The organism is Streptomyces decoyicus (genome assembly GCF_019880305.1).
Taxonomy (GTDB): domain Bacteria; phylum Actinomycetota; class Actinomycetes; order Streptomycetales; family Streptomycetaceae; genus Streptomyces; species Streptomyces decoyicus.
This window is the reverse complement of sequence record NZ_CP082301.1, coordinates 5092000-6006583: the sequence shown is the minus strand read 5'-3', so window position 1 is coordinate 6006583 and position 914584 is coordinate 5092000. Positions and strand designations below refer to the sequence as shown.

At 71.3% G+C, this 914584-nt stretch carries 800 protein-coding genes, 9 tRNA genes, 13 pseudogenes and 5 riboswitches (2 of these 827 running past the window's edge); of the genes and pseudogenes, 342 read left to right on the top strand and 480 right to left on the bottom strand.

Annotation, left to right across the window (positions count from 1 at the left end; all coding sequences use genetic code 11):
* From lepB (K7C20_RS26600) to K7C20_RS26560, 9 genes are all read right to left on the bottom strand, one after another.
* Positions 1–715, bottom strand: partial view of a signal peptidase I gene (gene lepB, locus K7C20_RS26600; protein ID WP_078953229.1) — the 5' portion only. 263 nt of this gene lie to the left of the window's left edge; 715 of the gene's 978 nt are visible here — the first part of the coding sequence; its start codon is at positions 713–715; its stop codon lies off the left edge, out of view.
* On the bottom strand, positions 657–1814 hold the full coding sequence (gene lepB, locus K7C20_RS26595; protein ID WP_053209342.1) for a signal peptidase I: 1158 nt from the start codon (positions 1812–1814) through the stop codon (positions 657–659). Before lepB (K7C20_RS26595) ends, lepB (K7C20_RS26600) begins: the two co-directional genes overlap by 59 nt.
* Positions 1807–2571, bottom strand: coding sequence for a signal peptidase I (gene lepB, locus K7C20_RS26590; RefSeq protein WP_030080376.1), 765 nt, complete (start codon positions 2569–2571; stop codon positions 1807–1809). Before lepB (K7C20_RS26590) ends, lepB (K7C20_RS26595) begins: the two co-directional genes overlap by 8 nt.
* A 96-nt stretch (positions 2572–2667) precedes the next feature.
* Positions 2668–3015: a 50S ribosomal protein L19 gene (gene rplS, locus K7C20_RS26585; RefSeq protein ID WP_018087148.1), complete on the bottom strand. Its 348-nt coding sequence runs from the start codon at positions 3013–3015 to the stop codon at positions 2668–2670.
* A 132-nt stretch (positions 3016–3147) separates the two neighbouring features.
* Positions 3148–3957, bottom strand: coding sequence for a tRNA (guanosine(37)-N1)-methyltransferase TrmD (gene trmD / locus K7C20_RS26580; protein WP_030080379.1), 810 nt, complete (start codon positions 3955–3957; stop codon positions 3148–3150).
* A complete protein-coding gene (rimM, locus tag K7C20_RS26575; RefSeq protein ID WP_030080381.1) occupies positions 3957–4502 on the bottom strand; it encodes a ribosome maturation factor RimM in 546 nt (181 codons plus the stop codon). The genes trmD and rimM overlap by 1 nt, the downstream gene beginning before the upstream one ends.
* A 168-nt stretch (positions 4503–4670) precedes the next feature.
* On the bottom strand, positions 4671–4910 hold the full coding sequence (locus K7C20_RS26570; protein WP_030080383.1) for an RNA-binding protein: 240 nt from the start codon (positions 4908–4910) through the stop codon (positions 4671–4673).
* A 2-nt stretch (positions 4911–4912) separates the two neighbouring features.
* Complete coding sequence (rpsP, locus tag K7C20_RS26565; protein WP_030080385.1) at positions 4913–5353, bottom strand: 30S ribosomal protein S16; 441 nt, start codon at positions 5351–5353, stop codon at positions 4913–4915.
* 156 nt (positions 5354–5509) lie between these two features.
* Positions 5510–6100 (bottom strand): hypothetical protein, encoded by a 591-nt coding sequence (locus K7C20_RS26560; RefSeq protein ID WP_030080391.1) that lies wholly within the window; start codon positions 6098–6100, stop codon positions 5510–5512.
* Between the two features lie 544 nt (positions 6101–6644).
* On the opposite strand from K7C20_RS26560, the gene K7C20_RS26555 reads away from it, so the two are divergent.
* The 7 genes from K7C20_RS26555 (at position 6645) to K7C20_RS26525 (ending at position 13447) form a co-directional block, all read left to right on the top strand.
* Positions 6645–7478: a methyltransferase domain-containing protein gene (locus tag K7C20_RS26555; protein ID WP_030080392.1), complete on the top strand. Its 834-nt coding sequence runs from the start codon at positions 6645–6647 to the stop codon at positions 7476–7478.
* A gap of 506 nt (positions 7479–7984) precedes the next feature.
* Positions 7985–8389, top strand: a complete 405-nt coding sequence (locus tag K7C20_RS26550; RefSeq protein WP_030080394.1) for a hypothetical protein — start codon at positions 7985–7987, stop codon at positions 8387–8389.
* Positions 8386–8745: a DUF2620 family protein gene (locus K7C20_RS26545; RefSeq protein WP_030080396.1), complete on the top strand. Its 360-nt coding sequence runs from the start codon at positions 8386–8388 to the stop codon at positions 8743–8745. The genes K7C20_RS26550 and K7C20_RS26545 overlap by 4 nt, the downstream gene beginning before the upstream one ends.
* A gap of 3 nt (positions 8746–8748) precedes the next feature.
* Positions 8749–10113, top strand: coding sequence for a YhfT family protein (locus tag K7C20_RS26540; protein ID WP_030080398.1), 1365 nt, complete (start codon positions 8749–8751; stop codon positions 10111–10113).
* 54 nt (positions 10114–10167) lie between these two features.
* Positions 10168–11154 carry a phosphotriesterase family protein gene (locus K7C20_RS26535; RefSeq protein ID WP_053209341.1) on the top strand — a complete coding sequence of 329 codons (987 nt, stop codon included), beginning with the start codon at positions 10168–10170 and terminating at the stop codon, positions 11152–11154.
* Positions 11151–12272: an aminotransferase class V-fold PLP-dependent enzyme gene (locus tag K7C20_RS26530; protein WP_053209340.1), complete on the top strand. Its 1122-nt coding sequence runs from the start codon at positions 11151–11153 to the stop codon at positions 12270–12272. The genes K7C20_RS26535 and K7C20_RS26530 overlap by 4 nt, the downstream gene beginning before the upstream one ends.
* A 2-nt stretch (positions 12273–12274) precedes the next feature.
* Positions 12275–13447: an alanine racemase gene (locus tag K7C20_RS26525; protein WP_030080405.1), complete on the top strand. Its 1173-nt coding sequence runs from the start codon at positions 12275–12277 to the stop codon at positions 13445–13447.
* Between the two features lie 316 nt (positions 13448–13763).
* Here the strand turns inward: K7C20_RS26525 and ffh are convergent, their stop codons facing one another.
* From ffh to nsdA, 5 genes are all read right to left on the bottom strand, one after another.
* On the bottom strand, positions 13764–15323 hold the full coding sequence (gene ffh, locus K7C20_RS26520; protein WP_030084640.1) for a signal recognition particle protein: 1560 nt from the start codon (positions 15321–15323) through the stop codon (positions 13764–13766).
* Positions 15324–15442: 119 nt separating this feature from the next.
* The gene (locus K7C20_RS26515; protein WP_078953226.1) at positions 15443–17947 is read right to left on the bottom strand and encodes a [protein-PII] uridylyltransferase; all 2505 of its coding nucleotides are present in this window, start codon (positions 17945–17947) and stop codon (positions 15443–15445) included.
* Between the two features lie 193 nt (positions 17948–18140).
* Positions 18141–18479 (bottom strand): P-II family nitrogen regulator, encoded by a 339-nt coding sequence (locus K7C20_RS26510; protein WP_030084644.1) that lies wholly within the window; start codon positions 18477–18479, stop codon positions 18141–18143.
* Positions 18476–19816 carry an ammonium transporter gene (locus K7C20_RS26505; protein WP_030084646.1) on the bottom strand — a complete coding sequence of 447 codons (1341 nt, stop codon included), beginning with the start codon at positions 19814–19816 and terminating at the stop codon, positions 18476–18478. The genes K7C20_RS26510 and K7C20_RS26505 overlap by 4 nt, the downstream gene beginning before the upstream one ends.
* Positions 19817–20172: 356 nt before the next feature.
* The gene (gene nsdA, locus K7C20_RS26500) at positions 20173–21651 is read right to left on the bottom strand and encodes a transcriptional repressor NsdA (protein ID WP_053209339.1); all 1479 of its coding nucleotides are present in this window, start codon (positions 21649–21651) and stop codon (positions 20173–20175) included.
* Between the two features lie 500 nt (positions 21652–22151).
* Here nsdA and K7C20_RS26495 point away from each other — a divergent pair, with 500 nt between their 5' ends.
* Entirely contained in the window at positions 22152–22820 is a 669-nt protein-coding gene (locus tag K7C20_RS26495; RefSeq protein ID WP_053209338.1) for a bifunctional DNA primase/polymerase, read from the top strand.
* Between the two features lie 167 nt (positions 22821–22987).
* Here the strand turns inward: K7C20_RS26495 and ftsY are convergent, their stop codons facing one another.
* A complete protein-coding gene (gene ftsY / locus K7C20_RS26490; protein WP_030084657.1) occupies positions 22988–24217 on the bottom strand; it encodes a signal recognition particle-docking protein FtsY in 1230 nt (409 codons plus the stop codon).
* A 146-nt stretch (positions 24218–24363) separates the two neighbouring features.
* Between ftsY and K7C20_RS26485 the strand changes: the two genes are divergently transcribed.
* The 3 genes from K7C20_RS26485 to K7C20_RS26475 all read left to right on the top strand — a co-directional run bounded on the left by K7C20_RS26485 (position 24364) and on the right by K7C20_RS26475 (position 28421).
* Positions 24364–25596, top strand: a complete 1233-nt coding sequence (locus K7C20_RS26485; RefSeq protein ID WP_030084659.1) for an NAD(P)/FAD-dependent oxidoreductase — start codon at positions 24364–24366, stop codon at positions 25594–25596.
* Positions 25597–25822: 226 nt separating this feature from the next.
* Positions 25823–27307 (top strand): purine-cytosine permease family protein, encoded by a 1485-nt coding sequence (locus K7C20_RS26480; RefSeq protein ID WP_053209337.1) that lies wholly within the window; start codon positions 25823–25825, stop codon positions 27305–27307.
* A gap of 100 nt (positions 27308–27407) precedes the next feature.
* The gene (locus tag K7C20_RS26475) at positions 27408–28421 is read left to right on the top strand and encodes an LLM class flavin-dependent oxidoreductase (RefSeq protein WP_030084661.1); all 1014 of its coding nucleotides are present in this window, start codon (positions 27408–27410) and stop codon (positions 28419–28421) included.
* A gap of 14 nt (positions 28422–28435) precedes the next feature.
* On the opposite strand, the gene K7C20_RS26470 is transcribed toward K7C20_RS26475, so the two are convergent.
* From K7C20_RS26470 to K7C20_RS26450, 5 genes are all read right to left on the bottom strand, one after another.
* Entirely contained in the window at positions 28436–28759 is a 324-nt protein-coding gene (locus K7C20_RS26470; RefSeq protein ID WP_030084663.1) for a cupin domain-containing protein, read from the bottom strand.
* Positions 28760–29062: 303 nt separating this feature from the next.
* On the bottom strand, positions 29063–30481 hold the full coding sequence (locus tag K7C20_RS26465) for a sugar porter family MFS transporter (protein ID WP_030084665.1): 1419 nt from the start codon (positions 30479–30481) through the stop codon (positions 29063–29065).
* A gap of 313 nt (positions 30482–30794) precedes the next feature.
* Positions 30795–34694, bottom strand: coding sequence for an AAA family ATPase (locus tag K7C20_RS26460; protein ID WP_053209345.1), 3900 nt, complete (start codon positions 34692–34694; stop codon positions 30795–30797).
* Between the two features lie 303 nt (positions 34695–34997).
* A complete protein-coding gene (locus tag K7C20_RS26455) occupies positions 34998–35201 on the bottom strand; it encodes a hypothetical protein (RefSeq protein ID WP_030084672.1) in 204 nt (67 codons plus the stop codon).
* Between the two features lie 382 nt (positions 35202–35583).
* Complete coding sequence (locus tag K7C20_RS26450) at positions 35584–35865, bottom strand: acylphosphatase (RefSeq protein ID WP_030084673.1); 282 nt, start codon at positions 35863–35865, stop codon at positions 35584–35586.
* 133 nt (positions 35866–35998) lie between these two features.
* Here K7C20_RS26450 and K7C20_RS26445 point away from each other — a divergent pair, with 133 nt between their 5' ends.
* Positions 35999–36931, top strand: coding sequence for a CAP domain-containing protein (locus K7C20_RS26445; protein WP_222892664.1), 933 nt, complete (start codon positions 35999–36001; stop codon positions 36929–36931).
* A 116-nt stretch (positions 36932–37047) separates the two neighbouring features.
* Here the strand turns inward: K7C20_RS26445 and K7C20_RS26440 are convergent, their stop codons facing one another.
* Complete coding sequence (locus K7C20_RS26440) at positions 37048–37638, bottom strand: flavodoxin family protein (protein WP_209443937.1); 591 nt, start codon at positions 37636–37638, stop codon at positions 37048–37050.
* A 152-nt stretch (positions 37639–37790) separates the two neighbouring features.
* Here K7C20_RS26440 and K7C20_RS26435 point away from each other — a divergent pair, with 152 nt between their 5' ends.
* Positions 37791–38216 (top strand): winged helix-turn-helix transcriptional regulator, encoded by a 426-nt coding sequence (locus K7C20_RS26435; RefSeq protein ID WP_048830230.1) that lies wholly within the window; start codon positions 37791–37793, stop codon positions 38214–38216.
* 27 nt (positions 38217–38243) lie between these two features.
* On the opposite strand, the gene mutM is transcribed toward K7C20_RS26435, so the two are convergent.
* The 9 genes from mutM to K7C20_RS26390 all read right to left on the bottom strand — a co-directional run bounded on the left by mutM (position 38244) and on the right by K7C20_RS26390 (position 48612).
* Positions 38244–39170: a bifunctional DNA-formamidopyrimidine glycosylase/DNA-(apurinic or apyrimidinic site) lyase gene (gene mutM, locus K7C20_RS26430; protein WP_030087887.1), complete on the bottom strand. Its 927-nt coding sequence runs from the start codon at positions 39168–39170 to the stop codon at positions 38244–38246.
* Between the two features lie 264 nt (positions 39171–39434).
* Entirely contained in the window at positions 39435–40253 is an 819-nt protein-coding gene (gene rnc, locus K7C20_RS26425) for a ribonuclease III (protein ID WP_030087886.1), read from the bottom strand.
* A 19-nt stretch (positions 40254–40272) separates the two neighbouring features.
* On the bottom strand, positions 40273–40446 hold the full coding sequence (gene rpmF, locus K7C20_RS26420; RefSeq protein ID WP_030087884.1) for a 50S ribosomal protein L32: 174 nt from the start codon (positions 40444–40446) through the stop codon (positions 40273–40275).
* A gap of 2 nt (positions 40447–40448) precedes the next feature.
* A complete protein-coding gene (locus K7C20_RS26415) occupies positions 40449–41048 on the bottom strand; it encodes a YceD family protein (RefSeq protein ID WP_245171225.1) in 600 nt (199 codons plus the stop codon).
* A gap of 201 nt (positions 41049–41249) precedes the next feature.
* Positions 41250–42398 (bottom strand): ATP synthase F0 subunit B, encoded by a 1149-nt coding sequence (locus K7C20_RS26410; RefSeq protein WP_030087880.1) that lies wholly within the window; start codon positions 42396–42398, stop codon positions 41250–41252.
* A gap of 127 nt (positions 42399–42525) precedes the next feature.
* Positions 42526–43008, bottom strand: a complete 483-nt coding sequence (coaD, locus tag K7C20_RS26405; RefSeq protein ID WP_209443936.1) for a pantetheine-phosphate adenylyltransferase — start codon at positions 43006–43008, stop codon at positions 42526–42528.
* A 26-nt stretch (positions 43009–43034) separates the two neighbouring features.
* Positions 43035–43634, bottom strand: coding sequence for a 16S rRNA (guanine(966)-N(2))-methyltransferase RsmD (gene rsmD / locus K7C20_RS26400; protein WP_053209335.1), 600 nt, complete (start codon positions 43632–43634; stop codon positions 43035–43037).
* A gap of 222 nt (positions 43635–43856) precedes the next feature.
* Entirely contained in the window at positions 43857–46892 is a 3036-nt protein-coding gene (locus tag K7C20_RS26395; RefSeq protein ID WP_053209334.1) for a helicase-related protein, read from the bottom strand.
* Between the two features lie 76 nt (positions 46893–46968).
* Positions 46969–48612 carry a DAK2 domain-containing protein gene (locus K7C20_RS26390; RefSeq protein WP_107083408.1) on the bottom strand — a complete coding sequence of 548 codons (1644 nt, stop codon included), beginning with the start codon at positions 48610–48612 and terminating at the stop codon, positions 46969–46971.
* 232 nt (positions 48613–48844) lie between these two features.
* Here K7C20_RS26390 and rpmB point away from each other — a divergent pair, with 232 nt between their 5' ends.
* On the top strand, positions 48845–49030 hold the full coding sequence (gene rpmB, locus K7C20_RS26385) for a 50S ribosomal protein L28 (protein WP_018087178.1): 186 nt from the start codon (positions 48845–48847) through the stop codon (positions 49028–49030).
* Positions 49031–49158: 128 nt separating this feature from the next.
* Here the strand turns inward: rpmB and thiD are convergent, their stop codons facing one another.
* Together thiD and K7C20_RS26375 are read right to left on the bottom strand one after the other, a co-directional pair.
* Entirely contained in the window at positions 49159–49974 is an 816-nt protein-coding gene (gene thiD, locus K7C20_RS26380) for a bifunctional hydroxymethylpyrimidine kinase/phosphomethylpyrimidine kinase (RefSeq protein WP_030087863.1), read from the bottom strand.
* 91 nt (positions 49975–50065) lie between these two features.
* The gene (locus tag K7C20_RS26375; RefSeq protein ID WP_053209332.1) at positions 50066–51034 is read right to left on the bottom strand and encodes a thiamine-phosphate kinase; all 969 of its coding nucleotides are present in this window, start codon (positions 51032–51034) and stop codon (positions 50066–50068) included.
* Positions 51035–51192: 158 nt separating this feature from the next.
* Here K7C20_RS26375 and K7C20_RS26370 point away from each other — a divergent pair, with 158 nt between their 5' ends.
* Both K7C20_RS26370 and K7C20_RS26365 read left to right on the top strand, forming a co-directional pair.
* On the top strand, positions 51193–51426 hold the full coding sequence (locus K7C20_RS26370; RefSeq protein WP_030087857.1) for an Lrp/AsnC ligand binding domain-containing protein: 234 nt from the start codon (positions 51193–51195) through the stop codon (positions 51424–51426).
* 21 nt (positions 51427–51447) lie between these two features.
* Positions 51448–51927: a DUF3515 domain-containing protein gene (locus tag K7C20_RS26365; RefSeq protein WP_078953223.1), complete on the top strand. Its 480-nt coding sequence runs from the start codon at positions 51448–51450 to the stop codon at positions 51925–51927.
* Between the two features lie 68 nt (positions 51928–51995).
* Here K7C20_RS26365 and K7C20_RS26360 read toward each other — a convergent pair whose 3' ends face one another.
* From K7C20_RS26360 to K7C20_RS26350, 3 genes are all read right to left on the bottom strand, one after another.
* On the bottom strand, positions 51996–53132 hold the full coding sequence (locus tag K7C20_RS26360) for a D-alanine--D-alanine ligase family protein (protein ID WP_030087854.1): 1137 nt from the start codon (positions 53130–53132) through the stop codon (positions 51996–51998).
* 139 nt (positions 53133–53271) lie between these two features.
* Positions 53272–54273: an NAD(P)H-dependent glycerol-3-phosphate dehydrogenase gene (locus K7C20_RS26355; protein ID WP_030087852.1), complete on the bottom strand. Its 1002-nt coding sequence runs from the start codon at positions 54271–54273 to the stop codon at positions 53272–53274.
* Complete coding sequence (locus K7C20_RS26350) at positions 54270–55124, bottom strand: lysophospholipid acyltransferase family protein (protein ID WP_030087850.1); 855 nt, start codon at positions 55122–55124, stop codon at positions 54270–54272. The genes K7C20_RS26355 and K7C20_RS26350 overlap by 4 nt, the downstream gene beginning before the upstream one ends.
* Positions 55125–55264: 140 nt before the next feature.
* Between K7C20_RS26350 and cofC the strand changes: the two genes are divergently transcribed.
* Complete coding sequence (gene cofC, locus K7C20_RS26345; RefSeq protein ID WP_053209344.1) at positions 55265–56002, top strand: 2-phospho-L-lactate guanylyltransferase; 738 nt, start codon at positions 55265–55267, stop codon at positions 56000–56002.
* Here cofC and K7C20_RS26340 read toward each other — a convergent pair.
* The 5 genes from K7C20_RS26340 to leuC all read right to left on the bottom strand — a co-directional run bounded on the left by K7C20_RS26340 (position 55983) and on the right by leuC (position 59463).
* Complete coding sequence (locus K7C20_RS26340) at positions 55983–56186, bottom strand: hypothetical protein (RefSeq protein ID WP_030087845.1); 204 nt, start codon at positions 56184–56186, stop codon at positions 55983–55985. The genes cofC and K7C20_RS26340 overlap by 20 nt on opposite strands.
* An 89-nt stretch (positions 56187–56275) precedes the next feature.
* Positions 56276–56926, bottom strand: coding sequence for an HU family DNA-binding protein (locus K7C20_RS26335; RefSeq protein WP_030087843.1), 651 nt, complete (start codon positions 56924–56926; stop codon positions 56276–56278).
* A gap of 125 nt (positions 56927–57051) precedes the next feature.
* The gene (locus tag K7C20_RS26330) at positions 57052–57297 is read right to left on the bottom strand and encodes an SCO5555 family protein (RefSeq protein WP_030087841.1); all 246 of its coding nucleotides are present in this window, start codon (positions 57295–57297) and stop codon (positions 57052–57054) included.
* 136 nt (positions 57298–57433) lie between these two features.
* Positions 57434–58027 carry a 3-isopropylmalate dehydratase small subunit gene (leuD, locus tag K7C20_RS26325; protein WP_053209343.1) on the bottom strand — a complete coding sequence of 198 codons (594 nt, stop codon included), beginning with the start codon at positions 58025–58027 and terminating at the stop codon, positions 57434–57436.
* A gap of 5 nt (positions 58028–58032) precedes the next feature.
* Positions 58033–59463, bottom strand: coding sequence for a 3-isopropylmalate dehydratase large subunit (leuC, locus tag K7C20_RS26320; RefSeq protein WP_030087839.1), 1431 nt, complete (start codon positions 59461–59463; stop codon positions 58033–58035).
* A gap of 174 nt (positions 59464–59637) precedes the next feature.
* On the opposite strand from leuC, the gene ndgR reads away from it, so the two are divergent.
* Positions 59638–60354: an IclR family transcriptional regulator NdgR gene (gene ndgR, locus K7C20_RS26315; protein ID WP_026169203.1), complete on the top strand. Its 717-nt coding sequence runs from the start codon at positions 59638–59640 to the stop codon at positions 60352–60354.
* Between the two features lie 108 nt (positions 60355–60462).
* Here ndgR and K7C20_RS26310 read toward each other — a convergent pair whose 3' ends face one another.
* Positions 60463–60945, bottom strand: coding sequence for a DUF4188 domain-containing protein (locus K7C20_RS26310; protein WP_030087835.1), 483 nt, complete (start codon positions 60943–60945; stop codon positions 60463–60465).
* Between the two features lie 79 nt (positions 60946–61024).
* Here K7C20_RS26310 and K7C20_RS26305 point away from each other — a divergent pair, with 79 nt between their 5' ends.
* Complete coding sequence (locus K7C20_RS26305; RefSeq protein WP_053209331.1) at positions 61025–61672, top strand: MerR family transcriptional regulator; 648 nt, start codon at positions 61025–61027, stop codon at positions 61670–61672.
* 44 nt (positions 61673–61716) lie between these two features.
* Here the strand turns inward: K7C20_RS26305 and K7C20_RS26300 are convergent.
* From K7C20_RS26300 to K7C20_RS26260, 9 genes are all read right to left on the bottom strand, one after another.
* Positions 61717–61789 (bottom strand) — tRNA-Glu (locus K7C20_RS26300).
* A gap of 40 nt (positions 61790–61829) precedes the next feature.
* Positions 61830–61901: transfer RNA gene (locus K7C20_RS26295), tRNA-Gln, on the bottom strand.
* A 16-nt stretch (positions 61902–61917) separates the two neighbouring features.
* Positions 61918–61990: transfer RNA gene (locus tag K7C20_RS26290), tRNA-Glu, on the bottom strand.
* A gap of 89 nt (positions 61991–62079) precedes the next feature.
* Positions 62080–62152, bottom strand: a tRNA-Glu gene (locus K7C20_RS26285).
* Between the two features lie 57 nt (positions 62153–62209).
* Positions 62210–62281: transfer RNA gene (locus K7C20_RS26280), tRNA-Gln, on the bottom strand.
* 87 nt (positions 62282–62368) lie between these two features.
* Complete coding sequence (locus K7C20_RS26275; protein WP_030087832.1) at positions 62369–63109, bottom strand: HAD family hydrolase; 741 nt, start codon at positions 63107–63109, stop codon at positions 62369–62371.
* 83 nt (positions 63110–63192) lie between these two features.
* Positions 63193–64674 carry a glutamate--tRNA ligase gene (gene gltX, locus K7C20_RS26270; RefSeq protein WP_030087831.1) on the bottom strand — a complete coding sequence of 494 codons (1482 nt, stop codon included), beginning with the start codon at positions 64672–64674 and terminating at the stop codon, positions 63193–63195.
* Positions 64667–65440 carry a fumarylacetoacetate hydrolase family protein gene (locus K7C20_RS26265; RefSeq protein WP_030087830.1) on the bottom strand — a complete coding sequence of 258 codons (774 nt, stop codon included), beginning with the start codon at positions 65438–65440 and terminating at the stop codon, positions 64667–64669. Before K7C20_RS26265 ends, gltX begins: the two co-directional genes overlap by 8 nt.
* Before the next feature lie 82 nt (positions 65441–65522).
* Positions 65523–65714: a hypothetical protein gene (locus tag K7C20_RS26260; protein WP_030087829.1), complete on the bottom strand. Its 192-nt coding sequence runs from the start codon at positions 65712–65714 to the stop codon at positions 65523–65525.
* Positions 65715–66305: 591 nt separating this feature from the next.
* On the opposite strand from K7C20_RS26260, the gene K7C20_RS26255 reads away from it, so the two are divergent.
* The 8 genes from K7C20_RS26255 (at position 66306) to K7C20_RS26220 (ending at position 76685) form a co-directional block, all read left to right on the top strand.
* Positions 66306–70031, top strand: a complete 3726-nt coding sequence (locus tag K7C20_RS26255) for a sensor histidine kinase (protein WP_053209329.1) — start codon at positions 66306–66308, stop codon at positions 70029–70031.
* Positions 70032–70040: 9 nt separating this feature from the next.
* On the top strand, positions 70041–70454 hold the full coding sequence (locus K7C20_RS26250; protein ID WP_018087200.1) for a roadblock/LC7 domain-containing protein: 414 nt from the start codon (positions 70041–70043) through the stop codon (positions 70452–70454).
* Between the two features lie 104 nt (positions 70455–70558).
* Complete coding sequence (locus tag K7C20_RS26245; RefSeq protein WP_030087818.1) at positions 70559–70969, top strand: DUF742 domain-containing protein; 411 nt, start codon at positions 70559–70561, stop codon at positions 70967–70969.
* Complete coding sequence (locus K7C20_RS26240; protein ID WP_222892663.1) at positions 70950–71543, top strand: GTP-binding protein; 594 nt, start codon at positions 70950–70952, stop codon at positions 71541–71543. Before K7C20_RS26245 ends, K7C20_RS26240 begins: the two co-directional genes overlap by 20 nt.
* Before the next feature lie 397 nt (positions 71544–71940).
* Positions 71941–75027, top strand: a complete 3087-nt coding sequence (locus K7C20_RS26235; protein ID WP_053209327.1) for a sensor histidine kinase — start codon at positions 71941–71943, stop codon at positions 75025–75027.
* Positions 75028–75037: 10 nt separating this feature from the next.
* Entirely contained in the window at positions 75038–75451 is a 414-nt protein-coding gene (locus tag K7C20_RS26230; protein WP_018087204.1) for a roadblock/LC7 domain-containing protein, read from the top strand.
* Between the two features lie 84 nt (positions 75452–75535).
* Positions 75536–76126, top strand: a complete 591-nt coding sequence (locus K7C20_RS26225) for a DUF742 domain-containing protein (protein WP_030089453.1) — start codon at positions 75536–75538, stop codon at positions 76124–76126.
* Entirely contained in the window at positions 76107–76685 is a 579-nt protein-coding gene (locus tag K7C20_RS26220) for a GTP-binding protein (protein WP_159469791.1), read from the top strand. Before K7C20_RS26225 ends, K7C20_RS26220 begins: the two co-directional genes overlap by 20 nt.
* A 109-nt stretch (positions 76686–76794) precedes the next feature.
* Here K7C20_RS26220 and K7C20_RS39045 read toward each other — a convergent pair whose 3' ends face one another.
* Together K7C20_RS39045 and K7C20_RS39040 are read right to left on the bottom strand one after the other, a co-directional pair.
* On the bottom strand, positions 76795–77046 hold the full coding sequence (locus K7C20_RS39045) for a DAK2 domain-containing protein (protein ID WP_280922002.1): 252 nt from the start codon (positions 77044–77046) through the stop codon (positions 76795–76797).
* A 206-nt stretch (positions 77047–77252) separates the two neighbouring features.
* Positions 77253–77402, bottom strand: a pseudogene (locus tag K7C20_RS39040) (hypothetical protein); the annotation flags it as partial.
* A gap of 255 nt (positions 77403–77657) precedes the next feature.
* On the opposite strand from K7C20_RS39040, the pseudogene K7C20_RS26210 reads away from it, so the two are divergent.
* Positions 77658–78307: pseudogene (locus tag K7C20_RS26210) on the top strand (MFS transporter); the annotation flags it as partial.
* Positions 78308–78356: 49 nt separating this feature from the next.
* Here K7C20_RS26210 and K7C20_RS26205 read toward each other — a convergent pair.
* From K7C20_RS26205 to K7C20_RS26190, 4 genes are all read right to left on the bottom strand, one after another.
* Positions 78357–79013 carry a DUF4360 domain-containing protein gene (locus K7C20_RS26205; RefSeq protein ID WP_030084166.1) on the bottom strand — a complete coding sequence of 219 codons (657 nt, stop codon included), beginning with the start codon at positions 79011–79013 and terminating at the stop codon, positions 78357–78359.
* 352 nt (positions 79014–79365) lie between these two features.
* The gene (locus K7C20_RS26200; RefSeq protein ID WP_053209325.1) at positions 79366–79572 is read right to left on the bottom strand and encodes an acyl-CoA carboxylase epsilon subunit; all 207 of its coding nucleotides are present in this window, start codon (positions 79570–79572) and stop codon (positions 79366–79368) included.
* A 55-nt stretch (positions 79573–79627) separates the two neighbouring features.
* Complete coding sequence (locus K7C20_RS26195; RefSeq protein WP_030084168.1) at positions 79628–81211, bottom strand: acyl-CoA carboxylase subunit beta; 1584 nt, start codon at positions 81209–81211, stop codon at positions 79628–79630.
* A 214-nt stretch (positions 81212–81425) separates the two neighbouring features.
* Positions 81426–83867, bottom strand: a complete 2442-nt coding sequence (locus K7C20_RS26190) for a polysaccharide lyase 8 family protein (RefSeq protein ID WP_222892662.1) — start codon at positions 83865–83867, stop codon at positions 81426–81428.
* A gap of 242 nt (positions 83868–84109) precedes the next feature.
* Here K7C20_RS26190 and K7C20_RS26185 point away from each other — a divergent pair, with 242 nt between their 5' ends.
* Positions 84110–84745 carry a YceI family protein gene (locus tag K7C20_RS26185; RefSeq protein WP_030084170.1) on the top strand — a complete coding sequence of 212 codons (636 nt, stop codon included), beginning with the start codon at positions 84110–84112 and terminating at the stop codon, positions 84743–84745.
* Positions 84746–84759: 14 nt separating this feature from the next.
* On the opposite strand, the gene cimA is transcribed toward K7C20_RS26185, so the two are convergent.
* From cimA to K7C20_RS26170, 3 genes are all read right to left on the bottom strand, one after another.
* Positions 84760–86391: a citramalate synthase gene (gene cimA, locus K7C20_RS26180; RefSeq protein ID WP_222892660.1), complete on the bottom strand. Its 1632-nt coding sequence runs from the start codon at positions 86389–86391 to the stop codon at positions 84760–84762.
* Between the two features lie 282 nt (positions 86392–86673).
* On the bottom strand, positions 86674–88071 hold the full coding sequence (locus K7C20_RS26175) for a S28 family serine protease (protein ID WP_053209802.1): 1398 nt from the start codon (positions 88069–88071) through the stop codon (positions 86674–86676).
* 99 nt (positions 88072–88170) lie between these two features.
* Positions 88171–89502 carry an MFS transporter gene (locus K7C20_RS26170; protein WP_030084175.1) on the bottom strand — a complete coding sequence of 444 codons (1332 nt, stop codon included), beginning with the start codon at positions 89500–89502 and terminating at the stop codon, positions 88171–88173.
* Positions 89503–89692: 190 nt separating this feature from the next.
* On the opposite strand from K7C20_RS26170, the gene K7C20_RS26165 reads away from it, so the two are divergent.
* Positions 89693–90034 (top strand): hypothetical protein, encoded by a 342-nt coding sequence (locus K7C20_RS26165; protein WP_245171559.1) that lies wholly within the window; start codon positions 89693–89695, stop codon positions 90032–90034.
* A 60-nt stretch (positions 90035–90094) separates the two neighbouring features.
* Here the strand turns inward: K7C20_RS26165 and K7C20_RS26160 are convergent, their stop codons facing one another.
* The 4 genes from K7C20_RS26160 to ureA form a co-directional block, all read right to left on the bottom strand.
* On the bottom strand, positions 90095–90712 hold the full coding sequence (locus tag K7C20_RS26160; protein ID WP_030084179.1) for a TetR/AcrR family transcriptional regulator: 618 nt from the start codon (positions 90710–90712) through the stop codon (positions 90095–90097).
* Between the two features lie 35 nt (positions 90713–90747).
* On the bottom strand, positions 90748–91788 hold the full coding sequence (locus tag K7C20_RS26155; protein ID WP_030084181.1) for an agmatine deiminase family protein: 1041 nt from the start codon (positions 91786–91788) through the stop codon (positions 90748–90750).
* Between the two features lie 73 nt (positions 91789–91861).
* Entirely contained in the window at positions 91862–93556 is a 1695-nt protein-coding gene (locus tag K7C20_RS26150) for an urease subunit alpha (RefSeq protein WP_030084183.1), read from the bottom strand.
* A complete protein-coding gene (gene ureA, locus K7C20_RS26145; RefSeq protein ID WP_030084186.1) occupies positions 93553–94257 on the bottom strand; it encodes an urease subunit gamma in 705 nt (234 codons plus the stop codon). Before ureA ends, K7C20_RS26150 begins: the two co-directional genes overlap by 4 nt.
* Positions 94258–94511: 254 nt before the next feature.
* Here ureA and K7C20_RS26140 point away from each other — a divergent pair, with 254 nt between their 5' ends.
* Positions 94512–95966 (top strand): cytosine permease, encoded by a 1455-nt coding sequence (locus K7C20_RS26140; RefSeq protein ID WP_053209801.1) that lies wholly within the window; start codon positions 94512–94514, stop codon positions 95964–95966.
* 74 nt (positions 95967–96040) lie between these two features.
* Here K7C20_RS26140 and K7C20_RS26135 read toward each other — a convergent pair whose 3' ends face one another.
* Both K7C20_RS26135 and K7C20_RS26130 read right to left on the bottom strand, forming a co-directional pair.
* The gene (locus K7C20_RS26135) at positions 96041–97129 is read right to left on the bottom strand and encodes a branched-chain amino acid aminotransferase (RefSeq protein ID WP_030084192.1); all 1089 of its coding nucleotides are present in this window, start codon (positions 97127–97129) and stop codon (positions 96041–96043) included.
* Positions 97130–97505: 376 nt separating this feature from the next.
* A complete protein-coding gene (locus K7C20_RS26130) occupies positions 97506–98546 on the bottom strand; it encodes a 3-isopropylmalate dehydrogenase (RefSeq protein WP_030084193.1) in 1041 nt (346 codons plus the stop codon).
* Between the two features lie 129 nt (positions 98547–98675).
* On the opposite strand from K7C20_RS26130, the gene K7C20_RS26125 reads away from it, so the two are divergent.
* Entirely contained in the window at positions 98676–100283 is a 1608-nt protein-coding gene (locus K7C20_RS26125; protein ID WP_209443986.1) for a purple acid phosphatase family protein, read from the top strand.
* A gap of 160 nt (positions 100284–100443) precedes the next feature.
* On the opposite strand, the gene K7C20_RS39035 is transcribed toward K7C20_RS26125, so the two are convergent.
* The gene (locus K7C20_RS39035; protein ID WP_280922019.1) at positions 100444–100575 is read right to left on the bottom strand and encodes a hypothetical protein; all 132 of its coding nucleotides are present in this window, start codon (positions 100573–100575) and stop codon (positions 100444–100446) included.
* 322 nt (positions 100576–100897) lie between these two features.
* On the opposite strand from K7C20_RS39035, the gene K7C20_RS26120 reads away from it, so the two are divergent.
* Positions 100898–101056 (top strand): hypothetical protein, encoded by a 159-nt coding sequence (locus tag K7C20_RS26120; protein ID WP_160328759.1) that lies wholly within the window; start codon positions 100898–100900, stop codon positions 101054–101056.
* 65 nt (positions 101057–101121) lie between these two features.
* On the opposite strand, the gene pruA is transcribed toward K7C20_RS26120, so the two are convergent.
* Both pruA and K7C20_RS26110 read right to left on the bottom strand, forming a co-directional pair.
* Positions 101122–102753, bottom strand: a complete 1632-nt coding sequence (gene pruA, locus K7C20_RS26115) for an L-glutamate gamma-semialdehyde dehydrogenase (RefSeq protein WP_053209800.1) — start codon at positions 102751–102753, stop codon at positions 101122–101124.
* Between the two features lie 249 nt (positions 102754–103002).
* Positions 103003–103929, bottom strand: coding sequence for a proline dehydrogenase family protein (locus K7C20_RS26110; protein ID WP_030084199.1), 927 nt, complete (start codon positions 103927–103929; stop codon positions 103003–103005).
* 262 nt (positions 103930–104191) lie between these two features.
* On the opposite strand from K7C20_RS26110, the gene K7C20_RS26105 reads away from it, so the two are divergent.
* Positions 104192–105553, top strand: a complete 1362-nt coding sequence (locus tag K7C20_RS26105; protein ID WP_053209799.1) for a PucR family transcriptional regulator — start codon at positions 104192–104194, stop codon at positions 105551–105553.
* Between the two features lie 63 nt (positions 105554–105616).
* On the opposite strand, the gene K7C20_RS26100 is transcribed toward K7C20_RS26105, so the two are convergent.
* The 8 genes from K7C20_RS26100 to K7C20_RS26065 all read right to left on the bottom strand — a co-directional run bounded on the left by K7C20_RS26100 (position 105617) and on the right by K7C20_RS26065 (position 116839).
* Positions 105617–106216: a TetR/AcrR family transcriptional regulator gene (locus K7C20_RS26100; RefSeq protein WP_053209798.1), complete on the bottom strand. Its 600-nt coding sequence runs from the start codon at positions 106214–106216 to the stop codon at positions 105617–105619.
* Positions 106217–106304: 88 nt separating this feature from the next.
* A complete protein-coding gene (locus tag K7C20_RS26095) occupies positions 106305–106757 on the bottom strand; it encodes a PRC-barrel domain-containing protein (RefSeq protein WP_030087747.1) in 453 nt (150 codons plus the stop codon).
* A gap of 289 nt (positions 106758–107046) precedes the next feature.
* Positions 107047–108639: a phosphoglycerate dehydrogenase gene (serA, locus tag K7C20_RS26090; RefSeq protein WP_030087745.1), complete on the bottom strand. Its 1593-nt coding sequence runs from the start codon at positions 108637–108639 to the stop codon at positions 107047–107049.
* A 270-nt stretch (positions 108640–108909) separates the two neighbouring features.
* Positions 108910–109908, bottom strand: coding sequence for a ketol-acid reductoisomerase (ilvC, locus tag K7C20_RS26085; RefSeq protein ID WP_030087743.1), 999 nt, complete (start codon positions 109906–109908; stop codon positions 108910–108912).
* Positions 109909–110009: 101 nt separating this feature from the next.
* On the bottom strand, positions 110010–110534 hold the full coding sequence (gene ilvN / locus K7C20_RS26080) for an acetolactate synthase small subunit (RefSeq protein ID WP_030087741.1): 525 nt from the start codon (positions 110532–110534) through the stop codon (positions 110010–110012).
* A 40-nt stretch (positions 110535–110574) separates the two neighbouring features.
* The gene (locus tag K7C20_RS26075) at positions 110575–112446 is read right to left on the bottom strand and encodes an acetolactate synthase large subunit (protein WP_053209797.1); all 1872 of its coding nucleotides are present in this window, start codon (positions 112444–112446) and stop codon (positions 110575–110577) included.
* 206 nt (positions 112447–112652) lie between these two features.
* On the bottom strand, positions 112653–115571 hold the full coding sequence (locus K7C20_RS26070) for a putative bifunctional diguanylate cyclase/phosphodiesterase (protein ID WP_053209796.1): 2919 nt from the start codon (positions 115569–115571) through the stop codon (positions 112653–112655).
* Between the two features lie 305 nt (positions 115572–115876).
* A complete protein-coding gene (locus tag K7C20_RS26065) occupies positions 115877–116839 on the bottom strand; it encodes a 2-hydroxyacid dehydrogenase (protein ID WP_030087735.1) in 963 nt (320 codons plus the stop codon).
* Positions 116840–116927: 88 nt separating this feature from the next.
* On the opposite strand from K7C20_RS26065, the gene K7C20_RS26060 reads away from it, so the two are divergent.
* The 3 genes from K7C20_RS26060 to K7C20_RS38425 all read left to right on the top strand — a co-directional run bounded on the left by K7C20_RS26060 (position 116928) and on the right by K7C20_RS38425 (position 119856).
* On the top strand, positions 116928–117968 hold the full coding sequence (locus K7C20_RS26060) for an aldo/keto reductase (RefSeq protein WP_167352529.1): 1041 nt from the start codon (positions 116928–116930) through the stop codon (positions 117966–117968).
* 320 nt (positions 117969–118288) lie between these two features.
* On the top strand, positions 118289–119464 hold the full coding sequence (locus tag K7C20_RS26055) for a PQQ-dependent sugar dehydrogenase (RefSeq protein WP_107083471.1): 1176 nt from the start codon (positions 118289–118291) through the stop codon (positions 119462–119464).
* Positions 119465–119550: 86 nt separating this feature from the next.
* The gene (locus K7C20_RS38425) at positions 119551–119856 is read left to right on the top strand and encodes a DUF6191 domain-containing protein (RefSeq protein ID WP_048830210.1); all 306 of its coding nucleotides are present in this window, start codon (positions 119551–119553) and stop codon (positions 119854–119856) included.
* Positions 119857–119860: 4 nt separating this feature from the next.
* On the opposite strand, the gene K7C20_RS26045 is transcribed toward K7C20_RS38425, so the two are convergent.
* From K7C20_RS26045 to K7C20_RS26025, 5 genes are all read right to left on the bottom strand, one after another.
* A complete protein-coding gene (locus tag K7C20_RS26045; RefSeq protein ID WP_030087728.1) occupies positions 119861–122959 on the bottom strand; it encodes a helix-turn-helix transcriptional regulator in 3099 nt (1032 codons plus the stop codon).
* 139 nt (positions 122960–123098) lie between these two features.
* Positions 123099–123296 carry a hypothetical protein gene (locus K7C20_RS26040; protein ID WP_030087727.1) on the bottom strand — a complete coding sequence of 66 codons (198 nt, stop codon included), beginning with the start codon at positions 123294–123296 and terminating at the stop codon, positions 123099–123101.
* A 207-nt stretch (positions 123297–123503) separates the two neighbouring features.
* Positions 123504–124160: a hypothetical protein gene (locus tag K7C20_RS26035; RefSeq protein WP_030087724.1), complete on the bottom strand. Its 657-nt coding sequence runs from the start codon at positions 124158–124160 to the stop codon at positions 123504–123506.
* A 137-nt stretch (positions 124161–124297) separates the two neighbouring features.
* On the bottom strand, positions 124298–126556 hold the full coding sequence (locus K7C20_RS26030) for an MMPL family transporter (protein ID WP_053209793.1): 2259 nt from the start codon (positions 126554–126556) through the stop codon (positions 124298–124300).
* A 235-nt stretch (positions 126557–126791) separates the two neighbouring features.
* On the bottom strand, positions 126792–128903 hold the full coding sequence (locus K7C20_RS26025) for a phosphocholine-specific phospholipase C (RefSeq protein WP_053209792.1): 2112 nt from the start codon (positions 128901–128903) through the stop codon (positions 126792–126794).
* A 270-nt stretch (positions 128904–129173) separates the two neighbouring features.
* Between K7C20_RS26025 and K7C20_RS26020 the strand changes: the two genes are divergently transcribed.
* Positions 129174–130178 carry an aldo/keto reductase gene (locus tag K7C20_RS26020; RefSeq protein ID WP_053209791.1) on the top strand — a complete coding sequence of 335 codons (1005 nt, stop codon included), beginning with the start codon at positions 129174–129176 and terminating at the stop codon, positions 130176–130178.
* A 59-nt stretch (positions 130179–130237) separates the two neighbouring features.
* Here the strand turns inward: K7C20_RS26020 and K7C20_RS26015 are convergent, their stop codons facing one another.
* Complete coding sequence (locus K7C20_RS26015) at positions 130238–131140, bottom strand: LLM class F420-dependent oxidoreductase (protein WP_053209790.1); 903 nt, start codon at positions 131138–131140, stop codon at positions 130238–130240.
* A gap of 260 nt (positions 131141–131400) precedes the next feature.
* Between K7C20_RS26015 and K7C20_RS26010 the strand changes: the two genes are divergently transcribed.
* Complete coding sequence (locus K7C20_RS26010; protein ID WP_030087704.1) at positions 131401–131658, top strand: hypothetical protein; 258 nt, start codon at positions 131401–131403, stop codon at positions 131656–131658.
* A gap of 109 nt (positions 131659–131767) precedes the next feature.
* On the opposite strand, the gene gatB is transcribed toward K7C20_RS26010, so the two are convergent.
* The 15 genes and pseudogenes from gatB to K7C20_RS25935 all read right to left on the bottom strand — a co-directional run bounded on the left by gatB (position 131768) and on the right by K7C20_RS25935 (position 149528).
* Positions 131768–133276: an Asp-tRNA(Asn)/Glu-tRNA(Gln) amidotransferase subunit GatB gene (gatB, locus tag K7C20_RS26005; RefSeq protein WP_030087702.1), complete on the bottom strand. Its 1509-nt coding sequence runs from the start codon at positions 133274–133276 to the stop codon at positions 131768–131770.
* Between the two features lie 16 nt (positions 133277–133292).
* The gene (locus tag K7C20_RS26000; RefSeq protein ID WP_030087700.1) at positions 133293–133526 is read right to left on the bottom strand and encodes a hypothetical protein; all 234 of its coding nucleotides are present in this window, start codon (positions 133524–133526) and stop codon (positions 133293–133295) included.
* A 5-nt stretch (positions 133527–133531) separates the two neighbouring features.
* Positions 133532–135025 carry an Asp-tRNA(Asn)/Glu-tRNA(Gln) amidotransferase subunit GatA gene (gene gatA, locus K7C20_RS25995; protein ID WP_053209789.1) on the bottom strand — a complete coding sequence of 498 codons (1494 nt, stop codon included), beginning with the start codon at positions 135023–135025 and terminating at the stop codon, positions 133532–133534.
* Between the two features lie 98 nt (positions 135026–135123).
* The gene (gene gatC / locus K7C20_RS25990) at positions 135124–135420 is read right to left on the bottom strand and encodes an Asp-tRNA(Asn)/Glu-tRNA(Gln) amidotransferase subunit GatC (protein WP_006602950.1); all 297 of its coding nucleotides are present in this window, start codon (positions 135418–135420) and stop codon (positions 135124–135126) included.
* A gap of 290 nt (positions 135421–135710) precedes the next feature.
* Positions 135711–135872, bottom strand: coding sequence for a hypothetical protein (locus tag K7C20_RS25985; protein ID WP_160328758.1), 162 nt, complete (start codon positions 135870–135872; stop codon positions 135711–135713).
* 128 nt (positions 135873–136000) lie between these two features.
* On the bottom strand, positions 136001–138109 hold the full coding sequence (locus tag K7C20_RS25980; RefSeq protein WP_053209788.1) for a putative bifunctional diguanylate cyclase/phosphodiesterase: 2109 nt from the start codon (positions 138107–138109) through the stop codon (positions 136001–136003).
* Between the two features lie 156 nt (positions 138110–138265).
* Positions 138266–140482, bottom strand: coding sequence for an NAD-dependent DNA ligase LigA (gene ligA, locus K7C20_RS25975; RefSeq protein WP_030087692.1), 2217 nt, complete (start codon positions 140480–140482; stop codon positions 138266–138268).
* A 31-nt stretch (positions 140483–140513) separates the two neighbouring features.
* Positions 140514–141469, bottom strand: a pseudogene (locus K7C20_RS25970) (methionine synthase).
* 337 nt (positions 141470–141806) lie between these two features.
* Positions 141807–143228, bottom strand: coding sequence for an MFS transporter (locus K7C20_RS25965; RefSeq protein WP_078953421.1), 1422 nt, complete (start codon positions 143226–143228; stop codon positions 141807–141809).
* Between the two features lie 121 nt (positions 143229–143349).
* Positions 143350–143727, bottom strand: a complete 378-nt coding sequence (locus K7C20_RS25960) for a MarR family winged helix-turn-helix transcriptional regulator (protein ID WP_048830209.1) — start codon at positions 143725–143727, stop codon at positions 143350–143352.
* A 118-nt stretch (positions 143728–143845) separates the two neighbouring features.
* Positions 143846–144535: an SDR family oxidoreductase gene (locus K7C20_RS25955; RefSeq protein ID WP_053209787.1), complete on the bottom strand. Its 690-nt coding sequence runs from the start codon at positions 144533–144535 to the stop codon at positions 143846–143848.
* 47 nt (positions 144536–144582) lie between these two features.
* Positions 144583–145125 carry an LOG family protein gene (locus tag K7C20_RS25950; RefSeq protein ID WP_030087677.1) on the bottom strand — a complete coding sequence of 181 codons (543 nt, stop codon included), beginning with the start codon at positions 145123–145125 and terminating at the stop codon, positions 144583–144585.
* Positions 145126–145774: 649 nt separating this feature from the next.
* Positions 145775–147151, bottom strand: a complete 1377-nt coding sequence (gene gdhA, locus K7C20_RS25945) for an NADP-specific glutamate dehydrogenase (RefSeq protein WP_030082344.1) — start codon at positions 147149–147151, stop codon at positions 145775–145777.
* Positions 147152–147760: 609 nt separating this feature from the next.
* Positions 147761–148468, bottom strand: a complete 708-nt coding sequence (locus tag K7C20_RS25940; protein ID WP_048829546.1) for a VC0807 family protein — start codon at positions 148466–148468, stop codon at positions 147761–147763.
* A 556-nt stretch (positions 148469–149024) separates the two neighbouring features.
* Positions 149025–149528: a hypothetical protein gene (locus tag K7C20_RS25935; RefSeq protein WP_053210469.1), complete on the bottom strand. Its 504-nt coding sequence runs from the start codon at positions 149526–149528 to the stop codon at positions 149025–149027.
* A gap of 292 nt (positions 149529–149820) precedes the next feature.
* Between K7C20_RS25935 and K7C20_RS25930 the strand changes: the two genes are divergently transcribed.
* The 3 genes from K7C20_RS25930 (at position 149821) to K7C20_RS25920 (ending at position 151648) form a co-directional block, all read left to right on the top strand.
* The gene (locus tag K7C20_RS25930) at positions 149821–150213 is read left to right on the top strand and encodes a hypothetical protein (protein ID WP_150127350.1); all 393 of its coding nucleotides are present in this window, start codon (positions 149821–149823) and stop codon (positions 150211–150213) included.
* A 120-nt stretch (positions 150214–150333) separates the two neighbouring features.
* Complete coding sequence (locus K7C20_RS25925; protein WP_245171886.1) at positions 150334–150939, top strand: TlpA family protein disulfide reductase; 606 nt, start codon at positions 150334–150336, stop codon at positions 150937–150939.
* A gap of 187 nt (positions 150940–151126) precedes the next feature.
* Positions 151127–151648 (top strand): DUF3515 family protein, encoded by a 522-nt coding sequence (locus K7C20_RS25920; RefSeq protein WP_030082334.1) that lies wholly within the window; start codon positions 151127–151129, stop codon positions 151646–151648.
* On the opposite strand, the gene mnmA is transcribed toward K7C20_RS25920, so the two are convergent.
* Positions 151617–152744, bottom strand: a complete 1128-nt coding sequence (gene mnmA, locus K7C20_RS25915; RefSeq protein ID WP_030082332.1) for a tRNA 2-thiouridine(34) synthase MnmA — start codon at positions 152742–152744, stop codon at positions 151617–151619. The genes K7C20_RS25920 and mnmA overlap by 32 nt on opposite strands.
* Before the next feature lie 54 nt (positions 152745–152798).
* Between mnmA and K7C20_RS25910 the strand changes: the two genes are divergently transcribed.
* Positions 152799–153518 carry an N-acetylmuramoyl-L-alanine amidase gene (locus tag K7C20_RS25910; RefSeq protein ID WP_030082331.1) on the top strand — a complete coding sequence of 240 codons (720 nt, stop codon included), beginning with the start codon at positions 152799–152801 and terminating at the stop codon, positions 153516–153518.
* Positions 153519–153549: 31 nt separating this feature from the next.
* On the opposite strand, the gene K7C20_RS25905 is transcribed toward K7C20_RS25910, so the two are convergent.
* The gene (locus tag K7C20_RS25905; RefSeq protein ID WP_053210470.1) at positions 153550–154719 is read right to left on the bottom strand and encodes a cysteine desulfurase family protein; all 1170 of its coding nucleotides are present in this window, start codon (positions 154717–154719) and stop codon (positions 153550–153552) included.
* Between the two features lie 192 nt (positions 154720–154911).
* On the opposite strand from K7C20_RS25905, the gene K7C20_RS25900 reads away from it, so the two are divergent.
* Entirely contained in the window at positions 154912–155766 is an 855-nt protein-coding gene (locus K7C20_RS25900) for an alpha/beta fold hydrolase (RefSeq protein WP_053210471.1), read from the top strand.
* Positions 155767–155814: 48 nt separating this feature from the next.
* On the opposite strand, the gene K7C20_RS25895 is transcribed toward K7C20_RS25900, so the two are convergent.
* Positions 155815–156663 carry a thioesterase family protein gene (locus tag K7C20_RS25895; RefSeq protein ID WP_053210472.1) on the bottom strand — a complete coding sequence of 283 codons (849 nt, stop codon included), beginning with the start codon at positions 156661–156663 and terminating at the stop codon, positions 155815–155817.
* Positions 156664–156759: 96 nt separating this feature from the next.
* On the opposite strand from K7C20_RS25895, the gene K7C20_RS25890 reads away from it, so the two are divergent.
* Positions 156760–157395 carry a trimeric intracellular cation channel family protein gene (locus K7C20_RS25890; protein WP_030082321.1) on the top strand — a complete coding sequence of 212 codons (636 nt, stop codon included), beginning with the start codon at positions 156760–156762 and terminating at the stop codon, positions 157393–157395.
* Positions 157396–157418: 23 nt separating this feature from the next.
* Here K7C20_RS25890 and K7C20_RS25885 read toward each other — a convergent pair whose 3' ends face one another.
* The 9 genes from K7C20_RS25885 to K7C20_RS25845 all read right to left on the bottom strand — a co-directional run bounded on the left by K7C20_RS25885 (position 157419) and on the right by K7C20_RS25845 (position 167997).
* A complete protein-coding gene (locus tag K7C20_RS25885) occupies positions 157419–158828 on the bottom strand; it encodes a M1 family metallopeptidase (RefSeq protein ID WP_053210473.1) in 1410 nt (469 codons plus the stop codon).
* A 107-nt stretch (positions 158829–158935) separates the two neighbouring features.
* Positions 158936–160045, bottom strand: coding sequence for an ABC transporter ATP-binding protein (locus tag K7C20_RS25880; RefSeq protein ID WP_030082319.1), 1110 nt, complete (start codon positions 160043–160045; stop codon positions 158936–158938).
* Positions 160042–161148 carry an ABC transporter ATP-binding protein gene (locus tag K7C20_RS25875; RefSeq protein WP_030082317.1) on the bottom strand — a complete coding sequence of 369 codons (1107 nt, stop codon included), beginning with the start codon at positions 161146–161148 and terminating at the stop codon, positions 160042–160044. Before K7C20_RS25875 ends, K7C20_RS25880 begins: the two co-directional genes overlap by 4 nt.
* A complete protein-coding gene (locus tag K7C20_RS25870) occupies positions 161145–162155 on the bottom strand; it encodes an ABC transporter permease (protein ID WP_030082315.1) in 1011 nt (336 codons plus the stop codon). Before K7C20_RS25870 ends, K7C20_RS25875 begins: the two co-directional genes overlap by 4 nt.
* A gap of 76 nt (positions 162156–162231) precedes the next feature.
* Positions 162232–163983: an ABC transporter substrate-binding protein gene (locus tag K7C20_RS25865; RefSeq protein WP_030082313.1), complete on the bottom strand. Its 1752-nt coding sequence runs from the start codon at positions 163981–163983 to the stop codon at positions 162232–162234.
* A 126-nt stretch (positions 163984–164109) separates the two neighbouring features.
* A complete protein-coding gene (locus K7C20_RS25860; protein WP_030082311.1) occupies positions 164110–165108 on the bottom strand; it encodes an ABC transporter permease in 999 nt (332 codons plus the stop codon).
* Positions 165109–165522: 414 nt separating this feature from the next.
* Positions 165523–166323: an enhanced serine sensitivity protein SseB C-terminal domain-containing protein gene (locus tag K7C20_RS25855; RefSeq protein WP_053210474.1), complete on the bottom strand. Its 801-nt coding sequence runs from the start codon at positions 166321–166323 to the stop codon at positions 165523–165525.
* 61 nt (positions 166324–166384) lie between these two features.
* On the bottom strand, positions 166385–167182 hold the full coding sequence (locus K7C20_RS25850; RefSeq protein ID WP_030082307.1) for an enhanced serine sensitivity protein SseB: 798 nt from the start codon (positions 167180–167182) through the stop codon (positions 166385–166387).
* Positions 167183–167274: 92 nt separating this feature from the next.
* Positions 167275–167997, bottom strand: a complete 723-nt coding sequence (locus K7C20_RS25845) for an AAA family ATPase (RefSeq protein WP_409351322.1) — start codon at positions 167995–167997, stop codon at positions 167275–167277.
* Between the two features lie 221 nt (positions 167998–168218).
* Positions 168219–168314, top strand: a riboswitch (glycine riboswitch).
* Positions 168315–168432, top strand: a riboswitch (glycine riboswitch).
* Positions 168433–168465: 33 nt separating this feature from the next.
* Between K7C20_RS25845 and gcvT the strand changes: the two genes are divergently transcribed.
* From gcvT to K7C20_RS25825, 4 genes are all read left to right on the top strand, one after another.
* Complete coding sequence (gcvT, locus tag K7C20_RS25840; protein ID WP_030082303.1) at positions 168466–169593, top strand: glycine cleavage system aminomethyltransferase GcvT; 1128 nt, start codon at positions 168466–168468, stop codon at positions 169591–169593.
* Between the two features lie 126 nt (positions 169594–169719).
* The gene (gene gcvH / locus K7C20_RS25835) at positions 169720–170097 is read left to right on the top strand and encodes a glycine cleavage system protein GcvH (protein ID WP_030082301.1); all 378 of its coding nucleotides are present in this window, start codon (positions 169720–169722) and stop codon (positions 170095–170097) included.
* Positions 170098–170195: 98 nt separating this feature from the next.
* On the top strand, positions 170196–171455 hold the full coding sequence (gene glyA / locus K7C20_RS25830; RefSeq protein ID WP_030982104.1) for a serine hydroxymethyltransferase: 1260 nt from the start codon (positions 170196–170198) through the stop codon (positions 171453–171455).
* 464 nt (positions 171456–171919) lie between these two features.
* Positions 171920–173305: an L-serine ammonia-lyase gene (locus K7C20_RS25825; RefSeq protein WP_030082298.1), complete on the top strand. Its 1386-nt coding sequence runs from the start codon at positions 171920–171922 to the stop codon at positions 173303–173305.
* 97 nt (positions 173306–173402) lie between these two features.
* Here the strand turns inward: K7C20_RS25825 and K7C20_RS25820 are convergent, their stop codons facing one another.
* The 4 genes from K7C20_RS25820 to K7C20_RS25805 form a co-directional block, all read right to left on the bottom strand.
* Positions 173403–173705: a hypothetical protein gene (locus K7C20_RS25820; RefSeq protein ID WP_030082297.1), complete on the bottom strand. Its 303-nt coding sequence runs from the start codon at positions 173703–173705 to the stop codon at positions 173403–173405.
* A gap of 182 nt (positions 173706–173887) precedes the next feature.
* Positions 173888–174643 carry a phosphatase PAP2 family protein gene (locus K7C20_RS25815; RefSeq protein ID WP_030082296.1) on the bottom strand — a complete coding sequence of 252 codons (756 nt, stop codon included), beginning with the start codon at positions 174641–174643 and terminating at the stop codon, positions 173888–173890.
* Positions 174640–175245, bottom strand: coding sequence for a phosphatase PAP2 family protein (locus K7C20_RS25810; RefSeq protein WP_030082295.1), 606 nt, complete (start codon positions 175243–175245; stop codon positions 174640–174642). Before K7C20_RS25810 ends, K7C20_RS25815 begins: the two co-directional genes overlap by 4 nt.
* Positions 175246–175334: 89 nt before the next feature.
* Positions 175335–176030, bottom strand: coding sequence for a DedA family protein (locus K7C20_RS25805; RefSeq protein ID WP_222892659.1), 696 nt, complete (start codon positions 176028–176030; stop codon positions 175335–175337).
* 114 nt (positions 176031–176144) lie between these two features.
* Here K7C20_RS25805 and K7C20_RS25800 point away from each other — a divergent pair, with 114 nt between their 5' ends.
* The gene (locus K7C20_RS25800) at positions 176145–176579 is read left to right on the top strand and encodes a BlaI/MecI/CopY family transcriptional regulator (RefSeq protein ID WP_048829542.1); all 435 of its coding nucleotides are present in this window, start codon (positions 176145–176147) and stop codon (positions 176577–176579) included.
* Between the two features lie 162 nt (positions 176580–176741).
* Here K7C20_RS25800 and K7C20_RS25795 read toward each other — a convergent pair whose 3' ends face one another.
* Positions 176742–178289: a sensor histidine kinase gene (locus tag K7C20_RS25795; RefSeq protein ID WP_053208872.1), complete on the bottom strand. Its 1548-nt coding sequence runs from the start codon at positions 178287–178289 to the stop codon at positions 176742–176744.
* A 1-nt stretch (position 178290) separates the two neighbouring features.
* The gene (locus K7C20_RS25790) at positions 178291–179055 is read right to left on the bottom strand and encodes a response regulator transcription factor (RefSeq protein WP_209443866.1); all 765 of its coding nucleotides are present in this window, start codon (positions 179053–179055) and stop codon (positions 178291–178293) included.
* Between the two features lie 236 nt (positions 179056–179291).
* Here K7C20_RS25790 and K7C20_RS25785 point away from each other — a divergent pair, with 236 nt between their 5' ends.
* The 5 genes from K7C20_RS25785 to dgt all read left to right on the top strand — a co-directional run bounded on the left by K7C20_RS25785 (position 179292) and on the right by dgt (position 184767).
* A complete protein-coding gene (locus tag K7C20_RS25785; RefSeq protein WP_030082283.1) occupies positions 179292–180512 on the top strand; it encodes a glycosyltransferase family 4 protein in 1221 nt (406 codons plus the stop codon).
* 353 nt (positions 180513–180865) lie between these two features.
* Positions 180866–181420, top strand: coding sequence for a GH25 family lysozyme (locus K7C20_RS25780; protein WP_030082281.1), 555 nt, complete (start codon positions 180866–180868; stop codon positions 181418–181420).
* A 131-nt stretch (positions 181421–181551) separates the two neighbouring features.
* The gene (gene nadE, locus K7C20_RS25775; RefSeq protein ID WP_053208874.1) at positions 181552–182382 is read left to right on the top strand and encodes an ammonia-dependent NAD(+) synthetase; all 831 of its coding nucleotides are present in this window, start codon (positions 181552–181554) and stop codon (positions 182380–182382) included.
* Between the two features lie 626 nt (positions 182383–183008).
* Complete coding sequence (locus tag K7C20_RS25770; protein ID WP_030089125.1) at positions 183009–183362, top strand: hypothetical protein; 354 nt, start codon at positions 183009–183011, stop codon at positions 183360–183362.
* Between the two features lie 79 nt (positions 183363–183441).
* Positions 183442–184767: a dGTP triphosphohydrolase gene (gene dgt, locus K7C20_RS25765; RefSeq protein ID WP_245171705.1), complete on the top strand. Its 1326-nt coding sequence runs from the start codon at positions 183442–183444 to the stop codon at positions 184765–184767.
* 376 nt (positions 184768–185143) lie between these two features.
* Here the strand turns inward: dgt and K7C20_RS25760 are convergent.
* From K7C20_RS25760 to K7C20_RS25730, 7 genes and pseudogenes are all read right to left on the bottom strand, one after another.
* Positions 185144–185980: pseudogene (locus tag K7C20_RS25760) on the bottom strand (cytochrome c biogenesis CcdA family protein); the annotation flags it as partial.
* Positions 185977–186780 carry a DsbA family protein gene (locus K7C20_RS25755; protein ID WP_030089123.1) on the bottom strand — a complete coding sequence of 268 codons (804 nt, stop codon included), beginning with the start codon at positions 186778–186780 and terminating at the stop codon, positions 185977–185979. The pseudogene K7C20_RS25760 and the gene K7C20_RS25755, both read right to left, overlap by 4 nt.
* Positions 186781–186837: 57 nt before the next feature.
* Positions 186838–187356, bottom strand: coding sequence for a hypothetical protein (locus K7C20_RS25750; RefSeq protein ID WP_053210130.1), 519 nt, complete (start codon positions 187354–187356; stop codon positions 186838–186840).
* Positions 187357–187488: 132 nt separating this feature from the next.
* Positions 187489–188028, bottom strand: coding sequence for an ATP-binding protein (locus K7C20_RS25745; protein WP_053210129.1), 540 nt, complete (start codon positions 188026–188028; stop codon positions 187489–187491).
* Between the two features lie 264 nt (positions 188029–188292).
* On the bottom strand, positions 188293–189060 hold the full coding sequence (locus K7C20_RS25740; protein ID WP_030089118.1) for an enoyl-CoA hydratase/isomerase family protein: 768 nt from the start codon (positions 189058–189060) through the stop codon (positions 188293–188295).
* Positions 189061–189142: 82 nt separating this feature from the next.
* Entirely contained in the window at positions 189143–190378 is a 1236-nt protein-coding gene (locus tag K7C20_RS25735; RefSeq protein ID WP_030089116.1) for a L,D-transpeptidase, read from the bottom strand.
* Positions 190379–190564: 186 nt separating this feature from the next.
* Positions 190565–191881 (bottom strand): L,D-transpeptidase, encoded by a 1317-nt coding sequence (locus tag K7C20_RS25730; RefSeq protein ID WP_078953506.1) that lies wholly within the window; start codon positions 191879–191881, stop codon positions 190565–190567.
* Between the two features lie 246 nt (positions 191882–192127).
* Between K7C20_RS25730 and glgX the strand changes: the two genes are divergently transcribed.
* From glgX to glgB, 11 genes and pseudogenes are all read left to right on the top strand, one after another.
* Positions 192128–194383: a glycogen debranching protein GlgX gene (gene glgX / locus K7C20_RS25725; protein WP_053210128.1), complete on the top strand. Its 2256-nt coding sequence runs from the start codon at positions 192128–192130 to the stop codon at positions 194381–194383.
* Positions 194384–194547: 164 nt separating this feature from the next.
* Positions 194548–196434 carry an ABC transporter ATP-binding protein gene (locus K7C20_RS25720; RefSeq protein WP_053210127.1) on the top strand — a complete coding sequence of 629 codons (1887 nt, stop codon included), beginning with the start codon at positions 194548–194550 and terminating at the stop codon, positions 196432–196434.
* The gene (locus K7C20_RS25715; protein ID WP_053210126.1) at positions 196431–198338 is read left to right on the top strand and encodes an ABC transporter ATP-binding protein; all 1908 of its coding nucleotides are present in this window, start codon (positions 196431–196433) and stop codon (positions 198336–198338) included. The genes K7C20_RS25720 and K7C20_RS25715 overlap by 4 nt, the downstream gene beginning before the upstream one ends.
* Positions 198339–199295 (top strand): annotated as a pseudogene (locus K7C20_RS25710) (ATP-binding cassette domain-containing protein); the annotation flags it as partial.
* A 127-nt stretch (positions 199296–199422) separates the two neighbouring features.
* Complete coding sequence (locus K7C20_RS25705; RefSeq protein ID WP_409351321.1) at positions 199423–199689, top strand: hypothetical protein; 267 nt, start codon at positions 199423–199425, stop codon at positions 199687–199689.
* Between the two features lie 490 nt (positions 199690–200179).
* Positions 200180–202459, top strand: a complete 2280-nt coding sequence (locus K7C20_RS25700) for a M4 family metallopeptidase (RefSeq protein WP_053210125.1) — start codon at positions 200180–200182, stop codon at positions 202457–202459.
* 289 nt (positions 202460–202748) lie between these two features.
* Positions 202749–204380 carry a M4 family metallopeptidase gene (locus K7C20_RS25695; RefSeq protein WP_030089099.1) on the top strand — a complete coding sequence of 544 codons (1632 nt, stop codon included), beginning with the start codon at positions 202749–202751 and terminating at the stop codon, positions 204378–204380.
* Between the two features lie 1056 nt (positions 204381–205436).
* The gene (locus K7C20_RS25690; protein WP_053210124.1) at positions 205437–207440 is read left to right on the top strand and encodes an alpha-1,4-glucan--maltose-1-phosphate maltosyltransferase; all 2004 of its coding nucleotides are present in this window, start codon (positions 205437–205439) and stop codon (positions 207438–207440) included.
* Positions 207437–209170 (top strand): maltose alpha-D-glucosyltransferase, encoded by a 1734-nt coding sequence (treS, locus tag K7C20_RS25685; RefSeq protein ID WP_053210123.1) that lies wholly within the window; start codon positions 207437–207439, stop codon positions 209168–209170. The genes K7C20_RS25690 and treS overlap by 4 nt, the downstream gene beginning before the upstream one ends.
* Positions 209171–209514: 344 nt before the next feature.
* On the top strand, positions 209515–211017 hold the full coding sequence (locus K7C20_RS25680) for a maltokinase N-terminal cap-like domain-containing protein (RefSeq protein WP_053210122.1): 1503 nt from the start codon (positions 209515–209517) through the stop codon (positions 211015–211017).
* A 393-nt stretch (positions 211018–211410) separates the two neighbouring features.
* Positions 211411–213585, top strand: coding sequence for a 1,4-alpha-glucan branching enzyme (glgB, locus tag K7C20_RS25675; RefSeq protein ID WP_030080210.1), 2175 nt, complete (start codon positions 211411–211413; stop codon positions 213583–213585).
* A gap of 145 nt (positions 213586–213730) precedes the next feature.
* Here the strand turns inward: glgB and K7C20_RS25670 are convergent, their stop codons facing one another.
* Complete coding sequence (locus tag K7C20_RS25670; protein WP_053210121.1) at positions 213731–215131, bottom strand: cation:dicarboxylate symporter family transporter; 1401 nt, start codon at positions 215129–215131, stop codon at positions 213731–213733.
* Positions 215132–215297: 166 nt separating this feature from the next.
* On the opposite strand from K7C20_RS25670, the gene K7C20_RS25665 reads away from it, so the two are divergent.
* The 8 genes from K7C20_RS25665 (at position 215298) to K7C20_RS25630 (ending at position 225366) form a co-directional block, all read left to right on the top strand.
* A complete protein-coding gene (locus K7C20_RS25665) occupies positions 215298–216959 on the top strand; it encodes a sensor histidine kinase (RefSeq protein ID WP_053210120.1) in 1662 nt (553 codons plus the stop codon).
* A gap of 37 nt (positions 216960–216996) precedes the next feature.
* Positions 216997–217686, top strand: coding sequence for a response regulator (locus K7C20_RS25660; RefSeq protein WP_030080207.1), 690 nt, complete (start codon positions 216997–216999; stop codon positions 217684–217686).
* A 61-nt stretch (positions 217687–217747) separates the two neighbouring features.
* Positions 217748–219112, top strand: a complete 1365-nt coding sequence (locus tag K7C20_RS25655; RefSeq protein WP_053210137.1) for an extracellular solute-binding protein — start codon at positions 217748–217750, stop codon at positions 219110–219112.
* Positions 219109–220035 (top strand): carbohydrate ABC transporter permease, encoded by a 927-nt coding sequence (locus K7C20_RS25650; protein ID WP_030080203.1) that lies wholly within the window; start codon positions 219109–219111, stop codon positions 220033–220035. Before K7C20_RS25655 ends, K7C20_RS25650 begins: the two co-directional genes overlap by 4 nt.
* 3 nt (positions 220036–220038) lie before the next feature.
* Positions 220039–220908, top strand: a complete 870-nt coding sequence (locus K7C20_RS25645) for a carbohydrate ABC transporter permease (protein WP_030080201.1) — start codon at positions 220039–220041, stop codon at positions 220906–220908.
* Between the two features lie 122 nt (positions 220909–221030).
* The gene (locus K7C20_RS25640; protein ID WP_053210119.1) at positions 221031–221741 is read left to right on the top strand and encodes a helix-turn-helix domain-containing protein; all 711 of its coding nucleotides are present in this window, start codon (positions 221031–221033) and stop codon (positions 221739–221741) included.
* Positions 221742–221930: 189 nt separating this feature from the next.
* Positions 221931–222725 carry an ABC transporter ATP-binding protein gene (locus K7C20_RS25635; protein WP_030080195.1) on the top strand — a complete coding sequence of 265 codons (795 nt, stop codon included), beginning with the start codon at positions 221931–221933 and terminating at the stop codon, positions 222723–222725.
* Positions 222726–222813: 88 nt separating this feature from the next.
* Positions 222814–225366, top strand: coding sequence for an ABC transporter permease (locus K7C20_RS25630; protein WP_030080193.1), 2553 nt, complete (start codon positions 222814–222816; stop codon positions 225364–225366).
* 90 nt (positions 225367–225456) lie between these two features.
* Here K7C20_RS25630 and K7C20_RS25625 read toward each other — a convergent pair whose 3' ends face one another.
* Positions 225457–226482 carry an ATP-dependent 6-phosphofructokinase gene (locus K7C20_RS25625; RefSeq protein ID WP_030080191.1) on the bottom strand — a complete coding sequence of 342 codons (1026 nt, stop codon included), beginning with the start codon at positions 226480–226482 and terminating at the stop codon, positions 225457–225459.
* A 231-nt stretch (positions 226483–226713) separates the two neighbouring features.
* Here K7C20_RS25625 and pta point away from each other — a divergent pair, with 231 nt between their 5' ends.
* The 3 genes from pta (at position 226714) to pyk (ending at position 231560) form a co-directional block, all read left to right on the top strand.
* Positions 226714–228810: a phosphate acetyltransferase gene (gene pta, locus K7C20_RS25620; RefSeq protein ID WP_053210118.1), complete on the top strand. Its 2097-nt coding sequence runs from the start codon at positions 226714–226716 to the stop codon at positions 228808–228810.
* Positions 228811–228859: 49 nt separating this feature from the next.
* Positions 228860–230071 carry an acetate kinase gene (locus K7C20_RS25615; RefSeq protein ID WP_053210117.1) on the top strand — a complete coding sequence of 404 codons (1212 nt, stop codon included), beginning with the start codon at positions 228860–228862 and terminating at the stop codon, positions 230069–230071.
* A gap of 61 nt (positions 230072–230132) precedes the next feature.
* The gene (pyk, locus tag K7C20_RS25610) at positions 230133–231560 is read left to right on the top strand and encodes a pyruvate kinase (protein WP_030080181.1); all 1428 of its coding nucleotides are present in this window, start codon (positions 230133–230135) and stop codon (positions 231558–231560) included.
* Between the two features lie 111 nt (positions 231561–231671).
* On the opposite strand, the gene K7C20_RS25605 is transcribed toward pyk, so the two are convergent.
* The 4 genes from K7C20_RS25605 to K7C20_RS25590 form a co-directional block, all read right to left on the bottom strand.
* Complete coding sequence (locus K7C20_RS25605; RefSeq protein ID WP_030080179.1) at positions 231672–232952, bottom strand: hypothetical protein; 1281 nt, start codon at positions 232950–232952, stop codon at positions 231672–231674.
* Positions 232942–233508, bottom strand: coding sequence for a DUF6114 domain-containing protein (locus tag K7C20_RS25600; RefSeq protein WP_030080177.1), 567 nt, complete (start codon positions 233506–233508; stop codon positions 232942–232944). The genes K7C20_RS25605 and K7C20_RS25600 overlap by 11 nt, the downstream gene beginning before the upstream one ends.
* A 130-nt stretch (positions 233509–233638) precedes the next feature.
* Positions 233639–234256: a DUF6230 family protein gene (locus K7C20_RS25595; RefSeq protein ID WP_030080176.1), complete on the bottom strand. Its 618-nt coding sequence runs from the start codon at positions 234254–234256 to the stop codon at positions 233639–233641.
* A 612-nt stretch (positions 234257–234868) separates the two neighbouring features.
* Positions 234869–235843, bottom strand: a complete 975-nt coding sequence (locus K7C20_RS25590; RefSeq protein WP_030080174.1) for a tetratricopeptide repeat protein — start codon at positions 235841–235843, stop codon at positions 234869–234871.
* A gap of 403 nt (positions 235844–236246) precedes the next feature.
* On the opposite strand from K7C20_RS25590, the gene K7C20_RS25585 reads away from it, so the two are divergent.
* Positions 236247–236891, top strand: a complete 645-nt coding sequence (locus K7C20_RS25585) for a TetR/AcrR family transcriptional regulator (protein ID WP_167352538.1) — start codon at positions 236247–236249, stop codon at positions 236889–236891.
* A gap of 58 nt (positions 236892–236949) precedes the next feature.
* On the opposite strand, the gene K7C20_RS25580 is transcribed toward K7C20_RS25585, so the two are convergent.
* Together K7C20_RS25580 and K7C20_RS25575 are read right to left on the bottom strand one after the other, a co-directional pair.
* Complete coding sequence (locus tag K7C20_RS25580) at positions 236950–237954, bottom strand: SDR family NAD(P)-dependent oxidoreductase (RefSeq protein ID WP_030080172.1); 1005 nt, start codon at positions 237952–237954, stop codon at positions 236950–236952.
* Positions 237951–239114, bottom strand: coding sequence for a UDP-N-acetylglucosamine--N-acetylmuramyl-(pentapeptide) pyrophosphoryl-undecaprenol N-acetylglucosamine transferase (locus tag K7C20_RS25575; protein ID WP_053210115.1), 1164 nt, complete (start codon positions 239112–239114; stop codon positions 237951–237953). The genes K7C20_RS25580 and K7C20_RS25575 overlap by 4 nt, the downstream gene beginning before the upstream one ends.
* A 57-nt stretch (positions 239115–239171) precedes the next feature.
* Between K7C20_RS25575 and K7C20_RS25570 the strand changes: the two genes are divergently transcribed.
* Complete coding sequence (locus K7C20_RS25570; RefSeq protein ID WP_030080168.1) at positions 239172–239894, top strand: response regulator transcription factor; 723 nt, start codon at positions 239172–239174, stop codon at positions 239892–239894.
* Positions 239891–241294, top strand: a complete 1404-nt coding sequence (locus K7C20_RS25565) for a HAMP domain-containing sensor histidine kinase (protein WP_053210114.1) — start codon at positions 239891–239893, stop codon at positions 241292–241294. Before K7C20_RS25570 ends, K7C20_RS25565 begins: the two co-directional genes overlap by 4 nt.
* A gap of 118 nt (positions 241295–241412) precedes the next feature.
* Here the strand turns inward: K7C20_RS25565 and K7C20_RS25560 are convergent, their stop codons facing one another.
* The 3 genes from K7C20_RS25560 to K7C20_RS25550 all read right to left on the bottom strand — a co-directional run bounded on the left by K7C20_RS25560 (position 241413) and on the right by K7C20_RS25550 (position 243395).
* Positions 241413–241769, bottom strand: coding sequence for a hypothetical protein (locus K7C20_RS25560; RefSeq protein ID WP_030080162.1), 357 nt, complete (start codon positions 241767–241769; stop codon positions 241413–241415).
* A 31-nt stretch (positions 241770–241800) separates the two neighbouring features.
* On the bottom strand, positions 241801–242976 hold the full coding sequence (locus K7C20_RS25555) for a WXG100-like domain-containing protein (RefSeq protein ID WP_053210113.1): 1176 nt from the start codon (positions 242974–242976) through the stop codon (positions 241801–241803).
* Positions 242977–243056: 80 nt separating this feature from the next.
* Entirely contained in the window at positions 243057–243395 is a 339-nt protein-coding gene (locus K7C20_RS25550; RefSeq protein WP_030080155.1) for a hypothetical protein, read from the bottom strand.
* 545 nt (positions 243396–243940) lie between these two features.
* On the opposite strand from K7C20_RS25550, the gene K7C20_RS25545 reads away from it, so the two are divergent.
* Positions 243941–244600: a hypothetical protein gene (locus K7C20_RS25545; RefSeq protein ID WP_030080153.1), complete on the top strand. Its 660-nt coding sequence runs from the start codon at positions 243941–243943 to the stop codon at positions 244598–244600.
* A 61-nt stretch (positions 244601–244661) separates the two neighbouring features.
* On the opposite strand, the gene K7C20_RS25540 is transcribed toward K7C20_RS25545, so the two are convergent.
* The 4 genes from K7C20_RS25540 to K7C20_RS25525 all read right to left on the bottom strand — a co-directional run bounded on the left by K7C20_RS25540 (position 244662) and on the right by K7C20_RS25525 (position 248958).
* Positions 244662–246362, bottom strand: a complete 1701-nt coding sequence (locus K7C20_RS25540) for an acyl-CoA mutase large subunit family protein (protein WP_030080145.1) — start codon at positions 246360–246362, stop codon at positions 244662–244664.
* A gap of 195 nt (positions 246363–246557) precedes the next feature.
* On the bottom strand, positions 246558–246890 hold the full coding sequence (locus tag K7C20_RS25535; protein WP_030080144.1) for a DUF3817 domain-containing protein: 333 nt from the start codon (positions 246888–246890) through the stop codon (positions 246558–246560).
* Between the two features lie 63 nt (positions 246891–246953).
* Positions 246954–247463, bottom strand: coding sequence for a MarR family winged helix-turn-helix transcriptional regulator (locus tag K7C20_RS25530; RefSeq protein ID WP_030080143.1), 510 nt, complete (start codon positions 247461–247463; stop codon positions 246954–246956).
* 43 nt (positions 247464–247506) lie between these two features.
* Positions 247507–248958 (bottom strand): MFS transporter, encoded by a 1452-nt coding sequence (locus tag K7C20_RS25525; RefSeq protein ID WP_030080142.1) that lies wholly within the window; start codon positions 248956–248958, stop codon positions 247507–247509.
* An 84-nt stretch (positions 248959–249042) separates the two neighbouring features.
* Here K7C20_RS25525 and K7C20_RS25520 point away from each other — a divergent pair, with 84 nt between their 5' ends.
* Positions 249043–250023 (top strand): ArsR/SmtB family transcription factor, encoded by a 981-nt coding sequence (locus K7C20_RS25520; protein WP_053210111.1) that lies wholly within the window; start codon positions 249043–249045, stop codon positions 250021–250023.
* A gap of 101 nt (positions 250024–250124) precedes the next feature.
* Here K7C20_RS25520 and K7C20_RS25515 read toward each other — a convergent pair whose 3' ends face one another.
* Both K7C20_RS25515 and K7C20_RS25510 read right to left on the bottom strand, forming a co-directional pair.
* Entirely contained in the window at positions 250125–250436 is a 312-nt protein-coding gene (locus K7C20_RS25515; protein WP_030080140.1) for an MTH1187 family thiamine-binding protein, read from the bottom strand.
* On the bottom strand, positions 250433–250783 hold the full coding sequence (locus K7C20_RS25510) for a DUF3817 domain-containing protein (protein WP_030080138.1): 351 nt from the start codon (positions 250781–250783) through the stop codon (positions 250433–250435). The genes K7C20_RS25515 and K7C20_RS25510 overlap by 4 nt, the downstream gene beginning before the upstream one ends.
* A 213-nt stretch (positions 250784–250996) precedes the next feature.
* Here K7C20_RS25510 and K7C20_RS25505 point away from each other — a divergent pair, with 213 nt between their 5' ends.
* The 4 genes from K7C20_RS25505 (at position 250997) to K7C20_RS25490 (ending at position 253646) form a co-directional block, all read left to right on the top strand.
* Positions 250997–251635 (top strand): AIM24 family protein, encoded by a 639-nt coding sequence (locus tag K7C20_RS25505; RefSeq protein ID WP_037838644.1) that lies wholly within the window; start codon positions 250997–250999, stop codon positions 251633–251635.
* Positions 251635–252285, top strand: a complete 651-nt coding sequence (locus tag K7C20_RS25500; RefSeq protein ID WP_030080136.1) for an AIM24 family protein — start codon at positions 251635–251637, stop codon at positions 252283–252285. The genes K7C20_RS25505 and K7C20_RS25500 overlap by 1 nt, the downstream gene beginning before the upstream one ends.
* Positions 252282–253055 (top strand): AIM24 family protein, encoded by a 774-nt coding sequence (locus K7C20_RS25495; protein WP_030080135.1) that lies wholly within the window; start codon positions 252282–252284, stop codon positions 253053–253055. The genes K7C20_RS25500 and K7C20_RS25495 overlap by 4 nt, the downstream gene beginning before the upstream one ends.
* 114 nt (positions 253056–253169) lie before the next feature.
* On the top strand, positions 253170–253646 hold the full coding sequence (locus tag K7C20_RS25490) for a MarR family winged helix-turn-helix transcriptional regulator (RefSeq protein WP_030080133.1): 477 nt from the start codon (positions 253170–253172) through the stop codon (positions 253644–253646).
* A gap of 58 nt (positions 253647–253704) precedes the next feature.
* Here K7C20_RS25490 and K7C20_RS25485 read toward each other — a convergent pair whose 3' ends face one another.
* Together K7C20_RS25485 and K7C20_RS25480 are read right to left on the bottom strand one after the other, a co-directional pair.
* Entirely contained in the window at positions 253705–255129 is a 1425-nt protein-coding gene (locus tag K7C20_RS25485; protein ID WP_209444012.1) for a sensor histidine kinase, read from the bottom strand.
* Entirely contained in the window at positions 255122–255838 is a 717-nt protein-coding gene (locus K7C20_RS25480; protein ID WP_048829281.1) for a response regulator transcription factor, read from the bottom strand. Before K7C20_RS25480 ends, K7C20_RS25485 begins: the two co-directional genes overlap by 8 nt.
* A 110-nt stretch (positions 255839–255948) precedes the next feature.
* Between K7C20_RS25480 and K7C20_RS25475 the strand changes: the two genes are divergently transcribed.
* Entirely contained in the window at positions 255949–256653 is a 705-nt protein-coding gene (locus K7C20_RS25475) for a PepSY domain-containing protein (protein WP_030080128.1), read from the top strand.
* Positions 256654–257549: 896 nt separating this feature from the next.
* On the opposite strand, the gene meaB is transcribed toward K7C20_RS25475, so the two are convergent.
* Together meaB and K7C20_RS25465 are read right to left on the bottom strand one after the other, a co-directional pair.
* The gene (gene meaB / locus K7C20_RS25470) at positions 257550–258509 is read right to left on the bottom strand and encodes a methylmalonyl Co-A mutase-associated GTPase MeaB (protein WP_030981966.1); all 960 of its coding nucleotides are present in this window, start codon (positions 258507–258509) and stop codon (positions 257550–257552) included.
* Between the two features lie 72 nt (positions 258510–258581).
* Positions 258582–259757 (bottom strand): acetyl-CoA C-acetyltransferase, encoded by a 1176-nt coding sequence (locus K7C20_RS25465; RefSeq protein WP_030080126.1) that lies wholly within the window; start codon positions 259755–259757, stop codon positions 258582–258584.
* A gap of 173 nt (positions 259758–259930) precedes the next feature.
* Here K7C20_RS25465 and mce point away from each other — a divergent pair, with 173 nt between their 5' ends.
* From mce to K7C20_RS25430, 7 genes are all read left to right on the top strand, one after another.
* A complete protein-coding gene (gene mce / locus K7C20_RS25460; RefSeq protein WP_030080125.1) occupies positions 259931–260371 on the top strand; it encodes a methylmalonyl-CoA epimerase in 441 nt (146 codons plus the stop codon).
* Positions 260372–260636: 265 nt separating this feature from the next.
* Positions 260637–264830 carry a polarized growth protein Scy gene (gene scy / locus K7C20_RS25455; protein WP_409351352.1) on the top strand — a complete coding sequence of 1398 codons (4194 nt, stop codon included), beginning with the start codon at positions 260637–260639 and terminating at the stop codon, positions 264828–264830.
* A 113-nt stretch (positions 264831–264943) separates the two neighbouring features.
* Complete coding sequence (locus K7C20_RS25450) at positions 264944–265882, top strand: coiled-coil domain-containing protein (protein WP_030080118.1); 939 nt, start codon at positions 264944–264946, stop codon at positions 265880–265882.
* Between the two features lie 202 nt (positions 265883–266084).
* Entirely contained in the window at positions 266085–267122 is a 1038-nt protein-coding gene (locus K7C20_RS25445; RefSeq protein WP_030080116.1) for an ABC transporter ATP-binding protein, read from the top strand.
* A 3-nt stretch (positions 267123–267125) separates the two neighbouring features.
* A complete protein-coding gene (locus K7C20_RS25440; protein WP_030080114.1) occupies positions 267126–267899 on the top strand; it encodes an ABC transporter permease in 774 nt (257 codons plus the stop codon).
* A 186-nt stretch (positions 267900–268085) separates the two neighbouring features.
* On the top strand, positions 268086–269384 hold the full coding sequence (locus tag K7C20_RS25435; protein WP_030080112.1) for an ABC transporter ATP-binding protein: 1299 nt from the start codon (positions 268086–268088) through the stop codon (positions 269382–269384).
* A gap of 425 nt (positions 269385–269809) precedes the next feature.
* Positions 269810–270691: an ABC-2 transporter permease gene (locus K7C20_RS25430; RefSeq protein ID WP_078953508.1), complete on the top strand. Its 882-nt coding sequence runs from the start codon at positions 269810–269812 to the stop codon at positions 270689–270691.
* A 68-nt stretch (positions 270692–270759) separates the two neighbouring features.
* On the opposite strand, the gene K7C20_RS25425 is transcribed toward K7C20_RS25430, so the two are convergent.
* The gene (locus tag K7C20_RS25425) at positions 270760–271104 is read right to left on the bottom strand and encodes a hypothetical protein (RefSeq protein WP_030080108.1); all 345 of its coding nucleotides are present in this window, start codon (positions 271102–271104) and stop codon (positions 270760–270762) included.
* Positions 271105–271291: 187 nt separating this feature from the next.
* Here K7C20_RS25425 and K7C20_RS25420 point away from each other — a divergent pair, with 187 nt between their 5' ends.
* On the top strand, positions 271292–272341 hold the full coding sequence (locus K7C20_RS25420) for an LLM class flavin-dependent oxidoreductase (protein ID WP_030080106.1): 1050 nt from the start codon (positions 271292–271294) through the stop codon (positions 272339–272341).
* Positions 272342–272516: 175 nt separating this feature from the next.
* Here the strand turns inward: K7C20_RS25420 and K7C20_RS25415 are convergent, their stop codons facing one another.
* Positions 272517–272909, bottom strand: coding sequence for an SCO5389 family protein (locus tag K7C20_RS25415; protein ID WP_030080104.1), 393 nt, complete (start codon positions 272907–272909; stop codon positions 272517–272519).
* A gap of 249 nt (positions 272910–273158) precedes the next feature.
* Between K7C20_RS25415 and nucS the strand changes: the two genes are divergently transcribed.
* Positions 273159–273821, top strand: coding sequence for an endonuclease NucS (nucS, locus tag K7C20_RS25410; RefSeq protein WP_042148800.1), 663 nt, complete (start codon positions 273159–273161; stop codon positions 273819–273821).
* Positions 273822–273904: 83 nt separating this feature from the next.
* Here nucS and K7C20_RS25405 read toward each other — a convergent pair whose 3' ends face one another.
* The 4 genes from K7C20_RS25405 to K7C20_RS25390 form a co-directional block, all read right to left on the bottom strand.
* Positions 273905–276553 carry an AAA family ATPase gene (locus tag K7C20_RS25405; RefSeq protein ID WP_053210109.1) on the bottom strand — a complete coding sequence of 883 codons (2649 nt, stop codon included), beginning with the start codon at positions 276551–276553 and terminating at the stop codon, positions 273905–273907.
* A gap of 336 nt (positions 276554–276889) precedes the next feature.
* Positions 276890–277213 (bottom strand): STAS domain-containing protein, encoded by a 324-nt coding sequence (locus K7C20_RS25400; RefSeq protein ID WP_006603077.1) that lies wholly within the window; start codon positions 277211–277213, stop codon positions 276890–276892.
* A gap of 147 nt (positions 277214–277360) precedes the next feature.
* Entirely contained in the window at positions 277361–278209 is an 849-nt protein-coding gene (locus K7C20_RS25395; RefSeq protein WP_030081289.1) for a 3-hydroxyacyl-CoA dehydrogenase family protein, read from the bottom strand.
* 156 nt (positions 278210–278365) lie between these two features.
* Entirely contained in the window at positions 278366–279007 is a 642-nt protein-coding gene (locus K7C20_RS25390) for a TetR/AcrR family transcriptional regulator (RefSeq protein ID WP_030081287.1), read from the bottom strand.
* A gap of 80 nt (positions 279008–279087) precedes the next feature.
* On the opposite strand from K7C20_RS25390, the gene K7C20_RS25385 reads away from it, so the two are divergent.
* Genes K7C20_RS25385 through K7C20_RS25375 form a run of 3 tightly spaced genes read left to right on the top strand, consistent with a single transcriptional unit; the run spans position 279088 to position 281218 of the window.
* Complete coding sequence (locus K7C20_RS25385) at positions 279088–279870, top strand: ABC transporter ATP-binding protein (RefSeq protein WP_030081285.1); 783 nt, start codon at positions 279088–279090, stop codon at positions 279868–279870.
* Between the two features lie 9 nt (positions 279871–279879).
* Positions 279880–280635, top strand: a complete 756-nt coding sequence (locus K7C20_RS25380) for an ABC transporter permease (protein ID WP_030081284.1) — start codon at positions 279880–279882, stop codon at positions 280633–280635.
* Positions 280636–280645: 10 nt separating this feature from the next.
* Positions 280646–281218, top strand: coding sequence for a cob(I)yrinic acid a,c-diamide adenosyltransferase (locus K7C20_RS25375; protein ID WP_030081283.1), 573 nt, complete (start codon positions 280646–280648; stop codon positions 281216–281218).
* 82 nt (positions 281219–281300) lie between these two features.
* On the opposite strand, the gene K7C20_RS25370 is transcribed toward K7C20_RS25375, so the two are convergent.
* Positions 281301–281888: a hypothetical protein gene (locus K7C20_RS25370; protein WP_030081282.1), complete on the bottom strand. Its 588-nt coding sequence runs from the start codon at positions 281886–281888 to the stop codon at positions 281301–281303.
* 172 nt (positions 281889–282060) lie between these two features.
* On the opposite strand from K7C20_RS25370, the gene K7C20_RS25365 reads away from it, so the two are divergent.
* A complete protein-coding gene (locus K7C20_RS25365) occupies positions 282061–283296 on the top strand; it encodes a sensor histidine kinase (RefSeq protein WP_053210108.1) in 1236 nt (411 codons plus the stop codon).
* A complete protein-coding gene (locus tag K7C20_RS25360; protein WP_053210107.1) occupies positions 283293–283985 on the top strand; it encodes a response regulator in 693 nt (230 codons plus the stop codon). Before K7C20_RS25365 ends, K7C20_RS25360 begins: the two co-directional genes overlap by 4 nt.
* Before the next feature lie 252 nt (positions 283986–284237).
* On the opposite strand, the gene K7C20_RS25355 is transcribed toward K7C20_RS25360, so the two are convergent.
* From K7C20_RS25355 to K7C20_RS25235, 25 genes are all read right to left on the bottom strand, one after another.
* Entirely contained in the window at positions 284238–284681 is a 444-nt protein-coding gene (locus K7C20_RS25355; RefSeq protein WP_030081275.1) for a DUF2550 domain-containing protein, read from the bottom strand.
* 148 nt (positions 284682–284829) lie between these two features.
* Positions 284830–285213, bottom strand: coding sequence for a F0F1 ATP synthase subunit epsilon (locus K7C20_RS25350; RefSeq protein ID WP_030081273.1), 384 nt, complete (start codon positions 285211–285213; stop codon positions 284830–284832).
* Between the two features lie 108 nt (positions 285214–285321).
* Positions 285322–286764 carry a F0F1 ATP synthase subunit beta gene (gene atpD, locus K7C20_RS25345; RefSeq protein WP_030081269.1) on the bottom strand — a complete coding sequence of 481 codons (1443 nt, stop codon included), beginning with the start codon at positions 286762–286764 and terminating at the stop codon, positions 285322–285324.
* 5 nt (positions 286765–286769) lie between these two features.
* Positions 286770–287687 carry a F0F1 ATP synthase subunit gamma gene (locus K7C20_RS25340; protein WP_030081267.1) on the bottom strand — a complete coding sequence of 306 codons (918 nt, stop codon included), beginning with the start codon at positions 287685–287687 and terminating at the stop codon, positions 286770–286772.
* 20 nt (positions 287688–287707) lie between these two features.
* Complete coding sequence (gene atpA, locus K7C20_RS25335; RefSeq protein ID WP_030081265.1) at positions 287708–289300, bottom strand: F0F1 ATP synthase subunit alpha; 1593 nt, start codon at positions 289298–289300, stop codon at positions 287708–287710.
* Positions 289301–289514: 214 nt separating this feature from the next.
* The gene (locus K7C20_RS25330) at positions 289515–290330 is read right to left on the bottom strand and encodes a F0F1 ATP synthase subunit delta (RefSeq protein ID WP_030081263.1); all 816 of its coding nucleotides are present in this window, start codon (positions 290328–290330) and stop codon (positions 289515–289517) included.
* Positions 290327–290896: a F0F1 ATP synthase subunit B gene (locus K7C20_RS25325; protein WP_030081257.1), complete on the bottom strand. Its 570-nt coding sequence runs from the start codon at positions 290894–290896 to the stop codon at positions 290327–290329. The genes K7C20_RS25330 and K7C20_RS25325 overlap by 4 nt, the downstream gene beginning before the upstream one ends.
* A 38-nt stretch (positions 290897–290934) precedes the next feature.
* A complete protein-coding gene (gene atpE / locus K7C20_RS25320; protein WP_018087389.1) occupies positions 290935–291183 on the bottom strand; it encodes an ATP synthase F0 subunit C in 249 nt (82 codons plus the stop codon).
* Positions 291184–291259: 76 nt separating this feature from the next.
* Positions 291260–292054, bottom strand: a complete 795-nt coding sequence (gene atpB / locus K7C20_RS25315; RefSeq protein ID WP_030081255.1) for a F0F1 ATP synthase subunit A — start codon at positions 292052–292054, stop codon at positions 291260–291262.
* A gap of 279 nt (positions 292055–292333) precedes the next feature.
* Positions 292334–292771, bottom strand: a complete 438-nt coding sequence (locus K7C20_RS25310) for a hypothetical protein (protein ID WP_030081253.1) — start codon at positions 292769–292771, stop codon at positions 292334–292336.
* 289 nt (positions 292772–293060) lie between these two features.
* Positions 293061–294395: an MraY family glycosyltransferase gene (locus K7C20_RS25305; protein ID WP_209444011.1), complete on the bottom strand. Its 1335-nt coding sequence runs from the start codon at positions 294393–294395 to the stop codon at positions 293061–293063.
* A 99-nt stretch (positions 294396–294494) separates the two neighbouring features.
* Positions 294495–295895 (bottom strand): serine hydroxymethyltransferase, encoded by a 1401-nt coding sequence (locus K7C20_RS25300; RefSeq protein ID WP_107083501.1) that lies wholly within the window; start codon positions 295893–295895, stop codon positions 294495–294497.
* Positions 295896–296039: 144 nt separating this feature from the next.
* The gene (locus K7C20_RS25295) at positions 296040–296717 is read right to left on the bottom strand and encodes an arsenate reductase/protein-tyrosine-phosphatase family protein (protein WP_400842597.1); all 678 of its coding nucleotides are present in this window, start codon (positions 296715–296717) and stop codon (positions 296040–296042) included.
* On the bottom strand, positions 296714–297361 hold the full coding sequence (locus tag K7C20_RS25290; RefSeq protein ID WP_030081247.1) for an L-threonylcarbamoyladenylate synthase: 648 nt from the start codon (positions 297359–297361) through the stop codon (positions 296714–296716). Before K7C20_RS25290 ends, K7C20_RS25295 begins: the two co-directional genes overlap by 4 nt.
* Positions 297362–297431: 70 nt before the next feature.
* Positions 297432–298277 (bottom strand): peptide chain release factor N(5)-glutamine methyltransferase, encoded by an 846-nt coding sequence (gene prmC / locus K7C20_RS25285; protein WP_030081245.1) that lies wholly within the window; start codon positions 298275–298277, stop codon positions 297432–297434.
* Positions 298278–298391: 114 nt separating this feature from the next.
* Complete coding sequence (gene prfA, locus K7C20_RS25280) at positions 298392–299471, bottom strand: peptide chain release factor 1 (protein ID WP_030081243.1); 1080 nt, start codon at positions 299469–299471, stop codon at positions 298392–298394.
* Positions 299472–299642: 171 nt separating this feature from the next.
* Positions 299643–299867: a 50S ribosomal protein L31 gene (gene rpmE / locus K7C20_RS25275; protein ID WP_030081241.1), complete on the bottom strand. Its 225-nt coding sequence runs from the start codon at positions 299865–299867 to the stop codon at positions 299643–299645.
* A 172-nt stretch (positions 299868–300039) separates the two neighbouring features.
* Entirely contained in the window at positions 300040–301167 is a 1128-nt protein-coding gene (locus K7C20_RS25270; RefSeq protein ID WP_030081239.1) for an LCP family protein, read from the bottom strand.
* Between the two features lie 407 nt (positions 301168–301574).
* The gene (gene rho / locus K7C20_RS25265; RefSeq protein ID WP_030081237.1) at positions 301575–303644 is read right to left on the bottom strand and encodes a transcription termination factor Rho; all 2070 of its coding nucleotides are present in this window, start codon (positions 303642–303644) and stop codon (positions 301575–301577) included.
* Positions 303645–304017: 373 nt separating this feature from the next.
* Entirely contained in the window at positions 304018–304935 is a 918-nt protein-coding gene (thrB, locus tag K7C20_RS25260) for a homoserine kinase (RefSeq protein ID WP_030081235.1), read from the bottom strand.
* 361 nt (positions 304936–305296) lie between these two features.
* Positions 305297–306382, bottom strand: a complete 1086-nt coding sequence (thrC, locus tag K7C20_RS25255) for a threonine synthase (protein ID WP_030081233.1) — start codon at positions 306380–306382, stop codon at positions 305297–305299.
* Positions 306383–306390: 8 nt separating this feature from the next.
* Complete coding sequence (locus K7C20_RS25250) at positions 306391–307683, bottom strand: homoserine dehydrogenase (RefSeq protein WP_030081230.1); 1293 nt, start codon at positions 307681–307683, stop codon at positions 306391–306393.
* A 137-nt stretch (positions 307684–307820) separates the two neighbouring features.
* Entirely contained in the window at positions 307821–309212 is a 1392-nt protein-coding gene (lysA, locus tag K7C20_RS25245; protein ID WP_053210106.1) for a diaminopimelate decarboxylase, read from the bottom strand.
* Positions 309213–309238: 26 nt separating this feature from the next.
* Positions 309239–310513 (bottom strand): ArgS-related anticodon-binding protein NrtL, encoded by a 1275-nt coding sequence (nrtL, locus tag K7C20_RS25240; RefSeq protein WP_030081226.1) that lies wholly within the window; start codon positions 310511–310513, stop codon positions 309239–309241.
* Positions 310514–310664: 151 nt separating this feature from the next.
* Positions 310665–311177 (bottom strand): response regulator, encoded by a 513-nt coding sequence (locus K7C20_RS25235; RefSeq protein ID WP_048829412.1) that lies wholly within the window; start codon positions 311175–311177, stop codon positions 310665–310667.
* A 231-nt stretch (positions 311178–311408) separates the two neighbouring features.
* Between K7C20_RS25235 and K7C20_RS25230 the strand changes: the two genes are divergently transcribed.
* A tRNA-Arg gene (locus K7C20_RS25230) sits at positions 311409–311480 on the top strand.
* Between the two features lie 171 nt (positions 311481–311651).
* Here K7C20_RS25230 and K7C20_RS38415 read toward each other — a convergent pair.
* The 3 genes from K7C20_RS38415 to K7C20_RS25220 form a co-directional block, all read right to left on the bottom strand.
* Positions 311652–312575 carry a phospholipase D-like domain-containing protein gene (locus tag K7C20_RS38415; protein WP_053210105.1) on the bottom strand — a complete coding sequence of 308 codons (924 nt, stop codon included), beginning with the start codon at positions 312573–312575 and terminating at the stop codon, positions 311652–311654.
* 278 nt (positions 312576–312853) lie between these two features.
* Entirely contained in the window at positions 312854–313330 is a 477-nt protein-coding gene (locus K7C20_RS38410; protein WP_030081215.1) for a DEAD/DEAH box helicase family protein, read from the bottom strand.
* Between the two features lie 157 nt (positions 313331–313487).
* Positions 313488–314774 (bottom strand): cytochrome P450, encoded by a 1287-nt coding sequence (locus tag K7C20_RS25220; RefSeq protein ID WP_030081213.1) that lies wholly within the window; start codon positions 314772–314774, stop codon positions 313488–313490.
* An 801-nt stretch (positions 314775–315575) separates the two neighbouring features.
* Between K7C20_RS25220 and K7C20_RS25215 the strand changes: the two genes are divergently transcribed.
* A complete protein-coding gene (locus K7C20_RS25215) occupies positions 315576–315938 on the top strand; it encodes a hypothetical protein (protein ID WP_030081211.1) in 363 nt (120 codons plus the stop codon).
* 205 nt (positions 315939–316143) lie between these two features.
* Here the strand turns inward: K7C20_RS25215 and K7C20_RS25210 are convergent, their stop codons facing one another.
* On the bottom strand, positions 316144–316656 hold the full coding sequence (locus K7C20_RS25210) for a DUF6624 domain-containing protein (RefSeq protein ID WP_030081209.1): 513 nt from the start codon (positions 316654–316656) through the stop codon (positions 316144–316146).
* A 293-nt stretch (positions 316657–316949) separates the two neighbouring features.
* On the opposite strand from K7C20_RS25210, the pseudogene K7C20_RS25205 reads away from it, so the two are divergent.
* The 4 genes and pseudogenes from K7C20_RS25205 to K7C20_RS25190 form a co-directional block, all read left to right on the top strand.
* Positions 316950–318296 (top strand): annotated as a pseudogene (locus K7C20_RS25205) (FtsW/RodA/SpoVE family cell cycle protein); the annotation flags it as partial.
* Between the two features lie 344 nt (positions 318297–318640).
* On the top strand, positions 318641–320095 hold the full coding sequence (locus K7C20_RS25200; protein WP_053210103.1) for a penicillin-binding transpeptidase domain-containing protein: 1455 nt from the start codon (positions 318641–318643) through the stop codon (positions 320093–320095).
* Positions 320096–320136: 41 nt separating this feature from the next.
* Positions 320137–320622: an HD domain-containing protein gene (locus tag K7C20_RS25195; protein WP_245171703.1), complete on the top strand. Its 486-nt coding sequence runs from the start codon at positions 320137–320139 to the stop codon at positions 320620–320622.
* A 213-nt stretch (positions 320623–320835) separates the two neighbouring features.
* Positions 320836–321618: an ABC transporter ATP-binding protein gene (locus K7C20_RS25190; RefSeq protein WP_053210102.1), complete on the top strand. Its 783-nt coding sequence runs from the start codon at positions 320836–320838 to the stop codon at positions 321616–321618.
* 115 nt (positions 321619–321733) lie between these two features.
* Here K7C20_RS25190 and K7C20_RS25185 read toward each other — a convergent pair whose 3' ends face one another.
* Positions 321734–322195, bottom strand: coding sequence for a MarR family winged helix-turn-helix transcriptional regulator (locus K7C20_RS25185; protein ID WP_030081189.1), 462 nt, complete (start codon positions 322193–322195; stop codon positions 321734–321736).
* Positions 322196–322335: 140 nt separating this feature from the next.
* Between K7C20_RS25185 and K7C20_RS25180 the strand changes: the two genes are divergently transcribed.
* Positions 322336–323244 carry an alpha/beta fold hydrolase gene (locus K7C20_RS25180; RefSeq protein ID WP_030081187.1) on the top strand — a complete coding sequence of 303 codons (909 nt, stop codon included), beginning with the start codon at positions 322336–322338 and terminating at the stop codon, positions 323242–323244.
* Positions 323245–323315: 71 nt separating this feature from the next.
* Here the strand turns inward: K7C20_RS25180 and K7C20_RS25175 are convergent, their stop codons facing one another.
* On the bottom strand, positions 323316–324425 hold the full coding sequence (locus K7C20_RS25175; protein WP_030081185.1) for a ferritin-like domain-containing protein: 1110 nt from the start codon (positions 324423–324425) through the stop codon (positions 323316–323318).
* Positions 324426–324600: 175 nt separating this feature from the next.
* Here K7C20_RS25175 and K7C20_RS25170 point away from each other — a divergent pair, with 175 nt between their 5' ends.
* The 3 genes from K7C20_RS25170 (at position 324601) to K7C20_RS25160 (ending at position 326665) form a co-directional block, all read left to right on the top strand.
* Entirely contained in the window at positions 324601–325548 is a 948-nt protein-coding gene (locus K7C20_RS25170; RefSeq protein ID WP_030081183.1) for an AurF N-oxygenase family protein, read from the top strand.
* A 73-nt stretch (positions 325549–325621) separates the two neighbouring features.
* Positions 325622–326362, top strand: coding sequence for a TetR/AcrR family transcriptional regulator (locus K7C20_RS25165; protein WP_048829418.1), 741 nt, complete (start codon positions 325622–325624; stop codon positions 326360–326362).
* A gap of 36 nt (positions 326363–326398) precedes the next feature.
* Positions 326399–326665 carry a hypothetical protein gene (locus K7C20_RS25160; protein ID WP_030081180.1) on the top strand — a complete coding sequence of 89 codons (267 nt, stop codon included), beginning with the start codon at positions 326399–326401 and terminating at the stop codon, positions 326663–326665.
* Positions 326666–326825: 160 nt separating this feature from the next.
* Here the strand turns inward: K7C20_RS25160 and K7C20_RS25155 are convergent, their stop codons facing one another.
* The 5 genes from K7C20_RS25155 to K7C20_RS25135 form a co-directional block, all read right to left on the bottom strand.
* Positions 326826–328079 carry a styrene monooxygenase/indole monooxygenase family protein gene (locus K7C20_RS25155; RefSeq protein WP_030081178.1) on the bottom strand — a complete coding sequence of 418 codons (1254 nt, stop codon included), beginning with the start codon at positions 328077–328079 and terminating at the stop codon, positions 326826–326828.
* A 117-nt stretch (positions 328080–328196) separates the two neighbouring features.
* On the bottom strand, positions 328197–328814 hold the full coding sequence (locus K7C20_RS25150) for a GTP-binding protein (RefSeq protein ID WP_030081176.1): 618 nt from the start codon (positions 328812–328814) through the stop codon (positions 328197–328199).
* A 37-nt stretch (positions 328815–328851) separates the two neighbouring features.
* Complete coding sequence (locus K7C20_RS25145) at positions 328852–329253, bottom strand: DUF742 domain-containing protein (RefSeq protein WP_030081174.1); 402 nt, start codon at positions 329251–329253, stop codon at positions 328852–328854.
* Between the two features lie 73 nt (positions 329254–329326).
* Complete coding sequence (locus K7C20_RS25140) at positions 329327–329821, bottom strand: roadblock/LC7 domain-containing protein (RefSeq protein ID WP_030081172.1); 495 nt, start codon at positions 329819–329821, stop codon at positions 329327–329329.
* Complete coding sequence (locus tag K7C20_RS25135; protein WP_053210101.1) at positions 329818–332796, bottom strand: sensor histidine kinase; 2979 nt, start codon at positions 332794–332796, stop codon at positions 329818–329820. The genes K7C20_RS25140 and K7C20_RS25135 overlap by 4 nt, the downstream gene beginning before the upstream one ends.
* Before the next feature lie 619 nt (positions 332797–333415).
* Between K7C20_RS25135 and K7C20_RS25130 the strand changes: the two genes are divergently transcribed.
* The gene (locus tag K7C20_RS25130) at positions 333416–334261 is read left to right on the top strand and encodes a hypothetical protein (RefSeq protein WP_030081169.1); all 846 of its coding nucleotides are present in this window, start codon (positions 333416–333418) and stop codon (positions 334259–334261) included.
* A gap of 106 nt (positions 334262–334367) precedes the next feature.
* On the opposite strand, the gene K7C20_RS25125 is transcribed toward K7C20_RS25130, so the two are convergent.
* Entirely contained in the window at positions 334368–334871 is a 504-nt protein-coding gene (locus K7C20_RS25125) for a MarR family winged helix-turn-helix transcriptional regulator (protein WP_030081167.1), read from the bottom strand.
* A 278-nt stretch (positions 334872–335149) separates the two neighbouring features.
* On the opposite strand from K7C20_RS25125, the gene K7C20_RS25120 reads away from it, so the two are divergent.
* Positions 335150–336010 carry a lysozyme gene (locus tag K7C20_RS25120; protein WP_030081165.1) on the top strand — a complete coding sequence of 287 codons (861 nt, stop codon included), beginning with the start codon at positions 335150–335152 and terminating at the stop codon, positions 336008–336010.
* 78 nt (positions 336011–336088) lie between these two features.
* Here K7C20_RS25120 and lon read toward each other — a convergent pair whose 3' ends face one another.
* Positions 336089–338497: an endopeptidase La gene (lon, locus tag K7C20_RS25115; protein ID WP_053210100.1), complete on the bottom strand. Its 2409-nt coding sequence runs from the start codon at positions 338495–338497 to the stop codon at positions 336089–336091.
* A gap of 117 nt (positions 338498–338614) precedes the next feature.
* The gene (locus K7C20_RS25110; protein ID WP_030081161.1) at positions 338615–339448 is read right to left on the bottom strand and encodes a pentapeptide repeat-containing protein; all 834 of its coding nucleotides are present in this window, start codon (positions 339446–339448) and stop codon (positions 338615–338617) included.
* Positions 339449–339691: 243 nt separating this feature from the next.
* On the opposite strand from K7C20_RS25110, the gene K7C20_RS25105 reads away from it, so the two are divergent.
* Both K7C20_RS25105 and K7C20_RS25100 read left to right on the top strand, forming a co-directional pair.
* Positions 339692–340189 (top strand): YfbM family protein, encoded by a 498-nt coding sequence (locus K7C20_RS25105; RefSeq protein ID WP_078953507.1) that lies wholly within the window; start codon positions 339692–339694, stop codon positions 340187–340189.
* An 84-nt stretch (positions 340190–340273) separates the two neighbouring features.
* Positions 340274–340828, top strand: a complete 555-nt coding sequence (locus tag K7C20_RS25100; protein WP_030081157.1) for a hypothetical protein — start codon at positions 340274–340276, stop codon at positions 340826–340828.
* Positions 340829–340847: 19 nt separating this feature from the next.
* On the opposite strand, the gene K7C20_RS25095 is transcribed toward K7C20_RS25100, so the two are convergent.
* A complete protein-coding gene (locus tag K7C20_RS25095; protein ID WP_053210099.1) occupies positions 340848–341708 on the bottom strand; it encodes a rhomboid-like protein in 861 nt (286 codons plus the stop codon).
* Positions 341709–341950: 242 nt separating this feature from the next.
* On the opposite strand from K7C20_RS25095, the gene K7C20_RS25090 reads away from it, so the two are divergent.
* The 4 genes from K7C20_RS25090 to K7C20_RS25075 all read left to right on the top strand — a co-directional run bounded on the left by K7C20_RS25090 (position 341951) and on the right by K7C20_RS25075 (position 348675).
* Positions 341951–342715, top strand: coding sequence for a spermidine synthase family protein (locus K7C20_RS25090; protein WP_053210098.1), 765 nt, complete (start codon positions 341951–341953; stop codon positions 342713–342715).
* 74 nt (positions 342716–342789) lie between these two features.
* Entirely contained in the window at positions 342790–343527 is a 738-nt protein-coding gene (locus K7C20_RS25085) for a response regulator transcription factor (protein WP_030081149.1), read from the top strand.
* Positions 343524–344651 carry a sensor histidine kinase gene (locus tag K7C20_RS25080; RefSeq protein ID WP_030081148.1) on the top strand — a complete coding sequence of 376 codons (1128 nt, stop codon included), beginning with the start codon at positions 343524–343526 and terminating at the stop codon, positions 344649–344651. Before K7C20_RS25085 ends, K7C20_RS25080 begins: the two co-directional genes overlap by 4 nt.
* Before the next feature lie 238 nt (positions 344652–344889).
* Entirely contained in the window at positions 344890–348675 is a 3786-nt protein-coding gene (locus K7C20_RS25075; protein WP_030081146.1) for a multifunctional oxoglutarate decarboxylase/oxoglutarate dehydrogenase thiamine pyrophosphate-binding subunit/dihydrolipoyllysine-residue succinyltransferase subunit, read from the top strand.
* Between the two features lie 91 nt (positions 348676–348766).
* On the opposite strand, the gene fxsT is transcribed toward K7C20_RS25075, so the two are convergent.
* The 7 genes from fxsT to K7C20_RS25035 form a co-directional block, all read right to left on the bottom strand.
* Positions 348767–351802, bottom strand: coding sequence for an FxSxx-COOH system tetratricopeptide repeat protein (gene fxsT / locus K7C20_RS25070; RefSeq protein ID WP_030081144.1), 3036 nt, complete (start codon positions 351800–351802; stop codon positions 348767–348769).
* Positions 351803–351903: 101 nt separating this feature from the next.
* Entirely contained in the window at positions 351904–353073 is a 1170-nt protein-coding gene (locus K7C20_RS25065) for an FxsB family cyclophane-forming radical SAM/SPASM peptide maturase (protein WP_167352537.1), read from the bottom strand.
* A gap of 140 nt (positions 353074–353213) precedes the next feature.
* A complete protein-coding gene (locus tag K7C20_RS25060; RefSeq protein ID WP_053210097.1) occupies positions 353214–353444 on the bottom strand; it encodes a YxD-tail cyclophane-containing RiPP peptide in 231 nt (76 codons plus the stop codon).
* A 104-nt stretch (positions 353445–353548) separates the two neighbouring features.
* On the bottom strand, positions 353549–356914 hold the full coding sequence (locus K7C20_RS25055) for an SAV_2336 N-terminal domain-related protein (protein ID WP_063781306.1): 3366 nt from the start codon (positions 356912–356914) through the stop codon (positions 353549–353551).
* 5 nt (positions 356915–356919) lie between these two features.
* Entirely contained in the window at positions 356920–357975 is a 1056-nt protein-coding gene (locus K7C20_RS25050) for an AAA family ATPase (RefSeq protein WP_030081136.1), read from the bottom strand.
* A 352-nt stretch (positions 357976–358327) separates the two neighbouring features.
* Positions 358328–360760, bottom strand: coding sequence for a VMAP-C domain-containing protein (locus K7C20_RS25045; protein ID WP_053210095.1), 2433 nt, complete (start codon positions 360758–360760; stop codon positions 358328–358330).
* Positions 360760–361188: a CU044_2847 family protein gene (locus tag K7C20_RS25035; RefSeq protein WP_053210094.1), complete on the bottom strand. Its 429-nt coding sequence runs from the start codon at positions 361186–361188 to the stop codon at positions 360760–360762. Before K7C20_RS25035 ends, K7C20_RS25045 begins: the two co-directional genes overlap by 1 nt.
* Before the next feature lie 153 nt (positions 361189–361341).
* Between K7C20_RS25035 and K7C20_RS25030 the strand changes: the two genes are divergently transcribed.
* Entirely contained in the window at positions 361342–361524 is a 183-nt protein-coding gene (locus tag K7C20_RS25030) for a DUF6104 family protein (RefSeq protein WP_030081126.1), read from the top strand.
* A 136-nt stretch (positions 361525–361660) separates the two neighbouring features.
* Here K7C20_RS25030 and K7C20_RS25025 read toward each other — a convergent pair whose 3' ends face one another.
* Positions 361661–362086 carry a hypothetical protein gene (locus K7C20_RS25025; RefSeq protein ID WP_150127324.1) on the bottom strand — a complete coding sequence of 142 codons (426 nt, stop codon included), beginning with the start codon at positions 362084–362086 and terminating at the stop codon, positions 361661–361663.
* A 232-nt stretch (positions 362087–362318) separates the two neighbouring features.
* On the opposite strand from K7C20_RS25025, the gene K7C20_RS25020 reads away from it, so the two are divergent.
* The 3 genes from K7C20_RS25020 (at position 362319) to K7C20_RS25010 (ending at position 365756) form a co-directional block, all read left to right on the top strand.
* Positions 362319–363251, top strand: coding sequence for a DUF4097 family beta strand repeat-containing protein (locus tag K7C20_RS25020; RefSeq protein WP_030081120.1), 933 nt, complete (start codon positions 362319–362321; stop codon positions 363249–363251).
* A gap of 2 nt (positions 363252–363253) precedes the next feature.
* Positions 363254–364423 carry a PadR family transcriptional regulator gene (locus K7C20_RS25015; RefSeq protein WP_030081119.1) on the top strand — a complete coding sequence of 390 codons (1170 nt, stop codon included), beginning with the start codon at positions 363254–363256 and terminating at the stop codon, positions 364421–364423.
* Positions 364424–364874: 451 nt separating this feature from the next.
* On the top strand, positions 364875–365756 hold the full coding sequence (locus K7C20_RS25010) for an SCO6745 family protein (RefSeq protein ID WP_030081117.1): 882 nt from the start codon (positions 364875–364877) through the stop codon (positions 365754–365756).
* Positions 365757–365897: 141 nt separating this feature from the next.
* Here the strand turns inward: K7C20_RS25010 and K7C20_RS25005 are convergent, their stop codons facing one another.
* The gene (locus K7C20_RS25005; RefSeq protein ID WP_030081116.1) at positions 365898–366461 is read right to left on the bottom strand and encodes a Clp protease N-terminal domain-containing protein; all 564 of its coding nucleotides are present in this window, start codon (positions 366459–366461) and stop codon (positions 365898–365900) included.
* Entirely contained in the window at positions 366461–366670 is a 210-nt protein-coding gene (locus tag K7C20_RS25000; RefSeq protein ID WP_030081114.1) for a helix-turn-helix domain-containing protein, read from the bottom strand. Before K7C20_RS25000 ends, K7C20_RS25005 begins: the two co-directional genes overlap by 1 nt.
* A 145-nt stretch (positions 366671–366815) precedes the next feature.
* On the opposite strand from K7C20_RS25000, the gene K7C20_RS24995 reads away from it, so the two are divergent.
* Positions 366816–367637, top strand: coding sequence for an antibiotic biosynthesis monooxygenase (locus K7C20_RS24995; RefSeq protein WP_053210093.1), 822 nt, complete (start codon positions 366816–366818; stop codon positions 367635–367637).
* A gap of 19 nt (positions 367638–367656) precedes the next feature.
* On the opposite strand, the gene K7C20_RS24990 is transcribed toward K7C20_RS24995, so the two are convergent.
* Positions 367657–368541 (bottom strand): IS982 family transposase, encoded by an 885-nt coding sequence (locus K7C20_RS24990; RefSeq protein ID WP_030988783.1) that lies wholly within the window; start codon positions 368539–368541, stop codon positions 367657–367659.
* Between the two features lie 165 nt (positions 368542–368706).
* Positions 368707–369450: an SDR family oxidoreductase gene (locus K7C20_RS24985; RefSeq protein WP_030086002.1), complete on the bottom strand. Its 744-nt coding sequence runs from the start codon at positions 369448–369450 to the stop codon at positions 368707–368709.
* 98 nt (positions 369451–369548) lie between these two features.
* On the opposite strand from K7C20_RS24985, the gene K7C20_RS24980 reads away from it, so the two are divergent.
* Both K7C20_RS24980 and K7C20_RS24975 read left to right on the top strand, forming a co-directional pair.
* A complete protein-coding gene (locus K7C20_RS24980) occupies positions 369549–370421 on the top strand; it encodes a LysR family transcriptional regulator (RefSeq protein ID WP_030086001.1) in 873 nt (290 codons plus the stop codon).
* A gap of 83 nt (positions 370422–370504) precedes the next feature.
* Positions 370505–371333 (top strand): annotated as a pseudogene (locus tag K7C20_RS24975) (IS5 family transposase).
* A gap of 17 nt (positions 371334–371350) precedes the next feature.
* On the opposite strand, the gene K7C20_RS24970 reads toward K7C20_RS24975, so the two are convergent.
* The 3 genes from K7C20_RS24970 to K7C20_RS24960 form a co-directional block, all read right to left on the bottom strand.
* Positions 371351–371971 (bottom strand): HutD/Ves family protein, encoded by a 621-nt coding sequence (locus K7C20_RS24970; protein WP_053209426.1) that lies wholly within the window; start codon positions 371969–371971, stop codon positions 371351–371353.
* 39 nt (positions 371972–372010) lie between these two features.
* Complete coding sequence (locus K7C20_RS24965) at positions 372011–372973, bottom strand: zinc-binding dehydrogenase (protein WP_030981782.1); 963 nt, start codon at positions 372971–372973, stop codon at positions 372011–372013.
* Between the two features lie 157 nt (positions 372974–373130).
* Entirely contained in the window at positions 373131–374351 is a 1221-nt protein-coding gene (locus K7C20_RS24960; protein ID WP_030981781.1) for an NAD(P)-dependent malic enzyme, read from the bottom strand.
* A 529-nt stretch (positions 374352–374880) separates the two neighbouring features.
* On the opposite strand from K7C20_RS24960, the gene K7C20_RS24955 reads away from it, so the two are divergent.
* From K7C20_RS24955 to K7C20_RS24945, 3 genes are all read left to right on the top strand, one after another.
* Positions 374881–375855 (top strand): ABC transporter substrate-binding protein, encoded by a 975-nt coding sequence (locus K7C20_RS24955; protein ID WP_030085996.1) that lies wholly within the window; start codon positions 374881–374883, stop codon positions 375853–375855.
* A gap of 62 nt (positions 375856–375917) precedes the next feature.
* The gene (locus K7C20_RS24950; protein ID WP_030085994.1) at positions 375918–376859 is read left to right on the top strand and encodes an amino acid ABC transporter permease; all 942 of its coding nucleotides are present in this window, start codon (positions 375918–375920) and stop codon (positions 376857–376859) included.
* A gap of 47 nt (positions 376860–376906) precedes the next feature.
* A complete protein-coding gene (locus tag K7C20_RS24945) occupies positions 376907–377659 on the top strand; it encodes an amino acid ABC transporter ATP-binding protein (RefSeq protein ID WP_030085993.1) in 753 nt (250 codons plus the stop codon).
* A 262-nt stretch (positions 377660–377921) separates the two neighbouring features.
* Here K7C20_RS24945 and K7C20_RS24940 read toward each other — a convergent pair whose 3' ends face one another.
* A complete protein-coding gene (locus tag K7C20_RS24940) occupies positions 377922–378683 on the bottom strand; it encodes a class I SAM-dependent methyltransferase (protein ID WP_053209425.1) in 762 nt (253 codons plus the stop codon).
* A 94-nt stretch (positions 378684–378777) separates the two neighbouring features.
* Between K7C20_RS24940 and K7C20_RS24935 the strand changes: the two genes are divergently transcribed.
* Entirely contained in the window at positions 378778–379407 is a 630-nt protein-coding gene (locus K7C20_RS24935) for a CGNR zinc finger domain-containing protein (RefSeq protein WP_030085990.1), read from the top strand.
* Here K7C20_RS24935 and sodX read toward each other — a convergent pair.
* Positions 379311–379781 carry a nickel-type superoxide dismutase maturation protease gene (sodX, locus tag K7C20_RS24930; protein WP_048829996.1) on the bottom strand — a complete coding sequence of 157 codons (471 nt, stop codon included), beginning with the start codon at positions 379779–379781 and terminating at the stop codon, positions 379311–379313. The genes K7C20_RS24935 and sodX overlap by 97 nt on opposite strands.
* Positions 379782–379949: 168 nt before the next feature.
* Here sodX and sodN point away from each other — a divergent pair, with 168 nt between their 5' ends.
* Positions 379950–380345, top strand: coding sequence for a superoxide dismutase, Ni (gene sodN, locus K7C20_RS24925; protein WP_030085982.1), 396 nt, complete (start codon positions 379950–379952; stop codon positions 380343–380345).
* A gap of 348 nt (positions 380346–380693) precedes the next feature.
* Here sodN and K7C20_RS24920 read toward each other — a convergent pair whose 3' ends face one another.
* Both K7C20_RS24920 and K7C20_RS24915 read right to left on the bottom strand, forming a co-directional pair.
* Positions 380694–381989 (bottom strand): cation:proton antiporter, encoded by a 1296-nt coding sequence (locus K7C20_RS24920; RefSeq protein WP_048829995.1) that lies wholly within the window; start codon positions 381987–381989, stop codon positions 380694–380696.
* 192 nt (positions 381990–382181) lie between these two features.
* Complete coding sequence (locus K7C20_RS24915; RefSeq protein ID WP_030085978.1) at positions 382182–383141, bottom strand: LysR family transcriptional regulator; 960 nt, start codon at positions 383139–383141, stop codon at positions 382182–382184.
* 218 nt (positions 383142–383359) lie between these two features.
* On the opposite strand from K7C20_RS24915, the gene snpA reads away from it, so the two are divergent.
* Positions 383360–384028 carry a snapalysin gene (gene snpA / locus K7C20_RS24910; RefSeq protein ID WP_030085977.1) on the top strand — a complete coding sequence of 223 codons (669 nt, stop codon included), beginning with the start codon at positions 383360–383362 and terminating at the stop codon, positions 384026–384028.
* A gap of 243 nt (positions 384029–384271) precedes the next feature.
* Here snpA and crcB (K7C20_RS24905) read toward each other — a convergent pair whose 3' ends face one another.
* From crcB (K7C20_RS24905) to crcB (K7C20_RS24895), 3 genes are read right to left on the bottom strand one after another with little or no spacing between them, the layout of a single operon-like run.
* A complete protein-coding gene (gene crcB, locus K7C20_RS24905; RefSeq protein ID WP_030085976.1) occupies positions 384272–384646 on the bottom strand; it encodes a fluoride efflux transporter CrcB in 375 nt (124 codons plus the stop codon).
* Positions 384643–385029 (bottom strand): DUF190 domain-containing protein, encoded by a 387-nt coding sequence (locus tag K7C20_RS24900; RefSeq protein WP_030085974.1) that lies wholly within the window; start codon positions 385027–385029, stop codon positions 384643–384645. The genes crcB (K7C20_RS24905) and K7C20_RS24900 overlap by 4 nt, the downstream gene beginning before the upstream one ends.
* Positions 385026–385463, bottom strand: coding sequence for a fluoride efflux transporter CrcB (crcB, locus tag K7C20_RS24895; protein ID WP_030085973.1), 438 nt, complete (start codon positions 385461–385463; stop codon positions 385026–385028). The genes K7C20_RS24900 and crcB (K7C20_RS24895) overlap by 4 nt, the downstream gene beginning before the upstream one ends.
* 160 nt (positions 385464–385623) lie before the next feature.
* Here crcB (K7C20_RS24895) and K7C20_RS24890 point away from each other — a divergent pair, with 160 nt between their 5' ends.
* Entirely contained in the window at positions 385624–386370 is a 747-nt protein-coding gene (locus tag K7C20_RS24890; RefSeq protein WP_048829994.1) for a FadR/GntR family transcriptional regulator, read from the top strand.
* Between the two features lie 19 nt (positions 386371–386389).
* The gene (locus tag K7C20_RS24885; RefSeq protein ID WP_245171306.1) at positions 386390–387688 is read left to right on the top strand and encodes a CynX/NimT family MFS transporter; all 1299 of its coding nucleotides are present in this window, start codon (positions 386390–386392) and stop codon (positions 387686–387688) included.
* 119 nt (positions 387689–387807) lie between these two features.
* Here K7C20_RS24885 and K7C20_RS24880 read toward each other — a convergent pair whose 3' ends face one another.
* The 4 genes and pseudogenes from K7C20_RS24880 to K7C20_RS38400 form a co-directional block, all read right to left on the bottom strand.
* Complete coding sequence (locus K7C20_RS24880; RefSeq protein ID WP_030085965.1) at positions 387808–388674, bottom strand: isocitrate lyase/PEP mutase family protein; 867 nt, start codon at positions 388672–388674, stop codon at positions 387808–387810.
* A 196-nt stretch (positions 388675–388870) separates the two neighbouring features.
* Entirely contained in the window at positions 388871–389956 is a 1086-nt protein-coding gene (locus K7C20_RS24875; RefSeq protein WP_030085963.1) for a magnesium and cobalt transport protein CorA, read from the bottom strand.
* Between the two features lie 200 nt (positions 389957–390156).
* Positions 390157–390504 (bottom strand): hypothetical protein, encoded by a 348-nt coding sequence (locus tag K7C20_RS38405; protein ID WP_053209424.1) that lies wholly within the window; start codon positions 390502–390504, stop codon positions 390157–390159.
* Positions 390468–391046 (bottom strand): annotated as a pseudogene (locus tag K7C20_RS38400) (MFS transporter); the annotation flags it as partial. The pseudogene K7C20_RS38400 and the gene K7C20_RS38405, both read right to left, overlap by 37 nt.
* Positions 391047–391222: 176 nt before the next feature.
* On the opposite strand from K7C20_RS38400, the gene K7C20_RS24865 reads away from it, so the two are divergent.
* The 4 genes from K7C20_RS24865 (at position 391223) to K7C20_RS24850 (ending at position 396486) form a co-directional block, all read left to right on the top strand.
* The gene (locus tag K7C20_RS24865) at positions 391223–392230 is read left to right on the top strand and encodes a helix-turn-helix transcriptional regulator (protein ID WP_053209423.1); all 1008 of its coding nucleotides are present in this window, start codon (positions 391223–391225) and stop codon (positions 392228–392230) included.
* Positions 392231–392305: 75 nt separating this feature from the next.
* On the top strand, positions 392306–394615 hold the full coding sequence (locus K7C20_RS24860) for a heavy metal translocating P-type ATPase (RefSeq protein WP_053209422.1): 2310 nt from the start codon (positions 392306–392308) through the stop codon (positions 394613–394615).
* A gap of 418 nt (positions 394616–395033) precedes the next feature.
* Positions 395034–395972 (top strand): beta-ketoacyl-ACP synthase III, encoded by a 939-nt coding sequence (locus K7C20_RS24855; RefSeq protein ID WP_053209421.1) that lies wholly within the window; start codon positions 395034–395036, stop codon positions 395970–395972.
* A 64-nt stretch (positions 395973–396036) separates the two neighbouring features.
* Positions 396037–396486, top strand: a complete 450-nt coding sequence (locus tag K7C20_RS24850; RefSeq protein WP_030081705.1) for a VOC family protein — start codon at positions 396037–396039, stop codon at positions 396484–396486.
* Positions 396487–396516: 30 nt separating this feature from the next.
* Here the strand turns inward: K7C20_RS24850 and K7C20_RS24845 are convergent, their stop codons facing one another.
* From K7C20_RS24845 to K7C20_RS24835, 3 genes are all read right to left on the bottom strand, one after another.
* Positions 396517–396750, bottom strand: coding sequence for a hypothetical protein (locus K7C20_RS24845; protein ID WP_030081707.1), 234 nt, complete (start codon positions 396748–396750; stop codon positions 396517–396519).
* 96 nt (positions 396751–396846) lie between these two features.
* Positions 396847–397767 carry a glutaminase gene (locus K7C20_RS24840; protein ID WP_030081709.1) on the bottom strand — a complete coding sequence of 307 codons (921 nt, stop codon included), beginning with the start codon at positions 397765–397767 and terminating at the stop codon, positions 396847–396849.
* Between the two features lie 10 nt (positions 397768–397777).
* Positions 397778–398560 (bottom strand): helix-turn-helix transcriptional regulator, encoded by a 783-nt coding sequence (locus K7C20_RS24835; RefSeq protein WP_048829468.1) that lies wholly within the window; start codon positions 398558–398560, stop codon positions 397778–397780.
* A gap of 80 nt (positions 398561–398640) precedes the next feature.
* Here K7C20_RS24835 and K7C20_RS24830 point away from each other — a divergent pair, with 80 nt between their 5' ends.
* From K7C20_RS24830 to K7C20_RS24820, 3 genes are all read left to right on the top strand, one after another.
* A complete protein-coding gene (locus K7C20_RS24830; protein WP_030081713.1) occupies positions 398641–398880 on the top strand; it encodes a hypothetical protein in 240 nt (79 codons plus the stop codon).
* A gap of 249 nt (positions 398881–399129) precedes the next feature.
* Positions 399130–399720 carry an N-acetylmuramoyl-L-alanine amidase gene (locus tag K7C20_RS24825; protein ID WP_030081714.1) on the top strand — a complete coding sequence of 197 codons (591 nt, stop codon included), beginning with the start codon at positions 399130–399132 and terminating at the stop codon, positions 399718–399720.
* A 46-nt stretch (positions 399721–399766) separates the two neighbouring features.
* Complete coding sequence (locus tag K7C20_RS24820) at positions 399767–400699, top strand: 1-aminocyclopropane-1-carboxylate deaminase/D-cysteine desulfhydrase (protein WP_053209419.1); 933 nt, start codon at positions 399767–399769, stop codon at positions 400697–400699.
* Between the two features lie 120 nt (positions 400700–400819).
* On the opposite strand, the gene K7C20_RS24815 is transcribed toward K7C20_RS24820, so the two are convergent.
* Positions 400820–402421: a Na+/H+ antiporter gene (locus K7C20_RS24815; RefSeq protein WP_030081723.1), complete on the bottom strand. Its 1602-nt coding sequence runs from the start codon at positions 402419–402421 to the stop codon at positions 400820–400822.
* Positions 402422–402480: 59 nt separating this feature from the next.
* On the opposite strand from K7C20_RS24815, the gene K7C20_RS24810 reads away from it, so the two are divergent.
* The 4 genes from K7C20_RS24810 to K7C20_RS24795 all read left to right on the top strand — a co-directional run bounded on the left by K7C20_RS24810 (position 402481) and on the right by K7C20_RS24795 (position 404972).
* Positions 402481–402741, top strand: coding sequence for a UBP-type zinc finger domain-containing protein (locus K7C20_RS24810; RefSeq protein WP_030081725.1), 261 nt, complete (start codon positions 402481–402483; stop codon positions 402739–402741).
* A 32-nt stretch (positions 402742–402773) separates the two neighbouring features.
* Complete coding sequence (locus K7C20_RS24805; RefSeq protein WP_030081727.1) at positions 402774–403262, top strand: GNAT family N-acetyltransferase; 489 nt, start codon at positions 402774–402776, stop codon at positions 403260–403262.
* A 290-nt stretch (positions 403263–403552) separates the two neighbouring features.
* Positions 403553–403966, top strand: a complete 414-nt coding sequence (locus K7C20_RS24800) for an ATP-binding protein (RefSeq protein ID WP_003985353.1) — start codon at positions 403553–403555, stop codon at positions 403964–403966.
* A gap of 43 nt (positions 403967–404009) precedes the next feature.
* Positions 404010–404972 (top strand): RNA polymerase sigma factor SigF, encoded by a 963-nt coding sequence (locus tag K7C20_RS24795; protein ID WP_030081729.1) that lies wholly within the window; start codon positions 404010–404012, stop codon positions 404970–404972.
* Between the two features lie 113 nt (positions 404973–405085).
* Here the strand turns inward: K7C20_RS24795 and K7C20_RS24790 are convergent, their stop codons facing one another.
* Positions 405086–405547, bottom strand: a complete 462-nt coding sequence (locus K7C20_RS24790) for a hypothetical protein (protein ID WP_053209418.1) — start codon at positions 405545–405547, stop codon at positions 405086–405088.
* A 95-nt stretch (positions 405548–405642) separates the two neighbouring features.
* Here K7C20_RS24790 and K7C20_RS24785 point away from each other — a divergent pair, with 95 nt between their 5' ends.
* Positions 405643–406626, top strand: coding sequence for a diacylglycerol/lipid kinase family protein (locus K7C20_RS24785; RefSeq protein WP_030081735.1), 984 nt, complete (start codon positions 405643–405645; stop codon positions 406624–406626).
* A gap of 320 nt (positions 406627–406946) precedes the next feature.
* Entirely contained in the window at positions 406947–407204 is a 258-nt protein-coding gene (locus K7C20_RS24780; RefSeq protein WP_003983230.1) for a WhiB family transcriptional regulator, read from the top strand.
* Between the two features lie 176 nt (positions 407205–407380).
* On the opposite strand, the gene K7C20_RS24775 is transcribed toward K7C20_RS24780, so the two are convergent.
* Both K7C20_RS24775 and K7C20_RS24770 read right to left on the bottom strand, forming a co-directional pair.
* Positions 407381–408853 (bottom strand): sensor histidine kinase, encoded by a 1473-nt coding sequence (locus K7C20_RS24775; RefSeq protein ID WP_053209417.1) that lies wholly within the window; start codon positions 408851–408853, stop codon positions 407381–407383.
* A 367-nt stretch (positions 408854–409220) separates the two neighbouring features.
* On the bottom strand, positions 409221–409850 hold the full coding sequence (locus K7C20_RS24770; RefSeq protein WP_048829469.1) for a TetR/AcrR family transcriptional regulator: 630 nt from the start codon (positions 409848–409850) through the stop codon (positions 409221–409223).
* A gap of 138 nt (positions 409851–409988) precedes the next feature.
* On the opposite strand from K7C20_RS24770, the gene K7C20_RS24765 reads away from it, so the two are divergent.
* Positions 409989–410762: an SDR family oxidoreductase gene (locus K7C20_RS24765; RefSeq protein WP_030081742.1), complete on the top strand. Its 774-nt coding sequence runs from the start codon at positions 409989–409991 to the stop codon at positions 410760–410762.
* Positions 410763–410919: 157 nt separating this feature from the next.
* A complete protein-coding gene (gene nagB, locus K7C20_RS24760; protein WP_030081744.1) occupies positions 410920–411702 on the top strand; it encodes a glucosamine-6-phosphate deaminase in 783 nt (260 codons plus the stop codon).
* Positions 411703–412066: 364 nt separating this feature from the next.
* On the opposite strand, the gene K7C20_RS24755 is transcribed toward nagB, so the two are convergent.
* The 4 genes from K7C20_RS24755 to K7C20_RS24740 all read right to left on the bottom strand — a co-directional run bounded on the left by K7C20_RS24755 (position 412067) and on the right by K7C20_RS24740 (position 416863).
* Positions 412067–413635: a glycoside hydrolase family 3 protein gene (locus K7C20_RS24755; RefSeq protein WP_053209416.1), complete on the bottom strand. Its 1569-nt coding sequence runs from the start codon at positions 413633–413635 to the stop codon at positions 412067–412069.
* Positions 413636–413643: 8 nt separating this feature from the next.
* Complete coding sequence (locus K7C20_RS24750; RefSeq protein ID WP_030081746.1) at positions 413644–414474, bottom strand: carbohydrate ABC transporter permease; 831 nt, start codon at positions 414472–414474, stop codon at positions 413644–413646.
* A complete protein-coding gene (locus K7C20_RS24745) occupies positions 414471–415493 on the bottom strand; it encodes a carbohydrate ABC transporter permease (RefSeq protein ID WP_053209415.1) in 1023 nt (340 codons plus the stop codon). The genes K7C20_RS24750 and K7C20_RS24745 overlap by 4 nt, the downstream gene beginning before the upstream one ends.
* 101 nt (positions 415494–415594) lie before the next feature.
* Positions 415595–416863 carry an extracellular solute-binding protein gene (locus K7C20_RS24740; protein ID WP_053209414.1) on the bottom strand — a complete coding sequence of 423 codons (1269 nt, stop codon included), beginning with the start codon at positions 416861–416863 and terminating at the stop codon, positions 415595–415597.
* 241 nt (positions 416864–417104) lie between these two features.
* Here K7C20_RS24740 and K7C20_RS24735 point away from each other — a divergent pair, with 241 nt between their 5' ends.
* From K7C20_RS24735 to mctP, 3 genes are all read left to right on the top strand, one after another.
* Positions 417105–417866: a GntR family transcriptional regulator gene (locus K7C20_RS24735; protein WP_053209413.1), complete on the top strand. Its 762-nt coding sequence runs from the start codon at positions 417105–417107 to the stop codon at positions 417864–417866.
* Positions 417867–418109: 243 nt separating this feature from the next.
* A complete protein-coding gene (locus tag K7C20_RS24730; RefSeq protein ID WP_030081756.1) occupies positions 418110–418370 on the top strand; it encodes a DUF3311 domain-containing protein in 261 nt (86 codons plus the stop codon).
* Positions 418367–420055: a monocarboxylate uptake permease MctP gene (gene mctP, locus K7C20_RS24725; RefSeq protein WP_048829470.1), complete on the top strand. Its 1689-nt coding sequence runs from the start codon at positions 418367–418369 to the stop codon at positions 420053–420055. The genes K7C20_RS24730 and mctP overlap by 4 nt, the downstream gene beginning before the upstream one ends.
* Before the next feature lie 89 nt (positions 420056–420144).
* Here the strand turns inward: mctP and K7C20_RS24720 are convergent, their stop codons facing one another.
* Positions 420145–420282, bottom strand: a complete 138-nt coding sequence (locus K7C20_RS24720) for a hypothetical protein (RefSeq protein WP_209443955.1) — start codon at positions 420280–420282, stop codon at positions 420145–420147.
* Between the two features lie 156 nt (positions 420283–420438).
* Positions 420439–420591, top strand: a riboswitch (cobalamin riboswitch).
* 162 nt (positions 420592–420753) lie between these two features.
* On the opposite strand from K7C20_RS24720, the gene K7C20_RS24715 reads away from it, so the two are divergent.
* The 3 genes from K7C20_RS24715 to K7C20_RS24705 all read left to right on the top strand — a co-directional run bounded on the left by K7C20_RS24715 (position 420754) and on the right by K7C20_RS24705 (position 426286).
* Positions 420754–423189 (top strand): ribonucleoside-diphosphate reductase subunit alpha, encoded by a 2436-nt coding sequence (locus tag K7C20_RS24715; RefSeq protein WP_030081760.1) that lies wholly within the window; start codon positions 420754–420756, stop codon positions 423187–423189.
* Positions 423189–424241, top strand: a complete 1053-nt coding sequence (locus K7C20_RS24710; RefSeq protein WP_030081762.1) for a ribonucleotide-diphosphate reductase subunit beta — start codon at positions 423189–423191, stop codon at positions 424239–424241. The genes K7C20_RS24715 and K7C20_RS24710 overlap by 1 nt, the downstream gene beginning before the upstream one ends.
* Positions 424242–424339: 98 nt before the next feature.
* On the top strand, positions 424340–426286 hold the full coding sequence (locus K7C20_RS24705; protein WP_030081764.1) for a transglycosylase domain-containing protein: 1947 nt from the start codon (positions 424340–424342) through the stop codon (positions 426284–426286).
* A gap of 49 nt (positions 426287–426335) precedes the next feature.
* Here K7C20_RS24705 and def read toward each other — a convergent pair whose 3' ends face one another.
* The 8 genes from def to K7C20_RS24665 all read right to left on the bottom strand — a co-directional run bounded on the left by def (position 426336) and on the right by K7C20_RS24665 (position 434502).
* The gene (gene def, locus K7C20_RS24700) at positions 426336–426980 is read right to left on the bottom strand and encodes a peptide deformylase (RefSeq protein WP_030081766.1); all 645 of its coding nucleotides are present in this window, start codon (positions 426978–426980) and stop codon (positions 426336–426338) included.
* Between the two features lie 68 nt (positions 426981–427048).
* Entirely contained in the window at positions 427049–428050 is a 1002-nt protein-coding gene (locus K7C20_RS24695) for a tetratricopeptide repeat protein (RefSeq protein WP_053209430.1), read from the bottom strand.
* Between the two features lie 440 nt (positions 428051–428490).
* A complete protein-coding gene (locus K7C20_RS24690; protein WP_107083425.1) occupies positions 428491–429762 on the bottom strand; it encodes an HD-GYP domain-containing protein in 1272 nt (423 codons plus the stop codon).
* Between the two features lie 86 nt (positions 429763–429848).
* Positions 429849–431315, bottom strand: coding sequence for an HD-GYP domain-containing protein (locus tag K7C20_RS24685; protein WP_053209412.1), 1467 nt, complete (start codon positions 431313–431315; stop codon positions 429849–429851).
* Positions 431316–431503: 188 nt separating this feature from the next.
* Positions 431504–431905, bottom strand: coding sequence for a mycothiol system anti-sigma-R factor (gene rsrA / locus K7C20_RS24680; RefSeq protein WP_030081771.1), 402 nt, complete (start codon positions 431903–431905; stop codon positions 431504–431506).
* The gene (locus K7C20_RS24675) at positions 431902–432597 is read right to left on the bottom strand and encodes a sigma-70 family RNA polymerase sigma factor (protein ID WP_030081772.1); all 696 of its coding nucleotides are present in this window, start codon (positions 432595–432597) and stop codon (positions 431902–431904) included. The genes rsrA and K7C20_RS24675 overlap by 4 nt, the downstream gene beginning before the upstream one ends.
* A 326-nt stretch (positions 432598–432923) precedes the next feature.
* Positions 432924–433556 (bottom strand): alpha/beta hydrolase family protein, encoded by a 633-nt coding sequence (locus tag K7C20_RS24670; RefSeq protein ID WP_053209411.1) that lies wholly within the window; start codon positions 433554–433556, stop codon positions 432924–432926.
* Between the two features lie 112 nt (positions 433557–433668).
* A complete protein-coding gene (locus K7C20_RS24665) occupies positions 433669–434502 on the bottom strand; it encodes an SOS response-associated peptidase (protein ID WP_030081778.1) in 834 nt (277 codons plus the stop codon).
* Between the two features lie 35 nt (positions 434503–434537).
* Here K7C20_RS24665 and K7C20_RS24660 point away from each other — a divergent pair, with 35 nt between their 5' ends.
* From K7C20_RS24660 to K7C20_RS24645, 4 genes are all read left to right on the top strand, one after another.
* Positions 434538–435251, top strand: a complete 714-nt coding sequence (locus K7C20_RS24660; RefSeq protein WP_030081780.1) for a M50 family metallopeptidase — start codon at positions 434538–434540, stop codon at positions 435249–435251.
* Between the two features lie 166 nt (positions 435252–435417).
* Complete coding sequence (gene aroA / locus K7C20_RS24655) at positions 435418–436791, top strand: 3-phosphoshikimate 1-carboxyvinyltransferase (protein WP_053209410.1); 1374 nt, start codon at positions 435418–435420, stop codon at positions 436789–436791.
* A 14-nt stretch (positions 436792–436805) separates the two neighbouring features.
* The gene (gene rsgA / locus K7C20_RS24650; RefSeq protein ID WP_030081783.1) at positions 436806–437813 is read left to right on the top strand and encodes a ribosome small subunit-dependent GTPase A; all 1008 of its coding nucleotides are present in this window, start codon (positions 436806–436808) and stop codon (positions 437811–437813) included.
* 166 nt (positions 437814–437979) lie between these two features.
* Positions 437980–438303: a DMT family transporter gene (locus tag K7C20_RS24645; protein ID WP_030081785.1), complete on the top strand. Its 324-nt coding sequence runs from the start codon at positions 437980–437982 to the stop codon at positions 438301–438303.
* 111 nt (positions 438304–438414) lie between these two features.
* Here K7C20_RS24645 and K7C20_RS24640 read toward each other — a convergent pair whose 3' ends face one another.
* On the bottom strand, positions 438415–439149 hold the full coding sequence (locus tag K7C20_RS24640) for a TetR/AcrR family transcriptional regulator (protein ID WP_053209409.1): 735 nt from the start codon (positions 439147–439149) through the stop codon (positions 438415–438417).
* 176 nt (positions 439150–439325) lie between these two features.
* On the opposite strand from K7C20_RS24640, the gene hisN reads away from it, so the two are divergent.
* Both hisN and K7C20_RS24630 read left to right on the top strand, forming a co-directional pair.
* Entirely contained in the window at positions 439326–440129 is an 804-nt protein-coding gene (hisN, locus tag K7C20_RS24635; protein ID WP_030081787.1) for a histidinol-phosphatase, read from the top strand.
* Positions 440130–440280: 151 nt separating this feature from the next.
* Positions 440281–440682: a CBS domain-containing protein gene (locus tag K7C20_RS24630; protein ID WP_053209428.1), complete on the top strand. Its 402-nt coding sequence runs from the start codon at positions 440281–440283 to the stop codon at positions 440680–440682.
* A gap of 150 nt (positions 440683–440832) precedes the next feature.
* On the opposite strand, the gene K7C20_RS24625 is transcribed toward K7C20_RS24630, so the two are convergent.
* Positions 440833–442296 carry a catalase gene (locus K7C20_RS24625; RefSeq protein WP_053209408.1) on the bottom strand — a complete coding sequence of 488 codons (1464 nt, stop codon included), beginning with the start codon at positions 442294–442296 and terminating at the stop codon, positions 440833–440835.
* 160 nt (positions 442297–442456) lie between these two features.
* Between K7C20_RS24625 and K7C20_RS24620 the strand changes: the two genes are divergently transcribed.
* From K7C20_RS24620 to K7C20_RS24605, 4 genes are all read left to right on the top strand, one after another.
* The gene (locus tag K7C20_RS24620) at positions 442457–442876 is read left to right on the top strand and encodes a Fur family transcriptional regulator (protein WP_030081797.1); all 420 of its coding nucleotides are present in this window, start codon (positions 442457–442459) and stop codon (positions 442874–442876) included.
* A 351-nt stretch (positions 442877–443227) separates the two neighbouring features.
* Positions 443228–444085, top strand: coding sequence for an ABC transporter ATP-binding protein (locus K7C20_RS24615; RefSeq protein ID WP_078952834.1), 858 nt, complete (start codon positions 443228–443230; stop codon positions 444083–444085).
* Positions 444082–444978 (top strand): ABC transporter permease, encoded by an 897-nt coding sequence (locus K7C20_RS24610; RefSeq protein ID WP_030081800.1) that lies wholly within the window; start codon positions 444082–444084, stop codon positions 444976–444978. The genes K7C20_RS24615 and K7C20_RS24610 overlap by 4 nt, the downstream gene beginning before the upstream one ends.
* A 49-nt stretch (positions 444979–445027) precedes the next feature.
* Positions 445028–446164: an ABC transporter substrate-binding protein gene (locus K7C20_RS24605; protein ID WP_030081802.1), complete on the top strand. Its 1137-nt coding sequence runs from the start codon at positions 445028–445030 to the stop codon at positions 446162–446164.
* Positions 446165–446222: 58 nt separating this feature from the next.
* Here the strand turns inward: K7C20_RS24605 and K7C20_RS24600 are convergent.
* The 4 genes from K7C20_RS24600 to K7C20_RS24585 all read right to left on the bottom strand — a co-directional run bounded on the left by K7C20_RS24600 (position 446223) and on the right by K7C20_RS24585 (position 451457).
* Positions 446223–446296: transfer RNA gene (locus K7C20_RS24600), tRNA-Met, on the bottom strand.
* Positions 446297–446410: 114 nt separating this feature from the next.
* Entirely contained in the window at positions 446411–448261 is a 1851-nt protein-coding gene (locus K7C20_RS24595) for a tetratricopeptide repeat protein (protein WP_209443845.1), read from the bottom strand.
* 207 nt (positions 448262–448468) lie between these two features.
* Positions 448469–448542, bottom strand: a tRNA-Met gene (locus K7C20_RS24590).
* Positions 448543–448649: 107 nt separating this feature from the next.
* On the bottom strand, positions 448650–451457 hold the full coding sequence (locus K7C20_RS24585) for a UPF0182 family membrane protein (protein ID WP_053208524.1): 2808 nt from the start codon (positions 451455–451457) through the stop codon (positions 448650–448652).
* A gap of 214 nt (positions 451458–451671) precedes the next feature.
* Between K7C20_RS24585 and K7C20_RS24580 the strand changes: the two genes are divergently transcribed.
* On the top strand, positions 451672–452226 hold the full coding sequence (locus K7C20_RS24580; RefSeq protein WP_030081812.1) for a PPA1309 family protein: 555 nt from the start codon (positions 451672–451674) through the stop codon (positions 452224–452226).
* A gap of 74 nt (positions 452227–452300) precedes the next feature.
* Here the strand turns inward: K7C20_RS24580 and K7C20_RS24575 are convergent, their stop codons facing one another.
* The 4 genes from K7C20_RS24575 to K7C20_RS24565 all read right to left on the bottom strand — a co-directional run bounded on the left by K7C20_RS24575 (position 452301) and on the right by K7C20_RS24565 (position 455853).
* Positions 452301–453398 (bottom strand): YlbL family protein, encoded by a 1098-nt coding sequence (locus tag K7C20_RS24575; RefSeq protein ID WP_030081814.1) that lies wholly within the window; start codon positions 453396–453398, stop codon positions 452301–452303.
* Positions 453399–453525: 127 nt separating this feature from the next.
* On the bottom strand, positions 453526–453708 hold the full coding sequence (locus K7C20_RS38395; RefSeq protein ID WP_078952836.1) for a hypothetical protein: 183 nt from the start codon (positions 453706–453708) through the stop codon (positions 453526–453528).
* 390 nt (positions 453709–454098) lie between these two features.
* Positions 454099–454578, bottom strand: coding sequence for a molybdenum cofactor biosynthesis protein MoaE (locus K7C20_RS24570; protein ID WP_030081816.1), 480 nt, complete (start codon positions 454576–454578; stop codon positions 454099–454101).
* A gap of 123 nt (positions 454579–454701) precedes the next feature.
* Entirely contained in the window at positions 454702–455853 is a 1152-nt protein-coding gene (locus K7C20_RS24565) for an SDR family oxidoreductase (protein WP_053208525.1), read from the bottom strand.
* A 192-nt stretch (positions 455854–456045) separates the two neighbouring features.
* Here K7C20_RS24565 and K7C20_RS24560 point away from each other — a divergent pair, with 192 nt between their 5' ends.
* Both K7C20_RS24560 and K7C20_RS24555 read left to right on the top strand, forming a co-directional pair.
* The gene (locus K7C20_RS24560; RefSeq protein ID WP_053208526.1) at positions 456046–457509 is read left to right on the top strand and encodes a zinc-dependent metalloprotease; all 1464 of its coding nucleotides are present in this window, start codon (positions 456046–456048) and stop codon (positions 457507–457509) included.
* Positions 457506–458036: an NUDIX hydrolase gene (locus K7C20_RS24555; RefSeq protein ID WP_030081826.1), complete on the top strand. Its 531-nt coding sequence runs from the start codon at positions 457506–457508 to the stop codon at positions 458034–458036. The genes K7C20_RS24560 and K7C20_RS24555 overlap by 4 nt, the downstream gene beginning before the upstream one ends.
* Positions 458037–458124: 88 nt before the next feature.
* Here K7C20_RS24555 and K7C20_RS24550 read toward each other — a convergent pair whose 3' ends face one another.
* From K7C20_RS24550 to K7C20_RS24535, 4 genes are all read right to left on the bottom strand, one after another.
* Positions 458125–458883, bottom strand: coding sequence for an AIM24 family protein (locus K7C20_RS24550; RefSeq protein ID WP_030081828.1), 759 nt, complete (start codon positions 458881–458883; stop codon positions 458125–458127).
* Between the two features lie 19 nt (positions 458884–458902).
* Positions 458903–459586, bottom strand: a complete 684-nt coding sequence (locus tag K7C20_RS24545) for an AIM24 family protein (RefSeq protein WP_030081830.1) — start codon at positions 459584–459586, stop codon at positions 458903–458905.
* Between the two features lie 15 nt (positions 459587–459601).
* Positions 459602–461296, bottom strand: coding sequence for a TerD family protein (locus tag K7C20_RS24540; RefSeq protein WP_030081832.1), 1695 nt, complete (start codon positions 461294–461296; stop codon positions 459602–459604).
* A gap of 114 nt (positions 461297–461410) precedes the next feature.
* On the bottom strand, positions 461411–462034 hold the full coding sequence (locus K7C20_RS24535) for a M48 metallopeptidase family protein (protein ID WP_400842738.1): 624 nt from the start codon (positions 462032–462034) through the stop codon (positions 461411–461413).
* A gap of 178 nt (positions 462035–462212) precedes the next feature.
* Between K7C20_RS24535 and K7C20_RS24530 the strand changes: the two genes are divergently transcribed.
* Both K7C20_RS24530 and K7C20_RS24525 read left to right on the top strand, forming a co-directional pair.
* Positions 462213–463340, top strand: coding sequence for a ThiF family adenylyltransferase (locus tag K7C20_RS24530; protein ID WP_048829472.1), 1128 nt, complete (start codon positions 462213–462215; stop codon positions 463338–463340).
* 56 nt (positions 463341–463396) lie between these two features.
* Positions 463397–464833, top strand: coding sequence for an ABC1 kinase family protein (locus tag K7C20_RS24525; protein WP_053208527.1), 1437 nt, complete (start codon positions 463397–463399; stop codon positions 464831–464833).
* 96 nt (positions 464834–464929) lie between these two features.
* Here K7C20_RS24525 and K7C20_RS24520 read toward each other — a convergent pair whose 3' ends face one another.
* From K7C20_RS24520 to K7C20_RS24500, 5 genes are all read right to left on the bottom strand, one after another.
* Positions 464930–465127, bottom strand: coding sequence for a hypothetical protein (locus tag K7C20_RS24520; RefSeq protein WP_048829473.1), 198 nt, complete (start codon positions 465125–465127; stop codon positions 464930–464932).
* Between the two features lie 103 nt (positions 465128–465230).
* Positions 465231–465554 carry a hypothetical protein gene (locus K7C20_RS24515; RefSeq protein WP_030081835.1) on the bottom strand — a complete coding sequence of 108 codons (324 nt, stop codon included), beginning with the start codon at positions 465552–465554 and terminating at the stop codon, positions 465231–465233.
* Positions 465551–465904: a WhiB family transcriptional regulator gene (locus tag K7C20_RS24510; protein WP_030081837.1), complete on the bottom strand. Its 354-nt coding sequence runs from the start codon at positions 465902–465904 to the stop codon at positions 465551–465553. Before K7C20_RS24510 ends, K7C20_RS24515 begins: the two co-directional genes overlap by 4 nt.
* Positions 465905–466022: 118 nt before the next feature.
* Positions 466023–466349 carry a hypothetical protein gene (locus K7C20_RS24505; RefSeq protein ID WP_030081839.1) on the bottom strand — a complete coding sequence of 109 codons (327 nt, stop codon included), beginning with the start codon at positions 466347–466349 and terminating at the stop codon, positions 466023–466025.
* Positions 466350–466492: 143 nt separating this feature from the next.
* Positions 466493–468721 (bottom strand): ATP-dependent DNA helicase UvrD2, encoded by a 2229-nt coding sequence (locus tag K7C20_RS24500; protein WP_053208528.1) that lies wholly within the window; start codon positions 468719–468721, stop codon positions 466493–466495.
* A 678-nt stretch (positions 468722–469399) separates the two neighbouring features.
* Here K7C20_RS24500 and K7C20_RS24495 point away from each other — a divergent pair.
* The gene (locus K7C20_RS24495; protein ID WP_030089449.1) at positions 469400–469642 is read left to right on the top strand and encodes a mycoredoxin; all 243 of its coding nucleotides are present in this window, start codon (positions 469400–469402) and stop codon (positions 469640–469642) included.
* A 387-nt stretch (positions 469643–470029) separates the two neighbouring features.
* On the opposite strand, the gene nudC is transcribed toward K7C20_RS24495, so the two are convergent.
* From nudC to K7C20_RS24470, 5 genes are all read right to left on the bottom strand, one after another.
* The gene (nudC, locus tag K7C20_RS24490) at positions 470030–470965 is read right to left on the bottom strand and encodes an NAD(+) diphosphatase (protein WP_053208966.1); all 936 of its coding nucleotides are present in this window, start codon (positions 470963–470965) and stop codon (positions 470030–470032) included.
* Positions 470966–471036: 71 nt separating this feature from the next.
* Entirely contained in the window at positions 471037–472437 is a 1401-nt protein-coding gene (locus tag K7C20_RS24485) for a dipeptidase (RefSeq protein WP_030089447.1), read from the bottom strand.
* Between the two features lie 10 nt (positions 472438–472447).
* Positions 472448–476275: a UvrD-helicase domain-containing protein gene (locus K7C20_RS24480; RefSeq protein WP_222892657.1), complete on the bottom strand. Its 3828-nt coding sequence runs from the start codon at positions 476273–476275 to the stop codon at positions 472448–472450.
* 162 nt (positions 476276–476437) lie between these two features.
* Positions 476438–480253 (bottom strand): ATP-dependent helicase, encoded by a 3816-nt coding sequence (locus K7C20_RS24475; RefSeq protein ID WP_409351320.1) that lies wholly within the window; start codon positions 480251–480253, stop codon positions 476438–476440.
* Positions 480254–480475: 222 nt separating this feature from the next.
* Positions 480476–480895: an MGMT family protein gene (locus tag K7C20_RS24470; protein WP_030089440.1), complete on the bottom strand. Its 420-nt coding sequence runs from the start codon at positions 480893–480895 to the stop codon at positions 480476–480478.
* 188 nt (positions 480896–481083) lie between these two features.
* On the opposite strand from K7C20_RS24470, the gene K7C20_RS24465 reads away from it, so the two are divergent.
* Complete coding sequence (locus K7C20_RS24465) at positions 481084–484113, top strand: lysylphosphatidylglycerol synthase transmembrane domain-containing protein (protein ID WP_053208693.1); 3030 nt, start codon at positions 481084–481086, stop codon at positions 484111–484113.
* Positions 484114–484210: 97 nt separating this feature from the next.
* Here the strand turns inward: K7C20_RS24465 and moeZ are convergent, their stop codons facing one another.
* From moeZ to K7C20_RS24430, 7 genes are all read right to left on the bottom strand, one after another.
* The gene (moeZ, locus tag K7C20_RS24460) at positions 484211–485389 is read right to left on the bottom strand and encodes an adenylyltransferase/sulfurtransferase MoeZ (protein WP_030089434.1); all 1179 of its coding nucleotides are present in this window, start codon (positions 485387–485389) and stop codon (positions 484211–484213) included.
* A gap of 462 nt (positions 485390–485851) precedes the next feature.
* Positions 485852–486808 carry an NAD-dependent epimerase/dehydratase family protein gene (locus K7C20_RS24455; RefSeq protein WP_053208692.1) on the bottom strand — a complete coding sequence of 319 codons (957 nt, stop codon included), beginning with the start codon at positions 486806–486808 and terminating at the stop codon, positions 485852–485854.
* A 256-nt stretch (positions 486809–487064) separates the two neighbouring features.
* Positions 487065–488297, bottom strand: a complete 1233-nt coding sequence (locus K7C20_RS24450) for a hypothetical protein (protein ID WP_222892656.1) — start codon at positions 488295–488297, stop codon at positions 487065–487067.
* Positions 488294–488533 carry a hypothetical protein gene (locus K7C20_RS24445; RefSeq protein ID WP_246655315.1) on the bottom strand — a complete coding sequence of 80 codons (240 nt, stop codon included), beginning with the start codon at positions 488531–488533 and terminating at the stop codon, positions 488294–488296. The genes K7C20_RS24450 and K7C20_RS24445 overlap by 4 nt, the downstream gene beginning before the upstream one ends.
* Entirely contained in the window at positions 488530–490470 is a 1941-nt protein-coding gene (locus K7C20_RS24440) for a DUF3492 domain-containing protein (RefSeq protein ID WP_053209141.1), read from the bottom strand. The genes K7C20_RS24445 and K7C20_RS24440 overlap by 4 nt, the downstream gene beginning before the upstream one ends.
* Positions 490471–490848: 378 nt before the next feature.
* A complete protein-coding gene (locus K7C20_RS24435; protein WP_030088981.1) occupies positions 490849–492162 on the bottom strand; it encodes a DUF3152 domain-containing protein in 1314 nt (437 codons plus the stop codon).
* A gap of 161 nt (positions 492163–492323) precedes the next feature.
* Positions 492324–493358 (bottom strand): alpha/beta hydrolase, encoded by a 1035-nt coding sequence (locus K7C20_RS24430; RefSeq protein ID WP_053209140.1) that lies wholly within the window; start codon positions 493356–493358, stop codon positions 492324–492326.
* 171 nt (positions 493359–493529) lie between these two features.
* Here K7C20_RS24430 and K7C20_RS24425 point away from each other — a divergent pair, with 171 nt between their 5' ends.
* The 4 genes from K7C20_RS24425 to K7C20_RS24410 all read left to right on the top strand — a co-directional run bounded on the left by K7C20_RS24425 (position 493530) and on the right by K7C20_RS24410 (position 495489).
* A complete protein-coding gene (locus tag K7C20_RS24425; RefSeq protein WP_030088977.1) occupies positions 493530–493748 on the top strand; it encodes a hypothetical protein in 219 nt (72 codons plus the stop codon).
* A gap of 148 nt (positions 493749–493896) precedes the next feature.
* Positions 493897–494538 (top strand): TetR/AcrR family transcriptional regulator, encoded by a 642-nt coding sequence (locus K7C20_RS24420; protein ID WP_030088975.1) that lies wholly within the window; start codon positions 493897–493899, stop codon positions 494536–494538.
* A gap of 140 nt (positions 494539–494678) precedes the next feature.
* Positions 494679–494906, top strand: a complete 228-nt coding sequence (locus K7C20_RS24415) for a DUF3107 domain-containing protein (protein ID WP_030088973.1) — start codon at positions 494679–494681, stop codon at positions 494904–494906.
* Between the two features lie 292 nt (positions 494907–495198).
* Positions 495199–495489 (top strand): hypothetical protein, encoded by a 291-nt coding sequence (locus K7C20_RS24410; RefSeq protein ID WP_053209139.1) that lies wholly within the window; start codon positions 495199–495201, stop codon positions 495487–495489.
* Positions 495490–495515: 26 nt separating this feature from the next.
* Here K7C20_RS24410 and K7C20_RS24405 read toward each other — a convergent pair whose 3' ends face one another.
* Entirely contained in the window at positions 495516–496253 is a 738-nt protein-coding gene (locus K7C20_RS24405; RefSeq protein WP_030088969.1) for a ferritin-like fold-containing protein, read from the bottom strand.
* A 314-nt stretch (positions 496254–496567) separates the two neighbouring features.
* Here K7C20_RS24405 and K7C20_RS24400 point away from each other — a divergent pair, with 314 nt between their 5' ends.
* The 3 genes from K7C20_RS24400 (at position 496568) to K7C20_RS24390 (ending at position 500542) form a co-directional block, all read left to right on the top strand.
* Positions 496568–498928, top strand: a complete 2361-nt coding sequence (locus tag K7C20_RS24400) for a DEAD/DEAH box helicase (RefSeq protein WP_107083384.1) — start codon at positions 496568–496570, stop codon at positions 498926–498928.
* A gap of 118 nt (positions 498929–499046) precedes the next feature.
* The gene (locus K7C20_RS24395; protein WP_030085725.1) at positions 499047–499913 is read left to right on the top strand and encodes an alpha/beta fold hydrolase; all 867 of its coding nucleotides are present in this window, start codon (positions 499047–499049) and stop codon (positions 499911–499913) included.
* A gap of 146 nt (positions 499914–500059) precedes the next feature.
* Positions 500060–500542 carry an SRPBCC family protein gene (locus tag K7C20_RS24390; RefSeq protein WP_048829964.1) on the top strand — a complete coding sequence of 161 codons (483 nt, stop codon included), beginning with the start codon at positions 500060–500062 and terminating at the stop codon, positions 500540–500542.
* Positions 500543–500748: 206 nt separating this feature from the next.
* Here the strand turns inward: K7C20_RS24390 and K7C20_RS24385 are convergent, their stop codons facing one another.
* On the bottom strand, positions 500749–501675 hold the full coding sequence (locus tag K7C20_RS24385) for an NYN domain-containing protein (protein WP_053209137.1): 927 nt from the start codon (positions 501673–501675) through the stop codon (positions 500749–500751).
* 203 nt (positions 501676–501878) lie between these two features.
* Here K7C20_RS24385 and K7C20_RS24380 point away from each other — a divergent pair, with 203 nt between their 5' ends.
* On the top strand, positions 501879–502031 hold the full coding sequence (locus tag K7C20_RS24380) for a hypothetical protein (protein WP_167352506.1): 153 nt from the start codon (positions 501879–501881) through the stop codon (positions 502029–502031).
* A gap of 142 nt (positions 502032–502173) precedes the next feature.
* Here the strand turns inward: K7C20_RS24380 and K7C20_RS24375 are convergent, their stop codons facing one another.
* The 3 genes from K7C20_RS24375 to K7C20_RS24365 all read right to left on the bottom strand — a co-directional run bounded on the left by K7C20_RS24375 (position 502174) and on the right by K7C20_RS24365 (position 504660).
* The gene (locus K7C20_RS24375; protein WP_030085719.1) at positions 502174–502779 is read right to left on the bottom strand and encodes a MarC family protein; all 606 of its coding nucleotides are present in this window, start codon (positions 502777–502779) and stop codon (positions 502174–502176) included.
* A gap of 200 nt (positions 502780–502979) precedes the next feature.
* The gene (locus tag K7C20_RS24370; RefSeq protein WP_030085717.1) at positions 502980–503834 is read right to left on the bottom strand and encodes a PHP domain-containing protein; all 855 of its coding nucleotides are present in this window, start codon (positions 503832–503834) and stop codon (positions 502980–502982) included.
* Between the two features lie 187 nt (positions 503835–504021).
* Positions 504022–504660 (bottom strand): DUF6758 family protein, encoded by a 639-nt coding sequence (locus tag K7C20_RS24365; RefSeq protein ID WP_030085716.1) that lies wholly within the window; start codon positions 504658–504660, stop codon positions 504022–504024.
* Positions 504661–504908: 248 nt separating this feature from the next.
* On the opposite strand from K7C20_RS24365, the gene K7C20_RS24360 reads away from it, so the two are divergent.
* Positions 504909–506168 carry an MFS transporter gene (locus K7C20_RS24360; protein WP_053209136.1) on the top strand — a complete coding sequence of 420 codons (1260 nt, stop codon included), beginning with the start codon at positions 504909–504911 and terminating at the stop codon, positions 506166–506168.
* A gap of 103 nt (positions 506169–506271) precedes the next feature.
* Here K7C20_RS24360 and K7C20_RS24355 read toward each other — a convergent pair whose 3' ends face one another.
* A complete protein-coding gene (locus tag K7C20_RS24355) occupies positions 506272–506856 on the bottom strand; it encodes a suppressor of fused domain protein (protein WP_030085710.1) in 585 nt (194 codons plus the stop codon).
* A gap of 523 nt (positions 506857–507379) precedes the next feature.
* Here K7C20_RS24355 and K7C20_RS24350 point away from each other — a divergent pair.
* Positions 507380–508504: a magnesium and cobalt transport protein CorA gene (locus tag K7C20_RS24350; protein ID WP_030085708.1), complete on the top strand. Its 1125-nt coding sequence runs from the start codon at positions 507380–507382 to the stop codon at positions 508502–508504.
* Positions 508505–508591: 87 nt separating this feature from the next.
* Entirely contained in the window at positions 508592–509131 is a 540-nt protein-coding gene (locus K7C20_RS24345) for a ferredoxin reductase domain-containing protein (protein ID WP_030085706.1), read from the top strand.
* Positions 509132–509236: 105 nt separating this feature from the next.
* Here the strand turns inward: K7C20_RS24345 and K7C20_RS24340 are convergent, their stop codons facing one another.
* A complete protein-coding gene (locus tag K7C20_RS24340; protein WP_030085704.1) occupies positions 509237–510019 on the bottom strand; it encodes a hypothetical protein in 783 nt (260 codons plus the stop codon).
* A 197-nt stretch (positions 510020–510216) separates the two neighbouring features.
* Here K7C20_RS24340 and K7C20_RS24335 point away from each other — a divergent pair, with 197 nt between their 5' ends.
* The 3 genes from K7C20_RS24335 to K7C20_RS24325 are packed head-to-tail and all read left to right on the top strand — an operon-like array spanning position 510217 to position 513298.
* On the top strand, positions 510217–511524 hold the full coding sequence (locus K7C20_RS24335; RefSeq protein ID WP_030085702.1) for a magnesium transporter MgtE N-terminal domain-containing protein: 1308 nt from the start codon (positions 510217–510219) through the stop codon (positions 511522–511524).
* Positions 511514–512095, top strand: a complete 582-nt coding sequence (locus K7C20_RS24330; RefSeq protein ID WP_030085700.1) for a DUF1003 domain-containing protein — start codon at positions 511514–511516, stop codon at positions 512093–512095. The genes K7C20_RS24335 and K7C20_RS24330 overlap by 11 nt, the downstream gene beginning before the upstream one ends.
* Positions 512096–512137: 42 nt before the next feature.
* Positions 512138–513298 (top strand): Mrp/NBP35 family ATP-binding protein, encoded by a 1161-nt coding sequence (locus K7C20_RS24325; RefSeq protein WP_030085698.1) that lies wholly within the window; start codon positions 512138–512140, stop codon positions 513296–513298.
* A gap of 115 nt (positions 513299–513413) precedes the next feature.
* Here the strand turns inward: K7C20_RS24325 and K7C20_RS24320 are convergent, their stop codons facing one another.
* The 5 genes from K7C20_RS24320 to sigE form a co-directional block, all read right to left on the bottom strand.
* A complete protein-coding gene (locus K7C20_RS24320; RefSeq protein ID WP_053209135.1) occupies positions 513414–514058 on the bottom strand; it encodes a hypothetical protein in 645 nt (214 codons plus the stop codon).
* 119 nt (positions 514059–514177) lie between these two features.
* The gene (locus tag K7C20_RS24315; RefSeq protein ID WP_030085692.1) at positions 514178–514663 is read right to left on the bottom strand and encodes a sec-independent translocase; all 486 of its coding nucleotides are present in this window, start codon (positions 514661–514663) and stop codon (positions 514178–514180) included.
* A 116-nt stretch (positions 514664–514779) separates the two neighbouring features.
* Complete coding sequence (locus K7C20_RS24310) at positions 514780–517206, bottom strand: S1C family serine protease (RefSeq protein WP_053209134.1); 2427 nt, start codon at positions 517204–517206, stop codon at positions 514780–514782.
* Between the two features lie 124 nt (positions 517207–517330).
* Entirely contained in the window at positions 517331–518287 is a 957-nt protein-coding gene (locus K7C20_RS24305) for a zf-HC2 domain-containing protein (protein ID WP_030085685.1), read from the bottom strand.
* Complete coding sequence (gene sigE / locus K7C20_RS24300; protein ID WP_030085683.1) at positions 518284–518976, bottom strand: RNA polymerase sigma factor SigE; 693 nt, start codon at positions 518974–518976, stop codon at positions 518284–518286. The genes K7C20_RS24305 and sigE overlap by 4 nt, the downstream gene beginning before the upstream one ends.
* Before the next feature lie 373 nt (positions 518977–519349).
* Here sigE and K7C20_RS24295 point away from each other — a divergent pair, with 373 nt between their 5' ends.
* Positions 519350–519946 carry an O-methyltransferase gene (locus K7C20_RS24295; protein WP_400843183.1) on the top strand — a complete coding sequence of 199 codons (597 nt, stop codon included), beginning with the start codon at positions 519350–519352 and terminating at the stop codon, positions 519944–519946.
* A 154-nt stretch (positions 519947–520100) separates the two neighbouring features.
* Here the strand turns inward: K7C20_RS24295 and K7C20_RS24290 are convergent, their stop codons facing one another.
* Entirely contained in the window at positions 520101–520268 is a 168-nt protein-coding gene (locus K7C20_RS24290) for a DUF3117 domain-containing protein (RefSeq protein WP_006603288.1), read from the bottom strand.
* A 334-nt stretch (positions 520269–520602) separates the two neighbouring features.
* Here K7C20_RS24290 and chcB point away from each other — a divergent pair, with 334 nt between their 5' ends.
* Positions 520603–521403 (top strand): 2-cyclohexenylcarbonyl CoA isomerase, encoded by an 801-nt coding sequence (chcB, locus tag K7C20_RS24285; RefSeq protein WP_030085679.1) that lies wholly within the window; start codon positions 520603–520605, stop codon positions 521401–521403.
* 78 nt (positions 521404–521481) lie between these two features.
* Here chcB and K7C20_RS24280 read toward each other — a convergent pair whose 3' ends face one another.
* Entirely contained in the window at positions 521482–522087 is a 606-nt protein-coding gene (locus K7C20_RS24280; RefSeq protein ID WP_030085677.1) for a DNA-3-methyladenine glycosylase I, read from the bottom strand.
* The gene (locus K7C20_RS24275) at positions 522084–522533 is read right to left on the bottom strand and encodes a DivIVA domain-containing protein (RefSeq protein ID WP_053209133.1); all 450 of its coding nucleotides are present in this window, start codon (positions 522531–522533) and stop codon (positions 522084–522086) included. Before K7C20_RS24275 ends, K7C20_RS24280 begins: the two co-directional genes overlap by 4 nt.
* Positions 522534–522625: 92 nt before the next feature.
* Here K7C20_RS24275 and folP point away from each other — a divergent pair, with 92 nt between their 5' ends.
* Positions 522626–523525: a dihydropteroate synthase gene (gene folP / locus K7C20_RS24270; protein WP_030085673.1), complete on the top strand. Its 900-nt coding sequence runs from the start codon at positions 522626–522628 to the stop codon at positions 523523–523525.
* Between the two features lie 12 nt (positions 523526–523537).
* On the opposite strand, the gene K7C20_RS24265 is transcribed toward folP, so the two are convergent.
* Together K7C20_RS24265 and dapE are read right to left on the bottom strand one after the other, a co-directional pair.
* On the bottom strand, positions 523538–524287 hold the full coding sequence (locus K7C20_RS24265) for an LOG family protein (protein WP_030085671.1): 750 nt from the start codon (positions 524285–524287) through the stop codon (positions 523538–523540).
* A 124-nt stretch (positions 524288–524411) separates the two neighbouring features.
* Positions 524412–525503: a succinyl-diaminopimelate desuccinylase gene (gene dapE, locus K7C20_RS24260; RefSeq protein ID WP_053209132.1), complete on the bottom strand. Its 1092-nt coding sequence runs from the start codon at positions 525501–525503 to the stop codon at positions 524412–524414.
* Between the two features lie 40 nt (positions 525504–525543).
* Between dapE and K7C20_RS24255 the strand changes: the two genes are divergently transcribed.
* Positions 525544–526476, top strand: coding sequence for a hypothetical protein (locus tag K7C20_RS24255; protein WP_030085665.1), 933 nt, complete (start codon positions 525544–525546; stop codon positions 526474–526476).
* A 302-nt stretch (positions 526477–526778) separates the two neighbouring features.
* Positions 526779–527231, top strand: coding sequence for an ATP-binding protein (locus K7C20_RS24250; protein WP_107083383.1), 453 nt, complete (start codon positions 526779–526781; stop codon positions 527229–527231).
* Between the two features lie 107 nt (positions 527232–527338).
* Here K7C20_RS24250 and dapC read toward each other — a convergent pair whose 3' ends face one another.
* Entirely contained in the window at positions 527339–528472 is a 1134-nt protein-coding gene (dapC, locus tag K7C20_RS24245; protein WP_030085661.1) for a succinyldiaminopimelate transaminase, read from the bottom strand.
* 179 nt (positions 528473–528651) lie between these two features.
* Complete coding sequence (gene fdxA / locus K7C20_RS24240; protein ID WP_030981535.1) at positions 528652–528972, bottom strand: ferredoxin; 321 nt, start codon at positions 528970–528972, stop codon at positions 528652–528654.
* Positions 528973–529112: 140 nt separating this feature from the next.
* Between fdxA and K7C20_RS24235 the strand changes: the two genes are divergently transcribed.
* Together K7C20_RS24235 and K7C20_RS24230 are read left to right on the top strand one after the other, a co-directional pair.
* Entirely contained in the window at positions 529113–530192 is a 1080-nt protein-coding gene (locus tag K7C20_RS24235) for a GNAT family N-acetyltransferase (RefSeq protein WP_053209130.1), read from the top strand.
* 15 nt (positions 530193–530207) lie between these two features.
* The gene (locus tag K7C20_RS24230; RefSeq protein WP_053209129.1) at positions 530208–531068 is read left to right on the top strand and encodes a transglutaminase family protein; all 861 of its coding nucleotides are present in this window, start codon (positions 530208–530210) and stop codon (positions 531066–531068) included.
* Here K7C20_RS24230 and K7C20_RS24225 read toward each other — a convergent pair.
* The 9 genes from K7C20_RS24225 to K7C20_RS24185 form a co-directional block, all read right to left on the bottom strand.
* Positions 531035–532153 carry a PP2C family protein-serine/threonine phosphatase gene (locus K7C20_RS24225; RefSeq protein WP_030085805.1) on the bottom strand — a complete coding sequence of 373 codons (1119 nt, stop codon included), beginning with the start codon at positions 532151–532153 and terminating at the stop codon, positions 531035–531037. The genes K7C20_RS24230 and K7C20_RS24225 overlap by 34 nt on opposite strands.
* Positions 532154–532285: 132 nt before the next feature.
* Positions 532286–532891 carry a response regulator transcription factor gene (locus K7C20_RS24220; RefSeq protein WP_053209128.1) on the bottom strand — a complete coding sequence of 202 codons (606 nt, stop codon included), beginning with the start codon at positions 532889–532891 and terminating at the stop codon, positions 532286–532288.
* A 69-nt stretch (positions 532892–532960) separates the two neighbouring features.
* Positions 532961–534202 carry a sensor histidine kinase gene (locus K7C20_RS24215; RefSeq protein WP_030085801.1) on the bottom strand — a complete coding sequence of 414 codons (1242 nt, stop codon included), beginning with the start codon at positions 534200–534202 and terminating at the stop codon, positions 532961–532963.
* Positions 534203–534212: 10 nt separating this feature from the next.
* Positions 534213–534950 (bottom strand): ABC transporter permease, encoded by a 738-nt coding sequence (locus tag K7C20_RS24210; protein ID WP_053209127.1) that lies wholly within the window; start codon positions 534948–534950, stop codon positions 534213–534215.
* On the bottom strand, positions 534947–535915 hold the full coding sequence (locus K7C20_RS24205; protein WP_030085795.1) for an ABC transporter ATP-binding protein: 969 nt from the start codon (positions 535913–535915) through the stop codon (positions 534947–534949). The genes K7C20_RS24210 and K7C20_RS24205 overlap by 4 nt, the downstream gene beginning before the upstream one ends.
* Before the next feature lie 160 nt (positions 535916–536075).
* A complete protein-coding gene (locus tag K7C20_RS24200) occupies positions 536076–538256 on the bottom strand; it encodes a peptidoglycan binding domain-containing protein (RefSeq protein WP_053209126.1) in 2181 nt (726 codons plus the stop codon).
* Between the two features lie 215 nt (positions 538257–538471).
* Entirely contained in the window at positions 538472–539044 is a 573-nt protein-coding gene (locus tag K7C20_RS24195) for a DUF6113 family protein (protein WP_030085793.1), read from the bottom strand.
* Positions 539041–540027 (bottom strand): N-acetyl-1-D-myo-inositol-2-amino-2-deoxy-alpha-D-glucopyranoside deacetylase, encoded by a 987-nt coding sequence (gene mshB / locus K7C20_RS24190; protein WP_030085791.1) that lies wholly within the window; start codon positions 540025–540027, stop codon positions 539041–539043. Before mshB ends, K7C20_RS24195 begins: the two co-directional genes overlap by 4 nt.
* A 110-nt stretch (positions 540028–540137) precedes the next feature.
* On the bottom strand, positions 540138–540332 hold the full coding sequence (locus tag K7C20_RS24185) for a hypothetical protein (protein WP_030085789.1): 195 nt from the start codon (positions 540330–540332) through the stop codon (positions 540138–540140).
* 233 nt (positions 540333–540565) lie between these two features.
* Here K7C20_RS24185 and K7C20_RS24180 point away from each other — a divergent pair, with 233 nt between their 5' ends.
* Positions 540566–542755, top strand: coding sequence for a prolyl oligopeptidase family serine peptidase (locus tag K7C20_RS24180; RefSeq protein WP_053209125.1), 2190 nt, complete (start codon positions 540566–540568; stop codon positions 542753–542755).
* A gap of 30 nt (positions 542756–542785) precedes the next feature.
* On the opposite strand, the gene K7C20_RS24175 is transcribed toward K7C20_RS24180, so the two are convergent.
* Complete coding sequence (locus K7C20_RS24175) at positions 542786–543910, bottom strand: hypothetical protein (protein ID WP_245171095.1); 1125 nt, start codon at positions 543908–543910, stop codon at positions 542786–542788.
* Between the two features lie 485 nt (positions 543911–544395).
* On the opposite strand from K7C20_RS24175, the gene K7C20_RS24170 reads away from it, so the two are divergent.
* The 5 genes from K7C20_RS24170 (at position 544396) to K7C20_RS24150 (ending at position 550640) form a co-directional block, all read left to right on the top strand.
* Positions 544396–545436, top strand: coding sequence for an ABC transporter permease (locus K7C20_RS24170; protein ID WP_030085783.1), 1041 nt, complete (start codon positions 544396–544398; stop codon positions 545434–545436).
* Between the two features lie 92 nt (positions 545437–545528).
* Entirely contained in the window at positions 545529–547325 is a 1797-nt protein-coding gene (locus K7C20_RS24165) for an ABC transporter substrate-binding protein (protein WP_030085781.1), read from the top strand.
* Positions 547326–547436: 111 nt separating this feature from the next.
* On the top strand, positions 547437–548414 hold the full coding sequence (locus tag K7C20_RS24160) for an ABC transporter permease (RefSeq protein WP_030085779.1): 978 nt from the start codon (positions 547437–547439) through the stop codon (positions 548412–548414).
* 11 nt (positions 548415–548425) lie between these two features.
* Positions 548426–549487 (top strand): ABC transporter ATP-binding protein, encoded by a 1062-nt coding sequence (locus K7C20_RS24155; RefSeq protein ID WP_030085777.1) that lies wholly within the window; start codon positions 548426–548428, stop codon positions 549485–549487.
* Positions 549488–549500: 13 nt separating this feature from the next.
* Positions 549501–550640 (top strand): ABC transporter ATP-binding protein, encoded by a 1140-nt coding sequence (locus K7C20_RS24150; protein ID WP_030085775.1) that lies wholly within the window; start codon positions 549501–549503, stop codon positions 550638–550640.
* Between the two features lie 99 nt (positions 550641–550739).
* Here K7C20_RS24150 and K7C20_RS24145 read toward each other — a convergent pair whose 3' ends face one another.
* The 8 genes from K7C20_RS24145 to K7C20_RS24110 all read right to left on the bottom strand — a co-directional run bounded on the left by K7C20_RS24145 (position 550740) and on the right by K7C20_RS24110 (position 561611).
* Complete coding sequence (locus K7C20_RS24145) at positions 550740–551819, bottom strand: ABC transporter ATP-binding protein (protein WP_053209123.1); 1080 nt, start codon at positions 551817–551819, stop codon at positions 550740–550742.
* A complete protein-coding gene (locus tag K7C20_RS24140; RefSeq protein ID WP_209443896.1) occupies positions 551806–552846 on the bottom strand; it encodes an ABC transporter ATP-binding protein in 1041 nt (346 codons plus the stop codon). The genes K7C20_RS24145 and K7C20_RS24140 overlap by 14 nt, the downstream gene beginning before the upstream one ends.
* An 11-nt stretch (positions 552847–552857) precedes the next feature.
* A complete protein-coding gene (locus K7C20_RS24135) occupies positions 552858–553850 on the bottom strand; it encodes an ABC transporter permease (protein ID WP_030085770.1) in 993 nt (330 codons plus the stop codon).
* Complete coding sequence (locus tag K7C20_RS24130) at positions 553843–554766, bottom strand: ABC transporter permease (protein WP_030085768.1); 924 nt, start codon at positions 554764–554766, stop codon at positions 553843–553845. The genes K7C20_RS24135 and K7C20_RS24130 overlap by 8 nt, the downstream gene beginning before the upstream one ends.
* A 27-nt stretch (positions 554767–554793) precedes the next feature.
* Positions 554794–556413, bottom strand: a complete 1620-nt coding sequence (locus K7C20_RS24125) for a peptide ABC transporter substrate-binding protein (RefSeq protein ID WP_030085766.1) — start codon at positions 556411–556413, stop codon at positions 554794–554796.
* 246 nt (positions 556414–556659) lie between these two features.
* Complete coding sequence (locus K7C20_RS24120) at positions 556660–556992, bottom strand: antibiotic biosynthesis monooxygenase family protein (protein WP_030085764.1); 333 nt, start codon at positions 556990–556992, stop codon at positions 556660–556662.
* A 157-nt stretch (positions 556993–557149) separates the two neighbouring features.
* Positions 557150–559021 (bottom strand): translational GTPase TypA, encoded by a 1872-nt coding sequence (gene typA, locus K7C20_RS24115; RefSeq protein ID WP_030085762.1) that lies wholly within the window; start codon positions 559019–559021, stop codon positions 557150–557152.
* Between the two features lie 184 nt (positions 559022–559205).
* The gene (locus tag K7C20_RS24110) at positions 559206–561611 is read right to left on the bottom strand and encodes an ABC transporter family substrate-binding protein (RefSeq protein WP_053209122.1); all 2406 of its coding nucleotides are present in this window, start codon (positions 561609–561611) and stop codon (positions 559206–559208) included.
* A 406-nt stretch (positions 561612–562017) separates the two neighbouring features.
* On the opposite strand from K7C20_RS24110, the gene K7C20_RS24105 reads away from it, so the two are divergent.
* The 4 genes from K7C20_RS24105 to K7C20_RS24090 all read left to right on the top strand — a co-directional run bounded on the left by K7C20_RS24105 (position 562018) and on the right by K7C20_RS24090 (position 566051).
* Positions 562018–562317 (top strand): hypothetical protein, encoded by a 300-nt coding sequence (locus tag K7C20_RS24105; RefSeq protein WP_030085757.1) that lies wholly within the window; start codon positions 562018–562020, stop codon positions 562315–562317.
* Between the two features lie 137 nt (positions 562318–562454).
* On the top strand, positions 562455–563282 hold the full coding sequence (locus tag K7C20_RS24100; RefSeq protein ID WP_053209121.1) for a hypothetical protein: 828 nt from the start codon (positions 562455–562457) through the stop codon (positions 563280–563282).
* Between the two features lie 34 nt (positions 563283–563316).
* Positions 563317–565257: a fumarate reductase/succinate dehydrogenase flavoprotein subunit gene (locus K7C20_RS24095; RefSeq protein ID WP_053209120.1), complete on the top strand. Its 1941-nt coding sequence runs from the start codon at positions 563317–563319 to the stop codon at positions 565255–565257.
* Entirely contained in the window at positions 565254–566051 is a 798-nt protein-coding gene (locus K7C20_RS24090) for a succinate dehydrogenase/fumarate reductase iron-sulfur subunit (protein WP_030085749.1), read from the top strand. Before K7C20_RS24095 ends, K7C20_RS24090 begins: the two co-directional genes overlap by 4 nt.
* Positions 566052–566148: 97 nt before the next feature.
* On the opposite strand, the gene K7C20_RS24085 is transcribed toward K7C20_RS24090, so the two are convergent.
* The 6 genes from K7C20_RS24085 to K7C20_RS24060 all read right to left on the bottom strand — a co-directional run bounded on the left by K7C20_RS24085 (position 566149) and on the right by K7C20_RS24060 (position 573381).
* On the bottom strand, positions 566149–568815 hold the full coding sequence (locus K7C20_RS24085) for a SpoIIE family protein phosphatase (RefSeq protein ID WP_245171098.1): 2667 nt from the start codon (positions 568813–568815) through the stop codon (positions 566149–566151).
* Positions 568816–568986: 171 nt separating this feature from the next.
* Positions 568987–569448: an ATP-binding protein gene (locus K7C20_RS24080; protein ID WP_030085743.1), complete on the bottom strand. Its 462-nt coding sequence runs from the start codon at positions 569446–569448 to the stop codon at positions 568987–568989.
* A 359-nt stretch (positions 569449–569807) separates the two neighbouring features.
* Positions 569808–570230 (bottom strand): (deoxy)nucleoside triphosphate pyrophosphohydrolase, encoded by a 423-nt coding sequence (locus K7C20_RS24075; protein WP_030085736.1) that lies wholly within the window; start codon positions 570228–570230, stop codon positions 569808–569810.
* A gap of 51 nt (positions 570231–570281) precedes the next feature.
* Entirely contained in the window at positions 570282–570461 is a 180-nt protein-coding gene (locus K7C20_RS24070) for an SPOR domain-containing protein (RefSeq protein WP_030085734.1), read from the bottom strand.
* A gap of 230 nt (positions 570462–570691) precedes the next feature.
* Positions 570692–572431, bottom strand: a complete 1740-nt coding sequence (locus K7C20_RS24065; RefSeq protein ID WP_245171093.1) for an APC family permease — start codon at positions 572429–572431, stop codon at positions 570692–570694.
* Between the two features lie 197 nt (positions 572432–572628).
* On the bottom strand, positions 572629–573381 hold the full coding sequence (locus K7C20_RS24060; protein WP_030085732.1) for a GntR family transcriptional regulator: 753 nt from the start codon (positions 573379–573381) through the stop codon (positions 572629–572631).
* Positions 573382–573749: 368 nt separating this feature from the next.
* Between K7C20_RS24060 and K7C20_RS24055 the strand changes: the two genes are divergently transcribed.
* A complete protein-coding gene (locus K7C20_RS24055) occupies positions 573750–574499 on the top strand; it encodes a PIG-L deacetylase family protein (RefSeq protein ID WP_030085730.1) in 750 nt (249 codons plus the stop codon).
* A 19-nt stretch (positions 574500–574518) separates the two neighbouring features.
* On the opposite strand, the gene K7C20_RS24050 is transcribed toward K7C20_RS24055, so the two are convergent.
* Complete coding sequence (locus tag K7C20_RS24050) at positions 574519–575403, bottom strand: IS982 family transposase (protein WP_030988783.1); 885 nt, start codon at positions 575401–575403, stop codon at positions 574519–574521.
* A 295-nt stretch (positions 575404–575698) separates the two neighbouring features.
* Here K7C20_RS24050 and K7C20_RS24045 point away from each other — a divergent pair, with 295 nt between their 5' ends.
* Both K7C20_RS24045 and K7C20_RS24040 read left to right on the top strand, forming a co-directional pair.
* Positions 575699–576112 (top strand): hypothetical protein, encoded by a 414-nt coding sequence (locus tag K7C20_RS24045; RefSeq protein WP_030082435.1) that lies wholly within the window; start codon positions 575699–575701, stop codon positions 576110–576112.
* Positions 576113–576366: 254 nt separating this feature from the next.
* A complete protein-coding gene (locus K7C20_RS24040; protein ID WP_245171636.1) occupies positions 576367–577122 on the top strand; it encodes a carbonic anhydrase in 756 nt (251 codons plus the stop codon).
* A gap of 193 nt (positions 577123–577315) precedes the next feature.
* Here the strand turns inward: K7C20_RS24040 and ychF are convergent, their stop codons facing one another.
* Positions 577316–578404, bottom strand: coding sequence for a redox-regulated ATPase YchF (gene ychF / locus K7C20_RS24035; protein WP_030082430.1), 1089 nt, complete (start codon positions 578402–578404; stop codon positions 577316–577318).
* A gap of 348 nt (positions 578405–578752) precedes the next feature.
* On the opposite strand from ychF, the pseudogene K7C20_RS39275 reads away from it, so the two are divergent.
* Positions 578753–579322, top strand: a pseudogene (locus tag K7C20_RS39275) (DUF6542 domain-containing protein); the annotation flags it as partial.
* A gap of 13 nt (positions 579323–579335) precedes the next feature.
* On the opposite strand, the gene ppgK reads toward K7C20_RS39275, so the two are convergent.
* Positions 579336–580229, bottom strand: coding sequence for a polyphosphate--glucose phosphotransferase (gene ppgK, locus K7C20_RS24030; protein ID WP_053210013.1), 894 nt, complete (start codon positions 580227–580229; stop codon positions 579336–579338).
* Between the two features lie 85 nt (positions 580230–580314).
* A complete protein-coding gene (locus K7C20_RS24025; protein ID WP_030082426.1) occupies positions 580315–581340 on the bottom strand; it encodes a 4-hydroxy-3-methylbut-2-enyl diphosphate reductase in 1026 nt (341 codons plus the stop codon).
* Positions 581341–581423: 83 nt separating this feature from the next.
* Here K7C20_RS24025 and K7C20_RS24020 point away from each other — a divergent pair, with 83 nt between their 5' ends.
* The 4 genes from K7C20_RS24020 to K7C20_RS24005 all read left to right on the top strand — a co-directional run bounded on the left by K7C20_RS24020 (position 581424) and on the right by K7C20_RS24005 (position 585548).
* Positions 581424–582887, top strand: coding sequence for an APC family permease (locus K7C20_RS24020; RefSeq protein ID WP_030082424.1), 1464 nt, complete (start codon positions 581424–581426; stop codon positions 582885–582887).
* A 227-nt stretch (positions 582888–583114) separates the two neighbouring features.
* Positions 583115–584350 (top strand): exodeoxyribonuclease VII large subunit, encoded by a 1236-nt coding sequence (gene xseA, locus K7C20_RS24015; protein WP_048829550.1) that lies wholly within the window; start codon positions 583115–583117, stop codon positions 584348–584350.
* Positions 584351–584379: 29 nt separating this feature from the next.
* A complete protein-coding gene (locus K7C20_RS24010) occupies positions 584380–584676 on the top strand; it encodes an exodeoxyribonuclease VII small subunit (RefSeq protein WP_030082420.1) in 297 nt (98 codons plus the stop codon).
* 278 nt (positions 584677–584954) lie between these two features.
* Positions 584955–585548 carry a malonic semialdehyde reductase gene (locus K7C20_RS24005; RefSeq protein WP_030082418.1) on the top strand — a complete coding sequence of 198 codons (594 nt, stop codon included), beginning with the start codon at positions 584955–584957 and terminating at the stop codon, positions 585546–585548.
* 141 nt (positions 585549–585689) lie between these two features.
* Here K7C20_RS24005 and K7C20_RS24000 read toward each other — a convergent pair whose 3' ends face one another.
* Positions 585690–586226 (bottom strand): DUF4245 domain-containing protein, encoded by a 537-nt coding sequence (locus tag K7C20_RS24000; protein WP_030082416.1) that lies wholly within the window; start codon positions 586224–586226, stop codon positions 585690–585692.
* Between the two features lie 236 nt (positions 586227–586462).
* Between K7C20_RS24000 and glpX the strand changes: the two genes are divergently transcribed.
* Positions 586463–587494, top strand: a complete 1032-nt coding sequence (gene glpX / locus K7C20_RS23995) for a class II fructose-bisphosphatase (RefSeq protein ID WP_030082414.1) — start codon at positions 586463–586465, stop codon at positions 587492–587494.
* A gap of 128 nt (positions 587495–587622) precedes the next feature.
* Here the strand turns inward: glpX and K7C20_RS23990 are convergent, their stop codons facing one another.
* Both K7C20_RS23990 and K7C20_RS23985 read right to left on the bottom strand, forming a co-directional pair.
* Positions 587623–587928: a WhiB family transcriptional regulator gene (locus tag K7C20_RS23990; RefSeq protein ID WP_199812666.1), complete on the bottom strand. Its 306-nt coding sequence runs from the start codon at positions 587926–587928 to the stop codon at positions 587623–587625.
* 283 nt (positions 587929–588211) lie between these two features.
* Positions 588212–589093: a DUF1707 SHOCT-like domain-containing protein gene (locus K7C20_RS23985; RefSeq protein ID WP_342452591.1), complete on the bottom strand. Its 882-nt coding sequence runs from the start codon at positions 589091–589093 to the stop codon at positions 588212–588214.
* A gap of 166 nt (positions 589094–589259) precedes the next feature.
* Here K7C20_RS23985 and K7C20_RS23980 point away from each other — a divergent pair, with 166 nt between their 5' ends.
* Complete coding sequence (locus K7C20_RS23980) at positions 589260–590933, top strand: fumarate hydratase (RefSeq protein ID WP_030082408.1); 1674 nt, start codon at positions 589260–589262, stop codon at positions 590931–590933.
* A 127-nt stretch (positions 590934–591060) separates the two neighbouring features.
* On the opposite strand, the gene K7C20_RS23975 is transcribed toward K7C20_RS23980, so the two are convergent.
* On the bottom strand, positions 591061–591561 hold the full coding sequence (locus tag K7C20_RS23975) for a GNAT family N-acetyltransferase (protein ID WP_030082406.1): 501 nt from the start codon (positions 591559–591561) through the stop codon (positions 591061–591063).
* 217 nt (positions 591562–591778) lie between these two features.
* Here K7C20_RS23975 and K7C20_RS23970 point away from each other — a divergent pair, with 217 nt between their 5' ends.
* On the top strand, positions 591779–592339 hold the full coding sequence (locus K7C20_RS23970) for a DinB family protein (protein WP_078953471.1): 561 nt from the start codon (positions 591779–591781) through the stop codon (positions 592337–592339).
* A 118-nt stretch (positions 592340–592457) separates the two neighbouring features.
* Here the strand turns inward: K7C20_RS23970 and K7C20_RS23965 are convergent, their stop codons facing one another.
* Both K7C20_RS23965 and K7C20_RS23960 read right to left on the bottom strand, forming a co-directional pair.
* Positions 592458–592655, bottom strand: coding sequence for a hypothetical protein (locus tag K7C20_RS23965; RefSeq protein ID WP_030082403.1), 198 nt, complete (start codon positions 592653–592655; stop codon positions 592458–592460).
* A complete protein-coding gene (locus tag K7C20_RS23960; protein ID WP_160328761.1) occupies positions 592652–592825 on the bottom strand; it encodes a hypothetical protein in 174 nt (57 codons plus the stop codon). The genes K7C20_RS23965 and K7C20_RS23960 overlap by 4 nt, the downstream gene beginning before the upstream one ends.
* 266 nt (positions 592826–593091) lie before the next feature.
* On the opposite strand from K7C20_RS23960, the gene K7C20_RS23955 reads away from it, so the two are divergent.
* The 8 genes from K7C20_RS23955 to K7C20_RS23920 all read left to right on the top strand — a co-directional run bounded on the left by K7C20_RS23955 (position 593092) and on the right by K7C20_RS23920 (position 601926).
* Positions 593092–593943, top strand: a complete 852-nt coding sequence (locus K7C20_RS23955) for a helix-turn-helix domain-containing protein (RefSeq protein WP_030082402.1) — start codon at positions 593092–593094, stop codon at positions 593941–593943.
* The gene (locus K7C20_RS23950) at positions 593922–594134 is read left to right on the top strand and encodes a DUF397 domain-containing protein (RefSeq protein WP_030082399.1); all 213 of its coding nucleotides are present in this window, start codon (positions 593922–593924) and stop codon (positions 594132–594134) included. The genes K7C20_RS23955 and K7C20_RS23950 overlap by 22 nt, the downstream gene beginning before the upstream one ends.
* Complete coding sequence (locus tag K7C20_RS23945) at positions 594128–594349, top strand: DUF397 domain-containing protein (RefSeq protein ID WP_030082394.1); 222 nt, start codon at positions 594128–594130, stop codon at positions 594347–594349. Before K7C20_RS23950 ends, K7C20_RS23945 begins: the two co-directional genes overlap by 7 nt.
* Before the next feature lie 51 nt (positions 594350–594400).
* On the top strand, positions 594401–595813 hold the full coding sequence (locus tag K7C20_RS23940) for a class II fumarate hydratase (RefSeq protein WP_053210014.1): 1413 nt from the start codon (positions 594401–594403) through the stop codon (positions 595811–595813).
* A gap of 147 nt (positions 595814–595960) precedes the next feature.
* On the top strand, positions 595961–596704 hold the full coding sequence (gene fomD / locus K7C20_RS23935) for a cytidylyl-2-hydroxypropylphosphonate hydrolase (RefSeq protein WP_245171638.1): 744 nt from the start codon (positions 595961–595963) through the stop codon (positions 596702–596704).
* A 211-nt stretch (positions 596705–596915) separates the two neighbouring features.
* Positions 596916–597599 (top strand): class I SAM-dependent DNA methyltransferase, encoded by a 684-nt coding sequence (locus tag K7C20_RS23930; protein WP_030082386.1) that lies wholly within the window; start codon positions 596916–596918, stop codon positions 597597–597599.
* 522 nt (positions 597600–598121) lie between these two features.
* Positions 598122–600278, top strand: a complete 2157-nt coding sequence (locus K7C20_RS23925; RefSeq protein ID WP_342452592.1) for a SpoIIE family protein phosphatase — start codon at positions 598122–598124, stop codon at positions 600276–600278.
* Positions 600279–600462: 184 nt separating this feature from the next.
* On the top strand, positions 600463–601926 hold the full coding sequence (locus tag K7C20_RS23920) for a catalase (RefSeq protein WP_030082377.1): 1464 nt from the start codon (positions 600463–600465) through the stop codon (positions 601924–601926).
* Between the two features lie 77 nt (positions 601927–602003).
* Here the strand turns inward: K7C20_RS23920 and K7C20_RS23915 are convergent, their stop codons facing one another.
* Entirely contained in the window at positions 602004–604280 is a 2277-nt protein-coding gene (locus tag K7C20_RS23915; RefSeq protein WP_030082375.1) for a transglycosylase domain-containing protein, read from the bottom strand.
* A 307-nt stretch (positions 604281–604587) separates the two neighbouring features.
* Between K7C20_RS23915 and K7C20_RS23910 the strand changes: the two genes are divergently transcribed.
* The 8 genes from K7C20_RS23910 (at position 604588) to K7C20_RS23875 (ending at position 613627) form a co-directional block, all read left to right on the top strand.
* The gene (locus K7C20_RS23910; RefSeq protein WP_053210016.1) at positions 604588–605559 is read left to right on the top strand and encodes an SPFH domain-containing protein; all 972 of its coding nucleotides are present in this window, start codon (positions 604588–604590) and stop codon (positions 605557–605559) included.
* On the top strand, positions 605556–605819 hold the full coding sequence (locus tag K7C20_RS23905) for a type II toxin-antitoxin system antitoxin (RefSeq protein WP_053210017.1): 264 nt from the start codon (positions 605556–605558) through the stop codon (positions 605817–605819). Before K7C20_RS23910 ends, K7C20_RS23905 begins: the two co-directional genes overlap by 4 nt.
* Before the next feature lie 286 nt (positions 605820–606105).
* On the top strand, positions 606106–606630 hold the full coding sequence (locus K7C20_RS23900) for a PadR family transcriptional regulator (protein WP_030082367.1): 525 nt from the start codon (positions 606106–606108) through the stop codon (positions 606628–606630).
* Positions 606627–607316 (top strand): ABC transporter ATP-binding protein, encoded by a 690-nt coding sequence (locus tag K7C20_RS23895; protein ID WP_030082365.1) that lies wholly within the window; start codon positions 606627–606629, stop codon positions 607314–607316. Before K7C20_RS23900 ends, K7C20_RS23895 begins: the two co-directional genes overlap by 4 nt.
* The gene (locus K7C20_RS23890) at positions 607313–609739 is read left to right on the top strand and encodes an FtsX-like permease family protein (protein WP_053210018.1); all 2427 of its coding nucleotides are present in this window, start codon (positions 607313–607315) and stop codon (positions 609737–609739) included. The genes K7C20_RS23895 and K7C20_RS23890 overlap by 4 nt, the downstream gene beginning before the upstream one ends.
* An 8-nt stretch (positions 609740–609747) precedes the next feature.
* On the top strand, positions 609748–612147 hold the full coding sequence (locus K7C20_RS23885; protein WP_053210019.1) for an FtsX-like permease family protein: 2400 nt from the start codon (positions 609748–609750) through the stop codon (positions 612145–612147).
* A 57-nt stretch (positions 612148–612204) separates the two neighbouring features.
* On the top strand, positions 612205–612804 hold the full coding sequence (locus K7C20_RS23880; protein ID WP_030084281.1) for a dihydrofolate reductase family protein: 600 nt from the start codon (positions 612205–612207) through the stop codon (positions 612802–612804).
* Between the two features lie 223 nt (positions 612805–613027).
* The gene (locus tag K7C20_RS23875; RefSeq protein ID WP_030084282.1) at positions 613028–613627 is read left to right on the top strand and encodes a Uma2 family endonuclease; all 600 of its coding nucleotides are present in this window, start codon (positions 613028–613030) and stop codon (positions 613625–613627) included.
* 3 nt (positions 613628–613630) lie between these two features.
* On the opposite strand, the gene K7C20_RS23870 is transcribed toward K7C20_RS23875, so the two are convergent.
* Complete coding sequence (locus tag K7C20_RS23870) at positions 613631–614590, bottom strand: LysR substrate-binding domain-containing protein (RefSeq protein WP_048829774.1); 960 nt, start codon at positions 614588–614590, stop codon at positions 613631–613633.
* A gap of 132 nt (positions 614591–614722) precedes the next feature.
* Here K7C20_RS23870 and K7C20_RS23865 point away from each other — a divergent pair, with 132 nt between their 5' ends.
* Both K7C20_RS23865 and K7C20_RS23860 read left to right on the top strand, forming a co-directional pair.
* Positions 614723–615277, top strand: a complete 555-nt coding sequence (locus K7C20_RS23865) for a peroxiredoxin (RefSeq protein WP_030084285.1) — start codon at positions 614723–614725, stop codon at positions 615275–615277.
* A 32-nt stretch (positions 615278–615309) separates the two neighbouring features.
* Positions 615310–615843, top strand: coding sequence for an alkyl hydroperoxide reductase (locus K7C20_RS23860; protein WP_030084287.1), 534 nt, complete (start codon positions 615310–615312; stop codon positions 615841–615843).
* 84 nt (positions 615844–615927) lie between these two features.
* Here K7C20_RS23860 and K7C20_RS23855 read toward each other — a convergent pair whose 3' ends face one another.
* From K7C20_RS23855 to K7C20_RS23840, 4 genes are all read right to left on the bottom strand, one after another.
* A complete protein-coding gene (locus K7C20_RS23855; protein ID WP_030084288.1) occupies positions 615928–617466 on the bottom strand; it encodes an AI-2E family transporter in 1539 nt (512 codons plus the stop codon).
* A gap of 127 nt (positions 617467–617593) precedes the next feature.
* On the bottom strand, positions 617594–618295 hold the full coding sequence (locus K7C20_RS23850) for an aggregation-promoting factor C-terminal-like domain-containing protein (protein WP_030084290.1): 702 nt from the start codon (positions 618293–618295) through the stop codon (positions 617594–617596).
* 406 nt (positions 618296–618701) lie between these two features.
* Complete coding sequence (locus tag K7C20_RS23845; protein ID WP_030084292.1) at positions 618702–620024, bottom strand: PhoH family protein; 1323 nt, start codon at positions 620022–620024, stop codon at positions 618702–618704.
* Between the two features lie 552 nt (positions 620025–620576).
* The gene (locus tag K7C20_RS23840; RefSeq protein WP_030981419.1) at positions 620577–621356 is read right to left on the bottom strand and encodes an isoprenyl transferase; all 780 of its coding nucleotides are present in this window, start codon (positions 621354–621356) and stop codon (positions 620577–620579) included.
* 140 nt (positions 621357–621496) lie between these two features.
* Between K7C20_RS23840 and mgrA the strand changes: the two genes are divergently transcribed.
* Positions 621497–622528, top strand: coding sequence for an L-glyceraldehyde 3-phosphate reductase (gene mgrA / locus K7C20_RS23835; protein ID WP_030084303.1), 1032 nt, complete (start codon positions 621497–621499; stop codon positions 622526–622528).
* A gap of 344 nt (positions 622529–622872) precedes the next feature.
* On the opposite strand, the gene K7C20_RS23830 is transcribed toward mgrA, so the two are convergent.
* Positions 622873–623598, bottom strand: coding sequence for a prepilin peptidase (locus K7C20_RS23830; RefSeq protein WP_078953470.1), 726 nt, complete (start codon positions 623596–623598; stop codon positions 622873–622875).
* 81 nt (positions 623599–623679) lie between these two features.
* Between K7C20_RS23830 and K7C20_RS23825 the strand changes: the two genes are divergently transcribed.
* Entirely contained in the window at positions 623680–624033 is a 354-nt protein-coding gene (locus K7C20_RS23825) for a DUF192 domain-containing protein (RefSeq protein ID WP_030084308.1), read from the top strand.
* 19 nt (positions 624034–624052) lie between these two features.
* Here K7C20_RS23825 and K7C20_RS23820 read toward each other — a convergent pair whose 3' ends face one another.
* The 15 genes from K7C20_RS23820 to K7C20_RS23750 all read right to left on the bottom strand — a co-directional run bounded on the left by K7C20_RS23820 (position 624053) and on the right by K7C20_RS23750 (position 637046).
* Positions 624053–625252, bottom strand: a complete 1200-nt coding sequence (locus K7C20_RS23820) for a Cmx/CmrA family chloramphenicol efflux MFS transporter (protein ID WP_030084310.1) — start codon at positions 625250–625252, stop codon at positions 624053–624055.
* 170 nt (positions 625253–625422) lie between these two features.
* The gene (locus K7C20_RS23815; RefSeq protein WP_030084312.1) at positions 625423–626004 is read right to left on the bottom strand and encodes a TetR/AcrR family transcriptional regulator; all 582 of its coding nucleotides are present in this window, start codon (positions 626002–626004) and stop codon (positions 625423–625425) included.
* Positions 626005–626056: 52 nt separating this feature from the next.
* Positions 626057–626689, bottom strand: a complete 633-nt coding sequence (locus tag K7C20_RS23810; RefSeq protein ID WP_030084313.1) for an OmpA family protein — start codon at positions 626687–626689, stop codon at positions 626057–626059.
* 10 nt (positions 626690–626699) lie between these two features.
* Positions 626700–627284 carry a hypothetical protein gene (locus tag K7C20_RS23805; protein ID WP_030084318.1) on the bottom strand — a complete coding sequence of 195 codons (585 nt, stop codon included), beginning with the start codon at positions 627282–627284 and terminating at the stop codon, positions 626700–626702.
* A 79-nt stretch (positions 627285–627363) separates the two neighbouring features.
* Positions 627364–628077 carry a pilus assembly protein TadG-related protein gene (locus K7C20_RS23800; protein WP_030084319.1) on the bottom strand — a complete coding sequence of 238 codons (714 nt, stop codon included), beginning with the start codon at positions 628075–628077 and terminating at the stop codon, positions 627364–627366.
* 23 nt (positions 628078–628100) lie between these two features.
* Positions 628101–628265 carry a membrane protein gene (locus K7C20_RS23795; RefSeq protein ID WP_018089307.1) on the bottom strand — a complete coding sequence of 55 codons (165 nt, stop codon included), beginning with the start codon at positions 628263–628265 and terminating at the stop codon, positions 628101–628103.
* 362 nt (positions 628266–628627) lie between these two features.
* A complete protein-coding gene (locus tag K7C20_RS23790; RefSeq protein WP_030084320.1) occupies positions 628628–629065 on the bottom strand; it encodes a hypothetical protein in 438 nt (145 codons plus the stop codon).
* A 3-nt stretch (positions 629066–629068) separates the two neighbouring features.
* Positions 629069–629962 carry a DUF5936 domain-containing protein gene (locus K7C20_RS23785; protein WP_030981410.1) on the bottom strand — a complete coding sequence of 298 codons (894 nt, stop codon included), beginning with the start codon at positions 629960–629962 and terminating at the stop codon, positions 629069–629071.
* A gap of 38 nt (positions 629963–630000) precedes the next feature.
* Entirely contained in the window at positions 630001–630948 is a 948-nt protein-coding gene (locus tag K7C20_RS23780; RefSeq protein ID WP_053209766.1) for a type II secretion system F family protein, read from the bottom strand.
* On the bottom strand, positions 630945–632285 hold the full coding sequence (locus K7C20_RS23775) for a CpaF family protein (protein WP_053209767.1): 1341 nt from the start codon (positions 632283–632285) through the stop codon (positions 630945–630947). Before K7C20_RS23775 ends, K7C20_RS23780 begins: the two co-directional genes overlap by 4 nt.
* Complete coding sequence (locus K7C20_RS23770) at positions 632282–632734, bottom strand: TadE/TadG family type IV pilus assembly protein (protein ID WP_030084324.1); 453 nt, start codon at positions 632732–632734, stop codon at positions 632282–632284. Before K7C20_RS23770 ends, K7C20_RS23775 begins: the two co-directional genes overlap by 4 nt.
* Positions 632731–633114 (bottom strand): TadE family protein, encoded by a 384-nt coding sequence (locus K7C20_RS23765; RefSeq protein WP_030084325.1) that lies wholly within the window; start codon positions 633112–633114, stop codon positions 632731–632733. The genes K7C20_RS23770 and K7C20_RS23765 overlap by 4 nt, the downstream gene beginning before the upstream one ends.
* 3 nt (positions 633115–633117) lie before the next feature.
* Positions 633118–634572, bottom strand: coding sequence for an AAA family ATPase (locus K7C20_RS23760; RefSeq protein WP_053209768.1), 1455 nt, complete (start codon positions 634570–634572; stop codon positions 633118–633120).
* Between the two features lie 13 nt (positions 634573–634585).
* Positions 634586–635308, bottom strand: coding sequence for a Flp pilus assembly protein CpaB (gene cpaB / locus K7C20_RS23755; RefSeq protein ID WP_209443985.1), 723 nt, complete (start codon positions 635306–635308; stop codon positions 634586–634588).
* A gap of 136 nt (positions 635309–635444) precedes the next feature.
* Positions 635445–637046, bottom strand: a complete 1602-nt coding sequence (locus K7C20_RS23750; protein WP_053209770.1) for a hypothetical protein — start codon at positions 637044–637046, stop codon at positions 635445–635447.
* A gap of 351 nt (positions 637047–637397) precedes the next feature.
* On the opposite strand from K7C20_RS23750, the gene K7C20_RS23745 reads away from it, so the two are divergent.
* Positions 637398–638399 (top strand): chitinase, encoded by a 1002-nt coding sequence (locus K7C20_RS23745; protein WP_030084332.1) that lies wholly within the window; start codon positions 637398–637400, stop codon positions 638397–638399.
* A gap of 132 nt (positions 638400–638531) precedes the next feature.
* Here K7C20_RS23745 and K7C20_RS23740 read toward each other — a convergent pair whose 3' ends face one another.
* Positions 638532–639422, bottom strand: coding sequence for a trypsin-like peptidase domain-containing protein (locus K7C20_RS23740; protein WP_030084334.1), 891 nt, complete (start codon positions 639420–639422; stop codon positions 638532–638534).
* Positions 639423–639667: 245 nt separating this feature from the next.
* Here K7C20_RS23740 and K7C20_RS23735 point away from each other — a divergent pair, with 245 nt between their 5' ends.
* Positions 639668–641017, top strand: coding sequence for a M14 family metallopeptidase (locus K7C20_RS23735; protein WP_053209771.1), 1350 nt, complete (start codon positions 639668–639670; stop codon positions 641015–641017).
* 73 nt (positions 641018–641090) lie between these two features.
* On the opposite strand, the gene K7C20_RS23730 is transcribed toward K7C20_RS23735, so the two are convergent.
* Positions 641091–641282, bottom strand: a complete 192-nt coding sequence (locus K7C20_RS23730; RefSeq protein ID WP_030084338.1) for a hypothetical protein — start codon at positions 641280–641282, stop codon at positions 641091–641093.
* A 10-nt stretch (positions 641283–641292) separates the two neighbouring features.
* Entirely contained in the window at positions 641293–642144 is an 852-nt protein-coding gene (locus K7C20_RS23725; protein WP_222892655.1) for a helix-turn-helix domain-containing protein, read from the bottom strand.
* A 272-nt stretch (positions 642145–642416) separates the two neighbouring features.
* Between K7C20_RS23725 and K7C20_RS23720 the strand changes: the two genes are divergently transcribed.
* On the top strand, positions 642417–642905 hold the full coding sequence (locus K7C20_RS23720; protein ID WP_053209772.1) for a hypothetical protein: 489 nt from the start codon (positions 642417–642419) through the stop codon (positions 642903–642905).
* Positions 642906–642982: 77 nt separating this feature from the next.
* Here K7C20_RS23720 and K7C20_RS23715 read toward each other — a convergent pair whose 3' ends face one another.
* The 4 genes from K7C20_RS23715 to K7C20_RS23700 form a co-directional block, all read right to left on the bottom strand.
* Positions 642983–644458 carry a GntP family permease gene (locus K7C20_RS23715; RefSeq protein ID WP_053209773.1) on the bottom strand — a complete coding sequence of 492 codons (1476 nt, stop codon included), beginning with the start codon at positions 644456–644458 and terminating at the stop codon, positions 642983–642985.
* Between the two features lie 181 nt (positions 644459–644639).
* On the bottom strand, positions 644640–645050 hold the full coding sequence (locus K7C20_RS23710; RefSeq protein WP_030084346.1) for a RidA family protein: 411 nt from the start codon (positions 645048–645050) through the stop codon (positions 644640–644642).
* A gap of 31 nt (positions 645051–645081) precedes the next feature.
* Complete coding sequence (locus K7C20_RS23705; RefSeq protein ID WP_030084348.1) at positions 645082–645834, bottom strand: IclR family transcriptional regulator; 753 nt, start codon at positions 645832–645834, stop codon at positions 645082–645084.
* A 177-nt stretch (positions 645835–646011) separates the two neighbouring features.
* A complete protein-coding gene (locus tag K7C20_RS23700; protein ID WP_048829781.1) occupies positions 646012–647040 on the bottom strand; it encodes a sugar kinase in 1029 nt (342 codons plus the stop codon).
* Positions 647041–647353: 313 nt separating this feature from the next.
* Between K7C20_RS23700 and K7C20_RS23695 the strand changes: the two genes are divergently transcribed.
* The gene (locus K7C20_RS23695; protein ID WP_030084352.1) at positions 647354–648643 is read left to right on the top strand and encodes an amino acid deaminase; all 1290 of its coding nucleotides are present in this window, start codon (positions 647354–647356) and stop codon (positions 648641–648643) included.
* 208 nt (positions 648644–648851) lie between these two features.
* Positions 648852–650486: an N-acyl-D-amino-acid deacylase family protein gene (locus tag K7C20_RS23690; RefSeq protein ID WP_053209774.1), complete on the top strand. Its 1635-nt coding sequence runs from the start codon at positions 648852–648854 to the stop codon at positions 650484–650486.
* Positions 650487–650510: 24 nt separating this feature from the next.
* Here the strand turns inward: K7C20_RS23690 and K7C20_RS23685 are convergent, their stop codons facing one another.
* Entirely contained in the window at positions 650511–652445 is a 1935-nt protein-coding gene (locus tag K7C20_RS23685; RefSeq protein WP_053209775.1) for a P-loop NTPase fold protein, read from the bottom strand.
* A 207-nt stretch (positions 652446–652652) separates the two neighbouring features.
* Between K7C20_RS23685 and K7C20_RS23680 the strand changes: the two genes are divergently transcribed.
* On the top strand, positions 652653–653864 hold the full coding sequence (locus K7C20_RS23680; protein WP_030087785.1) for a pyridoxal phosphate-dependent aminotransferase: 1212 nt from the start codon (positions 652653–652655) through the stop codon (positions 653862–653864).
* An 84-nt stretch (positions 653865–653948) separates the two neighbouring features.
* A complete protein-coding gene (locus K7C20_RS23675; protein WP_030087783.1) occupies positions 653949–654404 on the top strand; it encodes an SCO4983 family protein in 456 nt (151 codons plus the stop codon).
* A gap of 123 nt (positions 654405–654527) precedes the next feature.
* Here K7C20_RS23675 and K7C20_RS23670 read toward each other — a convergent pair whose 3' ends face one another.
* The gene (locus K7C20_RS23670) at positions 654528–655661 is read right to left on the bottom strand and encodes an L-talarate/galactarate dehydratase (protein ID WP_053209776.1); all 1134 of its coding nucleotides are present in this window, start codon (positions 655659–655661) and stop codon (positions 654528–654530) included.
* Between the two features lie 166 nt (positions 655662–655827).
* Complete coding sequence (locus tag K7C20_RS23665; protein WP_030087778.1) at positions 655828–657657, bottom strand: phosphoenolpyruvate carboxykinase (GTP); 1830 nt, start codon at positions 657655–657657, stop codon at positions 655828–655830.
* A gap of 237 nt (positions 657658–657894) precedes the next feature.
* Here K7C20_RS23665 and trhA point away from each other — a divergent pair, with 237 nt between their 5' ends.
* Complete coding sequence (trhA, locus tag K7C20_RS23660; protein ID WP_030087776.1) at positions 657895–658611, top strand: PAQR family membrane homeostasis protein TrhA; 717 nt, start codon at positions 657895–657897, stop codon at positions 658609–658611.
* A gap of 125 nt (positions 658612–658736) precedes the next feature.
* Here trhA and K7C20_RS23655 read toward each other — a convergent pair whose 3' ends face one another.
* Positions 658737–659225 (bottom strand): MarR family winged helix-turn-helix transcriptional regulator, encoded by a 489-nt coding sequence (locus K7C20_RS23655; RefSeq protein WP_030087774.1) that lies wholly within the window; start codon positions 659223–659225, stop codon positions 658737–658739.
* A gap of 346 nt (positions 659226–659571) precedes the next feature.
* On the opposite strand from K7C20_RS23655, the gene K7C20_RS23650 reads away from it, so the two are divergent.
* Positions 659572–660738 (top strand): cytochrome P450 family protein, encoded by a 1167-nt coding sequence (locus K7C20_RS23650; RefSeq protein WP_030087766.1) that lies wholly within the window; start codon positions 659572–659574, stop codon positions 660736–660738.
* A 199-nt stretch (positions 660739–660937) separates the two neighbouring features.
* Positions 660938–661570, top strand: a complete 633-nt coding sequence (locus K7C20_RS23645) for a TetR/AcrR family transcriptional regulator (RefSeq protein ID WP_030087764.1) — start codon at positions 660938–660940, stop codon at positions 661568–661570.
* 56 nt (positions 661571–661626) lie between these two features.
* Here K7C20_RS23645 and K7C20_RS23640 read toward each other — a convergent pair whose 3' ends face one another.
* The 4 genes from K7C20_RS23640 to K7C20_RS23625 form a co-directional block, all read right to left on the bottom strand.
* Positions 661627–662130: a MerR family transcriptional regulator gene (locus K7C20_RS23640; RefSeq protein ID WP_053209777.1), complete on the bottom strand. Its 504-nt coding sequence runs from the start codon at positions 662128–662130 to the stop codon at positions 661627–661629.
* 43 nt (positions 662131–662173) lie between these two features.
* The gene (locus tag K7C20_RS23635; protein WP_053209778.1) at positions 662174–663535 is read right to left on the bottom strand and encodes an amidase; all 1362 of its coding nucleotides are present in this window, start codon (positions 663533–663535) and stop codon (positions 662174–662176) included.
* 74 nt (positions 663536–663609) lie between these two features.
* Positions 663610–664614 (bottom strand): MDR family NADP-dependent oxidoreductase, encoded by a 1005-nt coding sequence (locus K7C20_RS23630; protein WP_030087756.1) that lies wholly within the window; start codon positions 664612–664614, stop codon positions 663610–663612.
* A gap of 400 nt (positions 664615–665014) precedes the next feature.
* The gene (locus tag K7C20_RS23625; protein ID WP_053209779.1) at positions 665015–667057 is read right to left on the bottom strand and encodes a thioredoxin domain-containing protein; all 2043 of its coding nucleotides are present in this window, start codon (positions 667055–667057) and stop codon (positions 665015–665017) included.
* A gap of 147 nt (positions 667058–667204) precedes the next feature.
* Here K7C20_RS23625 and K7C20_RS23620 point away from each other — a divergent pair, with 147 nt between their 5' ends.
* On the top strand, positions 667205–670486 hold the full coding sequence (locus K7C20_RS23620; protein ID WP_053209786.1) for a tetratricopeptide repeat protein: 3282 nt from the start codon (positions 667205–667207) through the stop codon (positions 670484–670486).
* Between the two features lie 238 nt (positions 670487–670724).
* Here K7C20_RS23620 and K7C20_RS23615 read toward each other — a convergent pair whose 3' ends face one another.
* Both K7C20_RS23615 and mca read right to left on the bottom strand, forming a co-directional pair.
* Complete coding sequence (locus K7C20_RS23615; RefSeq protein WP_030088190.1) at positions 670725–670976, bottom strand: RAMP4 family protein; 252 nt, start codon at positions 670974–670976, stop codon at positions 670725–670727.
* A gap of 4 nt (positions 670977–670980) precedes the next feature.
* A complete protein-coding gene (gene mca / locus K7C20_RS23610; protein ID WP_030088188.1) occupies positions 670981–671853 on the bottom strand; it encodes a mycothiol conjugate amidase Mca in 873 nt (290 codons plus the stop codon).
* Between the two features lie 130 nt (positions 671854–671983).
* On the opposite strand from mca, the gene K7C20_RS23605 reads away from it, so the two are divergent.
* Together K7C20_RS23605 and greA are read left to right on the top strand one after the other, a co-directional pair.
* Positions 671984–672394, top strand: a complete 411-nt coding sequence (locus K7C20_RS23605; protein WP_030088186.1) for a DUF4307 domain-containing protein — start codon at positions 671984–671986, stop codon at positions 672392–672394.
* 266 nt (positions 672395–672660) lie between these two features.
* Positions 672661–673158, top strand: a complete 498-nt coding sequence (greA, locus tag K7C20_RS23600; protein WP_030088184.1) for a transcription elongation factor GreA — start codon at positions 672661–672663, stop codon at positions 673156–673158.
* 113 nt (positions 673159–673271) lie between these two features.
* Here the strand turns inward: greA and K7C20_RS23595 are convergent, their stop codons facing one another.
* From K7C20_RS23595 to ilvA, 3 genes are all read right to left on the bottom strand, one after another.
* Positions 673272–674150, bottom strand: coding sequence for an ABC transporter permease (locus K7C20_RS23595; protein WP_400842930.1), 879 nt, complete (start codon positions 674148–674150; stop codon positions 673272–673274).
* A complete protein-coding gene (locus K7C20_RS23590; protein WP_030088180.1) occupies positions 674147–675241 on the bottom strand; it encodes a daunorubicin resistance protein DrrA family ABC transporter ATP-binding protein in 1095 nt (364 codons plus the stop codon). The genes K7C20_RS23595 and K7C20_RS23590 overlap by 4 nt, the downstream gene beginning before the upstream one ends.
* 342 nt (positions 675242–675583) lie before the next feature.
* The gene (gene ilvA / locus K7C20_RS23585; RefSeq protein WP_053209780.1) at positions 675584–676855 is read right to left on the bottom strand and encodes a threonine ammonia-lyase; all 1272 of its coding nucleotides are present in this window, start codon (positions 676853–676855) and stop codon (positions 675584–675586) included.
* Positions 676856–677077: 222 nt separating this feature from the next.
* Here ilvA and K7C20_RS23580 point away from each other — a divergent pair, with 222 nt between their 5' ends.
* From K7C20_RS23580 to K7C20_RS23570, 3 genes are all read left to right on the top strand, one after another.
* Positions 677078–677578 carry a MarR family winged helix-turn-helix transcriptional regulator gene (locus tag K7C20_RS23580; protein WP_030088166.1) on the top strand — a complete coding sequence of 167 codons (501 nt, stop codon included), beginning with the start codon at positions 677078–677080 and terminating at the stop codon, positions 677576–677578.
* A 347-nt stretch (positions 677579–677925) separates the two neighbouring features.
* Positions 677926–678456, top strand: coding sequence for a sigma factor-like helix-turn-helix DNA-binding protein (locus tag K7C20_RS23575; RefSeq protein WP_030088164.1), 531 nt, complete (start codon positions 677926–677928; stop codon positions 678454–678456).
* Positions 678453–678701, top strand: coding sequence for a hypothetical protein (locus K7C20_RS23570; RefSeq protein WP_053209781.1), 249 nt, complete (start codon positions 678453–678455; stop codon positions 678699–678701). Before K7C20_RS23575 ends, K7C20_RS23570 begins: the two co-directional genes overlap by 4 nt.
* 24 nt (positions 678702–678725) lie before the next feature.
* Here K7C20_RS23570 and K7C20_RS23565 read toward each other — a convergent pair whose 3' ends face one another.
* Positions 678726–679886, bottom strand: a complete 1161-nt coding sequence (locus K7C20_RS23565) for a cystathionine gamma-synthase (RefSeq protein WP_053209782.1) — start codon at positions 679884–679886, stop codon at positions 678726–678728.
* 213 nt (positions 679887–680099) lie between these two features.
* Here K7C20_RS23565 and K7C20_RS23560 point away from each other — a divergent pair, with 213 nt between their 5' ends.
* From K7C20_RS23560 to K7C20_RS23510, 11 genes are all read left to right on the top strand, one after another.
* Positions 680100–681263: a hypothetical protein gene (locus K7C20_RS23560; RefSeq protein WP_053209783.1), complete on the top strand. Its 1164-nt coding sequence runs from the start codon at positions 680100–680102 to the stop codon at positions 681261–681263.
* Between the two features lie 142 nt (positions 681264–681405).
* Positions 681406–682074 (top strand): peptide-methionine (S)-S-oxide reductase MsrA, encoded by a 669-nt coding sequence (msrA, locus tag K7C20_RS23555; RefSeq protein WP_030088156.1) that lies wholly within the window; start codon positions 681406–681408, stop codon positions 682072–682074.
* Positions 682075–682229: 155 nt separating this feature from the next.
* Entirely contained in the window at positions 682230–682583 is a 354-nt protein-coding gene (locus K7C20_RS23550) for a DUF6247 family protein (protein WP_030088154.1), read from the top strand.
* A complete protein-coding gene (locus K7C20_RS23545) occupies positions 682580–682849 on the top strand; it encodes a hypothetical protein (RefSeq protein WP_030088152.1) in 270 nt (89 codons plus the stop codon). Before K7C20_RS23550 ends, K7C20_RS23545 begins: the two co-directional genes overlap by 4 nt.
* 231 nt (positions 682850–683080) lie before the next feature.
* Positions 683081–683530 (top strand): hypothetical protein, encoded by a 450-nt coding sequence (locus K7C20_RS23540; RefSeq protein WP_150127312.1) that lies wholly within the window; start codon positions 683081–683083, stop codon positions 683528–683530.
* A gap of 170 nt (positions 683531–683700) precedes the next feature.
* Positions 683701–684117: a hypothetical protein gene (locus tag K7C20_RS23535; protein ID WP_030088148.1), complete on the top strand. Its 417-nt coding sequence runs from the start codon at positions 683701–683703 to the stop codon at positions 684115–684117.
* 170 nt (positions 684118–684287) lie between these two features.
* Positions 684288–684782 (top strand): hypothetical protein, encoded by a 495-nt coding sequence (locus K7C20_RS23530; protein WP_030088146.1) that lies wholly within the window; start codon positions 684288–684290, stop codon positions 684780–684782.
* Positions 684783–684933: 151 nt separating this feature from the next.
* Positions 684934–685416, top strand: a complete 483-nt coding sequence (locus tag K7C20_RS23525) for a DUF1877 family protein (RefSeq protein ID WP_030088143.1) — start codon at positions 684934–684936, stop codon at positions 685414–685416.
* A 192-nt stretch (positions 685417–685608) separates the two neighbouring features.
* A complete protein-coding gene (locus K7C20_RS23520; protein ID WP_053209785.1) occupies positions 685609–687027 on the top strand; it encodes an amino acid permease in 1419 nt (472 codons plus the stop codon).
* 453 nt (positions 687028–687480) lie between these two features.
* Positions 687481–688272, top strand: a complete 792-nt coding sequence (locus K7C20_RS23515; RefSeq protein WP_030088139.1) for a bestrophin-like domain — start codon at positions 687481–687483, stop codon at positions 688270–688272.
* 93 nt (positions 688273–688365) lie between these two features.
* Positions 688366–689283, top strand: a complete 918-nt coding sequence (locus K7C20_RS23510; protein WP_030088137.1) for a phosphorothioated DNA-binding restriction endonuclease — start codon at positions 688366–688368, stop codon at positions 689281–689283.
* 79 nt (positions 689284–689362) lie between these two features.
* On the opposite strand, the gene K7C20_RS23505 is transcribed toward K7C20_RS23510, so the two are convergent.
* Together K7C20_RS23505 and K7C20_RS23500 are read right to left on the bottom strand one after the other, a co-directional pair.
* Positions 689363–691315: a sulfatase gene (locus K7C20_RS23505; RefSeq protein ID WP_030088134.1), complete on the bottom strand. Its 1953-nt coding sequence runs from the start codon at positions 691313–691315 to the stop codon at positions 689363–689365.
* Between the two features lie 447 nt (positions 691316–691762).
* Positions 691763–692314: a hypothetical protein gene (locus tag K7C20_RS23500; RefSeq protein WP_030088987.1), complete on the bottom strand. Its 552-nt coding sequence runs from the start codon at positions 692312–692314 to the stop codon at positions 691763–691765.
* A 284-nt stretch (positions 692315–692598) separates the two neighbouring features.
* Between K7C20_RS23500 and K7C20_RS23495 the strand changes: the two genes are divergently transcribed.
* Positions 692599–693873, top strand: coding sequence for a sensor histidine kinase (locus tag K7C20_RS23495; RefSeq protein WP_063781315.1), 1275 nt, complete (start codon positions 692599–692601; stop codon positions 693871–693873).
* Positions 693860–694501 carry a response regulator gene (locus K7C20_RS23490; RefSeq protein ID WP_030088993.1) on the top strand — a complete coding sequence of 214 codons (642 nt, stop codon included), beginning with the start codon at positions 693860–693862 and terminating at the stop codon, positions 694499–694501. The genes K7C20_RS23495 and K7C20_RS23490 overlap by 14 nt, the downstream gene beginning before the upstream one ends.
* Before the next feature lie 107 nt (positions 694502–694608).
* Here K7C20_RS23490 and K7C20_RS23485 read toward each other — a convergent pair whose 3' ends face one another.
* From K7C20_RS23485 to K7C20_RS23475, 3 genes are all read right to left on the bottom strand, one after another.
* Positions 694609–695859 carry a DUF2786 domain-containing protein gene (locus K7C20_RS23485; protein WP_053210291.1) on the bottom strand — a complete coding sequence of 417 codons (1251 nt, stop codon included), beginning with the start codon at positions 695857–695859 and terminating at the stop codon, positions 694609–694611.
* 325 nt (positions 695860–696184) lie between these two features.
* Positions 696185–697456, bottom strand: a complete 1272-nt coding sequence (locus K7C20_RS23480) for a L,D-transpeptidase (protein ID WP_078953578.1) — start codon at positions 697454–697456, stop codon at positions 696185–696187.
* A 276-nt stretch (positions 697457–697732) separates the two neighbouring features.
* On the bottom strand, positions 697733–698071 hold the full coding sequence (locus K7C20_RS23475) for a hypothetical protein (RefSeq protein WP_048830375.1): 339 nt from the start codon (positions 698069–698071) through the stop codon (positions 697733–697735).
* Positions 698072–698179: 108 nt separating this feature from the next.
* Here K7C20_RS23475 and K7C20_RS23470 point away from each other — a divergent pair, with 108 nt between their 5' ends.
* Positions 698180–698578: a hypothetical protein gene (locus K7C20_RS23470; protein WP_030088999.1), complete on the top strand. Its 399-nt coding sequence runs from the start codon at positions 698180–698182 to the stop codon at positions 698576–698578.
* 36 nt (positions 698579–698614) lie between these two features.
* Here the strand turns inward: K7C20_RS23470 and hutH are convergent, their stop codons facing one another.
* The 5 genes from hutH to K7C20_RS23445 all read right to left on the bottom strand — a co-directional run bounded on the left by hutH (position 698615) and on the right by K7C20_RS23445 (position 705273).
* Complete coding sequence (gene hutH, locus K7C20_RS23465; RefSeq protein ID WP_030089001.1) at positions 698615–700159, bottom strand: histidine ammonia-lyase; 1545 nt, start codon at positions 700157–700159, stop codon at positions 698615–698617.
* Between the two features lie 107 nt (positions 700160–700266).
* Positions 700267–701382: a GGDEF domain-containing protein gene (locus K7C20_RS23460; protein WP_053210304.1), complete on the bottom strand. Its 1116-nt coding sequence runs from the start codon at positions 701380–701382 to the stop codon at positions 700267–700269.
* A gap of 339 nt (positions 701383–701721) precedes the next feature.
* Positions 701722–702534 carry an enoyl-CoA hydratase/isomerase family protein gene (locus K7C20_RS23455; RefSeq protein ID WP_030089003.1) on the bottom strand — a complete coding sequence of 271 codons (813 nt, stop codon included), beginning with the start codon at positions 702532–702534 and terminating at the stop codon, positions 701722–701724.
* Positions 702535–702720: 186 nt separating this feature from the next.
* Entirely contained in the window at positions 702721–704004 is a 1284-nt protein-coding gene (locus K7C20_RS23450; protein ID WP_053210292.1) for an adenylate/guanylate cyclase domain-containing protein, read from the bottom strand.
* A 366-nt stretch (positions 704005–704370) separates the two neighbouring features.
* A complete protein-coding gene (locus tag K7C20_RS23445) occupies positions 704371–705273 on the bottom strand; it encodes a biotin--[acetyl-CoA-carboxylase] ligase (RefSeq protein WP_053210293.1) in 903 nt (300 codons plus the stop codon).
* A gap of 131 nt (positions 705274–705404) precedes the next feature.
* On the opposite strand from K7C20_RS23445, the gene K7C20_RS23440 reads away from it, so the two are divergent.
* The 7 genes from K7C20_RS23440 to K7C20_RS23415 all read left to right on the top strand — a co-directional run bounded on the left by K7C20_RS23440 (position 705405) and on the right by K7C20_RS23415 (position 711417).
* Entirely contained in the window at positions 705405–706994 is a 1590-nt protein-coding gene (locus K7C20_RS23440) for an acyl-CoA carboxylase subunit beta (RefSeq protein WP_053210294.1), read from the top strand.
* A 40-nt stretch (positions 706995–707034) separates the two neighbouring features.
* On the top strand, positions 707035–707247 hold the full coding sequence (locus K7C20_RS23435) for an acyl-CoA carboxylase epsilon subunit (protein ID WP_053210295.1): 213 nt from the start codon (positions 707035–707037) through the stop codon (positions 707245–707247).
* Between the two features lie 127 nt (positions 707248–707374).
* Positions 707375–707503 (top strand): morphogenic membrane protein MmpB, encoded by a 129-nt coding sequence (gene mmpB / locus K7C20_RS39030; RefSeq protein ID WP_280922033.1) that lies wholly within the window; start codon positions 707375–707377, stop codon positions 707501–707503.
* Positions 707504–707710: 207 nt separating this feature from the next.
* Entirely contained in the window at positions 707711–709195 is a 1485-nt protein-coding gene (locus tag K7C20_RS23430) for a peptidoglycan D,D-transpeptidase FtsI family protein (protein ID WP_053210296.1), read from the top strand.
* A 44-nt stretch (positions 709196–709239) separates the two neighbouring features.
* Complete coding sequence (locus K7C20_RS23425; RefSeq protein ID WP_053210297.1) at positions 709240–709854, top strand: nucleoside triphosphate pyrophosphatase; 615 nt, start codon at positions 709240–709242, stop codon at positions 709852–709854.
* 105 nt (positions 709855–709959) lie between these two features.
* Positions 709960–710790 (top strand): MOSC domain-containing protein, encoded by an 831-nt coding sequence (locus K7C20_RS23420; protein WP_030087113.1) that lies wholly within the window; start codon positions 709960–709962, stop codon positions 710788–710790.
* Positions 710791–710850: 60 nt separating this feature from the next.
* Positions 710851–711417, top strand: coding sequence for a DJ-1/PfpI family protein (locus K7C20_RS23415; RefSeq protein WP_030087111.1), 567 nt, complete (start codon positions 710851–710853; stop codon positions 711415–711417).
* A 122-nt stretch (positions 711418–711539) separates the two neighbouring features.
* Here the strand turns inward: K7C20_RS23415 and K7C20_RS23410 are convergent, their stop codons facing one another.
* The 4 genes from K7C20_RS23410 to K7C20_RS23395 form a co-directional block, all read right to left on the bottom strand.
* Positions 711540–713639 (bottom strand): protein kinase domain-containing protein, encoded by a 2100-nt coding sequence (locus K7C20_RS23410; protein ID WP_053210298.1) that lies wholly within the window; start codon positions 713637–713639, stop codon positions 711540–711542.
* Between the two features lie 92 nt (positions 713640–713731).
* Positions 713732–715975: a protein kinase domain-containing protein gene (locus tag K7C20_RS23405; RefSeq protein WP_078953575.1), complete on the bottom strand. Its 2244-nt coding sequence runs from the start codon at positions 715973–715975 to the stop codon at positions 713732–713734.
* A gap of 7 nt (positions 715976–715982) precedes the next feature.
* Positions 715983–716957 (bottom strand): protein kinase family protein, encoded by a 975-nt coding sequence (locus K7C20_RS23400; protein ID WP_053210299.1) that lies wholly within the window; start codon positions 716955–716957, stop codon positions 715983–715985.
* A gap of 124 nt (positions 716958–717081) precedes the next feature.
* Positions 717082–717546 carry a hypothetical protein gene (locus K7C20_RS23395; RefSeq protein ID WP_245171801.1) on the bottom strand — a complete coding sequence of 155 codons (465 nt, stop codon included), beginning with the start codon at positions 717544–717546 and terminating at the stop codon, positions 717082–717084.
* A gap of 513 nt (positions 717547–718059) precedes the next feature.
* On the opposite strand from K7C20_RS23395, the gene K7C20_RS23390 reads away from it, so the two are divergent.
* Entirely contained in the window at positions 718060–719829 is a 1770-nt protein-coding gene (locus K7C20_RS23390; protein WP_030087101.1) for an acetyl/propionyl/methylcrotonyl-CoA carboxylase subunit alpha, read from the top strand.
* Positions 719830–719903: 74 nt separating this feature from the next.
* On the opposite strand, the gene K7C20_RS23385 is transcribed toward K7C20_RS23390, so the two are convergent.
* Entirely contained in the window at positions 719904–721088 is a 1185-nt protein-coding gene (locus K7C20_RS23385) for an alpha/beta hydrolase (RefSeq protein ID WP_053210300.1), read from the bottom strand.
* 349 nt (positions 721089–721437) lie between these two features.
* On the opposite strand from K7C20_RS23385, the gene K7C20_RS23380 reads away from it, so the two are divergent.
* Positions 721438–722079 carry a TetR/AcrR family transcriptional regulator gene (locus tag K7C20_RS23380; RefSeq protein ID WP_409351319.1) on the top strand — a complete coding sequence of 214 codons (642 nt, stop codon included), beginning with the start codon at positions 721438–721440 and terminating at the stop codon, positions 722077–722079.
* A 108-nt stretch (positions 722080–722187) separates the two neighbouring features.
* On the opposite strand, the gene K7C20_RS23375 is transcribed toward K7C20_RS23380, so the two are convergent.
* Positions 722188–723171, bottom strand: a complete 984-nt coding sequence (locus K7C20_RS23375) for a DeoR/GlpR family DNA-binding transcription regulator (protein WP_078953576.1) — start codon at positions 723169–723171, stop codon at positions 722188–722190.
* 302 nt (positions 723172–723473) lie between these two features.
* Positions 723474–724919 (bottom strand): NAD(P)H-quinone dehydrogenase, encoded by a 1446-nt coding sequence (locus K7C20_RS23370; RefSeq protein WP_030087093.1) that lies wholly within the window; start codon positions 724917–724919, stop codon positions 723474–723476.
* A 139-nt stretch (positions 724920–725058) separates the two neighbouring features.
* Here K7C20_RS23370 and K7C20_RS23365 point away from each other — a divergent pair, with 139 nt between their 5' ends.
* The 3 genes from K7C20_RS23365 (at position 725059) to K7C20_RS23355 (ending at position 728562) form a co-directional block, all read left to right on the top strand.
* The gene (locus K7C20_RS23365; RefSeq protein ID WP_030087091.1) at positions 725059–725496 is read left to right on the top strand and encodes a gamma-glutamylcyclotransferase; all 438 of its coding nucleotides are present in this window, start codon (positions 725059–725061) and stop codon (positions 725494–725496) included.
* A gap of 169 nt (positions 725497–725665) precedes the next feature.
* Positions 725666–726487, top strand: a complete 822-nt coding sequence (locus K7C20_RS23360) for a purine-nucleoside phosphorylase (protein ID WP_053210301.1) — start codon at positions 725666–725668, stop codon at positions 726485–726487.
* Between the two features lie 380 nt (positions 726488–726867).
* Positions 726868–728562 (top strand): phospho-sugar mutase, encoded by a 1695-nt coding sequence (locus K7C20_RS23355; RefSeq protein ID WP_053210302.1) that lies wholly within the window; start codon positions 726868–726870, stop codon positions 728560–728562.
* A gap of 293 nt (positions 728563–728855) precedes the next feature.
* Here the strand turns inward: K7C20_RS23355 and K7C20_RS23350 are convergent, their stop codons facing one another.
* A complete protein-coding gene (locus tag K7C20_RS23350; protein ID WP_030087078.1) occupies positions 728856–729479 on the bottom strand; it encodes a PH domain-containing protein in 624 nt (207 codons plus the stop codon).
* Positions 729480–729712: 233 nt separating this feature from the next.
* Here K7C20_RS23350 and deoC point away from each other — a divergent pair, with 233 nt between their 5' ends.
* From deoC to K7C20_RS23320, 6 genes are all read left to right on the top strand, one after another.
* Positions 729713–730717: a deoxyribose-phosphate aldolase gene (deoC, locus tag K7C20_RS23345; RefSeq protein WP_030087077.1), complete on the top strand. Its 1005-nt coding sequence runs from the start codon at positions 729713–729715 to the stop codon at positions 730715–730717.
* A 7-nt stretch (positions 730718–730724) separates the two neighbouring features.
* Positions 730725–732176, top strand: coding sequence for an aldehyde dehydrogenase family protein (locus K7C20_RS23340; protein ID WP_030087076.1), 1452 nt, complete (start codon positions 730725–730727; stop codon positions 732174–732176).
* The gene (locus K7C20_RS23335; RefSeq protein WP_053209432.1) at positions 732176–733042 is read left to right on the top strand and encodes an aldehyde dehydrogenase family protein; all 867 of its coding nucleotides are present in this window, start codon (positions 732176–732178) and stop codon (positions 733040–733042) included. Before K7C20_RS23340 ends, K7C20_RS23335 begins: the two co-directional genes overlap by 1 nt.
* A 161-nt stretch (positions 733043–733203) precedes the next feature.
* Positions 733204–733533: a hypothetical protein gene (locus tag K7C20_RS23330; protein WP_030087073.1), complete on the top strand. Its 330-nt coding sequence runs from the start codon at positions 733204–733206 to the stop codon at positions 733531–733533.
* Positions 733530–734711, top strand: coding sequence for a WXG100 family type VII secretion target (locus K7C20_RS23325; protein ID WP_030087071.1), 1182 nt, complete (start codon positions 733530–733532; stop codon positions 734709–734711). The genes K7C20_RS23330 and K7C20_RS23325 overlap by 4 nt, the downstream gene beginning before the upstream one ends.
* 31 nt (positions 734712–734742) lie before the next feature.
* Entirely contained in the window at positions 734743–735513 is a 771-nt protein-coding gene (locus K7C20_RS23320) for a hypothetical protein (protein WP_030087069.1), read from the top strand.
* Between the two features lie 598 nt (positions 735514–736111).
* Here the strand turns inward: K7C20_RS23320 and K7C20_RS23315 are convergent.
* A complete protein-coding gene (locus tag K7C20_RS23315; RefSeq protein ID WP_053209434.1) occupies positions 736112–736516 on the bottom strand; it encodes a hypothetical protein in 405 nt (134 codons plus the stop codon).
* Between the two features lie 157 nt (positions 736517–736673).
* Between K7C20_RS23315 and K7C20_RS23310 the strand changes: the two genes are divergently transcribed.
* Positions 736674–737393 (top strand): ATP-binding protein, encoded by a 720-nt coding sequence (locus tag K7C20_RS23310; RefSeq protein WP_409351318.1) that lies wholly within the window; start codon positions 736674–736676, stop codon positions 737391–737393.
* Between the two features lie 252 nt (positions 737394–737645).
* Here K7C20_RS23310 and K7C20_RS23305 read toward each other — a convergent pair whose 3' ends face one another.
* A complete protein-coding gene (locus K7C20_RS23305; RefSeq protein WP_030087065.1) occupies positions 737646–738473 on the bottom strand; it encodes a SigE family RNA polymerase sigma factor in 828 nt (275 codons plus the stop codon).
* Positions 738474–738699: 226 nt separating this feature from the next.
* Between K7C20_RS23305 and afsQ1 the strand changes: the two genes are divergently transcribed.
* The 5 genes from afsQ1 (at position 738700) to K7C20_RS23280 (ending at position 742704) form a co-directional block, all read left to right on the top strand.
* Positions 738700–739377: a two-component system response regulator AfsQ1 gene (gene afsQ1, locus K7C20_RS23300; protein WP_048830120.1), complete on the top strand. Its 678-nt coding sequence runs from the start codon at positions 738700–738702 to the stop codon at positions 739375–739377.
* Positions 739374–741173 carry a sensor histidine kinase gene (locus K7C20_RS23295; RefSeq protein WP_053209435.1) on the top strand — a complete coding sequence of 600 codons (1800 nt, stop codon included), beginning with the start codon at positions 739374–739376 and terminating at the stop codon, positions 741171–741173. The genes afsQ1 and K7C20_RS23295 overlap by 4 nt, the downstream gene beginning before the upstream one ends.
* On the top strand, positions 741170–741802 hold the full coding sequence (locus K7C20_RS23290; protein WP_053209436.1) for a hypothetical protein: 633 nt from the start codon (positions 741170–741172) through the stop codon (positions 741800–741802). Before K7C20_RS23295 ends, K7C20_RS23290 begins: the two co-directional genes overlap by 4 nt.
* A gap of 131 nt (positions 741803–741933) precedes the next feature.
* The gene (locus K7C20_RS23285) at positions 741934–742449 is read left to right on the top strand and encodes a VanZ family protein (RefSeq protein ID WP_209443957.1); all 516 of its coding nucleotides are present in this window, start codon (positions 741934–741936) and stop codon (positions 742447–742449) included.
* Positions 742450–742494: 45 nt separating this feature from the next.
* Positions 742495–742704 (top strand): PspC domain-containing protein, encoded by a 210-nt coding sequence (locus K7C20_RS23280; protein WP_030087060.1) that lies wholly within the window; start codon positions 742495–742497, stop codon positions 742702–742704.
* Positions 742705–742889: 185 nt separating this feature from the next.
* Here the strand turns inward: K7C20_RS23280 and K7C20_RS23275 are convergent, their stop codons facing one another.
* A complete protein-coding gene (locus K7C20_RS23275) occupies positions 742890–743159 on the bottom strand; it encodes a hypothetical protein (RefSeq protein WP_053209437.1) in 270 nt (89 codons plus the stop codon).
* Positions 743160–743300: 141 nt separating this feature from the next.
* Positions 743301–744461, bottom strand: coding sequence for an adenosine deaminase (locus K7C20_RS23270; protein ID WP_030087056.1), 1161 nt, complete (start codon positions 744459–744461; stop codon positions 743301–743303).
* Positions 744462–744564: 103 nt separating this feature from the next.
* On the opposite strand from K7C20_RS23270, the gene K7C20_RS23265 reads away from it, so the two are divergent.
* Positions 744565–745383: an alpha/beta hydrolase gene (locus K7C20_RS23265; RefSeq protein WP_030087054.1), complete on the top strand. Its 819-nt coding sequence runs from the start codon at positions 744565–744567 to the stop codon at positions 745381–745383.
* A 27-nt stretch (positions 745384–745410) separates the two neighbouring features.
* Here the strand turns inward: K7C20_RS23265 and K7C20_RS23260 are convergent, their stop codons facing one another.
* Positions 745411–746427: a LysR family transcriptional regulator gene (locus K7C20_RS23260; protein WP_409351317.1), complete on the bottom strand. Its 1017-nt coding sequence runs from the start codon at positions 746425–746427 to the stop codon at positions 745411–745413.
* Positions 746428–746489: 62 nt separating this feature from the next.
* On the opposite strand from K7C20_RS23260, the gene K7C20_RS23255 reads away from it, so the two are divergent.
* Entirely contained in the window at positions 746490–747815 is a 1326-nt protein-coding gene (locus K7C20_RS23255) for an MFS transporter (RefSeq protein WP_030087052.1), read from the top strand.
* A 142-nt stretch (positions 747816–747957) separates the two neighbouring features.
* Here K7C20_RS23255 and K7C20_RS23250 read toward each other — a convergent pair whose 3' ends face one another.
* From K7C20_RS23250 to K7C20_RS23200, 11 genes are all read right to left on the bottom strand, one after another.
* Complete coding sequence (locus tag K7C20_RS23250; protein WP_053209439.1) at positions 747958–749235, bottom strand: thymidine phosphorylase; 1278 nt, start codon at positions 749233–749235, stop codon at positions 747958–747960.
* 90 nt (positions 749236–749325) lie between these two features.
* Entirely contained in the window at positions 749326–749742 is a 417-nt protein-coding gene (locus tag K7C20_RS23245) for a cytidine deaminase (protein WP_030087048.1), read from the bottom strand.
* A complete protein-coding gene (locus K7C20_RS23240) occupies positions 749739–751019 on the bottom strand; it encodes an ABC transporter permease (RefSeq protein ID WP_053209440.1) in 1281 nt (426 codons plus the stop codon). Before K7C20_RS23240 ends, K7C20_RS23245 begins: the two co-directional genes overlap by 4 nt.
* On the bottom strand, positions 751016–752158 hold the full coding sequence (locus K7C20_RS23235; RefSeq protein WP_053209454.1) for an ABC transporter permease: 1143 nt from the start codon (positions 752156–752158) through the stop codon (positions 751016–751018). The genes K7C20_RS23240 and K7C20_RS23235 overlap by 4 nt, the downstream gene beginning before the upstream one ends.
* A 35-nt stretch (positions 752159–752193) precedes the next feature.
* Positions 752194–753777 (bottom strand): ABC transporter ATP-binding protein, encoded by a 1584-nt coding sequence (locus tag K7C20_RS23230; RefSeq protein WP_053209441.1) that lies wholly within the window; start codon positions 753775–753777, stop codon positions 752194–752196.
* 232 nt (positions 753778–754009) lie between these two features.
* Complete coding sequence (locus K7C20_RS23225; protein ID WP_030087040.1) at positions 754010–755041, bottom strand: BMP family lipoprotein; 1032 nt, start codon at positions 755039–755041, stop codon at positions 754010–754012.
* A gap of 400 nt (positions 755042–755441) precedes the next feature.
* On the bottom strand, positions 755442–756713 hold the full coding sequence (locus K7C20_RS23220) for an amidohydrolase (RefSeq protein ID WP_048830119.1): 1272 nt from the start codon (positions 756711–756713) through the stop codon (positions 755442–755444).
* Positions 756714–756852: 139 nt separating this feature from the next.
* Positions 756853–758067, bottom strand: a complete 1215-nt coding sequence (locus K7C20_RS23215; protein WP_245171314.1) for a hypothetical protein — start codon at positions 758065–758067, stop codon at positions 756853–756855.
* 28 nt (positions 758068–758095) lie between these two features.
* Complete coding sequence (locus K7C20_RS23210; protein WP_030087032.1) at positions 758096–759025, bottom strand: N-acetylneuraminate synthase family protein; 930 nt, start codon at positions 759023–759025, stop codon at positions 758096–758098.
* Positions 759026–759105: 80 nt separating this feature from the next.
* Complete coding sequence (locus K7C20_RS23205; RefSeq protein ID WP_053209443.1) at positions 759106–760398, bottom strand: acylneuraminate cytidylyltransferase; 1293 nt, start codon at positions 760396–760398, stop codon at positions 759106–759108.
* Between the two features lie 56 nt (positions 760399–760454).
* Entirely contained in the window at positions 760455–761753 is a 1299-nt protein-coding gene (locus K7C20_RS23200) for a DUF6716 putative glycosyltransferase (RefSeq protein ID WP_053209444.1), read from the bottom strand.
* Between the two features lie 223 nt (positions 761754–761976).
* Here K7C20_RS23200 and K7C20_RS23195 point away from each other — a divergent pair, with 223 nt between their 5' ends.
* Genes K7C20_RS23195 through K7C20_RS23185 form a run of 3 tightly spaced genes read left to right on the top strand, consistent with a single transcriptional unit; the run spans position 761977 to position 765460 of the window.
* Positions 761977–762954, top strand: coding sequence for a glycosyltransferase family 2 protein (locus K7C20_RS23195; protein WP_030087023.1), 978 nt, complete (start codon positions 761977–761979; stop codon positions 762952–762954).
* Complete coding sequence (locus K7C20_RS23190) at positions 762954–764309, top strand: polysialyltransferase family glycosyltransferase (RefSeq protein WP_030087022.1); 1356 nt, start codon at positions 762954–762956, stop codon at positions 764307–764309. Before K7C20_RS23195 ends, K7C20_RS23190 begins: the two co-directional genes overlap by 1 nt.
* On the top strand, positions 764306–765460 hold the full coding sequence (locus K7C20_RS23185) for an acyltransferase family protein (protein ID WP_030087021.1): 1155 nt from the start codon (positions 764306–764308) through the stop codon (positions 765458–765460). Before K7C20_RS23190 ends, K7C20_RS23185 begins: the two co-directional genes overlap by 4 nt.
* A 12-nt stretch (positions 765461–765472) precedes the next feature.
* Here K7C20_RS23185 and K7C20_RS23180 read toward each other — a convergent pair whose 3' ends face one another.
* Positions 765473–766162 (bottom strand): TetR/AcrR family transcriptional regulator C-terminal domain-containing protein, encoded by a 690-nt coding sequence (locus K7C20_RS23180; RefSeq protein WP_030087019.1) that lies wholly within the window; start codon positions 766160–766162, stop codon positions 765473–765475.
* Between the two features lie 38 nt (positions 766163–766200).
* On the opposite strand from K7C20_RS23180, the gene K7C20_RS23175 reads away from it, so the two are divergent.
* Positions 766201–767772 (top strand): FAD-dependent monooxygenase, encoded by a 1572-nt coding sequence (locus K7C20_RS23175; RefSeq protein WP_052414369.1) that lies wholly within the window; start codon positions 766201–766203, stop codon positions 767770–767772.
* A 34-nt stretch (positions 767773–767806) separates the two neighbouring features.
* Here K7C20_RS23175 and K7C20_RS23170 read toward each other — a convergent pair whose 3' ends face one another.
* Positions 767807–768406 carry a TetR/AcrR family transcriptional regulator gene (locus tag K7C20_RS23170; RefSeq protein WP_053209445.1) on the bottom strand — a complete coding sequence of 200 codons (600 nt, stop codon included), beginning with the start codon at positions 768404–768406 and terminating at the stop codon, positions 767807–767809.
* 70 nt (positions 768407–768476) lie between these two features.
* Between K7C20_RS23170 and K7C20_RS23165 the strand changes: the two genes are divergently transcribed.
* Positions 768477–769469: a DMT family transporter gene (locus tag K7C20_RS23165; RefSeq protein WP_053209446.1), complete on the top strand. Its 993-nt coding sequence runs from the start codon at positions 768477–768479 to the stop codon at positions 769467–769469.
* Between the two features lie 64 nt (positions 769470–769533).
* On the opposite strand, the gene K7C20_RS23160 is transcribed toward K7C20_RS23165, so the two are convergent.
* The gene (locus tag K7C20_RS23160) at positions 769534–770931 is read right to left on the bottom strand and encodes a GntT/GntP/DsdX family permease (RefSeq protein WP_030087010.1); all 1398 of its coding nucleotides are present in this window, start codon (positions 770929–770931) and stop codon (positions 769534–769536) included.
* A gap of 72 nt (positions 770932–771003) precedes the next feature.
* Entirely contained in the window at positions 771004–771525 is a 522-nt protein-coding gene (locus K7C20_RS23155) for a gluconokinase (protein ID WP_030087007.1), read from the bottom strand.
* Positions 771526–771657: 132 nt separating this feature from the next.
* Between K7C20_RS23155 and K7C20_RS23150 the strand changes: the two genes are divergently transcribed.
* Entirely contained in the window at positions 771658–772359 is a 702-nt protein-coding gene (locus tag K7C20_RS23150) for a FadR/GntR family transcriptional regulator (protein WP_030087006.1), read from the top strand.
* A 51-nt stretch (positions 772360–772410) separates the two neighbouring features.
* Here K7C20_RS23150 and K7C20_RS23145 read toward each other — a convergent pair whose 3' ends face one another.
* Both K7C20_RS23145 and K7C20_RS23140 read right to left on the bottom strand, forming a co-directional pair.
* Positions 772411–772623: a hypothetical protein gene (locus K7C20_RS23145; RefSeq protein WP_030981280.1), complete on the bottom strand. Its 213-nt coding sequence runs from the start codon at positions 772621–772623 to the stop codon at positions 772411–772413.
* Between the two features lie 46 nt (positions 772624–772669).
* Complete coding sequence (locus tag K7C20_RS23140; RefSeq protein WP_053209447.1) at positions 772670–774268, bottom strand: acyl-CoA mutase large subunit family protein; 1599 nt, start codon at positions 774266–774268, stop codon at positions 772670–772672.
* Between the two features lie 173 nt (positions 774269–774441).
* Between K7C20_RS23140 and K7C20_RS23135 the strand changes: the two genes are divergently transcribed.
* Positions 774442–775281 (top strand): L,D-transpeptidase family protein, encoded by an 840-nt coding sequence (locus K7C20_RS23135; protein WP_209443958.1) that lies wholly within the window; start codon positions 774442–774444, stop codon positions 775279–775281.
* A gap of 296 nt (positions 775282–775577) precedes the next feature.
* Here K7C20_RS23135 and K7C20_RS23130 read toward each other — a convergent pair whose 3' ends face one another.
* The 3 genes from K7C20_RS23130 to K7C20_RS23120 all read right to left on the bottom strand — a co-directional run bounded on the left by K7C20_RS23130 (position 775578) and on the right by K7C20_RS23120 (position 779755).
* Entirely contained in the window at positions 775578–776630 is a 1053-nt protein-coding gene (locus K7C20_RS23130; protein ID WP_053209449.1) for a hypothetical protein, read from the bottom strand.
* Positions 776630–777421, bottom strand: a complete 792-nt coding sequence (locus tag K7C20_RS23125) for an RNA polymerase sigma factor (RefSeq protein WP_053209450.1) — start codon at positions 777419–777421, stop codon at positions 776630–776632. Before K7C20_RS23125 ends, K7C20_RS23130 begins: the two co-directional genes overlap by 1 nt.
* 621 nt (positions 777422–778042) lie before the next feature.
* Entirely contained in the window at positions 778043–779755 is a 1713-nt protein-coding gene (locus K7C20_RS23120) for a beta-N-acetylhexosaminidase (RefSeq protein WP_078953281.1), read from the bottom strand.
* 195 nt (positions 779756–779950) lie between these two features.
* On the opposite strand from K7C20_RS23120, the gene K7C20_RS23115 reads away from it, so the two are divergent.
* The 5 genes from K7C20_RS23115 (at position 779951) to K7C20_RS23095 (ending at position 784316) form a co-directional block, all read left to right on the top strand.
* The gene (locus K7C20_RS23115) at positions 779951–780682 is read left to right on the top strand and encodes a 2-oxo-4-hydroxy-4-carboxy-5-ureidoimidazoline decarboxylase (protein ID WP_400843108.1); all 732 of its coding nucleotides are present in this window, start codon (positions 779951–779953) and stop codon (positions 780680–780682) included.
* A gap of 210 nt (positions 780683–780892) precedes the next feature.
* The gene (sdhC, locus tag K7C20_RS23110) at positions 780893–781273 is read left to right on the top strand and encodes a succinate dehydrogenase, cytochrome b556 subunit (RefSeq protein ID WP_030086989.1); all 381 of its coding nucleotides are present in this window, start codon (positions 780893–780895) and stop codon (positions 781271–781273) included.
* A 6-nt stretch (positions 781274–781279) separates the two neighbouring features.
* Positions 781280–781768, top strand: coding sequence for a succinate dehydrogenase hydrophobic membrane anchor subunit (locus K7C20_RS23105; protein WP_030086987.1), 489 nt, complete (start codon positions 781280–781282; stop codon positions 781766–781768).
* A gap of 20 nt (positions 781769–781788) precedes the next feature.
* The gene (gene sdhA / locus K7C20_RS23100; protein WP_030086985.1) at positions 781789–783543 is read left to right on the top strand and encodes a succinate dehydrogenase flavoprotein subunit; all 1755 of its coding nucleotides are present in this window, start codon (positions 781789–781791) and stop codon (positions 783541–783543) included.
* Positions 783543–784316: a succinate dehydrogenase iron-sulfur subunit gene (locus tag K7C20_RS23095; protein ID WP_053209451.1), complete on the top strand. Its 774-nt coding sequence runs from the start codon at positions 783543–783545 to the stop codon at positions 784314–784316. Before sdhA ends, K7C20_RS23095 begins: the two co-directional genes overlap by 1 nt.
* A 50-nt stretch (positions 784317–784366) precedes the next feature.
* On the opposite strand, the gene K7C20_RS23090 is transcribed toward K7C20_RS23095, so the two are convergent.
* The 7 genes from K7C20_RS23090 to K7C20_RS23060 form a co-directional block, all read right to left on the bottom strand.
* Complete coding sequence (locus K7C20_RS23090; RefSeq protein ID WP_245171317.1) at positions 784367–785182, bottom strand: hypothetical protein; 816 nt, start codon at positions 785180–785182, stop codon at positions 784367–784369.
* 307 nt (positions 785183–785489) lie between these two features.
* On the bottom strand, positions 785490–785996 hold the full coding sequence (locus tag K7C20_RS23085; RefSeq protein ID WP_030086979.1) for an FBP domain-containing protein: 507 nt from the start codon (positions 785994–785996) through the stop codon (positions 785490–785492).
* 80 nt (positions 785997–786076) lie between these two features.
* Entirely contained in the window at positions 786077–787270 is a 1194-nt protein-coding gene (locus tag K7C20_RS23080) for a S8 family serine peptidase (RefSeq protein ID WP_053209453.1), read from the bottom strand.
* Positions 787271–787385: 115 nt separating this feature from the next.
* Positions 787386–788810, bottom strand: a complete 1425-nt coding sequence (locus K7C20_RS23075) for a hypothetical protein (RefSeq protein ID WP_030086973.1) — start codon at positions 788808–788810, stop codon at positions 787386–787388.
* A 56-nt stretch (positions 788811–788866) separates the two neighbouring features.
* Positions 788867–789178 carry a hypothetical protein gene (locus K7C20_RS23070; protein WP_030086972.1) on the bottom strand — a complete coding sequence of 104 codons (312 nt, stop codon included), beginning with the start codon at positions 789176–789178 and terminating at the stop codon, positions 788867–788869.
* Positions 789179–789394: 216 nt separating this feature from the next.
* Complete coding sequence (locus K7C20_RS23065) at positions 789395–790681, bottom strand: metallophosphoesterase (protein WP_222892653.1); 1287 nt, start codon at positions 790679–790681, stop codon at positions 789395–789397.
* Positions 790682–790703: 22 nt separating this feature from the next.
* Positions 790704–790994, bottom strand: coding sequence for an SCO4848 family membrane protein (locus K7C20_RS23060; protein WP_030088482.1), 291 nt, complete (start codon positions 790992–790994; stop codon positions 790704–790706).
* A gap of 10 nt (positions 790995–791004) precedes the next feature.
* On the opposite strand from K7C20_RS23060, the gene K7C20_RS23055 reads away from it, so the two are divergent.
* Complete coding sequence (locus K7C20_RS23055; RefSeq protein ID WP_030088480.1) at positions 791005–792429, top strand: D-alanyl-D-alanine carboxypeptidase family protein; 1425 nt, start codon at positions 791005–791007, stop codon at positions 792427–792429.
* Positions 792430–792623: 194 nt separating this feature from the next.
* Here the strand turns inward: K7C20_RS23055 and K7C20_RS23050 are convergent, their stop codons facing one another.
* The 3 genes from K7C20_RS23050 to trpS form a co-directional block, all read right to left on the bottom strand.
* Positions 792624–793607, bottom strand: coding sequence for a YihY/virulence factor BrkB family protein (locus K7C20_RS23050; RefSeq protein WP_048830309.1), 984 nt, complete (start codon positions 793605–793607; stop codon positions 792624–792626).
* A gap of 318 nt (positions 793608–793925) precedes the next feature.
* Positions 793926–794510, bottom strand: a complete 585-nt coding sequence (locus K7C20_RS23045) for a 2'-5' RNA ligase family protein (RefSeq protein WP_030088478.1) — start codon at positions 794508–794510, stop codon at positions 793926–793928.
* 203 nt (positions 794511–794713) lie between these two features.
* Positions 794714–795727: a tryptophan--tRNA ligase gene (gene trpS / locus K7C20_RS23040; RefSeq protein ID WP_030088477.1), complete on the bottom strand. Its 1014-nt coding sequence runs from the start codon at positions 795725–795727 to the stop codon at positions 794714–794716.
* Positions 795728–796067: 340 nt separating this feature from the next.
* Here trpS and K7C20_RS23035 point away from each other — a divergent pair, with 340 nt between their 5' ends.
* Positions 796068–797345, top strand: a complete 1278-nt coding sequence (locus tag K7C20_RS23035; RefSeq protein WP_053208622.1) for a cytochrome P450 family protein — start codon at positions 796068–796070, stop codon at positions 797343–797345.
* A 91-nt stretch (positions 797346–797436) separates the two neighbouring features.
* On the opposite strand, the gene K7C20_RS23030 is transcribed toward K7C20_RS23035, so the two are convergent.
* Positions 797437–798708, bottom strand: coding sequence for a serine hydroxymethyltransferase (locus K7C20_RS23030; protein WP_030088475.1), 1272 nt, complete (start codon positions 798706–798708; stop codon positions 797437–797439).
* Between the two features lie 41 nt (positions 798709–798749).
* A riboswitch (ZMP/ZTP riboswitch) is annotated at positions 798750–798841 on the bottom strand.
* A 127-nt stretch (positions 798842–798968) separates the two neighbouring features.
* Between K7C20_RS23030 and rocD the strand changes: the two genes are divergently transcribed.
* Positions 798969–800174, top strand: a complete 1206-nt coding sequence (gene rocD, locus K7C20_RS23025) for an ornithine--oxo-acid transaminase (RefSeq protein WP_053208621.1) — start codon at positions 798969–798971, stop codon at positions 800172–800174.
* Positions 800175–800328: 154 nt separating this feature from the next.
* On the opposite strand, the gene K7C20_RS23020 is transcribed toward rocD, so the two are convergent.
* Positions 800329–800946 carry a PadR family transcriptional regulator gene (locus tag K7C20_RS23020; protein WP_030088472.1) on the bottom strand — a complete coding sequence of 206 codons (618 nt, stop codon included), beginning with the start codon at positions 800944–800946 and terminating at the stop codon, positions 800329–800331.
* 109 nt (positions 800947–801055) lie between these two features.
* Between K7C20_RS23020 and K7C20_RS23015 the strand changes: the two genes are divergently transcribed.
* A complete protein-coding gene (locus tag K7C20_RS23015; RefSeq protein ID WP_048830308.1) occupies positions 801056–802444 on the top strand; it encodes an FAD-dependent oxidoreductase in 1389 nt (462 codons plus the stop codon).
* A gap of 15 nt (positions 802445–802459) precedes the next feature.
* On the opposite strand, the gene K7C20_RS23010 is transcribed toward K7C20_RS23015, so the two are convergent.
* From K7C20_RS23010 to K7C20_RS38380, 3 genes are all read right to left on the bottom strand, one after another.
* The gene (locus K7C20_RS23010) at positions 802460–803650 is read right to left on the bottom strand and encodes a glutathionylspermidine synthase family protein (RefSeq protein WP_053208620.1); all 1191 of its coding nucleotides are present in this window, start codon (positions 803648–803650) and stop codon (positions 802460–802462) included.
* A gap of 17 nt (positions 803651–803667) precedes the next feature.
* Positions 803668–804078 (bottom strand): hypothetical protein, encoded by a 411-nt coding sequence (locus K7C20_RS23005; protein WP_053208619.1) that lies wholly within the window; start codon positions 804076–804078, stop codon positions 803668–803670.
* A 204-nt stretch (positions 804079–804282) separates the two neighbouring features.
* Positions 804283–811065, bottom strand: a complete 6783-nt coding sequence (locus tag K7C20_RS38380; protein WP_246655314.1) for an Ig-like domain-containing protein — start codon at positions 811063–811065, stop codon at positions 804283–804285.
* Between the two features lie 709 nt (positions 811066–811774).
* Here K7C20_RS38380 and K7C20_RS22975 point away from each other — a divergent pair.
* The gene (locus tag K7C20_RS22975; protein ID WP_030086639.1) at positions 811775–812314 is read left to right on the top strand and encodes a GNAT family N-acetyltransferase; all 540 of its coding nucleotides are present in this window, start codon (positions 811775–811777) and stop codon (positions 812312–812314) included.
* A gap of 25 nt (positions 812315–812339) precedes the next feature.
* On the opposite strand, the gene K7C20_RS22970 is transcribed toward K7C20_RS22975, so the two are convergent.
* Positions 812340–812651: a hypothetical protein gene (locus K7C20_RS22970; protein ID WP_150127269.1), complete on the bottom strand. Its 312-nt coding sequence runs from the start codon at positions 812649–812651 to the stop codon at positions 812340–812342.
* Here K7C20_RS22970 and K7C20_RS22965 point away from each other — a divergent pair.
* Positions 812631–812785 (top strand) — tRNA-Gly (locus tag K7C20_RS22965). The two genes, K7C20_RS22970 and K7C20_RS22965, sit on opposite strands and share 21 nt — an antisense overlap.
* A 772-nt stretch (positions 812786–813557) precedes the next feature.
* On the opposite strand, the pseudogene K7C20_RS39500 reads toward K7C20_RS22965, so the two are convergent.
* Positions 813558–813752 (bottom strand): annotated as a pseudogene (locus K7C20_RS39500) (GntR family transcriptional regulator); the annotation flags it as partial.
* 47 nt (positions 813753–813799) lie between these two features.
* Between K7C20_RS39500 and K7C20_RS22955 the strand changes: the two are divergent.
* A complete protein-coding gene (locus tag K7C20_RS22955; RefSeq protein WP_078953293.1) occupies positions 813800–814345 on the top strand; it encodes a carboxymuconolactone decarboxylase family protein in 546 nt (181 codons plus the stop codon).
* A 109-nt stretch (positions 814346–814454) separates the two neighbouring features.
* Positions 814455–815216: an isocitrate lyase/PEP mutase family protein gene (locus K7C20_RS22950; protein WP_053209491.1), complete on the top strand. Its 762-nt coding sequence runs from the start codon at positions 814455–814457 to the stop codon at positions 815214–815216.
* A 176-nt stretch (positions 815217–815392) separates the two neighbouring features.
* Here K7C20_RS22950 and K7C20_RS22945 read toward each other — a convergent pair whose 3' ends face one another.
* Positions 815393–815995 (bottom strand): carboxymuconolactone decarboxylase family protein, encoded by a 603-nt coding sequence (locus K7C20_RS22945; protein WP_078953294.1) that lies wholly within the window; start codon positions 815993–815995, stop codon positions 815393–815395.
* 46 nt (positions 815996–816041) lie between these two features.
* Between K7C20_RS22945 and pdxR the strand changes: the two genes are divergently transcribed.
* Positions 816042–817472, top strand: coding sequence for a MocR-like pyridoxine biosynthesis transcription factor PdxR (gene pdxR / locus K7C20_RS22940; RefSeq protein WP_030086650.1), 1431 nt, complete (start codon positions 816042–816044; stop codon positions 817470–817472).
* 22 nt (positions 817473–817494) lie between these two features.
* On the opposite strand, the gene K7C20_RS22935 is transcribed toward pdxR, so the two are convergent.
* Both K7C20_RS22935 and K7C20_RS22930 read right to left on the bottom strand, forming a co-directional pair.
* On the bottom strand, positions 817495–818040 hold the full coding sequence (locus tag K7C20_RS22935) for a GNAT family N-acetyltransferase (RefSeq protein WP_030086652.1): 546 nt from the start codon (positions 818038–818040) through the stop codon (positions 817495–817497).
* Between the two features lie 78 nt (positions 818041–818118).
* On the bottom strand, positions 818119–818985 hold the full coding sequence (locus K7C20_RS22930; protein ID WP_030086654.1) for an AraC family transcriptional regulator: 867 nt from the start codon (positions 818983–818985) through the stop codon (positions 818119–818121).
* A 215-nt stretch (positions 818986–819200) separates the two neighbouring features.
* On the opposite strand from K7C20_RS22930, the gene K7C20_RS22925 reads away from it, so the two are divergent.
* On the top strand, positions 819201–819599 hold the full coding sequence (locus tag K7C20_RS22925) for a nuclear transport factor 2 family protein (RefSeq protein ID WP_030086656.1): 399 nt from the start codon (positions 819201–819203) through the stop codon (positions 819597–819599).
* Positions 819600–819733: 134 nt separating this feature from the next.
* Here the strand turns inward: K7C20_RS22925 and K7C20_RS22920 are convergent, their stop codons facing one another.
* Positions 819734–820894 (bottom strand): trypsin-like serine peptidase, encoded by a 1161-nt coding sequence (locus tag K7C20_RS22920; RefSeq protein ID WP_053209492.1) that lies wholly within the window; start codon positions 820892–820894, stop codon positions 819734–819736.
* Between the two features lie 156 nt (positions 820895–821050).
* On the opposite strand from K7C20_RS22920, the gene K7C20_RS22915 reads away from it, so the two are divergent.
* Positions 821051–821641, top strand: coding sequence for a GNAT family N-acetyltransferase (locus K7C20_RS22915; RefSeq protein ID WP_030086658.1), 591 nt, complete (start codon positions 821051–821053; stop codon positions 821639–821641).
* 111 nt (positions 821642–821752) lie between these two features.
* On the opposite strand, the gene K7C20_RS22910 is transcribed toward K7C20_RS22915, so the two are convergent.
* Positions 821753–822454, bottom strand: coding sequence for a DUF6333 family protein (locus tag K7C20_RS22910; protein ID WP_030086659.1), 702 nt, complete (start codon positions 822452–822454; stop codon positions 821753–821755).
* A 141-nt stretch (positions 822455–822595) separates the two neighbouring features.
* Positions 822596–822925 (bottom strand): ArsR/SmtB family transcription factor, encoded by a 330-nt coding sequence (locus K7C20_RS22905; RefSeq protein ID WP_030086661.1) that lies wholly within the window; start codon positions 822923–822925, stop codon positions 822596–822598.
* 89 nt (positions 822926–823014) lie between these two features.
* Between K7C20_RS22905 and K7C20_RS22900 the strand changes: the two genes are divergently transcribed.
* Positions 823015–823989, top strand: a complete 975-nt coding sequence (locus K7C20_RS22900) for a quinone oxidoreductase family protein (RefSeq protein ID WP_053209493.1) — start codon at positions 823015–823017, stop codon at positions 823987–823989.
* Positions 823990–824065: 76 nt separating this feature from the next.
* On the opposite strand, the gene K7C20_RS22895 is transcribed toward K7C20_RS22900, so the two are convergent.
* From K7C20_RS22895 to K7C20_RS22870, 6 genes are all read right to left on the bottom strand, one after another.
* Complete coding sequence (locus K7C20_RS22895; protein ID WP_053209494.1) at positions 824066–824284, bottom strand: hypothetical protein; 219 nt, start codon at positions 824282–824284, stop codon at positions 824066–824068.
* A gap of 276 nt (positions 824285–824560) precedes the next feature.
* Positions 824561–825079 (bottom strand): phospholipase A2, encoded by a 519-nt coding sequence (locus K7C20_RS22890; RefSeq protein WP_053209495.1) that lies wholly within the window; start codon positions 825077–825079, stop codon positions 824561–824563.
* Positions 825080–825214: 135 nt separating this feature from the next.
* Positions 825215–825439, bottom strand: a complete 225-nt coding sequence (locus K7C20_RS22885; RefSeq protein ID WP_052414362.1) for a LuxR C-terminal-related transcriptional regulator — start codon at positions 825437–825439, stop codon at positions 825215–825217.
* A 158-nt stretch (positions 825440–825597) separates the two neighbouring features.
* Positions 825598–826257, bottom strand: a complete 660-nt coding sequence (locus K7C20_RS22880) for a hypothetical protein (protein WP_150127270.1) — start codon at positions 826255–826257, stop codon at positions 825598–825600.
* A 465-nt stretch (positions 826258–826722) separates the two neighbouring features.
* Positions 826723–827451 carry a hypothetical protein gene (locus K7C20_RS22875; protein WP_150127271.1) on the bottom strand — a complete coding sequence of 243 codons (729 nt, stop codon included), beginning with the start codon at positions 827449–827451 and terminating at the stop codon, positions 826723–826725.
* A gap of 377 nt (positions 827452–827828) precedes the next feature.
* The gene (locus K7C20_RS22870) at positions 827829–828200 is read right to left on the bottom strand and encodes a hypothetical protein (RefSeq protein WP_150127272.1); all 372 of its coding nucleotides are present in this window, start codon (positions 828198–828200) and stop codon (positions 827829–827831) included.
* 577 nt (positions 828201–828777) lie between these two features.
* On the opposite strand from K7C20_RS22870, the gene K7C20_RS22865 reads away from it, so the two are divergent.
* The gene (locus tag K7C20_RS22865; RefSeq protein WP_030086675.1) at positions 828778–829242 is read left to right on the top strand and encodes a hypothetical protein; all 465 of its coding nucleotides are present in this window, start codon (positions 828778–828780) and stop codon (positions 829240–829242) included.
* A gap of 111 nt (positions 829243–829353) precedes the next feature.
* Here the strand turns inward: K7C20_RS22865 and K7C20_RS22860 are convergent, their stop codons facing one another.
* From K7C20_RS22860 to K7C20_RS22835, 6 genes are read right to left on the bottom strand one after another with little or no spacing between them, the layout of a single operon-like run.
* Complete coding sequence (locus K7C20_RS22860; protein WP_053209496.1) at positions 829354–830319, bottom strand: ABC transporter substrate-binding protein; 966 nt, start codon at positions 830317–830319, stop codon at positions 829354–829356.
* A gap of 1 nt (position 830320) precedes the next feature.
* Positions 830321–832327: an ABC transporter permease subunit gene (locus tag K7C20_RS22855; protein WP_048830076.1), complete on the bottom strand. Its 2007-nt coding sequence runs from the start codon at positions 832325–832327 to the stop codon at positions 830321–830323.
* Positions 832324–832494, bottom strand: coding sequence for a hypothetical protein (locus K7C20_RS22850; protein ID WP_167352519.1), 171 nt, complete (start codon positions 832492–832494; stop codon positions 832324–832326). The genes K7C20_RS22855 and K7C20_RS22850 overlap by 4 nt, the downstream gene beginning before the upstream one ends.
* Entirely contained in the window at positions 832494–833627 is a 1134-nt protein-coding gene (locus K7C20_RS22845; protein ID WP_030086682.1) for a quaternary amine ABC transporter ATP-binding protein, read from the bottom strand. The genes K7C20_RS22850 and K7C20_RS22845 overlap by 1 nt, the downstream gene beginning before the upstream one ends.
* Positions 833627–835177, bottom strand: a complete 1551-nt coding sequence (locus K7C20_RS22840; protein ID WP_030086684.1) for a GMC family oxidoreductase — start codon at positions 835175–835177, stop codon at positions 833627–833629. Before K7C20_RS22840 ends, K7C20_RS22845 begins: the two co-directional genes overlap by 1 nt.
* Before the next feature lie 60 nt (positions 835178–835237).
* Entirely contained in the window at positions 835238–836746 is a 1509-nt protein-coding gene (locus tag K7C20_RS22835; protein ID WP_053209497.1) for an aldehyde dehydrogenase family protein, read from the bottom strand.
* Positions 836747–836959: 213 nt separating this feature from the next.
* On the opposite strand from K7C20_RS22835, the gene K7C20_RS22830 reads away from it, so the two are divergent.
* Together K7C20_RS22830 and K7C20_RS22825 are read left to right on the top strand one after the other, a co-directional pair.
* On the top strand, positions 836960–837790 hold the full coding sequence (locus K7C20_RS22830; protein WP_053209508.1) for a hypothetical protein: 831 nt from the start codon (positions 836960–836962) through the stop codon (positions 837788–837790).
* A 91-nt stretch (positions 837791–837881) separates the two neighbouring features.
* The gene (locus tag K7C20_RS22825; protein ID WP_030086688.1) at positions 837882–838466 is read left to right on the top strand and encodes a Uma2 family endonuclease; all 585 of its coding nucleotides are present in this window, start codon (positions 837882–837884) and stop codon (positions 838464–838466) included.
* 6 nt (positions 838467–838472) lie between these two features.
* Here the strand turns inward: K7C20_RS22825 and K7C20_RS22820 are convergent, their stop codons facing one another.
* Positions 838473–839051: a carboxymuconolactone decarboxylase family protein gene (locus tag K7C20_RS22820; protein ID WP_030086690.1), complete on the bottom strand. Its 579-nt coding sequence runs from the start codon at positions 839049–839051 to the stop codon at positions 838473–838475.
* Between the two features lie 170 nt (positions 839052–839221).
* On the opposite strand from K7C20_RS22820, the gene K7C20_RS22815 reads away from it, so the two are divergent.
* Complete coding sequence (locus K7C20_RS22815; protein ID WP_030086692.1) at positions 839222–839431, top strand: DUF5988 family protein; 210 nt, start codon at positions 839222–839224, stop codon at positions 839429–839431.
* Between the two features lie 48 nt (positions 839432–839479).
* On the opposite strand, the gene K7C20_RS22810 is transcribed toward K7C20_RS22815, so the two are convergent.
* The 5 genes and pseudogenes from K7C20_RS22810 to K7C20_RS22795 form a co-directional block, all read right to left on the bottom strand.
* Positions 839480–840505, bottom strand: coding sequence for a hypothetical protein (locus K7C20_RS22810; protein WP_053209498.1), 1026 nt, complete (start codon positions 840503–840505; stop codon positions 839480–839482).
* A 2-nt stretch (positions 840506–840507) separates the two neighbouring features.
* The gene (locus K7C20_RS22805; protein ID WP_030086698.1) at positions 840508–840882 is read right to left on the bottom strand and encodes a hypothetical protein; all 375 of its coding nucleotides are present in this window, start codon (positions 840880–840882) and stop codon (positions 840508–840510) included.
* Positions 840869–842698 carry a hypothetical protein gene (locus K7C20_RS22800; RefSeq protein ID WP_030086700.1) on the bottom strand — a complete coding sequence of 610 codons (1830 nt, stop codon included), beginning with the start codon at positions 842696–842698 and terminating at the stop codon, positions 840869–840871. Before K7C20_RS22800 ends, K7C20_RS22805 begins: the two co-directional genes overlap by 14 nt.
* Positions 842699–842854: 156 nt before the next feature.
* Complete coding sequence (locus tag K7C20_RS38370) at positions 842855–843130, bottom strand: DUF397 domain-containing protein (RefSeq protein ID WP_245171359.1); 276 nt, start codon at positions 843128–843130, stop codon at positions 842855–842857.
* A 40-nt stretch (positions 843131–843170) separates the two neighbouring features.
* Positions 843171–843914, bottom strand: a pseudogene (locus K7C20_RS22795) (helix-turn-helix domain-containing protein); the annotation flags it as partial.
* A 204-nt stretch (positions 843915–844118) separates the two neighbouring features.
* On the opposite strand from K7C20_RS22795, the gene K7C20_RS22790 reads away from it, so the two are divergent.
* Entirely contained in the window at positions 844119–844481 is a 363-nt protein-coding gene (locus K7C20_RS22790; RefSeq protein WP_030086704.1) for a hypothetical protein, read from the top strand.
* 82 nt (positions 844482–844563) lie between these two features.
* Here the strand turns inward: K7C20_RS22790 and K7C20_RS22785 are convergent, their stop codons facing one another.
* Together K7C20_RS22785 and K7C20_RS22780 are read right to left on the bottom strand one after the other, a co-directional pair.
* The gene (locus tag K7C20_RS22785) at positions 844564–845556 is read right to left on the bottom strand and encodes a malate dehydrogenase (protein ID WP_030086706.1); all 993 of its coding nucleotides are present in this window, start codon (positions 845554–845556) and stop codon (positions 844564–844566) included.
* Positions 845557–846178: 622 nt separating this feature from the next.
* Positions 846179–848314, bottom strand: coding sequence for a tetratricopeptide repeat protein (locus K7C20_RS22780; RefSeq protein ID WP_078953295.1), 2136 nt, complete (start codon positions 848312–848314; stop codon positions 846179–846181).
* A 688-nt stretch (positions 848315–849002) separates the two neighbouring features.
* Between K7C20_RS22780 and K7C20_RS22775 the strand changes: the two genes are divergently transcribed.
* Together K7C20_RS22775 and K7C20_RS22770 are read left to right on the top strand one after the other, a co-directional pair.
* Positions 849003–849272 carry a hypothetical protein gene (locus K7C20_RS22775; protein ID WP_078953297.1) on the top strand — a complete coding sequence of 90 codons (270 nt, stop codon included), beginning with the start codon at positions 849003–849005 and terminating at the stop codon, positions 849270–849272.
* Positions 849265–849876 carry a DUF6879 family protein gene (locus K7C20_RS22770; RefSeq protein ID WP_078953298.1) on the top strand — a complete coding sequence of 204 codons (612 nt, stop codon included), beginning with the start codon at positions 849265–849267 and terminating at the stop codon, positions 849874–849876. The genes K7C20_RS22775 and K7C20_RS22770 overlap by 8 nt, the downstream gene beginning before the upstream one ends.
* A gap of 262 nt (positions 849877–850138) precedes the next feature.
* On the opposite strand, the gene K7C20_RS22765 is transcribed toward K7C20_RS22770, so the two are convergent.
* The 5 genes from K7C20_RS22765 to K7C20_RS22740 form a co-directional block, all read right to left on the bottom strand.
* A complete protein-coding gene (locus K7C20_RS22765) occupies positions 850139–851317 on the bottom strand; it encodes a helix-turn-helix domain-containing protein (protein WP_053209499.1) in 1179 nt (392 codons plus the stop codon).
* A gap of 247 nt (positions 851318–851564) precedes the next feature.
* Positions 851565–852638 (bottom strand): helix-turn-helix domain-containing protein, encoded by a 1074-nt coding sequence (locus K7C20_RS22760; protein ID WP_053209500.1) that lies wholly within the window; start codon positions 852636–852638, stop codon positions 851565–851567.
* Positions 852635–853603, bottom strand: a complete 969-nt coding sequence (locus K7C20_RS38360; protein ID WP_063781285.1) for a peptidoglycan-binding protein — start codon at positions 853601–853603, stop codon at positions 852635–852637. Before K7C20_RS38360 ends, K7C20_RS22760 begins: the two co-directional genes overlap by 4 nt.
* Before the next feature lie 330 nt (positions 853604–853933).
* Positions 853934–854362, bottom strand: coding sequence for a DUF3017 domain-containing protein (locus K7C20_RS22745; RefSeq protein ID WP_030082874.1), 429 nt, complete (start codon positions 854360–854362; stop codon positions 853934–853936).
* 65 nt (positions 854363–854427) lie between these two features.
* Positions 854428–855282 (bottom strand): bifunctional methylenetetrahydrofolate dehydrogenase/methenyltetrahydrofolate cyclohydrolase, encoded by an 855-nt coding sequence (locus tag K7C20_RS22740; RefSeq protein ID WP_030082875.1) that lies wholly within the window; start codon positions 855280–855282, stop codon positions 854428–854430.
* A 242-nt stretch (positions 855283–855524) separates the two neighbouring features.
* On the opposite strand from K7C20_RS22740, the gene K7C20_RS22735 reads away from it, so the two are divergent.
* Together K7C20_RS22735 and K7C20_RS22730 are read left to right on the top strand one after the other, a co-directional pair.
* Positions 855525–856307: an RDD family protein gene (locus K7C20_RS22735; protein ID WP_053209502.1), complete on the top strand. Its 783-nt coding sequence runs from the start codon at positions 855525–855527 to the stop codon at positions 856305–856307.
* Between the two features lie 207 nt (positions 856308–856514).
* Positions 856515–857081: a hypothetical protein gene (locus K7C20_RS22730; protein WP_030082879.1), complete on the top strand. Its 567-nt coding sequence runs from the start codon at positions 856515–856517 to the stop codon at positions 857079–857081.
* Positions 857082–857148: 67 nt separating this feature from the next.
* On the opposite strand, the gene purH is transcribed toward K7C20_RS22730, so the two are convergent.
* The gene (purH, locus tag K7C20_RS22725) at positions 857149–858714 is read right to left on the bottom strand and encodes a bifunctional phosphoribosylaminoimidazolecarboxamide formyltransferase/IMP cyclohydrolase (protein ID WP_053209503.1); all 1566 of its coding nucleotides are present in this window, start codon (positions 858712–858714) and stop codon (positions 857149–857151) included.
* The gene (purN, locus tag K7C20_RS22720) at positions 858711–859406 is read right to left on the bottom strand and encodes a phosphoribosylglycinamide formyltransferase (protein ID WP_030082885.1); all 696 of its coding nucleotides are present in this window, start codon (positions 859404–859406) and stop codon (positions 858711–858713) included. The genes purH and purN overlap by 4 nt, the downstream gene beginning before the upstream one ends.
* A gap of 244 nt (positions 859407–859650) precedes the next feature.
* On the opposite strand from purN, the gene K7C20_RS22715 reads away from it, so the two are divergent.
* Entirely contained in the window at positions 859651–860562 is a 912-nt protein-coding gene (locus K7C20_RS22715) for a hypothetical protein (RefSeq protein ID WP_030082887.1), read from the top strand.
* 38 nt (positions 860563–860600) lie between these two features.
* On the opposite strand, the gene K7C20_RS22710 is transcribed toward K7C20_RS22715, so the two are convergent.
* Entirely contained in the window at positions 860601–862487 is a 1887-nt protein-coding gene (locus K7C20_RS22710) for a cell division protein PerM (RefSeq protein WP_245171361.1), read from the bottom strand.
* A gap of 99 nt (positions 862488–862586) precedes the next feature.
* On the opposite strand from K7C20_RS22710, the gene K7C20_RS22705 reads away from it, so the two are divergent.
* Positions 862587–863426, top strand: coding sequence for a sigma factor-like helix-turn-helix DNA-binding protein (locus tag K7C20_RS22705; RefSeq protein ID WP_245171363.1), 840 nt, complete (start codon positions 862587–862589; stop codon positions 863424–863426).
* Between the two features lie 215 nt (positions 863427–863641).
* Positions 863642–864376 (top strand): DUF4232 domain-containing protein, encoded by a 735-nt coding sequence (locus K7C20_RS22700; RefSeq protein WP_053209504.1) that lies wholly within the window; start codon positions 863642–863644, stop codon positions 864374–864376.
* Positions 864377–864643: 267 nt separating this feature from the next.
* On the opposite strand, the gene sucD is transcribed toward K7C20_RS22700, so the two are convergent.
* Entirely contained in the window at positions 864644–865528 is an 885-nt protein-coding gene (gene sucD / locus K7C20_RS22695) for a succinate--CoA ligase subunit alpha (protein WP_030082896.1), read from the bottom strand.
* 20 nt (positions 865529–865548) lie between these two features.
* Positions 865549–866724 carry an ADP-forming succinate--CoA ligase subunit beta gene (gene sucC / locus K7C20_RS22690; protein WP_030082899.1) on the bottom strand — a complete coding sequence of 392 codons (1176 nt, stop codon included), beginning with the start codon at positions 866722–866724 and terminating at the stop codon, positions 865549–865551.
* Between the two features lie 905 nt (positions 866725–867629).
* Between sucC and K7C20_RS22685 the strand changes: the two genes are divergently transcribed.
* Positions 867630–868505, top strand: coding sequence for a peptidoglycan-binding protein (locus K7C20_RS22685; protein ID WP_053209505.1), 876 nt, complete (start codon positions 867630–867632; stop codon positions 868503–868505).
* Positions 868506–868699: 194 nt separating this feature from the next.
* On the opposite strand, the gene K7C20_RS22680 is transcribed toward K7C20_RS22685, so the two are convergent.
* The 5 genes from K7C20_RS22680 to K7C20_RS22660 all read right to left on the bottom strand — a co-directional run bounded on the left by K7C20_RS22680 (position 868700) and on the right by K7C20_RS22660 (position 876640).
* Positions 868700–870262 (bottom strand): hypothetical protein, encoded by a 1563-nt coding sequence (locus K7C20_RS22680; protein ID WP_053209506.1) that lies wholly within the window; start codon positions 870260–870262, stop codon positions 868700–868702.
* A gap of 93 nt (positions 870263–870355) precedes the next feature.
* Positions 870356–871234 (bottom strand): hypothetical protein, encoded by an 879-nt coding sequence (locus K7C20_RS22675; protein ID WP_150127273.1) that lies wholly within the window; start codon positions 871232–871234, stop codon positions 870356–870358.
* A gap of 134 nt (positions 871235–871368) precedes the next feature.
* Complete coding sequence (locus K7C20_RS22670) at positions 871369–872763, bottom strand: VWA domain-containing protein (protein ID WP_245171365.1); 1395 nt, start codon at positions 872761–872763, stop codon at positions 871369–871371.
* Positions 872760–875489 (bottom strand): DUF5682 family protein, encoded by a 2730-nt coding sequence (locus K7C20_RS22665; RefSeq protein WP_222892651.1) that lies wholly within the window; start codon positions 875487–875489, stop codon positions 872760–872762. Before K7C20_RS22665 ends, K7C20_RS22670 begins: the two co-directional genes overlap by 4 nt.
* Complete coding sequence (locus K7C20_RS22660; RefSeq protein WP_030082918.1) at positions 875486–876640, bottom strand: ATP-binding protein; 1155 nt, start codon at positions 876638–876640, stop codon at positions 875486–875488. The genes K7C20_RS22665 and K7C20_RS22660 overlap by 4 nt, the downstream gene beginning before the upstream one ends.
* A gap of 167 nt (positions 876641–876807) precedes the next feature.
* Between K7C20_RS22660 and K7C20_RS22655 the strand changes: the two genes are divergently transcribed.
* Positions 876808–878169 carry an SWIM zinc finger family protein gene (locus tag K7C20_RS22655; RefSeq protein ID WP_053209507.1) on the top strand — a complete coding sequence of 454 codons (1362 nt, stop codon included), beginning with the start codon at positions 876808–876810 and terminating at the stop codon, positions 878167–878169.
* Positions 878170–878249: 80 nt separating this feature from the next.
* Complete coding sequence (locus K7C20_RS22650; protein WP_246655313.1) at positions 878250–880193, top strand: DUF5691 domain-containing protein; 1944 nt, start codon at positions 878250–878252, stop codon at positions 880191–880193.
* A gap of 59 nt (positions 880194–880252) precedes the next feature.
* Here the strand turns inward: K7C20_RS22650 and K7C20_RS22645 are convergent, their stop codons facing one another.
* Positions 880253–880711 carry a cobalamin B12-binding domain-containing protein gene (locus K7C20_RS22645; protein WP_048829612.1) on the bottom strand — a complete coding sequence of 153 codons (459 nt, stop codon included), beginning with the start codon at positions 880709–880711 and terminating at the stop codon, positions 880253–880255.
* Positions 880712–881083: 372 nt separating this feature from the next.
* On the opposite strand from K7C20_RS22645, the gene K7C20_RS22640 reads away from it, so the two are divergent.
* Complete coding sequence (locus K7C20_RS22640) at positions 881084–882028, top strand: esterase/lipase family protein (protein ID WP_030082922.1); 945 nt, start codon at positions 881084–881086, stop codon at positions 882026–882028.
* 249 nt (positions 882029–882277) lie between these two features.
* Entirely contained in the window at positions 882278–884164 is a 1887-nt protein-coding gene (locus K7C20_RS22635) for a M23 family metallopeptidase (RefSeq protein WP_053208480.1), read from the top strand.
* Positions 884165–884216: 52 nt separating this feature from the next.
* On the opposite strand, the gene pcrA is transcribed toward K7C20_RS22635, so the two are convergent.
* Positions 884217–886673: a DNA helicase PcrA gene (gene pcrA, locus K7C20_RS22630; RefSeq protein WP_053208479.1), complete on the bottom strand. Its 2457-nt coding sequence runs from the start codon at positions 886671–886673 to the stop codon at positions 884217–884219.
* A 290-nt stretch (positions 886674–886963) separates the two neighbouring features.
* Positions 886964–887147: riboswitch (cyclic di-AMP (ydaO/yuaA leader) on the top strand.
* A gap of 8 nt (positions 887148–887155) precedes the next feature.
* Here pcrA and K7C20_RS22625 point away from each other — a divergent pair.
* Positions 887156–888304, top strand: a complete 1149-nt coding sequence (locus tag K7C20_RS22625) for a C40 family peptidase (protein WP_030082925.1) — start codon at positions 887156–887158, stop codon at positions 888302–888304.
* Positions 888305–888461: 157 nt separating this feature from the next.
* Here the strand turns inward: K7C20_RS22625 and K7C20_RS22620 are convergent, their stop codons facing one another.
* Positions 888462–888815: a hypothetical protein gene (locus K7C20_RS22620; RefSeq protein WP_030082926.1), complete on the bottom strand. Its 354-nt coding sequence runs from the start codon at positions 888813–888815 to the stop codon at positions 888462–888464.
* A 324-nt stretch (positions 888816–889139) separates the two neighbouring features.
* Between K7C20_RS22620 and K7C20_RS22615 the strand changes: the two genes are divergently transcribed.
* Positions 889140–890273, top strand: coding sequence for a C40 family peptidase (locus K7C20_RS22615; protein WP_053208478.1), 1134 nt, complete (start codon positions 889140–889142; stop codon positions 890271–890273).
* A 13-nt stretch (positions 890274–890286) separates the two neighbouring features.
* Here the strand turns inward: K7C20_RS22615 and K7C20_RS22610 are convergent, their stop codons facing one another.
* From K7C20_RS22610 to K7C20_RS22595, 4 genes are all read right to left on the bottom strand, one after another.
* The gene (locus tag K7C20_RS22610) at positions 890287–891411 is read right to left on the bottom strand and encodes an alpha/beta hydrolase (RefSeq protein WP_053208477.1); all 1125 of its coding nucleotides are present in this window, start codon (positions 891409–891411) and stop codon (positions 890287–890289) included.
* A 182-nt stretch (positions 891412–891593) separates the two neighbouring features.
* The gene (locus K7C20_RS22605; RefSeq protein ID WP_030082931.1) at positions 891594–892304 is read right to left on the bottom strand and encodes a LuxR C-terminal-related transcriptional regulator; all 711 of its coding nucleotides are present in this window, start codon (positions 892302–892304) and stop codon (positions 891594–891596) included.
* Between the two features lie 88 nt (positions 892305–892392).
* A complete protein-coding gene (locus K7C20_RS22600; RefSeq protein WP_053208481.1) occupies positions 892393–893691 on the bottom strand; it encodes an ATP-binding protein in 1299 nt (432 codons plus the stop codon).
* A 163-nt stretch (positions 893692–893854) separates the two neighbouring features.
* Positions 893855–895588, bottom strand: a complete 1734-nt coding sequence (locus tag K7C20_RS22595; protein WP_245170935.1) for a serine/threonine-protein kinase — start codon at positions 895586–895588, stop codon at positions 893855–893857.
* Positions 895589–895920: 332 nt separating this feature from the next.
* Between K7C20_RS22595 and K7C20_RS22590 the strand changes: the two genes are divergently transcribed.
* The 4 genes and pseudogenes from K7C20_RS22590 (at position 895921) to K7C20_RS39495 (ending at position 898734) form a co-directional block, all read left to right on the top strand.
* The gene (locus tag K7C20_RS22590) at positions 895921–897393 is read left to right on the top strand and encodes a PspC domain-containing protein (RefSeq protein ID WP_053208476.1); all 1473 of its coding nucleotides are present in this window, start codon (positions 895921–895923) and stop codon (positions 897391–897393) included.
* Entirely contained in the window at positions 897390–897620 is a 231-nt protein-coding gene (locus tag K7C20_RS22585) for a hypothetical protein (RefSeq protein WP_030082941.1), read from the top strand. The genes K7C20_RS22590 and K7C20_RS22585 overlap by 4 nt, the downstream gene beginning before the upstream one ends.
* Before the next feature lie 453 nt (positions 897621–898073).
* Positions 898074–898280 (top strand): annotated as a pseudogene (locus K7C20_RS38355) (chaplin); the annotation flags it as partial.
* A gap of 139 nt (positions 898281–898419) precedes the next feature.
* Positions 898420–898734, top strand: a complete 315-nt coding sequence (locus K7C20_RS39495) for a transposase (protein ID WP_078952812.1) — start codon at positions 898420–898422, stop codon at positions 898732–898734.
* Positions 898735–898965: 231 nt separating this feature from the next.
* On the opposite strand, the gene K7C20_RS22570 is transcribed toward K7C20_RS39495, so the two are convergent.
* Together K7C20_RS22570 and K7C20_RS22565 are read right to left on the bottom strand one after the other, a co-directional pair.
* Positions 898966–899511, bottom strand: a complete 546-nt coding sequence (locus K7C20_RS22570; RefSeq protein WP_030082945.1) for a TQO small subunit DoxD — start codon at positions 899509–899511, stop codon at positions 898966–898968.
* A 223-nt stretch (positions 899512–899734) separates the two neighbouring features.
* The gene (locus K7C20_RS22565; protein ID WP_030082947.1) at positions 899735–901012 is read right to left on the bottom strand and encodes a hypothetical protein; all 1278 of its coding nucleotides are present in this window, start codon (positions 901010–901012) and stop codon (positions 899735–899737) included.
* A gap of 568 nt (positions 901013–901580) precedes the next feature.
* On the opposite strand from K7C20_RS22565, the gene K7C20_RS22560 reads away from it, so the two are divergent.
* Together K7C20_RS22560 and K7C20_RS22555 are read left to right on the top strand one after the other, a co-directional pair.
* Entirely contained in the window at positions 901581–902168 is a 588-nt protein-coding gene (locus K7C20_RS22560; protein WP_222892649.1) for a hypothetical protein, read from the top strand.
* A 9-nt stretch (positions 902169–902177) separates the two neighbouring features.
* Positions 902178–902936: a bestrophin-like domain gene (locus tag K7C20_RS22555; RefSeq protein WP_030088291.1), complete on the top strand. Its 759-nt coding sequence runs from the start codon at positions 902178–902180 to the stop codon at positions 902934–902936.
* Between the two features lie 50 nt (positions 902937–902986).
* Here K7C20_RS22555 and K7C20_RS22550 read toward each other — a convergent pair.
* Positions 902987–903778, bottom strand: a pseudogene (locus K7C20_RS22550) (class II aldolase/adducin family protein); the annotation flags it as partial.
* Positions 903779–903916: 138 nt separating this feature from the next.
* On the opposite strand from K7C20_RS22550, the gene K7C20_RS22545 reads away from it, so the two are divergent.
* On the top strand, positions 903917–904426 hold the full coding sequence (locus K7C20_RS22545) for an SRPBCC family protein (protein ID WP_030088287.1): 510 nt from the start codon (positions 903917–903919) through the stop codon (positions 904424–904426).
* 88 nt (positions 904427–904514) lie between these two features.
* Here K7C20_RS22545 and K7C20_RS22540 read toward each other — a convergent pair whose 3' ends face one another.
* The 4 genes from K7C20_RS22540 to guaA all read right to left on the bottom strand — a co-directional run bounded on the left by K7C20_RS22540 (position 904515) and on the right by guaA (position 908964).
* Positions 904515–905456: an ornithine cyclodeaminase family protein gene (locus tag K7C20_RS22540; RefSeq protein ID WP_030088285.1), complete on the bottom strand. Its 942-nt coding sequence runs from the start codon at positions 905454–905456 to the stop codon at positions 904515–904517.
* Positions 905453–906586 (bottom strand): aminotransferase class I/II-fold pyridoxal phosphate-dependent enzyme, encoded by a 1134-nt coding sequence (locus tag K7C20_RS22535; RefSeq protein ID WP_030088283.1) that lies wholly within the window; start codon positions 906584–906586, stop codon positions 905453–905455. Before K7C20_RS22535 ends, K7C20_RS22540 begins: the two co-directional genes overlap by 4 nt.
* A 5-nt stretch (positions 906587–906591) precedes the next feature.
* Complete coding sequence (locus K7C20_RS22530; RefSeq protein ID WP_030088281.1) at positions 906592–907236, bottom strand: helix-turn-helix transcriptional regulator; 645 nt, start codon at positions 907234–907236, stop codon at positions 906592–906594.
* Positions 907237–907377: 141 nt separating this feature from the next.
* Positions 907378–908964 (bottom strand): glutamine-hydrolyzing GMP synthase, encoded by a 1587-nt coding sequence (gene guaA / locus K7C20_RS22525; protein WP_030088279.1) that lies wholly within the window; start codon positions 908962–908964, stop codon positions 907378–907380.
* Between the two features lie 250 nt (positions 908965–909214).
* Here guaA and K7C20_RS22520 point away from each other — a divergent pair, with 250 nt between their 5' ends.
* Together K7C20_RS22520 and K7C20_RS22515 are read left to right on the top strand one after the other, a co-directional pair.
* Positions 909215–909520, top strand: a complete 306-nt coding sequence (locus tag K7C20_RS22520; protein WP_030088277.1) for a chorismate mutase — start codon at positions 909215–909217, stop codon at positions 909518–909520.
* Positions 909521–910589: 1069 nt separating this feature from the next.
* Complete coding sequence (locus K7C20_RS22515; protein WP_053209230.1) at positions 910590–911687, top strand: LPXTG cell wall anchor domain-containing protein; 1098 nt, start codon at positions 910590–910592, stop codon at positions 911685–911687.
* Positions 911688–911756: 69 nt separating this feature from the next.
* On the opposite strand, the gene K7C20_RS22510 is transcribed toward K7C20_RS22515, so the two are convergent.
* Entirely contained in the window at positions 911757–913661 is a 1905-nt protein-coding gene (locus K7C20_RS22510) for a GMC oxidoreductase (protein ID WP_078953182.1), read from the bottom strand.
* 20 nt (positions 913662–913681) lie between these two features.
* A protein-coding gene (locus K7C20_RS22505; RefSeq protein ID WP_053209231.1) for a succinic semialdehyde dehydrogenase crosses the window boundary here: on the bottom strand, positions 913682–914584 show its 3' portion. It continues 795 nt past the right edge of the window; the window shows 903 of its 1698 coding nt (coding positions 796–1698); its start codon lies off the right edge, out of view; its stop codon occupies positions 913682–913684.

Genomic DNA, 914584 nt, shown 5'->3' with positions numbered 1-914584 from the left:
GGTCGCCCATGACCCAGATCCGGCCCTTGGGGACGTGGATCGGACCGAAGGCCCGGTCGCCGCAGGGGGTCGCACCGGGGAAGACGTACGAGTCCTCCTTGAGGGCCTTGCCGTTGACCTTGACCGGACCGGTGCCGTGGCACTCGACCGTGTCTCCGCCGACCGCGATGACCCGCTTGATCAGGTCCTTCTCCTCGGCCGAGGGCATCAGGCCGATGAAGCTGAGGACCTTCTGGACGGGGTTGGGCTCGGGGGTCGGCGCCTCGTTCAGCCAGCCGCCCGGGTCGTGGAACACGACGACCTCGCCGCGCTGCGGCTTGGAGCCGAACCACGGCGTCAGCTTGTCGACCAGGACCCGGTCCCCGCGCTGCAGGGTGTCCTGCATCGAGTCGGACGGGATCGAGAACGCCTGCACCAGGAATGTCTTGATCAGCAGCGCGAGGACCAGCGCGATACCGATGAGAATCGGCAGCTCTTTCCAGAAAGCACGCGGCTTCTTGGCCTTTTTCATGCCGCCGCTCACTTCGTCGCCCGCTGACGTGTCCAACGCATCCGACGTGTCCGAAGGACCCGCCGGGGCAGAACGTTGCGCCTGCGGCCCTGAGTGCGACTGAGCCGGTGACTGATGCACGGAACTCGTCGCCGGCCGCGAGGTCTCACCACGCCCTGCCGGCTCTTCGGGCTCTCCGGTTCCGGACCGCGCGCCGACCGCCAAGTCCCCCACATCTGCTCCTCACTCCACGCACTCGCCCACCCGTCAACCGGTGCAGGCCCACCACTCCCATAACGAGCGGGAGTTCCGCAGGGGTCGGGAGTACGGTCAAACTCTCGGTGGACAGCCTATGCGGCGCGCCTGCCGACGACGCCTTGGCGCCCGGCGCGTCGTGCACGGTCGTAAAGGTGTCCGGCTCTTCCAGGCGTCGCCAGTGGCTGAACGGCCAGCCGATCACCACGGCCCGGCCCACGACACCGTCCTCCGAGACCGTGCCACGGTACGGCTCGTCCAGGTGGAAGCGCGAATCCGCGGAGTCGGAACGGTGGTCGCCCATCACGAAGATCCGTCCGGTCGGGACGTTCACCGTGAACTTCAGCGTGGACGGCGGGTTGCCCGGATGGACGTACGGTTCGGTCAGCGGGGTTCCGTTGACGGTGACCTTGCCCTGCTTGTCACAGCACTTGACGGTGTCACCGCCGACCGCGACGACCCGCTTGATCAGGTCTTGTTCATCGGCCGACGGCAGCAGTCCGATGAAGGTCATGGCGTCCTTGACCGGCTGGAAGGCGCCGCCGGTTTCGGCGGGCTTGTTCTGCTCGCCCTTGAGCCAGCCTCCGGGGTCCTTGAAGACGACGACATCGCCGCGCGTCGGCTTGGAGCCGAACCACGGCGTCAGCTTGTCGACGAGCACCCGGTCGCCGATCTTGATCGTCTGCTCCATGGAGCCGGACGGGATGACGAAGGCCTGGACGAGGAACGTCTTCAGGACGAGGGCGATGGCCAGCGCCACGCCGACGAGGATGGGGATTTCCTTGAGGTAGGAGCGTTGCCTGCGGCGTTTGATGCGCCGCGCCATGCGCCGCCGCTCGGCCCGGCCGCCGGTCCCGGACCGTCCCGACCGTCTGCCGGTCGCGGCCCCGCCCGCCCGGGAGCCGTCGCTCCCACCGGTTTCCTGAGGGTCGCCGTACGCGTCGCTGCCGCTGTACGGGGTGCCGGTTCCCCGCCCCGTGCCGCCGCGGCCCCGCTGGGACCTGTCGGCGCCCCTTCCGGACCGACCGGTGCCCTGGCCTCCGTGACGGGGGCGTCCGCGGTTACCCATGGGGGCCTGCCGCGGCGGGTATCCGGTCGAAGGAACGGGGGCGCTCGAAGGTGCGCCAGCGGCTCACCGGCCAGGTGATCAGGTCCGCGCGGCCGACGACCCGGTCCACCGGGACCGTGCCGCCCCCGGGGTCACCGAGGTGGTCGCGGGAGTCACTGGATCTGGCGCGGTGATCCCCCATGACCCACAACTTGCCCTCCGGCACCACGATGTCGAAATCCACCGAGGACGGTGTGTCCCCGGGGTGGAGATACGCCTCACTCACGGGCTCACCGTTCACTTCGATCCGCCCCCGTTTGTCGCAGCAGGTCACCCGGTCACCGCCGATGCCGATCACGCGCTTGACGTAGTCGGTCTCGGCAGGCCGGGCCAGGCCCAGCGCCGCGCCGGCTCCGCGCAGCAGTCCCGTAACGGGATTCTCCCCCTGCTCCCTGTGAACGAAGGACCCCATACCGTCGAACACCACCACATCGCCCCGTGCCGGCTCGCTGCCGAAACGGTACGCCAGCTTGTTGACCAGCACCCGGTCCCCGATCTGCAGGGTGTTCTCCATGGAGGAACTGGGGATCAGAAAGGGCTGCGCCACGAACGCGCTGAGCAGCAGTACGAAGGCCAGACAGAGTGCGAGCAGGGTGGCGGGACGATGGCGCAGCCCGACCGTACGGGCGGGAAAACGCGCGGAGCGCGACCCCTGCTCCGGCCCCTGGTCGGGGGTGGGAGAGGGGTCGCGCTCCGTGAGCTGTGCGTCGGTGTCCATCGGGCCCTGAGCCTATCCGGCCGGATCCGGACGCCGTACGTGAGCGTCGGTTTGCGTTGCCCCGGCGCAAAAAATCGTGCGCCGGGACGGCCCGGCTCAGTTGTCGCGCTTCTCCTTGATCTTCGCGGCCTTGCCGCGGAGCTCGCGCAGGAAGTACAGCTTGGCGCGACGGACGTCACCGCGGGTCACGACCTCGATCTTCTCGACGATCGGGGTGTGCACCGGGAAGGTGCGCTCGACGCCGACGGAGAAGCTGACCTTGCGGACCGTGAAGGTCTCGCGCACGCCGGCGCCCTGACGGCGGATGACAACGCCCTTGAACTGCTGCACACGGGAGCGGTTGCCCTCGATGACGCGGACGTGGACGTTGACGGTGTCACCCGGGCGGAAGGCCGGGATGTCGCTGCGCTTCGACGCGGCGTCGACGGAGTCGAGAAGGTGCATGACCTACTGCTTTCTTCGCTGATGCCACAGGTCATCAACGGGATATCGGAAGGATGTTTCGGATGCCGTTCCGTCGGGCGGGCGTCGTTCCCCCTGTGGCAGGGGCGCGCGCCGGACGCACACAGCAGCGGCCTATTCTTCCACGGCCCCGGTCGTCCGCCCAAATCGGCCGTCCTCGCCCTCCGACCAGCCAAGAGCGGCCAGGATCGCGCGGTCGTGTTTGTCGAACGCGGCGGGGTCGGCGCGCTCGATCAGATCGGGGCGGTTGAGGTCGGTGCGGCGGAAGGCCTGGTCACGGCGCCAGCGGACGATCTTGCCGTGGTGGCCGCTGAGCAGTACGTCGGGGATGCCGCGGCCGCGCCACTCAGGGGGCTTGGTGTAGACGGGCCCTTCCAGGAGGTCGGCCATCGCGCCGGGGGCGAAGGAGTCGTCCTGGTGGGAGGCGGCGTTGCCGAGGACGCCGGGCAGCAGCCGGGCCACCGCCTCGACCATGACCAGCACCGGCGCCTCACCGCCGGCCAGGACGTAGTCGCCGATGGAGACCTCGCGGACATCGACGCGGTCGCCGTACTCCTCGATGACGCGGCGGTCGATGCCTTCGTACCGGGCCGGGGTGAACACCAGCCAGGGCTTGGCCGACAGTTCGACGGCCAGCTGCTGGGTGAAGGGAGCGCCGCTCGGGGTGGGGACGACGATCACCGGTTGGCCCTCGCCGGACGCGAGGATCTCGTCGAGCGCCTCGCCCCATGGTTCGGGCTTCATGACCATGCCCGGACCGCCGCCGTAGGGGGTGTCGTCGACGGTGTTGTGCTTGTCGTGGGCCCACTCCCGCAGGTCGTGGATGCGCACATCGAGCTGTCCGCGGGCGCGGGCCTTGCCGACGAGGGAGACGTTCAGCGGTTCGAGGTACTCGGGGAAGATCGTGACGACGTCGAGCCGCATCAGCTGTCCTCGCGGCTGCTGGCGATCTCGGCCTGGCTGGCGTCGAGGAGGCCGGGCGGCGGGTCGACGACCGCGCGCTGCTCCTCCAGGTCGATCTCCGGGACGATCTCGGAGACGAACGGGATCAGCACCTCGCTGCCGTCGGGCCGCTGGACGACCAGCAGGTCCTGGTAGGGCAGGTGGGAGATCTCGGAGATCCGGCCGACCTCGGTGCCGTCGCGGGTGACGACGTCGAGGTCGATCAGCTGGTGGTCGTAGAACTCCTCGGGGTCCTCGGGGACTTCCTCGGGGTCGACCTCCGCGATCAGCAGGGTGTTGCGCAGCGCCTCGGCGGCCGTACGGTCCGCGACACCTTCGAAGCGCAGCAGCAGCCGGCCGCTGTGCACCCGGCCGGTCGCGATGGTCAGCGGTCCGACCGAGGACGGTTCGGTGGCGAGGACGGCGCCCGGGGCGAGCCGCAATTCGGGCTCGTCGGTGCGCACTTCTACGGTGACCTCACCCTTGATGCCGTGGGCGCGGCCGATCCGTGCCACTACCAACTGCACGCTGTTCTCTCCCCTTTTCGCGGTCGGCCCGCCGCCGCTCTCGCGGAGGGGCCGAGGACCGTCGTGGTTTCTCAACGGGTGGTGACGAGGGTGGATCCACGGTCACCAACGAACTCGGGCCGGGGACGGCCCGAGGGCCCTCCCCGGCCCGAGCCGGTGTTCAACTTGTCAGCTGACCTGGTCCACGTCGACGAGGTCGACGCGGATGCCACGGCCGCCGATGGCGCCCACGACGGTCCGCAGAGCGCGGGCGGTACGGCCGTTGCGGCCGATCACCTTGCCGAGGTCGTCGGGGTGGACCCGGACCTCGAGCACGCGCCCGCGGCGCAGGGTGCGCGAAGCCACCTGCACGTCATCGGGGTTGTCGACGATGCCCTTGACGAGGTGCTCGAGGGCTTCCTCGAGCATGCTCAGGCCTCGGTCGACTCGGAGGTGGACTCGGCCGCAGCCTCGTCCGCCTTCTTGTCAGCCTTCTTCGCCTTCGGGGTGATGGCCTCACCCTTCGGCTCGTTGCCGGAGTCCTTGGCCGCGGCCTCGAAGAGGGCGCGCTTGTCGGCCTTCGGCTCGGCGACCTTCATCGGCGCCGGGGCGGGCAGACCCTTGAACTTCTGCCAGTCGCCGGTGACCTTGAGGATGGCCATGACGGGCTCGGTCGGCTGCGCGCCGACACCCAGCCAGTACTGGACACGCTCGGAGTCGACCTCGATGCGCGAGGGGTTCTGCACCGGGTGGTACAGGCCGATCTCCTCGATGGCCCGGCCGTCACGGCGGGTACGGGAGTCGGCGATGACGATGCGGTAGTGAGGCGCGCGGATCTTGCCCAGACGCTTCAGCTTGATCTTGACTGCCACGGAAGTGGTGTCTCCTGGTCTTGACGTGGTGGGGCACAACGGGATGCCACGTGGGGTTGCGGTACTCGGGGTGCCCGATGGACGCGTCAGCCGGAGGAGAGAGGGGTCCTATGCGACTGTCGAGTACAGCTAGCCATTGTGCCACACGCCCATGGGTCAGCCGACCGCGGCCACCTCGGGGATCCGGAAGGGCTTTCCGCAGCCGCCGCAGACGATCGGTGCCTGGGCGAGCACGGACGGTACGACGCGGACATTGCGGCCGCAGTCGCAGACGGCCTTGACGCGGACGCCTCCTCCGGAGGAGCCGTGCCGGGCGGCCGGGCCACGGAAGCTGCGGGTGGTGTCCGTGGCGGTTGCGGCGGTGTGCGCCTTCAGCGCCCGGGCCAGCCGTTCGATGGTGGAGCGGTAGCGTCTCCTGGCTTCGGGGTTGAGGGTGACCAGCGAGAAGCCGCTGCTGGGGTGCGGCTCGTCGACATGGTCCAGGCCCAGCTCCTCGGCGATCGCCAGGAAACGGCGGTTGTGGTAGCGGCCTGCGCGGGAGGTGTCGCGGACGCCGCGGGCGGCGGCGATGCCGTGGACGGCCTCGTGGAGCAGCCGTTCGAAGGAGAGTTCGGCGCCACAGGCGGACGAGGACTCTCCGATCAGGGACTCGGGCGCGGCCAGGTCCGGCAGCTCGGGGTGGTGCCGTTGAATATCGGCCCAGGCGAGCGCCAGTTCGGCGGCGAGGACAGGCGGTGTCGTGCTCACGTCGTGACAACGAGCCGGGGTCGCCCAGTGTTCCGATTCCGGGGCATCCCAAATAATTTGCACGTACCAGTCAGTTTCCGGTCATGAGTCGTGCCGAGGGCGGGGTGCGCAGATCTGCGCAGAAGGCGCCCAGCAGCCCTCAAGCCGGTACGTATCCCCGCGTACGCCGCATGGCGTAGCCGGTCGTATACCGGGGCAACGATCACCGCGGCGATCGTACGGGGCCTTCCTGTGCCCGCCCGGCACCGGCTCGCGTCCCACCGTAGGGGGCGTGGAGGCGGATGTCCGCACGGCACCTGGGGCGCGTGATGCGCCCGGGTGGCGGGCGCTGCCGTGGCGGGACGGCGCCGGCCGGGGCACCCTGGAACGGCGCTCCGGGGAGCGGGCCCGGCGCACACGGGGGCGCGCGGGAGACAACCCCGGCGCACCCCCTGGACGCCCGGACGGATGCGCAGTTGTCTGGATTGCGGGGGCGCACAACGCGCGAACACGGGGGCGATCGGTACGGACAGCTTCGGGTTCTCGGCGAATAGGGGCGCTATCGATGTCACCCACGCTCGTGCGGCACCAGCTTCCGCACTCCGGATCCATGCGCTGCGACGACCCGGCCGTCCCGGCCCGGTCACGGGCGCGCACCCGTGACTGGGCCGAGATCCAGGAGCGGATGCTGGTACCGCTGTACGAAGCCGCGTACGACCGCCTCGGGATCGGTCCCGGTACCCGTCTGCTGGGGCTGGGCTGCGGCTCCGGTCTGGCGCTGCTGCTCGCGGCGGCGCGCGGCGCGCAGGTCAGCGGGGTGGACGCGGACGAGTCGCGGCTGGAATTGGCGCGTGAACGGCTCACGCCGGACGGTATGCCGGAGCACACCCGGCTGGTCAGCGGCGGTCTGGAGGACGCGGCGCCCGCGGATGCCCCCTTCAACGTGGTCACGGCGTTCCACCCGGTGGGCTGTGTGAGCACGGTCGAGGGACTGACGGCATCGCTCACCGCGGCGGCCGGGCTGTCGGAGCGCGGCAGCGCGGTGGTGCTGGGCGGCTGGGGCCCCGTGGAGCGGTGTGCCACGGTCGGGGTGCTGCGGGTGGCGCAGGGTCCGGCCGGGTGGCGGCCCAGCCGCCGGGACGACCTGGAGGAGCTGGCGGAGCTGGCCGGACTGCGGCCCGACGGTTCGGGCCGGGTGGCCTGCCCGTTCGGGTATGCGGATCTGGCGAGCGCGGTGCGGGGGCTGCTGTCGACGGGGCTGTTCGACGCGGCGCTGGAGGCGGCCGAGCAGCGTCAGGTGGAGAAGGAGCTCGCGGAGGCGTTGCATCCGCATCAGCGGGCGGACGGGACGGTGTGGATGCCGAATGTCTTCCGCTATCTGATCGCACGGACGAGGTAGCGCCGGGCGGGTGGCAGGTGCGGGACGGGCGTCCGGCGGCCGTTCGGCAGTATCCAGGATCCTTTTTTGCTGCCATGTGCGTGAACGGGGTCCTCGGCCCGGATGGCGCAGCGGCTGCTGGACGAGGCGGGGGCGATCAAGACCGTCGTCCGCGGCCACCTCGGCGCCTTCCTCGTCCCGGCCGACCGGGCCGCCCTGTGGCGCCTGTCCGGCCTCGGCACGTGCGGGCCGCGATGCCGCTGCCGCATTTCCGCGTTCCGAGGGACTCGCGACGGGGCTGCGGGCGGCCTTCGAGGAGGCCGGCGCACCCTTCGCGACCACCTTCCTGCAGGGCGCGGCCGCCCACGGCCCTGGCCGAGGGCAGGGCCGTGACGGCGGTGCTGTCCCGTTCGCCGCCGACCGGCCGGGCGGCGGCGGGGCGTGGACCGCATGACAAAAAGTGACGGAACGTCAGAGAAAGTCCAGACTCCTGGTTACTGTTGCCTTCGAGGGAAGGACGGCCGCCCATGGACTCCCGGCTCGCCCGGCGCATCCGGCTCTTCCGTGACAGCGGGCAGGTGCGGCCGGAGGTCGCCGCGTTCGTGACGGCCGAGCTGGAGACGCTGGCCGCCGAGGGACGGCCGGTCACCGAGGACTGCGCCGGGATGCTGACCAGTCATCTGCTGATGGCGCTGACCCGGCTGCTGGACGGCGGGACCGTCGAGGCGACCGGTACGGAGGCGGCGGTGGCCGAGGAGCTCGCGGCCCATCCCGAGGCTCTGGCCCGTGCCCGCGCCGTCGCCGTACGGGCCGAGAGCGAGCTGGGCGCATCACTCCCCGGCCCGGAAGTCCACTTCCTGGCACTGCATCTGGCCGTATGGCGCGGGGGCCCGGCGGTGCCCGCGGCCCGACCGCGAAGGGACACCCCATGACCAAGATCCTCACCGGCGGCGTCGGCAAGTCCGAGGTCGCCGGCCAGGTGACCGGGCTCGGACTGCCGGGCGTCGAGATCGTCGTCAGCAACGACATGGACGCGGCGGTTGCGCTACGGGCCGGGCGGGCCGACTACTTCCTCGGCACCTGCCACACCGGGGCGGGGGCCTCGCTCGGCGTGCTGGTCGGGCTGCTGGGGGCGGCCGTCTGCCACACCTTCGGGCGGTCGGTGCCCAGCACGGAGCAGATCGAGGCGCTGCTCGACGAGGGCAAACGGGTCTTCGGCTACGCCCTCGACCAGATGGACGCGGTCACCCCCGTACTCGCCCACGCCCTCGCCGCCCGTACGGCCTGACCCGTGGGCAGCCTCCCCGCCGCCGCGCATCAGGGCCCGGCGGCCGCGGCCGGCGCTCTCGACTTCCCGGTGGCCGGGCAGCTGACCGTCATCGGGCTGTGCGCGCTGACCGCGTACCTGGCGCATCTGGCGCTGGCGGTGTTCAACGACGGCGTACGGCCGTTCATGCTGGACTTCCTGCACGGGCGGACCACCCGCACGGCGACCGGCGCGGTCTCCTTCGGCCTGTCGGCCGGCTTCATCTTCGGTCTGGGCGCGCCGATGGCACTGTCGTCGGGTGTGCTCAACCCCTGGCTGGTGTTCCTGCCGACCGATCTGCTGGGCATTCTCGCGCCGCGGAAGTGGCTCGCGCCGGTGCTGGGCGCGGCCTGGGGCGCGGTGGTGGTCTTCGGGCTCAAGGGTGCCAACGAGATGGCGCACGAGCTGCCGGTCGACTTCCTGACGGCCATGCAGCAGATGGCGACGCCGATCCTGTTTCTGTTCACGCTGTTCCCGGCGCTGGCGATCAGCAAGCAGTTCGGCAGGCTGCCGGGTGCAGTGGCGGGCGTGGTGGAACTCGCCCTCGTCATCCTCACGATGAAGCTGTGGCCGAAGGTGTTCGCCGGGGCGCCGGCGATGGCCGCCGGGGTGCTGCTGCTGATCGGCTTCGCGGTCGCCAAGGACCTGCGGCAGCGGCGTACCCAACGGGCCGGGACGGCGGAGGAGCGGCCTGCGGTGCCCGACGACGACCCCATGGTGTCGCTGTTCAGCGCGAGCGCGGCCCGGCTGCGCCGCCATCTGCCGCTGTTCATGGCGCTGGGCGCCGGGGTGTGTCTGCTGGCGCAGCTGCACATATTCGGCGGTGGTGAGGCGACGAGCTTCCTGATCGCCAAGGGGCGGTCGGCGGAGGCGGCGCAGGTCGACTTCTACCGCGCCTTCGGGTTTCTGCCGCTCATCGCCACCACCGCGCTGGCCTCCGGCGCGTACGGCATCGCGGGCTTCACGTTCGTCTACCCGATCGGCTATCTGCTGCCGAGCCCCTGGTGGGCGCTGGTGTGCGGGGCGCTGGTCTTCGCCGTCGAGGTGCTGGCGCTCAGCGGGATCGGCCGGGTGCTGGGCGGGCTGCCGTCCGTACGCGACTCCTCCGAGCAGCTGCGCGGCGCGATCGGCGCGACGTTGCAACTGGCCCTGCTCTTCGGCTCTTTGCTGGCGGCCCAGGCGATGGGCGGCGGGCTGGGCATTCTGCTCGTCGGCGGGCTGTACCTGCTGAACGAGGCGATGGGGCGGGTCGTGGTCCGGACGGCCGCGGGGCCCGCCGCGGTCGTCGTCGGCGGTGTCCTGCTCAACGTCCTGTACTGGCTGGACCTGTTCACTCCTCTCACCTCCTGACGGGGCCCGCTCCCGGACGGGGTTCGGCCGCGCCGGGCGGCCGGGAAGGCATTGATGAACGAGCTGCTGCAAACCGTCACGGGCCCCCTGCCCGCCTCCGCCGTGCGCGGACCGGTGCTCGCCCATGAGCATCTGGCGCTGGATCTGACCCGGGGCGCCGACAGGGCGGCGACCCTGACACCGGGGCACCGGGCCGCGATCACCGAGGAACTGACGTCGCTGCGCGGCGAGTTCGGGCTCTCCCTGCTCATCGAACTCACCTGCCGGGGCATGGGGCGCAATGTGGCCGGGATGGCCCGGATCGCCGCGGACTCGGGGGTCGCGGTCATCGCGGCGACCGGCTGGTACTACGAGCCGTTCCACCCCGCCGAGCTGAGCCGCACCAGCGCCGAACGGCTGGCCAGGACGCTGGTCGGGGAGATCGAGCGCGGCTGCGGTGGCTCCGGGATCCGTCCCGGGGTGATCGGCGAGGTCGGCAGCCACGGCGACCGGCCGAGCGAGCCGGAGGCGCGGACGCTGACCGCGGCGGCACTCGCCGCCACGCACACCGGCCTGTCGGTGGCCACCCATGCCCAGTTCGGCCGCGGCGGCCTCGCCCAGCTGGAGCTGCTGACGGCGGCCGGCCTGCCGCCGCACCGCGTCAGCATCGGTCATCAGGACCTGCTCGACGATCCGGCGGTGCACCGGGAGCTGGCGGCGGCCGGTGCGTACATCGCGTTCGACACGGTCGGCAAGGAGAGCTACCAAAGCGACCGGGTGCGGCTGCGGCTGCTGCTGGCGCTCGTGGAGTCCGGGTACGCCGACCGGGTGCTGCTCAGCTGCGATGTCTCCCGGCACGGCTACCTGGTCAGCGAGGGCGGTATGGGCTACGGGCATCTGTTCCGGTCCTTTCTGCCGCGGCTGCGGGCTGCCGGGATGGACGAGGAGCTGATCGACGGGCTGACGCGGCGCAATCCGCTGCGGTTTCTCACGGGGCGGGACACGGCGGACGGCGAGCCGTCGGCGGACGGCGGGCGGCCGCCGGAAGGCGCCCCGGCATGAGCGTGCGGCTGCCCCGGACCGTCCCCCTCCCGGCTGTCACCCTGTCCGATGCCCTGGCCCGGCAGTTCCGGCTGCTGGAATGCACCGCCCGGCACTTCGAAGGGCCCCAGCTCTTCGCGGCGGACGCCGGAGTGGTGCCGGGGCTCGGCCGCCCGCGTACCACCGCCCGGGTCGAGGCGGTGCTCGCCGACTTCTTCGGGGCCGAGGCCGCGGCACTGGTGCAGGGCGCGGGCACCGGCGCGATCCGGGCCGCGCTCACGGCCGTCCTGGAGGCGGGCGACCGGCTGCTGATCCACCGCGCGCCGGTCTACCGCACCACCGCCCACACCCTGCGCGGCCTGGGCATACGGGCCGTCGAAGCGGACTTCAACGATCCGCGGGAGCCGGCCCTGGCACTCGCCTCGGGAGACTTCCGCTGGGCGTACGTCCAGCACACCCGGCAGCGCCTCGCGGACTCCTACGACCTGGGCGCGGTGCTGACGGCCTGCCGGGCCGCGGGCGTACGCACCGTGGTGGACGACAACTACGCGGCGCTGCGGGTGCCGGACTGCGGGGTCGAACTGGGCGCCGACGCCTCCTGCTTCTCGCTGTTCAAGCTGCACGGCCCGGAGGGCGTCGGCGCCGTCGTGGGCACGGCGGACCTGGTGGCGCGGGTACACCGGGACAACTACTCGGGCGGCGGACAGGTCCAGGGGCATCAGGCGCTGGACGCCTTGCGGGCGCTGACGCATGTGCCGGTGATGTGGGCGGTGCAGTCGCAGGTGGCGGCCGAGGTCGCCGGGCGGCTGACGGCCGGTGAAGTGCCGGGCGTCGCCGAGGCCGCGCTCGCCAACGCGCAGGACCGGTGTGTGCTGGTACGCCTGGCCCGCCCGCTCGCCCGCGCGCTGCCGGCCGCCGCGGCACGGCACGGCGCCGCCCCGTACCCGGTCGGCGCCAACTCCCGTTACGAGATCGCCCCGCTCTTCTACCGCCTGTCCGGCTCCGCGCTGGCCGACGCCCCCCGACTCGCCGACTGGGCCGTACGGATCAACCCCATGCGGGCCGGTGCGGACCTCGTGCTGGACATCCTCCGGCGGGCGCTCGCTGACCTGGGGCGCGGCGCGGACGGGGAGGACTGACCGTGTTTCTCGACACCGTCCTCGCCCGCAATCCCCGGCTGGTCGCCTGTGCGACCGAGCTGCACCGAAGCGGCGCCATCCCGCCCGACACCTATGTGATGGACCTGGACGCGGTGACCGCGAACGCCGCGCTGCTGGCCGCGGAGGCCGGCCGGCGGGGGCTCGCCCTCTGGTTCGTGGTCAAGCAGCTCGGCCGCAATCCCGAGCTGGTCCGGGCCGTCGCCCGCCATATCCCGCGCTTCGCCGCCATCGACCCGCCCGAGGCGCGGGTGCTGCATGCGGCGGGCGCGCGGGCCGGGAACCTCGGTCATCTGGTGCAGATCCCGCACCGGGCACTGCCCGAGATGCTGTCGTGGCGCCCGGAGGCGGTCACCGTCTACGACCTCGCCAACGCGCGTGCCGTGTCGGAGGCGGCCGTCCGGCTCGGCCGCGTCCAGGACATCCTCGTACGCGTCGAGGGGGCGCCGGGTGCGGGGTATCCGGGGCAGGAGGGCGGGGTGCCACCGGACGGTATCGAGGCGTTCGCCGCCGCGGCGGAGCGGCTGCCGGGCGTACGTGTCGCGGGGGTGACGGCCTTCCCCTGTCTGCGCTGCGACCCCGGTGCGGGCCGGCCGCGCGCCACCGCGAACCTCGCCCTGGCCCGTACGGCACGGGAGGTGCTCGCCGCGCGGAGGGGGGTCGATCCGGCGGGGCTGCTGCTGAGCGCGCCCGGCGTCACGTCGATGGCGAGTCTCCCGCTGCTGGCGCGGCTCGGCGCCACGCACGGGGAGCCGGGGCATGCGCTCACCGGCACCACTCCCCTGCACGCCGCGGGCCCGCGGCAGCCGGAGAAGCCCGGCTATGTGTACGTGAGCGAGGTCGCCCATGTCCTCGCCGACGGCCGGCCGGCGTTGTTCGGCGGCGGCTTCTACCCACGTGCCACCGTGCGCTCCGCGCTGATCCCGCGCACCGGCGCGCGCCTCGCGGTGCAGGACGCTCCGCCCGAGCACATCGACTACTACCGGCTGCTGGCGCCCGGCGAGGCGCGGCCCGGGGACACCGCCGTCCTGGCCTTCCGCACCCAGGTGTTCGTCACCCGCAGCACGGTCGCGGTCGTCTCCGGTCTGGCCGACGGCACACCGGAACTGACGGGGTGTTACGACCCGTGGGGGCGGCCCGTAGGGCAACCGCCGTGAGCCTTCCCCCTACCCGCCGCCCACCCACACCTTTTGTTTTTCCCCGCCGCCCACCCCCCTTCGGGGGGTGGGCGGGTGTAGATGCTCGGCCTTCGAGGGCAAGGGGGCAGGTACAGACACTCGACCTCCGAGGGCCAGGGGGCAGGTACAGACACTCGACCTCCGAGGGCCAGAGGGAGCCACGGACACCCAGTCCGCCCCGGACACCCAGGCCGCCCCGGACACCCAGGCCGCCCCGAACTCCCCGTCCGCCCCGGACACGACCGAGCCCCCGACCACCCGCGGCGGTCAGGGGCTCGATCCAGAACTGCGGGCCTCAGCCCATGAACTTCTTGAACTCCTCGGGGAGTTCGAAGTTCTGCGGCTCCTGGTCACCCTGCGGCAGGCCCAGCGGGTTGCCGGCCTGGGCGGCCTCGCGGCGCGCGGCCGCGGCCTCCTCCTCGGCCTTGCGCTTCATCGGGTTGCCGCTCTTGCGCTTGCCCTTGGCCTGCTTGACCTGCTTCTTCTTGCGGGCGCCACCGCCGCCCATGCCAGGCATCCCCGGCATGCCGGGCATACCAGGCATGCCGCCGCCCTGCGCCATCTTCGACATCATCTTGCGGGCGTCGAAGAACCGCTCGACCAGGCCCTTGACCGCGCTGACGTCGACACCGGAACCCTTGGCGATACGGGCCCGGCGTGAGCCGTTGATGATCGTCGGCTCCTGGCGCTCGGCCGGGGTCATCGACTTGATGATGGCGGCCGTGCGGTCGACCTCGCGCTCGTCGAGGTTGTTGATCTGGTCCTTCATCTGCCCCATACCGGGCAGCATGCCGAGCAGCTTGGAGATGGAGCCCATCTTGCGGACCTGCTCCATCTGGGCCAGGAAGTCGTCGAGGGTGAACTCCTTGGGGCCCTTCGCCAGCTTGGCCGCCATCTTCTCGGCCTCGGCCTGGCTGAAGGTCTGCTCGGCCTTCTCGATCAGGCTGAGCATGTCGCCCATGCCGAGGATGCGGGACGCCATGCGGTCCGGGTGGAACGCGTCGAAGTCGTCCAGCTTCTCGCCGTTGGAGGCGAACATGATCTGCTTGCCGGTGACGTGCGCGACGGACAGCGCGGCACCACCGCGGGCGTCACCGTCGAGCTTGGAGAGCACCACGCCGTCGAAGCCGACGCCGTCGCGGAACGCCTCGGCGGTGTTGACCGCGTCCTGGCCGATCATCGCGTCGACGACGAAGAGGACCTCGTCGGGGCTGACCGCGTCGCGGATGTCCGCGGCCTGCTGCATCAGCTCCTGGTCGATGCCCAGACGGCCGGCGGTGTCGACGATGACGACGTCGTGCTGCTTGGTGCGGGCGTACTCGATCGAGTCCTTGGCGACCTGGACCGGGTCACCGACGCCGTTGCCCGGCTGGGGGCCGTAGAAGGCGACAGCGGCGCGCTCCGAGACGACCTGGAGCTGGTTGACGGCATTGGGGCGCTGGAGGTCACAGGCGACCAGCAGCGGGGCGTGGCCCTGTGCCTTGAGCCAGCGGCCGAGCTTTCCGGCGAGGGTGGTCTTACCGGCACCCTGAAGACCGGCCAGCATGATCACGGTGGGGGCGGTCTTGGCGAACCGCAGCCGGCGGGTCTCGCCGCCGAGGATGCCGACGAGCTCCTCGTTGACGATCTTGATGACCTGCTGGGCGGGGTTCAGCGCCTGGGAGACCTCGGAGCCGGTGGCGCGCTCCTTGACCTGCTTGATGAAGGCGCGGACGACGGGGAGGGCGACATCGGCCTCGAGCAGCGCGATACGGATCTCGCGGGCCGTGGCATCGATGTCCGCCTCGCTCAGGCGGCCCTTGCCCCGGAGGTTTTTGAAAGTACTCGCCAAGCGGTCGGAAAGCGTATCGAACACGGCGGTCGTCGATCCTCGGGGTCGGGGGCGGGGTTCGGTCGGCTTCTAGGGTATCGGGCTGCGCAAGCGAACCGGTCCGGCCCTGTTCCGAGGCCGGTAGCGCAGGGCGCGCTCCCCGGCTACCCCAGGGCGCGCTCCACAGCCGCCGCCACCTCGTGGGCCGCGCCGTCGGCCAACGGCTCCCCGTCCGGCCCCGTGACATAGAACGCATCCACCGCGTTCGCGCCCAGGGTGCTGATGTGGGCGCTGCGGACCGCGACGCCGGCCTGCTCCAGGGCGCGGCCGATGCGGTGCAGCAGGCCGTGCGCGTCCTGGGCGCGGACCTCGATCACGGTCGCGGTGCGGGAGCTGCCGGGGGCGACGCTGACCCGGGGTGGCGGGGCCAGCACGGCACGCGCACGGCGGGCGTAGGCGCGTTCGCGCTCGGCGAGGCGGGCGGGGATGTCGAGAGAGCCGTCCAGCGCGCGGACCAGGTCGGCACGCAGCCGGTCGGCGCGCGGCAGCGAACCGTATTCGGCGGCCACCCGCCAGCTCAGCAGCAGGACCGGGCCCTCCTCGACGGGGTCGAGCAGGAGCAGGTCCGCGGCGCGGACGGTGAGCCGGTGCAGGGCCAGCACGCCGGCCGCGGCGGCAAGGACGCCCGGCTGGTCGGGTACGGCGATGAGCAGCTCCACACCGACCGCTTCCCGGTCCGGCGCCTCGGAGTCGTCCCCGGCCCCGGTGGGCGGTTCGGAGCGCGCGTGCAGCGCCAGGACCGGGCCGCCGGTGCGCCGGGCCTCGATCGCCAGCCGCTCCTGCTCCGCGGTGGGCTCGGCGGCGCCGCGTTCCTCCGGTCCGGGCTCCCCCGCGAGCCGCGCGGCGACCCGTTTGACCAGGTCGGCGACGAGTCCGCCGCGCCAGGCGCTCCAGGCGGCGGGCCCGGTGGCCAGGGCGTCGGCCTCGGTCAGGGCGTGCAGGAGCTCCAGGGTGCCGGTGCTGCCGACGGCCTCGGCGACCGCGCCGACGGTCGCCGGGTCGTCCAGATCGCGCCGGGTGGCGGTGTCGATGAGCAGCAGATGGTGCCGTACGAGGGTGGCGATCACCGCGGTGTCGCGGGCACCGAAGCCGAGCCGGCCCGCCACGTCGCGGGCGATGGTCTCGCCGGCCACCGAGTGGTCGCCGGGCCAGCCCTTGCCGATGTCGTGCAGCAGGGCGGCGATCAGCAGCAGGTCGGGGCGGTGCACCCGCCGGGTCAGGTCACAGGCCCGTACGGCGGTCTCGACGAGGTGCCGGTCCACGGTCCAGGTGTGGACGGGGTTGCGCTGGGGGCGGCAGCGGACGCGCTCCCAGTCGGGCAGCAGCCGCGTGATGATGCCCTCGGCCTCCAGGGCCTCCCATACGGGCACGGTGTGGGTGCCCGCGCCCAGCAGCGTCACCAGCTGCTCACGGGCCTCGGCGGGCCACGGCACGGGCAGCGGCCGGGTGGCGGTGGCCGTGGCGCAGCGGCGGATGGCGTGGGTGGCCAGCGGCAGTCCGGCCTGGGCGGCGGCGGCCGCGGCGCGCAGCACCAGCACCGGGTCCCGCTCGGGCCGTGCGGTGCGGGCGAGCACCGCCTCGCCGTCGAGTTCCACGACGCCCTCGGCGAGCGGTGAGCGCTCGCCCTTGCCCGCGGTACGGCCGTGCAGCAGCCCGCGCAGCATGGGCTTGAGGGAGCGGGCGCGCAGCACCCGGCCGACCTCGCGCCAGGTGACATCGGCCGCGTAGGAGATGGTGCGGGCGGATTCGTAGGTCTGCCGCAGCAGGGCGTCCGCGTCGAGCATGCCGAGGGCGTCGGCGACCTGGTCCTGTTCCTGGAGGGAGAGCCGGTCGGTGGCGCGGCCGGTCGTCAGATGCAGCGCGTCGCGGGTGTCGAGCAGCCGGGTGCGGGCGGCTTCCAGGCCGCCGCGCGGGGCGTCGGCGAGCCAGGAGGCGGCGACGGCCCGGAGTGCGGTGGCGTCCCGCAGCCCGCCCCTGGCCTCCTTGAGCTCGGGTTCGAGCAGGTACTGGAGCTCGCCCTGCCGCTCGGCGCGCTCCTGGCACAGGTCGTGGAGTTCCGGGAGCCGTTTGGGGGCGCTCTCGCGCCAGTCGGCGTAGGCGGCGGTGCGCAGCGCCGCGGTCAGCTCCGGGTCGCCTGCCAGGTGACGGGCGTCGAGCAGGCCGAGCTGCACCTTCAGGTCCTCGCGGGCGGCTTTACGGGCCTGGGCGGGGGTGCGTACGGAGTGGTCGAGGTCGAGGCCGAGGTCCCAGATGGGGTACCAGAGCTGATCGGCGAGCGCGGCCAGGGCATCGGCGTCGGCCCGGCCGTCGTGCAGCAGCAACAGGTCGAGGTCGCTGCGCGGGGAGAGTTCGCCGCGGCCGTAGCCGCCGACGGCGACCAGGGCGGTGCCGGCCAGTCCGGCGGCGGTGGCGTGCCGGGCCAGCAGGCCGGCCAGCCAGTCGTCGGTCAGCCGGGCGAGGCCGGCGCGGCGGCCGGGCCCGATGGCCGCCTCGTCCTGGAGGAGCCGCAGCCGGGCCGCGGGGTAGCCGCCTTCCGGGGCGGGCGCGGGCTCGGTCCCCGGGCCCGGCGCTCCGCCCGGGCCTGCCGTTTCCTCGACGTTGTCGGTCAACTCGCGCGCTCCTCGGTCGTGTTGTCCCCCGCCGTCACCGCCTGCCCGTACCGCCGTCCCGTAGCCCCGCCGTCCCCCGTCCCTTCAGTGTGGGTCGCTGCGGGGCGGGCGGCCATCCGCCGCTCGGTCGCCGGCTCCGGCCCCGGCCACCGCGCCGCTCCAGGGCAGGAGCCGCGCGGTGGCCGGGGTGCCGTCACAGTGCGTCCGGTCCCCGCTCCCCGGTCCGCACCCGTACGGCGTCGTCGACGGGGATGCTCCACACCTTCCCGTCGCCGATCTTGCCGGTGCGGGCCGCCTTGACGACCACATCCATCAGCTGCTCGGCGTCGGCGTCCTCGACCAGCACCTCGATACGGATCTTCGGCACGAGGTCGACGGTGTACTCGGCACCGCGGTACACCTCCGTGTGCCCGCGCTGCCTGCCGTATCCGCTGGCCTCGGTGAGCGTCAGACCGTGCACACCGAATGCCTGGAGGGCGTCCTTCACCTCGTCCAGCCGGTGCGGCTTGATTACTGCCGTGATGAGCTTCACGCGTCCACCTTCTTTGTCAGGGCCTCGCCGAGTGCCGGTCCCTTGCGGCCGACCGTGCCACCGCCCGCGCCGGTGAAGTCGTACGCGGTCTCCGCGTGCGCGGCCTGGTCGATGCCGGCGACCTCCTCGTCCTCGCCGACCCGGAAGCCCATCACCAGGTCGATGACCTTGGCAAGGACATACGAGACGACCAGGGAGTACAGCAGTACGCAGACCACACCGACGGCCTGCCTGCCGAGCTGGTCGAAGCCGCCGCCGTAGAACAGGCCCTTGGCCTTGCTCTGTACCCCGCCGGTGGCGAACAGGCCGACCAGCAGCGATCCGACGACACCGCCGACGAGGTGGACGCCGATGACGTCGAGGGAGTCGTCGTAGCCGAACTTGTACTTGAGATTGACCGCCATGGCGCACAGCACACCGGCGATCACACCGACCGCGATGGCGCCCAGCGGGCTGACCGCGCCGCAGGCCGGGGTGATGGCGACGAGTCCGGCGACCGCGCCGGAGGCCGCGCCGAGCGTGGTGAACGAGCCGTGCCGGAGCTTTTCGTACGCCAGCCAGCCGAGCATCGCGGCGGCGGTGGCGACCTGCGTGTTGACGAAGGCGACCGCGCCGATGCCGTCGTCGTTGCCGAGCCAGGAGCCGGCGTTGAAGCCGAACCAGCCGAACCACAGCAGCCCGGCGCCGAGCATCACCAGGGGCAGGCTGTGCGGCCGCATCGGGTCCTTCTTGAAGCCGATGCGCTTGCCGACGACGAGGAGCACGCCGAGCGCCGCGGCGCCTGCGTTGATGTGCACGGCGGTGCCGCCGGCGAAGTCGATGACCTTCAGCTCGAAGAGCCAGCCGCCGTCGCCCCAGACCCAGTGGGCGACGGGGAAGTACACGACGGTGACCCACAGCGCGATGAACAGCGCCCAGGCGGTGAATTTCACCCGGTCGGCGAGCGCACCGCTGATCAGCGCGGGCGTGATGACCGCGAACATCAGCTGGAAGATCGCGAAGACATAGACCGGGATGGTGCTGGTGCCCCACAGCTCGGTCAGGCCGATACCGCTGAGGCCGGCGAAGTTGCCGTTCCAGCCGATGAAGCCGCCGCTGTCGGTGCCGAATGCGAGACCGAAGCCGTACAGGACCCACAGGATCGTGACGATGCCCAGGCTGATGAAACTCATCATCAGCATGTTGAGCACGCTCTTGACCCGGACCATGCCTCCGTAGAAGAAGGCGAGCCCGGGGGTCATGATCATCACCAGGGCGGAGCAGATCAGCATGAACCCGGTGTTCGCCGGGCTGAGCGTCACCTTGTCTGCTGCAAGCGTCAGGATGCCTGGGGGCATCGGCGTCTCCTCGTCGTCGATGCGGCCCGTGCGGGCGTGTTTCTGGTGGGCCGACTTCGCGTTGAGGTTGTCGCAGCACGGTTTCGGCCAAACCTTGCGGGTGTTTCACCACAGTGACGAAGACGCCCCCCGTGTTACGCCCCGGTGAACTCCCAGATCAGCCCGGCATCACCCGTTCAACCCACCGAAACCCCCATCGAGCAGCCCCCACGGCGCCCAGCCACCTCCACGAAAGCGGCGCCGGTTCAGGCGCAAAAAACAGCCCGGCCGCGGCTGCCGCCCGCGTGACCTGGCATGGGGGAGCCGAGTCGGGCTGTACGGGGCGGCGGCCGCGGCCGGAGTTCGAAGGGCGGCCGTCAGACGGCCGCCGCTGATTCGGGCAGCTGGCGGGTGAGCTCGTCGCTGAGCCGGATCACCTCGGCAACATTGCCGAATTCCCGCGCCGCGGTGTCCACGGTCTTGCGCAGCCGGGTGTTGACCCGCTCCGAGCGGACCTGCCGGGCGAACGGGATCGCCTGCTGCGCCATCGCCGCGCAGGCCTCCGGCTCCTTCTGGAGCAGATGCACGGTGGCCATCCCGATGAGGTTGAGCGCATACGAACGCTGGTGCTCGGGGTCCTGGCCGAACAGCTCCACCGCGCGCTCCATGACGGGCTCGGCGAGCGAGGCGTACGTGGGACTGCGACCGGCGACATAGGCCAGGTCCCGGTAGGAGTGGGCGTTCTCGGCGTTCAGCTCGGCCTCGGAGAAGAAGCGGATCCAGTCCGGTTCCGGCTCGCCGGGCAGCGCATCGGAGAAGGTGTCCTCGGCCATCCGGACGGCCCTCTTGACCTTGCTGGGCTGGCCCATGCCGGCATAGGCGCGGGCCTCCATCGCATACAACATGGCCTGGGTGCGCGGTGTGGCCGTCTCGCGGCTGCCGTACTGCGCCAGATGGATCAGCTCCAGCGCATCGTCGGGCCGCCCGAGGTGGATCATCTGGCGGCTCATGCTGGAGAGGATGTACGAGCCCAGGGGCCGGTCACCGGCCTCCTTGGAGGCATGCAGCGCCAGCACGAAGTACTTCTGCGCGGTGGGCTGGAGCCCGATGTCGTAACTCATCCAGCCGGCCAGTTCGGCGAGCTCGGCGGCGACCTTGAACAGCCGCTTGGCCACCGCTGCCGGCTGCGGCTCCTGGAGGAGGTCGGTGACCTCGTGAAGCTGGCCGACCACCGCCTTGCGCCGCAGCCCGCCGCCGCACTGCGCGTCCCACTGGCGGAACATCGCGGTCGTCGACTCCAGCAGATCCAGCTCCGGCTTGGACAGCCGCGCGGGCCGGCGGGCGCGGTCCGGCTCCTCGGCGCCGCCCTCGCCCTGGCCCGCGGGCACCGGGACCAGCCAGCGCTGCATCGGCTCGATGAGGCTGGGTCCGGCGGCGAGCGCGAGGGAGGTGCCGAGGAAGCCGCGGCGCGCCAGCATCAGGTCACTGCGCGAGAACTCGCTGATGAGGGTGACCGTTTGGGAGCCGGCCCAGGGCAGGTCCACGCCGGAGACGGACGGGGACTGGTGGGCGGAGCGCAGGCCCAGCTCCTCGATGCCGACCACGCAGCCGAAGCGCTCGGAGAACAGCTCGGACAGGATCCGCGGAATGGGCTCGCGCGGCTGCTCGCCGTCGAGCCAGCGGCGCACCCGGGAGGTGTCCGTACTGATGTGGTGGGCGCCCATCTGACGGGCCCGGCGGTTGACCTGGCGCGCCAGCTCCCCCTTGGACCAGCCGCTGCGCATGAACCACGAACCCAGCTGTGCGTTGGGTTGTTTGGCGGCGTCGGTGCCGCCACTGCCGCCGTTGCCGCCCACTGGAAGCCCCCATCCCGATAGCTGCGTTGCTGTCTGCCTGGCTGTCTGGTGCCTGGTGCGTGCCGCGAACCGTCCACAGCCTGCCGCACGTTGCGACGCCTGTCCGGGGTACATCTACCCGACCACGGATTCCGGCCACACCTTTTGGCCTGTGCTCGACCGGTGCGTTGCCACCGGCATACCCGTGCGAATGATGCCTCTTCGGGGTTCGTGCACCGAAAGTAATCCTACGATCACGCCTCACGCGAGGCCGATTGCGGAAACGCCACCATTCGCCACCCCTTCGTATGAACTCCCCGCCAGGCTCCCGCGATTGACTTGACACAGGTCGAGCGAGGCCGGGCGGAGCGAAGCGCGCACGGGCTCGCACGGCACAGCGCACCACCCGGCACACCACGTCACACCACCGGCTACGCGGGCCGGCGACGGAGCGTGAAGGGCGCCACGTCGTCAACCCACCGACTCGTAACCACTGGCACGCACCACCCGTTGGAGGGGGCATGGGCTTCACGATCGGCGACATTCGCGAGATGCGTTCCGGCTCCCGGCGCCGCGCCCGCTCGACCGAGATCACGGCGGTGGCGGAGTACACCGGGCTGTGGGGCTGGGCGGTCGTCCCCGGCGCACGCGCGGTGCGCGCGGGCAGCGGGCGCACGGACTGCTCGTGCGGCGCCGCCGACTGCCCCGCCCCCGGCGCCCATCCACTGGCCTTCGCCGGGGAGCTGGCGGCCGGGGCCACCTGGGAGACGGCCGCCGCGGCCTGGGCCGAGACGCCGGGCGCCGCGCTGCTCCTCCCGGTGGGCCGGTCGTTCGACATCCTCGACGTGCCGGAGACCGCGGGCCGCAACGCGCTGGCGCGGCTGGAGCGGATGGGCCTGCCGCTCGGCCCGGCCGCGGTGACCCCGACGGGCCGCGCCCTGTTCTTCGTCGCCCCCGGTGCGGCCAAGGAGCTCCCCGATCTGCTCTACCGGATGGGCTGGGACGACGCCACGCTCGACCTGCGCTCCCTGGGCCCCGGTGACCACATCACCGCGCCCCCCTCCGACCTCGGCGGCCACGGCCCGGTGCGCTGGCTCCGCCCGCCGACGCTGGACACCGCGGCCCATCCGCCGCAGGCGCGGCTGGTGGTGGGCACCCTGGCGTATGTGTGCAACCGCTCGGCGGTCTGAGTCCGGGCACCCGGTTTCCCGCTCCTGGCCGTACGGCGCACGGGCGGCGAGCTCGTGCAGGGCCCTCGGTGGCCTCGCTCCCAGGGACAAGACGTCGGCCCCCGCCACCCGCCGTGTGCGGGTCCGGGGGCCGATGACAGTCCGGGCGTGGTGCCCTGGCCGCGGCGTCAGTCGATCAGGGCGTCGACGAAGGCCTCCGGCTCGAACGGCGCCAGGTCGTCCGCCCCCTCGCCCAGGCCGACGAGCTTGACGGGGACGCCGAGTTCACGCTGGACGGCGACGATGATGCCGCCCTTGGCGGTGCCGTCGAGCTTGGTGAGCACGACTCCGGTGATGTCCACGACCTCGGCGAACACCCGGGCCTGGACCAGGCCGTTCTGACCGGTGGTGGCGTCCAGGACGAGCAGCACCTCGCCGACCGGGCCGTGCTTCTCGACGACCCGCTTGACCTTGCCGAGCTCGTCCATCAGGCCGGTCTTGGTGTGCAGCCGGCCCGCGGTGTCGATGAGCACGACATCGGCGGTCTCGGCGATGCCTTCCTTGACCGCGTCGAAGGCGATCGAGGCGGGGTCGCCGCCCTCGGGTCCGCGGACCGTACGGGCACCGACCCGCTCGCCCCATGTCTGGAGCTGGTCGGCGGCCGCGGCACGGAAGGTGTCGGCGGCGCCGAGGACCACGGACTTGCCGTCGGCGACCAGGACACGGGCGAGCTTGCCGGTGGTGGTGGTCTTGCCGGTGCCGTTGACGCCGACGACCAAGACGACGCCGGGGATCTCGTCGCCGCCGTTGCCGATGCCGTTGGCGGTGTGCACCGTGCGGTCGGCGTCCGTGCCGATGAGGGCGAGGAGCTCCTCGCGCAACAGGCCGCGCAGGCCCTCGGGGGTGCGGGTGCCGAGGACCTTGACCCGCTCACGCAGCCGCTCGACCAGCTCCTGGGTGGGGGCGACGCCGACATCGGCGGTCAGCAGGGTGTCCTCGATCTCCTCCCAGGTCTCCTCGTCGAGGTGTTCGCGGGACAGCAGGGTCAGCAGGCCCTTGCCCAGGGTGTTCTGGGAGCGGGAGAGCCGGGCCCGCAGCCGGACCAGCCGTCCCGCGGTGGGTTCGGGGACCTCGATCTCGGGCGCGACGGGCGTCTCGGGCTCGGCGGCCGGTGCCTCGGCCACGGGGGCCTCGGCGGTGGGCAGCGTGACTTCTTCGATGGTGCGACGCTCTTCGTCGCGGGGGGTCTCGGCCTCCTCGCCGACCTGCGGTTCGGCGGGGGGCGCGGTAACGGAGGGCTTCGGGGCAGCCGGCGGGGACGGCGGCAGCTGCTTCTTCTTGCGGCCGCTGACGACGAGCCCGCTGATCGCGCCGAGCACGACCACGGCGATGATTACGGCAAGGATGACGGTTTCCATAACCCCTCCAGTATCAGCCACGTCCCGTCCGTGGGGACTGCACGCGCCGAACCTGGATGAGTGGTGTCCTGAATCAATTCTGGATGAGTAGTATCCAGATTCCATCGCCCGGGAACGACCGGCGGAGCACTGGGAGGAGAATCCGGATGTTTGATGTCCTGGTTTTGGGCGGCGGCTTCGCCGGCCTGTGGAGCGCCGCGGCGGCCACACGGCTGCTGCACGCAAAGGAGGCCGGGCCCGTCGGCCACTCCGTCGCGCTGCTCACCCCGCACCCCGATCTGGTCCTCCGTCCGCGCCTCTACGAGCCCGATCCGGCCCGGCTGCGGGTGCCGCTCGACCGGGTGCTGGGCCCCGTCGGGGTGCGGCGGATCGCCGCCACCGCGACCGCCGTGGACACCGTCCGGCGCGAGGTCACCGCCACCGCGCCCGACGGCACCCGTGGCGTGGTGGCCTACCGGCGCCTCGTGCTGGCGACCGGGAGCGCGGTGGTGCGGCCGGAACTGCCCGGCGCCGCGCTGCTGCACGACATCGACACCCTGCCGGCCGCGGTACGGCTGGCGGACCATCTGCGGGCGCTGCCCGAGGCGCCGGACGGGCCGGGCCGCTGGACCGCGGTGGTCGTGGGTGCCGGTTTCACCGGGCTGGAGATCGCCACCGAGCTGGTCGGCCGGCTGCGCGCACTGGCCGCTCCGTGCGGCGCGGCGGACGAGGTGCGCGTGGTGCTGGTCGAGCGCGCGGAGGTGGTCGGCGCGGGGCTGGGGACGGCGGCCCGCCCTGTGATCACCCGAGCGCTGGACGAGCTGGGCGTGGAGCGACGCCTGGGCACCACGGTCACCCGCCTGGACGAGCGCGCCGTGCACCTCGCGGACGGCAGCACCCTCGCGGCCCGTACGGCCGTATGGACCGCCGGGATGCGGGCGAGCGCCCTGACCGCGCAGATCCCCGCCCCCCGGGACGGGCTGGGGCGGCTCGCGGTGGACGGCACCCTGCGGGTGCGCGGCGTCGAGGGCGTCTACGCGGCCGGGGACACCGCAGCAGCAGCCGCCGAGGGCGGCCACACCGTTCTCCAGAGCTGCCAGCACGCCACACCGCTCGGCAAGGTGGCAGGCCACAACGCCGCGGCCGGTCTGCTCGGCCTGCCGCCGGCGGAGTTCGCCCCCGATCCGTACCGCACCTGTCTCGATCTCGGCGCGGCCGGTGCGGTGTCGACGATTGGCTGGAACCGGACCCTGCGGGAGGGGCCCGAGGGGTTCGCCAAGGAGCTCAAGCGGGCCATCAACGAGACATGGATCTCCCCGCCGGTCGACGACCCGCAGGAGCTGTTGCGGCGGGCCGACCACCGGGTCGGCATGCGGCAGCCCGTACCGCCTCCGGCCTGATCAGGACCCTCCGACTGGACCCTTCGACGAGGTTGGGCGACACTCGGTCTCGTCGTGGGGTCCAACAGCGCGTACCGGCACAAGTTGGATCAAAGTACGATGGTCGACGGCCGCGCAACGCGCGTAGAGTCCTGGCAATCAATTCTGGCCGGGCATCACAGCCGCTGCCTGCACCTCCTCCCCCGTGGGGGTGCGTCCAGATCCCCGCACGGAGATACCTGCACCAATGGGCACCACGTCCTCCACTCCCGCACCCGCACCCGAGGGCGCCGTCGAGACCCGCGGCATCGAGCCCGTTCCCGACAACGAACGCCAGGGCCGCGTCCGCGAACTCTTCCCGACCTGGGTCGCCGCCAACATCAGCGTGTTGCTGCTCACCATGGGCGCCTCGCTCGTGGTGAGCAACGGGCTGAACTTCTGGCAGGTCCTGCTGGTGGCCGCGATCGCCGCGTCCGTCGCCTTCGGCATGGTGGGCGTGCTGTCGGTCTCGGGCAAGTGGGGCGGCGCGCCCGGCGCGATGCTCTCCCGGGCCACCTTCGGCGTCCGCGGCAACTACTTCCCCGGCGCGATCTTGTGGGTCGCCCGCTTCGGCTGGGAAACGATCAATGCGGTCACCGGCGCCTACGCGGTACTGACCGTGCTGCATCTGCTGCTGGGCATCGAGAGCAACAACGTCCTCGTCGTCGTCACCCTGCTCGCCTTCGTGGCCGTGACGTACCTGGTGAGCGGTCTGGGCCGCAAGGCGCTGAACGTCTGCAACAAGTACTCGACGTATCTGTTCGGCCTGTTCAGCATCATGGTGCTGGTCTACCTCGTCGCCACGATGGACTGGGACGCCATCTTCGCCAAGAAGGCCGGCACCACCGCCATGGTGATCGCGGGCATCGGCACCATCGCGGCCGGCGGTATCAGCTGGGTGCCCACCGGGCCCGACTTCGCGCGCTACCTCCCGCACTCCGCGTCCGGGAAGAAGATCGTCGGCACCACCGTCTCCGGCGCGGCCCTGGTGTTGCTGCCGATGGTGCTGATGGGCGGCGTGATGGCCGTCTCGAACCCGAAGCTGGCCGGCCAGAACACCGACCCGATGTCGTTCCTCGGCACCATCCTGCCGTCCTGGCTCGCGGTGCCGTACCTGGTCACCGCGCTGGTCGGCATGGTGCTGATCAACAGCCTGTCGATGTACTCCGCCGGTTTCACCGCGCAGACCATGGGCGTCAAGCTCCCGCGTGCCCTCGCGGTCAGCATCAACGCCGTCATCAGCCTGGTCGGCGGCCTGTTCATGATGCTGGTGGCCAAGGACTTCATCGGCCAGTTCATCGCCTTCCTGACGCTGCTCGCGGTCTCCTTCTCCGCCTGGATCGGCGTCTACGGCGTCGACATGGCCCGGCGGCGCAAGCTGGCGGTGCGCTATGACGCCGACAGCCTGATGAACACCGGCCGCACCAGCCGCTACTGGTACACCGGCGGTTTCTGCTGGCAGGCCATGACGGCCTGGGCGGTGGCGCTCACCGCGGGCCTGTGCTTCACCAAGGTCCAGTGGTTCACCGGCCCGCTGGCCACCACCTGGATCGGTGAGAACGGTCTGGGCTGGGCGGCCACGATCGCGATCGCCGCGATCACCTTCGCCGTGCTGCCGGCGCCCCGGGAGACCGTCCCGGCGGCCGGGGCCGACGGCGCGGCCGAGGCCCGGGAGCCGGCCGAGGTGGGCTGACCCGGCGCCGCCCCGCGGACCGGATCCCCCCTCTAGTGATCTGACGCAACGTCAGCTAGCGTCCCCTTCGCCAACCGCCTTGGCGAAGGGGACGTTTGCCATGTCTGCCCAGCCTTCCCTGCCCTCCCTGCCGGTCACGGTCCTGCGCATCAACCTCGTCGACCCCGCCCCCACCCCCGCCACGCTGTCCGCGCGCTACCGGGCCGCCGTCGAGATGGCCGAGTTCGCCGACGACCGCGGGTTCACGATGGTCCAGACCGAGGAGCACCACGCCACCACCAACGGCTGGATGCCCTCCCCGCTCACCTTCGCCGGCGCCGTCTTCGGCGCCACCCGCCGCATCGGCGTCACCCTCTCCGCGCTGATCACCCCGCTGCACGACCCGCTGCGGCTGGCCGAGGACCTCGCCTCGCTCGACCTCCTGAGCGGCGGCCGGCTGGTCACCGTCGCCGGCCTCGGCTACCGGCCCGAGGAGTACGCGGCGCACGGCAAGGACTGGACGGGCCGTGGCGCGCTCCAGGACGAGGTACTGGAGACCCTGCTGTCCGCCTGGACCGGCGAACCGTTCACCTACCAGGGGCGTGCGGTCCAGGTCACCCCCCGCCCGTACACCCGGCCGCACCCGCTGCTGCTGATCGGCGGCAGCTCACGGGCCGCGGCCCGGCGCGCGGCCCGGCTGGGGCTCCCCCTCTTCCCCAGCGCGCACCTCCCCGGACTGGAGGCCTACTACCACGAACAGCGCGCCGAATTCGGCACCGAGGGCTGGGTGCTCCAGCCGCCCGAGCGGACCTCGCTCCTCCATGTCGCCGAGGATCCGGACCGCGCCTGGGCCGCGTACGGCAGCCATCTGCTGCACGAGGCCCGGATGTACGCCTCCTGGCAGTCCGCCGGCATCCGCTCGGCGGTGCGCTCGTCCGCCCAGGACGCCGCGGCCCTGCGGGAGGAGGGTGTCTACCGCATCGTCACCCCGGACGAGTGCCTCGCGCTCGCCCGGCAGGCGGGCGGCCGGGGCTCGTTGATCCTGCATCCGCTGTGCGGCGGTATGCCCGTCGACGAGGGCTGGCGCTCGCTGCACCTGTTCGCCGAGCGGGTGCTGCCGGGCCTCGACGGCTGAGGGCAGGACGGGTCTCAGCCTTCCGGGTAGAAGACGAACAGGACACAGCCCACCGCCGACTGCGGTACGTGCCAGGACCCGGCCGGCGCATGGAGGAAGGATCCGGCCGGGTGGTCCCGGTCGCCGTCGTGGAAGGTGCCCGAGACCACGAAGACCTCCTCGGGCCCCGGTGTATGCACATCGATGCCTTCCCAGCAGCTGCCCGGGTCCATCTCCAGCACCTGGGCCTTCGCCCCGTCGGCGCCGGTCCACAGCGGCCTCGTCCGGATGCCGGGGAACAGCTCCTTGACCGGTGCGTCGTCCACCGTGGTCCACACATAGCCCGCGGTCCCGCCCACACCTCCGGCGCCCCGCCCGTGCTTCGTCCAAGGCCCGTCCCGGGTCGGGTCCGTGGCCGCCTCCGCGGTCGTCTCCGTCTCGCTCATGGCTCCACCCTCGTCGAACGGGACGCCCTCCCCCAGTGTCAGAAATGACGCGCTGAAGTACTTTCCTGCCATGGCCGGATCGCCGCGGCACCACGATCCGGGAAGAGCTACGAGGCCCGGGGCGCGCAGAGACCCGGGCACAAAAAACGGGTACTGCCCGGGGTCCCTGATGACCCGGGGCAGTACCCAGTACTGAGGAGAAGGACTGGCGGGGGGTTAGCCCATCTCCTCCAACGCCTTGCCCTTGGTCTCCTTCACGAACTTGAGCACGAAGGGGATCGAGAGCAGGGCGAAGACTGCGTAGATGACGTACGTACCCGAGAGGTTCCAGTCGGACAGGCTCGGGAAGCTGGCCGTGATGGCCCAGTTGGCGATCCACTGCGCACAGGCGGCGACGCCCAGCGCGGCGGCACGGATCTTGTTCGGGAACATCTCGCCGAGGAAGACCCAGACCACGACGCCCCAGGAGAGGGCGAAGAAGAGCACGAAGACGTGGGCGGCGATCAGCGCCACGGTGCCTTCGGTGGGCGGCAGGGTGCCGGCCGCGGTCTTGGCGGAGAAGGCCCACGCCTCCAGGGCGAGCGAGATGGCCATACCGGCCGAACCGATCAGCGCCAGCGGACGGCGACCGATCTTGTCGACGAAGACCATCGCGATCACGGTGCCGATGATGTTGATGATCGACGTCGTGAAGCTGTAGAAGAACGAGGCGCTCGGGTCGATGCCGACGGACTGCCACAGCGCCGAGGAGTAGTAGAACGCCACGTTGATGCCGACCAGCTGCTGGAAGACCGACAGGCCGATACCGACCCAGACGATCGGCAGGAAGCCCATCTTGCTGCCGAGCAGGTCCTTGAACGACGACTTGTGCTCGCGGCGCATCGCCTCCTGGATCTCGGTGACCCGGGTGTCGAGGTTCACGGTGTGGCCCTCGACCTCGGCGAGCACCTCCTTGGCGCGGGAGACCTTGCCGACGGAGATCAGGTAGCGCGGCGACTCGGGGATCGCGAAGGAGAGCAGACCGTAGAGGACGGCCGGGACGACCATCACCCCGAGCATCCACTGCCAGGCCTCCAGGCCGGCGATCTTGCCGCGCTGGTCGCCGTCGGCGAGGTTGAGGATGCCCCAGTTGACGAGCTGGGAGACGGCGATGCCGACGACGATGGCAGCCTGCTGGAACGAGCCGAGACGGCCCCGGTAGGCGGACGGCGAGACCTCGGCGATATAGGCCGGGCCGATGACCGAGGCCATACCGATCGCGAAGCCGCCGATGATCCGCCAGAAGGCGAGGTCCCAGAGGGCGAACGGCAGAGCGGAGCCGACGGCACTGACGGTGAACAGCACCGAGGCGATCTGCATCACGCGGATGCGGCCTATGCGGTCCGCGATCCGGCCCGCGGTGGCGGCGCCGATGGCACAGCCGATCAGCGCGATGGCGATCACCTGGGCGAGAAGTGCGGATCCGACGTCGTAGCGGCTGCGGATCGCCTCGACGGCACCGTTGATGACGGAGCTGTCATAGCCGAAGAGGAAGCCGCCCATCGCGGCAGCCGCGGTGATGAAGATGACATGGCCGAGATGCTCGGGATGGGCCTTGCGGCCTTCCGAACCCGTCGGCTGCGCGGTGCTGGTCAACGTGAACTCCAGTGGCCCGGCTGCGCTGCCGGGTTAGGGGGCTGGCCCTTCTAGTGGTGCATAGCTTGGGGGCACCCACCACTTGAAGGTAAAAGCAACGTTGCAGAGACTATGCCTTCAAGTTTCGAAGTCAATAGGGCGTAATAAATTTGTTTCTCGGCCACCCGAGAGACAGTTCGTTCAAGTTCTGAACTGATGGGTCGTCGGACACTCCGGGCGATCAATAGCGGCGCCGCGGAGGGGCGCAGAGCCGCCGATTCCGGTCGGTACCGGCCCGCGAAGCCCGTCGTGGACGCGGGCTCCGCGCCCCCGCTCAGTGCAGTCGCTGGCTGATGACCTTCGATACGCCGTCACCCTGCATCGACACGCCGTAGAGCGCGTCCGCGACCTCCATCGTCCGCTTCTGATGCGTGATCACGATCAGCTGGGAGCTCTCCTGCAACTCCTCCATGATCCGGATCAGCCGCTGGAGATTGGTGTCGTCCAGCGCGGCCTCCACCTCGTCCATCACATAGAACGGGCTGGGCCGCGCCTTGAAGATCGACACCAGCAGCGCCACCGCGGTCAGCGACCGCTCACCGCCCGACAACAGCGACAGCCGCTTGACCTTCTTCCCCGGGGGACGCGCCTCCACATCCACCCCGGTCGCCAGCATGTCGTCCGGATCGGTCAGCACCAGCCGGCCCTCGCCGCCCGGGAAGAGCCGCGCGAAGACGCCCTCGAACTCGCGCGCGGTGTCGTGGTAAGCCTGGGTGAAGACCTGCTCCACCCGCTCGTCGACCTCCTTGACCACCTGCATCAGATCGGCCCGGGTCTTCTTCAAGTCTTCAAGCTGTTCGCTCAGGAACTGGTGCCGCTCCTCCAGCGCCGCGAACTCCTCCAGCGCCAGCGGATTCACCTTCCCGAGCTGCTGATACGCCCGCTCGGCGGCCTTGAGCCGCTTCTCCTGCTCGGCTCGTACATACGGCACCGGCTGGTTGCGCGGATGCTCCGGATCATCCGGGAGCACCTCACCCTCGGCGGCCGGCGAGGGCGGGACGAGCTGTTCGGGGCCGTACTCGGACATCAGCCCGGCCGGCTCCACCCCCAGCTCCTCCAGCGCCTTGGTCTCCAGCTGCTCGATCCGCAGCCGCTTCTCCGCGCCCAGCACCTCGCCGCGGTGCATCGAGTCCGTCAGCTTGTCCAGCTCGGACTTCACCTCCCGGCCCCGGTTGCGCTCGGCCACCAGCGCCTGCTCCCGCTCGGTCTTGGCCCGCTCCGCCGCGCCCCGTTCCTCCTCGGCCCGTACGGCCGACACCTCGACATGCGCCAGCAGCTGCCGGGCGCCGGCGGCGACCGCACCGGCCACCTCCGCCTCGTGCCGCAGCCGGGCACGCCGCCGCTCGGCCCGCATCCGCGCCTCGCGCTCGGCCCGCGCCCCCCGGTCCAGCGAATCCGCCCGCCCGGCGAGCGCCTTCACCCGTTCCTCGTGCGTACGCGCCTGGAGACGGGCCTCCATCTCGGTCTGCCGCGCATTGGCTCCGTCGGCGGCCAGCCGGTCCCGTACGGACGTATCGGGCTCCTCGTCGCCGACGCCCGGCTCCTCCTCGGCCACCGCAAGGCGCTCGGCCAGCTCCTCGGCCTCCTCGGTGGCCCGCAGCAGCGCCTCCTCGGCCTTGGCCGCCGCCGCGTCGGACCGCTCGGCCTCGCCCGCGGCCGCCCGCGCCTGCCCGCCGAGCCGGCCCAGGTCCCCGGCGACCTTCGACTTCTCCCGGTCCGCCGCCCGCCGCCGCTCGGCCAGCTCCTCGACCAGCGCGGCACACTCCGTACGACGCTCCGCCGACGACCGCTGCGCCTCCGTCAGCCGCTCGCAGCGCGCCGCCAGCTCCTCCAGCTCGGCCGCCGCCTCGTCGACGGACGCCTGTACCTCCAGCAGGCTCGGCGCACCGGCGGAGCCGCCGTGCGCGAAATGCGCCCCGAGCAGATCGCCCTCACCGGTCACGGCCATCAGCTCCGGCCGGGCGGCCACCAGCTCCTCGGCCTCCTCCAGCGTCCCGACCACCACGACATCCCGCAGCAGCCGGGCCACGGCGGCCGTCAACTCCGCGGGCCCCCGCACCAGTTCATCCGCCGGTACGGGCTCGGAACGAGGTCCGGGCACACGATGCCCGGCCGGCCAGGGAACCGCCGAACCCCCGGCCGCACCCTCACGTGAGGCAACTAGCGCCCCTTCGCCCCCCTCGATCGCACCAGTGCCACCACTAGCCCCATTGATTCCATTTGCCCTGCCAGCCCCACCAGCCCCACCAGCCCCAAGAGCCACATCGCTCGCACGAGCCCCGCGGATGCTGTCGGCCCCACTCCGCACCGCCACCTGAACAGCCTCGGCACCCTCGGTGTCCTCCGCGACTCCCCGGACCTCAGCAGCCCCCATTTCCTCTGCCGACTCTGCCGATGCCACCGACTCCACGGCCCGCGCGGGCGCAGGAACCAGCCCCGCGCCGTTCCGGCTCCCGCTTCCCCCCAGCACCATCGCCGCCCGCCCCGCGTCCTGTTTGCGCAGCAGCCGGATGGCCTCGGCGGCCGTGCCGGGGCCGGTGACGGCGAGAGCGTCCGCGGCCACCCCGAGGGCGGCCGCCACCGGGACCTCGAAACCGGGGGTGACGGTCAGCAGTTCAGCGGCCGGGCCGAGCAGACCGGTGAGCTGGTCGGCGGCGGCCAGCAGCGCGCCGGTACCGTCCTTGCGGCGCAGCCCGAGGGCCAGCGCATCATGCCGTGCGGCGGTCGCCGCCCGCTCACGCTCGGCCGCGGTCAGCGCCTCGCGCGCGGCGGACAGGTCCGACTCCGCCTCCGCCAGCTCCTTGCGGGCCGCCTCGTGCCGCTCGGCGATCTCCTCGTCGTCCGCGTCCAGCCCGTCGACCTCGGCCTTGAGCTGTTCGTACTCCTCCTGGGCGGCGGCCGCCCGGCGCCGGGCGTCATCCCTGGCCTCGGCCAGCCGGCCGATCTCCGCCTGCGCCGAGGCGGCCCGGCCACGGGCCGCGGTGACCTGTCCGCTCAGCCGCGCCAGGCCCTCGCGACGGTCGGCGATGGCCCGGGCCACGTCCCGCAGCCGCCGTTCCTCGTCCGCCAATTGCCGCTCCAGCTCGGCACGGTGTTCGACGGTGTCCTCCAGCGCCCGGCTCGCCGCCTCCAGCGCGGCCGTCAACTCCGCCTCCTGCTCGCGGATCCGGGCGGCCTCGCGCTCCATGTCCTCGGGGTCGCGCCCGTGCCGCTCCTCCGGCGGGGCCGCCGTGGCGCTCTTCACCCGCGCCTCGGCCAGCGAGATCGTGCCGCGCACCCGCTCCGCGAGCTGGGAGAGCTCGTACCAGGTCTGCTGCGCGCGCTGCACCCGCGGCGTGAGCGTACGCACCTCCTCCTCCAGCGCCGCCTCCTGCTGCTGGGCACTGCGCAGCCGGTCCTCGGCGGCCTGCTTGCGTTCCTTGAGCGCCGCCTCGTCCGCGATCTCGGCGCGCAGCGCCCGGCGCAGGGTGACGAGGTCGTCGGCGAGCAGCCGCAGCCGGGCGTCGCGCAGGTCCGCCTGGATGACGGCGGCGCGCCGGGCGACCGCGGCCTGCCGTCCCAGGGGCTTGAGCTGGCGCCGCAGCTCATCGGTCAGATCCTGGACGCGGGCGAGGTTGGCCTTCATCGCGTCCAGCTTCCGCAGCGCCTTTTCCTTGCGCTTGCGGTGCTTGAGGACGCCGGCCGCCTCCTCGATAAAGGCCCGGCGTCCCATCGGATCGGCGTGCAGAACGGAGTCGAGCTGGCCCTGCCCGACGATGACATGCATCTCCCGGCCGATTCCGGAATCGGAGAGCAATTCCTGGATGTCCAGCAGCCGGCAGGTGTCACCGTTGATCTGGTACTCACTGCCGCCATTGCGGAACATGATCCGGGTGATGGTGACTTCGGCGTACTCGATCGGCAGTGCACCGTCGGAGTTGTCGATGGTGAGCGAGACCTCGGCACGGCCGAGCGGCGGCCGCCCGGTCGTCCCGGCGAAGATGACGTCCTCCATCTTCCCGCCGCGCAGCGACTTGGCGCCCTGCTCGCCCATGACCCAGGACAGCGCGTCCACGACATTGGACTTGCCGGAGCCGTTGGGACCCACGACGCAGGTGATGCCCGGCTCGAACCGCAGCGTCGTGGCGGAGGCGAAGGACTTGAAACCTCGCAGGGTCAAACTCTTGAGATGCACGCCGTTGGACTCTACCGGCCGCTCCTCGGCGGGCGACCCCAACATTCCGGCGCCGATCACCGCCCCGTACGGCCCCCGGGTATACCGAGCCGTTCATTTTCGGTTTCATTGACGAAAGCGCAGGGCACATCATGCGGTAAGGGAGGGGCGGCACGGCGGAAAATGGTCGTACGGTCCGCGGGAAACGCGGGAGTAACTCAGTACCGGGAAACGACGAAGGGACGCCGAAGCGTCCCTTGCAGATCTTGAAGAGAGCGGTCCTCAAGCGGCTGGCGAGCAGCCCTACCCGCCCTTGGGTTGAGGTCAGGTGAGCGCGGGCTCCGCCTGGGGTACGTCGAGGTCGAGCATCGAGTCGTCGTGACGTGCGGCAGCGGACAGCATGTCGTTTTCGGCCTGCATCCGAATAAGCTCGGATTCAAGGTCTTGAACGCGCTGCTGAAGCCGTCGCATCTCGGAGAGGACTCGGGGGTCGGAGCCGCCGACGTAACCGAGAAGCGCCTTTGCCATGATGGATGGTCCTCCACAATGAGTGACCGACCGAAGCGGTGTGGGTCGTGAGGGATTCGCACCCGCGGTGCTTGTCATTCTCTGGTGTACTCAATGCCAAACAGCTAAGGTGCGCGGGGATTCCAGAGTCTCACCAAACGGTTTGACGGTCAACACGATCACACCCCGTATCCTCGGGCACCTGAGAGTGCGCGGCCGCGAGGGCGCTGCGCCGACTCCCCAGAAAGGTCCCGCGGGGGCGTAGAGATCATCCGTACAGCGGCAGCCTTGCACGGGTCGGCCGAGTTGGCAACCACCAGGCCTTATCTCCTGTAAGCAGCTGACAAAGACGCATCCGCGAGATCGCCCGAGACGGCCGTACGGACGGTTCCGGCGGGCTCGCTCAGCGGATCTCGAAGCCGTCGTAACCGCCGCGGGGCGTGTCCCATATCTCAGTGACTCCGGTGACCCGCCCGGGCGTGTCTCCGGTACGGAGCCAGTCCAGCAGCGCATCGCAGTGATCCTTCGGCCCCTCGGCGACCACCTGGACGCGGCCGTCTCCGAGATTGACTGCAAATCCGGCGAGTTCGCCGATGCGAAGGGCGTTGGCCCGGGTGAACCAGCGGAACCCGACGCCTTGGACCTGACCACGCACCCAGGCGGTCACACGGACATCTTCGTTCATGTGTGCACGTTAACCGGCCAATTGCTCAGCGGTCACTTCTGCCCCTTGCGCCATGGCGTACAGTCCCCCGACAAGCGAGGCTCACTCTTATGGGTGAGCCGTCTTGACGCTGAGGACGGAAGGAAGACAGCGGATGGGCCGCCATCGACGCTCTGCTCCCCCAGCCCCCGAAGCCCCCGGCGCGGGGGCTGTTGACGCACCGACGGCCCAACGGCCCGGCGCGTCATCCGCGGCCCGGCGCCGCGGACACCGTTCGGCTCCGCGCCGCGGAATGGCGCCCGTACGCACCGGACTGCTCGGCGCGTCCGCCGCGATGGCGATGGGGGCCGTGGCGGTCGCCTCCGGACTGATCCCCGGCCACGGCCAGTTCGACGGGGGGACGAGCGGCGACCCCGGTGACCGTGTCCGGGCCGGCGCACTGCCGGAGGCCACCGCGCCCCTGGGCGGCGGGTCGGCGACCCCGGCCGACCGTGCCACGGAGCAGGCGAGCCGCGGCGGCGCCCGTTCCGCGGCCCCCGGCACCGGCCGCCCCTCCTCCCCCACCACCCCCTCGACGTCCCCCTCCCCGCACCGGCCGGCCAAATCACCAACGGCGACGACCGGTTCGCGCAGGTCCGCCGAGCCCGCCGAGCGGCCGTCCTCGGCGGCGCCCGTACGCAGCGCGGCACCGACGAAGGCGCCCGACACCGGGGCGTCCGCCGAGGAGCAGGTCCTGTCCCTGGTCAACCAGGAGCGCGCGCAGGCCGGCTGCTCCCCCGTGACGGCGGACAAGGAATTGGCCGGACTCGCACAGCAGTTCAGTGACGACATGGCCCGGCGCGGTTTCTTCGACCACACCGACCCGGACGGCGACACGCCCTGGGACCGTGCCGACGCCGCGGGCATCAAGGACCTGGGCGGCGAGAACATAGCCCGCGGCCAGGCCACCGCGCAGGCCGTCATGGAGTCCTGGATGAACAGCCCCGGACACCGCGCCAACATCCTCAACTGCGACTACAAGACCCTCGGCGTCGGCGTGCACTTCGGGCAGGGCGGCCCCTGGTGGACGCAGGACTTCGGCTTCTGAGGCAGCCGCCCGGCCCGGGGTGCCAGCCCCCGACACGTGAGACGCCCGCGCCGCCCGTGATCCGTCACGGGCGGCGCGGGCGTACGGCGTACGGGCCCCGGGGCCCGGTGCGCGGGTCAGGCGGCGAGCGCGGCCCGGCCCGCGGCGAAGATACGGGCCTGCTCGGCGACGCGGCGGCCGAGGTGCTCGGCCGTGGCGACATCGGCCTTGTGGACCCCTTCGGCACCCTGGTCGTTGGGGGACTGGGCACCGGCCCCCAGGAAGAAGCCCAGCCGGTTGAGGTCGTTCTCCGAGGCGGTGGAGGAGTTCCAGCCGGGGAGCAGGTTGAGGCTGACCCAGCTCATGCCGTGCTGGGCGGCGAGCACCGTGAAGAACTGGAGGGTGTGCAGCTTGTCCCCGCTCTTGGAGGCGGAGTTGGTGAAGCCGGCCGCGAGCTTGTCCTGCCAGGCGCGGGTCGCCCAGCGCTTGGCGGTCGCCTCGGCGAAGGTGTGGAACGCGCCGGAGGCCGTCCCCATGTAGGTCGGCGAACCGAAGACGATCGCGTCCGAGGCGTCGAGCAGTTCCCACTGGGCTTCGGTGATCTCGTCCACCTTGATCAGGTGGACGGTGGCCCCCGCCTCGGCAGCCGCGGCGCGGACGGCCTCGGCCAGTACGGCGGTGTGGCCGAAGCCGGAGTGGTACGCAATGGAGACGACGGGGGCGGGCAGGGCAGGGCTGGTCACGGCGGTTTCTCCTCAAGGTCACGGCATCCCGGGGCGGTCGGTGCCCCGGGCGTCGGGCTGCGATGAGAGAAGAAAAGCACTAACTTTTAGAAAGCGCAACCCATTGGTTAGCGCTGCGCAGAGGTATGGTGTCCGGTATGGCGACCGAGAGCACTGCCGAGACGGCCGACGAGCCCACCACCGGCTGTACGGACGACCTGGCCTACGACGTTTTCGCGCGCGACTGCCCGTCCCGTGAGGCGCTCAAGCACGTCACCGACCGATGGGGCAGCCTGACACTGGGCGCGCTGCTCGACGGCACCTTCCGCTTCAACGAACTGCGGCGCCGGGTGTCAGGAGTGAGCGAAAAGATGCTGGCCCAGACCCTGCACGCACTGGAGCGCGACGGCCTCGTACACCGCGAGGCACAGCAGACCAACCCGCCCCGGGTGGATTACGCGCTGACGCCGCTGGGCCACCAGGTCGCCGGTCAGCTCCAGGTACTGATCGCCCTGGTGGAGGACCGGATGCCGGAGGTGCTCCGGGCACGGGAACGCTATGACGCACGGCACGCCGGGAGCTGAGCCCGCGGACGCGCCCGCGCGCGGTGCTCAGCCGCGCGGCGGCCGCTGGCAGCGGGGGCAGAAGTAACTGGAGCGGTTCATCCAGGGACGGCGGCGGATCGGGGTGCCACAGCGGCGGCAGGGTTCGTCCTCGCGGCCGTAGGCGTCCAGGGAGCGCTCGAAGTAGCCGGACTCACCGTTGACGTTGACGTAGAGGCTGTCGAAGCTGGTGCCGCCGACGGCGAGCGCGGCGTTCATCACGTCCCGTACGTGACCGAGCAGCTCGGCGGTGCGCGGACGGGTGAAGGTCGCGGTCGGCCGCTCGTAGTGGAGCCGGCTGCGCCACAACGCCTCGTCCGCATAGATGTTGCCGACGCCGCTGATCAGCGTCTGGTCGAGCAGCGCCCGCTTGACGGTGGTCCGGCGGCGGCGCAGCGCGTCGTGGAAGGCGGCGTCGTCGAAGGCGGGGTCCAGCGGGTCGCGGGCGATATGGGCGATCACGTCCGGAAGGTGGTCCGCGTCGCCGGGGACGGTGTCGTGCAGCGAGAGGCCGCCGAAGGTCCGCTGGTCGACGAAGCGGAGTTCGGTGTCGAGAGGGTCGGCGAAGCGGACACGGATCCGCAGATGCTTCTCGTCCGGCGCCTCCTGCGGCTGGACCAGCAGCTGACCGCTCATCCCGAGGTGGGCGAGGATCGCCAGGCCGTGGGTGACGGACGGCGTGACCATCGGGGTGATGCCCTCGGCGGCGGTCTGTGCGGCCGGGCCACCGCCGGTCACCGGCAGCCAGAGGTACTTGCCGCGCCGGCGCGCCGCGTCGATGCGCAGCCCCTTGAGCCGGGCCGCGAAGTCGGCCGCACCGGCCGTGTGCCGACGGATCGCACGCGGATGCCGCACCTCGACCTCGTCGATCGTGCGGCCGCTGACCCAGCGCTCCAGTCCGCGGCGTACGACCTCGACCTCGGGCAGCTCGGGCACGGGACTCCTCGGGACAACGGGGGGACGACAGCGGCAGCGTACCTCTCCCCTCCGGGGTGCCACTGGCCCACCCGGTGCCTCACGGGGTTCCCCGATCCGCCCCGTGGCCGCAGCCCCTGGACCGGCCATATCGCCTCGCCCGCACAGCAGTTGGGCCGCCCGGCTCGTCGGGATGCTCCCCGGGCCCGGTCAAAGAAGGACCCCCGGTACGCCGAAGCGCACCGGGGGTGGAGGCACCGCGCCACAGGGGCGTGAGCTGTGCGGTCAGCCGATGGTGTCTTCGCCGGCGGTGTCGACGGTTTCGGCCGCCTTCTCCGCCTCGGCCACCTTGGCCGCCTCGTCCGCCGCGGCGCGGATCTCGCGCCACGCGGATTCGGCCGCCTGCTGCTCGGCTTCCTTCTTGCTGCGGCCGGTGCCGGTGCCGTACGAGACACCACCGACGCGGGCGGCAGCAGTAAAGGTCTTCTCGTGGTCCGGACCGGTCTCCGTGACCAGGTACTCCGGAACGCCGAGACCCTCGGTCGCGGTGAGTTCCTGGAGGCTGGTCTTCCAGTCCAGGCCCGCGCCCAGGCTGGAGGACTTCTCGATGAGCGGGTCGAAGAGCCGGTGCACCAGCTCGCCGGCCGCGTCGAGGCCCTGGTCGAGATAGACCGCGCCGATCACCGCTTCAAGGGTGTCGGCGAGGATGGATGCCTTGTCCCGGCCGCCCGTGCCCTCTTCGCCCCGTCCGAGGCGGATGAAGGCGCCGAGGTCGAGGCCGCGGCCCACCCCGGCGAGTGCACGCGAGTTGACCACCGCGGCCCGCAGTTTGGCCAGCTGGCCTTCCGGCAGATCGGGGTGGATGCGGTACAGCGTGTCCGTGACCACCAGGCCGAGCACCGAATCCCCGAGGAATTCGAGCCGCTCGTTGGTGGGCAGACCGCCGTTCTCGTATGCGTACGAGCGGTGTGTCAGCGCACGCACCAGAAGGGCGGACTCGAGCTTGTACCCGAGCCGCCCTTCCAGAAGCGTGTGGGACGAGGCCGTGTCCGCCGGAGTCGGTTCATCCCCGCGTTTGCGGGAAGTCGAATTGGCGTCTGACATGAAGCCTGTCACCAGCCGCTCAGACCTCGAGGACCTGGCGCTTGTTGTAGGTGCCGCAGCTCGGGCACGCGATGTGCTGCAGCTTCGGCTCGTGGCAGCTAGCGCATGCCACCAGGGTGGGGACCGCAGCCTTCCACTGCGACCGGCGGTGGCGCGTGTTGCTGCGCGACATCTTCCGCTTCGGAACAGCCACGGCTACTTCTCCTGCTTCTCGTCGACGCCCGCTTCGGCGCCGCCCATGTTGTCCTTCTCGCCGTCCTTGACGGTCCCGGCGAGTCCCTGCAGTGCCGCCCAACGGATGTCGACGGCGTCGTGGTGGTGGTCCGGGTCGTCCGCGAGCCGCACTCCGCATTCGGAGCACAGACCCGGACAGTCGTCCTGGCACACCGGCTGCATCGGCAGTGCAAGCACCACCGCGTCTCGCAGCACGGGCTCGAGGTCGAACAAGTCGTCCTCGAGGAAGAGGGTGTCCTCCTCGTCCTCGGCGTCGTCGCCGGCGTCCGACTCGCGGACCCGGGCATCGGCGTCGGGGTAGGAGAACATCTCCTGGAAATCCGCGTCGAGCTCTCGCTCCAGCGGCTCCAGACACCTTACGCACTCCCCCTTGACGGTTGCACGGGCGGTGCCTGTGACAAGCACCCCGTCCATGACCGATTCCAGGCGGAGGTCGAGCTCGACCGGTGCGCCCTCGGGCACACCGATGACCTCATTGCCGAGGTCCCGGGGGGCCTCGACAGAGCGGGATGCCCTCTTCAGCGCACCGGGACGCCGGCCCAGCTCGCGCGTGTCGAACACGAGAGGGGAACGGTGGTCGAGGCGGGCGTTGATGGCTTCCTGCTTTCTACGGGGTTTTCCGTGCCGTCCGTCTTCCTGCTGTAGGGGATTCGGGCAGCAGAGATCGCGGAGATACGCGCGACCGAAGAGCCAGGATACTGGACGGGCCCCGATAGGCCCAATCCGCTCCCTGCCGCTCCCCCGGACCGCGGGCGGGGCCGCCTACTGGCGCCCCTCCTCGTAGGCCCGGAGCTGGTCCAGGTCGATCATGCTGGTGTCGAAGAGGCTGGTCTCGTCCAGTGCGCCGGGCTGCGCGGGATGGCCGTGCTGGGGCTGCTGGGGCACCTGCTGGTGGGGCACCTGCTGCTGGAGATAGGCATTCGGGTCGTAGCCCTGCTGCTGGGCCTGCTGCTGCCAGTCGTAACCGTACGGGTCTTGGTGCTGGGCGTACGGGACCTCCTGCGGCTGCTGATAGCCGTAGACGTCCTGCTGCTGGTAGGCCGCCGGGTCGGCGTAGTAGCCCTGGTCCTGGAATTGGGGCTGGAGGTGCTCCTGGGGCTGGGGTTGCACCTGCGGCATGGGGGGCGGCGGCGCCTGAGGCATCGCGGGTGCCTGGGGCGGCTGCGGCGGCTGGTCGGCACCGATGCCCGCCAGACCGGCCAGATACTCGGCGTCGGCCTGGTGCCCGGACTGCGGATCGCCCTGTGCCGCCAGGTGGGCACCCAGCTCGTCGATCGTCTGGGCGCCCTGGAGCTTGTCACGACCCCGGCCGACCGCTTCGAGCGTCTTGGTCAGCACGGCCTGGAAGGCCCCGAACTTGGCGTCCACATACGCGTCGGCACGCCGCCGGAGGGTCTCCGGGTCGGCACTGCGCTCCGGGGCCTCGGTGCCGTCCTCGTCCGGGTATCCCTGGTCGTCGAGCCCGGGGCCCCGGCCGAGCAGCTTCTCGCGGCCACGGTCGACGGACCCGATGGTCTTGGTGAGCACGACCTCGAAGTTGGCGAGCTTGCTGTCGACATAGTCGTCGGCCTCGGCCCGGATCTCCTCGGCCTCCCGGCGGGCCTCCGCGAGGATCCGGTCCGCCTCGTCCTGGGACTGCCGGGCGACCTCGGTGTCGGAGATCAGCGACCCGCGCTGGGCGTGCGCGGTCTCGATGATCCGTTCCGCCTCGGCCCGCGCCTCCTCGACCATCTGCTCCCGCCCGCCGAGCAGCTCCTGCGCCTGCGCGAGGGAGCCCGGGAGCGCCGCGCGCACCTCCTCCAGCATGGCGAGCAGCTCGGCGCGGTTGACCACGCACGATGCCGACATGGGCATGGACCGGGCACCGCCGACGGTCGCGACGATGTCGTCGAGCTTCTTCTGCACGTCCACCTTGGACTCGCCACTCTCTGAGGGGTTGGAACGACGGAACGGGACGACTGTACGTCCACGAGCCCTCCGCCCGACACCAACTGACGCCCCATCAGTCAGGCATCGGACCGGTGCGCCCGTTGCGGTGTCAGCCCTTCTGCCGCAGGCGCTCGGTGAGGGCCTCCAGGACGAACGGCGGCACCAGATGGGAGACATCGCCGCCCCAGGCGGCGACCTCCTTCACGAGGCTGGAGGAGAGGAAGCTGTAGGTGGGGTTGGTGGGGACGAAGAGGGTCTCCACTCCGGACAGGCCGTTGTTCATCTGGGCCATCTGGAGCTCGTAGTCGAAGTCGCTGACAGCCCGCAGCCCCTTGACGATCGCGGGGATGTCGCGCTGCTTGCAGAAGTCGACGAGCAGGCCGTGGAAGGACTCGACCTCCACATTGCCGTACTCGGCGGTGGCCCGGCGGATCAGCTCGATCCGCTCGTCGACCGTGAACAGCCCCTGCTTGGACTGGTTGATCATCACGGCGACGTGGACGACGTCATACAGCTTGGAGGCACGGGCGATGATGTCCAGGTGCCCGTTGGTGATGGGGTCGAACGACCCCGGACAGACGGCGCGGCGCAACTCGGGTTCCTCGCTCTCCGATCCGGTCATGACACGCTTACTGACGTCGATTCGGCGGACGTCGAAGCGGCGCGACCGTACCAAAGCGTCCCCTCGCCGTAGCGACGGGCCTTGATCGCTTCAAAACCGTCCGGCCATGGGAACGTGCCGCCTCGGGTGCTGCGCTCCACGGTGACGAGTGCCTGCTCCGCAAGCCACCCCTGACCACGGAGTGTGAGCAGGATCTCGCAGAGATCCTCGTCGGTCACCGCGTAGGGCGGGTCCAGGAAGACGAGGTCGTACGGCTCGCCCGGGGCCGGTACGGCGGCGGTCTGTTCGGCCTTGCCGGCCCGGACCTCGACGCCCGGGAGGCCGACCGCACGGACGTTGTCCCGGATGGTGCGCACGGCGCGGGCGTCGGACTCGACCAGCAGGACGTGGGCGGCGCCGCGGGAGAGCGCCTCCAGGCCGACCGCGCCGGATCCGCCGTACAGATCGAGCACCCGGGCACCGGCCAGCGGCCCGTCGAGCGACTCCCAGGTGGAGAACATGCCTTCGCGCGCTCGGTCGGAGGTCGGGCGGGTGCCGTTTCCCGGTGGCACGGCCAGGCGGCGGCCGCCGGCCGTACCGGCGATCACGCGGGTCATGGGCCCGTCCTTACGTTGCGCGTGGTCGATGTGGTGGGCAGGAGCCGGGCAGGCTCCGCCGCTCCTCCACGATATTCCGTCGGCCGACGCCCCGGGTCCGGCCGGGGCTCCCCGGAAGCGCATGGAGCGGTGATCGATCTCACGTGGCGACGGGCGGCCCGGCGCCGTGGCGCGCGGCCGGAAGCCCGCCGGCCGCGGCCCGGCCAGGGCCTCGGCCCACGCTCACCCCTTGTCCAGATACTGCTCCCGTTCCTCGTCCAGCAGGGCGGACAGGGCGATCCGCAGCTCGGGGAAGCCGGTCAGCTCGGGGTCGGCGGCGACCAGCGCGGTGGCCTCCTCGCGGGCGGCAGCGATCACCTCCTCGTCGTCGATGACCGCGAGCATCCGCAGCGAGGAGCGGACGCCGGACTGCGCCTGGCCGAGGACATCGCCCTCGCGCCGCTGTTCCAGGTCGATACGGGAGAGTTCGAAGCCGTCGAGGGTGCCCGCCACGGCGGCGAGCCGGGCGCGCGCCGGGCTGGCCTCGGGCATCTCGCTGACCAGCAGGCACAGACCGGGCGCCGTGCCACGGCCGACCCGGCCGCGCAGCTGGTGGAGCTGGGAGACACCGAAGCGGTCGGCATCCATGATCACCATGGCGGTGGCGTTCGGGACGTTCACCCCGACCTCGATAACCGTCGTCGCGACCAGCACATCCAGCTCGCCCGCGGCGAACCGGCGCATCACGTCGTCCTTGTCGTCCGGCGCCATCCGGCCGTGGAGGACCGCCACCCGCAGCCCGTCGAGCGGTCCCTGGGCGAGCTGCTCGGCGATGTCGAGGACCGCGAGCGGCGGCCGCTTCTCCTCCGCGTCCTCCGGTGAACTCTCCTTGGCCGCCGCACCCTTGGAGCCCGCCGCTTTCTTCGCCCCCTTGGGCGCCTCCTCCTCGTCGCCGATCCGCGGGCACACCACATAGCCCTGATGGCCGGCCGCCACCTCTTCGCGGACCCGCTCCCAGGCGCGCGCGAGGAAGTGCGGCTTGTCCTTGGCGGGCACCACATGGGTGGCGATCGGCGAACGTCCGGCGGGGAGTTGGTCCAGGACGGAGGTCTCCAGATCACCGAAGACGGTCATGGCGACCGTACGCGGAATGGGGGTGGCCGTCATGACCAGGAGATGCGACGGCTGCTTGCCCTTGCCGCGCAGCGCGTCCCGCTGCTCGACGCCGAAGCGGTGCTGTTCGTCGACGACGACCAGGCCCAGGTCGTGGAACTGCACCTTGTCCTCGATCAGGGCGTGGGTCCCGACGACGATCCCGGCCTCGCCGGTGACCAGGTCGAGCAGCGCCTGCCGACGGGCGGCGGCGCCCATGGAGCCGGTCAGCAGCACCACCTTGGTGCCCTTCTCCGCGCCGCCGAGCATCCCGCCCTCGGCCAGCTCGCCCATCATCTCGGTGATCGAGCGGTGGTGCTGCTGGGCGAGGACCTCGGTCGGCGCCAGCATCGCCGCCTGGCCGCCGCTGTCGACCACGCCGAGCATGGCGCGCAGCGCCACCATGGTGTTGTGGGTGACGGTGAAGTGGTCGGTCACATAGGCGTGGCCGGGGTGCCGGACGCTGATGCACTGGACGGGCTTGCGGCCGACGTGCTCGATGGCCCGGACGGTGCGCCGGAAGCCGCCGCCCTCCGGGTGGGCGCCGTCCCCGCGCGTCACCGCAGGAACGGGGACCTGGTCGCGGAAGGGCGGATACGCGGCCGGCAAGGCCACGGAGACGTCGTACGCGCCGTGGTGTACGGGATGGAGCTGGGCGCGGCCCCCCAGGGAGCGCACCAGCCAGGCGAGGTCACCGGCCAGCGGACCGGCCGCCGAGCGGTACACCGCGGCACCCCCCGCGGGCTGCCCGCCGGCATCCATCAGCCCCTGCACCACGGCCAGCCGGTCCTTCAGGGGGGCGTTGCGGTACGCGGACGGCACCCGGTCCGCCGGGCGGTCGCCGCTGCCGCCGGCCAGCGCCCTCCCCACCCCGTAGGGATCGAGCGGCCGGTCCTCACCGCCCTCCAGATCCACCGGCGTGGCCGCCGCGATGGACCACTTGGGCCGGCCGTCGGCCTCCAGCAGATCGCCCCGCAGCTCACGCGTCGTCCGTACCTGCTCACCCGTACCGCGGGCCCCGACGATCCACAGATGCTCTTCATCGCACTCGACGGCGCTCCCGTCCGAGAGCACCAGCCGCCACACCTCCCGCTCGCCCTGCGGAAAGACCCCGTCCACCACGGCGAGCTCACCGCTGGGCACCACCACTTCGGTGCCGACGGTCATCTCCCCCATGGGACGGAAGCCGCGCGGCGTCAGCACCAGCGCATCGAGCGGCTGGGCCTTGCCGGAGCCCACCTCGCCCTGGAGGAGGCGGTGCATGGGGTGCTCGGTCGCCAGATCGTCGAAGATCTCCCGGCTGACCTTCTGCTGGCCGTCGGTGAGCGTGAAGGGCAGCTTGGCGTCGAAGGCATCGAGGATGCCGCCCGCCACCAAGGTCCTGGCGACCGCGGGGAGTTGGGTCTCGGCCATGCGGCGCCGGGCGAGTGCGACCTGGAGGACGAACGCCTCGTCCCACTTCAGCCGGTCCCGCGCGGCGGCGATGTCGGCCTTGGTGGCCGGACGGTGGATCTTGAGCAGCGCCTCGGTGAGCGGGACCAGTTCCCGGCCCTCGCGGAGCGCTTCGGGCAGCGGATCGACGGCGTCCTGCGCGCTGGGCAGCACCGCGTCGACCGCCTTGGCGATCTTCCAGGACGCCATCTGCTGGCAAGCCGGATAGATCGGCAGCAGCTGGCCGGCGAAGGCGTTGACCGCGTCGGCTCCGCTCTCGTCACCGTCGAGGAGTTCGTATTCGGGGTGGGCGAGCTGGAGCTTGCGGTTGAAGACCGACACCTTGCCGGCGAACATCGCGCGGCGCCCCGGGAGCAGGTCTTTGTGGGGCTTGTGAATGCCCTTGCCGAAGAAGACCAGCCGGAGCCGGCCGCTGCCGTCGGTGAGCGTCACTTCGAGGCGCTGTCCCCGGCCGCCGTTGAACTTCATCACCCGGGCATCCGCCACCTGCGCGACGACCGTGACATGTTCGTCCAGCGGGAGGTCGGCGAGCCGGGTCAGTTCGCCGCGCTCGGCATAGCGGCGCGGGTAGTGATGCAAGAGATCGCCGACCGTTTGCAGGTCGAGATGCTCGGCCAGCACCTTCGCGGTGGTGCCACCGAGGATTTTCTTCAGAGGTTCGTCGAGCGCTGCCACGCATCTATTGCACACCACGCCTGTGACAATCGTGGCCCGCTCACCGGCCCGGCGCGCTCACCCGGGCCCTGCGCTCTCACTCCACGCCGATGAGCAGCGGCGCAGCGTGCTGGCCGCCGTCGTAGACGACCGTGTCCACGGCGAGATGGTGCTCGCGGACATAGCCCTCCAGCCGCTCGGCGAGCCCGTCGGGCACCTCCGCGCCGAGGACCAGGGTCACCATCTCCCCGCCCGCGGACAGCATCCGGTCGAGCACGGTCATCGCCGTACCGGTGAGCTCGGAGCCGATCACCACGACGTCCCCGTCGATCAGCCCGAGAACGTCCCCGGCCTGGCAGACGCCTGCCATCGTCCACGACTGCCGCTCGGCGAGGGCCAGCTCGGCGTAGCGGGTGGCCCCCGCGGCCGCAGTCATCGCGACCACGTCCTCGTCGAAGCTGCGGCCCGGTTCGTGCACGGCCAGCGCCGCGATGCCCTGGACGGCGGAGCGGGTGGGGATGAGGGCGACCCGTACGCCTTCGGTACGGGCCTGTTCGGCGGCGGCCGCAGCGGTGTGCCGCAGGTCGTGGTCGTTCGGCAGCAGCATCACCTCACGGGCGTGCGCCTGCCGGATCGCCTGCACCAGTTCGCCGCTGGCGGGCGGCTCTCCGGGGCGTACGGAGACAGGGGTCGCGCCGGCCTCCGCGCACAGTGCGGCGAGCCCGGCGCCGGGCACCACCGCGACCACGGCACGCGCCGTCATCTCCGGCTCCTTGATGCGGGCGCCCCCGAAGTGCTGGATACGGATCCGGTAGGGGCGGCCCGCCTCGATACCGGCCTCCACGGCGGCGCCCGCGTCGTCGACATGGACATGGACGTTCCACAGACCGTCCCCGCCGACCACCACCAGCGAGTCGCCGAGCCCGTCGAGCCGGGTCCGCAGCCGCGCCACAGCGGCGTCGTCGGCCTCCAGGAGATAGATCACCTCGAAGGCGGGCCCGTCCGGGTCCGCGCAGCCGGCCGCCGCCACCCGGCCCGCGGCCTCGCAGCCGGCCGCCTCGGGGAGCGGGGCGTCGGCCCGTACGGCGACCGGCGCCGCCGTGACCTCACCGGACAGCACATCGGCGAGCGCGCCCAGCAGCGCGACGAGCCCGCAGCCGCCGGCGTCCACGACACCGGCCCGGCCCAGGACCGCGAGCTGCCCGGGGGTCGCCCGGAGCGCCGTCCGTGCCCCCTCATGGGCGGCGCGGGCGACCTCGGCGGCCCCGGCGGTTTCGCCCACGGCCCGCTCCGCCGCGTCGGCCGCGGCGGTCGCCACCGTCAGGACGGTGCCTTCCACGGGGTGGGCGACGGCCTCGTACGTCGATGCGGCGGCCCGGCGCAGCGCCCGGCACAGTGCGTCCGCGGAGCCGTCGGTGGCGGCCAGCACCTCGGTCATCCCGCGCAGCAGCTGCGCCACGATCGTGCCGGAGTTGCCGCGCGCCCCGATGAGGGCGCCGTGCGCCATGGCCCCGATGGCGTCCGCGAGGCGGGGTGCGGTGCCGGCCGAGGCGTGCCCGTCGAAGGCGGCCTCGACCGCGCGGGCGGCCGATTCGAGCGTCAGATAGAGGTTGGTGCCGGTGTCGCCGTCGGCCACCGGGTAGACGTTGATCGCGTCGATCCGCTCGCGTTCCCGGCCGAGCGCCTCCAGTGCCAGCCCGCACCAGGAGCGGACCGCGGCGGCGTCGAGCGGGTACGGCACGTCGTCCTCCTGGGTCGCGGGATGCACCGCACAGTAGCCGCGCTCCGGCGGGAGGGCCGGGGCGGGGGCCCGGGGGTGCGTGGTAGTTTCGTTCTACGGGAGCGGTCGTTGTATGCTGCTCCGGTTGCCCGATGAGAATCGGGCCATTCCTCTCCTGACGGTGCCGTTCGGGCAATGCACTCGGCTCGTCGGGATTTCACCGTAAGTGCATCTGAAGTCTTTGGAGTGACCCGTGGCTGCCAACTGCGACGTCTGCGGCAAGGGGCCGGGCTTCGGCAAGAGTGTCTCGCACTCGCATCGCCGTACCAACCGTCGTTGGAACCCCAACATCCAGACGGTGCGTGCAGTGATCGGGCGCACGCCGAAGCGGCTGAACGCCTGCACCTCGTGCATCAAGGCCGGCAAGGTCTCGCGCTGACGCCTAAGCCGTAGCGCAGCCCAACCGGTTGCTTGCGAAGCCGGTCCACCTTCGTGGTGGACCGGCTTCTGCCTTTCCCGGGGCCCGGCGCCGCGGACGCTTCGCCCGTGGAGCGCCGGTGCCTGTGGTCAGTGCGCGTCGCGCCGGCGCCAGCCGTGGTCCACGGGGCCGATGCCCGCGCCCAGCCGGAAGCCGGCCGCGAGGGCGCCGGTGACATAGTCCTTCGCCGCCGCGGCGGCCTGCGGGACGGTGTCCCCCTTGGCGAGCTGCGCGGCGAGCGCGCTGGCGAGGGTGCAGCCGGTGCCGTGGGTGTGCCGGTTGTCGTGGCGGGGGGCGCGCAGCCAGTGCTCCTCGGTGCCGTCGGTGAGCAGATCGACGGCGCTGCCGCCGTCCCCGTGCCCGGCCGTCAGATGGCCGCCCTTGATGAGCGCCCAGCGCGGCCCGAAGTCCAGGACCGCGGCGGCCGCCCGGCGCATATCGGCCTCCTCCTCGACGCGGATCCCGGTCAGCTGGGCGACCTCGTCCAGGTTGGGTGTGGCGACGGTGGCGGTCGGCAGCAGCGCGGTGCGGACCGCGTCCAGGGCGGTGGCGGCGAGCAGCGCGTCGCCGTGCTTGGAGACGCCTACGGGGTCGACGACCACTGGTACCCGCAGTTCGGCGAGCAGTTCGGCGACGGTCTCGACGAGTTCGGCCGAGGAGAGCATCCCGGTCTTCACCGCCTGCACGCCGATGTCGTCGACGACGCTGCGGAACTGGGCCCGTACGGCCTCGGCCGGCAGCTCCCACGCGCCCTGTACTCCCAGGGAGTTCTGGGCGGTGACGGCGGTGACCACGCTCATGCCGTGGGTGCCGAGCGCCAGCATCGTCTTCAGGTCGGCCTGGATGCCCGCGCCGCCGCCGGAGTCGGACCCGGCGACGGTCAGGACGCGTGGAGGTATGTGCATACCGCCGAATCTACTCGGCGGCGCCCCTCGGACCTGCGGGCGCCCGTACCGGCTTCGCCCGTACCCGCGTCGTCCGTGGCCCGTACGGGCCCTAGTCGGCGTCCCCGTTGTCCCCGAAGTGGTCCCAGCCGGCCTTGGCCCACGGGGCGCCGTCCACCGTCACCTGGGGCAGCGCGGAGGGGTTGAGCACCTCGCCGATGACCTTCCACCGGGCGGGCAGCTTCACATCGGGCGGGAAAGTGGCCACGATCGCATGGTCCTCGCCGCCGTTGAGCACCCACTGCATCGGGTCCACGCCCACGGCCGTGCCGATGTCGGACATCTGCGAGGGGATGTCGATACCGGCGGAGCGCAGATCGATCCGGACCTTGCTGGCCTCGGCGATGTGCCCGAGGTCGGCGACCAGGCCGTCGCTGACGTCCGTCATGGCGGTGGCGCCGAGTCCGGCGGCCGCCGGGCCCGCGTGGTACGGCGGCTCGGGGCGGCGGTGGGCCTCCACGAAGGCGCGCGGCGAGCGGAAGCCGCGGGAGAGGACGGCGTGCCCGGCGGCGGACCAGCCGAGCCAGCCGGTCACCGCGACCACATCGCCGGGCTGGGCACCGGCGCGGGTGACCGGCTCCTGGTTGCGCAGATCGCCGAGCGCGGTGATCGCGACGGTGATGGTGTCACCGCGTACGACGTCCCCGCCGACGACCGCGGCGCCGGCCACCTGGCATTCGTCGCGCAGCCCGTCCATCAGCTCGGTCGGCCAGGTCGCGGGGAGCTCCGCGGGCACGACCAGGCCGAGCAGGATCGCGGTGGGCACCGCGCCCATCGCCGCGATGTCGGCGAGGTTCTGGGCGGCGGCCTTGCGGCCGACGTCGTAGGCGGTGGACCAGTCGCGCCTGAAGTGCCGGCCCTCCAGGAGGATGTCGGTGCTGGCGACCACCCTCCGGTCCGGCGCGGTGACCACCGCGGCATCGTCACCCGGCCCGATCCGTACGGCCGGAGTGGTGGTGAGCCGGGAGGTGAGCTCCCTGATCAGCCCGAACTCCCCCAGCTCGCCCACGGTGCCCTTCATGCTGTTGCCCTTCCCATGTGTACGGACGGTCCGTACGTGGCTGACGACTGTGCCGCACTTGCGGTGTTCACCGCGCGGGTCTCCCCGCTCCGCTCGGTGACGCGGTACCGTGGCGTCCCTTCTTCCCACATGATCCTCGTAGCCGCCCTGGAGGTTCCGTGGTACAGGCCTACATCCTGATCCAGACCGAGGTCGGCAAGGCCTCGGCGGTAGCTGAGGTGATCTCCACGATCCACGGTGTGCTGCAGGCCGAGGACGTGACCGGGCCCTATGACGTCATCGTGCGCGCACAGGCCGAAACCGTCGATGAGCTGGGCCGCATGGTGGTCGCGAAGGTCCAGCAAGTGGAAGGCATCACGCGCACCCTTACCTGCCCGGTCGTCCATCTCTAGCTCCCCCGTATCCTCGGCCGGGTGATCTCCACGCGCCGCCGGTACCTGGCCCTCCCCCTGCTCACGGTGCTGTTCGCCGCGGTGAGCTGCTCCGCTTCCGAAGACGTGGCCGTACCCTCCCCCAAGGGTGAGGCGGCGCGGCACTGCAAGGCGCTCCACAAGGAGTTGCCGCAGACCGTGGACGGGCTGAAGCGGGGTACTCCCGAGCCCGTCTCCGACTTCACTGCCATATGGGGCGATCCTGCCGTGAAACTGCGCTGCGGGGTGCCGAAGCCCGACGTCCTGACGTACGGGAGTGAACATTACAACCCCAAGGCCGACGCGGCGGAAGTCAATGGGGTCGAATGGCTCTTCGAGAAGCAGGAGGACGGCTATCGCTTCACGACGGTGCTGCGGAAGGCCTTCGTCGAGGTGACCGTTCCCGGGAAGTACGCGCCCGAGGTCGATGTGCTCACCGATCTCGGGCGCGCCGTGAAGAAGACCGTTCCCGTGGGGATCTAGGGCTTCTTTCCCTGATCAGCCCGGTCCCGCACGCCGTACGGGCCGGCCGCCGGGGGCCGGCACCGGGCTCAGCGCAGGCCCGTGGAGCGCTCCAGCGCGGCCTGGAGGAGCCGGTCGATCAGCTCCGGGTAGCTCACGCCGCTCTCCTGCCACATCCGCGGGTACATCGAGATGGGCGTGAATCCGGGGAGCGTGTTGATCTCGTTGATCACGAACTCGCCGTTGTCCTGAAGGAAGAAGTCCGCGCGCACCAGGCCCTCGCAGGACGCCGCCTCGAAGGCCGCGACGGCCAGCTCCTGGACCTCGGCGGTCTGCTCGGCGGTCAGCGGCGCCGGCACGATCCCGTCGGCCGAGTCGATGTACTTGGCCTCGAAGTCGTAGAAGTCGTGCGCGGTGACCGGCGGGATCTCGGCCGGCACGCTGGCCCGCGGGCCGTCCTCGAACTCCAGCACCCCGCACTCGATCTCGCGGCCGCTCAGCAGCGACTCCACGAGGATCTTGGGATCGTGCCGGCGGGCCTCCTCGACCGCCTCGTCCAGGCCCGCGAGGTCGTCGACCTTGGTGATGCCCATGGACGAGCCGGCCCGGGCGGGCTTCACGAAGAGCGGCCAGCCGTGCTCGCCGGCGAAGTCCACGATCTTCCTGCGGGCGGCTGCCGGATCCTTTTCCCACTCGCGCGGGCGGATGACCTCGTACGGGCCGACCGGCAGCCCGAAGGAAGCGAACACCCGCTTCATGTAGTCCTTGTCCTGGCCGACGGCGGAGGAGAGGACGCCCGAGCCGACGTAGGGCACACCGGAGAGCTCCAGCAGGCCTTGCAGGGTGCCGTCCTCGCCGTAGGGGCCGTGCAGCACCGGGAAGACCACGTCGACCTCGCCCAGCGCCTTGGGCACCGAGCCCGGTTCGCTGTAGACGACCTCGCGGTTGGTGGGGTCGACGGGGAGCACCACGCCGCCCTCGGTGGACTCGGCGAGCTCGGCCACGCTGGGCAGCCGCCGGTCCGCGATGGCCATCCGCTCGGGGTCGTCGGCGGTGAGCGCCCAGCGGCCGTCGGTGGTGATGCCGATGGGCAGCACGTCGTACTTGTCACGGTCGATGGCGCGCAGCACGGCGCCGGCCGTGAGCACGGAGATCGCGTGCTCGGAGCTGCGGCCGCCGAACACGACGGCGACGCGGGGCTTGTGTGGGGAGGTCTCGCTGCTCATATCGGGTTGAGGGTACCTGCTGACCGGCGCGGAGTCAGTGCTGCGGCGGCCGTTGGTGGCGTCGCGCCCACGGCGGCGGGGGTGCCGCGGGCCACGGACCCCGCCCAGCGGCGCCCGGCCGGATGCTTCGGCTCCGGGTTCAGTGCCGTTCGGACTTGGCGCTGCGCGACATCAGCTCCTTGAGGGCGACCATCGGCGGCTTGCCCTCGTGGACGATCTCCACGACCGTCTCGGTGAGCGGCATGTCGACGCCGTGCCTGCGGGCCAGATCCAGTACGGATTCGCAGGACTTGACGCCCTCGGCGGTCTGCTTGGTGACCGCGATGGTCTCCTGGAGCGTCATTCCGCGGCCGAGGTTGGTGCCGAAGGTGTTGTTGCGCGACAGCGGCGAGGAGCAGGTGGCGACGAGGTCGCCCATGCCGGCCAGACCCGCGAAGGTGTGCGCGTCGGCGCCCATGGCGAGGCCGAGCCGGGTGGTCTCGGCCAGACCGCGGGTGATCAGGGACGCCTTGGCGTTGTCGCCCAGGCCCATGCCGGTGGCGATGCCGACGGCGAGCGCGATGACGTTCTTGACCGCGCCGCCCAGTTCACAGCCCACCACGTCGGTGTTGGTGTACGGGCGGAAGTAGGAGGTGTGGCAGGCGGTCTGGAACCGCTGGGCAACCGCCTCGTCGGCGCACGCGACGACCGCGGCGGCCGGCTGCCGGGCGGCGATCTCCTTGGCGAGGTTGGGGCCGGTCAGCACGGCGACCTGCTCCGCCGGCACCTTGGCGACCTCCTCGATGACCTCGCTCATGCGCTTGGCGGTGCCCAGTTCGACGCCCTTCATCAGGGAGACCAGGACCGTGCCGTCGGGCAGCAGGGGCGCCCATTCGGCGAGATTGCCGCGCAGCGTCTGGGCGGGCACGGCCAGCACGGCGAACTCCGCGCCGCGTGCTGCCTGTGCCGGGTCGGTGGTGGCCCGTACGGACGCGGGGAGCTCGATCCCCGGCAGATAGTCAGGGTTCGTACGGCCGTTGTTGATGGCGTCGACCAGGGCCGCCCGGCGCCCCCACAGGGTCACCTCGCATCCCGCGTCGGCGAGCACCATCGCGAAGGCGGTACCCCAGGACCCCGTGCCGTAGACGGCGCAGCGCGTCACTTGCTTTCATCCTCCTGTGCCTGCTGGGTGCTTCGGGCCTGCTTGCCGACGGCCGGTTCGGTGGCGGCGGCCGGCTCGGCGGCGGCAGCGGCCGCTGTGGCGGCCTTGGCGGCCTCGCGGGCGGCGCGGCGCTCCCGGGCGATCGCCTTGCGCCAGTCGTACGGTTCGGCCGGGGCGGGCTCGCCGCGGAGGCCGGCCAGCTGCTCGGAGATCGCGGCCATGATGACGTCCGTGGCGGCGCGCAGCACCTCGGCGGTCGGCTCGCGGTCGTAGTACGCGCTCAGGTCGACCGGCGGCCCCGCCTTCACCCGCAGCGTCTTGCGCGGCAGCAGGCGGAGCTTCTTCTCCTTGGCGTACGGCGGCATCGCGTCATTGGCGCCCCACTGCGCGACGGGGATGACCGGCGCCTTGGTCAGCAACGCCACCCGGGCGGCACCGGTCTTGCCCTGCATGGGCCACAGGTCGGGGTCGCGGGTGAGGGTGCCCTCGGGGTAGAAGGCGACGCATTCGCCCTTGTCGATGGCGTCGACGGCGGCGCGGAACGCGGTCGCGGCGTCGGTGGTTTCCCGGTACACGGGGATCTGTCCGGTGCCGCGCATCATCAGGCCCACAAAGCCGCTCTTGAAGAGTCCGGCCTTGGCGAGGAATCGGGGGACCCGCCCGGTGTTGTACTGATAGTGCGCATACGAGAGCGGATCAAGATACGAGTTGTGGTTGACCGCGGTGATAAATCCGCCGTCGGCCGGAATGTGCTCCATTCCCTGCCAGTCCCGCTTGAACAGAACCAAGAGCGGCGGTTTGCAGATGACCGCGGCCAAGCGGTACCAGAAGCCGATTCTGCGGCGGGACACTGGGACACCCTCCTTGTGGGACCTGCAAAGCTGCTGCGGGCCGGCAGCCGCACAAGTGTCGCCCCAGGTACCCGCTATGTCGAGGACACCGTAACCCCGACGCTCCCGCAGAGCGGCGGCAGCAGGTGAGAATGGCGCCGATGCGAAGAGACGGAGCAGAGGGCGAAGCAGAGGCGGCCTGGAGCCTGGTCGTGCCGCTGAAACCGCTGGTGCGGGCCAAGAGCAGGCTCTCCGGGGCCGCCGGAGAGGAGTTCCGGCCCCGACTGGCCCTCGCGTTCGCCCTGGATACCGTGGCAGCGGCCCTGGCCTGCAAGGACGTCCGGGATGTGGCGGTTGTCACGGACGACCGGACGGCCGGCGAGCGGCTGGCGGCGCTGGGAGCGCGCATCGTGCCCGACACACCGGCCCGCGGGCTCAACGCCGCGCTCGCCCATGGAGCGAACGCCGTCCGGGCGCGTCGCCCGGGCGCGGCGGTCGCCGCGCTGAACGCCGACCTTCCCGCGCTGCGGCCCGCCGAGCTGGAACTGGTGCTCCATTCCGCTTCGCTATTTCCCCGCGCATTTCTCGCGGATGCGGCGGATATCGGGACAACACTTCTGACCGCGACTTCCGGAGTGGAATTGGAACCGGCATTCGGAAGTGCGTCACGGGCCCGCCACCTGGCATCCGGCGCGCACGAGATCACCGCGCCCGGGGTGCCCTCGGTACGGCGGGACGTGGACACCGGCGAGGACCTGCTGGCCGCGCTGGCGCTGGGCGTGGGCCCGCACACGGCACTCCAGGCGCCGCATCTGGCGGGCGACGCGGCAACCGGGGCGGCCACGCCGGACGGACCGCAACGGCTGCTGCCGCCGCAGGTCAGAGCGTCTGGAGCGTGATCAGGGCGATGTGCCGGTCGTCCCCTTCGCCGGTGACGTCGATACGGACCCGCTGACCGGGCCGCAGCAGCAACAGGCCGCCGGCGTCGAAGGCCGCCGCGTCGAAGGGCAGCGGGGTGCCGTCGTCCAGCAGCACGCTGCCGGAGCGGGTCTCGGAGTCGTACGTATACGCGGTGGCCTGCATGGAAGAGAGCCTAGACGGCCCCCGGACGCACCGCGGGCCGGGCTCCCCGAAGGGAGACCGGCCCGACGCGTGGCGTCGCCGCTGCTGAATTAACGCTTGCGCGCGGTGGTCTTCTTGGCGGTGGTCTTGCGTGCGGTGGCCTTCTTCGCGGGGGCCTTCTTCGCCGTTGCCTTCTTGGCAGGGGCGGTCTTCTTCGCCGTCGCCTTCTTGGCGGTGGTCTTCTTGGCCGGGGCCGCCTTCTTGGCGGTGGCCTTCGTGGCGGTCTTCTTCGCCGTGGTCTTCTTGGCGGTGGTCTTCTTCGCCGGCGTCGCCTTCTTCGCCGCGGCCTTCTTCGCCGTCGTCTTCTTCGCCGTCGCCTTCTTGGCGGTGGCCTTCTTGGCGGCGGCCTTCTTGATGGCGGTGCCACCGGAGAGGCTTCCCTTGGGTGCCTTCTTGACCGCGACCTCTCCGCCCTTGGGGAGCTTCTTCGAGCCGCTCACCAGGTCCTTGAACCCCTGACCGGCGCGGAAACGCGGCACCGAGGTCTTCTTGACCCGTACGCGCTCACCCGTCTGCGGGTTGCGGGCGTAGCGGGCCGGACGGTCGACCTTCTCGAACGAGCCGAATCCGGTGACCGAAACGCGGTCGCCGGAGACAACTGAACGGACGATTGCGTCCAGTACGGCGTCCACCGCGTCCGCGGCGTTCTGGCGGCCGCCGAGCTTGTCGGCAATGGCTTCTACGAGCTGCGCCTTGTTCACGTCTTCCCCTTCGGAGACATTGCTGGAACGAAAGATTCCAAGCTTTTTCGCACGTTAGGCAGATATATACCGCAAATCAAACACGAAACGGGCTAATCACCCTTGTGCCGCAACGAAGTCGACCTTCACGGACTTCCGTCGGCGCGCACATCTTCGGGATAGCGACCTTCGTCGAGGTCTTCGATGAACCACTCCAGACGCCTTGCCGCGTCCGCAAGATCGTGTTTAGCCGCGGCCGTGATGACGAGCAGCTTCCGGGTCAGCGCCATCCGTACGCCCTCCGGGACTTGCAGTGTGCGCACTCTTGTATGTGCGTCCTTGAGCCGGTCGGCGACGAGACCGTAGAGCTCGAGTTGGTCGTCGCGTTCCATGCGCTAATTGTGCCATCTGCGGCGAGTTGTCGCTTCACGGGGCCTCAACAGCCGCCTGAACAAGCAGAAGCGCCCCCTGCCAACTGCACAGGGGGCGCATCGTACGCAATATAGCTTTGAGCCATAAAACCCGAGGTCAGACCTCGATAGTACGCGGCTTGAACGACGGCCTGTTCGCCTCGTAATCCACGATGGACGACTCCTCCCGAAGGGTGAGGCTGATGTCGTCCAGCCCCTCCAGCAGCCGCCAACGGGCGTTCTCGTCCAGCTCGAAGTCGGCGGTGACGCCCTCGGCTCGTACCTGCCTGCCGACCAGGTCAACCGTCACCTCGGCGGCCGGGTCGGCCTCCAGCAGCTGCTGGAGCCGGTCGACGGTCTCCTGCGGCAGGACCACCGTCAGCAGCCCGTTCTTGAGGGAGTTGCCACGGAAGATGTCGGCGAACCGCGAGGAGATGACGGCCTTGAAGCCGTAGTTCTGAAGCGCCCAGACGGCGTGTTCCCGCGAGGAGCCGGTACCGAAGTCGGGGCCCGCGACCAGCACCGTGGCGCCCTTGTACCGCTCCTGGTTGAGGACGAACTGCGGGTCCTTGCGCCAGGCCTCGAACAGCCCGTCCTCGAAACCGTCGCGGGTGACCTTCTTGAGCCAGTGAGCAGGGATGATCTGGTCGGTGTCGACATTGCTGCGGCGCAGCGGGACGGCCCGTCCCGTGTGGGTGGTGAAAGCTTCCATCATTCTCAGACTCCCGCGGGCGTGGCGACGGCTGCGTCGGACAGATCGGCCGGAGAGGCCAGATGGCCGAGAACCGCTGTTGCGGCGGCGACCTGCGGCGAGACCAGGTGCGTACGACCGCCCTTGCCCTGCCGGCCCTCGAAGTTGCGGTTGGAGGTGGACGCGGAGCGCTCACCGGGTGCCAGCTGGTCGGGATTCATGCCCAGGCACATCGAGCAGCCCGCATGCCGCCATTCGGCGCCCGCCGCGGTGAAGACCTTGTCCAGACCCTCGGCGACGGCCTCCAGGGAGACCCGGACCGAGCCGGGGACGATCAGCATCCGTACGCCGTCGGCGACCTTGCGGCCTTCCAGGATCTCGGCCGCGGAGCGCAGGTCCTCGATGCGGCCGTTGGTGCACGAACCTACGAAGACCGTGTCCACGTTGATCTCGCGCAGCGGCTGACCCGCCGTCAACCCCATGTACTCCAGGGCCTTTTCGGCGGCGTAGCGCTCCGAGGCGTCCTCGTACGAAGCCGGGTCGGGGACGTTCGCCGAAAGCGGTGCACCCTGGCCGGGGTTGGTGCCCCAGGTGACGAACGGGGCCAGCGCGGAGGCGTCGATGTGCACCTCGGCGTCGAAGACCGCGTCGTCGTCGGTGCGCAGCGTCTTCCAGTACGCGACCGCGGCGTCCCAGTCCTCGCCCCGAGGCGCGTGGTCACGGCCCTCCAGGTAGTCGAAGGTGGTCGCGTCGGGGGCGATCATGCCGGCCCGCGCGCCCGCCTCGATCGACATGTTGCAGATGGTCATCCGGGCTTCCATCGACAGTTTCTCGATGGCCGAGCCGCGGTATTCCAGGACGTAGCCCTGGCCGCCGCCGGTGCCGATCCTGGCGATGATCGCCAGGATGAGGTCCTTGGCCGTCACACCGTCCGGCAGCTCGCCGTCCACGGTGATCGCCATGGTCTTGAAGGGCGCCAGGGGCAGCGTCTGGGTGGCCAGGACGTGCTCGACCTGGCTGGTGCCGATGCCGAACGCCAGCGCCCCGAAGGCTCCGTGGGTGGAGGTGTGGCTGTCACCGCAGACCACGGTGGTGCCGGGCTGGGTCAGTCCCAACTGCGGTCCCACGACGTGGACAACGCCCTGCTCGACATCGCCCAGCGGGTGCAGCCGGACGCCGAACTCGGCACAGTTCTTGCGCAGCGTCTCCAGCTGGGTGCGCGAGACCGGGTCGGCGATCGGCTTGTCGATGTCGAGGGTCGGGGTGTTGTGGTCCTCGGTGGCGATGGTCAGATCCGTACGACGGACCTGGCGGCCGGCCTTGCGGAGGCCGTCGAAGGCCTGCGGGCTGGTGACCTCGTGCAGCAGGTGGAGATCGATGAAGAGAAGGTCGGGCTCGCCTTCCGCGCGCCGGACGACATGGTCGTCCCAGACCTTCTCCGCGAGTGTCCGTCCCATCGCTTTCCCTCCGGCCGGCCGCAGTGCCGGCCTTTCTCGTCTGTGCGTGATGCCCGCAGAAATCCCCTTGCCGGGCCTTACGCCGGGCCCTGGTCCAGGGCCACACCTACAGATTGACGACTTTCCTGGAAAACTGAACTTGCGTTTCACAGTGTGAGACGCGAGTATCGTTGCATGGACAACTCTAGCGGCGTCGGCGTTCTCGACAAGGCAGCTCTGGTTTTGAGTGCCCTGGAGTCCGGTCCGGCCACCCTCGCCGGGCTGGTCGCGGCGACAGGGCTTGCACGACCCACGGCCCACCGGCTGGCCGTGGCTCTGGAACACCACCGGATGGTGGCGAGGGACATGCAGGGCCGGTTCATCCTGGGCCCCCGGCTGTCCGAGCTGGCCGCGGCGGCCGGCGAGGACCGCCTGCTGGCCACGGCAGGACCGGTGCTCACGCATCTGCGCGATGTGACGGGCGAGAGCGCCCAGCTCTATCGCCGGCAGGGCGATATGCGGATCTGTGTGGCGGCGGCGGAACGGCTGTCCGGACTGCGGGACACCGTCCCGGTCGGCTCCACGCTCCCGATGAAGGCGGGCTCGGCCGCCCAGATCCTGATGGCCTGGGAGGAGCCCGAGCGGCTGCACCGCGGCCTTCAGGGCGCGCGCTTCACGGCCACCGCCCTGTCCGGCGTACGGCGCCGCGGCTGGGCCCAGTCGATCGGCGAGCGCGAGCCGGGCGTGGCCTCGGTCTCCGCGCCCGTGCGGGGCCCCTCCAACCGCGTGGTGGCCGCCGTCTCGGTCTCCGGACCGATCGAGCGGCTGACCCGCCACCCCGGCCGGATGCACGCCCAGGCGGTCATCGACGCGGCGGCCCGCCTCTCCGAGGGCCTGCGCCGCACCGGCTGAGCACCCCGCGGCGGGGCGGGGCGAGGCAGGAGCCGCGGTCGGTTGCGGTCACGACACCGAAAAGGGGCGGCCCCGTGCGGACTGTCCGCACGGGGCCGCCCCGGGCACTCAGGCGGCCATCCGGTCCGCGGCCCGCTCCCCGCGCCGCCCGACCGGCACCGTCCCCAGGGCCTCCCCCAGCCCGAACGACGGCATATTGACGTAGATGCTCTCGTACGAGCCCGCCGGCACGACGTAGGTCTCGTGCCAGAAGCCGACCTTGTTCCGCCCCTCCCGCACCCGCCGGTTGAACGCCGCCCAGGCCGGCCGGTGCTCGCCGCTTTGATCCGTGGCGTAGGCGAACAGCTTCTCCTTCGAGTCCCAGTACTGCAGGACGGCGAAGTTCCTCGGCAGCCCGGGGAGCAGCCGGTAGCCGATCATCCCGCTGTCCGGATCCCGGGCCAGCTCCTTGATCATGCGCGGCATGGCCAGGAACACCGGAAGCCAACTACGCACCGCCCGCCAGCTGTTGAAGCGCATCCCGATGAGGAAGACCACCACCTCCCGGTCACCGTCCGTCGTCATCCGCCCTTGCTCCGGCTTACCGCTCATGACGCCCCCTTCGACGCATTGGATAGCGTCGCTATCCATGATTGGATAGTGACACTCTCCAAGGAAAGGTGCAAGGGGTATGCGACTGGCGGAGCTGAGTGAGCGCAGTGGGGTGTCCACCGCCACGATCAAGTACTACCTGCGCGAGCGGCTGCTGCCTCCGGGCCGCCGGATCACCGCGACCCAGTCCGAGTACGACGAGGAGCATCTGCGGCGGCTGCGGCTGGTCCGGGCGCTGATCCAGGTCGGCCGGATGCCCGTGGGCACCGCCCGGGAGGTCCTGGCCGCCGTCGAGGACGACTCCCGGGACCAGCTCTCCCGCCTGGGGACGGCCGTCGAGGCCCTCCCCCACGGCCCGGAGCCCGACGAGAGCGACCCCTCCACGGCCGTCGGCCGGCGCACCGCCACCGAGCTGATACGGCAGGTCGGCTGGCAGTTCAACCTCGGCATCGCGGACGAATTCCCCGCCTTCCGCATGCTCGTGGGCGCCATCGCCGCACTGCACCGCCTCGGGTACGCCTGCGACATCCCGCATCTGCTGCCCTACGCACACCAGGCGGCGCAGCTCGCCGTTGCCGACCTGGATCTGGTCGAGGAGTTCACGACTCCGGCGGAGCAGGTGGAGGCGGCGGTGGCCCTGACCGTGCTCTACGAGCCGGTGCTGCTGAGCCTGCGCCGGCTGGCGGAGGCAGAGGAGTCCAACAAGCGCTTCGGCAGCGGCAGTTGACACGAAAAGGCCCCCCGCATGATGCGGGGGGCCTTTCCTTCTTGTACCCCCGACCGGATTCGAACCGGCGCTACCGCCTTGAGAGGGCGGCGTGCTAGGCCGCTACACAACGGGGGCAAGTTTTCCTGCAGTTGACGTGTCCCGAGGACACACCGCGCTGGGCTACCAGGACTCGAACCTAGACTAAATGAACCAGAATCACTCGTGCTGCCAATTACACCATAGCCCATGGTGGTTTAGACCAGTACCCCCGACCGGATTCGAACCGGCGCTACCGCCTTGAGAGGGCGGCGTGCTAGGCCGCTACACAACGGGGGCCCTAGCGATCCTCCACGCGACCGGAGTCGCGTGGGCTCTGCATCGTCGCATCCGGGAGCGACCCGAAGGAGACGGAGAGGAAGGATCTGTACCCCCGACCGGATTCGAACCGGCGCTACCGCCTTGAGAGGGCGGCGTGCTAGGCCGCTACACAACGGGGGCCTGGTACTGCGATCAAGAAACCTTCAGCACGATCACGGTGGACCGAAAGATCTCTTGCTGGGCTACCAGGACTCGAACCTAGACTAACGGAACCAGAAACCGTCGTGCTGCCAATTACACCATAGCCCACCAAAACTCAACCCCCCGTGGGGGGTTTGTTTGGTTTGCGCTTTCCGGCCGGGCCTTTCGGCCCTCTCGGGCGGCGCAGGAAGAACATTACCTGATCGTGGACGGCGCACCAAAACCGGTAACTCCGCGCAAGAGCTCGGGGAGCTCCGCCAGGCCCGCGATCCGCCGCACCCCCTGCGGCAGCTCCTCTCCGGCCCGCTCCCCAGGGCCCGCACGGTCCAGCCATACGGCCCACAGCCCTGCGTCCCGGGCGCCGAGCGCGTCGATGTCGAGCTTGTCGCCGACGTAGACCACCTCGCCGGGCGTTAGGCCAAGCGCCTTACAGGCGCCGTGGAATGCCTCCGCGGCGGGCTTGGCGTAGCCCAGTCCATCGGCGCAGAGCACCGCCTCGAAGGACCCGCGGATCCCGAGAACGGCCAGTTTGCGCTCCTGGTTGGCGGTGGTGGCATTGGACAGCACGGCCTGCCGTACGAGCGGTGCCAGCGCCGCCAGTGCGGGCGCGGAATCCGGGAAGAGCGTCCAGGACGCCTCGTAATGGGCGATGTACCGGGCGAACCAGGCATCCGCCTCGGCGTCGGGGAGGAGCGGGGTCCCCAGAAACGTCCTGGCCCGGGCCCTGCGGTGGTCGAGGAAGCCGACCTCGCCGGCGAGGAAGCGGGCGAACTCGGTCTCCATGACCGACCGCCAGCGCTCCAGTGCGGCCTCCTCGCCGCCGTGTGCGGCAAGGAGCCCCTCGGCCCGGAGGTGGCGCAGCGCGCCGGCCCGGTCCGAGCCCGTGTAGTCGAAGAGGGTGTCGTCGAGGTCCCACAGGACGGCGCGCGGCGGCATGACAGCAATGTAGCGGAGTGCTCCGGACAGGCCACGGGCCCGGAAACCGTGCGGCTTCCGGGCCCGGGGGCGGTGCTGCGAGGTCAGCCGGCCAGTTTGGCCAGGGCCGCGTCGATGCGCTGGAGGGTGCGCTCCTTGCCGAGGATCTCCAGGGACTCGAAGAGCGGCAGACCGACCGTGCGGCCGGTGACCGCCACCCGGACGGGGGCCTGTGCCTTGCCGAGCTTGAGGCCGTGCTCCTCGCCGGCGGCCAGGACGGCCTCCTTGAGGGGCTCGGGACCGGACGTCCAGTCGGCGGCTTCGAGCTCGGCGCGGGCGGTGGTGAGCAGGGCGACCGGGTCGCCCTTCATCGCCTTCGTCCAGGACGCCTCGTCCTCGACCGGCTCCTTGCGGAACAGGAAATCGACATTGGCGGTGATGTCGGAGAGGACGGTGAGGCGGGTCTGGGCGTGCGGGGCGATGGCCTGCCAGGCGGCCTCGTCGAAGTCCTCGGGCTCCCAGTTGGCGTGCGGGGCCTTCAGCCAGGGCTCACAGGCCGTGATGAAGTCCTTCACGTCCAGCTGCCTGATGTGGTCGGCGTTGATCGCCTCGGCCTTCTTCAGGTCGAAGCGGGCCGGGTTGGCGTTGACGTCCGCGATGTCGAACTTCTCGATCAGCTCGCGGACGGAGAAGATGTCCTGGTCCGCCGAGAAGGACCAGCCGAGCAGCGCAAGGTAGTTGAGCAGGCCCTCGGGGAGGAAGCCGCGCTCGCGGTAGAGGTTGAGGTTCGCCTGCGGGTCACGCTTGGAGAGCTTCTTGTTGCCCTCGCCCATGACGTAGGGCAGATGGCCGAAGGCCGGGACGGTCTTGGCGACGCCCAGCTCGATCAGCGCCTTGTACAGGGCGATCTGGCGGGGGGTGGAGGAGAGCAGGTCCTCGCCGCGCAGGACGTGGGTGATCTCCATCAGCGCGTCGTCGACGGGGTTGACGAGGGTGTAGAGGGGCGCACCGTTGGCGCGGACGATGCCGTAGTCCGGAACGTTCTCCGGGGTGAAGGTCAGCTCGCCGCGCACCAGGTCGGTGAAGGTGATCGGCTCGTCGGGCATCCGGAAGCGGACGATGGAGGTGCGGCCCTCGGCCTCGTACGCCGCCTTCTGCTCGTCGGTCAGCGTGCGGCAGGTGCCGTCGTAACCGGAGGGCCGGCCGGCCTTGCGGGCCGCGTCGCGGCGGGTGTCCAGCTCTTCGGTGGTGCAGTAGCAGTGGTACGCGTGGCCGGCGGCGAGGAGCTTGTCGGCGACGTCCTTGTAGATGTCCATGCGCTGCGACTGGCGGTACGGCGTGTGCGGGCCGCCGACCTCGGGACCCTCGTCCCAGTCGAAACCGAGCCAGTGGAAGGAGTCCAGCAGCTGGTTGTAGGACTCTTCGGAGTCGCGGGCCGCGTCGGTGTCCTCGATCCGGAAGACCAGGGAGCCCTTGTTGTGCCGCGCGTAGGCCCAGTTGAACAGGGCGGTACGGATCAGGCCGACGTGGGGGTTACCGGTCGGGGAGGGACAGAAACGGACGCGGACGGGGGTCGCGTTAGCCACGCTTGATCACCTTGTTGGTGAGAGTGCCGATGCCTTCGATGGTGACGGCGACCTCGTCGCCGACGTTGAGGGGGCCCACCCCGGCCGGGGTGCCCGTGAGGATGACGTCGCCGGGGAGCAGGGTCATGGCCTCGGTGATGTGGACGATCAGGTCCTCGACCGGGCGGACCATGTCGCTGGTGCGGCCGAGCTGCCGCTGTTCACCGTTGACCGTGCACTGGACGGCGAGGCCGGCGGCGATGTCCTCGGGGGACAGGCCGGTCTCGACCCAGGGGCCGAGCGGGCACGAGCTGTCGAAGCCCTTGGCCCTGGCCCACTGCTTCTCGCGCTGCTGCACATCGCGTGCGGTGATGTCGTTGGCGCAGGTGTAGCCGAGGATGACGTCCTTGGCGCGCTCGCGGGGCACCTCGCGGCACATGCGGCCGATGACGACGGCGAGCTCCGCCTCGTGGTGCACCTCCTGGGAGAAGGAGGGGTACGCGATGGGGTCGCCGGGGCCGATCACCGAGGTGGACGGCTTGAAGAAGGTGACCGGTACGTCCGGGACGGCGTTGCCCAGCTCTGCGGCGTGCTCGGCGTAGTTGCGGCCGATCGCGACGACCTTGTTGGGCAGGACGGGCGGCAGCAGCCGGACCTTGTCGAGGGGGACCTTTTGCCCCGAGCGCTCGAATTCTGCGAAGGGATGCCCCTTGATGACGTCGAGTTCGTCGCCTTCGAGGACGCCGAAGCCGACGTTGCCGTCGATGGAGAATCTGGCGATGCGCACGGGTTGCCGCTGCCCCTCATTGATCACTGGCCGGAGTTGACACTCCAGGCTATCGCGGGGCTGCTGCCGATCCGGCGACGTCTTACGCCGGGACGTCCTGCGCGGGGGCGTCCATCAGGACGGTGCGGCGGGGGTTGGCGGTCTGGGCCGGCAGGTCGATGGTGTGCTCCGGCGCCTGGATGACCTCGGTGCCGAGCTCGTCGGCGTCGTTGAGGTGGGCCAGGGTGGTGCGCCGCGGGTTGGCTATGTTGCGGAACATCATCGTCGTCTTCACTGCTGCGTGCCTCGCGTCATCGAAAGATCGGGAAAGGGCCGGGCGAAAGCTGCCTTGTCACATAGGGCAACCGTGTAAAGCGTCAGGCTATGCAGCCTATTCCCTGCGAAGTACGGGGAATCCCAACGATCTTCTTGTGAGTTTGCTCACGAAGTGTGCGACAAATGCCGCATTTCCCATGATCAACATCCCTGGGCGAATCGGACAATGGCGGACTGAAGTGCACGTTCCACTCCCGATCACCGCACCTGGGGCAGCCGGCGCGGGCGAACGACTCGCGGACAAAAGTCCGTTATGGACGGGGGAACGTTCTACAAGTCGTGACGCGCTCCGTACATTGCGTCACCCAAGTCACAGTGCGCGGCTCCGCTCTTGTTGGAGATCCTGCACTGTGCTGGAATTCCACGGACCGCCGCACGTTTCAGCCGGCGCGCAGGGCGCAACGTAGCGCCGCGCGGTGGTGCCGTTCTCTCGGCCAGAGAGAGCAGCCCGCCGGTCATTCACGACCGCCATGGGGGACTCAGCGGTCCCCCATAAGACTCGACACCGTCCCGCCGAGGTGGGACGCCTGGTCCAGAGGTTGCGACGCTAGTGCAGGGACGTTTCAAGAGGGATGGCAGCGCTGCGGCGGACCCGGAGCTGCGCGGCGGGACAGACCGCGCCTCCTCGCCCCAGCGCGCCCAGAGCAACGGTTCCGCCGGGGGCACTCTGCCCGTCGACGGAGGCGGTCAGGCGCCGGGCAATGACGCCGCGGACAGTAAGGCCAAGGCGCCGAAGGGCGCGAGTGGCCCCGGTTCGCGAATAGCGCTGCGCAACTGGCGCATCAGTACCCGCCTGGTCTCCCTGCTCGCGCTCCCCGTGGTCGCCGCGACCACGCTGGGCGGCATGCGCATCGGCACATCGCTGGACAACATCGACCAGCTCGACAAGATGCAGCTGCTCACCGAGATGACGCGGCAGGCGACCGAGCTCGCCGACGCGTTGCAGGTGGAGCGGGACAAGTCGGCCGGTCCGCTGGCCGGCAGCGGCAACTCCAAGGACGATGCGAACGTCGTCGCGCCCCGTGAGGCGACCGACCGCGCCAAGCTGTCGTTCAACCAGGCCACCGGCGACATCCAGGGCCAGGACGCCACGATGGCCGGTGTCCGGGCGACCGTCCTGGAGATCGGCCGCCAGCTCAACACCCTCAACGAGATCCGCGGCAACGCCTACAAGGACGGCGACAACTCCGCGCGGACCGTCACCAGCTACAACCAGCTGATCAAGTCGCTGCTGGACCTGTCCCAGGACATGGCGCAGGCGACCAGCAACCCGGAGATGATCCGCAGTACCCGTGCGCTGGCGGCGTTCTCGTCGGCCAAGGAGTACGCGTCGATCCAGCGGGCCCTGGTCAGTGCCGGCCTCGCCCACAAGGGCGGCCCGCAGCTTTCCTCCAACGACCGGCTGGCCGGCCGTAACGCCGAGGACAGCGAGAAGGCGGCCCGCGACCGCTTCTCGCAGATCTACACCAACAACGCCGGCGCGCTCACCCGCGGCCTGGACGGCAACAACGACGAGATCAAGGCCGCGGTCGCCTTCGCGCACCGGGCCTTCGCCAGCGGCGCCGGCATCCGCAGCCAGGACTACCGGTACCTCGACTGGTACGACTCCGACACCGTCAAGATCGACGAGATGTCGCGGATCGAGACCACGCTGCTCTCGGAGATGGAGCAGAAGTCCCGCGAGCTGCGCAACGAGGCCACCCAGTCCGCGATCATCAGCGGTGCGCTGATCCTGCTCGTCCTCGGTGTCTCGCTGGTCGGCGCGTTCGTCGTGGCGCGGTCCATGGTCCGCTCGCTGCGCCGGCTCCAGGACACCGCGCAGAAGGTCGCCCAGGACCGCCTGCCCGAGCTGGTCAAGCAGCTGTCCGAGTCGGACCCGCAGGACGTGGACACCTCCGTCGAGTCGGTCGGTGTGCACAGCCGGGACGAGATCGGCCGGGTGGCCGCGGCCTTCGACGACGTGCACCGCGAGGCGGTCCGCCTCGCCTCCGAGCAGGCGCTGCTGCGGGGCAACGTCAACGCGATGTTCACCAACCTCTCGCGCCGTTCGCAGGGCCTGATCCAGCGTCAGCTCTCGCTGATCTCCGAACTGGAGTCCCGCGAGGCCGACCCGGACCAGCTGTCCTCCCTCTTCAAGCTCGACCACCTCGCCACCCGCATGCGCCGTAACGGTGAGAACCTCCTGGTCCTCGCCGGTGAGGAGCCGGGTCGCCGGTGGACGCGGCCCGTCCCGCTGGTCGACGTCCTTCGTGCCGCCGCCTCCGAGGTGGAGCAGTACGAGCGGATCGAGCTCAACGCCGTTCCGCAGACCGAGGTCGCCGGCCGGGTCGTCAACGACCTCGTGCACCTCCTCGCCGAGCTGCTGGAGAACGCCACCTCGTTCTCCTCGCCGCAGACCAAGGTCAAGGTCACCGGTCACGCGCTGCCCGACGGCCGGGTGCTGGTCGAGATCCACGACACCGGTATCGGCCTGTCGCCCGAGGATCTGTCGTCCATCAACGAGCGGCTCGCCAGCCCGCCGACCGTGGACGTCTCGGTGTCCCGGCGCATGGGTCTGTTCGTGGTCGGCCGCCTGTCGCTGCGGCACGGCATCCGTATCCAGCTGCGGCCCTCCGACTCCGGCGGCACCACCGCGCTGGTCATGCTGCCGGTGGACCTCGCCCAGGGCGGCAAGAAGCCGGTACCGAGCACCGCGAAGAGCGGTGGCGGTGACGTCGGCGGCGCGCCCGCCAGCCGGCTCGCGGGGCTCCAGCCGCGCGGCCAGGTCGGTTCCGGCCCCGCGTCCGGCGGGCGCCCCGCGCTGCCCGGCCGCGGCGGTCCCGGCGGCGGTGCCCCGAACGCCTTCGGTGCCTCGGCACCGTCCGGCCGTACGGCGCCTCCCGGCGCAGGCTCCCCCGGCGCCCCGGCGCGGGGCGGCGATGCCCGCCCGCCCGCGGGACGCCCCACCGGTTCGCGTCCCTCGCTGCCCACCCGCGGCGCGGACAACGGCCCGGCGCCCACCGTGGCTCCGCCCACCGGCGCGCCGCGCCGCGAGGAGCGTCCCCAGCTGCCGGCGCGGGGTCCCGCGGCCGAGCTGCCCGGCGGTCCGCCCGCCGGCGGCCAGGGCGGCCAGGGTGCTCAGCAGCCCGGCGGTACCAGCTGGGGCGCGCGCCGTGAGCGCGGCGGCTCCGACGACTGGCCGCTGGCGCCCCGCGACGCGCAGGACCAGCCGCGTGGCCACGAGGAGCCGGAGAGCACCGGCAGCTTCGAGCGGCCCGCGCCGAGCGGCGGCCCCGGTGACACCGCGGCGTTCGCCCGTCCCGACTTCAACGGTCCGCCGCCCGCCGCGGACGGCTCCCAGGGCGGACGCGGCCCGCAGGGCGCGCGTCCGGCCGGCCGGGGTGCGGGCAACGAGCCCGGTGACACCGGGCAGTTCGCCCTGCCGGACAGCGACACGGGCCAGTACGACACGGGTCGGTACGAGACCGGGCAGTACGACCGGTACGACACCGGCCAGTACGAGACGCCCCGGTCGCCGCAGACCGACAGCGACACCGGCCAGTACGAGCGGCCGAGCAGCGAGACCGGCCAGTACCAGCGGCCCAGTAGCGACACCGGGCAGTACCAGCGGCCCGGTGGCGACGCCGGGCAGTACCAGCGGCCCGGCAGCGACCGCGGCGCGTACGCCGACGAGTCGCAGGGCACCGGGCAGTTCCCGGTGCAGCAGCCGCAGGAGGGCGGTGCGCCGTCCGCCGATGTGCTCGGCGGCGCGGACGCCGGTCCCGGGGACGGCCGTACGCCGATCTTCGACACCATCGAGTCCAACTGGTTCAACACCCCCGCGGCCGCCGCGGCCGGCGTGCCGCCCCAGGGTGACGCCGAGCCCGAGGCTCCCCGGCTGCCCCGCCGCGGGTCCGCACAGGACGGCGACGCACGCGGCGGCGCCCGCAACGACGCACCGGTCAACGGTGCGCGCAACGCGGCGCCGGCCGAGTCGCCCCAGTGGCGCAGTTCGCCGAACGACGAGACCTGGCGGCAGGCGGAGCAGATCCGCCAGCCCGCCGCTGGTGGCATCACCACCTCCGGGCTGCCCCGCCGGGTCCCGCGCGCGAACCTCGTCGCGGGCACCGCGCAACAGCAGTCCAACCAGAGCGGTCCGCAGGTCTCGCGCGCGCCCAATGAGGTGCGGGGGCGGCTGACCAATCTCCGTCGGGGTATCCAGCAAGGCCGGCAGGCCGGGTCGTCGTCCACCGGCACCCACGGCGTTGTCGATCCCACTCACCAGCAGGAGCGTTAGTTGAGTCCGATGAGCCAGGCGGCGCAGAATCTGAACTGGTTGATCACCAACTTCGTGGACAACACCCCCGGGGTGTCGCACACGGTGGTGGTCTCCGCGGACGGGCTGCTCCTCGCGATGTCCGAGGGCTTCCCTCGCGACCGTGCCGATCAGTTGGCGGCGGTGGCCTCCGGCCTGACCTCGCTGACCTCCGGCGCCTCCCGCATCTTCGAAGGGGGAACGGTCAACCAGACCGTCGTGGAGATGGAGCGGGGGTTCCTCTTCATCATGTCGGTCTCGGACGGATCGTCACTGGCCGTGCTCGCACACCCCGAGTGCGACATCGGCCTGGTCGGCTACGAAATGGCGCTGCTGGTCGACCGCGCAGGCACGGTCCTGACGCCCGACCTCCGCGCCGAACTGCAGGGCAGCCTGCTGCACTGACGCGGCGCCCGCAGCGCCGCACCGTTCAGCACCCCACCCACCCATGTGCCGCACCCCCCACCGGCCCAACCCGACGACAGTCAGTTGTCCCGCCCGGAGGACCCATGACCCCGCCACCTGCCACTTCCGGCCCGTACGGCGCGTACAGCCAAGCGCCGTACGGGAGCGAAGGTGACCAGCCGCTGGTGCGCCCGTACGCCATGACCGGAGGCCGGACCAGGCCGCGCTACCAGCTCGCCATCGAGGCGCTGGTCAGCACGACCGCCGACCCCTCTCAGCTGCCCGGGCTGCTGCCCGAGCACCAGCGGATCTGCCACCTGTGCCGTGAGGTGAAGTCGGTTGCCGAGGTCTCCGCGCTGTTGCACATCCCGCTGGGTGTGGCGCGGATTCTGGTCGCGGACCTGGCAGAGGCCGGGATGGTGGCGATCCACCAGCCCGGTGGCAGTGGTGAGGCCGGCGGCACGCCGGATGTGACCTTGCTCGAGAGGGTGCTCAGTGGACTTCGCAAGCTCTGACAGCGGTTCCGACGGGAACAGAGCCCCCGCCACGACCTCTGCCAAGATCGTGGTGGCGGGCGGCTTCGGCGTGGGCAAGACCACGTTCGTCGGGGCCGTCTCAGAGATCGATCCGCTGCGCACGGAGGCCGTGATGACTTCCGCTTCGGCGGGGATCGACGACCTCACGCACGCGCCGGACAAGACGACCACGACCGTGGCGATGGACTTCGGCCGGATCACGCTGGACCAGGACCTGATCCTGTACCTCTTCGGTACGCCGGGCCAGGACCGTTTCTGGTTCATGTGGGACGACCTGGTCCGTGGCGCCATCGGCGCGGTGGTGCTGGTCGACACCCGCCGTCTCGCCGACTGTTTTGCGGCGGTCGACTACTTCGAGAACAGCGGTCTGCCGTTCGTCATCGCCCTCAACGGTTTCGAGGGCTACCAGCCCCACACGCCGGACGAGGTGCGCGAGGCGCTTCAGATCGGCCCGGGGGCCCCGATCATCATGACCGACGCCCGGCACCGGGGCGAGGCCAAGAGCGCGCTCATCACGCTCGTGGAGCACGCGCTGATGGCGCGGCTCCAGTAGCCCACCGACGGCCCGCCCCGCATCGGGGGCGGGCCGTACGGCAGTTATCACCGGGGGGCACACCCCCTGCCCTGGACGGGTTCCCGGCATCCGTGAGTGGATCTGTGTCCTTCGACACGCCCACAAATTTGCTTCATAACGTTTCGACAGTGAATCAGCGGGCTTTCGACACCCCGTGCGCATGCCTGGCTTCGCTGCGCTCACAATTCTCTTGCACTTTGGCGCGGCTCGCCCTTAACGCCCCTTTTATCTAAGGGCCTTTCGCCCCTGCTCCAGCTTTACCCAGTGTTTGGAACGCACCGCCCTGACGTGCTGAAATTCGCTGAACTCCGGAGTAGGAACGCCCAGAAGAAACGGCACAGCAAATGAGTGCCGGCGCCGAGAGGTTGTTGGTCGAGTGAGGCGAAGCAAGGCGAGCCCCGAGCCGCAGGAAACGCGGCGGGGCAACTTCACCCCGCCACCCAGAGGTGGCCTACCGGCTTCCGACGCGCCCGAAAATACGGTCGCGAAGCCTCCGGTAAGTGGCGGCAAGTACTCCCCGCGCAACTGGCGCGTGGCGACCCGCCTGAACGCCATTCTGCTGATCCCCGTGCTGGTCGCCCTGGTCTTCGGCGGTCTGCGGGTGGACAGCTCGTTCGGCACCTGGCAGGAAGCGCAGGACGCGGAGAACACCGCAAAGCTGGTGCGCGCCGCGGCTTCCTACAGCACCGCCCTGATCGATGAGCGGGACCGCACCGCGGCACCGCTGCTGAAGGGCAAGAAGGACGACCCGGTCGTCCAGCAGGCTCGGGACGCCACCGACAGCGCCGCCGACACCTTCCACGAGGCCGCCAAGGCCATACCGGACAAGCCGGGCCTCAAGCGCCGTCTCGCCGTGTTCGAGAAGGTCGAGCCCAAGCTCCAGAAGCTGCGCCAGGCCGCCTACACCTCCAAGCTGCGCGGAGTGCAGACCGAAGAGGGCTATGTCGAGGTCCAGCACCCGCTGATGGAGTTCGCCAACGAGCTCGGCCTGGGCACCGGCAACATCACCTCGTACGGCCGTACCGTCTACGCCATCGCGCTGGCCAAGGCCGCCGAGTCGCTCCAGCGCTCCATCGGCACCCACCTCCTGGTCGACCCGGCGACCCCGCAGGGCGGCAAGGAGCACAAGCTCCAGCTGACCGCCTTCGCGTCGTACCGCTACCTGGAGGGCATCGCCATCGGCGAGTACACCTCCGGCGGTACGCCCGAGGACGTCGAGCGGCTGAAGAAGGACGCCGGCGAGCTCAAGCAGGCCGCGCAGCAGAAGATCGCACGGGCGAAGTCGCAGGCGCAGGCCGCAGGACGGCCGTTCCGCACCCCGCCGTCGATCGACCAGATGGGCACCCTGATCGCCACCGGCGCGGCGCCGGAGACGCTGAGCGTGCGGGGCCTCACCTCCGACACCTACTTCGCGGCCGCGACCGGCAAGTTCGACATGTACCGGTCCATCGAGAAGGACCTGGCGGACAAGGCCGTGAACGAGGCGGCCCAGATCTCCGAGGACGCCAGGCAGTCCACCTTCGTCGACTCCGGCATCGTGCTGGCCGCGCTGATCATCGCGTTCGTCGTGGCCGGTCTGATGGCCCGCCGGATGAGCCGCAACATGCGCCAGCTGCGTACCGCCGCCTTCGGCATCGCCGAGCAGCGGCTGCCGATGCTGGTCGACCAGCTCTCGCGGACCGACCCGGGCCGGGTCGACACCCGTGTGCAGCCCATCCCGATCTCCACCACCGACGAGATCGGCGAGGTCGCCCGCGCCTTCGACCAGGTGCACCGCGAGGCCGTCCGGCTCGCCGCCGAGCAGGCGCTGCTGCGGGGCAACGTCAACGCGATCTTCACCAACCTCTCGAGCCGTAACCAGGGCCTGATCGAGCGCCAGCTGGAGCTGATCACCGACCTGGAGAACAACGAGGCGGACCCGGACCAGCTGGAGAGCCTCTTCCGGCTCGACCACCTCGCCACGCGTATGCGGCGTAACGGCGAGAACCTCCTCATCCTCGCGGGCGAGGAACCCGGCCGCCGCTGGAACCAGCCGGTGCCGCTGGTCGACGTCCTGCGGGCGGCGACCTCCGAGGTCGAGTCGTACGAGCGGATCGAGCTCACCGGCGTCCCCGAGAGCGAGATCCACGGCACCGCCGTGACCGACCTCGTGCACCTGCTGTCCGAGCTGCTGGAGAACGCCACCACGTTCTCCTCCCCGCAGACCAAGGTGCGGGTCGCCGCGACCCGGCTGCCCGACGGCCGGGTCATGATCGAGATCCATGACAAGGGCATCGGGCTCACCCCCGAGGACTTCGCGGACATCAACCACAAGCTGGCCAACCCGCCGAGCGTGGATGCCGCGATCTCCCAGCGCATGGGCCTGTTCGTGGTCGGCCGGCTGGCCGACCGGCACGGGATCCGGGTGCAGCTGCGCCCCTCCGGCGAGCAGGCGGGCACCACGTCCCTGGTCATGCTGCCCGAGGCGATCACCCACGGTGGTGGCGGCGAGGAGCAGTACGAGGACGACTTCACGGTCTCCCGTATCGTTCCCGAGCACCAGCAGGCGTCGTACGAGAACCATCAGCGCACCGCCGCCGAGCTGGGCTTCGACGACACCCGCTACGGCCGCGCGGACACCGGCGACATGGACATGGTGGGCCGCTCGCTGCTCCGCGAGGAGCGCCGGGCCGCCCTGGAGGCCCAGACGGCCGGTGAGCAGGAAGCCGAGTACCAGGGGGGCGAGCGTCCGCTCTTCCGGGACGAGGCGCCGTCCGGCGGTGCCTACCAGGACTACCCGTCCCAGGCATATGCGGAAGCCGATCAACCGCTCTACGACGACCGGTCGCACGGCAACCAGGCATTCGGCCAGCCGAGCTTCGCGGAGACCACCGGCCAGCAGCCTTTCGTCTCCCACGAAGCGGCACAGCCGGACGAATGGGCCGAACGCCCCGCATTCGAGGGCTACTTCGGGACCGAAGCGGAATCTGACCGGAATACAACTGCCGCTCCCGCTGACGCGCCCGAGCGCGTACCATTCGAGCGTCCGGGCCCCACACCGAGCGACGCCCCGTCGCTGACGGACGCCGGCCTTCCGCGCCGCGGAGGCCGCGACCAGCAGGCACCGCAGGTGCAGCAGCAACGGAGCACGCCGGAGACCGGCCAGGACGGCTCCGACTGGCGCAGCTCCAACGATGATCGCTGGGAGCGGGCGGAGCAGCTGCGCGAGCCGAAGGCGGGCGGAGTCACCTCTTCCGGCCTCCCCCGGCGGGTGCCCAAGGCCAACCTGGTCGAAGGTGCCGCGGAGCAGACGCCGCAGGGCGGCCCCCAGGTCTCCCGCGCCCCGGAGGACGTCCGCGGCAGGCTGAGTAACCTGCGCCGCGGAGTCCAGCAGGGACGCAACGTCGGAACGGACCCCAACGGGGTCCCCCAGAATGACCAACAGGGCTACGGCCCCGGCAGCACCTACGATCAGGAGCGTTAGTGTGAGCCCGATGAGCCAGGCGGCGCAGAATCTGAACTGGTTGATCACCAACTTCGTGGACAACACCCCTGGGGTGTCCCACACGGTCGTGGTCTCCGCGGACGGGCTGCTCCTCGCCATGTCCGAGGGTTTCCCTCGTGACAGAGCCGATCAGTTGGCGGCGGTGGCCTCCGGCCTCACCTCGCTGACCTCCGGCGCTTCCCGCATCTTCGAGGGCGGGAGCGTCAACCAGACCGTGGTGGAGATGGAGCGCGGTTTCCTCTTCATCATGTCCGTTTCGGACGGATCGTCGCTGGCCGTGCTCGCACACCCCGAGTGCGACATCGGCCTGGTCGGTTACGAGATGGCCCTGCTGGTCGACCGCGCGGGCACGGTGCTGACGCCGGATCTGCGCGCCGAACTGCAGGGCAGCCTTCTCAACTAACAAACAGGCAGTGCGTTTCCCGCCACCGCGCCTTATGGTTCGGTGGCGCGACCGGCGTCAGACAGGCAAGTTGGAGGAGGAGACGTGGCAACGCCCCCGAGCGGATACCCGTATGGTTCCGGACAGGAGTCCGGGCCTGTGGGCGAGACCCATAGCAACCGCTTCAACTTCCCGTCTGCGCCGAGCCGCCGGCCGCAGCGGCCCCCGCAGCAGCAGCCCCGGCCGTACGACTCCCAGCCGTACGAGCCGTCGGTGTACGACCAGCCGCAGGCACCGCGCATCCAGCCGGTACAGCCGCAGCGGCGCGCGCCCGAGCCCGCTCCCGCGGGTGCGAACAACCCGCTCGTGCGCCCGTACGCCATGACCGGAGGCCGGACCAGGCCGCGCTACCAGCTCGCCATCGAGGCGCTGGTCAGCACGACCGCCGACCCCGCGAAGATGCAGGGCCAGCTGCCGGAGCACCAGCGCATCTGCCACCTCTGCCGCGAGATCAAGTCAGTTGCCGAGATCTCCGCGCTTCTCTCCATCCCCCTCGGCGTCGCCCGGATCCTCGTCGCCGACCTGGCGGAGGCCGGACTCGTCGCCATCCATCAGCCCGGCGGGGACGAGACCGCCGGCGGACAGCCAGATGTGACACTGCTCGAAAGGGTGCTCAGTGGACTTCGCAAGCTCTAGCGGTGCAGCCCGCTCCACCACCTCCGCGAAAATCGTGGTGGCGGGCGGCTTCGGCGTGGGCAAGACCACGTTCGTCGGGGCCGTCTCAGAGATCAATCCGCTGCGTACCGAAGCCGTGATGACTTCCGCCTCGGCGGGGATCGACGACCTCACGCACGCGCCGGACAAGACGACCACGACCGTGGCGATGGACTTCGGCCGGATCACGCTGGACCAGGACCTGATCCTGTACCTCTTCGGTACGCCGGGCCAGGACCGTTTCTGGTTCATGTGGGACGACCTGGTCCGTGGCGCCATCGGCGCGGTGGTGCTGGTCGACACCCGCCGTCTCGCCGACTGCTTCCCCGCGGTCGACTACTTCGAGAACAGCGGCCTGCCGTTCGTCATCGCCCTCAACGGCTTCGACGGACACCAGCCCTACACGCCGGACGAGGTGCGTGAGGCGCTTCAGATCGGCCCGGACGCGCCGATCATCGTGACGGACGCCCGTCACCGCAGCGAGGCCAAGAGCGCGCTCATCACGCTCGTGGAGCACGCGCTGATGGCGCGGCTGCGCTGACGGTGCCGGACCGCGGCCGGGCTCCCCGTGCCCGCGCGCCGCGTATGACGAAAGGCCCCCACACCGGTCAGGTGCGGGGGCCTTCGTCGTGTCCGGCCGCCGGTGGGGCTCAGCGGAGGGTGATGCCGACGGCCGTGAGGATCAGCGCGAGGGAGACCGCCCCGGCGTCCGGGGGGCCGTGGCCGAGCGTGCCCATCCGGGCGGCGCGGCCGCGGGCCGGGACGAGCTGTGCGGTGTCGGCGGCGGCCCGGGTGGCGGCCTCGGCGGCCGCCTGCCACGCCGGGGGCAGCGCCTCCCCCGCGCGGGCGCGCAGTGCGCGGCGGAAGGGGTCCAGGGCGTCCAGCATCGCCTTCTCCCCCACCGCGGCGCCGCCGAGTTCGCCGACGGCCCCCTGGGCGGCGTCCGCGGCATCGGCGAACAGCGCGCTCGGGGAACCGCCGCGGCCCGCCGGGGCCCTTGGCCGCGGCCCGCCGGGGCCCTTGGCCGCGGCCCGCCGGGGCCCTTGGTCAGTACGGCGCCCGTTTCGGCCAGCAGAGCGCCGTACAGGGCCCCGGACGCGCCGCCCGAGGCGTCGGCCAGGGCGAGGCCGGCGGTGAGCAGTGCGGTGCCGGCCGAGTGCGGGTCGCCCGCCGGCCCCGGCTCGGCGGCGCGGGCGGCGGCGACGGCGGCACGCAGCCCTCGGACGATGCCGGTGCCGTGGTCGCCGTCACCGGCCACCGCGTCAGCCGGCCCAGTTCCTCGTCGCCGGCGGCGACCAACTCCAGGGCCGCTTGCAGCGCCTTCGTCGCGGGCAGGTCTTCACCGGGGGCGCGGACACCCCTTACGGGACCGGACGCCTCGTCCCGTACGGGGCCGGGCACCTCGGCCCGTGTGTCCTCGGGGGCGTGGGTGCCCGGCAGGCTGCGGAAGGCCGGGGTGTCGCAGGGGGCGTCGTAGAGCTCTCCGAGCTCCTCGGGAGACCCCGGCCATGTCGGCTATCCGCTCTTCGCGTTCGGCTTCCTCGTCTGGATCACCGCGACCGCGCCCACGGCCCGGATGGGCACCGCCGTCGGCTGGTTCTACGTCGCCTTCACCGGCGGGCTGCCGCCCCTCGGCTCACTGGTCGCCGGGGTCACCAACCCCTGGTGACCCTGCTCGCCGTCGTCTACGGCACCAATGTCCTGTGCAATCTGCTGTTCGGCGTCATCGGCGACACGATCGGCTGGCGCCGCACGATCGCCACCTTCGGCGGCCTGGGCTGCGCGGTGACGACCCTGGCCCTGTACTTCGTGCCCAGGGCCGTCGGCGGCCACTACTGGGTCGCGATCGTGGTCGGCATGCTCTACGGCATCGCACTGGCCGGGTTCGTCCCGATCTCCGCCCTGGTGCCCGCCCTGGCCCCCGAGAACGAGGGCGGCGCAATGGCGCTCCTCAACCTCGGTGCGGGCGGTGCCGCCTTCGTCGGCCCGGCCCTCGTCAGCCTCTTCCTCGGCCCGCTGGGACCGGCCGGCGTGGTGCTGATCTTCGCCGGGCCGTATGTCGTGTCCGCGCTGCTGACCCTCTGCCTCACGCTGTCGGACGAGCCGGCGACGCCCGCTCCCCCGGCCGCGCCGCCGGTCGGGCGGACGGCCCTGCGCGCCTGACCGGGGGCCCGTACGCCGGTGCGTACGGGCCCCCTTCATCAGCCGGGCCTCACTTGCGCGCGGGGCACTGCTTCCATGCGAAGTGGTACAGGGTGTTGATGCTGCCGTCGGTGGAGTCCATGGCCATGTAGCTGGTGGCCTTGGGATCCGCCGACTTGGCGTCCACCCTCATCTCGGTGTTGATGTTGAAGTAGCGCTCCTCGCCGCAGGGTGCGTACACGAGCGCGTCGACGTCGGTCTCGTCCGAGGTCTGCCAGTTGGAGTCGTAGGGGCCGGTGAAGGTGTGGCTCTTACGGGCCGTCTGCTGCTGGCCCTGGAAGTAGTAGCCCGCCTGCTCCAGCCCCCGGGCGCCCGGGGCCAGGGACGCGTAGCCCCGGTAGTCGGCCCGGGCGACCGCGTAGGTGAAGCCCTGCGGGACATGTACGTTCAGCGCGATCTGGCAGTTCTTGCGGGAGTCGGTCGGCTTGCTGCCGGCGCCCGCCTGGGCGAGGTACTCGCTGTACGTGACGGTGAAGGCGGTGTTGTCGGGGGCGATGGCCACGGCGGCGCTGCCGGGTCTGCAGCCCGATCCGTTGACCGTGGCGACGGTTATGGTGATCTTTCCGGTCGGCGGGTCGTCGCCGAACCGTGCGGTGGTGGTGGGGGATGCCGATCCGGCGAGGAGCAACGATGCCACTGCGGCACCAGCACTGAGTGTGCTGAGCATGGGCTTTCCTTCCGGTCGTCCTAGGGCCCGCGATGCGGGAACACCAGGAGTGGGATGACGAGCGCATGCCAGCACGGCGGTGGCGGCTTGAACAGCTCTGCTCCCCAGGGTTGGGGCGAACCTACGCCTTGATCCGGACGCCACATGCCAAACCGGAACACCGCGTCCGAAAAGCGATGAGGCCTCATATCCCGTTGATTGTGCGGCTGTTGGGCGGTATATCCCTTACGCGGCTGCCGTCCGACGGCCGGGGCCGGGCACCCGGGCCGCGGTCGCTGTGCTCGAACCGGCCCGCCACCACAAAACGGCGAGGGGCCCGCATCTGCGGGCCCCTCGCCGTGCGGTAAAGCGTTCAGCGCTGCCAGCTGGTCGCTCCGTGGAAGCCGTTCTGACGCTCGAGGCGGCGCCAGCGGGCGGCCGTGGCGTGCGGGCGGGCCGGGGCGGCGGCCGACTGGTGGGCGGCGCGGGCCAGCAGCACGGCGGTCAGGGCGGCGAGCTCTTCCTCGCTGGCCTGGCCCTTCTCCACGCGGATCGGGTCGGTTCGGTGGGCAGGATTCACGGTGTGTTCTCCGTCGTCGCGGTGGCGTCGTGCCGGGTGCGGGTGCGGGGCGTGGCTACTGGGGCGGGTTGCCGTGCTTACGGGCGGGCAGGTCCGCGTGCTTGGTGCGCAGCATCTCCAGGGCACGGATGAGCGTGTGGCGGGTTTCGGCCGGGTCGATGACGTCGTCGACCAGGCCGCGCTCGGCCGCGTAATAGGGGTGCATCAGCTCGGACTTGTACTCCTTGACCATGCGCACCCGCATGGCCTCGGAGTCGTCCGCCTCGGCGATCTGCTTGCGGAAGATGACGTTGGCGGCGCCCTCGGCGCCCATCACCGCGATCTCGTTGGTGGGCCAGGCGTAGGTCAGGTCGGCACCGATGGACTGCGAGTCCATGACGATGTAGGCGCCGCCGTACGCCTTGCGCAGCACGAGCGAGATCCGCGGGACGGTGGCGTTGCAGTAGGCGTAGAGCAGCTTGGCGCCGTGCCGGATGATGCCGCCGTGCTCCTGGGAGACGCCCGGCAGGAAGCCGGGGACGTCGAGCAGGGTGACGATCGGGATGTTGAAGGCGTCGCACATCTGGACGAAGCGGGCGGACTTCTCGGACGCCTCGATGTCCAGCACACCGGCCAGCGACTGCGGCTGGTTGGCGATGATGCCCACGACCCGCCCGTCGAGCCGGGACAGCGCGCAGATGATGTTGGTCGCCCAGCGCTCGTGGACCTCCAGGAACTCGCCGTCGTCGACGATCTCCTCGATGACCTTGCGCATGTCGTAGGGGCGGTTGCCGTCGGCCGGGACCAGGTCCAGCAGGGCGTCACCGGAGCGGTCGGCGGGGTCCTCGCAGGGCACCGACGGCGGGTTCTCCCGGTTGTTCGCCGGCAGCAGGGAGAGGAGGTAGCGGACCTCTTCGAGGCAGGTGACCTCGTCGTCGTACGCGAAGTGGGCCACGCCCGAGGTCTCGGCGTGCACATCGGCGCCGCCCAGGCCGTTCTGGGTGATCTCCTCGCCGGTCACCGCACGCACCACGTCGGGGCCGGTGATGAACATCTGCGAGGTCTCGCGGACCATGAAGACGAAGTCCGTCAGGGCCGGGGAGTAGGCGGCGCCGCCGGCGCAGGGGCCGAGCATGACGGAGATCTGCGGGATGACACCCGAGGCCTTGGTGTTGCGCTGGAAGATGCCGCCGTAGCCGGCGAGCGCGGAGACGCCCTCCTGGATACGGGCACCGGCACCGTCGTTCAGCGACACCAGCGGGGCACCGGCCTGGATGGCCATGTCCATGATCTTGTGGATCTTGGTGGCGTGGGCCTCGCCCAGCGCGCCGCCGAAGATCCGGAAGTCGTGCGCGTAGGTGAACACGGTCCGGCCGTGCACGGTGCCCCAGCCGGTGATCACACCGTCCGTGTAGGGCTTCTTCGCCTCCAGGCCGAAGCCCGTCGCCCGGTGCCGCCGCAGCGGCTCGACCTCGTTGAACGAACCCTCGTCCAGCAGCAGCTCGATCCGCTCGCGGGCCGTCAGCTTGCCCTTGGCACGCTGCGCTTCGGTGGCACGCTCGCTGGGGCCTCGCCGGACCTGCTCACGGATGGCGTGCAGTTCGGCGACGCGCCCGCGGGCGTCGTTGGCGCCGGCGGGCACATCTTCGACAGTGGTCATGTATCGACGGTACGTGGGGGAGGCGCCGCACACCGATGTCGGTTTCGTACAACGTCGCATGCGATTTGGTGGGCAGGCAGTACAGAACCGTGCTGTACGGGCCCCGCGTCCCGGCGCCCGTTCGGGTGGCGGTGCCGCCCCACGTCTGTATGAGGTCGACAAACAACGGCGGAGTGATGTTGTCGCGACCGGCTGATCGGACGGCGGGCCCCGGTCAGCCCAGCCGCACCGTGCAGGTATGGGTGGCGCAGCCGGTGCCGGGGGTGACGCGCAGCCGCAGGGCGCGCCCGGTGGCCAGCACCTCGATCGCCGGGTCCTGGGCGAGCACCGCGCGTACCGGCCGTGACCAGGAGATCTCCAGCGTATCGCCGGTGCGTTCCGGGGCGGCGACGCACAGCCGCGCCGTCCGGCCGCGCCCGTCCGGCCGCCGCCCGCGCCGCTCACGGACCAGCACGCTCGCCGGGCCGCTGCTGGTGAGCGGGCCCGCGCTGCCGGCCCGCCAGAAGTTGGCGGCCGTTACGCCGAGCGGGTCGACGGCGATCGCCTGCCGCCCTGCGTCGTTGGCGAGCACGGTCAGCCAGCGCCGGTCGGCGGCGCGGGTGGCGAGGGTACGGGCGGTGGCGCCCGGCATGAGGAGGTAGGCGTAGCCGGCGTCGGCCGGGTCGGTGCCGTGGTCGTGCCAGAGCGTGAGGTAGCGGCGGGTGAAGGGCTGGGGGGAGGAGGTGGTGTTGATGTCGCGCCAGGAGCCGGTGCGGTCCTCGCGCAGCGCCTTCAGGGGGGCGCCGCCGGGGAAGACGTAGCCGCCGTGTCCGGCGAGGTGGGCCCAGTGGGCGCGGGGGAAGGAGGTGGTCGTGCCGGGTGTGCCGGGCTGCCGTACGCCGTCGACGGTGAACTCCGCGGTACCGGACCCGCCCAGGCGGCGGTTGTCGACGACCGTCTCGGCGGGCACCCCGTCGCGGGAGGTGATACCGGCGCCCAGGCAGACGAGGCAGTCCGCGAGGGCGAACCAGGATTTCTTGGCGGTGAGGGTCGAGGCGAGGCCGCGGAGGTCCTGGCCGATCGCGGCGAATTCGCCGTCGGTGGTGCCGCCGACCCAGCGCGCGGCGGGCTTCGGCTCGCCCCAGCCGCCGCCTTCGTTGTCGGCCAGCCGCTTGGTGGACACGGTCGTGCCGGGGAGCCGGTAGGGGTCGACGGTGGGCCAGAAGGCGTCGGTGTACTGGTCGCCCCCGAAGTCGGCGCCCCACCAATAGAGCATCCCGGCGCCGGTGTGCCAGCCGTGCGGGTTCTCGCCGTTGCCGTTCTCGTAGTACGTGATGCGGTCGGAGGCCATGGCCAGGCCGGCGGCCCAGCCGGGGCGGCGGTGCACGGCGCGGTCCATGGCCGGGAACAGCCGGTGGCGGACGGGCTCGGGGGCGGCGGGCGTGGGGCCGTCGGCGATCCCCTGGAGGCGGGCGAGGTCGGCGACCGTGTACTGCCGGTCGGTGAGGACCGGCAGTACACGGTCGCGGGCGATCCAGCCCTTGACCATGGCGTGCCAGCGGTCCCGCTCGGCGTCGCTCGCGCCCTGGGCGAGGAGCGCGATGGCGGCGATCAGCGCATGGCCGTGGTAGTGGTCGCTGCGCAGGACGTGCCGCTCGTCGCTGCGCAGATAGCCGCGGCTGATGGCGCGGCCGTTGACGAGGTCCATCATCAGGCCGTTGTGGAGCAGCGGGGCGTAGGCCCGTTCGACGCTGTCGAGGACGATCTGCCGTGCCGGATCGGTGACCTGCCAGGACGAGCCGCCGAGCAGCGTGAACAGCCGGCCCAGGCCGTCCAGCAGGACATAGCCGTAGGTGCCGGAGTAGGCGACCCAGGTGTGCTGGACGAAGGAGCCGTCGGCGTAGAGGCCGTCGCCCTTGGTGACGTAGGGGAAGACCGGTGAGAGGGCGTCACGGGCCAGCGCGATCTTGGCGGGGGCGCGGCCGAGGATGCCGCGCAGTGCCACCACCCGGCACAGGTCGACGCGGTTGGCTCCGGTGCTGGTCCCGGTGTAGTCGCCGAGCATGGTGTCGGGGACGAAGTGGTCGACGGCGGCCAGGCAGCGGGCGCGCAGCTCGTCACCGGTGCCGCCGTCGGGCAGGTGCTCGTCGAGGAGGGCGAGGGTGTCGAGGAGGAGTCTGGGGCTGCCGATCTGCCACTCCCACCAGTTGCCGTAGCGGGTGGTGGCGGTGTTGTAGACGGTGTCGTCGAGGTGGCCGAGCCCCGTGACGAGGTCGGCGGCGAGGCCGGGGTCGCCGGTGCGGCCGGTGCCGGGCTGGACGTAGGCCTGGGCCATGGTGGCGAGCCGGCTGTAGCTCTGGGTGATGCCCGACGGCGGGTCGTAGCGGCAGTCCGGCCAGAGGGAGCCGGCGGCCGGGCGCATGCCCGCCTGGAAGGTGCTCGCGAGGGCGCCGGTCTCCTGGAGGGCGGCGGCGTACGGCGGGGCGGCGGGGTCGAAGCCGCTGCCGAGGGTGAGCTCGCACCAGCGGCCGCGGAGGGTGGTGAACTCGTCCGCCGAAGCGGCGGCCGGCTGGGGGGTGGCGCGGGCGGGGCGGGCGGCGAGGCCGAGCGCACTTGCGGTGGCGGTGGCGAGGAATCCTCGGCGTGACCAGACGGACGTGGCGGAGACAGGCGGCACGGTCGGTCCTCTCCATGGCGTCAACTGGGCTGTGGCGCTGCGCACTTGGGAGTTCCCGATGGTCTAGCACGAGCCGTCGTCCAGCGGCAATGACCGCGCCGGAACGCCGCTCGCCACCCGTCCGGCGGAGCTCACCCATCCAGAGAGGTTGAATATTGAACCAGATGCCGTTACGGTGAATCTCGTTGAAGCTTAAACAAATCCTGCGCACCCACCCGATGCGCCGTCTTCGAGGAGGAGCCATGGCTCTGTTCCACCGCAAGCGCACCGCCGACACCGGCGCCACCACCGCCCCCGCCAGTGCTGCCGTCCTCGACGCGGACCCCGCGCTCGCGGCGCTGACCGGCGACTACACCATCGACCCGGCCCACAGCAGCATCGGCTTCACCGTCCGGCACGCCATGGTCACCAACGTCCGCGGCGCGTTCGCCGAATACGAGGGCGCGCTCCACCTCGACGGCGCCGACCCGTCCCGCTCCACCGCGTCCCTCGACGTCAAGATCGCCAGCATCGACACCGGGATCGCGGACCGCGACGGCCATCTGCGCAGCGCCGACTTCTTCGACGCCGAGTCCTTCCCGCTGATGACCTTCCGCAGCACCGCCGCCGAGCAGGTGTCCGGCGACCGCTACCGGATCACCGGCGACCTGACCCTGCGCGACGTCACCAAGCCGCTCACCATCGACCTGGAGTTCCACGGCTCGGCCACCGACGTCTACGGCGCCGAGCGGGTCGGCTTCGAGGGCAGCGCCGAGATCCTGCGCTCCGACTGGGGCCTGACCTGGAACGCCGCGCTGGAGACCGGCGGCGTGATGGTCAGCGACAAGGTCAAGCTGACCTTCGACATCTCCGCCGTCAAGGCCGCCCCGCAGGCCTGACCCCGCACGGCCCGTCACATGACCGCGGCCCGCAGCAGCCCGTACGCATAGGCGTCGTCCAGCGCCTGCCAGGACGCGGCGATGACGTTCTCCGCGACACCGACCGTGGACCACTCGCCCCGCCCGTCGCTGGTGGAGACCAGGACCCGGGTGATGGAGCCGGTGCCCAGGGCGCCCTCCAGGATGCGGACCTTGTAGTCCACCAGTTCCATATGGGCCAGCTGCGGATAGATCCGCTCCAGTCCCACCCGCAGCGCCCGGTCCAGCGCGTTGACCGGGCCGTTGCCCTCGGCGGTGGCGACGATCCGCTCGCCCTTGGCCCACAGCTTCACGGTCGCTTCGTTGGCGTGCGTACCGTCCGGGCGGTCCTCGACGATCGCCCGCCAGGACTCGACCCGGAAGTAGCTGCGCGGCCGGCCCCCCTCCGCCCGCTGGAGCTCCTCCCGCAGCAGCAGCTCGAAGGAGGCGTCGGCGGCCTCGTAGGTATAGCCCGCCAGCTCCCGCTCCTTGACCCGCTCGACGACCCGGCCGACCAGCTCACGGTCGTCACTGAGGTCGATGCCCAGCTCCTTGCCCTTGAGCTCGATGGACGCCCGCCCGGCCATGTCGGAGACCAGCATCCGCATGGTGTTGCCGACCAGCGCCGGGTCGATGTGCTGGTAGAGGTCGGGGTCGACCTTGATCGCGGAGGCGTGCAGTCCGGCCTTGTGGGCGAAGGCGGAGACACCGACGTAGGGCTGGTGGGTGGAGGGGGTGAGGTTGACGACCTCGGCGATGGCGTGCGAGATCCGGGTGGTCTCGGCGAGCTTGCCCTCGGGCAGCACCGGGCGCCCGTATTTGAGCTCCAGGGCGGCGACGACCGGGAAGAGGTTGGAGTTGCCGACCCGCTCGCCGTAGCCGTTGGCGGTGCACTGGACGTGCGTCGCGCCCGCGTCCACCGCGGCCAGGGTGTTGGCGACGGCGCAGCCCGTGTCGTCCTGGGCGTGGATGCCCAGCCGTGCGCCGGTGTCCGCGACGACGGTCCGTACGACGGCGGTGACCTGCGCCGGAAGCATGCCGCCGTTGGTGTCGCAGAGCACCACGACATCGGCGCCGGCCTCGCTCGCGGTGCGCACCACCTGCTTGGCGTAGACCGGGTCCAGCGCATAGCCGTCGAAGAAGTGCTCACAGTCGAGGAAGACCCGGCGGCCCTGGGCGCGCAGGTAGGCGACGGTGTCCCGCACCATCGCGAGGTTCTCCTCCGGCGTGGTCCGCAGCGCCAGCTCCACATGCCCGACATGCGACTTGGCGACCAGCGTGATGACCGGGGCCCGGGACTCCAGGAGCGCGGCGACCTGCTGATCGTCCTCGACCCGGACGCCGGCCTTGCGGGTGGCGCCGAACGCGACCAGCTGGGCGTGCCGGAAGTCGATCTCCTCGCGGGCCCGCTGGAAGAACTCGGTGTCCCGCGGGTTGGCGCCGGGCCAGCCGCCCTCGATGAAGCCCACCCCGAACTCGTCGAGGTGCCGCGCGATGGTCAGCTTGTCGGCGACGGTGAGGTTGATGCCCTCGCGCTGTGCGCCGTCGCGGAGCGTGGTGTCGAAGACGTGGAAGTCGTCGGACACCGCGCCGACGGGCCGGGGGGCGGGTTCTTGTGCGTCCGTCATGCTGGTCTGGCTCCTGTCGGGATCTCGGTCTACCGGAATGACCGGTTCCACCGTCCCTCCATGATCCCTCGCGCTCCGCCTCCGGTGAGGTGTGGACCGGAAACGAAAAAACCTCTCGCGGGTGCGAGAGGTCTGCGCGCGGGTCTGGGACGACGGCGGCCACGCCGTACTCGGTTCGTACGGGGTGGTCACTGCGGACCGGCGCGCCTGCTGCCAATAATCATGGCGAACGAGAGCACGGTCCGGAGTGTGCCACACCCCCGGGCCGGGCACACGGACGTCTCACGATGCGGTCGGCCTGTCCACCGCCGCCCAGCGGCGGAGCGCGGCGGTGGCCCGTGCGCGGTCCCGGGGCGCCAGCTTGCCGATGCTCGCGAGGTGGTTGGTGTGCGGGGCCAGGTAGACGTGCGCGTCCCGGCTGCCCCGGCCCGTACGGAAGGGTTCGGCCCGGGCGGGGTCGTTCTCGCCGTACACGAAGAGCAGCCCGCTGCCGTGCTGCCGTACCCAGCGGTCGATGTCGGGCATGGCGTCCGGCTGGAAACGCAGCGGAATGCTGCGCGGCACGCAGGTGCGCACCTCCTGGATTCCGGGGTAGCGCAGCATTCCGGCCAGGTGCGGGGCGGCGAGCGACACGAAGCCGAGCTGGGTGCCCAACTGGTAGTAGGACGCGGTGACGGGGGCCAGATGACGGTCGGCATAGGCCGGGAGACGGGTCACGCCTGCGAACCAGGCGTACAGCGCGGCGCCGTCGGCGGACGGCCGGGGGATACCGCCGCAGCCGTCCGTTTCTTCCTTCTGCATCCAGAAGGCCATGGGCAACTGGAGCGCGGTGAGTTCCAGTACCCGGTCGGCGCTGCCGATGGTGCGGAACGTGTAGCCCTGGCCCGCGGCCCAGCGGGCGAGCCGGACCGCCATCTCCGCGCGCCGGGGCCCCAGCATCGCGCGCTGCACCGCCGTGAGCGCGCTCCGGCAGGCGGGAGAGCCCACCCGCCGCAGGAAGCGGTCCTCGGCGGTGTCGTCCCGGTCGTCGGTGTTGTCGGGCGCCGAGTACGCGACGGAGCCGGCCACATCGTGCGGGTAGAAGCGCCGGTGGTAGACGGTGGCCATACCGCCCTTGCTGCCGCCGGTGGAGATCCAGGCGGCGCGGTAGACCGTCTTGAGGGCCCGGATCAGCCGGTGGTGATCGCTCGCCGCCTGCCGGATGTCGAGTTTCGACCAGTCGGTGGGGCGGGGGCGGGACGTGCCGAAGTACCGCTGCTCGACGCTGAGCTGGTTGCCCTCCAGGATCCGGGTCGGCTCGGCGCGGAAGGCGGGCTCCTGGTAGGTGAGGTCGTAGCCGTTGGTGTAGAGCACCATCGGCCGGACGGTGGACCGGTGGAGCAGCGACAGCCGCTGCTCGAAGCTGCCCTTGCCGGGGTGCCGGTGGTCGACGGGCTGGCGGTAGGCCAGCGCGAAGGAGCGGTAACCGGCCGGGGCGGGGTTCTCCTTGACGACCCGCATCCCCGGTACGGCCGCGATCCTGCTGCGGATGTCGTCGGCGGCCGGGCGGGACACGGCCGCCGGCGCCATGGCCGGGGGCGCCCCGCCGGTCCGGGCGGTCGCCACGGACGGCGCCGCGACGCCCGGGGCCAGCAGGCCCGTCAGCAACAGCGGCAGGAGTAAGTGCCTGGTGTTCTTCATACCGTCCAGCCAAGCCGCCCGGCGCCGGACGCGGATCCCCCGGGAACGGCAAACGGCCTCCCCCGTGCGGGGGAGGCCGCTCCCGGCCGGGGCGAACGCTCAGTCGGCGACGGGTTCGCCCACCCGCGCCGGGCCGGCTCCCGTCTGCTCGTCCTGCTTGCCGACCCGGTGCAGATCGATGGTGCGGGTCTCGCGCATCGTGATGTAGACGATCAGCGAGACGGCGGCGCAGCCGGCGACGTACCAGTAGTAGCCGGACTCGATACCGCCCTTCTTGAACCACAGCGCGACATATTCCGCGGTGCCGCCGAACAGTGCGTTGGCGATGGCGTACGGCAGGGCCACGCCCAGCGCTCGGATACCGGTCGGGAACAGCTCGGCCTTCACACAGGCGTTGATCGAGGTGTAGCCGGTGACCACGACCAGCGCCAGCAGGGCGAGTCCGAGGGCCGGCCAGAAGCTGCCGGCGTGCTTGAGCATCGTCATGATCGGCACGGTCAGGAACGTCGAGCCGACCGCGAACGTGATCAGCAGCGGACGCCGCCCGATCCGGTCGGACAGCTTTCCGGCGAGCGGCTGGATGCACATGAAGATGAAGAGGGCGCAGAAGCTGACCAGGGAAGCGGTCGGCTTGGACAGCCCGGCGCTGCCCGAGAGGTACTTGGTGAGGTAGGTCGTGTACGTGTAGTACGCGACCGTGCCGCCCATGGTGAGCGCGATGACCAGGAACGCCTCGCGCTTGTGGGCCAACAGCGCCTTGATCGTGCCGCGCGCGGGATCGGCCTTGGCGCCCTCGTCCTCGGCGTAGACCTCGGTCTCCAGCATGTTGCGGCGCAGATAGAAGACGATGCCCGCGCCCAGCGCACCGACGATGAACGGGATCCGCCAGGCCCAGCTGTGCAGCGCGTCCTCGGACATGGTGCGCTGGAGCAGGATCTGCAGGCCGAGGCCGAGCAGCTGGCCCGCGGTCATCGACACGTACTGGAAGCTGGAGGCGAAGCCACGCTGCCCCGGCGCCGACGCCTCGGTGAGATAGGTGGCGCTGGCCGCGTACTCCCCGCCGACCGACAGCCCCTGGAGCATCCGGGCGAGGAGCAGCACGGCGACGCCGCCGTAGCCCGCGACCGCGTAGGTGGGCGCGATGGCGATCAGGATCGCCGAGGCGGACATCAGCGTGACGGTCAGCGTGAGCGCGGCCTTCCGGCCCTTGCGGTCCCCGACCCTGCCGAGCACCCAGCCACCCACCGGGCGCATGAAGAAGCCGACGGCGAAGATCCCCATGGTGTTCATGAGGTTCGCGGTGTCATTCCCCTTCGGAAAGAACGAATCCGCAAAATAGACCGCAAAACTGGCATAAACGAACCAGTCGAACCACTCGACCATGTTGCCGGCCGACCCGACCCAGATCTTCTTCCATTGCTCTCGTCCCATAGCCGGTTACGGTCTCGGACCCGGGAGCCCTGGGCAAGAGCACGGGCGGCAACGATCGTAGGTACTTACGTACGTTGTGGTCATGCGGGCGGGGCCCGGAACCCGGCCCCGCCACCACGACCACCGGAGGCGCGCCACCGTCCGAGTCCGTTTCCTGCCCGGGTGAGGCGAGAAGAGAGCACGAAGCGACATGCCCGAACCACAACCCCAACCACAACCACAACCACATCCGCAAGAACGGCTACGGCCCGTTCCCGCCACCGCCGAGGAGGCGCTGGCGATCGGGCGGGGTCATTTCCCGGGCGCCTGGCCGGGCGGGGAGGAACCGACGCTGTATGTCCATGAATTCGACATCGGATATCTCATCTGCCCCGTATTTCCTCCCCGGGAGGATCCCACCGCCTGTCCGCGGGACCCGGGAGGCTCCCACATCGTGATCTCCAAGAAGGACGGCGAGATCAGCGCGCTGCCCAACTACCCGCCGGAGCAGGCGGTCGAGCTGTACCGCCGCCACTTCCGCCGGGAGGCGTGACACCCCTCGCGGGCAGCGGTGGTCCGGGCCGGGGGGCCACCCGCGAGGGCGGTGCCGGCGTCAGCTCTCCTGGGGGGCCAGCGACTCGTCCAGGAACTCCCGTATATGGCCGTGCACTTGTTCCCGGTCCGTGCCCGGGAGGCCGACGACGAGCTGGGAGCCGAAGCCGTCGAGGAGGGCGCGGGTGCGGGTGGCGAAGCGTTCGGCGTCGACGGGGCGGAACTCGCCCTTCGAGATGCCTTCGACGAGGAGGGCCACCAGGTCGCGGTGCCAGGCGAGTTCGAGGTCGAGCTGGCGTTCGCGGGTCTCGTCGTCGGCGTTCTGGGAGCGGTTCCACACCTCCAGCCACAGCGTCCAGCGCGGGTCGCGGTGGCCTTCGGGGAGGTACAGGTCGACCAGCGCGTCCAGCCGTTCGCGGGCGGTGACGCGGCGGGAGAGGGCAGCCCGGCGTTCGACGCCGAGCTGCTCCTCGCTCCACTGGAGGGTCTGCAGCAGCAGCTCGTCCTTCGTACCGAAGTAGTAGAGGATGTGGCCGCTGCTCATGCCGACCTCGCGGCCCAGACCGGCCATGGTCAGCCGGTCCAGGCCCTCCGCGGCGATGGTCGTCATCGCCGCGGCGAGGACCTGCTCGCGGGGCTGGCTGAGCCGGCGCCGGGGGCGGCGCACGGGACCGGGCACGGGTACCTCCGGGTCGGCCGGCCGGGGTCTGCGGATCAGACCTCGGGCTGCTGCTGGGTGATGCAGTGGATACCGCCACCCGCTGCGAAGATCGTACGGGCGTCCACCAGGGTCACCGTCCGCTCGGGGAAGAGCCGGCGGAAGATCGCGGCCGCCTCCTCGTCGCGCGGGTCGTCGAAGCCGCACAGCACCACACCATCGTTGCAGAGGTAGTGGTTGATGTAGGAGTAGTCGACCAGCTCGCCGTCCTCCTCGATGACGGTCGGCGCGGGCACCTCGACGACCTCCAGCTGCCGCCCCTCGGCATCCGTCGAGGAGCGCAGCAGCTTGCCGATCTCGTTGCAGATCGCGTGGTCGGGGTGGTCGGGGTCGGGCTGGGTGTGGAGGAGGACAACGCCGGGGCGGGCGAAGGCGGCGACGATGTCGACATGGCCGCGGGTGCCGAACCGGCCGTAGTCGGCGGCGAGGCCGCGCGGCAGCCAGATCGCCTTGGTGGTGCCGAGGTGGGCGTGGATCTCAGCCTCGACCTCCTCCTGCGTCCGGCCGCGGTTGCGGCCCGGGTCGAGCTGCACGGTCTCGGTGAGCAGGACGGTGCCCTCGCCGTCGACGTGGATGCCGCCGCCCTCGTTGACCAGGGGGGTGGCGTAGCGGCGGGCGCCGGCCAGCGTCGAGACCTGTTCGGCGATCTTCTCGTCGAGGTCCCAGCGGGCCCAGTCCTGGGCGCCCCAGCCGTTGAACACCCAGTCGGCGGCGCCGAGCCGGCCCTTGCCGTCGGTGAGGAAGGTGGGGCCGATGTCGCGCATCCAGGCGTCGTTCAGGGGCCGTTCGACTAGGTCGATGTCGTCGCCGAGGAGGGCGCGGGCCCCCTCCGACTGTCCCGGTCCCGCGACGACGGTGACCGGCTCGAAGCGGCGGACCGCGCGGGCGACGGCGGCCCAGGCGCGGCGGGCCCCGGCCAGCGTCTCGCCGCCCTCCGGGCCGAAGGTGAAGTTGGGGCCGGGCCAGGCCATCCAGGTGCGCTCGTGACGGGCCCACTCCGGGGGCATGCGGAAGCCGTCGGCGACTGGGGTGTTCATGCGGGGGTCCTCGGGGTTCGCGGTGACGGTGGTGGGCCGTCACGGGGTGGCGGTGCGCGGTGCGCGGTGCGGGCTACAGGAAGTAGAGGCGGGACAGCGAGACGGTGTCGGCCGGTTCCGAGCGCATCGGGTCGCCGTCGAGGGTGACCAGGCCGCTGCTCCCGTCGACCTGCACCTGTCCGACCCGGGAGTTGTGGACGAGGTTGCCGGGACCGATGCCGCGGGTGCCGCGGACGGCGACCCGGCGGCGGCGGGTGGGCATCCCGTCACCGCCCGCTTCGGCCGCGGCGCGCGCGACGAAGGCGACGGAGATCTCGGCGGGGGTCGCCCCGTAGGCCCCGAACTGCGGTCCGAGCACCAGGGGTTCACAGGTGTCGGTGGCGGCGTTCGGGTCGCCGGTGACGCCGTAGGCGGGGAAGCCGGACTTCAGCACCAGCTGCGGCTTGGCGCCGAAGTACTGCGGCTTCCACAGCACGATGTCGGCCATCTTGCCGGCCTCGATCGACCCGATCTCGTGCGAGAGGCCGTGGGCGATGGCGGGGTTGATGGTGAGCTTGGCGACGTAGCGCAGCACCCGGGCGTTGTCGTCGTGGGCGCCGTCGCCGTCCATCGGCCCGAGCTCGGCCTTCATCTTGCCCGCCATCGCGAAGGTACGGCGTACGGTCTCGCCCGCGCGGCCCATGCCCTGGGCGTCGGACGAGGTGATGCCGATCGCCCCGAGGTCGTGCAGCACGTCCTCGGCGCCCATCGTGCCGGCCCGGATACGGTCGCGGGCCATGGCGGCGTCGCCCGGCAGGTCGGTCTTCAGGTCGTGGACCGAGACGATCATGCCGTAGTGCTCGGCGACCGCGTCCCGCCCGAAGGGGAGGGTGGGATTGGTGGAGGAGCCGATGACGTTGGGGACACCGGCCATCTTGAGGACGTTGGGGACATGGCCGCCGCCGCAGCCCTCGATGTGGAAGGCGTGGATGGTCCGGCCGTCCAGGACGCGCAGGGTGTCCTCGACGCTGAGGCATTCGTTGAGGCCGTCGCTGTGCAGCGCGACCTGGACGTCGTGGTCCTCGGCGACGCGCAGCGCGGTGTCCAGGGCGCGGGCGTGCGCGCCCATGTCCTCGTGCACCTTGAAGCCGCAGGCGCCGCCCTCGGCGAGCGCCTCCACCAGCGGGGCGTCGCCCGACGAGGACCCGCGGCCGAGGAAGCCGATGTTGACCGGCCAGGCGTCGAAGGCGCTGAAGGCATGCCTCAGCGCCCAGGGGGAGTTGACGCCGACGCCCCAGACCGGGCCGAATTCCTGGCCGATGATCGTGGTGACGCCGGAGGCCAGCGAGGCCTCCATGACGCGCGGTGAGAGCAGATGGACATGGGTGTCGACGGCGCCCGCGGTGGCGATCATGCCCTCACCGGAGACGATCGACGTCCCCGTGCCCACGACGACGTCGACGCCGTCGAGGGTGTCGGGGTTGCCGGCCCGCCCTATGGCGTGGATACGGCCCTCGCGGATGCCGATGGACACCTTGCGGATGCCCTGGACGGCGTCGATGACCAGGACGTTGCTGATCACCACGTCGCAGGTCTCCCGGACCGCGGCGGCCTTGAGGTGCAGCCCGTCCCGCGCGGTCTTGCCGAAGCCGGCCAGGAACTCGTCACCGGGCTTCTGGGCGTCGGACTCGACCCGGACGACCAGGCCCGAGTCGCCGAGGACGACCCGGTCGCCGGCCCGCGGGCCGTGCACCGACGCGTACTCGTGGGGGTCGATGTTCCCGGTCATGCCCGTTCCTCCGCTCCCAGGTAGCCGCAGGCGGCGGCCCGCCGCAGCGCTTCGGTCTTCGCGCCCGGTGCGTCCAGCGGGCCGTCCACCAGACCGGCGAAGCCGATCGCGATCCGGTCGCCGCCGATCGGGACCAGACCGACCTCCGAGGCGCCGCCGGGGTCGAACCGCACCGACGAGCCGGCCGGGACGCACAGCCGCATGCCGTACGCGGCGGCGCGGTCGAAGTCCAGCCGGGGGTTGGCCTCGAAGAAGTGGAAGTGCGAGGTGACGCTGACCGGCACCGTCGCGGTGTTGCGCACGGTCAGGCGGACCGCGGGCGCGGGCTCCGGGTCGGCCGGTCCCGGCAGCACCGCGCCGGGCGCGGGTGTCCCGTCGTCCCCGGCGGCCGAGCGACCGGCGCCGATCGGGTCGGGGACCACCGCGAGCCGGGAGCCGTCGTCGAAGACGGCTTCCACGTGCACCTCGGTCACGACCTCGGCCACGCCCGGCAGCACATCGTCCGGGCCGAGCACGCCGCGTGCCGCCTCGATGGCCTGAGCGAGGCGGCGCCCGTCCCGCGCCGCCTCGCAGACTGTGTCCGCGATCAACGCGGTCGCCTCGGGCACATTCAGCTGCAGTCCGCGGGCCCGGCGCGTCCGCGCCAGCTCGGCCGCGCCGAACAGCAGCAGCCGGTCGCGTTCCGTCGGGGTCAACCGCATCCCGCCACTCCTCCAGGTCGATTAGAGCGACACTCTAACCATGAAATTGGTCGAGAGGAAAGCATTGACCAGGGCCAGGGGGATGAGCGACATTGAGCGCTGCTCTAAATATGCGGCGGATAGAGCGCCGCTCTAAATGATCTCGCCGCGCGAGCACCTCGCGAGCACCGCGCGAAGCGCACCCACCACAGCACGGAGCACTGCACACGGAGCGCTGCTCACACACTGTTGTCCGGCCTCTCAGGGGAGCCCTCATGCCGATCGAACAACGCGGAGTCGACACCATCCCGGACGAGGAACGCACCAGCGGCCCTCGCGACCTGATATCGATCCTGCTCGGGTCGAACCTCGCCCTCGGCGTGGTGATCTTCGGCTGGCTCCCGGTCTCCTTCGGGCTCGGCTTCTGGCCCTCGGTGACCTCCCTGGTGGCGGGCACCGCCGTCGGCACGCTGCTGACCGCGCCGCTCGCGCTGGTCTCGCTGCGCAGCGCCACCAACCTCTCCACCAGCAGCGGTGCCCACTTCGGCGTGCGCGGCCGGCTGATCGGCTCGGTCATCGGCCTGCTGCTGTCGCTGGGCTATACGGCGCTGACCCTGTGGGTCGGCGGCGACGCGGTCGTCGGCGCTCTGCACCGCCTGACCGGACTGCCGTCGGGCGGTGCGACGTATGCGCTGGTCTACGCCCTGCTGGCGGGCACCACCGCCCTCGGCGCGGTCTACGGCTACCGGGTGCTGCTGCGGCTGAGCAAGGTGCTCGCCGTCGGCCTGACCCTCCTGCTGGCCGTCGGCATCGTCGCGTACGCGGGTACCTTCACCACGGCCCCGCCGCACGGCAGCAGCTATCTGCTCGGCGGCTTCTGGCAGACCTGGCTGCTGGCCGCCGTCTCCGCGGGCCTCAGCGGCCCCATCGCGTTCATCACCCTGCTCGGTGACTACAGCCGCTACATCTCCCCGCACCGGCACAGCTCCAGGAAGGTCTTCGGCGCGACCTGTCTGGGCCTGGTGGCCGGCCTCCTGGTGCCGCAGCTCTTCGGCACGTTCACCGCGCTCGCCGTCGGGGCGGGCGCGGACTACGCGGGCCCGCTGGTGGCCGGCGCCCCGTTCTGGTACCTGGCACTGCTGCTGCTCAACGCCTCGGCCGGCTCGGTCGGCAACGCCGGCCTGATGCTCTACAGCATGGGCCTCGACCTGGACGCGATCCTGCCGCGCGCCACCCGCACCCAGGCCACCTACGTCGTCGCCGGGCTCGCGACCACGCTGGTCTACGCCGGCCACTTCCTGTGGGCCGCGCAGGACGCGATGACCTCGTTCGTCCTGCTGATGACGGCCGTCGGCACACCCTGGGCAGTGATCACCGTGATCGGCTTCACCCGCTGCCGCGGCGCGTACGACCCGGAGTCCCTTCAGGTCTACAACCGCGGCACCCGTGGCGGCGTGTACTGGTACCGGGCGGGCTGGAACGTCCAGGCCGCCGTCGCCTGGGCGCTGGGTTCGGTGGTCGGCCTGCTGGGCGTGGACACGCCCTTCTACCAGGGGCCGCTGCTCCCGGTGACCGGCGGCATCGACCTCAGCTTCCTGCTCGCGGCGGCCGTGGGCGGCGTCGCCTACCTGGCGCTCACGGCCCGGGACCCGCGCCCGGTCGCCGCCCTGCGCGCCGTACCGCCCGCTCCCCCGGCGGCCGCGGCGGAGGCTCCCGCGGAGGCCGGCTGAGCCGCCCCGGACACGGCCGAGGCCGCCCCGACAGCGCGTCGGCGGCGGCCTCGGTCATACTCCGGAAGCCCGGGTCAGCCCAGCGGGTGCATCCAGCCGTGCCGGTCCTCGGCGATACCGCGCTGGATGTCGAGCAGCGCCTCCCGCAGCTTCAGCGTGACCTTGCCGGGCTCACCGCCGGACTGGACCCACTCGCCGCACGCGCTCTTGACCGTGCCGACCGGGGTGATCACGGCGGCCGTGCCGCAGGCGAAGACCTCGGCGAGCGTCCCGTCCTCCGTGTCGGTCTTCCACTGGTCGATGGAGACCCGGGCCTCCTCCGACTCGTAGCCCAGGTCGCGGGCGACCGACAGCAGCGAGTCACGCGTGACGCCGGCCAGCAGCGAGCCGGTCAGCGTGGGGGTGACGATCTTGTCCCCGTACACGAAGTACAGGTTCATGCCGCCGAGCTCCTCGACCCACTTGTGCTCCACGGCGTCGAGGTAGGCGACCTGGTCGCAGCCGTGCGCGGCGGCCTCGGCCTGCGCGAGCAGCGACGCGGCGTAGTTGCCGCCGGTCTTGGCGTCGCCCATACCGCCGGGGACGGCGCGCACCCGGTCCTCGGACAGCCAGATGGAGACGGGCTTGACGCCACCGGCGAAGTACGCGCCGGCGGGCGAGGCGATGACCACGAAGAGGTACTCGTTGGCGGGCTTCACGCCCAGCCCGACCTCGGTCGCGATCATGAACGGGCGCAGGTAGAGCGACTCCTCGCCGCCGTGCGCGGGCACCCAGCCCTTGTCCTGCTGGACCAGCAGATCGCACGCCTCGATGAACGTCTCGACGGGCAGCTCCGGCATGGCCAGCCGGCGGGCGGAGGCCTGGAAGCGCCGGGCGTTGGCGTCGGGGCGGAACGTGGCGACGGAGCCGTCGGGCTGCCGGTAGGCCTTGAGGCCCTCGAAGATCTCCTGCGCGTAGTGCAGGACGTTGGTCGCCGGGTCGAGGGAGAGCGGCCCGTACGGCACGAGCTGGCCGTCGTGCCAGCCGCGGCCCTCCGTCCACTTGATCGTCACCATGTGGTCGGTGAAGTGGCGGCCGAAGCCGGGGGCGGCCAGGATCTGCTCCCGCTCCGCGTCGGAGAGCGGATGCGAGGAGGGCTTGAGCTCGATCGTTGGCGTCGTCATGAATGCGTGTCCTTCACTGCGTGTTCCGAGACCTGGGGCACCCTCCCAGCGCCTGCTGGGAGAGCATTCACCGGCCCAGCCCTCCGGCCGGGGGTATGGGGTCGGCCCCCACCATGCGGCACCGGTGCGGTTTGTGGCGACCGCGCACGATCTCTTGAACGTACCGGTCGTTACTGGGACGTCCGAGTTTCCTCGCGGGCGGCGATGCCACGTCCGATTATCGCCCGTGGCCCTCCACTGCCGGAAACCGCGTACGCGGTCCGTGCCCGATGGTCGCACCTCACCCGGTGCCGAGCCCAGAGCGGACCGACAAAGACAACGCCGGGCCCTTGGAGTGGCCCGGCGCTGTCCGTGGTGTGGGTGCGACTGCTGGGCCTCAGCCCGCTACGCGTGCGGCGAGCGCGTCGCCGATCTCGTCCGTGCTGCGGGCCGAGCCGTCCCTGGCCTCCAGGTCGGCGGCCGCGGCCTCCTCGATACGGGCGGCCTGCTGCTCGAAGCCGAGGTGGCGCAGCAGCAGGGCCACGGAGAGGATCGTCGCCGTCGGGTCGGCCTTGCCGGTGCCCGCGATGTCCGGCGCGGAGCCGTGCACCGGCTCGAACATCGAGGGGAACTCGCCGGTCGGGTTGATGTTCCCGGAGGCGGCCAGGCCGATACCGCCGGTGACGGCCGCGGCGAGGTCGGTGAGGATGTCGCCGAAGAGGTTGTCGGTGACGATCACGTCGAACCGCTCGGGCTGGGTGACGAAGAAGATCGTCGCGGCGTCGACGTGCAGGTAGTCGGTGGTGACCTCGGGGTACTCCTGGCCCACCTTGTCGAAGATGTTCTTCCACATGTGGCCCGCGTACACCAGGACGTTGTTCTTGTGCACCAGCGTCAGCTTCTTGCGCGGGCGGGCGTTGGCCCGCTCGTACGCGTCCCGGACCACGCGCTCGACACCGTAGGCGGTGTTGAGGCTGACCTCGGTGGCGACCTCGGCGGGGGTGCCGGTGCGCAGGGAGCCGCCGTTGCCGGTGTACGGGCCCTCGGTGCCCTCGCGGACGACGAGGAAGTCGATGTCCGGGCGGCCGGCGAGCGGCGTGGCGGTGTTCGGGAAGAGCTTCGACGGGCGAAGGTTCACGAAGTGGTCGAAGGCGAAGCGGAGCTTGAGCAGCAGACCGCGCTCCAGCACGCCGGAGGGTACGGACGGGTCGCCGATCGCGCCGAGCAGGATCGCGTCGTGCTGCTTGAGCGACTCCAGCTCCTCGTCGGGCAGGGTCTCACCGGTCGCATGCCATCGCCGGGCACCGAGGTCGTACTCCTGGGTTTCCAGCTTGACGTCCTGCGGGAGGACCGCGGTCAGGACCTTGAGGCCCTGGGCCACGACTTCCTGGCCGATACCGTCACCGGGGATCACTGCGAGGCGAATGCTGCGAGACATGATTGGACCCTACTCTCCGTCCCATTGATTGACACGTAACGTCCGCCATACGGACACATGGGGAGCCGGTCAGCTGCCGTTCACCCCGTGTCCCCGTCGCGGTCGGGTGGTGCTGCGACATTCGGCGGCATGACTGGAAACACCCGGGGGGACGTCCCCCAGTCCTCCCACACCCCGCGCGTCGGCATACCGGAGCAGCTCGCGGCCCAGATGAGCATGCCCGAGCAGCATGACTACCTCCGTACGAAGCTGAGCCGCCGCGGTCTGCTGCGCACCTCGGCCGCGACCGCGGGCGTCGTCGCGGGCTCCGGACTGCTGGCCGGTTCGGGCCAGGCCGCCTCCCCCACCCTGCTGGCCTCGCCCGCCGCTGCCACCGTCGACGGTGCGCTGGTCGCTCCGTTCGGCCGCCATCTGGCCTTCGGCGCCGACCCCAGGAGCCAGATGCGGGTGAGCTGGCAGGTGCCGTTCGCGGTCAGGCGGCCGTATCTGCGGGTGGGTCTCAAGCCGTGGGACCTGGGGCGCAAGGTCGAGGCCGAGGTCCGTGATCTGCACACGCCGTCGCTGTCCGCGAAGCTGCCGGCCGTGCAGCAGTACTACCTGCACGCCGCGCTGGACGGGCTGCGGCCGGGGACGACGTACTACTACGGCGTCGGCCACGACGGCTTCGACCCGGCCGACCCGCGCCACTTCTCCACCCTCGGCACCTTCCGTACCGCCCCGGCCCGCGCCGAGAAGTTCGTCTTCACCGCCTTCGGCGACCAGGGCGTGAGCTACCACGCCCTGGCCAACGACCAGTTGATCCTGGGCCAGAACCCGTCGTTCCACCTGCACGCGGGCGACATCTGCTACGCGGACACCGACGGCGACGGCTCCGAGCACGACGCCTACGACGCCCGCGTCTGGGACCAGTTCCTCGCGCAGACCGAGTCGGTGGCCAAGTCCGTGCCGTGGATGGTGACCACCGGCAACCACGACATGGAGGCCTGGTACTCCCCCAACGGCTACGGCGGCCAGAACGCCCGCTGGACGCTGCCCGGAAACGGCCCGGACGCCCAAAACGCCCCCGGCGTCTACTCGTTCACCTACGGCAGTGTCGGGGTCGTCGCGCTGGACGCCAACGACGTCTCGTACGAGATCCCCGCCAACCAGGGCTACACGGGCGGCAAGCAGACCCGTTGGCTGGACCGCAGGCTGGCGGAGCTGCGCGCCGCCGAGGGCATCGACTTCCTCGTCGTCTTCTTCCACCACTGCGCCTTCTCCACCACCAACTCGCACGCTTCCGACGGCGGGGTGCGCGACGCCTGGCTGCCGCTGTTCGAGAAGCACCAGGTGGACCTGGTCATCAACGGCCACAACCACGTCTACGAACGGACCGACGCCCTCAAGAGCGGGCGGGTCAGCAAGAAGATGCCGATCGGCGCGAGCGTCGACACCACGCGCGAGGGCATCGTGTACGTGACCGCCGGCGGCGCGGGCCGGGCCCTCTACGACTTCCCCGTGCCCGACAGCTACGAGGGCCACGTCAAGGACCTCGACCACGTCGAGACCTACCACTGGACCAAGGGCAAGGCGAAGGCCAAGGACACCGTGGAGTGGTCCCGGGTCCGCTACACCGGCTACTCGTTCATCGCCGTCGAGGTCTCGCCGGGCCACCGCCCGCGGATGAAGGTCACCGCCCTCGCCGAGTCCGGTGAGCGCATCGACCACTTCGAGGTGACCCGCTCGCCCGTGCAGTGAGCCGGCGGACGGACCGACAGGGGCGCCCGGCATGCGGGCGCCCCTGGACGCTTACGGGAGATAGATCCACCGGGCCACGGACAGCCGGATCCGCCAGCAGCAGCGGCAGGACATGGACATTGGCCTCGACAGCAACGACCCGGGTCGCGCGCGCATCATCTCAGTGCCCGGTGGAGCCGCCGTTGTCACGGCGGTCGAGGGCGCGCTGGAGTGCGGCGGCGGCGTTCCTGCGGTCGGCGTCGCTGGTCGAACGGGCGGAGTGACGGGTCCTGCGGACGGCAGTCTCAGCCATGATTCACGTCTCCTATGCCAGAGCCCCGAGAAGAAATGGGATGCGTCGATCCAGAAGCGGCCGGAAAGGGCGGGGGCCTCGGCACGGCAGGGGTCACCTGCGCTTGCGCACCGGGCCGCGTCCGCAATCGCTCGATGGAGCGTTACGTTCGGCTCCTACAACGCTAGGACAGCTCGGCCGTGATGTCTGCACAATTACTTGGGCTTCCTACTATCTGAGACGGCGGGCGCCCGGCGGACGTGCGTAAGGTCTGGTTTCCGGACGTCATCGTCGCCGTCGAAGACGCCATCACCGCCCCCCTTCGCGGACGACACCTGAATATGTGGCCGAAGACGGGATCGGCCTCGACGTCGGCTGCGTAGCACTCGTCGCCGAGGTGGTCTCGCCCGGTCCTGACTGCAAGCAGCGCGACCGCGTCCGCAAGCGCCCTGCGGGCTTCACCATCGGCGAGGCCATCACCGGCCCCCCGCGCAACGCCTGAAGCAACGCCGACGGCCCGGCGCCCCTGGGGAGAGGGGAGCCGGGCCGCCGTCGTACCCGCGGGCGTCAGCCCATGTGCGGGTAGCGGTAGTCCGTCGGCGGGACCAGGGTCTCCTTGATGGAGCGGGTGGAGGTCCAGCGCATCAGGTTCTGCTTGGCGCCGGCCTTGTCATTGGTGCCGGACGCACGGCCGCCGCCGAAGGGCTGCTGGCCGACGACGGCGCCGGTCGGCTTGTCGTTGATGTAGAAGTTGCCGGCCGCGAAGCGCAGCAGCTCGCAGGTGCGGGCCGCCTCGGCACGGTCCTGGGCGATGACGCAGCCGGTCAGGCCGTACGCCGAGGCGGACTCCATCTGGGTGAGCATCGCGTCGTAGTCGGCGTCGTCGTAGACGTAGACGCCGAGGATCGGGCCGAAGTACTCGTCCTTGAAGATCTCGTTCTCCGGGTCGGTGGAGACCAGGACCGTCGGGCGGACGAAGTAGCCCTCGCTGTCGTCGTACGTGCCGCCGGCCACGACCTCGACGGTCGGGTCGGCCTTGGCGCGGTCGATCGCCGCCTTGTTCTTGGCGAACGACCGCTCGTCGATGACGGCGGACATGAAGTTCGACAGGTCCGAGACATCGCCCACGGACAGGGAGTCGACCTCGGCGGCGAACTCCTCCTTGAGGCCGCTGTTCCACAGCGAGGCCGGGACGTACGCGCGGGAGGCCGCGGAGCACTTCTGGCCCTGGAACTCGAAGGCGCCACGGGTCATGGCGGTCTTCAGCACGGCGCGGTCGGCCGAGGGGTGGGCGACGATGAAGTCCTTGCCACCGGTCTCGCCGACGAGCCGGGGGTAGGTCTTGTAGTTCTCGATGTTGATGCCGACCGTCTTCCACAGGTGCTGGAAGGTCTTGGTCGAACCGGTGAAGTGGATGCCCGCCAGGTCGGGGTGGGTCAGCGCCACCTCGGAGACGTCCTTGCCGTCACCGGTGACCAGGTTGATGACGCCCTTGGGCAGCCCGGCCTCCTCCAGCAGCTCCATCAGCAGCACGGCGGCGAGGGTCTGCGTCGGGGACGGCTTCCAGACGACCACGTTGCCCATGAGGGCGGGGGCGGTCGGAAGGTTGCCGGCGATCGCGGTGAAGTTGAAGGGCGTGATCGCGTAGACGAAGCCTTCGAGGGGGCGGTGGTCCGAGCGGTTCCACACGCCCGGGGAGTTCGCCGGGGGCTGCTCGGCGAGGATCTGGCGCGCGAAGTGCACGTTGAAGCGCCAGAAGTCGATGAGCTCACAGGGAGTGTCGATCTCGGCCTGCTGGGCGGTCTTGGACTGGCCGAGCATGGTGGCGGCGGCCAGCGTCTCGCGCCAGGGGCCGGAGAGCAGGTCGGCGGCCTTCAGGATGATCGCGGCGCGGTCGTCGAAGGACATCGCGCGCCAGGCCGGGGCGGCGGCCAGCGCGGCGTCGACCGCGTCCTGGCCGTCCTTGACGGTGGCGTTGGCGTACGTACCGAGCCGGGAGGCGTGGTTGTGCGGCTGCACGACGTCGAAACGCTCGCCGCCGCCCATCCGGCGCTCGCCGCCGATGGTCATCGGCAGCTCGATCGGGTTGCCGGCCAGCTCCTTGAGCTTGGCCTCCAGGCGGGAACGCTCCGGGCTGCCGGGGGCGTAGGTGTGGACCGGCTCGTTCACCGGCACGGGGACCTGGGTCACAGCGTCCATAGCGGCCGTGTCTCCTTCGATCTCGATCGTCGTTTTCGTACGTCGGTGGTGCGGCCGCGGCCGCGTCGGGTGGGCGGCTGCGGGCGGCGCCGTCCGGGAGGTACCCCGGGCTTCCAGCATCCACCCGTGTCCGCCCCCACGGGGCGATCGGCCCGCGGCGGTCGGCCGCGGGTCGCCGGCGACCTCAAGCTGCGGTGTTCCGGGGAAGAACCCCCGGGCCCCGGCCGGAGAGCCGCGCGCCCTCCTGCGTCAGCCGCGGGTCGCCAGCGACCTCAGGAAGAACCCGAGGTTCGCGGGGCGCTCGGCGAGCCGGCGCATGAAGTATCCGTACCAGTCGGTGCCATAGGGGATGTACACCCGCATACGGTGCCCATCCGCCACCAGGCGCTCCTGCTCGGCCTCGCGGATGCCGTACAGCATCTGGAATTCGTAGTCGGCCGGCTTGCGCCCGTTGCGGTGCGCCAGCTCCTGGGCGATGGCCACCATCCGCGGGTCGTGCGACCCGATCATGGGGTAGCCCTCGCCGCCCATCAGGATCTTCAGGCAGCGCACATAGGCCTTGTCGACCTCCTGCTTGTCCTGGAAGGCGACGGTCGCGGGCTCCTTGTACGCACCCTTGACCAGCCGCACCCGGGAGCCTTCCCCGGCGAGCGCACGGCAGTCGTCCTCGGTACGGAAGAGATAGGACTGGAGCACCGCACCGGTCTGGGGGAAACGCTCCCGCAGGTCGGCGAGGATCGCGAGGGTGGAGTCGACCGTGGTGTGGTCCTCCATGTCGAGGGTCACGGTCGTACCGGCCTCGGCAGCGGCTTCGACCACCGGAGTGACGTTCTTCAGCGCCAGCTCGTGGCCGCCGGCCAGCGCCTGCCCGAAAGCGGACAGCTTGACCGACATCTCGGCCTTGACGCCGAGCCCGTGCTCCTTGAGTGCCGCGGCCAGCTGGAGATAGGCGTCGCGGTTGCGCAGTGCTTCGGCCGGGTCGGTGATGTCCTCGCCGAGGTGGTCGAGGGTGACCTCCAGGCCGCGCGCGGCCAGGGACCGCACGGCCGCCATGGACTCGTCCAGGCGCTCGCCGGCGACGAACCGGTCCACCACGGGGCGGGTGACCGGTGCGGCCGCGACGAGGCGGCGGATGCTGTCGCTGCGCGCTGCGGCGAGAAGCACGGGACCCAGCATGGGCACCTCCACGATTCAGGGTGACAAGTACCGGGCGGACGCCGGACGGGGCGAACGCGTCGGCAATATTGAGCCACCTGAAACTTAAGGATCGCGCTACTTCCCGGCCATCGACAGCTGTCACGCCTTCGTGGTCGGGATCTCAGACAGATGTATGAGAATGAGGGAGGGACGACCGTGCCAGTGGTGCCAGTGGTGTGAGAGGTGCCCGGGGTGCTGACGGTGCCGGTGGTGTGATGACAGGAGAGGAGCCGGGCGGCGGATGCGGGGCGATTACCAACAGCTCGTGGACGAGATCTCGGCGGCGCTCGGCGCACCGGCGACGCTGGAGGACCGGGATTTCGGACTGATTGCCTTCGGCGCGCACGAGGGCGACGACGACGAGGTCATGGACCCCGTACGGACCCGCTCGATCCTCCAGCGCCGCTCATCGGCGGCGGTACGGGCCTGGTTCGAGGCGTTCGGGATCGCCCGCGCCAGGACGGCGCTGCGCATTCCCCCGGACCCGGCGGCAGGGGTCTTCAAGGGCCGCATCTGCCTCCCCGTACGCCACCGGGGCATCGTGCACGGCTATGTCTGGCTGCTGGACGACGGGCATCTGACCGACCTCGAACTGGGCGGCCGCGGCGCGCCGGCCGACCCGCGGATCGCACAGGCGATGGAGACCGCCGCCCGGATCGGCGCGCTGCTGGCCGACGAGGCCCGTGCCGGGTCCGAACTCGGCGATCTGCTGCGGGAGTTGCTGGTCTCGCAGCCCGCCGGGCGGGCGGCCACGGCGGCCGCGCTGCACGAGGCGCTGCGGGATACCCTGCGCTTCACCCCGGGCGTCCCGCTCACCGTGGTCGCGGTACTGCCCTGGGACACCTCGGACACCGACGCGGCGCCGCTGCCCAGCCTGCCGGGCCTGCTGGCGGCGTGTGCCCTGCCGGCGGGCTCTCCGGCGCCCCCGGCGGAGGGGGCGGACGAGGCGGATTCCGCCGCGCAGCACGGCAACGGACACCAGGGCCGCTCCGCAGCCGGCGGCCGTCCGTCGTCCGCCGCCGTGCCCGCCCTGGCCGCGCTGGTGCGGCTGCGCTCGGCCGGTGCGCTCACCCCGGCCCATGCGGTGGCCGAGCATCTGCTGCGCTCCCCGCGTGCGGGCGCCGCACCGGCCGAGGGCCGCTCGCCGCGCGGCGCCTCGCGCGGCGGCCCTGCCGGACACCCCCTGCCGCCCCGGCCGGGCGCCGCCGGAATCGGCGTCGGCACCACGGAGTTGACCGACCTCCCGGCCACCTGGCGAGAAGCGCTGGACGCGGCCCGCGCGGCCCGCGCCGAGCCCCGGCTGGGCCCGATCACCCAGTGGGACGCCCTCGGCCCGTACCGCATGCTGACCGCTCTGCCGGGCACGGCCCCCGACCCGGCCGTCGGCCCGCTGCTCTCCCCCGCACACGCCGAACTCGCGCGTACCGCCGAGGTGTTCCTCGACTGCGCGGGCCAGGCGAGCCGCACCGCGCAGGCCCTGGGCATCCACCGCCAGACGCTCTACTACCGCCTGGGCCGGGTGGAGAAGCTGACCGGCCTCGACCTCGCCGACGGCGAGCACCGGCTGCTGCTGCACATGGCGCTCAAGGCGGCGCGGCTGTGAGGGAGTTGTTCGTATGGTTCCCGGCGGCGGAGTGTCCGGCTCCGCGCGAGCGGACGCTGCCGGCTACTTCGCGCCCAGCACCTCGCCCGCCGTGACCCGGCGCAGTGCGGTCGCCAGGTCCCGGCCGGAGGGCATCGCGTCCGGCGTGAGCAGTGACTGGACCATCAGGCCGGTGAGCAGGGCCTGGTAGAAGGAGCCGACGATGCGCGCCGCCTCCGGATCGACCTCGGTGTCCGGCACCCCTTCGAAGACCGCGACGAGCCCCTCGCCCCCCTCCGGGAGCACCTCGCCGATCGCCTCGCGCAGCGCCGTGTCGCGCGGCAGCAGCCCCAGCACCTCGACCTGCGCGGCGATGAACTCCCGTTCCGTGGCGATCCGCTGGAGGACGGCGTCCCAGACCGCGGCGAACCGCTCCAGCGGCTCCGCGGCGCGCGCCTCCGCCCCGCCGCCGACGGCCGGCACCTGGGCCACACTCGCGCCCCACTCCTCACTGGACGCGATGATCGCCTGGCGCATCAGGGCGTCCTTGGAGCCGTAGTGGTATCCGATGGAGGCGAGGTTGGCGCCGGATGCGGCCACGATGTCGCGAGCGGTGGTGCGCGCATACCCCTTCTCCAGGAGGCAGCGCTTGGCGCCCTCCAGAAGGTCTTCACGGTGTCCCATGAGGGCAGCCTATCTCCGCACATACGCTCGTACCAGACATCCGTATTAAACGGGTGTACACCTTCCGTCGGCTCGGGCGCCCCCGGCCCTACCCGAGCGGCCTCCCGCCGGTGCCGGACGTGCCGCCGGGGTCCGGGGTGCCTCCGGAGCCCGGGTCCGGCGTACCGCCGGTGCCGGACTCCCCGCCGGGGTCCGGCGCGTCCCCGGGGCGGGACGCACCCGGCCGGGCCATCCCGTAGTGGCGGTAGAGCTCGGCTTCTTCGGAGGGGTCGAGATGGCCGTCGGCGTCGATCCGCGGCGCCGCTTTGATGGTTTCCTTGTCATGCGGAACGTGCAGTTCGTCGCCGGTCCGACGGGCCCCGGCGAGCGGAATGAACGTCTCCTTCATCCCGAACAGCCCGGTGCGCACCGTGATCCACTCGGGGTCGTTGGTGGCATCGTCCCGGTAGACCTGCTGGACCGTGCCCACCTTCGCGCCGTCCGCATCGACCACATGCAGGCCTGTCAGGCTCCGCGGGGGGTCACCCAGGGGTGCATTCATGGCCTCTTTCTCCTTCCGCACGCACCGGCGGGGCACGCACAGTTCCCATTGCGCGACGCGAACATCTCCCCAGCGACTCGGGAGGGCCGGCCGCGGGCGGCCCCACAGCGGTGCCGAAGGCCCCCGCGGCCTCGCCACCCGATACGCCATTCGGGTGAATGGTGGACGCGTGAGACCTCCCGGACGTGGAGTCGCGGACCGCGACGGCGTGCGTACGATGCGGGCACGCGAACGGGCCCGGACTCCGCCGAAGCGGCGTCCGGGCCCGTTGACCTGCGGATCCTGCGACTCAGTCGCCGAGGTTCACCGCGCGCACCGAGGTCGCGCCGATCTCCTCGGCGATCTCGGCAAGCACGTTCGGCGGAATCGTGTCGTCGACGGTCAGCGCGACCAGCGCCTCGCCACCGACATCCGCCCGGGAGACCTGCATCCCGCCGATGTTGATGCCGGCCTCGCCCAGGATCCGGCCGACGGTGCCGACGACACCGGGGCGGTCGCTGTAGCGCATGAAGGCCATGTGGTCCGCGAGCGACAGGTCGATGGAGTGGTCACCGACCGCGACGATCTTCTGGGTGTTCTTGTGGCCCGACAGCGTGCCGGAGATCGACACCTCGTCACCGCCCGCGAGGGTGCCGCGCACGGTCACCACATTGCGGTGCTCGGGCGACTCGCTGCTGGTCGTCAGCCGCACCTCCACGCCGCGCTCCTGCGCGAACAGCGGGGCGTTGACGTAGGACACCGTCTCGTCCACGACGTCCTCGAACACACCCTTGAGCGCGGAGAGTTCGAGCACCTTGACGTCGTGCTGGGTGATCTCGCCGTACACCTCGACGTCGAGGCGCAGGGCGACCTCGCCGGCCAGCGCGGTGAAGATCCGGCCGAGGCGCTCGGCCAGCGGCAGCCCCGGCTTGACGTCCTCGGCGATCACACCGCCCTGGACGTTGACCGCGTCCGGCACCAGCTCGCCGGCCAGCGCCAGCCGCACCGACTTGGCGACCGAGATGCCGGCCTTCTCCTGCGCCTCACCCGTCGACGCACCGAGGTGCGGGGTGGCGACGACCTGGTCGAACTCGAAGAGCGGCGAGTCGGTGCAGGGCTCGGTCGCGTAGACGTCGAGGCCCGCGCCGGCCACCCGGCCCTCCTTCAGCGCGGTGGCCAGCGCCGCCTCGTCGACGATCCCGCCACGCGCGGCGTTGACGATCCGGACCGACGGCTTGACCTTGTGCAGCGCCTCGTCGCCGATGAGACCGACGGTCTCGGGCGTCTTGGGGAGGTGCACGGTGATGAAGTCCGAGACCTCCAGCAGCTCGTCGAGGGTCAGCAGCTTCACGCCCATCTGCGCGGCACGGGCCGGCTGGACGTAGGGGTCGTAGGCGACGACCTTCATGCCGAAGGCCGACATCCGCTGGGCGACCAGGACGCCGATCCGGCCGAGGCCGACCACACCGAGGGTCTTCTCGCTGAGCTCGACGCCGGTGTACTTGCTGCGCTTCCACTCGCCGTTCTTCAGGGCGGTGTTTGCCTGCGGGATGTTGCGGGCCGTGGCGACCAGCAGACCGCAGGCGAGCTCGGCGGCGGTGACGATGTTGGAGGTCGGGGCGTTGACGACCATCACGCCGGCCTTGGTGGCGGCGGAGACATCGACATTGTCCAGGCCCACGCCCGCACGGGCGACGACCCTCAGCTTCTTGGCGGCGGCAATGGCCTCGGCGTCGATCTTCGTCGCGCTGCGCACGAGGACGGCGTCGACATCGGCGATCGCGGGAAGCAGCTCGGCGCGGTCCGCGCCGTTGCAGTGCCGGATCTCGAAGTCCGGACCGAGGGCGTCGACGGTGGCGGGCGACAGCTCTTCGGCGATCAGTACGACAGGTTTCGGGCTCACGTGGTCTTCAGTCCTCACTAGTCCTTCGCGGACGGCCGTCCCGACGGCCGAAGGCGGTGAAGGGGGAAAGCCGCGTGGAAGACGCACGACGCTGTGAGCCTGACGCGCTTGTGATTGGCAGTGTAGTGGCGGTGGGGGGCGCGTCCTGTGCCAGTGCGGAAGGATCACCCGTGCGTGGTTCTACGCGGTGGACAAGGCGCCCCGGCAGCCGTGGCCGGGGGCATGGACGAGGGGGCCGCGAGTGGCTTCGCGACCCCCTGTCCGTTCGGCTTACGCCTCGTCGTCCACCCAGCTCATCAGCTTGCGCAGCTGCTTGCCGGTGGTCTCCAGCAGGTGGTCCTCGTCGGCCTTCTTGTACTCGTTGTACTTCGGCAGGCCGGCGTTGTACTCCGCCATCCAGTTGTTGGCGAAGGTGCCGTCCTGGATCTCGGCGAGCACCTTCTTCATCTCGGCCTTGGTGTTCTCGTTGATGATCCGCGGGCCGGTGATGTAGTCGCCCCACTCGGCGGTCTCGGAGACCGACCAGCGCATCTTCTCCAGGCCGCCCTCGTACATCAGGTCCACGATCAGCTTGAGCTCGTGGAGGCACTCGAAGTACGCGATCTCGGGCTGGTAGCCCGCCTCGACCAGGGTCTCGAAGCCGGCCTTGACCAGCGCCGAGGCGCCACCGCACAGGACGGCCTGCTCACCGAACAGGTCGGTCTCGGTCTCCTCGGTGAAGGTGGTCTTGATGACGCCGGCGCGGGTGCCGCCGATGCCCTTGGCGTAGGAGAGCGCGAGCGCGAAGGCGTTGCCGGTCGCGTCCTGCTCGACGCCCGCGATGCACGGGACGCCGCGGCCTTCCTCGTACTGGCGGCGGACCAGGTGGCCCGGGCCCTTGGGGGCGACGAGGGCGACGTCCACGCCGGCCGGGGGCTTGATGAAGCCGTAGCGGATGTTCAGGCCGTGGCCGAAGAACAGCGCGTCGCCGTCCTTCAGGTGGTCCTTGATGGACTCCTCGTAGACCTTGGCCTGGATCGGGTCCGGCACCAGGATCATGATGACGTCGGCCTCGGCGGCCGCCTCCGCGGGGGTCACCACGCGCAGGCCCTGCTCCTCGGCCTTGGCCTTGGACTTGGAGCCCTCGTGCAGACCGACGCGCACGTCGACACCCGAGTCGCGCAGGGACAGCGCGTGGGCGTGGCCCTGGCTCCCGTAGCCGATGACCGCGACCTTGCGGTTCTGGATGATGGACAGGTCGGCATCGTCGTCGTAGAACAGCTCGGCCACTTCGGGTATCTCCTTGGATCTAGCGGGGTGCCCACACAGTACGTCGGGCGGGGCGGGAAAAGTCGGGGGGTCTCGCCATGCGGTCCGGGTGGAACGCGAGGTCAGGCCGAACGGTCCAGGGCCCGCAGCGAGCGGTCCGTGATGGAGCGGGCGCCGCGGCCTATGGCGATGGTGCCGGACTGGACCAGTTCCTTGATGCCGAACGGCTCCAGCATCTTGAGCATCGCTTCCAGCTTTTCACTGGATCCGGTGGCCTCGATCGTGACGGCCTCAGGCGAGACGTCCACGGTCTTGGCGCGGAAGAGCTGGACGATCTCAACGATCTGCGAGCGCGTCTCGTTGTCGGCGCGGACCTTGGCCAGGACCAGTTCGCGCTGGATCGCGGCGCCCGGTTCCAGCTCGACGATCTTCAGGACGTTGACGAGCTTGTTGAGCTGCTTGGTGACCTGCTCCAGCGGCAGCGACTCCACGCTGACCACGATGGTGATGCGGGAGATGTCGGGGTGCTCGGTGACCCCGACCGCGAGCGAGTCGATGTTGAAGCCGCGGCGGGAGAACAGCGCGGCGATCCGGGCGAGGATGCCGGGGGTGTTCTCCACCAGGACGGAGAGCGTGTGCTTGGACATGGTCTTCTCTCTTCTTCCGTGCGTCCGTGACGTCCTGGGCTCAGTCGTCTTCGTTGTCGCCGAAGTCGGGACGCACGCCCCGGGCGGCCATGACCTCGTCGTTGGAGGTGCCGGCGGCGACCATGGGCCACACCTGGGCGTCCTCGTGGACGATGAAGTCGATCACGACCGGGCGGTCATTGATGGCATTGGCCTTGGCGATGACCGCGTCCAGCTCGGCCGGGTCCTCGCAGCGCATCGCGACGCAGCCCATGGCCTCGGACAGCTTCACGAAGTCCGGGACGCGGGTGCCGCCGCTGGCCTGGCCCGCCGTCACCAGGCCGTCGGACTCGGGGCCGCTGTGCAGCACGGTGTTGGAGTAGCGCTGGTTGTAGAAGAGGGTCTGCCACTGGCGGACCATGCCCAGCGCGCCGTTGTTGATGATCGCGACCTTGATCGGGATGTTGTTCAGCGCACAGGTGACCAGCTCCTGATTGGTCATCTGGAAGCAGCCGTCGCCGTCGATCGCCCAGACCGTACGGTCCGGCTGACCGGCCTTGGCGCCCATCGCGGCGGGGACGGCGTACCCCATCGTCCCGGCACCGCCGGAGTTCAGCCAGGTCGAGGGCTGTTCGTAGCCGATGAAGTGGGCGGCCCACATCTGGTGCTGGCCGACGCCCGCGGCGTAGATGGTGTCGGCGGGGGCGAGCTTGCCGATCCGCTCGATGACCTGCTGCGGGGAGAGGCTGCCGTCGTCCGGCAGGTCGTAGCCGAGCGGGTAGGTGTCGCGCCAGCGGTTGAGGTCCTTCCACCAGGCGCTGTAGTCGCCCCGGTGGCCGGCGTCGTACTCGGCCTGGACGGCGACGATCAGGTCGGCGATGACCTCGCGGGCGTCACCGACGATCGGGACGTCCGCGGCGCGGTTCTTGCCGATCTCCGCCGGGTCGATGTCCGCGTGCACGACCTTGGCGTACGGCGCGAAGGAGTCCAGCTTGCCGGTGACGCGGTCGTCGAAGCGGGCGCCGAGGGTGATCAGCAGGTCCGACTTCTGGAGCGCGGTGACGGCGGTGACCGCACCGTGCATCCCGGGCATCCCGACGTGCTGCGGGTGGCTGTCGGGGAAGGAGCCCAGCGCCATCAGGGTGGTGGTGACGGGGGCGCCGGTCAGCTCGGCGAGCACCTTCAGCTCTGCGGTGGCACCGGCCTTCATCACCCCGCCGCCGACGTAGAGCACCGGGCGCCTGGACTCGACGATCAGCCGGGCGGCCTCGCGGATCTGCTTGGCGTGCGGCTTGGTCACCGGGCGGTAGCCGGGGAGCTCGGTGTGCGGGGGCCAGACGAAGGTGGTCTGCGCCTGGAGGGCGTCCTTGGCGATGTCGACCAGGACCGGGCCCGGCCGGCCGGTGGCCGCGATGTGGAACGCCTCGGCGATCGTCCGGGGGATCTCGGCCGGGTCGGTGACCAGGAAGTTGTGCTTGGTGATCGGCATCGTGATGCCGCAGATGTCCGCCTCCTGGAAGGCGTCCGTGCCGATCGCCTTGGACGCGACCTGGCCGGTGATCGCCACCAGCGGGACGGAGTCCATATGGGCGTCGGCGATCGGGGTGACGAGGTTGGTGGCACCCGGGCCCGAGGTCGCCATGCACACCCCGACCCTGCCGGTGGCCTGGGCGTAGCCGGTGGCGGCGTGGCCCGCACCCTGCTCGTGGCGCACCAGGACGTGCCGGACCTTCGAGGAGTCCATCATCGGGTCGTACGCAGGCAGGATCGCACCGCCGGGAATGCCGAACACGGTGTCGGCCCCGACCTCCTCGAGCGAACGGATCAGGGACTGCGCGCCCGTGACGTGCTCCACGGCGGCGGGCTGCTGCGGTCCGCCTGAGTGACGGGCCCGCGGCTGCGGATGGTGGGCCCCGGAGGCCTGCTCGGTCATCTGCGTCTCTTCTCGAAGCTGAGGGTTTTGACGGATTTGTGAGGTTGCTGTGCAACAAAAAACCCCCCGTGCCAGGTGGCAAGCGAGGGGAGCGCGTCGGTGCGATGAGCTGGTTTCGTCAGGGACCAGCTTCAGCCGACGCGCTTTCCAAGTACGAGAATTCGGGTGCGCATGGCACTGACCCTCCCCCCGCCGTGCACCGAGTGTCAAGTGGGTGGGACGGAGGTCTCACTATTTGAGCGCAATGGCGGATGCACGAGCGAATCCGGACCCGCCGGTCCGCCGTGCCGGACGGGCAGTCCGCTGCCGGAGAGCACCACCGCGCGACTCTGGCCCGGGAGGTCCGGCACCGGGTAGTGGGCGTGCGTCAGGGACCGCCGCAGCCGGTGTTCGTCGAGCGGCCCGGAGAAGGCCATACCCATGCCGTGCGTGCAGCCCATGGAGCGCAGCGCGAGGACCTGCTCGGGCAGATCCACGCCGTCCGCGACGGACTGCATGCCGAGGTCTCCGGCGATCCGCAGCAGCCCTGCGGTGATCTTGTGCAGCCGGGCGGACTCCACCACTCCGTCGACCAGCCCACGGTCCAGCCGCAGGACGTCGACCGGGAGCCGGCGCAGCGCGCTGATGGCGGCATAGCCGCTGCCGAAGCCGTCGAGGGCGATCCGCACGCCGAGGCGGCGCAGCGCCACCAGCCGGCGCTCCAGGTCGTCGAGCGGGATGCGGGAATCACTTTCGGACAATTCCAGTACGAGCGCGCGCGAGGGCAGGCCGTGCCGGGTGAGCAGTGCCTCGACACCCTTGGGGGAGAGCGCATGGTCCAGCAGCCGGCGGGCGGAGAGCCGGACCGCGACCGGGACCGCGTAGCCGGCGCGGTGGCGCGCCGCGGCCTGCTCGACGGCCTCCTCCAGCTGCCAGCGGTCCAGCTCCGCGGCGCGGTCGCCGTCGTCGGAGAACCGGCCGCGGTCGCCGACCCGCAGGAATTCGGCCGGGGTGAAGAGGATGCCCTCGGCGGAGCGCCAGCGGGCGTGGGCCGCGACCGCGGTGACCCGGCCGCCGGCCAGCTCCACCACCGGCTGGTGCAGCAGCGTGAACGCACCCTCGTGCAGGGCCGTACGGAGCTTGGTGGCGAGTTCGGCGCGGTGTGCCACCTCGCTCTGCATCTGGGGGGCGTACAGCTCCACCCGGCCCTTGCCGGCCTGCTTGGCGCGGTACATCGCGAGGTCGGCGTTGCGCAGCAGGCCCGCGGGGCTCACACCGGGGTCGGCGAAGGCTACGCCGATGCTGGCCGCCACCCGTACGTCCCGTCCGTCGATGCGGTAGGGCTCGGAGAGCTTGATGCGCAGCCGGTCGGCGATCTCGTGGATGCGGAACTCACGGGCGGCCCGGTCGCGGGTGCCGTCGCCGGTGATCAGCGCGGCGAACTCGTCGCCGCCCAGCCGCGCCGCTATGTCCCCGGAGCGCACCGAGTCACCGAGCCTGCGGGCGGCCTGCACCAGCAGTTCGTCGCCCGCCTGATGGCCGATGGTGTCATTGACCTGCTTGAAGCCGTCGAGGTCGATGTAGAGCACGGCGGTGTCGTGGTCGCTGGCCCGGCGGCCGGTGACGGCCTGGGTGACGCGCTCGGTGAACAGCGCGCGGTTGGGCAGGTCGGTGAGCGCGTCGTGCGAGGCGTTGTGCTGGAGCTGGGCCTGTAGCCGGACGCGTTCGGTGACATCGCGGGAGTTGAAGATCAGGCCGCCGTGGTGGCGGTTGACCGTGGATTCGACGTTCAGCCAGCCGTCGCCGCCGGAGCGCTGTTCGCCGGCGCGGAAGCGGCATTCGATACGGGTGGTCGGTTCGTCCTCGGGGGCGGCGGCGAGGAATCTGCGGACCTCGTGCACCACCCGGCCCAGGTCCTCGGGGTGGATCAGCGAGGCCAGCTCGGAGCCGACCAGTTCCTCGGCGTCGCGGCCGTAGACACCGGCGGCGGCCGGGCTGACGTATCGGAGCACACCGGTCGGGGCGGCGATCATGATGACGTCGCTGGAGCCCTGCACCAGGGAGCGGAAGTGGTTCTCCTTCTGCGCCAGTTCCTGGGTGAGGGTGATGTTGTCGAGCAGCATGATGCCCTGGCGGACGACCAGCGCCAGGACGACCGTGCAGCCGGTGAAGAGCACCACGCGGTCGATGCGCCGTCCGTCCAGGACGTTGGTGAGGATGCCCAGGGTGCAGACGGCGGCGGCGAGGTACGGGGTCAGTGCGGCGAGCGAGCCCGCGATGGGGCGGCTGCCGTGCGGCTGGACCCGGCGGGCGGCGGGCTTGGCCTCCTCCTCGGGGGCCTCGTCACCCCCACGGCGGGCGACCCAGGGCGCGTACGCGAGCAGCATCGAGCCGGCGAACCATCCGGCGTCCAGGATCTGCCCGGAGCGGTAGTGCTCGCGCAGCAGTGGCGAGCTGAACAGGGCGTCGCACAGGACGGTCAGCGCCAGTGCGGCGACGGCGGTGTTGATGGCCGAGCGGTGCACCGAGGAGCGCCGGAAGTGCAGCGCGAGCACCATGCTCACCAGCACGATGTCGAGCAGGGGGTAGGCCAGTGACAGCGCGCTCTGGGCCACGCTGCGGCCCTGGAAGTGGGCGGTGTGGGCGAGCGCGAGGCTCCATGACAGGGTGACCAGCGACCCCGCGATGAGCCAGGAGTCGAGGCCGAGGCAGACCCAACCGGCCCTGGTCACCGGCCTCTTGGCGAGGACCAGCAGACCGACGATGGCCGGCGGCGCGAACAGCAGGAAGCAGAAGTCGGCCAGGCACGGGCTGGGCACCGTGGTCCCCTGGATGACCTCGTACCAGCCCCATACGGCGTTGCCGAGCCCGGCCATCCCGGACGAGGCGGCGAACAGCATCCATGCCGGGCGGAACCGGCTGCGGCGCTTGCGGGCGTACAGGCCGCAGGAGAAGGCCGCCAGGAACGCCGCGAAGCTGAGACCGAAGTCCCCCATGAACGCTGCGACTTCGGGCGACCCCCAGCCGAAGGCGGCACCGACGGCATAGCCGCCGCAGACCACGGCGAGGACGATCTGCGGTACCGCGCCCGGCGGATTGCCGGCCGGCGCCGGCGGCCGGGAGAGCATCGCCCCGGGGGCGCTCACCGGACTCTTCCCCTCACCTGTACCGGGCGTCGTCGGGAGCGGTGCGCCTGGGGGCCTCGCAGTATTCCCGTGGGCGCTCGTGGATCGCGCTTCTCGCGAATCATCCATCGGCTGTACATCGCCCGTCGCCCCCCTCGAGTTCCGGATCGTTCGCATCGCGCCGCGTCCTTCCCGGCGCCGTCCCCGCTCGGGACGATACACCAGTTCCGTCACTCAGGGACATAGTGTCTCTACGGAGCGTGACTGGCAGCGCGTTGTGTGCACTCTTTGCAGTCGTACGGCCTCGTAGTGCTACACGCAAGCGGTCAGCCGGCGGTGGCAACCACGTTCCGCATGGGCTCGCCGGCCGCGAAAAGCGTCAACTGGTCGCGCAGCAGCCGCTTCGCACGGGGCAGGAAGGCAGAGCTGGGGCCACCGACGTGTGGAGTGATGAGTACGCCGGGAGCGTGCCACAGCGGATGCCCGGGGGGCAGGGGTTCCGGATCGGTGACATCGAGTGCGGCGCGCAGCCGCCCGGATTCCAGTTCGGCAAGCAGCGCCTTGGTGTCGACGATCGCGCCGCGCGCGATGTTCACGAGCAGTGCGCCGGCCTTCATCCGCGCCAGGAAATCGGGTCCGACCAGGCCACGCGTCGTGTCGGTGAGCGGAGTTGCCAACACGACCACGTCCGCGCCGGGCAGGAGGGCGGACAGGTCGGAGAGTGGATGCACAGGACCGCGCACAGTGTCACGCGCGGTGCGCGCGACGCGCGCCACCCGCGCACATTCAAAAGGTGTGAGCCGGTCCTCGATGGCACTGCCGATCGAACCATAGCCCACAATGAGGACCGACTTGTCGGCCAGCGCAGGCTGGAAGCCCTGCCGCCACTCCCCCGCGTCCTGGCCCCGTACAAATCCGGGGATATCGCGCAGCGCCGCCAGGATCAGAGTGAGCGCCAGCTCGGCGGTGCTGGCGTCGTGCAGCCCACGGGCGTTGCACAGTTGGGCACCGGCCGGCATCCGCTTCAGTCCGGGGAGCATGTGCTCGACACCGGCCGTGAGGGTCTGCACCACCCGTACCCGGCTCATCAGGGACAGCGGGCGCAGGCTGACCTCCGCGCCCTTCATGTAGGGGACGGCGTAGAAGGCGCACCGGGCGGGGTCGGCCGGGTAGTCGGGGCCGGCGTCCCAGTGGACGTACCGGAGGCCGTCGGGCAGGCCGTCGATCTCGTCGGGCGGGATCGGGAGCCATACGCCGTTCGCTTTGGTGCGCTGGTCTGCGGTTGCCATGGCCGCAGGCTATGCGAAAAGACGTTCCGCTCAGACGTTAGTTTGGTCAGGCCCTTGACCGGGGGCGAGGGGACGGAGGCACAACCAGGTGGAGCGCAGGACAATCGGTGCGGCGGCTCTCGAAGTGGGCGCCATAGGGCTCGGCTGTATGCCGATGAGCTGGGGGTACACCGAGTCGCAGCGCAGCTTGGACAGCTCGCTGCGGGCCGCGCACACCGCACTGGACCGGGGGTGCAGCCTGCTGGACACCGCCGATATGTACGGCCCTTTCACCAACGAGCTGCTGGTGGGCCGGGTGCTCAAGGAGCGGCGGGCGGACGCGTTCGTGTCGACCAAGTGCGGGCTGCTGGTGGGTGAGCAGCACATCGTCGCCAACGGGCGGCCCGGCTACGTCAAGCGCGCCTGCGACGCCTCGCTGCGCCGGCTGCAGACCGACCGTATCGATCTCTACCAGCTGCACCGGGCCGATCCCGAGGTGCCCGTCGAGGAGACCTGGGGGGCCATGGCGGAGCTGGTGGCGGCGGGAAAGGTGCGGTCGCTGGGGCTGTGTGCGGTGGGTGCGCGGGCGGTGCGGCCGGCCCGCGCGGCCCGTGCGGAGCGGCGGCCGGCAGGCGGCAGGGGGCGCCCCCGCTCCCGGATGCACGACGGCACACTGGCCCAACTGGAGCGCATCCAGCAGGTGTTCCCGGTCAGCAGCGTGCAGGCGGAGCTGTCGGTGTGGTCGCCGGAGGCGCTGGAGGCGCTGCTGCCGTGGTGCGAGGCGCGGGGCGTCGGCTTCCTGGCGGCGATGCCGCTGGGAAACGGCTATCTGACCGGCACCCTCACTCCGGGGCAGGGCTTCGAACCGGAGGACACACGGGCCCGCCATCCCCGCTTCACCGCCGAGATGATGGCGGCGAACCAGCCGGTGGTGGCCGGGCTGCGGCGGGTCGGCGCCCGGTACGGTGCGACGCCGGGGCAGGTGGCGCTGGCGTGGGCGCTCGCGCAGGGCCGGCATGTGGTGCCGGTGCCGGGCACGAAGAAGGAACGCTGGGCCGCACAGAACGCCAAGGCCGCTGAGCTGACGCTCACCCGCGAGGACCTGGCCGAGATCGCCGCGCTGCCGCCGGCGCGCGGGTCCTGGTACTGAGGCCGGCCTGCTGAGACCGGCCTGCTGAGGTGGACGCACCGAGGCCGACGTCGACGTACTGCGGCCGGCCCGGCGGAGTCCCGGGGCGGGGCAGCACACCGTGGGTCCGGGCGTACCGGGATAGCCGGCGCGCCACGGACGCCCGGCGGATTCCCGTGGCGTCGCGGCGGCGGGCCGGCAGCCCGTGGTCCCGCTCGCGACACGGCTGCACCGGCCGGATCATGGCAGGTGGGAGTGGTTCCGGAACCGATAAGGCGCGGCGCGGCGGGGCCGCGATGTGGTGTTCTTGTCCACGCCCTGCCGACGAGAGGACCCCTGCCGTGCAACGCCGTTCCCAGACCGCCGTGTTGGCCGCCGCTTCGCTGCTCCTGGCAGCGGGCTGTTCGTCCGGCGGCGCGCAGCCCCAGGGCGGGGCGAGTTCCGCACCGGCGAAGAGCCCCGGCGCCGGTGCCTCGCCGAGCGCCACGCCGTCGTCCACCGCGCCGCCCGCCAAGGGCTCGGTGAAGGTGACCGGCACCCTGGCCACCGGCCTGAAGTCGCCCTGGGGCGTGGCGGTGCTGCCGGGCGGGGACCTGCTGGTCGCCTCCCGGGACACCGGGAAGATCGTCCGGGTCGCGGCACACGGCGGGAAGATCACCGAGCTGGGGTCGGTGCCGGGCGTGGACCCGGGGGGCGAGGGCGGGCTGCTGGGGATCGCGGTGTCCTCGACGTTCGGTGCGGACCACCAGGTCTATGCGTACTTCACCACCGCGTCCGACAACCGCATCGCCCGCATGAACTACGACGAGAAGCGTCCGCCGGGCAATCAGCTGGGCGCGCCCGACACGGTCTTCAAGGGCATCCCCAAGGGCCAGATCCACAACGGCGGGCGGATCGCCTTCGGCCCGGACAAGATGCTCTACGCCGGCACGGGGGAGACCGGAGACACCGGGCTGGCCCAGGACAAGCAGTCCCTGGGCGGCAAGATCCTCCGGATGACGCCGGACGGCGAACCGGCGCACGGCAACCCCGAGGCGGATTCGGTGGTGTACGACTACGGCCACCGCAATGTGCAGGGGCTGGCCTGGGACGATGACAAGCGCCTGTGGGCCTCGGAGTTCGGGCAGGACACCTGGGACGAGCTCAACGTCATCGAGCCGGGCAGGAACTACGGCTGGCCGAAGGCCGAGGGCAAGGCCAAGGGTGGCGCGGCGGGCTCCGGGTTCATGGAGCCGGTCGAGGTGTGGAAGACCGCGGACGCCTCGCCCAGCGGCATCGCCTACGCCAAGGGCTCGATCTGGATGGCTTCGCTGCGCGGCGAACGGCTGTGGCGGATCCCGCTGAACGGAACGAAGCCGGTAGCCGCTCCGCAGGCCTTTTTGAAGGGCACCTACGGACGGCTGCGGACGGTCGTGGCGGCCGACGACGGTGCGTTGTGGCTGGTCACCAGCGACACGGACGGACGGGCCACCCCGCACAAGGGCGATGACCGGATTCTCCGTCTCCAGGTGAGCTGATCCGGCTGCTCCCCTTTTCGGGTGCCCTGCCTACACTCGGAGGCAGGGGACGGGTGCGCCTCGACCGAAGAGGGGGGCACGGCACCATGTTCAACATCGCGGAGGAACTGTTCGCGCCGGGGCGCAAGCACACCGACGAGGAGCGGCAGAAGATGTCGCTCGTCGTCGATGACGTGGGTGACGGCGACCCCGGGAAGGGCCCGATCGACCTCTCCTCGGGGACCGTCGTCGTCAGGGCACCCGGGCAGCGGCAGGGCCGGGGTCGGGAGCAGGGCCGGGGCCGGGAGCAGGACCGGGGTCGGGAGCAGGACCGGGGTCGGGAGCAGGACCGGGGTCGGGAGCAGGGCCGGGGTCGGGAGCAGGGGCCGCCCGAGCCGGAGGGCACGCCCTAGCCGGCTAGCCGGGCGTCCGCTCGCCGAACAGGCGCAGGCGGTGCGCCACGGCGCCCGCCTCGCCGCGCCCGGAGACGCCCAGCTTGGCGAGGATGTTGGAGACATGGACGCTGGCGGTCTTCGGGGAGATGAACAGGGCGTCGGCTATCTGGCGGTTGCTGCGCCCGTCGGCGACCAGGCGCAGTACATCGCGTTCGCGCGGGGTCAGGCCGAGGGATTCGGCGCCGGCGGATGCGGGCTGTCCGGCGGCGCCCCGGCCGGCCGCGGCGGCTGCCTCCGTCGCGGCGGCAGGTATCAGGCCGGGCAGGGGGATGCGGGCGCGCTGGGCGAGGAGTTCGAGTTCATCGGCGAGCGGACGGGCGCCCATCGCCGTGGCGGCGGTGTGTGCCTGGGTGAGCAGGAGGACGGCGGTCTCGCGCGGGGTGCGGCCGTGCAGTCCGAGCGTGGCCCGTTCGCTGCCGTGGAGGAGTGATTCGGCCCAGCGGTAGCAGGCCCTGGCGAGCTCGTGCGGACGCTCCAGGGGCTCGAAGGCGGCGACCACCCCGGCCCAGGAGTCGGGGGTCTCGCGGCCCTCGGCACGGCGGAGTTCGGCGTCGACCGCGAGGCCGTGGGCCGTCCAGACCGGGCAGAGCCGGGGAAGTTTCTTGGCGGCGTCCCGGATGCGGGCGAGGACCGGGCCCCGGCCCGGCTCGGCGGCCGGCAGTCCGCGGGCGTCCGCTTCGGCGGTGGCGGCCGACCAGAGCAGCGGCCAGGCGTAACGCTGGGTGCCGGGCGGGAAGCCGGCGTCCAGGGCCTGCTGGAGGACGCTGCGGGCGTCGAGGATGCGGCCCTGATGGGCGGCGATCCGCAGGGCGTGCCGCGCCATGACGATGGCGTTCTGCGGCTGCGGGTCGTGGGTGCCGTAGTACTCCTGGGCGACGGCGAGTTCGCGTTCGGCGCCGGCGAAATCTCCCTCGTTCAGCGCGAGATCGGCACGGCGGCTGGCGGTCAGCGCGATGGCACGGGGGTTCTGGACGAGGCGGCGGGCGTCCGCGACGGCCCGGCCCGCTTCCTCCCAGCGGCCCAGTGACTGGAGGGATTCGGCGCGGTTGCCCAGCACCCAGCTGGTGCTGTCCTTGAGGCCGTAGCGGGTGGTGAGTTCGACGCCCCGCTCGGTGACCTCGACGGCTTCGCGGGAGCGGCCGACGCCTTCCAGGGTGGACGGGAGGTTGATGTGGCCGCGGGCGATGACGGCGAAGTAGCCGCGGTCGACGGCGCGGTCGAGGCACGTACGGAAGTCGGCGAGGCCCTCGTCGACCTCGCCGGAGTCGACCCGCAGCCAGGCCAGGGTCAGCCGGGAGTTGAGCTCGGCCTCCTCGTCGCCCACCAACCGGGCGAGTTCCACGGCGCGTTCGGCCGTGGCGAAGGTTTCCGGTCCCGGCTCGTGCAGCACCGCCCAGCTGGCGACGGCGGCCAGCACCTCCGCGTGCACGGAGGAGGGGGGCAGGCCGCGCATCAGCTCCTGTGCGGTGCCCAGGTCCTCCCAGCCGTTGCCGCGGCCGGTGCCCTGGCAGAGCCGGGAGCGCTGCACCAGGAACCATGCCGTGCGCAGGGGGTCGCTCTCGCCGCGCAGCGAGCGCAGGGCGCGCTTGACGATCGTGAAGGCGCGTTCGTTGTCGCCGGAGAGCCGGGCGGCCACCGCGATCTCGGCGAGCAGGTCGAGGAAGCGCAGGGCGTCGCCGTCATGGCAGCCACAGGCCGGGTACGCCTCGGCGTAGTCGACCGGGCGCACCCCTTGGCGGACCTCCGTCGGCGCGTCGTCCCACAGCTCCAGGGCGCGGTCCAGCAGCCGCAGCTGCTCGGCGTAGGCATGGCGGCGGCGGGCCTGGACGGAGGCGGCGAGAACGGCGGGCAGCGCCTTGGCGGCGTCATGGGACTTGTACCAGTAGCTGGCCAGCCGGGCGGCGCAGACATCGGCGCGGACCAGTGCGGGGTTGGCCTCCAGGGCCTCGGCGTAGCGGCGGTTGACGCGGGTGCGCTCACCGGGGAGCAGGTCGTCGACGACGGCCTCGCGGACGAGGGCGTGCCGGAAGCGGTAGCCCGTGCCGTCCTGGGTGGGCACGAGGGTGTTGCTGCCGACGGCGGCCCGCAGCGCCTCGATGAGGTCGTCCTCGGGCATCCGGCAGACGGCGGAGAGGAGTTCGTGCTCGACCGTGGAGCCGCCCTCGGCGGCCGTGCGCACCACGCGCTGGGTGTCCTCGGGGAGCGCCTCGACGCGCACCAGCAGCAGATCGCGCAGCGGGTCGCTGAGGCCGTGCAGAGCGCCGTCGGCGAGGCCGCGGGCCAGTTCCTCGACGAAGAAGGCGTTGCCCTCGGAGCGCTTGAAGACCCGGTCGACGGTGTCCTCTTCGGGATCGCTGCCGTTGATCCCGGCGATCTGGGAGCGCACCTCCTCGCGGGTGAAGCGGGCGAGTTCGACGCGGCGGACCGTGCGCATCCGGTCGATCTCGGCGAGGAAGGGGCGCAGGGGGTGGCGGCGGTGGATGTCGTCCGAGCGGTACGTCGCCACCAGGAGGACGCCTGCGTCGTGCAGGGATTTCAGGAGGTAGGCGAGCAGCTCGCGGGTGGAGCGGTCGGCCCAGTGGAGGTCCTCGACGACGATGACGAGGGTGCGGTGGGCGGCGAGGCGCTCCAGGAGGCGGGCGGTCAGCTCGAAGAGGCGGGCGCGGCCGATCTCCTCGTCATGCGCCTCGCCGGGGGCCTCTCCCAATTCGGGCAGGATGCGGGAGAGTTCGCCCTCCTGGCCGGCGACGGCGACGGCCAGCTCGTCGCGCAGATGCCAGTTGAGGGTGTGCAGGATCGCGGAGAAGGGCGCGAAGGGCAGGCCCTCGGAGCCGATCTCGATGCAGCCGCCGAGCGCGACGAGCGCGCCCCGGGCGCGGGCGGCCTCGGTGAACTCCTCGATGAGGCGGGTCTTGCCGACCCCGGCCTCACCGCCGATCAGCAGGGCCTGGGGCTCGCCGGACGCCTCGATGCGGGCGAGCGCGTCCCCCAGCGCGGTGAGTTCGGCCGCGCGGCCGACGAACACGGGACTGACGGACCTGGTCTCCACGTCGGTGAGCATCGCACAGAGGTCTGACAATCCGGCAGTGGTTTCCGGTATGCGAAGCGCCCGGCCCGGTGCGGAGGGCACCTGGAGCCGGGCGGACGGCTGCGGGGCGGGCTGCGGGGCCGCCACCTGGGACGTCATCGGAGTCTCCCGGTCAGGCGGCGGCGCGGCGTATCCGCAACCACCGGCTCCGCCCACGCACCCGCCCTTCGGGTTCGTTCTCCCCGGAGCGGGCGGTGCCACGGTGCCCGGCGCGCCGTGCCTCGGTGGCCTCCCGCACCAGGCGCTGCCGGTCGGCCTCGCGGCGCAGCTCTTCGTAGCGGATCCGGATCTCCAGCTCGGAGCGGTACATGTCGGCTCTCCCCTGACGGCGGTGAGGTGGTGTCTCGACGGCTTGTCGATGTGCTCAAGCCTCGTCGCCAAGGGGGGTCCGCCACATGGGGAGAGTTCCCGATCTTTGGCCCCGGGCGGTGCTCAGAAACCCCGCGATGCCGCTCAGGGGCTCCTTAGGCACCGCCCGCGGCACCCGTACGGTGCTTAGAAAACGGCCCGGGTGGCCTTACGGAGCCGCGGGGCCGCCGGCTCCCGCGGGGGCCTTGGGCACGGTGGGCATGCTCGCGAACAGGTCGAGGTACATGCCCGCGGAGATCAGGATCCCCAGCGCGCCGAGCGCCAGCCCGCCCCATGCGACGGCCCGCACCCAGGTGGCGCGCGAGCGGGTCAGCACCACCGCGGCGGCGATCACGGCGAGCAGTGCGAAGAAGCCGTTGACCAGGGCATTGGTGTGCCAGGAGGCGCCGTAGACGGCGGAGATCTGCTCCGCGGCCTGGGCCTTGCCCGACTGGACCTTGATCTGGCCCATCAGGTTCGCCCGCTCGGCCAGCGTCGTGCCGAGCCAGGTGCCGGTGACGGACGCGAGGCCGAGCCCCGCGGCGACGACGGCACCAGCGCCGGCGGCGATGCCGGTGGCGGGCTGTGCGGTGGCGTATGTGCCGCGGTCGGGAGCGTCGGAGCCGTCGTCCGCTTCGCGGTCACTGGCCTCGTCCTGCGCGGCGAGGGCGGCGTTGTCGTCGGCCTCCTCGTCGACCTTGGCGCCGGCCTTGCCGGCCGCCTCCGCCTCGGTGGTCTCCGGGATCGCAGCAGTCTCCTTGGCCCCCTGCGCCGGCACGGTCGTCTCGTCGTCGGTTCGGTTCTCTGTCGTCCTGGTCGTTCCCATGGGCGCGACCGTAGGTGCCGCGTCTGAGATTCGGATGAGAACCGCGGCAGCAGGCGGGCGAGAGCGGGCGACACGCCGGGCGCCGGCCTCCGGACCGGGCCGGGCCGGGCCGTTCCCAGGCCCCGGGGAGCCACCCGCTAGACCCCCACCAGCGGTTTCTCACCGTCCTGCGGTCCGGGCAGCCACGCCGCCGTGCCCGGCTCCGGCGGCGGCTCGATGCTGATCCGGGGCAGCCACCGGTCGAGCCAGGACGGCAGCCACCAGTTGGCGCCGCCCAGCAGGTGCATCAGGGCGGGCACCAGGAGCGTACGGAGCACGAAGGCGTCCAGGGCGACGGCGGAGGCCAGGCCGATGCCGAACATCGCGATGATCCGGTCGCCGCTGAGAACGAAGGCCCCGAACACCGCGATCATGATGACCGCCGCCGAGTTGATCACCCGGCTGGTCTCGGCGAGCCCGACCCGTACCGCACGGCAGTTGTTGTGCGTCAGCTGCCACTCCTCGTACATCCGGGAGACCAGGAACACCTGGTAGTCCATGGACAGGCCGAAGAGCACCGACACCATGATGACCGGCAGGAACGGTTCGACCGGTCCGGCGCTGCCCAGCCCCAGCAGCTCACTCCCCCAGCCCCACTGGAAGATCGCGACGACGATCCCGAAGGACGAGGCGACCGCGGCGACGTTCATCAGTGCGGCCTTCAGCGGGATGCCGATGCTGCGGAAGGCGAGCAGCAGCAGGACCGAGCCGAGCGCGATGACGACGCCGATGAAGAGCGGCAGCTTGCCGACGATGACGGACGCGAAGTCGTCGTAACTGGCGGTGATGCCGCCGACCTGCACCCGCAGCGTGCTCGCGCCCCCGGCCGCGGGCAGCACGTCCGTACGCAGGTGTCGCACCAGGTCGGAGGTCTGCCGGGACTGCGGCGAGCCGGCGGGCACGACGGTGATCACGCCGACGCTGTGGCTGCCGTTGAAGTCGGGGGCGCTGACCTGGGCGACGCCGGGCGTGCCCCGCAGACGGTGCGGCAGCTTGTCGAAGGCGATCCGGTCCTTGGCGCCGTCCAGGGTGCCGACGAGCGTCAGCGGCCCGTTGGAGCCGGGCCCGAAGCCGCTCCCGCGTCCGGCGCCGGGACCGCCGCCCGCCAGCAGGTCGTACGCCTTGCGGGTGGTCGAACCGGCCGGGTTGTTGCCCTGGTCGGAGGTGCCCAGGTGCAGCCCGAAGGCGGGCAGTGCCAGGGCCAGCATCAGGGCCGCGGCGACCGTTCCCAGCAGCTTGGGGTGCCGCTCGACGAACCCTGACCAGCGGGCGGCGATACCGGTGGGCCGGTCGGGACGCGGTCCGTGCTCGGCCAGCTGCCGGCGCTCGCGCCGGCTCAGCGCCCGCATCCCGATCAGTCCGAGCAGCGCCGGCAGCAGGGTGACGGCGGCGGCCACGGTCAGCACGACGGTCAGCGACGCGGCGAGGGCGACGCCGTTGAGGAAGCTCAGCCGCAGGATCAGCATGCCCAGCAGCGCGATACAGACGGTGGCCCCGGCGAAGACGACCGCCCGCCCGGACACCGCGGCCGCGCGGACGGCGGCCTCCTCGACCGGCAGCCCCGCCCGCAGGCCCTTGCGGTGCCGGGTGACGATGAACAGCGCATAGTCGATGCCGACGCCGAGCCCGATCAGCATGCCGAGCATCGGGGCGAAGTCGGCGACGGTCATGGCGTGGCTGAGCAGGGTGATGCCGGCCGAGGCGGTCCCGACGGCGGCCAGCGCGGTGACGATCGGCAGGAAGGTCGCGGCGAGCGACCCGAAGGCGAGGAAGAGCACCACGGCCGCGGCACCGAGCCCGATGATTTCCGGGAGCTGGGCGCGCGGCGCCTCGGTGAGCGCGATCCCGGCGCCGCCCAGCTCGACCTGAAGGCCGCGGCCGGACGCGCGCCGCGCGGTGTCGACGACCTTCTGGACCTGGGCGGGGTCCAGCTCGTCGGTGGAGCGGCCGAAGAGCACGGAGGCGTAGGCGGTGTGCCCGTCCTTGCTGATCTGCCGCCCGTTCCGCCCGCCGGACGGGTGGGCGCCGGGCCCGCCGTAGGGGCTCCGCACCGCGGCGACGCCGGGCAGCTCGGCGACCTTCTCCAGGGTGTCCGTCATCGTCCTGCGGACTGCGGCGGAGCGCACCGTTGCGGAGTCCGTGTGCCACACGATGCTGTCGCTGTCCCCGGACTGCCCGGGGAAGGCCCGGTCCAGCAGGGCCGCCGCCCGCCCGGATTCGGTCCCGGGGACCTCGTAGTCGTTCGAGTACGCGGACCCCGTCACTCCCGCGGCGACGGCGACCCCCGTGAAGGCGGCGAGCCAGAGAACGATCACGACGATGCGGCGCCTGAGACACCACCGAGCCAGAGCGGTCACGGACCTCGTCTGCTTCCCGGGTTGTGCGTCGATAGCTCCCGGGAGCGGGCGGTGCCGAGCGCGGATGTACGGGGGACGGGGCGGGCCCGCCGGATGCCTGGTGGGAGCGGCGGGCTCCCCTCTTGTGCAGGGTGTCAGCCCGGAGAGATCCTTTGAGGTGTTTGTGGACTTCCCCACAAAGAGCCGGGAATGGGGAGCTCGTCCCCTGCGCCTCCCCCGCCCCGTCCGCCGCGTCTCAGCCGGTGACCGACTCCTTGCCGTTCTCCACGTGTCCCATCAGCCGGCGGCGGAAGGACGTGTCCTCGGCGGCCGTGAGGCCGAGGTCGTACCAGCCGTGCGCGTCCGCGGCGGAATGGGCGACGGTGCGGATGCTGCCGGCCTTCACCTTCACCGTGCGCGGCGCGCTGTCCGCATAGGCCAGCGGCCTGAGGGTGAAGGTGAGGTCGGTGCGGCTGTGGTTGGTGACGGTCAGATGGAGCTCCTGCCGCCCGGCGTCGATCCGTGTGCTGATCCTGACGGCCGCGGCGGCGCCCTGCCCCGTCCCGGCGAACTCCCGCCGGAAGCCGTTCGGCCCGGTCACCGTGAAGCGGTACGTGCTGTCCTTGACCGGTACCTCCCACTCCCCCTTGCCCCGCACATCCCGGTGCTGCGGGGCGTCGAATTCCTTCGCGTACGGGTAGAGCGCCAGATGCGCGGTGGCCTTCCCGTCGTTGCGTACGGCCAGCCGGAAGACCGAGGCGCCCGGGTCGAAGCCGCCGTCGGCGTCCGGCTGGTACGGCAGCGCCCTGGCCGGGCGGCTGCCGCCCTCCTGGCGGGGCAGCGCCTGCTCGGCCGGCGGCCGCGGCGACCAGCGCCCGCTGAACGCCGGGATCTCGCCGGGCCGCCGTACGGACGGCTGCTTGCGCCCGCGGGAGAAGTCGAAGGCGGCCGTGAGATCGCCGCACACGGCGCGCCGCCAGGCGCTGATGTTCGGCTCCTCGATCCCCGTCCAGCGCTCCAGGAAGCGGGTGATCGAGGTGTGGTCGAAGACCTGGGAGCAGGCGTAGCCGCCGACCGTCCAGGGCGAGATGACCAGCATCGGCACCCGTATGCCCAGACCGGTCGGCAGGCCGTCGCAGAACTCCCCGGCCGTCCCGGGCGGCGGGACCGGCGGCGGCACATGGTCGAAGAACCCGTCGTTCTCGTCGTACGTCAGGAAGAGCGCGGTGTGCCGCCAGACCTCCGGGTGCCTGCCGAGCGCGTCCAGCACCTTGTAGACGATGGTGGCGCTCTCGGCCGGCGAGGACGAGCCGGGGTGCTCGGAGTCCGCGGCGGACGGCACGATGTACGACACCTCGGGCAGCTTGCCGCTCGCGACATCGGCGGCGAACGCGGTCGCCGTGGAGTCCGGCTCACCGCGGCGCAGCGCCCGCTCGAACAGGCTGCGTTCGGCGCGGCCGAGGCCCGTGACCCCCTTCTCCAGCAGCCCCTTCAGCCGCTTGCGCCCGGCCTCGTCGGCGGCCGCCAGCTTCCCGTAGAAGCCGGTCATGTTCTGCACGCCGTCCACCTCGGCCAGGGCCTTCTTCGCGACCGCCTTGAAGCTCGCGTAGAACTCCAGGTTGTTGTCGGTGAAGTTGTCCCACTCCTGGTAGACCCGCCAGCTGCGGCCGGCCCTCTCCAGGCGCTCGGCGTAGGTGGTCCAGGTGTAGCCGGTGTGGGTGTCCTCCTCGTAGGCGTCGTTGCCCACCGCCCGCCTTCCGTTGGGCTCGTAGCCCGTCCACCCGCTCACCAGGTGGTTGCGGTTGGGGCTGGTGGAGGAGTGGATCGAGGAGTGGTAGGCGTCGCAGACGGTGAAGGTGTCCGCGAGCTCGTAGTGCAGCGGGACGTCCTGCCGGTCGTAGTGCGCCATGGCGGCGGCGGTCTTGGCGGTGACCCAGTTGTTCGTCCAGCCGCCGTTCCACGCCACGGCCCCGCCGAACCAGCTGTGGTCCAGCGCGCCGATGTACTGGAGGTCCTTCTTCTGCGCCGCGGCCGCCTCGCGCACCGGGAAGGGCAGCACGGTCCCGAGGCCCGGCGGCCCCGGCTGCTCGTAGACGCTGCGGCCGCCGGGCAGCTCGATCGCATTGCGGTCGGCATAGCCGCGTACGCCGCGCAGCATCCCGAAGTAGTGGTCGAAGGAACGGTTCTCCTGCATCAGGACGACGACGTGCCTGATGTCCTCGATCCCGCCGCAGCCCCGCGCCGGCCGTGCCGCGTCGTCCGCCAGCGCCTGCTGCAACGACGGCGGCAGCATCGACCCCGTCATCGCCGCGCCCGCCGCTGCCGCGCCAACTCCCAGTACACGTCTACGAGATACCTCAGGTGTCACGCCCGACCTCCCAGTCGACGGTCCCTCAGCCAGTCAATGGTCCGTGCCCACTCCACTGCGAGGGTGCGACGGGGACGCTAACGGACTGCCGTGACGGACGACAGATAGCCGGGTGACAACTTCGGGAACGGCCGGCGCAGCCGCTTCTCAGGCCTTCGGATGATGCTGACGACCCACACCGGATCAGTGTGCATCAGCAGGCATATGGGATGCTGCGATCGCAGGCGCATTCCTCGCGGACGTCATCAACTGCCGGAGGCCTAAGTCATCATGAAGCAGCGTCAGCTCGGCACACACGGGCCGAACGTCTCCGCGCTCGGCCTCGGCTGCATGGGGATGTCGGCCTCGTACGGCGTCCCGGACGACGCCGAGTCGCTCCGTACCCTCGACCGTGCCGCCGAGCTCGGCGTCACGCTGCTGGACACCGCGGACGCCTACGGGCGGGGCGCCAACGAGGAGTTCCTCGGCCGCTGGCTGCGCCGCCGTACCGCCTCGCAGCGGGACGAGCTGGTGCTCTCCACCAAGTTCGGGCTGCGGCACGACGCCGCCACCGGGCGGGTGAACGAGGTGGACACCTCCGCCTCCTGGGTGCGCGAGGCGTGCCACGCCTCGCTGCGCCGCCTCGGCACGGACCGCATCGACCTCTCCTACATGCACCGCCGCGACCCGGCCGTTCCCATCGAGGAGACGGTCGGTGCGATGGCCGATCTCGTCGCCGCCGGTGCCGTACGCCACCTCGGCCTCAGCGAGGTGAGCCCGCAGACGCTGCGCCGGGCGCATGCCACGCACCCCATCAGCGCCGTACAGCTGGAGTACTCCCTCTTCACCCGCGACGTCGTGGAGGGCGAGATGCTGGCGACCTGCCGGGAGCTCGGCATCGGCGTCGTGGCGTACGCGCCGCTCGGGCGCGGGATGCTGACGGGCGCGCTCGGCTCCCGCGACGACCTCACCGCCGAGGACGCCCGGCGCCGGTGGCCGCGGTTCGCCGAGGAGAACATCGACCGCAATCTGCGGCTCGTCCAGGCCGTGCGGACCACCACGGACTCCCTCGGCTGCACCCCGGCGCAGGCCGTCCTCGCCTGGCTGCTCGCCCAGGGCGAGGACATCGTGCCGATCCCCGGTACGAAGCGCCGTGGCTACCTGGAGGAGAACGCGGCGGCGGCCGGCATCGAACTCGATGCTGAGCAGGTGGCCCGGCTCCGGGCAGCCGTACCCGACGGCGCCGTGTCCGGGGAGCGCTATCCGCTCGCCGCCCTGGAGCGGCTGGGCCACTGAGGCGGGCAGGGGACGGCTTCAGGCCGCGCCCGCAACCCCCACCGCGCCGCCGCCCGGCCTCAGGCGTTGATCAACACCGGTGCCAGTTCCCGCAGTTGGTCGATACCCAGCCCGCGGTCCGTCGCGAGCGGCTGGATGGCCACATGGTCGGCACCCGCGTCATGGTGTTCCTGTACGCGCCGCCGGACGGCGTCCACGTCGCCCCAGGCCACGATCGCGTCCACCAGCCGGTCGCTGCCGCCGCCCGCGAAGTCCTCGTCCCCGAAGCCGAGGCGGCGCAGATTGCCGGTGTAGTTCGGCAGCTCCAGGTAGAAACGCGTGTGGTGCTCGCGGGCCAGCGAGCGGGCCGTCGCGGGATCGGACTCCAGCAGCACGGCCTGCTCGGGGGCGAGCAGCGGACCGGTGCCGAGGATCTCGCGGGCGCGGGCGGTGTGCTCGGGAGTGACGAAGTACGGGTGGGCGCCGGCCGTACGGTCCCTGGCCAGCTCCAGCATCTTCGGGCCGAGTGCCGCCAGCACCCGGGCCGGTGCCGGGTCGGCCACCGGGCCTTCGTACGGGGCGGCGTCCATCGCATCGAGATATTCGCGCATCGCGGCGAACGGCTTGGCGTACGCATGGCCGCGCAGGTTGACGATCGGGGCGTGGCTGGCGCCCAGGCCGAGCAGGAAACGGCCGTCGTACGCCTCGGCGAGGGTGTGCGCGGCGCCGTTCGCGGCGGCGGCGTCGCGGGCCCAGATGTTGGCGATGCCGGTGGCGAGGGTGATCCGCTCCGTGGCGGCGAGCAGCAGACCGGCGTGGCTGAACGCCTCTTTGGCGGCGGGCCCTTCGCCCAACCACAGAGCGCCGTAGCCGAGTCGCTCGATCTCGGCAGCCGCCCGGCGCTCGATGGCGGCCGGGACGCTCCCGAGACCGCCGTGCCAGACCCCGACCCGGCCGATCCTTGCGGCGAGAGTGTCCTGCATCGTCAGCTCCTCACTGCCGGCGTACCGCTCTCGTCAAGGAGCGACCCGCTGAGGCGATCATGTCGCCCCCTCCCTCAGCACCGGTAACCCCCTCGGCATTCCGCCACGCGGACACGTCCACGAATTCAGCCGCATACCCTGATCAGCAAGCCGCACAGTGGATCGCATCCCCGGCCGGCGCCGGCACGAGTGCCCCGCCGCCCTTCCCCTTTCCCTCTCCTCTCCTCCTCCCACCTCCCTCCCGGCGAAGGATTCACACCATGCCGACCGGCAACCACTACCCGCGCCACATCGCCCTGGGAATCAGCGCTCTCGCGCTGTTCCTCACCGTGGCGGCCCTCATCAGCGCAGGCAGAGGCGACCTCCGGCCCGGGCCCGTCGTGGTGGACCTGGTCCTGTTGTGCAGTGCGGTGTTCGCCGTGCTCGGGTGGCGCAGGGAGAAGGCCTGGATGACGTTCGCCGCGTGCTGCGGGCTGCTGCTCACGGCCTTCGGCGGAAGCCTGCTCTTCGCGGAATGAGGAGCAGGGCGCACCCCGGGCGGGCGCGCGGGGCGCCTCCGGCATGCAGAGAGCGGCCGCCCTTCCGAAGAAGGACGGCCGCTCACCGTCATGCGCAGGGGAGCGCGCGTCAGCCCTCGACGCCCAGCTTCTCCAGGATGAGTTCCCGGACCCGGGCCGCGTCGGCCTGGCCGCGGGTGGCCTTCATGACCGCGCCGACCAGGGCGCCGGCGGCGGCCACCTTGCCACCGCGGATCTTGTCGGCGACGGCGGCGTTGGCCGCGATCGCCTCGTCGACGGCGGTGCCCAGGGCCCCCTCGTCGGAGACGACCTTCAGGCCGCGCTTCTCGACGACGGTGTCCGGGTCGCCCTCGCCGGCCAGCACGCCCTCGATGGTCTGGCGGGCCAGCTTGTCGTTGAGCGAGCCCTCGGCGACCAGTGCGGCGACCCGGGCGACCTGCTCGGGGGTGATCGGCAGGGCGGCCAGGTCCACACCGTCCTCGTTGGCACGGCGGGCCAGTTCGCCCATCCACCACTTACGGGCCGAGGCGGAGTCCGCGCCGGCGTCGACGGTGGCGGTGATCAGGTCGACCGCGCCCGCGTTGAGGATCGACTGCATGTCGTGCTCGGAGATACCCCACTCCTCGCGCAGCCGGTTGCGGCGGACCCGCGGCAGCTCGGGGAGCGCGGCGCGCAGTTCCTCGACCCACTCGCGGGAGGGGGCCACCGGCACCAGGTCCGGCTCGGGGAAGTAGCGGTAGTCCTCGGCGTTGTCCTTGATGCGGCCGGCCGTCGTGGAGCCGTCCTCCTCGTGGAAGTGCCGGGTCTCCTGGACGATCGTGCCGCCGGAGGAGAGCACCGCGGCGTGCCGCTGGATCTCGAACCGGGCCGCACGCTCCACGGAGCGCAGGGAGTTGACGTTCTTGGTCTCCGAACGGGTGCCGAACTTCTCGGTGCCCTGGGGACGCAGCGACAGGTTCACGTCGCAGCGCATCTGGCCCTGCTCCATGCGGGCCTCGGAGACGCCCAGCGCCTTGATGAGCTCGCGCAGCTCGGCGACGTACGCCTTGGCGACCTCGGGGGCCCGCTCGCCCGCGCCCTCGATGGGCTTGGTGACGATCTCGATGAGCGGGATACCGGCGCGGTTGTAGTCCAGGAGGGAGTGCCGGGCGCCGTGGATACGGCCGGTGGCGCCACCGATGTGGGTGGACTTGCCGGTGTCCTCCTCCATGTGGGCGCGCTCGATGTGGACCCGGAAGATCTCCCCGTCCTCCAGCTGTACGTCGAGGTAGCCGTCGAAGGCGATCGGCTCGTCGTACTGGGAGGTCTGGAAGTTCTTGGGCATGTCCGGATAGAAGTAGTTCTTCCGGGCGAAACGGCACCACTCGGCGATGGAGCAGTTCAGCGCCAGGCCGATCTTGATCGCGGACTCGACGCCGATCGCGTTGACGACGGGCAGCGAGCCGGGCAGGCCCAGGCAGGTGGGGCAGGTCTGCGCATTGGCATCCGCGCCCAGGGTGGTGGAACACCCGCAGAACATCTTGGTCTTGGTGCCGAGCTCGACATGGACCTCCAGGCCCATGACGGGGTCGTACGTCGCGAGGGCGTCCTCGTACGACACCAGGTCAGTGACAGTCACGGTGAAACTTTCCCTCTCAGCCCAGCAGGACGTCGTCGTCGCCCAGGCGCTTCAGTTCGCGGTAGAGGATCGCCAGGCCGGTGACGATCGCCGCGGCCGAAACGGCGGCGTCGATCAGGCGGAGCGTGTCGTTCTCCTGACGGGCCAGCTTGGCCTGCTTCGCGACGCTGAGGGCGCCGAACGCGGTGCTGCCGATCGACAGATACAGGCCGCCCTTGGACTTCTTGAAGTTCTTGGCCTTCTTGGTCATGGCGCTCACAGTGCAGGTGCCTCCTCGAGCAGCGGGTGACCCCACTTGGCGGTGAACGCGGCCTCGACCGCGGCACCGACCTTGTAGAGCCGGTCGTCGGCCATGGCAGGAGCAATGATCTGCAGGCCCACCGGCATCCCGTCCTCGGGGGCCAGGCCGCAGGGCAGCGACATCGCCGCGTTGCCTGCCAGGTTGGTGGGGATCGTGCACAGGTCGGCGAGGTACATCGCCATCGGGTCGTCGGCGCGCTCGCCGATCGGGAAGGCGGTGGTCGGCGTGGTCGGCGAGACGATCACATCGACCTTTTCGAAGGCCTTCTCGAAGTCACGGGTGATCAGCGTCCGCACCTTCTGGGCGGAGCCGTAGTACGCGTCGTAGTAGCCGGAGCTGAGCGCGTACGTGCCGAGGATGATGCGGCGCTTGACCTCGTCGCCGAAGCCGGCCTCACGGGTCAGCGCGGTGACGTCCTCGGCGGACTTGGTGCCGTCGTCGCCGACCCGCAGGCCGTAGCGCATGGCGTCGAAGCGGGCCAGGTTGGAGGAGCACTCCGAGGGCGCGATCAGGTAGTACGCGGACAGCGCCAGGTCGAAGGACGGGCAGTCCAGCTCGACGATCTCGGCGCCCAGCTCCTTCATCAGCGCGACGGACTCGTCGAAGCGCTGGATGACACCGGCCTGGTAGCCCTCGCCGCGGAACTGCTTGACGACGCCGACGCGCATGCCCTCGACGCTGCCGTTGCGGGCCGCCTCGACGACCGGCGGTACGGGGGCGTCGATGGAGGTGGAGTCCAGCGGGTCATGGCCGGCGATGGCCTCGTGCAGCAGCGCCGCGTCCAGGACCGTACGGGCACAGGGCCCGCCCTGGTCGAGGGAGGACGAGAAGGCCACCATGCCGTAGCGGGAGACGCCGCCGTAGGTGGGCTTGACGCCGACCGTGCCGGTGACGGAGGCGGGCTGGCGGATGGAACCGCCGGTGTCCGTGCCGATGGCGAGCGGGGCCTCGTAGGAGGCCAGCGCGGCGCTGGAGCCGCCGCCGGAGCCGCCGGGGATCTTGGTCAGGTCCCAGGGGTTGCCGGTCGGGCCGTAGGCGCTGTTCTCGGTGGAGGACCCCATGGCGAACTCGTCCATGTTGGTCTTGCCGAGGATGACGACGTCGGCGGCCTTGAGCTTCTTGGTCAGCGTCGCGTCGTACGGCGGGATCCAGCCTTCGAGGATCTTCGAGCCGACGGTGGTGGGAATCCCCTCCGTCGTGAAGATGTCCTTGAGCGCGAGCGGGACGCCGGCCAGCGGGCCGAGCTTCTCGCCGCGGGCGCGCTTCTCGTCCACGGCGCGGGCCTGGGCGAGTGCGCCCTCGCGGTCGACGTGCAGGAAGGCGTGCACCTTCTCGTCGACGGCCTCGATGCGCGCCAGGTGGGCCTCGGTCACCTCGACGGCGGTGACCTCGCCGGAGGCGATCTTCGCCGCGATCTCGGCGGCGGTGAGCTTGATCAGGTCTGCCATGGCCCTAGCTTCTTCGTTCGCTTCTCCGCCCGCGCGGCGCAGAGGTGCGGCTTTCGCGGTCGGGTACGGCCCGGCGGCCGCGCGTGCGTCGCTCACGGTCACTCCTCCCCCAGGATCTGCGGCACCTTGAAACGCTGCTGCTCCTGGGCCGGGGCGCCGGAGAGCGCCTGCTCGGGGGTCAGCGAGGGACGGACCTCGTCCGGCCGCATGACGTTGGTCAGGGGCAGCGGGTGGGAGGTCGGCGGTACGTCTTGGTCGGCGACCTCGGAGACGCGGGCGACCGCGCCGATGATGTCGTCGAGCTGTCCGGCGAAGTGGTCGAGCTCTTCTGCCTTCAGCTCCAGACGTGCCAGCCGGGCGAGGTGGGCGACCTCCTCGCGCGTGATGCCAGGCATGCAGCGATCCTCTGGTGTTCTGGGCGGAGTGTTCCGGGCGGAGAGTCCAGGCGGAGTCTTCTCTCGAATGCTCCTGTGAACTTTTCCGGCCCAATCCTATGGCGTACGGAAGAGCTGCCGCGAAACCGTTTCGCCGGGGGCGGCCGTGAACGTCGGGCGCGGCGCGTTTCCGCGATCCGCGCCGAGCGGTTCCAAGGACCGCGCCGAGCGGTTCCGAGATCTGCGCGGGACGGTTCCCAGATCCGCCCGGCGGGTGCCGGGGCCTGTCGGCCGGAGGGTGTCGGGGCCCGTCAGGGAGCCTCCGGCCCGGCGGGCTCCTCTGCCTCAGCTGCCTCTTCCCTCTCCTCCGCTTCCTCGGTCTCCTCCGCCTCCTCCGATAAGACGAGGTCGCCGGACACGTCGGAGGCGGCGTTCTCTCCGGACGCGTCGGAGCCGGCGTTCTCTCCGGACACGTCGGAGCCGGCGTTCTCTCCGGACGCGTCGCTCTCGTCGGCCGGCCGGTGCTCGGCGGGATGGTCCGCTGTTGGGGGCGTCTGGGCGGGTTCTTCGGAGCGGGGACACGGGACGGCCGGTGGCCGGGTCAGTTCAAGACCTGTCCCGAAGGGCGCTCGGCGGCCTTCTCCGCCGCCAGGGCGGCCGTCTCCGATTCACGCTGCCAGCCGCGCTCGCCGCGGGCTCTGAGCCAGGCCGTGGTCTCGTCCGGTGGCATCGCGGCGGCCACCAGCCAGCCCTGTACGGCGTCGCAGCCGAGGTCGCGCAGCCGCTCCCAGGTCTCGTCGTCCTCGACGCCCTCGGCGACGACCAGCAGGCCGAGGGAGTGCGCGAGGTCGAGGGTGCAGCGGACGATCTCGGCGTCCTCGTTGTCGACGGCCAGCCGGGCCACGAAGGAGCGGTCGATCTTCAGCTCGCTCACCGGGAGCCGCCGCAGATGGACCAGGGAGGAGTAGCCGGTGCCGAAGTCGTCGAGGGACATCTTCACGCCGTGCGCGGTGAGCCCGGCGAGGGTGTCGGCGGCCCGCTGCGGGTCCTCCAGGAGGACGTGCTCGGTTATCTCCAGTTGGAGGGAGCCCGGTGGGACGCGGTGCCGGGCGAGCCGGGCCGCGACCGCTCCGGCGAAGCCCGGGGAGTGCACATCGCGCGGGGAGACATTGACGGCGACCGGCACCTCCAGGCCCATCGCACGCCAGCGCGCCACCTGGGCGAGCGCGGTCTCGAGGACGTACTCCGTCAGCCGCGGCATCAGCCCGGAGGACTCGGCGATGGCGATGAATTCGTCCGGTGGCACCCGGCCGCGGTCCGGATGCACCCACCGGACCAGCGCCTCCAGCCCGGCGACATGCCCGTCGAAGCCGACCTTGGGCTGGTAGTGCAGCTCGACGTCGCCGGCGTCCAGGGCGCGGCGCAGATCGCCCAACAGGCCCAGCCGGTCGGGGGTGTTGCCGTCCCGCTTGGCTTCGTAGAGCTCGACGCCGCTGCGGTCCCGCTTGGCCTGGTACATGGCCACATCGGCGCGGCGCAGCAGCCCTTCGGCGTCGAGGGCGTGGTCGGGGAAGACGGCGACCCCGGCGCTGGCTTCGAGCACGAGGGTCAGTCCGTCGAGGTCCAGCGGGGAGCCGAGGGCGGCGACGAGATTGCGGGCCACCCGCTGGGAGCTGGTGAGGGAGTCGGTGGTGGGCAGCAGGACGGCGAACTCGTCACCGCCGAGCCGGGCCGCCTCGGCGCCGCGCGGGAGGGCGTGCCGCAGGCGGTCGGCGATCTGCAGCAGCAGGCGGTCGCCGGCGAGGTGGCCGAGGGTGTCGTTGACGGAGCGGAAGCGGTCCAGGTCGATGAGGACCAGCGCCGAGCGGGAGCCGACGCGCTCGGCGTCGTCCAGCGCGGTCCAGGTGCGCTCCAGCAGCCATTGGCGGTTGGGCAGGCCGGTGAGCGGGTCGCGGAGCTGTTCCTCGGCGCGGGCGCGGGCGATCCAGAGGGTGGAGTCCAGCGCGATGAGCGGGACCGCGAACAGCGGCAGCAGCAGGGGTGCGTGGAGGGCGCAGACGGCGATCAGCGGGGAGATGCCCAGCAGCGCGATGCCGACGAGTGCCTGGCGGAGTACGGCCGTTCGGGGGATGGCGGGCAGCTGGCCGGTGCGCGGGGTGAGGCTGACCCACAGGAGGCCGCGGCTGACGAAGAGGTAGCCGGCGGCGGTGACGACGACTTCGGGGAGGACGGACAGATTCCAGGCCGGCGGGGCCCAGGGGTGGCGGACGCTGGAGACCACGCCGAACGCGGCGAGGCCGAGCGCCGCGGCGCCGATGCCGAGGATGTCCACGGCACCGTGCACCACGGCCTGTCGCCAGCGGTGCCGGCGGGCGGCGCCGACCAGGACGACGACGGAGAGGCTGACGAGGGTGGCGGGCACCCAGCCGTAGAGCAGCAGGACGGCGAGGGCCAGGGCGGCGCCGGAGCCCGTGCCGCCCCACCAGCGGTCCCGGCCGAGGGCGACCAGATGGCCGACGATGATGCCGGTGAGGATCGCCAGCGACCAGCCTATGGAACCGCCGGGGAACAGCGCGTCACCTTCGCCGAGAGTGACGATGACGCCCGTGGCGAGCGCGAGGCCCGCCACGGAGACGATGGTCGCGGGCAGCGCGGGCACGACGAGCCGCCGGAGCCGCGACGCCGGAGCGGCGCTGTCGGTCGGTTTCATTCCGATCCCTCTCACAGCCGGCTGTGCCCGCGCCACGGCAGGCGCACTCCTCAACAGTAGGCCGCGGAAGGCCGCCACGGGCAGCGATCGACGACGGTTGCCCGAATGCGACCCGGCGTCGCGGATCAATCTGGTATGCGCCGATGGGGTGACACCTCACTCCTCCTCAGGCGGAGTGACAGCTACCGCTCGCGCTGCGTCAGGACCCTGCTCCAGCAGCACCGCGAAGCCATCATCGTCCAGCACGGGGACCTTCAACTGCATGGCCTTGTCGTACTTCGAACCGGGGTTGTCGCCCACCACTACGAATCCGGTCTTCTTCGAAACAGAACCGGTCACCTTCGCTCCGAGGTTCTGGAGGGCCTCTTTCGCGCCATCTCTGGTGTGTGACTGAAGTGTGCCCGTTACGACGACGGTGACGCCTTCGAGGGGACGCGGGCCCTCATCACCCGTTTGCTCCTCCTCCATCCGGACGCCTGCGGCCCGCCAGCTCTCGATGATCTGCTGGTGCCAGTCCACGGCGAACCACTGCTTCAACGAGGCGGCGATCGTGGCCCCGACGCCGTCGACGGCGGCCAGCTCCGTCTCGTCCGCGTCCCGGATGCGGTCGATCGAGCGGAACTCCCGCGCCAGCGCCTCGGCCGCCACCGGGCCCACATGCCGGATCGACAGGCCCGTGATGATCCGGGCCAGCGGGCGCTCCTTGGCGGCCTGGATGTTCTCCAGCATGGCCAGGGCGTTCTTCTTCGGCTCGCCCTTCTGGTTGGCGAAGAAGGTGACGACCTTCTCCTCGCCGGTCTTCGGGTCGCGCTTGGGCAGACCGGAATCGGGGTCGAGGACATACGACTTGATGGGCAGCAGCTGCTCGATGGAGAGACCGAAAAGATCGCCCTCGTCCTTCAACGGCGGCTCCGCGGGCTCCAGCGGCTGGCTGAGCGCCGTCGCCGCGACATAGCCGAAGTTCTCGATGTCCAGGCATTTGCGGCCGGCCAGATAGAACAGCCGCTCACGGATCTGGGCGGGGCAGGCGCGGGCGTTGGGGCACCGCAGGTCGATGTCGCCTTCCTTGGCGGGCTGCAGGGCCGTCCCGCACTCGGGGCACTCGGCCGGCATCACGAACTCCCGCTCGCTGCCGTCCCGCAGATCGACGACCGGGCCCAGGATCTCCGGAATGACGTCGCCGGCCTTGCGGATCACGACGGTGTCCCCGATGAACACGCCCTTGGCCTTGACCACATCCTGGTTGTGCAGGGTGGCGAACTCCACCTCGGACCCGGCCACCGTCACCGGTTCGACCACGGCATACGGGGTGACCCGTCCCGTGCGGCCGACGCCGACGCGGATGTCGACGAGCTTGGTGTTGACCTCCTCCGGCGGGTACTTCCAGGCGATCGCCCAGCGCGGCGCCCGCGAGGTCGAGCCCAGCCGGCCCTGGAGGCGGATCTCGTCCAGCTTCACGACCACGCCGTCGATCTCGTGCTCGACGGCCGTACGGCGGGTCTCGGCGTCGCCGTAATGGGCGATGAACTCGCGCACCGCCGCCAGGGAATCGAGGACCTTGTTGTGGGTGGCCGTCGGCAGGCCCCACTCCTTGAGCAGGTCGTAGGCCTCCGACTGCCGGTCGATCTCCAGGCCTTCGCGGGCACCGACACCATGGACGACCATGTGCAGCGGTCGCCCGGCCGTGACCTTGGGGTCCTTCTGGCGCAGCGAACCGGCCGCGGCGTTACGGGGGTTGGCGAACGGAGGCTTGCCCTCCGCCACCAGCCGCTCGTTGAGCTCCAGGAACTTCTCCATCGGGAAGTAGACCTCCCCGCGCACCTCGACCAGATCCGGGACCCGGTCGCCCTTGAGACGGTGCGGGATCTCGGCGATCGTCCGGACGTTGGGCGTGATGTCCTCGCCCGTACGGCCGTCGCCGCGGGTGGCGGCGCGGGTCAGCCGGCCCTGCTCGTAGGTGAGGTTGACGGCGAGGCCGTCGACCTTCAGCTCGCACAGGAAGTGGTAGCCGGCGCTCTTGGGGTCGCCGCCCAGCTCACCGGCGATCCGCTCGGCCCAGGCCGCCAACTCCTCGTTGTCGAAGGCGTTGTCGAGCGAGAGCATCCGTTCGCGGTGCTCGACCTCGGTGAACTCCGTGGCGTACGCCCCGGCGACCTTCTGGGTCGGGGAGTCCGGGGTGCGCAGCTCGGGGTGCTCGTCCTCCAGAGCCTCCAGGGAGCGCAGCAGCTTGTCGAACTCCGCGTCGCTGACGACCGGGGCATCCTTCACGTAATACCGGAAGCGATGCTCGTCGATCTGCTCAGCGAGCTGCGCGTGCTTCTCCCGCGCCGCTGCGGGCACCTTGGATTCCGCTGCGTGCTGTTCGCCAGCCACCGTTTTGTCCTCCCGTGGTCCTTGAGTGCGGTCACTCAGGGTTGTCTGCGAGTGATCTCGCCGCCCGGACGCAGTGGGCGAGCGCCGAGCGGGCATAAGCGGGCGAAGCGCCCGCAAGTCCGCACGTGGGGTGAGGACCACGGACTCGCCGAGAGTCCCTGGCGTCAGCCCCAGCCTGCGCCACAGCGTCCTGACACCCATGACGCTACCGGCAGGGTCTGACAATCGGCTGTCCACGCCCGGCACCACGCCTGCGAACAGCGTCGTACCGCCCTCGACGGCCTCCCCGATCACTTCCTCCTCACGCTCGGTGAGCAGTGAGAAATCGAACGAGATACCCGTGACACCGGCTCGCCGCAGCAGCCCGAACGGCACCTCGGGCGCGCACGAGTGGACGACCACGGGGCCGCCCTCCGCCACCGCGACAAGATCGCGAAGCGCGCCCTCGACGACCACCCGGTCCACGGCCCGGTGGGTGCGGTAGCCGCTCGCGGTCTTCACCCGCCCCTGGAGCACCGCCGTCAGCGACGGTTCGTCGAGTTGCAGCACGACCTGGGCGCCCGGCACCCGCCGCTGTACGTCGGCGAGATGGCCGCGCAGCCCCTCCGCCAGGGACGCCGCAAGATCCCGGCAGGCGCCGGGGTCGCCGAGGGCCGCCTCACCGTTGCGCGTTTCCAGCGCGGTGGCCAGGGTCCACGGGCCGGCCACGGAGACCTTCAGCGGCCCCTCGTAGCCCTGGGTGAACTCCTCCAGGGCGTCGAGATCCTCACCGAGCCAGGAGTGGGCGCGGCGGGTGTCGCGGCCCGGCCGGTCGCTGATCCGCCAGCCGCTGGGCTCCACATGGCCGTAGACCTCGACGAGCATCCCCAGGGTCCGCCCGATCATGTCGGCGCCGGGCCCCCGGGCCGGGAGCTCCGGCAGATACGGGAAAGCCTCCACCGATCCCGTGACGGTCTTCGCCGCCTCCCGCGCGTCACCGCCCGGCATGGATCCGATCCCGGTCGCCGCGCCCGCGGCCCACTTCTGCGTGCTGTTCTCGCTCACCCAGGAAGGGTATGCGGCAGCACGGCCGGCGGGGTGCGCCAGGTGTGCGGACAAGCCGGTCGAATCGAGGGGTGGCGGGGTACGTGGTGCGTGGACGAGCCGGCCGTACCGGTGGGGGGCGAGGTGCGTCAGGAGGGGAGCGCAGGGCGGCCCGTAACGCTGCCGCCGCCCCGCCCGAAGACGTACGGCGGTCACGCTCGGGTACGTACGGCGGTCAGGCTTCGGTGCGTACGCCCGGCACCCGGACGGGTACCTCCCCCAGGCCGGGCCGGGTACCCCCTCATACCCGGGTGCGTATGCCCAGCCGGGCGGCCAGCGCCGCGACGGCCAGCGCGCCCGCCGTCAGCACGAAGGCATAGGCGGCGCCCTGGTAGCCGTCGCCCGCGCCCGTCAGTACGGCGCCCATGCCGGCGATGCCGACGAGGGAGCCGGTCTGGCGGTTGGCGTTGAGGGTCGCGCTGCCGATGTCGGTGTGCTCGCGGCCCGCGGCCGCCATCAGGACGCCGGTCATCGCCGGGGAGCTGACCCCGCTGCCGATATTGGTGAGCGCGAGCACCACCGCGATCACCCAGTACGGCAGACCGGGCGCGAGGAGCAGGAACAGCAGGACGTAGCCCGCGGCGGAGAGCGCCAGCGCCCCGGTGAGCGCGGCCCGGTTGCCGATCCGCGGCGCGATCCGGGCGTAGAGCATGTTGCCCACCGGGATGACGAGGACGGCCGGCAGCATCTGGAGCCCCGCCGCCACCGGGCTCGCGCCGCGCGCGGTCTGGAGGAAGAGGCCGAGGACGAACAGCGCCCCGTAGAAGGCGAAGTTGAAGAGGAAGCCGACCATATTGGCCGCGGTGAAGCTGCTGTCCGCGAAGAGCGCGACCGGCAGGACGGGGGTGCGGGCGGCCCGCTCACGGAGCAGGAATCCGGTGAGCGCGAGCGCGGCGACCACGAAGGCCCCCAGGACGAACGGTGCGGACCAGCCCTTGTCGGGCCCTTCGATGAGCGCGTAGCTCAGCGACCCGAGGGCGAGCAGGCCCAGGACGTGGCCGCTGCCGCCGAGCGCCGTGCCCCGGGCCGGGACGGCCGCCACGAACCGCCGGGTGAGCAGCAGTCCCGCGACGCCGATGGGCAGGTTGACGAGGAAGATGCTGCGCCAGCCGAGGGTGCCGACCAGGAGGCCGCCGATGGTCGGCGCCAGGCCGACGGAGGTGGAGATGATCGCGGACCAGATGCCGAGGATCTTCGCCCGGCGGGCCGGTTCGGGGAAGGCGTGCATCAGCAGCGACAGCGAGCTGGGCATGAAGAGCGCCGCACCCACGCCCTGGACGAAGCGGGCGGCCACCAGGACGACGCCGTTCGGCGCGACGGCGCCCAGCAGGGACGCGCCGGTGAACACGGCGAGCCCGACGAGATAGATCCGGCGGGCGCCGAACCGTTTCGCCAGCGACCCGGCGAGCAGCAGCAGCGCGGCGAAGGCGAGGACATAGCCGTCGACGACCCAGGTGAGGCCGGACATGCTCAGTCCGAGCCGGGCCCGCAGGTCGGTGGCGGCGACATTCATGATGCCGGTGTCGAGGCTCGCCATCACGAACCCGAGCGCCAGGACGAGGAGTTGGACGCCGCTGCGGGAGTGCGGCCGGGGGCCGCGGCCGCCGTCAACGGCCTGGTCCGGGCTCGCCGTCACGCCCGGCGCCGCTTTCTCAGTGATCATGAATTTAGTTAAAGCTGTAGCCATTCACGCGCACAATGATTACAGCTATAACTTTACTGAACGCATACGAAAGAGGCCCCGGGCATCCCGGGGCCTCGGTGCGGCAGGTACGCCGACGGGGTCAGTCGCCCCGCCCCAGCGCCTTCAGCAAGTCATCGCGCAACGCGGCCCGCTCCTCGTGCGACAGATGGTCGAGCGGCGAGGCGGTCCCCATCCGCCGCAGCAGATCGAGCCGCAACTCCCGTCCCGCATCGGTGAGGACGAGCTGCTTGGCCCGCCCGTCCAAGGGGTGCGGGCGGCGCACGACCATGCCCTGCTTCTCCAACTTGGAGATGACATAGGTGACATTCGGCGGCTCGCAGCACAGCACCGCGGCCAGCTCCCGCGCGGTCTTCGGCTCGCCGAGCTCCTCCAGCGCCTTGGCCTGCGTCGGCGTCAGACCGAGCTCGGCGATCCGGCTGCGCTGATGGGCGTCCAGCCGTCGGCCCAGCTCCGTCACGAGCCCCCGGATCTCCCGGAACCCGCACCCCGCCGCCGCGGTCGACTTCGCTTCAGTGGTCACTCATGCAGCGTACGTCGCCACGGCGGAAAGCTTCCGGGGGCGGCGGCCCCGGTTCCTAGCGGCCGGGCCGCACCGACACGTCGTTCATCTCGGCATCCCGCGGCAGGTCGATGGCCGTGAGGATGGCCGTCGCGACCGACTCCGGGTCGATCCAGCGGGCCGGGTCGTACTCCTTGCCCTCCTGCCGGTGGGTACTCTCCTGCATCGGCGTGGCCGTACGTCCCGGGTAGACCGAGGTCACCCGGACGCCGTTGTCGTGCTCCTCCGCCCGCAGCGAGTCGGCCAGCGCCTTCAGGCCGTGCTTGCTCGCGGCGTACGCGCCCCACTGGGCGTTCGCGCGGAGCCCCGCGCCGGAATTGACGAAGACGACATGCCCCTGGGCGACCCGTACCAGCGGCAGCAGCAGCCGGGTGATCTCGGCGGGCGCGACCAGGTTGGCGGTCAGCTGCCGCTGCCAGGCCTTGGCCGGCAGATCGCCGACCGCGCCCAGCTCGATGACGCCCGCGATGTGGTGGAGGGAGTCGATCCGGTCCGGCAGCGGCTGCTGTCCGAACGCCCAGGACAGCTTCTCCGGGGTGGCGAGGTCACCCACGAGCGTGCGGGCACCCGGGAACTGCGCGGCCAGCTCCTTGGCCCGGACGGCGTTGCGTGCCAGCAGCCACAGGTCCTCCCCGCGCTCCGCGAGCCGCCGTGCGACCGCCGCTCCGATGCCCGATCCTGCGCCCGTGATCAAGTGCGTACCCATGGGGCCGATCCTAACGAGCGGGCGACGGGGCCGCGGGGTGCGGCCGCTCAGGCCTGGATGCCCGCCTTCTCCTCCAGATAGGCCAGCGCGCCGACACCGTCCGCCGCGAAGAAGACCAGGTCGGTGAGCGGAATCGGCAGGAACCCCTCCGACTCCATCCGCTGGAACTGCTCCTTCAACCCGTCGTAGAAACCGGCGGTGTTCAGCAGTACCACCGGCTTGGTGTGCATCCCGTGCTTGCGCAGCTCCAGGATCTCGGTGGCCTCGTCCAGCGTGCCCGTACCGCCGACCATGATGACGATGGCGTCGGCGCGCGCCAGCATCTGCGCCTTCCGTTCGGCGAGGTCCTTGGTGACGACCATCTCATCGGCGCCTTCGCGCGCCTTGTGCCGCAGGAAGTCCACGGACACGCCGATCAGCTTCCCGCCGGCCTCCTGCACCCCGTCGGCCATGACCTTCATCAGGCCGGTGTCCGAACCGCCCCAGACCAGCGCATGCCCACCCTTGCCGATCAGCTCGGCGAACCGGCGGGCAGGGACGACATACCGCTCGTCGAGGTCGGCGGCGGAGCAGAAGACACAGATATTCATGCGGTCACCTTACGAGCCGGGGGCCGCGAAGCCGCCCCCAAGGAGCTCGTCGACACCGGGCCCACAGGTGTCGTCGACGCCGGGCCCACGAGTCTCGCCGACACCGGCCCACGGGTCTCGTGACGCTGCCGTGAGGCTCTGGCCCCACGGGTCTCGCCGACGCTGCCGCGAGGCTCTGGCCCCACGGGTCTCGCCGACGCTGCCGTGAGGTGGCCCCAGGGGCTCTCGAAGCTGCCGCGAAGCCCCCAGAGGCTCGTCGACGCTGCCGCGAAGCTCTCCCCAAGGCTCCTCCGAAAGCTCTCCCCCGCCCCCTCCCCCCTCTCCCCCTTCGGGGGAGGGGGCGGGGGTGGGTTCGGGGGTGGGGGGAGCTGAGCCTTCGGCTGCTGAAGCCAGCAGACGCGACGCCGTCGCGCCTCAGGAGACGCGGGGGGGGGGGAAGCCGCCCCGGCAGACGCGACGCCGCCCCGCCGGCAGGAGGCGCGGGAGAAGCCACCCCACCCGCAGGAAACGCGGGGGGGGGAAGCCGCCTCGGCAAACGCGAAGTCGCCCCCGCCGGCAGGAAGCGCGGGAGAAGCCACCCCGCCCGCAAGAGACACGGGGGGAGAGAAGCCGCCCCGGCAAACGCGAAGTCGCTCCGCCCCGCCCCGCCTCAGATCAGTCCCTGGTCCAACATCGCATCCGCCACTCGCTCGAAGCCGGCGATGTTGGCGCCCGCGACATAGTCACCGGGCAGCCCGAAGCGTTCCGCGGTCTCGTAGCAGCGGTGGTGGATCGAGCGCATGATCGTTGCGAGCTCGCCCTCCGTGCGCTCGAAGGACCACGCCTCGCGGGAGGAGTTCTGCCGCATCTCCAGCGCGCTGGTCGCCACACCACCCGCGTTGGCGGCCTTGCCGGGGCCGAAGGCCACACCCGCCCCCTTGAGGAGCGTCACCGCGGCCGGGGTGGTCGGCATGTTGGCGCCCTCGGAGACCGCCTTGACGCCGTTACGGATCAGGACCTGGGCGGCGTCCGCGTCCAGCTCGTTCTGGGTCGCCGACGGCAGTGCCACCTCGCATGCGACATCCCACACCCGCCCACCGGGGACATACCGGGCCGACAACCCGCGCCGCTCGGCATACTCACTGATCCGGCCGCGCTCGACCTCCTTGATCTGCCGCAGCAGTGCCAGATCGATGCCCTTCTCGTCGACGACAAAGCCGCCGGAGTCCGAGCAGGTCAGCACGTTGGCGCCGAGCGCCTGCGCCTTCTCGATGGTGTAGATCGCGACATTGCCGGACCCGGAGACCACCACCTGCTGGCCGTCCAGCTCCTCGCCGCGCTGCTTGAGCATCTCCTCGGTGAACAGCACATTGCCGTAACCGGTGGCCTCCGTACGGGCCTTGGAGCCGCCCCAGGCCAGCCCCTTGCCGGTGAGCACACCGGGCTCCCAGCGGTTGGTGATCCGCCGGTACTGGCCGAAGAGATAGCCGATCTCCCGGCCGCCGACGCCGATGTCACCCGCCGGTACGTCCGTGTGCTCGCCGAGATGACGATGCAGCTCCGTCATGAACGACTGGCAGAAGCGCATCACTTCGGCGTCCGACTTACCGTGCGGATCGAAGTCGCTGCCGCCCTTGCCCCCGCCGATGTTCAGCCCGGTCAGGGAATTCTTGAAGATCTGCTCGAAGCCGAGGAACTTCACGATCCCCAGATTCACCGACGCATGGAAACGCAGACCGCCCTTGTACGGGCCGAGCGCGCTGTTGAATTCCACCCGGAAGCCCCGGTTGACGTGAATCGCTCCGGAGTCGTCCTGCCAGGGGACCCGGAACATGATTTGCCGCTCCGGCTCGCAGATCCGCTCCAGGATCTTCGCGTCGGCGAACTCCGGGCGGGCCTTCAGCACGGGCGCCAGCGTCTCCAGCACCTCAAGAGCCGCCTGGTGGAACTCGGGCTCCCCGGGATTCCGCCGGACCAGCTCGGCGTACAGGGATGCCGGCCCGGCCGGATGAACGCCGGGCTTGACCTCAGATTGAACAGTCGACATGACTTCCGTTCCCTTCGTGGCCGCGGAAAAGGCCGTCTGTGGTCCGGACCCTGACGAGCCCTCACAAGTGCAACAACTCCTTGTGAGTCCTTATCGTCACCATTCTTCGACCCGGCAACCTTTGACGTCCCGTCGCGTTGCCGACCTTATGGGCGGCACCCCGCCGATCGACTGTGGGATGCGCGACACGGCGTTCCCGTACGCAATTCCGCCAAGCCGCCGACGTCCCCGGCGCGCCCCTCCCCCACCTCATGTCCGCAGGTCAGCGCCTCGACACCGCCCCTCTGGCACCACTCACCGCACCGCACGCTCCCCTTCCCGGCGGGCGCTGTGCGACACCTCACAGTTGACCGGCGGACACCTTCCCGCACCTCATGGCCCCCGGGCGCCCCGCTCATCACCCCCTCCACAAACGCCGACCGGTGGACGATGCCGTCATTTCCATCACGAGCTGTTTCCGAGGCCGATGCCGATGCCGTGGATGACAGCTGGTGCCACAGGACCGGCCGGGACCAGCCCACCCCCGTGATGCGGCTGGTCCCGGCCCGCCCGGCCCCTCGGTTTTGCCGGACAGGACTTGGCCCCAGGACGCCTCGGCCCCTGGGCCCCTCAGCTTCCCGTCACCGCCGGCACGGGGGCGGCCCCAACCGCTCCCGCTGCACCCGCCCGGACGCCGGCGTCGCGCTCCGCCTCGGCCTCCGCCTCGGCCCGGACCATCTTCGCCATGGGTTCGGCGCAGCTGCCGCCCGCGACGACCATTGCCAGCAGGATGGCGACCACCATCAGCACGGATCCCAGCCAGACCATCGTGTGCACCGGAACGGTGTAGGCGCCGATCACCCGCGCCACACACTCGACGAGCAGCACGGTCCCCCATATCAGCGAGAACCTCCGCTCGGCCCTTCGGAACGGTGCGAACCCGGCCGCCAGCCGGTCCCAGGCGGCGCTCCTCGCCGCAAGCCCCTTCGTCACGAACGGCTTGAGGCCGGCGGTCATCAGGGGCTTCCCCATGAACACGGAAACGATCACCGCGATACCGACGATGCTGCTCACCCCGCTGTCCTTGGCGAGCATCAGCCGCGGATCGCCGGTCATCGTGCTCAGGGCCAGGCCCACGACATTGACCACGAGGATCAGCAGCGCAAGGCCGTTGACCTCCGCGCGCCGCACCAGGGCCCAGACCGTACGCAACGCCGGCACCACACTGCTCCAGCCCAGCGCCGCGACCTCGCTCAGCCCGAACCCGTCGCTGAGGATGTAGTACGACGCCAGGGGAATCCCCACGTCCAGGACCAGCGGCAGCAGGCTCTGCGCCAGCGGAGGGGAGCCCGTGCCATCCGCGACACCCTGGCTCTGCTTCCGGCTCCGGTGTTTGCTCCGTCTCCGACTGTCGCTCTCACTCCGGCTCTCAATCCGGCTTTCGCTCCGGCTTTCGCTCCGGCTCCGGTTCACGGCGGCTCCCCCAAGGTGCTCTCCGAACAGCGTCTTCCTCGACGCCTTCAGCTTCGGGCACGGCCACGCGCGGCAACAGTCTCGACTGTCCTCACTTCCCCATGACATTTGTCAGTTGCGGGCGCCGCGCAGCACCTCGGGCCGGCGCTTCGGCCGGCCGCCGCGAGCGGAAGCGGAACGCGCGTCCACGGGAGCAGGCCCACCCGCGTCACGAAAGGCCCGGAACGCTCGGATGTGGCGGTTCATTCATCATGCGGAGGGGCCTCCCGGCCGCGCCCGCAGCGAGAGATCCGCCCGCCCCCAACCGTCCGCCTCCGCTACCCGAAGGCCACATCTTCCGCCCCGCCGAGGAAAAGGAACCCTCCTCTTGACACGGAAGTGGCCCCGCCCGGAACACCGGGCGGGGCCGTTTCGCATTTCCCTACTTCCAGCACCACTTCTCGATGGAACGCCACGACGAGAGGCTGGACTTGCGAGAGCCGCTACCCACCGAGACAATCCGCTTGTTGTGCGAGCTAAGCCCGTACCAGGTCTTTCCCGTCCGGTTGCGCACGGACTGGGGAAGCGACTTCGTTCCCTCATAGGGGTAATACGCGCCCTTGCCGCACTTGAGATCCGAAAACGCCTTCGCCTCCCAGGCGGACTTCCGGTACTTGTAGTGGGGGCGGTCCCACAGGCACAGCCACCCCTTCCGGTGGCAGTCCCATGCACGCTGCGCCGTCACCTGCTTCCCGGCGGACACCTCCGCGTGCGGGGTGGCAGAAGCCGGCGAGGCCACCGGCGCCAGTACAGCGACCGCCACACCCAGGGACATGCCCACGGACTTCAACTCACGCTTCAACGCATCTTCCTCTCCTAGAACGATGACCAGCGAGATAACGGCGTCGAGTGCGCCGCGCTCGTACGCACGGAATACTTTCCGCACCGAAAGACCCTGGCGACGCTCCCGCAGGCACCAGTCAGCTCTTTTTCACAGCACGCCACGGCAGCGATAATGACAAAGAGAACCGCACAAAGGGAGAAACTCCGCGCGCAAGGTAAACCCCCCACAGGTGCCCCTGCGGCGAACCCGTACCGATCGGCCGCGATCACATCTTCCGCATGCGAACTTCCCGGTGTCAAACACCTATTCACCACCGTCAGATCCTTGATTGTCCTTTCGGGCACTGCCCCATCGGACATTCCGCGGCGACGTTTCGCCGCACTACAGTTCGATCATGATCAAACGCCGCATGGCCCAGACTGCCGCAGCGACCGCCATGGCCGGCACCGTCGCCCTCGCCGGTGCCTCGGACGCCTTTGCCTGGCACGGCACCTGGAAGACCGACGGCTCGCGCGCCCAAGTCATCACCAAGGCCCACCACGTCAAGGCGGGCCAGAAGTTTCTGCACTTCGGCATCAAGGGCAAGGGCGACCACACGTTCACCGCCCGCGCCTACAAGGTCGTCCCCGGCAAGGGCGGCAGCAACGACAGGCTCGTCCAGCAGTTCAAGTGGAAGGACACCGGGTCCGAGTACACGGCGCCCTTCCAGAAGTACACGGCGGGCGACTACTACCTCGTCCTCAACTACGGCCTGAAGGGGAAGAAGGCCTACGGGGGCATCGACTGAAGGCCCCACGACCGCGCGCGGGCCCCGGCCGCCCATGCCTCCGAGGCCCGCGCGCCCCCCTTCCCCGGGCAGTTGAGACCCTGAAGCGACCCAACCGGCAGACTGCACCGAGGACTTCCCGTGAAAACCCCGCCCCGGATCATCGTCCTGTCCCTGGCCGCGCTCACGGTCGTCGCCCTCGGCGTCGGAATGATCGCCGCCCACGACGACCCCGGCACCCGCAAGGGCTACCACCAGGGCAAGGGCGGCGTCCTGACCATCGAGGCCCGCCACCGGCCGCAGGCCCCCGGCTTCACCGGCAGCGGCCTGGACGGCAAACCCCTGAGCCTGTCCGCCTACAAGGGCAAGGCTGTCCTGGTCAACGGCTGGGCATCGTGGTGCGGGCCCTGCCGCGCGGAGACCCCCCTCCTGGTCAGGACCCACAAGAAGCTGCGGTCGCGCGGGGTCGTCGTGCTCGGCCTGGACCAGGACAACTCGGCCGCCAACGGCCGCGCTTTCGCCAGTGAATTCCACATGAGCTACCCCAGCCTCGTGGACTCCGACGGCAAGCAGGCCCTCAAGCTCCCCCAAGGCATCCTGAACGCCCAGGGCCTCCCGTTCACCTTCGCCATCGACCCTCGCGGGAAGGTCGCTGCCGCCTCCTCCGGCCCACTCGACGAAGCCAAGATCGACGCATTGGTGAAGGCAGCTCAGGCCGGTACGGCCCCTGCGGGCCACGGCTCCTGACGCTCACTCAGGTGTGTGCACGGGACGAAGGGCAGACGGCCGAAGAGACACTGTCGAGCCGACGCGGAACGATGAGGCGTGCGTCAGCGCGAACGCGCCTCCTTCGCGACGTCACTGAGGGCGATGCCCCTTCGGGCGCTGCCCACTTGGACATCACCCCGCCCACAAGGAACCAAGGCCTCTCACCATGCCCCGCCCCACCCGGCGCACCGCCCTCGTCGTCGGCGCCGCCGCCGTCACCGTCGCCGCAGCCTCTCTCCTAGCCCACGAAGGCTTCGCCTCCCCCGCCTTCGGCCTCGAAGCCGCACCTCGCGCCGAGTCCGGCGCATGTACCCGCCTCACCACCGCCTACCCCGACGAGGTCGCCGGCGCGGACCGGACTCCCACCGACGTGAAAGGCGCCGCCGTATGGGGAGACGGCGCGGTCATCGTCCGCTGCGGCCTGGCCGCGCCCCTGCCCACCAACGACCCCTGCGCCCAGGTCGACGGCGTGGACCGGGTCTGGCGCGCCTCCCAGGACGACGACAGCAAGCTCCTGATCACCTACGGCCGGGCCCCTGCCGTCGAAGTACGCATCGACACCCGCCACGCAGCCCCTGACGCGGCCCTGGTCGACCTGAGCCGCCTCGTCAAGCCCCTCCACCAGGGCCACAAGTGCATCGGCCGGAGCGACGTTCCTACGCCCCCGCCCGCACCCGCCGCTCCGTAGAGGCGATGGTCGCCGAGCCGACCACCCGGCTGCCGTCGTACAGCACGATCGCCTGGCCGGGGGCGACGCCACGGACCGGCTCCGTGAACGTCACCTGGAGCTCGGCGCCGTCCAGCAGCTCCGCCGTGACCTCGGTCTCGCCGCCGTGGGCGCGGAGCTGGGCCGTGTAGGTCGCGGGGCCCGCCGCCGGGGGGCGGCCGCACCAGCGGGGGCGGATGGCGGTCAGGGCCGTGACGTCGAGGGCATCGGCGGGGCCGACCGTGACGGTGTTGTCGACCGGGGAGATGTCGAGGACGTAGCGCGGCTTGCCGTCGGAGGCAGGGTGGCCGATGCGCAGGCCCTTGCGCTGGCCGATCGTGAAGCCGTACGCGCCCTCGTGGGTGCCCAGGACCGCGCCGGACTCGTCGACGATGTCGCCGGGGGCCGCGCCGAGCCGCTTGGCGAGGAAGCCCTGGGTGTCGCCGTCGGCGATGAAGCAGATGTCGTGGCTGTCCGGCTTCTTGGCGACGAACAGGCCGCGGCGGGCGGCCTCTTCGCGGATCTCCGCCTTGGTGGTGAGGGTGTCGCCGAGCGGGAACATGGCGTGCGCCAGCTGGCGGTCGTCGAGGACGCCGAGGACGTACGACTGGTCCTTGGCCATGTCGGAGGCGCGGTGCAGCTCGCGGGTGTCGTCCTCGCGCAGGACGACCGTGGCGTAGTGGCCCGTGCAGACCGCGTCGAAGCCCAGCGCCAGGGCCTTGTCCAGCAGCGCGGCGAACTTGATCTTCTCGTTGCAGCGCAGGCAGGGGTTCGGGGTGCGCCCGGCCTCGTACTCGGCGATGAAGTCGTCGACGACATCCTCGCGGAAGCGTTCGGCGAGATCCCAGACGTAGAAGGGGATGCCGATGACGTCGGCGGCGCGCCGGGCGTCGTGCGAATCCTCGATCGTGCAGCAGCCGCGGGCACCGGTACGGAACGACTTGGGATTCTCGGAGAGCGCGAGATGCACGCCCGTCACGTCATGGCCGGCCTCGGCGGCGCGGGCGGCGGCAACGGCGGAGTCGACACCACCGGACATGGCGGCGAGTACGCGGAGGCGGGGAGCGTCATCAGTCATAGCCAGTCCAGAGTAGACGGAACCGCCGACAGGTCCGAAAGCGTTATGCAGCGCATGGGGAAGAGGGACGGGGAACGGGGCGCAGGCCAGGGTGCCGCGCCCGGCATCACGCGGCGGCGGGCGTTGTGGATCGGGGGCGGCGGGGCGGTGACCGCCGGGGTCGGGGCGCTCGCCGCGCAGGGTGAGCTGGCGCACTGGTGGTGGCGGATGCCGGGGAACGAGAAGCCTCGTACGGCGGGGGCGGTGGATTTCCGGGGCGCGCAGTGGGTCTCGGCGTCCCCGGAGAACTACCGGCGGGCGGACCGGCCGGCGGATTACGCGGTCGACCGGGTGGTCATCCATGTCGTCCAGGGCAGCTATGCGACCGCGCTGGATGTGTTCCGGGACCCGGACCACGAGGCCGCCGCTCATTACGTGGTCCGCAAGGACGGGCATATCGCCCAGATGATCCGCGAGCTGGACGTGGCGTTCCACGCGGGGAACCGCGGCTACAACGAGCGGAGCGTCGGGATCGAGCACGAGGGGTACGTGGACCGCCCGGAGTCGTTCACGGATGCCATGTACGCGTCGTCGGCACGGCTGACGGCCGCGATATGCCGGCGGTACGGCCTCCGGGCCGACCGGGAGCACATCGTGGGGCACGTGGAGGTGCCGGGGACGGATCACACGGATCCGGGGCGGCACTGGGACTGGGACCGGTATCTGGGGCTCGTACGGGCCGAGCTGCGCGAGCCCGTACGAGCCCGCCAGACCTCACTTCGCGACAGGCCCTGAGGGGAGACGCCCCTAGCTCAGGCCCGCGCTCCTAGCTCAGGCCCGCGCTCCGCGCCCGTTCCACGACCGGGCCGATGGCCTGGGCCAGTGCCGCCACGTCCTCCGTGGTGGAGGTGTGGCCCAGCGAGAACCGCAGGGTGCCGCGGGCGAGCTCCGGGGACATTCCGGTGGCCAGCAGGACATGGCTGGGCTGGGCGACGCCGGCGGTGCAGGCGGAGCCCGTGGAGCAGGCGATGCCCTGGGCGTCCAGGAGAAGCAGCAGGGAGTCGCCCTCGCAGCCGGGGAAGGAGAAGTGGGCGTTGGCGGGGAGACGGCCCGCGGGGTCCGGGTCGCCGCCGAGGACGGCGTCGGGGGCCGCGGAGCGTACCGCCTTGATCAGGTCGTCACGCAGGGCGCCGATGTCGCGGGCGAAGTCCTCGCGGTGGGCGGCGGCATGCCGGCCGGCGGCGGCGAAGGCGGCGATGGCGGGGGTGTCGAGGGTGCCGGAGCGTACGTGCCGTTCCTGGCCGCCGCCGTGCAGCACCGGCACCGGGGCGTACTCACGGCCGAGCAGCAGCGCGCCGATGCCGTACGGGCCGCCGATCTTGTGGCCGGAGACCGTCATCGCGGCGAGCCCGGAGGCGGCGAAGTCGACCTCCAGCTGGCCGAACGCCTGCACCGCGTCCGCGTGCAGCGGTATGCCGAACTCCCTGGCCACCTCGGCAAGTTCACGGACCGGCTGGATGGTGCCGATCTCGTTGTTGGCCCACATGACCGTGGCGAGCGCGACATCGGCGGGGTTGCGGGCGATGGCCGCGCGCAGTCCCTCGGCGGGCACCCGGCCGTAGGTGTCGACCGGCAGCCACTCGACCCGGGCGCCTTCGTGCTGGGCGAGCCACTCCACGGCGTCGAGGACCGCATGATGCTCGACGGGGCTGGCCAGGACGCGGGTGCGGGCCGGGTCGGCGGCCCGGCGCGACCAGTACAGGCCCTTGACGGCGAGGTTGTCGGCCTCGGTGCCGCCCGCGGTGAAGACGATCTCGCTCGGGCGTGCGCCGAGCGAGACGGCGAGGGATTCGCGCGCCTCCTCGACGGTACGCCGGGCCCGCCGGCCGTCGGCGTGCAGCGAGGACGCATTGCCGGTGACGGTCAGCTGGGCGGTCATCGCCTGCACCGCCTCCGGGAGCATCGGGGTGGTGGCGGCGTGGTCGAGGTAAACCATGGTGCACACGATTCTACGAGCTGGCGCCGCGGGCTCCGGGGGCGCATGCGCAGCGCGCGGGAGCGCCGTGCGCCGGGGAGCCGTCGGCCGCTCGGCCCCGGGCTCCTGCGGGTGACGCGCGGGAGGGGACGCGCCCGATTCCCGCGGCCCGCCCCCTCGACACCCCTGTAAGGAGTCACTAGCCTGACACTCATGACACAGTGGCTCTTGGACCGTACGTTCCGCAGCGCGTCCGGCGACGAGGTGCGGTGGGCGGTACACGGCAAGGGACCGGCGGACGCCCCCGCCGTGGTCCTGCTCCACGGGACGCCGTTCTCGTCGTACGTGTGGCGGGGTGTCGCACCTGCCCTTGCCGCGCGGCACCGGGTGTTCGTCTGGGACATGCCGGGGTACGGCGCCTCGGAGATGCGGGAAGGGCAGGACGTCTCACTCGCCGCGCAGGCACGGGTGTTCGGAGAGCTGCTGGCGCACTGGGAGTTGGACGGGGAGGCGGCCCGTCCGGCCGTGGTCGCGCATGACTTCGGCGGCTGCGTCGCGTTGCGGGCGCATCTGCTGCACGGTGCGCGCTACGAGCGGCTGGCGCTCGTCGACCCGGTGGCGCTGGCGCCCTGGGGCTCGCCGACGTACCGGCTGCTGGGCGCGCATCCGGAGGTGTTCGGGCAGCTGCCGCCGGAGCTGCACCGGGCGCTGGTGCGCGAGTACGTGTCCTCCGCGAGCCATCCGGGCCTGCACCCGGCCGTCCTCGACCGCCTGGTCGAGCCCTGGTGCACGCCGGAGGGCCAGCCGGCGTTCTACCGGCAGATCGCCCGGAACGACCAGCGGTTCACGGACGAGATCCAGGCGCGCTACGGCGAGATCGAGCTGCCGACGCTGATCTGCTGGGGCGCGCAGGACAGCTGGATCCCGGTCGCGAAGGGGCACGAGCTGGCCTCCCGCATCCCGGGCTCCCGCCTCCACGTGATCGAGGGCGCGGGGCACCTGGCGCAGGAGGACGCACCGGCGGAGCTGACGGCGGCGTTGGCGGAGTTCCTGCGGACGGGACGGTAGGCCCCTCGGGCCTGTCGTCCGGGTCAGAGGACCGAGGGGAAGACGCCCCTAGTCCTGCAACAGCGCCCGCGCCAACTGCCGTGACTGGGCGACCAGTCGGTCCTCGGAGTCCCAGACCTCCGCGTCCTCCTCCAGGAAGCCGCCCGCCAGGTTGCGGGTGGTGATGGCGACCCGGAGCGGGCCGGGTGCCGGGCGGCGGCGGATGTGGGCGGTCAGCTCGACGGTGGGCACCCAGCCGGACAGGCCCATCTCGAAGGCGGTGGGCGGCAGCGCGTCGACGGTCAGCAGGAGGGAGAGCGGGTCGGGCTCGCGGCCGTCGGCAAGGCCGAACCAGGCGCGCATCTCGCCCTTGCCGGAGGGGGCGCCGACGGCCCAGCCCGCGGTCGCCGGGTCCAGGCGGAGGGCGAGCCGCTCGGCGATGGCGGTGCTGCCGGGGATCGCGGGGCGGCCGTCGGGGGCGCTGTCCGTGCCCAGGCAGTGCTCGTACGGCGGGATGGCCGGCGGTTTGGCGGTGGTGCGGATGTCGTCGGGCAGCGCTCCGAGGTCGCCGTACGCCGCGAGCACCCGCAGCCGCTCGATCTCGCTGCCGTCCTCCGCGAACTGGATGAGGGAGGCGGTGCCGGTCGACATCGTGCGACCGGTGCGGACCACGTCGGTGCGGATGACGGCGGGGCCGGGGACCGAAGCCGTCAGGTAGTGCGCGGTGACGGAGAGCGGGTCGGGGTGCGGGAGGGCGTCACCCAGGGCGCGGCCCATGAGAGCGAGGAGATAGCCGCCGTTGACCGCCTGGATGATGGTCCAGCCGGCGGAGAGGTGTGCGTCGTAGACGCCGGGGGCGCGGCGGGTGACCGCCGTATCGCGGTCGAACTCGCTGTTGCCTTGGGTCACCAGAGCCATGGGTTGCACGCTACACCGGATAGTTACCGACCGGTAGTGTCAGATTTAACGGCCTCAGGCGGAAGCCCTCCTTCCGCGCCTGCGATGATGTGCGCCATGCTTCACGTGCTCTACCTGGTCGGCGTGGCCGCCTTCGCCGCGAGCGGGGTGCTGGCCGCCTATCGCGCCAACATGGACCCGTTCGGCGGCCTGGTGCTCGCCTTCGCCGCATCCATCTCCGGCGGCACGCTGCGCGATCTCATCCTCAACCGGCAGCCGCTGTACTGGACGCACGACTGGGTGCTGCTGACCGTGATCATCTGTGTCGGCGTCGGCACCATGGCCTATCTGCGGTTCTGGCAGCTGCCGCACAAATCGCTGCTGGTGGTCGACGCGATCGGGCTGTCCGTCGTCACGGTGATCGGCGCCCGCGCCGCCATCGACGCCGGCGCCACCCCGCTCGCCGTGATCATCCTGGCGGTGCTGACCGGAGTCGCCGGCGAGGTCATCCGCGATGTGCTGTGCGGGGAGTTCCCCCCGCTGCTGCTGCGCGAGGACGTCTATGCGATCGCCGCGCTGGCCGGCGGCTGCTGCTATCTGCTGCTGCATCACCTCGGCACCGGCGCCACCCCCGCCGCGGCGATCTCGGCGGGGGTGGTGTTCGGCCTGCGGATGGGGGCCGTCTACCTCGGGCTGCATCTGCCGCGGCCGCAGCAGCTGCGCGACTGCCGAGCGCAGCAGGACACCGACTGACGGTCGCGCAGCCGCCCGAGGCCCTAGTTGCCCGGCAGCGGCGGCTTGCTGTCCGTGTTCAGCCAGGCGGCGAAGAGATCGTCGAGCTGCTGCCCGGAGATCTTCTCGGCGAGCGCGATGAACTGGGCGGTGTCCGCGTTGCCGTAGCGGTGTGCGGAGGTCCAGGCCGGCAGCAGTTTGAAGAACGCCTTGTCGCCGATCCGCTCGCGCAGCGTCTGGAGCGTCATCGCGCCCCGGGTGTAGACCGCCTGGGCGAACATGGTGTCCCGCTGCGGATCGGCGACCTTCACCTTCCAGAAGGCATCGCCCGCCGGCCTGGCGTCGTACGCCTTGCGGAAGGCGTCATGGGCGCTCAGGGTGCCCTTGTGCTCGGCCCACAGCCACTGCGCATAGCTGGCGAAGCCCTCGTTGAGCCAGATGTTCTTCCACTGCCTGACCGAGACCGAGTCGCCGAACCACTGGTGGGCCAGCTCGTGGACGATGGTCGTCTCGTTGCGCACGGCCGAGTAGGCGGGCTTGGACTGCACCTCCAGCGAGAAGCCGGCCTGCGGCATGTCGTCGACGATCGCCCCGGTCTCCTCGAAGGGGTACGGGCCGAAGACCTTCGACCAGTAGTCGGTGGCCTCGGCGGTGACGCCGTAGACGTCGACGTTGCCGGTCGGCAGGGTCGGGTCCGTGGCGACATAGATGGGTGTGCCGCCGGGTGTGGTACCCGTACGGACATCGAACTTGCCGATGGTGGCGGTGGCCAGATACGTCGCCATCGGGCGGCGCTCGCGCCAGTGGGCGTACGAGCGGCCGTGCGCCTCCCCGGAGTTGACCAGCCGGCCGTTGGAGACACCGGTCAGGCCCTTGGGGGCGTCGATGCGGATGTCGTAGGTGGCCTTGTCACCGGGGTGGTCGCTGGAGGGGAACCACGTCGAGGCGGCGTTCGGCTCGCAGGCGACGAAGACACCGTCCTTGGTCTTCATCCAGCCGTAGTCGGAGCCGAAGACTATCGGGCCGCTCAGCGGCTTGGGGACGCCGTGGTAGGTGACGGTGACGGTGAACTTTCTGCCGCGTCGCAACGGGAAGTCGGGCCGTACGGAGATCTCGTCGCCGGATCTGGCGAAGTGCGCCCGCCGGCCGTTCACCCGGACCGAGTCGACCGTCAGCTTCTGGAGGTCGAGGTCGAAGGCGGAGAGATTCTGGGTGGCCCTGGCCGCGAGCGTGGTGCGGCCGTCGAGGCGGCCGCTGCCGGGGTGATAGCTGACGCCGAGGTCGTAGTGCAGGGCGTCGAAGCCGCCGTTGCCCAGCTCGGGGAAGTACGGGTCACCGATGCCCGGGGCGCCGGGGGAGGCACCGGGCGCGGCGGCGATCGTGGCGGCCGAGGCCACCGCGGTGGCCAGCGCGAGCCAGCGGGAGGTGCGACGTGCGGAACGGGAGAGTGCCATGAGCCATCCCTTCGGACACGGATGAAGTTCGTCTCAAGATCGAACAACCGTGCTGACTCTGCACTCTCCCGCCGCTTTTCACCCAGGACTTTGCCAAGTCCCAAGTGTTACTTGCCGGTTGCCGCCGCACCGGCCGCCGGATCCGCGCCTTCCGCGTTCTCCGGGTGGTGGCAGGCCACCTGGTGTCCGGTCCGCAGCGCGACCAGCGGCGGCTCGGTGGTGGCGCACACCTCGGTCGCCTTCCAGCAGCGGGTACGGAACCGGCAGCCGGAGGGCGGGTTGATCGGCGAGGGCACATCGCCCTTGAGCAGGATCCGGTCGCGCTGGGTGCGCCGCTTGGGGTCGGGCACCGGCACGGCGGACAGCAGCGCCTTGGTGTACGGGTGCATCGGCGACTCGTAGAGCGCCTTGCGGTCGCTCAACTCCACGATCTTGCCGAGGTACATCACCGCGATCCGGTCCGACACGTGCCGGATGACGGACAGGTCGTGGGCGATGATGACGTACGTCAGGCCCAGCTCCTCCTGGAGGTCGTCCATGAGGTTGACGACCTGGGCCTGGATCGACACGTCCAGCGCGGAGACCGGCTCGTCGGCGACCACCAGCTTGGGCTTGAGCGCCAGCGCACGGGCGATGCCGATGCGCTGCCGCTGGCCGCCGGAGAACTCGTGCGGATAGCGGTTGTAGTGCTCCGGGCTCAGGCCCACCAGCTCCAGCAGCCGCTGCACCTCCTTCTTCACCCCGCCCTCGGGCTCGACGCCCTGGAGGCGGAAGGGGGTGGAGACGATGCCGCCGATGGTGTGCCGCGGGTTCAGCGAACCGTACGGGTCCTGGAAGATCATCTGGACGTCCCGGCGCATCGGCCGCAGCCTGCCCGAGGACAGATGGGTGATGTCCTGGCCCTGGAACTCGATGGAGCCGCCGGTCGGCTCGTCGAGGCGGGTGATCAGCCGGCCCATCGTCGACTTGCCGCAGCCGGACTCGCCGACGACGCCGAGCGTCTCCCCGGGCCGTACGTCGAAGTCGATGCCGTCGACCGCCTGCACCGCCCCGACCTGCCGCTTGAGCAGGCCCTTGGTGATCGGGAAGTGCCGGACCAGACCGCGGACCTTCAGCAGCGGCTCGGCGTCGGAGGAGGACTCCGCGGAACGGTCCGCCGGGGCGGCCGTCTTCTGGAGCGGAATCTTCTTGTTCTGGTCGTCAGTCGTCTCGGTCACAGCTTCGGCGCAATCTCTTCGGTCCAGATACGCTCCCGCTCCTCCTGCGACATATGGCAGGCGGAGAAGTGCCCGCCGCCGGCCTGGCGCAGTTCGGGACGGACCGTACGGGTGAGGTTGTCCTTGGGCACATCCGCGTACGGGCAACGGGGGTTGAAGGCGCAGCCGGACGGGACGTTGATCAGGCTGGGCGGGGATCCCTTGACGGGGATCAGCCGGTCCGTCTGGTCACGGTCGATACGCGGCATGGAGCCGAGCAGACCCCAGGTGTAGGGGTGCTGGGGCTCGTAGAAGACCTTGTCGGCCGGGCCGCGCTCGATGCACCGCCCGCCGTACATCACCAGCAGGTCGTCGGCGAGCTCGGCGACCACACCGAGGTCGTGGGTGATGATGATGACCGCCGAGCCGAACTCCTTCTGGAGATCGCGGATCAGGTCCAGGATCTGCGCCTGGACGGTGACGTCCAGTGCGGTGGTCGGCTCGTCCGCGATCAGCAGCTCCGGGTTGTTGACCAGCGCCATCGCGATCATGGCGCGCTGGCGCATACCGCCGGAGAACTGGTGCGGATGGTCGTCCACCCGCTTGTCGGGCTGCGGGATGCCGACCCGGTCGAGCATCTCGACCGCCCGCTTGCGCGCGGTCTTCTTGTCCACGTCGTTGTGGACGCGGTAGGCCTCCACGATCTGGGCGCCGACCGAGTAGAAGGGGTGCAGGGCGGACAGCGGATCCTGGAAGATCATCGCCATCTCGCGGCCGCGCAGCCGGCGCACCTCGTCCGGTTCGGCGGAGACCAGCTCCTTGCCGTCCAGCCAGATCTCGCCGGACATGTTCACCTTGCTGCGCTGCTGGCGCGAGGCACGGTGCAGGCCCATCACGGCGAGCGAGGTCACGGACTTGCCGGAGCCGGACTCGCCGACGATGCCGAGCGTCTTGCCCTTCTCCAGGGTGAAGTTCAGCCCGTCGACGGACTTCACGAGCCCGTCGTCGGTGTTGAAGTGCACCTTCAGGTCCCGCACTTCGAGGAAGGCGGAAGAGGGCCGGGAGCCGGCCGCGGTGGGCGCGCCCACGACGGCCTCGGTCTTGTCCTCGGAGGAGTCGGTCACGAGAGCCTCACCCGCGGGTCGACGGCGGCGTACAGCACATCCACCACCAGATTGCATATGACGATGAAGAACGCGGCGAGCAGGGTGACGCCGAGGATGTTCGGGAGGTCGTTGGCGTTGATCGCCTCGACGGCGAAGGCACCGACTCCCTTGAGTGAGAAGACCTGTTCGGTGATCAGCGCGCCGCCGAGCAGCAGGCCCAGGTCCATGCCGAAGACGGTGATGATCGGGGTGAGCGCGGCCCGCAGACCGTGCCGTACGACCACCTTGCGCTCGCGCAGGCCCTTGGCGCGGGCCGTACGGATGTAGTCCTCGCTCAGCGTCTCCAGCATGCCCGCTCTGGTGAGCCGGGCGTAGAGCGCGGAGTAGAGGAAGGCCAGGGTGACCCAGGGCAGGACCAGGGTCCGCGCCCAGCCGAACGGGTCGTCGGTCAGATAGATGTAGTCGCTGCGCTCGAAGATCGGCCACTGGTAGGTGAACAGCGCCAGTGCCAGGGCCCCCGTGAAGAACATCGGGAGGGAGACGCCGGCCAGGGCGACGCCCATGGCCATCCGGTCGAAGAGCGAGCCGGGGCGCAGCGCGGAGAGCACGCCGGTGGCGACACCGGAGACGACCCACAGCACGGCCGCGCCGGCGGCCAGGGAGAGGGTCACCGGAAGCCGGGACTGGATCTCCGGCCAGACCTCGATATGGGTTTTGAAGGAGTAACCGAAGCACGGCACATGGCACTTGGCGACTTCGGGACCGAATTTGTAGTCGACGCCGACGAAAATGCCCTTGAGGAAGTCCCAGTACTGCTCGTACACGGGCTTGTCCAGGCCGAGATTCTTCTTGACCGCGGCGATGTCCGCGGCCGTGGGGGCCTTTCCGATGTACTGCTGGGCAAGCTGGTCGGTGCTCTGCCCGGCCAGCTTCGGCAGCAGGAAGAAGATGCCGAAAGTGACCGCGCTGACGATCAGCAGCAGGATCACTGCGCTGATCAACCTGCGGATGATGTACGAGAACACGGGGATGCGGCGTCGGCGCCGCGAGCCGGTTCACCGGCCCGCGGACACCAATGCCTTCACCTGCCTTCCAGGGCTGCTACTTCTTGACGCCGATGTTGAGGTAGTCGTACTGACCGCTGAAGGCCGAGGTGGACACCAGGTTGGTGGCCTTGGGCGAGCGGTACATCAGGACCTTGAAGTAGGTGAGCGGGACCAGCGCCGCCTGCTCCATCGTCTTCTTGTCGATCTCGGCGTATGCCTTCTCGCGGGCCGCCTTGTCGGTGTTGGCGATGGCGCTTTCGAGCAGCTTGTTGATCTCCGGGTCGTCCAGCTCCGACAGGTTGGTGTTACCGGACTGGCTGATCGCCTTGCCGTTCAGGATCTGCTGGAGGTAGCCGTAGCCGGTCGGGAAGTCCGAGCCCCACTGCATCATGATCATGCCGACGTTGTTCTTCTTGTTGAACTTCGGCACACCGGCGTAGTCCGAGAAGTACTTGCTGGTCGGGTAGGACTGGATCTTGGCGGTGACGCCGATCTTCTTCAGCGAGTCGATGACCGTGGTGGCCGCGTCGACCTCGTCCTGGCGGTCGTTGCGGGCCAGGATCGTGGTCGTGGTCTTGCCCGCGCCGCACTTGGCCCAGTGCTTCTTGGCCTCGGTCAGGTCCAGCTTGTCGCCGTCGTACTTCTGCGGGTACAGGTCGTACTTCTGGTAGCCGTCGATGTCGGTCGGCAGGACCGTGGAGGCCAGCTCACCGCGTATCGGGCCGCCGAGCGAGGTCTGTACGGCCTTCTTGTCGATGGCGTACTCGACGGCCTTACGGCACTCGATGTTGTCGAACGGCTTCACCTTGGTGTTCAGCGCCGTGTAGACGAGGCGCTGGCCGAGAGTGTTGTCGGTGTTGCCCTTCGCCTTGGAGTCCGTCAGGAGCTGGGCCTGCGTCTGCCCGTCGACACCGCGGCCGGCCAGGTCCACCAGGGTGTTGCCGGACTGGAGGTCCTTGTCGATGGTCGACTGGGCGACCTTCAGGTTCAGGACGATCTTGTCCGGCAGCTGCTTGCGCAGCGGGTCGGTCTTCGCGGACCACTGCGGGTTGCGGACCAGGGTGAGCTTCTTGCCCTCCTGGTAGCTCTCGAACTTGTAGGAACCGGTGGACAGCACGGACTTGGTGTAGTCCGCGCCCTTGTCCTTGGCCTGCGGGACCGGGGCGGTCTGCGGGGCACTCACCAGGTAGTCGAACTCGGCGAACGGCTTCTTGAGGTGGAAGACGATCGTCTGCTCGTCCGGGGTCTCGATGGACTTCAGACCGGCCTTGCTCTTGTCCTTGTAGGGACCCTTGTAGCCGCCGTCGTTGTCCTTGAGGAACTGCTGGAAGTAGTTCGGGCCCAGCGAGAGGGTGTCACGCGCGAAGTTGCTGCGCTCGACGGCGTACTTGACGTCCTGCGAGGTGACCGTGGAACCGTCGTCGTACTTGACGCCCTTGCGGAGCTTGTACGTCCAGGTCTTGCCACCGTCGCTGGGCTTGCCCATCGACTCGGCGAGGTCCGGTACCAGCTCGTTGCCCTTGGTGCCGGGGCCCGGCTTGAAGGTGGTGAGCGGGCGGGCGTAGAGCCGGCTGAAGTTGTAGATGAAGGCGTAGTACGTGTTGCCCGGGTCGAACGACTCGGGGGCGTCGCTGATCGCGTAGGTGAGCGTGCCGCCCTTCTCGTCCGAGGCGTTGACGATGCCCTTGGTGGCGGCGTTCGCCTCGCCCGAGCCCTCCGAGGAGCCCTTGCCCCCGCTACAGCCGGCCAGCAAAAGGCCCGCACTGGTGATGGCCGCGACAGCCGCGACCGGAACTGACCTTCGCATGATGGTCGGTGTCCCCTTCGTTCGTCGAGAAACGCAGAAACCAGAAACACAAGCAACGCAAGTAACGCAGTAACTCTGTAACGCGGTAACGCAGTTGGGACGTCTGGGAGAGCGCCGGGAGCGCCGTCAGCGGCTGCGCGGGTCCAGCGCGTCCCTCAGTCCGTCACCGAGCAGGTTGAACGCGAGCACGGTGACGAAGATCGCGAGGCCAGGAACGATCATGTACTGGGGGTCGACCTCGTAGTACTTGACCGCCTGGTTGAGCATGCCGCCCCAGGACGCCTGGGGCGGCTGGATGCCGACGCCCAGGAAGCTCAGCGCGGCCTCGAAGAGGATGTTGGAGGGGATCAGCAGCGTCGAGTAGACGATGATCGGCCCCACCAGGTTGGGCAGCAGCTCCCGGAAGAGGATGAAGGGCCCGCGCGCACCCATGCCGCGGGCGGCGTCCACGAATTCCCGCTCGCGCAGCGACAGCGTCTGCGCACGCACGATCCGGCCCATGTAGGGCCAGTTGAAGAAGCCGATCACGAAGATCAGCACCGAGATGTGCAGCGGCAGGCCCTCCAGGCCGAAGGCGCCGCCCTGGAGCGATGCGGAGATCGCGATGGCGAAGAGCAGCAGCGGGAAGGCCAGGAAGACATCCATCATCCGGCTGATGAGGGAGTCCACCCGCCCGCGGTAGAAGCCGGCGACCACACCGAGGACGGTGCCGATGGCGACCGACAGCAGGGTCGCGCCGAACGCGACGATCAGCGACACCCAGGAGCCCTCCAGGATCCGGGCGAGCAGATCACGGCCGAACTTCGGGTCCACACCCAGGGGATGGTCGCCGCTCATGCCGCCCATGTCGCCCTTGGGGAGCGTGGTGTTGGGATCGATCAGCGACTGGTTGGGACTGTTCGGGTCCAGCCCCAGCAGGGACTGGATCGGACGGGAGAGCGCGGCGACGACGATGAGCAGGATGACAACGATGGCACCGGCCACCGCAACCTTGTCCCGCCGGAAGCGCAACCATGCGATCTGACCGAGCGAACGCCCCTCGATCTGCTTTCCTTCGACGCCCTTCAGCACCGCTTCCGGCTGCGCCTCAGCAGCCGCCCCGGTGGTCTCGATCGGTGCGGTCACAGTGCCTTTGACCCCTCTCGGCCGACGGTGGCCGGCCCCTGCCCGCCGCGGATAGCGGCCTGGTTCACATCACTGGTGCAAGTCGGTGCAAGTGGTGCAAGTGCTGCGGACATCGCGGAAGTTCGCACTATGGAGATCAGAGGCTCGCGCGACGCCGTACGGGATGACGCTCGTACAAAGGGCCGAGGCCCTGTTGTTTCCGGAGTCTTCATCCCTTTCGCGATCAGTCACCAGTCCTGACGGGGAAAGGATGCGCAACTGTGATGTGCTCCACGGCATTCCGTTATACGGACAACAGTTCGGGCTGAGCGGGGCGATCACCAGCGGGAGGGGGCCTCAACCGCCGGGCATACAGGGTGAATTCACCACAGGCCCGACGCCCGGCCGGCACGGTCGGACGTCGGAGACAGGCTGTCAGTAAGCGCGCGGGTAGCCGTAGCCGTACGACGGCGCGGGGGCCGGCTGGCCCGGCGCCTGGACGTAGCCGTCACGGTCAAAGAAGGGGCGCGCGGAGGCCCGCATCCACATGCCGACCGGGTCGTACTCGTCGTTCATCGCGACGGTGGAGACGGGCAGACCGTCCGGAACCGCGCCGATCGACTGCTGGATCATCAACCGTACCGAATCCACCGCTTGTTGGCCGGTGTCGTACAGATCCAGACCGATCGCCAGATACGGGGCACCGAGCGCGGGCTGCACCCAGGCCCGGCGCAGCGACCGCACGGCGGGCGTCCGATGGGCGTTCTGGGCCAGCAGCGCATAGAACTGCGGGATGTCGATGACCGGTTCGGAGATCCGCAGCGGACCGGCGGGCAGCCGGTCCAGACCACCGGCGATACGGCGCAGATCCAGCCAGGGGATGCCGACACCGCCGCCGGGGGCATGCGGATTCAGCCACAGGCCCCAGCGGTCGGGGAAGAGCGAGGCGGCGATCTCCGGGCCGGTGACGACTTCGTGGTCACGGTTCCAGCCGGAGGCGGCGAGCTCGGGCGCCGAGGTCACACACGGCGCATAGCCGAGGCCCTCGACCTCCATGTTTCCGTACTGCGCATCGGGCATTCCGGCCCGGCCGTGCCAGAGCAGCATCCAGACCTGGCTCGCGGCGAGCGCGTGCAGCAGTGCCTCGTAGGCGTCGTAACGGCCGGGCGCGACCTGCTGGAGCAGCTGCTCCAGCTGTCCGGCCGCCGCCGGCCCTTGATGCGCACCCGCGCTCACGTGGTCCGTCCCTTCTGTCAGCAGGGCACGTGTGGGTGCGCCCGCCCGTCATCCAACCAGCTTACGAGTGGTCCCGAGAGTAGAAGGGCCGCACACGCTCCAGCATCCAGTCGGCGACCGGGTCACCCTGGGCGAGGTCGAGCATGACGAGCTGTACGGGCCAGGGCAGCGGTACTGCGCCGAGCGCACGTCCGAGGGCTGACAGTACCGCCTCGCGGGCAGTGCCGTCGTGCAGTGCGGTGACCTCCGCCCCGATCTGCACTCCGACGAACAGTGCGGGCGTGTCGCCCTCGACGCTTGCCAGGGCACGCCGGGCAGTCAGGACAATTCCGGCGCCGGAGAACTCCAGTCCGGCGGCGGCCAGGAAATCCACCGGTTCGTCCTGCCAGTCCGGCTCGAAGAGCCGCACCCGGCCGCCGCTCGGCAGGCCGGCCGGCTCATGGCGCCCCTCCCGGCACAGTTCGGCCACCGCGGGCGGCGGCAGCGGAACGCCTATCGCGCCGTCGGGGTTGACCGCGATGCCGATGTGCGGCGGCAGCCCGCGGGCGAACTCCCGGGCCGGGGCGACGGTGAAGGACAGGTGCGAGCCGACCACCCGCAGGAACTCCTGCTCGGAGCTGTAGACCGGGACATAGGCCGCACCGCCGAGTTCGACCGTGGGCAGATCGAGGCCGCGGGCGCCGGGGCCCGCGCTCTCCGGCCCGCCGCCGTTGGGCAGCGGCACCCACACCCGGCTGCGGCCCAGTACCTCGACGATCCGGCCACCGGCCTCCGGGTGCCCGACCGACGCGGCCAGCACCTCTTCGAGCTCGTTCGCCGGCCACGCCAGCTGCGGTATCCCCTGCTCCGGAAATGTCATGCGTATCCACCCGTTCCAAACCGCGCCATCTGGCCAAAGACCCTAGACGAGAAGGCGGGAGGGGGAACCCGGGGGGCGGGGTGCGGGTCCGCTCAGTCGAAGCTGACCGTGTCCAGGGCGCTCGCCGCCCGCCGGTCGAGCAGTACCGCCGAGCTGAACCCCTTCGGCAGCCGGCCCGACTCCGCCGCGCCGACCAGCCGGCCCACCGCCCCGCGGTGCCGCGCGAAGGCGTACCCCGACACCCCGCGGCCCCGGGACTCCTGGCCGGACAGCGCCACCTCGGGCGCCACATCGAGCAGCACCAGACGCAGCCCGCGGCCGCCGCGCGCCGCGGACCGCGCGATCCAGCGGCGCACCCACGCCAGGGTGCCGCAGTCGTGCACCACCACGCTCTCGCCGGAGCGCAGCGCACGGTGCAGCGTCAGATAGTGGGCGGCCCGGACCAGCGGGCGGTAGAGGGCGTACGGCAGCCGGCGCAGTCTGCCCCGTGCCCAGCGCTCCCGGACGTCCTGCGAATCGATGCGGTGCACCGCGGCGCCGTGCGCGTCCAGCGGCGGCACGACACGGTGCATGAGGGTGCTCTTGCCGCTGCCCGGCAGCCCGGAGACCACCACCAGGTCACCGGCCGGAAACCGCAGCTCGGCGGCGCCCCGCGCCCGTCCCCCGCCCCGGAGGTCCACGATCTCGGCACCGCGCCCCGGCCGGACCACGGGCCGCGGCGGCCGCCCGGTCCGGGCCGCGACGGGCGGCGCCGCCGGCACGACGTCCGGGGGCGCGACCCCGGAAGTGGCCCCCCATGCCGCTTCGCTGTGCACCGTGATCGTCCTCCCCGTCCGGTTCTGCTCCGGTTCGAGTCCGTCCCCTACCCGCAGAGTGTCAAGAAAAGGTAATGCCCATCAAGGAGATTGTCCGATCTGCCCATGTCACGGGCCGGGCGGCGGCCGGGACTCCTGTATCCGGCGATCCCGTGCAATGATGTGGCCGCCACGTGCACCAGCGCAGCTACTCGTGCACGGCCAACTCCATACCGGCCGCTTGAACCCGCGCGGGAGAGTCCCCGGCCGCCATGGCGGGGCGCCGAAGGAGCAAGTCCTCCCTTGAATCTCTCAGGCCCCTATACCGCGCGGGCGAGGCAGATCTGAAAAGCGAGCCACTGCCCGGCCTACGGGGCGGCTCCACCCAAGGTGCAAACCGGGTCCGTTCGCGCGATCCCGGTGAACCTCTCAGGTTCCGATGACAGATGGGGAGAACGTCTTGTCACCCATGCCTGGGAGCCCAGAACCATGACAGATGCCCCCCGCCGTACCGCCCTGGACGCCACCCATCGCGCGCTCGGTGCCACCATGACCGACTTCGCCGGCTGGGACATGCCGCTCCGCTACAGCAGCGAGCGTGACGAACATGTCGCCGTCCGCACCCGCGCCGGCCTCTTCGACCTCTCCCACATGGGCGAGATCACCGTCACCGGCCCGCAGGCGGCCGACCTCCTCGACTACGCCCTGGTCGGCAACATCGGCGGCGTCAAGACCGGCCGCGCCCGCTACACCATGATCTGCGAGGCCGAGGGCGGCATCCTCGACGACCTGATCGTCTACCGCCTGGCCGACCAGGAGTACATGGTCGTCGCCAACGCCTCCAACGCCCAGGTGGTGCTGGACGCGCTCACCGCGCGCGCGGGCGGCTTCGACGCCGCGATCCGCGACGACCGCGACGCCTACGCACTGCTCGCGGTGCAGGGCCCGGAGTCCCCCGCGATCCTCAAGGCGCTCACCGACGCCGATCTGGACGGGCTCAAGTACTACGCGGGACTGCCCGGCACGGTCGCCGGTGTCGAGGCACTGATCGCCCGTACCGGATACACCGGTGAGGACGGCTTCGAGCTGTTCGTCCGGCCGGCCGACGCGGTCGCCCTCTGGGAGGCGCTCACCGAGGCGGGCAAGGACGCCGGTCTGGTGCCCTGCGGTCTGTCCTGCCGCGACACGCTGCGTCTGGAGGCCGGTATGCCGCTGTACGGGCATGAGCTGACCACCGCGACGACACCGTTCGACGCGGGCCTGGGCCGGGTCGTGAAGTTCGAGAAGACCTCCAACGGCGGTGACTTCGTGGGCCGCGACGCGCTGGCGGCGGCCGCCGGGCGCGCCGAGACCCAGCCGCCTCGCAAGCTGGTCGGCCTGGTCGCCGGGGGCCGCCGGGTCCCGCGTGCCGGGTACCCCGTCGTCACGGCCGACGGCACGGTCATCGGTGAGGTCACGTCCGGGGCGCCGTCCCCGACGCTCGGCAAGCCGATCGCCATCGCCTATGTCGACGCCGCCTACGCCACACCGGGTACCGAGGGTGTCTGTGTGGACATCCGTGGAAGCCATGAGCCGTACGAGGTCACCGCTCTGCCGTTCTACAAGCGGCAGAAGTAACGGTCCATCCGCGGCGGACCCGGGCAGCGGTGCGCCCGCGCGTCTCACTGTGCAAGACCCTCCCCCTGGCCGTGCCAGGGGCGACCCCCTTCACGATCACACCCTCGCGTACAGGAGAATCGAGCCATGAGCAACCCCCAGCAGCTGCGCTACAGCAAGGAGCACGAGTGGCTGTCGGGCGCCGAGGAAGGCGTCTCGACGGTCGGCATCACCGAGCACGCGGCCAACGCGCTCGGCGACGTCGTCTACGTGCAGCTCCCCGAGGTCGGTGCCACGGTCGCGGCGGGCGAGACCTGCGGCGAGCTGGAGTCGACCAAGTCGGTCAGCGATCTCTACTCGCCCGTCGACGGTGAGATCACCGAGATCAACGAGGATGTCGTCAACGACCCCTCGCTGGTGAACTCCGCCCCGTTCGAGGGCGGTTGGCTGTTCAAGGTGAAGATCAGCGGCGAGCCGGGCGAACTGCTCTCGGCCGACGAGTACGCCGCCTTCATCACCGGCTGAGCCACCCGGCTCCCCCCGACCGCCACCGCCCGCGTGACAGCTCCCCCGGACTCCGCCCAGGGGACCCCCTCGCGCCCCTGACTCCCCAGGAAAGACTCATGTCGCTTCTGAACAGCTCCCTCCATGAGCTCGACCCCGACGTCGCCGCCGCCGTCGACGCCGAACTCCACCGCCAGCAGTCCACCCTCGAAATGATCGCGTCGGAGAACTTCGCCCCCGTCGCCGTCATGGAGGCCCAGGGCTCCGTCCTCACCAACAAGTACGCCGAGGGCTACCCCGGCCGCCGCTACTACGGCGGCTGCGAGCACGTCGACGTCGTCGAACAGATCGCCATCGACCGCATCAAGGCGCTCTTCGGCGCCGAGGCCGCCAACGTCCAGCCGCACTCCGGCGCACAGGCCAACGCCGCCGCCATGTTCGCCCTCATCAAGCCGGGCGACACCATCCTGGGCCTCAACCTCGCCCACGGCGGCCACCTCACCCACGGCATGAAGATCAACTTCTCCGGCAAGCTCTACAACGTGGTGCCCTACCACGTCGACGAGAAGTCGAACCTGGTCGACATGGAAGAGGTCGAGCGCCTCGCCAAGGAGCACCGCCCGAAGCTGATCGTCGCCGGCTGGTCCGCCTACCCGCGCCAGCTCGACTTCGCCGAGTTCCGCCGGATCGCGGACGAGGTCGGCGCCTACCTGATGGTCGACATGGCGCACTTCGCCGGCCTGGTCGCCGCGGGTCTGCACCCCTCCCCCGTGCCGCACGCCCACGTCGTCACCACCACCACGCACAAGACCCTCGGCGGTCCGCGCGGCGGCGTGATCCTCTCCACCCAGGAACTCGCCAAGAAGATCAACTCGGCGGTCTTCCCGGGTCAGCAGGGCGGCCCCCTGGAGCACGTCATCGCGGCGAAGGCGGTGTCCTTCAAGGTCGCGGCGTCCGACGACTTCAAGGAGCGCCAGCAGCGCACCCTGGACGGCGCCCGCATCCTCGCCGAGCGCCTCATCCAGCCCGACGTGACCGAGGTCGGCGTGTCCGTGCTGTCCGGCGGCACCGACGTGCACCTGGTCCTGGTCGACCTGCGCAACAGCGAGCTCGACGGGCAGCAGGCCGAGGACCGCCTCCACGAGGTCGGCATCACCGTCAACCGCAACGCCATCCCGAACGACCCCCGGCCCCCGATGGTCACCTCCGGCCTGCGCATCGGCACCCCCGCGCTGGCCACCCGCGGCTTCCAGGCCGAGGACTTCCGCGAGGTCGCCGACATCATCGCCCAGGCCCTCAAGCCCGCCTATGACGCCGAAGCCCTCAAGGCCCGCGTCACGGCGCTCGCGGACAAGTTCCCGCTGTACCCGTCCCTGTGACACGTCTCATGCAGTGACCTTCCTGGCCGTCGGCGACCGGCGGCCAGGAAGGGAACGAGCCGGTGAGCCCGGGGCGCCCGGTCCCGGGCTCGCTGTCCGCGTGCCCGTTCTTCTCCCCGCTTCCGCGCCGTCACGGCGCACTCCGGTGTGGTCGCCCGTGCATGGCCGACGCGGCGGAGGGCAGCAGACCTTCCACGGGGAGGCGGCCTTGCGGCCGGGCCCCGCTCCGGCGGATCAGAGCCGGACCGGCCTCCTCGACAGGCCGGGACCCGTGCGCCGCCCGGCACCGCCCCGGCGCCGTATCCACACCGGCACCGAGCGTTACCCGCGGCGCCGGGAACCCGACGGTTTCCGTCCGGCGGCAGCCGACCGGGTCCGCGTTACGCTCGAACAACGGCGCAGAAACGTACCTCCTGCCCCATTGCTCCACCGTCCACCACGAGCAGACAAGGGAGTCAGCCTCCGTGGCCATCTCCGTCTTCGACCTCTTCTCCATCGGCATCGGCCCCTCCAGCTCCCACACCGTCGGCCCGATGCGCGCCGCCCGGATGTTCGTCGGACGCCTCAAGAAGGACGGCCTGCTCGCCCAGACGGTCAGCGTCCGCGCCGAACTCTTCGGCTCCCTGGGCGCCACCGGCCACGGCCACGGCACCCCCAAGGCCGTCCTCCTCGGCCTCGAAGGCCACTCCCCCCGCACCGTGGACGTCGAATCCGCCGACGACGAGGTCGAGCGCATCCGCACCACCAAGCGCCTGCGCCTGCTCGGGGCGGAAATAGGCACCACCCATGAGATCGACTTCGACGAAGCCACCGAACTCATCCTCCACCGCCGCCGCGCCCTGCCCTACCACGCCAACGGCATGACGCTCTTCGCCTATGACGCCGCCGGCGCGCCCCTGCTGGAGAAGACCTACTACTCGGTCGGCGGCGGCTTCGTCATCGACGAGGACGCGGTGGCCGGCGAGAACCCGATCGTCCCCGACGACACCGCCCTGACCCACCCCTTCCGCACCGGCGACGAACTCCTGCGCCTCTCCCACGACACCGGCCTGTCCATCTCCGCCCTCATGCTGGAGAACGAGAAGGCCTGGCGCACCGAGGACGAGATCCGCGCCGGACTGCTGGAGATCTGGCAGGTCATGCAGGCCTGCGTCACCCGCGGCATGTCCCGCGAGGGCATCCTGCCGGGCGGCCTCAAGGTCCGCCGCCGCGCCGCCCACTCCGCCCGCCAGCTGCGCTCGGAGGGCGACGCCACCGCCCACGCCATGGAGTGGACCACCCTCTACGCGATGGCCGTGAACGAGGAGAACGCCGCGGGCGGGCGCGTGGTGACCGCACCCACCAACGGCGCGGCCGGCATCATCCCCGCCGTCCTGCACTACTACATCAACTTCGTGCCCGGCGCCGACGAGGACGGCATCGTCCGCTTCCTGCTCGCGGCCGGTGCGATCGGCATGCTCTTCAAGGAGAACGCCTCCATCTCCGGCGCCGAGGTCGGCTGCCAGGGCGAGGTGGGCTCCGCCTGCTCGATGGCCGCCGGCGGCCTCGCCGAGGTCCTGGGCGGCTCGCCCGAGCAGGTCGAGAACGCCGCCGAGATCGGCATGGAACACAACCTCGGCCTGACCTGCGACCCCGTCGGCGGCCTCGTGCAGATCCCCTGCATCGAGCGCAACGGCATGGCCGCCGTCAAGGCCGTCACCGCCGCCCGCATGGCCCTGCGCGGCGACGGCCGCCACCATGTCTCCCTCGACAAGGTCATCAAGACCATGAAGGACACCGGCGCCGACATGAGCGTCAAGTACAAGGAGACGGCGCGGGGCGGTCTGGCCGTCAACATCATCGAGTGCTGAGGAAGGGGCGGAGGGCGATGTCCGGAAGGGCGCCCTCCGCCCGCCGGGAGTGAGCCGTCGGGCCGGGTGCACGGGCAGGCGGGACCGCCGGTCCGGGCTATCTGCCGATCTCCCAGGCGAAGGGCGGGAGTTCGCGGGCCCGCGAGTAGATCTCCAGGGCCTGGCTCGTGGGGACGAAGGGGTGGACGCGGGCGCCTTCGAGGCCGGCCAGCAGACGGGCGCAGTGGTGGACGCAGCCGGCGACCTCCCTGCCCTGGCGGTCGACGAGAGTGGCGGCCTCCCGCGGCCCCTCGCAGGGGGTCGGGTCCTTGGCGGCGGCGGCCGCGCAGCGGCGGGGGGCGGGCGCGGCGGTCCCGTCGGCTGACGGGCGCGGCGGTGAAGCGTCGAGCGGCTGGTTCATCGGTGGTCCCCCTGGTGGTGCGGCGGTACGTGCCGTGAGCGGCGCCGGTGGCCGAATCGCTCCCGTCGTCACGGCACCTCAGGACAGTGCTGCTCGGCGCGGGACGCGTCCATGCCCGCCTTGGGGAAGACCTGATCCGATCGTCAGCTGTTCATGGGAATGCGCATATGCGGGGATGGGCACTATGGGGCTCTCGCCGGCCCGCATCGGGAGCGGCCCCGGCGGGGGAAGGCGAACGGCTCCAGGAGCAGTGCGAGGGCCAGCAGGGTCGCCGCCAGGAGCCAGCCCCCGAGGACATCGCCGGGCCAGTGGAGGCGCAGGGCGACACGGGTGAGGCCGACTCCGACGGCCCAGAGGGCGAGCACCACGTACCAGGTGCGGGCGACGGAAGGCCGGGCCCGTTGGGCGATGCCCCAGGCCAGGATTCCGGCCGCCAGCGCCGAGGTGGTGGCATGGCCGGAGGGGAACGCGTAGCCGGAGGCGCGCCCGGCCCAGTCGACGGCGGGCGGGCGGGGGCGGGCTAGCAGCTCCATCAGGCCGTAACGGATCGCCTGGCCGACGGCGAGCACGACGAGGGTGCAGATCACCGCGCGGAGCCGGCCCGCCGCGTCCCGGCCGGCCAGCAGGCCGGCGAGTACTGCCAGCAGATAGGGGACCGGCCCGGTTCCGGTGGCGGTCAGCGCACCGGCCATGGAGCGCAGCGGCTCCCCGTGGTGGGCGGCGGCCCAGCGGAGGGCCGCCCGTTCGGGAGCGACCGGGGCTCCGTGCCGTACGGACACGGTGACCGCCAGGGCGGCGAAGAGCGCGGCGCAGACCGCGGCGAGGACGAGAAGCGGGGCCGTACGGGGGCGCCGCCGCGGCCCGGCGCGCGAAACCGGCTCCGAGCCCGGCCGTGACGGCCGCGGCCGCGGGCCCGGTCCCGGCTCGGACGCCGTCACCGTGCGGCCACCAGCGGGCGCAGCCGGGTGGCGCGGATCCGGTCGACGGCGGGGGCCGCGCGGCGGGCGAGCGGGGTGAGTCCCCGGGCGACGAGGGCGCCGACGATCAGGCCGGCGGCGACGTCGTGCGGGTAGTGGGCGCCGACCCAGACGCGTGAGGCCGCCATCAGGAGCGCGGCCGGTACGGCGATCCGGCCCAGCTGCCGGTCGCACAGCAGCAGGGCGACCGCGGCCGCCGCCACGAGGGCGGAGTGGTTGCTGGGGAAGGACCAGTCGCCGGGCCCGGGACAGACCTCGATGGTGACGGCGTGGAGCGTCCGGCAGGGACGTGGTTCGCCGAAGAGGCTCTTGGCGAGGTCGTTGACGAGAAAGGCGGTGACCACGACGACGGGGGTGGCCAGCGCGGTCGCCATGGTGCCGGAGTCGCGGGTCCGCGCCCGCCACCAGCCGGTCAGCATCAGGAAGGCGAAGAGGGCGAGGCCGTAGTCGGTGGCGTACGTGATGAGGGTGTTGAGCTCGTGCGGGGTGTGCCGGGCGAGCCAGGTGATCCGGGTATACAGGCCGCCGTCGATCGAGGCTCCCCCGAAGGCGAGGTGGGTCACGGGGTTCTCCTTGGCGGCTCGGATGCTCGGCGGCTCGGCGGCCGGGGCGGTGCTGCGGAGGGGGCGGTGGTGCGGAGGGGGCCGGTGGTTCAGGCGCCGGGCGGCGGGGTGGGGTCGGGCGCCTGGTGCGGGCGCCTGCGGGAGCGGAGCAGTTCGACGGCGAGCGGGGCCAGCGAGACCAGCACCACCAGGGCGACCAGCGGCAGCAGATAGCGGTCGACGTTCGGTACGGACGAGCCCAGGGCGTAGCCGGCGAGGGTGAGGCCGAGGGTCCAGAGCAGGCCGCCGGCGATCTGCCAGAGGGCGAAGGTGCGGGCGGGCACGCCCAGGGCGCCGGCCAGCGGGTTCAGCACGGTGCGCACGACGGGGACGAAGCGGGCCAGGACGAGGGCCTTGGCGTGGCCGTAGCGGGCGAGGAGCGCCTCGGCGCGGGCGGCGCCCTCGTGCAGCCGGCGGGCGCGGCTGCGGGCCAGCAGGGCGCGGCCGCCGCGCCGGCCGATCCAGAATCCGACCTGGGAGCCGGCGAGCGCCCCGACGGCAGCGGCCGTGAGCACCTGCGGCAGCGCGAGGTGGGCCCCGCCGCCGGTGCCCGGGGCGCACAGCAGACCGGCGGTGAACAGCAGCGAGTCGCCGGGCAGGAAGAAACCCACCAGCAGCCCCGTCTCGGCGAAGAGCACGACGGCGACGCCCAGCGCGCCGAACGCGGCCAGCAGCGACCCGGCGTCGAGCACGTTCACGGCCTGGTTGACCGCTGTCACCTGCGGAAATGCGGCGGCGGCAGACATGTCGGCGGCCCCTTACATAATGGGTTGCGGGCCGGCTTCCGGCCGCCCCGACCGACTACAGTTACGTAGACGGTCTACTGAACTGTAGACGACGAAGAGGTCAAGGGGCGTTCCATGTCGGAGACATCACCCGTGCAGCGGCGCCCCTCAGGCGAGCTGGAGGCGAGCGTGCTCGCGGCGCTCTGGGCGGCCGGGGGGCCGCTGAGCCCCGCCGAGGTCCAGAGCGCGCTGGGCGGCCGGCTCGCGCGCACCACCGTCACCACGATCCTGACCCGGCTGCACGACAAGGGAGCGGTCTCCCGCTCCCGGGCCGGCCGCGGGTTCGCGTACTCGCCGATACAGGACTCCGCGGGGCTGACCGCCCGGCGGATGCGCAGCGAGCTCGACAAGCAGGACGACCGCGGCACCGCGCTCGCCCGCTTCGTCTCGCAGCTGACCAGTGAGGACGAGCAGGTACTGCGGTCCCTTCTGGCGGGCGCGGAGGGCGGCGCCCCCGAGGGAACGGGAACCGGCCAGCGGCCCGGCCCCGGGGCCGGGGCCGGGGCGTGATCTTCGCCGTTCGGATTCCCTGCTGATGCCGCTGCTCGCGGTACCGGCCGCCCGCCGGCCGGCGCAGTCGCTGCCACCGCGCGCCGCGGCCTGGCTGCTGACCGCGTCGCGGTCGTTCGTCGGGAGGGGCAGGCGCCCGTCGGGAAGGGCAGGCGCCCCGTGCTACGCGCCCGGCCCGGCCCCCGTGGCGGGCCGGGCTCCCGGACCGTCGTCCTTTCCCGTTCCGACCGTGAAGCCCAGGGTGGCGCCGCCGCCCGGACGGCGGGTGGCGAAGGCATGGCCGCCATGGGCGGTGGCGATCTCGCGGACGATGGCGAGGCCGAGGCCGGAGCCGGGCAGACCGCGGGCCGTCGCGGCCCGGTAGAAGCGGTCGAAGACCCGGGCGAGGTCGGCGTCCGTGATACCGGGGCCGCGGTCGAGGACCTCGATGCGGGCGCCGGTGACGAGGACCTCGATCGGCTCCGTGCCGCCCGCGTCGAACTTGGCGGCGTTCTCCAGCAGATTGGTGAGCGCACGGTGCAGCGCGGCGGACCGGCCCTCCACCACCGCAGGGCGGATGGTCCGGACGGTGATCTCGCGGCCGGTGCGGCGGCGGGCCGAAGCCGCCGCCTTCTCCGCGACATCGGCCAGGCTCACGTCGGAGAGCGGGTCGTCGTCGCGCTGTCCGGCCGCCAGATCCACCAGCTCGTTGACGAGATCGCTCAGTTCACGGGCCTCCCCCGCCAGATCGGCCAGCAGCTCGTCGCGGGCGTCCGGGGGCAGCTCGTCGAAGCGCTTGAGCAGCGAGATGTTCGTCCGGAGCGAGGTCAGCGGGGTGCGCAGCTCGTGGCCGGCGTCCTGGACGAGGCGCTGCTGGTCCTGGACGGCGCTGGCCAGCCGGCCGAGCATGTCGTCGAAGGCCCGCCCGAGCCGGGCGACCTCGTCCCGCCCCGCCACCGGTACCGGCACGTCCAGCCGCCCGTGCTCCGCCACCTTCTCGGCGACCGAGGTCAGCCGCACCAGCCGGCCGGTGATCCGGCGCGCCAGCCACCAGCCGCCCGCACCGGACAGCGCGATGACCCCGCCGGCCAGCAGGGCGGTGCGCTGCTGGAGCGCGGAGAGCAGATCCTCGGTCTCGCTGAACTTCTGCGCGACCTGCACCGCACCGTGGCCGCCGCCGAGCGCCACCGTCGCGACGTGGTACTCCTCGTCGCCGATGTCCGCCTCCCGCTCCGTATCGCGGCCGGCCTGCGCGTCGGTGGCAATACGGCGTTCCGCGGCACCGACCGGGAGGGCCGGGCGCCCCGGCTCCACGATCCGGCCGCCGGTGCCCAGGATCTGCACCTCGGTACGGGTGGGCCGGGTGAGGTCGTCGCGCGGCCCGTCGTGGTCGGGGTCGGCGCTCGTGTAGTCGGCCGGCACGAACTGCTTCTCCTGGACCTGGCTGCGCAGATCCCGTACGACCTGCGAGAACACCGACTTCTCGTCGACCCGTACCAGCCGGGCCGCCGCGTCGTAGCTGAGGAATCCGACGAGCAGGGTCACCGCAGCGGCCCCCGCCGCGAACGCCACCGCGAACGCGGTGCGCAGGCTGGCGGGCTTACGGGTGCGCAGCCAGGCGGCCGACCCGCCGCTCCGCCAGGAGCGCAGCCGGCTCCGCAGCCGGGCGCGCAGCCGACGGCCGGGACGGGTGCCGGGACCGGTCCCGGTGCGGTCGCGGGGGCCTGACATCTCAGTCCTCCCGCAGCACGTAACCGACGCCGCGCACCGTGTGGATCAGCGGGCGGCTGCCCGGGACGTCGACCTTGCGCCGCAGATAGCCCACATACACCGCGAGGTTCTTCGAGCCGGGCCCGAAGTCGTAGCCCCAGATGCGGTCGTAGATCGTCGAATGGTCCAGGACGATCCCGGCGTTGCGGGCCAGCAGCTCCAGCAGCTCGAATTCGGTCCGGGTCAGCTCCAGCTCCCGCTCTCCGCGCCAGGCGCGGCGCGAGGGACCGTCGATCCGCAGATCCGCCGCCTCGACGACACCGCTGTCCGCCACCCTGGGGTCGTACGGCCCCTCGGCCGCCTCGTTCCCGTCGCCGCCGGAACCGGCAGCCGCGCCGCCGTCCTCCGGCACCGATCCCGCCGTCGTCCGCCGCAGCAGCGCCCGCAGCCGGGCGAAGACCTCCTCGACCTCGAACGGTTTGACCACGTAGTCGTCCGCCCCGGCATCCAGACCGGCGATCCGGTCGGCCGTCTCGACCCGGGCGGTGAGCATCAGGATCGGGGTGCGGTCCTGCTCGGCCCGCAGCACCTGGCACACCTGGAGCCCGTCGATCCCCGGCATCATCACGTCCAGCAGGATCACATCGGGCCGCTCACGGTGCGCGGCGGCCAGTGCCTGAATGCCGTCGGCAACAGCGGTGACCTGGTACCCCTCCAGCGTCAGGGCACGCTCCAGCGCGGTGCGGATGGGGCGGTCGTCCTCGGCGAGCAGCACGGAATGGGTCACCCGGCAAGTCTGCCAAGGGCCCGGAGGTGCGGCGGCGGGCAGCCGGTCCGGCGGGGGCTTTCTTACCCGGATCTCACCCGCGGTTCTTACCGGGCTCTCACCCTCGCCACGCCATCGGCTTACCCCTTACCGCCACGGTTGCCCCGTGCCGGACGGGCCGGTCGGGGCGACCGGACCGCGAGCGTACCGGCCGGTCGGAACGATTCGGCACATCTCGGGGAAGAGCACGACACCGTATGAAGATCACCCTCCTGCTGCACAACGCCTATGCCATCGGCGGCACCATCCGCACCACCTTCAACCTCGCCGCCGCGCTCGCCGACCGGCATGACGTCGAGATCGTCTCGATGCTGCGGCACCGCGAGGTCCCGCGGTTCGCCCTGGATCCGCGGGTGCGGCTGATACCGCTGGTGGACACCCGGGTGGGCAGCGAGGACATGGCCGATCCGCTCTTCGGCGAGCCCGCCCGGGACTTCCCGCTCGCCGAGAAGCGGCACCACCAGTACAGCCGGCTGGTCGACGTCCGTGCCGCGGAGTTCCTGCGCACCACCGACGCGGAGGTGCTGATCGGCACCCGGCCCGGCATCAATGTCTACCTGGCGCGATTCGGCCCCCGCCGGGCGCTGCGGATCGCCCAGGAGCACCTCCGGTACGACGCCCACAGCAAGCGGCTCCGGTCCGAACTCGCCCCGCATTACCGGACGCTGGACGCCGTGGTCACCACCACCGAGGCGGATGCCTCCGTCTACCGCGCACGGATGCCGCTGCCCGGGGTACGGGTCCTGGCCGTGCCCAACATCGTGCCCGCGCCGGCCGGGCCACCGTCCGAGGGCACCGCGAAGGTGATCGCGGCAGCCGGCCGGCTGGTCCGCGGCAAGCGCTTCGACCTGCTGATCGAGGCGTTCTCCGCGGTCGCCGCCAAGCACCCCGACTGGCGGCTGCGGATACACGGCGGCGGCGCCGAGCGCGCACAGCTCCAAGGGCTGATCGACGGTCTCGGGCTGAGCCGGCAGGCGGAGCTGACCGGGCCGCGCTCCCCGATAGAGGCGGAGTTCGCCAAGGCGTCGATCGTCGCCTCGGCCTCGGACGCGGAGTCCTTCGGCATGACCATCGTCGAGGCGATGCGCTGCGGAGTGCCCGTCGTCAGCACCGACTGCCCGCTGGGCCCGGCAGAGATCATCCACGACGGTACGGACGGGCTGCTGGTGCCGCGCGGCGACGGCCGGGCGCTGGCCGCCGCTCTCCTCCAGCTCGTCGAGGACCCGCAGCGCCGCCGCGAGATGGCCCGTACCGCGCTGGAGAGCTCACGCCGCTACGACCCGGAGCCGATCGCCGAGCGCTACCAACTCCTCTTCCAGGAGCTGCGGTCGACGCGCGCGAGCCGCGCCTGGCAGCGGGCCCTCGGCCGCGCCCGCGCCCGCGCACGACGGCTGGTACGGCGCATCAGGCGGCGCTGAAACGGCCGTCTTTCGGCCTGCGGGCCGGTCCGGCGGCGAAACCGGCGCCGCCGCAACTTGACCGCAGCACAAGGAACTTCCTGACCGCAGCCTGGCGTCCCCGGTAGCGAACATGCTGAACTGCTGGAAAGCGAACAGGCACCACCGCCGGAACAAGCAGGAACAAGCAGGAACAAGGCGGAACAAGGCTGCCTCGCAGGAAGAAACGCCGGCTCACAGGAAAAACTGATCACCGAAACGCAAGGGCCCGGGAACCCAGGAACCCGGGTACGTCCGGAACACACTGCAACGCAGGGGTCGCTTCGAGCAGTTGACGCTTCGAATCCGCAGGTCCGATCGGCAGGAGGCCGTTCATGCTGCATGGTGTCGATGTCAGCTCCTACAACACTTCGTACTCCGCCGAGGGGCTGGACTTCGTTATCGTCAAGGCCACCGAAGGCCGCTCCTACATCAATCCGCACCAGTCCGCGCAGGCGTCAAAGGCCCGTAAAGCGGGCTGCGTGGTCGGTTTCTACCACTTTCTGTGGCCGGGGAATATCGCGGCCCAGGCGAAATACTTCGTCGAGAAATGCGCATCGGTCCAGGGCGACCTCCTCGCCTGCGACTGGGAGCGCACCGGCGAGGGGACGTATGCGAGCAACGCGCAGAAGGACCAGTTCCTGGCCGAGGTGAAGAAGCTGCGGCCCACCCACCGGGTGCTGCTCTACTGCAACCGCGATTTCTGGCTCAACCACGACACCACGTCCTACGCGGCCGACGGCCTGTGGATCGCCGACTACGTCTCCGCCGGCCATCCGCGGATCAAGGCGAAGTGGCGTATCCACCAGTACACCGACCGGCCGCTGGACAAGGACGTCGCGGACTTCTCGACCAAGGCCGCCCTCAAGAAATGGGCGCACCCGGCATAAGGTTTCCTACCGGCGCGCCTTTCGGCGTCCCCAGGAACCGCGCCCACGCAGCGGGGGAACACTGCGTGGGCGGCACAGAACAGCGCGTCACCCCCACCGCACGACGCAGCACGAGAACAAGAGGAGCAGCCGTGACCGACCCGGCGTCCAAGGCCCTGCAACAGGAGATCGCCCGGGATCTCCAGGTGACCGCGTCCTTCGACGCCGAGCAGGAGATCGAGCGCCGGGTGGCCTTCCTCACGGAGCGGCTGACCTCCACGGGCCTGCGCTCCCTGGTCCTGGGGATCAGCGGCGGCGTCGACTCCACCACCACCGGCCGGCTCTGCCAGCTCGCCGTGGAGCGGGCCCGCGCCGCCGGGCACGACGCGACGTTCTACGCGATGCGGCTGCCGTACGGCGTCCAGGCGGACGAGAAGGACGCACAGCGGGCGCTGGAGTTCATCCGCCCCGACCGGGAGCTGACCGTCGACATCCGCCCGGCGAGCGATGCGTCGCTCCAGGCCGCGGTGGACGGCGGGCTCACCTTCCGCGACGCCCACCACCAGGACTTCGTCCAGGGCAACATCAAGGCGCGCCAGCGCATGATCGCGCAGTACGCGGTCGCGGGTGCGCACGACGGCCTGGTCGTGGGCACCGACCACGCGGCCGAGGCGGTCTCCGGCTTCTTCACGAAGTTCGGGGACGGTGCGGCCGATGTGGTGCCGCTGACCGGGCTGACCAAGCGCCGGGTGCGCGCGGTGTCGGCGGCGCTGGGCGCCCCTCAGGAGCTGGTGCACAAGGTGCCGACGGCCGACCTGGAGACGCTCGACCCGGGCAAGCCGGACGAGGACGCGCTCGGTGTGAGCTACGACCAGATCGACGACTTCCTGGAGGGCAAGCCGGTCGACGCCGCTGCCGCCGAGGCCATCGTCCGCCGCTACCGCCTCACGGACCACAAGCGGGCGCTGCCGCTCGCTCCCTGAGGGGCGGGCGCTGCCGCTCGCTCCCGGGGGGAGCGGTCGGGTCCGGGGCGGCTGCGGGGCTGTGGAGTGGCTTTTGCACGGCCTCTGGGGGCTCGGCGGGCACGGAACGGCTCGGGGTGACCTGCGGCGGGGCTTCGGCTGTGCGGCTGCGAGGCGGCTGCGGCGAGGCTTCGGATGTGCGGCTGCGAGGCGGCTGCGGCGAGGCTGCGTGCGCTGAGGCTGCGGCTGCGGCTGCGGCTGCGGCTGCGCGCAACGGCCTCGGAGCTCTCCCCCGCCCCCTCCCCCCTCTCCCCCTTCGGGGGAGGGGGCGGGGGTGGGTTCGGGGGTGGGGGGATGGGGCCCCGCCGCCCTGACATGAGCAGCACGCCACCGCCGTAGCGTCCCCGCCGGCACCCCGCCGCCGTAGCGTCCCCGCCGCCACCCCGCCGCCGTAGCGTCCCCGTCAGCACCCCGCCGCCGTGACGTCCCCGGCCCCCGCCCCGCCCCCGCCCGTCATGGACCGGCAAGGCGACCGTCACCATCCCGGTGCTAAATCGTGGGCGTGAGCGGGCATGCATGCGGCCATGGGAAGCCGCGAAGTGCGATCGGAAGATCAACTGTCAGTGGGGCCGCCTACGCTCCAAGGCATGGGTTACGCAAACCTGCGCGAACTCCAGACCGCGCTGACCACCGCCTCCGACCTTGCCTCGTCCCTGCAATCCGCGCCGACCCGGCGCGATGCGGACCAGCTCGTCGACGTCCTCCGGCAAGCGCTGACCGCTGCCAGCTCGCTGGGCGCCGAGACCGGCCCGACCGGCTGCGCCATACATCCGAACGGCGCGGTCGACCCGTTGTACGGCGACCCGGAGGACCCTCTCCCGCCGGGCTACGGAAAGTGCCTGCTCTGCAACGACCGCCGGCGCAGGGCGGACGCCCACCATCCGCACCCCCGGCCACATGCCCGCCCGCATCCGCGCTGGCGGCGTCGGCTGAGCGCCTAGGGGGAGACACCCCTGGGCAAGGAGGGCCCGAGACCCACCGGCCGGACCCGGGCGGGCAGGTCGGGACTACCATCCGCGCATGCGACCTGCCACGTACAGCGATGAGGACCTGGAACAGCACTCCCTGCGGCGACGGGTGCCCGACGACGGGCAGCGGTCCGGCTTCGAGCACGACGTCGACCGGATCCTGTATTCGACGCAGTGGCGGGCGCTGGCCGGCAAGAGCCAGGTGGTGGCCAGCGCCGAGCTGGGCGCGTACCACACCCGGCTGACGCACTCGATGAAGGTGGCTCAGCTCGGCCGGCGGATGGCCGAGCGCCTGGAGCGCCAATACGGCGGGCCGAATCCGGCGCTCGTCGAGGCGGCGTGCATGGCCCACGACATCGGCCATCCGCCCTTCGGGCACGCGGGTGAGCTGGCGTTGCGCGCCACGATGGACGAGCTGCACTTCGCGGACGGTGTGCTGGACAGCTTCGAGGGCAATGCGCAGACCCTGCGGGTACTGACCTTCCTCGCCGCCCACAAATATCCGGGCCATCGCGGGCTGCATCTGACCCGCGCCTGTCTGGACGCCGCCACCAAATACCCGTGGGAGCGGGCGCCCGTCGACCAGGATCCGGCGCGGCATGTGAAGTGGGGGGTGTATGTCGCCGACCGGGAGGCGTTCTCGTGGGTGCGGGCCGGTCGTACGGACACCGCCGTGCCGGTCGAGGAGCAGGTCATGGACTGGGCGGACGATGTCACCTACGCCTGCCATGACGTCGAGGACTTCTACCGTACGGGCCTGATCCCGCTGGCCGCGCTGTTCCCGCCGGACGGTGCCGCGGGCGCCGACACCGAGCGAGAGATCCGCCGCTTCCTGGATTACGTCCAGGCCAAACGGGCGCGGGAGGGCGAGGCCTTCGACCGTGCCGCGGCGCTGGTGATGATGACGGACATCGGCAAGCGGCTGGCGGTGCCCGCCCCGTACAGCGGCAGTCATGAGGACGCGGTCGCGGTCAATCGCCGCACGGCCGATCTGATCTCGTACTTCACCCGTGGGATCGAGCTGGAGGTGGGCGGCGCGGCGGCGATCCGCTACGGGGCGCAACTGGTGATACCGCCGGAGCGGCGGGCCGCCTGCGATCTGCTCAAGGAGCTGGTGTGGTGCTATGTCATCGACCGCCCGGCGCTGGCGACCCAGCAGCACGGCAAGCGGCGGGTGGTGAGCGAACTGCTGCGCTGGTCCCATGACGCACCGGAGCTGCTGCCGCCGGACCGCGCCGAGGAGCTGTCGCTGCACGGCGACCGGCTGCGTGCCGCCGCGGACCACGTCGCCTCGCTGACCGAGGACCAGGCGCTGGCCCTGCACCGGCGGCTGTCCGGCACGGGCCTGGGGTCGGTCAACGACAACGTCTGGCTGTGAGCCCGGGGGCGGGAGGCCGGCGCCGTTTCCCAACGGCCCGGCCCCGCCCCACGGTCACTCGGTCCGGCCCCGCAGCCACTCGGCCCCCGCCCCACGGCCGCTCGGTCCTGCCCGGTGGCTATGTGGTCCCGCACGCCGGTGGCTATGCGGTCCCACCGCGCGGCTGGTCGGCCTCGTCCCGGGGCCGTTCCTTCCCGCCCGGGGCCCGTTCCTTCCCGCCCGGGGCCCGTTCCGACCCGCCCGGGGCCCGTTCCGACCCGCCCGGGGCCCGTTCCGACCCGCTCCCCGGCTGACCGTCCCCGTTCCGGGCCTGTTCCGTCCCGCCCCGCGGCTGACCGGCCCCGCCCCCCGGCTGGCCGGCCCCGCCTCGCGGCGGTTCCGTCCCGCCCCGCGGCTTCTTCTCCGGCCGGAGCGCGATACGGCCGAGCACCCCGGCGACGGCCAGCGCGGCCACCGCGATCAGCACCTGGTCCGGTACGCCGTTCCCGATCCGCGTCGCCCATTCCTCGGCCCGGACTTCGGCGTCCGCGTCGAGAATCCCGGGCAGCGCACTGGTCCCGTTGAACCGCAGGAAGAGCACGCCGATGCCGATGAAGAACACCCCGGACAGCACCGAGGTGGTGTGCAACCGCAGCTTGCCGAGGGTGAATTCACGGCCCCGGAGCCAGCCCCGGGTGCCGAGCTTGCAGCGGTCCCACAGCAGCGCCAGCACGAACAGCGGCAGCGCCATGCCCAGCGCGTAGACGGCGAGCATCGAGGCGCCGTACACCGGTGAGCCGCTGACCGCCGTCACCGTCAGCACCGCGCCGAGGATCGGGCCCGCGCAGAAGCCGGCGAGGCCGTAGACACAGCCGAGCAGAAAGGTGGAGACGGCCGACCGCGGGGTGATCCTCGCGGCGGCGGCCTGGGCGCGCCGGGAGGCGAAGCCCAGGCCGAGGATCTGGGCGAGACCCAGCGCGATGACGACCCAGCCGCCGACGGCGATCAGGAGGTCGCGGTGGCCGTTGAACAGCCGGCTGGCGGCCGTACTGGCCGCGCCGAGCGGCACCAGCGTCGTGGCCAGCCCCAGGTAGAACACGCCGGTACGGGCCATGAGCCGGCCGGGCGTGGAGAGGGAGTAGGCGAAGAAGGCCGGCAGCAGCAGCGCGCTGCACGGGCTGAGCAGGGCCAGTGCCCCGCCCAGGAACGCCGCGAGGTAGCCGATGTCGGTCACTGCCCGGCCCCCTTGGCCGTCGGCCCGTTCTTGGCCTCCGGCCCCTTCTTGGCCGCGCGCGCCGCGGCGTCCTTGATGCCCTGCGCGAAGACCTCGGCGGGCTGGGCCCCGGCGACCGGCCGGCCGTTGATGAGGAAGGACGGCGTGGACTGCACCCCGAGCTGGTAGCCCTCGTCCTGGTCCTTCTTCAGCGCCCGCTCGGCGTCCGCGCTCTTCATGTCCGCACGGAACTTCTCGATGTCGGCCACACCGCTCGTGCGGGCCAGCTCGACGAGCTTGTCCTCGGCGAGCGCCGCGCCCTTGCGGGTCTTGGCGTACAGCGCGTCGTGCAGCTGCCAGAACTTGCCCTGCTGCCCCGCGGCCCAGGAGGCGCGGGCGGCGCGCTCGGAGTCGGCGCCGAAGACGGTGAAGTTGCGGAATTCGATGCGCAGGGTGCCCGCGTCGACGAACTTCTTGATCAGTCCGGGCTGGGTCTCGCGGGTGAAGCGGCCGCAGAACGAGCACTGGTAGTCGGCGTATTCGACCAGGACCACCGGGGCGTCCTTCTTGCCGGCGGCCAGTGGGTCGCCGTCCTGGCGCCGGCTGGTCCGCTCGGCGAGGTCGTCGAACATCTTCTGCTGTGCGGGATCTTCCTCCGGCTCGGCGGAGGCGGCTGCCTCGGGGGCGCCACTGCGGTCGGTGCCGCGGTCGCCCTCGACGGACTTGCCGATGGCGACCCCGATGGCGATGACGGCCACGACGAGGGCGATGACCGCGCCGATGGCGGCCAGTTTGCGGGTGGGAGAGGCGGAAACGGGCATGCGGAAGCTCCAGACGTACGGAAGGGGAATTCAGGCCGTGTGCGTCGGGGCGGCGGCCTATATCCGCAGTACGGGCAGGAGCGTGGTGTGGTCGGTGGCGGACGCGCCGTCGGTCGGTGGCCGGGCGAGCGCGTACTGCGCGGGCAGATCCGCGGCGAGCGGCCCCGGGCCGGTGGTGGCGGGGGCGAGGGGCTCACCGCGGTGCGGGGTGGGCAGCGGGGCGGACTCGTCGGGCCCCGGCGCATGCCGGTCCGAGCACTTCTTGGGCGCGTGGACAACGGCGACCGGGGCGTCGGGATCGAGCTGCGGGCCGCTGTCGGCGGCAGCCGGCCAGTCCGGCGTGGCACCGCCCGCCGGGTTCGCGGCATCCGGTGCAACCGCCGTCGCGTCCGGTGCGGCCGCCGCCGCGTTGGGTGCGGCCGCCGTCGCGCCGCCGGTGCGCCATGCCGCCGCGGCCGTCGCCGCCCGGCCCGACAGCCAGGCCTGGTCGCCGCCGACGCGGCACAGCAGCGGACCGAAGGTGACGGCGAGGAGGAGCAGCAGCGTCAGCGTGGCCGACCGGCGCACGTGGTGCATGTCCCTCCTCTCCGTACCTGGCGCGAGCATGAACAACCCATCCTACGGATCGTCACCGCGCGAGCGGAGCACCGACCGGCCTCGGGGCCGTCGGGGTGCCCGGGGCCTGCGGCCGAGCGGGGAAACCGGTTCTCAGCGGTCGGCGATCCGCATCTCGAACCAGGTCGTCTTGCCGCGGGGCAGCAGGTCCACGCCCCAGCGGTCGGAGAGCTTGTCGACGAGGAAGAGGCCGCGACCGCTGATGTCCATTTCCTGGACCGGCATGAGACAGGGCAGACCGCGGGACGGGTCGCGTACCTCGATACGGATCCAGCCACGGCGGCGGAGCATCCGCAGCCCGAACGTGCGGGCGCCGGTGTGCCGCACGGCGTTGCCGACCAGCTCGGAGACCAGAAGCACGGCGTGCTCGGTGAGCTGGGGGGTCAGGGACCACTGCTTGAGGAGTACGGCGGCGGTCAGCCGGCGGGCGATGCCGGCGGACTGGGGGCGCGAGGGGAGCCGGACCTCACCGAGGGTCGGTTCGCCGACCAGATCGAGCGCCGCCGACACCGGTTTGCGAGGAGCCGGCGCGATGTCTTCGTCCCCCTCGGGGATGCCCCATCGCGCGGCGGCCGTATCCCTCCGCGGCCGCGGCTGCTCCATTCCTTCGAGGCCCGCCATGCCTCCCATCATGGCTGCTGCGTGGCATCCACGGGGGCGGAACCGACGGAATCGATTGTCCGGAATCGTCGGTTCCAGCCCCCCGGCGAGACATATGCCAACGGCAGTTAAGGTTCCGGTGCGCCGTGGCTGACCTGCGACGACACCGAGCCCGCGAAGGAACGTCCGAGCAGATCAACAAGGTTGCCTTAAGGCACAATTAAGCCTTTTCCTTGTCGCCCACACGAGGCATTGCCTCCCGGTCAAACCTCAGACACCTCACCAACACCAGCAATTTCAGAGGAACTTGGCCTTGCCGGGCCCCTCCTCGACGAAGCTGCGCATACCGGTCTCCCGGTCCTCGGTCGCGAACAGCCCCGCAAACCAGTTGCGTTCGATGGTCAGGCCGGTGTCGATGTCCGTCTCCAGGCCCGCGTCGACGGATTCCTTGGCGGCCCGCAGCGCCAGCGCGGGGCCGGCCGCCAGCCGTGCCGCCCAGGCGTGCGCCTGCTCGTAGACCTCGGCGGCCGGCACCACCCGGTCGACCAGGCCGAGGGTGAGCGCCTCGTCGGCCTTCACATGCCGGCCGGTGAAGATCAGGTCCTTGGCCTTGGACGGGCCCACCAGCCGCGCCAGCCGCTGGGTGCCGCCGGCACCCGGGATCAGGCCCAGCAGGATCTCCGGCTGGCCGAGCTTGGCGTTGTCGGCCGCGATCCGGAAGTCGGCACAGAGCGCCAACTCGCAGCCGCCACCGAGCGCATAGCCGGTGATCGCGGCGACGACCGGCTTGGGGATCCGGGCCACGGCGGTGAACGAGTCCTGGAGGGCCTTGGAGCGCACGATCATGGCCGGGTGGTCCATGGCCTGCATTTCCTTGATGTCCGCGCCGGCCGCGAACACCTTCTCGCCGCCCCACACGACGACGGCACGCACGTCGTCGCGACGGGTGACCTCCTCGGCCAGCTCGCGCAGCCGGTCCTGGGTGGCGATGTCCAGTGCGTTCATCGGCGGACGGTCCAGGCGGATGGTGCCGACGCCGTCGGCGACCTCGAGATTCACAGTCATGCGGGAAGGTTAGTACGCGTTAACGCCGTCGGGCCCGGTGCACTCCGTCACAGTGCACCGGGCCCGGTCGTCTTCCGCCGTCCTACTGGCGGGCCTTCCACTTCTCCCAGGAGAGGTTCCAGTCGCTGAAGCCGTTGTCAGGCCGGATCGTTTCGTCATGCGAGTTCTTGACGATGACCACATCGCCGACGACGGAGTTGCGGAAGAACCACGCCGCCGGGGTGGAGCTGTCGCCGCCACCGCGCTGGTCGAAGAGGCCCACACAGCCGTGGCTGGCGTTGCGGTTGCCGAAGGTCGCGCTGCCCGACCAGTAGTTGCCGTGGAGGAACGTGCCGGAGGTGCTCAGCCGCAGCGCATGCGGGACGTCCTTGATGTCGTACTCGCCGCCGAAGCCGACGGTGTCACCGTTCATCCGCGTCACGAGATGCTTCTCGCTGATCACCATCTTGCCGTTGTACGTCTCGGTGCCGGGCGCGCCCGAGGTGATCGGGATGGTCTTGATCCGCTTGCCGTCGCGGACCACGGTCATCTTCTTCGACTCGGCGTCGACCGTGCTGATCTGGCTGCGGCCGATGGTGAACGAGACCTCCTTGGCCTGGGTGCCGTAGACACCGGGCCGGCCCTCGACGCCGTTGAGGTCGAGCTTGAGGGTGACCTTGGTGCCGGGCGCCCAGTACTTCTCGGGGCGGAAGTCGAGGCGGTCGTTGCCGAACCAGTGGCCCTCGACCGGGACCGACGGCTTCGCGGTGACCTTGATGGCGTCCTCGACGGCCTTCGGGTCGGTGATGCCGCGGGTGAAGTGGATCGAGACCGGCATCCCGACACCGACCTGCTGGCCGTTCTCGGGGGTGTACTGGCCGATGAAGGTGTTCTTGGGGACGAGGGTGGTGAAGCTGGAGTGCTCGGCGGCCTCCCGGCCCTCGCCGTCCACCGCTATGGCGTCGACGGTGTACTCCGTCGAGGCGCCCAGATGGCCGCTCGGCTGCCACAGGGCGCCGCTGCCCGCTATCTTCCCGTCGACCTCGTTGCCCTTGCCGTCCTTGACCTTGACGGACTTGAGCTTGCCCTTCTGGGCGGTCACCTTCAGCGCGCCACTGGTGGCGACGTCATGCGCGCCGTCCTTGGGCGCTATCGTCACGGCCGCCTGCGAGGCGGCCTTGTCCCCGCCCGCCTTGCCGGCCGGACTGTCCTCGTCGCCGTCGCCGCCACATGCGGTCACCAGCAACACCGCCCCGAGCACCAGGGCCAGCGGGCCCCCGCCCTTGTACGGCCACCGACGCCGGCGAGCCGGCTCCCCCGAATTCGGCTGGACGTTCACAACTGGCCCCTTTTCCCCTCGCACGGCCCGCAGTCCCCCGCGCGCGGGTGCGGACAGCCGCGCGCTTGCCGTTAGATAACCACACCGCGGTGACAGTGAACTCCCCGTGAATGTCACCGTTTAGTCCCAAGTGCGGGGGTGGTGCGGGGGCAGGGGGCGGGCGGGGGTCGGCGGGCCGGTGCCCGGTCAGTCCAGCGCGGACCCGGCCCGCCACAGCTCCCAGGGCATGTTCCAGCCGCCGAGGCCGTTGTCCGGCGCGACCGTACGCTCCGGGGAGTGCTGCACCACCACGGTGTCGCCGACGATCGAGCGGCCGAAGAACCAGCCCGCCGGGGTGTGCGGGCCGCCGCCCTTGATGTCCTTGAGCCCGACGCAGCCATGGCTGGTGTTGAGGCCGCCGAAGATCTCGGGCGGCGCCCAGTAGTTGCCGTGGAGGAAGGTCCCTGACCTGGTGAGGCGCATGGCGTGCGGCACGTCCGGGATGTCGTACTCGCCGCCGAAGCCGACGGTGTCCCCGTCCATCCGCGTCATCGAGTGCCGCTCCAGGATCACCATCTTCCCGTTGTAGGTGGGGTTCTCGTCGTCGCCCGCGGTGACCGGCAGCACCGCCACCACCCGGCCGCCCTGGCGCACCGTCATGGTGTGCCGGGCAGCATCGATGACGCTGACCTGGTCCCGGCCCACCCGGTAGCGGACGGTCCTGCGCTGCGTCCCGTAGGCGCCCGGTCCGGCCTTCACCCCGCGCAGCCGCAGCTCCACCGTGATCTCGGTGCCCGGACGCCAGCGCTCACGGGGCCGGAAGTCCAGCCTGCGGTGGCCGAACCAGTGGGCGGCGATCTCGACGGCGGGCCGGGCGCCGACCTTGACGGCGCGTTCGACGGCCGCGCGGTCGGCGAGCGGCCGGTTGAAGACCAGCGAGAAGATCAGGCCGGTGCCGACCGTGGCGTCGCTCTGCGGTGAGAAGTGGCCGGTGAAGCGGCGGGCGGGTACGGAGGTGGTGAAGGTGGTGTGGCGGGCCGAGCGGTGGCCGGCGCCGTCCAGCGCCACCGCGTCGACGGTGTACTTCGCACCGAGTTGGAGACGTCCGGGAACCGGCCGCCAGGCCATGCCGTCCGGGGAGATCCGCCCGGCGACCGGCTGCCGGCCGGCGTCACCGGTCCGGCTGACCTCGACCCGCTCCAGCCGCCCCTGCGGCACCCGGACCTCGAACCGCCCGTCGGCCCGCACGCCGTGTGCGCCGTTGTGCGGGATGACCCTGATCGTCTCCTCCGGGGAGCGCGGCTTGCCGCCGACGAACACCTCCGCGTCCGTGCAGCCGGCCAGCGCCACCGCCCCGGCGAGCCCGGCCACGGCGGCGAGGACGACGCGGGTACGGCGGGCCGCCCGCGCCGCCGCCCGACGGCCCGTCCGAACGTGCGCCCGGTCCGGCACCCGGCCCCGCACACGGATTCCCTGGCGGTGCTTCGCTCGGTCCCCTGCTCGGTTCTGCTGATGGGCGGTCATATACCGGATTGTGACGGATGATGCTCAAGTTAGGAGGTATGCCGCGTAACGGAATGTCACGGACACGCAGGGCAGCGGAACAATCAGCCCTCGCCGCGAGAAGCGTGAGGCAACGCCTGGTTGCGGGAAGAACAACGGGGAGGGCGGGGACACCTGCACGGCCGGGACTCCTCCAGCTGACGCTGGGCGGTACCCCCATGCCGGGGACACCGCCCGACCGAGCCATGAGCCGCAGGAGGCCGGCACGTGTCGAGCGCACCCGAGCAGGAGGCGGTGGCGGATGAACCACTCGCCCCACCCGCTGACATCCGCCCCGGCAACCCCACGCCCCTAGGGGCCCGATACCGCACCGCCCCCGATGGCATCGCCGGCACCAACTTCGCCCTGTGGGCGGGCGGCGCCGAGGCCGTGGAACTGTGTCTCTTCGACGACGCGGAGCGCGAGACGCGCCATGCGCTGACCGAGCTCACCCACGAGATCTGGCACGGCTTCCTGCCCGGCGTCCGCCCCGGCCAGCGCTACGGCTACCGGGTGCACGGCCGCTGGGACCCCTGGAGCGGCGCCCGCTGGAACCCGGCGAAGCTGCTGCTGGACCCGTATGCCAGGGCCGTGGACGGCGATTTCGGCACCCGTACGGAGCCGTCCGGGGCGGGGTCCGCGCTGCCCGCCCAGCTCTACGGGCATGTCCGCGACTGGCCGCAGCAGCAGGTCGCCGACACCGTGCGCGACGACCGGGACTCGGCGCCGTACGTCCCCAAGGGCGTCGTGGTCGGCGAGGGCACCGGGGACGAGGGCGGCGCCGACGAATGGGAGGACGACCGCAGGCCCAAGACGCCGTGGCCGGATTCCGTCCTCTACGAACTGCATGTGCGCGGCTTCACGATGCGTCACCCCGGTATTCCGGAGCGGCTGCGCGGCACGTACGCGGGGCTCGCGCACCCCGCCGCGCTGGAGCACCTCGTCCGGCTCGGCGTCACCGCCGTCGAGCTGCTGCCCGTCCACCAGTTCGCGCACGAGGACCATCTGGTGCGCCGGGGGCTGCGCAACTACTGGGGCTACAACTCCATCGGCTACTTCGCGCCCCATGCCGGATACGCCGCCACCGGGACCCGGGGGCAGCAGGTCGGCGAGTTCAAGCGGATGGTGCGGGCGCTGCACGACGCGGGCATCGAGGTGATCCTCGACGTCGTCTACAACCACACCGCGGAGGCCGGCGAGCTGGGACCGACGCTCTCCCTGCGGGGCATCGACAACCGCGGCTACTACCGCCTGGCGGGCGAGGCCCGCCGCTACACGGACTACACCGGCTGCGGCAACACCCTGCATGTCGTCCAGCCCCATGTCCTGCGTCTGATCACCGATTCGCTGCGCTACTGGGTCACCGAGATGGGCGTGGACGGCTTCCGCTTCGATCTGGCGGCCGCACTGGCCCGCTCCATGCACGACGTCGACATGCTCTCCCCGTTCCTGGCGGTGATCGCCCAGGACCCGGTGCTGCGCCGGGTCAAGCTGATTGCCGAGCCCTGGGACGTGGGATCGGGCGGCTACCAGGTCGGCGCCTTCCCTCCGTTGTGGACGGAGTGGAACGACCGCTACCGCGACACCGTCCGCGACTTCTGGCGCGGCGCCCAGCACGATGTCCGCGACCTGGGCTACCGCCTCTCCGGATCGAGCGACCTGTACGCCTGGGGCGGCCGCCGCCCGTACGCCTCGGTCAACTTCATCACCGCGCACGACGGCTTCACCCTCCGCGACCTGGTCACCTACGAGCACAAGCGCAACGCGGACAACGGGGAGGGCAACCGCGACGGCACCCACGACAACCGGTCGTGGAACTGCGGTGCCGAGGGCGAGACCGACGACCCGGACGTCACCGCACTGCGCCACCGCCAGCTGCGCAATCTCCTGACCACCCTCCTGCTGTCGACGGGCGTGCCGATGCTGGTCGCGGGCGACGAGATGGGCCGCACCCAGCACGGCAACAACAACGCCTACTGCCAGGACAACGCGACCAGTTGGCTCGACTGGTCGCTGCTGGAGGATCCCCGGTGGCGGCCGCTGGCCGACCTCGCCGCCCGGCTCATCGCCCTGCGCCGCGCCCACCCCGTGCTCCGCCGCCGGGCGTTCTTCTCCGGGCGGCCGCATCAGCAGGGCGGTCTGCGCGATCTCGCCTGGTTCACCGCGGACGGCACCGAGATGGCCGAACAGGACTGGTACACCCCGGGAGCCACGCTGGGCATGTACCTCTCCGGGAACGACATCTCCCAGCGCGACGCCCGGGGCATCCGCATCGTCGACGACAGCTTCCTCGCCGTGCTCCACGCCGCCGCCCACCCGCGCCCGTTCACCCTCCCCGGACCGCCCTGGGCCCGCGCCTACGAGCTCCTCGTCGACACGGCCAGGGAGGAGCAGCCGGGGGCGGCGGAACCGCCGTACGCGGCGGGCGGCACAGTCACCCTGGCCGGGCGGTCGGTGGTGCTGTTCCGGGCGGTGCCGGGCTGAGGCGGATGGCGGCGGCGGCACGGGGCCGTCGACGGTAGGGCGGCCGGACCTCGGCGCGGGGCGGCTCCGGCCGACCCGCGGCGCGGCTCGAAACAACGGGCGGGGGCGCCGGTCGGGGAAAACCGCATGAGCGTTGTCAGTGACGCGCCTTACGCTCGCGAGTGATGGCCGATACCGCGCACACCTCGCCCCCGCCCGACCGGACCGCCTTACCTCAACGCTCCGCAGCGCGCTCGCTGTTGCGCCTGTGGCCGTTCGCCCGGCCCGTGCGGGTGCGCCTGTTCACGGCTGCGTGCGTGGGCGTGCTGGCCTCGTGCATCGGCCTGGTCATCCCGCTGGTGCTCAAGTGGATGGTGGACGGGCCCGTGGCGGAGCGCGATCCGGGCGGGGTGTGGCTCGGTGGCGCGTACCTGTTGCTGCTCGGGATCGCGGAGGCGCTGCTGTTCGGGCTGCGGCGACGGCTGGTGGCGCGTCCGCTGGCCGGGGTGGAGGCCGCGATGCGTGACGCGCTGTACCGCCACCTCCAGCGGCTGCCGGTCGCCTTCCACGACCGCTGGTCCTCGGGCCAGTTGTTGTCGCGTGGCACGACCGACCTTCAGCTGGTGCGCCTGTTTCTCGCCTTCCCTCTGACGTTTCTGCTGGTCAATGCCACCACCATCCTGGTGGGCGCGGTGCTCCTGCTGGCCCAGCGGTGGTCGCTGGGGCTGGTGCTGCTGGCGCCGGTGGTGCCGCTGATGGTGCTGTGCTCGGTCTTCGAGGCGAAGTACGGTCGCGCCGCGCGCCGGACCCAGGACCAGCTGGGCGATCTGACGACGGTGGTCGAGGAGTCGGTGCTCGGCATCCGCATCATCAAGGGCTTCGGACGCCATCGCAGCCAGGCGCGGGCCTTCAGGGAGCTGACGCACGCGCTGCGTACGTCCGAACTCCGCAAGGCGCGGCTGCTGGCCTGGATCCTGGGGTTCAACACCACCCTCCCGGAGATCGCGATCGGCGGCGCCCTGGTGCTCGGCACCCTCCAGGTGGCCGACGGCGTGCTGTCCGCGGGCACCCTCGTCGCCTTCCTGTCGACCGCGCTGGCACTGCGCTGGCCGGTGGAGTCGATCGGCTTCCTGCTGGCCATGGGCAACGAGGCGGCGACGGCCAGCGACCGGTACTTCGAGGTCATGGACGTGCCGGCCGTGGACGCACCGGTTACGGGAGCACGGGCCGCGGGCGCACCGGCTGCGGACGCTCCGGCCACGGGCGCACCGGACCGGCACGAACCGGCCGCGCAGGAACCGGCATCCGCCGACGCGCGCCCCGGCACCGGCGGGCTGGTCTTCTCCGGTGTCGAGTTCCGCTACCCCGACGCGCCGCCGGACTCCCCGCCCCTCCTCGAGGACATCACCCTGCACATCCGGCCCGGCGAGACGATGGCGCTGGTCGGGGCGACGGGCAGCGGGAAGACCACCCTCACGGCGCTGGTGCCGCGGCTGTACGACCCCACGGCGGGCCGGATCAGCCTCGACGGGCGCGATCTGGCGACGCTCGGCCGGGACGAGGTCCGTGCGCTGGTCGCGGTGGCCTTCGAGGAGCCGACGCTCTTCTCGGCGACCGTCGCGGAGAACGTGCTGATGGGCGGGGAGAACGCCCAGGAGAGCGATCTCCGGCGGGCGTTGGCGGTGGCGCAGGCCGAGGGATTCGTCGGCGCTCTCCCCGAAGGCAGTGCGACCCAGGTCGGCGAGCAGGGGCTGAGCCTGTCCGGCGGGCAGCGGCAACGGCTCGCCCTGGCCCGTGCCGTGGTCGGCCGCCCGCGCTTCCTGATCCTCGACGATCCGCTCTCCGCCCTCGATGTGCACACCGAAGCTCTGGTCGAGGCGGCGCTGCGCCGGGTCCTGGCGACCACCACCGCCCTGGTCGTCGCCCACCGGCCGTCCACGGTCCTGCTCGCCGACCGGGTGGCGCTGCTCTCCGGCGGCCGGATCGCCGCCGTCGGCACCCACCACCAACTGCTGCGGGACAACCCCGAGTACAGCACCCTGATGTCCGGCGAGGGAGAGGGCGCCCGATGACCACCACCGCCACCGGCCTCCCGTCCGACGACCCCGAGGGTCCCGAGGGCCGCCCCGGCCCGCAGCAACCCCCTTCCCCGCCGCGGCCGCCGGAGGCCGGGGACTCCCCCGCAGCCGACTCCTTCGCCCTCGATGTGCTCCCCACCCCCAAGGGCGCCTCGCGCACCCTCCTCGGCTCGCTGCTGGCGCCGCAGCGGCGCCGGGTCTGGGCGGCGGCCGTCCTGCTGCTGCTCCAGCAGGCCGCCGTGCAGGCCGGTCCGCTGCTGGTCGCCTACGCGCTCGACCGCGCGGTCCCGGCGCTGCGGGCGGGCGATCACGGACCGCTGATCGCCGTGGCGGTGGCGGCGGTGCTGTGCGCGGGGGCGTCCGGCGGGCTCCAGTTCGGCTTCATCCAGCTCTCCGCACGGGTCAGCCAGGAGGTCCTGCTCGACCTCCGCGGGCGGATCTTCCGGCATGCGCAGGCGCTCAGCCTGGACTTCCACGAGCGCTATACCTCCGGCCGGCTGATCTCCCGGGCCACGACGGACGTGGAATCGCTGCGCGAACTCCTCGAAGAGGGGCTCCAGGAGCTGGTCACGATCATCCTGTCGACGGTCTACATCACCGCCACCCTGGTCTACCTGGACTCGGGCTTCGGCGCGGCCGCCCTCGCCTCCGCCGGGCCGCTCGCCCTCCTCGTACGCTCCTTCCGGCGCCGTTCGCACCGGGTCTACAGCGCGAAGTCGACGGCGATGGCGGGCGTCATCGTGAAGTTCACCGAGACCCTCAACGGCATCCGCCCGGTGCAGGCGTTCCGCCGCGAGCGGCCGAACGACGCCGCATTCGCCCGGCTGAACCACGCACACGCACGGATCAACGGCGACACCTTCCTGGAGATGGCGCGCTATGTCGTCCTCTCCCGGCTGGCGGCCAATACCGCGGTCGCCGCGATCGTCCTGTGGGGCGCCTATCGCGTGGCCACGGGCGGCCTGGCGCTCGGCGTCCTGGCCGCCGGGGTGCTCTATCTGCGGCGGCTGTACGACCCCATCGACCGCCTCGGGATGTTCCTCAACTCCTATGAATCCGCGGCCGCTTCCCTCCAGAAGGTCGCCGGACTGCTCTCCCGGCGCCCCGGCGTCCCCGAGCCCGGGGCACCCGCCACGCTGCCGGCCGTAGCGGCCGGCCGGCCGGGCCGCGAGGTCGTCTTCCGCGACGTCCGCTTCGCCTACCGCACCGGCGGTGAGGTGCTGCCGCGCTTCGAGTTGACCCTTGCGGCGGGCACCACCGTCGCCGTGGTGGGCGCCACCGGCGCCGGCAAGTCCACCCTCGCCAAGCTGCTGGCCCGCTTCTACGACCCCACCGAGGGCCAGGTGCTGCTCGACGGCGTCGATCTGCGCGCGCTGTCCACCACCACGCTGCGCCGCGGCGTCGTCATGGTCACCCAGGAGGCGTTCCTGTTCTCCGGCACGGTCGCCGACAACATCGCCCTCGGCCGCCCGGACGCCACCCGCGAGGAGATCGAACACGCCGCGAAGGCCATCGGCGCCCATGACTTCATCGCCGCCCTGCCGGACGGCTACGACACCGACGTCCGCAAGCGCGGCGGCCGGATCTCCGCCGGCCAGCGCCAACTGGTGGGCTTCGCCCGCGCCCTGCTCGCCGACCCCGCCGTGCTCATCCTCGACGAGGCCACCAGCTCCCTGGACATCCCCGGTGAACGTGCGGTGCAGCGCGCCATGACCACGGTGCTGCACGGCCGTACGGCCCTGGTGATCGCGCACCGCCTCTCGACCGTCGACATCGCCGACCGGGTCCTGGTGATGGCCGACGGCCGGATCGTCGAGGACGGCCCGCCGGCCCACCTCATCGCCGACCGGGGCCGGTTCGCCGAGCTGCACCAGGCGTGGCGGGACAGCGTGGGGTAGGGGGCGGAGACGCGGTACCGCGAGCGGCAGAGCGGGCCGGCGGCACGGCTGACGGACCTGGTCGGCGGACTGCGGGTGCTCAACGGCCTGGGCGGGGAAGAGGTGTTCGCCGACCGCTACCGGCGCGCGTCACAGGCGCTGCGCGGCGAGGGGTACCGCGTCGGATCGGTGAAGAGCTGGGTGCATGCCCTCGGGGTCGGCCTGCCGACGCTGTTCCTGGCCGCGGTGACCTGGCCGGCGGCCCGGATGGCGGCCCAAGGACCATCACGGTGGGCGAGTTGGTGGCGGTCGACGGCCATGCGGCGGCCCTGGTGGTACCGGTGTCGTTCTTCATCGAGGGCGGCTACGACCTCACCCGGGGGCTGGTGGCCGCCCGGCGGGTCGTACGGTTCCTGGCGCTGGAGCCGGAGCGCCCATGGGGTGCCCGTGCGGCACGGGACGCTCCCGGCGCCGGCTCCGTGCTGCATGATCCGGCGTCGGGTGTCGAGGTGTTCCCGGGCTGCTGACCGCACTGGCCACCGCCCGGCCGGCCGAGTGGGCGGCGGTGGTCGACCGCCTCGGCCGGTTCGCGGATTCGGCCGCGACCTGGGGCGCGGCACGTCTCGACGAGATCGCGCCACGGCAGCTCCGTGAGCGGATCCTGGTCGCGGACAACGAAGCGGATCTGTTCGCCGGGATGCTGCGCGAGGTGGTCGCCGGACACCGGGACCCGTCCGAGGAGGCGATCGGCCGCGCCGTCCGGACGGCCGTGGCCGGTACATCGTCCGCGGTCTGCCGGACGGGCTCGACGCACCGGTCGAGGCGCAGGGCCGCAAGCTCTCCGGCGGTCAGCGACAGCGGCTGCGCCTGGTGCGGGCGCTGCTGGCCGACCCCGAGGTGCTGCTCGCCGTCGAACCGACCTCGGCCGTCGACGCGCACACCGAGGCGGCCCTCGCGACCCGGCTGCACACCGCACGACGCTGCGCGGAGCACTTTCCGCCGTGGGGCCGACCGGGCCGCCGAGCTGCCGGCCGGCCTGGACACCGAACTGGGCGCCGGCGGCCTCCACGACGGTGCCCAGTCCCAGCAACTGGCCCTGGCCCGGGTGGTGCCGGCGGATCCGCACACCCTGATCCTGGACGAGGCGACCGCGCTGCTCGATCCCCGTACGGCACGGCACACGGAGCGCGCTCTGGCCGCCGCTCTGAAGGGCCGTACGGTCATCGCCATCGCGCACCGTCTGCACACCGCACACGACGCGGACCGGGTGGCCGTCATGGAGGCCGGCCGGCTGGCCGAACTCGGCACCCACGACGAGCTGGTGGCGGCGGACGGCGCGTACGCCGCCCTGTGGCGCTCCTGGCACGGCTAGGGCCTGTCGTTTGCATCAGGCCCTAGGGCGGGCCCGCAAAGTCCCGCCCCTGGGGCCCGAGGTGCCCGGCGGGGCGGATCTTCAGGGGACGGGATCCGGACGGCTATGAGCTGCGGTGGGAGCGGTTTACGAAGGTTTGAAAGGGCGTGGACGGGTCGCGCGGCCGATCACGGGCCGTCCGGCTACCGGACACCGATTTCGCGCAACGGACGGTTTTTGGCCAATCGTTGAACGGACCCTGACAACAAGCCACTTGTGGTGGGACTCTTCCCGGCAACCGCCGCACGGATCCCCACAGCACCACATCCCGCGGCCCCAGGTACCGCCTGCTCCACCCGTACGTCCAGCACCTCCCGTACGTCCAGCACCTCCCGTACGTCTCCCCCCACACGCTCCAAGAGTTCTGCCTCGCTCTGCCCGGACGGCCGCTTCGCCGCCCGGTCCCCCTCGGCCGCCTCGCCACGCAGCGGCCACCGCAGAAGGAGTCAGTGTGAGACGCACCCCCCATGGACGCGCCGTTGCAACCGGCGCACTCGTCGCCGTCACGGCGATGCTGGCAGTCGGCGTCCAGGCCGGCACCGGCACGGCGGCCGCCCCGCGGCCGGGCACCACGCATGCCACCCCCGATCCCGGCGCCCTGCCGGCCAAGCTGTCCCCGTCCCAGCGTGCGGAGCTGATACGGGCAGCCGGCGCCACCACCGCCGAGACCGCGCGGCAGCTGAAGCTCGGCGCGAAGGAGAAGCTGGTCGTCAAGGACGTCTCGAAGGACGTCGACGGCACCGTCCACACCCGCTACGAGCGCACCTACGACGGGCTGCCCGTCCTCGGCGGCGACCTCGTGGTGCACGAGAGCAAGGGCGGCACGCTCAAGGGCGTCACCAAGGCCGTCCGTTCCCAGATCAAGGTCGCCGGCACCACCGCGAAGGTGAAGCCGGCCGCGGCCGAGGCGAAGGCCGTCAAGTCGGCGCAGGCGCTCGGGTCGAAGAAGACCGAGGCCGCGAAGGCACCGCGCAAGGTGGTCTGGGTCGCCGACGGCAAGCCGCTGCTCGCGTACGAAACCGTGGTCGGCGGGCTCCAGGACGACGGCACCCCCAACGAGCTGCACGTCATCACGGATGCCACGACCGGCGCCAAGCTCTTCCAGTACCAGGGGATCGAGAACGGCGTCGGCAACACCCAGTACAGCGGCAAGGTCACCGTCGGCACGTCGGGCTCGGCGCCGAACTTCTCGATGACCGACCCCACCCGCGGCAACCACAAGACCTACGACCTCAAGCACGGCTCCTCCGGGACCGGCACGCTGTTCACCGACGCGGACGACACCTGGGGCGACGGCACCCCGCAGAACGCCCAGACGGCGGGTGCCGACGCGGCCTTCGGTGCCCAGGTGACCTGGGACTACTACAAGAACGTGCACGGCCGCAGCGGCATCAAGGGCGACGGCGTCGGCGCCTACTCCCGGGTCCACTACGGCAACAGCTACGTCAACGCCTTCTGGGACGACGGCTGCTTCTGCATGACGTACGGCGACGGCAGCGGCAACTCCGCCCCGCTGACCTCCATCGACGTGGCCGGCCACGAGATGTCGCACGGTGTCACCGCGGCCACCGCCGACCTCACCTACAGCGGGGAGTCCGGCGGCCTGAACGAGGCGACCTCCGACATCTTCGGTACGGCGGTGGAGTTCTACGCCAACAACTCCTCCGACCCCGGTGACTACCTCATCGGCGAGAAGATCGACATCAATGGCGACGGCACCCCGCTGCGCTACATGGACAAGCCGTCCAAGGACGGTGCGTCGGCCGACTACTGGTCGAGCAACGTCGGCAACAAGGACGTGCACTACTCGTCCGGTGTCGCCAACCACTTCTTCTACCTGCTGTCCGAGGGCAGCGGCCCGAAGGACATCGGCGGCGTCCACTACGACAGCCCGACCTTCGACAACCTGCCGGTCCCGGGCATCGGCCGGGCCAACGCCGAGAAGGTCTGGTTCAAGGCACTCAGCCAGTACATGAGCGCCAACACCAACTACGCGGCCGCCCGCACCGCCACCCTCAAGGCCGCCGCCGACCTGTTCGGTGAGGGCAGCGCCTCGTACAACACGGTCGCCAACACCTGGGCGGCGGTCAACGTCGGCTCCCGCGTCCCGGACAGCGGCGCGGTCTCCGTCACCAACCCGGGCAGCCAGACCAGCACCGTGGGCCAGGCTGCGAGCCTCCAGATCAAGGCGAGCAGCGGTACCGCGGGCGCACTGTCGTACGCGGCGACCGGGCTGCCCGCCGGGCTGTCGATCAACGCGACCACCGGTCTGATCTCCGGTACGCCGACCACGGCCGGCACCGGGAATGTGACGGTCACGGTCACCGACGCCGCGAAGAAGACCGGTACCACCGCCTTCACCTGGACCATCAACCCGGCCGGCGGCAGCAACGTCTTCGAGAACACCGACGACGTGGCGATCCCGGACGCGGGCGCGGCGGTCACCTCACCGCTCAATGTCGGCCGCACCGGCAACGCGCCGAGCACGCTGAAGGTCGCGGTGGACATCGTGCACACCTACCGCGGTGACCTGGTCGTGGACCTGATCGCCCCGGACGGCACGGCCTACCGGCTGAAGAACTCCAGCGCCTTCGACTCGGCGGCCGACGTGAAGACCACCTACACCGTCAACGCCTCCGCGGAGAAGGCGAGCGGGACCTGGAAGCTTCGGGTCCAGGACGTCTACTCTCAGGACTCCGGCTACATCAACGGCTGGAAGCTGACGTTCTGACCGGACGGCGGCACTCGGCCTTCACCCTCGTGTGACATAGGCGGGCCGGTGGATCAAGAACCTCGCAACTGACCTGTCAGGGCAAGCCTGTTGGGCGTCACTCCCGGATCTTCGGGGGTGGCGCCCAGCTCCGTTATACGAACAGCGATCACCTCTCTACGGACATTTTTCGGCCAATCTCCGAACACCCTCCTGACATGCACGCGTTCGAAATGGCAGTCTTCCCGAACGCACGTCACACCCGCATCGCTTTGCACCCCCACCACTTGGCAAAGTTGAAGGAGCACGCGTGACCCCCCACATGTCCCGTAAGACCCGTGTCGCCGGTACCGCCATAGCCGCAGCGGCCCTCCTGGCCGCCGGCATCACCGCAGGTACCGCCGGCGCCTCGTCCGTCCAGGCCCCCACCGCGGACGGTTCACCCCTCAAGCTGAGTGCCTCGCACCGCGCGGAACTGCTGCGCGACGCGGGCGCCACCAAGGCGCAGACCGCCAAGGAACTCGGTCTGGGCGCACAGGAGAAGCTGGTCGTCAAGGACGTCATCAAGGACGCCGACGGCACCACGCACACCCGCTACGACCGCACCTACGCCGGACTGCCGGTGCTGGGCGGCGACCTGATCGTGCACACCGCCAAGGGCGGCGCGATCAAGAGCACCACCAAGTCGACCGACAAGTCGGTCAAGGTGGCCTCCACCACGGCGAAGATCGCCCCGACGGCCGCCGCACAGTCGGCGCAGGGCACCGCGGCGAAGTCGCTCAGCGCGAAGAAGGCCGACGCGCAGGCCCCCAAGAAGGTCGTCTGGGCCGCCTCCGGCAAGCCCGTCCTCGCCTACGACACCATCGTCAAGGGCGTCAAGAAGGACGGCACCCCCAGCCGGATGCACGTCATCACCGACGCCAACAGCGGCAAGAAGCTGTTCCAGTACGACGACATTCACACCGGCAAGGGCGAGAGCGAGTTCAGCGGCAGCGTCGAGCTGGGCACCACCAAGGAGGGCAGCGGCTTCACGCTGACCGACAAGGAGCGCGGCGGTCACAAGACCACCAACCTGGAGAACTCCGAGTCCGGTGAAGGCAAGGCCTTCACGGACGAGGACGACAAGTGGGGCACCGGCAAGCCCGACGACCCGCAGACCGCGGCCGTCGACGCGCACTACGGTGCCGCCGAGACCTGGGACTACTACAAGACGGTGCACGGCCGCGCCGGCATCAAGGGTGACGGCAAGGGTGCCTCCTCGCGCGTCCACTACGGCAACAACTACGTCAACGCCTTCTGGGACGACGACTGCTTCTGCATGACGTACGGCGACGGCGAGGGCAACAAGGCCCCGCTCACCGCCATCGACGTCGCGGCGCACGAGATGTCGCACGGTGTCACCTCCGCCACCGCCAACCTCACCTACAGCGGTGAGTCCGGCGGCCTGAACGAGGGCACCTCGGACATCTTCGGTACCTCGGTCGAGTTCTACGCCAAGAACGACAAGGACCCGGGCGACTACCTCATCGGCGAGAAGATCGACATCAACGGTGACGGCACGCCGCTGCGCTACATGGACAAGCCGTCCAAGGACGGTCAGTCGAAGGACTTCTGGGACTCCAGCACCGGTGGCCTCGACCCGCACTACTCCTCGGGCGTCGCCAACCACTTCTTCTACCTGCTGTCCGAGGGCAGCGGCCCGAAGGAGATCGGTGGCGTGAAGTACGACAGCCCGACGAAGGACAACACCAAGGTCGAGGGCATCGGCCGGGACAAGGCCGAGAAGATCTGGTTCAAGGCCCTGACCGAGTACATGACCTCGAACACCGACTACAAGGCCGCCCGTGAGGCGACCGTCAAGGCGGCCACCGACCTGTACAAGGCCGGCAGCCCCGAGGTCAAGGGCGTCGAGGCCGCGTGGGACGGCGTCGCCGTCAAGTGACGCACCGCGCGGGAACGCGCTGATCGTCCCGGGGTGAACCACCCCGGAGCGGGCGGTGTCCGGAGAGCACTTCTCCGGGCACCGCCTTCGCGCGTCACGGGGCGGCCGCGCCCACCGGGTGCGCGGCCGCGGGCCGTGGCGCGCCGGCCGGAGGAGGGCGCGGGAGCCGGATCAGGTCTCCGGCGCCCGGCCTCGTGGTCGCGGTGTGCGGTAGCGGGGCTGCGGCCGTAGCCCCGGCGGCCCGTCAGGAGCAGGCGGCGCCGGCCGGCGAGGGGGCGCTGCGCGGCGAAGCCATAGCGGGGGCCGTCTCCCCAGGTCAGGGCCCCCGGGGCGAACGCGACCGGTGGCCCGCGCCCTCCGCCCCGTCCCGCTCGGTCACCTGTACGCCCTCGGCCCTCCCCCTCCGCTCCGCACGGCCCGGCGCCGCCCTCCCGCAGCGGAAGTACGCGTGGACCCGGGGCTCCGGGCGCCGGCCTTCGCGTCAACTCACCTGCTCAAAAGCGTAGTTCGGCGACTTTCCGCAACCGGCACCCCTCCCCGATCCCGGCATCCGCCGATATGGCTGATTCCACCCCCTCATGCGCTCTTGTACGGACTCCCTCCTAGAGGGAGGCTGCGTGTGGCGCCGAGGAAACCCGGCCCGGCACCGGACATCCGCACACCGCAACTCCGCTGTGATCACAACGAGTTGAGGAGGCGAACGCCGACCGTGTCTGCGCAGCGCCGCAGTCTCCCGCGAGGGGACGGGGAGGTGTCCGCCGGGTCACGGCGGGCCGGTGGATACGTACCCGTAGTTCACCGTCCGCCGGATCGCCCGGCCGCCGTCCGCGGGAAGGCTCGCCGGGTACGTCCTCGCTCGCCCGCGTCGCACACCTGCACAGGATCCACCGGGGGAACCACCGACCGGAGGCCGGCGGAGCACCGACCCGCCCCGCCGTGCCATCCGCCAGCCGAGTGAAAGCGGACAGGAGCGCCCATGCCCGCACCCGGTCCCCTGCCCGTGGAGCGGATACAAAGGACAAAACCCCGCAAAGCGTCACAAGCCCAGGTGAGCCCATGATCGGTCGCATTCCTGTTCTGGACATCCGCCCGCAGATCGATTGCGGCCGCCGCCCGGCGAAGGCGGTGGTGGGTGAGACCTTCGAAGTCTCGGCCACCGTTTTCCGCGAAGGGCATGACGCCGTCGCGGCGAATGTGGTGCTGCGCAATCCGGCCGGCCGCTGCGGCCCGTGGACCCCGATGCGGGAGCGGTCACCCGGCTCCGACCGGTGGAGCGCCGAGGTCACCCCCGGCATCGAGGGCCGCTGGTCGTTCACCGTCGAGGCCTGGTCCGACCCGGTCGCCACCTGGCGGCGCCACGCCACCGTCAAGATCCCGGCGGGCATCGACACCGAGCTGGTGCTCGCCGAGGGCGCCGAGCTCCATGAGCGGGCGGCCTCCGAGGTCCCCAAGAGCGATGGCAGGGAGTCCGTGCTCGCCGCCGTGGATACCCTGCGCAACCCCGAGCTGCCCGCCGCCACCCGACTGGCCGCGGCGCTCTCCCCGCAGGTCACCGCGGCGCTGGACCGCCATCCGCTGCGCGAACTGCTCACCGTCTCGCGTCCGATGCCGCTGGTCGTCGAGCGGCGGCGGGCCCTGTACGGCTCGTGGTACGAGCTCTTCCCGCGCTCCGAGGGCGCCACCGTCACCCCGGGCGGGACGGCCGTCAGCGGGACCCTGCGCACCGCCGCCGAACGACTCCCGGCCGTCGCCGCCATGGGCTTCGACGTCGTCTATCTGCCACCGGTCCACCCCATCGGCACCTCCTTTCGCAAGGGCCCCAACAACGCGCTCTCGGCCGGCCCGCACGATGTCGGCTCCCCCTGGGCCATCGGCTCGCCGGCCGGCGGCCATGACGCGCTCCACCCGGACCTGGGCACCTTCGAGGACTTCGACCACTTCGTGCGCACCGCCCAGGAGCTGCGGATGGAGGTGGCCCTGGACTTCGCCCTCCAGTGCTCCCCCGACCATCCCTGGGTCACCCTGCACCCCCAGTGGTTCCACCACCGCGCGGACGGCTCGATCGCCTACGCCGAGAACCCGCCGAAGAAGTACCAGGACATCTACCCCCTCGCCTTCGACGCCGACTTCCGCGGGCTGGTCCGCGAGACCGAACGCCTGCTGCGCTTCTGGATGGCCAAGGGCGTACGGATCTTCCGGGTGGACAACCCCCACACCAAACCGGTGGCCTTCTGGGAGAAAGTGATCGGCGAGATCAACCGCACCGACCCGGACGTGCTCTTCCTCGCCGAGGCCTTCACCCGCCCCGCCATGGTGCACACCCTCGCCCGGATCGGCTTCCACCAGTCGTACACCTACTTCACCTGGCGCAACACCAAGCAGGAGATCACCGACTACCTCACCGAGCTGTCCGGGGAGAGCGCCGCCTACCTGCGGCCCAACTTCTTCGTGAACACCCCGGACATCCTGCACGCCTACCTCCAGGAGGGCGGCCGCCCCGCCTTCGAGGTACGCGCCGTCCTGGCCGCCACCCTCTCCCCCACCTGGGGTGTCTACGCCGGATACGAGCTCTGCGAGTCGACGCCGCTGCGCCGCGGCAGCGAGGAGTACCTCGACTCGGAGAAGTACCAACTGAGGCCGCGCGACTGGGATGCGGCGGCCAGAGAGGGGCGCACCCTCGCCCCGCTGATCTCCACGCTCAACCGCATCCGGCGCCGGCACCCTGCCCTGCAGCAGCTGCGCAATCTGCATTTCCACCAGGTCGACAACGACGCCGTGCTCGCCTTCTCCAAGCACGAGGGGCACGGCGACCGGGCCGACACGGTGCTCACGGTGGTCAACCTCGACCCGCACCACACCCACGAGGCGACGGTGTCGTTGGACATGCCGGTACTCGGCCTCGGCCGGCACGAGTCCTTTCCGGTGCGCGACGAGCTCACCGGCGATACCTACCACTGGGGCAGGGACAACTATGTGCGCCTGGAGCCGGGCCGCTCGCTCGCGCCCGCCCATGTGCTGTCGCTGCGACCGTCCTCACCGATCGGAGGGTCACCCAATTGATCGTCAATGAGCCTGTCCCCGACACGTTCGAGGACACCCCGGCAAAGGACCGCGATCCCGACTGGTTCAAACGGGCCGTCTTCTACGAAGTCCTGGTGCGCTCCTTCCAGGACAGCAATGGCGATGGCATCGGCGACCTCAAGGGCATCACGGCGAAGCTCGACTATCTGCAATGGCTGGGGGTGGACTGCCTCTGGCTGCCGCCGTTCTTCAAATCCCCCTTGCGGGACGGCGGTTATGATGTCGCCGATTACACCGCCGTGCTTCCCGAATTCGGCGATCTGGCCGACTTCGTGGAATTCGTGGATGCCGCACACCATCGCGGCATGCGGGTGATCATCGACATGGTGATGAACCACACCAGCGACCAGCACCCGTGGTTCCAGGAGTCGCGCAGTGACCCCGAGGGCCCGTACGGCGACTATTACGTCTGGGCCGACGACGACAAGCAGTACGCCGACGCCCGCATCATCTTCGTCGACACCGAGGCCTCGAACTGGACCTTCGACCCGGTCCGCAAGCAGTACTTCTGGCACCGCTTCTTCTCCCACCAGCCAGACCTCAACTACGAGAACCCGACGGTCCAGGAGGAGATGATCTCCGCCCTGCGCTTCTGGCTCGACCTGGGGATCGACGGCTTCCGACTGGACGCGGTGCCGTACCTCTACGCCGAGGAGGGCACCAACTGCGAGAACCTGCCCGCCTCGCACGCCTTCCTCAAGCGGGTCCGCGCGGAGATCGACGCGCACTACCCGGACACCGTGCTGCTGGCCGAGGCCAATCAATGGCCGGAGGACGTCGTCGACTACTTCGGCGATTACGGCGTCGGCGGCGACGAATGCCATATGGCTTTCCATTTCCCGGTCATGCCGCGCATCTTCATGGCCGTACGGCGCGAATCGCGCTATCCGGTCTCGGAAATCCTCGCCAAGACCCCGGCGATCCCGTCCGGCTGTCAGTGGGGCATCTTCCTGCGCAACCACGACGAGCTGACCCTCGAAATGGTCACGGACGAAGAGCGCGACTACATGTACGCGGAGTACGCCAAGGACCCGCGGATGCGCGCCAATATCGGCATCCGCCGGCGGCTGGCCCCGCTGCTCGACAACGACCGCAATCAGATCGAGCTCTTCACGGCCCTGCTGCTGTCGCTGCCGGGTTCGCCGATTCTCTATTACGGCGACGAGATCGGCATGGGCGACAACATCTGGCTCGGCGACCGGGACGCGGTACGGACCCCGATGCAGTGGACACCGGACCGCAACGCCGGATTCTCCTCCTGCGACCCGGGCCGGCTCTCCCTGCCGACGATCATGGATCCGGTCTACGGCTACCAGGTCACCAACGTCGAGGCCGCGATGAGTTCGCCCTCCTCGCTGCTGCACTGGACCCGCCGGATGATCGAGATCCGCAAACAGAACCCGGCCTTCGGGCTCGGCAGCTACACCGAGCTGTCCTCCAGCAATCCGGCGGTGCTGGCCTTCCTGCGGGAGGCGCCGGGCGCCGGCGGCGCGGACGACGACCTGGTGCTGTGCGTGCACAACTTCTCGCGCTTCGCCCAGCCGACGGAGCTGGACCTGCGGTCGTTCAGCGGCCGCCATCCGGTGGAACTCATCGGCGGCGTCCGCTTCCCGGCCATCGGGGAGCTGCCGTATCTGCTGACCCTCGCCGGCCACGGGTTCTACTGGTTCCGGCTGCGCAGAAATACCGGCCGGCCGCCGGCGCCCTGACCGGGGACGGGCGCCGCAGACTCGCCCGTACGCGGCCGCACGGCGCGTACGGGCGTTTTTCGACCTTTCGTTCGGGCAGTCTCCCTACTACCGCACGGGCCGGGTGAGCCATCGTCGGTCCCCCCGGCTCGGGAGGGAGACCGCCGCGCAGCGGAGCAGGGCACGCCGGTATCGCCGCTGCCGCACCAGACGCACTCGCCCGGTGCCCGCCCCCGGACCCCGTCCAGGGGCACCGCCGGCACCCTCCGTCTGGGGGTACCCCCACCGCGCCACCGCACAGTCAAGGCCGTATTCCGGGACACTTTGCCCTATATGTCGTGTGCCCGGGGAAAGGACGCGACGCCATGTCGGACACCGCCTCGACCCGTGCCACCCGAAACACCCCTGATCGCCGCCCGCTCGTCGCCGCACCCGATCTGCTGTCCTCGCTGGCGCCCCTGCTCGCCGAATGGGTACCACGCCAGCGCTGGTTCGCCGGCAAGGGACGGCTGGTCACCGGCTTCACCCTGCTCTCGGCGACCGAGCTGCTGCCGTGCACCGACGCGAGCGCGCCCGGCCTGCTGCTGCTGCTCGTCCGCGCCCAGCAGAGCGCGCCACCGAGCCGTACGCCGGCCGGCGGCGACTGCTACCAACTCCTGCTGGGCGTGCATCCGGCGCTGTCGCCCCAGCTGGCGCACGCGGCGATCGGCCGTCCGGGCGGCGGCCCGCTGCGCGGTCGCACCGTCTATGACGCGCTGCTCGACAACCGGCTGTGCGGGCTGCTGCTGGAGCGGCTGCGGGTGCCGGGCCGGCTCGGCACGCTGCGCTTCTGCCGGGAGCCCGATGCCGACATCCCCTCCGGGCTGCCGGGCCGGCCGATCGCCGTCGAACAGTCCAACTCCTCGATCGTCTACGGTGATTCCTTCATCCTGAAGGTCTTCCGGCGGATCGAACCGGGCATCAACCCGGATCTGGAGCTGCCGCGGGCCCTGGCGGACGCCAAGTGCGCGCGGGTGCCGGCGCCCGCCGCCTGGTACGAGTCGGCGGCCGCCGAGGAGGGCGGCGAGGCGACGACGCTGGGCGTGCTCCAGCCCTTCCTGCCGGGCTCGGCGGACGGCTGGCAGCTGGCGCTGAACGCGCTGGCCGTCCGCGCGGACTTCACCGGCTCGGCGCGGGCGCTCGGCCATGCCACCGCCGAGGTGCACACCGCGCTCGCCCAGACGCTGCCGACCACCGAGCTGCGCCGCCCGCAGCTCGATGTGATCGCCGCCCAGATGAACGAGCGGCTGGAGGCCACCGCCCGCGCCGTGCCCGTCCTCCAGCCCTACCGCGCCCGGCTGCGCACCGCCTTCGACGCGCTCGCCACCATCGGCCACGACGGCCGCAGCTGGGCCGCCCAGCGCATCCACGGCGATCTGCATCTGGGCCAGACGCTGCGCTCCGCCGACGAGGGCCGCTGGTCGCTGATCGACTTCGAGGGCGAACCGGCCCGCCCGCTGGCCGAGCGGCGCCGCCCGCAGCCGGCCGTACGCGATATCGCGGCGATGCTGCGCTCCTTCGACTACGCCGCGCGCAGCGGCCCGGCCGGCGGTGACCCCTGGGCGCTGGAGTGGGCCCGGCGCACCCGCGACGCCTACTGCCGGGGCTATGCGGAGGCCGGCGGGCTCGATCCGCGCTCGGCGCCCGAACTGATGCGCGCCTACGAGACCGACAAGGCCGTCTACGAGGTGCTCTACGAGGCCCGGCACCGGCCCGACTGGCTGTCCGTCCCGATGGCCGCCATCCGGCGGCTGGCCGCCGGATGGGAGCCGGGCGTGGACGGGACCGGCCGGGCGCGGTCCGCCGGGTCCGACAACGGCCGGGGGTGAGGGGCCGCAGACGAACCGCCGATCCGCCGCCCGTACGCCCCTGAACCCGCCCGACGCCCCGCCCCGCCCCGAGGAGGCCCTCTCGTGACCGCCCGCCCGCCGTCCCGCCCCACCACTCCCGACACCGCACCCGCTCCGGGCGCGACCGACGACAGCGCGGCGGGGCGGTCCGGCCACGCGGCGACGCCCCGGCCGCCGGCCACCGCCCAGCAGGGCACCTTCGCCGGCAGCGCGGCCGGTACCGCCGCCTTCACCCGGCCGGCCGCACCCCACGAGACGGCCGCCCCACCCCGCGAGACAGCCGCCGCACCCGGCCGGACTGCCGGGCCCGCGGGCCCGGCACGTGCGGCGCAGCCGGGGGCCGGCAGCCACGGTGTCCGGGCCGCCGCCCCGCTGTCCGACGGGGACCGCGGCCGGCTCCTGGGCGGTGCCCATCACGACCCGCACGGGCTGCTCGGCGCCCATCCCGTGCGCGGCGGGCTGCTCATCCGGGTCCTGCGGCCGTACGCCGAGCGCGTCACCGTCCTGGCGAAGGGACTGCGCGCCGACCTGCCCGCCGAGGGCGACGGGCTGTTCGCCGGGGTGCTGCCGCTGCGCACCGTCCCGGAGTACGAGCTGCTCGTCGACTACGGCGACAACACCCTGACGGTGCAGGACCCCTACCGCTTCCTGCCCGCGCTCGGCGAGCTGGACCTGCATCTGTTCGGCGAGGGCCGGCACGAGCAGCTGTGGCAGGCGCTCGGTGCGCGGATCACGGACCATCAGGGCGTGACCGGCACCCGCTTCACGGTCTGGGCGCCCAATGCCCAGGGCGTCCGGGTCGTCGGCAACTTCAACTACTGGGACGGGACCGGCCACCCGATGCGCTCGCTGGGCTCCTCGGGCGTCTGGGAGCTCTTCGTGCCGGGCATCGGCGAGGGCGAGCTGTACAAGTTCGAGATCACCCGGCCGGACGGCTCCCGGACCGTGCGGGCCGACCCGATGGCCCGGCGGACCGAGTGCCCGCCGGCCAACGCCTCGGTCGTCGACGCCTCGCACTACCGCTGGACGGACGGCGACTGGATGGCCCGGCGCGGCGAGCGGCCGGTGCACGAGGCGCCGTTCTCCGTCTACGAGGTGCATCTCGCCTCCTGGCGCCCCGGCCTCACCTACCGCCAGCTGGCCGTCCAACTCCCCGCGTACGTCAAGGACCTGGGCTTCACCCACGTCGAGTTCATGCCGGTATCCGAGCACCCCTTCGGCGGCTCCTGGGGCTATCAGGTGACCGGGTTCTACGCACCCACCGCCAGGATGGGCACCCCGGATGACTTCAGGTTCCTGATCGACGCGCTGCACCGGGCCGGCCTCGGCGTGCTGATGGACTGGGTGCCGGCGCACTTCCCGCGCGACGACTGGGCGCTGGCGGAGTTCGACGGCCGCCCGCTCTACGAACCGCAGGACCCGGCACGGGCCGCGCACCCGGACTGGGGCACCCTGGAGTTCGACTACGGCCGCACCGAGGTCCGTAACTTCCTGGTCGCCAACGCCGTGTACTGGTGCGAGGAGTTCCATATCGACGGCCTGCGGGTGGACGCCGTCGCCTCGATGCTCTACCTCGACTACTCCCGCGAGGACGGCGGCTGGACCCCGAACGTCCACGGCGGCCGGGAGAACCTCGACGCGGTCGCCTTCCTCCAGGAGATGAATGCGACGGTCTACCGCCGCTGCCCCGGTGTCGTCACCATCGCCGAGGAGTCCACGGCCTGGGACGGCGTCACCCGCGCCACGCATCATGTGGGGCCCGGCGGCTTCGGCGGTCTGGGCTTCGGCCTGAAGTGGAACATGGGCTGGATGCACGACTCCCTCGGCTATGTCTCCAAGGAGCCGGTGCACCGCAAGTACCACCACGGCGAGATGACCTTCTCGATGATCTACGCCTACTCCGAGAACTATGTGCTGCCGATCTCGCACGACGAGGTGGTGCACGGCAAGCGCGCACTGGTGTCGAAGATGCCCGGTGACTGGTGGCAGCAGCGCGCCAACCACCGGGCCTACCTCGGGTTCATGTGGGCCCACCCCGGCAAGCAACTCCTCTTCATGGGGCAGGAGTTCGCCCAGGGCGCGGAGTGGGCGGAGAGTCACGGCCCGGACTGGTGGCTGCTCGACCCGTCGTACGAGGCGGAGCCGGACCACCGGGGCGTACGCGATCTCGTCCGCGAGCTGAACCGCCGGTACGCCGCCACACCCGCGCTGTGGGAGCGCGACACCGACCCGGCCGGTTTCTCCTGGATCGACGGTGACGCACGCGAGGACAATGTCTTCTCCTTCCTGCGCTTCGCCGCGGACGGCACCCCGCTGATCTCGGTCACCAACTTCTCGCCCGTCGTCCGCCGCGCCTACCGGATCGGCGTGCCCGACACCGTTCCCGCCTGGCGGGAGGTCCTCAACACCGACGACCCGCGCTACGGCGGCAGCGGCGTCACCAACGCCGACGTCCTCAAGGCCGAACCGACCCCCTGGAACGGCCGCGCCTCGTCCGTCTCCCCCGTCCTCCCCCCGCTGGCCACCCTCTGGCTACGACCCTCCTGACCACCTCATGGCGGATGGCTGTCGGGCCCTTCTCCCGCAGCTGCGGCACCCCCGCCGAACAGATCCGTCCCCCACGTCGCTGTCGCGCCGAAGGGGCGGGAGCCGTATCCGGCACCCGCCCCTTCTCCCCTCCTGCGTCGGGGGTTCAGACCTTGACGGACGTCTTCTCCAGCCCGCCCCGCGGCTCGATGACCTCTGCGGCAGCCGGCGTGGCGGCCGCGTCGTCGACCAGCGTCTCGTCGAACGGCACCCGGCCGGCCAGCACCTCCGAGGCGCGGGCCTTGTCGATCTCCTTGGTCCAGGTGCCGATCAGAATGGTGGCCACCGCGTTGCCGGCGAAGTTCGTCAGGGCGCGGGCCTCGCTCATGAAGCGGTCGATGCCGACGATCAGGCCGACGCCGTCGACCAGTTCGGGACGGTGCGACTGGAGGCCGCCGGCCAGCGTCGCCAGGCCCGCGCCGGTGACGCCCGCCGCGCCCTTCGACGCGATGACCATGAACACCAGCAGCGAGATCTGCTGGCCGAGCGGGAGCGGCTTGCCCATCGCCTCGGCCACGAACAGCGAGGACATCGTCAGGTAGATGGCGGTGCCGTCGAGGTTGAAGCTGTAGCCGGTGGGGACGGTGATGCCGACCACCGGCCTGCTGACGCCCAGGTGCTCCATCTTCGCGATCAGCCGGGGCAGCGCCGACTCCGAGGAGGAGGTGGACAGGATCAGCAGGAATTCCCGGGCGAGGTACTTCAGCAGCAGGAAGATGTTGACGCCGGCGACCAGCCGCAGCAGCGCGCCGAGCACCACGATCACGAACAGCAGACAGGTCGTGTAGAAGCCGACCATGATGACGGCCAGGGACTTCAGTGCGTCCAGGCCGGTCTCGCCGACCACGGCCGCGATGGCGCCGAAGGCTCCCACCGGCGCCGCCCACATGATCATGGACAGCACCCGGAAGACCAGCTTCTGGAGGTGTCCGACACCGCGCAGCACCGGCTCGCCCGCCGAGCCCAGCGCCTGGAGCCCGAAGCCGACCAGCAGCGCCACCAGCAGCGTCTGGAGCACCTCACCGTGGGTGAAGGCGGAGACCAGCGTCGTGGGGATCATGCCGAGCAGGAACTCGGACAGGGACTCGCCGCCGCCCTCGGTCTGGGCGTGGCCCGCGTGCCGGACGGTCTCGGTGAGATGGAGACCCGATCCGGGGTCCAGCAGGTTGCCGACGACCAGGCCGATGGCCAGCGCGACGGTGGACATCACCATGAAGTAGCCGAGGGCCAGCCCGCCCACCGCGCCGACCTTGGCGGCCTTCCGCACCGAGCCGATGCCCAGCACGATGGTGCAGAAGATGACCGGCGAGATCATCATCTTGATCAGGTTCACGAACCCGGTGCCCAGCGGCTTGAGCTGGACGGCGACACCGGGGGCCGCGAAGCCCACGATGATGCCGAGCAGCACCGCCCCGATCACGGCGATGTAGAGGAAATGGGTCCGGTCCCGCTTCGCCGGCGCGGTCTCCTCGGTGGTGCCCCCGGTGGACGGGGTCTGTGCAGCCACGGCTGCCTCCTCGGTCTACGGCTGTGCGCTGATCTGCGGCTCTGTCACACAACAAGTTCCGGCGACTATGCACGCCGCTGTGGCGCCCGTCACCCTTACGTACATTTCGTTCACGTAAAACTGACCGTGCAGACGGTTCCGAAAGTGACCGTGCAGACTGTTGCGTATGCGACTCCCCCGACCCCGCCCGTCCCGGCGGCTGCGCGGTCCCCGCAGCCTCGCCGGACAGCTCTTCGCCATGCAGGTGGTGCTGGTGGCGGTGGTCGTCATGGGCTGCGCGCTCTTTGCGTACGTCAGCGCGGGACGGCAGGCGGAGGAGACCGCGCGGCGCCAGGCGACCGCGGCGGCCACCGCCGTCGCCGACTCCCCGGCAGTGGTGGCGGCGGCACGCACCAAGGACCCGACGGCCGCGCTCCAGCCGTACGCCGAGCGGCTGCGGCGCGATGCCGGCGTCGACTTCGTGGTGGTGATGGCGCGGGACGGGACCCGCTGGACGCACCCCGAGCCGTCCGCGATCGGCAGGAAGTACCTGGGGCACATCGGTCCTGCGCTACGCGGCAAGGTCTTCCCCGAGACGCACATGGGGGTGCTCGGACCGTCCGTACGGGTCGTCGCGCCGGTCCGTGATCCGCAGCGCGGCGGCCGGATCACGGCCCTGGTCAGCTCCGGGATCACCATCGAGACGATCAGTGCGCAGCTGCGCGACCAGGTCCTCGCGCTGGTCGGTGTGGCCGCTGCGGCGCTCGCGCTGGGCGGCCTGGGGACGTATGTGATCAATGCCCGGCTGCGGCGGCACACCCACGGGATGAACGCGGCGGAGCTCAGCCGGATGCACGAGTACCACCAGGCCGCGCTGCACGCCGTACGCGAGGGGCTCCTGATGCTCGACGGGCAGCGCAGGGTCGCCCTGATCAACGACGGCGGGCGGGAGCTGCTGGGGCTGTCGGACGACGCGGTGGGCCGTCTCGTCACCGAGCTGGGGCTGCCGGAGCCGCTGACCGAAGCGCTGCTGGCGCCCGGACCGCGCGTCGACGAGCTCCAGCTGACCCGCGAGCGGGTGCTGGTCGTCAACTCCGCACCGGTCTCCGGCGGGGAGCGCCGCGGCAGCGTCGTCACCCTGCGCGATCACACCGAACTCCAGGCGCTGTCCGGGGAGTTGGACTCGGTACGCGGCTTCACCGAGGCGCTGCGCTCACAGGCGCACGAGGCCGCCAACCGGCTGCACACCGTGGTCTCGCTGATCGAGCTGGGGCGGGCCGAGGAGGCCGTGGAGTTCGCGACCGCGGAACTGGAACTGGCGCAGGCGCTGACCGATCAGGTGGTCGGCGCGGTCGCCGAGCCGGTGCTCGCCGCGCTGCTGCTCGGCAAGGCCGCGCAGGCCAACGAGCGCGGCGTCGAACTGACCCTGACCCCCGACAGCCGGATCGACGACGGGCTGCTGCCACCCGGTCTGCCGGCCCGCGATCTGGTGACGGTGCTGGGCAATCTCCTCGACAACGCCCTCGACGCCGCCGCACCCACCCCGGAGCACACCCCCACCGAGCCGCCGCGGGTCCGTGTCACCGCGCGGGCGGACGGCGACGAGCTGCTGCTGCGGGTGGCGGACAACGGTCCGGGGGTGGCCGCGGACGCCGTCGAGGAGATCTTCCGGCGGGGCTGGAGCACCAAGGAGAGCACGGCCGCGCCCGCCCGGGGCCGCGGCCTGGGCCTGGCCCTGGTCCAGCAGGCGGTACGCCGCAACGGCGGCACCGTCACCCTGGACCGGGCGCCGGAGGGCGGCGCACGGTTCACCGTACGGCTGCCCCTGCGGGCGGGGGCGACGACATGAGCGCGGCGGCGGGCGCGGCCCGCCCGGCGGCGAGAGGATGTGCCCGGTGACCCCCTCCGACATCCGGGTCCTCGTCGTCGAGGACGATCCGGTCGCCGCCGACGCACACGCCCTGTACGTGGGGCGGGTGCCCGGCTTCACCGTCTCCGGCACCGTGCACTCCGGCGCCGGCGCCCGCCGCCACCTCGAACAGCACGCCGTCGACCTGCTCCTGCTCGACCTCTATCTGCCCGACGGTCACGGGCTCCAGCTGGTGCGGACGCTGCGCGCGGCCGGACACACCGCGGACGTCATCGCGGTCACCTCCGCCCGCGATCTGGCGATGGTGCGCGAGGGCGTGTCGCTCGGCGTGGTGCAGTACGTGCTGAAGCCGTTCACCTTCGCCACCCTGCGCGACCGGCTCACCCGCTATGCCGAGTTCCGCGCCACCACGGGCGAGGCCAGCGGACAGGACGAAGTGGACCGGGCGATCGCCGCACTGCGCGCACCGCGTCCCGCCTCGCTGCCCAAGGGGCTGACCGCGGCCACCCTGCGGGCGGTGACCGATGTGCTGCGGACCGCGGGGAGCGGGCTGACGGCGACCGAGGCGGCCGCCGACGTGGGCATCTCCCGCATCACCGCCCGCCGCTATCTCGAACATCTCGTGGAGAGCGGCCGGGCCGCCCGAGCGCCCCAGTACGGCCAGGTCGGCCGCCCGGAATTGCGCTATCGGTGGTCGGGCCATTGACCGGCTGTGATAGCTGACCTACTTTCAGCGGGCAGCCCGCCGTGGTTAGTTGGAGGTCGCCGTGCGCCCCACCGCCCCGCTGATTCTTCTGGCCGCCGCCGTCGTGGCCGCCGGCACGCTCACCGCCTGCGGCAGCGGGTCCGGGAGCGACAAGAACACCGTCAAGGTCGCCTTCATCAAGGACACCAACGGCAAGGTCACCGTCCGGGACGACTATGTCCGCCTCGTGGCACGGCAGTTCGAGAAGAGCCACCCCGGCAAGAAGGTCCGGCTGATCCCGATCCAGGCGTCGGAGAACGACTACTACACCAAGATCCAGCAGATGATGCGCTCCCCGCGGACCGCACCGGACGTGGTCTACGAGGACACCTTCCTGGTCAACTCCGATATCAAGGCGGGGCTGTTGCGTCCGCTGGACGACCACCTCGGCACCTGGGACGACTGGCGGCAGTTCGAGCCGGCCGCGAAGGCCGCGGCCAAGGGGCAGGACGGCAGGACCTACGGCGTCCCGGACGGCACGGACACCCGCGGGCTGTGGTTCAACAAGAAGATCTTCAAGAAGGCGGGACTGCCGGCGGACTGGCGGCCCGAGGACTGGGCCGGGGTGCTGGACGCGGCCCGGACCATCAAGCGCAGGGTCCCCGGTGTCATCCCGCTGAACGTCTTCACCGGCAAGGGCGCGGGCGAGGCCGCCGTGATGCAGGGCTTCGAGATGCTGCTGTACGGCACCGGCGAGCACCAGCTCTACGACCCGGGGGCCAAGAAGTGGGTCACCGGCACCAGGGGCTTCAAGGACAGCCTGCGCTTCCTCGACACGGTCTACAAGGAGAAGCTCGGCCCCGACGTCTCCGACGCGCTCAGCCCCAACATCCAGACTCAGGTGGCCGCCGAGCTGCTGCCCGAGGAGAAGCTCGCCATCGACCTCGACGGCTCGTGGCTGGGCCAGCAGTGGCAGAAGACCGGTGGCGGCAACCCCTGGCCGGCCTGGTCGGCCACGCTCGGCCAGGCGCCGTTCCCCACCCAGCACGGCACCCCGCCCGGCAAGGTCAGCCTGGCCGGCGGCTGGACCTGGTCGGTGCCGCAGAAGTCCCGGCAGCCCGAGCTGGCCTGGAAGCTGATCAAGACCTTCCAGTCGCAGCGGAACGCCCTGGAATGGTGCGTACGGGGCGCCCAGATCGCGGTGCGCAAGGACGTCGCGGCCGACCCGCGCTACCGGACCTCGGTGCCCGGCATCGGCTTCTTCACCGGTCTGGTCAAGATCAGCCAGTACCGGCCCGCCCTCCCCGAGTACCCCCGGGTCGCCTCGGCGATCGGCGAGGCGATGGAGGCGGTCACCTCAGGTGACGCCTCGCCGGACAAGGCCGCCGCGGACTACGACGCGGCGCTGACGTCCCTGGTCGGCGGCCGGACCGTCGCCAGGCCATGACCGGCGCCGTCGCCGGGAAAGCCGCGGCCCGCGCCCGGACGCCGGGCGCACCGTCGCCCGGCAGGGTGCTCACCCGTCTGCTGCGCTGGTCCCCGCTCGCCCCGGCCACCGTCCTGCTGCTGCTCTTCCTCGTCGGCCCGATCGGCTACTGCGTCTTCATCGCCTTCACCGACACCCAGCTGACCGGCCAGGAGTCGGCGTCTTTCGTCGGCCTGGCCAACTTCCGGCACGCCTTCGGCGATCCGGCCTTCCGCAACGCCGTGGTGCTGACTCTGGTCTTCACCGTGCTCTCCTCGGTCCTCGGGCAGAACACCCTGGGCCTGGCGCTGGCCGGTCTGATGCGCCGCGCCTCGCGGCCCGTACGGTCGCTGACCGGCGCGCTGGTGATCTGCGCCTGGGTGCTCCCGGAGATCGTCGCGGGCTTCCTGCTCTACACCTTCTTCGAGCGGCGCGGGACCCTCAACGCCCTCTTGGAGTGGCTCCATCTGCCCGCCCAGAACTGGCTGTTCACGCTGCCCGTCCTGGCCGTGTCGTTCGCCAACGTCTGGCGCGGTACGGCCTTCTCGATGCTGATCTATTCCGCGGCGCTCGCCGAGATCCCCCAGGAGGTCACCGAGTCGGCCGAGGTCGACGGGGCGGGCGGGGTGCGGCGGCTGTGGCACATCACGCTGCCGATGATCCGCCGCTCCATCGGCACCAACCTGATGCTCAACACCCTCCAGACGCTCTCCGTCTTCGGGCTGATCTGGGCGATGACACGGGGCGGTCCGGGCAACCGCAGCCAGACGCTGCCGGTGTTCATGTACGACCAGGCGTTCCTGAAGTCCCTGATCGGCTACGGGACCGCGGTGGCGCTGCTGTTGCTGCTGGTGGGCGCGCTGTTCTCGGCCGTCTATCTGCGCCTGATGCGCGAGGAGGTCTGAGCCGTGCCGCCTTCCCGCCGCCTCCTCCCCCGGACTCTTTGGCGCGCTCCCCGCAGGGGGAACCGCCATCGGCCGGCCGCCGACGCCGGACTGCTGGCCGTCGCGGTGGCGTTCGCGATTCCGCTGGTGTGGCTGGTGCTGTCGTCGCTGGACACGGAGGCGACGCTGCGGGTGCGGCTGCCCACGTCCCCCTCGCCGGACAACTTCTCGGCGGTGCTGACCGACGAGATCACCTTCACCCCGATGCTCAACAGCCTGCTGATCTGCGGGGGCGCGACCCTGCTCACGGTGCTCTGCGCGGCGCTCGCCGCCTATCCGCTGTCCCGTTTCCGCTCGCGCTTCTCCCGCCCGTACCTGCTGACGATCCTGTTCTCCACCTGTCTGCCGATCACCGCGGTCATGGTCCCGGTCTACGCGCTGTTCGTGCAGGTGAACCTGATCGACACCCGGTACGGCACCGCACTGTTCCTGGCCGCCGCCCAACTCCCGTTCGCCATCTGGCTGATGAAGAACTTCATGGACGGGGTACCGAAGGTGCTGGAGGAGGCGGCCTGGACGGACGGCGCCTCCTGGCCGCAGACCCTGCTGCGGGTGATCCTGCCGCTGATGGGCCCCGGGGTCGCCGTCGTCGCGATCTACACCTTCATCATGATGTGGGGCAACTTCTTCGTGCCCTTCATGCTGCTGCTCTCCCCGGAGCAACTGCCCGCCTCGGTGAGCATTTTCAATTTCTTCGGCAATTACGGGGCCATTGCCTTCGGTGAACTGTCGGCATTCTCGATCCTGTACTCGACACCGGTGCTCGTGCTGTACATCCTTATCTCCCGGCGGCTCGGCGGCGGCTTTGCGCTCGGTGGTGCGGTGAAGGGCTGAGCGCAGCGCGTGCAGGGAAACCCACGAGGCCGGGACGGAAAACCGGCCGGCTAGTAGCTTCCTACGACTTTCCGGCTTGGCTCTCCACACGATAGGAGCGGAGCCGCCCCGTCACTTACCGTGTGCCGGTGAATACGCAAGCCGGGGAGCCCCGCAGGCCCCCTTTCGACGCCGAAGCCGCCCGACGGCTCCGCGAGGCCCTCGGCATGACCCCTGCCCATGTCGCCTATGGAATAGGGGCCGCGTTCGGAATACCGATATCGCCCGCGACGGTGGCGTCCTGGGAAGGCGGCCGGAGCACCCCCTCGGAGGCCGAACTGACCGCGCTGGCCGGCGCCCTGTGGTGCGCGCCGGGCGAACTCCTCGGCGCACCGGACACGCTGCGCGAATACCGGATGACACGGGGCCTCGCCCCGGCGGACCTCGCGCTGCGGATCGGCATGGACCAAGCGGCGTACGAGTGTCTGGAGGCGGGCGGGAGGTGGAGCGGCAACGACCGGCAGGCCGCGGCGCTCGCCGAGGTACTGGACCTGCCGCTGCCGGCGCTGATCCGCTTCACCGGCCAGGACGGGAAGCTGACCGAGCTGCTGACCAGCGCCGCCACCACCCGCTGGCAGGCGTATGTCCGGCCGGTCGGCAAGGTCGTACCGCTGCCCAAGAACCGGCTCCAGGACGTTCTCCAGGAGTTGCACGCCGAGTACCAGGCGACCATGACCGCTACGCTCAACTGGGGCGGCGGAGGCAGCGCCGACGAATCCGGCAGGGCGGGACGCGCCTTTCTCGACGGCATCCTGGCGGAATTCTGGGCGCGGGCCGGCACACAGCACCCCTGAGGTACTCGCGCAACCCTGAGGCCCCCCGTCAGTCAGAGGTCGGACGGCCGTCCGTCCAGAGAATGACGCCGGGCACGCTGATGGCACTTCCGGCCGGTGCGGCTTTCGGTCCTTGCGGCCGAGGCATGGGCTGACCTGTGCATTCGAGAATGAGGACGTCGAATCTTCCGTCCCCCTCCAGGAGTTCCCGTGTCCCACGCGGCTGCCCTTCCGGGTTTCCCCGGTTCCCCCGCCCCCACCCGTGCCGCCGTCGCCGCCCGCGCCACGGACCTGAGCAAGGTCTACGGCCAGGGGGAGACGCGTGTGGTCGCGCTGGACTCCGTCTCGGTCGAGTTCGGCAAGGCCCGGTTCACCGCGATCATGGGCCCGTCCGGCTCCGGCAAGTCGACGCTGATGCACTGCATGGCCGGCCTGGACGCGATCTCCTCCGGCTCGGCCCGGATCGGCGACGTGGAGCTGGCGTCGCTGAACGACAAGCAGCTGACGCGGCTGCGCCGGGACAAGATCGGCTTCATCTTCCAGGCGTTCAACCTGCTGCCCACGCTGACGGCGCAGGAGAACATCACGCTGCCGATGGACATCGCGGGCCGCAAGCCCGACCGGGAGTGGCTCCACGCCGTCATCGAGACCGTCGGCCTGTCCGGGCGGCTCGCGCACCGGCCGGCCCAGCTCTCCGGCGGCCAGCAGCAGCGGGTCGCGGTGGCACGGGCGCTGGCCGCCCAGCCGGAGATCATCTTCGCGGACGAGCCGACCGGCAACCTCGACTCCCGCTCGGGTGCCGAAGTGCTGGGCTTCCTGCGGGAGTCGGTGCGGGCGATGGAGCAGACGGTCGTGATGGTCACCCATGACCCGGTCGCCGCGGGCTACGCGGACCGGGTGGTCTTCCTCGCGGACGGCCGGATCGTCGAGGAGCTCCACGACCCGACCCCGGACGCCGTCCTGGACCGGATGCGGCTGTTCGACGCCAAGGGCCGTACGCGCTGACCCCGGCACACCGCGCCCCGCCGTTCTCCGCCCCCCGGGGCGCTGCCCTTCATCCCGAGCCACCGGACCCAGGACTGACACCACCACCATGCTGCGTACTGCCCTGCGCAATGTCCTTGCGCACAAAGCCCGATTGATGATGACCGCGCTCGCGGTACTGCTCGGCGTCGCCTTCGTCGCCGGCACCCTCATCTTCAGTGACACCATCGGCGAGGCCATCAAGAAGGCCTCCACGAAGAACCTCAAGGACGTGGCCGTCTCCGTCCAGGCCGTCTCCGACGACAACGCCCCGCCGACCGGCAAGGACGGCAAGCGCACCACCCTCCTCGACGACAAGCTCGTGAACACCGTCCGCGCGCTGCCCGGCGTGCAGTCCGTACGGCGCAATGTCGCCGGCACGGCGACCCTCGCCGGCCCGGACGGCATCCCGATCGGTAACGGCTGGCAGAACATCGCCACCAACTTCCAGCCGGACAAGGACGGCTACGACGAGCGCTATCCGCTGATGGCGGGCCGCGGACCGGCCGCCGCGAACGAGATCGCGCTGGACGAGGCCACCGCGAAGGCGGCCGGACACAAGGTCGGCGACTCGGTGCGGTTCGCCACCGACGGCCCGGTGCTGACGAAGAAGCTGGTCGGCATCGTCACGACCGAGGACCCGCAGGTCACCGCCGGCGGCAGCCTCGCGCTCTTCGACACCGCCACCGCACAGAAGCTGTATCTGCACCCCGGCCAGTTCGACGAGCTGGTGGTGGGCGCCGCGCCCGGCACCGATCAGCAGGCGCTGACCGGCAAGGTCCGCGAGGTGCTGCCCAAGGACCGCGCCGAGGCGACCAGCGGCACCGAACTCGCCGCCGAGCAGTCCCGGATGATCACCGAACAGAACAAGTCCCTGAGCCAGACGCTGCTGGTCTTCGCCGGGATCGCGCTGTTCGTCGGCATCTTCATCATCGCCAACACCTTCACCATGCTGATCTCCCAGCGCAGCCGGGAGATCGCCCTGCTCCGCGCGGTCGGCGCCTCCCGCCGGCAGGTGGTGCGCTCGGTACTCGCCGAGGCGGGTCTGCTGGGCCTGGTCTCGTCCGTCATCGGGCTCGGGCTGGGCGCCGCGATCGCGGTGGGCCTGCGGGCGGTGCTCGACGCCAACGGCGCGGGCTTCCCCGACGGGCCGGTCATCATCAGCCCGACTGCGGTGCTCTCCTCGCTCGGCGTGGGTGTCGTCGTGACCGTACTGGCCGCCTGGCTGCCGTCCCGCAAGGCAGCGAAGATCGCCCCGGTGGAGGCGCTCAACACCGTCGAGGCGCCGCCCGCGCTGCGCAGTCTGGTGATCCGCAACTCCCTCGGCGCGGTCGTCACCGGCCTCGGCATCGCGGTCATGCTCTACGTCACCACCCTCAAGTCCTCCGACGACCTGCCGGTCGCGATGGCCGGCTCGCTCCTGACGCTGACCGGCGTCATCATCCTGGCGCCGCTGCTGTCCCGGCCCCTGGTCTCGCTGGCGGGCGTGGTCACCACCCGGCTCTTCGGCATCGGCGGCAAGCTGGCCAAGGAGAACGCGCTGCGCAACCCGCGCCGTACGGCGGCCACCGCTTCGGCCCTGATGATCGGCCTCACCCTGATCACCGGCATGACGGTCGTCGGGAACTCGGCACAGCAGGCCATGGACAAGATGACGGCCAACGGCCTGAAGGCCGACTACAAGATCGCGACCTCGACGTACGTCGGTCTGGACACCAAGCTGTCGCAGAAGGTGGCGGACATCCCGGGCGTCGAGGCAATGGCCCCGCTGCGCAACTCCGGTGTCGAGACCGGTGATTCCTCCCTGAACCTGGTCGGCACCGACCTCGCGGCGATCGGCAAGGTCGCCCAACTGGACTTCACGAGCGGCTCGTTGACGGCGTCCGGCGGCGACGGCATCGCGGTCTCCCGGACCGCGGCCAAGGAGCACGGCTGGCAGACCGGCGACACCTTCGATGCGACCTTCTTCGACAAGAAGAAGGCAAAGCTGAAGATCGCCGGGATCTACGCGGACAACCCCGTGGTCGGCGAGGCGATCGGTGCCACGTCGCTGGTGGACCCGCACATGACCGAGCTGAAGAACGACGAGCTGCTGGTCAAGGCCGCTGACGGCCCGGCGGAAGAGCTGGAGAGGCAGATCCGGCACGCCCTCGGCGACAGCCCGCTGCTGAAGGTCCAGGACCACGCCGACCTGCGCAAGGAGAACGCCGGGCAGATCGAGACCGTGCTCTACATCGTCTACGGACTGCTGGGCATGGCCGTGATCATCGCGGTGGTGGGCGTCGTCAACACCCTCGCCATGTCGGTCTTCGAGCGGACCCGCGAGATCGGGATGCTGCGGGCGATCGGACTGGCCCGCAGCGGCATCAAGCAGATGGTCCGGCTGGAGTCGGTGGTCATCTCGCTGTTCGGCGCGGTCCTGGGCATCGGCGTGGGCGTCTTCCTCTCCTGGGCCGGCGGCAACCTGGTCAGCCAGGGGCTCCCGACCTACGAACTGCTGCTGCCCTGGGGCCGGCTCGGGCTGTTCCTGCTGATCGCGCTGGTCGTCGGGGTGCTGGCCGCGCTCTGGCCGGCCCGCCGGGCGGCCCGGCTGAACGTGCTGGAAGCCATCGGCGCACAGTGACCGGCTGACCGTCACCCCCCACAACGGCGGCGCGCCTGTCCTCGGCCGAGGACAGGCGCGCCGCCGTTGGTGGTTCCGGGGGGCCGGGGCTCAGAAGACCGACTCGGCCTCGTCCATCCGCCAGCCGGGCACCGTCTTGAGCTCGGTGACCGCCTCGTGCAGCGGCACCATCGTGATGTCGGTACCGCGCAGCGCGGTCATCCTGCCGAAGTCGCCGCGGTGCGCGGCCTCGACGGCGTGCCAGCCGAAGCGGGTGGCGAGCACCCGGTCGTACGCGGTGGGGGTGCCGCCGCGCTGGACGTGGCCGAGGATGACCGGGCGGGCCTCCTTGCCGAGGCGCTTCTCCAGCTCGACGGCGAGGTGGTTGCCGATGCCGGTGAACCGCTCGTGGCCGAACTGGTCGATTGCGCCCTTCTTGTAGTCCATGGTCTCCTCGGCCGGGTGGGCACCCTCGGCGACACAGACGACCGCGAACTTCTTGCCCCGGGCGAACCGCTCCTCGACCATCTTGACCAGGTCGTTCACATCGAAGGGACGCTCGGGCAGACAGATGCCGTGGGCGCCGCCGGCCATCCCGGACTCCAGCGCGATCCAGCCCGCGTGCCGTCCCATCACCTCGACGACCATGACCCGCTGGTGCGACTCGGCGGTGGTCTTGAGGCGGTCGATCGCCTCCGTCGCGACACCGACGGCGGTGTCGAAGCCGAAGGTGCGGTCGGTCGAGGAGATGTCGTTGTCGATGGTCTTGGGGACACCGACGACCGGCATTCCGGCGTCCGCCAGCATCCGGGCGGCGGTGAGCGTGCCCTCGCCGCCGATCGGGATCAGGACGTCGATGCCGTAGTCCTTGGAGAGGTCCTTGGACTTCTCGCAGGCCTCCCGGAGCCGGTTGCGCTCCAGCCGGGACGAGCCGAGGATGGTGCCGCCGCGGGCGAGGATGCCGCTGACCGCGTCGAGATCGAGCTTGCGGAAGCGTCCTTCGAGGAGGCCCTTGAAACCGTCCTCGAAGCCGATGACCTCGTCGTCGTGTCCGGTGAGGGCGCGGTGGACAACAGACCGGATCACAGCATTCAGGCCAGGACAGTCGCCGCCTGCGGTGAGGACTCCGATACGCATCGTGCTGTGTCTCCTGTGCTCGCTGTTGGTTCGTGTGAGCCGGTCCGATTGTTTCACGGACGACCGGCCCTCCCCGCATACACAGACCCCACCCCTACTGTCCTCGCACGGACTCCGCAAGGGAAACTGGGAGAGCGACTTAGCTAGATCCGCAGGTATTGTCAAGAGGGGCACGCCCACAATAACGGCTAATTTTGACCTTGTGGCCATCGATTGGATCGGAGAGCACGCGTGACGCGCAGCGTGTACGTGACCGGTATCGACCGCGGCGACGGCCGCCAGGTCGTCGAGCTGGGGGTCATGGAGCTGCTGACCCGCCATGTCGACCGAGTGGGGGTCTTCCGCCCGCTGACCCACAGTGACGGGCCCGACCGGCTGTTCGACCTGCTGCGGTCCCGCTACCGGCTCACCCAGTCCCCCGACAGCGTCTACGGCCTCAGCTACGAGGAGGCCGCCGCCCTCCAGGCCGAACGCGGCACCGACGAGCTGGTCTCCCGGCTCGTCGAGCGCTTTCATGCCGTGGCCAGGGAGTACGAATACGTCCTGGTCCTCGGCTCGGACTTCGCGGGCACCAACCTCCCGGCCGAGCTGAACCTCAACGCGCGGCTCGCCAATGAATTCGGCGCCGCCGTGCTGGCCGTCGTCGGCGGCCAGGGCCAGGAGGCCGAGTCCGTACGCGCCGAGGCCCGCAACGCCTACGGCGCCTACCACTCGATGGGCTGCGACGTCGTGGCCATGATCGTCAACCGGATCGCCCCCGAGCACCGCGAGGCCGTCGTCGACCGGCTCGCCGCCCGGCTCCCGGTGCCCTGCTACGCGCTCCCCGAGGACGGCTCGCTCTCCGCGCCGACCGTCGGCCAGATCGTGCACACCCTGGGTGCCGAGGTGCTGCTCGGCGACGACTCGGGTCTCGCCAGGGACGCCCGGGACTTCGTGTTCGGCGGCGCCATGCTGCCGACCTTCCTCAAGGCGCTCACCCCCGGCGCCCTCGTGGTGACCCCCGGGGACCGGGCGGACCTGGTCATCGGCTCGCTCGCCGCGCACAGCGCCGGGGCCCCGCCGATCGCCGGTGTGCTGCTCACCCTCGACGAGCGGCCGGGACCCGACATCATGGCGCTGGCCGCCCGCCTCGCGCCCGGCACCCCGGTGGTCTCCGTACCCGGCGGCTCCTTCCCGACCGCGGGCGAGCTGTTCGCGATCGAGGGCAAGCTGAACGCCGCCTCGCCGCGCAAGGCGGAGACCGCGCTCGGCCTGTTCGAGCGGCATGTGGACACCGTGGAGCTGACGAACCGCATCTCCGTCGCCCGCTCCGGCCGGGTCACGCCGATGATGTTCGAACACGAGCTGATCGAGCGCTCCCGCTCCGGCCGCCGGCGGGTCGTCCTCCCGGAGGGCGGCGAGGAGCGGGTGCTGCGGGCCGCCGACGTGCTGCTGCGCCGCGACGTCTGCGATCTGACGCTGCTGGGCGAGGAGGAGGCGATCCGCAAGCGCGCCGCCGACCTGGCCATCGACCTGGCGGGCGCCCAGATCATCGACCCGCAGACCTCCGAGCTGCGCGAGCGGTTCGCCGAGCGCTACGCCGCGCTGCGCGCCCACAAGGGCGTCAGTGTCGAGCTGGCCTTCGACGTGGTCGCGGATGTCTCCTACTTCGGCACCCTGATGGTCCAGGAGGGCCTGGCCGACGGCATGGTCTCCGGCGCGGTGCACTCCACCGCCGCCACCATCCGGCCCGCCTTCGAGATCATCAAGACCAAGCCGGGCGCCCAGATCGTGTCCTCGGTGTTCTTCATGTGCCTGGCCGACCGCGTCCTGGTCTACGGGGACTGCGCGGTCAACCCGGACCCGAACGCCGAACAGCTGGCGGACATCGCCATCCAGTCGGCCACCACCGCCGCCCAGTTCGGCGTCGAGCCGCGGATCGCGATGCTCTCGTACTCCACCGGTACCTCCGGCTCCGGCGCGGACGTCGACAAGGTCCGCAAGGCCACCGAGATCGTCCGCGCGCTGCGCCCCGACCTGCTGGTCGAGGGCCCGATCCAGTACGACGCGGCGGTGGACGCGGCGGTCGCGCAGACCAAGCTCCCCGAGTCCGACGTGGCCGGCAAGGCGACCGTGCTGATCTTCCCGGACCTCAACACCGGCAACAACACCTACAAGGCCGTGCAGCGCTCGGCCGGTGCGGTCGCCGTCGGCCCGGTCCTCCAGGGTCTGCGCAAGCCGGTCAACGACCTCTCGCGCGGCGCCCTGGTCCAGGACATCGTCAACACCGTGGCCATCACCGCCATCCAGGCCCAGGGCGCCCAGCCCGGCGCCGGCCACACCGCCTGACCGGCCGCTCCCCCCACACCCGTCCCCGCACCCCATCGGAAAGCGCTACATGACTGCCACCGCCACCCGCGTCCTCGTCCTCAATTCCGGCTCCTCGTCGGTGAAGTACCAGCTGATCGACATGAACGACGGCACCCGGCTCGCCGTCGGCCTGGTCGAGCGGATCGGCGAGCAGACCTCGCGCCTGGCCCACACCCCGCTGGCCGCCGGAGGCGACAAGCGGGAGACCGAGGGCGCGATCGCCGACCACGACGCCGCGCTGAAGGCCGTCGCCGCGGAGCTGGCCGCCGACGGGCTCGGCCTCGACTCGCCTCAGCTGGCCGCGATCGGGCACCGGGTGGTGCACGGCGGGCTGAAGTTCACCGAGCCGACCGTGATCGACGACGCGGTGCTCAAGGAGATCGAGCGGCTGGTGCCGGTCGCGCCCCTGCACAACCCGGCCAACCTCACCGGCATCCGCACCGCCCAGGCGATGCGCCCCGACCTGCCGCAGGTCGCGGTCTTCGACACCGCCTTCCACGCCACGATGCCGGAGTACGCGGCCCGCTACGCCATCGACGTGGAGACCGCCGACGCCCACCGCATCCGGCGCTACGGCTTCCACGGCACCTCGCACGCCTATGTCTCCCGCAAGACCGCGGCGCTGCTGGGCAAGGACCCCTCCGAGGTCAATGTCATCGTGCTCCACCTGGGCAACGGCGCCTCCGCCTCGGCGGTGGCCGGCGGCCGCTGTGTGGACACCTCGATGGGGCTGACCCCGCTGGAGGGCCTGGTCATGGGCACCCGCTCCGGTGACATCGACCCGGCGGTCACCTTCCACCTCAAGCGGGTGGCGGGGATGTCGACGGACGAGATCGACGTCCTGCTCAACAAGAAGAGCGGTCTGATCGGGCTCTGCGGCGACAACGACATGCGGGAGATCCGGCGCCGGATCGACGAGGGGGACGAGCGCGCCGAGCTCGCCTTCGACATCTACATCCACCGGCTGAAGAAGTACATCGGTGCCTACAGCGCGGTGCTCGGCCGGGTCGACGCCGTGGCGTTCACCGCGGGCGTCGGGGAGAACGCCGCCCCGGTGCGGGAGGCCGCCGTCGCGGGCCTGGAGGAGATGGGCATGGCCGTGGACGCCTCGCTCAACGCCATACGGTCCGACGAGCCCCGGCTGATCTCGCCGGAGTACGCCCGGGTCGCGGTCGCCGTCGTGCCGACGGACGAGGAGCTGGAGATCGCCCAGCAGACATACGCCCTGGTCAACGCCTAGGACTCGGTGTTTCCGCCTACCGAAATATTCCGCTCCGAAACAAACCGATAGGATTCCGCCCATGCGCCGTTCCAAAATCGTCTGCACCCTGGGCCCCGCCGTCGACTCCTACGACCAGCTGAAGACGCTGATCGAGGCCGGCATGAACGTGGCCCGATTCAATATGAGCCACGGGACCCAGCCGGAGCACGAGGAGCGGTATCACCGCCTCCGAAAGGCCTCCGAGGAGACCGGCCGCGCCGTAGGCGTGCTGGCCGACCTCCAGGGCCCCAAGATCCGCCTGGAAACCTTCGCCAACGGCCCCGTGGAGCTGGTGCGTGGCGACGAGTTCGTCATCACCACCGAGGACGTCCCCGGTGACAAGACCATCTGCGGGACGACCTACAAGGGCCTGCCCGGGGACGTGTCCAAGGGCGACCCGATCCTGATCAACGACGGCAACGTCGCGCTCCAGGTCGTCGAGATCGACGGCCCGCGGGTGCACACCATCGTCATCGAGGGCGGGGTCATCTCCGACCACAAGGGCATCAACCTGCCGGGCGCCGCGGTGAACGTCCCCGCGCTGTCCGAGAAGGACATCGAGGACCTCAAGTTCGCCCTGAAGCTGGGCTGCGACATGGTCGCGCTGTCCTTCGTGCGGGACGCCAAGGACGTCCAGGACGTGCACCGCGTCATGGACCAGGTCGGCCGCCGGGTCCCGGTCATCGCCAAGGTCGAGAAGCCGCAGGCGGTCGCCAACATGCAGGAGGTCGTGATGGCCTTCGACGCCGTCATGGTCGCCCGTGGTGACCTGGCGGTGGAGTACCCGCTGGAGAAGGTCCCGATGGTGCAGAAGCGCCTGGTGGAGCTGTGCCGCAGGAACGCCAAGCCGGTGATCGTCGCGACCCAGATGATGGAGTCGATGATCACCAACTCCCGGCCGACCCGCGCCGAGGCGTCCGATGTCGCGAACGCCATCCTCGACGGCGCCGACGCGGTCATGCTCTCCGCCGAGTCGTCCGTCGGCGCCTACCCGATCGAGACCGTCAAGACGATGTCGAAGATCGTCGAGGCCGCCGAGGAGGAGCTGCTCTCCAAGGGCCTCCAGCCGCTGGTGCCCGGCAAGAAGCCGCGCACGCAGGGCGGCTCGGTGGCCCGCGCGGCGTGCGAGATGGCGGACTTCCTGGACGGCAAGGCGCTGATCGCCTTCACCAAGTCCGGTGACACCGCCCGCCGCCTCTCCCGCTACCGCGCGGCCCAGCCCATCCTGGCCTTCACCACCGAGGCGTCCACCCGCAACCAGCTCACGCTGAGCTGGGGCGTCGATGCCTTCGTCGTGCCGCACGTCGACAACACCGACGCGATGGTCGACCTGGTCGACGCCGAGCTGCTCAAGCTCAAGCGCTACAGCAAGGGCGACACCATGCTCATCACCGCCGGTTCGCCCCCCGGCGTCCCCGGCACCACCAACATGGTGCGCGTGCACCACCTCGGCGGCGAGCAGGCCTGACGCCCCGGGCACACGAAACGGCGGTGGGCCGCCCCCGGCAAGGGGGCGGCCCACCGCCGTTTTCTGCGGCTCCCGGACGGGTTCGTGGTCCTCGGCCCGCGGCCGTGGTCCTCAGTCCGTGATCGACTGGTGCAGACCCGGGATGTGGAGATTGCCGCCGAACTGGCCCGCCTGGTCGATCTTCACCTTGGTGAAGTACGCGAACGGGACGTTGATCGGCGGCGGGTGCTCGGGGTCGAAGACGATCGGGATCAGGCCGAAGAGGTTGCCCTGAAGCCGCTCGGTGTACATCGTCACCTTGCCGCCGCGGATCGTGGACGTCGACCCCGGTGCGCCCTGGACGTGGTAACGCTTCTTGGATGCCGGGTCGTCGACGATCTGGTGCAGATCGCCGATGTCGACGCTGTCCGCCGTGAACTTCAGGGCCTGCTTGGTGTGGCCGTTCTGCGTCTGGACATTGACGACGCCCTCGTAGTTCAGGCCGCGCAGGGTGAGCGCGCTGGACTCCAGGTGCCAGGGGTCGTCGGGCAGGGTGGCGGGGGTCTGCTCGCCCTTGCCCTTCTGCTTGTTCTCGACGACGCAGGGGAACGCCTTCTTGCCGTCGGCGTCCTTGCCGTCGACGCCGCCGCCGGGCAGGGCGTTGTCCGCCGCACCCACCGCGCCGTGGACGGTGTCGTTGACCGTCTTCGACCCGTTCTTGGCGGCGTCACCCGCCTTGCCGGCGCCGTCCTTGAGGCCGTCGACCGTGTCCTGGACCGGCTTGGTGACCTTGTCGGTGACGGAGCCGGAGTCCTTGGACGCGGACGGCGAGGGGCTCGGCGAAGCCGGTTCGGACGCCGAGGGGCTCGGCGAATCCGCCGGCTCCTCGGACTTGTCGCCGCCGAGGAGGCCGCCGAGCGCGTCACCGATGCCGCCCAGCAGACCGCCGTCGTCCTTCTTCTCCTCGGAGGCCGACGGCGACGGGGTCGTGGAGCCCGAAGGCTCATCGGTCTTCGCGGAGTCGGACGGCGAGGGCTCGGGCGCCTTGTCGGCGTCCTTGCCGGCCGAGGGCGAGGCGGAAGGCCCGTCGGACGGCTCGGCGCCGTCCTTGCCCTGCGCGTCGTCCTTCTGGTCCTTCGCACCGTCCTTGGACTTGGCGTCCTTGTCGTCCACCTTGTCCGGAGCGGTGACGCACGGGCCGTCCTTGAAGGGGCTCTTGGGCGCCGGCTTGGCTATCGCCATCTGGGGCGTCAGCCCCATGCCCATGAGCACGGCGGACGGCATGGCGGCGATGGCTATCGCCTTGCCCGCGGGCACGTGGAGCCGAGTCAGCAGCGGCTTCCTCGGTGCCGCGTGCCTCGGCCCGGTTCTCGCCCCGGCAGCTGCGCTCTCGTGCAGCTCGTCACCCGGCACGGTGCCTCCCGTTCGTTCCGTTGGTCGGGCTCGTTCCTGACAGGTCGTCCAGTCCATTGCCCAACCCGGGACCGGCAGCCGGCGCGGGGTGCGTGGCGACCACCGGTCCGGCGACCGTGGTGCGGCCCGCCTCGTCGGCGTCGTCCCCGCTCCGGCCGGCCTTGCCCGGCGCCCAGGAGACTCCCAGCGCACCGCCGATCAGCCCCAGGAGGAAGCCGATCAGGAAGGCGCCGAAGTTCGAGACGACCAGGGAGACCAGAGAGAGCAGAATCGCCGCCACACCCGCGAAGACGCGCGAGGCGGGCTGGAACCACATGGTCAGACCGAGCACGACCAGCAGTACGCCGATAATCAGCGAGCCGGCGCCGGCGGTGGTCGCCATGCGGACGGTCAGGGAACCGATCGTGAGATTCGCGTAAGGGATGTACATGATCGGGATGCCGGCCAGCAGAGTCAGCATGCCGCCCCAGAACGGGCGGTATCCGCGCCACTCCCGGAACGAAAGCCGCTTGCGGCCGATGGTCTCGATCAGCCGTGGTCGCGTGTCGGCGCTCATGTCGTACAGCTCCTCGGGACTGGCAAATCGGTGGTTCTGTGCTGGGTGTCCTACTGGGCGCTACCCGGCGTACGGGCACGGGGAACGGCGATGGCCGCACAGCTCGCCCCGCGCCCGCACGCTCAGTGCGTCAGTAGCACTCGCTCTTGCCCTTGGCGACGCTCATCTTCAGGCCGCTGAGCTTGAACGTTCCGGCCGTAGTGGCCCATGCCTGCTGCCTGACGTGGGTCAGCGTGGCCGAGTCGGCCTGCTGGGCGAACGAGCCCGGATCGGCCTTGTCGCCCTTGTGCATGCCCGGACCCTTGGTCGTCGAGCCCGCAGCAACACCGATGTCGATGTTGTTGAAGGTCGCGTCCGCGTCCAGCTGGTCGAGGTCGATGTAGAGGTTCTTCGCCTCGACAGGCGTGTCACCGCCACCGGCCGACAGCTTCATCGACACATCGCCGAAGACCGGGACCGGCACAACTACGGACTGGCACAGGTTCTTGATCTTGGCGTTCGAGAACCCCGAGACCGCCACCGGGACCTGCTTGCCGCCCTTCTGGGCGTCAATGGCTCCGTACTGAACGAAGCCGGTGCCGTCCAGGCGGTCCGTAGTGACCTTGAACTGCTGGCCGGACACGCTGAACGACGCTGCGAGCGCACCCTGCGAGAGGGCAACTCCGATCGCGGCCGTAGCCGCGACGCTCGGCACCATGACGACGGCGAACCGCTTCCATCTGGTCCCGCCACGAGCCAGGGACTCCATGACTTTCCTCCTTCTCGGACGTACATCTCCGGTACGGGCCGCCTCAGTTGGGGCAGCTGCACCTGGGATGGGAGAAGTGCTACGTCCTCGGGAAGGAGAGCGCCTGTCTCGGAGGCACATCGTGTTCCGAATACCGGCGATCACCCCCGAGCGACAACCACTGGCCACGCTCTCGCGCAACCTCACTGGACAGGCCCTGCCGGGTGGGGCAGAGACCCCCCTGTCCACGACCGGTGACACTGCCGCCGGCCACTCGGTGGGGACCCAAATACCCCGCGGTGCCGACCGGATGCCGGACTGCGGGAATGGACCGAGCGTGGCCGATCGTGGTCCATTCGCGGCCGCCGCACAAGGGGCTCGTTACTTGCGGGTAACGGCCCGATAACCACGCCACGACCCACCGAAATCAACCGGATACACACGGTCGCAACTAACGGTGAGGGGACATTGGGCAATTGTGGACACAGTGCCGCAAGGAGGTCGCCCAGGCTTACTTGAAGTAACAGCGGCCACGATTACCAAGTTTTGGTAAAACGTGGCCGCTGTGTCGTTTGTTCGGTCAACTCGCGGAGGGCGTACTGGTCAGAAGCGGGCGACTGCGAAGACAGCGGGTCAGAACAGCACCCGGGCAAGGGCGGTACGTGCCGCCGTCACCCGCGGATCCTCCGCACCGATGACCTCGAACAGCTCCAGCAGCCGCCGCCGCGCGGACTCCCGGTCGTCGCCCGCCGACCGCTTCACCGCGTCGACCAGCCGGCCGAACGCGTCCTCGACGTGCCCGCCGACCAGGTCGAGGTCCGCGGCCCGGATCTGCGCCTGCACATCGGCCGGGTTCTCCGCGGCCTCCTTGCGCACCGCCTGCGGATCCAGGTCCTGCACGCGGTGCAGGAGTTCGGCCTGCGCCAGACCGAGCTTGGCCTCCGGGTTGGCCGGATCGTCGTTCAGCACGTTCTTGTAGGCCTGGACGGCGCCGCCCAGGTCGCCGGAGTCCAGCGCCTGGTTCGCGGCCTCCAGCAGGGCGTCGTAGGGACCGGCCGGCTCCGGGGCCTCGTCCTCCTGGACCGGCTCGCCCGCGGCCTGCGGGTCGACGGGCGCTCCCACGATGCCGAACTGCTGCTCGGCGGCCTGCACCAGCTGGTCGAGCACCTGGCGGATCTGCGACTCGGGGGCCGCGCCCTGGAACAGCGGGATCGGCTGGCCCGCGACGACCGCGAAGACCGCCGGGATGCCCTGCACCCCGAACTGCTGGAACAGCATCTGGTTGGCATCGACGTCGATCTTGGCCAGCACGAACTTGCCGGCGTACTCCCCCGCGAGGCGCTCCAGCAGCGGACCCAGCTGCTTGCACGGCTCGCACCACTCGGCCCAGAAGTCGATGACGACCGGGACCTCGGTCGAGCGCTGCAGGACGTCCTGCTGGAACCCCGCCTCATCGACGTCGAACACCAGGCGGGCACCGCTCGCGGGTGCCTGGCCCGTACGGGCGGCCTCGGCACGTGCCTGCTCCGCCTTCTGCTTCGCTTCCCCCGCCGCCTTCACCGCTGCGAGGTCGACGACTCCACTCATGGACATATTGCGTGGCTGCATGGGTCCATCCTCCCCCCTGGGCGGGCCGTTCCGGAAAGCGATCCGGAAAGCGCTGCGGTCTGCGATGCGATCGGTGCTGCGGGCTGCGGTGCAAAGTGCCGGTCCGGTGCCGCCACCGGGCCTTTCGCCGGGCACCGCATCCCGTCCGCACGCCCCGCCGGAATGCCGGCGTACGTCCGGGACCGCTGCCCGATTCCGGCCCCGAGGAGGGCCGGAGTGCGGTCCCGAGGAGGACCGTCGTGCGCGGCCATGGGTCCCCACCCACGGCCAGTGGCTGTCGCTCTTACGCTACGACCCGTAGCGTAACTCGCCGTCGCCCCCGGGCAACAACCGGTTCCGGCCCCGTGGGGAGTGATCTGCCTCACGGGCGGCATCGCTCGTACTCGCCGGTATGGTCGCCCGCATGCACCACTCCGCCAGCCCCCGGAAAGGCCGCACGGGACGACCGCGCAGCGCCGAGACCGATCTTGCGATCCTCCACGCGACCCGTGCGGCGCTGGTCGATCTCGGCTGGGGACGGCTCACCATGAGCGATGTGGCGGCCCGGGCCGGGGTCGCCAAGACCACGCTCTACCGCCGCTGGGCCAACAAGAACGAGCTCGTCGTGGACGCCGTGGCGGTCCTCTTCGACGAGCTCGAACTCCCCGACCTGGGCTGTCTGAAATCCGACATCGAGGGAGTGGTGCTTCAGTTCGGCGCGCTGCTCGCGCGGCCGGAGACCAAGACGGCGCTGATGGCCGTGGTGGCCGAGTCCACCACCGACGAGGCGCTGCGCCAACGGATCCGCTCGGCGATCGTCGACCGCCAGAAGCGGCTGGTCCTGCTCGGCCGCTCGCGCGCCCAGGCCCGCGGCGAGCTCCCCCCTGACACCCCCGGTGAGGAGGGCGAACAGGTGGCCGCCCGCAACATGGACCTGATCTTCGATGTGATCGCCGGCGCGATCGTGCACCGCACCCTGGTCAGCGGTGAACCCGTGGACGCCGCGTGGGGGCGCGACTTCACGGCGCTCTTCCTCACCGGGCTGTCCGGTCTGGGCGACCAGCGCTGAGGCCGGGGGCCGGGGGTCCGGCCGCGGCACGGCACCGAGGTGCCGCGCCACACTCCGGTCAGACCTGGTAGCGGTCCGCCGCGAACAGCCGCAGGTTCTCGGCCACCCACTCCGACGTCCGCTTCAGCCCCTGCTCCAGGGAGACCTCCGGCCGCCAGGAAGCCCACTCCCGGGCCCGGGAGTTGTCCGACAGCAGCCGCTCGACCTCGCTGCCGGCGGGCCGCAGCCGTTCGGCGTCCACCACCACCTCGGCCTCCCGGCCGGAGGCCGCTATCAGCGCCTCGGCGAGCGCCCCGATGGAGATCTCCCGCCCGCTGCCGAGGTTGACGACCTCGCCCAGCGCCCGGTCGCAGTCGGCCAGCGCCAGGAACCCGGCCGCGGTGTCGGTGACATAGGTGAAGTCGCGGGTCGGGGTGAGCGAGCCGAGCTTGATCTGCCGGGCGCCCGAGTGGAGTTGGGCGAGGATCGTGGGGATCACAGCGCGCGCGGACTGCCGGGGCCCGTAGGTGTTGAACGGCCGCACCACGGTCACCGGCAGCCCGAAGGCGTGCCGGTGCGACAGCGCCATCATGTCCGCGCCGATCTTCGAGGCGGAGTAGGGCGACTGCGGCTGGAGCGGGTGGTCCTCACCGATCGGCGCGGTCAGCGCGGTCCCGTAGACCTCACTCGTGGACGTGTGCACCAGCCGCCGCACCGCATGCCGCCGGCAGGCCTCCGCGACGTTCTCCGTCCCGACGACGTTCGTCTGCACATAGGCACCCGGTGAGTCGTAGCTGTACGGAATCCCGATCAGCGCGGCCAGATGGAAGACGGTGTCGCAGCCCGCGACCGCGTCCATCACCCGGCCCGCGTCCCGCACATCGCCCGCGACCATCTCGACCGGGCTGCCCGGCACCAGATAGCGCGCCAGATTTCCCTTTTCGGCGTACGGCTTGTAGTGGACGAACGCGCGCACCTCGGCGCCGGCCTCCACCAGCATGTCGACCAGGGCCGAGCCGATGAACCCCTCGGCTCCGGTGACCAGGACCTTACGGCCCGTCCACTGCTGGGGATTGCTGCTCATGCTGACTCCTTCATCGTGAGGTGGTGGGGGGCAAGGGGGTGACCGGCCAGCGCCAGCGTCTTGGCGGCCAGCAGGTCGGCGGCCCGCGCATGGGTGCCGGGGTCGGCGGCCGCGCCCATCGCGGCGAGCCGGGCAGGGTCGTCGAGAAGCGGGGTGACCAGCTCGTCCAGCCGATCCGCCGAGGTCTGCGGATCGGGCAGCAGCAGCGCCGCCCCGGCGTCGGACAGCACCCGCGCGTTGTGGGTCTGGTGGTCGCCCGGCGCATGCGGATACGGCACGAGAACGGCCGGCATCCCGATCGTGGCCAGCTCCGCGACGGTCGCCGAACCGGCCCGGCACACCACGAGATCGGCGGCGGCATACGCCAGATCCATCCGGTCCACGTACGGCACGGCCTCGGCGACCGCGTCCCCGCCGTTCGCCGCCAGGAGGGCCCGGGTCTCCTCCAGGGCCGCGGGCCCGGTCTTGATCAGCAGCCGGAGGTCCTTACGCCCCCGGTAGCGGCCGGCCAGGCCCACCGCCGCCTCGGTCAGCCGGGCCGCCCCGAGGCTCCCGCCGTTGACGAGTAGCAGCCGCGCTCCGTCCGGCACGCCCAGGGCCCAGCGGGCGTCGGGCCGCAGCCGCTCGCGGTCCAGCTCGGCCAGCGGCCCGACCAGCGGCATGCCCACCGTCTCGGCCCGCTCGCCGCCGGCCAGATGCTCCCGGCTGCGGTCGAAGGCGAGGGCGATGTGCGGGGTGAGCCGGGCCGCGAACTGGTTGGCCCGGCCGGGCACCGCGTTGGACTCATGGATCAGGCTCGGCAGCCCGGCCAGCCGGGCCCCGAGGATCACCGGGGCGCTCGGATAGCCGCCCATACCGACCGCGACCTGGGCTTTCTGTTCCTTGAGGATCGCCCGGCACTGGGCACCCGAGCGAAGCAGGGCGGCCGGCAGCAGATAACGTCGGGCGCCGAGCGAGGGGTCGAAGGGGATCATGTCGACGGTGTGCAGGCGGTATCCGGCCTTCGGGATCAGCCGCGTCTCCAGGCCGCGTTCGGTCCCGACGAAGGAGATCACCGCATCGGGCACGGCCCGGCGGAGCGCGTCGGCGAGGGCGAGTCCCGGATAGATGTGGCCGCCGGTGCCGCCTGCACCGATCACGACGGAGAGTGGTGTGCGCATGGCCGCCACGCTCGCGATACGCCCTAAGAAGCTTCTAAGAGAGGTGTTTGGCAGCCTATGTCCATGCCGCCCACGCCCGGGAACACCCCAGCCCCCAAGATCCTCGTCGTCGACGACGAACCGGAGGTGCGCGCCGCCCTGGAGGACGGCCTCGCCGTGGAGGGCTATGCGGTACGCGGCGCCGCCGACGGCCTGGCCGCCCTCTCGGAGGTCGCCGACTGGCAGCCGGACGCCCTCGTCCTGGACGTGATGATGCCGGTCCTGGACGGTCTGGCCGTCTGCCGCCGGCTGCGCGCGCTGGACGACCGCACCCCGATCCTCGTCCTGACCGCGCTGGACTCGGTCAGCGAACGGGTCGACGGGCTCGACGCCGGCGCCGATGACTACCTCGTCAAACCGTTCGCCCTGGACGAGCTGGTGGCCCGCGTCCGGGCCCTGCTGCGCCGGGCCTCGACCGGCGCCGTCGACGACAGCCGGCTCTCCTTCGGTGATCTGGTGGTCGACCCCTTGACCCGCACCGGCCACCGGGCGGGCCGGCCCCTGGAGTTCAGCCGCACCGAATGGGCGCTGCTGGAACTGCTGCTCCAGCACCCCGGACAGGTGCTGCCGCGCGAAGTCATCCTGGAGCGCGTCTGGGGCCGCGACTTCGGCCCCGACTCCAACTCCCTGGCCGTGTACATCGGTTATCTGCGCCGCAAACTGGAGGCGGGCGGCGAGCCCCGCCTCGTCCACACCGTGCACGGCGTGGGCTACCGCCTGGACCACGCGGACGGCGCATGACCGGCACCCGCGGCCTCGGGGCCCGCTGGCGACGCCGCCGCCCGCTCCGCACCCGGCTGGCGCTGGCCGCCTCCTCCGCAGTGGCACTGGTGGCGGTCGGCGTCTGCGCGGCCGCGTTCACCATCATCGACTACCAGATGACCCGGCAGCTGAAGCTGACCCTGACCCAGACGGCTGCCCAGGCCATCCGGGACCGGCACGACTGGGGCCCGACGCCGAGTGACACCCTGTGCCAGTACCCGGCCTCGGCCTGTATCCAGATCGTGCCGTCCGACGCCGCCAAGGACCCGCACAAGCGGTATGTGCTGCCCGTCTCCAACGCCACCCGGCAGGTCGCCGACGGCCGGCGCGCGGCGTTCTACAGCAAGCTGACGGTGGCCGGCCATCCGGTCCGGATGCTCACCACGCGCCTGGCGGACAAGGACGAGGCGGTGCAGGTCGCCCAGCGCTCCGACACCGTCGACCGGGGCGTACAGCAGGCCGCCTGGGCGCTGTCCGCGGTCGGCGCCGCCGGCGTCCTGCTGGCCGCCGCCCTCGGCTACTGGGTGTCCCGTACGGGCCTCGCCCCCGTCGCCCGGCTCACCGCCACCGCGGAACGCATCGCCGCCACCCGCGACGCCGGCCACCGCATCGAACTCCCCGCCGGCCCACCCGCCCGGGAGGACGAGGTCACCCGCCTCGCCACCAGCTTCAACACCATGCTCGGCGAACTGGAACAGTCCGTCACCGCGCAGCGCCGCCTGGTCGCCGACGCCTCCCACGAACTGCGCACCCCGCTGACGGCGCTGCGCACCAACGCCGAACTCCTGGCCCGCGCCGACCGCCTGACCGACGCCCAGCGCGACCGCGCCTCGGCCGCGCTGGGCCGTCAGCTGCGCGCGGTCACCACCCTCGTCAACGACCTGATCGAACTGGCCCGCGACGAGGAGCCGCAGCCCCTGGTGGAGCAGGTACGCCCGGCCGCCCTCCTGGAGCACGCGGTGGGCACGGCCCGCGAACACTGGCCGGAGATCACCTTCACCACCGCCATCGCCCCGTCCGCGGCCGGCCTCACGATCCCCGGAGTGCCGCCCCGCCTGTCCCGGCTGCTGTCCAACCTCCTCGACAACGCCGCGAAGTTCTCCCCGCCAGGGGGCCCGGTCGAGGCCGAACTCACCTTCACCTCGGACGAGTTGTACCTGTCGATCCGCGACCACGGCCCCGGCATCGCGGCGGACGACCTCCCCCACGTCTTCGACCGCTTCTACCGCGCCAAGACGGCCCGCGCCCTGCCCGGCTCCGGCCTGGGCCTGGCCATGGCCCGCCAGATCGCCCGCGCCCACGGCGCCGAACTCACCGCCGAACGGGCACCGGGGGGCGGGGCGATGTTCCGGTTGCGGGTGCCGGTCGCGGCGCCGTGACGCCGTGGTGCGGGGACGTCGTCACCTCATGGCGCCGTCCGGTCGTGGCGCCGTCCGGTCGTGGCGCGGTCCGGTCGTGGCGCGGTCACGGCGCAGCACGGTCACGGCGCAGCACGGGTCAACGCATCCGGCCGCCGGCCGGACCGCCCGCCTCCGCCTCGTCCGCGTTCTCCTCCACCGTCGCACGGACCGCCTGCCGGTCCTGCGGCGTCATCGACCGCCATCCTTCCCGCATGCCGGCAATGCCGTCGGTGAGCGCGCGGTACCCGGACGGATCGTCGAGGACGTCCTTGACTTCGAGACGGCCGCCGAGCACCTTGCGGGCCAGGTCCTGAAGGGCGGGCGGGGTGGCCGGGTTGCTCCGTACGGCACGGAGGGACCTGGTGAGGTGCTCGTTCTGCTCCTCCGACAAGTCCTTGTCCTCGACGGGGTACTCCCGCTCGCCGGGGCTGGTGACGTCGTTCCTGCTGTTCATGGGGGTTCCTCTCAGCCGTCGCCGGCCGGTGTCAGCCGAAGGCGTTGCGGACGCGACGGGCCTCGTCCCGACCGTCGTCCGAGCCGGGTGCCTCGTTGTCGGGGATGCCGTCCGAGAGCCGGGGCCGCGCCCCGCTCGCCGGCGCGGCCGCGGCGCCGTCGGAGCCGCCGGAGGACGCGGGGCCGCCGCTTCCCCCGTCGGACGCACCGCCGGAACCGCCGTCGGACGCCGAGGTCGTACCGGTTCCGGAGGAGGCGCCCGAACCGTCGCCGGACGAGCCGCCGTCACCCGTCCCGTCTCCGGACGTGCCACCGTCACCCGCCCCGTCGCCCTCGGGCGCCGCTTCCTTGTCCTTGTGGCGGATGTCGTAGACGCTCTTGATGCCCCCGGCGGTCTCCTGCTCCCCCTCCCAGATCTGCTTGCCGCCCTCGGCGAAGTCGCCCTGCGCGACCTTGCCGACGCCCTGGGCCATATGGAGGCCGCCCGTGCCGACCTTGCCGACATCCTTGGCCTTCTCGGCGAGGGGGTCGAGCAGGGCCTTGCCCGCGTCCTTCGGTTCGAACCCGTCCTGCGCCCCGAAGTAGTTCTGGATCCCCTGTGAGACGAGGTTCTGTCCGACGCCCTTGGCCATGTCCTTGCCGAGGTCCTTGGCCAGGTCCACGGCAATCTCCCGGGCGCCCTTCACCACCTTCTTCTCCAGGGCCTCCTTGACGGCCTGGACGATCTTCGTCTTCGCCTCGTTGAGGATCTTGCGAATCATCACCCTGGTCGTCGCCGTGGCCGCGGCCGCCCCGGCCTCGGAGGCACCGAGGGTGACCGGCGCGGCGGCCTGAGCCATGGCGAACTCGATTGCCAGCGCGATGAGCTGCACGATCACCGCAATCTTCATCACCATGACGAGCGCGGCCACGACCTGTAGCACCACCGCGAGCACCTCGGCGGCGTCGGCCACATCATCGAGATAGCCGTCGCCGCCCGCGAACTTCTTCCAGTGGTTGCCGAAGGCCTCGACCGCCTCACCGGAGTTGGCGCCGTGCACCGTGTTCGAGGCGGTGACGCCCTGCTGTTGGTACTGGCGGACGGCTGCGGCGAAGTCGCTCCAGGCCTCGGCCGCATCCCGGATCTTGTCCTCGTCGACATTGGGCCATTGGAAGCCCAGCAGATCGAGAACCCAGTCGACCTCCACAGGAAGCATGATGGTGGCCACGGTGTGTTACTCCCCGGTGCAGCATTTGTTCATTGACGGGCGGGACATATGCGGGACGGGCGCGCCGGCCTGATTCGGCGTCAATTCGCGATATTCGGGCGGTGCGCCGCGTACTTGGCGAGGTGATCGTGCTGCTCCCGCTCGGTGGAGTCGTAATGCGCACCCATCGCCTGGAGTTTGCTGCCGATCTTGGAGATCTCTTCACCGAGGTGCGGCATCGATTCGGCGATCCCCTCGCTCACCGGCTTGTAGAAGTCATTGAAGATCTTCACGAATTCATCGCTGCCCCACTCCTCGGCTTCTTTGAGGGTGGCCTTCAGCTTCTTGGCGGACTCGCCGAAATCGGAGCCGATATCCTCGAAGACACCGCCCTGCGTCTTGAGGACGGCCGGATCCACGTCGTACCCGGAGCCTGCCATGGGTCCCCCTCGATCTGCGCGGCTTAAGGATCGGATAAGTCTCGCGACGTACGGTATCCAACCCCCGAGGCGACCCTGGGGCGGAACCGTGAAGATCCCTTTCACGTACGCTGCACCGCCGCTTTCGCGGCAGGTTGCCGGACAGCAAGCCCAAGGCCCCCGTCACCGACCGGGAAGCCGGGTGTTCCGCCTGCCCCGCTCCCCTCGCGCCCGCTATACAGCGATTTCCGGGCCGATATGGCCGCCTGTCTTTCATCACCCATGTCCTGGCACTCAAGTGCGATTTCACCGGTAGCAGGCCGGACGAGGCGGACACCGTGGGCACGCACGGAACATTCACGTCCGAGAAGTTCCACAAGGTCAGTCCGGGGTGACGCGCCATCGGCCCGGCCTCGATTCCGCACGGCAAGGAATCGAATAAAGCGCATGGCGTACGGTATTCGGCATCCGCGCCCACCAGGGCGGGAGGACCCTGAGGATCCGTTTCGCATCCGGTGCAACGCCTCTTGCACGCCGGACTGCCGGGCAGCAGACTCCATGGCTCCATGAACGACCAGGAAAGGCAACAGTTCGTCATGCCCCCGCTCCCCCATGCCTCCGGCAAGAAGTCATTCGGAGGGCTGTGCGCCCACCTGGCGCTCCTTGTCATTGTGCTGCTGGCCAGTTCCCTCTTCGCCATGAAAGGGCTGACCGCAGCAGGCCGGACGGGTATACACGGAACGTTCACGGTCACGGACTGCTTCGTCCATCACAGTTCCAGCTCACGGCACTCCAAATCGCCGTCCAACGAGTTCGACTGCGAAGGAAGCTTCCGTTCGGACGACGGGAAGGTCAGGGACGACAAGGCTTCCCTGGACGGCATCGATACCGACTACGACGCGCGTGCCCGGGTACCGACCCAGGCCCAGCGCGACAACTCCGTGATCGGGTTCCTGAATTCGGACTACACCATCGCCAGTCGCGGGGAAGTCACGAAGAACTTCATGGCCGCCTTCGCCTTCCTTCTCCTGCTCCCCGTCCTGCTCTTCGACTGGCTCACCGGCTTCGGTGAAACCGGCGGCACGTTCCGCCACATGAAGGAGAAGTGGCGCGCGACCGCGGGTACGCGAACCCGCAAGATCGTGCTCACCGCCGCGGCGGTGGCCCTGGGCGGCGTGGTCGTCGTCAGCCCGGTCCTCGGGCTCGTCCTGCCCGTATCCGGCTGAGCCGGCCGGCGGCGCAGTCGCCGCCGGCCCCGCAACCGGGGCAGCCCCGGCTCGCCTCGCCTCAGAACCCCGCCGGCTCCGTATAAACCCCCCACTCGTCCCGCAGCACTCCGCAGATCTCGCCGAGCGTCGCCTCGGCCCGTACGGCCTCCAGCATCGGCTCGATCATGTTGCCGCCGTCCCGGGCGGCTTCCAGCATCGCCTTCAGCGAGGCCTGGACCCGGGCGTCGTCACGGGCCTCCTTGCGCTGCGCGAGCGCCCGCACCTGCTCGCGCTCGACCTCGTGGCTGACCCGCAGGATCTCCAGGTCGCCGGTGACCGAGCCGTGGTGGCAGTTGACGCCGACGACCTTCTTGTCGCCCTTCTCCAGCGCCTGCTGGTACTGGAAGGCGGATTCGGCGATCTCGCCGGTGAACCAGCCGTCCTCGATGCCGCGCAGGATGCCGGAGGTCATCGGGCCGATGGGGTGCTCGCCGTTCGGGACCGCCCGCCTGCCGCGCTCCTTGATCTGGTCGAAGATCTTCTCGGCGTCCGCCTCGATCCGGTCGGTCAGCGACTCGATGAACCACGAACCGCCCAGCGGGTCGGCGACGTTGGCGACCCCGGTCTCCTCCATCAGCACCTGCTGGGTGCGCAGCGCGATCTCCGCGGCCTGCTCACTGGGCAGGGCGAGGGTCTCGTCCAGCGCGTTGGTGTGCAGCGAGTTCGTGCCGCCGAGCACGGCCGCCAGGGCCTCGACGGCGGTCCGTACGACGTTGTTGTACGGCTGCTGGGCGGTCAGCGAGACACCCGCGGTCTGGGTGTGGAAGCGCAGCCACTGCGCCTTGTCGCTCGTCGCGCCGTAGACGTCCCGCATCCAGCGGGCCCAGATCCGGCGCGCGGCCCGGAATTTGGCGATCTCCTCGAAGAAGTCCAGATGCGCGTCGAAGAAGAAGGACAGGCCGGGGGCGAAGGTGTCGACGTCCAGCCCACGGGAGAGGCCCAGCTCCACATAGCCGAAGCCGTCGGCGAGCGTGTACGCCAGCTCCTGGGCGGCCGTCGCGCCCGCCTCGCGGATGTGGTAGCCGGAGACCGAGAGCGGCTTGTACGCGGGGATGCCGCGCGCGCAGTGCTCCATCAGGTCGCCGATCAGACGCAGATGCGGCTCGGGCTGGAAGAGCCACTCCTTCTGCGCGATGTACTCCTTGAAGATGTCCGTCTGGAGCGTGCCGTTCAGGACCCCCGGATCGATGCCCTGCCGTTCGGCGGCCACCAGATACATGCAGAAGACCGGGACGGCGGGCCCGCTGATCGTCATGGACGTCGTGACGTCGCCCAGCGGAATGTCCTGGAACAGGACCTCCATGTCGGCCGCCGAGTCGATGGCGACACCGCAGTGCCCGACCTCGCCCAGCGAGCGCGGGTCGTCGGAGTCCCGGCCCATCAGGGTGGGCATGTCGAAGGCGACGGAGAGGCCGCCGCCGCCCGCCTTCAGGATCATCTTGTAGCGCTCGTTGGTCTGCTCGGCATTGCCGAAACCGGCGAACTGGCGGATCGTCCACGTCCGCCCGCGGTAGCCGGTCGGATACAGGCCCCGCGTGAAGGGGAACTCACCCGGCCACCCGATCCGCTCGAAGCCCTCGACCGAGTCCCCGGGCCGGGGCCCGTACGCCGGCTCGACGGGATCTCCCGAGAGCGTGGTGAAGTCCGCGTCCCGCTTCCGGGCGGAGTCGTACCGAGCCTGCCAGCGGCGGCGGCCCTCATCGATCGCGTCAGCGTTCATACCTTCGAATTTACTTGGACGTCCTAGTACTTGTCGACGGGAGAGGGGTGTGAGTCGCGATACGCATCACCTCGGTCACCATCCGTAATGGCTGCCGGCCGGCGAAAACGCGCCCGTCCCGTGCAGGGACAGGCGCGTCGGAGGAGGCCGGCAGGGGTGCCGTCGGACCGCGCCGAGGGGGCGGTCCGGTTGGCGTCAGGCCTTCACCGGCTCCGGAGCGTCATCGGTGATCAGCGGCTCGACCTCGCGCACCACCTGGCGCTCCACGAAGAACGCAGCGGTGGGGATCGTGCCCGAGACCAGCACCCAGAGCAGCTTGCCGAACTTCCACTTGGCCTTGGAGCCCAGGTCGAAGGCGAAGACCAGGTAGATGATGTAGAGCACGCCGTGGATCTGCGAGACGACGAGGGTGAGGTCCTTGCCCATCCCGAAGCCGTACTTGAAAACCATGCACGTGCAGAGCACCAGCAGCATCACGGCGGTGATGTAGGCCATCGCCCGGTAGCGGGTCAGGACGCTTCGCTTCATGCCCCGAGCGTAACCACCCGTTCCGGGGCGATCTTCGCCGCCCCCCCGCCAACGCCGGGCTCGCTACTCGTCCTGGAAATCCTCCGCCGCCACCCGCAGCGGCCGCAGCATCGCGAAGATCTCCCCGCACTCCTCGGCGTCGTACGCCCCGAGCCCGAAGTCCATCGCCATCAGATCGCGGGTCGCACTGTCACACACCTCGCGGCCCTTCTCCGTGATGGTGGCGAGCGTGCCCCGCCCGTCGTTCGGGTTCGGCCGCTTGGCGACGAGACCCGACTTCACCAGCCGGTCGACGGTGTTGGTCACCGAGGTCGGGTGCACCATCAGCCGCTCGCCGATCTTCGACATCGGCAGTTCACCGGCCTTGGAGAAGGTCAGCAGCACCAGCGCCTCGTAGCGGGCGAAGGTCAGTCCGTACGGCTTGACCACCGCGTCCACCTCGGCCAGCAGGATCTGATGGGCGCGCATGATCGAGGTGATGGCGGCCATCGAGGGCACGGCGCCCCAGCGCTGCTGCCACAGTTCGTCGGCACGCGCGATGGGATCGAAAGCAAGGCTGAGCGGCTTCGGCACGCGTCCGACCCTACCCGGCGGTCATATGGTGGTCAGCCGTGTCTCAGTTTTCGGTACCGGGGACCGGGCCGGCCGGGTCCCGCACCGGACCGGCCGGGTCCCGCACCGCTCCGGCGGCCGCCCCGGCCGCTCCCGCCGGCCACCCCGGCGCCGTACGCCGCACCTCCCGGATCACCGCGAGTACGCAGACCGCCCCCACCACCCCGGCGGCCGGCATCACGACCCGCAGCGGTGCGTACTCCGCGGCGGCGCCGGCCAGCCCCATCGCCGATCCCATGACCGTCATCCGGCCCGCCTGCATCACCGTCATCGCCTGCCCCAGCAGCGCGCCGGGGACCGCGGCGACGAACCAGCGGTCGACACCGAAGTTGTACGAGATCCCGGTACCGGTCAGCACGAGCAGCAGCACCGCCCAGCCGAGCGAGGGCTGCGCGGCGAAGCCGAGCGAGGGCAGTACGGCGAAGACGCCCATGGGGAACGTCAGCCGGGTACGGGCCCGCGGGCCGAGGAACGAGCCCGCCAGGCTCTCGGCGGCCACCGCCCCGACGGGCATGCTGCACATCAGCAGCCCCATACCGGCGGGCCCGACGCCCAGCCCGTCGGCATAGGGGATCAGCAGCGCCTCGGGGACGACGACGAACGCCGGCGGCAGCCAGGTCAGCAACAGCAGCGCCCGTACCCGGCGGTCGGCCAGCAGCCGCCGCACCCCGCCCAGCGAGGCCCCCAGCAGCGCACCGCGCCCCTCGCCCCGTGCCCCGTCACGCGCCGGCCGCGCCAGGGTCCCCAGCCGCAGCAGCAGCGCCGAGCCGAGGAACGTACCGGCGGTGAGCGCGAGCACCGCCGCCGGGGACACCACGGCGAGCAGCAGGCCCCCCGCCGCGAAGCCGGCGAGCTGTGCGCTCTGGTTCACGATGCGGATCACCGAGCGCCCCAGCACGAACAGCTCTCCCCCGCCGAGGATCTCTCCCAGCGTCGCGGCCCGGGTCCCGGCGAAGACCGGCGCGATGGCCGCGATCACACAGCGCAGCACCAGCAGGACCGCGACCGGCGTGCCCGGCAGCACCATTCCCGCCGCCGCCAGCGCACACAGCACATCGCAGAGGACCAGCACCCGCCGGGCCGGACAGCGGTCGGCGACGGCGGACAGCAGCGTCCCGCCGAGCACGTACGGCAGCAGTCCCAGCGCAAAGGTCAGGGCGCTCATCAGCGGCGACGCGGTGAGCCTGAAGACGAGGACGGTCAATGCGATCTCGCAGACCACCACGCCGAGCGAGGACAGCAGATGCGCGGCGAAGACGAACCGGAACTCCGGGACCGCGAACACGGCGCGATAGCCGTCGGCGCGGACCTCGCCGGCGGACGGTCCGGCGTCGGCGGACGGTCCGGCACCGGCGGACGGCTCGGCGCAGGCGGACGGCTCGGCGCAGGCGGCGGCGCCCTCTTCGGGGCAGGCGGGAGGACGGCCCGACGGCGCGGGCCCGGAGGGGGAGGGCATGCTCGCAGCCTGCCGGACCCCGCTCCCGCCCCGTATTCTTTCGGCTCCAGCCGAATCCCGGGCCGGGGGGGAGCGTGCACGGCCATGCCGGTGAACCTGCACTTCGGCGCCGACGACCTGCTCCGCATCCGGTTCGCCGTCTCGGCACTGTGCGAGACCCATGAGGCCGTACGCACCCTGCGCCGCGCGGACCGGCACGGCTATCACACGCCGTGGCTGCGCCGGATGCGCGAGACGCTGGCCGGCCTGGACCTGACGCCGCTGTGGCTGTTCATGCCGTCGTCGGGCTACACCCCCGACTTCCTGGGCCGCCCGCCGGACACCCCGCTGGCCGGCTTCGACGACGAGCTGGCGCGGCTGCGCGCCACCGACCCGGCCCTGGCCCGCGCCGAGATGGCCAAGTCGCTGGCCGGTACGCCGGGTGCCGCACAGTCGGCGCGCGGCCGGGCGGCGCTGGCGGACCCGGCGCGGGCCGTACGCGAGCTGGCCGAGGTCACCGAACGGGCCTGGCGGGTGCTGATCGCCCCGGACTGGCCGCGGCTGCGGGCACTGCTGGAGGCCGAGATCGCCTACCGGTCGCGCCAGTTGGCGGACGGCGGGCTCCAGCGGCTGTTCGCCGATCTGCATCCGCGGGTGTCGTGGTCGGGCGACACGCTCACCGTCCGCACCCGTACCGACGTCGCCCGGATGCAGGATCTGGACGGCCGCGGGGTGCTGCTGCTGCCCAGCGTCTTCGTGTGGCCGGACGTGGTCAGCGGTTTCGAACCGCCCTGGCAGCCGACCGTCATCTATCCGGCGCGCGGCATCGGCGGGCTGTGGACCGAGCCGCAGACGGGCCCGGCGCTGGCGCGGCTGCTGGGGGCGAACCGCGCCGCCGTACTGGCCGCCCTCGACGCGCCGTCGACCACGACGGCCCTGGCCCACCGGCTCGGCCTGGCGCCGTCCTCCGTCTCGGTGCATCTGTCCGTGCTGCGCGACGCCGGTCTGCTGGCCTCGCGCCGGCACGGACATCAGGTGCTGTACGAGCGCACTCCGCTGGGGATCACCCTGGCGGCGGGCGGGTGAGGCCCGGACGGGCGCTCAGGGACGTCCCGGGGCTTGCTCGGGGACGTCCCGGGGCTCGCTCAGGGATACGCCGGGGCTCGCTCGCGGTATCCGGCGCTCGCTCAGGACCGGCCGGTGCCGCCCTCGGCGAGATACCGCTCCACGGTCTCCACCTTCGAGGTCAGGCCGTCCGTGACGCCGGGCCGGATGTCGGCCTTGAGCACCAGGGAGACCCGCCCGGCGCGCGCCTCGACGGCCGCCACCGCGCGCTTGACGACGTCCATGACCTCGTCCCATTCACCTTCGATGGAGGTGAACATCGCGTCCGTGCGGTGCGGCAGCCCCGACTCGCGGACGACCCGGACCGCGTCGGCGACGTACGCGCCGACGTCCTCGCCGACGCCCAGGGGGCTCACGGAGAAGGCGACGATCATGTGTTCAGGACACCTTCCTTGCGGGCGCGGGCCGCGATCACGCCCGCCTCCTCCTCACGCTTGAGGATCTTGTCCCCGAAGAGGCCGCCGAACGGCAGGACCGCCAGCACGAAGAAGAAGGCGACGCGCTTGACGGGCCACTTCGTGCGGTTCCACACGTCCAGCAGCAGCACCACGTAGGTGATGAAGAGCAGGCCGTGGATCAGGCCGAGCGGCATCACCAGGGAGTCGTAGTCGAAGGCCAGGCGGAAGCCGGTGCCGAAGATCAGCAGCGCCGGGAAGGAAATCGCCTCCGGGATGGAGGCCAGGCGCAGTCGGTGCAGGGCGGCGGCGGTCTTGATGTCCACGGGAACCTCGTTCGGGTGGCGGGCGAGGAGCACGGCTTGTGCAAGAGTTCACAAGCTCGGCCCCATTGTTACAGCCGCCTCGGCGATCTCGGCGCCGGGGGGAGGCAAGGGGCCGGGACGGGCAGGTGCCCGCGAGAGATCAGGGCGGGATCAGGGCGATATCAGGGCCAAAGGGCCTGCCCTGCGCGGCCGCGGCCGACTACCGTCTGACCCGTGGCTCAGTTTCGGCTCCAGGGGAGCAAGGTGCTCGCCGTCGACATGACCGGCGACGCCGTCAAGGCGAAAAACGGTGCGATGGTCGCGTACGACGGCCAGATGGCATTCAAGAAGATGTCCGGCGGCGGTGAGGGCCTGCGCGGCATGGTGACCCGGCGGCTCACGGGTGAGCAGATGGCCGTGATGGAGGTGAAGGGCCACGGCACCTGCTACTTCGCCGATCGCGCCAGCGAGATCAACTTGGTGCAGTTGCAGGGCGAGAAGCTGTACGTCGAGGCCAGCAATCTGCTGTGCACGGACGCCGCGCTGCGTACGGGCACGACCTTCACCGGCCTGCGCGGCGCCTCCCAGGGCAACGGCCTGTTCACCACCACCGTCGAGGGCAGCGGCCAGGCGGCGATCACGTCCCACGGCCCCGCGGTGGTGCTGCGGGTCACCAAGCAGTACCCCCTCCAGGTCGACCCGGGCGCCTATGTCGCCCATACCGGCGACCTCAAGCAGCACTTCCAGTCCGGGGTGAACTTCCGCACCTTCATCGGTGAGGGCTCCGGCGAGGCCTTCCAGATCCGCTTCGAGGGCGAGGGCCTGGTCTACGTACAGCCCAGCGAGCGCAACACCGTGGGAGGTGAGGTCTGATGCCGTTCACCGTCCTCAACTCCCGCATGGTGGAGGCCAGGATCGGGCCGGGCCAGCGGCTGTTCAGCCAGCGCGGCGCGATGCTCGCCTACCGCGGCGAGGTCAGCTTCACCCCCAACATCCAGGGCGGCCAGGGCGGTGTCGGCTCGATGATCGGCCGCCGGATCGCCGGCGAGGCCACGCCCCTGATGACCGTCGAGGGCACAGGGACCGTCATGTTCGGCCACGGCGGCCATCACGTCCAGGTCGTCGACCTCACGGGCGAGACGCTCCATGTCGAGGCCGACCGCCTGCTGGCCTTCGACGGCGCACTCCAGCAGGGCACGATGTTCATGGGCTCGCAGGGCGGGGTGATGGGCATGGTGCGCGGCCAGGTCACCGGCCAGGGCCTGTTCACCACGACCCTCAAGGGCGTCGGCTCGGCCGCGGTGATGGCGCACGGCGGCGTCATCGAGCTGCCGATCACACCCCAGCGCCCGGTCCATGTCGACCCGCAGGCCTATGTCGCCCACCGCGGCGACGTCCGCAACAAACTGTCCACGGCACTGGGCTGGCGCGACATGGTCGGCCGGGGCTCGGGCGAGGCCTTCCAGCTGGAGCTGTCGGGCCAAGGCACCGTCTACGTACAGGCGTCGGAGGAAAAGCTGTGACCGGTCCCGTCGTCCACGACGTCTCTTCGCTCCCCGCCGACGACAACGTCAACGCGTACGCCTTCAGCGTCGAACTGAACGGCCAGTGGTTCCTCCAGAAGGGGAAGATGATCGCCTACTACGGGCAGATCGACTTCCACGGCATCGGGCACGGCCGCCTGGACCGCCTGGTCGCCGGAAGTTTCCATTCGCCATTGCACGCCGCGGACTGGGTCGTCGCCGAGGGCCGGGGAAAGATGCTGCTCGCGGACCGTGCCTTCGACGTGAACTTCTTCGACCTGGACGAGGGCAACCTCACGATTCGCGCGGGCAACCTGCTCGCATTTCAGCCATCTCTCGCGCTGAAACAGTCGATCGTCCCGGGCTTTCTCACCCTCATCGGGACGGGCAAGTTCGTGGCCGCGTCCAACGGCCCGGTGGTCTTCATGGAGCCGCCGCTCCGGGTGGACCCGCAGGCGCTCGTCGGCTGGGCCGACTGCCCCTCCCCGTGCCATCACTACGACCATCAGTACCTGCGGGGATTCCTCGGCGGACTGCGGGCGCACACCGGAATCGGCGGCGCCTCCGGCGAGGAGCACCAGTTCGAGTTCGTCGGCGCCGGCACGGTCCTGCTCCAGTCGACGGAGCAGCTGATGCCGGAGCTGGAAACCGGGGCGGTACCCACCGAGGCGGGCGTTCCGGGCGGGGGCGGACACGTCCCGCAAAGTGGCTCACAACTGCCCCAGCTACCCGGCAACCTCGGGAGCCTCCAGCGCCGCTTCGGGCTGTGAGCGGTAGTCTGCGGACGGTGACCTCGAACGTCTGACCAACGTCCGGCCCCCGCCGGTACCGTCACCGCCCCCACGATTAATTCATTATTCAACTTTCACGGGTAGAATCATTCCATGACGACCGACAGCGACACCCCCTGGCTGACCGACCAGGAGCAGTGTGCCTGGCGCACCCACCTGGACGTCAGCAGACTGCTGATGCACCAACTCGAGCGCGATCTCCAGCCGTTCGGCCTGACGAACAACGACTACGAGATCCTGGTCAACCTCTCCGAGGCCGAGGACCGAAGGCTGCGGATGAGCGACCTGGCGGCCAGCACCCTCCAGTCCAAGAGCCGCCTCTCCCACCAGATCACCCGGATGGAGAACGCCGGTCTGGTGCGCCGTGAGAGCTGCGAGTCGGACCGCCGGGGCCTCTACGCGGTGCTCACGGACGAGGGGTGGGACACCATGCGCCGGGTAGCCCCGCACCATGTCGCCTCGGTCCGCAAGCACTTCATCGACCTGTTCACCACCGAGGACCTCCAGGCGCTGCGCACCTCGCTCACCCCGGTCGCCGAGCACCTCCGCAAGGAGCGTGGCGGCCTCTGACCGCCCGGCCTCGGCCCCCTGACCGGGCCGAGGCCCCGCGGCCCGGGGCCGCGGGGGATCAACCGGCCACCGGCAGCCGCAGCTCGAACACCGACCCCGCACGCACGGCCAGCGAGCCGCCGTGCCGCTCCGCGACGTCCCGTGCGATGGCCAGCCCCAGCCCGGCCCCGCCGTCGTCCCGCGTCCGCGCGTCATCGAGCCGTACGAACCGCTCGAAGATCCGCTCCCGCTCGCTCTCCGGCACCCCGGGCCCGTCGTCCTCGACCCGCAGCACCACCCACTCCCCGTCCCGCGCCACGGCCACCCGCACGGACGAGACAGCATGCCGCTGCGCGTTGTCGAGCAGATTCCCCAGCACCCGCCCCAACTGACTGCGGGACCCGGCGACTTCCCCGCCCGCCAGCTCACCGATCTGCACCGGGACCCGGTCCGCGACCCGCTGCGAGCTCTCCTCGCGCACCATCGCCGCCAGACCGACCCGGGCCTCCGCCGGCCGCTCCCCCGCATCCAGCCGGGCCAGCAACAGCAGGTCCGCCGCCAGCCGCTGCAACCGCACGGTGTCCTCCACCGCGCCCGGCACATCCAGCAGCTCCGGGTGTGCCACCCCCACCTCGAGCTGGGTGCGCAGACTCGCGATCGGGCTGCGCAGCTCGTGCGAGGCGTCCGCGACGAACCGCCGCTGCCGCTCCACGGACGACTCCAGCGCCGCAAGCGTCTCGTTGGTCGTCCGCGCCAGCCGGCCGACCTCGTCCTGCGACGACGGCACCGGCACCCGCCGGCTCAGATCCGTACTCGCGGTGATCGCGGCCATCTCCCCGCGGATCCCCTCCACCGGCCGCAGCGCCCGCCGGGTCACCAGCCAGGTCACCCCCGCCACCACCACGAGCAGCAGCGGCAGCCCGATCAGCATGGCCGTCCGCACCGACCCCACGGCGTCCTGCTCCGGCGTCAGCGCCGACCCCGCCCGCACCGTCACCTGCGCGCCGTGGGTGTCCTTGGCCTCCAGCACCGCGAACCGGTAGTCGGACACCGTCCCGTCGACATTCGCCGTCCCGTCCCGGTAGTCGACGTCGTCCTCGACCTCACCGGGCTTCAGCTGCACCGTGTCGTCATCGTCGTCATCGTCGTCGTCCCCCGGCCCACGCGGCCCGGCGCTCCCCGCCCCCTGCTTCGCGCGGTCGACGGGCTTGCCTTCGACGGCCCGCACCTCGTCGCCGGCCGCCAGCACCCGCCCCCGGTCATCGGCGACCACCACCGGATGGTCGTCACCGTCCGGCAGATCCAGCTTGTCGTACGCCTTGCCCGTCGCGATCTGCGAGGCCACCTCCCGCGCCGCGACCTGGGCCTGAAGCCCGGCCTGGTCCTGAAGATGGCTGCTCAGCACCAGCAGCACCGCCGTCCCCGCCGCGATCAGCGCCAGCGCCACCACGACGGTCGCCCCGGCCGCCGCCCTGGCCCGTACGGAGCCCAGCACCCTACTCACCGGACACCAGCCGGTATCCCGCACCGCGCACCGTCACGATGTGCCCCGCGCCCAGTTTGCGCCGCAGTGCGCTCACATACACCTCGATGATGTTGACATCGCCCTCGTAGGCGAAGTCCCAGACGTGCTCCAGGATCTCCGCCTTCGAGACCACCTCGCCCGCCCGCAGCGCCAGCTGTTCCAGCACGGCGAACTCCTTCGCCGTCAGCGTCACTTCGCGGCCGCCCCGCTCGACCCGCTGCGCACCCTGGTCGACGACCAGCGCCCCCACCCGCAGCACCGGCTGCGCACTCCGGCCGTGCCGCCGCAGCAGCGCCTTCACCCGCGCCACCAGCACCACATACGAGAACGGCTTGGTCAGATAGTCGTCGGCGCCGGTGTCCAGCCCCTCGGCCTCGTCGTACTCGCCGTCCTTGGCGGTCAGCATCAGCACCGGCACGTCATGGCCGGCGGCCCGCAGCGCCCCGCACACGCGGTAGCCGTTCATCCCCGGCAGCATGATGTCGAGCACGATCAGGTCATAGCCCTCCTCGGTCGCCAGGCGCAGGCCCTCCAGACCGTCGTGCACCACGTCGACCGCGTACCCCTCGGCCATCAGGCCCTTGGCCAGCGACAGGGCCAGCCGCTTCTCGTCCTCCACGATCAGGAGACGGAAGGGACGGCGCGCGACGCCCCGCCCAGGACGGTGGTGAGTGACGTGCGGGTGCATGCGCCCACCATGCCATTCCGCAGCTGAAGCCCCCTTCAGGTGCCTTCAGGGTCCCTTCAGCTTCGTTCGGCCAGTGTGTGGGCACAGCCGATCGCAAGGGAGAAACACCCATGAAGCGCCATCTCGTCATCGCCACCGCCGCCGCGGCCGCCCTCATCGCAGGCGGCACGGTCACCGCCGCCGCGGTCAGCAGCGACGCCGGCTCCGCCGATGCCGCCTCCGGCAAGCAGCTCTCGGCGCAGCCGGCCGCCCACGACGCGAGCTCCGGCACCGCCCAGGTGCAGGACGGCCGCTCCAGCATCCCCATGCAGGACGACGACGCGAACGGCGGGCAGGACCTGCGCGAGGCCAACGCCGCCAAGGTGACCGCGCCGGACGCCGCGGCCGCCGCCCGCAAGGCCGTCCCCGGCACCGTGACCTCTCTCGACCTGGACGCGGACCGCCCCGGCCTGGTCTGGGACGCGGACGTGCTGGGCGAGGACGGCACGTGGCACGAGATCACCCTCGACGCGGGCAACGGGCGGGTACTCAACCAGCACGTCGACCGCGGGGATGACGACGACGCCCAGGAGCGGGCCGCCGCCAGGAACGCCAAGACCGACGCCGCGGCCGCCGCGCGCACCGCCGCCTCGCACGGCAAGGTGACCTCCGTCGAACTGGACGACGAGCACGGGACGCAGGCCGCCTGGGAGGTCGAGACGATCACGAAGGACGGCAAGGAGCACACGTTCCTGGTCGACACCCAGTCCGGCAAGCTGAGCGCCGCCCCGGCGCACGACGCGGACGACGACGACAACGACGGGTCGGACGACTGACACCCGACTCCGCTCGCCCGACGGCCCCCGCCCACGCCGCTGTGGGCGGGGGCCGTTGCCGTGGCGTTGCGGTCGTCGGGGGCTCAGGGAGGGCACATGGTCGCCTCGCGGCCGGGACGGGTGCGCGTTGGCCTGTGGCTGAGGCCGGACCCGGGGTCGGCTCGCGGCGTGGATCGGTGCGCGTTGCCTGTGGCTGAGGCTGTCTCGCCCACGCCCTGCGGGTGGCGGGCCGGAGGGGACGCCCGGTACCCCGCCTCGGCGCCGGCGCCTCTGGTACGTACAGAAGGCACCCCGGCGTTCGCTCCGGTCCTGCGGGCGGTGCACCGGACATCCCCTCCGACCGCCGCATGTTGGCGGCCGCCCCGCCGTACCGATGACCGTTACGGCCCCGAGCACTTACCCCTTGGCAGGACACTGCGCAACAGCCAGCAGGTACGAACCACAGCAGCACTTGGCAGGGCACAGCCGGGCATGCCGCAGGTTATTGGCCACCCGGCCAAGTCGTCATGCGGGCCGCCCCGCCCCGGGGGAGGCTTGGCCGACGCCGACGCGTGCGATCGGTGACGGACCGTGCCACCGGCCCGCAGCCGGGAACGGGCGTAGGCCGGAGGGGATGTACCGGGGACCGCCCGCAGGACCGGAGCACACGCCGGGGCGATCAACTCCGCGTACCAGATGCGCCCGCGCCGAGGACGGGCCCCGGTGCGTCCCCTCCGGCCCCCGCGGCAACCACGAACCCCGAAAGCCGCCGGCCCCCACCGGCACAAGGGGAATCCGGAGACGGTTCGGCCACGCCACCCAGGGGCGCGGGGAACTGCGCGACCAGCCACGACACAGCCGCAGCCGCAGCCAAACGGACGGCACCTCGCGGAAGAACCGGCCGCCCCGCGGCCCCCTCAGTCCCCGTTCGTCAACCCGTCGACCAACTCATCGGCCGCCCGGTACGGATCCGTCTCGCCCGAGACGATGCGCTCGGCCAGCGCGTCCAGGCGCCGGTCCCCCCGCAGGTCCCCGATCCGTTCCCGCAGCGCCGTGACCGCGATCGTCTCGACCTCGTGGGCCGCGCGGGAGCGGCGCCGCTCGGCAAGGACGCCGCGCTCCTCCATCCAGGCCCGGTGCTTCTCCAGCGCCTCGACGACCTCGTCGACGCCCTCGCCGCGTGCCGCCACCGTCTTGACGATCGGCGGCCGCCAGTCACCGGGCGTCCGGGACTCGCCCAGCCCCAGCATGTGGTTGAGCTCGCGGGCGGTGGCGTCGGCCCCGTCGCGGTCCGCCTTGTTGACGACGTAGACGTCGCCGATCTCCAGGATTCCGGCCTTGGCCGCCTGGATCCCGTCACCCATACCGGGCGCGAGCAGCACCACGCTCGTATCGGCCTGGGACGCGATCTCCACCTCGGACTGGCCGACACCGACCGTCTCGACGAGGACCACGTCGCAGCCCGCCGCGTCCAGCACCCGGATCGCCTGTGGCGCGGCCCATGCCAGGCCGCCCAGATGGCCCCGGGTGGCCATCGAGCGGATGTAGACGCCGGGATCAGAGGCGTGCTCGCTCATCCGTACGCGGTCGCCGAGGAGCGCGCCCCCGGAGAACGGCGACGACGGGTCGACGGCGAGCACGCCGACCCGTTTGCCCGTCTTGCGGTACGCCGTCACCAGCGCGGAGGTGGTGGTGGACTTCCCGACGCCGGGCGAGCCGGTGAGCCCGACCACATAGGCGTTGCCGGTGAGCGGCGCCAGGGCCGCCATCACCTCGCGCAGCTCCGGTGACGCCCCCTCCACGAGAGAGATCAGCCGCGCCACGGCCCTCGGCCGGCCCTGCCGTGCCTGCTCCACCAGCTGTGGGACGTCCACCATCGCTGCTCGGCTCCTTCGGTTCGCTCGTACGCGAATCGGCCCGCCCGTACGCGTCCGCGTACGGGCTCCCGCTTACTTACCCGGTACGCGAATGATCAGCGCGTCGCCCTGACCACCGCCACCACAGAGCGCGGCGGCGCCCACGCCACCACCCCGCCGGCGCAGCTCCAGCGCGAGGTGCAGCACGATACGGGCGCCGGACATCCCGATCGGGTGACCCAGCGCAATGGCGCCGCCATTGACATTCACCTTTTCCGGGGACACCCCGAGATCCTTCATTGACTGCACCGCGACGGCCGCGAACGCCTCGTTGATCTCGATCAGGTCAAGATCGCCGACGGTCAGCCCGTCCTTGCCCAGCGCGTGGTTGATCGCATTGGACGGCTGGGACTGGAGCGAGTTGTCGGGGCCGGCGACATTGCCGTGCGCACCGATCTCCGCGATCCACTCGAGACCGAGTTCCTCGGCCTTGGCCTTGCTCATGACGACCACGGCGGCGGCACCGTCGGAGATCTGCGAGGAGGTGCCGGCGGTGATCGTGCCGTCCTTGGCGAAGGCCGGACGGAGCTTGCCCAGCGACTCGGCGGTGGTCTCGCCGCGGATGCCCTCGTCCTTGCTGAAGACGACCGGCTCGCCCTTGCGCTGCGGGATCTCCACGGGGGTGATCTCGGCCTCGAAGAGCCCGTTCTTCTGGGCGGCGGCGGCCCGCTGGTGGGAGCGCGCGGCGACCTCGTCCTGCTCCGGCCGGGCGATGCCCAAACGGGTGTTGTGCTTCTCGGTCGACTCGCCCATGGCCACGCCTTCGTAGGCGTCCGTGAGGCCGTCGTGCGCCATCGCGTCGAGCATCTCGACGGCGCCGTACTTGAAGCCCTCACGGGACTTCGGGAGCAGGTGCGGGGCGTTGGTCATGGACTCCTGGCCGCCGGCCACGATGACGTCGAACTCACCCGCGCGGATGAGCTGGTCGGCCAGCGCGATGGCGTCGAGACCGGAGAGACAGACCTTGTTGACGGTCAGCGCGGGGACGTTCATGGGGATGCCGGCCTTGACGGCGGCCTGGCGTGCCGGGATCTGCCCTGCCCCGGCCTGGAGCACCTGGCCCATGATCACGTACTGCACCTGGTCGCCGCCGATGCCCGCCCGGTCCAGTGCCGCCTTGATCGCGACGGCGCCCAGGTCGGCGCCGGAGAAGGTCCGCAGGGATCCCAGGAGCCGCCCCATCGGGGTGCGCGCTCCCGCCACGATCACTGAGGTGCTGCCGTTCGTGCCGTTCGTTGCAGACATGCGGTGCGGCCTTCCTTTGCAGGGAAGTTAACGAGGGTTCCCGTCAATGTACTGAGCGGTACGCGCCGGGTCACCGGCAAGCAGGTGTGATCGCGCGCACGTTGCGTAACCAGCCATGTGAGCGGTGCACTGGAGCCATGCTGACGCGAATCGACCACATCGGGATCGCCTGTTTCGACCTCGACAAGACTGTCGAGTTCTACCGTGCCACGTACGGCTTCGAGGTGTTCCACTCCGAGGTCAACGAGGAGCAGGGAGTCCGGGAAGCCATGCTCAAGATCAATGAGACGTCCGACGGCGGCGCCTCGTATTTGCAGCTTTTGGAGCCCACCCGCGAGGACTCCGCGGTGGGCAAGTGGCTTGCCAAGAACGGCGAGGGCGTCCACCACATCGCCTTCGGCACCGCGGACGTGGACGGCGACTCCGAGGCCATCCGCGGCAAGGGCGTCCGGGTCCTCTACGACGAGCCCAGGACGGGTTCGATGGGGTCCCGGATCACCTTCCTGCACCCCAAGGATTGTCACGGAGTGCTCACCGAACTCGTCACCGCGGCGCCCGCCACCTCCGAAGACCACTGACCTTCACCTTCCCCGGCCGGTAGAGTGCAGCCTCGGCCGGGGTACGGGAGTGGGGCTCGGTCCATACTCTGCCGATGATCTGACACCATTTCTTCGGAAGGGTCAGCTCCGATGGGCGCGAGTCCGGTACGACGTGACGTGTACGGGACGAGCGCCGCAGGACCGGAGACGGCCGCCACCATGACCAGGGGACGGATGGGACCGCGCAGTGCGGGGCAACGACCGCTACGAGGCTGACGACCACCTCTCGCAGTTCGAGGCCGAGATGGAGCGGCTGAAGAGCGAGCGGGACAAGGCCGTTCAGCACGCCGACGACCTCGGCTACCAGGTCGAGGTGCTGCGCGCCAAGCTCCATGAGGCGCGCCGCAACCTCGCGACCCGCCCTGCCTACGACAACGTCAGTCATCAGGCCGAGCAGCTGCTGCGCAATGCGCAGATCCAGGCGGACCAACTGCGTACGGACGCCGAGCGCGAGCTGCGCGAGGCACGCGCGCAGACCCAGCGGCTGCTCCAGGAGCAGGCCGAGCGGCAGTCCCGGCTGGAGGCCGAGCTGCACGCCGAGGCGGTCACCCGGCGCCAGCGGCTCGACGAGGAGCTCAACGAGCGCCGGCAGACCGTCGAATCGCATGTCAACGAGAACGTCGCCTGGGCCGAACAGCTGCGCGCCCGTACGGAGTCGCAGGCCCGCCGGCTGATGGAGGAGTCCCGCAGGGAGGCCGAGCAGGCGCTGGCCGCCGCGCGGGCCGAGGCCCAGCGGCTGGCCGAACGCGCCCGGGAGCGGCTCGGCACGGAGGCCGAAGAGGCCCGTGCCGAAGCGGAAAGCATCCTGCGCCGGGCCCGGACCGACGCCGAGCGGCTGCTGAACGCCGCCTCCAACCAGGCCCAGGAGGCCACCGATCAGGCCGAGCAGCTGCGTACCAGCGTCGGCACCGAGTCGGAGGAGGCGCGCCGCCAGGCCGCGGAGCTGACCCGCACCGCCGAGGCCCGCATCCAGGAGGCCGACAAGGCGCTGCGCGAGGCGCGCGCCGAGGCGGAGAAGCTGGTCGAGGAGGCGCAGCAGAGCGCCACCAAGCGGCTGACGGCCGCCGAGTCGGACAACGAGCAGCGCACCCGTACGGCCAAGGCGGAGATCGCCCGGCTGGTCGGTGAGGCCACCAAGGACGCCGAGGCGCTCAAGGCCGAGGCCGAGCAACTGCGCGAGGACGCCCGCACCGAGGCCGACCGGCTGATCGCCGAGGCGGAGGAGACCGCCCGGTCCAAGGCGTCGGAGGACGCCGCGGCACAGCTGGCGAAGGCCGCACGCACCGCCGAGGAGGTGCTGACCAAGGCGTCGGAGGACGCCAAGGCCACCACCAAGGCGGCCGCGGAGGAGGCCGAACGGCTGCGCAGCGAGGCCGAGTCCGAGGCGGACCGGCTGCGCGAAGAGGCACATGACACCGCGGCCCAGCTCAAGGGCGCGGCGAAGGACGACACCAAGGAGTACCGCGCCAAGACCGCCGAACTCCAGGAGGAGGCGCGGCGGCTGCGCGGTGAGGCGGAGCAGCTGCGCGCGGACGCGGTCGCCGAGGGCGAGCGGATCCGCAGCGAGGCCCGCCGGGAGGCGGTCCAGCAGATCGAGGAGGCGGCCGGGTCCGCCGAGGAGCTGCTGGGCAAGGCCAAGGCCGATGCCGAGGAGACCCGTTCGGGTGCCGTCGCGGAGAGCGAGCGGGTGCGGACGGAGGCCATCGAGCGGGCCACGGCGCTGCGCCGGCAGGCCGAGGAGGCCCTGGAGCGGGCCCGTTCGGAGGCCGAGGAGCTGCTGACCGAGGGCGCCCAGGCCGCGGAGATGGTGACCACCGAGGCCGAGGAGTCCGCCGCGCGGCTGCGCGTGGAGGCCGAGCAGGCCGCGGAGGAGCTGCGGGCCGGCGCCCAGGCCGAGCTGGACCGGCTGCACAGCGAGGCGGAGGAGAAGGTCACCGCCGCCGAGGAGTCGCTGCGCGGTGCCCGCGCGGAGGCGGAGCGGCTGCGCCGGGAGACGCAGGAGGAGGCGGCCCGCCTCAAGGCGGAGTCGGCCGAGAGGCGCCGGCTGCTGACGCAGCAGGCCGAGGAGGAGGCCGAAAGGCTGCGGGCGGAGGCGGCTTCGGACGCCTCGTCGGCACGGTCCGAGGCCGAGTCGGTGGCGGCGCGGCTGCGCACCGAGGCGTCGGCCGAGGCGGAGCGGCTGAAGGCGGAGGCGCAGGAGACCGCGGACCGGGTGCGCGCCGAGGCCGCGACGGCCGCGGAGCGCACGGGCGCGGAAGCGGCGCAGGCACTGGCCGCGGCCCAGGAGGAGGCCGCGCGGCGGCGCCGGGAGGCCGAGCAGCTGCTGGGCGACGCCCGCGAGGAGGCACACCAGGAGCGGACCGCGGCGCGCGAGCAGAGCGACGAGCTGCTGGCGGCGGCCCGTACGCGGGTGGGCGAGGCTCAGGAGGAAGCCGAGCGGCTGGTCGAGGAAGCGGACCGGCGGGCCGGCGAACTGGTGGCGGCGGCCGAGCAGACCGCACAGCAGGTGCGGGACGCGGTCGCGGGGCTGCACGAGCAGGCCGGTGAGGAGATCGCCGGGCTGCGTTCGGCGGCCGAGCATGCCGCGGAGCGCACGAAGGCCGAGGCACAGGACGAGGCCGACCGGGTCCGCAGGGACGCCTACGAGGAGCGGGAGCGCGCCGCGCAGGACGTGGCGCGGGCGCGGCAGGAGGCCCAGGAGGCGACGGAGGCCGCGAAGTCCCTGGCGGAGCGGGCGGTTTCCGAGGCCATCGAGGAGGCCGAGGCGCTCCGCACCGAAGCGGCCGGGGTGCTGGACGAGGCACGCCGGGACGCCAATACGGCGCGCTCCGAGGCCGCCGACCAGGCCGACCGGCTGCTGTCGGAGGCGACCGCGCAGGCCGAGAAGCTGGTCGCGGACGCCGCGGCGAAGGCGCAGCAGCTGCGTACGGACGCCTCGGATGCGCTGGCGGCCGGCGAGCAGGACGCCGCTCGGGCCCGTGCCGAGGCGCGCAACGACGCGAACCGGATGCGCTCGGACGCCGCGGAGCAGGCCGACCGGCTGGTCACCGAGGCGCGCGCGGAGGCCGAACGGATCGTCACCGAGGCGACCGAGCTGACGTCTTCGGCGCAGGACGACGCGGACCGTACGGTCCAGGAGGCCCAGCAGCACGCCGAGCGGCTGCGGGCCGAGGGCGAGCGGCAGGCGCAGTCCCTGGTGGCGGAGGCGACCGAGGCGGCGGAGCGGCTGCGGGCCGAGGCGGCCGAGGTGGTCGAGAAGGCCCGTCTGGACGCCGAGCAGACCGGCGACCAGGCGCGCGAGGCGGCCAACAAGACGCGTTCGGACGCCGCCGAGCAGGCCGACCAGCTGATGTCGGAGGCCGCGACCGAGGCGGAGCGGCTGCGCACGGAGGCGGCGGAGACCGCCTCGGACGCCGAGCGGGACGCGGACCGTACCCGTGCCGATGCCCGCGAGCAGGCGGACCGGATGGTCGCGACGGCCACGGCGGAGGCGGACCGGCTGCGGGCGGATGCGGCCGAAACGGTCACCGCCGCGCAGGAGCACGCCAACCGCACCCGTAACGAGTCCGCGAAGCTCAAGGAAGACGCCGAGGCGGCGGCCGAGCAGACCCGGACCGAGGCCCAGCAGGAGGCGGACCGGCTGCTCGACGAGGCACGCAAGGACGCCGCCAAGCGCCGCGGGGACGCGGCCGAGCAGGCGGACCAGCTCGTCGCCAAGGCCCAGGAGGAGGCGCTGAAGGCCGCCACCGCCGCCGAGGAGCAGGCCGACACGATGGTCGGGGCGGCCCGCAAGGAGGCCGAACGGCTCCTCGCGGAGGCGACGTCCGACGGCAACGAACGGGTGGAAAAGGCGCGTACGGACGCGAACACCCTGCTGGAGGAGGCCCGCCGGGACGCCACCGGTATCCGCGAGCGCGCCGAGGAGCTGCGCCAGCGGATCGAGTCCGAGGTCGAGGAGCTGCACGAGCGGGCCCGCCGGGAGTCGGCGGAGACGATGAAGAACGCCGGCGAACGGGTCGACAAGCTCATCGCGCAGGCCACCGCCCAGCAGGTGGAGGCCGAGGAGAAGGCCGACCGGATGGTGGCGGACGCGAACAGCGAGGCGAGCAAGGTCCGGATCTCGGCGGTGAAGAAGGCCGAGGGCCTGATCAAGGAGGCCGAGAACAAGAAGGCCGAGGCGGTGCGCGACGCGGAGCGGATGCGCACCGAGGCCGAGGCGGAGGCCGCCCGGATCGTGGACGAGGGCCAGCGGGAGCTGGAGGTTCTGGTGCGCCGGCGCGAGGACATCAACGCCGAAATCTCCCGCGTCCAGGACGTTCTGGAAGCCCTGGAGTCGTTCGAGGCGCCCGGCGGAAACGGGGAGGCCAAGGGCGCCGGAGTGAAGGCGGCCGCGGGCGCGGGGGCAACTCGTTCGAGTGGCAAGCAGTCTGAGGGGTAGCCACTCAAATGAGGGGTCATTCTCCAGATCAAACGGGCAATGACTCGATGACACGCCGTTGTGACCCCTAGGATTCTCCTTATCACCTCACCGGTCTCTTCGACAGGAACCCCATGAGCGACACTTCCTCCCCTTTCGGCTTCGAGCTCGTGCGGCGTGGGTACGACCGCGGTCAGGTGGATGACCGCATTACGAAGCTTGTCGCCGATCGCGACAGCGCGCTGGCCCGCATCACGTCGCTGGAAAAGCGGATCGAGGAACTGCACCTCGAAACGCAGAACGCCCAGGCGCAGGTCAATGACGCCGAACCTTCCTACGCGGGCCTCGGTGCGCGCGTGGAGAAGATCCTCCGCCTCGCCGAAGAGGAAGCGAAGGATCTGCGCGAAGAGGCCCGCCGGGCCGCCGAGCAGCACCGTGAGCTGGCCGAGTCGGCCGCCCAGCAGGTCCGCAACGACGCCGAGCAGTTCGCCACGGACCGCAAGGCGAAGGCGGAGGACGAGGGCGCCCGGATCGTCGAGAAGGCCAAGGGCGAGGCGTCCACGCTGCGCGCCGAGGCGCAGAAGGACGCGCAGTCCAAGCGCGAGGAGGCGGACTCCCTCTTCGAGGAGACCCGCGCCAAGGCCGCGCAGGCCGCAGCCGACTTCGAGACCAACCTCGCCAAGCGCCGTGAGCAGTCCGAACGCGACCTGGCCTCGCGCCAGGCCAAGGCCGAGAAGCGGCTCGCGGAGATCGAGCACCGCGCCGAGCAGCTCCGCCTGGAGGCCGAGAAGCTGCGGACGGACGCGGAGCGCCGGGCCCGCCAGACGGTGGAGACCGCGCAGCGCCAGGCCGAGGACATCGTGGCGGACGCCAACGCCAAGGCGGATCGTATCCGCAGCGAATCCGAGCGCGAGCTGGCGGCGCTGACCAACCGCCGCGACTCGATCAACGCCCAGCTGACCAACGTCCGCGAGATGCTGGCGACGCTGACCGGCGCGGCGGTGGCCGCGGCCGGCGCCCCCGGCGAGGAGGAGAGCACCTCCCGCGGCGTCCCCGCCCAGCAGACCCGCTGACCTCCCCCAGCTATCGCTGGGAGGTGCCCCCACCCCCAGCTCACGCCGGGTGGCGCCCCCAGGCAGGTGCCGCCCCGGTCCGGACCGCGCGCCCCCGTACCGCCTTCTGTGGCGGTGCGGGGGCGTTGTGCATATGGGGGGGGTCAGCCGGGCGGCCCCGCCCCGGTGGCAGGGGCCGTGGAGCGCGCCTAGCGTGCGGTACATGATCGAGCTTGAGGGGCTGACCAAGCATTACGGCGACAAGGTCGCCGTGGACCACCTCACGTTCACGGTGCGGCCCGGTATCGTCACGGGCTTCCTCGGGCCCAACGGTGCGGGCAAGTCGACGACCATGCGGATGATGCTCGACCTGGACAACCCGACGTCGGGAACGGTCCGGATCGACGGCAGGCACTACCGGCAGCTGCGGGATCCGCTGACGTACATCGGCGCGCTGCTGGAGGCGAAGGCGGTGCACGGCGGCCGCAGCGCCGCCAACCACCTGCTGTGTCTGGCGCAGAGCAACGGCATTCCGCGTCGCCGGGTCGGCGAGGTGCTGGACACCGTCGGGCTGTCCGCCGTCGCCAAGAAGCGCTCCAAAGGGTTCTCGCTCGGGATGAGCCAGCGGCTCGGTATTGCCGCGGCGCTGCTCGGCGATCCGCAGGTGCTGCTCTTCGACGAGCCGGTCAACGGCCTCGACCCCGAAGGCATCCACTGGATCCGCAATCTGATGAAGAACCTGGCGGGCCAGGGCCGGACGGTCTTCGTCTCCTCCCACCTGATGAGCGAGATGGCACTGACCGCCGAGCACCTGATCGTGATCGGGCAGGGCCGGCTGATGGCGGACACCTCGATGAAGGACTTCATCCACCAGAACTCCCGGTCGTACGTCCGGATGCGGTCCCCGGAGCAGGAGAAGCTGCTGGACCTGCTGCACGCCGAGGGCATCGAGGCGGTGCAGGTCGGCAACGGCTCGCTGGAGATCGACGGGGTGCCCGCCGACCGGCTGGGCGAACTCGCCGCCGGGCATCAGCTGGTACTGCACGAGCTGAGCTCCCAGCAGGCGTCCCTGGAAGAGGCGTTCATGCAGCTGACGGCCGAATCGGTGGAGTATCACGCACACGAGGGCGAACCGGTGCCGGCCCAGACCGGAGGGTCGCCGACCGCGCAGCCCCCGGGAGCACCGCAGCCGGCCGGCACACGGCCGGGCGCACCGCAGCCGACCGGCTGGGGTGCGGACTGGCAGAAGAAGAGGAGCTGACCCATGGCGGTGGCCGGGCAGGTCATTCGGTCGGAGTGGACCAAGATCAGGTCGGTGCGGTCCACGGTGTGGACGCTGGGCATCGCCGTCGTGGTCACCATTGGGCTGGGCGTGCTGATCTGCACCCTGGCGAGCGACGACTTCGGCTCGATGCCGGCCAGGAACCGGCTGGCGTTCGACGCCACCAACATCAGCTTCGCCGGAATGGGGCTGGGCCAGCTCGCGATGATCGTCTTCGGGGTGCTGGTGGTCTCGAACGAGTACAGCACCGGCATGATCCGTGCCTCGCTGGCGGCCGTGCCCCAGCGCGGCACCTTTCTGTTCTGCAAGCTTCTCGTGGCCACCGCGCTGGTCTTCGTCGTCGGCCTGGTGACCAGCTTCGTGACGTTCTTCGCCGGACAGTCGGTACTGGGCGAACTCCGGGCGGATATCGGCGATCCGGGCGTATTGCGCGCGGTGATCGGCGGCGGGCTCTATATGACGCTGATCGCGCTGTTCTCGATGGCGGTCGCCACGATGCTGCGCAGCCCGATGCTCTCGCTGGGCATTCTGATGCCGTTCTTTTTCCTGATTTCCAACATTCTCGGAAATGTCTCGGCGACGAAGAAAATCGGCCGCTATCTGCCGGATCAGGCGGGCTCGAAAATCATGCAGGTGGTGACGCCGGCCGGCGAGGATGTGCCGTACGGTCCGTGGGGCGGACTGGCCATCATGATCGCCTGGACGGCCGCGGCACTTGTCGGCGGATACGTACTCCTCAAAAAGCGGGACGCCTGACCGACCACGCCGGCCCCCGCACCCCCTCTCCAACCGCCGCGGGCGCAACGGCGAAAAGCGGCGCGGCACGGCGGGACGGCCGAGGACGAGGGGAATTGACGGGAACCGTCAACCGCCGGATAGCCTCCTAACCCTCACGGGGGCACGAGGCCGCCTCTGCCCCGGACATCTCGCGAGGGGCGGAGAATGATCGAGGCAGTCGGCCTGACAAAGCGCTACGGCGCCAAGACGGCCGTGTACAACCTGTCGTTCCAGGTACGGCCGGGCACGGTGACCGGCTTCCTGGGGCCCAACGGCTCCGGTAAGTCGACCACGATGCGCATGATTCTGGGCCTGGACGCACCGACCTCGGGGCGTGCCACCATCGCCGGCCGTCCCTTCCGCAGCCTCCCCAACGCCCCGCGTCAGGTGGGCGCGCTGCTGGATGCCAAGGCCGTGCACGGCGGGCGCAGCGCGCGCCAGCATCTGCTCTCGCTCGCCCAGCTGTCCGGCATCCCGGCCCGCCGGGTCGACGAGGTGCTCGGGGTGGTCGGCCTCCAGGACGTCGCGGGACGGCGCTCCAAGGGCTTCTCGCTCGGCATGGGCCAGCGGCTGGGCATCGCCGCGGCGCTGCTCGGCGATCCGCAGGTGCTGCTCTTCGACGAGCCGGTCAACGGCCTCGACCCCGAAGGCATCCTGTGGGTGCGCAATCTGATGAAGCAGCTGGCGTCCGAGGGCCGTACGGTCTTTGTGTCCTCGCACCTGATGAGCGAAATGGCGCTGACCGCCGAGCACTTGATCGTGATCGGCCGTGGACAGCTGATGGCGGACATGCCGGTCAAGGACTTCATCTCGGCCAACTCCGCCGATTTCGCCCGGGTGCGTACGCCGGACACCGAGCCGGAGCAGCGCGAGAAGCTGACCGCCGCGATCGGTGAGGCGGGCGGGCAGACCGCGCCCGAGCCGGACGGCGCGCTGCGGGTGACCGGGCTGCCGCTCCCCCGTATCAGCGAGCTCGCGCATCAGGCCGATGTCCGGCTGTGGGAGCTGTCGCCGCACCAGGCGTCGCTGGAAGAGGCGTACATGCGCCTGACGCAGAGCGCCGTGGACTACCGCTCGACGGCCGACCCGCGGGGCGGCCTCCAGGGCGCCCCCGCCGGGTACGCCCCGCAGGGTGCCGCCCCGCAGGGCTTCGCCGGCGATCCGGGGTACGGGGCCGGTCAGCCCGGCGTCCCCGGCCAGGTTCCGGCCGGCGCCCCCGGCCAGGGGCAGCCCAACCCCTATGCCCAGCAGGACCCGTACGCCCAGCAGGCGCCGGGAGCCGCGGGGCCGGGCTATCCGCCGCCCGCGCAGGCTCAAGGTCACCCGTACGGGTCGCCCGAGTCCTACGGTGCACCCCACCCGTACGGGCAGCAGCCCGCCGCGCCGATGCCGCCGGCGACGCCCGCCGGATCGCCCGCCGCCCCCGCCGCCCAGCCCACGCCGCACCACGAGGACGCCCGATGACCAGCCCTCAGCAGCCGCAGCCCCAGCCGCAGCCTGAGCGCGGACCCCACGACACCGGCGCGCACGAGCAGCCGGTGCCGGCCGCGCCGCCGATGCCGCCCGCCGCACCGCCGGCCGCACCGCCCCAGCAGCAGGGCATGCCGCCCCAGGCGCCGCCCGTCGGGCCGGAGCAGCCCGGTCAGCAGCCGGCACCACAGCAGCCCGCCCCCGCCAAGGAGGCCGGCACGATGATGCTCCAGGCCCAGCAGGCCCCCGGGCAGCCCGCACCCGCCAAGGAACCGGGCACCATGACGCTCCAGGCCCAGCGGGCCCCCGGGCAGCCCGCACCGGCCAAGGAAGCCGGCACGATGATGCTCCAGGCCCAGCCGCACCCCGAGCCCCAGCCGCTCGCGGCGCACGGCCCGGGCAAGGACGCGGGCACGATGATGCTCCAGACCCAGGCACCGCCCCAGGCGCAGGCCCAGGCCCAGCCCCCGCAGCACCCGGCCCAGCCGCACCCCCAGCAGGCCTTCGCCGGCGCGGCGGGCGGCTATGTCTCGCCCATCCCGGTGCGCCCCACCCACCTCGGCCACGCGCTGGCCTCCGAGTGGACGAAGATCCGCTCGGTGCGCTCGACGATCTGGACGCTGGGTGTGATGCTGCTGCTGATCATCGGCATCGGGCTGCTGGCCTCGCTCGCGGCGGGCTCGGAGCGCGAGCTGGATCCGCTGCTCGGCGTCGGCTTCGTCGGCGTCCTGCTCGGCAGCCTGTGCGTGATCACCCTGGGCGTGCTGTCGATCTCGTCCGAGTACGGCACGGGCATGATCCGTACGACGCTGACCGCCTCCCCGAGCCGGGTGCGGATGCTGACCGCGAAGGCGATCGTCTTCTTCGCCCTCGCACTGGCGCTGACGACGGTCGCGACCACCCTGGTCGCCCTGCTCGACAGCGCGATGCTCAACGGCCCCGCGCCGACCGCCGACCAGTGGCTGCGCGCCACCCTCGGTGCCGGTCTGTATGTCGCGCTGCTCGGTCTGCTGGCACTGTCCGTCGGCACCCTGCTGCGGCACTCGGCGGGCGCCATCAGCACGATGATGGGTGTGGTGCTGCTGCCGATGCTGCTGGCGCTGTTCCTCCAGGGCGAGAGCCTCAAGGACATCCAGCGGGCGCTGATCGAGTACTCGGTCCCCAGCGCCCTCGCGACGCTGTACGACATTCCCTTCCTCAGCACCGGCCCGACCGGCTGGACCCCGTTGTGGATCCTCGCCGGGGTGACCGCGGTGGTGCTGGGCGGCGCCTATGCCGCCGTCATGCAGCGCGACGTCTGACGCCGCGCCCGCCGCTGCCCGCAGAGCCTGTCTTCGTGCCCCGCCCGGGGCGCGAAGGCGGGCTCTGCTCAGTACCGGGGGGCGTTCCTGGACCGCTGGAGCCGCGCGCTCCGGCGGTCCCGTGCGTTCCAGCACGCCTTGTGCCAGTGCCTGCGGTCCTCGACATCACCGTGCTGCGGCCAGGCGACGACATGCGGCACCCCGGGCGGAATCTCCTGGTCGCAGCCGGGGCAGCGGTAGTGCTTGGCCGCGCCGCCGCCCCCGACGGGCCGGACGACCCAGTCCTCGCCGCGCCACTCCTCGGTGGTGTCCCAGCCACCACTGGGAGGCGCCCCCATCCGGCCGTAGTGGTCACCGCCCGGGCGGTCGATGGGCTTCGCACCGCCGTGCTGGCGATTTCGGCGCGGGGACACAGAACACCTCGGCTATGTACGGAGTCACTGGCTGTCACCAGCGTACGCGGCCCGGTCAGGGGTGGACGCCGCTCGGCAGGATTCTGCGATCATCGGGAAATTTCCCGTCAGGCCGTGCCCTGGGCACGTGTCACACGTTGTTGCCTGTAAGGGGGGAGTCGCGTCGGCTGCGAGGAGGCAGAGAGCGATGCGCGTTGGGGCTTTCATCCTGGCCGCTCAATTTCCCGGTCAGGGACAGGGGGAAGCACTGCACCGCGCGGTGCGCTCCGCGGAGGTCGCGGAGGAGGCCGGACTCGACGATGTCTGGCTGGCGGAACACCATTTCGTACCATACGGCGTCTGCCCGAATGCAGTGACGCTGGCCGGGCTGCTGCTGGGGCGGACCCGCCGGATCGGCGTCGGCACGGCGGTGAGTGTGCTGCCGACCCAGCATCCGGTAGCGCTCGGTGAGCAGGCGGCACTGCTGCACCTCACCACCGACGGGCGGTTCACGCTCGGCGTCGGCAGGGGCGGTCCGTGGGTCGATCTGGAGGTGTTCGGTTCCGGACTCGCCGCGTACGACCACGGCTTCCCGGAATCGCTCGATCTGCTGATGCGCTGGCTGCGGGAGCCCCGGGTCGGCGCGCAGGGCGAGCGCTATACGTTCCGCGAAGTAGCGGTGGTACCACGACCGGCCGAGGCGCTGACCGATCCGTACGATCCGGGAGCCGGTGCCCTGGGCCCGCCGGTGGTGGTGGCGTGCACCTCCCCGTCGTCGGTGCGGACGGCCGCCGAGCGCGGGCTGCCGATGCTGTTGGGCATGCACTGCGGCGACGAGGAGAAGGCGGAGATGGTCGCGCTGTGGCGGTCGGCCGCCCGGGAAGCGGGCCGGGACGGCGACGAAGTGGCCGCGGCCGAGCATGTCTCGGCGGGCGTGGTGCAGATCGGCGACACTCGCGAGGCAGCGGCGGAGACCCTGACGAAGGCGATGCCCGGCTGGCTTCAGCAGGGTCTGGGCGCGCATGTGACGGTCGACGGCCGCTACCGCGCGATGCGTGATCCGCTGGCCTATACGGAGTTGCTGTGCGAGCTGCACCCCGTCGGCCCGCCGGGGCTGTGCGCGGACCGGCTGGCGGCGACCTCGGAGCGTACGGGCATCACACGGTTCGCGCTGCTCGTCGAGGGCTCCGGCGACCTCGCGGCGACGGAGGAGAACGTCCGCCGGCTGGGCACGGAAGTCCTGCCGCAGCTGGGGTGACCGGAGCCCGCCGGGCGGACGGCATGCGGGTGCCGTATGCGGGTAAATGTGCCTGTGATGCGGTGGTGCGAGGGCGCCGTACCGGAGAGAGGTCAGCTTCTGGTGAGTGGTGCTGCCGCTGGCGCACCGGCGCGGTGTGTGTCACCACCGTGTGCAGCAGCGGCAGCAACTTCGTTCAGCAGTCGCGGAGTTCGGGCGACTGGTTCAGCAGCTGACCCCGGATGGAGGTGAAGCGGGCCAGTCGGTCGTCCACCACCGGGTCGAGCGGGAAAACCGCAACGCGGTGGCAGTTCTGAAAAGCGAGCCGCACACCGAAGTGGCGCTCCAGCGAACCACGGATGGCGTCACTCGCCAGCGCGCGCAGCAGCTGGCCGCGCGCCTGCTCGTCCGGCGGCGGCGTCTGATTGTCGGCGAACTCTCCGCCGTCCACCTTCAGCTGGGCCACCAGAGAGCTGATCATCCCCCATGCATAGGGCAGGGAGGTCCGGACGCAGTCGACAAATGCGGCTTCGTCGACCTCGCCTCGCTCGGCCTGTTCGAGGAGGGCCGGTGAGACGTCGAGCGACATGAGGTTCTCCTCTCGCGGCCCCGCCGGGACGGACAGGGCCTAGGGACGGGACTAGGGGTTCCGCGACGGAGCGTATTCGCCTCACAACCCCCCGCTTCAACGGTATGCCGCGCAAGAGGCCCGCACCAGGAGATTGCACATACAACCGGCCATTGGCGAACGCCGGGGGTGCGGGGATTTCCCCCGGAAAGGCACCGTGGTCCAGGGCGAATCGCGTGGGGGCCCTCCGGTCGAGTAGCGTTTCGCCCCATGCGTCTCGTCATCGCCCGCTGCTCCGTGGACTACGCGGGCCGGCTCACCGCCCATCTCCCCTCGGCCCCTCGCCTCATCCTGGTGAAGGCGGACGGCTCCGTCTCCATTCACGCGGACGACCGGGCCTACAAACCCCTCAACTGGATGTCGCCGCCCTGCACTCTCAAGGAGGGCGACGGTGAGGTGTGGACGGTGGAGAACAAGGGCGGCGAGAAGCTCATCATCACCCTCGAGGAGGTCATGCACGACTCCTCGCACGAGCTCGGCGTCGACCCGGGGCTCATCAAGGACGGGGTGGAGGCGCACCTCCAGGAGCTGCTCGCGGACCGGATCGAAACCTTGGGCGAGGGATACTCCCTGATTCGGCGTGAATACCCCACTGCCATCGGCCCGGTGGATATCTTGTGCCGGGACGCCGATAACCAGACCGTCGCCGTCGAGATCAAGCGGCGTGGTGAGATCGACGGTGTCGAGCAGCTCACCCGCTACCTCGAACTCCTCAATCGTGACCCGCACTTGGCGCCGGTGAAGGGGATCTTCGCGGCCCAGGAGATCAAGCCGCAGGCGCGGGTGCTGGCCACCGACCGCGGTATCGGCTGCGTCGTCCTGGACTACGACGCACTGCGCGGCATCGAGGACGACAAGCTCCGCCTGTTCTGACCCCGTGCGGCCCCCTGGCGGCCGCCGAACGCAACGGCCCCGGTACCTGTACCGGGGCCGTTGCGCTGCTCTCTGCGGGGCCGTCAGCCGGCCGGGGCGCTCTGTGTACCGGAGGAGGGCGCCGTACCGTCCGACGGCGTGCCGTCCGACGGCGTGCCGCCGGTGGCCGTGCCTCCGTCGGACGGAGTGGTGCCGGAGCCGCTGGAGGAGCCGCCGGAGGGGTTGGCGGCCGACTGCGACGGGCTCTGGGTCGTCGGCTTGTCCGTAGGGCCCTCGGTGGGCGTCGGGTCCGTCGGCTCGTCGGTGGGGTCCGTCGGCGTCGGGTCCGTCGGCTCGTCGGTGGGCGGGCGCGTATGGGTCGGGCGGCCGGTGGGCGTGGTGGGCCGCCCGGTCGGATCGGTGGGGGCGGTCGTCGGGTCGGTGGGCGCGGCGCTCGACTCGGTGGGCGAGCCGCTGGTGGCGGGGTCGCTGACCGAGGGGGACGGGGTCTGCGCGTGGCCGGGGGTGCCGGGCCGGGTGGTGCCGGCGGCGGTGGGCGGCAGGCCGGAGCCCGTACCGGGCTGTTCGGCCGGCAGGTCGGTGCTGTCGCTGTCGTCGGTGGTCTGTTCCGTGCTGACCTTGTCGTCATGGGGCTGGTCGCCGCCCGTCGCCCCGAGCGTGACGATGGTGCCGAGGACGGCCGCCAGCAGCGCGCCGGCGCCCGCGGCCACGGCATTGCGGCGCGCCCCGCCGAACACCCGCAGGGCGCCCTTGCCGGTCTTGGTGCCGTCGGCGGCCGCGGCCGGGACGGATGTGGTGGCGGCAGTGGCCGAGGCGCCCCGGGCGACGATCGTCGCCGCGGTCTCCTCGGCGCGCGGCACCCGCAGCTTGGCGGTCGAGACGCCGTCACGCGGCGTCCCGGCCCGGCCCTTCGACGCCCCTCGCTGCGCAGCCGCCTGCGGCAGGGCCGTGGTGGCGGCCGCGGCCGCGTCGGCCCGCGAACGGTCGGTGACCAGTGCCAGGGCGCGCCGTCCGGCCACCGCACCGTTGCGGTCGGAGAGCACCCCGCGCAGCCCGATGGACGCCTCCAGCTCGGCGCGCGCCCGGTCGAGGCTGCCGGTGCACAGTGCCAGCACGCCCAACTCGTGGTGGAAGTAGGCCTCTTCGGCGACCTCGCCGGCCAGCCGCGCGGCCTCCTGGCCGTGCCGCAGGCTGCGCTCCCAGGCGCTCCACTGCAACGCGGCGGCGAATGCCGGGGCGGCCGTACGGGCGAGCAGCACGGCCGCGCTGGCGTGCCCGCTCTCCCGGCTGCCGGTCAGTACGCCCATCGCGGCCAGCGCCACATCGGACTCGGCGGCCGCCCGCTCGGGGGTGACCGAGGGGTGACCGGCCCACCAGGCGTAGTGCTGGGCTGCGGTGTGCGCCCGTGCGGCGGCGCCCTCCGCGTAGCCGGCCGCCTCCAGCTGGTCCTGGACGGTGGCGGCGAGACGGTAGTGGCTGCCGACCGGGGTGATCAGACCGCAGGCCAGCAGCTCGCCGAGGGCGGCGTCGGCGTGGGTGTCCTGGGTGAGGGCCGGCAGGTGCGCCTGGTGCGGCAGCTCGCCGCCGAGCGCGACGGCGATGCGCAGCGTCTCCTGGGCGGCGGCGCCGAGCCGGGCGGCGAGCAGCGGGGCGGGGGCGGCGGCCTCTCCGAGGGAGGGCAGCAGCACCTCGGGGTCCTCACCGGGCTCGACGTCGGTGTCGGCGGGGTCGGGGGCCGTCCCCTCCTCGGGGAAGGCGGCCGTCCCGGGGAAGGCGGTTGTCCCCGCCTCGGGGAACAGGCCGTAGCCGTCGTCGAGGGCTCCCGGCCCGGCCCGCATCCGGTCGTACCGCCGCAGCAGGGCGGCGGCCTGGACGAACCGCAGCGGCAGCCCCTCGGACTCGAACCAGAGGTCGGCGGCCCAGGCCTCCTCGTCGTCGGTCAGCGGCCGGTCCACGGCACGCGCCAGCAGCCGGGCGCAGGCGTCGCGGCCGAGTCCGCCGAGGAAGACCTCTTCGAGGTGGGAGTCGGCACTGGGGGCCGCGACATCGGGAGTGGCGGCGATCAGGAAGGCGCATTCGGGGGTGGCGTCGAGCAGTTCGTCGAGCGCGGCGCCGCCGAATTCCAGGTCGTCCAGGACGACGATGGCGCCGATCTCAGCGATCATGCGCAGCAGTTCGGGCCGGTCGGGGCGGTGCTGCGGGGCCCGGTAGACGGCGGCGAACAGCTCGTACAGCAGGTCGGTGGCGGTGCGGTGGTAGCCGGAGAGCCGGATGACGCCGTCGGGGGCGAGGTCGGCGCAGCCGGCGGCGACGGCGTCCAGCAGCCGGGTGCGGCCCGAGCCGGAGGGGCCGGTGACGCGCACGGAGCGGCCGCGGGAGAGCAGCCGGACGAGGCGTTCGGTGTCCTCGGTGCGCTCTTCGAGCGGGGCCTGGTGGCCGGCGAATCCGGGCGGGCCCGGGGGCAGCGGGGGCGCGGCGGCGCGGGCGGCCGCGGCGCGTTCCTGCGGGTCGAGCCTGCCGGGGGCCTCCGGGCGCTCGCCGGGCGGGCAGGGTTCTATTTCGCTGCCGTCGACGGGGTTGACGGTGACGAGGTAGGCGCCCGAGACGAGCCGGACGACGCGGGCGAGCCCGCCGGAGCCGCCGCGCGCGCCGCCGAACGCGGGGGCCGGCGGCTCGGCAGGTCTGCCCTGCTCGCCGTACTCCTCAGGTCCCCGGTGAGGGTTCGGGTCCATGCTGCAAGCTCCCAGATCTGGCGTGCCGACTGCGCTTCCGGCCGTCCGCACTCCCCCGGCTCCGGCAGGTCGTCCTCAGCCGTCGCGTCTGGTCCGGTGCCCGCCGCGGATGATGACATACGGGCGGGAACCGAACCTTAGACCTGGAGAGCGGGCCGGTGCACCGGCGGGGGCCGGTCCTGACCGGAACTTCCTGGATTGGTCGGTATCACGCGGTTTACGACATTTCTGCCGCTCAGCTCTTCAGTTTTCGTCACGCTTTGAGGTGCGATCCTGATCGCCCGGGGGGCGCCCCGGCCCCGTATGCGGGACCCCGGGCGGCGGACCGCACCTGCCTCAGACCCGGGGAAGCGTTTCCGCTTCGATGCCGCCCTCGATGGCGAGGATGCGGTGCAGCCGGGTGGCGACCAGCAGGCGCTGCATCTGGGGCGGCACTCCGCGCAGCACCAGCCTGCGGTTGACCCGGCCGGCGCGGCGGTGCGCGCCCATGATCACGCCGAGGCCGGTGGCGTCCCAGGAATCCAGCTCGGTCAGGTCCAGCACGAGGTCGCCCCGACCGGAGTCGACGGCGGCGTGCAGGGCCGTACGGGCGTCCGCCGCGCTGCGGACGTCGAGGCGGCCCCCGACGACCAGCTCGGCGTGGTCGCCCCTGATGTGCATATGCGCTCCCCGATGTCATGGGTGGTGACGCCTGGACGTCTACAGATCTGACTGCCTCTCATGCGGCGAAGTTGCCGCCTGTAAGCGAACCGATACCGAATTCACCCCGTGGGGTGACCCCATCGGACCAATGGGGCTGACGCGGCATCAGTGCTTGTAGAAGCCCTGCCCACTCTTGCGACCGATATCGCCCGCATCGACCATTCGCCGCATGATCTCCGGCGGTGCGAACTTCTCGTCCTGGGACTCGGTGTAGATGTTGTCGGTGGCGTGCATGAGGATGTCGACGCCCGTCAGATCGGCGGTGGCCAGCGGTCCCATCGCGTGACCGAAGCCCAACTTGCAGGCGATGTCGATGTCCTCGGCGCTGGCGACGCCGGATTCGTAGAGCTTGGCGGCCTCGACGACCAGCGCCGAGATCAGGCGGGTGGTGACGAAGCCGGCCACATCGCGGTTGACGACGACGCAGGTCTTGCCGACCGACTCGGCGAACTGCCGGGCCGTGGCGAGGGCTTCGTCGCTGGTCTTGTAGCCGCGCACCAGCTCGCACAGCTGCATCATCGGCACCGGCGAGAAGAAGTGCGTACCGACGACCCGCTCGGGACGGGAGGTGGCCGCGGCGATCTTGGTGATCGGAATGGCCGAGGTGTTGGAGGCCAGCACCGCCTCGTCCTTGACCAGCTTGTCCAGCGACTGGAAGATCTCGCGCTTGACGTCGATCCGCTCGAAGACGGCCTCGACGACGATATCGGCGTCGGCGGCGGCCTCCAGGTCGGTCGTGGTGGTGATCCGGGCCAGCGACTGCTCGGCGTCGGCCGCCGACAGCTTGCCCTTGGCGACGAACTTCTCGAACGACGCCTCGATGCCACCCTTGCCCCGGGCCAGCGCCCCCTCCGTCACATCGCGAAGAACCACGTCCCAGCCCGCCTGGGCCGAGACCTGCGCGATACCGGACCCCATGAGTCCGGCCCCGATGACGGCGAGCTTCTTTGCCACTGCTGTCCCCTCACACCCTGTGCATTTGACGGTCCTGGGTGACGTTAGCGGTCGTAAGCGATCGTTTGGAGGGTAAGAGATGCGCGTCACGTCTCAGATGACGGACGTCACACCGACGGGGCGCCCGGGGCGGGCCGCGATCCGGACAGCCCGCCGTCAGTCGGTCGTCCGTACGGCGTAGTTGAGGACCTTTTCGCCGAGCAGCTCTTCCATCTCGTCGAGGAGGACGAGGGCATCCCGCGAAGCCTCGGCGGGCTTGCGGCCGGCGAGCATCTCGTGCGCGATCCAGCCCATCAGGCTCTGGTGCACCCAGCCGATCTGGCCCGCCATCAGGCCCGGCATCGGGTCGTCGGCCGCGGCGCCGGTCTCCTCCCGGAGCGTTTCCTCCAGGTTGAGGTGGATCTCCTGCTGCATGTACCAGAGGCGGGCCTTGAGGGTGGGCGCCCCATGGACCACGCGCATGAACTGGTCGTACCCCTCCATCAGTCCGACCCGCGGGGAGACCGCCTCGACCTCCTCGCGCAGCTCCCGCAGCACGGCGGCGGCCGCGGACTCCCCGGCCGGCCGGCCGCGCACGAAGCGCGAGAGCCGGTCCATGACGCCCTTGCTCCGGTCGAAGAAGAGGTCCTCCTTGGCCGGGAAGTAGTTGTAGACGGTGTTGACGGAGACATCCGCGGCCTCGGCAACCTCCGCGATGGTCACCGCGTCGAAGCCGCGCGCCATGAACAGGCCGGTGGCCACGTCCGAGATGTACTGCCGGGTCTGCCGCTTCTTCCGCTCCCTGAGCCCCTCTGCCATGCCCTCACCCTACCTTTCGTTGGGCTCAATGAAATTTTGGGGGCGTTGCAATTTTTCATTCGCTCTGTTTTTCTGTGGGCATGCCAGTCCTCAACGCGTCCGGACTCGCCCGGACCTTCACCACCGAACGCGGCACCGTCGAGGCCGTGCGGGGCATCGATCTCACCGCCGAGCGCGGCGAGATCCTCGGCTTCCTCGGGCCCAACGGCGCCGGGAAGACCACCACCCTGCGGATGCTCACGACCCTGCTGAGCCCCACCGGAGGCACCGCGACCGTCGCCGGCTGCGACCTCGTCCGCGACCCGGCAGGCGTACGGCGCGCCTCCGGCTACGTCGCCCAGTCCGGCGGCGTCGACCCCCATGTCCCGGTACGCGAGGAGCTGGTCACCCAGGCCCGCCTCTACCGCCTCGGCAAGGCCGAAGCCCTCGCCCGTGCCGAGGAGTTGGCCGCCGAGCTGGACCTGGACGGACTGCTCGACCGCAAGACCGCCACGCTCTCCGGCGGCCAGCGGCGCCGGCTGGATATCGCGATGGGCCTCACCCACCGTCCCGACGTGCTGTTCCTCGACGAGCCGACCACCGGGCTCGACCCCGGCAGCCGCGCCGCTCTGTGGGAGCTGATCCGCCGCATCCGCGCCGAGCACGGCACCACCGTCTTCCTGACCACGCACTACCTCGACGAGGCCGATGCGCTGGCCGACCGGCTGGTGATCATCGACAAGGGCGCGGTCGTCGCGGAGGGCACACCGGAGGCCCTCAAGCGCGCCCATGCCGGCTCCCCCGGCGCGTCCCTCCAGGACGCCTTCCTCGCCCTCACCGGGAGCGGCCCCGCGCCGCGGGACCCGTCCCCCCTCGCCGTCTAGGAGCCCTCCATGTCCCCGTTCCTCTCCGACACCGCGCTGGTCTTCGGGCGGTACGCCCGTCAGACACTGCGCTCCAAGCTCCAGATGCTCTTCGGCGTGCTGATGCCGCTGCTGTACCTGCTCTTCTTCGGCCCGCTGCTGACCGATCTGCCGCTGTCCTCGTCCGGCAGCTCCTGGCAGGTGCTGGTGCCCGGCCTGCTGCTCCAACTCGGCCTGTTCGGGGCCTCGTTCTGCGGTTTCGGGATCATCGTCGAGAAGCAATACGGGGTCGTGGAGCGGATGCGGGTGACGCCGGTGAGCCGGCTGGCGCTGCTGCTGGGGCGGGTGCTGCGGGACGCCGTGCTGTTCGTGTTCCAGGCGGTGCTGCTGGTGCTGGCCGCGCTGGTGATGGGGCTGCGCGCACCGCTGCCCGGCATCCTCATCGGCTTGGCGTTCGTCGCCGTGCTGACCGTGGCGCTGGCCTCGCTGTCGTACGCGCTGGCGCTGCGGGTCAGCACCCCGCAGGAGTTCGGCCCGGTCATCAACGCCGTCACCATGCCCTCGATGCTGCTGTCCGGGCTGATGCTCCCGATGGCGCTGGGGCCCAAGTGGCTCGATGTGCTCTCGCACTTCATGCCGTTCCGCTATCTCGTGGACGCGGTGCGCGCGGCGTTCGTCGGCTCCTACGCCTCTACGGCCATGCTCTACGGCGTGCTGGTGGCGGTCGCGTTCGCCGCGCTGTCCGTGACCTATTGCACCCGGGCCTTCCGCAGGTCCGCGGCGTAGGCTCGCCCATATGGTGAATCTGACGCGCATCTACACCCGCACCGGCGACAAGGGCACCACCGCCCTCGGCGACATGAGCCGCACCGCCAAGACCGACTCGCGGATCTCGGCGTACGCGGACGCCAACGAGGCCAATGCGGCGATCGGCGTGGCCCTGGCGCTCGGCTCGCTCCCCGAGGACGTCGCCGCCGTGCTGCTGCGGGTGCAGAACGACCTGTTCGATGTCGGCGCGGACCTGTCGACGCCGGTGGCGGAGAACCCGGAGTTCCCGCCGCTGCGCGTCGAGCAGAGCTATATCGACAAGCTGGAGGCGGACTGCGACCGCTTCCTGGCGGAGCTGGAGAAGCTGCGCAGCTTCATCCTTCCCGGCGGTACGGCCGGCGCCGCGCTGCTGCACCAGGCGTGCACGGTCGTCCGCCGGGCGGAGCGCTCGACCTGGGCCGCCTTCGAGGAACACGGCGAGACCATGAACCCGCTGACCGCCACCTACCTCAACCGCCTCTCCGACCTCCTGTTCATCCTGGCTCGTACGGCCAACAAGGAGGTCGGGGACGTGCTGTGGGTGCCGGGCGGGGAGCGCTGACCGGCCGCCGGGCCCGGGGTGCTCCGCAAAACGTGTCTTTGGGATCAGCCCGGCCCCGCCCGCCCCGTCCTGAGGGCTGCCCTCAGCTCAGCGTCTTCTGCTGCTGCGGCGGGGCCGCTTCCTCGGGGGCGGCGGTCCGGCCCGGGTCCTTCTTCTGCCAGATGAGGTAGCTCAGCGCGATCAGGCCGTGGATGCTGACGATCTTCAGCGAGGTGCCCTGCCACTCGTGCAGCGAGGTGGTGTCGCCGCCGTCACCGACGTACCAGATCGCGGCCTGGAGCAGCCCGCACGCGACCACTGCCATCAGCACCGTGCGCAGCCACAGCTTCCCCTCGTGCTTGGCGCGGGCCAGGCCGTAGCCCACCTTGGCCGGCGGCGGGCCGCCCGCGAAGCGGTGCGAGAAGTGCCCGTCTACCCACTTGATCGTGTGGTGGCCGTAGGCCACCGTGAAGCCGATGTAGACGGCGGCCAGGCCGTGTTTCCAGTCCGCCGCGGCCCCGTTCTTCAGGTCGATCGCCGTGACGATCAGCAAAATCAGCTCCAGCAGCGGCTCCATCAGGAGCACCGCCGCCCCGGTACGCGGCATCCGGGCCAGATAGCGCAGCGCCAGACCGGCGACCAGCAGCACCCAGAAGCCGACCTCGCAGGCGATGATCAGCGCGACGATCACGGCTGTCTCCTTTCAGGTCTCTCCACCGAACACCTCAAGCCTTCCAGCGGCCGCCGCCCGGCACGTCGTCGCACGCGATGATCCGGCACTGCATCTTTCGATGTAGCACGCGCCGTACGGGGATGACCCGGACGTGGAGGCAGCGGGGCCCGGCGCCGTGTTTGATGGAGGGGTGACCGCCAGACCCCTCGCCGCCCCCGGCCGGCCGCACCGCCTCGATGTGCTCATCGCGGGCGGCGGGCTGCTCGGCGGGCTGCTGCTCTGGGCGCTGAATCTGCACGGCGGTCCCTCGCTCCTGGGGCTGCCCCCCTCCCTCACCCTGGTCGCGCTCGCCGCCATGTCGGTGGCCGAACTGATGCGCCGTACGGCCCCGATGGCGGCGCTGGGCCTCGCGGTGCCGGCCCTGGCACTGGACATCTCCGCCGGCACCCTGGTCGCCACCGTCCTGATGTTCACGGACGTGGTCTACGCGGCGGTGCTCTACGGCCCGGCGGGCGCGGCCCGCCGGATCCCGCTGCACTCCGTCCTGGTGACAGTCCTGGCGGCCATCGCACTGACCGCGGCCTGGCAGAACCCGCAGGTCGTCATGGCCGTCATCGGCATCGCGCTGGTCACCATCACCCCCGCCTGGACCGGCATCATCCTCCGCAATCACCGCGACGCCGCGCAGGCCGCTCAGCTGCGGGCCGAGCAGATCGCGCTGCTGGCCGAGATCGACCGGACGCAGGCGGTGGCCGGCGAGCGGGCACGGATGGCACGCGAGCTGCACGACATGGTCGCCAACCACCTGTCCGCCATCGCGATCCACTCGACCGCGGCACAGTCCATCGACGACCCGTCGGCGACCCGCGAGGCGCTCGGGGTGATCCGTGAGAACAGCGTGCAGGGTCTGGCCGAAATGCGCCGTCTCATCGGGCTGTTGCGGGGCCCGAAGGCGGACGACGAGGACGAGGAGCCCGCCGCGACCCCCACGCTCGACGGACTGGACGCGCTGATCGACCAGGCCCGTACGAGCGGCCGGAGCAGCGGGCTGACCTTCGTGCTGGACGACGCCCGGAACCCGGACGGCCCGGGGGCGGGTCCGGAACCGGCGGCCCCGGTCGAGCTGGCCGCCTACCGCATCGTCCAGGAGTCGCTGACCAACGCCCTCAAGCACGCCGCGCCCGGCGAGGTGCTGGTACGTCTGGCCCATGACCGCGGCGGGGCGCTCACCGTCGCCGTCCGCAGCCCGTTCGCCGCCCGCCCCGGCCCCCGCGCGCCCGGCTCCGGCACCGGTCTGGTCGGGATGCGTGAGCGGATCGCCCTGCTGGGCGGAGCATTCGAGGCCGGCCCGGAGAGCGGGCCGGCCGGCACAGTCTGGCTGGTGCGGGCAGCGTTGCCCGCCGCCGAGGAGGAAGAGCAACGATGACAGGCGCCGACGCGCAGCCGATCCGGGTTCTCGTCGCCGAGGACCAGTCCGCCGTACGGGCCGGGCTGGTCCTCATCCTGCGCTCCGCCCCCGACATCGAGGTCGTCGGGGAGGCGGACGACGGCGAGGAGGCGGTACGGCTCGCCCGCGAGCTGCGCCCCACCCTCGTCCTCATGGACATCCAGATGCCCCGCCTCGACGGGGTCTCCGCCACCCGGCAGGTGGTCTCCGAGAAGCTGGCGGATGTGCTGGTGCTGACCACCTTCGACCTGGACGAATATGTCTTCGGGGCGCTACGGGCGGGGGCGGCCGGCTTTCTCCTGAAGGACAGCGACGCGGCCGCGCTGCTGACCGCGGTGCGCACCGTGGCGTCCGGCGAGGGGCTGATCGCTCCGGCGGTGACCCGGCGGCTGATCGCGGAGTTCGCGAGCCCGCGCACGCCGGTGCGGCGGCCTGCCCGGGAGGGCGAGGCGCCGGATCCGGCGGTCCTGGACGCGCTGACGCCACGCGAGCGGGAAGTGCTGGGGTGTCTGGGGCGGGGCCTGTCGAACGCCGATATCGCGCTCCGCCTGGCCATGGCGGAGGCCACCGTGAAAACCCACGTCAGCAGGCTGCTGGCGAAACTGGACCTGCGCAGCCGGGTACAAGCGGCCGTGCTGGCACAGGAGTTGGGGGTGGACGGGCCTTAGGGGGCCGGGGGCTGGGCCGTCTGGGCCGCAGGCCGTGGGCTGGGCCGTACGGCGGGACCGCCCGTAGGACCGGGGGGCGGCAGCCGGGCCGTGGACCGGGCCGTAGTCCTCATACCGCCCGTAGGACGTGGGCCGGCGGCCGGGCCGCGGCGGCCCGTAGGGCTTCGTCGAACACGTCCCGTAAGGGGTGGATGGCCCCCCTGCGGGGCCATAACGTAACGGGCTCGGGGGTTGTTCCCCCGGGCCGCGCGATCAGGCCACGTTCACCCTCTGTCCGGGCGGAGCCGCCTCCAGCCAGGCGAGGAAACCGGTGAGCGCGTCCTCGCTCATCGCCAGTTCGAGACGGGTGCCGCGATGCCGGCAGGCCAGCACGATGGAGTCGGAGAGCAGCGCCAGCTCCTCCTCACCCTGAGGGGTGCGGCGCTCCAGGACCTCGATGGCGGAGCGCTCCAGGAGGCGGCGTGGCCGGGGCGCGTACGAGAACACCCGGAACCATTCGATCCGGTCGCCGTTGTAGCGCGCCACACCGTAGATCCAGCCCTTGCCGCCGGCCTCGTTCTCCGGCACGTTCCAGCGCAGGCTGCAGTCGAAGGTGCCACCGGACCGCTGGATGAGCCGCCGCCTCAGTCCGAAGACGAACAGCCCCAGCAGCACCAGTACCACGACCGCGCCGCTCACAAGCAGAGCGAGGACCATCTCGACCGACCTCCTCGCCTCGGTGGGGGTGCCCCCGCGTCGTTCCGGCGTGGGGGAGGGAAACGCACCTGCATTGCCTCAGCCGCGGGCCGCTCCGGACAACTCCGGGCAGCCCGCGGCTGAGGATCGATCTCGTCGGTGACGGGGCTCAGTGAACGCCCGTCACCGCACGCAGCCGGACATCGGCGCGACGCTCGGCGGCCGCGTCGGCCTCCGACTTCGCTCGCTCCAGGGCCCGCTCCGCGCGCTGGACATCGATCTCGTCCGACAGTTCCGCCACCTCTGCGAGCAGAGACAGCTTGTTGTCGGCGAAGGAGATGAAGCCGCCGTGCACAGCGGCGACGACGGTGCCGTCCCCGCTCTCGCCGGTCGTACGAATCGTCACCGGGCCCGACTGCAGCACGCCGAGCAGCGGCTGGTGTCCGGGCATGACTCCGATGTCGCCCGACGAGGTGCGCGCGACGACCAGGCTGGCCTCGCCGGACCAGACCTGACGGTCCGCGGCGACCAACTCGACGTGCAGCTCAGCCACGATGGCTCCTCGGGTCTCCACCTGCCTGGCTCGGCAGATGTTGGGTCAAATACTAGTGGTCGTACGGACCGGGGGCGGCCAGGGCCGCCCCCGGGACCGGTACCGGGGTCAGGAGACGCCCAGCTCCTTGGCATTGGCCTTCAGGTCCTCGATGCCACCGCACATGAAGAACGCCTGCTCGGGGAAGTGGTCGTAGTCGCCGTCCGCGATCGCGTTGAACGCGGTGATCGACTCGTCGAGCGACACGTCCGAGCCGTCGACACCGGTGAACTGCTTCGCCACGTGGGTGTTCTGCGACAGGAACCGCTCGATACGACGGGCGCGGTGGACGGTGAGCTTGTCCTCCTCGCCGAGCTCGTCGATACCCAGAATCGCGATGATGTCCTGGAGGTCCTTGTACTTCTGCAGGATCGTCTTGACGCGCGAGGCGCAGTCGTAGTGCTCCTGCGTGATGTAGCGGGGGTCCAGGATCCGGGACGTCGAGTCCAGCGGGTCGACCGCCGGGTAGATGCCCTTCTCCGAGATCGGACGCGACAGAACGGTGGTCGCGTCCAGGTGGGCGAAGGTGGTGGCCGGCGCCGGGTCGGTCAGGTCGTCCGCGGGGACGTAGATCGCCTGCATCGAGGTGATCGAGTGACCACGGGTCGAGGTGATGCGCTCCTGGAGGAGACCCATCTCGTCGGCCAGGTTCGGCTGGTAACCCACCGCGGAGGGCATACGGCCGAGCAGGGTCGACACCTCGGAACCCGCCTGGGTGTACCGGAAGATGTTGTCGATGAAGAAGAGGACGTCCTGCTTCTGCACATCGCGGAAGTACTCCGCCATGGTCAGACCGGCCAGGGCGACGCGCAGACGGGTGCCCGGGGGCTCGTCCATCTGACCGAAGACCAGTGCGGTCTTGTCGATGACGCCGGACTCCGTCATTTCCTCGATGAGGTCGTTGCCCTCACGGGTGCGCTCGCCGACACCGGCGAACACCGACACACCGTCGTGGTTGTTGGCCACGCGGTAGATCATTTCCTGGATCAGAACGGTCTTGCCGACACCGGCACCACCGAACAGACCGATCTTGCCGCCCTTGACGTACGGGGTCAGCAGGTCGATGACCTTGACGCCGGTCTCGAACATCTCGGTCTTGGACTCGAGCTGGTCGAAGGTCGGGGCCTTGCGGTGGATGGGCCAGCGCTCGGTGACCTCGACCGTGGACGGGTCCACGTTCAGGATCTCGCCGAGGGTGTTGAACACCTTGCCCTTGGTGACGTCGCCGACGGGGACGGTGATCCCGGCGCCGGTGTCGGTCACCGCGGCCTGGCGGACCAGACCGTCGGTGGGCTGCATGGAGATCGCGCGGACCAGGCCGTCGCCCAGGTGCTGGGCGACCTCGAGGGTCAGCTTCTTGAGCTTGCCCTGCTCGGCCGGGTCGGCGACCTCGACGGTCAGCGCGTTGTAGATCTCCGGCATGGCGTCGACGGGGAACTCCACGTCGACGACCGGGCCGATGACCCGGGCGACGCGGCCCGTTGCCGTGGCCGTTTCAACAGTGGTGGTCATAGTGGTCAGTCACTCCCCGCGGTCGCGTCGGCCAGAGCACTGGCGCCACCGACGATCTCGCTGATTTCCTGGGTGATTTCGGCCTGTCGGGCCGCGTTGGCAAGCCGCGAGAGCGACTTGATGAGGTCTTCCGCATTGTCGGTCGCCGACTTCATCGCACGACGCGTGGCGGCGTGCTTGGAGGCGGCGGCCTGCAGAAGCGCGTTGTAGATCCGCGACTCGACATACCGCGGAAGCAGGGCGTCGAGGACGTCCTCGGCCGACGGCTCGAAGTCGAAGAGCGGAAGGATCTCGTCCTTGGACGGCTCCTCCGACTCCTCCGCCTTGTCGAGGCTGAGCGGCAGCAGGCGGTCGTCGATCGCCGTCTGCGTCATCATCGAGATGAACTCGGTGGTGACGATGTGGAGTTCGTCCACCCCGCCCTCGGCCGTGTCCCGCTGGACGGCCTCGATCAGCGGTGCAGCGATCGCCTTGGCGTCCGCGTACGTCGGGCTGTCGGTGAAACCGGTCCACGACTCCACGACCTTGCGCTCGCGGAAGCTGTAGTACGACACGCCCTTGCGCCCGACGATGTAGGCGTCGACCTCCTTGCCCTCGGCCTTGAGCCGCTCGGTGAGCTGCTCCGCGGCCTTGATGACATTGGAGGAGTAGCCGCCGGCCAGACCGCGGTCGCTCGTGATGAGCAGCAGCGCGGCCCGGGTGGGCTGCTCGACCTCGGTCGTCAGCGGGTGCTGGGTGTTCGAGCCCGTGGCAACCGCTGTCACCGCGCGGGTCAGTTCACTCGCGTACGGCGTCGACGCCGCCACCTGGCGCTGCGCCTTGACGACGCGCGAGGCGGCGATCATCTCCATCGCCTTGGTGATCTTCTTGGTCGCGGTGACGGAGCGGATGCGACGCTTGTAGACCCGGAGCTTGGCTCCCATGGATCAGGTCCCTTCCGTCGTCACTTGCTGGTGCCGGCCGGGGCGTCCTCGCCGAGCAGCTTGCCGTCCGAGGTCTCGAACTGCCGCTTGAAGCCTTCGACGGCCTCGGCGATCGCACCGATGGTGTCGTCGGACATCTTGCCGCCCTCGACGATGCTGGTCAGCAGGTCCTTCTTCTCCCGGTGGAGGTGGTCCAGGAGCTCCCGCTCGAAGCGGCGGATGTCCTCGACCGGCACGTCGTCCATCTTGCCGTTGGTGCCGGCCCAGATGGAGATGACCTGGTCCTCGGTGGAGTACGGGGCGTACTGACCCTGCTTGAGCAGCTCGGTCATCCGCTTACCGCGCTCCAGCTGCGCCTTGGAGGCCGCGTCCAGGTCGGAACCGAAGGCGGCGAACGCCTCCAGCTCGCGGTACTGGGCGAGGTCCACGCGAAGCCGGCCGGAGACCTGCTTCATGGCCTTGTGCTGGGCGGAGCCACCGACACGGGAGACGGAGATACCGACGTTCAGCGCCGGGCGCTGGCCCGCGTTGAACAGGTCGGACTCCAGGAAGCACTGGCCGTCGGTGATGGAGATGACGTTGGTCGGAATGAAGGCCGACACGTCGTTCGCCTTGGTCTCGACGATCGGGAGACCGGTCATCGAGCCGGCGCCCATGTCGTCGGAGAGCTTGGCGCAGCGCTCCAGCAGACGCGAGTGCAGGTAGAAGACGTCGCCCGGGTAGGCCTCACGGCCCGGCGGACGGCGCAGCAGCAGCGACACGGCGCGGTAGGCGTCGGCCTGCTTCGAGAGGTCATCGAAGATGATCAGGACGTGCTTGCCCTGGTACATCCAGTGCTGGCCGATGGCCGAGCCGGTGTAGGGCGCCAGGTACTTGAAGCCCGCCGGGTCGGACGCCGGGGCGGCGACGATGGTGGTGTACTCCAGGGCGCCGGCCTCCTCCAGCGCACCGCGCACGGACGCGATGGTGGAGCCCTTCTGGCCGATGGCGACGTAGATGCAGCGGACCTGCTTCTTCGGGTCGCCGGTGCGCCAGTTGTCGCGCTGGTTGATGATCGTGTCGACGGCCAGGGCGGTCTTGCCGGTCTGGCGGTCACCAATGATCAGCTGACGCTGGCCACGGCCGATCGGCACCATGGAGTCGACGGCCTTGTAGCCGGTCTCCATGGGCTCGTGGACCGACTTACGGACCATGACGCCCGGAGCCTGCAGCTCCAGGGCGCGGCGGCCCTCGGACTCGATCTCGCCGAGGCCGTCGATCGGGTTGCCCAGCGGGTCGACGACGCGGCCGAGGTAGCCCTCGCCCACGGCGACCGAGAGCACCTCACCGGTGCGCTGCACCGGCTGGCCCTCCTCGATGCCGCTGAATTCGCCGAGGACGACCGCACCGATCTCGCGCTCTTCCAGGTTCAGCGCAAGACCGAGGGTGCCGTCCTCGAACTTCAGCAGTTCGTTCGCCATCGCCGAGGGAAGGCCCTCGACATGCGCGATGCCGTCTCCGGCATCGCTGACCGTGCCGACCTCCTCGCGCGAGGCCGCGTCCGGCTTGTACGCCTGGACGAAGTTCTCCAGCGCGTCCCGGATCTCCTCCGGCCGGATCGTGAGCTCCGCCATCTGGGTTCCCTGCTCTCCTTGTTGGGCCCGAAGTTACTTGCGGGTGTCCGGGGGTCTGTCCCCCGGGGGGTTTCCGCTTACGGCCCAACTCGGGCCGCCGTCATGCTTGTGCTGGTCCCCGGGGCTTCTTCCGGACCGCAGCCGGACCTCTCGGTCCGGCCGGCTGGTCCGGCGCCTGGCCGCCGGTTGTGCAGCTCTTGAGTTGGTGGCTGGGTCAGCCGGCCATCCGCCGGGCCGCCTCGTCGAGGCGCTCCGAGATGGTCCCGTTGATGACCTCGTCGCCGATCCGGACCTGCACTCCGCCGAGGACCTCGGGGTCCACGTCGAGGTTCAGGTGGATCTGCCGTCCGTACAGCTGCGCCAGGGAAGCGCCCAGGCGCTGCCGCTGCCCTTCGCTGAGGGGCACCGCGGAGGTGACCACCGCGACCATCCGGTCCCGGCGGCTCGCCGCCAGCTTGGAGAGGGCATCGAGCCCCGCCTCCAGGCTACGACCCCGCGGCTGTACGACAAGGCGGATCACGACGCGCTCGGTGACCGGGTTCGCCCGGCCGCCCAGCAGCGTGTGCAACAGCTCCGTCTTCGCCGCGACCGAAGCGTTCCGGTCGGTCAGCGCACGCCGCAGCTCGCCGTTGGAGCTGACGATCCGGCCGAACCGGAACAGCTCGTCCTCGACGTCGTCGAGCTGGCCGACCCGCTGCGCGGCGACGAGGTCGGCGCTGTGGGCCAGCTCCTCGAGCGCGTCCGTGAGGTCGCGCGAGCGCGACCAGCGGGACCGGACCATGCCGCGCACCAGGTCGACGGCCGGGCCGCCGACCTGGCTGCCCAGCAGCCGTCCGGCCAGTTCGGCCCGCGCCTCGCCGGGCTGCGCCGGGTCGGTCAGAACCCGACGCAGCGACACCTCGCGGTCGAGCAGAGCGGTGACGGCAGCCAGCTCCTCGGCGAGCTTCGCCGCGTCGACGGAGGTGTCGTCCGTCAGCGCGTCGAAACGCTCGCGTGTGGAGGCGAGTGCCTCGCGGCTCGCTCCGTTCATCGGCCGGCCTCAGCCTTCGTCGAGCCCGCCGCCGCCTTGCCCTCGACCTCGTCGAGGAAGCGGTCGATGGTCCGGCTCTGCCGGGCGTGCTCCTCGAGGGACTCGCCGACGATCTTGCCGGCCAGGTCGACGGCGAGCGTGCCCACGTCCCGGCGCAGCGCCTGCGCGGCCTGCTTACGGTCCGCCTCGATCTGGGCGTGACCGGCAGCGATGATCTCCTCGCGCTGCCGCTGGCCCTCGGCGCGCATCTCAGCAATGAGAGTCGCGCCCTGCTCCTGCGCCTCCTGGCGCAGTCGCGCGGCCTCGTGGCGGGCGTCGGCCAGCTGCGCGCGGTAGTCCGCGAGCACCTGCTGGGCCTCGGCCTGAGTCGCCTCGGCGTCCTCCATCCGGCCTTCGATCAGCTTCCGACGCTCGTCCAGAACCTTGTTGATGTTCGGGAGGAGCTTCTTGGCCAGGAAGCCGAAAACGATGAAGAAAGCGATCAGGCCGATGACCAGCTCTGGAATCGGCGGGATCAGGGGGTTCTCAGGAACCTCCGCCGCCATGTTGAAGCCCAGGGCGTTCACATCAATGCCTTCCGTCTGTCGGTGATTGCAGCAGTCCGTCAGGCCTTGAAGAGGAAGCCCATGACGATGCCGATCAGGGCGAGCGCCTCACAGAAGGCGAAACCCATGATCTGGTTGGTGCGGATCAGGCCGGCAGCCTCGGGCTGGCGGGCGAGGGCCTGGGTGCCGTTACCGAAGATGATGCCGACGCCGACGCCGGGGCCGATCGCGGCGAGGCCGTAACCGATCGAGCCGAGGTTGCCGGTGACGCCGGCGGCGAGGTTGACAGTCTCGAGAGCAGCGGACATGCCGTTACTTCCTTCTCTTTCACGGACCGGTGGGGGTTGGCCACCGGGCGTCTATAGGGGCTGGGGAAACAGGGGCTCAGTGGTGCTCGGCGAGCGCGCCCTGGAGGTAGTTCGCGGTCAGGAGCACGAAGACGTACGCCTGCACGGCCTGGATGAACAGCTCGAACGCGGTCAGCAGGATGGTCATGATGAACGAGGCGCCGGCGTAGACCACGCCGAACCCGTTCAGCAGGTACCAGGTGGCGATCGTGAACATCAGCAGCAGGAGGTGACCGGCGAACATGTTCGCGAAGAGCCGGACCGCGTGGGTGAAGGGCCGGATGATCAGGTTCGAGAGGAGCTCGATGACGACCAGCATCGGCAGGACCGCGCCGAGCGACTTGTCGTAGCCGCTGAAGTTCTTCAGCGCGCCGACGAAGCCGTGCCTCTTGAAGGTCAGGGTGACCCACGTGATGTAGACGATCGCGGCGAGACCGGCGGGGAACGCGATGATCGAGGTCACCGGGAACTGGGCGATCGGCACGATCGACCACAGGTTCATGATCCAGACGAAGAAGAACAGCGAGACCATGAAGGGGACGTACTTCTCGCCCTCCTTCTTGCCGAGCGCGTCGTAGACAATCCCGCGGCGCACGAAGTCATAACCCGCTTCGCCGATCATCTGCAGCTTGCCCGGGACCACCTTGGCCTTGCCGAACGCCGCCCAGAAGAACCACACGACCACGACGGTGCTGAGCAGCGCCAGCAGCATGACCTTGTTGAACTCGAAGCCGTTGATGGTGAACAGCGGCTGGAAGACGAACGAATGAAGCCCGGGAGCAGGGAAGCCGCACCCGGAAAAGATGTGGCAGTCGGTCTCGAAGGCGAGCATCGTTTCAGCACTCACCGCGAGCTCCTTCAGCGTGGCGCATGGGTACGGCAACCTCGTTGTGTCGGCGCGGCGTTGAGCCACGGAGCGGCACTGGACTGGTCTTACGGATTAGGGGGCGGCTGGCGGGCACTGGGCCCGGCCACATCACAGGCATCGGCCGCGAGAACCGCCCGTTCCATCGAGTGGAACCGGGGAGCTCAGCCGCCTGCGCCAACTGTGCCGCAGTTGGCACCGGACGATAGCAGGCCCGCAAGAGGGCTTTTATCTCGGCCCTACGTGTCACGTCGGCGACCCCGCCGTCTCCGCCTTCTTCGTCTCGGCGGAGTCGGGGTCCACGTACAGAATCTTCGCCTTCATATGACCGCGGGTCTGTGCCGCGATCCATACGAGGGTGGCGCCGAGCAAGGTGAACGCAAATGCCTTGGTGTCGAAAAACGTTGTGTCCTTGAACGCGATCAGGAAGACCGCAACGAAGAGGATCTGCACCGTGTACAGCAGAAGTCCCATCATCTGGAACAGCTGCGGGTGATTCTTCGCGGTCTTCTGCAGGACAACCAGACCGGCACCCATGACGAGCAGCACCAGCACGGTGCCGACGACAGCGCCGATCGCTCCTGTCGCGCCGACGACCACAGCGCTCACGGCAACGGCGATGGCGCCGATGGCGAGCGTGGGCACAACGGCGTGCAGAAGTAGTCGGGCGTCATTCGACTGCATGGCGGCGCTCCGGCAAAAGGTGGGGGTTGTGTCGTCAGGGACGAGCGTAGACCCGGCCTGCGGCGGAACCTGAGGCAGAAGAAGCGTCGCACTACGCTCCCTCGGCTCTATCGCCGGGTTTCGTGAACGGTATCACAAACTATTTGATGAGGTCTTTACCTGGTTCGTGTGGACCCTGTCACACCTGAGCGTGAACGTGCGCGTTGGTGCACTGACGGCCAGCCATTTGTCTGGTATGGGGTCAATCGGCCCGATTTTCGATGCCCATTCGAGCGATCACGCCCCGGGATCAGTGGTGACTTTCCGCTTTCGAGCGGTCCGCGAAGCGTGAGCGGTCGCCGATGGCGGTGGCCCCGTTGATGCCCGCCGGGACCGGTTCACGCTCCTCCTCCGGCTCGACGGCGCTCCCGCCGTCGGTCTCCGCGCCCGCCGCCGTCGCGTGGGCGGCCCGGCGGTAGCGCGGCGGCACCATCCACTCCGCCCAGCGCGGCGTACGCGGCGTGAAGCGCGGCAGCAGGAGCAGCACCAGACCCACCGCGCTCAGCAGCACGATGCCCAGCACGATCCACATGCTGGCGTTGTTCACGGAGTACGCGACCGCGCCGAACGCGATCAGGGCCGACCAGAAGTACATGATCAGCACGGCCCGGCTGTGCGAGTGCCCGATCTCCAGCAGCCGGTGGTGCAGATGCCCGCGGTCGGCCGCGAACGGCGACTGGCCCTGCCACGTACGCCGCACGATCGCCAGGACCAGGTCGGCGACCGGCACCGCGATGACCGTCAGCGGCAGCAGCAGCGGGATGTAGACGGGCACCATCGCGTGGGTCGCCTCACGCAGACCGCCCGCCTTCACGTTCAGCAGGTCTGGGTCCACCTGGCCGGTCACCGAGACCGCGCCCGCGGCCATCACCAGACCGATCAGCATCGAGCCCGAGTCGCCCATGAAGATCCGCGCCGGGTGCATGTTGTGCGGCAGGAAGCCCAGGCACATGCCCATCAGAACGACCGAGAACAGCGTGGCCGGCGCGGCCGCTTCGATGCCGTAGCCGAACCACATCCGGTACGCGTACATGAAGAACGCCGCGGCGGCGATGCACACCATGCCGGAGGCGAGGCCGTCCAGGCCGTCGACGAAGTTCACCGCGTTGATGGTGATCACGACGAGTGCGACGGTCAGCAGGGTGCCCTGCATCGGGGTCAGCGAGACCGTGCCGACGCCGGGGATCGGGATCCAGAGGATCGTCAGGCCCTGAAGGACCATCACACCCGCGGCGATCATCTGGCCGCCGAGCTTGACCAGTGCGTCCACGCCCCACTTGTCGTCCAGGACGCCGAGGATCCAGATCAGGGCGGCGCCGGACAGCAGCGCCCTGGGCTCGTTGGAGTTCTCGAAGACGCTCTTGAGGTTGGTCAGGTGCGAGGCGACCAGCAGACCGGCGCAGAGCCCGCCGAACATCGCGATACCGCCGAGCCGTGGCGTCGGCTCGCGGTGCACATCACGCGCGCGGATCTCCGGCATCGCACCGGCCGCGATGGCGAACTTCCGCACCGGGCCGGTCAGCAGGTAGGTCACCGCGGCCGTGACGCACAGCGTCAGCAGGTATTCACGCACGGGCTGCCCCATTGGTATAGCTGGCCATCACAGCCCCACACCCTATGCGTGTCTGCCCCCTGGCCGTGAATACAGGAGAAGACGCCTCGTGTCAGCGGGTGGTTCCCGCCGTCATCCGTGATCGGGATAAGGCGGAAAGCCGCGGACCAAAGCGACGGTCCTGGAGCGGGTCGTGCTGTCCTCCTCCAGCGCCGCCACGATCAGCTCGGCGACCGCCTTCATCTCGGCCTCGCCCATCCCCTGCGTCGTCACCGCGGCGGTGCCCAGCCGGACGCCTGTCCGGCGGGCCGCGACGTCGTCGGGGGCCTCGATGCACGGCAGTGCGCAGGTGTCCAGCACGATCCCCGCGGCGGCCAGCCGGCCCCGCGCGGTGCGGGCGTCCAGGCCGAGCGGGGCGGTATCGGCGGTGATCAGATGGGTGTCGGTGCCGCCGGTGGTGATCGTCAGTCCGTGTCCGGCCAGCGCCCCGGCGAGCGCACGGGCATTGGCGACGACCTGGTGCGCGTACGCGCCGAAGGCGGGCGTGGCGGCCTCCCCGAAGGCGACGGCCTTGGCCGCGACGGCGTTCATCTGGGCACCGCCCTGGGTGAAGGGGAACACCGCCCGGTCGATGCGCTCGGCCAGCTTCGCGCCGCACAGGATCAGCCCGCCGCGCGGCCCGCGCAGCACCTTGTGTGTGGTTCCGCACACCACATGGGCGTACGGGACGGGGCTGGGCGCCGCTCCCCCGGCGATCAGGCCGAGCGGATGCGCGACATCCGCGATCAGATAGGCGCCGGTCTCGTCGGCGATATCGCGGAAGGCGGCGTAGTCGATGTGCCGGGGGTAGGAGATCGAGCCACAGACGATGGCCTTGGGCCGGCGGGCGCGGGCCAGCTCGCGGATCGCCTCGTAGTCCAGCAGCCCGCTCTCCTCGTCGACCCCGTAGCCGACGAAGTCGAACCAGCGGCCGGAGAAGTTGGCGGGCGATCCGTGGGTGAGGTGCCCGCCGTGCGGGAGCGACATGGCCAGGACGGTGTCTCCCGGGCGCAGCAGGGCGGCGTAGGCGGCGAGAACGGCCGAAGACCCGGAGTGCGCCTGGACGTTGGCGTGTTCGGCGCCGAACAGGGCCTTGGCGCGCTCCACCGCGATCCGCTCGGCGAGGTCGACGATCTCGCAGCCGCCGTGGTGCCGGGCACCCGGATAGCCCTCGGCGTACTTGTTGCCCAACAGGGAGCCGAGGGTGGCCAGGACGGCCGGCGAGGTGAAGTTCTCCGCGGCGATCAGCTGGAGCCCGTCGCTCTGCCGGGTGCTCTCGCCGAGCAGTACGCCGGCGATCTCGGGGTCCTGGCGCAGCAGGGTGTCGAAGTCCGGGGCACCGGCCGGCCGGGTGACGGCGTCACGGGCGGCGGCCCGTGCGCGGTCCGCCGCGCTCTCAGCGGGCCCGGCCGGCCCGGCGTCCGGCGCGGGCTCTGCGGCCCGGGAAGGGGCGGCCGGGGTCTCGTTACGGGGTGACGCGGTGGTGGCAGGCATCGCTTGCTCCGGGCCTCGTACGGGGACGTAGTCCCAATGTAGGCGCGGCGGGGCGATCGGGCGCGGTGTGCGGGCCGACAGGGTCCACGCCCGCGCACAGCGGCCCTCAGGGGGCCTGTCTCCCCGGTCTCCGGGAGACAGGCCTCAGGCTCGCGCCGGGACCCCTGTGAGGGCGGTGACGACCGGGTCGAGCGCCTGGTTGATCTCGTCGCCGATGGAGCGGAAGAAGGTGATGGGGGCCCCGTAGGGGTCGTAGACCTCGTCGGACTCCGGGTTGGGCGCCAGCAGCCAGCCGCGCAGCGCCGCGGCGGCGCCGACCAGCGCGCGGGCGCGCTCGACCAGCCCGCCGTCCGGCCGGTCGGGGTCGGGCTCGGGCAGCGTGGCGGGGTCTATGGCCCGCACCAGCCGGTTGAACTCCTTGAGCGTGAACGTGCGCAGCCCCGCGGAGTGGCCCATCGAGATGACCTGGGCGCGGTGGTCGCGGGTGGCGGTGAGCACCAGGTCGGCGCGGATGACGTGCTCGTCGAGCAGCTCACGGCCGAGGAAGCCGGCCGGGTCGGCACCGTAGTCGGTGAGCACCGTCGCGGCGTGGGTCTCCATCGGGGCGCCCTCGTGGCCCCAGGTGCCGGCGCTCTCCACGAGCAGCCCGCCGCTGCGGGCATCGCCCAGCCGCAGTTCCAGGGCATGGCGGTGCAGCCGCTCGGTGATCGGCGAGCGGCAGACGTTGCCGGTGCTGACGTGGAGAATCCGAAAAGGGGGTGAGGGGGGTACAGGGGGGTGGGTGCCTGGTCCCGCTATGCCACGCCCCAGGGGCGCCATCAATTGGCCACCTCGAGCTCGGGTACCACCTTGCGCAGCTCCTCCGCGGTGATCGCGCCTTCGCGCAGCAGCACCGGGGTCTTGCCGGTGACGTCGACGATCGAGGAGGGCACGGCGGCGGGCGTGGGGCCGCCGTCGAGGTAGACGGAGACCGAGTCGCCCAGCATTTCCTGTGCGGCGTCGCAGTCCTGCGGGGACGGGTGGCCGGTGAGGTTGGCGCTGGAGACCGCCATGGGGCCGAAGTCGGTGAGCAGCTCGATCGCGACGGGGTGCAGCGGCATCCGCACCGCGACCGTGCCACGGGTCTCGCCCAGGTCCCAGGTCAGCGACGGCTGGTGCTTGGCGACGAGGGTGAGCGCACCGGGCCAGAAGGCGTCGACCAGCTCCCAGGCCTGCTCGGAGAAGTCGGTGACCAGGCCGTGCAGGGTGTTGGGGGACCCGACGAGGACCGGGGAGGGCATACCGCGGCCGCGGCCCTTGGCCTCCAGCAGGTCGCCGACGGCCTCGGCGCTGAAGGCGTCCGCGCCGATGCCGTAGACGGTGTCGGTCGGCAGCACGACCAGCTCACCGCGGCGGACGGCCGAGGCGGCCTCGCGCAGACCGGTGGTGCGGTCGGTCGCGTCGCTGCAGTCGTATCGCCGTGCCATTACGGGACCTCCTCGTGCGAAACGAATACTTCGGATGCATCGGCTGCATCAGGCGCCGAAGCGGGACGCGTCATGGCGTCGCCCGGCGCGCGGTGGCGAAACGGGGCCTGTTGTTGAGGTCCGGGTGGTCGGCCGCATCGGCCCAGCCCCGCTCCTCGGTGAAGATCCACGGCACCTGCCCGCCCTGGGTGTCGGCATGCTCGATGACGACCACGCCGCCGGGGCGCAGCAGGCGGTGTGCGGTCCGCTCGATGCCCCGGATGGTGTCCAGGCCGTCCTGACCCGAGAACAGCGCGAGCTCGGGGTCGTGGTCGCGTGCCTCGGGTGCGACGTACTCCCACTCGGTCAGCGGGATGTACGGCGGGTTGGAGACGACCAGGTCGACCTGCCCGTCCAGTTCGGGAAGCGCGGTCAGCGCGTCGCCGTGATGGAGAACGACGCGGGACCCCTCGACGTTCTTGCGGGCGTAGTCAAGGGCTTCTTCGGACAGCTCCACGGCGTGCACCCGCGAGCGGGGCACCTCCTGCGCCAGGGCGAGGGCGATGGCCCCCGAGCCGGTGCACAGGTCGACGATCAGCGGCTCGACGACGTCCATGGCCCGTACGGCGTCTATCGCCCAGCCGACCACCGACTCGGTCTCCGGGCGGGGCACGAACACCCCTGGCCCGACGGCGAGTTCGAGGTAGCGGAAGAACGCCCGGCCGGTGATGTGCTGGAGCGGCTCACGCGCCTCGCGGCGGGCGACGGCCTCCCAGTAGCGGGCATCGAAGTCCGCGTCCTTGACGTGGTGCAGCTCACCCCGTTTGACGCCGTGCACGAACGAGGCGAGTTCCTCGGCGTCGAAGCGCGGCGAGGGCACACCGGCGTCGGCCAGCCGCTGGGTGGCCTGGGCCACCTCGGCGAGCAGAAGGTTCACGGGGCCTTCCTCCTAGTGCGCTGCGTCTTCATTGGTGCGGGTCCGCCGTCGATCGGCCGGGGTCCGGGGCTGTCCCCGGGAAATGCGGTCCGGTACGTACCGGGTCGTGCGGGCTTACTGGGCGGCGGCGAGCTTGGCGGCCGAGTCGGCATCGACACACGCCTGGATGACCGGGTCGAGTTCGCCGTCGAGCACCTGGTCCAAGTTGTACGCCTTGAAGCCGACCCGGTGGTCCGAGATGCGGTTTTCCGGGAAGTTGTACGTACGGATGCGCTCGGAGCGGTCAACCGTGCGGACCTGGCTGCGCCGGGCGTCCGACGCCTCCCGCTCGGCCTCTTCCTGGGCGGCGGCCAGCAGCCGGGAGCGCAGGATGCGCATCGCCTGCTCCTTGTTCTGGAGCTGGCTCTTCTCGTTCTGGCAGGAGACGACGATGCCGGTGGGCAGGTGCGTGATGCGCACCGCGGAGTCGGTCGTGTTGACGGACTGGCCGCCGGGCCCGGAGGAGCGGTAGACGTCGATCCGCAGGTCGTTGGGGCCGATCTCGACCTCGACCTCCTCGGCCTCGGGCGTGACCAGCACGCCGGCCGCGGAGGTGTGGATCCGGCCCTGCGACTCGGTGGCGGGCACGCGCTGGACGCGGTGCACTCCGCCTTCGTACTTCAGCCGCGCCCAGACGCCCTGTCCCGGCTCGGTGGCACCGTTGCCGCCCTTGGTCTTCACGGCGACCTGGACGTCCTTGTAGCCACCGAGGTCGGACTCGTTGGCCTCCAGGATCTCGGTCTTCCAGCCGGCCCGCTCGGCGTAGCGCAGATACATCCGCAGCAGGTCGCCGGCGAACAGCGCGGACTCCTCGCCGCCCTCGCCGGCCTTGACCTCGAGGATGACGTCCTTGTCGTCGCTGGGGTCCCGCGGGACGAGCAGCAGCCGCAGCTTTTCGGTCAGCTCCTCGCGCCGGGCGTCGAGCTCCTTGACCTCGTCGGCGAAGTCCGGGTCGTCCGCGGCGAGTTCGCGCGCGGTCTCCATGTCCTCGCCGGTCTGCTTCCAGTCGCGGTACGTCGCGATGATCGGGGTCAGCTCGGCGTAGCGCTTGTTGAGCCGCATGGCCTCGCGCTGGTCGGCGTGGACCGCGGGGTCGGCCAGCCGCTTCTCAAGATCGGCGTGCTCGCCGATCAGTTCCTCGACCGCCTCGAACATCGTGGGTTCCTCTACTGGCTGCTGTGGTGACCCGGGTACCGGGGCGCTGGCACATCTGCGGCTGCGCCGCGGGGCCCCGGCCCCCGAACGGGAGCCAAGGGCCAGGACGGCAAAACGCCGGTCCGGTCACCCCTGGGCAGGGGCGACCGGAGACCGGCGCCTTGCGGGTCGCTACTTCTTGGCGGCGGCAGCGCCCTTGCCGAAGCGGGCCTCGAAGCGGGCCACGCGGCCGCCCGTGTCCATGATCTTCTGCTTGCCGGTGTAGAACGGGTGGCACTCGGAGCAGACGTCGGCGCGGATGTTTCCGCCGGCGACCGTGCTACGGGTGGTGAAGGACGCGCCACAGGTGCAGCTGACCTGGGTCTCGACGTACTCCGGGTGGATGTCGCGCTTCAAGGGGTTCTCCTAGGTTCGGGAGTGCACCGGGTCGTGTCGCGGGTTGCGTCACGTGAACCGGGGCCGACGGTCCAGTCTGCCAGGACTAGCCGTATCTCCCAAAACCGGGGTGAGGCCCCAACTATTCCCGGCCGGTTCCGGGGCCGACGGGCCCCGGAACCCTGCCGTCCGGCTACTTCACGTATTTGTCCGTGCCGCCCTGGTCACCGGCCGAGCCCTTGATCGCGGACTTGGGGATCTCCTTGTCCACCCGCAGCGCGTCCCAGACCTGCTCGCTCTTCTTCGTCAGCGGCACCACACGGTCCGGATTGGCCGGGTCGTACGTCACCGGCAGCGTCATCATGTCGATGTTCTCCGACCCGATGTTGCCCAGAGTCTTGGCCAGGCCGGTCAGTTCGCTGACCGAGTTGAGTTCGGTGTCGGTGGTGATGGCCTTGGTGGCCGTATCGGCGATGTCGTAGAGCTTGGTGGGGTTGGTGAGCACCCCGACGTCCTTGACCTGGTTCATCAGGGCCTTGATGAACGCCTGCTGCAGCTGGATGCGGCCCAGGTCGCTGCCGTCGCCGCCGGGCACGCCGTGCCGGGTCCGTACGAGGCCGAGCGACTGCTCGCCGCTGAGGGTGTGCTTGCCGGGCTGCAGATGCAGATGGCTGTGGTCGTCGTCGATCGGCTTGCTGGTGGTGAGGCCCACCCCGCCCAGCGCGTCGATGAGCTTCTTGAAACCGGTGAAGTCGACCTCGACGAAGTGGTCCATATGGACATCGCTGATCGACTCGACGGTCTTGACCGCGCAGACCGGCCCGCCGACCTCGAACGCCGTGTTGAACATCGCCCGCTGCGCGCCGGGGGCGTTCTTGCCGTCCTTGGTGGTGCAGTCGGGGCGCTTGATCATGGTGTCCCGGGGGACGCTGACCACGCTGGCCTTCTTGTGGCCCTTGTACACGTGGACGATCATCGCCGTGTCGGAGCGCGCGCCGCCCTCGTCCTTGCCGTACTCGCCGTTCTTGCCGGCGCGGGAGTCGGACCCCATCACAAGGATGTTCATCGAGCCGTCGTCGACGTTCTTCGGCCGGTCCGGTCCCAGGGCGGCGTTGATGTCGACGCCCTTCAGATTGCCGTTGAGCTTGAAGTAGACGTAGCCGAGTCCGGCCCCACCCAGCAGTACGACGCTGGTCAGCGTGCACAGGGTGATGGTCAGCGCTCGGCGGCGTCGGGTCGGGCCCTTGCGCCGGCGGCCCGTGGCACGTATGCCGCGGGCACGGCTTTCGGCCGTCTTCGCGGTCCCGTTGCTGTCCGCCATCTGCTCCTCAGTCCTCGTTCGCTCGGCTGCCCCTCGCCGCCGCCGTGCTGTGCGCTGCCACGGCCCATTGCTCCTTGTCAGACGGGAGGTCGACGGGAAGGGTTGCACAGCGAGTCATGAGCGATTTCTTAGAAATCTGCGGCGGCCCGGCCCACCGGCTCGGGACCTTCGTCCTCTCCACCTGGGCTTTCAGCCCTTTTCCCGGCATGGCTGGAACCATGTGGGTTGCACGGATCTGTGCGGAACGTCTCAAGCGCGCCGTGTGTACGGCCCGCGGAGCGCGGTCCGGCTCACACGGCGCCGCCCGGGGGGCCCCGCCCGCACCCGGCAACGCAGCGCAAAGCCCCCCTCACCTACAGCGGCGAGGGGGGCTTTGCGGTACGGCGCCAGGACGCGCCCGACGGGCGTCAGTCGTTGCCGTTGCCCGCGGTCGGCGTCGTCTTCTGGATCTGGAGCAGGAACTCCGCGTTGGACTTCGTCTGCTTCATCTTGTCCAGCAGCAGCTCGATGGCCTGCTGCTGGTCCAGGGCGTGCAGCACCCGGCGCAGCTTCCAGACGACCGCGAGCTCGTCGCTGCCCATCAGGATCTCTTCCTTACGGGTGCTGGACGCGTCGACGTCCACCGCCGGGAAGATGCGCTTGTCCGAGAGCTTGCGGTCGAGCTTGAGCTCCAGGTTGCCGGTGCCCTTGAACTCCTCGAAGATCACCTCGTCCATCCGCGAGCCGGTCTCGACCAGCGCGGTGGCCAGGATGGTCAGCGAACCGCCGTCCTCGATGTTGCGCGCCGCACCGAAGAAGCGCTTCGGCGGGTAGAGCGCGGTCGAGTCGACACCACCGGACAGGATGCGGCCGGAGGCCGGGGCGGCGAGGTTGTACGCACGTCCCAGACGGGTGATCGAGTCCAGCAGGACGACCACGTCGTGACCCAGCTCGACGAGGCGCTTGGCGCGCTCGATGGCCAGCTCGGCGACGGTGGTGTGGTCCTCGGCCGGGCGGTCGAAGGTCGAGGAGATGACCTCGCCCTTGACCGACCGCTGCATGTCGGTGACCTCTTCCGGACGCTCGTCGACCAGGACGACCATCAGGTGGCACTCGGGGTTGTTGCGGGTGATCGAGTTGGCGACCGCCTGCATGATCATGGTCTTGCCGGTCTTCGGCGGGGCCACGATCAGACCACGCTGGCCCTTGCCGATCGGCGTGACCAGGTCGATGATCCGGGTCGTCAGGCCGCCCGACTCACCCTCCAGGCGCAGTCGCTCCTGCGGGTAAAGGGGCGTCAGCTTCCCGAACTCGGGCCGTCCGCGGCCCTGTTCGGGCGCCACGCTGTTGACGGTGTCGAGCCGGACCAGCGCGTTGAACTTCTCGCGGCGCTCGCCGTCCTTGGGCTGGCGGACCGCGCCGGTGACGTGGTCACCCTTGCGCAGACCGTTCTTGCGGACCTGGGCGAGCGAGACGTACACGTCGTTCGGGCCGGGCAGGTAGCCGGAGGTCCGGATGAACGCGTAGTTGTCGAGGATGTCGAGGATGCCCGCGACCGGGATCAGGACGTCGTCCTCGGACACCTGCGGCTCGTTGCCGAAGTCCTCGCGCCCCCCGCGACGGCCACGGCGGTCGCGGTAGCGGCCGCGACGGCCCCGGCGGCCGCCCTCGAAGTCGTCCTCGTCATCGGTACGGCGGTCGCGCTGACGCTGGCCGCCCTGACCGCCCTGGCCGCCGCCGTCACCGGCGTCACCCTTGCGGCGGTCGCCACGGTCGCCACGGTCACCGCGGTCGCCACGGTCACCGCGGTCGCGCTGGCGCTGGCCGCGGTCGCCCTTCTGCCCGCGGTCCTGGCGGTCGCCACGGTCCTGGCGCTCGCCGCCCTTGCTGGGCCGGCCCTCGCCGGTCTCCTGCGGGGAGGTCGCGGTGTCGGTCTTGGCGTCCGCCTTGACCTCGGTCTTCGCCTCGACCCGGGTCTCGGTCTTGACGTCGCCCGAGGCGCCCTCGGGGCTGCCCGCGGCGGCGGTGGCGCGGCGCCGGCGGCGCTCACCGGCCGGCTGCTCGTCGCTGACCGGCTGGCCGGGGATGTCGATCTGCTGCTGGGCCCCGGACTTGTCCGCGGCCTTGTCGCCCTTGTCGGACTTGGCGGCCTTGCCGGCGGCCTGCTCCGCGCTGTCGTCGCCGGTACGCGCCTTGGAGGTCGCACGGCGCTTGGGCTTGGTCTCGGTGTCGGCGGACGCGTCGGCCTTGGCGGCGGCGCCCGAGCTGCCGGCCTGCTTCTCCTTGATGACCTCGATCAGCTGGCTCTTGCGCATCCGCGCGGTGCCCTTGATACCGAGGCCGGAGGCGACCTGCTGCAGCTCTGCCAGGACCATGCCGTCAAGGCCGGTGCCGGAACGGCGGCGCCGCGTGCTAGCAGGCGCGGCGGGAGCGTCCGTGGCGGGCGCGGTGGCACTGCCATCGGTGCGCGCGCCCATCAGATCGGTGGTGTCGCTCACGAAGGGTCCTTCCCTGGAGCGGGCGTCGGCCTGTCTGGCTCGGCGACCGGTTGTGCTGTCCGGCTTGGGTCCTTGGTCTCGTGGACCGGGCCGGGGCGGTGGTCCCGCCGGAAGTGGCGGAGAGAATCAGTTCATGGCTCCGGCGTGAAGAGATGCAGACTGGCCATGCCGTCACGCCGATTCCGGAGCGTGCTCACTTCTGCTCAGGCCATTGCTCCAAGCAGTTTGGGAGGCTCCCGGAAGAAAGTGGTCCCTATGGGGGACACGAAGCACCGCGCCACTCAGGCGTCGAGTACTGACTTGAGGTTAACACTACCGGGTCCAACAAACATTCCCCCTCTCAAAGACCGGCAATCGTCGATCACCCGCGTGATCACCCGGCGAGCGGCAGTACGCAGGTGCCTGCCGCGTCGAGGGCCAGCCGGTTGGCCGCCCACCCCTCTCCCGCCAGTGCCGCGACCTTCTCGGCCGCCGCGTCCTCGACCAGCGCGAGCACCGTCGGGCCCGCACCGGACACAACTGCGGGGACGCCGTCCGCGCGCAGTCGGTTCACCAGGGCCACGCTCTCCGGCATCGCGGGAGCGCGGTATTCCTGGTGGAGTCGGTCCTCGGTCGCGGCGAGCAGCAGCTCGGGGCGCCTGGTCAGGGCCTCGACGAGCAGTGCGGCGCGGCCGGCGTTGGCCGCGGCGTCCACATGCGGGACGGTACGCGGCAGCAGTCCACGGGCGGTCTCGGTCAGCACCGGCTTTCCGGGCACGAAGACCACCGGAACGATGGAATCCGCGGGATCCATCCGGATCGCGCGGGCGGTTCCGGTGTCCATCCAGGCGAGGGTGAATCCGCCCAGCAGACAGGCGGCGACGTTGTCGGGGTGGCCCTCGATCTCGGTGGCCAGCTCCAGCAGCGCGGTGTCGTCGAGCTTTTGCTCACCGCCTATCGTCACCGCGCGGGCGGCGACGATGCCGGCGCAGATGGCGGCGGAGGAAGACCCCAGGCCGCGGCCGTGCGGGATGCGGTTGGCGCAGACGATTTCCAGGCCGCGCGGCTGTCCGCCGAGCAGCTCGAAGGCGGTGCGCATCGACCGTACGAGCAGATGACTCTCGTCGCGCGGCAGGGAGTCGGCCCCCTCACCTGCGATGTCGATGTGCAGTCCGGAGTCGGCGACACGCACCACGACGTCGTCGTACAGGCCCAGGGAGAGACCCAGGGCATCGAAGCCGGGACCGAGATTGGCGCTGGTAGCGGGGGTGCGCACCCGGACGGCGGCGGCGCGGAACGCGGGACCGGCCATCGGTCGATGACTCTCCTTGATTGATGCTGCGGTACTGCCCCGGAGCGCCGCGGCACCGAGGTGCCCGGCCGGCTCATGGGGTCTGTTCTGACCTGCCCTGAACGCCACTGCGTTATGCCGTGGGGAGGGGAGTTGGTGCCAGCCTATCGAAGGAAGGTTCTGTCGCGACATAGGGCGCACAGGAGGCGCACGATGCGTGTCGCGCGCCTTCCTGTGCCCCGACGCTGCCTTCCCCCCGGCTTTGCACCCTTTGCACACTTTGCTCTGCAAGGGGTGACGGGACGTGCACCGTCCCGTCACCGGGTGCCGTACGCGCTGGTCGGCCCGTACGGCTGCGCCCCGCGCGGGAGCGCCGGCGGTCCTAGACGAGGCCCAGGCGCTCGGCCGCGGCGTCCGCGTCGATCGGGACCGTGACCGGCTGCGGCGCGCCGGCCACCGCCCAGTCCGGGTCCTTGAGACCGTTGCCGGTCACCGTGCAGACGATGCGCTGGCCCGGGTCGACCTTGCCCTCCTCGGCGGCCTTGAGCAGACCGGCCACGGACGCGGCCGAGGCGGGCTCCACGAAGACGCCCTCCTGCGCGGCCAACATGCGGTAGGCAGCGAGGATTTGACGGTCGGTCACGGAGTCGATGGCGCCGCCGGACTCGTCCCGCGCCTGCTCCGCGTACGACCACGAGGCGGGGTTGCCGATGCGGATGGCGGTGGCGATGGTGTGCGGGTCCTTGACGACCTCGCCGCGCACGATCGGCGCACTGCCGGAGGCCTGGAAGCCCCACATGCGCGGAGTGTGCGAGGCGATGCCGTCGGCCGCGTACTCCTTGTAGCCCCTCCAGTACGCCGTGATGTTGCCGGCGTTGCCGACGGGCAGCACATGGATGTCGGGCGCATCGCGGAGCATGTCGACGATTTCGAAGGCGGCGGTCTTCTGGCCCTCGATGCGCACCGGGTTGACGGAGTTCACAAGTGCGACCGGGTAGTTGTCGGACAGGCTCCGGGCCAGCGTCAGACAGTCGTCGAAATTTCCCTCGACCTGGAGGATCTTCGCGCCGTGGACCAGCGCCTGGCCCATCTTGCCCAGCGCGATCTTGCCCTGCGGGACGAGCACGGCGCAGACCATGCCGGCGCGGACCGCGTAGGCGGCGGCCGAGGCGGAGGTGTTGCCGGTGGAGGCGCAGATGACCGCCTTGGCGCCCTCCTCCTTGGCGCGGGTGATCGCCATCGTCATGCCACGGTCCTTGAAGGAGCCGGTGGGGTTGGCACCCTCGACCTTGAGGTGCACCTCGCAGCCGGTGCGCTCGGAGAGCACCTGGGCCGGTACGAGAGGCGTGCCGCCCTCGCGGAGGGTGACGACCTCGGTCGTGTCGCTGACCGGGAGCCGGTCGCGGTATTCCTCGATGATTCCGCGCCACTGGCTGCTCGCCGTGGTCACAGTGGAATTGGCAGACATGGGTTCCTTTACTCCCCTTCGACCCGCATGATGCTGGCGACACCACGGACGGTGTCGAGCTCGCGCAGTGCCCCGACGGTCGACGACAGGGCCGCGTCCGCCGCTCGGTGGGTGACGATGACGAGGGATGCCTCGCCGTCCTTGCCCGACTGACGGACCGTATCGATCGATACGCCGTGCTCCGCGAAGATCGTGGCGACCTGGGCGAGAACACCGGGCTTGTCGGCCACGTCGAGGCTGATGTGGTACCGCGTGACGACCGCGCCCATGGGGCTGACGGGCAGCCGCGTGTAGGCGGACTCACCCGGTCCGGTGGCCCCGGCGAGCTTGTTGCGGCAGACCGCGACGAGGTCGCCGAGCACCGCGGAGGCGGTCGGCGCGCCACCCGCGCCCGGCCCGTAGAACATCAGCTGGCCGGCCGCCTCGGCCTCGACGAAGACCGCGTTGTACGCCTCGCGGACGGAGGCGAGCGGATGCGTCAGCGGAATCATCGCGGGGTGCACCCGCGCGGTCACGGACGCACCGTCCGCGGCCCGCTCGCAGATGGCCAGCAGTTTGACCGTGCACCCCATCCGCTTGGCGGAGGCGATATCGGCCGCGGTGACCTCCGTGAGGCCCTCGCGGTGCACATCGTCGATGGTCACGCGGGTGTGGAAGGCGATACCGGCCAGGATCGCGGCCTTGGCGGCGGCGTCGAAGCCCTCGACGTCGGCGGTCGGGTCGGCCTCGGCGTATCCGAGCGCGGTCGCCTCGTCCAGCGCCTCGCTGTAGCCGGCCCCGGTCGAGTCCATCTTGTCGAGGATGAAGTTGGTGGTGCCGTTGACGATGCCGAGCACCCGGTTGACCTTGTCGCCGGCCAGGGACTCGCGCAGCGGCCGTACCAGCGGGATCGCGCCCGCGACGGCGGCCTCGTAATACAGGTCCGCACCGTTGGCCTCGGCCGCCGCGTGCAGCGCCGCGCCGTCCGCCGCGACCAGCGCCTTGTTGGCGGACACCACGCTCGCGCCGTGCTCGAAAGCGGTGGTGATGAGCGTACGGGCCGGCTCGATACCGCCGATGACCTCGATCACGACATCAATATCGCCGCGTTTGACGAGCGCGGTCGCATCGGTGGTGACCAGATGGGCCGGGACGCCCTCGCGCACCTTGTCGGGGCGGCGGACGGCGATCCCGGCGAGTTCCACGGGCGCGCCGATGCGGGCGGCGAGGTCGTCGGCGTGCGTCGTCATGATGCGCGTCACCTCTGAGCCGACAACACCACAGCCCAGGAGCGCCACCTTCAGCGGACGCGTACGCATCATTCGACCTCTGCTTCTCATCGACCAGCGAATTCCAGCTTGCTCATGCACAAGTCTCACGCACCGGACGGCGGTTTCCGTCCATCGTCCAGATGCCGAGACATTTATTTCATCCGGGATCGGGGCCCGGCGATCCGGCCCTACCCGACATCCAACCGCAGGAGATCTTCCTCCGTCTCCCGCCGGACGATCACCCTGGCCGCACCGTCCTTCACCGCCACGACCGGCGGCCGCAGCGAGTGGTTGTAGTTGCTCGCCATGGAACGGCAGTACGCACCGGTGGCCGGCACCGCGAGCAGGTCCCCGGGCGCCACATCGGCCGGCAGAAAGGCATCGCGGACGACGATGTCCCCGCTCTCGCAGTGCTTGCCGACCACGCGCGAGAGCATCGGCGCGGCCTGGGAGGTGCGCGACACCAGCGCCACGCTGTACTCCGCGTCGTAGAGCGCCGTGCGGATGTTGTCCGACATCCCGCCGTCCACGGACACATACGTCCGCAGGCCTTCCAGCTCCTTGACCGTGCCGACCTCGTACAGCGTGAAGGCCGTGGGACCCACGATCGCCCGTCCCGGCTCGACCGACAGCCGCGGCACACCCAGCCCCGCCGCCGCACACTCCTTGCTCACGATGTCGCCCAGCGCCGACGCGATCTCGTGCGGCTCCCGCGGATCGTCATCGGAGGTGTACGCGATACCGAGCCCGCCGCCCAGATCGATCTCGGGCAGCTCGATGCCGTGCTCGTCACGCACTTCGGTCAGCAGCTGCACCACGCGGCGCGCGGACACCTCGAATCCCGCCATATCGAAAATCTGCGAGCCGATATGGCTGTGAATCCCGATGAGTTCCAGCCCGTCCAGCTTCAGCGCACGGCGCACGGCCTCCGCCGCCTGGCCGTCCGCCAGCGCAATTCCGAACTTCTGGTCCTCGTGTGCGGTCGCAATGAACTCATGCGTATGCGCCTCGACACCGACCGTGACCCGGATCTGCACGCGCTGCCGCTTGCCCAGCCGCTCCGCGATATGCGCGACCCGCACGATTTCCTGGAACGAGTCGAGCACGATCCGACCGACCCCTGCCTCGACGGCGCGGGTGATTTCCTCGGTGCTCTTGTTGTTGCCGTGCAGGGCGATCCGCTCGGCCGGCATTCCCGCCGCCAGCGCCGTCGCCAGCTCGCCCCCGGAGCAGACGTCGAGATTCAGCCCCTCTTCGTTCAGCCACCGCACGATGGCCCGGGACAAGAACGCCTTCCCGGCGTAGAACACATCGGCCCCCGGACCGAAGGCGTCCTTCCAGGCCCGGCAGCGGGCCCGGAAGTCGTCCTCGTCCAGGAAGTACGCCGGTGTGCCGAACTCCTCGGCGAGCGCGGCGACGTCCAGCCCGCCGACGGTGACCACACCGTCGGCATTGCGCGAGACCGTACGGGACCAGACCCGCGGGTCGAGGGTGTTGAGATCGGCGGGCGGCCCGGCGTAGTGCCCCTCGGGCAGTACGTCAGCGTGCCGGGGCCCGGCGGGATGCGCGGAGCGACTCATGACTGTGGAGTTCCCCTCAAAATCGTTCAGAGGTGTTCGGGAGCGGAGATGCCGAGCAGACGCAGGCCGTTGGCGAGCACCGTCCCGCCGGCCTCGGCGAGGGCCAGCCGGGCGCGGTGCACGGCCAAGGGTTTCTGCTCCCCGACGGGCAACGGCGGAAAGAGGTCATGCCACCGGAAGAACGCGTCCGCCGTCGCCTCCAGATGCCGCACCACCCGGTCCGGCGCCCGCAGCCGCGCGGCGACTTCGACGACGGAGGGGAAGGTGGCGAGAAGGGTCTGCAGAGCCTGGAGGGTCTGGAGGGAGTGGGCGGGGGGTGTGGGTTGCTGCGGCGTGGGCTGAACGGCCGGGGCGGACCGGTCCTCGGGCGAAGACGAGGAGCCGCCACCCGTGAGCGGACGCCCCACCTCCCCCGGCTCGCTCGCAAACCCCAGCTCACCCGCGTTCCGCACCAGCGCCCGCGCCCTCGCGTACGCATACTGCACCCGGAACCGCGGATTGCTCTCCCGCTGCACGGGCCGCTCGGGCACCCGCACCGGATCATGCGCGGCCGGCCGCAACAGCACCCAGCGTGCCTCGTCGGCTCCGAGGCGGGCGATGAGTGCGTCCAGGTCGGGCGGGGTGGAGGCGGGGCCTGCGCCGGGCCGGATGCCGTGATGAGCCGCGACTCCCGCCGCCGCCTCGATGCGCGCGAGCGCCTCGGCCACCACCACGTCACGGGCACCGGGCGCGGTGACGGAAACACGGGAACCGGGAGGGGTGGCAGAAGCATGGGAACCGCTGCCGGAGCCGACAGCGGCCCCTCCTACGGAGCCGGCCGCGGCGCCGGGCCCAGTACCGGTCACGGAGCCGGGCCCGGCATCGGCATCGGCATCGGCATCGGCATCGGCATCGGTCACGGTGCCTCCGGCGACACCGCCACCGCCCACGCCCCGACCACTCCGCGCACTCCGCGCACTGCGGTCCCCGTAGCTCTCCCCCTGCGCCAGCACATCCCGGACCAGCGCGATCTGCGCCCCGTCCCCCAACGTGAAATTCAAGAACCCGGGCCCGGCGATCTCGACGCGGGCGATCCCGGCGCTCCCGACCAGCCGCTTCCGCAGAATCTCGGCGACCTCACGGGCCGGCCGCCCCGCCGGCCCCGCGAGTTGCAGCGCGACATTGGAGGCGTAGTCCCCACACCCGGGCCGCGGCGGCGGCTGCACCACGATCCGCGCCGGCACGGGCACGGAGAGCTCCTGCTCCTCCACTGCACCACGCACGGAGCGCAGGACGGTGCGGGAGAGCTCAGCGGGGGTCACAGGACAAGCGTATGGGAGACCAGGGGCATCCACGCGACCCGGTTTCGCCCTGTGGACACTCCGCCCGGGGATCCGGGGCGGGCCCGGGACTCACCTGAGCGCGGCATCGGGGCGACGGGCTTCCGGCGTGCCCGCACACAGCGGGGCTCGCCTACTCCCCGCCCGCATCCACCATGCCGACCCCACCGGATGTCGCGACCCCACCGGGCGGAGCGCCACGCTCCGCCGCGCCCCCGCCCCCGTCGCTCTCCCCGTCCTCTTCCTCGGCCCCGCTCTCGGGCCCACGCTGCCGCTGGCGCCCCTCGCGCACCAGCATCCCCACGGTCCGCACCAGCTCCGTCGGCTCGAACGGCTTCGCAAGAAAGGCGTCCACACCCACCGACTCGCCGTTGTCCACCTCGCCCTGCGTGCACGCGCTGACGATGGCGATCGGGATGTCCCACGTCCGCGGATCGGACCGCAACCGCGCCGCGGTGTGCAGACCGTTGAGCCGCGGCATCACCACATCGAGGGTCACCACATCAGGTCTCACCTGGTGCACCACGTCCAGACATTCGGCACCATCAGCCGCGGTCACGACCTCGAAGCCCTCCAGCTCGAGATTGACCCTGATCAACTGCCGGATCACCTTGTTGTCGTCGACAACGAGGATCCGACCGGACAAGCCAGGCACATCTTGAGACTAGGGCCCCGCCTGTGACTGCGTCCCGGTTTTCCCCACTTCCGCCCCCGTGTGAGGGACCTTTCCCCGACCCTCACCGCCACGCCCCTCGCATGCGCTAGAGACCCGGCCGCGCCCGCCGCGCCCCCTCCCCCACCTCCCACGAAACCTGTTCATGAACACCCCATCAGAGCTGGTAGGGTTCTACCCGTCGCCGCACAACACAGCGACAACGCCCCCGTAGCTCAGGGGATAGAGCAACGGCCTCCGGAGCCGTGTGCGCAGGTTCGAATCCTGCCGGGGGCACTCCAGCCAGACAGCGTGATCAATCCGCTGGACTGCTGAAGTGCCAGACTTCGAGAGCCGGACCCAGTTCCACTGGGTCCGGCTCTTTGTTGTGCTCCCTCGCTGCTCACGCAGGAGTGCGTGGGGGCCTCGGCCGGCCCCCACGGCCCCCACGGCCCCCATGGCCCGCCGTCAGCGGCGGCCCGCCGGCCTGAACCGGACCGCGGTCTGCCACGCCTTGTCGCCCCTTCGGCCGGGCCAGGCGCGGTTGTAGCAGCGCCAGTACCAGGCCCCGTTGCCGCGGCGGCGCAGGTCCACCTCGTCGCCGTGGCAGGCCCCGCAGCTGGGCGGCCGTGCGAAGTCCTCCGCGTGCTCATGCGTGAGGATCTTGCGCGCGAAGTGGCCGCCCTTGATGGTGAGCATGACCTCGCGCGAGCGGCTCTGGGAAAGGGAGTTGAGGCTGCCGAGCAGTACCGTGCGCGCGTCGATGACGACGATCTTCTGGTGCATGACGTTGACGGAGACGACGGTCGACACCACGGCGCGCAGCCGTTTGACCAGATCGGCCTGCTTCTTCTGGCCCGTGTCGTAGGGGTCTCGGACGAAGACCGTCACCCGGACTCCGCGTCGGACGGCCTCGCCGAGTACCGGGAGCAGACCGGTCAGCCGGTTCGCCGTCCAAGGGGACCAGATCCACAGGGAGGTCGTGGCCTCCGCGAGACGGGCGGCGAAGGTCTCGTAGAAGGAGATCTCGTCGTCGCTGTCGGAGACCTGGACGTGCCGGGAGAGGACGTCGGCCAGGCGGGCGCCGAACTGGCCGAGTCCGGGGTCGATGTGACCGCCCGGCGCGATGAGCTGGGTGGCGGGGACCGAGCGGGCGCGCTGGGCGCGGACGAGCGTGGCCAGTGTGCCCAGGGCGGTGTCCTCACCTGCCGCGAGGCTGCGGCTGCGGCTGCGGCTGCCGAGTACGTACAGCCTGGTCTGGACGCGGGTGACGGCGACGTTGAGGAGGCGTACGCCGTTGCGGGCCCACGAGGTCGCTTCGGGGCCGCGGGAGGCCTGGGCCATCCAGAGGCCGTCGCCGTAGTCGTCCTCCACGGTGCCGAAGACGACCACCGGGAACTCGCGGCCCTGGAAGCGGTGGGTGGTGCCGACCTCGGCGACTGACCGCCGCTGCCCTCGGTGTCGCGGAGCGCCTCCAGGGTGGCTTCCGCCTGCACGGGGTACGGCGTGACGACGCCGGCCGGCTCGCCCTCCTCGCGGTGCAGGTCGATCAGGGCCCGGGCGAGCAGCGGTCCGGCCGGCCACCAGCCCTTGCGGCGGCCGGTGAGGTGGGCCGGGCCAGGCTCTGGAGCCCGTTGGTGTCGATGATCACCACTTCGGGGTCGCCCGGCTCACGCAGCGCGGCCCGACGCCGCACCCCCGGGCCCGGCTTCGGCACCCCGTCGTACGCGAGAGTGTTCGCCAGGCCCCATGACGTCCGGGCCGGAGCGGTGCTGGACGTCCAGCACGACACAGCCCGGGTGGTTCACGGCCGCCGCGGGCGACTCGATGCCGAAGTGCTCGAAGACCTCGCGCAGCACCCATCGGGCGACATCGGGCCGCTTCTTGCCGTCCAGGTCAGGGAGTACGGGGCCGAGCTGCATGAAGGCGCCGAGCAGTACGGCCGTGGTCCTCGCCTTGCCCACGGCGAGGAGGACCTGGGGCAAGGTGGCCGCGCCGGCCTGGTCGACGAGGACGACGTCGTACCCCCCCTCGAAGACCGCCTTGTGGGTGCGGAACCGCGCCGGCGTGGTGGCCACCACGCCGGCACCCCGGATGATCTCGCCCTGGGCATCGCGTGCGAGCTTGTCGTACTGCGCTCTCGCCAAGGTCGGCGCAGTCCGCCCGCATCACCGGCCGGGCTCCCCGCAGGCATCGCCCGCCGGCTCTCGGCACGGTCCGGGAGAGCGGCCCGACACCAAAGACCGGACATCCGGCCCATCGGCCAAATGCCCGGTCAGAGGGGGCGTGGAGCAGGGGTTGTGGTCAGTCGTCCAGCCGGACCGGCAGGGATTCGATTCCGTAGACGATCGAGAGTTTGCGGAATTCCAGGTCCTCCGGTTTGGCGGCGAGGCGCATGTTCGGGAAGCGGCGTGCCAAGGCGGGGTAGGCGGCGCGGAGTTCCATGCGGGCGAGTTCCGCGCCTACGCAGCGGTGGATTCCGTAGCCGAAAGCGAGGTGGGAGGGGACGTTGCGGGTGGGGTCGAACTGTTCCATTTCCGGGCCCAGTTTGCCGTCCCGGTCCGCACCGTTCAGTGAGCACAGCACCACATCTCCGGAGGCGATCTGGACGCCGCCGATTTCCAGGTCCTCGCGGGCGAACCGCGGGAAGGCGACCTGCACGACGGTCAAGTAACGGAGGAGTTCCTCGACATAGCCGTCGACGGCGTCGTCACCGTCCTGGAGGGCCGCGAAGTGCTTGGGGTCCTGGAGGAGGACCAGGGCGCCGAGGGCCAGCATGCTCGCGGTGGTTTCGAAACCGCCGGTGAGGACGCCGTCGGCGAGGCCCGCCAGTTCTTCGTCGCTGACCGAGTCGCCGTGTTCCTTCACGATCATGCCGAGCAAGCCGTCGCCCGGGTTTTCGCGCTGCTTCTTGACGATGTCCCGGAAATAGGAAAGCGATTCGGATATGGCGCCGAAGGAGGCGTTTGCACCACTGAAAAGGTCGAAGCGGGCGGCGCTGAGTCGTTCGAAGTCGGCGCGGTCCTCGTAGGGGACGCCGAGGAGTTCGCAAATGACGAGGGAGGGGATGGGGAGGGCGAAGGAGTGGACGATGTCGACCGGGTCGCCGTCTTTGCCCGCCTTTTCCATGGCGTCGAGGCGTTCCTCGACGATCTCGTGGATGCGGGGGGTGAGCCGCCCGAGACGCCGCATGGTGAATTCGGGGGTCAGCAGCCGACGGAGGCGGGTGTGAACGGGCGGGTCGGCGAAACCGAGTCCACCGGGGTTCTGTTCGGCACCGGCACCGGCCTTGCCGACGAGGTTGGTGAAGTCCGAACTGAAGGCATTGGCCTTCCCCAGCACCGCCTTGACCTCGTCGTAGCCGGTGACCAGCCAGACGTTGGCGGCTATCGGCACGGGGAGCTTGCTGACGGGCTCCCGCTCCCTGACGGCGGCCAGATCACCCACAGGGTTGAGCCCCTCGCGCCGCAACGGCATCAGGACAGACTCGGGCAAGAAAGACATTCGAGACAGGTCGAAGCCTTTCTTCTGTGTTCTCGCCAGATACATGCGGCCGGCCCAGGCGATGATCCGGGAACGGAGAGTCGTCATGACACTAATACTGCCTTTCGTCGAGGGGGTCGGTCATCCGCGCTCCACGGCCCAAGTCGGCCGGGACGGCACGGAACCTCCACTCGGCGTGCACGGGTGTGACGTACGCCATAGCCCCTCGCTTACGGTGGTCATGGCACAGGTCCATGCCATCGACCGATGTCTTCGGTCGTCCGCATCAGCGTGACGAGCTCGGCCTCGGCCTTCTTCTTCTATTCGGTCTGGACGAGTTTACAAAGTGCCATTGGACGCGTTCACAGAACAACCCGCAACGACCCTGAGTGGCCCCTGGGGCGCCCCTGATTCCCCCCTTGGACATGGCCGTCGCTGCGGGCGCCCGTCACCCCGCATCGCCCCGAATCACCCCGCACTTCCCTGTGCACCACCCTGACGTCACGGAAGATGCGGATGAGCAGTCCGACGTTCCCAACAGGGAGACGAACGGACGAGCCGCGCGCCAATGCCGCTTTACGGGGGGTGAGTTGGGGTGGGGTGGTTCCGGCGCCCCGTAGCGACCTCCCTCTGACCTGGGTCACCGGGCCCCCCGTCCGCCACCGTCACGCATTGTGATGAGTTGCGGACTCTCCGGGGCCTCTCTAGCGTGAGAAGGGAGCGAGACAAGCGGCACGGTGCGGCGCCAGAGAGCGGCGCGCGGTTGCGGAAGCCGCACTCGCGGGCCGGGGAAGGGTGCGACAGGCACCGCACCGGCGGGGCGCAGGCCCCGACCCGTCCTCAGGTGACGCCCGGCACCTCACCCCGCAGGGATTCCCCTGAGACTCACCCCTTCGCAGGAGGAAGCACATGTTTCCGCAGTCGAAGTCCGGCAAATTCGGTTTGTTCGCCCTTTGTGTTCTGTCCGGTGTGCTGGCCGCCACCGTCACGGCCGGCCCCGCTCTGGCCTCCGACGACGGCGAGGGAGAAACCTTCGCCGCGCACGAGGGCCGCGTCGTCGCCGAGGAGGGGCTGGTGCTGCGAGCGGGGCCCAGCACCCACTACCGCGCGATCGGTTCGGAGGAGTACGGGACGGTGGTGGGGATCGTCTGCCGGGTCAAGGGGGAGAGCATCGAGGGCAACCCGGTCTGGTACAAGCTCGGCGATGCCTCGTATGTCTGGTCCTCGACGCGCGACATCGTGAACGACGGGGAGGAGCCCCGCTGGTGCTGAGGCGGGCCGTACGAGCCCCCGCGGAGGCTCGCCACGGGGGCTCGTACGTCGCGCCTCGGGCCAGCGGCCCTCGGGTCAGGGGTCATCGGGTCAGGGGTCATCGGGTCATCGGCCCTCAGGTCAGCGGCCCTCGGGCCATCGGCCATCGCGTCATGGGTCGTCGGGTCATCGGCCCTCAGGCCCCCGCGCCAAGACCCCTCGCACCTCAGCTCGTCACGAACTTGGCCACGTACGCGTCGAAGGGCTCGATGCCCACCTCCACCCGCATGTCGTCCATGCGCGCGGGGTCTTCACAGGGCCAGGGGACGGGAGAACCCTCCTTGATGCCGGCGATCTGCGTGCCATAGATCTGCTTGCGGCCCTCGTTGACCAGCGTCCGGTCGCGCAGGAAGGCCAGCTCGCGCGGAGCGGCCGAGCCTGCCGCCACCGCCTGCTCCATGAGCTGGAGGGCACGCCGCTGCACATCGAGCTGCCGGTCGGCGTGCTGCGCGATCAGCCATGCGCCGCGTGCGGCGTCCTCGCCGACGAGTTCCGCCGTCGGCCAGCCGTACTCGTCCATGATCTGGTGAAGCCGGTCGCCGTGCTGTGCGGTGAGGCGGCGCCAGGCCAATTGTTCCGCGGGATTCTCGCTGTTCGCACCGGGGGAGGCCTTCTGGTCCGCCTGAGCCATGCGGATGAGTTCCGCGGCCAATGCCGTCGTGCCGCTGTCGTTCGTCACTCTCGCTCCATGGTCCGCGCCGGTTCGGGCCCCTCACGCTAGGGGCTCTTGACGCCATGAAGATCGTTCCGAAGAACGGTGACAGGCGGGGCCGTGAGCGGCGATACCGGATCCACGCCGAAACGCATGCCGACAGCATGCAGCCCGGCCGGCGCGGTGACTCGGCCCGCAGCCGCCGGCGGCGTACTCACAGGTTTTGCACGTACGGGATACGCGCCCCGACGCCCCGAACGTCGTATCCGACATAACGGAAATACCGGCTGCCGCTTGCTACGTTGCCAGGCATGACGGCAATGGCAAGGGCGACGGCCGCCGCGCGCCCGGCGGACACTCCCCCACCCTTGCCGCCACTGCCCAAGCGACGGGGCGTCGAACTGGCCCTCCTCGTAGGCGCCGTCTTCATCAGCGTCTGCGGGTATGTCGTCGTGGGGCTGGCCCGATGGCATGCCCTGCCGGGTGGCGCGTTCCGCTACGGCGCCGGGCTCGGCGGCCTGGCGCTGCTCGCGCACCTCGCCGTGCGCTTCCGCGCCCCGTACGCCGATCCGCTGCTGCTGCCCACGGCGGTGCTGCTCAACGGGATCGGGCTGGTGCTGATCTTCCGGCTCGACCAGGACACCCCCGCCGACCACGCCGCGCCCACCCAGCTGATGTGGTCGACCGTCGGCGTCGCGCTGTTCACCGCGGTGGTGGTGCTGCTGCGCGACCACCGCATGCTCCAGCGGTACGCCTACGTCTGTGCGGCCCTCGCGCTGGTGCTGATGGCGGCGCCGATTCTCTTCCCCGCCATCAACGGGGCGAAGATCTGGATCCGTTTCGCCGGCTTCTCCCTGCAGCCGGGCGAGTTCGCCAAGGTTCTGATCACCGTCTTCTTCGCGGGCTACCTTGCCGCGAACCGCGCCGCGCTGGCGCACACCGGACGCCGGATGTGGCGGCTACGGCTGCCGACCGGCCGGGTGCTCGGGCCGATCGTCGCGATCTGGCTGATCAGCGTCGCCGTGCTGGTGCTCGAACGCGATCTGGGCACCTCGCTGCTCTTCTTCGGGATCTTCGTCGTCCTGCTGTACGTGGCCACCGGGCGGACCGGCTGGCTCGCGATCGGGCTGGTCCTGGCGGGCATCGGGGCGGTTGCCGTGGGCACGCTGGAGCCGCATGTGCACAGCCGGGTCGAGGACTGGCAGCATCCGTTCGCCGGCATCGCGGCGGGCAAGGGGCCCGGTCAGCTCGCCCAGTCGCTCTTCGCGTTCGCGGCCGGCGGGATGTTCGGCACCGGCCTCGGGCAGGGCCACTCGTATCTGATCGGCTTCGCCATGAAGTCCGACTTCATCCTGGCGACCTACGGCGAGGAGCTGGGGCTGGCCGGGCTGACCGCGCTCTTCCTGCTGTACGCACTGCTGGTGGCCTGTGGCTATCGTGCCGCGGTCGCGTTGCAGGACCCGTTCGGCAGCCTGCTGGCCGTGGGCCTCGCGGCGCTGCCCGCGCTCCAGGTCTTTGTGATCGCGGGCGGGGTGATGGGGCTGATTCCGCTGACGGGGATGGCGATGCCGTTTCTCGCGCAGGGCGGTTCCTCCGTCGTCACGAACTGGATCATCGTCGCGCTGCTGCTGCGGATCAGCAACCGGGCGCGGATGCCACGGCCGGAGGGCGGCGGTACGGAGGGGAGCGGGAGGGCGGGGAGTGCCGGTCCTGGCCACCCGGTGCACGGCACCGGGGGCAGCCCTGCGCACGCTGCCGGGGGCGGTGCCGCCGGCGACGGCAGGAGCAGTGCGGCGGATCTTCCCGCACGTGGCACCGGGCTCGGGGCAGGGAGCTGGGTGGTCGGCTTCATGAAGCCGGCCCCGCCCCAAGCGCCCGATACGCAGGGCCGGCCACGGGCACAGAACCCGCCGCCCCGGACACCGAACCCGCCGCCCCGGGCGCAGACCAGCCCCCCGGGGGCTCCGCCGACGGCCTCCGTCGACGAGGCCCCCTCCCCGGAGGCCGGCCGTTGATCCGCTGCATTCGGCTGACCGCCGCCTTCTCCTTCCTTCTCCTTCTGGCGCTGCTGGTCAACGCCGCCCGGGTGCAGGTCTTCGAGGCGGAGGACTACGGCGCCAGCCCGGCCAACCGCCGGGGGCCGATCGTCCGTTACGCGCAGCCGCGCGGCGCCGTGCTCGTGGCAGGCCGGCCGGTCACCGGCTCGCGGGACAGCGGGGGACGGCTGCGCTACGAGCGCACGTACACCGAGGGTCCGCTGTATGCGCCGGTCACCGGCTACTCCTCGCAGACCTACGGGACCTCCCTGCTGGAGAGCGCCGAGGACGGCATCCTCTCCGGCGCCGACGACCGGCTCGCCACCTTCCCCTGGTGGGACCGGCTGACCCGCGCCCACCGGCGGGGCGGCAGCGTCCACACCACCATCAACCCCCGGATGCAGCGCGCCGCGTTCGACGGGCTGGGGGACAAGAAGGGCGCGGTGGCCGCGATCGAGCCGCGTACGGGGCGGGTCCTGGCACTGGTCAGTACGCCCTCGTACGACCCGGGTGAGCTGTCCGGCAACGGCGCCGCGGTCAGCGAGGCCTGGCACCGGCTGAACGGCGCCGAGCGGCAGCCGATGCTCAACCGGGCCCTGCGGCAGACCTATCCACCGGGCTCCACCTTCAAGGTCGTCACCGCGGCGGCCGCGCTGGAGAGCGGCGAGGTCACGGATATCGAGGCCCCCACGGACTCTCCCGACCCCTACCTCCTGCCCGGCACCGACACCCGGCTCGGCAATGCCGCGAAGGGCTGCGAGGACGCGCCGCTCAAGGACGCCTTCCGGGCCTCGTGCAACACCGTCTTCGCGCGGCTGGGCGCCGAGATCGGGCTGCGCGGCATGGCCGATACGGCCCGGAGGTTCGGCTTCAACGACCGTCGGCTGGGCATCCCCTCGCCCGTCGCGCCGAGCAACTTCGATACCCGGATGGACGTCTCACAGGTCGCGCTGTCCGCCATCGGGCAGTACGACACCGCCGCCACGCCGCTCCAGATGGCGATGGTCGCGGCGGTGGTCGCCAACGAGGGCCGGCTGACCGCGCCGTCACTCGTGGACAAGGAGACCGATGCCCGGGGTGTCATGCTCGCGGGCGGCCCGCACCGCCCCACGCGCGAGGTGACCGGCCCGGGTACGGCCCAGCGGCTCCAGGAGATGATGGTCGACGTCGTCGAGCACGGCAGCGGGCGGCGCGCCGCGATCAAGGGCGTCACGGTCGGCGGCAAGACGGGCACCGCGCAGCACGGGGTGCACAACGAGGGCACGCCGTATGCCTGGTTCATCTCCTGGGCGAGGGAGAAGGACAGCTATGAGCCGGCTGTGGCGGTGGCCGTGGTGGTCGAGGACGCGGCGGCCGACCGTGCGGACATCAGCGGTGGCGGGAGTGCGGCGCCGATCGCGCGGGCGGTGATGGCGGCGGCGCTGGGCTGACCCCTTCGCCGGGTGCCCGGCCCCGGGGTCACAATGGCCGTATGGCTGATGCGATCCCGTCCATGGAACCTGCTCCGCCCCCGTTGTTGTCCCTGGCCGAGGTGGAGGCGCTGGCCCGGCGTGCGCACTCGGGGCAGACCGACAAGGCGGGCCGCCCGTATGCCGAGCATCTGGCCGCGGTCGCGGCGGGGGTACGCGAGCGAGGCGGCAGCGACGAGCAGATCGCCGCGGCCTGGCTGCACGACGCGGTCGAGGACGGGGCGCTGAGCCAGGAGTGGCTGGCGGGTGCGGCGCTGAGCGAGGCGGCCAAGGCGATGATCCTGGCGGTCACCAAGCGGGCGGACGAACCGGTCGAGGAGTACACGGCGCGCATTCTGGCCACGCCCGGGGCGCTGCTGGTCAAGGAGTCCGATCTCGCGCACAACGCCGATCCGGAGCGGCTGGCCGTACTGGATGCGCCGACGCGGGAGCGGCTGACCGCGAAGTACGCGCGGGTGCGGGCACTGTTGGGACTGTCCGCGCCCTAACGGCCGCCGGGCCCCGGGCCGTCGGCGCCCCTGCACCGCCCCCGCCCCGCCCCGCCCCCGGGGTCCGCACATCGGACACCTCCGCAGAAAGGTGTCGTACACAGCTACTCTGCGGCGATGAGCCCTACGCAGCCTTCGCAGCCCTGGGAGCCCTCGCCGTCCGCGCCCTCGCGCGCGCGGACCGCACCGCAGCCGGCCCCCGGCGCAACCGGCGTGATCGCCGCCCTGGAGGGCGTCGGCATCCGCCGGTACACCACCGGCCAGGTCATCCTCGACGCCGTCGACTGGAGCGTACGGTCCGGTGAGCACTGGGCGCTGCTCGGTGCGAACGGCGCGGGCAAGACCACCATCCTGCGCCTCATCGGGGCGCTGATGTTCCCCACCGTCGGCACCGTCGAGGTGCTCGGCCACCGGCTGGGATCGGTGGACGTCCGCGAACTGCGTGCCGTCATCGGTCTGGTCTCCGGCGCGCAGAAGGTGCCGCAGGACGCGACGGGCCACACGGTCGTCCTGACCGGCGCGACCGGCACCGTGCAGCCGCTGTGGCGCAAGTACGACGAGGCGACCCGTGAGCGGGCCCATGAGCTGCTCGCCGAGCTGGACTGCAAGGAGCTGGCGGAGCGGCCGTTCGGGGTGTGTTCCGGCGGCCAGCGGGCCAGGATCCTGATCGCCCGCGCGCTGATGGCCGACCCCCGGCTGCTGCTGCTCGACGAGCCGTTCAACGCGCTCGATCTGCCCTCCCGCGAGGATCTGATCGATGCGCTGCACCGGCTGGCCCTGGACCGCCCCGAGTTGGCGACCGTGACGGTCACCCACCATCTGGAGGAGCTGTCCCCGTCCATCGGCCACGCCCTGCTGCTGCGCGACGGCCGGGTGCAGGCGCGCGGCCCGGTGGACGAGGTGCTCACCGGAGAGCGGATGACCGCCTGCTTCGGCCGTCCGATCGAGGTGTCCCGGCACGAGGGACGGTGGCTGGCCCGGTCCGGTAGGCGGTAGCTCACAGGGGCCGGTCCGGTAGGCGGTAGCCCCCAGGGACCGGTCCGGCAGGCGGTAGCCCCCAGGGGCCGGTCCGCTTCCCGGGCTTGCGCCGCGGAGGTTGCGGCGGGCGCCCCTACGCCTCCCCGACCGTGTCCCGCACTCCGCTCAGGAACCGCCGGATCGCCGCCTGTTCCCCGGCCTCGAAAGTGGCGAGCAGGGCGATCGTGCGGTCGATCAGCGGGCCGAAGAACGACTGGCCCAGGGCGACCGCACGCGCGTCGACCTCCAGCAGGACACGGCGCCGGTCACGGGTGTCGCGGACCCGCCGGATCAGGCCGAGCCGCTCCAGGCGGTCGATGAGTGCCGTGGTGCCGGCGGAGTTCAGGCCCAGCCGCTCACCGAGCCGGCCGGGGGTCGACTCGTCGCCGGCGCGGGCCGCGTCCAGCAGGCTGATCAGGGCCCGGAGGTCGGTGGGGTGCAGACCGTTGCGGCCCGCGAACTGCGCTCCCGCGAGGTCGAGTCGCAAGGTCACCTCACGCAGCAGATGGACCAGGTCCATCCCCTCCGGTGCGCCCGGTTCCTGCCGATCCGCCATGCGCCGTCGCCTCTCTCCATCCGGGCTCGTGGAGTTCTTTCCCGGACTCCCGCATTATTACCTCGCTGAGCGAGATACTTGACGAACGAGGCGAGTGGCCGCGCCTCGTTCGCCGCTCGTTCTCGTTCCGGAGGTGCACCATGACAGCAGACATCTCTCCGCACGCTCCCGGGTCCGGCCCCACCGCCGCCTTCCGTGACGCCTATGAGCAGGCCATGGCGCTGTGGCCGGTTCCGGTGGAACGGCTCGATCTGGCATCGGAGTTCGGCAGCACCCGGGTCACCGTCTGCGGTCCTGCCGACGCCCCGCCGCTGGTACTGCTGCACGGCGGAGGCACGACCTCGGCCATCTGGTACGCCCATGCCGCCGCGCTCGCCCGTACGCACCGGGTCCATGCCGTGGACCAGATCGGCGCGCCGGGGCTCAGCGTGCACGCCGGGCGTCCGCTGCGGCGGCCGGAGGATCTGTTCGCCTGGCTCGACGGCGTGCTCGACGGGCTCGGCCTGGAGTCGGCCACCCTGCTCGGGCACTCGTACGGCGGCTGGCTCGCGCTGAGTTACGCGGTGCATGCCGCCGGCGGGAGCGCCCGCTGCTCCGGACGGCGCCGGGTGAGGGTGGAGCGGCTGGTGCTGCTCGATCCGACCCAGTGTTTCGCCGGGTACCGGCCGTCGTACCTGCTGCGTGCGCTGCCGCTGTTCGTACGGCCCGGCGAGCGGAGCACCCGGCGGTTCCTGGCGTGGGAGACGCGGGGCACGCCGCCCGCACCGGAACTGGTGCGACTGATGGGCCTGGGCGCCGCCGAGTTCCGCGCCGCGAAAGTGATCACGGGGCCGCGCCCGGACGTCACGGGGACGGCGGGAGCGCCGGTACCGACGTTGGTGCTGCTGGCGGAGCACAGCCGGGCGCACGACCTGCGGCGGGTCGCCGCACGGGCCGCAGGGACGCCGGGCGTACGGACCGGGACCGTGCCGGGCGTCGGCCACCACTCCCTGCCGTACAGCCACCCCGACGAGCTCGGCCGCCAGGTGCTCGGCTTCCTGTGTCCCTGACCGGGGGCCTCCATGCGGCGGCGTCCGGCGGCCCGGTGGTCCGCTCCGCGCTCAGTCCGCTCCGGCTGCGCTCAGTCCCCGCCGGAGCCCTCCGCGATGGCGGCCGCGACCTCCGCCGTACGGGCCTCCTCCTCGGCCGCGAAGCGCTCCGCGTCGAGCTGTTCGGCGAGCTCCTCGTCCTGGGCCATCAGCAGATCGAGGTTCGAGTCGCCCATCTCGAAGACGCCCATGTCCACATAGGCGCGCTGGAGGCGCTCGCCCCACAGGCCGATGTCCTTCACACAGGGCACGATCCGGCTGAAGAGCAGCTTGCGGAAGAGGTGCAGGAATTCGGAGTTCTCGGTGAATTCGGCGGCTTCGTCGTGCGGTATGCCGAAGTTCTCCAGGACTTCCAGGCCGCGCAGGCGGTCGCGCATCAAATAGCAGCCCTCGATGACGAACTCCTCGCGTTCGCGCAGTTCGGCGTCGGTGAGCTGCTTGTAGTAGTCGCGCAGGGCCATGCGGCCGAAGGCGACATGGCGCGCCTCGTCCTGCATGACGTACGCGAGGATCTGCTTCGGCAGCGGCTTGGTGGTGGTGTCGCGGATCATGCCGAAGGCGGCCAGCGCCAGGCCCTCGATCAGCACCTGCATGCCGAGGTACGGCATGTCCCAGCGGGAATCCTTGAGAGTGTCGGAGAGCAGTGCCTGGAGATTGTCGTTGACCGGGTAGAGCATCCCGATCTTCTCCTGGAGGAAGCGGCTGTATATCTCGGCGTGCCGCGCCTCGTCCATGGTCTGGGTGGCGGAGTAGAACTTCGCGTCGAGGTCGGGGACGGCTTCGACGATCCGTGCCGCACAGACCATGGCGCCCTGTTCGCCGTGCAGAAACTGGCTGAACTGCCAGGAGGTGTAGTGCTGACGCAGTTCGCCGCGGTCCTTCTCGGTCATTTTGTCCCAGTACTTGGTGCCGTACAGGGACATGGACTCGTCGGGGGTGCCGAGCGGATCGTGAGGGTCGACCTCCTGGCCCCAGTCGATCCGCAGGGTGGCGTCCCACTGCTTGTCCTTGCCCTTCTGGTAGAGGGCCAGCAGCCGGTCGCGTCCGTCGTCGTAGTCCCAGCTGAAGCGTGCCGCACCGGACGCGGGCACCTTCCACACGCGGTCGCCTGGGTCCTGCACATAGAGATCTCGGATCGACACGGACGCCTCCTCGGCTCACCAAACGCCTTGTCATGGGCGGTCGTTGGCAGGCTCACACGCTTCTTACCGACGGGTCAATAAGTCGTGCACAGGGGATTGACGTCCTTGCTGACACGCAGTCTCATAAGAGATGACCGCGGGCAGGCCCTGACCCACTAGCGAGGTAGCCACAGCCATGACGAGCGCGCCCACCGCAATGACCGTGACGGACACCGAAGTCCTGCGGGACGCCCTCGGTCTGCTCAAGGACCGGGAACAGGTCGCCGAGCGGTTGCTCGACTCCTCCGCCAAGCACTCCTTCGACCCCGACACCGAACTCGACTGGGACGCGCCCCTCGAAGAGGGCAAGTGGTTCTGGCCGCCGGAGCTGGTCTCGCTCTACGACACCCCGCTGTGGAAGAAGATGTCGACGGAGCATCAGCAGGACCTCGCCCGCCACGAGGCCGCCTCGCTCGCCTCGCTGGGCATCTGGTTCGAGATCATCCTGATGCAGCTGCTCGTGCGGCACATCTACGACAAGCCGGTGACCAGCGCGCACGTCCGCTACGCCCTCACCGAGATAGCCGACGAGTGCCGGCACTCCAAGATGTTCGCGCGCATGATCCAGAAGGGCGGCGCACCGGCGTACCCGGTCTCCCGGCTCAACCACAACCTCGCCCGCGTCCTCAAGACCATCTCCACCACTCCGGGCTCGTTCGCCTGCACCCTGCTCGGCGAGGAGATCCTCGACTGGATGCAACGGCTGACGTTCCCCGACGAGCGGGTGCAGACCCTCGTGCGCGGGGTGACCCGTATCCACGTCGTCGAGGAGGCCCGGCATGTGCGCTACGCCCGCGAGGAGCTGCGGCGCCAGATGGTCACCGCGCCGCGCTGGGAGCAGGAGCTGACCCGTATCAGCTCCGGCGAAGCGGCCCGGGTCTTCTCCGTCGCCTTCGTCAATCCGGACGTCTACAGCAATGTGGGCCTGGCCAAGCGCGAGGCCGTCGCCCAGGTCAAGGCCAGCGGCCACCGCCGCGAGGTGATGCAGTCCGGCGCCCGGAAGCTGACCGATTTCCTGGACGAGATCGGCGTACTGCGCGGGATGGGCCGCAGGTTGTGGCGCAGCTCGGGACTGCTGGCCTGAAGCGGGCGGCATGAGCCCCGCAGGCCCCGAGCACCTGTACGAGGCGGAACCCGGGGCGGTTACGCTGCTGTTCATGAACGGCAGCGGCACCGCCCCAGCAGTACCCCGACCCGCCTACCGCAGGCTGAGCGTCGAGCAGCGCCGCAGCCAACTCCTCACCGCCGCGCTGAACCTGTTCGCCCAGCGCGCGCCCGAGGATGTCTCCCTGGACGATGTCGCCCTCGCCGCCGGGGTCTCGCGGCCGCTGGTCTACCGCTACTTCCCCGGCGGCAAGCAGCAGTTGTACGAGGCCGCGCTGCGCAGCGCGGCCGACATCCTGGAGCGCTGCTTCGCCGAGCCGGAGAGCGGTCCGCTCACCCGGCGGCTGTCGCGCGCACTGGACCGCTATCTGGCCTTCGTCGACGAGCACGACGCGGGGTTCAGCGCACTGCTCCAGGGCGGCAGCGTCGTGGAGACCACCCGTACGACCGCGATCGTGGACGAGGTGCGGCGCGCCGCGGCCGACCAGATCCTGCGGCATCTGGGCGAGCCCGAGCCGGGCCTGCGGCTGCGGATGACCGTCCGCATGTGGATCACCGCCGTCGAGGCCGCCTCGCTGATCTGGCTCGACGAGGACAAGCAGCCCGCCCTCGACGAACTGCGGGACTGGCTGGTCGACCACTTCGTCGCACTGCTGACCGCGACCGCGGCCACGGACCCGCAGACCGCGCGGGTGACCCGGGCGGCGCTGAAGCTGGAGACCGCCGACGGCCCGGCCGGCGAGCTGGCCCGCCGCATCCTGCCCGTCGTGAGCGACGCCGCGCATCTGCTGTGACCGGCCGCCCGGCCGTGGTGGTGTGACACTGAGGGCGTGAGAAGCGAGAACACCCTCTTCGTCGGCGGCCCGCTGGACGGCCGGGTACTGCCCGTACTGGTCGGCATGACCGGCCAGCCGCCGAAGACGTACGAGGTCCCGGTACCGCACGACGACGACCGGCCGCCGACGGTGCATGTCTACCGGCGCGTCCCCGGGCGGGTGGGACGCCTGGGCCTGCCGAGCGGCTGGAAGTACGAGTACGACCCCGCGGGCAAGACACCGGGCACCGGCCTCAAGTGGCCCTGGCGCAAGCCTAGTTGAGCCCACACTCGTCGAGCCCGGCACTCGTCGAGCCCGAGCCTCGTGGAACCGTCCGCGGCGGCAGCCCGAAAAGCCCACCCTCCCCGCCGAAGGCGGGGAGGACCGGACACGGCGGCGCACCCGACCACGTGGGGAGACAAGCCCCCGCCGCAGGCGGTTTTCAGCCCGTCAGAGAAGCCAGGTACGCGTTCGTCTTCTCCGGGTCGTAGAAGAAGTTCTCGAAGTCGGACGGGTCGTTGAAGCCGTTGGCGAAGCGGTCGGCGACGGGCTGCAGCTGGCCGGCCGCGCCGATGAGGTTCAGGATGTGCTCCGGCGGCGGCGCCAGCATCGCGTTCGTCCACTTGGTGACGTGCTGGGCGGTGTTCCAGTAGCGGTCGAAGGCGGTCTGCATCCAGTCCGCGTCGAAGGGCTGGTCACCGCGCTCGACGATGGAGGCCAGGTAGGAGGCGGCACACTTGGAGGCCGAGTTGGAGCCCTGGCCGGTGATCGGGTCGTTGGCGACCACGACATCGGCGACGCCGAGGACCAGACCGCCGGAGGGCAGCCGGCCGATGGGGTTGCGCACGGTGGGGGCGTAGCGGCCGGCCAGCGTGCCGTTGGCGTCGGTCAGTTCGACCTTGGTGGAGCGGGCGTACTCCCAGGGCAGGAACTTCTCCATCAGCTCCAGCGTCAGGGCGAGGTGCTCGTTGGGGTCCTTGACGCCCTGGAAGACGTCCAGCGGGCCGCCGGGGATGCCCTCCCAGAAGAGGATGTCGGCGCGGCCGGAGTTGGTGAGGGTCGGCATGACGAACAGCTCGCCGACACCGGGCACCAGGTTGCAGCGGACCGCATCGAACTCGGGGTGCTCGGGGCGCGGGCCCATGCCGTGGACGTAGGAGACGGCGAGCGCGCGCTGCGGAGCGTCGTACGGGGAACGGGAGGCGTCCCGGCCGAACATCGACACCAGCTCGCCCTTGCCGGCCGAGACCAGTGTCAGGTCGTAGCGGCTCGCGAAGAAGTCCAGGTCGGAGACGGCAACGCCGTGGATGACGAGCTGGCCGCCGCGCTGGGCGAAGGTCTCCATCCAGCCGGCCATCTTCACCCGCTGGTCGACGGACTGGGCGTAGCCGTCCAGCTTGCCGACCCAGTCGATGGCGCGCTGCGAGCCCTCGGGCGACTCGTGGCTGCCGGGGGCGGCGACCGAGACGCCGAGGCCCTCGATGCGCGGGGCCTGGTTCTCCCAGAAATTGATCTGGAGGTCGCGCTCGTGCTGGAGCGCGGTGTCGAACATGCACTGCGTCGACATGACCCGGCCGGCGCGGATCTCGTCCGCGGTGCGGTTGGACATGAGGGTGACGTCATAGCCCTGGGTCTGGAGGCCGAGGGCGAGCTGGAGACCGGACTGGCCGGCTCCCACGATGAGTATTTTCCGCATGGCGGCACTCTTCTCTGCTACTGCTGGTGTTCGGGGTGAAGTGGGGGGTGCGGGGCGGCCCCTGCGAGGGGGTGAGGGGGCGGCCCCTAGGGGCCGGGACCCCCGTACAGGGGCCGGTTACTCGGGCGTGGTCTCCAGGGCGTGGCCGACCAGCGCGAGCAGCGACTCGATCACCGTGGCCCGCTTCCGCGCGTCCATGATCACAACGGGCACGCGCGGCGGCACGGTCAGCGCGTCGCGCACATGCTCGACGGCGAAGGCCTCGGTGCCCTCGAAGTGGTTGACCGCGACGACGTACGGCAGCCCGCAGCTCTCGAAGTAGTCCAGTGCCGGGAAACAGTCCTCCAGGCGCCGGGTGTCGGCCATCACGATCGCGCCGATCGCACCGCGCACCAGGTCGTCCCACATGAACCAGAAGCGCTGCTGTCCGGGCGTGCCGAACAGGTACAGCACCAGCTCCTGGTCGAGGGTGATCCGCCCGAAGTCCATCGCGACCGTGGTCGTGGTCTTCTCCGGGGTGGCGGTCAGATCGTCCGTGTCCGCGCTGGCCTGTGTCATCACCGCCTCGGTCTGGAGCGGGGTGATCTCCGAGACCGATCCGACGAACGTGGTCTTGCCGACGCCGAAGCCGCCCGCCACCACGATCTTCGTGGCGATCGGCGCCCGCGAACGGTCGGTCTGCCAGCTCTGCAGCCCCGCGTCGGTGGCCGTGGCCACCGGGTCGGACGGGCTCACGGAACCGGGGGTCGCCGTCGGCCCGGCCGATATCGTGTCAGAGCCTGTGAAGTCCACTCAGCACCCTTTCGAGCAGCGCGCGGTCGGGCCGGCCGGAGCCGTGCCCGGTGCCGTAGACGCGAATCTTTCCCTGGTCGGCGAGGTCGCTGAGCAGTACGCGGACCACGCCCAGCGGCATCTTGAGGAGCGCGGAGATCTCCGCGACCGAGCGCATCCGGCGGCACAGCTCGACGATCGCGCGCATCTCCGGCATCACGCGGTCGCCCCAGCCGCCGGACGTCAGCTCACGCCGCTCCTCGGGCGCCTCCAGCGCGGCCACGAACGTCTCGACGAGCAGGACATGGCCGAAGCGGGTCCGGCCGCCGGTGAGCGAGTACGGCCGCACGCGCGAGGGTTTCCGGTCCCCGCCGCGTACCGGGAGTTTGCGGGTGCTGCTCATGCCGAAACCTCGCTTCGCCCGCCCTCGCACGCGCGCGACGCGCACCTCTCAAGGGCTCGCTCACTACGTTCGTTCACTGGGCGCTCTCCATCGACTTGCGCAATTCACTGCGGAGTTCGGGGGTGAGGACGTGGCCGGCCCGGCCGACGAACAGCGCCATGTGGTAGGCGATGACGCTCATATCGCAATCCGGAGTGGCATGCACCCCGAGCAGCGAACCGTCGCTGATCGACATGACGAACAGACTTCCCTCGTCCATCGTGATCATCGTCTGCTTGACCGCCCCGCCGTCCATCAGCTTCGCGGCACCGTTGGTGAGGCTGCCGAGCCCGGAGACGATGGTGGCCAGGTCGGCGCTGGAGCCGCGCGGACCGTCACTCCCGCCCGGCCGTGCCGCTTCTTCCGCCCGGTCCGGGTCGGAGGACAGCAGCAACAGGCCGTCGGAGGAGACCACCGCGACCGAGCGGATGCCGGGCACCTCTTCGACCAGGTTGGTCAGCAGCCAATGCAGATTTTGAGCCTGACTGCTCAGTCCTTGACCGTAAGCAGTGGGCGCTTGCGCCTTCAATCGCGTGCCTCCTCGACAACGTGGCTCTCTCCCGGGGCCCCCGCTCCGTCGGTGTCCGTCTGTGGGATGGTCAGCTCCGCTGTACGTTCCGCGATCTCGGCTTCGACCTCGCGCCGGCCGTCTCGCGCTCCCGACTGAAATCCGCCGAGCCTGCGCCGCAGCGCCTCGGCGTTGGCCGCACCCCTCTTGCGCGGAGCGGCCGGCGCCTCTTGCTGCGCCACGACCTTGGGGGTGCGCTTGGGCAGCCCCATGGAGGTCGTCCGCCGCTCCCCCGCGGACGGGGCGGCGGCGGTCTGTGGGTCGGCCGGTGCCTCGGCCGGGGACGCGGCAGCGGGTGCCGCGTCGGTGGGTGCCGCGCCCGTCCCGGCGCGCATGTGCTCGTCCGGGCCGATGGCGTACGGGTCGGACGAGGGCGCGCCGGCGGGCTCGGGGTCCGAAGCGGCATGCCGGCCGCTGCCGGCGGCCGCCGGGTCCGCGGCCGGGCGGATGTCGTCCTCGGTCCTGAGGTGCTCGCCGGTGCCACTGGTGGTGGCGGCGTAGGGGCCGGGCGACTGCGGGCCGTACGGGCTCGGTTCGGACCCGGAGTGCGTGGTGGGGCCGGCCGGCTGCGCGTCGCCCGGTGCCGGGACGCCGAGGCCGGCCGCGTCGATCGCGCGCTCCGCGGCGGCGACGAGCGGGTCGGCGGCGGCCGGGTCCGCGTCCGGGGTGCCGTCGGGTGCGGAACCCGGTGCGGCTCCGTGGCCGGCGGGCGGCGCGGCGGGCGCGGCGGCGTCCTGGGACGGGCCCTGGCCGGTCTCCTGGGCCGGGATCGCGGCGGGGGCGGGAGTGCCGCCCACCGCTGCCGGGTTGCTGCGGGCCGCCCGTGTCGGCAGTGCGTTGGAGTTCGCCTCGGCGACCGAGCCGGGCAGCACGGGGGTGTGCGCCACGTCCCGGGGCGCACCGGCCGGGGAGCCCGTCGGGGCGGGGCGGGTGGGCAGGATCGAGCCGGGCAGCACGATGACGGCAGTGACGCCGCCCTGCTTGGCGTCCCGCAGCTGGACCCGGACACCGTGCCGGGCGGCCAGCCGCACCACCACGTACAGACCCAGGCCCAGGGCCTCGTCGACGGTCTCGGAGGAGGAGGCGGCTTCGACGTCCGTCAGCCGCTCGTTGAGCTCGGCCATCCGCTCCGAGGTCATTCCTATGCCCTCGTCCTGGACCGAGAGCATGACCTCGCCGCTCTCCAGCAGCCAGCCGGACAGCTCGACATGGGCGTCCGGCGGCGAGAACGCGGTGGCGTTCTCCAGCAGTTCGGCGACCAGGTGGCTGATGTCGTCGGCGGCGAAACCGGCGACCTGGGAGTGCGGCGGCAGCGACTGGATGCGCACCCGCTCGTAGCGCTCGATCTCGCTGATCGCGGCGCGCATCACGTCCAGCAGCGGTACCGGGCCCTGGTGGTTGGTGCCGTACTGCTCCGCGCCCGCCAGGACGAGGAGGTTCTCGCTGTTGCGGCGCATCCGCGCGGCGAAGTGGTCCAGCTTGAAGAGGGTTTCCAGCCGCTCCGGGTCGTGCTCGCTCTCCTCCAGCGACTCGATGACCCCGAGCTGGCGCTCCACGAGGCCGAGGGTGCGCAGCGAGAGGTTGACGAACCGGCCGTGCACACCGGCGTGCAGGGCCGCCAGCCGCTCGGTGAGATCGGCGATCTCCTCCTGGAGCGCCTCGCCCTGCTCCTGGAGCACCTCGCGCTCGGCGACCAGCCGCTGCCGGCCGCCGACCAGCCGCTTGCGCTCGCCCTCCAGTTCGGCGGTGCGCCGCGCCAGCTCGCCGACCTGGGCGTGCAGCGCGTTGACGGACTGCACGGCGGTGGCGAATTCGTCGTTGCGGCCCTTGTAGGTGATGGGCTCCTCGTGCGCGGGGTCGGCGGCCAGCCGCCTGGCGCCGATCCGCAGCGCGGCGAGCGGCTGGGTCAGGGAGCGGGCGGCCCAGATGCCGGCGCCGACGGCCAGCAGCAGGCACAGCCCCTCCAGGCCGATGCGGATCTCCAGCTCGGTGACCTCGTCGTCGCGCAGCACGCCGAGGCGCTGGATGTCGGCGGTGGCCATGGCGGATTCGACGCCGCGGATCAGCGAGATGCGGCTGGTGAGGGTCTCCTCGACCCGCCGGCGGTTGAGCCGCAGATCGGTGGCGTCCAGACGGGGCTGGTCGGTCAGCCGGGTCAGATAGCGCTCGGCGGTGTTGACGTCCGCGCCGTTGACGGTACGGACATAACGGTCCCGGGCGCCCTGGCTCGCGGCCTGCTGGAAGTCCCCCAGCGCGCCCTGTTCGCGCAGATGGGAGACCTGGGCGAGGGCCGTCAGCCGGGGCTGACTGCCGCCCGCCTTGAGCCCGGCGAGCAGCAGGGCACGGGTGTCGGCGGCCTGTTCGACGGCGCGGCCGAGGGCGGGCAGCGCGCGGGTGTCGGCTCCGGAGGAGTCCGCGCGGGCGGGCAGTCCACGGGCGATGTCGTCGCCGATCGCACCGAGTGCCTGGAGGGCCTGGGTATAGGCGCTATGGATCTGCTCGGCCGATCCGGCCCCGGACAGCGCCTTTTGACGGGTTTGCGGGAGCGTGTCCAGCAGCTTGGCCGCGGCCTTGTACGCGGCGGTGCCGCCCGAGCCGTCCCGGGCCTCGGTGCGCAGCTCGTCGATCTGCCGGTCCACGCGGGCGCGCTGGGCCGTGGAGACCTTGGCGTCGTCGGCCCGCGCGGCGTTGGTGGCGGCGTTGCCCAGCCCCGCGGCCGTATGGCTGCCGCGTCCCGTGGCGACGTATGCGGTCATACCGTCGCGTTCGTCGGCGAGGGAGTGCGCCAGTGCGATGGCGCGGGCGTTCAGCTCGGCGAGGCCGACCAGTTGCTGGCTGTTGGTGGCGTTGTCGGCCGTGGCCATCAGCCCGGGGGCACCGGCGCCCAGCACGGCGGCGGCAACAACGGCCACCGCTCCGACGAGTCGGTTGCGCACCCGCGCGGGACGCCCTCCCGGGCGGTCCTCGCCGCCCTCCGTCCTGCCCGGTCCCTTACCAGGACCCGAGCCCGTGGTCGGTCCCGAGACCGAACCGGCCGGTGATCCCGGCTTCCTTGCGCCGCCTCGAAGCCGCATCTTCCGCACCGCTGCTCGCATTCCTGTCTCGCCTGTCCACGCCATCCGGCGTCGCGGACCCGGCTCGCTCTCCGCTCACGGGGCGGACCTGCGCGAAGACCGCAGCAGCACACACTTCCGCGAGGGGAAACAGCCCGGCTCTGCGCGTCACAACGAACGTCCTGGCCTCACCCCATGATCCGGGCAACGACCATTCCACCGGCGCCGCGCAGTGGCTCGGCAACACATGCCCGGCCACCTGAAGGAGTGAACATCAATCGGAGTTTGGCCATCAACTTCCGTGCGCCGATGTTTTCGGCCGCACCCTTGCGCAACCCCGAACGGGTTTGGAGATGCGGACCGCTCCTGGAAAGATGCGCGCCCGCATGCCGCCGGCCCCGCGGTCCTTACCTCCGGTACGCCGCCGCCCGGCCGCCCTCCGGCGCCGCCGCGACCGCCCGTCACCGGGGGCGGGAGCGGGGCCTCCGGCAGACTTACGGCCATGCGCATCGAACTCGCCACCGAGCCGGGCGACCCCCAACGCCCAAACGAGGACTACGCATCGGTCGCCCTGCCGGCCTCCGGCCAGGGCGGCGCTCTCGTCCTGCTGGACGGCGTGACCCCTCCCGAGGGGGACTACGGCTGCGTCCACCCGGTGCCGTGGTTCACCGCGCGGCTCGGGGGCGCAATGCTGGAACTGTCGGTTTCACACCGGGATATGACACTCCCTGAGGTTCTCGCCGCGGCCATCTCCCGGACGGCTGATATCCATCGGGCGACCTGTGACCTTTCTCACCCTCGCACTCCGCAGGCAACCGTGGTCGCCGCACGGTGGTCCGGGGACACGGTCGAACACCTCGTCCTGTCCGATTCGGTGCTCCTCCTGGAACGGCCGGACGGCTCGGTGCACCCGGTGCTCGACCCGCGGCTGGACGATATGCCCCCTGCGGTCCGGGAACGGCGCGCCGCCGTACGGGCGCTGCCGCGCGGCTCGGCGGAACGGGCCGCCGCGGTCCGGAAGTACGTCCGCGCGGTCGAGGCGCTGCGCAATGCGGAGGGCGGGTTCTTCACCGCGGCCGCCGACCCGGCGGTGGCCGCCCGTGCGGTGTCCGGCAGCACCCCGCGCTCCGGCCTGCGCTCCCTGACGGCGCTCAGTGACGGGGCGAGCCGCTGGGCGGAGGTCTTCCACGAGGGCTCCTGGGCCGACTGCGTGGCCCTGGTGGCCGCACAGGGCCCCCAGGCGCTGATCGACCGGGTGCGGGCGTCGGAGGCGGCGGACCCGGCGGGGACGGCGTATCCGCGCGGCAAGGCGCGGGATGACGCGGCGGTGATTTTTGTGGCTCCGTGACAATCACCGGCGGGCGGAGAAATTCTCCCGCCGCGACGGAACGGCACCACGGCGGCGCGGGTCCGGGGCCGGTACGGCGCCGGCCGCTGCGCCCTGCCGGGTGCCCCTACACCTCGTCCCCCTCCTGCTCCGCGTTCAGCCGGTGCAGCAGACGGGCCAGTTCGGCGACCTCGGCGCGGTCCCAGGAGGCGAGACGGCGGGCGTACTGGGCGCGGCGGCCGGTGCGAACGCGGGTGAAGCGCTCGCGGCCCTCGTCGGTGATGCGCACCAGGACCGCGCGGCCGTCCGCCGGGTCCGGCTCACGGGCGACGAGTCCGAGCTTCTCCAGGGCGTGCAGCTGACGGCTCATCGTGGCCTTGCCTACGCCGAAGAAGCCGGCGAGGTCGGTGGCCCGCTGGGTGCCGGCGTCGGCCAGCCGGACGAGGAGGCCGTATGCGGCGGGTTCCAGATCGGGATGCACCTCTCGTGCCAATTCGCCGGAAGAGGCACGGGCCCGGCGGAGAAATACCGCCAATTCGCGTTCCAGGGCGAGAAATACGTGGTCCACACCAATCGGTTCGCCGTCCGCCGTCGAACCGTCGGCTCCGGTGTCGTGCACGTCAGCGCCCATTCCCGCTTTCCCTCACCTGAAAGTTTCCGCCATCGGCGGCAGAAGCCGCAGCTCGGCCAGTATTTCGCAGGATTAGACCAACGGCAGCCCCGTGACCCTCTTTTGTCACGTCGTTCTACGCGCGTATCGTCATTTCTGGCATGGCCATACCAAGCGGCCCCCGGCTGTCAGCGGTTCCGCCGCGCGTCATGCACGTCGCACTTCCGTGTCCCCACGCCTGCGCCATGCCGTCAGCTCCTCCCCCCTCAGGTCATCCACCGAGATCTTCGGAGGCACGTATGTCCGTGCTCAGATCCGGCTCCCCCCACCGCCCCGCACGCTCCCTCGCGAGCGTGGCCGGGGTCCTTCTCGCGGTCCTCTCCCTCCTCCTCGGGCTGCCGGGCACCGCCGGCGCCGCGGCCAACCGGCACGCACCGGAGCCCACCCACCCCGGCCAGGACTGGGCCGGTTCCCAGATCGCCCGGCACGAAGGCACCGCGGCCGGCACCGCACCGCCGGCCTCCTCGCTCGCCGCGTCCGTCGAGGGCGTGGACGTCAGCAGCCACAACGGCAATGTGGCCTGGCCGACGCTCTGGAACAGCGGCGTCCGCTTCGCCTATGTGAAGGCGACGGAGTCCACCAGCTACACCAACCCCTACTTCGCGCAGCAGTACAACGGCTCGTACAACGCCGGGATGATCCGCGGCGCGTACCACTTCGCCACGCCCAACACCTCCAGCGGTGCCGCCCAGGCCACCTACTTCGTCAACCACGGCGGCGGCTGGTCGAAGGACGGCAGGACGCTGCCCGGCGCGCTCGACATGGAGTACAACCCCTACGGGGCGACCTGTTACGGGCTGAGCGCGGCCGGACTGGTCAACTGGATGAAGGACTGGTTCGCCACCTACAAGGCCCGTACCGGCCGCGATGCCGTCATCTACACCTCCACGAGCTGGTGGAAGCAGTGCACCGGCAACTCCGCCGCCTTCGGCTCCGTCAACCCGCTGTGGGTACCGCGCTACGGCTCCTCGGTCGGCGAGCTCCCGGCCGGCTGGGGCTTCCACACCATCTGGCAGTACACCTCGGCCGGCCCGACGGTCGGTGACCACAACCGCTTCAACGGCGCGCTGGACCGCCTCCGGGCACTCGCCAACGGCTAGCGCCCGCCTTCGAAGTCCCGTCTGCCACGCGGCGGCCGGCCCGGCCCTCTGCGGGAGCCGGACCGGCCGCCGTTGCCGTCACGCCGCGACCGGCACCTCGGGCGCGGCCCCGTTCGACGCCGGGGTCAGCGCCAGCTCCAGCACCTGGCGGACGTCCGCGACCGGGTGGACCTCCAGGGCTTCGAGGATCTCGGCCGGCACATCGTCCAGGTCCGGTTCATTGCGCTGGGGGATGACCACGGTGGTGATCCCCGCCCGGTGTGCCGCCAGCAGCTTCTGCTTCACGCCGCCGATCGGCAGCACCCGCCCGGTCAGCGAGACCTCGCCGGTCATCGCCACGTCCGGCCGGACCTGCCGGCCCGACAGCAGCGAGGCCAGTGCCGTCGTCATCGTCACGCCCGCGCTCGGCCCGTCCTTGGGGACCGCGCCCGCCGGTACGTGCAGATGCACACCGCGCTCCTTCAGGTCGGCGACCGGAAGCTCCAGTTCCGCGCCGTGGGAGCGCAGGAAGGACAGCGCGATGTGTGCGGACTCCTTCATGACGTCGCCGAGCTGGCCGGTCAGCTGGAGTCCGGACGCCCCGGTCTCCGGATCGGCGAGCGAGGCCTCCACGTAGAGCACATCGCCGCCGGCGCCGGTGACCGCGAGGCCGGTGACCACACCGGGCACGGCGGTGCGCCGCACGGCCGGGTCCTGCGCCGACTCGGGGGTGTGGTGCGGCCGCCCGATCAGCGGGCGCAGCTGCTCCGCACCGACCGTGAACGGCAGCTCCTGCTGCCCCAGTTCGTGCTGTGCGGCCACCTTGCGCAGCAGCCTGACGACCGCGCGCTCCAGATTCCGTACGCCCGCCTCGCGGGTGTACTCGCCCGCCAGCTTGCGCAGTGCGTCGTCCTCCAGAGTGACCTCGCCGGGCTCCAGACCGGCCCGCTCCAGCTGGCGCGGCAGCAGGTGGTCCCGGGCGATGACGACCTTCTCGTCCTCGGTGTAGCCGTCCAGCCGGACCAGCTCCATCCGGTCGAGCAGCGGCTCGGGGATGGCTTCGAGGACGTTGGCGGTGGCCAGGAAGACCACATCGCTGAGGTCGAGTTCGACCTCCAGGTAGTGGTCGCGGAAGGTGTGGTTCTGCGCCGGGTCCAGGACCTCCAGGAGGGCGGCTGCCGGGTCGCCCCGGAAGTCGGAGCCCACCTTGTCGATCTCGTCGAGCAGCACCACCGGGTTCATCGACCCGGCTTCCTTGATGGCACGTACGATCCGGCCCGGCAGCGCGCCGACATACGTCCGGCGGTGGCCGCGGATCTCCGCCTCGTCCCGGACGCCGCCGAGCGCGACCCGGACGAACTTGCGTCCCATGGCCCGTGCGACGGACTCACCGAGCGAGGTCTTGCCGACACCGGGCGGCCCGACGAGCGCCAGTACGGCGCCTCCGCGGCGGCCGCCGACCAGGCCGAGCCCGCGCTCGGCCCGCCGCTTGCGGACGGCCAGGTATTCGGTGATCCGCTCCTTGACGTCCTCCAGGCCGGAGTGGTCGGCGTCCAGGATCTCCTTGGCGCCGGCGATGTCGTAGGCGTCCTCGGTCCGTTCGTTCCACGGCAGTTCCAGGACGGTGTCCAGCCAGGTGCGGATCCAGGACCCCTCGGGGTTCTGGTCACTGGACCGCTCCAGCTTGTCGACCTCCTTGAGGGCGGCCTTGCGGACGTCCTCGGGCAGATCGGCGGCCTCGACCCGGGCGCGGTAGTCGTCGCCCTCGTCCTCCGGGTCGCCGTTGAGCCCGGCGAGTTCCTTGCGGACCGCCTCCAGCTGCCGCCGCAGCAGGAACTCCCGCTGCTGCTTGTCGACGCCTTCCTGGACGTCCTTGGCGATGGATTCGGCGACATCCTGCTCGGCGAGGTGCTCGCGCAGCGCCTCGGTGGCGGCCTTCAGCCGGGCGACCGGATCGACGGTCTCCAGCAGCTGGACCTTCTGTTCGGTGGTCAGGAACGGCGAGTAGCCGGAGTTGTCGGCCAGCGTCGGCACGTCCTCGATCTGCTGGACGCGGTCGACGACCTGCCAGGCACCCCGCTTGCGCAGCCAGCTGGTGGCCAGCGCCTTGTACTCCGTGACGAGTTCGGCCACCGCGCCGGGCAGCGGGTCGGGGACGGTCTCCTCGACGGTCGTGCCCTCCACCCAGAGGGCGGCTCCGGGCCCGGTCGTGCCGGAACCGATCCGTACCCGGCCCAGGCCCCGGATCAGCGCCCCGGGGTCGCCGTCGGACAGCCGCCCGACCTGCTCGATCCGCCCGAGCGTGCCGATGCCGGCGTACGTCCCGTCGACGCGGGGAACGAGCAGCACCCGCGGCTTGTTACCCGAGGTGGCGGCGGCCTGCGCGGCCTCCACCGCTGCCCGCACGTCCGTGTCGGACAGGTCCAGGGGCACCACCATGCCGGGGAGCACGACCTCGTCATCGAGGGGCAGCACGGGCAGAGTGAGCGATGTGGACGTCGAAGCCATGATCTCCCCTTCGGCAAACAAGTTGAGCTTTACCCACTCAATGCAGCCGGGCCGGAAGATGTTCCCCCGCGTGCGTTCGCTGTCAGCGATCGGCTGTCAGCGATCGAAGGCGGCGCGCTACCAGTGGGCGGGCCGGGACAGGGCCGCCGGCAGCCTGGTGCCGGCGTCGCCCTTGGCCGCGTTGAGCTGTGACTGGGTGAGGAAGAGGGCGCCGGTGAGGTCGGCGCCGCCCAGGTCCGCGTCCCGCAGATCGGCACCGATCAGGTCCGCCGTGCGCAGGTCGGCACCCGTGAGGCCGGCGGCGATGAGGTAGGCCCCGCGGAGGTTGGCGCCCCGGAGGTCGGCGCCCTTGAGGCGGGCCCCCATGAGATCGGCGCCCCGCCGCTCCTTCTTGCGGCCCGGCACCTTGGCCCGTACGAGTTCGCTGGTGCGCAGCAGCAGGGCGTTGACCTCGCCCCGGTGGGCCGGGACGTCGAGCTCCGTGAGCTCCTGGGCGCTGCCGCGGGTGAATTGCTCGGTCTTCTCCAGCGCGGTGCGCAGGTCGGCGTGTACCGGGCGGGCCGCCGGCAGGGTCAGCGCCTCGGCCAGGTACCAGAGGAGTTCGTGCAGCTGCCGCATGACGGGGAAGACGTCGAACATCTGCCGGGCGGTACCCGGGGCCTGCCGCCAGTCCTGTCCGCCGAAGGTGACCTGGGAGACCTTCTGGCCGGCGCCGAAGCAGTCGAAGACGGTGCAGCCGGAGAAGCCCCGCGTGCGGAGGCCGCTGTGGATGCCGCAGCGGAAGTCCGTTTGAAGGTTCGGGCAGGGGCGCCCCGCGTCCTTGTCGATCGCGAAGTCCGCCGAGGCGGCGAACGGCAGCGCGACACAGCAGAGCCCGAAACAGCTCCCGCAGTCGGACTGGAGCCCGAGATCGACGGTGTCCGGAATCGATTGCTTGCGGTCTGGGGACAAGATGCGTGCACTCCTGCGGCCGGCGAGCACCGCGCCAGGGCGTGACGTGTGGATCGGCCCGGATCAGCCGCGGGCCCGGGGTGATCCGAAAGACGCGCCCTGGACCGCGCTCGGAACGAGCCCCCATTCTCCCAGGCCGCGGAGGCCCACCCTCCCTGGCCGGATTCGCTCGCTGCGGGAGGGCATCGGGCCGTCGGACGCCGGGAGTTGTCAGTGCCCGCCCCTAGCCTCGGGACCATGAGCATGATCGGAGAGTACGCACGTGTCACTCCTGCCGAACTCGACCGTGCCCTCGGGGACCCCGAGTGGGCGCTGGCGCTGGTCGGCGGGCGGATGGAGACGGAAGCCGCCGAGTGCCCGCAGCCCGCGCTGGCGCGCTGCCTGGACATCGACAAGGCCTGGGACGCCCTCGGATTCCTGCTGCGCAGGGCGTCCTTCCCGGTGGACATCGTCCATGGCGAGGAGGCCGTCCCGGATGCCGACGACTGGGGCTACGGTCCGCCCCGCTACCTCACCCCGGAGCAGGTGCGGGCCGCCGCCGGGGCGCTGGCGGAGATATCCGGTGACCGCCTGACGGCGGGCGTCGGCCCGGAGGACCTCGCCAAGGCGGAGGTGTACCCGACGATCGTCTGGGAGCGGGGCGAGCCCCTGGACTATGTGAGCGAGCATTACGAGCTGCTGCGGCCGTTCTTCCGCGCGGCGGCGGACCAGGGGGACGGCATGCTGATGTGGCTCGGATAGCGGCGCGACGCGGTCCGGCCGGGCCGCACGGAAAGCCCCGCCGCATCCCCCCTCACACCTCGTCATGACTGCTACCTTCACGGCATGTTGCAGCGGATGTCCGGAGTTTTCATCGGCGCTCTCTTCGGGACGATCTTCGTGGTCGCCAACGCGCACGACCCGCTGGATCCCGCTGTCGGCATCGCCCTGCGGGTGCTCGCGGTGCTCACCTTCGCCGGGTTGCTGGCGCTCGCACTACGGGCCGGGCGCCACGGCCGGCCCGCCGAGGCGGACGCCGAGGCTCCGCAAGCCGACTGGTTCCGGGGGAAGTTCGCCTTCGTCGTGGGGGCCGAGGTGGTGCTGCTGATCGGCGGCAATCTCGCGCTGCGGGCGGCGGGCGCCCCCCAGGAGACCGCCGTGGCCTGGATCGCGCTGATCGTCGGCCTGCACTTCGTCGCGCTGATGGCGGTCTGGAAGCGGCGCAGCATCGCCGTCCCCGGCGTCGCACTGACCGCGCTCGGCGTGATCGGGCTGGGCATGGCGGCGACCTCCGCCGTGGCCTGGGTGCCGTTCGTCAGCGGCGTGCTGTCCGGTGTGGCGCTGCTGGGCGGCTGCGCCTACGCCATCGCCCATACGTACCGGGCGAGCGTCCGGTCGTAGGCGCGCGGCCCCGGAGCGCTCAGTAGGTCCGCACGCCCCGCAGCGCCGGCCGGCCCAGGTCGCCCAGGAGCGGTGCGGGCCGGGCACGGCGGGCGCGCCGGCGGCGCAGCAGCGGCCAGCTCAGCGCGCCCAGGGCGAGCGAGAGCAGATGGCCCCAGTCGGACACCGGGTCGACGTAGGCGAGCAGACCGGTCACGGCCAGGTAGCCGGCGCCGGCCAGCAGCGGCCAGCGCAACCAGGCCGGCAGCAGGCCCGCAAGAGCTCCGATACAGGTCATCACGCCGAAGCTGATGCCGTAGTCGAGGCGGTGCAGCGAGCTCTCCGGCAGCCGTCCTGCGGCGACCGAGAAGGCGACGGGCAGTTCGGTGGCGAGGGTGGCCAGCGCATGGCCGCCGAAGAAGACGGCGGCGGCCCACAGCCCGCCGATCCGCCGTTCCAGCGCCGTCAGGACGAAGAGAAAGCCGATGGCGTACGCGGAGGTCATGCCGCCCGCGATCCACAGGGCGCTGGCGACGAGCACCAGCAGCGGGGCCTGCGCGAGGTGGACGACGTCCGTACTGGAGCCCTGGAGCAGTTCGGAGACCAGTGCCGGGTCGGCGTACTCGGTGAAGAGCGAGGTGGCCACGAGAAGGAGGGCGTAGCCGAAGGTGAAGGGCGTGCCGGCCGGAGTGGGCAGCAGCCGCCACGGCCGCGCCCGGGGGGATGTCCGAGGGGCTCTGGGCACCGCCTCCGCCGCGACGCCGCCGGCCTGCCGGGGCTCGCGCTGCCGCGGAATCCCCGGCAGCAGGTCCGGCACCGCGCCCGTCCCGTTACCCGGCCCCGGTATGACGGACGGCGCACGGCCGGCCCGTTCCTTCTCGGCGGTTCCCAGCCAGCTCACTTGTCCGAGACCCCTTCCGTCCATGGCACATCCGGTCAGCCACGCCCGTCCCCCCGGCCGTGATTCCTCTGCCTCGCCCTACGTTCCGGACCACCCTGCATGCTCAACCCATGAAGAACCTGTGTGAGTGATATCCCTCACACAAGGCAACCGTCATCACAGGGGTCACGTCCGTGCCACCGGCGGCGGAACCCTGCCCAAAGCGTTGGACCGGCACGGCCCGTATTGGCCACCATGGCGCCATGGCTCCCGTTACTCCGACGCAGGCAACGACCGGCCTCCCCGAGGCCCCGCGCACGCTCGACCGCCGCGAGGGCCCGTACGGCGAGGTGGTGCTGCGACAACGGGGCGGACCCCTCGAAGGCCCGGGAACGGACGGCTCCGGGACCCCCGGCGCGCCTGTGGTCTACGAGATCATCGCCAACGGCTGCTTCCTGATGGACACTTCCGACGGCCGCTCCGAACGGCTGCTGATCGACGCCGCGCTGGCCGCGCTGCCGCCCGGCCGCGCACGGCCGTCCGTGCTGATCGGGGGTCTCGGCGTCGGTTTCTCCCTGGCCCGCGCGGCCGGGCAGCCGCGCTGGGGCCGGATCGTCGTCGTCGAGCGCGAGGAAGCCGTCATCGACTGGCACCGCACGGGCCCGCTGTCGGCGGTCTCGGCGGCCGCACTGGCCGATCCGCGCAGCGAGATCCTGCACACCGACCTGGTCGCGCATTTGTGGACGGATGCGGGCCAAGTCGCCTACGACGCCCTGTGCCTGGACATCGACAACGGCCCCGACTGGACCGTCACCGAGGACAACAACAGCCTCTACTCCCCCACCGGACTCGCCGCCTGCCGTGACCGTCTGACACCCGGCGGAGTGCTCGCCGTCTGGTCCGCACAACCCTCGCCGGCATTCGAGGAAGCACTACGAAATGCCGGTTTCAGCGGGGTACATACGGAAGAGATCCCCGTTGTCCGAGGCGTCCCTGACGTGGTCCATCTTGCGCGGAAGGGCGCGTAGCCGACAGTCACACCATGCCCGTACGCTGCTGCCCAGCAATACGCGACCACGCAGGGGACATGCAGGGGCGGGCGATGGACCAGACTCAGACAACGCAGGGCGGCGCCGCTGCCACGCCGGGCGCCCAGCGCCGGGTGCTGGTGGTGGAGGACGACCCGACGATCGTCGAGGCCATCGCGGCCCGGCTACGCGCCGAGGGCTTCCAGGTGCAGACGGCCACCGACGGCCCGGCCGCGGTGGAGACCGCCGAGGCCTGGCAGCCGGATCTGCTGGTCCTCGATGTGATGCTGCCGGGCTTCGACGGCCTGGAGGTGTGCCGCCGGGTCCAGGCCCAGCGGCCGGTGCCGGTGATGATGCTCACGGCCCGGGACGACGAGACCGACATGCTGGTCGGCCTCGGCGTCGGCGCCGACGACTACATGACCAAGCCGTTCTCGATGCGCGAGCTGGCCGCCCGGGTGCATGTGCTGCTGCGCCGGGTCGAGCGCGCCGCGCTGGCCGCGCACACCCCGCGCACCGGCATTCTGCGGCTGGGCGAGCTGGAGATCGACCACGCCCAGCGCCGGGTGCGGGTGCGCGGCTCGGACGTCCATCTGACGCCCACCGAGTTCGATCTGCTGGTCTGCCTGGCGAACACCCCGCGCGCGGTGCTCTCCCGTGAGCAGCTGCTGGCCGAGGTGTGGGACTGGGCGGACGCCTCCGGGACCCGTACGGTCGACAGCCACATCAAGGCGCTGCGCCGCAAGATCGGCGCCGAGCGCATCCGTACGGTCCATGGCGTCGGCTACGCCCTGGAGACCCCGGCCGCATGACGCGGCGGTGGTGGCGGACGCCCGCGAAGGCACTGTGGCAGCGGATCTGGGAGGGCCTGCGCCCGCTGGACCCGTACCGCTCGGTGAAGGCCGCACTCGGGGCGCTGGTCAGCGTCTCGGTGATCATCACCACGCTGCTGGTCTTCGTCGCGATGCACTCGGCGACCGAGCTGCGGGTGATCACGATCTTCTCGATCATCGCCTCGCTGCTGATCACCCAGTTCGTGGCCAACAGCCTGACCGCTCCGCTCGACGAGATGACGGATGTCACCCGGTCGATGGCGCACGGCAACTACAGCCGCCGGGTCCGCTCGGAGCGCCGTGACGAGTTCGGTGACCTGGCGAACGCCTTCAACCGGATGGCGGCCGACCTGGAGGCGGTGGACACCCACCGCAAGGAGCTGGTCGCCAATGTCTCGCACGAGCTGCGCACCCCGATCGCGGCGCTCCGGGCCGTCCTGGAGAACGTCGTCGACGGGGTCAGCGAGCCGGACCCGGAGACGATGCGGACGGCGCTGAAGCAGACGGAGCGGCTGGGCCGCCTCGTCGAGCACCTCCTGGACCTGTCCCGGCTGGACAACGGGGTGGTGCCGCTGCACGCGCGGCGCTTCGAGGTCTGGCCGTATCTGTCCGGGGTGCTCAAGGAGGCCAATATGAGCCGAGGCGCCTCCACGCTGGCCGGAGTGGCCGGCTCCGGCACCCACACCCGTACGGACGTCCACCTCCACCTCGACGTCTCGCCGCCGGAGCTGACCGCGCACGCGGACGCCGAGCGGCTGCACCAGGTCGTGGCCAACCTCATCGACAACGCGATCAAGCACAGCCCCCGGCACGGCCGGGTCACGGTGCACGCGCGGCGCGGCGAGGGTCCCGAGAGCCTGGAGCTGGACGTACAGGACGAGGGGCCCGGCATCCCCGAGTCGGAGCGCTACCGGGTCTTCGAACGGTTCAACCGCGGCGGCCCGGCCCCCTCGGGCCCCGGCTCCGACGGCGGGACGGGCCTGGGCCTGGCGATCGCGCGCTGGGCGGTGGATCTGCACGGCGGACGCATCGGCGTGGCCGAATCTGCACGCGGTTGCCGGATCCGGGTCACTCTTCCGGGGTTGGAGTCAGCTCGAAGCTGACGGCCGCTGACGTAGGGTCGGTAGTGGAAGCACTCACTCCGCGGGTGCCACGTCGATGCCCCCTACCCGCGTGCAGGCAAACATCGTGTGTTTCCCGCCAAGTCATGCCCCGAAACCCCTCCGGGAATGTGACGTACACGACGAGTGCCCCTCCCGGCCTGCATCCGGGGTCACAACAGGCGTAGCCTTTATTCCCGCTGTCCACCACCTTAGGAAGCGGAAGAGGGCGGTTGCCGCCGTGTCGCTACAGTCCCCCAACAGCTCGAGCATCTCGACCGACCAAGAGGGGCAGGGAAAGAACCCTGCTGCCGCGTTCGGTCCCAATGAGTGGCTCGTCGACGAGATCTACCAGCAGTACCTCCAGGACCCGAACTCGGTAGACCGAGCCTGGTGGGACTTCTTCGCCGACTACAAGCCGGGCGGCGCCACCGCGCCGAGCCAGCCGGCGGAGGGCTCCACCTCCGCTCCGGCCGCTCCGGCGCAGTCGTCCCCGGCGGCGCCTGCCGCAGCCGAGCCGAAGCCGTCTGCCGCCGAGCCGGTCACCCCGGCGAAGCCGGCCGCGAGCGCCCCGGCCCCGGCCAAGGCCGCGCCGGCGAAGTCCGCGCCGGCCAAGCCGGCCGCCAAGGCCCCGCAGAAGGCCGACGGCGAGATCACTGCCGGTCCTGAGTTCGTCACCCTGCGCGGCCCATCGGCCGCCGTTGCGAAGAACATGAACGCCTCCCTGGAGCTGCCGACGGCCACGTCCGTCCGCGCGGTCCCGGTGAAGCTGCTCTTCGACAACCGCATCGTGATCAACAACCACCTCAAGCGGGCCCGTGGCGGGAAGGTCTCCTTCACCCACCTCATCGGGTACGCGATGGTGCAGGCCCTCAAGGCCATGCCGTCGATGAACTACTCCTTCGCGGAGAAGGACGGCAAGCCGACGCTGGTCAAGCCCGAGCACATCAACCTCGGTCTGGCCATCGACCTGGTGAAGCCGAACGGCGACCGCCAGCTCGTCGTCGCCGCCATCAAGAAGGCCGAGACGCTGACCTTCTTCGAGTTCTGGCAGGCCTACGAGGACATCGTCCGCCGGGCCCGCGACAACAAGCTGACGATGGACGACTTCACCGGAGTCACCGCGTCGCTGACGAACCCGGGCGGCATCGGCACCGTGCACTCCGTGCCGCGTCTGATGCCGGGCCAGTCCATGATCATGGGCGTCGGCGCGATGGACTACCCCGCGGAGTTCCAGGGCACCTCGCAGGACGCCCTGAACAAGCTGGGTGTCTCCAAGGTCATGACGCTGACCAGCACCTATGACCACCGGGTGATCCAGGGCGCCGCCTCCGGCGAGTTCCTGCGCATCATGAGCCAGCTGCTGCTCGGCGACAACGAATTCTTCGACGACATCTTCAAGTCGCTGCGGATTCCGTACGAGCCGGTCCGCTGGCTGCGCGACATCGACGCCTCGCACGACGACGACGTCACCAAGGCCGCGCGGGTCTTCGAGCTGATCCACTCCTACCGGGTCCGCGGCCACGTCATGGCCGACACCGACCCGCTGGAGTACCACCAGCGCAAGCACCCCGACCTCGACATCACCGAGCACGGGCTCACCCTGTGGGACCTGGAGCGCGAGTTCGCGGTCGGCGGCTTCTCCGGCAAGTCCATGATGAAGCTGCGCGACATCCTGGGCGTGCTGCGCGACTCGTACTGCCGCACCACCGGCATCGAGTTCATGCACATCCAGGACCCCAAGCAGCGCCAGTGGATCCAGGACCGCGTCGAACGCTCGCACAAGTCGCCCGAGCGCGAGGAGCAGCTGCGCATCCTGCGCCGGCTGAACTCCGCCGAGGCGTTCGAGACGTTCCTCCAGACGAAGTACGTCGGGCAGAAGCGCTTCTCGCTGGAGGGCGGCGAGTCCGTCATCCCGCTGCTGGACGCGGTCATCGACTCCGCGGCCGAATCGCGCCTGGACGAGGTCGTCATCGGCATGGCCCACCGCGGCCGCCTCAACGTCCTCGCCAACATCGTCGGCAAGTCGTACGCGCAGATCTTCCGCGAGTTCGAGGGCAACCTCGACCCGAAGTCGATGCACGGCTCCGGCGACGTGAAGTACCACCTGGGCGCCGAGGGCACCTTCACCGGTCTCGACGGCGAGCAGATCAAGGTCTCGCTGGCCGCGAACCCCTCCCACCTGGAGGCCGTCGACCCGATCGTCGAGGGCATCTCGCGCGCCAAGCAGGACATCATCAACAAGGGCGGCACGGACTTCACGGTCCTGCCGATCCAGCTGCACGGTGACGCGGCGTTCGCCGGCCAGGGCGTGGTCGCGGAGACGCTGAACATGTCCCAGCTGCGCGGCTACCGCACCGGCGGCACGGTGCACATCGTCATCAACAACCAGGTCGGCTTCACCGCCGCACCGGAGTCGGCCCGCTCCTCCATGTACGCCACCGACGTGGCCCGCATGATCGAGGCGCCGATCTTCCATGTGAACGGTGACGACCCGGAGGCCGTCGTCCGCGTGGCGCGCCTGGCCTTCGAGTTCCGCCAGGCGTTCAACAAGGACGTCGTCATCGACCTGATCTGCTACCGCCGCCGCGGTCACAACGAGTCCGACAACCCGGCCTTCACCCAGCCGCTGATGTACGACCTGATCGACAAGAAGCGCTCGGTGCGCAAGCTCTACACCGAGTCCCTCATCGGTCGCGGCGACATCACGCTGGAAGAGGCCGAGCAGGCGCTCCAGGACTTCCAGGGCCAGCTGGAGAAGGTCTTCACCGAGGTCCGCGACGCCACGACGGCCCCGGTGGCCCCCGAGGTGCCGCAGCCCAAGGCCGAGTTCCCGGTCTACGTGGACACCGCGATCTCCCAGGAGGTCGTCAAGCGGATCGCCGAGTCGCAGGTCAACATCCCCGAGCGGGTCACCGTCCACCCGCGTCTGCTGCCCCAGCTCCAGCGCCGCGCGGCCCAGGTCGAGGACAACACCATCGACTGGGGCATGGGCGAGACCCTCGCCGTCGGCTCGCTGCTGATGGAGGGCACCCCGGTCCGGCTGGCCGGCCAGGACTCCCGCCGTGGCACGTTCGGCCAGCGGCACGCGGTCCTCATCGACCGCGAGACGGGCGAGGACTACACCCCGCTGCTCTACCTCTCCGAGGACCAGGCCCGCTTCAACGTCTACGACTCGCTGCTCAGCGAGTACGCGGCGATGGGCTTCGAGTACGGCTACTCGCTGGCCCGCCCGGAGGCGCTGGTCATGTGGGAGGCGCAGTTCGGTGACTTCGTCAACGGCGCCCAGACGGTCGTCGACGAGTTCATCTCCTCGGCGGAGCAGAAGTGGGGCCAGACGTCCGGCGTCACCCTGCTGCTCCCGCACGGCTACGAGGGCCAGGGCCCGGACCACTCCTCGGCCCGGATCGAGCGCTTCCTCCAGCTGTGCGCGCAGAACAACATGACGGTCGCCGCGCCGACCCTGCCGTCGAACTACTTCCACCTGCTGCGCTGGCAGGTCCACAACCCGCACCACAAGCCGCTGGTCGTCTTCACCCCGAAGTCGATGCTGCGTCTGAAGGCCGCGGCGTCGAAGACGGAAGAGTTCACGACGGGCGGCTTCCGCCCCGTCATCGGCGACTCCACGGTCAAGGCCGAGGATGTCCGCAAGGTCATCTTCTGCTCCGGCAAGGTCTACTACGACCTGGAGGCCGAGCGCGAGAAGCGCGGCGCGAACGACACCGCGATCGTCCGCATCGAGCGCCTCTACCCGCTTCCCGGCAAGGAGCTCCAGGCGGAGATCGCCAAGTTCCCGAACGCCGAGAAGTACCTGTGGACCCAGGAAGAGCCGGCGAACCAGGGTGCGTGGCCGTTCCTCGGCCTCAACCTGATCGACCACCTCGACCTGGCCGTCGGTGCCGATGTCCCGCACGGCGAGCGCCTGCGCCGCATCTCGCGGCCGCACTCCTCGTCGCCGGCCGTCGGCTCCGCCAAGCGCCACCAGGCAGAGCAGGCACAGCTGGTCGCGGAGGCCTTCGACGCGTAGGCGTCCGGGCCGCCGGAGCACCGGTGGGTAGTGAGTGAAGGGCCTGTTCCCGCAGCTGCGGGGACAGGCCCTTCGCCGTGCCGGTGGAGGCTCACACGGGCTGCGGCTCGAAGTCCCAGTAGGGGCGGCGCCGGCGGCGGGCCGAGACCGTGTGCGGATGCTCGGCCCCGAGGGTGTCGGTGAGCTGCTGTACGGCCTCCTGCTCCAGCTTCGAGGCGTCCCTGGCCCGGCGCAGCGCCCGCAGGTCGTCGGCGAGTGCGGTCTTCGCCGAGAGGGTCAGCGGATGTGTGTCGCCCAGCGCCTCGGCGGCGCGCTGCATGGTGTCCCGGCCCAGCTCGACGGCGCCTTCCTCGTCGTCGGCGCGGTTGCGGGCCGCGGCGGCGTTCAGCGCACAGCCCAGTGTCCAGGGGTGATCGGCGCCCACGGCCGCGGTCATCCCTTCGAGCGCCTGCGTCGCCAGGGCCAGCGCCTGTGCGTGCTCGCCGAATTCGGACCGCACCAGACCCGCGTTGGCGAGCGTCCCCAGGGCGTACGGATGCTTCTCCCCGACCAGCGTGCGGTAGCGCTCGGCGACCTCTTCGGCCAGTTCACGGGCCCGGCCGAGGTCGCCGTGTTCGCGCAGGAACGTGGCGTGGTCCGCCTGCATCATGAAGGTGTCCGGGTGCCGCACTCCCAGCACCCGCTTGCTGCGCTCGACGACATCCGCCATCAGCGCGCCCGCCTGTGCGGTGTCGCCCATGCGCCGCATGCACAGCGCGAGATTGTGCTCGGCGCGCAGGGTCTGCGGGGTGTGCAGGCCCATCACCTGGCGGTGCAGCCGCGCGTTCAGCTCCTGGCGCGAGAGGGCGTCGCGGTACTCGCCGGTCAGCCGCAGCATCCGGGCGTAGCCCGTTCCGGTGCCGAGGGTCAGGTGGTGGCGGGCGCGCAGCTCCCGCTCCCGGATCGTGACCACCTCGCGCAGCAGGGCCAGCGCTTCCGGGTACCGTCCGAGCAGACCCAGCGCGATGGCGAGGTTGTTGCGTGACGCCACGGTGCGCGGGGCTTCGGGGCCGAGCAGTTCGGTGTAGTGCGCGGCGACCTCTTCGAACAGGTCGCACGCCCGTTGGTAGGCCCCCAGCGTCATCAAGGTCCCGGCCAGTCCGTCCTTGGCCCGCAGCAGATCCGCGTCGGCCTCGACGCGGCCGGTCCCGCCGTCCCCCGCGCGCTCGGCGCGCTCGGACTCCAGCTCGTCCACGATGGCGCTGCCGACCGCCTCCGCCTCGCGGTAACGGCCCAGCCGCCGCAGCATGTTGGCGTGCTGGTGGGTGAGCACCAGCATCGTGCGCTGCGTCGGTGCCAGCCTGGTCTTCCACCGGAACATGAACTGTTCGCACAGCCGCAGCCCCATGCGGTACTCGCCGCGCACCCGGAGGTACTCGACGCAGTTGACGACCAGCCCCTGCACCGACGGGTCCGCGCTGTCCAGCGCACCGGCCGGCTCCAGATGCGGGATGAGCTCGGCGTAGCGGTCCCACTCCCGGGTGTCGAAGGGGTTCTGCGGATCGGCGGAGACCAGCACCCGGCAGGCCGCCGCGGACAGCGCGTCCCGCTCCTCCTCGGTCATGTCGCTGCGCAGGAAGCGGTGGTAGAGCCGGTGCATCTGGGCGGTTTCGACGGCCGGGTCCTGCCCCGAGGAGACCTGGTAGTCCAGGCGTACGGCGGTGGATTCGGTCAGCCGCCGCAGGGCCGTGTTCCAGCTGATCGGCTCGGCCGCGAGATCGGCGAGGTGCTCGGGCAGGTCCCCGCGGCGGGCCTTGGCCAGTTTGGGGACGGGGATCGCGTCGGGGGCGAAGAAGGCGAACAGCTTGAGCAGTTCGACGGCGGCGGGGCTGCGCTCGCGCAGGGTGTTGAGGGTTATGGCCCAACTGGTCTGGAAGGCCATCGGGTAGTCGGTGGAGATGCGGATCCCGACGAGGCTCGGCTCGCCCCGCCGGATCAGCTCGATGTACTCCCGCGGCGGCATCGGGTTGGCGTCCAGCCAGGCCGCGGTCTGGGCCAGCAGCAGCGGCAGGTCCTGTACGGCGTCGGAGAGGTCGTCCGCGTCCCTCGACGTCAGCCGCGGGGCCCGCCGCCGCGCGTAGGCGACGCTCTCGATGCGGGTGAAGGGGAGGACCTCGATCTCCTGGGCGCTGCCGGAGCCCGACCAGTCGCGGGTGAGGGTGGTGATGAGGACATGGCCGCGGCCGTCGGGGACCAGGTCCTCGATCTGCTCCATGTCGTCGGCGCTGTCGAAGATCAGCAGCCAGCGGCGGTAGGGGCGGCCGGTACGCAACGCCTCGTGGACCGCCCGGATCCGGTCGCCGATCTCCTGCCCCACGGGCAGCCCGAGCCGGGAGGCCAGCTCCGCCAGCTGCTCGCGCGCCGCACCGCGGTTCGTGGCGCTGATCCACCACACCACGTCGTAGTCGTTGCCGAAGCGGTGGGCGTACTCGGCGGCGATCTGGCTCTTGCCCACGCCGGAGATGCCGTACAGCGCGAGACGGGTCTCCAGGGGCGGGCCGGAGTTCCCCCCGGAGCCCGCCAGCTTGCCGTACAGCTCTTCCAGTGCGTCGTCGCGGCCGGTGAAGCGGTTGTTGCGGCGGGGGATGTTCCAGATCTCGGGGGGATCGTTCGGAAAGCGCGGTGCGCCGGGCGCGTCCTCGTTCGCGACCGGGCCGGTCACCGCGATGCCCAGCCGGTTCAGCACCCGGCGGTTGGCTTCGGTCGCGTCCAGGTCGCGCAGGTCGGCGGGGCGCAGCAGGGAGGCCGTGGCGGGCAGGCTCTGGGTGGCCACGCTCACCGCCGCGAACCGGTCGGCGTGCGGGGAGACCACTTCGCGCAGTGCGGCCGTCCACTCCTCCTGCGTCTTGGGGCCCAGCCGGAAATACCAGTCGTCGAGCACCATCAGCAGCCGGCCCTCGGCCGTGAGCAGTCCCGACAGCTCCTCCGCCAGGGCGGTGTCCGCCTGCGGATCCCAGCGGAGCATCGTCGTGTGGTGCCCCAGCTGCTCCAGCTGATGCGAGAGCCAGGCCGCCCACGGCCTGGCGAAGCCCGCATAGCTGATCGTGATGTGGTCGGCGGCGCCGGCGGAACTGGACTGATCGGCCATGCGACCGTCCCCCTGCGATGCGGTGGGTCAAGCGTGCTCAGCTGCCTGGCTGGCTGGCACGATAACCCAAGTGTGCCCCGATATGACGACAGTGCGTCAGGTCATCTCGGGAGCCGTCCGGTTGGTTCCAGGGACGCCTTCAGGCGCCGTGCGATGTGCCGGATCAGTCTCTCCAGATCCCCGCAGTACACGGACGGGTTACGGAAGCCGCTGCCGGCGTCGCGGTAGCGGTGGGCGTAGTTCCCGCCGCCGCAGACCTCCACCAGCGCACAGGCGCGGCACTGGTCGCCGAGCCCGTCCCGGCCCTGTCTGCGGGCGGCCATGCCCGGGTGCGCGAGGGCTTCGTCGAAGCTGTGCCGGAAGACGTCCAGGCCGGTCGCGGCCGCTCCCTCGTAGGCGGACTTGAGCGAGTCCACCTGCTCGATGGCACCGTCGGTGTCCACCACCAGGGCCACGACGGGTGAGAGCCCGACCGCTTCCGTGGAGCTGGGCCGCCCCAGGAGCAAGCCGATGATCTCGGCGAACAGCCGGACCCGCAGTCCCTGGCCCGGACCGTCCCACCAGAGGTCGAACGCGGTGCACAGCCAGTCTCCGTACGGGGTGGGGCTCGCCGCGCCCACGAGGGCCGGGGGCGGGCTGGCCCAGTTGGCGTGCGGGAGGAGGAAGTCGAGCATGGGAGGGCCCATCGCCCGCAGGCTGCGGTAGACCTGTGCCGGATCGGCGGTGAGATCGATGGTGCACAGGATGCCCGCGAACGTTCCGGGACGCCCGGACAGCAGCCGTGCGGCGTGGGAGGCCGCGGGCCAGGAGGACCGGCCCGCGTGATCGATCCGGCGGCGGTTGAGCCCGGCGGTGCCGCCGTCCAGGCTCAGCCCGATCCGGAACCCCGCGTCGGCCAGCGCCCCGAGCGACGCGGCGGTGAGGAGGGTGCCGTTGGTCTGCACCCCGAAGTGCACCGCGCACTGCGCGGGGACCGCCGCCCGGATGGCCTGCGCCTGGTCGAGGAGCGGGCCGGGACCGGTGAGCAGGGGTTCTCCGCCGTGCAGGTCGATGCGGATCTCACGCAGCCGGTGGGCGGCGACGTGCTCGGCGATGCGCAGGGCGGTCTGGCGTACGGTGCCCGGCGGGGCGGCCCGCGGGCGGTGGCGCCAACTGCGGTCAGGGCTGGTGTAGATGTAGCAGTAGGTGCAGGCGAGGTTGCAGCGGCTGTGCAGCTTCAGGACGAGCTGCCGGAAGGGGACCGCGGCGGCCCGGTCGGTCTCGCACACCACGACGTCGCCCCCCGCCTCCGTCGACGTCCGGACACCCGGTCGACGCCCGCTGCTCCATACATGGCTCGCCCCTCGACAAGGCAACCAAAGTCGTTCGACAGCTGGCCGAATTCATTAACCTATTGCCCAAATTCAGTCGTTCAGGACGGGTCGGCGGAAACCCACATGCCAGGTCCGTCGTCGTAGTAGGCCACCGCTTCGCCCGCCGGCACCCAATTGCGCACCAGCTGCGCCGCGACTTCCCGGAGCATCGGATGCCCCGTCATCTCGGCCAGCGCAGCCACATCGACCCCGTCGAAGACCGGCAGCCGCTCGGCCGACGGCACCGGCGGGACGGCGACCACCGGTTCGGTGCGGGGGGTAGTCGCCACGCTGCTCTCCTCTGGCCGGCTGGACGTGTGTGTTCCCGAACTCCCGTCCACAGAAACACGTTCCGGTGTGGACTGCCAGGCAGCCGGGCGGGGGCGCGGGGCGGTCAGGCGGTGGTTTCGAGGGCGCGCATCCGGGCGCGGGTACGCTGGGCCTCGTCGCCGGTGTCCTCGGCGGCGCGCTGCCACTGTTCCCAGCTCTCGCGGTAGGCGTGCAGCGCGGAACGGGGACCTGCGGTGACCTCCAGGACCTCGCCGCGGCGGTGGTGGGCACGGGCTGCCAGCAGGGGGCTGTCGGCCCGCCGGGCGGCCGCGGCGGCGCGGCGGAAGCAGGCGGCGGCCCGGTCGTGGCGCTCGCGGGAGTCGAAGCGGCGGTCCAACAGCAGCTGGACATCGCCCACTTCGAGCCAGGCCTCGGCCGAGACCGAGTCCGGTACGTCCACACCGCGGGCGGCCAGCTCCAGGATCCAGTCGGCCTCGTGCAGATCGGCCAGCGAGGGCTGGCGTTCGTAGCGCAGCCGCAGGGCACGGCCGAACAGCAGGCGGTGGTTGCCGAGGTCGGGGTCCTGCGGCCCGACCCGGCCCAGCGCCTCGCGCAGGACGTGCACCGCCTCGTTGGCCAGGCGTTTGCCCGGTCCGTCGGCCGGCTCCAGCCGGGCGCGCAGCAGCAGCGCCGCGCCGCGTTCGGCGAGCAGCGAGCTGTGCTCGGGCGAATCGGGGGTGGTCAGACGCAGCGCGGCGGCCAGCGCGGCAATGGCGGCGTCGAGGGCGGTCAGCGCACCGGTACGGGTGTGCACGGCGCGCTGCACGGCGGCCGTACGGCGCAGACTGGCCGCTTCCAGCGCCCGGTCGTCGAGTTCACGGGCCATCGCACGGGCGCGTTCGAGGGTGGGCAGCACGGACGGCAGCCCCGCGCCGCCGTTCAGCTGCCGGGCCGCCGCGAGGTCGAGCAGCGTCTCGCAGACCAGCCGGTCGGCGGTGCTGCCGCGGCGGCGCAGCAGGACGGTGGCGGTGTCGAGGTCGTCGGCGGCGCGGACGGCGAGCGCCTCGACGGGGCGCGGTCCTTCCCCGTGGTCTCGGGCGGCCCGGCGGGCCTGGTCGAGCAGGACGCCGCCCCGGGCGGCATAGACCTCGCCGGGCACCTGCTCACCGCTGGGCCACTGGTCGAGGAGGGTGGTGAGGGAGCGTTCCGCCTCGTCCAGGGGGTCGTCGGCCGCCATGTCGCCGTCCTGCGGAGGGTCGGCGGCGGGCAGGGCGGCCAGTCGGCGCAGGACCTCGGTGCGGAGCACGATGCTCTCCAGGACGCGGGGGTCGAGCAGGCTCATCAGCCCGCAGGCGGCGTGCAGATGGCGGGCGGCGTCGGCGAGCGCGGTGCGCTCCTCGGCGGGGGTGCCGGCGCTCCGGCGTTCCTGGGCGCGGGCGTGGCCGACCCGGCCGAGCACGATCAGCGCCCGGGTGCGCTCGGCCTCCCGGCCGGTGGCGGCCTCCTGGTCGTCGGCGGCGCCACGGGCCGTGGCCCGTTCCGCCGCGCGTCCCGCGCGCTCCGCCTCCTCCAGGGCGTCCGGCTGGCGCCACTTCGCCCAGGCGTGCAGCAGGGCGCGCGCGAGGTCCGTACCGGCCACGGGCAGCCGTTCGGTGGCCGCGCGCAGCAGCCGGACGGCCTCGATCAGGTCCCGGACGGCGCGGTCCTGTTCGTAGCGCTCCAGGAGGGCGGCGCCTTCCGCGGCGGGGCCGTCGGACACATACGGCTGCCGGGCGGGCGGGCGCAGGGCCGGTTCGAAGCGGCGCAGCACACGTTCCGAGACCCGGGCGAAGGGTTCGGGGACGGCCCGCTGGCCGGTCTCGGGCTCACGGCCGCTGCCGGAGAGCATGGCGACCGCGACGGCCGGGAAGTTGCGGGCGCTGCGGCCGAAGGTGCGCTCGACGTAGAGCGAGCAGTGCTTGAGGACCAGGGCGGCCTCGCCCGCACTGAGCCGGCCGAGGAGTTCGTCGCGCACGCCGGGCACGAAGTCGTACCAGGGGCCGCTCACCCCGGCCTGCTCGCCCGACGGCCGTTCGTCCGCCGGAAGTTGCGTGACCAGGCCGCTGAGCAGCACCTCGGCCAGCTCCGCCGGGCCGGTCTGCGGCAGCATCGCGCGCTGGACGAGCTGGATGACGGGGAGGGCGAGCGGGACGGCCGAGAGATGGACGGCGAGCAGGCGGGCGGCGGGTGAGGCCTGCTGGTCGAACTCGCGGACCATACGGGCCGGTGCGGCGGGCCCGGACACCGGCGGCGGCCCGGCCGGATGCCCTTCGCCGTGGTCGGCCCGGACGACGGAGGCCGCGCCGCGCAGCGAGAGACCGGCGTCGGCGGCGGCCAGCCGGGCCCAGGAGCCGAGGGCGGAGGGAGTGGCGGAGAGGACCGGGATGGCGCGTTCGCGGGGCGCTTGGGACGGCGCGCCCGGTGCCCCGGCGGGACGCCGGCGACGGCGGGCCGGCCGGAAGTCGAGGGCTTGGTAGGGGCCCTGGCGGCGGACGAGGGTGCCGGCGACGGCGGGCAGCAGGGTGCGCGCCCACATCCGCTGCGGCAGCGGCTGGACCACGGCGAGCGGGGCGTCGGCCGCCCAGCGGTAGAGCAGCCGCTGCATCCGCCCGTCCCGCCACAGGGGGCCGGCGCAGTCGCTGACGACGAGGGTGAGGTGGTGGCCCGTCGGGTCGTGCAGCTGGTCGGCGGGGCGCAGCGGGCGGCCGGGGCCGGGGGCCGCCGCGACGCCGATGTCCGCGCCGTGCGGGTGGAGGTAATGCACCGTCACATCACGGAAGGCGCCGACCCGTTCGCAGACCTGGCGCAGGTCGTGCAGCATCTGCTCCCAGACGGCCATCGAGGACGAGCCGTCCATCAGCAGCCGCAGCGCGGCCGCGCGGCGGTGCACCCCGCGCAGCACCGGGATGATCATTTCGGCGTGGGCGGAGAGCTCGGCGGTGGCGGGCTCGTCCAGCTTGCGGCGGACCGGGGCGACCGGGGGGCGGTAGCGCTGGATGGGCCGCAGCGCGCGCTGGAGCGGCAGCAGCCCGGGGAACGCGGAGGCGATCGGGACGGCGACCTCGCCCAGGCGCTGCCGGTCCGGGTCGGGGAGCCGCTCGTCCCGGGTGGGCAGCAGCTCCGCGACGCGGCGCCGGGCGCTGTCCCGGAGGGCGGACGAGGACGGGTCGGCGTCCGAGGGACCGGCGCCGCTGCCCGCCGGCAGTGCACCACCGGGAGCCACGGATACGGCCGATCCCACCCGGAAAGTGGCCGGATCTGTACTGTCGTGACCCTTCGCACGGAGGGGCCCTGCGTCCGCGGGGCCCTCCGCCCGTGACCCGCCCGGGGTGATCCACTGGGCGAGCCAGAGGGCATCGGCCATCCCGCGGGCATCGGCCGGCAGCCCCGCCGCCGTCAGCCGGGCGACGAGTTCGTCGAGGGGGCCTGGGCCGGGCTCCCCGAGGGGCACCGCACTCACCTCGTCCGATCAAGAGGCCGCATCAGCTCCGCCGTCAGACGCCGTCGGGTCTCCTCCTCGTCCTCGTCCGTCCAGCCCGCCTTCTGTGTGAGGTGGATGGCGTTGAACAGCTGGTCGACGGCGCGCACATCGCCGGGCTCACGGTCCAGGAAACGGTCGATCACCGCTTCGTAGCGCTCGGCGGCCCCCTCGCCGAAGTGGGCCCGCACCATGGCCGCGAGCCGCTCCTTGTCGGGGGCCGGGATGTGGAGGTGGATACAGCGGCGCAACAGGGGTGCCGGGAAGTCGCGCTCGCCGTTGCTGGTGAGGACGATGAAGGGGAAGGCATGGCAGCGCACCCGGCCGTCGCGCACCGTCACCCGCGCGCCGTCGTCGCTGAGCACCTCCACCTCGGGGGCGGATCCGGCCAGCCGCTCCAGCTCCGGAATCCGGAACTCCCCTTCCTCCAGCACGTTCAGGAGGTCGTTGGGCAGATCGATGTCGCTCTTGTCGAGCTCGTCGACGAGCAGCACGCGGGGCCGGGCGGCGGGCAGCAGGGCCGTACCGAGCGGGCCGAGGCGGATATAGCGGCCGATGCCGCCGCCGGGTTCGTCGGTGGGGTCCGCGTCCGCCGTCGCCGCGCCGTCCCCGGCGGCCGGGTCGGCGCGGGCGATCTGGAGGTCCTGGAGGCGGCCGATGGCGTCGTAGTCGTACAGGCCGTCGCGGAGCGTGCTGCGGCTGACGACCGGCCAGCCGAGCACCCGGCCGAGGCCGAGTTCATAGGCGACCGAATGGGCCAGGGTGCTCTTGCCGCTGCCCGGAGCGCCGGTCACCAGCAGCGGCCGGCGCAGATAGAGGGCGGCATTGACCAGCTCGCGCTCGGTCTCGCCGGGGCGGTGGTGGCTGGCTTCCCGGTGCTGCACACCGAGCCTGCGCTCGGAGGAGGGGTCGAGGGCGGCCGGCGGCGCCACGAGGGGGCCGCCGTCGAAATCACGCCATGGTGGTGGCGGCGGAAGGTGCTCAATTCCGTCGTGCGGTGCCCCCGCGCCACGGTAGATGAGCCAGTCGCTCACGTCGGAACTCCTCGTCGCCGGCCAGGCCTCGGTCAGGAGCGATGGTCATGGCGGATCGCCGGAGACGTCGGCATCGTCCACCCCGGCCTCCCCCACGTCCGCCACCCACGATCACGCACGTGCGCAATCACGAACACGTCTTCCACGACGCTATGACAGTACCCAGCCGGACGGAAGCGCACGGGGCGGTTTCCGGTCTCCCCTGTGGGCATCGCAGGCGGCCAAGTGCCCAGTCCGGGGCGCGACTTGCCGCACGAGGGGCGGAAACGACCGGGTCGGGCACCGGGCGCGTGCGAGGTGTAGGGGGCGTGCGCGGCGCCCGAACCGCTCCGGGGGCGGCTCCCCGGTCCGCTCATCGTGGAGAGAGCTGCGGGCGGTCCGTGAAGAGGGGCGGAATCGGGTCCTCCGGGTCGTCGTAGAGGAGCACCAGATCGCGGGCCCAGTGCGCGCCCTCCTCCGCGGCCTCGGCGGCCTTGGCCCGCAACTGCCGGACCAGCTCGGGGAGCCGGGCCACCCCGCCCGAGCCCTGGAGCAGCTCCCGCACCCCGCGGTGGAACTCCTCGCAGCCGGCATCGCAGTCCCGTTCCTCGCCGTGGCCGGCGGCCGGCCACAGCCCGGCCGGGAAGCCGGTGTCCAGGGCGACGCCGACCGCGTCCCGGCCGAACCCGTCGGCGACCGTATGGCACAGCGCGGGCAGCGCGCCCTCGCCGGCCGTCTCCAGCAGCCGCCAGATCGCCTCCACGGAACCGGGCCGCGCGCCGTCGCCCGTGCGCGGCGCGAGGCGCAGCGCCTGGAGTTCCCGGGCCGCGGCCAGGCCCTGCCAGCGGCGCAGCCAGGCCGGGTCGATCTGCTCGCGCCGTCCCTGGTCGCGCAGGATCACGGCGCGCCCGGGGCCCACCGGCCGCAGCCGGGCGGTGCGCCGGGTCGAGGCCGGGACCTCCCACTGGCCGGCGGCGGTGTGCCAGTGGCCTTCGGGGACGGCGACCTCCAGCCGTACCCGGGCGCCCGGCCCGGCGTCGCTGTCGGCCCGCAGCAGCCGCCCGCCGAGCCGTCGCAGCACCTGCTCCCGCGCCTGCTCGAAGGGCACCCCGCCGGCCGACTCCTGGACGTCCACCCGCAGCCACTGCCCTTGGCCGTAGCCCTCGCTGACCGACCAGTTGAACAGCTCCGGTCCGCCTTCGTCGTAGAACAGCGGCTCGAACTCGACGAGCACGGAGCGCGGGCGGCGCCGTACCGGACCTATCCTGCGGCGGTCCTGCGGCAGCAGCACCACCGCCTTGGCCTGCACGAACTCCGCGAGGCGGGTGGCCTGCTCGCGTACCGCAGCGGCCTGTTCACCCGGTACGTCGCGCACCTCGTCGGCGGTCAGCTGCGCCACGATCCGCAGGTAGTGCACAAAGGCGCGCAGCTCCGTGTACGGGTCGCTGCCCTGGTAGAGCGCGCCATGGCCGTCCCGCCAGGTGCGCAGCGACCAGGCCCCGGGCCGGTCCCCGCGGTCCAGCACCTCGCCGACCGCGGCCTCCACGACCAGCGGATCGCGCGGTGCGGGCAGGTGGGCGAGCAGGTCCAGCGCCTGGAGCCGCTCCTGTACGCCCCACAGGCGGCCACGGCCCGCCATGATCGCGTGCTGGGCGTCGAACCAGGTGGACCCGACGGCACGGCCGAGGTCCTGACCGGCCCAGTGCCAGCGGTCGTGCAGGCTCATCAGCGCGTGATACGGGTCGGGGCCGAGGCCCTCGGCGCCCGGGACCAGGTGTTCAGGGCCCAGCCCGCGCAGCGCGGTGACCGGCACCGCGAGCCCGACATGGTCCTGTTGATGGCGGCCCTTGACGATGCCGACCACCTCGCCGCGGTCACAGTCGATCAGCGGCCCGCCCGAGGCGCCGGGCATGACCCGGACATCGCTGCCGAACTGAAGTCCCCGGGCGTCGCGGGCACCGAAGCGGACCGCGATGAAGGTGTCGACGGGTGTGACAGGGGTGACGGGAGCGCGCGGGAAGGCGGGCGCGCCGTGCACACCGTGCCCGTCGCCCGGCCCGTGCACACCACGGCCGCCGTCCGGCCCGTGCACACCACGGCCGCCGTCCGGCCCGTGCAGGCCGGGCCCGTCGTCCGAGCCGCTCCGGCCGGACCCGCCGTCCGCCTCAGGGGCGCCGCGGCCCTCACCCGGCCCGTGGCCGCGGTGTCCGTCGCGTGGCGTTCCTGCGCTGCCTGCGCCGCCTGTGTCGCCTGTGTCGCACGAGTCACGTATGACGCGTTCCCGGGACCGGCCCGCGGCCGCGCCCCCGTCCGCACCACCGCTCCCGCCGCCCCGCCCGGCCGCTTCCACGTCCTCGCCCCCGCCCGCATGATCGTGCCCGCGGAAGATGTACGCGTCCTCCAGGAGCGTCGCCGGCTGATCGCTGAGCCAGGCACAGGGGTGCTCGGTCTCCGGGTCGAGCAGCCGGACCAGGGCGAGGTCGGCGCGGGCGGCGGCGGGGCCGGCTTCCGGGGCGGGGCGGCTCAGGTCGTAAGCCAGCCGCGCGGGCACCACCCGGCCGCCGCACACGACCCCGAAGACACCGTCCGGGCCGGTGTCACGGCGCCGCCCATCGCTCGCCGCGAGCACATGAGCGCAGGTCAGCACCCATCCCGGGGCGATCAGTACCCCGCTGCCCCATGACCGGGTGGCGGTCGCGCCCGGTGCGGCGCGCAGTCCGACGGTGGTGCGTCCGGCGTGGTCGAGGAGCTGTGCGTAGTGGGCGCGGTCACCGCGGACGGCGGACTGGCCCTCGGATGTCGTCATCAGCGGCTCGCATCATCCGGCTCCCGACGGCCGGCCGCAGGTCCCCCGTGCGCCTCCGCCGGTAAGGGCGTCCCGTCCTCGCGCCGCCAGGTGAGCGTGACGGAGAGATTGGCCTTGGCCTCGCCGTCCGCGAGCAGGGCGACGGCCTTGCCCGGCTTGGCCGAGAGCTCCACGCCGAAGGTCACACTGGTCTCGTGCGGGGCGACCCGCTCGGTCGCCCTGCGGACGCTGGCGGCGACCCCGCCGATCACCTCGCGGAGCCCCTCGACCCGGGCGCCGAGCGCGTCCCAGGCGCCGACGTCCTCGAATTCGCCGTCGGTCCCGTCCATGTCGTCCGGGCCGTCGAGCCCGGGGGCGTCGAGCCGGGAGACCCGGGCCCAGACTTCCGTACCGTCGGGCAGCTCGATCCGCTGCGCGCGATCTTGCATCACGGCCTCCTGCTCCCCGTGGGCGGCAATTCCCCCATTGCCGCAGGACCGTTGACAGGTGATCAGGCTAGCCCTCGGGCGCCTGTGGCGCGAGAGGTCCGTGAGCCTGCCTATCCTGGCCGGGAATAGCCCATGACCCCTGGTGGAGAGCGCGTGTATTTCACTGACCGTGGCATCGAGGAGCTGGAGAACCGACGCGGCGAGGAGGAGGTCACCCTCGGGTGGGTGGCCGATCAGCTGCGTACGTTCGTCGATCTGAACCCGGACTTCGAGGTACCGGTGGAGCGGCTGGCCACCTGGCTGGCCCGGCTGGACGACGAGGACGAGGACGAGTAGCCGGCCGGGCCTGCCCCGGCGTACGGCGGGGCGGGTGCCGGCACCGGCCCCGGGCGGCAGGTGCGGTCCGTGCGGCGTTCCCGGAGCGGGAACGGCCCGCCGCGCGGGCAGCGGGCCGTTCACGAAGGGACCTGGCTCAGGAGTAATGGAGCGCGATGCGCAGCCGCGCCTTCGCGTTGCGTTCGGCGTGGGCCGCCGCGCGCCCGGCCCGCGAGTCGTGCTCGGCGTAGGCCCTCTTGTTGTGGTGCTCGGCCGTCTCCACTCCGCCCCGTGCACCGTCGAGCGCGCGCCGGATCTCCGCCGCGTGGCGCGCGTGCCGGCAGGCCCTCGTCGCCTGGACGAGGTACTTCTGGGTCGCCTTGTTGTGGCCGATGGCCTTCTTGTAGCTGTGGGAGTTGTCGGCCGACAGCGCCTTGTTGTTCGACGCGTTCGCCTTGACGACCAGGCGGTGACAGGCGGAGGCCGCGGAAGCGGTGGCGGGCGCGGCGTGCGCCGACGCGACCGGCCCGGCCACTGCGGCACCCAGCACCAGAACCGAGAGCAACCCCGTTGTTCTACGCATGTGTTCGACTCCTTCATGGCATGCGCCACGACGTCAACGGACACCACTGAAGACTGCGCCACCGCACCGGACGGTTCCCCGTTCCGCGCCTGAGACGAGCAAGGACGCGAGGGATGGACGCACTCCGGCCACACCCCCCCCCGGACGAGGCACTTGACTTCACCCATCCGCGATATATCGTGTCTGAAATAGACGCGATATGTTGCGTTGCAGCGTTTCAGGGGAGGCAGGCATGTCAGCCGGGACCGAGTGGTCGCACCAACCGACACAGGTGACCTCACCACGCACTCTGGAGGTCAGCGAAGCCGTCGACACCTTGAACGTGCGCGTGGTCAACGGCACCGTCAACGTCGTCGGCACCACGGACGGCGGCCCGGCCCGCCTGGAGATCAGCGAGCTGCACGGTCCGCCGCTGACCGTCTCGTGCGCCGGCGGCACGCTGTCGATCGCCTACGAGGACCTCCCCTGGAAGGGCTTCTTGAAGTTCCTCGACCGCAAGGGGTGGAACCGCAGCGCGGTGGTGTCGGTGACGGTACCGGCCGGCACCCGGGTCGAAGTCGGCGTGGTCGGCGCCGGCGCGGTGGTCTCCGGCATCTCGGGGCGTACGGACGTCCGCGGCGTCTCCGGCGACAGCACGCTCGTCGGGCTGACCGGAGGGGTGCGGGCCGACACCGTCTCCGGCAACGTCGAGGTGCAGTCGGTCAGCGGCGATCTGCGCTTCAACTCCGTCTCGGGGGATCTGACGGTCATCGACGGTGCGGGCGGCGCGGTGCGGGCCGACTCCGTCAGCGGCGACATGGTCCTCGACCTGGACCCCGCGAAGGGCGCCGACATCACCTTGACGACGGTCTCCGGGGAGGTCGCCATCCGGCTGCCCGATCCGGCGGACGCCACGGTCGAGGCCAACACCGCGAGCGGCACGGTCTCCAACGCCTTCGACGATCTGCGGGTCAGCGGCCAGTGGGGCGCGAAGAAGATCACCGGCTCGCTGGGCGCGGGCACCGGCAGGCTCAAGGTCACCACCGTCTCCGGCGCCCTGGCCCTGCTGCGCCGCCCCTCCTTCGGGGACGAGGACGGCCGGCACGGCGCCCCCGGCGGCGGCCCGGCCCCCGGTCCGCCCGAGGACTCCCCCACCGACCCGCCCGCCGAGAAGAAGGTGCTCTGAGCATGCCCCCCGTCTTCGCCCATGGCCGCCTGCGTCTCTACCTCCTCAAGCTGCTGGACGAGACCCCGCGGCACGGCTACGAGATCATCCGCCTCCTGGAGGAACGCTTCCAGGGCCTCTACGCCCCCTCCGCCGGCACGGTCTACCCCCGGCTGGCCAAGCTGGAGGCCGAGGGCCTGGTGACCCATGCGACCGAGGGCGGCCGCAAGGTCTACTCGATCACCGATGCCGGACGGGCCGAACTCGCCGACCGTGGCGGCGAGTTGGCGGACCTCGAACTGGAGATCCGGGAGTCGGTCGCCGCGCTCGCCTCCGACATCCGGGAGGACGTGAGCGGTTCGGCGCGGGACCTGCGCCGCGAGATCCGGGAGGCCGCCCAGCAGGCCCGCAAGGACGCGCGAGGAAGCGGGACGGCCGGGCGGAACGGCGACGGGACGACGGACGCCCAGGACGACGCGGCCGGGCGGCCCTTCCCCGAGGCCTCCGACTACTTCGACGCGGCGTTCGGCGACAAGGAGTCCTGGCGGCAGGCGAAGGAGGAGTTCCGGCGCGCCAAGGAGGAGTGGAAGGAGCAGGCCCGGCGGGCCAAGGAGGAGAGCCGGCGCGCCCGCCAGGACGCCCAGCGGGCCCGTAAGCAGGCCAGGGACGCCCAGGTGTTCGCGCGCGAGGAGGTCCAGCGGGTCATCAAGCGCGTACAGGAGCAGACCCAGGGGGCGGTGCGGTCGGGCGACTGGTCGGGCGCGGTGCGCGAGGCGCTGTCCGAGGTGTCCCGCGAGGTCGGCCGCTTCACCGGCGGCCAGTCCGGCGCCGGGCGCGGCGGCGAACCGGACGGGGCCGGGCGCGGCGGCGCGGAGAACGGGACCCGGGTGACGGTCGAGCGCGTCGACGTGGCCGAGGAGGGCACCACTGAGGGCACCGCGGAGGGCCCGGCGGCCGGGGCTCCGCCGGCCCCGGAGTGGGCCCGGGAACCGGCCGGCGACAACCCGGCCCGCGACTTCGACCGGCTGCTGGACCGTTTCCGCGACGACCTGCGGGACGCGGCACGCGACCACGGCGTCACCGCCGAGCAGCTGAAGGAGTCCCGCCGCAGGCTGTCGACGGCCGCCGCCCACATCGGTGCACTGCTGCGTCATCCGGAGCAGTACGCGTCCTTGGCGGACCGGGACGACTGAGCGGTCCGGGGTCGTGCCGGGGCGGGCGCACATGCGGTGCGCCCGCCCCGGCACGACCGTCCCCGTCCAGCCCCCGGGGCCTCCGGGGCCCCGACGCACTTCCGCAACGCCCCGACGAGCCGCACGGCCCCCCGGCCACCACTGGCACTCATCGGGTTGGCGGCATGGGCGAAGCCGACGCCGAACTCACCGTCTCCGAAGGCGAATTGCCCGCCCACCCGCTGCGGCCGAAACCGGTGTGACGCCAACCGGGCCCCGGCTACGCACAGTTGCCATCTGCGGCCTGGATTCACGCGGCGTAATCGGGGAAGTCACTACTTCGCACGGCTTTTCGCCCGGCACCGGGTTCCAGGGAGCCCAGACCGCCCGATTCCGCGGACCGACAGCCGTGTTCCCGACCACGGTCTCTCCTCTGTCTGCGCACGCATCGTGAAGGCCATGAGGTAAAGCGATGTCGGAATACCTTTCGGTCGCCCGCCGGATGTGGCACCTGCTGGAGCCACTGCACGCCACGCTGTACTTCGCCCCGGAGGCCCGCCAGGTCGCCGCCGACCTCGGCCATGACGTGTCCTCCCGCTGGCCCAGCTATTTCGCCTGGCGTACGGCTCCGCTGGGCGCTGCCGGGCCCGGGCTGGTGGCCGCGACGTACTACACCTTCAGCCCACGGATGATCGCCCGCTACCTCCCCCGGATCTGGACCGTCGCGGACCCGGCCAAGGTGCTGGACGCGCGGCTGCTGGCCATGGACCGCGCGCTGACCGCCCTGACCGACGGCCGGCTGAGCGCCGCGCAGCTCGCCGAAGCGGCCCGGCTCGCCCGCCAGGCCGCCGAGAACGCCGGGACGGCCGCCCGCCCGCTGGCCGCCGCCAATCGCGATCTGCCCTGGCCGGACGCGCCGCATCTGGTGCTCTGGCAGGCCGCGACCGTCCTCCGCGAACACCGCGGCGACGGCCATCTGGCCGCCCTGCTGACCTGCGAACTCGACCCCTGTGAGGCCCTGGTGTCGTTCGCCGCGATCGGTGCGGCGCCGGCCTCCGACTTCGTGGGGCGCGGCTGGAGCGCTCAGGAGTGGAGCGACGCCCGGCACCGCCTCGCCGCCCGCGGCTGGATCGCCCCGGACGGCGCCGCCACAGAACGCGCCCGCAAGGAACGCGAGGCGATCGAGCGGACGACGGACCGGCTGGCTGCCGGCCCCTGGCGGGCACTGGGCCACTCCCGCGCCGAACGGCTGGCGCAGCTGCTCCACCCCGTCCTCGGCGCGGTCTTCGAGGCCGGCTATCTGCCCCGGCACGGCACGCTGGGAATAGGGAGGGTGAAGGTCGGCTACCCGTAGGGGCGCGCCCGCCGGGGCTGCCGTAGGGGCAGACCCTGCCAGGGGCTGCCGTAGGGGCCCACCCTGCCAGGGCTGCCGTAGGGGGCACCTGCCCAACAGGCCGGGGGCGCGCCCTTGCCTACGGGCCCGCCCCCGGCCGCCTCAACTCGCGCGCCTGCCGCGGGCCTCGTCGAGCACCCGCACCACATCGCCGTACGTCACCCCGTGATCGGCGAGCACCACGGCGGCCGGTCCCGGCCTGGCGGTCAGCGCCATCAGCAGATGCTCATCGCCGATGTAGCGCTCGCCGCGGCCGACCGCGATCCGCAGGGCGCGCTCCAGCACCGACTTCGCCTCCGCGGTGAACGGCCGGCGCGTCCGCTTCCGGCGCCCGGCCCGCCCGTCGTCGGCCAGCGCGCCCTCCCCGTGCGCCTCCTCCACCCGCGCCACGACCGCGTCGATGTCGATCCCGAGCCCGGCCAGCGCCTCCGCGTCGGCCGTCGACACCCCGCCGCGCCGGCGCACCGCCGCAAGGGCCTCCACCACCGACTCCCGCTGCTCGTGCACACCGAGTGCGGCGAGCACACCGGCGGCCGGTGAATCCGTCCGGTCCAGCAGCGCGACCAGCAGCTCCGGTTCGCCGACCGTGCCGCTGCCCGTACGGTCCGCCTGCTGCACGGCGCCGCGCACCACCGCGCGCGCCCCGGCCGTGAACTTCTCGAACATCAGCGCCTCCCGTGCTTCTTGTGCACTGCCTGCCTGCTGACACCCAGCTCCGCCGCGATCTCCTGCCACGACCAGCCCTTCGCACGGGCGCTGCGCACCTGTACGGCTTCCAGCTGCTCCAGCAGCCGACGGAGCGCGGCCACGGCGCGGAGCCCGATCCTGGGGTCCCGGTCGCCGGCCCGCTCGGCGAGATCCGTTGCTTCGGTCATGGATGTCAATTTACGTTGACACTCCGGCAGTGTCAACCATTATTGACACCCGCCCCCCCGGCTCACCCACTCCCCTTGACCTCAACCGCACTTGACGAGGCAGGCTCCCGCACACACCGCCCTCCCCACACGGAACGGAGCCCCGATGCCCCGCACCACCGACTTCCCCGACGCCCGCCGGGGCGACGCGGCGACCGTCCTCGTCAGCCCCTGGCTCGTGCCAGCCGCCGCACTCCAGCGCACCGCGGCCGACTCCGTGCTCGCCGAGTGGGAGCACCGGAAGCGTCCGGACGCCATGCTCGCGCTCACCACCTTCCTGAGCACCGACGGCAGCCACGTCCTCAACTACGCGCAATGGACGGATGACGGCGCCCACCGGGAATGGGCGCGCACCGTGCGGCCCGCGGCCGTCGGCCGGATCGACGCGGCGATCACCGGCATCCGGCGGCCCGGCCTGATCCGCTACCGCCGCCACCGCAGCCATGTCCCGGAAGGGCCCGGCCCGCGCCCCGCCTTCCTGGTCACCCCCGCCTTCGCCACGACCGGCCCGGATGCCCAACACGCCCTCGCCGACACCGTCGTCGGGACGCTGGACCGCGAACCGGTGCCGGGGCTGCTCGGTGTCCATGTGCACCTGAGCCAGGACGGTGCACGGGTACTCCTCTACCAGGAGTGGGCCGGCGCTTCGGCGTGGCGGGAATCCACCGGCCACGGAGCGGCCGCGCGCCTGAGCGCGACGATCCAGGCCCTGGAGGGCGTATTGCCCACTCCGGCGGTATGCGCGGCGCCCGCGCCAGCAGATCCGCCAACGGGCGAACACCCCGAGGCGCGCGACGTGCCCGCCGTGCCAGACGTGCCAGACGTGCCAGACGTGCCAGACGTGCCGCAGTATCGCCTGCACGCATCCCTGCTCAACATCCCCGCAGCGACCGCCGGGACCGCAGCCACAGACGGGCGGCAGCCCTAGATGAATGAGTCCGATGTTCTCAGTGGTCGAAGGCGATCAGGGATCGTTTGATCTTGGCGCCGGTGGTCCAGTTGTGCCAGACACCTGCTGCGAGGGCGAGGAGTCGTTGGCCGGTGCGGGCGAACACTCCGGGCAGGGTTCTGCCGCCGTGATGTTCCAGGCTGAGCTGGCCTTTGAGCGTGTCGAACACGGCCTCGATCCACTGACGGACACGGGCGAGACGGCCGTGCCGGACGGGCTCGCCCTTCCGGTCCGGCCGCACCAGATGGACGCCCAGTCGCTCGGTCAGGAACGCCTCGAACTCCCGCCCGGCGAAGCCCTTGTCCGCGAGGATCACCTGACCGGAGCGGACAAGGCGGTGGTCGCGTGCCAGCAGTGCGGTCATCACCTCCCGTTCGCCGAGCTTGGGGTTCGCCAGGCACCACGACACCGGCATGCCTTCGGCGGTGGTCAGCAGGTAGAGCCGGAATCCCCAGAAGAAGCGGGAGTGGCTGCGGCAGTAGCCGTAGCCGGCGTGCCCGGCCAGTTCGGAGCGTTTGACGGTCTCGCGGGAGGCCGCGCAGGGCAGCGGTGTGGAGTCGATCAGCCGCAGGTCGTCGGTCCAGGTCGGGACCTGCCGGGCCAGGGCCTCGATCACGTCGCTGATCAGCGGTCCGGCGGCGTTGAGCCGCTTGTTGTAGGCGGACTGCTGAGGCAGGTAGCGAAAGAGGTGCCCCAGCCGGGCGTGGGCGAAGCGGATCCAGTGCCGGGCCGAGGGAAAGCCCAGCAGGACCTGGGCGACCGCGAGGCACAGCAGTTCGGCGTCTGTCAGTTTCGGGGGTCGCCCGATCCGGCGACGTGGCGCCACATGGTCGTCGATGAACACGTACAGTGCCGCCAGAAGGGCGTCCAGGTTTGTCGTCACACACGAGCCAACGGGCGCCCTTCGCCATGGTCGCGGCCAGCACAAACATCGGACTCAATCATCTAGGGGCGCCCCTCCCCCGAGGGCTGGAGGCACCTCCCCCTAGGGCCTGTCTTCAAAGTCCCGCCTGCCCTTCGGGCGACGACGCGACTTTGCGCAAACGGCCTAGAGCTGCGACGCCCCTCCGTCGACAGGGAACTCCGTTCCCGTCGAGAAGGTCGCACCGAACGCCAAGTACGCCACCGCGGCGGCCACTTCCTCGGACGTCCCCAGCCGCTGCATCGGGTTGGTGCTCCGGTAGGTGTCCTTTATCGTCTCGGCGACGTCGGCGGGGACGGAGCGGTCCAGGATGCCCGTGTCGGTCGGGCCCGGGCTCACGGCATTGACCCGCACCTTGTGCGGCAGCAGCTCGCGGGCCAGGGTGCGCGTCATCGACCGCAGGGCTGCCTTGCTCGCCGAGTAGACACTGAGCGTGTCGAGGCCCAGGACGTTCACCACCGACGTGGTGAGGACCACGCCGCTTCCCTCGCGCAACAGCGGCGCCAACGCCTGCACCGTGAAGTACGGGCCCTTGGTGTTGATGTCGAACAGCGTGTCGTACATCTCCTCCGTCGTCGAGTTGAACGGCGCGGACTCGGTGACGCCGGCGTTGACGAACAGCGCGTCCACCGCACCGAACCGCTCCTGGACCGTGCCGGCCAGCGCCTTGATGTCCTTCAGGGACGCGGCGTCGCTGCGGACGCCGACCGCCTTGTCCCCCAGCTGCTCAAGCGCGGCGTCCAGAGTGGATCGGGTGCGGCCGGTGATCAGTACGTGCGCCCCACCGTCCGCGAACAACCGGGCCGTAGCGAGGCCAATACCGCTGCTTCCGCCCGTGATCACGATCTTCTTGCCGTCATAAGTGGTCATGCCCTCAAGCCAATATCTACCCGCACACCCTGTCCAAGGCCTGTTCCGTATGCCGTCATGCCCCAGGCGTATGACGACGCGCGACGTACCCTGAGCGAATGGACGTCGATCTCCGGCTCGTGCGCTATTTCACAGTCGTGGCGGAGTACGGCAACTTCGGCCGGGCCGCCACCAAGCTGCACCTGGCACAGCCGTCGCTGAGCCGCCAGATCCAGCGACTTGAGGCTCAGCTCGGTGTCCGGCTTTTCGACCGCTCGCCGCAGGGCAGCAGCCTCACCGACGCCGGTCAGGCATTCCTTCCCAGGGCCCGGATACTGCTCCAAGAGGCCGAGCAAGCCGCTCGCACGGCCAGAGCCGCCGTCCAGCCCCGTACCGTCACCGTCGGCTGCGCCGAAGGACTGGTCATCACCGCCTGTGTGCAGGAACTGCGCCGCCGGCACCCCGACGGCCAGGTCCGCACCCGGCACCTCGACTGGCGGGACACGCGCGCCCTCGCCGAGGGGCGGGTCGACGCCCTCGTTGTGTACAGGCCCCTGCCCTTCCCCGCGGACGGCTTCCGGGTGACCAAGCTCCATCAGGAATCGCGGGTACTCGTCACATCGGCGAGTCATCATCTGGCGAACGAGAAAGCCGTCAGCCTGCGGGCTCTGTCGGACGAGGAACTGGTGGCCTGCGTCAGCACTCCGGTTGTCTGGAGCACGCCCAAGCCGGTCGACGACCGCCCGGCACCACCCCCGCCCGCGATCGACGACAGCTACGAGGACAAGCTGGAACTCATCGCCACCGGCCACTGTGTCGCGATCTTCCCTGCCGCCGATCGACGCGCTGCTGTGCGCGAGGACATCGCCCTGGTGCCCGTCATCGACATCGATCCCTGCGAGCTCGTGCTCGTCACGCGCGCTGGCGACCTGAACCCGCTGCTCGGATCCCTGGAAGACGTCGCACGTACATTGCTCGGCACAGCCTCCTGACAGGAGAACAGCACGCTGCCGATCAGCTGACCCCTCGCGGAGGCGTCTCCAAATGATCTTGTGTGGTGGATCATGGTCGGGTGATACGTCGCCATGAACTGTCCGATGCCGAGTGGGAGTTCGTCCGTCCTCTGCTGCCTCGGTCGGAGCGAGGGCGGAAGCGGTCGGATGACCGGACGGTCCTCAATGGGATCGTCTGGAAGTTCCGTACAGGCACGGCCTGGCAGGACATACCGGAACGGTATGGATCCTGGGCCACGCTGCACACTCGCTTCCGCCGATGGGCCAAGGACGGCACCTTCGAGCGGATGCTCCGGGAAGCCCAGGCACGGGCGGATGCGTCCGGTGAGGTCGACTGGCTGGTATCGGTCGACTCCACCATCGTGCGAGCCCACCAGCAGGCGGCCGGAGCCCGAAAGGGGGCTCCGGAACCCGGCGCTCGGCCGCTCCAGAGGCGGACTGACCAGCAAGATTCACCTGGTCTGCGACGCTGTCGGCCGACCACTCGCCTTCGTTCTCACCGGCGGGAACACCAACGACTGCACCCAGTTCACCGCCGTGATGGAGGCGATACGGGTGCCCCGCATCGGTCCTGGCCGACCCCGCGTACGGCCCGATCATGTCCTGGGAGACAAGGGCTACAGCTCGAAGGCGATCCGGGCCTGGCTGCGGCGCCGGGGCATCACGCACACCATCCCGGAACGGGCCGACCAGATCCGCAACCGGGCCCGGCGCGGCAGCCTCGGCGGACGTCCGCCAATGGTCGATCGCGAAATCTACAAGCAGCGCAACGTTGTGGAACGGTGCTTCAACCGCTTGAAGCAATGGCGCGGCATCGCGACCCGCTACGACAAAACCGCCGAGTCCTACCAGGCCGCCGTAACCCTCGCCTCGCTGCTGATGTGGGCGTGACACTTTGACGACAACTCCTAGAGAGGGTCGGGACCGGCGGCCGACAAGGCGATCACCGCCGCGGTGCCGTCCGTCCACAGGTCGGCGGCGGCCGCGTCCGGCCCCGTCAGCAGCGCCGCGTCGAACCGCTCCAACTGCGCCCGGTGTGCACCGTCCTCCGCGAGCCGGGTCCGCCCCTCGACCGCCACCACCAGGACCTCCTGCGGACCGCCGGCGCCCTCGGCACCGCCGTCGGCCGGCCGCCGCGGCCACACCACCCGGCTTCCCCGCGCCATCTCCACGGCCGCCGCCGCCCGCCCCTCCCGGAGCATCACATTGAGGTTGACCACGGGACCGTCCAACAGGCGGGAGTCGGTGGCGGCGGCGCCGGGGAAGGCGAACGGGCGGCAGCGGTCCGGGAGGAGGTGCGGGGCGCCGTCCACCGTCAGCTCCAGCCCGGCGCCGTCGACGACGGTGAGGATCCGGCGGACGCCGGGCAGCGGCGAGTACGGCCCGTCCCGGGTGACGTCCGCCAGACTGACCCGCCAGGCGAAGGCGTCCCAGCCGGCGCCCGGCGGATGGACGGCGATCTCCCGGGTCACCCCGCCGCCGTTGCTCCATGGCATGGCGGGGCGCCCCTCCGCCCGCAGGATCCGCATCGTTCCGCCCCTCCTCAAGACCTGACGAATCGTCAGCCGTCAGACGGTCAGTACGACCTTGCCGAACAGCTCGCCCGCCGCCATCTTCGTGAACCCCTCACGCGCCCGGTCCAGCGGCAGCGTCGAGTCGATGACGGGCCGGATGCCCTTGGCCGCGCAGAAGCTGAGCAACGACGCCAGCTCCTCCTTGCTGCCCATCGTGGAGCCGACGATCTTCAGCTCCAGGAAGAAGATCCGGTTGAGCTCCCCGCTCTTCGGGGTGAAGCCGCTGGTGGCGCCCGAGATGACCAGAGTGCCGCCGGGGCGCAGCGACTTGATGGAGTGCGACCAGGTGGCCGCGCCGACCGTCTCGATCACCGCGTCCACCCGCTGTGGCAGCCGCTCGCCGGTCGCGAACACCGCCTCGGCGCCCAGCTCCAGCGCCCGCTTGCGCTTGGCCTCGTCCCGGCTGGTGGCGAAGATCCGCAGCCCCGCGGCCGCGCCCAGCACGATGGCGGCGGTCGCCACGCCGCCGCCGGCGCCCTGCACCAGCACGCTGTCCCCGGGCCGTACGCCCGCGTTGGTGAACAGCATCCGGTACGCGGTCAGCCAGGCGGTCGGCAGACAGGCGGCCTCCTCGAAGGACAGCTCCTTCGGCTTGGGCAGCACATTCCAGGCCGGGACGGTGACCTGCTCCGCGAAGGTGCCCTGGTAGCGCTCGGTGAGGATGGAGGGCTTCTCCTTGGGGCCGACGCCATGGCCGGTCTGCCCGATGACGGAGTGCAGGACGACCTCGTTGCCGTCCGCGTCCACTCCGGCGGCATCGCAGCCGAGGATCATCGGCAGGCTGTCCTCGGTGATCCCCACTCCGCGCAGCGACCACAGGTCGTGGTGGTTGAGGGAGGCGGCCTTGACGTTGACGGTCGTCCAGCCGGGGCGTACGTCGGGGGCGGGGCGCTCCCCCAATTCGAGGCCGTTCAGCGGCTGGTCGGGGTCGATGCGGGCGGCATAGGCAGCAAACATGATCCCAACGTAGGCCGCGGACGGGCGCTGCGGTACCGCGTACGGGTGTGACACGCACCGCGCCCCCGGTCAGCGGCCACCGGCACCACAACGGGCCGGGCCCGCACCGGTGAGGGTGCGGGCCCGGCCCGTTGGCGTACGACACCTGGCGCCGCGGTCAGCGGCGCGCCACGCCCTCCGCACGGGCGGCGGCCGCGACGGCGGCGGTGACGGCGGGGGCGACCCGCTCGTCGAACGGCGAGGGGATGACCCGGTCGGCGCTGAGTTCATCGGCGACGACGGCGGCCAGCGCCTCGGCGGCGGCGAGCTTCATGCCCTCCGTGATCCGCGTGGCCCGCACCTGCATGGCGCCGGCGAAGATGCCCGGGAAGGCCAGCACGTTGTTGATCTGGTTCGGGTAGTCGCTGCGCCCGGTGGCGACCACGGCCGCGTACTTGTGCGCGACATCCGGGTGGATCTCCGGGGTCGGGTTGGCCATCGCGAAGATCAGCGAGTCCTTCGCCATCTTCGCCACCGCCTCCTCCGGCACCGTGCCGCCGGAGACACCGATGAAGACATCGGCGCCCTCCAGCGCCTCCTCCAGCGAGCCGGTCAGCCGGCCCTTGTTGGTGAAGCCGGCCACCTCGCGCTTGACGTCCGTGAGGTCGCTGCGGTCGGCGGAGACGACGCCCTTGCGGTCACAGACCGCGACATCTCCGATGCCCGCCTCGATGAGGATCTTGGCGATGGCGACCCCGGCCGCGCCGGCACCCGAGATGACCGCCCGCAGCTGGCCGAGCGACCGGTCGGTGAGCTTGGCGGCGTTGCGCAGCGCGGCCAGCGTGACCACGGCGGTGCCGTGCTGGTCGTCATGGAAGACCGGGATGTCCAGTTGCTCCTGGAGCCGGCGCTCGATCTCGAAGCACCGGGGCGCCGAGATGTCCTCCAGATTGACTCCGCCGAAGGACGGGGCCATCCGGACCACGGTCTCGATGATCTCGTCGGTGTCGGTGGTGCCGAGCGCGATCGGCACCGCGTCCACACCACCGAACTGCTTGAAGAGGATGGCCTTGCCCTCCATCACGGGGAGGGAGGCCTCCGGGCCGATGTCGCCCAGGCCCAGCACCGCGGTGCCGTCCGTGACCACGGCGACGACCTGGGACTTCCAGGTGTAGTCGTAGACCAGCTCGGGCTGTTCGGCGATGGCGCTGCACACCTTGGCGACGCCCGGTGTGTACGCGAGGGACAGGTCGTCCTTGTCGCGGACCGGCACGGTCGCCTGGATGGCCATCTTGCCGCCGCGATGCAGCGCGAAAGCCGGATCGAAGGCGTCGGGCGCACTGCCCGCACCCGCACCGGTATTGCTGTCGCTGCGAGGATTGACGATCTCCGCTGCCACTTGTCTTACCCCTTTAATCGTAAATCTGCTGAGGGTGGCCACTCCCTGGTTGAGGGGTGGGCGGGCACCGCGTCCGCGCCCTGCACAGCAGATGACCGCCGCGCGCGGGGAGGTACGGACGCCGGGCGCGCCGCACACGCGCCCTGAGCCCCGGATGAGGGGTGTAACGAACCTTTCTACCGGACGGGCGCGGGACCCGACGAGTCAGATTCCCCACCCTCGGCTTCAGAGTTCCGACAATAACCGCAAAATGCGCAAAAAACTCAGAAGAGCTATGCCTTGCCAGTCCGGACTTCGAGACACCCGCAGCCGCCGGGCGGCCCGGGACATCCCGTGGCACGGGGGCTCCCCTTGCGGCACAAGGCCGCCGCCCCCGCCTCTCCGTCCGTTATCCGATTTTGACCATTACGACAGTCCGCATTCCGGAGTACGGATGGCAGGATTCCGTCACCAACCGAGGTCACGACGCTCGAAGGTGTGCCTCCGGCCCTTTTGTCACGTCGGCTTCTCCATCCGCAGGAGGATCAGCATGACCGCAAGCACCACCCGTCGCTCGGCCGTCGGCAGGTCTCGCACAGCCGTGGCCGCGGCGACCGCGGTCGCCGCCTCGCTGCTGTTGCTCAGCGCCTGCGGCGACCAGACGGACGCGGCCATCGCCAAACGTGAAGCGAAGAAGAACCGCAACGTCAATGCGCCGCTGTTCAAGAAGCTGCCCAAGGACGTCCAGGAAAAGGCCATGCTCCAGGTCGGTTCGGACATCACGTATAAGCCGGTGGAATTCCGCTCCAACGGCAAGGTCGAGGGCATCGATCCGGATCTCGCCGAGGCGATGAGCAAGGAGCTGGGCATCAAGCTCAACTTCAACAACGCCACCTTCGACACCCTCATGGGCGGCCTGAAGTCCAAGCGCTACGACATTGCGATGTCGGCGATGACGGACACCAAGGAGCGCCAGGAGGGCATCGACAGCAACACCGGCAAGAAGATCGGCCAGGGCGTCGACTTCATCGACTACCTCGACGTCGGTGTCTCGCTCTATGTCCAGAAGGGCAAGGCCAACGGCGTCGACGGCTGGGAAACCCTGTGCGGCAAGAAGATCGCGGTACAGCGCGGCACCGTCTCGCACGACCTGGCCAAGGACAAGTCGAAGGCCTGTGAGAAGAACGGCGAGCAGCCGATCACGATCGAGGCGTTCGACAACGACTCCGAGGCCCAGACCCGGCTGCGCACCGCCGGTGTGGACGCCGTCTCCAGCGACTACCCGGTCGCGGCGTACGCGGTGAAGGTCTCCGGTGGCGGCAAGGATTTCGAGATGGTCGGCGGCGCGCCGCTCAAGGCGGCCCCGTACGGCATCGCGGTTCCCAAGGGCAAGCAGCAGCTGCGTGATGCGCTCCAGGCCGCGCTGGAACTCGCGATCAAGAACGGCTCGTACGCCAAGGTCCTGGACAAGTGGGACGTCAAGGATGCCGCGGTCAAGAAGGTGGAGCTCAATGGCGGCTCCTGAGCCGCCGGAAGCCGTCCCGTCCCCTCCGCGCCCCTCCCGCCGAATGCTGAAAGGCAACACCCGTGTCAGTTGACGTCGACAAGTCGGCCCAGCCGCCGGCGGACGCTCCGCCGCCCCAGCCCGAGCCGATCAAAGCCATCCCGGTCCGCCATTACGGCCGCTGGGTGGCGGCGATCGTCGTCCTCGGTCTGATCGCCCTGCTCGGCCGGGCCTTCGCCTCCGGGAACGTCAACTGGGACGCCATCCCCGAGTACATGTTCAACGCGGACATCCTCAAGGGCCTCCGCAACACCCTGCTGATCACCGTGCTGTCGATGATCATCGGTGTCGTCCTCGGTGTGATCCTGGCCGTGATGCGCCAGTCCAAGAACCCGGTGACCTCGACCGTCGCCTGGTTCTACGTCTGGTTCTTCCGCGGTACGCCGGTCTATGTCCAGCTGTTCCTGTGGTTCAACCTGGGCCTCGTCTTCCAGTACATCGACATCATGCCGATCTACAAGGACGAGTGGTCGGACTTCATGACCCCGTTCCTGTGCGCGCTGCTGGGCCTCGGCCTCAACGAGGCGGCGTACATGGCGGAGATCTGCCGGGCCGGTCTCAACGCCGTCGACGAGGGCCAGACCGAGGCGGCGCACGCGCTGGGTATGAGCCACGCCAAGACGCTGCGCCGGATCGTGGTGCCGCAGGCGATGCGCGTGATCGTGCCGCCGACCGGCAACGAGGTCATCAACATGCTCAAGACGTCCTCGCTGGTCATCGCCGTCCAGTACTACGATTTGCTACAGGCCGCGCAGAACGTCGGACGGGACTCCGGTGTCGTCGTGGAGATGCTGATCCTCGCCGCCGTCTGGTACCTGATCGCCACCACGGTGCTGAGCATCGGCCAGTACTACCTCGAGCGCTACTACGCTCGCGGCTCCAGCCGCCAGCTCCCGCTCACCCCGCTGCAGCGCGCCAAGTCGAAGCTGTCCGGCGGCTTCAACCGCCCCGGAGGTATGGGATGACCAGCAAGATCACGACGAGCAAGGCCGCCGGCACGAGCGGCGGTCCGATGGTCAAGGCCGAGGGCGTCCACAAGTCCTTCGGCGCGGCCCACATCCTCAAGGGCATCGACCTGGAGGTCGCGCCGCGGGAGGTCTTCTGCCTGATCGGCCCGTCCGGCTCCGGCAAGTCGACGTTCCTGCGCTGCATCAACCACCTGGAGAAGGTCAACGCCGGCCGGCTGTCCGTCGACGGCGAACTGGTCGGCTACCGCGAGCACCACGGCAAGCTCTACGAGCTGCGCGACAGGGAGGTCGCCGCCCGCCGCCGCGATATCGGCATGGTCTTCCAGCGCTTCAACCTCTTCCCGCACATGACCGCGGTGGAGAACATCATGGAGGCGCCGATCCAGGTCAAGGGCGAGTCGAAGTCCGCCGCCCGGGAGCGGGCGCTCAAGCTCCTGGACCGCGTCGGCCTGTCCGACAAGGCCGCGAACTACCCCTCGCAGCTCTCCGGCGGCCAGCAGCAGCGCGTCGCCATCGCCCGTGCGCTGGCGATGGAGCCCAAGCTGATGCTCTTCGACGAGCCGACCTCGGCCCTCGACCCGGAGCTGGTCGGTGACGTCCTGGACGTCATGAAGGACCTGGCCGCGGACGGTATGACGATGATCGTCGTGACCCATGAGATGGGCTTCGCCCGCGAGGTCGGCGACTCGCTGGTCTTCATGGACGACGGTGTGGTCGTCGAATCCGGCCACCCGCGCGAGGTCCTCGGCAATCCGCAGCACGACCGGACGAAGTCGTTCCTGTCGAAGGTGCTGTAGCAACGGCGCGGCGGCGCGGCGCGGGCCGCGGCGGCTCCGGCCGGTGCGGCCGGTGCGGCCGGCGCGGCACCTCCGGCCACGGCCGTGCGGATCACTCGCCGCCGTGGGACCCTCGCCGCCGTGGGGGCCCTCGACCTCGCGGGGGCCCCTCGCCCTCGCGGCGGATTCTTCCTCCCGCGGCGGGACCTTCTCCTTCCGGAGAGCGTCCCGCCGCGGTTCGTCGTTCCGTTCCGCCCCCACGCCACCGCGGCGCGTCATGGCCCTACTTCAGGCCCAGCACCAGCGCATCCGTGGGCGAGGCCCATACCGGCCGGGCCTCCGCGAAGCCGGATTCGCGCAGGACGGCCGCGTGCCATGCCGCCGAGGGGGTGTCGCCGTCCGCGTGCTCGCCGTAGATCTCGAAGCGCTCGGCGGTCGGCGCGGCCAGCCGCGGGTCGGCAGCGGCCAGCTGCCACCACTCGGCCCAGCCGACGGCGCCGGACGCCTTCGCCTCTTCCATGCGCGCATGCCGGAAGGCCCGCTCGGCGGCGTTGATCCGCGGGGTGCCCTCCTCTGGCATGTGGTCGGCGTTCATGAAGACCCCGCCGTCCCGCACCAGGGTGCCGAGCTGCCCGTACAGCCCCCGGAGGTCCTCGGTGTACAGCCAGTGCAGCGCGGTGGCGGTGAGCACCGCGTCGTACGAGTCGTGCGGCAGCTTCTCCGTCCACCGGGGGTCCTTGAGATCGGCCCGTACGAAGCGGACCCGGGACTCGCCTTCGAAGTACCCTTCCGCGATGGCCAGCAGCGCGGGATCCAGATCGACGCCCACACTCTCGGCCTTGGGGAACCGCTTCAGCAGGCGGTCGGAGATACTTCCCGTACCGCACGCGAGGTCCAGAACCCGGGGCTCGGGGCCCACCAGCGCCTCGACCATGTCCAGCATCACCCGGAACCGCTCCTCGCGGTCGGGGAGGTACCACTCCTGCTGGCGGTCCCAACTGTTCTGCCACGCCTGCCAATCGGCGCCGACGACGGTCTCGGTCATCGCTTCCCCTTCAGGCCGTAATACCCTCGTACTAAGGACACCCCTTACTACGAGCAAGTACCCGCACCCTAGCCCCCGCCCGTAAGGACTACAAGTGGAACTGGCCTATTACTCGGACTATGCCGTGCGACTGGTCAACACCGAGCAGCCCGAGCGCGGCACCGACAGCCTCACCTCGGTCGAGGTCGTCCGTGAACTCTTCGGCCCCGCCCAGCAGGCCGCCCGGCGCGCGACCGACAGCGACGTGACCCGGCTGCGCACGGTCCGCGCCCGGCTGCGCGCCGTCTTCGAGGCCGCCGACGCCGGCGACGAGGTGCTGGCCGTGGACCTGCTCAACGCCCTGATGATGGAGTTCCCCGTCAGCCCGCAGATCTCCGGCCACGAATACCGGGACGACAACGGCCGCCCCGACTGGCACATGCACATCGCCGACCACGCCGCCAACGCGACCGCCGGCTTCACCGCGACCGCCTGCATGGGCCTGGCCTTCCACCTCACCGAGCTGGGCGTGGACCGGCTGGGCATCTGCGAGGCACGGCCCTGCCGCAACGTCTACCTGGACACCTCGACCAACCGCTCCCGGCGCTACTGCTCCGACCGCTGCGCGACCCGCGCCAATGTCGCCGCCTACCGCGCCCGCAAGCGCCTGGAGAGCGAGCGCTCGGCCCTCACCGGCCGGACCGCCGACACCACCCAGGACAGCACCCCGGCGACCGACCGCTGAATCCCCCGCGGCGGCCGCACCCGCACCCAGGCGCGGGCGAGGACCAGTTCGTCCGGAACCACCCCGAATTCCCGGCTGTCGTTCTCGACGAACGGATTGTCCCCCTGCACCCACCAGCCGCCGTCGCGCCGCTGCACGGCCCGCTTGACGATCAGCAGATCCTGCCGGAACGGATGCCGCAGCACGATCACGTCACCGGGCCGCACCGCCGCCCCGTACTGCACCACCAGCTGATCGCCGGGCCGCAGTGTCGGCACCATCGACGGGTTGTAGACCTCGGCCAGCCCGAACGCGCGAAGGAGCCCGCCCCGCTCGTGCCCCGTCTCCGGGTCCTCGCCCCGCTCCGGCCCACGCTCATGCACCCGCTCCGGCATCCCGTACCTCCCGGCCCAGCCCCGGTCCGATCCGCTCACCGGTCCATCCTCCATCAGTCCCGCCTCGGCACCGGACTTTTGCCCTAAGACCCCCGGGCCGACCGAGAAAAGCCTTCCCGCACCGAGTAATCTCGCACCTGAGAAGACGATCACGAGGAAGGACTGAACATGCTTTCCCGCCTGTTCGCCCCCAAGGTGAAGGTCAGCGCCCACTGCGACCTGCCCTGCGGCGTGTACGACCCTGCCCAGGCCCGCATCGAGGCCGAGTCCGTCAAGGCCGTCCAGGAGAAGTACCAGGCCAACGAGGACGCGGACTTCCGCACCCGCGCCGTCCTGATCAAGGAGCAGCGCGCCGAGCTGGCCAAGCACCACGTCTCGGTGCTCTGGAGCGACTACTTCAAGCCCCCGCACTTCGAGAAGTACCCGGAGCTGCACCAGCTGGTCAACGACACCCTCAAGGCCCTCAGCGCCGCCAAGGGTTCCAACGACCCGGCGACCGGCCAGAAGGCCCTGGACTACATCGCCCAGATCGACAAGATCTTCTGGGAGACCAAGAAGGCCTGACCTCGGCCCAGGCGGCCTGACCCGCACTGCCGCGGGCCTCTCCGCCACCTGTCCGCGCCCGGTCCGCACACCGCCCCACAGGGCGTCCGTGACGGAGCGGGTGCGGTCTTCTTTTTTGGGGGCCGGGTGCGCCCCGCCCCCCGGTCGAGGAAGGCGAGGCCTGGAGCGGTGACGGTGACGGTGAACCAGTGCAGGTCGCCGCGAGCGCCCTCCAGGTCGGCGCGGCCCTGTTCATGCGAGCCCCGGTAGAAGCGAGGCACTCGGGCATGGCGGCGCCTTGGGCGGTGGCTCGGGGACCTCCGCTGCCCGCAAACGGGCGGAACACAAGGAGCCTCGGGTGGGCAACGCTCACGACGGCGCCGGCCCGCCGCCCCGTAGCCGCCCCCGGTGCAGACCCCCCGCCGCCATCCCCCTCACGGGCAGCTCGTCCGCCGTGGTGGGGGCCGGGCCGATGTCCTTGGCCGCTGCCGCTTTCCCGTAGCGGTTCGCCAGTGGGGCGGAGGTGAGGCCGTGGGCGAGGACGCTGAGCAGGACGGTGCAGGCGACTACCGGGACCACCGCCTGGGTGTCGGGGGACTTGAGTTCCTCGACCGCCAGCAGGCCGAAGATGATCGAGGCCAGGCCGCGGGGGCCGAACCAGCCCACGAACAGCACCGTTTTGGCGTCCAGACCGCTTCCCGTCAGACACAGCGCGACGGGCAGCATGCGGATCACCGTGAGGCTCAGTACGGCGTAGACCACGGCCTGCCAGGTGAAGTGGCCGAACGCCTCCGGCAGCAGGAGGGCGCCGAAGACCAGCCAGACCAGGACGGAGAGCAGCGAGGCGGTCTGCTCGACGTAGAGCAGCACCCGATGGGGGGCACCGTGCGTCGAGCCGAAGGCCAGGCCGGCGACGAAGGCGGCGACAAAGCCGTTGCCGCCGATCGCGAGGGCGGAGGTGTAGCCGAGGAGGGCCAGGGCCAGTACGCCCGCGCCGGCGAAGTCCTCGGCCGCCCAGCCGTTGCGGAGCGTGGTCCGCAGCAGCCATCCGGCGGCCAGTCCGACCACCGCCCCGTACGCGGCACCGGCGGCGAGCTGCACCAGGGCATGGCCGGTGGCGTCCGGTCCGGCGCTGCCCTCGGCCGCGGACACTCCGGCCAGGGCGAGCACCACCAGGGGTGTGGCGATGCCGTCGTTGAGGCCGCTCTCCACGTTGATGAGCCGCCGGATCCTCGCGGGCACCACGGGGTTGACCATCATCGTGGCGCCGAGCGCGGCGTCCGTCGGGGCGAGCGCGGCCCCGACGTACAGCGCGGCCCATCCCGAGACGCCGGGAAGCAGGACGGCCGCCAGCACCGTGCCCAGGCACACGCACAGGGGCAGCCCGATCCCCAGCAGCCGCAGAGAGAGGCCGAGTTCCGGGCGCAGGGCCCGGAAGGAGAGCCGCGCGGCGTCGGTGAAGAGCACCCAGACCAGGGTGATCTCCGCGAGTACCTTCACGGTCTCGTGCGGGAGGGGGAGGTCGAGGACGCCGGTGCCCTCGCCCAGCAGCAGCCCCAGCAGGACGAACGCGGCCGGAGCGGTCAGCTCGAAGCGCTCCATCCGCCGTGAACACAGGCACCACAGGAACAGCAGGAGCAGGACCAGGGAAAAGGTGCCATCCACAGAGGTCTCCAGGGCTCGGCCGCACCGGCTTTCGGGCACCCCCACTCTCGGCCATCGCCCCACGGCCCAGCGGGTCCCCGGAGGCCAGGACCGCGGCTTTCACACCGTTGGTGGACAGACCCGGCCGACGGGCCCCGCACGCGCCGCCGCACCGCCCCGTCGTTCCCGTGAGCGGACGGGCTCAGAAGCCCGCTAGCTCCCCACCGGCAGCCGCCCGTTGTGCCGCACGAGCCACGTCCGGTAGGCCTCGCTCGCCCAGGCGGTCTCCATGTACGAGGCGGTCAGATCGGCGAACAGGTCGTCGGACGAGGCGGCCAGGGTGTCGTCCTGGCGGCAGGCCATGAAGAGGCGGACGGCCAGCGGGTCGCCGTACAGGGGGCGGATCGCCATGCCGTGCCGGGGGCGGGCGGTCGGCTGGCAGGGGGTGACCACCTCACCGGCCGTGACGAGGTCCACGGTGGTGAGGTAGTCGCCGTGCACGACACGGGGGTTGATACCGGCCGCGGTCCAGATGCGGCGCAGTCCCGCCCATTCACCGTCCACGGTCGGGTCGACCATCCACTGGTCGTCGGCGAGGTCCGCCACCCTGATGACCGTCCTGGCGGCCGCGGGATGGGTGTCCGCCACCGCGATGAACTGCGGCTCCCTGGCGATGAGTTCGTGCTCCACCAGGCCCTCGGGGACCCGTAGGGGCGCGCCCTCGACCTCGTGGACGAAGGCGGCGTCGAGCTGTCCCGTCGCGACCATGTGGAGCAGCGCATTGGCGGACACATCGGTTCTTATCGTGGTGTCGGTCTCCGGCAGCCGGCGACGGAGCCGGCGCAGCCATCCGGCGACGGCAGGGCTGTTGGTGCTGCCGATGTGCAGCCGTGCACCCTGGTCGCGGTGCGAGGCCGACGCAACCTCGTCAATGAGTGCCCGCATTTCGGCCACTATCGGCCGGGCCCGGCACAGGACAGAATGTCCCAGTGGCGTGGGCCGGCTGCCGGTCGGTTCACGGAAGAACAGCTGGCCACCGAGGGCCTTCTCGATGCGGTGCAGCTGGGTCGTCAGGGAAGGCTGGGTCATGCCGAGCTGCCGGGCCGCCTTGCGTACGCTGCCGGAGTCCGCGATGGCGCACAATGCGCGAAGATGCCTTACCTCGAGCTCCACGTCCGGAGCATAACGACGTAGGCATACGTCACACCAGACTCTCAAACCTGTCGGAACGCGCTCTTTTTTCCGGGGTATTGGCTGGTGCTATCGCCACCTGGCATCTCTGTCTTCCGGGTGAACTCCGTCCAGACTCAACGGCACCAAGAAATCCGCAGGGCCCCGGTCGCCGCCCCACACGGCGACCGTACGGCCCTCGGAAATAAAGGAGCCCCCACATGAGATCTCCCAAGACGGCGCTGTCGGCGGCGCTCGGTCTGGGCCTCGTCGCCGCGCTCGCAGCCGCGGCGCCGGTTTCGGCAGCCTCCCCCTCCTCTCCCGCCAACTCCCCCCGCAGTACCACCGCTTCGATCGCGGCCTATAACGGCTCGGCGGCCGAGAAGGCCGACACCAAGGCGTTCTTCGAGGCCGTACTGAAGTCGGCCAAGGCCAAGATGAAGGCCCACCCGGACGCCGCCTCGGTGACCGTCACCTATGACGCCAGCGCGGCCCCGACCTTCGCGAACCAGATAGCCCAGAGCGCGTCGATCTGGAACAGCGCCGTCTCGAACGTGAAGCTCCAGGAAGGCAGCGGCGGCGACTTCCAGTACCGCGAGGGCAATGACGCCCGTGGCTCGTACGCCAGCACCGACGGTCACGGAAAGGGCTTTGTCTTCCTGGACTACGCGCAGAACCAGGAGTACAACTCCACCCGCGTGACCGCGCACGAGACCGGCCATGTGCTGGGCCTGCCGGACCACTACGAGGGCCCGTGCAGCGAGCTGATGTCCGGCGGCGGCCCCGGCACGTCCTGCCAGAACGCCCAGCCGGACGCGAACGAGCGCGCCCAGGTGAACCAGCTCTGGGCCAACGGCCTGGCGGGCGTCCACTTCGGCAAGGCCTCCTGACGTACCCCACAGGCCTGGTCACCTCACAGGCCGTGTGACGTGACGAAGTTCGGCGGTGGCCGGCGGATCCGACCGTGCTCACGGTGGTCGGAACCGCGCAACGGCCGGGGGCTGTCGAGAGCCGGGACCTGGCGGCCGGCGCTCGTACCCCACCAGCCCCCGCACCTCCTGCACCGCCCGTGCGGTGGGGCTCCCCCGGGAGCCCCACCGCTTTCGTCTGTCCACGGGCCCGCGCGGCGGACGTCAGCCCCAGAGCGCCTGCCCGGCGGCCACCCCGGCGAACGCCGCCGCCAGGCCGGCCAGCACGGTCCCCACGACATTGGCCGCCGCGCTCCCCCGTGCCCGGTCGGCGGCCAGCCGGAGCGTCTCGTAGGAGAAGGTCGAATACGTCGTCAGGGCACCGCACAGCCCCGTGCCGATCAGCAGCTGGAGGTGCGAGGAGGCCGCACCGGCGGAGGCCGCACCGGTCAGCAGGCCGAGGACCAGGGAGCCGACGACATTGACGGTGAAGGTCCCCCAGGGGAAGAGCACGTCGTGCCGGGACTGCACATAGCGGTCGGTGAGGAAGCGCAGCGGTGCTCCGACCATGGCACCGGCCACCACCAGCAGCCAGTTCACCCGCGCCCGCCCTCACCTGTGCCCGTGCCGTCCGTGCGCCGGTAGGAGAGCGTCTCGCACGGGTCGAGCGTCACCAGCCCGCCGACCGCGAGGAGTTCCTCCAGCCGCGGCAGGAAGCCCCGCACCCGCTCCTCCGTGTCGACGACGACGATCGCCACCGGCAGCTCCTCGCTCAGGGACAGCAGGCGCTGGGTGTGGACGATGCCCGAGGAGCCGAAGCCCTCGATGCCCCGGAAGACGCTGGCCCCGGCCAGACCGGCGTCGTATGCGCGGTGCACGATCTCCGCGTAGAGCGGCTTGTGGTGCCATACGTCCTCTTCGCCGACGAGGACCGTGAGCCGTAGCGCCGGGGTGCCGCCCGGGTGTGCCGTGCCGTGTGTCATGCCGTCCGCCGCCTCAGTTGGAGAAGTGCACGGGTGCCGGTCACCGCGGCCCCTACGGCCGCGAGCGCGGCGAGCACGGTGCCCGCCAGATAGGCCAGGGCCTCGGCCGGCCGCCCGGCGCCGACCAGCCGCTGGATGTCGACGGCGTAGGTGGAGAAGGTGGTGAAGCCGCCGAGGATGCCGGTGCCGAGGAAGGGGCGCACCAGCCGGTGGGCCGGCCGGACCTCGGTGATCACGACCATCAGGATGCCCATCAGCGCACAGCCGACGGCGTTGACGGTCAGGGTCGTCCAGGGGAAGGCGCCGTTCCCGGTGGGCCACAGGAGTGCGGCGCCGTAACGGGCCAGGGCACCGATCGCACCGCCCACGGCCACCACGCCGATCACCGGCCACTGCCCCTGCCAGGGCGCCGCCCGGCGGCCTCGCTCGTCCATGTGTCTCCCGAGATCATCGCCGTCTTCAGGCTAACCCTGCGCGTTTGACACCGCTAAACATGGGATGTTCCCATCACCGGTGGAATGGACGGACGGAAATCCCGGACGAAGGCTTCCGAAAAGCGTCCGAAGGCTTCCGCGAAGAGGGAGGACGGCGTCGATGCCGCTGCGCAGCACCGCCCGCACCAGCCTGGTCGATCTGGTCATCGAGCAGCTGGAGCGGCTGATCGCCGAGGGCGAGTGGGAGGTCGGGGCGAAGATCCCCGCCGAGCCCGTGCTGGTGGAGCAGCTCGACGTCGGGCGCAACACCGTCCGCGAGGCGGTCCGCGCACTGGTGCACACCGGGATGCTGGAACCGCGGCAGGGCGACGGGACCTATGTCCGCGCCCACAGCGATTTCGGCGCGGCCGTACAGCGGCGGCTGCGGCGGGCCGAGAACCTGGAGGCGTACGAGGTGCGCGCCTGCCTGGAGCGGGATGCGGCGCGCTATGCCGCCGAGCGCCGCACCGACGAGGACCTCGCCGCGCTGCACGGCGCGCTGGCCGAGCGCGAGCGGGCCTGGGAGAGCGGCGAGGTGGCCGCCTTCATCGACGCGGACGTGCACTTCCACCGCACGGTGGCGGCCGCCGCGCACAACAGCGTGCTGGCCGAGCTGTACGAGCACCTCAGCGACGCGCTGCGCGGCACGTTGCAGGCCGTGCTCGGCACCCCGCTGCCCGAGGCGGTACGCCATCAGCTCGATGAGCACACCGCCATCGTCGACGCCATCGAGGCACGGGACGCCGACGGCGCCGAGCGGGCCGCGCTGGCGCACCTCACGGAGGCGATGAACGCCCTGCGCGAGCCGCCCGCAGAGGACCGGGGCCGCACCCGCACCACCCACCACGGAGACGACGCGCATGCGTGACGCAGGAGGACCTGCAGCCGTGGCGGCAGAGCCCGCCGCCGGCATACCCGAAGGGCCCGGGACGGCGGCGCCCGGTACCGGCACACCCGAGGGGCCGGTTACCGCGGCGGCCGCACCCGCCGGTGCCTCCCGCGGCGTCACCGGGCGCCGCGCCCTGTACCTCGGCCTCGGTGTCGTCCTGCTGGCCCTGAACCTGCGCCCGGCCCTGGTCGCCGTCTCGCCGCTCGTCGGCACGATCCGCGACGACAGCGGGATGTCGGCCGCCGCCACCAGCCTGCTCACCGCGCTGCCGCTGCTCTGCTTCGGTCTGCTGGCGCCGGTCGCGCCACGGCTGGGGCGGCGGTTCGGCATGGAGCGGTCGCTGCTCGGCACGATGGCGCTGATCTGCGGGGGCACCGCGCTGCGGCTGCTGGACTCGGTCGTGGCGCTGTTCGCCGGCACGGTCGTGATCGGCGCGGGGATCGCCGTCGCCAATGTGCTGCTGCCCGGCCTGATCAAGCGGGACTTCCCGGCCAGGGCCGGGCTGATGACCGGCCTGTACTCGATGTCGCTGTTCGGCGGCGCCGCGCTCGCGGCCGGGGTCACGGTTCCCTTCCAGCAGGCCGTCGGCCTGAACTGGCGTGCCACGCTGAGCTGCTGGGGCGCCCTCGCGGTGGTTGCGCTGGTCTGCTGGCTGCCGCAGATCCGTACCCGTACCCGGGTGCCGGCGGCTGCCGCCCGCGCGGCGGCACACCCCGTACGCGGACTGTGGCGCGATCCGCTGGCCTGGCAGGTCACCGGCTATATGGGCTTGCAGTCGCTGAGTTACTACGCGGCCGCCGCCTGGCTGCCGACGATGCTCACGGACGACGGCATGAGCGCGGGCGACGCCGGCTGGATGCTCTCCTTCTCCTCGCTGCTGGGCATCACGGGCTCGTTCCTCGCGCCGGTGCTCGTCGGCCGCCGGCTGCGGGCCGGCGTTCTGGCCGCGGTCGGCGCACTGCTGTGCGCGGCCGGTTTCACGGGGGTGCTTCTCGCACCGGCCGCCGGCGCCTCCTTGTGGATGGTGCTGCTGGGCCTGGGCCAGGGCGCGGCGATCAGCCTCGCGCTGCTGTTCCTCGTGCAGCGTGCCCCGGACGCCCGGCACGCCGCCCAACTCTCCAGCATGGCCCAGTGCTTCGGCTACGTCCTGGCCGCCACCGGCCCGGCCGTCCTGGGCGCCGTGCACGATCTCTCCGGCAGCTGGACGGTTCCGCTGGCGGTCCTGCTGGCGCTGCTGCTGCCGCAGACCGCGGCGGGGTGGTGCGCGGCCCGGCCGCGGCAGGTGGCGGGGCGGTAGCGGGGGCCGGCGGATCTCCGTGAAGCGGGACACGGGGAGCGGGGAGCGGGGGGGGCGCCGGACCTACGCCGGGGATCTTCCGGCGGGGCGGGGCGTCGGGCGGGCGCCCCTCCCGAGGGTCATGCCAGGGCGGGCTCCGGTACGGGGCGGGGCCGGCTGATGTTCCGGGTCAGCAGCTCGGTGGCCTCCTTGACCCCGACCTCGCCGCCGCCGTCCCCGGCGGCCGGCAGCCGTCCGTCCGCGTACTTCAGCTCGGCCATCGCGGTCTCCATCGCGCGGTGCGCGGCGAACAGACAGGGGGTGCTGTAGATGGCCACATCGATGCCCAGCGCGGTCAGTTCGCTCAGCGAGAGCCGCGGGGACTTCCCGCCCGCGATCTGGTTGAACAGCAGCGGCTTGGCGCCGGTGACCTGACGGATCCGGCGGATCCCATCGACGCTGCGCACCCCGTCGACCAGCACGACGTCCGCGTCGGTCTCGGCCAGCGCCGCCGCCCGCCGCAGGATGTCGTCCTCCTCCGTGGCGTCCGTACGGGCCACGACGAGCAGCTCGCCACGGGCGGCCAGCACCAGATTCAGCTTCTCCAGGTACTCCTCCAGCGGCAGCAGCAGCTTGCCGTCCGCGTGACCGCAGCGGCGCGGCCGCTTCTGGTCCTCCAGGATCACCCCGCTCGCGCCGCTGCGCTCCAGGCGCCGCACCACATGACAGGCCACCTCGGGGTCGACATAGCCGTCGTCGATGTCCACCAGCAGATGGTGGCGCGGGAACGCGCCGCGCAGCCGCTCCACGAAGGCGGCCATGTCGGGCCAGGCGATGAACCCGATGTCCGGGAGTCCGTAGTACGACGCGGCGAAGCCGAAGCCGGACACGAAGAAGCCGTTGTAGTGCGCGGCGGCGATCGAGGCCGAGTACATGTCGTGGACGCCGATCAGCGGCGTCGTCCCCTCGGCCGCGATCTCGTCACGCAGTGCTTGTCCGTAGCGCAATGTGCTCTCCTCACAGAACCGGCGGGGACCGCGGTCCGGCGTCCGGGGCGCGCTCGGGAGCATGCTGAAGATCCCGGCGCCGCGGCCCTCCGGCCGCTGGGGAACTGGTCACGGCATATTTATCCGGCATATCGGCAAAATGCCTCTAACACGCCATGACCTTCCATGCCTTTCTCTTTGGACAGTCCGCCAGCCCCTAGAGCCAGCCGTTCCGCTTGAAGCCGCGGTGGATCACCCAGCAGAGGGCCACGACCAGCGTCATCACCAGCGGATAGCCGAACGTCCAGTGCTTTTCCGGCATGTAGTCGAAATTCATGCCGTACACGCCGCAGGCCATGGTCGGCACGGCCAGGATCGCGACCCAGGCACTGATCCGGCGCATGTCCTCGTTCTGGGCGACGGTGACCTGGGCGAGATGGGCCTGGAGTATGGAGTTGAGCAGTTCGTCGAAGGCGGTGATCTGCTCGGTGACCCGGTCGAGGTGGTCGGCGACGTCCCGGAAGTACGTCTTGATCCGGGGGTCGACCTGCGCCATCGGCTGGTTGGCCAGCCCCTGCATCGGCCGGTCCAAAGGGGCCACCGCGCGCTTGAGTTCCAGCAGCTCACGCTTGAGCTGGTAGATCCGGCCCGCCCCGCCGCTGCCGCGCACGGAGAAGACCTCGCTCTCGACGTCGTCGATATCGACCTGGACCGCGGCCGTGACATCGAGGTAGTCGTCCACGACGAGGTCGGCGACGGCATGCAGCACGGCGGACGGGCCGAGGGCCAACTGCTCGGGCACGCACTCCAGTTGCTCACGGAGCGGGCCCAGCGAGCCATGCCCGCCGTGCCGTACCGTGATCACGAAGTCGGTGCCGGTGAAGACCATGATCTCGCCGGTCTCCACAACCTCGCTGGTGTCGGTGAGCCGGTCGTGCTCGACATAGCGGACCGTCTTGAAGACGGTGAACAGCGAGTCGTCGTAGCGCTCCAGCTTGGGCCGCTGGTGGGCGTGGACCGCGTCCTCGACGGCGAGCGGATGCAGCCCGAACAACTCGACAATTCCGGCGAATTCCTTCTCGGACGGCTCATGCAGCCCGATCCAGACAAATCCACTGCCGGTTTCGCGGACCCGGCGGATCGCCACATCGGCCGGGTGATTGCCGTCCTGCCGCACGCCGTCCACGTACACCGCGCAGTTCACCACGGCGGTGCCGAGCGGCGAGCGCGCCGGGTGGCTGAGGTCGACCCCCCGGGTGCGCGGCTGCGGCAGCCGGACGGCCTTACGGAGGTTGCTGATCATCGACACCCGGCCAGTATGGCCCGCGGGGGGCCGTGAACGGTACGGCAAAGGGGCTGTTTTTACGCAGCGGGGCGGAGCGGGGACGCTCGGTTGCCGAGCGCTTTGCGGCACCGGGCGGAGCGTCGGCACCGGGTCGTCCGCCCCGGTGCCGGCCGCCGCTCCGCCCCGCTCCGTACAACCCGGCCTGGGGGTACGGGCCTTCAGGAGACCAGGGCAGGCTGCCGCTGTTCCGGACCCGCGCCGCCCTCCGGCGCCGCAGGCTCCACCGCCTCCGCCGCCTCCCGCGCGCGGATCCGCCGCGGCAGCAGGAACAGCAGGCCGAAGACGAGGACCAGGCCGCCGCAGACCCACCACAGGGCGTGGGTGGTGGCGCCGACGAAGGAGGCCCGCAGGGCGTCCGCGGCCCCGTCGCCCGCACCTGCGCCGCCCGGCTGCCCCGTATCGCCGACGACTCCGAAGAAGGCCACCGACGACAGTCCGAGGCCCAGCGCCGAGAACGGCACCCCGGTCAGCCCGGCGTGCAGCGGACCAGGAAGATCGGGCGCCATTCCAGACCGAATAGGTTGCCCTCGGTGAGCAGGGCGCCGATCAGCGGGCCGCAGACCGCGCCGAGGCCGATCACCGCGCCGAACATCCCGAAGACCTTGCCGCGCTCCTGCGCCGCAAAGATGACGTGGATGATCGCCAGCACCTGCGGCACCATCAGCGCGGCCATCGCGCCCTGGAGCACCCGCGCGCCGACCAGCATCCCCGGGCCCACCGCGAAACCGCACAGGGCGGAGGCGAGGGTGAAGCCGCCCATGCCGAGCAGGAACAGCTTCTTGCGGCCGTGGATGTCGCCGAGCCGGCCGCCGGTGATCAGGCCGAGGGCGAACGCGAGGGCGTAGCCGGCGGTGACCCACTGCACGGCGCTGAAGCTCGCGCCGGTGTCCCGCTGGATGCTCGGGATCGCGATATTGACGATGGTCGCGCCGACCAGGTCCATGAAGGCGGCCGTCAGGACGACGGCGAGCGCGATCCGGCGTCTGCGGCCGGCCGCTCGCGCGGCCGCGGCGGCCGTCTCGGGGGCGGCGGGGACGGACGTGGTCATGACGTTCTCCAGGGGAACCGTGCGGAAGGGAGCGGAAGCCGGTGCCGAAGCCGTATGTGCTGCGGATACCGGAGCCGATGGGCGCCGGGTGGTGGCCGGGCCGGCCGTCGGCGTCCTCGACACCAGGCGGGATATAGGACAGCTCCGGTCCTAGAGGGACCGGCATCATCGGTCCCATGAGTGAGACGTCGGCGCGACTGCTGAATCTGCTGTCCCTGCTCCAGACCCCGCGTGAATGGCCCGGCAGCGAGCTGGCCGGGCGGCTCGGGGTCACCTCCCGGACCATCCGCCGCGATATCGAGCGGCTGCGCGAGCTGGGCTATCCCGTGCACGCCACGATGGGCGCGGAGGGCGGCTACCGGCTGGCCGCGGGCACCGCCATGCCGCCGCTGGTGCTGGACGACGAGGAGGCGGTGGCCATCGCGGTCGGCCTGCGCTCGGCCGCGGGCCACACCATCGAGGGCATCGAGGAGGCGTCCGTACGGGCGCTGGCCAAGCTCGAACAGGTCCTGCCGGCCCGGCTGCGGCGACGGGTGGGCACACTCGGCACGGCCACCGTCCCCATGCCGGCCGGCGGCGGCCCGACCGTCGACCCGGAGCATCTGACGGTGCTCGCCGCGGCCATCACCAACCACGAGCGGCTGCGCTTCCGCTACCGGGCGGGCGCAGGACGGCACAGCAGGCGCCTGGTGGAGCCGCACCGCCTGGTCGCCTCGGGGCGCCGCTGGTATCTCGTGGCGTACGACAACGACCGCGAGGACTGGCGGATCTTCCGGGTGGACCGGCTGAGCGAGCCGTTCCCCACCGGCGTACGGACCCCGCCGCGCGAGCTGCCCGCCGCCGACGCGGGCGCCTATGTCCGGGAGCGGATGCAGGGGATGAGCGCGTCCCACCGGGCGGTGGCGACCGTGTGGGCACCGGCCGCGGAGGTGACCGCCCGGCTGGGCGGCCCGGCGGCGGGCGAGGTCGTCGCGGTCGGCGAGGCGTCCTGCCGCTGGCACAGCACCGCCGACTCGCTGGAGTGGCTGGCGCTCCGGCTGGCCATGCTGGGGTACGAGTTCACCGTCCACGAACCGCCGGAGCTGGCCGCGTATCTGCGGGCGATGGGCGGACGGGTGAGCCGTGCGGCGGGGGCCACGGCGGACGGCGACGAGGAGGGCGGGCAAACGGAAGGGACACGGTGACGCACGGAGGAATACCCTAGGGGGGTATATGGTTGACTCGGGTAACGCGCACCCGCAGCACACCGAGGAGCTGGCATGACCACCGCGGTCGAAGAGCACGGCGTCGAATTGGAGATCGGCGGGATGACGTGCGCCTCGTGCGCCGCCCGTATCGAGAAGAAGCTCAATCGCATGGAGGGGGTGACCGCCACCGTCAACTACGCCACCGAGAAGGCCAAGGTGACCGTGGCGGCGGGCAGCGGTGTGGCGGCCGCCGACCTGATCGCCACCGTGGAGCGGACCGGCTACACCGCGGTCCTCCCGGAGCCGCCCGCCGCGGCGCCGGAGGCCGCCGGACCCACCGGCGGCGAAGGCCGGGGCGGGACGGACGGCCAAGCCGACGGCGACGGGCCCGCCCCGCTCCGCCGGCGTCTGCTGATCTCCCTCGCCCTGTCCGTCCCGGTGGTGCTGATGGCGATGGTGCCGCCCCTCCAGTTCACCAACTGGCAGTGGCTTTCGCTGACCCTGGCCGCGCCGGTGGTGGCGTACGGCGCCTGGCCGTTCCACCAGGCCGCCTGGACGAATCTGCGGCACGGCAGCGCCACGATGGACACCCTCGTCTCGATGGGCACCCTCGCCGCACTGGGCTGGTCGGTGTGGGCGCTGTTCTTCGGCACCGCGGGCATGCCGGGGATGACGCACCCGTTCGAGCTGACCATCGCCCGCACCGACGGCAGCGGCAGCATCTATCTGGAGGCCGCGGCCGGGGTCACCACCTTCATCCTGGCCGGCCGCTACTTCGAGGCGCGCGCGAAGCGCAAGGCGGGTGCGGCGCTGCGGGCGCTCCTGGAGCTGGGCGCCAAGGATGTCGCCGTGCTGCGCGACGGCCGTGAAGTGCGCATCCCCACGGCCGACTTGAGGGTCGGCGACCGTTTCACCGTACGGCCCGGGGAGAAGATCGCCACCGACGGGACGGTGGTGGAGGGCTCCTCCGCCGTGGATGCCTCGATGCTCACCGGCGAGTCCGTCCCGGTCGAGGTCTCCCCCGGCGACACCGTCACCGGCGCCACCGTCAACGCGGGCGGCCGGCTGGTCGTCGAGGCCACCCGGATCGGCGCGGACACCCAGCTCGCCCGGATGGCGCGGCTGGTCGAGGACGCCCAGAACGGCAAGGCCGCGGCCCAGCGGCTGGCCGACCGGATCTCCGCGGTCTTCGTCCCGGTCGTGATCGCGCTCGCCCTCGGCACGCTCGGCTACTGGCTCGCCACCGGCGCGGGCGCGGTGACCGCCTTCACCGCGGCCGTCGCCGTCCTGATCATCGCTTGCCCGTGCGCGCTGGGACTGGCCACGCCGACCGCGCTGATGGTCGGTACCGGCCGCGGCGCCCAGCTCGGCATCCTGCTCAAGGGACCCGAGGTGCTGGAGTCGACCCGGCGGGTGGACACCGTCGTCCTGGACAAGACCGGCACGGTCACCACCGGTGTGATGACACTGACCGGGGTCCACCTCGCCGAGGGCGCCACCGAGCCGGAGGTGCTGCGGCTGGCCGGCGCGCTGGAGCACGCCTCCGAGCACCCCATCGCCCGCGCCATCGTCACCGGCGCCGAGCAGCGGACCGCGGAGGGCGACGCGGCGGCGGGCGCCCTGCCCGCCCCCGAGGACTTCACGAACGTCCCGGGCCTGGGCGTCCGGGGAGTGGTCGAGGGGCACGCCGTCCTCGTGGGCCGTGAGCAGCTGCTGCACCAGTGGTCCCAGTTCCTGACGCCCGAGCTGGCCGCCGCCAAGGCCGCGGCCGAGGCCGAGGGCCGTACGGCGGTCACCGTCGGCTGGGACGGTGCGGCGCGCGCGGTGCTGGTCGTGTCCGACGCGGTGAAGCCCACCAGCGCCGAGGCGGTGCGCCGGCTGCGGGACCTGGGGCTGACGCCGGTGCTGCTGACCGGCGACAACGAGGCCGTCGCGGCGGCGGTCGCCGCCGAGGTCGGGATCGACGAGGTGATCGCCGAGGTGCTCCCCGAGGACAAGGTGGCGGTCGTCGAGCGGTTGCAGTCCGAGGGCCGCTCGGTGGCCATGGTCGGCGACGGCGTCAACGACGCGGCCGCGCTGGCCCGCGCCGACCTGGGGCTGGCGATGGGCACCGGCACCGACGCCGCCATCGAGGCCGGTGACCTCACCCTCGTACGGGGCGATCTGCGCGCCGCGGCGGACGCCATCCGGCTGGCCCGTGCGACCCTCGGCACCATCCGGACCAATCTGTTCTGGGCGTTCGGCTACAACGTGGCGGCGCTGCCGCTGGCCGCGGCCGGGCTCCTCAATCCGATGATCGCCGGGGCCGCGATGGCGTTCTCCTCGGTCTTCGTCGTCGGCAACAGCCTGCGGCTGCGACGCTTCCGGGCGCTGTCCGGGTAGCGGAGAGTTCCGGGCGCTGTCCCGGGAGCAGGACGTTTCCGGGCGCTGTCCCGAACGCGGAGAGCCTCCGGGCGCGTCCCGGTGGTGGGAGAAGAGCCCCCGGGACGCGCCCGCGAGCGGAGCAATACCCCGGGGAGGCCGTGGCTCTCCCGTTGGATCGGGCAGGCTGCTGCCCCTGCGTGATCCCGCCCCGCCGTCCGCGGGCGCCCCGCACCGTATGGGGGCGCCCGCGGACCCGGCGGCCCGGACCCGGCGGCACGGACCCGGCGCCGCGGACCCGACACCGCGGCCGGATCTCCCCGGTTCTGACAACTGTCTCCAGTTCTGGCGACCGAAGATTGGCAGTTCACGCAGCCGCCGGCCGGGACCGAGGGGTGAGACTGGGTGACATACCGCCCACCCACGTACAGGGGAATTCATGACCGGGTCACGCGTCCTGGCTCTCGGCCATTACCAGCCCTCCGGCGTGCTCACCAACGACGACCTCGCCAAAATGGTCGACACCGACGACGCCTGGATCCGCAGCCGGGTCGGCATCCGCACCCGCCATGTCGCCGCCCCGGACGAGACGGTGGACTCGATGGCGGCCGCCGCCGCGGCCAAGGCCCTGGCCGCCAGCGGCCTGGCCCCGCAGGACATCGACTTGGTGCTGGTCGCCACCTGCACGGCCACCGACCGCAGCCCGAACACCGCGGCCCGGGTCGCCGCCCGACTCGGGCTGGACGCCCCCGCGACGATGGACCTCAACGTCGTCTGCGCCGGCTTCACCCATGCACTGGCCACCGCCGACCACGCCATCCGGGCCGGCTCCGCGACCCATGCGCTGGTCATCGGGGCGGAGAAGTTCACCGGGGTCGTCGACTGGACGGACCGCTCGACCTGTGTGCTGGTCGGCGATGGGGCGGGCGCCGCGGTGGTCAGCGCCTCCCCGGAGCAGGAGATCGGTCCGGTGCTGTGGGGCTCGGTGCCGCAGATGGGCGGTGCGATCCGTATCGAGGGCGAGCCGGCCCGGTTCGCCCAGGAGGGCCAGACCGTCTACCGCTGGGCGACCACCCAGCTGCCGGCCATCGCCCGCAAGGTGTGCGAGCGCTCCGGGATCGCACCCGCCGATCTCGCCGGCGTGGTGCTGCACCAGGCCAACCTGCGGATCATCGAGCCGGTCGCGGAGCGGCTCGGCGCGGTCAACGCGGTGGTCGCCAAGGACGTCGTCGACTCCGGGAACACCTCCGCGGCATCCGTGCCGCTCGCCCTGTCCAAGCTGGTCGAGCGGCGCGAGATCAGCTCCGGTGCCCCGGTGCTGCTGTTCGCCTTCGGCGGCAACCTCTCGTACGCGGGGCAGGTCATCAGCTGCCCGTGAGGCGGCCGGTGCCGCGTCCGATTCGTTCAAGACCGTGGCCCGGCGGGCCGCCTACGCTCGCCGCATGACCACCACTTCTTCCTCCACCACCACACCGTCCACACCACGGTTCGCAGCCGTCGGCATGGTCGTGGCCGACATGGCCGCGGCCCTCGCCTTCTACCGCCGCCTCGGCCTGGACGTCCCCGCCGAAGCGGACGGCGCCCCGCACGCCGAGGCGCAGCTCCCCGGCGGCCTGCGGCTGATGTGGGACACCCAGGACACCGCGCGTGCCATCGACCCGGACTGGACGCCGCCGCAGGACGGCACCCCTACGGCGCTCGCGTTCGAGTGCGCGGGACCCGCCGGGGTCGACGCGGTCTACGCGGAGCTCACCGCCGCCGGCTATACGGGCGAGAAGGCGCCGTGGGATGCCTTCTGGGGGCAGCGCTACGCCGTCGTACAGGACCCGGACGGCCATGGGGTCGATCTGTTCGCGCCGCTGCCCCAGGGGACGGCCGGGGGACAGCCGTAAGACAGTTCCAAGGGACTGTCTTCAAAGTCCCTAGCCGGTGTCCCCGGGGTGCTCGCGCAGGTACAGCGCGCCGCAGCTGTGGCAGAAGGGCTCGCCCTTGGGCGTGCCCCAGACCTCGGCCGTTTGGGTGGCCGCTGCCGGTGCCAGCTCCCGCCCGCACATCGCGGTGGTGCCTTCCAGCCGCACCATGTGCCAGATCTTCACCGGCGTGTCCGCATGCGGCAGAACGCCTTCCTCGTACTCGGCGCGCATCTCGTGCTCCATGGCGGTGCACCTCCTACGCCCACGATGCGCCAGCCGGTCGGCGCCCACAACGGCAGCCGGGGCCCGGCCCCGGGCCGGTGATCCCGCGCAATCGCGTCAGAACACCGACCATCCGGTCAGCGTCGTGAAGTGGTCCAGGGCCGCGGCGCCCGCGACGGAGTTGCCGCGGGCGTCGAGTCCCGGGCTCCAGACGCACAGCGTGCAGCGGCCGGGGATCACGGCGATGATGCCGCCGCCGACCCCGCTCTTCGCGGGCAGCCCGACCCGGTAGGCGAACTCCCCGGCCGCGTCGTACGTCCCGCAGGTCAGCATCACCGCGTTGATCCGCTTGGCCTCGCGGGCCTCCAGCAGGCGGCTGCCGTCGGCGCGCAGCCCGTGGCGGGCCAGGAATCCGCCGGCGACGGCCAGATCCCGGCAGCTCATCTCGATCGAGCACTGCCAGAAGTAGTGCTCGATGACGCTGGGGACGGGGTTCTCCAGATTGCCGAAGGACGCCATGAAATGCGCCAGGGCGGCATTGCGGTCGCCGTGTTCGGCCTCGGAGTCGGCCACCGCCTGGTCGAAGGCGAGGTCCTGGTTGCCGCTCTCCTCACGCAGGAAGTGCAGCATCGAGGTGCTGGCGTCGCCGGTGAGGGTCTGCAGCCGGTCGGTGACCACCAGCGCGCCCGCGTTGATGAACGGGTTACGGGGGATGCCGTTCTCCGCCTCCAGCTGGACCAGCGAGTTGAACGGCGTACCGGACGGCTCGCGGCCCACTCGCTGCCAGATGCTGTCGTGGCCGCCGTGGCTCTGGGCCATCACCAGCGCCAGCGAGAACGTCTTGGAAATGGACTGCACGGAGAACGGGGTCTCCCAGTCGCCGACCCCGTACACGTCACCGTTGATATCGGCCACCGCGATCCCGAAACGGTCCGCGGACACCCGCTCGAGCGCCGGTATGTAGTCGGCGACCCGGCCCTGGCGCACGTACGGCCTGGCGTGGGCCGCTACCTCCTCGAGAACGGCCTGGTAGTCCATGACGGACACGCTAACCCGGGGCGAGCAGCACCCCCATCGGGGCCCCCGCCAGCGACTTCACCTCGCGGGCGAGGTGCGCCTGATCCGCGTATCCGGCACGCACCGCGACCTGTGCGTACGGCATCCCGGAGCGCGCCAGGTCGAGCGCGCGGACGAGCCGGAGCACCCGGGTCAGGGTCTTGGGGCCGTAGCCGAAGGCGTCCAGGCTCAGCCGGTGCAGCTGGCGTTCGCTGAGGGCCACGGCGCGGGCCACCTCGGCGACGGGGCGGCCGCGGGCGAGCGCCGCGGCGACGGCGGCGGTGCGGCCCCCTGTCGTGGTGGCATCCCGGAGGCGGGCCACGGCGGTCTCCTCCAGAAGGCGGCCCACACCGCCCCCGCTGGCCGTCGCCCCCGCCTCCGCCAGCCGCCCGGCCAGCTCCCGTACCCGGCCGGCGGGCCACAGGTCCGCCAACGGCACCCGTTGATCGCGTAGTTCGTGGGCCGGTACGCCGAAGACGGCCGGGCCCTGGCCCGGTGCGAAGCGCAGCCCCACGATGGGGGTGCCTCGCCCGCCCTCAGGGCCACGGGGAAGGGCGCCGGGCACGGCCTCCCCCGGGAGATGCGGCCCGGTGTCGGGCCCCGCCACCAGCAGTCGGCCCCCGCTCCAGATCAGATCCGTACAGCCGTCGGGCAGCACCGGGCGGGCCGGCAGGGTGGTGCGGGTCCACAGCACCGCGCCGGCCGGCCGGGACACCCGCTCCCGGTATCCGCCCGATACGCCGAATGGCTCGTCCGGGTCGCGCTCTTCGCCCACGTCCCCCAGCCTGGCACGGGAACCTCACGGCCGTCCGCGCCGTTGATCCCTTACGACACGGACCGCACCGGAGGTGGCACATGGCAGGGTTTCTCGACCGCGCCAAGGAGCAGGCACGGCACGGACTGGAGCAGGGCAAGCAGAAGGTCGACGAGGTGCAACAGAACCGCGCCGGCAACGAGCTGCTGAGAAAGCTGGGCTCCGCGTACTTCGCCGAGCGGCGGGGCAGCGGCTCGCCCGAGGCGACCCGGGACGCGCTCAACACCCTCGAGGCGCATGTCAACGCGCACGGGGACGCGTTCCTGCACTCGAACGGGTAGCGGACGGCCCGGTATAGCGGCAGGGCACGGGCGCGCACGGTCCTGACGGACCGCCGGCGCGGCCTGGGCCCGGCGGGCGGCCGATACCGCTCGTGCATTGGCCCGGCGGGCGGCCGAAACCGCTCGTACATTCCCGAACGAACCGCCCGCGTTGTGCCGTTCCCCTCCCCCGGCACGGCCCCGTCCCGTACAAGCGAGACATGAGGCGGTGCGCGGTCGGCGGCCGCCGTGTCCGCATCGGAGTGGGCCATGTCCGCACCCCTGTCCGCCGCCCGGTTCCTCGACGTGCTCACCTCCGAAGGGCTGCGGGTCGACGAGATCGCCGGCTGGGAGACGCACAACCGCAACACGAAGGGCCCGTGGGGCCCGGTGCACGGCGTGATGGTGCACCACACCGGCACCTCCGGCGCCGCGAGCACCGTCCGGCTCTGCCACGACGGCCGCCCTGACCTGCCGGGACCGCTGTGCCACGGCGTGATCACCAAGGACGGCACGGTGCATCTGGTCGGCTACGGCCGCGCCAACCACGCGGGCCTCGGCGACGGGGACGTCCTGCGCGCGGTGATCGCCGAGAAACGGCTGCCGCCGGACGACGAGGCCGACACCGACGGGAACTCCGCCTTCTACGGCTTCGAGTGCGAGAACCTCGGCGACGGCAAGGATCCCTGGCCCGCGGCCCAGCTGGCCGCGCTGGAGAAGGCCGTGGCGGCGGTGTGCCGGGCACACGGCTGGACCGAGCGCTCGGTGATCGGGCATCTGGAGTGGCAGCCGGGCAAGGTCGATCCGCGCGGCTTCACGATGGCCTGGCTGCGCGAGCGGATCGGCGCCCGGCTGAAGTGAGCGGCCGGCGGTACGGGCCGCGCCCGCCCGGCCGCCGCCCGCGACAATGGGCAGCGTGACCAGCACCGCCCCCGGCCCGCTGCCGGATCCGCACGCCCTGCGCCCGCGTCTGCCCTCGCCCGTCCAGGAGGTCGAGGACGAGCCGTTCGCGCGCCGCGGCGTACGGCTGCTGCTGAAGCGGGACGATCTGATCCACCCGGATCTGCCGGGCAACAAGTGGCGCAAGCTGGCACCGAACCTGCGGGCCGCTGCCGCGGCGGGCGACCGCGCGCTGCTGACCTTCGGCGGCGCGTACTCCAACCATCTTCGGGCCACCGCGGCGGCCGGCCGGCTGCTCGGCTTCGCCACCATCGGTGTGGTCCGCGGCGACGAGCTCGCCGGCGCACCGCTCAATCCTTCGCTGGCCCGCTGCGCCGCCGACGGTATGCGGCTGTACTTCCTCGACCGCGCCCGCTACCGCCGCACCGGCGGCCCGGACGTCCTCGCCACCCTGCACGACCGCTTCGGCGACTTCCGGGTCATACCGGAGGGCGGCAGCAACTCCCTTGCCGCCCAAGGCTGTACGGCGCTGGGCCGGGAGCTGCGCGGGGTCGCGGACACGGTGGCGGTGGCCTGCGGAACGGGCGGCACACTCGCCGGGCTCGCCGCGGGGCTGGGCCCGGGGCAGCGCGCGCTGGGGTTTCCCGTACTCAAGGGCGGCCGCCCGCACTTCCTCCAGGAGACGGTCGAGGAGCTGCAGCGCGGGGCGTTCGGCGGGCCGCGCGGCGACTGGCGGCTGGACGACCGCTTCCACTGCGGCGGCTACGCCCGCCGCACCCCGGACCTGGACGCGTTCGCGGACGCCTTCGAGGACCGGCACGGGCTGCCCCTGGAGCGGGTCTATGTCGCCAAACTGCTGTACGGGCTGACGGCGCTGGTCGAGGAGGGCGCCTTCGCACCCGGCAGCACGGTGGCCGCCGTGATCACCGGCACGCCCTGAACCCACGCTCCCGCCCGGGGCCGCGCCCGGTCCGGGGACGGTCGGCGGCCTGTCCGCGGCGCCCCGTGCAGCCGCCCGGCCGCCCGTCCAGCCGTCCGGCCGTCCGGCCGTCCGCCACGGCTATGAGGCGCCCTCCCGGTAGGCCGTCGCCTCCTCCAGATCCAGCCGGCGCAGCAGCGTCCGCAGCATCTCGTCGTCGATCCGGCGGGTGTCCCGCAGCTGGACGAACACCCGCCGCTCGGTGTCGATGATCTCCCGGGCCAGCCGTCGGTAGGTCTCGTCGGCGGACTCCCCGGTCACCTCGTTGACCGCGCCCAGCCGCTCCCACACGGAGTTGCGGCGCCGCTCCATGATCGTGCGCAGCCGGTCGGCGAGCGGTCCCGGCAGGGCGTTGCGCTCGTCCCGGAGGAGCTCCTCCAGGCGCTCCTCGGCGGCGCGCGAGGCCTCGTTCTGCGCCTGCGCCTCGGCGAGCGTCTCGGCCTGGGGGTCGGGGCCGGGCACCTTCAGCACGCGGATCAGCGGCGGCAGCGTCAGCCCCTGGATGACGAGGGTGGCGATGACGGTGGTGAAGGCCAGGAAGAGCACGAGGTTGCGGGCCGGGAAGGAACCGTCGCCGGGCACGGTCGGCGGGATGGAGAACGCGATGGCCAGCGACACCACACCGCGCATCCCCGCCCAGGCGACGATGACCGGCCCCTTCCAGGTCGTGTCCGGCTCCCGGGCACGGATCCGGGCCGACAGGGCCCGGGGCAGATACGTCGAGGGAAAGACCCACACGAAGCGCGACACGACCACGACGACGAACACCACGACCGCGTACCAGACGGCCTGCGCAGCGCCGAACTCCCCCAGTCCGCGCAGCACCACCCGCAGCTGGAGCCCGATCAGCGCGAAGACCGCGGACTCCAGGACGAAGGAGACCACCTTCCAGACGGCGTCCTCCTGGAGCCGGGTCTCGAAGTCGACCTGCCAGGAGCGGTGCCCCAGGTAGAGGCCGACCACGACGACGGCGAGCACCCCGGAGGCGTGGAGCTGCTCGGCCGCCGCATAGGCGAAGAACGGGATGAGCAGCGAGAGGGTGTTCTCCAGCAGCGCCGACTCGCGCAGCCGGACGCGCAGCCAGTGCAGCGGCACCATCAGGACGACACCGATGCCGATACCGCCCAGCGAGGCGACGGCGAACTCCTTGATCCCCTCGCCCCAGCCGGCGCCGGCCCCGAGGGCCGCCGCGAGCAGGACCTTGTACACGGTGATCGCGGTGGCGTCGTTGAACAGCGATTCGCCCTGGAGGATCGTGGTGACCCGGTGCGGCAGCCCGAGCCTGCGGGCGATGGCGGTGGCCGCGACGGCGTCCGGCGGGGCGACGACGGCCCCCAGGACCAGTGCGACGGCCAGCGGCAAACCGGGGATGACGAGGTAGGCGACATAGCCGACCAGGAACGTCGCGACCAGGACATAGCCGACCGACAGCAGCGCCACCGGCCGCAGATTGGCCCGCAGATCCAGATACGAGGCGTCCAGCGCCGCACTGTGCAGCAGCGGGGGCAGCACCAGCGGCAGCACGATGTGCGGATCGAGGGTGTAGTCCGGGATCCCCGGGATGTAGGACGCCACGAGCCCCGCGGCGACCAGGAGCAGCGGCGCCGGGACGGGGGTGCGGCGCGCCAGCCCGGCGATCGCCGTGCTCCCCGCGACCAGAAAAAACAGCGGCATCACAGCCATCGGTCCCGTCCCGTCCCCATACCCTTCGCCGCCCGTCCCGGCGATCTAACCTGGCCATCATGAGCGAGTGCACCCACGTTGCCGAGCTGCCGCGCCCCGAGCCGGCCCCCCTGAGCGCCACCTGCCTGGAGTGCCTGGCTGCCGGCAGCCACCCCGTACAGCTGCGGAAGTGCCTGGTCTGCGGCCATGTCGGCTGCTGCGATTCGTCGCCGTACCGGCATGCGACCCGGCACTTCGAGGAGACCGGCCATCCCGTGATGAGGACGCTCGAACCGGGCGAGTCCTGGCGCTGGTGCTTCACCGACCAGAAACTGGTGTGAAGCATCTCCGGGCCCCCGTTTAGCCTGCACCTATGATCCGCGAAGCGACTCCCGACGACGTCCCCGTCATCCTGGCCATGATCGGCGAGCTGGCGGCGTACGAGCACGCCTCCGAGGCCGCGCGGGCCACCGAGCCGCAGCTCGCCGAAGCCCTCTTCGGGCCGCAGCCGGCCGCCTTCGCACTGATCGCGGAGGCCGGCGGCGCCCCGGTGGGCTTTGCCCTGTGGTTCCGGAACTTCTCGACCTGGACCGGCACGCACGGTGTCTATCTGGAGGATCTGTACGTCCGTCCCGAGGCGCGCGGCGGCGGCCACGGCAAGGCGCTGCTCGCGGCCCTCGCGGAGCTCTGCGTGGCCCGCGGATACGAGCGTTTCGAGTGGCCAGTCCTGGATTGGAATGAACCGTCCATCGGTTTTTACCGGTCCGTCGGTGCTCAGCCCATGGACGAATGGACGGTCTTCCGGCTCACTGGAGAGGCACTGCACAACCTTGCGGGCGGCTCGCGTGCCAACGGAGCGTAATCGGCATCGATTTGACAGTGCACACCCCTAGCCACTGTCCGTACCCGTGGCTTTACAATCAGTGACAGCGACGGCTGGGGCGACCGGGGCCGGATCGCCGCCGGACGGCAGCGGTGCTCCTTCCGGGCGACACCGGCCCGCAGATCGCGATAGCGTCACAGCCGAACCATGTGCCGCGCCGGATCGTTCTCCTTTCGTCCGAGGGGAGAGAGGACCGGCGCGAAATATCCCGAACAACGCGAAAATCGCGCATTCCAGCTCAACCAGCTTGTGCCACCTTGGAGGTGAGGGTGTCCCAGATCGCAGGCGAGCCCGGGACTCAGGACTTCGTGGAAGTCCGTCTGCCCGCTGCGGGTGCCTACCTGTCCGTGCTGCGAACGGCCACGGCCGGCCTCGCAGCCCGCTTGGACTTCACCCTCGACGAGATCGAGGATCTGCGCATCGCGGTCGACGAGGCCTGCGCGATCCTGCTGCAACAGGCCGTCCCCGGCAGTGTGCTGAGCTGCGTCTTCCGCCTCATCGACGACGCACTGCAGGTGACCGTGTCCGCCCCGACGACCGACGGCCGTGCCCCGGAGCGCGACACCTTCGCCTGGACGGTGCTCTCCGCACTGGCCGGCAAGGTCGATTCCACCGTCGCCGAGGACCGTACGGTCACCATCAGTCTGTACAAGGAGCGCGGCGCCGGTCCCGGACCGTCATGACCGAACAGGGGGCCCCGTGAAAGATCTCGAACGCGGCGGGCGGATGGCGTCCAGTGCGACCATCCCCGAGCAGCAGGCCCGGCCGCATCCGGTGGGAGTGGACGACCACGGCGGCCGGTTGGACGCGGCGGAGCAGGCAGAGCGGGCGGACCACATGGAGCAGAGCGAGCAGCCGGGACAGCCGGCGCATCAGCACGATGCGCCGGCCCCCGAACACCAGCTGCAGGAACCACAGCATTCCCAGGCGCAGCCGCACGACCGCAGCGGCGCCCGGGCGATGTTCTACGAGCTGCGCAAGCTCCCCGACGGCTCCCCGGAGCGCGCGGAGCTGCGCAACACCCTCGTCCGTATGCACCTCCCGCTCGTCGAGCATCTGGCCCGGCGGTTCCGCAACCGTGGTGAGCCGCTGGACGATCTGACCCAGGTCGCCACCATCGGCCTGATCAAGTCCGTGGACCGCTTCGACCCGGACCGCGGCGTGGAGTTCTCCACGTACGCCACCCCCACCGTCGTCGGCGAGATCAAGCGGCACTTCCGCGACAAGGGCTGGGCGGTCCGCGTCCCGCGCCGCCTCCAGGAGCTGCGGCTGTCGCTCACCACCGCGACCGCCGAGCTGTCCCAGCGGCACGGGCGCGCGCCCACGGTCCATGAGCTGGCCGAGCATCTGGCGATCTCCGAGGAGGAGGTCCTGGAGGGGCTGGAGTCCGCCAACGCCTACAGCACCCTCTCCCTGGACGTCCCGGACACGGACGACGAGTCCCCGGCCGTCGCCGACACCCTCGGCGCCGAGGACGAGGCCCTGGAGGGCGTGGAGTACCGCGAGTCCCTCAAACCGTTGCTGGAGGACCTCCCGCCGCGCGAGAAGAAGATCCTGCTGCTGCGCTTCTTCGGCAACATGACCCAGTCGCAGATCGCCCAGGAGGTCGGCATCTCCCAGATGCACGTCTCCCGCCTGCTGGCCCGCACCCTCGCCCAGCTGCGCGACAAGCTGCTCGTCGAGGAGTGAGCGACGAATGAACGGGGCGGGCGGGGTCTTACGGGCTCCGCCCCTCGTGCGTTGCGGCCCCGGCCCCTCCCGTCAGGCCCGGCCGTTCGGACGGGCAGCACACGGGACGTTCCTCAGGGCGTCTCCCGCGGCCCGATGCCCAGCGCCTCGGTGGCCGTCGGATTGACCAGCAGGACGAGCACGACCAGCGCGGCCACGGCCAGCCCGACGCCGGCCGCGATCAGCGCGCCGCCGCCGTTGACGAGCGTCCAGGCCACCGGCAGCGCCACGATCTGAGTGATCAGCGAGGGGCCCCGGCTCCAGCGGCGGCGCAGCCACAGCCCCCGCGCGGCCACCAGCGGCAGCACCGCGAGCGCCAGGACGGTCAGCCCGCCCATCTCCGCCTGCTGCGGGCTGTCCGGCGAACCGGCCAGACCCATGATCAGCATGTACGCGCCGAGGGCGGCCAGCGCGAGCCCTTCGACCGCGGTGAGCGCCGCAGCGGCGCTCAGCCGGGCGGGCCGCGGACCGGTCGGCTCGGGCGCGGTGGGGGCGCCGGCGGCTCGGGAAGCGGACTGTTTCTGCTGACTGCTCACCCCAGCAGGGTAGCGCCGGCGCTCCGGCCTGCGGGGCCGCCCCGGACCCGGACGGGACGTCGGGCCGGTACCAGCAGGTAGGTACGCTGCTCCATATGCGCGCACTTCTCGTGGTCAATCCCGCAGCAACCACCACCAGTGCCCGCACCCGTGACGTACTCACCCACGCGCTCGCCAGTGACCTCAAGCTGGAGGTCGCACAGACGCAGTACCGCGGGCATGCCCGTGATCTTGCCCGGCAGGCCACGGAGGGCGGGGAGACCGACCTGGTGGTGGCGCTCGGCGGCGACGGCACGGTCAACGAGGTCGTCAACGGTCTGCTGGCGAACGGCCCCGATCCGGACTCGCATCCCCGCCTCGCCGTCGTCCCCGGCGGCTCCACCAATGTCTTCGCCCGCGCGCTCGGGCTCCCCAACGACGTCGTGGAGGCGACCGGCGCCCTGCTGGACGCGCTGCGCGACGGCAGCGAGCGCACGATCGGCCTGGGGCTCGCCGCGGGCACACCGGGCAGCGAGGACGAGGGCGTACCCGAGCGCTGGTTCACCTTCTGCGCGGGCTTCGGTTTCGACGCCGGTGTGGTCGGCCGGGTCGAGCAGCAGCGCGAACGCGGCAAGCGTTCGACCCACGCCCTGTACGTGCGACAGGTCGTACGGCAGTTCCTGGCCGAGGCGAACCGCCGGCGGGGCGTCATCACCCTCGAACGCCCTGGCGGGGCCGAGGGTGCGGCGGAGCGTGTCGAGGACCTCGCGCTGGCCATAATCTGCAACACCGCCCCGTGGTCCTACCTGGGCAATCGGCCGATCTACCCGTCCCCGGACGCCTCGTTCGACACGGCCCTGGATCTGTTCGCACTGAGCAAGTTCTCACCGCCCGCGGTGACCCGGTACGCCACCCAGCTGCTGACGTCAACACCACAGCGCGGGCCCCACGGCAAGCACGCACTCTCACTTCACGACCTCACGAACTTCACCTTGCATTCGCAGGTCCCACTCCCCTTCCAGATGGACGGTGACCACCTGGGACTGCGTACGAGTGTGACGTTCACAGGCGTTCGCCGTGCACTGCGTGTGATTGTGTGAGCAGTAGGGCCTAAAGTCCTTTCACTCGAACGTTTAGACTGGTTTCCACCCCCTGGAATGACGGCTGTGAGCTAGGCGACACCAAGGAATCAAAAAAAAGTTTCCGGAAGGGGTTGTATCCGCCGCCGAGGTTTGCGAGTCTCTTCATGGCGATCGGGACGGCCGCTTTACCGGCCCCCTTGAGAGCCCGAATCCTCCTCCTCATTCCACAGGACCGCGCCAGTTCTCAACTGGAGTTCGGCCCTTCCCTTGTGGAGGGATTCGTGAAAGCGTTCACATTCACAAGCAACGATCCCGTCACACGAGGAGATGGAGCAGCCATGGACTGGCGTCACCGCGCCGTTTGCCGCGAGGAAGACCCCGAGCTCTTCTTCCCTATCGGCAACACCGGTCCTGCGCTGCTGCAGATCGAGGAAGCCAAGGCCGTCTGCCGCCGCTGCCCCGTCATGGAGCAGTGCCTGCAGTGGGCGCTCGAGTCCGGCCAGGACTCCGGCGTCTGGGGTGGTCTGAGCGAGGACGAGCGCCGCGCAATGAAGCGCCGTGCAGCTCGCAACCGGGCGCGCAACGCCAGCGCCTGAGCCAGTAGCCCCGTGGCCCCCGAGCCGCAGCGCGCAGTACCCCCGATGCACCCCCGGAGCTGACAGGCCCGGTCGTTATCGCATCGCAACAGCTTTGAGCCCCGGACCAGATGGGTCCGGGGCTTCCTGCTGTTCAGGGCCGGTCCGCGGGCGGTGCCCATGGGCCGGCCCGGTCCTCAGTGCGGCTTCTCGGCGCGCACGGGCACGTCGAAGATGACCTGCGTACCGCGCTCGGGCGCGGGCACCATGTCGAACTTCCCGCCCAACTCCCCCTCCACCAGGGTCCGTACGATCTGGAGCCCCAGGTTGCCGGCGCGGTGCGGATCGAATCCCTCGGGCAGGCCGCGCCCGTTGTCCTGGACGGTGACCAGCAGCCTCGGCTCGGTACGGCTGCCGCCGCGCACCGCGGCGACCTCGACCGTGCCGTGCTCCGCCTGGTCGAAGGCGTGCTCCAGGGCGTTCTGGAGCACCTCGGTGAGCACCATCGACAGCGGGGTGGCCACCTCGGCGTCCAGGATGCCGAAGCGGCCGGTGCGGCGGGCGGTCACCTTGCCCGGGGAGATCTCCGCGACCATGGCCAGCACCCGGTCCGCGATCTCGTCGAACTCGACCCGTTCATCGAGGGTCTGGGACAGCGTTTCGTGCACGATCGCGATCGAACCGACCCTGCGTACGGCCTCGTTGAGCGCGTCGCGGCCCTGTTCGGAATCCATTCGGCGGGACTGCAACCGCAGGAGCGCGGCAACCGTCTGCAAATTGTTCTTCACCCGGTGGTGGATTTCCCGGATGGTGGCGTCCTTGGTCATCAGCTCCCGCTCGCGACGTCTCAGTTCGGTCACATCGCGCAGCAGAACCAGTGAACCGCTGTGCGTCCCCTTGGGTTTGAGCGGAATGGCGCGCAATTGGATGACGCCTTCTTCACCCTCGACCTCGAATTCCCGGGGAGCCCAGCCGCTGGCGAGCTTGACCAGTGCCTCGTCCACCGGACCGCGGGCGGGCGCCAGTTCGGCGGTGGTCTGGCCGAGGTGATGGCCCACGAGGTCGGCGGCGAGGCCGAGCCGGTGGTAGGCGGAGAGCGCATTGGGGCTGGCGTACTGGACGACACCGTCCGCGTCGAGCCGGATCAGTCCGTCGCCGGCCCGCGGCGAGGCATCCATGTCGACCTGCTGGCCGGGGAAGGGAAACGTTCCGGCAGCGATCATCTGGGCGAGGTCGGACGCACTCTGGAGGTAGGTGAGCTCCAGCCGGCTGGGGGTGCGCACGGTCAGCAGATTGGTGTTGCGGGCGATCACACCGAGCACCCGGCCCTCGCGGCGTACCGGGATGGACTCGACCCGTACCGGCACCTCCTCCCGCCACTCCGGGTCGCCCTCCCGCACGATGCGGCCCTCGTCCAGGGCGGAGTCCAGCATCGGGCGGCGGCCACGGGGAACGAGATGGCCGACCATGTCGTCCTGATAGGAGGTGGGGCCCGTATTGGGCCGCATCTGGGCGACCGATACATAGCGGGTGCCGTCAAGGGTGGGGACCCACAGCACGAGGTCGGCGAAGGAGAGGTCGGAGAGCAGCTGCCACTCCGAGACCAGCAGATGGAGCCACTCGAGGTCGGTGTCGCTCAGAGCGGTGTGCTGGCGTACGAGATCGTTCATGGAGGGCACGTCTTGGAGCCTACCGGCGTACGGTGTATCTGTTGTGTCTGCACGGGCATGGACAAGTAAGAATGGTCTAGTCCAGAATTCAGCACAGACCTCCGCTCTCCCCGCACAGGAGAGCGGAACGAGGCCGAAAGCGCTCTCTGCCCTGACTGCGCCGAGGCCTCCGATCGACCGGTCCCTGGACGGGGCCGCACCCCTACCGCACACAGGGGTGCCTTCCGCCCGCAAGGCGGGGCCGGCCGATGTCAGCTCCGGGCTGCGGTGCCGGACAGGTTGAGGGTCCTGTCCCGGCGCCGCGGCCCGCGGGTGCTTCCGGGGGCCTTCAGCGGGCCTTCCCGCCCGCCCCTCGCACGCCGGGCCTTCAGCGGGCCTGCTCGCTCGCACTCTCCGGCCAGGCCTTCAGCGCCAGCTCGGCGATCGCCTCCAGTTCCGTGCGCTCCGCGCCGTCCCGTGCCCCCTGGGACATGCCCTGGATGACGGCACCGACGAAGGCGGCCAGCGCCCCCGGGTCCGTGTCGGGCGGAAGCTCGCCGGAGGCGATATCCGCCCGGATGGCGTCGGCGATCTCCCGGACGTTCGACAGCCTCTTCTCCCGCAGGGACGCGGCGACTTCGGATGACGCGGGCGCGATGTTCAGAGCGGCGCTGATGACCAGGCAGCCGCGGGGGCGGCCGGGGAGGGTGTATTCGACCGCGGCCTCGCGCAGCCCCCGTTCGACACCCCGGCGGGCGGTCGGTTCCTCGGCCACGGCGCGGGAGAGAAAGCCTCCGTAGTGCCGCCCGTACTCGGCCACGACCTCGTCGAACAGTGCCCGCTTGTCGCCGAAGGCGGCGTAGAGGCTGGGGGCGCCGATGCCCATGGCGCGGGTGAGGTCGGAGATCGAGGTGGCCTCGTAGCCCCGCTCCCAGAAGGACCGGACCGCCTGCTCCAGCGCCGTCTCCCGGTCGAAGGACCGGGGCCGGCCGCGCTGCTTGCTCTCCTTGGTCGCCATGACGGGAATTCTATAGCGGTCGGTATGGAAGGCGTGCTACGGTCTTTTTGTAGTGAGCGATATATAAAGCGCTCGGCGCAAGGAACTGCGTGTTCCCGTGGGGGGCGCGTGCACATTCGGACCAGGGAGGGGCACGCCATGGGTGCGCTCAGCGGCAAGACGGCATTGGTGACCGGCGGCGGCAGGGGGATCGGCCGGGCGATCTCGGAGCGGCTCGGGAGGGACGGCGCGCGGGTGGCCGTGCATTACGGGCACGACGAGGCGGCGGCCAAGGACACGGCCTCGGCGATCGAGGCCGCGGGGGGCCAGGCCTTCGCGGTCCAGGCCGCACTGGGGGCGGCAGGAGATGCCGAGGCGCTGTGGACCGCGTTCGACGCACAGGCCGAGGGCGTGGACATCCTGGTCAACAACGCCGGGATCAACAAGGCGGTCGACGGAACGCTCAAGGGCATCGGCGAGGTGACGGCCGAGGATTTCGACCACCTCTTCGCGGTCAACACCAAGGCGCCGTTCTTCATCGTCCAGGAGGGGCTGACCCGTCTGCGGGACGGCGGGCGGATCATCAACACCTCGACGGGGCAGACGCATGGCGCGGCCAAGCCCGAGCTGATCGCCTACGCCATGTCCAAGGGGGCGGTCAATGTGTTCACCGCGACCCTCGCCAAGGTCCTGGGCCCGCGCGGGATCACGGTCAACGCGGTGGCGCCGGGGGCGGTGAACACCGATATGAACGCCGCCTGGCTGCGCGGCGAGGCCAATACCGAGGCACAGGAGCGGGTCAAGGGGATATCCCCGCTGGGCCGGATCGCCGGCCCCACCGAGATCGGTGATGTCGTGGCCTTTCTGGCCTCGGACGACAGCCGCTGGGTGACGGGCCAGTGGATCGACGCGACGGGCGGCGCGCTGCTCTGACGGTCGCCGTCCGGCCGCACGGCGAGGTGGCCGGACGGTCACCGGACCGACGGGAAAACGTGCCCGGCCGTTCGGATGCGCCAACGGGATCCGGGGCCTGCCCTCTGCTAGATTGGTCTATACCACATGGACCATTCTCCAGAACGGCAGGCCAAGCGTGGAAGTTGTCATCGTTCCGGACGCCACGGCAGGCGGCGAGCTGATCGCGGGGGCCATCGCCGCCCTGCTGCGCCGTAAGCCCGACGCGCTGCTCGGTGTGGCCACCGGCTCTACCCCGTTGCCCATCTACGAGGCACTGGCGGCGAAGGTGCGGGCCGGCGCGGTGGACGCCTCCCGGGCACGCATCTGCCAGCTCGACGAATACGTCGGCCTGCCCGCCGGGCACCCCGAGTCCTACCGTTCGGTGGTGCTGCGCGAGGTGGTCGAGCCGCTCGGCCTCGGCGAGGACGCGTTCATGGGGCCCGACGGTTCGGCCGAGGACGTCCAGGCCGCCTGCGAGGCGTACGACCATGCGCTGAGCGAGGCAGGCGGGGTGGACCTCCAGCTGCTCGGCATCGGCACGGACGGCCACATCGGATTCAACGAACCCTGCTCGTCGCTCGCTTCGCGTACCCGTATCAAGACGCTGACCCGGCAGACCCGGGAGGACAACGCCCGGTTCTTCGACAGCCTCGACGAGGTGCCGCACCACGTCATCACCCAGGGCATCGGCACCATCCTGGAGGCCCGCCACCTGGTGCTGCTCGCCACCGGCGAGGGCAAGGCCGATGCCGTGGCCCACGCCGTCGAGGGCCCGGTCGCCGCGCTGGTCCCGGCGTCGGCACTGCAACTCCATCCGCATGCCACGGTCGTCGTGGACGAGGCCGCGGCTGCCAAGCTCAAGCTCGCCGACTACTTCCGCGCCACCTACGCCGCGAAGCCGGACTGGCAGGGCATCTAGGTCTACGGCGTGCCCTTCGGCCCGTCCTGAGGCGAGCCCTCCCGCCGGGACGCGGCCGGCACACGTCCGGGGTGCAGCAGGGACACAGCCGGGGTGCAGCCCGGACGCGGCCGGGGTGGTCCGGCGGGCCACGGCCGGGGTGGTCCGGTGGGACGCCCCGGCCGCGTGGTCTGCGGAAACCGGTCGTGAGCGCTGAGCGAGCGGCAGGTTCCACAAGGACGAGCGGAAGCGCCGCAGGGACGAGCGGCAGGTTCCACAAGGACGAGCAGAAGCGCCGCAGGGGCGAGCGGCGGGTTCCGTAGGGGGCGTGGCAGGTGCGCGCGCCAGGTGTCCCTGCCGGGGCGGGGGCCTTCCGCGTCGGCGTCTACGGAGCGCGGAGGTGTTCGGCTCCGTTCGCGGGGTTGAGGCCCATGAGGGCTTCGGCGGCGGCCCGGCCGCAGACGCGGGCGGCGCCATGGGTGGCGATATGGGGTGCGCCCCGGGGCGGGGACTGGGGGACGCCCATCTCGACGACCGCGGTGCCGGGGCGGGCGGCGAGGAGTGTGCCCAGCGCGTCGGCCATCCAGGGGTGGCGGTGGACATCGCGGACCACGGCGACGACGCGGCGGCCACCGGCCGCCGTGAGCAGGTCGTCGATCAGCGCGGCGGGGCCGGCCGCAGCGGCGGACTCGGCGGTGCAGGTGGCGGTCTCGGTGCCCGGGAGAAGGCGGGCCAGTTCGGCGGCGACGCCCCAGGGGGTGTCGTCCCCGACGGCGATGTTGGCAAGGGGGGTGAAGGCGGCGACGTATGCGGGCGCGGTCAGTGGCTCGTACGGGCCGTCGGCGGTGAGGCGCAGGGCACGCCGGGCCGCGGTGAGGCCGATACCGGGCGCGGGCGCGGCCCCCTCCCCCGCGCTCGCGCTCCGGGTCCAGCGCGCCAGGGCGTGCACCCGTGCCGCGGCGTCGGCGAGCCGGCCCTCCGGCAGCTCGCCGTCGTGCACCGCCCGCACCAACGCGTCACGCAACCGCAGCACGGTGTCCTCGTCCGCCAGTCCGCCCCCCACGCAAATGGCGTCGGCACCGGCCGCGAGGGCCAGCACGCTGCCGCGTTCGATGCCGTAGGTGGCGGAGATGGCCTGCATCTCCATCCCGTCGGTGACGATCAGCCCGTCGAAGCCGAGGCCGCCCTCGGCGGCGGGGGCGCGCAGCAGCCCGTGCAGCGCGGCCGGGCTGAGCGTGGCGGGGCGGTCGCCGTCCAGGGCGGGCAGCAGGATGTGTGCGCTCATCACGGCCCGGGTGCCGGCGGCGACGGCGGCGCGGAACGGCACCAGTTCCCGTTCCTGGAGGGTGGCCAGATCGGCGGCGATGTGCGGCAGATCATGGTGGGAGTCGACGGCGGTGTCACCGTGGCCGGGGAAGTGCTTGGTACAGGCGGCGACGCCGGCGGCCTGGAGGCCGTCGACGTAGGCGGCGGTGTGCCGGGCGACCAGCTGCGGATCGGCGCCGAAGGAGCGGACGCCGATGACCGGATTGGCGGGGTTGGAGTTGACGTCGGCGGAGGGCGCCCAGTTGAGGTTGATGCCGCAGTCGGCCAGCCGGCGGCCGAGTTCCCGGGCGACCTCGCGGGTCAGCGCGGTGTCGTCGACGGCGCCGAGCGCATGGTTGCCGGGGAAGGAGGAGCCGCCCCGGACTTCGAGCCGGGTGACGTCGCCGCCTTCCTCGTCGACGGCGACGAGGATGTCCTCCCGTTCGGCACGCAGCTGCGCGGTCAGCGAGGAGAGTTGGGCGGGGTCGGCGACATTGCGTCCGAAGAGGCCGACCGAGGCCAGCCCCTCGCCGAGCCGGCGCAGCAGCCAGTCGGGGGCGGTGGTGCCGGTGAAGCCGGGCTGGAGGACGGCCAGCGCGTCGTGGGTGAGGGTGTCGGCGGAGCGTACGGAGCGTACGAGAGGCGTCATGGGCTGCGTTATCCCTTCACTGCGCCGGAGGTGAGACCGCCGACCGCCTTGCGTTGCAGGAACAGGAAGAGGACCAGGATCGGGACGGCGAAGATCGAAGCGGCAGCCATGGTGGCACCCCAGTCGTCCCCGAACTGGCTCTGGAACTGGGAGAGCCACAACGGCAGGGTGCCCATGGCCGGTTCCTTGTTGAGGACCAGTACGAGCGGGAATTCGTTCCAGGCGGTGATGAAACCGAAGAGCGACGTGGCCATCAGTCCGGGGGCCAGCAGTGGGAAGACCACTTTGAGGAACGCCTGCCGGCGCGAGCAGCCGTCGACCATCGCGGACTCCTCCAGCTCCTTGGGCACCGCGGCGACATAGCCACGAAGCGTCAGAAGGGTGAAGGGCAGCACCATCAGCATGTAGAAGCAGGTGAGCGGCAGCAGACTGTTGAGCAGGTCCGCGTCCCGGACGATCAGGTAGATCGAGATCACCATGACCTCCCAGGGGGCCATCTGGGCGATCATGAAGGTCAGCAGGATGCCCTTGCGGCCCTTGAAGCGCATCCGGGTCAGGGCGAATGCCCCGCAGAGCGCGATGACCAGCGACAGGCCGACGGCGAGCACGGTCACCAGGACCGAGTTCCCGGCCAGGGTCCAGAAGTGCGGTGCGTTCACGGCCGTCGCGAAGTGCTCGACGGTGCCGTGGAAGGGGAACCACACGGGGTCTTCGGTGATGATGTCCCGGGTCGGCTTGAAGGCCGTGCTGAACATCCAGTAGACGGGGAAGGCGAAGCCGAGGGCGAGCACGATCGCCGTGGCGTTGGGCCAGATGCGGCCGGCGAGCGAGCGCTTCACAGCTCCTCCTCCTGCTTGAGGGTCAGACGCAGGTAGTACGCGGTGATCGCCAGCAGCACCACGATCGTCAGCAGCGAGATCGCGGCCCCCATGCCGAAGTGGAGGTTGCCGACGCCCTCGGTGAAGGCATAGATCGGCAGCGTCTCGGTGAGCCGGTCGGGGCCGCCCTCGTTGATCGCAAAGATCTGCGGGAACGCCTTGAAGACCCAGATGATCTCCAGGAACGTCGTGGCCAGGAAGAAGGGCTTGAGGAACGGGAAGGTGACAGAGGTGAAGACCTTCCAGGTGCCGGCGCCGTCCATCCGGGCCGCTTCGTAGAGCTCCCTGGGGATGGTCGTGGTGGCGGCGTAGAGGTTCAGGGCCACGAAGGGCAGCGACTGCCACACGATCAGGACGGTGATGACGAAGAAGGTGGACAGCTGGGTGCCGACCCAGTCGTAGTGGGCCATGGCGTGCCAGCCGGCCTTGTCCAGCAGCCAGTTGACGACGCCGTAGCGGGAGTCGAAGAGCCACTGGAAGACGGTGGTGGCGGCGATCACCGGCATGGCCCAGGCCAGCACCAGCGCCAGGGAGAGCGTGAGGCGCATCTTCTTGCCGAGCCGGGCCAGCAGCAGTCCGATCAGCACGCCGAGGACCATGATCAGGACGACATTGACCGCGGTGAAGACGAGGGTGCGGAGGGTGACCCGCCAGAACTGCTCGCTGCCCAGGATCTCCTGGTAGTTGCCTACCCCGCGCCAGTCGGTGAGGTGCTGGATCAGCTCCTTCATATCGAGGTTCTGGAAGGAGAGCAGGAGGTTGCGGACCATGGGCCAGCCCAGGAAGACCGCGGTCGCGAGCAGGGCCGGCAGCAGCAGGAGGTACGGGGCACGGCGGGCGGACGGATGAGGACTGTGGCGGGCGGGAGGACGCGGACCCCGCCCGGCCCGCCGGCCGCCTCCGCGCCGGGTGGGCGGTGCGCCTCCCTTACCGGTCTGCGGCGCGGTCTTGTCCACCGCGTCGTCGAGCTGCACTGCCATGGGCCCTGCTCCCCCTTGCTGCCGTGAATCCTCGGTGCTCCTGCGGGAACGCCACACGCCTGCGGGGCCGGGAAACGGCCGGCCCCGCAGGCAGCTGCCGGTTACTGCTTGGCGAGCCGTGCGTTGATCTCGGATTCGACGTCCTTGGCGGCATCGGCCGGGGACTTACCGCCGAGGACGGCCGTCATATAGCTCTTGATGGGGTTCGGCAGGTTCTCCACCGCGGCCCACTGGGGAATCAGCGGAGTGGTGCCGCCGGACTTCTCCGCGGCGGGCGCGGCGGCCGCGGCGGCCGGATTCTGCTGGGCGGCACCGGCCAGACCGGCGGACTTCGGGGTCCAGCCGGACTCCTTGACCATCTGTCCGTCGTTCTGCTTCGACAGGGCGACCTTCAGGAATTCCTTGGCGAGTTCCTGGTTCTTGCCCATACCGGCGACGGCGAAGTTCGAGCCGCCGAGGAAAACGCCCTCGGGCTTGGCCGCGGTCTCGCCGGGGATGGTGAAGAAGCCGATGTCCTTCTTGATTTCCGGGTTGGCCTTGACGGCGGTGGCGGCCTCGTAGCCCATGGCGATGAGGGCGCCGGTCCGGCCCTTGGCGAAGACCTCACCCTGCTGCGGGGTGGCCTCGTCCTTGTTCTTGGGAGCGGTGCTGAAGGCCTGGTACTGCTTGTAGATGTCCATGGCCTTGGAGACCTTGGGGTCGCCGAGGTTGGAGACCCACTTGCCGCCCTGCTTCTTCACCAGGTCGGCGCCGGTGCCGATGGTCAGGCCGTCGAGGAAGTACCAGTTCTGGCCGGGGAGATACAGCGGCTCGGCGTCGGTCTTCTTCTTGATGGTGTCAAAGGCCTTGAAGAGCTCATTGCGCGTCTTGGGGGTGCCCTTGAGGCCGGCCTCGGCCCAGATCTTCTTGTTGTACATCACCACGCGGTTTCCGGCGAACCACGGCAGTGCGTACTGCTTTCCGTCCACGAGCGAGGCCTTGTTGAAGGCGTCGTTCCAGTCGGAGCCGATCTCCTTCTTCAGATCACCGAGTTCGGCAAGTGCTCCCGCCGTGGCGTAGGCGGCGGTCTGGGTGTTGCCGATTTCGACGACGTCCGGCGGGGCGTCCTCGGAAAGGGCGGTGCTCAGCTTCTGCTGAATGCCGTTCCACTGCTGGACCTTGAACTCGACGGTGGCGCCGGTCTTCTTCTTGAACTGCTCGGAGACCTGTTTGGTCCACTGCGCCGGATTCGAACCACTCATCACCCAAACGGTCAGCTTCTGGCCCTTGAAGCCATTCGCGCCCGCCTTGTTGCCGTCGCTGGACCCACAGGCAGCGACACTCACCAGCATTCCCGCGACCGCCGTCGCTGCTATGAGCCCACGCTTCATTGCGCTCTCCCCCAAAGGCCGGGTGTGGTCTTTAATGGTTTAGACCAGTGCCCGCAGCTTGGCCTAGACCTTTTGGGGTGTCAAGGGTGTATAAGAGTCGCTGTCAGGTCCGTTACCGGACCGACACCTGGCAAGCCGGGACCTGCAAGGAAGCGCGGGAAACCCACCCGTGCCACGATGTGAGCCGCTACATACGGAGGAGCCGGTGACGGCAGCGCGACAGGAGTCGGAGAGGCGGGTCATGGAGACGGACGGGGGCAACGGTGCCGAGAGCGGCGGTGGCACGCGGACCGCGCGGGTGCCCAAGTACTACCGCCTCAAGCGGCACTTGCTGGAGATCACCGAAACCTTGCCGCCCGGCACCCCGGTCCCGCCCGAGCGCACCCTCGCCGCGGAGTTCGACACCTCGCGCACGACGGTGCGTCAGGCCCTCCAGGAGCTGGTCGTCGAGGGCCGGCTGGAGCGCATCCAGGGCAAGGGCACCTTCGTCGCCAAGCCCAAGGTGTCCCAGGCGCTGCAACTGACGTCCTATACGGAGGACATGCGGGCCCAGGGCCTGGAGCCGGCCTCCCAACTGCTGGACATCGGCTATGTCACCGCCGACGACCGGCTCGCCGGCCTGCTGGACATCTCCACCGGCGGCCGGGTGCTGCGCATCGAGCGGCTGCGGCTGGCCAGCGGCGAGCCGATGGCCATCGAGATCACCCATCTGTCGGCCAAACGCTTCCCCGCGCTCCGCCGGAACCTCGTCAAGTACACCTCGCTCTACACCGCCCTGGCCGAGGTGTACGACGTCCGGCTGGCGGAGGCCGAGGAGACCATCGAGACCTCGCTGGCCACCCCGCGCGAGGCCGGTCTGCTGGGCACGGACGTCGGCCTGCCGATGCTGATGCTCTCCCGGCACTCGCTCGATGCCCAGGGGCAGCCGGTGGAGTGGGTGCGCTCGGTCTACCGGGGCGACCGCTACAAGTTCGTCGCCAGACTGCGCCGCCCCACGAACTGACCCGCCGCCCCGGGGCCCGCCCCAGGGCCCGCCCCGGGGCCCGGCACATCCGTCCGCGCCCCCTGCACATTTCCACCACTTTCACCCCAAACGGGATGAATCAGGCAGTCGGCGGTACCGCGGAGGTGTCCCTCGTGTGGATTCTCCATACCGATATGCGGACAGCTAGTGACGCGCGCCACGCCCCTGCCATAGATTTCCAGCCGATTACACAGGAGACAGCCAGGGGACGGAGCCGCGGTCATGACACAGTCAGCCGAATCACCGGGTCGCAGACAGGTGGTCACACCCACGCGTGTGGTGACCGGGATCTGCCTGATCGTCCCCTTCGTGGCGATGCTGTGGGTGAGTTCGTACGCCCGGGTCGAGCCGAGGTTCATCGGGATCCCGTTCTTCTACTGGTACCAGATGGCGTGGGTGCCGATCTCGACCGTGCTCACGATGATCGCGTACAAGCTGGTGCAGCGTGAGCTGCGCGCCCGCAAGGGAGGTGCGGCCCAGTGACTCTCACCACGACCGCGGCGAGCACCTCCGAGGCGCTCGCCGCCGCCTCGACCAAGGGCGTCAACGGCGTGGCCCTCGCCGTCTTCGTCTTCTTCTTCCTGGCCGTGACGGTCATGGGCTTCCTGGCCGCCCGCTGGCGCAAGGCCGAGCAGTCCGCCAACCTCGACGAATGGGGGCTGGGCGGCCGCAGCTTCGGCACCTGGGTGACGTGGTTCCTGCTGGGCGGTGACCTCTACACCGCGTACACCTTCGTGGCCGTGCCGGCGGCGATCTACGCGGCGGGCGCGTCCGGCTTCTTCGCCGTGCCGTACACGATCCTGGTCTACCCGCTCATCTTCACCTTCCTCCCCCGCCTCTGGTCGGTCTCGCACAAGCACGGCTACGTCACCACCTCCGACTTCGTCCGCGGCCGCTTCGGCTCCAAGGGACTGTCGCTGGCCGTGGCGCTCACCGGCATCCTCGCCACCATGCCGTACATCGCCCTCCAACTGGTCGGCATCCAGGCCGTCCTGGACGTGATGGGCATCGGCGGCGGCGAGCACACCAACTGGTTCGTCAAGGACCTGCCGCTGCTGATCGCGTTCGCCGTGCTGGCCGCGTACACCTACTCCTCGGGGCTGCGCGCCCCGGCGCTGATCGCGTTCGTCAAGGACGGGCTGATCTATCTCGTCATCGCCGTGGCGATCATCTACATCCCGATCAAGCTGGGCGGCTTCGGCGAGATCTTCGACACGGCCGGCAAGGCGCTCGCCCAGCCCGGCGCCGTCCCCGGCAAGCCGCGCGGCGAGCTGGTCAGCGGCCCGAACGCCCAGTGGGCGTACGCGACCTTGGCGCTCGGCTCGGCGCTGGCGCTCTTCATGTACCCGCACTCGATCACCGCGACGCTGTCCTCGCGCAGCCGCAACGTGATCCGCCGCAACACCACCATCCTGCCGCTGTACTCCCTCATGCTGGGCCTGCTGGCGCTGCTGGGCTTCATGGCGATCAAGGCAGGTACGGACATCCAGGGCAACCCGCAGCTGGCCATCCCGCAGCTGTTCGAGGACATGTTCCCGAGCTGGTTCTCCGGTGTGGCGTTCGCCGCGATCGGCATCGGCGCGCTGGTGCCCGCGGCCATCATGTCGATCGCCGCGGCCAACCTCTTCACCCGCAACGTCTACAAGGACTTCCTCAAGCCGGGCGCCACGCCCGAGCAGGAACACAAGGTCGCCAAGCTCGTCTCGCTGCTGGTGAAGGTCGGCGCGCTGGCCTTCGTCCTCACCATGGACAAGACGATCGCGATCAACTTCCAGCTGCTGGGCGGCATCTGGATCCTTCAGACCATGCCGTCCCTGGTCGGCGGCCTGTTCACCCGCTGGTTCCACCGCTGGGCGCTGCTGGGCGGCTGGGCGGTCGGCATGCTCTACGGCACGCTCGCGGCGTACGGCGTCGCCAGCCCGACCCAGGCCCACTTCGGCGGCTCCAGCAAGGAGATCCCCGGTATCGGCGAAATCGGCTACATCGGCCTGACCGCCTTCGTCCTGAACGTCGTGGTGACGGTGGTCCTGACCGTCGTCCTGAAGGCCGTAGGGGCCCCCGAAGGAACCGACGAGACCAGCCCCGCCGACTACACGGCGGACGCCGGCGACAAGGGCGTCTCCGTCGAACTGCCGCCGGCGGCGGCGGAGGCGCCGGCGGGGCACTGAGCCACCCGCTGACGCACCTTCACGGGCTGCCGCGTTCCTCCGGGGACACGGCAGCCCGTTGGCGTGGGCCGTTCAGTTCACCCAGTCCTTCAGCTGCTCGGTTTCGAGGGGGATGCCGACGGGGTCGGGGAGGTGAATCTCATCTTCCCGTCGATGAACTCCGGCCGCGCGCCCTTCTCCAGGCGGGCGAGCACCCGGGCGACCTCTTCGAAATGCTTGGTCTCCATGAGGTGCGGCCGGTCGGCGAGCGGGGATGGAGGTTGCTCCTTCTTCTCCCGGCAGGGCGGAGAACGTAAAACCGACCATAGCCGAGGCCACTGACAGGCACTGCGTGATCACTCACGACACACTAGATATGGGGGTGCACGCGAAGGGCCACCCCCACATGTATGCTCGTCCTCGCTGTCGCCGCAGGGGAATCCGGTGGGAATCCGGAACTGTCCCGCAACGGTGTTGGAGCGGGCTCGGCCGGCCGGACCACGGCCCCGGCACGCCGCCCGTGAAGTCCGAAGACCTGCCGACGGTACGCCCGCACCGCCATGGGTGCGGACGTCGATACGTCCGGGCCCCGAGGGTTGGGCCGGTGGACGCCGCGCGGTGTGCCCGCGCACCCCTGACCGTCATGGGGTGCCGCATGCCCGCGTGCGCCCGTCGCGTCCCTCCCCTCCCGGCCCCCGCCGAGTGAGGGAGAGCAGCACGTGACCATCGCGCCAACGGAGCCCGCGTCAGACGCCGAGGTCGTGCCCCCCGCGGTAGCCACGCCTGCCGGCACCGCCGACGGCGGGCCCGGCCAGGACGGTCCGGGTGTCGCCCTGCTGCGCACCCTGACCGAGCTGACCGAGGATCTGACCGCGACCGACCCCGGCAAGGTGGCCGCCGCCGCCCTGCGCGGCCGGCACGCGGGCTCCGACGAGGCCGAACTGCGGTCGCTGGCCACGGATGCCGCGGCCGGCCTGATCGGTGACGAGCCGCAGTACTCCAAGCTCGCCGCGCGTCTGCTCACGCTCGCCATCGCGGAGGAGGCGGCCGGACAGGGGGCGGTCGCCTTCTCCGCCTCCGTCGAGGTCGGTCACCGCGAGGGGCTGATCGCCGACGAGACCGCGGAGTTCGTGCGCACCCATGCCGCCCGTCTGGACGCGCTGGTCGACAAGGCGCTGGCCGACGGCGCCGACGACCGGTTCGGCTATTTCGGGCTGCGCACCCTGCACTCGCGCTACCTCCTGCGGCACCCCACCACCCGTCAGGTCGTCGAGACCCCCCAGCACTTCCTGCTGCGGGTGGCCTGCGGCCTCGCCGAGGACCACAGCGAGCGCGCCCTGGACGACGTCGCCGAGCTCTACCGCCTCACCAGCTCGCTGTCCTACCTGCCCTCCTCCCCCACCCTGTTCAACTCCGGTACCCGCCACCCGCAGATGTCGTCCTGCTACCTGCTGGACTCGCCGCTGGACGAGCTGGACTCGATCTACGACCGGTATCACCAGGTCGCGCGGCTCTCCAAGCACGCGGGCGGCATCGGCCTCTCGTACTCCCGTATCCGCGCCCGCGGTTCGCTGATCCGCGGCACCAACGGGCACTCCAACGGCATCGTGCCGTTCCTGCGCACCCTGGACGCCTCGGTCGCGGCCGTGAACCAGGGCGGCCGGCGCAAGGGCGCCGCGTGTGTCTACCTGGAGACCTGGCACGCGGACATCGAGGAGTTCCTGGAGCTGCGCGACAACACCGGTGAGGAGGCCCGCCGCACCCACAACCTGAACATCGCGCACTGGATCCCGGACGAGTTCATGCGCCGCGTGGAGGCGGACGCCGACTGGTCGCTGTTCTCGCCCTCGGACGCCCCGGAGCTGGTGGACCTGTGGGGCGACGAGTTCGACGCCGCCTACCGCAAGCTGGAGGCCGACGGCCGGGCGCTCAAGCAGATCCCGGCGCGGGTGCTGTACTCCCGCATGATGCGCACCCTGGCGCAGACCGGCAACGGCTGGATGACGTTCAAGGACGCCGCCAACCGCACCGCCAACCAGACCGCCGAGCCCGGCCAGGTCGTGCACTCGTCCAACCTGTGCACCGAGATCCTGGAGGTGACGAACGACGGGGAGACCGCGGTCTGCAACCTCGGGTCGGTCAACCTCGCGGCGCACCTCGGCGAGAACGGTGAGATGGACTGGGAGCGGCTGGACGCCACGGTCCGCACCGCCGTCACCTTCCTCGACCGCGTGGTGGACATCAACTTCTACCCGACCGAGCAGGCCGGGGCCTCCAACTCCCGCTGGCGCCCGGTGGGTCTGGGCCTGATGGGCCTTCAGGACGTCTTCTTCCGGCTGCGGCTGCCCTTCGACTCGCCCGAGGCGACGGAGCTGTCGACCCGGATCTCCGAGCGCATCATGCTCGCCGCGTACGAGGCGTCCGCCGACCTCGCCGAGCGGCACGGCCCGCACGAGGCGTGGTCCGCGACCCGCACCGCCCGCGGTGTGCTGCACCCGGACCACTACCCGAACGCGGAGCCGCGCTGGGCCGACCGCTGGGCGGCGCTGCGCACCCGTATCGCCGCGACCGGTATGCGCAACTCCCTGCTGCTGGCGATCGCGCCGACCGCGACCATCGCCTCGATCGCGGGCGTGTACGAGTGCATCGAGCCGCAGGTCTCCAACCTCTTCAAGCGCGAGACGCTGTCCGGCGAGTTCCTCCAGGTCAACGCCTATCTGATCGAGGAGCTCAAGGCCCTGGGGATGTGGGACGGGCGGACCCGTGACGCGCTGCGCGAGGCCAACGGCTCGGTGCAGGACGTCGAGTGGATCCCCGAGGAGATCCGGGCGCTGTACCGCACCGCCTGGGAGATCCCGCAGCGCGCCCTGATCGACATGGCCGCGGCCCGTACGCCCTACCTCGACCAGAGCCAGTCGCTGAACCTCTTCATGGCGTCGCCGACCATCGGCAAGCTCAGCTCGATGTACGCCTACGCCTGGAAGCGCGGCATCAAGACGACGTACTACCTGCGTTCCCGTCCGGCGACCCGGATCGCGCAGTCGGCGCGCGGCGGGGCCGCCGCCACCCCCGTGCCCGTACCGCAGCAGGCCACCGACCCCGAGGCGGTCGCCTGCTCCCTGGAAAACCCCGAGTCCTGCGAGGCCTGCCAGTAATGACCACCGCACCCGAGACGAACGCCGCCGCCCACACCGCCACCACCGGCACGAAGAACCTCCTGGACCCGGGCTTCGAACTCACCCTGCGCCCCATGCGGTACCCGGAGTTCTACGACCGCTACCGCGACGCGATCAAGAACACCTGGACCGTGGAGGAGGTCGACCTCCACTCCGACGTCGCCGACCTCGCCAAGCTCTCGCCGGGCGAGCAGCACATGATCGGCCGGCTGGTCGCGTTCTTCGCGACCGGTGACTCGATCGTCTCCAACAACCTCGTGCTGACGCTGTACAAGCACATCAACTCCCCCGAGGCGCGGCTGTACCTGAGCCGTCAGCTCTTCGAGGAGGCCGTGCACGTCCAGTTCTACTTGACGCTGCTGGACACCTACCTCCCCGACCCGGACGACCGCGCCGCCGCCTTCGCGGCCGTGGAGAACATCCCGTCCATCCGGGAGAAGGCCCAGTTCTGCTTCAAGTGGATGGACTCGGTCGAGAAGATCGACCGGCTGGAGTCCAAGGCCGACCGGCGCCGTTTCCTGCTGAACCTGATCTGCTTCGCGGCCTGCATCGAGGGGCTGTTCTTCTACGGCGCCTTCGCCTACGTGTACTGGTTCCGCTCGCGGGGCCTGCTGCACGGCCTGGCCACCGGCACCAACTGGGTCTTCCGCGACGAGTCCATGCACATGGAGTTCGCGTTCTCCGTGGTGGACACCGTCCGCGAGGAGGAGCCCGAGCTCTTCGACGACAAGCTGGAGCAGCAGGTCACCGACATGCTCAAGGAGGCCGTCGAGGCAGAGCTCCAGTTCGGCCGCGACCTGTGCGGTGACGGCCTGCCGGGCATGAACACCGACTCGATGCGCGAATACCTCCAGTGCGTCGCCGACCAGCGGCTCCAGCGGCTCGGCTTCGCGCCGGTCTACGGCTCGGAGAACCCGTTCTCCTTCATGGAGCTCCAGAACGTCCAGGAGCTGACCAACTTCTTCGAGCGCCGGGCATCCGCCTACCAGGTCGCCGTCGAGGGTTCGGTCTCCTTCGACGACGACTTCTAGAAGACGTACCGCGACGCCCCTTCGCCCCCGCCGTCCGCCGTTTGTGAGCGTTCTGTTACCTCGGCAACCGGAACCAGGGCCGTCACCTCTACCTGTGCATGAAGGGCACGAAGGAGCGTCGCCGGTTCATCGACTACCCACGCCGGGGACGGGAGGGTCCGCGCCGCTGGCTGCCGTCATGGCGCCAGTGGCTCGGCACCCTCTCGCTCGGCATCATCGGCCTGGCCGGGCTGTTCGCCGTGGTCTACGCGAACGTCGACATCCCGAACGAGAATGAGCTGGCGGGCAAGGAGGCCACCGTCTATTACTGGGCGGACGGCAGCCAGATGGTGAGCGTGGGCGCCGTCAACCGGCAGAACGTCACCCTCGACAAGGTTCCCGACTCCGTCGAGAATTCCGTGATCGCGGCGGAGAACGCCACCTTCTACACCGACGCCGGTGTCTCCCTCCAGGGCATCGGCCGTGCCCTGGTCAACATGGTCTCCGGCGAGGAGACCCAGGGCGGCTCCACCATCACCCAGCAGTATGTGAAGAACACCTATCTCTCGCAGGACCAGACGGTCACCCGCAAGATGCGGGAATTCATCATCTCGCTGAAGGTGAGCAACCAGAAGCCCAAGCAGGAGATTCTGCGCGGCTACCTCAACACCAGCTGGTTCGGCCGTGGTTCGTACGGCATCCAGGCCGCCGCCCACGCGTATTACGGCATTGACGCCAAGGAACTGAATCCCAGCCAGGGCGCCATGCTGGCGGCCTTGTTGAAGGGCTCGGAGCAGTACGACCCCGGACTGAGCGAGGCCAATCACGCGCGGGCCGTGGCACGGTGGAAGTGGATACTCGACCGGCAGGTCTCCACCGGGAAGATGAGCGAGAAGGAGCGGGCGAAGTACGACACCTTCCCCGAGCCCCGGGGGCTGACGAAGCCCACCAGCCAGGCCGGCCAGACCGGCTATCTCGTCGATGTCGCCAACAAGTTCATCAAGGCCGACACCGGACTGACCGACAAGGACCTCGCGCGCGGCGGCTACCGCATTCACACCACCTTCGACAAACAGCGCACCCACCGGCTGGAAAAGGCCGTGAAGGACGTCCGCCGGGAGAACATCGATCCGCAGCAGCGGGCGGCCGACAATTATGTGGAGGTCGGCGCGGCCTCCGTGCGCCCCAAGGACGGGGCGATCGTCGCGCTCTACGGCGGCGCGGACGCCACCCGGCACTTCAGCAACAACGCGGACACCACCGCGGTCCCGGCCGGCTCCGCCTTCAAACCGTTCGTGCTGGCGGCCGCACTCCAGCGGCCGGACGGCGCACCGGCGGACGCCACGGCGCAGCCGGTGGTGGATCAGAAGACCGCCGTGCCGGATCTGAGCAGCGCGCTGATGAAGGCCGAGAGCCCGCCGTTCGTGCAGGCCGGGCAGCGCATCGGGCTGGAGCGGATCCGGGACCTCGCGGTGGCCGCGGGGCTGCGCAAGGAGAGCATGGCCCGCCTGGAGCAGACCTTCCCGCTGGGCACCTCCGCCCCCAGCGCGATACGGATGGCGAGCGCCTACACCACCTTCGCCAACGGCGGGCTGCACACCGACCCGTACGCGGTGTCCGAGATGACCCACGACGGCCAGAAGGTACCCGGCATCCACCGTCGCGAGCCCGAGCAGGTCCTCGATGCCGGGGTCGCCCAGCAGGTGTCCAGCGCCCTGGAAGGGGTGGGCTGGCGGAGCCTGGTGCAGGACGGCGGGACGGCCCAGCAGCCGGTCGCGGCCGGCCGCACGGAGCGGGGTGACCGGATGAAGTCGGCCTGGTTCATCGGCAGCCCGGCGGGCGTCGGCCCGGACTTCGGTCCCGGACCGGAGAAGTGGGGCGGTGTCCGCCCCGGCCGTGTGCCCGGTGCCGTCGACGACAACGAGCCGACCACCGCCGTCACCATGTTCCGCAACAAGCCGGGAGCGCCCGAGCTGCTGCCGATGCAGGGCGTCGGCGGTGAGGACACCGGGCTGGGGACGAGCATCCCGCCGAAGATCTGGCGCGCCTACCAGCAGGCGCCATGAGCGAGCGGGGCCGTCCGGCCGCCGGGCCGGGCGCCCCGCTCCGCCCGCGTCAGTCGTTGGCGACGACGGGGTAGCGCGGCTCCAGCTCGGCCATCTGCTTCAGCGCGTCCTTGCGGTCCCGCTTGCTGAGCCGGTCGATGTAGAGGTAGCCGTAGAGGTGATCGGTCTCGTGCTGGAGGCAGCGCGCGAAGTAGCCCGTGCCCTCGATCGCGACCGGCTCGCCCTTGGCGTCCTGGCCGCGGACCACGGCGTAGTCGGGGCGGGCCAGCGAGGCGTAGGCGCCGGGCACCGACAGACAGCCCTCGTTGGAGTCGTCCAGGATCCGGCGCTCGGCCGGCAGCTCGTCCAGCACCGGGTTGCAGATCGCGCCGACGTGCCGGACGCCCTGGTCGTCCAGGCAGTCGTAGACGAAGACCTTCAGGTCCACACCGATCTGGTTCGCGGCCAGGCCCACGCCCTCGGCGGTCCGCTGGCTGGCGAACATGTCGTCGATGAGCCGGTCGAGCTGGTCGTCGAACTCCGTGACGTCCTTGCACTCCTTGTGGAGCACGGGGTTGCCGACGACCGTGATCGGCCGCGAGGTGCCGCGCTCACGGTGGGCGGTCTCCCGCTCCTCGGCGTCCGTGACGTCGTCGATGAATGCTTCGTCCACGCGCTGGTCACCGTCTTGATCAAACACAGGCTGCTGGGCCATCTCCGCCGTACGCCTTCCTGAAAACCCTGAGTAGTCGCCCTACAGCCTACGGGGGCGCGGTCGGACTCTCAGCAGACCTCTTCCAGATCCCGCCATTCCCGGGTGTCCGGGCTGTCCGCGACCCAGCCGTCCAGCAGGCCGCGCACCAGGGCGGCGGGCGCCGCGATGCCGCACTCGCGCTCCGGCACCCACAGCGAGCCCGAACCGGCGGTGCGGTGTCCCAGCGGCCCGGGGTGACCGGGCTCACTGTGATCGTGCGGGTCCAGATGCTCGCCGTCGCCCTCGTCACTGGGCATCCGGCTCTCCGAGCACGTACGGCACAGCAGCCGGACCGAGGACGACCAGTCCTCGGCGGCGAAGCCCGCATCGGCCGCCAGCCGCTCCAGGGCGTCCCGGTCGGCTTCCGTGGCGGCCTCCAGGAGCACCACCCAGGTGGGGACCGGGGAGGGCGCCCACAGCTCGATCTCGTCGAAGACGGGATAGGCCCTCGTGGCACCGTCGGCGCCCGCGGCGGTGGTCCGCTCGCCGTGCGGGACGCCGTCGTGCAGCACCACCTCGCCCCAGCGCCGCCCGGAGGACGGCAGCGGGATCGACAGCACCTCGATACGGGCCGGGTCCAGCCGGCGCCCCCAGACCACCTCGGCCTCGCCCTCCGGGGAGAGCCGGACGGCGGCGCTGCCCAGGGCCATACCGAGCGGTTCGCCGGACGGCGAGCCCGTGCCGGGGACCTTGAGGCCGTAGGCCTGCCAGGAACGGCGGGCCAGCGGCCAGTCCTGCAGGGCGGTGGCGGCGATACCGACGTTCCACCAGTCGGGCGCCCCGGTCTCGCGGTCCAGCAGCGCGACCGCGCGCAGCCCGGCGGCCCTGGCCTGCTCCCAGTCGTGCCGGAACTTGTGCAGCAGGGCGAGGTTGAACCAGGACTCCGACAGCCACGGCTCCATGTCCGCGGCACGGGTCAGCAGCGCCCCCGCGTCCTCGTAACGGCCGTCGCCGATCAGCGTGAAAGCGCGGTCGGTCGCCTGCCGCCACGAGGCGGAGGGCCGGTGCCGTACCTTGCCGAAGATCCTCACGATTCCCGCCTGCTGGTTGCTCTTGATGCCGCTGAGGAGGGGTCCCGAGCGGCGTCCGGGGCCTTCTGAGGGGCCCACTCGACAACCTGCCACAGATTGCCGTCGGGCTCAGCCTGGTTTGCTGGTCCCCCTGCGGCTCCTTGCCCTTCGCCGACCCCCTGAACCCCCTGAAAGGGGCTTCCTTCGCATCCAACCATGCCCATCTCGGAGGCCGCTCATTACCCATGGGTTCCACGACCTCGGGCAGTCTGTGAAGGCTCCACGACGGGGAGGCCGCCCGCGCGCGGGCGGAAGACGGCCCCGGCAGGCCGCCGATGACCGCCGATGACCGACCACGGCCCGTTTCCGGCCACACCGCATGCGGGAGGGCGTCGCACAGGCCGGAAGACCGGACGCAGCCCCTCCGGCGGCGCCGGACACCGGCGCGACAGTCGGGCGTCTCACACCGCCCGGCCACCGCACGCCAGGACCCTGGCCAGCGCCTCGACGACCCGGGGCTCGTGGTCCTGGGCAGTGGCCAGCCGCAGCCGCTCCAGGGCGCGCAGCGAGCCGCCGGGTCCCGCGGACTCCCCGGACAGATCGTCGTAGGCGTTGACCGTGCGGACGATACGCGCCGTGACCGGTTGGTCCCGGTACGGGTCGGCCTGCCGCTCGACGATCGCCGCGACCTCCGCGGGGACCCCGGTCTGCCGGACCACGGCGCCGCCCAGCAGGGCGATCCGGCGCTGTTCGGCGGGCGGCAGCGGCGAGGTGGCGCCGTCCGGCACCGGGTCCAGGAGCGAGAGCTGGCCGATGTCGTGCATCAGGGCGGCGTATTCGAGAACGTCCAGATCCGGTTCGTTCAGCCCGAGTTCGCGCCCCACGGCGCGGCTGAGCGCGGCCACCCGGCGGGCGTGGCCGTGCGGGGTGTAGCCGGCGATCTCGGTGGAGCGGGCCAGCGAGGCCATGGTCTGGCGGTAGGTGGTGCGGACGGCCGCGAAGCGGCGGTAGGCGAACTGGGTCAGCAGCAGGGGCAGACAGAAGACCGGCAGCGCCCACAGCCCGGCGACCGCTGTGGCCAGCGAGATCACCACCCCGGTGGCACAGATCGCCGAGCCGATCCCGGGCAGCGCCCGCAACTCGTCGCGCAGCAGCGGCCCGTACGGCCAGCCGGTACGGGCGCGGGCGAGCACCGCCGCCAGCACCGCGTCGCACAGCGCGGTCAGCGCCATCAGGCCGGTCATGAAGAGCGGATAGACCGGCCCGGAGGCCACCCAGGTGCCCAACGTTCCGGTGTTGTAGAGCGGCTGGAAGCAGGTGGCGGCGAAGCCGATGGTCAGCATCCGGCGGGCGAGATGGTCCAGCGCCGGTCCCCGGCCGCGGGCGATCTGCGGGACGAGTCCGACCAGACCGGCCGCCAGGACCACGGCGACGGTCTGCGGTACGCCATGGGTCGTCGGCCGCCCGCCGGCCTCACCGAGCAGGGCGTACGCGAGCGCGCCGGCCGCACCGAGCGGTGCGCCCTCCCGTTCGCCCGGCGCGCGCCCGCCCCCGGCCGCCGGTGCGGGGCCCCAGCCCACCAGCTCGCCCACCGCGATCAGCACCCCGAAGGCCAGCGCGATCCCGGGCTCGGCCAGGCCCTCCCAGAGCGTTTGCCCGAGCGACCAGCACGCCAGCGCACCGGCCGGGGCGTAGACCGCGGCGATCACGGCGCCGCCCCGGGTGGCCGGCACCCCGGCGCGCGGAGGACGGGTGGCGCGGCCGTCCGCCGTCCGGCTCCCGGGCGGCCGGGCCGGCCGGGGCTCCTCCGGGACGCCGCTCACCGCGCACCGTCCCGCCCGGCTCCTTCGGGCCGCAACCCGGGCCGCGGCGCCGGGTGCTGCCCGCCGGCGGCCGGCTCCCCGGCCCCCTGCACCGTGACGGCGCCCTGCCGTGCGACGCCGCCCTGCCCCTCGCGCACCGCGCCGGCCTCCGCGTCCGCCGCCGTCACCAGGTCCGGGTGCCACCCGTACCGGTCGAGCGACGCCGCCAGCGCCCGGACCATCCGCGCGTCGAACTGCTCCCCGGCACATTTGCGCAGCTCCTCCACGGCCGCCGGCACCGGCCTGGCCCGGCGGTAGGAGCGGGTCGAGGTCATCGCGTCGAAGGCATCGGCGACGGCCACCACCCGTGCGCATTCCGGGATGTGACGGCCCCTCAGCCCGTACGGGTAGCCGCGTCCGTCCAGCCGCTCGTGGTGGTGCAGGATCGCCGCCCGCGCCTCCTCCAGGAAGCCGATACCGCGCACGATCTCGTGTCCGTACTCGGGATGCAGCTCGATGACCCGGCGCTCCTCGGGCGTCAGCGGCCCGTCCTTGCGCAACAGCCGGGTGGGGACGCCGAGTTTGCCGACGTCGTGCAGGATGCCGGCGAACCGCAGCACCTCCACCCGGTCCTCCGCCATGCCCAGCTCCCGGGCGATCATCACCGACGCACGCCCGACCCGCTCGCTGTGCCCGCGGGTGTAGCGGTCCTTGATGTCCACGGCCTGCACGAGGGCACGGATGGTGGCCTGATGGGCGGTGCGTTCACGGTGGTACTGGGCGAAGACCCAGCACGAGAGGCACATCGGCAGCAGCACCAGCAGCGCCGCCACGGGCCCGTACGAGCTGCTCCACAGGACCGCCATCATCAGCCCGGCCAGGCCGTGCACCAGATGCGGCCCCAGCGAACGGGTCAGCGCCCCGCGCCAGGCGGTGCGCAGCGGGTGCCGCTCGGCGGCGACCAGCACACCGCCGTCGAGCACCGCGAGCACCGCGCAGAAGGTCGCGGCGGCGGCCGCGGCCGGCAGCAGCAGAACGGGGAACTGCGGTGCGGACAGCGGATGGTGGCCGATGGCCCGGAAGACCTGGGCGGCCGCGCAGCAGGCCAGCGCCAGCTCGGCGGCGTGCCAGAGCCGGCGGGCGGCGGCCGAGCGCGCCTCGGCCGGCCCGGTCAGCGCGCCGGGGACGGCGGCCAGCGCGGCCAGCGGCGGCGGCAGCAGAAAGACCCCGGCGAGCAGGACGGGGCTGGCCCAGCCGGTGACGGAGCCGCCGGACGCTCCGGCGGAACCCGGGCCGTAGGGCACCCGGCCGCCCAGCAGCGGGCAGCGGTGCAGCTGTTCGCACAGTGCGTACAGGGTGGCCAGGGCCAGGGTGCTGCTCCAGGGGGCGCCGGCTCCGAGCCGTGACGCCGGGGCGGCACACAGCGCCGCGGCCAGTGTGGCGCAGCCGATATACCCTCGCGCGGCCGCCGGAAGTCCCCGCATCGCGCCCTCCTCACCATGCCCACCGCTCTCCCCCACGCCCTTGAGGAGCAGAGAGACCCCGTCGCCCTGCCTCCGCAGTGCGCTGGGGTCCGGTGAGAATAGAGGGGCTGGGGCACCGGGGAAGGTGCATCAGCGGATCGGGCGGGACGAATCGCCCCGCCCCTCACCCCTTAGGGTGATGTGCCGCCTTATTCGGCCCGCGCGGTTTCGGTCCGTGCATCGGTGGAACCGGTCGCCTCGGCCGGACCGGTCCCCTCCTCGGATGCGGCCGCCTGCTCGCGCTGGGCCTGTTCCTTCTTGGCCTGTTCGAGCACGCTCACCTCGGGCACGGTCTCCCCGGCCCGGATGAGGTCGATCCGGCCCATGACCTTGGAGCGCAGATCGCTGGGCACGTCGTCATGGCCGCAGCAGCGCTTGACGAGCTTCTTGACCGCCTGCTCCAGGCCGTACTTCTCCAGGCACGGCGAGCACTCGTCGAGATGCACCTGGAAATCTGCGCACTCCCCCGCGGGCATCTCCCGGTCGAGATACTCATAGAGATGATCAAGGACCTCTGAGCAGTCCTTCTCATGCGGCTCTCCGCAGCTCATGATCCCGAGCCTTTCCGGTCGTGCGACTCCGACGTACGCGCGGACTGCGGGTCCGCGGCCGCCGCCCCCGCCGGAACCAGCCCGCGCTCGCGGGCGTAATCCTCCAGCATGCCGCGCAGTTGGCGCCGGCCGCGATGCAGACGGGACATCACCGTGCCGATGGGTGTCCCCATGATGTCTGCGATCTCCTTGTACGCAAAGCCCTCCACATCCGCGAGGTAGACCGCGATACGGAACTCCTCGGGGATTTCCTGGAGCGCGGCCTTCACGTCCGAGTCGGGGAGATGGTCGAGCGCCTGGGACTCGGCCGAGCGCAGCCCGGTCGACATGTGCGACTCGGCGCGCGCCAGCTGCCAGTCCTCGATCTCCTCGGCGGCACTGCGCTGGGGCTCGCGCTGCTTCTTGCGGTAGGAGTTGATGAAGGTGTTCGTGAGGATGCGGTACAGCCACGCCTTGAGGTTGGTGCCCTCCCGGAACTGGTGGAAGGACGCATACGCCTTGGCGTACGTCTCCTGCACCAGGTCCTCCGCGTCGGCCGGGTTGCGCGTCATGCGCAGCGCGGCGGAGTACATCTGGTCCAGGAACGTCAGCGCGTCCCGCTCGAAGCGCGCATTGCGCTCGGCGGCGCTCTCCTGAGCCTTCTCCTCAGCCGTGCCGTCGGTCCCTGCGTCGGTACCGGTGACCGGACCCACCTCCTCCAACCCCGTCATGGATCCGGATGCGGACCCACTCGATTCGGAGAATAGACGACGATCCGGTGCCGCCGCCGCTCCAGCCAGGGCGGGCTGCGTCACCTGCATCTGCGACCACGGCAGGTCGGCGGCCGGGCGGGCCGGGCAAGCGATTCCCATGCGGCGGACTCCCATTCCTCGTGCTTCACCGGACGTACTCGAGTACTACGCCTGGCACAACAGCCACGTCCGCCGGGGCATTCCCGAGTCCGCCGCCAAGATCCGAGTGCCGGACCCGCACCCGGACCGGCAAACCCGCTTGCCGCTGCGGCAAGGGGACGGGAGGGTCAGCCGAACATCCCGTCCAGCCAGGCCGCCACCGCGTCCGTGATCACGGCCATCGACTCCGTCTCGCCCACGCCCGCCTTCTTCGGCACCGCGAAGCCGTGGTCACCGTGCGCCACCTCGGTGATCTCCGTCCCCGGCGGGAACTCCCCCGGCCGGCCGAACGGATCCCGGCCGCCCTGGACGACCAGCGTCGGCACCCCGGCGCCGGTCAGCTCGTCGGCCCGGGACTTCTCCGGCCGGCCCGGCGGATGCAGCGGAAAGCTGAGCGCGAGTACCGCATGGGCGCCCAGGTCCCGCGCCGTACGGCAGGCCACCCGGGCACCGGCACTGCGGCCGCCGGCGACCACCGGCAGCCCCGGCTTCTCCAGCGCCGGCCACAGCGCGGTCCAGCCGGTGTCCAGGGTCTTCGGCGCGGGCGCCAGCTTCTTGCCCGCCACCCGCCACGGCTGCTCGACCAGCGCCACGGTGTACCCACGGGCCGGCAGCGCGGCCGCCAGGGCCCGCAGATCGCGTGCCTCGATGCCCCCGCCGGCGCCATGGCTCACGGCCACCACGGCCCGCGCCGGGGTGGCGTCGCGGTGCCAGGTGATCCGGGCGTCGCCCGCCGGTGTCGCGACCGTCTCGGTCTCCATCGCCCCTGTGCTCATACGCCCATCCTGCCCCTGCCGCGGCCGGAAGGTCACCGCAGCACGCCAGACGGCGCCCGGGGCCCGGCCGGCGGCGGCACCGCGCGCCCGCCGCGGGTCAGAACAGCGTGCCCACCTCGGGGCCGTCGAGCTCGGCGACCAGCTCGGGCCCGTTGTTGCGGACGTTGCTGACACCGGTCGGGACGGGATGGGCGCGCATCAGGCCGGCCGGCGGCGGCGTCAGCAGCTCACGCACCTCGTCGGGGTCGGTGCGGTCCGGGTCGAGCCAGGCGTCCCAGCGGTCCGGTGTCAGTACCAGCGGCATCCGGGGGTGGATGTCGGCCAGGGACTGCGGCCCCGGGCCGCCGCTCGCCCCGGCCAGCGGGGTGGTCTCGGCCTCCGTGGTGACGACCGTGCAGGTCACCCACCAGGCCAGCGGATGGTCGCCCGGCAGCGTCCGGTCCCGCCAGAATTCGTACAGCCCGGCCATCGCCATGACCGTGCCGTCGGCGGGCGTGACGAAGTACGGCTGCTTACGGGGCCGCTTCTTCTTGCCCTGCTCCTCCAGCTGCCGCTCCGCTGCGTCGGTGACCCACTCGAAATACCCGTCACCGGGGAGCAGGCAGCGGCGGGTCGCGAAGGCCTGCCGGAAGGACGGCTTCTCGTGCACCGTCTCGGCCCGCGCATTGATCATCTTTGCCGCGGCCTCGGGTGATTTCGACCACGACGGGACCAGGCCCCACTTCAGCGTCCGCAGCTGGCGCGCCGGCCTGCCCGGCGGGAAGCCGTCCGCCGCCGCGCCCTTGAGGGGACGTTCGAGCACCGCGTGCACCGGGGCCGTCGGAGCAACGTTCCAACTGGGCGCCAGGGTCTCCGTCGGCTCCCACTGCTGAACGCCGAAGATCCCCACCAGTTCCTCGGGCCGTCGACTCGCCGCATACCTACCGCACATGCATGCCACACTGCCATGCCACACGAAGGGGAGACATGGACACCGACCACCTCACCGACATATGGAGCCGGGTCTTCGGGACCCAGCCCGCCCCGTCGCTCTGGCTGGTGATCGTCACGGCGGTGCTCGCGCTGGGCGCCGTCGTCCCGCACACCGCCTGGCGGCTGGCGCGCAACGCCATCACCATCGCCCACGAGGGCGGGCACGGACTGATCGCCCTGCTCACCGGCCGCCGCCTGGACGGCATCCGGCTGCACTCGGACACCTCGGGGCTGACCGTTTCGCGTGGCAAGCCGACCGGTCTGGGCATGGTCCTGACCGCCGCGGCCGGCTACATCGCACCGTCCCTGCTCGGCCTGGCGGGCGCCGCCCTGCTCGCCGCGGGGCACATCACGGCGCTGCTGTGGGGCGCGACCGCGCTGCTGCTGGCGCTGCTGGTCATGATCCGTAACGCCTACGGCGTACTCACCGTCGTCCTGACCGGCGCCGCGTTCGTGCTGGTCTCCTGGCTGACGACGGCGGATGTCCAGGCGGCGTTCGCCTATGCCGTGGTGTGGTTCCTGCTGCTGGGCGGGGTCCGGCCGCCGTTCGAGCTGATGGGCAAGCGGCGTCGCGGGGGAGCCGTGGACTCCGATCCGGACCAGCTGGCGCGCCTGACCCATGTTCCGCCGGCCCTCTGGCTCGGCCTGTTCCATGTGGTGACGCTGTGCTCCCTGATCGGCGGCGGGCGCTGGCTGCTCGGCCTGTGACGCCAACCGCCCCGGGCCGGCGGCCGGTTCCCGTACCGCCACGCCCAGGGGCGCCCACCGCATCCCCGCCCCCGGCACGGGAGCGCACTGCCCGTGCCATGTTCCGGAGGGGTTGCGCCACTTTTGATCAAGATCGGCACCCTGGGCCAGCCATTAAAGTAAGGGCATGACCGAGAGCCCCGCACACCCCGCCCCATGGCCCGCCCCCCTCGCCGCCGGGGCCGTCGATGCCACCGTCACCGTGCCCGGCTCCAAATCGGTCACCAACCGCGGCCTGGTCCTGGCCGCCCTCTCCTCCGAGCCCGGCTGGCTGCGCCGGCCGCTGCGCTCCCGTGACACCCTCCTGATGGCCGAGGCGCTGCGCACCCTGGGCGTCGGCATCGAGGAGACGGCCTCCTCCAGTTCCGCCGGCTCCGCGGACTCCGCCGGGCAGCCCGGCGGCGGCGAGGCCTGGCGGATCATCCCGGCAGGCCTGCACGGCCCGGCCACCATCGACGTCGGCAACGCCGGCACGGTCATGCGCTTCCTCCCCCCGGTCGCCGCGCTCGCCGACGGCCCGATCCGCTTCGACGGCGACCCGCGCTCCTACGAGCGTCCGCTCGGCGGCGTGATCGACGCGCTGCGCGCCCTGGGGGCCCGGATCGACGACGACAACCGCGGCGCGCTGCCGATGACGGTCTTCGGCAGCGGCGCGCTGGACGGCGGCCCGGTCGAGATCGACGCGTCCTCGTCCTCCCAGTTCGTCAGCGCCCTTCTGCTGTCCGCGCCGCGCTTCAACCAGGGCGTCGAGGTCCGGCACGTAGGCGCGGCGCTGCCCTCCATGCCGCACATCCGGATGACCGTCGACATGCTGCGCAGCGTCGGCGCGCAGGTGGACACCCCGGAGGCGGGCGGCGAGCCGAACGTCTGGCGGGTCACCCCGGGCGCCCTGCTCGGCCGCGATCTGGTCGTCGAGCCCGATCTGTCCAACGCCCAGCCGTTCCTGGCCGCGGCGCTGGTCACCGGCGGCCGGGTCACCATCCCGGACTGGCCCGAGCACACCACCCAGCCCGGCGACGCGCTGCGCGAGATCTTCACCACCATGGGCGGTTCCTGCGAGCTGACCGAACGCGGGCTGACCTTCACCGGCAGCGGCCGTATCCACGGCATCGACGTCGACCTGAGCGAGGTCGGCGAGCTGACACCGGGCATCGCCGCGGTCGCCGCCCTGGCCGACTCCCCCTCCACACTGCGCGGCGTGGCCCACCTGCGGCTGCACGAGACCGACCGGCTGGCCGCGCTCACCAAGGAGCTCAACGAACTCGGCGGCGATGTCACCGAGACCGCGGACGGGCTGCACATCCGGCCCCGCCCGCTGCACGGCGGGATCTTCCACACCTACGAGGACCACCGGCTGGCCACCGCCGCTGCGGTCATCGGCCTGGCGGTCGACGGTGTGGAGGTGGAGAACGTCGCCACCACCGCCAAGACCCTGCCCGACTTCCCCGCGATGTGGACGGACATGCTCGACCCGGCGGCCGTCCCCGCCCGGAGAGTCTGAGGGGTACCGCCGCCATGCGCCGCTACGGCAAGAACCCCGACGAGGACGACATCCGCGTCCGTCCCAACCCCAAGGGCAACCGCCCCCGGACGAACATCCGGCCCAAGCACGAGGACGCCGGTGAGGGCCTGGTTCTGACCGTCGACCGCGGCCGTCTGACCTGCCTCATCGAGGGCCGTACGGTCACCGCGATGAAGGCGCGCGAACTGGGCCGCAAGAGCGCGGTGGTCGGCGACCGGGTCGCCGTCGTCGGCGATCTGACCGGCTCCAAGGACACCCTCGCCCGGATCGTCCGGGTCGAGCCGCGTTCCTCGACACTGCGCCGTACGGCCGACGATGACGACCCGTTCGAGCGGGTCGTGGTCGCCAACGCCGATCAGCTCGCGATCGTCACCGCGCTCGCCGACCCGGAGCCGCGCCCCCGGCTCATCGACCGCTGTCTGGTGGCCGCCTACGACGCGGGCCTCGACCCGCTGCTGGTGCTCACCAAGTCCGACCTGGCCTCCGCGGACACTTTGTTGGAGTCCTACGGTGCGCTCGGTGTCCCCTACCTCGTCACCAACCGCGACGAACTCTCCGACGGCAGCGCCGCCGACCGGGTCAGGGCCGCGCTGACGGGCCGTATGACGGCGTTCGTCGGACACTCCGGGGTGGGCAAGACCACCCTGGTCAACTCCCTGGTCCCGGAGCGCCGTCGGGCCATCGGCCATGTCAACGCGGTCACCGGCCGCGGGCGGCACACCACCACCTCCGCGCTGGCGCTCCCGCTGCCCGACGACTCGGGCTGGGTCATCGACACCCCGGGCGTACGGTCCTTCGGGCTGCACCATGTCGACCCGTCCCGGGTCATCAACGCCTTCCCGGATCTGCAGCCCGGCACCGCCGGCTGCCCGCGTGCCTGTAGCCACGACGAACCGGACTGTGCGCTGGACGCATGGGTCGCCGACGGGCACGCCGATCCGGCCCGTCTCTACTCCCTGCGCCGTCTCCTGGCCACCCGCGAGCGACGCGAGGGCGACTGACCTCCGAAGTTTGCTGACGCCCGTCCGAGGTGAAGGCATAATCACACCAAGCCCGGCGTAGTGGTCAACCAGGCCCCGATCGCCCAGGACGGGGCCGGAACGAGTGATTTTGACGTCCCGTCGATGCTCACGTAAGACCGGCCCCAGCTGACGGAGGCAATGGGACATGGCGTGGCTGCTCGTCGTGGTGGCGGGGATCCTGGAGACCGGCTTCGCGGTCTGCCTCAAGCTTTCGCACGGCTTCACCCGCCTCTTTCCCACCATCGCCTTCGCGGCCTTCGCCCTCGGCAGCTTCGGTCTGCTGACGCTGGCACTGCGCAAGCTCGACGTCGGCCCGGCGTACGCGGTGTGGACCGGCATCGGCGCGGCCGGTACGGCGATCTACGGCATGGTCTTCCTCGGCGATGTGGTCTCCACCCTGAAGATCGTCTCCATCACCATGGTCATCGTCGGAGTGGTCGGGCTACAGCTGTCGGGCTCGGCGCACTGATCCCGAGGCCGCTTGTCCGCACAGCGCCCGGTGCAGGCCCCGGTGCCCGTGCGGCCCGTCAACTTCTGCGGACAGCGCGCCACCCCCAGGGCCCACGGCCGTGACACCCCGTCATCCACGGTCGGCCGGCGGCACACCGACCGGCATCCGGGCGAAGGCCCCCCGTACGAGCCGGGACACCGCCTCCGTCTCCAGCTCCCGCCGCGCACGCTGTGCCGGTATGCGGCCCGGCGCCGGCGCCGTACCGGGAGTCGGCGGGGCCACCACGCAGGCCAGGGTCAGCCGCGCCGCGGTCTCGCAGGCGCTCCCCAGGGCCGGCAGCTCCTCAGCGGGCCAGTCGGGCTCCAGCGCCGCGACCGCGTGGTCGCAGAACCTGCCGACGAGCTCCGCGGGGCCCGGCAGCGGCCCCTCCACGGACGCCGCGGCACGCTGCGCGGGGGCGCCGGGCCGGGCGGCCGGTAGCGGCACGGCGTCGTCGGGCGCCGGCGCAGGGGTCGGCAGCCGGTCGCCCCAGCAGCCGGTCAAAGCGGCTCTGACCAGGGGATTGGCGCGGGCGGTGCGCAGCGTCCAGGCGGCCGCGGCCACCACCCGGCCCGCGGCGTCGCCCCGCGTTCCGGCGGCCGAGGCTCCCCGGGCCAGCGCCCGTGCGACTCCGGCGAGGTAGTTCTCGGTCTCCCGGCGGACCAGGGCGCGGGCCAGCCCTTCCTTGCTGCCGAACTCGTTGTAGAGGGTCTGCCGGGAGACCCCGGCGGCGGCCGCGACATCGACCATCCGTACGGCCGCCCAGGGCCGGTTCATCAGCGCCGTGTAGGCGGCATCGAGCAGGGATTCACGCGCTGCGGGCATCCGTCGCCTCCCCGGCCGCCGGCCCAGGTGGCCGGTGTGCGCACAGAATTGACGCGGCGCCAGATGCTGTCAAGGGTCGTCGCAGCACCCGCTCACCGGCAGGGCCCGGGGCCGTCACACGCCCGGCGGCGCATGGTCGTGTGGCTCCTGCGTATACCAATCGATACTGTTCGCACATGCCCGACTATCACGATGATCTTCGCCTCGGCCATGTCCTCGCGGACGCCGCGGACGCCGCCACCATGGAGCGCTTCAAGGCCCTCGACCTCAAGGTCGAGACCAAACCGGACATGACACCGGTGAGCGAGGCGGACAAGGCCGCCGAGGAGCTCATCCGCGGCCAGCTCCAGCGGGCCCGGCCACGCGATGCGGTGCTCGGCGAGGAGTTCGGCAGCGAGGGCGCGGGCCCGCGTCGCTGGATCATCGACCCGATCGACGGCACGAAGAACTACGTCCGCGGGGTGCCGGTCTGGGCGACGCTGATCGCGCTGATGGAGCGCGGCGAGGGCGGTGACCGCCCGGTGGTCGGCATCGTCTCCGCACCGGCGCTCCACCGCCGCTGGTGGGCCGCCGACGGCCTGGGGGCCTTCACCGGCCGCAGTCTGACCTCCGCGACCCGGCTGCAGGTCTCGAAGGTCGGCCGCATCCAGGACGCCTCGTTCGCCTACTCCTCGCTGACCGGCTGGGAGGAGCGCGACAAGCTGCCCAGCTTCCTCGACCTGAGCCGGGACTGCTGGCGCACCCGGGCCTATGGCGACTTCTGGCCGTACATGATGATCGCCGAGGGTTCGGTGGACATCTGCGCGGAGCCGGAGCTCTCGCTGTGGGACATGGCGGCCTGTGCGGTGGTCGTGAAGGAGGCCGGCGGACAGTTCACCGGCCTGGACGGAAAGCCGGGCCCGCACAGCGGCAACGCCGCGGCCTCCAACGGTCTGCTGCACGAGGATCTGCTGAGTTACCTCGGCGACTCCGCCCGCTGACCTGCGGCAGGGCGGGACATTCGGACACCCGTCCCGCACTTGCCCCTTGTTGCATCGGCACAGGCATGTGAACATGAGAATCCCCCACTTTGTGAACTTGTGAATCCCTTCGCAAGCACATTCACCAAGGAGGTGGCTCCACTCCATGCCCATGCACGTCAAAGACGCCATGAGCACGGTGGTCCTCACCATCGGGCCCGCTCACACCCTCCGTCAGGCGGCGCAGCTGATGGCGGCCCGCCGCATCGGCGCGGCCGTGGTCCTCGACAACGACAACAGCGGCATCGGCATCCTCACCGAGCGCGACATCCTCAATTCCCTCGGCGCGGGCGAGAACCCCGACCGGGAGACCGCCCAGACCCACACCACCTCGGACGTGGTCTTCGCCGCTCCGGACTGGACCCTGGACGATGCCGCGGACGCCATGGTGCGCGGCGGCTTCCGCCATCTGATCGTGCTCGACGGCCATGAACCGGTCGGGGTGGTATCCGTACGCGACATCATCCGCTGCCGGTCGGCCGCCACGGAGCGGGCCCGCGCCGTACCCGCCTGAGCCGCGAACGGCCCTGCGGCCGGACGCACGAAGAGGCCGGAGCCCACTGGCGTCCGGCCTCTTCGTTTATTACGGCAAGCGGCAATCGAGCAACCCCCACGGCGCGCAACCACCTCCGCGAGAGCGGCGGCGGCTCAGCCGCAAAAAGGGTCAGCCGCGCAGGGCCTGGACCGCGGCTTCCAGCCGCTTGCCGTAGTCAGCGTCCGCCTTGCGGAAGTTCTCGATCGCCCGCTGGGCGATGTCGTCGCGGGAGACCTGGGAGATGAAGCCCGCCAGGTTGTCGATCAGGCGCTCCTTCTCGTCGTCCGACATCAGGCGGTAGAGGGTGCCGGCCTGGACGAAGTCGTCGTCCTCGGCATGCGAGGGCGCCTCCTGCTCACCGGTGGGACCGCTCACGGCAACCGGCTGCCACAGGGCACGGCCGGTCTCGGCCGGGCCGCCGAAGCTGTTGGGCTCGTAGTTCTTCCGGCCCGCGTGCCGGCCGTCGTACAGCGCGCCGTCCCGGCCGTGGCTGCGCGCCTCCGTGGCGTGCGGGCGGTTCACCGGGAGGTGGTCGGCGTTGATGCCGACGCGGTAGCGGTGCGCGTCGCCGTACGCGAAGAGACGGCCCTGGAGCATCTTGTCGGGGGACGGACCGATGCCCGGCACGAAGTGGTGCGGGGAGAAGATCGACTGCTCGACCTCGGCGAAGATGTTCTCGGGGTTGCGGTTGAGCTCCAGCTTGCCGATCTCGATCGGCGGGTAGTCCTCGTGCGGCCAGACCTTGGTCAGGTCGAACGGGTTGAAGCGGTAGCCGGCCGCGTCGGCCGCGGGCATGATCTGCACCTGGACGGTCCAGCTCGGGAAGTCGCCCCGCTCGATGGACTCGCGCAGATCGCGCTGGTGGCTGTCCGGGTCGAGGCCGGAGGTCTCGGCGGCCTCGGAGGTCGTGAGGTTCTTGATGCCCTGGTCGGTCTTGAAGTGGTACTTGACCCAGAAGACCTCACCGGCGGCGTTGTTCCACTGGAAGGTGTGCGAGCCGTAGCCGTTCATGTGGCGGTAGGAGGCGGGGATGCCGCGGTCGCCGAACAGCCAGGTGACCTGGTGCGTGGACTCGGGTGAGAGGCCCCAGAAGTCCCAGACGTTGTCCGCCTCCTGCGAGCCGGTGTACGGGTCGCGCTTCTGGGTGTGGATGAAGTCGGGGAATTTGATGGCGTCCTTGATGAAGAACACCGGGGTGTTGTTGCCGACGAGGTCGTAATTGCCCTCTTCGGTGTAGAACTTCAGCGCGAAGCCGCGCGGGTCACGCACCGCGTCGGCGGAGCCGAGGTTGCCCGCGACGGTCGAGAAGCGCAGGAAGGTCTCGGTCTGCTTGCCGACCTCGGAGAGGAACGCGGCGCGGGTGTACTTGGTCACATCCGCGGTCACCGTGAAGGTGCCGTACGCACCGGCGCCACGGGCGTGCACGATCCGCTCCGGGATGCGCTCACGGTTGAAGTGCGCGAGCTTCTCGATCAGGAGCTGGTCCTGGATGAGGCCGGGCCCGCCGATGCCGGCCGTCTCGCTGTTCTGGTTGTCCCCGACCGGAGCCCCGGACTCCGTGGTCAGCGGTCCGGTGGTGCTCTCTACCGACACGTGCGCCTCCTGAAAAGTCTTCTCCACCTGCCCTTGGCTTGCGCCGAACCCGATCTTACATTGGACAATGTCTAAGTCAAGAAGAAGCCGAAACTCGTACTCGATCCGGTGATGGACCTGCACTGCTACCCTGGCTGTATCTGACTGATAGGTGATTGGCATGAGTGACCTGCTGGAACGGCTCCGGGGACGCGGCTGGCGGCTGACCGCGCAGCGACGCGTCGTCGCCGAGGTCCTCGACGGGGACCACGTCCACTACACCGCCGACGAGGTGCACGCGCTGGCATCCGACCGGCTTCCCGAGATCTCGCGCGCCACGGTCTACAACACGCTCGGCGAACTGGTCTCGCTCGGTGAGGTGATCGAGGTGAGCACGGACGGCCGGGCCAAGCGCTACGACCCCAACGCCCACCACGACCACCAGCACCTCATCTGCTCGCAGTGCGGCACGATCCGCGACGTCCACGTCCAGGGCGACCCGCTCTCCGCGCTTCCCGAGCCGGAGCGCTACGGCTTCCAGGTCTCCGAGGTCACCGTGACCTACCGGGGCCTCTGCCCCAACTGCCACGCCACGCCCTGACACCAAGGGGAGCCGGGCCCCCGTCCGGGCCCTCCCCGCCCCGCGTCACGCCGTACGCCTCCCCGCCCCGCGTCACGCCGTACGCCTCCCCGCCCCGCGTCACGCCGTACGCCTCCCCGAGCCCGCGTCCCTCCGGCCGCGGGCTGCTTCGCGTGCCCGGCCCGCCCACCGATCCCCCTGCCACCTGGCGCCTCATCTCCCCCACCGCACACCCGTGCCCGCACGCCCCTTGCCCGAATCTGACGCACCGTCATATCGTCGGCGGGCCGCGCTTTCCGGCCACCGGGCCCGACCGGGCCCCGCGCCCCGCACCACGGCGGCACCCTGTCCGCACTCCGCAAGGAGCACCCCGTGGGAGAGCCGCACCCTTCCCCCGCAGCGCACCGCCCACCCGCCGAGCCGTCCTCCCCCCGCCCACCGGCCCTGCGCGCCCGCGCCCTGACCCGCTCGTTCGGCCGCGGCAGAACGGCGCTGGCCGCCCTCGGCCCCGTCGACGCCGAGATCGCACCGGGCGAATTCGTCTGTCTCGTCGGCCCGTCCGGCTGCGGCAAGTCGACCCTGCTGCGGATCGCCGCCGGGCTGCTGCGCCCCAGCGAGGGCGAGCTGGAGATCCGGGCGAGCGCCGAACGGCCGGCCGCAATGATCTTCCAGGACTACGGCATCCATGACTGGAAAACCGTGCTGGCCAATGTCCGCTTCGGCCTCGACATCCAGCGCGTGCCCCGTAAGGAGGCCGACGCACGGGCCCGCTCCTGGCTCGCCCGGATGGAGCTCACCGAGTTCGCCGGCGCCTATCCGGCCGCGCTCTCCGGCGGGATGCGCCAGCGCGTCGCCATTGCCCGCGCGCTCGCCGTGGAGCCGGAGATGCTGCTGATGGACGAGCCGTTCGCGGCCCTCGACGCCCAGCTGCGCACCCTCCTCCAGGACGAGCTGCTCGACCTCACCCAGACCACCCGCACCACCACCCTCTTCATCACCCACAGCCTCGAAGAGGCCCTGGTGCTCGGTGACCGGGTCCTGGTGATGTCCGCCCGGCCCGGCCGGATCATCGCCGAACGCCGCCCGCCGTTCGGCCGTCCACGCACCGGCGCGGTCCGGGACACCCCCGAATTCACCGCCCTGAAGGCCGAGTTGTGGCAGCTGCTGCGCAACGAGGTCGACGGGGCCGCCACGGCACACCCGACCGCCGAGGGGGCCGTCCCCGCATGAGCACCGCCCTCCACCCGCCCGGCCCCGGCCACGAGGACGGCCGGCCCGCCCCGGCCGGCCGTCTTCTCGTCCGCCGCCCCGGCCCCCAGGAGCTGCATCCCCGGCGCGCCCACCGCCGCCGGCGCACCCTGGAGGTCTCCCTCGCCGTCGCCGTCCCGCTGCTGCTCGTCCTGCTGTGGCAGCTGGCCGCCGACCGGGCCTGGATCGACGACCGCATCTACCCCGCGCCGTCCACGATCCTGGCCGACGGCTGGCAGCGCGCCCTGGCCGGCGACCTGTGGCCGGACGTGTGGGCCACTCTCCGGCGCGTGCTGGCCGGGTACGCCGTCGGCACCGTCTCCGGCTACCTCCTGGGCCTGCTGATGGGATCGCTGCCGCTCGTACGGGCCGCCCTGGAACCCCTCCTGGACGCCCTGTACGTCGTGCCCAAGCTCGCGCTGCTGCCGGTCTTCCTGAACATGTTCGGGCTCGGCGAGAGACCGCAGGTCGCCCTCGTCGCCGCCACCGTCTTCTTCTTCGTCTGGATCTCCACCATGGCGGCGGTGCTGGCCATCCCGTCCGGGCACCGCGATGCCGGCCGGGTGTTCGGCGCGAGCGCCTGGCAGATGTTCCGGCACGTCCTGCTGCCGGCCTCGCTGCCCGCCATCCTGGTGGGCGCCCGGATCGCCGCGGGCGTGGCCGTCCTGGTCATCGTCGCCTCGGAACAGATCGCGGCCACCGACGGCCTCGGCCATCTGATCTTCGACTCGCGTGCCCTGTTCCAGAACGACGTGATGTGCGTCGGCATCGTCTGTGTGGCCGTCCTCGGTGTGCTCTTCTCCGAACTGGTGCGGCTGGCCGGGCGCTTCCTCACCCCCTGGGCACCCCGCGACCGCGGCCGGTCCCAGAGCTGACCCACGGCACCGCCCCGTCCGCCCCGACGCCGCCCCGCACGGAGGTCCCATGCGCACCCGCACCACCGCCGTCGCCGTGCTCCTCACCGCCCTCGCCCTCGGCGCGGGCTGCGCCGCCCACAAGGACGACGGTGCCCCCGTTGCCGGGCCCCGCCCCATCAAGCCCGTACAGGGCTGCGGCAAGCCCTCCTGGACCGACCCCGCCGGCCTCGCCCCTGGCCGCACCCCGGCACGCTGCGACAAGGGCGCCCCGGCCCCGCGCCCCCTCGCCGGACGCCGCACGCTCACGGTCGCCACCGGCACCCTCAACGCCGAGTACGTGGCCCCCCTGCGACTGGCCCTCGCCAGGGGTGAGTTCCGGAAGGAGGGCCTCGACGTCCGGCTGAAGGTCCTGCCCACCCCGGAGGCACTGCCGCTGCTGGCCAAGGGCGATCTGGACGCCCTGTGGGCGGCCCCCGAAGCCGCCGTCGTCAACGGCATCAACGGCGGTTTCGACATCCGCTGGGTGGCCGGCAACTTCTCCCCCGCCCCGCGGTCCAAGAGCGGCCTGTGGGTGCGCCTGAAGAGCGGGGAGAGCGCCTCGTCGGTCTCCCTCAAGGGATCGAGGATGGGCACCATGATCGGGAAGGGCTCCGTGATCATGTACCCGATGGCCGCGTCCTTCGCCCGGCACGGCGCCGACCTGCACTCCGTCGCCTTCCAGCAGCTCGGCTCCGCCGACGTACTGACCGCCCTGACCGGCGGCGGCGTGGACTCCGCCTGGCTGCTCGACCCGGTCTGGCGCCGGGTCGACGGCGACCGGAATTACGCCTTCCTAGGCGGCCAGCCCCAGGGCGAACCGCTCGGCGGCGCCCTGTACGGGCCGAACCTGCTCCAGCGGGACGCGGACGCCGGGGTCGCCTTCCTGCGGGCCTACATCCGCACGGTCAACACGTACTTCGCCGGCGACTACAAGGCCGACCGGTCATTCGTCACCGGGCTCGCGCACCTCCTGGACATCGACCGGACGATCCTCACCTCGGTGCCGTCGCTCCGGATGGACTGGGAGATCAGAAAGGGCACCACGGACCGGCTCCAGAAGGCCTACCGGGACGCCGGCGTCACCCGGGGCGCACCGCTGCCGGAGCACAGGCTGGTCGACCGCAGCCTGTACGCGGAGGCGGTCGGCCACCGGCTGCGGCGGTAGAACGGCGGACATGACGAAGGCCCGGATTCTCAAGGAATCCGGGCCTTCGTCTTTTCAGTAGCGGGGACAGGATTTGAACCTGCGACCTCTGGGTTATGAGCCCAGCGAGCTACCGAGCTGCTCCACCCCGCGTCGTTGTTGCCGTAACTCTAACCCCAGGCCGACGACCAGCGCAAATCCCTTCCGCACGGCCCAGGACCCGGCCCCGTGGACCGGGCCCTCGGCTGCGTGCGCCCGTAGCACCCGCTAGGCGCTGAGCTCCTCCTGGAGCGCCGTCCGCAACCGCGCCGCACGCTCCGCCACCTCCGGCGGCCCCAGCTCGACGGCGCGCGCACACCAGCTCTGCGCCTCCGCGAGCGCACCGCGCCGGGCGGCGAGCAGCGCCAGCCGCAGCGCGGCCCGGCCATGGCCGCTCTCGGCGGCACGCTGCCACCACAGGGCGGCCTCGGGAAGGCTGCCCTCGCGGGCCAGCAGCAGCCCGAGGTTGAAGGCGCCGTTACGGCTGCCGGCCTCGGCCGCCGCGCGGTACCAGTCGGCGGCCTCGACGGCATCCCCGCGAGCCGCCGCGAACATGCCAACCCGGACCTGGGCGCGACGGTGGCCCTGCCGCGCGGCTCGCTCGTACCACTGCACGCTCTCGTCGTCCGCCGTGCGCTCGCTGTCGGCCAGCCCCTCGCCCGCGGCCGCCGCCCTGCGGTCGAGCAGATCCGCGAGCCGGAAGGCCGCCTCGGCGCTGCCGCCGCCGGCCGCACAGCGCAGATTCCGCTCCGCGTCCTGCAGCTCACCGTCCCGCAGCTGCACGATGGCGACCTGGAGGGCCGCCTCCGTGTGCCCGGCCGCGGCCGCCCGCTCGTACCAGGTGTGCGCCGTACGCTCCGCACCGCGCCCGGCGAAGAGGATGCCGAGGTTGAACGCGGCATCCACGCTGCCCGCTTCGGCCGCCTTGGAGAACCACGGCTCGGCCCCCGAGGCGTCACCGCGCTGGAGCAGCAGGATGGCCAGCGCGTTGGCGGCCTCACGGTGCCCGGCGTAGGCGGCCCGGCGGTACCACTGCTCACCGCGCCCCTCCCGGCCCTGCTCGGCGCAGAGCAACCCGATGTTGTAGGCGCCGTTCACATCCCCGGCGTCCAGCGCGACGCGGTACCAGCGCTCGGCGGTCTGGAGTTCACCGCGGTCGGCGTGCAGCGCACCGAGCGCATTGGCAGCGTTGCCATCGCCGTCCTGGGCCGCCCGCCGCCACCACTCCGCGGCGCTCTCCTCGTCCCCCGCGTCACGCAGCAGGAAGCCCAGCGCACAGGCCGCGCGCGCCTCGCCGTCCTTGGCGGCGGACAGGTACCAGCGGCCCGCCTCCTGGACGTCACCGCGCTCCTCCAGCAGCGCGCCCAGTTGCAGCGCCGCCCGGCGGTGGCCCCGCGCCGCGGCCTGGCGGTACCACTGCTCGGCCTCCTCCTGCTGGGTCAGCTCGCCGTACGCGGGGACCGCACGCCGTTCCGCGTCGCGGCCGTCCTCGATGAGCCGCGCGAGGCGGTAGGCGGCCTCGCGGTGGCCACGCTCGGCGGCCGTACGGAACCAGCGCTCGGCGCCGATGTCGCCGCGGTGCTCCAGGAGGTCGGCGAGGGCGTACGCGCCCAGGCAGTGGCCGGACTCCGCGGACTGGCGCAGCCAGTACTCGGCCGCCGGCTCGTCACCGCGTTCGCGGTAGTGGCGCCCGAGGGCGTGCGCGGCGGCGGCGGAGCCGGCGACGGCCGCGATGCGCCACCAGCCGGCCGCCTCGTCCCCGTAGCCCCGCTGGTGCAGCAGGACGCCGAGGTTGTTGGCCGCGGCGCGGTCACCGGCGGCGGCCGCGGAGCGCAGATGCGGCTCGGCGCCGTCGAGGTCACCACGGCGCAGCAGCATCGCGCCGAGCGCGCTCATGGCGGCGGTGTCGCCCGCCTCGGCGGCCCGGCGGTGGCCGGACTCGGTCACGGCATCGGACGCTTCGGCAGCCTCCGCGGCCTCCATCGCGTCCATGTGCAGCTCGGATTCGCGCCCGTCGTCGGGCGCATGCACAAACCGGTCCGTCTCCAACAACCTTGCCTTGTCCCCCATAAGACCCATCGTCGCATCACCTGCAACCCGCGTACACCTGGTATACCGCAGCCAGTGAGGTCACTTCGGCGGTTTGTCGACTTCCCGACACGACGACTTGTCAAACTCAAGCACACACCTTCCCCACATCGGCCGCGCGACCCGCTGTGACCGGTAACGACCTGAACACATGCCGAAGGCCCGGATCCTTGAGGATCCGGGCCTTCGTCTTTTCAGTAGCGGGGACAGGATTTGAACCTGCGACCTCTGGGTTATGAGCCCAGCGAGCTACCGAGCTGCTCCACCCCGCGTCGTTGTGTCTTCAAGGTATCACGGTAACGGGATGCCCCAGCACCACCGCGGCCCTGTGGCCGCCGGTACGAAACCGGCGGCCACAAGGTCCGGGCATACGGCCGGCTCAGCTGCCCGGCTTGCCGCCCTTCTCGGACGCCTTCGCCGCGCGGTCCAGCGCCGCCTTGAGCTTCTTCTGGGCCTCGCCGTAACCGGCCCAGTCGCCCGAGGCACGCGCCTTCTCGCCCTCTTCGTAGGCCTTCTGGGCGTCGCCCAGGGCCTGCTGCACCGTCTGGCCGGACGGGGGCTGCTTACCGGTGTCGCCGCCCGGCGGCTCCTCGGTGCCCGTACTGGGCGCCTTCTTGCCGAAGACCACATCCAGCGCGTCCTTGAGGGAGTCCTCCAGGACGGGCTTGTTGTCGCCGTAGCTGACCAGCACCTTCTTCAGGAGCGGGTAGTTGGTGTTGGCGCCCCGCAGATACACCGGTTCGACGTAGAGCAGTCCGCCGTCCAGGGGCACGGTCAGCAGATTGCCGTACTCGATCTCCGAGTCGCCGAACTTCTTGAGGATGTTGAGTTCATTGGCGATGACCGGATCGGAGTTGAACTTCGACTGCACCAGCTGCGGGCCGGGCACCGGTGTCTCCGACGGCAGCTTCAGCAGTCTGATCTTGCCGTAGTCGCCGCTGGTCGCATTGGCGTCGACGGCCATGAACGCACCGAGGTTGTCGCGCTTGTTGGGCGTGAAGGTCGTCGTCAGCGAGAACTGGCGGTTCTTCTGGTCCGGCATCTTCATGCTCAGGTAGTACGGCGGTACGGCGTTGCCCGACTTGGTCGTCGGGTCGTTCGGGATCTGCCAGCGCTCGGAGCCGGTGTAGAAGGTCCCCGGATCGGTGACGTGGTACGTGGTCAGCAGCTGACGCTGCACCTTGAAGAGGTCCTGCGGGTAGCGCAGGTGCTCCTTGAGCGCCGGGCTGATGGCGCTCTTCTTCTCGACCGTGCCGGGGAAGGACTTCATCCAGGTCTTGAGGACCGGGTCCTTGTCGTCCCACTGGTAGAGCTTGACCGAACCGTCGTAGGCGTCCACCGTCGCCTTGACGGAGTTACGGATGTAGTTGACCTGGTTCTGCTGGGCCACCACCGCCCGCTGTCCGTCGGTGAGCGAATCGGCCGTGCTGTCCCCGAGCGTGGTGCGCGAGGCGTACGGATAGCCGTTGCTGGTGGTGTAGGCGTCCACGATCCACTTGATCCGGCCGTCCATGACCGCCGGGTAGGCGTCGCCGTCGATGGTCAGCCAGGGGGCGACGGATTCGACGCGCTCCTTGGGCGTGCGGTTGTACAGGATCCGCGAGCCCTCGCCGATCGCGCCGGAGTAGAGGATCTGCGGCTCCCCGAACGCCACCGCGTAAGCGGCACGGTTGACCGGGTTGGAGAGGTTGACGCCGCTGTTGCCCTTGTAGCTGTAGCTCTTCTCGCCGCTGTCGTCGGAGTAGTCCAGTTCCTTCTGCGGACCGCCGACGATGGAGTACTGCGAGGTCTTCTCGCCGTAGTACACCCGCTGCTGGTACGGGGGGAGCTGCCCCTTGGACGGCAGATCCGACTCGGTGTACTTCGGACCACCGCCTTCGGAGGCCTCGGTCCCCTTGGCGGCGACCGCGCCGTAGCCGTGGGTGTACTTGAAGTGGTCGTTGATCCAGTTGCGCTCGGGGATACCGGCGATGTTCAGCTCACGCAGACCGATGACGGTGTCCTGCTCGGCGCCGCCCTTGTCCTTGTAGCGGTCGACGTCGAGGGTGGAGGGGAACTGGTAGTACCCGCGCACCTGCTGCTGTTGCTGGAAGGCCGGCGAGACCACGTTCGGGTCGAGCAGCCGCATGCTGGCCGTGGTGTCGGCGTCATCGCGCAGCCGCTCGCTGTCCGCCTTGCCGGTGGGCTGGTAGTCGCCCTTGTACGGCGTGACCTCGGAGTCCTGGATGTCGTACGCATCCCGGGTCGCCTTGATGTTCTGCTTGATGTACGGCGCTTCCTTGGCCTGCTCGTTCGGCTGGACCTGGAACTTCTGCACGATCGCCGGATAGAGCCCGCCGATGAGGACCGCCGAGAGCACCATCAGGCCGAAGCCGATCACCGGCAGCTGCCACGTCCGCCGCCAGAGGGTGGCGAAGAACAGCACCGCGCAGATCGCCGCGATGAAGAACAGGATCGTCTTCGCCGGGAGATAGGCGTTGGCGTCGACATACCGCAGGCCCGTCCAGTTGTCGGCCGACTTCAGGCCGCTGGACTTGACCGCCAGGCCGTACCGGTCGAGCCAGTACGCGATCGCCTTGAGCGAGACGAAAATGCCCAGCAGCACCGACAGATGGCCGGTGGCGGCCGCGGTCGCCCGCGAGCCGGGGCTGGTCAGCCGCAGCCCGCCGTAGAGGTAGTGCGTCAGAGCCGCGGCGACCAGGCACAGCACCGCGCAGGCGAAGCCGAAGCTCAACAGGAAGCGGTACCAGGGCAGGTCGAAGGTGTAGAAGGCGATGTCCTTGCCGAACTGCGGGTCCGTCTTGCCGAACGGCACGCCGTTGACCCACTGGAGCCAGGTACGCCACTCACCGGAGGCGGAGGCCCCGGCGATCAGGCCGATCACCGCGGTGACCGCGATCAGCGCCCACTTCTTGAACGGGGCGATCCCCATCCGGTAGCGGTCCAGGCTCTGCTGCTCCACGGACATCGCGCTCAGCGGCGGCCGCAGCCGGTGCGCCAGCCAGACATTGACGCCGACGGCCACGGCCATCAGGACGCCGAAGGAGAAGAACAGGCCGATCTTGGTCCACAGGGTGGTGGTGAAGACCGAGGAGTACTTGACCGAGCGGTACCAGAGCCAATCGGTCCAGAACCCCGCAAACATCACGAAGAGCATGGCCAAGACGGCCAGCACACCCAACGTCATGAGCAGGGTCCGGATCCGCCGCGATGGTCGGCCGACTCTGATCCGTGGCCCTGTCGGGCCTCCGCCGCGGTCCGGCATCTGGAAAGCCAAGGTGCGCACCTCGAAGTTCGCTGTCGTGTTGAGCAGGCCCGGCGATAGTAGGACCCACCGATGCAACTTACGAAGGCTTTACTCAGTTCCCGCTTTCCGGGGTACACAAGGCACGATGTTGAGCATGACCAACCTCCCCGTTGACGGCACCCCCCTCGCCGCCGACCCCCTGACCCGCGCGGTGCTCGAAATCGACGAGTACAGCGCCGGGCTCGGCTGGGATCAGCCCGCCCGACTGTTCGCCCTCGTCGACACCGCCAAGCTGCGCGCGCAGGAGCCCTCGCTCGCCGCCCAGCTCGGCATCGACGACTCCACCACCGCGTCCCTGACCCCCGTGGAACAGGACGAGATCCCGGCGGGCGTCCCGCTGGACGAGTTCCTCGCCACCATCGCCTGGCCGGATGCCGTGGCCGGCTGCGCACTGACCGTGGAGCGGCTGATGCTGCCGCCGTCCGCGGAGGACTCCGAGCCCGAGGGCATGGACGAGGCGCAGCTCGCCAAGTGGGTCGCCCGGCACCCGGACCGCCAGGAGGTCCGGATGACGGTGGCAGTACTGCGCGACGGACGGCGTGAGTCGGCGCTGCGGCTGCGCGAGAAGGACTCCACGTCCGAGGTGCTCACCGGCTCGGCGCTGGTGCCGGGCCTCGCGGAAGCGCTGGCGGCGACGTTCGAGGGCTGACCGCGGCCCAGCAGGGCTGACGGCCGGGCCGGACGTGCGCGTCCGGCCCGGAGGGCTCCCGGTCCTCGGAGCTCCTAGGACCGGGCTGCGGGGCTACAGCTCGGCAGCCCGGCGGTGTCGCCCTTGCGGATCTTCTCCAGCGCCTTGACGGCGTCGCCTATGGTGCCGACCTTGACCAGGGTGAGCCCCTGCGGGGTGTCCTTGGCCGCGGCGGCGCAGTTCTCCTTGGGCGTCAGGAAGAACTCCGCGCCCTTGTCCCGCGCACCGACCGTCTTCATCGAGATGCCACCGATCGGGCCGACCTTGCCCTGGTCGTCGATGGTGCCCGTACCGGCCACGAACTTGCCGCCCGTCATGTCCCCGGGCGTGAGCTTGTCGACGATGCCGAGCGCGAACATCAGCCCGGCGCTCGGGCCGCCGACATCGGCCAGCTTGACGTCGATGGGGAACGGGAAGAGGTGATCCACCCCGGCCTGGATGCCCACGATGGCACGGCCGTCGTCCGCCTTCTGCGTGGTGATCGCGATCTGCTTCGCGCCGGCCTGGGGCTTCTTGCCCTGCTTCTCCGCCGCGGCGGCGTCCTTGACGGGGATGATCGTGAAGACGACCTTCCCACCCGGCTTGTGGCGGGTGACGAGCTTGGCGACATCGCCCACCTGCTTGACCTCCGTGCCGTCCACTGCCTTGATCACATCGCCCGCGTGCAGCCGCCCGTCGGCCGGCTTGTCCTTGACGACGGACCCGACGACGGTCTGGCTGGCGAACGGGACGCGCAGCTGGCTGAGAGCGGAGGCCTTGGCGCTCTCCTGGGACTGGCTGAACTCCTCGGCGTTCTCCTGATCGGCCTGCTCGGCCGTCTGCCCCTCGGGGTAGAGCGTCTTGTGCGGCACCACGGCGTTGTCGTGGTCGAGCCAGCCGTACACCGCCTCGAAGAGGTTCATGTGGTAGTCGGGGCCCGTGACGCGGACGGTGGTCATGTTGAGATGACCGGTCGTCGGGTACGTCTTGCGCTGCGAGATCTGCAGCACCGGCTCGCCGTCGTGATCACCGAGGGTGTTGACCGTCGGTCCCGGTGACATCTCGGCATACGGCACGGGGATCAGCACCCCGGCGCAGAGCAGCGCGATCAGCATCAGGGTCGAGGCGAGCAGCGTCGCGGTGCGGCGTGGCATGGAACGACAGTACGGGACGGGTATGACAACCGGCCCGCGGGGCCGTCCGTACGAGGTCGAACACCCGCCCCCTACGCGGCCGTCATCCCGAAGGGTGGCGGTTGTTTACGCGGACCACCGGAGAACGTCAGACGGGGTCCGACGCGGGGTCGGGAACGGAGTGCTCTCTTTCCATGGCGTCACGGAAGCGTGCATAGCCCGCGAGCTCTGCCACATCCCCGGTCCTGCGGTTCCGTAGGGCCCAGCTGCTCCACACCGCGGCAACCAGCCCGGCACCAACCGGAATCAGCAACCAGAGGAGCGCACCCATCAGCGACCTCCCAACCCCTTGTACGACCGCGATCGACGAATAAGCAGATTAACCATCTGCTGGGTCAACGCTTACGTCAGGGGGCGGGTTACGCAACCGGAGCACAAGGCACCGGTTCGGCCTCGTGTTCGGAGGCCACCACCCCATGACCACTGGGTCATTGCCCGCTGCGTCTGCCGTACCGCCTGCCCCGGGAACGCCTCGTTACGCACCGAGCCGATCTCCGCCTCGGAGGACACCTATGCGACCTACCGCCGCCCGACCTCCACCCCCAGAAGAAGGCGCTACGCGCCTACCCGCCCTCCCGTCACCCGACCTCCACCCCCAGAAGAAGGCGCTACGCGCCTACCCGCCCTCCCGTCACCCGACCTCCACCCCCAGAAGAAGGCGCTACGCGCCTACCCATTCTTCGGTGCCGTCGGAAAACGTCTGATGCTTCCAGATCGGTACCTCGTGCTTGAGGTCGTCGATCAGCTTGCGGCAGGCCTCGAAGGCCTCGCCCCGGTGCGGGCAGGACACCGCGACGACCACGGCAAGATCACCGATGCGCAGATCGCCCACGCGGTGGACGGCGGCCAGCGCCCGCACCGGGAAGTCGGCGATCACCTTCTCGGCGATCCGGCGCATCTCCGCCTCGGCCGTCGGGTGCGCGGAGTAGCCCAGGCCGTCGACGTCGGCGCCGTTGTCGTGCGAGCGGACCGTGCCGACGAACAGGGCCGTGCCGCCCGCTGCCGTGTCTCCCACGGCCGCGAACACCTCGTCCACGGACAGTGCGGTGTCGCGGATCTCCAGGAGGCGGATCGGATCCGCCGCGGCCTGCTCACCGGGGTGGTCGCGGCCGGGGGACGAAGGGGAGGGCGTGCCAGACATACCCCCATCGTGCCGTACGCGGGCACGGCGGGGAATGGCCCTTTCCGCCGGTCGTCCCGGCCGCCGTATGGAGAGTCCTCCAGCCCGACGGGGACTCCCCCGGCCCGCCGGGCCCGGTACCGCTCAGAGGCGGCGGCGGGCCTTACGGGCGCGCCGCACCAGAGCGGCGGTGCCCAGCAGTGCGACGGTGGCACCGGCGGCACCCGCGGCGGTGGCGTCCTTGCGGCCCAGCCGGCGGCCGGCGACGGTGTGCCGTCCGGCGACCTCCTCCAGGAGCTCGGCGAGCACCTCCTCGTTCGTCCACCGGGGCCGCCAGCCGGCATCGTGCAGCCGGCTGCCGCTGACCACCCACGGGTGCATCGTGTACGCGAGGTCCCCTGCGGGCGACGGCGTCAGGCCGATGCGGTGCAGCCGGGCGGCGGCGCCCAGGGCCACCGAGGACGGCAGCTCCATGCGACGGATGCCGGAGAGCTCCTCGACCTCCTCCTGCTCCAGCCAGCCGTCGCAGCCCACCGCCAGCTCGCCGTCGACCTTCTCCAGCGCGGCGAACTCCAGCGCGCTGACCAGGTCCTCGACATGGCAGAACTGCCAGGCGGGGCGGGATCCGGCGACGACCAGGAGGCGGGGCGATTCGAAGTAGCGGGTCAGCGCGGTGTCCGTGCCGCCCACCAGGACGGTGGGGCGCAGCACGGTGACGTTCAGGCCGGGGTGTGCACGCGGGGCGCGGTGTGCGAGGTGTTCGATCTCCAGGAGGTCGCCGACACCGGTGGCGTCCGCGGTGGCCCGCAGCTCGGCGTCCTCGGCCAGCGGAACGTCGTTGTCGGGCAGCGCCCCGTAGACCATGGCGGAGGTGCACAGCACCACCCGGTGGACGCCGGCGGCCGCGGCGGCGGTGAGCACGGTCTGGGTGCCGCGCACGTTGTACGCGGTGCGCGCGGCGGCGTCGGTCTCCAGGTCGAGGTCGAGCGCCAGGTGCACGACGACATCCGCGCCGCGCAGCTTTTCGGCGATGGCCGGGTCCCGGACGTCCAGGACGTGCCAGTGCGCCTCGGCGACGTCGCCGCGCCGCTCGTCGATGGCCACCACCTCCTTGACCTCGTCCGAGGCGACCAGGGCGCGCGTCAGCAGCGCACCGACTCCGGAGGCGGCTCCGGTGACGGCCACCACGGGCCTGCGCAGCGGCCGGTCCGTGGTCCCGCCTGCGCTGGTGCCTGTCTTCTCGGTCTGGGCCGCAGCGTTTCGCGCTGCGCGAACGGTCGGATCTGGGGAACTCACCGGGCGTCTCCAGCGGTTGTCTTCAGTGCGGACGTGTGGTCATGCGTGCGCACCAGGTGGCGTCCATCCTGCCCCAGCCACCGGGACAGCGAAGCACCGAGCCCCGAAGCGGTCCGGGTGTCTACGCTGGAGGTGATGTCGGGCAGCCGCCGTCGGCCACCTGGTCGGCGGCCCTACGAGCCGAGGAAACCCGTGAGTGACACCCCATTTGGATTCGGCCTTCCGCCGGAGGAGCCGGAGGACGGCGACAACGGCAAGAAGAAGGGCGGCCAGGGAGGTAGCCAGGGCCCCGCGGACCCCTTCGGGTTCGGCGGCGGGAGCGGCGGCGCGGACAACCCGTTCGCGGCGCTCTTCGGCGGCATGGGCGGCCCCGGCGGCGAAATGAACCCTGGTGACCTGGGCGCCGCCTTCCAGAAGCTCGGGCAGATGCTCTCCTACGAGGGCGGCCCGGTGAACTGGGACATGGCCAAGGACATTGCGCGGCAGACCGTCGCACAGGGCGCCGAGAACGGCAGCAAGGACGCGAGCCTGTCGCCGGGCGAGCGGACCGCGGTCGAGGAGGCCGTGCGCCTCGCCGACCTGTGGCTGGACGGTGTGACGTCCCTGCCGTCGGGCTCCGGCTCGGTGGTGGCCTGGAGCCGCGCCGAGTGGGTCGAGGAGACCCTCCCGGTGTGGAAGGACCTGGTCAATCCGCTCGCCGAGCGTGTCGGGGCGGCCATGGGCGATGTGCTTCCCGAGGAGATGCAGGCCATGGCGGGCCCGCTGCTCGGGATGATGCGCTCCATGGGCGGCGCGATGTTCGGCACCCAGATCGGCCAGGCACTGGGCGTGCTCGCCGGTGAGGTCGTCGGTTCGACGGACATCGGACTTCCGCTGGGTCCGGCCGGCAAGGCCGCGCTGCTGCCCGGGAACATCGCGACGTTCGGCGAGGGCCTGGGCGTGCCGGAAGAGGAAGTGCGGCTGTATCTGGCCCTGCGTGAGGCCGCCCACCAGCGGCTCTTCGCCCATGTGCCGTGGCTGCGCTCGCATCTGTTCGGTGCCGTCGAGGGCTATGCGCGCGGCATCAAGGTCGACACCACCAAGCTGGAGGATGTGGTCGGCCAGATCGATCCGCAGCATCCCGAAGAGCTTCAGAACGCCCTCCAGCAGGGCATGTTCCAGCCCGAGGACACCCCGGAGCAGAAGGCGGCTCTGGCGAGGCTGGAGACCGCGCTGGCGCTGGTCGAGGGCTGGGTGGACGCGGTGGTGCACTCCGCCGCCAAGCCGCATCTGCCGTCCGCGGACAAGCTCCGTGAGACGCTGCGGCGGCGCCGGGCGAGCGGTGGCCCCGCCGAGCAGACGTTCTCGACGCTGATCGGTCTGCAGCTGCGTCCGCGGCGGCTGCGGGACGCCTCGCGACTGTGGGCCTCGCTGACGGACGCGCGGGGCCTGGAGGGCCGCGACGGCCTCTGGGAGCACCCGGACATGCTGCCGACGGCGGCCGATCTGGACGACCCGGACGGCTTTGTGCACCACGAGCAGCCGGACTTCTCCGAGCTCGACAAGATGCTCGGCGAGGCCGCGAGCGGCGGCAAGCCGGAACCGGGCAAGCCCGCCCCGGGGAACGACGGCCCGGACGAGGCCCCCGGTGAGAGCAAGGGTGACGACGCCACGTGAGTCTGCATGCGGAGGCGGCGCGGATGCTCAAGGAGTGGTCCGCGCCGTCCGACGGTCAGGAGCAGCTGCGGCTGGCGTACCTGGACCACCTCGCCGCCCATCAGGACGGTATGTGGAAGCCCTGCAAGGACGGGCACCTCACGGCAAGCGCGCTGGTGATCGATCCGGCCGGCGGCCGGGTACTGCTCACCCTGCACCGCAAGCTGGAGATGTGGTTGCAGATGGGCGGCCACTGCGAGCCGGAGGACGCCACGCCGGCCGATGCCGCGCTGCGTGAGGCGCGGGAGGAGTCCGGCATCGCGCAGGGGCTGACGCTGCTGCCCGGTGGCCCGGTGCAGCTGGACCGTCATCACACGCCGTGCGCGGTGCATCTGGACGTCCAGTACGCAGCACTGGCGCCCGCGGACGCGGTGGCGGCGATCAGCGACGAGTCGCTGGATCTGCGGTGGTTCGCCTACGACGAGGTGCCCGGCGTCGCCGATGGGTCGGTGGTGCGCCTGATGGAGCGCACCCGGGCACTCCTCTAGCGGCAGCGGGCCCCACAGCGCACGTGTTCCGGCGCCCGCCCCTTCCGGGGGCGGGCGCCGGAGTGCGTCAACGGCGCATCGACCGGGGTCAGTTGGTGAAGATGTTGCCCTGGTTCTGTCCCCGGGCGCCGTGCTGGCCCATGCCGAACTGGGCGGCCGCACCGGAGCCGATGACGGCGTTCTGCGGCGGCAGCAGCTCGCTGGGCTGGACCAGTACGTAGCCCTGGCCGAGGAAGCTGAGCTCCCAGCCCTCGCCCGTGTTGCCGCGGCGCCGCCACACCCCGGAGGAGTGCGTCTGCGCCTGCATCTGCACGCGCAGCGAGGCGGACCAGGCGACCACCGCGTCGGCGTCGGCGTTGACGTACTTCTCCGGCGTGACCTGCATCATCAGCGGCTGGCCGGAGGTCATCAGGGCGACCTTGCCCCGTCCGGAGATGTTGAGCTGGTACTTGCCGGTGCCGGAGATGCCGTACTGGCTGTCGACGGAGACGACGTCCCAGTGGAGGCCGGAGTCCAGTGCCAGGACATAGCTGCTGTCGATGGTCAGGCCGTCGTGGTCGATGTCGACGACATGGACGTACTGGGCGAGGTTGGCCAGGTAGACCGTGCCCTGCCCGGAGACGCGCATCAGGTCGAGGCCCTCACCGGAGTGCGCGCGGGCCCGGTGCTGGCCCTGGGTCTGGTAGTTGCCTTCGAATTCGAGCAGCCCCTGGTAGGCGACCATCGTGCCCTTGCGGGCGAGGACGTCCTCGTGGCCCTGGAGGGCGACGCGCAGCAACTGGCTGTTCTGTAGCGCGTAGCGGTCCTGGGTCTGCGCCTCGGTGAAGGCGAAAAGCGGACTCTGCATTGGGTGTTCGTCCTCCCCCTCAGCCCCGGGCCCGGAGCCGGTCGGTGCTGTCCTCGCTGGGCTGGACGACGACGAACCCCTCGCCGGAGAAGCCCAGTTGGTATGCCTCGCCGCTGCCGCGCCCGATCATCGAGGACGCCTTGAAGCTGCGCTTGCCCTTCATCTTCAGATGCGTCGACCAGGCGACCAGGGCGTCCGGGTCCACATAGGTCTCGTCCTCGCCGCGGCCGCAGTCGACGACGATGGGCGTGCCGCGGGAGGTCAGGGCGACCCAGCCGGTGCCGGAGATGCCGACGTTGAAGAGTCCCTGGCCGGCGAACTTCGCCATGCCCTTGACGCGCTGCACGCCCCACTGGAGCTGGGTGTCGAAGGCGAGGAGGTTGGTGCCGTTGACGGAGAGCGAGTCACCGTTGAGGTTGATGCAGACCACGTCGGCGCCGTAGTCGGCGAGGTAGAGCACGCCGTCGCCGGAGCACTTCATCAGGGGTGCGCCTTCGCCGGTGAGCCACTGGGAGGCCATCTGGCGGACGGCGGGCGGGTTCGGCTCGTACTGGACGAAACCTTCGTAGGCGACCATCGAGCCGGTGCGTGCGAAGACGTCCTGGCCGCTCTGCATGGCGATCTTCACCATGGCGCTGCCGTGGTTCTCCATACGGGCGGCGGGCGGGGTCGGGGCGTAGCCCGACAGCTGCTGCTGGTTCATGACGTGCGGGCTCCCTCAGACCTCGTAGGGCTGGACGACGATGAAGTTTCCGGGCGCACCGCGGAACTGGAGGTTCACGGTCTCGCCGGAGTGACCGGGGAAGGCGTGCCGGCGCAGGCTCACCTGGCTGGAAATGATCACCTGCGAGGCCGCGGACCAGGCCACGATGGCGTTGGCGTCGGCGAAGGTGGTCGGGGTGACCGGCAGTACGACCGGGGTGCCCTGGGTCTTGACGACGAGGGTGCCGGTCCCCTGGAACTGCATGGTGAACAGGGCACCACCGGGGATGCCGTGGCCCTCGATCCGGCGGACCTCGTGCTGGAGCGACTCGTCGAAGGCGAGGACGCTCTCGGCGGACACACAGATGGCGTCGCCCTGGAGCTCGATGGGGTGGACATGGGCGCTGTTCTCCGCGAAGAAGACCTGGCCCTGGCCGGTGCAGCGCATCAGCTGCATCTCCTGGCCGGTGGCGTTGCCGACGACCCGGCCGCGGAAGCCGGCGCCCTTGTAGCCGAAGTCGACCTTGCCCTGGTAGAGCACCATGCTGCCCTGGCGGGCGAGCACCGGCTGGCCGTCGACGCCGAGGTCGACGCGGATCAGCCTGCTGTTCTGCGGGGCCCAGCGCTGGCCGGTGGGAGCTTCCTTGTACTTGTCCAGTACGACGCCGAGGCCGGGGCCGCCGCCCTGGGGCACGGCCGGTGCCTGGCCGCCCGGATACGGGGCACCCGGGGGCGGCCCCGGCTGTCCGTACGGGGCGGGCTGGGCCTGCGGGGCGCCGTAGCCGCCGGGCGGCGGGGCGGGCTGGCCGTAGGGAGGTGCCTGCGGGGCCTGCTGGCCGGGGAAACCGCCGGGTGCGGTCTGCGGCTGCCCGTACGGGTCCTGGCCGGGTGCCGGCTGGCCGTAGGGGGCCGGTGGCTGCTGTCCGGGCGGTCCGGGCACAGCGGGCGGGGCCATCGGCGCGGCGATGGTGGGCGCGTTGTGCACCTGCGGGGCGGCGGGCTGCGGCGCGGCCGGGGGCGCTTGGGGCGCGCCCGGCGGCGGGCCGAATTCGGGCGCGGGCCGGGGCGGTACGGGCGCGGCGGCGGGCGCCCCGAAGGACGGCGCCGGGGCCGCTCCGGGTGGTGGCGCGAAGCCGGGCACGCCCTGTGCTGCCGCGGGCTGTTCCGGCGCCGCCTCGGCCTCTTCGGCGACCTCGCCGCCGAAGTTCTTCAGCAGCGCGTCGAGTCCGCCGTCGAAGCCCTGGCCGACCGCGGCGAACCGCCAGACGTCCTTGAGGTAGAAGTCGCCGAGCATGACGGCGCGTTCGGTGCTGAACTCGCTGCCCGTGAAGGAGTAGCGGGCGACCTCTTCCCCGCCGGCCACGATCCGGAGGTAGCCGGGGCCGATCTGGGAGACCTGGCCCGCCCCGTCGAGTGCGGCGGTGAAGGAGAGCTTCTGGATGTGCGACGGGATCTTGTCGAGAGTGACCCGGAACGACTCGCTGTCGCCGGCCTGCGCCCCGAGCAGCTGGATCGACTCCTCGGGCGACTTGGGCTGGTTGAAGAAGATGAAGTACCGGTCGTCGGACAGCCGCTCGTCGGCGTCCAGACCGAAGCAGCTGATGTCGAAGGTCAGGCCGGGCCCGGCGATCTGCACGCCGACGTACAGATCCGTTCCTGCCGTCAGATCACCGATTTTGGCCTTGTGGCCCCGCTGGAATTCCCTGGCCATACGTAACGCCCGTCCCCCGCTCCCGCTGTGAGTTCTTCTGCGCGGCCAGGCTAACCGCTGGCGCCGACAGCGGGCGATGCCGGGGCACGGCGGATCTCGTCCGGTTCCGCGCGGTCAATCACCACGGGCGGCGGGCAGATGGGGCAGCCGGTCGGCCGCGACCACTCCTTCGAGGTAGCCGCGGGCCCGCTCCGTACGGGGATAGGCCTCCAGCAGGCGCCAGAACCGGGGGCCGTGGCCGGGGACGAGCAGATGGGCGAGTTCGTGCAGCAGGACGTAGTCGATGACGTACTCCGGCATGCCCTGGAGGCGGTGCGACAGGCGGATGCTGCCCTCGGCCGGGGTGCACGAGCCCCAGCGGGTGTTCTGGTTGGTCACCCAGCGCACCGACGCGGGGCGGGCCCGGCCCTCCAGATACTGGCCGGACAACCGCCCGGCGCGCTCGGCCAGCTCGCCGTCGCCCAGTACCCGCTTGCTCTCCTGGGCGGCGAGCTTGTCCAGCATGACGGTGACCCAGCGCCGCTCCTCGGCCTCGGACATACGGGCCGGAATCAGGACAACCGTGCGGTCACCCTCGCGGTACGCCGAGACCGTTCTGCGCCGCCGTGAGCTGCGGCGCACCTCGACGGCGCTGGTGCCGGACCCCCGGGACGGGGGGCTCGGGGCAGCCCTGCGCGATGTGTCGGCGGCGCGGCGCAAGGGTGTCTCCCCTGGGCCGTGGGAAGGGTCGGCGGGCACGCGCCCGACGTTACCCGCTGGGGCTGCGGGAAGTCCCGCCCCGCGGACGGTTCGCCACCGAACCACTCCATGGCGTGCACCGCTTGTATGACCAATGCCCACCGCCTGTGGATAACTTCCGCGGGGATCGGCCGTTCGGCGCATGCTGTGAGCCGGACGACGAAGGACGGGGGCGGAGATGGGACATCCGATGCTCAAGCCCGCGCTGCGGCGCGGCTGGCGGGACAGGGAAACGGTGCGCTTCGGCGTCGCGCCGGCACATGCGAGGGTGGTCGGCCCGGTCGACACGGCGACCGGCAGCTTCCTCTCGCTGATCGACGGCACACGCACGATGCAGCAATTGATCGAGGAGGCCGCACTGCTGGACCTCCCGCCCGAGCACGCACGGGGCGTGGTGGACCGGCTCGGCGCGGCCGGACTGCTGGAGGCCCCCACCGCAGGCGGGGCGGCGGCCGAGGCCGTACGGGCGGACCACGCCGCCTTCGAGCAGCTGCGGCCCGACCTGGCTTCCCTCTCGGTGCGGCATCCGGAACCCGCGGGCGCCCTGGGCCGGATGGGGGCGCGGCGCGCGGTCCGGGCCAAGGTCAAGGGGACCGGGCGGGTCGGCGCCGCGATCGCGGCACTGCTCTCGGCCTCGGGGATCGGCCGGGTGGAGGTGGTCGACGGCGGCATGGTCCAGCCGTGGGACGTGATGCCCGGCGGACTGCCGGCCGAGCGGATCGGCGAGCGCCGCGACGCCGCCGCGCGACGGCTGGTGCACCAGGCCTCCCCCTGGAGCCGTACGCCGCGGCCGAGGGTCCCGGTCAGCGAGTCCGGCGAGCCCGGTTTGTCCCTCGTGGTGCTCGCCCCGCGCGACGGGCTCGGCGCCTACGCCCCCGACCCCGTGATCTCCGAGCCGCTGCTCACTGCCGGAATCCCGCATCTTTACGCCGGGGTGATCGAGGGCACGGGTGTGGTGGGTCCGTTGGTGCTGCCCGGAGGTTCGGCCTGTGCCCGCTGCGATGAATTACGCCGTACGGACGCGGAGCCTGCCTGGCCGCGGCTGCTGGCGCAGTGGCGGTCGGGCCGTGGTTCCCCCGCGGTGCCGGCCTGCGATGCCGCGCTGGCTACGGCGGTCGCGGGGGTCGCCGCCGTCCAGGCGCTGACGTTCCTCGACGGTGAACTGCCGCCGTGCACAGGGGCGCGGATGGAGGTCGTCTCGCCGTGTGCGAGCGTGCGGACGGTGCGCATCGAGCCGCATCCGGAGTGCGGCTGCGGCGCTGCTGTCCCGCTGAGTACGGCAGGCGCCTCGGATCCTCGGCCGTGACACGCCACAATGACGGAGTAACCCCGGTTGGGGGACAGTGTGAGTTGGAGGGGCGCATGTCTGATCTTCCCCGCAAGGCGGTCACCCGCACCGCCAAGCTGGCCGCGCTGCCACTGGGGTTCGCCGGCCGTGCCACCTGGGGCCTCGGCAAGCGGATCGGCGGCAGATCCGCCGAAATCGTCGGCCGGGAGCTTCAACAGCGCACCGCCGAACAGCTCTTCAAGGTGCTCGGTGAGCTGAAGGGCGGGGCGATGAAGTTCGGGCAGGCGCTGTCCGTCTTCGAGTCGGCGCTGCCCGAGGAGATCGCCGGCCCCTACCGTGCCGCCCTGACGAAGCTTCAGGAAGCGGCCCCGCCGATGCCGACCAGCACGGTGCACTCGGTGCTGGCCGAGCAGCTCGGCCAGGACTGGCGGGAGCTGTTCGAGGAATTCGAGGACAAGCCGGCTGCGGCGGCCTCGATCGGGCAGGTCCACCGCGCGGTGTGGCACGACGGCCGTGAGGTGGCCGTCAAGGTGCAGTATCCGGGTGCCGGGCAGGCGCTGCTGTCCGACCTGGCGCAGCTGAGCCGGTTCGCCCGGCTGCTGGGCCCACTGATCCCGGGCATGGACATCAAGCCGCTGATCACCGAACTGCGCGACCGGGTCTCGGAGGAGCTGGACTACTCCCTGGAGGCGGAGGCCCAGCGGGCGCATGCCGAGGAGTTCGCCGACGACCCGGATGTCGTGGTGCCCGCCGTGGTCCACCAGTGCGATGAGGTGCTGGTGACGGAGTGGATGGAAGGCATGCCGCTGTCGGAGGTGATCGCCGACGGCACCGACGAGCAGCGCAACCGGGCCGGTCAGCTTCTGGCGCGCTTCCTCTTCTCCGGCCCCGCCCGTACGGGCCTGCTGCACGCCGACCCGCACCCGGGGAACTTCCGGCTGCTGGCCGGGGACTCCCCCGACGGCCCCGTCGAGGAGTGGCGGCTGGGGGTGCTGGACTTTGGCACCGTCGACCGGCTGCCCGACGGACTGCCGCCGACGATCGGCACGTCGCTGCGGATGACGCTGGACGGCGACGCGGACTCCGTCTACCAGCTGCTGTGCGAGGAGGGCTTCGTCAAGGAGTCCATCGAGCTGGATCCGGACGCGGTACTGGAATATCTGCTGCCGATCATCGAACCCGCCCAGGTGGAGGAGTTCACCTTCACCCGGGGCTGGATGCGCCATCAGGCGACCCGGATCGGCGATCCGCGCTCCCCCGCCTACCAGTTGGCCAAACAGCTCAATCTGCCGCCCGCCTACCTCCTGATCCACCGTGTGACGTTGAGCACGATCGGCGTGCTGTGCCAGCTGGGGGCGGCGGTACGGCTGCGCGACGAACTCGAGGCATGGCTGCCCGGCTTTGTACCCGAGGAGGAGCCGGCCGGCCCGGACGTGACCGGCATCACCGTCGCGGACGAGGAAATCCGTGTGGACCTCGGCAAGGAGGCCGTCGAGGAGACCCCGGCCTGAGCAGGCCGCCGGGCGGCACGGACCCGGCCGTCCGCTCCGGCCACCGGAGCGGACGGGACGGCCCGAGCGCCTACCGGGCCCCGGTGCCGCCCGGTCTCACCACCAGCTCGAATCCAGGCGTCCCTCGATGGCCCGGATGTTCTCCCGCGCGCAGCGGTCACAGAAGTAGCGGCGCTCACCGTTCTCGACGGAGCAGGTCCAGGTCGGCGGAGAGCCCTCGGCGACCGCGCCGCAACCGGCGCACGCTGTGTCCCCGTCAGTCAACTCCGCCTGTTCATGCGTCTTCTGGTCCACCAGCCGACGATATCCCTGCCAACCCCGCGAAAGCGGGAGACAACGCACGACGGGGCCCGCCCTGTCGGACGGACCCCATGGGTGGCGGTACCAGCGCGCCGCCTTACTGCATCACGGCCATCGCCAGTGCACGGCGGGCACGGAGCGACGCGCGCTCGGCGCGCCGCTGCATACGCCGCGCGGCGGCGAGCCGATGAGCCCTGCGTTCCGATTCAGCCTCTTGGAGGCGTTCGTGCATATGTGCACGCGCCAGGGCTTCTGGGATGAGTTGCATGGCGAGGTTCCTGTTCTGACGCGACTCGATCGCGTCGGCGTTCACATTCACGGGGACGGGTGTGTCGGTGAGGGAGGGATTCATCGTGAGGTCCTGCTTCTGGGGATCCCGTGTGACGGGATGGTCGATCGTTCCTGTGCCGATGGAGTTCATGCCGCAACCGGGTTCTTGCGCGGACGGCCACGCGGACGCTTCCGGGGCACGACGACGCCCTGGACGAAGAGCTCGCCGCCCCAGACACCCCACGGCTCACGGCGGTCTTTGGCGCCGGCGAGACAGGCCTCACGGACGGGACAGGTCTGGCACAGCGTCTTGGCGTACTCGACGTCGGCCGGGGACTCCGCGAAGAAGACCTCGGGGTCATACGTGCGGCACGGAACAGCGGCGCCGAGGCGGTCGATCTCGTCGTCGAGCTCGGTGAGGGGCAGCAAGGGGTTCTCCTGAGGGTCGGGCGGAGGGATCAGGTCGGTCGCTACGGACGGGGTGTGCGTCTGCAGTTGCACGGTGGTGTGTTCCTCGTCTGTTCGGCCCGGCTGGTGGCGGGCGCGTGGGCAAACAAAAGGGCCGCGGATCCCGGTGTGGGTTCCGCGGCCCTGGAAGGTGCCGACCTGATCGTGCCGATCAGGCTGGATCTCTCCAGGGTTCGAGGCCGCGGTAGGCCCACATGTCATGCTGCGTCTGGTACTGCTTCCGGGATCCGGCACCATTGGCCGCCGCGAAGACAAGGGCATTCGCCGATGCCGTCGTTGCTGCTACCGCAGGTGCCTCGGTCGGTCGCGCGGTGCGCTCACTGCGCGTCAGCACAGCGAGGGACTCGGGGCGCGCGACCTCGATACCGGACAGGCGGCCGAAGCCGGACAGACCGGTACCCGGGAGCGAGGAGCCGAGCGGGCAGGTGGCGACGACCGAGGGATCGGTCATTTTGTCGGTCTTGATGATGCTGATCACTGGGCTCGCCTCCTCTCGGCGTCTCGGTGGAACGGGAATCCCGTTCCAGGGTGTTCAAGTACAGCACGGATCCATCGGATCTCGGAAGATTCCGTTGTCTCCGTGCTTCCGAAGGCTATGGGGATGCGCTCCGCGCGCGCAAACTATTTTTCCGACGAGTTTTTCGCGGTGTCCTCGGAGCCGTCTTCCGAGGCCCCCACGAGCTCCTCGCCGGCACAGATTGCCAGCACGTCACTGCCGTAGCGGTCGAACTTCCGCCGCCCCACTCCTGAGATGACCGCAAGCTCCGATTCGGTTCCCGGAACGGCCTCCGCGATCGCCATCAGCGTCTTGTCGGTGAAGACGCAGTAGGCGGGCTGCCTCGAGCGCGCCGCCTGCTCGGCCCGCCACGCGCACAGCCTCTCGTAGAGCGCCTCGTCGAGCTCCGAGGGGCAGTCCTCACACCGCATCAGCTTCATCTCGCCCGCGTCCGTGAGGGTCCTGTTGCAGACCCGGCAGCGGGCCGGGCTGCGGTGCTTGGGACGCCGGGCCACCACCGCCGCCCCGTCGCCCCGCTCGACGCCCCCCGAGACCGCGCCCGGCGTGCGACGGCCGGCCACCGCCCCGGAACCGGGCCGCAGGCCGCTGAGGAAGCGGCTGGCGCGGCGGGAGGCCCGCCCACCGGGAGAGCGCGCCAGCGACCAGGACAGAGCCAGATGCTGCCGGGCGCGGGTGACGCCGACATACAGCAGCCGGCGCTCTTCCTCTATCTGCTCATCGGTCTTGGCGTAGGTGATCGGCATCATGCCCTCGGTGAGACCGACCAGGAAAACGGCGTCCCACTCCAGGCCCTTGGCGGCATGCAGGGACGCGAGCGTCACCCCTTCGACCGTCGGGGCGTGCTGGGCGTTGGCCCGCTCGTCCAACTCGGCGACGAGGTCGGCGAGGGTGGCCGCGGGCCGGGCCTCGGCGAAGTCCTCGGCGAGCCGCACCAGAGCCGCCAGCGACTCCCAGCGGTCGCGTACCGCCCCCGATCCGGCCGGCGGCCGGCTCGTCCAGCCCATGTCGCTGAGCACCGCCCGCACCTCGGACGGCAGGTCCACGGCGTCGTCGAGCAGCGCGTCGTTGGCGCCGAAGCGGGCCGCGCCACGCAGCTTGACGCCGGCCTCGCGCACCTCGGGCCGCTCGAAGAACCGCTCGGCGCCCCGCAGCTGATACGGCACGCCGACGTCGGCCAGCGCCTGCTCGTAGACCTCGGACTGGGCGTTGATACGGAAGAGCACGGCGATCTCGCCGGCGGGCACACCGGAGGCGATCAGGTCACGGATCCGGCGGGCGGTGCCCTCGGCCTCGGCGGGCTCGTCGGCGTACTCCGTGTACACGGGCTCGGGCCCGGCCTCGCGCTGCGAGATCAGCTCCAGCCGCTGCTCGGCCGCGCGCCCCTTGGCCTGGGTGAGCAGGCCGTTGGCGAGGCGCACGACCTGGGGGCTGGAGCGGTAGTCGCGGACGAGCTTGACGACGGTCGCGTTCGGATGGCGGGTGCGGAAGTTGAGGAGGTGGTCGGGGGTGGCGCCGGTGAAGCTGTAGATCGTCTGGCTGGCGTCGCCGACCACACAGAGGGTGTCGCGGTCCCCCAGCCAGAGCTCCAGCAGCCGCTGCTGGAGCGGGCTGACGTCCTGGTACTCGTCGACGACGAAGTGCTGATACTGGGCACGGACCTGCTCGGCGATGTCGTGCCGGTCCTGGAGCACACCCACCGTGAGCAGCAGCACATCCTCGAAGTCGATGCTGCCCCGCTCCCGCTTGAGCTGTTCGTACGTGCGGTAGATCTCCCCGATCTCGGCGGGGTCGCGAGGCGCCTCGCGCCCGGCCTTGACGACCGCGGCCGGATAGTCGGCCGGCACGGTCTGGGTGACCTTGGACCACTCGATCTCGGCCGTGACATCGCGCAGCTCGTTGCGGTCGAACCGGATGCCGCAGCGGGCGGCGGCCTCAGCGACGAGCTGGATCTTGCGCTCCAGCAGCCGCGGGACCTCGCCGCCGACGGCCTTCGGCCAGAAGAACTGGAGCTGCCGCAGCGCCGCGGAGTGGAATGTCCTGGCCTGGACCCCGCCCGCGCCGAGCTGCCGCAGCCGACCGCGCATCTCGCCGGCCGCGCGGGCCGTGAACGTGACCGCGAGCACACTCGCGGGCTGGAGGATCCCCGCCCGTACCCCGTAGGCGATCCGGTGGGTGATCGCACGGGTCTTGCCCGTGCCGGCACCGGCCAGCACGCAGACGGGGCCGTGCAGAGCGGTGGCGACCTCGCGCTGCTCGGGGTCGAGCCCGTCGAGCACCCCGTCGGCCGAGTCCGGCACCGGCGGGAAAAGAGAGGAGTGCGTTGCTGCTGTCACCCCGCCATGCTGCCAGGTCCACAGAGACGCCCGGGACCCCTGTCCACAGCCGCCGCACCCCGGTCGTACGCATCGCGGCCGCTGTGGACAACCGACGATGCGCCGACGCGGCGGATGCTTTGCTGTGTTCCGGCGGTCGAGCGGCGGGAGCCGAGCGGTCGTACGGCGGGCGGGAGAGATGTCGAGGGGGCGGGTGAGACGTCGGGCGGGGCCGTGTGGGGCGGGGCGTGTGGGGCGGGCCGCCTGAGGTGGCGAGCGGCCGGTACGGGGCGGGTCGATCGAGGCGGGGAGCGGGCCGTGTGGGGCGGGATACGGGCCGTGTGAGGGCTGGGAGCGGGCGGGCTCGGTGGAGGCGGCTGTGGGGGGCGGCTTCGGTTGGGGGCTTGGGCCCGGGGGGTTGGGGGGTCGGCTTTGGTCGGAGGGGGTGGGGTGAGGGGGTGGGGCGGGGGTGGGCCCCCGAGGTGGCCGGCGCGCGGGTTGGATGCGGGTCCCGGCGCGGGTCCGGGTTCGAGTCCGGGGCTCGGTTCGCGGCGCCGGGAACGGCTCGCCCGGGGTCCCGGCATGGCTCGCCCGGGGTCCCGGGAATGGCTGGGGCTCGATGTTCGTTGTGGTGCTTGGCCGCGCCGAGTAGGGCGTCGGGTGGTATCGATCAAGACTTAACGAAGGAGCGCGGGACGCATGGCGGGCACTGTGACGATGTACAGCACGACCTGGTGCGGCTACTGCCGTCGGCTGAAGGGTCAGATGGACCGCGAGGGCATCACGTACACCGAGATCAACATCGAGCACGACCCGGAGTCGGCGGCGTTCGTGGAGAAGGCGAACGGCGGCAACCAGACGGTGCCGACCGTGCTGTTCCCCGACGGTTCGACGCTGACCAACCCGTCCCTGGCGCAGGTCAAGCAGAAGGTCGGGGCCTGACGGCTGCTCCGAGGGGCGCTTCGCCTGTGAGGTTCTCCGGAAGGCCTTCGCCTCGGCGGCGACGCGGCTTCCCCGAGGCCTGCGTGGCTCCCCCGACAGCGTCTCCCCCGGCAGCGGTGCCGTTCCGGCAGGAGCGGTGCCGTTCCGCTGAGGGGTTCCGTTCCGCTGAGGGGTTCCGTTCCGCCTGAGGGTTCCTTCCCGCGGGGGCCGTTCCGTCTGAGGGGTTCCGTTCCGCCTGAGGGGCGGTCCCGCGCCGCCTGAGTGCGTACAGGGCGGGCAGAGGGCCGTCGGCCGGATTCATCATGTGGTGGATCCGGCCGGCGGCCCTCTTTGCGTGCGTGAGGGCGTCCGGGCCGCCGTACCGCCGCCCGCCCATCCGCCCGGCACTCACGGCCTGGGCAGCGGCTTGCCGTACCAGAGCTCGATGAGGCGGGCGGCGATGGAGATGCCGTACGGCGGGAGGACCTCGCCGGCTTCGAAGGCGGCGCGCAGGTCCTCGCGGGAGAACCAGCGGGCCTCTTCGATCTCCTCGCCGTCGACCTGGATTTCGGAGGAGGTGGCGCGCGCCATGAAGCCCAGCATCAGACTGGAGGGGAACGGCCAGGGCTGGCTGGCGACGTATTCCACCTCGCCGACGACGACACCGGCCTCCTCGAAGACCTCGCGGACCACCGAATGCTCGATGGACTCGCCCGGCTCGACGAACCCGGCGAGGGTGGAGAAGCGGCCTTCGGGCCAGTGGACCTGGCGGCCCAGAAGCGCGCGGTCCTCCTCGTCGGTGACGAGCATGATCACGGCCGGGTCGGTGCGCGGGTAGTGCTCGGCGCCGCAGGCCGGGCAGCGGCGGATGTGGCCCGCCGCGGCGATGACGGTGCGCTCGCCGCAGCGTGAGCAGAAGCGGTGCAGCCGCTGCCAGTTCTCCAGGGCGACGGCGTGGACGAGCAGTCCCGCGTCGCGCGGGGACAGCAGCAGACCGGCCTCGCGCAGGCCTGCCGGGCGCGCGGACTGGTCCATGCGGCCGGGCAGCGAGTCCTTCTGGAGGGCGAAGTAGCTGACGCCCTCGTCGTCGGTGCCGAGGTAGTAGCGGTGCGCCTCGGTCATGGGCGCCTCGAAGGACGGCGTCATGATCAGCTCGGTGCGGCCGTCAGGGGTGTCGTCGATCAGCGCCTGTCCGCCGGACACCACGAAGACGCGCGTCGTCGGGTGGCTCCAGGCCGCCGCCAGCCAGGCTTCGTCGAGGCGATGATGGGCGGAGCGGTCAATTCCGCTCGGCGCGCTGAAGGTGAGCGGCCGGCCGGCGGTATGGTCGGTCCAGGTGGTCACTGCTGTTTCCAACTCCCCCTATGGCGTGGGTGATTGCTGCGTACGGGCGCGGAGCGGTACGGCGGTGCGGGTCAAGTCGTGCGCCAGGTCTCCGCCAGGTCGCCCCACAGGTGGGCGGCGGTCTCGACGCCCTTCATCAGCAGGTCGAGCTCGACCTTTTCGTTCGGTGCGTGCCAGCCGTCCGACGGGACGGAGATGCCGAGGAAGAGGACCGGGACGCCGAGGACGTCCTGGAGGTCGGCCGCGGGCCCGGAACCGCCCTCGCGGGTGAAGCGGATCTTCTGTTCGAAGGCCCGGCCCATGGCGCGGACGACCGACTGGAGCGCGGGGTGGTCGAGCGGGGTGAGGCAGGGGCGGGTGGCGCCCCAGAAGGTGATCTCGTGGCGGATGCCCGCCGGGAGGCTCGCCGCCACCCAGTCGCGTACGGACTGCTGCACGGCGGCCGCGCTCTGGCCCGCGACCAGCCGGAAGGACAGCTTGAGCTGTGCGGTGGACGGCACGATGGTCTTGCCGCCGGGGCCCTGATAGCCGCCGCCGATGCCGTTGACCTCGGCGGTGGGGCGGGCCCAGATGCGCTCCAGGGTCGTGCTGCCGGCCTCGCCGAGAGGGGCGTGGGAGTGCGCGGTGCGCAGCCACTCCTCCTCGTCGAAGGGCAGCTCGGCGAAGAGTTCCCGCTCTCGGTCGGTGAGCTCGATGACGCCGTCGTAGAACCCGGGGACGGCGACCCGGCGGTCGGCATCGTGCAGCGCGGCGGCCAGCCGGGCGGCCTCGGTGGCGGGGTTGGGGACCGCGCCGCCGAACGAGCCGGAGTGAAGGTCCTGGTCAGGGCCGTAGAGGTCGATCTGGCAGTCCGTCAGGCCGCGCATGCCGGTGCACACCGTGGGGGTGTCCCTGGACCACATGCCGGTGTCGGAGACGATCACCGCGTCACAGGCGAGGCGGTCGGCGTGCTTCTCGATCAGGGCCGGGAAGTTCGGTGAGCCGGACTCCTCCTCGCCCTCGATCAGCAGCTTGAGGTTGACGGCGGGGGCCGTGCGGCCGGTCGCGGCGAGGTGCGCGCGCACGCCCAGGGTGTGGAAGAACACCTGGCCCTTGTCGTCGGCGGCGCCGCGGGCGTAGAGCTTGCCGTCGACGGTCTGCGGCGTGAAGGGGTCGGTGTGCCAGCCGTCCTCACGGGCGGCGGGCTGCACGTCGTGGTGGCCGTAGACGAGCACGGTCGGTGCGGACGGGTCACCGGAGGGCCACTCGGCGAAGACCGCGGGCAGGCCGCCGGTCTCCCAGATCTCGGTGGCCGCAAAGCCGGTGTCGGTGAGCTTCGCGGCGAGCCATTCGGCGCTGCGGCGCACATCGCCGGCGCGCTCCGGGTCGGCGGACACGGAGGGGATGCGCAGCCAGTCGGCGAGGTCCTCGAGGAAGGCTTCGCGATGCAGGGTGATGTACGCGCGGACGGCGCTGTCCGGGGTGTTGCTCATACGGCCGAGCCTATCGGCCTTCCGGTGGGGGCCGGTCGGCGGTCTCGCCGAGGAGGATGCGTTCCAGTCCGGCCCGGCCGGGCAGCCGTGCGGGTCTGACCACCTCGCCGCTACGGACGTAGAGGAAGGCGGCGCCGACGGCGGACGGCGGCAGGCCGTACCGCTCGGCCCAGGCGAGGCGGTAGACGGCCAGCTGGAGGGGATCGGCGCTGTGGGCACGGCCGGTCTTCCAGTCGACGATCTCGAAGCGGTCGCCGTCGGGGCCGGGCTCTTTGTAGACGGCGTCGATCCGGCCGCGGATCATCCGTCCCGCGAGGGTCAGCTGGAAGGGGGCTTCGACCCGGAAGGGTGTGCGGTGGGCGTAGGGGGTACGGGCGAAGGCCTCCTTGAGGGTTTCGAGGTCGTGCTCGTCGACGATCCCGGCTGCGTCGTCCTGTTCGGCGCCGGGCAGCTCGTCGGGGCCGAGCAGCGGCAGTGTGAGCTCTTCGAAGCGGGATTCGACCCAGGCGTGGAAGCGGGTGCCGCGGCGGGCGCCGGGCTGTGGCGGGCGCGGCATGGGGCGGGCGAGTTCGCGGGCGAAGCCGTGGGGATCGGCGGCGAGGCGGAGCAGCTGGGTGGCGCTGAGCGCGGAGGGCAGCGGGACGTCACGGACGGTGGCGCGGGAGCGGCGGAGCTCGGCGGCGAGCGCGTCCAGATCGCGGTCCCAGGAGCCGACGGTGCGGCGCTCCTCGGGGAGGAGGGTGTGGGGGGCGGCATCGCCGGGGTGGGCCGTGTCGCCGCGGTGGCGGGTGCCGGGGCCGGTGGGGGCGGTGAGATCGGGCTCGGTGGAGCGCTGGGCGACGATATGGGCCCGGAGGGGGGCGGGCTCGTCTTCGGAGATGTCGTGCGGTGGGCTGTCGTTCGGCGGGGTTCCGTGGGACGGGGTGTCGTCGTCGGAGGGGCCGGGGCCCGGTACCTCGTGCGGCACGGCGTCGTCGTCGAACGGGTCGGTCACGGGCACGCCATACGGGGCAGCGTCGTCGAACGGGTCGGTCACGGGCACGCCATACGGGGCAGCGTCGTCGAACGGGTCGGTCACGGGCACGCCATACGGGGCAGCGTCGTCGAACGGGTCGGTCACGGGTGCGCCGTACGGGGCGGCGTCCTCGAACGGCGGGGCGTCCTCGAACGGGTCGGCTTCGGCGGCGTCGTAGGGGTCGTACGGGTCGTACGGGTCGGTGGCCCAGGGCTCGTCCGCCGGGGGCGGCGGCCAGTCGGGGTCGTGGACGGACAGGGAGGGCGGGGCGGCGGCGGAGACGGCCGTCCCCTGTCCCGTCCTGCGCTCCAGGTGGGCGCGGACCGTAGCCGCGGCGGTGCGGCGGCGGGCCGTGGCCGTGGGGTCGAGGGGCAGCGGCCAGGCCTGTTCCGTGGCGGACTCGGAGAGGGCCGGGTTCTCCGCACCGTCCTCGGGGGCCTCGGCCCAGTGCTCGATCTCGCCGTGTCCTGCTTCGCAGTGCGCGCGCAGTGCCTCCAGGAAGGCGGACGGGCCGCGCGGTCGTTTCTGCTGGGGGCCCCACCAGTGGCCGGAGCCGAGCAGCAGGGAGCGGGGGCGGGTGAAGGTGACGTAGCCGAGGCGGAGTTCCTCCGTTTCCTGGTGCTGCTTCATCGCCTCCTTGAAGGACTTCAGGCCGCGGGCGGCCCATTCCCCGACGTCGGGGAGGGTGGCGGCGTCGCCGCGCAGGGCGTGCGGGAGGACCTTGGGCCGGCTGGTCCAGGACTCGCGGGCCTGTTCGCTGGGGAACTGCTTGGTGACCAGGCCGGGTACGGCGACGACGTCCCATTCCAGGCCTTTGGACTTGTGGGCGGTCAGCACCTTGACGGTGTTGTCGCCGCCGGGCAGGGAGCTGTCCAGGCCCTTCTCGTACTGGACGGCGGTGCGCAGGAAACCGAGGAAGGCCAGCAGGGTGGCGTCGCCGTCGAGGGATTCGCCGCCCTGTTTGGCGGCGAATCCGGCGGCGATGTCGAGGAAGGTGCCGAGTGTTTCGCGGCGGCGTGCGGCGAGGGCGTGCGGTGAGGCGGACAGTTCGACTTCCAGGCCGGTGGCGGCCAGCACCCGGTGGAGCACGTCCATGAGGGGGTCGCCGAGGGAGCGGCGCAGGTCACGGAGTTCGGTGGCGAGGTAGGCGAAGCGCACCCGCGCCTCGGCGGAGAACGGGAGCCCGTCGTCGGGTCCGTCGGGCTCCAGGAAGGTGTCGAGTGCGTCGGCGAGCGAGATGGTCTCGGCCGGGTCGACGCCTTCGACGGCCTCGGCGAGGCGCTGCCCGGGGTCGTCGGACGGCGCGGCGCGGTGGACGAGGGTGCGGGCGCGGCGGCCGAGGAGCGCGAGGTCGCGGGGGCCGATCCGCCAGCGCGGGCCGATCAGCAGGCGGACCAGGGCGGCGTTGGCCGTGGGGTCCTGGAGCACCTCGCAGACGGCGACGAGGTCGGCGATCTCGGGCAGGTGCAGCAGCCCGGAGAGGCCGACGACCTCCACGGGGATGTCCCGGTCGACCAGTTCGCCCTGGATGCGGGCGAAATCGGCGGCGGTGCGGCACAGTACGGCGATCTCGCCGGGCGGGGTGCCGGTGCGGACGAGGTGGGCGAGGGAGTCGGCGAGCCAGCTGAGCTCTTCGGCGTGGGTGGGCAGCAGGGCGCAGCGGACGATGCCGTCGCGCTCGGCTCCGGGGGCGGGGCGCAGCGCTTCGACGCCCTCGTGCATCCGGCGCAGTGGTGCGGCGAGGCCGTTGGCGAGGTCGAGGAGGCGGCCGCCGCTGCGGCGGTTCTCGCTGAGGGCGTACCGGCGGGCGGGGGTGCCGTCCTGGAAGGGGAAGTGGGCGGGGAAGTCGTCGAGGTTGGCCACGGAGGCGCCGCGCCAGCCGTAGATGGCCTGGCAGGGGTCGCCGACGGCGGTGACGGCATGCCCGGTGCCGGAGCCGAAGAGGCCGGACAGCAGCAGTCGTTGGGCGACGGAGGTGTCCTGGTATTCGTCGAGGAGGACGACGCGGAATTCGTCGCGCAGGATCCGGCCGACTTCGGGGCGGGTGGTGGCGAGGGTCGCGCAGTGGGCGATCTGGTCGCCGAAGTCGAGGAGGTCGCGGCGGCGTTTTTCGGCGCGGTAGGCGGTGACGAGGTCGAGCAGTTCCAGGCGGCCGCGGGCGGTTTCGGGGACCTTGCGCAGGTCGGCGTTGGTGAGTTTCACCCCGTCGAGGGCGGCGAGCAGCTCGGTGTCGTAGGTGCGGAGCGCGGCGGGGTCCACGAGATGCTCGGCGAGCTCGGCGTCGAGGGCGAGGAGGTCCTCCACGAGGGAGGGCAGGGAGGTGGTGAGCGCGGGGTAGGGGCCGGGGGCGGCACGGAGGGTGCGGGCGGCGAGCTGGAAGCGGGTGGCGTCGGCGAGGAGCCGGGCGCTGGGCTCCAGGCCGATGCGCAGGCCGTGGTCCTTGAGGAGCTGGCCGGCGAAGGCGTGGTAGGTGGAGATCCGCGGCTCGCCGGGGGGCTGGTCGGTGGCGGAGCCGGCGGCGTCGAGCGGGAGCGCGTCGGGGTCGGTGACTCCGGCGGCGAGGAGCGCGGACCTGACGCGTTCGGCGAGCTCGCCGGCGGCTTTGTTCGTGAACGTCAGCCCGAGGACCTGTTCGGGGGCGACCTGGCCCGTGCCGACCAGCCACACCACGCGTGCGGCCATCACGGTGGTCTTGCCCGAACCGGCTCCGGCCACGATGACCTGCGGGGCGGGCGGAGCGGTGATGCACTCCGTCTGCTCCGGCGTGAACGGGATGCCGAGGAGCTCCTTGAGCTGCTCGGGGTCGGTGAGGCGAGCTGACACAGCGAAAACCGTAACGGGCGGCACTGACAATCGCGGCCTCCCGCGGCGTCAGCGCAGGTCACGGGGGGGGGGAGGGATCCTGGCGAGATCCACGGCGCGCGGCCCGCGTCCCCTCCTCCCTCCCTCTGCTCCCTCGTGAGGTGCCGCTCGTCCCGCTCCCGCTCACTCCACCACGTGCCGCCCCTCCGGCTGTGCGCTGCACGACGCCCGGAAGGTGCAGTGGGTGCAGTGGGTGCCGGTGGTGGGCGTGAACCGCTCCTCCAGTACGCGGCCCGCGGCGGTGGCGAGCAGTTCACCGACCCACTCTCCCGCTGGCTCGGCCGGAGGGTCCCCCGCCTCCAGCGGCTGCTGCGCCTGTACGGCGGGCAGCGCGTCGCCGCCTTCCTTCTGGGCCGCGCCCAGCCGCAGATGCACCAGTTCCGCGCCGCCGGGTTGCGGTGTGCGGCCGTCGAAGGCCTCGTCCACGGCGCCCTCGCGCACCGCGAGCTGGTAGACGGCGAGCTGGGGGTGGCGGGCGACCTCGGGGCCGGTCGGTTTCTGTTTGCCGGTCTTGAAGTCGACGACGTACGCCCGTCCCTGCGCGTCCCGGGAGACGTGGTCCATGCTGCCCCGGATGCGCACCTCGTAGGCACCGGCCCGGAGGGTGAGGTCGAAGCCGTGCTCGGTGGCGACGGTCTCCCGGCCGCGGGTCTCGCGCTCCATGACGTGCCAGCGCAGGAAGCGCTCCAGGGCGGCGCGCGCGGTCTCCTTTTCCTGGCGTGACTTCCAGGGGGCGTCGAAGGCGAGGGCGTCCCATACGGAGTCCAGCCGCTCCATCAGGACGGACAGATCGGCGGGTGTGCGGCCGGAGGCGACCTCGTCGGCGAGCACATGCACCACGTTGCCGAAGCCCTGGGCGGCGGTGGCGGGGGCGTCCGCCTTGACCTCGCGGCCCAGGAACCACTGGAGCGAGCAGGTGTTGGCGAGCTGGTCGAGGGCGCTGCCGGAGAGGACGACGGGGCGGTCGCGGTCGCGGAGCGGGACGTTGCTGTGGGTGGGTTCGTGCAGGCCCCACCAGTTGTCCGGGTGGGCGGCCGGTACCAGGGGGTGGTGGTCGTCGTCGTGCAGGGCCGCCAGCTTCGCCAGCCGCTGGGCGGCGGCCTCGCGCAGCGCCGGGGTGGCGGCCGGGTCGACGGTGGTGGCGCGCAGTTCGGCGACGAGCGCGGCCACCGAAAGGGGGCGGCGCGGGCGGCCGGTGACGTCCTGGGGGGCGACGCCCAGCTCGGCCAGGAAACGGGACGGCTGGTCCCCGTCGTCGGCCGCGGCCTTCACGGCGGTGACGACCAGGCGTTCGCGGGCGCGGGTGGCGGCCACGTAGAACAACCGGCGTTCCTCGGCGAGCAGTGCGCCCGGGGTGAGCGGCTCGGCCAGGCCGTCGCGGCCGATCCGGTCGGCTTCCAGGAGCGAGCCGCGCCGGCGCAGGTCGGGCCAGAGGCCCTCCTGCACACCGGCGACGACGACGAGCCGCCACTCCAGGCCCTTGGCGCGGTGCGCGGTCATCAGCCGTACGGCGTCGGGGCGCACGGTGCGGCGGGTGAGGGTGTCGGCGGCGATGTCCTGGGCGTCGAGTTCCTCCAGGAAGTTGAGGGCGCCGCGGCCGCCGGTGCGTTCCTCGGCGCGGGCCGCGGTCTCGAACAGGGCGACGACGGCGTCCAGGTCCCGGTCGGCGTTGCGTCCGGCGGCGCCGCCGCGGTGAGCGGCCCGCTCCAGGCGCTGCGGCCAGGGGGTGCCGTCCCACAGCTCCCACAGGGCCTGCTCGGCGGTGCCGCCGCCGGCCAGCAGTTCGCGGGCCTTGCGCAGCAGCAGGCCGAGCCGCTGGGCGCCGCGGGCGTAGGCGGGGTCGTGGGCCACCAGGCGCTGTGGTTCGGCGAGGGCCTGGGCGATCAGCTCGTCGGAGGGCCGTGGCAGTGGCTGCCCGGCGGCCCGTTCCTCCTCGCGCAGGGCGCGCCCCAGCCGGCGCAGGTCGGCGGAGTCCATTCCGCCCAGGGGGGAGGTCAGCAGGTCCAGGGCGGTTTCGGCATCGAGCCAGCGGCGGGCGGTGTCGGCGGGGCCGGCAGCCTCGGATGGGGCGTCGCCGGGATCGGCGTCGGGGGTCCCGTCGGGGTCGGCGTCAACGGCCCGGGGGCCACCGGGGCCGGCCTCACCAGGTTCAGCGGATGCGCCCTCCCCGGATTCGGCACCGACGGTTTCGGCCTCCCCAGAGTCACCACCGGCGGTTTCGCCCTCCCCGGAGTCGCCGCCACCGGATGCGCCCACACCGGCGCCGGCATCACCGGCCTGGGCGTCACCGGCCTGGGCATCGCCCACACCGGCACCGACGGCACCCGCCTCGACGTCACCAAGGTCCGCCTCCCCGGCTTCCTCCCCGGCTTCTTCCCCGGCCCCCTCGCCCTCCCCGCCGAATTCGCCCTCTTCAAACGCGCGCCCACCGGAGTCCACAGCCGCAGCCCCCTGCCCCAGCGCGGCCCGTGCCACCGCCCGGAGCGCCGTCAGCAGGGGCGCGACCGCGGGTTCATGGCGCAGCGGGAGATCGTCGCCGTCGATGTCCAGCGGGACCCCGGCAGAGGTGAGCGCACGGCGTACGCCGGGGAGCGAGCGCCCACCGGCGCGGACGAGGACGGCCATCTCGCGCCAGGGCACGCCGTCTTCCAGGTGCGCGCGGCGCAGGATGTCGGCGATGTTGTCGAGTTCGGCACCGGGTGTCGGGTACGTGTACACCTCGACGCGGCCGCCGTCCCGTACGGGCGCGGGCTCGCGGTGGGCGCGTACCTTCTGGGCCGGGAGGCGGGTGAGCGGCATCCGGCGGGCCAGCAGCCGGGTGGCGGCGAGCAGCTCGGCGCCGGAGCGCCGGGAGGTGCCGAGGACGGCCACCGGGGCGGGGGTGCCGTCGCCGCGCCGGAAGGTCTCGGGGAAGTCGAGGATGCCGTTGACGTCGGCGCCCCGGAAGGCGTAGATCGACTGGTCGGGGTCGCCGAAGGCGACGAGCGTGCGTCCCGGGGAGCCCGGCGCCGCCGTCGCTCCGTGGTTGCCGGCGAGCGCGCGCAGCAGCCGTACCTGGGCGACGTCGGTGTCCTGGTACTCGTCGACGTAGACCGCGTCATAGGCGGCGGCCAGCTGCGCCGCGACGTCCGTGCGCTCGGCGAGCAGCACCGCGCGGTGCACCAGCTCGGCGTAGTCCAGGACGCCCTGGCCGTCCAGGACGTCGAGGTATTCGGCGAGGAAACCGGCCGCGGCGCTCCAGTCGGGGCGTCCGGTGCGCCGGGCGAAGGCGCCGAGGGCGTCCGGGCCCAGGCCCAGTTCGCGGCTGCGGGCGAGCACCGCGCGGACCTCGTCGGCGAAGCCGCGGGTGGTCAGGCAGGCCCGCAGCTCGTCCGGCCAGCTGACCCGGGCCCGCCCGGCGCCGGCCAGCTCCGCCTGTCCTTCGAGGAGCTCACGGACGACGAGGTCCTGCTCGGGTCCGGACAGCAGCCGCACCGGGTCGGCGAAGAGGTCGGCGTCCTGGTGGGCGCGGACCAGGGCGTAGCAGAACGAGTGGAAGGTCGTGGCCTGTGGGATGCCCGCCCGTGGCCCGCCGCTCCCCGTACCGGCAGGCCCGTCGGGCTGGCCCTCCGGATCCGTCAGCCGGGCCGCGAGCCGGTCGCGGAGTTCGACGGCGGCCTTGCGGCTGAAGGTGAGCACCAGGATCCGCTCGGGGTCGGCGCCGGCCCGCACCCGGCGGGCCACCGACTCCACGAGCGTGGTGGTTTTCCCGGTGCCCGGCCCGGCCAGCACCAGCAGCGGCCCGTGCCGGTGGTCAACCACGGCGCGCTGGGCTGCGTCCAAGGCAGGAGGAGCCACCCGCCCCGGCGGGGTACGCACCAGCCGGTACGTGCCGGCGGCACCCCGCGGCGCCGCCCGGTGGGGCTGCGTCTGCGGGCTGGCCGAGAAGGAGGAACTCACGTGGATCGCCGGTCCTGAGGAGGGTGCTCGTCATGGTGCGTAGGTGGTGCCCGACGCTGCGGGCCGGTGCTCCGGCTGCGCGGCGCGCGGCGTGGCCGTCGTCGTGACGGCAGTGCCCGACGCTACGCCAGGTGGCATCCGAGCCGCAGCGCGTCCCACGCCCGTCGCGCGATGACGTCGGCGCTACGTCGCGCGATGCCGTCGGCGCCAGGGGGACACCCCCTACGGAGCCGCGCCGTCGTCCGGGCGCCCGTCCCAGCGGGCCCGCCGCATGTCGAGCCGCGGTATGTGGTCCTCGGCCGCTCGCGAGGCGGTGCGCAGGGGTGTGCCCTCGTCCCGGTAGTGGGCCAGCGCGCGCAGTTCCTGGCCGGGCAGCAGCTGGCCGTCCGCGCGGACCACCCGCCACCAGGGCACGGCGCCGCCGTAGAGCGCCATCACCCGCCCGACCTGGCGCGGTCCGCCGACCCCTCGCCCGCCACCGTCCTGTGCGGGAAGCCCTTCGGGCTGCCCCTCGTCCTCGAGCCACTCCGCGACATCGCCGTACGTCATCACCCGGCCCGCCGGGATCAGCTCCGCCACGGCCAGGACCCGTTCTGCGTATGCGGGGAGTTCGCCCTCCGCCATATCTCCGGTCCCACTCATTCGGTCCATCCTGCCGCACGGCACCGACAATGGGATCGGACACACGGTCCCGCGCCCCCCAGGAGGTCGGCGGCAAGGCGTCGTCAGGCCCGGCGCGGGGAGGATGATCCACTTCCCGCGCCCCCGAAATGCACCCTGATGCCCCCCTCCACCGGTCGGCCGTGCCACCATCTTCCGGACGGTGACTGGTGAGACGAGATCAAGAAGAGACGGCCGAGCAGCAGGGTGCGGCGCCTCCACGGGAGGCGGGCGCCCCTGAGGCGCTGGCCGTCGGCACCACCGGCACCGCGCCCGAACCGACCGCGCCGACCGGGCGGCCGATACGGCAGCAGGCGGCGCACCAGGGGAAGCACCAACGGAGGCCGGATACGGCTTCCGCTACCGAAAAGGCGAGCACGATCGAGAAGGCCGAACGACCCGGGGCGTCCGAGAGGCCGGAAGAGCCCAAGGAGCCCGAGCCACCCGAGCGGCACGAGGAGGAGAGGAACAGCAAGCAGCCCGAGCAGGCGCAGGACGGACCGGCCGCGCGAGACCAGGGCGAGGAGCCGGTGTCCGGCGCGGCCCCGGCCAGGCCCCACACGGGCTCGCACCGTTCCGACCTGGGCTCCGGCGAGTACGGCGAGTTCCACGTCGACCGGGTCTCCGGCGACGAGCCGCTGCTGCCCGCCCGGGTGCACCGGCCCGCCGACCTGCTGCGGCTGCTGCTCGGCATCGCCGGGATCGCCCTCGTCCTCGGGCTCGCCACCTTCGCCCACGGCACCACCCAGGGCCTGGCGCGGGACATCGGCACCGGCGCGAAGGCCGCGCCGCCGCTGCTGATCAACCTGGCGGGGCTGACCTCCAGCGTCGCGGTGCTGATCGTGCCGGTGGCGTTCGCCGTCGAGCGGCTGATCAAGCGGGACGGACTGCGGATCGCGGACGGTGTGCTGGCCGCGGTCCTCGCCCACGGGGTGTCGCTGGCCGCCGACTTGTGGGTGGCCGACGCCGCGCCCGCGTCCATCCGGGCCGCGCTGACCCAGCCCCTCGACAACGGTTCCCTCTCCGCTCCGGTGCACAGTTATCTGGCGCCCGTGATCGCCTATATGACGGCGGTGGGGATGTCCCGGCGGCCCCGCTGGCGGGTCGCGATGTGGTGCGTGCTGCTGCTGGACGCGTTCGCGGTGCTGGTCGGGCGGTACACCACTCCGTTCGCGATCGTCACGACCGTGCTGATCGGCTGGACCGTCGCCTACGGCACCCTCTACGCGGTCGGCTCCCCCAATGTCCGCCCCACCGGCCAGAACCTCCTAGCGGGGCTGCGCCGGGTCGGCTTCCACCCGGTCTCCGCGCTGCGTGCGGAGGACGCGGCCACCACGGACCCGTCCGAGCATCCCGACCGCGGCCGCCGCTACCTCGTCACCCTGGAGGACGGCCCGCCGATCGATGTCACCGTCGTCGACCGCGAGCAGCAGGCGCACGGCTTCTTCTACCGCGTGTGGCGCCGGCTCTCGCTGCGCGGCATCAACCAGCGCCGCAGTCTCCAGTCGCTGCGCCAGGCGCTGGAGCAGGAGGCGCTGCTGGCGTATGCGGCGATCGCGGCCGGTGCCCATGCCCCGAAGCTGATCGCCACCTCCGAGCTCGGCCCGGACGCGGTGATGCTGGTCTACGAGCACATCGGCGGCCGGACCTTCGACTCGCTGGCCGACGAGGAGATCACCGACGCGCTGATGCACAGCGCCTGGCGGCAGGTCGAGGCGCTCCAGTCCCGGCGGATCGCGCACCGGCGGCTGGTCGGGGACGCGCTGCTGATGGATCGTTCCGGCACTATCGTGCTGACCGAGCTGCGCGGCGGCGAGATCGCGGCCGGCGATCTCGTGCTGCGGATGGACATCGCCCAGCTGCTGACCACCTGCGGTCTGCGGGTCGGCGCCGAGCGCGCGGTGGCCGCGGCCGTCGAGGTGCTCGGCCCGGACGCGGTCGCCGACAGCCTGCCGCTGCTCCAGCCGATCGCGCTGAGCCGCACCACCCGCGCGACGCTGCGCCAGCTGGCCCGTGAGCGCTCCAAGCGGGAGCGCGAGGCCGTGCTGGAGGCGTCCCAGGCCGCCAAGGAGGCGCGGGAGGCACGCGAGGCGGGGAGCCCCAAGGACCGCAAGACGCTGCGGGCCGAGCGGCAGGCGGCGAAGAACGCCGAGAAACGCGCCCTGGACGAGGCCTCGGACGAGGCCCGTGAGGAGGACCTGCTCGCGCAGATCCGCAGACAGGTGCTGCTGATCCGTCCGACGGCGGTGATCCAGCCCGCCAAGCTGGAGCGGCTCAGCCCGCGCATCCTGATCAGCTGGATCGCCGGTGCCTTCGCCGTGTATTACCTGCTGTCCACGCTCACCCACTTCAACCTGGGCGATGTGGTCAGCAAGGCCGGCTGGCAATGGGTGCTGGTCGCGATGTTCTTCTCGGCGCTGACGTACATCGCGGCGACGATGAGCCTGCTGGGGTTCGTCACGGAGCGGGTGTCGTTCGTCCGGACGGTCATTGCGCAGATCGCCGGCAACTTCGTGAAGCTGGTGGCGCCCGCCGCGATCGGCGGGGTGGCGCTCAACACCCGTTTCCTCCAGCGCGCCGGGGTCCGCCCCGGCCTGGCGGTGGCGAGTGTCGGCGCGTCCCAGCTGTTCGGTCTGGGCAGTCACATCCTGCTGTTGCTGGTCTTCGGATATCTGACCGGCACCCAGGAGCAGACCCCGACGCTCTCGCCGTCCCGTACGGTCATCGCCGGGCTGCTGACCGTGGCCGTCCTGGTTCTGATCGTCACGGCGGTGCCGGCCCTGCGCAAGTTCGTCTCCCGGCGGGTGCGCTCGCTGTTCGCGGGGGTGGTCCCGCGGATGCTGGACATCCTCCAGCGGCCCGGGAAGCTGGTCACCGGCATCGGCGGGATGCTGCTGCTGACGGCGGCTAACGTGATGTGTCTGGACGCCTCGATCCGGGCGTTCGGCGGCGGCGACACGATCAGCTACGCGAGCATCGCGGTCGCCTTCCTCGCCGGTAACGCGCTGGGCTCGGCCGCGCCGACGCCGGGTGGTGTGGGTGCCGTGGAGAGCGCGCTGATCGGTGCCCTCACCTTCGCCGGACTCGCCGGTGACGTGGCGTTCCCGGCAGTGCTGCTGTTCCGGCTGCTGGTCTTCTGGCTGCCGGTGCTGCCGGGCTGGTTGGCGTTCAACTACCTGACGCGCAAGGGCGGGATCTGAGCGGGACCGGCCGCCGCGCCGGCCGGGTCACACCGCGGCGCACGAAGGCGCCGGTCCGCAGTGCACGGACCGGCGCCTTGGCGTGTGGTGGGGAAGGTCAGTAGACCGGCTTCTCCGGCTCGACGGTGTTGACCCAGCCGATGACGCCGCCGCCGACATGCACCGCGTCGGCGAAGCCCGCGGACTTGAGGACGGCCAGGACCTCGGCGGAGCGGACGCCCGTCTTGCAGTGCAGGACGATCTTCCGGTCCTGCGGGAGGTCCTGGAGGGCGGTGCCCATCAGGAACTCGTTCTTCGGGATCAGCTTGGCGCCGGGGATCGAGACGATCTCGAACTCGTTCGGCTCGCGGACGTCGATGATCTCGATCTTCTCGTCGCCGTCGATCCACTCCTTGAGCTGCTTGGGAGTGATCGTCGAGCCGGCCGCCGCCTCCTGGGCCTCCTCGGACACGACGCCGCAGAAGGCCTCGTAGTCGATGAGCTCGGTGACGGTCGGGTTCTCACCGCAGACGGCGCAGTCCGGGTCCTTGCGGACCTTGACCTGGCGGTACGTCATCTCCAGGGCGTCATAGATCATCAGCCGGCCGACCAGCGGGTCGCCGATGCCGGCGAGCAGCTTGATGGCCTCGTTGACCTGGATGGAGCCGATGGAGGCGCACAGCACACCGAGGACGCCGCCCTCGGCGCAGGAGGGCACCATGCCCGGCGGCGGGGGCTCGGGGTACAGGCAGCGGTAGCAGGGACCGTGCTCGCTCCAGAACACCGACGCCTGGCCGTCGAAGCGGTAGATCGAACCCCAGACGTACGGCTTGTTCAGCAGCACGCAGGCGTCGTTGACCAGGTAACGGGTGGCGAAGTTGTCCGTGCCGTCGACGATCAGGTCGTACTGCGCGAAGAGCTCCATGACGTTCGTGGAGTCCAGGCGCTCTTCGTGGAGGTTCACGGTGACGTACGGGTTGATGCCCAGCACCGTGTCCTTGGCGGACGCGGCCTTGGAGCGGCCGATGTCCGCCTGGCTGTGGATGATCTGGCGCTGCAGGTTCGACTCGTCGACCTCGTCGAACTCCACGATGCCGAGCGTGCCGACGCCGGCCGCGGCCAGATACATCAGCGCGGGCGAGCCCAGGCCACCGGCGCCGACACACAGCACCTTGGCGTTCTTCAGCCGCTTCTGCCCGTCCATCCCGACATCGGGGATGATCAGGTGGCGGGAGTACCTGCGGACCTCATCGACGGTGAGCTCGGAAGCGGGCTCGACCAGGGGTGGCAGCGACACGGGGACTCCGTTGGTCGGTCTTGATGGGGTTCCCCCCGCCCGAGCGGGGCCGAGAGTGGGGGAGCTTGCTCTGCCCGTAACACTGCCACGCCCTTCTTCATTCCGAGACACCTGTTCCGATGCGCGAGACGATTTCGTCCCAGTAGCCGGGCAGCGGCTCCCGGACGCCGCCGACAGCGCCTGGCGCCGCGGCGGGACGGCGGTCGGTCACGTACCCGGCGTCCGCTCCCGGCCGGCGGGTGATCCGCAGCACCCCGTCGGGATCCGTCCCCGCGGCACGCTGTGGACGAGGGGACAGAACCGCTCCGGAGGGTGCTCGGAGGCCCTCCCCTCCACGCTCTCAAGGCGCCGGGAGATACCCCCGTGGCCGCCTGTGACCGGCCGAAGGGGCACACCCCGCGCGTCCCAGCATACGGACACCCGTCTCACGCGGCTGGGCGTGGGCGGTGCCGGTGAGGCTGGTCAGATACGGCATGCGGCCTCCATCCAGATGTCGGCCAGGGACTCCTCCAGCCCGATCCGGGGGCGCCAGCCGAGCCGGTCCCGGGCGGTACGGACATCCGCCTGCTGCCAGGTGCCGCAGCCGTCCGGATACGGGTAGGTGGCGGGCGGGGAGCCGACCGGGTGCTCGGGGGACGGGCCGGGGATGACCAGCCGGGCCGGCGGGGAGTCGAGTTCGTGGAGCGCGCCGCCGAAGCCGGCGACCCGGGCCAGCACGGACGCGGCCTCCCGCAGCCGTACGGCGCGGCCGGTCCCGATGTTGACGACGCCCTGGGCGGCGGACAGCGAAGCGGCGTGCACCGCGCGTGCGACATCGCGGACATCGACGAAGTCCCGTTGCACGCCGAGCCCGCCGAGCTTGAGCTCGTTGTCGCCGGACTGCATGGCGCGGCGCATCGCCTCGGCGAGCCGGCCGAGCGGTGATCCCGCCGGGGTGCCGGGGCCGACCGGCGAGAAGATCCGCAGCACGACGGCGTCGAGCCCGGAGCCCAGCACCAGTTCGGTGGCGGCGAGTTTGCTGACGCCGTACGGGCCGCCGGGGCGCGGGATCGCGTCCTCGGCGGTGGACGAGCCGGGCTGGGAGGGCCCGTACTCGGAGGCGCAGCCCAGGTGGACGAGCCGGGCACCGCAGCTGCTGCGCCGCAGCGATTCGCAGATGGTGGCGACCGCGACGGTGTTGTGCCGGGTCAGCTCGCGGGCACCGCCACGGGTGGCGCCCGCGCAGTTGACGACGACACCGGGGTGGACCGCGTCGAAGAAGCGGGTGAGCGCCCCGGGACTGCCGGTGGCCAGGTCGAAGCGGACGTCGGCGTCGTCCCCCCGCCCGAGGGCGGTGAGCTGGACGGCGGGGTCGGCGAGCAGGCGGTCGGCGACATAACGGCCCAGGTAGCCGTTGGCGCCGATGAGCAGCACCCTCATCGTGCGACCCCCCGGTCCGCGTGGCGTGTGGTCGGCTGGACGTTCATGTGTCGTGCTCCTAAGGCGGATCGAGGGAAGCAGGTCGGCTTCGGCCGCGGCGTCGGCGTCCGCCCAGGGGGCGGGGGCCACGTGGGGGGTGAGGTCCGCGGCGAAGAGGCCGAAGCGGCTGTTTCGGGGTGCCGCTTCGGGGGTGGTGCGTGGTGGGGGTGCCCGTGTGGGGGGACGGGGAGTCGGGGGCCGGGGGGCGTCCGGAGGGTCACGGCCGGTGCGCCTCCGCCGGGCCGGGGGGAGCCGGCCAGTGGGCGCAGGCGCCGGTGAGCGCCCGCAGACCGTGGACGAGGAGGCCGAGTGCGGCGGCCGTGCAGGCCACGGCGGGTACGGCGGCCGGCCCGGCGGCGGTGGCCAGCGCCTCGACCGGGAGGCCGAGCGGCGGCAGACCGGGGAGCCGGGAGATCAGCACCAGGGACAGGGCGAGGGCCTCCAGAGCGGCGGCCGACGCCAGGCCCGTCGCGGCCGCCTCGGGGAAACCGTGCACGGCCAGCAGCCTGGCGAGGAAGAGCAGCACGCCCAGTGCGGCGGCCGCGACCACCGCCATCGTGCCGTCGTCACCGAAGACGGCGTCCGCGCCGAGGAGCAGTGCCACCAGCGCGCACAGGAAGAGCAGGGTGGTGCCGAGCAGCAACGGCCGGACCCGGGCGGCGAGTTCTCCCAGGCCCCGGCTGGCGGCCAGACCGCGCCGCCCGCGCACCGCGAACCAGTGGGCGCAGCCGGCCGCGGGGGCGAGGGCGAAGGCCAGTGCCACGGCGGTCGCGACGGCGGCCCGGGGAGCGGCGTGGGGGAGATCGGGGCCGCCGGCCAGCAGTTGCCGGAGCAGCCAGTCGCCGTACACCGCGTACCCGGCCGTCCAGCAGACCCACAGGCCGGCGGTCCGCGGTCCGGCGCCCTGGTGGCGTCGTCGCAGCGGCCCGGACCGGACGCCCAGCCGGACGGCGAGGACGACCAGCACCCCGCCCGCGGCGCCGACGGCGGTACGTACGTCGGGCGGGGCCGCACCGACCGAGGCGAGGGCGACCACCGCCGCGACGCAGACGGCGCCGGGCAGCAGGTGCAGCACCCCGCGCACGCTCCGGGAGCCCCGGACGGCGGCGGGCGCGGCCGCCGGCTCGGGCGTGGGCGGCGGGGTGGTGGCCGGGTCGGCGCGCGGCACCCGGGCGTAGAGCTCCTCGGCGAGCGAGAAGACGTCGCGGTGCCGGAAGCGGGCGGCCGTACGGTCGGTGACGCCGTGCGCCTCCAGGCCGGCGGCGATCTCCAGCGCGTCGACGGCTCGGGCGCACAGCTCCTGGTGGTGGTGCATCAGGGACCGTACGGGGTCGGCGGGGCCGCGGCGGGCGGGGCGGGCGGCCTCCTTGCGCGGCGGCGCGGTCCGGGCGGCGCTCCCTTCCTCCATGGCCGGTGCGGCGTGAGTGGCTCCGCCGTCGGGTGTGGTCACAGCACGTCCCCTCTCCCCCGGGCCGCGGCACAGCCGCCCCGGCCGGGGCGGGGGTGCGGCAGGCGCCACCGGGCCGGGCGCCCGCGGTCCCCGGGGAGGGCGTACGCCGGGCTGCCCGGACGGCTGCCGCGCCGACGACCGTCCCGGCGGCCGTGGTGCGCCACATCCGCCATGCCCGTCACCAGTGCCACGCCCACCAGACCCATCGCACACATCACATCCAGCACAGCCGTCACCACTGCTCTCTCTCCCTTGCTCCGGTCACGCCGGTCTGATCGCCGGGCCCGCCCTGTCTCCTCAGCTGTCCCGCCCCTCGGATGCCGGGCACTCCCCCGGACTCCGCGCACCCGCCGGCCTGCACCGGCAGGGCGGCGGCCCGCTCCCCCTCGGGGACCGCCCAGCTCGGCGTCCGAGCGGCGGGTACGGCGGTCCGGGTGGCGGCGCCGGTCACGGCCCAGCGGCCGGGGACATGGGATTCGGCGGGACGGGCGAAGGGCTGCGGTACGCCCTGCGCGTCCCGCCCGCGGAAGGCGACCGGGCGGGACGGGGTGTGGGAGATCAGCTCCAGGTAGATGCCACGAAATGCCGCGACGTTCTGCTCGACGGTGAACAGCTCCAGCGCCCGCGCCCGGGCCGCCGCGCCCAGCCGGGCCCTGCGGTCCGGGTCGCCGAGCAGTGCGGTGCAGGCCTCGGCGAGGGCCCGGGGGTTGCGCGGCGGGACGACCAGGCCGGTGCCGCCGATGACTTCACAGACCGCGCCGGCATCGGTCGAGACCGTGGCGCGGCCGCAGAACATCGCCTCCACCAGGGAGCGCGGAAAGCCCTCGATGACGCTGGAGAGCACCACCACCGCACCGGAGGCATAGGCGTCCTCCAGGGCCGGCACCTCGGGGCTGCCGATCTCCTCGAAGCTGACCGGGCTCTCGCCGACGGTACGGGCGTCGGCCGCCTCGTCGGGGAAGAGCTGGGCGGCCAGCGCCCGGCAGTGCGCGAGATATCCGGGCGCCTGGGGGTCGCGGCCGACGCCGCCGATGATCCGCAGGGTGGCCTCCGGCTCGGCCTTGCGGATCTCGGCGAAGGCGTGCAGCAGCGCGAAGAGGTCCTTCGAGGGCTCGACGTTGCCGACCCACACCAGCGTCTTGGAGTCGTCCGCCGCGGCGTCCGCGACGGCGGCGAAGGAGTCGGCGTCCATGCCCGGGTAGACCGTGCGCAGCCGGGCCCGGTCGGCGCCGCAGCGCTCCTGCCAGCGGCGGGCGTGGGTGTTGCCGGGGGTCATCAGCGCGGCCTGCGCATAGGTCTCGGCGACCAGCGCGCCCTGAAAGGCCGCGAGCAGCGCGCGCACCGGCGCACTCAACGGCGAGGCGGCGCGCGCGAGATAGTGCTCGCGCAGCCGTACGCCGTACTCGGTGACCAGGAGCGGGGTGCCGAAGAAGCGTTTGGCCAGCAGCCCCGGGAGGGCGGCCGCGCCACCTGAGGTGGCATGGCACAGATCCACACCGCCGAGCCCGGGACCGTGCCGGTCGCCGTACCAGTCCAGGGACAGCGGCCGCAGCGCGAGGGCGAGCCCGGCGGTGACCGCCAGCAGATCGTTGACCTGTGCGCCCTGGGCGGCGGGCAGGGCGTGGGGGCCGTGGCAGGCGGCTTCCAGGATGCGTACGGCGTCCTCGGAGTGCAGCAGCGCGGGCAGCCGGCCACGTTCCCTGGCGAGTTCGGCGAGCCCGTAGAGACCACTGGCGAAACGGTCCGCCTTGCCGGCCGCGGCGGAGCCGCCGGCACCGTCCTGTACGGTCGGCGGGTCCCCGGTCTGTTCGCCCCCGTGGGGCGCGCCCCTGGTCGGCCCGTCTCCTGGAGACACGGTGGCGAAGGCGGTCACCAGGGCGCCGAAGCACTCGGCGAAACGGCGCCGTTCGCGCCGTCCGGGGCCGCGGCCCCGGCGCTCCTCGGCCCGTCGGCCGCGTCCGCCGGAGAACTCCCCCCACAGGGGCGCGCTGCGCACCAGCCGTACGTGCTGCGGCAGTTCGGTGCGGCCGCACGCTTCCAGGCGGGGGCCGGTGCTCAGGGCGTAGACCTCGAAGTCATGGCCGGTGAGTCCGCGCACGAGCCGGTCGCACCACGCGTGCGACTCACCGGACGCATACGGATAGCCGTCTTCGGTGAGCAGTCCAATGCGCATGAGTGCACCCCCGTCCTCCCTGTCGGTGTCCCCGGCGTACCGGCGGCACGGCCGCCACCTGCGGGAAGAAGGTATGCAAAGGGCCGGTGGCGCGATGGACGGTTGTCCATCGCGCCACCGGAAGGGGTGAAAGCACGTAACTTTCCACCCCTGAGGGCGTTTCGACGCGCTATGTGATTGCCGGGCCACGGCGCGTAGCGGGCGGCGCCGCACCGCGACCTGCGGGGCGGGCACCGGGACGGCGGCGGCAGCCCCTGGACGCAGGACTGCCTCGGAGGGTCTGCGGTTCGCCACCGACCAGCGGCCGGAGCGAGGGCCAAGAGCAGGCCGGGCGCTCGCCGCGCCGGGCGAGCGGTCCGGCCAGTGCGAGCGGTCCGGTCAGCGCTGGGTGGGGAACGGCCAGGAGTTGGGCCGGCAGGTCACCCCGTCGGTCGTCAGGAACTTCGTCTGCTGCATCATCACCGGGGCGAGCGCACCCTTCCGGGAGCAGCTCTCGTGGTTGTGGCCGAGGCGGTGGCCGACCTCATGGTTGATCAGCATCTGGCGGTAGGCGAGCATCTTGTCGTGACCGTAGGTCTGAGCGCCCTGCGCCCAGCGGTATGCGTTGATCATGACCCGGTCGGTCGCCGCCGAGTCACAGGAGACGTTGTCCTCGCTGGTGTCGAGGCCGGACTTGGCGCACCACGTGTCGGTGGTCCCCGGGCTGGCCAGCGTGATCACGAAATCGGCGTCGCCGGACGCCACCCGCTGGAAGGACATCTGCCCGTCGTGTGCCCAACTCCGCTCATCGTTGAGGGTCTTGTGCACCGCGTCGGCGAACAGCTTGCCGTCCAGCGGCAGCCCTTCCTCGATGTCGACGCGGTAGCGCAGCACCTTTCCGCGTCCGGGCGCCCTGGCCTCGCTGCCGACCGGCTTGAACCGGCCGCTGGCGGTCAGATGGGCATCGAGCGGGAAGACCTGCGTCATCTGCTCGTCGTAACCGGCGGGCTTGGCGTCCTGGGTGGGCCTGGCGTGTGACCTGGAGGAGTCGTCGCCGACCCCGTCGGTACGGTCGTTGCCGCTGCGCGTCTGCGGTTCGCCGCCGTCCGTGCGCTGTTCGGCGACCTGGCCCGCGATGACCACGGCGAGGACGGTGGTCACCGCCGCGGCCGCGGCGCCGGTGAACGTCCGGCCCTTGCCGCCCTTCCTGTTGCCGTGCCGCGACTCCTCCGCTGCGTCTTCCCCGTCGCCCCCGTCGCCGTCCGGGTCCGCCGGATCGCCCGGACCGGCCCCGTCCGCACCGAATGCGGCCCGCGGGTACGGACCGTCGTCCTCGTTCCGGTCGAAGACCACCGACCGGCCGGTGAACCGGCCGCCGGGGGGCAGCCCGTCCTTGCCGGGCCCGTACGGACCGGCCGCGGGGCCCGCCGTCCGGGGCGCGCCGGCCCGGAACACGTCGTCGTCCGGGTCGTCCGCGCCGCCCGGCCCGCCCGTGCGGCCGGGGAACGGCCCGGCGTCGAAGGCGTCCACATAGTCGCGTCGCGGCCCGGGGCCGCTGCCCGGCGCGGCGAGCGGCGGTGCGCCGTACATCTCCGCGCGCGGCCGGGGGATCTTCGGCGCGCTCTGGCCGGGCTGCACCGAGGACGCCGGCGCCCCGGGGAACGCGCCCCAGCCGCCGCCCGGCTCATGCTGTTCGGGATGCCCGCCGCGCACCGCATCGCCGTCGAACGGCTCGCGTCTGCGGCGTCCCCGGCCCGGCCCCTGCCCCGGCGCACCGCCCCCCGAGGGGCTGTTGCCGGGCGGACCGGCCGTCTCCGGGGTTTCCGCAGCGGTCTCGGGCCGGCCTCGGCGGCTATGGCGTCCCACGGGGCGTGTCAGCTCCTGCCCGCATCGGCGGTCACATCGGTCACTTCACTGTCGAGCAGCTCGCGGACGGCCCGCTCCACTGTCTCCGGGTACTCCATCATCGCCACATGACCCGCCTCCGGCAGCGTCAGCAGTCGCGAACCGCGGAACGCCGCGGCCGCCCGCCGCGCCATCCGGAAGGAGACCAGGCGGTCGCGCCCACCGTAGACGAGAAGGGTGGGGGCGAGCACTCTCTCTGCCTGACGCCACAAATTGTGCTGTCCGCCGAGCGTGTAGGCGTTCACCAGCCCGCGCGCCGAGCGCTCCATCACTTCCCAGAAATAAGGGAGTTCGAGCCGTCGTGCATATTCGTCGGCCGCGGCGTTGAACCCTTCGGGGCTGACCCGGCCGGGGTCGCCGTAACAGAGCGCCAGCACCTCACGCGTGCGGCGCTCGGGCGTCCAGTCATGGGTGAGCCGGCCGAAGAGCCCGGCGATACCGGGGACGGCGAGCAGCGCCGTGGGCACCGCCGTCCGCTGCGGCCGCAGTTCGGGCAGGGCCGGGGAGATCAGCGTCAGGGTGCGGACGAGATCGGGGCGCACCGCCGCCACCCGGGTCGACGCGGCACCGCCCATGGAGTTGCCGATGAGGTGGACGGGGCCGCGGCCGGACGCGTCGAGGTAGCGGATGACCGCGCGGGCCTGCGCGGAGACGGAGTAGTTGCCGTCGTCGGGCGGCGGGGACTGCCCGAAGCCGGGCAGGTCGATCGCCTCGCCGTCCACCCGGTCGGCGAGCAGCGGCATCAGGTCCGACCAGTTCTGCGAGGAGCCGCCGAGACCGTGCACATAGAGCGCGGGCTCGCGGTCACGTCCGGCGCCGTCGCCCACGGCGCCGTCCGGTGCGTCGTCCCCTCGCGCGGGGCGCCCGTCCGGCGCCCGTACGGTCAGCGTCAGGCCCGGCAGGCTCACGGTGCGTACCGTCTCCGCCCCGCCGGCCCGGCCGGGACCGGCCGGCGGTACCGGGAGGGCGGCGGTCGCGGTGTCCGGCGACTCGGTCGAAGACATGGGCACGATGTTACGAGACGATCACACCCCCGTTCGTGTGTCCGCCGTCACACACCGCATCGCGCTGCCGGGGCCACTCTCCTACGCTCGTAGGCGAGGGCAGCCGCCCCCGGCCCCTGCTTTCATGCCAGGCACCAGCCGACGAACGAGCACGCAGGAAAGGGAGCCACCATGCGCGTCGACCCGACAGACCCGGAGACCTTCGAGGAGCAGAGCGACGCCGCCGAGTTCGACATCGAAGCACCCGAGGCGGACACCGCCGAGCAGTACGCCGATCTCGCACCCCGGAGCGACGAGCCGCTGACCGGCACCGACCCGGACGAGGCGAACGAGGCGGATCGCGCCGAACAGGCCCGCGTCGTGGAGCTCAACGAAGACGAATACCGATGACCTGGGACGTTATGTCAGCTTCTGATGAAGGGGCCCGGCAGAAATTCTCGGCCCGGACCGCGCACAGCCGGGTTACCCAAAAGTACGATGGCGACCGCGGTGCACCACCTTGTACGGGCCGCGTACGGAACCACTTCTGGGAGGCAGCGTGAGCGCCATCGAGCAGACCGAGGCGGCGCGCCCGCGGGGCACGCGCCTGCCACGCCGAGCCCGGCGCAACCAGCTTCTGGGCGCTGCCCAGGAAGTTTTTGTCGCACAGGGCTACCACGCGGCTGCGATGGACGACATCGCCGAGCGGGCGGGCGTCAGCAAGCCCGTGCTCTACCAGCACTTCCCGGGCAAGCTGGACCTCTATCTCGCCCTGCTCGACCAGCACTGCGAGGCCCTGCTGCACTCGGTGCGTGCGGCGCTCGCGTCGACGACCGACAACAAGCAGCGGGTCGCCGCGACGATGGACGCCTACTTCGCGTACGTGGAGGACCCGGGCGGCGCCTTCCGACTGGTGTTCGAGTCGGACCTCACCAATGAGCCGGCGGTCCGCGAGCGGGTCGACAAGGTGTCGCTGGAGTGCGCCGAGGCCATAAGCGCGGTGATCGCCGAGGACACCGGCCTGTCGCGGGACGAGTCGATGCTGCTCGCCGTGGGCCTGGGCGGTGTCTCCCAGGTGGTGGCGCGCTACTGGCTGTCCTCGGAGAGCAAGGTCCCGCGGGACACCGCGGTGCAGCTGCTGACCTCCCTCACCTGGAAGGGCATCGCCGGCTTCCCGCTGCACGGCAGCGACCCGCACTGACCGTGTTCGCTGCGGGCGTTGCCCATGGCGTCCTGCGCGTCCCCGTACCGGGCTAATGTGTGCTGCGTACAGCGCGGATGGCCGCGCACCCTCCCCCAGCTGACGCCGGGGGACCCCAGACCGTCGGAGGGACAAAAGCCGTGGAGGTCAAGATCGGCGTGCAGCACGCGCCCCGCGAGATCGTTCTGGAGAGCGGGCAGTCTGCCGAAGAGGTGGAGAGCGCGGTGTCCGACGCGCTGGCCGGCAAGTCACAGCTGCTGAGCCTGGTGGACGACCACGGTCGCAAGGTCCTGGTCCCGGCGGACCGGCTGGCCTATGTGGAGCTCGGCGAGCCGACCGCCCGCAAGGTCGGGTTCGGCGCGCTCTGAGCAGGGGGCGCCGGATGCGGCGCCCGCGGGTGACAAAGGGCGGCGGCCCGGAGGATTTCGCTCCGGGCCGCCGCCCTTTTCCGCTCGTTCCGCGCGCCGGCGGCCCTTTTCCCGCCCCCTGATCCGGGCCCTGGGCCGCCGCATTTCCGCAGATCAGGCCGTTCGAGTCGGTCCGGCTGGGCTGATCAGGCAGGCCACCGGCGCGGGGAGGGTTGCTGCCGGTGCCCCTTGGGTACGACCGCCTACGACCGATTTGTTCAGCTGATCGGCATCGCACGCGGGAGGGAACAGCATGATCTTGGAAGCGCTCGGCGCCGTGCTCATCGGCTTCGCCATCGCCCTGTCCGCGACCCGATGGCTGCCCGACCGTTTCCCGGCCCGCACTCTCACGCTGGCGACCGGCCCGGTCGCGGCGCTGCTCGGCGCACTGCTCACCCGCTCGATCCTCGGCCCCGGCCATCCCGTCCAGGTGACGGTGGCCGCGATCGCCGTGGGGGCGGCTCTGCTGTCGGTCCTGGCGCGCCCGCCGCGCCGGCGTCTTCGACGGCCGGCCACGCCATTGAAGGGGCACCGGACGGCCTGAACCGCCCGGTACCGCCCACAGGGACGTCAGGCCGCGAGCCCCAGCGCCGCCATCCGCTTGGTGTGCGCCTCGGTGATCCGCGAGAACATCCGGCCCACCTCGGCCAGGTCGAAGCCGTCGGCCACGCCGCCCACCAGCATCGTGGAGAGCGCGTCGCGGTCCGCGACGACCCGCTGCGCCTGCGAGAGCGCCTCGCCCATCAGGCGGCGTGCCCACAGCGCCAGCCGCCCGCCGACGCGGGGCTCGGCCTCGATGGCCGCGCGCACCTTCTCCACGGCGAACGAGGCATGCCCGGTGTCGTCGAGCACGGCCAGCACCAGACCACGGCTGTCGGAGTCCAGCCGGGCCGCGACCTCGCGGTAGAAGTCACTGGCGATCGAGTCGCCGACATAGGCCTTGACCAAGCCCTCCAGCCAGTCCGACGGTGCGGTCTGGCGGTGGAACTCGTCGAGGGCGGCCGCGAACGGCTCCATCGCCTCGTTCGGCTCCGCCTCGATCTGCGCGAGCCGCTCCCGCAGCCGCTCGAAGTGGTGGAACTCGGCCGAGGCCATCTTGGCCAGCTCGGCCTTGTCGTCCATCGTCGGCGCCAGCTTGGCGTCCTCCGCCAGGCGCTCGAAGGCGGACAGCTCGCCGTATGCGAGCGCGCCGAGCAGATCGATCACGGCGGCCCGGTACTGCGGGTCGGCGGATGCCTGCGCCCAGTTCTGGGCGGCGATCCCGGTGTGTTTTTGCGCGTCAGCCGCGGCGTTGTCAGGCGTTCCCATGACGGGCACAATAGCCCGCTCGGCCGCTCGGGGAAGGCCCTGGTCAGCCACTCCCGTTCACCCGTACGAACGGCGGCGGGACCCGGCCCCCGGCGTTGCGGCGGGCCGTGATGTATTCCTCACTCATACAAGCCTTCGGATGAGTGCGCCGTATCCGGGGTACAGTGGTATTTGGACCTGCCGAGTATCGGTGGGTCGTTCCACGAAGCGGATGCCCGGTCGGTGGCCCGATCGGCTCCAAACCGACCGCCCTCTTTTGCGGCGCGTAGCAGACATACGCACAGCAAGAGGGACACCGCTCGCGGCAGGAGTGCCTGAGCGTTGGCAGTGGTCCCGCCCCACCGGCCGCACACAGGCCGGCCCGTACGAACCCGTACGACGGTGCGGTACGACCCCCTTCGCCGCCTCATGCCGCGTCTCACAGAAGAGGCAAGATTCTGTCTACATTTCGAGACCTCGGGATTTTTCCCGAGACGGCCGAGGCGCTGGAAGCCGTCGGCATCATCTCCCCCTTTCCCATCCAGGAGCTGACGCTCCCCGTCGCCCTCTCCGGCAACGACGTCATCGGCCAGGCCAAGACCGGCACGGGTAAGACCCTGGGCTTCGGCCTGCCGCTCCTCGAGCGCACCACGGTCCCCGCCGATGTCGAGGCGGGCCGCGCGCGGCCCGAGCAGCTGACCGACGCGCCGCAGGCCCTGGTGGTCGTCCCGACCCGCGAGCTGTGCCAGCAGGTCACCAACGATCTGCTCACCGCCGGCAAGGTGCGCAATGTCCGGGTGCTGGCGATCTACGGCGGCCGTGCCTACGAGCCGCAGGTCGAGGCGCTGAAGAAGGGCATCGACGTCGTCGTCGGTACGCCCGGCCGGCTGCTCGACCTCGCGGGCCAGAAGAAGCTCAACCTCTCCCAGGTCAAGAGCCTGGTGCTGGACGAGGCCGACGAGATGCTCGACCTGGGCTTCCTGCCCGACGTCGAGAAGATCATCCAGCTGCTGCCGGCCAAGCGCCAGACGATGCTGTTCTCCGCGACCATGCCCGGCCAGGTCATCTCGCTGGCCCGCCGCTACATGTCGCAGCCCACGCACATCCGCGCCACCGCGCCGGACGACGAGGGCCAGACCGTCGCCAACACCACCCAGCACATCTTCCGCGCCCACTCCATGGACAAGCCGGAGATGGTCTCCCGCATCCTCCAGGCCGAGGGCCGGGGCCTGGCGATGGTTTTCTGCCGTACGAAGCGGACCGCCGCCGATATCGCCGACCAGCTCGCGCGCCGCGGCTTCGCCTCCGGCGCCGTGCACGGCGACCTCGGCCAGGGCGCCCGTGAGCAGGCGCTGCGCGCCTTCCGCAACGGCAAGGTCGACGTCCTGGTCTGCACCGACGTCGCCGCCCGCGGCATCGACGTCGAGGGTGTGACGCACGTCATCAACTACCAGTCCCCCGAGGACGAGAAGACCTACCTGCACCGCATCGGCCGTACGGGCCGCGCGGGCGCCAAGGGCACCGCGGTCACCCTCGTCGACTGGGACGACATCCCGCGCTGGAAGCTGATCAACAAGGCGCTGGACCTGGCGTTCGACGAGCCGGAGGAGACCTACTCCACCTCGCCGCATCTGTACGAGCAGCTGAACATCCCCGCGGGCACCAAGGGTGTGCTGCCGCGCACCGAGCGCACCCGGGCCGGGCTGGCCGCCGAAGAGGTCGAGGACCTCGGCGAGACCGGCGGACGCGGCCGTGGCCCCCGTAAGGCCGCCGCCGTCGTCGAGGAGGAGCGCCCCCCGCGCACCCGCACGCCGCGCCAGCGCCGCCGGACCCGTGGCGGCACGCCGACGGACGACCCCGCCGCCGAGGCCCCGAAGACCGGATCGCCGGCCGCCGCCGAAAGCACCGCGGATGCGGAGGCCACCGGACCGCGTCAGCCGCGCCGGCGTCGCCGTACCCGCGGCAGCCAGACCGCGGGCGCAGCGGTCGTGGCGGCCCCCGCCGCCGAGGCCGCCGAGGCGCCCGCCGCTGCCGTCGTGGCGACCGAGGCGCCGGCCGAGCCCGCCAAGCCGCGCCGTCGCCGTCCCCGGATCACCCGTCCCGAGGACACCGGGACCTTCCAGACCGTCGAGGTCGCCGCGAGCGCGCTCGCGGCGCAGGGCGCGGCGGTCGGCGCCGAGGCCCCGGCCGTGACCGAGCCCGCCGAGGCGCCGGCCACCCCGCGTCGCCGCACCCGCAGCACCGCCAAGGCCGCCGCGGCAACGGCACCGGCCTCCGTGACGGAGACCGTGACGGACGCCGCGGTGGAGGCTCCCGCCAAACCGAAGCGGACCCGCAAGAGCGCTGCCGCCAAGGCCGCCGAGGCCGTGGTGGACACGGCCGAGGCCGCCGTGGAGGCGCCGGCCAAGCCGAAGCGGACCCGTAAGGCCGCCGCAGCCAAGCCGGCCGCCGAGAGCGCCGTCGACACCGCCGAAGCCGCACCGGCCAAGCCCAAGCGGACGCGGAAGACCACGGCTGCCGCGAAGTCCACGGCGGACGCACCCGCCGCGGAGGACGCCCCGGCCAAGTTGAAGCGGACTCGCAAGAGCGCCGCCGCGAAGCCGGCCGCAGAGGCGACGGACACCGCCGAGGCCAAGCCGGTGCGCCGCCGCACCCGCGCCAAGGCTCCCGCCGCCGAGGCGACGCCCGAGAGCTGAGCCTCTCCCCCGGCTGACGCCGGGATCCCCGGCCCGACGACCCGGCCCCGCACTTCGCGGGCGCCGGGTCTCGGCGTCCCGCCCCGGTTTTGCCGACCGGCCCGGATAACCTCACCTCATGAGCAGGCCGCCCTCCCTCACACTGCCGCCGTGCGCGCGTGCGTACCGACTCGACACCGAGCGCGGCACCTTCGCCGTGCAGGACGCCCGGCCCGATGCCGCGCCGATCGGGACCGCCCTGCTGGTGCCCGGATTCACCGGCAGCAAGGAGGACTTCGTCGCCCTGCTCGCACCGCTCGCCGCTGCCGGGTTCCGGGCGGTCGCGGTGGACGGGCGCGGGCAGCACGAGTCTCCCGGCCCTCGCGATGAACGGGCGTATGCACAAAGGGAGTTGGCGCTTGATGTGCTGGCCCAGACGCAGGCCCTGCGGGAGCCGGACGGCGGGCCGGTGCATCTGCTGGGGCACTCGCTGGGCGGGCTGGTCACCCGGGCCGCGGTGCTGCTCGACTCGTCCCCGTTCCGTTCCCTCACCGTGCTCAGCTCCGGGCCCGCCGCCATCGATCCGTCCCAGCAGGCCCGGGTGCGGATGCTGATCGAGGCGCTCGGCAGGCTCGACATGGAGGGCGTCTGGCAGGCGATGCGCGAACTGGATCCTCCGGAGGCGGCGGAGGCGACGACGCCGCCGGAGATCGGCGCGTTCTTGCACCGTCGTTGGCTGAACACCGTCCCCGAGCAGCTGATCGCGACCGGCCGTCAGATGCTGGAGGAGCCCGACCGGGTGGCCGAGCTGGCCCGTACCGGGCTTGCCACGCATGTCGTCTCCGGAGCCGTCGACTATGCCTGGCCGGTGCCGTCGATGGATGCGATGGCCGAGCGGCTGTCCGCCCGGCGCACCGTCATCGAGGGCGCCGAGCACTCCCCCAACGCCGAACGGCCGGAGAAGACCGCCGAGGCGCTCGCCGGGTTCTGGAGCGGGGTGGGCTGAGCGTCCGGTCGTGGGGCCCGGCCGTCCGCCGTGTGGGCCGAGCGGGCGGTGTCGCCAGGACAGCGCCGGGCCGTTCGGCGAGCATCGAAGAAGGCGGGCCGTCACCGGCGCCCGGCCGACACCGGCTACGCACGAAGGGCTCGACCATGACCGAGAATCCGGCGACTCCCCCGGCCGGCGCCGAGGACGGCCCGCACGGCATCGCGCTCACCCGGACCTTCGACGCCCGCCGCGAGCTGGTCTTCGAGGCCTGGACGACGCCCGAGCACTTCGCGTACTGGTTCGGCGGGGAACTGGAAGTGCCGGTCGACCGGATGGCGATGGACGCCCGGCCGGGCGGGGTGTGGAGTCTGGTCATGCGCACCCCGGACGGCGGTGAGCTGCCGTTCTCCGGTGTCTACCGCGAGGTCGCCGTGCCGGAGCGGCTGGAGTTCACTCTCAAGGACGCGTCCGCGCCGAGCGGCACCGAGGGCGAGATCGTCCGGGTCACCCTGACCGATCTCGGTGACCGTACGGAGATGGCCTTCCGCCAGCTCGGCGGCAACCTCACCTCCGAGCAGTACCGCCAGGCGGAGGCGGGCTGGGCGGGCTTCTTCGACCGTCTCGGCGAGCTGCTGGCGAGGGCCTGAGCCCGGCTCTGGGCGAGGCTCCGGCGTCGCGGGACGGGGCCGGGGCGTCGCGGGGCGGGGCCGGGGCGTCGCGGGCCGGGGGCGGGGCGCGGCCGGGGCGGGGCCGCCGTCAGCCCGTCGTGATCCTGGAGAAGGCACCCTGGTCGCGACTTCGAGCGGCGCCCCGGTCGCGGTCCGTGCGATGCCCGGTCCCAGGGGGGAGCCCTCTAGTACTGCCCCTGGACGTGGTCCCAGAAGCCGTCGCGCAGGACCCGCCGCAGATCGGCATGGCTGCGCAGGGAGTGCCGCAGCAGCGCCTCCGCGGCGGTGAGAAGTTCCTGGTCGACGGCGCCGGGCAGATACGGGTGGCCGGGCAGCAGCCCGGCCACCCACTCGCGGCCCCGTTCCGACAGCCACTGCGCGGCGACCTGTGCGCCGACGAAGCGGACCTCTTCGCGGCTGGGCGCAGGCCCCTCGCCCGCCGTCTGCTCGCTGTATTCGACGCCGACCCGCCGGGTGACGTACGGCTTGCAGAACTCCAGGTCGAAGGTGCGCGCACTGTCGACCTCCCACAGCAGCGGCTCGGCCTGATTGCGCCCGCCCGAGGCCTCGATGCCCCACAGGTGCACCCGGGCGCCGTAGCCCTGCGCCGCCTCCACGGCGGAGACCAGGTCCTCGTCCCCGCCGATGAGCACCGCATCGCTGATCGCGCGGTGCCGGGCCAGCGACTCCAGATCCGAGCGGATCAGGGAGTCGACGCCCTTTTGCTGGTTGTTGGCGTTGAGGTTGCCGAGCCTGACCTTCACATCGGGCAGCTCGGCGATCCGCTGCTGCTCCTGGGTGTGGATCCGGCGGCGGGCGCCGTCGTACCAGTAGACGCGCAGCAGCCGGCTGTCCGGGAAGATCATCCGGGCCTTGTCGATGAAGGCCTCGATGATCCCTTCGGCGTCGAGGTCGAAGGCCTTGCGGTCCTCCGTGCCGGCGACCAGCCGACCCGCCGCGGCGTAGACATAGCCCGCGTCCACGAAGGCCGCATGGGTGGACGGGGTGGTGGCGACCTCGGCGAGCACCCGGGTGAGCAGCTCGTTGGTGCGCTCGATCCCGGCGGCGAGCGCGGTGAGGTCGGTGGGGCCCGTGGGCCGGACGTCGTTCATACGGGTCCCATTGTCCGGGCGGTCACTCCGCGGGCACAACTGCGCACGCTCGTCGTATTTAGACCGTCGAAATTTTTCTTTAGCGTAGGGAATGATTGCACTGGGCAGGTCGTTGTACCTGTACAGAGCGCCAGGCAGCGACGCCTGGCAGCTCGTCTACCCAAGAGTTCTCCGCAGGAGGATCAGACGAAGGGAGAAGCCGTATGCGCTTCGAGATCATGCGCCTGGACGATGTCGACGGCACCGCCGTGGACAGCACCGTCGTGGACGCCGCCTCCGTCAACCGGATCGTGCAGCAGGCCGCCGCCATAGGCCAGCGCATCTACATCCGCCCGGCCGAAGCCGCCGCTCGCTGACACCTACCCCGCCGCCCGACGACGCGCGCGACAGCACCGCCGCCGCGCACGGCTCGGACGCACCGCACGAGCGCCCCCGTACGAACACGTCGTACGGGGGCGCTGCCTTGTCCGCGGCCGCCTCTCGGGGCCCGTGCAGGGGTCAGGCTCCCTGGATCACCTGGAGCACGCCGTTGATGATCTGCTGCACGGCGAGCGCGGAGAGCATCATGCCCGCCAGCCGCGTCACCAGGACCACGCCGCCGTCCTTGATCACGCGGATGATCACCAGCGAGAACCGCATCACCAGATAGAGCACCACGTGGATCGCCGCGATCGCCGTCCAGACGGAGACGTGCGCGGCCACCCCGTGCGCATGCTGCACCGCGAGGATCACCGACACGATCGCGCCGGGCCCGGCCAGCAGCGGCATGCCCAGCGGCACCAGCGCCACATTGACGTCCTTGGTCTGGGTCGGCTCCTCCGACTTCCCGGTCAGCAGGTCCAGCGCGACCAGCAGGAGCAGCAGTCCGCCCGCGATCATCAACGCGGGCGTCGAGATGTGCAGCCGCCCCAGGATCTGCCGGCCGAAGAGGCCGAAGACGGCGATGACGCAGAAGGCGACGGTGGCCGCCTGCCAGGCCATCCGGCGCTGCACCTTGGCCGGCCGGCCGGAGGTCAGGCCCAGGAAGATCGGGGTGATACCCGGTGGGTCCATGATCACGAAGAGAGTGACGAAGAGCGTACTGAAGACAGCGATGTCGAACACGGTGAAGGCCTTGCGAGAGGTGGTACGGGACGAGCACTCACGGGCGGCGCACGGGTGCGTCCCGTAAAGGAGGGGAAGGCGGGGGAAGTTGGCGGGCGGCGGCGGGCGCAGGGCGCGCTCCGCACGGTGCGGACGGCACCGGGCAGGTGTCGAGGACCCCGGGGAGGGGGCGCGCGGCGCGGCCGGCGGCCGTGGCGGGGTCAGCCGCCCGTGCCGGGAACGGGGAAGGCGCCGGTCGCGCGGCGCACGATCTCGCCGTAGATCTCCGGGTCGGTGGTGTATTCGCCGAGGCGGCAGGTCTTGCGGCTGCCGTGGTAGTCGCTGGAACCGGTGGCCAGCAGGCCGAGGTCGGCGGCCAGGCCGCGCAGCCGCGCGCGGGTCGGGGCGTCGTGGTCCATGTGGTCGACCTCGATGCCGTCGAGGCCGGCCGCGGCCAGTTCGGCGATCGCGCTCTCCGGTACACAGGAGCCGCGCTTGACGGCCAGCGGATGCGCGAAGACGGTGACCCCGCCCGCGGCCTTGACCAGCCGGATCGCGTCGAACGGGTCGAGCTCGTGCTTCTGTACGTACGCCCGGCCGTCGTTGGCGAGCCACTCGGAGGTGAAGGCGTCCGAGACGGTATCGATCAGACCCAGGTCGACGAGGGCGGTGGCGATGTGCGGCCGTCCCACGGCGCCGTCCCCGGCGACCCGGGCGACCTGCTCCCAGGTGATCGGCACACCGAGCTCGCGCAGCTTGGCGACCATGCCCTGGGCCCGCGGCACCCGGTCGTCGCGCACCAGCTCCCGCTCCCGGGCGAGTTCCGGCTCCTCGGGGTCGAAGAGGTAGGCGAGCATGTGCAGGCTCACCCCGTCGATCCGGCAGGAGAGTTCGGCGCCGGTGACCAGCGTCAGCCCCGCGGGCAGCGCGGCACGCGCCTCGGCATGCCCGCCGACGGTGTCGTGGTCGGTGAGCGCGACGACGTCCAGCCCCGCGGCCGCGGCGCCTCGCACCAGCTCGGCGGGGGTGTCCGTACCGTCCGACGCCGTGGAGTGGGTGTGCAGATCGATGCGCACGACGCGGACTCCAGACTGCTGCGGGACGGATACGGGACGGGGCCCGGGAGGAACGCCGGGCGGAAGTGCACCGTAGGGGGACCTCAGAAGGATACCGGGCGGCCGGTAGCGTCCGTCGCCCGTCGGAGGGTGAGCGGCGCCACCCCGCCGCCCGGCGGCAGCGGTCCGCAACGCCGGCGGGCGGCCCTCAGCCCAGAATCCGCGGCGAGATCGCCCCGCACGGCAGCAGATCCACCTCGGCGCCCGCCTCCCGCAGATCCGTCAGCACCAGTTCGTCGTACAGCAGCAGCCCCGACTGCGCGGGCCAGGCGATCGCCCAGAGCCACAGCCCGCGGGCCTCGCCCGCGAAGACCGCACGGTCCGGCGGCACATCGTCGACATGCCACAACGGGGTCGGGCGGCCGGCCGCGAGCACCTTGGCGTGCGGCGGTTTGTCCACGCACATATGGGGACCCGGGTCGGGGCCGTCGATACCGGCATAGCGCGCGCCGAGCCCGACGCCCAGTTCCTCGGCGATCAGCAGCAGTTCACCGGGGCCGCCGAGCGGTCCGGGGCCCGTGCAGGCCACCGCGGTCGCGCGGCCGCCGCTGCGGTCGTCGCCGGCGCAGGCCACGCCCGTGAACAGCCAGCCCACCGGCAGCGGCCAGGGCATCCATACGGGCACCTGAGCGCGGTGCACCACCACACCGAGCGCCTCGACGCTCGGCGGGACCACGGGCTGGAGTGGGTGCACGGTGCCGTGCAGCGTGCACTGCCAGGTGTCGGAGAAGAGACCGGGCGCCCGTACCCGGCCTCCGCACTTCGGGCAACTGGGTTCGCCCCTCATAGGCATCCACGGTCCTCCAGCCCCGGCGCCCCGTCAAGGACGATCACCCGACCGGTGTGCCCCGAATCACGTACGGCGCCGCGCATTTGACCGGTTTCCCGGCCCGCCCCTCGTCACCAGGACCGATAGTTGCCACTTGCACTCTTTAGCGTACCTAACTTATTGTGTGTAAACGTCAACGATCTCGGCGACTCCACAGGGCGGGGGTCAGGGATGCGCAACCGGCAACGGGAAGGGGAAACCGCAGCATGAGCGGCACGAAGAGCAGCGGCCACGGCCGCGCGGACGATCCGTTCGAGGAGGGCGGCACGTCCCTCCTGCGCCAGCCGAAGGCCGTATGGGCCACGGCGGGCGCCTCGGTCGTGGCCTTCATGGGCATCGGCCTCGTCGACCCGATCCTCCCCTCGATCGCCCAGGGCCTGCACGCCACCAACAGCCAGGTCTCCCTCCTCTTCACCTCCTACTTCCTGATCACCGCCGTCGCGATGCTGGTCACCGGATTCGTCTCCAGCCGTATCGGCGGCCGGAAGACGCTGCTGGCCGGACTGGCACTGGTGGTGGTCTTCGCCGCGCTCTCCGGCATGTCGGGGTCGGTCGGCGAACTCGTCGGCTTCCGGGCCGGCTGGGGCCTGGGCAACGCCCTGTTCGTCTCCACCTCGTTGGCGGTCATCGTGGGCGCCGCGGCCGGCGGGAGCGCGGCGGCGATCCTGCTCTACGAGTCCGCGCTGGGGCTCGGGATGGCCTGCGGCCCGCTGCTCGGCGCGGTCCTCGGCGACATGAAGTGGCGCTACCCCTTCTTCGGCACCGCCGTCCTGATGGCCATCGGCTTCCTCGCCATCACGGCCTTCCTCAAGGAGCAGCCCAAGCCGGCGACCAAGACCTCGCTCCTCGACCCGGTCAAGGCGCTCGGCCACGGCGGCCTGGCCTCCGCCGCCGTCTCCGCGTTCTTCTACAACTACGCGTTCTTCACGGTGCTGGCCTTCACCCCGTTCGTGCTGAACATGTCGCCGTACAAGTCCGGTGGCGTCTTCTTCGCCTGGGGCGTGCTGCTCGCGGTGTTCTCGGTGATCGTGGCACCCCGGCTCCAGCACCGCTTCGGCACGCTCAAGGTATTGGGCGCCTCGCTGCTGCTGCTCGCCGCCGACCTGCTCGTGCTGGGCTACGGCGACCACACCACCGCCGTCGTCTGCACGGTCGCGTCCGGCGCCTTCATCGGCCTGAACAACACCGTCTTCACGGAACTGGCCCTGGGCGTCTCGGACGCGCCGCGTCCGGTGGCGAGCGCCGGCTACAACTTCGTGCGGTGGTTCGCGGCGGCGGCCGCGCCGTTCCTCGCGCCCAAGATCGAGGAGTGGACCGACATCCACATCCCGTTCGTGATCGCGGCCGCGGCGGCGGCGGTCGGCGCCGCCATCGTCGCCCTCCGGCGCCGGGCACTGACCCTCGACGCCGAGGAACGGGAGCCGCAGCACGCCATGGAGGACGGGGTGGCCGTCTTCGCCGACTGAGGCGGAACCCGCGCGCCCGCCCGCCTGCCGTCCCGCACAAGGAAACTGACGCCCCGTCCGCCCCCTCTCCCGGAGGGCGGACGGGGCGCGCTGCCGTGGCGGCTCAGTCGAGCGGTACGCCCGTACGCAGCGGGTCGCGCAGATCCGTGCCGCGCTCCAGCCAGCGCTTCTCCAGGGCCTCGGCGCCGTGCACCCGCTTCCAGGCGGCCTCGTTGGGCGTCATCGGCAGCAGCGGCAGGAACCGGACCGGCTCCCTCGGCTCGTCGAGTTCGAGGTCCTCGACGAGTCCCCCGGGCGACGCGACCAGGACCGAGGTGAAAGCCGCCTCCGGCCACAGCGGCTCCCCCACGTCCAGCGAGGCACCGGGAGCCACGACCACCCCCTCGACCTGCGGCGACGCGGCAAGCACGGCGAGCGGCCTGAGCACCTTGTCGCTCTCCACGCGGCCGGCCCTTACGGACAGCAGGAGTTCGGCGCGCGGGCCCCGCAGGGGGTCGGCCAGCACGGCGGTGGGATCGGCCATGGGCTGCGCGGACATCCCGAGCGTGGCGTAACGGACCACCCCGTTGTCCACGAAGCGGAGGACCTCGATACGGTCGGTGCCGAGGAAGGTGACGGCGGCGCGCGCGTCCGGCTCGCCCAGGGTTGTCCGCAACCGGGCCTCGACCAGCTCAAGAACGTCAGACATGCCGCGAGCATACGGCCGGTCCCGCACCCGGCCGGCACCTCGGCGGCCTCCCCCGGGGCTCCGTCCGGGGGCTCCGCCGCAGCGCCCGTCCTTCGTATGGAACAGGCAAAGCGGCACCGTAACGCTTCAGGCGGCTGATAGCCTTGCCGTCTGGTCAGGGAATGACGTCGTCCCCCAACGGGGACCGGCCGGAGGAGGTGGGGCTGCGGTGGATCCGAGTCGACCGTGCAGTACCGATAGTTCTCCTGTCATCCCCTTCGCGCAGCGAATCTCCTGATCCGAGAGCTTCCGTACCCCGCCGCTCAGCGGCGAAACCAGGGAAGCACCTTTGCGCCGGATGTAGATGACGGAAGAGCGCCTTCGACTCTTTGTTCCGTGTTTTCTGCGAACTGCCGTCAGTGTCCCCGCACGGAGCGCCGCCCGCTTTGCGGACGTACAGCCGATGACGCCTTGTACGTCCACGTTCCGGGCAGCGTTGCGCCCCGCGCTCGCAGCTGACGGCCGGCCCGTGAAGGAGCCTGCCATGTCGATGATCCGTGACCTGCGTGCCGCCGTCCGTCCGTCCCGGCGTCGCGACGACGCCCCGTACCGCTATGAGAAGTCCGTCCCCTGCGCGAACAGCGCCATCGTCGACTGCGGTGTGTACCGCGAGGGCCGCCGGGTGAGCGAGCACGTCAGCCCGGCCGAGGCGATGGCCGGGGTCCGGGCCGAGGGCGGCTTCGCCTGGATCGGCCTGCACGAGCCCACCGAGGCCGAATTCGCCGGTATCGCCCAGGAGTTCGGGCTGCACCCGCTCGCCGTCGAGGACGCCGTGCACGCGCACCAGCGCCCCAAGCTGGAGCGCTACGACGAGACCCTGTTCACCGTCTTCAAGACGGTCCACTACGTGGAGCACACCGAGCTGACCGCGACCAGCGAGGTGGTGGAGACCGGCGAGGTGATGTGCTTCACCGGCCGGGACTTCATCGTGACCGTGCGGCACGGCGGCCAGGGCTCGCTGCGGGCGCTGCGGCACCGGCTCCAGGACGACCCGGAGCTGCTGGCCAAGGGGCCGTCCGCGGTGCTGCACGCCATCGCCGACCAGGTCGTCGACGGCTATATGGCGGTGGCCGGTGCGGTCCAGGACGACATCGACGAGGTGGAGATCGACGTCTTCAGCTCGGGCACCAACGGCAAGGGCAACGGCGGCAAGGGCTCCCCGAAGGGCGGCGACGCCGGGCGGATCTACCAACTCAAGCGCGAGGTACTGGAGTTCAAGCGCGCGGTGTCGCCGCTGCTGCGGCCGATGCAGCTGCTGAGCGAGCGCCCGATGCGGCTGGTCGACTCCGACATCCAGAAGTACTTCCGGGACGTCGCCGACCACCTCGCGCGGGTCAACGAGCAGGTGCTGTCCTTCGACGATCTGCTCAACTCCATCCTCCAGGCCAATCTCGCGCAGGCGGCCGTCGCGCAGAACGAGGACATGCGCAAGATCACGGCATGGGCGGCGATCTTCGCCGTCCCCACGATGATCGCCGGGATCTACGGCATGAACTTCGACTACATGCCCGAGCTGCACTGGAAGTTCGGCTACCCCGCCATGATGCTGGCGACGGTCGCCCTCTGCTTCGGCATCCACCGCGGGTTCAAGCGCAACGGATGGCTGTGACCTCCCCCGTGTGACGTCCGGGTCCGCCGCGTCTCAGGGCCTGGGCGGGCCCGGGGGGCGGTGGCCGGGGCTATTAGGCTGGACCGCATGACGGAGACCGTGTCGCAGGCCCTGCAGGATCGGGCGCTCATCGAAGAGGCCACGAAGAAGTCCGGCCTCATCTGGGTGCGGGGAAGCGCCGGCCCGGCCCGGGCGCTGTGGCATCTGTGGCACGACGGCGCCGCCTGCCTCATCGGGGACGGGTCCGGCGAACAGCCGCTGGCCGACCTCGGGCTCACCGACGGCGGTACGGCGACGGTCACCGTACGCAGCAAGGACAAGGGCGGCCGGCTGATCGCCTGGCAGGCCAGGGTCGTCGAGCCGGCGCCCGGGAGCGAGGCCTGGCAGTCCGCGGTCGGCGAACTGAAGGGCAAGCGCCTCAACGCGCCGGACGCCGACACCCTCACGGAGCGCTGGGCGCGCGAGTGCCGGGTGCTGCGGCTGGAGCCCACCGGGGAGGCCGGGCAGCGCCCCGGGCAGATGCCGGAGGACTCGCACGCCGCACCGCCGCTGGCGACCTCCGCGATCACCCGGCGACCCGCTCCGGCGGCGCTGCCGAGGCTGCTGCGGCGGGGGCGTAAGGGCTGAAGCGCGGAGGGCGCGGGCCGAGCCGGACGTGTCAGGACGGCGCGGCCCCGAGGAGCGGCCGGACGGGGCCCGGCGAGCTGCCGGGCCGCGGTCCGTCCCCGGTGCTCAGCGCTTGCCGGCGATCTTGCTGCCGTAGTCGACGACCTGGTCCTTGGCCGGGGCCTTGAGGTCCACGCTCTTGCCCCAGTCGGCCAGCCGGACCACCCCCGCACCGCCGGCGCGGTGCAGCCGCAGCGGGTAGGGCGTGCCCTCCAGCGAGACGTCCAGGGTGCCGCCGGAGCCCGCGCCGGCCGCCACCCGGATGGTGCGTACGCCGTTGATGTCGCTGCGGTCACCGGTCGTCAGCTTGCCGTGCAGCCCGAGCAGGCCGGCGAGCAGGGTGTCCTTGTCGGTGAAGCCGCTGAAGCGCTTGTAGACGGGGTCGGTGGCGGGCACCTTGACGTACTTGCCGCCGAGCTTGTCCGCCGCCTGGTTGGGTCTGCCCTGCGCACCGCTCTTCTCCCCCGCCCAGAAGGCCGCGTTCGCCTTCAGATAGAGCGCATTGCCGACCCGCAGCAGCTGGAAGGCGGCCGCCTTCGTGGTCAGCTCGCCCTTCGCGCCGTCCTTCGCCAGACTCATGTCGAGCTTGTAGGTGCGGCCCTGGCTGACGACGTTGCCGGAGAGGTGCACCGTATCGGCGCGCTGGGCCGCGGCCCGCGCCCTGGACTCGATCTTCGAGGCGGGCAGCTTTCCCACGCCATTGGTGCCGGCGTCCGGGTCTTCTTCCCCACCGCAGCCCGTCAGCGCCACGGCCAGTACCGCACAGGACGCCCCCACGAGCGCGGCCCGTCCCGTACGACGGGTTCCGGCCAGGGATCGGGGGCCGGCCCCCTGGGGGATTGCACTCACGTCGGCTCTGCCTCCTGATGCGGGTGTCCTCGACAGCAGTACGGCAGCGTACCTGGGCCGTGCACGGTCTTCGGCGGGGTGCGTGGCGGTCACCCTACGGCCTCTCCCACCAGGGCGGCGGGGGCCGGGGCGCGTTAGCCTGAACCCGAATTGATGCCTTATTTCGGTGCCGAACGGGAGAAAGGGCGGCACTCTGCATGGCAGTGGTGACTCCCCGGGTCTTTGTCTCCCATCTCGCCGGCATCGCCGTCTTCGACCCCAACGGCGACCAGGTCGGCCGGCTGCGGGACCTCGTCGCGCTGCTCCGGGTCGGCGACCGCCCGCCACGGCTGCTCGGCGTGGTCGTCGAGGTGATCAGCAGGCGCCGGATCTTCGTGCCCATGACGCGGGTGACCGGAGTGGAGTCCGGCCAGATCATCATCACCGGCGTGGTCAATATGCGGCGCTTCGAACAGCGGACGTCCGAGACGCTGGTGCTCGGCGAGCTGCTCGACCGGCGGGTGCGGCTGGTGGAGACCGGCGAGGAGGTCACCGTCCTCGACATCGGCATCACCCAGCTGCCGGCCCGCCGGGACTGGGAGATCGACAAGGTTTTCGTACGGAAGGGCAAGGGCGGGGCGCTGCGCCGCAAGGGAGAGGTGCTGACCGTCGAGTGGTCGGCGGTGACCGGCTTCTCGCTGGAGGAGCACGGGCAGGGGGCGGAGAGCCTGCTCGCCACCTTCGAACAGCTGCGGCCCGCCGACCTGGCCGGCGTACTGCACCACCTCTCCGCCAAGCGGCGCGCCGAGGTGGCCGCGGCGCTCGACGACGACCGGCTGGCCGATGTCCTGGAGGAGCTGCCGGAGGACGACCAGGTCGAGATCATCGGCAAGCTGAAGGACGAGCGGGCCGCCGACGTCCTGGAGGCGATGGACCCGGACGACGCCGCCGACCTGCTCTCCGAACTGCCGGAGGAGGAGAAGGAGCGGCTGCTGGCGCTGATGCGGCCGGAGGAGGCCGCGGACGTGCGGCGGCTGATGTCGTACGAGGAGCGGACCGCGGGCGGTCTGATGACCACCGAGCCGATCGTGCTGCGCCCGGACGCGACGGTCGCGGACGCCCTGGCGCGGGTGCGCGACCCGGACCTCTCCCCCGCGCTGGCCGCCCAGATCTACGTCTGCCGGCCACCGGACGAGACCCCCACCGGCAAGTACCTGGGCCTGGTGCACTTCCAACGGCTGCTGCGCGACCCGCCGTTCACCCTCGTCAGCTCGATCGCCGACACCGATCTGCCGGCCCTGCCACCGGACACCCCGCTGCCGGAGGTGACCAGCTATCTGGCCGCGTACAACATGGTCGCCGCGCCGGTGGTGGACGAGGGCGGGGCCCTGCTGGGCGCGGTCACCGTCGACGATGTGCTGGACCATCTGCTGCCGGACGACTGGCGCGAGGACGGTCTGCACGGCTCGGCGGCGGCCGGTCTGACCGGCGACAGGCACGTCGGGGAGCGGGCCGATGGGCGCTGAGGAGCGGGAGAGCGGCCGGGAACGGTCGCGGGCGAACGGGTCCTCGGCGGTGCGCCGGGGCGCCGCCGACCGGCCGCGGGTCCGTCTCGACCAGCCGCGCGCACCGCGCCGTACGTTCCTGCCGGAGTACGACCCGGAGGCGTTCGGGCGGCTGTCGGAGAAGATCGCCCGCTTCCTGGGGACCGGCCGCTTCATCGTCTGGATGACCGTCACCATCATCGTGTGGGTCATCTGGAACACGACGGCGCCCAGCAGTGTGAGGTTCGATCAGTACCCGTTCATCTTCCTGACGCTGGCGCTGTCGCTCCAGGCGTCGTACGCCGCACCGCTGATCCTGCTGGCGCAGAACCGCCAGGACGACCGCGACCGGGTCACCCACGAGCAGGACCGCAAGCAGAACGAGCGCTCCATCGCCGATACCGAGTATCTGACCCGGGAGATCGCGGCCCTGCGGCTCGGTCTGGGCGAGGTCGCCACCCGCGACTGGATCCGCTCCGAGCTCCAGGACATGCTGCGGGATCTGGAGCTGCGGCAGCCGGCCGGTGCGGAGAGTGACGAACGCGACCGCTGACGGGCTTTCCGGAGGCACCCTCACGCGCCGTACCATCGGGACATGGCTACCGACACTCCCCCAGGCGCCGCGCCGAGCGAGGACGCGATCCGCGAAGCGCTCGCGACGGTGAACGACCCCGAGATCCACCGTCCCATCACCGACCTGGGGATGGTCAAATCGGTCGACATCGCTGCGGACGGCGCGGTGGCGGTCGTGGTCTACCTCACCGTCTCCGGCTGCCCGATGCGCGAGACGATCACCAACAACGTGCACGACGCCGTCGCACAGGTCCCCGGCGTCACCGGCGTCACGGTCGAGCTCGATGTGATGAGCGACGAGCAGCGCAAGGAACTGGCGACCTCGCTGCGCGGCGGCACCGCCGAGCGCGAGGTGCCGTTCGCCCAGCCCGGCTCACTGACCCGGGTCTACGCCGTGGCCTCCGGCAAGGGCGGTGTCGGCAAGTCGTCGGTGACCGTCAACCTCGCCGCGGCGATGGCCGCCGACGGCCTGAAGGTCGGTGTCGTGGACGCCGACATCTACGGCCACTCCGTGCCCCGCATGCTGGGCGCCTACGGCAAGCCCACCCAGGTCGAGAACATGATCATGCCGCCGTCGGCGAACGGCGTGAAGGTCATCTCGATCGGCATGTTCACCCCCGGCAACGCCCCCGTCGTCTGGCGCGGCCCGATGCTGCACCGCGCGCTCCAGCAGTTCCTCGCCGACGTCTACTGGGGCGACCTCGACGTCCTGCTGCTGGACCTGCCCCCGGGCACCGGCGACATCGCGATCTCGGTGGCCCAGCTGGTGCCGAACGCCGAGATCCTGGTGGTCACCACCCCGCAGCAGGCCGCCGCCGAGGTCGCCGAGCGGGCCGGTTCGATCGCCGTGCAGACCCACCAGAAGATCGTCGGCGTGGTCGAGAACATGTCCGGGCTGCCCTGCCCGCACTGCGACGAGATGGTCGATGTCTTCGGCACCGGCGGCGGCGAGCGGGTCTCCGAGGGCCTGACGAAGACGACCGGCACCCAGGTCCCGGTGCTCGGCGCCATCCCGATCGACGTCCGGCTGCGCGAGGGCGGCGACGAGGGCAAGCCGGTCGTGCTGACCGACCCCGACTCCCCCGCCGGCTCGGCGATCCGCGCGATCGCGGGCAAGCTGGGCGGCCGGCAGCGGGGCCTGCAGGGCATGTCGCTCGGCATCACCCCGCGCAACAAGTTCTGAGACCGCGGCCGGTGCCACGACCGGCTCCCCGAGGGTGGGGGCCGCCGCGGACGCCGGCTCCCGGATAACGCTAAAGGGGCGGGCCCGTATGGGCCTGCCCCTTTCCGCCGTGCCTTCAGCCGTCGTACGCCGCCAGGTCCTGGATCACCGAGAAGCCCAGCCCGTACGCGCTCATCCCGCGCCCGTAGGCACCGATGTGCACGCCCTCGGGGTCCTCGCTCGCCGAGCCGGCCAGCACCCAGCCGTACTCGGACTCGCGGTAGGCGAACGACGTCGGCACGCCGTCCACCGGCAGCATCAGCTCGCTCCAGCTCCCGCCGCCGAGATCGTCGGCCAGCTCCCAGGCGAGCATCGTCTGCTGGTCCAGCCAGTCCTGACGCAGCGTCCGGTCCATCTGGGTGGGCCAGGTCTGCGCGAGCAGGCCCGACCCGGCGAGCCAGGCGGCCGTCGAGACCGAGGTCGCCTCCAGTACGCCGGTGCCGTCGGCGCTGCGCCGTACGGGGCGGCTGGCGACCGTGACCACCACTGCGAACCGCTCGTCCTGCGGGGGTTCCACCTTGATCGTGGGCTCCTCGCCGTGCCCGGTGGCGCCGTGCTCGACGGTGCCGTCCGCGGCCGCGCCTACCTGCATCAGCCAGCGCGGACCGGTGAACGCCTCGTCGAGGCCGTACCACGGGAACGCGGCCAGCAGATAGCCGTCGACCTTCCGGCCGGCCTCGGCGGACACCTCTTGTGCCGCTGTCCGACTCGTCGTCTCCATCTGCGCGGAGCCTCCTTGTTGCCCTGCGTCGTGGGCGGCCCGCCCCCCTCAGGCGACCGAACCCCGGACACCCGGAGCATAGCCATAGGCGTCAACACAGCCGGTCATACCGGTGTGTGTCAGGTGGCGTCGGCGTCGAACGGCGGACGCTCGTCCGGCTGAGGGCTTCCGGCCTTCTTCACCAGGTCAGGGCGCCCGGCGGAGGCGGCCGGGGACTCCTTGGACAGGCTGGGACCTGCCCCGTTCGAGGGCGTGGCGGAGGAAGCGCTGTCGTGGCCGTTGACGGCGTCGGTGACCTCGGCCATCTCCTTCTTCAGGTCGAAGCCGTTGCGGATCTCCTGAAGGTCCTTGAGGCCGTACTCGTCCTTCTCCAGGACATGCTTGCGCACGAAGTTCTTGGGCTTGAGGTCCTCGAACTCGAAGTCCTTGAAGTCCGGCCCCAGCTCGCTGCGGATGTCTTCCTTGGCACTGTCGGAGAACGCCCGCACCTTGCGGATGAAGCCCATGACGTCCTGGATGACCTTGGGAAGCTTGTCCGGGCCGAAGATGAGCACCGCAAGGATCACGAGCGCCACCAGCTCGAGGGGTCCTATGTCGAAGAACACCTAGCAGCTCCTTGGGTAATCCGCGGCCTTCGTCGGCCTATGGGCCAGGCCGCCTATCACGGTACCTGGCCCCGTACGTCCGGCGGGAGTCGCCCGCCCCAACACCATGCAAACGATCAACCCGTGCTGGAGGAACCCAGGCTGAGCCGTACGGACCGTTCCTTGCCGCCCCGGTGGAGGGTGAGCGCCAGCGTGTCGCCGGGCCGGTGGCTGCGGATCTTGACGATCAGCTCCTCGCCGCTGTGCACCGGGGAACCGTCCACGGTGGTGATCACATCGCCGGCCTTGATCCCCGCCTTGGCGCCGGGTCCGCCCGGGATGACCGGCGGCTTGCCGCTCTTGCTGTGCTCGCTGACCCGCGCCCCGTCACCGGCGTACTCCATCTCCAAGGTCACGCCGATCACCGGATGCGTCGCCCGGCCGGTGTTGATCAGCTCCTCGGCCACCCGCTTGGCCTGGTTGATCGGTATGGCGAAGCCCAGCCCTATGCTGCCGCCCTGGCCGCCGCCGCCCAGTCCGCTGCCGCTGTCGGCCGCCCGGATGGCGCTGTTGATGCCGATCACCCGCGCCTTGGCGTCCACCAGCGGGCCGCCGGAGTTGCCCGGGTTGATGGGCGCATCGGTCTGGAGCGCGTCCACGTACGAGACATCGCTGCCGTCGCCCTTCTCGCCGCCCGCGGTGATCGGGCGCTGCTTGGCGCTGATGATCCCGGAGGTGACGGTGTTGGCGAGGTCGAACGGGGCGCCGATCGCCACCACCGGGTCGCCGACCTGCACGGAGTCGGAGTTGCCGAGCGTGAGCGGCCGCAGTCCCGTGACGCCCTCCACCTGGATGACGGCGAGGTCGTAGCCGCCGTCCTCGCCGACGACCTTGGCCTTGGCCGTCTCGCCGCCGCTGAACGTCACCGAGATCTCGCCGCCGCTGCCGGCCGGCTGGACGACATGGTTGTTGGTGAGGATGTGGCCCTGGCGGTCGAGGACGAAGCCGGTGCCGGTGCCCTGCTCGGCGCTGCCGCGTACGTGGATGGTGACCACCCCGGGCAGCGCGCTCCGGGCGATCCCGGCGACGCTGTCGGGCCTGCGGCCGGCCTCGTCACCGGCGGACTGCGGAAGCCTGATGTCGTTGATCCCGCCGTAGCGCTCGACGTATGCGCCGATGCCGCCGCCGATGCCGCCCGCGAGCAGCGCGAGCGCCACCGCGCCGGCGACCAGCAGGCCGCGCCGGCGGCGCCGTGCGTGCGGTGGCCCGGCGACGGGCCCGCCCTGGAGCGGCGCGCTCCAGGGGTCGTACTGCTGCCAGGCACCGTGGGAGGCGGACGGCTGTCCCTGGGCGGAGGCCGGGCCGTGGTCGCCGAGCGGGCCGCAGAAGGGCTGCTGCTGGGCGGCGTAGGGCCCGGCCGCGGCTGCCGGGCGGGGGCCGCCGTCGCCGGGGTGCGGGAGGAAGGCGCCGTCCGCGGCGTTCCCCGCCCCGTCGGGTCCGGCGGCCGGTCCGGCCGCTGTGTCCAGGGGGGCGGTCCGCGGGCCGGTGGGATGTTGCGGCGTGGGCTGCGGGCCGGGGTGCTGCGGTGCGTCGGTCCGGGAGGCGGTGGTCGGGGCGGAGCCGGTCTGCGGGGGGCCGGACTTCTGGAGTCCGGGCCGGTGGGATGCGGCGGGCTCGGCGGCCGGGCGGGGGTGCGCGGCGTCGGCCGTCCCGGCCGGCTGCGGCTGCTCGCCGGGGGGCGTGAGCGGCGGGCGGTCCTCGGTGGTCGTCCCCGGCCCGCCCGTCGGCGGAGCGGGCTGCGCGGCGGGCTGCGCCGGACTCGGGTAGCCCGCGCCCGGGACCGTGCCCTGCGGGGCCGCAGGGGCACCGTACGGGGGCAGCGGCCCGGCGGCGGGCGGGAGCACGGTGCCGTGTGCGGGGGTCGCCACCGGCCGCTGCACGGGCGGCGCGGGCGCCCACGGCCCGGGGCCGCCGTACGGAGGGGTGCCGTACGGGTCCTCGGGATGCAACGGCTGCTGCCGCTGCGGCGCCGCGCTCGGGGTCTCGGCCGGTACCAGCGCCGTGGGCGGCACCGGAGCGGTTTCGGGAGCGGGGGCCGCCACCGCGGTCGGCGCCGTGTCGTCCGCAGACGTGGGCCGCGTCTCGTCCCGCGCGCCCCCGGCCACCCGGCGGAGCGTCACGGTCGACGGGGCCGGGCGCGCACCGCTCGGCCCGGCGCCCACGGCCCCGGCACTCTCCTGCGGCGTCCCGTCCGCGGCGCCCGCGCCCCGGGCTACCGTCAACTCCTCGTCCGCGGCGGCCGCTTCGGGCGCCTCGGCGCTCCCGGCCGACGCGTGCGCCACATCTGCCTCCGCGGCGTGCCGCGGCTCGGGCGGGCGCACGATCCAGTCCTCCGCCTCCTGCACCTCGGACGGGCCGGACGCGTCTGCCCCCGTCCCGCCCGCCGGGCCGTCGGCGGGCGGCATCGCCTGCGGACCGGCCTCGGCGGACGGTTCCGTGCGCGGGGTGCCTCCCGGACGGCTCCACCACTTCAGCTTCGGCCCGGCGGCCTTACCGTCGTCCATGCTCTCCCCAGAATTCGCCCGCGGTCGTGCGCGGGCCGCCACCACCTCGCGGCACGTGCCCGGTCAGGGGTGCGCCGCCCCACCGCGATTCAACCAGTTCCGCGCGGGGCTGCGCAGGGGACGGTCAGCGGTGGGCGGAGCTTGAGCCAGGGGCGGAGGGGCCTGCTGCGGCCGCGGAACCGATCAGCGGGCGCATGGGCTCCAGGGGCGGGAGCCCATGCGGGTTCTTCCGCACGGGGGCGTTGCCGGTCGCGGCGGCCAGGGGCGCGAGGTGGTACGCCGAGGCGGGACCGGTCGCGGCTATCAGCGGCGACAGGCCGAAGCGTCCCGCCGGGGCGGTCGCTGCCGCCGACGGCTGCGGGGAGGGAGGCGCAGTCGTGGGGCCGTACAGGGTCATGGCGCTGGGGGCCGGGGCCATGGTGGGGCCGCCGGACGGCTGCCAGCCGCCGGACCGGGAATTCTTGGCGGGAAACTCCTCACGGCGCAGGAGGGAATTGCTGTCGGCCGCCGGGCTGACGCTGAGCGGGGTGACGGCCGTGCCGCCGCCGTCGATGCGTCCACCGGGCAGGTCCACCGCCGCCTCCAGCGGGAGGGCGCCGCCCAGCGCGAAGGCCGCGAGCGAGACCGCACCGGCCGCCGCGAAAGCGAACCGGCGCCGCTGTGCGGGCCGGTCGGTCTCCTGCACACGGAAGCCGCGCGCGCGGGACTGTGGGGGCACCGCTGCCATGGCATGGCCGGAGTGGCCGTCGGAGGGGAGATAGCGGAACGCGCCGCCGCCGCGGGCGAAGTCGCCGCGTCCGAAGCTGCCGTTGCCGAGCCGGCTGCCGGGACCGCCGAGGTCTCCGCCGGGCAGCTGTTGCAGCCGGGCCAGCAGCCCCTCGGACGGGCCGGGGGGTGCCGTCTCGGCGAATACGCTTTTGAGCCGACGCTGGGCGTCGGCCTCTGCTTTGCACCGTCCGCATGTCGCAAGATGCGCGAGCACCCGCTCGCGTGCGTCATGCCCCAACTCGCCGTCGACCAGAGCCGCGAGGCGGTCGCCGAGATGCTGCTCGGCGGGGGACGGACCGCCCATGGCGCTCACGCGATCCCAACCTCCCCCGTGGGCACCACGGCCAGCGAGCGCCGCTGCTCACGCTCTTCGGCCCGCGTGGCCGGAGCGCGGTGCTTGAGCGCCTTGCGCAGATGGGAGCGGCCGCGGTGGATCCGGCTGCGGACCGTACCGAGCTTGACGCCGAGCGTCGCGGCGATCTCCTCGTACGACAGGCCCTCGATGTCGCACAGGACGACGGCGGCACGGAACTCGGGCGCGAGGGTGTCCAGCGCCTGCTGGACATCGGCGTCGAAGTGGGTGTCGTTGAAATGCTGCTGCGGGGAGGGCTCACGGCTGGGGAGCCGCTCGGCGGCATCGTCACCCAGCGCATCGAAGCGGATGCGCTGACGGCGGCGGACCATGTCCAGGAAGAGGTTGGTGGTGATCCGGTGCAGCCAGCCCTCGAAGGTGCCGGGGGTGTACGTCGACAGCGAGCGGAAGACGCGGACGAACACCTCCTGGGTGAGGTCCTCGGCGTCGTGCTGATTGCCGGTGAGGCGGTAGGCGAGGCGGTAGACCCGCGCACTGTGGGTGCTGACGATCTCCTCCCAGCTGGGCGGAGTCCACGCCTGCGCATCCGCGTCTGCGGCAAAGGTCGCGGTCGTTGCGGAGTCGGCGACGGGGGCCCCTCCCATGCCCTTGGGGCCATGGGGGCGGGAACGGTCAGCAGTGTTTGTCACGGATTTCGGCTCGGCGAACGACCTCTTCAAGCGCCTCAGCACCCCTCGGTCACCCGCCGCAGCCGCACCTCCCCTGGTGGCTCTGGTGGTGTCCAGTAGAGCCCCTACCATATCCACCTCGCCCGTTAGCTCCGGATAAGCAGTTTTGACCTGCATTTGGTCCTGCTTCTGGTCTTGCTGCGTGTCTCGCGCGGTCTTCACCAGTCCATCCCCCCGTCATCCCCCTGCCTCTCCTCAACGTCCGGTCCCATCTGCGGGTTCCCGCACGCAGCGGATACAGTCACGGTTGCGTCAACCACGGGGACAGGAGAGGGCCATTACCGGCAACCGGCAGACGAACTTGGCATTCGCCGAGGCGTACGGCGCCGGGACCATCGACGACAGCGCCGAGGCCGCCCTGCGCTGGTCCCGTGACTGCGCGCGGGAAGCCGGCATCCGGGCGGTGACGACCGGCACCGGCGCGGCCCTGCGTCTGCTCGCTGCCACCACGGACGCCAAAGCGGTCGCCGAGATCGGCACCGGCACCGGCGTGTCGGGCATCTATCTCCTGCACGGCATGCGTCCCGACGGGGTGCTGACCACCGTGGATCTCGAACCCGAGCGGCAGACGTTCGCCAAGCAGGCGTTCCGTTCGGCCGGCTTCGCCGGGAACCGCGCCCGCTTCATCCCGGGCCGCGCCCTGGACGTGCTGCCCCGTCTCGCGGACGGCGGCTACGACCTCGTGTTCTGCGACGGCGACCTGATGGAGTGCCTGGAATATCTCGCTGAATCGTTGCGTCTGCTGCGCCCCGGCGGCCTGGTCTGCTTCGAGGGCGTCTTCGCCGACGGCCGTACGGTCGACTCCGCGATGCAGCCCGCCGAGGTGCTCCGGCTGCGGGAACTGCTGCGGGCCGTCCGGGAGAGCACCACGCTGGTGCCGGCCCTGCTGCCGGTCGGCGACGGCCTGCTCTGCGCGGTCAAGCGCGGCTGACCTGCACCGGAGCCGGTACCTGTACCTACCGGGAGGACATGAAACGGCCCCGGCACGTGGCGCGCCTTCACTGCGCGCCACGTGCCGGGGCCGGGGTATCTCGGCTGGGGATACCGGGGTCAGCCCCGGGAAACCGCCGGTTGCGCCGCCCTTGTCAGACGGTGACCTTGTCCAGGGCCTCACCCAGGGCCTTGGCTTCGTCGGGGGTCAGCTCGACGACGAGCCGCCCGCCGCCTTCGAGCGGAACGCGCATGACGATGCCCCGCCCCTCCTTGGTCACCTCGAGCGGGCCGTCGCCCGTCCGCGGCTTCATGGCCGCCATGCTCGTTCCCCTTCCTGAAACCAGCTCAATCAAGCTCATCTCAGCCGACGGCCCGAATAGGCACGTGTCACCGGCATCGAACAGATTGCTTCCAGGCCATTATCCCGCATCGAACGACCCGATGACCAACATCGGGCAGCATCCCTTCGGCAACCCGCTCTCTCAAACCCCCTCAATTCGGGGAGGTGGCTGCAATACTTCTCCGCCCGGAGACCTCCGACGCGCCCGCAATCTTTGATGTACGTCACATGCCGGGGCCCGATGATCTCCGGCATCCTGAGCGCTGACTGCCGCTGCCGAGCAGTCCGAGCCGCGACGGAGGGGACTCCACACTATGGCCGACACCGTGCTCTATGACGTGACCGACGGACTCGCGACGATCACTCTCAACCGCCCCGACGCGATGAACGCGCTGAACATCGAGGCGAAGGTCCTGCTGCGGGACACCCTCAAGGAGGCCGCCGCCGATCCGGCCGTACGCGCCGTTCTGCTGACCGCCACCGGGCGCGCCTTCTGCGTCGGGCAGGACCTCAAGGAGCACATCGGCCTGCTGGCCGAGGACCGGGCCAACGGCACCGGCGCCACCATGAACACCGTGCGTGAACACTACAACCCGATCGTGACGGCGCTGACCGAGATGCCCAAGCCCGTGGTCGCGGGCGTCAACGGGGTCGCCGCGGGCGCCGGCGCGGGTTTTGCGCTCGCCGCCGACTACCGCGTCGTCGCCGACTCCGCGGCCTTCAACACCTCCTTCGCGGGCGTCGCGCTGACCGCCGACTCCGGGATGTCCTGGACGCTGCCCCGGCTGATCGGCCATGGCAGGGCCGCCGATCTGCTGCTCTTCCCGCGCAACATCAGCGCCCAGGAGGCGTACGACCTGGGAATCGCCAACAAGGTGGTCCCGGCCGGCGAGCTGGCCGCGGAGGCCGCGGCCGTCGCCCGTCGGCTGGCCCAGGGCCCGACCGCCGCGTATGCCGCCCTCAAGGAGTCGCTGGCCTACGGGGCCGGGCACACGCTCGCCGAGACCCTCGGCAAGGAGGACGAGCTACAGGGGCGGGCCGGGGCGTCGGAGGACCACCGGATCGCGGTCGAGGCGTTCGTGAAGAAGGAGAAGCCGGCCTTCCTGGGCCGCTGACCCGCGCCGCTGACCCCGACACGCTTCACGGCCCCGCCGGCCCCGCCGCGCTGACCCGCACCCGCTGACCGGTCCGGGTCAGCCGGCCGCCGCTTCCACGGCCTGACGGACATGGCAGTCCGCCAGATGGTCGTTGACCAGGCCGCAGGCCTGCATCATCGCGTACGCGGTGGTCGGGCCGACGAAGCGGAAGCCGCGCTTCTTGAGGTCCTTGGCGAGCGCCGTCGACTCCGGGGTCACCGGCTGCAGATCGCTGACCGTGCGCGGCACCGGCCGGCCGGCCCGGCCGGGGGCGTAGGACCAGATGAGGCCGTCGAGTTCGCCCGCGGCCAGCTCGGCGGCGATCCTGGCGTTGTTGATCGTCGCGGCGATCTTGGCGCGGTTGCGGATGATGCCCGGGTCGGCGAGCAGCCGCTCGGCGTCCGCGTCCGTGAACCGCGCCACCTCGGCAATCCGGAAATCGGCGAACGCGGCGCGGAAGCCGGGGCGGCGGCGCAGGATCGTGATCCAGGAGAGCCCGGACTGGAACGCCTCCAGGCTCATCCGCTCGAAGAGGGCGTCGTCGCCGTGGACCGGCAGGCCCCATTCGGTGTCGTGGTAAGCGCGGTAGTCGGCCATCTGCGCCGACTCCATCCCCCAGGGGCAGCGCGGGATGCCGTCCGGTTCCGTCACCACGCCGCTCATGCCCGGTCCCCGCCTTCCTGGTCCGTCCCGGACGCTTCGGATGTCCCGGGGTGCTCCGGGGCGCCGGGCCCGGGGGCCGGCCGCGTCTCCTCGACCGGCCCGAGCACGGGCGGGCCGTCCTGTATCAGCCCCGGGCCGCCCATGGCGGAGGCGTGCGCTCCGGCCAGCGCGGCCTCCAGCTCGGCGATCCGGGCGTCCCGCTCGGCGAGTTCGGCGCCCAGGCGGTCCAGGACGTCGTCGACCTCGTCCATCCGGTAACCACGGACGGTCACCGGAAAGCGGACGGCTTCCACATCGGCGCGGGCCACCGGGCGGTCCTCCGGCAGCGGGTCGTACAGCCGGTCCGGCTCGGCGTCCCGCAGCCCACCGCCGTCACCGCCGCCGACGACGACGAGGGTGACGGCGGCCACCACCACGACCATCGCGATCAGCAAGAACCAGAACACGACCAACTCCCCGGACTATGTGCCTGCACTGATCGTGCCATGCGGGTGTGACAGTTAGGGTCGCTCCCGGACCATGGAGAGGGAGTCAGGGAATGCTGCGGCTGGGGAATCGCGAGTTCGGGGCGCACGAGCCGGTGATCATGGCGATCGTCAACAGGACGCCGGACTCGTTCTACGACCAGGGCGCCACGTTCCGTGACGAACCCGCGCTGGCCCGTGTGGAACAGGCGGTGGCCGACGGTGCCGCGATCATCGACATCGGCGGCGTCAAGGCCGGCCCCGGTGAGGAGGTCGGCGCCGAGGAGGAGGCCCGCCGCACGGTCGGGTTCGTGGCCGAGGTGCGCAAGCGCTTCCCCGATGTGGTGATCAGCGTCGACACCTGGCGGCACGAGGTCGGCGAGGCGGTCTGCGAGGCCGGCGCGGATCTGCTCAACGACGCCTGGGGCGGGGTCGATCCGCGGCTCGCGGAGGTCGCGGCGCGCTACGACGTGGGCCTGGTGTGCACGCACGCGGGCGGCGCCGAACCGCGTACCCGCCCGCACCGGGTGACGTACGACGACGTGATGGCGGACATCCTGCGGGTGACGCTCCAACTGGCCGAGCGGGCCGTGGAGCTCGGCGTCCGGCGGGACGCGATCATGATCGACCCGGGGCACGACTTCGGGAAGAACACCCGGCACAGCCTGGAGGCGACCCGCCGGCTGGGCGAGATGACGGGCACCGCTCCCCAAGCTCTCGGCTTCGCCCGAGCAGGGGATACCCCATTGCCGGTGCTGGTCTCGCTGTCCAACAAGGACTTCGTCGGCGAGACGCTCGACAAGCCGGTCAAGGAGCGGGTGCTCGGCACCCTCGCGACCACGGCCGTCTCGGCCTGGCTGGGCGCGCAGGTCTACCGGGTCCACGAGGTCGCCGAGACCCGTCAGGTGCTGGACATGGTGGCCTCGATCGCCGGCCACCGGCCCCCGGCGGTCGCCCGCCGGGGACTGGCCTGAGGAGTCCGGGCCTCAGATCCCGACCTCCTTGGTCACCAGCGCGATCGCCTCGTCCACGTCATCGCTGAGGTGGAAGAGCTCCAGATCGTGCATCGACGCCTTCCCCTCGGCGATGAGGGTGTCGCGCAGCCAGTCGACCAGTCCGCTCCAGTAGGCCGTGCCGAACAGCACGATCGGGAAGCGGGTGACCTTACGGGTCTGGACGAGGGTGAGCGCCTCGAAGAGCTCGTCGAGGGTGCCGAGTCCGCCGGGGAGCACCACGAACCCCCGGGCGTACTTCACAAAACACGTCTTGCGGACGAAGAAGTAGCGGAAGTCGACCCCGAGGTTCACATAGGCGTTCATGCCCTGCTCGAAGGGCAGCTCGATGCCCAGCCCGACGGAGGTGCCCCCGGCTTCGTTGGCGCCCTTGTTGGCGGCCTCCATGGCGCCGGGGCCGCCGCCGGTGATCACCGCGAACCCGGCCTCGACCAGGGCCCGTCCGATCCGTACGGCGGCGTCGTACTCCTTGGAGTCGCGCGCCGTACGGGCCGAGCCGAAGACGCTGACGGCCGGGCCGAGCTCGGCCAGCGCGCCGAAGCCCTCGACGAACTCCGACTGGATGCGCATCACGCGCCAGGGATCGGTGTGCACCCACTCGGAGGGGCCTTCGGAGTCCAGCAGGCGCTGGTCCGTGGTGCCGGTACGCACCTGGTCCTGGCGGCGCAGTACGGGACCCAGCCGCTGCTCCTCGGGGACCGGTGCTCCCTCGGGACTGGCCATGTCGTGCTCCCTCCGCTGGCAGATCGTTTGCCGTTTCAGCGTAGATCCGCCGACGTGAAGAGCAGGGGAATTCGCCGGGTATGCGGTCGGGCGGCGGCCGGTCCCCGGAGCTGCGGCCCGGCCGTCAGGCGGTCAGCCAGGCGCGCAGCCGCTCCTCGCAGTGCAGGATGCGGTCGATCTCGACCCGTTCGTCCTTCTTGTGGGCAAGCAGCGAGTAGCCGGGGCCGTAGTTGACGGCCGGAACGCCCAGCGCACTGAAGCGGGAGACATCGGTCCAGCCGAACTTGGGCATCGCGCTGCCGCCGACGGACTCCATGAAGGCCTTGGCCGCCGGGTGGGAGAGTCCGGGCAGCGCGCCCGGGGAGTGGTCGTCGACGACGAACTCGTCCACCGGGCAGTCCGCGAAGACCTCGCGTACGTGGGCCAGCGCCTCGTCGGGGGTGCGGTCCGGCGCGTAGCGGAAGTTCACGGTGACCGTGCAGGCGTCCGGGATGACGTTGTTGGCGACGCCGCCCTCGATGCGTACGGCGTTGAGGCCCTCGCGGTATTCGAGGCCGTCGATGACCGGGCGGCGCGGTTCGTACGCCGCGAGCTTCGCCAGGATCGGGGCGGCGGCGTGGATCGCGTTGTCGCCCATCCAGCTGCGGGCGGAGTGGGCGCGCTCACCGGTGGTGCGCAGCAGGACCCGCAGGGTGCCCTGGCAGCCGCCCTCCACCTGGCCGTCGGAGGGCTCCAGGAGGACGGCGAAGTGGCCGGCGAGCCAGTCGGGGTGGGCGTCGGCGACATGGCCGAGCCCGTTGAGGTGCGCGGCGACCTCTTCCTGGTCGTAGAAGACGAAGGTCAGGTCGCGGTTGGGTGCCGGTACCGTGGCGGCCATCCGCAGCTGGACGGCGACACCGGACTTCATGTCGCAGGTGCCGCAGCCCCACAGGACGCCGTTCTCGTCCAGCCGGGAGGGGACGTTGCCGGCGATCGGCACGGTGTCGAGGTGGCCGGCGAGCACCACCCGCTCGTCGCGGCCCAGGTGCGTGCGGGCCACGACGTTGTTGCCGTGGCGGTCGACGGTCAGGTGCGGGAGCGCGCGCAGGGCGTGCTCGACGGCGTCGGCGAGTTCCTTCTCGTTGCCGCTCTCGGAGGGGAAGTCGACGAGCTGCGCGGTGAGCGCGGCGGCGTCGAGCGACAGGTCGAGGGCGGGGTGGTCTGTGCGGCGCTCCATGAATCCGACCCTATCGGCAGCACTCCAGTACGGTGGGCCCGTGTCCGCACAGCCCTCAGCCTCCCTCCGCCGCAGCCGCCGGTGGCGTATCGCCGCGGCCGTCTCCGTACTGATCGGCCTGGCCGTCTATCTCGTGGTGCAGTACGTGACCGGTGGTCCCGGGGCGCCGAGCTGCACGGTGCGCGCCGAGGGCGACGCCGAGGCCTACGAGCTGTCCCCGGAGCAGGCCGCGAACGCCGCGACGATCTCGGCCGTGGCGTCCTCGCGCGGACTCCCGGAGCGGGCGGTGACCATCGCGCTGGCGACGGCGATGCAGGAGTCGGGGCTGCGCAACATCGACTTCGGTGACCGGGATTCCGTCGGGCTCTTCCAGCAGCGGCCCTCGCAAGACTGGGGCACCGTGAAGAAGATCATGGACCCCGTCTACTCGGCCGGGGAGTTCTACCGGCATCTGGCCAACGTGCCCGGATACTCCCGGTTGCCGCTGACCGTCGCCGCGCAGAAGGTCCAGCACAGCGGCTATCCGCAGGCGTACGCCAAACACGAGGCGAACGCCGCGCAGTTGACCGGGGCGCTCACGGGACGCGACCAGGGCGCGATGACCTGCACCGAGAGCCGCCCGGTGGGCAGCGGGGGCGCCGACGCCGCGAAGGTGCGGGAGAAGCTGGTGCGGGAGTTCGGCCCCCAGGTGCTGCCACGGGCGGGCGGCTCCGGCGGCCGCAGCGCGGGCGACGGGCGCGGCGTGACGATACCGGTGAAGGCGGCCGGTCCGGTGGTGGCCGCGGGCGATGCCTCGCGGCGCGGCTGGGAGCTGGCGACGTGGGCGGTCGCGCACTCCGCGGAGCTGCACATCGAACAGATCTCTTACGCCGGCCGGACGTGGACCGCGGCCGATTCGGGGAAGGGCTGGCAGCAGAAGCCGGCCGCTTCCGCGGCGGCCGCGCGCACCGTTCGTATCATCACCGAGCAATAGTTTGCCGGGTCCCTCTAAAGGGGCACGGGCGGCAATTCCTTTGATGCGTAAGGGAGTTGGCCGGAGCGCGTGCATGCGCTCCGCCAATTCCCTTGCACGCAAAGGGCTGTGACGTTTCGGCAGCCCACCGGGCCGTGCGCATATTGCCCTTCTTTATCCAGGGCCGATTATGTGACGCGTTACCAACTCTTTACCGGAGTTCACCGCAACCTTCGGGGTTCTGACGCGGTAGTCAGTGCGTCCGCCAGGCGGACATGGCACATCTGTCAGAAGTACGAGTCCTTCTCCGTCAAAGGAGCACCATGTCCCTCCCCGTTACGCGTCGGATCGCCCGAGCCGCCCTGCTCGTTGCAGTGGGTGCCGCTCCCGTGGTCGCTGCGGCAGGTACCGCCACCGCTGCGGAACCGGCCGCCAAGGCACTCGGCGGGCTGACGGCGCCCCTGGACTCCCAGAACACCAGCCAGACCCTCGACCACACCGCGCGCCACGGCGTCGGCCTGGTGAACGAGGCCGGCAGCAAGGCGGCGACGAAGCTCGCCCCGGCGCTCGTCGAGACCGCCGGCCCGGTCGTGAAGAAGGCCATGCCGCTCACCCAGGGCGCAGCCGACAAGACGGAGAGCGTGGTCCGCCCGGTCGCCAAGCACGGCATCACCACCAACGCGCTGCCGCTCGCCAAGGACCTGGTCGGATCGCCCCAGGGCCTGCTCGCCCCGGCTCAGAGCCTGCTCGGCGGCCTCCCGCTCGGCGGCCGCTGACCAGGCCGGCAGTCCGCCCGTACGACGCGCAGGGGCCCGGGGAGTTCGCTCTCCCCGGGCCCCTGCGCGTCGTTGTGCGTCGTTGCGCGTCGGTCAGTTGCGGCGGCTCACTTCGCCAGCCGGCGCACCGCGGCGGCCACCCGCTCGTCGGTGGCGGTGAAGGCGATGCGTACGAACCGCTCCCCCGCGGCGCCGTAGAAGTCGCCGGGGGCGACGAGGATGCCGCGCTTGGCGAGCTCGCCGACGGTGTCCCAGCAGGGCTCGTCACGGGTCGCCCAGAGGTAAAGCGAGGCCTCGCTGTGCTCGATGCGGAAGCCCGCGGCCTCGAAGGCGGAACGCAGCGCGGCGCGGCGGCGGGCGTAGCGCTCACGCTGCTCGGCGACATGGGCGGTGTCGCCCAGCGCCGCGACGGTGGCGGCCTGGACGGGTGCCGCGATCATCATGCCGCCGTGCTTGCGGATCTGGAGCAGGTCGCCGAGGACCGCGGCGTCGCCGACGAGGAAGGCGGAGCGGTAGCCGGCGAGGTTGGAGCGCTTGGAGAGGGAGTGGACGGCGACGAGGCCGTCGTGGGAGCCGCCGCAGATGTCCGGGTGCAGCACGGAGACCGGGTCGGCCTCCCAGCCCAGTTCGAGGTAGCACTCGTCGCTGAAGACCAGCACACCGTGCTCGCGCGCCCAGGCGACGGTGCGGCGCAGCTCGTCGGCGCTCAGCACCCGGCCGGTCGGGTTGGACGGCGAGTTCAGCCAGAGCAGCTTCAGGCCGCTGGGGTCCAGCTCCCAGGGCTCGTCGTAGACGACCGGCTCGGCCCCGGCCAGGCGGGCGCCGACCTCGTACGTCGGGTAGGCCAGGCGCGGGTAGCCGACCTTGTCCCCGGCGCCCAGGCCCAGCTGGGTCGGCAGCCAGGCCACCAGCTCCTTGGAGCCGACGACCGGCAGCACGTTGGTGTGCTCCAGGCCCCGGGCACCGAGGCGGTCGGCCGCCCAGCCGGTGAGCGCGTCCCGCAGCGCGGCCGTGCCCCACACCGTCGGATAGCCCGGACTGTCGGCCGCGGCGGTCAGTGCCTGCTGGACCACCGCGGGGACCGGGTCGACCGGGGTGCCGACGGAGAGGTCGACGATGCCGTCGGCGTGCGCGGCGGCGGTGGTCTTGTACGGCTCCAGGCGGTCCCACGGGAAGGCGGGCAGGCGGTCGCGGAGCGACGCGCGGGGGGAGACGGGCTGGGGAGACGATGCTGCGCCCACGGTGCTCTCTTTCTCAGTGGTGCGGGACACCGGCGCACAACGCGCCGGTCCCGTACGGCGAGCTGGCCGTACGGGACCGGGCGGCGCCGTGCGACCTCCCCCGGCTCACACCGGGGGGCGCCCCCGACGACGTCGGAGGCGAAGGGGAGCGGGCGGGCTCCCCTTCGGTCCTCGGGTCGTTACTGGTTCTGCGGCGGCAGTGCCGCGATGAACGAGTGATCGCGGTCGATCAGGCCGAGCTTGCTGGCGCCACCGGGCGAGCCGAGCTCGTCGAAGAACTCCACATTCGCCTTGTAGTAGTCCTTCCACTCCTCCGGGGTGTCGTCCTCGTAGAAGATGGCCTCGACCGGGCAGACCGGCTCACAGGCACCACAGTCGACGCATTCGTCCGGGTGGATGTACAAGGACCGCTTGCCCTCGTAGATGCAGTCGACCGGGCACTCCTCGATGCACGCCTTGTCCTTGACGTCGACACAAGGCTGCGCGATGACGTAGGTCACGCTGTCGTTCCTCCTCGGTAGGGCCGGCGGACCGATTGGCAGTACCGCCGCTGGGCGCGCGGGAGCGCGGCGTCGTCGATGCCCGCCATCTAGTATCTCCGTTCCCGGGCGCGAGACGAACAAGAGGGGCGGTTTGAGCGATGGAATTCCTGGCCGGCGGCCACGCGGAGGTCCGCATCACCCGTGCTGACGTGGGCAAAAGGGTATCCGTCCGGCGTCTGACCGGGGGTGGGGCGGGGGAGGCGACGTTCACGGACGCGGTCGGGGTTCTCACATCCTGGGACGAAGGTGTGCTGAGCATCACACGGCGCAACGGTGAGTGCGTCCGGATCGCGGAGTCTTCGCTGGTGGCGGCCAAGGTCGTGCCCGCCCGTCGCCCGGCCACGGCCCCTGGGGGAGCTTCGCGCCCTTCCGCGGCGGAGCCGTCCCGCCGGCGCGGGCCCGCGGCCACCGCCCGGGAGCTCCAGCAGGTCGCGGCCCGTGGCTGGCCCGCTGTTGAGACAGAGCGTCTCGGGGAATGGACACTGCGCGCTTCGGGGGGATTCACCCGCCGCGCCAACTCCGTCCTGCCGCTCGGTGAGGCCGGCGTCCCCTTGGACACCGCGCTGGAGCGGATCGGCCAGTGGTATGACGAGCGCGGGCTGCCGGCAGTGATCGTGGTCGCCACGGGGCGGGCGGACACCGATGAAGAGCTGGCCGCGGCGCTGGCGGAGCGCGGCTGGGCCGACGAGCGGCACACCACGGTCCGGACCGCGGCACTGGCACCGCTCGCCGACACCGACGCGGACCTTTCCCGCGTCACGCTTTCCCGGGAGCCGGACGCGGACTGGCTGGCCCTGTACAACCGCACCGGCGAGGCCGACCGGGCCGGCGAGGCCGCACAGAACGCCCTGAAGGTGCTGACCGGCGGCCCCTCGGTGTGGTTCGCGACGGTCCACGACACGGACGGCGCGACGGCGGCGATCGGGCGGCTGGTCGTCGACGGGCGCTGGGCGGGCTTCGCGGCGCTCGAAGTGGCGCCGGCCGCACGCCGTCAGGGACTGGCCACGCTGGTGATGGCGGCGCTCGCCGAGCGGGCTCTCGCGGAGGGCGCCTCGGCGGCGTATCTCCAGGTCGAGGCGGACAACACGGACGCCCTCGCGTTCTACGACCGGCTCGGCTTCACCGACCACCACGGCTACCACTACCGGCGCGCCCTGCCGGGCGGCGGCCGGCACTGAAGGGGTGCCCCTCCCATGCCCCACGCACCCGATCCCGAGCCGGACGACGCCCGCGCCGCACGGCGGCAGCAGTTCGCCGACGCCGCGCGCGCCGAGCGGCCCGATCTGGCACTGCTGTGCCTGCTGATCGGCGCCGAGGCCGATCCGGCGCTGGACGAGGCAGGTCTCGACGCGGCCCAGATCGAGCTGGACCGGCTGGCCGGCCTGCTGCCGTTCTCCCCGGCCGGCGGCCCCGGTGCCTGGGCCCGCAATCTCGCCGAGCTGCTCGGCACCCGGTGCGGCTTCGGCGGCTCACCCGCCGACTACCGGCGGCTGGAGTCCTCGCTGCTGCACGAGGTGCTGCGGCGGCGCCGGGGCCTGCCGATCCTGCTGTCGGTGGTGTGGATGGAGGTGGCGCGGCGGGCCGGCGCGCCCGTCTACGGGGTCGCGCTGCCCGGTCACTTCGTCGTCGGCTTCGGTGAGCCCGCCGGCGCGCATGTCCTGGCCGATCCGTTCGCGGGCGGGCGGCGGCTCACCGAGGAGGACGCGGGGCTGCTGGTCGCGGGCGCGACCGGTGAGCCGCTGAGCGAGCGGATGATGACGCCCGCCGACCCGCTGGAGATCGTGCTGCGGGTGCTGAACAACATCCGGGCCTGGGCGCAGGCGCGCCCGGAGCACAGCGCAGTGCAGCTGTGGGCGCTGGAGCTGTCGCTGCTGCTGCCGAGCCATCCGGCGCGGCTGCGCCATGAGCGCGCCCAACTGCTCGTCCAGCGCGGTGAGTTCCTCGCCGGAGCGGCCGAGCTGGAGGAGTACGCCCGAGTGGTGGAGGCCGTCGAGCCGGCCGGTGCGACCGCGATACGGCGTCAGGCCGCGGCGGCGCGCGCCATGCTCAACTGAGCGGCGGCCGGGCTGCGCCGGACGACCAGCACGGTCGCGTCGTCCTTGAGCTCGCCGTCGGTGAAGCCTTCCAGATCGGCGCGGAGGGTACGGGCCAGCTCGGCGGGCTCCAGGTCCGTCCACCCGGCCAGCCGTTCGGCCAGCGGGTAGAACTCGCCGTCCTTGCCGCGTGCCTCGGTCACCCCGTCCGTGCACAGCACGATCCAGTCGTCGGGCTCGGGATGGACCCGGACGCTGTGACGGGGCTCGCCGCTGAGCGGGCCCAGGCCGAGCGGCAGTCCGCCCTCGCCCTCCCGGCGCTCGGAGACCTTCCCGGCGCGGATCAGGTAGTACGGGATATGGCCGCAGGAGAGCACCCGGCCCTGCGCCGGGCCGCGCACCTCCATCAGCAGCGCCGTGACGAAGCGCTCGTCGGTGCCCTGCTCGACCGAACGGGTGTTGTAGCGGGCCAGCGCCTGCTCCATGCGCTCGGCCACCGAGTCCAGCGACTCCAGATGCTGTGCGGCCTCCCGGAACGACGCCAGCACCTCCAGGCCCGCGCCGATCGCCGGCATGCCCTTGCCCTGCACATCGCCGATCATCAGCCGCAGCCCGTGCGGCGTGTCGATGGCCTCGTAGATGTCGCCGCCGACCCGGGCGCCCTCCTGGGCGGAGACATAGAAGCCGTACGCCTCGACGGGCCCCGCGCTCAGCGGCAGCTCGCGCAGCATCGCCCGCTGCACCGTGTCGGCCACCAGGCGCGTACGGGCATGCAGCGCCTCCCGCTGGAGGCGGGTGCGGCACAGCATCAGCGAGAAGACGGCCACCAGGATCACACCGAAGATGCCGACGACCCGGCTGGCCGGGGCCCAGTCGGGGACCGTGAAGATGTCGACGTAGGTCAGGCACACGACGAAGACGGCTGCCACCAGGAACGTCATCCGGAACGACCAGCGCAGCGCGGCGTACAGCGGGGCAATGCCCAAGAAGGCCGAGATGTGCAGCTCAGGGCTGGTCGTGGCGTCCAGGACCGCGACGACGAAGATCGCGAGGATCAGCAGCGCGGGGGCGAGGTGGCTGCTCTCCGTGGGTCGGTCGGCAGGCATAACACTTCAAGAGTGCGGGACACCGCCCGGCACCGCACCGGGGCGGAGGTCCCCGGCGCGGCGGGCCGGAGGTTCGGGCCCCGGGTGCCTGGCCGGTGGCTGCCCGCTGCCTGCCCGCTGCCTGCCCGCTGCCTACAGCCAGCCCTTGTCGCGGGCCGTGCGGACCGCCTCGGCGCGGTTGCGGGCGCCCGTCTTCTGGATGGCGGTGGAGAGGTAGTTGCGGACCGTGCCCCGGGACAGATGCAGGGCACCGGCGATCTCGGCGTTGGTGGAGCCGTCGGCGGCCGTGCGCAGCACCTCCCGCTCGCGCTCGGTCAGCGGGCTGGCGCCGTCGGCGAGCGCGGCCGCCGCCAGCACCGGGTCGATGACGCGCTCGCCGCACAGGACGCGCCGTACGGCATCCGCGAGCCGGGCCGCCGGGGCGTCCTTGACCAGGAAGGCGTCGGCGCCGCACTCCATCGCACGGCGCAGATAGCCGGGGCGGCCGAAGGTGGTGAGGATGACGACCTTCACACCGGGCAGCTCGGCACGCAGCGCGGCCGCGGCGTCCAGTCCGCTGAGGCCGGGCATCTCGATGTCCAGCAGCGCGACATCCACGGGGTGGGCCCGCGCGGCAGGGAGCACCTCGTCCCCACGCGCCGCCTGCGCCACGACCTCCAGATCGTCCTCCAGCGACAGCAGCGCGGCCAGCGCCTCCCGGACCATGGACTGGTCCTCCGCCAGCAGCAGTCTGATCATGCGGGTCACCTTAAGCCGTACGAGGGGTGGGAGGGGGTGGGCCCGTGAGCCGCTGACCGGATCGCGCGCCTACGCCGGGTCGTTGACGGACTCGGGGGATATCTCCGGGGCGGCCGGGGCACGCCTCGGTGCTGCGCCCACGGGGACGAAGGCGCGCAGGGCGAAGCCGCTGCCGCGCGGGGCGGGGCCGGTTTCCAAGCGGCCTTCGGCCAGGGCGAGGCGTTCGCGCAGGCCGCTGAGGCCGTTGCCGTCCTGCTGGGCGCGGGGCGGGCCCGCGCCGTCGTCGAGCACCGTCAGGCACAGGTAGCGGCGCTCGTCGGCCTCCCACTCCTCGGCGAGCAGCAGCTCGCAGTGGCGGGCGCCGCTGTGCCGTACGACGTTGGTGACGGCCTCCCGCAGCGCCCAGGCCAGCGCGCCCTCCTCGTCGGCCGCGAGCCCGCGGTACTCACCCTCCAGGGCAGGGTCGGCGGTGAGCCGCACTCCTGCCGTACGCAGCGCGGCCCGCGCCCCGGCCAGCTCGACGGCGAGCCGGGGTCTGCGGTAGCCGGTGACCGCTTCCCGCACATCGACCAGCGCCTGTCGGCTGACCTGTTCGATGTCGGCGACCTGCCGGGCGGCGTCGGACGGCCGGTCGGGCAGCATCCGTCCGGCCAGCTCGCTCTTGAGCGTGATCAGCGAGAGGGAATGGCCGAGGAGGTCGTGCAGATCGCGGGCGAGCCGCAGCCGCTCGTCGTTGGCGGCGAGGCGGGCGACCTCCTGGCGGGCGGCGCGCAGCTCCGTGGTCGTACGGATCAGATGCTGCACCCCGACCATCATGAAGCCGCTGCCCAGGGCGGGAAGGCCGTAGGCGAAGAAGTAGTAGCCGCGGATCTCCGGATAGCGCGCCCCGACGGCGAGCAGCACCGCGGCCACGAGCGGGATGGCCCAGCGGGACTGCCACCAGGGCAGCACCACGGCACAGGCCACGCTGGTGAAGATGAACAGCACCAGCCACGAGAAGTCCAGCGTCCACGAGAGTGCGGTGGACAACGTCAGCATCAGGGCGAGAGCGGCGTACATCAACGGGCCGGTGCTCTTCCGCCACATGTGGCGGAAGACCACGACGAAGTAGGAGAGCACGAAGAGCGCGAGCCCCAGGCCGCCCCCGAGCCGCTCGGTGGTGGAGGCGCCGGCCCGCAGCAGCTGGCCCACCGGGCCGGCCAGATACAGCAGCCAGATGCCGAACCACATCATCTTGCCGAGCGCCTGGCGGCGCGTACGGGGCGGCTGCCCGATCATCATGGGGCCGGCGCCCTCGGGCTCGCCCGTCATCTCCCGTGCCTCACGCCTTCCGGGTGTCCTTGCGGTAGAGCCAGGCCGCGGCGCCGGTGAAGACCAGCAGATACCCGGCCAGGATGGCCATGTCCTTCCCGTGCGGGGCCTGGCCGGCCTCGACGGCGGTGCCGAGCGCGGTGTACGCGTGGGTCGGCAGCCACTCGGCGATGTTCTGCACCCACTGGGGCAGGATCGTCAGCGGCATCCACAGGCCGCCGAGGAACGCCAGGCCGAAGTAGAACAGCATAGAGATCGGGCGGACCGCGTCACCAGAGGCCAGATAGCCGATGGCGACGCCCAGGGCGGCGAAGACGAAGCTGCCGAGCCAGGTGCCCGCGGCGATGGCGATCCACTGCCAGGCCTCGAGACGTACGCCTTTGACCACCGCGGCGACGAGCATGACCAGCAGGATCGACGGCAGGCTGACGGTCGCGGCGGCGGCCATCTTGGCGGCGACATAGCCGCGGCCGGGCAGCGCCGTCAGCCTCAGCTGCCGCACCCAGCCCTTCTCCCGCTCCTTGGCGATCCGCTCGCTGTTGCCCAGCAGCACGGCGGTCATGGCGCCGAACGCTGCCATCGACACCATGAAATAGAGCCCCATGTCCAGCTTCATACCGGGGATCGGCTTGCTGTCCGCGCCGCCGGCGATGATCAGATACAGCGCCGGCGGATAGATCACCGAGAAGAACATGAACTTCTTGTTGCGCAGTGCGCGGATGATCTCCAGCTTGATCAGAGTGGTCATCGGGCCGCCTCCTCGGCGGCGGAGGTCGCGTCGGAAGCGGTGGTCAGGGCGATGAAGGCCTGTTCCAGGCCGAGGCCGGAGACTTCGAGGTGGTGCGGGTAGATGCCGAGGCCGTAGAGGGCGTGGACGGTGGCGTCGGCGTCGTGCGACTGGAGGCGGACCGTGCGTGAGGAGACCTCCAGGGCGGTCAGGCAGGGCAGGCCGTGCAGCGCCTCGCGGTCGACCGGCTCGTCGAGCTCGAAGGTGACCCGGCGGGCGCCGGCCCTGGCCTTGATCTCGGCGGCCGTGCCGTCGGCCAGCACCCGGCCGCGGTGCAGCACGATCACCCGGTCGGCGATCTCGTCGGCCTCTTCGAGGTAGTGGGTCGCGAAGAGGACCGTACGGCCCTGCTGGGCCTGTTGGCGCATCGCGCCCCAGAAGGTCTGCCGGGCGGAGACGTCCATGCCGGTGGTCGGCTCGTCCAGCACGATCAGATCGTTGGCGCCGGCGGTGGCGAGGGCGAAGCGCACCCGCTGCGCCTGGCCGCCGGAGAGCTTGTCGACCATGCGGTCGGCGATGTCGGTGATACCGGCGGTGGCCAGGATCCGGTCGAGCGGATAGCCGCGCGGATGCAGATCACGGGCGAGCCCGACCAGCTCCTTGACCTTGACGCCGTCCATCAGGCCGCCGCTCTGGAGCATCGCGCCGACCTTGCCCTGCGCGATGGCGCGCTGCGGGGTCGTGCCGAAGAGGGTCACGCTGCCGGAGTCGGCGCTGCGCAGCCCGAGGAGCAGGTCGAGGGCCGAGGACTTGCCCGCGCCGTTCGGGCCGAGGAGGGCGACGGTCTCTCCCGGGGCCAGCTCCAGACTCAGGTCGGCCACCGCGCGCACCGCGCCGTAACTCTTGCTGACCTGCCGGAAACTGACCACGGGTGCCCGGTCCGCCCCCTGCGCGGTGGTGGCTGGGGTGGTCGCTGTGGTCGTCATGCTCTTCAGCTTCCGGGATCCGCAACGCGCGCGGCAGTGCCGACTGTATGCACTGTGCCATGACATCTGTCATGGGTGAGGCCCCCTAGGGGACTTCTCGGGGTGTGCCGAGAAGCCGCCCTGCGGGGGCCTCTTCCTGCGGTTTCGCGCCGGGTGGCGGTCAGTTGCCGTTCGTGGCGATGGTCTGGACCCGCTCCGCCGCTCCCGTGCCGAGCAGGGCCTTGCCGACCGCGCTCGCCACCTCCTCGACGCTGACCGGGTGCTTGGAGCCGTCGCCCTTGGTCACCATCACGCCGTTGAAGGTGTCGCCGTAGAGCTCCTTGAGAGCCGGCCGGTCGTAGTACGGCACCAGACCGCCGTCGACGATCTTGAAGGACAGGAACTTCGGGATGGACTTCTGCGGGCTGAAGGAGACCGTGTGCGCCGCGTCCGTACGGACCGTCACCAGGCCGGACATCGCGGGCTTGGCGAACTGCTCCAGCGCCTTGTCCACCGCGGCCTTGTCGACCCGCGGCTGCTGGGTGCTCGCGGCCAGCACGACCGGTGCGTCGGCGCCGGTCGTGGCGCGGTTGCGGTAGGCGTCGGTGACCTTCTTCTTGGACGCCTTCACATCGATCGCCTTGTGGGGCACGCCGTAGTGCGGCACCGCCTTGCCGTTCTCGAAGGTGATCCCGCCGTCCTTGGCGGCGCCCGAGGGCCCGGCGACGTTCTCCAGCGCGATCTGGAGCTTCTCGTCGTCGACGACCACCTCGGGCTCGGCCGTGCGCGTACCGCCGAACAGCGAGCCGATGACGGAGACGGGGTTGTAGTCCCGGCCGGCCGCCTTGCGGACCGTCGCCTGCGGGTCGATGTCCAGGCCGGCCTTGCCGGGTTCGAGGGTCGCGGCCTTGCCGTCGACGGTGAGCTTGAGCGGCGTGGCGCGGCGGCCCTTGAGCGCCGTCTCCAGCTTCTTGACGGCGTCTTCCTTGGTGGTGCCGCCGATGTCCACGCCCAGCGCGGTGGTGCCGTTGGGCACATCGGCGTGGTCGAGCAGCAGGCCCGCACCGTAGGCGACACCGGCCAGGACCACGACGGCAACGCCCACGAGAACGAGCTTGTTGCGGCCCTTCTTGGGCGGGTTGATCGGCTCGGGGATCTTGGGCCGCGGCTTCGGCGCGGACCTCTCACCGTCATCGCCCGGGGCTGCCGCGAACGGCGACGGGGACGACGGCCCCTCGGCCCCGGGGACCTTCGGGATGCCGCTGACCAGCGTGTCGCCGGACACCCGGCCGCGGTCGCCGGGGGCGCCCGCCTGGGGGGCCTTGACGCCACGCTTGCCCTTCGGGCCGCCGGGCGCGGTGCCCTGGGGACCGCCGGGCAGTCCGCCCGCGATACCGCCCGCGGCACCGAGGCCACTGCCGGGACCGGCGAGCGGCGCCGGCGGCTGCGGGGTGAGCTCAGCGGTGTCGTCGCTGATCGGGGGCGTGCTGCCGGGGCCGGGGTTGCTGAAACCGGGCGGGAGGTTGAGCGACGCATTGCCGCGCGCCGGCCCGGTCGTGGGGCCGCTGGGGCCGCCCGCCGGGGCGTCGAACGGGGTGTGGTCCCGGGTGGGCCCGGCGGCGGCGTCGAACGGCGACCCGCTGCCGGGCGCCGCACCGTCGAACGGCGAAGCGCCGCCCGGCCGGCCCTCGTCGAACGGCGAACCGCCGCCCCGCGGACCGCCGTCGAACGGCGAGGCGCCGCCCGGCTGGGCACCGCCGCTCTGCCGTCCACCGCCGTCGAACGGCGAGGCGCCGTCCTGCGGGGCCGGGTTGTCGGAGAAGTACGGCAGGTCGGGGCGCTGCGGCGGCTTGGCGCCGGACGGCGGCCGCGGCGGGGTCGCACCGCCCGGGGCGGGCGGCATCGCATGGGACCCGGTGGAGGACTGCTGCCCCTTGCGCGGCGCGAACCAGTCACTGGGCTTCTCGGCCTGGCCGCCCGCGGGAGCCTCGTCCGCCGGAGCGTCGGGCCGGGGAGTGTTGGCCGTGCGCTCCGCGTTCCGCTCGCTGCCGCGGGCGGGGCGGGGCGCCCCTCGGGAACCGGCGGGCCCGCCGGAACCAGACGATCCGTTCATGCCGGACTCCTCACCGACGGGCTTGCGCACGACGACCGGCGGGATGGGGCGCGACCCCGGAATGTTGATCTTGATCCGCGTCGTCAGTGTGGTCTCGGTTTTGGGCTCCTCCGGCTGCGCCGCGGCACCGGGCGCCGGCGCCTGGTCGGCATCTCCCCTGGGCGAGCCGTACGGCGGCGTCCCTGAGGGGTACGCGGCTCCGCCACGGCCCTGAGGGCCGGAGGACGAACTGTCAGATTCACGACTCAAAGCAGGTTCTCCCGGTTGGCTCCGCCGCTCGTCAGAGATGATCCCCGGCCACAGGCCGGGGGGTGCCCCCAGGGCGGCGCGACGGCGCGCACCACCATACTGTCCGCCACGGGCGGCCACCCGGGGAGCGTACGAACACCGCCGCCGCACGCAAACCCCCGGCCCCCGGTCCGTTCACCCGGAGCCGCGCGGCATCCGTCCCGTTATGGACCACGTCATCCGCCAACTCGGCCGTACCGGACGCCCGTAGCGCCTACCCGGGCGGCGGTGGCGCAGATCACAGCGACCAGAATGCCGCCGAGCAGGAAGATGTACGAGCCGAGCCCCGCGCCGAAGAAGAAGTCGCCTTCCGGCCGGACGTTGCTGAGCAGCAGGAAGACCGTGACCAGCCACGCCGCGCCGGGCACCAGGACGCCCGCGGAGGTGCCGGTCGCCCGGCCGCCCCCGTAGAAGAGGCCTCCGACACCGGCCAGCGCCAGCACCAACCCGCCGGGGAACCAGGCCGCTTGCACCAGCGTTCCGGCGAACGCGACCAGCACGCCCGCGACCAGCAGCAGCACATATATGCCCACCCGGCCCGGCGTCAGCGGCGCGGTCAGCGCGGCACCGGCCGCGGGCGTCACGGGAGCGCCGGACCGCGCACCGGACGTACCGCCCGCGCCCGCCCTCGACCGCTGCCCTTTGCCGGAGGCCGCACCGCCCTTGCCGCCGGACGCCGCGGCGCCCTCACCGGAGGCCCCGCCACCGTTTCCCTCGGCGCGGCCGCCGCCGCCCTTCGCCGTACTCATTCCGCCGCCTCCTCGATCCGGGCACTCTCCTCCATACCCACCATTTCGCCGATACCCGCGAAAAGGTCATCCTCGCGCGCGCCACCCGCGGCGCCCGGCACACCGCGCACCAGCCGATAGTGCTCCGTGCCGAACAGCGGCTGGCCCAAGTCGTTGGAGAGCGCGAAGAACGGCCCGTCGACCGCGATCTGGGTGTAGTGCGCCCGCATCGCCGCGGCCTTCGCGGCCGTGTGCGCCGGATCGCCGGTGAGGGACGCCGTGACCTCGGAGTCCGGCACCACCCCTGGCACATCGTCGACGGTGGCGACTCCGGGGAAGGTGTGACCGGCCGCCCGCAGCCGCTCGAAGCCCTCCTCGACCACGGACCGGGGGTTGCAGTTCCAGTAGATCTTCCCGATCTGATGCGCACTGCCCAGCTCTGGCCCGAAATCCGCCTGCGCGGCCAGCTCGGCGCCGCGCATGGCCACCCGGTGGGCCTGGATGTGATCGGGGTGGCCATATCCGCCGTTCGGGTCGTAGGTGACCAGGACCTGCGGCCCGACCTCACGGATCACGGCCACCAGATGGGCGGCCGCCTCGTCGAGCGGGGCCTGCCAGAAGGCGTCGGGACGCTCGTTCTGCACCGCGCCCATCATCCCGGAGTCCCGGTAGCGGCCCGGCCCGCCGAGGAAGCGGTGGTCCGTGACGCCCAGGGCCTCCATCGCGGCGGCCAGCTCACGGGCGCGGTACGGGCCGAGGGTGTCGTCGCGGTCCGGCGCGAGAGCGGCCAGCTCGGGCGGGATGACCTCGCCCTCCTCGCCGAGCGTGCAGGTCACCAGGGTGACCAGCGCACCCTCGGCCGCGTACTTGGCCATGGTCACGCCGTTGTTGATCGACTCGTCGTCGGGGTGCGCATGCACCAGCAGCAGCCGGCGGGAAGGGGCCGGGCGCGAAGCGCTCCCCTCGGAGGGGGCCGGCCGGGGGCGGGCGGGCTGATCGGTCATACCGACAGCCTACGAGCCGCCCGGTCCGCCTCCCGCAGCCGATCCCGGCCGCCACCCGTACGCCCGGCCGGAGGGCGGGCGCACGGTGGACGGGACCGGCCGGGGAGGGATCAGAACTTGATGTTCCCGAGCATGCCGGCGACGTTCGTCGTCAGCTGCTTGATCGTCGGAGCGATGGACGAGCTGGCCAGATAGAAGCCCAGCAGCATGCACACAAACGCATGCGCGGCCTTCAGTCCGGACTTCCTGACAAGCAGGAAGACGATGATCGCCAGCAGCACCACCGCCGAAATCGAGAGTGCCACGGCGGCTCACCTCCAAGTACTCGCGTTCCGAACAGAGTTGATGGTGGCACAGACCGTCTTCACGAACCTGCGCACCGGGGTATGCCAAGGGCTCTTTACCCCGTACCCACTACGCGCAAGGGATCATAACTTTCCGTCCTAGCGCATAAGTCGGAGCACGGAAGCAGAGCGGGGGCGCACACGATCTTCACGAGCGCGACCGCGGTGAGCCTGTGCCCGTTTAGGCTCGGCCCATGACCGGACAGCCTTCGTTCCCGCGGCAATACGCCCGTACGCAGCGCTTCACTCTGGGCGCACCGCGCGGCTACGCCATCTCCCCCGACGGCACACGTGTCGCCTTCCTCCGTTCCCGTTCGGGCACCGACCGCAGTCAGCAGTTGTGGGTGCTCGATCTGGAAGCGGGACGGGAGCTCACGGCCGCCGACCCGCAGGCCCTGCTGGCCGGCGCGGAGGAGGACCTTCCCCCGCAGGAGCGGGCCCGCCGCGAGCGAAGCCGGGAGAGCTCGGCGGGCATCGTCGGCTATGCGACGGACTCCGCCGTGGAGTTGGCGGCCTTCACCCTTTCCGGCCGGCTGTTCGTCTCCGAACTACGGGCCGGCACCACCCGTGAACTTCCGGTCCAGGGGCCGGTCGTGGACCCCCGCCCCTCGCCGGACGGGCGGCAGGTGGCCTTTGTGGCGGACGGCCGGCTGCGGGTGGCCGCGGTGGACGGCGCCGCGACCGCCGACGGGGGCGACGGCGGCACGACGGGCGCCGGGTCGGCGGACCGGGTGCTGGCCGAGCCCGACGGGCCCGAGGTGACCTGGGGTCTCGCGGAGTTCATCGCGGCCGAGGAGATGGGCCGCTACCGGGGCTTTTGGTGGTCGCCGGACAGCGATGCGGTGCTGGCCGCGCGGGTCGACGAGGCGCCGGTGCAGCGCTGGTGGATCTCCGACCCCGCCCATCCGGACCGGGAGCCCGCCCGGGTCGCGTACCCGGCGGCGGGGACCCGCAACGCCGAGGTCACCCTGACACTTTTCGGCCTGGACGGCTCGCGCACGGACATCGGCTGGGACACCGAGCGCTACCCCTACCTCGCGCGCGTCCACTGGTCGTCGGCCGGGCCGCCGCTACTGCTCGTCCAGGCCCGCGACCAGCGCGACCAGCGCTATCTGACCGTCGACACCGCGACCGGTGCGACCAGGACGGTGCACGAGGAGGAGGACGAGGCGTGGGTCGAGCCGTTCCCCGGGGCGCCGGCCTGGACGCCGGACGGGCGGCTGGTGCGGATCTCGGACGAGGGCGGTGCGCGCAAGCTGTTCGTCGGCGACCGTCCGCTGACCGGGGCGCCGCTGCACGTCCGGGCCGTACTGGACATCGGCGAGGAGGATGTCCTCTTCTCCGCGAGCGGCACCGAGATGCACGACATCGGCGTCTACCGCGCCTGGTTCCGCGGCAGCGGTGACCAGGGCGGCTGGGAGCGGGTGGGCGAGCGCCCGTATGCGACGGTGTCCTCCGCGGTGCGCGGCGGCATGGTGACCGTGCTGTCGCAGACGTCGCTGGAGCGGCCCGGCACCCAGGTGGACGTGGTGCGGCTGGATCCCGACGGTGGGGAGAAGACCCTCGCCACGATCGGCTCCTGTGCCGAGGAGCCGGTGCTCACCGCCCGCCCCCGTCTCGTGCGCGCCGGGGAACGCGAGATTCCGTGCGCGGTGCTGCTGCCCGGGGGATATAAGGAGGGCGACGGTCCGCTGCCGGTGCTGATGGATCCGTACGGCGGCCCGCACGGCCAGCGGGTGATCGCCGCGCACCACGCCCATCTGACCTCCCAGTGGTTCGCCGACCAGGGGTTCGCGGTGATCGTCGCGGACGGGCGGGGCACCCCGGGCCGCTCCCCCGCATGGGAGAAGGCGATGTTCCGCGACCTCGCGGACGTCGCCCTGGACGACCAGGTCCATGCCCTCCAGGCACTGGCCGGATCCTTTCCCCTGGACATGGAGCGGGTGGCGATCCGCGGCTGGTCCTTCGGCGGCTATCTCGCGGGGCTGGCGGCGCTGCGCCGCCCCGATGTCTTCCATGCGGCGGTGGTCGGTGCGCCGGTGACCGATCTGCGGCTGTACGACACCCATTACCAGGAGCGGTATCTCGGCCACCCGGACGAGGAGCCGGCCGTCTATGCGGCGAACTCGCTGATCACCGACGACGGGCTGTCCGGGGCGGTGGAGCCGCACCGTCCGATGCTGATCGTGCACGGCCTCGCGGACGACAACGTGGTGGTGGCGCACTCGCTGCGGCTGTCCTCGGCGCTGCTGGCGGCGGGCCGCCGGCACGAGGTGCTGCCGCTGTCCGGGGTGACGCACATGGCCTCGCAGGAGCAGGTGGCCGAAAACCTACTGCTGCTCCAAGTCGACTTCCTCAAGCGGTCGCTGGGGATGTCGTCCTGAGGACGTAGCGCCGCGGGGGCCGGGGCCGCCTCACCAGCCGGGCGGAAGCCTGGACGGCGGGGGCGGGGCGTGCGGCGGCCGCGCCTCGCCCGGGGCCGCGCCGTAGGCCAGCACACCGTCCGCGCCCCGGGAGGCGTCCGGTGCGCCGGGCCGGGCCGCCGCGACCAGCGCGGCCAGCCCGGCGGCGGCCACGAAGGCCGCGGTCCCCACCTCCAGCCGGGCCTGGACGGGCAGTGCGGCGAGCCGGCCGAACTCCCCGGTGCGCACGGCGAAGACGAGCGCCACGGCCCCGTGCACGAGCAGCAGGGCCGCGGCCGTCATCGCGGCCGGCCTGGCCCAGGCCGCGCGGCGCAGCACGGCGGCCGCGGCCCCCACGGCCAGCAGCGCGAGCGCCGCGGCCTGCCAGTGGACCGGGGGCTGGAGCAGGGCGCGGAAGACGGACGCATCGCCGAGCAGCCCCTTGCGGTAGACGGCCCCGCCGAGCTGCACCTGCCAGTGGATCTCCCAGCCGGCCACGGCGAATCCGGCGGTTCCCAGAAGGACGGCGGCCGTGACGGCCGGGCCCCTGTACGGCCTGCCGGGCCGCTCGGGGGCCGCTCCGTACGGCGCCGCGTGGACCACCCCGTACGCCGATGACGCCCCCTCCGGCAGCCCGCGCACCGCGTGTCCGGCCCGCCGGCCCGCCCGGCCGCCGGACTTCCGGCCCGCCACGACCACCACGACCAGTGCGGCCACCAGCGCGAGCTGGGCCAGGGCGGTCAGCCGTGCCCGCTCCGTGAGCCCGCTGTCCAGTCCCTGGAGCCAGCCCGCGCCCAGCACCCACACCAGCGGGAGCCGCAGCAGTGCGGTGGCGGCCGCCAGCGCGAGCAGTGCGCCCGCGGCCACGGACGAGGTGACGGCGCCGCGCAGCGTGGCGACCGCGGCGGTGAGCGCGCCGAGCACCAGCAGCGGGTCGAGCTCCGAGGTGGCCCAGGCGGTGAACTCCCGTGGCCGGCGGGCCTCGCCCAGCCAGGTCCGCCACACGTCCGCGCCGTGCTGGGCGATGGTCAGATCCCGGATGATCCAGGCCGCGGTGAGGAGTGCGAGCAGCAGGCAGACCAGTGCGCCGATGCCGCGTGCCCCGTGCGTGAGAACGCCGTCCCGCCCTGTGGACACGGCCAGCCCCCCCGTCCGTGTCGATGTGCCTGGGTGGTCCATGGCAGCCCCGCACAGGGGGTGCCCACCGCAGGTCTACTCCAGTCCCGGCGCAGGGACAACACGCCCGCAGGGAGCGAGGGGAGGAATGCCCCAAACGGCAACCGGCCGGGACGCCACCTGGCGTCCCGGCCGGTCTACGGCACCCGCACGGCCGTACGTTGTTCATCATGGCGCGTCCGTATATCGGTGTTGCGACAGTGAAGTTGCCTTCATGTTAAAGAAGTTCGTGACGATATGTCCCCCATGCCGTATATCCCGCCCACCTGTCAAGCACGCCATGGGATCAACTTGCGCAATCTTCGCTCAAGAAGTAGACGACCTGTTCACGAGCACACCCGATCCCCTTGACTCCGCCATAAATCACTTGCGAAAGTCCGCTCATCCAGCGGTGCGTTCGGTGCCGCTTCACGTTCCAAGAGAACTCGGCGCGGGGGCACTTCGCGATGACTAGTCCATCCCAGACCGCGGGGACCACGACCGACACCCCTGGTCTTGGCCCCGAAGGACTGACCTCGAAGAAGAACGGAAAAAACGGCAAAAAAGATCCACTGCAAGGCCGTTCGCCCGGCCAGCTGATGTGGACGCGCTTCAAGCGCGACCGGACCGGTGTCATCAGCGCCGGCGTCGTGCTCTTCTTCTTCCTGATCGGCGTGCTCGCACCGGTCATCTCCAAGCTGTACGGCAAGGATCCCTACACCCGTTACGGGATGATCACCCCGGGGCTCCTGGTCAACCAGTACCCGGCCGGGCCCAACGGCGGGATCAACGGTGACTTCTGGTTCGGTATCGAACCCACCCTGGGCCGCGATGTGTTCATGCAGCTGCTCTACGGCATCCGCAACACACTGGGCCTCGCCGTGGGCATCACGCTGGTCTCGGTGCTCACCGCGATCCTGCTGGGCGTCGCCGCCGGCTACTTCGGCGGACGCACCGACTACTTCATCGGCCGGTTCATCGACCTGCTGATGGCCTTCCCCAACCAGCTGTTCTTCGTCGCCTTCGTGCCGGTCGTGGGCGCCGTCTTCGTGGCTCCCGAGGACGAGATGCCCACCTGGCTGCGCGCCGGGATCATCATCCTGGTCATGTGGTTCCTGGGCTGGATGAGCCTGGCCCGTCTGCTGCGCGGCCAGGTGCTGTCGCTGCGCGAGCGGGAGTTCGTCGAGGCCGCCAAGGTCAGCGGCGCCTCCCCGTGGCGGATCATCCGGCGCGAGCTGGTGCCCAACGTGATGACGCCGATCCTGGTGCAGACGACCTACATGCTGCCGAACTTCGTGACCTCCATCGCGGGGCTCTCGTTCCTCGGCGTCGGTCTCGTCGAGCCCACGCCCGACTGGGGCCGGATGTTCGCCAACGCGGCCGAGTACTACCGCAACGACATCACGTACTTGTTCTTCCCCGGCCTCGCGATGGTCATCTTCATCGTCGCGTTCAACCTGCTCGGGGACTCGGTCCGGGACGCCTTCGACCCGAAGAGGGCTCGGTGAATCCGTTCCGCGGGGGGGTGCTGCCACCCCACCAGCACCGCATCAGTCAGGCAGCAGCAACGGATCAACGACAGGCAGGTGCATCCACCACCATGAGCAACGTTCGTATGCGCAGAGCGCGCGCCACCGTCGTGGCGCTGGCCGCGGGGGCCATGGTCCTCACCGCGTGCAGCAGCGGCGCCACCAAGGGCGCCGGCGACGACGACGCCCGCAAGAACGCCGAGAAGCAGCGCGCCCAGATCACCTACGGTGACGCGGCCGCCTCCAAGGGACCGGCCGAGGCCGTTCCCGGCGCCACCCCGGGCGGCACCATCAAGGTCTACCAGCGTGACACCTACGCGCACCTGGACCCCGCGCAGATCTACGTCTCCGACCAGGGCACCCTCTCGACCCTGCTGTTCCGCAGGCTCACCAACTTCCACCTGGACAACAAGGGCAAGTACACCGTGGTCGGCGACCTCGCCACGGACAGCGGCCAGAAGTCCGACGGCGGCAAGACCTGGACGTACAAGCTCAAGGACGGCATCACGTTCGAGGACGGCAAGCCGATCACCTCGGCCGACATCCGCCACACCATCGAGCGGACGTTCGCGGACTTCATCTCCAGCGGCCCGACGTACGTGCAGCGCTGGCTGGCCGACTCGGCGGACTACCGCAAGCTCCTCAAGGGCGGTCCCTACGAGGGGAAGCACCTGCCCAAGGACGTGCTGGACACGCCGGACGACAAGACCATCGTCTTCCACTTCAAGAAGCCCGTGGGTGACCTGCCCTACGCACTCGCCATGGCGGGCTACGGCGCGGTCGAGAAGAGCAAGGACACCAAGGAGAAGTACGACAAGGCCCCGGTCGCCTCGGGCCCGTACAAGATCCAGCCCGGCTCGTTCAAGAACGGCAAGGGCATCACGCTGGTCAAGAACACCAAGTGGGACCCGAACACCGACATCTCGCGTCACCAGTACGTCGACAAGTTCGACATCCAGTTCAGCGTGGCCTTCACCGACTCCACCCAGCGTCTGATGGCCGACAACGCGGACAACCGGACCGCGGTCAGCTTCAACAACCAGGTCGACGCCGCGAGCATGCAGCAGGTGGCCAACGACCCGAAGATCAAGGCGCGTTCGACCTCCGGCTACCAGCCGTACGTCGGCGTCATGAACTTCAACATGCGGCGCCTGAAGGACAAGAAGATCCGCGAGGCCATCGCCTACGCGCTGCCGACGCAGGCCGTCCTCGACGCCTACGGCACCCCGGGCGGCGGTGAGCTGGCCGGCAGCTACATCAGCCCGACGCTGACCGGCTTCAAGGACATCGACCCCTACGGCAAGCTCAAGAAGCCGCTGGGCGACATCGAGAAGGCCAAGAAGATCCTGAAGGACGCCGGCAAGACCGGTATGAAGCTGACCTACGCGCACAACACGGCGACCGAGCCGTCGAAGTACTCCGTCGCGGTGGTCGACAACCTCAAGAAGGCCGGCTTCGACGTCCAGAGCAAGGAACTGCCCTCGGACACCTACTACGACATCATCGGCAAGACGGACAACAAGTTCGACATCTACCCCTCTGCGTGGGGTGCGGACTGGCCGAGCGCGCTGACGGTGCTCCCCCCGGTGTACGACGGCCGGCAGATCCAGGACGGCGGGACCAACTACTCGCTGTACAACAACCCGGCGACCAACAAGGAAATCGACCGGATCGAGCAGGAGACGGACCAGAAGAAGGCCGCGGACGACTGGTTCGCGCTCGGCGAGAAGATCCTCAAGGAGGACCTGCCGCAGATCCCGACCTTCTACTACAAGCAGATCCAGCTGCACGGTTCCAAGGTCGGCGGCGTCGTGAACAACGACATCATCAGCTCCGTCGACCCGACCAAGATGTACGTCAAGAAGTAACCGCGACCGTTCCGGTTACCCAGGCACCCGGTGTGCCCGCCTCACAGGGCGGGCACACCGTGCCACCTCTTACCCCACACCTCCGCTGCCCCACGAGAGCTGCGATCTGCCATGCTTCGATTCCTCTTCCGCCGGTCTCTCGGCGCGATCGTGATCTTGCTGCTCATCAGCGCGTTCACGTTCTTCCTCTTCTTCGCCGCCCCCCGGGACCCCGCGCTGCTCGCGTGCGGAAGGAACTGTGGCCCCGAGGCACTCGCGATCATCCACAAGAACATGGGGCTCGACCAGCCGATCCTGGTGCAGTACTGGCACTTCATGTCCGGCATCGTCAGCGGCCGTGATTTCGCCCAAGGGCCGTGCCCCGCACCCTGCTTCGGCTACTCCTTCGCCACCGGCGACGCGGTGTGGAACACCATCGTCGACCGCTTCCCGATCACCCTGTCGCTGACCCTCGGCGGTGCGGCGGTCTTCCTGCTCGTCGGCCTGGCCACCGGAATGCTGGCGGCCTGGAAGCAGGGCACGATCATCGACAAGGTCTTCAGTTCGGCCTCGCTGGTGCTCAGCTCGATGCAGATCTACTTCGTCGGCCCGATCGTGCTGGCGTTGCTGGTCTACAACACCAATCTGCTGGGGCAGCCCAAATACGTCCCCATCACCGAAAATCCCGGCGGCTGGTTCATGGGCCTGCTGATCCCGTGGTGTGTGCTCTCGATCATCTTCACGGCGCAGTACACCCGTATGGCGCGCTCGGCGATGATCGAGCAGCTCCAGGAGGAACACGTCCGCACGGCCCGCGCGAAGGGGATGTCGGCCAGGACGGTCTTCTTCCGCTACGCCTGGCGCGGCTCGCTGATCCCCATCGTCACCATCTTCGGCATCGACCTCGGCACCCTCTTCGGCGGAGCCATGATCACCGAGGTGACGTTCGCCCTGCCGGGCCTGGGCACGCTGTCGATGGAATCGGTGCTCAAGACCGACCTGCCCACAGTCATGGGCGTGATGCTCTTCGCAGCCGCCTTCATCGTCCTGTTCAACATCATCGTGGACGCCTGCTACGCGTTCATCGACCCGCGCGTGCGTCTGGCCTAGGAGAACCACCAGTGACCACACTCACCAAACCCGAGGGTGCGCCGGTCCCGACCGGATCTGATGCGTTTCTCTCCGTACGCGACCTGCATGTGCGGTTCTCCACCGAGGACGGCATCGTCAAGGCGGTCGATGGTCTCTCCTTCGATCTGGAACGCGGGCAGACGCTCGGCATCGTCGGCGAATCGGGCTCCGGCAAGTCGGTGACCAACCTCGCCGTCCTGGGGCTGCACGACCCGAAGGCCACCGAGATCGGTGGCGAAATCGTGCTGGACGGCCAGGAGTTGACCGGGGCCAGGGACAGGACCCTGGAGAAGCTCCGTGGCAACAAGATGGCCATGATCTTCCAGGACGCGCTGACCTCCCTGTCGCCGTACTACACGATCGGCCGGCAGATCGCCGAGCCGTTCATCAAGCACACCGGCGCCACCAAGCGCGAGGGCCGGCTGCGCGCCATCGAGATGCTGACCAAGGTCGGTATCCCGCAGCCCGATCTGCGGGTGGACGACTATCCGCACCAGTTCTCCGGCGGTATGCGCCAGCGCGCCATGATCGCCATGGCGCTGGTCTGCAACCCCCAGCTGCTGATCGCCGACGAGCCGACCACCGCCCTGGACGTCACCGTCCAGGCGCAGATCCTCGACCTCCTCAAGGACCTCCAGCAGGAGTTCGGCTCCGCGATCATCCTGATCACCCATGACCTCGGCGTGGTCGCCAACACCGCGGACGACGTGCTGGTGATGTACGCGGGCCGGGCCGTCGAGCGGGGCTCCGTCAAGGAGATCCTCACCCAGCCCCGGCACCCGTACACCTGGGGCCTGCTGAGCTCCATGCCGCGGCTCTCCTCGGACGTCAACGAGGCGCTGCACCCGATTCCCGGCTCCCCGCCGAGCCTGCTCAACCCGCCCTCCGGCTGTGCCTTCCACCCGCGCTGCGGCTTCGCCCAGGAGGTCGGCGGTACCCGCTGCACCGACGAGCGGCCCGCGCTGGAGCTGGGGCGGGCGGCCGCGTGCCACCTGAGCACCGAGCAGAAGCAGACCCTCTTCACCGAGCAGATCAAGCCCCGGCTGGGCTAGGGAGCGACACACCATGGCAGACAACGTCACCCTCCCGGCGCCTCGCGACGCCGCGCCCTCCCCGGGCGAGCCGCTGCTCACCGCCGAGGGCCTCACCAAGCACTTCCCGATCTACGGCGGCTTCCCGTTCAAGCGGAAGGTCGGCGCGGTCCAGGCGGTCGACGGCGTGGACCTGACCGTGCACGCCGGCGAAAGCTTCGGCCTGGTCGGCGAGTCGGGCTGCGGCAAGTCCACCACCGGACGGCTGCTCACCCGGCTCATGGAGCCGACCTCCGGCAAGATCACGTACGCGGGCCGGGACATCACCCACGCCGACCGCAAGGAACTGGCGCCGATCCGGTCCGAGATCCAGATGATCTTCCAGGACCCGTATGCCTCGCTGAACCCGCGGCAGACGGTCGGCACCATCATCGGCGGCCCGATGGAGATCAACGGGATCAACCCGCCCGGCGGCCGGGAGAAGCGGATCCGTGAGCTCCTGGAGACCGTGGGTCTCAACCCGGAGCACTACAACCGTTTCCCGCACGAGTTCTCCGGCGGCCAGCGGCAGCGCATCGGCGTGGCCCGGGCGCTCGCCCTGGAGCCGAAGCTGATCGTCGCCGACGAGCCGGTCTCCGCGCTCGATGTCTCCATCCAGGCGCAGGTCGTCAACCTGCTCCAGAAGCTCCAGCGCGAGCTGGGCATCGCGTTCCTGTTCATCGCCCACGACCTGGCGATCGTGCGGCACTTCAGCGAGCGCGTCGCGGTGATGTACCTCGGCAAGATCGTCGAGGTGGGTACCCGCGACGAGATCTACCACCGGCCGCGCCACCCGTACACCCACGCGCTGCTCTCGGCGGTGCCGGAGGCCAAGCTGGTGGAGAGCGACGAGGAGGACCGCGAGCGCATCCGCCTCGCCGGTGACGTCCCCTCCCCCATCAATCCGCCCTCCGGCTGCCGGTTCCGTACGCGGTGCTGGAAGGCGCAGGACAAGTGCGCGACCGAGGAGCCGCCGCTCGTCCAGATCACCGGGAACAAGACCGGCCACCTCACGGCCTGTCACTTCCCCGAGGAGCCGACGACCGCAGCCCGCGACGAGGACATCATCCTCGACCCGGCGCTGGCGGCGATGGAGGACATCGAGCCGGCCGGCGAGGTCGGCAAGACCGATTAGCGACGGCGCCGCTGCTCGAAGCCGGAGCCCGCTTCCCCTACGGGAGGCGGGCTCCGGCATGTGCTCCTCCGGGGGCCGCGACGGGCTGCCGCCGTACGGCTACTCCCTCGCCACGACCTGCCGCTCCTCCGCGAAGTGACAGGCCGAGGCGTGCCCGGCCGGTCCCGCCTGCTCCCGGAACTCCGCGGGCACTTCCAGCGGCGGCACGACATCCGCGCACAGCTGCTGAGCCTTCCAGCACCGCGTACGGAAGCGGCACCCGGACGGCGGGTGGGCGGGCGAGGGGACATCGCCCGCCAGCAGGATGCGGTCCCGTTGGGTGCGGGCGTCCGGGTCGGGGACGGGCACGGCGGACAGCAGGGCCTGGGTGTACGGATGGGTGGGGTGCTCGTAGATCTGGTCCTCGGTACCGATCTCGGCGAGCCGGCCCAGGTACATCACCGCGACGCGGTCGGAGATATGCCGTACGACGGACAGATCGTGGGCGATGAAGACGTACGACAGGTCGAACTCGTGCTGCAACTGCTCCAGGAGGTTGACCACTTGGGCCTGGACGGAGACGTCCAGGGCGGAGACCGGCTCATCGGCGACGATGATCTCCGGGCGCAGGGCGAGGCCGCGGGCGATGCCGATGCGCTGGCGCTGTCCGCCGGAGAACTGGTGCGGATAGCGGTTGATGTACTCGGGGTTGAGCCCGACCACGTCCAGGAGTTCCCTGACCTTTCTGCGGCGGTCGCCCTTGGGGGCCACCTCGGGGTGGATCTCGTACGGCTCGCCGATGATGTCGCCGACGGTCATCCGGGGGTTCAGGGAGGTGTAGGGGTCCTGGAACACCATCTGGATGTTGCGCCGTACGGCCCTCAGCGCCCGGCCGGAGAGCGTGCTGATGTCCTCGCCCCGGTAGCGGATCCGGCCCGCCGTCGGGCGTTCGAGGCCGACCAGCAGCTTGGCGACCGTGGACTTGCCGCAGCCCGATTCGCCGACGATGCCGAGCGTTTCCCCTTGGTGGAGGTCGAAGGAGACCCCGTCGACGGCCTGGACGGCGCCGACCTGCTTCCTGAGGAGCACACCCCGGGTGAGCGGGAAGTGCTTGACCAGGTCGCGGACCTCCAGGATCGGTTCCGCCGTGCCGGCCGACGCCGCGCCGGCCGCCGGGGGGCCGCTGTCACCGTGCGCCATCGAGGGTCTCCTTCCAGAAGTGGCAGGCGCTGGCCCTGCCGGGTCCGGCCTCGTAGAGCGGCGGAAGGTCGGTGCGGCAGATGTCCTGGGCCAGCGGGCAGCGCGGGTGGAAGGGGCAGCCCGGTGGAATGGCGGTCAGATTGGGCGGCAGGCCCTTGATCGCGTACAGCCGCTGGCCCTTCTGGTCCAGCCGCGGGATGGAGTCCAGCAGGCCGCGGGTGTACGGGTGGGCGGGCGCCTTGTAGAGCTGGTGGACGGGGGCGGTCTCGACGATCCGGCCCGCGTACATCACCGCGATGGTGTCGGCGACATCCGCGACCACCCCGAGGTCATGGGTGATCAGAATCAGGCCCATGGTGAGTTCGCGCTGGAGCTCCGCCAGCAGATCCATCACCTGCGCCTGGACGGTGACGTCCAGGGCCGTGGTCGGCTCGTCCGCGATGATCAGGTCGGGGCCGAGGGAGAGCGCCATCGCGATCATGATGCGCTGGCGCATGCCGCCGGAGAACTGGTGCGGGTAGTCGCTCACCCGCTCCCTGGCCGCGGGAATGCCGACCCGCTCCATCAGCTCCACGGCCTTGCCACGGGCCCCCTTACGGGACATCCCCTCGTGGACCTGGAACATCTCCCCGAGCTGTGCCCCGACGGTGAGGACCGGGTTCAGCGAGGACAGCGCGTCCTGGAAGATCATCGCCATCTTCGCGCCACGGACCCGGCGCCGTTCGTCCTTGCGCAGGGTGAGCAGATCGCGCCCCTGGAAGAGGATCTCGCCGCCGGTGACGAACCCCGGCGGGGAGTCGAGGATGCCCATCACGGCCTGTGCGGTGACGGACTTGCCGGAGCCCGACTCCCCGAGCACCGCCAGCGTCTGGCCCGGCGCCACGCGGTAGCTGACGCCGTTGACGGCCTTCGCCACACCGTCCCGGGTGCGGAACTCGACCCGCAGATCGCGCACGTCCAGCAGGGCCGTGTCCGCGAGCGCCGTGGCGCCGCCCGCGGGCTTTCCGGCCGCGTCCTCGTTCGTCATGGTCCGGCTCCTCAGCGCAACTTGGGGTCGAGGGCGTCGCGCACCGCGTCGCCGAGCATGATGAACGCCAGCACCGTGATGCTCAGCGCACCCGCGGGCCACAGCAGCATGTGCGGTGCGCTGCGGATGTACGTGGAGGCCGTGGAGATGTCGATGCCCCAGGAGACGGTGGGCGGCTTCAGGCCCGCGCCCAGATAGGAGAGCGTCGCCTCCAGCGCGATGTACGTACCGAGCGCGATGGTGGCGACGACGATGACCGGCGCGATCGCGTTCGGTGCGATGTGCCGCAGCAGCATCCGCCCGTTGCCGGCGCCCAGCGCCCGTGCGGCCTGGACGTAGTCGTTCTGCTTGGCGGTGACGACGGAGCCGCGGGCGATACGGGAGATCTGCGGCCAGCCGAGCAGCACGATGAAGCCGACCACCGGCCAGACCGTGGTGCTGGTGACGACGGAGAGGAAGACCAGGCCGCCGAGGATCACCGGGATGCCGAAGAAGATGTCGGCGAGCCGGGAGAGCGAGGTGTCCCACCAGCCCCCGAAGAAGCCGGCCAGCCCGCCCAGCAGGCTGCCGAGCAGCGCCGCGCCGGTCGTGGCGCAGACCCCCACGGTGATGGAGGCACGGGCCCCGTAGACCACGCGGGTGTAGACGTCGCGGCCCTGGGTGTCGAAGCCGAAGGGGTGGCCGGGCTGGGAGCCCTGCTGCGCCTTGGCGAGGTCCGCGCGGTAGGGGTTGCCGGTGGCGATCAGCTGCGGCCAGATCGCGATGATCACCAGGAAGACGATGACCAGCGCGGAGACCACGAAGACGGGGTTGCGGTACAGATCGTGCCAGGCGTCGCTCCACAGGCTGCGGGGCTTGCCGAACAGCTCCCCGCCGGGTGGGCCGCCGCCCGGCGGGGCCGCACCGGGCCGCCGCTCCAGCGACTCCGCCTCCCCGATGGCCAGTGCGGCGGAGCCGCCGTCGCCATGGCCGATGGCTTCCTTCGGGACGTAGGACTCAGGCATAACGGATCCTCGGGTCGAGTACGGCGTACAGCAGGTCGACGAGGAGGTTCGCCAGGAGGAAGACCAGCACCAGGATGGTCACGAATCCCACGACGGTCGGCGAGTTCTGCCGCAGGATGCCCTGGTAGAGCTGGAAGCCGACGCCATGGATGTTGAAGATGCGCTCGGTGACGATCGCGCCGCCCATCAGGGCCCCGATGTCCGTACCGATGAAGGTGACGACCGGGATCAGCGAATTGCGCAGCAGATGGCGGGTGATGACGCGGTGCCGGGGCAGGCCCTTGGCGAGGGCCGTACGGACGTAGTCGGCTCGGGCGTTCTCCGCGATCGAGGTCCGGGTCAGCCGGGTCACATAGGCGAGCGAGACCAGCGCCAGCACCAGCCCCGGCAGCAGGAGTTCGTTCAGGGGCGCCTCCGGGGCGACGGAGGGCGCGGCCCAGCCCCACTGCACCCCGAACACGAACTGGAGCAGATAGCCGCTGACGAACGTCGGGATGGACACCACGACGAGGCTGAGGACCAGCACCGTGGTGTCGATGTCCCGGCCGCGCCGCAGCCCGCTGAACACGCCCAGCACGATGCCCACCACCATCTCGATCACAATGGCGACGATCGTCAGCCGTAGCGTGACGGGAAAGGCACTGGCCATCAGCTCGGTGACCGACTGGCCGTTGAACGCGGTACCGAAATTCCCCTGGAAGATCTGCCCCATGTAATGCAGATACTGCTTCCACAGCGGCTCATCGAGGTAGAGGTCGCGGCGGATCTGCGCGGCGGTGGCGGGGTCGGGCGCCCGGTCGCCGAACATCGCGGCCACGGGGTCGCCCAGCGCATAGACCATGAAGAAGATCAGGAACGTACTGCCGATGAACACCGGGATCATCTGGAGCAGCCGCCGGATCACATAGCGTCCCATGAAGCGCCAACCTCCCTCGCACCGCTGTCAGTTGACCTTGATTTCGTTGTAGACCGGAACGCTGAACGGATTCAGCGACACATGGCTGATCCGGTCCGAATAGCCGCCGCTGCCGTTCTGGTACCACAGCGGAATGGCCGGCATCTGCTGGGCGAGGATCTTCTCCGCGTCCTGGAACTTCGCGACGGCCTGACCGGTGTCCGTTGCCGCATTCGCCTCGTTCACCAGCTTGTCGAAAGGGCGGTTGCTGAACTTGCCGTCGTTGGACGAGGCGTTGGTGTAATAGAGCGGCTGAAGGAAGTTCTGGATCAGCGGATAGTCCATCTGCCAGCCGGCCCGGAACGGCCCGGGCATCCGCTTGGCCGTGATCTTGTTACGGAAGTCGGCGAAGGTCCCGACCGGGTTCCCGACGCAGGCGTTGTCGTCGCCCAGGGACTTGTTGATGCTGTTGCAGGTGGCGTCGATCCAGTCCTTGTGGGACCCCGTGTCGGCGTTGTACGTGAGGGTCATCCTGCCGCCGGGAATCCCGCCGCCCTCCTTGACCAGCTGCTTGGCCCTGGCCGCGTCGAACACACAGGCATCGCCGCACAGCCCCGGCTTGTACCCCCCGTCCGCCCCCAGCACCGGCGAGGTCCAGTCCGTGGCGGGCGTCCGGGTCCGCTGGAAGATCTCCCGGGTGATCTGGTCCCGGTCGATCGCCATCGAGATACCGCGCCGCACCTTCTCCGCGCCCGGACGGTTCCACCTCTTGTCGTACATGGGGAAGGTAAGGGTCTGAATGATCCCGGCCGGCTGATTGATATAGCGGCCCACGAGATCCGACTTCACATGCTTGAGCTGCGCGGCCGGAATGTCGTCGACCAGATCGAGGTTGCCGGCCTGGAGATCGGTATAAGCGGTGTTGTTGTCCGTATAGACCCGCAGATCGATGCCGCCGTTCCGTGCCGGATCGTCACCCGGATACTTCCCCCACTTCCGCATCCGCAGCACGGACCCCTTCTCGTAGGAATCCACGAGATACGGCCCGTTCCCCACGGGCTTTTGGATCCAGGCATCGTGATCCCGGAAGAACGCCTGCGGCAATGGCATGAAGGCCGAGTAGCCCAGCGTGTCCGGCCAGCTGGAGAACTTCTGGTTGAGCTTGACGGTGAAGGTCCTGTCGTCCTTGACCACCAGCCCCGACAGCGTCTTGGCCCGAGGGCTCCCGCCGTCCGGGTGCACCTGCGCAAAACCATCGATGTACTGGAAGAACGCCGCGTTCTTCTGCTTGTTGCTCAGCAGCGCCCCATAATTCCAGGCATCCACAAAAGACTTGGCGGTGACCTTCTCGCCATTACTGAAGGTCCAGCCGGTCTTCAGCGTCACCGTGAAATTCTGCGAATCCGACGTCTCGATCCGGTCCGCAATCACATTCTCCGCCGCGCCCGTCTTCGGGTCGTAGCGCTTGAGCCCCCGGAACAGCATCTCCAGAACCTTGCCGCCCTGGACCTCATTGGTGTTCGCCGGCTCCAGCGGATTCTGCGGATCGCCCCACGAGGAGCTGACCACCCCGGAACGGCCGGCCCCCGCTCCGCCCCCGCATGCCGTGGCCACGAGAGCGACGCCGACGGCGCAGACGCCCCACTTCGCGCGCGTGGCTCTGCGCATGACGCCTCCTCAGGTCCGGGAGCATGCCTGAGGCCTGTCCGGCGGATCAGGGGCAGGCAGGCCCTGCGCCACATAAGATCGCAAAGCGGGACGTACCGCACTCCGGCGGCGACCGCCACTGCTCCGAAAACCTGAGAAACCCCTCGGATGCCCGAGCAGGGGGGCGAGCGGGGGCGAGCGCAGGCCCGTTCGGACGCCCCCCGGCAGGGGCGGCCGAACGGGGCCGCCCGGACCGGGGGGGGCTCCCTATATGTGGTGTACGGACTCCACCGCATACAGCCGGGGATCGAATCCCTCCGCCAACGCGGCGGCCTGCGTCATGTGCTCCTGCGCCGTCGGATCGGCCAGCATCGCCCGGAAGTGCGCCTCGCTCTCCCACTGGGCATAGTTGACGACCCGTTCGCCGTCCGCACTCGCGTGGATGTTCGCCGAGATGAATCCCGGCCGGTCCTTCATCGTCTCCTCGGTGGCCCGGCTCAGCAGCGCCACCAGCTCCGCCTGCCGCTCCGGCAGCACGGTGAACACATTGATGAGTGTGGCGATCTCGCGCCCGGTCTCGATCTTCGTCGTCATTGCCATACCGCCAGTCTCCCGCCGACCACTGACAACAGGCCGCGAAGGGCCCCTGTGCTGCGCCGGCACAGCAAAGGGGCGCCCCTCACACGGAGGGGCGCCCCATCACTTCAGGCCATCATCCCGGCCCGGACGGGCCCGGACGGCCGGACCGCAGCCGGCGTTACCGCTTGGCGCGCGACGCGGTGCGGCCGCGCTCCTTCTGGTCCAGGACGACCTTGCGGATACGGACCGTCTCCGGGGTGACCTCGATGCACTCGTCGTCGCGGCAGAACTCCAGCGACTGCTCCAGGGAGAGCTTGCGCGGCGGGACCACGTTCTCGGTGGTGTCCGCCGAAGCCGCACGCATGTTGGTGAGCTTCTTCTCCTTGGTGATGTTCACGTCCATGTCGTCGGAGCGCGAGTTCTCACCGATGATCATGCCCTCGTACACCTCGGTGCCCGGCTCCGTGAAGATCACGCCGCGCTCCTGGAGGTTGATCATCGCGAACGGCGTGACCGAACCGGCGCGGTCCGCGACCAGCGAACCGTTGTGGCGGGTGCGCAGCTCGCCGAACCACGGCTCGTGGCCCTCGAACAGGGAGTGCGCGATGCCCGTACCGCGGGTCTGGGTCAGGAACTCCGTACGGAAGCCGATCAGGCCGCGCGACGGCACGATCCACTCCATACGGATCCAGCCGGAACCGTGGTTGGTCATGGTCTCCATACGGCCCTTGCGGGTCGCCATCAGCTGCGTGATCGCGCCGAGGTGCTCCTCGGGGGAGTCGATCGTCAGGCGCTCGATCGGCTCGTGCAGCTTGCCGTCGATCTCCTTGGTGACGACCTCGGGCTTGCCGACGGTGAGCTCGAAGCCCTCCCGGCGCATGGTCTCGACCAGGATCGCCAGCGCCAGCTCGCCACGGCCCTGGACCTCCCAGGCGTCGGGACGCTCGGTGTCCAGCACGCGCAGCGAGACGTTACCGATCAGCTCGCGGTCCAGACGGTCCTTGACCTGGCGGGCGGTGACCTTGTGGCCCTTGCCGCCCTTGCCGACCAGCGGCGAGGTGTTCGTGCCGATGGTCATCGAGATGGCCGGCTCGTCGACCGTGATCAGCGGCAGCGCGATCGGGTTCTCCGGGTCGGCCAGCGTCTCGCCGATCATGATGTCGGGGATACCGGCGACGGCGCAGATGTCGCCCGGGCCGGCCTTCTCGGCGGGCTTGCGGGTGAGCGCCTCGGTCATCATCAGCTCGGTGATGCGGACGTTGGACATGGTGCCGTCACGCTTGATCCACGCGACGGTCTGGCCCTTCTTCAGCTCGCCCTGCTCGACTCGGAGCAGCGCGATGCGGCCGAGGAAGTTGTCCGCGTCGAGGTTGGTGACGTGGGCCTGGAGCGGGGCCTCCTCGTCGTACTCCGGCGCCGGGGCGTGCTCCAGCAGCGTGGTGAAGAACGGCTGGAGGTTCTCGCTGTCGGCGGGGACGGTGCCGTCCTCCGGCTTGGTCAGCGAGGCGACGCCGTCACGGGCGCAGGCGTAGACGATCGGGAACTCGATCTGGTCCTCGTCCGCGTCCAGGTCCAGGAAGAGGTCGTAGGTCTCGTTGACGACCTCGTCGATCCGGGAGTCGGGGCGGTCGGTCTTGTTGATGCACAGGATGACCGGCATCCGGGCCGAGAGGGCCTTGCGGAGCACGAAGCGGGTCTGCGGGAGCGGGCCCTCGGAGGCGTCGACCAGAAGGACGACCGCGTCCACCATCGACAGACCGCGCTCGACCTCGCCACCGAAGTCGGCGTGGCCGGGGGTGTCGATGATGTTGATCGTGATCGGGTCCCCGCCGTCCTTGGGGTGATACTTCACCGCCGTGTTCTTGGCGAGGATCGTGATGCCCTTCTCACGCTCCAGGTCGTTGGAGTCCATCATCCGGTCGTCGAGCTTCTCGGCGGCGTGTTCGGCGAAGGCGCCGGCCTGCTTGAGCATGGCGTCGACGAGGGTCGTCTTCCCATGGTCGACGTGGGCGACGATGGCTACGTTACGAATGTCGTGGCGCGTGGGCATACTGGCGGCGCTTCTCCCGGAATCGTGGGTGGCGGCACGTCCATCCGGTACGCGCGCCTGCCGGGCATAACGAAGCCACGGCCTCACCCCATCGTACGGGGCTGCGGCAGCATTGGCCGCCGCAGCCCGTACGCACACCACCTGACCTGCGATTTCTTACCTTTTATCCGGGGAGATGCGGCCCCTACTTCTGGTAGCCGATGTCCTGGAAGCGGGGCGTGCCGAAGCCGAAGGCGCCGACGTTGGCGAGCGTCTTCTTCGTGGCCACCAGCTCGGGCCGCTGGTAGAGCGGAATCGATCCGGCGGCCGCCCAGATCCGGGCGTCGGTCTGCGCCATCAGCGTGCGCGCGGCGCCCTCGTCCAGCTCGGAGGCGGCCTGGTCGAAGAGCTGGTCGATGTGGTCGGTGCCGACCCGGGTGTAGTTCTGCTCGACGGTCAGCGAGCCGTCGGGCGCGGGCTGCGGCTTGGCGTAGATCGGCCGGGCGTCGGTCGCCGGGTAGGCGGTGCCGGGCCAGGAGTACAGCGCCAGGTCGAAGTCGCCGGAGGCGATGTGGTCCTGGAAGTAGCTGGCGTCGGAGACCCGCTGGAGGGAGGTCTGGATGCCGATCTTGCCGAGCATCGTGGCGATCTGCCGCCCGACGGTGCGCAGCTGCTCCGAGCCGGCCCCGTCGGGGAGCACGAAGCGCAGGGTGAGCGGCCTGCCGTTCTTCCTGACGGCGGCGATCCTGGCCTCCTTGTGACCGGCCGGCTGCGGTGCGGCCGCCGCGTCGGCGCGCCGCTCGGCGGCCGCGTGCAGGGCGCCCGGGTGGCCGCCGGACCCCGGCAGATGCGGGGCCTGTCCGGTCTCGATCATTTCGGCGGCGCCGAGCGCCTGTGCCGCGCGCCTCTTGTACCGCTTGTACTTGGCGTACGCCGCGGACTCGGTGTCACCGTCCGCGTCCTCCTTCTCACCGGCGGCCGCCTCCTTGTAGAACGAGGCGCTCTGCCGCAGCAGGGCGGACTGCTGGACCTCGGAGCCCACCGCGCCCGTGAAGGACAGCGGGGCCTCGGCCGCGGCGGGCCGGACGCCTTCCCGGTCGCCCTTGGCGGGCGGGGCGGCGTGGCCGGAGCGGGCCGGGTTGCGGTCGTCGGCACCGGCGTCGTATCCGCCGTCCGACCGGTCGTCGGCGGGCTCGTCCCCGTACCGGTCGTCCGACGGGTCGAAGCCGTCCTCGTCCCCGTCGGCACGTCCCGCGTCCGGTGCCGGTGCGCCCGCTCTCTCGCCGGCCTGCTGACGGTCGGCGCCGTCGCTCTTCCAGCCGGCATCCGCGAGCAGCGCCTTGGCCGCACCGGTGTCCTGGCCGCCGAGCGCATCGCTGTGGTCCTGGTAGCCGTACTGCTCGGCCATCAGCAGATGGCTGCCGAGCGGGCGGGACGGCAGGTCGAGCGGCTTGAGGACGGTGTCCGCGAGCACCTGGCGGTCGATGGCGCGGGCCACCGCGCGGCGCACTCGGTCGTCGGCCAGCGGCCCGCTGCTGCCGTTGAGGGCGAGCTGGGTGTAGGCGGGCTCGAGCGCCTTGCGGATGGTGTAGCCGCGCAGTGCGGCGTTCTCCGCGGCGACGGTCTTGGCGTCCGACCGGGCACCGGCCCGGTTCTTGTCGCCCTGCGGGGCCGCATTGCCGTCGCCGGCCTTCTTGGGGCCGTGGGATGCGGCGCGGCGGGCGGAGGCGACCCGCTTCGCGGCGACCTGGTCGACCGCGGCGACATCGACGCTCCCGTTGGCGAGCGCCGCGGCCCGCTTGTCCCCGGGCAGTGACTCCAGCACGATCTTCTTGAGCTTGGCGGGCTCGCCCCACCACTTCGGGTTGCGTACGAGGACGACCTGGCCCGCCTCGGCGTCCCGCTTCTGGACCAGGAACGGACCGGCACCGACCTTGAGCTGCTCGCGCGCGCCGTCGTTGAAGGCGTCGGCGCTGCCCATCACGCTCCTGGGGTAGAGCGGGGTGAACAGGGACCGCCAGTCGGCATAGGGCCGGGCGAAGGTGACCTTGACCTCGTGGGCGCCCGCACCCTGTTCGACCTTCGCGATCCGGTCGTAGCCGGCGTTGCGGGCGGTCCAGAAGGCGTTGTCCTTACCGCGCAGCGCGGTCCACTGGGCGATGAAGTCGGCAGCGGTGATGGCCGTTCCGTTGCTCCACCGCGCCTTGGGATTGATCTTGTAGGTGACGACCTGCTTGGGGTCGCGGGTGCTGATGTCCGCGGCGTCCAGGTAGTCGGCGTTGCGCTGCGGCCGGCCGCTCGCGTCGATGGTGAACATGCTGGGCAGCACCGCGCCGGTGATCCGCGTGGTGGTCGTGTCGGCGTCGGACTGGAAGGCGTTCATGGTGCCGGGCATCGCGTCGACGGCCCAGCGCAGGGTGCCGCCGTTCTTCAGCTCGCCACGGGGTGCGGGCGCGATGTCCTGGGACGTCGCGACGGACGTGTCCCGGGTGTCGTCGCTGCATCCGGTCAGGGCCGGCAGCGGGAGCAGCACCCCCGCCGCGATGAGCGCGGCACAGCGGCGTCCGCGGCACGCCGTGCGGCGGCCTGAGGGGTGGTCGTGGTCGGTCATGACGGTTACCTCCGGGCTCGCCCGCGCCGCGCCGCGCGCCGCCTGGGGCCTGACCGGCGCACCACGTTCGGCCGACTTTGCGGCTCATCACATCTATGGCCCCCCTACTGAAAGCGACCGCGTCCGGGCCGGCCGCCCGACACGTCGGCCACGGCGCCAAGGCCACCCGCCCGGCCCAACAACAGGCCCCTGGAGTGGGCGGAAACGGCGCTGCGCAGCGGTGCGGGCGACCCCGCGGACCGGCTCTTCCCGTATCGGCGTTCGAACTACGCCGAGGCGCATGGTTGCCGAAACGCACCGGTTCGAGTCGTAATCGCGCCCGACCCCTTCCCAACCCCTACTGTGACGCGCGACACTCTCGGGCGCATGAGATCGCCCACCACACCTTCAAAAGTGAGGGCACGTTATGTCCCTTCAGGACGAATTGACGGCGGTTGAACGCAGCCTGGACGGCCTGGTCCGGTCGGTGGGAAGGCTGGAGACGCAGCTCGACGCCGGTCTGGACATCCGGCGGGTCCGCACTGACGCGGACCATCTGCGCGAGAGCCTCGCGCTGTTGAAGCAGAGCGTGGCGGCCGGCCCGCCCCGCCGTAAGAGCGCCGTCGTGGACGAGATGGTGCCGATCCCCGACGCCCCCTACAACTCGGCGCTGTGGACCGACGCCCAGGACGAGGGGCTCGGCTCCAGGAACGGCCACGCGCCCTAGGGACAACCCCTGGTCGCCCTGGGGGGCTACCCCTGGTGGAGGCCCCTTAAGGAGTGGCCTCGCCCCACTCAGACCCCTACCCCGTTGCCGCCCCGGCGGAAGCATTCCGGCCGGAGCGCCCTTCACGGAGACCGACGTTGGCCACTGGCACCGAACCCTCCTCACCAGCGCCCGCGACCGGTGTGCACACCGCCTCGCGTGCCGCCATCCCCGCCCGTCATCTGCGCACCGACCGCTGGTGGCTGGCACCGGCCGGCACCGCAGCCGGGCTGTTCGCGTTCATCGTCTACTCGACCTGGCGGGCGTTCGCGAACGCCGACTACTACGCCGCGCCCTATGTGTCGCCGTTCTACTCGCCCTGTCTGGCGGAGAACTGCCGCACCATGCGCGGCGGCCCCAACTGGGAGCTCTTCGGCAGCTGGTGGGCCCTGTCCCCCGCGCTGCTCATCCTGATCTTCCCGCTGGGCTTCCGGCTGACCTGCTACTACTACCGCAAGGCCTACTACCGCGGCTTCTGGGCCTCGCCGCCGGCCTGCGCGGTCGCCGAGCCGCACAAGAAGTACACCGGTGAGACCCGCTTCCCGCTGATCCTTCAGAACATCCACCGCTACTTCTTCTACTTCGCGGTGCTGGTGGCGGGCGTGCTGACCTACGACACGGCGCTCACCTTCCGCGACGAGAACTACGCCTGGGGCCATATGGGCCTGGGCACCCTGGTCTTCCTCGCCAACATCGTGCTGATCTGGGCGTACACCCTCTCCTGCCACTCCTGCCGGCACATCATCGGCGGCCGGCTGCGGCACTTCTCCAAGCATCCGGTCCGCTACCGGATGTGGGGCTGGGTCGGCAAGCTCAACGAGCGGCACATGCTGCTCGCGTGGTCCTCGCTGATCAGCGTGGCCGTCGCGGACTTCTATGTCTTCCTACTGGCCAGCGGGGCCATCTCGGACCCGCGTTTCTTCTGACGACAGCATCTCCTAAGGAAAGGTGTGCCCTCTGATGGCGCATGTGGACCGGCAGGCATGGGACGTGGTCGTGGTGGGCGCCGGCGGCGCCGGACTGCGTGCCGCCATCGAGGCCCGCGAAGCCGGCATGCGGACGGCCGTGATCTGCAAGTCCCTGTTCGGCAAGGCCCATACGGTGATGGCCGAGGGCGGCATCGCCGCCAGCATGGGCAACGCGAACGAGCACGACAACTGGCAGGTGCACTTCCGGGACACCATGCGCGGCGGGAAGTTCCTCAACCAGTGGCGGATGGCCGAGCTGCACGCCCGTGAGGCCCCGGACCGGGTGTGGGAGCTGGAGACCTGGGGCGCGCTCTTCGACCGCACCGCGGACGGCCGGATCTCCCAGCGCAACTTCGGCGGCCACGAGTATCCGCGCCTCGCGCACGTCGGCGACCGTACGGGCCTGGAGCTGATCCGCACCCTCCAGCAGAAGATCGTCTCGTTGCAGCAGGAGGACGAGCGGGAGTTCGGCGCGTACGACGCCCGGCTGAAGGTCTTCCAGGAGTGCACGGTCACCCGGGTGCTCAAGACGGAGGAAAAGGTCTCCGGCGCCTTCTGCTACGAGCGGGAGTCCGGCCGCTTCTTCGTCCTGGAGGCCCCGGCGGTGGTGCTGGCCACCGGCGGCATCGGCAAGTCCTTCAAGGTGACCTCGAACTCCTGGGAGTACACCGGCGACGGGCATGCGCTGGCGCTGCTGGCCGGGGCGCCGCTGATCAACATGGAGTTCGTGCAGTTCCACCCCACCGGCATGGTCTGGCCGCCGTCGGTGAAGGGCATCCTCGTGACCGAGTCCGTCCGCGGTGACGGCGGGGTGCTGCGCAACAGCGAGGGCAAGCGCTTCATGTTCGACTACATCCCGGACGTCTTCAAGGAGAAGTACGCCCAGACCGAGGACGAGGGCGACCGCTGGTACGAGGACCCGGACAACAACCGCCGCCCGCCCGAACTGCTGCCCCGCGACGAGGTCGCACGCGCCATCAACGCCGAGGTCAAGGCGGGCCGCGGCTCCCCGCACGGCGGCGTCTATCTGGATGTCTCCACCCGGATGCCGGCCGAGGTGATCAAACGCCGGCTGCCGTCGATGCACCACCAGTTCAAGGAACTGGCGGATGTGGACATCACCGCCGAGCCGATGGAGGTCGGCCCGACCTGTCACTACGTGATGGGCGGCGTGGACGTGGAGCCGGACACCGCGGCGGCGACCGGCGTACCGGGCCTGTTCGCGGCAGGTGAGGTGGCCGGCGGGATGCACGGTTCCAACCGGCTCGGCGGCAACTCGCTGTCCGACCTGCTGGTCTTCGGCCGCCGGGCGGGGCAGCACGCGGCCGAGTACGCCGCGTCGCTGGCCGAACGGCCGGTCCCCGACCCGCTCCAGATCGACGCGGCGGAGGCGGAGGCGCTGCGCCCCTTCAGCGCCGAGGTCGAGGCGGACACCGGCCGCGAGCCGGGCCCGGCGGAGAACCCGTACACCCTGCACCAAGAGCTCCAGCAGGCGATGAACGACCTGGTCGGCATCATCCGCAAGGAGAGCGAGATGTTCGAGGCCCTGAAACGGCTGGCCGATCTGCGGGTACGGGCCCGCCGGGCCGGCGTCGAGGGGCACCGGCAGTACAACCCGGGCTGGCATCTGGCCATCGATCTGCGGAACATGCTGCTGGTCAGCGAGTGTGTGGCGCGGGCGGCGCTGGAGCGCGAGGAGAGCCGGGGCGGGCACACCCGCGACGACCATCCGGCGATGGACCGCACCTGGCGCAACATCAATCTGGTCTGTGAACTCGCCGGCCCGCAGGGCGATGCGCGGGCCGCCGAAGCGGCGCTGGGCCAGATCCGGCTCTCCCGCCGCGAGACCCCGCCGATCCGCCGCGACCTCCTGGAACTTTTCGAGAAGGACGAGCTGGCGAAGTATCTGACCGACGAGGAGCTGAGCCGGTGAGCGTGTCGCAGGAAGAGCAGCAGTCCGGCGTCTACCAGGCGCACTTCAGGGTGTGGCGTGGTGACACCGCCTCCGGGGACCTGGAGGACTTCAAGGTCGAGGTGCACGACGGCGAAGTGGTGCTGGACATCATCCACCGCCTCCAGGCGACCCAGGCCCCCGATCTCGCCGTCCGATGGAACTGCAAGGCGGGCAAGTGCGGCTCGTGCAGTGCGGAGATCAACGGGCGGCCGCGGCTGATGTGCATGACCCGGATGTCGGTCTTCGACCGTACGGAGACGATCACGGTCACGCCGATGCGGGCTTTCCCGGTCATCCGCGACCTGGTCACCGATGTGTCCTTCAACTACGCCAAGGCCCGCGAGATCCCGTCGTTCGTGCCGCCCCCGGAGCTGGCCCCCGGTGAGTACCGCATGCAGCAGGAGGATGTGGGCCGGTCGCAGGAGTTCCGTAAGTGCATCGAGTGCTTCCTGTGCCAGGACACCTGCCATGTCGTCCGTGACCACGAGGAGAACAAGGCCGCCTTCGCCGGTCCGCGCTTCCTGATGCGGGTGGCCGAGCTCGATATGCATCCGCTGGACGCGGCCCCGGCGTCCGGTATCGACCGCAAGCGCACCGCGCAGGACGAACACGGGCTGGGGTACTGCAACATCACCAAGTGCTGCACCGAGGTCTGCCCCGAAAACATCAAGATCACCGACAATGCGCTGATCCCGCTGAAGGAGCGCGCCGCGGACCGTAAGTACGACCCGCTGGTGTGGCTCGGGAACAAGATCCGGCGTCGCGGCGAATGAACGGTGGCGGGCGGGGCCCGGGGTGCGCCCCGGGCCCCGCCCGCGTCCGCAGAACGGGCTCAGCAGAACAGGCTCAGCAAGAACGGCCCCAGCAACGCTAGAACAGGCTCAGCAGCGCTTCCGCCGGGTCCACCGCCGCCGACTCCCCGTCTCGCAGGGCGAGTTCGAACCACACGGTCTTGCCGCGCGGGGTACGGCGGCTGCCCCAGCCCTGGCTCAGCAGACCGACCAGCTGGAGCCCGCGGCCGCCCTCGTCGGTGTCCCGGGCACGGCGGCGGCGGGGCTGGGCGAGATCGGCGTCCCAGACCTCGCAGACCAGGGTGCGGTCCAGCAGCAGCCGCAGCCGGATCTCGCCGTGGCCGTGCCGTAGCGCATTGGTCACCAGCTCGCTGACCAGCAGCTCCGTGGTGTCGACCAGGTCCTGGAGGCCCCAGTCCGTCAGCTGGTCACGGGCGAGTTCGCGGGCGCGGGCCACCGAACGGGCCTCCGGCGCCAGACTCCAGTCGCCCACCGCGTCCTTGGGCAGCCCGTGCACCCGCGCCATCAGCAGCGCGATGTCGTCCTCGCCGTGCGAGGTGTCCATGGCGCTCAGGACCTGGTCGCAGGCGTCCTCCAGCGGACGGTCGGCGCCCGAGAGGGCCGTCCGGAAGGCCTGAAGCCCCTCCTCCAGCGGATGGTGGCGGGACTCCACCAGGCCGTCGGTGTAGAGCGCCAGCAGCGCACCGTCCGGCAGCTCGACCTCGATCTCCTCGAACGGTTCGCCGCCGACGCCCAGCGGCATCCCCGGCGGGACGTCGAGCAGCAGCGCGTCCTCACCGTCCTCGACCAGCACCGGCGGCAGATGCCCGGCGTTGGCGAACGTACAGCGCCGGGTGACCGGGTCGTAGACGGCGTAGACGCAGGTGGCGAGGTAGACCTCGGAGAGGTCGGCGGTCCGGGCGGAGCGCCGCGGCTCCCCCGGACCCTCGGACCGGCTGCGGGCGGAGCGCGCGCTGGACGACCGGCCCTCGCCGTCGCCGCCGAGCCCACGGGCGATCTCGTCGAGCGCCGAGAGCACCTCGGCCGGCTCCAGGTCCAGCAGCGCCAAGGTCCGTACCGCGGTGCGCAGTTCTCCCATCGCCACGGCGGCGCGCAGCCCGCGTCCCATGACATCGCCGACGACCAGCGCCGTACGGTGGCCCGGGAGTTCGATGACATCGAACCAGTCGCCGCCGACCTCGGTGGCGGTGGTGCCGGGCAGGTAGCGGCAGGCGATGTCCAGACCGGCGGCCTCGGGGTCGCCGGGCGGCAGCAGGCTGCGCTGCAATATGAGTGCGCGTTCGTGCTCACGGCGGTAGAGGCGGGCGTTGTCGATACAGACCGCGGCGCGCGCGGCCAGCTCGACGGCGAGCGCGGTGTCACGCTCCCCGAACGGCTCGCTGCCCTTCGTACGGGAGAACTGCACCAGTCCGACGACGGTGTCCCTGGCGACCATCGGGACGGCGAGGGTGGAGTGCACCACCGCGCCCAGCTCCGGCCCGTCGTCGCTCTCCCGGCCCGGGATGATCTGGGCGTGGGCGGTCCGCAGGGCGCCCGCGCAGGGGGAGTTGAAGGGGTAGCGGTGGACGGCGCCGACCGCGACCGGGCCGGGTGCGTCGCCGGGGGCACCGGGGGCGGTGGGGAGCGGGGCGTCCGACACTGCGCTGGCGAAGGCGACCCGGCGCAGCTCCGCGCTGCCGTCGCTCATACCGGGCGGGGCCTCGTCGCCCGACAGCAGGCCCTGGTAGAGGTCCACCGAGGCCAGATCGCAGAACTGCGGTACGGCGACGTCCAGAAGAGTGCGGGCGGTGGTCTCCAGATCGAGGGAGTTGCCTATCCGGGCGCCGGCTTCGTTGAGCAGGGCGAGGTTACGGCGGGCGCTGGCGGCCTCGCGCTCCGCCCGCCGACGGCCGGTCACATCCGCGGCGAGCGCCGCGACACCGATCGGGCGGCCGCTGGCGCCGTGCAGCCGGTAGAGCGACACCGACCAGCGGCGGCGGTCCTCCTCGCCGGGCGCCATGCCGACCAACTGCATTTCGGTGACCGGCTCTCCGGTCTCCAGGACGCGGCGCAGCGCGGCCGTCATCCGCTCGGCCTCGGAGCGCGGCAGGAAGTCCTGCGGACCGCAGCCGCGGTACTTGCTCGCCGGGCCGCCGAAGACCGTGGCGAACCGTTCGTTGACCCGCAGCAGCCGCAGATCCGTGCCGAACAGGGTGAAACCCATGGGAGATTGACCGAAAACGGCCTGCGAGGCGGCGAGGTCGGTCTCGATGCCGCGCAGCGCCCGGACATCGACGACGAGACAGACCGCGGCCCGCTCACCGTTCTCGTCGCGCGAGGGCATCACATAGATCTCGGCGAGCCCGTCGGCGTCCCCGCCCTCTTCCCTGCGGTAGGGCACCAGGCCGGTCCACTCCCGGCCGTCGAGGATCTCGGACACCTTACGGCGACTGGTCGCCCGCAACTCACGCGGGACGAAGGCCTCGACGGGGTCCTTGCCGAGGGCGTAACGGGCGGGGATGCCGAGCATGTGCTCCGCCCGCTCGCTCCACTGGTCGATCCGCCCGTCGGGCCCGAGCGAGAAGGAGGCCACGCGGATGTAGTCATAGATCGACCCGGGCCGGCTGCTCTGCCATATGGGCGGGCCTTGCAGCTCGCGCGCGCGCGGAAGACCACCTGGTTCACCGGGGCCGTCCGCACCGCCCTGACCATCGGCCTGTGCGGGTTCTGCCCCGCCAGATGACATCTCGCTCACGAGCCCCGTCCCCTCCAGCTCATCGTGCCCGGACCGGACCCGCCTGAGTATCCAGCACCTCGGCTATCCGGAACACGGTCTTCACGATCACAGCACAGTCTCGATCGCAGCCCATCTACAGAATGTCGATGAATTGGCAACGATCAGTACCCCACCTCTCTCCTAACCAGCCACCGAGAGCTCGAACCACACTGTCTTGCCACTCTTTCCGCGACGGGTCCCCCAGCGCCGCGAACTGCATGCGACCAGCTGCAATCCACGGCCTCCCTCGTCGTCGGGAGCGGCGTCGCGTTCCTGGGGCGGATCGGGCAGCGGATCGGATACCTCGACGAGCAGCCCGTCGGTGTTCAGCAGCACCATACGGACTCCGATCGGCCCGCTGGCGTGACGCAGGGAGTTGGTGACGAGCTCGCTCACGAGTAGTACGGCCATATCGGCGGCGCCGTTCAGCCCCCAGTCGTTCAGTACCCGCCGGACGGCCGTGCGGGCGGTGCGCACCGCCCCGGGGTCGGCCGGAAAGCTCCATTCGGCCGTGGGTGCACCGGAGGCCTTGCCGCGCCTGCGGACGTTCCCGGAGTCCGGCTCCGGGACCCCTGCCGCTGCGCTGTCGCTCACGCCGATCACATCCCAGCCCGATGGCATCCCCGTCGCCTTGCCTGCGTCGAAGGGGTCAATCTGGACATACCCGGTATCCCTGCCGCAGTACCGCCTGCAACGGTGCACTGTGGCACAAATGAAACATATCGGCGCGCCGGGGCGAGGCAGCCAAGACGGCGGGCAGGCAGGTGCGCTGAAGTCGTCCGTACGGGCAGGGGGCACGGGGCGCGCGATGGCGGCCCCGGCAGCCGGTGCGGGCCGCGTAGGGGCCTGCGTGGACCGCGTAGGGGCCGGCGCGAGCGGCCCGGGGGCAGGTTCGGACGCCGTACGGGCAGGAGCGGACGCCATACGGACCGGCGCGGACGCCATACGGGCAGGTGCGGCGGCTACGGCCGCACGCTCGGCGCCCCGGCCGTCGTCGCCAGCCGGCGCATCGCCTCGGCGACCGCCGGGCGGTCCTGGTCCAGCCAGTCGACCTGGGACTCCTCGCCGGGCAGCAGCCAGCGCAGCTCGTCATGGTCCTGGAGGGGCCGCGGCACCCCGGACACCAGCCGGGCCGTCCACACCTGGAGGACATAGCCGGGCCGCAGCACCCACTCGCCCGGAATCCGCTCCAGGGCGGCCGCCTCGACACCCAGCTCCTCGCGCAGCTCTCGTTCCAGCGCCTGCTCGGGCCTCTCGCCGTCCTCCACCTTGCCGCCGGGCAGCTCCCAGCGGCCGGCCAGCGCGGGCGGTGCGCTGCGCCGGGCGGCCAGTAGCCGCCCGCGCTCGCACACCGCTCCGCCCACCACTACGCGCACGGTCGTCATGCGCGGCAGCCTACGTCCCCCGCCCTCGTCCCGCTTCCCGCCCGCCGTCCCTCAGGTCGTCGCCCGATCGGCCTTTTCGACCACATAAAGCTGCTGGTGGCCCCGCGTTTCGAGCCGAGTGGCCACCCGCTCCGCCTCCGCCCGGGTGGCATAGCGGCCCACGCGATACCGGTTGCCACCTTCGTCCTGGCGGATGACGAGCCAGGGGAGCACCGCTCCACCCTCGGTCATTGCGCCCCTCCGTCCGCCGCGTAGCGCGCCGTCGCACGCCCCTGGTCTGCTGATGCCGAAATCGCAATCCGCATATGCCCGACCCTACGCCCGACCTTCACTCAGCGGATATGGATTTACACAAAGAGGTACCGAACCGGCCACCCGCGGGCCCCCGGCGTACCGGACGCGGCCTGCGAGTGGCCGGTGGGCCCGAGAGACGCTCGGGCAACGTGTGGAGCGGTGGGGGCTCAGGCCCCGACGGGCGCCTTGGCCTCTTCGGTCTCCGCGGCGTCGTTCTCGTCCGCCGCCTGGAGCTCGGCCTCGGCCTGGAGCAGCGTCGGGTTACGCCAGGAGCTGCGCACACCCCAGTAGTAGAAGGCGAGGCCGATCACCGCGACCACGAGGATGTCCCAGCCCTCCGGCAGATAGCCCTTGCCGCCGAAGTCCTTGCCGCCCATGTACGAGACGGCGGCCATGACCAGCAGATACGCCACCATCCAGGCACCGGCCTTGAGGTGCGGACGCAGCTCGGCCCACGGCTTGCGGCCCTGGGTCAGCGGCTTGCCGATCTCGTACCAGGCCCAGACCGGCAGTCCGACGGCCATGATCAGGATGACCTTGCCGGTGAGCGGCCAGCGGCCCCAGTACAGGACCAGCGAGCCGAAGATCATCGCGATCGGCGCGATGAGCGGCATCGCCCGCAGCTTGACCGGGCGCTTGAGGTCCGGGGACAGCCGGCGCAGCGACATCACCGCGACCGGGCCGGTGATGTACGAGATGACCGTGGCGACCGAGACGATCTCGGCGAGCGAGCCCCAGCCGCGGAAGACCGCGAGGAACAGGAAGGCGATCGCGAGGTTGAGCAGCAGCGCCGGACGCGGCACACCGGTCTTCTTGTCCACCTTGCCGAAGATGCCGGGCAGATGGCCGTTCTCCTGCACGCCGTGGATCATGCGCGAGGTGGTGGCCGCGTAGATCATGCCCGTACCGGACGGCGAGACAAAGGCGTCCGCGTACAGCAGCAGCGCCAGCCAGTTCAGGCCCCAGGCCACCGCGAGGTCGGCGAGCGGCGAGTTGAAGCCGAGACCGGCCCAGCCGCCGCCGGCGGCGAGCTTGTCGCCCGGCACCGCCATCAGGAACGCGACCTGAAGCGCGACATAGATGACCAGCGCGATCACGATCGACCAGACGACGGCCTTCGGGAGCGACTTGCCGGGGTTACGGGCCTCACCGGCCATGTTCAGCGGGGACTGGAAGCCGTTGTAGGCCCAGACGATGCCGGAGACGGCGACGGCGGTGAAGACCGAGCTCCAGCCGTTCGGCGTGAAGCCGCCGTGGTGGACGATGTTGCTGGTGTCGAAGTGCGCGAACATCAGCGCGCTCGCGGTCAGCACCGGGACGACGACCTTGAAGACCGTGATCGCGGTGTTGGTCTTCGCGAACAGCGAGATCGCGAACCAGTTGAGGAAGAAGTAGAAGATCAACAGGACGCTGGCGAGCCCGACGCCGGTGCCGGTCAGCTCCTTGCCGTCGTAGAGCGCATGCGTCCAGCCGAAGTCCCAGGAGCTCATGTACTGGACGGAGGCGGTGGCCTCACCCGGGATGACCGAGACGATCGCGATCCAGTTCGCCCAGGCCGCGAGGTAACCGGCGAGCGAGCCGTGCGAGTACTGGCCGTAGCGGACCATGCCGCCGGCCTTCGGGAACATCGATCCGAGCTCGGTGTAGGTGAGCGCGATCGTGAGAGCGACGAGCGCACCGATGATCCAGGCGAGGATCGCGGCCGGGCCGGCGATGGCAGCGGCGCGTTCGGCCCCGAAGAGCCAGCCGGAGCCGATGATGGACCCGAGACCCGTGGCGGTCAGGGCGATGGTCCCGAGGGACCGACGGTAATTCGAGTGCGAGCCCTGCTCCGCGCTCGGGGTCTTCGTCGTGCTCACGTGCTTGGTCTCCTGGTCTTCCCCCGTGCCGTGCACAAACTTCGCCATCGTAAGAGCGAATCGGAAGGTCGACTTCCCACAGCTGCCCGAAAATCCCGCCCAGTTGAGGCTATGTGAGGTTTCCCACGCCAAGATCCAGCCACCATTTGCCGACCAAATGGAACAAATGGGGCGCCTTCCGGAGAACCGTGGCCGTCCACAGTGCGTCTGGCGCACGCGCGGAGGGAGGGGAGGAGACCGGCCGGCTACTTCACGGGGAGGTGGTACGCGACCCGGTAGCGGTCCGCGAGAGTGACCACATCGGCCGTCTCGACGGGCCTGCCGCCCGCGTAATACGTACGCGAAACGACCAGCACCGCATGCCCCGGCACCCCGCCCAGCGTCATGGCCTCCTCCGCCAGCGCCGGCCGCGCCCCGACCTCCTCGACGACGTTGTCCACCACCACGTCGATGGCCGCCATCCGCTCGACCACCCCGCGCCCCGCCAACGGCCCCTCCTCCGGCAGCATCACCGGCGTCCGCCCCGTCACCTCCAAGGGCTCCCAGGAAGTCGAGAGCATCGACGGCTCCCCCTCCGCCCGGAAGACATAGCGCGTCCGCATCACCTTGGCGCCCTGCGGGATGCGCAGCCGGGCCGCGATCACCGGACCGGCCGGCTCCTGCTCGCTGTGGGACTCCCAGGTGCCCCGCACCCGTTCGTCCGTCTGCTCCTGCCGGAACGGCGTGCAGCCGCCCGCCGAGTGGAATCCGACGCGGGCGATACGGCGCGGGACGGGCTGCTCGCGCACATAGGTGCCCGACCCCGAACGGCCCTCGACCAGCCCCTCGGCCATCAGGACCTTGCGCGCCTCCAGGGCGACGGTGTCCGAGACGCCGTATTCCTCACGGATGCGCGCCTGAGAGGGAAGGCGGGTGTGCGGCGGCAGCAAGCCGTCGACGATCTTCTGGCGCAGGTCGCCGGCGACGCGAAGGTACGCGGGCTGCTCACCGAAAGGCACGTGCCCCTCCCAACAGCTTGACAGTCAGCAACAGCGTGGCAACCGCGCGTTGCCGACCGCAAGCTTGGGCCAGGTATTCACCTGATGTGATGAAACCCAGCTCAGCCCGTGTAAACGAGCGAGGATCGGCACCGGAGGCCCTCGCACCCCCACCCCGCGCCACCCCACCCCCTCTTTCCACCCGGTAGCCGCCCTTCATGCATGTCACGATCGAAATGGGAGCACGATCAAAGACGACGCCCGCCACCACGCCCGGCAGACGGCACGCGGTACCCGGCACCCGGCACCCGGCACCCGGCACCCGGCACCGCAGAACGCGGCACTCGGAAACGCAGGACGCGGAAACAGGACGGGAAGGAAGGGACCCCATGCCCGCCGAACCCCACCTCTCCCCCATGCCCAGGGACTGGCAGCGGGCGCTCGCCGTCGTCGCCCACCCCGACGACCTCGAATATGGCGCCGCGGCCGCCATCGCCGAATGGACCGCCGCCGGGCGCGAGGTCAGCTACCTGCTGGTCACCCGCGGTGAGGCGGGTATCGACGGGCTCGCGCCGGCCGAGTCCGCCACCCTCCGCGAGGCCGAGCAGCGGGCCGGCGCCGCGCTGGTCGGCGTCCACACCGTCGAGTTCCTCGACCGGCATCACGACGGCGTCATCGAGCCCGGCCGGGAGCTGCGCCGCGACCTCTCCGCGGCCATCCGGCGCCACCGCCCCGAACTCCTGCTCACCCTCAACCACCACGACACCTGGGACGGCGGCCACTGGAACAGCCCGGACCACCGGGTGGTCGGCCGCGCCGTCCTGGACGCCGCGGGCGACGCCGGCAACCGCTGGATCTTCCCCGAGCTCGCCGGCGCGATGGGCCTGGCGCCCTGGAACGGCGTCCGCTGGGTGGCCGTGGCCGGCTCCCCGTACCCCACGCACGCCGCCGAGGTCGGCCCCGGCATCGACCGCGCGGTCGCCTCACTGGCGGCCCACGGCGCGTACATCAGGGGCCTGCGCGGCACCGGACAGGACCCGCACGCCTACGCCCGCACCTTCATCGAGCAGATGCTGCGCTCCGGCGGCGAACGCTACCGGGGCCGCCCGGCCACGCTCTTCCAGCTCTTTCCCCCCTAGATGAATGAGTCCGATGTTCTCAGTGGTCGAAGGCGATCAGGGATCGTTTGATCTTGGCGCCGGTGGTCCAGTTGTGCCAGACACCTGCTGCGAGGGCGAGGAGTCGTTGGCCGGTGCGGGCGAACACTCCGGGCAGGGTTCTGCCGCCGTGATGTTCCAGGCTGAGCTGGCCTTTGAGCGTGTCGAACACGGCCTCGATCCACTGACGGACACGGGCGAGACGGCCGTGCCGGACGGGCTCGCCCTTCCGGTCCGGCCGCACCAGATGGACGCCCAGTCGCTCGGTCAGGAACGCCTCGAACTCCCGCCCGGCGAAGCCCTTGTCCGCGAGGATCACCTGACCGGAGCGGACAAGGCGGTGGTCGCGTGCCAGCAGTGCGGTCATCACCTCCCGTTCGCCGAGCTTGGGGTTCGCCAGGCACCACGACACCGGCATGCCTTCGGCGGTGGTCAGCAGGTAGAGCCGGAATCCCCAGAAGAAGCGGGAGTGGCTGCGGCAGTAGCCGTAGCCGGCGTGCCCGGCCAGTTCGGAGCGTTTGACGGTCTCGCGGGAGGCCGCGCAGGGCAGCGGTGTGGAGTCGATCAGCCGCAGGTCGTCGGTCCAGGTCGGGACCTGCCGGGCCAGGGCCTCGATCACGTCGCTGATCAGCGGTCCGGCGGCGTTGAGCCGCTTGTTGTAGGCGGACTGCTGAGGCAGGTAGCGAAAGAGGTGCCCCAGCCGGGCGTGGGCGAAGCGGATCCAGTGCCGGGCCGAGGGAAAGCCCAGCAGGACCTGGGCGACCGCGAGGCACAGCAGTTCGGCGTCTGTCAGTTTCGGGGGTCGCCCGATCCGGCGACGTGGCGCCACATGGTCGTCGATGAACACGTACAGTGCCGCCAGAAGGGCGTCCAGGTTTGTCGTCACACACGAGCCAACGGGCGCCCTTCGCCATGGTCGCGGCCAGCACAAACATCGGACTCAATCATCTAGGGGAGTCCGCCGGGAGGGTCCGGCCCCCGGCGCGCCCGCCCGGGTTCACCCGAGACCTTCGACATCTGCTGCCCGGCTCCGGCACCGGCTAGGCGGCCCTGCCGTGTCACCGCCACCGGCGTCGGCACCGCCACCGCCACCGCCCCAACCGCCGATATCGCGGTGATATGCCCCCTCCATAGCGTCTTGTCGTCAACGCAACACCACCACCACGAAGGGACGTTGCGACATGCGCAAGCTCAGGGCCGCCACCGCGGCCGCCGGCGCCGTACTCATGATCGGCGCCACCGCGAGCACCGCCACCGCAGCCGCCTCATCCGACCCGTACACCAACCCCTGGAACGAGAGCATCGCCGGAGCACACAGCTCCGGCACGATGACGACCGTCTGGGGGGACGAGGGCGGCACGGTGACGGCCAAGGGCAAGCTGACCGTCACCGCCCCGAAGGGCTGTTACACCATCTCGGTCGGTGTCGGTTTCATAGGCAAGCCGAGGGGCCCGCAGATCTGGCACAAGTCCCCGCAGAAGCAGTGCGGTCCCGGCACGCTGGACATCACCGCCACGATCGGCCCCGCCTCGTACTGGGACGGCCCCTGGGTCACCATCTGCAAGGACGGCGACACGAGCAGGGCCTGCAAGTAATGACGCTCAGGCCGGACGATCCGTCACCGGCCCGCCCGGCCTGAGGATTCGGGGACCGGGCCCACCCCGGGCCCGGTCCCTCCGGCCGCGTGCGGGTGCGGGTGACGTGCAGCCGACCGGACCGCTTCGGTGGGCCGTCGGTGGCACAGCGGACCGTGCCCGCTTGCGCCTCCCGTCCAGCTCCCCCACCGCGCTGAACAATCGTCCGGGCCAGGACATACGCACGTGTCTCAGCTGACTGAGGGGAACGACCGATGGACGGAGCGGAACATCCGGGTCGCAGGGCTCTGCTCGCCGGCGGACTTGTCGTCGCCACGGCCGCACTCACGGGGTGCTCGTCGACGAGCTCCGCTCCGGCGGCGGCCGGCGCTTCGCCGCTGGGGCGGCAGGCTTCACCGCAACCGCGGCCGACCACGCCCGCAGCAGCCTTCACGCGGCTGATGGACGGCAACAAGCGCTGGGTGAGCGGGGACCTCCAGCATCCCGACCGTGACCCGGACCGGCGCGAGTTCGTGGCCCAGAAACAGGAGCCCTTCGGGTCGGTCCTCTCGTGCATCGACTCCCGCGTGCCGCCTGAACTCCTCTTCGACACCGGGCTGGGCGACCTCTACGTGATGCGCACGGGCGGGGAGGCGGTCGGCCCGGTGGTCACAGGTTCCGTGGAGTACGGGCCCCTGACCAGTGGCACACCACTCATCGTGGTCCTCGGGCACCAGCGTTGCGGCGCCGTCGAGGCGGCGTACAAGTCGCTCCGTGACGACAAACCGCTGCCCGGCAACCTGGAGTCGATCGCCAGGGCGCTGCGGCCGGCGTACCAGCAGACAGTCCGGCAAGGCGGCGCCGACCCGGTCGACCGCATGGCCCGCGCCCAGGTCACCCTGACCGCGGCCGACCTGCGCTCCAACGGCGCCCTGGCCCCCCTCGTGAAAAAGGGCAGCCTCGCCGTGATCGGCGCCTACTACTCGCTCGACACCGGCAAGGTCGAAGTCCTGTCCGGCGCGCCGTACTGACCGCCCGGGGGAGGCGGACGTGCCGTGGTCAGCCCGCCGCCCCCGGATGTGAACGGAGCCGCCCCCTGAGTCGCCCCGCCCCGGAGGTCCGGCACCACGTCACCACGTAACACGGAAGGGGCCGGGCTCCGTTGAGCCCGGCCCCTTCCGTCATGCACATGTGCCGGACAGCCTCACGTGCGGATCGCACCGCTCACACGTTGAACCGGAACTCCACCACGTCCCCGTCCTGCATCACATAGTCCTTGCCCTCCATGCGGGCCTTTCCGGCTGCGCGGGCCTCGGCGACCGAGCCGGTGTCGACGAGGTCGGCGAAGGAGATGACCTCGGCCTTGATGAAGCCCTTTTGGAAGTCGGTGTGGATGACGCCGGCGGCCTCGGGGGCGGTGGCGCCCTTCTTGATGGTCCAGGCCCGGGTTTCCTTGGGGCCGGCCGTCAGGTAGGTCTGCAGGCCGAGGGTGTTGAAGCCGACGTGCGCGAGGGTGGCCAGGCCGGGCTCTTCCTGGCCGACGGACTGGAGGAGTTCCAGGGCCTCGTCCTCGTCCAGCTCGGCGAGGTCGGCCTCCAGCTTGGCGTTCAGGAAGATCGCCTCGGCCGGTGCGACGAGGGCGCGCTGCTCGTTCTTGAAGTCCTCGTCGGTCAGCTCGTCCTCGTCGACGTTGAAGACGTAGAGGAAGGGCTTGGTGGTGAGGAGGTGGAGGTCGTGCAGGAGCTCTTCGTTGCCGGAGCCCTGGACGATGCCCGCGGCGAAGAGCGTCTCGCCCCTCTCCAGGATCGCCTTGGCCTCCTCGACCGCCTTGACCTTCGGCGCGATGTCCTTCTTGATGCGCGACTCCTTCTGGAGGCGCGGCAGGACCTTCTCGATGGTCTGGAGGTCGGCGAGGATCAGCTCGGTGTTGATCGTCTCGATGTCGCTCTTGGGCGAGATCTTGCCGTCGACGTGGACGACGTTCTCGTCCTTGAAGGCGCGGATGACCTGGCAGATCGCGTCGGACTCGCGGATGTTCGCGAGGAACTTGTTGCCCAGGCCCTCACCCTCGGAGGCGCCGCGGACGATGCCCGCGATGTCGACGAAGTCGACGGTCGCCGGGAGGACCTTCTGGGAGGAGAAGATCCCGGCCAGCTTGGCCAGCCGCGGGTCGGGGACGCCGACGACGCCGACATTCGGCTCGATGGTGGCGAACGGGTAGTTGGCCGCCAGCACGTCGTTCTTGGTCAGGGCATTGAACATGGTCGACTTGCCGACATTCGGCAGACCGACGATTCCGATCGTGAGCGACACGTGGCGACTCGACTTCCGAGCGAGAGGTGGTGGGGTGGGCACGGTCCCGGAGGGCCGATCCACCAGTCTACGGGGCGGCCGGGCCCGAGCCGCCGCCACCGGGACCGGCCGCACCCCGCCCGGCCCCCGGGCCGGAGGGAATCGGCCCGAAGCTCGGCCCAATGCGCGTGTCCCGTAACCGGTTAATCCCACTTAGCGGCCTACCGTTGACGAGTGGAGCAACACGAAGCGCGCACCCCCCAGCACAGCCCGCCGCGGTCCGCCCGCCCGCCCGCGGGCCAGGACGCCCGGCTCCCGCGCCCCGCGGAGGCAGTGGCCCCCGATCCCGACGACGACTTTCTCACCGCGATGCGGGCCTCCGGCTTCGCGTCCGTACCGGCGTCCGCACCCGCGGTCGTCCATGCCGCGGCGCGCGGTCCGGCGCAGGCCGGGTCCGCCCGTGCGCCTGCCAGGGCGCCCGTGACCGCGTCCCCGGGGCGTGCCCCGGCCCCGTCACAGGGCGTGGAGTCCTCGACCGTCTACCGGGCGCGGCCGCAGCGCCCCGCCCTGCCCGCCGCGGCGCCCGCCCTGCGGCGCCGGATGCCGGCGGCCAAGCTCACCGGTCTGGGCTGCTGGCTGCTGGCGACGATGGCGCTGCTGGCCTTCGCCTTTCTGGACCGGCTGCTGTTCGGCGGCGCACCGACCGCGTACGGCGTCTGCTATCTGCTGGTGGGCGTCGCCGCTGCGCTGTGGGTCAGGCCGTACGACCTGGTCATTGCGCCGGTCACGCTGCCGATCGCGTTCACGCTCGGTGCGCTGCCCATCCAGCACGGCGCGGACGGGTTCGACGGGCTGCTGATGGGCGTCTTCACCGTGCTCGCGCTGAACGCGGGCTGGCTCTATGCCGGCACGCTGATCTGCGCGCTGCTCGCGATCGTCCGCCGGGTGCTGATCATCGCCCGGCGTCGGGCCAGCCGACCGGCGAGTCGACCGCAGAGCGGACCGCACGGTCAGCAGGAGCGGCCGCCGGCGCGGACGGCCGACCGGGGGCGGCCGCGGCCCGGGAACCGTCCGCGGCAGGTGGCTCGCCAGCCCGAGCGGCGTACGCAGCCATCGCGGCCCCCACAATCCCCGCGTTGTTCTGAAGCTGAGCCGGCACGATCTCCGCGCTGATGTGCTCGATCAGCGGCAGGAACTTCTCCGCCTTGCGGCTCACCCCGCCGCCGATCACGAACAGCTCGGGTGAGAAGAGCATCTCCACATGGGCGAGGTACTTCTGGACCCGGTGGGCCCAGTGCTGCCAGCTCAGCTCCTCGTCCTCCTTGACCTTGGTGGAGGCGCGCTTCTCGGCGTCGTGGCCGTGCAGCTCCAGATGGCCGAGCTCGGAGTTGGGCACGAGACGGCCGTCGGTGAAGACGGCGCTGCCGATGCCGGTGCCGAGGGTGAGCACGATGACCGTGCCGGTGCGGCCGGCGCCCGCGCCGAAGCGCATTTCGGCCAGGCCGGCCGCGTCCGCGTCATTGAGCACCGTGACGGGGCTGCCGCCGGACTCGCCGCACAGCCGCGTGGTGAGCAGGGAGGCGGCGTCGAGGCCGATCCAGCCCTTGTCGACATTGGCGGCCGTACGGGTCGTCCCGCCGGTGACGACACCGGGGAAGGTCGCACCGACCGGCCCCGACCACCCGAAGTGGTCCACGACCTCTTTGACGCCGTCGGCGACCGCATCCGGGGTGGCCGGATGCGGGGTCAGCACCTTGTAGCGCTCCTCCGCGAGGTCGCCGCGCTCCAGATCCACCGGGGCACCCTTGATGCCCGATCCACCGATGTCCACACCGAAGACCTTCATGGGGAAAGGCTAGGCGTCGACGGGGCCGCTCGCCCCCGGGATGGAACGACAGGGGCCCAGGCGGCGAAGCGGCAGCAGCGGGGGGTCAGCCCTCGGTCGCCGCCTGGGCCTCGGCGCGCAGATCCCGGCGGAGCTCCTTGGGCAGCGAGAAGTGGATGGACTCCTCGGCGGCCGTGATGGTCTCGACGTCCTCGTAGCCGCGCTGGGCGAGATAGTCCAGGACGCCGTGGACGAGGATCTCGGGGACGGACGCGCCGGAGGTGACACCGACCGTGCGGACGCCCTCCAGCCAGGCCTCGTCGATCTCCTCCGCGTAGTCGACCAGATGGGCGTCGCGGGCGCCGGCGCCCAGCGCCACCTCGACGAGGCGCACGGAGTTCGAGGAGTTCTTGGAGCCGACGACGATGACGAGATCGGCCTCGGCACCCATCTGCTTCACCGCGATCTGGCGGTTCTGGGTGGCGTAGCAGATGTCGTCGCTGGGCGGCGAGAGGAGGTTGGGGTAGCGGCCCTTGAGCGCGTCGACCGTCTCCATCGTCTCGTCGACCGAGAGCGTGGTCTGGGAGAGCCAGACGACCTTCTCCGGGTCGCGGACCTCGACATTGGCGACGTCGTCGGGACCGTCGACGAGGGTGATGTGCTCAGGCGCCTCACCGCTGGTGCCGACGACCTCTTCGTGGCCCTCGTGGCCGATCAGGAGGATGTCGTAGTCCTCCTTGGCGTAGCGGACGGCTTCCTTGTGGACCTTGGTGACCAGCGGGCAGGTGGCGTCGATGGTGGCGAGCTTGCCGCGCTTGGCTTCTTCGTGGACGACCGGGGCGACGCCGTGCGCCGAGAAGATGACGATGTTGCCCTCGGGCACCTCTTCCGTCTCGTCGACGAAGATGGCGCCCTTCTTCTCGAGGGTTTTCACGACGTACTTGTTGTGCACGATCTCGTGGCGTACGTAGACGGGGGCACCGTACTGCTCAAGGGCCTTCTCGACGGCGATCACGGCACGGTCCACGCCCGCGCAGTAGCCCCGGGGGGCGGCGAGCAGGACCTTGCGCTGGTCGCGCGGAGCGTCTTCGCCCGGGGTGGCGGCGGGCGTCGGGCTGGGCGAGGAAGTCATGCGTCCCATCGTAAAGCCGTGGCCCTGCCGGGAAGATCGCGCCTTTGTCCCAGACTGAGGACGGCACGGAGCGAGGAGGCAGGATGCCGGGCACGATCGGCGGCACGGACGGCGAGGGAACGGGCGGCGACGCCGTTCCCGCAGCCGACGGGGGCGGGCACACCCGCGCCCCCGGCGGGCTGCGGCGGACGCTGACCTTCCGGGACCTGATCGTCTACGGGCTGCTGTTCATCGCCCCGATGGCGCCGGTCGGGATCTTCGGCACACTCCAGGCCAAGTCGCACGGCGCGATCACCCTCGTCTACCTCGTCGCGACCGTCGCGATGGCGTTCACCGCGTACTCGTACGCCCAGATGGTGCGGGTCGCCCCGCAGGCCGGGTCGGTCTATACCTACGCCCGGGTGGGGCTGGGCGAGGGCACGGGGTTCGTCGCCGGATGGATGGCGATGCTGGACTATCTGCTGATTCCGGCGGTGGCGTACCTGTTCTCCGGGATCGCGCTGCATGCGCTGGTGCCGTCCGTGCACCAGTGGGTGTGGACGGCGCTGGCGGTGGCCGTGACCACGCTGCTGAACCTGTGGGGTGTACGGACCGCGGCCCGGGTCGGCTTCGCGGTGCTGGCCATGGAGATCGTGGTGCTCGCGGTGTTCGTGGTGTCGGCGGTCGTCGAGCTGAGCGCGCACGGGGCGCCGCGCGGCTGGGCCGTGCCGCTGACCGGTGAGGGCGGTTTCGCGGTCGGTGCGGTGCTGGCCGCGGTGTCGGTGGCGGTGCTCTCCTATCTGGGCTTCGATGCGATCGCGTCGTTCGCCGAGGAGGCCGCGGGCCCGGCGGCCACCGGGAAGGGCGGCCGGGGGCGCGGCGGGCCGGAACGGGTGGCGCGGGCGGTGCTCACCTGTCTGGTGGTGGCCGGTGTGCTGTTCGCCGTGCAGACGTATCTGGCGGCGCTGCTGATGCCGGTGAGCGCGGCGGAGCTGGCGGCCCGGCCCGGGGAGCAGGGCGGCGCCTTCTACGTCACGGTCGATGCGGCGGTGGGCGGCTGGCTGCGTGATCTGGTGGCGGTGAGCAAGGCGGTGGGCGCGGCGTTCGCGGCGCTGGCGGGGCAGGCGGCGGCCGGCCGGCTGCTGTTCGCGATGGCCCGGGACCGGCGGCTGCCGGGGGCGATGTCGAAGGTGGACGCGGGCAGCGGGGTACCGCGCAGGGCGCTGCTGGGGGCGGCCCTGGTGACGCTGGTGACGGCGGTGTGGGCGGCCCGCAGGGACGACGGGCTGGACCAGTTGTCGTCGGTCGTGAACGTGGGGGCGCTGACCGCATTCGGGCTGCTGCATGCGTCGGTGATCGGCTGTTTCTGGATCCGCCGGGCGGGCGGGGTGCCGAGCGTGCTGCGGCATCTGGTGGTGCCGTTGCTGGGGCTGGTGGTGGTGGTCGCGGTGATCGTCGAGGCCTCCGGCACCGCCCAGGCCGTGGGCGGGGCCTGGCTGGTGGTGGGGCTGGTGGTGCTGGCGGTGCAGTACCGGGGACGGGCGCGGGCGGGCGGATTGCGGGGCTGACGGGCGGAGGGCAGGGCTGACGGGCGGGGTGCGGGCCGGGCGCGGGTGGGCCGGAGAAGGAGCCGACCGGCGCGGCGCGGGCAGGGCACGGGTGGGCCGGGGAAGCCGGCGGGCGCGGCGCGGGCCGGCGGATGCCGCCGCGGAGCCGCTCGCCCGGCCTTCGCCCGCCCGGACCACGCACCGCAGGAGCGCCGCCACTGTCAGTGCCCGCCGTTAGTCTCGCTCGTATGGCTGTTTCTACGTCCCCGGAAACGCCGATCCCGGTCGGCGAGGTGTCCCGGCTCATCGGCGGTTGGATCGACCGGCTCGGCGCGGTGTGGGTCGAGGGGCAGATCACCCAGCTCTCGCGGCGCCCCGGCGCGGGCGTGGTCTTCCTGACGCTGCGTGACCCGTCGTACGACATCTCGGTGAGCGTGACGTGCTACCGCCAGGTCTTCGACAAGGTCGCCGACGTGGTGAGCGAGGGCGCCCGGGTGGTGGTGCACGCCAAACCGGAGTGGTACGCCCCGCGCGGCCAGCTGTCGCTGCGGGCCGCCGAGATCAAGCCGGTCGGCGTCGGTGAACTCCTCGCCCGGCTGGAGCAGTTGAAGAAGTCGCTGGCGGCGGAGGGGCTGTTCGCGGCGGACCGCAAGAAACCGCTGCCGTTCCTGCCGCAGCTGATCGGGCTGGTCTGCGGCCGGGCGAGCGCCGCGGAGCGGGACGTCCTGGAGAACGCCAGGCACCGCTGGCCGGCCGTCCGCTTCGCGGTGCGCAATGTGCCGGTGCAGGGGGTGCATGCGGTCCCGCAGGTGGTGGCGGCCGTCCAGGAGCTGGATGCGCTCCCCGAAGTGGACGTGATCATCGTGGCGCGGGGCGGCGGCAGCGTGGAGGATCTGCTGCCGTTCTCCGACGAACAGCTCATCCGGGCCGTGAGCGCGGCCGTGACGCCCGTCGTCTCGGCGATCGGCCATGAACCGGACACCCCCCTGCTGGACCTGGTCGCCGATCTGCGCGCCTCGACACCGACCGACGCGGCGAAGAAGGTGGTGCCGGACGTGGGCGAGGAGCTGACCCGGGTCCAGCAGCTGCGGGAGCGGGCGCTGCGCGCCGTCGACGGCTTCCTCCAGCGGGAGGAGCGGGGGCTCGCGGCGGCGCTTCAGCGGCCGTGCATACAGCGGCCGCAGCGGATGGTCGAGGACCGCGAGGAGCAGGTCACCGCGCTGCTGGAGCGCGGCCGGCGGACCCTGGGGCATCTGCTGGACCGTGCCGACTCGGAGCTGACGCACACCCTGGCCCGAGTGGTCGCGCTCTCCCCCAAGGCGACGCTGGAGCGCGGTTATGCGGTGCTCCAGAAGCCGGACGGGACGGCGGTGCGCTCACCGGACGAGGTCGACGCGGACGACGCGTTGCGGGCCCGGGTGGCCGAGGGCGAGTTCCGGGTGCGGGTGGACGGCGTCCCGGGCGCTGTCACACCCCCCGAATAGTGCAAAGACAGACTCTTAGGGTGGGAGACATGGCGAAGGCGAAGACGGATGGCGCGGCGGACGCGGAGCAGGGTGCGGCGGCCGGCGCGGCGGCCCGGGTGGAGTCGGTGGACTCCACGCTGGGCTATGAGCAGGCGCGGGACGAGCTGATCGAGGTCGTCCGCAGCCTGGAGGCGGGCGGCACGACGCTGGAGGAGTCGCTCGCGCTGTGGGAGCGCGGCGAGGCGTTGGCGAAGGTCTGCCGGCGCTGGCTGGACGGCGCGCGGGCCCGGCTGGACGCCGCACTGGCCGAGCCGTCGGACGGGCCGGAGGCGGAACGCGCCTAGGCCTGGCGGCGGGCGCGCCCGGCGACGGAGCGTGCACTGTTGCGAGGCACTCAGGGCGACGGACCGTCCAGAGGGGACCGCCGGGGCCGGCCGCCGCCGCCACCCCGGCAAAGGAAGCGAAGCGCTGTGAACCGCCTCACAACACCCCCACTTTAGTTGAAACTTAATCTATCTCCATTACAGTGGTGTCTTGAATGAACCCTGTAGTAACTGCGGCCTCTCTACTGTCTGCAGTGCCACAGAACCCGAACGCCCAGCTCACTCACCGAGGTGCCCCCATGTCTCTCGCCCTTGACGCCGCCGCTCAGGACCTCCTGTTCCGGGAGGCCCAGACCGCCAACACGTTCACGGACGAGCCGGTCACCGACGAGCAGGTCCAGGCCGTCTACGACCTGGTGAAGTTCGGCCCGACCGCCTTCAACCAGTCGCCGCTGCGGATAACCCTGGTCCGTTCGCAGGAGGCCCGTGAGCGCCTGGTCAACCACGCCATGGGCGCCAACGGCCCGAAGACCCTCGGCGCGCCGCTGACCGCGATCCTCTCCGTGGACCTGCACTTCCACGAGAAGCTGCCGCAGCTCTTCCCGCACGCCCCGGGCATCAAGGACACGTTCTTCTCCGAGGCCGCGCGCCGCGAGGTGGCCGGCACCCAGAACGCCACCCTCCAGGCCGGTTACTTCATCGTCGGCATCCGCGCCGCCGGCCTGGCCGCGGGCCCGATGACCGGCTTCGACTTCACCGGCGTCGACAAGGAGTTCTTCGGCGACGGCAAGCAGAAGTCCTTCCTCGTCATCAACATCGGCAAGCCGGGCACCGACGCCTTCTTCCCGCGCTCCCCGCGGCTGACCTTCGACGAGGCCGTCGCCACCGTCTGAGCGACGCCCGTAAGGAACCCGCAGGAGTCCGGTAGGGAACCCGTAGGAGTCCGTAGGGAACCCGTCCCGCACGGGTCCGCACATCGATGAGGCCGCCGCACCCCTCCCGGGTACGGCGGCCTCATCGATGTCTTAAGGGGCTCAGCCCTTCTTCGCCACCAGCGCGGCGGCCAGGTCGGCGAGCCGCCCGTAGGGCGCGGTGCCGGTGACGACCGTGGTCACCCCGGACTCCTCGCGGACCAGCGCGTTGTACTTGTCGCCCTTGTAGCGGTCCCACTTCTTGCTGCCGACGGCCTGCTTGCCCTCGGCCTTGGCCGCGCCGAGCGTGACGTCCTGGATGAACTTCCGCGGCACGGCGTCGCTCTGCTCGACGGCCGCGTACTGCTGCTCGGGGTCGAGCAGGCCCAGGTGCCAGGCGCCGCCCTTGCCGTCCTCGTTCGCCTTGTACGAGACGGAGGTGGCGCGCCAGGTTTTGGGCAGCCCCTCGGGCGCGGCGACCGCGTAGGGCGCCGCTCGCCGGGCCGTGATCAGTTCGACGCGGTAGTCGACCGTCTTGACCGCGTTCTTCGCCGCGTCCGCGCTCTCGTCGTGCGGGATGAAGATGTAGATCGCGCCGACGAGGGCGCCGATCACCGCCAGCGACAGGACCATGTCCCGCACCGTTTGTCTGCCTCGCATACCTGCCACGCCCCTATGGTCCCCCATCCCCGCCGCGCCCCTGACAGGCCCCCCGGCAAAGCCCGTCACCTGCGCAAACGACCAGGTGACCGGCTCCCCCAGGGGCGCTCATGCGAAGGGCCCTCTGCTCATTTTGGCGGCCTGGAGATACTGTGAACCTCCGGGGGAAACCCCCGCACCCCCGCACAGCCACCCTCATTCCTTCACGGCCGTCGCCGTTCAGAAAGGTGCGCTCGATGAGCGAGCATCATCTCCCGTCCCCACTCGAGGTCAGCCCCGAAGCCCCGGACCGCAACCTCGCCCTGGAGCTCGTCCGGGTGACCGAGGCCGGTGCCATGGCCTCGGGCCGTTGGGTGGGGCGAGGTGACAAGAACGGCGCGGACGGCGCGGCGGTCAAGGCCATGCGCGCCCTGATCCACACCGTCTCGATGAACGGCGTCGTGGTCATCGGGGAGGGCGAGAAGGACAACGCCCCGATGCTCTACAACGGCGAGCGCGTGGGTGACGGGACCGGCGCGGAGTGCGACGTGGCCGTGGACCCGGTGGACGGGACGACGCTGACCGCCAAGGGCATGGCGAACGCCGTGTCCGTGATGGCGGTGGCCGAGCGCGGCTCGATGTTCGACCCGTCCGCGGTCTTCTACATGGACAAGCTCGCCACGGGCCCGGAGGCGGCGGACTTCGTGGACATCACGGCGCCGGTGGCCGTGAACATCAAGCGGATCGCCAAGGCGAAGAAGTCCGCGGTCGAGGACGTCACGGTCGTCATCCTGGACCGGCCCCGCCACGACGGCCTGGTCAAGGAGGTCCGGGAGGCCGGGGCCCGGATCAAGTTCATCGCCGACGGCGACGTGGCCGGCGCGATCATGGCGGCCCGTGAGGGCACCGGCGTGGACCTGCTGCTGGGCATCGGCGGTACGCCCGAGGGCATCATCGCGGCCTGTGCGCTGAAGTGTCTGGGCGGCGCCTTCCAGGGCAAGCTGTGGCCCAAGGACGACGACGAGCGGCAGCGGGCGCTGGACGCCGGGCACGACCTGGACAAGGTGCTGGAGATCGGCGACCTGGTCCGTGGCGACAACGTCTTCTTCGTCGCCACCGGCATCACCGACGGCGAACTGCTGCGCGGGGTACGCTACCGCGCCGAGAACGCCTACACCCAGTCCCTGGTGATGCGTTCCAAGTCCGGCACCATCCGCCAGATCGACTCCCAGCACCGGCTGTCCAAGCTGCGTGCGTACAGCTCGGTGGACTTCGAGCGCCCCAGCTGATCCCGTACGGGCCGCCCGGCACCGCATGCACTTCGCCCCCGTCGGAGAGTCTCCGGCGGGGGCGAAGTGGCCCATACGCCCTGGGTCCTGGGGTGCGTCCGATGGGCCGAAGCCGCTCGCGCGGCCGTCTAGCCGGCCGCAGGCATATGGGCCGCGCGCTGGAGCTCGGTCTCCCGGCGCCGCCGGCGGGTCAGCACGACCCGGCGCTCGGCCGCGGTCAGACCTCCCCAGACGCCGTACGGCTCGGGCTGGAGCAGCGCATGCTCCCGGCACTCGACCATCACGGGACAGCGGGCACAGACCCGCTTCGCGGCCTCTTCTCTGGCCAGTCGCGCGGCGGTCGGCTCCTTGGACGGGGCGAAGAACAGCCCGGCTTCGTCCCGGCGGCACACCGCCTCCGAATGCCAGGGACCGGCCTCGTCACGAGCAGGCATTTGCTGGGACGGAACGACAGCGGCATCCTGCAGGGGCTGATGCGGTAGCAGCACGGTCTACTCCTGACGACGGCTTCGGCGCGAGAATCACCCTTGCCCGTCTCGCTGCGCACGGCCTATTTCCGCACCCCGCAGCCGTACGAGAGACGATGCACCAGCCCTACCCGCTGTACGCACGCTTATGCATACCGTGGCGATCGTGCGACAACGAGAAAATCGCGGGTGACGTCCCCTTCCGTGGGTCGGCCGCCGCCGGTGCGGCGGCCGGGGGCCGTACGCGGCCTCAGGCTCCCGTGTCCCCGCGGAACCGGTCCCGGCGCTCGCGGCGCTCGGAGCGCCGCCGCTCGTGCCACTCGTGCCGTCCCGCGCGCAGTTGCTGATGACGCTCACGCCGCTCCTCGCGCAGCTCGTGGCGCAGCTCCCGATGCCCCTCGCGCAGCCGGTCGCGCAGATCGCGGATCCAGGCACCGCGCTTGGGCTTGGCCTCCACGCTGCCCAGCACGGCATAGCCGCCCACCAGGACCTGCGGGGCATGGGTGTCCTCGGCGTCATGCGTCTCGACCTCGAAGCTGCCCAGGACGCCGGCGCCGCTGCTGCGCAGCGTGATGTTCTCCGGGACCCGGATCTCCACGCTGCCGAAGATCGCCGTGACGTTGATCTGGACCTGCTGCTGCGGGAAGACCGCCTCGGTCAGGTCGATCTCGACGGAGCCGAAGAACGCGACGGCGTTGATCCGCGCGGGGGCCTGCCAACGGCCCTTGCGGACGGAGGCGCTGAAGATCGCGACGAGGTTCTGGTCCGGGACCGGGGCGCCGGGGCCGTAGACGTACGCGTCCTGGTCCGGCTGCGCGCGGCCGGCGCCCGCCGCGGGCAGGTCCCGTACGACGGGCTCCAGTTCGCCCATGGTCTTGGCGCGGTAGACGGTGTCGATCCGCTCGGCGTGCTCCTCCGGGTCCAGCCGGCCCTCCGCCAGCGCCTCACGGAGGATCTCGGCGACCCGGTCGCGGTCCGCGTCCGACGCACGGATGTCGCCCTCGGCCACGGCGGGCCGCGCGGACGCCGTCTTGGTCATGTTCACCGGCTGCCGCTCCCGGAGCTGATCCTGCTTCTGAAGCGTTCCGGGCGGGGTCTCGGGGCCCGGTCGTCCCCCGTTGTCTGCTTCCACGGCCCCAGCGTACCGAAACGCGATAGATCGCGACCAGGGATCGACGCGACAGGTCTCGCACGTACTGAGCCTTACCTCACAGCGGCGTCCGCGCGCCAGGGTTCTACGCTGTGGAGGCGCTGCCGTAGATGCCAGCCGGACCTCTCCGAGTAAGGAATGACCTTCGATGCCGGAATTCGCCTACACCGACCTTCTCCCCGTAGGTGAGGACACCACGCCGTACCGCCTCGTCACCGCGGAGGGCGTGAGCACCTTCGAGGCCGATGGCCGGACGTTCCTCAAGGTCGAGCCGGAGGCGCTGCGCAAGCTGGCCGCCGAGGCGATGCACGACATTTCGCACTACCTGCGCCCGGCGCACCTCGCCCAGCTCCGCAAGATCCTGGACGACCCCGAGGCCAGCGCCAACGACCGCTTCGTCGCGCTCGATCTGCTGAAGAACGCCAACATCGCCGCCGCGGGCGTCCTGCCCATGTGCCAGGACACCGGCACCGCGATCGTGATGGGCAAGCGCGGCCAGCAGGTCCTGACCGAGGGCGGCGACGAGGCGGCCCTCTCCCGCGGCATCTACGACGCCTACACCCAGCTGAACCTGCGCTACTCGCAGATGGCTCCGCTGACGATGTGGGACGAGAAGAACACCGGCTCCAACCTCCCGGCCCAGATCGAGCTGTACGCGACCGACGGCGGCGCCTACAAGTTCCTCTTCATGGCCAAGGGCGGCGGCAGCGCCAACAAGTCCTTCCTCTTTCAGGAGACCAAGGCGGTCCTCAACGAGGCCTCCATGATGAAGTTCCTGGAGCAGAAGATCCGCTCGCTCGGTACGGCCGCCTGCCCGCCGTACCACCTCGCGATCGTCGTCGGCGGCACCAGCGCCGAGTACGCGATGAAGACCGCCAAGTACGCCTCCGCGCACTACCTCGACGAGCTGCCCGCCGAGGGCTCGCCCACCGGCCACGGCTTCCGCGACAAGGAGCTGGAGGAGAAGGTCTTCGAGCTGACGCAGAAGATCGGCATCGGCGCGCAGTTCGGCGGCAAGTACTTCTGCCACGACGTCCGCGTCGTCCGCCTGCCCCGCCACGGCGCGTCCTGCCCGGTCGCCATCGCCGTCTCCTGCTCCGCGGACCGCCAGGCCGTCGCGAAGATCACCGCCGAGGGCGTCTTCCTGGAGCAGTTGGAGACCGACCCGGCGCGCTTCCTCCCGGACACCACCGACGAGCAGCTGACCGAGGGCGCGGGCCCCGACCTCGACGCGGTCGCCATCGACCTCAACCGCCCCATGGACGACGTCCTGGCCGAGCTGACCAAGCACCCGGTCAAGACCCGCCTCTCCCTCACCGGCACCCTGGTCGTCGCCCGCGACATCGCGCACGCCAAGATCAAGGAACGGCTGGACGCCGGCGAGGAGATGCCGGAGTACCTGAAGAACCACCCGGTCTACTACGCGGGCCCGGCCAAGACCCCCGAGGGCTACGCCTCCGGCTCCTTCGGCCCGACGACCGCGGGCCGGATGGACGCCTACGTCGAGCAGTTCCAGGCGGCCGGCGGCTCGAAGGTCATGCTGGCCAAGGGCAACCGCTCCCAGCAGGTCACCGACGCCTGCGGTACGCACGGCGGCTTCTACCTCGGCTCGATCGGCGGGCCCGCCGCCCGGCTGGCCCAGGACTGCATCAAGAAGGTCGAGGTCCTGGAGTACGAGGAGCTCGGCATGGAAGCGGTCTGGAAGATCGAGGTCGAGGACTTCCCCGCCTTCATCGTCGTCGACGACAAGGGCAACGACTTCTTCCAGGACCCGGCGCCGACCCCGACGTTCACGAGCATTCCGGTGCGTCAGGGCAGCTGACCTACTGAGTTCCGAGAGCCCCCGGCGCGCTTCGCGCTGGGGCTCTCGTTCTTGCTGCCGCCCTCCATAGGCCCAACTGAGCGCGCCTGCCGCCTTCCCGCAGCCGCTCCAGCAGCAAGATCACGGTCTACGGCTGGCGCACCAGGTCGCGCTGGTACCAGATGCCGGCCTTACCACCGAGGCCGACCGGGTCGGCCGGGCCAACCGGAACGAACCCGGCCTTGGCAAGCACCCTCTGGGACGCGGCATTGCCGCGGGAGGTGGCCGCCCGCAGTGTGCGCAGCCCGTGCCGCGCCGCCGCCGGCCGGCACAGCTCCCGGACGGTCGCGGTCGCCACACCGCGGCCGGCAACATGCTGCGCGACCCTGTAGCCGAGCTCGGCGGTGCCGTCCTCGAAGTCGTACAGGTTGAACCGTCCCAGAACCGAGCCATTCTCAGCGACGAGCACGTAGAAGGCGCTGATGTCGGCCTCTTGCTCGGCCAGCAAGGCGCGGTACCGGTCGGCGAACCGGTCGAAGAACTCGTCACCCCGGTCGGAGACCGAGGCAGCGAAGTAGGCGCGGTTCGCCAGCTCGAAGGCCAGGACCGCGGGGGCATCGCCTGCATGCAGCCGCTTCAACTCAGGCACTGCCCGACTGTATCCGGATGGCGCGCTGAGGCCACCTGAGTTTCCGCCACCGGCAGACGGCCCCAAGACCAGGGCACATGACGATCTACGGCTGGAGTATGAAGCCTCAACGCCGAGCCCCGCGCGTTCCTCGACGGCCGGAGCGACCGCGCGTACCCGTCCGTCCGGACCGAAACTCGCTGGCGGGCTTGCGGTGGCGCGGTCGACTATGGGCCGCATGAGTGACCAACCCGCACGATGGAGCCAGGCGAGCGTCTACCCCGACATGTGGGCCGACCCGGACGACGACCCCCGTAACAGCGAAGGTGTCAGTCCGGACGGCGAGCTGGCGACGCTTCAGGACTTCCTGACGAACTACCGCATAACCCTGCGGATGAAGTGCGAGGGCCTGGACGCGGAGCAACTGGCGCGTCGGTCGGTTCCGCCGTCGACGATGTCGCTGCTCGGCCTGCTCCGGCACCTCGCCGAGGTGGAGCGGGACTGGCGCAACTGGATCAGCGACGGCGAACCGCTGCCGAAGCTGTACGGCGAGCGTGACGCGGACTTCAACGGAGCCGTCGGCGCGCAGGCCGAGGTCGACGCCGCGTATGCCGATCTGGCGCGCGAGCAGGCCGCGACCGATGCCGCGCTGGCCGAGCACCCGGATCTGGGCGAGCGTCTGGGGAAGGACGGGTTCGCAGTCCGGGAGCTGCTGGTGCACCGGATCGAGGAGTACGCCCGTCACTGCGGGCAGGCCGACCTGTTGCGCGAGTGCATCGACGGAAGGGTGGGTCAGTAGCGGGGGCCGGGGGCTCCATCCGCTGCCGGAGGCGCAGGCGCGGGCCGTCACTCCCTGGCGGCCCTCTCCGAACGCTCGGAGAGAGCCACCCCACCGCCAGGGCTTGTGCGGGGTGGCACTAGCGCCCGCGATGACGGGGGCAGGCGCACGGCGGCCAGGACTGGCTGAGCCCGTACACGTCGAGCGGCTCACCGGCCACGACGTGCACCGGCGCCCGCTCCTGCGTGACCACGCCGTCGCGGCTCGCGGTATAGACCCGCAGGGTCATCAGGGACTGCCGGGGCGGCGGGCCCGGCGGCGTGCGGCCGGCGTTCACCAGACCACCTCGGCGGGCCGGGGCCGGCGTTCGTACGCGGCGTAGTAGGGACGGACGAGGGGTGACGCGTCGCCGTCCAGGGGCCGTTCGACGGGGCGTCCCCGGCGGCGGGCCGCGCGGGGGAGCCGGGGCGGGCTCCACGGCAGCACGAGGACCGTACGGGCGGGCATGGGGCGGCCGCACGCGGAGGGGGCGGGCGCCCGGTGCCGGCCCGTTGCTCGCGGGATGAGTAAAGCCCGCACCCACGCGAGGCAACGGGCAATAGGTTGAAGCATGTTGACGCTCCTGAGATTGCTCAGCGTTGGCCGTGCCCCGGGGCCGTTCGCGCGGCCGCCGGGGTAATTACCTTCTGTGTCCTCATGGTTGCTCTGCGCTGGCTACGCTCAACAGAGGGTTGTTGTCCCAGATCACGTTCGGGACAGGGAGGGATAGGCCTATGACCTTCGAAGCGCGAGAACTTTCACCAGACCGCTCGGTGCGCGACCTCTTCGGCGCTGAGTTGCGTCGCCACCGGGAGCAGGCAGGCATGTCACTACGACGGCTCTCCGAGGTGGTGAACTACAGCAAGTCCCAACTGGCCCGGATCGAGGCCGCCGAGTCGCTGCCGTACGACGATCTGCCGACGAAGCTGGACGCATGCTTCGGCACGGGCGAGCTCTTCGCTCGCTTGCACACCCTCGCGAAGAGGGAACCGTTCCCCGGCAAATACCGCCGCGTCATCAGCGAGATCGAGAGTAGGGCCGCGGTCATCGAGGAGTACGCGAGCGCCACGATTCCTGGTCTCCTCCAGACTCGGGAACTTGCGGAAAAGTCACTGCGATGCGGTAACCCCTACGCCTCGGATGCCGAGGTCGCGAGCTTGGTACGGGCCCGGATCGATCGACAGGCCCTGCTGGACAAGCCCAAGCCACCGCGATGCTGGTTCATCCTCGACGAGGCAGTGTTACGGCGCCCGGTCGGTGAACCCGAGGTGATGCGCCAACAGATGTCCGCCCTGGTCGAGGTGGGTATGAGACCACATCTCACCATTCAGTTACTGCCGTTCGCGGCTGGTGGGCACGCAGAGGCAGGCAGCTCGCTCATGCTCTACACCCTGCCGCACCAACCGTTGACGGCCTATGAAGAAGGAAGCCACTCCGGGACAATTATCGAAAACCAGAGCGACGTCGCCATCCGCCGCGAGAACTACGATCTGCTCAGGGCCATGGCCCTCTCGCCCCGCGACGCCGAGGCGATGATCCGAGTGGCAATGGAGGACTGGACGCCATGCGAGCCGCCCCTGACCTGAGTACTGCCGTCTGGCGCAAGAGCAGTTACAGCAACAACGAAGGTGGCGTGTGCGTCGAGGTCGCCGACGAGATACCCGGCCTCGTCCCCGTCCGTGATTCCCAACGCCCCCACGGCCCCGCCCTCCTCATCCCCGACGAGGCCTGGACCACCTTCGTAACCGGCCTCAAAACCGACGGATTCGCATGCTGAGCGCTCCCGGCCCCGACCTGACCGCCGCCGTCTGGCGCAAGTCCAGCTACAGCAATCAGGAGGGAGGCAACTGCGTCGAGGTCGCCGACGGCCACCCCGCTCTCGTCCCCGTCCGTGACTCCAAGAACCCCCACGGACCCGCCCTCCTCATCTCCCACCACGCCTGGGCCGCCTTCATAGCGGGGCTGAAGGGTGAGCGCCCTGCAGGCAGGTGACTTACGGACGTGCCCGGGAACAGATCGCCGTTCCCGGGCACTGACATAGGTATGAGCGACAACAGCGCATTCGGCGACTCTCACGGCTTTCGGACCGAGCACGACTCCATGGGCGAGGTGCAGGTGCCCGCGCATGCCAAATGGCGGGCGCAGACGCAGCGTGCGGTGGAGAACTTCCCGATCTCCGGGCAGCGGCTGGAGCGGGCGCACATCGAGGCGCTGGCCCGTATCAAGGGGGCGGCCGCCATGGTCAACGGGGAGCTGGGGGTGCTGGACAAGGACATCGCGGAGGCCGTCCAGGAGGCCGCCGCCGCGGTGGCGGAGGGGCAGTGGGACGACCACTTCCCCGTCGACGTGTTCCAGACCGGGTCCGGGACGTCGTCGAACATGAACACCAACGAGGTCATCGCGACGCTGGCGAGCGAGCGGCTGGGGCGGGCGGTCCACCCGAACGACCACGTCAATGCCAGCCAGTCGTCCAATGATGTCTTCCCGTCGTCGATTCATATCGCGGCGACGTCGGCCGTCCTCAACGATCTGGTTCCGGCGCTGGAGCATCTCGCGGAGTCGCTGGAGCGGAAGGCGGAGGAATTCGCCGAGGTCGTGAAGTCGGGGCGGACGCATCTGATGGATGCGACGCCGGTGACGCTGGGGCAGGAGTTCGGCGGCTATGCCGCCCAGGTGCGGTACGGCGTCGAGCGGCTGCGGGCCGCGCTGCCGCGGCTGGCGGAACTGCCGCTGGGCGGCACTGCGGTGGGGACGGGGATCAATACGCCGCCCGGTTTCTCGGCCGCGGTGATTGCCGAAGTGGCGCGGGCGACGGGGCTGCCGCTGACGGAGGCGCGGAATCATTTCGAGGCGCAGGGGGCGCGCGACGGGATCGTCGAGACCAGCGGGCAGCTGCGGACGATCGGGGTCGGGCTGACGAAGATCGCCAACGATCTGCGGTGGATGGCGTCGGGGCCGCGTACCGGGCTCGCGGAGATCGCGCTGCCGGATCTTCAGCCGGGCTCGTCGATCATGCCCGGGAAGGTCAACCCGGTGATCCCGGAGGCGGTGCTGATGGTCGCAGCGCAGGTCACCGGCAATGACGCGACGGTGGCGGCGGCCGGGGCGGCGGGCAACTTCGAGCTGAACGTGATGCTGCCGGTGATCGGGAAGAACGTGCTGGAGTCGGTGCGGCTGCTGGCGAATGTCTCCCGGCTGCTGGCGGACCGTACGGTCGACGGGATCACCGCGAACGTGGAACGGGCCCGCGAGTACGCCGAGTCGTCGCCGTCGGTCGTCACTCCGCTCAACAAGTACCTCGGGTACGAGGAGGCCGCGAAGGTCGCCAAGAGGTCCGTCGCCGAGCGGAAGACGATCCGTGAGGTGGTCCTCGAAGGCGGCTATGTCGAGCGGGGGCTCCTGAGCGAGGAGCAGTTGGACGAGGCGCTGGACGTCCTGCGGATGACGCACCCCTGAGCCGGGCCCGCCCTCCGTCCCCCGTCCCGCACGCACAGGCTCCTGTTGCGGCGCGGGTTCCGGGGGGCGGCCCGCATTATCATGCCCGTAACGCCCAGTGCGGCTCATGTCACGGCGCGCGTCATGCCACGCCTCTAAGATCTGCGCATGACAGCGGACATGGTGGACACCACGGAAGGCGAGACGGCCGGCGGACGCGGGACGGCCGGGGCGAAGGGGGCGGCGGGCAGCGCGGCGGAAGCGACGCGCTGGGCGCCGGGGGACCACATCCTGTGGCGCTACCGCGACAACGCCGACGCCGCGCGGTTCCACATCTGTCGTCCGATGACCGTGGTCCAGGACACCGACGAGCTGCTCGCGGTGTGGATGGCGCCGGGCACCCCCTGCATCAAGCCGGTGCTCGCCGACGGCACGCCGGTGCACCGCGAGCCGCTGTCCACCCGCTACACCAAACCGCGCCGGACCGCCCACGACCAGTGGTTCGGCACCGGCGTGCTGAAGCTGGCCCGGCCCGGGGACCCGTGGTCGGTGTGGCTGTTCTGGGAACGTGGCTGGCAGTTCAAGAACTGGTACGTCAATCTGGAGGAGCCGCGCCGCCGTTGGGCGGACGGCATTGACTCCGAGGACCACTTTCTCGACATCTGTGTCTATCCGGACCGGCACTGGGAGTGGCGGGACGAGGACGAGTTCGCGCAGGCGCAGCGGGACGGGCTGATGACGGACGCACGGGCCGCCGAGGTCAGATCGGCGGGGCGGGCCGCGATCGCACAGATCACGGCCTGGCGGGAGCCGTACGCCGACGGCTGGGAGGACTGGCGGCCCGATCCGGCCTGGGACGTCCCCGGGCTCCCGGACGACTGGGACCGCGCGCCGGAACGTTTGCGGTCGTGAGGGAGCGAAGGGGCATCACACGACTGAAGGGGGCGAACCGTGGAAAGCTGCGCCCACGGGCAAGGCTGTTTCCTGCGGGGCGAGGAGCGGGGCCGAGCCCCCTTGCTGCGCCCCGGGTCTTCAAACGTAGGATCGTCCTCCGCAAGACTGCACAGGCGCAACTCCAGAACGGGAAAACGAACTTGACTGCGGTCGCAGGAGGCGCGAGGTCGTGAGTGCAACTCACTACGACGAATACGAGGGGCTGAACCGGTTAGCACTGGACCGGGCCGGCCAGGCCGAGGCGTTCGACGCGATCGGTGACCGGTACGACGACGCCTTTCCGCACAAGGAGGGCCAGCTCGCCTCGGGCTCCTGGCTGGCCGGCACCCTGCCCGCAGGCTCACGCATCCTGGACCTCGGATGCGGTACGGGTCTGCCGACCGCCCGTCAGCTCGCGGACGCCGGGCACCGCGTCGTGGGAATCGACCTCTCCCCCTCGATGGTCGAACTGGCCCGGGAGAACGCCCCGGACGCCGACTTCCACCGGCTGGACATCGCCGATCTGCGCGGCGGCCGGCTCGGCGGCCCCGGCTCCTTCGACGGTATCGCCGCTTATTTCTCACTTCTGATGCTGCCCCGGGCGGAAATCCCTTACGCACTGGGCATGCTGCATGATCTGCTACGACCCGAGGGGCTGTTGGCCCTGTCCATGGTCGAGGCGGATGTGGACGACTTCACCATTCCGTTCCTGGGCAACTCGATCCGGGTATCGGGTTACCTGCGGGACGACCTGCGCCGGGTCGTGCACGACGCGGGTTTCGACGTCGTCGGGGAGGATGCCTACGCATACGCCCCGGCGAGTACGGACGTACCACCCGAGATCCAGCTCTTTCTGCACCTGCGACGCGCCTGAGACGCAGCGCGTTGGGCGCGTCCCGCACGGGCGGCGCGCCCGTAACGTGGCACGTCGGGCGCACAGCCCCGGACGGATGGAATCCCACGCGTGACGGAGCACCCCCCCTCCCACGAATCGCGGCGGTCGGCCTCGACCGCCGCGGACTCGGCGTCCCCTGCTCGGGGGCCGGCCGGGACGGCGTCGTACGGCGCGGTCCCCGACCCGCGCAGCGCCCTCCAGCAGCCCGCCACGGCCGGGTTCACTCCGGTGCCGGGCACCGGGTTCGCAGTGCGCGGCGGTGACGACATAGGCCTTGCCGGTGTCGCCGTCACGGCCTCGGCCGGTGCACCGGCCCACCACGATGACGAGCCGGCCGCGGATCACGGCGCGGCGCGGCGGGACCCGTCGGCGGACGCGGACGGTACTGCCGCGGGCCACACCGACGGGCGCACCAGCGATCACAGCGCCGCGCACAGCGGCGGTCATGCCGCCGTACGGGACGCTTCGGCCCCGTACGGCGACGCGTACGGGGAGGTGGCCATGCCTGCGGGAGGACGGCCGGGCGGGGCGGCGGATGCGGGGCGGGAGACGGCTCGCGCCGGACGGCGGGTGGCGCAGGGCGCGGTGGGCCGCGCCGAGGCGCCGGAGCCGGGCGAGGAGCCGCATCACGGGCAGCGCCCGCGCGGCGGCGAGGGCATCGGGCGGCCGCGGGAGGGCAGCACTCCCAGCGGCTCCGGGCGGTCGCGGCCGCGTGGCGGCGAGCCGGGCGGAACGGTGCCGGAGCAGCCGTCGGCGCCGCACGGCGGACGGTCCGCGGGCCCGGAGGGCCACCGGAGCGAGGCGGCGCGGCCGGCGGCCGGGGAGGCCATGGCTGACCGGCTGACCGGGCAGGGCGGATCGCCGCAGGGCCCGCCGCCCGTTCCCCCGGCCCGCTCGGCGCATCCGGGCGAGAGCAGTGAGGTGGCCGCGGCCCGGCAGGCGGGCGGCGACCGGCTGCGCTTCATCGGGGCGGCGACGCGGCGGATCGCCCGCGGGATCGACCTCGACGAGATCGTGCTCGGGCTGTGCCGGGCGACGGTGCCGACGTTCGCCGACGCCATCCTCGTCTATCTGCGGGATCCGCTGCCGGTGGGCGATGAGCGCCCGACCGGGCCGGTGGTGCTGCGGTTGCGCCGTACCGACCGTATTCCGGAGGAGCCGGACACCAACGGCGCCCGGCTTCCGGTGCTGCCCGCGCAGCCCGATCTGGGTCCGGCGATGGGCGGCAGCGCCGCGGAGCTGGCCGAGGTGGAGCCCGGCGGCCCGCTGGCCGAGGTATTGCGGGGCGTACGGCCGTTGTTCGGCGAGGCGCAGGCGGCGCGGACGGCGCTGCCGGAGCTGCTGGGGCCGGATCCGCGGCTGCCCGGCGGCCACCGGGTGATCCTGGCGCCGCTGCGCGGCCGCCGGCGGGTGATCGGCGCGGCGGTGTTCCTGCGCCGCCCGGACCGGCCGGCGTTCGAGCCGGACGATCTGCTGGTGGCGGCGCAGCTGGCGACGCACACCGCGCTGGGCGTGGACAAGGCGGTGCTCTACGGCCGCGAGGCGTACATCGCCGACGCGCTCCAGCGCACGATGCTGCCGGACTCGCTGCCGCAGCCGACCGGGGTCCGGCTGGCCAGCCGCTATCTGCCGGCCGCCGAGACGGCACGGGTGGGCGGCGACTGGTACGACGCGATCCCGCTGCCGGGCAGCCGGGTGGCGCTGGTCGTCGGCGATGTCATGGGCCACTCGATGACCTCTGCCGCGATCATGGGCCAGTTGCGGACGACCGCCCAGACACTGGCGGGGCTGGACCTGCCGCCGCAGGAGGTGCTGCACCACCTCGACGAGCAGGCGCAGCGGCTGGGCACGGACCGGATGGCGACCTGCATGTACGCGGTGTACGACCCGGTGGCGCACCGGATCACCATCGCCAACGCGGGGCATCCGCCGCCGGTGATGCTGCACCGCGGCGGGCGCGCCGAGGTGCTGCGGGTCCCGTCGGGCGCGCCGATCGGCGTCGGCGGGGTGGACTTCGAGGCGGTGGAGCTGGACGCCCCCGCGGGCGCCACGCTGGTCCTCTATACGGACGGTCTGGTCGAGTCGCGGATCCGGGACGTGTGGACCGGTATCGAGCAGCTGCGGGAGCGGCTGGCGGAGACGGCCCGGCTGACGGGTCCCAACCCGCCGCCGCTGGAGCCGATGTGCGACGAGGTACTGGACATGCTGGGCCCCGGCGACCGCGATGACGACATCGCGCTGCTGGCGGCCCGGTTCGACGGGATCGCGCCGAGCGATGTCGCGTACTGGTATCTGGATCCGAAGGCGCAGACGGCGGGGCAGGCCCGGCGGCTGGCCCGGCGGGCGCTGGCGCGCTGGGGTCTGGAGGAGCTGACCGACCAGCTGGAGCTGCTGGTCAGCGAGGTGGTGACGAATGCGGTGCGGTATGCGGAGCGGCCGATCACGCTGCGGTTGCTGCGGACGGACGTGCTGCGCTGCGAGGTCGGCGACGACGTCCCGCAGCTGCCGCGGCTGCGCCAGGCCCGGCCGTCGGACGAGGGCGGGCGGGGGCTCTACCTGGTCAACCGGATGGCGAGGCGCTGGGGCGCGACCCGTCTGAGCATGGGAAAGGTCGTCTGGTTCGAGCTGTCGATGCCTCCGGGGGCCCAGCGCCCCTGACTCCGGGCGGGCGCACGGCGCCCTGTCCCACATATTGGACCCCGTCTGAGACCGGACGGGGTCCAATATTTACCGACGTGCCGTCGGGGTAGTTGACTGCTTGGGTGGACGCAAGGGACTTACCGCCCCAATTCGGGACTGACCGACCCCTGCTCCCAGTCGTCGAAACAGGAGGCATTCCTCCATGACCAGCACCGCGCACAACGTCCCGCGTACGACGAACAACGCCGGCAATCCGGTGGAGAGCGACGAGCACTCACTCACTGTGAGTCCGGACGGCCCCATCCTGCTCCAGGACCACTACCTCATCGAGAAGATGGCCCAGTTCAACCGCGAACGGGTCCCCGAGCGCGTGGTGCACGCCAAGGGCGCCGGCGCCTACGGCTTCTTCCAAGTCACCAATGATGTCAGCCAGTTCACCAAGGCGGATCTCTTCCAGCCGGGCAAGACCACCGACATGCTGGCCCGCTTCTCGACCGTCGCGGGTGAGCAGGGCTCCCCCGACACGTGGCGCGACCCCCGTGGCTTCGCCCTGAAGTTCTACACCCAGGACGGCAACTACGACCTGGTGGGGAACAACACCCCGGTCTTCTTCGTCCGTGACACGATCAAGTTCCAGGACTTCATCCGCTCGCAGAAGCGCCGCCCGGACAACGGGATGCGCGACAACGACATGCAGTGGGACTTCTGGACGCTGTCGCCGGAGTCCGCCCACCAGGTCACGTGGCTGATGGGCGACCGCGGCATTCCCAAGACCTACCGCCACATGAACGGCTACGGCTCGCACACCTATATGTGGGTCAATGCCGGCGGCGAGAAGTTCTGGATCAAGTACCACTTCAAGACCGACCAGGGCATCGACTTCCTCACCCAGGAGGACGCGGACCGGATCGCCGGCGAGGACGGCGACTACCACCGCCGCGATCTCTTCGAGGCCATCGACGGTGGCAATGCCCCGTCGTGGACGCTGTACGTGCAGGTCATGCCGTTCGAGGACGCCGCGGACTACCGGTTCAACCCGTTCGATCTGACCAAGGTGTGGCCGCACGGCGACTACCCGTTGATCGAGGTCGGGCGGATGACGCTCGACAAGAACCCGGAGGACTACTTCGTCCACATCGAGCAGGCGGCGTTCGAACCGTCCAACATGGTGCCGGGCGTCGGCCCGTCGCCGGACAAGATGCTGCTGGGCCGGCTGTTCTCCTACGCGGACACCCACCGCTACCGCATCGGCCCGAACTACGCCCAGCTGCCGCCCAACCGGCCGCACGTACCCGTCCACTCGTACGCGAAGGACGGCCCGATGCGGTTCGAGCCGTCCCGCGCGGCCCGGCCCTACGCCCCGAACAGCTACGGCGGCCCGGCGGCGGACACCCTGCGCTACGGGGAGCCCGCGGGCTGGGAGACCGGCGGCGCGATGGTCCGCGAGGCGTACACGCTGCGCCGCGACGACGACGACTTCGGCCAGCCGGGCACGATGGTCCGCCAGGTCCTCGACGACGCGGCCCGCGACCGGCTCGTGGGCAACGTGTCCGGCCATCTGCTGAACGGCGTCAGCCGTCCGGTGCTCGACCGCGCGCTCCAGTACTGGCGCAACATCGACAAGAACGTGGGCGACCGGATCGCCCACAAGGTGAACGGCGGCTGAGGCGCCACCGCTCCCTCACAGCAGCGCGGCCCCCGCCGGGGAGGCGGGGGCCGCGCTGCGCTGCGCTCGGACCGGGGTCAGTTGAAGCCGGTCAGGCTGTCGGCTTCGTCTCCGCCGGGGCCGTTCCCGTTGCCGCCGGTCGGGCCGCCGTCCCCGCCGGCGCCGCCACCGCCGTCCACCCCGCCGTTCGGCGAGCCGGAGTCGGACGGGACGGGCGGGCTCGGGCGTCCGCTGTCGGACGGCGAGGCAGGCCCGCTCGGCTTCGACGGAGTCGGCGAGGGCGAATCGCTCGGCGACTTGGACGGGCTCGGGCTGGACGACGGCGTGTGGCTCGGCGTCGGGGTGGGGGTCGGGGGGACCCCGGCGCCCAGGCTGGCGTCCAGCTCGAATTCCGCGCCGGTGTTGCCGCCCAGCGCCGCCTCGGTGTAGTCCGCCCACACCCGGGCCGGGTAGCCACCGCCGTTGACCCGGCCGTCGCCGCCGGTGCCCTTGAGCGTGACCTGCCGGCCGCCCTGGGGGGACTCGCCGAACATGCCGACGGCGGTGACCAGCTTGGGCGTGTAGCCCACGAACCACGCCGACTTGTCGTCGTCGGAGGTTCCGGTCTTGCCGGCCGCGTCGTAGGCGGTGTTCTTCACGGCCTCCGAGGCGGTGCCGTCGTTGACCACGCCCGTCAGTACGGAGGTGATGGTGTCGGCGGTCTTGCGGCTGAGCACCTGGTCGCCGATCGGGTCCTTCAGCGGGACCTTGGTCTCGACTCCGTTGACGCTGTGCGAGGCCTTGGTGACGATCGTCGGGGTGACCTTCTTGCCGTGGTTGTCGAGGGTGGCGTAGGCGCCGGCCATCTGGAGCGGGCTGGCGCCCATGGTGCCCAGGGTCATGGCGGGCTTGACGTCCATCTTGTCGTCCATGCCCAGGCTGACCGCGGTCTCCTTGATCTTGTCCAGGCCCGCGTCCGCGCCCATCTGCGCGAAGACCGCGTTGACGGAGTTGTTGGTCGCCGTCTGGACGCTGATCTTCCCGTACTCGCGCTCGTCCTCGTTGGGCGGCGCGAAGGCGATGTTGCCGCCGACGACCGGACGGCGGTTACGGCCGTCGTAGATCGTGTTCGGGGTGATCGGGACGCCGTCCCGGGTGACCGCGTTGTTCTCCATCGCGGAGGCCAGGATCAGCGGCTTGAAGGTGGAGGCGGCCTGGTAATCGGTGCGGGTGGCGTTGTTCCGGTAGTGCTTCGGCGGGCCCTCGCCGCCGTACATCGCCACGATGTGACCGGTCTTGGGGTCCACCGAGGTGGCGCCGAGCTGGGCGTCCCCGTCGACCTTGCGCTTCTTGGGGTCGAGGTCGTCGAGGAGCTTGCGCTTGACCGACTTCTCCAGCGCCTGCTGCTTGTTCTTGTCGATGCCGAGGGTGACCGTCCAGCCGCCGGCCGCGAACTGCTTCTCGTCGACGCCCTGGTCGAAGAGCTCCTGCTTGGCCTGCTCGATGAGGTAGCTGTTCTGGCCGCTCACACCGGGCGGGGGCTTGGGGTCGTTCGGCTTCTTGAAGGTCTGCTTGCGGCGCTCCTCCGCGGAGAGCCACTTCATCTCGACCATGTTGTCGAGGGTGTAGGCCCAGCGCTCCTGGACCCGCTTCCGGCCGGACGGGGTCGCGCTGGTCCAGTCGTACTGGCTCGGCGCCTGGAGCAGCGAGGCCAGGTAGGCGCCCTGCGAGACGGTGAGCTTCTCGACGTCCACGCCGTAGTAGGCCTGCGCGGCGGCCTGGATGCCGTAAGCGCCACGGCCGTAGTAGCTGGTGTTGATGTAGCCGGCGAGGATGTCGTCCTTGCCGAACTTGTTGTCCACCTTGAGCGAGATGACGATCTCCTGGAGCTTGCGGGAAACCGTCTGCTCCTGGCTCAGGTAGTAGTTCTTGACGTACTGCTGGGTGATCGTCGAACCACCCTGCTTGCCGCGGCCCATCACCGTGTTGAGGATGCCGCGCGCGGTACCCATCAGGTCGACGCCGGAGTCGTGGTAGAAGTTCTTGTTCTCGGCGGCGACGAAGGTGCGCTGGACGTCCTTGGGTATGCGGCTGAGCGGGACGTTCTCGCGGTTGCGCAGACCGGTACGCGCCATGACCTTGCCATTGGCGTACTTGTAGACGTTGCTCTGGAGCTTGGCTTCGTTGTTCCCCTTGGGGATGTCCACGTACAGATACAGGCCGATGAAACCGAGGATGCCCAGCAGGCACACCCCGAGGAAGGCTCCGAGGAGCTTCTTCCAGGTGAAGAAGCGGCGTATGCCGGACTTCTTGTCCTTCGGTTTGGCCCGGCGGGCGCTCCCCTGTCGCGCCCGTCTCGCGTCCGCTCGGCCCATCGCTTCAGCAACTCCAGTCGTTCCGCCCCCAGCTAATTCAGCTGTTGAAGCTAACACCGCATCTGTCAACAAATACTCATCGATCAAGGCTTTTCCCAACGTGACAAACAGCACCCGCCTGGACGGAACCATGGGGTGGGTTTTGCGCGTCGCTGCCGCCTCACCTGGGATCTTGTCGCCCAAGACCCCCTGTACGAGCACTGGACACCCCGCCGAAGCGCGCTTAAAGTGATAGCACTTTGCTAGACCAGTGACATCACCCATTGCGGCCGACATCACGTGCCGTACAGGGAGAAACGGGGACCCCATGTCCGATCAGACACCGGCCGACCGCAGCACCGACCCCGACCCGGACCTCGCCGTGGACGCTCCCGAGATGCCCCGCCCGCAGGTCCGCGAGGTCCCGGCGCACAGCATTGCGGGCGGCCTCGCCCTGCTGCTGACCGTGCTCGGGGTGGCACTGGGCATCGCCGTGATCATCATCGGCGGCGTACTCGGCGACGGCGGCGACAAGGCTGCCGGAGTGCCGATGATCATCGTCGGCGTCCTGCTGCTGCTCAGCTCCTTCTTCTGCATGACCGGCGTGAAGATGGTCGCGCCCGGCGAGGCCCGGGTCATCCAGCTCTTCGGGCGGTACGTCGGCACCATCCGCACCGACGGCCTGCGCTGGGTCAACCCGCTCACCAGCGCCCGGAAGATCTCCACCCGGGTGCGCAACCACGAGACCGCGGTCCTCAAGGTCAACGACGCCTACGGCAACCCGATCGAGCTGGCCTCGATCGTGGTCTGGAAGGTCGAGGACACCGCCCAGGCGCTCTTCGAGGTCGACGACTTCCTGGAGTTCGTCGCCACCCAGACCGAGGCGGCCGTGCGGCACATCGCGATCGAGTACCCCTATGACGCCCACGACGAGAACGCCCTCTCGCTGCGCGGCAACGCCGAGGAGATCACCGAGAAGCTCGCCCTCGAACTGACCGCACGGGTCCAGGCCGCCGGCGTACGGATCATCGAGTCCCGCTTCAGCCACCTCGCCTACGCCCCCGAGATCGCCTCGGCGATGCTTCAGCGGCAGCAGGCCGGCGCGGTGGTCGCGGCCCGCCAGCAGATCGTCGAGGGCGCGGTCGGCATGGTCGAGCAGGCGCTGGACCGGATCAGCCAGCAGGGCATCGTCGAGCTGGACGAGGAGCGGAAGGCGGCCATGGTCAGCAATCTGATGGTGGTGCTGTGCGGCGACCGGGCCGCCCAGCCGGTGCTGAACACGGGCTCCCTCTACCAGTGAGCACCGAACCCGAGGGGCCCGGCGCCGAGCGCGAGCGGGCCCCCGCGCGACGGCCGCAGCAGCGCAAGCAGGTGCTGCTGCGGCTGGACCCGTTGATCCATGACGCGCTGGCACGGTGGGCCGACGACGAGCTGCGCAGTGCCAACGCGCAGATCGAGTTCCTGCTCCGCAAGGCGCTGTCCGAGGCGGGCCGGCTGCCCCGGGGAGCGGGGGCGATTCCGCGGCGGGGGCGGCCGCCGAAGGATCAGCAGGGCGACTAGACGCTCCCTCCATGCACAGTGCGAACAGATCTCCTGCAGAGCTCGGTGTCACCGTCCTCGTGGCCTGTGTGGTGCCGCCGAGGCCGGCGGTCGCGCCCTGGTCGCCGCCCTGCTGAGCCTGCCGCCGCCGTGGCGGCCGATGCGCCCGGACGGGTGCGTACGGAGTGCGCCCGGGGATGCCCCGTTGCCCGCGCCCCGAGCCCCGGCCGGGGGCCCGGCTCACCCGCGCAGCCGCTATACAGCACGCGTATACACCGGCAATACACCCACGAGTAAGGTGGTCCGCATGTCAATCGGTCATACGCTGCTGGGCCTCCTGGAGTCCGGCCCCCGCCATGGCTACGACCTCAAGCGGGCCTTCGACGAACACTTCGGCCACGACCGCCCGTTGCACTACGGGCAGGTCTACTCCACGATGTCCCGGCTGCTGAAGAACGGCCTGGTCGAGGTGGACGCCGTGGAGGCCGGCGCCGGTCCGGAGCGCAAGCGGTACGCGATCACGGACGCCGGGATCACGGACGTCGCCCAGTGGCTGGCCCGCCCGGAGAAGCCCGAGCCGTACCTCCAGTCGACGCTCTACACCAAGATCGTCCTGGCCCTGATGACCGACCGCAACGCCGCCGAACTGCTGGATTCCCAGCGCGCCGAACATCTGCGGCTGATGCGCGGGCTGACCGAGCGCAAGCGCACCGGCGACCTCGCCGACCAGCTGATCTGCGACCACGCCCTCTTCCACCTCGAGGCCGATCTGCGCTGGCTGGAGCTGACCGCCGCCCGGCTCGACAAGCTGGCGGAGGCGGTCCGCGTATGACGCCGGAGGGATCCCTGCTCGCGGCGGAGGGGCTGCACAAGACCTACGGGGCGACACCGGCACTGGACGGCGCGGAGTTCTCGATCCACCCGGGCGAGGTCGTCGCCGTCATGGGCCCCTCCGGCTCCGGCAAATCGACCCTGCTGCACTGCCTCGCCGGGATCATCAGCCCGGACTCCGGCACCGTCCGCTACGGCCCGCACACGCTCACCGCCCTGAGCGACGCCCAGCGCAGCGCCCTGCGCCGTACGGACTTCGGCTTCGTCTTCCAATTCGGCCAGCTGGTGCCGGAGTTGACGGCCCTGGAGAATGTCGCCCTGCCGCTGCGGCTGAACGGCACCAAGCGCAAGGAGGCCGAGCGCCAGGCCCGCGAGTGGCTGGAGCGGCTGGAGGTCGAGAAAGCGCACGGCCAACGGCCCGGCGAGATATCCGGCGGCCAGGGCCAGCGGATCGCGGTCGCCCGCGCCCTCGCCACCCGGCCACGGGTCATCTTCGCGGACGAGCCCACCGGCGCCCTGGACTCGCTCAACGGCGAACGCGTCCTGACCCTGCTGACCAACGCCGCCCGCGACACCCACGCCGCGGTCGTCCTGGTCACCCACGAGGCCCGGGTCGCCGCCTACTCCGACCGGGAGATCGTCGTCCGCGACGGCAAAGTGAAGGACATGCTGGCGGGCTTGATATGAGCCTGCTGCGCTCGCACACCGGCCGCGGCCGTGACGGCGGGGGCACACCGGCCGCTCCCGCGCCCCGGGACCCGCTCGCCGCCACGCGCACCGGCCCCGTGACCTGGGCCCGTGACCTCGCGATGGGGATGCGGTTCGCGGCGGGCGGCGGCCGCGAGGGCTGGATCCGTACGGCACTGACCGCCGCCGGCGTGGCCCTGGGTGTGGCCGTGCTGCTGCTCTGCTCGTCGGTACCGCCCCTGCTGGACTCCTGGCACGGCCGGGGGAAGGCCCGCGAGAACCTGGGCCAGGCCCACGCTCCCCCGCCCTCCGACCGCACCGTGCTCTACACCTCGGCCGACACCACCTTCCGCGGTGCGCCGATCCGCGGCCGCCTGGTCCGCCCCGACGGCGCGCATCCGCCCGTACCCCCCGGCATCGGCCATCTCCCCGGCCCCGGACGGATGCTGGTCTCCCCGGCCCTCAAAAAGCTGCTGGCCTCCCCCGACGGTGCGCTGCTGCGCGGCCGGCTGGACTACCAGGTGGCCGGCGTGATCGGCGACGACGGTCTGAGCGGCCCGCAGGAGCTCACCTACCTCGCGCAGGGCGCCACGCTCAAGGCGCCCGACGCCTATCGCATCGACCATTTCGGCAAGAACTGGCAACCGCCGCCGATGCGGGCCCCCGTCGTACTCCTCGTGATCATGACGTGTGTGGCGCTGATGACGCCCATGATGGTCTTCATCGGCACCTCCGTACGGTTCGGCAACGAGCGCCGGGAACGCCGGCTGGCCGCGCTCCGGCTGGTCGGCGCCGATGTCCGGACGACCCGCCGGATCGCCTCCGGTGAGGCGCTGTTCGGTTCGCTGCTGGGGCTGATGGCCGGCGGGGCGCTGTTCCTGGGTGCCCGGCGGTTCGCTTCGGTGGTCACCCTGTGGGGCGTCAACGTCTTCCCCTCGGACGTGGCCCCCGCCCCGCTCGCCGCGGCGCTGGTCGCCGTACTCGTGCCGACGGCGGCGGTCGTGGTGACGCTGTTCGCGCAGCGCGGCGTCACCGTCGAGCCGCTGGGCATCGTCCGCAACCGGCCCACGGTCCGCCGCCGGCTGTGGTGGCGGCTGGCGCTGCCCGCCGTGGGCGCTCTGCTGCTGGTGCCGCTGGCCCGGACGCAGCCGTGGCGCGACACCCCGCTCAACACCTTCCGGCTCGCGACCGGCTCGATGCTGCTGCTGTTCGGCGTCACCGTCCTGCTTCCCTGGCTGGTGGACGCGGTGGTGGCCAGGCTGCGCGGCGGCCCGGTCCCCTGGCAACTCGCCGTCCGACGCCTCCAGTTGAGCAGCGGCTCGGCCACCCGCGCGGTCAGCGGCATCACCGTCGCGGTGGCCGGCGCGATCGCCATCCATATGCTGATGACCGGTATGCAGGCCGGCTACGCCCAGGCGTACGCGGAGTCCGGCAAGCTCCCGCGGATCGGCCTGTGGGGCAACGCCGAGGGCTGGCCGCAGACCCAGCGGGCGCTCACCGCGCTGCGCGCCACCCCGGGGGTGACGGCGGTCCGCGGCACGATCGACGCGAACGTCGGCCGGCTGCCGTCCGCCGGGCCCGCCCCGGCCGACGCACCGAACTCGACGATCGCCGTGGCCGACTGCGCCGAGCTGCGCAAACTGGCCCGTCTGGACTCCTGCCGGGACGGCGAGGTGTTCGTCACCGATGCCCCGCGCCGGGACCCCGCGCTCGTGCCCGGGGCGCGGATCAGCCTCAACCCCCCGTACGCCACCGAAGATCCGCAGACACCGCGCCCCTGGACGATCCCCGGGTCGGCCCGCGGTGTCCGGCTGCTCGACCGCGGACGCAGCCCCGACCGCGTCCCGTACGACCTGCTGGCCACGCCGTCCGCGGTCGACACGGGCCGGTTCAACCACCCCACCACGGAGATCAAGATCGATTTCGATCGCGGCACCCGGGACGCCGTGGAGCACATCCGCAACACCGTGGCCCATATCGACCCGACGATGAACGAGTCCTCCGCCCTCGACAATCCGCATGACGAGCAGTACTCCAGCGTCCGCGACGGCCTGTTCGCCGGCGCCGTCCTCACGCTGCTGCTGATCGGCTCGGGCCTGATCATCTCCACCGTCGAGCAGCTCCACGAGCGCCGCCGGCTGCTGTCCGCCCTCGACGCGTACGGCACCCGCCGCGCCACCCTGGGCTGGTCGGTGCTGTGGCAGACCGCCCTCCCGGTCGCGCTCGGCCTGGGCCTGGCGCTGGGCTGCGGACTGACGCTGGGGGCGCTGCTGCTGACGATGATCGACAGCGTGGTGACGGTCGACTGGCCGGTGGTGGCGGGGATCACCGGCATCGGCGGCGGAATGATCCTCTTCGTGACGCTGCTGAGCCTGCCGCCGCTGTGGCGGATGATGCGGCCCGACGGGCTGCGGACGGAGTGAGCGCGCCGATGCCCGGTACTTCCCGTCCGGCCCGGGACGCGACCGTCCGCCGCTGGGGCGCCGACCTCGCCATGGGCGCCCGGTTCGCCGTCACCGGCGGCCGCGAGGGCTGGATCCGTACGGCGCTGACCGCGCTCGGCGTCGGGCTGGGCGTCGCCGTGCTGCTGCTGGCGACGGCCGTCCCGAACATATGGAACGCCGCCATGGACCGGCAGCGGGCCCGCACCGTCGTACCCGCCGTGGAGGGGACCGGCCCCTCGGACCGGACCCTGCTCACCGCCCCGTCCGGCAGTACCTACCGCGATCGGCCGGTGTACGGCCGGATCCTGGCGGCCGAGGGGCCCCGCGCGCCCGTACCGCCGGGCCTGTCCCGGCTGCCGGGGCCCGGCGACATGGCCGTCTCCCCCGCCCTGTCGGATCTGCTGTCCGCACCCGAGGGCGCACTGCTCAAGAAGCGCTTCCCACATCTGCGGATCACCGCCACGATCGGCGACCCGGGGCTCACGTACCCCGGTGAACTCCTCTTCTACCAAGGCAGCGACGACCTGCGGCGGCCCGGCGACGGCGTCGAGCGGATCACCGCCTTCGGTGACCGCGGGGCCCCGTTCCGGGCAAGTCCCCTGGTGGTGCTGGTCATCATCGTGAGCTGTGTCGCGCTGCTGGCTCCCGTCGCCGTCTTCGTCGCGACCGCGGTGCGCTTCGGCGGGGAGCGCCGCGACCGGCGGCTCGCCGCGCTGCGGCTGGTCGGCGCGGACCGGGCCGCCACCCGGCGGATCGCCGCCGGCGAGGCGCTGGCCGGTGCGCTGTTCGGGCTGCTCACCGGCGCCGCGATCTTCCTGGCCGGCCGGGTCCCGCTCGCCGGCATCTCCCTTCTCGGGATCGGCGTGTTCCCTTCCGATGTGGCGCCGGATGCCGTGCTCGCCGGATGCGTCGCGCTGGCCGTCCCGCTCTGTTCGGTCGGCGTCACGCTGGTCACCATGCGGCGGGTCACCGTCGAGCCGCTGGGCGTCACCCGCACGGCTCCGCCGTCGCGCCGCCGGCTGTGGTGGCGGCTGCTGCTGCCGGTCGCCGGAGTGGTGCTGCTGCTGCCGCAGGCGCTCTTCGGGCTGGGCGGCGGCGACGCCGCCAACGCCCAGGTGATCCTCGGTGTCGCGCTGCTTCTGCTGGGCGTGGCGGCGCTGCTGCCGTGGCTGGTGGACGCCGTGGTGGGCCGCCTGACCGGCGCGGGTCCAGGCGGCCCGTCCTGGCACCTTGCGGTGCGGCGCCTCCAGTTGAGCAGCACCGCGGCCGGCCGTTCGGTCAGCGGGATCACCGTCGCGGTGGCCGGTGCCCTCGCCGTACAGCTGCTGCTGACCGGCGCCCAGAGCCCCGACGAGCAGCCGCGCGGCCCCGCATGGACCGTCGTCGACGCGCGCGACGACACGGTTCCCGCCGCCCGTGCCCCGGAAATGTACGCCCGGCTGCGCGCGGCCGTGGGTGTCCGCACGGCGCACACCGTGGTCTCCGGCTACGCGGACTCCGCCCGCCACCACCTGGCCCAGGCGCATACCGCGCCCGGCGAGGGCGACGACCCCGAGCCGTATCCGGTGGCCGTCGCCGACTGCGCCACCCTGCGCCAACTCGCCGATATCGGCGCCTGTTCCCAGGGCAGTGTCTTCCTCGTCAAGGACCCCGAGGGCCCTTCCCACCCGCGCCCGGGGGAACGGCTGGCCCTCGACCCGGTCGGCAGCCGCAGCGACCACCGGGCCCCCGCCCTCTGGTCCGTCCCGCGCACCGCCCGCCCCGCCACCCCCAAGCCCTCCGGCCTCAGGCCCGCCTTCCTCACCCCCGGCCTGCTCGCCACCCCGGAGGCCCTGCCCCCCACGCTGCTGCGCCACCCCCACGTCGCCGTCCTGCTACGGCTCGACCCGCACACCCCGGACGCGATCGAATACGTCCGCAACACGGCCGCCGCGATCTCCCCGCAGATCTACTTCACCACCTTCGGCTTCGGCAGCATCACCGACATCGACACCCTCGACGCCGCCCGCCACGGCCTGACCGCCTGCGCCGCCGCCGTGCTGCTGCTGATCGGCTGCGGTCTGCTGATCACCGCCCTGGAACAACTCCGCGACCGCGCACGGGTGTTGTCCGCCCTGGACGCCCTCGGCACCCCGCGCGCCGTGCTGGGCCGCTCGGTCCTGTGGCAGACGGCCGTCCCGGTGGCCCTCGGCCTGGCGCTGGCGCTCGGCTGCGGACTGGCCCTCGGCTCGCTGCTCCTCCACCTGGCCAACCGCCCCTTGCAGGCCGACTGGTGGGACATCCTCGTCCTCACCGGCACCGCGGCGGCCGTCGTCCTCGGCGTCACCGTGCTCTCCCTGCCGCTGCTGTGGCGCCTGATGCGTCCGGATGGGCTGCGTGCGGAATGAATCTGCGAGATCATTTCGCCACAGCAGTGCCCGCCAACTGCCCAAGGGGGACCCTTCATGCGCCGGCTCGTCTACTGCATCGCTTCCACCCTCGACGGCTTCCTCGCCGGCCCTGACGGCACGGACCCCACCGGCCCGGACGGCTTCTGGCCGATCGCCGACGACTACCTCAAGCATCTGGCCGCCGAACTCCCGGAGATCCTCCCCGTCCACGCCCGGTCGGCACTGGGCATCACGGACGAGGGCACCCGCTTCGACACCGTCCTGGAAGGCCGCCGCACCTACGAGATCGGCCTCCGGGCCGGCCTCACCGACGCCTACCCCCACCTGCGGCACCTCGTCTTCTCCCGGACCATGGAGCAGAGCCCGGACCCGGCGGTGGAGCTGGTGGCCACCGACCCGGTGGCGAAGGTACGCGAGCTGAAGCGCACGGACGGCAAGGACCTCTGGCTGCTGGGCGGCAGCGCACTCGCCGGCGCGCTCTACCCGGAGATCGACCAGCTGCTCCTCAAGCTCAGCCCGCTCACCCTCGGCACCGGCATCCCGCTCTTCTCCCGGGACACCGCCTTCGACCCCCGCACCTGGGAACTCACCGAGCACACGGTCCTCCAGAGCGGCGCGGCCTTCCTGACGTACGACCGGGGCGGCGCGGTCTGAGACAGCCGCGCATCCCCGCCCCGGCGAGCGAATCACTCCCGTGGCCCCGCGGCGCACAGGCCGGACGGGAGGTCGCAGCAGCCTTCGAAGCGGCCCCGGCCCTGATGCGCCCGAGGGCCCCGTATCCGAGCGATCCACAACGGATGAACGTGGTCATACGAGACGCGTGCCGGTGCCCCTGCCTACGATGATGGCCTCGATACCAGCCATCAGGAGGCACTACATGTCTGCCGCAGCAGTCGAGCACCCTCATGACGGCAAGCTGCCCAGCCTGCTCGAGGTGGCCGCACAGCTCACCGAGAAGCTCCCTGGCTACCGCATCGAGATCATCGGCGGAGACCTCACCGTGACGCCGCCCGCCGACGGCCCGCACGCCGATTCGCTGACCGACCTCATCTTCGCTTTCGCTGCTGCGCACGGAGCGGAGACACGAGTGGCCCAGGCCATGGGCGTATGGCTCCCCGACGGCCCCGAGGACTACGCCATCCCCGACCTCGCCGTCGTCGACGCCGACTACCGCGATCACCTCGTGGCGGACAACTGCTACGACCCGGTTGTCTTCCGGATGGTGCTGGAAGTGACGTCTTCCAACTACGCCACCGACCTCAAGACGAAGGTCGCCGCGTACGCGATCGCCAAGATCCCGGTCTACGTCATCATCGACCGCAAGAAGGACCGCATCCACACCCTGACCGACCCGTTCGCCAACGAATACCGCAACCACAGCGTGCACGCCCCCGGCCAACGCGTCACGCTCCCGGATTCCATCGGCGCCGAGATCACACTCGACGTCGAAGCAATCCTCTCGGTCGCCCGCCCCTGACCCTCACCCCCCGGCCATCCGCACCGGCAGCCCCCGCAGCGCCCCGCGCAGGGCGCCCGCGAACTCCTCGAACTCCTCCTGGCGGGCGGCGCCCGTCCGCATGGCCAGGGCGATCCTCCGCGAGGGTGCCGGGTCGGCGAAGTAGCCGGTCGTGAGCTGGTCGTTGCGGCCGGTTTCGACGCGTAGCGCGGTCCGTGGCAGCAGGGTGACGCCGAGTCCGCCGGCCACCAGCTGCACCAGGGTGGACAGGCCCGCCGCGCTGGTCGTCACGGGGGTGTTCTCGTCCCGGCCGGCCTCCCGGCAGATGTCCAGGGCCTGGTCCCGCAGGCAGTGGCCCTCGTCGAGCAGCAGCAGGTCCAGTTCCTGGAGGGCCTGGCGCGGGATGTCACCGCGGCCGCCGAGCCAGTGCTCCTTGGGGGCGACCAGCACGAAGTCCTCGTCGAAGAGCGGTAGTTCGGTGACCTGCGGGACGCCCAGGGGCACGGCGAGCAGGAGCAGGTCGAGACGTCCGCGGGACAAGCCGTCCAGGAGGGAGGCGGTCTGTTCCTCGTGTACCTGGAGGTCCAGGTCGGGGTAGGTCTCATGGACCAGCCGCAGTACCGCGGGCAGCAGATACGGGGCGACGGTCGGGATGACACCGAGCCGCAGCACGCCCGTGAACGGCGCGCGGGCCGCCTCCGCCTCCTCCAGCAGATCACCGACGGCCTCCAGGACCGTCCGGGCCCGAGCGGCCACCCGCTCCCCCGCGGGCGACAGCAGCACCTTGCGCGTCGTACGCTCCAGCAGTTGCACTCCGAGGGTCTCCTCCAGCGCGGAGACCGCCCCGGACAGCGCGGGCTGGCTCATACCGATCTCGGCCGCCGCCTCGCGGAAATGCAGATGCTCGGCCACCGCCACGAACGCCCGCAGCTGGGCCAGGCTGGGCTGGCGGGGCCTGCCGCCCTGACTCGCCGGTGAAGCCACTGATAACCACCTCCGATCAACATCAACCAGTCTAGCTATTTCCCTGATCAATGCCTGCTGTGCCACTGTGTAACCCGTCCAAGCCTCAAGGAAAGTCCTCAAAAGGGACTTTCTGCGCAACAAGGAGAGTACGTGCTCACTGTCGGTGACAAGTTCCCCGAGTTCGACCTGACCGCCTGCGTTTCGCTGGAGCAGGGCCAGGAGTTCGAGCAGATCAACCACAAGACCTACGAGGGCAAGTGGAAGATCGTCTTTGCGTGGCCCAAGGACTTCACCTTCGTGTGCCCCACCGAGATCGCCGCCTTCGGCAAGCTGAACGACGAGTTCGCCGACCGTGACGCCCAGGTCCTCGGCTTCTCCGGCGACTCCGAGTTCGTGCACCACGCCTGGCGCAAGGACCACCCGGACCTGACCGACCTGCCCTTCCCCATGCTCGCCGACTCGAAGCACGAGCTCATGCGCGACCTGGGCATCGAGGGCGAGGACGGCTTCGCGCAGCGCGCCGTCTTCATCGTCGACCAGAACAACGAGATCCAGTTCACCATGGTGACCGCCGGTTCCGTCGGCCGTAACCCCAAGGAGGTCCTGCGGGTCCTCGACGCCCTGCAGACCGACGAGCTGTGCCCCTGCAACTGGTCCAAGGGCGACGAGACCCTCGACCCGGTCGCGCTTCTCTCGGGCGAGTAATTCTCCGCTAGCGAACTGGAGGCTGATCTGACATGGCTCTCGACGAACTCAAGTCCGCCGTACCGGACTACGCCAAGGACCTGAAGCTGAACCTCGGCTCGGTCATCGGCAACAGCGACCTGCCGCAGCAGCAGCTGTGGGGCACCGTACTGGCCTGCGCGATCGCCTCGCGCTCGCCGAAGGTGCTGCGCGAGCTGGAGCCGGAGGCGAAGGCGAACCTCTCCCCCGAGGCCTACGCCGCCGCCAAGTCGGCCGCCGCCATCATGGCGATGAACAACGTCTTCTACCGGACCCGGCACCTGCTGTCGGACCCGGAGTACGGCAACCTGCGCGCCGGTCTGCGGATGAACGTCATCGGCAACCCGGGCGTGGACAAGGTCGACTTCGAGCTGTGGTCGCTGGCCGTCTCGGCCATCAACGGCTGCGGCATGTGCCTGGACTCGCACGAGCAGGTGCTCCGCAAGGCCGGTGTGGACCGCGAGACGATCCAGGAGGCCGTCAAGATCGCGTCCGTCCTGCAGGCCGTCGGCGCCACGCTGGACGCCGAGGCCGCGCTCGCCGAGTAATTCACGGCACGCGCGACGCGCTCCGACAGAAACCCCGCAGACAGGACGTCTGCGGGGTTTCTGTGTGTCCAGGGGCCGGTGGGACTACTCCGGGGGCTCCTCGGTCCGGCGCGGCACCGGGGGCGGGGTCGGCGCCACCGAGATCGCGGTGGCACCGCGCGGGGCCACCGACATCCGTAGCGCCTGTTCCCTGGAGTACGAACGGAGGTAGCCGACCACCGTGTTGGTGACCGCGACCAAAGGCACCGCGACGACCGCACCGCCGATGCCCGCGATCAGCCCGCCCGCGGCGACCGACAGGATCACCGCCAGCGGATGGACCCGGACCGCCCGGCCCAGGATGAACGGCTGGAGGACGTGGCCCTCGATCTGCTGGACGGCCAGCACGACCGCCAGCACCATCAGGGCCGTGAACACCCCGTTGGCGACCAGCGCGATGACACACGCCAGCGCCCCCGAGACCACCGCGCCGACCAGCGGGATGAAGGCGAACAGGAAGATGAAGACGGCGAGCGGGACGGCCAGCGGCACATTGAGGAAATAGAGGCCGATACCGATGAAGATGGCGTCGATCAGGGCGACGACGACCGTGCCGCGCACATAGGCGGTCAGCGTCCGCCAGGCCCGCGGCCCGGCGCCCGCCACACCCTCGCGGGCCGCGCCGGGGACCAGCTTGAGCAGCCAGTTCCAGATCCGCCGGCCGTCGTAGAGCAGGAAGAGCGTGGTGAACATCGCCAGCAGGATGCCGGTGAACACCTCCAGGACGACGGTGACGCCCTCCAGGCCGACCGAGGTGATCGCCTCGGTGTTGGCGCCGACCGCGTCCTGCAGGTTCTTGGCGATGTGGTTGATCTGAGACTCGGTCACATGGAACGGGCTCTTCAGCAGCCAGCCCTTGAGCTCGGTGATGCCCTCCTGGATGCGGCTGGAGACCGAGTCGATGTTGTCCTGGACCTGCCAGACCACGAACCAGCCGACCAGACCCATGACCACGAACCCGCCGATGAAGGTCAGCGCGGTGGCCGGCCCGCGCGGCAGCCCGCGCTGGCGCAGCCACGCCACCGTCGGCTGGAGCAGTGCGGTGATCAGCGTCGCCGCGATGAAGGCCAGCACGACCAGTTCGATGGTGGTGATGACCCGGGCGAGCACCCACAGCGTGGCGGCCAGCACCAGCAGCCGCCAGCTCGCCTCGGCGGCGACCCGTACGCCCCACGGCACCGCATCGACCGGGTCCGGGCGGGCCGCGACGGCGGGCGCATAGGAGGGTGGCGGGGGAACGTTCTCCGGCGGTACGGCGGACTGGGGCGGCGGCGAGGGGAGTTCCGTTGCGGGATGCGGGACCCCGTCCGTCGCTTCCGGCAGCTGCTTACGGGCGACGGTGAGCGCGCCCAGCGCACCGTCGCGCGCCGGACCGTCGTCCGCCGCGCCGTCGGCCGCGGGGGCGTCCGCGTGCCCGGCACGCCTCAGCTCCGGCTCCCCGGCCTCCCCCGAGGAGTCCGACGGGCTCCCTCCAGGGGGGACCCCCTCCGCGGCTTCCGCCCGGCGGCGTTGTTCCTCCAGCCGCTGCGAGAGCCGGGTCAGACCGGCACCGAGGCCGCCGACCCACTGAGGCAATCTGGACATGTGCCTTCCTCTTCCCCTCCCACGCGCCACAACCTGACGGGCACGACGTTACCTGCGCCGGACGCGCGAAACCCCCGACGCTGCCGCGTTCGGGGGTTTCGGAAGTGCGGTGGTACTGCCGGCGGGCCTAGTACCAGCTGTTGGCCTGCCAGAACGACCAGGCACCACAGGGGCTGCCGTAGCGGTCGTTCATGTAGTTCAGCCCCCACTTGATCTGGGTGGCCGGGTTGGTCTGCCAGTCGGAGCCCGCGGAGGACATCTTCGAGCCGGGCAGCGCCTGGACGAGGCCGTAGGCACCCGAGCCGGCGTTGGTGGCCTTGTAGTTCCAGCCGGACTCGTGGTCCACGATGTTGCTGAAGCACTGGAACTGGTCGCCCGCCATCATCTGGCGCGCCATGGCCTGCGTCTCGGCAATGGTGTACGAGCTCTTGCCTACGAGGTCGCCCAGGTCGCGCGAGGAGGAGCGGGACGCGGCCAGCTCCTTCTTGTCACGCGCGTCGGCTTCCTTCTTGGCCTTTGCCTGGTCCGCCGCTTCCTTCTTGCTCTGCGCGGTCTCAGCGGCAGCCTTACGAGCCGACTCCTGAGCGGACTTCAGCGCTGCCGTGTCCGCCTGGGTGGACTGGTCGTCCGCCTGCTGCGTCAGGGAAGCCGTCTGCACCTGGGCCTGTGCGCCTGCGGGGATGTCGGCGATCGTCGCGTCGGCAGCTGCGGCCTCGGTGTTGCCGACCGAGGCAGGCTCGTTGCCTGCAGCGACGCCGACCACGGCGCCGACGGTGGTGACCGCGGTGGCGGATGCCACGGCGAATCCCCGGACCGAGATCCGGCTCACACGTTTTCCTTCCAGCATCGCCCGCATAGGTGACCTCGCGGGCGCAATCGTGCCCCTGACGCTGACCTCCCCTTGTTCCGGGCCCTGTTGAGCGGGCGGGTCCGGCTGGTCACGGGAGGCACTGGCCCGGTACGTCCCCCTCGGGGTCCGCGTGGTGCTCGGGCGGCATACGGCGCATCGCTATGAAGTTCGTTGGTTCTACACACCGCTGGGGGTGCTTGATGCCGTATGCGGGGCCTGACAGGACCCAGACTCTGCCCGACCAGGACGCCGGGAGGCAATTCCCCACTGGGTGTGAAAGCTCACACCTCGTTTACGGCAAATGATTTTCGGATATCCACTCGCAGCACAACGCCGCCCGGCTAAGCTCCTTCGCTTTGCCGGGCGGCGACGCGTTCACAACCGGTCAGATCCGGCCTTCCTCCAGCATTTCGGTCACCAGCGCCGCGATCGGCGAACGCTCGGAGCGGTTCAGCGTGACGTGGGCGAACAGCGGATGCCCCTTCAGCTTCTCGACGACCGCGACCACGCCGTCGTACCGCCCGACCCGGAGGTTGTCGCGCTGCGCGACGTCATGCGTCAGCACCACCCGGGAGTTGGCGCCGATACGGGACAGAACCGTCAAAAGGACGTTCCGCTCCAGCGACTGGGCCTCGTCCACGATGACGAACGCGTCGTGCAGCGACCGCCCGCGGATATGGGTCAGCGGCAGCACCTCCAACATGCCGCGCCCCACCACCTCTTCGATGACGTCCTTGGTGGTCACCGCGGACAGCGTGTCGAAGACGGCCTGAGCCCAGGGGCTCATCTTCTCCGCCTCGCTGCCCGGCAGATAGCCCAGCTCCTGCCCGCCGACGGCATACAGCGGGCGGAACACCATCACCTTGCGGTGCTGCCGGCGCTCCAATACGGCCTCCAGGCCCGCACACAGCGCCAGCGCCGACTTGCCCGTACCGGCCCGGCCGCCCATCGAGACGATGCCGACGTCCGGGTCGAGCAGCAGATCCAGCGCGATCCGCTGTTCGGCGCTGCGGCCGTGGATCCCGAAGACCTCCCGGTCGCCCCGCACCAGCCGGACCGCACCGTCCGCGGTGACCCGGCCCAGCGCCTTGCCGCGCTCGGACTGGAGTACGAGTCCGGTATGCACCGGAAGTTCGGAGACTTCCGGTACGTGCGCGGTCTCGGCGGCGAACAGGCCGTCGATCTGTTCGGCGGAGAGGGTCAGCTCGGCCATCCCCGTCCAGCCGGAATCGGTGATCGCCAGCTCGGCGCGGTACTCCTCGGCCAGCAGCCCGACCGAGGACGCCTTGATGCGCAGCGGCAGATCCTTGGAGACGACCGTGACGTCGTACCCCTCGGCCTGGAGATTGCGCGCCACCGCGAGGATCCGCGAGTCGTTGTCGCCGAGCCGGAAGCCGGCGGGCAGGATCCCGGGGTCGGAGTGGTTCAGTTCGACCCGGAGCGACCCGCCGAGATCCCCGATGGGGATGGGCGAGTCCAGCCGCCCGAACTGCACCCGGTACTCGTCCAGCAGGCGCAGCGCCTGCCGCGCGAAGTAGCCGAGCTCGGGGTGGTGCCGTTTGGCCTCCAGTTCCGTGACCACCACGACCGGCAGCACGACTTCGTGCTCGTCGAAGCGGGCCATGGCTCCTGGATCCGCCAGCAGGACACTGGTGTCGAGTACATAAGTGCGCCGGTCGTGCTCACGGCGCTGCTTGATGTTCACCACGGGTGGACGAACCCCCTCGGATGAGGTTGGGGTGCGACGGCGTCGCGGGGCGGTGTTCTCCCGGGGCCACCGCTTTCCCAGCTACCGCTGGGCGGCGTCCCCGGGACCCCCGGCCATCTAGTGACCGGACCGGGCTCGGACCACAATGCGCGGACCGAACACCGGCCCCCCGCGTCGACCGTGCGGTGCGCACGGACCTCCGTGATGTGCAAAGGGCCTCCCGGGCGGACGGCCCCATGCCGTCCGCTGAGATGCGGCGCCCGATGGCTTGTTCCGGACGCCGACCTGGAAGGGATATTCCCTCGAACCCCCGTAGCCATGCCACGGCATATGACGCACGGTCGATGAACCTTGGGTTACGCGTGCTCGCCGAGCGGCGGCGGCGCCAATGTGGTGCGCGAGTGGAGGCTGCGTCAGAAGAGGCCCCGCCAGCGGCACATGGGCCGGCGGGGCCTGGTGACGCCCCGCGACAGTGGGGACGTCAAGGACTTCAGGGGATGTAACGGGCGTACGGGGCGTAACTAACCCGCCTGGCGGTACGGGGCGAGGCGCCTAGAAGCCGTAGCGCCGGTGCCGGGCGGCGTAGTCGCGCAGGGCACGCAGGAAGTCGACCTTCCGGAACGCCGGCCAGAAGACTTCACAGAAGTAGTACTCCGAATGGGCGCTCTGCCACAGCATGAAGCCCGACAGCCGCTGCTCGCCGCTCGTCCGGATCACCAGGTCCGGGTCGGGCTGGCCGCGGGTGTAGAGGTGCTCGGAGATCAGGTCGATGTCGACGATCTCGGCGAGCTCCTCGAAGGAGGTGCCGCGCTCGGCGTGGTCCAGCAGCAGCGAGCGCACCGCGTCGGCGATCTCCTGGCGGCCGCCGTAGCCGATCGCGACATTCACCATGACGCCGGTGTTGTCGCGGGTGGCCTGCTCGGACTCCTTGAGCACCTGCTGGGTGGCGGTGGGCAGCAGATCGCGGTTGCCCACGTGGTGGACCCGCCAGCGGCCGTCGGCGGCCAGGTCCCGGACGGTGTTCTCGATGATGCCCAGCAGCGGCTTCAGCTCGGCCTCGGGCCGGTCCAGGTTGTCCGTCGACAGCAGCCAGAGCGTGACCACCTCGACATCGGTCTCCTCGCACCAGCCGAGCAGCTCACTGATCTTGGCCGCACCGGCCTGGTGGCCCTGCTCTGTCGTCCGCCCGTCGGCCCGCGCCCAGCGCCGGTTGCCGTCCAGGATGACGCCGACGTGCTTGGGCACCTGGGTGTGATCCAGGCGACCCTCCACCCTGCGCGCGTACAGCCGATAGGCCAGATTGCGCAGTGCAGGCGGATACGGGATGCGCATCCCGGAAGATCGCAGCATGTGTGGTCCAGCCCCTCCGTGCCAATGGCGGTCGCCCCGTCGCCTCAAGTGGGCAACTTTACTTCTCAGCTGTGACGACAGCCCAATCAGGTAGGTCACAAGTACGTGATAGGGAGTTGAGCATGACTGGCACCGACTACCGCGCAGCGGATTCCCGCTTCGACTCGATGACGTACCGTCGAACGGGTCGCAGTGGACTCAAACTCCCCGCTATCTCCCTTGGACTCTGGCACAACTTCGGTGATGACCGCACCCTGAGCTCCCAGCGGGACATCCTGCGCCGCGCCTTCGACCTGGGTGTGACCCACTTCGATCTGGCCAACAACTACGGCCCGCCCCCCGGGTCCGCCGAGCTGAACTTCGGAAAGATCTTCGCGCAGGACTTCCGCGGCTACCGCGACGAGATGATTCTGTCGACGAAGGCCGGATATCTGATGCACCCCGGCCCCTACGGCGAATGGGGTTCTCGGAAATATCTCCTCTCGTCGTTGGATGCCTCACTGAAGCGGATGGGTGTCGATTACGTCGATATCTTCTACTCGCACCGTTTCGATCCCGAGACCCCGCTCGAGGAGACGATGGGCGCCCTGGCCTCCGCCGTCCGGCAGGGCAAGGCGCTGTATGCCGGGGTTTCCTCCTACAACGCCGAGCAGACCCGTGAGGCGGCCGGAATCCTGCGCGCCATGGGTGTCCCCGCGCTGATCCACCAGCCCTCGTACTCGATGATCAACCGCTGGACCGAGGACGATCTGCTGCTGGACACCCTCGAAGCCGAGGGCATGGGCTGCATCTCTTTTGCGCCACTTGCGCAGGGCATGCTCACGGACAAGTACCTGCACGGGATCCCCGAGGGCTCGCGCGCCTCGCTGGGCAAGTCCCTGGACCCGGGCCTGCTGTCCGACGAGGTCGTACGCCGCCTCCGCGGCCTGAACGACATCGCCGCCCGCCGCGGCCAGTCGCTGGCCCAGCTCGCCCTGGGCTGGGTGCTGCGCGACGCGCGGATGACCTCCGCCCTGATCGGCGCCAGCAGCGTCGCCCAGCTGGAGGCCAACATCGCCGCCCTCGATGCGCCCGCGATCACGGACGCCGAGCTCACCGAGATCGACGAGTTCGCGAAGACGACGGACGGCGTGAACATCTGGGCGCGGCGCTAGCAAGTAGGCCTTGACCCGTCCGACGGGCGCCGGCGCCTGCCGGGCGGTCCCGTCGGCCACTGCGCCGCCGGTGCGCGCACGAGCGGGTGCCGACAAAAAGCGGGCCGGTCCGTGGGGGGGATACGGACCGGCCCGAGGGGGGGGTTTCCACCATAACCCCGCGGGGGCGATGCTTCGTGCACCGGCGCGCGCGGCGGCGTGGCTCGGGCTCGCCCGAGGGCCGGGAGCAGGGAAAACGGCCTGCGGAAGGAATCCGTCCGGTGCGGGTGTCCGGCCCGGTCGGGCAAGCCCCCACCGGGTGCGTGGCCCCGCGTACGGCGGGACCACCCGGCGCGGGGCCGCGGTCAGACGGCCGCGGCGGCGCCCAGGAGCAGCCCGCAGAAGGCGCCGAGGATCATGAAGGGCCCGAGCGGCATGGCCGTCTTCCGCGCGCCGGGCCGGACGAGCATCAGCCCCGCACCGTAGAGCGCGCCCAGCAGCACCCCCGCCGCGCCGCCGGTGACGAGGGTCCGCCAGCCGTACCACCCGAGGGCGATCCCGAGCCCGACCGCCAGCTTGACGTCGCCCAGGCCGATCCCCCGCGGGTTGACGGCGTAGAGCAGGAGGTAGCCCGCGCCGAGGAGCAGGCCGCCCAGCAGGGCCCGCCGCCATGCCCCGCTCTCCCCCGTGAGCCAGCCGCCGAGCCCCAGCAGCGCCGCCGCCACCACGGCGAGCGGCAGCGTCAGCTCGTCCGGGAGGCGCCGGACCCGCCAGTCGACGGTCACCAGCAGCACCGCGACCGGTGCCATCACCAGCCAGGCGACGAGTTCCGGCCGCGGCCCGGTGGCCGCCGCCAGGGCCGCACAGGCCAGCGCGGTGGCCGCGGCCGTCGGCAGCACACCCGGCCCGTACGCCCCGCAGTCCGGGCAACGCCCCCGCCCCAGCCAGCCCCGCGCCACTCCGGTGATCGCGTGCCCCTCGGGGCAGACCGCGCGCCACTCCTCCTCGGGCTCGACGGCCATCCGGTGGGCGGGCCGCGGTATGAGCAGCCCGGCCGCTGCTCCGTAGACGGCGGCGAGAACCATCAGCATCACTGACACGCGTCGACCCTAGGGCGTCCGGCTCCGGGCGGCCGGGCGGATGAGGAGCACGGAGCTGATACAACGCTGTGCATGGCGCGTTGGGAGAACGGCCCGGGGGTCCTGTACGGGGCGGATGCCGGTATTCCGGTGGAGATCGCGGCGTCCTACCGCGCCCGCACCCGCGGGTTGCTGGGCCGCGAGGGCATCGAGGGGGCGCTGTTGCTGACCCCGGCGAACAGTGTGCACACGTTCCGGATGCGGTTCGCGATCGATGTCGCCTATCTGAGCCGGGACTTCACGGTGCTGGCCGTACGCACCATGCGTCCGGGGCGGCTGGGGCTCCCCCGCCTGCGCGCCCGGCACGTCCTGGAGGCGGAGGCCGGCGCGATGGCGCGCTGGGGCCTGCGCCCCGGCCTCCGCCTCGGTGTCGGACCCGCCCGCTGACGGGCGGGGGTCCCGCGGCCTACACAGTGGCGTACGCGGGGCGTTCGACGGCGGGCGCCTCGTCCCGCCCCTTCCGCCGCTCCAGTGCCGCCGCCCACCCCGTGGCCGCCAGGGCGAGCACGCCGGTGCCGGCACCGACCCAGGCCACCGAGGTGAATCCGAGGCCCGCGTCGATGGCCAGACCGCCCAGCATCGGGGTGAGGGTGATCCCGACATTGAAGGCCGAGGTGTTCAGGGCACCGGCCAGCATCGGCGCCCCGGGCGCGAGGCGGAACACCCGTGACTGCACCACCGGGTTGACGACGAATGCGGTGAATCCGAGGACGAAGACCAGGGCGATGGTGGTGCCGAGGCCACCCGCCGTCAGCGCGAGGGCAGCGGAGGTGACGGTGAGCGCTCCGACGCCGAGGAACAGGGTCCGCAGCGGCACCGCGTCGGCGATCCGCCCGCCGAGCGACACCCCGGCCAGTCCGCCGACCCCGTACAGGGCGAGCACCACCGGCACCCACTGCGCGGGCAGGCCGCTCACCTCGGTCAGCAGCGGGGCGAGATAGCTGAAGGTGACGACCGCCGCGCCGAAGGTCAGCGTGGTGACGAGGTAGGACACCCACAGCGCCGGCCGGGCCAGCCCCCTCATCTCGCTTCGTACGGAGAGAAGTTCACCGTCGGCGCCGTGTCCCCCGGGCAGCACGGCCCGCAGCGAGAGCGCGCTGAGCACGGTGAGCGCGGCGACGCCCCAGAACGCCGCACGCCAGCCCGCGTGCTGGCTGAGGACCGTACCGGCCGGCACGCCCACGATGGTGGCGAGGGTGAGCCCCATGGCGACCACGGACAGCGCCTTCCCCTTGGCGCCCGGCGGCACCAGGCTCACCGCCGTCGCCGCGGCCACCGCCCAGAACCCGGCGTAGGCGAGGGCGCTGACGATGCGGGTCGCGAACAGCACCCCGTACCCCGGTGCGAGCGCACCGGCCACATGCCCGGCGACGAAGACGAGTTGGAAGGCGACCAGGGCGGTACGGCGCGGCACCCGCAGCGTGGCCACGGCCAGCACGGGTGCGCCGAGGACCATGCCGACGGCGAAGGCGGAGACCAGCAGGCCGGCGTCGGGGATGGAGACGCCGAGATCGGTGGCGATGTCGGGGAGGAGGCCGGAGAGCATGAACTCCGAGGTGCCCTGGGCGAAGATGCCCAGGCCCAGGAGGTAGATCGCAAGTGGCATGACAGGGGGCTCCGTTATGGGGAGGGGGAGAGAAGGTCCGGTGGATCGCAGGCACGTTTTGGATCGATCAGTTCAAAATGAGGGCAGGGTGCGGCCCGGCGAAGGGGGGCAGGGGAAGAGGAGGGAAAGGGAAGGTCAGAGGCGGCAGCGGGAGGGGGCCGGCCGGAAGGTCAGAAGGCGCTCAGCGTCGCCTCCGCGACGGCCTCCAGGGCGGTGCGGCCGACACCGGACCGCGCCGAGACGCGCAGCCCGCCGACCGAGGCGATCACCAGATGGGCGAGGGTGCGGGCATCCTTGTCGGCCGCGATGTCCCCGTCGCGCTGACCGGACTCGATCACGGCGCGGATGGCTTCCAGCCGCACGCCGTAGTCCCGCTCCAGCGATGTCGCGACCGACGGGTCATGGGCCGAGATCTCGACACAGGCATTGACGACCAGACAACCCCGGCCGTCCGCATCCTCGGCGAACTCGTCGTCGATCACCCGCCGCAGCAGCGCGTGGATCTTCTGCCGCGCGGGCAGTTCGCTCTCCAGCAGCGCGAACAGCTCGCCGTTCTGCCACTCCATATAGCGGGCCAGCGCCCGCTCGAAGAGGTCGTGCTTGCTCTTGAACGTGTTGTAGATGCTGCTGCGCCCCAGGCCCGTGGCGTCACACAGATCCTGCGTGGACGTGGCCTCGTAGCCGGACGCCCAGAACGCCTCCATCGCGGCGTCCAGCGCCCGCCCCTCGTCGAACTTCCTGGGTCGCGCCATGGCAAGGACGCTAACACGTATTGGATCGACTGGTCCAATACTGAAGTCCCGGTCACGAGGAGCGCGGGAAGCTGACCTCGACCCGGCGGTTCTTCTTGCGGCCCGCCTCGGTGCCGTTGTCGGCGATCGGGTACTGCTCGCCGTAGCCGCGGATCTGGAAGCTGACGGACGAGCCGAGGTCCTTGGCCAGCTCCTGCTGGACGGCGTCGGCCCGCTTCTTGGACAGGACCAGGCCGTGGCCGGCCGAGCCGAGGTTGTCGGTGAAGCCGAAGACCCGCAGTTTGGTGGCGTTCTGCTTCTTGATCTCCGTCGCGATGGTGCCGATCCGGGACAGCGCGTCCCCCGACAGCTCGGCACTGTCCTTGCCGAAGAGGACCTCGGCCTGGAGCGCGAAGGTCACATTGTCATTGGTGTCCTGCCGCCGCTCGGAGCCGTCGTCCGTCTCGACGATGGACTTGATGTTGAGGACCTTGGACGGGGCGAGTTCGGCGCCCTGCACCATCCGCAGATCCGGGTCCTTCGGGTCGATGCGCACCGGGGGGCTGGAGTCCTCGGTCAGGCCCGGCGGATCGGCATGGGCGGCCGGGGCCGTCAGCGCCGCGGTCAGCAGCAGGGCGGCGGCGGTGACGGCGGTACGGGGCGCTCGGCGCGCGCGGCGTCCTCGGGGCATCTGGGTCGCGGTCATCGGTGCCCGCTCAATCCGTGATCTGCACGCTGGCCGGGGGCAGGGTCGGCAACTGGAAGTCGACCTCGGCCACCTTGGCCGGGGGCGCCGGGAACTGGGCGAAGATCGGGCGGCTGGCTCCCGGCATCAGACCGCTGAGACCGGTCGTGCACAGACATTCGCCGTTGGTGTCGCGCAGCACCAGATACCGCTTCTTGCCCGCCTTGTCGACGAGGGTGGCTCCGGAGATGGAGGAACGGGACCGCAGATCGGTCTCGTTGGAGCGCCAGTCGATGGCGTTGAAGGCGCGGCTGCCGCGGTTGGACACCGTGCCGTTGACGGTGACGAAGCCGCCGGAGTCACGGACGACGGAGTGCAGGGTCACCACCACGCCGTCCGGGCCCTTCATTTCGCCGATCACCTTGTCGGAGTCGGCCGCCGGGCTGCCGGGGCCGCTGTCCTTCGGGGCGGTGCTGCGGGCCGGCGGCTTGTTGCCGTCCGTCGCCTCGGCACCGCCCTCACCACCACCACAGCCGGCCACAACGAGAGCCAGGCCGACAGCGCTCGCCATGGCGACCGCTCCCCTGGCGGCCTTCGTGGTGCGCCGAATGCTCATTGGATGCGATTCCTTTGATCGTCGTCTGGTCGTCTCGGTGTGCGGGTCGGGGTGGTGAGCGGGGTGCGGGGGCGGCCGGTCAATGGGCGAGGCGTACGGCGAAGAGATCGGATGCGTCGGGCAGATGCTGGAGGTGGTCGGGGTCGAGCGTCCAGCGCTTTCCGTCACAGGTGAGCTCGACGGACGCGGGCCGGGGGCCGTCCTTGCCCGTGCCCCCCTTGTCTCCCTCGCCTCCCTCGTCGCCCTTGTCGCCCTTGCCGTCCGGCCCGCCCGTGTCGCCCTCGGCGGGATCGAGGGTGCAGCGGGGCTCGACGACGGACTTCGCCTCGGCCTTCGCGTGAGCGCTCCTGGTCATCGGGATGACGGAATTGCCCACGGATTTCTGGGTGGAGACCCTGACGGCGAACGAGGTGGGCCAGGAGTCCGGGATGCAGCCCGAACCGGAACCGAGGAGGTGGGCACCGTTCCGTTCGGCGAACCAGCCCGCGCTTTCGCAGGCCGCTGGGGACGGGGCGCCGCGCCCGTTCAGCAGGTCCTTCCAGACGGCCCGGTTGGTCTCGTAACTGCCGTCGCGGAGCCCGTCGAGAACGCCCTCGGTCAGCAGGTCGCGGTACTTCTGCCCGGCGGCGAGCGCGGCCGCGTCGGCAGCGGTCTGCGCACCGTTGCGGGTGGCCGCGGCCTGGCCCACGGCGAAGAAGGCGAGCGCGAGGAAGAGCAGGCCTCCGACCGCAACGATGTAGAGCGGGAAGGCCTGCCCGGCGTCGCGCCGACGGCGCTTGATGAGGGCCGGCACGGCAGTGGCGGCAGCGGCGGGCCCTAAATGCCGACGACGTCGGAGATCTTGTTGGCGATGGCGTTCGCGATCTGGCTGCCGAAGTCCGTGGTCGACAGGACCAGGACGATCGCCACGACCACCGCGATGATGCCGAGGTACTCGATCGAGGTCTGTCCCCGGTCGTTCCCCAAAATACGCTTCGCCATCGTCTTCCCCTCCATGGGCGGCCGTACCGCTCTGGTCCGGCTGGTCTGTCCCCGTGGTGCCGGCGCGTTCGACCGCGCTCACGACACGAGAAAAGTACGCCGGAACATCGTGCCCGGAACAGGGCTTCCGTACCCAATCCTGAATTGGGATCACGGACGGCAGGCACGACGGCACATTTCGGCCACTTGGTCGCACCCCACCCACCCCCGTTCCCCCTCCGGGACCGTGCCCCGCTCTCCTGCCCATGTGGACCGGCCGGCCCGTCCGCACCATAGTGCGAGCGAAACCGTCCGCCCACCCACTGTGACACAACTCGTTGCTCTTGCGAAGGAGTTGACGAGAAGCGGGCGGCGCGGCGTACTCATCCGGCCGGGTAGGGGCCACTGCCGCCGAGCACGTACGCCAGGCCCGAACAGTCGTGGCCACCGGCCGGATCGGGAGCGTACAGGGTCCACACCACGAAGGCCTCGAAGAGCAGTGGCAGCACGCCCGGAACCAGGAAAACCAGGGCCGCACCGGAGGCCCGGGACGGCGCCGGCGCCCAGCCGCGCCGGAGTGCGCCCCGGTGCAGCACCGCGTACAGCACCGGGGCGGCGAGCCCGGCGCACAGGCCTGCCCACCCGAAAATGTGCATCCGCAAGGACGGCCCGAAGTAGTGACAGTCGTGGAAGGTGTCGGCGGAGAAGGCGGTGGAGAGTACGGAGAGGAGCGCGCCGAGGAGGATCAGCCCGGGTACGCCGAGCGCGGTCCCGCGGCGCCAGGAGGCCGGGGGCGGGGCCGGGGCCGGGACCGGCGGCACGGATCACTTCCCCATCAGCGAGCCGAAGTTGGTGCCCGAGCCCAGGAAGAACCCGGCGATGAGCAGGATCATCGTGGCCGGAACCATAAAGGTGGTGACGACCATGGTGGCCTTGGGGACCGCGCGGGCGGCCCGGCGCCGGGCGTTCTGGGCGTCGGTGCGGCGCATGTCGTCGGCGATCTGGATCAGGGTGTCGACGATCGGCGAGCCGAGTTCCTCGCCCTGCTGGAGCGCGGTGACGAACTGGGCGACCTGTTCGGAGTCGTTGCGTTTGCGTAGCTCCTCGAAGGCCGCGCGACGGCTGACGCCCATGTCCATCTGCCGCAGCGTGATGCGGAGTTCATCGGCCCATGGCCCCTCGTACTTCTCCGCGACCCGGTCCAGGGCCTGACGGAAGCTCAGGCCCGCGCTGACCACGACGGCCAGCACGTCCAGAAAGTCCGGAAGGGTGCGTTCGATGGTGTCCTTGCGCTGGCGGATCGCGGCCCAGATGCCGACCTCGGTCCAGAAGAGACCGAAGAGCACCATCAGGACGCCGAGCAGCGGCTGACCGCGCAGGAACATCACCAGCGCGCCGAAGAATCCGAGCGCCCCGTACACGGCGCGCCGGGCGGCGTACCGGTCGACGGTCAGGCCGCCGGGATTGCCGGCCAGGTCGATCCGGCGGCGGACCCGGGCGGTGCGTTTGTCGCCCATCAGCCGCAGCACCAGCGGCGCATAGCGCATCCCGGTGCGGTCCACCGCGGAGCCGACCACCGTGGTGCGGGTCGCGCCGACCTCCAGGGACAGCGCCAGGTCCGGCGGCAGCCGGGCCTCGCGGCGGTAGAGAGCGATACCGCCGCAGATGCCGGCGACCGAGAGGGCGAAGGCCGCGGCCAGCAGAATTCCGATTCCCATTCCTGTTCCCCTGGGGATACCGATGCCGGTGCCGGTATCTAGACGTCGATCTTGGACAGCCGGCGGATGAAGAAGAAACCGAGCCCGTAGAGGACGAAGGCCACCACGACCGCGAGCTGGCCGAGGAAGGAGGAGGTCATCCGGTCGATCGCGCCCGGAGCGATCCGGTTCATCAGCAGCAGCGTGCCGATACCGAGCAGCGGGACGACATAGGCGGTGACCACGACCTGGGAGAGCTGGGTGCGGACCTCACGACGGGTCTCCTTGCGCTCCTCCAGGGTCTTGGTGAGGTTGCGGAGCGAGCCGACGACCGTCCCGCCGGCGCGGTTGGAGAGCACCAGGGTGGTGACGAGGACGACGAGTTCGCGGGACGGGAGGCGTTCGGCCAGCTCGCCGAGCGCCTCGTCGACGGAGTGGCCGACGGCGAGCTTGTCGGAGACCTTGCCCAGCTCCTCACCGGCCGGTGCGTCCAGCTCCTCGGCCGCCATGCCCAGCGCGGTCCGCAGGGCGAGCCCGGCCTGGGTGGCGTTGGCGAGGATCCGGGAGAGCTCGGGCAGCTGGTTGATGAACTTCTCGATGCGCTTCTGCCGCTGCCAGTTGAGGAAGGCGAACGCGGCCCAGACGGCGACCAGCGCGGCGATCGGGCCGAAGAACGGGGCGAGGGTGGCCTGCGCGATCAGCCACAGCGCGAGGATCGCACCGAGCATGTAGACGAAGAATTCGCCGGGGGTGACGTCCAGACCGGTGGCGGCCAGCCGCAGTTCGAGGCGGCGGCCGAAGCGGGTGGCGCGCAAGGTCCGGTCGACGGACGGGAAGCGTCGCTGCCGTCCGTCGGCCGGCCGCCTGCGCTCGTCGTCGAGCCGGTCGACGACTGCCTGCCGCTGGGCGCGCCCGGCCGCGTACGTCCGTACGCCGGCGATCGCGAGCACCCCGCACAGCAGGGTGGCGCCGATGGCGAGCAGGGCGAGGTGGTTCCCGCCGGTCATGAGAGGGCCTTCCGGGTGGCGAGTTGGGCGTCGTCGGTGGCGACGCCGAAGGCGGGCGGGGTGGGCTCGCTCGCCATGAAGAGGCGTTCGGCGACCCGGCGCGGCAGCGGAAAGTAGCGGAACCGCCCGTGCACGATGCGGTCGGCGCCCATCGGTTCGGCGTCGAAGCGGCAGACCGTCGCGATCCGGTAGTCCTCGTGGCCGCGCGAGTCGAGGATGGCGATCTCGCTGATCCGGCGGGAGCCGTCGGCGTGCCGGGTGAGCTGGACGATGCAGTCGACGGCGCTGTTGATCTGGTCCCGCAGCGCCTCGAAGGGGATCTTGACGTCCGACATGGAGGCCAGGGTCTGGAGGCGCATCAGGGCGTCCTCGGCGCTGTTGGCGTGGACGGTGGCGAGCGAACCGTCGTGGCCGGTCGACATCGCCTGGAGCATGTCGAGGGTCTCGCCGCCGCGTACCTCGCCGACGATGATGCGGTCGGGGCGCATGCGAAGGGAGTTGCGTACGAGGTCGCGGATGGTGATCCGGCCCTTGCCCTCCACGTTGGGCGGCCGGGACTCCAGCCGGATGACATGGCTCTGCTGGAGCTGGAGTTCGGCGGCGTCCTCGACGGTGATGATCCGCTCCCCGTCCGGAATCAGGCCGGAGAGGGCGTTGAGGAGCGTGGTTTTGCCCGCACCGGTGGCACCGGAGACCACCACGTTGAACTTGGCCCGCACCAGCCCCGCCAGCAGCATCAGCATCTGCTCGTCGAGGGTGCCCATGCCGATGAGTTCGGCGAGGGTGTAGGCGCGCGGGAAGCGGCGGATGGTGAGGGTGGCGCCGTTCAGCGCGAGCGGCGGGATGATGACATTGACGCGTTCGCCGGACGGCAGCCGGGCGTCGACCATCGGATTGGACTCGTCGACCCGCCGGTTGACGGTGGAGACGATCCGCTCGATGGTCTGCATCAGCTGCTCGTGCGAGGCGAAGCGGACGGGCAGCAGCTCGACCCGGCCGGCCCGCTCGACATACACCTGGTCCGGGCCGTTGACCATGATCTCGGTGATCGAGGCGTCTTCGAGCAGCGGCTCCAGCACCCCCAGGCCGAGCGCCTCGTCCACCACCCGGCGGATGAGCTGGGCGCGTTCGGCGGTGGAGAGCACCGGGCCCTCGCGGCTGATGATGTGGCCCAGCACGCGTTCCAGCCGCCCGCGGCGCTCGGCCGCCGCCAGCGAGGACATCTCGGCGAGGTCGATCTCTTCGAGCAGTTTGGCGCGGTAGGCAGCCACCATATGGCTGTCCTGCCGCGCCTCACCGGCCGGTTCGGGGGCGACGATCCGGGCTTTCAGGCTCATCGCGGGGGTGCTCCTTCGTACGGGTCCGCCACCCGGAGGCCCAGGGCGGCGGATTTCTGCGGGCGGGGCATGGTGGCGCTGCGGCTGGCGGAGCCGAAGTCCTTGATGCCGGGCAGGAGCGAGGGAATGGTGACGCGCACCGTCGCGCGGACCTCGCCGCCCCCGCCGTCCACCGAGACCTGCGCACCGCGCGAGACCCAGCCGGTCATCGCGGCCCGGCCGGCGGCCTGCGGGTCGGCCGGGTGGTCGGCCTCGTCCATCGAGGCGGTACGGGCCGCGGCGCGCGCTCCCGTACCGGCCTGCTGGACGGCGAACGCGGCGAGGCCGAGCTGGACCACCGCCAGCCCGACGACCAGCAGGATCGGCAGGAAGCCGAGGAATTCGATGGAGACCGTGCCCCGGTCGCGGCCGTGGCCGCGGAGCCGGGCGGGCAGGCGCAGGACGCTCATCGGGCGTCCTCCTTCGCGGCCCCGGCCGAGCCCTGGGCCGACCACGGGAAGGTGGCCGCGCCGGGGAAGAGCACCGGGACCTCGATGTCGACCGTCGCCTTCCACACGCCCGCTCCAGGGCCGCAGGAGATCGTGGCACCGCCCCGCCAGGAGCTGGGGAGTTCGTCCTCGGCGGCGGCCCGGCAGGCACCGGCGCCGCCCCCGTCCGTCGCGGTTCCGGCCCGCGCGCCGCGGTCGGCGGAGTGGGCGGCGAGCGAGTACGCGTAGCCGACCAGCACCAGCTGCCACAGCAGGGCGAGGACCACCAGGATCAGCGGGAGCAGCCCCATGAATTCCACGGCGACCTGCCCCCGGTCGTTGCCGCCCAGTGGGCGCCGCACCGCTCAGCCCTCCTCGTAGGGACCGGCCGGATCGAACGGACCCGAGCCGCCGCCCGCCGCGGAGCCGCGTCGGGCGCCGAACCGGATGCCGGACCCTGAACCCGCCCCGGAGGCCGGCCCCGATGCCGGGCCCTGACCCGGCCCGGAACCGGGAGCCGCCCCCGGCGTTATGGCTTTGCGCTTGCGCCCCGTCAGTGTCGGGCGCGCCCGGTGGCTGCCCCGGCCCTGCCGCACGGCCGGCGACTCGACCAGGCCGAGTTCGCCCGCGAGCGCCCACAGCGCCTGCCGGACCGTCGACTTGCCGTCGAGATCCTGCATCCGGCCCGCGTCGACACAGGGCTGGAGCTCCTTGAAGGCGGCCGGTACATGGGTCCGGACGACCTGGGTGCCGGTGGCCTTGGCGACCAGCGGCGGCTGGATCTCGGTGTTACGGGTGAGGCGGTTGACCACTGTGGTGGTGTCCTCGGCCTGACGGATCTGCAACCGGTCCCACAGCCGCACCTGCCGCTTGGCGGCCCGCACGGACACCACGTCCGGGGTGGTCACCAGCAGTGCCACATCGGCGAGTTCGACGGCCGCGGCGTTGGCGGACTGCATCTGGGAGCCGCAGTCGACCAGCACCACTTCGTAGCGGGAGCGCAGCGCGCCGATGATCTGGCGGGCCGCCCGGTCGTCGACCTCCTCGCCGCGTTCCCCCTCCTCGGGCGCCAGCAGCAGCCCCAGGCCCGTGTGGTGGTCGTGCACCGCGTCCTGGAGCACCCGTACGGAGATGTCCGCGATGCCCGCCAGATCGACGACCGAGCGGCGGAACCGGACGTCCAGATAGGAGGCCACGTCGCCGGACTGGAGATCCAGGTCCAGCAGCGCGACGCTGCGGCCCGCGGCCCGTGCGGCCAGCGCCAGCTGCACCGCGGTGACGGTGGTGCCCACCCCGCCCTTGGCGCCGGTCACGGTCACCAGGGTGCCGGCCGGCCCGGGGGCCGTCTCCGGGCTGCCCCCGAGGTGTACCCGTACGCCCGCCGACCACTGGGCGGCGGCCTGCACCCGCGCGGCCAGCTCGTCGTAGCCGAGCGGGAGTCCGACGACGCCGCGGGCACCGGCGTCCATCGCCGCGGAGAACAGCGCGGGGCCGGCGTCCGTGGTGATCAGTACGACGCCGACGGCGGGGAAGCGCAGCGCCACCTCGCGGATCAGCTCCAGCGCCGGCGTCGGGCCGATCCGCTCATGGACGAGCACGACCTCGGGGAGCGCCTCGACGGCGGACGGCGGACCGGCCGCGGGCGAGGCGGCGGACGACGCGGCGGCCCCCTGGGCGGCGGCGCCGGCCAGCGAGTCGAGCAGCGCTGCGGAGCCGGCGACGGTGGGCGCGGGCTCGGCGTCCGGCAGCTGGTTGAGCAGCGAGGACACCGCTCGCGCGGCGTCCGGGTCGCCGATCGCCGGGAGGATACGGATGGTCACCTGAGCCTCCGGGTCACTTGTCGCCGTCGAGGGTGTAGGTGCGCTGGCCGGGCGGGATGGTGGCCTCGCTGCCGGGGGCGATCAGGGCGAGCCGCACGTGAGAGGCGAAGGACTCGGCGTAGGCGACCCGTTGGGCGTCCCGGGTGTTGAGCGCGAAGGTGATCGGGACGGCCTCCCCGGCCTGCCGGCCGGTGGTGGTGGTGGTGTCGCCGGGGTCCTTGGCCTCCAGGGGCGTCAGCTTGCCGACGTCGATGACCTGGGCGCCGGAGACAATGACCTTGGAGACCGGCTTGTCCTCGGGGCGCTTGCCCTCGAAGGTGGCGAAGATGTTCACCCGGGCACCGGGGTTGATCTTGCCGGCCACGCCGGTGGCCGCGTCGATCATGATGGCGATCTCCTGCTGCCCGGCCTTCAGCGCGGGCCGCTCCACGATCATGTCGTCCTGCAACAGCGACCCCTTCTTCAACGGGGTCACCGCGATCCTGCCGCTGACCTTGTCGAGATCGGTCACGGCCGTCGGCGGCAGCCACCGCTGCGGCATCTTCACCTTCTCGAACTGCCCAGGATCCAGCGCTTTATAGGCCGCGACATCCGTCTTCAGCCGGTAAGCCGTCTTTTCGGGGCCGACCTTGGACTCGACGTTCTTGATCACCGACAGTACGCCGACGAACGCGCCGACCGCACAGAGAACCGACAGGAGCAGCAGGATCACTCCGCGGCGCTGGCGTGAGTTCATGGGGGAGGGACCTCGATCGGGACGGGGAGAAGGGGCGGGCGGTCGGACAGGGGCGGGCGGTCGCCGGACGGGGGCCGGTGGACCGGCGGCCGGCGGGGTCGGCCGGTGAAGGCGGGCACGGGCGGCCCGGTCGGGCTCAGCGCACGCGGGCCACCGTCCGCGGAGTGCCGGGGACGTCGGGACGGCCGGGCAGGTCCGGGTGGCCGGCCAGGTCCGGACGGCCGGCCAGGTCCGGGCGGCCGGGCAGGTCCGGATGGCCTGGCCCCTCGGGGTGCGCGGCGAAATCGGGGTGGCCGGGCAGATCCCAGTGGCCGGGAGCCCGGGGGCCGTCGTCGCACGCGTAGGGGTTCCCGGGCACCGGGCGCCCGGAGCCGTACGGGTTCCCCGACGCCGGCGGGCCGCCCGCCGAGAGGTCAGGCCCGCGGACGTCCCACTGCCCCGTTCCGTCGCTGCCACCGGTGCCGTCACCCCGTACGTCCGCCACACCCGGCACGCCGAGCACACCGGCCACACCCGCCACACCGGGCGGCGCCACCGGGGAGAGGCCACGCTCGTCCCACGGCGAGGGATGCGGTCCGGCCGGGGCCGCCGAGGGAGCCTCGGGCGCACCCGTACCGCCGGACGGCCCGGGAGCCGGAGCGGGGGCCGGCCCGGGAGCCGGAGCGGAAGCAGGGCCTGGAGACGTCGTGAACGCCGGCGCAGGCCCCGGCAGGGGAGGAGAGACCGGGGCAGCAGACGGCCCGGGGGCCGGAGCGGAAGCAGCGCCCGAAGCCGTCGCCGGAGCGGCGGCCGGGGGAGTGGCGGTAGCGGAGGCCGTGGCGGCAGGAGCAGCAGCACCCTGCCCCGGCCGGATTGTCGGCCCTCCTATGGCCGCCGGCCCCTGCCCCGGGCCGCCACCCCCGTCCGCCCGTTCCCGCGCCAGTGGCGCCGCGCAGAACGCACAGTGGTCGCCGAGGAGTTCCAGCCCGCACCAGCCGCACGCCTCGCGCCGTACGGAGGACACCAGCTGATGGAGGACCGACACGTCCGGTATGGCCGCCGCGAATTCGATGAGCTTCTGGGTCCCCCACCACCGGGCGGACTCGGCGGGCAGCCGGGCCTCGTAGACCCCCAGCACCTGCCAGGCCGGGGCGAGCGCCGCGGTCACCCACTCGGAGGTGAGCTGGCCGCGGGCGAGCGCGAGCTGCGTGGTGAACCCGGGCGCCGGCAGTCCGGCCTCGGTGCTGTGCCGGTCCAGATGCAGCAGCCGCGGCTCGGGGTGGGCCAGCACCGCGAAGTGGGCGCCGGGCAGCCAGGACTTCACATGGGACCGCAGGTCGACCTCGATGCGGTCCAGGCCGTTCACACTGCCCAGCAGGGCGCCGGCGTGCACGTAATGACTCAGCAGCCGTGCCGCGCCGGCCAGCACACCGGGGCTGAAACCACACAGCGACAACTGCCGCAGCTGACGGGCCAGTAACGCCACGCCCAGCGGCGGCAGGGACAGCGGCACGATGGCGATCCGGTCGCTCTCCAGGAAGGAGCGCAGGGTGTGCAACCGCCGGATGTGCTCCGGCGGGCAGGCCGAGGAGTACAGCACGATGAGGTGGCCGTGGTGCTCCAGCACCGCACTGGTCTCCGTCAGGGCGTCGTCCAGCGGCTGGAGATGCGGGGCCCGGAGCACGACGGCGGCGGGGGTCTGCCGGTCGGTCGCGGGCAGCGCGAGGTCAGGGCTGGTGACTGCAATCGCGGTCGGCACGTCGCTCCCCCACTCCCTCCGGCCGCCGGGGGCCCCGGGACCGCGGATCGGCACAGCTCTGCTAGGCGCCGTACGCTCAGCACTTTATCCACAGAGATACGTCCCAGAGAACACGTTCTGGGCTACTCGTCATCACCATCACCCCGTAGGGAAAGGGCGCATACCGGCCAGGCGACCATCAGGGGAACACCCGCTTCCGGCAAGACTCTTGACAGGGCCAATGGTCTGGACCACGTTGTACGGCACGCGCAGGGGCCCCTGAAACGCGCATCCGCACCACTCCCTCTCCCCTTCCCCCACACGGAGGCAGCCGTGGTTCGCGCACGATCAGGCACGTCCAGGAACAGGCTGATGGCAAGACTTCTGGCCGGACTCACCGCCACGGCCCTGACCTCGGCCGGAATCCTCGCGGCGGGCACCGCCCACGCATCCGGGGACCACCCCCGGCCGTCCCCCGCCGCACACACCGCCGCCGTTCCCCGGCACGCCGTCACCGGCTACTGGCAGAACTTCAACAACGGCGCCACGGTGCAGAAACTGAAGGACGTCGACGACGCCTATGACATCATCGCGGTCTCGTTCGCCGAGGCGACCGGGACGCCCGGCGCCGTCGACTTCCACCTCGACCCGGCCGTCGGCTATGGCTCCACCGACGAATTCAAGGCGGACATCAAGGCGAAGCAGGCGGCCGGCAAGTCGGTGATCCTCTCCGTCGGCGGCGAGAAGGGCGCCGTGTCCGTCAACGACGACGCCTCCGCCAGGAACTTCGCCGACTCCCTCAGCGGCCTGATGGACGCCTACGGCTTCGACGGCGTCGACATCGACCTGGAGAACGGCCTCAACGCGACGTACATGACTCAGGCGCTGAAGGCCGTCCATGCCCAGCACGGCGACGTCGTGGTGACCATGGCCCCGCAGACCATCGATATGCAGTCACCGCAGAACGAGTACTTCAAGACGGCGCTCGGCATCAAGGACTTCCTGACCGTCGTCAACATGCAGTACTACAACAGCGGTTCGATGAACGGCTGCGACGGCAAGGTCTACTCCCAGGGCTCGGTCGACTTCCTGACCTCGCTCGCCTGTATCCAGCTGGCGGGCGGGCTCGAACCGTCCCAGGTCGGCATCGGCGTACCGGCCTCCTCCCGCGCGGCCGGCAGCGGTTATGTCGCCCCGTCGGTCGTCAACGCCGCCCTGGACTGCCTCACCCAGGGCACAAGCTGCGGCTCCTTCAAGCCGTCCAAGACCTACCCCGGTCTGCGCGGTGCGATGACCTGGTCCACCAACTGGGACGCCGCGGGCGGCGACGCATTCGCCCGCCAGGTGGGCGCCCACGTCCACGGCCTCCCGTAACGGGCCCCGCCTCCCCCGCAAACACCGTCCCTCCCGCGCCGCGTCCTCCGCCGGCGCCCCGGCACCACCCCCCACACACCGCCAGGTCCCGCGCACCCCGTGCACGGGACCTGGCGTTCACCTACTGCGTGCTCACCTACGGGTGGCGGCCGGCTTCGGCAGCGCGCACCCGGCCGCACTCAGGTCCAGCTTGTTGCCGACACCGAAGCACTTCGGTATCCCGTACGTCTCCTGGGCGTAGTTGATGCCCTGGTGAACAGTGACGTTGCCGTTCTCGTCCACCTCGCACGGGTTGTTGACGGTGCACTTCTCGCCGTCCTCGTTGCCCGTGTTGTTGATGGCCGCGACCTTGCCGGTCGTGGTGTCGATCACCGGTGAGCCGGACGTGCCGCCGATCGTCTTGCACTGCGGGGTGTAGCGGACCGAGTCCTTCCAGGTCCAGTCGCCCTCCTTGAGGGTGGGCACGAATCCGTCGATGTTGCAGGAGTAGATCTTCTTCCAGTAGCCGGAGACGACGCTGATCGCCGCGCCCTTGGTGGGGTGGGCGGTGGCCAGCTCCAGCGGCTTGATCCCGTACTTCTGCTCGATCTGGGCGTAGGTCGAGGAGGTCTCGTAGAGCGAGACGTCGGTGTCGGTCATCGTGGCGTACGCGATCTTGGTGGCCTTGATCGTGCCCGCCCGGCCGGCCGACTTGTCGAGCAGGGTGAAGCTACGGCTGGACGGCTGGTCGACGATGACCTCGCCGGCGCCGGGCATACCGCTTTCCAGACAGTGGCCGTTGGACATCACCAGGGCCGGGTCGTTCGCCTGCGAGGTGGGCATCCGGACAACGGAGCCGGAGCAGTTGCTCAGCGCGACGGTGCCGGCGAAGTCCACCGCCTTGGTCCTGTGCTGCTTGAGGTGCTGCTGCTGGGGCTGCTGCGCCCTGTGCTGCGGCGCCGCGTGGGCCGTTCCGACGGTGCCCACCAGGGCTGCGGCTCCCAGCACGGCCGTGGCCAGGGTGCCGACGAGAGGTCGATTCATGTGGGGTCCTCTCAGCTTCTGTCACCGAAGTCCCTTCAGGGGCTTCGGTTTTGTCGTGCGCATTGTTGGCGCCACGGCCGCCCGAGGCAATGAATTTGCTGGAAACGATGGGAAGTTGCCGAGTTCGCCGTAACCGTCACGGCCCGCCGCCGGTCCCGCATCTGGCCGTTCCACGCCTTGACCCGGCCATGCCAACCCCTCATAACTGACGGTGTCGCTTCGCCTCACACCCCACAGGAGACCGCATGCGACCACGTATCCGCGGCGGACGCAGCACCGTCCTCGCCGCGCTCCTCACCCTCGCGCTCGCCGCCCCGATAGCCGCCGCCCAGGCGCAGGAAGCCCCCTCCGAAGAGCCCACCGCCGACGCCGTCGAACGCACCGAACTCCCCCGTCAGTACGAGGTGACCGGCCCCGCCACGCCCGCCCAGCGCACCGCCCTCGCCGCGACCGGCGCCACCCTCGACGAGGTCCACGGCCACAAGGCCGTCATCACGGCGAACCGCACCCAGGCCGCCGCCGCCCGCCAACTCGGCTACCCACTGCGCCTGTTGCCCGCCCCTCCGGCCGCCGCGCCCGCGGCCCCCGGGACCCGGGTCAAGGACTTCCCCTCCGGCTACACGAAGTACCACACCTACGACGAGGCCACGAAGGAGATCGACGCCCTCGTCGCCAAGTACCCGGACCTCCTCACCAAGCAGGCCATCGGCACCTCCCACGAGGGCCGCCCCCTGCTCGCCCTCAAGCTCAGCAAGAACGCCGCCCAGGACGAGGCGGAGCCCGAGGTCCTCTTCACCGCCCACCAGCACGCCAGGGAACACCTCACCGTCGAGATGTCCCTGTACCTCCTGAACGAGTTCACCTCGAAGTACGGGACCGACCCCCGCATCACCAAGATGCTCGACTCCCGCGAGATCTGGATCATCCCGGACCTGAACCCGGACGGCGGCGCCTACGACATCGCCTCCGGCTCGTTCCGCAGCTGGCGCAAGAACCGCCAGCCCAACGCCGGATCAAGCAGCGTCGGCACCGACCTCAACCGCAACTGGGACTTCAAGTGGGGCTGCTGCGGCGGCTCGTCGTCCAGCCCCTCCTCCGAGACCTACCGCGGCCGCTCCGCCGCCTCGGCCCCCGAGGTCCAGGTGGTCTCGAAATTCGTCCACGGTCGCGTCGTCGGCGGCAAGCAGCAGATCAAGGCCGCCATCGACTTCCACACCTACAGCGAACTGGTCCTCTGGCCCTTCGGCTTCACCGACGACGACACCGGCCCCGGCATGACCCAGGACGACCACGACACCTTCGCCACCATCGGCAAGGACATGGCCGCCACCAACGGCTACACCCCGGAACAGTCCAGCGACCTGTACATCACCGACGGCTCGATCGACGACTGGCTGTGGGGGGACCAGAAGATCTTCGCCTACACGTTTGAGATGTACCCGTCCTCCTTCGGCTCCGGCGGCTTCTACCCGCGGGACTCGGTGATCCCGAAGGAGACGTCGCGCAACCGGGAGGCGGTACTGCGGCTGGTGGAGGTCGCGGACTGCGTCTACCGGGCGATCGGCAAGGAAGCGCAGTACTGCAAGGGCAGTTGACGCACCACTTGCCGCGACGAAAGGCGGGCGCGCGCCACCGCGGCGCGGCCCGCCCGGCCCAGGGCGGACACACCTAGAGCAGGTGGTCAGCCTTGCCGGCCTTTATCTCGCGGATGAGAGTGCGGAGAGCCTCGCGGGTGTCGGTGACGTGGGCGTCTTCGGCACCCGCCACGGCAATGTAGGCGTTGCCCTGCTCGTCGGTTCCTATGCGGAAGCAGTTGTTGCCTTCGCCGCAGTAGGGCTCTTCCCAGCTGATGTCTCGCATGGTGACCTTCCTAGAGTGAGCGCTCGATGTTGCGGATGAAGTCACGCGAAGCCGGGGCCGACAGCGACGCGTTGTCCATCCAGTCCAGGTGGGCGCGGTACTTCGCGAGCTGGGCTTCGGCGTGCGTGAATTCCGGGCCGTGGGCAGAGTCCAGTTGCACCGTGTCGAGCTGAGGCACGACGCCGCCGGCGTACAGGAGAGCGTATCCAGCTCCGGGGAACGCGCCCACATCCACCGGGAGGACCCGCACGTTTACTCCCTGGCGTTCCGATGCCTGGCACAAATGCTTGAGCTGGTGGCGCATGACGTCGGCTCCGCCGAACCTCATACGCAGCGCCGCCTCGTGGACATATGCCACATAGGTGGGTGGCACAGGCCGCTCGAAGACCTGCTGGCGCTCCATGCGGTGGGCGACGCGCAATTCGATTTCGAGTCGTGTGGGAGGCGGCAAGACGGCGGTGAAGACGGCTCGGGCGTAGTCCTCGGTCTGGAACAGCCCCGGAACGTGGACCGTCTGCGTTGTACTGATGTGTGCGGCATGCCATTCGAGCTCCGCGATGTCCAACAGCCCGGCGGCGAGCGTGCCCCGGTACTGCTCCCACCAGCCGCGCTCTTGGTTCGCCGCCATGTCGACCAGGGCGTCGACGTACGACTCGTCCGGGCAGGCGTAGTTGCAGGCCAGAGTGCGCACACGATCAGGGGAGACCGGCCTGATGCCGCCCTCCATGTTAGAGATCCGCGTCCGGTCGATGCCCAACAGCCCCGCGGCGTAATCGGTGGCGACCCCGGCAGCGAGACGCATCTTGCGCAGCTCGGCACCAAGTCGCTTCTGGCGCACCGTTGGTGTGGTCCTGGTCGGCATACAGCCCCTTCTCGCACGGTGGTCGGGGTCAGTCTGCCTCTGCGCGACCACGCCAGTCCATCTCGACTGGGGGTAATTACCCCCCACTGAGGTAGACAACATGCCAGCGCGCTCCCTACAGTCAGTAACGCAACGCTTACGCTCCACGCAGTCGGAAGCGCATCGCGCGAGCCTGCCCGCGACCTCCTCCCCTGGGAGAGGCGGGCCCGCGCCAGGGAGACAGGCCACTGACTGCCGTGCCATCAACGAACCCTCTGCAACAGGGAGTTGCCATGCCCGCAGCCGTGACCGTCTGCCCGCACCCCCTCGACACCCGCACCCCTCGCGTGCCGGAAAACCTGGCCTACAGCCTCACTCTTCCCGCCGCGCTCGCCAGTCCGGCCGTCGCGCGCTCTGCCGCCCGTACGATCCTGGAAGCGCACGCCCTGTACGACGTGACCGCCGCCGCGATCCAGGTGATCGGTGAACTCGCCGCCTGCGCTTGTCTGTTCACGCCGTCCGACAGCGTCTGCCTGTCGCTGCGCTATCGCGACGACGCACTGCGCGTCAGCCTTTACGACGGGCACCCGCGCCATACCCACCGCCGCCTCGCGGCAGCCTGCGACGGCAGGCGTCGGTCCCTGCTCTTGCTGCTGGCCTGCGTGATGGAGGCCTGCGATGGCGAGTGGGGATTCGGGTCGTCGCAGGAGCCCGGCGACGGGACGCGGATGTGGGCCGTGCTGCCGCGGGAAGGGGCACGGGCATACGGGCGCGCGGCGTGATTCCGATGGGGCGCCCGGTGCCGGGCGCCCCATCGGCATACGTACGGAGACGGTGGCGGGAAGCCCGCCACCAGCGGCTACACGGCCAGGCTCACCAGTGCCGCCACCGCGAACCCGGCGACCGAGAGCACCGATTCCAGGACGGTCCAGGACTTCAGGGTGTCCCGCTCCGAGATGCCGAAGTACTTGCTCACCATCCAGAACCCCCCGTCGTTCACATGCGAAGCGAAGATCGACCCCGCCGAGATCGCCATGATGATCAGCGCCAGGTGGGCCTGTGACATGCCCTGGCCCTCGACGAGGGGGACGACGATGCCGGCCGTGGTGACGATGGCGACCGTGGCCGAGCCCTGGGCGACGCGCAGGACGAGGGAGAGGAGGTAGGCGAGGACGATGACCGGGAGGCCGACGTTGTGGAAGGTGTCGGAGAGGGCGGTGGCCACACCGCTGCCCTTGAGGACGGCGCCGAAGATCCCGCCGGCGCCGACGACCAGGATGATGTTGCCGACGGGCTTGAGCGAGGCGGTGGAGACGGTCTCCAGGGACTTGCGGGACCAGCCGCGGCGGATGCCCAGCAGGTAGTACGACATCAGCAGGGCGATCGTCAGGGCGACGAAGGGGTGGCCGAAGAACTCGATCACCGAGCGGCCGGCCGAGGGGGCCATGGCGATGGAGGAGAAGGTCGCCAGGAGGATGAGGAGCAGCGGGGTGCCGATGATGGTGAGGACGGTGCCCAGGGGGACCGGCGCCTCGTCGCGCTTGACGCCGGCCGCGGCCTTCTCCGCGGTGACCGCGGCCTTGGCTTCGTCCGCCGCCTCGACCATGTCCTGCGGGACGGGGACGAAGAGGCGCCTGCCGATCCAGGCCGCGTAGCCCCAGGCGGCGAGCACCGCCGGGATACCGCAGAGGATGCCCATGAGGATGACCCAGCCGAGGTCGACCTTGAACAGACCGGCGGCGGCGACCGGGCCGGGGTGCGGCGGCAGGAAGGCGTGGGTCATGGACAGGCCCGCGAGGAGTGGCATGCAGTAGAGCAGGATCGACTTGCCGCTGCGCTTGGCCGCCGCGTAGACGATCGGCGCCAGGACGAAGATGCCGACGTCGAAGAAGACCGGGATGCCGAAGATCAGTCCGGTCAGGCCCATGGCGAGCGGTTCGCGCTTCTCGCCGAAGAGGCGGAGCAGCCGGGAGCTCAACACCTCGGCGCCGCCGGAGACTTCGAGGATCGCGCCGAGCATGGTGCCCAGGCCGATGATGATGGCGACGTGCCCGAGGATGCCGCCCATACCGGTCTCGATCATCGAGACGGCGTCGGATTTCTGGACCGTGCCGAAGAGTTCGGTGACGGAGAGCCCGGCGGCCAGGCCCACCGCGATGGAGACGGTCAGCAGCGCCACGAACGGCTGTAGCCGGACCTTGATGATCAGGACGAGGAGCAGGGCGATGCCCAGGGCGGCGACCGTCAGAAGTCCCGCGGTGCCCGGTATCAGGGCGAGCAGTCCACCGGTGTGGGGTGGTGGTGGCGGGGTGGCGGGCGTGGCGGCGAGGAACATGGGGTGACTCCGTTGTCAGGCAGGGGCGGTTCCCGGGGGGTCCGGGGGGTGTCCCCTGGAAGGCATCTCCAGGCAGGGGGGTCCGCGGCACGGCGCCCCGTCGGTACGGGGCGCCGTGCCGTGCGGCGAACAGTGCGCTCGGGGTGGCGCTAACGGCAGGCGGGGCAAGGGTTCTTGTGCCTCAGCTCAGGACCGCGAGGGCGTCGATCTCGATGAGCAGGCCCTTGGGCAGACCGACGTAGACGGTCGTACGGGCGGAGGGTGCCTCCTTGAGGCCCTGCTCCTCGAAGTAGGCGTTGTAGATCTCGTTCATCTCGGCGAAGTGATCCACGTCGGTGAGGTAGACGCGCATCATCATGACGTCGTCCCAGCTCGCGCCGCCCTCTTCGAGGATGGCCTGGACGTTGGCGAACGTCTGGAGGGTCTGCTCGCGCAGGGTGGGGCCGGCCGGGGTGGGGGCCTGGCCCTCGACGGCGGGGAGGAAGCCGACCTGGCCGGCGACCTGAAGGATGTTGCCCTTCTTGACGCCGTGGGAGAACTTCGCGGGCGGGGTGGTGTGGGTGGCCGGGGTGAGCGCGATCTTCTCGGTCATGGTGTTCAGGCTTCCTGTACGGGACCAGTGGTTACTGGGGAATTGCGGTTCCGGAGTACTCCCGGCTGATGGTGTCGGCGGTGCGGCGTACCAGCGGGAGCAGTGTGAGGAGTTCCTCGGCGGTGACGACGACATTCGGCGCGGAGACCGACATGGCGGCGACCAGGCGCCCGTCCGCGCCGCGGATGGGGGCCGCGACGCAGTTGATGGACTCCTCGTGGCCACCGAGGTCGGTGGCCCAGCCCTGTTCGCGGACCTTGGCCAGTTCGGCGAGGAACGCCGTGGCGTGCGGGGTCGAACGGGACGTGTAGAGGGGGTAGTCGAGCTTCTCCGCGAGGGCGCGGCGCTCGGGTTCGGGCAGGTCGGCGAGGAGCAGCTTGGCGACCGCGGCGACGGTGATCGCGACGGGCTTGCCGATCCGGGAGTACATCCGGACCGGGTAGCGGCTCTCGACCTTGTCGATGTAGAGGACCTCGTTCTCCTCGTGGACCGCGAGGTGGACGGTGTGTCCGCACTTCTCGTTGAGGGCGAGGAGGTGGGGGTGGGCGATCTCGCGGACGTCGAGGTTCTCGACGGCCTGCTGGGCGAGGGCGAAGAGGCGGGCGCCGAGGCGGTAGCGCTGGTCGGACTGGCGGTAGACGAGGCCGTGTTCGTGGAGGGTGCGCAGCAGCCGCAGGGCCGTGGACTTGTGCACGCCGAGCCGGTCGGCGACCTGTCCCAGGTCGGCGGGTCCCTCGGCGAGCAGCGGCAGGATGCTCAGCGCGCGGTCGACGGTCTGGCTCATGCCGAAACCTCGCTCCGCGAGGCTTCGCATTCGCTCAGCACGCACCGTCCGATGACCCGCTCGCTCCGCTCGCTCATGCCGCAACCTCGCTTCGTCCGGCCCTGTCGTCGCCAGGGGCGCACCTCTCGATGGTTCTCCCCCGGCCTTCGGCAGGGGGGACCCCCACGCTTCGCTCGTTCACCGCGTACGTACCTCCTCGTCGGCCCTGCGGCCGGATGCGTCGGCTGCGGTCCAGCCCGGGCCGAGGTGCAGTCTCCCCCAGGCCTCGTCGTCGAGATCCGCCAGGCGGTCGGCGTGCGCGCGGTCCGGCGGGGTCGCGAGATCGCCGGGGACGGTGAGGGCGGCGGCCGCCCACAGGTGGCCGTGGCGGATGCGGGTGCGGACGGGGAGACCGCGCAGGGTGGCGGAGAGGAATCCGGCGGCGAAGGCGTCGCCGGCTCCGGTGGCCGCCACGAGGTCGACGTTCAGGGAGGGGACGAAGGTGGCGGTGGACGCGGCGGCGTCATCGCAGCGGCGGTCCGTCATTCCGGTGCGCTGGAACACGGTGGCTCCGCCCCCACCCTGCTTGACGACCAGGATGTCCGGTTCCGGCAGCGCTGCGCCGATGGCCCGTGCCCCGTGCAGGCCCCAGGCGTCCCGGGCCTCGTCGTCGCCCACGAAGACGATGTCCGCGCCTCGCGCCAGTTCGAGCAGGGCCCGTGCCTGCGCCGGTTCGCGCCACAGGCCCGGCCGGTAGTTGACGTCGAACGAGAGGAGCGGGCGCCCCGGGCGGCGGGCGGTCAGCTCACGCATCAGGCCGAGGCAGCCCTTGGACAGCGCCGCCGTGATGCCGGACAGGTGCAGGATCCGGCCGGAGCGGATCGCCGCCGGGTCCATGTCCGCCGCCGTCATGGCGGAGGCGGCGGAACCGGCGCGGTAGTAGGCGACCTCGTGGGTGTCGGTGGCGCGGTCCCCCGCGGTGCGGAAGTAGATGCCGGTGGGGCGCAGCGGGTCACGCCGGACATGGCGGGTGTCGACGCCGCAGTCGGCGATGGCGGCCAGGAGGTGGTCGCCGAAGCCGTCGGTGCCGACCCGGGAGATCCAGCGCGCGGTGTGGCCGGTGCGGGCGAGGGTGCAGGCGACGTTGGATTCGGCGCCGCCGATGGCGCGGTCGAATGACGGTACGTCGGCGAGCCGTCCGGGCCGGGTCGGCAGGAAGGTGACCATGGACTCGCCGAGACAGACGACGTCGACGTCCGGGACGGGTGAGCCGTCCGGGGCGGGGGTGTCGCCGGCGTTCGAGGACCTGGTCACGATCGGTTTCGCTCCTTCGCTGTGGTGCATGCCCGGGAGGTGTGCCGCAGCCGGGTGACGGCCGCGGGCCGCGGCCGGGTTCCGGCCGTGGGCCGCACGGCGTTCCGGCCGTTGCCCGCCGCGCTCCTCACCATTGACCGGGCGATGGCTCGGATGTTAGACAGCCGTAAGCGATATGCGCAATGAGTGTTGCAGAGAGTGCAACAAGGATCTTTGAGGAGGCCCCATGGCCGGCGAACGGCTCGCGCAGGGACTCGAGGGACTCGCGGACGAGCGGGTCGACCACCGCTTCAAGGCACTCCCCCCGGACGCCGAGGGCCGCACCGTCGGCCAACTGGCCGCCGAGCGCCGCAACCTCTTCAGCGATGGGTTCACCACCCCCGTCCTCGCCCTCTCCGCCGAGTCGGTCGCACACAACCTGGCCCTCATGGAGACCTACGCCACCCGGCACGGTCTGGCCTTCGCCCCGCACGGCAAGACCTGCATGGCTCCGCAGCTCTTCGCCCGCCAGCTGGAGCACGGCGCCTGGGGCATCACCGCCGCCGTCCCCCACCAGGCCCGCGTCTACCGCACTTACGGCATCGAGCGGATCTTCCTGGCCAACGAGGTCGTGGACGCGGCCGCGCTGCGCTGGCTCGCCGCCGAGCTCGCCGCCGACCCCGACTTCCGCTTCATGTGCTACGTCGACTCGCTGCGCGGCATCGAGCTGATGGACACCGCACTGCGCGAGGCCGGCGCCACCCGCCCCGTGGATGTCGTCGTCGAGCTCGGCGCCGGCGAGGGCGCCCGTACCGGCGTGCGTACCGAGGCCGAATGCCTCGAACTCGCCGATGCCATCGCGGGGGTGGACACCCTCCGCCTGGTCGGCGTCGCCGGCTACGAGGGCGAGGTGCCCGACGCCACCCCCGAGCGGGTGACCGCCTGGCTGCGCCGACTGGTCGCCCTGGCCGTGCAGTTCGACAAGGCGGGCCGGTTCACCGACCTCGACCGGATCGTCATCAGCGCCGGCGGCAGCGCCTGGTTCGACGCGGTCGCCGATGTCTTCGCCGAGATCCCCGAGCTGTCCGCGCCGGTCCTCAAACTGCTGCGCTCGGGCGCGTATGTCTCGCACGACGACGGCCAGTACCGCAAGCTCACCCCCTTCAACCGCGTCCCGGAGGAGGGCGCCCTGCAGCCCGCCTTCCGCCTGTGGGCGCAGGTCGTCTCCCGCCCCACCCCCGAGCAGGCGTTCCTCAACGCGGGCAAGCGCGACGCCGCCTACGACCTCCATCTGCCGGAGGCCCAGGTCGTACGGTCCGGCCGGGACGGCACCCTGCGCCCGGCGGACGGGGTCACCGTCACCGGCCTGTCCGACCAGCACGCCTGGGTCTCCACCGAGCGCGCCGGCGACCTGGAGGTCGGTGACTGGGTCGGGCTGGGCCTGTCGCACCCGTGCACGTCCTTCGACAAGTGGCAGCTGATCCCGCTGGTCGAACAGGACGGCACGGTCACCGATTTCATCCGCACCTTCTTCTAGACCATCCGCACCTTCTTCCAGACCAGGGGGCAAGGACCTGCCCGCCCCCTCCCGACCCCGGCGGTGCGTGCCGATCCCCCGCGGCGCGCACCGCCGGCCCCCCGCCCCGTGGCCGGGGCACCGAGGACCGAAGGCCCCACGGCTCCTGGTCCCCCTCCCGAGGGGCCGCGGCACATCGGCCCAGGCACCGAGAAAGGCAGTCCCCGCCATGGACACCGTGCTCCGCGACGTACGCGTCATCGACGGGTCCGGCGGTCCGTCCTACCGCGCCGATGTCGCCCTGGCCGACGGCCGGATCGCCGGGATCCACCGCGAGACGGACGGCGGCCCGCGGCCGGGCGCCGCCCGCGTGGTGGACGGCCACGGCCTCGCCCTCTCCCCCGGCTTCATCGATATGCATGCGCACAGCGACCTCGCGCTGCTGCGTGACCCCGCGCACGAGGCGAAGGCCGCCCAGGGCGTGACCCTCGAAGTCCTCGGCCAGGACGGCCTGTCGTACGCGCCCGTCGACGACCGGACCCTCGCCGAGGTCCGGACCCAGATCACCGGCTGGAACGGCGGCGGCCCCGGCGACACCTCGGTCGACTTCAGCTGGCGCACGGTGGGCGGCTACCTCGACCGCCTCGACCACGGCTTCGACGGCAACGGCATCGCCGTCAACGCCGCCTACCTCATCCCGCAGGGCACCGTCCGGATGCTCGCCCTCGGCTGGGACGACCGTCCCGCCACCCCCGACGAGCTGACGCGGATGAAGCAACTGGTCGCCGAGGGCCTGGAACAGGGCGCGGTGGGGCTTTCCTCCGGCCTGACCTACACCCCCGGCATGTACGCCTCCGACGCGGAACTGACCGAACTGTGCCGGGTGGTGGCCCGCTACGACGGCTACTACTGCCCGCACCACCGCTCCTACGGGGCGGGCGCCCTCCAGGCGTACGAGGAGATGGTGGCCCTCACCCGTGAGGCCGGCTGTGCGCTGCATCTGGCGCACGCCACCATGAACTTCGGCGTCAACAAGGGCCGCGCGCCCGAGCTGCTCACGCTCCTGGACGGCGCGCTGGACGCCGGCGCGGACATCACTCTCGACACCTACCCCTACACCCCCGGCTGTACGACCCTGGTCGCGATGCTGCCGAGCTGGGCGAGCGAGGGCGGCCCGGCGGCGATCCTGGACCGCCTCCGGGACGACGCGACGGCCGAGCGGATCCGCCGGGTCATGGAGGTGGAGGGCGCGGACGGCTGTCACGGCGTGCCCATCGAATGGGACACCATCGAGATCTCCGGTGTCGCGGACCCCGCTCTGGACGGCTACGTCGGCAAGACGCTCGCCGGCAGCGCGGCGGAGCGCGGCGAGGAGCCGTGGGCGACCGCCCGGCGTCTGCTGATCGAGGACCGCCTGGGCTCGACGATCCTCCAGCACGTCGGCCACGAGGACAACGTCCGCCGGATCATGCGCCACCGGGTGCACACCGGCGGCAGCGACGGCATCCTCCAGGGCCACAAGCCGCATCCGCGCGCGTACGGCACCTTCCCCCAGTACCTCGGCCGGTACGTCCGCGAGCTGGGGGTGCTGTCGCTGGAGGAGTGCGTCGCCCATCTGACCGGCCGCCCGGCCGCCCGCCTGCGGCTCCCCGACCGCGGTCTCGTCCGGGAGGGCTACCGCGCCGACCTGGTCCTCTTCGACCCCGGAACGGTCGCCGCCGGGTCCACCTTCGACGCCCCGCGCACCCTGCCCGCCGGCATTCCGCACGTCCTGATCGACGGCCGGTTCGTGATGGCGGACGGCCGGCGGACGGATGTCCTGGCGGGGCGGGCGGTACGGCGGACGGCGGCGGGCCGGGGGTAGACGTGCCCCCTGCCCCGGCCCGGGTCAGGGAAGGGGCCGTTCCGCCTCGGCCGCGCGCAGGACCAGCAGCTCGATCTCGGGTCCGCTGCTCGTCAGATGCGCCCCCAACTCCTCGGCCACCGCCGAACGTTCCGGGGTGACACGGCCCGCGTAGAAGACGAACGGGCCGTCGTAGCGGCCGTCGCGCCGCAGGCGTGCCAGGTGCTCCAGGCCCTCCCGTGGATTGCCGTCCCGCTCGATGTCGGAGACGATCAGCGTCGGCCGCTCGACGGCGAGGGCGGCGTCGGCGGCTGCGGAATCCTCGGCGATCCGCACCACCGCACCCGCCGCCCGGAAGGCGTTGACCAGGGACTCGTTGTTCCGCGGGTGGTCGTCCACCCAGAGGATGCGCACATACCGCAGCGGCGCGACGTCCGCGCGGGGCGTCGCCGCCCGGCCCGCCGGCATCGCACCGTACGCCCCCGCCGGCATCGCCCCGTACGCCCCCGCCGGCATCGCCCCGTACGCCCCCGCCGGCGGCTGCGCCCGAGGCGGGAGCGACTGGACGTACGCGGCGGGCTCCGGCTCCACAGCGGCCGGGAGCTCGGCCCCCTCGCGCAAGCGCCGCAGCAGCTCCTCGGACCGGGGCAGCGCCACCAAGCCGTCGATCAGCGAGGTGAACTCCTGGTCGCGCACCATCTCCGGGAAGCCGCTGGGCAGTTGGCGCTCCAGCCGGCTCAGCATCGCGTCCCGGCCGTCCGCGTCCTGTTCCGGCAGGTCGTGCTCCCGCAGGAAGCGGGTCACCGTCGACAGCTCCGCCACGGGGATCGGGTCGGGCGTCCGCAGCAGGCGGCGCACCTCCCGGTAGGTACGGAACTCGGCGATCACATCGCCCGCGCCGGACCCGGCGGCCCCGGCCACCATCCGGTAGAAGTCGGGGTAGAAGTACTGGAGCAGCAACGTCCTGACCACCGCCTCGGGCGCGAAGTCGTCCCACATCGGATTGAGCGTCGCCTCCAGCACGAAGCCGTTCACCAGGCGCTTGATGCGGCGGGGGTTACGGGCCGAGCGCTCCGCGAGCATCGTGGTCAGCCGCTCGTCCAGGAGCTGATCGATCCCGACGGTCCGGGCGCACCAGTCGATGTACGCCCGCACGCCCTGCTGGTCCGCCACCGGAATGCGGTAGCTCGTCTGGAAGATCTTCTCCATGAACGCCGAGGCGGCGGGGGACAGATCGCGTAACAGCCCGTTGGGCGCCAGCGCCGACCGGTCGCACCCGATGACGAACTCCAGGCCCGGCACGTCCAGATAGACCTTCACCGCCTCACAGACCGCGAGCACCGTCTCCTCCGGACAGCGGTCGAGGTCGTCGATGAAGACGACCAGCAGCCGGCGCGGCCGGAAGTCATCGGTCTGCGACCACTCCTGCACCAGTTCGCCGATCGCACCGCGCATCTCGTTGCGGGCCTGGGAGTTGACGGACAGGGTCTTCCACAGCTCGTCGACCAGTCCGGCCGCCCCGAGCGGCCCGGCGGCGACCGTCGTCACCGCGCGGACGGCCCGCAGCAGCGCACGCCGCTCGGAGATCCGTTGCAGCGCCCGCCGCAGCACCCGCCGGTCGAACCGCATCAGGACGGACTTGATCAGCCCCTCCAGCGCATCGGCGCCCTGGGAGGTCCAGGCGTTGTACCAGACGGTGTGCACCTCGGGGGCGTGTGCCAGCTCCGCGTCGACCAGCCGCATCAAGCTGCTCTTGCCCATCCCCCAGCCGGCGTCGACGGCGAGCGTGAACGGGGTGGAGGCGCGGGAGGCGACCAGCAGCCCGGCCAGCTGGCGGGCGGCCCGGCCGACGCCGAGCAGATCCGCGCCGGACTCGGCCACCGGTTCGTCGTTGAGCAGCACGAAGGGGCCGCGCGGCGAGGGGGCGGGCGTACCGGAGAACGGCGAGACGGGCGGGGGTAAGGGCGCCGAGGTGGACATGCGCCCGGAGCGTACCGAGCCGCGCTCCCGCCCGCCCGGCACTCCGCGGAATCACCGGGCGCCGCGGAATCAGCAGTGCCCCCGGGAGCGGCACCGCGACGACCGGCCACAGAGCGTCACTACGCGTGACACACCCCACACCGTCCGCTGACCAACGTGGGGAAAAACACCGGGCGGGTGCCGTTACGCGGCCGTAAGGTGGCGGACATGCAGGTGATCCAGTCAACGAAGCTCGCCAACGTCTGCTACGAAATCCGTGGCCCGGTGCTCGAGGAGGCCATGCGGCTGGAGGCGGCGGGTCACCGCATCCTCAAGCTCAACACCGGCAACCCGGCGGCGTTCGGCTTCGAGTGCCCGCCCGAGATCCTGGAGGACATCCTCCGGTCCGTCGGCACGGCACACGGCTACGGCGACGCCAAGGGCCTGCTCTCCGCCCGCCGCGCGGTGATGCAGCACTACCAGACCAAGGGCATCGACCTCTCCGTCGACGACATCTACCTCGGCAACGGCGTCTCCGAGCTGATCCAGATGTCGATGCAGGCGCTGCTGGACGACGGCGACGAGGTGCTGGTACCGGCCCCGGACTACCCGCTGTGGACGGCGTCCGTCTCCCTCTCCGGCGGCACGGCCGTGCACTACCGCTGCGACGAGCAGGCCGACTGGATGCCGGACCTCGCCGACATCGAGCGCAAGGTCACCGACCGCACCAAGGCCATCGTCGTCATCAACCCCAACAACCCCACGGGTGCCGTATATGACGACGAGCTGCTGCGCGGCATCGCGGAGATAGCCCGCAGGCACAACCTCATCGTCTGCGCCGACGAGATCTACGACAAGATCCTTTACGACGGCGTCACCCACACCCCGTTCGCCTCGCTCGCCCCCGACCTGCTGACCCTGACCTTCAACGGGCTGTCGAAGTCGTACCGGGTGGCGGGCTACCGCAGCGGCTGGATGGCGGTCTGCGGCCCGAAGGCGCACGCCTCCTCGTACATCGAGGGGCTGACGATCCTCGCCAACATGCGGCTGTGCGCCAATATGCCGGCCCAGCACGCGGTGGCCACCGCCCTCGGCGGCCGTCAGTCGATCAACGAGCTGGTGCTGCCCGGCGGCCGGCTGCTGGAGCAGCGCGACACGGCGTACGAGCTGCTGACGCAGATCCCCGGCGTCAGCTGCGTCAAGCCGAAGGGCGCGCTGTACGCCTTCCCCCGGCTGGACCCCCACGTCTACAAGGTCAAGGACGACCGGCAGATGGTGCTCGATCTGCTGCGCGCCGAGAAGATCATGATCGTCCACGGCACCGGCTTCAACTGGCCGGAGCCGGATCACTTCCGCCTGGTCACCCTGCCCAGCAAGGACGACCTGACGGATGCCGTCACCCGCATCGGCTCCTTCCTCGACGGTTACGGACAGTACTGAGCCGGAGCGATTTCTATACAGTCCACAACTTTAGACAGTGTCTAAGCTAGGATGGCCTCCTAGACGTCTTCAGGAGGCCGTCCCATGTACGAACCGATCCGCACCAAGTCGGTCCACACCATGGCCGCCGCCCCGGAGGTTCCGCACCGCTCCCGCGAGGAGGAGCTGGACATCCGGCTCGCCGGACAGCTGACCGCGCTGCTCACCGTCACCGACGAGCTGCACGCACGGGCCGTCCGGGACGCCGGCGGCACCCCGGACGGTGCCGCGTCGGACGGTGCCGCGCTGGCCGCCGCGGCCGAGCGCATCGCCGAGCAGGTCGCGCGGCTGAACGGTGGCCACTACCCGCTGCGTGCCGAGCCCTCCGACGACAGCAGCCCGTCCCGGACCGAGGCCCTTCACCAGCGCGCCCACACCCTCGCGGGCAACGCCCTGGCGGTCGCCACGTCCCGTGGCGATGCCGCGGCGATGGCGCTGACGGCGGAGCGCATGGAGGCCCATGCCGCACCGCTGCGGGACCGGGACCTCGCCACGGCGTGAGCCGCGGGCGGGACGGACGGTCCGCGGCGTGAACCGCGGGCCCAGGACGGGCCCGTGCCCCCTCGGCCGCCCCCGCACCCGGTCCCGGCGTCACTCCACCGGCCCATCCCGGCCGGACCTTCTTCAACCGGCCGACGCCTCGCACCGTTCCACGGTCCAGGCCATCGCCCGGTCACTCAGCGAGAGGCCCAGCCCCGGCCGGTCCGGTACGCACATCCGGCCGTCGCGCAGCTCCAGCCGCTCCTGGAACAGCGGCTCCAGCCAGTCGAAGTGCTCGACCCAGGCGGTCCCCGGGTAGGCCGCGGCCAGATGCAGATGGACCTCCATCACGAAGTGCGGCGCCAGGCTCAGCCCCTTGTGGTCCGCGAGCGCCATCACCCGCAGGAACGGGGTGATCCCACCGACCCGCGGTGCGTCCGGCTGGACGAAGTCCGCGGCGCCCGCCTCGATCAGCCGGGTGTGCTCCTCGGCGCCGGTGAGCATCTCGCCGGTGGCCACCGGGGTATCGAGCGACGCCGCCAGCGCGGCATGCCCCTCGGCGTCGTACGCATCCAACGGCTCCTCGATCCAGGCCAGTTGGAACTGTTCCAGGGTCCGCCCGATCCGCTGGGCGGTGGCCCGGTCCCACTGCTGATTGGCGTCCACCATCATCGGGACGCCGTCGCCGAGGTGACCGCGTACCGTCTCGACGCGCCGGAGGTCGGCCGCCGGGTCGGGCTGCCCCACCTTGATCTTGATGCCGCCGATGCCCCGCGCCAGCGCCGTATCGGCGTTCTCCAGGACCTGTTCGACGGGCAGGGAGAGAAAGCCGCCGGAGGTGTTGTAGCAGGGCACGGCGGAGCGGTGGGCACCGAGGAGCTTGGCGAGCGGCAGGCCCGCGCGCCGCGCCTTGAGGTCCCACAGGGCGATGTCGAAGGCGGCGACGGCCTGAACGGCCAGCCCGCTGCGGCCCATCGAGGCGCCGGCCCAGACCAGCTTCCGCCAGAGCCGCCCGATGTCGCTGGGGTCCTCGCCGATCAGCTCCGGCGCTATCTCGCGGGCGTGCGCATACAGCCCGGGACCGCCCGCCCGCTTCGCATACCCGAAACCCAGCCCCGTCAGCCCGGCCTCGGTGACGATCCGCGCGAAGACCAACGCGACCTCGACGAGCGGTTTCTGCCGGCCCGTGAGCACCTTGGCGTCACTGACCGGCTCGGGCAACGGGAGCCGGACGAAGGAGACGCTGACGGTCACGATGCGATCAGTGGTGAGGGTCATGACCCTCAGCCTCGACCGGCACCCCACACAGGGTCAAGAGTCCGAACTCTGTTCAAGGATGAGAACGCTGGAGCAGGACGCCGGCGGGGCGCCGAAGCCCCGCAAACGAGCCGGGGCCCCGCACCGTACGTGCGGGGCCCCGGCCTGGCGGTGTGCGCAGCGGTGACTAGCCGAGCCGCTGGACCAGTGCGCGGTACTCGTCCCACAGCTCCTTCGGCGTGTGGTCACCGAAGGTGTTGAGGTGCTCGGGGATCAGCGCCGCCTCCTCGCGCCACACGTCCTTGTCGACGGTGAGCAGGAAGTCGAGCTCGGCGTCGGACAGGTCCAGGCCCTCGGTGTCGAGCGAGCCCTTCGCCGGCAGCACACCGATGGGCGTCTCGACGCCCTCGGCCTTGCCGTCCAGCCGCTCGACGATCCACTTGAGCACCCGGCCGTTCTCGCCGAAGCCCGGCCACACGAAGCGGCCCTTGTCGTCCTTGCGGAACCAGTTGACGTAGTAGATCTTCGGCAGCTTGGCCTGGTCCTTGTCGGCACCGACCTTGACCCAATGCCCCATGTAGTCGCCCATGTTGTAACCGCAGAACGGCAGCATGGCGAACGGGTCGCGGCGCAGCTCGCCGACCTTGCCCTCGGCCGCCGCGGTCTTCTCGCTGGCGACGTTGGCGCCGAGGAAGACGCCGTGCTGCCAGGTCAGCGACTCGGTCACCAGCGGCACGGCGCTGGCGCGACGGCCACCGAAGAGGATCGCCGAGATCGGCACGCCCTTGGGGTCCTCCCACTCGGGCGCGATGATCGGGCACTGGCCGGCCGGGACGGTGAAGCGGGCGTTGGGGTGGGCCGCCGGGGTCTCGGACTCCGGCGTCCAGTCGTTGCCCTTCCAGTCGGTCAGGTGCGCGGGCTTCTCCTCGGTCATGCCCTCCCACCACACGTCGCCGTCATCCGTCAGCGCGACGTTGGTGAAGACGGAGTTGCCCCACATCGTCTTCATGGCGTTGGCGTTGGTGTGCTCGCCGGTGCCGGGCGCGACGCCGAAGAATCCGGCCTCGGGGTTGATCGCGTAGAGGCGGCCGTCCTCGCCGAAGCGCATCCAGGCGATGTCGTCGCCGATGGTCTCGACGGTCCAGCCGGAGATCGTGGGCTCCAGCATCGCGAGGTTGGTCTTGCCGCAGGCGGACGGGAAGGCGGCGGCGACGTACTTGGGCTCGCCCTGCGGCGGGGTGAGCTTGAGGATCAGCATGTGCTCGGCGAGCCAACCCTCGTCACGCGCCATGACGGAGGCGATACGCAGCGCGTAGCACTTCTTGCCGAGCAGGGCGTTGCCGCCGTAGCCCGAGCCGTAGGACCAGATCTCGCGGTCCTCGGGGAAGTGCGAGATGTACTTGGTGGAGTTGCACGGCCACGGCACGTCGGCCTCGCCCTCGGCCAGCGGGGCACCGAGGGTGTGCACCGCCTTGACGAAGAAGCCGTCCTCGCCGAGCTCGTCGAGCACCGGCTGCCCCATGCGCGTCATGGTGCGCATGGAGACCGCGACATAGGCGGAGTCGGTGATTTCCACACCGATCGCGGAGAGCGAGGAGCCGAGCGGGCCCATGCAGAACGGGACGACGTACATCGTCCGGCCGCGCATCGAACCGCGGAAAATACCCTTCTCACCTGCGAAGATCTCCCGCATCTCGGCGGGTGCCTTCCAGTGGTTCGTCGGGCCGGCGTCCTCCTCCTTCTCGGAGCAGATGAAGGTGCGGTCCTCGACCCGCGCCACGTCCGAGGGGTCGGAGGCCGCGTAGTACGAGTTCGGTCGCTTGATCGGGTCGAGCTTCTTGAACGTGCCCTTGTCGACGAGCTCCTCGCACAGACGCTCGTACTCCGCCTCCGAGCCGTCACACCAGACGACCCGGTCGGGCTGGGTGATCGCCGCGATCTCGTCGACCCAGGAGGTGAGCTCCTGGTGACGGGTCGGGATGGGCTTGGGGGTGGGAGCCGCGTTGTCGCGCGCCACGATCGCTCCTAGATGAGGGTGTGGACGGATGTATACCCGGCTTGCCGGACAATCCGCTTCTTTTGTTTGTCGCCCCTTGGGGGCCGCGACCCGGATGCTTCGTGACCGCTCATCCGGTGCCGACCGCACTCATATGATCATCCGGCCCGGATAGAGTTCTGTCCAGAGGGCGCTTTCGTGACCGTCACCACTTCGGCACGAATCGGTAACTTACGGTTGCGTAGGTAGCATTGCGCCATGACTTCCGCGCCCGACGCCGCCGAGAGCAAGCCCTCCTCCGCGCCGCCCGCGATGGCGGCGGTCGCCGCCGCGGCCGCGCCACTCAAGCCCAAACTGCGCGGCTGGCTCCATGCCGGAATGTTCCCCGCCGTCCTCCTCTCCGGCGTCATACTCACCGCCCTCGCCGACAGCCCCCGAGGCCGTCTGGCCTGCGCCATCTACACCCTGACCGCCTGCCTGCTCTTCGGGGTCAGTGCCCTTTACCACCGGGGCAATTGGGGCCCGCGGGCCGACGGGGTCCTGCGCCGGCTCGACCACGCGAACATCTTCCTGATAATCGCGGGCACCTATACGCCGCTGACGATGCTGCTCATGCCCGGGTCCCGCGGCCAGGCGCTGCTCTGGGCGGTCTGGGGGGCCGCCCTCGCCGGCATCGCCTTCCGGGTCTTCTGGGTCGGCGCCCCCCGCTGGCTCTACACCCCCTGCTACATCGCCATGGGCTGGGCCGCGGTCTTCTTCCTGCCCGACTTCCTGCGCACCGGCGGCGTCGCCGTCCTGGTGCTCGTCATCGTCGGCGGGCTGCTCTACAGCGCGGGCGGAGTGATCTACGGGATGAAGCGCCCCAACCCCTCACCGCAGTGGTTCGGCTTCCACGAGGTCTTCCACTCGTTCACGCTGGCGGCCTTCGTCGTGCACTACGTGGGGATCTCCCTGGTGGCCTATTCACACGCCTGAGGCGGCACCCCGGCCCTGAGCCGCAGCAACGCCCCGCACCATCGTGGCCGCGACCCCTGGGGTCGCGGCCACGCGCATGTCCGGAGGCAGGAAGGCACCCAGGACCGGCGGCAGGCAATCGCCCGTCACGCCTCCCCGTCCGGTGACGTGGGCCGGACGTCCATGGCGGAGTGCAGTTGATGCAGGACGGCCTCGAACTGTTCCAGCAGCTCGGACGGGTACCGGGACAGGACGGCGTCCTGGCGCGCGTTGACGGGGCCGAAGAACGCGTCGGCGAGCTCGGTGACCTGCGGACTGCTGCGCAGGGTGACGATCCGGCGATCCGCGTGTTCGCGGGTGCGGGTGACGTATCCGGCGCGTTCGAGGCGGTTGAGCAGCGCGGTCATGGCCCCCGAGGACAGCGAGATACGCCTGCTGAGCAGGGCCGGGGACAGCGGGGCACCCCGTTCTTCGGCGGTGGCGATCTCCAGCAGGGCGAAGGCGTCGGTGGAGTGCACGCCCAGCTGAGCGGCGAAGCGGCGGCCCAGTTCGGTGAAGCTCGCTCCATAGGCCCTGAGCCCTTCCGCCAGCCGCTCGCGCTGCGCAGCGACACCACCGGGCACCGGCTCCTCCACGGGGGCCTCCCTCTTCCCTGCGTCACCGACGGTCCCGTCGGTGACGCATGCGTTGACAATCGGTCATCGGTGAGCATAGCTTCCTCATGGAATTACTTCACCATGGAGATTCTTTCTCATGGAGGTTCCTTCTCGTGGAGGTTCCTTCTCGTGGAGGTTCCTTCTCATGGGCTGTCTCTCATGGAGTCACTTCGGCGTGGCGGCGCAGCGGGGACCTGACCTGTTTCTGCTGCTTCGACCCGCCGATGGCCCGGTCGCTCGCCGCCGCGCCTGAGGCGCTGCCTTTTCGCGGTGGTCACCGCGCTCGCTCGTCTCGTCCCGGCCCCCACCAACCCATGGAGCCCTGATGCTGAACGCTCCCCGCCTCGACGGCATCGACCCGTTCGCCGCGACCGTCCGCGGCCTCACCGTGCCCGATCCGGTGCACGCCGCCCTGCGTGCCGCCGGTCCCCTCGTCCAAGTCGACGCCCCGGCCGGCGGACCGGCATGGATCGTGACCGACGACGCCCTGGCACGCGAGGTGCTCGCGGACCCCCGGATCGTCAAGGACCCGGCGTGCGCGCCTCCCGGCTGGGACCGGCGCACCGCCGGACTGGAACCGACCGCCGCCGAGCAGCCCTCCCTCACGACCCTCGACGGCCCCGAGCACGCCGCACTGCGACGCGCCCATGCTCCGCTCCTCAACGCCAAGCGGATCCGCGCGCAGTCCGACCGGGTCCATGCGATCGCCCGGGAGCTGCTCACCGAACTCGCCGCCGAGCGCACGGTGGTCGATCTGATGGCCGCTTTCACCACCCGTTATCCGCTCACCGTCCTGCTCGACCTGCTCGGCATCCCGCTCGGCGAGGTCGACCGGGCCGCCGATGCCTGCCGGCGGATGCTCGGCAACCAACCCGGCGAGCAGAAAAGGGCGATCGACGCACTCACCGCGCTCGCCGCCTCCGGGCTCGGCGACGACGGCCGGGGACTCGCCGCCGAGCTGCGCGACCGGGCCCCCGCGCACACCACCCGCGACCAACTCCGGTACCACCTGTTCGCGTTGATCTTCGCCGGACAACTCACCACCGACGCCGCCCTCGGCACCCTGATCGCCCGCGCCCTCGCGGACGGTCCCCGCCCCGCCCCTTCGGACGAAGGGGGAAGGGACGCACTGGTCGACGAGACGCTGAGGCAGCACCCGCCGGCCCCGTTCACCCTCTGGCGCTTCACCACCACCGAGCTGTCACTCGCCGGGATACGGCTCCCCGCCCGCGCCCCCGTGCTCGTCGACATCCTGGGCATCAACACCGACCCCGCCCGCTCCCCCGGACCCGGCCTGACCTTCGGCGCCGGCCCGCACTTCTGTATCGGCGCCCCACTCGCCCGGCTCGAACTGCGCGCCGTGGTCACGGTGCTGCGGACCGGCTTCCCCGAGGCCCGTCTCGCCGTCCCCTTCGGGGAACTCCGGCAGGCCACCATCGGTGGACTGCAAGGGAGCCGGCTGACCGCCCTCCCCGTCGCCCTGCACGGCTGACGGCGGTCCGTCAGGGGGACGAACCGGAGAGCCGGAGCACCGGAGAGCCGGAGAGCCGGATATCTCCCCCGCGTGCTTCCGGCTCCCGGGCAACCGGGCATCCGGGCATCCGGGCAACGGCACCCACGCGAACCGGCCGACCGCATCAACTGCCTGCTCAGAACGCACCCGTGGCCCCGGGTGCACCTGATGCCCGACAATGCTGCGCATGGCCGCACGTACCTCTGCCACCACACCGCCCGGGGCGCCGAAGATCGGGCTGCGGGAGCGGAAGAAGATCCAGACCCGGCAGGCGATCCGGCGGGCCGCCTACCGGCTCTTCGAGGAGCAGGGGTACGACGCGACCCCCGTCGACCAGATCGCCGCGGCGGCGGATGTCTCGCCGAGCACGGTCTTCCGCTACTTCCCCACCAAGGAAGACATCGTGCTCACGGACGAGTACGACGCCGTACTGGAGACCGGGATCCGGGCGCGTCCCGCGGGCGAGCCGGTGGTCGAGTCGGTGCGGCGGGTCAGCATCGAGGCGCTGCGCACGATGGCCGCGCAGGAGCGTGGCGAACTCCTCCAGCGGGTCCGGCTGATCCGTGAGGTGCCCGCCATCCGCGGCCGTACGGCGGAGCGCACCGCACAGGACGCCGCGATGCTCACCGCCGTACTGGCGGAGCGGTCCGGCCGTCCGGCCGACGACCTGGAACTGCGGGTGATCAGCGCCGTGATCCTGGCCGCGCTCCAGGAGGCGATGCTGCACTGGGGCGAGGGCGACCGGACCACCGATCCGGAGGCGCCGGTCCACCGGGCCATGGACGTACTGGCGCGGGGTCTCACACTCTGAGCTCTGCGGGGCCCGGCCTCACGTTCTGCGGCGCCTCAGCCTCCGGAAGCGTGGCCTCACGTTCTGAGGGCGGAGGTGCCCGGGGGCGGCGCGGCGACCAACCGGAAGACCGGGCCGCTGTCCGCCCCGGCGCGGGCCTCGGTGGCCGGCCCGCCCCGCTCCGCCACGTCCGGGGCGCCGGCTCCCGGTTCGCCCAGACGGGCCGCGAGTCGCGCCCGTAGATGCGACAGCCGCTCGATACGGGCGTCCAGGTCGGCGAGCCGGCGCCGGGCCACCGCCTCGGCGGCCGAACAGCGGCCCGATTCCGGGTCCTGCGGGAGGAGATCCGGCACCCCGCCGGCCGGCATCGTGCGCAGCAGCGGCGCGACCGCCCGCACATCACCGACCGTCAGCCCGGCGTCCCGCAGCTCGCGCACCGCCCTCAGCCGGCGGATGTCCTCCGCGTCGTACACCCGGTGGCCGGACGGTGTCCGCCGGGCCGTCACCAGCCCCTGCTGCTCGTAGTAGCGCAGCGCCCGCGGCGTCATACCGGCGGCCGCCGCGGCGTCCCCGATGCGCATCTCCCCTCCTCCTCCGGCGTGTTCAGCTCCTTCTCCGGCGTGTTCAGTCCCGCCGCCCCGGGCTCGTCCGGCCGTCCGCGCGCCGGGACCCCGCGCCGTTCACTACGCGCTCGATCCCTGCCGCCCCGTACAGCAGGTCCTCGTCCGCGCCGAAACGGCCGACGAGTTGGAGCCCGAGCGGCAGCCCGTTGGCGGCATGCCCCGCGGGCACGCTGACGGCGGGCAGCCCGGCGTTGCTCCAGGGCAGGCACATGATCGAGGAGCCTGTGGTGGTGAGGCCGGCGGGCGCGGGGCCCGTGGCCGACGGGGCGATCCACAGATCGATGCCGGCCGCGGCGCGGTCCGCCGCGAGCCGGGCACGGAAGGCCTTGCGCCGCTCCCGGGCCGCTGCGTAGGCGGCGTCCCCGATCGTCTGCCCCTGCCGGATGGCCGAGGTGGTCTCCTGCCGGTAGCGGTCGCCGAACCGCGCGAACCAGTCGGCGTGGGCCCTGGCGACCTCGTAGCGGTTCATCGTGAACAGCTGCTCGACGATCTGCTCGAAGTCGTCCATCACCGGCACCTCATGGACGACGTACCCGGCGGCCCGCAGCAGCTCCCGCTGCTCCTCGAAGGCGTCCAGCGTCTCGGCGTCGGCACGCTCCAGATAGGGGCCCGCCGGCACGCCCAGCACCGGGCGCGGCGTCCGCCCCGCCGTTTTCTGTGCCCGCCACCCGTCGACCAGCACCGACGCCGCCAGGGCGACACCGGCCACATCCGTCGCGTAGCACCCGAGGGTGTCGAAGCTCGCGGCGTTGGGGATCACCCCATCGACGGGTATCCGCCCGTAGCTCGGCTTGAAGCCGACCACTCCGCAGTACGCGGCGGGCCGGATCATCGAGCCGACGGTCTGCGTCCCGATGGCCAGTGGCACCATCCCGGCGGCGACCGCGGCCGCCGACCCGCTGCTCGAACCGCCGGGCGTGTGCGCCGGGTTGTGCGGATTGCGGGTGGGGCCCGGGGCGGTCACCGCGAACTCCGCGGTCACGGTCTTGCCCGCGATCAGCGCACCGGCTGCGCACAGCCGGCCGACGACGCAGGCCTGCGGGCCGCCGAGCACCTCGGGCGGCAGCGCCGAGCCCGCGCGGGTGGGCAGCCCGTCGGCGTGCACGATGTCCTTGATGCCGACGGGTATGCCGTGGAGGACCGGCGGGTCGGCGGGGTCCGGCGGACCGTCGGCCGCGCTCCTGCGCGCCGCCTCCAGGAACCGCGTACGCCGCCCCGCCTCCGGCACAAAGGCCCGCACCTGCGGATCGACGGCGTCGATGCGGTCGCACGTGCGGTTCGCCGCGTCGAAGGGGTCGTCCGTGCCGGCCCGGAGCGCCGCGGCCTCCTGGACAAGGGATCGCTGCCCGAGCAAGGTCGTCACTCGTGCAGGCTACAACCGGGGTCCGACAGCGGCCGGTGCATCGCCGCGGTGCACGACGGGCCGGTGCCGTGACCTCACAACTCCACGACCACGGCGCCCAGATGACGCCCCTCGGTGAGCTCGCGCAGGGCCCGTGGCGCCTGTTCGATCCCCTGGAGCCGGGCGTGCGGGAAGGTGAGGGTGCCCTCGCGCAGCCCCTCGCCGAACCGCTGGTTCCACTCCGGGATCAGGTCCAGGTGCTCGTACAGGGCGACACCGCGCAGGGTGATGCTGCGGGAGAGCAGCGAGAGGGTGTCGATCTCGACCGTGGCCTTGCCGTCCCCGGAGAGCTGGGCGGCGAGCGCGCCCACGATGGCGAACCGTGCGCCCCGGTTGGCGAGCGCGAGGGCGGCCTGCAACTGTTCGCCGCCCACGTTGTCGAAGACCGCGTCGATGCCTTCCGGGGCGGCCGTGCGCAGCTGCTCCTCGACGGGGCCCGCGCCGCGGATCACCACGGCGTCGTAGCCGAATTCCTTGATCAGCCGGTCCGCCTTCTCCTGCGAGCCCGTGCTGCCGATGATCCGGGCGGCGCCGCGCAGCCGGGCGATCTGGCCCGCCAGGGAGCCCACGCCGCCCGCCGCTCCGGTGACGAAGACCGTGTCGCCGGGGCGTACTTCGGCGCCGCGCACCACCCCCATCCAGGCGGTGGGCCCCTGGGAGAGGTAGGCGGCCGGGTCGGGCAGCAGGCCCGGGTCGAGCCGCTGCACCTGGTCGGCGTCCACCACGGCGTACTCGCGCCAGCCGAGGCGGTGTTCCACCAGGTCGCCGGGCTCGAAGCCGGCCTCGGGGGCCGCGACCACCTCGCCGACGGCGGCCCCGTGCAACGGCTCACCGATCTCGTAGGAGGGCATCGGCACCACGCTGGTCTCGTCCATCAGCGTGCGCATCACGGCGGCGACACCCATCACGGTGTTGCGGACCAGCACCTGGCCGGGCCCGGGTTCCGGGACCGGCACCTCCACGATCTCGAAGAGATCATCGGTGACGGGCCCCTGGGGCCGGGCGGCCAGGCGGACTTCGCGGTGTGTGCGATGTGTCATGCCCCGAGGCTAGAACCTGACGCGCACGTCAACGTCAAACCGGTCGCTGGTCCTAGGACTCACGGCGGGGCGGACTCGGGGACGGCTCTTGTGGCCGGGGGCCCAGGCCCTGGGGCCCAAGGGGAGGGGCCCCAGGGGCGGGGGCCGAGGGGACGGGACCCCAAGGGGGGCCATGTGCGGGGCCTCCCCGGGGGCGGCCGTTGTGCCGCTGCCTGCCCCCCGAAGGGCCCCGCAGGGCGTTGTCGCAGAGCATCTTCTCGAAGTGCGGCACGGTCCCGGTGGCGTCCCTCATCGCCTCATCCCGGAGGCGCCCGCCCGGCGCCACCGCCTCCGGAACCGTCGGCCCCGGAGCCCGCCGGCCCTGGAGCCGCTACCCCTGGAGCCACTCGCCCTGGAGCCGCTACCCCTGGAGTCGCTCCGTCAGCTCCTCCGGGTCGGTCGTCGGCCGCTCGCAGGTGAAGTGGCGGCAGACGTAGGCGGCCGGTTTGCCGTCGACCAGCGGGCGGTCCTTGAGGAGCGGTACCTCGTCGGCCCCGGGGGCGCCCAGCGCGACGGCTGCCCCCGGGGTGGTGGCGAGCAGTGCGGCGCGGTGCAGCGCGACGGTGGCCGGATCACCCTGCGGACCGACGACGGCGATCTCGCGCGGGCCGTCCAGCGCCGCCTCGGCGACGGCCAGCCCCCATCCGATGAAGCGCGGGGCCCGGCCGCCGAGTGCGGTGACGATGCCCAGGGCCCGCTCCGCGGCGTCCCGGTGGAGGGCGCTGCCGGTCAGCGCCGCGTACGACAGCAGGGCACCGGCCGCCGCGGTCCATCCGGAGGGCGTCGCATTGTCGGTCGGGTCCTGGGGGCGGCGGATCAGCGCCTCGGCGTCGGCCGCGGTGTCGTAGAGCGCGCCGTCCTCGGTGGTGAACTGGAGCAGCACGGTGTCCAGGAAGAAGCCCGCGAACTCCACCCAGACGCCCTCCCCCGTGACCGAGGCCAGGGTGAGGAAGCCCTCCGCGACGTTGGCGTAGTCCTCCAGGACACCGGAGTTGGCGCCGGGGGCGCCGTCGCGGGAGGTGCGGTGCAGCCGGGCCTGCCAGTCCATGTGGACGCGGACCAGCAGGTCGGCGGCGTCGGTGGCGGCCTGGATCAGGTCCGGCCGGTCGAAGTAGGCGCCGGTCTCGGCGAGCGCGGCGATGGCCAGTCCGTTCCAGGAGGCGACGATCTTGTCGTCCCGCCCGGGGCGCGGCCGCTCCTCCCGCGCGGCGAGCAGCCGCTGCTTGACGGCGGCCAGCCGCTCGGCGTCCACCGGCCCTTCGGTGTCGGGGAGTTGGAGGACGGAGGCGCCCTCCTCGAAGGTGCCCTCCTCGGTGACGCCGAAGCAGGCGGCGGCGAACTCCGCGTCCTTCTCGCCCAGTACGGCGCGCAGCTGCTCGGGCGTCCAGACGTAGTAGGCGCCCTCGACATGCCTGCCGGTGCCCGAGCCGTCGTCGCTGTCCGCGTCCAGTGCGGAGGCGAAACCGCCCTGGTCGGTGCGGAGTTCGCGGACCATGAAGTCGGCGGTGTCGACGGCGATCCGGCGTGCCAGCTCCGAGTCGGTGGACCGCCACAGGTGGGCGTAGGTCCGGCACAGCAGGGCGTTGTCGTAGAGCATCTTCTCGAAGTGCGGCACGGTCCAGGTGGCGTCCACCGCGTAGCGCGCGAAACCGCCGCCGAGCTGGTCGTAGATGCCTCCGCGGGCCATCGCCGCACAGGTCGCCTGCACCATTTCCAGGGCTCCTTCGGAGCCGGTGCGGGCGTGGTGGCGGAGCAGGAATTCCAGCACCATGGACGGCGGGAACTTTGGTGCGCCGCCGAACCCGCCCTGCACGGCGTCGAATTCGCGGGTCAGGGCCATCAGGGCGCCGTGCAGCTCCTCGGCGCGCGGCGGCCGCCGGTCCGCGGGCAGCGACTCGGTCAGGGACCGGCCTGCCAGGTCGGCGACGATCCGGCCGGCGACCTCGCCCACCTCGTCGCGGCGGTCGGTCCAGGCGTTGCGCACCCCTTCGAGGATCTGCCCGAACGACGGCATGCCGTGCCGGGGCTCGGGCGGGAAGTACGTACCGAAGTAGAAGGGCTCGGCCTCGGGGGTCAGGAAGACGGTCATCGGCCAGCCGCCCTGGCCGGTGGCGGCCTGCACGGCCTCCATGTAGACGGCGTCGACGTCGGGGCGCTCCTCGCGGTCGACCTTGACGGCCACGAAGTGGTCGTTGACCAGCGCGGCGGTGGCCGGGTCCTCGAAGCTTTCGTGCGCCATCACATGGCACCAGTGGCACGAGCTGTAGCCGACGCTGAGCAGCACCGGCACACCGCGCCGCCGCGCTTCCTCGAAGGCGTCGGCCGACCACGGCCACCAGTCGACCGGGTTGTCGGCGTGCTGGAGCAGATATGGGGAAGTCTCATGAGCCAGGCGGTTCGGCATGGGTCCATCCTCTCCCAATGAGGCGCGGGGAGCCGGGAGCGGAGGGAGTTATCCACAGGCCTGCCGGAATCCGTGCGGACGCGGAACACTGTGCGTACGGCGACGATCACCGCCGGAGATTGCTGGAACTGCTGGAGGGGGATGAGCATGCCGGGCTCACTGGCTGTGCTCCGCGACGATCACCGGGCGGAAGCGGAAGCGCTGTTGACCAGGGCCGTCGAGGAAGAGGTGCGGCGCTCGGGCGGCCGGCTCGACGGGGACACGCTGCTCAGCCGGGCGCGGTCGGTGCTGGAGGATCTGGCGGGCAGCGCCGCCGAGGAGTACACCGCGTATGTCCGGGCGCTGGACGAGGCCGCCGCCGAGCAGCCGTCGCTGTCCCGGCGGCTGTCGCGCAAGGAGCTGGGCACTCCCGCGGTGGCGACGGCCGTGGCGGCGGTGGCCGCCTTCGGCACGGACCTCGCGTACGGCACGGGCGCGGGCGCGGCGCTGGGTGTGGGGGCCGCCGCGATGGTGGCGGGCGCGGCGGCCACGGTCCTGAAGCTGACCGCGGGCCACTGGCCGGCGGCGCACCGGGAGGCCGGGAGACGCGGCCGGCCCGGCGGCGCGCAGCAGTTGCGGCTGCAGTGGCTGACGGCGCTGGAGGTGCGCGGCATCCGGCCGTTCCTCGACCAGCAGCGGATGCTGACGGCGGCGGCTCGCGGCGGCGGTGCGGCATCCCAGCCCACCGCCTCGAAGGCCGGCCGCGGACCGCAGCTGCGCGGCGCGGACCGCAGCGCGGCGGCCCGGCAGCGGTCCCTGTTGGAGCACTCCTTCTCCCAACTTCCGCGCCCTGACGGACCGTTCGCGGGCCGGCGGGCGGAGCTGACGCAGATCGCCCAGTGGGTGCATGCGGCCCGTGCGAGCACGGAGACCAAGCCGACGGTGGTGATACTGCACGGCGAGCCGGGCTCGGGGCGTACGGCGCTGGCGGTGCGGGCCACCCATCAGCTGCGCGATCAGTTCCGGGGCGCGTGTGTGGTGGATCTGCGCAGCGACACGCCCGGTGAGGTGCCGCTGCCGACCCGGGACGCGCTGCTGCATCTGCTCAACCGGCTGGGCGCACCGCGCGAGCAGCTGCTCTTCCGGGAGCGTCCGTCCCAGGAACAGCACGTCAAGCGGCTCACCGATCTCTACCACCAGCATCTGACGGGCCTTCCGGTGACGGTGCTGCTGGATGACGCCGCGGACCCGGAGCAGGTGCGCACTCTCGTTCCGGAGCGGTCCGACAGCCTGGTGCTGGTCACCTCCCGTACGCCCCTGGAGCTGCCCGAGGACATCGACGCATGGGTGCATCAGCTGCCGGTGGGAGCGCTGGACGCGGCGGGCACCGAAGAGCTGCTGCGCGCCACCACCGCGGCCGGCGGCGAGGCCCCGGACACTTCCGGCCCGTACGACTCACGGGCCGTCGAGGAGATCTCCGAGCTGTGCGCGGGCCTGCCCCTGGCGCTGCGGGTGGCGGGCTCCTCGCTCGGCTCGCGCACCGCCACCGCACTGGCCACGGACCTGGCGGCCTACGGCCCGGTGCCGCCGGTGCAGCGTGCGCTGTCGCTGCGCTACGCCGACCAGTCGGAGACGGCCCGGCGGCTGCTGCGCCGGCTGGCGCTGGTGGGCCGGGCGAGCCTGGGGGCGGCGGCCTCGGCGGCGCTGCTGGGTGTCGAGCAGGCGGAGGCGGAGCGGCAGCTGACGACGCTGGCCCGGGCGGGGCTGATCGAGCATGTGCGCGGCGAGCGCTACCGCCTGCACGCCCTCGTGCACAGCTTTGCGCACGACCGTCTGATGGACGAGGAGGAGCCGGGCGAGCGCGGCGCGGCCCAGGAGCGGCTGATCCGCGCCTACGCGGAGCTGGCCGACTCGGTGATCCGGCTGGTCGACGGCCGTACGTCCACCCGCGCCGACCGCTTCGGGTCCCATGGCTTCACCTCCCTGGACGCGGCCCTGCAATGGCTGGACGACGAGACCAGCTTCATCACGGCCGCGCTGCGCCACGCCGACCAGGGCGTGGACCAGGCGGCCGTCTCGCATCTGCTGGGCGCGCTGGCCGACTACTGCCTGCTGCGCGGTGACCTCTACCGCCTGGGCGAGCTGAGCGAGCTGACCCGGGCCGTCGGGCAGGGGCTGCTGGTCCGTTCGGTGCAGTGGCGTACGGGCGTGGCGGCCCGGCAGCTGGGCGAGCTGGACAAGGCGCGGACGACGCTGTCGTCGGTGGTCGATCTGTACTTCGAGGCGCAGCATCCGGCGGGCGCCGCCCGTGCGCTGCGCGATCTGGGCATCACGCTCCAGCAGCAGGGCAATCTCGTCGAGGCCTCGGCCAAGCTCCGTGAGGCGTTGGAGCTTCAGTCCGCTCCGGACATGCACGGCGACCGGGCCTGGACGCTGCACGCCCTGGCGGCGGTGGAGCGCGACCGCGCGCAGATCGCCGAGGCCCTCGCCATGCTGCGGGAGGCGCTGGAGCTCCACGAGGAGAGCGAGAGCATCCACGGCCAGGCCTGGGCGCACTTCCAGCTCGGCCAGGTGCATCTGCGGAGGGGCGACGTACCCGCGGCGGAGCGCGCACTGCAGGCGGCGATGGAGCTCTACGGCCGTACGCACGACGAGCGCGGTGAGGCCTGGGCGATGACACAGCTGGCGCGCGCCCGGCTGGTGGACGGCGAGCCGGGGCCGGCGGTGGACCAGCTGCGCCAGGCGCTGCCGCTGCACCACCAGCACGAGGACGCCCGCGGTGAGGCCTGGACGATGTACTACCTGGGCCAGGCGCTGGAGGAGCGCGGCGAACACGATGCGGCGCTGCGGCAGCTGGAGCGGTCACGGACGATGTTCAGCCGGATGCAGGACGGCTACGGCCTGGCCTGCGCCCGGCATCACTCGGGCCGGGTCACCCGTGATCTGCGGGCGGAGCAGACCGGCTCACTGCGCAACAGCGGTTTCGCCCGGCAGCTGCTCCAGGACGCCCGTAAGGACTTCCAGCGCATAGGGGTTCCGCACGGGGAAGCGTGGTCCTGCCTGGAGCTGCTGATCATCGACGCCGGCAACGGCCGGCCGGCCCAGGCACTGGAGCTGGCCGACGAAGCGGCGCGGCTCTTTGCCGGCTACGGCGACCGGCGCGGCGAGGACTGGGCGCGTTTCCTGCGCTGCACGCTGCTGCCGCTCGCCTCGCCGGGCGGGTCCGTGGTGGGCGCGGCCGTCGCCCAGGAGGAGCTGGCGCAGCTGATCCGCGAGAAGCATGCCTCCCGCGATTCCAAGCTGGAGGACTGTGCGGAGGCGTTCGCGCTGCTGCTGGACCGCGGGGTGGAGCCGGAGACGGGGTGGCAGGCATGGCGGCTCGGCATGGTGCCCAACCGCCATGCCCGCGAGGTCATGGGGGTGCAGGTCACGCCGACCGCCACGGAGTGACGCCCCGGCACGGCGGAGCGCCCGGCCACGGCACCGCGGCGCGCGCGGTGTGCGCGAGGCGCGCCGGGTTCACCGCCCCGCCCGTGCCACGGCGGTGCCCGGGGCGGCGGATCGGGCCCGGCCCGCCGGCCGCTCGGACCGACGAGCCGCCGGGCCGGTCAGCCGGCCGTGTCCATCGGCCGGCCGTCGACCGCCACCCGGTCTTCAGAGACCAGCCGGCCCCGCCCTCGGCCGGTCCTCAGCTGGTCTTCGGCTCGGGCGCCGGCGCGGCGGCGGTGGTGGTGGTGCCCGCGTCACCGTCCTCCGGCTGCTCCTCGAAGTCCACCTTCTTCATCTGCTTGTTCATGGACTTCATCAGCAGCCACACGGCGCCGCCGATGACCGCGAAGACGATGAAGCCGAGGACGCCGGGGGTCACTTTGTCCTTGTCGAAGCTGTCGGCAAGGGTGACGAAGTGCGTCAGGGCGAGGGTGCTGGTCGCGCTCATCATGGGATCAATTGTTGCGGATGCCCGCGAAGAGGTCGCCCTCGGGGAGGGAAGTGTCCACGAGCGACTTCGCGAGCTCGTACTCTTCCGTCGGCCAGACCTCGCGCTGGATGTCCATCGGCACCCGGAACCAACCACCGTCGGGGTCGATCTGAGTGGCGTGGGCGATCAGCGCCTTGTCACGGATCTCGAAGAAGTCGGCGCACGGGACGTACGTGGTCAACGTGCGCTCGCGCTGCTCGAACTGCTTCCAGCGCTCCAGCCACTCGCCGTAGGGCGAATCCATGCCGCGCTCCAGCAGCGCCTCGTGCAGCGCGACCGTGCGCGGCCGGTTGAAGCCCTGGTTGTAGTAGAGCTTCTGGGGCTGCCAGGGCTCGCCGGCCTCCGGGTACTTCTCCGGGTCGCCGGCCGTATCGAAGGCCACCATCGTGATCTTGTGGGTCATGATGTGGTCCGGGTGCGGATAGCCGCCGTTCTCGTCGTAGGTCGTGATGACCTGCGGCTTGAACTCCCGGATCAGCTTGACCAGCCGCCCGGCCGCCTCGTCGACGTCCTGCAACGCGAAGCAGTCGTCGGGCAGCGGCGGCAGCGGGTCGCCCTCGGGCAGCCCGGAGTCGACAAAGCCGAGCCACTCCTGCTTCACACCCAGGATCTCCCGAGCCTCGTCCATCTCCTTCTTCCGTACTTCGTGGATGTGCTCCTCGATGTACGGGTCTCCCTGGAGTTTGGGGTTGAGGATGGATCCTCGCTCACCGCCTGTGCAGGTGGCGACCAGCACGTCCACCCCCTCGGACACGTACTTGGCCATCGTGGCCGCACCCTTGCTCGACTCGTCGTCGGGGTGGGCGTGGACCGCCATCAATCGCAGCTGCTCAGTCAAGACTCGATCCTCAGTAAAGGGCCGGAGAAGATGCCTCCTATAGTGACCGAAGCGAGGGGGCGCTGTATTCCCCGGGGCGGGGACCCCCGGGGGGTTCGTGACTCAGGTCCCCCAACCAGGAGGATGGATCATGACTGCGGTGCGCGAAGGGCTCCCCGACGGACGCTACGGCCGCTCCGCGGATGAGCGTGCGGACCGCAAGCTCAAGATCATTGGTGCGGTGCTCGGTGCCGCCCTGCTGGGCGTGATCGGCTGGTCCGGCATCTCGTACATCACGGGGCAGGACCTCAGCGGCCGCGTGATCACCTGGGACGCGGTCTCCGACCACGCCGTCAAGGTCCATCTCGAGGTCGTCAAGGGCACGGACGACAAGGGCGTGTGCACGCTCCGCTCACAGGCCGAGGACGGCTCCGAGGTCGGCCGCAAGGACGTCACCGTCGACCAGCGCTCGGACCAGGTGGACACCGAGGTCACGGTGCGTACGACGAAGCGGGCGACCAATGCCGTGCTCGTCGGCTGTACGCCCGCGGGCAACGGCTGACCTGCGCGGCAGCGCCCACGGGCCCGGCACACGGGTCCACGGCACCCCGTGCGGCCCGCGCCACGCCCGCAGCGCCCCGCGCCCGGCTGCTGCGCGTGTCGTGACCGCCTCTGATCAGCGGTGATGCGTTGCTGTGCGGCCGCTGTGAATTTCCTCTTCCCCGTTTTGTGCCGGAATTGTTAGGCTCGTGGTTTCGCCCACCCGTGAAGGCGCAAACCTTCCTGGTAGGGCGTTTGATTTATCCCCAGTACCGACGAGGAGCACCTGTGACCCAGACCAGCGAAAACGTCACCTGGCTTACCCAGGAGGCGTATGACCAGCTCAAGGCCGAGCTGGAGCACCTGTCTGGTCCCGCACGCGCCGAGATCACCGAGAAGATCGCGGCGGCCCGCGAGGAAGGTGACCTGAAGGAGAACGCCGGGTACCACGCGGCCAAGGAAGAGCAGGGCAAGCAGGAGCTGCGCGTCCGCCAGCTCACCCAGCTGCTCCAGACCGCGAAGGTCGGAGAGGCCCCCGCCGCCACCGGCGTCGTGGCTCCCGGCATGGTTGTCACCATCGCGTTCGACGGGGACCCGGACGACACGCTGTCGTTCCTGCTGGCCTCCCGGGAGTACGCGAGCTCGGACATCGAGACCTACTCCCCCCAGTCGCCGCTGGGCACGGGCGTGAACGGCAAGAAGGTCGGCGCCGAGGCGGAGTACGAGCTCCCGAACGGCAAGAAGGCGGCCGTGAAGATCCTCGACGCGAAGCCGTACACGGGCTGAGCCCCGAGGCTTCCCTCGACGCCGAAGCGGCCCGGAGCGTGACGCTCCGGGCCGCTTCGCGCTGTCTGCGGCGCCAGGCCGCCGAGGCCGTGGCCGCTGAGGCCGTAAGCCGCTCAGGCCGTGGCCGACCGGTATTTGCGGACGGCCAGCGTCCGGAAGACCGCGATGATCAGGACGGACCAGATCACCGAGGCCAGCACCGGGTGTTCCATCGGCCAGGCACCGGTCACCGACGTGGGCGCCCTGCCGATGGTGTTGCCGAACAGCTCCCGGGCCGCGGCGACCGTCGCACTGAACGGGTTCCACTCCGCGACATGCTGCAGGAACGCCGGCATGCCGTTGACCGGAACGAACGCATTCGAGATGAAGGTCAGCGGGAAGAGCCAGATCAGGCCGCCCGATGTGGCCGCCTCGGGCGTCCGCACCGTCAGGCCGATGAGCGCGCCGATCCAGGAGAAGGCGTAACCCAGCAGGAGCAGCAGCGCGAAGCCGGACAGCACCTCGGCGAGGCTCTCGTGGGTACGCCAGCCGATCAGCAGCGCAACGACCGCCAGCACCACCAAGGTCAACGCGGTCTGTACGAGGTCGGCGAGGGTACGGCCGGTGAGCACCGCACCGCGGGACATCGGCAGCGACCGGAAGCGGTCGATGAGTCCCTTGTGCATGTCGTCGGCGATACCCGCGCCGGCACCCGCCGTGGCGAAGGTGACGGTCTGCGCGAAGATCCCGGCCATCAGGAACTCGCGGTAGGCCTGGGCGTCGCCCACCGGGGCGCCGGGGATGTTGATGGACCCGCCGAAGACATACGTGAACAGCACCACGAACATGATCGGCTGGATCAGCCCGAAGATCACCACCTCGGGGATCCGCAGCATCCGGATCAGATTGCGCTTGGCGACCACCAGCGAGTCGCGTACGGATCTGCTGAGGCCGCCCCGTGGCTGCGGGGTGCGGGTGCGGGCGTCGCCGGCCGCTTCGGTCACCGTGGTCACTTCACGCCCTCCTTGTCGGTCGTCGCGCTCGCGTCCGCGTCGACCGCTCCGGCCGCCGGCGTCCCGTCCGGCGCGGTGCTCGCGGCGCCCTTGCCGCCCTTCTTCTGCCGGCCGACGGCACCCTTGCCGCCCGCGCCGCTCTCTTCCGCGGCCTCCGCGGCGTGCCCGGTCAGCGAGATGAACACATCGTCGAGGGTGGGGCGGCGCAGCCCGATGTCGTCGATCTCCACCCCGCGGACGTCCAGTTCACGGATGACCTCGGCGAGCAGCTTGGCGCCGCCCGCCACGGGGACCGTGAGCTTGCGGATGTGCGGCTCGACCGTGCCCTCGCCCTTGCCGAAGCCGCGCAGGACCTCGTCGGCGACGGAGAGGTGGTCGGGGGAATGCACCACGACCTCGACACGCTCGCCGCCGGTACGCGCCTTGAGCTGGTCGGAGGTGCCGCGGGCGATGACCTTGCCGTGGTCGACGACGCAGATGTCGTGGGCCAGACGGTCGGCCTCCTCCAGGTACTGCGTGGTGAGCAGCAGGGTCGTACCGCCCGCGACCAGCTCCTGGATGACCTCCCACAGCCCTTGGCGGTTGCGGGGGTCCAGGCCGGTGGTCGGCTCGTCCATGAACATCACGGGCGGGCTGACGACCAGTGCGGCCGCGAGGTCGAGCCGGCGGCGCATACCGCCGGAGTAGGTCTTGGCGGTGCGGTCGGCGGCGTCGCCGAGATGGAAGCGTTCCAGCAGTTCAGCGGCCCGCCGCTTGGCGTCGCGCCCGCTCATCTGGTAGAGCTGGCCGACCATCATCAGGTTCTCGCGACCGGTCAAGTACTCATCCACGGCGGCGAATTGGCCGGAGAGGCCTATCGAGCGCCGCACCTTGTCGGGGTGCGCGAGGACATCGATCCCGGCGACCACCGCCTTGCCGCGGTCGGGCCGGAGCAGGGTCGTCAGGACCCGTACCGCAGTGGTCTTGCCGGCACCGTTGGGGCCGAGCATTCCGAGGACGGTTCCTTCGGGAACGTCGAGATCGACGCCGTCCAGTGCCCTCACGTCGCCGAAGGTCTTCACCAGACCTTCGGCGTAAATGGCGCCTGGCATATGGGTACTCCCATGGCTTGGGTCAGTTCCAGGTCGAATATTACGGTTGGCGGCTTATGCCTGCCCTGCGGGCATTTGTCCACAACAGGACGCCACGACTCCTCGGCCCCCCGCAGCGCGATACTACGGCGGAACGCGATACATCGCGATACAAATTTCGATTTTCCGCGCAGAACGAAAAGGGAACGGTCGTTCGCCGGCGGGTGTGGGGAGGGCGCCACGGTATACCCGCAGTCCCCTGGACCCCATCGATTTACGGCAATCCCCTGGGCGGTACGCCGTGCCGCGACTGCCCGCGCCACGCCACGTCCGCCCGCTGCCGCTGCCGCTGCCGCACCGCGCTCAATCCGCGACGGCGTACCCCGCCTCGTGCAGCGCCGCCCGCACGTCGTTGCAGTGCGCCGGCCCCTGCGTCTCCAGATGCAGCTCCACCTCGACCTCGGTCAGCCCGAGCTGCGGATCCGTCCGCACATGGCCGACGTCGAGCACGTTGGCATCGGCCTCCGACAGCACCCCGAGCAGCGTCGCCAGCGCCCCCGGCCGGTCCGTCAGCCGCAGCCGCAGCGAGAGATAACGCCCGCCGGCGGCCATGCCGTGCCGCAGGATGCGCTGCAACAGCAGCGGGTCGACATTGCCGCCGGACAGCACCGCGACCACCGGCCCCTCGAAGGACTCCGGTTCGGCGAGCAGCGCCGCCACCGGGCTCGCCCCGGCCGGCTCCACCACCAGCTTCGCCCGCTCCAGGCACAGCAGCAGCGCACTGGAGAGCTGGTCCTCGGTGACCGTACGGACCTCGTCCACCAGCTGCTCGACCATCCCGAAGGTCACCTCGCCGGGCCGCCCGACCTTGATGCCGTCCGCCATCGTCGAGAGCCCCTCGATCGCGACCGGACGCCCGGCCGCCAGCGACGGCGGATAACAGGCCGCCCCCGCCGCCTGCACCCCGACGACCTTCACGTCCGGCCGCAGCGCCTTGACCGCGAGCGCGACCCCCGCGGCGAGCCCGCCGCCGCCGATCCCGATGACGATGGTCCGCACCTCGGGGCACTGTTCGAGGATCTCCAGGCCGACGGTGCCCTGGCCGGCGATGATGTCCGGGTGGTCGAAGGGGTGGATGAAGACCGCGCCGGTCTCCCGCGCGTAGTCCTGGGCGGCGGCCAGCGTCTCGTCCACCACCTGGCCGTGCAGCCGTACTTCGGCACCGTATTCGCGGGTCGCGGCGACCTTGGGCAACGGGGCGCCGACCGGCATGAACACCGTCGAACGCACCCCCAGCAGCGACGCCGCGAGCGCCACGCCCTGCGCGTGGTTGCCGGCGCTGGCGGCCACCACACCCGCCGCCCGCTCCTGCGCCGACAGCCCGGCGATCCGTACGTAGGCGCCACGGATCTTGAAGGAGCCGGTGCGCTGGAGGTTCTCGCACTTGAGGTGGACGGGCGCGCCGATCAGCCCGGACAGATAGCGGCTGCCCTCCATCGCGGTGGCCCGGGAGACACCGGAGAGCATCTTGTGCGCCTCGCGCACGTCATCGACCGTGATCGCGGCGGCCGGACCCTCGGCTGAGCGTGCGGAGGCGGAGGTTACGGGCGGCGTGCGCGGCGTGTGGTCGGCCATATCGCCAGTCTTGCAGTTCGCCCACCGCGGGGCCTTTTCTGCCCAGATGGCGATCAGGGCCGCGCCGGAAGCGGCGGACGGCGGTGCGGCGGCGGAGTCCCGTACGGCCGCCCGGGGGTTACGGGGCGTTATCGGAATGGACAGCCCAGGTACGCTCCGCGCCGGGTCCGCGTACGCTGTCCTCCCATCCATACGCACTTCCATCGAAGCGAGCTCCCGGCCATGCCCACCTCTTCGGACATGACGACCCACACCGACCCCGCTCTCCTCGACGCGCTGCAGCACCAAGTGGCCGTCTTCGCCCGCCGCGCAGAACAGAGCCGGCTCGGCGGCGTCGGGCAGGCGCGCAATTCCATGGACCGCGCCGCCTACCTGCTGCTCAACCGCCTGGACCAGGAAGGCCCGATGGGCGTGAAGGCCCTTGCCGCCGGTATGGGCATCGACTCCTCGACGGTCACCCGTCAGGTCGCCCCGCTGGTCGACTCCGGTCTGGTCAGCCGCGCCACCCACCCGGAGGACGGCCGGGCCGTGGTGCTCCAGCTCTCCGAGCGCGGCCGCGCCCGCCTGGAGGAGGTGCGCACGTCCCGCCGCGCGCTGATGGCCCTGGTGACCGAGCAGTGGTCCGAGGAGGAGCGCACGGCGTTCACCACGCTGCTGACGCGCTTCAACGCCTCCCTCTCCGACATCACCGCGTCGTTGACCCCGGTGGGTCCGACGTCCTGACTGCCGGTAGGTCCGACGTCCCGACTGCCGGGTAGTCCGACGTCCTGACGCCCGCGCGCCGGAAGAACTGACGCCGACGGACACGGGACGACCGCAAGCGGACCGACACAGGACGACCGCAGACCGACGGACACGGGACGACCGCAGGCAGACGGGCCACCACACCCGTCGTGCCGCCACCGCATGCCTGCCACCGCGCCTCCGGCCCCGGGCACACGGGCCGCCGTACCCGTCCCGCCTCTCCCGCACCCCGCGGACTGCCGCCCCTGTCACAGCTCTTGACCGGGTGGCCGCGCTGCCGTGCTATTAGGAGCCCAGGGTCGGGTGTCCGTCATCCGGGAGGCGCGGTGCGAGAGCGGCGACCGGCGCAGGAGCGCCGCCACGCCCGGGAGTTCGCGCTGTTCGTGGCGGGCGCGGCGGGCCGGCTGCTGCACACCGCCACCCTGCTGACCGGCGAGCCCGCTTCCCGGCCCGCTCCGGCCGCCGAAGAGTTGCTGACCTGCGCGCTCTCGCGGACGTACGCCGTCTGGGACCGGCTGCGCGGCGACGATCCATACGAGCGCACCCGCCGGGAGATGGCCGCCCACTTCGCGCGCACCGCCTGGCGCCACCGCCGGCCGCGCGGCGGGCTTCTGGACCGGCTGTCCCCGCAGGAGCGTCTGGTTCTCGTCCTACGGCTGTACGAGGGCGTGGCCGAGGAGCAGACCGCGGCCCAACTCGGCCTGCCCGCCGAGCGGGTGCACGCACTGTGCCTGCGCGCGATCGCGGAGATGCGCAGCCGCCGCCCCGGGCCGGAGCCCCCCGCGGCACACCGCCCGGTGCCGGAGACGGGATCCGGCCCGGCCCAGGACTCCGCGCCCAAACCGGCGGCCCCATGAGCCTCCCCGACCGCAAGGAGGCCGAGGTACGGCAGATGCTGGCCGGGCCGCACCCGCTCGTCCCGCCCGATCTCGCCGAACGGGCCACCGCCCGCGGCCGCCGTCTCGTGGCGCACCGCAAGCTGGTGCGCCGCCTCGGCTGGCTGCTGGCGCTGCTCGCCCTGGCGGCGCTGGCCTGGGCGGCCGTGCAGCACCCCTGGCTGCCGCCGCCGGCCCACACCACCCCTCCCGCGGAGGGGTGGTGAACGGCAGGGCCGGCGACCGGTCCGTCAGCCCAGCGCCTGCGCGAGGTCCGCCAGCAGGTCGTCGACGGACTCGATGCCGACCGAGAGGCGCACGAGGTCGTTGGGGACCTCCAGCAGCGAACCGGCCGTCGAGGCGTGCGTCATCAGCCCCGGGTGCTCGATCAGCGACTCGACGCCGCCCAGCGACTCACCGAGGGTGAACAGCTTGGTCCGGTTGCAGACCTCCACCGCCGCCTGCTCGCCGCCCGCGACCTGGAACGACACCATGCCGCCGAAGGACCGCATCTGCTTGGCGGCGATCTCGTGGCCCTGGTGCTCGGCCAGCCCCGGGTAGAAGACGCGGGTCACCTTGTTGTGGGAGGTGAGCAGGTCCGCGATGCGTGCCGCGTTGGCGCTGTGCCGGTCCATGCGTACGGCGAGCGTCTTGATGCCGCGCATCACCAGCCAGGCGTCGAACGGTCCGGCGACCGCCCCCATCGCGTTCTGGTGGTAGGCGAGTTCCTCGCCGAGGGCGTCGTCGTTGACGACAAGAGCGCCGCCGACCACATCCGAATGCCCGCCCATGTACTTGGTCGTGGAGTAGACCACCACGTCCGCGCCGAGAGCGAGCGGCTGCTGAAGGTAGGGGCTGGCGAAGGTGTTGTCGACAACGAGCTTGATCCCGGCGTCATGCGCGACACCGGCCAGCGCCGAGATGTCGCTGATGCCGAGCAGCGGGTTGCTGGGCGTCTCCACCCAGATCGCCTTCGTACGGGGCCGCAGCGCGTCGCGTACGGCCTTCGGGTCGGAGGTGTCGGCCACCGACCATTCCACACCCCAGCGCTCGACGACCTTCGAGATGAGACGGAACGTTCCGCCGTAGGCGTCATTGGGGATGACGACATGGTCGCCGGGGGTCAGCAGGGTGCGCAGCAGGCAGTCCTCGGCGGCGAGGCCGGAGGCGAAGGCGAGGCCGCGGCGGCCGCCGTCGAGCGCCGCGAGGTTCTCCTCCAGGGCGGTACGGGTCGGGTTGGCGCTGCGGCTGTACTCGTAGCCGCCGCGGAGCCCGCCCACCCCGTCCTGCTTGTAAGTGGATACCTGATAGATGGGCGGTACCACCGCGCCGGTGGCCTCGTCGGGCTCCTGACCTGCGTGGATGGCAACGGTTTCAAAATGCTGATGGCGTGGTTCGCGCTGATCGCTCATGTCTGCCGAGGGTAGTCGGCCGCGCGACCGAACTTTTCGGAACTTTCTGGTTGGCTGGATAGTGGATACATACGAGGGACCACACACAGGTTCCCCGCGCACCCCATCCGCCGCCCGTCACCCACCCCCTCCTCCCACCCCACTCCTCCTCTTCCCGCCACGCCTTCGACCCGCACCGTTACAGGCAGCCGTTACAGGTACAGGACACCCCACATGGACGCTCTGCTGGTTCTTCTCGCCGCGCTCACGCTCGGCGGCTTCGTCTTCCTGCCCTGGATGCGGCGCCGGCGGGCGGGGCAGCACACCCGGCAGGGCATGGTGGTGGCCTCCGACCCGATGGCCGGCTACGGCTTCGTACCGCTGGAGGAGCTCGACGTACGGCTGCCCGGCCCGGACCAGGAACTCGCCGAGGCGCTCGCCGAGATGCGCCGCACGCACGACTGGCGTCCGGCCGCCGCACTGCTGAAGTCCACCGGCGACGACTGGGAACGCCGCTGGCAGCGGGTGCAGACGCTGGCCGGCGCCGCCGCGTTCGAGCTGGCCGCGGAAGAGGCGACGGAGCAGCAGCGGCGCGGTACGGCGCCGGGATACGGCGACGGCGGGCGGACCGGCGGGATCTGGCTGCGCACCTGGCGCTCGGAGGCCCCCAAGGACCCCGGCGGCGCTCAGACGCACGCCCAGTTCCTCGTCGTCCAGGCGCTGCGCGACCCGGGCTCGGAGGACTTCCGCATGATCCTCGAAGAGGCCCGTACGGTCTGCCGGGAGGCGGCCCTGCTGGCGCCCGGCAGCCCGATCCCGTACATCACGGAGCTGGCCGTCGCCCGCGGCCTGGGCGACCGCCCCGCCGACTACGAAGAGCTGTGGTCCAAGGTCGCCCAGCGCGCTCCGCAGCACATGGGCGCGCATCTCGCCGCGCTTCCGTACTGGTCGCAGAAGTGGCACGGCTCCCGCCAGGAGGCCGAGGCCTTCGCCGAGCGCGCGGCGGCCGCCGCCCCCGCCAAGACCCTCCTCCCGGCCCTCCCCCTCTTCGCGGTCTACGAGCACCTCCCCGAGGCCAACATGGTCCGCAGCCTCTACCAGAGCGCGGTCGTCGAGCGCGCCATAGAAGGCGCCCACTTCGCCCTCCGCGAGGCCCCCGCCGACCACCCCATGGCCCCGCACGTCCGCCATCTCCTGGTCTGGTTCCTGGTCCGTGCCGAGCGCTACCCGGAGGCCATGGAGCAGCTCCGCCAGGTCGACGGCCATGTCGGCGCCGTCCCCTGGTCATACGGCCGCAGCCCCGCCGCCGAGTACGCCGCCTACCGCGCCCTGGCCATCGCGGGCTGGGAACAGCTCGGCGGCGGCAGTTCGGCCGGCTTTCCGCCGGCCGGGCAGTAGCCGCCCCGGCCGGAAACGCTCCTTACGCACCGCCGGGGCCGTGGCCGGAATACCCCCCGCCCCGCCAGCGTTGAGCGCACAAGGACACTGCGTGCCACGTCGGTGCCACGTCGCTCGCCCCAGCCCCAGGAGCCTGATCCGGATGCTCTTCTCCCGCTTCAAGACCCACCTCCCCACGCCGGACGAAGCGCTCGAAGGCCGCCCCGAGCGGCCCTTCGCCGTCCCCGACCGGCACACCGTCCTCGGCAACCCGCTGCTCGGCCCGTACCCGGACGGCCTGGAGATCGCCGACTTCGGCCTGGGCTGCTTCTGGGGCGCCGAGCGGAAGTTCTGGCAGGCCAAGGGCGTTTGGACCACCCTCGTCGGCTACCAGGGCGGCCACACCCCCCACCCCACCTACGAAGAGGTGTGCAGCGGCCACACCGGCCACACCGAGGCCGTCCGCGTCGTCTACGACCCCGCCGTGATCCCGTACACGGCCCTGCTGAAGCTCTTCTGGGAGTCGCACGACCCGACCCAGGGCTTCCGCCAGGGCAACGACGTCGGCACCCAGTACCGCTCCGCCATCTACACCCACTCCCCCGCCCAGCAACAGGCCGCCGAAGCCTCCCGCGACGCCTACCGCACCGTCCTCCGAAACTCCGGCTACGCCGACATCACCACCGAAATCCTCCCCGCCGACGGCACCCGCCCCTTCTACCCGGCAGAGGGGTACCACCAGCAGTACCTCGACAAGAACCCGGCGGGGTACTGCGGCATCGGCGGGACGGGCGTGAGCTGCCCGGTGGGGGTGGCACCGGCCGGGGACTGACTTCGGGGCCGTCAGCCCAGGTAGGGGTGCTCCCGCCAAGCCGGTCCAGGCGCGGGTAGCCACACTGCCTCTGCCTCACTCGTTCGAGCGGAGGCAGAGCACTTGTGCCGGATAGGCTGACGCACGGGATCAGAATCACGCCCATGGGAGCAGCCATGACCACCTCCGCCGCTGGGCAGCCACTCATTCCCCAGCCCCCTGCCACGGTCGCTGCACTGCGGCAGGCCATCAGTCAGATCGCGCCCGCGGCGCTGCCAGCCTTCACACGGGAGTTGGACCAAGCGGCCGACCAGTCCCGGCAGGGCTCCGACCTGGCACCGCTCCAGCGGTTCATCGCCCAGTGGGCCGCCTATGTCCACATCCAGCGTCGGCCGGACGCGGCAGCGGACCTCCGTCGGTGGGAGAACGCTGCCGAATCGGGCGACGCGGCTCAGGCACGGCAGGCCGCCTCCGAGATCGGTCGGATCCTGGACGAAGCCCACTCCGCCATCGGCCTACCGGCCCGGTGAGCGCTGACTGGCGCTGGGAGTACGACCCCGACCACGACCATGTGGCAGGCGGCATCCCCGGTCACGTGGCGGAAGTGGAACGTCTGGCCGGCCAGCTCGTAGACCTTGCAAGTACGGGCATCGACGTCAGCGATTTCGGCAACGGCCCCCGACCGGGAGGTCTGCGCCGCATGGACGCCGCCGGCGGCTGGTTCTACTTCCTCGTGGCGCCGCGCGCCCTGCTGATCACCATCGTCCGCATCATGCCACCGTTCGACGCGCTGTAGCCGTCACCGCTGAAGCATCTTGCGCGCCTGGCGCCTGGGGCTACTTGGCACGCGAGACCCGTAGGGACGGGCGTGAGCTGCCCGGTGGGGGTGGCACCGGCTCCGACGGACGACTGACGACTGACGTAGAGGGCGCCGAGGGATGACTGACAGCTGATGCGCACGGCCGTTTACCGAGTGCTCGGCCCCGCCGGGGGCATCGCCATCGACCTCACGGCAGGGGCGGCGTCGGTGGCAGCTCCCCCGCGCAGCGCCGAGCGGATCAGCAACCGGACCTGGCTGGACGCCACGCCTGTCCTCGAACATCCCCCCACCGACCACTCAGGGCTGCGCCTCACCCCGGATGAAGCCGGCTGGCTGCGGCACGGATTGAGCCTTGCAGCAGAGGCGATCGAGGCAGCGCAGCCCCGAGACCGGCACACGCTGGTCACGGTGCATCGCGTGTTGTTCCCCGAAACCGAGTTCCAGGCGGAGGGGCTGGCCGGAGCGATCATCGACGGGTCGCAGAGAGAGTTCAGCATCCCCGAAGTCGCCGTCGGCATCTCGTTCGACCGTGCCGCCAACCGCTTCGCCTTCAACTGGCAGTCGCATCAGCCCGGCCCAGGAGAAGACGTGCACAGGAAGCGCCCCGCCCGGGATCTGCGTGGCCGCCTTCTGCCGGACGAACGAGGTGCGGAGTAGCCCGGCTGCCCCGCCGCGGGAAGTGGGCCACACGGAGCTTTCAGCCCCTCCCGGACGGCGTCATGCCACGCGTTGCGTCGGCCACCGACTCTCGGCCGTCCTGAGATCCATTTCGGCCAGGAGACGCACCCGAAGCATGCCCCGGCCCGCAGATCGCCACGATTCAAGGCATGACGAATTCGGGGGCAAGAAGCAGCAACCTTGGCGGCTTGGGGCAGTGGTGGGGAGTCCTGGCCGGCGCCCTACTGATCGCGGCCTGGGTCAACAAGGCAGCAGGGCCAGCAGTGGTGATCGCACTATCAGCCGTCGTCCTGCTCTGGTGCGCATTCCAGGCACCAGTAACATGCGGTGCTCCGGTGAGGGGCCGCGAGGACGGCTGCCGCAACAACGCATCAGGGCTCCTCCTGGGCTGCCACATCCGGCAACACCGCTGGCAGAAGCTCAAGATGCTGTTCGTCCGCCGCCAAATCCGGGCCTTCTGCTCAGGACTGTTCTCGGACGGCAAGGCCACCATCGTCACCCTCGCGGGAATCGGCAGCTTCGTCTCCGGGCTGGTCGCCCTCGTTCCCGGCGTGGTCATCCACTGACCACCACGAAAGAGCGCTCGACAGGGCCAACAGCGAACCACCCTACTTTCAGGGTGGTTTCGTGAGTCCGAAACTCGAATCCGGTACCCCGAGCAGCGTTCGGTAGTGCATGAGGGCTGGGGCGGCAGCGGGATGCCTGCGTGTCTTCTGGAGCCGTTAGCTTGATCCGTATGGCCAGCCAGATCATCACTCTCATTGGCGTCCTGGTGGGCGCCCTCACGTCCTTCTTCGCCACCAGCATGGCCGAACGTGCCAAGTTCCGGCGGACGTTGGCCACACGATGGGACGAGCGGAAGCTGGACACTTACATCGAGTACACGTCGTGCATCAAGGAAGAGGTGCGGACGGCGAGGCGAGCCGTTGAGGCCGGCGAGCGAGGCGAGAGTCCGGCGGAGGCGCTTGCCGAGATGGATGCGGCAGAGGCGAGGCGGTCTCTCCTCTTCGAGGGGCTCGTCCTACTGAGCAACGATGCGGCTATCGAGGCGGCCAACACGGTCAACCAGCGCACTTGGGACCTGTTGAAGTGCGCGCGCGGGCCTGCGCAGGAAGCTGTCGACCGGCGACCGGAGTTGAGCATGCTCGTCATCGAGGCGCTGAACGCCCTGCACATCGCAGCGCGTTCCGATCTCTTCATAGACGGCTCACAGTTGGTGCGGCGGCGGTGAGCACTCGCCGCGGTCGTAACGCTCGCCGTGCTGCGCGGCTTCGGCGGCTCCGTGTACGTCTTGGTCGGCTGAACGTCACCGGCGGCGGGAGCGGTTGCGCGGAATTCAGCGGAATGCAGTGGAATGCAGTGGATTTCAGGGGGGAAATTTCATGGGGCAGGACATACAGTTCGTGCGGGTGACGGCGGCGGAGCTGGAGCGGGCGGAGCAGGATCCTGACTGGGCGGACGAGTTGGTCGTCGAACGCAGTGAGGAAGGCGAGGTAGACGACGGCCTCGTCGGGTTCCTGGGGAGGGACTGGGCCGGACTTCAGTACCTCTTCGATGCCGCAGAGGTTCCGGTGATGATTCTGGACGGCGGATCCACCATCGACGAGCAGGGCATCTACACCGGCTGGGACGTCGAATCCGTCGCGCACGTGGCGGCGGAGCTGCGGAAGGCGGCCTGGGAGGACCTGGCCGGGCACTACGACCCGGAACAGATGCTGGAGGAGGACGTCTATCCCGGGCACGGCTACTGGGACCGGGACGGGAACGGTCTCGGCTATCTGGAGGGGGCCTTCGTCACCCTGCGGCACTTCTTCACCACTGCCGCGGCCGCGGGCTCTGCGGCGATGCGGGAATTCAATTTCTGACCGGTGTGACCGGGCGGGCAGTTGAAATTTCCGATGTGAGGCAGGCGTCACCTCGGAAGCCCACTGCGTGTCAGGGCGTTCACCACGTGTAAGCGAATGGTCCGCATAGTGGGCGTTCACCTCGTACGCGCAACACGTCCCCCCACACTCTTGAGGCTCTCCGAACGTCTCGATCAATGAACAGGCACGACCATGAGTCGGACACCCACCCGGTCCCCCCAGGGCTCCCAGCAGGCCGTACAGAACGGCGGCGAGCCCGTGTTGTCGCACGGCCTCAAACAGCGCCATCTGTCGATGATCGCGCTCGGCGGGGTCATCGGCGCGGGGCTCTTCGTGGGCTCCGGGGTCGGGATCGCCGCGGCCGGGCCGGCCATCGTGCTCCTCTTCATGGGTACCGGCGCGCTGGTCATGCTGATCATGCGGATGCTCGGTGAGATGTCCGCGGCCCGGCCCTCCACCGGCTCGTTCTCGGTGCATGCCGAGGAGGAGATCGGGTCCTGGGCAGGTACCACCTCGGGCTGGATGTACTGGCTGATGCTCTGCGCCGGTGTGGCTGCCGAGGCGACCGCGGCGGGCACGATCATGCACACCTGGGTGTCGTTCATCCCCGCCTATGGCTGGGTGGCGATCTTCATGGTGTTCTTCTGCGCCAGCAATCTGACCGCGGTCAAGAACTTCGGCGAGTTCGAGTTCTGGTTCTCCGCCATCAAGGTCACCATGATCGTCGCCTTTCTGGTGCTGGGCGTGCTCGGCATTCTCGGGGTGTTCGGCAGCGCCCCCGGCACGAGCCATCTCACCGGCCACGGCGGCTTCTTCCCGACCGGCGCAGCCGGCCTTGCCGCGGGGCTGCTGACCACCATTTCCGGGTTCGCCGGGCTGGAGACCGTCACCATCGCGGCGGCCGAGTCCGACCAGCCGAGCCGGAACGTGGCCCGTGCCGTCCGTACTGCCGTCTGGCGCATCGCCGTTTTCTACATCGGCTCGATGGCCGTGGTCGTCACCCTGGTGCCGTGGAACGACCCGAAGGTCGCCTCGGCCGGCCCGTACGTCACCGTGCTCGACAGGCTCGGCATCCCGGCCGCCGGCACGATCATGCAGATCGTGGTGCTGGTGGCACTGCTCTCCGCCATGAACGCCAACATCTACGGCTCGTCGCGCATGGCGTACTCCCTCGTCAACCGGGGCCAGGGCCCGCGTTTCCTGGGCAAGGTCACCAGGGGCGTACCGGCTGCGGCGGTCCTGGCGTCCTGCGTCTTCGGCTTCGCGGCCGTCATCGCCGGGATCGTCTGGCCGACCACCGTGTTCGCCTGGCTGCTGAACATCGCGGGCTGCTCGGTGCTGGTCGTCTGGTCCATCGTCTGCCTCACCCAGCTGAAGATGCGCCGCCGTCTGGAGCGCGAGGCACCCGAGCTGCTCTCCGTACGGATGTGGGGCTTCCCCTACCTGACCTGGCTCGCGTTCGCCGCCATCCTCGGCGTCTTCGCCGTCATGGCCGCCAACGCGGACGGCCGTCAGCAGCTCGCCGGCACCGCCGTCGTGGTGGCGGCGCTGGCCGGCGCAGGCCATCTCAAGCAGCGCCGCGACGACCGGCGAGCCGACGTCACTGCCTGAGCCCGACGTCACCGCCTGAGCCCGACGTCACCGCCTGAGCCCGACGTCACCGCCTGAGCTGACCTCACCTCCCTGAGCTGACCTCACCTCCCTGAGCCGGCGGCCACCCCTCCAAGCGACGCGGCAGCCGAGCCGCTGTATAGGCCGCGAGGGCTTGTGAGGGCTACGCGGACCGCGCGGACTCGAGGGCCTTGCGGGCGATGCGGAGGACGCCCGCGGAGGAGGCCCGCCGTGCACGCACCTCACCAGCCCGTGCCGGACGTTTGCCGACCCTGCGCCGCCCGGATGCTGCTCCCCTGACGGGCGGAAACCGCTCCCCTGAGGCGCGGATACCGCTCCCCCGCCGTCGTCTCCCGCCGAAGAGACGAAGAGGGCGTGTCCGCTGCCCGGCGCTTTCGTTGGCCACCGCGCCGGTGGTGGCGGGGGTGCGGGGTACGTCAGGAGCGTGGAGCAGTGAGCCGTTGGATCGTGGTCAACCTCCCTTCCTGGTTGCTGCTGGCAGGGCTCGTCGTCGTGGTCGTCGGCGGGACGGCGGCCGTCCAGGCGTTCGTCCGGCACCGTTTCCCCCGCCTCAAGCAGGGCGGGCAGAACGAGGTCGCACAGTTCGTGTTCCCCGTTATCGCTGTGGTCTACGGGTTCCTCATCGGCTTCATCGTCCTCGCGCTCTGGGGCCAGGTGAACTCGGCCGACCAGACGACGCGGGCCGAGGGCGCCGGGGCGGTGCAGATGGCCGGGAGCCGCGAGGTGTTCGGCAAGGCCGAGAGCGCACGGATCCGGCAGAGCCTGCTGGAGTACGGACGCGCGGCGGCGGCCGAGTGGCCCCGCGCCTCGACCGGTCTCACCACGCCCGAGGCCGAGAACGCGCTGAACCGCCTGCACCGCACGTACGAGAACATCACGCCCCGCAACGACACCCAACGAGCCTTCCTCACCAGCTCGCTCGCGTCCCTGAGGGATGTGAACCTCGCCCGTACGCAACGGCTGCTGGCGGCCCGCAGCAACCTCGGCCCGCCCCTGTCCTTGTGGATGGTGATCCTGCTGACCAGTGGACTGGTCCTCGGGTTCTCCGTCGTCTACGGCTCCGAGCAGGCCCGGATGCGCTACGGGATGGTCGGGGCGGTGAGCGTCCTCGTTGCCGCCAACCTGTTCCTCGTCACGGAACTGTCCTATCCCTTCCTCGGCGAGTTCGCCACGTCGTCGGAGCCGCTGAACACGGTGGTCGAGGTCCTGTCGTCGGCTCGGTAGGCGGGCAGCGGGCAGGCTGACGTCGTCCGGGCGCCTGCCCTGAAGCCGGCGCCCGTCCTGAAGCCATCGGCCCCGTCCCTAAAGTCACCTGTCATGGACTGGATCGAGCGGGTGGGGAATCTGCGGCAGTGGGCACAGAACGGAGCGCGGGCGCCGCACAAACCGCTGCTCATGCTCTATGCGTTGGGGCGGTTTCAGCGGAACCCGCGCCAGTCGATGCGCTATTCGGAGATCGAGCACGACCTGAGCGAGCTGCTACAGGATTACGGTCCCACGCACCGGACGTCGCCCTCGTATCCCTTCCACCATCTCGTCAGTGACGGGGTGTGGGAAGTGCGCACCGACAGCGGGGCCGCCAGTCCGGGCACGGGGGTGCGTGGGCTGCGGGAGAGCGGGGCGCGGGGGCAGTTGGTCCCGGGGCTGCGGGCCGCACTCGCCGAAGACGGGACGCTGCTCGGGCAGCTGGCCCAGTTGCTGCTGGACAAGCACTTCCCGCCGTCGATCCACCCGGACATCGCCGCTGCCGTGGGGCTCGACCTCGACCAGACGGACGGGGCGAGGGCCTCCTCCGGGCAGGCACCGGCGCGTCGGCGGGCGGCCGAGCTGCGCAGGAACGTGCTGATCGCGTACGAGTACCGGTGTGCCTTCTGCGGCTTCGACGGATCGATCGGCCGGGTGCCGGTCGGGCTGGAGGCCGCCCATGTCCAGTGGTGGGCCTTCCAGGGGCCGGACGACCTCGCGAACTGTCTGTGCCTGTGCTCCCTGCATCACAAGCTGTTCGACCGCGGGGTGCTGGGGCTGGATTCCGGCCGACGGATCACGGTTTCCCGGGAGTTCGTCGGTCAGAGCCCGGCGGCGCGCCATCACGTGCTCGACCTGACCGGCCGAGCGCTCATCGGGCCGCAGAACGGCAGTGCGCGGGTCGCCCCCGCGTACGTCATGTGGCACACCGCGCAGGTGTTCCGCGGCCAACCCCGCATAGCGGAGCACGCCGTACGGGAGCAGGTCTGAGGTGCGGCAGGACGGCCTCCTTCGTCGGCAGGACGGCATCCGTCGTCGTCGCCGGGCGGTGGTGTGGGGGGGCGGCCGGCTACCGGGACGGTGCCGGCCCGGGACGAGAGCCGTAGGCGGACAGGAAGCGGTTGCGGAAGGCGTCCATGCGCCAGACCGGGGCCTTGTGGCCGGGGTTGAGGCCGGGTGTCCAGCGCCAGTCGGAGATCCGTTTCAGGACGTCGGGGTCGTGGGCGACGATCGCGACCGGGACGTCCCTGCTGGCGTGGTCGCCGGAGACCTTCGCGACGGGCTGGTGGTCGCCGAGGAAGACGAGCACGGTGTTCTTGTTGCCGTACTTCTCCACGTACGAGATGAGGCTGTTCAGGGAGTACTGGATGGACTTGCCGTACTCGGTGCGCACCTTGTCGGTCTGCTGCCATACGTCGACGGGGTGCTTGCCGGCCTTCTCGATGCCGTTGTAGACGGAGCCGTCGCCGACCTTGTCCCAGCCGATCGTCCTGGGGAGGGGGGCCCAGGGGTTGTGGCTGGAGGTCAGGATGATCTCGGACATCAGCGGCTTGTCGTGCGGTTTGCCGTGCTCCAGGCGCTCGAAGGCGGCGAGGCTGTACTGGTCGGGCATGGTCGACCAGCTGAACTTGGGGCCCTTGTAGCCGAGTTCCCGGGAGTCGTAGACGTGGTCGAGGCCGTAGAACGTGCCCTCCGGCCAGCTCTTGGTGACGCCGGGCATGATGCCGACGGTGCGCCAGGCGCCGGTGCGCTTGAAGGCGCTGGTGAGGGTCAGATGATCGCCCGCGGTGACCGTGCGGTAGCGCTGCTGGTTGTCGATCCACAGGCCGGACAGGAAGGTGGAGTGGCCCAGCCAGCTGCTGCCGCCGTACGTCGCCGAGGTGAGCCATCCGCTGCGGGCGGAGTAGCCGGCGGCCCGCAGTCGCTTGGTCCCTTTCGCCAGCACCGCGTCGACCCCCGGTGCCATCAGCGGGTCCTGGACCGCGCTGCGGCCGTAGCTCTCGATGAAGGTGAAGATGACGTCCTTGCCGCGCAGTCCGGTCAGCAGACGGCTTCCCGGGGTGTGGTGGTAGGGGTCGCTCGCGGCTTCCTTGGCGAACGTCTGCTCGTCCTTCAGGGTCGCGTTGACGCCGTCCACGCGGGCCTGGACGAGGTCGGAGGTACTGCGGGAGGCGACCGGCGCGCCGGCGATCTGCACGCCGAGCGCCGAGGTGATGACCCAGGCGGTGCCGAGTACGAGGGTGGTGCCGGTCGCCCTGGCGCCGTGCCGGGCCATGAGGTTGCTGAGCCGGAGGACCGCCAGTGCGGGGAGGACGAGCAGGGCGAGGACGAGGAGGGCGGCCGCGATCTCGACTCCGATCGTGCCCGTCCGGCCTATGGAGTCCTGGAGGAAGGAGGCGCCGTCGCCGAGCAGGGCCCAGTCGAACACCACGTTGAATCCTCGGCCGAGCACCTCGTCGAAGCCGATGTCGAGGAGGTCGAGGAGGGTCAGCAGGCCTAGCCCCGCCCCGGCGAGCACCGCGGCCATCCGCCGCGCCGTCCGGGGCAGGAGGAGGAGCAGGGCGGCGCCGGCTATCCCCTCCACCGGTATGCGGGCGAATTCGGCGGGGGTGAGGCGGGCGGGATCGTTCGGCAGCAGGAGGGTGACCAGCACCAGCGCGCCGGCCAGGGCCGTGGTCGTCCAGGCCACTGCCCGCGCCACGGCCGGATGCCGCTGCCGCCAGCCGCCGGCCGGGCCGGTACCTGTGTCCGTGGCCTCGGCCGTGCCTTCGTCCGTGCCTGCGTCCGTGCCCTCGGCCTCGACCGGGGCGGTGTCCTCGACCGGGGCGGTGTCCTCGCCCGAGGCGGTGTCCTCACTCGGGCCGGTGTCTTCGACGTCCCGTTCCGCTGTCATCGCCGCGCCGTCCGGCGTGTCCTGCGGCGTGTGCTGGGTGTGCTGCGGGGGGCTGTCCGGCGGCAGGTCCTCGGTCGCGGTTGCCTCCGTCTCCTGCGGCTGCTGGCGAAAGCGCGTGAAGTGGGACAACCCGAAGGTCCTTCCGTGCGAGGCCCGGTAGTGGCACGGCGGACCGGACTCGGGAGGTCGGCGCCGTCGTTATCTGTACGGCGGACCGGCGGCCTGTGTTCATCGCGCAGGTCACCCTCGTGGGACGGATGTGTGAGGAGGACAGGCGAGACGGACATGTCCGGCTGACGTGTGGGACGAGCATGCCGGACGGACACGTGGGACGGACGCCCGTCCCACACGTCGGACGGCTGACGTGCCGGACGGCTGACGTGTCGGACGGCGACGTGTCGGACGGCGACGCGTCGGACGAATACGGGTGAGGGGAGGGCCAGGCCGTCCCCCGATCGGCCCGGCCCTCCCCTCACCCTCCCCCCTCCCTCCCTTCGCCCTCCCCCCCCCGCGGCGCCACGCATTCCGGTGGCCGAAGGGCGAAGCAGGGTGGCTCCGGCCGGCGCAGTACGGGCGTCAGGCCGCAGCCGGCTGTTCCGTGCCCGCCGCGTCGGCGGGCAGCTGGCGAAGTCGCCGGCGCTTTGTCACCAGGACCGCGGTACGGGTGAGAACCATGGCAAGGGACATGAAGACAAAGGCATTTGCGTAGACGTCCGGGCCGCTGAGCTGATTCTCGATGCTGAAGCGGATCAGGCCCTCGGTGAACCAGTGCTCGGCACCGTAGGCGAAAAGGACGCGGGCGCTGGAGAGGACGATCCAGACAAGGGCGTATCCGAATCCGCCGGTGGTGTAGATCAGGCCGTCGCTGCCGCGGTGGGCGGGGAGCAGGGCGCCGGCTATCAGGCCGCAGATCACGCCCACTCCGAGGCCGATGAGCTGGAGCGAGGGCGCGTTCCCCGAGGTCGGGAAGGAGTGCACGAAGAGCGCGATGATGATCGCTACCGCGATCACGGAGCGCAGCATACGCATATTGGTGACGCGGCGGCGGCCCAGATCTGTCGCCAGGATGATGGTGAGAATTGTTGCGCTGGCGATGAGTGCAGTGGCGAACTGACTCAGGTGGCTCATGGAAATCCGGGCCTTTCCGTAATTCGCATTCGGTAACTCGAATTCGGCATTCGATATTCGGTGCCTTCGGTGGGGACGTCAACGACGCTATGGCGGCGGGGTGTTGTCGCGGGACGACCGACCGGTTGATCCGGTGTCCACCGGTCGGTGGACACCGCGGCGGAAGGCGGAAGGCGAGGGTGAAGGGGGAGGGTGATAGGACTGTGGCGCGGTGGCGTGGCGGCACGGTGAGCCCACCGCGCCCCGGTCGTGGGGCTGCTGCCGCTCGGATTCAGGGAGACACGGTGACGCGTGAGGCGCGGCGCGCGCCCGAGGCGCGGGTGCGTTGGTTCGGGCTGTGGGACAGCTACTTCGTGATCTGCTATCTGGTGACCACGGGGCTGGTGTTCACCTCCGGTGCCCCGCAGGGCTCTCGCCTGATCGCCATCGGCGCGCTGACGCTGATCGTGCCCTGGTACGCCGGGCTCGGGCGGCCGTTGATGCTCCGTCATGAGAGCGACCGGCGGAACACCGTCTTCCCGGTCGGTCTCTTCGTGCTGTTCGGGGTCGCCACCGCGGCCGATCTGATGAGCTCGTTCGCCCTGTTCGCCGTCGTCCCGATGCTGATGATGAGCCTGGCGACCAGGCCGGCCCTCGTGCTCGGCGTACTCGGCAATCTCCTCCCCGTGACGATGATGTGGCTCCAGGGCGGCGCCGCCGGCCCGGCCGTGCTGTTCGTGCTGCTGGCGTCGCTGCTCGGGATCGCCTTGTCCGCACTCCTCGGGCTGTGGATCAAGAGGGTGGTACGGCAGAACAAGGAGCACGCCGCACTGATCGAAGAGCTGCGGCAGAACCGCGAACAGGTGGCCCGGCTGTCGCACCAGGCCGGGATCTCCGCCGAACGCGAGCGGCTCGCACGGGAGATCCATGACACCCTCGCGCAGAGCCTGACCAGCATCATCAGCCTGGTGCAGGCCGTGGATGCGGAAGTCGAAGCGGCCCCCGCCGCCGCCCGTCAACACCTCGCGCTGGTCGGGCGGGTGGCCAAGGACAGCCTGGCCGAGGCCCGCGCCTTCGTCGCCGACCGGACGCCCGCCTCCTTGGAGGAGAGCTCCTTGGCACAGGCGCTGCGGCGGCAGGCCGACGGGCTGACCGCCGAGACGGGGCTGTTGGTGCGGTTCGCCGTCGAGGGGGACGAGCGGCCGCTGCCGATGGCGGTCAATGTCGTCCTGCTGCGTGCGGCGCAGGAGGCCGGGGCGAATGTACGGAAGCACGCCGACGCCCGCGCGGTGGACATGGTGCTCCGGTACGGCGCGGGGCAGGTCGGGATCCGTGTCGCCGATGACGGCAACGGGTTCGACGGGGTAGCGGCCTCGACGGCAGAGGGGGACGCGGAGCGCGGTGCGCCGGGGCAGGGCCAGGGCCAGGGCCCGGGTGACGGTGGGGGCTTCGGGCTGCGGGGGATGGCGGCGCGGGTGGCGGAGATCGGTGGGGTGATGAACGTCGTGAGTGAGCCGGGAGCGGGCACTGCCGTCGAGGTGCAGGTGCCCTTGGAGGAGGCGGCGGATGAAGAGCGTTGAGGACGTGGTCGCGGTGCGGGTGCTGCTCGCCGACGATCACCCCGTCGTACGTGAAGGCCTGTGCGCCATGCTGGAATCCGATGCCGGCATCGATGTCGTCGGGCAGGCGGGCTCCGGCGAGGAAGCCGTGACGCTGGCGACCCGGCTGACGCCCGATGTCGTACTGCTCGACCTGCGGATGGGCGGGATGGACGGGGTCGCCGCCACCGGGCACATGCTGCGGCAGTCGCCCCGCAGCAAGGTGGTCATCGTCACCACCTACGAGGACGACTCCGACATCCTGCGCGCCGTGGAGGCGGGCGCGGCCGGCTATCTCCTCAAGGGCAGTTCGCGGGCCGAGCTGATCGATGCCGTGCACGGTGCGGCGCGCGGGGCGACCGTGCTGACCCCGTCACTGGCTCCCAAGCTGTTCCGGGCGCGGGCGGTGGACGCGCCGCTGCTGTCCGGCCGGGAGTGCGAGGTGCTGCGGCTGGTCAGCCAGGGGCTGACGAATGCCGACATCGGCCGGGAGCTGTTCATCGGCGAGGCCACGGTCAAGACCCATCTCCTGCGTGCGTTCAAGAAACTGGAGGTGTCGGACCGGACGGCGGCCGTGATCACGGCGCTGGAGCGCGGGTTGTTGTCGTAGCACGGGGCGAGTCGGCACAGCGGCGGCGCGGCAGCGACCGTGCAGCAGCGCTGCCGTTCGGCCCGCAGGCCACGGCCCCCGGCCCCCGGCCCGTAAGCCTCCGCGGATCACCCTTCGCCCAGCCGCGCCCGGTCCGCCGCCGCTCTGCCCTGGTGCCAGCCGTCCGCGTCGCGTATGCCGCGGAGGCGGACCGGGGCGGTGTCGGGAAAGAGGGCGCCGGTGGTCTCCTCGACGGCGAGTTCGCGGGCGGCGAGGACCGGGAGGAGGTCGGGGGCCGCGTGGGCGGACTCGGCGGTGGCGGCGGCCGTGGCGGCTGCGGTGGCCGCCCCGAGCCGGTCGCGGATGCGGTCGGCGTAGGCGACGAGGAAGGTCTGGCGGAAGTCCCGGGTGCGGCGGGAGCGGCCGCGCGCGACGGGGGTACCGCCCTGCTCCTTGAGAGCCCGGTGGTGGTCGTCGCCCGCCCGGCTCATCGCGGCGGTGGCCTGGAGCAGCAGCGAGGTGTAGAGCATCTCGGCCGCCTCCAGGTCGGGTGCGAAGCCGACCAGGGTGGAGAAGCCGACGTCGGCGGCCCAGACGGCCTGGCAGCGGTTGGCGGCCGCGACCGCGTCGAGCAGCAGCGCCTTGGCCTGCTCGTACGGGCCCTCGATGCCGATCCGGACCGCCGACGGGCCGCCGGCCTGCCCGCCCGACGAACCGTCCGCGCCGTCGAGGAGGGCCTGGTCGATGCTGTGCCGCGTCATCAGCTCCTGTGCCTTGGCGGACAGCGCCTCCGCCTCCTCGGGGTAGTCGGTCGCCTCGGCCTTGGCGAGCAGTCCGCGGATCCGGCCGAGGGCGCGGGACGCGGCGGCGCCGTCCGGACCGCTCCGGCGGCCTGCCTGTGGCGGGGCCGGCAGCGGGGTGACGCGGGGCAGCCGGGCGAGCACGCGCAGCGCCGCCAGGACGTCGTACGCGGTCTCGAAGCGGGAGGCGCGGCGGCGTTTGGCCAGTGCGTCGAGGTAGCCGGTGTCGGAGGCCCACCAGACCTCGGCGCCGAGGTGCCGCAGCTGCTCGGCCCAGCGGGTGTCCCGCGCGGACCGTGCTGCCGCCGGACGGGCCGCGTCGGCCGCGACGGCGTCGACGACCAGGGCGACGAGGGAGGCGTGGGAGGCGTGGGACGCCTCGCGCCGTACGATCCGCTCCAGGTCGGCGGGGTGCCAGCCGCCCGCCCAGCACTGCCGCACCCCGGCCACGGCGGCCGCGACCACCGCCGCGCTCACCGCCTCCCAGCCGGCCTCGGCCGCGGCCAGCATCGAGGCGCCCGCTTCGATGGCGTGCTCCGCCTGCGCACCGTCCGGCGCGTAACGGACGCTGCCGAGCACCTGCCCGACCAGTTCACCGGCCGCCGGCGACGACGGCCCGCCGCGCCCTTTTCTCCCGCGCTCACTCACCCGTTCACTGTACGGAGGGCTCCCCCGCGCCCGTGGCCCGCGGTGGCGGTCGGTCGCGCGCACCGCACACAGCGACGACGCCCGGTGGTGCCCTGATCCGGGCGCCACCGGGCGTCGTCGCTTCATGGGGCGGGCGGTCACGTCATGACACGGCCTGTCACGTCACCTTGCGCGGGGGTCATCCCCACGCGGTCACCGGGAGTCACAGGCAGTGATACGCAGTCCTGCATGCGATGTGCTGCCGTGACCCGCGGCGTCACTGCGTCTGCACCGCGCTGCCGGCCACCCACTGCGACCAGTCCATGTTCCAGCCGTTCAGGCCGTTGTCCGGCTTGACGCTCTGGTCAGGGGAGTTGGCGACGTCCACCACATCGCCGAGCTGCGAGTGGTCGAAGAACCAGGCGCCGTCCGACTTCGGATCCTTGGCGCCCTTGACGTCCTCCAGGCCGATGCAGCCGTGGCTGGTGTTGGCCTTGCCGAAGACGCCCTTGCCCCAGTAGTTGCCGTGGATGAAGGTGCCGGAGTCCGACAGGCGCTGGGCGTGCGGCACATCGGGGATGTCGTACTCGCCCTTGCCGTCCTTCTTCTTGAAGCCGACGGTCGAGCCGTCCATCCGGGTCTGCTTGAAGCGCTCGGAGATGACCATCTCGCCGTTGTAAGTCGCATGGTCGTCGCTGCCGGCCGAAATCGGGATGGTCTTGATCAGCTCGCCGTCCCGCACCACGTACATCCGGTGTGCCGTGGTGTCGACGGTGCTGACCTGCGAGTGGCCGACGTTGAAGCTGATGGTCTTGTTCTGGATGCCCTTGACGCCCGGCGACGCCTCGACGCCGTCGAGGCCGAGCTTCACGGTGACCTTGGAGTGCGCCTTCCAGTGCTCCGAAGGGCGGAAGTCAAGCCGCTTGTCATTGAACCAGTGGCCGACGACCTTCTGGTTGCTGCTCGAAGCGACCTTGATCGCGGACTCGACGGCCGGCTTGTTCTTGACCGGCTTGTCGAAGTTGATCGACACCGGCATGCCGACGCCGACGGTCGAGCCGTCCTCCGGGGTGAAGTTCCCGATGAAGCTGTTCTCCGGGGCGACGGTGGAGAAGCTGGAGTTCTCGACCGCCGTGCGTCCCTTGGAGTCCTTCGCATGCGCGGTGACCTTGTACTTCGCCGAGCGCTCCAGCGGATTGTTCGGCTTCCAGGAGGTGCCGTCGGCTGAGAAGGTTCCGTCGACCGTCTGCTTGGACTCGGCCGAGGTCATGGTGACGTCGGTGAGCTTTCCGGCACTGACCGTGACCCGGGCGTCGCTGTTCACACCCGCGCCGGTCGCACCGTCCTCCGGCAAGATCTTGATCTTGGCTTGGGAGGCGTCCTTCGCGGCCGCCTCGTCCACCTGTTTGGTGTTCTCGTGCCGGGTGCCGTCCGTACCGCCGTCGCCTTGGTCGGCCGCCGTGCTGCCGCCACACGCCGCGAGCGTGAGTACGCCCCCGAGCAGCGTGGCGCTGGCTATGAGCCCCTTCCGGCGCTGGCTGTCCGTCATCACACGCATCTCCATTGCTACCGATTTCGCATAGTTCCCCGAGCGAGCTGCCAACTGAACGCAGGCATATGTGGACGCAGGCATTCCGGCCGACGCCATAGGAACGCCTTTTCCTTTTCGCCCGTTCCATGCGTCCACAAAGTGTGGGGAAGGCCACTAATTCCCCCACATCGGTCATGAGCGGTCACGCACCGAAGTCGCGGCGGCCACGAGAAGGGCCCCCGCACGGCGGGTAGCCGTACGGGGGCCGTGGCGATCGGGGGGAGAAGTTTCCGCTCAGCCCTCCCCGTCCGCGTCGTCCGCCAGGTCCCACTCCGCCGCGTCCCACTCGGCGTCCGGGTCGTAGTCGGTCAGTTCCTCGCTGCTCCAGGAGGCCTGGGCGAGTTCGGTACCCGGCACCGCGGTGACGAGGTCGAACGGGTCGATCAGATGGGCCAGCGCCTCCGCGGGGTCCTCCTTGACGGTCTCCAGGGACTGTCTGCGCTCCTCGTCGGGCAGCGACGGGTCACCCTCGATGTGGTCGAGGGCCGCACCGGTCAGCTGACCGCCGTCGGTGATCTCCATGATCAGTTCGACATGAAGGCGCACAAAACGTGATGTCTCACCATTGCTCATAGCACGGAGGTTAGGCATGGACGGGTCCTGACTTCCCCGCGACCCGCGGCGGTCACTAACATCTGAGGTCAACGGCCAATTCGCCGAACCCACAAGGGGGATCGCTCCGTGACCGCTCGACGACCACTGCTGACCGCCGCAGCCGCGGGATCGGTACTGTTCGCCCTGTGGTTCGTACCGTCCGCCACTGCGAGCGCGGAGGTTGACGGAGCGACAGATTCCGGCCTGCGCACGGCGTCCGCGACGGCCGGGAGCAGCCTGGCCCACCGGGCGGACAGCGGGGCCCAGGACACCGCCGGCGGTTCCACGACGACCACCCCGCACCACAGCGGCACGGGCGCCGCCTCCGGTGCCGACGGCGCCTCCGCCGGCACCCCTGCGCACTTCCTCGCCGACACCGGCAGCCCGGACACCACGCCGTACGTGATCGGCGGCGCCGCCTGTCTCGCGCTCGGCGCCGGCCTGGTCAGCTACTCCGTCCGGCGCACCCGCGACGAGACCGCCTGAGGCGGGACGGGACGCCGGGCGCCCCGTCCGCCGCGGTCAGGCCAGCTCGCCGGTGACCGACTCCACGGCCGCCACCAGCTTCCCGGCCCGCACGAACGCATACGCGTCCGCCAGGTCCGGGGCCAGGAAGCGGTCCTCGCCCGGCCCCTGGATGCCCGCACCGCGCACCGCGTCCAGTACGGCGCGGGTGGCGGGGGCCGGCGTCAGCCCCTCGCGCATCTCGATGGCACGGGTCGCCGCGTAGAGCTCGACGGCGATGATCCGGGTCAGGTTGTCGACCGCGGTGCGCAGCTTGCGCGCCGCCGACCAGCCCATCGAGACGTGGTCCTCCTGCATCGCGGAGGACGGGATGGAGTCCACCGAGGCGGGCGCGGCCAGCCGCTTCAGCTCGCTGACCAGCGCGGCCTGGGTGTACTGGGCGATCATCAGGCCGGAGTCGACGCCCGGGTCGCCGGCCAGGAAGGCGGGCAGCCCGTGCGAACGGTTCTTGTCCAGCAGCCGGTCCGTACGGCGCTCCGCGATCGAGCCGAGGTCGGCCGCGGCGATGGCCAGGAAGTCCAGGACGTAGGCGACCGGCGCGCCGTGGAAGTTGCCGTTCGACTCGACCCGGCCGTCCGGCAGCACGACCGGGTTGTCGACCGCGGCGGCCAGTTCACGGTCGGCGACGAGCCGGGCGTGGGCGAGGGTGTCCCGTCCTGCGCCGGCGACCTGCGGGGCACAGCGGATGGAGTAGGCGTCCTGGACGCGCGGGGCGTCGTCCTGGTGGTGACCGGTGAAGCCGGAACCGGCCAGCACCTTGGACATGTTGGCCGCCGAGGCGGCCTGCCCGGGGTGCGGGCGGATGGCGTGCAGCTCGGGCGCGAGGACCTTGTCCGTGCCGAGCAGTGCCTCCAGGGAGAGGGCCGCGGTGATGTCCGCCGAGGTGAACAGCCGGGCGAGGTCCGCGCAGGCCATCACGAGCATGCCGAGCATGCCGTCGGTGCCGTTGAGGAGGGCCAGGCCCTCCTTCTCGCGCAGTTCGACGGGCTCGATGCCGTGTGCGGCCAGCAGCTCACCGGCCGGCCGTACGACGCCGTCGGGGCCTTCCGCCTCGCCCTCGCCCATCAGCGTCAGCGCACAGTGCGAGAGCGGCGCCAGGTCACCCGAGCAGCCGAGCGACCCGTATTCGTGCACGACGGGCGTGATGCCGGCGTTGAGTATGGCGGCCATCGTCTCGACGACGAGCGGGCGGACGCCGGTGTGCCCGGAGGCGAGCGTCTTCAGCCGCAGGAACATCAGCGCGCGCACGACCTCGCGCTCGACCCGTGGGCCCATACCGGCCGCGTGCGAGCGCACGATGTTGCGCTGGAGCTGCACGCGCAGCTCGGGGCTGATGTGCCGTACGGCGAGGGCCCCGAAGCCGGTGGAGACGCCGTATACGGGGTCGGGCTTGGCGGCGAGTTCGTCGATGAAGGCGCGGGAGGTGGCGACGGCCGCGAGGGCCTCCTCGGACAGCTCGATCCGGGCCGCGCCGCGGGCCACCGCGATGACGTCCTGTGCGGTCGTGCCGGACGTCCCCAGCACCACAGTGTGCATATCCATATTCAGGCACCCTAGAGACTGAATCGCCGGATGTCACCACCGGATTTCGCGAGCACCCCTTACCGGGGCGTACGCAAGGGACCGGGGCCGTGCAAGGTCGCGACGCCTCACCTCCGGAAGCGGCGGCGCTCCGGCCCCGTCCGCCGGTCCGGGGCGTCCGCGAGCCGGACGACCGGGTCCTCCTTGCCGCCGTGCCGCCCGGCGACCACCGGCTCGCCCGACCGCGCCGCCTTGGCCTTGTACTGCGCGGCGTCCGCGAGCCGGAAGAGCCGGCGGGCGCTGCGCACCGGACCGATCGGATCACCGGTCGAGGCGACCCCGACCGCGACCCCCTCACCGAGGTCCAACTCCCCCGCCCGGTCACACAGTTCACCGGCCACCTTGACCACCTCGTCGGCCGGCGGGCCCACCGCGAGCAGGCAGAACTCGTCGCCGCCGAGCCGGGCGGCCAGCATGCCCGGCAGCATCGCCCCGCACAGGGACAGCACCGAGCCGAAGCGCTCCAGCAGACGGTCCCCGACCGCATGGCCGCGCGAGTCGTTCACCCGCTTGAGCCCGTTGAGGTCGCACACCACCAGGCTGACCACCGTCTCGTCACTGCGGTGCAGCTCCAGCGCCTCGTCCAGCCGCATATCGACGGCGCGGCGGTTGGCGAGACCGGTCAGGGAATCCGTGAAGGCCAGCCGGCGGGCCTCCGCCAGCCGCTCGGTCTGGGCGATCCCGGCGGCCGTCACGGCGGCGAGCACGCTCGCGAAGTCCGCGTCCGCCCGGCCGAAGACCTGCTCCCCCGTACGCCGCGCGACATACAGCTCGCCCCACGCGCGGCCGTGCAGCACGATCGGCGCGACCACACAGCAGCCCCGGCCGCGGCGGCGCAGCGCGGCCACCCGTTGCGGATTGACGCAGCCGCCCCCTTCCACCCCGGTGGGAGCCGGGCCGCCGGGCGGCTCCTCGGCCCTCTCCACCCAGGCGCTGGGCTCACCGCCGCCCGCCCACTGCTCGTGCAGAAAGTCGACGATCTCCGGGAATTCATGGACGGGGTAGCTCTCGTCGTCCGGGAACTCCTCCTCGCCGTCGGCGAGTTCGCCGACATTGACCAGCACCCGCAGCTTGCCCAGCTCGCGCTCCCACTTCGAGATCGCCGCGAAGGAGCCGCCCAGGGCCTGGCGCACGCCCAGCGCCGCGGCGTGCGCCGATTCGCGCGGAGTGTGCGCGGCCGCCATCGCCTGCGCCAGCTCCACCACGGCCCGCAGCCTCGCATCGCCCTCGCCCGTCACCGGATCCTCGCATTCCGTCACCGTGAGCACGCTCTGTATTACAGCGTAGGAATGTTTAACCCCTTTCGCCCCTTTCCGTGCGAGATTGACACCTAGGCGTTATTCGCGTCGTTCCTCGTGTCGTTCCTGGTCGGGCGGCCGGGGCGGACCGGAGCGCGGCGGCGGCCGAGCGGGCACGGGGCGGGGGCGGGGCGTCCTTACGGTGCGTCACCATGGGCGGCCTGCCCGGCGCCTGCGGAAAGTGGTCGTCCGGTGCCGACCGCCCCGCCCCATCCCGCCCCCGGGTCACTCTCCGGGCCAGTCCGGATCCCGCTTCTCGTTGAAGGCCGCCACGCCCTCCGCCCGGTCCCCGGAGAAGGCCACACTGCGCCAGGCGCCGTCCTCCAGCTCCAGCCCCGCCCGCAGGTCCAGCCCGTGCCCGAGCCGCATGGCGCGCTTGGCGGCACGCAGTCCGACGGGCGAGTTACGGGCGATGCCGGCCGCCAGCTCCAGCGCCTCGGCCCGGTCCTGCCCGTTCGCCACCAGCCGGTCGACCAGCCCCAGCTCCGCGGCCTCGGCCGCCCGTACCCGCCGGGCGGTGAAGACCAGCTCGGCGGCCCGCGCCGCGCCCACCCGGCGCGGCAGCAGCTGGGTCCCCCCGCCGCCGGGGATGACGCCCACCGACACCTCCGGCAGGCCGACCTCGGCCGTACCGTCGGCGACGATCAGATCGCAGGCCAGCGCCAGTTCGAAGCCGCCGCCGAGCGCAAAGCCGTGCACCGCGGCGATGGTGGGCACCGGCAGGTCCAGTACGCCGGTGTACGCGGCGCGGGTGTGCGGGCGCTGGCGCATCAGGTCCGCGTCCGTGAAGGAGTTGCGCTCCTTGAGGTCGGCGCCCACGCAGAACGCCCGCTCATGGGTGGAGCTGAGGACCACCGCCCGTACGGAGCGGTCCGCGGCCAGCTCGGCGCAGGCCTGCGCCAGGCTGTCGGCCATGGCCGTCGAGACGGCGTTCATGGCCTTCGGACGGTCCATGACCAGCTCCGCCACGAAGCCGTGCCGCTCGACGGCGATCCAGCCGTCCGCGCCGAATTGTTGCCGTTGCCCCTGCCGTTCCATGCAACCCTCCCAGTTAACGGGCGTTGACCTGACGTGGGGATCATGCCAGGTGGGCGGGCCCGGGGAACAGGGATGACGGGGAGGGGGTCCCGGGCAGGGGGCCGCGTGCTCGGGCCTGGGTGGGGTGGGGCGGAGCGGGCCGCGGTCCGGGCTTCGTTTCAGGGCAGCCCGGTCCACGCGCGGGCCTCAGTCGTTCGTGCCCTGGCCGTTACGGCGGCTCAGCAGCCATGGCTCGACCACGCCCAGGCCTCGCACCGGCCGCTGCCACATCGGCTGGAGCGCGAAGCGGTACGACGGCGGCGGGGCGCCGGTGCCCTCCGCGGCCGCCTTCTCCGCGGCCGCGGCGTCGGCCTCGGAGACCGGCGCGTCCCCGATCCGGCCCAGTTCCTCCGCGAACGCCTCGTCCACCAGCACGGTGTCCTTCGGCGCTATCGAGGTGAGGCGGCTGGCGAGATTGACGGTCGTGCCGAAGACATCGCCCATCCGGGTCGTGACCGTGCCGAAGGCGATGCCGACCCGAAGCTCCGGCATCGTCTCGTCGTTGGTCATCGTCTCGATCAGCCGCAGCCCGATCTCGGCGGCGATACCGGCGTCGTCGGCGGAGAAGAGGACCTCGTCGCCGAGGGTCTTGATGAGCCGGCCGCCGTGCGCGGCCACCAGGTCGGAGCAGGTGGTCTCGAAGGCCTCCACCAGCTCGCCCAGTTCCTCCTCCTCCAGGCGGCGGGTCAGACGGGTGAACCCGACCAGGTCGGCGAAGCCGACGGCGAGCCGGCGGTCGACCATCTCGGCGTCGTCCTGGGCCCGGACGACGCGGCCGGTGGCGGCGGCGAGCTGCCGCCGCCAGACGTAGACCAGGAACTCCTCCAGCTCGGGGAGCAGCAGCTCGACCAGCGGGTAGGTGATCTCCGTACGGGTCAGCCCGGAGTCCTGGGGCTCGGTGAGGCCCTCCAGGAAGGAGTCGATCTGCCAGTCGGCGAGACGGGCGGTGGTCTGGCCCGTGGAACGGGCGACCTGGATGGCCATGGCCTCGCTCAGCAGCCCGGCCTCGACGAGACCGGACAGCCGGCGCAGGGCCAGCACATCGGCTTCGGTGAGGGCCTTGACCTGGCCGATGTCGGCGAAGCCCATGGCCCGCCAGAAGCGGGCCGCGAGATCCATGGAGACACCGGCGCCGCGGGCCGCCTGGAACGGTGTGTAGCGGCGGTCGGCACCGAGGATGAGCTGTTCGAGGCGGACGGCGATGTTGTTCTCGTCGCCGTGGTCGGCTCCGGGGTTACCGGCGCCGTGCTCGGCTCCGGGGTTGCCGCCGTCGTCGGCGCCGCCGTGGGTGGCGGCGTTGCTGTTCGCGGCAGCGTTGTGGGGGGCGCTCCCGTTCTCGGCCCCGGAGGGGTCGTCGACGGGGACGTCGCGCACGGCGTCGTCCTCGGTGTCCATGTCGCGCGGGGTGGCGCCCGAGTCGTCGGCGGTCACCGGCCGCTCCCTGTCCGATCCCTGCGCACTGCCCTTCCGATCACTGCTCGCCGGTGGTCCGCTCCCTGGCGGACCGCCTTAACGATACGGCAGGTGTGCTCTGGCTCACTCTCACATGTCGGCCCTGACCACGGAAGTGGCGGGGGTGTATCGGCGCGGCGGTGGGCGGCGGGGCTGGGGCGCTGCGGGTTGCCCCCGCGCCGTCCTGCCGGGTGGCGGCTAGGCCGAGTGTGTCTGTGCCGGCCGGCGGGACCGGGCCCCTGCATAGCCGCGGGCGACCGGGGGCCGCCCGTCCCGCCGTACCGGTTGCCGTGACCGGTGCCGGCGGGCCCCGGCGCCACCGCGTGGGACTGGGGGGGTCTCCCCCTAGGCCTCCGCCGCCGGGCGCAGGTGGACGATGTCTCCCGCGCCCACGGGCCGCTGCACGCCGTCCGCGGTCGCCAGGACCAGGCGGCCGTCGCTGTCGATGGCCACCGCCTCGCCGGTGATTTCGGTGTCGCCGGGGAGTTCGGCGCGCACCGAGCGGCCCAGGGTGGCGCAGCCCGTGGCGTAGGCCTCCTGGAGGCGGCTGGTGACGGGGTCGCCGTCGGCGGACTGCCACTCGCCGTACCAGTGCTCCAGCGAGCGGAGTACGGCGCGCAGCAGCGGGTCGCGGTCGGTGCTGGTGGCGCCTGCCAGGGTCAGGGATCCCGCAGTGGACACGGGGAGTTCGTCGGCGGTGAGGGAGACGTTGAGGCCGATCCCGACGACGACGCCCGGACCGGCGCGTTCGGCGAGGATGCCGCCCACCTTGCGTTCCGTGAGGGTCCCCCCTGGACGGAGCGCGTCGGCGTCCGGGGAAGTTACCAGCAGGTCGTTGGGCCACTTGAGGGCCGTGTCGACGCCGGCGGCCTGGGTCAGGGCACTGGCCGCGGCGACTCCGGTGAGCAGCGGGAGCCAGCCCCAGTGCTCCACGGGGACGCGGGGGGTGAGGTAGACGGAGAAGAAGAGGCCGGAGCGCGGGGGCGCCGACCAGGTGCGGTCCAGGCGGCCGCGGCCGGCGGACTGTTGCTCGGCCACCAGGATGGCGCCCTCGGTCTCCCCCTCGGCCGCACGGGCCGCCAGGTCGGAGTTGGTGGAGCCGGTGGCGGAGACGACGTCCAGGGCGGTCCAGAGCGAGCCGGGGCGCACCAGGGCGCGGCGCAGTGCCGTGGCGTTCAGCGGAGGGCGGCCCAGATCGCTCCAGCGACCGGCATCTTTGTCCCGGTTTTCCGGTGGTTGAGGCGTCATGGGACCAGCCTAGGTGTGGTCAACGACGCAGTGCCGGTGAGCAGTCCCGCGGATACGCTACGAATCGGTAGCCAAACCCGTACCACCCTCAGTACGAGCACCAGTCCAGGACGAGCAGGAGCCGCATCCCGATGTCCGAGCCGGAAGCAAACATCCACACCACCGCGGGCAAATTGGCGGATCTGCAGCGGCGGGTCGAAGAAGCCACGCATGCCGGTTCCGCGCGTGCAGTGGAAAAGCAGCATGCGAAGGGGAAGTTGACGGCGCGTGAGCGCATCGATCTGCTGCTGGACGAGGGCTCGTTCGTCGAGCTGGACGAGTTCGCGCGGCACCGGTCGACCAACTTCGGAATCGAGAAGAACCGCCCCTACGGCGATGGTGTCGTCACGGGCTACGGCACCGTCGACGGGCGGCCGGTCTGTGTCTACTCGCAGGACTTCACGATCTTCGGCGGGTCGCTGGGCGAGGTCTACGGCGAGAAGATCGTCAAGGTGATGGACTTCGCGCTGAAGAACGGGTGCCCGGTCGTCGGGATCAATGACGGCGGTGGGGCCCGGATCCAGGAGGGCGTGGCGGCGCTCGGCCTGTTCGCGGAGATCTTCCGGCGCAATGTGCACGCGTCGGGTGTGGTGCCGCAGATTTCGCTGATCGTCGGGCCCTGTGCGGGTGGCGCGGTGTACTCGCCCGCCATCACCGACTTCACGGTCATGGTCGACCAGACCTCGCACATGTTCATCACCGGTCCTGACGTCATCAAGACGGTCACGGGTGAGGACGTCGGCTTCGAGGAGCTGGGCGGCGCGCGGACGCACAACACCACCTCGGGTGTGGCGCACCACATGGCGGGCGACGAGAAGGACGCCATCGAGTACGTCAAGGGGCTGCTGTCGTACCTGCCGTCCAACAACCTCTCCGAGCCGCCGGCCTTCCCGGAGGAGGCGGACCTGGAGACCTCGGACACCGACCGCGAGCTGGATGTCCTGATCCCGGATTCGGCCAACCAGCCGTACGACATGCATGTCGCGATCGAGCACGTCCTGGACGACCACGAATTCCTGGAGACCCAGCCGCTGTTCGCGCCGAACATCCTGACCGGCTTCGGGCGGGTCGAGGGGCATCCGGTGGGCATCGTCGCCAACCAGCCGATGCAGTTCGCCGGCTGCCTCAACATCGACGCGTCGGAGAAGGGCGCCCGCTTCGTGCGGACCTGCGACGCGTTCAACATCCCGGTGATCACCTTCGTGGACGTGCCGGGCTTCCTGCCGGGGACGGACCAGGAGTACGACGGGATCATCCGGCGCGGCGCCAAGCTGATCTACGCCTACGCCGAGGCGACGGTCCCGCTGATCACGGTCATCACGCGTAAGGCGTTCGGTGGCGCCTATGACGTCATGGGCTCCAAGCACCTGGGCGCGGACCTCAACCTGGCCTGGCCGACCGCGCAGATCGCCGTCATGGGCGCACAGGGCGCGGTCAACATCCTGCACCGCCGCACGCTGGCCGCGATCGAGGACCCGGCCGCTCAGGACGAGCGGCGCCAGGAGCTCATCCAGGAGTACGAGGACACCCTGCTCAACCCGTACGTCGCGGCCGAGCGCGGCTATGTCGACGCGGTGATCATGCCGTCCGAGACGCGCCGGCACATCGTCCGCGGGCTGCGCACGCTGCGCAACAAGCGCGAGGCGCTGCCGCCGAAGAAGCACGGCAACATCCCGCTCTGACCGGCAGAACCAGCGGAACCAGCGAAGGGAGCCGTTCTCCATGATCAAGGTCGTACGGGGCAACCCCACACCCGAGGAGCTGGCCGCCGCCCTGGCGGTGGTGCAGGTCCGCGCGGCGGCTGCCGCTTCCGCCGAGCCCCAGGGCACCGATCGCGGTACCGAGTGGTCGGACCCCGCGGCCACGGTTCCTGCACGGTCGCGGATGCCGCACCCGGGCCCGCGGGCCTGGCGGACGAGTTACTGGCCGCATTGACCGGTGACGTCATGCCGTGACCGGCCGCGTCAGGTCGGTGCATAGTGCATTGACTAGTCCATAACGCCCGTGGCGCCTGAGTACGCGTACTCAGGCGCCACGGGCGCATCGGGCACAGGATCGATACATGCTGTGGTCAGATCCGCCCGATGAACCTCCGGAGGAGCTGCGCGATGTGCAGGCCAAGCTCCGCCGGATGGGCGTCGTGCTGGCCGTGGTCGCGGTGGTGATGATGCTCCTTCTCCTGGGGAGGTAGCCGTTCGCGTGCCCGGGGACGCAGCCGTTCGCGCCCGGGGAGGCAGCCGTTCGCGCGCCCGGGAGGTGGCTGTTCCCGTCCCCGGGGAGGTAACCCTCACAGTTCCCTTCCGCAACCATCACCGCGGAAATCGCCTCTTTCCCTCTCGACAGAGCAATTCGGGTGCTCGGCCGCCCGGGGGGCCGGCCGAGCGGGAGTGGGAGAGCGATGAACAGGCCGCTGAGGCATATAGCCGTCTTCTGCGGGGTGCTGGTGCTGGCCCTGCTCGCCCGCGCCACCTGGGTCCAGTTCGTCCAGGGCGACGAGCTCGCGAACGACCCCCACAACCGGCGCGTCAAGATCGAGGCGTTCTCCTACCCGCGCGGCAACATCATCGTCGACGGCAAGCCGATCACCGGCTCGGTGGCGACCCCCGGCGACTTCAAGTACAAGCGGACGTACAAGGACGGCCCGATGTACGCGCCGGTCACCGGATTCGCCTCCCAGGCCCAGGGCACGTCCTTCCTGGAGGGCATCTACAACAAGGTGCTCAGCGGCAAGGACGACCGGCTCGCCCTCAAGCGCGCCCAGGACATCCTGACCGGCAAGAAGCCGCGCGGCGCCGATGTCGTCACCACCATCGACCCCAAGGCCCAGAAGGCCGCGTACAAGGGGCTGACCGACCTCAACGCCAAGGGTGCGGTGGTCGCTCTCGACCCGCGCGACGGCCGGGTCCTCGCGCTCGCCTCCACCCCCTCCTACGACCCGTCGGTCTTCACCGGCATCTCCAACGCCGAGGGCCGGAAGTTCAAGGCGCTGGACGCCGACAAGAGCAAGCCGCTGAGCAACCGGGCGCTGCGCGAGACCTACGCGCCCGGCTCCACCTTCAAGATCCTCACCGCGGCGGCGGCCCTGGAGAGCGGCGCGGTGTCGGACATCAATGCCTCGTCGGGCGCACCCGCCCCGTACCAGCTGCCGCAGAGCACGACGAAGATCGGTAACGATGTCGCGGGCGCACCGTGCGACAAGGCGTCGCTGAAGACCGGTATGCAGTGGTCGTGCAACAACGTCTTCCTCGACGCCGCGCTGAAGGTCGGCAAGGACAAGATGCGCGCGACCGCGGAGAAGTTCGGCTTCAACTCCGACGTCTACGACAAGGACCTCGGCGACCTGCTGGCCAGCAAGAGCCTCTACCCGGAAAAGCTCGACAAGCCGCAGACCGCGCTGACCGGTATGGGCCAGGGCAGCCTCACCAGCACGCCGATGCAGATGGCGATGGTCGTCGCCGGCCTCGCCAATGACGGCAAGGTGATGATGCCGCACCTCGTCGACGAGCTGCGCGGCCCCGACCTGTCGACGATCGAGAAGATCGAGCCGAAGATGAAGTCCCAGGCCGTCTCCGCCGACACCGCGAAGAAGGTGCAGGAGATGATGGAGTACACGGTCGACGAGGGCACCGCCTCGAAGGCCAAGATCGACGGTGTGACGGTCGGCGGCAAGACCGGCACCGCCCAGCACGGCGCGAACGTCCACGACGAGCGCCCCTACGCCTGGTTCGTCTCCTACGCCAAGCAGAGCGACGGCAGCTCCCCGGTCGCGGTCGCCGTCTTCGTCGACCCCAAGGACATGGACATCCCCCGGTCGGAGATCGCCGGCGGCAAGCTGGGCGGCCCGATCGCGAAGTCCGTGATGGAGGCCGTGCTCAACAAGTAGTCCGGGCGCCCGGGCGGCCCCCCGGGCTCCGTACGATGGCGGGCATGACCGAAGAGCCCCGCCCCCGCCGTCTCGTCCTCGCCTCCCAGTCGCCCGCCCGGCTGGCCCTGCTGCGGCAAGCCGGGCTGGCGCCCGAGGTCGTCGTCAGCGGCGTCGACGAGGATGCGCTCACCGCCCCCACGCCCGGCGAACTGGCCCGCGTACTGGCCGAGGCGAAGGCCGCCGCCGTCGCCGCCCGCCCGGAGACCGCCGGCGCGCTGGTGGTCGGCTGCGACTCGGTCCTGGAGCTGGACGGGCGGGCGCTCGGCAAGCCCGCGGACGCCGAGGACGCCACCGCCCGCTGGAAGTCCATGCGCGGCCGCTCGGGCATCCTCCAGACCGGCCACTGTGTCATCGACACGGCGGCGGGCGGGCGCCAGGTATCCGCCACCGCCTCGACCACGGTCCGCTTCGGCGACCCCACCGACGACGAGATCGCCGCCTACGTCGAAAGCGGCGAGCCGCTGTTCGTCGCGGGCGCCTTCACCCTCGACGGCCGCTCCGCCCCCTTCATCGACGGCATCGACGGCGACCCCGGCAATGTCATCGGCCTCTCCCTGCCGCTGCTGCGCCGGCTGCTGGCCGGCCTGGACGTCGCGATCACGGACCTGTGGACCTGAGTCTCGCCGGACCGGCCGGGTCCGGCGACGGGCGGCCCGCACGGCGGTGCACCCACCGGCGGTAAAGGACGGCACCCATCGGCGGCCCCGTCCTACGCTGCCCGCATGGCGACTGTCACCGAACTGATCAGCTACCCCGTCAAGGGCTGCGCCGGCACCCCGGCGGCCGCGGCGGAGCTCACCCCGGCCGGCCTCCCGCACGACCGCAGCTTCCTGGTCGTCGGCCCCGAAGGCGTCTTCCGCAGCCAGCGCACCGACCCCCGGCTGGCGGTGGTACGGCCCGAGGTCAGCACCGACGGGACGCAACTCACCCTGAACGCCCCCGGGTTGGAGACCCTCCACCTGGACATCGACCTCGGCGACGGGCCGTCACCCCGCTGTGAGGTCGAGATGTTCGGTGACCCGTACCGCGCGGTCGACCAGGGGGACCGGGCGGCCGAGTGGCTTTCCGAGGCGCTCGGCGCGGCCAGCCGGCTGGTCCGCGCAGCGCCGGAGCACGACCGGGTGACCGACGGCCTCACCCCCGGCACCTCCGGCTTCGCCGACAGCAGCCCCGTGCACGTCATCTCCCTGGCCACCTTCGACGACCTCAACCGCCGTATCACCGCGGCCGGGCGTTCGCCGGTCCCGATGGACCGCTTCCGTCCCAACATCGTCGTCGACGGCTGGGACGCACCGCAGACCGAGGACCGGGCCCGGCGGGTCACGGTCGGCGGCGGCGAGCTGGGTTTCGCCAAGCTCGCCGTCCGCTGCGCGGTGACGCTCGTCGACCAGCGCACCGGCGGCAAGGCGGGGCCGGAACCGCTGCGCACGCTGGCCTCGTACCGGCGGGTGCCCGAGGGCGGGGTCGCGTTCGGATCGAAGTTCTCGGTGCTGGGGACGGGAAAGGTGGCGGTGGGCGACGCATTCGAGGTCACCGAATGGGGAACCGATTGATCCGATACGGCCCGATCGGCCGGATCGGTCCGGTCCATGCCAGCGTGAGGAGTCCGCACCATGCCCAAGATCCTGATCATCGCCGGTGACGCCACCGAGGACCTGGAGTTCTTCTACTCGTACCAGCGGATGCTGGAGGAGGGGTACGAGACGCAGGTCGCGGCCCCGACGCGGAAGAAGCTGCGGTTCGTGGTGCACGACTTCGTCGACGACTTCGACACCTACGTCGAGCGCGAGGGCCACTCCTGGCCGTCCGACCTCGCCCTGTCCGAGGTCGATCCGGCGGAGTACGCCGCGCTGGTGCTCCCGGGCGGCCGCGCCCCGGAGTACCTGCGCAACGACTCCGACTACCGCCGCGTGGTCACCCACTTCTTCGACGAGGACAAGCCCGTCGCCCACATCTGCCACGCGGCCATCACCCTGGCCCCCCTCGGCGTCCTCAAGGGCCGCCGCACCGCCGCCTACCCGGCCTGCGCACCGGATGTGGCGATGGGCGGCGGCATCTTCGTCGACGGCTCGGCGGTGGTGGACGGCAAGGTCGTCTCGGCGCGTGCGTGGAACGACCAGCCGGAGTGGATGCGGGCGTTCATGGAGGTCCTGCGGGAGCATGCGCCGGTGAAGGGCTGAGCGGCCCGCCGCAGTCCGGCCGGGCCTGGCACCGGCCCGGCCGGACTGCGGTCTTCGGCCCCGTCCCCCCTCACACCCGGCTCCGGATCACCGGGCCCCGGCATACCAGGCCCACCGGGCGCTCAGGGCACCGGCAGCGCGTAGAGCGACGTGCCGTGGAGGACGAACACCCGGTTGCCGTCCGCCACCAGCCAGGAACGCTCGGCCGCGGGGAGCTTGTACGTCAGGACGGGGACGCCGGTCGACAGATCCGCGGCGAACACCTTGAACCAGGGGTCGCCCTCGAGGGACCAGAGGGCGCGCCCGTGGATGAACACCGGGAGCCACCGGACCGACGTTCCGTTCCCGCCCTGGATCTCGCTGCCGTCGCTGGTCTTCCTGATGCTGGGCCACTCGTCGTGCGCGGCGCAGACGGTGTCGTCGTCGAAGACCGTCGCCGGGCCCCAGTCCTCGTGCTTGTCCCAGGCGTCCCGCTTGTCGAGCGACCACAGCTTCTTGCCGTCGCGGATGCGGCGGGCGGTGAGCGTCGTGCCGTTGAGGTAGACGGTGGTGCCGTGGACGGCCGGGCGGACCAGCCGGTCCCACTGGTCCCGCAGTTCCCACACCTGGTGGCCGTCGGCCGTATCGACGGCGAACACATTGCCGTCGCTCGTGCCCAGGATCAGACGTCCGTGGGCGACGACGCCCGGCGGCTCGACCTTGGTGCGGTAGCCGGCGGAGATCTTCGCCGTCCAGCGGATCGTGGCGTCGGAGCGGCGGACGGCGCGGAGCCGGTGGTCCTTCGTGAGGACGTAGACGTTCTCGTCGTCGGCGGCCAGCAAGGCGCTCGTCTCGGCGTCGACGGTCCAACGGGGCTCGCCCGTCGAGGCGACGAAGGTGCGGATCGTGCCCTTGGCGTCGGCGGCGGCGATCAGCCGGTCCGAGAGCGAGAGGTAGCGGCTGGGCGCGCTGACGCCGCGGACGGCCCAACGGCGTTTGCCGTCCACGACGTTGTGGGCGGCGATCCCGCCGCCGCGCGCGCCGAAGACGATGACGTCCCGTACGGGCAGGGGCGCGGGCGTGTCCTCGGCGAGGGCGTCGACCGGGCCCCACAGCGGCTTCACCTCACCGCCGGCGAGGTAGTCGCCGTTGTCGGCGTCGAGCACATGCGCCACCGGGGTCCTGGCGGCGGGCGGAAAGGCGAAGAGGTCGGGCCGGCCGGCCGACTGCCGCGGCCCCCGGGGCCACCAGGCGGCCGCGGCACCGCCGCCCGCGGCCAGGACCACACCGCCCGCCGCCAGGCCCGTGAGCAGCCGGCGCCGGGCCACCGGGCGGCCGGAGCCGCCGTCGGGCAGGGTCGCCGCGGTCAGCTCGTGGAGGCCGCTCTCCCGCTCCTTGATCGCCTGGTTCACCGGGCCGCGCCGCCAGGCCCGTTCGGCGCCGCGCGGTGGTGCGAAGGCGGCGGCGATCTGAGCGGGGGCGGGCCGGGCGGCCGGGTCCTTGGCGAGGCAGGGGGCGATGAGGTGCCGCAGGGCTTCCGGGACACCGGTCAGGTCGGGTGCGTCGTGGACGACCTTGTACTGGAGGGCGGCGATGTGGGAGGCGTCGTAGGCGCGGTGCCCGCCGGCGGCGTACACCAGGACGGCGCCCAGGGAGAAGACGTCGGCCGAGGAGGCCACACGCCGGCCCAGGACCTGTTCGGGGGCGCCGTAGCCGGGGGTGACCGGGACCTGGCCGGTGGAGGTGAGGGTCAGGCCGTGCTCGGGGCGGGCGATGCCGAAGTCGATGACGCGGGGGCCGCTCGACGTCAGGACGATGTTCGGGGGCTTGAGGTCGCGGTGGATCAGGCCGGTGGCGTGGATGTCCGCCAGGGTGTGGGCGATCGACGCGGCGAGGGCGCGCACGGCCGGTTCGTCGAGGGGTCCGTACGCCTCGACGGCCTCGTCGAGGGTCGGCCCGGCCAGGAACTCGGTGGCGATCCACGGGCGGCCGCCCTCCGTGTCCGTGCCCAGGACGCGGGCCACACCCTTGCTGGTCACGGCAGTCGCCGCCTGCGCCTCGCGGACGAAGCGGCGGGCGAGGTTCGCCTCGTCGGTGAGCTCGGGCCGGAGCACCTTGACCGCGGCGACGGTGCCTGCGGCGTCCTGGCCGACGTAGACCTTGCCCATACCGCCCTCGCCGAGCACACCGAGCAGGCGGTAGGGGCCGAGGCGGAGGGGGTCGCCGGTGCCGAGGGGTTTCATGGGCGGTGTCCTTCAGGCGGGTTCAGGCAAGTGCGGGCAGGTCCGGGCGGGTTCGGGCGTCTTGTGGCACGTGATGGCACGTTCCGGCGCAGTCAGCGGAGGGGGAAGCCGGCGAGGAAGTCGGGGCCGGACGCGATGACCATCCGGCTCTTCTCATGGGCGGTGAAGCGGGTCCCGCTGGTCTTGTAGAGCTGCTCGGTGGTGTGCGAGGTGAGGCCGACGGCCCGGAGGACCTGGTCGGTCTGGCTGTATGTGTAGGCGTACGCGGAGCCGACCACCGGATGGACGACGTGGTCCGCGCGTGGGCCCTCCTCGCTCTTCTCCGCCCATCGCGGCTTCCCGCTTCCGGTGCCGAACGCGACCAGGCCGAGCTCCTTCTCCACCGCGTACAGCACCCCGTCCTTGAGGGCCGGCGGTCCGTACGTCTTCCCTGGGCGGGTGGCGGCCGTGTCCCAGGCCTGCCCGCCGTCGCTCAGCCGCAGCGCCCGCAACGGGCCGTAGCCCAGGTAGAGATGCTTGTCATCGGCCGTGAGCGGGTCCCGTACGAGCCGCCGGTCGGCGCCCTTCCACGGCTTGTCCCAGGCGACCTTGCCGGTGCGGATGTCGCGGGCGACGACCCGGACCTTGCCGTCGTTCATCTGCTGGAGGGCCACCAGAAGGCCGCCGACGACCTTGGCGGACAGGAAGTGGTTCTCGTCGCTCTCGGCGGAGCGGAACGGCAGCGGGTCCGTCCACTTCCGGCTCCCCGTGGCGAGGTTCACGGCCATCACCGACCAGGGAAGCTGGCGTTCGTAGCGCTTGATCTTCCCGTGTGAGATCGCCAGGTAGGCCGTGTCGTCGGCGACGGCCAGCAACCGATTGATGAGGCCGTTGTGCTGGGCGTCGGAGACCGGGGCGAGGCGCTTGCCGGCCTTGCCCGTGGCGAGGTCCACGCGAGCGAGGAAAAACGAGACGGACCTCAGCGCGCCATTCGCATCATGGTGCTCGTCCCTCGCTATGCGGTAGACGCGGGTACCGTCCGAGGCGACCTGCCACGAGTCGTCCGCGTACAGCGAGAACGTCCACCGGGACGCACCGGACTTGGCGTCCACACCGCGCGCCCCGGCATTGGCCACCAGGACGACCTGGTCACCGGCGAGCAGGGGCACTTCGGGGTTCTGGTCGTCATCCGGGCCGCCGAACTGCTTCTGCCACACCGAGTCCAGCTTTTTCTTCTTCACCGCGCTGACGCTCGGCCCCGGCTTCGGCTGGGTGTACCCCGGCCCGGTGCCGGGCCCCGGCGTCGGCCCGCTCCCGCTCAGCCAGGCCCACACCCCCGCCCCGGCCCCCGCGATGCCGAGCACCGAGCCCGCGCCCGCCATCAGCAGCCCCCGGCGGGAGGGGCCACGGGCGGCGGGGACATCGGCGGACGGCACGGTCGCCGGCCGGCCGGGCGGTGCGGGCAGCCGCTGCGGCACGACCTGCCAGACCTCGCTCGCCCGCCGTCCGATCTCGGCGAGCACCGCGTCCGGCAGCTGGTCGGCGAAATGCCCGCTGCCGTCGTGGAGTTGGGCGGCCAGCTCGGCCGTGGCCGGGCGCTCGGCGGGGTCCTTGGCCAGGCAACGGGACAGGACAGGGACCAGGGCCCCAGGCACCCCGGTGAGGTCCGGCTCGGCGTAGCGCACCCGGTAGAGGAGGTCCGCCGGCTGTCCGTCCCCGAAGGGACCGCGGCCGGTGGCGGCGAAGACCAGCACCCCGGCGAGCGCAAAGACGTCTCCGGCCGGGGTGTGTTCCTGCCCGGTGGCCTGCTCCGGTGACATGAACGCGGGGGTGCCGACCGCGGCGCCCGTGTGGGTCAGCCGGTCGTCGCCGAGGGCGCGGGCGATACCGAAGTCGATGACCTTCGGGCCGTGCGCCGTGACCATGATGTTCGACGGCTTGAGGTCACGGTGCACGACATCCGAGTGATGGAGCTGGCCGAGCGCCGCGCACAGCGCCGCACCCAGGGCGCGTACCGACGCCTCGGGCAACGGGCCGGCGAGCTCCACCGCGTCGTCGAGGGGCGGGCCGAGCACGTACTCGGTGGCCATCCAGGGGGTCTCGGCGAGCGGGTCGGCATCGACGACCTGTGCGCCGTACCGGCCGCCGATGACCCGGGCGGCATCCGCCTCCAGCCGGAACCGGGTACGGAATTCGGTGGTGGTGGCGATCCGGGCGTGCATCGTCTTGAGCGCCAGGGTCCGGCCGTCCGGGGAGCGGGCCAGGTAGACGGTGCCCATACCGCCGCTGCCCAGCCGGGCGAGGAGGCGGTAGGTGCCGAGGCCGGGCGGGTCGTCATGGGCGAGGGGGAAGGGCATGAGGGTGTCAGTCCTGTGGGGCGGGCGGAACCGGGAGGGTGGCGGCGAGCAGCTCGGCCGACTGGCGGGCGAGGGCCGCGATGATCCGGCCGGGCAGCCAGCCGGGACCGAGCAGGGCGGCGGCGCGGCCGGCCGGGTTTCCGGCGGCGTCGAGCGCCGTGGCGGGAGGCGGCGGTCCGGCGGCGGGCCCGGCTCCCGGCGCGGGCGGTCCGGCGACCGGACCGAACGCGTCGAGCAGTTCGGCGGGGCGCGGGCGGGCCGCCGGGTCCCGGGAAAGACAGGCCGTGACGACGGTCCGCAGGGCGGCCGGGAGCTCTTCCCGCTCCGGCACGGTGTATCCGGTTGCGGCGTACGCGAGGGTCGCACCGAGTGCGTAGACGTCGCCCGTCGGATGCGGTCGCCCGCCGGTCGCCTGCTCCGGCGGCAGGCTGCCCGACTCCAGGCCCGGCAGCCCGGAGCGCGGGGTGCCGTCCTCGGCGGCGGCCCGTGCCGCCCCGAAACACGTCAGCCGGGGCCCGTCGGCCGCCAGCAGCACGGCCGCGGGCGACACACCGGCATGGGCCAGGCCCTGCCCGTGCCCGATGACCAGGGTCTCGACGAGGGCCGCGCCGACGGCCCGTACGGTGCGCTCGGGCAGCGGGCCGCCGTGCACGGTGAGCGCGGCGGGCAGCGGGAGCACGGGCACGTACGGGCGGGCGTGCCAGGGCGCGTCACCGGGGGCGGCGACCTCGGTGGCCGGCGAGGACCAGGGCCCGAGCAGATAGCGCGAGGTCTCCGCCTCGGCCAGGAACCGCCCGGGGTCGGCGCCCGGCAGCGGCACACCGATCAGGACCGTACGGTCGCCGTCCGCGCTGCGTCCGATGAACCGCCGTTCCGGCACGGGTATGCCGGACGCCGCGTCATCCAGCTCCCGCAACACCGCGTAGGGGCCTGTCGCGCTCCTTCGCGCCCGGCCCTCCGCACCCCCAACCGATGCAGGCATCCGCACCCTCCCCCGTCCGACGACACCGCGCGAGAGCCTACCCGGGCGTGTCGCACGGCCCCGGGCGGCATCGATCCGGCCCGGGGAGCGGGGAGTTCGGACCCGGCCGCCGCGCGGGACGGGGTCAGGCGGACGTGGGAGCCGCGGGCGGTGCGCCGTTCGGGGTGTTTTCCGCGTTTCCCCGCCCGTCCCCCGTAAGGCCCTCCCCGTACGCCACCAGGGTCAGCACCAGCAGCGCCAGCACGACCGTCATCGCGAGGAAGGCGACCCAGCCGACCAGGCCGACGGCGAAGGCGCCGAGCACGCCGTGCACCACCGCGCAGCTGATGAGGGCGATACGGGTGAAGCCGCCGGGGGCGCGGTCGCGCAGGGCGGTGCGTATCAGGACACCGGCACAGAACAGCAGATAGAGCCCGAAGAGGATGCCGCCGATCCACGAGCCGGTGGACATCGCGCGGGGCTGAAGCCCGGCCAGGGACATCTGCTGCCTGTCCACGACGATGCTCAGAATCCAGTTGAGCAGCACGATCCCGAACGCTTCGAGGACCAGTACCACCGCCGCGGCCAAGGCCACCGGCCGTCGTGCCACCACCACCCCGTCCACCCACTTCCGCCGTTTGCCGAGCCCGATGCGCCCTTGCGGACGCCTGATGCCGCTGGTGCCCCTGTTACCGCGGGGTACAGGACATCGCGCACGCTACATGGGGGTCCCCCCTGCTCGGGAAGACCTTGGCGGAAGGTAAAAGCTGGGCAAGGGTTGCGCACGGGCGGCTGCGGCCGACTGCGCGCGAGAGGTCCGGCGGCACGCCCACGGACGGAGTCGCCCGCAAAGTTTCCTTCGCCCATTCGTAGGGACTCCACAAAGAATTGACGATCCGCTGGACGTCCAAAGTTGGAGACCTAGGCCACACCGGGACTCGAGCAGGAGCCCAGGAATCCGGGCCTACCCTGGGATACCAGGGGACTTAGGTTCCTCACTGGCGCCCCGAGCACACTCCGTGTGGGCAAGCTCACCCCAGGGAACGGGTCGGCACGCGGTGTCGCCAGTCCCTAAAATCGCCGCATCCATTTGTTACGGCGAAGCGCCAAGGAAGGACCCATCGTGCGCAAGGTGCTCATCGCCAACCGTGGCGAAATCGCTGTACGCGTTGCCCGTGCATGCCGGGACGCGGGGATCGGAAGCGTAGCCGTCTACGCCGACCCCGACCGGGACGCACTGCACGTACGCGCGGCAGACGAGGCGTACGCCTTGGGCGGTGACACTCCTGCCACCAGTTACCTGGACATCGCCAAGGTCCTGGCGGCCGCCGCCGATTCGGGCGCGGACGCCATCCACCCGGGATACGGCTTCCTGTCGGAGAACGCCGAGTTCGCGCAGGCCGTCCTGGACGCGGGGCTGACGTGGATCGGGCCGCCCCCGCAGGCCATCCGTGACCTCGGCGACAAGGTCGCCGCCAGGCACATCGCCCAGCGTGCCGGTGCGCCGCTGGTCGCCGGCACGCCCGACCCGGTCTCCGGCTCGGACGAGGTCGTGGCCTTCGCCAAGGAGCACGGTCTGCCGATCGCGATCAAGGCGGCCTTCGGTGGCGGCGGCCGCGGTCTGAAGGTGGCCCGGACGCTCGAAGAGGTCCCGGAGCTGTATGACTCCGCGGTGCGTGAGGCGGTCGCCGCGTTCGGCCGCGGCGAGTGCTTCGTCGAGCGCTACCTGGACCGACCGCGGCACGTCGAGACCCAGTGCCTGGCCGACAAGCACGGCAACGTGGTCGTCGTCTCGACCCGTGACTGCTCGCTCCAGCGCCGCCACCAGAAGCTGGTGGAGGAGGCCCCGGCCCCGTTCCTGACCAAGGAGCAGAACGCCGAGCTGTACCGCGCCTCCAAGGCCATCCTCAAGGAGGCCGCCTACGAGGGCGCCGGCACCTGCGAATTCCTCGTCGGCCAGGACGGCACCATCTCGTTCCTGGAGGTCAACACCCGCCTCCAGGTCGAGCACCCGGTCACCGAAGAGGTCACCGGCCTCGACCTGGTCCGCGAGATGTTCCGGATCGCCGACGGCGAGAAGCTCGGCTACGACGACCCGGCGGTCCGCGGCCACTCGTTCGAGTTCCGCATCAACGGCGAGGACCCGGGCCGCAACTTCCTCCCGGCCCCCGGCACGGTCACCACCTTCGCCGGCCCGTCCGGTCCGGGCGTGCGCCTGGACGCGGGCGTCGAGTCCGGTTCGGTCATCGGCCCCGCCTGGGACTCCCTCCTCGCCAAGCTGATCGTCACCGGCGCCAGCCGCGAGCAGGCCCTTCAGCGCGCCGCCCGTGCGCTGGCGGAGTTCACCGTCGAGGGCATGGCCACCGCCATCCCCTTCCACCGCACGGTCGTCCAGGACCCGGCGTTCGCCCCCGAACTCACCGGCTCCACCGACCCGTTCACGGTCCACACCCGCTGGATCGAGACCGAGTTCGTCAACGAGATCCCCCCGTTCGCCGCCCCCGGCGCGGACGAGGCCGAGGCCGACACCCGCGAGACGGTCGTCGTCGAGGTCGGCGGCAAGCGCCTGGAGGTCTCGCTGCCGTCCTCGCTGGGCATGCCGCTGGCCCGGGCCGCGGTCGCCGGTGGCGCCAAGCCCAAGCGCAAGGCCGCCAAGAAGTCCGGCGGCGCCGCCTCCGGCGACGCACTCGCCTCCCCGATGCAGGGCACCATCGTCAAGGTGGCCGTCGAGGAGGGCCAGCAGGTCACCGAGGGCGAGCTGGTCGTCGTCCTGGAGGCCATGAAGATGGAGCAGCCGCTCAACGCGCACCGCTCCGGCACCATCAAGGGCCTGACCGCCGAGGTCGGCGCCGCGCTCACGTCCGGCGCCGTGATCTGCGAGATCAAGGACTGACCCGACGGCATCCCGTATACGCACGAGGGGCCCCCGGCACCGGCCGGGGGCCCCTCGCGTCCGTTCCCGCCCGGCTACGAGTTGCCCACCACGTCCTCCGGAAAGCTCAGCGACCGGCTCATCCACTCCAGCGCGGCGGGCAGTTCGCGCCGCCAGGTGGCGAAGTTGTGGCTGCCATGGGCGAGAACGATCGATTCCGCCTTCATCGGCGGCTTGACGGCGGCGAGGAAGGCGCGGGCCGCCGGGTAGTTCTTCTCGCCGGTACGGCTCGTGCCCACCAGGACGTTCACCTGCGGAGCGGGCAGATGCCGCAGCCGCCACATCAGGTCGTGTTCCTGGCGTCGGCGGACCCGGTCGCGCCCGTCGCCGAAGAGATTGCCGGTCGTGGGGTCGTTGCTGACCTTGTAGTCGGGCGAGAGGGCGGCCGCCGAGGTGTACGTACGGTCGTGCCGCATGGCGAGCTGGAGGGCGCAGCTGCCGCCCGAGGAGTAGCCCAGGACGCCCCAGCCGCCGGGGTCGTGGCCGACGCGGTAGCGGGACCTGAGCGCGTCCGGCACATCGCGGGCGAAGAACGTCTCGGCCTGCGGGCCGCCCGGCACGTCGACGCACTGGGTGTCGCGCGGCGGCGCGATGGTGGGCCGCAGCATCACGATCACGGTCGGCTGCATCTTGCCCTCCCGGATCAGCCGGCCGGCGGTCTGCGGCACCCGCAGATGCTGGCCCAGCAGGAAGGTCCCGCCCGGGTAGCCGCTGAGCGCGACGACGACGGGGAACCGCTGGCGGGCGTACTGGGGCTGGAAGTACTGCGGCGGCAGATAGACGTACGCCGGGTCCACGGCCCGGGTCCGCTTGCCGACGATCCGTACGGACTCGACCTTGCCCGCCAGCGCCGGATCGCCCTTCGGCAGACCGTGCACCTTGTCCAGGCCGTCCGCCGCCGAGGGCTGCACCAGCCCCTTCGACGGGTCACCGACGGGCCCGGCCGTGCCCCCGTCGCCCCATTTGCCGACGGCGGCCGGCGCGTCGTCGTACAGCCCGAGCAGCTCGTGCCAGGACGCGTAGAACTGGAAGTTGGCGTTCACCGCAAGGCCGAGCGCCGCCACGATGGTCAGCTGGGTCGCCGCGATCGAGCCGAGCCGCCCCAGCAGCGCCCGCGGCCCGCGCCCGGCGAACCGCGGCCACAGCCAGAGCGTGAGCCCCACGCAGACCACGGCGACCGCGGCCACGGCATAGAACAGCGATCGGCTGGTCAGTCCCATGACTCTTCCCCAGATGTTCCGCGCCGCACCCCGCTCCCCCGGCGGCCCCGCACGGCGGATTCCCAGGCCTCCGAAAGCCTCCGGAAGACCTCATTGCGCCTGGTTTGATGGCTCCTCACGACGCGACGTTGCGGCCTTGCCGAGGTGTTCGACCGCACGACCACTGGGGGACGCCGGGGCTTCACGCCCAGTCCGCCGGACGGCCACCGGGCGGGCGGTCCGGGCGGCTCGGGGGCGTACGGATCGCCGCCGCGGTACCTCGTGCACACGGCACCGGGGCACCCCCCGATGGCGCAATGGCATCCTGGAGCCACCGGGCCGCAACCGGCCGGGTCGAGGGAGGACGGCGATGGCGACCGAGACGGCAGGGCAGCGGCAGACGGCGCAGGGTCCGGTGGCGGATGCACCGGTGCGGTCGCATGACGTGCGGCCCATGCGGGCCGATGCGCGCCGCAACTACGAACGGCTGCTCACGGAGGCCCGTACGGCCTTCACCGAGCACGGCACGGACACCTCGCTGGAGGACATCGCGCGCCGCGCCGGCGTCGGCATCGGGACGCTCTACCGGCACTTCCCCAACCGGACCGCCCTGATGGGCGCGGTCTTCCAGGGCGAGGTGGACGCCCTGCTGGCGCATGCCAGGGAGCTCGCCGACGCGCCGCAGCCGTGCGCCGCGCTGGTGGAGTGGCTGCGCGCGATCATCACCCACGCCAGCACCTACCGCGGGCTGTCGCGCGCGCTGATGACGGCGTCGGCGGACGACAGCTCGGGGATGGCGCGGTGCAGCGTGCCGATGCGGGAGGCCGGTGGCGCACTGCTGACCCGTGCCCAGCAGGCCGGAGCCGTACGCCCCGATGTGAGCATCGGCGACCTGATGCAGCTGACCAACGGCATCGCACTGGCCGCCGAGGAATCCCCGGACGACCCCCGGCTCGCCGACCGGCTGCTGACGCTCACCCTGAGCGGGCTGAAGGGCGAGCGGCACCACTGAGCGATGCCCGGCGGAGCTTCCTGACGCCGCGGAGCGCCGCCGGAAACCGTGGTCCGGGCACCGTCGCCGGGGCGGCGCGCCCGTTCGGCGCGCCTCCGGCTCCTGCGCTCAGCGCCGTCGTGGGGCCAGGTCGGCGACCCGGCCGCCCGAGGCCTCGGACAGTGGAGTGGCCGAGCGGAGCTGTGGTCCGCCGCCCCCGCCGCCCGGCGCGTGGTTGCGCCGCTGGCCCGGCAGCGGGACATCCCGGCGCGGGCCTCTGCGGTCTCCGGCGGCGTCCATCCCCGGCTGTCCCGGACCGCGGCCCGCGCCCGGACCGCCGGCGACGGCGATCTGCACACCCTGGTCGGCCAGCGCCTGGAGTTCCGTGGCGGCGCGGTCGTCATGGCCCGGCGGCTCGTCCGTGACGAGACGTGTGATCACATCCGTCGGCACGGTCTGGAACATCGTGTCGGACCCGAGCTTGGTGTGGTCGGCGAGCACCACCACCTCCCCCGCCGCCTGCACCAGCGCCCGGTCGACGCTGGCGGAGAGCATGTTGGAGGTGGACAGACCGCGCTCTGCGGTCAGTCCGCTGCCCGACAGGAAGGCGCGGGAGACCCGCAGGCCCTGGAGGGACTGTTCGGCACCGCTGCCGACGAGCGCATAGTTGGAGCCGCGCAGGGTGCCGCCGGTCATCACGACCTCGACGCGGTTGGCATGGGCCAACGCCTGGGCGACCAGCAGCGAGTTGGTGACGACGGTCAGGCCGGGGACCCGGGCGAGCCGGCGGGCCAGCTCCTGGGTGGTCGTTCCCGCGCCGACGACAATGGCCTCGCCCTCTTCGACGAAGCCGGCCGCGAGATCGGCAATGGCCGTTTTCTCCGCGGTCGCTAGATGGGATTTCTGTGGGAATCCGGATTCGCGAGTAAAGCCTCCCGGCAGGACCGCACCGCCGTGCCGGCGGTCGAGCAGCCCTTCTGCCTCCAGCGCCCGCACGTCCCGCCGTACGGTTACTTCGGAGGTCTGGACGACGCGGGCGAGCTCCCGGAGCGATACGGCTCCATTGGCGCGCACCATTTCAAGGATCAATTGGCGACGTTCTGCAGCGAACACGAAACTGACAGTAACGCCAACGACCGTCTGTTTTCAGCAGGTTGCACCAATTAACGGAAGTTCTACGCACCGCGGAGCGTGACGTGGTATGCGGTGTGCATATGTCGTGCGGATGTCGAACTGCCGGGCGGCGCGACCCGCTTGCCCGCTGGTCAGCCGCCCTGCACGGCCCGTACGGCGGCGGCCCGGCACGGCGGACCGGCCCCCTGCGGATGCAGGGACGTTTCATCCCAAGTGCTCACCGCTGGCACAAAGATTTCAATCGGCCGACCGCTGCCGTGCGTTTATCGCCCCATTGCCGACTACTCGCCGGCCGTCTTGCGGATGTGCAGCTGGCGGGCGACCTCGGCGATCGAGCCGGACAGCGACGGGTAGACCGTGAACGTATTGGCCATCTGCTCGACGGTCAGATTGTTGTCGACCGCGATCGAGATGGGGTGGATCAGCTCACTGGCGCGCGGGGAGACGACCACACCGCCGACGACGATGCCCGTACCGGGGCGGCAGAGCAGCTTCACGAAGCCGTCGCGGATGCCCTGCATCTTGGCGCGCGGGTTGCGCAGCAGCGGGAGCTTCACGACCAGGGCGTCGATCTTTCCGCTGTCGACGTCGGCCTGGGAGTAGCCGACGGTGGCGATCTCCGGGTCGGTGAAGACGTTCGCGGAGACCGTCTTGAGGTTCAGCGGCGTGACCGCGTCGCCGAGGAAGTGGTACATCGCGATCCGGCCCTGCATCGCGGCGACGGACGCCAGCGCGAACACGCCGGTGCAGTCGCCGGCCGCGTAGACGCCCTGGGCGGAGGTGCGGGAGACCTTGTCGGTCCAGATGTGGCCGGAGTCCTTGAGCTTGACGCCGGCCGCTTCCAGGCCGATCCCCTCGGTGTTGGGGATGGAGCCGACGGCCATCAGACAGTGCGTGCCGGAGATCGTGCGGCCGTCGGCCAGGGTGACCTCGACGCGGTCGCCGACCCGTTTGGCGGACTGGGCCCGGGAGCGCGCCATGACGTTCATGCCGCGGCGGCGGAAGACGTCCTCCAGGACGGCGGCGGCGTCCGGGTCCTCGCCCGGCAGCACCCGGTCACGGGAGGAGACGAGGGTGACGCGGGAGCCGAGCGCCTGGTAGGCACCGGCGAACTCGGCACCGGTGACACCGGAACCGACCACGATCAGCTCTTCGGGCAGCTCGTCGAGGTCGTAGACCTGCGTCCAGTTCAGGATCCGCTCGCCGTCGGGGAGCGCGTCCGGGATCTCGCGGGGGTGCGCGCCGGTGGCGATCAGCACCGCGTCCGCGATCAGGCCCTCGGTGGTGCCGTCGGCGGCGGTGACCGTCACCTTGCGGGAGCCGTCCGGCGCCTGGCCCGGCTCCAGCCGGCCGCGGCCGCGCATGACCCGGCCGCCGGCGCGGGTCACGGACGCGGTGATGTCATGCGACTGGGCGAGCGCGAGACGCTTGACCCGTCGGTTGACCTTGCCCAGGTCGACGCCCACCACCCGGGCGGGCCGGTCCTGGTACGGCGTGTCGTCCTCGACGATGATGCCGAGCTCTTCGTACGACGAATCGAAGGTGGTCATCACCTCGGCCGTGGCGATAAGAGTCTTCGACGGCACGCAGTCGGTGAGCACCGACGCCCCGCCCAGACCGTCGCAGTCGACGACGGTCACCTCCGCGCCGAGAGAGGCGGCCACCAGGGCCGCTTCGTATCCGCCGGGTCCGCCACCGATGATCACGATCCGAGTCACGTACTCCATTCTCCCGCACGCCCGTACGTCCCTCTCGCCCGGGGGCGGTCTGCGCCCCTTGCGGGCAACCGGGTGCGCCCTGCCAGGCCTCTTGTCCGGACCTCGGGTACCACGAGCCCGACGGGCAACCTCCCGTACCCTCGGAACCATGTCGCTCTACGCCGCGTACGCCGGCAACCTCGACGCGCGGCTGATGTCCCGCCGCGCACCGCACTCGCCGCTGCGCGGCACCGGCTGGCTGGACGGCTGGCGGCTCACCTTCGGCGGCGAGCAGATGGGCTGGGAAGGCGCCCTGGCGACGGTCGTGGAGGACCCGGCCTCCCAGCTCTTCGTCGCGCTCTACGACATCGCGCCCATGGACGAGGAGTCCATGGACCGCTGGGAGGGCGTCGGCCTGGAGATATACCGCCGGATGCGGGTACGGGTGCACACCCTCGACGGCGACGAGACGGCGTGGATCTATGTCCTCAACGGCTACGAGGGCGGCCTGCCGTCGGCCCGCTACCTGGGCGAGATCGCGGACGCCGCGGAATCGGCGGGCGCACCGCACGACTATGTGATGGAGCTGCGCAAGCGGCCCTGCTGAAGGGCGGCGGGCGGGCGGCCGCGGCGGGCACACCGCCGTACGGGTCCGCCGTACGGGTGCCGCGACGCGCCCGGGACGACACTTTCGTCAGAAGCCACAAGACAACGATCCCAGGACCGTGAGCAGCGACATCTACGCGCGTAGGGGATTACCGGCTACCCTCGTCCGCGTGAACGCATCTGTTACCCCGGACATCGCGCGCGACCCGCAGGGTGCCGCCGCCGACGCCGCCGCCCGTCTGCGCGAGCTGACCGGCGCCGAGACCCATGACGTCGCCCTGGTGATGGGCTCCGGCTGGGCACCGGCCGCCGAGGCCCTGGGCGCGCCCGAGCACGAATTCCCCGTCACCGAGCTGCCCGGCTTCCCGCCGCCGGCCGTCGCCGGACACGGCGGCACGATCCGCTCGTACCGGGTCGGCGAGAAGCGGGCCCTGGTCTTCCTGGGCCGTACGCACTACTACGAGGGCCGTGGTGTCGCCGCGGTCGCGCACGGCGTCCGTACCGCCGTGGCGGCCGGCTGCAAGACCATCGTGCTCACCAACGGGTGCGGCGGTCTGCGCGAGGGCATGCGCCCCGGCCAGCCGGTCCTCATCAGCGACCACCTCAACCTGACCGCCACCTCCCCGATCGCCGGCGCGAACTTCGTCGACCTGACGGACCTGTACTCGCCGCGGCTGCGCGCGCTGTGCAAGGAGGTCGACCCGAGCCTGGAGGAGGGCGTCTACGCCCAGTTCCCCGGCCCGCACTACGAGACCCCGGCCGAGATCAAGATGATCCGGACGCTGGGCGCCGACCTGGTCGGTATGTCCACGGTCCTGGAGGCCATCGCGGCGCGCGAGGCCGGCGCCGAGGTGCTCGGTCTGTCCCTGGTGACGAACCTCGCCGCCGGCATGACGGGCGAGCCGCTCAACCACGAAGAGGTGCTCCAGGCCGGCCGCGACTCCGCGACCCGGATGGGCAGCCTGCTCGCCCAGGTGCTCGGCAAGCTCTGAGGCCGTCACGGCGTCAGGCGCCATGACGTCACGGGGTCACACGCCGCGACGTCATGGAGTCAGGCGTCACGACGTTGCGTCACGGCGTCACGGCGCCGAGCACCGCACGACGACGGAGACGGAGGACGGCCACGGCGGGTGTGCGACACCCGCCGGGCCGCCCCGCCGCCGTCACCACCGCAGCGGCCCCGCCGCCCGGCCGCCGGCCGCCCTCGCCGCGCGCGACACCGCCGTCCCCCGCGCGCTGCCATCCAGTGGCATTGGCCGGTTCTGCGGCTCCCCTCACCCGCGTAATGGGTAGGCGTGACGAGCCGAGAGGGGCCCTCCCCCGCAGCTGTCATCAGCGCGCCCCCACCCGCATCCACCGTCAGGAGCATCACGTGGCTACCGATCCCGCGGAGCTGATCAACCAGGCCAGGGCATGGCTGGCCGAGGACCCCGACCCGGAGACCCGGGACGAGCTGTCCAAGCTCATCGAAGCCGCCGACGACGGCGAGGTCGCCGCGGAGCTGGCCGCCCGGTTCGCCGGCACCCTCCAGTTCGGCACCGCCGGGCTGCGCGGTGAGCTGGGCGCGGGTCCGATGCGGATGAACCGGTCCGTGGTCATCCGGGCGGCGGCCGGTCTCGCCGCGTACCTCAAGGCGCAGGGCGACGGTGCCGGCCTGGTCGTCGTCGGCTACGACGCCCGCCACAAGAGCGCCGACTTCGCCCGCGACACGGCGGCCGTGATGGTCGGCGCGGGCCTGCGCGCCGCAGTGCTGCCGCGCCCGCTGCCCACCCCCGTCCTGGCCTTCGCGATAAGGCATCTGGGCGCGGTGGCCGGCGTCGAGGTCACCGCCAGCCACAACCCGCCGCGCGACAACGGTTACAAGGTCTATCTGGGCGATGGCTCGCAGATCGTGCCGCCCGCCGACGGCGAGATCGCCGCCGAGATCGCCGCGGTCGGCCCGCTGGCCGGCGTACCGCGCCCCGAGGCCGGCTGGGAAACCCTCGACGAGACGGTCCTGGACACCTATCTGGCACGTACGGACGCGGTGCTGACCCCCGGCTCCCCCCGCGACACGAAGGTCGTCTACACGCCGATGCACGGCGTCGGCCGGGACACCCTCGTCGCCGCCTTCGCGCGGGCCGGGTTCCCGGCCCCGACAGTCGTCGCGGAACAGGCCGAGCCGGACCCTGACTTCCCGACGGTCGCCTTCCCCAACCCGGAAGAGCCGGGCGCGATGGATCTCGCGTTCGCCACCGCCCGCGAACGGGCCGCTTCCGGCGTCGACATCGTCATCGCCAACGACCCCGACGCGGACCGCTGCGCCGTCGCCGTCCCCGACCCCGGCACGCCGGGCGGCTGGCGGATGCTGCGCGGCGACGAGGTCGGCGCACTGCTCGCGGCCCATCTGGTCAGCAAGCGCGCCACCGGCACGTTCGCGACGACCATCGTCTCCTCCCAGCTGATGTCCCGTATCGCGGCCGCCTCCTCGCTCCCGTACGAGGAGACGCTGACCGGCTTCAAGTGGCTGGCGCGGGTGGACGGCCTGCGGTACGCGTTCGAGGAGGCGCTCGGCTACTGCGTCGATCCGGAGGGCGTCCGCGACAAGGACGGCATCACCGCGGCGCTGCTGATCACCGAGCTGGCCGCGGAGCTCAAGCAGGACGGGCGCACCCTCACCGACCTGCTCGACGACCTCGCGGTGGAGTTCGGGCTGCACGCCACCGATCAGCTCTCGGTCCGCGTGGAGGACCTGTCGCTGATCGCGGACGCCATGCGCGCTCTGCGCGCGCAGCCGCCGGCCGCGCTGGCGGGTCTGCCCGTGACCCGGGCCGACGATCTGAACCGGGGTACGGAGACGCTGCCGCCGACCGACGGGCTGCGCTACTACCTGTCCGGTTCGCCGGAGGCCGGGATCGAGGCCGCCCGCGTGGTGGTCCGGCCCAGCGGCACCGAGCCCAAGCTCAAGTGCTACCTGGAGGTCGTGGTCCCGGTGGCCGCACCCGAGGCGCTCCCCGAGGCCCGGACGAAGGCCGCCGCGACGCTGGCGTCGATCAAGCGGGATCTGTCGGCGGCAGCGGGGATCTGACCGGCTGACGGCTGACGGGCGGCTGAACGGCGGCCGGACGTATTGCACGCGTCGGCCGCACGTACTGCACGCGTCGGCCCGACGTACTGCTCACGCCGACCCGACGCACTACACCCGCCCCCCGAACCCGACGCACTACACCCGCCCACCCCCCGAAGGGGGGTGGGCGGCGGGGAAACAACAACACCGGGGTGGGCGGCGGGGAAACAACAACACCCAGGGGGCGGCGGGGAAACAACCCGGGGGCGGCCCGCTTCCCGTACGGGTGGCGCCCCGGCGGCGCGGCACACCGTCTACAGCGCCACCATCACGGCCAGCCCGACCGCACCCACCACGACCGGCGCGACGATCGCGTACGCCCAGCGCACCACCGGCTCGCCCTGGGCGCTCTCGCGGTCCGCGGCGCGCTCCTTGAGCTCGCGGAGCTCTTCGAGGGCCTGGTCGGCCACGGCGCGCGGTGCCGGGCCGGGCTCCACCTGCGGGCCGAAGCGGGGCCCGGAGGTGGCGCCGCGGCGCGCCTGCCGGCTGGCCTTCTTGCGCTGCCGCAGCGACACGGGGATGGCCCACAGCTGGTAGGTGCCGGCGGCGGTGACGGCCTCGGTGGAGAACGCCGCCCGCAGCGTCTCCACGGCGCCCCACGGCAGCGTGATCGTACGGAACGGATTGCGCACCGTCAGCCGGTCCTCGCCCGCCCTGACCAGCGGCCGCAGGGTGTAGGCGATCACCAGGGGCACCCCGAGGAGCAGCGCGAACACCGCCATCAGCTTGGTCTGCGTGACGCCCTGGAGCAGCGCGTCGCCGCCGAGCCAGCCTCCGAGCAGGAGGAGCAGGACGCCGCCCGCGAGGGCCGAGGGCGAGCGGTAGCTGCGCTCCGCGTACTGCTGCTGGGGCGGGGTGGATGGGTCCTGGCTCGTCATGTCGCCGATTCTGCCTGACCGTCCGGATGCCGGACATTGCGTTACGGCATCATTCGGGAGCGGAGACCCGTGCCCCTCCGGCCCCGGGGACGGTCGCGTTCGGCGCCCGCCACCGGGCAGTTGGCCCTCCTGCGGCCTCCGGCGGCCTCCAGCGCCCCTCCGTTCCGGCCGGATTCGGACGGCTGAAGGGGATGACATGGCGCTACGCGCGTAGATATGCTCCCCTCGTGACCATGCCCATCACTGTTCCCGCATACGGCAAGGAAGCCGCGGGGCGTCTGGCGTCAATGGCGGACGTGACCGCCGACGACGGTGCGCTGCGCCGCTTCCTCCACGGCCTCCCCGGCGTCGACGCGGTCGGCCTCGAGGCCCGCGCCGCCACCCTCGGCACCCGCTCGATCAAGACGACGGCGAAGGCGTACGCCATCGATCTCGCCATCTCGATGATCGACCTGACGACCCTCGAAGGCGCGGACACCCCGGGCAAGGTCCGGGCGCTGTGCGCCAAGGGCGCCCACCCGGATCCCACGGACCGCACCGCCCCCAAGGTCGCGGCGATCTGCGTCTACCCGGACATGGTCGCCACGGCCAAGGAGGCGCTCGCCCAGGCCGGCAGCCCGGAGATCAACGTGGCCTCCGTCGCCACCGCGTTCCCGGCGGGCCGGGTCGCGCTGCCGGTCAAGCTCGCCGACACGCGTGACGCGGTCACGGCCGGCGCCGACGAGATCGACATGGTGATCGACCGGGGCGCTTTCCTCTCCGGCCGCTACATGGACGTCTTCGAGGAGATCAAGGCCGTCAAGGAGGCGTGCGCCCGCCCCGATGGCAGCGCCGCGCATCTGAAGGTCATCTTCGAGACCGGCGAGCTCCAGACGTACGACAACGTCCGCCGGGTCTCCTGGCTCGCGATGCTCGCGGGCGCCGACTTCATCAAGACCTCGACCGGCAAGGTCGCCGTCAACGCCACGCCGCCGGTCACCCTCCTCATGCTGGAGGCGGTCCGTGACTTCCACGCCACGACCGGCGTCCAGGTCGGTGTGAAGCCGGCCGGCGGCATCCGTACCACCAAGGACGCGATCAAGTACCTGGTGATGGTCAACGAGACCCTCGGCGAGCCCTGGCTGACCGCCGACTGGTTCCGCTTCGGCGCCTCCAGCCTCCTGAACGACCTGCTGATGCAGCGCCAGAAGCTCAGCACCGGCCGCTACTCCGGCCCCGACTACGTCACGGTGGACTGAGGCTCCCATGACCTTCGATTACGCACCCGCACCCGAGTCCCGCGCGGTCGTCGACATCGCGCCGTCCTACGGCCTGTTCATCGACGGCGAGTTCGCCCCGGCCTCCGACGGCAAGGTCTTCAAGACCGTCTCCCCGTCGTCCGAGGAGGTCCTCTCCGAGGTCGCCCAGGCGAGCGCCGAGGACGTCGACCGTGCCGTGAAGGCCGCCCGTAAGGCCTTCGAGAAGTGGTCCGCGCTGCCCGGCGCCGAGCGGGCGAAGTATCTCTTCCGGATCGCCCGGATCATCCAGGAGCGCTCGCGCGAGCTGGCCGTGCTGGAGTCGCTCGACAACGGCAAGCCGATCCGTGAGTCCCGCGACGCCGACCTGCCGCTGGTCGCCGCGCACTTCTTCTACTACGCGGGCTGGGCCGACAAGCTCGACCACGCGGGGTACGGCTCCGACCCGCGCCCCCTGGGCGTCGCGGGCCAGGTCATCCCCTGGAACTTCCCGCTGCTCATGCTCGCGTGGAAGATCGCCCCGGCGCTGGCGACCGGCAACACGGTCGTCCTCAAGCCCGCCGAGACGACCCCGCTGTCCGCCCTGTTCTTCGCGGACATCTGCCGCCAGGCGGGCCTGCCGAAGGGCGTCGTCAACATCCTCACCGGCGACGGCTCCACGGGCGCCTCGCTGGTCGGGCACCCCGACATCAACAAGGTGGCCTTCACCGGCTCCACCGAGGTCGGCAAGGCCATCGCCCGTACGGTCGCCGGCACCGACAAGAAGGTGACCCTCGAACTGGGCGGCAAGGCGGCCAACATCGTCTTCGACGACGCGCCGCTCGACCAGGCCGTCGAGGGCATCGTCAACGGGATCTTCTTCAACCAGGGCCATGTCTGCTGCGCGGGCTCGCGCCTGCTGGTCCAGGAGTCGGTCCAGGAAGAGCTGCTGGACGCCCTCAAGCGCCGGATGCAGACCCTGCGCGTGGGCGACCCGCTCGACAAGAACACCGACATCGGCGCCATCAACTCCGCCGAGCAGCTGGCCCGTATCACCGCGCTGGCCGACGCGGGCGAGGCCGAGGGCGCCGAGCGCTGGTCGCCGTCCTGCGAGCTCCCCACCTCCGGCTACTGGTTCGCCCCGACGCTGTTCACCGGCGTCACCCAGGCGCACCGCATCGCCCGTGAGGAGATCTTCGGCCCGGTGTTGTCCGTGCTGACCTTCCGCACCCCCGCGGAGGCCGTGGAAAAGGCCAACAACACCCCCTACGGTCTCTCCGCCGGCATCTGGACGGAGAAGGGCTCGCGGATGCTGTGGATGGCGAACAAGCTGCGCGCGGGCATCGTCTGGTCCAACACGTTCAACAAGTTCGACCCGGCCTCGCCGTTCGGCGGCTACAAGGAGTCGGGCTACGGCCGCGAGGGCGGCCGGCACGGTCTGGAGGCGTACCTCGCCCCGTCGAGCCCGAAGGGCGAGCGCTGATGAACACTGTTGACCGCTTGAGTGTGCTCAAGACCTACAAGCTGTACGTCGGGGGCAAGTTCCCCCGGTCCGAGAGCGGGCGGGTGTACGAGGTGACCGACTCCAAGGGCACATGGCTCGCCAACGCGCCGCTGGCCTCCCGCAAGGACGCCCGCGACGCGGTGGTCGCCGCCCGTAAGGCGTTCGGCGGCTGGTCGGGCGCCACGGCCTACAACCGCGGGCAGATCCTCTACCGCGTCGCCGAGATGCTGGAAGGCCGCCGCGACCAGTTCACCGCGGAGGTGGCGGCCGCCGAGGGGCTGTCGAAGGCGAAGGCCGCGGCCCAGGTGGACGCGGCGATCGACCGCTGGGTCTGGTACGCGGGCTGGTCCGACAAGGTCGCCCAGATCGCGGGCAGCGCCAACCCGGTGGCCGGTCCGTACTTCAACCTCTCCTCCCCCGAGCCGACCGGTGTGGTCGCGGTCCTGGCTCCCCAGGACTCGTCGTTCCTCGGCCTGGTCTCGGTGATCGCCCCGGCGATCGTCACCGGCAACACGGTGGTCGTCGCGGCCGCCGAGGGCGCCCCGCTGCCCGCCCTCTCGCTGGCCGAGGTGCTCGCCACGTCCGACCTCCCGGGCGGCGTGGTCAACATCCTCTCGGGCCGTACCGCGGAGCTTGGCGCCCCGCTCGCCGCCCACCAGGACGTCAACGCCCTCGATCTCGCGGGCGCCGACGAGGAGTTGGCGACGGAGCTGGAGAAGGCCGCGGCCGACAACCTCAAGCGGGTGCTCCGCCCGGCGGCGGTCAACTGGGCCGCCGACCCCGGCACCGGCCGTCTGCTGGGCTTCCTGGAGACGAAGACGGTGTGGCATCCGATGGGCGTTTAGGCCTGTTCCTGGCCTGCTCTGGGCCTATTACGGCGGTCTTATGACGTGCCGTCACCAATGCCCGTGCGGGGCCTCGCCTGATGGCGGGGCCCCGCACTGCTGTCCGAACCTTTCACTACCATTGGCTTGACCGCACGACGACAACATTTCGGGGGAGATCCGTGCCGGAGCAATTCAGCGCTGCGCAGGAAGCGCTGCACGCATTCGCCAAGAGCGCCGACCAGCGGGCCGAGAAGGTGCGGGCGATCCGCAGCAGCCTCGCCTCGCACTCCGTGCACCGCGAAGCCTTCGGCAAGCTTCCGGAATCGGAGGAGATCAGCAAGGACTACGAGGAACGCCAAGAGGACACCCTGGAAACCCTCGAGGACATCGCCACCTTGCAGGAGAAGATCAGCGAGGGCGTCACGACTACCGCGCAGTCCTACCAGGACAGCGATGACGAGACCGTCCAGGCGTTGAACAGCGTGCACCACGGGGGTGGCAACCGATGAGCGGGCCCGCATCGACGGCCGTCGGCGCCTACAACAAGGTCAACGACTGGATGAGCGGGATGAGCGGTCTCGTGGACGAGATCATGCGTCCGCTCGTCGAACCGCTCGCAGACCAGCTGGAGTTCGTGACCGGGGACCCCGAGACGCTCAAGGCAGCGGCCAAGCTGTGGCGTGACAAGGCGGACGAGCTCCGGAACGTCGTGGCCGACCAGCGGCGCGACCGTTCGGATCTCGCGCACGAGTGGACCGGTGAGGCCGCCGAGGCCCTCCAGGGCTACCTCGCCGAGCTGGAAACCGCCATGGAGGCGGAAGCCGATGACATGGACAAGACGGCCGACGTCCTGGAGGGGGCTGCCGAACAGGCCCAGTTCGCCCAGGAGATGGTCGAGGCCATCATCCAGGAGCTCATCGAGTGGGCCCTGATCACACTGGCAGCGGCGCTGGCCCTGACCGTCGTGACCGCGGGTCTCTCATGGGCCGGCGAGGCCGCGATGGCCGCGACCGAGGCCAGCGTCGCCACGAGCCGTATCGCCGAAGTGGTGTACAAGCTCGGCAGTAATCTCAAGTCCCTCTCCAACATTCTGAAGTTGCTCAAGCGGGCGAAGAAGCTGACGAAGCTCTCCAAGGTCAAGAAGATGAAGCCCTGGACCTGGAAGCACATGAGCGACCCGGCGCAGAGGGAGGCGTTCCTGATGGGACAGGGCGCCAAGAAGGCGCTCAAGGCCATCAAGACCCCGCTGAAGGCGGGCGCCGCCATCGGGATGGGTGGCCTCGGTTTCAGCGGCACTCCCCTGGGCGCCGCGGCGGGAGTCGCCGTCGATCACGCGGCCGAGGAGATCGATGAGTTCCTGACCGGCGACAAGTCCTCCTCGTCCGGCGACAACAGCTCGCCCCTGTCCGGCCTCGGTTCGCCCCGGCCCGCGCACAGCGAGGTGCATCTGCCGCCCGCGCCGGGCTTCGTCCCGTCGCGCGACGTCCAGGAGCCGGCCTCCCCACTGCCCGGCGGACGGCCCACCGCCCCGGACCCGGGGTTCGCGTCGCTGCCCGACGAGCCCGTCGCCCAGGACCCACTCAGCCGCTACCGCGAACCGGCCGTTGAGGAGAATCCCGGAGTGACCACCATGCCGGCGGCGGCCCGGACGACCGCGCCCCGCGATCCCGACAACCCGTTCGGCTGAGCCGCACACCAGACGAGAGGAGCGGCACCGGATGAAGCCGTTTTACCGCGACTGTTTTCCCCCTTTCCTCCAGCCAGGGGAAAGGCTGATCATCGCCTCGGACTACTGCCACAATGCGGCGCTGCCCTTCGTCCCTGCCGGGCTGCGCACCCCGCGCACCCCGTCCCTTCTCGAACAGCGGGTACGGGGCGCGCTGGGGAACGCTCTGGGCAAGGTGACGAAGCCGCTGGGCCCGGCGATCAACAACCGACTGGCGAACAATCCCGTGACGCGGGCCGTCAGCGGGTCCGCCGACAACAGCGCGCCGCGGCCCGTCAGCGGAGAGGGTGAAAACGTCGCCACGTATGCCGCCGGAGACTTCGGCGGCAACGGCGGGAGGCGGCCGGACCGCGATCTCAGCGAGGCGGTGTTCGAAGTTCAGGAGACGATCGAGGACGCCGCGGCCGACGCCATCGAGCACATGATGTATGGCAAGCCCATGGAGGGCGGCTGGTCGAGCATGGCCGGGCGTTTCCTGGTCGATCTGACGAACGCGGGCGACGAGCCCAGATTTCAGGCGCTGACCGACCGCCGGCTGATCGTGCTCGTGAACCGCAACAAGAGCTGGCTGGACGGCACCCCGAAGTGTGATCTCGGGGTGGCGGTGCCCCGTACGAACATCGCCCGGGTCACCGCGCATTCGAAGGCCGTCACCAAGGGGCGGTTCGACGTCACCTTCGTCGACGGTTCGTGGATCGCCCTGGGCAGTCTGCACCGCGAGAATATGGAGGGCGTTGTCGCCGCCTTCCACCAAGGCGTCTGATCACATGTTCCAAGGAAGCTGACCGCGTGCCGAAGATGGACCATGCAACGCCCTGCCGCCAGTTCCTCCACCCTGGCGAGGCGCTCTGGGAGGCCCGGGACTACCACGAGTACCCGAATCTCCCGTTCCTCCCCGCCCATCTGCGCGCCCCCAGGAAGCGGCCGCCGCGCGCAAAGGGGCTCTTGGGAAAGCTGAGCGACATCCTCGACAAGGCGTCGCAGCCGTCCGGCGTTGCGGTCGCCAGCCGACCGTCCGGCGGTGCGGCCACCAGTCGGCCGTCCGGCGGTGCGGCCACCAGCCGGCCGTCCGAGAGCCGCCTGCTCGACAACCGGCTGCTCGACACCCCGGTGACGCGCGTGGCCGGAAATGTCGCGGAGGGTCTGAACGAGGCCCAGGAGAACATCGAGGACGCCCTCGACGACGATTGCGCTGTGTTGTTCGTTCCAGGAGGACATGCAGGCGATGGTCACGGCCTTCCCGGGGCTCTGACCCCGGGCGGCAGGGCGGCGGGCGCGACCGGTCCCGGCGGCCGAGGGCCGCCGGGACAGCGCCCGGCCCCCTGGTTCTCAGCCGGGCAGCGCCCGCCGCGGCGCCGGCCTCACCCCGGCAGCACCCTCGTCAGCGTCCCCACCAACGGCAGGTCCTTGAGCGCGCCGCCGTTCGAGAGGGCGCCGGTCAGCAGCGTGGTGCCCACCGGCTTGAAGTCGGCGATCTGGGTGCTGACGGCGTTGGCCAGCGGGTCGACGGGGGTGTTGGCCAAGGGGTCCACCTGGAGGTTCTTGACCGGGCCGAGGCCGCCGCCGAGGGAGTTCACGAGGGCGCCGGTCAGTGCCGAGGCCGTTGCACCGGTGTCGGTGCTGCGTTCCGGGGCGGCCGCGGGGGCGGCAGCCGCCGTTGCCGCACCGCCCGCCGCGATCGCGGCACCGGCCGCGGAGATGACCAGCCCGGCCCGCAACAACGTGCGCGGAATACGGCTGGGCTTGGGACGTGCATGGGAGGGCATGTGCCACCTGCCTGTGGATCGAAGCGGTCGAAGTGCTGTGCGAGCGAGAGCAGTCGGGTAATCGATTGACTGCGTAGCGTAGTTGAGGCGGGGATGGCCGATCCACCTCGCGCGCCAGGGGTACCCCACACGGCCCCATACGCGACAATGGGTGCCCGTGAGCTCCCACTCCTGCACCCCGCCGTCCTCCCCGACGCTCTCGGCCCCTCCCCCGCTCCCGGCTCCGCCCGAGCGGGGGGACCTCCATGAGCGGGGAGGAACCCCCGCCCGGGTCATCCTGCTGACCGGCCCCTCGGGCTCCGGCAAGACGTCCCTGGCCGCACGCAGTGGACTGCCCGTCCTCCGTCTCGACGACTTCTACAAGGAGGCGACGGACCCGACCCTGCCGCAACTGCCCGACGGCGGCGGCGCCGACTGGGACGCGCCGCTGTCCTGGGACGCCGTAGCCGCGGTCGCCGCCATCGATGCGCTGTGCCGTACGGGGCGTACCGACGTTCCGGTCTACGACATCGCGGCCAGCGCCCGGGTCGGCGCGTCGGGGCTCGACCTCGGCGGTGCCCCGCTGTTCATCGCGGAGGGCGTCTTCGCCGCCGATGTCATCGCACAGTGCCGCGCGGCAGGCCTGCTGGCCGACGCGCTGTGTCTGCGCGGCCGCCCCACCACCACCTTCCGCCGCCGGCTGGCACGGGATCTGCGCGAGGGCCGCAAGTCGGCCCCCTATCTCGTACGCCGGGGGCTGCGACTGCTGCGCAGCGAGCGGTCGATCGTCGCCCGGCACACCGCGCTGGGCGCACACCCCTGCGCCAAGCCGGAGGCGCTGGCCCGGATATCGGCGGCGCGGGCGGCGGACGGGGCGGGCTCGGCCGTACGTTCCTGACGGGCGGTTTTGGCCGCGGCCGCACTCCAGGCCGCCACGGCGCATACGAAGAAGCGGGTTCGGGCAGACCCCCCGGCCGCCCGAACCCGCTTCCTCTTCCCCGTACGCCCCCGTACTTCCCCCCGTATCCCCCGATACGTCCGGCTTGAGCGGATTACCCCGTTGCCGCCGGTTCCCCCGTATCCCCTTTTCCCCTCGGGCGTTCCCCCCGGTTCCCCCTCGGGCCCCCGGCCCTCAGGTCCCCCCGATCCCTCAGGCCACCAACTCGCCGAAGGACTCCTCCCGGTCACGGCCGAAGCTGAGGACCTCGTCCTCGCGCAGCCGGCGCAGGGCGCGCCAGATGCTCGACTTCACCGTGCCGACACTGATGCCGAGAAGGTCCGCGATCTCCGGGTCCGTACGGCCTTCGTAGTAGCGCAGCACCAGCATCGTGCGCTGCGTCTCGGGCAGCCGGACCAGCGCCTGCCACAGCACGGCGCGCAGCTCGGTGCCGCGCATCGCGTCCACGTCGCCCGCCGTCTCCGGCAGCTCCTCGGTCGGGTACTCGTTCAGCTTGCGCCGACGCCAGGCGCTGATGTGCAGATTGGTCATGGTGCGGCGCAGATAGCCGCCGAGCGCCGCCTTGTCACTGATCCGGTCCCACGCCCGGTAGGTCGAGAACAGCGCGCTCTGGAGCAGGTCCTCGGCCTCGTAGCGGTCACCGGTCAGGTGGTAGGCGGTGGCGTACAGGGAGGACCGGCGCTCCTGGACGTAGGCGGTGAAGGCCGCTTCGGCCTCCGCCGTCTCCGCCGGGGAACGCCGTTCCCCCGTGGCCTCCCCGTACTCCGCTCCCCCGTTGTTTCCCCCGTGGGCGGCGTTGCCCCCGTGCCCCCGGTTTTCCCCGTCGGCCCCGTCGAGCGTGACCGTCGTGGCGTCGATGGCCACCATGTACGGCGGCCGCTGACGCCCGATGCCGCGAGCGCACCCCCGACCTCCCCCGAGGGAGGTGCCCCCGCCGACACCGGACTTCTCGTTGGCCCTGACGACGTCATGGAGTCGCGTGATAACTGCGCTGGTAGTGGTGCCGTGCAGTGTGTTCATCTCGCGCCCCCCGTCGTAGAGCCCAGCTTGTTCGGTGTGTTCGGGTGTTGATCTCTCCCGATGCCCCAAAGACTGCCAACCCAGTTTCATCGCGTTGTCCGCCGACTGTCACAGGCCTGTCACAGGGGCCGGTACGGCGCGTCGCGGGGGTCTCACACGCGTGGGCCTTGTGTACGAGAGCGCCACTGGTCGATCTCCCGGCGTCCCATGGGCCAGAATGGCTGACGTGCCTTTCCTGTTGCTGATCGAGGACGACGACGCCATCCGCACGGCCCTCGAACTCTCGCTGTCCCGCCAAGGTCACCGTGTGGTGACCGCGGCGACGGGCGAGGACGGCCTGAAGCTGCTGCGTGAGCAGCGCCCGGACCTGATCGTGCTGGATGTGATGCTGCCGGGCATCGACGGTTTCGAGGTGTGCCGGCGGATCAGGCGTACGGACCAGCTGCCCATCATCCTGCTCACCGCGCGTAACGACGACATCGACGTCGTGGTGGGGCTGGAGTCCGGAGCCGACGACTATGTCGTCAAGCCGGTGCAGGGAAGGGTGCTGGACGCCCGGATCCGGGCCGTGCTGCGCCGTGGCGAGCGTGAGTCCAGCGATTCGGCGACGTTCGGCTCGCTGATGATCGACCGGTCGGCGATGACGGTCACCAAGAACGGTGAGGATCTGCAACTGACACCGACCGAGCTGCGGTTGCTGCTGGAGCTGAGCCGCCGGCCCGGTCAGGCGCTGTCCCGGCAGCAGTTGCTGCGGCTGGTGTGGGAGCACGACTACCTCGGCGACTCGCGCCTGGTGGACGCGTGTGTGCAGCGGCTGCGCGCGAAGGTGGAGGACGTACCGTCCTCCCCGACCCTGATCCGTACGGTGCGTGGCGTCGGCTACCGGCTGGACTCCCCGCAGTGAGGGAGCGTGCCACGGGCGGCGCGACGACGGATGACAGCACCGGTGGCGGGAGAGGGAGCGGCGGGGCGCGCGCGGCCGGCCGGCGGGTGCTGCGGATGCTGGGGCGCGCGTCGGGGCTGCTGCGCTGGACCAGTCTGCGGCTGCGGCTGGTCGTGGTCTTCGCGCTGGTGGCGCTGACCGCGGCGGTCTCCGCGTCCGGCATCGCGTACTGGCTCAACCGCAACACCGTTCTGGACCGCACCCAGAACGCCGTCCTCAAGGATTTCCGCAAGTCGCTGGAGGACAGTACGCGGTCGCTGCCGCTGCGTCCGCGGTGCACCGAACTCCAGGACGCGGCACGGCAGATGGCGGGCGGGCCACAGAACTACGCGGTGCTGCTGATCGGCGTGGACCGCGACGGCAAGGACTGCGCGGCCACCACGAACAAGGACCTGCTGACGCTCAAGAACGTGCCGACGTCGCTGCGCAGCGCGGTCGACGAGGTGCGCCCGGTCGACGATTCCAACCGCTACTCGCACCATCTCTACTGGCAGCGCAAGCAGGTCGGGGACAGTCCCTATCTCGTCGCCGGGGCGAAGGTGATCGGCGGCGGGCCCACCGGCTACATGATGAAGTCGCTGGCCACCGAGCGGCAGGACCTCAACTCGCTGGCCTGGTCGCTGGGCATCGCGACCGCGCTCGCGCTGGTCGGCTCGGCGCTGCTGGCGCAGGCCGCGGCGACGACGGTGCTGCGGCCCGTACAGCGGCTGGGACATGCGGCGCGACAGCTCGGCGAGGGGCGTCTGGACACCCGGCTGCGGGTGACCGGCACGGATGAACTCGCCGATCTCTCCCGGACGTTCAACCGCACGGCGGAGCGTCTGGAGCAGCGGGTCGAGGAGCTGAGCGGGCGCGAGGCGGCGTCCCGGCGGTTCGTCGCCGATATGTCGCACGAGCTGCGGACGCCGCTGACCGCGATCACCGCGGTCTCCGAGGTGCTGGAGGAGGAGGCGGACTCCCTCGACCCGATGATCGCGCCGGCGGTGCAGCTGGTGGTCAGCGAGACCCGGCGGCTGAACGACCTCGTGGAGAACCTGATGGAGGTCACCCGCTTCGACGCGGGGACGGCCCGGCTGGTGCTGGACGAGGTCGACGTCGCGGACCAGGTGACCGCCTGTATCGACGCACGGGCCTGGCTGGACGCCGTCGAGCTGGACGCGGACCGCGGCACCGTGGCCCGGCTGGACCCGCGGCGGCTGGACGTCATCCTGGCGAACCTGATCGGCAACGCCCTCAAGCACGGCGGCTCGCCGGTGCGGGTCTCGGTGCGTACCGAAGACGTGACGGGCGACGACGCGGGCGGCAGGACGGGCAGCACGGCCGTCAGCGCCGCCGGCGGGCCGGGCGCTCCGGCCGGGACCGAGGCGGACGGCGGACCGGCCGGCGGTGCCGGCGACGGCCCTCCGGATCGGTCCGGGCGGACGGCGGACACGGAGCGGCCGGTGAGCGGGACGCTGGTGATCCGCGTACGCGACCACGGCCCCGGCATCCCCGAAGAAGTCCTCCCCCATGTCTTCGACCGCTTCTACAAGGCGAGCGCCTCCCGGCCGCGGTCGGAGGGCAGCGGTCTGGGCCTGTCGATCGCGCTGGAGAACGCGCATATCCACGGCGGGGAGATCACCGCGGCCAATCTGCCCGAGGGCGGCGCGGTCTTCACCCTGCGGCTGCCGATGGACGCCTCGCCGCTGGCGGGCGGCGACCGGAGGGACGGCGGCGCGGACGGCCCGGCCGACGAGGGCACGGAGGGCGGACGATGAGGTCCAGCAGGCGGATAGGACGGCGCGGGGCCGCCGTGGCGGCGCTCGCGCTCGCCGTCGCGGGCTGCGGGATCCGGGGCACGTCCGTACCTGTCGACGCGGGCGGCGCGCCCTCGCGGGTGAGCTGCAAGGCCCCGGGGGACGAGTCGTCGCCGAGCCCGTCCGGTGACGGCGCACAGTCCGCCGTGTATCTGGTGTGCGGCTCGGCGCTGGCCCAGGTGGAGCGGACCGTGCCGCCGCCGTCCGGGGCCGACGACCCACGCCTGCCGACCGCACGTGCGCTGCTCCACGAGCTCCAGCGCAAGCCGTCGCCGGACGAGGAGAAGGCCGGTTTCAGCAGCGCGCTGCCGCAGGATCTGAAGGTCTCCGGGCCCCGCGCGGGCGACCGGGCGGATGCGCTGCGGCTGAGCATCCGGCCCGACGACCTGCCGTCGTTCGCGCTGGCGCAGCTGGTGTGCACCTACGGCGCGAGCCCGGCGCTGGGCCGTGGGCATGCGGCGGTGCTGGGCGGGCCCGGCGACGATACGGCGCACCGTTACGACTGCTCGGCGGATGTGCTGGCCAATCCGGATATCGCGGAGAACGCCGGGTGGGGGGACCCGTTGTCGGAGGAGTCGGAGGAGGAGTGAGACGGGGCGCCACGGCGGGGGCGAACGGGGACGGGCCAAGACGGGCGCAATTGGGCGGAACCGAGGCCGCCGCTCCTGGCGTCCTGGCCTGTGTGCAGCGTCATGGCCCCGGCACCACAGCCGCCCCCCGCATGCGCGTCACCGGACTTCTCCTCCTCGTGGCGCATCTACTGATCGTCGGCTGGCTGACGCTGCGCCCCCGTACGGTGCCGTGGGTACCCGCCGCGAATCTCGAACCGCTGGCGACGATCCAGGCCGAGCTGGCACGCGGCCCGTCGTGGGAGGTCGTACAGCATCTGGGCGGATCGGTGCTGCTGCTGGCGCCTCTGGGTGCGCTGCTGCCCCTCTCGGCAGGCCGACTGAACGTTTCGCCATTGGTGTCCCTGACCCGTACCGCCTTCGCCGGAGCGATGATCGCGCTGGCCATCGAGCTGCTTCAGTCAGGGGTGCCCGGCCGGGTCCCCGACATCGACTCGGTGCTCCTCGGCACTCTCGGGGTCGCCGTGGTGCACCTTGCGGTCGTCCCCGGGGCACGGTGCCGGCTGCGCCGCCGGTACGGGCATCTCGGGGACACGACCCCGAGAATCCCCAGGGTTGAACTGGCCCCGCAGGCTGACGCTCTCTCCGGCAGCCGGACCTACCTTTGAGACATCGGGGCAAACGCCCCACCGAGTCGAAAAGGAGCCGTCCTCATGGCCGCCGCACTGGTCCGCCCCCGCAATAACCGAATGATCGCCGGAGTGTGCGCGGGCCTGGCCCGTCGCTTCGGTACGACGCCGACGACGATGCGCGTGCTCTTCGTGGTCTCGTGTCTGCTTCCCGGCCCGCAGTTCCTGCTCTATCTGGCGCTGTGGATACTCCTCCCCTCCGAGGAGAAGGCCACCGGCGCCGCCGCCTGGTGACCCACCCGGCTGCCCGGCCGCCCGGCGCGCGCCGCTGACCCGGCGCCCTGCCGCCCCGCCGGCCGGCTCCCGGCTCCCGGCTCCCGGCTCCCGGCTCCCGGCCGCACATGACGATGCCCCGGCCGTACGCGCAAGGGCGTACGGCCGGGGCAGGCGCAGTGGGCGTCCCGGGGGGACGGGCCGCGTCAGCCGCCGAGGAGGCTGCCGGGCTGGAGGCCGCCCAGCAGCTTGTTGCCGTGGGAGTTCAGCTTGGTCTTCACGTCGTTGCCGGCCGGCTTGGACTTGGTGAGCCCGGAGACGGTCTTGGCGGCGTCCTTCACCGGCAGGCTCTTCAGCACCCCGGTGGTGTCGGAGGAGCCGGCCGCCGGGGCCGCGCTGGCGACGCCCGCAGCGGTGACGACGAAAGCGGCACCGAGCGCGACGGTACCGAGAGTCTTGATGGTTCCCTGCTTCATCGAATTACGTCCTCGTGATGGGGGTTTGACCGGCGAATCAACCTAGCGAGGCCGAAACCGGCGCCGCAAACAGCCACGAGGAAAGAAAAAACGGCCGGTGGACATTCCACCGGCCGTTGCGCTATAGGCTCGCGCTGCTGCTCACACAGAGTCAGAACCACTGCTCACAGGGGCAGTTGCACCGTGCGGACGGAACAGCCACTCGGCCCGAAGCTCCGCGTAACCCGGCTTGATGACGTCATTGATCATCGCCAGACGTTCATCGAAAGGAATGAACGCTGATTTCATCGCATTGACTGTAAACCACTGCATGTCATCGAGCGTGTATCGGAATGTCTTGACCAGGTGCTCGAATTCCCGGGACATGTTCGTGCCGCTCATCAGCCGGTTGTCGGTATTGACCGTGAGCCGGAACTGGAGTCGGCGCAGCAGGCCGATGGGGTGCTCCGCGTAGGAGGGGGCCGCACCGGTCTGGAGGTTGGAGGTCGGGCACATCTCCAGCGGGATGCGCTTGTCCCGTACGTACGAGGCGAGCCGGCCGAGCTTGACCGAGCCGTCGTCGGCGACCTCGATGTCGTCGATGATGCGGACGCCGTGGCCGAGGCGGTCGGCGCCGCACCACTGGAGGGCCTGCCAGATGGACGGCAGGCCGAAGGCCTCCCCGGCGTGGATGGTGAAGTGGTTGTTCTCCCGCTTGAGGTACTCGAACGCGTCGAGGTGGCGGGTGGGCGGGTAACCGGCCTCCGCGCCCGCGATGTCGAAGCCGACGACGCCGGTGTCCCGGTAGCGGTTGGCGAGTTCGGCGATCTCCAGGGAACGGGCGGCGTGCCGCATGGCGGTCAGCAGGGCGCCGACGCGGATGCGGTGGCCCTTCTCGCGGGCCCGTCGCTCGCCCTCGCGGAAGCCCTCGTTGACCGCCTCGACGACCTCTTCGAGGGTCAGACCCTGTTCGAGGTGCTGCTCGGGCGCGTACCTGACCTCGGCATAGACCACACCGTCGGCGGCCAGGTCCTCGGCGCACTCGGCGGCCACCCGGGCCAGTGCGTCGCGGGTCTGCATGACGGCGCAGGTGTGCGCGAAGGTCTCCAGGTAGCGCTCGAGCGAGCCGGAGTCGGCGGCCTCACGGAACCAGATCCCGAGCTTTTCCGGGTCGGTTTCGGGCAGTCCCTCGTAGCCGTTCTCGCGGGCCAGCTCGACGACGGTGGCGGGGCGCAGGCCGCCGTCGAGGTGGTCGTGGAGCAGCACCTTGGGGGCACGGCGGATCTGTTCACTGGTCGGGAGTGTGGTGGTCTCGCTCGTCATTTCGGCACTCTAGCCCCTACGCGCGTAGATCTCATCGAACGATACGTAACAGTGACCCGTCCATGGGGTGGCGGGCAGGCCGCCTTCTGCCATCGTTCTGGTCATGGCTCAGCAAGCACTGCCGGTGCGCGAGGCCCGGCTGGGAAAACCGCTGGGAACGGCCGGCAAGGAAGGCACGCGCGAGGCGCTCCGGTGGCGGAGCGGGAGCGGCCGGGGCGCCGGCCGGGAGGTGAGCGGGGTCGCGCTTTTACTGCCCGGGGGCGGGCCGACCGGGGTGCGGCGGCCGTCGCCGGTGGCGGCGCTGGCGGTGCGTCCGCTGGCCGTCCGGCTGGCGAAGGCGGGCCGCCCCGAGGGCCTGACGGCCCATGTCGTGCGCTACCGGTGCAGCGGCTGGAACGGTCTTGACGCGCATCCGGCACGGGACACCACCTGGGCCCTGGACGAAGTGGTCCGCCGTTACGGCGATGTCCCGGTCTGCCTCGTCGGCACGGGCATGGGAGCCCGCGCCGCTCTGCACGCCGCGGGCCACCCCGCCGTCAACTCCGTACTGGCACTGGCCCCTTGGCTGCCCGACACCGGCGAGAACGACGGGCCGCCCGATCCGGTGAAACAGCTCATCGGCCGGCAGGTCCTGCTCGTCCACGGCACCAACGACGAACGCACCGACCCCGATCTGTCCTACCGCTACGCCGAGCGGGCCAAGAAGATCAACCGCGACACCTGCCGCTTCGAGGTGCACTCCGACGGCCACTCGCTGCACCAGCACCGCGCCGAAGTCCTCGCCTTGGCGGCCGACTTCATGCTCGGCTCCCTGTTCGCCCGGGGCTACTCCAGACCCGTGAAGGACGCCCTGGCCGCACCACCACCGCTGGGCCTGCGGATGCCGCTGGCCGCGGGCTTCGGGGCGTCGCTGCGGCACTGAGCGGCGTCCGCCCCAGGACCGCGCCCGTCACCTGGGCAACAACTTCCCCCGCCGGCTCAGCAGGAACTTCTTGAACTCGGCGACCGGGGGTGTGTCCGGGTGGCCGTCCAGCCAGGCGACGCCGATCTCGCGGACCGCGCGCGGCGCCGTCACGGTCAGCTCGGCGACCCCGGGGCGCGGCACGGCGGGCGGCGGCAGCAGCGCGACACCCAGGCCGGCCGCGACCAGCCCGCGCAGCGTCTCGGCCTCCTCCCCCTCGAAGGCGATCCGCGGGGTGAAGCCCGCCTCGGCGCACAGCGCGTCGGTGATCCGGCGCAGCCCGTAGCCGGGTTCGAGGGTGACGAACAGCTCGCCGGCGGCCTCCGCGAGCCGGACCCGCTTGCGCCCGGCCAGCGGATGGTCGTCCGGGACGACCAGGCGCAGCTTCTGTTCGTCGAGCCGGCGGGCGACCAGGTCGGGGTAGTCCGGGACCGGGGAGGTCAGACACAGGTCGAGGTCGCCGGCGCGCAGGCGCTCGATCATTGCCTCGCCGTAGTTCTGGACGAGCTGGAAGCGGACGCGCGGGTGGTCGGCGCGGAAGCTGCGGATCAGGCCGGGCACGGTCTCCGGGCCGAGCGTGTGCAGAAAGCCGAACGCCACCTTCCCCGCGGCCGGGTCGACATCGGCCCGTACGGACTCCGTCGCCCGCTCCAGATCCGTCAACGCCCGCTCGGTGGAGGCGAGAAAGGCGCGGCCGGCCGGGGTGAGGGAGAGGGTGCGGCCGTGCCGGGCGAAGAGGGCGACGCCGAGGTCGTCCTCCAGGCGGACGAGGGCGCGGCTGAGCGTCGGCTGCGGCATACCGAGCTCCTGCGCGGCGCGGGTGACGTGTTCGTGCCGGGCGACGGCGGTGAACTGGGCGAGCCGCGGGGCGAGGATCACCGCCCAGGAGTCGACACCGAGCTCGGCCGCCTCCCCCACTTCCGCGCCAACGGGCCTCGACCCGGCAATGTCTTTTCTGTTGCGACCTTGCAACAGGAGCCCCTGCAACCTGCGGTCATGTGTCACAGCATCGATTATGGCGTTTCCATGCATTGGACGCATGAAACTGGGCGGCCTACCTTCGAAACATGCCTCCCGCTGATACCGGGGCGTCCGTCACCGACCGTGCGGCCGCCTCTCCTCTGTCGTCCACCGACTCCTCTGCCTCCGCTTCCTCCGCCGCGCCCGACCCCGAGTCGGGCAAGCTGCGGCCGGGCGGCCCCGGCTACCGCCGGATGAGCTTCGCCCTCTTCGCCGCCGGAGTGGCGACCTTCGCGCTCCTGTACTCCACGCAGGCACTGCTGCCCGCGATCTCCGGTGACCTCGGGGTCAGCCCGGACCAGGCGAGCTGGACCGTGTCCGCGGCCACCTTCGGCCTGGCCCTCGGCGTGATCCCGCTGAGCGCGGTCTCCGAGCGCTTCGGCCGGCGCACGCTGATGACGCTGTCCCTCTCGGTCGCCGCGCTGATCGCGATGCTGGTGCCGTTCGCCCCGTCGCTCGGTGTGCTGATCGCGCTGCGCGGCATCCAGGGCGTGGCGCTGGCCGGGCTGCCGGCGTCGGCGATGGCCTTCCTGGCCGAGGAGGTACGCGCCAAGGCGCTGGTGGCGGCCATCGGGCTGTTCGTGGCGGGCAACAGCATCGGCGGGATGTCCGGCCGGATCGTGACCGGCTGGGTCGCCCAGGCCTGGGGCTGGCGGGCCGCGCTGGCCGCGGTGGGTGTGCTGGCCGTGGTGTGCGCGGTGACGTTCCGGCTGCTGGTCCCCAAGGCCCGGCACTTCGCGCCCCGTTCGGTGGGCCCGCGGGCGCTGGCACGTACGCTCGGCAACCACCTCGCCGACCCTCTGCTGCGCCGTCTCTACGCCATCGGCGGCCTGTTCATGACGGTCTTCGGCGCGGTCTACACGGTCATCGGCTACCGACTGGTCTCCGAGCCGTTCAACCTCCCGCAGGGCATTGTCGGTTCGATCTTCGTGGTCTACCTGGTCGGTACGGTCTCCTCGGCCGCGGCCGGCACGCTGGTCGCCCGTACGGGCCGCCGCGGCGCCCTCTACCTGGCCGTCGGCACCACCTCCACGGGCCTGCTGCTCTCCCTCGCCGACTCCGTCGCCGCGGTGCTGGCGGGCCTGATCCTGATCACCGCGGGCTTCTTCGCGGGCCACGCGGTCGCCTCGTCCGCGGTCAGCCGCACCGCCAAGACGGCCCGTGCACAGGCGTCGGCGCTGTACCAGTGCGCGTACTACGTCGGCAGCAGCCTGGGCGGCGCACTCGGCGCCGCCGCCTTCCACGCCGTCGGCTGGGAGGGCACCGTCCTCCTGGGCCTCGCGGCGATGGTCGGCGCCGCCTCGATCACCCTCTACGCCACCCGCAAGGCCGTGGCCGAACGCCGGCTCCTCCACCTGGAGAAGGCCGCGTAGCACCCCTCAGTCCGAAGGGCCCGTCCCACCACCTGTCCTGGTGGGGCGGGCCCTTCGTCCGTGTGCGGGGGTGATCATGGGCCCCCGGGCCCCTTCACCCATACGAGCCGCGTCCTCAGCGGCCTCCGGCCGCGGGCGCAGGTCAGGCGATACGTTCGAGCACCACCGGAGTGGCGGCGAAGGCCGCGTCCTCGGGGCCGACCAGGACGCCGCCGTCCAGGGCCTCCAGGGCGTAGCCGAACTTCTCCGGGGTGTCGGTGTGCAGGGTCAGCAGGGGCTGGCCGGCGGTGACGGTGTCGCCGGGCTTGGCATGGAGTTCGATGCCCGCGCCGGCCTGGACCGGGTCCTCCTTGCGGGCGCGGCCGGCGCCCAGGCGCCAGGCGGCGAGGCCGACGGCGTAGGCGTCGAGGGCGGTGAGGGTGCCGGAGGAGGCGGCGGTGACGACGTGCTGTTCGCGGGCCACGGGGAGGGCCGCGTCGGGGTCGCCGCCCTGGGCGGCGATCATGCGGCGCCAGTGGTCCATGGCGGAGCCGTCGGCCAGGGCCTTGGCCGGGTCCGCGTCCTTGAGGCCGGCCGCGTCGAGCATCTCGCGGGCCAGCGCCAGGGTCAGCTCGACGACGTCCTGGGGGCCGCCGCCGGCCAGCACCTCGACGGATTCGCGGACTTCGAGGGCGTTGCCGGCGGTCAGGCCGAGCGGGGTGGCCATGTCGGTGAGCAGCGCGACCGTCTTGACGCCGTGGTCGGTGCCCAACTCGACCATGGTGGAGGCCAGTTCGCGGGCGTTGTCGAGGTCCTTCATGAAGGCGCCGGAGCCGACCTTGACGTCCAGGACGAGGGAGCCGGTGCCCTCGGCGATCTTCTTGGACATGATGGAGGAGGCGATCAGGGGGATGGACTCGACGGTGCCGGTGACATCGCGGAGCGCGTAGAGCTTCTTGTCGGCGGGGGCGAGGCCGTCGCCGGCGGCGCAGATGACGGAGCCGACCTCGCGCAGGACGTTCAGCATCTCCGCGTTGGAGAGGGTCGCGCGCCACCCGGGGATCGCTTCGAGCTTGTCGAGGGTGCCGCCGGTGTGGCCGAGGCCGCGGCCGGAGAGCTGCGGGACGGCCGCGCCGCAGGCGGCGACGAGCGGGGCCAGCGGCAGGGTGATCTTGTCGCCGACGCCGCCGGTGGAGTGCTTGTCGGCGGTGGGGCGCGGCAGGGACGAGAAGTCCATGCGCTCGCCGGAGTCGATCATCGCCGCCGTCCAGCGGGCGATCTCCGTGCGGTTCATGCCGTTGAGGAAGATGGCCATCGCCAGGGACGACATCTGCTCATGGGCGACCTCGCCGCGGGTGTAGGCGTCGATGACCCAGTCGATCTGATCGGGGGTCAGCACGCCGCGGTCGCGCTTGGCGCGGATGACGGAGATGACGTCCATGGAGGGTTCCTTTCGAACGGGTAACTCCCGTTCTACACGCATAGACACGAGGGTGGCCAGACCGGACGGGATCCGGCCACACCTCGTGCGTCAGGGGGCCAGGTGGCCGGGGCCGAACGCATCCGGCAGCAGCTCCGACAGCGGCCGGATGCCCGACGCCGTGTCGACCAGCAGCTCCGGGCCGCCGTGTTCCCACAGCAGTTGGCGGCAGCGGCCGCAGGGGACGAGCAGGCCGCCGGTGCCGTCGACGCAGGTGAAGGCGGTCAGGCGGGGGGTCGGGCCGTGCTCGGGCCGGCCCGTGAAGAGGGCGGAGACCAGGGCGCATTCGGCGCAGAGGGCGAGGCCGTACGAGGCGTTCTCGACGTTGCAGCCGGTGAGGGTGCGGCCGTCGTCCACGAGGGCGGCGGCGCCGACGGGGTAGCCGGAGTAAGGGGCGTAGGCCCGGGACATCGCGTCCCGGGCCTGCGCGCGCAGTGCGGTCCAGTCGACCGGCACCGGTGGTGTCATGCGCCTTGTCCTCGGCGGTAGGGCCTGCCGTTCGCCTTCGGCGGCCGCAGCCGCTGGGAGAAGAGGGCGAGCACCAGCAGGGTGGCGATGTAGGGACTCGCCTCGACCAGTTCGAGGGGAACGGTGTCGGCCAGGAAGTACCACCCTATGAGGACGGCGGCGGCGACGGCCGACACCGCGGCCTGGGCGCGCTTGGCGGCGCGCAGCCGGAGCAGGGCGAGCACCGCGAGGAGCGCGGCCAGGCCCAGCAGCAGCGCATGGACGGTCGGGCCGCCGCTGCGCAGCTGCATGGCGTCCATGAAGCCGAACAGGCCCGCGCCCATCGCGACGCCGCCCGGCCGCCAGTTGCCGAAGATCATCGTGGCGAGACCGATGTAGCCGCGGCCGCCGGTCTGGCCGTCCTGGTAGAAGTGCACTCCGATGGAGAGGAAGGCACCGCCGAGGCCGGCCAGGGCTCCGGAGACCAGCACCGCCGCGTACTTGTACGAGTAGACGTTGACGCCCAGAGTCTCGGCCGAGATGGGGGCCTCGCCGCAGGAGCGCAGCCGCAGTCCGAACGAGGAGCGCCAGAGTACGTAGAAGGTGCCGATGAACAGGGCGATGGTGAGCAGGGTCAGCCAGGAGACGTTGGTGACCGCGGCGCCGAGGATGCCGGCGACGTCGGAGACCAGGAACCAGTGGTGGCCCTCCAGGGAGTTCAGCCAGTCCGACAGGCCGGGGACTGTGAACGTCGGCATGTCGGGCATCGGCGGGGACTGCTTGTCGTTGCCGCCGGCCGCCATGGCCGCGCTGCCCTCCTGGCCGAACCACAGGGTGGCCAGGTACTGGGTGGCACCGAGCGCCAGGATGTTGACCGCGACACCGGAGACGATGTGGTCGACGCCGAAGGTCACGGTGGCGACGGCGTGGATGAGGCCGCCGAGCGCGCCGCCGAGGATGCCGGCCGCGGCCGCCGCCCAGGGGCCGTGCTGCCAGCCGACCCAGCCGGCCGCGAACGAGCCGAGCATCATCATGCCTTCGAGGCCGATGTTGACCACGCCGGCCCGCTCGGACCACAGTCCGCCCAGACCCGCCAGGCCGATCGGTACGGCGGCGCTCAGCGCGGCGCCGAACTGGCCGGTGGAGGTGAGGTCCCCGGCGCCGGTGACGGCCCGGAGGGCGGAGACGGCGACCAGGCCGACGGCGATGATCAGCAGGATCCAGGGGTAGGTCAGCTTGCGCCGGCCGCCCCTTCCTGGGACCGCGAGCTTGGTCGCGGACTTGAGGTCCGTACTCACGCCGACACCTCCGGGTTGTCACTCTTGCCGGACTTGTCGGCGTTTGTCGTGCGGGACAGGGCGGCCAGCTCCTCGCCGACCTTGCGCTGCTGTAGGTTCAGCCCGTAGCGGCGCACGATCTCGTAGGCGATGACCACGCACAGGACGATGACGCCCTGGATGACGCCGACGATTTCCTGGGCGTAGCCCTCGAACTCCAGCCGGGAGCCGGTGCGGTCGAGGAACGCCCACAGCAGGGCGCCGAAGGCCATGCCGACGGGGTGGTTGCGGCCGAGCAGCGCGATGGCGATACCGGTGAAGCCGATACCGGCCGGGAAGTCCGTGCCGTACTGGAAGGACTCGCCGAGCAGGGTGGGCATGCCGACCAGGCCGGCCGCCGCGCCCGACAGCAGCATGCTGCTGACGACCATGCGCTTGACGCTGACACCGCTGGCCTCGGCGGCCGACTCGGAGGCGCCCACGGCGCGCAGGTCGAAGCCGAAGCGGGTGCGGTTGATGCCGAACCAGTACAGCGCACCGGCCAGCACCGCGATCACCACGAAGCCGAGGACCGGCTTGGGGTGGGTCGGGAAGGAGAAGAAGTGGCTGGATTCCGGGAGGAACTTGGTGTGCAGGAGGTTGCCGTCCTTGATGGCGAGGCGGCCGTCCTGCAGGAAGTAGCCGATGATCGAGGCGGCGATCGCGTTCAGCATGATCGTGGTGATCACTTCGCTGACGCCACGGGTCGTCTTCAGCAGACCGGCGATGCCCGACCAGATCGCGCCCACCAGCATCGCGATGACGATGAGCAGGATGATCTGGATCGCGCCGGGGAGGGCGATGGCCCCGCCGACCGCGGCGGCCGCGAAGGCCGCCAGGCGGTACTGGCCGTCGACGCCGATGTTGAAGAGGTTCATCCGGAAGCCGATGGCGACCGCCAGTGCCGAAAGGTAGTACGGCACCGCCTTGTTGATGATCCAGACCTGGCTGTCGCTGTAGTGGCCGTAATCGGCCATGATCCCGTAGGCCCGGAACGGATTCTCGCCCGACGCCAGGAAGACCAGGGACGAGATCACAATCGCGGCGACGATGGCCAGGACGGGCGCGGCGATCGCGAGGATCACCTTGTCCCGGGTGGCGCTCCTGGCGATGGCTTCCACGGTGGGGTTCTTGGCGGGGTTCTTGGTGGAGGTACTCACTTCTGCTCACCGCCCTGCTCGCCGGCGCCGTCCGGCGTGCTGCCGTGCGACGCACCGTCGTCCGACGGGTTGCCGTCCGACGCGCTGTCGTCCGCCGCCGCGTCCGCGGCGGTGAGGTGGCCGCTGGCGGCACCGGTCATGGCGGAGCCCAACTCCTCCGGGGTGATGACGGCGGGGTCCGCGTCCGCGACCAGCCGGCCCCGGTACATCACCCGCAGGGTGTCGGACAGGCCGATCAGCTCGTCCAGGTCGGCAGAGATCAGCAGCACCGCCAGGCCCTCGCGGCGCGCCTCGCGGATCTGTTCCCAGATCTGCGCCTGCGCGCCGACGTCGACGCCGCGGGTGGGATGGGCGGCGATCAACAGCTTGGGCCGGTGGCTCATCTCGCGGCCGACGATCAGCTTCTGCTGGTTGCCGCCGGAGAGCGAGGACGCGGTGACCTCGATGCCGGGGGTGCGCACGTCGTACTCCGCGACGATGCGCTCGGTGTCCTTGCGGGCCCCGGCCAGGTCGAGGAGCTTGCCCTTGCTGTTGGGCCGCTCGGTGACATGGCCCAGGATGCGGTTCTCCCACAGCGGGGCTTCCAGCAGCAGTCCGTGGCGGTGGCGGTCCTCGGGGATGTAGCCGATGCCGCCCTCGCGCCGGGCGCGGGTGGAGGCCCCGGACAGGTCGCTGCCGTCCAGGGTGACGGTGCCGTGGTCGGGGGTGCGGGTGCCCATGACGGCTTCGACGAGTTCGGCCTGGCCGTTGCCCTCGACACCGGCGACGCCCAGCACCTCGCCCTTGTGGATGGTGAAGGAGATGCCGTCCAGGACGGTGCGGACCACGCCGTCGGTGTCGGTCGCGGAGAGGTGCAGATCTCTGACGCGCAGCATCTCCTCGTCCGTGACGGTCGATTCGCGGGTCTCCGGGGACGGCAGTTCGCTGCCGACCATCAGCTCGGCCAGCTGCTTGGAGGTGGTCCGGGACGGCTCGACCGACGCCACGGTGGTACCGCGCCGTATGACGGTGATGTCGTCGGCGACCGAGAGCACCTCGCCCAGCTTGTGCGAGATGAAAATGACGGTCAGGCCCTCGGACTTGAGCTCGCGCAGGTTGTCGAAGAGTGCGTCGACCTCCTGCGGGACCAGTACGGCGGTCGGCTCGTCGAGGATCAGGGTGCGGGCGCCGCGGTAGAGGACCTTGAGGATCTCCACCCGCTGGCGGTCGGCGACACCGAGGTCCTCGACCAGGACGTCCGGCCGGATGCCCAGCCCGTACGCGTCCGAGAGCTCCTTTATCTTCGCGCGGGCGCCGGCGGCGATGCCGTGCAGCTTCTCCGCGCCGAGGACGGTGTTCTCCAGGACGGTGAGGTTGTCGGCGAGCATGAAGTGCTGGTGCACCATGCCGATGCCGCGGGCGATGGCGTCGCCCGGGGTGTGCAGGGTGACCTGCTCGCCGTCGAGCTCGATGGTGCCCTCGTCCGGCTTCTGCATGCCGTAGAGGATCTTCATCAGGGTGGACTTGCCGGCACCGTTCTCGCCGCACAGGGCGTGGACGGTGCCGCGGCGCACGGTGAGATGGATGTCGTGGTTGGCCACGACACCGGGGAACCTTTTGGTGATTCCGCGGAGTTCAACAGCAGGGGCGTCCGGGCCGGCCGGGCCGCTGCTCGTGGATGCTGCGTTGATGGCGCACTCCCCTCGGGGATGAAGGAGCGGAAAGGACGTAAGAAAAGCGGGGAAGGGACCGGAAAGGCCGGTCACAAGGGGGACGTGGGGCCTGTCCCCCGGGGCCGGCTCTGCGGCGGCCCGGGGCGGCGGTGGTCCCTGGCTACGGCGTCTCCTTGACCTTCACCTTGCCCTCGATGATCTTCTTCCGGGCCGCGTCGATCTGCGGCTGGATGTCCTTGATGAAGCCGCCCGAGGTGGCGAGCGAGACACCGCTGTGCTTGAGGTCGTAGGCGTGGATGCCGGTCAGCGGCTTGTGGTCCTCGACGCTCTTGATCAGGTCGAAGACCGCCACGTCGACGTTCTTCACCACCGAGGTGAGGATGCGGTTCTTGTAGCGGGCCAGACCGGGCTGCTGGTACTGGTCGGAGTCGACACCGATCGCCCAGGCGCCCTTGACCTTGCTGACCGCCTCGATCGTTCCGGCGCCCGACTGCCCGGCCGCGGAGTAGATCACGTCGATATCGCTGTCGAGCATGCCGCCGGCCTTGGCCTTGGCGGCGGCCGGGTCGTTGAAGCCCTTGTCGTTGTTCGGGTAGAGGTACTGCGACGTGACCTTGGCCTTCGGGTCGGTGTCGCGGACCCCCTGCTCGAACCCGGCCTGGAACTTCTGGATCAGTGCGTTGTTCACGCCACCGATGAAGCCCACCTTGTGGGTCTTGCTCTTCAGCGCGGCCGCGACGCCGGCCAGGTACGAGCCCTCGTGCTCGGCGAAGACCATCGCATCGACGTTCTTGCCCTCCGGCACGGCGTCCACGACACCGAAGGTGGTGTCGGGGAAGTCCTTGGCGACGTTCTGCACGGACTGGCTGTAGGCGAAGCCGACGCCGATGACCGGGTTGTAGCCGGCCTCGGCGAAGGAGGTGAGCCGCTGTTCGCGGTCCGCCTCGGTCTCGCCGTTCTTGGCGGTGAGCATCTTGACGTTGACGCCCAGCTTCTTCTTCGCGTTCTCCGCACCGCGGGCGGCCGCTTCGTTGAACGAGTGGTCGTCCCGGCCGCCGATGTCGAAGGCCAGCCCGACCCCCGCGTGTTTGGCGCGATTGGCCTCGGCAAAGCTCTGACCGCACGCGGTGGCGGTGAGCGCGAGGCCCGCGGTGGCGGTGGCCGCGGCGGCAATCCTGATGACCCGACGCACGGGGCCTTCCCTTCGCTCTAAGCGCCCCCATTGGCGCTGGCTTGTCGGGAGATTAACGCGCGTAGACCTGGCGCAAAACCCTCCACTGCGTGGACGTTATCGATTCGAGGCGTAGGGCACCTGGACGAAACACAGCCGGGCGATATGCGAAGCCCGTCCCGGCAACCTGCCGGAACGGGCCGTTATGCGCACTTTGCGGTGACTGGTCGGCTCTACGCCGCACTCCTCGCGTGAGCGCCGTCACGCGGGCGGCCGCAGGAGCCCTCCGGCGCCTTCGTCCCGCTGTCCTGGCGCCCTCGTCCCGCCCCCCTCGTCCCGGCCGCCCTCGTCCCGCGCCCTGGCGCCCTCGTCCCGCCGTCCTCCCGCCGAGCCACGGCGGGCAGCGGCCGCGCCGTCGTGATCAGTCCGGCAGATCCCCGTCGAGGAGCGCCGCTGCGGTGAAGAGTTCGACGCCGACCTTGATCGCCAGCTCGTCCACATCGAAGTCTCCGCGGTGCAGATCCCGGCGCGTCGGGTCGGCGGGCGGGTGGACGCCGAGGCGGGCCATGGCACCGGGGACATGTTCGAGGTACCAGGAGAAGTCCTCCCCGCCGAGGGACTGCTCGGTGTCCTCGATGGCGCCCTCGCCACGGCGGGCGGCCATCGCGGAGTGCAGCAGCTGGACGGTGACCGGCTCGTTGACCACCGGCGGCACCCCGCGGACGTAGGTGATCTGCGACTTCGCGCCGTGCAGCGCGGCCACCTCGTCGATCGCCGCGTGCACCAGGTCCGGTGCCTTCCGCCAGGCGTCGAGATCGAGACAGCGGACCGTGCCGGAGAGTTCGGCGTGCTGCGGGATCACATTGCAGGCGTGGCCGGAGGCCAGACGGCCCCAGGTCACGGCGAGGCCGGCGCGGGCGTCGACCCGGCGGGAGAGCAGGGCCGGTACGTCCAGGGCGACCCGGGACGCGGCGGTGACCATGTCGGTGGTCAGGTGCGGGCGGGCGGTGTGGCCGCCGGGGCCGTCCAGCCCGACCTCCAGCCGGTCGCAGGCGGAGGTGATCGCTCCCGTACGGATCCCGATCCGGCCGGCGTCGACGCGCGGGTCGCAGTGGAGGGCGAGGATCCGGCCGACGCCCTCCAGGGCGCCGGACTCGATCGCGTCGGAGGCGCCGCCCGGCAGCACCTCCTCGGCGGGCTGGAAGATCAGCCGGACGGGACGCGGCAGGGCGCCGGCCCGCGCCAGTTCGGCCAGGACCAGGCCGGCGCCGAGGACGACGGAGGTGTGCACGTCGTGGCCGCAGGCGTGCGCACGGCCGGGGATCGTCGAGGCGTAGTCGACGGTCTTGGTGTCCGGGATGGGCAGCGCGTCGATGTCCGCGCGCAGGGCCAGCAGGGGGCGCGCGGGGGCCGCGGCGAGCGCCGCTCCGTCGGCCGTGGCGTCCGGTGTGCCGATGTCACAGATCAGGCCGGTGCCGATGGCCAGTACCCGGGGCCGCAGACCGGCCCGCTCCAGCCGTTCCTTGAGCCCCGCGGTGGTCCGGAACTCCTGGTTGCCGAGCTCGGGATGCATGTGCAAGTCGCGGCGGAAGAGGCCGAGTTCGGCGCGCAGCGCCTCGGGGAGGGCGCCGGGGAGCTGGTCCCCGGCGGGAGTACGGGCGGTGCCGGCATCGCGGGAGATCGAGTGGTTCACCCGTGGAAGGTTACGGGCCCCGATGGGGCAACTGTCCCTCGATCAACAAAAGTTCAGCCCGTTAGGGGAAGAAAATCTAGGCCGCTCGGCGCATGGACGGTTTATGCGACGGGTATGCAGTAAGGCTTCCCGCGCGCGGTCATCCGGTGGCCACCCGCTGGGTGAACGGCAGTCGCTGCACGTCGCGGGCGGTGCCGGTGACCCCGTCGAGGAAGCCCTGGGCGCGCGGCGAGGCGTGGGCCGTCAGCCACTCCGGATCGATGTCGCAGACCGCGACCTTGACCTCGGTGCCCCGCAGGGCGAGCGGCAGGGTGTGCACGACCGTGGAGGGGAAGCTGACGATCAGCCCTCCGATGGGGCCGCGCCGGGCGATCAGTTCCAGCGGCAGATCGGGCCGGACGATCTCCAGCCCCGTCTCCGCCACGAGCCGGCGCAGCTTTTCGGCGCTCTCCTTGCGGTGCGCGAAGTAGCGGGTGGCGCCGTGCGTACGGGCCAGCATGCCGACCGCCGCCAGATAGCGGTCGGCGTCCACGACTCCGGTCTCCACCAGCGAGGTGCCGACGATATCGGCGGCGCGGGTGAGCCGGGGCGGGCCGAAGCGGCCGCGGGTCCAGGCGAAGTCGTTGGTGGTGACCTCGACGCCCGGTGGTGCCTCGACGGGCATCGAGCTGAACAGCCCGACGGTGCGCCGGCCGCCCTCGGGCTCCGGGGTGAGCCGGCGCCGGGCGGTGGCGGAGAACGGCGCGAAGACCAGGTCCCGCGCGCCGCGCCCGCTGCCGTTGCGGTGCCAGCGCACCAGCCGTTCGCCGTGGGCGAGTTGGGAGATGAACTCCATGGTGGCGGTGCCGTCGTCGACCACGACCAGATCGCGCGCCCTGGTGAGGGTGAGCAGCAGCTGGACGTAGCGGGAGAACGGGTCGCCGATGACGATGCGGCGGGCGCGGCGCAGCAGCGGGGTGAGCCCGCCGACGGTGCGCATCGGCGCCGTCGGGCCGCCGCGGGCCTCTTCCCAGCGCACCGTGTGGCCTTCGTCGCGGGCGAGTTCGGCCATCCGGCGCAGCTGGCCGCGGGTCATCGGGTCGTGCGGGGAGAGCACGACGACGGTGAGCGCGGTGGCCTGTGCCGTGTACGCCCATTCCAGGACGTTCAGCAGCTGCACCGGGCTCTCGACGAACGCGAGGGTGCCGGAGTCCCGGGCGGCGGCATCCGGTCCGGAACCGGTGCGTGCGGGCCGGCGGCGCTGCCGCGGCACCCCCAGGAGACGACGGGCGGGAGAACCCGTCGTCTCCTGGGGCGGGACCCCGGTGCCGGGCGTGACGGGCCCGGCGGGGGCCCCTTCGGGTGAGCTCACCATCGCTCCCGTCGGTTCGTGGGCCCGGCCGTCAGACCGCCGCCGGCTCGGCGCCGGCCTCGGCCTCGGCGACCACGCCGGTGACACGGCGCAGCTTCTTCATCGGGCCGAGCTCGCTCTCGTAGACCTTCTTGACGCCGTCACCGAGGGACTCCTCGATGGTGCGGATGTCGCGGACCAGGCGGGACAGGCCGCCGGGCTCGACGGAGGCGGCCTGGTCGGAGCCCCACATCGCACGGTCGAGGGTGATGTGGCGCTCGACGAAGGTGGCGCCGAGGGCGACCGCGGCGAGGGTGGTCTGCAGGCCGGTCTCGTGGCCGCTGTAGCCGATCGGGACGTTGGGGTACTCGTCCTGGAGGGTGTTGATCATCCGCAGGTTGAGCTCCTCGGCCTTGGCCGGGTAGGTGCTGGTGGCGTGGCAGAGCAGGATGTTCTCGCTGCCCAGGACCTCGACGGCGTGCCGGATCTGCTTGGGGGTGGACATGCCCGTCGAGAGGATGACGGTGCGGCCGGTGGCGCGCATGGCACGCAGCAGCTCGTCGTCGGTGAGCGAGGCGGAGGCGACCTTGTAGCAGGGCACGTCGAACTTCTCCAGGAAGGCGACGGACTCGACGTCCCACGGGGAGGCGAACCAGGCGATGCCGCGCTTCTTGCAGTACTCGTCGATGGCGCGGTAGCCGTCCTCGTCGAACTCCACGCGGTGGCGGTAGTCGATGTAGGTCATCCGGCCCCAGGGGGTGTCGCGCTCGATGTCCCACTGGTCGCGCGGGGTGCAGATCTCCGGGGTCCGCTTCTGGAACTTGACGGCGTCACAGCCGGCGTCGGCGGCGGCGTCGATCAGCGCGAAGGCGTTCTCCAGGTCGCCGTTGTGGTTGATGCCGATCTCGCCGGTGACGTAGACGGGGCGGCCGGGGCCGGCCTCGCGGGAGCCGAGGGTGCGGAGGCGGGAGTTGCTGCTCATGGGGAGGGTTCCTTCGTGTCGATCAGGGGGTGTGCGGGGTGTTCAGGGGTGTTGGGGGGTGTTCAGGGGGTCTTTGTGGGTTACAGGGACGGGCCCAGCAGCCAGGCGGCGATCTCTCGGATCGCGCCGCTGCCTCCGGGCGTCGCGGTGACCGCGCGGGCCGCGCCGCGCACCACGTCGTGCGCCCCGGCGACCGCCACGGGCCAGCCGACGAGGTCGAAGCACGGGAGGTCGTTGACGTCGTTGCCGACGTAGAGCACGCGCTCGGGCGCGATGCCCGCTTCCTCGCACCACTGCTTGAGGGCGAGGTCCTTGCGGTCGATGCCGTGCAGGACGGGCACCCGCAGCTTGCGGGCCCGTGCGGCGACGACCGGGTTGGTCTCGGTGGAAAGGATCAGCAGCTTCAGCTCCGCCTTGCGTAGGGCGGCGATGCCGAGGCCGTCGCCGCGGTGCACCGCGACGATCTCCCGTCCGTCGGCGTCGATCAGCACCCGGTCGTCGGTCTGGGTGCCGTCGAAGTCGAGGACGACGGCGTCGATGTCGTCGAGGGTCGGCAGTGCGCCGGGCCGCGGGGCGTCCAGCAGCGGCGCGAGCGCGCGGGCGCGGGCCAGGTCGTGCGGGTCGTCGATCTCCAGCACCCGGGCGGGGTCGGTGCGCACGAGTTCGGTGCGGCCGAAGAAGCGGTGGCCGCCGGCGCGGAAGCCGGCCGCTTCCATGGCGTAGGCGGCGCCGGTCTCCAGCAGGTCCTGGGGGCGGTCCTGGCGGCGCGGCCGGAAGGACTTGTCGTGGTTGACGCCGTAGCCGCCGGTGGTGGTGAGGGCGGCCGGGGCGGTGGCGGTGGGCTGCGCGGGGACCGTGGCGGCCACGGGCCGCTCGGCGGGAGCCGGGCTCACGTCCGCGTCATCGGCGGCGTCGCGCCAGACGAAGCCGTGGAACGGGGCCACGGTCAGCGCGCTGTCGGCGCCGCCCTCGACGACCGCGGCGGCCACCGAGTCGATGTCCTCGCGGACGAGGAAGGGGCTGGTGCACTGGACCAGCAGCACCGCGTCGACCCGGGTGCCGTGCTCGGCCTCGTAGGCGTCCATGGCGTGCAGGACGGCGGCCTCGCTGGTGGCGGTGTCGCCCGCGATGTCGCCGGGGCGCCGTACGACGACCGCTCCGGCGCCGCGGGCCGCGGCCGCTATCCCGGCGTCGTCGGTGGACACCACGACATCGGTGACCAGGCGGGCGGCGCGGCATTCGCGGACCGCGCGGGCCACCAGGGGCACTCCCCCGACGGCGGCGAGGTTCTTGGCGGGCACGCCCTTGGATCCGCCGCGGGCGGGGATGACGGCGACCACGGTCGGCGGGCTGCTCTGCGGGTTCGGCGGCATGTCGGGCTCCTTCCGGGGGCCGTGCGGGCTCCGGGGACTGGCGGGCGACGGGAGGGTCACAGCTGCCCCCAGCGGCGGATGGCGGGGGCGACGCGCTGGACGCCGTGGCGGTAGGCGCCGCGGGCGGCCTCGCGGACCGTCTCGCGGGCGACCCGGCGCAGTCCGCCGGTCTCCTCGGGGGCGTCCGTATGGCCGGCGACCGGCGCCCCGTGCGGGTCCAGGCCGTGCCGGGCGAGGATGCCGGGGAGGTAGCCGGGGGCGGTACGGGCTGTGTAGTACGGGGTGAGGGGCGGCAGCCGGTCGGCGGTGCGCAGCGCGGTGACCCGGGCGCGGGCCGCGTCGAAGGCCTGCTCGTAGTCCCCGGCGGCGGCGACGCCCTGCCGGGCGAGCCAGTCGGCGTCGGGCTCCGGGCGGTGCCCGGCGTCCAGCTCGTCCCAGGAGGCGAGGCAGCCGGAGCCGAGGAAGTGGTGGTTGCCGAGGACCTCGCGGATACCGAGGTCGGTGAGGACGGCGGTGGGGATGCCGCGGTGCAGCGACTCCAGGGCGGCGGTCGAGCTGACCGTCACCATCAGGTCGGTGCGGTCCAGGACCTCGCCCATGTTGCCGTACACCAGGCGGCAGTTGGCGGGCAGTCCGCCGGGCGCCTTCGTGGCGAGCTTCTGGTAGGGCAGCTCCTCGATATGGGTGGTGTGCTCGCCCGGCTTGCTGCGGAGCTTGATCAGCACCTCGCGGTCCGGGTGCCTGCGGGCGTGCTCCACGGCCCGGCGCAGCAGGTAGGTCCGGTCCGCGCGGCTCTCCGGGACGGAGGGCTGGGCGGCGAACACCACGGTGTAGCGGTGCTGCGCGCCGGTGTCGCCGTCGCGGCGGTAGCGGTCGCCGCCGAGGAACGGCAGGGCGCATTCGACGACGCTGCCGTCGTCGGCGCCGACCCCGCGGTAGACCTCGCGGAACCGGTCCGCGTCGTGCCGGGAGTTGGCGAGGACGACATCCGCGCCGTGCCGTAGCAGCAGCCCGTCGGCGAGCTTCTCGTAGACCACACCGACGTAGCCGGTGACGACGGCGGGGCGGCGCTCGGCACCCTGCCAGGCGCGGCCGAGGCCGTGCAGCATCGCCTGCACCGCTCCGCCGACACAGGCCAGCACGACGACGTCGCAGACCGTACGGTCGAGGGACCGGACGAAGTCGACGCCCCTGATTTCGCGCAGCGAGTCCGCACGGGCGCCGACCTCGTCGAGCTGGCGGACCGTGGGAGTGGCGCGGCCGCGGAGAAGGTAGCCGTCGAGCCGGATGTCCGATTGGATTCGGTACGCTGTCAAAGCGCCCCATTTCCATCGGGTATCCGAGTCGGCGAGCACGGCGACCCGCGGCGAAGAAGAGGTACGTGATGGCACGTCGATGACGCTAGGAAGGCATTCCGTTTGGCGGGCCAACTGGGTCGCAACAAAGGGTTAACAGCGGGTCGACGAATGACTAACCAGCCCGATTGTCGGCCCGGTTAACCATCCCGCCATTCTTCGTTCACCTTGAGGTCCGCACCCGGTAAAGACGAATGCCGTCTGCGCACCTAACGTCACCCGGGTGGTTAAGCTCTCCGTCATCGTGCCGTTCTACAACGTGCAGACATACGCGCCCGACACCCTGAAAAGCCTGGCGGCCAATGCCCGTGAGGACTTTGAATTCCTGCTCGTCGACGACTGTTCCCGCGACGAGACCCCGGAGATCCTCGCGCGCGCCGAGCGTGAGCTGCCGGGCGCCAGACTCCTGCGGCACGAACAGAACGGCGGCCTGGCCACCGCCCGGAACACCGGCCTGGACGAGGCCCGCGGCGAGTACGTCACCTTCCTGGACGGCGACGACTGGCTCGCCCCCGGCTACTACCCCGAACTCCTCGGCGTCATGGAGGAGTCGGGATGTGACTTCGTCCGTACCGACCATGTCCAGTGCACCGCCCGCGCACGCACCGTGCACCGTGTCCCGCACGGCCGGCGCGGGGTGGTGATGGACCCGCGCGAGGTGATCCTGCCCGCCGACCGCTCCACCTCCGTCGACTACGCCTTCGCCTGGGCCGGGATGTACCACCGCCGGCTGCTGGACGAGGGGGTGCTGCATTTCCGGGACGGGCTGCGCACCGCGGAGGACCGCCCGTGGATCTGGCGGCTGCACCGCGAGGCGAAGTCCATGGCGGTGGTCGGGCTGCTCGGCGTTTTCTACCGGCGCGGAGTGGCGTCCTCACTGACCCAGATCGGAGATGTGCGGCAATTGGACTTCATTCGCGCTTTCGATCAGGTGATCGAGGAAACGGCACAGGACCGCGATGCCGATCTTCTGCTGCCGAAGGCGGTGCGCACGTATTGCGCGATCATTTCCCACCATCTCGGTTCGATCGAACGTTTCGAACCGCAGGTCGCCCGTAAATTGCGCGCGATGAGCGCCGCGGCCATGAAACGCATGCCGCAGGACGTACTGAAGGAAGCCCTGGATTCGATGGATGTGCAGCGCGCGTCCCGGCTGCGGCGACTGCGCCGTCGCCCTGTCCCGGCGGAGGTCGCCGCCTGATGTCCACCCGACCGCGTACCCAGATCTTCATGGCGTCCACGCTCTACGGTGCGGCGACGCTCGCCGCTGCGCTGGACGCCGACTGCTTCGCGCCTGCCGACCGCCGGCTGCTGCTGCTCAGCAACAACGCGACCACCCCGGAGACCACCGCGTCGCTGGACACCATGCCCGGCTTCGAGCGGCTGCGCGGCCGCTTCGACCGGGTGCTGTCGTGGAACGAGACGATCAGCCCGTTCCACCCCGGGGGCTGGTCGCCGCGCTCGGACGACGTCCCGCTGTGGGAGCGGCATCTGCGGCTGCTGTGGGGCCTGGGCGACGACCACATCGAGCTGGTCGTGGAGTCGATCCAGGTCAACCCGGCGCTGGCGATCGCCCAGCTGTTCCCGGACGCGCCGATCGATGTCTACGCCGACGGGCTGATGAGCTACGGGCCCACCCGCAACAAGCTCGACCCGCTCATCGGCACGCGCATCAACCGGCTGCTGCATCTGGATCTGGTGCCGGGCCTGACGCCGCTGCTGCTCACCGAGTTCGACGTCGCGCCGCAGACCGTGCCGACCGACGCCTTCACCAAGGTGCTGGCCGAACTCTGTGACGCCAGTGGCGAGGTGGCGGCCCCCGAGGGCGCCGCGCTGCTGCTCGGCCAGTACCTCTCCGCGCTGGGGATCCTCACCCCCGAGGAGGAAGAGGAGCTCCATGTGCGGATGGTGCGCGGCGCCGCCGAGCGCGGCCACCGCGAGATCGTCTTCAAACCGCACCCGTCCGCGCCGGCCCGCTGGTCGCGGCTGCTGGAGCGGGAGGCCGAGAAGCTGGACGTCGCGCTGACCGTGCTGGACAGCCCGGTCCTGGCCGAGGTGCTCTACCAGCGGATGCGGCCGGAGCTGGTCGTCGGCTGCTTCTCCACCGCGCTGCTGACGGCAGCCACGTTCTACGGCCTGCCCACCGCGCGGACCGGCACCGGGCTGCTGCTGGAGCGGCTCACGCCGTACCAGAACAGCAACCGCATCCCGGTCACGATCGTGGACGCGCTGGTGCCCGACCTGGGCGACCGCAGCGAGCACCCGCGCGCCTTCGCGACCGCCGGGAGCATCGAGGGCCTGGTCACCGCGGTCGGCTATGCGATGCAGCACCAGATCTATCCGCAGCTGCGGCCGTCCGCCGAGCGCTACCTCGCGACCCGTCTCGACCAGGTCACCTGGCGCTACTTCAAGCGCCGCCGGCTGACCGCGCTGGCGCTGCCCGGCGCGCTCCCGTCCCAGCTGTCGTTCATTCCGCGCAATGCCACCGTGCGCAGGGTCGCGCGCCGGGCGCGTGCGGTGCAGCGGCGGCTGAAGAAGCGGGCCGCGTTCGGATGAGCACGCCCCAGCTGACGACCGGCGCGCCGCCCGTCGCGCCGGATCTCCTCACCACCGCTCCCCGGCCCGCGATACGGGGGCGCAGCCGCGGCGGACCCTCGCGGCTGCGCGCCCTGGACGGGCTGCGGCTGCTCGCCGCGCTGATGGTCGCCGCGTACCACTACGGGGGCCGCAACGGCGAGATAGCCCAGGCCTGGGGCGGCTCGCCCGCCCACCAATTCCCCACTGCCGCACCGCTGTTCGCCTACGGCTGCCTGGGCGTGCAGATCTTCTTCGTGATCAGCGGCTTCGTGATCTGCCTCAGCGGCTGGGGACGGACGCTGCGCGCGTTCATCGCCTCCCGCGTCTCCCGCCTCTACCCGGCCTACTGGGCCGCGATCCTGCTGGTCACCGCGGTCTTCGCGCTCCCCTGGGTCGCCTTCGAGGCGCTGGCTCCCAGCGAGGTGCTGACCAATCTGACCATGCTCCAGCAGCCGTTGGGCGTGGACCGGGTGCTCGGGGTGTGCTGGACCCTCTGGGCGGAGATGCGCTTCTACGCCCTCTTCGCGCTCTGCGTCGTACTGCCCGGCGCCACCCGCCGCCGGGTGGTGCTGTTCTGCGCGGGCTGGACGCTGGCCGCCGCGCTGGCGCAGGCCGCCCACCAGCCCTTCCTCGACACCGTACTGATGCCGGAGTACGCCCCGTTCTTCATCGGCGGGGTGGGCCTGTACCTGCTGCACCGCTACGGCGCCCGCGATCCGATCGCCTGGGCGATAGTGCTGGTCAGCTGGCTGATCGGCCAGCATTACGCGGTCGCGGGGCTGTGGCACGCACCGTCGGCCACCGCGTTCTCCTACCGCTCGACGGCAGTCATCATCGCCGTCGTCACGCTCGGCTTCGCCCTGGTCTCGGCGGTCGCGCTGGGCAACCTGCACTGGGCGAACTGGCGTTGGCTGACCGTGGCCGGCGCGCTGACCTACCCGTTCTACCTCGTGCACGAGCATCTGGGCTGGGTCGTGGTGCGGGCGCTGCACCACGGCATCGGCCTGCCCTCGTACGCGACGCTGGTGCTGACCGTCGCTCTGATGCTGCTGCTCGCGTGGGTGCTGCACCGCTTCATAGAGCGCCCGCTCACACCCGTGCTGAAGCGGTCGATCGACCCACGGCGCTGATCGACTCCCCGCTCAACTCCCCGCTCGACTCCCCGCGTCCGGGTCCAGGGTGGCCGCGATCCCCGCAACGATGATGCCCAGCCCGGCCTCGAAGTTCTGCTCGATGTCGCCGAACATCTCCTCGCCGGCCAGCGCCGCGAGCGGATACTCCTCGATGAGGCGCCGCTCGCGGTCGGCCAGGTCATAGGCCGGGTCGCGGGCCTCCGGCTGTCCGGGCTCCGGGTGGACCGACTGTTCCTCGATCACCAGGCCCACGGTGTAGTTGTACGCCGTCCACCAGGCCCGCGCCGCGCCGCGCAGGCTGAAGCCCGCCTCGGTGAAGGTGCGCAGCAAGCCGTCGAGCGGCCCGGCGTAGCTCTCGTCGGTCATCCGCGTGCCGCTGAAGACCTTGCCGCCGTCACGGTAGTTGAGCAGCTCGCGGCGCATCGCCCGGCAGCCGTCGAGCAGCGTCTCCTGCCAGGTACGGCCGTCCGGGCCCGCGCCGGCCCCTGCGGTCACCAGCCGCCCGGTCATCCGCCGGAACATCTCGGTGGCCATCTCGTCCAGCAGCTCCCGCTTGTTCTTGAAGTGCCAGTACAGCGCGGGGGCCTGGACGTGCAGCTCCTTGGCGATACGCCGGAGGGTGAGCCCGTCGAGGCCCACTTCGTTCAGCAGCCGCAGAGCGGTGTCCACGACCTGTTTCCGGTCGATGCGCGAAACCATGTTGACAACTTAACACCGTTAAAGCCATGCTCGGAAACATGGAACTTAACAACGTTAAGGACGTCTTCCGTGCCGCGCTGCCCGACGACGGTGCGGCCGTCGACGTACTGATCGCCGGCGCCGGGCCCACCGGCCTCGCCCTGGGCATCGACCTCGCCCGCCGCGGTGTGCGCGCCCTGATCGTCGAGCGGCAGGACCGCCTCTCCCCCGGCTCCCGCGGCACCGGCCTCCAGCCGCGCACCCAGGAGGTCTACGACGATCTCGGGGTGCTGGACACCGTCCGGGCGGCCGGCGGCCGCTACCCGAAGACGGCCCTCTGGGAGAACGGCCGGATCACCGAGACCACCGAGATGATCGAGCGGGTCGATCCGACACCCGCCATCCCGTACTCGAACGCCCTGATGGTGCCGCAGTTCCGCAATCAGGAGCTGCTGTACGAGCGGCTGCAAGAGCTCGGCGGCGAGGTGCTCTTCGGCACCGAACTCACCGCATTCGACCAGGACCCGACCGGGGTGACCGCCCGTCTGCGCCACGCCGACGGAGCGGAGCGCACCGTGCACGGCGCCTACCTGGTCGGCACCGACGGCGGGCGCAGCACCGTACGCAGGGCGCTGGGCGCACGGATGAGCGGTCCGTCGCTGGGGCAGGGCGCCGTACTGCTCGCGGATGTCCGGGCGGACGGCCTCGACCGGGACCACTGGCACCGCTGGCCGCTGGCGAACGGCGGGTTCGTCTCGCTCCTCCCGCTGGCCGGCACCGACTACTTCCAGAGCTTCATCGTGGCCTTCACCGAAGTGCCCGACATCTCGCCCGAGACGGTCCACGCCCAGCTGGCGGCCCACACCCACCTCGGCGCCGAGCAGATCCGCGAGGTCCTGTGGACCTCTCTCTACCGCCCCAAGGCGGGCATGGTGGACGCCTACCGCGCCGGCCGGGTCTTCCTGGCGGGCGACGCCGCGCACATCCACTCCCCGGCGGGCGGCCAGGGCCTGAACACCAGCGTCCAGGACGCCTACAACCTCGGCTGGAAGCTCGGCCAGGTGCTGCGGCACGGCGCCCCCGACACCCTGCTCGACACCTACCACGCCGAGCGCCGTCCGATCGCCGAGCGCATCCTCGACACCAGCACCCGGCTGCACCGCTCCCGCGAGCTGCGGCGCGGCCGGGACCTGCACCAGCTCGACATCGGCTACCGCGACAGCCCCCTGACGCGGGAGCTGCGTACGGACCTCGCCGAGGGCATACCCGTCGCGGGCGACCGGGCCCCCGACGCCCCGTGCAGCACCGCCGACGGCAAGCCCACCCGGCTCTTCGACGCCTTCCGGGGCCCGCACTTCACCCTGCTGGACCTGGGTGGGACCGCCGTCGAGGACACCGCCCTGCCCGCCGGTCCGGACCTGCTGCGCCTCGTCCGCGTCGGCGGCCCGACCCCCGATCTGATCGACACCGACGGCCACATCCGCGACGCCTACGGCCCCGGCCCCGCCGTGCTCCTCATCCGCCCCGACGGCTATCTCGCCCTCGCCGCACCGCCCGAGGACGCGACGGCGCAGGTGACCGCGGCCCTCGGGACCTACCTGGGCGCGACCATGGCACCGGCAGCCCGGTGAACCCCGACGGCCGGTCCGGCGGGCCCACCGCCGGTCACGGCCGCACCCCCGCGGCGGCGAGCAGCTCCTCCGCCTCGTCGCGGGCCTGACCGATCGGGTCGGGAAAGATGCCCAGGCCGTGGGCGACCAGGGCCCCTTCATGAAGGAGCATCAGCGTCCGGCCCAGCCGGCCGGCCCGGCCGGGGGCGGCGGCCCCGACCAGATCGGCGAACAGCGCGAGCATCCACTCCTTCTGCGCGGTGATGATCGCGTACGCCGGGTGGGACGGATCGCTGATCTCCGCATGGGCGTTGACCATGCTGCACCCCTTGCGGCTGTGCTGCGCCGACCAGGCGCGGGAGGCGTCGAAGACGGCCAGGACCCCCGCGGCGGGCGACGGCCGGGCGGCGTCGAGATACGGCGTGAGAAAAGCCCGCCAGCGTTCATCACGGTCCGCGAGGTACTCCACGACGATCTGCTCCTTGGAGCCGAACCGGTCGTAGAGGGTCTTCTTCGTCACCCCGGCCTCGGCGGCGATCAGATCCACCCCGACGGCATGGATCCCGCGCTCGTAGAACAGCCGCCCGGCGGCCTCCAGGGCCCGCCGCGCGGCAGGCGTCATCGTGATCCGGGGCGTTTTCTGCGAGGTACCCATGCAAAAAGTATACCGATCTGTATAGTGAAAGGAGAGGTATACAGATCGGTCTACTGACGGAGGCGACAGCATGCATCTCCTGCTCTCGGCCGCCTTTGTGCTCTGCTGGAGCTCGGGGTTCATCGGGGCCAAGCTCGGCGCGGACAGCGCGCCCGCCAGCACGCTCCTCATGTGGCGGTTCCTGCCGCTCGCCGCCGTCCTCGTGGTCGTGGCGGCCGCCTCCGCCCGCACCGCGTGGCGGGGCCTGACCGCACGGGACATGGCCCGGCAGGCCGTCATCGGCGCCCTGTCACAGAGCGGCTATCTGCTCAGCGTCTACTCCGCGATCCAGCTCGGGGTCTCCAGCGGCACCACGGCCCTGATCGACGGCACCCAGCCGCTGGTGGCAGGGGCGCTCGCCGGACCACTGCTGCGCCAGTACGTCTCCCGCCGGCAGTGGCTCGGTCTGTGTCTGGGCGTGGGCGGCGTCGTCCTGGTCACCACGGCCGACGCGGCGGCCGGCCCGGGGGTGGCCGGGTGGGCCTATCTCGTCCCGTTCCTCGGCATGTCCTCGCTGGTGGCGGCCACGTTCCTGGAAGGCCGCTCGCGCACCCGGGTCGCCCCGTCGGTGTCGATGACGATCCACTGCACCACCAGCGCCGTCCTGTTCACCGCCCTCGCCGCGGGCACCGGCTCCCTGCAACCGCCCGCCTCGCTCTCGTTCTGGGCTGCGGTCGGCTGGCTGGTGGTGCTGTCCACCTTCGGCGGGTACGGGCTGTACTGGCTGATCCTCCGGCGCCGGGGCGTCACCGAGGTGAACACCCTGATGTTCCTGATGGCACCGGTCACGGCGCTGTGGGGAGCCGCCATGTTCGGCGAGCCCTTCGGCCCGCAGACCGCCGCGGGGCTGGCCCTCGGACTGGCGGCGGTCGTCCTCGTGCACCGCGGCGCGGCGCCTCCGGCCGGGGCGGACACCACCGGGAGCCCGCCCCCATGTGCACGAGGCCGCACCAGCGGACATCCGCTCGTACGGCCTCGTGACGGGGACAGGCGCCTGAGGGGGGTGGGGCGCCCGGGGCGGTAACCCGCCCGGAAAGAACAGGGGTTGGACGGACCCGGGCCCTGAAGGACCCGGGAGAACACGGTCCCTAAAGAACCAGGGAGAGCAGCAGCACGCACCCGATCCCGACGACCGAGATCAGCGTCTCCATCACCGACCAGGTCTTCAGCGTCTGGCCGACGTTCATCCCGAAGTACTCCTTGACCAGCCAGAATCCGGCGTCGTTGACATGGCTGAAGAACAGCGACCCACAGCCGATGGCCAGCACCAGCAGCGCGGCATGGGTGGTGCTCATCTCCGCGGCGAGCGGGGCGACCAGCCCGGCGGCGGAGATGGTGGCCACCGTCGCGGAGCCGGTCGCGAGCCGGATGGCGACCGCGATCAGCCAGGCGAGCAGCAGCGCGGAGATGTTCCAGCCCTTGGAGACGTCCAGGATCATCTGGCCGACGCCGGCGTCCACCAGCGTCTGCTTGAAGCCGCCGCCCGCACCGACGATCAGCACCACACCGGCGATCGGGGCGAGCGACTTCTCGACGGTGGTGGCGATCCGGCCGCGAGTGAAGCCCGCCGCCCGGCCCAGCGTGAACATCGCGACGAGGACGGCGGCGAGCAGCGCGATCAGCGGCGAGCCGACCACGTCGAAGACCCGCTGGACGGTGTGCTCCGGATTGTCGACGACGATGTCCACCAGCGCCTTGGCCAGCATCATCACCACCGGCAGCAGCACGGTGGCCACGGTGATCCCGAAGCCGGGCCGCTTCTCCAGGTCTTCGGTGGCGCGCTCGGGCACCATGTTCTCCGGCGGGCGGATGTCCACCCAGCGGGCCGCGTAACGGGAGAAGACCGGCCCGGCGATGATCGCGGTCGGGACGGCGACGACCACACCGAGCGCGAGGGTGACACCGAGGTTCGCACCGACGGCGTCGATCGCCACGAGCGGCCCGGGGTGCGGGGGGATCAGCCCGTGCATGACGGACAGTCCGGCCAGCGCCGGGATGCCGATGCGCATCAGCGAGAAGTTGCCGCGCTTGGCGACCAGCAGCACCACGGGGATCAGCAGCACGATGCCGACCTCGAAGAAGATCGGCAGCCCCACGATCCCGGCGATCAGCACCATCGCCCAGGGCATCGCCCTCCGGCTCGCCTTCGCCAGGATCGTGTCGACGATCTGGTCCGCACCGCCGGAGTCGGCGAGCAGCCGCCCGAGGACGGCGCCGAGCGCGATCAGCACGCCCGTACCCGCGACCGTGGTGCCCAGGCCCGCCGAGAAGCTGGTGATGACCTTGTCGAGCGGTGCGCCGGCCACCGCGCCGAGCACCAGCGAACCGATGATCAGCGACAGAAAGGCATGCAGCTTGAACTTGGTGATGAGCAGGACGATGACGGCTATGCCGGCCAGGACGGCGATGCCCAGCTGTGCGTGGCCGGCCGAGGTTATCGGCTCGGTCGCGTCCGCTGCGAGCATCTCGACGCTGAGATGAGTCACGGCGATTCCCTTGGTTGGACGGAGGGGGAAAGGGGGTGCTGCGGTACGGGTGTGGGGTGTGGGGGTACGGGGTCAGGCGCCCGGCGGGTCCATCGCGCGCAGTGCGGCCACCGCGCGCTCGGCGATCTCCTCCGGGGTGCCGGACACATCCACGGCGACACCGGCCTCGTCGGGACCGAGCGGTTCGAGCGTGGCGAACTGGGAGTCCAGCAGCGCGGTCGGCATGAAGTGGCCCTTGCGCTCGGCCATCCGCTCCTCGATCAGCGAGCGGTCACCGGTGAGGTGCAGGAAGACGATGCGGGGAGCGGCCGCCCGGAGCCGGTCGCGGTAGGCGCGCTTGAGCGCGGAGCTGCTGACCACACCGCCGCCGTGCCCGGCGCGCTCGTGCGCCCAGGCTCCTATGGCGTCCAGCCAGGGACCGCGGTCGTCGTCGTCCAGCGGGATGCCCGCCGACATCTTGGCGATGTTGGCCGGCGGATGGAAGTCGTCGCCCTCGGCGTACGGAACGCCCAGTCTGGCGGCCGCCATCGGGCCGATCGTGGTCTTGCCGGTGCCGGCCACGCCCATCACGACGATCACGTCGGGGGTGCTCATCCCGTGGTACCTCGCTGTCTTCATTGACCCCGTGCGGACCCCACTGAAACCCATTAGGTACGACGTATTCAAGAGTCTGTGATGCAAACGTCATACTTAATTGGCCGGAGTGCGGGAACGTAGGCTTGCCCCATGGAAAACGAGGGGAAGGGACTGCATGCTCGGGTGCTGGAGTCCCTCGGACCCGCGATCACCGCGGGCGACTACCCTCCGGGCACGATCCTGCGCACGGACGAGCTGGAGCAGCGCTTCGACGTCTCCCGCACGGTCATCCGCGAGGCGGTCCGGGTACTGGAGTCCATGCAGCTGGTCGCTTCCCGGCGCCGGGTGGGGGTGACCGTCCGGCCCACCGAGGAGTGGAACGTCTACGATCCGCGGGTGATCGGCTGGCGGCTGGCCGGCCGGGACCGCCCCCGGCAGTTGCGCTCGCTGACCGTACTGCGCTCCGCGATCGAACCGGTCGCCGCGGGTCTCGCCGCCCAGCACGCCACCCCCGCCCAGTGCGCCGAACTCACCGAACAGGCCATGGGGATGGTCGCCACCTCACGCGGCCAGCAGCTCGACGCCTATCTCGTCCACGACACGGCCTTCCACCGCGTCGTGCTGACCGCCTCCGGCAACGAGATGTTCGCCCGGCTCGGCGATGTGGTCGCCGCCGTCCTGACCGGCCGCACCCAGCACCATGTGATGTTCACCGACCCCGACCCGGCCGCGGTCACCCTCCATGTGCAGGTCGCCGAGGCGGTACGCACCGGCGACGCGGCACGGGCGGAGTCCCTGACCCGCGAGATCACGGCGGGCGCGATGGCCGAACTGGACGTGCTGGCACCGTAGTCGGCGGGACCTCCGCGCACCGTCAGGGCAACCGGCAACCGGCGCTCCGGCTCAGAACAGCGGCTGCTGCCCCGGGATCGGCGGCTCCTCCGGGTCGAACAGCTTCTCCGCGGGCGCCATCATCGGCGCGATCCGGCGCGACCCCGGGCAGGAGATCAGCTCCAGCACCGTCCGCCGGCCGGGCGGGTCATGACGGGCGAAGCGGCCGCCGACAACGGCGATCTCTCGGGTACAGACGGGGCACGCGCGGCGGGGTGACGACATGACACCAGTCTGACCCAGCTCGGCGGTCACCTACTCCCCTGCCCACTCAGAAAGCATCCGTGGGCACATACGTCCCCCAGACCTCCCGCAGCGCATCGCACACCTCGCCCACCGTCGCCCTCGCCCGCAAGGCATCGCGCATGGGGTGGAGGACATTGTCCGTGCCCTCGGCGGCCTTCCGCAGATCGCCGAGCGCGGCCGACACCGCACGGGCATTACGGCGTTCCCGGAGCACCGCCAGCCGTTCGATCTGCTGGGCCTCGATCGCGGGATCGACCCGCAGCGGCTCGTACGGCTCCTCCTCGTCCAGCTGGAAGCGGTTGACGCCGACCACGACCCGCTCACCGGCGTCCGTCTCCTGGGCGAGGCGGTAGGCGTTGCGCTCGATCTCCTCCTTCTGGAAGCCCTGCTCGATGGCGGCCACCGCACCGCCCATGTCCTCGACCCGCCGCATCAGCGCCACGGCCGCCTCCTCGGCCTCGTCCGTCATCGACTCGACGGCGTAGGAACCGGCGAACGGATCGACGGTGGCGGTCACGTCGGTCTCGTACGCGAGCACCTGCTGGGTACGCAGCGCCAGCCGGGCCGACTTGTCCGTGGGCAGGGCGATGGCCTCGTCGAAGGAATTGGTGTGCAGCGACTGGGTGCCGCCGAGCACGGCGGCGAGCCCCTGGAGGGTGACCCGTGCGAGGTTCACCTCCGGCTGCTGGGCGGTGAGCTGCACCCCCGCCGTCTGGGTGTGGAACCGCAGCATCAGCGACTTGGGGTTCTTCGCACCGAACTCCTCCCGCATCACCCGGGCCCAGATCCGTCGGGCGGCCCGGAACTTGGCAACCTCTTCGAGCAGCGTCGTCCGCGCGACGAAGAAGAAGGACAACCGCGGCGCGAAGTCGTCGACGTCCATTCCGGCGGCAACAGCGGTACGCACATAGGCGATGCCGTTGGCGAGCGTGAAGGCGATCTCCTGCGCGGGCGAGGCGCCCGCCTCCGCCATGTGGTAGCCGGAGATGGAGATGGTGTTCCACCGGGGGATCTCGGCCCGGCAGTACTGGAAGATGTCCGCGGTCAGCCGCAGCGACGGCTGCGGCGGGAAGATGTAGGTCCCCCGCGCGATGTACTCCTTGAGCACATCGTTCTGGACGGTCCCGTTCAGCTGACCGGCCGCCACTCCTTCCTCCTCCCCCACCAGTTGGTACAGGAGCAGCAGCAGCGCGGCGGGCGCGTTGATCGTCATCGACGTCGACACCCTGTCGAGCGGGATACCGCCGAACAGCACCCGCATGTCCTCGACGGAGTCGATGGCCACCCCGACCTTGCCGACCTCGCCCGAGGCGATCGGGGTGTCCGAGTCGTGGCCCATCTGCGTCGGCAGGTCGAAGGCGACCGACAGGCCCGTGGTGCCGTGCGCGATCAGCTGCCGGTAGCGGGCGTTGGACTCGCGCGCGGTGCCGAAGCCGGCGTACTGCCGCACCGTCCAGGGCCGCCCGGTGTACATCGACGGATACACCCCACGGGTGAAGGGGTAGCTGCCGGGCGCGCCGAGGCTGCGCTCCGGGTCCCAGCCCTCCAGCGCCTCCGGCCCGTACACAGGCTCGACGGGCAGACCGCTCTCGTTGTACCGCACATTGCCCGACTCGTACGCCATGGGTGTACGCCTCCCATTGGGTGACCGGTTAGTCCGGGTTTACGCCTTGCTGACAGCATGCCCGCAGGTTCGCCGCCCCGCAGCGCTGGGAAGAGTCACCGAGGGCCGGTCAGGCCGCCGAGATCCGGGGGTTGCGCATGCAGCGGAGCAGTGGAAGACGTACGGCGCCTGCGGTGGCCGCGGTGCTGGTGGTGGCCGCACTCGCGGTGGGCTGCCGCCCGGTGCAGGTCACCGGGACCGCCGTACCGGAGAGCAGGGGCATCCGCTACGCCCCCACCACTCCCGCTCCCCCGCCCCTCGGCCATCAGGCACCGCCCGCCCCGGCCAAGCACACCACCGCGCCGCGCCCCCACCGCACCGCCCACCACGCACCGCCGGCCTCCAAACCGCTCATGGCGGCCGGCTCACGCGGTGCGCAGGTCCGCGAACTCCAGGCGCGACTGGCCCAGCTGGGCCTTTTCGACCGCTCCCCGACGGGCTACTACGCGTCGGTGACCGCCGCCTCGGTCCGCGCCTTCCAGAAACGGCAGGGCCTGCCCCGTACGGGCGCCGTACAGCCCACGGCCTGGCGGGCACTGAAGTCCCAGACCCGCCGCCCGTCGCACCAGGAGCTCCACCCGCCCACGACGCGGCCGGCCGGCGTCCCGGACCCGCGCTGTATGCGGGGCAGGGTGATCTGCATCAGCAAGCGGAGCAACACCCTCACCTGGATGGTCGACGGCGAGATCGTCTCGGCGATGGATGTCCGCTTCGGCTCGCAGTACACCCCCACCCGCGAGGGCGCCTTCGCCCTCACCTTCAAGAGCCGCCACCACGTCTCGACGATCTACCACACGGCCATGCCGTACGCGATGTTCTTCAGCGGCGGCCAGGCCGTCCACTACTCCGCGGACTTCGCCGCCCGCGGCTACAGCGGCGCCTCCCACGGCTGCGTCAACGTCCGCGACAAGAGCAAGATCGCCGCCCTCTTCCACACCGTGAAGAGGGGAACCAAGGTGGTCGTCTACCACTAGCCAAAGCCCCGGCACGCCACCCGCACATCCCCAAGAGCCCAACCGCAGATGTCTGACCGAAGCGAAAATCGAGCAACCCCCACCCACGGATCCACATCCGCGAGAGCGGCGCCGGCTCAGGCGCAAAGAGGGGTGGCGCCGGCTCAGGCGCAAAGAAGGGGGCGCGGGCAGGGCCGGGGGAACGTGCCCCGCCCGCGCCAGATGCGCTGAGCCGTAGGTACGGGGGGAACCCCGGCTCGTCGCGCAGCCGATGACCAGTCGGCTCACTCATTACTGCGTCACGGCTTCAAAAAACGTCACACCGGGCCGTCAGCGGTTCCACTCGGCGTGGCATCTCCGGTATCCGGCGCGGTTGCCGAGGGGCCGGGGGCCGGGGTGGACGTGCCGGTGCCCGGGCTCGCGCCGGGTGGCCGGGGCGGGTGGCTTTCGTCGTCCTCGTCACCGCCCGAGCCGCCGCTGCCGCCGGATCCGCCGGTGCCGCCGCCGAAGCCGTCGTTGCTGCCCGAGCCGCCGCCGTTCTGGTACCGCGCCAGGTAGGCGCGGCAGAAGACGTGCACCTTCTCCGGCCCGCCGGCCTTGCGTTCGAGGCGCCGCAGCGTGTCGCGGTCCATGGCGTCCCGTTTGCCGGACTCGTAGTTCTGGCACAGGGCGAGCAGGAAGTTCTTCGTGTCCCCGCGGCCGGGGTCGGTCCCTTTGCCGTCGCTGCCGCCGGGCTTGTCGCTGCCGCGTCCCGTTCCGCCGCTCGGGGTGCCGCTGCCGGGGTTCTTACTGGCGCCGGGGCTGCTGCCGGGTGTGGGGCTCTCGGGGGGTTCGGAGCTCTTCCGGCCGGGGCCGGCGTCGGGGGTCTGCCCCGTGGTGCCGTCGGTCTGGGCGCCGGGCTCGCCGGTGCGGAACGGTCCGGGGGTCTCCACGGCGGAGACGCTGGAGGCAGGTGCGGGGTCGCCGCCCCGGAACGGGGTGGGCAGGACGCCGGTGCCGGCCGCGACGGCGACGCCGCCGATGGCGCAGGCGGCGAGGGCGACGGCGAAGCCGCGCCGGACGGGGCGGCCGAGCCGGGTGCGTTCGGCGAGGTCCGCGGTGTGTGCGGTGCGCACGCCCGGGAGCGGTGCGCCGGCGGTGCGGTTGCGGGCGCCGGAGCCGTGGCGGACGGCCTGGCGGAATGCGGCGACGGCCGCCTCTTCGCCGGGCAGCTCGACGGTTTCGGGCGCCCTGGCGGCGACCGCTGCGGCGGCTTCCAGGAGCTGTTCGAGTTCGTGTGCGCCGTCGCCGTGCCGGGCACTGACCTGTTCACCGCGCAGCAATCGCTCCGCGGTGTCCTTGTCGAGCCAGTCGTACCGGTCGTCGGCCATCACATGTCCCTCTGCGTCCGTGCGGCCGTTTCCGTCACACCTGGTACGTACGATTCCGCCACGCCGTCGCGACGTCTTCTGCCCTGTACGGGCACCCCGCTCACCGTTCCGCCACCTCCGTGCGGGCCCTGTACGGACGGCCCGGAGGGGGTTCTTCCACCCTGGCCGGCGCCGCCTTCGCCGCCGGCCTCACTGCTGTCCTGGCTCCTGTCCTGACTGCTGCCCGGCTCCTCGCCGATCAGCTCGGCGAGCCGCCGCAGCCCGCGGTGTGCGGCGGTGCGCACCGCGCCGGGCCTTTTGCCGAGTACCTGCGCGGCGTTCTTGGCATCGAGCCCGACCACCACCCGGAGCACCACGGCCTCGGCCTGGTCCTGCGGCAGCCGGGCTATCAGCCGCATGGTGCTGCCGGTGCCCAGGGCTTCGAGCGCCTCGCCCGCAGTGTCGGACGCACCGGGGGTGTCGGCCAGTTCGCTCTCGTCGCCGCCGATCGCCGGGCGGCGGCCGCGCATCCTGATGTGGTCGAGGGCGCGGTTGCGGGCGATACGGGCGGCCCAGCCGCGGAAGCGGTCGGCGTCGCCGCTGAAGCGTGCGAGGTCGCGGGTGATCTGGAGCCAGGCCTCGGAGGCGACATCCTCCACGTCCGGTTCGCTCACCAAGGTCCGTACATATCCCAACAACCGGGGATGTACGGCGCGGTAGACGGTACGGAACGCCGCCTCGTCACCGTCCTGTGCCGCCTGCACGGCCACCGTCAGCCGACGGTCGTCCGGCTGAATGTCGTCCCCTCGCACGGGTCCATCCTGTCGCACGCGGAATGTCCGCCGCCCGGTCCTTGCTGCATTGCTGCTTCACTCGGCCGCGCCTTCGGCCTCGCTTCCCCGTTCCCGGCGTCGTTGGGGCGGGCAGCGCCCCTCCGCACGGCCGGAGCCGGGCCGGCTACCGCGAGCCGCCGGCCGCGGACGGCCGGAAACCGCCGGTAACCCGGATGTTCCCGCAGACCGTATCCCGTGAGGGCAAACGATCCGAACCCGGGAGGGAGGCACCGCCCGATGTGGCGGAGCCGGAAGAAGGGGGGCGCCGAGCGGCCGACGCTCCGGCGAGGTGCCCGCACGGATCCATCTGGAACTCCCGGGAAGGATGGCTTTTCCCCGCCGCGGCAGGCGGCCTGAACAGTGCGCCGACCGGCGCGGATCCGCACGTTACGGGCCTGTCGGGGCCCCCGTCCAGAGCACGGGCCGTACGCCTGCCCGTACCCCGTGTGACGCTTTCGCGCCGTCTGGCGCTGTACCGGGTAGGGGGCCGTCACAGGCCCTTCGCGAACGACGGCCGGGGCCTCTCCTGTGGGGGGTGGCGGCCCCGGCCGTCCTCGTTCTCTCACCCGTTTCTTACCGGGTCCGGCTCCCGGGTCCCTCTCACACCCGGTTGGTCAGCGCCTTGAACTCCGTCCAGGACAGCGCGGGCGTCCTCGGGTCCCATGTCTTCTGCGCCAGCGCCGCCAACGGCAGCCGGATCCCGGCGGCCACCTGCGGTGCCGTCTGCGCCTGGGCCCGGTCGCACCAGATCGCGAAGCGCGCCCCGGGAATGCGGTCCGGTCCCGTCATGCTCGCGGGCACCGCCACCGGCTGGGTGCCGCGGATCACCCGCGGGGTCCAGCTCTGGTAGATCCGCTGGCCGGTCGGATAGACGAACTGGTTGGGCTCGCCGAGCACGTAGTAGAGGTACTCGTCGTTGAAGTTCATGACGTTGCGGCCCTCGCGCAGGAATTCCGCGGGGTCGCGCTTGCCGGCCTCCTTGCCGGTCCAGTAGTCGACCATCCGGTTCTTGTCCGCGGTCACGACCCCGCCGGCGAAGAATCCGTCGTTCCAGGCCTCGACCCGGTTCTTGCCCTTGGCCTCCACGGTCTTCTGCCGGTCGTTGAGCCAGCCGGTCGTCAGGTCCTCGATGGTGGCCCCGGACCCGTACTTCTGCCGCGCGGCCTTCGCGAGCTGCGGGTACTTGGTGGCGGGGGAGGACGACATCAGCGCCTGGTACTCGTCGCCGCCCAGATGCCAGTACGCCGGGGCGCCCTTGGGGTTGGTGAACAGCTCGCTGAATTCCTTCAGCAGCGAGTCGATCAGCGGGGCGGACTTGGGGTTGGAGATGTCGATCGCCCCGGGGATCACCCGGCCCTGGACGTTGCGCAGCTGTAGAGCGGGATAGTGGTCCAGCACGGCGCCGAGGTGGCCGGGCGAGTCCAGCTCCGGGACGACGGAGACGTGCAGGGTGCGCGCGAGCGCGATGATCTGGCGGACCTGGGCCTTGGTCAGATGGTCGGTGGAGACGATCTCGGGGTGGGTGTCGCTCTGGATGCGGAAACCCTGATCGTCGGAGAAGTGCAGCTGGAACTGGTTGAGCTTGAGGTCGGCGATCTCCCTCAGCCGGGCCTCGATCCAGTTCTGGGTGAACGGCTTGCGGGCGTTGTCCAGCGACATTCCGCGCTGCGGGCGGTCGGGCCGGTCCTGGATGGTGCCCTCGGGAAGTCCGCCGGCGGCGCGTACGGCCTGCTTGACGGTGCGGGTGCCGTAGAAGATTCCGGCGTCGGTGGGGGCCGTGAGAGTCAGCCTGGTGCCCTCGGCCGTGAGGGTGTAGGCCTCGTCGGCGGCGCTCCGGACGGGGACGTTGTTGTCGCTGTTGTCGCCCGTCAGCTTCACCTCGATGTCGCCGGGCCGTACGGTCTCGTCGCCGTAGACGATGCCGAGGCCGAGGTCGTTGGCCATCCGCTGGGCCTCGTCGGCGACATTGCTCTGCTCGCCGGCCGGTACGACCACCCGGGCCCCCTTGGACGGGCGCCAGCCGCGTCCTTCGGCCCGGCGGAAGTCGCGGACGGCGGGGATGACCTGCGGTGTTCCGGTCACCGGCGCCCATGTCGGGGTGGCGCCGGCCGAGGGGTTCACCTTGGCGCTGGTGCTCCCGGGCGGCTCGGTGTCCGCGGCGCCGGAGCAGCCGGCGAGCAGCAGGGCACCGGCGAGGGCCGCGGCCGGGAGCGCGGACCGGGCCGCCGGGCCCGTGCGCGGCCCCGGCCTCGCCAGGAGGCGCAGGGAGGCCGAGGGCCGCGGGGCGCGCGGCGGCCGCATCGGATTCGACATCGTGCAATCCTCACTTTCGGGGCGAAGGTATTGCCAGGTGTGCGGAGCCAGTCGTCCACCGAACGCACGAAAGCTCTCTCATCCGGGTGAAATTCGCGCATCCTTCGGACAGCGGACGACAAGCGTCGTTAGCGTGGCGGTTCCATTGGTCACCCCCTCCACAGGGCTCTCCTGGAGCCGCCGAATGCCACCGGGGTGGCGTGTGACACGCACCATCCCACCCGCCGCCGCTTCGTACGCGGCCCGGTTCCGGTCCGCTCCCCCCAGCTTCCTTCAGCCGCCCGTCCCGCACCCGTCGAATCGACCCATTCGCATCCGTCCGAGGAGCCCACGCTGTCCGGTGACACCCCGGCCGCCCGGCCGACGACGCTGCACCCTCCGCAGCCCCCGTGGTGCGGCATATCCGCCCGGGCCCTTGGCGGCGCCCTGCCCCACCCCCGTCGTGAGGGCATCGGGCTCGGCCGCTTCAACGCCCTCACCCGGGACGACACGCTGGCCTTGCTGCTGAGCTGCTGCGGCAGCCGCCGCTGGGCCGAGCGGGTGGCCGCGCACCGCCCGTACCCGGATCCGGAATCGCTGCTCGCCGCCGCCGACGAGGCCTGTTACGACCTCACGCCGGGCGAGCTGGACGAGGCGCTCGCCGAGGAGTCCCTCTCGCCGCAGCCGCTGGTCGGTGCCCGTGGGCCCGGCACGCTCGCCGCCCACACCGCACTGCGGGCCGCCCATGCCGAGTACGAGCGGCGCTTTCGCCACGTCTTCGTCATCTGCCTGGACGGTTACCGCGACGAGGAGCTGCTCGACCAGGTGCTGTCCGGCATCCGCACCCGGCTGGGCAACGAACCGGACGAGGAGCGGGCGGTCGCCGCGGAGGAACTCCGCCGGCTGGCCCGCGGCCGGCTGACGCGGCTGATGAGCTCCGGGCCGTAACGGATCGCCGGATCGCCGCTTATCACCGGTACTTCCGGTTCGTCCTTGTGTGATAGCCCGTTGGTGCCTGTTTGATCACACCTAAGGACCCCGGCGCAAGGAACCGACAGCACGTCGCTACGATGGCCAGGGCCGGTGGACCGTACCCGGCCGGGCCCGACCGACAGAGAAGCCGGCTGGCCCCAATCCCCGCTCCCGGAGGGTTTTTCCGTGCCGGCTGGAACGCTGTACCGCGGCCGGGAAGGCATGTGGTCCTGGGTGGCTCATCGAGTCACCGGCGTCCTCATCTTCTTCTTCCTGTTCGTACACGTCCTCGACACCGCTCTCGTACGCGTCTCCCCCGAGGCGTACGACAACGTCGTTGCGACTTACAAGACGCCGATCGTCAACGTGATGGAGTACGGCCTGGTGGCCGCCATCCTCTTCCACGCGCTCAACGGCCTTCGGGTCATCGCCGTGGACTTCTGGTCGAAGGGCCCGAAGTACCAGAAGCAGATGCTGTGGACCGTCGTCGGTGTCTGGGCCGTACTGATGGCCGGTGCCTTCTACCCCGTGCTGCAGCACACCCTGCGCACGCTGTTCGGGAGCTGACGCGAGATGTCTGCTGAAACCACCTCCGCAGGTGCCACCGCGGCGGGCGCGTCCGACGGCGTCTCGCTCTATGACGTGGACCACCCGGCCCCGGTCATCGAGGCGCCGCGCAAGCGCACGAAGAAGACCGGGCGCGCGTCCCGGGGCAACTTCGAGCTCCAGGCCTGGCTGTTCATGCGGCTGTCCGGCATCGTGCTGGTCGTCCTGGTCCTGGGCCACCTGCTGATCCAGCTCGTCCTGGACGGCGGCGTCTCCAAGATCGGCTTCGCGTTCGTGGCCGGCCGCTGGGCCTCGCCGTTCTGGCAGGTCTGGGACCTGCTGATGCTGTGGCTCGCCATGCTGCACGGCGCCAACGGCCTGCGCACGGTCATCAACGACTACGCGCAGCGGGACAACACCCGCTTCTGGCTGAAGATGCTGCTGTACACCGCGACGGTGTTCACCGTCCTTCTGGGCACGCTGGTGATCTTCACCTTCGACCCGAACATCTCCTAAGGCCGGGGCTGACTGGAACCATGAAGATCCACAAGTACGACACCGTCATCGTCGGCGCCGGTGGCGCGGGCATGCGTGCGGCCATCGAGTCGACCAAGCGCAGCCGCACCGCGGTCCTGACGAAGCTCTACCCGACCCGCTCCCACACCGGCGCCGCCCAGGGCGGTATGGCTGCCGCCCTCGCGAACGTCGAGGAGGACAACTGGGAGTGGCACACCTTCGACACGATCAAGGGCGGCGACTACCTGGTCGACCAGGACGCCGCCGAGATCCTGGCGAAGGAGGCCATCGACTCGGTCCTCGACCTCGAGAAGATGGGCCTGCCGTTCAACCGCACGCCGGACGGCACCATCGACCAGCGCCGCTTCGGCGGTCACTCCCGTAACCACGGTGAGGCCCCGGTCCGCCGGTCCTGCTACGCCTCGGACCGCACCGGCCACATGATCCTCCAGACGCTGTACCAGAACTGCGTCAAGGAGGGCGTGGAGTTCTTCAACGAGTTCTACGTGCTCGACCTGCTGCTCCAGGACGTCGACGGCGTCAAGAAGTCCGCGGGTGTCGTCGCGTACGAGCTGGCCACCGGCGAGATCCACGTCTTCCAGGCGAAGTCGATCATCTTCGCGTCCGGCGGCACCGGCAAGTTCTTCAAGGTGACCTCCAACGCGCACACCCTGACCGGTGACGGCCAGGCCGCGGCCTGGCGCCGTGGGCTGCCGCTGGAGGACATGGAGTTCTTCCAGTTCCACCCGACGGGCATCTGGCGCATGGGCATCCTCCTGACCGAGGGTGCGCGCGGCGAGGGCGGCATCCTTCGCAACAAGGACGGCGAGCGCTTCATGGAGAAGTACGCGCCCGTCATGAAGGACCTCGCGAGCCGTGACGTCGTCTCGCGCTCCATCTACACGGAGATCCGCGAGGGCCGCGGCTGCGGGCCGGAGGGCGACCACGTCTTCCTGGACCTGACGCACCTGCCGCCGGAGCAGCTGGACGCCAAGCTCCCGGACATCACCGAGTTCGCGCGTACCTACCTCGGTATCGAGCCCTACACGGACCCGATCCCGATCCAGCCGACCGCGCACTACGCCATGGGCGGCATCCCGACGAACGTCGAGGGCGAGGTCCTGGCGGACAACGCCACCGTCGTGCCGGGCCTGTACGCGGCCGGTGAGGTGGCCTGTGTCTCCGTGCACGGCGCCAACCGCCTGGGCACCAACTCGCTCCTGGACATCAATGTCTTCGGGCGCCGGGCCGGTATCGCCGCCGCCGAGTACTCCGCGGGCGCCGACTTCGTCGAGCTCCCCGAGAACCCGGCGCAGCAGGTCATCGACCAGGTCGAGCGGCTGCGCAACTCCACCGGCAGCGAGCGGGTCACCGAGATCCGCAGGGAGCTCCAGGAGTGCATGGACGCCAATGTGATGGTGTTCCGCACCGAGCAGACGATCAAGTCCGCGGTCGAGAAGATCGGCGAGCTGCGCGAGCGCTACCTGAACGTGTCCATCCAGGACAAGGGCAAGCGGTTCAACACCGACCTGCTGGAGGCCGTCGAGCTGGGCAACCTGCTCGACCTGGCCGAGGTCATGGCGGTGTCCGCGCTGGCCCGCAAGGAGTCCCGCGGCGGTCACTACCGCGAGGACTTCCCCAACCGCGACGACGTCAACTTCATGCGGCACACCATGGCGTACCGCGAGGTCGGCGCAGACGGCACCGAGTCGATCCGCCTCGACTACAAGCCGGTCGTACAGACCCGCTACCAGCCGATGGAGCGTAAGTACTGATGAGCACCCCGACTCTCGACAAGCACTCCGCGGCGCTGGACGCGGCCGAGGACGGCGCTTCGCACCTGATCACGGTCACCTTCCGGATCCGCCGGTTCAACCCGGAGATCTCGGAGGACGCAAGCTGGGAGGACTTCCAGCTGGAGATCGACCCCAAGGAGCGCGTCCTGGACGCCCTCCACAAGATCAAGTGGGAGCTGGACGGGTCGCTGACCTTCCGCCGTTCCTGCGCCCACGGCATCTGCGGCTCGGACGCCATGCGCATCAACGGCCGCAACCGCCTCGCCTGCAAGACGCTGATCAAGGACATAAACCCGGAGAAGCCGATCACGGTCGAGGCCATCAAGGGCCTGACCGTGCTGAAGGACCTTGTCGTCGACATGGAGCCCTTCTTCCAGGCGTACCGCGATGTGATGCCGTTCCTGATCACGACCGGCAACGAGCCGACCCGTGAGCGGCGCCAGTCCGCCGAGGACCGCGAGCGCTTCGACGACACCACCAAGTGCATCCTGTGCGCCGCCTGCACGTCCTCGTGCCCGGTGTTCTGGAACGACGGCCAGTACTTCGGCCCGGCGGCGATCGTCAACGCGCACCGCTTCATCTTCGACTCGCGCGACGAGGGCGGCGAGCAGCGGCTCGAGATCCTCAACGACAAGGACGGCGTCTGGCGCTGCCGGACGACCTTCAACTGCACGGACGCCTGCCCGCGCGGTATCGAGGTCACCAAGGCCATCCAGGAAGTCAAGCGGGCGCTGATCACCCGGCGCTTCTGACCGACCGCAGGCGCGCGCCGAGGGGCTCCCCCAGGGGAGACGCCCTAGGGCTAGCGCCTGGCGGCGGCCCGGGTTCCGGCCCGGCCGCCGAGCAGACCCGGCACGTCCCGCAGGGCCTCGCCTCCGAAATCCCGGAGGCGGGGCCCTTCGGCATGGGCGCCTTCCGTCTCCCGCGCCGCGTACACGAGCACCGGCGGTAGTGCTTCGTCCACCAGCGCCAGCGGATGGTCGCAGCAGAAGTACGAGGGGACGAAGACCAGACCCCGCCCCTGGAGGTGCAGCTCCCGCTCCACCGGATAGTCGACCTCCAGCACCGGCGGCCGCCAGCGCATCGGCCCCCCGAACGTCCGCAGCATCGCCTCCACCCCGGACTGCCCCTGCGCATGCTTGCGCAACTCCCGGTCCGCACCGACCCGTTGGGCGATCCGCGGCCAGGCCGGCGCCACCGCCAGGTGGTGGTACGTCCGCAGGCTGCGCGCGAGCTGCCGCAGTGCTGCCGGCTCCCCCTCGCCGATGCCGCGCGCCCATCCCGGCAGCGCCCGGTGCCCCGACAGCCGCGTCAGCTCGGTCCGCAGCCGCTGCCGCGGGGTGCTCATCACGGCCTCCAGACCGGACTCGATCCCGTACTGGGACGCGGACGGCGTGAGGAAGTCCGGGAAGTACCCGAAGGGCGGGACCAGCGCGAACAGCGTCCGCAGCGGCCCCGTCCCGTGCCGCACGGCGTGCTGCCGCCAGGCCGCCAGCGCCGGATCGGTCCGGTTCTCCCGCAGGCTGTGCAGGCTCAGCACCGTCTCCCAGAGCGGGTCGGCCCCGTCGGCCACTCGCGTACGCGCCAGATCCTGCGCGGTGAAGTGCACTCGTAGCACGTCGTCCCCCTGCTTCTGCGCCGCTCCCCTCACGGCGTGGACACGAGGATCTGTCCGACGGGCAGGTGGTGGCAAGCGGAACCGGCGGGTAGCATCCCGCCCTCCTTGCCGCGGACTCCCCCGCCTCCGTCGGGCCGACCGCGCGGCCCCTCCCGCCGGCGCCACGCCCCGCCCCGCACTCCCGCATGACCTGCACCTTCGGGCAGGAGGGGCGGGAAAGGCGGGAGGGGGAGCGGATGCCTCCGCTCCCCCTCCCGCTCCCCTCCGGTCTGCTGCCGCCCGACGGTCTGCCGACGCGCGGCGGTCTCTAGCGCTCGCCCTCAAGCACCTTGTCCAGGAAGACATCCAGATTCCGCACGGTGCGAGCGATCCGCTCCTCCAGCGGCAGCGTCTCCTCGTGCCGCCCGGCGAGCTGGGACTGCTTACGTCCCCGGACGTAGAGGGAGCAGGCGAGGTCGGCGCACAGATACGTCCCGACGGTGTTCCCCTGCCGTCCCGAGGGACCGGCGCGGCGTGCGGCGAGCAGGCTGACACCGGAACCCGGGTGCCCGGTCACACAGACCGAACACACCGTCGTCTTCGTGAAACTCCGTCGCACACCCTGCGGGACCCGCAGGGTCACGCCGATGAGCCCGTCGCCCCGGGGCGCGACCAGATAGCTGCGGTCCGGCGCCCCCGGATCACGCCATCCCAGGAAATCCAGGTCTCCCCACGGCAGTTCCGCCAGCCCCACGGGCAGATGGGCTCTGCTCGCCTCGCCCTTCGAGCAATTGACGAAGGAGGCACGTATCGCTTTTTCACCTACGGGGTCCATGGCCTGGGAAGTTAACAGCGCACCGGGGCCGCGTCTTCTGATTTTTCCCCTGCCGGAGGGCGCGGGACCGCTGTCCCGGCTCAGCCCCAGGCCTGGTTACCGGGGTTGTTGCGGCGGCGGACGGCGACCACGATGCCGATGATGATGCCGGCGACGAGGACTACGCCGAGCCCGATGCCGCCGTAGAGCATGATCGCGTCCTTGCCGCCCATGGGCGGGTTGGGGTCGGATCCCTTGTCGGCTCCGGGGAGCACGGTCTTCTGCGGCGCCTTGCCCTCGGGCATCGGCAGGGGGCCCTGCGCCGGGCCCGCCGCGATGTCGCGTCGGAGGGCGGGGCCGGGCTGGATGTAGCCGTAGCCGTAGTGGGCGTCCGGGAGCTTGAGGTGCTTGTCCTTCTCGGGCTGGGCCAGGCCGGCGGTCTTCACCAGGCGGTTGGCGATCTGGCCGGGGGTGAGGTCCGGGAACTTCTGCTTGAGGAGGGCGGCCGCCGCGGAGACATAGGCGGTGGCGGCCGAGCTGCCGTCCGCGGTGCGGTAGTCCGAGTCGCTCTTGCCCATGGCGACGGGGATCTTCACGCCGGGGGCGAGCAGGTCGAGGGTGGAGTTGGAGTTGTTGCCGTCGTCGGCCTCGCCGTACTGGTCGACCGATCCGACACCGATCGCGCCGGGGCAGGCGGCCGGGAAGTTCTTCTTGGGGAGGCCTTCGTTCCCGACGCCCGCCACCACGACCACGCCCTTTTCCACCGCGTAGTGGATGGCGGGGCAGGTGTCGGCGGAGGGGGTGGATTCGGTGTACGACATGTTGATGACGTCGGCGCCGTGGTCCACCGCGTAACGCGTCGCCGCCGCACCGTTCTTGTACTGCGGCACCGGCATGATCTTGGCGTCCGGCGCCAGTCCCTTGACGCCCTCGGAGCCGCCGGGCCCGTGTCCGTGGCCGGCAATGATCGCGGCCATTGCGGTGCCGTGGTCACGGATGTCCTCGTGCGGGGCGAGATCGCCGGAACCATCACCTGCCGACGTATTCGCGAAATTCGCGCCACCGGCGAACTGTCCGGTCAGATCTTGGTGCGTCTTGCGGAATCCGCTGTCGAGTACGGCGACCGTGACGCCCTTACCGGTGGCTTCCTTCCAGAGCTGCTGGGCCCCGAATGCCTCCAACGGCCACAGATCCTTGCGTACTTGATCTGCGGAGGCGGTCCCGCCCGCGGCCAGCAGCAGCGCTCCGGTCAGCGCGGCACCCACCGTCACGCGCAGTGTTCGGGTGACCCTCATCCTTCGCTCCTTCTTGCTGTGCTGTCCGGGCGGCATTGTTCCGCCTGAGGAAAAGCCCCGCACACCCGGGTGCGGGGCCATGCCTCAATTGGCCGCAGGCGACGTTATCGCCGGCTCACTCGATGACGCGAGGGGCCACATTACGTTGCGGGGTCCAGGTCTCCTCGTCCTCGACGAGGTAGTCGGGACGCTGCCCGGTGGTGCGCTCCTTCTCCCCCTGGCCCTTGCCCTTGGCGCCGGCCGCGCCCGCCATGCCTGCCTGGTTGCCGCCGCGGCTGCGGTGCAGTCCGGCGCCGCCCTGCTTGGCGCCACCCGCCGGGCCGCCCGGCTTGCCGGCCATCCCGCCGCGGGTACGTGCCTGCGGGCCGCCGCGGCCGGCCGCGCCCGCGGCGCCCGCCTTGCCACCGGCGCCGGCCCCGGCGCCCGGCATACCGCCACCGCGCATACCGCCGGCGCCGCCCCGGGCCCCGCCGGAACGCATGCCGCCCGGCATACCGATGACACCGACCGGGATCGCTCCGCCGGGGAAGCCGCCCGTGCCGCCGGACACCCCGTGACTGCCGCCCGGCATCCCGCCGTTGATGGCGCCGCCACCCGTCGGCGGGGCGAGGGTGCCGCCCTGCACGCTGTCGAGTCCGGTGGTCACCGGCAGTTCGGGCCGGGAGACCTTGGGGCCGTCGAAGCCCGGCGGGACGGCGTGGCCACCCGCGCCGTTGGGCGAGTTCGGCGTCGTCGACGACAGGTTCGGGTGGGTGCCGCCGACGTCAGGCATGTTCACCGGGGGCGGCGACGGGCTGGTGGACGGATGCTTGGGCCAGTCACCGCTGGGCCCGCCGGGGTCGACGCCCTCCTTGAGGACCTTGGCCTGGCCGTCGTAGTGGTGGGCCAGTTCGTCCATCACGATGACCGCCTCGACCTGGCGCTCCTTGGTCAGGGACAGACTGTCGCGGTTGAGCTCCAGCGCCATACGGGCGTCCATCTTCGGGTTCGCCATGTCCCGCTTGAACTGGCTGTCGTCGCCGCTCTCGTCCGTCGCCCGGTCCACGACGCCCGGGTTCTTGATCTTCGACATGGTCTTCTTGGCCTCGCGAAGACTGTGGGCGACGCCGGCCTCCGGGCCCGATGCGCGGCTGCCGATCAGCACCCGTTCGACGACCCGGGCGTGCCCGTACGTCCTGTCGATCTTGTCCAGAACCTTGACGGCCTCCCTGCGGAACGCCGCGGCGGCCGAACCCTCCCAGTGCGCCGTCGCGTGGTCCACGGCGTCCATGAAGGACTTACGTATGCCGCCGCGGCCGTCCTCGCCCGCGAGCCGGTCGGCAGAGGCACGCCAGTGGTGACCGGATGTCTCTATCCCCTCGGGATGGGCATTCTCGATCATCGCCCGGAGGTCATCGAGGCCGTGGTGATGGAAGTCCGAAGGAGAGGCGGGGACAGGGCGGTGCCCCGTGAACGACTTGAGCCGCTCATCCCGCTCCGCTGCCTGCTGCTGCCGCTCCATCGTCTTGGCGTTGTCGTATTCCTGCTTGGCGTCAACCATGCAGGCCCCCCTTCGTGTCCCTCGCCCGCACTCGCATGTACGTCACCATGGCTCGCTCAGCCATTCATCGAGTTCTTGGTGGCGTGCTCCTGGTCCTCGTACGCGCCCCGGCTGGCTTCCGTCTTCTCACCGAACTTGTGGATGAGGTCGTGGAGCGCGTTGATGACATCCGACATATACGTCTGCATGTCGTCATGGGCTCCGGCCAGATCGGTCGCCTCGAGGAAATTGCTCCCGAAAGCCGACTTCGGAATCGTCGTGCTGTATTTCACCTTCTGGCTGGGTTCATCCATATCCGCCCGAAGATGCCTGAGCTGGCGTACGACGCTGTCCAGTTCGTCGAGATCGACCTTGAACCGCTCGCTCATGTCCTGCTCTCCCCGTTTCCATGCACCCCGTTCGTCCCCCTCGCGCCGCCGCGTGAAGCCGGGACGGTAAGGACTCCGTAAAGTCAATAAATTCTAGGGAGTTGAGGCCTGCCGGTGCAAGATCGAAAGTCATGATCTGTCCGATTTGGCGCAGGATGGCTCCGCACTTTGTAGGGGGGTTGTTATCTACGCGGCGCAATCCCTCCGAATTACCGATCAAGCCCGCAGCGAGGCCAGTTCGACCACCGTCACGTCCGGCGGCGCCCCCAGCCGTACCGGCGGCCCCCAGGCGCCCGCGCCGCGGGTGACGTAGAGCTGGGTGTCGCCGTAGCGCTCCAGGCCCGCGACGGTGGGGTTGGTGGCGGCGGCGACGTAGGTGAAGGGCCACATCTGGCCACCGTGGGTGTGGCCGGAGAGCTGGAGGTCCACGCCGAACCGCACGGTGTCGTGGATGGTGACCGGCTGGTGGGCCATCAGGACGACGGCACGGGACGGGTCCCGGCCGCCCAGGGCCAGGTCGTAGTCCGGGCCCGCGTGTTCGGCCTGGCCCGTGACGTCGTTGACGCCGGCGAGGTCGAAGCCGGGGAGTTCGGTACGGGCGTTCTCCAGCGGGTGGATGCCCAACTCCCTTATGTGGTCGACCCAGGGGGCGGCGCCCGAGTAGTACTCGTGGTTGCCGGTGACGAAGTACGCGCCGTGCCGGGAACGCAGCCCCCGCAGCGGTTCGGCGGCCGGTGCGAGGTCGGCGACGCTGCCGTCGACCAGGTCGCCGACGATGGCCACCAGGTCGGGGCCGGTGCGGTTGATGGTCTCGACGACCCGTCGGGTGTGCGCGCGGCCGAGGGTCGGGCCCAGGTGGATATCGCTGACGACGGCGATCCGGAAGCCGTGGGCGGCGCGCGGCAGTGTGGCCAGGGGGACGGTGACGCGCTTCACCGCCGGTCCGCGGAGGGTGGTCGCGGTGCCGTAGCCGACGGCGGCCGTGGCGGCGAGGGAGGCGCCGGCGGCGACCGCGCGGGCGAGGAAGAGGCGGCGGGGCGGGACGGCGAGCGGCGGCAGCGCGGGGGTGCGGGGCGGGAGGAGGGTGGGGGCCGAGGAGGGGGACGGGGCGCGGGGCGGATCGGGGGCCGTGCCGGGGGACGGTGCGGGGGCCGGGGCGGGGGCCGAGGGGGCCTCTTCGTCCGGCTCGCAGTCGTGGAGCGCCCGTAGCGCCACCGCCCGGACCACCTCCCCCACCAGCAGCGCCAGTGTGAGATAGAGCACCAGGGCCAGCCAGAGATAGCCGGGCCAGGCCAGTGCCTGCTGGAGGGGGAAGGGCGCGCCGGCGCGTTCGGCCGGCAGGGCGGCGAGGCTGGTCAGGGGGAGGACGAAGGCGGCGGCGGTGCCCGTACGGCGGAGCCGGCTGCCCGGCGTGGTGGGGTCACGGACGAGCCGGCACCACAGATAGCGGTGCACGCCCACGAACAGTCCGAGGACCGGGACCACGATCAGGGCGAAGATCACGGCGTCTCCCCGTGGCCGTGGTTCAGGAAGCGGACGAGGAGGGGGTGGTGGGCTGGTCGGGCTTGCCCTGTGCGGCCTCGCGGCGCAGGGCCCGTACGCCGCGGAACCCGATCACGCCAATCGCCGTCCCCAAGAGAAAGGAAGCCACCGCGAGCAGCAGATGGACCCAGAAGTAGGCGGTCGGGTCACCCGCAGCGTCGAAGGCGAGACCGCTCCCGTCCTTCCAGAGGTTTTTGACGAAAGTGATCCAGATGAACCAGCTCCACACCCCGAAGGCGAGCAGGAACCATGACACGGGGCGAGAGAGCTTCATAAGGTCCAGTATGGGCAGCGGCTCCATCCGGCGGGCGGGAGGGGCACTCTTCCGTGGGGTGCTGTCGGCGTCCCGGGCAAAGGCGGGTACGTTCACCGACGTGCCGACGACCTTCCGCGCTTCCACGGCTCCTACCGATCCGACCGCCTCGACCGCATCGGCCGCCTCGGCCGCACCCGGCAGTGCCGGGCGCGCGGCGCGCAACGGCTTCCCCCTGCGCACCGCCGCCGCGCTGGCCGCCTCCGGACTGCTCGCCTCCCCGCTGCTGGCCGGCACCGCGCACGCCGACCCCAAGACTCCCGCGCCGCCGGCGAAGATGTCGCAGATCGGCGGGGACCGGCTGGGCACGCCCGGCGTCCAGGTGGCGCCGGGGCCCGGCGCCCCGAAGCTGCCGGGTCCGGACACACTGACGGCCCGTTCGTGGATCGTGTCCGACGCCGAGTCCGGCAAGGTGCTGGCCGCCAAGAACCCGCACTGGCGGCTCGCGCCGGCCAGCACGCTGAAGATGCTGTTCGCCGACACGGTGCTGCCGAAGTTCCCCAAGAACGAGAAGCACACGGTCAGGCCCGCCGACCTGGCGGGGATGGGCGTCGGCAGCAGTCTCGTCGGGATAAAGGAGAACCTGAGCTATACGGTCCACGACCTGTGGCTGGGTGTCTTCCTGCGGTCCGGCAACGACGCGGTGCACACCCTGTCGGCGATGAACGGCGGGACGAAGGCCACCGTCACGCAGATGCAGCAGCACGCCAAGGACCTCAACGCCCACGACACCCATGTGGTGACCCCGGACGGCTATGACGCGCCGGGCCAGGTCTCCAGCGCGTACGACCTGAGCCTGTTCGCCCGCTCCGGGCTCCAGAACCCGGACTTCCGCGAGTACTGCTCGACGGCCAGTGCGCAGTTCCCCGGCGACAAGGGCAAGGACGGCAAGCGGGCGACGTTCGGCATCCAGAACACCAACCGGCTGCTGAGCGGCGATTACGACATGAAGCCGTACCCGGGGATCGCGGGGGTGAAGAACGGCTCCACCACCAACGCGGGGTCGACCTTCACCGGCTTCGCCCACCGCGGCGACCGCAAGCTCCTCGTCACGGTCATGAACCCGGAGAAGAAGGAGCACAACGAGGCCTACCGGGAGGCCGCCCAGCTGTTCGACTGGGGCTTCGCGGCCGCCGACAAGGTGGAGCCGGTCGGCCGGCTCGTCGGCCCCAGGAGCGAGGACGACGGCATGGGCGCCGTGGGAGCCAAGGACAAGGGCAAGGGCTCGCACGAGAGCACCCAGGCCGCGCTGAACGGCACCGGCAGCGCGGGCGGCGTCTGGACCGCGCTGGGCGTCACCAGTGGTGTGCTGGCGGTGCTGGCCGTCGTGGCGTTCGCCGTGCACCGGCGCCGGCCGCTGCCGGAGCTGCTGCGGGGCCGCGGGCCCCGGAAGTGACCGGAAGTGGCCGGAAGTGGCCGGAAGTGGCCCGGGGCGAAGCGGAGTTGATACGGGGCTGAGCCGAGCTGAGACGGCTGGGCTGGGCTGGGACTAGCTGGGCTGGGCTGGGCTGAGGCGGGCTGGGCCGGCGGAGGCCGGGCGGGGCGGTGGCCGCGACGCGCGCGGCCGGGGGCAGCCGAGGGCGGCCGACGTCACGCCGCCCGGGGCGGCCGCTCCTGTCCCTCAGGGCGCTCCGGTTCCTCCGGCCCGTCGGGCACCTCGCGCCCCTCCGTCCGCTCCGTCGGCTCAGGCCCGTCCGGCACCTTGAGCTCCTCGTCCTCCCCGCGTTCCTCCCCCTCCGTGGCCGTCCAGGAAGCGCAGTACACCAGCAGCTTCGCGGTGAAGTTGATCCACAGCAGCAGCGCGATCGGGGTGCCGAAGGCGCCGTACATGCTCCGGGAGGCGACGCCCTGGAGATAGCCGCTGAGCAGCAGCTTCAGCAGTTCGAAGCCGATCGCGCCGAGAAGGCCGGCGACCACGACGGCGCGGCGCGGCGGATGGACACCGGGGAGCCTGGTCAGTATGTAGGCGAGCAGCAGGAAGTCCGCGAGGACGGCGATCACGAAGCCGGCGACGGAGAGCAGGACGCTGCCGATGCCGCCCTCCGGCAGTCCGGTCGCCTCGGCCACCTTGCCCACCGCGGCGGACGCGAAGGTCGAGCAGGCGAGGGAGAGCACGGCGACACCGCCGACGCCGAGGAGCAGGACGCCGTCCCGGAGCTTGCCGAGGAAGAAGTTGGTCCGCTCGTTGTCCTTCTCCCACACGGCGCGCAGGCAGTCCCGCAGCGACTCGACCCAGCCGATGCCGGTGAGCAGCAGCGCGCCACCGGCGACCAGGCCGATGGTGGTGGCGTTGTCGACGAGTGCGGAGATGTGCAGCTGTGCCGAGATGCCGGGGAGCTGCTCGGCGATCTTGCCTTCCAGCTTGTGCAGCTGGCCGTCGCTGAGCAGCGCGGCGCCGATCGCCGCGGCGACGGTGAGCAGCGGGAAGAGCGCGACGAAGCTGGTGAAGGTGATCGCGGCGGCGAGCCTGGTCCAGTGCACCCGTAGCATCCGCTCGTAGGCGCGCCAGAGGTGAGTGGTCATCAGCCGGCTGACGGCCGGTCCGATCACCGGCAGTTTGCACAACCAGTCCATGGCGTTCCCCTCGTACGGTCCGCGGCGTTCGTTCGCCTCGCGTCCCTTGTGCCCGCCGGCCTGTGCAGGATGTTACGGCGACCGCTCCGGCCGGTCCGGAACGCCGGGGCGCGTCGTCCGGATCATGGCGGGCGCGCGGCGGGGTCAGGCGTCGCGGCGGGGTGAGGGGGGCCTGTGCCGGGAGGGGGGCGCCCCGGAAGCTGCCGCGGACGGTTCCCGGAGCCGCCGCGGACGGTGTTCCGGCAGCTGCCGCGGGCGGTATCCCGGTGGCCGGCTATCGGGCGCCGCGCCTGCCGCGCCGCGGGCGGGCAGCGGCGGTCAGCAGGAAGGTGCCGACGGCCGGGAAAGATCGGCGGCCTGGCGCGGGACGCCGGCCGACTGCGGCCCGAAGGGGTACTCCCGCTCCAGGCGCCACACCTCGTCCTGGCCCTGCTCGTAGAGCGCGAAGCCGCCGATCGTCCACGTCGCGCAGAAGTCCCTGAGCCCGTTCTGGGCGCGGTCCATGGCCTCTTCGTCGATGCCGTGGGCGACGGTCACATGCGGGTGGTACGGGAACTGGAGCTCGCGTGCGCAGGGGCCGGAGGCGGCGCGGATCCGGGCCTGGAGCGCGGTGCAGCCCGCCACGCCCTCGGCGACCTTGACGAAGACCACCGGGGAGAGCGGCCGGAAGGTCCCGGTGCCTTCCAGGCGCAGCGGGAAGGGGCGGCAGCCGGCCGCGACCTCGGCGAGGTGGCGCTCGATGGCGGGCAGCGCGTCGGCACCGACCTGCGTCGGCGGGAGGAGGGTGATGTGTGTGGGGATGCCGGGTGCGGCGGGATCCCCGAAGCCCTCGCGCTTCCTCTGGAGGAAGCTTCCGTATGGCTCCGGGACCGCGATCGAAACGCCCAGCGTTACGGTCCCCACTGTGTTCTCCCTCCTGACGCGTGTGCGGCGCGCTTGCGCACCCTCTTAGTGTGCCGGGTACGCGCCCTTCGCGGGGAGCGTCCTCGGTCCTCTTGTGAGCAGAGAGAGGGGCCCCCAACGGGCGGGGGCCCTTGCTCTGTGCGGTCCGCGCGGCCGGTACCGGACCGCCGGGCGGGCGCTCCCGACCGTGCGCGGACGGTCCCTCAGTGCTTGGCCGGCAGCAATCCGAGCCGGTCATAGGTGGTGGCGAGGGTCTCCGCCGCCACCGCACGGGCCTTCTCCGCCCCCTTGGCCAGGATCGAGTCCAGCGTCTCGGGGTCGTCCAGATATTCCTGCGTACGGTCCCGGAACGGTGTGACGAAATCGACCATCACCTCGGCGAGATCCGTCTTGAGAGCGCCGTACATCTTGCCCTCGTACTTCTGCTCCAGCTCCGCGATCGTGGTGCCGGTGAGGGTGGAGTAGATGGTGAGGAGGTTGGAGACGCCGGGCTTGTTCTCGGCGTCGTAGCGGATCACGGTGTCGGTGTCCGTGACCGCGCTCTTGACCTTCTTCGCGGAGACCTTCGGCTCGTCGAGGAGGTTGATCAGGCCCTTGGCGCTGGCGGCCGACTTGCTCATCTTGGCCGACGGGTCCTGGAGGTCGTAGATCTTGGCCGTCTCCTTGAGGATGTACGGCGCCGGCATCGTGAACGTCTCGCCGTAGCGGCCGTTGAAGCGCTCGGCGAGGTCGCGGGTCAGCTCGATGTGCTGGCGCTGGTCCTCGCCGACCGGGACCTGGTGGGCCTGGTAGAGCAGGATGTCGGCGATCTGGAGGATCGGGTACGTGAACAGGCCGACGGAGGTGCGGTCGGCGCCCTGCTTGGCGGACTTGTCCTTGAACTGGGTCATCCGGGACGCCTCGCCGAAGCCGGTGAGGCAGTTCATGACCCAGCCGAGCTGGGCGTGCTCGGGCACATGGCTCTGGACGAAGAGCGTGCAGCGCTCCGGGTCGAGGCCGGCGGCCAGCAGCTGGGCGGCCGCGATCCGGGTATTGTTGCGCAGCTCCGCCGGGTCCTGCGGCACGGTGATCGCATGGAGGTCGACCACCATGTAGAAGGCGTCGTGGGACTCCTGGAGGGCCACCCACTGGCGCACCGCACCGAGGTAATTGCCGAGGTGGAAGGAGCCGGCGGTGGGCTGAATGCCGGAGAGCACACGCGGACGTTCGAGAGCCATGCCATCGATTGTCTCAGGTCCTCAAGGGGCGGCGGCGCACGGTGGCGGAAGACGGGGAAGGGGCCCCGTTCCGGCGGCGCGTGGTGCGCGGGTACGGACGGAGCACCGGGCCCGGCGGCGGCCTGTTCGGCGCGGGTACGGACGGAGCCCGGGGCCCGGCGGCGGCCTGTTCGGGGCGGCCGGGAGCTGGAATCGTGGGCCCCAGTGGCTCCGTGCGGACCAGGCGGCGGGGGCGTACGGAGCGCGCACCGGCCGTGCGGGCGGCCCCGCGGGCGTGGTCCGCGCGCTCAGGGGCCCGTGCACCGCACCGGATTTTTGCCCCGATCTGTGAGGACCGCCGATGACCGACGCCCGCCGTCCCGCGCCCCCGAGCGGCACCGCCGCTCCCGCACCCGCCGACCGGGCGCCGCAGCCGCTCGCCCCCGGCGGCGCCGGCCGGGCCGCTGCCGACGCGCTGCTGCGGGAGGCCGGGGCGGTGGTCCCCGTACTGCTGCCCGGGGAGGTGCCCGCGGTCGCCGTCACCCGCCACGAGGTGCTGCGCGAGGTCCTCGCGCACCCCGAAGTCGCCAAGAACGCCTGCCACTTCGCCGCTCTGCACGACGGCACCGTGCCACCGGGCTGGCCGCTCACCACCTTCGCCACCGTCGACGGCATGACGACCGCCGACGGGGCCGACCACCGGCGGCTGCGCGGCCTGGTGACCAAGGTGTTCACCGCGCGGCGGGTGGCGGCGCTGCGGCCCCGGGTGGCGGAGCTGACGGCCGGGCTGCTGGACGGGCTGCCGGACGCCGCGGCAGCGGACGGCACGGTGGATCTGCGGCGGCACTTCGCCTATCCCCTGCCGATGAGTGTGATCTGCGAACTGCTGGGCGTGGACGCCGCGTTGCGCGACCGGCTGCACGAGCTGTCGAACCTGATCGTGAGCACGACCGGCTCGGCGGACGAGGCGCAGGCCGCCAACCGGGAGATCATCGCCGTCCTCACCCAGGTCGCAGAGGCCCGACGGGCGGACTCGGGCGACGATCTGACCAGCGCGCTGCTCGCCGCCCAGGAGGAGGACGGCGACCGGCTGAGCGCACGGGAGCTGGTCGGCACCCTGCTGCTGATGATCATCGCGGGGCACGAGACCACGCTCAACCTGATCACCAACGCGGTCCGGGCCCTGTGCACCGACCGCGCACAGCTGGAGCTGGTGCAGCACGGGCGGGCCACCTGGGACGACGTGGTCGAGGAGACGCTGCGCTACGACAGCCCCGTCGCCCACTTCCCGTTCCGCTACCCGGTCCGGGACCTGGAGATCGGCGGCACCCTCGTCCCCCGCGGCACCCCGATGCTGGCCTCCTACTCCGCGGCCGGCCGGGACCCGGACGCCTACGGACCCGACGCGGACCGGTTCGACGTCACCCGGCGGCCCGCCGCCCGGCACCTCTCCTTCGGCCACGGGCCGCACTACTGTCTGGGCGCGCCGCTGGCCCGGCTGGAGGCGACCGTCGCCCTGGAGGCGCTCTTCACCCGTTATCCGGCGCTGGATCTCGCCGTCCCGGACGCGGAGCTGCCGGCGCACCCGAGCTTCATCGGCAACAGCACCCACGTCCTGCCGGTCCGGCTCGCCGGCTGAGCAACGCCGTCCGGCTCACCGGCCGAACAACGGCCGGTGAGCCGGGCGCCCGGGAGCCGCGGACCTCAGTCCGTCGGCTCGGTCCGTCGGCTCAGTCCGTCGGCAGCCCCGGCGCCGGGTAGCCGGCCATCAGTTCCGCGACCTCTCCGCGGATCGCCGCCAGCGCCTCCTCGTCCCCCTTCGCCGCGGCCTGGACGCTGCGGTCGATCCACTCGGCGACCTGCGGCATCCGGTCCGTGCCCAGTCCGCGGGAGGTGAGGGACGGAGTGCCGATGCGGATACCGGAGGGGTCGAAGGGCTTACGCGGGTCGAAGGGGACGGTGTTGTAGTTGACGACGATGCCGGCCCGGTCCAGCGCCTTCGCGGCGACCTTGCCCGAAACGCCCTTCGAGGTGAGGTCGATCAGCACCAGGTGGTTGTCGGTGCCGCCGGAGACCAGGTCGTAGCCGCGGGCCAGCAACGCCTCGGCGAGCGCCTTGGCGTTGGCGACGACGGCGTGTGCGTAGTCGCGGAAGGACGGGGCGGCCGCCTCGCGCAGGGCGACGGCGATGGCGGCGGTGGTGTGGTTGTGCGGGCCGCCCTGGAGACCGGGGAAGACGGCCTTGTCGACGGCCTTGGCGTGGCTCGCCCGGGACATCAGCATGGCGCCGCGCGGGCCACGCAGGGTCTTGTGGGTGGTGGTGGAGATGACGTCCGCGTGCGGCACGGGCGAGGGGTGGGCGCCGCCCGCGATCAGACCGGCGATATGGGCGATATCGGCGACGAGTACGGCGTCGACCTCGCGGGCGATCTCGCCGAAGGCGGCGAAGTCGATGGTGCGCGGGACGGCGGTACCACCACAGAAGATGATCTTCGGGCGTTCCTTGCGGGCGAGGTCGCGCACCTCGTCGAAGTCGATCAGCGCGCTGTCCGGGCGTACGCCGTACTGCACGCCGCGGAACCACGTACCGGTCGCCGAGACGCCCCAGCCGTGCGTGAGGTGGCCGCCCATCGGCAGCGCCATGCCCAGCACGGTGTCGCCGGGCTCGGCGAAGGCGAGGTAGGCGGCGAGGTTGGCGGGCGAGCCGGAGTACGGCTGGACGTTGGCGTGTTCCACGCCGAAGACGGCCTTGGCGCGCTCGACGGCCAGCGTCTCGACGCGGTCGATGTTCTGCTGGCCTTCGTAGTAGCGACGGCCCGCGTACCCCTCGCTGTACTTGTTCTGGAGGACGGTGCCGGTGGCTTCCAGGACGGCGGCGGAGACGTAGTTCTCGCTGGGGATCAGTCGCAGCGTGTCGGACTGGAGCTGCTCCTCGGCGCCGACCAGCGCGGCCAGTTCGGGGTCGGCGGCGCTCAGCGCGGGGTGGGAAAGGGGCAGTGACATGGCGTTCCTCCGGGGCGGTCGATCGGTTCTTCCGGTCGGTCCCGGGGTGCCCAGGCGGGGCGGCACCTCGTGGTGGTTGCCGCACACCGCTTCCTCGAGGTTGCTTCCCCGTACGCCAGTCGCGGTGCGCACCGCAGAGTCTAGGACACCGTGCTCCCTGTCCGGCGGATCTTTGCAGGCCCAGGTGCCGGAGCGAGCGCAACAATGGAGGGGGACGCGGCGCCGTCCGCGCCCCAACGGCCTACCGAACGGAGTCCCCGGTGACGTCCACGGAACGCAGCATCGCCGCCGCCGAAGCCCACAGCGCGCACAACTACCACCCGCTGCCCGTCGTCGTGGCCACCGCCGAGGGTGCCTGGGTGACGGATGTGGAGGGCCGCCGCTATCTGGACATGCTCGCCGGGTACTCCGCGCTGAACTTCGGGCACGGAAACCGCCGGCTGCTCGACGCGGCCAAGGCCCAGTTGGAACGGGTCACCCTCACCTCGCGTGCCTTCCACCACGACCGGTTCGCCGACTTCTGTACGCAGCTGGCCGCGCTGTGCGGGATGGAACTGGTGCTCCCGATGAACACCGGCGCCGAGGCCGTCGAGACGGCGGTGAAGACGGCCCGTAAGTGGGGCTACAAGGTCAAGGGCGTACCCGACGGCCGGGCGAAGATCATCGTCGCGGACAACAACTTCCACGGCCGGACGACCACCATCGTCTCCTTCTCCACGGACCCCGAGGCCCGCGCCGACTTCGGCCCGTACACCCCCGGTTTCGAGATCGTCCCGTACGGCGATCTTGCCGCGATGGAGGCCGCCGTCGACGCCGACACGGTCGCGGTGCTGCTGGAGCCGATCCAGGGCGAGGCGGGGGTGCTGGTGCCGCCGCCGGGCTATCTGGCGGGCGTGCGGGAGCTGACCCGCCGCCGGAACGTGCTGTTCATCGCCGACGAGATCCAGTCGGGGCTGGGCCGTACGGGGCGGACCTTCGCCTGCGAGCACGAGGACGTGGTGCCCGACATGTACGTGCTGGGCAAGGCGTTGGGCGGCGGCGTGGTGCCGGTGTCCGCGGTGGTGTCCTCCCGTGAGGTGCTGGGCGTGTACGCGCCGGGCGAGCACGGCTCGACCTTCGGCGGGAACCCGCTCGCCTGCGCGGTGGCGCTGGAGGTGCTGGCGATGCTGCGGACCGGCGAGTTCCAGCAGCAGGCCGTGGAGCTGGGCGAGCATCTGCACAGCGAGCTGGGGCTGCTGGTGGGCGGCGGCGCGGTGGACGCGGTGCGCGGCCGCGGCCTGTGGGCCGGCGTGGACATCAACCCGTCACGCGGCACCGGCCGGGAGATCTCCGAGCAGCTGATGGCGCGCGGCGTACTGGCCAAGGACACCCACGGCGCCACGATCCGGCTCGCGCCGCCGCTGGTGATCAGCAAGGAGGACCTGGACTGGGGCCTCCACCAGCTGCGGGGCGTGCTGGAGGCATAGGGGCCGGCGGCCGGTCCCTGTTCGTCCGCCCTTCCTTGTTCCCCGACGCTCCTCTTCCCCCCTCTCCTCTTCCTCCTCTTCCCCTCTTCCTCCCCTTCCGCGTCTTCCTCCCCTTCCGCGTCTTCCTCCTCTCCTCTTCCTCCCCGCCGACCGGTCAGGTCTGGCCGCGGGAGGCGGCGGCGATCCCGTCGAGCTGTTCGCGGTCCCAGGTGAACGACCCGTCGTCCAGGGAGGCGAGGATGCCGTTGACCCATTCCAGTTCGGCGTGGGCGACCGCGCGCAGGTATTCGCTCTCGATCAGGGCCACGCGCGGGAGCGCCCGGCCCTCGGCCTCGGTGGCGAGTTCGGCGTCGAGTTCGGCGAGGCGCCGGGCGAGGTGTTCGCGTCGCTGGTCCAGCAGGTCATGGGCGGCTCGCGGGGTGAGCAGCGGCAGGAAGGACAGGGCGGCCGGGAACTCCGGGTACTCGTTGCGGGGAGTGGACAGGATTTCGGCCAGCCACTGGCGAGCGGCGTCCCGTCCCGCGTCGGTGAGGCGGTAGGTGGTGCGTTCGGGGTAGCGCTCATCGCGCTCGGTGTCGCCGACGGCGATCAGCCCGGCGTCTTCCAGGCGGGCGATCGTGCGGTACAGGCCGGCGCGCTGGCCGACGTTGACGACCTGGTCCTTGCCCCACTGCTTGATCAGGCGCTGGATGCCGTAGGGGTGCAGAGGGCCTGCCTCCAGCAGGCCCAGGACCGCCAGGGCCAGGGGGGAGCGGCGGAATGTCGAGGTCACGGGTTCACGATACCGCGCACTAACCTCACCGCAACTAGTTGCACTGCACCTAGGTGCCATGCAACTATCCGGTCATCAGCCGTTCCTCTTGAGGAAGGAACCGGAGACCATGCACGTGATCATCATCGGCGCCGGCACCGGCGGACTGGCCCTGGCCCACGGCCTGAAGCGGGCCGGCATCAGCTGCGCCGTCTTCGAACGCGACCGCACCCGCGGCGACGGGCTCCAGGGCTACCGGGTGGGCATCGACCCCGACGGCAGCCGGGCACTCAGCCGTCTGCTGCCCCCCGAACTGTTCGCCACCTTCGCGGCCACCTGCGCGCGCACCGGCGACCGCTTCACCATGTTCACGGAGAAGTACAAGGAAGTCCTCTCGCTGACCGGGTTCGCCCAGCCCGGCGCGGACGGGGCGGGCGCCGAGCGATCCGTCTCCCGCATGACCCTGCGGCAGGTCCTGCTGACCGGGCTGGAGGAGCGGGTCCACTTCGGCAAGGTCTTCACCCGCTACGACAAGAACCCCGACGGCACGGTCACCGCACACTTCGAGGACGGCACCTCGGCCACCGGTGAGGTGCTGGTGGCCGCCGACGGTTCCCACTCCCGGGTCCGCCGCCAGTACCTGCCCCACGCCCCCTTGAAGGACAGCGGCCTGATCGGGATCACCGGCAAGGTGCCCCTCACGGACGCCACCCGCGAGCTGCTGACCCCCGAAGTCATCGACGGCGTCAACATGTTCCTCGCCCCCGGGGGTTACTCCCTGATCATCCACGTCATGCAGTTCCCGTGGGACGAACAGGGGCGGCCGCGCGAGGGCATCGGCGCGAGTGACACCGAACTGCTCCGCGCGTGGCCCGGCCTTCAGTTCGACAACACCCGCGACTACATCATGCTGGGCTTCGGCGGCGCGGCACGGAACCTGCCCCCCGACATCCTCCGGATGAACGGCGAGCAGCTGCACGACCTCACGGTCGAGCTCACCCGCAACTGGGACGCCCGGCTGCGCAAACTGGCCGAGCTGGCCGACCCGTCCACCTGCTTCCCCCTGAACATCCGCACCTCGGCCCCCGTCGAGCAGTGGCCCACCAGCAACATCACCCTGGTCGGGGACGCCATCCACACCATGACGCCGGGCCGCGGGGTGGGGGCGAACACCGCGCTGCGCGACGCCGAACTGCTGTGCGCCAAGCTGGTCTCGGTCCGTGACCGCGAAGCGTCGCTGATACCGGCGATCCACGACTACGAGACCCAGATGGTCCGCTACGGCTTCGAGGCGGTCGAAAGGTCCCTGGCGCAGATGCGCGGGAGCGATCCGGTCCACAAGCCGGTCATCGGCCGCGCGGTGCTGGCCGGGATGCGCACCGGCATGCGGGTGGTCAACCACCTTCCCCCGCTCAAACGCCGGATGGCCGCCGCCGCACAGCGGTACCGCGGCCACGACCACGACGCACAGCAGCGTCCCCGGCAGCGACGCCGCAGGCCGGACGGGCCGGCGCACTGAGGCGCGGCCCCCGGCTCAGCGGATCACATGCGGCAGAAAGCGGGCGTACTCATCGGTGACCGGCCCCGCAGACTCCCGGATGCCGAGCCCCGCCGACTCGTCCTCGACGACCCAGGCGCCGAGCACGACCCGGTTGCCGTCGAAGTCCGGTAGCGGCGCCAACTCCTGGTAGCAGCACGGGTCTTCGGGCCCTCGCAGCTCCGGCTCGGCACCCGGCTCGTGCAGGGTGACACCGGCACCCTCCCGGCCCAGCAGCGGCTTGGCGACGTAACCACGGGTGTGCGCCAGCTCGCGCGGCCCGTCCAGGTAGGCGGGCAGCAGATTCGGATGGCCGGGATACAGCTCCCAGAGAATCGCCAGCAGCGCCTTGTTGGAGAGCAGCATCTTCCAGGCGGGCTCGATCCAGAGGGTGGAGCCGGTGCCGCCCCCGTTGTCGAGCGTGTCCAGGACGTACGGGCCAAAGTCGTCGGCGGCCAGCCACTCCCACGGGTAGAGCTTGAAGCAGGACCGCATGAAGCGCAGCCGCTGGTCGACGAAGCGGCCGGACAGCCGGTCCCAGCCGATGTCCTCCATCGAGATCGCGACCGTCTCCAGGCCCGCCTGCTGCGCCGTCTCCTCCAGGTAGGCGACGGTCATCAGATCCTCGCCGAGCTCGTCACCCGACGAGTGCGCGAAGTGCAGCGGCGCGCCCGGCGGCAGCAGCGGCGCCTGCCGCTTCCAGGCCGCCACCAGCCGCTCGTGCAGCGAGTTCCACTGGTCGGCGCCGGGAAAGCGCTCCTCCATCCAGAACCACTGCGGACTGGCCGCCTCCACCAGCGAGGTCGGCGTATCGGCGTTGTACTCCAGCAATTTGGCCGGGCCGCTGCCGTCGTAGTGCAGATCGAACCGCCCGTAGAGGGACGGGAGTTCCTCCCGGCGCCGCCAGGACTCGGCGACCAGACGGGCCAGCCGCGGGTCCTCGATCCCGAGGTCGGCGAATCGGTTCTGCTCGACGATGTGCGCGGCCGCGGCCCGGCACATGCCGTGCAGTTCCTCGACGACCTCCTCCAGGGCCTCGACCTCGGGGAGGGTGAACTCGTAGTACGCGCTCTCGTCCCAGTACGGGCGCAGCGAGTCGTCCGGGTAGCGGGTCAGCGGGTAGATCAGGCCCTGCGCCTCGACGGTCTGCTGCCAGTCGGGGCGGGGCTCGATGGTGTGGCGCTTCATGGCGGTACCGCGTCCGCTCAGCCGCCGAAGGAACCGTGGCGGCCGCCGCCCGAGCCGGAGCAGCCGAAGCCGCCGCGGTTGACGGCCGTGGCCTTGCTGAAGGTGCCGTCGTCGGCGTACTTGCCGCCGGCGTTGTTCGGGTCGTAGTACCACTGGCCGTCGACGGGCTGCTTCGCCGTCCCGCCGCCGCGGCCGGCCTTGCCGTATCCGCCGCTGCCGGAAGTACTGCTGCCGCCGGCCGAACTGCCGCCTGCCGAGCAGTTCTTGGAGTCGACGATGCGGTAGCCCTTGAGCGTGTCGTAGCTGTTGCGGTCCACACAGCGCTTGTCGGGCTCGGAGCCGCAGGACGTCAATGCGGCGGCCAGCGCCCCCATACCGCCCAGGATCACCGTGCTCGACCGCAGCCGCCGGCGTGCTTTGTCTGCCATGCCTTGCCTTCCCCCGTGAACATCTGTTGGAGCGCAGCCAGCGTAGACGGCACCCACGGGCCCGGCGCAATGAGGTGGCCTCCTCCTTTCCGTACCGCCGCCCCGCACGGGCAGCGGGGCTCAGCACGACGCCGGGCCGCCCTCACTGGGCGGCCCGGCGCTGGTGCGCTGTACGGGAGAAGGGGCGGGTGGTCAGACGGGTGGTTACACGACGGTCTGGGTGTCGGTGTCGCTGGAGGTGGTGAAGTTGGTGTCACCGACGTAGGTCGCCGTGATGGTGTAGATGCCGGTGGTCAGCGGGGTGCTGACCGCGGCGACACCGGAGCCGTCGAGCGTTCCGGTGAGGTTGATGGTGGTCACGCCGTCGGTGACGACGAAGTTGACCGTCCCGGTCGGGACGCCGCTGCCCGGAGCCACCGCCGTCACGAACGCGAGGATCGCGACCGTGTCGCCGGAGTTGGACGGGTCGGGGAACGAGGTGACCGTGGTGGTCGTGGAGGCCTGGTTGACCGTGTGGGTGTCGGTGCCGCTGGAGGTGATGAAGTTGGCGTCGCCGCCATAGGTCGCGGTGACGTTGTGGACGCCTGCGTCGAGGGTGCTGGTGGTGACGGAGGCGACGCCCCCGGAGACGGTGCCGGTCAGCGTGCCGCCCCCACCACCGTCGATGACGAAGGTGACCGTGCCGGTCACCGTGCCGGAGCCGGGTGAGACCGGCGCGACCGTAGCGGTGAAGGTCACCGACTGCCCGAACACCGACGGGTCGGGCAACGAGGTGACCGTGGTGGTCGTCGACGCCTGGGCCACCGTCTGGGTGTCGTTCCCGCTGGAGCTGGTGAAGTCCCCGTCACCGCTGTAGGTCGCCGTGACGGGGAAGGTTCCGGCGCCCAGCGCAGTGGTCGAGGCGGTGGCCGTACCTCCGGAAAGGGTGGCGGTCAGCGTCGGACCACCGGTGATCACGAACGTGACCGTCCCGGTCGGGGTACCCGCCCCCGGCGAGACCGGTGCGACGACGGCCGTGAAGGTCACCAACTGCCCTGCCACGGACGGGTCGGGCGACGAGGAGACCGTGGTGGTCGTCGCCGCCGGAGCCACCGTCTGGGTGTCGGTACCGACGGAACTCGTGAAGCTCCCGTCACCGCTGTAGGTCGCCGTGACGGCGTACACGCCCGCGGTCACCAGTCCGCTCGTGCTCACACTGGTGGTGCCGCCGCTGAGTGTCCCCGTCAGCGTCACCGTGGTGACCCCGTCGGTGGCCACGAACGTGACCGTACCGGTCGGCGTACCCGCACCCGGCGAAACCGGAGCGACCGTCGCACTGAAGGTCACCGACTGCCCCACCACCGACGGGTCAGGAGTCGACGAGACCGTGGTCGTCGTCAACGCTTGCGTGACCGTCTGGGTGTCGGTGTCACTGGAGGTGGTGAAGTTGGCGTCACCGCTGTAGGTCGCCGTGACGGTGTAAGTCCCCGCCGTCACCAACCCGTTCGTGCTCACGCTGGTCGTACCGCCGCTGAGCGTCCCCGTCAGCGTCACCGTGGTGACCCCATCCGTCGCCACGAACGTGACCGTGCCAGTCGGCGTACCCGCACCCGGCGAAACCGGAGCCACCGTCGCACTGAAGGTCACCGACTGACCCACCACCGACGGGTCAGGAGTCGACGAGACCGTGGTCGTCGTCAACGCTTGCGTGACCGTCTGGGTGTCGGTGTCACTGGAGGTGGTGAAGTTGGCGTCACCGCTGTAGGTCGCCGTGACGGTGTAAGTCCCCGCCGTCACCAACCCGTTCGTGGTCACGCTGGTCGTACCGCCGCTGAGCGTCCCCGTCAGCGTCACCGTGGTGACGCCATCCGTCGCCACGAACGTGACCGTCCCGGTCGGCGTACCCGCACCCGGCGAAACCGGAGCGACCGTGGCCGTGAAGGTCACCGGCTGACCCACCACCGACGGGTCAGGTGTCGACGAGACCGTGGTGGTCGTCGCCGCCTGAGCCACCGTCTGCGTGTCCGTGCCGGTGGAGGGGATGAAGTTGGCGTCACCGCTGTATGTGGCCGTGACGGTGTAGGCGCCGGCGGTCACCAGCCCGCTGGTGGTCACGCTGGTGGTGCCGCCGCTGAGCGTGCCGGTCAGCGTCACCGTGGTGACGCCGTCGGTGGCCACGAACGTGACCGTACCCGTCGGCGTACCCGCACCCGGCGAAACCGGAGCCACCGTGGCCGTGAAGGTCACCGGCTGACCCACCACCGAGGGGTCAGGAGTCGACGAGACCGTAGTGGTCGTCAACGCCGGAGCCACCGTCTGGGTGTCGGTACCGACGGAACTCGTGAAGCTCCCGTCACCGCTGTAGGTCGCCGTGACGGCGTACACGCCCGCGGTCACCAGCCCGCTGGTGGTCACGCTGGTGGTGCCACCGCTGAGCGTGCCGGTCAGCGTCACCGTGGTGACCCCGTCGGTGGCCACGAACGTGACCGTCCCGGTCGGCGTACCCGCACCCGGCGAAACCGGAGCAACCGTGGCCGTGAACGTCACCGGCTGACCGACCACCGACGGGTCAGGAGTCGACGAGACCGTGGTCGTCGTCAACGCTTGCGTGACGGTCTGGGTGTCGGTGTCACTGGAGGTGGTGAAGTTGGCGTCGCCGCTGTAGGTCCCGGTGACGGTATACGTGCCGGGAGTGACCAGCCCGCTGGTGGTCACGCTGGTCGTACCGCCGCTGAGCGTGCCGGTCAGCGTCACGGTGGTGACCCCGTCGGTGGCCACGAACGTGACCGTGCCAGTCGGCGTACCCGCACCCGGCGAGACCGGAGCAACCGTGGCCGTGAAGGTCACCGGCTGCCCCACTACCGACGGGTCGGGCGACGAGGAGACCGTGGTGGTCGTCGATGCCTGGTTCACCGTCTGGGTGTCGCTCCCGGTGGAACCGGTGAAGTTGGCGTCACCGCTGTAGGTCGCCGTGACGGTGTAAGTCCCCGCCGTCACCAACCCGTTCGTGCTCACGCTGGTCGTACCGCCGCTGAGCGTCCCCGTCAGCGTCACCGTGGTGACCCCATCCGTCGCCACGAACGTAACCGTCCCGGTCGGCGTACCCGCACCCGGCGAAACCGGAGCCACCGTGGCCGTGAAGGTCACCGGCTGACCGACCACCGACGGGTCAGGAGTCGACGAGACCGTAGTGGTCGTCAACGCTTGCGTGACCGTCTGGGTGTCGGTGTCACTGGAGGTGGTGAAGTTGGCGTCACCGCTGTAGGTCGCCGTGACGGTGTAAGTCCCCGCCGTCACCAACCCGTTCGTGGTCACGCTGGTCGTACCGCCGCTGAGCGTCCCCGTCAGCGTCACCGTGGTGACGCCGTCGGTCGCCACGAACGTGACCGTACCGGTCGGCGTACCCGCACCCGGCGAAACCGGAGCCACCGTCGCACTGAAGGTCACCGACTGCCCCACCACCGACGGGTCAGGAGTCGACGAGACCGTAGTGGTCGTCAACGCCGGAGCCACTGTCTGTGTGTCCGTGCCGACGGAACTCGTGAAGCTCCCGTCACCGCTGTAGGTCGCCGTGACGGCGTACACGCCCGCGGTCACCAGCCCGCTGGTGGTCACGCTGGTCGTACCGCCGCTGAGCGTGCCGGTCAGCGTCACCGTGGTGACCCCGTCGGTCGCCACGAACGTGACCGTACCGGTCGGCGTACCCGCACCCGGCGAAACCGGAGCCACCGTGGCCGTGAACGTCACCGGCTGACCGACCACCGACGGGTCAGGAGTCGACGTGACCGTAGTGGTCGTCGCCGCCAGGTTGACCGTCTGGGTGTCCGTACCGCTGGAGGTGGTGAAGTTGGCGTCACCGCTGTAGGTCGCCGTGACCGTGTGCGTGCCCACGCTCAACGCGCTGGTGGTGACGCTCGCCGTGCCGCCCGAGAGCGTCGCGGTCAGCGTCGGGCCACCGGTGATGACGAAGGTGACCGTGCCGGTCGGCGTACCCGCACCCGGCGAAACCGGAGCGACCGTGGCCGTGAAGGTCACCGGCTGGCCGAAGACCGACGGGTCGGGCGACGACGTGACCGTGGTGGTCGTCGACGCCTGGTTCACCGTCTGGGTGTCGCTCCCGGTGGAACCGGTGAAGTTGGCGTCACCGCTGTAGGTCGCCGTGACGGAGTAAGTCCCCGCCGTCACCAACCCGTTCGTGCTCACGCTGGTCGTACCGCCGCTGAGCGTCCCCGTCAGCGTCACCGTGGTGACGCCGTCCGTCGCCACGAACGTGACCGTACCGGTCGGCGTACCCGCACCCGGCGAAACCGGAGCAACCGTGGCCGTGAACGTCACCGGCTGACCGACCACCGACGGGTCAGGAGTCGACGTGACCGTCGTGGTCGTCGCCGCCTGAGCCACCGTCTGGGTGTCCGTACCGCTGGAACCGGTGAAGTTGGCGTCACCGCTGTACGTCGCCGTGACCGGGTGGGTCCCGACGCTCAACACACTCGTCGTGACGGTGGCCGTGCCCCCGGAGAGGGCGCCGGTCAATGTCGGGCCACCGGTGATGACGAACGTGACCGTGCCGGTCGGGGTACCCGCGCCCGGAGCCACCGGCGCGACCGTGGCCGTGAAGGTCACCGGCTGGCCGAAGACCGACGGGTCGGGCGACGAGGTGACCGTCGTGGTCGTCGACGCCTGGTTCACGGTCTGGGTGTCCGTACCGACCGAACCGGCGAAGTTGGCGTCACCGGTGTACGTCGCGGTGACCGTGTGGGTACCGGCGCCGAGTGCACTGGTGGTGACGCTCGCGGTGCCCCCGGAGAGGGTGCCGGTCAGCGTCGGGCCACCGCTGATGACAAACGTGACGGTGCCCGTCGGGGTACCCGCCCCCGGCGAGACCGGGGCGACGACGGCCGTGAAGGTCACCGGCTGCCCCGTCACCGACGGGTCGGGAGACGAGGTGACCGTGGTGGTGGTCGCCGCCTGGTTGACCGTCTGGGTGTCGGTGTCACTGGAGCCGGTGAAGTTCGCGTCGCCGCCGTATGTCGCGGTGACGGTGTAAAGACCCGCCGTGACCAGCCCGTTGGTGCTGACGGTGGCGACGCCGGCGCCGTCGAGGGTGCCGCTGAGGGTCACGGTGGTGACCCCGTTGGTGATGACGAACGAGACGGTTCCGGTCGGAACCCCGCCACCGGGGAACACCGGCCCCACAAAGGCGGTGAAGTTGACCGTCTGGCCCACCACGGAGGGGTCGGGGAACGAGGTGACCGTCGTGGTTGTGGAGGCCTGGTTGACCGTCTGGGTGTCCGTGCCGCTGGAGCCGGCGAAGTTCGCGTCACCGCTGTACGTCGCCGTGACCGTGTGGGTACCGGCGCCCAGTGCACTGGTGCTGACGCTCGCCGTACCGCCGGAAAGCGTCGCGGTCAGCGTCGGACCACCGCTGATGACAAACGTGACCGTGCCCGTCGGCGTACCCGCACCCGGCGAAACCGGCGCGACCGTCGCCGTGAAGGTCACCGACTGCCCGAAGACCGACGGGTCGGGCGACGAGGTGACCGTCGTGGTCGTGGAGGCCTGGTTGACCGTCTGGGTGTCCGTGCCGCTGGAGCCGGCGAAGTTCGCGTCACCGCTGTACGTCGCCGTGACCGTGTGGGTACCGGCGCCCAGTGCACTGGTGCTGACGCTCGCCGTACCGCCGGAAAGCGTCGCGGTCAGCGTCGGACCACCGCTGATGACAAACGTGACCGTGCCCGTCGGCGTACCCACACCTGGCGGGACCGGCGCGACCGTCGCCGTGAACGTCACCGACTGCCCGACGACCGACGGGTCGGGCGAGGAACTGACCACCGTGGTCGTCGACGCCTGTCCCACCGTGTGCGTGTCCGTGCCGGTGGAGGTGTTGAAGTTGGCGTTACCGCTGTAGGTCGCGGTGACCGTGTGGGGGCCGGGAGAAAGTGTGCTGGTGGTGACGCTCGCCGTGCCCCCGGAAAGGGTGCCGGTCAGCGTCGGGCCACCGCTGATGACAAACGTGACCGTGCCGGTCGGCGTACCCGCACCCGGTGCGACCGGGGCGACCGTGGCCGTGAACGTCACCGGCTGGCCGAACGCCGACGGGTCCGGCGACGAGGTCACCGTGGTGGTCGTGGAGGCCTTGTTGACGAGCTGGGTGTCCGTGCCGCTCGACGGCGCGAAGCCACCACTGCCGCTGTAGGTCGCCGTGACCGTATGGGGGCCGACGCCGAGGCTGCTGGTGCTGACGCTCGCCGTGCCGCCCGAGAGCGGTGCCGTCAGCGTGGGGCCGCCGGAGATGACGAAGGTCACCGTGCCGGTCGGAGTACCCGAGCCGGGCGGGACGGGGGCGACGGTGGCCGTGAAGGTCACGGACTGCCCGAACACCGAGGGGTCGGGCGACGAGGTCACCGTGGTGGTGGTCGGCACCAGGCTCGGCAGCACTGTCTGCGTGTCGGTGCCGCTGGAGGGATTGAAGTTGGCATTGCCGTTGTACGTCGCGGTGATGGCATGGGTGCCGACGCTGAGACTGCTGGTGGTGACGGTCGCCGTACCGCCCGAGAGCGTGCCCGTCAGGGTGCCGCCTCCGCCGCCGGCGATGACGAAGGTCACCGTGCCGGTCGGGGTACCCGCGCCCGGCGCGACCGGCGCGACGGTGGCGGTGATGGAGACCGGCTGCCCGAAGGTCGACGGGTCCGGCGAGGAGATGACCGTCGTGGTCGTCGACGCCTTGACCACCGTCACGGAGGCCAGTCCGGTGGACGGAGACCACAGCGGGCTGCCGTTATAGGTGGCGGTGATGGTGTGAAAACCCACGCTGATGTTGCTGACGGTGGCGGTCGCGGTGCCGCCGACGAGTGGTGCCGTCACGGTGGGGCCGCCGGCGACGACGAAGGTGACGGTGCCGGTGGGTGTTCCCAGCCCGAATGGGATGACGGTGGCGGTCAACGTCACGTTCTGCCCGAAGACCGCCGGGTTTGGCGCTGCCGACGCCAAGGTAAAGGTGGGTGCCATGGTATGGCCCTCCGCATTGATGATGGTGGCGGGCCGTTCAACTCCCTCCCCGAGGATCTTGGCGTGCTGCGGGAAGTGGGCATCAACCTGGGGAAGGATCTCGGTAAGGAAAGCTGACAGAGATTCGCATCTGCATACCGATGACCTCCGCCAGGTGGGCAACCCGCCGGTCGATAGCATCAGTAGGCGCGCCGATCATGCCGCCACGCCATAGTCGGTCAGCGCATTTACCCTGAATGGCGCAGCGCGTAGCGGCGTGCACGGCGCCCCGTGGCGCGCGCCACGGGGCGTAGATGTGACAGGCGTCGGCACTGGTGACGGGCGGTCAGTACGGGACACCGCCAAGAGCCCCTCCCGCACCACCGCCAAAGCCGTTGCACAACGGCGCAGTTGACGGCGCAATGACTCCTCGGTGCCATAATTCCCGGAGCTTCCATATTCTTTGCTATAGCAATGCACAGGGAGCGTTAGAGGGTGGGGGTGAAATCTCCCCAACTTTCAACTGGCTTACCTCACTGGGTAGTTGAGGAAAATGGGCAGGGGGCCGGAAGAGGAATTCCGCGCACTTACACCGAGCGGATTGCAAGGGCGGAGCGGCGGCGCACCCTGGACGTGAGGGGGGAACTGCCGGCGGCCGGCCGCCGGTCTACCCTGGCCGAGGGACCGGGGCGCAGGGCCCCGGTCGCCCGCCGGCCGAAGGAAGCAGTCCATGAATGAGCGCGCCCGGGTACCGGTGCAGTTGCCCGGAGACCTGACGCTGCGTCGTCCCGCCCCCTCGGATCACCCACGGCTCCAGGTGGCCCTGGCCGAGTGGTGGGGCGGTCTGGGTGGTGAAGCGGGCGCACTGCAACGCCAGTTGCTCGTACCGCGCCTCTTTCTCCAGCACTTCGCCGATACGAGCCTCCTCGTCGAACGCCCCGACCGGACCCTGCACGCCTTTCTGATCGGCTTTCTGTCCCAGACGGACCCCGGGACCGCCTACATCCACTTCGTGGGCGTGTGCCCGGAGGGCCGGCGGGACGGCGTCGGCAGCGCCCTCTACGACCACTTCTTCACCACGGCCCGCGCGGCCGGCCGCAACCAGGTCCGTTGCATCACCAGCCCCAACAATCGCAACTCCATCGCGTACCACGCCCGTATGGGCTTCCGTCTGGAGCCGGGCGACCGGACCGACGACGACGGCGTACCGGTGCACGAGGACTACGACGGGCCGGGACTCGACCGGGTGTCGTTCGTACGGGAGCTGTGATCCGGGAAACCCGCACGTCCACCGCCTACTCCCCCGCAGGCAGTGCCCTGAGCAACGCGTCCAGGGCACCGGCGAAGGAGTGGTCGGGCGGGGTGCCGTAGGCCACTACCAGGGCGTCGCGGGAGGTGGGTGGGGCGGCAGGGTCGCGGAAGCGGCTCAGGCCCTCCAGGGCGAGGCCCTGCCAGCGGGCGCCCTGGAGGATGGACTGTTCGGTGCCGGGCGGGAGTTCCAGTACGGCGTGCAGGCCCGCGGCGATGCCCGAGACATGGACGTGGGGCGCGTGGTCGGCCAGGGCGGCGACCAGTTGGTCGCGGCGGCGCCGGTAGCGCAGCCGCATCCCGCGCAGATGGCGGTCGTAGGCGCCCGAGGACATGAACTCGGCCAGGGTGAGCTGGTCCAGCGCCCCGGACTGCCATTCGCCGGTGCCCTTGAGGGCGAGCACCGGATCGACCAGCCGGTCCGGCAGCACCATCCAGGCCAGCCTCAGCGCGGGGGCGAGGCTCTTGCTCGCGGTGCCCAGGTAGACGACGTGGTCGGGGTCCAGGCCCTGGAGGGCGCCGACCGGCTGGCGGTCGTAGCGGAACTCCCCGTCGTAGTCGTCCTCCAGGATGAATCCCCCGGTGGCACGCGCCCAGTTGACGGCGGCGGCGCGGCGGTCGGGGTGCAGCGGTACACCGGTGGGGAACTGGTGGGCGGGGGTCAGGAGGGCCGCGCGTACGTCGTCGAGGCCGGTCAGCTCCTCGGTGCGGGCGCCGCGTTCATCGACGAGAAGCGGGACGGCGCCCAGGCCCGCGCGGGCGATGACGGCGCGGTGGAAGTCGAGGCCGTACGACTCGACGGCCAGCCGCCCGGTGCCCAGCGCGCGGCTGAGCAGGGCCAGCCCCTGCATGAATCCGGCGCAGACGACGATGCGGGCGGGGTCGGCGCGTACGCCGCGGGCGCGGGCGAGGTAGTCGGCGAGAACGGTGCGCAGTTCGGGGCGGCCGCTGGGGGTGGTGTAGCCGAAGGCCTCGCTGGGGGCGGCGGTCAGCGCGCGGCGGGCGGCGGCCAGCCAGGCGGTGCGGGGGAAGGCGGAGACGTCGGGGGTGCCCGGCGTGAGGTCGAAGCGCGGCTGGTCGGCGCGGCCGGCCGGGCCGGGGGCGCGCGGGGCGGCGGGGGTGGTGCGCGGCAGCACCCTCTCGGCGACGCGGGTGCCGGAGCCCTGGCGGGCGCTGAGCCAGCCCTCGGCGACCAGCTCGGCGTAGGCGTCGGCCACGGTGTTACGGGCGATGCCGAGGTCGGCGGCGAGCGAGCGGGAGGACGGCAGACGGGTGCCGGGGGCCAGCCGGCCGGACCGTACGGCGTCCCGCAGCGCACCCAGCAGCGCGGTGCGCAGCCCGCCGGGGCCGGTGAGATCCAGGTGCAGATCGCGTCCGAAAGTGGCCCAGGAATTCTCCATGGAAGTGGACCATACAGCTGCGCCATTGCCGCCGTAGCGTCGTAGACATGACGACACAGTCAGCACAGACGACACAGACGGCACATACCTCGCAGGCGGCTCAGGCGACGCAGACGGCGGCTGCGGCACCGGGACCCGCGGCGCACGGGCACGGCCCCCGGCTGCCCTGGGCCAAGCTCGCGCCGGAGGTCTACAAGGCCATGATCGCGCTGGACGCGGCGGCGAAGAAGGGCCTCGAACCGGCTCTGGTCGAGCTGGTGAAGATCCGGGCATCGCAGCTCAACCACTGCGCGTTCTGCATCGACATGCACATCAAGGACGCCCGCAAGGCCGGCGAGACCGAGCAGCGCGTCTACCTCCTCAATGCCTGGGAAGAGGCCACCGCCTTCTACTCCCCCAAGGAGCAGGCCGCCCTCGCCCTCACGGAGGCGGTCACGCTCCTGACCGAGGGTTTCGTTCCCGACGCCGCCTACGACCGCGCCGCCGCCCACTTCGACGACGCCGAGCTCGCCCAGCTGATCGCGCTGATCACCACCATCAACGCCTGGAACCGCTTCGGCGTGTCCACCCGCATGGCCCCGGGACAGGCATGATCACGGCGCCCTCGCGACTGCCCCTCGGCGCGCTCGTCCCCGGTGCCCAGGCGCCCCTGAGCACACTGACCCCGGCCGGAGCGGCCCGATCCCCGTTCGGAGATGCCTCATGACGACTTCCCATGCCCATGCCCAGGCCACTGCCGCCGCCGCGCTACGCGCCCTGCATCACGGGCCCGAGCTGCCCCTGGTCCTTCCCGGCCCGTGGGACGCGGCCAGCGCCCAGGTGTTCGCCGAGGCCGGGTTCTCCGCACTCGCCACGCCCAGTGCGGGTATCGCGGCCTCCCTCGGATACGAGGACGGACAGACGCCGGCCGACGAGATGTTCGCGGCCGTCGCCCGCATCGTGCGGGCCGTGGACATCCCGGTCTCGGCGGACGTGGAGGCCGGATACGGGCTGTCCGCCAAGGAGTTGGTGGGCCGGCTCGCGGGCGCCGGGGCGGTGGGCTGCAACCTGGAGGACACCGACCACGCCAGCGGCTCCCTGCGGGACCCGCTGGAACAGGCGGACTGGCTGGCGGAGGTACGCGCCGAGGCGGGCGACGCGCTGGTGATCAACGCCCGGATCGACACCTATCTGCACGGCGCCCAGGGTGCCGAGGAGACCGTACGCCGTGGCCGGATGTACGCGGCAGCGGGCGCCGACTGCGTCTACCCGATCCTCGCCCCGCCGCCCCTGCTGGCCGACCTGGCCGCCGGTATCGGCATCCCCGTCAACGCCGTGGTGACGCCGGACGGTCCTTCACCACGCGAACTCGGCGCTCTGGGCGCCTCCCGGATCACTTTCGGCCCTGGACTTCAACAGCAGGCGATGGCGGCGGTGGCAGGGATGGCGGAGCAACTGCGGGAGGAGCTCGGGGCGGAGCGCTGAGGTCCGGCGCCCGAGTGCCGAAGGGGGCGGCCGAAGGGGGCGGCCGAAGGGGGCGGTCGAACGAACCGGTGCCCCCGGACACCCGAGGGGGCCCGCCCCGCGGCCTCCGGCCCGGTCTGCCGTCACCGCTCGTCCGGCCCGAGCCGCCGCCAGCGCTCGCCCGGCCCGAGCTGCCGTCACCGCTCGTCCGTCCCCGGTACCTTCCCCGTGCTGAGGGCGAGCCGGTTCCAGGTGTTGATCGTGAAGATCAGGGCCAGCAGCCGGGCCAGTTCGGCGTCGTCGAAGTGGGTGGCGGCGCGGTCGTAGACCTCGTCCGGTACGCCGCCCTGCGCGACCAGCGTCACGGCCTCCGTGAGCGCCAGCGCCGCCCGTTCCTTCGCGGTGAAGAAGTGCGCCGCCTCTTCCCAGACGGCGACCATGTGCAGCCGCTCCTCGCTCTCCCCCGCCTTGCGGGCGTCGGAGGTGTGCATGTGGAGGCAGTACGCGCACTTGTTGAGCTGCGAGGAACGGATCTGGACCAGTTCCACGAGGGCCGGGTCGAGTCCCTCGCGCGCGGCCGCATCGAAACCGATCAGGGCCCTGAAGGCCTTCGGGGCGGCCTGGGCGAAGTTGACCCGGGGGCTGCGGTTCACCGGCCCGTCCGCCGGGGCCGTTCCCCTCGCCGAGCTCGCCCCGTGCGCCGAGCCCGCCGCGTTCGCCGGCTTCCCCGCGTTCCCCGCGTTCTCCGCGTTCTCCGCGTTCCCCGTGCCCGCTTCGTTGATCTGCGCTGTATTCGTCATGCCTTGAATCTAGAAGCCCAGGCGACCGGCTGTAGGGTGCATTTCCATGCCGGAATCATGGGTCAATCCTGCCGAAAGCCTCGGCGCCGATCTGCATCTGGAGCTGACCGGACCCGGCAGCCGCCGCGCCGTCCTCATCCGGGCGCTGCGGGACGCCGTACGGTCCGGGCGGCTCGCCCCCGGCACCCGCCTGCCGCCCTATCGCTCACTCGCCGCCGACCTCGGCGTCGCCCGTAACACCGTCGCCGACGCCTACGCCGAACTGGTGGCGGAAGGCTGGCTGAGCGCCCGGCAGGGCTCCGGCACCACCGTGGCCCAGCGTGCGGAGCCGCTGACGCCCACCCGCGCCCCGGCCCACCGCGCCCCGGCGAACTGCCCCGCGCACAACCTCCTCCAGGGCCGGCCGGACGCCGCCTCCTTCCCGCGTACCGCCTGGCTCGCCGCCGCCCGCCGCGCGCTGACCGCCGCCCCCAACGACGCCTTCGGCCCCGGCGACCCCCGTGGCCGCCCCGAACTGCGCCGCGCCCTCGCCGACTACCTGGCGCGCACCCGCGGCGTACGCACCGACCCCGAACGCCTCGTCATCTGCTCCGGCTTCGCCCACGCCCTGCGCCTGCTCCTGCCGGCCGTCCTCCCCGACCCCCTCGCCGTCGAGTCCTACGGCCTCCCCTTCCACCGTCACCTCCTGACCACGGCCGGCATCCGCACCCGCCCCTTGGACCTCGACGAACACGGCGCCGACACGGAGGGGCTGACCGCGTTCGGCGACGTGGGCGCGGCCCTCCTCACCCCTGCCCACCAGTTCCCCACCGGCGTACCGCTCCACCCCGACCGTCGGGCGGCCGCCGTCAACTGGGCACGCACCACCGGGGGTTACCTCCTGGAGGACGACTACGACGGCGAGTTCCGCTACGACCGCAAGCCGGTCGGCGCCCTCCAGGGCCTGGATCCGGAACGCGTCCTCCACATCGGCTCGGTCAGCAAGAGCCTGTCCCCCGCGGTGCGCCTGGGCTGGATGGTGCTCCCCGACCGTCTCGTCGACGCCGTACTGGAGGCCAAGGGCGAACGCGAGGCCTGGGCGGGCGTCACCGATCAGCTCACCCTGGCGGAGTTCCTCACCCACGGCTCCTACGACCGGCACATCCGCCGGATGCGCCAGCGCTACCGCAGACGCCGCGACCAGCTCATCGACGCGGTGACCACGCACGCTCCGCATCTCACCGTCACCGGCATCTCCGCCGGCCTGCACGCCGTCCTCCAACTCCCCGACGGCTCACCCGAGTCGGACGAACGCACGGCCCTGCGCGCCGCCCGATGGCAGGGCCTGGCTTTCGACGGGCTCTCCGGCTACCGCCACCCCGCCGCGACCATGCCGCCCCGCCACGGCCTGGTCATCGGTTACGCGACGCCCACGGACAGCGCCTTCCCGAGCGCCCTGGAGGCGCTGTGCCGGGCGCTTCCGACGCCGCCCTCCTGACCGTTCCGGAAGCGCCCGGGGGTCATCCCGCATCGAGTGTCCTGCTCATGAACAGCGCCGTCTCACCCTCGCTCGGCGTGCCCCGGTAGAGGGTCGTGTCGAGACCGCAGAAGGTGAACCCCATCCGCTGATACGCGCGGATGGCGGGGACGTTCACGCTCGATACCTCCAGCCAGGCCGTCCGTGCTCCATGGCGGCGCCCGTACGCGCAGGCCCGCCGCATCAGAGCCGCGCCGACCCCGAGTCCGCGGTGTGCGGGTGCCACCGCGATCTCGTGGATGACCAGGCGGTGATGCCACTCCTCGACCCCGACGACAACGAAGCCGCATACCTTCCCTTCGTCGACGGCGACTTCCCTGTGCAGGCCGGCGGAGTCGTCGTCGCCCTCATCGGGAGGGAAGATCTTGACGAGCGGCGGATCGACGGCGACCGGCCGCAGTGCGAACCCCTGGTCCCCCGCGGCCACTTCATAGACGGCGTCAGTGGTGAACGAGTCGTCGATCGCATCGGCCTGTTCCCTGTCCTGCGACAGCGCTTGTCGGTACACGATGTGCTGGTCAGGTCTCATGTCTGCGCCACGTCCTCGGCTGCTCGGTCATCCGGCTGACGAACGACCCGCCTGCCGCGTTCCGCCCGCCCGCTCCTGTCAGACCGCTGTCCGCTCCACGGGGATCCACAGCTCCGCGTCCGCCTGTGTCGCGTCCGGCGACAGACGGGTGCGCAGGATCTCGGGCCCCGGCCGGCTCTGGTAGGGATTGGACGGGAACCACTGCGTGAACACGTCCCGCCACAGGTACTGGAGCGTCTGCGGGAACGGCCCGGAGCTCTCGAAGACGGCCCATGTCCCGGCCGGGACGGTGAGCGCGTCCATGTCCTCCGGCACCGCGGCCCGGGTCACCGCACCGTGGTAGTAGTCGAGTTCGGTGCCCTCGGCGCGGCTGTCGTCCAGATTGTCACTCACCGAGATGATCCCGGCCGGCTCCTGGTCGGACAGGCTCTCGATGCGCTCCAGCGTCTCCTTGCCGATCTCCCGGATGAAGGCGGCGATGGCCGGGTTCACCCCCTCATGCACGAGCGGCACCCGTGCCTTCCTGCCGACCACACGGAACTCGTCCTTTTCCACGACCTTGTACTGCATGCTGCTGTTCCCTTCGACGATGAGGCGGAAGGACATCCGTGGCTGGGACTTCAGGCTCGCGCCGGTCCGCCTGGCCTCGCCGGGACCGACGCCGTGCATGACACGGAACGCCCGCGCGAACGCCTCACCCGAGGTGTAGCCGTATCGCACCGCGACCTCCAGCAGCGTCCGCTCGCCGGCCAGCACTTCGGCACCCGCGACCGTCAGCCGCCTGCGCCGGATGTACTCCGAGAGCGGGATCCCCGCCAGCGCGGAGAACAGCCGCCGGAAGTGGTACTCCGACATCAGCACCTCCCGGGCCACGTCGGGCACCTCGATCCGCTGATCAAGGTGGCACTCGATGTGCTCCATGGCCTGGTTCAACCGTTCCAGCACCTCGGCCTCCTTCCCTTTCGTCACTCACGTTAGGAAAGAGCCACCCTGCTGCACCCGACATCCTGTGCCCGGTCCGGTCGGGTACGGCAGGACCCAACTGCCCCTGTGCGTCGTCGGCATGGCCCGTTCCTGCGGGCTCGACGCGGGGAATAACGCGTCACTGATCATGGCTGTCGCCGCTGGAACAACCGCCACAAGAGCATGGAGGGGCCACCGTGAGTGAGACCCGGAGCGTTGTCGACGAGTTCTACCGCCGACTCGGCAGCGGCGCCATCGATGACTTGGCCGACTTGTTCGCCGATCACGTCGAATGGCACATCTACGGTGCGGAGGAGATTCCCTGGACGGGCCGACGGACCACGAGGGAGGAGGCCGCCGAGTTCTTCCAGACGCTTCCCCGGCATCTCCAAGCGGTGGAGTTCGCGGTGTCGCGCATCCTTGTCGACGGCGATGACGCGGTGGCCCTCGGCCACATGGAGCAGATAGTCAAGGCCACGGGCAAAGCCTTCGTCTCGCCGTTCGCCTTCCACTTCACCGTCGAAGGCGGAAAGATCACCCGCTACGTCACGTTCGAGGACAGCCTCGCTCTGGCCCGCGCTTTCCAGGCGGACTGACTCCCCGGGAGCCTGGGCCGGCTTCCTCATGGACTTCCGCGCGGACTTCCGCGCGGGCGCGGGCCGAGGCGCATACACACCCGCGCCTCGGGCCCGCGTCCCGTCCCCTTCCGCCTGGCCGTCCGCGATCGCGCCTACCGGTTCGCGAACTTCTGGCTGATGTTGGTGAAGACCCGCTGGGCCTCCGGGCCCAGATGCGGGCCGGCCAGCCAGGTATGGGTGTTGGAGCTGATCGAGGTGTTGGACACCAGCGTCAGCTTGCCGCCGTGGTTGACGAACCAGCCGCCGCCGGAGGTGCCGCCGGTCATGTTGCAGCCGATGCGGTTCATGGCGGGCGTGCCCTCCTGCATGACGAGGCGACCGGGGCGGGCGGGGCAGTTCATCATGCGCGCACCGTCGAACGGCGGCGCCGCGGGGTAGCCGAAGGCGTCCAGCGAGGCGATGCGGTCGGCGGAGGGGGTGTCGAACGCGACCCGGGCGGCGGCGCCCACGGTCTCCTGGAGCGACTTGCCGCTGCCGTTCTCCGGCTTGACGTGCAGCACCGCGAAGTCATAGGCGGAGCCGCCGTTGCCGGTGTCCTCGCTGCCCATGTCGATCCACTCGCCGGAGGTGGTGATCCAGTCGGCCCAGAACCGGCCGTAGGGGGTGACCTGCGGGGAGGGGCTGCCGCTGACCTGGTTCATCGGCACACCGTTGTCGTTGTAGGACGGCACGAAGACGATGTTGCGCATCCAGCCGCCCCGCTTGCCGGAGTGCACACAGTGGCCGGCGGTCCATACCAGGTTGGACTTGCCCGGGTGCGCGGGGTCCTCGACGATCGTGCCGGAGCAGACCATCGGGCCCTTCGGGCTGTCGAAGAAGATCTTCCCGACCGGGGCCATGTGCCGGTGGTACGGGCGGGCGACCTGCTCGGCGGTGACCGGCCGCGGCTCGGGGTCCGTGGCGTCGAACTCACTGCCCGCGCCGGTGGCCTTCACCCCGATCTCCGGCGAGTTCTTCGCCTTGGCCAGCCGGTCCGTCTTCCAGTGGTCCTTGATGACCGGGTTGGCGAAATCCGACGCCTTGCGGGCCCACTTGTCCCAGTTCTGCCAGCCGCCGTCCTGCCACTTCTTCAGGTCGTCCAGGCTGGTCGGCATGCCCTTGGGGATCTGGAGACCCCCGTTGCCCTGGCCCTTCTGATCGGTGACACCCGAAGCGGCGGCCTTGTCGTCACTGGGGCCGCATGCGGTGACGGTGCCCGCGAGCAGCGCGACCAGTGCAGCGACCGCGGCGGTGGAGCGGCGGATGGTTGGCATGGAGCGAAGTCCCCCCGGTACGTGGCTGCGCCGGGCGAGCAGCGCGCCGAAATTGTCATGTCCCTCGTCGGGCTGCGCTCTACTATGCCGTCCCGGCCGGAGCGCCGGGCAACCAGGTCCCGGCGCTCCGGCGAACGACGGAAAGGGACGTCCGTGATGCCACCCTCGCCGGCCCCGCTCCGGACGGAGCGCCTCGCCCTGCGCCGATTCATCGCGGATGACGCGGAGTTGGTGGTCGCGCTGCACGGCGACCCGGAGGTCATGCACTTCATCGACACCGGGCGTCCGGTGGCCCGGGACACGGTGCTCCAGCGGACGCTGCCGGAGTTCCTCTCCTGGTCCGGCAAGCCCGGAGATCCGGCCGCCGCGCTCGGGGTCTGGGCGGCGGAAGCGGCGGCCACCGGTGAGTTCATCGGCTGGTTCGCGCTGCGGCCGGCCGCCCCGGGGCGGGACGAGGCCGAGCTCGGCTACCGGCTGTGCCGGGCGGCCTGGGGCCGGGGGTATGCGACCGAGGGCGCGCGAGCAGTGGTCGAGCGGGCCTTCGGCGGTCCGGCCGGGCCGTTCGTGCGGCGGATCACGGCGACGACCATGACGGTCAACCGCCGGTCCCGCCACGTGCTGGAGAAGGCCGGGCTGCACTACGTCCGGACGTTCTTCGAGGAGTGGCCGGACTACATCGAGGGCGCGGAACACGGCGATGTGGAGTACGCGGTGACCCACGACGAATGGGCGGCCGCCCGCCAGTAGTTCCGTCCTTCCGGTCGTCCCGTAGTGGTCGTCCCGTAGTGACAGCGTTCGCCCCACGACGGCGCGGGCTTCAGGCAGTCGCGACTCCTTCGACGGACGGGCCGCGGCGGGTCACTCCGGGTACCAGACCTCTTCGATGTTCTCCTGGGTGTCCTGCGGCCGGGAGACCTTGAACACCGACACCCTCAGCGTCTCGTTCGCCAGCGGGATGTACAGGCCGCAGGCGATCCGATCGAGGTACGCGCCCCAGTCCGGGCCGTCCGGGTCGGCGAAGTCCAGGCCCTCCGCGCCGGGGCTTTCCGGGCCGGTCCCGCACGCCCGCAAGGCCTCCGCCGGATCTCCGCCGACGGCCATCTCGTCCCACCCGTCCGCACTCACGTCCGGCGCTCCGGGGACATGGACCAGGTACTTCCCGTAGGTGAGGGAGAAGTCCATCTCGCACACGCCGATGATGCGGGCATCGGGATGGGCCGTGACCTGCCCTTCGAAGACCGGGTCGAGATTGCAGGAGCCGGTTCCGTCCTCCCCGAACGCGGGATCGGTGATCTGCACGACGCCGCCCCAGCAGCCCACGGTGACGTAGTCCAGGTCATCGAAGGTCGTCGGCGGACGGACGTCCAGGCGCGGCACCGGGGCCAGCTCTTCCACCCCGGCCACCGTGGGCAGCTCGCGCACGACCGCACGGGCGCGGGCCGGGTCGTGGGCGGGGATCTGGTCGATGGTGCGGCGGGTGTAGTGGGCCGGGGGCGGTGGGTGTATGCGGGTGATCTGGGTGATGCTGTGGCGGCATCTGGTAGCGCGGTCGAGGCTCATGCGGGGCGAGCTTAGGGCAGGGCACCGACAGTCAACGGACGGGGTGACGTCGGCCAAGGGGGTTGCTTCAGAAGGGAGTTGGAGGAGCGTGACGCCGGCCGCTGCGTCGCGAGAATGCGGACGCGGCGTGCGGACTGTCCACTAGCCCTCTTCCCGCAGCACCAGGCCCAGCAGCCCGGGGAAGCAGGCGTCGAATTCCTCGCGGCGCAGGCGGTTGAGGCGCTTGGGGCCCTGGTCGCGCTGTTCCACCAAGCCGGCCGCGCGCAGGACGGCGAAGTGGTGGCTGAGCGCCGCCTTGCCGACCGGTACGCGGAAGCTGCCGCAGCTGTGCGACCAGTCGGCGGAGCCCGCCAGCTCGCGCACCAGCTGGAGCCGTACGGGGTCGGCGAGGGCGGCGAGGGCGGTCTCGACGGGGACGTCCTCGGGGTGGGTGTGCACCGGCACGGCGCGGTGGCTGCTGCGGTCCGGCATGTCTCGGCCCCCTTGCTAAGTGTTCGATCCAGATCATACAGTCGGAGTGTTCGCATTCCATTGAACAGTCGTGAGGGGCGTGTGCTGTCATGCGTGCGGTTGAGTTCCAGGAGTACGGCGGTCCTGAGGTCCTGAAGGTCGTGGACAGGGACGTTCCCGAGCCGGGCCGCGGGCAGGTGAGTATCGATGTCGCCTACACGGGTGTGAACTTCGCCGACCTCAAGGCCCGAGCCGAGGGCTACCGCGTCGAGACCCTCCCCTTCCGGCCGGGCCTGGAAGTCTCCGGGCGGATCCGCGCGGTCGGTGCGGACGTCGAGGAGCTGCGGCCGGGGCAGGAGGTCGCGGCGCTCACGGACGGCGGGGCGTATGCGGAGGTCGTCGTCACCGCCGCGGCGACCGTGTTCCCGCTGCCGCAGGGCGTGAGCCCCCGCACCGGGGCCACGCTGCCGACGGTGCTGCCCACCGCGCATGCCCTGGTGCACGAGGTGGGCCGGCTGCGGGCGGGCGAGACGGTGCTGGTGCAGGGGGCGGCGGGCGGGATCGGCACGGTCGTGGGCCAGCTGGCGAAGGCGGCGGGGGCGGGCGCCGTCTACGGCGTGGTGTCGGACGCGGCGAAGGCCCGGCATGCGCTCAAGTACGGCTACGACGAGGTGTTCGTGGGCCCGGACTTCACTGCGGACGTGCGGCGCGCCACGGGCGGACGGGGAGTCGACCTCGCCCTGGACCCCGTCGGCGGCGAAACCTTCCGGCGCAGCATGGACGCGCTTGCCGTCTTCGGCCGCCTGGTCTCGTTCGGTAACGCGAGTTCCGCCGAGCCCTGGCAGGTGGGCCAGCCCGAGCTGTATCCGTGGGGGCGCACGGTCGCGGGGTTCTCCATCCTCGCCTTGGCCCGAACGGCGCCGGAGGCGCTGCGCGCACTGGCCGGACGGGCCTTCCGTACGGCTTCCGAAGGCTCCGTGGAACTTCCCGTGACAGCGGAGTTCCCGCTCGCCGAGGCCGGTGAGGCGCACCGGCTCCTCGGCAGCCGCCAGAGCACCGGCAAGCTGTTGCTGCGGGTGGGGTGACGGGAAAGGCGCCGTTCGGCGCCCGAGCCCCGGGTGTCACTCCCGTACAGGCCGTGCCCGCCCGTACCCGGCCGCCCTACTGCCGGGCGAGCCTGGGGTCCCGGTGTGCGGCACGGTGCGGTCCGGCTGTCGTCCCGTAACGGAACTCCTGGAGCTGTTCCGCCGTCGGGTACCACTGTTTGTCGCAACGGCAGCACCACCAGCGCCAGTTGTCCCAGTCGGTGTCGGTGTGCGTGGTGTCCTTCCACAGTCGGTCGCCGCAGTCGGGCGTGGGGCAGGTCGGCGGCAGGGGCATGACGAGCCTTTCGTCGGTGGCGGCTGCCAGCCTTCTGCGCCCGCCACCGCGCCGTGCGGCAGTTCGCCACTCGCCACCCGAACGGGTAGGCGCCCGGCGCGCACGGGGCGACGGAAAGCCCCCAGGGATGACGGAATGCCCCACGGCACGTCGGACAACGCGGCGCGGAAAGACGGAAAGCGGTCGCGGGCCGCCGCACACCGTGTGCGACTGCCCGCGACCGTTCGCGAGTCCCCAGGCGGCCCGAGTCCTCGCGAACCCGGGATCAGGACGGCGTCAGCCGCTGACCCGGTCGTAGTACGCCTTGGCGGTCTTCCGGCACTGCCGGCGCTCCGCGTCCGTCTTGTGCGGCTGCACGGCGCACTGGTTGTTCATGTCGAACAGGAAGGCCTTGTCCACGCGCCGCTCGTGCTTCGAGTGCCGGAACGCCTCCTTGCCCATCATTTTCTTGTAGTTGCGGTAACCGAAGTCATGCCGTGCGCATGACAACCTGAAGTCGAAGCCGCCCGGCTTGTCCGCGAGCTTCGTGCACCAGTCGGTGCTCCAGATGAATCCCCAACGGTCGACCCCGGACTGGGCGAGTTCGCGCGTACGACGCCAGTCCTTGACGCTCGTCGTGGTGGAGCGGGTCAGCTGGTGGAGCCGCTGGTACTTGGCCTGCTTGCTCGGGCCGGCCTTCGCCGTGGCGGCGGCGCCGTCGGCGGGAGCGCCGTCGGCGGCGACGGCCGCGCCCGACCCCGCGAGAAGAACGCCGGCTGCCGCGACCGACGCGAAAGTACTGCGCTTGATGAGCATGTCGTCCCCGTTTTCTGTTCTCTGTGGCCCCGACCGCGCCTACGGAATGCGGCGCGATCAGGGGGTCGAAAACATCATCGGGCGCGGCCCGAGGCACCGCCATCGTCTCTTTGGGAGGTGTCCGTCAGGACAATGTCACCGGGCACCGGCCGGACAGAGCACGTCGTGGTGGATGACAGCGATGACCACCGCCTCAAGGCGGATGCGCAGCCCCAACTTGGCGATGACGTACGCGGCATGGGGCTTCACCGTGCCCTCGGCTATGCCCAGCCGGCGGGCGAGAGGGCCGCTGGGCAGTCCGTCGCCGAGCAACAGCAGCACCTGGCGCTCGCGGGCCGTCAAGCCGTCGAGATCCGGCACCTCTCCCCGTTGTTCCCCGTTGTGGTCAAGAAGCCATGCATACCGGGCAGTCACCTACGCCGGCACCACGCACGACGAGGTCCTGTCGTCACACTGCCGCCGTAGCCCTCGGGCGACGGCGGCAGTGTGACGACAGGACCTCGGTCGGTCACGCGACTTCAGTACTTGCTGATGCAGGCGAGCTTGACCCGCCCGGTCCGGGCATCAGGAAGGGTCTTCTTGATGCTCCAGGCTTCCACCCGCCACTTCACCGAACGCAGCTCGGTCGGCGTCGCACGGTCCGTCACCAGAATGTCCTGCGAACTACCGAAGTTGTGGGTACGCAGCGCACCGCCACCCGTCGGCTTGAACCTGTGCTTGATGTTGCCGATCCCGGTCGAGGAGATGTAGACCGTCTTCCCCGCGGGGCACGTCTTGGTGCCGGACTTCTTCTGAATGAGCTTGTCCGACGCCCCGCCCATCCTCCACCCCTGCGTGCTGCAGTAGCCGTACGCCTTCAGCAGGTTGTTCCGGTGCCCCCACGTCGAAGTGACCTTCCACGTGACGGACTTGCGCCACGTCGGAACCGTCCGAGTCGAGACGTCATTAAGCTTGTGCTTCCACGTCCTGGACACCAGCTTCTTGCCGGCAGCCTTCCACGACACCCGTGTGGCGCCCACGGCGGAGTCCCAGATCCAGGCGGTCTCTCCCCTCTTCTTGCAGGTGAGCTTGCCCTTCTTCGAGTGGATCCCAGTGGGGTAGTCGGCGGGCTTCGCCGCGGCGGCCGCACCCGCGTTCATGGAGCCGGAGCCGGCCTGAGCCGACTCGTTACCCAGCACCGGTATCAGGACAGCGGTACCGACGGCGAGTGCGCACGCCGACGTAGCCACTCGACGGGGAAATCCCATGTGCGTCCCATCTTTTTCAGTTCTGTCATGAACACCGCCCACCGTAGGGGCGCTCGACCAGCCCCCGCTATTGACCGAAAGGGCAACACCAGGTCCCCCGCAGGGTTTCGGCACAGGCGTCCACGCCACCCCTTCGTACAATATCGGCGAGCGGTCAACTGCCTTATTCTCCATAGGAGTTGACTGAAGGGGCGACGAAGGCCTGCACTCCCGCCGGAGGTAGTCAGCACCTGTTGAACCGCATGTCGTCCCCGCTTTCTGTTCCCTGTGGCCCCGACCGCGCCTGCGGAATGCGGCGCGATCAGGGGATCGAATACATCATCGGGCGCGGCCCGCGGCACCGGCCATCGCCTCTTGGACGACAGGACCTCGGTCGGTCACGCAGGTCACGCGACTTCAGTACTTGCTGATGCAGGAGAGCTTGACCGTCCCGGTCTTGGCATTGGGAATGCTGTGCTTGATGCTCCAGGCTTCCACCCGCCACTTCACCGAACGCATCTCGGTCGGGGTCGCGCGGTCCGTCACGAGGACCTGCTGGGAACCGCCGAAGTTGTGCGTGTGCAGCGCGCCGCCGCTCGTCGACTTGAACCGGTGCTTCATGTTGCCGATTCCGCCGGAGGAGATGTAGACCGTCTTCCCCCCTGGGCAGCGCTTGGTGCCGGACTTCTTCTGACTGAGCTTGTCCGACGCCTTTCCGACCCGCCACCCCTGCGTGCTGCAATAGCCGTACACCTTGCTCAGGTTCTTCCCGTTCCCGTAGGTCGAAGTGACCTTCCACTTCACGGACTTGCGCCAGGTGGGAACGGTCCGCGTCGAGATGCCGTCGGGCGTGTGCCGCCACACCCGGGACACCAGGTGGCCGCCCTTGGGCTTCCACGACACCCGCGAGGCACCGGCCGCCGAGTCCCAGATCCAGGCGGTCTCGCCCTTCTTACGGCAGTTGAGCGTGCCGCTCTTCGAGTGGAATCCACCGGCCTTGACGACTGCGGCGGGCTGCTTCGCGGCGGCCGGGTCCGCATTCACGGGGCCGGCCTGCGCCGGCTCGCTGCCCAGCACCGGCGTCAGGACAGCGGTACCGACGGCGAGTGCGCACGCCGATGTGGCCACTCGACGGGGGAGTCCCATACGCGTCCAATCTCTTGTCAGGTTTGACATGAACACCGCCCACAGTAGGGGCGGTTTTCAGACCCCGCTATTGGCCGAAAGGGCAACGCCCGACTCCCCGCAGGGCTTCGGCTCAGGCGCCCATATCGCCCCTTCGTGCAATATCAGTGTGCGGTCAATTGCCGCACACGCTGCGGGAGTTGGGGCGCGCCGGCCCAACGCCGGGACCCGGGCCCGGCCCCGGCCCCGGCCGCGAAGGGCTTGCTGTTCAGTACGTGCGAGCTGGACCCGGCCTGGCTGTCGCGACGGACAACGCGACGGTGCCGGGCGCCCTCTCCCGGGCCGCCCGGCACCGTCGCGTCATGGGATCAAGGAGATCGACGGGACCCCGCACATCCTCAGTTCTTTACGCAGGTGAGCTTGATCTTCTTGATCACGCCGCCGCGCTGATACGGCCCTTCGTGGGCGTTGGCGACCCACTTCACCTTGCGCAGCCCGGTCGGTGTGACGCGATTGCCGAGCAAGTACCCCTGCCGGGAGAGGTCGTGGACGCGCAGCTTCGAGCCCTTCTTCAGGTACTTGAACTTGTGCCGGACGTGCCCCAACGACAGGTCGTAGATCATGACCTGCTGGCCGGCACCACAGCGCTTGGTGCCGGTCCTCTTCGCAGTGACCTTCGTCTTCCACGTCTTGGCGGCGCGGCCGTCCGTGCTGCAGTACGCGTAGGCCTTGCTGAGGTTCTTCTGAGTCCTCCCGTACGTACTGGTCACCTTCCACTTCACGTTCTTGTGCCACGTGGGAAGGGGGGGCTTTCGAGGCCGTCGGGGGTGAACTTGTAGTACCGGCTGTGCAGTTTGCCGCCCGGAACCTTCCAGCTGACCCGGGCCTCCCCAGCGGCTGAGACAAAGAGGTGCGCGGTCTGGCCCTTCCGGGCGCAGCGCTTCGACCCCTTCTTCGAGTGCACGCCGTCATCGGCGGCCGCGGCCGGGACACTCTTCCCGGAAGGGGCGCGCACGGCTGCCTCAGCCGGTGAGCTCACTGCCAGTGGTGTGAGGACCGCAGCACCGGCTGCGAACGCACAGACCGACCGGCCCGCGCGGTGGGTAAGTCGCATGGAGCATCTCCTGTTGCCTGACTCGTTGGTTCCGTGAACAGGTCTGGAAGGAACAGCGTCCACCGTAGAAGCGGCCGATCAGGCCCCGCCATTGTCCAAAGGTGCAGTACAGAGGCGCTTACGCCGCTCCTCCGTATTGCCCCTTCGTACGATGCCGGCGGGTGGTCAGTTGCCTTACTCTCTGCGGGAGTTGAGGGAACGGACAAGCAATGCCCGCTGGAGGTAATCAGCACGTGTTGAAGCAAACGGGGAAGGCGCTCCTCATCGGCGCCACCGCGGCGCTCGCCGTCACGACCGCGGCGCCGGCCAACGCCCAGACCGGGACCCAGGCCGCGGCCGCGAAGGTCAGCAAGCATCAAGAGGTCCGCTGCGTCAAGCAGAGCGGCCGGACCTGCGCCTACTCGGTCTCCTTCTTCTACTGGAACAAGAAGGGCTCCGACGCGCGCGGCCTGAACTATGTCCAGACGGCCAGGTCGCCGTACAAGGCGGGCAAGGCCCGCTGGCTGTACAAGCAGCCGGGCGGCAAGACCCACGTCGGCCAGAGCTGGCGCAAGGCCCACGCGATTCACGGCGCCGACGCCGCCGAGGTCGACTGGGGCAAGCCGGGGGCCACCGTGGGGCCGAAGTTCCGCAAGGGCACGCTGGTCTGCGTGCAGTGGAAGAATGTCGCGAAGAAGGCATGCCACACGCTCAAGTAGCCCGCAAAGCAGCCCGCTCAGCCAGAAGTCGGCGCAGTCGGGCAGAGCGAGAGGGGGTGCCCGCACACCGTGCGGGCACCCCCTCTCGGGTCACGAGTCAAGCCACGTCGCCTACTTGGGCAACCACGCCTGCCACGTCGACTTATGCCCTTCGACCCACTTCTTCGCCGCGTCCTGCGGGGACATCTTCTTGTCGGCGATGTCGAGGGAGACCTCGCTCTGGTCGTCCTCGGTCCACTTGAAGTTCTTCAGGAAGGCCGCCGCCTTGCCGCCCTTCTTGGCGAAGTTGGCGTTGAAGTACTTCTGGAGTGGCGTGTGCGGGTAGGCGCATTTGATCTTCTTCAGGTCGGCGTCGCAGCCCTCCTTGTACTCGGGCAGCTTCACCTCCGTCATCGGCACCTTCTTGAACAGCCACTGCGGCTTGTACCAGTACGTCAAGAACGGCTTCTTCGCCTTGGCGAACTGCTTGATCTGGGTGATCTGCGACGCCTCGGAGCCCGCGAAGACGACCTTGTAGTCCAGGCCGAGGTTCTTCACGAGGGCCTTGTCGTTCGTGACGTACGACGGGGAGCCGTCCATCAACTGCCCCTGGCTGCCGCTCTCCGCGGTACGGAACTGCTTCGCGTACTTGTTGAGGTTCTTCCAGTTGGTGACGTCCGGGTGCTTCTTCGCGAAGTACGTGGGGACGTACCAGCCGATGTGGCCGGTCACGCCGACGTCGCCGCCGGGCGTGATCGTCTTCTTGTCCTTGATGTACCGCTGCTCCTGGTCCGGGTGACCCCAGTCCTCCAGGATCGCGTCGACACGGCCCTGGCTGAGTGCGTCCCAGGCGGGGACCTCGTCGATCTGGACCCGGTCGACGCGGTAGCCCAGCTCGTGCTTGAGCAGGTACTCGGCGACCGCCACGTCCGCCTGGGCGCCCACCCAGTTCTGGACGGAGAGCGTCACGGTCTTGGCGCCCGCCGCGTTCGCGTACGGGGACGCCTGCTTGGTCATGTCGGCGGCGCCGCACCCGGAGAGCGCAAGCAGGGCGCCGGTTGCGGTCACTGCGCTCAGTACACGCGTACGAACTCGCATATCAGGCTCCCTTCTTCGCGCCGTGATCCCGGCGTGCCGTGGGCTGCGTCACCCGGTCCAGCATCAGACCGAGGCAGACGATGGCCACGCCGCCCACCATGCCGGTCGCCAGGTCGCCCTGCGCGATGCCGAACACGACGTCGTAGCCGAGCGCGCCACCGCCGACCAGAGCGCCGATCACGACGACGGCGAGGACCAGGACGACCGCCTGGTTCAGGGCGAGCAGGAGCGCGGGGCGGGCCAGCGGGAGCTGGACCTGCCGCAGCTGCTGCCAGTTGGTGGAACCGAGTGACCGCGAGGCCTCCATCGCGCCGCTGTCGACCTGGCGCAGGCCCTGCGTGGTGATGCGGATGACGGCGGGCAGCGCGTACACGACGGCCGCGGCGACCGCGGGGGCCCGGCCGATGTCGAACAACATGACGACCGGGATGAGGTACACGAACTGCGGCATCGTCTGGCAGACGTCGAGCACCGGGCGAAGCAGCCGTTCGAGGCGCTGGCTTCTGGCGGTCGCAATGCCGATCGCGAAGCCGAGGACAACCGTGAAGGCGACGCCCGCGAGGACCTGCGCCAGCGTGTCGAGGGACTTGTCCCAGACACCGAGGACGCCGATTCCGGCCATCGCGAGGACGGCGGTCAGGGCGGTCTGCCAGGTGCCGATCAGCCAGGCGAGGGCCGCGACGACGAGCAGCACCAACACCCAGGGCAGGCCCTGGAGTCCGTCGCGGACCGGGTTGAGGATCCAGGTGGTGAAGTGCGCTGCCCAGTCGGCGGTGCCACCGACGACGGGCAGGCCGGTGTGGAGGTGGTCGACCATCCAGTCCTTGGCGGTGTTGACCGGCTCGACGATGTCCACCGTCCAGCTCTCCGGCCAGTCCAGACGGTCGGCGAACCGCGCGGCGAGCGCAACGGCCACGGTCACCACGGCGGCCACGGACCAGCCGCGCCAGCCGCGCAGCGGCGAGGTGTCCTCGGCGGACTGCGCGCCAGGACGGTCCTCTCCGAGGGCGGCCGTGACGCGGTCGAGGACCACGGCGAGGAGCACGATCGGGATGCCGGCCGCGAGGGCCGCGCCGACATCCACGGTGCCGAGCGCCTGGTAGACGCGGTCACCGAGACCGGCACCACCGATCATCGACGCGATGACGGCCATGGAGAGCGCCATCATGATCGTCTGGTTGAGGCCGAGCAGGAGCTCCTTGCGGGCCAGCGGGATACGGGCCGAGAGCAGGCGCTGGCGGGCGGTGGTGCCCAGCGAGGTCACGGCTTCCATCACGCCGGTGTCGGCGCCACGCAGGCCGAGCGCGGTGAGGCGGGCCATCGGCGGAGCCGCGTAGATGACGGTCGCGATGGTCGCGGCCGGGACGCCGGGGCCGAAGATCAGGGAGACCGGAAGCAGATAGGAGAAGGCCGGAAGGATCTGCATGGTGTCGAGGACCGGCCGCAGGAGGCGGAAGATCCGGTCGCTCAGGCCCGCGGCGAGCCCCATGACGATGCCGAGCACGACGGCGAAGACGACGGACACGACCATCAGGGCAAGGGTCTGCATCGTCGGCACCCACATGCCGAGCAGCCCGCACACGCCGAACGAGGCGGCGGTGAGGACGGCGAGCCGCACGCCCGCGACCCGCCAGGCGACCAGCGCGGCGCCGGCTACGACACCGGCCCAGCCGCCCGCGAGGAGCACCAGGTAGACGGCGCGTACCGACACCACGATGCCGTTGGAGAGGTACCCGAGGAAGTAGGCGAACAGCCAGTGGCTGTCGCGGTTGTCGATGATCCAGTCGTTGGCCTTGCCGAGCGGCCCGGAGACATCGACGGTCAGGTCCGAGGGCCACAGGGCGCCCGGCCACTGGGCGTGGACCAGCGGGACCAGGACCGCCGCGGCGACGGCGAGCACCAGGAGCTTGGCGAGGCCACGGCGGCGCAGCAGGGCCTGCACCGGACCGGTCCTGGTGTCGGTGTCGGCCACGCGGGGCGTAGCGGTGGTGGGGGCGGTGGTGCTCATGCGCGCCCCCGCTTCACGGTGCCGGTGGGCATGTTCAGGGCGGCGCAGCGCTGGGCCTCGCGCCAGTGGCGCAGCAGGGCGGCGCGCATCCGGGCCCGCGGCGTGGCCGCGGGAGCTCTGGAGCCGACGGCGCGTACGGCGCCGCGGGGGGTGGAGGCGGCGTACATCAGGCGGCCACCCCACCGTGCTGCTCGCTGTCGAGCCGGGCGACCACGTTCAGCAGGCACTCGTGGTCGACGATGCCCAGGCAGCGGCCGCCGTCGACGACGCGGACCGCACCGCCGGAGCGGACGACCGCCTCGATGGCGTCGGAGATCAGGGTGTCGGGGCCCAGCGCGGGGCCCTCGTCGGCTTCGCCGGCCTCGACCGGGCGCATGGCCCGGCGCACGGTCAGCACCTGCTCGCGCGGAACGTCACGGACGAAGTCGCGGACGTAGTCGTCGGCCGGGGAGCCGACGATCTCCTCGGGGGTGCCGAGCTGGACGATCTCGCCGTCGCGCATCAGGGCGATCCGGTCGCCGATCCGCAGCGCCTCGGCGAGGTCGTGGGTGATGAAGACCATGGTCCGGCCCTCCTCGCGGTGCAGGCGGACGATCTCTTCCTGCATATCGCGCCGGATGAGCGGGTCGAGCGCACTGAACGGCTCGTCGAAGAGCAGGACCTCGGGGTCGACGGCGAGCGCGCGGGCCAGGCCGACGCGCTGCTGCTGACCACCGGAGAGCTGGCCGGGGCGGCGCTTCTCCATGCCGGCCAGACCGACCTTGTCGACCATCTCGTTGGCCTTCTCGCGGCGCTCCGTCTTGCCCATGCCCTGGATCTCCAGGCCGTAGGCGACGTTGTCGACGACGGTGCGGTGCGGCAGCAGGCCGAAGTGCTGGAAGACCATGGCGGCGCGGCGGCGGCGCAGGTCGCGCAGCGCGTTGCGGTCCATGGCGCGGACGTCCTCGCCGTCCATCTCCAGGTCACCGCTGGTCGGCTCGATCAGCCGGGTCAGACACCGCACGAGGGTGGACTTGCCGGACCCGGACAGGCCCATGACGACGAAGACCTCGCCCTTGTGGACGTCGAAGGAGACATCGCGGACGGCGGCCACACAGCCGGTCTGCTCGCGCAGCTCCTGGGCGCTCAGCTTGGCGACCGAGGAGTCCTCGGGTATGCGCTCGGCTTTGGGGCCGAAGACCTTCCAGAGGTTGCGGACGGAGAACACGACCTCACGACCGTCGGACGCCTCGGTGGCGGTGGCGTCCTCGGACGTGCGGGCGTTGGGTATCTCGGATGCGCCGGCGGAGGTGGTAGCCATCACGCATCACCTCCCTGGGTCGGGGCCTTATGGAGCAGTTCGGCGCACTTCTCCCCCACCATGAGCACGCCCAGCATCGGATTGACGGCGGGCATCGTCGGGAAGACGGAGGCGTCGGCGATACGGATGCCGGACAGTCCGCGGATCTTCAACTCGGGGTCGACCACGGCCAGCTGGTCGTCGGGGGCGCCCATCTTGCAGGTGCCGGCCGGGTGGTAGACGGTGTGCGCCGCCTTGCGCACCAGCTCGCTGATCTCCGCGTCGTCGGTGACCTCGGGGCCGGGGAAGACCTCGCGCTTGAGCCACTTCTTGAACGGCTCGGCCTGGGCGACCTTGCGGGCCAGCTTGATGCCGTCGACGAGGGTGTCGCCGTCGTAGTCGACCCCGTTCTCGTCGTACTCGAAGTACTTGAAGTCGAGGGCGGGCTTGGCCTCGGGGTCGGCGGAGGTGAGGTAGAGCCGTCCGCGGGAGCGGGACTTGGGGATGTTCGGCGTCATCGACACCCCGTGCTCGGGGCGCTCGTAGCCCAGCCGCTCGGGGTTGTCGGTGAACGGGATTTGATAGAAGTGGAACATCAGGTCGGGGCCCTTGTGCTCCGGGTCCCGCTTGACGAACAGGCCCGCGTCGGAGTCCATCGCGGAGTTGCCCGGGATCGGCCCGTCGGTCTCCCAGACGATCACCGACTCGGGGTGGTCGATCAGGTTCTCGCCGACGCCCGGCAGGTCGAGCACACAGGGCAGGCCGAGCGCTTCGAGGTCCTTCTTCGGGCCGATGCCCGAGTGCATCAGCAGCCGCGGGGTGTCGACGGCACCGGCGCAGACCAGCACCTCGCGGGCGGCCTCGACGTAGACCTCCGCGCCGTCCTTCGTCCGGACGTGGACGCCCTTGGCGGTCGTCCCGTCCAGCTCCAGCTTGTGCGCCCAGGTCTCCAGCATCAGCGTGAGGTTCGGGCGGTCGCCGGCCTCGATGTGCGGGTGGAGGTAGGCGACCGAGGCGGAGGAGCGCTTGTTGTTCTCCGGGTGGTAGGAGAGGTCGAAGAAGCCGACACCCTCCTCGAAGGGCTGGTCGTTGAAGCCGACGACCTCGGGCACGCCCAGGGCGGTCTTGGTGGCCTCGATCCAGTCGGTGGCGATCTGGTTCTGGTCCTTCTTGGCCACCCGCACGATGTTGTTGCGCAGCTTGCCGAAGTACGGGTCCATGTTCTTGGCGCCCCACCCGGCCGCGCCCGCCGCTTCCCACTCGTCCCAGTCGGACGGCAGCGGCTTGAACGAGATCAGCGTGTTGTGCGAGGAGCACCCGCCGAGCACCTTGGCGCGGCTGTGCAGGATGTGCGAGTTGCCGCGCGGCTGCTCGGTGGTCGTGTACTCGTAGTCCAGCTCGCCGCCGAGCAGGCCGAGCCACTTGCGCAGCGTCAGGACGTCCTCGCGGTCGATGTCGGACGGGCCGCCCTCGATGACGGCGACCGTGACGTCCGGGTCCTCGGTGAGGCGGGAGGCGATGACGGAACCGGCGGTTCCGCCTCCGACTACGACGTAGTCATACACAGGCATTGGGGGTGCTCCTTCTTGCAATGTGCGTGGCGCGGGTGGTGCCAAGTGACGGGCGGGGTGTCAGCCCGCGAACCAGCGCACCGGCTCCGGCCGGAGGTTCTCGTAAATGTGCTTGCTCTCGCGGTACTCGTCCAGACCTGCGGGGCCCAATTCCCTGCCGATGCCGGACTTGCCGAAGCCGCCCCATTCCGCCTGCGGGAGGTAGGGGTGGTAGTCGTTGATCCAGACCGTGCCGTGCCGCAGCCGGGCGGCGACCCGGCGGGCGCGCGCGGTGTCGCCGGAGAAGACCGCGCCGGCCAGGCCGTACTCGGTGTCGTTGGCGAGCGCGACGGCCTCGTCCTCGGTGGTGAAGGTCTCGACCGTGAGGATCGGCCCGAAGGTCTCCTCGCGGATCACCTTCATCTCGCGGTGGCAGCCGTCGAGCACGGTCGGCGCGTAGAAGTAGCCGGTGGCCGGGCGGACGTCGGACGGCTCGGGCCGGGTGCCGCCGCAGCGCAGCTGGGCGCCCTCGGCGAGCGCGGAGGCGACGTAGGCCTCGACCTTGTCGAGCTGCTGCTGGGAGACGAGGGGGCCGCACTCGACGCCGTCCTCGGTGCCCCGGCCGAGCTTGATCTTCTCGGCCCGGCGGGCGAGCTCGGAGACGAAGCGGTCGCGCACCGACTCCTCGATGATCAGCCGGGCACCGGCCGAGCAGACCTGCCCGCTGTGGATGAACGCGGCGTTCAGTGCCTGGTCGACGGCGGTGTCGAAGCCCTCGTCGGTGGCGCAGGCGTCGGCGAACACCACATTGGGGTTCTTGCCGCCCAGCTCCAGGGCGATCTTCTTGGCGCCGGAGACCGCGGCCGCGCCGGCCTTCGTCCCGCTGACCAGGCCGCCGGTGAAGGAGAACAGGTCGACGTCCGGGTGCTCGGCCAGCCGCTGGCCCACGGGCAGGCCCGCACCGGTGACGATGTTGGCGACCCCGGCCGGCAGTCCGGCCTCGACCAGCAGCTTGATCAGGTGCACGGTCGACAGCGGGGTGACCTCGCTGGGCTTGATCACAAAAGTGTTGCCGGCCGCGAGGGCCGGCGCGATCTTCCAGCTTGCCTGGAGCAGCGGGTAGTTCCACGGCGTGATGAGCGCACAGACACCGACCGGCTCGTGCACGACGATGCTGTGCACGTCCGGCGAACCGGCGTCGACGACCCGGCCGCCGCTCTCGTTCATCACCAGGTCGGCGAAGTACCGGAAGGCGTTGGTGACGTCGTCGACGTCGACCCGGCCCTCCTCCAGCGTCTTGCCGGTGTCCCGGCTCTCGATGAGGGCGATCTCCTCGCGGTCGCGCTGGAGCAGGTCGGCGACCCGGCGCAGCAGCGCGGAGCGCTCGGCGACGGCCGTACGGGGCCAGGCACCGGTGCCACCGTCGAAGGCCCGGCGGGCGGCCGCGACCGCCGCGTCGGCGTCCTCGGCACCCCCCTCGGACACCAGCTGGAGCGTCGTCGCGTCGGCGGGGTCGAGGACCTCCCGCGTTTCGCCGGATGCGGCGGGGAGCCACACCCCGTCTACGTGAATGGTCTCGATTGACGACACGTCGTTCTGCCTTCCGGTTACCGATCTGTTCCCACTGGTGCAACCACTGGCGTCACCAGCAACGAGGACCCCTCCCCTGAAGCGGCGGACCTATGCCCAAACATTCATGGAAAGTGAGCCGACTCACTCAATGTGCGACCGAATGTCCCGGAACGTACCCTGAATAGCCGTATGTCCTTGGCGGACAGTCCCCTCGGGACCGGAGGTGCCGAGATGACCAGCAGACGGCGTGCCGCCACCGCCACCACCGCCCTGACCTGTGGGGTGGCCCTGTTCGCCGGGGCCGCCTGCACAGGAGCCGCGGCGGCCGCCGCATCGGACGGCGGCGAAGGCGATCTGGCGAACAAATCCGCCCAGCAGATCTCCGACGATGCCCTCCGGCAACTGGTCGCCGCGAAGTCCCTGCGGTTGCGCACCCAGACCAGTGCCGACCCCACCAAGCTCGACCTCACCCTCGACCGCGCCGGCAACTGCACGGGCGCCATCAGCAAGGGAGAGCTCGGCCGCATCGAGCTCGTCAAGCGCGGAAACCAGGTCTGGATGAAGCCGGACGCCGCCTTCTGGAAGAGCCAGCTGCCCGGCAAGGAGGGCGACGACGCGGCAGCGGAGTACAAGGACACCTTCCTGCACGGCACGACCAAGGACGCCTTTCTCCGGGGCCTGTCCGCCGCCTGCGACCTCAAGGCGTTCCAGAAGTCGGCCGTGGCCCCCGGGGAGCCCCCCTCGGGCGCCCCCTCGCGCTCACCCTCACCCTCCGTCGCCCTCGTCAAGGGCCGCCCGACCACCCACGAGGGCGCCCGTGTACTCCCCGTCATCAAGAAGGCCCAGGGCGCCGTCCAGACCCTCTACGTAGCCATCGACGGCAAGCACTACCCCCTCAAACTCACCGCCGAGGTCGACCACCAGACCGGCACCATCCTGATGAGCAACTACGACGCCCCGGTCTCCGTCAAAACCCCCGCCCCCGGCGAGACGGCCGACATCTCGGCGCTGGAGGAGCGGCTGCGGGGGTCGGAGCCGGGATCGGGGGCGGGGAACACGTGACCCCTGCGTGCGATACGTAACCGTTCGTACATACGTATCGTTGGACCGTGCGGCTCCCCGCGCCCGCGCGGCAGCGGGGAGGGGCGGCACGGTGACCATCGAACCGACCGACAGGACCGAGATGGCCGAGAGCGGCGAGCTGGACGACCTGTTCGAGCGGCTGGATCAGATGCACATCCCCGAGGGCTACAAGGTGGAGATCGTCGAGGGGAACGTGCATGCGGCGCCGCAGCGGGACGTCCATTGGCAGACCATCCGCAGGATCGTGCGGGCGCTGGAGGACCGGTTCGGGATGGCCGCCCCGGTCACGTCGGACGTGCGGATCGATTTTCCGGGGCAGTTGAACGGTTTCGCCCCGGACATCGCCAAGTTCGCCGACGGTGCCGAGAAGGACGAGCTGGGCCGTTGGCGCTACCAGGACGTCGAGTTGGTGGCCGAAGTCATCTCCAAGGGCACCGCGGCGAATGACTACGGCCCGAAGCGGAAGGTCTACGCCACCTCCGGGATCCCCGTATATGTGATCGCTGACCCTTACCTCGGTTGTTGCCGCGTCTTCACTCACCCGCGGGGCGACGACTACATGCGTGACCTCACACTCAAGTACGGCGAGCCGATCGACTTGACCGAGGAATTCCCCGACTTCTCCCTCTCCACCGAAGAGTTCCCCCGGGACTGACCCGGCTCACACCGCCCCGTCGGACGGACGGTTCGCCGCCGGGATCGCGCAGTTGTCGGAGAAGCCCTGGCTGCGCAGGCCCATGGCGCTGTTCACGCGCGAGCGGAGGTTTTCCACCGCCACCATGGTGGTCAGCTCGACGAACGCCGCATCGCCCAGCCGCCCGCGCAGGCTCTCGGCCAGCTCGTCGGTCACCTGTGGCGGGGTCGCGGTCATGGCTTCGGCGTACTCCAGGACCAGCCGCTCCAGCTCCGTGAACGACTCCTTGTGCGCGCGCCAGTCCGGCACTTTGCTGATCTTCTCCAGCGGCAGTCCGAGCTGGTCGGCGTGCCAGTAGCCGAAGTCCACGCACCACGAGCAGCCGATCGTCGCCGCCGATGCCAGCTCCGCCAGATGCTTCAGCGCCGGGTCCAGCGCCTTCCACCGTGCCACCTTGTTCTCGAAGGAGAAGTAGGAGCGGAGGATCTTGGGGTGGTGGCCCAGCGCCAGGGCGGGCTGCATCACCTTGCCGTAGGTGCGCCGCGAGTACCACGCCGCCAGTCGCAGGGTGAGTGTGCGCCGGGGCGTGAGGGAGATGCGTGCCATGGCAATGCCTCCTGGAGCAAAGGAGCGTTCAGATTCCTTGAGGGTGTCCCCTCACTCCCCCGACGATCCGGCGCCGCCGGATGTGACATCCGAGGTGACATCCCCGCAGCCGTCACCCGCGCTGCCGAACCGGAGGAGCCGTGGGCGGCGGCCCGGACGACAATGCAGGCATGGCTGACACAGCGGTGAAAGCGGTGCTCGAAGGCGGCCCCGACGAGCTCCCCGAGCGGATCGTGCCCGTCGATCCGCCCGGGAGCGAGCTGAAGATCCCGTTCCGTAACGGCTACGAACACTTCCGGGCCACCAGCCGGCAGAAGCACACCACCGAGGGGGCCCTGCCCGTCTACGAGTGGTGGGAGCGTACGGAGCTGCCCGGGTAGTGACGCACCGCGGGCCCTGCGCAGCGGGCCGTGCGAGGCGGGCAACGCTCAGCTGCCGGGAACGAAGGTCCGCAGGATGTTCTGCTGGGTCCACTCCTGATCCGGCCAGTCGGCCTCCGGGCCCAGGACGAGTACGGCGAACTGGCGGCCGTCGGCGACGGTGAAGGCACAGTCGACGACCTTGACCCGCTCATGGAGACGCTCGCTGTCATAGGCGTAGACCAGTTGGGTGGCGTCGGTGCCGGGTCCCGGGTACCCCAGTGGTTCGAGGCTTATTTCCTTGTAGCCGGGGTTGCCCGACAGCCCCCGCGACGCCGTCTCCAGCGCCTCGTACGGGGTGGTGTCCGGTTCGCTGATCTGGAAGATCTGCACCAGCCGGCGGTCGTCCGGCGCGGTGTAGAACACCCCGGTCCTGCGCTCGCTGCGCTGCCAGCTGCCGGGTACGGCCAGCGTGAAGCCCTTCTTGTCGTGGACGAGGCGGTAGCCGTCGGGAAGCTCGGTGGAGACGGGGGCGGGGGTCCTGGTGCCGGCCGTGGCGCCGGTGGGTGCGGCGGTGGCCGTGTTCTCCGAGGCGGAGGCCTTGGTGCGGGCCGGCGGGCGGGCGGCGGCCGGGTCGCCGCCGCTGTGCCCCCAGAGCAGATAGCCGCCCCCGACGGCCGCCGCGATCACGGCCACCGCCACGCCGGCGACCAGGCCCGTGGTGCGGTGCCGGGGGCCGGGTACGGGCTCGAAGGCAGGTGCGGAGTCGAAGTACGGGTCGGCGGCAGGCCCGGGGGCCGAGAACGGGCCGGTGTCGCGTGCGGGGGCGAAGAGGTGCTCGGGGACAGGGGTGCGGGCGAACGGCGGATCGGTGTCGCGTGCGGGGGCGAAGAGAGGGTCGGGGGCAGGTAACGGGTCGTTGGCAGGGAGCGGGTCGGTGGCAGGCGGGGGGACAGTGCCCGTCGGCGTACTCCCCGCCGACGGCGTGTAGGACGGCCGGGGCGGCATCGGGCCCGTGTAGGGCGCGGGCGGCGGGGCGCCGTCCTCCCAGCTCTGGGTCTCGTCGTTCCAGCGGGCCTGCCCGCCACGCTTCATCGTCAGCCTCCCACCAGGGTCGCGACCGCCTGGCTCACCGCGGCACCGGAGGCCAGCAGGCCCACCACGGCGCCGGCGTCCGCGAGCGCCGTACGCAGCCGGGCCAGCCGGCCGGGGCCCGCCGCACCGCTGTCCGCGATCTCCGCCTCGGTCTCGGCGAGTTCCCCGCTCAGGGCCGTGATCTGCGGGCTCTCCACCGCCCGGGACAGGTCGTCGCGCAGTGCGCGGACGGCGCGCAGCAGCTCCTCCTGCGCCGGGTCCGCGGCGGGCGCGGCCTGGCCCTCGTGATGGGTCACCGTGTTGTGGTCGCCGATGGCGAAGGCACCCCGGACACTGCCGATGTGGATGCCCTTGCCGCGCTCGTCAGCCGTTGCCACGCTTGGCACTTCCCTTCGTCTCGGCGCCGCGCCGGGTGGTGGAGTGGTGGGTGATCGTGTTGTGGTCGCCGATGCCGACGGCGCCCTGGGCGGACTCGACGTAGACGCCGCCCTCGGCGACATGCACGATCCGCTGCTCGAACTCGTCGGTCTGGTAGCCGGCCTCGTGCAGTGCCGTGGTCACCCCGGCCGCCACCCGCTGCTGAATGGTCTTCAGATAACGGGCGACATCCATGTCCTGGAAGAGCGAGGACTCCCCGTAGGAGCCCAGCTCGCGCACGGAGGCGCCGGGTCCCTCGGGCAGCGCCGCGCCATGTCCCGCGGTGGCCAGCCGCCAGGCCGACAACAGACCGCTCACCAGCGTGCCGAGGGCGTGCCCGACGGAGCGGGGCGTGCGGGCCAGGGCCCACACCGCCTTGCCGAAGTGGTGGTGGTGACGGTACTGGTGGGCGATCCGGTCGGCGTCCTGGAAGAGCTGCCGCAGCGGCCACAGCACATGCGGCGCGACCTCCAGCATCAGCATCTTGCCCTGGGTGTGCACCCGTACGAAGAGCGTGGTGACGACGCCCTCGTTCCAGCCGCCGACCCGGATGCGCAGGAAGTGCCGGCGGGTCTCGCCGCCCTCCTCCACGGCCCGCACGCGGTGCTCCTCGAACGCCGCCGGTGCGTACGGCGCCGCCTCCCGGCTCGGCAGCCCCTCGGCCGGCAGGAACACGCACTCGTCGATCTCCATCGCGCGCAGCCGGTCGCGCACCGCGGCCGCCACCGCGGGCGAACCGTGCGGCGACGGCACCCGCAGCGCCGCCACCAGCGGCACGATCCGGGCCAGGATGGCGCTGTTGTCCAGCGGCTCGGCCTCCCGGTCCGCCCGGGGGTTCAGCTCCACGGACAGCGACCAGGTCTTGTACGGGTAGCCGGCGCCGCAGAACGGGTCGGCGGCCCGGTACATCACCAGCGGCCCGTGCTGCTCGATCCGCACCCGGTCCCGCAGCCGCCGGAAGCGGTAGCCCTCGGACCGTTCGGCGGGGTCGGACATGACGTCGGGGAAGCGTTCCCGGGACAGTTCGCGCGCCAGCACCCGGGCGAACTGCCCGCGTTGCAGACCCACCAGCACGGCCACGGCCAGCGGCAGCAGCAGCGCGACCCACACCGCGGACAGGACACCGCTCACTGCGCCGTACGAGGTGCCGAGGCCGGAGCCGTAGGAGCTGTATCCCGCCCCGCTGCCGTAGAACGAGCCGGACGCGTCGTCCGAAAACAGCGAGGAGAACGGCCATCCCACGCCCAGGATGCCGATCCCGGCGCCGAACACCGCCACCAGCAGCAGCGACAGAACGAAGAAGGCCAGCGTCAGCCGCCCGTACCAGCGCAGCACGAAGGAGAGGAAGCGGGCCGCCACCTGCGGGATCGGCGCCCGGCGGACCACGCGGCCCAGCGCCATGAGGATGACGGGGAAGAGGTAGAGCGCCGCGAGACCGGAGGTCAGCGGCAGGGCCACGATCCACAGCAGCAGGATCCCCGCCGCCCAGCCCAGTTGGAGCCGCCGGGCGCGCAGCGCGTGGGCGAGGACGCGGGCGGCGTCGATCCCCAGGGACGGCGCGGCGAACCGCTCCTCGTGGACGTACAGCTCGTCGATGACCGCGTCACGGAAGGCGTCGTCCATGTAGGTCCCGGCACACAGCAGCCGGGTGGCCTCGCTGGCGCCCGGCGGGGTCGGGGGGAGCTGCGCCGGGGGCGGGGTGCCGCCGGGCGTCTTCCGTAACCGCCCCGGGCCGCCGGGTTCACCGGGCTGCGCAGGCACATCTGTCCGAGTCATCGGTCTCGCTCCCCCAAAAACACCACATCAACGAGCCGTCGCTGCGGGCCTGTTGGACAGACGGGCTGCCGGTTCCGGCCGCGGCGGTACGGAAACCGCAGCATAGGGGAGCGGAGCGTTCCGTGTCAGCGCGATAACACAAGGTCGCCACGCGGGTCAGACGGCCGCGGGGAACTCCCCGCTCTTGAGCGCCGCGACGAAGGATGACCAGCCACCCGTCGGGAAGACCAGCACGGGGCCGTGCGGGTCCTTGCTGTCACGAACGGGGACGGCGTCGGGGATACCGGGGGCTACTTCGATGCAGTTGCCGCCGTCGCGATCGCTGTAGCTGCTCTTCATCCAGGTGAGTGCCACTTCGATGCAGTCGCCGCCATCGTCGTGGCTGTAGCTGCTCTTGATCCATATCGCTGTGCTCAGCTGGTGCTTGTCCATGATCCCCGTACCCTTCCATGAAGTCGCCGATCAGAGCGGCGGATTCGGGGGCTGACAGAGCATCCGCCCTGAGCACATCATAGGTCTGGCCGTGGCGAGCATAGACGGCCGGATCGTCGTTGAAATGGCCACGGTCCAGCGACTCCGAGTAGAGCCAGCATGCCCCGTCTGGCAGCGCGATCAGGGCCATCGAGGCTTTGGGCCGCCGAAGCTCGGCACGGTCGGCAGGGGCAACCTGCACGCGGATGTTGGGATACTGCCCGACGCTCAACAGGTGCGCACACTGGTCCCGCATGACCTCCGGGCCGCCCACAACGTTGCGCAAACAGCTCTCGTCCAGAACGGCCACGTACAACGGGCCGTTGGCAGCCAGGAAGCGCTGCTGTCGGCTCAGTCGCGCCCGGACTCGCTCCTCCACCTTCTCGGCATTGGTGATGCGACGGCTGAACAGCGCATGCGCGTAGTCCGGCGTCTGCAACAGACCCGGGATGACCTGCTCTTGATAGGCACGCAGCGCCACCGCCTTCGCATCCATCTCCGCCCGCCGCTCGAACCAGTCCGGATGCTGCACCTCCGGATACCAGTCGATCCGTCCCCATAACCGCAGCAGCACTCCACCCGTCCCCAGCAGTTCGTCACACTGCTTGGCGAACGTGTCCTGCGGGACGCGCGTGCCCGCCTCCACGCGGGCCACCTGCGAGCGGTCGCACGGGATCTTGTTCGACAACTCCTCCTGCGTGAAGCCCGCCGCCTCCCGGAAGTGCCGCAAGACCTCCCCGAACACGGCGGCATTGGTGGCTGCCGGTCCACTCTCTGCATTGCGTCGTCGTCGGCTCACCGCATCCCCCTTGGTGCCAGATGGCGAGTGTCACGCGTCAGACGTTGCGACCCGCACTACGGGGCGCAACGCTGAACACACCCAACGTAACGGGTCGTTCGGCCGACTGCGCCGCCTTCCTCCGCAACCAACTTCTGGGAGTCATTGAGCATGAGTTACGACCGGGATGCCGTCCCCGCGCACATGCCGGGGCTGCGCCTGCTGCCGTGGGAGAGCGAGGGCGGGAAACCGTGCTTCTTGTCGGCGGACGGAGCGGGGAGCGTGCTGTCGCGGCTGGCCGATGAGATCGAGGCGGAGCAACTGTGTGACGGTGCCGATGTCCTCAAGGGCGCGGTGGCCGTACTGGACGACCGCAAGGCCGGGGAACATGCGCTGCGGCTGGCGCTGCGGGCGACCGCGCAGGCCTTCGGCAATGTGCTGCGCGTCGCAGACAGCCGGGGCGCGCGCCTGCCCGTGGCGGCGGACGATGACCGAGAGGCCGACGAGAGGGAACTACGGGCCCAGCCGACATGACCGAGCCCGCACGGCCGTTGCGGACCGTGCGGGCTCGGGTGGTGCTGCGGTGCCGCCCGGACGGGACGGCCGCGGCGGTGTGTCAGCCGAGGAGGCCGAGACCGCGGACGGCCTCGCGCTCTTCCGCCAGCTCCTGCACGGACGCGTCGATGCGCTCGCGGGAGAAGTCGTTGATCTCCAGGCCCTGGACGATCTCGTACTTGCCGTCCTTGGTGGTGACGGGGAAGGAGGAGATCAGGCCCTCCGGGACGCCGTACGAGCCGTCCGAGGGGATACCCATCGAGGTCCAGTCGCCGGCGGCGGTGCCGTTGACCCAGGTGTGGACGTGGTCGATGGCGGCATTCGCGGCGGAGGCGGCGGAGGACGCGCCACGGGCCTCGATGATCGCCGCACCGCGCTTGGCGACGGTCGGGATGAAGTCCTCGGCCAGCCACTTCTGGTCGCCTACGACCTCGGCGGCGTTCTTGCCGGCGACCTCGGCGTGGAAGATGTCGGGGTACTGGGTGGCGGAGTGGTTGCCCCAGATCGTCAGCTTGCGGAGCTCGGAGACCGGGGTGCCGGTCTTCTTCGAGAGCTGCGACAGCGCGCGGTTGTGGTCCAGACGGGTCATCGCGGTGAAGCGCTCGGCCGGTACGTCCGGCGCGGCGGCCTGGGCGATCAGGGCGTTGGTGTTGGCCGGGTTGCCGACGACCAGGACCTTGATGTCGTCCGCGGCGTGGTCGTTGATGGCCTTGCCCTGCGGCTTGAAGATGCCGCCGTTGGCCTCCAGGAGGTCGCCGCGCTCCATGCCCTTCGTACGGGGGCGGGCGCCGACGAGCAGCGCCACGTTCGCACCGTCGAAGGCCACGTTCGGGTCGTCCGAGATGTCGATGCCCTGAAGCAGCGGGAAGGCGCAGTCGTCCAGCTCCATGGCGGTGCCCTCGGCGGCCTTCAGACCCTGTGGGATCTCCAGGAGGCGCAGCTTGACCGGCACGTCCGCGCCGAGCAGATGACCGGAAGCGATGCGGAAGAGGAGTGCGTAACCGATCTGGCCGGCGGCGCCGGTGACGGTGACATTGACGGGAGTGCGGGTCATGGCGATCTCCTGCGCGGTGTTATTCCGGGGGCAAGCCCCTGGACCACCATGGGTGGCGGTGGGTGTCCCTGCCCAGCTAGCGAGGTCTCTTGGTATCGAGAGACCCGGCCGTCAGGCTATCGGACCCCCGCCCGGCCCAGGCGACGGCCCGGTGTGGGACACCTCACCGGGTTGCCCCGGGGCATCCGTACGGCCGTCCGTGCGCGCATCCCATGGTGTGGCAGGCGCTCCGCGCGGTTCCCGCAGGCGGAGGCGGCGGCCACCCGCTCAAGGAGGGGGGATACGGGCGGCCGCCGAGTTGTGCCACACCCGTGGGGGGATATCCGTCGCCTGCCCGGGATCGCGGCGGGCATGCCCCCTGTCTTTCGGACAACCTCCGGGAGGAGGCCCGGGCAGGCAGCGGGCCCGGCGCCCGGCCCGTCGGCGCCCCGCGCCAGGGCTTGACGCCCACCGCCGTTCGACGCCCTTTCCACCGGCCTCGGCCTCGCCCAACCGGGGGCCGGCCGCCTGCTGGTCGTCGCCTCCGACGACCGCTACGCCCTGACGAGGCGACCCACGCCCACCCGCTGCGCCAATCGCCCCTGCCTCATCGGCGGCATCCCGTAGGAGCCGCCGATATGAATCAGGGCGCAGTTCGCCGATTCTCCTTGAGCTCAGCCAGCACCTTCCTGCTGGCAACTGTAAAAGGATGGTCAGCTCCGAGGCTGTTGGTCCGCCTTTCCACGACGTCATTCATAAGGCCTACTGCTGCCTCGAAGTGTCCGAGGCCATCTTGAATTCGAGCGTATAGCTGTTGCGCCGAAAGCGCGATGGGGTAATCGGACCCAAATCGACGTTCATACGTGTCCGCGACCAGCCGAATCTCCTCATTGGCCTCGCCGAAGTGCCCGAGTACGTAAAGCGCCCAGGCATGGTTGTGTCTTGCTCCCAGCGTGACTGTGTGCTCCGGGCCGAGGTGCCGCTCACATTCCGACGGCAAGGAAAGCAATGCGGAGTTGTCTTCCCTTTCGAGTTCGGCCGTCGACAGCATCGTCAGCAGACTGGCCTGGGAACGCAGCGTCAATGGATGTGCAGGCCCGAGTGCCGACTGCCGGCCTGCGATCGTGGCATGGAGCAGGGACAGAGCTTCCGCTTTCTTTCCACGGTTTCCAAGCACTAGTTGAAGTCCGTGGCTACTGTCCAGAGTGTCCGGGTCGTAGGCTCCGAACAGCCGCTCCTGATCGCTTCGGACCTGGCGCAGCAGCGGCTCGGCCTCCGAATACTTTCCCAGCCGGAACAGTGCTCGGCCAGACCTGGAACGCGCAGCCAAAACCAAGCGGTGCTCCGAACCGAGCGTGTGCTCCGAAAGCGATACCGCGCTATGGGCAGTCTCCCAGGCGGACAGGTAGTCCCCTGTACGGTGCAGGGCAGTGGCCAAGCGAGTCGCGATACCCACCAAATCGGCCATTGCTGCGGAAGTCGCAGCACGCTGCAACAAGGCGATGACGTGGGGGCTGAGTAGCCGCAGCTGTGGCTCTTCCGGGCCGGCATCAGGGAGTTGGGGAATCGCGGCGTCCAGCAGCCGGCAAGCTGTCGAGTTGAGATTGGCAAGCGAGTCCGATGGCGTGGCGGAAGCGACGCTATCGAGCAGTACACCGTGGCTTTGAACACACCGCACGCCAACGTTGACCAGTTCAGTAAGCGATTGGTCGACCAACGCTCGCAGTGCCGTTTCAGTGCGAGCCCGAGGGAGGACACCCCTGATTTCAGGGCGATTCAGCAGGGTCAGTGGCAGTGGCTCCGAAGCGAAACGGGCAAGCAGGCGAAGCAGTGTCACTGCCTCGGGTAGACCGCGTGCTTCGAATGCGTCGAGCGTGAGTTGCCAAGTACGCCCTACCAGGTGACGTGGATCTACATCCGACAAGAGTTCAGCTCCTTGGTCGATGAGCTCGACACGCTCTCCTTCCTCGTCGAGGTGCCGGCCATAGGCGTCCATCGTCCAGGGGTCGAGGACTTGGTGGGACAGGAAGCCCCCGGCCAGCGTCAGCGCGAGCGGCAGTCGACCGAGTCTGTCTGCGATTGTCGAAGCCTGCTTCAACGTGCCGCTCTGCGGCGCCAGGTCGCATAGCACTCGTGCAGCGTCTTCCCGCGGTAGTACCCCGATATGCTGCAACTCCGCTCCTGGCCACCAGCGAGCAGCCGCACGACGTGTCGTGACCACCACGATGCCGCCAGGACTGGTACGCAGCCAGCTTCCATCCCCCAAAATCTCGGGATCATCTGCGTTGTCCAGTACCAGCAGCCACGGCTCAGCGGATCGGTCGAGGTGTTCCCACACGAGGTCGGCTCCAGGACGCAGGCCGTTGCGAGCAGCCAATAGCTCGCCATCTGTGGCACCACGGTCAGCGGCAACGGCGAGCATGCCGGAGCGCAGGCTCGCACGGTCGGAGGCGTTCACCCACAGACCAACACGACCGCCGACCTCCGTAGCGAATTGAAAGAAGGCGTGCGCGACAGCGGTCTTGCCGCAGCCTCCCATGCCGTGAAGAACGAAGGCCTGACCGCCACCTCCTTCCGCTTCCGCGACACTCGCCCGTAAGCGATCGAGCACTTCGGCGCGGTCGCGCAGAACCACGGGTGCTCGGCCCACCGCCGGGCGTCGAACTGAGTCCGGGCCGGTCAAGCCAGGGTCATCGCTGCCGTGATAGTGGTACTCGCTGATGTGTTGGTCACGCGATGATTGGTAGACGCGACCGGCATCTTCGGCATGGCCGTCCATCGGACCTCTCATCGTTCATTGATGTGCACGTCTCGGCCGGCTTGGTAGACCCGTGCTCGCCCGGATGCAGTTCCGTGCTGAGTGATCCGTGAAGCATGCGTAGCGGCTTCCGAACCGACCTCGTCAAGCAACCTGCGAAGCTCCTCTACGGCCTCTGGCTGGGCGAGCAACAGCCGGCGGAGATATCCCTGCCATTGCAAGGACAATTCACTCAGCATCTCTTGGTCAGCTGCCGAGTGGGCGCGCAGCGCTTCTTCGCGACTTGCGTCCAATTCATCGGAAACAATTTGCGCCCGGTCAGGCTGCAGACGCTGCCACAGGCGAGTTAATCCATCGCGTGTGTGCTGCCAGGCCTCAGTTGCCATCAGAGTGACCAAGGTGGTTCCAGCGGCCTGTGTGAGCGATGTTAATTCTGGATCCATAGCTCCCCCCAGTTGAATGCTACTGCTCTAAATTTTTACTATTACTCCATAAGGTAGACCATCGAGGCCGTGAGGACCGTGCGGCAACTCAAGGTCAGCATCGTTGCACCACCAAACTGAACAGACAAGCGACCCTCGATGGGATTTTCCCCTGGCATATGCCATCGTCCATTTTTCCTGCGTAGCATCAGTGTTTGCTCTGGCTGCCTCAAGCTTCAGGCGTTAAGCTCGATACGCCCTGGAACGTCCGAAGGACAGGAGTGGTTGTGGCCAGACCTTGGGAAGCTGACCCTACAACGCGGTTTAAAAGGCGGCTGGGGAAATCCCCGCAGGAGTTAGGGCATACCACAGATAATCCCGACTGCCCCGACATCTGGGAGCTAGAAAATGGGGATGTCGCCATCATCGGCAGAGATCTGACAGGCTCGCTCGGAAAAAATCTTCCGGCAGGTGTATCGGTAGGCGACGACGAACGACTCGTGGTCATCCCGAGGAGCATGATGGTCGCGGCGAAGCCGGATATCCCAAGTGTTTGAGGCGTTCCAGCGAACTACCTCAGAGCATTTGGATCGGCCAAGCTACCACAGGGACTTTCGTCGCCATCATGAGAGCGGCATCCGCTTCTTGAAGAAGCTTGAGCGTGGGCAGAATTTCAAGGAGCGAGGGTTTCCCAGCTGGGAAGCCTTTGCTGCCGGCGAGTGGAATAGAGCGCTCTCCTTGATTGAGGAGAAGCGTGAAGTCTACGCTGGTCAGTTCCAGAAGGCTGCTGATCTCGGGATTCTGGAGCGTCGGCTTCGTGTAGTGGAGTTCCCTGTTGCACCGTACGTACAGTGGGAATTGTTCGTACTTCGCCTACGGGTAGAACTGGGCGATAATATTCGAGTGATGGATGCCCGCAATATCTCAGATATCGAAGTCGATCACCTTGTGCCAGAAGTCGTGATCCTTGGCGACGAGGTCATGTATGAGGTGGTTTACGACGACGATGGGAACGCGGCGGGAGCCAATCGGATCGTGGATCCAGTGGCGATTGATGAAACTTCCGCCGGCTTCGATGCGCTTTACGGCCAAGGGGAAGATTTCACAGAGTTCTTCAATCGGGAAATTGCGCCACTCGATCCTCCGATGGTCGTTCATTGAGTGATTCCTCTGAGGCGGAGATCCGCTTACACGAGAACGCCCGCCCAGTTCGGGAAGCCGAACGCCTCCCGCCGCATGAGCGCCGTCGCTTGCTACGTAGCGGCGGCCACGCGCCGCGCCGCGTCGGCAGTCCAACGGCGACGAAGGAGACGGGCCGGGCGCCCCGCAGAGTGTGCGGGGCGCCCGGCCCGGTTTTGGTGGGTCGGCTACTTGGTGTCGTCCCCGGCGGGCTGGGCGAGCCGGAACGTGCGCGGCAGGTCGCTCACCCGCTCGGCGCTTCCCCGGCTGAGCCGGTGGACGTGGCCGGAACCGGACGGGCGCAGCTCTTCACCCCCGCCACGGTCGTCTCGCAGGCCGCGACCTTCGCCGGGTCCCCGGTCACCTCGACCATGGGGGTGTAGGCATCGCCGTCCCGCTCGGCCTGCGCCGTGGCGCTGTGGCCGCCGGCGCTGATGGTGGCCTGGTCGCCCTGTGCCGCACGGCTGATCCGCGCCCAGGCCGTATGGCAGACCTTGCTGTAGCGGACCTCGATCACCGCGCGGCCCGCCACGCCGCGGGACGGGGTGACGGCATGCGGTCCGCCGCAGCCCATCTTCTCCGGGTCCTTGCCCACGCAGCCCGCCCCGGTGCAGTGCACCCCGGCCGGCAGCACCGGCTTCTCGCTCGGCGCGGCCGCGGAGGCGGCAGCCGCCTTCTTCTCCGGGCCGGCGGCCGGATTCAGCAGCAGTACGGCGGCGACGCCCACCAGCACCGCGCCGACCGCCCCGACGACGAACATGACCGGCCGGCCGCGGCGGGCACGCCGGTGTACGGGGGCGGCGGGTGCGGCGGGTGCGGCGGGTGCGGCGGGTGCGGCGGGTGCGGCGGGTGCCACGGCCGGAACCGGGGACGGCTCCGCCAGCGCCGGCCATTGGGGAAAGTCCGCGCTCGACGGGAGTTCGGTGCCCCGCGGCACCTGCGGCAACTGCGCCGTCCGGGGCGGCTCCGCGGCCTGGACGCCCTTCGCGTCCTTCGCGCCCTTCATGGCTTTTGCGGACTTCGCGGACTTCGCAGGGGACTTCGCGGCCTTCGCGGACGGCTTGTCCTCGGCCGGCTCCGTCCCGAACTCCCCGAGCGCGGCCCGCGCCTGCGCCACCCGTATCGCTTCCATGGTGACGTCCTGCCGCATCTCGGCCCGGCTCCAGGCCCGCTCGGCAAGCTCCCACAGCGTGGTGAGATGCGAGGGATGCGCGCCGGTCGTCTCGGCGAGCGCGACCACCGCGCGCAGCGGTGGCAGCAGCCGGCCGTTGAGATAGCGCTCCCAGGACGTCTTGCTGTAGCCCGTACTGTCCGCGACGGCGGCCACACTCAGTCCGCTGCGGTCCACGAGCCTGCGCAGCTGACCGGTGAACTCCGCGACCTGCGGGTCGAGTTCCTCCGGCAGCGCCTTCCAGCGAGGCATTGCCTCCCCCTATCCCCCCGCACGTGCGACAGGGCGGCTCCCCCGGCCCGCCCTCCTTGCTCCCCGCGGGAACGCCCCCGGCCAGGACGGCAGTTCCCTTCACGGGCCCACGGGGGCATGCGGGGATGCGGGCATACGTCACCCACCCGCGCGCCCCGTGGCCCCGACAGTGTCGCATTTCGACCGGAGTCCGTACGACTTCCGTACGTTTCCTGACAAGAACAGCCCACGCACTTCCCTCCGGGGCCTACTGTGAGAAACACTCCTCTGCCGCGCCGCCCGCCGGATAGAGGCACAGGCGGATGCCCTCCGGCCCGCGGGCCGCCGCCATCGGCGTGACGAGATCCCCCTCGGCGTCGAAGCGGTCCACCACCCGCACGGACCGCGGCTCCGCCCCCGGCACCGACACTTCGAGGCGGTCCCCGACCCGGCCGTCACGGAGCCGGCCCCAGACCGCGCCGCACGCCGTGCCGTAACGGATCTGAACGCGCTGCCCACGGGCGGCCGTTCGCTCCCAGGGCGTCCGGGCCGCCCCCGGGAGCTCGCAGTACATCGACTCCGGGTCCTTGCCGTCGCACGCCGTCGCCCGGCAGCCGGTCACCTCGGAGGGCCGGGGCGCGGCACCGTCCACCGGGCCGCTGCCGACGGCCCCCTCCGCCGCCCCGAAAACCAGCGCCGCGACGACCGCCACCACACCGGCACAGGCCCCGGCGCCAGCGGCCGCGACCCGGCGCGACGGCTGTGTCGGAGGCGACGGCTGTGGCGGAGGCTGTGACGCCTGTGATGGCGGCTGCTGCTGCGGCGCGGGCTGCGGCGGCCGTGCCGGGGTCGCGCGATCGCCGCCGCCCGCCGGGGCCACCGACTCCTCAACCACGCTCGCCCGCGGGCCAGGCACCTCCCGCCGCGCACCGGCCGCGACACCGACCGCTCCCTCGCCCGGCGCGACGCTCCGGCGCTGCGCCACGCCCCGGCCCCGCTCCGTACCCCCGCTCGGGTCCCCGGCCCCGCTCCGCACCCCACTCCGCGTCCCGCTCCGTGCCCCGCCCGACCGGCCGCGTCCGCTCCAGGCCGCGTCCGCCAGCTCCCAGAGCGCCACGAGCTGACCGGGCGGCTCCCCCGCCAGCCGGCACAGCGCCTCGACGGCGCCCCGCGGCGGCAGCTTCTTCGCGTTGAGATAGCGCTCCCAGGACGACTTGCTGTACGGCGTCCGCTCGGCGAGCGCGGCCAGGGTCAGCCCCGTACGGCGCCGCAACTCCCGCAGTCTCTCCGCCAGCCGGGAGTTCTCGACCCCGTCCCGCAGCCCGCTGCCGGGCCCGCTCACCGGCGCAGCACCTTCCAGGTGTCGGGGCCCACGATCCCGTCCGTGGGCAGCTTGAACCTGGCCTGCAGGCGCTTGACGGCGCGTACGGTCCTCCCGCCGACGATGCCGTCCACCCCGCCCGGGTCGTAGCCCTGGTGGCGCAGCAGGCACTGTGCCTCGACGACGTCCCAGCCCGACGCGCCGCTGCCCAGGACCGCGGTGTCCGTACGGCTGTGCCCGGCATACAGGGCGCCCGCCCGGCGCTGGACATGGCAGCCGAAGGCCTCCCCCGGGCGGTGGGTGAACGCCGGTGCAACACCGGTGCCCCCGGTGGTCATCGCGGCGCCCGCGCCGCGCCCGATGCCGTTGGCGTCCTGCCAGAGCCGGGCCACCAACAGCACCGCACCGGCCGCGACGAGCACGGTCAGCGCGCCCAGGAGGAGCGGCCCGAGCGGCATGCTGCGGCCGGACGCGGACGGTGCGGCGGTGGCGGGGACGGCCTTCTCGGCCTTCTCGGCCTTCTCGGCCTTCTCGGCCTTCTCGGCCTTCTCGGCCTTCTCGGCCTTCTCAGTCTGCTCGGCCTGCCGGTCCCGGCCGTTCTGCCCGTCTCCCCCGTCCTGCCCGTGCCGCCCGTCTCCCCCGTTCTCCCCGTCCTGCCCATCCCGCCCGTACGGCCCGTCCCGCTCCGCCCCCGGTTGCGGTGGCGGCCCCGGCCGTTCCGCGTTCCAGGCCTGCGCGGCGACCTCCTGGAGCGCCAGCAGCCGGGGCACATCGGCCTCGCAGACCCGGGCCAGCGCCTCCACGGCAGCGCGCGGCGGCAGCTTCTTGCCGTTGAGATAGCGCTCCCAGGACGACTTGCTGTACGAGGTCCTGGCGGCGAGCGCGGCCAGGCTCAGCCCGCTGTGGTCCTTCAACCTCCGTAACTGGACGATCAGGTGCCGCACCCGGTGGTCCAGTGATGCGGGCAGCCCTTTCCAACGCGACATGTTCCACCCCATACGCGTTCGTTCTCCCCCGAGGCCCTGAGCCCCCTGTGCCGCCGATGATGGCGCGGACGCGACCTCCGTTTCGCCGTTTTACCGTTTCCGCGCGGCGGCGGTCAGGGCCCGGCACCGGCGGGTGGAAGCACGGCCGGTGGCACACCCACGGGCCGCACGGCCCGCCCCGCGCCGCCTCCGCCGTGGTGCGTGCGCCGCCCCGCCCCCCGTTCGGTACCCCGGCACAGCACAGCGGCGGCCCGCCTTCTCCCGGAGGAGAGGACGGGCCGCCGTCACGAAGCGCTCAGCGCATGGTGAAGCTCAAACGCACGGAGAAGCTCAGCGCACGGTGAAGTGGACGATGTCGTCCAGGAACGGGATGTGGATCCACGGCTTGGGCTGGACCATCAGGGACAGCATCACGATCACGAAGCCGAGCACCCCGTACGTCGCCATGTCGGTGAAGCGGGAGCGCACGGCCAGCATCCCCACCGACGGCAGCGCCCACCGCAGCACCGCCCCGGCCAGCAGGGAGAGCCCGATCACCAAGGCTCCGATGCGGAACGCGTCGAGCGCCACGAGGAGCAGCCCGGCCGCCACCCCGCCCATGACCGTGAGCAGCGGCCATTGCCGGGCGGGCGCGGGGAAGCCGCCCGAGACGGCCCGCCCGCCGCCTTCGGGCCGGGCGGTGTCGCGGGTCAGCGTCGGAAAGCGGCGCGAGGTGCGCTGCGGCTCGGAGGCCCCGTCCGAATGCGCTTCGGCACCCATGGCTGGCAGTCCCTTCCGGTGTCCGGATCCGTCTGTCAAAGACAAGGGTCTCAGGTCCCGCGCGATCAGCCGGCCGCGCGCTCGGCGGCCTCGACGACATTGACCAGCAGCTGGGCGCGGGTCATCGGACCGACGCCGCCGGGGTTGGGCGCGACCCAGCCGGCCACCTCGGCGACACCCGGGTGCACATCGCCGACGATCTTGCCCGCCTCGTCACGGCTGACGCCGACGTCCAGGACCGCCGCGCCGGGCTTGATGTCCTCGGGCTTGATGATGTGCGGCACACCGGCCGCGGCGACGACGATGTCGGCCTGCTTGAGGTGCGCGGACAGATCGCGGGTGCCGGTGTGGCACTGGGTCACCGTGGCGTTCTCGGACTTGCGGGTCAGCACCAGCGGCATCGGGCGGCCGATGGTGATCCCGCGGCCGACGACCACCACGTGCGCGCCCTTGATCTCGACGTCGTGCCGCCGCAGCAGCTGGACGATGCCGTACGGGGTGCACGGCAGCGGGCCCTCGATGCCGAGTACCAACCGGCCCAGGCTCATCGGGTGAAGCCCGTCGGCGTCCTTGGCCGGATCCATCAGTTCCAGGACACGGTTGGCGTCGATGCCCTTGGGGAGCGGGAGTTGGACGATGTAGCCGGTGCAGGCCGGGTCCTCGTTCAGCTCCCGTACGACCGCCTCGATCTCTTCCTGGGTGGCGGTTTCCGGCAGTTCCCGCTGGATCGAGGCGATACCGACCTGAGCGCAGTCGCGGTGCTTGCCGTTGACGTACCAGCGGCTGCCCGGGTCGTCGCCCACCAGGAGGGTGCCCAGGCCGGGCTGCACACCCTTGGCCTTCAGCGCCTCGACGCGGGTGGTGAGCTCGGACTTGATAGCGGCTGCGGTGGCCTTGCCATCCAGAATCTGGGCAGTCATGCCCCCATCCTCCCGGATGAGGGCGGTGACGTTCCAATCAGGGCGCGCGAAGCCTCCGTGGCCGGAATTGATCATTGCACTTGGACAACAGCTGGGGACCTTGACTGGACAGAGTGAATGCGCAACTAGAACTATTGACGGGCAGTGCCGCAGGCTTCGTCCGGGGGGTGGCCAGTGAATCCTGTTTTTCCTCCGCGTCACGCCGCGTCGTGCAGCAGTCACCCAACGGAGGAAAACAGCAGATGAGCTTCGGCGACCCGAACAACCCCTACGGCCAGCAGCCGCAGGCGCCGCAGGGCCCGTACGGCCAGCAGCCGCAGGCGCCGCAGGGTCCGTACGGCCAGCAGCCCCCGGTCCCGCCGCAGGGCCAGCCCGGCTACGGCTACCCCCAGCAGGCCCCGCAGCAGCAGGGCTACGGCTACCCCCAGCAGCAGGTCCCGCAGCAGCAGGGCTACGGCTACCCGCAGCAGCCGGCGGCCCCCTACGGCCAGCCCGGTATGCCGGGCATGGGCATGCCGACGGGTTACGCGAGCTGGGGCGCGCGCGTGGGCGCCGCCCTCCTCGACGGCCTGGTCATCGGCGTGGTTCCGGGCATTCTGTACGGCATTGCCTTCGCCGTGGCGGCGAGCTCCGCCTCCTCGACCTCGATCGACACGTCGAGCTGCGCGCCCGGCGACACCCAGTGCATCTCGGACGCCTACAGCTCGGCGTCCAGCAGCGCCATGCCGGTCTTCGCCCTCATCCTGATCACGCTGGCCGGCCTGGTCACGCTCGGCGCCGCCCTCTTCGTGTGCGCCAAGGAGGGCAAGACGGGCCAGACGCCGGGCAAGAAGGCGATGAACATCCGCCTGGTCAAGGAGACGACCGGCCAGCCGATCGGCTTCGGTATGGCCTTCGTGCGCAAGCTCTGCCACGCCGTGGACGGCCCGCTGTGCGGTCTCGGCTACTGGTGGCCGCTGTGGGACGAGAAGTCCCAGACGTTCGCCGACAAGATCGTCGGCACCGTGGTCGTCAAGACCCAGTAATCCGGTCAGTGGGCAGACCCTGAAGGGGCCTGCCCGCTCTGCACCACTCCCCGAAGGCCCCCTCGCAACAGCGCGACCGGGGCCTTCGCGGCGCTGTAAGCCGGCGGGCCCCCGCCCCGCGGATCAGAACGGAACCCTCGTGGCTTACCGTCCCCTCCATCGCTTACTTCGCTGATATCCGCTCAAGACGCTTGAAGGACGCCGCTCGTGAGCTATCCCAACCAGAACCCTTACGGTCAGCAGCCGGGTCAGCAGCCCGGGTACGGCTACCCCCAGCAGCAGCCGCAGCAGATGCCGCAGTACGGCCCGTACCCGGGCGGCGGTGGGATGCCCGGTATGCAGATGCCCTACCCGACGGTGATGCCCGGCGGGGCCAAGGCCGCCCGGGTGATGCTGTTCGTGCTCTCCGGGCTGAACGTCATCGGCCTGATCCTCGCGGTGATGGGGCTCGGCGGCGTCAGCAAGGCCTCGCACAACGTCTCGCCGTACGCCCAGACCGAGGACGTCACGGCGATCAACATCGGCAAGGGTCTGCTGATCGCGGTGATCGTGCTCATCGTGATCTTCACCGCGGCCGCGATCACGCTGGCCCTCCAGTTCGCCAACGGCGGCAGCGGGGTCCGGGTCGGCACCATCGTCTTCGGTGTCGCCACCATCATGCTGAGCCTGTTCAGCTTCCCGATCGGCCTGGTCCACACGATCCTGGGCATCCTGGTCGTGGTCTTCGTCTCCAAGGACGAGAGCAACCACTGGTTCAACAGGCCGCGTTACTGACCTTCCGGTACAGCGCGGCAAAGGGCCGCACCCCAGCCGGGGTGCGGCCCTTTGCGCTGGTGCCGGCTCAGTGGAAGAAGTGCCGGGTCCCCGTGAAGTACATCGTCACGCCGGCCTTCTTGGCGGCCTCGACGACGAGCTCGTCACGGACCGAACCGCCCGGCTGGACCACGGCCTTGACGCCGGCCTCGGCCAGCACCTCGAAGCCGTCGGGGAACGGGAAGAAGGCGTCGGAGGCGGCGTAGGAGCCGCGCGCCCGCTCCTCGCCCGCACGCTGCACCGCCAGCTTCGCGGAGTCCACGCGGTTGACCTGGCCCATGCCGACGCCGACCGTGGCGCCGTCCTTGGCGAGCAGGATCGCGTTGGACTTCACGGCGCGGCAGGCCCGCCAGGCGAAGGCCAGCTCGGCCAGCTCGCCGTCGGACAGTGCGGCACCGCTGGCCAACGTCCAGTTGGCCGGGTCGTCGCCCCCGGCCTGGAGCCGGTCGGTCTCCTGGAGCAGGGCGCCGCCGTCAACGGGCTTGACCTCCACGGGGTTCGACGGCGCGTCGGGGCAGCGCAGCACCCGGATGTTCTTCTTGCGGGCGAGGATCTCGACCGCACCGTCCTCGTAGCCGGGGGCCACGATGACCTCGGTGAAGATCTCGGCGACCTGCTCGGCCATCGCCACGGAGACCGGGCGGTTGACGGCGATGACGCCGCCGAACGCCGAGAGCGGGTCACAGGCGTGCGCGTTGCGATGCGCCTCGGCGATGTCCGCGGCGACCGCGATACCGCAGGGGTTGGCGTGCTTGATGATCGCCACGCACGGCTCGGCGTGGTCGTACGCGGCCCGGCGCGCGGCGTCGGTGTCCGTGTAGTTGTTGTACGACATCTCCTTGCCGTGCAGCTGCTCGGCCTCCGCGAGCCCGCCGCTGCCGTCCACGTACAGCGCGGCCCCCTGGTGCGGGTTCTCGCCGTAGCGCAGGACGTTCTTGCGGGCGTAGGTGGCGCCGAGGAACTCGGGGAAGGCGGAGTCGTCCGCGGCCGCGTAGCCATCGGCGAACCAGGAGGCGACGGCCACGTCGTAGGCCGCGGTGTGCTGGAAGGCCTCGGCCGCCAGCCGCTTGCGCCGGTCCAGTTCGAAGCCGCCGCCGGTGACGGCCTCCAGGACATCGCCGTAGCGGGCGGGGTTGACGACCACGGCCACCGACGGGTGGTTCTTGGCGGCGGCGCGGACCATCGACGGGCCGCCGATGTCGATCTGCTCCACACACTCGTCGGGAGTGGCGCCGGAGGCGACGGTCTCCCGGAACGGGTAGAGATTGACGATCACCAGGTCGAACGGCTCGACACCGAGATCGGCCAGCTGGCTGCGGTGGTCCTCCAGGCGGAGGTCGGCCAGGATGCCGGCGTGCACCTTGGGGTGCAGGGTCTTGACCCGGCCGTCGAGGCACTCGGGGAAACCCGTCAGCTCCTCGACCTTGGTGACCGGCACCCCGGCCCCGGCGATCTTCGCGGCCGTCGACCCGGTCGAGACGAGCTGGACGCCCGCCGCGTGCAGCCCCTGCGCCAGCTCCTCCAGCCCGGACTTGTCATAGACGCTGACCAGAGCGCGGCGGATGGGCCGCTTCGTACCTTCGGTGGCGGTCACGAGATACGTACCTTTCGTCCCTCAATGCGGTAGCCGTGCCGGGCCAGACGCCCCACGACCTCGACGAGCAGTGATCGCTCGACTTCCTTGATGCGCTCGTGCAGCGCGGATTCATCGTCCTCATCCCGGACCTCGACCACGCCCTGGGCGATGATCGGGCCGGTGTCGACACCGTCGTCGACGAAGTGAACGGTGCATCCGGTGACCTTTGCGCCGTACGCGAGCGCATCACGCACGCCATGGGCACCGGGAAAACTCGGCAGCAGCGCCGGGTGGGTATTGACGGTGCGGCCGCCGAAGCGGGCGAGGAACTCCTTGCCCAGGATCTTCATGAAACCGGCCGAGACCACCAGATCGGGCTCGTACGCGGCGATCGCTTCGGTGAGCGCCGCATCCCAGTCCGCGCGGCTTTCGTAGTCCTTGACCCGGCAGACGAACGTCGGGAGCCCCGCGGCCCCGGCGCGCTCCAGGCCCACGATGGCCTCCCGGTCGGCGCCGACGGCCACGATCTCGGCTCCGTACGCCTGCGGGCCCTCCTCCGCGATGGCGTCCAGCAGCGCCTGGAGGTTCGTACCGGAACCGGAGACGAGGACGACGATGCGGGCCGGGCGGCCGAGGGGGGTCTCCCCTGCTCGGTCCGCGGGGCGAGCCTGGGGAAGGGAGGGCTGGGCGGGGGCTGGGGAGGAAGCCACGGCGGGGCTCTTTTCCGATCTCGCGTGCTTTGTGTGGTCGTACAAGACTGCGGGTACCGCAGATCCGGGGAACCCTACGAAGGCGCCGACCGTCAGCAACGATACCGGCACACCGAGCGGCCCCCGCGGGACGGGGGCGGGCACGGGAGGTAGCGTCAGGCGTAAGACTGCATGCAGTTCGTGGTAACCGGGCGCCGGTCGCGAGGCCCGCGTACGGACGAGACAAGGGGAAGACACACTCCAGATGACGGACCGACGCCGCCGCGCGGCCCTCCTGCTCCCTCCCCCAGCTACCGCTGGGTGGTTCCCCCAGCCCGCCACCGCCCCCGGGGTGGTGCTGCTGCCGCGTGAGCGCAAGTCGTCGTCCTCGTCCCCGGAGCCCGACGCCCCGGATGCCCCGGCCTCCCCGGACTCCGACCGGGACAACCCCTTCGCCCCGCCGCCGCCCGACGCCCCCGACCAGGAGTGGCGCCCGCGCCACCGCGCCCACACCCCGGGCCAGGGCCACGACGGCGAGGAGGAGCCCCCGCAGGACGAGCAGACACCGAGCTGGGGCAACCAGTGGAGCCCCCGGCAGCCGGGCCGGCAGAGCGGCGGATTCGGCACCCGGCCGGGCGGCCGCAACGGCCAGCAGAACAGCGGCCCCGGTGGTTCCGGCAACCCCGGCGGGCTGCGCTGGGACCCCACCGACCCGTCCCAGCGGCGGGCGCGCTACGCACTCCTCGCCGGTCTGTGGTCGTTCTTCTCCGTGCTGTTCAGCCTCCCGGAGGTCGCCCTGCTGCTGGGCGTGCTGGCGATCTACTGGGGCATCAGCTCGCTGCGCGCCAAGCCGAACCCCGCGAAGGCCTCTGCCGCGGCCACCACCGCCGCCATGGAGGGCCGCCCCGCCCCCACCACCCAGCCCGCCCCGGAATCGCAGCCCGGCGCCCCGGCCGCGCCCGGCACCGGCACCACCCGGCCGCAGGTCACCGCGGCGATCGCGGGGCTGGTGATCGCGTCGCTGGCGCTGATGATGGTGGCCGCGACCTTCACCGTGCAGATCGTCTACCGCGACTACTTCACCTGCGTGAACGACGCCCTGACCCAGTCGTCCGGCAAGTCCTGCGAAAAGCTGCTGCCGAAGGAGCTGCGGCCGCTGCTGGGTACACAGCAGTAGGGCTGAGCACACAGCAGTAGGTGGCGGCGCAGCCGGTGTCAGCTGTCCGAGCCGGCTGAGGTGACAGAGGCGGCAGAGGTGGCGGCCGGTTTCGCGGCCGCCGTGAGGGTGCCGGCGTCGGGATGAGGTTCGGCATCGGGGCCGGGACCGGCACCGGTGCCGGAGGCAGCCGGGGTGGTGGTGGTGTCGGGGCGGGTGTCTTCGGCGGCGCCCCGGTCGGCTCCGTCCGCCGCAGCGTTCGTACCGTCCCTACCGCCGGCGCTCCTGGCGCCGCCGTCGGCTTCCGCGCCGACCGGGCCCTCCCTACGGGCCGCGCCCTTCGTACGGCCTGCGCCCTTCTTGACGCTGCCGCCCTTCGTACGGGCCTCCCCCTTTGCGCGGCCGTCCCCCTTTGCGCGGCCGCGACCCTTTGCGCGGGCCTCCCCCTCCGTGCCCTTCGTGCTCGTACGGTCCTCTCCGTCCGTATCACCGTCCTTCGCGCCGCCGCCCTTCGTACCGGCCGGCTCCCCCTGACCCTGTTGGCCCCCCTGACCCTGCTGGCCCTGCTGACCCTCCTGGCCCTGCTGACCGGCCCCGTCCTCCAGGCGCCCGGCGCGCAGTCGCCAGGCCCGTAGGGCGATCGCGCCCGGGACGCCGGTCAGGGCGGTCCAGCCCGCTGCCGCGAGGCCCGTACGCCACCAGCTCGGGCCGAACGAGGCGAGCGCGCCGGTGCCCAGCGCGCCCCCCGCCAGGCCCGCGAGCGCCGCCAGGACGACGCCGCAGAGGCCGGCGGCCAGAGCTGCCACGCAGGTGGTCGTCCACCAGGACCAGGGCGCGCCGGAGGCCGCCGCGTCACGGGCCACGGAGCGGACCACCGAGCGGGCCAGCAACGCCCCCGCCACCACGGGCACCACGACAACCGCCCAGGTCAGCGGGTTGCCCGGTCCGGCGTCCGGTAGCCCGCTGAGCAGCGGAAGCTGGGGCAGCACGGACGGGGCCGCGGTTCCCAGCGGGCCGACCGTGCTGCCGGCGCCGACCGTGAAGCCCGGCCCCAGGCCGTATGCGGCACCCCACACGGCCGCGTTCGGGAGCAGGAAGAGGCACAGCAGCAGCACCGTGGCGCGGCTCGCCCAGTCGGGCGCCAGGTGCAGCAGGTCCAGGCGTACCCGGTCCGCGTGCAGGCCCAGGGAGAGCAGGGTGAGGAGTGCGCCGGCGGCGAGCAGGGCACCGAGGGCGCTGCCTGCGGCGCGGTGCGCGGCGGCGGACCGGGAGCCGCCGAGGAGGGTCCGCAGACCGCGCGGCACGTTGGCCCCGGCCCGCAGAACGCAGGCGGGCAGCAGTGCGGTACCCGGGTGCCCGAGCAGGCACCAGGCCGTGCCGCCGAGGGTGGCGGCCGCGGTGGCCGGTACGGCGGCCAGCACGCTGAGGGGCTCGGCACTCATCCGCCCGGTGCAGGCGTAGATCAGCGCACCGGCCGCGATCAGCAGATAGCCGGTGAGCAGCGCACCGAGCAGGGTGCGCGGCGCGACCGCCCGGCTGACGTCCGCCTCGCCGCCGCCGTCCGCGCCGGGCCCGGGGTGGCCGTCGGCCGCGGTCGCCAGGGCGTGGCGGGCGGCCCGGTGGAGCAGCCAGACCGGGAGGACGGCGAGCAGCAGCGGGGTCACGGCGACCGGGGCCGCGGCACCGGAGTGGCCCGTGGTGCGTACGAGGTCGCCGCCGTGCGCCATCAGCCACAGGTCGGCGGCGAGATGCAGCGCCCGGGACGGGCCGCTGTCGGGGGCGGGGGAGGCGACCCAGAGCAGCAGCACGGCGACCGCCAGCGCGCCGAGGCCGAGACCGGCGGCCGTCACACCGCCGAGGAAGGCCGCGCCGATCGCGGAGGAGCGTTGCGCGGCGGCTCGGCCGTGCGAGGACAACGTAGGGCCACGATCGGTCAACTGGCTCACGCGGACATGCTGCCAACAAGAGACCTTTCATCCCTGTACTGGTGAAATGCCCGACGTGTCGCGGTGCATCCGGTGATGCCAGTTTTCACACTGCTCTGTATGACCCAGCGCGAGCAGGCCGCCAGTGCCTTCGACGATCTCCACGCCCGGCACGCAGCGGCGCTGACGCAGCAGACGTATCTGCTCACCGGCCGGCCGCGGCTCGCACGGCGGGCCGTGGAGCAGGGATTCCGGCTGGCCTGGCAGCGCTGGCCGCAGGTCGCGGTGGACCCGGATCCTGCGGGGTGGGTGCGGGCGGCCGCGTACGAGTACGCGCTGACGCCGTGGCACCGGCTGTGCCCGGGGCTGCGGCCCGCCCGTAAGCCGAGGCACTGTCAGGAGAGCGAGCCCTCGGACCGTGCGCTGCTGGAGGCGCTGCTGAGTCTGCCCGCCCCGTACCGGCGGGCGCTCCTGCTGCACGACGGGCTCGGGATGGGCCTCTACGAGACCGCGGCGGAGATCGAGGCGAGCACACCGGCCGCGGCCGGGCGGCTGACGCATGCGCGCGAGCGGCTCGCCGAGCGGCTGCCGGAACTGGGGCTCGGCGGGCAGGAGCCGGTCCGGCAGGGCGAGATCCTGCGGGCCGGGATCACCGGGCTGGCGGCCGCACAGCAGGTGACCCCCGCCGACGCGCAGGGCGTGCGGAGCGGCAGCGAGCGCAGCGACCTGCGGACCACGCTTGCGGCCGTCGGGCTGACCGGACTCTTCGCGCTGGCGACGCTGGTGATGATGATCGTGACGCCGGACCACTACACACCGTCGCCGGACAGACCCCTGGCGACCGCGCCGCACACCCGTCTCTCACCGACCCCGCGCCGTGGCGCGGACATCAGGAAGCAGGGAAACGCAGCCGTGCGGAAGCGGCTCCGGCAGGCCCGGCTGACCCCCGACGTCCGCTAGGGCGTGCCCGACGGCAAGCCGCTGCGTGTCTCCCAACTAGGCGGCCACGCCTGGCTCTTCGGGCTCCCCTTGGCGCCCTCCCCCTCCTCACACCCGTGTCAGCCGCCCGTGTTAGCCGGTCGTTAGCGGAGCGGCAGCTTCTCGATAGTGGGCCAGACCAAAGTGGGTGACGTACCGAGGAAACAACGACACCGACCGTCCTGGGGGGACCCGAAATGAGCTCCGACACCACCGTCCGCACCGCTCGCCGCCGCACCCTGCGCATTGCCGCCGCGGCCCTGACCGCAGCCGCCGGCCTCACCCTGACCGCCTGCTCCGGTTCGGACGCCGCCGGCGCGAAGCCCGCGGGCCGCACGGACACGGGCGCGGCCGCCGTCGAGGCCGATGGTGCGGGCTCCTCCGCCGGAGCGCAGGGCTCCGACGCCCAGGCGGCCCCCGGTGCCAAGGTCGACACCAAGGCGGACGCTGCGGCCAAGCAGCCGGGCAGCGCGCACGCCAACGGCGGCGGTGGCAAGGCGAGCTCGGGCGTCCAGCGCTGCCACACCTCCGGCCTGACGGCAGCGTTCGCCACGGGCGAGGACGCGACTCCGGACCCGAACGGAAAAGGCGCGACGACCACCAGCATCGTGCTGACCAACAAGGGCAGCAGCAGCTGCAAGATCGGCGGCTTCCCGGGCGTGGACCTCAAGTCCGAGAACGGTCAGAGCTGGTCGCTGCGCCGCTCGTCGGCCAAGCACACCTCGATCACCCTGGCACCCGGGGACAGCACCGACTTCACGATCAACCTCGCCCTGGCCGAGAAGGACGAGGCGCACCCCTGGATGCCCGCCTCCGTGACCGTCACCCCGCCGAACGAGACCACCTCGCTGACCCTGAAGTGGCCCTGGGGCCCGCTCGTCGACCAGACCGGCGCCACCCACCCGGCCACCTTCGTCAACCCCATCGGCTGACCACCCGGCGCTGCCCCGGACATGAGCCAAGAACACCTCTGCGAGCCCGACCAGCTCGGAGAGGACGCATCCCGCCGGCGCTGTGCCGAGAAAGTCCGCTGTCCCGGTGTGTCACACCGGGGCAGCGGACTTTCTCGGCACAGCGCGGTTGCACCCCGGAACGCACACCGCCGGACCCCCGCCACAAGGGCGGGAGTCCGGCGGTATCGATGACGGCCGTCAGGGACGGCGTGCGTCTGATCCGGCGGTGGGGCCGGGAGGCAGCAGTCAGCCGCCGAGGATCTCGCGGGCCAGCCGCGCGGTCTCCGACGGGGTCTTGCCGACCTTGACGCCGGCGGCCTCCAGGGCCTCCTTCTTCGCCTGGGCGGTGCCGGAGGAGCCGGAGACGATGGCGCCGGCGTGGCCCATGGTCTTGCCCTCGGGCGCGGTGAAGCCCGCGACGTAGCCGACGACCGGCTTGGAGACGTTGGCCTTGATGAAGTCGGCCGCACGCTCCTCGGCGTCGCCGCCGATCTCGCCGATCATCACGATCAGGTCGGTGTCGGGGTCCGCCTCGAACGCCTGGAGGGCGTCGATGTGGGTGGTGCCGATGACCGGGTCGCCACCGATGCCGACGGCCGAGGAGAAGCCGATGTCACGCAGCTCGTACATCATCTGGTAGGTCAGCGTGCCCGACTTGGACACCAGACCGATGCGGCCGGGCTTGGTGATGTCGCCCGGGATGATGCCGGCGTTGGACTGGCCGGGGGTGATCAGGCCGGGGCAGTTCGGGCCGATGATCCGGGTCTTGTTGCCCTTGGCCTTCGCGTACGCCCAGAAGGCGGCGGAGTCGTGGACCGCGATGCCCTCGGTGATCACGACGGCCAGCGGGATCTCCGCGTCGATCGCCTCGACGACGGCGGCCTTGGCGAAGGCCGGCGGCACGAAGAGGACGGACACATCGGCGCCGGTCTTCTCCATCGCCTCGGCGACCGAGCCGAAGACGGGCACGTCGGTGCCGTCGAAGTCGACACTGGTGCCGGCCTTGCGGGGGTTCACACCGCCGACGATGTTGGTGCCGTCACCGAGCATCAGCTTGGTGTGCTTCATGCCAGTGGCACCGGTCATGCCCTGGACGATGACCTTGCTTTCCTTGGTCAGGAAGATAGCCATGGTTGTTGTGTCCTCGTCCTTTACTTAGCAGCCAGCTCGGCGGCCTTGTCGGCCGCGCCGTCCATGGTGTCCACACGCTGCACCAGCGGGTGGTTGGCCTTCGACAGGATCTCGCGACCGAGCTCCGCGTTGTTGCCGTCGAGGCGCACGACCAGGGGCTTGTTGACGTCCTCGCCCTTGGACTTGAGCAGCTCCAGGGCCTGGACGATGCCGTTGGCGACCTCGTCACAGGCGGTGATGCCACCGAAGACGTTGACGAAGACGGACTTGACGTCCGGGTCGCCGAGAATGATCTCCAGGCCGTTCGCCATGACCTCGGCGGAGGCGCCGCCACCGATGTCGAGGAAGTTGGCGGGCTTGACGTTGTTGTGCTGCTCGCCGGCGTAGGCGACGACGTCCAGGGTGCTCATGACGAGACCCGCGCCGTTGCCGATGATGCCGACCTGGCCGTCGAGCTTGACGTAGTTCAGGCCCTTGGCCTTGGCAGCAGCCTCGAGCGGGTTGGCTGCGTCCTTGTCCTCGAGGGCCTCGTGCTCCGGCTGGCGGAACTCGGCGTTCTCGTCGAGGGACACCTTGCCGTCGAGGGCGATGACCTCACCGCTCGCGACCTTGGCCAGCGGGTTGACCTCGACGAGGAGCGCGTCCTCGGAGACGAAGGTCTTCCACAGGGTCACCATGACCTCGGCGACCTGCTCGGCGACCTCGGCCGGGAACTTCGCCTGGGCGACGATCTCGCGGGCCTTCTCGATCGTGACGCCCTCGTTGGCGTCGACCGGGACCTTCGCGAGCTCGTCGGGCCGGGTGGCCGCGACCTCCTCGATGTCCATGCCGCCGGCGACGGAGGCCATGGCCAGGAAGGTGCGGTTGGTGCGGTCGAGGAGGTACGAGACGTAGTACTCCTCGGCGATCTCCGGAGCCGTCTCGGCAATCATCACCTTGTGGACCGTGTGGCCCTTGATGTCCATGCCCAGGATCTGACCGGCCTTCTCGACCGCGTCGTCCTCACTGGTGGCCAGCTTCACGCCGCCGGCCTTGCCGCGGCCACCGACCTTCACCTGCGCCTTGACGACCGACTTGCCGCCCAGCCGCTGGGTCGCCTCGCGCGCCGCCTCAGGCGTGTCGATGACTTCACCGGCCAGCACCGGTACACCGTGCTTGGCGAAGAGGTCCCTCGCCTGGTACTCGAACAGGTCCACGCGCGTCCGTCCCTTGTCTTCTCAGAATCGCCGTAGTGATCGCGGTTCGTTGTCTGCGATGGGCGTGCCGCGAAGGGCAACGTGACGGCGCTGTCACTGAGGGAGGCGTACACGGTGACCGGATACGCGGCATGTCCGTCTCGCAGGTTATCGCCGCAGGACGTGAGGCCCTAAATCGCAGATCACACTCCAGCGGTGATTACCATCACAGATCTTTTGGCCAAGTTACGCCTTCTCGGGATTTCTGCATGCCGTCGGCCGGTTTGTCATGAGCTGGTTTGCCGTGCGCCGGTTCGCCGTGCGCTGGTTCGCCGCGGGCCTGTGCGCCGTGGGTCTGTTTGCCGTGGGTCTGTTTGCCGTGGGTCTGAATGCCGTCGGCCGGTTTGCCGTGAGTCTGCCTGCCGTCGGCCGGTTTGCCGTGAGTCTGTTTGCGTCGCCCGGTTTTCGACCTCCCCGAAGATCTTCACGATCAGGGGCCGCCCGCCCCGCCGTACGAGGGCCCGGTTGTCACTCGGCGTGCATGCGCACATCGCGCATCCTTCGCGGCCTCCTCCCGGTCGCCTCTGTGCGCCCCGCCTCCGGCGATTCCGGTTCCGACGGCACGGGAATCCGCGGGGAAGCAGCCGCGAGTCGCACTCACCGGACCCCCGCCATCGGGTCCGAAAAGGCCTCTTGACCCTTCAACTTCCCGCTTCGGACACTGTCTTGAGCACCTACGGATACAAACGCATCAGGAGTCACACACTTCAGGCTTGGTCCCGTCCCTCCCGTTCCCCCTTTCTCGATTTCTCGGCGCCCTCGCACTCGGCGCCGGAAGCGACGTACGGCGCGGCGGGTCCGGTGCCGGGCAGGGCACAGACCACCGCGGCGGCCGAAGCCGCGGTCGACGTAGGAGGTACGGGCCGATGGCCACTCCCCTGACCGCGAGCAAGCTGGTCGCGGCGCTGCGCGACGAGGGCCTGGTGGTCCACGAGGTCCGCGACTGGCGTGAGCACAACCGGAACGCCAAAGGCCCCTGGGGCCCGATGAACGGCGTGATGATCCATCACACCGCCACACAGGGCACCGACAGCTCGGTGGACCTGTGTTACGACGGGCGCTCCGACCTGCCGGGGCCGCTGTGCCACGGCGTGATCGACAAACAGGGCCAGGTCCATCTCGTCGGCAATGGCCGTGCCAACCACGCCGGGCTCGGTGACGGCGACGTCCTGCGTGCGGTGGTCAACGAGGACGCGGAGCTGCCGCCGGACGACGAGGCGGACACCGACGGCAACCGCCACTTCTACGGCTTCGAATGCATCAACCTCGGCGATGGCAAGGACCCTTGGCCCGAGGCGCAGAAGCTCGCCGTCGAGAAGGCCGCGGCGGCGATCTGCCGTGCGCACGGCTGGAGCGAGCGCTCGGTGATCGGGCACAAGGAGTGGCAGCCGGGGAAGGTCGATCCGCGCGGCATCACGATGGACGGCCTGCGGGGCCGGATCAAGAAGCGGCTGGCGAAGCCGGCGGAGGGCTCGCCGGAGCCGCAGCAGCCGGCGTACGAGCCGTTCCCCGGCAGCGGCTTCTTCCGGTCCGGGGCCCGCAGCCCGGTGATCACGGCGATGGGGGCGCGGCTGGTGGCCGAGGACTGCGGCCATTACGAAGTCGGCCCCGGTCCGGAGTGGACCGAGGCGGACCGGAAGTCGTACGCGGCCTGGCAGCGCAAGCTCGGCTTCCACGGCGAGGATGCGGACGGGGTGCCGGGACAGGTCAGCTGGGGACGGTTGCGGGTGCCCCACACGTAGCCCCGCACGTAGCCCAACACATACCCCAACACTTAGCTTCTGCAAGCCCGTTGGCACGTCGCGGTACGAATGAGGTGCGGTGGATACACCAAGGCCGGGCGGCCCTCCCCCACAGAGGTCCGCCCGGCTGTTCATGGGTGTTCCGGCATCGGCCGCCGCCGCGGCCGATGAGCCGGTGGTGTCGGCCCGAGGCCTCAGACGGTCTGGACCGGGAGGGCCGGCAGCGCCGGGATGTTGGCGGCGTTGGTCAGGTCGGCCAGGTTGGCGGGCACGGCCGGGACGGCAACGGCGTCGGTCAGGTTGGCCGGGACGGCGGGGACGGCCGGGACGGCCGGAACGGCAACGGCGTCAGTCAGGTTGGCGGGCACGGCCGGGAGGGCCGGAACGGCAACGGCGTCGGTCAGGTTGGCCGGGACGGCCGGAACCGCGTCGGTCACGTTGGCCGGGACGGCGGGCACGGACGGGACGGCCGGGACGGCGTCCGTCACGTTGGCCGGGACGGCGGGCACGGACGGGACGGCCGGGACGGCGTCCGTCACGTTGGCCGGAACCGCGGGCACGGACGGGACGGCCGGCACGGCGGGAACGGCCGGCACGGCGGGGACGGCCGGCACGGCGGGAACGGCCGGCACGGCGGGGACGGCCGGCACGGCGGGGACGGCCGGCACGGCGGGGACGGCCGGCACGGACTTCACCGGGGTCAGGCCCTGCACACCGGCGACGGCCTTGCCGGCGGTGCCCTGCGCGTCGGTCACGACGACGGCGGCCAGGCCCTGCGCGAACGGGGTGGCGTCAGCGGCCGCACCCTGCGCGAACGCCACGGTGTCGGTCGCCTTCCCCTGGACGAACGGCGCGGCGTCGGCGGCCACACCCTGCGCGAACGGCACCGCGTCGGCGGCCGCACCCTGCACGAACAGCTGCGCCTGGCCGCCGACCGTGATCACGAACGGGGTCGCCTGGCCGGCCGCGTCACCGGCGAGCTGACCGGCACCGCCGACCGCACCCTGGGCAACCGGCACGACCTTGACGACGACCCGGCGGGCGACGGGCGGCAGCACGTCGGAGGCCGTCTGGTCGATGGCCGGACGGGCGGTGGCCAGGACACCCTGGGCCTGCTTCGCCAGCTGCTCGGGGCGGATGCCCGCACCGGCGAGACCGGCCAGCAGGTTGTCGGCCGAGCCCGGCGCCTTGGGCAGCGCGGGGGCCTTCGGCAGCGCCGGGGTGCCGGGGAGGTGGGCGGTCGGGACGCCCGGGGTCGCGGGCAGCGACGGAACGGAGGGCAGCGTGCCGTTCGTGAGGCGGCCGGCCTTGCCGAGGTCGGCGGCCTTGGCGGCCTTCTTGACGGCCTTGGCGGCCTTCTTGGCCTTCTTCAGGTCGGCGGCCTTCTGCACCTCACCGGTCTTCGGCAGACCGGCGCCGCGGACCTGCTTCTGCACACCGTCCAGCGCCCCGGTCACCCCGCCGACCTGCGGCAGCTCGCCGGTGGGCAGGTCCTGGGCCGACACGCCGCCGCCCAGGGCGCCGGTGGCCTTGCCCACCGTCTTCTTGGCGGTGGAGGTGACGGTCCCGGCCGTCTTCTTCGCGGTGCCGGCCACGTCACCCGTGGGCAGCTGCTTGGCGGTGTCGGTCACCGTGCCGGTGGCCGGCAGGTCCGAACCGACGGGCAGCTCGGCGGCGTTGGCGGCGACGGAGCCCAGGGCCCACAGGCCGGTGGCGGCGGCGGCAACGACGATGGAACGGCGAATGTTCGAGCGCATGGAGGTGATGTCCTTCGAATTCAGGAGGGTGAAAGGGCAGACCTGTCCCGCCCCCGCGCGGCAGGTCCAGTTACAGACGCGGAGCGGTCTGCCCTAGCCCGGGAATTCGAGGATTTCTTCGGCACGCCGACGCGTCGGAGCGCCATCGGCCGTGCGGACGCCACCGGGCAGCAGCCGGAAGCGCAGGGGGTCCACCGGAGCGGTGGTGTGCTGGTCGCCGCCACGGGGGCCGTGGCCGTCACCGGCGGCGGTGTGCGAGCTGGGCACCATCGGGGCCTGCGGGCACTGGCCCGGAAGGTCGTGGTGGCCCGGGTCCTGCTGCTCGTGGACGGCGGCCGGGCGGTGCCCGGCGGCAGTCTCCTGCACGTCGGCGGCGCAGTGCGACGCCTGGGCGGCAGCAGCGCCGCCGACCGTGGCAGCGGTGCCCTGACGGCCCGGCTGAGCATCGCCCGGCGTACGGCCGTGCGGGTGCGTCGTGCCGTCTCCGGGGCGTTCCGCGTGCTCACCGGACGGGAGGTGCACGGGCAGTCCGGCGCCTGCCGACTCCCCGATCTCCCGTACGACCCGGCTCACCGGTTCGGTGATCCGGCCGGTGGCGGGCGCGACCTGTTCGGCGGCGGGCCGTACGCCCTCGGCCACCGCGCCGGAGGCGGAGTGGGTGCGCTCGGCGAGCTTCGCGCCGGACGCCTTGCGCTGCCGCTCAAGGGCGGCTCCGGAACCGGACAGCCGGTTCGCCGCCCCGTCCCGGGTGGCGGCCCGGTCCGGAGTGGACGCCTCGGCCGTGGGCCCGGCCGGAGTCGAGACCCCGGACAGATCCGCTGTCCGCGTGCGGTCGTCGGCATGGGCGCCGGGACCGAAGGCGAAGCCGAGGGCGACAAAGCCCACCAGGAAGAGCCCGGCCAGCAGCGCACGCCGCACGGCCACCGTGCGCGGAAGGCGCACGGCGGCAGGCAGAGCGAGCACAGCAGACAAGGGGGGACCTTCCCATACGGACGGGGACACCCCAGGCACACAGCCCCGGTGTCACGCGCGTCGCGGGCGATCGAGCGATGGCCTGATCCTTGCATGAGGAGCCAGGTGCCACGCAAGTCCCCCGGGGGTTCCTGTCACCGTTGCTCCGCCATGTCCGGTATGGGCAGCGGCCGTTTCTCGATCGCGGCCGCCATCACGTCCGGAAACAGATCCGGGGTGCAGGCGAACGCCGGGGCGCCCAGGGCCGCGAGAGCCGCGGCATGGTCCCGGTCATAGGCGGGCGCCCCCTCGTCGGACAGGGCGAGCAGCGTCACGAACTGCACGCCGGACGCCTTCATCGCGGCGACCCGCTTGAGCATCTCGTCCCTGATACCGCCTTCGTAGAGGTCGCTGATGAGCACGACGACGGTTTCGGTGGGGCGGGTGATGCGGGACTGGCAGTAGGCGAGCGCACGGTTGATGTCCGTGCCGCCGCCGAGCTGGGTGCCGAAGAGGACGTCGACCGGGTCGTCCAGTTGGTCCGTCAGGTCGACCACCGCCGTGTCGAAGACGACCAGCCGGGTGTCGAGGGCCCGCATGGAGGCGAGCACCGCGCCGAACACCGAGGCATAGACGACCGAGGCGGCCATGGAACCGGACTGGTCGATGCAGAGCACCACGTCCTTCTTCACCGACTGCGCCGCGCGGCCGTATCCGATCAGCCGCTCGGGGACGACCGTGCGGTACTCCGGGAGGTAGTTCTTGAGGTTCGCCCGGATCGTGCGGTCCCAGTCGATATCACGATGGCGCGGCCGGCTGATCCGGGCGGAGCGGTCCAGGGCGCCGGTGAGGGTGGCGCGGGTGCGCTGCGCGAGCTTCTTCTCCAACTGCTCGACGACCTGGCGGACGACGGCGCGCGCGGTCTCCTTGGTCGTCTCCGGCATGACCTTGTTGAGCGAGAGGAGGGTGCCCACCAGATGCACATCCGCCTCGACGGCCTCCAGCATCTCCGGCTCCAGCAGCAGCGCGGACAGCCCCAGCCGGTCGATGGCGTCGCGCTGCATCACCTGCACCACGGAGGACGGGAAGTACGTGCGGATGTCGCCCAGCCAGCGCGCCACCCCGGGCGCCGAGGCCCCGAGCCCCGCCGCACGCCTGCCGCCGGGCGCCTTGCCGCCGCTCCCCTTCTCCCGGCCGTAGAGCGAGGCCAGCGCCCCGTCCATCGCCGCGTCCCGCCCCCGTAGTTCGCACCCCGTGCCGTCCGCACCGCCACCACCGAGCACCAGCCGCCAACGACGCAGCCGCTCGGCTTCGGAGGTGGGGGTGGCAGGGGCGGAGTCGGCGGGGACGGAGGCGGAGGAGGAGGCGGCAGCGACGGAAGCTGGGTCTGTGGCCGTGGGCGCCGTCGGGGCCGTGGTTGCCGTGGCCGTGGTGCCCGCCGGGTCTGGGGTCGCCGTCGGGGCGGTGTTCGTTGCCGCTGCCGCTGCCGCTGTCGCTGTCGCTGTCTGTGCCAACGCCGTTGCCGTCGGGTCCGGTGTCGTACTGGTCATGTCCGTGCCCCCGTGAGGTCGTCGGCCGGTCGGGTGGTGTCCGGTTGGTCGCTGTTCGGCCCGCCGCTCAGCGCGTCGTTCCGCCCGTCGTTCGGCCCCCCGCTCAGCTCGTCGTTCCGCTCGTCGTCAAAGCCGTGTGCGCCGATCCCCAGCAGCATGCGCAGGGTGGGCAGGACGGCCGCGGCACGGTCGCGGTCCAGGCCGGGGCCGAAGCCGGGCGCGGCGGCGTCCGGGGCGTCACCTGCCTGACGGTGGGAGGGCGACGCGGGGCCGCGGCGGATCAGTTCGCCGAGGGTGCGCCGCACTCCGGCCTCGTACTCCGCGAAGGTCCGGCGCAGCAGCGGCAGGACGTCCGTGAACGCGGCGTCCGGCACACCGGTCAGCCAGCCGTCGACCAGTGCGAGCAGCCGCGCGTCATGGACCAGCAGCATGCCGCCGTCCCCGCCGGTCCCGCCTCCGACGAATCCCTCGATCCAGCCGGCGGCGTCGGTGGGCGGGGTGCCCGGCGAGAGGGCGAGCCCCATCAGCCGTTCCGCGCCCCCGTCGCCCAACTCGCCCTCGTCCAGCAGCAGTCTGGCCGACCGCCCGCGGATCAGCCCCGGTACGGCGTCCCGTTCACTCACCGCCCGCAGCACTCCGGCCCACCGCGTCCGCAGGTGCTGCGCTCCGGTCTGCCGACCGGTCGGCTGGTCGAGCTGCCGGCCAGTGTGCGGTCCGGTCTGCCGGCCAGTCGGATGGCTGGCCGGCTGGCTGGTCGGCTGGCCGGCCGGGTCGCCGCCCGCCTGTCCGGCCCCGGGCCGGCCGAGGAGGCCGACGGCCTGGTGGGTGGCGTCGAGATGGCCGCGCATTTCGGCGGCGCCGTCGGCATCCAGGCCCGCGCAGGCCGGCGGCAACCCGACGAAGACCCGCTCGGCCAGGCCCATGGCCACCTCGCGGAGCGCCGCCGCGTCCGTGCCCCGCACATCGCCGTAGCGCACGGACCGCACGAGGGCGGGCAGCGCCTGGGCGAGGTGGCCCACGTCCGCGTCCAGGGCCGCGCGGTCCGACAGCGCCCGCATCACCACCGGGAGGGCGTCGGGTAGTTCGGCGAGCAGACAGCGCTCGGCGAGCGCCGTCACCTCGGCGAGCGTGGCCGCCCCGGTCGCCTCGGACGCGGCCTTGGCGGTGGCGGCCGAGAGCACTGTCGTGCCCCAGATACCGGCCTCCGCGACCCGCACCGACAGTTCGGGCTCCCAGCGCAACCGCCAGGTCTCCCGGAAGGTGCCGGTGCTGCCGCGGGAGCGGGTGGGTTCGCCCCAGGGAATGCCGAGCAGCCGGAGCCGGTGCAGCAGACGGCTGCGGCCGGCGTCGGTCTCCTTGCGCAGGTCCAGCTCCAGTTCCCGTTCCCGGGCCTCCGGTTTGAGCCGCAGCGTCCGCTGGCTGCGGGCGATGTCCCGTTGCAGCGGTACCGCGGGGGCGTCGTCCGGGACCTCGCCCAGTACGTCCCCGACCACCAGCCGGTCGTGGATCAGCGAAGACGGGGCGTCGGAGCCGTCCCCCATGACGGCCCGGACCGCGTCGTCCAGCTCCGTCAGCCCGGCCAGCGGGCGGCCCCGTACCGTGGCCAGCCCCTCGGCGAGCCGCACCGCTTCGATGACATGCGCCGACGAGACGGCGTAGTCCTCCTCCCGGAGCAGCCCGGCGACCTTGGTCAGCCAGCGGGCGACGGGGCGGTCGGGGGCGCTGAAGAGATGGCCGTACCAACCGGGCGAGGCGATTCCGGCGCCGTAACCGCTGTGGCGGGAGAGCCGTCGGTGCGTCCAGGGCACCCAGGTCACCGCCACCTTCGCCTTGGGCAGGCCCTTGAGCAGCTGCCGGTCGGCGGCCACGGTGGTGCGGCGGGCCAGGGCCGGTACGTGCCAGGCGCCGCACACCACGGCAATACCGTCGCCGAACTCCCGTCGCGCGGCCCGCAGCCGGAGCCGCATATGGGCCTCGCGCACCGGGTCGCGGTCGTGTCCGCCGTCGCCGTACGTCTCGCGCAGCGCCCCCATCGCCTCCGCCAGCGCCGCGAAGGGAGCCAGCGCATCGGCACCGGGTTCTCCCCCGCTCCCGGCTCCCGCCCGCCCCGCGCGGTGCTCGACCACGTCCTCCCACCAGCGCTCGGGATCGTCGTACCCGGCCGCCTCGGCCAGCACCCGGATCGGATCGACCCGTACATCGGCCTCCGCGGCAGCCTCCTGCTCACCGGGCCCGTCGGCCGGGGCCACCGGGCCTCCGGTGTGAGCGCCATCGGCGTCCCCCTTGCCGACGCCCTGCTTCTCGCCGTCGGCGTCCGCGCCGGCCGCAGGATTCCCGTCGGCCGTCCCCCCATCGGCGGTCTCTCCCTTCTCCCCCATGGCCAGGGAGTGGGCCGCGGGCAGATCGATGAAGCGGACGGGGACGCCGCGCTCCAGTGCCCAGCGCATCGCCACCCACTCCGGGGAGAACTCGGCCAGCGGCCAGAACGCCGCGCGGCCGGGATCGTCCTGTACATGGGCGAGCAGCGCGACGGGCGGCCGCATCCCCTCCTGGGCGGCGAGCGGCACCAGCGCGTCCGCCTCCGGCGGGCCCTCGATCAGGACCGCGTCGGGCGGGCACTGATCCAGGGCGGCCCGCACCGCCCGCGCCGACCCGGGGCCGTGATGCCGCACCCCGAGCAGCACCGGCCCGCACCTGTTCGTTGTCCGCTCGCTACGCTCGCTCATGCGCTCGCCTCACGGCAGGCGCGGTAGAAGTCCTTCCAGCCGTCGCGCTCGCGCACCACGGTCTCCAGATACTCCTGCCATACGACCCGGTCCGCCGCCGGGTCCCGGACCACGGCGCCCAGGATGCCGGCGGCCACGTCCCCGGAGCGCAGCACCCCGTCCCCGAAGTGGGTGGCCAGCGCCAGCCCGTTCGTCACCACCGAGATGGCCTCGGCCGTGGAGAGGGTGCCGGAGGGGGACTTGAGCTTGGTCCGGCCGTCGGTGGTGAGACCGGCGCGCAGCTCGCGGAAGACCGTGACGACCCGTCGGATCTCGTCCAGGCCCTCCGGCCCGGCCGGGAGATCCAGCGAGCGGCCGATCTGCTCGACCCGGCGCGAGACGATGTCCACCTCTTCGTCCGGGGTCGCGGGCAGCGGCAGCACGACGGTGTTGAAGCGGCGGCGCAGCGCGCTGGAGAGTTCGTTGACCCCGCGGTCGCGGTCGTTGGCGGTGGCGATCAGGTTGAACCCGCGCACGGCCTGCACTTCCTGCCCCAACTCCGGGATGGGCAGGGTCTTTTCGGACAGGACCGTGATCAGCGTGTCCTGGACGTCGGCGGGGATGCGGGTCAGTTCCTCGACCCGCGCGGTCATGCCCTGCGCCATCGCGCGCATCACCGGACTGGGCACCAGCGCCTCGCGGCTGGGGCCGTTCGCGAGCAGCTGGGCGTAGTTCCAGCCGTAGCGGATCGCCTCTTCGGGGGTGCCGGCCGTGCCCTGCACCAGCAGGGTGGAGTCGCCGCTGACGGCCGCCGCCAGATGCTCGGACACCCAGGTCTTCGCGGTGCCGGGCACGCCGAGCAGGAGCAGTGCGCGGTCCGTCGCGAGGGTCGTCACGGCGACCTCGACGATGCGGCGCGGGCCGACATATTTGGGCGTGATGACCGTGCCGTCCGCGAGCGTGCCGCCGAGAAGGTAGGTCGCGACCGCCCACGGCGAGAGCCGCCAGCGCTCCGGGCGCGGCCGGTCGTCGACCGCCGCGAGGGCCTTCAGCTCCTGCGCGAAAGTGTCCTCGGCATGCGGCCGCAGCGCTTCGCCGCCCGCGGCGAGCGGCGCCGCCCCAGCGCTCGGATTGGTCTCGTCGTCCGTCGTCGTGAAGCTGTTCTCGGACATGGTTCCCCCTCGTCGCAACGTGTGCGGCCGGCACCCCGAAAGCCCTGCGGCCGCTTGCGGAATCAAGCCTGCACCACCCCACTGACAATCCCCCGATTACCCACTCCGAGCTGCGAGTTCATCGCGGTCCGCGGCGATTGTCAGTGGGGCGTCGTAGCGTCGATGACATGAATCCGCAGGGGGAACGCTGGACGACGGACCAGGTGCTCGCGCTGGCGCCTGACGAGGCTTCGCGCAGGGCGGGCGGCAAGCTCGCGGCGCCGGGGCCGTGGTCGGAAACGGGCGCGGACGGGGGTGCGGTGTGGGGGCAGTGCAAGGGCAGCGGCAAGAAGCCGTACCAAACGGTCGTGGACATCAAGGGCCCCGCCTTCAAGTGCAGTTGCCCGAGCCGTAAGTTTCCGTGCAAGCATGCGCTGGGGCTGTTGCTGCTCTGGGCCGGCGACGACCGTGCGGTGACGGCAGGGGAACCGGCGCAGTGGGCGGGCGAATGGCTGGCCGGTCGCCGGGAGCGCGCCGAGCGGTCCGCGAGCGCGCCCCCGGGTGCCGGCGCTCCGTCGCGTGCGCCGGCCGACCCGGAGGCGGCCAAGCGGCGGGCTGAGCGCCGGATGCAGCGGATCGGCGCCGGTGCCAGGGAACTGGAGCAGCGCCTGGAGGATCTGCTCCGGTCCGGCCTGGCCTCGGCCGAGCGGGCGGGTTACGGCTCCTGGGACGAGACGGCCGCCCGTATGGTCGACGCGCAGGCTCCCGGACTCGCCTCGCGGGTACGGGAGTTGGGCTCGGCGGTGGCGGCCGGTCCCGACTGGCCGGCGCAGCTGCTGGAGGAGTGCGCGCTGCTGCACCTCCTCGATCAGGGGTTCCTCGGCATCGAGCGGCTGCCGGCCCCGCTCGCGGCGACGGTCCGCTCGCGCGTCGGACTGACCACGGAGGCGGCGGATCTGCTGACCGGCCCCGAGGCGGCGACAGTGCGGGACCGCTGGCTGGTGCTCGCCCAGCAGGACAGCGAGGACGGCAAGCTGACCACCCGCAGAATCTTTCTGCGGGGCGAGCGCACCGGCCGGATGGCACTGCATCTCTCCTTCGGCGGGGCCAACCGTCCTCTGGATGTGGCGCTGGCGCCCGGTCTGGTGCTCGATGCGGATCTCGCCTACTACCCGGGGGCCCGCCCGCTGCGCGCCGTCCTGGGCGAGCGGCACGCCCCGGCGGCCCCGGGGCCCGTGCCGCCCGGCGGCGGCATCGATGCCGCCCTGGCCGCGTACGGCGATGCGCTGCGCGACGACCCCTGGCTGGATTCCTGGCCGGTGGTGCTCGCCGATGTCACCCCGATACCGACCCGAGACGGGACGAGCTGGCAGTTGGCCGATACGGACGGGGAATCGGCGCTCCCGTTGGACCCGCGCTGCCTGGGCCGTACGAGCCTGTGGCAGCTGGCCGCCATATCGGGCGGGGCGCCGGTCACGGTCTTCGGCGAATGCGGCCACCGCGGCTTTCTGCCGCTGACCGTCTGGGACCCCGCGCCGGTCTCCCTGTGACCCGGGCCCCGGCGCCGGCGCCGACCACGACGCCCCGCCACCCGCGCACGCCGTCCACCACCGATGCCTGGAGGAAGGGCATGACGAGCACCACCACGCCCACGGCACCCACTGTTCCCACCACTCCCACTGCACCCCTCACTCCCACCGCCCCCGCCACTCCGTCCGCACCCACCGCACCCCCTTCCCCCACCCCGACCGCCCCGGCCCCCTGGGCGGATCTCGTGAGCGCCGCGCTCCTGGGGACCGAGCGGCGGACGCCGCCGGTGGCGGTGCGGTCCGGGCAGGGCGCCGCCGCCGCGCTGCTGGACGCGGCCGCGGTGAGCACGGTCCGCCGGCGCGCCGCACTGCGCCCCGCACCGGCCGGTGAGCGGCCCGCCCCGGCCCCGGCCGACCTCCGGCCCTCGTTGCCGCCCGCCGCGCGCCGCCGGCTGTCCCTGCTGCTCGCCGACCGCGGCGGCAGCGCAGGCAGCCGCCGCGGCACGGCACCCGACCTCACCGAACTGCTGCCCCAGTGGCTGGTCACCGCGGGCGAGTTGGGCTACCGCGCCCCGGAGGCGCTGCTGCCCGCGCTGCTCGACGCCGCCCGTGCCCGTACGGACCTGCGGCCCGCCGCGCTGGCGCTGTCGGGCCCGCGTGCGCTGTGGCTGGCGCGGCTCAACGACGAATGGAAGTTCGCGCTCCGTGGGACCGGCCGCACGACCGAGCTGCCCCTGGGCGACGACCCTGAGGGCGTACGACAGCAGTGGGAGGAGGGCCTGTTCGCGGAACGGGTCGCCCTGCTGACCGCGCTGCGCCGCCAGGACCCGCAGGCCGGCCTGGCACTGCTGGCCGCGACCTGGCCCACGGAGCGGGCCGAGGACCGTCTGATGTTCCTCGACTCGCTGCGCGAGGACCTCTCGGCGGCCGATGAGCCGTTCCTGGAACAGGCGCTGTCCGACCGCAGCCGCAATGTCCGCACCACGGCCGCCGAACTGCTCTCCACGCTCCCCGGCTCCGCGCTCGCGGCCCGTATGGCGCAGCGCGCACACACCTGCATCGGCCTGGACCGTACGGCCGGTGCGCCGGTGATCGCCGTGGAGGCCCCGCACGAGTGCGACGCGGGGATGCAGCGGGACGGGGTGGCACCCGAACCACCCTCCGGGCGGGGCGAACGGTCCTGGTGGTTGGGCCAGTTGGTGGAGGCGACGCCGCTGGACGGATGGCCCGCACGCTTCGGGGGCCGTGAGGCGTCGGCGATCGTGGCGCTGCCGGTGGGCGACGACTGGCGGACGGAGCTGCACGACGCCTGGTGCCGCGCCGCCGTGCGCCAGCGGAACGCCGACTGGGCGCGGGCCCTGCTGGGCGCGCCGGGCGCTCCGTCCCAGGCGGCCGAGGTCTCACCGGCCGGCTCGTCGCGGGACCTGACGAAGCTGCTGACCGTACTTCCCGACGAGGAACGGGCCTGGTGGGTGGCCGAGTTCATCGCGGCGCACGGCCTGTCGGACGCTTTCCGGATGCTCGGCGTGTGCACGGTCCCCTGGGCCGAGCCGCTGGGCGGCGCCGTCGTCGACGCCCTGGACATCGCCCGGGACGCGGGCAGTTATCCCTGGAGCTTCAGCGGGGTGATGGGCCTGGCCGAGCGCTGCCTGGACCCGGCAGCGGCGGACCGTCTCGACATGCTCACCGCCATCACGGACGAGCCGGAGGGCGCCTCACCGGGCTCCGGCGGCTACTGGTCCGAGGCCTTCCAGCGCCTGGTAGGCACTTTGCGCCTCCGCGCCACCATGCACGCGGAACTCACCCCACCACCCACCGGCCACGACCCCGCGGACGCCGCCGCCTCAGCCGGCCCCACCGATACCGGCCTCCGCGCCGGCACGGACACAACCACGGATACGGGCACGGACACGAGTGCCGACCACGGCCCCGGCCCTCTCAGCAGCCCTGGCCCCGGTCCTGCCGCCGGCACCGGCCCCGGCATCAGAACCGGTGCCCCGGCCGACGCCTCCGGCCGGGCCACGCGCCAACCCCTCGCGCCATGACTCTCCGCGCCGGACCCACCCGCGCCCCGGCCGTCCGCGTCCCCGGGCTCCCCGGTGTCTCAGACCGCCAGCGAGCGCACGTTCGCGTTGACCCAGTCCACGATCGAGGCGGTCGTCGCGCCCGGCGTGAAGATCTCCGCGACGCCCTGCGCCTTGAGCGGGGGGATGTCGGCCTCGGGGATGATGCCGCCGCCGAAGACCTTGATGTCCGCCGCGTCGCGCTCCTCCAACAGGGCGATGACCTTCGCGAAGAGGGTGTTGTGCGCGCCGGAGAGGATGGACAGCCCGATCGCGTCGGCGTCCTCCTGGATCGCGGTGTCGACGATCTGCTCCGGGGTCTGGTGCAGCCCGGTGTAGATCACCTCCATACCGGCGTCGCGCAGCGCCCGCGCGATGACCTTGGCGCCCCGGTCGTGCCCGTCCAGGCCCGGCTTGGCCACGACCACCCGGATCGGCCCCGACCTGCCCGCCGCGCCCTGGATTCCCGCTTGCGCTCCGTCATGCCGAGCCACACTCATCACTGCCTCCAAGCCATGCACGGCACTGTGGTGCCGCCGAGCCGACAATCGATCGCGCGACCGCGATCCGGCGGCCACGAGCGTGAACGAACGTTATCGCCAGCATCGCGTACCCAGCCGTTTCGTGACATCCGGGGAGGGGGAAATCACACATGGGACACGTTCGCTACGCGCTGTGTTCCGCGTGTCGTGCCGCCAGGGCCGGGCTGCGTGCGCGCGGGGCGGGCGCTCGGGGAGCCGCAGCCGGGCCACCGCACCGCCGGGCGCGCATCAGGACGGGTACGCCGCAGGCCCGCCCTCGCTGCTCATGGCTTCCCACGAGGGCATACGGGGGTCACAGCCGCCTCCCGCATGCCGTTCGGGAGGTCGGCCATGCAGGCCCTGCCCTTTCTCTCCGCACCCCTTCTGTTCGCGCGCCTTCTCGCCGCACCACTCCAGGGCGCCCGCCGGCTCCCCGCCCGAGCCTCCTCCCTGATCCTGCGCAGCACGGTCGTGGAGCTGGCCGTCCTCGCCGGCCATCTCCTCCTCTACCCGACCGGCATCTCGCAGGAACGACCCGTGCCACACCCCGCGCCGGCACCCGCACCACACCCCGCAGCCGGGCCCCCGGACGGGCACCCGGCACGCGAGGCCAGGCAGCCCGCCCCCGGCACGCCGTCACTGCTGCCGACCGAGGGCCGCGCCCATCCGCCGGTCCTCCTCCTGCACGGCTTCATCGACAACCGCTCCGTCTTCCTGCTGCTGCGCCGCTCGTTGCACCGGCACGGCTGGCGCCATGTCGAGGCCCTCAACTACTCCCCGCTGACCTGCGATCTCCGTAAGGCCGCGGAGCTGCTGAACCGCCATGTGGAAGAGGTGTGCGCGCGGACCGGTCATCGCCGGGTGGACATCGTGGGCCACAGCCTGGGCGGGCTGATCGCCCGCTATTACGTGCAGCGGCTCGGCGGCGACGCCCGGGTCCGTGTGGCGGTCACGCTCGGCACCCCGCACTCCGGTACCCGTGTCGCGCCCCTGATGTCGGCGCACCCGATCGTCCGCCAGATGCGGCCCGACTCCGAGGTGATTGCGGAGTTGTCACGTCCGGCGCCGAATTGCCGGACACAATTTGTCGCTTTCTGGAGCGACGAGGACCAGGTGATGGTTCCCGCGACGACGGCCAGAATCGACCACCCGGATTTGCTCGCGCACAACGTTCATGTCGCCGGTGTCGGACATCTCGCCCTACCGGTCAACGGGGTCGTCGCCGCCGGCATACGTGAAGCGCTGACCTCGGCCGAGGCGGCGGAAGGGGCCGCGGACGTCATCTCGGTGGCCTGACCCCGGCCGCTCGCGACACCCGCCGGCCGGTCCCGCGCGACGTCGAATCCGCGCCGCACAGGCGACGTGATCTTGACGCGCGATCGAACAAACATCGAACGGGGCGCCAAGAGCTCGCATGGGTACTGCCGAAAGGCGGCCAAATGCCCGGTCTCGCCGAGCCCAAAACCTGTTGAAGATTGTCGCCGCCGCGTACCGCCGGGTACAGTCGCCGCTAATTCTCCTGCTGCCGAGGCGAAAGAGAAGTTGGTGAACGACCGTCACCCATCGGGGGCTCAGCTCCCGACCGGCTCCGCTTCCGACGCCTCGTATGCGCACTATCCGGCCTACGACTCCTACGGGCAGCAGCAATCCCCCACGGGCAGCGCCGAATACGGCGACGGCGACCCCCTCTTCGGCTCGCTTCCCAGCTCGTACGAGACCGGTATGTACGACACCGGCACCTATGACACCGGGATGTACGACACCGGCACCCACAGCGCGGGCGCCTACGGCATGAGCGCGTACGGCACGGGCACCTTCCACACCGGCGCGTACGACACGGGGACCTACCCGGCGGCCGACGGCTACGGCGACGGCTATTCCACCGGCGCCTACGACACCGGCACATACGCCTCGACGCAGTGGGACACCGGCACCTACGACACCGGTGCATACGACAACGGCGCCTACGCCGCAGCCGACCCGCACTCCGCCGCCGCGGACTACGACCCCTATGCGCACACCTCGTACGAGCCCTCGGTCCACGACGCGGCCGGCTACGCAGCTCCCGCGTACGAGACGACGACCGCATACGAGTCGGCCGCCTACGAGGCCACCGCCTACGGGCACGGCGGGTACGACACCGGCAGCTACCCCACCGGCGTGTACGACACCGGCAGTTACGCCACCGGCACGTACGACACCACCGGCGCCTTCGACGCGCTCGGCCAGCAGGCCACCGCGCTCCAGGACACCGCGCTCCAGGACACCGCGAGCTTCGAGGCCACGGCGATCTGGCCGACCACGGACCGCAACCTGATCGCCGGCATTCCGGCGCAGGCCGGCCCGCCCCCGACCGACACCGTCCACTGGGACACCACCACGTGGGGCGACACCCCGCACTTCGAGACCGGCCGGCCCGACAACGGTCACCCCGACACCGGTCAGCCCGACACAGGCCAGTTCGACACCGGCCAGTTCGACACCGATCAGCTCGACACCGACGTCTTCGAGGCCGGGCGGCCCGAGACCGACGGCGGCTTCTCCGGTGACGACGGTCTCTCCCACGGTGCCGACGGCACCAGCGAGGCCGCCGCCGTCGCGGACGCCATGACGCAGGCCATGCCGGTCACCGCCGCGGCCCCCGCTCCCGCCGGACGGCGGGTCGCCCCGCCGGCTGCCGGAAAGGCCGTCCGCGGCCGGGGCCGGAAGCGCCCGGTGAAGCGGTCGGCGCTGCTGACCGTCGCCGTCCCCTCCGTCGCCGCCATGGGCGTGTGCGCCGTGGCCGCCGCGTCCGTCACCGGCATCACCGGCGACGACAAGGGCGAAGCGACCGCCCAGGCCGCGCCCGACACCGAGGCCGTCAAGCCGTCCGCGGCCAACAACAAGCTCGACACCCAGCTCGCCGGACTCAGCGCCAGCGCCGACGACTTCCGCGACCGGGCCAGCCGCACCCAGGAGCGGATCGACCTCAAGGAGCGCCAGGCGCTGGAGCGTGAGCGCAAGGCGAAGGAGGCGGCCCGCAAGGAGGCCATGCGCCCCAAGTTCGTGCTGCCGGTCAAGCAGCACGGACTGAGCGCCACCTTCGGCCAGGCCGGCGTGAACTGGATGTCCGTGCACACCGGCATCGACTTCCCGGTCAGCTACGGCACCCCGGTCATGTCCGCCACCGACGGCACCGTCCGCACGCAGTGGAACTCCGCCTACGGCAATATGGCGATCGTGACGGCACCCGACGGCACCGAGACGTGGTACTGCCATCTGAGCAGCACCAAGATCCGGTCCGGGTCGGTCAAGGCCGGGGATCAGATTGCCTATTCGGGCAACTCCGGCAACTCCACGGGCCCGCATCTGCACTTCGAGGTGCGCCCCGGCGGCGGCTCCGCGGTCGACCCGCTGCCGTGGCTGCGCGGCCACGACCTCGACCCGAACTGACCGCCGTCCCCGCCGGGTGACGGATCCCGTCACCCGGCCCGCACGGCTCCCGTTACAGCTTCTCCACCGGCGCATACCGCAGCAGCAGCCGCTTCGGCTTCTCGCCGCCGAAGTCGATCGTCGCCTCGGCGTTGTCGCCGCCGCCCTTGACGCCGACGACCGTGCCGAGCCCGAAGCTGTCGTGGGTGACGCGGTCGCCGATGGTCAGCGCAACCACCGGACGGTCGCTGGCGCGACGGGTCGCAAAGCCGCTCGGGCCCTTGGCGCGCGACGACGACAGTGCGCCGCCGAAGCCGCCGCCTCCGCCGCCCGCCGACATACCGCCCATCGACGCGGACGGCGTCGCCGGGCCCGTCCGCTTCCACTCCACGTAGTCGCCCGGAATCTCCTCCAGGAACCGGGAGGGCGGGTTGTACGAGGGCTGGCCCCAGGCGCTGCGCATCGTCGAGCGGGTGACGTAGAGCCGCTCGCGGGCGCGGGTGATGCCGACATAGGCCAGCCGGCGCTCCTCCTCCAGCTCCTTGGTCTGGCCCAGGGAGCGCATGTGCGGGAAGACGCCGTCCTCCAGGCCGGTCAGGAAGACCGTCGGGAATTCCAGGCCCTTGGCGGTGTGCAGCGTCATGAGGGTGATCACGCCGCTGCCCTCCTCGTCCTCGTCCGGGATCTGGTCGGAGTCGGCGACCAGCGCGACCTGCTCCAGGAAGTCGGAGAGCGTGCCGGGATTGTCTTCGCCGCGCTCCTGCTCGAACTCCAGGGCCACGGCGGCGAGTTCCTGGAGGTTCTCGATCCGGGTCTCGTCCTGCGGGTCGGTGGAGGCCTGGAGTTCGGCGAGGTAGCCCGTGCGCTCCAGGACCGCTTCCAGGATCGTGGCGGGTCCGGCCTTGGACTCGACGATGGTGCGGAGCTCCTCCATGAGGACGTTGAAGCGCTTGACGGCGTTGGCGGAGCGGGCCGCCATGCCGTACGCCTCGTCGACCCGGCGCAGCGCCTGCGGGAAGGTGATCTTCTCGCGCAGCGACAGGGCGTCGATCATCGCCTCGGCGCGGTCGCCGATGCCGCGCTTGGGGACGTTCAGGATGCGGCGGAGCGGGACGGTGTCCTCGGGGTTGGCGAGCACCCGCAGGTACGCGAGGACGTCGCGGACCTCCTTGCGCTCGTAGAAGCGGACGCCACCGACGACCTTGTAGGGCAGCCCGACCCGGATGAAGATCTCTTCGAAGACACGGGACTGGGCGTTGGTGCGGTAGAACACGGCGACATCGCCGGCCTTGGCGTCACCGGCATCCGTCAGCCGGTCGATCTCGTCGGCGACGAACTGGGCCTCGTCGTGCTCGGTGTCGGCGACATAGCCGGTGATCTTGGGGCCGGCGCCGGCGTCGGTCCAGAGGTTCTTGGGGCGGCGGTTCTCGTTGCGCTCGATGACCGCGTTGGCGGCGGAGAGGATCGTCTGCGAGGAGCGGTAGTTCTGCTCCAGCAGGATCGTCGTCGCGTCCGGGTAGTCCTCCTCGAACTGGAGGATGTTGCGGATCGTGGCGCCGCGGAAGGCGTAGATCGACTGGTCGGCGTCACCGACGACGCACAGCTCGGCGGCGGATTCGGCGGGGCCGACCAGCTCGCGGACGAGGGTGTACTGGGCGTGGTTGGTGTCCTGGTACTCGTCGACGAGGACGTGGCGGAAGCGGCGGCGGTAGTGCTCGGCGACATCGGGGAAGGCCTGGAGCAGATTGACCGTCGTCATGATGATGTCGTCGAAGTCCAGGGCGTTGGCCTCGCGCAGCCGCGCCTGGTACATGGCATACGCCTCGGCCAAGGTCTTCTCGAAACCGTCGGCGGCCGTCCCGGCGAAGGTCTCCTCGTCGATGAGCTCGTTCTTGAGGTTGGAGATCTTCGCGCTGAAGGACTTGGGCGGGTAGCGCTTGGGGTCCAGATCCAGATCGCGGCAGACCAGGGCCATCAGGCGCTTGGAGTCGGCGGCGTCGTAGATCGAGAAGGACGAGGTGAAGCCCAGCTTCTTGGACTCGCGGCGCAGGATGCGGACGCAGGCGCTGTGGAAGGTGGAGACCCACATGGCGTTGGCGCGCGGGCCGACGAGCTCCTCGACGCGCTCCTTCATCTCACCGGCGGCCTTGTTCGTGAACGTGATCGCGAGGATCTGGCCGGGGTGGACATGGCGCTCGGCGAGCAGATGCGCGATGCGGTGGGTCAGCACACGGGTCTTGCCGGAGCCGGCGCCGGCGACGATCAGCAGCGGGCCGCCGGTGTGCACGACGGCGGCCTTCTGCTCGTCGTTGAGCCCCTCCAGCAGCGTCGCCGGGTCGAGGGCGGGACGGGCGGCGCCGTCGCGGTAGAACGCCTCTCTGGGGGCGGGCGCGTCGAACCGCCCGCCGAAGAGGTCGGCGGGGATCTCCTCCGGGGCCGGGCCGTGCTCGTCCTCGGGAGGCGGCGGGTGCTCCTCCTCGCCCTTGTGGCCGAGGTCCGCCAGGAAGCTGTCGTCAAAGAGGCTGCTCATCGCCCACCGAGTCTAGGCTGCCGCACTGACAGCCCGCCGCGGAGTAGGCAATTGCGGGGCGCATACGGAGCGGGCCGTGGCGCCGCGGCAGGTCAGGCGGCCGGGCCCTTCACAGACCGGGCACCGCGTCGTCTACCCGAATCCGACATCTGCCACAACAACCCCCGCATCGCGTTCAGGTCACGAAAAGGTTTCGGGCATATCGAACATCAGCCTTCACAGGAGCCACACGAGTTGGCTAACGTCCTCGCTCAGGCAGCCCGCCTCCCCGTGGACGACAGCGTCCGCACGGGCCGCCCACGCCGAGTCCGGCCCTGCCCTGAGGCATCCGGAGCCGGGGACCCACCAGCACCACCGGGGTGAATCGATCCGGGCAGCCGCCGTCGGCGGACGTCCGGACCGTAGGGCAAGCCTTCCGTCAGCGACACCGCCCGAACCCGACAGCTAACCCGGTAGGCGGTCCACGGAAGGAGTCGCCGGCCTTGGCGTCGCATCGCAAGCCGCGCACCAGCATTCTCGCCTCACCCGGAGGCCGTCGTACGGCGGTCGGGCTCACCACCGCCGCCCTCGCCTCGGCCACCCTGCTCTCGCAGTCCGCCGACGCGGCACCCCGGGCGCCCAAGCCCGGCATCGAAGAGGTCAAGCAGAAGGTCGACGGCCTCTACCACCAGGCCGAGGTGGCCACCCAGAAGTACAACGCCGTCAAGGAGCGCGCCGAAGCCCAGCGCGACACCGTGGACGGCCTGCTCGACGCCGCCGCCAAGCGCGCCGAGAAGATGAACGAGTCCCGGCGCATGCTGGGCACCTTCGCCTCCGCGCAGTACCGCACCGGCGGCCTGAACCCGACGGCGCAGCTGATGCTCGCCAAGGACCCGCAGCAGTTCTTCGACCGCAGCCACCTCATGGAGCGGATGACCGGCCGGCAGAAGCAGGCCGTCTCCGACTACCAGGAGCAGCAGGCGGCGGCCGCCCGGCAGCGCGCGGAGGCGTCCCGCAGCCTGGAGCGGCTACAGACGTCGCAGGCCTCCCTCAAGGAGTCCAAGCGGTCCGTCCAGGACAAGCTGGCCGAGGCCCGGCAGCTGCTGTCCCGGCTGACCGCCCAGGAGAAGGCGCGGATGGCGGAGCTGGAGCGCCGCAAGGAGGCGGCGGCCAAGCGCAAGGCCGAGGAGGAGGCGCGCAAGCAGCAGGAGCGGGAGCGCCAGAGGCAGCACGACGGCGGCGGCTCCGCCGGCGGGCAGACCGGTGGCGGCACCGACGACGGCTCCACCGGAGGCTCGTCCTCCGCCAAGGCCGAGAAGGCGCTCGCCTTCGCCCGCGCCCAGACGGGCAAGCCGTACGTCTGGGGCGCCACCGGCCCCAGCTCCTACGACTGCTCGGGGCTGACGCAGGCGGCGTGGAAGGCGGCCGGCGTCGATCTGCCGCGGACCACCTGGGACCAGGTCAAGGTCGGCCAGCGGATCGCCACCAAGGATCTCAAGCCCGGTGACCTGGTCTTCTTCTACGACGACATCAGCCACGTGGGCATGTACATAGGCGGCGGCAAGATGATCCACGCACCGCACCCGGGCGCCAACGTCCGGGAGGAGTCGATCTACTACATGCCGATCTACGGGAGCGTCCGCCCGGGCTGAGGCTCCGTTCCCCCGCAGGCCCCCCCCACGGCAACCCCCCACACGCCACCGCGCGGCCGTCGCCTCCAAAACCGGAGTGCGAGGACCGCGCGGTGTGCTGTGGAGGGGGCTCCACCCGGGGCGCGGGGCCCTGTTCCCGCGCCGCCGGCTGCTCCGCTCAGGTCCAGAGCACCGCGATGAAGATGTTGGCCACCGTCAGCGCGCCGACCGCGCCGAAGACCGGCTTGGCCACGCTCTCCTCGTCCCGCTTGACGTAGACCAGCGCCAGGATGACCACCAGCACGGCCATCTTGATGCCGAGCTTGATGTTGTTGAGGCTGTGGTCCTGGGCCTGGTTGAGGCCGACCAGCACGATGCCGGTGACCAGCATCGTCAGCGCACCGTGCAGCATCGCGGGCACAAAGCGGGCGGTGCCCGCGCTCATCGCCTTCATCTGGGTCAGAAAGCCGCCCAGCAGGGAGGCGATGCCGATGATGTGCAGGCCGACGAAGATATTGATTACTACGTCCATAGTGCTGGATCGTAGCCCCCGCATAGCACGGCCCTTCCGGCAGGGCGCCCACAATCGCCGCTTCGGTCAGGCCGGGCCCGGTCCCGGCCGTACGGCCTCGGTGCCACGGTCACCCGTGCACCGGCCGCGGTCGAAAGCGAACAATCCCGGGCAAGCAGACTCCTTGCCGTGACGTACAGGCTTAGCGTCCTCCTCCAGGCGGCCGACTCCCCGCCATCGCCGGCCTCCCACCGGCGTCCTGTCGGCCGTCCCGCCGAGAGGTGCGGCGGCGGTCCGTTCCCTCGTTACGGACCGCCGCCGGGCCCGCGGCTCGAAGGGAAGGAAGTGACGGCCACCGTGGCCTCGCACCGCAAGCCGCGGCAGCATCCGCTCGCCGCGCTCACCGGCGGCTCGCGCACCGCGCGCACCGCCCGTACGGCCGCCACCCTGGCCCTGGCCGGTGCGGCCACCGCCGCCGGCCTCGACGGCACCGGCCAGGCCGCACCCCAGCCCACCCCCGCCCAGGTCAAGGACCGGGTCGACGCGCTGTACCAGGAGGCAGAGGTGGCCACGCAGAGCTACAACGGCGCGAAGGAAGACGCCGAGAGGGCACGCGAGCAGCTGAGCAGGCTTCAGGACGAGGCCGCCCGCAGGACCGAGAAACTGAACGCCGCCCGCAGCGACCTGGGCACCATGGCCGCGAGCCAGTACCGCTCCGGCGGCATCGACCCCACCGTACGGCTGCTGCTGTCGGCGGACCCGCAGCGCTACCTGGACGGCGCCGCGGTCCTCCAGCGCACGGGCAGCCACCAGGCGACCGCGATGGCCGGCTACGCGCGCCGGCTCGGCAGCGTACGGCAGGTCCAGCGGCGGGCCGAGGACACCGCGGAACGGCTGGCGGGTACCGAGGCGGCGCTGAAGAAGCACCGGGTCACGGTCGTCCACAAGCTGGGCGCCGCCGAGCAGTTGCTCAGCCGGCTGACCGCGGAGCAGCGGCAGCGGATGGCGGGCCGGGGCGGTGCGCACGGCGGCGCGGGCGAGGGCCGTGCGCACCGCGGGACCGGGCGCGGGGACGGTCTTCGCGGCGGCACCGGCCCGGAAGCCGCGGCGGCCGCGGCGCAGGCCGCCGACCCCCGTGCCGCGCGGGCCGTCGCCTTCGCCTACGCCGCCCTCGGCAAGCCGTACGTCTGGGGCGCGACGGGCCCCTCCGCGTTCGACTGCTCGGGGCTGACCCAGGCCGCCTGGAAGGCCGGCGGGGTCGCGCTGCCCCGTACGACCTACACCCAGATCAGCTCCGGACCGCGCGTCGACAGGTCCCAACTCGCCCCCGGTGACCTGGTGTTCTTCTACTCCGGGATCAGCCATGTGGGGCTCTACGTCGGGGACGGCAAGATGATCCACGCGCCGCACCCGGGGGCGCCGGTACGGATCGCGCCGATCGACCAGATGCCGTTCGCGGCGGCGACCCGGCCGGCCTAGGGCGGTGCCGCGCTCACGCCCTGAGCTGCGTCCCCAGCCACTGGAAGATCTGCGGCACCTGGTTCTTCCACACCACCGTCGTGTGGCCGCCCGCGCCCGACGAGATCTGCTGCACGGTCACTGTCGTCGGAAGCTGCGCGAACTGCCGCAGCCCGAGACCGGCCTGGTAGCCGTCGCCCGCCGCGCCCGACACATACAGGGCCGTACGCGGCGGCTTCCCCGCCGCGTTGGCGGCCTTCAGGATGTGGATCGGGTTGGACTCGACGCGCAGCTTGGGGTCCTTGCCGGCGAGGGAGTCCCGTTCGAGCGCCGGGTCGTTGTAGCCGGACATGGCGACCGCGGCGCGGTAGCGGTCCGGGTGGGCCAGGGCAAGCTTGGTGGCGCAGTGCGCGCCCGCCGAATAACCGGCCAGGGCCCAGGAGTCCGGCTTGTCGCCGGCCCGGAAGTTGTCGATGATCATCTTGCGGACATCGACGGTCAGCCAGCTGTCGGCGTTGACCTTGCCGGGGATGTTGACGCAGCCGGTGTCCGCGCCGGGGAGGAGATTGGTGCGCGGCGCCACCAGGATGGCCGGCTTGACCTGGCCGCGCTGCATCAGCGGCCGGAGCTGCTCGGCCACGTGCAGCGAGCCCAGCCAGGACTTCGCCGAGCCGGGGTAGCCGGGCAGCAGCTCGACGACCGGGAACTTCTTGTTCCGGTAGGCCGGGTCGTCGTACTGCGGCGGCAGCCAGACGTACACCTCGCCCTGGACGCCCGAGATCCGGCCCCTGAGGTCGGTCATCCGGACGCCGGGGCCCACCCTGGGGTCGTCGGCCGGGCGGAACTGCTGGAGCTGCTTGGGCTCGTGCTTGATCTGCCGGCCGCCCATGCCGTCGGGGCCGAGGTCCCGGGCCGCCTCGACATGGCTGCCGGTGCCGAGCAGGTCGTCCCAGGTGTCGTAGAGGCTATTGGCGTTGTTGACCAGGACGAAGACCACGGTGATGGCCGTGACCTGGGCGAACAGCAGCATCAGCAGCCGGGCGAGGCCGCGCGCCAGGGGCGGCCCGGCTATTCGGCCCCACAGGGCGAGCGGCAGCACAAAGGCGACGATCAACAGCGTGACCGAGGTGAGGAAGAAGGGCGTGCCCGTCAGGCTCATCGGGATCTCGCTTCCAGGACAACTACGCGAAGGACGTGGGGGTGGTTCCGGCCCCGCCTTCGGCAGTGAGCCTCTCCGCGCCTTTAGATGGTGATCAGCGTGGTCCTGGTTGCCCGTCTTTGGTCCTTCTTTACGACCCGGCTCCCCCGCGGCCCGTCACGGCCCGGGAGCGGTTGTGCAGGTCAGACCAGCCGCCGGGCCGCTGCCCAGCGGGTCAGCTCATGGCGGTTGGAGAGCTGGAGCTTGCGCAGCACCGCGGAGACATGGGATTCGACGGTCTTCACGGAGATGAACAACTGCTTGGCGATCTCCTTGTACGCATAGCCGCGGGCGATCAGCCGCAGGACCTCGCGCTCGCGCTGGGTGAGGCGGTCCAGGTCCTCGTCGACCGGCGGGGCGTCCGTCGAGGCGAAGGCGTCCAGGACGAAGCCGGCCAGCCGCGGGGAGAAGACCGCATCGCCGTCGGAGACCCGGAAGACCGCGTTGACCAGGTCCGTGCCGGTGATCGTCTTGGTGACATAGCCGCGGGCACCGCCGCGGATGACGCCGATGACGTCCTCGGCGGCATCGGAGACGGAGAGCGCGAGGAAGCGGACCGGTCGCTCCGCATCGGCCATCATCGCGGCACTGCGGCGCAGCACCTCGACGCCGCCGCCCCCGGGGAGATGGACGTCCAGCAGGACGACCTCGGGGCGGGTGGCGGTGATGACCGTGAGTGCCTGGTCGACGTCGGCGGCCTCACCGACCACCTCGACGCCGGTGCGCCCGGTTTCGCCGATCTCGGCCTGGACGCCCGTACGGAACATCCGGTGGTCGTCGACCAGCACGACCCGTACGGTGCGGCCCTCGGCCGCCGCGCCCGTCTCGTCCTGCTGTGCGCCCTCGCTGCTCATCTCTTCCGCCCGTCCCTCGATGTCTGCCCGCCATCATCCCGCGCTCCGGCCCGCGGTGTCGCCACCGGCCGCCCCTCGCCCGTTCCGGTCATGTCTCGCGCTCCTTCGCCGGGCGCTCCATTTCCAGCTCGACGACCGTGCCGCCCTCGGGGGCGGAACGCAGCCGGGCCGTGCCGCCGTTGCGCTCCATGCGGCCGATGATGGATTCCCGTACGCCCATCCGGTCCTCGGGGACCGCGTCCAGGTCGAAGCCGGGGCCGCGGTCGCGCACCGAGACAAAGACCGTAAGGCCCTCCACCTCGGCGAACACCTGCACCGCACCGCCCTCGCCACCGTACTTGGCGGCGTTGACCATCGCCTCGCGGGCAGCCTGCATCTGGGCGTCCAGCGCCTCGTCCAGGGGGCAGTCGCCGACGGCCACGACCTCGATGGGGACGCCGTGGTCGTCCTCCACCTCGGCGGCGGACTTGCGGACCGCCTCCGCGACGGTGGCGGGTTCCTCGTCCTCCTCCTTGCCGCGGCCCTCGGGTTTGTAGAGCCAGGCGCGCAGTTCCCGCTCCTGGGCGCGGGCCAGCCGCGCCACCTCCCGGGGGTCCTCGGCGTTGCGCTGGATCAGGGTGAGGGTGTGCAGCACCGAGTCATGGACATGGGCGGCCACTTCGGCGCGCTCCTGGGCACGGATGCGCATCAACCGCTCCTCGGAGAGGTCCTGGGTGATCCGCACCAGATAGGGGCCCGCCAGCAGCGCGATGCCGACGACGACGGCGAGCGAGGCCTGGAGCACCGAGCCGAGATGGCGCACCGACCCCTGCAGCACGACGATGCCGGTCACCCCGATGCCGACCAGCAGCACCCCGGCCGCGCCGCGCAGCACCGGCAGCACGCCCTTGCGGCGGCCGAGCTCGAGCCATTGCGCACGGCGGGAGTTGTCCGCCTGACGCCACACCAGGGCGACACCGGCGCCGATCAGCAGCACCGGCCAGACATAGCCCTTGGCCTGGCCCAGCTGAAATCTGGAGGCGACGATCGCGGTGCCGATGAGCAGCGCGATCAGCGCGAAGACCTGGCCCTTGTCGGGCTTGTGCCGCGGCAGCAGCCGCTTCCCGCCGGCCGTGGCGGGATGCCGGTGGTCCACGCCGCCGACGCCCAGCGGAACGAAGAACCAGAACGCGGCATACAGCAGGGCGCCCATGCCGTCGGCCAGGAAGAGGGCGACGAACACGATCCGCACCCAGGAGACCGGCAGTCCGAGATGCCCCGCCAGACCGCGCGCGACACCACCGAGCAACCGCCCGTCGGCGCTGCGGTACAGCTTGCGCACGGGCGGCTCGTCAGGGTCCGGCGCCGGGGCGTAGTGCGACTCGGCGCGGGGCGGAGCGGTGGTCATGCCGTCGATCGTCACACGGCGCCGGCGCCTTGGACATCAGGGACGACCCTGAACCCGCCCCTGACGTTTCCGGGGTCCGGCCCGGGGCCGGGCCGCAGGCGACCGGTCCACGACGGTCCGCGGCAGCTTCTCGCCGCTCCCGCCTGCTGCTCCGTCCCCCGCCTCAGTTCATCGGGTCGGTCCGGCGGAAGCCGTCCTTCAGTACCGAGAAGACCTTCTCGAACTTGGCCCAGTCGGCTTGCGGCGCGGCGACATAGAGCGCGTACTCCTTCGCGCCCTCACGACCGAACCCGAGGTCGATCCCCCGGAAGGTACGGGCCCGGCCTCCGAAGGTGAACTCCCAGATAGCGGCGGGATCGCCCTGGAAGGTCGTCGGCTGCATCCGCAGCCGCGAGTAGACGGGGTACATCTTCTTGAAGTCCGCCTCGACGTCCTTGAAGTGCTGCACCTGATCGGGCGAGGAGAAGTCCAGAACGCTCAGAGTCAGCTGGGCGCGCTGGGTGTCCTCCGCCTCGCTGGCCCCCGAAGCGTAGATGATCTGCCGGCCGCCGTCCCTGACAATGCGCCTCCACCCCTTGGGTACCGGGAAGGTCACGCCGAGCGCGGTCTCCTTCGCATTCCGGTAGCAGTCGGGGAGCGGAGGCGGCGGTCCGATGCTGCCGGCGGGGCGGTTGGGAACCGGGGCGCCCTTGTCAGAGGCCTGCTGGGACGCGCTGTCGGCATCGCGGTGCATCAGGTACCAGGCCGCGCCGGCCCCGCCGCCGGCGAGCAGCACCCCGGTGACGCTCCAGACCATGACCCGCACCGCACGCCGCCCACGGGACTTGGCCCCGCCCTGCGCCTCCGTACGGTCCCCCGCGGCCCGCCCGCCACCGGCCGCGTCCGAGACAGACATGGGACCGGTCACGGCGCCGAAGCCCGTGCCCGAGCCGGTGTCGGAGTCCGTGCCCGCGGGGCTCCCGGCACCGGTCCCGGTGCTCGTCGAAGTGCTGTCCGACGCGGTTCCCGTCCCGCTGGTGTGCGGCACCGCACGGGTCGGCGCCTCCGTCTGCCCGTTCGTGCCGGTCGATTCCGGGTCGCCGCGTCCGACCGTGCCCAGTGCCAGCGTCGGCCAGCCGTACAGCGCCGTCTCCGCGTCGGCCTCGGCGGCCCGCAGCGCCTGCTCGACGACCTCGGCCGTCGGGCGGTCGGCCGGCTCCTTGGCGAGCAGCGCCTCGATCAGCGGGGTCAGCACCCCGGCGTTGCGCGGTGCTTCGAGCGGGTCCATGGCGATCGAGTACGCCGTCTCGACCGCGGTGTCCTTCCGGAACGGGGGCCGCCCCTCGACCGCTTGATAGAGCGTCGCGCCCAGCGCCCACAGGTCGGAGGCGGGACCCGGCTTGCCGCTTCTGACCCGCTCCGGCGCCAAGTAGTCGATGGAGCCCACCAGCTCGCCCGTCTTGGTGAGCGTGGACGTACCGCTGGCGACCGCGATGCCGAAGTCGGTGAGCACGACCCGGCCGTCCTCGCCGAGCAGCACATTGCCCGGCTTCACGTCACGGTGCAGCACACCGGCGGAGTGCGCGGCCCGGAGCGCCGCCACCATGCCGCGTCCGATACGGGCGGCCTCGCGCGGAGTGACCGAACTGTCCTGCCGCGCGGCTTCCTTGATGACATCGCCGAGCGTCAGGGAGGGGACGTACTCCATGACGATGCACGGCATCCCGGCGTCGTCCACGACGTCGTGCACCCCCACCACATTGGGGTGGTTGATGCGTGCGGCGGCCTGCGCCTCGCGGGTGGTGCGCTCATAACGCCTCGCCAGTTCGTCCGCATCGAGATACGGCGCCACATGCAGACGCTTGACCGCGACCTGACGCCCAAGGACTTCGTCCTGGGCCCGCCAGACGGTACCCATACCGCCCTGGCCTATCCGCTCAACCAGGCGATACCGCCCGGCGACCAGTCGCCCCTCGTCCACCGACGCCGCCTCCGTCACCGCACGCCCCTCCGGAAACCCGTACGTATCCAGGGCGCAACGATAGTCGCCCGCGCCGGTGGAAAGTTCTTCGGCCACCACCTGTCCGCACCCGTGTCCCGGGCGGGACCAAGGGGTCGGGGGCATATGCGAGCGCACGAGGGATTTCGGGACCCCCCTGGGGCATATCAGGGCCGTCACGGGTAGATCTCAGGGATCTGCCAGGGTTCCCACGGATGCCGGGGCTCGTCCGCCCTTGTCACCATGGGCCCATGAACGATGCAGCCCCCGTCGAGGAGCCGGCGCCCTCCGACCCCGCCGGTCCCACCCCGCCGCCCGCCCCGCTGCGCCGCAGCCGGCGGCACAAGGTCGTCGGCGGCGTGTGCGGCGGGCTGGGCCGGCAGTGGGATCTCGACCCGGTGATCTTCCGGGTCGTGCTCGCCGTGCTCGCCGTCGGCGGCCTCGGCCTCATCGCCTACGGCTTCGCGTGGCTGCTCATCCCCCTTGAGGGCGAGGACGAGAACGAGGGGCGCAGGCTGCTCTCCGGCCGTGTCGAGGGCCCCGCGCTGACGGCGCTGCTCTTCGCGCTGGTGGGCTGCGGACTGTTCCTGACGACCCTCGCCAAGGGCAGCATGATGTCGTTCGCCATCATGCTGACGCTGGCAGCGGCCGGTTCCGCCTACTGGTCGCGGCGGCGCCGGGAGGTGGAGACCAAGGGCCCGGAGTCGGTGGACGCCGCCACCGCCCAGGCGGTTGCCGACGCCCCGCCCGAGACCATGGCGCCCCCGGTGCCGACCGGCCCCTCCTGGTGGCGCAACCAACACTCCAGGGAGGCAGGTGGTCCGGGCTATCTGTGGGGCCCCGAGAACACCCCGCTCCCGCTCGACATCACCTACCGCTCCGAGCACGGCGCGGCCGCGACGGCTGCCGGCCGGCCTCACCCCTGGTCCGACGCGGGCCGCCCGCCCGGCCCGCCTCCGCCGGCCCACGGCGCCCCTCCCGCCCCCGCGCCGCGCCGAACCCGCCGCACCGGCCGCCCGATCGGCGGCTGGACGTTCCTGCTCGCGCTGCTCGCGGGCGGCGCCACCGCCCTCGCGGTCTCGCGTCACGACGGCTTCGCACCGGCCCTCCAGGCAGGGCTGGCGGCTGCGCTGGTCGTCTTCGGCCTGGGGCTCGTCCTCAGCTCCTGGTTCGGGCGGACGGGCGGCGGCACGGTCTTCATGGTGGTGCTGACGGCCCTGCTGCTGGCGGCCGCGACGGCGCTTCCCGACAACATCACCACCGACTGGCAGAAGCGCACCTGGGCCCCCGCCAGCCTCCGCGATGTCCGGCCGCATTACGAGATCGGTTCGGGAGAAGGGGTGTTGGACCTCGGCGAGCTGCCCCTCAAGGGCGGCCGTACGGTCCATACCGGCGCGGAAGTGGGCTTCGGCCGCCTCCAAGTGACGCTGCCCCAGGGCGTCACGACCCGGCTCCATATCTCGCTCGGCCTCGGGGACATCCAGCTGCCCGGAGAATCGCCGCAGGATGTGAGCCTCTCGGGGGGCGGTGAGCGGACCCTCACGCTGCCCGCCGACGGCCTCAAGAAGGGCGAGAAGCCCCGCGGGTCGCTGGACCTGGCTCTCGAACTCGGCGCGGGACAGGTCGTCATCGAGCGCTCGGAGCCGGCCTCCGCCCCGGCCCCCGCGGCCCCGCCGCCGCCCGTATCGCCGACTGCCCCGACCCCTCAGGGAGCCCCCGAGTGAAGCGCCATCGGTTCGAACCGGCCCGTCTGATCGCGGGCCTCACCGCCCTCACCCTCGGCACGGGCTACGGTCTCGACGCCCTCGGCCTCTGGCAGGCCCCCGGCCTCTGGCTCTTCCTCGCCCTTCCCACCGGCCTGTTGCTCTCCGGTGTCACCGCCGCCGTCTGGGCCGCGATCCGCCGCCACCGCACCCCGGACACCGACGCACCGCCCCTGACGCACTCCTGACCCGGCGCGATCCTCGCGTCCCAACGGACCAACCGGCCGTCCACAAGCCCTGCCCGAGCCGGCCGGAGTGAACTACCGCCGGGGTGCACCACCACAGCAGCGATCACTCACAGATCACTCGCAGATCACTCATAGCGGCGCACCACCCCTGAGCGTCGAGGCGGCGAGCGGCCGGGAGCAGCCAGTCACGCGCCGACGCGCAATTCACCGGAGCTGCACCCGTCTTATGAGGTTCTCCGCAGGCCACAGGTGTGGACGGGCACCACATCACTCAGCAGCCATCGGCAGCAACAAACCATCACTAAACCACACTTATTCCCTGAAAGAGTGAAATATTAGCAAATTCTCTCAGCATCAGGCGCTACGCACCGAAGGAGAAGTACAGGAAGCGGCAGTGAGCCGCTTTGGATCGATCGGGAGATTGTTATGTCACGGATCACGCGGGTGACTGCTATGGCAGCTCTTGCGGTAAGTACTGCCCTGGGAGGCATGTCGACAGCGTTCGCAGACAGCGGCGCGGCCGGCGGCGCGGCCAATTCACCGGGTGTGGTGTCGGGCAATGCGATTCAGATCCCGGTCCACATTCCGGTCAATCTGTGCGGCAACACCATTAACCTCGTGGGGCTGCTGAACCCGGCCTTCGGCAACACCTGCTTCAACGGCAACGTTGTGCGCCGGGTGGAGGTCCACCGCGTCGTCAAGCACCACCACCACCACATCGAGCACAAGCAGAAGCCCGTCAAGCACAAGCCCGTCAAGAAGCACCACAAGAAGAAGCACCACCACCACTGGCCGTCCGGTGGCGTGCACACCGGCGGCGGCGGCATGGCTCGCTAGGCCGTTTCGTCCGGACCATCTGACCGTTGGTCCGGACGTGCCGTTACCTGATGCGCACTGCGCACGGATCGAGACCTTGCTTCCGGAGCACATGCCCGGACGAGGTGGCCGATGGCGCGATCACCGCGAGGTGATCGACGCGATCGCCTGGAAGTACCGGACCGGATCGCGGTGGGTCCACCACCTGCCCGAGAAGTACGGGAGCTGGAGAGGGCCCGCAACCGGCTGCGGATGCGGGCCGCCGGCGGCACCCGGGAGCGCGTGTTCACCGCGCTGATGGCCCGGGTCGACGCCGATCAGGACCTGAACGGGCGGTTTCGGTGAACGCCACGATCCTCCGCGCTCACCAACGCACGGCCGGGGCCCGCACACAAGGGGCCCCGGCCGACGCACGCGGCAGACCAGGCCCTCGGCCGGTCCCGCGGAAGATCGGCCGCCTTCTGCCCGGCCGGACCGCATATCGCAGGCAACTGCCGCCGGGGCCCATGGGTGATCCCCACGCCTCGCCCTAGCCGAACAACTGCGTCCCGTGCCGCTTGCGGCGGTGGGCCAGGGCGGCGTCCAGGGAGAACATCGGTGTACCGGCCAGGACGAGCGGGACCCAGGCCACCAGATAGGCGAGGTCGTTGCCGTAGTAGTAGGGCGTGGTCGCCCAGCTCACGGTGAGCCAGAGGGTCAGCGAGATCAGCGCACCGCCCAGGGCCGCCAGCCGCCCCAGCAGCCCCACGAGAGTCCCGAGGCCCACGGCCAGTTCACCGGCCGCGATGGCATAGCCGAGCCCCACCGGATTCTTCTGTGCGAGCTCCACGAGCTGCGGCAGCGCCGCCGCGTCATGCACCTGACGCAGCATCTCACCGAGCGACCCCGGGCCACCGGCCGCCAGGAACGCCGGATCCGTCAGCTTGTCGATCCCCGCGTAGAGGAAAGTGGCTCCCAGAAAGAGCCGCAACGGGAGCAGCGCATGGCGCGCCAGCTGACCCCGCAACCCGGCGCCGGAGCCCTCAACGGCCACCCCTCCCAATTCGGCACCGATCGTACGATTCGCGTGAACCATGACGTCCGCCTCTCCATTGCCTCCGGGCGCAGACGATTGTGCCCCCGCCCGCGCCTCGTGGGGAGATACGTACGGACGTGCGCGAGAGGTTCAACGCGGCGACGCACTTCGGGCGCCGGTGGCACACCACATCGTCACACGACGGCGGCCGGCACTGCCGCGGCGCCCGTCGTTGCCGTAGCGGTACGGCGTGGCGGCCGCCCCTGCCCGTCCGCCGTACCGCTCAGTCCAGGACGTCGAGCGGGTAGCCGTTCGTCTCCACACCCGCCGCCGTGATCACCCGGACCGTCACCCGGCCCGGCTCGACATCGACCGGCACCGGGACGGTCAGCACCCCGTCCGTCGGATTGGCGAAGCCACCGGCCACCGGAACCAGCGGGACGGGGACATGGACATCGCCGATGCGTACGACGGTCCGCGCCAGCCGGTCGGGCGTCCCGGCCCCCGGTGGGACGAAGCCGGCGCCGCGGATCTCGATGTCGTCGCCGGTACGGACCGGCGCGGCGAGGTCGCCCAGCTCACGGGAGCGGACCACCGAGAGGATCACCGGGCGCCCGCCCGTCACCGCCTTCCCCCACAGATATGTCGCTCCGGAGAGCGCGAGGAGCACCACCAGCCCCCAGGGCAGCTGCGGAAGGTGTGCTGGCCGGCCGGCCAGCCGCACCAGGGCGCACACCAGCACGGCCGCGTTCACCAGGACGTACTGCACATCCAGGAAGTTGCCCCGCCCCGCGTCGTCCGCCAGCAGGTCGGCGGCCCGTGGCCGCTCCGCGGGAACCTTCTGCAACCGCCCCGACCGCACCCGCGCGGTCACCAGCCCGTACGCCAGCACGGCCACGCCGCAACCGACGGCGAGCATCGCCAACAGTGCGCCGGACCGGTCGAGTTCCAGTCCGCCCAGCAGACGGCGCCGCTCGTCCGGGCCGACGGCCGTCGCCAGCTGCACGGCCATCGTCAGCACGGCGTACAGCACCGCGCCCGCCCAGCCCGCCGCCACCGTCCGCGAGGTGGACAGCCGCCCGTCCTCGCCGATCAGCGGCGCCAGCGCCCCGCCGTGTGCGCGATGCCACCAGGCCGCCGCCGTCAGCCCCAGCGCCAGGACGACGGCCGCGAGCAGCCCCGCCGTACGGGCCGCCGTCCAGCCCGCGCCGATGGCGGTCAGTGCCTGTCCGAGCAGCAGAGCGGTCACCGCACCCCACACGATGAGCAGGCTGCGCCACCGTACGGACGTCAGCCAGGCGACCCGCTCGGCGGCGCACCGCTTGGCCACCTCCCGTGCGGACAGCGTCAGTTCGTCGGAGACCCACTGCCGGGCCGCACCGGCGGAGCGGGCGAGCCCGGCCGGCACCCCGTTCCCGGCGGCGAAGTCCTCGCGCAGCGCGACGAACGCGGCGACCGCCTGCCGGTGCCCCGTACGGGCGCCGTGCGGGCACCGTCCACATCGGCACTCGCCACCGGTGGCGCGCTCCGCGCCGTCCCCCGGCTCGCCCGTCCCGGCCATCTTGCCCGCCGCATCAACCGACACGTCCGTTACCGCCCCGCCGCCGCTCGCCGCCAACTTGTTGCGTACAGAGGCGAATTGTGCCCCAGATGACGGGGGTGAATACCAAACGTCCAGCTGGTGGCGGGTGGCGGGCGCATCGGCGCGTTGACGTACGACAAGCGGCGGGGCCGGGCGTCGTACGCGCCCCGGCCACCCGTACCGGGTACCCGGAAATCCGCACACCTGACCGGCGGCCGCCCACGCACCCCCGACGCTTCCCCTATTCGGGCGAACCGGGGCACGGCGACGGCTGAGGGGTCCGCGCGCTGCGCAAGCTCTCGCCGTGTGCCAAATACACGGACCTCATGGATCGCACAGCCGCAATGACCTGGACGGACAGGAGAGGGCGAACGGGCCGGACGGAAGGGATGGAGCGGGTGGAGCAGGAGGCCCGGGTGGCCGGCTCGGAACGAGTTGCCGGGGCCGGCCCGGCGGGCCACCGGAGGCCGGCGGGCCGCCGCCCCGCCGCCCCGCCCACCGGCACCGAGCCCGGCGCACGCGCCCCCTCGGCGGCATCCGGCACCTGGTGGCCGGGTTCCTGGCCGCCACCGCGTTCCTCCTGCTGACCGGGGCCGCCGCACTGCTCGTCACCGCGCCGTCGGCGACCGCTCACGACCGGCAGCCACGCCCGGCCGCCGGCGACAACTGCGCCTACGCCGGGACGGCGCCGCCCGTGGACGTGCCGACCGACTTCCCCATGCCCCCGGGCTGGCACTTTCCCTGCACCGCGACCAAGCCCCCGCCCACCCCCTCCCACGCACCGGCGCCGCGCCCGCAGAGCCCCAGGCCCGCGCCACCGCCACCGCCCGCCCCCAAGCCCCGGCCGACGCCACCGCCCCCGCCGCCACCACCGCCTCCGCCGCCCACTCCCCGTGCCCGCCCCGCGGCCCCGCCGCCCGAGCCCGCACCCGAGCCCGAACCGCACGTCAGCCGCCCGGCGTCCGCGCCGCCCGCCCTGCCCCGCAGCTACGCGCCGGTGTCCCACAAGCCGCGCGCCGGGCGCTCCGTGGTGACCACGACCTTGCTGATCACCGCCCCGGCCGTGCTGGCCGGCGCCGCCCTCCGTCCCCGTTCGAGCTCCTCGTCCGGTTCCGCCGGGCGCCGTTCCTCGTAGGAGGTCTCCATGCCGCAATGGCTGGTACTGACCCTCGCCATGGGCGCTGCCTGTGGCGTCGTCCTGACCATCACCGTCCTCAAGGAGCGCCGGATCAGTGAGGACGACGACCCGAGCGAAACGCCCGATGTGATCGAGTATCTGACGATGATGGTGGGGGTGGTGTACGCGATCGTGCTGGGCCTGGCCATCGCCGGTGTCTGGGAGGCCAGAAGCGCGGCCGAGGACACCGTACGGACCGAGGCGCAGGCGCTGCACGAGGTCAGCGCGCGGGCCCGTGCCTACCCGGCGCCGGTGCGGGACCGGATCCGCGCGGACGTCGACGCGTATGTGTCGTACGTGGTGCACAAGGAGTGGCCGGTGATGGCCGAGAAGGGGGAGCTGACCCGCAAGGGCACCGATCTGCTGACGAAGGTCCGGGCGGATGTCACCGACTACCACCCGGGCAACGACTTCCAGGGGCAGTCCTACCAGCCCCTCGTCGACCAGGTCGCGGTGGCCGACGGGGCCCGCACCGCCCGTGCGGACGCGGCCGATTCGACGCTGCCGGGTGTGGTGTGGTTCGGGCTGATCATCGGTGGTGCCATTTCGATCGGCGTGATGTTCACCCTCCAGATCCGGCGTTCGGGGCGGGAGTTGCTGATGGCCGGGCTCTTCAGCGCGTTGATCGCCTTCCTGCTGTTCCTCGTCTGGGACTTCGACGCGCCGTTCAGCCGCGGCATCGCCGCCACCGCCTCGCCGTTCTTCGACCTGTTCCCGCATCCCTGAGGCGGGGCGGGCCCCTGCGGGACGGCCTCGTCCGTCCCGCAGGGGCCCCGTCAGTCGAAGAGATCCGGCTCGCTGCGCACGATCTGCTGGTACAGCGGCTGGTAGTTGATCCAGGCCACCAGGTCGTTGCCCAGCTGTTCGCGGGTGCGGACGGCGTTGTGGTGGTCGATCAGGACCGGCTTTCCGGCGGCCTTCGCGGTCAGCTGGACCTGGCAGGAGCGCTCCATCGTGATGAACCACCACGCCGCCGCGTCCACCGAGTCGCCGACCGTCAACAGCCCGTGGTTGCGCAGGATCACGGCCTTGTGCGGCCCGAGGGCGGCCGCGATCCGCCGGCCCTCCGCCTCGTCCACCACCACGCCCGTGTAGTCGTCGAAGAGCGCATGGTCCTCGTAGAACGCACAGACGTCCTGGGTGATCGGGTCCAGCAGCTCCCCCAGTGAGGACAGTGCGCGGCCGTACGTGGAGTGGCTGTGGGCCGCCGCGACGACGTCGGGACGGGCCCGGTGGACCTGGGCATGGATGGCGAACGCCGCCTGGTTGACGTGGTGGCGGCCCTCGACGACCTTCCCCTCCGCGTTCACCATGAGCAGGTCGCTGACCGTGATGTGCCGGAACGACATTCCGAACGGGTTGACCCAGAAGCAGTGCGGGAACTCCGGGTCGCGTGCAGTGACATGGCCCGCGACGCCCTCCTCGAAACCGAGGCGTCCGAAGAGGCGCAGCGCCGCGACCAGGCGCTCCTTGCGGTGGCGCCGCTCGTCCTCGATGGTCTGATGCGCCGGCGGCATCGCAAACGTCAGCTGTTCGGTGGGTATGGGGGTCGGCTCGGGCATCGCGGCTCTCCTCCTGGCACGTACGGCACTTGATGCTCGATGCGGAAGCTACCTTCCACTACCGCAGGTAACCAGGGGCGTGACCGGCGCGAATGCCCCGGGCTGCATGATGAGGGCTCCAGGAACGGCAGCAGAGGGGGCACCATGAGGGCCATATCGGTCAGCAAGGACATCGAGGCCACACCGCGGCAGCTCTTCGCCGTCCTCCGGGACCCGGCCAGGCACGCCGAGCTGGACGGCTCGGGCATGCTGCGCGGCCGCCCGGAGGGCCCGTCGCTGCTGGGCCCCGGCGACCGGTTCAGCATGGGGATGGCGCAGGGGCGCATCGCGTACCGGTCGGTGAACGTCGTGGTGGAGTACGAGAAGGACCGGCTGATCGCCTGGGAGACCTGGGGTGAGTTCCGCGGCCGGCGGCTCGTCGGAGGCCAGCGCTGGCGCTACGAGCTGACGCCCGTGGAAGGCACGGGCGGCCCAGACGGCACGGTGGGCACGGACGGCGCCGGGAGCGGGGGCACCACCCGGGTCACCCACACCTACGACTGGTCGCGCGCCCGGCTCCCCCGCCTCGTCGTCGAACTCCCCGGCTTCCCGAAGCGGATGGGCCCGGCCATGGCCACGTCGCTGGAGCGGCTGGCCTCGGCCGTACGGGTCTGAGGACGCGGTTCCTCACCTCCCGCCGTTCCCTCGGGCCACGGCGGGAGGCGAGGAACGGCGGCCGCGGCGAAGCGGTGGTCCCTGGGCGTCACTCCCGAAGCCGGCGAAGGACGGCCGAGGCGAGCGCCGCGTCCAGCGCGCCGACACCGGTGAGGTCGGCGACCGTGATCGCGGTGTCCGGCCGGTCGACGGGCGCCTTGAGCAGCAGCCCGGCCGCGATGTCGCCGTCCTCGGCGGCGGACCCGGCGCGGACGGCATGGCCGAAGTCTCCGTGGTCGAGGCACTGGGCGTGGTCGTCGGTGGCGATGAGCCGTGCGCGGTGGAAGAGTGCGGGCGGCAGCTCGTTCTTGTGCGGCATGTCCGTGCCGATGCCGGTGACATGGGCGCCCGGGCGCACCATGGCGGCGTCCAGAACGGGGGACGTGGCCGGCGTCGCGGTGATGATCATGTCGGCCCGGGCCGCCTCCGCCGCCGCGGCGGGCCGGGCGGCCAGACCGTGTGCACCGAGTGCCTCGCACAGGGCGCGGGCCTTGTCCGGGGTGCGGCCGTGGACCAGGACCAGGCCGAGCGGCCGGAGTCCGGCCAGCCAGAGCGCCTGGAGACGGGCCTGTTCGCCGGTGCCGAAGACGGCCAGCGTGCCGGCGGCGGGCCGGGCCATGGCATGGGTGATCAGCGCGCCCGCGGCGGCGGTGCGCCAAGCGGTCAGCAGACCGCGGTCGTCGAGGAGCGCGCGCGGCGCTCCGGTGCGGGCGCTGACGACGCAGACCAGACCGTGGTGGGCGGGGAGGCCCAGCGCCGGGTTGCCGTAGAAGCCGGTCGCGATCTTGACGGTGAAGTCGGCGGCCCCGGTGAGCCGGCCCGCTTTGACGTGGCAGTCCCCGTCGGCTTCGGGGAAGTCCAGGTGCAGCGGCGGCGGCACGCTGGTGCGGCCTTCCGCATGTGCGATCAGCGCCGCACGGACGGTGTCGAGGACCAGCCGCGAGGTGACGGCCCGTTCGATGGCGGCCGCGTCGAAGACCGGGAGCGTCATCGGCGCGCCCGCATCCAGTCGGCGAAGGCCGCCAGGCCCTCCTCCGGGTTGCGGCGGCCGATGCCGATGCGGAAACGGTCGGCGGGGGTGGCGGTGAGTTCGGAGCGGTAGATGCTCGCGGGCAGCAGCAGGACGCCGGCTTCCTCGACCAGACGGGTGCAGAACTCCTCCACTCCGTCGGCACCGAGGTAGCGGGGGTAGGCGACGCATCCGCCGTCCGGCCGCCGCCACTCGAAGTCGTCCGCGAACTCGGCGAAGAACGCCTCGAAGGCCGGCAGATTGGCGGCGATCAGGGCCCGGTTACGGTGCAGGATCGTCTCGCGGGCCTTCAGGGCGATACGGGCCAGGACCTCGCTGGGCGCGGAGTTGCAGATGGTGGTGTAGTGCTTGGCCCGCTCCAGACGGGCGCGCAGCGCGCGGTCGCGGCAGGTGATCCAGCCGACGCGCAGCCCGGGAAGCCCCAGGGACTTCGAGGTCACGTTCAACGACAGTGCGCGCTCGGACAGATCGGCGGCCTGCGGCAGGGTGCGTGCCGGGTCGCGTTCCAGGCCGCGGTAGACCTCGTCGCTGAACAGGTGGATGCCGCGCTCCTCGCACAGGCGGGCCAGTGCGCGGAAGTCGGCGGCATCGAGGACCTTGCCGGTCGGGTTGTTGGGGAAGTTCACCGACACGACCCGGGTGTCCGGCCGGATCGCCGCCGCCACCTCGTCGAGGTCCAGGGCCCAGTCCCGGTCCGCGTCGAGGGCCACACCGGTGACCTCGCACAGCGCCAGCGGCACGGTCTCGGCGGCCTGGTAGTTCGGGGTCACCACCACCGCGTGGTCACCGGCGCCGAGCAGCACGTTCATCGCCAGATACAGGGCTTCCTCGGCGCCCGCGAAGCAGATGACGTCGTCCGCGTCGGCCTGCTCGTACGTCTGGGCGATCGCTTCCCGCAGGCCCGGGTCGCCGAAGGTCTCGGTGTAGCCCAGGGACAGGTTCTCGAAGGCCTCCCGGTCCTTGTCGTCGGCCAGCCCGAGCAGCTCGGCGAGTGTCATGGTCTGGACGTCGGAGGCGGTCAGGTGATGGCGGGCGGTGAACTCCCAGCGGGAGAAGTAGGTTTCGAGGCGGAAGTCGGGCAGCCGGGTCATGGTGGTCAGTCCTTCGCGCTGGATGCTCGGAGTTCGGCCAGCAGGCCGTAGACGGTGGACCGGGACACCCGCAGTGCTCCGGCGACGACCGGCGCGGCGCGGCGCACCGCGAACACCCGGGCCTCGTCCAGCCGGCCGAGGACGGCCAGGCGGTCCTGGCGGGTCATGCGCTCGACGGGACGGCCCGTTTCGCGGACGTGGCTGCCGATGATGTGCTGGATGCGCTCGGACCAGTCCTGCTCGAACAGCGGCTCGGGGCGCTGCACGGCCGGGGCGCCGAAGGCGGACAGCACCGCCGCGGCCTGCTCCAGCGGGGTGCGGTCGAGGTTGATGCACAGCACGGCCGACGGCCGGTCGTGCGCATCCCGCAGGACCGCGCTCACCGACGAGAGCCGGCGGCCGTCCGCGAGCAACTTCTCGTACGGCCCGTACACGTCCTGCGGCGACGGGGCGAGCCCGTCCAGTTCGCCGAGCAGGGAGGGGTCCCCCGGGCCACGCGAGCTCATCGGATTCCAGATCTCCAGGACCCGGTCGGTGTCCGGGTCGTGCAGCACCACCTCGGCGTACGGACCGAGCAACCGCGCGACGGCCTGGCACACCGGCGCCCACATCCGCACACGGGGATCTCGGGCCTCTTCTGCTTGTCCCATGCTTGGACTGTAAGTCCAGACTGGACAGAAAGTCCATACACGGCGGCGTCGCCCCACCAACGACGACGCCGCCGCTCAGCACAGGCTGAGCGGCGGCGTCGTCAGGCAGTCGGTGGGATCACTCCGACCCGGCGGGTGGGGTCACTCCCACTCGATGGTGCCCGGGGGCTTGCTGGTGACATCGAGGACGACACGGTTGACGTCGGCGACCTCGTTGGTGATGCGGGTGGAGATCCGCGCCAGCACGTCGTACGGCATCCGCGTCCAGTCCGCGGTCATCGCGTCCTCGGAGGACACCGGGCGCAGCACGATCGGGTGGCCGTACGTCCGGCCGTCGCCCTGGACGCCGACCGAGCGGACATCGGCGAGCAGGACCACGGGGCACTGCCAGATCTCGCGGTCCAGACCGGCCGCGGTCAGCTCCTCGCGGGCGATGGCGTCGGCCTCGCGCAGCAGGTCCAAGCGGTCCTTGGTGACCTCGCCGACGATGCGGATGCCCAGGCCGGGGCCGGGGAACGGCTGGCGGTGGACGATCTCGTCCGGCAGGCCGAGCTCGCTGCCGACCATCCGGACCTCGTCCTTGAACAGCTGCCGCAGCGGCTCGACGAGCTGGAACTCGATGTCGTCGGGGAGGCCGCCGACGTTGTGGTGCGACTTGATGTTGGCGGTGCCCGTGCCGCCGCCGGACTCGACGATGTCCGGGTAGAGCGTGCCCTGGACCAGGAAGGCGACTTCCTCGCCCTCGGCGCCGGCCTCGGCGACCAGCTCGGCCTGGGCCTGCTCGAAGACGCGGATGAACTCGCGTCCGATGATCTTCCGCTTCTGCTCGGGGTCGCTGACCCCGGCCAGCGCGGCCAGGAAGCGCTCCTCGGCGTCGACGACCTTCAGCTGGACGCCGGTGGCGGCCACGAAGTCCTTCTCGACCTGCTCGGACTCGCCCTTGCGCTGGAGGCCGTGGTCGACGTAGACGCAGGTCAGCTGGTCGCCGATGGCCTTCTGCACGATGGCAGCGGCCACCGAGGAGTCCACGCCGCCGGACAGCGCGCAGATGGCGCGCTTGGTGCCGACCTGGGCGCGGATCGCGGCGACCTGCTCCTCGACCACGCTGGTGGTGGTCCAGCTCGGCTCGATGCCCGCGCCGCGGTAGAGGAAGTGCTCCAGGACCTGCTGGCCGTGCGTGGAGTGCATGACCTCGGGGTGGTACTGGACGCCGTAGAGCTTCTTGTCGTCGTTCTCGAAGGCGGCGACCGGCACCACGTCCGTGGACGCGGTGACCGTGAAGCCCTCGGGGGCGGCGGAGCAGGCGTCGCCGTGCGACATCCACACCGGCTGCTCGGCGGGCGTGCCCTCGAAGAGGGTGGAGCCGGGGCGGGAGACGGTCAGGGGGGTACGGCCGTACTCACGGGCGCCGGTGTTGTCGACGGTGCCACCGAGGGTGGTGGCCATGAGCTGGAATCCGTAACACATTCCGAAGACCGGGACACCGGCCTCGAAGAGCGAGCGGTCGAGGCTGGGGGCGTCTTCGGCGTAGACCGATGAGGGGCCGCCGGAGAGGATGATCGCCTTCGGGTTCTTGGCGAGCATCTCCGCCACCGGCATGGTGGAGGGCACGATCTCGCTGTAGACCCGGGCCTCACGGACTCGGCGGGCGATGAGCTGGGCGTACTGTGCGCCGAAGTCGACTACGAGGACGACGTCCGGGGCAGCGGCAGGGGGCGCTGATGGCACTTCGGCGGCCTTCCGGCGGTGTGGAGCAGGGGTTGGACTTTCGATTCTAACGGGCTCATACTGAGCCCCATGTCCAAGCAGCTGACCTTCGTCTTTACCTATGGCACCGGCCCGTCCGGCTGCCATGGTCGTGCTGCTTGATCCACTGACAAGCAACTTCCCAGGCGCCCCGGGCCGAAATGGTCCGGGGCGCCTGCGTCTGTCGGGACCGATCAGCGGCTCCGGGGCCCCGCACCCCAGGAGAAACGACATGAGCACCGAGACCCACACCACCACCGCACCCGCCCCCGGCACCGGCGCCCGCACGCCCGAGGCGGCCGGGATCATCAGCGACGCCCGGCAGCGGATCGACGATCTCGACGGCCGGATCATCGGCCTCGTGCAGGAACGGATGGCCGTCTCGGCCGTCATCCAGCGCGAGCGCCTCGCCTCCGGCGGACGCCGGGTGAACCTCTCCCGTGAGATGGAGATCCTCGACCACTACCGCGGCCAGCTCGGCAAGCCGGGCACCGCGCTGGCCATGACCCTGCTGGAGCTGTCCCGGGGCCAGATCTGAGGCGGGCGGGAAGCGGGGAGCACGGACGTCCCGGGGAGCGCGGAGGCCCCGGGAGCGCGGCCGGCCGGGGACGCCACAGCCGGCCGGGGACGGGCAGCGCGTCGCCGCCGGAGCCGGATGCCGGATGCCGGATGGCTGGATCCGGACGGTGCTCGGGCGGCTCCGGGGTCGGCGGGCCCGGGTCCCTGCGTGGCTGGATCTGGACGGCCTTCGGTCGGTTTCCGGACCGCTCGGGGCGCGTGGTCAGGACGCATGCGCCCCGGCGCAGCTGCCGGATCTGCGTTCGGTTGCCGACTCACCCGTACGGCGCGTGACCGGCCGCTGCGAGGCTTCGTTGTTCCCGGTGCCACGCCAGCCAGGCGCGGACTGCAGGACTACGCGTAGACGCCGCCCCACGGGCGGAAACCCGGAGCGATGAGACGCCGGCCGCTTGCCGCGGCCCGCGTCGTGGGACCTCGCTCCGGTGCCGTGGCCGGTCAGCAGGGGACAGCAGCCCGGTCACATCCGATGGGGTGGTCGGTCCTGGGGACGCCCGGGACCGACCGCATCCGGTCGAAACGGTTGCGCCAGGTGAGGCGTATCCAGGACGATGCTTGACGAACGACGTACCGCATCCGGTATGGACTCTTGCACTGCCATGGGTCCGGCCGACGCGGTATCCGCACCCTCACGCACCACCCCAAGAGCCAGCGGCGCTACCCCCCCCCAGCGCCGCCCGTCGGTGCCGGCGCTGCCCTGACGCCGGCACCGAAAGCAAAGGGCCCCGTGGCCGTCCGCAACCCCCCTCGCGGACGGTGTCCGGGGCCCTTCGCTGTGCCGGGAGTGCGCCCGGCGCACGGCCGTCGCCGGGCCCGTGAGCCCGCCCGTCCTGTGCACTGCTTGTGTGTTTCCTGTGAGGCTGCTGTTACGGGTGTGACCGTCATCACTGGCGCATTTCTATTTGAGTGGACAACCTTTTTTGGCCATGGCCGGTCATGTACCTGCAATCGCACGGCCCTACCGCGCCCCACCGCGACGGCCCGCCACCCACGTGTGCCCCACGACACTTTGGACCCGAGAGGTCTTCTCGATGAAGCTTCGCCGTGCCCTGACGGCTGCCGCCGCGACGGCCGTCATAGCCCCCGCCGCCCTGCTGGCGGCCCCCGCCGCGTTCGCGACCGGCCCCGACGCCGAGGCCGGCGTGAGCGCCGAGCCGACCCCGGGAACCCCCGGCTCGGACCCGTCCGACGACACCACCGCGCAGCCGGAAACCCCGGGCACCGGTGACGAGACCGCGCCGGGCGACGACACCCCGGGCGACGACACCGAGTCCGGCGGCGAGACCGGGGACGGGGACGACAGCGGACCGGCCACCCCGGCCACCCCGGCCGCCCCGGCCACGCCGGGCGGCGGCACCAAGCCCAGCGACTCCCCCAAGCCCACCACCCCGGCCGAGCCCACCAAGCCGGGCGAGCCCGGGGACGAGCCCGACTGCACCGTCGACGACGCCGCCATCAAGGTGACCGTCGCCGGACTGCCCTCCAAGCTCGTCGCGGGCGGCGGCTGGAAGGGCTTCAGCGTGCACCTGGCCAACACCACGGACCACACGCTGGACGAGGTCTACCCGGTCCTCTACGCGGTGCCGACCGGGAACATCGAGCACCCCAAGTCGCAGCTCGACCTGGAGTACCAGCACCCGGACACCGGCAAGTGGACCTCGTTCGACGAGTGGACCGACGGTCAGTACTTCGGCTGGTTCCAGCTCGACGCGCACCAGACCGCGCAGCTCAAGCTGCGGATCCGCGCCGACAAGGGCGCCGAGGCCGGTGACGGCTTCGCGCTGGTGGCGGGCGACTACCAGAACAAGGACGGCTCCTGCGGCTGGTCCGAGGAGCAGTGGTACGACTTCACGATCCTGCCTGCCGGCAGCAAGCCGGGCGAGATCCCGCCGGCCAAGCCCGGCAAGCCCGGCAACAAGCCCGGTACGCAGGGCGGCGGAAAGCCGGTCAACACCACCAAGCCGAAGGACGGCATGGACAAGCTGCCGGTGACCGGCAACCTCGCCGAGACCGGTGCCTCCTCCGCACTGCCGGCCATCGGCATCGTGGGCGGTGTCGCCATGGCCGTGGGTGCGGGCGCCCTCTTCGTGGTCCGGCGTCGTAAGACGGACGGTGCCGTCGCCGCGTAACGGCGGGCGCACCCGAGGAGGGCCGCACCCGGACCGGGTGCGGCCCTCCCTCGTGCGCGGGCAACAGCCCTACGTCAGGGACTTCTTCGGCGGTACCGGCGGGACGGCCAGGAGGGGCAGCTTCAGCGCGCCGAACGCCTTTCGGGGAACGGCGGGGCGGACCGGCTCGACGGGGGCCAGCCGCTCGTAGGCCCGGCCCTGGGCGGGGCGCGGGTCGGGCTCGCCCTTGTTGGGCCACAGCGACATCGCGCGCTCGGCCTGCGCGGTGATCGTCAGGGACGGGTTGACGCCGAGATTGGCGGAGACCGCGGCGCCGTCGACGACCGAGATGCCCGGGTGGCCGTAGAGACGGTGGTAGGGGTCGATGACACCGGTGTCACCCGAGTCGCCGATCGGGCAGCCGCCGAGGAAGTGCGCGGTGAGCGGAGTGCCCATCAGCTCCCCGATGTTGGAGCCCGCGAAGCCGTTGATCTCCTCGGACAGCAGCGTCGCCGCCCGGGTGGCCTCGGGGATCTGGGTCGGGTTCGGGGCCCCGTGGCCCTGGCGTGCGGTGAGCAGGCCCTTGCCCAGCCCCTTCGGCTTCCGGTACGTCGTCAGGGAGTTGTCGAGGGACTGCATGACCAGGCCGATGATGGTCCGCTCCGACCAGCGGCGGTTGGAGAGCGAGCGGAGCGCCAGCCAGGGGTGGCGGGCCACGTTGCCCAGCCAGCCCGCGACGCGTCCGGTGGGCCGGTAGGGAACCTGGAGGATCGTCATGCCACCCATCGCGTTGGAGCCCTTGCCGTAGCGCACCGGCTCGATGTGGGTGTTCTCGTCGGGGTGGATCGACGACGTGATCGCCACGCCCTTGGTGAAGTCGGCCTTCCGGGCACCGTGCCGCTTGCGGTAGCGGCGGTTGTCGGTCTGCGCGCCCACCAGCGCCTCGGAGTTGGTACGGGTCAGCGAGCCGAGCCGGCCGGAGATGTACGGGAGCCGCCCGCTGTCCTTCATACGGTGCAGCAGGCTCTGCGTGCCGTAGGTGCCGGCCGCGATGATCACGCGCCGGGCCGTGAACGTACGGCCCTCGCCCTTCTTCTTGTTGTCGGTCGGCAGCGTGCCGACGGCGAAGCCACCGCGGGAGTCCTCGGTGAGCGCGACGACGGAGGTCATCGGGTGGATGACGGCTCCCGCCCGCTCGGCGAGGTAGAGGTAGTTCTCGTTGAGGGTGTTCTTGGCGCCGTGGCGGCAGCCCGTCATGCACTCACCGCACTCGGTACACGCCTTGCGGGAGGGGCCCGCGCCACCGAAGTACGGGTCCGCGACCTCTTCTCCGGGCGCCGCCTTCGCGGCTTCGGCTCCCTCCTCGCCGACGGCGTCCCGGCCGTCCCCGAAGAAGACCCCGACCGGCGCCATGTGGAAGGAGTCGCCGACGCCCATGGCCTGCGCGGTCGCCTTCAGATGCACATCGGACGGCGTCATCGTGGGGTTGAGCCGTACGCCCAGCATCCGCTGGGCCTGGTCGTAGTACGGCTTCAACTCCTCCTGCCAGTCCGTGATGTGCTTCCACTGCGGGTCGTCGAAGAACGGCTTGGGCGGTACGTAGAGGGTGTTGGCGTAGTTCAGCGAACCGCCGCCGACCCCGGCACCCGCCAGGACCATGACATTCCCCAGCAGGTGGATGCGCTGGATGCCGTAGAGGCCGAGGGCGGGGGCCCACAGATAGCTCTTGAGGTCCCAGGAGTTCTTCGGGAGCGTCTCGCGGGTGAAGCGGCGGCCGGCTTCGAGGACGCCGACGCGGTAGCCCTTCTCGGTCAGCCGGAGCGCGGAGACCGAGCCGCCGAAGCCGGAGCCGACGACGAGCACGTCGTAGTCGTACCCGTCGTCCTGGGAGCCGTTGGCGTCCGGGGCATCGATGGCGTCAGGGGCAGCGTGGGTGTCATGGGCGTCCCGGTCGCCGTTCCGGTCCTGATTTCGGGCAGAGTTCTCCTGGGGCACTGGCTCTCCCTGCTGAGGTGTTAGCGGAGTCGGAACGCCTTCATCGCGCGCAAGCTGCGGGTCATGAACTGTGCGTACTTCTCGTCGGTCATCCCGAAGGACGGTGCGAGCGGCATCAGCCGCTGCTGGGCTACGGTCTGCGCCTCGGTGTACTTGAGGATGCCCTCGGATCCGTGCCGGCGGCCCAGGCCCGAGTCCCCCATGCCGCCCATCGGCGCCTGCACACTGCCGTAGCCGGCCGCGTAGGACTCGTTGACGTTGACCGTGCCCGTCCGCAGCCGGGCGGCGACCGCGCGGCCGCGGCGGCCGTCCTTGGTCCAGACGCTGGAGTTCAGGCCGTACGGCGTGGCGTTGGCGAGCGCCACCGCCTCGTCCTCGTCGCTGAAGCGGTAGATCGAGACGACCGGGCCGAAGGTCTCCTCGCCGCAGACCGCCATCGGGGCCTGGACGCCGTCGAGGATGGTCGGCTCGTAGAAGAGCGGGCCGATGTCGGGGCGGGGGCGGCCGCCGGCGACCAGCTCGGCGCCCTTGGCGACGGCCTCCTCGACATGGCGGGTGACGGTCTCCAGCTGGCCCTCGCCGACCAGCGAGCCCATGTCGGCGCCGTAGGCGAGGGAGTTGCCCAGCCGCATCGCCTTCGTACGGGCGGCGAACCGCTGGAGGAAGTCGTCGGCGATGGACTCGTGGACGTACAGCCGCTCGATGGAGATGCACAGCTGGCCCGCGGAGGAGAAGCAGCCGCGGACGGCGCCGGAGGCGGCCTTCTCCACATCGGCGTCCTGGAGCACCAGCATGGCGTTCTTGCCGCCGAGTTCGAGGGAGACCCCGACCAGGCGGGCGGCCGCGCCCTGGGCCACCTCGCGGCCCGTACGGGTCGAGCCGGTGAAGGAGACGTAGTCGGCGTGCTCGACGACGGCGGGGCC

Bases quoted from the DNA above. Each gene is read 5' to 3' on its own strand.
- lepB (WP_053209342.1), bottom strand. From the start codon at position 1,814: ATGGGTAACCGCGGACGCCCCCGTCACGGAGGCCAGGGCACCGGTCGG.
- lepB (WP_030080376.1), bottom strand. From the start codon at position 2,571: ATGGACACCGACGCACAGCTCACGGAGCGCGACCCCTCTCCCACCCCC.
- rplS (WP_018087148.1), bottom strand. From the start codon at position 3,015: ATGCACCTTCTCGACTCCGTCGACGCCGCGTCGAAGCGCAGCGACATC.
- trmD (WP_030080379.1), bottom strand. From the start codon at position 3,957: ATGCGGCTCGACGTCGTCACGATCTTCCCCGAGTACCTCGAACCGCTG.
- K7C20_RS26570 (WP_030080383.1), bottom strand. From the start codon at position 4,910: ATGCTCGAGGAAGCCCTCGAGCACCTCGTCAAGGGCATCGTCGACAAC.
- K7C20_RS26555 (WP_030080392.1), top strand. From the start codon at position 6,645: ATGTCACCCACGCTCGTGCGGCACCAGCTTCCGCACTCCGGATCCATG.
- K7C20_RS26550 (WP_030080394.1), top strand. From the start codon at position 7,985: ATGGACTCCCGGCTCGCCCGGCGCATCCGGCTCTTCCGTGACAGCGGG.
- K7C20_RS26545 (WP_030080396.1), top strand. From the start codon at position 8,386: ATGACCAAGATCCTCACCGGCGGCGTCGGCAAGTCCGAGGTCGCCGGC.
- K7C20_RS26535 (WP_053209341.1), top strand. From the start codon at position 10,168: ATGAACGAGCTGCTGCAAACCGTCACGGGCCCCCTGCCCGCCTCCGCC.
- K7C20_RS26530 (WP_053209340.1), top strand. From the start codon at position 11,151: ATGAGCGTGCGGCTGCCCCGGACCGTCCCCCTCCCGGCTGTCACCCTG.
- K7C20_RS26505 (WP_030084646.1), bottom strand. From the start codon at position 19,816: ATGCCCCCAGGCATCCTGACGCTTGCAGCAGACAAGGTGACGCTCAGC.
- K7C20_RS26495 (WP_053209338.1), top strand. From the start codon at position 22,152: ATGGGCTTCACGATCGGCGACATTCGCGAGATGCGTTCCGGCTCCCGG.
- ftsY (WP_030084657.1), bottom strand. From the start codon at position 24,217: ATGGAAACCGTCATCCTTGCCGTAATCATCGCCGTGGTCGTGCTCGGC.
- K7C20_RS26485 (WP_030084659.1), top strand. From the start codon at position 24,364: ATGTTTGATGTCCTGGTTTTGGGCGGCGGCTTCGCCGGCCTGTGGAGC.
- K7C20_RS26480 (WP_053209337.1), top strand. From the start codon at position 25,823: ATGGGCACCACGTCCTCCACTCCCGCACCCGCACCCGAGGGCGCCGTC.
- K7C20_RS26475 (WP_030084661.1), top strand. From the start codon at position 27,408: ATGTCTGCCCAGCCTTCCCTGCCCTCCCTGCCGGTCACGGTCCTGCGC.
- K7C20_RS26455 (WP_030084672.1), bottom strand. From the start codon at position 35,201: ATGGCAAAGGCGCTTCTCGGTTACGTCGGCGGCTCCGACCCCCGAGTC.
- K7C20_RS26450 (WP_030084673.1), bottom strand. From the start codon at position 35,865: ATGAACGAAGATGTCCGTGTGACCGCCTGGGTGCGTGGTCAGGTCCAA.
- K7C20_RS26445 (WP_222892664.1), top strand. From the start codon at position 35,999: ATGGGCCGCCATCGACGCTCTGCTCCCCCAGCCCCCGAAGCCCCCGGC.
- K7C20_RS26435 (WP_048830230.1), top strand. From the start codon at position 37,791: ATGGCGACCGAGAGCACTGCCGAGACGGCCGACGAGCCCACCACCGGC.
- rnc (WP_030087886.1), bottom strand. From the start codon at position 40,253: ATGTCAGACGCCAATTCGACTTCCCGCAAACGCGGGGATGAACCGACT.
- rsmD (WP_053209335.1), bottom strand. From the start codon at position 43,634: ATGACCCGCGTGATCGCCGGTACGGCCGGCGGCCGCCGCCTGGCCGTG.
- thiD (WP_030087863.1), bottom strand. From the start codon at position 49,974: ATGCACATACCTCCACGCGTCCTGACCGTCGCCGGGTCCGACTCCGGC.
- K7C20_RS26375 (WP_053209332.1), bottom strand. From the start codon at position 51,034: ATGAAGGGCACCGTGGGCGAGCTGGGGGAGTTCGGGCTGATCAGGGAG.
- K7C20_RS26360 (WP_030087854.1), bottom strand. From the start codon at position 53,132: ATGAGCAGCGAGACCTCCCCACACAAGCCCCGCGTCGCCGTCGTGTTC.
- cofC (WP_053209344.1), top strand. From the start codon at position 55,265: ATGCGAAGAGACGGAGCAGAGGGCGAAGCAGAGGCGGCCTGGAGCCTG.
- K7C20_RS26340 (WP_030087845.1), bottom strand. From the start codon at position 56,186: ATGCAGGCCACCGCGTATACGTACGACTCCGAGACCCGCTCCGGCAGC.
- K7C20_RS26330 (WP_030087841.1), bottom strand. From the start codon at position 57,297: ATGGAACGCGACGACCAACTCGAGCTCTACGGTCTCGTCGCCGACCGG.
- leuD (WP_053209343.1), bottom strand. From the start codon at position 58,027: ATGGAAGCTTTCACCACCCACACGGGACGGGCCGTCCCGCTGCGCCGC.
- leuC (WP_030087839.1), bottom strand. From the start codon at position 59,463: ATGGGACGGACACTCGCGGAGAAGGTCTGGGACGACCATGTCGTCCGG.
- ndgR (WP_026169203.1), top strand. From the start codon at position 59,638: ATGGACAACTCTAGCGGCGTCGGCGTTCTCGACAAGGCAGCTCTGGTT.
- K7C20_RS26310 (WP_030087835.1), bottom strand. From the start codon at position 60,945: ATGAGCGGTAAGCCGGAGCAAGGGCGGATGACGACGGACGGTGACCGG.
- K7C20_RS26305 (WP_053209331.1), top strand. From the start codon at position 61,025: ATGCGACTGGCGGAGCTGAGTGAGCGCAGTGGGGTGTCCACCGCCACG.
- K7C20_RS26275 (WP_030087832.1), bottom strand. From the start codon at position 63,109: ATGCCGCCGCGCGCCGTCCTGTGGGACCTCGACGACACCCTCTTCGAC.
- K7C20_RS26250 (WP_018087200.1), top strand. From the start codon at position 70,041: ATGAGCCAGGCGGCGCAGAATCTGAACTGGTTGATCACCAACTTCGTG.
- K7C20_RS26245 (WP_030087818.1), top strand. From the start codon at position 70,559: ATGACCCCGCCACCTGCCACTTCCGGCCCGTACGGCGCGTACAGCCAA.
- K7C20_RS26230 (WP_018087204.1), top strand. From the start codon at position 75,038: ATGAGCCAGGCGGCGCAGAATCTGAACTGGTTGATCACCAACTTCGTG.
- K7C20_RS26205 (WP_030084166.1), bottom strand. From the start codon at position 79,013: ATGCTCAGCACACTCAGTGCTGGTGCCGCAGTGGCATCGTTGCTCCTC.
- K7C20_RS26195 (WP_030084168.1), bottom strand. From the start codon at position 81,211: ATGACCACTGTCGAAGATGTGCCCGCCGGCGCCAACGACGCCCGCGGG.
- K7C20_RS26185 (WP_030084170.1), top strand. From the start codon at position 84,110: ATGGCTCTGTTCCACCGCAAGCGCACCGCCGACACCGGCGCCACCACC.
- cimA (WP_222892660.1), bottom strand. From the start codon at position 86,391: ATGACGGACGCACAAGAACCCGCCCCCCGGCCCGTCGGCGCGGTGTCC.
- K7C20_RS26175 (WP_053209802.1), bottom strand. From the start codon at position 88,071: ATGAAGAACACCAGGCACTTACTCCTGCCGCTGTTGCTGACGGGCCTG.
- K7C20_RS26170 (WP_030084175.1), bottom strand. From the start codon at position 89,502: ATGGGACGAGAGCAATGGAAGAAGATCTGGGTCGGGTCGGCCGGCAAC.
- K7C20_RS26165 (WP_245171559.1), top strand. From the start codon at position 89,693: ATGCCCGAACCACAACCCCAACCACAACCACAACCACATCCGCAAGAA.
- K7C20_RS26155 (WP_030084181.1), bottom strand. From the start codon at position 91,788: ATGAACACCCCAGTCGCCGACGGCTTCCGCATGCCCCCGGAGTGGGCC.
- K7C20_RS26150 (WP_030084183.1), bottom strand. From the start codon at position 93,556: ATGACCGGGAACATCGACCCCCACGAGTACGCGTCGGTGCACGGCCCG.
- ureA (WP_030084186.1), bottom strand. From the start codon at position 94,257: ATGCGGTTGACCCCGACGGAACGCGACCGGCTGCTGCTGTTCGGCGCG.
- K7C20_RS26140 (WP_053209801.1), top strand. From the start codon at position 94,512: ATGCCGATCGAACAACGCGGAGTCGACACCATCCCGGACGAGGAACGC.
- K7C20_RS26135 (WP_030084192.1), bottom strand. From the start codon at position 97,129: ATGACGACGCCAACGATCGAGCTCAAGCCCTCCTCGCATCCGCTCTCC.
- K7C20_RS26130 (WP_030084193.1), bottom strand. From the start codon at position 98,546: ATGTCTCGCAGCATTCGCCTCGCAGTGATCCCCGGTGACGGTATCGGC.
- K7C20_RS26125 (WP_209443986.1), top strand. From the start codon at position 98,676: ATGACTGGAAACACCCGGGGGGACGTCCCCCAGTCCTCCCACACCCCG.
- K7C20_RS39035 (WP_280922019.1), bottom strand. From the start codon at position 100,575: ATGGCTGAGACTGCCGTCCGCAGGACCCGTCACTCCGCCCGTTCGACC.
- pruA (WP_053209800.1), bottom strand. From the start codon at position 102,753: ATGGACGCTGTGACCCAGGTCCCCGTGCCGGTGAACGAGCCGGTCCAC.
- K7C20_RS26110 (WP_030084199.1), bottom strand. From the start codon at position 103,929: ATGCTGGGTCCCGTGCTTCTCGCCGCAGCGCGCAGCGACAGCATCCGC.
- K7C20_RS26105 (WP_053209799.1), top strand. From the start codon at position 104,192: ATGCGGGGCGATTACCAACAGCTCGTGGACGAGATCTCGGCGGCGCTC.
- K7C20_RS26100 (WP_053209798.1), bottom strand. From the start codon at position 106,216: ATGGGACACCGTGAAGACCTTCTGGAGGGCGCCAAGCGCTGCCTCCTG.
- K7C20_RS26095 (WP_030087747.1), bottom strand. From the start codon at position 106,757: ATGAATGCACCCCTGGGTGACCCCCCGCGGAGCCTGACAGGCCTGCAT.
- ilvN (WP_030087741.1), bottom strand. From the start codon at position 110,534: ATGTCCAAGCACACGCTCTCCGTCCTGGTGGAGAACACCCCCGGCATC.
- K7C20_RS26075 (WP_053209797.1), bottom strand. From the start codon at position 112,446: ATGACCGAGCAGGCCTCCGGGGCCCACCATCCGCAGCCGCGGGCCCGT.
- K7C20_RS26065 (WP_030087735.1), bottom strand. From the start codon at position 116,839: ATGGCAACCGCAGACCAGCGCACCAAAGCGAACGGCGTATGGCTCCCG.
- K7C20_RS38425 (WP_048830210.1), top strand. From the start codon at position 119,551: ATGTTCAACATCGCGGAGGAACTGTTCGCGCCGGGGCGCAAGCACACC.
- K7C20_RS26045 (WP_030087728.1), bottom strand. From the start codon at position 122,959: ATGCTCACCGACGTGGAGACCAGGTCCGTCAGTCCCGTGTTCGTCGGC.
- K7C20_RS26040 (WP_030087727.1), bottom strand. From the start codon at position 123,296: ATGTACCGCTCCGAGCTGGAGATCCGGATCCGCTACGAAGAGCTGCGC.
- K7C20_RS26035 (WP_030087724.1), bottom strand. From the start codon at position 124,160: ATGGGAACGACCAGGACGACAGAGAACCGAACCGACGACGAGACGACC.
- K7C20_RS26020 (WP_053209791.1), top strand. From the start codon at position 129,174: ATGAAGCAGCGTCAGCTCGGCACACACGGGCCGAACGTCTCCGCGCTC.
- K7C20_RS26015 (WP_053209790.1), bottom strand. From the start codon at position 131,140: ATGCAGGACACTCTCGCCGCAAGGATCGGCCGGGTCGGGGTCTGGCAC.
- K7C20_RS26010 (WP_030087704.1), top strand. From the start codon at position 131,401: ATGCCGACCGGCAACCACTACCCGCGCCACATCGCCCTGGGAATCAGC.
- K7C20_RS26000 (WP_030087700.1), bottom strand. From the start codon at position 133,526: ATGACCAAGAAGGCCAAGAACTTCAAGAAGTCCAAGGGCGGCCTGTAT.
- gatA (WP_053209789.1), bottom strand. From the start codon at position 135,025: ATGGCAGACCTGATCAAGCTCACCGCCGCCGAGATCGCGGCGAAGATC.
- gatC (WP_006602950.1), bottom strand. From the start codon at position 135,420: ATGCCTGGCATCACGCGCGAGGAGGTCGCCCACCTCGCCCGGCTGGCA.
- K7C20_RS25980 (WP_053209788.1), bottom strand. From the start codon at position 138,109: ATGAAACCGACCGACAGCGCCGCTCCGGCGTCGCGGCTCCGGCGGCTC.
- K7C20_RS25965 (WP_078953421.1), bottom strand. From the start codon at position 143,228: ATGATCACTGAGAAAGCGGCGCCGGGCGTGACGGCGAGCCCGGACCAG.
- K7C20_RS25955 (WP_053209787.1), bottom strand. From the start codon at position 144,535: ATGGGTACGCACTTGATCACGGGCGCAGGATCGGGCATCGGAGCGGCG.
- K7C20_RS25950 (WP_030087677.1), bottom strand. From the start codon at position 145,125: ATGAATATCTGTGTCTTCTGCTCCGCCGCCGACCTCGACGAGCGGTAT.
- gdhA (WP_030082344.1), bottom strand. From the start codon at position 147,151: ATGTCGACTGTTCAATCTGAGGTCAAGCCCGGCGTTCATCCGGCCGGG.
- K7C20_RS25930 (WP_150127350.1), top strand. From the start codon at position 149,821: ATGATCAAACGCCGCATGGCCCAGACTGCCGCAGCGACCGCCATGGCC.
- K7C20_RS25920 (WP_030082334.1), top strand. From the start codon at position 151,127: ATGCCCCGCCCCACCCGGCGCACCGCCCTCGTCGTCGGCGCCGCCGCC.
- mnmA (WP_030082332.1), bottom strand. From the start codon at position 152,744: ATGACTGATGACGCTCCCCGCCTCCGCGTACTCGCCGCCATGTCCGGT.
- K7C20_RS25910 (WP_030082331.1), top strand. From the start codon at position 152,799: ATGGGGAAGAGGGACGGGGAACGGGGCGCAGGCCAGGGTGCCGCGCCC.
- K7C20_RS25905 (WP_053210470.1), bottom strand. From the start codon at position 154,719: ATGGTTTACCTCGACCACGCCGCCACCACCCCGATGCTCCCGGAGGCG.
- K7C20_RS25900 (WP_053210471.1), top strand. From the start codon at position 154,912: ATGACACAGTGGCTCTTGGACCGTACGTTCCGCAGCGCGTCCGGCGAC.
- K7C20_RS25895 (WP_053210472.1), bottom strand. From the start codon at position 156,663: ATGGCTCTGGTGACCCAAGGCAACAGCGAGTTCGACCGCGATACGGCG.
- K7C20_RS25890 (WP_030082321.1), top strand. From the start codon at position 156,760: ATGCTTCACGTGCTCTACCTGGTCGGCGTGGCCGCCTTCGCCGCGAGC.
- K7C20_RS25885 (WP_053210473.1), bottom strand. From the start codon at position 158,828: ATGGCACTCTCCCGTTCCGCACGTCGCACCTCCCGCTGGCTCGCGCTG.
- K7C20_RS25865 (WP_030082313.1), bottom strand. From the start codon at position 163,983: ATGCGAAGGTCAGTTCCGGTCGCGGCTGTCGCGGCCATCACCAGTGCG.
- K7C20_RS25850 (WP_030082307.1), bottom strand. From the start codon at position 167,182: ATGACATTTCCGGAGCAGGGGATACCGCAGCTGGCGTGGCCGGCGAAC.
- gcvT (WP_030082303.1), top strand. From the start codon at position 168,466: ATGACAGATGCCCCCCGCCGTACCGCCCTGGACGCCACCCATCGCGCG.
- gcvH (WP_030082301.1), top strand. From the start codon at position 169,720: ATGAGCAACCCCCAGCAGCTGCGCTACAGCAAGGAGCACGAGTGGCTG.
- glyA (WP_030982104.1), top strand. From the start codon at position 170,196: ATGTCGCTTCTGAACAGCTCCCTCCATGAGCTCGACCCCGACGTCGCC.
- K7C20_RS25820 (WP_030082297.1), bottom strand. From the start codon at position 173,705: ATGAACCAGCCGCTCGACGCTTCACCGCCGCGCCCGTCAGCCGACGGG.
- K7C20_RS25805 (WP_222892659.1), bottom strand. From the start codon at position 176,030: ATGTCTGCCGCCGCCGCATTTCCGCAGGTGACAGCGGTCAACCAGGCC.
- K7C20_RS25800 (WP_048829542.1), top strand. From the start codon at position 176,145: ATGTCGGAGACATCACCCGTGCAGCGGCGCCCCTCAGGCGAGCTGGAG.
- K7C20_RS25795 (WP_053208872.1), bottom strand. From the start codon at position 178,289: ATGTCAGGCCCCCGCGACCGCACCGGGACCGGTCCCGGCACCCGTCCC.
- K7C20_RS25785 (WP_030082283.1), top strand. From the start codon at position 179,292: ATGAAGATCACCCTCCTGCTGCACAACGCCTATGCCATCGGCGGCACC.
- K7C20_RS25780 (WP_030082281.1), top strand. From the start codon at position 180,866: ATGCTGCATGGTGTCGATGTCAGCTCCTACAACACTTCGTACTCCGCC.
- K7C20_RS25770 (WP_030089125.1), top strand. From the start codon at position 183,009: ATGGGTTACGCAAACCTGCGCGAACTCCAGACCGCGCTGACCACCGCC.
- dgt (WP_245171705.1), top strand. From the start codon at position 183,442: ATGCGACCTGCCACGTACAGCGATGAGGACCTGGAACAGCACTCCCTG.
- K7C20_RS25755 (WP_030089123.1), bottom strand. From the start codon at position 186,780: ATGCCCGTTTCCGCCTCTCCCACCCGCAAACTGGCCGCCATCGGCGCG.
- K7C20_RS25750 (WP_053210130.1), bottom strand. From the start codon at position 187,356: ATGCACCACGTGCGCCGGTCGGCCACGCTGACGCTGCTGCTCCTCCTC.
- K7C20_RS25745 (WP_053210129.1), bottom strand. From the start codon at position 188,028: ATGATGGGAGGCATGGCGGGCCTCGAAGGAATGGAGCAGCCGCGGCCG.
- K7C20_RS25740 (WP_030089118.1), bottom strand. From the start codon at position 189,060: ATGACTGTGAATCTCGAGGTCGCCGACGGCGTCGGCACCATCCGCCTG.
- K7C20_RS25730 (WP_078953506.1), bottom strand. From the start codon at position 191,881: ATGACCGCCCATCAGCAGAACCGAGCAGGGGACCGAGCGAAGCACCGC.
- K7C20_RS25720 (WP_053210127.1), top strand. From the start codon at position 194,548: ATGGCCGATACCGCGCACACCTCGCCCCCGCCCGACCGGACCGCCTTA.
- K7C20_RS25715 (WP_053210126.1), top strand. From the start codon at position 196,431: ATGACCACCACCGCCACCGGCCTCCCGTCCGACGACCCCGAGGGTCCC.
- K7C20_RS25690 (WP_053210124.1), top strand. From the start codon at position 205,437: ATGATCGGTCGCATTCCTGTTCTGGACATCCGCCCGCAGATCGATTGC.
- K7C20_RS25680 (WP_053210122.1), top strand. From the start codon at position 209,515: ATGTCGGACACCGCCTCGACCCGTGCCACCCGAAACACCCCTGATCGC.
- K7C20_RS25665 (WP_053210120.1), top strand. From the start codon at position 215,298: ATGCGACTCCCCCGACCCCGCCCGTCCCGGCGGCTGCGCGGTCCCCGC.
- K7C20_RS25660 (WP_030080207.1), top strand. From the start codon at position 216,997: ATGTGCCCGGTGACCCCCTCCGACATCCGGGTCCTCGTCGTCGAGGAC.
- K7C20_RS25650 (WP_030080203.1), top strand. From the start codon at position 219,109: ATGACCGGCGCCGTCGCCGGGAAAGCCGCGGCCCGCGCCCGGACGCCG.
- K7C20_RS25630 (WP_030080193.1), top strand. From the start codon at position 222,814: ATGCTGCGTACTGCCCTGCGCAATGTCCTTGCGCACAAAGCCCGATTG.
- K7C20_RS25625 (WP_030080191.1), bottom strand. From the start codon at position 226,482: ATGCGTATCGGAGTCCTCACCGCAGGCGGCGACTGTCCTGGCCTGAAT.
- K7C20_RS25615 (WP_053210117.1), top strand. From the start codon at position 228,860: ATGACTGCCACCGCCACCCGCGTCCTCGTCCTCAATTCCGGCTCCTCG.
- pyk (WP_030080181.1), top strand. From the start codon at position 230,133: ATGCGCCGTTCCAAAATCGTCTGCACCCTGGGCCCCGCCGTCGACTCC.
- K7C20_RS25600 (WP_030080177.1), bottom strand. From the start codon at position 233,508: ATGAGCGCCGACACGCGACCACGGCTGATCGAGACCATCGGCCGCAAG.
- K7C20_RS25595 (WP_030080176.1), bottom strand. From the start codon at position 234,256: ATGGAGTCCCTGGCTCGTGGCGGGACCAGATGGAAGCGGTTCGCCGTC.
- K7C20_RS25590 (WP_030080174.1), bottom strand. From the start codon at position 235,843: ATGCAGCCACGCAATATGTCCATGAGTGGAGTCGTCGACCTCGCAGCG.
- K7C20_RS25585 (WP_167352538.1), top strand. From the start codon at position 236,247: ATGCACCACTCCGCCAGCCCCCGGAAAGGCCGCACGGGACGACCGCGC.
- K7C20_RS25580 (WP_030080172.1), bottom strand. From the start codon at position 237,954: ATGAGCAGCAATCCCCAGCAGTGGACGGGCCGTAAGGTCCTGGTCACC.
- K7C20_RS25575 (WP_053210115.1), bottom strand. From the start codon at position 239,114: ATGCGCACACCACTCTCCGTCGTGATCGGTGCAGGCGGCACCGGCGGC.
- K7C20_RS25570 (WP_030080168.1), top strand. From the start codon at position 239,172: ATGTCCATGCCGCCCACGCCCGGGAACACCCCAGCCCCCAAGATCCTC.
- K7C20_RS25565 (WP_053210114.1), top strand. From the start codon at position 239,891: ATGACCGGCACCCGCGGCCTCGGGGCCCGCTGGCGACGCCGCCGCCCG.
- K7C20_RS25560 (WP_030080162.1), bottom strand. From the start codon at position 241,769: ATGAACAGCAGGAACGACGTCACCAGCCCCGGCGAGCGGGAGTACCCC.
- K7C20_RS25550 (WP_030080155.1), bottom strand. From the start codon at position 243,395: ATGGCAGGCTCCGGGTACGACGTGGATCCGGCCGTCCTCAAGACGCAG.
- K7C20_RS25545 (WP_030080153.1), top strand. From the start codon at position 243,941: ATGAACGACCAGGAAAGGCAACAGTTCGTCATGCCCCCGCTCCCCCAT.
- K7C20_RS25540 (WP_030080145.1), bottom strand. From the start codon at position 246,362: ATGAACGCTGACGCGATCGATGAGGGCCGCCGCCGCTGGCAGGCTCGG.
- K7C20_RS25535 (WP_030080144.1), bottom strand. From the start codon at position 246,890: ATGAAGCGAAGCGTCCTGACCCGCTACCGGGCGATGGCCTACATCACC.
- K7C20_RS25525 (WP_030080142.1), bottom strand. From the start codon at position 248,958: ATGCCCTCCCCCTCCGGGCCCGCGCCGTCGGGCCGTCCTCCCGCCTGC.
- K7C20_RS25520 (WP_053210111.1), top strand. From the start codon at position 249,043: ATGCCGGTGAACCTGCACTTCGGCGCCGACGACCTGCTCCGCATCCGG.
- K7C20_RS25515 (WP_030080140.1), bottom strand. From the start codon at position 250,436: ATGATCGTCGCCTTCTCCGTGAGCCCCCTGGGCGTCGGCGAGGACGTC.
- K7C20_RS25500 (WP_030080136.1), top strand. From the start codon at position 251,635: ATGCCGTTCACCGTCCTCAACTCCCGCATGGTGGAGGCCAGGATCGGG.
- K7C20_RS25490 (WP_030080133.1), top strand. From the start codon at position 253,170: ATGACGACCGACAGCGACACCCCCTGGCTGACCGACCAGGAGCAGTGT.
- K7C20_RS25480 (WP_048829281.1), bottom strand. From the start codon at position 255,838: ATGCACCCGCACGTCACTCACCACCGTCCTGGGCGGGGCGTCGCGCGC.
- K7C20_RS25475 (WP_030080128.1), top strand. From the start codon at position 255,949: ATGAAGCGCCATCTCGTCATCGCCACCGCCGCCGCGGCCGCCCTCATC.
- meaB (WP_030981966.1), bottom strand. From the start codon at position 258,509: ATGGTGGACGTCCCACAGCTGGTGGAGCAGGCACGGCAGGGCCGGCCG.
- mce (WP_030080125.1), top strand. From the start codon at position 259,931: ATGCTGACGCGAATCGACCACATCGGGATCGCCTGTTTCGACCTCGAC.
- scy (WP_409351352.1), top strand. From the start codon at position 260,637: ATGGAGCGGCTGAAGAGCGAGCGGGACAAGGCCGTTCAGCACGCCGAC.
- K7C20_RS25450 (WP_030080118.1), top strand. From the start codon at position 264,944: ATGAGCGACACTTCCTCCCCTTTCGGCTTCGAGCTCGTGCGGCGTGGG.
- K7C20_RS25445 (WP_030080116.1), top strand. From the start codon at position 266,085: ATGATCGAGCTTGAGGGGCTGACCAAGCATTACGGCGACAAGGTCGCC.
- K7C20_RS25440 (WP_030080114.1), top strand. From the start codon at position 267,126: ATGGCGGTGGCCGGGCAGGTCATTCGGTCGGAGTGGACCAAGATCAGG.
- K7C20_RS25435 (WP_030080112.1), top strand. From the start codon at position 268,086: ATGATCGAGGCAGTCGGCCTGACAAAGCGCTACGGCGCCAAGACGGCC.
- K7C20_RS25430 (WP_078953508.1), top strand. From the start codon at position 269,810: ATGCTCCAGACCCAGGCACCGCCCCAGGCGCAGGCCCAGGCCCAGCCC.
- K7C20_RS25420 (WP_030080106.1), top strand. From the start codon at position 271,292: ATGCGCGTTGGGGCTTTCATCCTGGCCGCTCAATTTCCCGGTCAGGGA.
- K7C20_RS25415 (WP_030080104.1), bottom strand. From the start codon at position 272,909: ATGTCGCTCGACGTCTCACCGGCCCTCCTCGAACAGGCCGAGCGAGGC.
- nucS (WP_042148800.1), top strand. From the start codon at position 273,159: ATGCGTCTCGTCATCGCCCGCTGCTCCGTGGACTACGCGGGCCGGCTC.
- K7C20_RS25405 (WP_053210109.1), bottom strand. From the start codon at position 276,553: ATGGACCCGAACCCTCACCGGGGACCTGAGGAGTACGGCGAGCAGGGC.
- K7C20_RS25400 (WP_006603077.1), bottom strand. From the start codon at position 277,213: ATGCACATCAGGGGCGACCACGCCGAGCTGGTCGTCGGGGGCCGCCTC.
- K7C20_RS25390 (WP_030081287.1), bottom strand. From the start codon at position 279,007: ATGGCAGAGGGGCTCAGGGAGCGGAAGAAGCGGCAGACCCGGCAGTAC.
- K7C20_RS25385 (WP_030081285.1), top strand. From the start codon at position 279,088: ATGCCAGTCCTCAACGCGTCCGGACTCGCCCGGACCTTCACCACCGAA.
- K7C20_RS25380 (WP_030081284.1), top strand. From the start codon at position 279,880: ATGTCCCCGTTCCTCTCCGACACCGCGCTGGTCTTCGGGCGGTACGCC.
- K7C20_RS25375 (WP_030081283.1), top strand. From the start codon at position 280,646: ATGGTGAATCTGACGCGCATCTACACCCGCACCGGCGACAAGGGCACC.
- K7C20_RS25360 (WP_053210107.1), top strand. From the start codon at position 283,293: ATGACAGGCGCCGACGCGCAGCCGATCCGGGTTCTCGTCGCCGAGGAC.
- K7C20_RS25355 (WP_030081275.1), bottom strand. From the start codon at position 284,681: ATGGTCCTCGCTCTGCTTGTGAGCGGCGCGGTCGTGGTACTGGTGCTG.
- atpD (WP_030081269.1), bottom strand. From the start codon at position 286,764: ATGACCACCACTGTTGAAACGGCCACGGCAACGGGCCGCGTCGCCCGG.
- K7C20_RS25340 (WP_030081267.1), bottom strand. From the start codon at position 287,687: ATGGGAGCCAAGCTCCGGGTCTACAAGCGTCGCATCCGCTCCGTCACC.
- atpA (WP_030081265.1), bottom strand. From the start codon at position 289,300: ATGGCGGAGCTCACGATCCGGCCGGAGGAGATCCGGGACGCGCTGGAG.
- K7C20_RS25330 (WP_030081263.1), bottom strand. From the start codon at position 290,330: ATGAACGGAGCGAGCCGCGAGGCACTCGCCTCCACACGCGAGCGTTTC.
- atpE (WP_018087389.1), bottom strand. From the start codon at position 291,183: ATGTCCGCTGCTCTCGAGACTGTCAACCTCGCCGCCGGCGTCACCGGC.
- atpB (WP_030081255.1), bottom strand. From the start codon at position 292,054: ATGCTCGCCTTCGAGACCGACTGCCACATCTTTTCCGGGTGCGGCTTC.
- K7C20_RS25310 (WP_030081253.1), bottom strand. From the start codon at position 292,771: ATGCAGTCGAATGACGCCCGACTACTTCTGCACGCCGTTGTGCCCACG.
- K7C20_RS25305 (WP_209444011.1), bottom strand. From the start codon at position 294,395: ATGGGGCAGCCCGTGCGTGAATACCTGCTGACGCTGTGCGTCACGGCC.
- K7C20_RS25300 (WP_107083501.1), bottom strand. From the start codon at position 295,895: ATGCCTGCCACCACCGCGTCACCCCGTAACGAGACCCCGGCCGCCCCT.
- K7C20_RS25290 (WP_030081247.1), bottom strand. From the start codon at position 297,361: ATGGCACGGCGATACGACTGCAGCGACGCGACCGACCGCACCACCGGT.
- prfA (WP_030081243.1), bottom strand. From the start codon at position 299,471: ATGTTCGAGGCGGTCGAGGAACTGATCGGCGAGCACGCCGATCTTGAG.
- K7C20_RS25270 (WP_030081239.1), bottom strand. From the start codon at position 301,167: ATGGCGGACAGCAACGGGACCGCGAAGACGGCCGAAAGCCGTGCCCGC.
- thrB (WP_030081235.1), bottom strand. From the start codon at position 304,935: ATGGCCGGTCCCGCGTTCCGCGCCGCCGCCGTCCGGGTGCGCACCCCC.
- thrC (WP_030081233.1), bottom strand. From the start codon at position 306,382: ATGTCTGCCAATTCCACTGTGACCACGGCGAGCAGCCAGTGGCGCGGA.
- K7C20_RS25250 (WP_030081230.1), bottom strand. From the start codon at position 307,683: ATGATGCGTACGCGTCCGCTGAAGGTGGCGCTCCTGGGCTGTGGTGTT.
- lysA (WP_053210106.1), bottom strand. From the start codon at position 309,212: ATGAGTCGCTCCGCGCATCCCGCCGGGCCCCGGCACGCTGACGTACTG.
- K7C20_RS25220 (WP_030081213.1), bottom strand. From the start codon at position 314,774: ATGACGACTCTCCGTTCCCGGATCATCGCCTGGGCCGGCCGCATGTAT.
- K7C20_RS25215 (WP_030081211.1), top strand. From the start codon at position 315,576: ATGTTTCCGCAGTCGAAGTCCGGCAAATTCGGTTTGTTCGCCCTTTGT.
- K7C20_RS25195 (WP_245171703.1), top strand. From the start codon at position 320,137: ATGGCTGATGCGATCCCGTCCATGGAACCTGCTCCGCCCCCGTTGTTG.
- K7C20_RS25185 (WP_030081189.1), bottom strand. From the start codon at position 322,195: ATGGCGGATCGGCAGGAACCGGGCGCACCGGAGGGGATGGACCTGGTC.
- K7C20_RS25180 (WP_030081187.1), top strand. From the start codon at position 322,336: ATGACAGCAGACATCTCTCCGCACGCTCCCGGGTCCGGCCCCACCGCC.
- K7C20_RS25170 (WP_030081183.1), top strand. From the start codon at position 324,601: ATGACGAGCGCGCCCACCGCAATGACCGTGACGGACACCGAAGTCCTG.
- K7C20_RS25165 (WP_048829418.1), top strand. From the start codon at position 325,622: ATGAACGGCAGCGGCACCGCCCCAGCAGTACCCCGACCCGCCTACCGC.
- K7C20_RS25155 (WP_030081178.1), bottom strand. From the start codon at position 328,079: ATGCGGAAAATACTCATCGTGGGAGCCGGCCAGTCCGGTCTCCAGCTC.
- K7C20_RS25145 (WP_030081174.1), bottom strand. From the start codon at position 329,253: ATGAGCAGCACCCGCAAACTCCCGGTACGCGGCGGGGACCGGAAACCC.
- K7C20_RS25130 (WP_030081169.1), top strand. From the start codon at position 333,416: ATGCGCATCGAACTCGCCACCGAGCCGGGCGACCCCCAACGCCCAAAC.
- K7C20_RS25125 (WP_030081167.1), bottom strand. From the start codon at position 334,871: ATGGGCGCTGACGTGCACGACACCGGAGCCGACGGTTCGACGGCGGAC.
- K7C20_RS25120 (WP_030081165.1), top strand. From the start codon at position 335,150: ATGTCCGTGCTCAGATCCGGCTCCCCCCACCGCCCCGCACGCTCCCTC.
- lon (WP_053210100.1), bottom strand. From the start codon at position 338,497: ATGGCTTCGACGTCCACATCGCTCACTCTGCCCGTGCTGCCCCTCGAT.
- K7C20_RS25105 (WP_078953507.1), top strand. From the start codon at position 339,692: ATGATCGGAGAGTACGCACGTGTCACTCCTGCCGAACTCGACCGTGCC.
- K7C20_RS25100 (WP_030081157.1), top strand. From the start codon at position 340,274: ATGTTGCAGCGGATGTCCGGAGTTTTCATCGGCGCTCTCTTCGGGACG.
- K7C20_RS25090 (WP_053210098.1), top strand. From the start codon at position 341,951: ATGGCTCCCGTTACTCCGACGCAGGCAACGACCGGCCTCCCCGAGGCC.
- K7C20_RS25085 (WP_030081149.1), top strand. From the start codon at position 342,790: ATGGACCAGACTCAGACAACGCAGGGCGGCGCCGCTGCCACGCCGGGC.
- K7C20_RS25080 (WP_030081148.1), top strand. From the start codon at position 343,524: ATGACGCGGCGGTGGTGGCGGACGCCCGCGAAGGCACTGTGGCAGCGG.
- fxsT (WP_030081144.1), bottom strand. From the start codon at position 351,802: ATGGCCGATCAGTCCAGTTCCGCCGGCGCCGCCGACCACATCACGATC.
- K7C20_RS25045 (WP_053210095.1), bottom strand. From the start codon at position 360,760: ATGACGACATCCGAGGGCCAGTCCGCCGTCCGCGGTGACCGCGCCCAC.
- K7C20_RS25035 (WP_053210094.1), bottom strand. From the start codon at position 361,188: ATGCAAGATCGCGCGCAGCGGATCGAGCTGCCCGACGGTACGGAAGTC.
- K7C20_RS25025 (WP_150127324.1), bottom strand. From the start codon at position 362,086: ATGCGTAGAACAACGGGGTTGCTCTCGGTTCTGGTGCTGGGTGCCGCA.
- K7C20_RS25020 (WP_030081120.1), top strand. From the start codon at position 362,319: ATGTCAGCCGGGACCGAGTGGTCGCACCAACCGACACAGGTGACCTCA.
- K7C20_RS25015 (WP_030081119.1), top strand. From the start codon at position 363,254: ATGCCCCCCGTCTTCGCCCATGGCCGCCTGCGTCTCTACCTCCTCAAG.
- K7C20_RS25010 (WP_030081117.1), top strand. From the start codon at position 364,875: ATGTCGGAATACCTTTCGGTCGCCCGCCGGATGTGGCACCTGCTGGAG.
- K7C20_RS25005 (WP_030081116.1), bottom strand. From the start codon at position 366,461: ATGTTCGAGAAGTTCACGGCCGGGGCGCGCGCGGTGGTGCGCGGCGCC.
- K7C20_RS25000 (WP_030081114.1), bottom strand. From the start codon at position 366,670: ATGACCGAAGCAACGGATCTCGCCGAGCGGGCCGGCGACCGGGACCCC.
- K7C20_RS24995 (WP_053210093.1), top strand. From the start codon at position 366,816: ATGCCCCGCACCACCGACTTCCCCGACGCCCGCCGGGGCGACGCGGCG.
- K7C20_RS24985 (WP_030086002.1), bottom strand. From the start codon at position 369,450: ATGACCACTTATGACGGCAAGAAGATCGTGATCACGGGCGGAAGCAGC.
- K7C20_RS24980 (WP_030086001.1), top strand. From the start codon at position 369,549: ATGGACGTCGATCTCCGGCTCGTGCGCTATTTCACAGTCGTGGCGGAG.
- K7C20_RS24970 (WP_053209426.1), bottom strand. From the start codon at position 371,971: ATGCGGATCCTGCGGGCGGAGGGGCGCCCCGCCATGCCATGGAGCAAC.
- K7C20_RS24965 (WP_030981782.1), bottom strand. From the start codon at position 372,973: ATGTTTGCTGCCTATGCCGCCCGCATCGACCCCGACCAGCCGCTGAAC.
- K7C20_RS24955 (WP_030085996.1), top strand. From the start codon at position 374,881: ATGACCGCAAGCACCACCCGTCGCTCGGCCGTCGGCAGGTCTCGCACA.
- K7C20_RS24945 (WP_030085993.1), top strand. From the start codon at position 376,907: ATGGTCAAGGCCGAGGGCGTCCACAAGTCCTTCGGCGCGGCCCACATC.
- K7C20_RS24940 (WP_053209425.1), bottom strand. From the start codon at position 378,683: ATGACCGAGACCGTCGTCGGCGCCGATTGGCAGGCGTGGCAGAACAGT.
- sodX (WP_048829996.1), bottom strand. From the start codon at position 379,781: ATGCCGGAGCGGGTGCATGAGCGTGGGCCGGAGCGGGGCGAGGACCCG.
- sodN (WP_030085982.1), top strand. From the start codon at position 379,950: ATGCTTTCCCGCCTGTTCGCCCCCAAGGTGAAGGTCAGCGCCCACTGC.
- snpA (WP_030085977.1), top strand. From the start codon at position 383,360: ATGAGATCTCCCAAGACGGCGCTGTCGGCGGCGCTCGGTCTGGGCCTC.
- K7C20_RS24900 (WP_030085974.1), bottom strand. From the start codon at position 385,029: ATGACACACGGCACGGCACACCCGGGCGGCACCCCGGCGCTACGGCTC.
- crcB (WP_030085973.1), bottom strand. From the start codon at position 385,463: ATGGACGAGCGAGGCCGCCGGGCGGCGCCCTGGCAGGGGCAGTGGCCG.
- K7C20_RS24890 (WP_048829994.1), top strand. From the start codon at position 385,624: ATGCCGCTGCGCAGCACCGCCCGCACCAGCCTGGTCGATCTGGTCATC.
- K7C20_RS24875 (WP_030085963.1), bottom strand. From the start codon at position 389,956: ATGATCAGCAACCTCCGTAAGGCCGTCCGGCTGCCGCAGCCGCGCACC.
- K7C20_RS38405 (WP_053209424.1), bottom strand. From the start codon at position 390,504: ATGGCGCCCGATCTTCCTGGTCCGCTGCACGCCGGGCTGACCGGGGTG.
- K7C20_RS24865 (WP_053209423.1), top strand. From the start codon at position 391,223: ATGAGTGAGACGTCGGCGCGACTGCTGAATCTGCTGTCCCTGCTCCAG.
- K7C20_RS24860 (WP_053209422.1), top strand. From the start codon at position 392,306: ATGACCACCGCGGTCGAAGAGCACGGCGTCGAATTGGAGATCGGCGGG.
- K7C20_RS24855 (WP_053209421.1), top strand. From the start codon at position 395,034: ATGACCGGGTCACGCGTCCTGGCTCTCGGCCATTACCAGCCCTCCGGC.
- K7C20_RS24850 (WP_030081705.1), top strand. From the start codon at position 396,037: ATGACCACCACTTCTTCCTCCACCACCACACCGTCCACACCACGGTTC.
- K7C20_RS24845 (WP_030081707.1), bottom strand. From the start codon at position 396,750: ATGGAGCACGAGATGCGCGCCGAGTACGAGGAAGGCGTTCTGCCGCAT.
- K7C20_RS24840 (WP_030081709.1), bottom strand. From the start codon at position 397,767: ATGGACTACCAGGCCGTTCTCGAGGAGGTAGCGGCCCACGCCAGGCCG.
- K7C20_RS24830 (WP_030081713.1), top strand. From the start codon at position 398,641: ATGGCAGGGTTTCTCGACCGCGCCAAGGAGCAGGCACGGCACGGACTG.
- K7C20_RS24825 (WP_030081714.1), top strand. From the start codon at position 399,130: ATGTCCGCACCCCTGTCCGCCGCCCGGTTCCTCGACGTGCTCACCTCC.
- K7C20_RS24820 (WP_053209419.1), top strand. From the start codon at position 399,767: ATGGGCAGCGTGACCAGCACCGCCCCCGGCCCGCTGCCGGATCCGCAC.
- K7C20_RS24815 (WP_030081723.1), bottom strand. From the start codon at position 402,421: ATGGCTGTGATGCCGCTGTTTTTTCTGGTCGCGGGGAGCACGGCGATC.
- K7C20_RS24810 (WP_030081725.1), top strand. From the start codon at position 402,481: ATGAGCGAGTGCACCCACGTTGCCGAGCTGCCGCGCCCCGAGCCGGCC.
- K7C20_RS24805 (WP_030081727.1), top strand. From the start codon at position 402,774: ATGATCCGCGAAGCGACTCCCGACGACGTCCCCGTCATCCTGGCCATG.
- K7C20_RS24795 (WP_030081729.1), top strand. From the start codon at position 404,010: ATGGCGTCCAGTGCGACCATCCCCGAGCAGCAGGCCCGGCCGCATCCG.
- K7C20_RS24785 (WP_030081735.1), top strand. From the start codon at position 405,643: ATGCGCGCACTTCTCGTGGTCAATCCCGCAGCAACCACCACCAGTGCC.
- K7C20_RS24780 (WP_003983230.1), top strand. From the start codon at position 406,947: ATGGACTGGCGTCACCGCGCCGTTTGCCGCGAGGAAGACCCCGAGCTC.
- K7C20_RS24775 (WP_053209417.1), bottom strand. From the start codon at position 408,853: ATGAACGATCTCGTACGCCAGCACACCGCTCTGAGCGACACCGACCTC.
- K7C20_RS24770 (WP_048829469.1), bottom strand. From the start codon at position 409,850: ATGGCGACCAAGGAGAGCAAGCAGCGCGGCCGGCCCCGGTCCTTCGAC.
- K7C20_RS24765 (WP_030081742.1), top strand. From the start codon at position 409,989: ATGGGTGCGCTCAGCGGCAAGACGGCATTGGTGACCGGCGGCGGCAGG.
- K7C20_RS24755 (WP_053209416.1), bottom strand. From the start codon at position 413,635: ATGACGCCTCTCGTACGCTCCGTACGCTCCGCCGACACCCTCACCCAC.
- K7C20_RS24745 (WP_053209415.1), bottom strand. From the start codon at position 415,493: ATGGCAGTGCAGCTCGACGACGCGGTGGACAAGACCGCGCCGCAGACC.
- K7C20_RS24740 (WP_053209414.1), bottom strand. From the start codon at position 416,863: ATGAAGCGTGGGCTCATAGCAGCGACGGCGGTCGCGGGAATGCTGGTG.
- K7C20_RS24735 (WP_053209413.1), top strand. From the start codon at position 417,105: ATGGAGACGGACGGGGGCAACGGTGCCGAGAGCGGCGGTGGCACGCGG.
- K7C20_RS24730 (WP_030081756.1), top strand. From the start codon at position 418,110: ATGACACAGTCAGCCGAATCACCGGGTCGCAGACAGGTGGTCACACCC.
- K7C20_RS24720 (WP_209443955.1), bottom strand. From the start codon at position 420,282: ATGGAGACCAAGCATTTCGAAGAGGTCGCCCGGGTGCTCGCCCGCCTG.
- K7C20_RS24710 (WP_030081762.1), top strand. From the start codon at position 423,189: ATGACCACCGCACCCGAGACGAACGCCGCCGCCCACACCGCCACCACC.
- K7C20_RS24705 (WP_030081764.1), top strand. From the start codon at position 424,340: ATGAAGGGCACGAAGGAGCGTCGCCGGTTCATCGACTACCCACGCCGG.
- def (WP_030081766.1), bottom strand. From the start codon at position 426,980: ATGGCCCAGCAGCCTGTGTTTGATCAAGACGGTGACCAGCGCGTGGAC.
- K7C20_RS24685 (WP_053209412.1), bottom strand. From the start codon at position 431,315: ATGCGGGGACTTCCGGCGGCCGCGCGAGGGTATATCGGCTGCGCCACA.
- rsrA (WP_030081771.1), bottom strand. From the start codon at position 431,905: ATGAGCTGCGGAGAGCCGCATGAGAAGGACTGCTCAGAGGTCCTTGAT.
- K7C20_RS24670 (WP_053209411.1), bottom strand. From the start codon at position 433,556: ATGGAGACCGAGACGGTCGCGACACCGGCGGGCGACGCCCGGATCACC.
- K7C20_RS24665 (WP_030081778.1), bottom strand. From the start codon at position 434,502: ATGTGCGGTAGGTATGCGGCGAGTCGACGGCCCGAGGAACTGGTGGGG.
- K7C20_RS24660 (WP_030081780.1), top strand. From the start codon at position 434,538: ATGGACACCGACCACCTCACCGACATATGGAGCCGGGTCTTCGGGACC.
- aroA (WP_053209410.1), top strand. From the start codon at position 435,418: ATGACCGAGAGCCCCGCACACCCCGCCCCATGGCCCGCCCCCCTCGCC.
- rsgA (WP_030081783.1), top strand. From the start codon at position 436,806: ATGCGCCGCTACGGCAAGAACCCCGACGAGGACGACATCCGCGTCCGT.
- K7C20_RS24645 (WP_030081785.1), top strand. From the start codon at position 437,980: ATGGCGTGGCTGCTCGTCGTGGTGGCGGGGATCCTGGAGACCGGCTTC.
- K7C20_RS24640 (WP_053209409.1), bottom strand. From the start codon at position 439,149: ATGCCCGCAGCGCGTGAATCCCTGCTCGATGCCGCCTACACGGCGCTG.
- hisN (WP_030081787.1), top strand. From the start codon at position 439,326: ATGCCCGACTATCACGATGATCTTCGCCTCGGCCATGTCCTCGCGGAC.
- K7C20_RS24630 (WP_053209428.1), top strand. From the start codon at position 440,281: ATGCACGTCAAAGACGCCATGAGCACGGTGGTCCTCACCATCGGGCCC.
- K7C20_RS24620 (WP_030081797.1), top strand. From the start codon at position 442,457: ATGAGTGACCTGCTGGAACGGCTCCGGGGACGCGGCTGGCGGCTGACC.
- K7C20_RS24610 (WP_030081800.1), top strand. From the start codon at position 444,082: ATGAGCACCGCCCTCCACCCGCCCGGCCCCGGCCACGAGGACGGCCGG.
- K7C20_RS24605 (WP_030081802.1), top strand. From the start codon at position 445,028: ATGCGCACCCGCACCACCGCCGTCGCCGTGCTCCTCACCGCCCTCGCC.
- K7C20_RS24595 (WP_209443845.1), bottom strand. From the start codon at position 448,261: ATGGGTCTTATGGGGGACAAGGCAAGGTTGTTGGAGACGGACCGGTTT.
- K7C20_RS24585 (WP_053208524.1), bottom strand. From the start codon at position 451,457: ATGACGTTGGGTGTGCTGGCCGTCTTGGCCATGCTCTTCGTGATGTTT.
- K7C20_RS24580 (WP_030081812.1), top strand. From the start codon at position 451,672: ATGACCAACCTCCCCGTTGACGGCACCCCCCTCGCCGCCGACCCCCTG.
- K7C20_RS24575 (WP_030081814.1), bottom strand. From the start codon at position 453,398: ATGCCACGCCGCACCGCGACGCTGCTCGCCTCGACCCTGATGCTGATC.
- K7C20_RS38395 (WP_078952836.1), bottom strand. From the start codon at position 453,708: ATGGGTGCGCTCCTCTGGTTGCTGATTCCGGTTGGTGCCGGGCTGGTT.
- K7C20_RS24570 (WP_030081816.1), bottom strand. From the start codon at position 454,578: ATGTCTGGCACGCCCTCCCCTTCGTCCCCCGGCCGCGACCACCCCGGT.
- K7C20_RS24550 (WP_030081828.1), bottom strand. From the start codon at position 458,883: ATGCAGAGTCCGCTTTTCGCCTTCACCGAGGCGCAGACCCAGGACCGC.
- K7C20_RS24545 (WP_030081830.1), bottom strand. From the start codon at position 459,586: ATGAACCAGCAGCAGCTGTCGGGCTACGCCCCGACCCCGCCCGCCGCC.
- K7C20_RS24540 (WP_030081832.1), bottom strand. From the start codon at position 461,296: ATGGCCAGGGAATTCCAGCGGGGCCACAAGGCCAAAATCGGTGATCTG.
- K7C20_RS24530 (WP_048829472.1), top strand. From the start codon at position 462,213: ATGGGACATCCGATGCTCAAGCCCGCGCTGCGGCGCGGCTGGCGGGAC.
- K7C20_RS24525 (WP_053208527.1), top strand. From the start codon at position 463,397: ATGTCTGATCTTCCCCGCAAGGCGGTCACCCGCACCGCCAAGCTGGCC.
- K7C20_RS24515 (WP_030081835.1), bottom strand. From the start codon at position 465,554: ATGAACTCCATCGGCACAGGAACGATCGACCATCCCGTCACACGGGAT.
- K7C20_RS24495 (WP_030089449.1), top strand. From the start codon at position 469,400: ATGGCGGGCACTGTGACGATGTACAGCACGACCTGGTGCGGCTACTGC.
- K7C20_RS24485 (WP_030089447.1), bottom strand. From the start codon at position 472,437: ATGAGCAACACCCCGGACAGCGCCGTCCGCGCGTACATCACCCTGCAT.
- K7C20_RS24470 (WP_030089440.1), bottom strand. From the start codon at position 480,895: ATGAGTGGGACCGGAGATATGGCGGAGGGCGAACTCCCCGCATACGCA.
- K7C20_RS24455 (WP_053208692.1), bottom strand. From the start codon at position 486,808: ATGAGGGTGCTGCTCATCGGCGCCAACGGCTACCTGGGCCGTTATGTC.
- K7C20_RS24440 (WP_053209141.1), bottom strand. From the start codon at position 490,470: ATGCGCATTGGACTGCTCACCGAAGACGGCTATCCGTATGCGTCCGGT.
- K7C20_RS24430 (WP_053209140.1), bottom strand. From the start codon at position 493,358: ATGTCTTCGACCGAGTCGCCGGACACCGCGACCGCCGCCCTCCCGGTA.
- K7C20_RS24425 (WP_030088977.1), top strand. From the start codon at position 493,530: ATGCGCGTCGACCCGACAGACCCGGAGACCTTCGAGGAGCAGAGCGAC.
- K7C20_RS24410 (WP_053209139.1), top strand. From the start codon at position 495,199: ATGATCTTGGAAGCGCTCGGCGCCGTGCTCATCGGCTTCGCCATCGCC.
- K7C20_RS24405 (WP_030088969.1), bottom strand. From the start codon at position 496,253: ATGGGAACGCCTGACAACGCCGCGGCTGACGCGCAAAAACACACCGGG.
- K7C20_RS24395 (WP_030085725.1), top strand. From the start codon at position 499,047: ATGAGCAGGCCGCCCTCCCTCACACTGCCGCCGTGCGCGCGTGCGTAC.
- K7C20_RS24390 (WP_048829964.1), top strand. From the start codon at position 500,060: ATGACCGAGAATCCGGCGACTCCCCCGGCCGGCGCCGAGGACGGCCCG.
- K7C20_RS24385 (WP_053209137.1), bottom strand. From the start codon at position 501,675: ATGAACGACGTCCGGCCCACGGGCCCCACCGACCTCACCGCGCTCGCC.
- K7C20_RS24380 (WP_167352506.1), top strand. From the start codon at position 501,879: ATGCGCTTCGAGATCATGCGCCTGGACGATGTCGACGGCACCGCCGTG.
- K7C20_RS24365 (WP_030085716.1), bottom strand. From the start codon at position 504,660: ATGAGGGGCGAACCCAGTTGCCCGAAGTGCGGAGGCCGGGTACGGGCG.
- K7C20_RS24360 (WP_053209136.1), top strand. From the start codon at position 504,909: ATGAGCGGCACGAAGAGCAGCGGCCACGGCCGCGCGGACGATCCGTTC.
- K7C20_RS24355 (WP_030085710.1), bottom strand. From the start codon at position 506,856: ATGTCTGACGTTCTTGAGCTGGTCGAGGCCCGGTTGCGGACAACCCTG.
- K7C20_RS24350 (WP_030085708.1), top strand. From the start codon at position 507,380: ATGTCGATGATCCGTGACCTGCGTGCCGCCGTCCGTCCGTCCCGGCGT.
- K7C20_RS24345 (WP_030085706.1), top strand. From the start codon at position 508,592: ATGACGGAGACCGTGTCGCAGGCCCTGCAGGATCGGGCGCTCATCGAA.
- K7C20_RS24335 (WP_030085702.1), top strand. From the start codon at position 510,217: ATGGCAGTGGTGACTCCCCGGGTCTTTGTCTCCCATCTCGCCGGCATC.
- K7C20_RS24330 (WP_030085700.1), top strand. From the start codon at position 511,514: ATGGGCGCTGAGGAGCGGGAGAGCGGCCGGGAACGGTCGCGGGCGAAC.
- K7C20_RS24325 (WP_030085698.1), top strand. From the start codon at position 512,138: ATGGCTACCGACACTCCCCCAGGCGCCGCGCCGAGCGAGGACGCGATC.
- K7C20_RS24320 (WP_053209135.1), bottom strand. From the start codon at position 514,058: ATGGAGACGACGAGTCGGACAGCGGCACAAGAGGTGTCCGCCGAGGCC.
- K7C20_RS24310 (WP_053209134.1), bottom strand. From the start codon at position 517,206: ATGGACGACGGTAAGGCCGCCGGGCCGAAGCTGAAGTGGTGGAGCCGT.
- K7C20_RS24290 (WP_006603288.1), bottom strand. From the start codon at position 520,268: ATGGCGGCCATGAAGCCGCGGACGGGCGACGGCCCGCTCGAGGTGACC.
- chcB (WP_030085679.1), top strand. From the start codon at position 520,603: ATGGCCGACACCGTGCTCTATGACGTGACCGACGGACTCGCGACGATC.
- K7C20_RS24280 (WP_030085677.1), bottom strand. From the start codon at position 522,087: ATGAGCGGCGTGGTGACGGAACCGGACGGCATCCCGCGCTGCCCCTGG.
- folP (WP_030085673.1), top strand. From the start codon at position 522,626: ATGCTGCGGCTGGGGAATCGCGAGTTCGGGGCGCACGAGCCGGTGATC.
- K7C20_RS24265 (WP_030085671.1), bottom strand. From the start codon at position 524,287: ATGGCCAGTCCCGAGGGAGCACCGGTCCCCGAGGAGCAGCGGCTGGGT.
- dapE (WP_053209132.1), bottom strand. From the start codon at position 525,503: ATGGAGCGCCGCACAGACCACCCCGCCCTCGACCTGTCGCTCGACGCC.
- K7C20_RS24250 (WP_107083383.1), top strand. From the start codon at position 526,779: ATGTCCCTCCCCGTTACGCGTCGGATCGCCCGAGCCGCCCTGCTCGTT.
- K7C20_RS24235 (WP_053209130.1), top strand. From the start codon at position 529,113: ATGGAATTCCTGGCCGGCGGCCACGCGGAGGTCCGCATCACCCGTGCT.
- K7C20_RS24230 (WP_053209129.1), top strand. From the start codon at position 530,208: ATGCCCCACGCACCCGATCCCGAGCCGGACGACGCCCGCGCCGCACGG.
- K7C20_RS24225 (WP_030085805.1), bottom strand. From the start codon at position 532,153: ATGCCTGCCGACCGACCCACGGAGAGCAGCCACCTCGCCCCCGCGCTG.
- K7C20_RS24220 (WP_053209128.1), bottom strand. From the start codon at position 532,891: ATGATCAGACTGCTGCTGGCGGAGGACCAGTCCATGGTCCGGGAGGCG.
- K7C20_RS24215 (WP_030085801.1), bottom strand. From the start codon at position 534,202: ATGACGGGCGAGCCCGAGGGCGCCGGCCCCATGATGATCGGGCAGCCG.
- K7C20_RS24210 (WP_053209127.1), bottom strand. From the start codon at position 534,950: ATGACCACTCTGATCAAGCTGGAGATCATCCGCGCACTGCGCAACAAG.
- K7C20_RS24205 (WP_030085795.1), bottom strand. From the start codon at position 535,915: ATGACGACCACAGCGACCACCCCAGCCACCACCGCGCAGGGGGCGGAC.
- K7C20_RS24195 (WP_030085793.1), bottom strand. From the start codon at position 539,044: ATGAGTACGGCGAAGGGCGGCGGCGGCCGCGCCGAGGGAAACGGTGGC.
- mshB (WP_030085791.1), bottom strand. From the start codon at position 540,027: ATGACCGATCAGCCCGCCCGCCCCCGGCCGGCCCCCTCCGAGGGGAGC.
- K7C20_RS24180 (WP_053209125.1), top strand. From the start codon at position 540,566: ATGACCGGACAGCCTTCGTTCCCGCGGCAATACGCCCGTACGCAGCGC.
- K7C20_RS24170 (WP_030085783.1), top strand. From the start codon at position 544,396: ATGACTAGTCCATCCCAGACCGCGGGGACCACGACCGACACCCCTGGT.
- K7C20_RS24165 (WP_030085781.1), top strand. From the start codon at position 545,529: ATGAGCAACGTTCGTATGCGCAGAGCGCGCGCCACCGTCGTGGCGCTG.
- K7C20_RS24160 (WP_030085779.1), top strand. From the start codon at position 547,437: ATGCTTCGATTCCTCTTCCGCCGGTCTCTCGGCGCGATCGTGATCTTG.
- K7C20_RS24150 (WP_030085775.1), top strand. From the start codon at position 549,501: ATGGCAGACAACGTCACCCTCCCGGCGCCTCGCGACGCCGCGCCCTCC.
- K7C20_RS24145 (WP_053209123.1), bottom strand. From the start codon at position 551,819: ATGGCGCACGGTGACAGCGGCCCCCCGGCGGCCGGCGCGGCGTCGGCC.
- K7C20_RS24140 (WP_209443896.1), bottom strand. From the start codon at position 552,846: ATGACGAACGAGGACGCGGCCGGAAAGCCCGCGGGCGGCGCCACGGCG.
- K7C20_RS24135 (WP_030085770.1), bottom strand. From the start codon at position 553,850: ATGCCTGAGTCCTACGTCCCGAAGGAAGCCATCGGCCATGGCGACGGC.
- K7C20_RS24130 (WP_030085768.1), bottom strand. From the start codon at position 554,766: ATGGGACGCTATGTGATCCGGCGGCTGCTCCAGATGATCCCGGTGTTC.
- K7C20_RS24125 (WP_030085766.1), bottom strand. From the start codon at position 556,413: ATGCGCAGAGCCACGCGCGCGAAGTGGGGCGTCTGCGCCGTCGGCGTC.
- K7C20_RS24120 (WP_030085764.1), bottom strand. From the start codon at position 556,992: ATGGCAATGACGACGAAGATCGAGACCGGGCGCGAGATCGCCACACTC.
- typA (WP_030085762.1), bottom strand. From the start codon at position 559,021: ATGCCCACGCGCCACGACATTCGTAACGTAGCCATCGTCGCCCACGTC.
- K7C20_RS24110 (WP_053209122.1), bottom strand. From the start codon at position 561,611: ATGACCGACCACGACCACCCCTCAGGCCGCCGCACGGCGTGCCGCGGA.
- K7C20_RS24105 (WP_030085757.1), top strand. From the start codon at position 562,018: ATGTCCCTTCAGGACGAATTGACGGCGGTTGAACGCAGCCTGGACGGC.
- K7C20_RS24095 (WP_053209120.1), top strand. From the start codon at position 563,317: ATGGCGCATGTGGACCGGCAGGCATGGGACGTGGTCGTGGTGGGCGCC.
- K7C20_RS24085 (WP_245171098.1), bottom strand. From the start codon at position 568,815: ATGTCATCTGGCGGGGCAGAACCCGCACAGGCCGATGGTCAGGGCGGT.
- K7C20_RS24075 (WP_030085736.1), bottom strand. From the start codon at position 570,230: ATGACGACCGTGCGCGTAGTGGTGGGCGGAGCGGTGTGCGAGCGCGGG.
- K7C20_RS24070 (WP_030085734.1), bottom strand. From the start codon at position 570,461: ATGACCGAGGGTGGAGCGGTGCTCCCCTGGCTCGTCATCCGCCAGGAC.
- K7C20_RS24065 (WP_245171093.1), bottom strand. From the start codon at position 572,431: ATGGCGAAGTTTGTGCACGGCACGGGGGAAGACCAGGAGACCAAGCAC.
- K7C20_RS24055 (WP_030085730.1), top strand. From the start codon at position 573,750: ATGCCCGCCGAACCCCACCTCTCCCCCATGCCCAGGGACTGGCAGCGG.
- K7C20_RS24045 (WP_030082435.1), top strand. From the start codon at position 575,699: ATGCGCAAGCTCAGGGCCGCCACCGCGGCCGCCGGCGCCGTACTCATG.
- K7C20_RS24040 (WP_245171636.1), top strand. From the start codon at position 576,367: ATGGACGGAGCGGAACATCCGGGTCGCAGGGCTCTGCTCGCCGGCGGA.
- ppgK (WP_053210013.1), bottom strand. From the start codon at position 580,229: ATGAAGGTCTTCGGTGTGGACATCGGTGGATCGGGCATCAAGGGTGCC.
- K7C20_RS24025 (WP_030082426.1), bottom strand. From the start codon at position 581,340: ATGACTTCCTCGCCCAGCCCGACGCCCGCCGCCACCCCGGGCGAAGAC.
- K7C20_RS24020 (WP_030082424.1), top strand. From the start codon at position 581,424: ATGCCGGGCACGATCGGCGGCACGGACGGCGAGGGAACGGGCGGCGAC.
- xseA (WP_048829550.1), top strand. From the start codon at position 583,115: ATGGCTGTTTCTACGTCCCCGGAAACGCCGATCCCGGTCGGCGAGGTG.
- K7C20_RS24010 (WP_030082420.1), top strand. From the start codon at position 584,380: ATGGCGAAGGCGAAGACGGATGGCGCGGCGGACGCGGAGCAGGGTGCG.
- K7C20_RS24005 (WP_030082418.1), top strand. From the start codon at position 584,955: ATGTCTCTCGCCCTTGACGCCGCCGCTCAGGACCTCCTGTTCCGGGAG.
- K7C20_RS24000 (WP_030082416.1), bottom strand. From the start codon at position 586,226: ATGCGAGGCAGACAAACGGTGCGGGACATGGTCCTGTCGCTGGCGGTG.
- glpX (WP_030082414.1), top strand. From the start codon at position 586,463: ATGAGCGAGCATCATCTCCCGTCCCCACTCGAGGTCAGCCCCGAAGCC.
- K7C20_RS23990 (WP_199812666.1), bottom strand. From the start codon at position 587,928: ATGCCTGCTCGTGACGAGGCCGGTCCCTGGCATTCGGAGGCGGTGTGC.
- K7C20_RS23980 (WP_030082408.1), top strand. From the start codon at position 589,260: ATGCCGGAATTCGCCTACACCGACCTTCTCCCCGTAGGTGAGGACACC.
- K7C20_RS23970 (WP_078953471.1), top strand. From the start codon at position 591,779: ATGAGTGACCAACCCGCACGATGGAGCCAGGCGAGCGTCTACCCCGAC.
- K7C20_RS23960 (WP_160328761.1), bottom strand. From the start codon at position 592,825: ATGCCCGCCCGTACGGTCCTCGTGCTGCCGTGGAGCCCGCCCCGGCTC.
- K7C20_RS23955 (WP_030082402.1), top strand. From the start codon at position 593,092: ATGACCTTCGAAGCGCGAGAACTTTCACCAGACCGCTCGGTGCGCGAC.
- K7C20_RS23950 (WP_030082399.1), top strand. From the start codon at position 593,922: ATGCGAGCCGCCCCTGACCTGAGTACTGCCGTCTGGCGCAAGAGCAGT.
- K7C20_RS23945 (WP_030082394.1), top strand. From the start codon at position 594,128: ATGCTGAGCGCTCCCGGCCCCGACCTGACCGCCGCCGTCTGGCGCAAG.
- K7C20_RS23940 (WP_053210014.1), top strand. From the start codon at position 594,401: ATGAGCGACAACAGCGCATTCGGCGACTCTCACGGCTTTCGGACCGAG.
- fomD (WP_245171638.1), top strand. From the start codon at position 595,961: ATGACAGCGGACATGGTGGACACCACGGAAGGCGAGACGGCCGGCGGA.
- K7C20_RS23925 (WP_342452592.1), top strand. From the start codon at position 598,122: ATGCCTGCGGGAGGACGGCCGGGCGGGGCGGCGGATGCGGGGCGGGAG.
- K7C20_RS23920 (WP_030082377.1), top strand. From the start codon at position 600,463: ATGACCAGCACCGCGCACAACGTCCCGCGTACGACGAACAACGCCGGC.
- K7C20_RS23915 (WP_030082375.1), bottom strand. From the start codon at position 604,280: ATGGGCCGAGCGGACGCGAGACGGGCGCGACAGGGGAGCGCCCGCCGG.
- K7C20_RS23910 (WP_053210016.1), top strand. From the start codon at position 604,588: ATGTCCGATCAGACACCGGCCGACCGCAGCACCGACCCCGACCCGGAC.
- K7C20_RS23900 (WP_030082367.1), top strand. From the start codon at position 606,106: ATGTCAATCGGTCATACGCTGCTGGGCCTCCTGGAGTCCGGCCCCCGC.
- K7C20_RS23895 (WP_030082365.1), top strand. From the start codon at position 606,627: ATGACGCCGGAGGGATCCCTGCTCGCGGCGGAGGGGCTGCACAAGACC.
- K7C20_RS23890 (WP_053210018.1), top strand. From the start codon at position 607,313: ATGAGCCTGCTGCGCTCGCACACCGGCCGCGGCCGTGACGGCGGGGGC.
- K7C20_RS23885 (WP_053210019.1), top strand. From the start codon at position 609,748: ATGCCCGGTACTTCCCGTCCGGCCCGGGACGCGACCGTCCGCCGCTGG.
- K7C20_RS23880 (WP_030084281.1), top strand. From the start codon at position 612,205: ATGCGCCGGCTCGTCTACTGCATCGCTTCCACCCTCGACGGCTTCCTC.
- K7C20_RS23875 (WP_030084282.1), top strand. From the start codon at position 613,028: ATGTCTGCCGCAGCAGTCGAGCACCCTCATGACGGCAAGCTGCCCAGC.
- K7C20_RS23860 (WP_030084287.1), top strand. From the start codon at position 615,310: ATGGCTCTCGACGAACTCAAGTCCGCCGTACCGGACTACGCCAAGGAC.
- K7C20_RS23855 (WP_030084288.1), bottom strand. From the start codon at position 617,466: ATGTCCAGATTGCCTCAGTGGGTCGGCGGCCTCGGTGCCGGTCTGACC.
- K7C20_RS23840 (WP_030981419.1), bottom strand. From the start codon at position 621,356: ATGCGCATCCCGTATCCGCCTGCACTGCGCAATCTGGCCTATCGGCTG.
- mgrA (WP_030084303.1), top strand. From the start codon at position 621,497: ATGACTGGCACCGACTACCGCGCAGCGGATTCCCGCTTCGACTCGATG.
- K7C20_RS23830 (WP_078953470.1), bottom strand. From the start codon at position 623,598: ATGCTGATGGTTCTCGCCGCCGTCTACGGAGCAGCGGCCGGGCTGCTC.
- K7C20_RS23825 (WP_030084308.1), top strand. From the start codon at position 623,680: ATGGCGCGTTGGGAGAACGGCCCGGGGGTCCTGTACGGGGCGGATGCC.
- K7C20_RS23820 (WP_030084310.1), bottom strand. From the start codon at position 625,252: ATGCCACTTGCGATCTACCTCCTGGGCCTGGGCATCTTCGCCCAGGGC.
- K7C20_RS23815 (WP_030084312.1), bottom strand. From the start codon at position 626,004: ATGGCGCGACCCAGGAAGTTCGACGAGGGGCGGGCGCTGGACGCCGCG.
- K7C20_RS23810 (WP_030084313.1), bottom strand. From the start codon at position 626,689: ATGACCGCGACCCAGATGCCCCGAGGACGCCGCGCGCGCCGAGCGCCC.
- K7C20_RS23805 (WP_030084318.1), bottom strand. From the start codon at position 627,284: ATGAGCATTCGGCGCACCACGAAGGCCGCCAGGGGAGCGGTCGCCATG.
- K7C20_RS23795 (WP_018089307.1), bottom strand. From the start codon at position 628,265: ATGGCGAAGCGTATTTTGGGGAACGACCGGGGACAGACCTCGATCGAG.
- K7C20_RS23785 (WP_030981410.1), bottom strand. From the start codon at position 629,962: ATGGGAATCGGAATTCTGCTGGCCGCGGCCTTCGCCCTCTCGGTCGCC.
- K7C20_RS23780 (WP_053209766.1), bottom strand. From the start codon at position 630,948: ATGACCGGCGGGAACCACCTCGCCCTGCTCGCCATCGGCGCCACCCTG.
- K7C20_RS23775 (WP_053209767.1), bottom strand. From the start codon at position 632,285: ATGAGCCTGAAAGCCCGGATCGTCGCCCCCGAACCGGCCGGTGAGGCG.
- K7C20_RS23770 (WP_030084324.1), bottom strand. From the start codon at position 632,734: ATGAGCGTCCTGCGCCTGCCCGCCCGGCTCCGCGGCCACGGCCGCGAC.
- cpaB (WP_209443985.1), bottom strand. From the start codon at position 635,308: ATGAACTCACGCCAGCGCCGCGGAGTGATCCTGCTGCTCCTGTCGGTT.
- K7C20_RS23745 (WP_030084332.1), top strand. From the start codon at position 637,398: ATGGCAAGACTTCTGGCCGGACTCACCGCCACGGCCCTGACCTCGGCC.
- K7C20_RS23740 (WP_030084334.1), bottom strand. From the start codon at position 639,422: ATGAATCGACCTCTCGTCGGCACCCTGGCCACGGCCGTGCTGGGAGCC.
- K7C20_RS23735 (WP_053209771.1), top strand. From the start codon at position 639,668: ATGCGACCACGTATCCGCGGCGGACGCAGCACCGTCCTCGCCGCGCTC.
- K7C20_RS23730 (WP_030084338.1), bottom strand. From the start codon at position 641,282: ATGCGAGACATCAGCTGGGAAGAGCCCTACTGCGGCGAAGGCAACAAC.
- K7C20_RS23725 (WP_222892655.1), bottom strand. From the start codon at position 642,144: ATGCCGACCAGGACCACACCAACGGTGCGCCAGAAGCGACTTGGTGCC.
- K7C20_RS23720 (WP_053209772.1), top strand. From the start codon at position 642,417: ATGCCCGCAGCCGTGACCGTCTGCCCGCACCCCCTCGACACCCGCACC.
- K7C20_RS23715 (WP_053209773.1), bottom strand. From the start codon at position 644,458: ATGTTCCTCGCCGCCACGCCCGCCACCCCGCCACCACCACCCCACACC.
- K7C20_RS23710 (WP_030084346.1), bottom strand. From the start codon at position 645,050: ATGACCGAGAAGATCGCGCTCACCCCGGCCACCCACACCACCCCGCCC.
- K7C20_RS23705 (WP_030084348.1), bottom strand. From the start codon at position 645,834: ATGAGCCAGACCGTCGACCGCGCGCTGAGCATCCTGCCGCTGCTCGCC.
- K7C20_RS23700 (WP_048829781.1), bottom strand. From the start codon at position 647,040: ATGGTCACCTTCCTGCCGACCCGGCCCGGACGGCTCGCCGACGTACCG.
- K7C20_RS23695 (WP_030084352.1), top strand. From the start codon at position 647,354: ATGGCCGGCGAACGGCTCGCGCAGGGACTCGAGGGACTCGCGGACGAG.
- K7C20_RS23690 (WP_053209774.1), top strand. From the start codon at position 648,852: ATGGACACCGTGCTCCGCGACGTACGCGTCATCGACGGGTCCGGCGGT.
- K7C20_RS23685 (WP_053209775.1), bottom strand. From the start codon at position 652,445: ATGTCCACCTCGGCGCCCTTACCCCCGCCCGTCTCGCCGTTCTCCGGT.
- K7C20_RS23680 (WP_030087785.1), top strand. From the start codon at position 652,653: ATGCAGGTGATCCAGTCAACGAAGCTCGCCAACGTCTGCTACGAAATC.
- K7C20_RS23675 (WP_030087783.1), top strand. From the start codon at position 653,949: ATGTACGAACCGATCCGCACCAAGTCGGTCCACACCATGGCCGCCGCC.
- K7C20_RS23670 (WP_053209776.1), bottom strand. From the start codon at position 655,661: ATGACCCTCACCACTGATCGCATCGTGACCGTCAGCGTCTCCTTCGTC.
- trhA (WP_030087776.1), top strand. From the start codon at position 657,895: ATGACTTCCGCGCCCGACGCCGCCGAGAGCAAGCCCTCCTCCGCGCCG.
- K7C20_RS23650 (WP_030087766.1), top strand. From the start codon at position 659,572: ATGCTGAACGCTCCCCGCCTCGACGGCATCGACCCGTTCGCCGCGACC.
- K7C20_RS23645 (WP_030087764.1), top strand. From the start codon at position 660,938: ATGCTGCGCATGGCCGCACGTACCTCTGCCACCACACCGCCCGGGGCG.
- K7C20_RS23640 (WP_053209777.1), bottom strand. From the start codon at position 662,130: ATGCGCATCGGGGACGCCGCGGCGGCCGCCGGTATGACGCCGCGGGCG.
- K7C20_RS23630 (WP_030087756.1), bottom strand. From the start codon at position 664,614: ATGACACATCGCACACACCGCGAAGTCCGCCTGGCCGCCCGGCCCCAG.
- K7C20_RS23625 (WP_053209779.1), bottom strand. From the start codon at position 667,057: ATGCCGAACCGCCTGGCTCATGAGACTTCCCCATATCTGCTCCAGCAC.
- K7C20_RS23620 (WP_053209786.1), top strand. From the start codon at position 667,205: ATGCCGGGCTCACTGGCTGTGCTCCGCGACGATCACCGGGCGGAAGCG.
- K7C20_RS23615 (WP_030088190.1), bottom strand. From the start codon at position 670,976: ATGATGAGCGCGACCAGCACCCTCGCCCTGACGCACTTCGTCACCCTT.
- K7C20_RS23605 (WP_030088186.1), top strand. From the start codon at position 671,984: ATGACTGCGGTGCGCGAAGGGCTCCCCGACGGACGCTACGGCCGCTCC.
- K7C20_RS23590 (WP_030088180.1), bottom strand. From the start codon at position 675,241: ATGCCAGGCGCCATTTACGCCGAAGGTCTGGTGAAGACCTTCGGCGAC.
- ilvA (WP_053209780.1), bottom strand. From the start codon at position 676,855: ATGGCCGACCACACGCCGCGCACGCCGCCCGTAACCTCCGCCTCCGCA.
- K7C20_RS23580 (WP_030088166.1), top strand. From the start codon at position 677,078: ATGCCCACCTCTTCGGACATGACGACCCACACCGACCCCGCTCTCCTC.
- K7C20_RS23570 (WP_053209781.1), top strand. From the start codon at position 678,453: ATGAGCCTCCCCGACCGCAAGGAGGCCGAGGTACGGCAGATGCTGGCC.
- K7C20_RS23565 (WP_053209782.1), bottom strand. From the start codon at position 679,886: ATGAGCGATCAGCGCGAACCACGCCATCAGCATTTTGAAACCGTTGCC.
- K7C20_RS23560 (WP_053209783.1), top strand. From the start codon at position 680,100: ATGGACGCTCTGCTGGTTCTTCTCGCCGCGCTCACGCTCGGCGGCTTC.
- msrA (WP_030088156.1), top strand. From the start codon at position 681,406: ATGCTCTTCTCCCGCTTCAAGACCCACCTCCCCACGCCGGACGAAGCG.
- K7C20_RS23550 (WP_030088154.1), top strand. From the start codon at position 682,230: ATGACCACCTCCGCCGCTGGGCAGCCACTCATTCCCCAGCCCCCTGCC.
- K7C20_RS23535 (WP_030088148.1), top strand. From the start codon at position 683,701: ATGACGAATTCGGGGGCAAGAAGCAGCAACCTTGGCGGCTTGGGGCAG.
- K7C20_RS23530 (WP_030088146.1), top strand. From the start codon at position 684,288: ATGGCCAGCCAGATCATCACTCTCATTGGCGTCCTGGTGGGCGCCCTC.
- K7C20_RS23525 (WP_030088143.1), top strand. From the start codon at position 684,934: ATGGGGCAGGACATACAGTTCGTGCGGGTGACGGCGGCGGAGCTGGAG.
- K7C20_RS23520 (WP_053209785.1), top strand. From the start codon at position 685,609: ATGAGTCGGACACCCACCCGGTCCCCCCAGGGCTCCCAGCAGGCCGTA.
- K7C20_RS23510 (WP_030088137.1), top strand. From the start codon at position 688,366: ATGGACTGGATCGAGCGGGTGGGGAATCTGCGGCAGTGGGCACAGAAC.
- K7C20_RS23500 (WP_030088987.1), bottom strand. From the start codon at position 692,314: ATGAGCCACCTGAGTCAGTTCGCCACTGCACTCATCGCCAGCGCAACA.
- K7C20_RS23490 (WP_030088993.1), top strand. From the start codon at position 693,860: ATGAAGAGCGTTGAGGACGTGGTCGCGGTGCGGGTGCTGCTCGCCGAC.
- K7C20_RS23480 (WP_078953578.1), bottom strand. From the start codon at position 697,456: ATGACGGACAGCCAGCGCCGGAAGGGGCTCATAGCCAGCGCCACGCTG.
- K7C20_RS23475 (WP_048830375.1), bottom strand. From the start codon at position 698,071: ATGAGCAATGGTGAGACATCACGTTTTGTGCGCCTTCATGTCGAACTG.
- hutH (WP_030089001.1), bottom strand. From the start codon at position 700,159: ATGGATATGCACACTGTGGTGCTGGGGACGTCCGGCACGACCGCACAG.
- K7C20_RS23460 (WP_053210304.1), bottom strand. From the start codon at position 701,382: ATGGCGGCCGCGCACACTCCGCGCGAATCGGCGCACGCCGCGGCGCTG.
- K7C20_RS23455 (WP_030089003.1), bottom strand. From the start codon at position 702,534: ATGGAACGGCAGGGGCAACGGCAACAATTCGGCGCGGACGGCTGGATC.
- K7C20_RS23445 (WP_053210293.1), bottom strand. From the start codon at position 705,273: ATGACGCCTCAACCACCGGAAAACCGGGACAAAGATGCCGGTCGCTGG.
- K7C20_RS23440 (WP_053210294.1), top strand. From the start codon at position 705,405: ATGTCCGAGCCGGAAGCAAACATCCACACCACCGCGGGCAAATTGGCG.
- K7C20_RS23435 (WP_053210295.1), top strand. From the start codon at position 707,035: ATGATCAAGGTCGTACGGGGCAACCCCACACCCGAGGAGCTGGCCGCC.
- mmpB (WP_280922033.1), top strand. From the start codon at position 707,375: ATGCTGTGGTCAGATCCGCCCGATGAACCTCCGGAGGAGCTGCGCGAT.
- K7C20_RS23430 (WP_053210296.1), top strand. From the start codon at position 707,711: ATGAACAGGCCGCTGAGGCATATAGCCGTCTTCTGCGGGGTGCTGGTG.
- K7C20_RS23425 (WP_053210297.1), top strand. From the start codon at position 709,240: ATGACCGAAGAGCCCCGCCCCCGCCGTCTCGTCCTCGCCTCCCAGTCG.
- K7C20_RS23420 (WP_030087113.1), top strand. From the start codon at position 709,960: ATGGCGACTGTCACCGAACTGATCAGCTACCCCGTCAAGGGCTGCGCC.
- K7C20_RS23415 (WP_030087111.1), top strand. From the start codon at position 710,851: ATGCCCAAGATCCTGATCATCGCCGGTGACGCCACCGAGGACCTGGAG.
- K7C20_RS23410 (WP_053210298.1), bottom strand. From the start codon at position 713,639: ATGAAACCCCTCGGCACCGGCGACCCCCTCCGCCTCGGCCCCTACCGC.
- K7C20_RS23405 (WP_078953575.1), bottom strand. From the start codon at position 715,975: ATGCCCTTCCCCCTCGCCCATGACGACCCGCCCGGCCTCGGCACCTAC.
- K7C20_RS23400 (WP_053210299.1), bottom strand. From the start codon at position 716,957: ATGCCTGCATCGGTTGGGGGTGCGGAGGGCCGGGCGCGAAGGAGCGCG.
- K7C20_RS23385 (WP_053210300.1), bottom strand. From the start codon at position 721,088: ATGGGACTGACCAGCCGATCGCTGTTCTATGCCGTGGCCGCGGTCGCC.
- K7C20_RS23380 (WP_409351319.1), top strand. From the start codon at position 721,438: ATGGCGACCGAGACGGCAGGGCAGCGGCAGACGGCGCAGGGTCCGGTG.
- K7C20_RS23370 (WP_030087093.1), bottom strand. From the start codon at position 724,919: ATGGAGTACGTGACTCGGATCGTGATCATCGGTGGCGGACCCGGCGGA.
- K7C20_RS23365 (WP_030087091.1), top strand. From the start codon at position 725,059: ATGTCGCTCTACGCCGCGTACGCCGGCAACCTCGACGCGCGGCTGATG.
- K7C20_RS23350 (WP_030087078.1), bottom strand. From the start codon at position 729,479: ATGACGAGCCAGGACCCATCCACCCCGCCCCAGCAGCAGTACGCGGAG.
- deoC (WP_030087077.1), top strand. From the start codon at position 729,713: ATGCCCATCACTGTTCCCGCATACGGCAAGGAAGCCGCGGGGCGTCTG.
- K7C20_RS23340 (WP_030087076.1), top strand. From the start codon at position 730,725: ATGACCTTCGATTACGCACCCGCACCCGAGTCCCGCGCGGTCGTCGAC.
- K7C20_RS23335 (WP_053209432.1), top strand. From the start codon at position 732,176: ATGAACACTGTTGACCGCTTGAGTGTGCTCAAGACCTACAAGCTGTAC.
- K7C20_RS23325 (WP_030087071.1), top strand. From the start codon at position 733,530: ATGAGCGGGCCCGCATCGACGGCCGTCGGCGCCTACAACAAGGTCAAC.
- K7C20_RS23320 (WP_030087069.1), top strand. From the start codon at position 734,743: ATGAAGCCGTTTTACCGCGACTGTTTTCCCCCTTTCCTCCAGCCAGGG.
- K7C20_RS23315 (WP_053209434.1), bottom strand. From the start codon at position 736,516: ATGCCCTCCCATGCACGTCCCAAGCCCAGCCGTATTCCGCGCACGTTG.
- K7C20_RS23305 (WP_030087065.1), bottom strand. From the start codon at position 738,473: ATGAACACACTGCACGGCACCACTACCAGCGCAGTTATCACGCGACTC.
- K7C20_RS23290 (WP_053209436.1), top strand. From the start codon at position 741,170: ATGAGGTCCAGCAGGCGGATAGGACGGCGCGGGGCCGCCGTGGCGGCG.
- K7C20_RS23285 (WP_209443957.1), top strand. From the start codon at position 741,934: ATGCGCGTCACCGGACTTCTCCTCCTCGTGGCGCATCTACTGATCGTC.
- K7C20_RS23280 (WP_030087060.1), top strand. From the start codon at position 742,495: ATGGCCGCCGCACTGGTCCGCCCCCGCAATAACCGAATGATCGCCGGA.
- K7C20_RS23275 (WP_053209437.1), bottom strand. From the start codon at position 743,159: ATGAAGCAGGGAACCATCAAGACTCTCGGTACCGTCGCGCTCGGTGCC.
- K7C20_RS23270 (WP_030087056.1), bottom strand. From the start codon at position 744,461: ATGACGAGCGAGACCACCACACTCCCGACCAGTGAACAGATCCGCCGT.
- K7C20_RS23265 (WP_030087054.1), top strand. From the start codon at position 744,565: ATGGCTCAGCAAGCACTGCCGGTGCGCGAGGCCCGGCTGGGAAAACCG.
- K7C20_RS23255 (WP_030087052.1), top strand. From the start codon at position 746,490: ATGCCTCCCGCTGATACCGGGGCGTCCGTCACCGACCGTGCGGCCGCC.
- K7C20_RS23250 (WP_053209439.1), bottom strand. From the start codon at position 749,235: ATGGACGTCATCTCCGTCATCCGCGCCAAGCGCGACCGCGGCGTGCTG.
- K7C20_RS23245 (WP_030087048.1), bottom strand. From the start codon at position 749,742: ATGACACCACCGGTGCCGGTCGACTGGACCGCACTGCGCGCGCAGGCC.
- K7C20_RS23215 (WP_245171314.1), bottom strand. From the start codon at position 758,067: ATGGTGAGCTCACCCGAAGGGGCCCCCGCCGGGCCCGTCACGCCCGGC.
- K7C20_RS23210 (WP_030087032.1), bottom strand. From the start codon at position 759,025: ATGAGCAGCAACTCCCGCCTCCGCACCCTCGGCTCCCGCGAGGCCGGC.
- K7C20_RS23205 (WP_053209443.1), bottom strand. From the start codon at position 760,398: ATGCCGCCGAACCCGCAGAGCAGCCCGCCGACCGTGGTCGCCGTCATC.
- K7C20_RS23190 (WP_030087022.1), top strand. From the start codon at position 762,954: ATGTCCACCCGACCGCGTACCCAGATCTTCATGGCGTCCACGCTCTAC.
- K7C20_RS23185 (WP_030087021.1), top strand. From the start codon at position 764,306: ATGAGCACGCCCCAGCTGACGACCGGCGCGCCGCCCGTCGCGCCGGAT.
- K7C20_RS23180 (WP_030087019.1), bottom strand. From the start codon at position 766,162: ATGGTTTCGCGCATCGACCGGAAACAGGTCGTGGACACCGCTCTGCGG.
- K7C20_RS23175 (WP_052414369.1), top strand. From the start codon at position 766,201: ATGGAACTTAACAACGTTAAGGACGTCTTCCGTGCCGCGCTGCCCGAC.
- K7C20_RS23170 (WP_053209445.1), bottom strand. From the start codon at position 768,406: ATGGGTACCTCGCAGAAAACGCCCCGGATCACGATGACGCCTGCCGCG.
- K7C20_RS23165 (WP_053209446.1), top strand. From the start codon at position 768,477: ATGCATCTCCTGCTCTCGGCCGCCTTTGTGCTCTGCTGGAGCTCGGGG.
- K7C20_RS23155 (WP_030087007.1), bottom strand. From the start codon at position 771,525: ATGAGCACCCCCGACGTGATCGTCGTGATGGGCGTGGCCGGCACCGGC.
- K7C20_RS23150 (WP_030087006.1), top strand. From the start codon at position 771,658: ATGGAAAACGAGGGGAAGGGACTGCATGCTCGGGTGCTGGAGTCCCTC.
- K7C20_RS23145 (WP_030981280.1), bottom strand. From the start codon at position 772,623: ATGTCGTCACCCCGCCGCGCGTGCCCCGTCTGTACCCGAGAGATCGCC.
- K7C20_RS23140 (WP_053209447.1), bottom strand. From the start codon at position 774,268: ATGGCGTACGAGTCGGGCAATGTGCGGTACAACGAGAGCGGTCTGCCC.
- K7C20_RS23130 (WP_053209449.1), bottom strand. From the start codon at position 776,630: ATGGCCGACGACCGGTACGACTGGCTCGACAAGGACACCGCGGAGCGA.
- K7C20_RS23120 (WP_078953281.1), bottom strand. From the start codon at position 779,755: ATGTCGAATCCGATGCGGCCGCCGCGCGCCCCGCGGCCCTCGGCCTCC.
- K7C20_RS23105 (WP_030086987.1), top strand. From the start codon at position 781,280: ATGTCTGCTGAAACCACCTCCGCAGGTGCCACCGCGGCGGGCGCGTCC.
- sdhA (WP_030086985.1), top strand. From the start codon at position 781,789: ATGAAGATCCACAAGTACGACACCGTCATCGTCGGCGCCGGTGGCGCG.
- K7C20_RS23095 (WP_053209451.1), top strand. From the start codon at position 783,543: ATGAGCACCCCGACTCTCGACAAGCACTCCGCGGCGCTGGACGCGGCC.
- K7C20_RS23085 (WP_030086979.1), bottom strand. From the start codon at position 785,996: ATGGACCCCGTAGGTGAAAAAGCGATACGTGCCTCCTTCGTCAATTGC.
- K7C20_RS23080 (WP_053209453.1), bottom strand. From the start codon at position 787,270: ATGAGGGTCACCCGAACACTGCGCGTGACGGTGGGTGCCGCGCTGACC.
- K7C20_RS23075 (WP_030086973.1), bottom strand. From the start codon at position 788,810: ATGGTTGACGCCAAGCAGGAATACGACAACGCCAAGACGATGGAGCGG.
- K7C20_RS23070 (WP_030086972.1), bottom strand. From the start codon at position 789,178: ATGAGCGAGCGGTTCAAGGTCGATCTCGACGAACTGGACAGCGTCGTA.
- K7C20_RS23060 (WP_030088482.1), bottom strand. From the start codon at position 790,994: ATGAAGCTCTCTCGCCCCGTGTCATGGTTCCTGCTCGCCTTCGGGGTG.
- K7C20_RS23055 (WP_030088480.1), top strand. From the start codon at position 791,005: ATGGGCAGCGGCTCCATCCGGCGGGCGGGAGGGGCACTCTTCCGTGGG.
- K7C20_RS23050 (WP_048830309.1), bottom strand. From the start codon at position 793,607: ATGGACTGGTTGTGCAAACTGCCGGTGATCGGACCGGCCGTCAGCCGG.
- trpS (WP_030088477.1), bottom strand. From the start codon at position 795,727: ATGGCTCTCGAACGTCCGCGTGTGCTCTCCGGCATTCAGCCCACCGCC.
- K7C20_RS23035 (WP_053208622.1), top strand. From the start codon at position 796,068: ATGACCGACGCCCGCCGTCCCGCGCCCCCGAGCGGCACCGCCGCTCCC.
- K7C20_RS23030 (WP_030088475.1), bottom strand. From the start codon at position 798,708: ATGTCACTGCCCCTTTCCCACCCCGCGCTGAGCGCCGCCGACCCCGAA.
- K7C20_RS23015 (WP_048830308.1), top strand. From the start codon at position 801,056: ATGCACGTGATCATCATCGGCGCCGGCACCGGCGGACTGGCCCTGGCC.
- K7C20_RS23010 (WP_053208620.1), bottom strand. From the start codon at position 803,650: ATGAAGCGCCACACCATCGAGCCCCGCCCCGACTGGCAGCAGACCGTC.
- K7C20_RS23005 (WP_053208619.1), bottom strand. From the start codon at position 804,078: ATGGCAGACAAAGCACGCCGGCGGCTGCGGTCGAGCACGGTGATCCTG.
- K7C20_RS38380 (WP_246655314.1), bottom strand. From the start codon at position 811,065: ATGGCACCCACCTTTACCTTGGCGTCGGCAGCGCCAAACCCGGCGGTC.
- K7C20_RS22975 (WP_030086639.1), top strand. From the start codon at position 811,775: ATGAATGAGCGCGCCCGGGTACCGGTGCAGTTGCCCGGAGACCTGACG.
- K7C20_RS22970 (WP_150127269.1), bottom strand. From the start codon at position 812,651: ATGCGGCTGCGCTACCGGCGCCGCCGCGACCAACTGGTCGCCGCCCTG.
- K7C20_RS22955 (WP_078953293.1), top strand. From the start codon at position 813,800: ATGACGACACAGTCAGCACAGACGACACAGACGGCACATACCTCGCAG.
- K7C20_RS22950 (WP_053209491.1), top strand. From the start codon at position 814,455: ATGACGACTTCCCATGCCCATGCCCAGGCCACTGCCGCCGCCGCGCTA.
- K7C20_RS22945 (WP_078953294.1), bottom strand. From the start codon at position 815,995: ATGACGAATACAGCGCAGATCAACGAAGCGGGCACGGGGAACGCGGAG.
- pdxR (WP_030086650.1), top strand. From the start codon at position 816,042: ATGCCGGAATCATGGGTCAATCCTGCCGAAAGCCTCGGCGCCGATCTG.
- K7C20_RS22935 (WP_030086652.1), bottom strand. From the start codon at position 818,040: ATGAGACCTGACCAGCACATCGTGTACCGACAAGCGCTGTCGCAGGAC.
- K7C20_RS22920 (WP_053209492.1), bottom strand. From the start codon at position 820,894: ATGCCAACCATCCGCCGCTCCACCGCCGCGGTCGCTGCACTGGTCGCG.
- K7C20_RS22915 (WP_030086658.1), top strand. From the start codon at position 821,051: ATGCCACCCTCGCCGGCCCCGCTCCGGACGGAGCGCCTCGCCCTGCGC.
- K7C20_RS22910 (WP_030086659.1), bottom strand. From the start codon at position 822,454: ATGAGCCTCGACCGCGCTACCAGATGCCGCCACAGCATCACCCAGATC.
- K7C20_RS22905 (WP_030086661.1), bottom strand. From the start codon at position 822,925: ATGCCGGACCGCAGCAGCCACCGCGCCGTGCCGGTGCACACCCACCCC.
- K7C20_RS22900 (WP_053209493.1), top strand. From the start codon at position 823,015: ATGCGTGCGGTTGAGTTCCAGGAGTACGGCGGTCCTGAGGTCCTGAAG.
- K7C20_RS22895 (WP_053209494.1), bottom strand. From the start codon at position 824,284: ATGCCCCTGCCGCCGACCTGCCCCACGCCCGACTGCGGCGACCGACTG.
- K7C20_RS22890 (WP_053209495.1), bottom strand. From the start codon at position 825,079: ATGCTCATCAAGCGCAGTACTTTCGCGTCGGTCGCGGCAGCCGGCGTT.
- K7C20_RS22875 (WP_150127271.1), bottom strand. From the start codon at position 827,451: ATGGGACTCCCCCGTCGAGTGGCCACATCGGCGTGCGCACTCGCCGTC.
- K7C20_RS22860 (WP_053209496.1), bottom strand. From the start codon at position 830,319: ATGCGAGTTCGTACGCGTGTACTGAGCGCAGTGACCGCAACCGGCGCC.
- K7C20_RS22855 (WP_048830076.1), bottom strand. From the start codon at position 832,327: ATGAGCACCACCGCCCCCACCACCGCTACGCCCCGCGTGGCCGACACC.
- K7C20_RS22850 (WP_167352519.1), bottom strand. From the start codon at position 832,494: ATGTACGCCGCCTCCACCCCCCGCGGCGCCGTACGCGCCGTCGGCTCC.
- K7C20_RS22845 (WP_030086682.1), bottom strand. From the start codon at position 833,627: ATGGCTACCACCTCCGCCGGCGCATCCGAGATACCCAACGCCCGCACG.
- K7C20_RS22840 (WP_030086684.1), bottom strand. From the start codon at position 835,177: ATGCCTGTGTATGACTACGTCGTAGTCGGAGGCGGAACCGCCGGTTCC.
- K7C20_RS22830 (WP_053209508.1), top strand. From the start codon at position 836,960: ATGACCAGCAGACGGCGTGCCGCCACCGCCACCACCGCCCTGACCTGT.
- K7C20_RS22820 (WP_030086690.1), bottom strand. From the start codon at position 839,051: ATGGCACGCATCTCCCTCACGCCCCGGCGCACACTCACCCTGCGACTG.
- K7C20_RS22815 (WP_030086692.1), top strand. From the start codon at position 839,222: ATGGCTGACACAGCGGTGAAAGCGGTGCTCGAAGGCGGCCCCGACGAG.
- K7C20_RS22810 (WP_053209498.1), bottom strand. From the start codon at position 840,505: ATGAAGCGTGGCGGGCAGGCCCGCTGGAACGACGAGACCCAGAGCTGG.
- K7C20_RS22800 (WP_030086700.1), bottom strand. From the start codon at position 842,698: ATGACTCGGACAGATGTGCCTGCGCAGCCCGGTGAACCCGGCGGCCCG.
- K7C20_RS38370 (WP_245171359.1), bottom strand. From the start codon at position 843,130: ATGGACAAGCACCAGCTGAGCACAGCGATATGGATCAAGAGCAGCTAC.
- K7C20_RS22790 (WP_030086704.1), top strand. From the start codon at position 844,119: ATGAGTTACGACCGGGATGCCGTCCCCGCGCACATGCCGGGGCTGCGC.
- K7C20_RS22785 (WP_030086706.1), bottom strand. From the start codon at position 845,556: ATGACCCGCACTCCCGTCAATGTCACCGTCACCGGCGCCGCCGGCCAG.
- K7C20_RS22780 (WP_078953295.1), bottom strand. From the start codon at position 848,314: ATGGACGGCCATGCCGAAGATGCCGGTCGCGTCTACCAATCATCGCGT.
- K7C20_RS22765 (WP_053209499.1), bottom strand. From the start codon at position 851,317: ATGCCTCGCTGGAAGGCGCTGCCGGAGGAACTCGACCCGCAGGTCGCG.
- K7C20_RS38360 (WP_063781285.1), bottom strand. From the start codon at position 853,603: ATGTCGCGTTGGAAAGGGCTGCCCGCATCACTGGACCACCGGGTGCGG.
- K7C20_RS22745 (WP_030082874.1), bottom strand. From the start codon at position 854,362: ATGGGTGCCGAAGCGCATTCGGACGGGGCCTCCGAGCCGCAGCGCACC.
- K7C20_RS22740 (WP_030082875.1), bottom strand. From the start codon at position 855,282: ATGACTGCCCAGATTCTGGATGGCAAGGCCACCGCAGCCGCTATCAAG.
- K7C20_RS22735 (WP_053209502.1), top strand. From the start codon at position 855,525: ATGAGCTTCGGCGACCCGAACAACCCCTACGGCCAGCAGCCGCAGGCG.
- K7C20_RS22715 (WP_030082887.1), top strand. From the start codon at position 859,651: ATGACGGACCGACGCCGCCGCGCGGCCCTCCTGCTCCCTCCCCCAGCT.
- K7C20_RS22705 (WP_245171363.1), top strand. From the start codon at position 862,587: ATGACCCAGCGCGAGCAGGCCGCCAGTGCCTTCGACGATCTCCACGCC.
- K7C20_RS22700 (WP_053209504.1), top strand. From the start codon at position 863,642: ATGAGCTCCGACACCACCGTCCGCACCGCTCGCCGCCGCACCCTGCGC.
- sucD (WP_030082896.1), bottom strand. From the start codon at position 865,528: ATGGCTATCTTCCTGACCAAGGAAAGCAAGGTCATCGTCCAGGGCATG.
- K7C20_RS22685 (WP_053209505.1), top strand. From the start codon at position 867,630: ATGGCCACTCCCCTGACCGCGAGCAAGCTGGTCGCGGCGCTGCGCGAC.
- K7C20_RS22680 (WP_053209506.1), bottom strand. From the start codon at position 870,262: ATGCGCTCGAACATTCGCCGTTCCATCGTCGTTGCCGCCGCCGCCACC.
- K7C20_RS22670 (WP_245171365.1), bottom strand. From the start codon at position 872,763: ATGACCAGTACGACACCGGACCCGACGGCAACGGCGTTGGCACAGACA.
- K7C20_RS22665 (WP_222892651.1), bottom strand. From the start codon at position 875,489: ATGAGCGAGCGTAGCGAGCGGACAACGAACAGGTGCGGGCCGGTGCTG.
- K7C20_RS22660 (WP_030082918.1), bottom strand. From the start codon at position 876,640: ATGTCCGAGAACAGCTTCACGACGACGGACGACGAGACCAATCCGAGC.
- K7C20_RS22655 (WP_053209507.1), top strand. From the start codon at position 876,808: ATGAATCCGCAGGGGGAACGCTGGACGACGGACCAGGTGCTCGCGCTG.
- K7C20_RS22650 (WP_246655313.1), top strand. From the start codon at position 878,250: ATGACGAGCACCACCACGCCCACGGCACCCACTGTTCCCACCACTCCC.
- K7C20_RS22645 (WP_048829612.1), bottom strand. From the start codon at position 880,711: ATGAGTGTGGCTCGGCATGACGGAGCGCAAGCGGGAATCCAGGGCGCG.
- K7C20_RS22640 (WP_030082922.1), top strand. From the start codon at position 881,084: ATGCAGGCCCTGCCCTTTCTCTCCGCACCCCTTCTGTTCGCGCGCCTT.
- pcrA (WP_053208479.1), bottom strand. From the start codon at position 886,673: ATGAGCAGCCTCTTTGACGACAGCTTCCTGGCGGACCTCGGCCACAAG.
- K7C20_RS22620 (WP_030082926.1), bottom strand. From the start codon at position 888,815: ATGGACGTAGTAATCAATATCTTCGTCGGCCTGCACATCATCGGCATC.
- K7C20_RS22610 (WP_053208477.1), bottom strand. From the start codon at position 891,411: ATGAGCCTGACGGGCACGCCCTTCTTCCTCACCTCGGTCACGCTGTTG.
- K7C20_RS22605 (WP_030082931.1), bottom strand. From the start codon at position 892,304: ATGAGCAGCGAGGGCGCACAGCAGGACGAGACGGGCGCGGCGGCCGAG.
- K7C20_RS22600 (WP_053208481.1), bottom strand. From the start codon at position 893,691: ATGACCACCGCTCCGCCCCGCGCCGAGTCGCACTACGCCCCGGCGCCG.
- K7C20_RS22595 (WP_245170935.1), bottom strand. From the start codon at position 895,588: ATGGGTACCGTCTGGCGGGCCCAGGACGAAGTCCTTGGGCGTCAGGTC.
- K7C20_RS22590 (WP_053208476.1), top strand. From the start codon at position 895,921: ATGAACGATGCAGCCCCCGTCGAGGAGCCGGCGCCCTCCGACCCCGCC.
- K7C20_RS22570 (WP_030082945.1), bottom strand. From the start codon at position 899,511: ATGGTTCACGCGAATCGTACGATCGGTGCCGAATTGGGAGGGGTGGCC.
- K7C20_RS22565 (WP_030082947.1), bottom strand. From the start codon at position 901,012: ATGGCCGGGACGGGCGAGCCGGGGGACGGCGCGGAGCGCGCCACCGGT.
- K7C20_RS22555 (WP_030088291.1), top strand. From the start codon at position 902,178: ATGCCGCAATGGCTGGTACTGACCCTCGCCATGGGCGCTGCCTGTGGC.
- K7C20_RS22545 (WP_030088287.1), top strand. From the start codon at position 903,917: ATGAGGGCCATATCGGTCAGCAAGGACATCGAGGCCACACCGCGGCAG.
- K7C20_RS22540 (WP_030088285.1), bottom strand. From the start codon at position 905,456: ATGACGCTCCCGGTCTTCGACGCGGCCGCCATCGAACGGGCCGTCACC.
- K7C20_RS22535 (WP_030088283.1), bottom strand. From the start codon at position 906,586: ATGACCCGGCTGCCCGACTTCCGCCTCGAAACCTACTTCTCCCGCTGG.
- K7C20_RS22530 (WP_030088281.1), bottom strand. From the start codon at position 907,236: ATGGGACAAGCAGAAGAGGCCCGAGATCCCCGTGTGCGGATGTGGGCG.
- K7C20_RS22520 (WP_030088277.1), top strand. From the start codon at position 909,215: ATGAGCACCGAGACCCACACCACCACCGCACCCGCCCCCGGCACCGGC.
- K7C20_RS22515 (WP_053209230.1), top strand. From the start codon at position 910,590: ATGAAGCTTCGCCGTGCCCTGACGGCTGCCGCCGCGACGGCCGTCATA.